Origin of the sequence: Pseudarthrobacter sp. L19, from assembly GCF_050859435.1 — a bacterium.
Taxonomy (GTDB): Bacteria; Actinomycetota; Actinomycetes; order Actinomycetales; family Micrococcaceae; genus Arthrobacter.
Genome location: NZ_CP193935.1, coordinates 803049 through 1711079, shown reverse-complemented (window position 1 = coordinate 1711079; position 908031 = coordinate 803049). Strand labels below are relative to the sequence as shown.

Annotated in this window: 795 protein-coding genes, 10 tRNA genes, 6 rRNA genes, 1 other RNA gene, 81 pseudogenes and 3 riboswitches (2 of these 896 running past the window's edge); of the genes and pseudogenes, 439 read left to right on the top strand and 454 right to left on the bottom strand. The window is 69.0% G+C overall.

The genetic code is table 11. The features are described from left to right. Positions 1–1739: the 5' portion of an ATP-binding protein gene (locus tag ACRQ5B_RS08070; protein WP_432398623.1), read on the bottom strand. Its footprint begins 250 nt before the window's first position; 1739 of the gene's 1989 nt are visible here — the first part of the coding sequence; its start codon is at positions 1737–1739; its stop codon lies off the left edge, out of view. A 116-nt stretch (positions 1740–1855) separates the two neighbouring features. Further along, positions 1856–2302, bottom strand: a complete 447-nt coding sequence (locus ACRQ5B_RS08065; protein WP_432398621.1) for an STAS/SEC14 domain-containing protein — start codon at positions 2300–2302, stop codon at positions 1856–1858. Between the two features lie 118 nt (positions 2303–2420). On the opposite strand from ACRQ5B_RS08065, the gene ACRQ5B_RS08060 reads away from it, so the two are divergent. Further along, positions 2421–2627: a DUF2945 domain-containing protein gene (locus ACRQ5B_RS08060; RefSeq protein ID WP_290256242.1), complete on the top strand. Its 207-nt coding sequence runs from the start codon at positions 2421–2423 to the stop codon at positions 2625–2627. 315 nt (positions 2628–2942) lie between these two features. Further along, a complete protein-coding gene (locus tag ACRQ5B_RS08055) occupies positions 2943–3146 on the top strand; it encodes a hypothetical protein (RefSeq protein WP_290256243.1) in 204 nt (67 codons plus the stop codon). Positions 3147–3153: 7 nt separating this feature from the next. Here ACRQ5B_RS08055 and ACRQ5B_RS08050 read toward each other — a convergent pair whose 3' ends face one another. Together ACRQ5B_RS08050 and ACRQ5B_RS08045 are read right to left on the bottom strand one after the other, a co-directional pair. Beyond that, positions 3154–4125, bottom strand: a complete 972-nt coding sequence (locus ACRQ5B_RS08050; RefSeq protein WP_432398618.1) for a diguanylate cyclase domain-containing protein — start codon at positions 4123–4125, stop codon at positions 3154–3156. After that, positions 4122–4937: an alpha/beta fold hydrolase gene (locus ACRQ5B_RS08045; protein WP_432398616.1), complete on the bottom strand. Its 816-nt coding sequence runs from the start codon at positions 4935–4937 to the stop codon at positions 4122–4124. The genes ACRQ5B_RS08050 and ACRQ5B_RS08045 overlap by 4 nt, the downstream gene beginning before the upstream one ends. Positions 4938–5125: 188 nt before the next feature. On the opposite strand from ACRQ5B_RS08045, the gene ACRQ5B_RS08040 reads away from it, so the two are divergent. The 3 genes from ACRQ5B_RS08040 to ACRQ5B_RS08030 are packed head-to-tail and all read left to right on the top strand — an operon-like array spanning position 5126 to position 6539. Further along, positions 5126–5506: a hypothetical protein gene (locus tag ACRQ5B_RS08040; protein WP_432398614.1), complete on the top strand. Its 381-nt coding sequence runs from the start codon at positions 5126–5128 to the stop codon at positions 5504–5506. Continuing rightward, a complete protein-coding gene (locus ACRQ5B_RS08035) occupies positions 5503–6198 on the top strand; it encodes a protein kinase domain-containing protein (RefSeq protein WP_432398613.1) in 696 nt (231 codons plus the stop codon). The genes ACRQ5B_RS08040 and ACRQ5B_RS08035 overlap by 4 nt, the downstream gene beginning before the upstream one ends. Next, positions 6195–6539 carry a protein kinase domain-containing protein gene (locus ACRQ5B_RS08030; protein WP_432398721.1) on the top strand — a complete coding sequence of 115 codons (345 nt, stop codon included), beginning with the start codon at positions 6195–6197 and terminating at the stop codon, positions 6537–6539. Before ACRQ5B_RS08035 ends, ACRQ5B_RS08030 begins: the two co-directional genes overlap by 4 nt. 14 nt (positions 6540–6553) lie before the next feature. On the opposite strand, the gene ACRQ5B_RS08025 is transcribed toward ACRQ5B_RS08030, so the two are convergent. From ACRQ5B_RS08025 to ACRQ5B_RS07985, 9 genes are all read right to left on the bottom strand, one after another. Next, positions 6554–6943, bottom strand: a complete 390-nt coding sequence (locus ACRQ5B_RS08025; protein ID WP_412884057.1) for a hypothetical protein — start codon at positions 6941–6943, stop codon at positions 6554–6556. Beyond that, a complete protein-coding gene (locus ACRQ5B_RS08020; RefSeq protein ID WP_432398611.1) occupies positions 6940–7551 on the bottom strand; it encodes an Asp23/Gls24 family envelope stress response protein in 612 nt (203 codons plus the stop codon). The genes ACRQ5B_RS08025 and ACRQ5B_RS08020 overlap by 4 nt, the downstream gene beginning before the upstream one ends. Beyond that, positions 7548–8138, bottom strand: coding sequence for an RNA polymerase sigma factor (locus ACRQ5B_RS08015; RefSeq protein WP_412884059.1), 591 nt, complete (start codon positions 8136–8138; stop codon positions 7548–7550). The genes ACRQ5B_RS08020 and ACRQ5B_RS08015 overlap by 4 nt, the downstream gene beginning before the upstream one ends. Before the next feature lie 108 nt (positions 8139–8246). Further along, a complete protein-coding gene (locus ACRQ5B_RS08010; RefSeq protein ID WP_290256251.1) occupies positions 8247–8477 on the bottom strand; it encodes a CsbD family protein in 231 nt (76 codons plus the stop codon). 61 nt (positions 8478–8538) lie between these two features. Continuing rightward, a complete protein-coding gene (locus tag ACRQ5B_RS08005) occupies positions 8539–9144 on the bottom strand; it encodes a hypothetical protein (RefSeq protein ID WP_432398608.1) in 606 nt (201 codons plus the stop codon). Beyond that, the gene (locus ACRQ5B_RS08000) at positions 9141–9722 is read right to left on the bottom strand and encodes a hypothetical protein (protein WP_412884061.1); all 582 of its coding nucleotides are present in this window, start codon (positions 9720–9722) and stop codon (positions 9141–9143) included. The genes ACRQ5B_RS08005 and ACRQ5B_RS08000 overlap by 4 nt, the downstream gene beginning before the upstream one ends. Beyond that, entirely contained in the window at positions 9719–10060 is a 342-nt protein-coding gene (locus ACRQ5B_RS07995) for a hypothetical protein (protein ID WP_412884062.1), read from the bottom strand. The genes ACRQ5B_RS08000 and ACRQ5B_RS07995 overlap by 4 nt, the downstream gene beginning before the upstream one ends. Further along, positions 10057–10248 carry a DUF2273 domain-containing protein gene (locus ACRQ5B_RS07990; protein WP_400158352.1) on the bottom strand — a complete coding sequence of 64 codons (192 nt, stop codon included), beginning with the start codon at positions 10246–10248 and terminating at the stop codon, positions 10057–10059. The genes ACRQ5B_RS07995 and ACRQ5B_RS07990 overlap by 4 nt, the downstream gene beginning before the upstream one ends. Beyond that, positions 10245–10718, bottom strand: a complete 474-nt coding sequence (locus ACRQ5B_RS07985) for an Asp23/Gls24 family envelope stress response protein (RefSeq protein ID WP_400158351.1) — start codon at positions 10716–10718, stop codon at positions 10245–10247. The genes ACRQ5B_RS07990 and ACRQ5B_RS07985 overlap by 4 nt, the downstream gene beginning before the upstream one ends. Positions 10719–10939: 221 nt before the next feature. On the opposite strand from ACRQ5B_RS07985, the gene ACRQ5B_RS07980 reads away from it, so the two are divergent. The 3 genes from ACRQ5B_RS07980 (at position 10940) to ACRQ5B_RS07970 (ending at position 14589) form a co-directional block, all read left to right on the top strand. Further along, positions 10940–11965: a DUF6454 family protein gene (locus ACRQ5B_RS07980; RefSeq protein WP_432398605.1), complete on the top strand. Its 1026-nt coding sequence runs from the start codon at positions 10940–10942 to the stop codon at positions 11963–11965. 30 nt (positions 11966–11995) lie between these two features. Beyond that, positions 11996–13744 carry a phospholipase C gene (locus ACRQ5B_RS07975; RefSeq protein WP_432398603.1) on the top strand — a complete coding sequence of 583 codons (1749 nt, stop codon included), beginning with the start codon at positions 11996–11998 and terminating at the stop codon, positions 13742–13744. A 95-nt stretch (positions 13745–13839) separates the two neighbouring features. Continuing rightward, entirely contained in the window at positions 13840–14589 is a 750-nt protein-coding gene (locus tag ACRQ5B_RS07970; RefSeq protein WP_412884065.1) for an ABC transporter permease, read from the top strand. Positions 14590–14593: 4 nt separating this feature from the next. Here ACRQ5B_RS07970 and ACRQ5B_RS07965 read toward each other — a convergent pair whose 3' ends face one another. From ACRQ5B_RS07965 to ACRQ5B_RS07950, 4 genes are all read right to left on the bottom strand, one after another. Next, positions 14594–15637: an LLM class flavin-dependent oxidoreductase gene (locus ACRQ5B_RS07965; protein ID WP_432398600.1), complete on the bottom strand. Its 1044-nt coding sequence runs from the start codon at positions 15635–15637 to the stop codon at positions 14594–14596. A gap of 89 nt (positions 15638–15726) precedes the next feature. Next, on the bottom strand, positions 15727–17061 hold the full coding sequence (locus tag ACRQ5B_RS07960) for an MFS transporter (protein WP_432398598.1): 1335 nt from the start codon (positions 17059–17061) through the stop codon (positions 15727–15729). Further along, the gene (argE, locus tag ACRQ5B_RS07955) at positions 17058–18308 is read right to left on the bottom strand and encodes an acetylornithine deacetylase (protein ID WP_432398596.1); all 1251 of its coding nucleotides are present in this window, start codon (positions 18306–18308) and stop codon (positions 17058–17060) included. The genes ACRQ5B_RS07960 and argE overlap by 4 nt, the downstream gene beginning before the upstream one ends. A 185-nt stretch (positions 18309–18493) precedes the next feature. Next, entirely contained in the window at positions 18494–19108 is a 615-nt protein-coding gene (locus tag ACRQ5B_RS07950) for a helix-turn-helix domain-containing protein (RefSeq protein WP_432398594.1), read from the bottom strand. 83 nt (positions 19109–19191) lie between these two features. Between ACRQ5B_RS07950 and ACRQ5B_RS07945 the strand changes: the two are divergent. The 8 genes and pseudogenes from ACRQ5B_RS07945 (at position 19192) to ACRQ5B_RS07910 (ending at position 27192) form a co-directional block, all read left to right on the top strand. Further along, positions 19192–19763: pseudogene (locus tag ACRQ5B_RS07945) on the top strand (MOSC domain-containing protein). A gap of 34 nt (positions 19764–19797) precedes the next feature. After that, positions 19798–20484 carry a GntR family transcriptional regulator gene (locus ACRQ5B_RS07940; RefSeq protein WP_432398592.1) on the top strand — a complete coding sequence of 229 codons (687 nt, stop codon included), beginning with the start codon at positions 19798–19800 and terminating at the stop codon, positions 20482–20484. Positions 20485–20687: 203 nt separating this feature from the next. Next, the gene (locus ACRQ5B_RS07935) at positions 20688–21404 is read left to right on the top strand and encodes a DUF969 domain-containing protein (RefSeq protein ID WP_432398590.1); all 717 of its coding nucleotides are present in this window, start codon (positions 20688–20690) and stop codon (positions 21402–21404) included. Next, positions 21401–22372, top strand: a complete 972-nt coding sequence (locus ACRQ5B_RS07930; protein WP_432398588.1) for a DUF979 domain-containing protein — start codon at positions 21401–21403, stop codon at positions 22370–22372. Before ACRQ5B_RS07935 ends, ACRQ5B_RS07930 begins: the two co-directional genes overlap by 4 nt. 30 nt (positions 22373–22402) lie before the next feature. Next, entirely contained in the window at positions 22403–23407 is a 1005-nt protein-coding gene (locus ACRQ5B_RS07925) for a DUF2891 family protein (protein ID WP_432398587.1), read from the top strand. A gap of 153 nt (positions 23408–23560) precedes the next feature. Next, a complete protein-coding gene (locus ACRQ5B_RS07920) occupies positions 23561–24337 on the top strand; it encodes an electron transfer flavoprotein subunit beta/FixA family protein (protein ID WP_432398585.1) in 777 nt (258 codons plus the stop codon). Between the two features lie 11 nt (positions 24338–24348). Further along, positions 24349–25359 (top strand): electron transfer flavoprotein subunit alpha/FixB family protein, encoded by a 1011-nt coding sequence (locus ACRQ5B_RS07915; protein ID WP_432398583.1) that lies wholly within the window; start codon positions 24349–24351, stop codon positions 25357–25359. Between the two features lie 708 nt (positions 25360–26067). Next, positions 26068–27192, top strand: coding sequence for a cytochrome b/b6 domain-containing protein (locus ACRQ5B_RS07910; RefSeq protein WP_432398581.1), 1125 nt, complete (start codon positions 26068–26070; stop codon positions 27190–27192). On the opposite strand, the gene ACRQ5B_RS07905 is transcribed toward ACRQ5B_RS07910, so the two are convergent. The 13 genes and pseudogenes from ACRQ5B_RS07905 to ACRQ5B_RS07845 all read right to left on the bottom strand — a co-directional run bounded on the left by ACRQ5B_RS07905 (position 27189) and on the right by ACRQ5B_RS07845 (position 39145). Then, on the bottom strand, positions 27189–27524 hold the full coding sequence (locus tag ACRQ5B_RS07905) for a hypothetical protein (protein ID WP_432398579.1): 336 nt from the start codon (positions 27522–27524) through the stop codon (positions 27189–27191). The genes ACRQ5B_RS07910 and ACRQ5B_RS07905 overlap by 4 nt on opposite strands. Before the next feature lie 9 nt (positions 27525–27533). Continuing rightward, complete coding sequence (locus ACRQ5B_RS07900) at positions 27534–27875, bottom strand: YciI family protein (protein ID WP_432398577.1); 342 nt, start codon at positions 27873–27875, stop codon at positions 27534–27536. 83 nt (positions 27876–27958) lie between these two features. Next, positions 27959–28825, bottom strand: coding sequence for an SDR family oxidoreductase (locus ACRQ5B_RS07895; protein ID WP_432398575.1), 867 nt, complete (start codon positions 28823–28825; stop codon positions 27959–27961). 160 nt (positions 28826–28985) lie between these two features. Further along, complete coding sequence (locus ACRQ5B_RS07890; protein ID WP_432398573.1) at positions 28986–29786, bottom strand: MerR family transcriptional regulator; 801 nt, start codon at positions 29784–29786, stop codon at positions 28986–28988. A 301-nt stretch (positions 29787–30087) separates the two neighbouring features. Beyond that, complete coding sequence (locus tag ACRQ5B_RS07885) at positions 30088–31569, bottom strand: FGGY-family carbohydrate kinase (protein WP_432398571.1); 1482 nt, start codon at positions 31567–31569, stop codon at positions 30088–30090. Between the two features lie 127 nt (positions 31570–31696). Next, positions 31697–32176, bottom strand: a complete 480-nt coding sequence (locus ACRQ5B_RS07880; protein ID WP_432398720.1) for an NAD-dependent epimerase/dehydratase family protein — start codon at positions 32174–32176, stop codon at positions 31697–31699. Positions 32177–32295: 119 nt separating this feature from the next. After that, positions 32296–32589 (bottom strand): annotated as a pseudogene (locus tag ACRQ5B_RS07875) (NAD-dependent epimerase/dehydratase family protein); the annotation flags it as partial. Positions 32590–32718: 129 nt separating this feature from the next. Further along, on the bottom strand, positions 32719–33345 hold the full coding sequence (locus ACRQ5B_RS07870; protein ID WP_432398569.1) for a DAK2 domain-containing protein: 627 nt from the start codon (positions 33343–33345) through the stop codon (positions 32719–32721). Between the two features lie 3 nt (positions 33346–33348). Continuing rightward, on the bottom strand, positions 33349–34350 hold the full coding sequence (locus ACRQ5B_RS07865; protein ID WP_432398567.1) for a dihydroxyacetone kinase subunit DhaK: 1002 nt from the start codon (positions 34348–34350) through the stop codon (positions 33349–33351). Positions 34351–34402: 52 nt separating this feature from the next. After that, complete coding sequence (locus ACRQ5B_RS07860) at positions 34403–35476, bottom strand: ABC transporter permease (protein WP_432398565.1); 1074 nt, start codon at positions 35474–35476, stop codon at positions 34403–34405. Beyond that, entirely contained in the window at positions 35421–36527 is a 1107-nt protein-coding gene (locus ACRQ5B_RS07855; protein WP_432398563.1) for an ABC transporter permease, read from the bottom strand. The genes ACRQ5B_RS07860 and ACRQ5B_RS07855 overlap by 56 nt, the downstream gene beginning before the upstream one ends. After that, positions 36524–38038 carry a sugar ABC transporter ATP-binding protein gene (locus ACRQ5B_RS07850; protein ID WP_432398561.1) on the bottom strand — a complete coding sequence of 505 codons (1515 nt, stop codon included), beginning with the start codon at positions 38036–38038 and terminating at the stop codon, positions 36524–36526. The genes ACRQ5B_RS07855 and ACRQ5B_RS07850 overlap by 4 nt, the downstream gene beginning before the upstream one ends. Before the next feature lie 60 nt (positions 38039–38098). Further along, positions 38099–39145 (bottom strand): substrate-binding domain-containing protein, encoded by a 1047-nt coding sequence (locus ACRQ5B_RS07845; RefSeq protein ID WP_432398559.1) that lies wholly within the window; start codon positions 39143–39145, stop codon positions 38099–38101. 190 nt (positions 39146–39335) lie between these two features. On the opposite strand from ACRQ5B_RS07845, the gene ACRQ5B_RS07840 reads away from it, so the two are divergent. Beyond that, positions 39336–40091 (top strand): DeoR/GlpR family DNA-binding transcription regulator, encoded by a 756-nt coding sequence (locus ACRQ5B_RS07840; protein ID WP_432398557.1) that lies wholly within the window; start codon positions 39336–39338, stop codon positions 40089–40091. A 21-nt stretch (positions 40092–40112) separates the two neighbouring features. On the opposite strand, the pseudogene ACRQ5B_RS07835 reads toward ACRQ5B_RS07840, so the two are convergent. Together ACRQ5B_RS07835 and ACRQ5B_RS07830 are read right to left on the bottom strand one after the other, a co-directional pair. Beyond that, positions 40113–42115: pseudogene (locus ACRQ5B_RS07835) on the bottom strand (vWA domain-containing protein). 24 nt (positions 42116–42139) lie between these two features. Then, a complete protein-coding gene (locus ACRQ5B_RS07830; RefSeq protein WP_432398555.1) occupies positions 42140–43528 on the bottom strand; it encodes a sigma 54-interacting transcriptional regulator in 1389 nt (462 codons plus the stop codon). 164 nt (positions 43529–43692) lie between these two features. Here ACRQ5B_RS07830 and ACRQ5B_RS07825 point away from each other — a divergent pair, with 164 nt between their 5' ends. The 4 genes and pseudogenes from ACRQ5B_RS07825 to ACRQ5B_RS07810 all read left to right on the top strand — a co-directional run bounded on the left by ACRQ5B_RS07825 (position 43693) and on the right by ACRQ5B_RS07810 (position 46901). Further along, entirely contained in the window at positions 43693–44295 is a 603-nt protein-coding gene (locus tag ACRQ5B_RS07825; RefSeq protein WP_432398553.1) for an MSMEG_4193 family putative phosphomutase, read from the top strand. Positions 44296–44320: 25 nt separating this feature from the next. Next, entirely contained in the window at positions 44321–45022 is a 702-nt protein-coding gene (locus tag ACRQ5B_RS07820) for an SCO1664 family protein (protein ID WP_432398552.1), read from the top strand. Positions 45023–45195: 173 nt separating this feature from the next. Further along, on the top strand, positions 45196–46401 hold the full coding sequence (gene ftsW / locus ACRQ5B_RS07815) for a putative lipid II flippase FtsW (RefSeq protein WP_432398550.1): 1206 nt from the start codon (positions 45196–45198) through the stop codon (positions 46399–46401). 34 nt (positions 46402–46435) lie between these two features. Further along, positions 46436–46901, top strand: a pseudogene (locus ACRQ5B_RS07810) (phage tail protein). 50 nt (positions 46902–46951) lie between these two features. On the opposite strand, the gene ACRQ5B_RS07805 reads toward ACRQ5B_RS07810, so the two are convergent. Continuing rightward, positions 46952–47101, bottom strand: coding sequence for a hypothetical protein (locus ACRQ5B_RS07805; protein WP_432398549.1), 150 nt, complete (start codon positions 47099–47101; stop codon positions 46952–46954). 22 nt (positions 47102–47123) lie between these two features. Between ACRQ5B_RS07805 and ACRQ5B_RS07800 the strand changes: the two genes are divergently transcribed. Beyond that, positions 47124–47498: a hypothetical protein gene (locus ACRQ5B_RS07800; protein WP_432398547.1), complete on the top strand. Its 375-nt coding sequence runs from the start codon at positions 47124–47126 to the stop codon at positions 47496–47498. Between the two features lie 108 nt (positions 47499–47606). Here the strand turns inward: ACRQ5B_RS07800 and ACRQ5B_RS07795 are convergent, their stop codons facing one another. From ACRQ5B_RS07795 to ACRQ5B_RS07775, 5 genes are all read right to left on the bottom strand, one after another. Continuing rightward, positions 47607–48353, bottom strand: coding sequence for a haloacid dehalogenase type II (locus ACRQ5B_RS07795; RefSeq protein ID WP_432398545.1), 747 nt, complete (start codon positions 48351–48353; stop codon positions 47607–47609). A gap of 192 nt (positions 48354–48545) precedes the next feature. Then, positions 48546–49661, bottom strand: a complete 1116-nt coding sequence (locus tag ACRQ5B_RS07790) for an ABC transporter substrate-binding protein (protein WP_432398543.1) — start codon at positions 49659–49661, stop codon at positions 48546–48548. Positions 49662–49698: 37 nt separating this feature from the next. Further along, positions 49699–51474 carry an ABC transporter permease gene (locus ACRQ5B_RS07785; protein WP_432398541.1) on the bottom strand — a complete coding sequence of 592 codons (1776 nt, stop codon included), beginning with the start codon at positions 51472–51474 and terminating at the stop codon, positions 49699–49701. After that, on the bottom strand, positions 51471–52568 hold the full coding sequence (locus ACRQ5B_RS07780) for an ABC transporter ATP-binding protein (RefSeq protein WP_432398539.1): 1098 nt from the start codon (positions 52566–52568) through the stop codon (positions 51471–51473). Before ACRQ5B_RS07780 ends, ACRQ5B_RS07785 begins: the two co-directional genes overlap by 4 nt. Before the next feature lie 38 nt (positions 52569–52606). Next, positions 52607–53752, bottom strand: a complete 1146-nt coding sequence (locus ACRQ5B_RS07775) for a PrpF domain-containing protein (protein WP_432398537.1) — start codon at positions 53750–53752, stop codon at positions 52607–52609. 312 nt (positions 53753–54064) lie between these two features. On the opposite strand from ACRQ5B_RS07775, the gene ACRQ5B_RS07770 reads away from it, so the two are divergent. From ACRQ5B_RS07770 to tcuA, 3 genes are all read left to right on the top strand, one after another. After that, positions 54065–54724, top strand: a complete 660-nt coding sequence (locus ACRQ5B_RS07770) for a GntR family transcriptional regulator (RefSeq protein WP_400160181.1) — start codon at positions 54065–54067, stop codon at positions 54722–54724. A gap of 76 nt (positions 54725–54800) precedes the next feature. Further along, a complete protein-coding gene (locus tag ACRQ5B_RS07765) occupies positions 54801–55223 on the top strand; it encodes a universal stress protein (RefSeq protein WP_290256301.1) in 423 nt (140 codons plus the stop codon). A 207-nt stretch (positions 55224–55430) separates the two neighbouring features. After that, positions 55431–56900, top strand: a complete 1470-nt coding sequence (tcuA, locus tag ACRQ5B_RS07760; protein ID WP_432398534.1) for an FAD-dependent tricarballylate dehydrogenase TcuA — start codon at positions 55431–55433, stop codon at positions 56898–56900. A gap of 32 nt (positions 56901–56932) precedes the next feature. On the opposite strand, the gene ACRQ5B_RS07755 is transcribed toward tcuA, so the two are convergent. Then, positions 56933–57664, bottom strand: a complete 732-nt coding sequence (locus ACRQ5B_RS07755) for an alpha/beta fold hydrolase (RefSeq protein WP_432398532.1) — start codon at positions 57662–57664, stop codon at positions 56933–56935. Between the two features lie 140 nt (positions 57665–57804). On the opposite strand from ACRQ5B_RS07755, the gene ACRQ5B_RS07750 reads away from it, so the two are divergent. The 5 genes from ACRQ5B_RS07750 (at position 57805) to ACRQ5B_RS07730 (ending at position 62642) form a co-directional block, all read left to right on the top strand. After that, positions 57805–58446 carry a GntR family transcriptional regulator gene (locus ACRQ5B_RS07750; RefSeq protein ID WP_432398530.1) on the top strand — a complete coding sequence of 214 codons (642 nt, stop codon included), beginning with the start codon at positions 57805–57807 and terminating at the stop codon, positions 58444–58446. 180 nt (positions 58447–58626) lie between these two features. Next, complete coding sequence (locus tag ACRQ5B_RS07745) at positions 58627–59469, top strand: SIR2 family protein (RefSeq protein ID WP_432398528.1); 843 nt, start codon at positions 58627–58629, stop codon at positions 59467–59469. Between the two features lie 65 nt (positions 59470–59534). After that, on the top strand, positions 59535–60206 hold the full coding sequence (locus ACRQ5B_RS07740) for a hypothetical protein (protein ID WP_432398526.1): 672 nt from the start codon (positions 59535–59537) through the stop codon (positions 60204–60206). Between the two features lie 541 nt (positions 60207–60747). Continuing rightward, complete coding sequence (locus ACRQ5B_RS07735; protein WP_432398524.1) at positions 60748–62031, top strand: hypothetical protein; 1284 nt, start codon at positions 60748–60750, stop codon at positions 62029–62031. Between the two features lie 26 nt (positions 62032–62057). Next, positions 62058–62642 carry a hypothetical protein gene (locus tag ACRQ5B_RS07730; RefSeq protein ID WP_432398522.1) on the top strand — a complete coding sequence of 195 codons (585 nt, stop codon included), beginning with the start codon at positions 62058–62060 and terminating at the stop codon, positions 62640–62642. Positions 62643–62670: 28 nt separating this feature from the next. Here ACRQ5B_RS07730 and ACRQ5B_RS07725 read toward each other — a convergent pair. Together ACRQ5B_RS07725 and ACRQ5B_RS07720 are read right to left on the bottom strand one after the other, a co-directional pair. After that, positions 62671–64610 (bottom strand): annotated as a pseudogene (locus tag ACRQ5B_RS07725) (ABC transporter ATP-binding protein). Positions 64611–64765: 155 nt separating this feature from the next. Beyond that, positions 64766–66502 (bottom strand): ABC transporter ATP-binding protein, encoded by a 1737-nt coding sequence (locus ACRQ5B_RS07720; RefSeq protein ID WP_432398520.1) that lies wholly within the window; start codon positions 66500–66502, stop codon positions 64766–64768. Between the two features lie 245 nt (positions 66503–66747). Here ACRQ5B_RS07720 and ACRQ5B_RS07715 point away from each other — a divergent pair, with 245 nt between their 5' ends. Then, positions 66748–67569: an MBL fold metallo-hydrolase gene (locus ACRQ5B_RS07715; RefSeq protein ID WP_432398518.1), complete on the top strand. Its 822-nt coding sequence runs from the start codon at positions 66748–66750 to the stop codon at positions 67567–67569. A 32-nt stretch (positions 67570–67601) separates the two neighbouring features. On the opposite strand, the gene ACRQ5B_RS07710 is transcribed toward ACRQ5B_RS07715, so the two are convergent. Both ACRQ5B_RS07710 and ACRQ5B_RS07705 read right to left on the bottom strand, forming a co-directional pair. Next, positions 67602–68639, bottom strand: a complete 1038-nt coding sequence (locus tag ACRQ5B_RS07710) for a DUF808 domain-containing protein (protein WP_432398516.1) — start codon at positions 68637–68639, stop codon at positions 67602–67604. Between the two features lie 155 nt (positions 68640–68794). Next, positions 68795–70714, bottom strand: coding sequence for an alpha-amylase family glycosyl hydrolase (locus tag ACRQ5B_RS07705; RefSeq protein WP_432398514.1), 1920 nt, complete (start codon positions 70712–70714; stop codon positions 68795–68797). Positions 70715–70924: 210 nt separating this feature from the next. Between ACRQ5B_RS07705 and ACRQ5B_RS07700 the strand changes: the two genes are divergently transcribed. Next, the gene (locus tag ACRQ5B_RS07700; protein WP_290256312.1) at positions 70925–71077 is read left to right on the top strand and encodes a hypothetical protein; all 153 of its coding nucleotides are present in this window, start codon (positions 70925–70927) and stop codon (positions 71075–71077) included. A 19-nt stretch (positions 71078–71096) separates the two neighbouring features. Here the strand turns inward: ACRQ5B_RS07700 and ACRQ5B_RS07695 are convergent, their stop codons facing one another. Further along, a complete protein-coding gene (locus ACRQ5B_RS07695; RefSeq protein ID WP_432398512.1) occupies positions 71097–71975 on the bottom strand; it encodes an aldo/keto reductase in 879 nt (292 codons plus the stop codon). Positions 71976–72121: 146 nt separating this feature from the next. After that, positions 72122–73123 (bottom strand): alcohol dehydrogenase, encoded by a 1002-nt coding sequence (locus tag ACRQ5B_RS07690; protein WP_432398510.1) that lies wholly within the window; start codon positions 73121–73123, stop codon positions 72122–72124. Positions 73124–73665: 542 nt separating this feature from the next. On the opposite strand from ACRQ5B_RS07690, the gene ACRQ5B_RS07685 reads away from it, so the two are divergent. Continuing rightward, a complete protein-coding gene (locus ACRQ5B_RS07685) occupies positions 73666–74271 on the top strand; it encodes a hypothetical protein (RefSeq protein ID WP_432398508.1) in 606 nt (201 codons plus the stop codon). Between the two features lie 95 nt (positions 74272–74366). Here ACRQ5B_RS07685 and dctA read toward each other — a convergent pair whose 3' ends face one another. After that, positions 74367–75794 carry a C4-dicarboxylate transporter DctA gene (dctA, locus tag ACRQ5B_RS07680; RefSeq protein ID WP_432398506.1) on the bottom strand — a complete coding sequence of 476 codons (1428 nt, stop codon included), beginning with the start codon at positions 75792–75794 and terminating at the stop codon, positions 74367–74369. A gap of 59 nt (positions 75795–75853) precedes the next feature. Next, positions 75854–77011, bottom strand: coding sequence for a PrpF domain-containing protein (locus ACRQ5B_RS07675; protein WP_432398504.1), 1158 nt, complete (start codon positions 77009–77011; stop codon positions 75854–75856). A gap of 115 nt (positions 77012–77126) precedes the next feature. Between ACRQ5B_RS07675 and ACRQ5B_RS07670 the strand changes: the two genes are divergently transcribed. The 3 genes from ACRQ5B_RS07670 to ACRQ5B_RS07660 are packed head-to-tail and all read left to right on the top strand — an operon-like array spanning position 77127 to position 79203. After that, a complete protein-coding gene (locus ACRQ5B_RS07670) occupies positions 77127–78071 on the top strand; it encodes a LysR family transcriptional regulator (protein WP_412884128.1) in 945 nt (314 codons plus the stop codon). Continuing rightward, positions 78068–78757 carry a haloacid dehalogenase type II gene (locus ACRQ5B_RS07665; protein ID WP_432398502.1) on the top strand — a complete coding sequence of 230 codons (690 nt, stop codon included), beginning with the start codon at positions 78068–78070 and terminating at the stop codon, positions 78755–78757. The genes ACRQ5B_RS07670 and ACRQ5B_RS07665 overlap by 4 nt, the downstream gene beginning before the upstream one ends. 2 nt (positions 78758–78759) lie before the next feature. Further along, positions 78760–79203 (top strand): YdeI/OmpD-associated family protein, encoded by a 444-nt coding sequence (locus tag ACRQ5B_RS07660; RefSeq protein ID WP_432398500.1) that lies wholly within the window; start codon positions 78760–78762, stop codon positions 79201–79203. 8 nt (positions 79204–79211) lie between these two features. On the opposite strand, the gene ACRQ5B_RS07655 is transcribed toward ACRQ5B_RS07660, so the two are convergent. Continuing rightward, entirely contained in the window at positions 79212–79403 is a 192-nt protein-coding gene (locus ACRQ5B_RS07655) for a hypothetical protein (RefSeq protein WP_432398498.1), read from the bottom strand. Between the two features lie 83 nt (positions 79404–79486). Continuing rightward, complete coding sequence (locus ACRQ5B_RS07650; RefSeq protein WP_432398496.1) at positions 79487–80407, bottom strand: 2-hydroxyacid dehydrogenase; 921 nt, start codon at positions 80405–80407, stop codon at positions 79487–79489. Positions 80408–80719: 312 nt separating this feature from the next. Between ACRQ5B_RS07650 and ACRQ5B_RS07645 the strand changes: the two genes are divergently transcribed. Next, complete coding sequence (locus ACRQ5B_RS07645; RefSeq protein ID WP_432398494.1) at positions 80720–81565, top strand: serine hydrolase; 846 nt, start codon at positions 80720–80722, stop codon at positions 81563–81565. Positions 81566–81691: 126 nt separating this feature from the next. Here the strand turns inward: ACRQ5B_RS07645 and ACRQ5B_RS07640 are convergent, their stop codons facing one another. Continuing rightward, a complete protein-coding gene (locus tag ACRQ5B_RS07640) occupies positions 81692–81841 on the bottom strand; it encodes a hypothetical protein (protein ID WP_432398808.1) in 150 nt (49 codons plus the stop codon). A gap of 204 nt (positions 81842–82045) precedes the next feature. Between ACRQ5B_RS07640 and ACRQ5B_RS07635 the strand changes: the two genes are divergently transcribed. Beyond that, complete coding sequence (locus ACRQ5B_RS07635; RefSeq protein ID WP_432398492.1) at positions 82046–82882, top strand: alpha/beta fold hydrolase; 837 nt, start codon at positions 82046–82048, stop codon at positions 82880–82882. A gap of 30 nt (positions 82883–82912) precedes the next feature. Here ACRQ5B_RS07635 and ACRQ5B_RS07630 read toward each other — a convergent pair whose 3' ends face one another. The 3 genes from ACRQ5B_RS07630 to ACRQ5B_RS07620 all read right to left on the bottom strand — a co-directional run bounded on the left by ACRQ5B_RS07630 (position 82913) and on the right by ACRQ5B_RS07620 (position 85005). After that, entirely contained in the window at positions 82913–83917 is a 1005-nt protein-coding gene (locus ACRQ5B_RS07630) for a serine hydrolase (protein ID WP_432398490.1), read from the bottom strand. Positions 83918–84048: 131 nt separating this feature from the next. After that, on the bottom strand, positions 84049–84288 hold the full coding sequence (locus ACRQ5B_RS07625; protein ID WP_432398488.1) for a hypothetical protein: 240 nt from the start codon (positions 84286–84288) through the stop codon (positions 84049–84051). Between the two features lie 66 nt (positions 84289–84354). Next, positions 84355–85005, bottom strand: coding sequence for a uracil-DNA glycosylase (locus tag ACRQ5B_RS07620; RefSeq protein ID WP_432398486.1), 651 nt, complete (start codon positions 85003–85005; stop codon positions 84355–84357). A gap of 47 nt (positions 85006–85052) precedes the next feature. Between ACRQ5B_RS07620 and ACRQ5B_RS07615 the strand changes: the two genes are divergently transcribed. After that, positions 85053–85577 carry a DUF488 domain-containing protein gene (locus ACRQ5B_RS07615; RefSeq protein WP_432398484.1) on the top strand — a complete coding sequence of 175 codons (525 nt, stop codon included), beginning with the start codon at positions 85053–85055 and terminating at the stop codon, positions 85575–85577. Between the two features lie 3 nt (positions 85578–85580). Here ACRQ5B_RS07615 and ACRQ5B_RS07610 read toward each other — a convergent pair whose 3' ends face one another. Beyond that, positions 85581–86564 (bottom strand): aldo/keto reductase, encoded by a 984-nt coding sequence (locus tag ACRQ5B_RS07610; RefSeq protein WP_432398482.1) that lies wholly within the window; start codon positions 86562–86564, stop codon positions 85581–85583. 73 nt (positions 86565–86637) lie between these two features. Here ACRQ5B_RS07610 and ACRQ5B_RS07605 point away from each other — a divergent pair, with 73 nt between their 5' ends. The 3 genes from ACRQ5B_RS07605 to bcp all read left to right on the top strand — a co-directional run bounded on the left by ACRQ5B_RS07605 (position 86638) and on the right by bcp (position 88178). Next, a complete protein-coding gene (locus ACRQ5B_RS07605) occupies positions 86638–86802 on the top strand; it encodes a glycine zipper domain-containing protein (protein ID WP_290256328.1) in 165 nt (54 codons plus the stop codon). Between the two features lie 10 nt (positions 86803–86812). Next, entirely contained in the window at positions 86813–87619 is an 807-nt protein-coding gene (locus ACRQ5B_RS07600) for a hydroxypyruvate isomerase family protein (RefSeq protein WP_432398479.1), read from the top strand. Positions 87620–87701: 82 nt separating this feature from the next. Continuing rightward, positions 87702–88178 (top strand): thioredoxin-dependent thiol peroxidase, encoded by a 477-nt coding sequence (bcp, locus tag ACRQ5B_RS07595; RefSeq protein WP_290256330.1) that lies wholly within the window; start codon positions 87702–87704, stop codon positions 88176–88178. 39 nt (positions 88179–88217) lie between these two features. Here the strand turns inward: bcp and ACRQ5B_RS07590 are convergent, their stop codons facing one another. Then, positions 88218–88535 (bottom strand): hypothetical protein, encoded by a 318-nt coding sequence (locus ACRQ5B_RS07590; RefSeq protein WP_432398477.1) that lies wholly within the window; start codon positions 88533–88535, stop codon positions 88218–88220. Continuing rightward, positions 88535–89065 (bottom strand): class I SAM-dependent methyltransferase, encoded by a 531-nt coding sequence (locus ACRQ5B_RS07585; RefSeq protein WP_432398475.1) that lies wholly within the window; start codon positions 89063–89065, stop codon positions 88535–88537. Before ACRQ5B_RS07585 ends, ACRQ5B_RS07590 begins: the two co-directional genes overlap by 1 nt. A gap of 181 nt (positions 89066–89246) precedes the next feature. Here ACRQ5B_RS07585 and ACRQ5B_RS07580 point away from each other — a divergent pair, with 181 nt between their 5' ends. The 3 genes from ACRQ5B_RS07580 to purM all read left to right on the top strand — a co-directional run bounded on the left by ACRQ5B_RS07580 (position 89247) and on the right by purM (position 92523). Continuing rightward, entirely contained in the window at positions 89247–89576 is a 330-nt protein-coding gene (locus tag ACRQ5B_RS07580) for a hypothetical protein (RefSeq protein WP_432398473.1), read from the top strand. Positions 89577–89665: 89 nt separating this feature from the next. Then, complete coding sequence (gene purF / locus ACRQ5B_RS07575; RefSeq protein WP_432398471.1) at positions 89666–91354, top strand: amidophosphoribosyltransferase; 1689 nt, start codon at positions 89666–89668, stop codon at positions 91352–91354. Then, positions 91351–92523: a phosphoribosylformylglycinamidine cyclo-ligase gene (gene purM, locus ACRQ5B_RS07570; RefSeq protein WP_432398470.1), complete on the top strand. Its 1173-nt coding sequence runs from the start codon at positions 91351–91353 to the stop codon at positions 92521–92523. Before purF ends, purM begins: the two co-directional genes overlap by 4 nt. A gap of 91 nt (positions 92524–92614) precedes the next feature. On the opposite strand, the gene ACRQ5B_RS07565 is transcribed toward purM, so the two are convergent. After that, the gene (locus tag ACRQ5B_RS07565) at positions 92615–93394 is read right to left on the bottom strand and encodes a VOC family protein (protein WP_432398468.1); all 780 of its coding nucleotides are present in this window, start codon (positions 93392–93394) and stop codon (positions 92615–92617) included. A 137-nt stretch (positions 93395–93531) separates the two neighbouring features. Next, complete coding sequence (locus tag ACRQ5B_RS07560; RefSeq protein WP_290256489.1) at positions 93532–93765, bottom strand: DUF3073 domain-containing protein; 234 nt, start codon at positions 93763–93765, stop codon at positions 93532–93534. A gap of 287 nt (positions 93766–94052) precedes the next feature. Here ACRQ5B_RS07560 and ACRQ5B_RS07555 point away from each other — a divergent pair, with 287 nt between their 5' ends. After that, positions 94053–94538: a hypothetical protein gene (locus ACRQ5B_RS07555; RefSeq protein WP_432398466.1), complete on the top strand. Its 486-nt coding sequence runs from the start codon at positions 94053–94055 to the stop codon at positions 94536–94538. A 148-nt stretch (positions 94539–94686) separates the two neighbouring features. Further along, the gene (locus ACRQ5B_RS07550) at positions 94687–95025 is read left to right on the top strand and encodes a septum formation family protein (protein ID WP_432398464.1); all 339 of its coding nucleotides are present in this window, start codon (positions 94687–94689) and stop codon (positions 95023–95025) included. Between the two features lie 13 nt (positions 95026–95038). On the opposite strand, the gene clpB is transcribed toward ACRQ5B_RS07550, so the two are convergent. Beyond that, entirely contained in the window at positions 95039–97723 is a 2685-nt protein-coding gene (gene clpB / locus ACRQ5B_RS07545; RefSeq protein ID WP_432398462.1) for an ATP-dependent chaperone ClpB, read from the bottom strand. 279 nt (positions 97724–98002) lie between these two features. Between clpB and ACRQ5B_RS07540 the strand changes: the two genes are divergently transcribed. Next, positions 98003–98500 (top strand): carboxymuconolactone decarboxylase family protein, encoded by a 498-nt coding sequence (locus ACRQ5B_RS07540; RefSeq protein WP_432398460.1) that lies wholly within the window; start codon positions 98003–98005, stop codon positions 98498–98500. On the opposite strand, the gene ACRQ5B_RS07535 is transcribed toward ACRQ5B_RS07540, so the two are convergent. From ACRQ5B_RS07535 to ACRQ5B_RS07515, 5 genes and pseudogenes are all read right to left on the bottom strand, one after another. Further along, positions 98497–99576, bottom strand: coding sequence for an SDR family oxidoreductase (locus ACRQ5B_RS07535; RefSeq protein WP_432398458.1), 1080 nt, complete (start codon positions 99574–99576; stop codon positions 98497–98499). The two genes, ACRQ5B_RS07540 and ACRQ5B_RS07535, sit on opposite strands and share 4 nt — an antisense overlap. A 38-nt stretch (positions 99577–99614) precedes the next feature. Next, on the bottom strand, positions 99615–100706 hold the full coding sequence (locus tag ACRQ5B_RS07530; protein ID WP_432398456.1) for a sulfate/molybdate ABC transporter ATP-binding protein: 1092 nt from the start codon (positions 100704–100706) through the stop codon (positions 99615–99617). Beyond that, positions 100703–101569 carry an ABC transporter permease gene (locus ACRQ5B_RS07525; protein WP_432398454.1) on the bottom strand — a complete coding sequence of 289 codons (867 nt, stop codon included), beginning with the start codon at positions 101567–101569 and terminating at the stop codon, positions 100703–100705. Before ACRQ5B_RS07525 ends, ACRQ5B_RS07530 begins: the two co-directional genes overlap by 4 nt. After that, positions 101566–102325: pseudogene (gene modA, locus ACRQ5B_RS07520) on the bottom strand (molybdate ABC transporter substrate-binding protein). The gene ACRQ5B_RS07525 and the pseudogene modA overlap by 4 nt, the downstream one beginning before the upstream one ends. After that, the gene (locus tag ACRQ5B_RS07515) at positions 102322–102747 is read right to left on the bottom strand and encodes a TOBE domain-containing protein (protein ID WP_432398452.1); all 426 of its coding nucleotides are present in this window, start codon (positions 102745–102747) and stop codon (positions 102322–102324) included. Before ACRQ5B_RS07515 ends, modA begins: the two are co-directional and overlap by 4 nt. Before the next feature lie 104 nt (positions 102748–102851). On the opposite strand from ACRQ5B_RS07515, the gene ACRQ5B_RS07510 reads away from it, so the two are divergent. Beyond that, positions 102852–103721, top strand: coding sequence for a DUF4031 domain-containing protein (locus ACRQ5B_RS07510; RefSeq protein ID WP_432398450.1), 870 nt, complete (start codon positions 102852–102854; stop codon positions 103719–103721). A 13-nt stretch (positions 103722–103734) separates the two neighbouring features. Here ACRQ5B_RS07510 and ACRQ5B_RS07505 read toward each other — a convergent pair whose 3' ends face one another. Together ACRQ5B_RS07505 and ACRQ5B_RS07500 are read right to left on the bottom strand one after the other, a co-directional pair. Beyond that, on the bottom strand, positions 103735–104250 hold the full coding sequence (locus ACRQ5B_RS07505) for an SRPBCC family protein (protein WP_432398448.1): 516 nt from the start codon (positions 104248–104250) through the stop codon (positions 103735–103737). A gap of 42 nt (positions 104251–104292) precedes the next feature. Continuing rightward, positions 104293–104694 carry a YccF domain-containing protein gene (locus tag ACRQ5B_RS07500; RefSeq protein ID WP_412884159.1) on the bottom strand — a complete coding sequence of 134 codons (402 nt, stop codon included), beginning with the start codon at positions 104692–104694 and terminating at the stop codon, positions 104293–104295. 181 nt (positions 104695–104875) lie between these two features. Between ACRQ5B_RS07500 and ACRQ5B_RS07495 the strand changes: the two genes are divergently transcribed. Further along, positions 104876–105976: a metallophosphoesterase gene (locus ACRQ5B_RS07495; RefSeq protein ID WP_432398445.1), complete on the top strand. Its 1101-nt coding sequence runs from the start codon at positions 104876–104878 to the stop codon at positions 105974–105976. Between the two features lie 45 nt (positions 105977–106021). Here the strand turns inward: ACRQ5B_RS07495 and ACRQ5B_RS07490 are convergent, their stop codons facing one another. Then, positions 106022–106621: a phosphoribosylanthranilate isomerase gene (locus ACRQ5B_RS07490; RefSeq protein ID WP_432398443.1), complete on the bottom strand. Its 600-nt coding sequence runs from the start codon at positions 106619–106621 to the stop codon at positions 106022–106024. 127 nt (positions 106622–106748) lie between these two features. Here ACRQ5B_RS07490 and ACRQ5B_RS07485 point away from each other — a divergent pair, with 127 nt between their 5' ends. The 5 genes and pseudogenes from ACRQ5B_RS07485 to ACRQ5B_RS07465 all read left to right on the top strand — a co-directional run bounded on the left by ACRQ5B_RS07485 (position 106749) and on the right by ACRQ5B_RS07465 (position 110032). After that, positions 106749–107327, top strand: coding sequence for a HutD/Ves family protein (locus tag ACRQ5B_RS07485; RefSeq protein WP_432398441.1), 579 nt, complete (start codon positions 106749–106751; stop codon positions 107325–107327). Positions 107328–107351: 24 nt separating this feature from the next. Beyond that, positions 107352–107415, top strand: a riboswitch (guanidine-III (ykkC-III) riboswitch). Positions 107416–107426: 11 nt separating this feature from the next. After that, positions 107427–107750 carry a DMT family transporter gene (locus tag ACRQ5B_RS07480; protein WP_432398439.1) on the top strand — a complete coding sequence of 108 codons (324 nt, stop codon included), beginning with the start codon at positions 107427–107429 and terminating at the stop codon, positions 107748–107750. Further along, entirely contained in the window at positions 107750–108154 is a 405-nt protein-coding gene (locus ACRQ5B_RS07475) for a DMT family transporter (protein ID WP_432398719.1), read from the top strand. Before ACRQ5B_RS07480 ends, ACRQ5B_RS07475 begins: the two co-directional genes overlap by 1 nt. A gap of 200 nt (positions 108155–108354) precedes the next feature. Next, positions 108355–109361: pseudogene (locus ACRQ5B_RS07470) on the top strand (aldo/keto reductase). 20 nt (positions 109362–109381) lie between these two features. Continuing rightward, positions 109382–110032, top strand: a complete 651-nt coding sequence (locus ACRQ5B_RS07465; RefSeq protein ID WP_400160238.1) for an MBL fold metallo-hydrolase — start codon at positions 109382–109384, stop codon at positions 110030–110032. A gap of 140 nt (positions 110033–110172) precedes the next feature. Here ACRQ5B_RS07465 and ACRQ5B_RS07460 read toward each other — a convergent pair whose 3' ends face one another. From ACRQ5B_RS07460 to ACRQ5B_RS07450, 3 genes and pseudogenes are all read right to left on the bottom strand, one after another. Then, positions 110173–112071, bottom strand: coding sequence for a DEAD/DEAH box helicase (locus ACRQ5B_RS07460; RefSeq protein WP_432398437.1), 1899 nt, complete (start codon positions 112069–112071; stop codon positions 110173–110175). Between the two features lie 404 nt (positions 112072–112475). Continuing rightward, positions 112476–113955 (bottom strand): annotated as a pseudogene (locus ACRQ5B_RS07455) (MFS transporter). Positions 113956–113964: 9 nt separating this feature from the next. Then, complete coding sequence (locus ACRQ5B_RS07450; RefSeq protein ID WP_432398435.1) at positions 113965–114996, bottom strand: Lrp/AsnC family transcriptional regulator; 1032 nt, start codon at positions 114994–114996, stop codon at positions 113965–113967. Positions 114997–115132: 136 nt separating this feature from the next. Here ACRQ5B_RS07450 and ACRQ5B_RS07445 point away from each other — a divergent pair, with 136 nt between their 5' ends. The 5 genes and pseudogenes from ACRQ5B_RS07445 (at position 115133) to ACRQ5B_RS07425 (ending at position 123304) form a co-directional block, all read left to right on the top strand. Beyond that, positions 115133–116398: a M20 metallopeptidase family protein gene (locus ACRQ5B_RS07445; protein ID WP_432398433.1), complete on the top strand. Its 1266-nt coding sequence runs from the start codon at positions 115133–115135 to the stop codon at positions 116396–116398. 51 nt (positions 116399–116449) lie between these two features. Beyond that, positions 116450–117739 carry an MFS transporter gene (locus tag ACRQ5B_RS07440; protein ID WP_432398431.1) on the top strand — a complete coding sequence of 430 codons (1290 nt, stop codon included), beginning with the start codon at positions 116450–116452 and terminating at the stop codon, positions 117737–117739. A gap of 127 nt (positions 117740–117866) precedes the next feature. Next, positions 117867–118790 carry a tRNA (guanosine(46)-N7)-methyltransferase TrmB gene (gene trmB / locus ACRQ5B_RS07435; RefSeq protein WP_432398429.1) on the top strand — a complete coding sequence of 308 codons (924 nt, stop codon included), beginning with the start codon at positions 117867–117869 and terminating at the stop codon, positions 118788–118790. A gap of 85 nt (positions 118791–118875) precedes the next feature. After that, on the top strand, positions 118876–119688 hold the full coding sequence (locus ACRQ5B_RS07430; RefSeq protein ID WP_432398427.1) for a DUF1206 domain-containing protein: 813 nt from the start codon (positions 118876–118878) through the stop codon (positions 119686–119688). A 107-nt stretch (positions 119689–119795) separates the two neighbouring features. After that, positions 119796–123304 (top strand): annotated as a pseudogene (locus ACRQ5B_RS07425) (SNF2-related protein). Between the two features lie 12 nt (positions 123305–123316). Here the strand turns inward: ACRQ5B_RS07425 and ACRQ5B_RS07420 are convergent. From ACRQ5B_RS07420 to ACRQ5B_RS07390, 7 genes are all read right to left on the bottom strand, one after another. Beyond that, entirely contained in the window at positions 123317–123715 is a 399-nt protein-coding gene (locus ACRQ5B_RS07420) for a hypothetical protein (RefSeq protein ID WP_364134392.1), read from the bottom strand. Between the two features lie 286 nt (positions 123716–124001). Then, complete coding sequence (locus ACRQ5B_RS07415; RefSeq protein WP_432398425.1) at positions 124002–124424, bottom strand: heat shock protein transcriptional repressor HspR; 423 nt, start codon at positions 124422–124424, stop codon at positions 124002–124004. A gap of 10 nt (positions 124425–124434) precedes the next feature. Further along, a complete protein-coding gene (locus ACRQ5B_RS07410) occupies positions 124435–125403 on the bottom strand; it encodes a DnaJ C-terminal domain-containing protein (RefSeq protein ID WP_432398423.1) in 969 nt (322 codons plus the stop codon). Between the two features lie 246 nt (positions 125404–125649). Further along, the gene (locus tag ACRQ5B_RS07405) at positions 125650–126297 is read right to left on the bottom strand and encodes a nucleotide exchange factor GrpE (RefSeq protein ID WP_432398421.1); all 648 of its coding nucleotides are present in this window, start codon (positions 126295–126297) and stop codon (positions 125650–125652) included. 2 nt (positions 126298–126299) lie between these two features. Next, positions 126300–128156, bottom strand: a complete 1857-nt coding sequence (gene dnaK / locus ACRQ5B_RS07400) for a molecular chaperone DnaK (protein ID WP_432398419.1) — start codon at positions 128154–128156, stop codon at positions 126300–126302. Positions 128157–128532: 376 nt separating this feature from the next. Further along, positions 128533–128964 (bottom strand): hypothetical protein, encoded by a 432-nt coding sequence (locus ACRQ5B_RS07395; RefSeq protein WP_432398417.1) that lies wholly within the window; start codon positions 128962–128964, stop codon positions 128533–128535. A 181-nt stretch (positions 128965–129145) separates the two neighbouring features. Next, positions 129146–131353 carry an MMPL family transporter gene (locus ACRQ5B_RS07390; protein ID WP_432398415.1) on the bottom strand — a complete coding sequence of 736 codons (2208 nt, stop codon included), beginning with the start codon at positions 131351–131353 and terminating at the stop codon, positions 129146–129148. Positions 131354–131544: 191 nt separating this feature from the next. Between ACRQ5B_RS07390 and ACRQ5B_RS07385 the strand changes: the two genes are divergently transcribed. From ACRQ5B_RS07385 to ACRQ5B_RS07365, 5 genes are all read left to right on the top strand, one after another. Beyond that, positions 131545–132036 carry a MarR family winged helix-turn-helix transcriptional regulator gene (locus ACRQ5B_RS07385; RefSeq protein ID WP_432398413.1) on the top strand — a complete coding sequence of 164 codons (492 nt, stop codon included), beginning with the start codon at positions 131545–131547 and terminating at the stop codon, positions 132034–132036. 9 nt (positions 132037–132045) lie between these two features. Next, positions 132046–132861 (top strand): methyltransferase domain-containing protein, encoded by an 816-nt coding sequence (locus ACRQ5B_RS07380; protein WP_432398411.1) that lies wholly within the window; start codon positions 132046–132048, stop codon positions 132859–132861. 1147 nt (positions 132862–134008) lie between these two features. After that, the gene (locus ACRQ5B_RS07375; protein WP_432398409.1) at positions 134009–134695 is read left to right on the top strand and encodes an ABC transporter ATP-binding protein; all 687 of its coding nucleotides are present in this window, start codon (positions 134009–134011) and stop codon (positions 134693–134695) included. Continuing rightward, a complete protein-coding gene (locus tag ACRQ5B_RS07370; RefSeq protein ID WP_432398407.1) occupies positions 134682–136229 on the top strand; it encodes a DUF6297 family protein in 1548 nt (515 codons plus the stop codon). Before ACRQ5B_RS07375 ends, ACRQ5B_RS07370 begins: the two co-directional genes overlap by 14 nt. A 439-nt stretch (positions 136230–136668) precedes the next feature. Next, positions 136669–137061, top strand: coding sequence for a hypothetical protein (locus ACRQ5B_RS07365; RefSeq protein WP_432398405.1), 393 nt, complete (start codon positions 136669–136671; stop codon positions 137059–137061). A 354-nt stretch (positions 137062–137415) separates the two neighbouring features. Here ACRQ5B_RS07365 and ACRQ5B_RS07360 read toward each other — a convergent pair whose 3' ends face one another. Then, on the bottom strand, positions 137416–138279 hold the full coding sequence (locus ACRQ5B_RS07360; protein ID WP_432398403.1) for a TIGR02391 family protein: 864 nt from the start codon (positions 138277–138279) through the stop codon (positions 137416–137418). Positions 138280–139034: 755 nt separating this feature from the next. Here ACRQ5B_RS07360 and ACRQ5B_RS07355 point away from each other — a divergent pair. The 3 genes from ACRQ5B_RS07355 (at position 139035) to ACRQ5B_RS07345 (ending at position 140902) form a co-directional block, all read left to right on the top strand. Then, on the top strand, positions 139035–139541 hold the full coding sequence (locus ACRQ5B_RS07355) for a hypothetical protein (protein ID WP_432398401.1): 507 nt from the start codon (positions 139035–139037) through the stop codon (positions 139539–139541). A 138-nt stretch (positions 139542–139679) separates the two neighbouring features. After that, positions 139680–140228, top strand: a complete 549-nt coding sequence (locus ACRQ5B_RS07350; protein WP_432398399.1) for a dihydrofolate reductase family protein — start codon at positions 139680–139682, stop codon at positions 140226–140228. Between the two features lie 50 nt (positions 140229–140278). Next, positions 140279–140902 (top strand): LysE family transporter, encoded by a 624-nt coding sequence (locus ACRQ5B_RS07345; protein ID WP_432398397.1) that lies wholly within the window; start codon positions 140279–140281, stop codon positions 140900–140902. 12 nt (positions 140903–140914) lie between these two features. On the opposite strand, the gene ACRQ5B_RS07340 is transcribed toward ACRQ5B_RS07345, so the two are convergent. Continuing rightward, on the bottom strand, positions 140915–141835 hold the full coding sequence (locus ACRQ5B_RS07340) for a PaaX family transcriptional regulator (protein ID WP_432398395.1): 921 nt from the start codon (positions 141833–141835) through the stop codon (positions 140915–140917). A 506-nt stretch (positions 141836–142341) separates the two neighbouring features. Here ACRQ5B_RS07340 and ACRQ5B_RS07335 point away from each other — a divergent pair. The 4 genes and pseudogenes from ACRQ5B_RS07335 (at position 142342) to ACRQ5B_RS07320 (ending at position 145713) form a co-directional block, all read left to right on the top strand. Beyond that, entirely contained in the window at positions 142342–143400 is a 1059-nt protein-coding gene (locus ACRQ5B_RS07335) for an MFS transporter (RefSeq protein WP_432398394.1), read from the top strand. A 142-nt stretch (positions 143401–143542) separates the two neighbouring features. Further along, positions 143543–144459: pseudogene (locus ACRQ5B_RS07330) on the top strand (CocE/NonD family hydrolase). Beyond that, positions 144416–145243, top strand: coding sequence for a CocE/NonD family hydrolase (locus ACRQ5B_RS07325; protein WP_432398392.1), 828 nt, complete (start codon positions 144416–144418; stop codon positions 145241–145243). The pseudogene ACRQ5B_RS07330 and the gene ACRQ5B_RS07325 overlap by 44 nt, the downstream one beginning before the upstream one ends. Continuing rightward, the gene (locus ACRQ5B_RS07320) at positions 145243–145713 is read left to right on the top strand and encodes a DUF3237 domain-containing protein (RefSeq protein WP_432398390.1); all 471 of its coding nucleotides are present in this window, start codon (positions 145243–145245) and stop codon (positions 145711–145713) included. Before ACRQ5B_RS07325 ends, ACRQ5B_RS07320 begins: the two co-directional genes overlap by 1 nt. A 52-nt stretch (positions 145714–145765) precedes the next feature. On the opposite strand, the gene ACRQ5B_RS07315 is transcribed toward ACRQ5B_RS07320, so the two are convergent. The 5 genes and pseudogenes from ACRQ5B_RS07315 to ACRQ5B_RS07295 form a co-directional block, all read right to left on the bottom strand. Beyond that, positions 145766–147376: an acyl-CoA synthetase gene (locus ACRQ5B_RS07315; protein WP_432398388.1), complete on the bottom strand. Its 1611-nt coding sequence runs from the start codon at positions 147374–147376 to the stop codon at positions 145766–145768. A gap of 34 nt (positions 147377–147410) precedes the next feature. Then, positions 147411–147866, bottom strand: a complete 456-nt coding sequence (locus tag ACRQ5B_RS07310; RefSeq protein WP_412884222.1) for a MaoC family dehydratase — start codon at positions 147864–147866, stop codon at positions 147411–147413. A gap of 28 nt (positions 147867–147894) precedes the next feature. Next, positions 147895–149103, bottom strand: a complete 1209-nt coding sequence (locus tag ACRQ5B_RS07305; RefSeq protein WP_432398386.1) for an acyl-CoA dehydrogenase family protein — start codon at positions 149101–149103, stop codon at positions 147895–147897. 1 nt (position 149104) lies between these two features. Next, positions 149105–149997: pseudogene (locus tag ACRQ5B_RS07300) on the bottom strand (amidohydrolase family protein). 1 nt (position 149998) lies between these two features. Beyond that, the gene (locus tag ACRQ5B_RS07295) at positions 149999–150934 is read right to left on the bottom strand and encodes an SDR family NAD(P)-dependent oxidoreductase (RefSeq protein WP_432398384.1); all 936 of its coding nucleotides are present in this window, start codon (positions 150932–150934) and stop codon (positions 149999–150001) included. Positions 150935–151055: 121 nt separating this feature from the next. On the opposite strand from ACRQ5B_RS07295, the gene ACRQ5B_RS07290 reads away from it, so the two are divergent. From ACRQ5B_RS07290 to ACRQ5B_RS07280, 3 genes are all read left to right on the top strand, one after another. Continuing rightward, the gene (locus tag ACRQ5B_RS07290; protein ID WP_432398382.1) at positions 151056–151526 is read left to right on the top strand and encodes a MarR family winged helix-turn-helix transcriptional regulator; all 471 of its coding nucleotides are present in this window, start codon (positions 151056–151058) and stop codon (positions 151524–151526) included. A gap of 214 nt (positions 151527–151740) precedes the next feature. Continuing rightward, complete coding sequence (locus ACRQ5B_RS07285) at positions 151741–152298, top strand: M23 family metallopeptidase (protein ID WP_432398380.1); 558 nt, start codon at positions 151741–151743, stop codon at positions 152296–152298. Continuing rightward, complete coding sequence (locus ACRQ5B_RS07280) at positions 152295–152954, top strand: Type 1 glutamine amidotransferase-like domain-containing protein (protein WP_432398378.1); 660 nt, start codon at positions 152295–152297, stop codon at positions 152952–152954. The genes ACRQ5B_RS07285 and ACRQ5B_RS07280 overlap by 4 nt, the downstream gene beginning before the upstream one ends. Positions 152955–153867: 913 nt before the next feature. Here ACRQ5B_RS07280 and sigK read toward each other — a convergent pair. Next, positions 153868–154452, bottom strand: coding sequence for an ECF RNA polymerase sigma factor SigK (sigK, locus tag ACRQ5B_RS07275; protein WP_432398376.1), 585 nt, complete (start codon positions 154450–154452; stop codon positions 153868–153870). 208 nt (positions 154453–154660) lie between these two features. Here sigK and ACRQ5B_RS07270 point away from each other — a divergent pair, with 208 nt between their 5' ends. The 4 genes and pseudogenes from ACRQ5B_RS07270 to pabB all read left to right on the top strand — a co-directional run bounded on the left by ACRQ5B_RS07270 (position 154661) and on the right by pabB (position 158709). Further along, positions 154661–155335, top strand: coding sequence for a TetR/AcrR family transcriptional regulator (locus ACRQ5B_RS07270; RefSeq protein WP_432398375.1), 675 nt, complete (start codon positions 154661–154663; stop codon positions 155333–155335). A gap of 96 nt (positions 155336–155431) precedes the next feature. Next, entirely contained in the window at positions 155432–155962 is a 531-nt protein-coding gene (locus ACRQ5B_RS07265; protein ID WP_432398373.1) for a GNAT family N-acetyltransferase, read from the top strand. Between the two features lie 104 nt (positions 155963–156066). Continuing rightward, positions 156067–156649 (top strand): annotated as a pseudogene (locus ACRQ5B_RS07260) (low molecular weight protein-tyrosine-phosphatase). Then, complete coding sequence (gene pabB / locus ACRQ5B_RS07255) at positions 156646–158709, top strand: aminodeoxychorismate synthase component I (protein ID WP_432398371.1); 2064 nt, start codon at positions 156646–156648, stop codon at positions 158707–158709. Before ACRQ5B_RS07260 ends, pabB begins: the two are co-directional and overlap by 4 nt. A gap of 33 nt (positions 158710–158742) precedes the next feature. Here pabB and cls read toward each other — a convergent pair whose 3' ends face one another. Further along, positions 158743–160218, bottom strand: a complete 1476-nt coding sequence (gene cls / locus ACRQ5B_RS07250; protein WP_432398369.1) for a cardiolipin synthase — start codon at positions 160216–160218, stop codon at positions 158743–158745. Between the two features lie 91 nt (positions 160219–160309). On the opposite strand from cls, the gene ACRQ5B_RS07245 reads away from it, so the two are divergent. From ACRQ5B_RS07245 to ACRQ5B_RS07230, 4 genes and pseudogenes are all read left to right on the top strand, one after another. After that, positions 160310–161260: an aminodeoxychorismate lyase gene (locus ACRQ5B_RS07245; RefSeq protein ID WP_432398367.1), complete on the top strand. Its 951-nt coding sequence runs from the start codon at positions 160310–160312 to the stop codon at positions 161258–161260. 125 nt (positions 161261–161385) lie between these two features. Then, positions 161386–161498, top strand: a riboswitch (SAM riboswitch). A 103-nt stretch (positions 161499–161601) separates the two neighbouring features. Next, a pseudogene (locus ACRQ5B_RS07240) lies at positions 161602–161760 on the top strand (DUF1737 domain-containing protein); the annotation flags it as partial. A gap of 17 nt (positions 161761–161777) precedes the next feature. Further along, positions 161778–162185 carry a rhodanese-like domain-containing protein gene (locus ACRQ5B_RS07235; RefSeq protein WP_432398366.1) on the top strand — a complete coding sequence of 136 codons (408 nt, stop codon included), beginning with the start codon at positions 161778–161780 and terminating at the stop codon, positions 162183–162185. After that, entirely contained in the window at positions 162182–163393 is a 1212-nt protein-coding gene (locus ACRQ5B_RS07230; RefSeq protein WP_432398364.1) for an O-succinylhomoserine sulfhydrylase, read from the top strand. The genes ACRQ5B_RS07235 and ACRQ5B_RS07230 overlap by 4 nt, the downstream gene beginning before the upstream one ends. Before the next feature lie 28 nt (positions 163394–163421). Here the strand turns inward: ACRQ5B_RS07230 and ACRQ5B_RS07225 are convergent, their stop codons facing one another. From ACRQ5B_RS07225 to ACRQ5B_RS07200, 6 genes and pseudogenes are all read right to left on the bottom strand, one after another. After that, entirely contained in the window at positions 163422–164570 is a 1149-nt protein-coding gene (locus ACRQ5B_RS07225; protein ID WP_432398361.1) for a glutamate--cysteine ligase 2, read from the bottom strand. A 22-nt stretch (positions 164571–164592) separates the two neighbouring features. Then, a pseudogene (locus ACRQ5B_RS07220) lies at positions 164593–166115 on the bottom strand (UDP-N-acetylglucosamine 1-carboxyvinyltransferase). A gap of 99 nt (positions 166116–166214) precedes the next feature. Next, positions 166215–167018, bottom strand: a complete 804-nt coding sequence (locus ACRQ5B_RS07215; protein ID WP_432398358.1) for an energy-coupling factor transporter transmembrane component T family protein — start codon at positions 167016–167018, stop codon at positions 166215–166217. Further along, positions 167015–168574 (bottom strand): ABC transporter ATP-binding protein, encoded by a 1560-nt coding sequence (locus ACRQ5B_RS07210; RefSeq protein ID WP_432398355.1) that lies wholly within the window; start codon positions 168572–168574, stop codon positions 167015–167017. Before ACRQ5B_RS07210 ends, ACRQ5B_RS07215 begins: the two co-directional genes overlap by 4 nt. Positions 168575–168584: 10 nt before the next feature. Continuing rightward, a complete protein-coding gene (locus tag ACRQ5B_RS07205; RefSeq protein ID WP_432398352.1) occupies positions 168585–169163 on the bottom strand; it encodes an ECF transporter S component in 579 nt (192 codons plus the stop codon). A 120-nt stretch (positions 169164–169283) separates the two neighbouring features. Then, positions 169284–169425: riboswitch (TPP riboswitch) on the bottom strand. A gap of 26 nt (positions 169426–169451) precedes the next feature. After that, complete coding sequence (locus ACRQ5B_RS07200) at positions 169452–170174, bottom strand: hypothetical protein (protein ID WP_432398349.1); 723 nt, start codon at positions 170172–170174, stop codon at positions 169452–169454. A gap of 105 nt (positions 170175–170279) precedes the next feature. On the opposite strand from ACRQ5B_RS07200, the gene ACRQ5B_RS07195 reads away from it, so the two are divergent. After that, complete coding sequence (locus tag ACRQ5B_RS07195; RefSeq protein WP_432398346.1) at positions 170280–170543, top strand: DUF4235 domain-containing protein; 264 nt, start codon at positions 170280–170282, stop codon at positions 170541–170543. Positions 170544–170585: 42 nt separating this feature from the next. On the opposite strand, the gene mnhG is transcribed toward ACRQ5B_RS07195, so the two are convergent. From mnhG to ACRQ5B_RS07165, 6 genes and pseudogenes are all read right to left on the bottom strand, one after another. Continuing rightward, positions 170586–170993, bottom strand: a complete 408-nt coding sequence (gene mnhG, locus ACRQ5B_RS07190) for a monovalent cation/H(+) antiporter subunit G (protein ID WP_432398343.1) — start codon at positions 170991–170993, stop codon at positions 170586–170588. Continuing rightward, positions 170983–171261 (bottom strand): monovalent cation/H+ antiporter complex subunit F, encoded by a 279-nt coding sequence (locus ACRQ5B_RS07185; protein ID WP_412884251.1) that lies wholly within the window; start codon positions 171259–171261, stop codon positions 170983–170985. Before ACRQ5B_RS07185 ends, mnhG begins: the two co-directional genes overlap by 11 nt. After that, positions 171258–171803, bottom strand: a complete 546-nt coding sequence (locus tag ACRQ5B_RS07180) for a Na+/H+ antiporter subunit E (RefSeq protein WP_432398340.1) — start codon at positions 171801–171803, stop codon at positions 171258–171260. Before ACRQ5B_RS07180 ends, ACRQ5B_RS07185 begins: the two co-directional genes overlap by 4 nt. Next, a complete protein-coding gene (locus tag ACRQ5B_RS07175) occupies positions 171800–173428 on the bottom strand; it encodes a Na+/H+ antiporter subunit D (RefSeq protein WP_432398718.1) in 1629 nt (542 codons plus the stop codon). Before ACRQ5B_RS07175 ends, ACRQ5B_RS07180 begins: the two co-directional genes overlap by 4 nt. After that, the gene (locus tag ACRQ5B_RS07170) at positions 173425–173970 is read right to left on the bottom strand and encodes a Na(+)/H(+) antiporter subunit C (RefSeq protein ID WP_432398717.1); all 546 of its coding nucleotides are present in this window, start codon (positions 173968–173970) and stop codon (positions 173425–173427) included. The genes ACRQ5B_RS07175 and ACRQ5B_RS07170 overlap by 4 nt, the downstream gene beginning before the upstream one ends. 34 nt (positions 173971–174004) lie before the next feature. Then, positions 174005–176919: pseudogene (locus tag ACRQ5B_RS07165) on the bottom strand (Na+/H+ antiporter subunit A); the annotation flags it as partial. Positions 176920–177075: 156 nt separating this feature from the next. On the opposite strand from ACRQ5B_RS07165, the pseudogene ACRQ5B_RS07160 reads away from it, so the two are divergent. The 3 genes and pseudogenes from ACRQ5B_RS07160 (at position 177076) to ACRQ5B_RS07150 (ending at position 180221) form a co-directional block, all read left to right on the top strand. After that, a pseudogene (locus ACRQ5B_RS07160) lies at positions 177076–178475 on the top strand (MFS transporter). A 64-nt stretch (positions 178476–178539) separates the two neighbouring features. Beyond that, a pseudogene (locus ACRQ5B_RS07155) lies at positions 178540–179021 on the top strand (cation:proton antiporter regulatory subunit). Positions 179022–179024: 3 nt separating this feature from the next. Continuing rightward, positions 179025–180221, top strand: a complete 1197-nt coding sequence (locus ACRQ5B_RS07150) for a cation:proton antiporter (RefSeq protein WP_432398337.1) — start codon at positions 179025–179027, stop codon at positions 180219–180221. 41 nt (positions 180222–180262) lie between these two features. Here the strand turns inward: ACRQ5B_RS07150 and dcd are convergent, their stop codons facing one another. Then, positions 180263–180844 (bottom strand): dCTP deaminase, encoded by a 582-nt coding sequence (gene dcd, locus ACRQ5B_RS07145; protein WP_432398334.1) that lies wholly within the window; start codon positions 180842–180844, stop codon positions 180263–180265. A 79-nt stretch (positions 180845–180923) separates the two neighbouring features. Continuing rightward, positions 180924–181370 carry an SRPBCC family protein gene (locus ACRQ5B_RS07140; RefSeq protein ID WP_432398331.1) on the bottom strand — a complete coding sequence of 149 codons (447 nt, stop codon included), beginning with the start codon at positions 181368–181370 and terminating at the stop codon, positions 180924–180926. Between the two features lie 595 nt (positions 181371–181965). Here ACRQ5B_RS07140 and ACRQ5B_RS07135 point away from each other — a divergent pair. Further along, positions 181966–183411, top strand: a complete 1446-nt coding sequence (locus ACRQ5B_RS07135) for a CAP domain-containing protein (RefSeq protein WP_432398328.1) — start codon at positions 181966–181968, stop codon at positions 183409–183411. Positions 183412–183522: 111 nt separating this feature from the next. Further along, positions 183523–183596 (top strand) — tRNA-Gly (locus ACRQ5B_RS07130). 101 nt (positions 183597–183697) lie between these two features. Here the strand turns inward: ACRQ5B_RS07130 and ACRQ5B_RS07125 are convergent. Next, positions 183698–185044, bottom strand: coding sequence for an MFS transporter (locus ACRQ5B_RS07125; protein ID WP_432398716.1), 1347 nt, complete (start codon positions 185042–185044; stop codon positions 183698–183700). Between the two features lie 216 nt (positions 185045–185260). On the opposite strand from ACRQ5B_RS07125, the gene ACRQ5B_RS07120 reads away from it, so the two are divergent. Next, the gene (locus tag ACRQ5B_RS07120) at positions 185261–186115 is read left to right on the top strand and encodes a LysR substrate-binding domain-containing protein (protein ID WP_432398325.1); all 855 of its coding nucleotides are present in this window, start codon (positions 185261–185263) and stop codon (positions 186113–186115) included. A 252-nt stretch (positions 186116–186367) separates the two neighbouring features. Further along, the gene (locus tag ACRQ5B_RS07115) at positions 186368–186727 is read left to right on the top strand and encodes a hypothetical protein (RefSeq protein WP_377971381.1); all 360 of its coding nucleotides are present in this window, start codon (positions 186368–186370) and stop codon (positions 186725–186727) included. 128 nt (positions 186728–186855) lie between these two features. Here ACRQ5B_RS07115 and ACRQ5B_RS07110 read toward each other — a convergent pair whose 3' ends face one another. The 3 genes from ACRQ5B_RS07110 to ACRQ5B_RS07100 all read right to left on the bottom strand — a co-directional run bounded on the left by ACRQ5B_RS07110 (position 186856) and on the right by ACRQ5B_RS07100 (position 193197). Beyond that, positions 186856–187848: an IS481 family transposase gene (locus ACRQ5B_RS07110; protein WP_432398321.1), complete on the bottom strand. Its 993-nt coding sequence runs from the start codon at positions 187846–187848 to the stop codon at positions 186856–186858. A 127-nt stretch (positions 187849–187975) separates the two neighbouring features. After that, positions 187976–191482 (bottom strand): proline dehydrogenase family protein, encoded by a 3507-nt coding sequence (locus ACRQ5B_RS07105; protein ID WP_432398318.1) that lies wholly within the window; start codon positions 191480–191482, stop codon positions 187976–187978. Positions 191483–191733: 251 nt separating this feature from the next. After that, complete coding sequence (locus ACRQ5B_RS07100) at positions 191734–193197, bottom strand: amino acid permease (protein WP_432398316.1); 1464 nt, start codon at positions 193195–193197, stop codon at positions 191734–191736. Positions 193198–193347: 150 nt separating this feature from the next. On the opposite strand from ACRQ5B_RS07100, the gene ACRQ5B_RS07095 reads away from it, so the two are divergent. The 9 genes from ACRQ5B_RS07095 to ACRQ5B_RS07055 all read left to right on the top strand — a co-directional run bounded on the left by ACRQ5B_RS07095 (position 193348) and on the right by ACRQ5B_RS07055 (position 201590). Beyond that, complete coding sequence (locus ACRQ5B_RS07095) at positions 193348–194256, top strand: LysR family transcriptional regulator (RefSeq protein ID WP_432398313.1); 909 nt, start codon at positions 193348–193350, stop codon at positions 194254–194256. 68 nt (positions 194257–194324) lie between these two features. Next, positions 194325–194753 carry an aspartate 1-decarboxylase gene (panD, locus tag ACRQ5B_RS07090; protein ID WP_364134559.1) on the top strand — a complete coding sequence of 143 codons (429 nt, stop codon included), beginning with the start codon at positions 194325–194327 and terminating at the stop codon, positions 194751–194753. Positions 194754–194787: 34 nt separating this feature from the next. Further along, positions 194788–195714 (top strand): AEC family transporter, encoded by a 927-nt coding sequence (locus ACRQ5B_RS07085; protein ID WP_432398309.1) that lies wholly within the window; start codon positions 194788–194790, stop codon positions 195712–195714. A gap of 96 nt (positions 195715–195810) precedes the next feature. Beyond that, positions 195811–196941, top strand: coding sequence for a GmrSD restriction endonuclease domain-containing protein (locus ACRQ5B_RS07080; protein ID WP_432398306.1), 1131 nt, complete (start codon positions 195811–195813; stop codon positions 196939–196941). 73 nt (positions 196942–197014) lie between these two features. After that, positions 197015–198229: an NAD(P)/FAD-dependent oxidoreductase gene (locus tag ACRQ5B_RS07075; RefSeq protein WP_432398303.1), complete on the top strand. Its 1215-nt coding sequence runs from the start codon at positions 197015–197017 to the stop codon at positions 198227–198229. Positions 198230–198233: 4 nt separating this feature from the next. Next, positions 198234–198797, top strand: a complete 564-nt coding sequence (locus tag ACRQ5B_RS07070) for a sigma-70 family RNA polymerase sigma factor (protein WP_432398300.1) — start codon at positions 198234–198236, stop codon at positions 198795–198797. Further along, positions 198785–199108 (top strand): hypothetical protein, encoded by a 324-nt coding sequence (locus ACRQ5B_RS07065; protein WP_432398297.1) that lies wholly within the window; start codon positions 198785–198787, stop codon positions 199106–199108. The genes ACRQ5B_RS07070 and ACRQ5B_RS07065 overlap by 13 nt, the downstream gene beginning before the upstream one ends. 170 nt (positions 199109–199278) lie before the next feature. After that, complete coding sequence (locus ACRQ5B_RS07060) at positions 199279–200595, top strand: ABC transporter substrate-binding protein (protein ID WP_290256443.1); 1317 nt, start codon at positions 199279–199281, stop codon at positions 200593–200595. Between the two features lie 41 nt (positions 200596–200636). Then, positions 200637–201590 (top strand): carbohydrate ABC transporter permease, encoded by a 954-nt coding sequence (locus ACRQ5B_RS07055; protein ID WP_432398294.1) that lies wholly within the window; start codon positions 200637–200639, stop codon positions 201588–201590. A gap of 214 nt (positions 201591–201804) precedes the next feature. Here ACRQ5B_RS07055 and ACRQ5B_RS07050 read toward each other — a convergent pair whose 3' ends face one another. Then, a complete protein-coding gene (locus ACRQ5B_RS07050) occupies positions 201805–202005 on the bottom strand; it encodes a hypothetical protein (RefSeq protein WP_432398291.1) in 201 nt (66 codons plus the stop codon). A 125-nt stretch (positions 202006–202130) separates the two neighbouring features. On the opposite strand from ACRQ5B_RS07050, the gene ACRQ5B_RS07045 reads away from it, so the two are divergent. The 6 genes from ACRQ5B_RS07045 (at position 202131) to galK (ending at position 210223) form a co-directional block, all read left to right on the top strand. Continuing rightward, entirely contained in the window at positions 202131–202532 is a 402-nt protein-coding gene (locus ACRQ5B_RS07045) for a carbohydrate ABC transporter permease (protein WP_432398288.1), read from the top strand. Between the two features lie 2 nt (positions 202533–202534). Further along, a complete protein-coding gene (locus tag ACRQ5B_RS07040; protein WP_432398285.1) occupies positions 202535–204607 on the top strand; it encodes a beta-galactosidase in 2073 nt (690 codons plus the stop codon). Positions 204608–204654: 47 nt separating this feature from the next. Continuing rightward, a complete protein-coding gene (locus tag ACRQ5B_RS07035; RefSeq protein WP_412884273.1) occupies positions 204655–205449 on the top strand; it encodes a DeoR/GlpR family DNA-binding transcription regulator in 795 nt (264 codons plus the stop codon). 69 nt (positions 205450–205518) lie between these two features. Beyond that, a complete protein-coding gene (locus tag ACRQ5B_RS07030) occupies positions 205519–207768 on the top strand; it encodes an alpha-galactosidase (protein WP_432398281.1) in 2250 nt (749 codons plus the stop codon). Position 207769: 1 nt separating this feature from the next. Next, a complete protein-coding gene (gene galT / locus ACRQ5B_RS07025; protein ID WP_432398278.1) occupies positions 207770–208900 on the top strand; it encodes a galactose-1-phosphate uridylyltransferase in 1131 nt (376 codons plus the stop codon). Between the two features lie 18 nt (positions 208901–208918). Then, a complete protein-coding gene (gene galK, locus ACRQ5B_RS07020; RefSeq protein WP_432398275.1) occupies positions 208919–210223 on the top strand; it encodes a galactokinase in 1305 nt (434 codons plus the stop codon). Here the strand turns inward: galK and ACRQ5B_RS07015 are convergent. Further along, positions 210108–211097 (bottom strand): LLM class flavin-dependent oxidoreductase, encoded by a 990-nt coding sequence (locus ACRQ5B_RS07015; RefSeq protein WP_432398272.1) that lies wholly within the window; start codon positions 211095–211097, stop codon positions 210108–210110. The two genes, galK and ACRQ5B_RS07015, sit on opposite strands and share 116 nt — an antisense overlap. 180 nt (positions 211098–211277) lie before the next feature. On the opposite strand from ACRQ5B_RS07015, the gene ACRQ5B_RS07010 reads away from it, so the two are divergent. The 4 genes from ACRQ5B_RS07010 to ACRQ5B_RS06995 all read left to right on the top strand — a co-directional run bounded on the left by ACRQ5B_RS07010 (position 211278) and on the right by ACRQ5B_RS06995 (position 215809). Then, positions 211278–212147 (top strand): aldo/keto reductase, encoded by an 870-nt coding sequence (locus ACRQ5B_RS07010; RefSeq protein WP_432398269.1) that lies wholly within the window; start codon positions 211278–211280, stop codon positions 212145–212147. Between the two features lie 61 nt (positions 212148–212208). Further along, entirely contained in the window at positions 212209–212916 is a 708-nt protein-coding gene (locus ACRQ5B_RS07005; RefSeq protein ID WP_432398266.1) for a type 1 glutamine amidotransferase domain-containing protein, read from the top strand. 49 nt (positions 212917–212965) lie between these two features. Continuing rightward, positions 212966–214660 (top strand): helicase HerA-like domain-containing protein, encoded by a 1695-nt coding sequence (locus ACRQ5B_RS07000; protein WP_412884280.1) that lies wholly within the window; start codon positions 212966–212968, stop codon positions 214658–214660. A 156-nt stretch (positions 214661–214816) separates the two neighbouring features. Then, positions 214817–215809, top strand: coding sequence for a hypothetical protein (locus tag ACRQ5B_RS06995; protein WP_432398262.1), 993 nt, complete (start codon positions 214817–214819; stop codon positions 215807–215809). A 78-nt stretch (positions 215810–215887) separates the two neighbouring features. Here ACRQ5B_RS06995 and ACRQ5B_RS06990 read toward each other — a convergent pair whose 3' ends face one another. From ACRQ5B_RS06990 to ACRQ5B_RS06965, 6 genes are all read right to left on the bottom strand, one after another. Then, positions 215888–217849, bottom strand: a complete 1962-nt coding sequence (locus ACRQ5B_RS06990; RefSeq protein ID WP_432398259.1) for an NHL domain-containing thioredoxin family protein — start codon at positions 217847–217849, stop codon at positions 215888–215890. Continuing rightward, complete coding sequence (locus ACRQ5B_RS06985) at positions 217849–219987, bottom strand: cytochrome c oxidase assembly protein (protein ID WP_432398256.1); 2139 nt, start codon at positions 219985–219987, stop codon at positions 217849–217851. Before ACRQ5B_RS06985 ends, ACRQ5B_RS06990 begins: the two co-directional genes overlap by 1 nt. 131 nt (positions 219988–220118) lie before the next feature. Continuing rightward, positions 220119–220406, bottom strand: a complete 288-nt coding sequence (locus ACRQ5B_RS06980; protein ID WP_056341443.1) for an HU family DNA-binding protein — start codon at positions 220404–220406, stop codon at positions 220119–220121. A gap of 678 nt (positions 220407–221084) precedes the next feature. Beyond that, positions 221085–221201 (bottom strand): 5S ribosomal RNA (rrf, locus tag ACRQ5B_RS06975). A gap of 225 nt (positions 221202–221426) precedes the next feature. Then, positions 221427–224552: ribosomal RNA gene (locus tag ACRQ5B_RS06970) — 23S ribosomal RNA — on the bottom strand. A 575-nt stretch (positions 224553–225127) separates the two neighbouring features. Next, positions 225128–226651 (bottom strand): 16S ribosomal RNA (locus ACRQ5B_RS06965). The 16S, 23S and 5S rRNA genes sit together here, the layout of an rRNA operon. A 658-nt stretch (positions 226652–227309) precedes the next feature. Here ACRQ5B_RS06965 and ACRQ5B_RS06960 point away from each other — a divergent pair. Both ACRQ5B_RS06960 and ACRQ5B_RS06955 read left to right on the top strand, forming a co-directional pair. Then, positions 227310–229790, top strand: a complete 2481-nt coding sequence (locus ACRQ5B_RS06960; protein ID WP_432398251.1) for an HAD-IC family P-type ATPase — start codon at positions 227310–227312, stop codon at positions 229788–229790. Between the two features lie 113 nt (positions 229791–229903). Then, a complete protein-coding gene (locus tag ACRQ5B_RS06955) occupies positions 229904–231196 on the top strand; it encodes an ISL3 family transposase (protein WP_432398248.1) in 1293 nt (430 codons plus the stop codon). A 112-nt stretch (positions 231197–231308) separates the two neighbouring features. Here the strand turns inward: ACRQ5B_RS06955 and rrf (ACRQ5B_RS06950) are convergent. The 6 genes from rrf (ACRQ5B_RS06950) to rpmB form a co-directional block, all read right to left on the bottom strand. Further along, positions 231309–231425, bottom strand: a 5S ribosomal RNA gene (gene rrf, locus ACRQ5B_RS06950). A 226-nt stretch (positions 231426–231651) separates the two neighbouring features. Beyond that, positions 231652–234776, bottom strand: a 23S ribosomal RNA gene (locus tag ACRQ5B_RS06945). A gap of 572 nt (positions 234777–235348) precedes the next feature. Next, positions 235349–236873: ribosomal RNA gene (locus ACRQ5B_RS06940) — 16S ribosomal RNA — on the bottom strand. Between the two features lie 659 nt (positions 236874–237532). Next, the gene (gene rpsN / locus ACRQ5B_RS06935; RefSeq protein ID WP_043485315.1) at positions 237533–237838 is read right to left on the bottom strand and encodes a 30S ribosomal protein S14; all 306 of its coding nucleotides are present in this window, start codon (positions 237836–237838) and stop codon (positions 237533–237535) included. A gap of 4 nt (positions 237839–237842) precedes the next feature. Next, positions 237843–238010 carry a 50S ribosomal protein L33 gene (gene rpmG / locus ACRQ5B_RS06930; protein WP_290257284.1) on the bottom strand — a complete coding sequence of 56 codons (168 nt, stop codon included), beginning with the start codon at positions 238008–238010 and terminating at the stop codon, positions 237843–237845. Continuing rightward, positions 238010–238246, bottom strand: coding sequence for a 50S ribosomal protein L28 (gene rpmB, locus ACRQ5B_RS06925; RefSeq protein WP_056737118.1), 237 nt, complete (start codon positions 238244–238246; stop codon positions 238010–238012). The genes rpmG and rpmB overlap by 1 nt, the downstream gene beginning before the upstream one ends. A 462-nt stretch (positions 238247–238708) precedes the next feature. Here rpmB and ACRQ5B_RS06920 point away from each other — a divergent pair, with 462 nt between their 5' ends. From ACRQ5B_RS06920 to ACRQ5B_RS06905, 4 genes are read left to right on the top strand one after another with little or no spacing between them, the layout of a single operon-like run. Next, entirely contained in the window at positions 238709–240151 is a 1443-nt protein-coding gene (locus ACRQ5B_RS06920; RefSeq protein ID WP_432398243.1) for a ferredoxin reductase family protein, read from the top strand. Continuing rightward, positions 240148–240711, top strand: a complete 564-nt coding sequence (locus ACRQ5B_RS06915; protein ID WP_432398240.1) for an FMN-binding protein — start codon at positions 240148–240150, stop codon at positions 240709–240711. Before ACRQ5B_RS06920 ends, ACRQ5B_RS06915 begins: the two co-directional genes overlap by 4 nt. Next, positions 240695–241114 (top strand): hypothetical protein, encoded by a 420-nt coding sequence (locus tag ACRQ5B_RS06910; RefSeq protein WP_432398807.1) that lies wholly within the window; start codon positions 240695–240697, stop codon positions 241112–241114. Before ACRQ5B_RS06915 ends, ACRQ5B_RS06910 begins: the two co-directional genes overlap by 17 nt. After that, entirely contained in the window at positions 240997–241509 is a 513-nt protein-coding gene (locus tag ACRQ5B_RS06905; RefSeq protein ID WP_432398715.1) for an FAD:protein FMN transferase, read from the top strand. Before ACRQ5B_RS06910 ends, ACRQ5B_RS06905 begins: the two co-directional genes overlap by 118 nt. 28 nt (positions 241510–241537) lie before the next feature. Here the strand turns inward: ACRQ5B_RS06905 and ACRQ5B_RS06900 are convergent, their stop codons facing one another. The 3 genes and pseudogenes from ACRQ5B_RS06900 to ACRQ5B_RS06890 all read right to left on the bottom strand — a co-directional run bounded on the left by ACRQ5B_RS06900 (position 241538) and on the right by ACRQ5B_RS06890 (position 244297). Next, positions 241538–242926 (bottom strand): GH1 family beta-glucosidase, encoded by a 1389-nt coding sequence (locus tag ACRQ5B_RS06900; protein ID WP_432398237.1) that lies wholly within the window; start codon positions 242924–242926, stop codon positions 241538–241540. A gap of 61 nt (positions 242927–242987) precedes the next feature. Then, entirely contained in the window at positions 242988–243749 is a 762-nt protein-coding gene (locus ACRQ5B_RS06895) for an SGNH/GDSL hydrolase family protein (RefSeq protein WP_412884288.1), read from the bottom strand. A 51-nt stretch (positions 243750–243800) separates the two neighbouring features. After that, positions 243801–244297 (bottom strand): annotated as a pseudogene (locus tag ACRQ5B_RS06890) (MarR family winged helix-turn-helix transcriptional regulator). Between the two features lie 105 nt (positions 244298–244402). Between ACRQ5B_RS06890 and ACRQ5B_RS06885 the strand changes: the two are divergent. Then, entirely contained in the window at positions 244403–244690 is a 288-nt protein-coding gene (locus tag ACRQ5B_RS06885) for a YciI family protein (protein WP_432398233.1), read from the top strand. An 8-nt stretch (positions 244691–244698) separates the two neighbouring features. On the opposite strand, the gene ACRQ5B_RS06880 is transcribed toward ACRQ5B_RS06885, so the two are convergent. The 6 genes and pseudogenes from ACRQ5B_RS06880 to ACRQ5B_RS06855 all read right to left on the bottom strand — a co-directional run bounded on the left by ACRQ5B_RS06880 (position 244699) and on the right by ACRQ5B_RS06855 (position 250693). After that, positions 244699–245520 (bottom strand): SGNH/GDSL hydrolase family protein, encoded by an 822-nt coding sequence (locus ACRQ5B_RS06880; protein WP_432398230.1) that lies wholly within the window; start codon positions 245518–245520, stop codon positions 244699–244701. A gap of 115 nt (positions 245521–245635) precedes the next feature. After that, positions 245636–246616 (bottom strand): siderophore-interacting protein, encoded by a 981-nt coding sequence (locus ACRQ5B_RS06875; RefSeq protein WP_432398714.1) that lies wholly within the window; start codon positions 246614–246616, stop codon positions 245636–245638. A 53-nt stretch (positions 246617–246669) separates the two neighbouring features. Continuing rightward, a complete protein-coding gene (locus tag ACRQ5B_RS06870; protein ID WP_412884292.1) occupies positions 246670–247536 on the bottom strand; it encodes an ABC transporter ATP-binding protein in 867 nt (288 codons plus the stop codon). A gap of 1 nt (position 247537) precedes the next feature. Continuing rightward, positions 247538–248551 carry a FecCD family ABC transporter permease gene (locus ACRQ5B_RS06865; RefSeq protein ID WP_432398713.1) on the bottom strand — a complete coding sequence of 338 codons (1014 nt, stop codon included), beginning with the start codon at positions 248549–248551 and terminating at the stop codon, positions 247538–247540. 17 nt (positions 248552–248568) lie between these two features. Further along, a pseudogene (locus ACRQ5B_RS06860) lies at positions 248569–249578 on the bottom strand (FecCD family ABC transporter permease). Between the two features lie 8 nt (positions 249579–249586). Next, positions 249587–250693, bottom strand: a complete 1107-nt coding sequence (locus ACRQ5B_RS06855) for an iron-siderophore ABC transporter substrate-binding protein (protein ID WP_432398227.1) — start codon at positions 250691–250693, stop codon at positions 249587–249589. A 436-nt stretch (positions 250694–251129) separates the two neighbouring features. Between ACRQ5B_RS06855 and ACRQ5B_RS06850 the strand changes: the two genes are divergently transcribed. Continuing rightward, positions 251130–251624, top strand: a complete 495-nt coding sequence (locus ACRQ5B_RS06850) for an FBP domain-containing protein (RefSeq protein WP_432398224.1) — start codon at positions 251130–251132, stop codon at positions 251622–251624. Positions 251625–251685: 61 nt separating this feature from the next. Here ACRQ5B_RS06850 and ACRQ5B_RS06845 read toward each other — a convergent pair whose 3' ends face one another. Genes ACRQ5B_RS06845 through ACRQ5B_RS06835 form a run of 3 tightly spaced genes read right to left on the bottom strand, consistent with a single transcriptional unit; the run spans position 251686 to position 257473 of the window. Next, positions 251686–255189 (bottom strand): ATP-binding protein, encoded by a 3504-nt coding sequence (locus ACRQ5B_RS06845; protein ID WP_432398221.1) that lies wholly within the window; start codon positions 255187–255189, stop codon positions 251686–251688. Further along, the gene (locus ACRQ5B_RS06840) at positions 255186–256022 is read right to left on the bottom strand and encodes a DUF4194 domain-containing protein (protein WP_432398218.1); all 837 of its coding nucleotides are present in this window, start codon (positions 256020–256022) and stop codon (positions 255186–255188) included. The genes ACRQ5B_RS06845 and ACRQ5B_RS06840 overlap by 4 nt, the downstream gene beginning before the upstream one ends. A 2-nt stretch (positions 256023–256024) precedes the next feature. Then, positions 256025–257473, bottom strand: a complete 1449-nt coding sequence (locus ACRQ5B_RS06835) for a DUF3375 family protein (RefSeq protein ID WP_432398215.1) — start codon at positions 257471–257473, stop codon at positions 256025–256027. 286 nt (positions 257474–257759) lie between these two features. Here ACRQ5B_RS06835 and ACRQ5B_RS06830 point away from each other — a divergent pair, with 286 nt between their 5' ends. The 3 genes from ACRQ5B_RS06830 to ACRQ5B_RS06820 all read left to right on the top strand — a co-directional run bounded on the left by ACRQ5B_RS06830 (position 257760) and on the right by ACRQ5B_RS06820 (position 261334). Then, positions 257760–258089 (top strand): hypothetical protein, encoded by a 330-nt coding sequence (locus ACRQ5B_RS06830; RefSeq protein ID WP_432398212.1) that lies wholly within the window; start codon positions 257760–257762, stop codon positions 258087–258089. Positions 258090–258153: 64 nt separating this feature from the next. Then, positions 258154–260172: an acyl-CoA dehydrogenase family protein gene (locus ACRQ5B_RS06825; RefSeq protein WP_432398209.1), complete on the top strand. Its 2019-nt coding sequence runs from the start codon at positions 258154–258156 to the stop codon at positions 260170–260172. 154 nt (positions 260173–260326) lie between these two features. Beyond that, on the top strand, positions 260327–261334 hold the full coding sequence (locus ACRQ5B_RS06820; RefSeq protein WP_432398206.1) for a TIGR04086 family membrane protein: 1008 nt from the start codon (positions 260327–260329) through the stop codon (positions 261332–261334). A 22-nt stretch (positions 261335–261356) separates the two neighbouring features. Here ACRQ5B_RS06820 and ACRQ5B_RS06815 read toward each other — a convergent pair whose 3' ends face one another. Continuing rightward, positions 261357–261755, bottom strand: a complete 399-nt coding sequence (locus ACRQ5B_RS06815) for a YchJ family protein (RefSeq protein WP_432398203.1) — start codon at positions 261753–261755, stop codon at positions 261357–261359. 203 nt (positions 261756–261958) lie between these two features. Between ACRQ5B_RS06815 and ACRQ5B_RS06810 the strand changes: the two genes are divergently transcribed. The 3 genes from ACRQ5B_RS06810 (at position 261959) to ACRQ5B_RS06800 (ending at position 263997) form a co-directional block, all read left to right on the top strand. After that, positions 261959–262327 (top strand): hypothetical protein, encoded by a 369-nt coding sequence (locus tag ACRQ5B_RS06810; RefSeq protein ID WP_432398200.1) that lies wholly within the window; start codon positions 261959–261961, stop codon positions 262325–262327. Between the two features lie 40 nt (positions 262328–262367). Beyond that, positions 262368–263372, top strand: a complete 1005-nt coding sequence (locus tag ACRQ5B_RS06805) for an aldo/keto reductase family protein (RefSeq protein ID WP_290257267.1) — start codon at positions 262368–262370, stop codon at positions 263370–263372. A gap of 184 nt (positions 263373–263556) precedes the next feature. Then, positions 263557–263997, top strand: coding sequence for a DUF4282 domain-containing protein (locus ACRQ5B_RS06800; protein WP_432398197.1), 441 nt, complete (start codon positions 263557–263559; stop codon positions 263995–263997). A 44-nt stretch (positions 263998–264041) separates the two neighbouring features. On the opposite strand, the gene ACRQ5B_RS06795 is transcribed toward ACRQ5B_RS06800, so the two are convergent. The 7 genes from ACRQ5B_RS06795 to ACRQ5B_RS06765 form a co-directional block, all read right to left on the bottom strand. Continuing rightward, complete coding sequence (locus tag ACRQ5B_RS06795; RefSeq protein WP_432398195.1) at positions 264042–264923, bottom strand: cytochrome c oxidase assembly protein; 882 nt, start codon at positions 264921–264923, stop codon at positions 264042–264044. A gap of 48 nt (positions 264924–264971) precedes the next feature. Continuing rightward, complete coding sequence (locus ACRQ5B_RS06790; protein ID WP_432398192.1) at positions 264972–265691, bottom strand: SGNH/GDSL hydrolase family protein; 720 nt, start codon at positions 265689–265691, stop codon at positions 264972–264974. 123 nt (positions 265692–265814) lie between these two features. After that, complete coding sequence (locus ACRQ5B_RS06785; RefSeq protein ID WP_432398189.1) at positions 265815–266633, bottom strand: DUF4389 domain-containing protein; 819 nt, start codon at positions 266631–266633, stop codon at positions 265815–265817. Continuing rightward, a complete protein-coding gene (locus tag ACRQ5B_RS06780; RefSeq protein WP_432398187.1) occupies positions 266531–267343 on the bottom strand; it encodes a hypothetical protein in 813 nt (270 codons plus the stop codon). Before ACRQ5B_RS06780 ends, ACRQ5B_RS06785 begins: the two co-directional genes overlap by 103 nt. After that, complete coding sequence (locus tag ACRQ5B_RS06775) at positions 267340–267780, bottom strand: flavodoxin family protein (RefSeq protein WP_432398184.1); 441 nt, start codon at positions 267778–267780, stop codon at positions 267340–267342. Before ACRQ5B_RS06775 ends, ACRQ5B_RS06780 begins: the two co-directional genes overlap by 4 nt. Then, on the bottom strand, positions 267777–268832 hold the full coding sequence (locus ACRQ5B_RS06770) for a zinc-dependent alcohol dehydrogenase family protein (protein WP_432398182.1): 1056 nt from the start codon (positions 268830–268832) through the stop codon (positions 267777–267779). The genes ACRQ5B_RS06775 and ACRQ5B_RS06770 overlap by 4 nt, the downstream gene beginning before the upstream one ends. After that, positions 268829–269161, bottom strand: coding sequence for a hypothetical protein (locus ACRQ5B_RS06765; RefSeq protein ID WP_412884310.1), 333 nt, complete (start codon positions 269159–269161; stop codon positions 268829–268831). The genes ACRQ5B_RS06770 and ACRQ5B_RS06765 overlap by 4 nt, the downstream gene beginning before the upstream one ends. Before the next feature lie 408 nt (positions 269162–269569). On the opposite strand from ACRQ5B_RS06765, the gene ACRQ5B_RS06760 reads away from it, so the two are divergent. After that, a complete protein-coding gene (locus ACRQ5B_RS06760) occupies positions 269570–271093 on the top strand; it encodes an amidohydrolase (protein ID WP_432398179.1) in 1524 nt (507 codons plus the stop codon). On the opposite strand, the pseudogene ACRQ5B_RS06755 reads toward ACRQ5B_RS06760, so the two are convergent. Then, positions 271077–271597, bottom strand: a pseudogene (locus tag ACRQ5B_RS06755) (hypothetical protein). The gene ACRQ5B_RS06760 and the pseudogene ACRQ5B_RS06755 overlap by 17 nt on opposite strands. Before the next feature lie 179 nt (positions 271598–271776). On the opposite strand from ACRQ5B_RS06755, the gene ACRQ5B_RS06750 reads away from it, so the two are divergent. The 9 genes and pseudogenes from ACRQ5B_RS06750 (at position 271777) to ACRQ5B_RS06710 (ending at position 282332) form a co-directional block, all read left to right on the top strand. Continuing rightward, entirely contained in the window at positions 271777–273291 is a 1515-nt protein-coding gene (locus ACRQ5B_RS06750; protein WP_432398176.1) for an HNH endonuclease, read from the top strand. Between the two features lie 320 nt (positions 273292–273611). Beyond that, positions 273612–274229: a uracil-DNA glycosylase gene (locus ACRQ5B_RS06745; RefSeq protein WP_432398173.1), complete on the top strand. Its 618-nt coding sequence runs from the start codon at positions 273612–273614 to the stop codon at positions 274227–274229. 112 nt (positions 274230–274341) lie between these two features. Then, positions 274342–275085 carry an SDR family oxidoreductase gene (locus tag ACRQ5B_RS06740; protein WP_432398170.1) on the top strand — a complete coding sequence of 248 codons (744 nt, stop codon included), beginning with the start codon at positions 274342–274344 and terminating at the stop codon, positions 275083–275085. 6 nt (positions 275086–275091) lie between these two features. Then, positions 275092–276069 carry an L-lactate dehydrogenase gene (locus ACRQ5B_RS06735; protein WP_432398167.1) on the top strand — a complete coding sequence of 326 codons (978 nt, stop codon included), beginning with the start codon at positions 275092–275094 and terminating at the stop codon, positions 276067–276069. A gap of 75 nt (positions 276070–276144) precedes the next feature. Then, entirely contained in the window at positions 276145–276852 is a 708-nt protein-coding gene (locus ACRQ5B_RS06730; protein WP_432398164.1) for a FadR/GntR family transcriptional regulator, read from the top strand. An 83-nt stretch (positions 276853–276935) separates the two neighbouring features. Continuing rightward, entirely contained in the window at positions 276936–277943 is a 1008-nt protein-coding gene (locus ACRQ5B_RS06725; RefSeq protein WP_432398712.1) for an asparaginase, read from the top strand. An 8-nt stretch (positions 277944–277951) separates the two neighbouring features. Further along, complete coding sequence (locus ACRQ5B_RS06720) at positions 277952–279364, top strand: aspartate ammonia-lyase (RefSeq protein ID WP_432398162.1); 1413 nt, start codon at positions 277952–277954, stop codon at positions 279362–279364. A gap of 170 nt (positions 279365–279534) precedes the next feature. Then, a complete protein-coding gene (locus ACRQ5B_RS06715; protein WP_432398160.1) occupies positions 279535–280947 on the top strand; it encodes an amino acid permease in 1413 nt (470 codons plus the stop codon). Between the two features lie 66 nt (positions 280948–281013). Beyond that, a pseudogene (locus ACRQ5B_RS06710) lies at positions 281014–282332 on the top strand (ATP-binding protein). Here ACRQ5B_RS06710 and ACRQ5B_RS06705 read toward each other — a convergent pair. After that, on the bottom strand, positions 282329–282874 hold the full coding sequence (locus ACRQ5B_RS06705; RefSeq protein ID WP_432398157.1) for an HD domain-containing protein: 546 nt from the start codon (positions 282872–282874) through the stop codon (positions 282329–282331). The pseudogene ACRQ5B_RS06710 and the gene ACRQ5B_RS06705 sit on opposite strands and share 4 nt — an antisense overlap. 9 nt (positions 282875–282883) lie before the next feature. After that, positions 282884–283774: a tRNA glutamyl-Q(34) synthetase GluQRS gene (gene gluQRS, locus ACRQ5B_RS06700; RefSeq protein WP_432398154.1), complete on the bottom strand. Its 891-nt coding sequence runs from the start codon at positions 283772–283774 to the stop codon at positions 282884–282886. 327 nt (positions 283775–284101) lie between these two features. On the opposite strand from gluQRS, the gene ACRQ5B_RS06695 reads away from it, so the two are divergent. Then, positions 284102–284560: an Lrp/AsnC family transcriptional regulator gene (locus tag ACRQ5B_RS06695; RefSeq protein ID WP_400159627.1), complete on the top strand. Its 459-nt coding sequence runs from the start codon at positions 284102–284104 to the stop codon at positions 284558–284560. 36 nt (positions 284561–284596) lie between these two features. Here the strand turns inward: ACRQ5B_RS06695 and ACRQ5B_RS06690 are convergent, their stop codons facing one another. From ACRQ5B_RS06690 to ACRQ5B_RS06675, 4 genes and pseudogenes are all read right to left on the bottom strand, one after another. Continuing rightward, positions 284597–285097, bottom strand: a complete 501-nt coding sequence (locus tag ACRQ5B_RS06690; protein WP_432398151.1) for a DUF456 domain-containing protein — start codon at positions 285095–285097, stop codon at positions 284597–284599. Positions 285098–285121: 24 nt separating this feature from the next. Further along, positions 285122–286336, bottom strand: a complete 1215-nt coding sequence (locus ACRQ5B_RS06685; protein WP_432398146.1) for an NAD(P)-dependent malic enzyme — start codon at positions 286334–286336, stop codon at positions 285122–285124. 218 nt (positions 286337–286554) lie between these two features. Further along, entirely contained in the window at positions 286555–287151 is a 597-nt protein-coding gene (locus ACRQ5B_RS06680; RefSeq protein ID WP_432398143.1) for a helix-turn-helix domain-containing protein, read from the bottom strand. Positions 287152–287275: 124 nt separating this feature from the next. Beyond that, positions 287276–288555: pseudogene (locus ACRQ5B_RS06675) on the bottom strand (MFS transporter). 96 nt (positions 288556–288651) lie between these two features. On the opposite strand from ACRQ5B_RS06675, the gene rraA reads away from it, so the two are divergent. The 3 genes and pseudogenes from rraA to ACRQ5B_RS06660 all read left to right on the top strand — a co-directional run bounded on the left by rraA (position 288652) and on the right by ACRQ5B_RS06660 (position 292520). Beyond that, on the top strand, positions 288652–289128 hold the full coding sequence (gene rraA / locus ACRQ5B_RS06670; RefSeq protein WP_432398140.1) for a ribonuclease E activity regulator RraA: 477 nt from the start codon (positions 288652–288654) through the stop codon (positions 289126–289128). Positions 289129–289235: 107 nt separating this feature from the next. Continuing rightward, positions 289236–290893, top strand: a pseudogene (locus ACRQ5B_RS06665) (MDR family MFS transporter). A 187-nt stretch (positions 290894–291080) separates the two neighbouring features. Next, positions 291081–292520 (top strand): sugar porter family MFS transporter, encoded by a 1440-nt coding sequence (locus ACRQ5B_RS06660; protein ID WP_432398137.1) that lies wholly within the window; start codon positions 291081–291083, stop codon positions 292518–292520. A 104-nt stretch (positions 292521–292624) separates the two neighbouring features. On the opposite strand, the gene ACRQ5B_RS06655 is transcribed toward ACRQ5B_RS06660, so the two are convergent. Together ACRQ5B_RS06655 and ACRQ5B_RS06650 are read right to left on the bottom strand one after the other, a co-directional pair. Then, a complete protein-coding gene (locus tag ACRQ5B_RS06655; RefSeq protein WP_412884330.1) occupies positions 292625–293851 on the bottom strand; it encodes an MFS transporter in 1227 nt (408 codons plus the stop codon). 76 nt (positions 293852–293927) lie between these two features. Then, complete coding sequence (locus ACRQ5B_RS06650) at positions 293928–294386, bottom strand: MarR family winged helix-turn-helix transcriptional regulator (protein ID WP_432398134.1); 459 nt, start codon at positions 294384–294386, stop codon at positions 293928–293930. A gap of 150 nt (positions 294387–294536) precedes the next feature. On the opposite strand from ACRQ5B_RS06650, the gene cycA reads away from it, so the two are divergent. Beyond that, positions 294537–296000, top strand: a complete 1464-nt coding sequence (cycA, locus tag ACRQ5B_RS06645) for a D-serine/D-alanine/glycine transporter (RefSeq protein ID WP_432398131.1) — start codon at positions 294537–294539, stop codon at positions 295998–296000. Between the two features lie 102 nt (positions 296001–296102). Here the strand turns inward: cycA and ACRQ5B_RS06640 are convergent, their stop codons facing one another. From ACRQ5B_RS06640 to ACRQ5B_RS06630, 3 genes are read right to left on the bottom strand one after another with little or no spacing between them, the layout of a single operon-like run. Further along, positions 296103–297251, bottom strand: a complete 1149-nt coding sequence (locus ACRQ5B_RS06640; RefSeq protein ID WP_432398128.1) for a mannitol-1-phosphate 5-dehydrogenase — start codon at positions 297249–297251, stop codon at positions 296103–296105. Then, positions 297251–299221 carry a PTS mannitol transporter subunit IICBA gene (locus ACRQ5B_RS06635; protein ID WP_432398125.1) on the bottom strand — a complete coding sequence of 657 codons (1971 nt, stop codon included), beginning with the start codon at positions 299219–299221 and terminating at the stop codon, positions 297251–297253. Before ACRQ5B_RS06635 ends, ACRQ5B_RS06640 begins: the two co-directional genes overlap by 1 nt. Before the next feature lie 58 nt (positions 299222–299279). Then, positions 299280–300008 (bottom strand): TetR/AcrR family transcriptional regulator, encoded by a 729-nt coding sequence (locus ACRQ5B_RS06630; RefSeq protein ID WP_290257232.1) that lies wholly within the window; start codon positions 300006–300008, stop codon positions 299280–299282. Between the two features lie 188 nt (positions 300009–300196). Here ACRQ5B_RS06630 and ptsP point away from each other — a divergent pair, with 188 nt between their 5' ends. The 3 genes from ptsP (at position 300197) to ACRQ5B_RS06615 (ending at position 302688) form a co-directional block, all read left to right on the top strand. Beyond that, complete coding sequence (ptsP, locus tag ACRQ5B_RS06625; RefSeq protein WP_432398122.1) at positions 300197–301882, top strand: phosphoenolpyruvate--protein phosphotransferase; 1686 nt, start codon at positions 300197–300199, stop codon at positions 301880–301882. 78 nt (positions 301883–301960) lie between these two features. Continuing rightward, a complete protein-coding gene (locus ACRQ5B_RS06620; protein ID WP_432398119.1) occupies positions 301961–302380 on the top strand; it encodes a helix-turn-helix domain-containing protein in 420 nt (139 codons plus the stop codon). 74 nt (positions 302381–302454) lie between these two features. Then, positions 302455–302688 (top strand): hypothetical protein, encoded by a 234-nt coding sequence (locus ACRQ5B_RS06615; RefSeq protein ID WP_412884336.1) that lies wholly within the window; start codon positions 302455–302457, stop codon positions 302686–302688. 22 nt (positions 302689–302710) lie between these two features. On the opposite strand, the gene ACRQ5B_RS06610 is transcribed toward ACRQ5B_RS06615, so the two are convergent. After that, positions 302711–303931, bottom strand: coding sequence for a PucR family transcriptional regulator (locus ACRQ5B_RS06610; RefSeq protein ID WP_432398117.1), 1221 nt, complete (start codon positions 303929–303931; stop codon positions 302711–302713). 244 nt (positions 303932–304175) lie between these two features. Here ACRQ5B_RS06610 and ald point away from each other — a divergent pair, with 244 nt between their 5' ends. After that, on the top strand, positions 304176–305294 hold the full coding sequence (gene ald, locus ACRQ5B_RS06605; protein WP_377970883.1) for an alanine dehydrogenase: 1119 nt from the start codon (positions 304176–304178) through the stop codon (positions 305292–305294). A 59-nt stretch (positions 305295–305353) separates the two neighbouring features. Here the strand turns inward: ald and ACRQ5B_RS06600 are convergent, their stop codons facing one another. The 6 genes and pseudogenes from ACRQ5B_RS06600 to ACRQ5B_RS06575 all read right to left on the bottom strand — a co-directional run bounded on the left by ACRQ5B_RS06600 (position 305354) and on the right by ACRQ5B_RS06575 (position 313540). Further along, positions 305354–306418, bottom strand: a complete 1065-nt coding sequence (locus ACRQ5B_RS06600) for a Gfo/Idh/MocA family protein (protein WP_432398114.1) — start codon at positions 306416–306418, stop codon at positions 305354–305356. Between the two features lie 134 nt (positions 306419–306552). Then, positions 306553–308265, bottom strand: a complete 1713-nt coding sequence (locus tag ACRQ5B_RS06595; protein ID WP_432398111.1) for an ABC transporter family substrate-binding protein — start codon at positions 308263–308265, stop codon at positions 306553–306555. 47 nt (positions 308266–308312) lie between these two features. Further along, a complete protein-coding gene (locus ACRQ5B_RS06590; protein WP_432398108.1) occupies positions 308313–310580 on the bottom strand; it encodes a dipeptide ABC transporter ATP-binding protein in 2268 nt (755 codons plus the stop codon). Continuing rightward, entirely contained in the window at positions 310577–311545 is a 969-nt protein-coding gene (locus tag ACRQ5B_RS06585; RefSeq protein ID WP_377970888.1) for an ABC transporter permease, read from the bottom strand. The genes ACRQ5B_RS06590 and ACRQ5B_RS06585 overlap by 4 nt, the downstream gene beginning before the upstream one ends. A 2-nt stretch (positions 311546–311547) precedes the next feature. Further along, a pseudogene (locus tag ACRQ5B_RS06580) lies at positions 311548–312533 on the bottom strand (ABC transporter permease). A gap of 365 nt (positions 312534–312898) precedes the next feature. Beyond that, positions 312899–313540 carry a TetR/AcrR family transcriptional regulator gene (locus tag ACRQ5B_RS06575; RefSeq protein ID WP_432398105.1) on the bottom strand — a complete coding sequence of 214 codons (642 nt, stop codon included), beginning with the start codon at positions 313538–313540 and terminating at the stop codon, positions 312899–312901. Between the two features lie 118 nt (positions 313541–313658). Between ACRQ5B_RS06575 and ACRQ5B_RS06570 the strand changes: the two genes are divergently transcribed. The 3 genes from ACRQ5B_RS06570 to ACRQ5B_RS06560 all read left to right on the top strand — a co-directional run bounded on the left by ACRQ5B_RS06570 (position 313659) and on the right by ACRQ5B_RS06560 (position 316102). Next, the gene (locus ACRQ5B_RS06570) at positions 313659–314222 is read left to right on the top strand and encodes an NAD(P)H-dependent oxidoreductase (RefSeq protein WP_290257221.1); all 564 of its coding nucleotides are present in this window, start codon (positions 313659–313661) and stop codon (positions 314220–314222) included. Between the two features lie 113 nt (positions 314223–314335). After that, positions 314336–315628, top strand: a complete 1293-nt coding sequence (locus ACRQ5B_RS06565; protein ID WP_432398102.1) for a PLP-dependent aminotransferase family protein — start codon at positions 314336–314338, stop codon at positions 315626–315628. Positions 315629–315670: 42 nt separating this feature from the next. Beyond that, positions 315671–316102 (top strand): universal stress protein, encoded by a 432-nt coding sequence (locus ACRQ5B_RS06560; RefSeq protein ID WP_412884345.1) that lies wholly within the window; start codon positions 315671–315673, stop codon positions 316100–316102. Between the two features lie 39 nt (positions 316103–316141). Here the strand turns inward: ACRQ5B_RS06560 and ACRQ5B_RS06555 are convergent, their stop codons facing one another. Beyond that, positions 316142–317743 (bottom strand): AMP-binding protein, encoded by a 1602-nt coding sequence (locus tag ACRQ5B_RS06555; protein ID WP_432398100.1) that lies wholly within the window; start codon positions 317741–317743, stop codon positions 316142–316144. 233 nt (positions 317744–317976) lie between these two features. Between ACRQ5B_RS06555 and ACRQ5B_RS06550 the strand changes: the two genes are divergently transcribed. Further along, positions 317977–318315 carry a hypothetical protein gene (locus tag ACRQ5B_RS06550; RefSeq protein WP_400159663.1) on the top strand — a complete coding sequence of 113 codons (339 nt, stop codon included), beginning with the start codon at positions 317977–317979 and terminating at the stop codon, positions 318313–318315. Positions 318316–318419: 104 nt separating this feature from the next. Here the strand turns inward: ACRQ5B_RS06550 and ACRQ5B_RS06545 are convergent, their stop codons facing one another. The 4 genes and pseudogenes from ACRQ5B_RS06545 to ACRQ5B_RS06530 form a co-directional block, all read right to left on the bottom strand. After that, positions 318420–319961 (bottom strand): dihydrolipoamide acetyltransferase family protein, encoded by a 1542-nt coding sequence (locus ACRQ5B_RS06545; protein ID WP_432398097.1) that lies wholly within the window; start codon positions 319959–319961, stop codon positions 318420–318422. 11 nt (positions 319962–319972) lie between these two features. Continuing rightward, positions 319973–320953, bottom strand: a complete 981-nt coding sequence (locus ACRQ5B_RS06540) for an alpha-ketoacid dehydrogenase subunit beta (RefSeq protein ID WP_432398094.1) — start codon at positions 320951–320953, stop codon at positions 319973–319975. Then, positions 320950–322188, bottom strand: coding sequence for a pyruvate dehydrogenase (acetyl-transferring) E1 component subunit alpha (pdhA, locus tag ACRQ5B_RS06535; RefSeq protein ID WP_432398091.1), 1239 nt, complete (start codon positions 322186–322188; stop codon positions 320950–320952). The genes ACRQ5B_RS06540 and pdhA (ACRQ5B_RS06535) overlap by 4 nt, the downstream gene beginning before the upstream one ends. 146 nt (positions 322189–322334) lie before the next feature. Further along, positions 322335–323452 (bottom strand): annotated as a pseudogene (locus tag ACRQ5B_RS06530) (histidinol-phosphate transaminase). 59 nt (positions 323453–323511) lie between these two features. Between ACRQ5B_RS06530 and ACRQ5B_RS06525 the strand changes: the two are divergent. Beyond that, the gene (locus tag ACRQ5B_RS06525; protein WP_290257213.1) at positions 323512–323937 is read left to right on the top strand and encodes a phage holin family protein; all 426 of its coding nucleotides are present in this window, start codon (positions 323512–323514) and stop codon (positions 323935–323937) included. Here ACRQ5B_RS06525 and ACRQ5B_RS06520 read toward each other — a convergent pair. Together ACRQ5B_RS06520 and ACRQ5B_RS06515 are read right to left on the bottom strand one after the other, a co-directional pair. Then, positions 323882–325330, bottom strand: a complete 1449-nt coding sequence (locus ACRQ5B_RS06520) for a hypothetical protein (RefSeq protein WP_432398087.1) — start codon at positions 325328–325330, stop codon at positions 323882–323884. The two genes, ACRQ5B_RS06525 and ACRQ5B_RS06520, sit on opposite strands and share 56 nt — an antisense overlap. Continuing rightward, complete coding sequence (locus ACRQ5B_RS06515) at positions 325330–325629, bottom strand: hypothetical protein (RefSeq protein ID WP_432398085.1); 300 nt, start codon at positions 325627–325629, stop codon at positions 325330–325332. The genes ACRQ5B_RS06520 and ACRQ5B_RS06515 overlap by 1 nt, the downstream gene beginning before the upstream one ends. A gap of 244 nt (positions 325630–325873) precedes the next feature. On the opposite strand from ACRQ5B_RS06515, the gene purB reads away from it, so the two are divergent. The 7 genes from purB to ACRQ5B_RS06480 all read left to right on the top strand — a co-directional run bounded on the left by purB (position 325874) and on the right by ACRQ5B_RS06480 (position 333961). Further along, positions 325874–327325, top strand: coding sequence for an adenylosuccinate lyase (gene purB / locus ACRQ5B_RS06510; RefSeq protein ID WP_432398082.1), 1452 nt, complete (start codon positions 325874–325876; stop codon positions 327323–327325). 109 nt (positions 327326–327434) lie between these two features. Beyond that, a complete protein-coding gene (locus ACRQ5B_RS06505) occupies positions 327435–328322 on the top strand; it encodes an endonuclease/exonuclease/phosphatase family protein (protein ID WP_432398080.1) in 888 nt (295 codons plus the stop codon). Positions 328323–328363: 41 nt separating this feature from the next. After that, complete coding sequence (locus ACRQ5B_RS06500) at positions 328364–329032, top strand: histidine phosphatase family protein (RefSeq protein ID WP_432398077.1); 669 nt, start codon at positions 328364–328366, stop codon at positions 329030–329032. Between the two features lie 118 nt (positions 329033–329150). Further along, complete coding sequence (locus ACRQ5B_RS06495) at positions 329151–329654, top strand: GNAT family N-acetyltransferase (protein ID WP_432398075.1); 504 nt, start codon at positions 329151–329153, stop codon at positions 329652–329654. Positions 329655–329841: 187 nt separating this feature from the next. After that, a complete protein-coding gene (locus tag ACRQ5B_RS06490; RefSeq protein ID WP_432398711.1) occupies positions 329842–330936 on the top strand; it encodes an extracellular solute-binding protein in 1095 nt (364 codons plus the stop codon). Between the two features lie 86 nt (positions 330937–331022). Continuing rightward, on the top strand, positions 331023–332090 hold the full coding sequence (locus ACRQ5B_RS06485; protein WP_432398073.1) for an ABC transporter ATP-binding protein: 1068 nt from the start codon (positions 331023–331025) through the stop codon (positions 332088–332090). Continuing rightward, complete coding sequence (locus ACRQ5B_RS06480) at positions 332087–333961, top strand: ABC transporter permease (RefSeq protein ID WP_432398070.1); 1875 nt, start codon at positions 332087–332089, stop codon at positions 333959–333961. The genes ACRQ5B_RS06485 and ACRQ5B_RS06480 overlap by 4 nt, the downstream gene beginning before the upstream one ends. A gap of 17 nt (positions 333962–333978) precedes the next feature. Here the strand turns inward: ACRQ5B_RS06480 and ACRQ5B_RS06475 are convergent. The 3 genes and pseudogenes from ACRQ5B_RS06475 to ACRQ5B_RS06465 all read right to left on the bottom strand — a co-directional run bounded on the left by ACRQ5B_RS06475 (position 333979) and on the right by ACRQ5B_RS06465 (position 337113). Next, positions 333979–335164 (bottom strand): annotated as a pseudogene (locus tag ACRQ5B_RS06475) (4-hydroxybenzoate 3-monooxygenase). 143 nt (positions 335165–335307) lie between these two features. Then, positions 335308–336042 (bottom strand): annotated as a pseudogene (locus ACRQ5B_RS06470) (IclR family transcriptional regulator); the annotation flags it as partial. A 30-nt stretch (positions 336043–336072) separates the two neighbouring features. Continuing rightward, positions 336073–337113, bottom strand: coding sequence for an FUSC family protein (locus ACRQ5B_RS06465; RefSeq protein ID WP_432398710.1), 1041 nt, complete (start codon positions 337111–337113; stop codon positions 336073–336075). A 240-nt stretch (positions 337114–337353) separates the two neighbouring features. On the opposite strand from ACRQ5B_RS06465, the gene mscL reads away from it, so the two are divergent. Further along, complete coding sequence (mscL, locus tag ACRQ5B_RS06460) at positions 337354–337800, top strand: large conductance mechanosensitive channel protein MscL (protein WP_432398067.1); 447 nt, start codon at positions 337354–337356, stop codon at positions 337798–337800. Between the two features lie 17 nt (positions 337801–337817). On the opposite strand, the gene ACRQ5B_RS06455 is transcribed toward mscL, so the two are convergent. Continuing rightward, on the bottom strand, positions 337818–338813 hold the full coding sequence (locus tag ACRQ5B_RS06455; RefSeq protein ID WP_432398065.1) for a diacylglycerol/lipid kinase family protein: 996 nt from the start codon (positions 338811–338813) through the stop codon (positions 337818–337820). Between the two features lie 214 nt (positions 338814–339027). On the opposite strand from ACRQ5B_RS06455, the gene ACRQ5B_RS06450 reads away from it, so the two are divergent. Both ACRQ5B_RS06450 and ACRQ5B_RS06445 read left to right on the top strand, forming a co-directional pair. Further along, complete coding sequence (locus ACRQ5B_RS06450) at positions 339028–339246, top strand: hypothetical protein (protein WP_432398062.1); 219 nt, start codon at positions 339028–339030, stop codon at positions 339244–339246. Between the two features lie 126 nt (positions 339247–339372). After that, positions 339373–339996, top strand: coding sequence for a hypothetical protein (locus ACRQ5B_RS06445; protein ID WP_432398059.1), 624 nt, complete (start codon positions 339373–339375; stop codon positions 339994–339996). An 11-nt stretch (positions 339997–340007) separates the two neighbouring features. On the opposite strand, the gene ACRQ5B_RS06440 is transcribed toward ACRQ5B_RS06445, so the two are convergent. The 12 genes from ACRQ5B_RS06440 to ACRQ5B_RS06385 all read right to left on the bottom strand — a co-directional run bounded on the left by ACRQ5B_RS06440 (position 340008) and on the right by ACRQ5B_RS06385 (position 351494). Beyond that, on the bottom strand, positions 340008–340829 hold the full coding sequence (locus ACRQ5B_RS06440; RefSeq protein ID WP_432398056.1) for an IclR family transcriptional regulator domain-containing protein: 822 nt from the start codon (positions 340827–340829) through the stop codon (positions 340008–340010). Between the two features lie 25 nt (positions 340830–340854). Then, a complete protein-coding gene (locus tag ACRQ5B_RS06435; protein WP_432398054.1) occupies positions 340855–341541 on the bottom strand; it encodes a 3-oxoacid CoA-transferase subunit B in 687 nt (228 codons plus the stop codon). Between the two features lies 1 nt (position 341542). Further along, the gene (locus ACRQ5B_RS06430) at positions 341543–342202 is read right to left on the bottom strand and encodes a 3-oxoacid CoA-transferase subunit A (RefSeq protein WP_432398051.1); all 660 of its coding nucleotides are present in this window, start codon (positions 342200–342202) and stop codon (positions 341543–341545) included. Between the two features lie 3 nt (positions 342203–342205). Then, positions 342206–343429, bottom strand: a complete 1224-nt coding sequence (locus ACRQ5B_RS06425) for a thiolase family protein (protein ID WP_432398048.1) — start codon at positions 343427–343429, stop codon at positions 342206–342208. Continuing rightward, positions 343422–343880: a 4-carboxymuconolactone decarboxylase gene (gene pcaC, locus ACRQ5B_RS06420; RefSeq protein ID WP_432398045.1), complete on the bottom strand. Its 459-nt coding sequence runs from the start codon at positions 343878–343880 to the stop codon at positions 343422–343424. The genes ACRQ5B_RS06425 and pcaC overlap by 8 nt, the downstream gene beginning before the upstream one ends. An 11-nt stretch (positions 343881–343891) precedes the next feature. Next, the gene (locus ACRQ5B_RS06415; protein WP_432398043.1) at positions 343892–344710 is read right to left on the bottom strand and encodes an alpha/beta fold hydrolase; all 819 of its coding nucleotides are present in this window, start codon (positions 344708–344710) and stop codon (positions 343892–343894) included. Then, complete coding sequence (locus ACRQ5B_RS06410) at positions 344703–346175, bottom strand: lyase family protein (protein ID WP_432398041.1); 1473 nt, start codon at positions 346173–346175, stop codon at positions 344703–344705. The genes ACRQ5B_RS06415 and ACRQ5B_RS06410 overlap by 8 nt, the downstream gene beginning before the upstream one ends. After that, on the bottom strand, positions 346172–346756 hold the full coding sequence (pcaG, locus tag ACRQ5B_RS06405) for a protocatechuate 3,4-dioxygenase subunit alpha (RefSeq protein WP_432398039.1): 585 nt from the start codon (positions 346754–346756) through the stop codon (positions 346172–346174). Before pcaG ends, ACRQ5B_RS06410 begins: the two co-directional genes overlap by 4 nt. After that, the gene (gene pcaH / locus ACRQ5B_RS06400; protein WP_412884371.1) at positions 346749–347648 is read right to left on the bottom strand and encodes a protocatechuate 3,4-dioxygenase subunit beta; all 900 of its coding nucleotides are present in this window, start codon (positions 347646–347648) and stop codon (positions 346749–346751) included. The genes pcaG and pcaH overlap by 8 nt, the downstream gene beginning before the upstream one ends. Before the next feature lie 69 nt (positions 347649–347717). After that, positions 347718–349640 carry a bifunctional sugar phosphate isomerase/epimerase/4-hydroxyphenylpyruvate dioxygenase family protein gene (locus tag ACRQ5B_RS06395; protein WP_432398036.1) on the bottom strand — a complete coding sequence of 641 codons (1923 nt, stop codon included), beginning with the start codon at positions 349638–349640 and terminating at the stop codon, positions 347718–347720. Next, positions 349640–350521 (bottom strand): shikimate dehydrogenase, encoded by an 882-nt coding sequence (locus ACRQ5B_RS06390; protein ID WP_432398034.1) that lies wholly within the window; start codon positions 350519–350521, stop codon positions 349640–349642. Before ACRQ5B_RS06390 ends, ACRQ5B_RS06395 begins: the two co-directional genes overlap by 1 nt. A 124-nt stretch (positions 350522–350645) precedes the next feature. Continuing rightward, the gene (locus ACRQ5B_RS06385; protein ID WP_432398032.1) at positions 350646–351494 is read right to left on the bottom strand and encodes an IclR family transcriptional regulator; all 849 of its coding nucleotides are present in this window, start codon (positions 351492–351494) and stop codon (positions 350646–350648) included. 226 nt (positions 351495–351720) lie between these two features. Between ACRQ5B_RS06385 and ACRQ5B_RS06380 the strand changes: the two genes are divergently transcribed. Continuing rightward, the gene (locus ACRQ5B_RS06380; protein WP_432398031.1) at positions 351721–353040 is read left to right on the top strand and encodes an MFS transporter; all 1320 of its coding nucleotides are present in this window, start codon (positions 351721–351723) and stop codon (positions 353038–353040) included. Positions 353041–353177: 137 nt separating this feature from the next. On the opposite strand, the gene ACRQ5B_RS06375 is transcribed toward ACRQ5B_RS06380, so the two are convergent. After that, positions 353178–354245, bottom strand: a complete 1068-nt coding sequence (locus ACRQ5B_RS06375) for an ATP-dependent DNA ligase (protein WP_432398029.1) — start codon at positions 354243–354245, stop codon at positions 353178–353180. A 226-nt stretch (positions 354246–354471) separates the two neighbouring features. On the opposite strand from ACRQ5B_RS06375, the gene ACRQ5B_RS06370 reads away from it, so the two are divergent. Continuing rightward, positions 354472–354621 carry a hypothetical protein gene (locus ACRQ5B_RS06370; protein WP_432398027.1) on the top strand — a complete coding sequence of 50 codons (150 nt, stop codon included), beginning with the start codon at positions 354472–354474 and terminating at the stop codon, positions 354619–354621. A gap of 56 nt (positions 354622–354677) precedes the next feature. Here the strand turns inward: ACRQ5B_RS06370 and ACRQ5B_RS06365 are convergent, their stop codons facing one another. Further along, positions 354678–355451 carry a DUF1932 domain-containing protein gene (locus ACRQ5B_RS06365; RefSeq protein ID WP_432398025.1) on the bottom strand — a complete coding sequence of 258 codons (774 nt, stop codon included), beginning with the start codon at positions 355449–355451 and terminating at the stop codon, positions 354678–354680. A gap of 92 nt (positions 355452–355543) precedes the next feature. Between ACRQ5B_RS06365 and ACRQ5B_RS06360 the strand changes: the two genes are divergently transcribed. Further along, positions 355544–356230: a GntR family transcriptional regulator gene (locus ACRQ5B_RS06360; protein ID WP_432398023.1), complete on the top strand. Its 687-nt coding sequence runs from the start codon at positions 355544–355546 to the stop codon at positions 356228–356230. A gap of 3 nt (positions 356231–356233) precedes the next feature. On the opposite strand, the gene ligM (ACRQ5B_RS06355) is transcribed toward ACRQ5B_RS06360, so the two are convergent. Further along, the gene (gene ligM, locus ACRQ5B_RS06355; RefSeq protein ID WP_432398021.1) at positions 356234–357643 is read right to left on the bottom strand and encodes a vanillate/3-O-methylgallate O-demethylase; all 1410 of its coding nucleotides are present in this window, start codon (positions 357641–357643) and stop codon (positions 356234–356236) included. Positions 357644–357758: 115 nt separating this feature from the next. Here ligM (ACRQ5B_RS06355) and ACRQ5B_RS06350 point away from each other — a divergent pair, with 115 nt between their 5' ends. The 10 genes and pseudogenes from ACRQ5B_RS06350 (at position 357759) to ACRQ5B_RS06305 (ending at position 366946) form a co-directional block, all read left to right on the top strand. Further along, positions 357759–358532, top strand: a complete 774-nt coding sequence (locus ACRQ5B_RS06350; protein ID WP_432398019.1) for a PIG-L deacetylase family protein — start codon at positions 357759–357761, stop codon at positions 358530–358532. A gap of 29 nt (positions 358533–358561) precedes the next feature. Then, positions 358562–359265: pseudogene (locus ACRQ5B_RS06345) on the top strand (4-carboxy-4-hydroxy-2-oxoadipate aldolase/oxaloacetate decarboxylase). Next, entirely contained in the window at positions 359258–360337 is a 1080-nt protein-coding gene (locus ACRQ5B_RS06340; protein ID WP_432398018.1) for a 4-oxalomesaconate tautomerase, read from the top strand. Before ACRQ5B_RS06345 ends, ACRQ5B_RS06340 begins: the two are co-directional and overlap by 8 nt. A 28-nt stretch (positions 360338–360365) precedes the next feature. Beyond that, entirely contained in the window at positions 360366–361343 is a 978-nt protein-coding gene (locus tag ACRQ5B_RS06335) for a VOC family protein (protein ID WP_432398017.1), read from the top strand. A gap of 95 nt (positions 361344–361438) precedes the next feature. Continuing rightward, on the top strand, positions 361439–362932 hold the full coding sequence (locus tag ACRQ5B_RS06330) for an aldehyde dehydrogenase family protein (RefSeq protein ID WP_432398015.1): 1494 nt from the start codon (positions 361439–361441) through the stop codon (positions 362930–362932). 78 nt (positions 362933–363010) lie between these two features. Then, the gene (locus ACRQ5B_RS06325; protein WP_412884386.1) at positions 363011–363907 is read left to right on the top strand and encodes a methylenetetrahydrofolate reductase; all 897 of its coding nucleotides are present in this window, start codon (positions 363011–363013) and stop codon (positions 363905–363907) included. After that, on the top strand, positions 363907–364779 hold the full coding sequence (gene purU / locus ACRQ5B_RS06320) for a formyltetrahydrofolate deformylase (RefSeq protein ID WP_412884387.1): 873 nt from the start codon (positions 363907–363909) through the stop codon (positions 364777–364779). Before ACRQ5B_RS06325 ends, purU begins: the two co-directional genes overlap by 1 nt. Positions 364780–364841: 62 nt before the next feature. Next, positions 364842–366254, top strand: a complete 1413-nt coding sequence (gene ligM / locus ACRQ5B_RS06315; RefSeq protein ID WP_432398013.1) for a vanillate/3-O-methylgallate O-demethylase — start codon at positions 364842–364844, stop codon at positions 366252–366254. 72 nt (positions 366255–366326) lie between these two features. After that, positions 366327–366503 (top strand): annotated as a pseudogene (locus tag ACRQ5B_RS06310) (PadR family transcriptional regulator); the annotation flags it as partial. 236 nt (positions 366504–366739) lie between these two features. Further along, positions 366740–366946, top strand: coding sequence for a hypothetical protein (locus ACRQ5B_RS06305; RefSeq protein WP_432398010.1), 207 nt, complete (start codon positions 366740–366742; stop codon positions 366944–366946). A gap of 13 nt (positions 366947–366959) precedes the next feature. Here ACRQ5B_RS06305 and ACRQ5B_RS06300 read toward each other — a convergent pair whose 3' ends face one another. From ACRQ5B_RS06300 to ACRQ5B_RS06275, 6 genes and pseudogenes are all read right to left on the bottom strand, one after another. Then, complete coding sequence (locus ACRQ5B_RS06300; RefSeq protein ID WP_377970958.1) at positions 366960–368219, bottom strand: ABC transporter substrate-binding protein; 1260 nt, start codon at positions 368217–368219, stop codon at positions 366960–366962. Beyond that, a complete protein-coding gene (locus ACRQ5B_RS06295; RefSeq protein ID WP_432398006.1) occupies positions 368216–369364 on the bottom strand; it encodes a branched-chain amino acid ABC transporter permease in 1149 nt (382 codons plus the stop codon). The genes ACRQ5B_RS06300 and ACRQ5B_RS06295 overlap by 4 nt, the downstream gene beginning before the upstream one ends. Further along, positions 369364–370959 carry an ABC transporter permease subunit gene (locus ACRQ5B_RS06290; RefSeq protein WP_432398003.1) on the bottom strand — a complete coding sequence of 532 codons (1596 nt, stop codon included), beginning with the start codon at positions 370957–370959 and terminating at the stop codon, positions 369364–369366. The genes ACRQ5B_RS06295 and ACRQ5B_RS06290 overlap by 1 nt, the downstream gene beginning before the upstream one ends. Continuing rightward, the gene (locus ACRQ5B_RS06285) at positions 370946–371701 is read right to left on the bottom strand and encodes an ABC transporter ATP-binding protein (protein ID WP_432398000.1); all 756 of its coding nucleotides are present in this window, start codon (positions 371699–371701) and stop codon (positions 370946–370948) included. The genes ACRQ5B_RS06290 and ACRQ5B_RS06285 overlap by 14 nt, the downstream gene beginning before the upstream one ends. Positions 371702–371849: 148 nt before the next feature. Beyond that, complete coding sequence (locus ACRQ5B_RS06280) at positions 371850–372137, bottom strand: MoaD/ThiS family protein (protein ID WP_432397997.1); 288 nt, start codon at positions 372135–372137, stop codon at positions 371850–371852. A gap of 9 nt (positions 372138–372146) precedes the next feature. Then, a pseudogene (locus tag ACRQ5B_RS06275) lies at positions 372147–373263 on the bottom strand (WD40/YVTN/BNR-like repeat-containing protein). Between the two features lie 323 nt (positions 373264–373586). Here ACRQ5B_RS06275 and ACRQ5B_RS06270 point away from each other — a divergent pair. From ACRQ5B_RS06270 to ACRQ5B_RS06255, 4 genes are all read left to right on the top strand, one after another. Then, a complete protein-coding gene (locus tag ACRQ5B_RS06270; RefSeq protein WP_432397994.1) occupies positions 373587–373982 on the top strand; it encodes a metal-sensitive transcriptional regulator in 396 nt (131 codons plus the stop codon). A gap of 94 nt (positions 373983–374076) precedes the next feature. Next, entirely contained in the window at positions 374077–374307 is a 231-nt protein-coding gene (locus ACRQ5B_RS06265) for a heavy-metal-associated domain-containing protein (RefSeq protein ID WP_290257162.1), read from the top strand. Positions 374308–374443: 136 nt separating this feature from the next. Next, positions 374444–376702, top strand: a complete 2259-nt coding sequence (locus tag ACRQ5B_RS06260) for a heavy metal translocating P-type ATPase (protein ID WP_432398709.1) — start codon at positions 374444–374446, stop codon at positions 376700–376702. A gap of 159 nt (positions 376703–376861) precedes the next feature. After that, positions 376862–377128, top strand: coding sequence for a hypothetical protein (locus ACRQ5B_RS06255; protein ID WP_290257160.1), 267 nt, complete (start codon positions 376862–376864; stop codon positions 377126–377128). A 102-nt stretch (positions 377129–377230) separates the two neighbouring features. Here the strand turns inward: ACRQ5B_RS06255 and ACRQ5B_RS06250 are convergent, their stop codons facing one another. Continuing rightward, complete coding sequence (locus ACRQ5B_RS06250; RefSeq protein WP_432398708.1) at positions 377231–378211, bottom strand: EamA family transporter; 981 nt, start codon at positions 378209–378211, stop codon at positions 377231–377233. A gap of 193 nt (positions 378212–378404) precedes the next feature. Here ACRQ5B_RS06250 and ACRQ5B_RS06245 point away from each other — a divergent pair, with 193 nt between their 5' ends. Beyond that, the gene (locus ACRQ5B_RS06245) at positions 378405–378947 is read left to right on the top strand and encodes a CGNR zinc finger domain-containing protein (protein WP_432397990.1); all 543 of its coding nucleotides are present in this window, start codon (positions 378405–378407) and stop codon (positions 378945–378947) included. Between the two features lie 72 nt (positions 378948–379019). Here ACRQ5B_RS06245 and ACRQ5B_RS06240 read toward each other — a convergent pair. The 3 genes and pseudogenes from ACRQ5B_RS06240 to ACRQ5B_RS06230 form a co-directional block, all read right to left on the bottom strand. Then, positions 379020–379330 (bottom strand): annotated as a pseudogene (locus ACRQ5B_RS06240) (hypothetical protein). Between the two features lie 117 nt (positions 379331–379447). Next, entirely contained in the window at positions 379448–380041 is a 594-nt protein-coding gene (locus ACRQ5B_RS06235) for a hypothetical protein (RefSeq protein WP_432397987.1), read from the bottom strand. Between the two features lie 26 nt (positions 380042–380067). Beyond that, entirely contained in the window at positions 380068–381411 is a 1344-nt protein-coding gene (locus ACRQ5B_RS06230) for an MATE family efflux transporter (protein WP_432397984.1), read from the bottom strand. A gap of 93 nt (positions 381412–381504) precedes the next feature. On the opposite strand from ACRQ5B_RS06230, the gene ACRQ5B_RS06225 reads away from it, so the two are divergent. Then, positions 381505–382482, top strand: a complete 978-nt coding sequence (locus ACRQ5B_RS06225) for an acyl-CoA thioesterase (protein WP_432397981.1) — start codon at positions 381505–381507, stop codon at positions 382480–382482. On the opposite strand, the gene dnaB is transcribed toward ACRQ5B_RS06225, so the two are convergent. Then, positions 382479–383864 carry a replicative DNA helicase gene (dnaB, locus tag ACRQ5B_RS06220; protein ID WP_290257154.1) on the bottom strand — a complete coding sequence of 462 codons (1386 nt, stop codon included), beginning with the start codon at positions 383862–383864 and terminating at the stop codon, positions 382479–382481. The genes ACRQ5B_RS06225 and dnaB overlap by 4 nt on opposite strands. A gap of 602 nt (positions 383865–384466) precedes the next feature. Here dnaB and ACRQ5B_RS06215 point away from each other — a divergent pair. Then, positions 384467–385033, top strand: a complete 567-nt coding sequence (locus tag ACRQ5B_RS06215; protein ID WP_432397978.1) for a hypothetical protein — start codon at positions 384467–384469, stop codon at positions 385031–385033. Between the two features lie 28 nt (positions 385034–385061). Here the strand turns inward: ACRQ5B_RS06215 and ACRQ5B_RS06210 are convergent, their stop codons facing one another. The 6 genes from ACRQ5B_RS06210 to rpsF all read right to left on the bottom strand — a co-directional run bounded on the left by ACRQ5B_RS06210 (position 385062) and on the right by rpsF (position 388572). Then, complete coding sequence (locus ACRQ5B_RS06210) at positions 385062–385688, bottom strand: FMN reductase (protein ID WP_432397976.1); 627 nt, start codon at positions 385686–385688, stop codon at positions 385062–385064. Between the two features lie 111 nt (positions 385689–385799). Then, a complete protein-coding gene (locus ACRQ5B_RS06205) occupies positions 385800–386654 on the bottom strand; it encodes a PhzF family phenazine biosynthesis protein (RefSeq protein WP_432397973.1) in 855 nt (284 codons plus the stop codon). Positions 386655–386797: 143 nt separating this feature from the next. Next, a complete protein-coding gene (gene rplI, locus ACRQ5B_RS06200) occupies positions 386798–387250 on the bottom strand; it encodes a 50S ribosomal protein L9 (protein ID WP_432397970.1) in 453 nt (150 codons plus the stop codon). Positions 387251–387267: 17 nt separating this feature from the next. Continuing rightward, positions 387268–387507, bottom strand: coding sequence for a 30S ribosomal protein S18 (gene rpsR, locus ACRQ5B_RS06195; RefSeq protein ID WP_003800144.1), 240 nt, complete (start codon positions 387505–387507; stop codon positions 387268–387270). Positions 387508–387630: 123 nt separating this feature from the next. Further along, positions 387631–388212 (bottom strand): single-stranded DNA-binding protein, encoded by a 582-nt coding sequence (locus ACRQ5B_RS06190; protein WP_290257144.1) that lies wholly within the window; start codon positions 388210–388212, stop codon positions 387631–387633. A 54-nt stretch (positions 388213–388266) separates the two neighbouring features. Continuing rightward, on the bottom strand, positions 388267–388572 hold the full coding sequence (rpsF, locus tag ACRQ5B_RS06185) for a 30S ribosomal protein S6 (protein ID WP_290257143.1): 306 nt from the start codon (positions 388570–388572) through the stop codon (positions 388267–388269). A gap of 246 nt (positions 388573–388818) precedes the next feature. Here rpsF and ACRQ5B_RS06180 point away from each other — a divergent pair, with 246 nt between their 5' ends. Next, a complete protein-coding gene (locus ACRQ5B_RS06180; protein ID WP_432397961.1) occupies positions 388819–389505 on the top strand; it encodes a DUF1345 domain-containing protein in 687 nt (228 codons plus the stop codon). On the opposite strand, the gene ACRQ5B_RS06175 is transcribed toward ACRQ5B_RS06180, so the two are convergent. From ACRQ5B_RS06175 to ACRQ5B_RS06125, 11 genes are all read right to left on the bottom strand, one after another. Beyond that, complete coding sequence (locus tag ACRQ5B_RS06175; protein ID WP_432397958.1) at positions 389502–390830, bottom strand: M18 family aminopeptidase; 1329 nt, start codon at positions 390828–390830, stop codon at positions 389502–389504. The two genes, ACRQ5B_RS06180 and ACRQ5B_RS06175, sit on opposite strands and share 4 nt — an antisense overlap. Before the next feature lie 77 nt (positions 390831–390907). Then, entirely contained in the window at positions 390908–392338 is a 1431-nt protein-coding gene (locus ACRQ5B_RS06170) for an amino acid permease (RefSeq protein ID WP_432397955.1), read from the bottom strand. A gap of 310 nt (positions 392339–392648) precedes the next feature. Continuing rightward, positions 392649–393551 (bottom strand): ABC transporter permease subunit, encoded by a 903-nt coding sequence (locus tag ACRQ5B_RS06165; RefSeq protein WP_412884407.1) that lies wholly within the window; start codon positions 393549–393551, stop codon positions 392649–392651. Positions 393552–393554: 3 nt separating this feature from the next. After that, positions 393555–394499 carry an ABC transporter ATP-binding protein gene (locus tag ACRQ5B_RS06160; RefSeq protein ID WP_400159576.1) on the bottom strand — a complete coding sequence of 315 codons (945 nt, stop codon included), beginning with the start codon at positions 394497–394499 and terminating at the stop codon, positions 393555–393557. A 163-nt stretch (positions 394500–394662) separates the two neighbouring features. Then, a complete protein-coding gene (locus ACRQ5B_RS06155; protein WP_432397950.1) occupies positions 394663–396165 on the bottom strand; it encodes a bifunctional phosphatase PAP2/diacylglycerol kinase family protein in 1503 nt (500 codons plus the stop codon). 36 nt (positions 396166–396201) lie between these two features. Then, positions 396202–397392, bottom strand: a complete 1191-nt coding sequence (locus tag ACRQ5B_RS06150) for an MFS transporter (protein WP_432397947.1) — start codon at positions 397390–397392, stop codon at positions 396202–396204. After that, entirely contained in the window at positions 397389–398159 is a 771-nt protein-coding gene (locus tag ACRQ5B_RS06145; protein ID WP_432397945.1) for a DeoR/GlpR family DNA-binding transcription regulator, read from the bottom strand. Before ACRQ5B_RS06145 ends, ACRQ5B_RS06150 begins: the two co-directional genes overlap by 4 nt. Positions 398160–398215: 56 nt before the next feature. Next, positions 398216–399955, bottom strand: a complete 1740-nt coding sequence (locus tag ACRQ5B_RS06140) for an ABC-F family ATP-binding cassette domain-containing protein (RefSeq protein WP_432397942.1) — start codon at positions 399953–399955, stop codon at positions 398216–398218. A 57-nt stretch (positions 399956–400012) separates the two neighbouring features. Beyond that, complete coding sequence (locus ACRQ5B_RS06135; RefSeq protein ID WP_432397939.1) at positions 400013–402058, bottom strand: penicillin-binding transpeptidase domain-containing protein; 2046 nt, start codon at positions 402056–402058, stop codon at positions 400013–400015. A gap of 92 nt (positions 402059–402150) precedes the next feature. Beyond that, the gene (locus ACRQ5B_RS06130; protein ID WP_412884414.1) at positions 402151–402813 is read right to left on the bottom strand and encodes a response regulator; all 663 of its coding nucleotides are present in this window, start codon (positions 402811–402813) and stop codon (positions 402151–402153) included. Further along, on the bottom strand, positions 402810–404084 hold the full coding sequence (locus ACRQ5B_RS06125; RefSeq protein WP_432397935.1) for a sensor histidine kinase: 1275 nt from the start codon (positions 404082–404084) through the stop codon (positions 402810–402812). Before ACRQ5B_RS06125 ends, ACRQ5B_RS06130 begins: the two co-directional genes overlap by 4 nt. A gap of 186 nt (positions 404085–404270) precedes the next feature. Here ACRQ5B_RS06125 and ACRQ5B_RS06120 point away from each other — a divergent pair, with 186 nt between their 5' ends. Further along, on the top strand, positions 404271–405362 hold the full coding sequence (locus tag ACRQ5B_RS06120; RefSeq protein ID WP_432397932.1) for an ABC transporter permease: 1092 nt from the start codon (positions 404271–404273) through the stop codon (positions 405360–405362). Between the two features lie 49 nt (positions 405363–405411). Beyond that, positions 405412–406107, top strand: a complete 696-nt coding sequence (locus ACRQ5B_RS06115; RefSeq protein WP_432397929.1) for an ABC transporter ATP-binding protein — start codon at positions 405412–405414, stop codon at positions 406105–406107. A gap of 15 nt (positions 406108–406122) precedes the next feature. Here ACRQ5B_RS06115 and ACRQ5B_RS06110 read toward each other — a convergent pair. From ACRQ5B_RS06110 to ACRQ5B_RS06090, 5 genes and pseudogenes are all read right to left on the bottom strand, one after another. Then, a pseudogene (locus ACRQ5B_RS06110) lies at positions 406123–407582 on the bottom strand (phytoene desaturase family protein). Next, positions 407575–409050: a glycosyltransferase family 87 protein gene (locus ACRQ5B_RS06105; protein ID WP_432397926.1), complete on the bottom strand. Its 1476-nt coding sequence runs from the start codon at positions 409048–409050 to the stop codon at positions 407575–407577. The pseudogene ACRQ5B_RS06110 and the gene ACRQ5B_RS06105 overlap by 8 nt, the downstream one beginning before the upstream one ends. A gap of 188 nt (positions 409051–409238) precedes the next feature. Further along, positions 409239–409379, bottom strand: coding sequence for a hypothetical protein (locus ACRQ5B_RS06100; protein ID WP_290257125.1), 141 nt, complete (start codon positions 409377–409379; stop codon positions 409239–409241). Positions 409380–410107: 728 nt separating this feature from the next. Next, on the bottom strand, positions 410108–410692 hold the full coding sequence (locus ACRQ5B_RS06095) for a histidine phosphatase family protein (RefSeq protein WP_412884420.1): 585 nt from the start codon (positions 410690–410692) through the stop codon (positions 410108–410110). Next, positions 410692–412158 (bottom strand): CCA tRNA nucleotidyltransferase, encoded by a 1467-nt coding sequence (locus ACRQ5B_RS06090; RefSeq protein WP_432397922.1) that lies wholly within the window; start codon positions 412156–412158, stop codon positions 410692–410694. Before ACRQ5B_RS06090 ends, ACRQ5B_RS06095 begins: the two co-directional genes overlap by 1 nt. Before the next feature lie 171 nt (positions 412159–412329). Here ACRQ5B_RS06090 and ACRQ5B_RS06085 point away from each other — a divergent pair, with 171 nt between their 5' ends. The 5 genes and pseudogenes from ACRQ5B_RS06085 to trxA (ACRQ5B_RS06065) all read left to right on the top strand — a co-directional run bounded on the left by ACRQ5B_RS06085 (position 412330) and on the right by trxA (ACRQ5B_RS06065) (position 418279). Continuing rightward, positions 412330–412881 (top strand): NUDIX hydrolase, encoded by a 552-nt coding sequence (locus ACRQ5B_RS06085; protein ID WP_290257121.1) that lies wholly within the window; start codon positions 412330–412332, stop codon positions 412879–412881. Between the two features lie 53 nt (positions 412882–412934). After that, positions 412935–415066, top strand: a pseudogene (gene murJ, locus ACRQ5B_RS06080) (murein biosynthesis integral membrane protein MurJ). Between the two features lie 168 nt (positions 415067–415234). Further along, positions 415235–416794 (top strand): ABC transporter substrate-binding protein, encoded by a 1560-nt coding sequence (locus ACRQ5B_RS06075; RefSeq protein ID WP_432397919.1) that lies wholly within the window; start codon positions 415235–415237, stop codon positions 416792–416794. Positions 416795–416956: 162 nt separating this feature from the next. Further along, the gene (gene trxB / locus ACRQ5B_RS06070) at positions 416957–417916 is read left to right on the top strand and encodes a thioredoxin-disulfide reductase (protein WP_412884424.1); all 960 of its coding nucleotides are present in this window, start codon (positions 416957–416959) and stop codon (positions 417914–417916) included. Between the two features lie 36 nt (positions 417917–417952). Further along, positions 417953–418279 carry a thioredoxin gene (trxA, locus tag ACRQ5B_RS06065; RefSeq protein ID WP_290257117.1) on the top strand — a complete coding sequence of 109 codons (327 nt, stop codon included), beginning with the start codon at positions 417953–417955 and terminating at the stop codon, positions 418277–418279. Between the two features lie 5525 nt (positions 418280–423804). On the opposite strand, the gene ACRQ5B_RS06060 is transcribed toward trxA (ACRQ5B_RS06065), so the two are convergent. From ACRQ5B_RS06060 to rpmH, 8 genes and pseudogenes are all read right to left on the bottom strand, one after another. Then, the gene (locus ACRQ5B_RS06060; RefSeq protein WP_432397914.1) at positions 423805–425088 is read right to left on the bottom strand and encodes a ParB/RepB/Spo0J family partition protein; all 1284 of its coding nucleotides are present in this window, start codon (positions 425086–425088) and stop codon (positions 423805–423807) included. A gap of 68 nt (positions 425089–425156) precedes the next feature. Then, the gene (locus tag ACRQ5B_RS06055) at positions 425157–426224 is read right to left on the bottom strand and encodes a ParA family protein (RefSeq protein WP_412884426.1); all 1068 of its coding nucleotides are present in this window, start codon (positions 426222–426224) and stop codon (positions 425157–425159) included. A gap of 85 nt (positions 426225–426309) precedes the next feature. Continuing rightward, on the bottom strand, positions 426310–426960 hold the full coding sequence (gene rsmG / locus ACRQ5B_RS06050) for a 16S rRNA (guanine(527)-N(7))-methyltransferase RsmG (RefSeq protein WP_432398707.1): 651 nt from the start codon (positions 426958–426960) through the stop codon (positions 426310–426312). Positions 426961–426977: 17 nt separating this feature from the next. Beyond that, positions 426978–427592 (bottom strand): protein jag, encoded by a 615-nt coding sequence (locus ACRQ5B_RS06045; protein WP_412884427.1) that lies wholly within the window; start codon positions 427590–427592, stop codon positions 426978–426980. Then, on the bottom strand, positions 427592–428566 hold the full coding sequence (gene yidC, locus ACRQ5B_RS06040) for a membrane protein insertase YidC (RefSeq protein WP_412884428.1): 975 nt from the start codon (positions 428564–428566) through the stop codon (positions 427592–427594). The genes ACRQ5B_RS06045 and yidC overlap by 1 nt, the downstream gene beginning before the upstream one ends. Positions 428567–428582: 16 nt before the next feature. Then, positions 428583–428944: pseudogene (gene yidD, locus ACRQ5B_RS06035) on the bottom strand (membrane protein insertion efficiency factor YidD). 37 nt (positions 428945–428981) lie between these two features. Then, positions 428982–429392 (bottom strand): ribonuclease P protein component, encoded by a 411-nt coding sequence (gene rnpA / locus ACRQ5B_RS06030; RefSeq protein WP_432397909.1) that lies wholly within the window; start codon positions 429390–429392, stop codon positions 428982–428984. 40 nt (positions 429393–429432) lie between these two features. After that, the gene (gene rpmH / locus ACRQ5B_RS06025; protein ID WP_003800212.1) at positions 429433–429570 is read right to left on the bottom strand and encodes a 50S ribosomal protein L34; all 138 of its coding nucleotides are present in this window, start codon (positions 429568–429570) and stop codon (positions 429433–429435) included. A 464-nt stretch (positions 429571–430034) separates the two neighbouring features. On the opposite strand from rpmH, the gene dnaA reads away from it, so the two are divergent. The 12 genes and pseudogenes from dnaA to ACRQ5B_RS05965 all read left to right on the top strand — a co-directional run bounded on the left by dnaA (position 430035) and on the right by ACRQ5B_RS05965 (position 443274). Further along, on the top strand, positions 430035–431456 hold the full coding sequence (gene dnaA, locus ACRQ5B_RS06020; RefSeq protein ID WP_290257109.1) for a chromosomal replication initiator protein DnaA: 1422 nt from the start codon (positions 430035–430037) through the stop codon (positions 431454–431456). A gap of 570 nt (positions 431457–432026) precedes the next feature. Beyond that, positions 432027–433151: a DNA polymerase III subunit beta gene (dnaN, locus tag ACRQ5B_RS06015; protein WP_432397904.1), complete on the top strand. Its 1125-nt coding sequence runs from the start codon at positions 432027–432029 to the stop codon at positions 433149–433151. A gap of 44 nt (positions 433152–433195) precedes the next feature. Then, a complete protein-coding gene (gnd, locus tag ACRQ5B_RS06010) occupies positions 433196–434080 on the top strand; it encodes a phosphogluconate dehydrogenase (NAD(+)-dependent, decarboxylating) (protein WP_412884431.1) in 885 nt (294 codons plus the stop codon). A gap of 21 nt (positions 434081–434101) precedes the next feature. Next, positions 434102–435322, top strand: a complete 1221-nt coding sequence (recF, locus tag ACRQ5B_RS06005; protein WP_412884432.1) for a DNA replication/repair protein RecF — start codon at positions 434102–434104, stop codon at positions 435320–435322. Beyond that, positions 435315–435872, top strand: coding sequence for a DUF721 domain-containing protein (locus ACRQ5B_RS06000; protein ID WP_412884433.1), 558 nt, complete (start codon positions 435315–435317; stop codon positions 435870–435872). Before recF ends, ACRQ5B_RS06000 begins: the two co-directional genes overlap by 8 nt. 436 nt (positions 435873–436308) lie before the next feature. Beyond that, a complete protein-coding gene (gene gyrB / locus ACRQ5B_RS05995) occupies positions 436309–438396 on the top strand; it encodes a DNA topoisomerase (ATP-hydrolyzing) subunit B (protein ID WP_432397899.1) in 2088 nt (695 codons plus the stop codon). A 58-nt stretch (positions 438397–438454) separates the two neighbouring features. Then, positions 438455–441145: pseudogene (gene gyrA, locus ACRQ5B_RS05990) on the top strand (DNA gyrase subunit A); the annotation flags it as partial. 15 nt (positions 441146–441160) lie between these two features. Further along, positions 441161–441802 carry a DUF3566 domain-containing protein gene (locus ACRQ5B_RS05985; protein WP_432398706.1) on the top strand — a complete coding sequence of 214 codons (642 nt, stop codon included), beginning with the start codon at positions 441161–441163 and terminating at the stop codon, positions 441800–441802. 98 nt (positions 441803–441900) lie between these two features. Then, positions 441901–441974 (top strand) — tRNA-Ile (locus tag ACRQ5B_RS05980). 51 nt (positions 441975–442025) lie between these two features. Then, complete coding sequence (locus ACRQ5B_RS05975) at positions 442026–442148, top strand: DLW-39 family protein (protein WP_412893221.1); 123 nt, start codon at positions 442026–442028, stop codon at positions 442146–442148. A gap of 23 nt (positions 442149–442171) precedes the next feature. After that, positions 442172–442247: transfer RNA gene (locus tag ACRQ5B_RS05970), tRNA-Ala, on the top strand. A gap of 112 nt (positions 442248–442359) precedes the next feature. Beyond that, positions 442360–443274, top strand: coding sequence for a DMT family transporter (locus ACRQ5B_RS05965; protein ID WP_432397896.1), 915 nt, complete (start codon positions 442360–442362; stop codon positions 443272–443274). A 21-nt stretch (positions 443275–443295) separates the two neighbouring features. On the opposite strand, the gene ACRQ5B_RS05960 is transcribed toward ACRQ5B_RS05965, so the two are convergent. Continuing rightward, the gene (locus ACRQ5B_RS05960) at positions 443296–444171 is read right to left on the bottom strand and encodes a glycosyltransferase (protein ID WP_412884439.1); all 876 of its coding nucleotides are present in this window, start codon (positions 444169–444171) and stop codon (positions 443296–443298) included. 127 nt (positions 444172–444298) lie between these two features. Continuing rightward, positions 444299–445295, bottom strand: a pseudogene (locus ACRQ5B_RS05955) (hypothetical protein). 154 nt (positions 445296–445449) lie between these two features. Between ACRQ5B_RS05955 and ACRQ5B_RS05950 the strand changes: the two are divergent. Both ACRQ5B_RS05950 and ACRQ5B_RS05945 read left to right on the top strand, forming a co-directional pair. Continuing rightward, entirely contained in the window at positions 445450–445995 is a 546-nt protein-coding gene (locus tag ACRQ5B_RS05950) for a peptidylprolyl isomerase (protein WP_432397893.1), read from the top strand. Positions 445996–446003: 8 nt separating this feature from the next. Beyond that, positions 446004–446900, top strand: a complete 897-nt coding sequence (locus tag ACRQ5B_RS05945; protein WP_432397890.1) for a rhomboid family intramembrane serine protease — start codon at positions 446004–446006, stop codon at positions 446898–446900. A gap of 1327 nt (positions 446901–448227) precedes the next feature. On the opposite strand, the gene ACRQ5B_RS05940 is transcribed toward ACRQ5B_RS05945, so the two are convergent. Both ACRQ5B_RS05940 and ACRQ5B_RS05935 read right to left on the bottom strand, forming a co-directional pair. Further along, positions 448228–448860, bottom strand: coding sequence for a DNA-3-methyladenine glycosylase I (locus tag ACRQ5B_RS05940; protein ID WP_432397887.1), 633 nt, complete (start codon positions 448858–448860; stop codon positions 448228–448230). Between the two features lie 140 nt (positions 448861–449000). Next, positions 449001–449252, bottom strand: coding sequence for a cell division protein CrgA (locus ACRQ5B_RS05935; protein ID WP_412884443.1), 252 nt, complete (start codon positions 449250–449252; stop codon positions 449001–449003). Between the two features lie 168 nt (positions 449253–449420). Between ACRQ5B_RS05935 and ACRQ5B_RS05930 the strand changes: the two genes are divergently transcribed. Beyond that, a complete protein-coding gene (locus tag ACRQ5B_RS05930) occupies positions 449421–450233 on the top strand; it encodes a class E sortase (protein ID WP_432397884.1) in 813 nt (270 codons plus the stop codon). A 170-nt stretch (positions 450234–450403) separates the two neighbouring features. Continuing rightward, complete coding sequence (locus tag ACRQ5B_RS05925; protein ID WP_432397882.1) at positions 450404–451045, top strand: aminodeoxychorismate/anthranilate synthase component II; 642 nt, start codon at positions 450404–450406, stop codon at positions 451043–451045. A gap of 71 nt (positions 451046–451116) precedes the next feature. Here ACRQ5B_RS05925 and pknB read toward each other — a convergent pair whose 3' ends face one another. From pknB to ACRQ5B_RS05890, 7 genes and pseudogenes are all read right to left on the bottom strand, one after another. Continuing rightward, a complete protein-coding gene (pknB, locus tag ACRQ5B_RS05920) occupies positions 451117–453084 on the bottom strand; it encodes a Stk1 family PASTA domain-containing Ser/Thr kinase (protein WP_432397880.1) in 1968 nt (655 codons plus the stop codon). Positions 453085–453090: 6 nt separating this feature from the next. Beyond that, positions 453091–454896 (bottom strand): protein kinase domain-containing protein, encoded by a 1806-nt coding sequence (locus ACRQ5B_RS05915; protein WP_432397877.1) that lies wholly within the window; start codon positions 454894–454896, stop codon positions 453091–453093. Beyond that, positions 454893–456349: pseudogene (locus ACRQ5B_RS05910) on the bottom strand (peptidoglycan D,D-transpeptidase FtsI family protein). The gene ACRQ5B_RS05915 and the pseudogene ACRQ5B_RS05910 overlap by 4 nt, the downstream one beginning before the upstream one ends. Next, positions 456346–457808, bottom strand: a pseudogene (locus ACRQ5B_RS05905) (FtsW/RodA/SpoVE family cell cycle protein). The pseudogenes ACRQ5B_RS05910 and ACRQ5B_RS05905 overlap by 4 nt, the downstream one beginning before the upstream one ends. Before the next feature lie 7 nt (positions 457809–457815). Further along, positions 457816–459497, bottom strand: a pseudogene (locus tag ACRQ5B_RS05900) (protein phosphatase 2C domain-containing protein); the annotation flags it as partial. Between the two features lie 59 nt (positions 459498–459556). Beyond that, positions 459557–460039 (bottom strand): FHA domain-containing protein FhaB/FipA, encoded by a 483-nt coding sequence (locus ACRQ5B_RS05895; protein WP_290257087.1) that lies wholly within the window; start codon positions 460037–460039, stop codon positions 459557–459559. Next, a complete protein-coding gene (locus ACRQ5B_RS05890) occupies positions 460036–460776 on the bottom strand; it encodes an FhaA domain-containing protein (RefSeq protein WP_412884451.1) in 741 nt (246 codons plus the stop codon). Before ACRQ5B_RS05890 ends, ACRQ5B_RS05895 begins: the two co-directional genes overlap by 4 nt. A 420-nt stretch (positions 460777–461196) precedes the next feature. On the opposite strand from ACRQ5B_RS05890, the gene ACRQ5B_RS05885 reads away from it, so the two are divergent. Together ACRQ5B_RS05885 and ACRQ5B_RS05880 are read left to right on the top strand one after the other, a co-directional pair. Then, positions 461197–461278: transfer RNA gene (locus tag ACRQ5B_RS05885), tRNA-Leu, on the top strand. Positions 461279–461465: 187 nt separating this feature from the next. Then, positions 461466–463028 (top strand): CehA/McbA family metallohydrolase, encoded by a 1563-nt coding sequence (locus ACRQ5B_RS05880; protein ID WP_432397873.1) that lies wholly within the window; start codon positions 461466–461468, stop codon positions 463026–463028. Between the two features lie 19 nt (positions 463029–463047). Here ACRQ5B_RS05880 and ACRQ5B_RS05875 read toward each other — a convergent pair whose 3' ends face one another. Then, entirely contained in the window at positions 463048–463734 is a 687-nt protein-coding gene (locus ACRQ5B_RS05875; protein ID WP_432397870.1) for a TetR/AcrR family transcriptional regulator, read from the bottom strand. Between the two features lie 181 nt (positions 463735–463915). Here ACRQ5B_RS05875 and ACRQ5B_RS05870 point away from each other — a divergent pair, with 181 nt between their 5' ends. The 4 genes from ACRQ5B_RS05870 to ACRQ5B_RS05855 all read left to right on the top strand — a co-directional run bounded on the left by ACRQ5B_RS05870 (position 463916) and on the right by ACRQ5B_RS05855 (position 468391). Further along, entirely contained in the window at positions 463916–465289 is a 1374-nt protein-coding gene (locus ACRQ5B_RS05870; protein WP_432397867.1) for a flavin monoamine oxidase family protein, read from the top strand. Between the two features lie 67 nt (positions 465290–465356). Continuing rightward, positions 465357–466307: a universal stress protein gene (locus ACRQ5B_RS05865; RefSeq protein WP_432397864.1), complete on the top strand. Its 951-nt coding sequence runs from the start codon at positions 465357–465359 to the stop codon at positions 466305–466307. Continuing rightward, complete coding sequence (locus ACRQ5B_RS05860; protein WP_432397861.1) at positions 466304–467842, top strand: APC family permease; 1539 nt, start codon at positions 466304–466306, stop codon at positions 467840–467842. The genes ACRQ5B_RS05865 and ACRQ5B_RS05860 overlap by 4 nt, the downstream gene beginning before the upstream one ends. Positions 467843–467908: 66 nt before the next feature. Further along, on the top strand, positions 467909–468391 hold the full coding sequence (locus ACRQ5B_RS05855) for a pyridoxamine 5'-phosphate oxidase family protein (protein ID WP_432397858.1): 483 nt from the start codon (positions 467909–467911) through the stop codon (positions 468389–468391). 80 nt (positions 468392–468471) lie between these two features. Here the strand turns inward: ACRQ5B_RS05855 and ACRQ5B_RS05850 are convergent, their stop codons facing one another. Further along, positions 468472–469110, bottom strand: coding sequence for an NADPH-dependent F420 reductase (locus tag ACRQ5B_RS05850; protein ID WP_432397855.1), 639 nt, complete (start codon positions 469108–469110; stop codon positions 468472–468474). After that, positions 469107–469778 carry a hypothetical protein gene (locus ACRQ5B_RS05845; RefSeq protein WP_432397853.1) on the bottom strand — a complete coding sequence of 224 codons (672 nt, stop codon included), beginning with the start codon at positions 469776–469778 and terminating at the stop codon, positions 469107–469109. The genes ACRQ5B_RS05850 and ACRQ5B_RS05845 overlap by 4 nt, the downstream gene beginning before the upstream one ends. 215 nt (positions 469779–469993) lie before the next feature. On the opposite strand from ACRQ5B_RS05845, the gene ACRQ5B_RS05840 reads away from it, so the two are divergent. Continuing rightward, positions 469994–470371 (top strand): VOC family protein, encoded by a 378-nt coding sequence (locus tag ACRQ5B_RS05840; RefSeq protein WP_432397850.1) that lies wholly within the window; start codon positions 469994–469996, stop codon positions 470369–470371. Between the two features lie 47 nt (positions 470372–470418). Here the strand turns inward: ACRQ5B_RS05840 and ACRQ5B_RS05835 are convergent, their stop codons facing one another. After that, on the bottom strand, positions 470419–470817 hold the full coding sequence (locus tag ACRQ5B_RS05835; protein ID WP_432397847.1) for a DUF5997 family protein: 399 nt from the start codon (positions 470815–470817) through the stop codon (positions 470419–470421). Between the two features lie 110 nt (positions 470818–470927). Between ACRQ5B_RS05835 and ACRQ5B_RS05830 the strand changes: the two genes are divergently transcribed. From ACRQ5B_RS05830 to ACRQ5B_RS05810, 5 genes are all read left to right on the top strand, one after another. Beyond that, positions 470928–471728 (top strand): LysR family transcriptional regulator substrate-binding protein, encoded by an 801-nt coding sequence (locus tag ACRQ5B_RS05830; RefSeq protein WP_432397844.1) that lies wholly within the window; start codon positions 470928–470930, stop codon positions 471726–471728. Between the two features lie 29 nt (positions 471729–471757). Further along, complete coding sequence (locus tag ACRQ5B_RS05825) at positions 471758–472516, top strand: LamB/YcsF family protein (RefSeq protein ID WP_432398705.1); 759 nt, start codon at positions 471758–471760, stop codon at positions 472514–472516. A 7-nt stretch (positions 472517–472523) separates the two neighbouring features. Continuing rightward, on the top strand, positions 472524–474203 hold the full coding sequence (locus ACRQ5B_RS05820) for a 5-oxoprolinase/urea amidolyase family protein (RefSeq protein WP_432397842.1): 1680 nt from the start codon (positions 472524–472526) through the stop codon (positions 474201–474203). Next, positions 474203–475987, top strand: coding sequence for an acetyl/propionyl/methylcrotonyl-CoA carboxylase subunit alpha (locus ACRQ5B_RS05815; protein WP_432397839.1), 1785 nt, complete (start codon positions 474203–474205; stop codon positions 475985–475987). The genes ACRQ5B_RS05820 and ACRQ5B_RS05815 overlap by 1 nt, the downstream gene beginning before the upstream one ends. 88 nt (positions 475988–476075) lie before the next feature. Beyond that, on the top strand, positions 476076–476372 hold the full coding sequence (locus tag ACRQ5B_RS05810) for an antibiotic biosynthesis monooxygenase family protein (RefSeq protein WP_412884464.1): 297 nt from the start codon (positions 476076–476078) through the stop codon (positions 476370–476372). 27 nt (positions 476373–476399) lie between these two features. Here ACRQ5B_RS05810 and ACRQ5B_RS05805 read toward each other — a convergent pair whose 3' ends face one another. Then, a complete protein-coding gene (locus tag ACRQ5B_RS05805) occupies positions 476400–477398 on the bottom strand; it encodes a bile acid:sodium symporter family protein (protein ID WP_412884465.1) in 999 nt (332 codons plus the stop codon). A 75-nt stretch (positions 477399–477473) separates the two neighbouring features. Next, positions 477474–477875 carry a MerR family transcriptional regulator gene (locus ACRQ5B_RS05800; protein ID WP_432397836.1) on the bottom strand — a complete coding sequence of 134 codons (402 nt, stop codon included), beginning with the start codon at positions 477873–477875 and terminating at the stop codon, positions 477474–477476. Between the two features lie 166 nt (positions 477876–478041). Here ACRQ5B_RS05800 and ACRQ5B_RS05795 point away from each other — a divergent pair, with 166 nt between their 5' ends. Further along, positions 478042–479565, top strand: a complete 1524-nt coding sequence (locus tag ACRQ5B_RS05795) for a SulP family inorganic anion transporter (protein ID WP_412884467.1) — start codon at positions 478042–478044, stop codon at positions 479563–479565. A gap of 22 nt (positions 479566–479587) precedes the next feature. Here ACRQ5B_RS05795 and ACRQ5B_RS05790 read toward each other — a convergent pair whose 3' ends face one another. Then, a complete protein-coding gene (locus tag ACRQ5B_RS05790) occupies positions 479588–479881 on the bottom strand; it encodes a DUF4287 domain-containing protein (RefSeq protein ID WP_412884468.1) in 294 nt (97 codons plus the stop codon). A 218-nt stretch (positions 479882–480099) separates the two neighbouring features. Here ACRQ5B_RS05790 and ACRQ5B_RS05785 point away from each other — a divergent pair, with 218 nt between their 5' ends. Continuing rightward, entirely contained in the window at positions 480100–480819 is a 720-nt protein-coding gene (locus ACRQ5B_RS05785) for a VIT1/CCC1 transporter family protein (RefSeq protein WP_432397832.1), read from the top strand. Between the two features lie 62 nt (positions 480820–480881). Here the strand turns inward: ACRQ5B_RS05785 and ACRQ5B_RS05780 are convergent, their stop codons facing one another. The 4 genes from ACRQ5B_RS05780 to ACRQ5B_RS05765 form a co-directional block, all read right to left on the bottom strand. Further along, the gene (locus tag ACRQ5B_RS05780) at positions 480882–481271 is read right to left on the bottom strand and encodes a DUF202 domain-containing protein (RefSeq protein ID WP_432397829.1); all 390 of its coding nucleotides are present in this window, start codon (positions 481269–481271) and stop codon (positions 480882–480884) included. Beyond that, entirely contained in the window at positions 481268–481639 is a 372-nt protein-coding gene (locus tag ACRQ5B_RS05775) for a YidH family protein (RefSeq protein WP_377971079.1), read from the bottom strand. Before ACRQ5B_RS05775 ends, ACRQ5B_RS05780 begins: the two co-directional genes overlap by 4 nt. A 130-nt stretch (positions 481640–481769) precedes the next feature. Next, entirely contained in the window at positions 481770–481919 is a 150-nt protein-coding gene (locus ACRQ5B_RS05770) for a lmo0937 family membrane protein (RefSeq protein ID WP_290257060.1), read from the bottom strand. A 195-nt stretch (positions 481920–482114) separates the two neighbouring features. Continuing rightward, on the bottom strand, positions 482115–483674 hold the full coding sequence (locus ACRQ5B_RS05765; protein WP_432397826.1) for a phospholipase D-like domain-containing protein: 1560 nt from the start codon (positions 483672–483674) through the stop codon (positions 482115–482117). Positions 483675–483834: 160 nt separating this feature from the next. Between ACRQ5B_RS05765 and ACRQ5B_RS05760 the strand changes: the two genes are divergently transcribed. Both ACRQ5B_RS05760 and ACRQ5B_RS05755 read left to right on the top strand, forming a co-directional pair. Continuing rightward, positions 483835–484347, top strand: a complete 513-nt coding sequence (locus tag ACRQ5B_RS05760) for a GNAT family N-acetyltransferase (protein WP_432397823.1) — start codon at positions 483835–483837, stop codon at positions 484345–484347. A 22-nt stretch (positions 484348–484369) separates the two neighbouring features. Next, positions 484370–485110 carry a Type 1 glutamine amidotransferase-like domain-containing protein gene (locus tag ACRQ5B_RS05755; protein ID WP_432397821.1) on the top strand — a complete coding sequence of 247 codons (741 nt, stop codon included), beginning with the start codon at positions 484370–484372 and terminating at the stop codon, positions 485108–485110. 15 nt (positions 485111–485125) lie between these two features. On the opposite strand, the gene ACRQ5B_RS05750 is transcribed toward ACRQ5B_RS05755, so the two are convergent. After that, on the bottom strand, positions 485126–486232 hold the full coding sequence (locus ACRQ5B_RS05750; protein ID WP_432397818.1) for a GTP pyrophosphokinase: 1107 nt from the start codon (positions 486230–486232) through the stop codon (positions 485126–485128). 219 nt (positions 486233–486451) lie between these two features. Here ACRQ5B_RS05750 and ACRQ5B_RS05745 point away from each other — a divergent pair, with 219 nt between their 5' ends. Next, on the top strand, positions 486452–487246 hold the full coding sequence (locus ACRQ5B_RS05745) for an alpha/beta hydrolase (RefSeq protein WP_432398704.1): 795 nt from the start codon (positions 486452–486454) through the stop codon (positions 487244–487246). A gap of 114 nt (positions 487247–487360) precedes the next feature. Continuing rightward, complete coding sequence (gene nhaA / locus ACRQ5B_RS05740; RefSeq protein ID WP_412884474.1) at positions 487361–488740, top strand: Na+/H+ antiporter NhaA; 1380 nt, start codon at positions 487361–487363, stop codon at positions 488738–488740. 69 nt (positions 488741–488809) lie between these two features. Here nhaA and ACRQ5B_RS05735 read toward each other — a convergent pair whose 3' ends face one another. Continuing rightward, complete coding sequence (locus ACRQ5B_RS05735) at positions 488810–490120, bottom strand: MFS transporter (protein WP_432397815.1); 1311 nt, start codon at positions 490118–490120, stop codon at positions 488810–488812. A gap of 83 nt (positions 490121–490203) precedes the next feature. Here ACRQ5B_RS05735 and ACRQ5B_RS05730 point away from each other — a divergent pair, with 83 nt between their 5' ends. The 7 genes and pseudogenes from ACRQ5B_RS05730 (at position 490204) to ACRQ5B_RS05700 (ending at position 496786) form a co-directional block, all read left to right on the top strand. Beyond that, positions 490204–491166: a carbohydrate kinase family protein gene (locus ACRQ5B_RS05730; protein ID WP_432397812.1), complete on the top strand. Its 963-nt coding sequence runs from the start codon at positions 490204–490206 to the stop codon at positions 491164–491166. A 35-nt stretch (positions 491167–491201) separates the two neighbouring features. Then, the gene (locus ACRQ5B_RS05725) at positions 491202–491735 is read left to right on the top strand and encodes a YbhB/YbcL family Raf kinase inhibitor-like protein (protein ID WP_364137991.1); all 534 of its coding nucleotides are present in this window, start codon (positions 491202–491204) and stop codon (positions 491733–491735) included. Positions 491736–491804: 69 nt separating this feature from the next. Further along, positions 491805–492621, top strand: a pseudogene (locus ACRQ5B_RS05720) (HAD family hydrolase). Positions 492622–492804: 183 nt separating this feature from the next. Next, a complete protein-coding gene (locus ACRQ5B_RS05715; RefSeq protein WP_432397809.1) occupies positions 492805–493047 on the top strand; it encodes a hypothetical protein in 243 nt (80 codons plus the stop codon). A 26-nt stretch (positions 493048–493073) separates the two neighbouring features. Further along, positions 493074–493874 carry a glycerophosphodiester phosphodiesterase gene (locus ACRQ5B_RS05710; RefSeq protein ID WP_412884480.1) on the top strand — a complete coding sequence of 267 codons (801 nt, stop codon included), beginning with the start codon at positions 493074–493076 and terminating at the stop codon, positions 493872–493874. Positions 493875–493980: 106 nt separating this feature from the next. Further along, complete coding sequence (locus ACRQ5B_RS05705; protein WP_412884481.1) at positions 493981–495105, top strand: glycerate kinase; 1125 nt, start codon at positions 493981–493983, stop codon at positions 495103–495105. Positions 495106–495220: 115 nt separating this feature from the next. After that, on the top strand, positions 495221–496786 hold the full coding sequence (locus tag ACRQ5B_RS05700; protein ID WP_412884482.1) for an MFS transporter: 1566 nt from the start codon (positions 495221–495223) through the stop codon (positions 496784–496786). Positions 496787–496793: 7 nt separating this feature from the next. On the opposite strand, the gene ACRQ5B_RS05695 is transcribed toward ACRQ5B_RS05700, so the two are convergent. Continuing rightward, positions 496794–497456 (bottom strand): DUF6766 family protein, encoded by a 663-nt coding sequence (locus ACRQ5B_RS05695; protein WP_432397805.1) that lies wholly within the window; start codon positions 497454–497456, stop codon positions 496794–496796. Further along, entirely contained in the window at positions 497449–497991 is a 543-nt protein-coding gene (locus ACRQ5B_RS05690) for a DUF6328 family protein (RefSeq protein ID WP_412884484.1), read from the bottom strand. The genes ACRQ5B_RS05695 and ACRQ5B_RS05690 overlap by 8 nt, the downstream gene beginning before the upstream one ends. A gap of 122 nt (positions 497992–498113) precedes the next feature. Here ACRQ5B_RS05690 and ACRQ5B_RS05685 point away from each other — a divergent pair, with 122 nt between their 5' ends. Further along, the gene (locus ACRQ5B_RS05685) at positions 498114–498641 is read left to right on the top strand and encodes a hypothetical protein (protein ID WP_364137981.1); all 528 of its coding nucleotides are present in this window, start codon (positions 498114–498116) and stop codon (positions 498639–498641) included. A 95-nt stretch (positions 498642–498736) separates the two neighbouring features. On the opposite strand, the gene ACRQ5B_RS05680 is transcribed toward ACRQ5B_RS05685, so the two are convergent. Together ACRQ5B_RS05680 and ACRQ5B_RS05675 are read right to left on the bottom strand one after the other, a co-directional pair. Continuing rightward, a complete protein-coding gene (locus ACRQ5B_RS05680; protein ID WP_432397801.1) occupies positions 498737–500092 on the bottom strand; it encodes a uracil-xanthine permease family protein in 1356 nt (451 codons plus the stop codon). 59 nt (positions 500093–500151) lie between these two features. Beyond that, a complete protein-coding gene (locus ACRQ5B_RS05675; RefSeq protein WP_432397798.1) occupies positions 500152–500841 on the bottom strand; it encodes a class I SAM-dependent DNA methyltransferase in 690 nt (229 codons plus the stop codon). A gap of 60 nt (positions 500842–500901) precedes the next feature. Between ACRQ5B_RS05675 and ACRQ5B_RS05670 the strand changes: the two genes are divergently transcribed. Both ACRQ5B_RS05670 and ACRQ5B_RS05665 read left to right on the top strand, forming a co-directional pair. Continuing rightward, positions 500902–501708 (top strand): GNAT family N-acetyltransferase, encoded by an 807-nt coding sequence (locus tag ACRQ5B_RS05670; RefSeq protein WP_432397795.1) that lies wholly within the window; start codon positions 500902–500904, stop codon positions 501706–501708. Beyond that, complete coding sequence (locus tag ACRQ5B_RS05665; protein WP_432397792.1) at positions 501708–502379, top strand: class I SAM-dependent methyltransferase; 672 nt, start codon at positions 501708–501710, stop codon at positions 502377–502379. Before ACRQ5B_RS05670 ends, ACRQ5B_RS05665 begins: the two co-directional genes overlap by 1 nt. 156 nt (positions 502380–502535) lie before the next feature. Here the strand turns inward: ACRQ5B_RS05665 and ACRQ5B_RS05660 are convergent, their stop codons facing one another. Next, positions 502536–504098, bottom strand: coding sequence for a DUF222 domain-containing protein (locus ACRQ5B_RS05660; RefSeq protein WP_432397789.1), 1563 nt, complete (start codon positions 504096–504098; stop codon positions 502536–502538). A gap of 243 nt (positions 504099–504341) precedes the next feature. On the opposite strand from ACRQ5B_RS05660, the gene ACRQ5B_RS05655 reads away from it, so the two are divergent. From ACRQ5B_RS05655 to ACRQ5B_RS05640, 4 genes are all read left to right on the top strand, one after another. Beyond that, complete coding sequence (locus ACRQ5B_RS05655) at positions 504342–505103, top strand: phosphotransferase (RefSeq protein ID WP_432397786.1); 762 nt, start codon at positions 504342–504344, stop codon at positions 505101–505103. Between the two features lie 130 nt (positions 505104–505233). Continuing rightward, on the top strand, positions 505234–505839 hold the full coding sequence (locus ACRQ5B_RS05650; RefSeq protein ID WP_290257041.1) for a malonic semialdehyde reductase: 606 nt from the start codon (positions 505234–505236) through the stop codon (positions 505837–505839). A 20-nt stretch (positions 505840–505859) separates the two neighbouring features. Continuing rightward, a complete protein-coding gene (locus tag ACRQ5B_RS05645) occupies positions 505860–506444 on the top strand; it encodes a hypothetical protein (protein ID WP_432397783.1) in 585 nt (194 codons plus the stop codon). Between the two features lie 102 nt (positions 506445–506546). Further along, on the top strand, positions 506547–507722 hold the full coding sequence (locus ACRQ5B_RS05640) for a diguanylate cyclase (RefSeq protein ID WP_432397782.1): 1176 nt from the start codon (positions 506547–506549) through the stop codon (positions 507720–507722). A gap of 96 nt (positions 507723–507818) precedes the next feature. Here the strand turns inward: ACRQ5B_RS05640 and pgm are convergent. Beyond that, positions 507819–509490 (bottom strand): annotated as a pseudogene (gene pgm / locus ACRQ5B_RS05635) (phosphoglucomutase (alpha-D-glucose-1,6-bisphosphate-dependent)). A 380-nt stretch (positions 509491–509870) separates the two neighbouring features. Between pgm and ACRQ5B_RS05630 the strand changes: the two are divergent. Continuing rightward, a complete protein-coding gene (locus ACRQ5B_RS05630; RefSeq protein ID WP_432397779.1) occupies positions 509871–510125 on the top strand; it encodes a DUF4190 domain-containing protein in 255 nt (84 codons plus the stop codon). Here the strand turns inward: ACRQ5B_RS05630 and ACRQ5B_RS05625 are convergent. The 4 genes and pseudogenes from ACRQ5B_RS05625 to ACRQ5B_RS05610 all read right to left on the bottom strand — a co-directional run bounded on the left by ACRQ5B_RS05625 (position 510115) and on the right by ACRQ5B_RS05610 (position 515202). After that, positions 510115–510879: a phosphotransferase gene (locus tag ACRQ5B_RS05625; protein ID WP_432397776.1), complete on the bottom strand. Its 765-nt coding sequence runs from the start codon at positions 510877–510879 to the stop codon at positions 510115–510117. The genes ACRQ5B_RS05630 and ACRQ5B_RS05625 overlap by 11 nt on opposite strands. Positions 510880–510991: 112 nt before the next feature. Beyond that, positions 510992–512461 carry a peptide MFS transporter gene (locus tag ACRQ5B_RS05620; protein WP_432397773.1) on the bottom strand — a complete coding sequence of 490 codons (1470 nt, stop codon included), beginning with the start codon at positions 512459–512461 and terminating at the stop codon, positions 510992–510994. A 101-nt stretch (positions 512462–512562) separates the two neighbouring features. Beyond that, positions 512563–513675: an alcohol dehydrogenase catalytic domain-containing protein gene (locus tag ACRQ5B_RS05615; RefSeq protein WP_432397770.1), complete on the bottom strand. Its 1113-nt coding sequence runs from the start codon at positions 513673–513675 to the stop codon at positions 512563–512565. A 97-nt stretch (positions 513676–513772) separates the two neighbouring features. Further along, a pseudogene (locus tag ACRQ5B_RS05610) lies at positions 513773–515202 on the bottom strand (amidase). A gap of 120 nt (positions 515203–515322) precedes the next feature. On the opposite strand from ACRQ5B_RS05610, the gene ACRQ5B_RS05605 reads away from it, so the two are divergent. From ACRQ5B_RS05605 to ACRQ5B_RS05595, 3 genes are all read left to right on the top strand, one after another. Continuing rightward, positions 515323–515649 carry a rhodanese-like domain-containing protein gene (locus tag ACRQ5B_RS05605; protein WP_412884499.1) on the top strand — a complete coding sequence of 109 codons (327 nt, stop codon included), beginning with the start codon at positions 515323–515325 and terminating at the stop codon, positions 515647–515649. A 14-nt stretch (positions 515650–515663) separates the two neighbouring features. Continuing rightward, the gene (gene pheA, locus ACRQ5B_RS05600; protein WP_432397767.1) at positions 515664–516635 is read left to right on the top strand and encodes a prephenate dehydratase; all 972 of its coding nucleotides are present in this window, start codon (positions 515664–515666) and stop codon (positions 516633–516635) included. A gap of 121 nt (positions 516636–516756) precedes the next feature. Continuing rightward, positions 516757–516975 (top strand): hypothetical protein, encoded by a 219-nt coding sequence (locus ACRQ5B_RS05595; RefSeq protein ID WP_290257029.1) that lies wholly within the window; start codon positions 516757–516759, stop codon positions 516973–516975. Position 516976: 1 nt separating this feature from the next. Here ACRQ5B_RS05595 and ACRQ5B_RS05590 read toward each other — a convergent pair. Next, positions 516977–518037: pseudogene (locus ACRQ5B_RS05590) on the bottom strand (diacylglycerol/lipid kinase family protein). A 78-nt stretch (positions 518038–518115) separates the two neighbouring features. On the opposite strand from ACRQ5B_RS05590, the gene serS reads away from it, so the two are divergent. Further along, complete coding sequence (gene serS / locus ACRQ5B_RS05585) at positions 518116–519396, top strand: serine--tRNA ligase (protein ID WP_432397763.1); 1281 nt, start codon at positions 518116–518118, stop codon at positions 519394–519396. A gap of 137 nt (positions 519397–519533) precedes the next feature. Continuing rightward, positions 519534–520379, top strand: a complete 846-nt coding sequence (locus ACRQ5B_RS05580) for an HAD family hydrolase (RefSeq protein ID WP_290257026.1) — start codon at positions 519534–519536, stop codon at positions 520377–520379. Here the strand turns inward: ACRQ5B_RS05580 and ACRQ5B_RS05575 are convergent. Beyond that, on the bottom strand, positions 520376–520975 hold the full coding sequence (locus tag ACRQ5B_RS05575) for a hypothetical protein (protein ID WP_290257025.1): 600 nt from the start codon (positions 520973–520975) through the stop codon (positions 520376–520378). The genes ACRQ5B_RS05580 and ACRQ5B_RS05575 overlap by 4 nt on opposite strands. A gap of 131 nt (positions 520976–521106) precedes the next feature. Between ACRQ5B_RS05575 and ACRQ5B_RS05570 the strand changes: the two genes are divergently transcribed. Then, on the top strand, positions 521107–523584 hold the full coding sequence (locus ACRQ5B_RS05570; protein ID WP_432397759.1) for a phosphoketolase family protein: 2478 nt from the start codon (positions 521107–521109) through the stop codon (positions 523582–523584). Positions 523585–523597: 13 nt separating this feature from the next. On the opposite strand, the gene ACRQ5B_RS05565 is transcribed toward ACRQ5B_RS05570, so the two are convergent. From ACRQ5B_RS05565 to ACRQ5B_RS05555, 3 genes and pseudogenes are all read right to left on the bottom strand, one after another. Next, positions 523598–524356, bottom strand: coding sequence for a DUF429 domain-containing protein (locus tag ACRQ5B_RS05565; RefSeq protein ID WP_432397756.1), 759 nt, complete (start codon positions 524354–524356; stop codon positions 523598–523600). 3 nt (positions 524357–524359) lie between these two features. Beyond that, positions 524360–525672 (bottom strand): annotated as a pseudogene (locus ACRQ5B_RS05560) (carboxylesterase family protein). Between the two features lie 206 nt (positions 525673–525878). Next, positions 525879–526367, bottom strand: a complete 489-nt coding sequence (locus ACRQ5B_RS05555) for an inorganic diphosphatase (RefSeq protein ID WP_290257022.1) — start codon at positions 526365–526367, stop codon at positions 525879–525881. A gap of 151 nt (positions 526368–526518) precedes the next feature. On the opposite strand from ACRQ5B_RS05555, the gene dacB reads away from it, so the two are divergent. The 15 genes from dacB (at position 526519) to ACRQ5B_RS05480 (ending at position 541993) form a co-directional block, all read left to right on the top strand. After that, positions 526519–528090: a D-alanyl-D-alanine carboxypeptidase/D-alanyl-D-alanine endopeptidase gene (gene dacB / locus ACRQ5B_RS05550; RefSeq protein ID WP_432397753.1), complete on the top strand. Its 1572-nt coding sequence runs from the start codon at positions 526519–526521 to the stop codon at positions 528088–528090. 62 nt (positions 528091–528152) lie between these two features. After that, positions 528153–529292, top strand: a complete 1140-nt coding sequence (locus ACRQ5B_RS05545) for a zinc-dependent metalloprotease (RefSeq protein ID WP_432397750.1) — start codon at positions 528153–528155, stop codon at positions 529290–529292. A gap of 128 nt (positions 529293–529420) precedes the next feature. Continuing rightward, positions 529421–530509, top strand: a complete 1089-nt coding sequence (gene tilS / locus ACRQ5B_RS05540) for a tRNA lysidine(34) synthetase TilS (RefSeq protein ID WP_432398703.1) — start codon at positions 529421–529423, stop codon at positions 530507–530509. Between the two features lie 29 nt (positions 530510–530538). Then, positions 530539–531090, top strand: coding sequence for a hypoxanthine phosphoribosyltransferase (gene hpt / locus ACRQ5B_RS05535; RefSeq protein WP_290257019.1), 552 nt, complete (start codon positions 530539–530541; stop codon positions 531088–531090). Between the two features lie 201 nt (positions 531091–531291). After that, positions 531292–533358 (top strand): ATP-dependent zinc metalloprotease FtsH, encoded by a 2067-nt coding sequence (gene ftsH / locus ACRQ5B_RS05530; RefSeq protein ID WP_412884510.1) that lies wholly within the window; start codon positions 531292–531294, stop codon positions 533356–533358. A 9-nt stretch (positions 533359–533367) separates the two neighbouring features. Further along, positions 533368–534030 carry a GTP cyclohydrolase I FolE gene (gene folE, locus ACRQ5B_RS05525; RefSeq protein WP_412884511.1) on the top strand — a complete coding sequence of 221 codons (663 nt, stop codon included), beginning with the start codon at positions 533368–533370 and terminating at the stop codon, positions 534028–534030. A 12-nt stretch (positions 534031–534042) separates the two neighbouring features. Continuing rightward, positions 534043–534960 carry a dihydropteroate synthase gene (gene folP, locus ACRQ5B_RS05520; RefSeq protein ID WP_432397745.1) on the top strand — a complete coding sequence of 306 codons (918 nt, stop codon included), beginning with the start codon at positions 534043–534045 and terminating at the stop codon, positions 534958–534960. 12 nt (positions 534961–534972) lie between these two features. Then, positions 534973–535332, top strand: coding sequence for a dihydroneopterin aldolase (folB, locus tag ACRQ5B_RS05515; protein ID WP_432397744.1), 360 nt, complete (start codon positions 534973–534975; stop codon positions 535330–535332). Next, on the top strand, positions 535329–535901 hold the full coding sequence (gene folK, locus ACRQ5B_RS05510; RefSeq protein ID WP_432397741.1) for a 2-amino-4-hydroxy-6-hydroxymethyldihydropteridine diphosphokinase: 573 nt from the start codon (positions 535329–535331) through the stop codon (positions 535899–535901). Before folB ends, folK begins: the two co-directional genes overlap by 4 nt. Next, entirely contained in the window at positions 535898–536422 is a 525-nt protein-coding gene (locus ACRQ5B_RS05505; protein WP_432397738.1) for a DUF3180 domain-containing protein, read from the top strand. The genes folK and ACRQ5B_RS05505 overlap by 4 nt, the downstream gene beginning before the upstream one ends. Next, positions 536403–536915, top strand: coding sequence for a PH domain-containing protein (locus ACRQ5B_RS05500; protein WP_432397735.1), 513 nt, complete (start codon positions 536403–536405; stop codon positions 536913–536915). The genes ACRQ5B_RS05505 and ACRQ5B_RS05500 overlap by 20 nt, the downstream gene beginning before the upstream one ends. After that, the gene (locus ACRQ5B_RS05495) at positions 536912–538528 is read left to right on the top strand and encodes a PH domain-containing protein (RefSeq protein WP_432397733.1); all 1617 of its coding nucleotides are present in this window, start codon (positions 536912–536914) and stop codon (positions 538526–538528) included. The genes ACRQ5B_RS05500 and ACRQ5B_RS05495 overlap by 4 nt, the downstream gene beginning before the upstream one ends. Continuing rightward, a complete protein-coding gene (locus tag ACRQ5B_RS05490) occupies positions 538521–539414 on the top strand; it encodes a Rossmann-like and DUF2520 domain-containing protein (protein ID WP_412884518.1) in 894 nt (297 codons plus the stop codon). The genes ACRQ5B_RS05495 and ACRQ5B_RS05490 overlap by 8 nt, the downstream gene beginning before the upstream one ends. Before the next feature lie 25 nt (positions 539415–539439). After that, entirely contained in the window at positions 539440–540324 is an 885-nt protein-coding gene (gene panC / locus ACRQ5B_RS05485) for a pantoate--beta-alanine ligase (RefSeq protein WP_432397730.1), read from the top strand. A gap of 106 nt (positions 540325–540430) precedes the next feature. After that, the gene (locus ACRQ5B_RS05480; RefSeq protein WP_432397727.1) at positions 540431–541993 is read left to right on the top strand and encodes an MDR family MFS transporter; all 1563 of its coding nucleotides are present in this window, start codon (positions 540431–540433) and stop codon (positions 541991–541993) included. A gap of 107 nt (positions 541994–542100) precedes the next feature. Here ACRQ5B_RS05480 and ACRQ5B_RS05475 read toward each other — a convergent pair whose 3' ends face one another. After that, positions 542101–542934, bottom strand: a complete 834-nt coding sequence (locus tag ACRQ5B_RS05475; protein WP_377971159.1) for an alpha/beta fold hydrolase — start codon at positions 542932–542934, stop codon at positions 542101–542103. 9 nt (positions 542935–542943) lie between these two features. Then, positions 542944–543567 carry a thymidine kinase gene (locus tag ACRQ5B_RS05470; protein ID WP_290257006.1) on the bottom strand — a complete coding sequence of 208 codons (624 nt, stop codon included), beginning with the start codon at positions 543565–543567 and terminating at the stop codon, positions 542944–542946. Between the two features lie 89 nt (positions 543568–543656). Here ACRQ5B_RS05470 and lysS point away from each other — a divergent pair, with 89 nt between their 5' ends. From lysS to ACRQ5B_RS05450, 4 genes are all read left to right on the top strand, one after another. Further along, entirely contained in the window at positions 543657–545186 is a 1530-nt protein-coding gene (lysS, locus tag ACRQ5B_RS05465; RefSeq protein WP_412884521.1) for a lysine--tRNA ligase, read from the top strand. 2 nt (positions 545187–545188) lie between these two features. Beyond that, entirely contained in the window at positions 545189–545383 is a 195-nt protein-coding gene (locus ACRQ5B_RS05460) for a hypothetical protein (RefSeq protein WP_364135927.1), read from the top strand. Between the two features lie 130 nt (positions 545384–545513). Further along, positions 545514–545840 carry a histone-like nucleoid-structuring protein Lsr2 gene (locus ACRQ5B_RS05455; protein WP_290257003.1) on the top strand — a complete coding sequence of 109 codons (327 nt, stop codon included), beginning with the start codon at positions 545514–545516 and terminating at the stop codon, positions 545838–545840. A 347-nt stretch (positions 545841–546187) separates the two neighbouring features. Further along, the gene (locus tag ACRQ5B_RS05450; RefSeq protein ID WP_412884523.1) at positions 546188–548680 is read left to right on the top strand and encodes an ATP-dependent Clp protease ATP-binding subunit; all 2493 of its coding nucleotides are present in this window, start codon (positions 546188–546190) and stop codon (positions 548678–548680) included. 133 nt (positions 548681–548813) lie between these two features. Here the strand turns inward: ACRQ5B_RS05450 and ACRQ5B_RS05445 are convergent, their stop codons facing one another. After that, on the bottom strand, positions 548814–549260 hold the full coding sequence (locus ACRQ5B_RS05445; RefSeq protein ID WP_432397720.1) for a Rieske (2Fe-2S) protein: 447 nt from the start codon (positions 549258–549260) through the stop codon (positions 548814–548816). Positions 549261–549384: 124 nt separating this feature from the next. On the opposite strand from ACRQ5B_RS05445, the gene ACRQ5B_RS05440 reads away from it, so the two are divergent. The 5 genes from ACRQ5B_RS05440 to dhaM all read left to right on the top strand — a co-directional run bounded on the left by ACRQ5B_RS05440 (position 549385) and on the right by dhaM (position 554792). Beyond that, the gene (locus ACRQ5B_RS05440) at positions 549385–551505 is read left to right on the top strand and encodes an alpha/beta fold hydrolase (protein WP_432397717.1); all 2121 of its coding nucleotides are present in this window, start codon (positions 549385–549387) and stop codon (positions 551503–551505) included. 58 nt (positions 551506–551563) lie between these two features. Further along, entirely contained in the window at positions 551564–552073 is a 510-nt protein-coding gene (locus ACRQ5B_RS05435; protein WP_432397714.1) for an amino-acid N-acetyltransferase, read from the top strand. 405 nt (positions 552074–552478) lie between these two features. Then, positions 552479–553480, top strand: coding sequence for a dihydroxyacetone kinase subunit DhaK (gene dhaK / locus ACRQ5B_RS05430; protein WP_412884527.1), 1002 nt, complete (start codon positions 552479–552481; stop codon positions 553478–553480). 2 nt (positions 553481–553482) lie between these two features. Beyond that, positions 553483–554124 (top strand): dihydroxyacetone kinase subunit DhaL, encoded by a 642-nt coding sequence (gene dhaL, locus ACRQ5B_RS05425; protein ID WP_290256997.1) that lies wholly within the window; start codon positions 553483–553485, stop codon positions 554122–554124. Beyond that, entirely contained in the window at positions 554121–554792 is a 672-nt protein-coding gene (gene dhaM, locus ACRQ5B_RS05420; protein ID WP_432397709.1) for a dihydroxyacetone kinase phosphoryl donor subunit DhaM, read from the top strand. Before dhaL ends, dhaM begins: the two co-directional genes overlap by 4 nt. A 23-nt stretch (positions 554793–554815) precedes the next feature. Here the strand turns inward: dhaM and ACRQ5B_RS05415 are convergent, their stop codons facing one another. Next, positions 554816–555634 (bottom strand): A/G-specific adenine glycosylase, encoded by an 819-nt coding sequence (locus ACRQ5B_RS05415; RefSeq protein ID WP_432398702.1) that lies wholly within the window; start codon positions 555632–555634, stop codon positions 554816–554818. Positions 555635–555934: 300 nt separating this feature from the next. On the opposite strand from ACRQ5B_RS05415, the gene ACRQ5B_RS05410 reads away from it, so the two are divergent. Further along, positions 555935–556615, top strand: coding sequence for a hypothetical protein (locus ACRQ5B_RS05410; RefSeq protein ID WP_432397706.1), 681 nt, complete (start codon positions 555935–555937; stop codon positions 556613–556615). A gap of 67 nt (positions 556616–556682) precedes the next feature. Here ACRQ5B_RS05410 and disA read toward each other — a convergent pair. Further along, a pseudogene (disA, locus tag ACRQ5B_RS05405) lies at positions 556683–557758 on the bottom strand (DNA integrity scanning diadenylate cyclase DisA). A gap of 328 nt (positions 557759–558086) precedes the next feature. Here disA and ACRQ5B_RS05400 point away from each other — a divergent pair. Both ACRQ5B_RS05400 and ACRQ5B_RS05395 read left to right on the top strand, forming a co-directional pair. Beyond that, positions 558087–559700, top strand: coding sequence for a peptide chain release factor 3 (locus tag ACRQ5B_RS05400; RefSeq protein WP_412884531.1), 1614 nt, complete (start codon positions 558087–558089; stop codon positions 559698–559700). 186 nt (positions 559701–559886) lie between these two features. Continuing rightward, a complete protein-coding gene (locus ACRQ5B_RS05395) occupies positions 559887–561254 on the top strand; it encodes a GAF domain-containing serine/threonine-protein kinase (RefSeq protein ID WP_432397703.1) in 1368 nt (455 codons plus the stop codon). Positions 561255–561344: 90 nt separating this feature from the next. Here ACRQ5B_RS05395 and ACRQ5B_RS05390 read toward each other — a convergent pair whose 3' ends face one another. After that, on the bottom strand, positions 561345–562547 hold the full coding sequence (locus ACRQ5B_RS05390) for a PucR family transcriptional regulator (RefSeq protein WP_432397700.1): 1203 nt from the start codon (positions 562545–562547) through the stop codon (positions 561345–561347). 97 nt (positions 562548–562644) lie between these two features. Between ACRQ5B_RS05390 and ACRQ5B_RS05385 the strand changes: the two are divergent. Both ACRQ5B_RS05385 and ACRQ5B_RS05380 read left to right on the top strand, forming a co-directional pair. Further along, a pseudogene (locus ACRQ5B_RS05385) lies at positions 562645–563711 on the top strand (ferredoxin reductase). Between the two features lie 13 nt (positions 563712–563724). Then, entirely contained in the window at positions 563725–564909 is a 1185-nt protein-coding gene (locus ACRQ5B_RS05380) for a fatty acid desaturase family protein (RefSeq protein WP_412884535.1), read from the top strand. A gap of 226 nt (positions 564910–565135) precedes the next feature. On the opposite strand, the gene ACRQ5B_RS05375 is transcribed toward ACRQ5B_RS05380, so the two are convergent. From ACRQ5B_RS05375 to ACRQ5B_RS05365, 3 genes are all read right to left on the bottom strand, one after another. Further along, positions 565136–567223, bottom strand: coding sequence for a heavy metal translocating P-type ATPase (locus ACRQ5B_RS05375; protein ID WP_432397696.1), 2088 nt, complete (start codon positions 567221–567223; stop codon positions 565136–565138). A gap of 133 nt (positions 567224–567356) precedes the next feature. Next, positions 567357–568730, bottom strand: coding sequence for a DNA repair protein RadA (gene radA / locus ACRQ5B_RS05370; protein WP_290256987.1), 1374 nt, complete (start codon positions 568728–568730; stop codon positions 567357–567359). Between the two features lie 151 nt (positions 568731–568881). Continuing rightward, complete coding sequence (locus tag ACRQ5B_RS05365) at positions 568882–570009, bottom strand: FUSC family protein (RefSeq protein ID WP_377971181.1); 1128 nt, start codon at positions 570007–570009, stop codon at positions 568882–568884. Positions 570010–570279: 270 nt separating this feature from the next. Here ACRQ5B_RS05365 and pstS point away from each other — a divergent pair, with 270 nt between their 5' ends. The 4 genes from pstS to pstB all read left to right on the top strand — a co-directional run bounded on the left by pstS (position 570280) and on the right by pstB (position 574463). Beyond that, complete coding sequence (gene pstS / locus ACRQ5B_RS05360; protein WP_364135961.1) at positions 570280–571398, top strand: phosphate ABC transporter substrate-binding protein PstS; 1119 nt, start codon at positions 570280–570282, stop codon at positions 571396–571398. Between the two features lie 194 nt (positions 571399–571592). Then, positions 571593–572525 (top strand): phosphate ABC transporter permease subunit PstC, encoded by a 933-nt coding sequence (gene pstC, locus ACRQ5B_RS05355; RefSeq protein ID WP_290256984.1) that lies wholly within the window; start codon positions 571593–571595, stop codon positions 572523–572525. Continuing rightward, positions 572526–573635, top strand: a complete 1110-nt coding sequence (gene pstA, locus ACRQ5B_RS05350; protein ID WP_432397691.1) for a phosphate ABC transporter permease PstA — start codon at positions 572526–572528, stop codon at positions 573633–573635. A gap of 48 nt (positions 573636–573683) precedes the next feature. Beyond that, positions 573684–574463, top strand: coding sequence for a phosphate ABC transporter ATP-binding protein PstB (pstB, locus tag ACRQ5B_RS05345; protein WP_290256982.1), 780 nt, complete (start codon positions 573684–573686; stop codon positions 574461–574463). Positions 574464–574489: 26 nt separating this feature from the next. Here the strand turns inward: pstB and ACRQ5B_RS05340 are convergent. The 3 genes and pseudogenes from ACRQ5B_RS05340 to ACRQ5B_RS05330 form a co-directional block, all read right to left on the bottom strand. Then, positions 574490–575505: pseudogene (locus ACRQ5B_RS05340) on the bottom strand (inorganic phosphate transporter). Between the two features lies 1 nt (position 575506). Then, positions 575507–576124 (bottom strand): DUF47 domain-containing protein, encoded by a 618-nt coding sequence (locus tag ACRQ5B_RS05335; RefSeq protein ID WP_364135971.1) that lies wholly within the window; start codon positions 576122–576124, stop codon positions 575507–575509. A gap of 321 nt (positions 576125–576445) precedes the next feature. Further along, positions 576446–577102, bottom strand: coding sequence for a hypothetical protein (locus ACRQ5B_RS05330; RefSeq protein WP_290256979.1), 657 nt, complete (start codon positions 577100–577102; stop codon positions 576446–576448). A 247-nt stretch (positions 577103–577349) separates the two neighbouring features. Here ACRQ5B_RS05330 and ACRQ5B_RS05325 point away from each other — a divergent pair. From ACRQ5B_RS05325 to ACRQ5B_RS05305, 5 genes are all read left to right on the top strand, one after another. Further along, positions 577350–577422: transfer RNA gene (locus tag ACRQ5B_RS05325), tRNA-Lys, on the top strand. A 127-nt stretch (positions 577423–577549) separates the two neighbouring features. Beyond that, the gene (locus tag ACRQ5B_RS05320) at positions 577550–578053 is read left to right on the top strand and encodes a MarR family winged helix-turn-helix transcriptional regulator (RefSeq protein WP_432397686.1); all 504 of its coding nucleotides are present in this window, start codon (positions 577550–577552) and stop codon (positions 578051–578053) included. A gap of 63 nt (positions 578054–578116) precedes the next feature. Beyond that, positions 578117–578443: a hypothetical protein gene (locus ACRQ5B_RS05315; RefSeq protein ID WP_432397683.1), complete on the top strand. Its 327-nt coding sequence runs from the start codon at positions 578117–578119 to the stop codon at positions 578441–578443. Then, on the top strand, positions 578440–579306 hold the full coding sequence (locus ACRQ5B_RS05310; protein ID WP_432397681.1) for a serine/threonine-protein kinase: 867 nt from the start codon (positions 578440–578442) through the stop codon (positions 579304–579306). Before ACRQ5B_RS05315 ends, ACRQ5B_RS05310 begins: the two co-directional genes overlap by 4 nt. Positions 579307–579401: 95 nt before the next feature. Next, positions 579402–580214: a putative protein N(5)-glutamine methyltransferase gene (locus ACRQ5B_RS05305; protein ID WP_432397678.1), complete on the top strand. Its 813-nt coding sequence runs from the start codon at positions 579402–579404 to the stop codon at positions 580212–580214. 56 nt (positions 580215–580270) lie between these two features. Here the strand turns inward: ACRQ5B_RS05305 and ACRQ5B_RS05300 are convergent, their stop codons facing one another. The 4 genes from ACRQ5B_RS05300 to ACRQ5B_RS05285 all read right to left on the bottom strand — a co-directional run bounded on the left by ACRQ5B_RS05300 (position 580271) and on the right by ACRQ5B_RS05285 (position 582396). Then, the gene (locus ACRQ5B_RS05300) at positions 580271–580672 is read right to left on the bottom strand and encodes a YtxH domain-containing protein (RefSeq protein ID WP_432397675.1); all 402 of its coding nucleotides are present in this window, start codon (positions 580670–580672) and stop codon (positions 580271–580273) included. A gap of 122 nt (positions 580673–580794) precedes the next feature. Beyond that, entirely contained in the window at positions 580795–581058 is a 264-nt protein-coding gene (locus ACRQ5B_RS05295; RefSeq protein ID WP_412884548.1) for a GlsB/YeaQ/YmgE family stress response membrane protein, read from the bottom strand. A 186-nt stretch (positions 581059–581244) separates the two neighbouring features. Continuing rightward, entirely contained in the window at positions 581245–581454 is a 210-nt protein-coding gene (locus ACRQ5B_RS05290; protein WP_290256972.1) for a dodecin, read from the bottom strand. A 90-nt stretch (positions 581455–581544) separates the two neighbouring features. Continuing rightward, the gene (locus tag ACRQ5B_RS05285; protein ID WP_432397670.1) at positions 581545–582396 is read right to left on the bottom strand and encodes an SGNH/GDSL hydrolase family protein; all 852 of its coding nucleotides are present in this window, start codon (positions 582394–582396) and stop codon (positions 581545–581547) included. A gap of 143 nt (positions 582397–582539) precedes the next feature. Between ACRQ5B_RS05285 and ACRQ5B_RS05280 the strand changes: the two genes are divergently transcribed. Continuing rightward, positions 582540–582797: a metal-sensitive transcriptional regulator gene (locus ACRQ5B_RS05280; RefSeq protein WP_290256971.1), complete on the top strand. Its 258-nt coding sequence runs from the start codon at positions 582540–582542 to the stop codon at positions 582795–582797. Between the two features lie 16 nt (positions 582798–582813). On the opposite strand, the gene ACRQ5B_RS05275 is transcribed toward ACRQ5B_RS05280, so the two are convergent. Next, complete coding sequence (locus ACRQ5B_RS05275) at positions 582814–583524, bottom strand: FadR/GntR family transcriptional regulator (protein ID WP_432397666.1); 711 nt, start codon at positions 583522–583524, stop codon at positions 582814–582816. 169 nt (positions 583525–583693) lie between these two features. Between ACRQ5B_RS05275 and ACRQ5B_RS05270 the strand changes: the two genes are divergently transcribed. The 9 genes and pseudogenes from ACRQ5B_RS05270 (at position 583694) to ACRQ5B_RS05230 (ending at position 592555) form a co-directional block, all read left to right on the top strand. Then, a complete protein-coding gene (locus ACRQ5B_RS05270) occupies positions 583694–585181 on the top strand; it encodes a four-carbon acid sugar kinase family protein (RefSeq protein ID WP_432397665.1) in 1488 nt (495 codons plus the stop codon). Between the two features lie 29 nt (positions 585182–585210). Further along, complete coding sequence (locus ACRQ5B_RS05265) at positions 585211–586104, top strand: NAD(P)-dependent oxidoreductase (RefSeq protein WP_432397662.1); 894 nt, start codon at positions 585211–585213, stop codon at positions 586102–586104. An 86-nt stretch (positions 586105–586190) separates the two neighbouring features. Then, on the top strand, positions 586191–587657 hold the full coding sequence (locus tag ACRQ5B_RS05260) for a GntP family transporter (RefSeq protein ID WP_432397660.1): 1467 nt from the start codon (positions 586191–586193) through the stop codon (positions 587655–587657). Then, a pseudogene (locus tag ACRQ5B_RS05255) lies at positions 587657–588528 on the top strand (class II fructose-bisphosphate aldolase). The gene ACRQ5B_RS05260 and the pseudogene ACRQ5B_RS05255 overlap by 1 nt, the downstream one beginning before the upstream one ends. A gap of 57 nt (positions 588529–588585) precedes the next feature. After that, complete coding sequence (locus ACRQ5B_RS05250; RefSeq protein WP_432397657.1) at positions 588586–588990, top strand: DUF1304 domain-containing protein; 405 nt, start codon at positions 588586–588588, stop codon at positions 588988–588990. 197 nt (positions 588991–589187) lie between these two features. Beyond that, positions 589188–590426 carry an acyltransferase family protein gene (locus ACRQ5B_RS05245; RefSeq protein WP_432397654.1) on the top strand — a complete coding sequence of 413 codons (1239 nt, stop codon included), beginning with the start codon at positions 589188–589190 and terminating at the stop codon, positions 590424–590426. After that, positions 590423–590767, top strand: coding sequence for a GNAT family N-acetyltransferase (locus ACRQ5B_RS05240; protein ID WP_412884557.1), 345 nt, complete (start codon positions 590423–590425; stop codon positions 590765–590767). Before ACRQ5B_RS05245 ends, ACRQ5B_RS05240 begins: the two co-directional genes overlap by 4 nt. 83 nt (positions 590768–590850) lie before the next feature. Next, positions 590851–591738 (top strand): hypothetical protein, encoded by an 888-nt coding sequence (locus tag ACRQ5B_RS05235; RefSeq protein WP_432397650.1) that lies wholly within the window; start codon positions 590851–590853, stop codon positions 591736–591738. A 31-nt stretch (positions 591739–591769) separates the two neighbouring features. Continuing rightward, positions 591770–592555 carry an SDR family NAD(P)-dependent oxidoreductase gene (locus tag ACRQ5B_RS05230; protein ID WP_432397648.1) on the top strand — a complete coding sequence of 262 codons (786 nt, stop codon included), beginning with the start codon at positions 591770–591772 and terminating at the stop codon, positions 592553–592555. A 7-nt stretch (positions 592556–592562) separates the two neighbouring features. Here the strand turns inward: ACRQ5B_RS05230 and ACRQ5B_RS05225 are convergent, their stop codons facing one another. From ACRQ5B_RS05225 to ACRQ5B_RS05215, 3 genes are all read right to left on the bottom strand, one after another. Then, entirely contained in the window at positions 592563–593696 is a 1134-nt protein-coding gene (locus tag ACRQ5B_RS05225; protein ID WP_432397645.1) for an FUSC family protein, read from the bottom strand. Between the two features lie 165 nt (positions 593697–593861). Beyond that, positions 593862–595445 (bottom strand): MFS transporter, encoded by a 1584-nt coding sequence (locus tag ACRQ5B_RS05220; protein ID WP_432397642.1) that lies wholly within the window; start codon positions 595443–595445, stop codon positions 593862–593864. Between the two features lie 256 nt (positions 595446–595701). Further along, positions 595702–596193, bottom strand: coding sequence for a GNAT family N-acetyltransferase (locus ACRQ5B_RS05215; RefSeq protein WP_432397639.1), 492 nt, complete (start codon positions 596191–596193; stop codon positions 595702–595704). Positions 596194–596272: 79 nt separating this feature from the next. Here ACRQ5B_RS05215 and ACRQ5B_RS05210 point away from each other — a divergent pair, with 79 nt between their 5' ends. Further along, entirely contained in the window at positions 596273–596530 is a 258-nt protein-coding gene (locus tag ACRQ5B_RS05210; protein ID WP_412884563.1) for a hypothetical protein, read from the top strand. A 36-nt stretch (positions 596531–596566) separates the two neighbouring features. Here ACRQ5B_RS05210 and ACRQ5B_RS05205 read toward each other — a convergent pair whose 3' ends face one another. The 3 genes from ACRQ5B_RS05205 to ligD (ACRQ5B_RS05195) form a co-directional block, all read right to left on the bottom strand. Further along, entirely contained in the window at positions 596567–597868 is a 1302-nt protein-coding gene (locus ACRQ5B_RS05205) for an amidohydrolase (protein WP_432397636.1), read from the bottom strand. A 72-nt stretch (positions 597869–597940) separates the two neighbouring features. Further along, the gene (gene ligD / locus ACRQ5B_RS05200; RefSeq protein WP_432398701.1) at positions 597941–599608 is read right to left on the bottom strand and encodes a non-homologous end-joining DNA ligase; all 1668 of its coding nucleotides are present in this window, start codon (positions 599606–599608) and stop codon (positions 597941–597943) included. Beyond that, positions 599608–600444, bottom strand: a complete 837-nt coding sequence (gene ligD, locus ACRQ5B_RS05195; RefSeq protein ID WP_432397633.1) for a non-homologous end-joining DNA ligase — start codon at positions 600442–600444, stop codon at positions 599608–599610. The genes ligD (ACRQ5B_RS05200) and ligD (ACRQ5B_RS05195) overlap by 1 nt, the downstream gene beginning before the upstream one ends. A gap of 40 nt (positions 600445–600484) precedes the next feature. On the opposite strand from ligD (ACRQ5B_RS05195), the gene ACRQ5B_RS05190 reads away from it, so the two are divergent. Next, entirely contained in the window at positions 600485–601636 is a 1152-nt protein-coding gene (locus tag ACRQ5B_RS05190) for a Ku protein (protein ID WP_432397631.1), read from the top strand. Here the strand turns inward: ACRQ5B_RS05190 and ACRQ5B_RS05185 are convergent. The 6 genes from ACRQ5B_RS05185 to ACRQ5B_RS05160 form a co-directional block, all read right to left on the bottom strand. After that, complete coding sequence (locus tag ACRQ5B_RS05185) at positions 601633–601920, bottom strand: DUF7218 family protein (protein ID WP_290256953.1); 288 nt, start codon at positions 601918–601920, stop codon at positions 601633–601635. The genes ACRQ5B_RS05190 and ACRQ5B_RS05185 overlap by 4 nt on opposite strands. Before the next feature lie 258 nt (positions 601921–602178). Further along, positions 602179–602457: an HPr family phosphocarrier protein gene (locus tag ACRQ5B_RS05180; RefSeq protein ID WP_364136038.1), complete on the bottom strand. Its 279-nt coding sequence runs from the start codon at positions 602455–602457 to the stop codon at positions 602179–602181. Between the two features lie 60 nt (positions 602458–602517). Then, entirely contained in the window at positions 602518–604566 is a 2049-nt protein-coding gene (locus ACRQ5B_RS05175) for a PTS fructose transporter subunit IIABC (protein ID WP_432397628.1), read from the bottom strand. Positions 604567–604568: 2 nt separating this feature from the next. Continuing rightward, entirely contained in the window at positions 604569–605555 is a 987-nt protein-coding gene (locus ACRQ5B_RS05170) for a 1-phosphofructokinase family hexose kinase (protein WP_412884568.1), read from the bottom strand. Next, positions 605552–606364 (bottom strand): DeoR/GlpR family DNA-binding transcription regulator, encoded by an 813-nt coding sequence (locus ACRQ5B_RS05165; protein ID WP_432397624.1) that lies wholly within the window; start codon positions 606362–606364, stop codon positions 605552–605554. Before ACRQ5B_RS05165 ends, ACRQ5B_RS05170 begins: the two co-directional genes overlap by 4 nt. A 291-nt stretch (positions 606365–606655) precedes the next feature. Further along, entirely contained in the window at positions 606656–606919 is a 264-nt protein-coding gene (locus ACRQ5B_RS05160; protein WP_412884570.1) for a DUF6458 family protein, read from the bottom strand. A 373-nt stretch (positions 606920–607292) separates the two neighbouring features. Between ACRQ5B_RS05160 and ACRQ5B_RS05155 the strand changes: the two genes are divergently transcribed. The 5 genes and pseudogenes from ACRQ5B_RS05155 (at position 607293) to ACRQ5B_RS05135 (ending at position 613267) form a co-directional block, all read left to right on the top strand. After that, a complete protein-coding gene (locus tag ACRQ5B_RS05155; RefSeq protein ID WP_432397621.1) occupies positions 607293–607910 on the top strand; it encodes an alpha/beta hydrolase in 618 nt (205 codons plus the stop codon). A gap of 160 nt (positions 607911–608070) precedes the next feature. Then, positions 608071–609078, top strand: a complete 1008-nt coding sequence (locus ACRQ5B_RS05150) for a LacI family DNA-binding transcriptional regulator (protein ID WP_432397618.1) — start codon at positions 608071–608073, stop codon at positions 609076–609078. 86 nt (positions 609079–609164) lie between these two features. Next, positions 609165–609908, top strand: a complete 744-nt coding sequence (locus ACRQ5B_RS05145) for an HAD family hydrolase (RefSeq protein ID WP_432397615.1) — start codon at positions 609165–609167, stop codon at positions 609906–609908. 60 nt (positions 609909–609968) lie between these two features. Continuing rightward, a pseudogene (locus tag ACRQ5B_RS05140) lies at positions 609969–612298 on the top strand (glycoside hydrolase family 65 protein). A 213-nt stretch (positions 612299–612511) separates the two neighbouring features. Then, positions 612512–613267 carry a class I SAM-dependent DNA methyltransferase gene (locus ACRQ5B_RS05135; protein WP_432397612.1) on the top strand — a complete coding sequence of 252 codons (756 nt, stop codon included), beginning with the start codon at positions 612512–612514 and terminating at the stop codon, positions 613265–613267. Positions 613268–613471: 204 nt separating this feature from the next. On the opposite strand, the gene ACRQ5B_RS05130 is transcribed toward ACRQ5B_RS05135, so the two are convergent. Continuing rightward, the gene (locus ACRQ5B_RS05130) at positions 613472–614482 is read right to left on the bottom strand and encodes an isopenicillin N synthase family dioxygenase (RefSeq protein WP_412884575.1); all 1011 of its coding nucleotides are present in this window, start codon (positions 614480–614482) and stop codon (positions 613472–613474) included. Positions 614483–614857: 375 nt separating this feature from the next. Here ACRQ5B_RS05130 and ACRQ5B_RS05125 point away from each other — a divergent pair, with 375 nt between their 5' ends. From ACRQ5B_RS05125 to ACRQ5B_RS05110, 4 genes and pseudogenes are all read left to right on the top strand, one after another. After that, entirely contained in the window at positions 614858–616231 is a 1374-nt protein-coding gene (locus ACRQ5B_RS05125) for an NAD-dependent succinate-semialdehyde dehydrogenase (RefSeq protein ID WP_432397609.1), read from the top strand. Between the two features lie 174 nt (positions 616232–616405). Further along, positions 616406–617238, top strand: a pseudogene (locus ACRQ5B_RS05120) (hypothetical protein). Further along, positions 617222–617970, top strand: a pseudogene (locus tag ACRQ5B_RS05115) (LamB/YcsF family protein). The pseudogenes ACRQ5B_RS05120 and ACRQ5B_RS05115 overlap by 17 nt, the downstream one beginning before the upstream one ends. A gap of 85 nt (positions 617971–618055) precedes the next feature. Next, entirely contained in the window at positions 618056–618514 is a 459-nt protein-coding gene (locus ACRQ5B_RS05110) for a GNAT family N-acetyltransferase (protein WP_432398700.1), read from the top strand. 322 nt (positions 618515–618836) lie between these two features. Here the strand turns inward: ACRQ5B_RS05110 and ACRQ5B_RS05105 are convergent, their stop codons facing one another. Next, complete coding sequence (locus tag ACRQ5B_RS05105) at positions 618837–619025, bottom strand: hypothetical protein (protein ID WP_432397607.1); 189 nt, start codon at positions 619023–619025, stop codon at positions 618837–618839. A 763-nt stretch (positions 619026–619788) separates the two neighbouring features. On the opposite strand from ACRQ5B_RS05105, the gene ACRQ5B_RS05100 reads away from it, so the two are divergent. Further along, complete coding sequence (locus ACRQ5B_RS05100; RefSeq protein ID WP_432397605.1) at positions 619789–620268, top strand: AAA family ATPase; 480 nt, start codon at positions 619789–619791, stop codon at positions 620266–620268. Between the two features lie 213 nt (positions 620269–620481). Then, complete coding sequence (locus ACRQ5B_RS05095) at positions 620482–620742, top strand: DUF2750 domain-containing protein (protein ID WP_432397602.1); 261 nt, start codon at positions 620482–620484, stop codon at positions 620740–620742. 140 nt (positions 620743–620882) lie between these two features. Here the strand turns inward: ACRQ5B_RS05095 and ACRQ5B_RS05090 are convergent, their stop codons facing one another. Then, a complete protein-coding gene (locus tag ACRQ5B_RS05090) occupies positions 620883–621503 on the bottom strand; it encodes a hypothetical protein (protein ID WP_432397600.1) in 621 nt (206 codons plus the stop codon). Positions 621504–621703: 200 nt separating this feature from the next. On the opposite strand from ACRQ5B_RS05090, the gene ACRQ5B_RS05085 reads away from it, so the two are divergent. The 3 genes from ACRQ5B_RS05085 to ACRQ5B_RS05075 all read left to right on the top strand — a co-directional run bounded on the left by ACRQ5B_RS05085 (position 621704) and on the right by ACRQ5B_RS05075 (position 623499). After that, positions 621704–622453, top strand: coding sequence for a phosphotransferase (locus ACRQ5B_RS05085; protein WP_432397597.1), 750 nt, complete (start codon positions 621704–621706; stop codon positions 622451–622453). Positions 622454–622570: 117 nt separating this feature from the next. Further along, entirely contained in the window at positions 622571–622771 is a 201-nt protein-coding gene (locus ACRQ5B_RS05080) for a hypothetical protein (RefSeq protein ID WP_432397594.1), read from the top strand. 128 nt (positions 622772–622899) lie between these two features. Beyond that, positions 622900–623499: an NUDIX hydrolase gene (locus ACRQ5B_RS05075; RefSeq protein WP_432397592.1), complete on the top strand. Its 600-nt coding sequence runs from the start codon at positions 622900–622902 to the stop codon at positions 623497–623499. Positions 623500–623590: 91 nt separating this feature from the next. Here ACRQ5B_RS05075 and ACRQ5B_RS05070 read toward each other — a convergent pair whose 3' ends face one another. The 4 genes from ACRQ5B_RS05070 to ACRQ5B_RS05055 all read right to left on the bottom strand — a co-directional run bounded on the left by ACRQ5B_RS05070 (position 623591) and on the right by ACRQ5B_RS05055 (position 626924). Further along, the gene (locus ACRQ5B_RS05070; protein ID WP_432397589.1) at positions 623591–623869 is read right to left on the bottom strand and encodes a hypothetical protein; all 279 of its coding nucleotides are present in this window, start codon (positions 623867–623869) and stop codon (positions 623591–623593) included. Positions 623870–625434: 1565 nt separating this feature from the next. Further along, on the bottom strand, positions 625435–625683 hold the full coding sequence (locus ACRQ5B_RS05065; RefSeq protein WP_432397587.1) for a PLD nuclease N-terminal domain-containing protein: 249 nt from the start codon (positions 625681–625683) through the stop codon (positions 625435–625437). A 196-nt stretch (positions 625684–625879) separates the two neighbouring features. Continuing rightward, complete coding sequence (locus tag ACRQ5B_RS05060; RefSeq protein WP_432397584.1) at positions 625880–626326, bottom strand: NUDIX domain-containing protein; 447 nt, start codon at positions 626324–626326, stop codon at positions 625880–625882. Between the two features lie 244 nt (positions 626327–626570). Next, on the bottom strand, positions 626571–626924 hold the full coding sequence (locus ACRQ5B_RS05055) for an immunity protein Imm33 domain-containing protein (protein ID WP_432397581.1): 354 nt from the start codon (positions 626922–626924) through the stop codon (positions 626571–626573). Between the two features lie 454 nt (positions 626925–627378). On the opposite strand from ACRQ5B_RS05055, the gene ACRQ5B_RS05050 reads away from it, so the two are divergent. Beyond that, on the top strand, positions 627379–628062 hold the full coding sequence (locus tag ACRQ5B_RS05050; RefSeq protein ID WP_432397578.1) for a DUF695 domain-containing protein: 684 nt from the start codon (positions 627379–627381) through the stop codon (positions 628060–628062). A gap of 606 nt (positions 628063–628668) precedes the next feature. On the opposite strand, the gene ACRQ5B_RS05045 is transcribed toward ACRQ5B_RS05050, so the two are convergent. Both ACRQ5B_RS05045 and ACRQ5B_RS05040 read right to left on the bottom strand, forming a co-directional pair. After that, entirely contained in the window at positions 628669–629028 is a 360-nt protein-coding gene (locus ACRQ5B_RS05045; RefSeq protein ID WP_432398699.1) for an RES family NAD+ phosphorylase, read from the bottom strand. Positions 629029–629210: 182 nt separating this feature from the next. Further along, positions 629211–629558 carry a hypothetical protein gene (locus tag ACRQ5B_RS05040; protein ID WP_432397575.1) on the bottom strand — a complete coding sequence of 116 codons (348 nt, stop codon included), beginning with the start codon at positions 629556–629558 and terminating at the stop codon, positions 629211–629213. Between the two features lie 219 nt (positions 629559–629777). Between ACRQ5B_RS05040 and ACRQ5B_RS05035 the strand changes: the two genes are divergently transcribed. Then, the gene (locus ACRQ5B_RS05035; protein ID WP_432397572.1) at positions 629778–630254 is read left to right on the top strand and encodes a GNAT family N-acetyltransferase; all 477 of its coding nucleotides are present in this window, start codon (positions 629778–629780) and stop codon (positions 630252–630254) included. Between the two features lie 251 nt (positions 630255–630505). Here ACRQ5B_RS05035 and ACRQ5B_RS05030 read toward each other — a convergent pair whose 3' ends face one another. Next, positions 630506–631816, bottom strand: a complete 1311-nt coding sequence (locus ACRQ5B_RS05030; RefSeq protein WP_432397570.1) for a DUF445 domain-containing protein — start codon at positions 631814–631816, stop codon at positions 630506–630508. Between the two features lie 50 nt (positions 631817–631866). Here ACRQ5B_RS05030 and ACRQ5B_RS05025 point away from each other — a divergent pair, with 50 nt between their 5' ends. After that, a complete protein-coding gene (locus ACRQ5B_RS05025; protein ID WP_432397567.1) occupies positions 631867–632754 on the top strand; it encodes a glycerophosphodiester phosphodiesterase in 888 nt (295 codons plus the stop codon). Between the two features lie 24 nt (positions 632755–632778). Here ACRQ5B_RS05025 and ACRQ5B_RS05020 read toward each other — a convergent pair whose 3' ends face one another. Then, positions 632779–632925, bottom strand: coding sequence for a hypothetical protein (locus ACRQ5B_RS05020; protein ID WP_432397564.1), 147 nt, complete (start codon positions 632923–632925; stop codon positions 632779–632781). Between the two features lie 93 nt (positions 632926–633018). Between ACRQ5B_RS05020 and soxR the strand changes: the two genes are divergently transcribed. Continuing rightward, positions 633019–633549 carry a redox-sensitive transcriptional activator SoxR gene (soxR, locus tag ACRQ5B_RS05015; RefSeq protein WP_432397562.1) on the top strand — a complete coding sequence of 177 codons (531 nt, stop codon included), beginning with the start codon at positions 633019–633021 and terminating at the stop codon, positions 633547–633549. 1659 nt (positions 633550–635208) lie between these two features. Here soxR and ACRQ5B_RS05010 read toward each other — a convergent pair. After that, positions 635209–636083: pseudogene (locus ACRQ5B_RS05010) on the bottom strand (ATP-binding cassette domain-containing protein); the annotation flags it as partial. A 147-nt stretch (positions 636084–636230) separates the two neighbouring features. Between ACRQ5B_RS05010 and ACRQ5B_RS05005 the strand changes: the two are divergent. From ACRQ5B_RS05005 to ACRQ5B_RS04990, 4 genes are all read left to right on the top strand, one after another. Further along, positions 636231–636683: a DoxX family protein gene (locus tag ACRQ5B_RS05005; protein WP_432397560.1), complete on the top strand. Its 453-nt coding sequence runs from the start codon at positions 636231–636233 to the stop codon at positions 636681–636683. Then, positions 636680–637438, top strand: a complete 759-nt coding sequence (locus ACRQ5B_RS05000; RefSeq protein WP_432397557.1) for an AzlC family ABC transporter permease — start codon at positions 636680–636682, stop codon at positions 637436–637438. The genes ACRQ5B_RS05005 and ACRQ5B_RS05000 overlap by 4 nt, the downstream gene beginning before the upstream one ends. Further along, positions 637435–637746, top strand: coding sequence for an AzlD domain-containing protein (locus tag ACRQ5B_RS04995; RefSeq protein WP_432397554.1), 312 nt, complete (start codon positions 637435–637437; stop codon positions 637744–637746). The genes ACRQ5B_RS05000 and ACRQ5B_RS04995 overlap by 4 nt, the downstream gene beginning before the upstream one ends. An 81-nt stretch (positions 637747–637827) precedes the next feature. Further along, positions 637828–638208, top strand: a complete 381-nt coding sequence (locus tag ACRQ5B_RS04990; RefSeq protein WP_432397552.1) for a hypothetical protein — start codon at positions 637828–637830, stop codon at positions 638206–638208. Positions 638209–638271: 63 nt separating this feature from the next. Here the strand turns inward: ACRQ5B_RS04990 and ACRQ5B_RS04985 are convergent, their stop codons facing one another. Beyond that, on the bottom strand, positions 638272–639198 hold the full coding sequence (locus ACRQ5B_RS04985) for an NADP-dependent oxidoreductase (protein WP_432397549.1): 927 nt from the start codon (positions 639196–639198) through the stop codon (positions 638272–638274). 174 nt (positions 639199–639372) lie between these two features. Continuing rightward, a pseudogene (locus tag ACRQ5B_RS04980) lies at positions 639373–639454 on the bottom strand (YkvA family protein); the annotation flags it as partial. Between the two features lie 377 nt (positions 639455–639831). Here ACRQ5B_RS04980 and ACRQ5B_RS04975 point away from each other — a divergent pair. Continuing rightward, positions 639832–640158, top strand: coding sequence for an ArsR/SmtB family transcription factor (locus ACRQ5B_RS04975; protein WP_432397546.1), 327 nt, complete (start codon positions 639832–639834; stop codon positions 640156–640158). Then, complete coding sequence (locus ACRQ5B_RS04970) at positions 640155–640883, top strand: cation transporter (protein ID WP_432397543.1); 729 nt, start codon at positions 640155–640157, stop codon at positions 640881–640883. The genes ACRQ5B_RS04975 and ACRQ5B_RS04970 overlap by 4 nt, the downstream gene beginning before the upstream one ends. A 48-nt stretch (positions 640884–640931) precedes the next feature. Here ACRQ5B_RS04970 and ACRQ5B_RS04965 read toward each other — a convergent pair whose 3' ends face one another. Then, positions 640932–641600: a TetR/AcrR family transcriptional regulator gene (locus ACRQ5B_RS04965; protein WP_432397540.1), complete on the bottom strand. Its 669-nt coding sequence runs from the start codon at positions 641598–641600 to the stop codon at positions 640932–640934. A gap of 83 nt (positions 641601–641683) precedes the next feature. On the opposite strand from ACRQ5B_RS04965, the gene ACRQ5B_RS04960 reads away from it, so the two are divergent. The 6 genes and pseudogenes from ACRQ5B_RS04960 (at position 641684) to ppsA (ending at position 650732) form a co-directional block, all read left to right on the top strand. Continuing rightward, positions 641684–642037, top strand: coding sequence for a thiamine-binding protein (locus ACRQ5B_RS04960; protein ID WP_432397537.1), 354 nt, complete (start codon positions 641684–641686; stop codon positions 642035–642037). A gap of 178 nt (positions 642038–642215) precedes the next feature. Continuing rightward, positions 642216–643277: a hypothetical protein gene (locus ACRQ5B_RS04955; RefSeq protein WP_432397534.1), complete on the top strand. Its 1062-nt coding sequence runs from the start codon at positions 642216–642218 to the stop codon at positions 643275–643277. After that, a complete protein-coding gene (locus ACRQ5B_RS04950) occupies positions 643271–644716 on the top strand; it encodes a PIG-L family deacetylase (protein ID WP_432397532.1) in 1446 nt (481 codons plus the stop codon). Before ACRQ5B_RS04955 ends, ACRQ5B_RS04950 begins: the two co-directional genes overlap by 7 nt. Further along, positions 644713–645507 carry a glycosyltransferase gene (locus ACRQ5B_RS04945; protein WP_432397529.1) on the top strand — a complete coding sequence of 265 codons (795 nt, stop codon included), beginning with the start codon at positions 644713–644715 and terminating at the stop codon, positions 645505–645507. Before ACRQ5B_RS04950 ends, ACRQ5B_RS04945 begins: the two co-directional genes overlap by 4 nt. A 122-nt stretch (positions 645508–645629) precedes the next feature. After that, a pseudogene (locus ACRQ5B_RS04940) lies at positions 645630–648272 on the top strand (cation-translocating P-type ATPase). A 61-nt stretch (positions 648273–648333) separates the two neighbouring features. Next, positions 648334–650732: pseudogene (gene ppsA / locus ACRQ5B_RS04935) on the top strand (phosphoenolpyruvate synthase). A 22-nt stretch (positions 650733–650754) separates the two neighbouring features. Here ppsA and ACRQ5B_RS04930 read toward each other — a convergent pair. Genes ACRQ5B_RS04930 through ACRQ5B_RS04915 form a run of 4 tightly spaced genes read right to left on the bottom strand, consistent with a single transcriptional unit; the run spans position 650755 to position 653668 of the window. Next, positions 650755–651090: a carboxymuconolactone decarboxylase family protein gene (locus tag ACRQ5B_RS04930; protein WP_432397526.1), complete on the bottom strand. Its 336-nt coding sequence runs from the start codon at positions 651088–651090 to the stop codon at positions 650755–650757. Between the two features lie 12 nt (positions 651091–651102). Continuing rightward, on the bottom strand, positions 651103–651960 hold the full coding sequence (locus ACRQ5B_RS04925) for an aldo/keto reductase (protein ID WP_432397523.1): 858 nt from the start codon (positions 651958–651960) through the stop codon (positions 651103–651105). Next, positions 651957–652391 carry a cupin domain-containing protein gene (locus ACRQ5B_RS04920; protein ID WP_432397521.1) on the bottom strand — a complete coding sequence of 145 codons (435 nt, stop codon included), beginning with the start codon at positions 652389–652391 and terminating at the stop codon, positions 651957–651959. The genes ACRQ5B_RS04925 and ACRQ5B_RS04920 overlap by 4 nt, the downstream gene beginning before the upstream one ends. An 11-nt stretch (positions 652392–652402) precedes the next feature. Beyond that, a complete protein-coding gene (locus tag ACRQ5B_RS04915) occupies positions 652403–653668 on the bottom strand; it encodes a multidrug effflux MFS transporter (RefSeq protein ID WP_432397518.1) in 1266 nt (421 codons plus the stop codon). A gap of 101 nt (positions 653669–653769) precedes the next feature. Here ACRQ5B_RS04915 and ACRQ5B_RS04910 point away from each other — a divergent pair, with 101 nt between their 5' ends. Beyond that, complete coding sequence (locus ACRQ5B_RS04910) at positions 653770–654639, top strand: helix-turn-helix domain-containing protein (RefSeq protein WP_432397515.1); 870 nt, start codon at positions 653770–653772, stop codon at positions 654637–654639. 16 nt (positions 654640–654655) lie between these two features. Here the strand turns inward: ACRQ5B_RS04910 and ACRQ5B_RS04905 are convergent, their stop codons facing one another. Beyond that, positions 654656–656548 (bottom strand): heavy metal translocating P-type ATPase, encoded by a 1893-nt coding sequence (locus tag ACRQ5B_RS04905; RefSeq protein WP_432397512.1) that lies wholly within the window; start codon positions 656546–656548, stop codon positions 654656–654658. Positions 656549–656687: 139 nt separating this feature from the next. Between ACRQ5B_RS04905 and ACRQ5B_RS04900 the strand changes: the two genes are divergently transcribed. Genes ACRQ5B_RS04900 through ACRQ5B_RS04890 form a run of 3 tightly spaced genes read left to right on the top strand, consistent with a single transcriptional unit; the run spans position 656688 to position 660915 of the window. Continuing rightward, positions 656688–657689 (top strand): polysaccharide deacetylase family protein, encoded by a 1002-nt coding sequence (locus ACRQ5B_RS04900; RefSeq protein WP_432397509.1) that lies wholly within the window; start codon positions 656688–656690, stop codon positions 657687–657689. Between the two features lie 60 nt (positions 657690–657749). After that, the gene (locus tag ACRQ5B_RS04895; RefSeq protein WP_432397506.1) at positions 657750–659003 is read left to right on the top strand and encodes an HAD family hydrolase; all 1254 of its coding nucleotides are present in this window, start codon (positions 657750–657752) and stop codon (positions 659001–659003) included. Then, on the top strand, positions 658894–660915 hold the full coding sequence (locus ACRQ5B_RS04890; protein WP_432397503.1) for a glycoside hydrolase family 65 protein: 2022 nt from the start codon (positions 658894–658896) through the stop codon (positions 660913–660915). Before ACRQ5B_RS04895 ends, ACRQ5B_RS04890 begins: the two co-directional genes overlap by 110 nt. Before the next feature lie 44 nt (positions 660916–660959). On the opposite strand, the gene ACRQ5B_RS04885 is transcribed toward ACRQ5B_RS04890, so the two are convergent. From ACRQ5B_RS04885 to ACRQ5B_RS04855, 7 genes and pseudogenes are all read right to left on the bottom strand, one after another. After that, a complete protein-coding gene (locus ACRQ5B_RS04885; protein ID WP_432397500.1) occupies positions 660960–661466 on the bottom strand; it encodes a zinc-binding dehydrogenase in 507 nt (168 codons plus the stop codon). A 142-nt stretch (positions 661467–661608) separates the two neighbouring features. Continuing rightward, a pseudogene (locus tag ACRQ5B_RS04880) lies at positions 661609–661965 on the bottom strand (alcohol dehydrogenase catalytic domain-containing protein); the annotation flags it as partial. Then, positions 661947–662798 carry a universal stress protein gene (locus ACRQ5B_RS04875; protein ID WP_432397497.1) on the bottom strand — a complete coding sequence of 284 codons (852 nt, stop codon included), beginning with the start codon at positions 662796–662798 and terminating at the stop codon, positions 661947–661949. The gene ACRQ5B_RS04875 and the pseudogene ACRQ5B_RS04880, both read right to left, overlap by 19 nt. 76 nt (positions 662799–662874) lie before the next feature. Beyond that, complete coding sequence (locus tag ACRQ5B_RS04870; protein WP_432397494.1) at positions 662875–664047, bottom strand: YihY/virulence factor BrkB family protein; 1173 nt, start codon at positions 664045–664047, stop codon at positions 662875–662877. 80 nt (positions 664048–664127) lie between these two features. Then, entirely contained in the window at positions 664128–664703 is a 576-nt protein-coding gene (locus ACRQ5B_RS04865; RefSeq protein ID WP_432397491.1) for a DUF3618 domain-containing protein, read from the bottom strand. Between the two features lie 14 nt (positions 664704–664717). After that, positions 664718–665149 (bottom strand): phage holin family protein, encoded by a 432-nt coding sequence (locus tag ACRQ5B_RS04860; RefSeq protein WP_432397488.1) that lies wholly within the window; start codon positions 665147–665149, stop codon positions 664718–664720. Beyond that, positions 665146–666147 carry a hypothetical protein gene (locus ACRQ5B_RS04855; RefSeq protein WP_432397485.1) on the bottom strand — a complete coding sequence of 334 codons (1002 nt, stop codon included), beginning with the start codon at positions 666145–666147 and terminating at the stop codon, positions 665146–665148. The genes ACRQ5B_RS04860 and ACRQ5B_RS04855 overlap by 4 nt, the downstream gene beginning before the upstream one ends. Positions 666148–666342: 195 nt before the next feature. Here ACRQ5B_RS04855 and ACRQ5B_RS04850 point away from each other — a divergent pair, with 195 nt between their 5' ends. Further along, the gene (locus ACRQ5B_RS04850) at positions 666343–667269 is read left to right on the top strand and encodes a spermidine synthase (RefSeq protein ID WP_432397482.1); all 927 of its coding nucleotides are present in this window, start codon (positions 666343–666345) and stop codon (positions 667267–667269) included. Here the strand turns inward: ACRQ5B_RS04850 and ACRQ5B_RS04845 are convergent. After that, a complete protein-coding gene (locus ACRQ5B_RS04845) occupies positions 667266–668174 on the bottom strand; it encodes a LysR family transcriptional regulator (RefSeq protein WP_432397481.1) in 909 nt (302 codons plus the stop codon). The genes ACRQ5B_RS04850 and ACRQ5B_RS04845 overlap by 4 nt on opposite strands. 163 nt (positions 668175–668337) lie before the next feature. On the opposite strand from ACRQ5B_RS04845, the gene ACRQ5B_RS04840 reads away from it, so the two are divergent. The 3 genes from ACRQ5B_RS04840 (at position 668338) to ACRQ5B_RS04830 (ending at position 671320) form a co-directional block, all read left to right on the top strand. After that, on the top strand, positions 668338–669714 hold the full coding sequence (locus tag ACRQ5B_RS04840) for an MFS transporter (protein ID WP_432397478.1): 1377 nt from the start codon (positions 668338–668340) through the stop codon (positions 669712–669714). A 55-nt stretch (positions 669715–669769) separates the two neighbouring features. Then, a complete protein-coding gene (locus ACRQ5B_RS04835; protein ID WP_412884621.1) occupies positions 669770–670519 on the top strand; it encodes a 3-hydroxybutyrate dehydrogenase in 750 nt (249 codons plus the stop codon). Positions 670520–670687: 168 nt separating this feature from the next. After that, positions 670688–671320, top strand: coding sequence for a flavin reductase family protein (locus ACRQ5B_RS04830; protein ID WP_432397475.1), 633 nt, complete (start codon positions 670688–670690; stop codon positions 671318–671320). Between the two features lie 31 nt (positions 671321–671351). Here ACRQ5B_RS04830 and ACRQ5B_RS04825 read toward each other — a convergent pair whose 3' ends face one another. Next, positions 671352–671654, bottom strand: coding sequence for a DUF4193 domain-containing protein (locus ACRQ5B_RS04825; protein WP_412884623.1), 303 nt, complete (start codon positions 671652–671654; stop codon positions 671352–671354). A gap of 242 nt (positions 671655–671896) precedes the next feature. On the opposite strand from ACRQ5B_RS04825, the gene ACRQ5B_RS04820 reads away from it, so the two are divergent. Then, positions 671897–673303 (top strand): MBL fold metallo-hydrolase, encoded by a 1407-nt coding sequence (locus ACRQ5B_RS04820; protein WP_432397471.1) that lies wholly within the window; start codon positions 671897–671899, stop codon positions 673301–673303. Positions 673304–673524: 221 nt separating this feature from the next. On the opposite strand, the gene ACRQ5B_RS04815 is transcribed toward ACRQ5B_RS04820, so the two are convergent. The 6 genes from ACRQ5B_RS04815 to ACRQ5B_RS04790 all read right to left on the bottom strand — a co-directional run bounded on the left by ACRQ5B_RS04815 (position 673525) and on the right by ACRQ5B_RS04790 (position 676636). Next, positions 673525–673908 carry an STAS/SEC14 domain-containing protein gene (locus ACRQ5B_RS04815; RefSeq protein ID WP_432397468.1) on the bottom strand — a complete coding sequence of 128 codons (384 nt, stop codon included), beginning with the start codon at positions 673906–673908 and terminating at the stop codon, positions 673525–673527. A gap of 147 nt (positions 673909–674055) precedes the next feature. Then, the gene (locus ACRQ5B_RS04810; RefSeq protein WP_412884626.1) at positions 674056–674817 is read right to left on the bottom strand and encodes a sulfite exporter TauE/SafE family protein; all 762 of its coding nucleotides are present in this window, start codon (positions 674815–674817) and stop codon (positions 674056–674058) included. Continuing rightward, entirely contained in the window at positions 674814–675422 is a 609-nt protein-coding gene (locus ACRQ5B_RS04805; protein WP_432397465.1) for a rhodanese-like domain-containing protein, read from the bottom strand. The genes ACRQ5B_RS04810 and ACRQ5B_RS04805 overlap by 4 nt, the downstream gene beginning before the upstream one ends. A gap of 181 nt (positions 675423–675603) precedes the next feature. Next, the gene (locus ACRQ5B_RS04800) at positions 675604–675906 is read right to left on the bottom strand and encodes a rhodanese-like domain-containing protein (RefSeq protein WP_432397462.1); all 303 of its coding nucleotides are present in this window, start codon (positions 675904–675906) and stop codon (positions 675604–675606) included. 77 nt (positions 675907–675983) lie between these two features. Then, the gene (locus ACRQ5B_RS04795; RefSeq protein ID WP_432397459.1) at positions 675984–676322 is read right to left on the bottom strand and encodes a metal-sensitive transcriptional regulator; all 339 of its coding nucleotides are present in this window, start codon (positions 676320–676322) and stop codon (positions 675984–675986) included. Between the two features lie 2 nt (positions 676323–676324). Then, positions 676325–676636 carry a rhodanese-like domain-containing protein gene (locus ACRQ5B_RS04790; RefSeq protein ID WP_412884630.1) on the bottom strand — a complete coding sequence of 104 codons (312 nt, stop codon included), beginning with the start codon at positions 676634–676636 and terminating at the stop codon, positions 676325–676327. A 132-nt stretch (positions 676637–676768) separates the two neighbouring features. On the opposite strand from ACRQ5B_RS04790, the gene trxA (ACRQ5B_RS04785) reads away from it, so the two are divergent. Beyond that, positions 676769–677134 (top strand): thioredoxin, encoded by a 366-nt coding sequence (trxA, locus tag ACRQ5B_RS04785; RefSeq protein WP_432397457.1) that lies wholly within the window; start codon positions 676769–676771, stop codon positions 677132–677134. 58 nt (positions 677135–677192) lie between these two features. On the opposite strand, the gene ACRQ5B_RS04780 is transcribed toward trxA (ACRQ5B_RS04785), so the two are convergent. The 3 genes from ACRQ5B_RS04780 to ACRQ5B_RS04770 form a co-directional block, all read right to left on the bottom strand. After that, positions 677193–677843, bottom strand: coding sequence for an SDR family oxidoreductase (locus tag ACRQ5B_RS04780; RefSeq protein ID WP_432397455.1), 651 nt, complete (start codon positions 677841–677843; stop codon positions 677193–677195). A gap of 121 nt (positions 677844–677964) precedes the next feature. After that, positions 677965–678102, bottom strand: coding sequence for a hypothetical protein (locus ACRQ5B_RS04775; protein ID WP_432397452.1), 138 nt, complete (start codon positions 678100–678102; stop codon positions 677965–677967). Beyond that, a complete protein-coding gene (locus ACRQ5B_RS04770) occupies positions 678099–678734 on the bottom strand; it encodes a hypothetical protein (protein WP_432397449.1) in 636 nt (211 codons plus the stop codon). Before ACRQ5B_RS04770 ends, ACRQ5B_RS04775 begins: the two co-directional genes overlap by 4 nt. 165 nt (positions 678735–678899) lie before the next feature. Here ACRQ5B_RS04770 and ACRQ5B_RS04765 point away from each other — a divergent pair, with 165 nt between their 5' ends. Then, entirely contained in the window at positions 678900–679352 is a 453-nt protein-coding gene (locus ACRQ5B_RS04765; RefSeq protein WP_432397447.1) for a hypothetical protein, read from the top strand. On the opposite strand, the gene ACRQ5B_RS04760 is transcribed toward ACRQ5B_RS04765, so the two are convergent. The 3 genes from ACRQ5B_RS04760 to ACRQ5B_RS04750 form a co-directional block, all read right to left on the bottom strand. Next, on the bottom strand, positions 679349–679939 hold the full coding sequence (locus tag ACRQ5B_RS04760; RefSeq protein WP_432397445.1) for a DinB family protein: 591 nt from the start codon (positions 679937–679939) through the stop codon (positions 679349–679351). The genes ACRQ5B_RS04765 and ACRQ5B_RS04760 overlap by 4 nt on opposite strands. 130 nt (positions 679940–680069) lie before the next feature. Further along, complete coding sequence (locus tag ACRQ5B_RS04755) at positions 680070–680261, bottom strand: helix-turn-helix domain-containing protein (RefSeq protein ID WP_290256872.1); 192 nt, start codon at positions 680259–680261, stop codon at positions 680070–680072. A 43-nt stretch (positions 680262–680304) separates the two neighbouring features. After that, entirely contained in the window at positions 680305–680598 is a 294-nt protein-coding gene (locus ACRQ5B_RS04750; protein WP_432397442.1) for a hypothetical protein, read from the bottom strand. A 268-nt stretch (positions 680599–680866) separates the two neighbouring features. Between ACRQ5B_RS04750 and ACRQ5B_RS04745 the strand changes: the two are divergent. The 4 genes and pseudogenes from ACRQ5B_RS04745 (at position 680867) to ACRQ5B_RS04730 (ending at position 685612) form a co-directional block, all read left to right on the top strand. Then, a pseudogene (locus ACRQ5B_RS04745) lies at positions 680867–681689 on the top strand (IclR family transcriptional regulator). Between the two features lie 166 nt (positions 681690–681855). Further along, positions 681856–683584: pseudogene (locus tag ACRQ5B_RS04740) on the top strand (urocanate hydratase). A gap of 9 nt (positions 683585–683593) precedes the next feature. Continuing rightward, on the top strand, positions 683594–685186 hold the full coding sequence (hutH, locus tag ACRQ5B_RS04735) for a histidine ammonia-lyase (protein WP_432397439.1): 1593 nt from the start codon (positions 683594–683596) through the stop codon (positions 685184–685186). A 189-nt stretch (positions 685187–685375) separates the two neighbouring features. After that, positions 685376–685612: a hypothetical protein gene (locus ACRQ5B_RS04730; RefSeq protein WP_432397437.1), complete on the top strand. Its 237-nt coding sequence runs from the start codon at positions 685376–685378 to the stop codon at positions 685610–685612. An 87-nt stretch (positions 685613–685699) separates the two neighbouring features. Here the strand turns inward: ACRQ5B_RS04730 and ACRQ5B_RS04725 are convergent, their stop codons facing one another. Next, on the bottom strand, positions 685700–685945 hold the full coding sequence (locus ACRQ5B_RS04725; protein WP_432397434.1) for a hypothetical protein: 246 nt from the start codon (positions 685943–685945) through the stop codon (positions 685700–685702). 191 nt (positions 685946–686136) lie between these two features. On the opposite strand from ACRQ5B_RS04725, the gene ACRQ5B_RS04720 reads away from it, so the two are divergent. Continuing rightward, positions 686137–687441 (top strand): cation:proton antiporter, encoded by a 1305-nt coding sequence (locus ACRQ5B_RS04720; protein ID WP_377972562.1) that lies wholly within the window; start codon positions 686137–686139, stop codon positions 687439–687441. 62 nt (positions 687442–687503) lie between these two features. Here the strand turns inward: ACRQ5B_RS04720 and hutG are convergent, their stop codons facing one another. Continuing rightward, positions 687504–688496 (bottom strand): formimidoylglutamase, encoded by a 993-nt coding sequence (gene hutG, locus ACRQ5B_RS04715; RefSeq protein ID WP_432397430.1) that lies wholly within the window; start codon positions 688494–688496, stop codon positions 687504–687506. Between the two features lie 170 nt (positions 688497–688666). Next, positions 688667–690109: an NCS2 family permease gene (locus ACRQ5B_RS04710; protein WP_290256863.1), complete on the bottom strand. Its 1443-nt coding sequence runs from the start codon at positions 690107–690109 to the stop codon at positions 688667–688669. A gap of 111 nt (positions 690110–690220) precedes the next feature. Here ACRQ5B_RS04710 and ACRQ5B_RS04705 point away from each other — a divergent pair, with 111 nt between their 5' ends. Beyond that, positions 690221–690856, top strand: coding sequence for a copper resistance CopC family protein (locus ACRQ5B_RS04705; protein ID WP_432397427.1), 636 nt, complete (start codon positions 690221–690223; stop codon positions 690854–690856). A 25-nt stretch (positions 690857–690881) separates the two neighbouring features. On the opposite strand, the gene ACRQ5B_RS04700 is transcribed toward ACRQ5B_RS04705, so the two are convergent. Beyond that, positions 690882–691565, bottom strand: coding sequence for an FAD-binding protein (locus ACRQ5B_RS04700; protein WP_432397424.1), 684 nt, complete (start codon positions 691563–691565; stop codon positions 690882–690884). A gap of 307 nt (positions 691566–691872) precedes the next feature. Between ACRQ5B_RS04700 and ACRQ5B_RS04695 the strand changes: the two genes are divergently transcribed. From ACRQ5B_RS04695 to ACRQ5B_RS04680, 4 genes are all read left to right on the top strand, one after another. After that, entirely contained in the window at positions 691873–692910 is a 1038-nt protein-coding gene (locus ACRQ5B_RS04695; RefSeq protein ID WP_432397421.1) for a universal stress protein, read from the top strand. Between the two features lie 66 nt (positions 692911–692976). After that, the gene (locus ACRQ5B_RS04690) at positions 692977–694098 is read left to right on the top strand and encodes a LolA family protein (RefSeq protein WP_432397418.1); all 1122 of its coding nucleotides are present in this window, start codon (positions 692977–692979) and stop codon (positions 694096–694098) included. An 83-nt stretch (positions 694099–694181) separates the two neighbouring features. Beyond that, positions 694182–695153, top strand: a complete 972-nt coding sequence (locus ACRQ5B_RS04685) for an ATP-binding cassette domain-containing protein (protein ID WP_432397415.1) — start codon at positions 694182–694184, stop codon at positions 695151–695153. A 112-nt stretch (positions 695154–695265) separates the two neighbouring features. Beyond that, positions 695266–696075: an ABC transporter permease gene (locus tag ACRQ5B_RS04680; RefSeq protein ID WP_432397412.1), complete on the top strand. Its 810-nt coding sequence runs from the start codon at positions 695266–695268 to the stop codon at positions 696073–696075. A gap of 13 nt (positions 696076–696088) precedes the next feature. Here the strand turns inward: ACRQ5B_RS04680 and ACRQ5B_RS04675 are convergent, their stop codons facing one another. From ACRQ5B_RS04675 to ACRQ5B_RS04660, 4 genes are all read right to left on the bottom strand, one after another. After that, complete coding sequence (locus ACRQ5B_RS04675; RefSeq protein ID WP_432397409.1) at positions 696089–697552, bottom strand: C40 family peptidase; 1464 nt, start codon at positions 697550–697552, stop codon at positions 696089–696091. Positions 697553–697747: 195 nt separating this feature from the next. After that, positions 697748–698182: a metallopeptidase family protein gene (locus ACRQ5B_RS04670; RefSeq protein WP_412884649.1), complete on the bottom strand. Its 435-nt coding sequence runs from the start codon at positions 698180–698182 to the stop codon at positions 697748–697750. 9 nt (positions 698183–698191) lie between these two features. After that, positions 698192–699184, bottom strand: a complete 993-nt coding sequence (locus ACRQ5B_RS04665; RefSeq protein ID WP_432397406.1) for a DMT family transporter — start codon at positions 699182–699184, stop codon at positions 698192–698194. An 89-nt stretch (positions 699185–699273) separates the two neighbouring features. Next, positions 699274–700155, bottom strand: a complete 882-nt coding sequence (locus ACRQ5B_RS04660) for a LysR family transcriptional regulator ArgP (protein WP_432397403.1) — start codon at positions 700153–700155, stop codon at positions 699274–699276. Positions 700156–700223: 68 nt separating this feature from the next. On the opposite strand from ACRQ5B_RS04660, the gene ACRQ5B_RS04655 reads away from it, so the two are divergent. Beyond that, positions 700224–700826 carry a LysE/ArgO family amino acid transporter gene (locus ACRQ5B_RS04655; protein WP_412884652.1) on the top strand — a complete coding sequence of 201 codons (603 nt, stop codon included), beginning with the start codon at positions 700224–700226 and terminating at the stop codon, positions 700824–700826. A gap of 19 nt (positions 700827–700845) precedes the next feature. Here the strand turns inward: ACRQ5B_RS04655 and ACRQ5B_RS04650 are convergent, their stop codons facing one another. Continuing rightward, a complete protein-coding gene (locus tag ACRQ5B_RS04650) occupies positions 700846–701880 on the bottom strand; it encodes a PHP domain-containing protein (RefSeq protein ID WP_432397400.1) in 1035 nt (344 codons plus the stop codon). A gap of 194 nt (positions 701881–702074) precedes the next feature. Here ACRQ5B_RS04650 and ACRQ5B_RS04645 point away from each other — a divergent pair. The 4 genes from ACRQ5B_RS04645 (at position 702075) to ACRQ5B_RS04630 (ending at position 703279) form a co-directional block, all read left to right on the top strand. After that, positions 702075–702147 (top strand) — tRNA-Glu (locus ACRQ5B_RS04645). Between the two features lie 112 nt (positions 702148–702259). Then, a tRNA-Asp gene (locus ACRQ5B_RS04640) sits at positions 702260–702333 on the top strand. A 48-nt stretch (positions 702334–702381) separates the two neighbouring features. After that, a tRNA-Phe gene (locus ACRQ5B_RS04635) sits at positions 702382–702457 on the top strand. A gap of 189 nt (positions 702458–702646) precedes the next feature. Then, positions 702647–703279 (top strand): PAS and ANTAR domain-containing protein, encoded by a 633-nt coding sequence (locus ACRQ5B_RS04630; protein ID WP_432397397.1) that lies wholly within the window; start codon positions 702647–702649, stop codon positions 703277–703279. Between the two features lie 32 nt (positions 703280–703311). Here the strand turns inward: ACRQ5B_RS04630 and ACRQ5B_RS04625 are convergent, their stop codons facing one another. Then, entirely contained in the window at positions 703312–703563 is a 252-nt protein-coding gene (locus tag ACRQ5B_RS04625; RefSeq protein WP_412884655.1) for a hypothetical protein, read from the bottom strand. Between the two features lie 279 nt (positions 703564–703842). On the opposite strand from ACRQ5B_RS04625, the gene ACRQ5B_RS04620 reads away from it, so the two are divergent. The 11 genes and pseudogenes from ACRQ5B_RS04620 to ACRQ5B_RS04570 all read left to right on the top strand — a co-directional run bounded on the left by ACRQ5B_RS04620 (position 703843) and on the right by ACRQ5B_RS04570 (position 711504). After that, positions 703843–704307: a hypothetical protein gene (locus tag ACRQ5B_RS04620; protein WP_432397394.1), complete on the top strand. Its 465-nt coding sequence runs from the start codon at positions 703843–703845 to the stop codon at positions 704305–704307. Positions 704308–704387: 80 nt separating this feature from the next. Beyond that, positions 704388–704846 (top strand): Asp23/Gls24 family envelope stress response protein, encoded by a 459-nt coding sequence (locus tag ACRQ5B_RS04615; protein WP_290256849.1) that lies wholly within the window; start codon positions 704388–704390, stop codon positions 704844–704846. Further along, on the top strand, positions 704843–705034 hold the full coding sequence (locus tag ACRQ5B_RS04610) for a hypothetical protein (protein ID WP_290256848.1): 192 nt from the start codon (positions 704843–704845) through the stop codon (positions 705032–705034). Before ACRQ5B_RS04615 ends, ACRQ5B_RS04610 begins: the two co-directional genes overlap by 4 nt. After that, positions 705031–705399 (top strand): hypothetical protein, encoded by a 369-nt coding sequence (locus ACRQ5B_RS04605; protein WP_377972588.1) that lies wholly within the window; start codon positions 705031–705033, stop codon positions 705397–705399. The genes ACRQ5B_RS04610 and ACRQ5B_RS04605 overlap by 4 nt, the downstream gene beginning before the upstream one ends. 47 nt (positions 705400–705446) lie before the next feature. Further along, the gene (locus ACRQ5B_RS04600) at positions 705447–706064 is read left to right on the top strand and encodes a hypothetical protein (RefSeq protein WP_432398698.1); all 618 of its coding nucleotides are present in this window, start codon (positions 705447–705449) and stop codon (positions 706062–706064) included. Continuing rightward, positions 706061–706672, top strand: coding sequence for a hypothetical protein (locus tag ACRQ5B_RS04595; RefSeq protein WP_432397390.1), 612 nt, complete (start codon positions 706061–706063; stop codon positions 706670–706672). Before ACRQ5B_RS04600 ends, ACRQ5B_RS04595 begins: the two co-directional genes overlap by 4 nt. Positions 706673–706814: 142 nt before the next feature. Continuing rightward, positions 706815–708107 (top strand): ABC transporter substrate-binding protein, encoded by a 1293-nt coding sequence (locus ACRQ5B_RS04590; protein ID WP_412884659.1) that lies wholly within the window; start codon positions 706815–706817, stop codon positions 708105–708107. Between the two features lie 7 nt (positions 708108–708114). Next, positions 708115–709149: pseudogene (locus ACRQ5B_RS04585) on the top strand (carbohydrate ABC transporter permease); the annotation flags it as partial. 1 nt (position 709150) lies between these two features. Further along, a complete protein-coding gene (locus ACRQ5B_RS04580) occupies positions 709151–710029 on the top strand; it encodes a carbohydrate ABC transporter permease (protein WP_432397387.1) in 879 nt (292 codons plus the stop codon). A 19-nt stretch (positions 710030–710048) separates the two neighbouring features. Further along, complete coding sequence (locus tag ACRQ5B_RS04575; protein ID WP_432397384.1) at positions 710049–710303, top strand: hypothetical protein; 255 nt, start codon at positions 710049–710051, stop codon at positions 710301–710303. A 142-nt stretch (positions 710304–710445) separates the two neighbouring features. Beyond that, entirely contained in the window at positions 710446–711504 is a 1059-nt protein-coding gene (locus ACRQ5B_RS04570; RefSeq protein WP_412884663.1) for a LacI family DNA-binding transcriptional regulator, read from the top strand. Between the two features lie 33 nt (positions 711505–711537). Here ACRQ5B_RS04570 and ACRQ5B_RS04565 read toward each other — a convergent pair whose 3' ends face one another. Continuing rightward, positions 711538–712473 carry a hypothetical protein gene (locus tag ACRQ5B_RS04565; RefSeq protein WP_412884664.1) on the bottom strand — a complete coding sequence of 312 codons (936 nt, stop codon included), beginning with the start codon at positions 712471–712473 and terminating at the stop codon, positions 711538–711540. A gap of 31 nt (positions 712474–712504) precedes the next feature. After that, positions 712505–713311 (bottom strand): exodeoxyribonuclease III, encoded by an 807-nt coding sequence (locus ACRQ5B_RS04560; protein WP_412884665.1) that lies wholly within the window; start codon positions 713309–713311, stop codon positions 712505–712507. 155 nt (positions 713312–713466) lie between these two features. On the opposite strand from ACRQ5B_RS04560, the gene ACRQ5B_RS04555 reads away from it, so the two are divergent. From ACRQ5B_RS04555 to ACRQ5B_RS04525, 7 genes are all read left to right on the top strand, one after another. After that, on the top strand, positions 713467–714966 hold the full coding sequence (locus ACRQ5B_RS04555; RefSeq protein ID WP_290256837.1) for a CoA-acylating methylmalonate-semialdehyde dehydrogenase: 1500 nt from the start codon (positions 713467–713469) through the stop codon (positions 714964–714966). Beyond that, entirely contained in the window at positions 714966–716048 is a 1083-nt protein-coding gene (locus ACRQ5B_RS04550) for an enoyl-CoA hydratase/isomerase family protein (RefSeq protein WP_432397380.1), read from the top strand. Before ACRQ5B_RS04555 ends, ACRQ5B_RS04550 begins: the two co-directional genes overlap by 1 nt. Continuing rightward, positions 716041–717030, top strand: coding sequence for a 3-hydroxyisobutyrate dehydrogenase (gene mmsB, locus ACRQ5B_RS04545; RefSeq protein ID WP_432397377.1), 990 nt, complete (start codon positions 716041–716043; stop codon positions 717028–717030). The genes ACRQ5B_RS04550 and mmsB overlap by 8 nt, the downstream gene beginning before the upstream one ends. 2 nt (positions 717031–717032) lie before the next feature. Next, positions 717033–717809 (top strand): enoyl-CoA hydratase, encoded by a 777-nt coding sequence (locus ACRQ5B_RS04540; RefSeq protein ID WP_412884668.1) that lies wholly within the window; start codon positions 717033–717035, stop codon positions 717807–717809. Between the two features lie 153 nt (positions 717810–717962). Next, positions 717963–718493: a MarR family winged helix-turn-helix transcriptional regulator gene (locus ACRQ5B_RS04535; RefSeq protein WP_432397373.1), complete on the top strand. Its 531-nt coding sequence runs from the start codon at positions 717963–717965 to the stop codon at positions 718491–718493. A 55-nt stretch (positions 718494–718548) separates the two neighbouring features. Beyond that, positions 718549–719052, top strand: coding sequence for a hypothetical protein (locus ACRQ5B_RS04530; protein WP_412884670.1), 504 nt, complete (start codon positions 718549–718551; stop codon positions 719050–719052). A 216-nt stretch (positions 719053–719268) separates the two neighbouring features. Then, on the top strand, positions 719269–720675 hold the full coding sequence (locus tag ACRQ5B_RS04525; protein ID WP_412884671.1) for a sensor domain-containing phosphodiesterase: 1407 nt from the start codon (positions 719269–719271) through the stop codon (positions 720673–720675). A 38-nt stretch (positions 720676–720713) separates the two neighbouring features. Here the strand turns inward: ACRQ5B_RS04525 and ACRQ5B_RS04520 are convergent, their stop codons facing one another. The 4 genes and pseudogenes from ACRQ5B_RS04520 to ACRQ5B_RS04505 form a co-directional block, all read right to left on the bottom strand. After that, on the bottom strand, positions 720714–721160 hold the full coding sequence (locus ACRQ5B_RS04520) for a class I SAM-dependent methyltransferase (protein ID WP_432397368.1): 447 nt from the start codon (positions 721158–721160) through the stop codon (positions 720714–720716). Next, the gene (locus tag ACRQ5B_RS04515) at positions 721157–721393 is read right to left on the bottom strand and encodes a hypothetical protein (RefSeq protein ID WP_432397366.1); all 237 of its coding nucleotides are present in this window, start codon (positions 721391–721393) and stop codon (positions 721157–721159) included. Before ACRQ5B_RS04515 ends, ACRQ5B_RS04520 begins: the two co-directional genes overlap by 4 nt. Before the next feature lie 49 nt (positions 721394–721442). Beyond that, positions 721443–721952, bottom strand: coding sequence for a MarR family winged helix-turn-helix transcriptional regulator (locus ACRQ5B_RS04510; RefSeq protein ID WP_412884978.1), 510 nt, complete (start codon positions 721950–721952; stop codon positions 721443–721445). 5 nt (positions 721953–721957) lie between these two features. Continuing rightward, positions 721958–723711, bottom strand: a pseudogene (locus tag ACRQ5B_RS04505) (AMP-binding protein). 265 nt (positions 723712–723976) lie between these two features. On the opposite strand from ACRQ5B_RS04505, the gene ACRQ5B_RS04500 reads away from it, so the two are divergent. Further along, positions 723977–725110, top strand: a complete 1134-nt coding sequence (locus ACRQ5B_RS04500; RefSeq protein WP_412884979.1) for an acyl-CoA dehydrogenase family protein — start codon at positions 723977–723979, stop codon at positions 725108–725110. Between the two features lie 43 nt (positions 725111–725153). Here ACRQ5B_RS04500 and ACRQ5B_RS04495 read toward each other — a convergent pair whose 3' ends face one another. Continuing rightward, entirely contained in the window at positions 725154–726914 is a 1761-nt protein-coding gene (locus tag ACRQ5B_RS04495) for a sensor domain-containing diguanylate cyclase (RefSeq protein WP_432397363.1), read from the bottom strand. A gap of 54 nt (positions 726915–726968) precedes the next feature. On the opposite strand from ACRQ5B_RS04495, the pseudogene ACRQ5B_RS04490 reads away from it, so the two are divergent. The 4 genes and pseudogenes from ACRQ5B_RS04490 to tatA all read left to right on the top strand — a co-directional run. After that, positions 726969–727148 (top strand): annotated as a pseudogene (locus tag ACRQ5B_RS04490) (ATP/GTP-binding protein); the annotation flags it as partial. Continuing rightward, a pseudogene (locus ACRQ5B_RS04485) lies at positions 727145–728913 on the top strand (type IV secretory system conjugative DNA transfer family protein). The pseudogenes ACRQ5B_RS04490 and ACRQ5B_RS04485, both read left to right, overlap by 4 nt. Before the next feature lie 11 nt (positions 728914–728924). Continuing rightward, entirely contained in the window at positions 728925–729356 is a 432-nt protein-coding gene (locus ACRQ5B_RS04480) for a DUF4913 domain-containing protein (RefSeq protein WP_432397360.1), read from the top strand. Positions 729357–729535: 179 nt separating this feature from the next. Further along, positions 729536–729806: pseudogene (gene tatA, locus ACRQ5B_RS04475) on the top strand (Sec-independent protein translocase subunit TatA). A gap of 394 nt (positions 729807–730200) precedes the next feature. Here the strand turns inward: tatA and ACRQ5B_RS04470 are convergent. Further along, positions 730201–731223, bottom strand: a complete 1023-nt coding sequence (locus tag ACRQ5B_RS04470; RefSeq protein ID WP_432397357.1) for an acetylxylan esterase — start codon at positions 731221–731223, stop codon at positions 730201–730203. A gap of 182 nt (positions 731224–731405) precedes the next feature. On the opposite strand from ACRQ5B_RS04470, the gene ACRQ5B_RS04465 reads away from it, so the two are divergent. Together ACRQ5B_RS04465 and ACRQ5B_RS04460 are read left to right on the top strand one after the other, a co-directional pair. Beyond that, positions 731406–732137, top strand: a complete 732-nt coding sequence (locus tag ACRQ5B_RS04465; protein WP_432397355.1) for a FadR/GntR family transcriptional regulator — start codon at positions 731406–731408, stop codon at positions 732135–732137. Positions 732138–732245: 108 nt separating this feature from the next. Beyond that, positions 732246–733001, top strand: a complete 756-nt coding sequence (locus ACRQ5B_RS04460; RefSeq protein WP_432397352.1) for a glucosamine-6-phosphate deaminase — start codon at positions 732246–732248, stop codon at positions 732999–733001. Between the two features lie 53 nt (positions 733002–733054). On the opposite strand, the gene ACRQ5B_RS04455 is transcribed toward ACRQ5B_RS04460, so the two are convergent. From ACRQ5B_RS04455 to ACRQ5B_RS04420, 8 genes are read right to left on the bottom strand one after another with little or no spacing between them, the layout of a single operon-like run. Next, complete coding sequence (locus ACRQ5B_RS04455; RefSeq protein WP_412884682.1) at positions 733055–734287, bottom strand: N-acetylglucosamine-6-phosphate deacetylase; 1233 nt, start codon at positions 734285–734287, stop codon at positions 733055–733057. Continuing rightward, on the bottom strand, positions 734284–734967 hold the full coding sequence (locus ACRQ5B_RS04450) for an N-acetylmannosamine-6-phosphate 2-epimerase (RefSeq protein WP_412884683.1): 684 nt from the start codon (positions 734965–734967) through the stop codon (positions 734284–734286). Before ACRQ5B_RS04450 ends, ACRQ5B_RS04455 begins: the two co-directional genes overlap by 4 nt. Then, the gene (locus ACRQ5B_RS04445; RefSeq protein WP_432397348.1) at positions 734964–735929 is read right to left on the bottom strand and encodes an ROK family protein; all 966 of its coding nucleotides are present in this window, start codon (positions 735927–735929) and stop codon (positions 734964–734966) included. The genes ACRQ5B_RS04450 and ACRQ5B_RS04445 overlap by 4 nt, the downstream gene beginning before the upstream one ends. Before the next feature lie 16 nt (positions 735930–735945). Beyond that, the gene (locus tag ACRQ5B_RS04440) at positions 735946–736863 is read right to left on the bottom strand and encodes a dihydrodipicolinate synthase family protein (RefSeq protein WP_412884685.1); all 918 of its coding nucleotides are present in this window, start codon (positions 736861–736863) and stop codon (positions 735946–735948) included. 38 nt (positions 736864–736901) lie between these two features. Continuing rightward, complete coding sequence (locus ACRQ5B_RS04435) at positions 736902–737708, bottom strand: ATP-binding cassette domain-containing protein (protein WP_412884686.1); 807 nt, start codon at positions 737706–737708, stop codon at positions 736902–736904. Then, positions 737705–739819, bottom strand: a complete 2115-nt coding sequence (locus ACRQ5B_RS04430) for a dipeptide/oligopeptide/nickel ABC transporter permease/ATP-binding protein (protein WP_432397343.1) — start codon at positions 739817–739819, stop codon at positions 737705–737707. Before ACRQ5B_RS04430 ends, ACRQ5B_RS04435 begins: the two co-directional genes overlap by 4 nt. A gap of 2 nt (positions 739820–739821) precedes the next feature. Beyond that, the gene (locus ACRQ5B_RS04425) at positions 739822–740778 is read right to left on the bottom strand and encodes an ABC transporter permease (RefSeq protein WP_432397340.1); all 957 of its coding nucleotides are present in this window, start codon (positions 740776–740778) and stop codon (positions 739822–739824) included. 21 nt (positions 740779–740799) lie between these two features. Next, complete coding sequence (locus ACRQ5B_RS04420) at positions 740800–742443, bottom strand: ABC transporter substrate-binding protein (protein ID WP_412884689.1); 1644 nt, start codon at positions 742441–742443, stop codon at positions 740800–740802. A gap of 191 nt (positions 742444–742634) precedes the next feature. Between ACRQ5B_RS04420 and ACRQ5B_RS04415 the strand changes: the two genes are divergently transcribed. Further along, the gene (locus ACRQ5B_RS04415; RefSeq protein ID WP_432397336.1) at positions 742635–743567 is read left to right on the top strand and encodes a DUF4862 family protein; all 933 of its coding nucleotides are present in this window, start codon (positions 742635–742637) and stop codon (positions 743565–743567) included. Between the two features lie 34 nt (positions 743568–743601). Here the strand turns inward: ACRQ5B_RS04415 and ACRQ5B_RS04410 are convergent, their stop codons facing one another. Next, entirely contained in the window at positions 743602–745308 is a 1707-nt protein-coding gene (locus ACRQ5B_RS04410) for a sialidase family protein (RefSeq protein ID WP_432397334.1), read from the bottom strand. A 342-nt stretch (positions 745309–745650) separates the two neighbouring features. Here ACRQ5B_RS04410 and ACRQ5B_RS04405 point away from each other — a divergent pair, with 342 nt between their 5' ends. Then, positions 745651–747465: a sialidase family protein gene (locus ACRQ5B_RS04405; RefSeq protein ID WP_432397331.1), complete on the top strand. Its 1815-nt coding sequence runs from the start codon at positions 745651–745653 to the stop codon at positions 747463–747465. Positions 747466–747610: 145 nt separating this feature from the next. On the opposite strand, the gene ACRQ5B_RS04400 is transcribed toward ACRQ5B_RS04405, so the two are convergent. The 7 genes from ACRQ5B_RS04400 to ACRQ5B_RS04370 all read right to left on the bottom strand — a co-directional run bounded on the left by ACRQ5B_RS04400 (position 747611) and on the right by ACRQ5B_RS04370 (position 755481). Further along, positions 747611–748285 carry a response regulator gene (locus ACRQ5B_RS04400; protein WP_432397328.1) on the bottom strand — a complete coding sequence of 225 codons (675 nt, stop codon included), beginning with the start codon at positions 748283–748285 and terminating at the stop codon, positions 747611–747613. Then, entirely contained in the window at positions 748282–748827 is a 546-nt protein-coding gene (locus tag ACRQ5B_RS04395; RefSeq protein ID WP_432397325.1) for a sensor histidine kinase, read from the bottom strand. Before ACRQ5B_RS04395 ends, ACRQ5B_RS04400 begins: the two co-directional genes overlap by 4 nt. Next, positions 748824–750935: a DUF4118 domain-containing protein gene (locus ACRQ5B_RS04390; protein ID WP_432397322.1), complete on the bottom strand. Its 2112-nt coding sequence runs from the start codon at positions 750933–750935 to the stop codon at positions 748824–748826. Before ACRQ5B_RS04390 ends, ACRQ5B_RS04395 begins: the two co-directional genes overlap by 4 nt. Before the next feature lie 12 nt (positions 750936–750947). Further along, positions 750948–751577 carry a potassium-transporting ATPase subunit C gene (locus tag ACRQ5B_RS04385; RefSeq protein ID WP_432397319.1) on the bottom strand — a complete coding sequence of 210 codons (630 nt, stop codon included), beginning with the start codon at positions 751575–751577 and terminating at the stop codon, positions 750948–750950. Positions 751578–751585: 8 nt separating this feature from the next. Next, entirely contained in the window at positions 751586–753547 is a 1962-nt protein-coding gene (gene kdpB, locus ACRQ5B_RS04380; protein ID WP_432398697.1) for a potassium-transporting ATPase subunit KdpB, read from the bottom strand. 160 nt (positions 753548–753707) lie between these two features. Further along, the gene (gene kdpA / locus ACRQ5B_RS04375; protein ID WP_432397316.1) at positions 753708–755375 is read right to left on the bottom strand and encodes a potassium-transporting ATPase subunit KdpA; all 1668 of its coding nucleotides are present in this window, start codon (positions 755373–755375) and stop codon (positions 753708–753710) included. Between the two features lie 7 nt (positions 755376–755382). Then, positions 755383–755481 carry a potassium-transporting ATPase subunit F gene (locus tag ACRQ5B_RS04370; RefSeq protein WP_432397313.1) on the bottom strand — a complete coding sequence of 33 codons (99 nt, stop codon included), beginning with the start codon at positions 755479–755481 and terminating at the stop codon, positions 755383–755385. Positions 755482–755867: 386 nt separating this feature from the next. Here ACRQ5B_RS04370 and ACRQ5B_RS04365 point away from each other — a divergent pair. Next, a pseudogene (locus tag ACRQ5B_RS04365) lies at positions 755868–757843 on the top strand (amino acid transporter). Here ACRQ5B_RS04365 and ACRQ5B_RS04360 read toward each other — a convergent pair. Both ACRQ5B_RS04360 and ACRQ5B_RS04355 read right to left on the bottom strand, forming a co-directional pair. Next, positions 757844–758458, bottom strand: coding sequence for a PAS and ANTAR domain-containing protein (locus ACRQ5B_RS04360; protein WP_432397311.1), 615 nt, complete (start codon positions 758456–758458; stop codon positions 757844–757846). 386 nt (positions 758459–758844) lie between these two features. Next, entirely contained in the window at positions 758845–759048 is a 204-nt protein-coding gene (locus tag ACRQ5B_RS04355; RefSeq protein WP_013599688.1) for a cold-shock protein, read from the bottom strand. 155 nt (positions 759049–759203) lie between these two features. On the opposite strand from ACRQ5B_RS04355, the gene ACRQ5B_RS04350 reads away from it, so the two are divergent. Next, positions 759204–759953, top strand: coding sequence for a glycosyltransferase family 2 protein (locus tag ACRQ5B_RS04350; RefSeq protein WP_432397305.1), 750 nt, complete (start codon positions 759204–759206; stop codon positions 759951–759953). Here ACRQ5B_RS04350 and ACRQ5B_RS04345 read toward each other — a convergent pair. From ACRQ5B_RS04345 to ACRQ5B_RS04320, 6 genes are all read right to left on the bottom strand, one after another. Then, positions 759937–760884, bottom strand: coding sequence for an alpha/beta fold hydrolase (locus tag ACRQ5B_RS04345; RefSeq protein ID WP_432397302.1), 948 nt, complete (start codon positions 760882–760884; stop codon positions 759937–759939). The two genes, ACRQ5B_RS04350 and ACRQ5B_RS04345, sit on opposite strands and share 17 nt — an antisense overlap. 45 nt (positions 760885–760929) lie before the next feature. Beyond that, positions 760930–761082: a hypothetical protein gene (locus ACRQ5B_RS04340; RefSeq protein ID WP_432397300.1), complete on the bottom strand. Its 153-nt coding sequence runs from the start codon at positions 761080–761082 to the stop codon at positions 760930–760932. 53 nt (positions 761083–761135) lie between these two features. Further along, the gene (locus ACRQ5B_RS04335; RefSeq protein WP_432397297.1) at positions 761136–761948 is read right to left on the bottom strand and encodes an alpha/beta hydrolase; all 813 of its coding nucleotides are present in this window, start codon (positions 761946–761948) and stop codon (positions 761136–761138) included. Positions 761949–762037: 89 nt separating this feature from the next. Then, positions 762038–764854, bottom strand: a complete 2817-nt coding sequence (locus ACRQ5B_RS04330) for a PEP/pyruvate-binding domain-containing protein (protein ID WP_432397294.1) — start codon at positions 764852–764854, stop codon at positions 762038–762040. Between the two features lie 110 nt (positions 764855–764964). Continuing rightward, positions 764965–766020, bottom strand: a complete 1056-nt coding sequence (locus ACRQ5B_RS04325; RefSeq protein ID WP_432397291.1) for a zinc-dependent alcohol dehydrogenase family protein — start codon at positions 766018–766020, stop codon at positions 764965–764967. A gap of 39 nt (positions 766021–766059) precedes the next feature. Then, the gene (locus tag ACRQ5B_RS04320) at positions 766060–766632 is read right to left on the bottom strand and encodes a TetR-like C-terminal domain-containing protein (protein ID WP_432397288.1); all 573 of its coding nucleotides are present in this window, start codon (positions 766630–766632) and stop codon (positions 766060–766062) included. A 94-nt stretch (positions 766633–766726) separates the two neighbouring features. On the opposite strand from ACRQ5B_RS04320, the gene ACRQ5B_RS04315 reads away from it, so the two are divergent. From ACRQ5B_RS04315 to ACRQ5B_RS04305, 3 genes are all read left to right on the top strand, one after another. Then, on the top strand, positions 766727–767938 hold the full coding sequence (locus ACRQ5B_RS04315; protein WP_432397286.1) for an MFS transporter: 1212 nt from the start codon (positions 766727–766729) through the stop codon (positions 767936–767938). 11 nt (positions 767939–767949) lie between these two features. After that, on the top strand, positions 767950–768810 hold the full coding sequence (locus ACRQ5B_RS04310; protein WP_432397283.1) for a 3-hydroxyacyl-CoA dehydrogenase family protein: 861 nt from the start codon (positions 767950–767952) through the stop codon (positions 768808–768810). 184 nt (positions 768811–768994) lie between these two features. Then, positions 768995–769540 carry an NAD(P)H-dependent oxidoreductase gene (locus ACRQ5B_RS04305; RefSeq protein ID WP_432397280.1) on the top strand — a complete coding sequence of 182 codons (546 nt, stop codon included), beginning with the start codon at positions 768995–768997 and terminating at the stop codon, positions 769538–769540. A gap of 148 nt (positions 769541–769688) precedes the next feature. On the opposite strand, the gene ACRQ5B_RS04300 is transcribed toward ACRQ5B_RS04305, so the two are convergent. The 4 genes and pseudogenes from ACRQ5B_RS04300 to ACRQ5B_RS04285 form a co-directional block, all read right to left on the bottom strand. Continuing rightward, entirely contained in the window at positions 769689–769937 is a 249-nt protein-coding gene (locus ACRQ5B_RS04300; protein ID WP_412884711.1) for a hypothetical protein, read from the bottom strand. Further along, positions 769924–771107, bottom strand: a pseudogene (locus ACRQ5B_RS04295) (acetyl-CoA acetyltransferase). The gene ACRQ5B_RS04300 and the pseudogene ACRQ5B_RS04295 overlap by 14 nt, the downstream one beginning before the upstream one ends. Next, a complete protein-coding gene (locus tag ACRQ5B_RS04290) occupies positions 771104–771802 on the bottom strand; it encodes a CoA transferase subunit B (protein ID WP_432397277.1) in 699 nt (232 codons plus the stop codon). Before ACRQ5B_RS04290 ends, ACRQ5B_RS04295 begins: the two are co-directional and overlap by 4 nt. 34 nt (positions 771803–771836) lie before the next feature. Continuing rightward, positions 771837–772559, bottom strand: a complete 723-nt coding sequence (locus ACRQ5B_RS04285) for a CoA transferase subunit A (RefSeq protein ID WP_432397274.1) — start codon at positions 772557–772559, stop codon at positions 771837–771839. A gap of 225 nt (positions 772560–772784) precedes the next feature. On the opposite strand from ACRQ5B_RS04285, the gene ACRQ5B_RS04280 reads away from it, so the two are divergent. Beyond that, entirely contained in the window at positions 772785–773558 is a 774-nt protein-coding gene (locus ACRQ5B_RS04280) for an IclR family transcriptional regulator (RefSeq protein ID WP_432397271.1), read from the top strand. Positions 773559–773730: 172 nt separating this feature from the next. Here ACRQ5B_RS04280 and nadE read toward each other — a convergent pair. Next, positions 773731–774578: pseudogene (nadE, locus tag ACRQ5B_RS04275) on the bottom strand (ammonia-dependent NAD(+) synthetase). Positions 774579–774760: 182 nt separating this feature from the next. Between nadE and ACRQ5B_RS04270 the strand changes: the two are divergent. Next, the gene (locus tag ACRQ5B_RS04270) at positions 774761–776014 is read left to right on the top strand and encodes an FAD-dependent oxidoreductase (protein ID WP_432397268.1); all 1254 of its coding nucleotides are present in this window, start codon (positions 774761–774763) and stop codon (positions 776012–776014) included. A gap of 3 nt (positions 776015–776017) precedes the next feature. Here ACRQ5B_RS04270 and ACRQ5B_RS04265 read toward each other — a convergent pair whose 3' ends face one another. The 10 genes from ACRQ5B_RS04265 to acsA all read right to left on the bottom strand — a co-directional run bounded on the left by ACRQ5B_RS04265 (position 776018) and on the right by acsA (position 783711). Continuing rightward, positions 776018–776653 (bottom strand): DUF305 domain-containing protein, encoded by a 636-nt coding sequence (locus ACRQ5B_RS04265; protein WP_432397265.1) that lies wholly within the window; start codon positions 776651–776653, stop codon positions 776018–776020. 129 nt (positions 776654–776782) lie between these two features. Beyond that, positions 776783–777223, bottom strand: a complete 441-nt coding sequence (locus tag ACRQ5B_RS04260; protein WP_432398696.1) for a DUF6153 family protein — start codon at positions 777221–777223, stop codon at positions 776783–776785. Between the two features lie 67 nt (positions 777224–777290). Beyond that, positions 777291–777407: a sulfocyanin-like copper-binding protein gene (locus tag ACRQ5B_RS04255; RefSeq protein ID WP_432398695.1), complete on the bottom strand. Its 117-nt coding sequence runs from the start codon at positions 777405–777407 to the stop codon at positions 777291–777293. After that, the gene (locus ACRQ5B_RS04250) at positions 777383–777853 is read right to left on the bottom strand and encodes a sulfocyanin-like copper-binding protein (protein ID WP_432397263.1); all 471 of its coding nucleotides are present in this window, start codon (positions 777851–777853) and stop codon (positions 777383–777385) included. The genes ACRQ5B_RS04255 and ACRQ5B_RS04250 overlap by 25 nt, the downstream gene beginning before the upstream one ends. Further along, positions 777850–778107, bottom strand: a complete 258-nt coding sequence (locus ACRQ5B_RS04245; protein ID WP_432397260.1) for an SHOCT domain-containing protein — start codon at positions 778105–778107, stop codon at positions 777850–777852. Before ACRQ5B_RS04245 ends, ACRQ5B_RS04250 begins: the two co-directional genes overlap by 4 nt. Before the next feature lie 24 nt (positions 778108–778131). Next, on the bottom strand, positions 778132–778374 hold the full coding sequence (locus tag ACRQ5B_RS04240) for an acyl carrier protein (RefSeq protein ID WP_432397257.1): 243 nt from the start codon (positions 778372–778374) through the stop codon (positions 778132–778134). 23 nt (positions 778375–778397) lie between these two features. After that, positions 778398–779873, bottom strand: coding sequence for a dihydrolipoamide acetyltransferase family protein (locus ACRQ5B_RS04235; protein ID WP_432397254.1), 1476 nt, complete (start codon positions 779871–779873; stop codon positions 778398–778400). Further along, a complete protein-coding gene (locus ACRQ5B_RS04230; RefSeq protein WP_432397251.1) occupies positions 779866–780846 on the bottom strand; it encodes an alpha-ketoacid dehydrogenase subunit beta in 981 nt (326 codons plus the stop codon). The genes ACRQ5B_RS04235 and ACRQ5B_RS04230 overlap by 8 nt, the downstream gene beginning before the upstream one ends. Continuing rightward, positions 780785–781858, bottom strand: coding sequence for a pyruvate dehydrogenase (acetyl-transferring) E1 component subunit alpha (gene pdhA / locus ACRQ5B_RS04225; RefSeq protein WP_432397249.1), 1074 nt, complete (start codon positions 781856–781858; stop codon positions 780785–780787). Before pdhA (ACRQ5B_RS04225) ends, ACRQ5B_RS04230 begins: the two co-directional genes overlap by 62 nt. After that, complete coding sequence (gene acsA / locus ACRQ5B_RS04220) at positions 781855–783711, bottom strand: acetate--CoA ligase (RefSeq protein WP_432397247.1); 1857 nt, start codon at positions 783709–783711, stop codon at positions 781855–781857. The genes pdhA (ACRQ5B_RS04225) and acsA overlap by 4 nt, the downstream gene beginning before the upstream one ends. 154 nt (positions 783712–783865) lie before the next feature. Between acsA and pyrE the strand changes: the two genes are divergently transcribed. The 4 genes from pyrE (at position 783866) to ACRQ5B_RS04200 (ending at position 787086) form a co-directional block, all read left to right on the top strand. Then, positions 783866–784450, top strand: coding sequence for an orotate phosphoribosyltransferase (gene pyrE, locus ACRQ5B_RS04215; protein WP_364136340.1), 585 nt, complete (start codon positions 783866–783868; stop codon positions 784448–784450). A 107-nt stretch (positions 784451–784557) separates the two neighbouring features. Then, positions 784558–785331, top strand: coding sequence for a GAF and ANTAR domain-containing protein (locus tag ACRQ5B_RS04210; RefSeq protein ID WP_432397244.1), 774 nt, complete (start codon positions 784558–784560; stop codon positions 785329–785331). An 84-nt stretch (positions 785332–785415) separates the two neighbouring features. Further along, positions 785416–785961 carry a hypothetical protein gene (locus tag ACRQ5B_RS04205; RefSeq protein ID WP_432397242.1) on the top strand — a complete coding sequence of 182 codons (546 nt, stop codon included), beginning with the start codon at positions 785416–785418 and terminating at the stop codon, positions 785959–785961. Between the two features lie 87 nt (positions 785962–786048). Continuing rightward, complete coding sequence (locus ACRQ5B_RS04200) at positions 786049–787086, top strand: thioesterase domain-containing protein (RefSeq protein ID WP_432397240.1); 1038 nt, start codon at positions 786049–786051, stop codon at positions 787084–787086. Positions 787087–787090: 4 nt separating this feature from the next. Here ACRQ5B_RS04200 and ACRQ5B_RS04195 read toward each other — a convergent pair whose 3' ends face one another. Further along, positions 787091–787903, bottom strand: coding sequence for an HAD-IIA family hydrolase (locus ACRQ5B_RS04195; protein WP_432398694.1), 813 nt, complete (start codon positions 787901–787903; stop codon positions 787091–787093). A gap of 103 nt (positions 787904–788006) precedes the next feature. Here ACRQ5B_RS04195 and ACRQ5B_RS04190 point away from each other — a divergent pair, with 103 nt between their 5' ends. Further along, entirely contained in the window at positions 788007–788669 is a 663-nt protein-coding gene (locus tag ACRQ5B_RS04190; protein WP_432397237.1) for a TrmH family RNA methyltransferase, read from the top strand. Between the two features lie 21 nt (positions 788670–788690). On the opposite strand, the gene ACRQ5B_RS04185 is transcribed toward ACRQ5B_RS04190, so the two are convergent. Then, positions 788691–789860, bottom strand: coding sequence for an N-acetylglucosamine-6-phosphate deacetylase (locus tag ACRQ5B_RS04185; protein WP_432397235.1), 1170 nt, complete (start codon positions 789858–789860; stop codon positions 788691–788693). Positions 789861–790021: 161 nt separating this feature from the next. Between ACRQ5B_RS04185 and fbaA the strand changes: the two genes are divergently transcribed. Then, positions 790022–791041 (top strand): class II fructose-bisphosphate aldolase, encoded by a 1020-nt coding sequence (gene fbaA / locus ACRQ5B_RS04180; RefSeq protein ID WP_432397232.1) that lies wholly within the window; start codon positions 790022–790024, stop codon positions 791039–791041. A 2-nt stretch (positions 791042–791043) separates the two neighbouring features. Next, positions 791044–791469 carry a DUF3151 domain-containing protein gene (locus ACRQ5B_RS04175; protein ID WP_432397229.1) on the top strand — a complete coding sequence of 142 codons (426 nt, stop codon included), beginning with the start codon at positions 791044–791046 and terminating at the stop codon, positions 791467–791469. Between the two features lie 92 nt (positions 791470–791561). Here ACRQ5B_RS04175 and ACRQ5B_RS04170 read toward each other — a convergent pair whose 3' ends face one another. Further along, a complete protein-coding gene (locus ACRQ5B_RS04170; RefSeq protein ID WP_432397226.1) occupies positions 791562–792191 on the bottom strand; it encodes a uracil-DNA glycosylase in 630 nt (209 codons plus the stop codon). Between the two features lie 159 nt (positions 792192–792350). Continuing rightward, a complete protein-coding gene (locus ACRQ5B_RS04165; RefSeq protein ID WP_432397223.1) occupies positions 792351–793571 on the bottom strand; it encodes a cobalamin-independent methionine synthase II family protein in 1221 nt (406 codons plus the stop codon). Positions 793572–793992: 421 nt separating this feature from the next. Here ACRQ5B_RS04165 and ACRQ5B_RS04160 point away from each other — a divergent pair, with 421 nt between their 5' ends. The 4 genes from ACRQ5B_RS04160 (at position 793993) to ACRQ5B_RS04145 (ending at position 797568) form a co-directional block, all read left to right on the top strand. Continuing rightward, positions 793993–795282, top strand: coding sequence for an adenylosuccinate synthase (locus ACRQ5B_RS04160; protein WP_432397220.1), 1290 nt, complete (start codon positions 793993–793995; stop codon positions 795280–795282). A gap of 430 nt (positions 795283–795712) precedes the next feature. Then, positions 795713–796189 (top strand): hypothetical protein, encoded by a 477-nt coding sequence (locus ACRQ5B_RS04155; protein WP_432397217.1) that lies wholly within the window; start codon positions 795713–795715, stop codon positions 796187–796189. Positions 796190–796279: 90 nt separating this feature from the next. Continuing rightward, a complete protein-coding gene (locus ACRQ5B_RS04150; RefSeq protein ID WP_432397215.1) occupies positions 796280–796828 on the top strand; it encodes an RNA polymerase sigma factor in 549 nt (182 codons plus the stop codon). Next, positions 796825–797568, top strand: a complete 744-nt coding sequence (locus ACRQ5B_RS04145) for a hypothetical protein (RefSeq protein WP_432397212.1) — start codon at positions 796825–796827, stop codon at positions 797566–797568. Before ACRQ5B_RS04150 ends, ACRQ5B_RS04145 begins: the two co-directional genes overlap by 4 nt. A 7-nt stretch (positions 797569–797575) precedes the next feature. Here ACRQ5B_RS04145 and ACRQ5B_RS04140 read toward each other — a convergent pair whose 3' ends face one another. From ACRQ5B_RS04140 to ACRQ5B_RS04110, 7 genes and pseudogenes are all read right to left on the bottom strand, one after another. After that, positions 797576–798070: a CoA-binding protein gene (locus ACRQ5B_RS04140; RefSeq protein ID WP_432397209.1), complete on the bottom strand. Its 495-nt coding sequence runs from the start codon at positions 798068–798070 to the stop codon at positions 797576–797578. Continuing rightward, positions 798070–799425: an O-acetylhomoserine aminocarboxypropyltransferase/cysteine synthase family protein gene (locus ACRQ5B_RS04135; protein WP_432397206.1), complete on the bottom strand. Its 1356-nt coding sequence runs from the start codon at positions 799423–799425 to the stop codon at positions 798070–798072. The genes ACRQ5B_RS04140 and ACRQ5B_RS04135 overlap by 1 nt, the downstream gene beginning before the upstream one ends. Further along, on the bottom strand, positions 799425–800618 hold the full coding sequence (gene sfnG, locus ACRQ5B_RS04130; protein WP_432397203.1) for a dimethylsulfone monooxygenase SfnG: 1194 nt from the start codon (positions 800616–800618) through the stop codon (positions 799425–799427). The genes ACRQ5B_RS04135 and sfnG overlap by 1 nt, the downstream gene beginning before the upstream one ends. A gap of 8 nt (positions 800619–800626) precedes the next feature. Further along, positions 800627–802700, bottom strand: a pseudogene (locus ACRQ5B_RS04125) (acetate--CoA ligase). Positions 802701–802756: 56 nt separating this feature from the next. Beyond that, a complete protein-coding gene (locus ACRQ5B_RS04120) occupies positions 802757–803512 on the bottom strand; it encodes an ABC transporter permease (RefSeq protein WP_432398693.1) in 756 nt (251 codons plus the stop codon). Between the two features lie 154 nt (positions 803513–803666). Then, the gene (locus ACRQ5B_RS04115; protein WP_432397200.1) at positions 803667–804719 is read right to left on the bottom strand and encodes an aliphatic sulfonate ABC transporter substrate-binding protein; all 1053 of its coding nucleotides are present in this window, start codon (positions 804717–804719) and stop codon (positions 803667–803669) included. A gap of 175 nt (positions 804720–804894) precedes the next feature. Then, positions 804895–805728 (bottom strand): ABC transporter ATP-binding protein, encoded by an 834-nt coding sequence (locus tag ACRQ5B_RS04110; protein ID WP_432397197.1) that lies wholly within the window; start codon positions 805726–805728, stop codon positions 804895–804897. Between the two features lie 339 nt (positions 805729–806067). Between ACRQ5B_RS04110 and ACRQ5B_RS04105 the strand changes: the two genes are divergently transcribed. The 6 genes from ACRQ5B_RS04105 to ACRQ5B_RS04080 all read left to right on the top strand — a co-directional run bounded on the left by ACRQ5B_RS04105 (position 806068) and on the right by ACRQ5B_RS04080 (position 808837). Continuing rightward, positions 806068–806493, top strand: coding sequence for a CoA-binding protein (locus ACRQ5B_RS04105; protein WP_432397194.1), 426 nt, complete (start codon positions 806068–806070; stop codon positions 806491–806493). Between the two features lie 49 nt (positions 806494–806542). Beyond that, complete coding sequence (locus ACRQ5B_RS04100) at positions 806543–806968, top strand: MmcQ/YjbR family DNA-binding protein (RefSeq protein ID WP_432397192.1); 426 nt, start codon at positions 806543–806545, stop codon at positions 806966–806968. Further along, positions 806965–807534, top strand: a complete 570-nt coding sequence (locus tag ACRQ5B_RS04095) for a DUF1990 family protein (protein ID WP_432397189.1) — start codon at positions 806965–806967, stop codon at positions 807532–807534. Before ACRQ5B_RS04100 ends, ACRQ5B_RS04095 begins: the two co-directional genes overlap by 4 nt. After that, entirely contained in the window at positions 807528–808130 is a 603-nt protein-coding gene (locus tag ACRQ5B_RS04090; RefSeq protein WP_432397186.1) for a hypothetical protein, read from the top strand. Before ACRQ5B_RS04095 ends, ACRQ5B_RS04090 begins: the two co-directional genes overlap by 7 nt. A gap of 74 nt (positions 808131–808204) precedes the next feature. Next, positions 808205–808522 (top strand): putative quinol monooxygenase, encoded by a 318-nt coding sequence (locus ACRQ5B_RS04085; RefSeq protein WP_377972684.1) that lies wholly within the window; start codon positions 808205–808207, stop codon positions 808520–808522. A gap of 21 nt (positions 808523–808543) precedes the next feature. After that, positions 808544–808837 (top strand): DUF503 domain-containing protein, encoded by a 294-nt coding sequence (locus ACRQ5B_RS04080; RefSeq protein WP_290256752.1) that lies wholly within the window; start codon positions 808544–808546, stop codon positions 808835–808837. A gap of 35 nt (positions 808838–808872) precedes the next feature. On the opposite strand, the gene ACRQ5B_RS04075 is transcribed toward ACRQ5B_RS04080, so the two are convergent. Then, entirely contained in the window at positions 808873–809388 is a 516-nt protein-coding gene (locus tag ACRQ5B_RS04075; protein ID WP_432397183.1) for a MarR family winged helix-turn-helix transcriptional regulator, read from the bottom strand. A gap of 101 nt (positions 809389–809489) precedes the next feature. Between ACRQ5B_RS04075 and lgt the strand changes: the two genes are divergently transcribed. Genes lgt through ACRQ5B_RS04060 form a run of 3 tightly spaced genes read left to right on the top strand, consistent with a single transcriptional unit; the run spans position 809490 to position 812549 of the window. Further along, complete coding sequence (gene lgt, locus ACRQ5B_RS04070) at positions 809490–810452, top strand: prolipoprotein diacylglyceryl transferase (RefSeq protein WP_432397180.1); 963 nt, start codon at positions 809490–809492, stop codon at positions 810450–810452. Beyond that, entirely contained in the window at positions 810442–810867 is a 426-nt protein-coding gene (locus ACRQ5B_RS04065; RefSeq protein ID WP_432398806.1) for a hypothetical protein, read from the top strand. The genes lgt and ACRQ5B_RS04065 overlap by 11 nt, the downstream gene beginning before the upstream one ends. Continuing rightward, positions 810771–812549 carry a transglycosylase domain-containing protein gene (locus tag ACRQ5B_RS04060; RefSeq protein ID WP_432398692.1) on the top strand — a complete coding sequence of 593 codons (1779 nt, stop codon included), beginning with the start codon at positions 810771–810773 and terminating at the stop codon, positions 812547–812549. The genes ACRQ5B_RS04065 and ACRQ5B_RS04060 overlap by 97 nt, the downstream gene beginning before the upstream one ends. 93 nt (positions 812550–812642) lie before the next feature. On the opposite strand, the pseudogene purL reads toward ACRQ5B_RS04060, so the two are convergent. The 5 genes and pseudogenes from purL to ACRQ5B_RS04035 form a co-directional block, all read right to left on the bottom strand. Beyond that, a pseudogene (gene purL / locus ACRQ5B_RS04055) lies at positions 812643–814975 on the bottom strand (phosphoribosylformylglycinamidine synthase subunit PurL). Beyond that, positions 814972–815730 carry a phosphoribosylformylglycinamidine synthase subunit PurQ gene (gene purQ / locus ACRQ5B_RS04050; RefSeq protein ID WP_412884757.1) on the bottom strand — a complete coding sequence of 253 codons (759 nt, stop codon included), beginning with the start codon at positions 815728–815730 and terminating at the stop codon, positions 814972–814974. Before purQ ends, purL begins: the two are co-directional and overlap by 4 nt. A gap of 1 nt (position 815731) precedes the next feature. Next, positions 815732–815983: a phosphoribosylformylglycinamidine synthase subunit PurS gene (gene purS, locus ACRQ5B_RS04045; RefSeq protein ID WP_290256746.1), complete on the bottom strand. Its 252-nt coding sequence runs from the start codon at positions 815981–815983 to the stop codon at positions 815732–815734. A gap of 269 nt (positions 815984–816252) precedes the next feature. Then, a complete protein-coding gene (locus ACRQ5B_RS04040; RefSeq protein ID WP_432397176.1) occupies positions 816253–817518 on the bottom strand; it encodes a chaplin family protein in 1266 nt (421 codons plus the stop codon). Between the two features lie 78 nt (positions 817519–817596). Then, the gene (locus ACRQ5B_RS04035) at positions 817597–818586 is read right to left on the bottom strand and encodes a hypothetical protein (protein WP_432397173.1); all 990 of its coding nucleotides are present in this window, start codon (positions 818584–818586) and stop codon (positions 817597–817599) included. A 282-nt stretch (positions 818587–818868) separates the two neighbouring features. Between ACRQ5B_RS04035 and ACRQ5B_RS04030 the strand changes: the two are divergent. From ACRQ5B_RS04030 to ACRQ5B_RS04020, 3 genes and pseudogenes are all read left to right on the top strand, one after another. Continuing rightward, positions 818869–819237 (top strand): annotated as a pseudogene (locus tag ACRQ5B_RS04030) (PAS domain S-box protein); the annotation flags it as partial. Between the two features lie 426 nt (positions 819238–819663). Beyond that, a pseudogene (locus ACRQ5B_RS04025) lies at positions 819664–822019 on the top strand (response regulator); the annotation flags it as partial. Then, positions 822016–822954 carry a GGDEF domain-containing response regulator gene (locus ACRQ5B_RS04020; RefSeq protein WP_432397170.1) on the top strand — a complete coding sequence of 313 codons (939 nt, stop codon included), beginning with the start codon at positions 822016–822018 and terminating at the stop codon, positions 822952–822954. The pseudogene ACRQ5B_RS04025 and the gene ACRQ5B_RS04020, both read left to right, overlap by 4 nt. 57 nt (positions 822955–823011) lie before the next feature. On the opposite strand, the gene ACRQ5B_RS04015 is transcribed toward ACRQ5B_RS04020, so the two are convergent. Next, complete coding sequence (locus ACRQ5B_RS04015) at positions 823012–823185, bottom strand: CsbD family protein (protein ID WP_290256743.1); 174 nt, start codon at positions 823183–823185, stop codon at positions 823012–823014. A 344-nt stretch (positions 823186–823529) separates the two neighbouring features. Between ACRQ5B_RS04015 and ACRQ5B_RS04010 the strand changes: the two genes are divergently transcribed. Both ACRQ5B_RS04010 and ACRQ5B_RS04005 read left to right on the top strand, forming a co-directional pair. Beyond that, a complete protein-coding gene (locus tag ACRQ5B_RS04010) occupies positions 823530–823715 on the top strand; it encodes a hypothetical protein (RefSeq protein ID WP_412884762.1) in 186 nt (61 codons plus the stop codon). Between the two features lie 302 nt (positions 823716–824017). Then, the gene (locus ACRQ5B_RS04005) at positions 824018–827245 is read left to right on the top strand and encodes a S8 family serine peptidase (RefSeq protein WP_432397165.1); all 3228 of its coding nucleotides are present in this window, start codon (positions 824018–824020) and stop codon (positions 827243–827245) included. A 145-nt stretch (positions 827246–827390) separates the two neighbouring features. Here the strand turns inward: ACRQ5B_RS04005 and ACRQ5B_RS04000 are convergent, their stop codons facing one another. The 4 genes from ACRQ5B_RS04000 to ACRQ5B_RS03985 all read right to left on the bottom strand — a co-directional run bounded on the left by ACRQ5B_RS04000 (position 827391) and on the right by ACRQ5B_RS03985 (position 829823). Beyond that, the gene (locus ACRQ5B_RS04000; protein ID WP_432397162.1) at positions 827391–827801 is read right to left on the bottom strand and encodes a serine protease inhibitor; all 411 of its coding nucleotides are present in this window, start codon (positions 827799–827801) and stop codon (positions 827391–827393) included. Next, a complete protein-coding gene (locus tag ACRQ5B_RS03995; RefSeq protein ID WP_432398691.1) occupies positions 827798–828757 on the bottom strand; it encodes a 3-methyladenine DNA glycosylase in 960 nt (319 codons plus the stop codon). Before ACRQ5B_RS03995 ends, ACRQ5B_RS04000 begins: the two co-directional genes overlap by 4 nt. Then, positions 828750–829070 carry an SSI family serine proteinase inhibitor gene (locus tag ACRQ5B_RS03990; protein ID WP_432397159.1) on the bottom strand — a complete coding sequence of 107 codons (321 nt, stop codon included), beginning with the start codon at positions 829068–829070 and terminating at the stop codon, positions 828750–828752. The genes ACRQ5B_RS03995 and ACRQ5B_RS03990 overlap by 8 nt, the downstream gene beginning before the upstream one ends. Positions 829071–829361: 291 nt before the next feature. Then, positions 829362–829823: a MarR family winged helix-turn-helix transcriptional regulator gene (locus ACRQ5B_RS03985; protein WP_412884766.1), complete on the bottom strand. Its 462-nt coding sequence runs from the start codon at positions 829821–829823 to the stop codon at positions 829362–829364. Positions 829824–829903: 80 nt separating this feature from the next. Between ACRQ5B_RS03985 and ACRQ5B_RS03980 the strand changes: the two genes are divergently transcribed. Both ACRQ5B_RS03980 and ACRQ5B_RS03975 read left to right on the top strand, forming a co-directional pair. Next, positions 829904–830128, top strand: coding sequence for a hypothetical protein (locus ACRQ5B_RS03980; protein WP_412884767.1), 225 nt, complete (start codon positions 829904–829906; stop codon positions 830126–830128). A gap of 139 nt (positions 830129–830267) precedes the next feature. Continuing rightward, positions 830268–830501 carry a hypothetical protein gene (locus tag ACRQ5B_RS03975; protein ID WP_412884768.1) on the top strand — a complete coding sequence of 78 codons (234 nt, stop codon included), beginning with the start codon at positions 830268–830270 and terminating at the stop codon, positions 830499–830501. A gap of 68 nt (positions 830502–830569) precedes the next feature. Here ACRQ5B_RS03975 and ACRQ5B_RS03970 read toward each other — a convergent pair whose 3' ends face one another. Together ACRQ5B_RS03970 and ACRQ5B_RS03965 are read right to left on the bottom strand one after the other, a co-directional pair. Continuing rightward, positions 830570–831928: an aspartate kinase gene (locus ACRQ5B_RS03970; protein ID WP_290256736.1), complete on the bottom strand. Its 1359-nt coding sequence runs from the start codon at positions 831926–831928 to the stop codon at positions 830570–830572. Between the two features lie 111 nt (positions 831929–832039). Next, complete coding sequence (locus tag ACRQ5B_RS03965; RefSeq protein WP_432397153.1) at positions 832040–832624, bottom strand: GNAT family N-acetyltransferase; 585 nt, start codon at positions 832622–832624, stop codon at positions 832040–832042. Positions 832625–832723: 99 nt separating this feature from the next. On the opposite strand from ACRQ5B_RS03965, the gene ACRQ5B_RS03960 reads away from it, so the two are divergent. Together ACRQ5B_RS03960 and ACRQ5B_RS03955 are read left to right on the top strand one after the other, a co-directional pair. Beyond that, positions 832724–833104 carry a VOC family protein gene (locus tag ACRQ5B_RS03960; RefSeq protein ID WP_432397150.1) on the top strand — a complete coding sequence of 127 codons (381 nt, stop codon included), beginning with the start codon at positions 832724–832726 and terminating at the stop codon, positions 833102–833104. A gap of 106 nt (positions 833105–833210) precedes the next feature. Beyond that, on the top strand, positions 833211–833714 hold the full coding sequence (locus tag ACRQ5B_RS03955; protein ID WP_432397147.1) for a hypothetical protein: 504 nt from the start codon (positions 833211–833213) through the stop codon (positions 833712–833714). A gap of 33 nt (positions 833715–833747) precedes the next feature. On the opposite strand, the gene recR is transcribed toward ACRQ5B_RS03955, so the two are convergent. The 3 genes from recR to ffs form a co-directional block, all read right to left on the bottom strand. Then, positions 833748–834347 (bottom strand): recombination mediator RecR, encoded by a 600-nt coding sequence (gene recR / locus ACRQ5B_RS03950; protein ID WP_290256732.1) that lies wholly within the window; start codon positions 834345–834347, stop codon positions 833748–833750. Positions 834348–834394: 47 nt separating this feature from the next. Next, positions 834395–837559, bottom strand: a complete 3165-nt coding sequence (locus tag ACRQ5B_RS03945) for a DNA polymerase III subunit gamma and tau (RefSeq protein WP_432397144.1) — start codon at positions 837557–837559, stop codon at positions 834395–834397. A gap of 27 nt (positions 837560–837586) precedes the next feature. Continuing rightward, positions 837587–837683, bottom strand: an RNA gene (gene ffs, locus ACRQ5B_RS03940) — signal recognition particle sRNA small type. 135 nt (positions 837684–837818) lie between these two features. On the opposite strand from ffs, the gene ACRQ5B_RS03935 reads away from it, so the two are divergent. Beyond that, positions 837819–837903 (top strand) — tRNA-Ser (locus ACRQ5B_RS03935). 55 nt (positions 837904–837958) lie between these two features. On the opposite strand, the gene ACRQ5B_RS03930 is transcribed toward ACRQ5B_RS03935, so the two are convergent. Beyond that, positions 837959–838870 carry an oxygenase MpaB family protein gene (locus ACRQ5B_RS03930; RefSeq protein WP_432397141.1) on the bottom strand — a complete coding sequence of 304 codons (912 nt, stop codon included), beginning with the start codon at positions 838868–838870 and terminating at the stop codon, positions 837959–837961. 175 nt (positions 838871–839045) lie between these two features. Between ACRQ5B_RS03930 and ACRQ5B_RS03925 the strand changes: the two genes are divergently transcribed. From ACRQ5B_RS03925 to ACRQ5B_RS03910, 4 genes are all read left to right on the top strand, one after another. Beyond that, a complete protein-coding gene (locus ACRQ5B_RS03925) occupies positions 839046–840605 on the top strand; it encodes a M23 family metallopeptidase (RefSeq protein WP_432397139.1) in 1560 nt (519 codons plus the stop codon). Between the two features lie 133 nt (positions 840606–840738). Further along, positions 840739–841224: a glutathione peroxidase gene (locus ACRQ5B_RS03920; protein ID WP_432397136.1), complete on the top strand. Its 486-nt coding sequence runs from the start codon at positions 840739–840741 to the stop codon at positions 841222–841224. Between the two features lie 222 nt (positions 841225–841446). Continuing rightward, complete coding sequence (fdhA, locus tag ACRQ5B_RS03915; RefSeq protein ID WP_412884776.1) at positions 841447–842658, top strand: formaldehyde dehydrogenase, glutathione-independent; 1212 nt, start codon at positions 841447–841449, stop codon at positions 842656–842658. 218 nt (positions 842659–842876) lie between these two features. Then, on the top strand, positions 842877–843818 hold the full coding sequence (locus ACRQ5B_RS03910; protein ID WP_432397133.1) for a phosphodiesterase: 942 nt from the start codon (positions 842877–842879) through the stop codon (positions 843816–843818). Positions 843819–843858: 40 nt separating this feature from the next. Here ACRQ5B_RS03910 and ACRQ5B_RS03905 read toward each other — a convergent pair. Together ACRQ5B_RS03905 and ACRQ5B_RS03900 are read right to left on the bottom strand one after the other, a co-directional pair. Continuing rightward, positions 843859–845333, bottom strand: a pseudogene (locus ACRQ5B_RS03905) (stealth family protein). Between the two features lie 218 nt (positions 845334–845551). Continuing rightward, the gene (locus ACRQ5B_RS03900; protein ID WP_432397130.1) at positions 845552–846448 is read right to left on the bottom strand and encodes a hypothetical protein; all 897 of its coding nucleotides are present in this window, start codon (positions 846446–846448) and stop codon (positions 845552–845554) included. A gap of 115 nt (positions 846449–846563) precedes the next feature. On the opposite strand from ACRQ5B_RS03900, the gene ACRQ5B_RS03895 reads away from it, so the two are divergent. Together ACRQ5B_RS03895 and ACRQ5B_RS03890 are read left to right on the top strand one after the other, a co-directional pair. Further along, positions 846564–846863: a type II toxin-antitoxin system VapB family antitoxin gene (locus ACRQ5B_RS03895; RefSeq protein ID WP_290257291.1), complete on the top strand. Its 300-nt coding sequence runs from the start codon at positions 846564–846566 to the stop codon at positions 846861–846863. Further along, the gene (locus tag ACRQ5B_RS03890; RefSeq protein ID WP_412884779.1) at positions 846856–847536 is read left to right on the top strand and encodes a LytR C-terminal domain-containing protein; all 681 of its coding nucleotides are present in this window, start codon (positions 846856–846858) and stop codon (positions 847534–847536) included. Before ACRQ5B_RS03895 ends, ACRQ5B_RS03890 begins: the two co-directional genes overlap by 8 nt. Before the next feature lie 24 nt (positions 847537–847560). On the opposite strand, the gene ACRQ5B_RS03885 is transcribed toward ACRQ5B_RS03890, so the two are convergent. Continuing rightward, positions 847561–848199: a TetR/AcrR family transcriptional regulator gene (locus tag ACRQ5B_RS03885; RefSeq protein ID WP_412884780.1), complete on the bottom strand. Its 639-nt coding sequence runs from the start codon at positions 848197–848199 to the stop codon at positions 847561–847563. Between the two features lie 189 nt (positions 848200–848388). On the opposite strand from ACRQ5B_RS03885, the gene ACRQ5B_RS03880 reads away from it, so the two are divergent. Continuing rightward, positions 848389–848637, top strand: coding sequence for a hypothetical protein (locus tag ACRQ5B_RS03880; RefSeq protein ID WP_412884781.1), 249 nt, complete (start codon positions 848389–848391; stop codon positions 848635–848637). Positions 848638–848646: 9 nt separating this feature from the next. On the opposite strand, the gene ACRQ5B_RS03875 is transcribed toward ACRQ5B_RS03880, so the two are convergent. Beyond that, a complete protein-coding gene (locus ACRQ5B_RS03875; protein WP_412884782.1) occupies positions 848647–849351 on the bottom strand; it encodes a DsbA family oxidoreductase in 705 nt (234 codons plus the stop codon). Positions 849352–849408: 57 nt separating this feature from the next. After that, positions 849409–849945: a GNAT family N-acetyltransferase gene (locus ACRQ5B_RS03870; RefSeq protein ID WP_432397125.1), complete on the bottom strand. Its 537-nt coding sequence runs from the start codon at positions 849943–849945 to the stop codon at positions 849409–849411. 192 nt (positions 849946–850137) lie between these two features. Between ACRQ5B_RS03870 and ACRQ5B_RS03865 the strand changes: the two genes are divergently transcribed. Then, positions 850138–851325: an MFS transporter gene (locus tag ACRQ5B_RS03865; protein ID WP_432397123.1), complete on the top strand. Its 1188-nt coding sequence runs from the start codon at positions 850138–850140 to the stop codon at positions 851323–851325. Between the two features lie 174 nt (positions 851326–851499). On the opposite strand, the pseudogene aceB reads toward ACRQ5B_RS03865, so the two are convergent. Beyond that, positions 851500–853163, bottom strand: a pseudogene (gene aceB, locus ACRQ5B_RS03860) (malate synthase A). A gap of 92 nt (positions 853164–853255) precedes the next feature. Next, entirely contained in the window at positions 853256–854602 is a 1347-nt protein-coding gene (gene aceA, locus ACRQ5B_RS03855) for an isocitrate lyase (RefSeq protein WP_432397120.1), read from the bottom strand. A 142-nt stretch (positions 854603–854744) separates the two neighbouring features. Between aceA and ACRQ5B_RS03850 the strand changes: the two genes are divergently transcribed. Then, positions 854745–856256 (top strand): helix-turn-helix domain-containing protein, encoded by a 1512-nt coding sequence (locus ACRQ5B_RS03850; protein ID WP_432397117.1) that lies wholly within the window; start codon positions 854745–854747, stop codon positions 856254–856256. 135 nt (positions 856257–856391) lie between these two features. Beyond that, the gene (locus ACRQ5B_RS03845; RefSeq protein WP_432397115.1) at positions 856392–858140 is read left to right on the top strand and encodes a pyruvate dehydrogenase; all 1749 of its coding nucleotides are present in this window, start codon (positions 856392–856394) and stop codon (positions 858138–858140) included. 12 nt (positions 858141–858152) lie between these two features. Here the strand turns inward: ACRQ5B_RS03845 and ACRQ5B_RS03840 are convergent, their stop codons facing one another. Next, positions 858153–859001, bottom strand: coding sequence for a hydroxymethylpyrimidine/phosphomethylpyrimidine kinase (locus tag ACRQ5B_RS03840; protein ID WP_432397113.1), 849 nt, complete (start codon positions 858999–859001; stop codon positions 858153–858155). 142 nt (positions 859002–859143) lie between these two features. Between ACRQ5B_RS03840 and ACRQ5B_RS03835 the strand changes: the two genes are divergently transcribed. Next, complete coding sequence (locus ACRQ5B_RS03835) at positions 859144–860559, top strand: MFS transporter (RefSeq protein WP_432397112.1); 1416 nt, start codon at positions 859144–859146, stop codon at positions 860557–860559. Between the two features lie 87 nt (positions 860560–860646). On the opposite strand, the gene ACRQ5B_RS03830 is transcribed toward ACRQ5B_RS03835, so the two are convergent. The 10 genes and pseudogenes from ACRQ5B_RS03830 to ACRQ5B_RS03785 all read right to left on the bottom strand — a co-directional run bounded on the left by ACRQ5B_RS03830 (position 860647) and on the right by ACRQ5B_RS03785 (position 869396). Beyond that, a complete protein-coding gene (locus ACRQ5B_RS03830; protein WP_432397110.1) occupies positions 860647–861072 on the bottom strand; it encodes a hypothetical protein in 426 nt (141 codons plus the stop codon). Continuing rightward, positions 861069–861970: pseudogene (locus ACRQ5B_RS03825) on the bottom strand (TIGR01777 family oxidoreductase). Before ACRQ5B_RS03825 ends, ACRQ5B_RS03830 begins: the two are co-directional and overlap by 4 nt. A 26-nt stretch (positions 861971–861996) precedes the next feature. Further along, positions 861997–862656, bottom strand: a complete 660-nt coding sequence (locus tag ACRQ5B_RS03820; protein WP_432397107.1) for a TetR family transcriptional regulator — start codon at positions 862654–862656, stop codon at positions 861997–861999. Between the two features lie 114 nt (positions 862657–862770). Continuing rightward, on the bottom strand, positions 862771–863733 hold the full coding sequence (locus tag ACRQ5B_RS03815; protein ID WP_432397106.1) for a type IV toxin-antitoxin system AbiEi family antitoxin domain-containing protein: 963 nt from the start codon (positions 863731–863733) through the stop codon (positions 862771–862773). 180 nt (positions 863734–863913) lie between these two features. After that, positions 863914–864663, bottom strand: coding sequence for a dienelactone hydrolase family protein (locus tag ACRQ5B_RS03810; protein ID WP_432397105.1), 750 nt, complete (start codon positions 864661–864663; stop codon positions 863914–863916). Positions 864664–864685: 22 nt separating this feature from the next. Beyond that, a complete protein-coding gene (gene tgt / locus ACRQ5B_RS03805) occupies positions 864686–865984 on the bottom strand; it encodes a tRNA guanosine(34) transglycosylase Tgt (protein ID WP_432397102.1) in 1299 nt (432 codons plus the stop codon). A 91-nt stretch (positions 865985–866075) separates the two neighbouring features. Then, positions 866076–866801: an SRPBCC domain-containing protein gene (locus ACRQ5B_RS03800; RefSeq protein ID WP_432397101.1), complete on the bottom strand. Its 726-nt coding sequence runs from the start codon at positions 866799–866801 to the stop codon at positions 866076–866078. A 63-nt stretch (positions 866802–866864) separates the two neighbouring features. Next, positions 866865–867914, bottom strand: a complete 1050-nt coding sequence (locus ACRQ5B_RS03795) for a DUF6707 family protein (RefSeq protein ID WP_432397098.1) — start codon at positions 867912–867914, stop codon at positions 866865–866867. A gap of 98 nt (positions 867915–868012) precedes the next feature. After that, positions 868013–868552 carry an NUDIX hydrolase family protein gene (locus ACRQ5B_RS03790; protein ID WP_290256702.1) on the bottom strand — a complete coding sequence of 180 codons (540 nt, stop codon included), beginning with the start codon at positions 868550–868552 and terminating at the stop codon, positions 868013–868015. 46 nt (positions 868553–868598) lie between these two features. Further along, positions 868599–869396, bottom strand: a complete 798-nt coding sequence (locus ACRQ5B_RS03785; RefSeq protein ID WP_432397095.1) for a VOC family protein — start codon at positions 869394–869396, stop codon at positions 868599–868601. A gap of 42 nt (positions 869397–869438) precedes the next feature. Between ACRQ5B_RS03785 and ACRQ5B_RS03780 the strand changes: the two are divergent. Next, positions 869439–870094: pseudogene (locus ACRQ5B_RS03780) on the top strand (YdeI/OmpD-associated family protein). A gap of 41 nt (positions 870095–870135) precedes the next feature. After that, positions 870136–870855: a phosphatase PAP2 family protein gene (locus ACRQ5B_RS03775; RefSeq protein ID WP_432397092.1), complete on the top strand. Its 720-nt coding sequence runs from the start codon at positions 870136–870138 to the stop codon at positions 870853–870855. Here ACRQ5B_RS03775 and ACRQ5B_RS03770 read toward each other — a convergent pair. The 5 genes and pseudogenes from ACRQ5B_RS03770 to ACRQ5B_RS03750 form a co-directional block, all read right to left on the bottom strand. Next, on the bottom strand, positions 870852–872726 hold the full coding sequence (locus tag ACRQ5B_RS03770) for a glycogen debranching N-terminal domain-containing protein (RefSeq protein ID WP_432397089.1): 1875 nt from the start codon (positions 872724–872726) through the stop codon (positions 870852–870854). The two genes, ACRQ5B_RS03775 and ACRQ5B_RS03770, sit on opposite strands and share 4 nt — an antisense overlap. Before the next feature lie 36 nt (positions 872727–872762). Further along, a complete protein-coding gene (locus tag ACRQ5B_RS03765; protein ID WP_432397087.1) occupies positions 872763–873938 on the bottom strand; it encodes an ABC transporter ATP-binding protein in 1176 nt (391 codons plus the stop codon). Next, a pseudogene (locus ACRQ5B_RS03760) lies at positions 873935–875526 on the bottom strand (ABC transporter permease). Before ACRQ5B_RS03760 ends, ACRQ5B_RS03765 begins: the two are co-directional and overlap by 4 nt. A gap of 4 nt (positions 875527–875530) precedes the next feature. Beyond that, positions 875531–876580 carry an iron ABC transporter substrate-binding protein gene (locus tag ACRQ5B_RS03755; protein ID WP_432397084.1) on the bottom strand — a complete coding sequence of 350 codons (1050 nt, stop codon included), beginning with the start codon at positions 876578–876580 and terminating at the stop codon, positions 875531–875533. A gap of 358 nt (positions 876581–876938) precedes the next feature. Next, positions 876939–878113 (bottom strand): annotated as a pseudogene (locus tag ACRQ5B_RS03750) (glycoside hydrolase family 76 protein); the annotation flags it as partial. 160 nt (positions 878114–878273) lie between these two features. On the opposite strand from ACRQ5B_RS03750, the pseudogene ACRQ5B_RS03745 reads away from it, so the two are divergent. Beyond that, positions 878274–879070 (top strand): annotated as a pseudogene (locus ACRQ5B_RS03745) (SDR family NAD(P)-dependent oxidoreductase). Further along, positions 879067–880344, top strand: coding sequence for an acyl-CoA dehydrogenase family protein (locus ACRQ5B_RS03740; protein ID WP_432397081.1), 1278 nt, complete (start codon positions 879067–879069; stop codon positions 880342–880344). The pseudogene ACRQ5B_RS03745 and the gene ACRQ5B_RS03740 overlap by 4 nt, the downstream one beginning before the upstream one ends. Here ACRQ5B_RS03740 and ACRQ5B_RS03735 read toward each other — a convergent pair. Continuing rightward, positions 880319–881263 (bottom strand): DUF1684 domain-containing protein, encoded by a 945-nt coding sequence (locus tag ACRQ5B_RS03735; protein WP_432397078.1) that lies wholly within the window; start codon positions 881261–881263, stop codon positions 880319–880321. The two genes, ACRQ5B_RS03740 and ACRQ5B_RS03735, sit on opposite strands and share 26 nt — an antisense overlap. Before the next feature lie 97 nt (positions 881264–881360). Next, complete coding sequence (locus tag ACRQ5B_RS03730) at positions 881361–881978, bottom strand: TetR/AcrR family transcriptional regulator (protein WP_432397076.1); 618 nt, start codon at positions 881976–881978, stop codon at positions 881361–881363. 123 nt (positions 881979–882101) lie between these two features. Between ACRQ5B_RS03730 and ACRQ5B_RS03725 the strand changes: the two genes are divergently transcribed. From ACRQ5B_RS03725 to ACRQ5B_RS03710, 4 genes and pseudogenes are all read left to right on the top strand, one after another. After that, positions 882102–882782 (top strand): NADPH-dependent F420 reductase, encoded by a 681-nt coding sequence (locus ACRQ5B_RS03725; RefSeq protein ID WP_432397074.1) that lies wholly within the window; start codon positions 882102–882104, stop codon positions 882780–882782. Between the two features lie 179 nt (positions 882783–882961). Further along, positions 882962–883816 carry a Rieske 2Fe-2S domain-containing protein gene (locus ACRQ5B_RS03720; protein ID WP_432397071.1) on the top strand — a complete coding sequence of 285 codons (855 nt, stop codon included), beginning with the start codon at positions 882962–882964 and terminating at the stop codon, positions 883814–883816. A gap of 199 nt (positions 883817–884015) precedes the next feature. Beyond that, positions 884016–886854: pseudogene (gene ppc, locus ACRQ5B_RS03715) on the top strand (phosphoenolpyruvate carboxylase). 67 nt (positions 886855–886921) lie between these two features. Then, positions 886922–887227, top strand: a complete 306-nt coding sequence (locus ACRQ5B_RS03710) for a hypothetical protein (protein ID WP_432397069.1) — start codon at positions 886922–886924, stop codon at positions 887225–887227. A gap of 3 nt (positions 887228–887230) precedes the next feature. On the opposite strand, the gene ACRQ5B_RS03705 is transcribed toward ACRQ5B_RS03710, so the two are convergent. The 3 genes and pseudogenes from ACRQ5B_RS03705 to ACRQ5B_RS03695 form a co-directional block, all read right to left on the bottom strand. Continuing rightward, positions 887231–887896, bottom strand: coding sequence for a DedA family protein (locus tag ACRQ5B_RS03705; RefSeq protein WP_432397066.1), 666 nt, complete (start codon positions 887894–887896; stop codon positions 887231–887233). Positions 887897–887923: 27 nt separating this feature from the next. Next, a complete protein-coding gene (locus ACRQ5B_RS03700; RefSeq protein WP_432397063.1) occupies positions 887924–888919 on the bottom strand; it encodes a pseudouridine synthase in 996 nt (331 codons plus the stop codon). 72 nt (positions 888920–888991) lie between these two features. Continuing rightward, positions 888992–890556: pseudogene (locus ACRQ5B_RS03695) on the bottom strand (PLP-dependent aminotransferase family protein). 60 nt (positions 890557–890616) lie between these two features. On the opposite strand from ACRQ5B_RS03695, the pseudogene ACRQ5B_RS03690 reads away from it, so the two are divergent. Further along, positions 890617–891216 (top strand): annotated as a pseudogene (locus tag ACRQ5B_RS03690) (YczE/YyaS/YitT family protein); the annotation flags it as partial. A 192-nt stretch (positions 891217–891408) separates the two neighbouring features. Here the strand turns inward: ACRQ5B_RS03690 and ACRQ5B_RS03685 are convergent. The 6 genes from ACRQ5B_RS03685 to ACRQ5B_RS03660 form a co-directional block, all read right to left on the bottom strand. Next, positions 891409–892248, bottom strand: a complete 840-nt coding sequence (locus tag ACRQ5B_RS03685; protein ID WP_432397060.1) for a DNA-formamidopyrimidine glycosylase family protein — start codon at positions 892246–892248, stop codon at positions 891409–891411. Then, the gene (locus ACRQ5B_RS03680; RefSeq protein WP_432397057.1) at positions 892241–897361 is read right to left on the bottom strand and encodes an Lhr family ATP-dependent helicase; all 5121 of its coding nucleotides are present in this window, start codon (positions 897359–897361) and stop codon (positions 892241–892243) included. Before ACRQ5B_RS03680 ends, ACRQ5B_RS03685 begins: the two co-directional genes overlap by 8 nt. A gap of 55 nt (positions 897362–897416) precedes the next feature. After that, complete coding sequence (locus ACRQ5B_RS03675; protein ID WP_432397054.1) at positions 897417–898055, bottom strand: DUF4232 domain-containing protein; 639 nt, start codon at positions 898053–898055, stop codon at positions 897417–897419. Positions 898056–898188: 133 nt separating this feature from the next. Then, a complete protein-coding gene (locus ACRQ5B_RS03670; RefSeq protein ID WP_432398690.1) occupies positions 898189–898926 on the bottom strand; it encodes a YcnI family copper-binding membrane protein in 738 nt (245 codons plus the stop codon). A 164-nt stretch (positions 898927–899090) separates the two neighbouring features. Then, positions 899091–899711 carry a hypothetical protein gene (locus ACRQ5B_RS03665; RefSeq protein WP_432397053.1) on the bottom strand — a complete coding sequence of 207 codons (621 nt, stop codon included), beginning with the start codon at positions 899709–899711 and terminating at the stop codon, positions 899091–899093. Positions 899712–899801: 90 nt separating this feature from the next. Next, positions 899802–900122 carry a DUF1905 domain-containing protein gene (locus ACRQ5B_RS03660; RefSeq protein WP_432398689.1) on the bottom strand — a complete coding sequence of 107 codons (321 nt, stop codon included), beginning with the start codon at positions 900120–900122 and terminating at the stop codon, positions 899802–899804. Positions 900123–900507: 385 nt separating this feature from the next. Here ACRQ5B_RS03660 and ACRQ5B_RS03655 point away from each other — a divergent pair, with 385 nt between their 5' ends. Together ACRQ5B_RS03655 and ACRQ5B_RS03650 are read left to right on the top strand one after the other, a co-directional pair. After that, the gene (locus tag ACRQ5B_RS03655) at positions 900508–900738 is read left to right on the top strand and encodes a hypothetical protein (RefSeq protein ID WP_432397050.1); all 231 of its coding nucleotides are present in this window, start codon (positions 900508–900510) and stop codon (positions 900736–900738) included. Between the two features lie 723 nt (positions 900739–901461). After that, positions 901462–902327, top strand: a pseudogene (locus tag ACRQ5B_RS03650) (AraC family transcriptional regulator). 411 nt (positions 902328–902738) lie between these two features. Here the strand turns inward: ACRQ5B_RS03650 and ACRQ5B_RS03645 are convergent. Then, positions 902739–903302: a TetR/AcrR family transcriptional regulator gene (locus ACRQ5B_RS03645; RefSeq protein WP_432397048.1), complete on the bottom strand. Its 564-nt coding sequence runs from the start codon at positions 903300–903302 to the stop codon at positions 902739–902741. Between the two features lie 85 nt (positions 903303–903387). Here ACRQ5B_RS03645 and ACRQ5B_RS03640 point away from each other — a divergent pair, with 85 nt between their 5' ends. After that, positions 903388–903954 carry a dihydrofolate reductase family protein gene (locus ACRQ5B_RS03640; RefSeq protein WP_432397045.1) on the top strand — a complete coding sequence of 189 codons (567 nt, stop codon included), beginning with the start codon at positions 903388–903390 and terminating at the stop codon, positions 903952–903954. A 493-nt stretch (positions 903955–904447) separates the two neighbouring features. On the opposite strand, the gene ACRQ5B_RS03635 is transcribed toward ACRQ5B_RS03640, so the two are convergent. Further along, positions 904448–904537 (bottom strand) — tRNA-Ser (locus tag ACRQ5B_RS03635). A 127-nt stretch (positions 904538–904664) separates the two neighbouring features. Between ACRQ5B_RS03635 and ACRQ5B_RS03630 the strand changes: the two genes are divergently transcribed. The 5 genes from ACRQ5B_RS03630 to ACRQ5B_RS03610 form a co-directional block, all read left to right on the top strand. Beyond that, complete coding sequence (locus ACRQ5B_RS03630) at positions 904665–905690, top strand: dehydrogenase (RefSeq protein WP_432397042.1); 1026 nt, start codon at positions 904665–904667, stop codon at positions 905688–905690. Between the two features lie 3 nt (positions 905691–905693). Continuing rightward, positions 905694–906092: a 6-pyruvoyl trahydropterin synthase family protein gene (locus tag ACRQ5B_RS03625; protein ID WP_432397039.1), complete on the top strand. Its 399-nt coding sequence runs from the start codon at positions 905694–905696 to the stop codon at positions 906090–906092. A 6-nt stretch (positions 906093–906098) separates the two neighbouring features. Then, on the top strand, positions 906099–907085 hold the full coding sequence (locus ACRQ5B_RS03620; protein ID WP_432397036.1) for a glycosyltransferase: 987 nt from the start codon (positions 906099–906101) through the stop codon (positions 907083–907085). Positions 907086–907090: 5 nt separating this feature from the next. Continuing rightward, positions 907091–907216, top strand: a complete 126-nt coding sequence (locus ACRQ5B_RS03615) for a hypothetical protein (protein WP_432397034.1) — start codon at positions 907091–907093, stop codon at positions 907214–907216. Positions 907217–907300: 84 nt separating this feature from the next. Beyond that, positions 907301–908031 carry the 5' portion of a DNA glycosylase AlkZ-like family protein gene (locus ACRQ5B_RS03610; protein WP_432397031.1) on the top strand. 520 nt of this gene lie beyond the right edge of the window, so the window shows 731 of its 1251 coding nt (coding positions 1–731); the start codon lies at positions 907301–907303; its stop codon lies beyond the right edge, outside the window.

Genomic DNA, 908031 nt, shown 5'->3' with positions numbered 1-908031 from the left:
GCGCTGTACACCGCCCGGTCCGCACCGTCGGGGAGGCTGCGGAACTCGTAGCCGGTGAAAAGGTCCATGCCGTGGTCCCGGTTGGGCCGCGGCCTGGCCCGGGAGGCGCCCGGCGTAGACGCGGCCCCGGCATGCGCCGGCTGGTCACCGGCGTGCCGGGACGCCTGCTCGGCGATGACAATCTCGCAGGTAGCCCAGTGGTCTCCGGCCCTCACGGTAAGCGTGCCCCGCTCCCCCGCGCGGTCCCCGGTGACCGTCCAGACCAGCCGTCCAGGATCATCGGTCCCCAGGGTGTCCTGGGCCGGGGCGTGCGGCCCCTCGAGATGGATGGACGGTGGCAGCTCGGGTTCGACGGAAAGACCCGTGGCGGAGAAGTCCGTACCCGGCGGCAGCAGGGCGGGGTCGGGCAGCAGCGCCACGTGGAACGCATGCCCCGGCGGGCGGTAGTAAAACGGCGTGGTGAACCGCAGCGCCGGGGCCGCGCCGGATGCGTCGGCGTCCCGGGAGGCGCCGGCGTCGGCCTGTCCGGGCCCGGCCGTTAGGGACACGGCGTCCGGCTCCGTCTGCAGGCCGAGGTCGACGACGGCGGCGCGGTTCATGTGCCGCAGCAGCTCCTCGATCATCTCCGCGGTCCGGCCCGAGGTGGTGGCCCGCTCCAGGTGCGAGAGTTTCTCCCGCTCGGCCAGTACGGCGGGGGCCAACGCCGCGCTGACAGCCCGCGAGAAGGCCTCCACGAAGGGATCGCGGGCGTTGAGGCCTTCCCTTTCGTCGCTGATGACCGCACGGCCGTGGCCCAGCATGTCGGTCAGGGCATCGCAGCGGACCTCCCCGAAGAGGTACTCCGTGCCCATTTGGTTCTCGAACTCGAACAGCTGGCAGTCCAGGACGGCCTGGCCGGAGAGCACCACCAGCCCGTTGGTCCGTTCGTCGCCGCGGCTGATGAGCTCGGTCCCGGAGGCCCGCTTCACGGTCAGGGTGAAGGGGTAGTCCCGGCCCTCGAAGGGCACCGTCCCGGCCTGCCCTGGCCCGATGAGGACCTCGGCCGCGGGCTCGGTGAACAGGACCGGCTCGGGGCTGTCCGCGCCGGAGCCGGGGTGGCCCGCGGACAGCTCGACGGTGCGCCGGCCCAGCACCTCCCGCAGGTAGAAGTTGTTGGCCAGGGACTGACGCAGGGTGTGGTGCTGGCTGATCACCACGCGGGGGTTCTCGACGACGATCGTCACCCGGGTGCCGTGCCCCGCCGTCGGCCCTTCCGTCAGCCCCAGCCGCGCATAGTCCGCGGGGAGGGCCGGGCGGCTGCCGCCGCCGTCGTCGTACAGGTATCCGCCGTTGCCGCCGCGGAAGATGTCGATCCGGGTGAAGCGGCCCTCCCGGACGGTCTCCAGCCAGCCGTGGCCCAACCCGAAGACGGCCTGTTTCAGGCCCCGGCCGAAGTAGCCGCGGCCGTTGCCCTCGCCGCGGGCCAGCGGGCTGTGTGCGCCGCCGTAACTGAGGATGCTGCGGGCCTGCCCGAAGCTCATGCCCTCCGCCTGGTCGGCGACCGTGAGCACGGCGCCGGTGAGGTGCCGTTCGTAGCCGACCAGGATCCGGCCCGTATCCGCGGCGCCGGCACGCTCCATCCGGGCGTAGCTTTCGTCGCTGTTGGTGATCAGTTCCACCAGCGCCTTCTCCACCGAGGCGAAGCGCCGCGAATCGATCCCGATCACGCGCTGGTCAACCTGTATTTCGGCGACGCCCATGGCACTCCCTCGCTTGACTCCCCGCCGCAGGCCACGGATCACAGCGCGGCGGGTCATGGCCGGGCGGGCCCCCGGTCCAGGGGCGGGGCTGCGGCCGTTACGGGGAGGCTACCAGTTCAGCGGTTCGTGGCGTCAGAGTATCCCGGTGCCGGGTTTCCGGCGGCCAGGCCGCCCGTTTCTGGGCCTGCGGAGTCCTCGAGGAACCCGCGCAGCCAGGCCAGCGCCTCCGCCCGGGAGGTGAAGAACTCGTGCGGGTAGTCGGTGTCGCGGCTGGTGGCCGCGGCGATCACCCGGTCCACGGCGCTGGAGCCCAGCACCGCGATAGCCAGGACGTCTGAGGACTTGGCAAACTCGTACCGGGCGGCGGCGCTGATTTCGACGTCGGTCATCACCGAGAGCATCGGCATGCGGCTGCTCCCGGTGATCGCGGCGGTCGCCTTGAGGGCGTCCCGCGCGTCGGCGATGTCCACGAACGAGCCCGGCGCCCAGGAGGACTCGATGATGCCGTCGTTGACGGTCAGAGTGTTCTTCCCGTTCGCAGCAAGGATCGTTTCCGGTAACATCAGGCCCAGTCTAAGCACCCCGGACCAAGGCCAGCGAGCAACACGGCGACGGCGGTGGGCGAATTTTGCTCTCCGCCCGGCCTCCGTCCGCCCGATCCGTCCAACCGAAGGAGCACCCGTGTCACTGCGCAAAGGAATGTCCGTGGAGTGGAACTCGCCGCAGGGAAAGACCCACGGCAAGATCGTGGAAAAGAAAACCAGCGACTTCGAGCTGGACGGCAACACCCACCGGGCCAGCGAGGACGAGCCGCAGTACGTGGTGGAGTCGGCCAAGACCGGTGCCCGCGCGGCACATAAGGCCTCGGCCCTGACCGAAAAGAAGTAGCCGCCGGGCCGTCCCGCCCGGGCATGTGACCATTCTCACCTGCAATATTCGGCTTCTGGCTTGAGGGCCATCCCGGCCGCTGTGCATCATGGAACAGCCGGCCGGGACCCTCAAACTTCCGCCGGCGCAGCCCCGGATCCGCCCCGATGCCCCGCGCGTCGGACGCTGGCCGGGGATCCATACTGGTGGACGCAACGAGGCCAAACCGGTGGGCTTTCCAGCCGCCATGGTCCCGGGTGTTTCCGGTGTGGACTGACGGCGGCTCCGCATCGGTGCGGCAGCCGGAGATCCGGATCAAGAATGGAAGCCTGAACAATGACGTTTGAAACTGCCACCACCGTGACCCACAAATTCTGGGACCGTGCCACGATGCACCACGAGCTGGATGCCCTGGTCCACGAGCACTCGGTCCGGCACAACACCGCCAAGTCCAACGTCGCCGTCCACGCCAGCGGCCCCAACACCTTCACCCTCAGCGTGCAGCACGGCGCGGGCAACCTTGAGGCGGCGTCCGCCTAGGACGCGGCTAACCGGCTGACCGCATGGCCGTCTTGGCCCGGTACATATCCTGGTCAGCGCCGGCAAGCAACGACGCGGCAAGATCGTGGACCCGGTCCGCTCCGGCGGCCGGGTCCACTGCCGTTTCCGCCTGGCCCACCGCGATCGACAACGGCAGCGTTGCGCCTTCGACCGCCAACGGGGCCGCCAGGCAGCCCCTGACCCGTGCCGCCACAGCGTCCAGCTCGGCCGCCGTCACCAGGTCCGGAACCAGGATGACGAACTCGTCCCCGCTGTACCGGGTCACCATGTCGGAACCGCGGGCCGCACCGGAAAGCATCCGGGCCACGTGCTCCAGCACCCGGTCCCCCGCGGCGTGGCCCAGGGAGTCGTTGACAAGCTTGAAGTCGTTGACGTCGCAAAACAACAGCCCCACGCGCCCGCCGTCGTCCCCGGCCCTCGCCAGGGCCGCAATCAGGCTCTCCTGCAGGTGCCGGCGGTTCGGCAGCCCCGTGAGCGGGTCGTGGAGCGCCCGGTGGTGCGCCTCCCGCAGCAGGGCAGCCCGCTCCGCGGCGGCGTCCTCCAGCTGCCGGTGGGCGGCGGCCAGCTCGTATTCGTAGCGCCGGCGCTCCGGTGCGGCGTAGAAGATCGCCAGGTCCCGCGTCGCGCCCCCGATCTGGGTCCGCGTTACCGTGAGCAGGACCGGCCGCCGCTCCCCGTCCGGCGCCAGCAGGGACACCGCCAGCTCGGACAGCTGACCTTCCCGGTCCAGGACAGGCACGGCGTGGGTCCGGAACATCAGCCGGTCCCCGGCGGGGAAGAGGTCCAAGAGCCGTTTCCCCTCCAGCTCGCCCGGCAACGCCCCGGCCCAGCGGGTGAGGGTGGCGTTCGCGGCCTCGATCACGCCGTCGATCCCGGCGACGGCGTATCCGGCCGGCACGGCGTGGAAGAGTTCGCCATAGTCCAGCGGCGCAGGCTCCAGCGGCGCGGGCCCGGTCACGAGGCCGCCAGGAAGTCGAGCATGGCGGCCGCGGTTTCCTCCGGCGCGCTGGACTGCGGGAAGTGTCCCGTGGCGGAAAGGCGGACCAGCGTCCCCTGGGCCAGGTGCTCTTGAAGGTAGGCGCCCACCGAGTCGGGGGTGACGACGTCGTCCGTCGCCTGCAGCACCAGCGTCGGAACCAGCACCCCGGGGAGCAGGTGGCGGGTGTCGGAGAGGAAGGCCACCCGGGCGAAGTCCCGGGCCACGCGCGGCCCGATGCGGCCGAAGCTGCCCTGGACCTCCCGGTCCAGCTCGGGAGCATCGGGGACGTTCATATAGACCGGCGCCATGGACTCGGCCCACACCAGATAGTTCGAATCCAGGGACCGGAAAAGATCGTCAAGGTCGCCGCGGCTGAAACCGCCCTCGTAGCCCTGGTCCGGGTGGTCCAGGTAGCAGGGCGAGGCGGTCAACAGGATCAGGCGTCCGAAGCGGTCCGCGGTGTCCCGTGCTGCGGCGCTGACCGCCATCATGGACCCCACGCTGTGTCCCACCAGCGTCGCGTCCCGCAGCTCCAGCCGGGCACAGACCTCCAGCAGGTCGTCAACGTAGGCCTCCAGCGAGGCGTAGCGGCCGGAATCGTAGGCCGCTTTGTCCGAGCCGCCCGAGCCGACGTGGTCCATCAGCACCACGCGGTACCGGTCCGTGAAGGCGGGCAGGATCCGGCGCCAGATGGATTGATCCGTTCCGAAGCCGTGCGCGAAGACCAGGGCCGGGCCGTCCTCCGGGCCCAGGGTCCGGACGTTGTTGCGGACCAGCACATCGGTTACCACGTGATCATCCCGCCTTCTCCCCGACCCTCGTCGGCCTCGTTGTTGCTCTTGCCGGCCGGCCTGGAACGGCGGATGAGTCGTACCATCCTAGCTCCGGCCAGCCCCCTGGCCATGGAGCCGGGCTGGACAAGATAACAATACTAGTTAGACTAGCTATATTGCTTTCTAGCTAAAAGATTGGTGACACCATGACGGCGGTACTCGAACCCAGGCAGGCGGCCCCCGCTGCCGCTTCAGTGCACGTCGACGCCGCCCCGCGGCACTGCGGTGGGGCCATGGTGAAACAGAAGGCCTCGCTGGATTCCCTGCTCTGGGGCTTCCAGCTGCCGGGCTCCGCGGAGTGGGTCTGCCCCTGCGGCTTCCGGCAGGACGCGGCCGCCGCAGGAGAGCCGCTGCACGCGGTCAGCACCGCCGCGGCCCGGGTCGAGAGCCTGCAATGGGAGCTGGACGCCGCAAAGGACGAACTGCTGTCCGCCCTGCGGGCTGCGGCCGCTAACGGTTCGACCAGCACCGAGCTGGTCGAGGCTGCCGGACTGCCCGACGACGAGTTCGCCCGGCTCCTGCTGTGACCTTCGCCCAAGTTCTCGACGACCAACACCGTGCGGCCCGCCGCCTGCACCGTCGGACGCCCGTGCAGGCCCCGGCCGGGCATGCACAGCGCACAGCCAGGCCCGGCACCTGCCCTGGGGAGGCTTCCGCCACCTTCTCTCTTTCTCCCGCCGCCACGGGCACTCCCGCCGCGGGCGGGCACCCCGCCGCGACGGGCACCGCCGCAGTCGAGCGCCTTCTGGACGGACGCTACCTCCTCGGCGAACTGCTGGGCCGCGGCTCCGAGGCGGACGTCTACCGGGCCACCGACCTGGCGGCACGAAGCTCCGCCCCGGAGCTGGCGGTCAAGATCTTCCGCGCCGGGACCGCGGATGCCGCCTCGCCGTTCATCCGTGAGCGGGACCTCCACGGCCCGCTGCGGCAGCGCGCGATCGTGCGGGTGCTGGGCCATGGCCGGGCGGCCGACGACGACGCCACGGCGGCAGGCCGCGGCTATGTCGTCACCGAGCTGATTGACGGCCCCGACCTGCGGTCCCATCTGCACGGGAACACCCTCAGTGCCGGGCAGGTGACCGTATGGTCGGCCGACATTGCCGGTGCACTGGCCCACCTTCACCGCCGCGGCATCGTGCACAACGACGTGAAACCGGCCAACATCATCCTGGCCGGCCTCACGCCCGGGCACGCCGGCGCAGGGGCCGGGCCACGCTGACCGACTTCGGCATCGCCACGAGCGCCCGGCACCGGGCCAACAGCGCCACGTCCGGCACGCCCCACTACCTCAGTCCCGAGGCGGTGCATGGCACCGGGACCAGCAGCGCCAGCGACATCTATGCCCTGGGCCTGGTGATCTTCGAGTGCCTGACCGGCATCAAGGCCTTCCCCGGGCCGGCGCTGGAGTCGATGGTGGCCCGCACGCTGCGGCTGCCGAGGCTCCCGTCGACGGTGGGGCGACGCTGGTCCGTGCTGCTGCATGCGATGACCGATCCGGAACCCGCCCGCCGGCCCACCGCCGCCGCCGTCGGCCGCGCCCTGAAGCGCATCGCCCGGTGACCCGGGCCCGGCGCTCATCCGGCGATGTGGACGACGGCAACTTCCACCGCACAGCGGCGCGGTTCCAGGTGCGCGCGGACCGCGGCTGCCGCGGCGCGTGCGACGTCGGGGGCGCGGTGTCCGGTGGCTACACCGATGCGGGCCTTGACCGTGACGACGTCGCCGGAGGCGTCCACTGCCACCGGGTTGGGCGTCTCGCCGGTGACGGCGGCGTGGGCGGCGCCGGCAATGTTCTGCCACACCGGGTGGGCCGGGTACAGCGTCTGGACGCCGTCGACCTGTTCGAGGACCCGGTGCAGTTCGCGTGCCACGGCACTGTCCGATCCGCCGCTGACAGCAGTGTCCGGTGCGACGGCCGGGGCGTGGTCCGAAGCGCTGGCGCTCGGGCGCAGGGGCTCGGTCATGGCTTCTCCTCCGGTGTGGTCTGGGTCCGGTCCGCAGGTGGGGGCGGGGCCAGGATGTCGGTAATGGTGACGTCGATCGACGTGATGTTCAATTCGGTTTGCTGTGACAGCGTGTCCGCCAGCTGGCTGCGGAGCTCGGCCGCCCGTTGTTCCAACGGGTGGCCGTACACCACGGCCAGGTCCACGGAGACGGTCACCGGGGCCCCGGGGGTTCCTACGTCCCCGTGCAGCCGGCATTTTCCCGCCGCGGTCCCGGGCAACGCATCCGCCACGGAACGGATCACCGCTGAAATGGCGCCCTCCGTCTCGGACAGGATGTCGTCTGCATGGCCGCCGCGGACGGGGATGCTCCGTCCGGGCCTGAGTTCCAGCCGCAGGTTGTCCAGGATGGACTGCATCCAGTCGTCGGTGCCCGATCCCGCCGCCGCGATGTCGGCGTCGCGCAGGTCGGTTCCGAGCGCCGAGATGCTGTCCAGCGCCGCCAGTCCTGCCTGGCATTCCGGGCACTGATTGAGGTGTCCGGGGTCGGCGAATTCGCCGGTGTCCAGATACGTGCTGAGTTCGGCCAGGGTATGTCCGCAGTCGAGGGTGTCGTTGGGTGTACTCATCGCCATTCCTCCATTTCGCGCGCCAGGGTGACCCGCGCCCGTGCCAGCCTGCCGCGGACGCTCGCGGTGCTGATGTTCAGGGTCTGCGCGATGTCCTCGTAGCTTTGGTCGTTGAATTCCTTGAGCACCCAGCAGCGGCGTTGTTCCTCCGGCAGTGCTGCCAGCGCCCGCTTGAGTGCTTCGATCCGCGAGCCGCTGACTGCCGAAGATTCCGGGTCCGGGCTGGCGGGCCGGCCGGCCATGCCCGCGTCCAGCGTCTCCTCGACCGAGTCGACGTCGGTGTGGAAGCGGCGGCGACGCAGGTGGTCGATGCTGCGGCTGCCGGTGATGCGGAGCAGCCAGCCCCTGACCGCCGCGGGTTCCCGCAGGGTGTCGATCTGGCGCCAGGCCTGCATCAGCGCTTCCTGCACGACGTCGTCGGCGTCGGCAAGGGAGCCGGTCAGGCGGCGTGCGGCGGCCCGCATCACGGGCCCGTGACGCCGGGCGAGGGTTTCGAAGGCCGCGGTGTCGCCGTCGGCAGCGCGGCCGGCAAGCAGCGCATCCGGGACGGCGTCCAGGTGGTGCGGCGCCGGGGGTGAACCAGTCACGTGTCTATCGCTTTCATCGCGGGCCGTAAAGAGCGGGCCATAAAAGTGAGCCGGGCACCGGCCCGGGCTCCCTCAGGGGGCGGCCCGGGCCGGGTGCGGCCGGTGGAACTAGTTCTTGCTGAAGCCTTCTTTGATCTTGCGCGCGGCTTCCCGGAGGTTGCCGCCGACGTCGGCCGCGGCGTCCTTGATCTTCTCGCCGGCGTCCTGCAGCTGGGCCTTGGCCTGGTCCTGCTGGCCCTCGCGTTCCAGCTGTTCGTTGCCGGTCAACTTGCCGGCACCCTCCTTGGCGGCGCCGAGGTGGTTGGTCACGGCGTTGTTGGCCTTGTCATCGATCCCCATGATCGTGTTCCTTTCCTGTCGGTCGTGCTCGTGTAAGGGTGGTGCTCTGCTGCGGTGCCGGTCAGCGGGCGCGGTCTGCGCCGGCCACCCGGGACCGTACTCCGGTGGTGATTCGTACCAGGACCGGTACCGGATGCCCGATCAGCGCATCGATGCCGCGCACCAGCTCCTCGGCGGTGTCCGCGAGCTCCCGTGGTGAGGCGCCCTTCCGGGCCTCCAGCCGGAGCCGCAGCCCGGTGCCGCGCCGGTTTTCCCAGGCGGAGACGTTGCTGCCGACCACCAGGCGGTTGCCGTCCAGCGCCTCGCTGACGGCGGTGCCAATGAGTCCTGCGTCGATGGTGGTGGCACCCCGGTCGCCGTCGTCGTCCCGGGCCAGCCGGGGAGTCCGGCCGCCACCCTGGGAGGCGAGCCATGCCACGGAGAGCGCGGCGGCGACGAGGAAGACGGCCACTGCGGCCACCGACCACCAGCTCCCGGGCCGTCCCGGCAGGGGCGCCGAGGCCAGTGCGGCCCGGGCCTGGTCCATCAGGAAGGTGCCGGTGGCGGTCCAGCTGGCGGCGATGTCCGGTACCAGCCCGGCCGCGGCCGTGACGGCGCCGGCGGCCAGCAGGACCAGCCCGGCCAGCGCCAGCAGGATGCGGTTCAGTGCCCTGTTTGTGTTGCTCACTGTCCCAGCACTCCTTCCTTGAGGATCCGGACCGAGGGCGCGAGCCGGCGGTCCAGGCGGTAGGCGGCGAGTTCGCCGTCCACCGCCGCATGGATGGCATCCCGGTCCGCGGGCACTCCGGAGGTGGGGCGGACCTGGACCGCGACCGACCGGGAGGAAACCGTGGAGGTCACCTGGCCCGGGGTGAGCCCGGCGGCCAGCCGTGCCCGCCGGGAGACGGCGGCGGCGATGACCTCGTCGTCCACCACGACGGCGGTGCGGTCGCTTTCGAGGGCCCGCCGGGAGCGGCGGCCGCCCGCAATCGCGGTGAGGAGCAGGGCCAGGCCCAGCAGCGCCACGCCCGCCCCGGCCGCGGCCAGCCCGGCCGGGATGGTGGCCTGGGGCAGTCCGGTCAGCCAGCGCCACAGCTGTCCGGGAGCGGCCAGCAGGGCGGGTTCGCCGAGCAGTGCCAGCACCGTCTCCAGCGCCAGCCAGAGGAAGAGGACGGTCAGCAGGATCGCGGTCACGGCCGACACTGTTGCCCGGGAGGAGTGGGTTTCCCGCCGAAGAATCCGCCGGGTTGCCTGGTTCTGGTTCACGCCACTCTCCTTTCCTGGTGCTCGCGTGGGGTCTTGGCGCCGCTGAGCCTGATGTCCACCCGGCCCAGCTGCATCCCGGTCAGCTGCGGGGCACGGTCGAGGATGGCCTGCCGCGCGGCACGGGACTTCTCGAAGAGGCTGACCGGCTGGTCCGGCCGCGGGCCGAGCAGCGGCGGCACGGCCAGCTGCACGGTCACCGCGGCGGCCAGCTGGCCGGCGTCGTCGTCCAGCTGGGCGGAGACGTTGCCCCGGGGAACCCCGAAGGCTTCCGCGGTGACCGCTTCGACGGTGTGCCGCAGGGCCGTCCCCGTGATCCGGGTGTGGCCGGTGCGGGTCATGACGATGAGCGCTTGCCGCGCAGGGCGTCCAGCACTCCGGCCAGATCCAGCCGGCCCTCGGCGCTGCGGCCCAGGATGGCACCGATGCCCATGAACAGGGCGGTCAGGACCAGTCCCCAGAAGCCGAACGCCAGGGCGACGACCGCCAGGACGGCGCCGGCGGCGACGCCGGCGACCGTCGGGCTCATGCGACCCTCGGCTCGTTGGTGTCGTCGTCATCCTGGTCGTCCGAGGGGACGTGGATGTCGGTGATGGTGATGTTGACCTCGGTGACCTCCATGCCGACCAGGTCCTCGACGGCGTTGTACACGGCGTCGCGGGCGTTATCGGCCACCTGCTGGAGCGGGTAGGGGTACTCGACGACGAGGGTGACGTCGACGGCAACCTGGGTCTGGCCGACCTCGACGCTCACACCCTGGGTGAGGTCCTTCTGGCCAACCTTTTCGCGCAGGGTGCCAAGGGCCCGGGCTGCGCCGCCGCCGAGGGCGTGGACGCCCTCGATCTCCTGGATGGCGATGCCGGCGATCTTGGCGACGACGCCGTCGGCCACCGTGGTGTTGCCGCGGCCGTCGTTCTTGGTGTGCTGGTTGGTGGTGGCGACCGCGGTGGACGTGGTCTTGGCCGGAACGTCTGCGGGGGTGTGCGTCTGGTTGGTCATTGCTATCACTCCTGTTCGTTGAGGGAGGCGCACTGATGCGCCGTCACTAGGAAGACGGGGCGGGCACGGGAAACCTCACGGTCGACTTTGCGTGAGCTGCATCACAGTGAGGAGCGGATGCGGAACCGGCCCCCGGGCGTTCACCTTGGCTCCACACCCGGTTCATTACCGGCGGGTAGCTTGGCCGGGTCAGCCGGAGATCCAACCCTGAGAGGCTCACCATGAGCGCGACTCGCACCCGAGGCATCCTTACCGCCGCCGCAGCCATCGTCCTGGCCGCATCCGCGATCGGCGGCACCGCCGTCGCCCAGGCCGCGGACAACGACCACCGCGGTGGAGCGGACCCCGGCTCGCACGCCCAGGACGGCCCCGGCACGGCCCTGGCGGACGCGTTCAGCCGCGTGGACCGCGGAACGGCCTGGCGGCAGACCGGCAAGCTGAAACTGGATTTCCCGACCTACCACACGGAGGGAATTGCCTTCAGCGAGGACCACATCTTCCTGTCGGCCGTCCAGATCACCGAGCCCACCACCAAGTTCGCCACCCCGCAGAACGGCTTCGACCGGACCCCGGGCAAGGGCATCGGCCACCTGTTCGTCATGGACAAGGCCGGGAAACTGCAAAAGGACATCACCCTGGGCGAGGGCGACATGTACCACCCCGGCGGCATCGACTTCGACGGCACCAATGTCTGGGTGCCGGTGGCGCAGTACCGCCCGGACAGCAGCGCGATCATCTACAAGGTGGATGCCAAAACCCTGGACGTGCACAAGCAGTTCGAGGTCAAGGACCACTTCGGCGGCATCGTCATGGACAAGCAGACCGGCCACCTTGTGGGAAACACCTGGGGATCGCGGCGCTTCGCCGAATGGGACCTGCAGGGTAAGCAGCTCGCCACCTGGGAGAACCCGAACTACTTCATCGACTATCAGGACTGCCAGTACGTCCCCGCCTCCAAGATGCTCTGCGGCGGCATCACCAACCTCCCGCAGACCCCCGCCGCCGGCGGGACCGCCGGAACCTACGAGCTCGGCGGGATGGCGATGATCGACCTGAAGTCCCACGCAGTGACCCGCGATGTGCCGTTCCAGCAGTGGTCCACCGCCGGCCACGTGGCCACCCGCAACCCGTTCAAAATGACCGCCGACGGCGACCACTTGACCATGAAGGTGGCCCCGGACAACGGCGACGAAGGCAACGGCACCGAAATCCTCACCTACGAAGCAACCGTCAAAGCCGCCAACTAGCGGCACCCGGCCCGAACCGATCGGAAAATCATGATTCCCCCAGCCCACCGCTCCACCCGACGGCGCATCGCCGCCGCCACCGGTGCCACCGCCCTGGCCGCCACGGCCCTCACCGCAGGCCTGGTCGGCGTCGGCGCCGGCCCCGCCTCCGCCGGCGGCGATGACCACCGCGGCACCGCGACGCCGATCCAGCACGTCGTCGTGATCTTCCAGGAGAACGTCTCCTTCGACCACTACTTCGCCACCTACCCGAAGGCCGCGAACATCCCCGGCGAGACCCAGCAGGGTTCGGGCGCTGCGGCAGCCACCTTCACGGCCGCGAAGAACACGCCCAAGAAGATCGACACCCTGGCCTCTGCCGGGCTCCTGGCGCCGAACAACCCCAACGCCAAGCAGCCCGAGCGGCTCACCCCGCAGCAGGCCGTCACCTGCGACCAGGACCACAACTACGGTGCCGAGCAGAAGGCCTACAACGGCGGACTGATGGACAAGTTCGTCGAATACACCAGCCGGGACGCGTGCGGTCCCAACCAGTACGGCCGCAACGGGCTGACCATGGACTACTACGACGGCAACACCGTCACCGGCATCTGGAACTACGCCCAGAACTACGCCATGAGCGACAACCACTTCAGCACCGTCTTCGGCCCCTCCACCCCGGGCGCGCTGAACCTGGTCTCCGGCCAGACCCACGGCGCCACCGAATTCACCGCGGACGGCAAGCCCGTGGCCACCCCCGCCGCCGGCAGCTACACCGTCCGCCAGCCCGACGCCAACGGCGTGGGCACGGTCATCAACGACCCGGACCCGGTCTACGACGACTGCTCCAACAGCAGCCATGCCAAGACCAACAACCTGGCGGGCATGACCGGCAAGAACATCGGTGACCTGCTCAGCGCCAAGGGAACCTCCTGGGGCTGGTTCCAGGGCGGCTTCACCCCCAGCACCCCCGCGACGGCCACCGCCCCGGCGTCGTGCCTGACCAGCCACACCAACGCCGCCGGCGCCTCCGTGGTGGACTACTCCCCGCACCACCAGCCGTTCCAGTACTACAAGTCCACGGCCAACCCGCACCACCTGGCCCCGGCCTCGGACGCGGAGATCGGCCACGACGGCCAGGCCAACCACCAGTACGACCTGACCGACTTCGGCAAGGTGGTCAACACGGACAACATGCCGGCCGTTTCCTTCCTGAAGGCGGGCATGTTCCAGGACGGGCACGCCGCCTACTCCGACCCGATCGATGAGCAGAAGTTCATCACCGCCACGGTCAACCAGATCCAGAAGTCCAAGAACTGGGAAAACACCGCCGTGGTCCTGGCCTACGACGATTCGGACGGCTGGTACGACCACGCCGCCGCGAAGGTGAAAAACTCCTCCAACACCGCCGACGACGCCGCGTGGTGCCAGAACGCCGCTGCCGCCGGTGTCCCGATGGCCGGCGGCTACGCCGACCGCTGCGGACCCGGCCCGCGCCAGCCGCTGGTGGTCATCTCCCCGTACGCGAAGAAGAACTTCGTGGACCACACCCAGACGGACCAGGCCTCGATCCTGCGCTTCATCGAGGACAACTGGCACACCGGCCAGGTCGGCGACGCCTCCGCGGACGCCGGGGCGGGTTCCTTGAAGGCGATGTTCAACTTCGACCACAAGCGTCCTGGCACGGTGCTGCTGGATGAGCAGACGGGGGCCGTGGCCTCTGTCACCGGCCCGAAGGATGACGGTCAGGACGGGGACTCGAAGGGAGAGACCTCCAAGGGAGAGAACTCAGGCAAGTAGCCCCTCCGGTGCAGGCCGCCGCCTGCCCCGCTCCTGTTGGAAGCGCCGCCCGGCTGATGCCGGGCGGCGCTCTTGCCTCCGGATAGGCTGGCCGCATGACCCCTCCCGCAGATCTGCTGCCGGCGCTGGCCGGTGTCGCCGTGTTGGTGGCGGTGACCCTCGCGGTGCTCACGGCCTACCGCGTCCCCGCCCGGTTTGCGCCGGCCTGGGCGATCCTGCGCGGCGCCCTGCAGCTGGCGGCGATCAGCCTGGTCCTCAGCGGCGTCATCACCAACGGCTACCTGGTGGCCCTGGCGCTGCTGGTGATGTTCACGGTGGCCGCGTGGACGGCCACCCGCCGGCTGGGCCGGGACCGGCGGATGTTCGGCCGGGTCGGCGCCGCGATGGGTGCCGGGGTGGCCGTCACCCTCGCCGTCGTCTTCGCCACCGGCGCCATCGAGTTCTCGCCGCGCTACGCGCTGGCGATCGGCGGCATCGTCATCGGCAACGCCATGTCCATCACCACCCTGGCCGGCCGGCACTTCCAACAGACTGCCGCGGCCCGGTGGGAGGAGGTGGAAGGGTGGCTGGCCCTGGGCGCCCGGCCGCGCCAGGCCACCACCGAGCTGGCCCGGGAGGCGGTGCACGCGGGTCTGGTCCCCACCACCGACCAAAGCAAGACCACCGGCCTCGTCACCCTGCCCGGCGCCTTCGTGGGCGCCATCTTCGGCGGCATCTCCCCGCTGTCCGCGGGAGTGTTCCAGGTGGTGGTGCTGGCCTCGATCATGGCCGCGGGAGCCATCACGGCCGTGGTGATCGTGCTGTTCCTGGCTCCGCTGCGGGTCAAACCGGTCCCGGCGGCCTGAGGCCCTAGGCCCCCGCCGTCATAGCTCTGAGTTCCCGGTTCACGGCCGGCATGATCTCCGTGGCGAGCAGTTCGATGGAGCGCGCGGTCTGGGCGAAGGGCACGCCGCCGACGCCGATCTGGGCCATGTACCGGCTGTTGCCCAGCGCCTCGTGGATGGTGAGAAGCTTCTCGATGATCTGCTGCGGGCTTCCCACCAACAGGCCGCCGCCGGGTTCGGTCCACTCGTCGAAGGTGGACCGCGGGAAATGGTCCACCGGGCGGGGCATGTTCTGTTCGAAATAGCCGCGGTAGTGAGGGTAGAACTCGTCGCGCGCCCGCTGGGAGGTGGCCGCCGCGTAGAAGTGGCCGCCGACGCCGATGGGGAGGGAAGCGGCGTCGTGTCCGGCGTCCGCGGCGGACTGCCGGTACAGGCCCGCCAGCCGACGAAAGCGCTCGGGGCCGGAGAGCAGGGCGATGAACAGCGGCAGGCCGAGCCGTCCGGCGCGGGCGAAGCTGGCGGGCGTACCCCCGACGCCCACCCAGACGGGGAGTTTGTCCTGCAGCGGGCGCGGGGCAATGTCCATGCCGGGGATGGACTGGGTCAGCGTGCCCGTCCACTCCAGCGTGGCGTTGTCCCGAAGGGCCAACAGCATCTGCAGCTTCTCCTCGAACAGCGCGTCGTAGTCGGCGGTGTCGTGGCCGAAGAGCGGGTAGGACTCGATGAAGGCGCCCCGGCCTGCGATGATTTCGGCCCTGCCGCCGGAGAGCAGGTCCAGGGTGGCAAACTGCTCGAAGAGCCGGACCGGGTCGTGCGTGGACAGCACCGTGACGGCGGTGCTGAGCCGGAGGTTGGTGGTCTCGCGGGCGATGGCGGCGAGCACCATCTCCGGGGCCGAGAGCGCGAAGTCGTGGCGGTGGTGCTCACCCAGGCCTAGGAACCCCAGCCCTGCCTGGTCCGCCAGCTTGGCCAGCTCGATGAGTTCCTTGAGCCGCTGGTGCGGGGACAGCGCCGCCCCCGTGTCGACGTTGCGGGTCAGTTCGCCAAAGGTAAAGATGCCAAAGTCCATATTTGGTTGAACATTCAACTTATGGAATTCATTCCGCATTAAACGGACAGCCGCCCCCGGTCCTGGGACCGGGGGCGGCTGCGGGTGTCCTATGCCTGCCGGTAGACCTTGCGGGCGACGGTCAGGCTGGCCGCGGCGATGATGGCGATGGCCACCAGGTAGTAGCCGGGCACCAGCAGGGACCCGGTGCTGCCGATCAGCGCGGTGAGGATGAACGGGGCGAACCCGCCGAAGACCGTGACGCCGATGTTGTAGCCCAGCGAGAGGCCGGTGGAGCGGATCCGGGCCGGGAACATCGAGGACATGATTGCCGGGAGCGGGGCGAAGTAGGCGGTGGCCAGGACGGAGAGCACCAGTTCCACCACGATCATGGTGGGCAGCTCCGGGGCGGCGATGAGAGCCAGGAACGCCGGGATGCCGACGACGATCGTGCCGCCGGCGGCCCAGGTCATCACCCGGGCCGGGCCCACCTTGTCCGAGAGCATGCCGATGAACGGGGAGCCCACGCTCATCACGATGCCGAAGATCAGGGTGGAGAGGAACGCGACCGCCTTGGGCATGTTCAGGTTCACGATCGCGTAGGTGGGCATGAAGAGGGCGATGTACACGCCCACGGAGCCCAGGGAGACGACGCCGACGATCGCCCAGAGCCGCCCGCCGTTGCCGACGAAGGTTTCCCGCAGCGGCGCCGTCGAGGTTTCCGTGGCGAGGAACTCCGGGGTCTCCTCCATCTTGGAGCGGATGTACCAGCCCACGGGGCCGATCGCGAGGGCGAAGATGAACGGCAGCCGCCAGCCCCAGGACTCCAGCGACTGGGTGCTGAGGTAGCTGTTGAGGACGAACCCGAAGATGCCGGCCAGCAGGATGCCGCCGCCCTGGGTGGCCACCTGCCAGCTTCCGTAGAACGCCTTCCGGGTGGGGGCGTACTCGATCAGGTAGGCCGTGGCGGTGCCGAATTCGCCGCCGGTGGCGAAGCCCTGCAGCAGCCGGGCGACGAGGACGATGATGCTGGCCGTCACGCCGATCATGGCCGCCGTCGGCGCGACGACGATCAGCAGGGTTCCCACGAACATCACCAGGATGGAGACCAGCATGCCGGCCTTCCTGCCGGCCTTGTCCGCGTAGCGTCCGATCAGGATCCCGCCGAGGGGCCGCATGATGAAGGAGACACCGAACGAGGCGAAGGTCAGCAGCAGGGAGGCGGCATCGCTGGTGGTGGGGAAGAAGAGTTTGGAGATGGTGACGGCGAAGGTGCCGTAGACGATCAGGTCGAACCATTCGAGGCCGTTGCCGATCGAGGCGGCGACGACGGCCTTGCGGGCGTTGCTGCGTTCGACGGCGTTGAGGGTGCGCGGGGCGGTTTGGCGGTCCGCGCTGGCGGCGCCTCCCGTTGCGGCCACGTCGGTGGTGGTGGGTTGGCTCATGGCTGCGGGGTCCCTTCGGTGGGCTCGGTGGAGGTCAGGTGATCGGCCAGCGCGCGGAGGAAGTCCTCGCAGGCGGCGATCTGGCTCAGCTCGACGTATTCGTTGGCGGTGTGGCCCTGGTCCATGGACCCCGGCCCGCAGACGACAGTGTCGATGCCGGCCCGCTGGAACAGGCCCGCCTCGGTGGCGTAGACGACCGTCTCCTCGACGGCGTTGCCGGTCAGCCGCTGGGCGAGGTCCAGGGCAGCGCGTGGACCCTCGGGGCTGAGGCCCGGGACGGCGCCCAGCTGTTCCATGACGATGTCCGTGCCGGGTTTCTCGGCCTGGATCTCGGTCCGTAGCCCATCGAGGGCCTCCCGGATCCGGGCGATGATGCCTTCCGGATCGACGCCGGGGATGGTCCGGAATTCGAATTCGAAAGCGCAGTGCTCCGCCACGGTGTTGACGGCCGCGCCGCCGCTGACGACGCCGACATTGGCGGTGGTGTAGGGCACCACGAAGGTCGGGTCGAAGGGGCCGGACAGCCGGTGCTCGTCGGCGAGGGACCGGATGGCGGCGATCGCGCGTGCGGCGTATTCGATCGCATTGACGCCGGTGGAGGTCATCGAGGAGTGCGCGGCGATGCCGGAGACGGTCACGCGGAAGAGCTGGCTGCTCTTGTGCGCGGAGACCGGCCGCATGCTGGTGGGCTCGCCCACGAAGCCAAGGCGGGGCCGGATGCCGCGGGCTTCCAGTTCGGCGAGCAGCACGACGGCGCCGTGGCAGCCGACCTCCTCGTCGTAGGTCCAGGCGAAGTGCAGCGGCTCGGCGAGGGGCCGGGACAGGAACTCGGGCAGGAAGCCCAGGATGGCGCCGCTGAAGGCCTTCATGTCGGTGGCGCCGCGGCCGTAGAGCCGGCCGTCGCGGATCTCGGCGGTGAAGGGGTCGCTGTGCCAGTCCTGGCCGTCGACAGGGACGACGTCGGTGTGCCCGGCGAGCATGATGCCCCCGGTGACGGTGCCGTCGGCGGCCGGGATGGTGCCGAAGAGGTTGGCCTTGCGGCCGTCGGGGCTGGGGACCACCAGCGGGGTGATGCCCCGGGCGGAGAGTTCGTCGGCCAAGAAACGGATGAGTTCGAGGTTGGAGTTGCGGCTGGTGGTGTCGAAGCCGATCAGCGTGGCGGACCAGTCAACGGCGGCGGCGCTGGGCGCAACGGCCGCGGAGGTGGCAGGCAGAGACGTGGCAGCCGGAGAGGTGGCAGGCGTCATGGGTGGTTTCCCCCGGAACGGTGTTGGAGTGCTGCGCCATGGGGGTCCGGTTGCGGTCTCCGGACCGGCGCGGCGGCGGCCAAACGGCCCCGCAGTCCCCAGTATTTGGCCCTTGGACGACACCTGTCAACACTTTGAGCCGCATTTATTCATTTTATTGAACACTCAGCCGCGGGAATCGCTGCTCAGAATGACGGCGGCGTCATCGCCCCGATCAGCACCGCATCCTTGTCGGTGGGATTGCGGTACCAGTGCGGCAGGGAGGAGTCGTAGGTCAGCGAATCACCTTCCTCCAGCTCGTAGCCCACGCCGTTGACGCAGACGTAGAGCCGCCCTTGCACCACGGTCACGCACTCTTCGCCGGCGTGCTTGAACGGGGCGTCCTTGTTGTCCCAGCCGGCGGCGATCTGGGCGCGCAGCATGCCCAGCTGGCCGTTCATGTGCGGTGTCAGCAGCTCGTAGATCAGGTTGTCCTCGGCCACTTCCAGCCGGCGGCGTTCGTCACGGCGGACCAGCGCCCCGCCCTGGTCACTGGTGTCGAAGAAGCGCCCCACCGGCACCTTGAGCGCCTGGGAGAGCTTGATCAGGGTGGTCAGCGAGGGGTTGCCCTGGCCGCGCTCGATCTGGCTCAGCAGGCCCGGGCTTAACCCGGCCGCGGCCGCGAGCCCGCCGATGCTGAAGCCGGCCTCGCGGCGCAGGTGCAGCACCAGGGCGCCGACGGCGGTCATCGCCCGCTCGGCCTGGTCTTCGACCCCGGGGGACTCCAGCGTCAGGCCGGGGTGGCCGCCAAGATTGTCCATGCCACGATGCTCCGCCATAGTGAAGTTATCGTCAAGATAATGAAGCCTGCCCGGGCCCGCCGCGCCGGCGGTAGCGTGGAGGCATGAGCGAGGCTTACCGCTACGACGTCGAGATCCTGCACCTGCTGGTCTCCCCGCTCACGCCTACTTCGGCCGGGCCAGGGAGGGCGCGGCCGACGTCCCGACGCACGACGCGGCGGAGGCGCAGTTCGTCGCCGGCAAGGGGATTGCCGGGGACCGGTTCTTCGGCAAGGCCGCGCACATGGACGCCGCCGCGACCCTGTTCGCCGTCGAGGGCCTGGAGGCGATCGCCGCGGAGCTTGGCACGCCGCCCCTGGACCCGTTGCTGACCCGGCGCAACGTGATCATCCGCGGCGCCGAGCTGGCACCGCTGCTGGGCCACGAGTTCGTCCTGGAGTCCGGCGGGGACGCGGTCCGGCTCAAGGCCGGGCGCCCAGCCCACCCCTGCGCCTGGATGGATTCGATGCTGGCCCCCGGCGCGCACAAGGCGATGCGCGGGCGTGGCGGCGTGCGCTGCCGCGTGGTGTCCGACGGCGTGGTGCACCGCGGCCCCGCGGTCCTGGTCAGCCCCGTGCCGCTGGACCCGGCGCGGGCCGGTGAGGCGTCGGTCCTGCGCCCGTCCCGCCTGCCGTAAGGGGCAGCGCGGCCGCTCCACTAGGCTTGGCGCCATGACATTTGAAGCGGTCCTGGAGTCCCTTCGCGGCGTGGCGAAGGGGTCCACCCACTCGCACACCGGCCTGTGGGTCTCGGACCAGCTGCGCCAGCGGATTGCCGCCGGCGACCTCACCCCGGGCACCAAGCTCTCCGAGGAGGCCCTGGGCGACGCGCTGGGCGTCAGCCGCAATACCCTCCGCGAGGCCTTCACCGCCCTGCATGCCGAGCACATCGTGACCCGGATCCCCAACCGCGGTGTGTTCGTGGCCCGGCCCGCCGCCGAGGACATCCGCGAAATCTACCGGGTCCGCCGCTTCGTCGAACCCGCCGCCGTTCTCTGGCACGAGGCCGCCCCGGTGGACGAGCTGCGCGCCGTCGTCGCCGATGCCCAGGACGCCCGCGCCCGCGGCGACATCGCCGGGATGGCCGGCGCCAACCAGGAGTTCCACCGCGCCCTGGTGGCCCGCGCCGGCAGCGAGCGCCTGGACTCGCTGATGAAGCAGGTGCTGGCCGAGATGCGCCTGGTGTTCCACTCGATGGGATCGGACCCCGCCTTCCACGAGCCCTACGTCGCGGACAATGCCCGGGTGCTGGAGCTGATCGCCGCCGGCCGCAACGCCGAGGCGGCGGAGCTGATGCGGGACTACCTCAACCGGGCCGAGGCGCAGCTGCTGGCCGCGATGGCGCAGGAGCAGCACTAAGCCGGCATCCCGCGGGAAACGGGCGGCCACCTGGCGGGTGCCCGCCACTCCTCTTGCGCATTGTTCAACAAAACCATAAGCTGTGGATCACAGTGATGGGCATCACTTTGCGGAAGTCACCCCTTTCAGCTCGGCCGGGCCGGCCATGCCCCTAACTACTCTCGTCCGCGGAACACTGCTGCGTCCTGCGGGGATGGATGGATATGCTCGTACTCATCGGGGTCTTGCTGGTCATCGTCGGCTTCGCCGTCCGCCTCAACCCACTCATTGTTGTCACCGTTTCCGGCATCGTCACGGCGTTGCTGGGCGGCCTGTCCCCGCTTGAGATCCTCAACGCGTTCGGCTCCGGCTTCGCCAGCAGCCGGTCCGTGACGATCTTCGTAGTGGTCCTGCCGGTCATCGGCATCATCGAACGTTTCGGGCTGCAGGAGCAGGCCAAGACGCTGATCGCGAAGCTGGCCAGACTGACCGCCGGCCGCGTGCTGCTGGGCTACCTGTTGGTCCGCCAGGCCACCGCCGCCGTCGGCCTCACCGGCATCGGCGGCCACGCCCAGACCGTGCGGCCGCTGGTGTTCCCCATGGCCGAGGGCGCCGCGCTGCGCCGCTACGGCCACGTCCCCGAAAAGGTCCGGGAAAAGATCAAGGGCCACTCCGCCGCGGCGGACAACGTGGGCGTCTTCTTCGGTGAGGACATCTTCGTGGCGGTCGGCTCCATCCTGCTGATCACCTCGTTCGTGGACACCACCTACAAGCTGCACCTCGAACCCCTGGAACTGGCCGTCTGGGCCATCCCCACCGCCATCATCGCCTTCCTCATCCACGGCTTCCGGCTGCTGCGGCTGGACCGCCAGCTGGACAAGGACGTCCGCGCCGCCGTCGAGGAAGAGAAGTCCGCCGTCACCGTAGGAGACAACGCATGATCAAGGTTGAAGCCGTCTTCTGGCTGATTGGCATTCTGTTCATCGCCTGGGCGTTCCTGATTTCCCGGGACACCAGCCACCCCAAGCGCTGGGGCAGCTCGGCCTTCTGGGGCCTGCTGGGTCTCTGCTTCTTCTACGGCTCCTGGGTGCAGGCGAACACCGCCCCGGCCTGGGTCCTGGGCGTCGCCGTCCTGGTCCTGGTGGTCCTGGCCAGCACCGGTCCCCTCGGTGACGGCAAGTCCCGCACCACCAGCGAGGCCGAGCGCACCGCGTCCGCGGCCCGCTTCGGCAATAAGCTCTTCATCCCGGCGCTGACCCTGCCGGTGGTCACCGTGATCATCGTCCTGCTCGCCCCGGTCCTGAAGGTCGGCGGCCAGCCGCTCCTCGACCCGGCCAACACCACCCTCCTGGCCCTAGCCATCGGCGCCATCGCGGCCGCCGTCGTCGCCGTCGTCCTGCTCAAGCCCAAGAACAAGCTGACCCCCATCTTCGAGGGCCGCCGGATCCTCGAATCCATTGGCTGGGCCGCGCTGCTGCCGCAGATGCTCTCCACCCTGGGCATCCTGTTCACCAAGGCCGGCGTGGGCAAGGCCGTGGGCACCCTGGCCACCGGCGTCCTGCCGGAGGGTTCGCTGATCGCCGCCGTGATCGTCTACTCCGTGGGCATGTTCCTCTTCACCGTGCTGATGGGCAACGCGTTCGCCGCGTTCCCGATCATGACAGCGGCCATCGGCTGGCCGGTGCTGGTCCAGGGCTTCCACGGCACCCCGGCGATCATCTTCGCGATCGGCATGCTGGCCGGCTTCTGCGGCACGCTCTGCACCCCCATGGCGGCCAACTTCAACCTGGTGCCCTCGGCGCTGCTGGAGATGAAGAACAAGTACGGCGTCATCAAGGCGCAGGTGGCCACCGCCGTGCCGCTGCTGGCCGCCAACATCGGCCTGATGTACTTCCTGGCCTTCAACTGATCCCGTCCGCAACCACCCGTTAGGGGCACCATGAGCCACTCCGCCGCACCGTCCGCCGTCACCGCCGTCACCGCCGGAGCCGAAGAGATGGACCGGCTGGCCGACATCTACGCGGACATCGTGCTGGAGAACCTGGGCCGGCCGTACCCGTATGCCTCGCACCACGTGGAGACGTCGCTCGAGGGCCGGCCGAGCCCGCGGGAGCTCCACCCGGCGTTCCACACCTCGTTCGACTGGCACTCCTGCGTACACATGACCTGGCTGGGCGTGACCCTGCTGGGGCATGGCGTCAGCCCGGACCGGGACGCGGCGCTGCGCCGGGTGCTGGCGGAGAATCTCACCCCGGACAACCTCGCCGCGGAGGGCGCCTATCTGCTGGCCAACCCCAGCTGGGAACGTCCCTACGGCTGGGCCTGGCTGGTGCGGCTCGCCGCCACCGCCATCACGGCGGAGGACGCACAGGTGCGGGAATGGGGTGCGGCGCTGGAACCGCTGGTGGACATCGTGGCGTCGCTGGTGGCGGACTGGACGGCCAAGGCCGAGTTCCCGGTCCGGCACGGGCTGCACACCAACGCCGCCTTCGGCCTGGGGCTGCTGCTGGACGCCTTCCGTGTGCTGGGCCGGGACCGGGCCGCCGCCGTATGCGAAGAGGCGGCGCTGCGGTGGTTCAAGGACGACGCCGGCTGGCCCGGCGAGTGGGAGCTCAGCGGCCAGGACTTCCTCTCCGCCGGGCTGAGCGAGGCGGACCTGATGGCGCGCGTGCTCGACAGCGGTGACTTCGCCGCCTGGTTCACCCGCTTCCTGCCGGACCTGGCGCCCGGGTCCCGGATCCTGGCGCCGTTCACCGTCACCGACGAAACCGACGGCTACCTGGCGCACCTGAACGGCCTGAACCTCAGCCGGGCCGGTCAGCTGATCCGGATCAGCGCCGCGCTCTCCGCCTCCGGGTCCCCTTCCGGGTCCTCGACGGGGAGCTCTGCGGCGTGCTCGACGGCGCCGCGGGGCCGCTGCTGGAGGCCGGTCTGGCCGCGGTGAGCACTGACGAATTCATGTCCAGCCACTGGCTGGCCAGCTTTGCCTGGGACGCGCTGGCCTCGGCGCGCTGAGGAGCGCGGCACGTTTCGTAGACTCTAGGGAGATTCGGCGTGCCGCCTCCCGGCGGTGTGCCCGCCACAGGAAGAGCCATCAATGAAGATTGTCGTCCTAGTCAAGGAAGTCCCGGACACCTACGGGGACCGGAAACTGAGCCTCGAGACCGGCCTCGCGGACCGCGGGGCCAACGAGGCGGTGATCGACGAAATCGGCGAGCGCGCCCTGGAACTGGCGCTGAGCTACGCCGACGCGCACGAGGGAACCGACGTCATCGTCCTCTCCCTCGCCCCCGAATCCGCCACCGCCACCCTGCGCAAGGGACTGGCGATGGGGGCCGGCAGCGCCGTGCACGTCTGCGACGAGGGCCTCCGCGGCGCGGACCTGGGCCTCACCGCCGAGACCCTGGCCGCTGCTATCCGCCGCACAGGGTTCGACCTGGTGGTCACCGGCAACCTCTCCACCGATGGCACCGGCGGCATGATCCCCGCGATGCTCGCCGAACTCCTCGACGTCCCGCACGCCACAGGCCTGGCCTCCGTCTCGATCGGGGATGGCAGCGTTTCGGGCACCCGCCCGGTGGACGACGGCGTGCAGCAGGTCTCCGCGCAGCTGCCGGCGGTCATCTCCATCACCGAGGCGCTGCCCGGGCCGCGGTTCCCCAACTTCAAGGGCATCATGGCGGCCAAGAAGAAGCCGCTGGAGGTCATCGGCCTCGCCCACCTGGGCGTCGCGGCCGACGATCCGGAGGCGGCGCGGTCCATCATGCTCTCCGTCGCGGAACGGCCGCCGCGCGCGGCCGGCGTCAAGATCGTCGACGACGGCGACGCGGGCGAGAAGATCGCCGCATTCCTGATCGAAAACCGCCTGGCGTAGGGAGCACCGACATGACTGATTTTCCCACTGACGCCATCCTGGTGGCGCTCGAAACCACCGCCGCCGGGGACCTGGAGAAGGCCGCCGCCGGGCTGCTCGGCGCGGCTGCCACCGTGGGCACCCCCGTGGCGCTGGTGCTGCCCGCCGCGCAGGCCGGGAGTAACTCCGGCGATAGTTCTCCGTCCGGTGACCCCGCCGCGGACGCAGCGGCCCTCGGCGCCGCCCATGTGCTGGTCGCGGAGACTCCGGACCGGGAGGCCCTCGGCGTCCCGGCCGTGGACGCCCTGTCCGCCGCCGTGGAGCTGGTCCGGCCGGACGCCGTGCTGATATCGCATTCCCTCAACGGCCGCGACCTGGCCGGCCGCTTCGCAGCCCGGACCCGCTCCGCCGTCTGCGTCGACGCCGTGGGAGTCTCCCGCGACGAGGAGGGCCTCGTGGCGCACCACTCGGTCTACGGCGGCGCCTACAACGTCACTGCCACGGCCACCTTCGGGCCGCCCGTCATCACCATCCGGCAGGGCTCCATCGAGGCCCGCGCCGCGGCCCGGACCGCGGCCCCGGAGACCCTCACCGTGACCGCCTCCGGGAAGCCCGCGGCAAGGATCGAGTCCTTCGAGGGCGCCGCGGCAGCCTCAACCCGCCCCGAACTCCGCGGCGCCGCCAAGGTGGTGGCCGGCGGCCGAGGCCTCGCTTCCAAGGAACAGTTCGCCCTGGTGGAGGAGCTCGCCGACACCCTGGGCGCCGCCGTCGGAGCTTCCCGGGCCGCGGTGGACGCCGGCTATGTCGCGCAGTCGCAGCAGGTAGGCCAGACCGGGGTGTCCGTGTCCGCGCAGCTGTACGTGGCGCTCGGCATCTCCGGGGCCATCCAGCACCGGGCGGGCATGCAGACCGCGAAAACGATCGTGGCCGTGAACAAGGACGCCGACGCGCCGATCTTCGAGATCGCCGACTACGGCGTGGTGGGCGACGTCTTCACGGTGGTCCCCCAACTGATCAGCGCCCTCGAAGCGCGGAAGAAGTAACGGTGGCGGCCCCCTCACGACCGCTCCGCCGGGGACTCCCCGGGTTCCGGGCGGCGAGCCCTGGCCTCCCGCGGGCGAGGCTCCGGAGCGCTCCGCTTCGGTGGCTGTCTCGGCGCCCGCGGCTGTTCCTGCTCCCGCGCCGGAAGTTGCGGCACCCACGGGGGAGACGACGGTACCCGCCGCGACCGCTCCGGCGGCCGCGACGGTTCCGGCGGCCGCGCCCGCCGCCGCCGTTCAAGCGCCGATGCCCGCTCCCGTGGCCGAACCCGTTCCCGCACCGGCGGCTGCCCCGTGTCCGACGGCGGCGGGCGGCGGCTCCGGCGAGGCCTCCCCCGCGTCCCCGGTGGGGAGCCCTGGCCGCCCGCGGGAATGGCGCCGCTGTCCGCGGCCCCCGCGGCGGCGCCCGCTTCGGAGTCCGTCTCGGAAGCTGCCTCGGCGTCTCCAGCAGCGGCTGCCGCCCTGCCGGCCGAGGCGCCGGTCCCCGCAGCGGTCTCCCCGACGACGGCCGCATCCAACTCATCTCTGGCTCCCGCGGCAACTGCACCTGCTGCCTCCCCCGCTCCGGCTGGTGCCACTCCCCTGCGCCGCGGCCTTCCCCGGGTTCCCGGCGGCGAGCCGTGGCCCCCGGCGGGCACCGCCCCGGCCCGTTCGGTTGCTTTGCCGGCACCGGTCCCCGCTCCCGCTATCGCCACCGAACCGGCGGTCCCCATGGCCCCGGAACCCGCCCTCGACGAGTCTCCGGCAGCACCGTCCGCCGCCGCTCCGCCGGCACCTGCCCCGAGCAAGCCCACGGCCGAACCCGCTGCCCCGGTACCCACAACGGTCGCCGCCAACGCCGCACCGGTACCGCCTGCCAAGGAATCCGCCTCCGCCAAGGCCCAGCCGGCCCCTACCGCCAAGGAGAAGCCCGCCGCACCGAAGCCCGAACCCCGCCGTTACGGGTCGCGGACCCTGGCCGGCTGGATCCGCCGGGTCGCGCTCATCGCCGTGGGCGCCGTCGTCGCCGCCGGAATCCTGATCCTCGCGGCCCGCGGCGTCACCACGCTGCCGGGCGTCCCGGAGTTCCTCCGCCGCTACCCAGGCGCCTACGAGCTGCCGGACTCCGCGCAGGCCGGTTTCCCGTGGTGGGCTCAGTGGCAGCACTTCCTGAACTTCTTCCTGATGGTGCTGATCATCCGCTCCGGCTACCAGGTGCGGACCCAGCAGAAGCCGACCGCTTACTGGACGCCGGCGCGGGGCGGGAAAAAGATCAGCATCACGCTTTGGCTGCACCAGTCGCTGGACATCCTGTGGCTGGCGAACGGGCTGATCTTCGCGGTGCTGTTGTTCGCCTCCGGGCACTGGCTGCGGATCGTGCCCACCAGCTGGGAGGTGTTCCCCAACGCGGCGTCGGCCCTGCTGCAGTACCTGACCCTCGACTGGCCGGTGGAGGACGGCTGGGTGAACTACAACAGCCTCCAGCAGCTGATGTACTTCGTGGTGGTGTTCATTGCGGCGCCGCTTGCCGTGGTTACCGGTGTGCGGATGAGCGAACTCTGGCCAAAGAACGCCACCACCCTGAACCGGGTCTATCCCGTGGAGGTGGCCCGGGCGCTGCACTTCCCCACTATGCTGTTCTTCGTGCTGTTCATCCTGGTTCACGTGTTCCTGGTGTTCGCCACCGGGGCGCTGCGGAACTTGAATCACATGTTCGCCGGTTCGGACGAGGTGAACTGGGTGGGCTTCTGGCTCTTCGCGGCGGGCCTGGCCGTCACGGCGGGCGCCTGGTTCGCAGCGCGGCCGCTGGTGCTGGCGCCGTTGGCCCGGCTGTCCGGAAAGGTCAGCAGCCGCTAACGATCCCCGGGCCGGTTGATGTCCACCGGGAAGGTCATGAAGGCGGGAGTCTCGTACGGGTGCACGGCCAGCGCGGCTGCGACGACGGCGTCTCGCCGGTCCCGCGGGTAGATGGCCTCGATCCTGACCTCGGCGACTTCCTCCGGCGTGCCCACGGCGCCGACGGCGGGCGCGGCGCCGGGCAACGGAGTGAACCGGCCCGTCCCGGCGACGCTGAACGAGCAGTGCGAATAGTTGCCCAGCCGTCCCGCGCCGGCGTCGCCGATCGCCCGGCGCACTGCATCGGCGTCGGCCGCGGGCACGTAGATCACCAGGCAGTCCATCGCCGCCATGGCCGGCGGTCAGACGTTGGGGTCGTTGGCGAAGGCGCGGATTTCCTGCGGGCAGCGGCACGCCGTGGCGAATTTGGCGCCCCATTCCACGGCCGCTTCGTGGGAGGGCAGGTCCAGGATCGAGTAGCCGCCCTCCAGGTGTGTGGTCTGCGGGTAGGTGCCCGCCCGGGCTTCGCCGCCGCCGTCGACCACCACCGGCGGGACGCTTTCGTCGATGCCGCCGCCGAACACCCACACCCCGGCGGCCTGGGCCTCGCGGACGACGGCGTGCGCGGCGTCGGCGACGGCGGGAAGTTCCTCAAGCGGGACGTCCATAGCGGCGCTCGGAAACGAGATCAGGTACTTGGTCATGGCGCTGACTCCTTTGTCACGGCGGGGAGGGCTTTATCCTCGTGGATGCCCCGGCAGTGCGCAAGGAGCAGGCGCCCCTGTTTTCAGGCGGTCACCCACCCTGCGGTCATCCCCGTGACCAGGCTCCCGTCGAGGTCCTTGAGTTTGGTGCCCACGAAGCCCCGGGCCCAGTCCGAGGTCTGCACCCGGAACGGCGTCCCCTCGTCGCCGAGGCTGGAGAGAATCACCTGGGCCACCTCGTCGGGGGTCTGAGCGTTGGAACTGCCGAACTGCTGGGTGGTCCGGTTCAGGTAAGCGGTCAGGGCCGGCGCGTAGGGTCCCGCGTCGGCGAGCATGGTCTTCGGGTCGATGCCGGCGTTAGCGACAAACTCGCTGGAGACCGGCCCGGGTTCGATCACATGCACGCCCACCCCCACCGATGTCGCCAGCGGCTGGAGGCTCTCCAGGAAGCCCTCGACGGCGAACTTGGCCGCGCAGTAGGCCTCGTTGAAGGGCTGGCCCACCACGCCGCCTACGGAACTGATGGTGATGAGCCGGCCGCCGCTGGCCCGGAGCAGGGGCATCGCGGCCCGGGTCAGTGCGACGACGCCGAAGAAGTTGACCTCCATGGCGGCGCGGATGTCCTCGACGGTGAGGGTTTCCACGGTCCCGAGGGTGGCGCTTCCGGCGTTGTTCACCACCGCGTCGAGCCGGCCGTAGCGCTCCGAGCAGTAGGCGATCTCGCGGGCGATGGCGGCCTGGTCGGTGACGTCCAACTCACGGATGTCCAGCTCGGCCCCCGCCTCCGCGGCGGCCGAGCGCAGGGCGTCCGCCTTCGTCAGGTTGCGCATCGTGGCGACGACGGTCCAGCCGGCCTGCGCGGCGGCGACGGCGGTGGCCAGTCCGATGCCGGAGGAGGTTCCGGTGATCAGGACGGTTTGTGCTGTGGATTCAGGCTGCTGACTGCTCATGGAGATTTCCTGTCGCTTGGAAACGGCGCCTGCGGTCGGGCGCCCCGCACCGATCATGCCTCCCGCGGTACCCGGAAGCCAACAACCCACGTCGGCGGCCCGCACCCCACCTGGGAGGCGGGCCGCCGTCGTCGTTCCCTGCCGCGCCGGGGCACCGGACCTAGCGCGTGACCGGCTGCTGCAGTTCCGTCACCCAGTCCGCCTGATCCTCCGACTCGGCCCGCAGGTAGACCTCGCGGCACGGTCCGGACGGGGTGTAGCCGCGGGCGATGATTTCAGCGTGGACGGCCTGCCAGCTCTCCCCGATGCGGTCCATCGGGCCCAGGTGGACGCCGCAGATCGCGGCAGGGACGCGCGGAAGCTCCACCGCCTCGACGCCGTCGGGGATGTTTCCCGTGGCGGCGTAGCCGGCGGTGATGCGCATGCCGTCCTCACCCGCCTCGTACTGGGCGATGGGCGTCTCGAGGGACCCGCCGGCGGCGCTGACCACCGCGGCCACACCGTCGAACAACGGCCCGACGACGCCTGCCACCTCCGGTTGTTCGGCGACGGCGGCGGTGCGGGCCGCGAGGCGGACGGCGGGAAGGGACTTCTCGATGATTTCGATCTGGGTCATGTGCTTTTCCTTCTCAATCAGGTGGAGCCTCCGCTCAACGTCGATGAGCCGTGCCGCGGCCAGCCGCTGTTCCTCCGCCACCTCGGCGCGCCGGATCTGCAGCAGCCCGGCCATCCGCTCCGCATCAACCCCGGCGTCGAGCATGGCGGCAACGTCCGCCAGGCCGAACCCGAGCTGGCGAAGGGCGACGATCCGGTGCAACCGTTCCAGCTGGGCGGGGTCATAGGAGCGGTAACCGCTGAACTCATCCACGTGCGCGGGAACGAGCAGCCCGGAGGTGTCCCAGTGCCGCAACATGCGGTGGGTGACCTGGCCGATCTGCGCGAACGCTCCAATGGATAACATGACTCAGTTCTCCTGCCTTCCACAGTGTCAGAGTCAAGTATCGCGCCGGGCGCCGCTAGGTTGACCGCCGTTGTGGCTGCTCCGGAAGATCCTCAAGTTGCATTCATAGTTCGGGGCAGGGAGCACTCCGGCGAATTAGCTGGCGAAGTGGACTAGCCACGAGGTCTTCAAACCCGCGATGGTGCTTCGCGGCCTAGGACACGCACTGCCCCGAAGCAACCCAGCGACTTCACCGCAACGCATCTCTCCAAACAGTCCTCTACCGCCCGAAACATGGTCGTTCGAACAGCGCAGCGTCACCTCACCCAAGGAGCCTGGACATACCGACTAGCCGATGTGTGAGGGAACATGTTGATTCATAGAGTTCTCGATACAGCGTATATAAGGAGCTGTAAGGGCCGAATAGATCTGGGTTGGGCTGCACAACCGAGACAATCGGGTTCCATTCACTTATATCAAGAGGCTGGAGGGCGCTGGCCGCCAGGAATGCACTTCCAAAGCTTGCCCCCACGGTTACCGCAGGAATCCGTTGCTCCAGTCCCGTCACGTCCGAAATGATCTGGGTCCAAAGATCTCCTTGGGTCCCACCGCCGACGGCCGTCACCCTATTCACTACTGCCCCGTGGGCTTTCAAGGCCTCCAAATTATGGCGGACTCCAAAGGCCGTCGCCTCAAGAGTTGCCCTATAAATGTCACCCCTGCCATGGTCGAGCGACAAACCTAAGATGAGTCCGCGGGCATCTGGGTCTGAGATAGGAGTACGTTCGCCTGCAAAGTAGGGGAGCATCAGGAGGCCCTTGGCTCCCGGACCGGAAGACTCCGCTTCTTCCAGTAGCGCCGAAAAATCCGGCGAACCCGACAACTGCCGAACCCAGGAGGTAATTGCCCCTGAGGTCGCCATTCCCCCGGCCAGACTGTACGTGCCGGGTGCCGCTCCCACCGTTCCCCATAGGATCGACGACGTGGCCCGTTCGCGAAGGGTATTAATGAGAAACATCGTAGTTCCGTACATCAACATGAGGTCGCCCGGCGCGTGAGCCCCAACGCTGACGGCCTCGGCCCAGGCGTCGATTGTTCCACCCGTGACCGGGACGCCGCGCGGAATGCCCGTTCGAGTAGCCGCTGCTGCGCCGACGTGGCCGACGACTTCACCCGGCCACACTAGACGGGGCAGCTCGATGGACTGCATCAGTGGTTCTGCATAAGGCCGATGCCATTGATGTGCAAGGGTGTCATACATCGGTGTGCATTGGCTCGCAGAATGATGGTCGAGCACATAATCCCCCGTGAGCTTGTAAACCAACCACGAGCTGGGCATAAACAGCATGCGGGCCTTCGAGAAAGCCTCCGATTCATGATCCGCGAGCCACGCAAGTTTGGGCCCGATCGCCTGCGACGACAAGGACGATCCGCAGCGCTCCACAATTGATTGCGGCCCAAACTTGTCATTAATCTGAGCAATTTGTTCGCCTGCGCGGGTGTCAATGCCGTAGAGGATAGCCGGGCGCAGGACAGCACCCGCTTCGTCCGTAATAGCTGCGCACGGCCCCATTCCGCTCACGCCGACCCCGACTATCCGAATGCTGCGGTTGGCCGACAGCTCGCGGGCAATGCTCTCGAATTCTTCCCACCACAGGTCGGGATCCATCTCAACATGCCCCGGCAGCGGTCGGTCGACCTCGTGGTGCCGAGTGGCCAACCCTTCGATCCTGCCATCGAACCCGACGAGCACCCCTTTGCTGCTCGATGTCCCGATGTCAACGCCCAAGACAACTTCGCGCATATCTTCCACTTTGTTTGGGGCCCGCCCCGCAGGGGCGGGCCGTCGGTCAATGGCTAGCGGCGTTCGCCTCGCCCCGCACTCCGCCGGCCGGCGCCTAGAGACCTCGACCCGCGAATCAGCTTGGGAGTCAGCCCGTCGGGGCCTCAAGAGCGCGGCCGTCCGAATCGAGGTGATCCCGCCACGACCGCTTGGCTGTCCATCCGAGCATCCGCTCTGCCTTCGCGCAGGAGATCCCCGAAGCGTCAGGGCGGCTCAGCTCCCGTAGTTGAATCTTGTCGCCGTAGTACTCCTTGAGCACCGCCGCAAAGTCGCGGCCGCCTACGTTGTCGGGATTTGCGATGTAAAAGACTTCGTGCCCCGGAATATCGGATTCGACTGCCAAAACGATGGCATCGGCGAGGTCTTCCGAATCCACATAGCTCCAAAGATTGGGGCTCAAATTTCCGGCGTCGCGCACCTGGGCACCGAGGTTGCGCTCATAGTTTCCGGCGTGCTGGACGTGGCTGGGCCGAATCGAGATACAGCGCATATCGCTTCTCCGAACAGCCGCGTCACAGAGCTCTTCACCAAAGAGCTTCGAAAGCGCATACGGATCCTGCGGCTCGATCGGGTGGCCTTCGTCGACCGGTGCGTACTCCGGAAGTACAGGGCGCTCGGGAAAAAGAACCCGGGAACCGTCTCGCTTGAGATGTTGACGAACACCTTCACCCCGGCGCGGATGGAGGCCTCAATCATGTTGAAGGTTCCCATGATGTTGTTTTGGAACACCACGTGGGGAGGGTTGTGGGTGGGTTCGGGGATCGCCCCGGCGTGAACCACCGCATCGAAGTCGCGAACCATCCCATAGACCTGGCCGGCGTCAGTCAGGTCAGCTTGCTGGTAGTCGGGTTCACCGGGAAGAATCCGGTCAAAAGGGTGACGGCCGAGGTCTGACCCTGTCACTTGGTGTCCGGCAGCGATGAGGGCGCGGACAACAGCAGTGCCCACTTTCCCCCGGGAGCCAGTTACGAGAACTTTCATGTTGGTTGCTCCTTCAGATTGCGTAAGTTGTGCTCCGCGCTGGCGGCTGAACCAGCCGCCAGCGCGTCCGTCATACGACGCGGGTTTCTAATCCTCCGGCTAACCCGGAATGAGTAGGTACTTCCCTCCCTAGGAGCGCGCGAGTGCCCCGGCGGCCCGCCAAGACTCAAGGAAACGCCACATCGCCGTCGCTCCTGGATCCTGCAGCCCTATGCTGCGCTCTTGGAGCCAGGCGGCACGGCCGCGCCGTGAACGCAGGGACCGCGTTTCGACGACTGCCTTTTCCGCCGCCGCTATGGCAGCGTCCAGGCCGTCCGATCCACTCTGACTGGCCTCGAGCGCGTCAGCGGCAGGCATGATCGCATCGACAATTGTCTTGTCGCCCAGCTGAGTCTTGCCGCGCTGGGCAATGTTGTCTCCGGCCGCACGGACGAACCGGGCCGCCTCCGCGACGTCGACGTCGGCGACATCTTTCCAGACTTTCGATCCCGCGAGCAGTCCTCCTGCGACCAGGGCCGCCATCGTGGACGGGTTGGCATTGGCGAAGGCCTTGGCGCAGGCCCGGGCGATCTCCGAGGGGCTAGCCGTTGCGGGGAGTTCCGCAAGGGCGTCGATAACCGCACCGGCACCGAGGCTGATCGTAATGCCCAGGTCGCCGTCTCCGAGCGCCTGGTCCAAGTCACGGAGTTCATCGGCGTATTTGACGACTTCTTTCAGGCTTCCCTGAATCTGTGCGACGAGTTCTGTCGAGTGCATGGTTCATACCTCCAGGAAGAATGGCGATGCGGCCGGCGCCTTCAGCAGGGCCAGACGTTCGTCGTTGAGCTTCAGCAGCGAGATGGAGGCACCTGCCATTTCCAGGCTCGTCGCGTACTCGCCTACATAGTTCTTGCTGACCGTGACGCCGCGTTCAGAGAGAATCTGGTGGGCGCGCCGGTACATGACGTACAACTCCTCAAGTGGCGTGGAGCCCATCCCATTGACAAGAATTGCTACTCGGTCACCCTCGGTCAGCTCAAGATCGTCTATCAGGGCGCCCACGAGGCGTTCGGTGATAGCGTCGGCGGGTTCCAGGACACCGCGGTGAATGCCCGGTTCTCCGTGGATTCCGATGCCGATTTCCATTTCGCCGTCGGGCAGGTCGAAACTCAGTGAGCCCGTCGTCGGGAGGATGGTGGGGGAAAGCCCGATTCCCATTGTTGCCGTGTTGTCAACAATATCCTCGGCGACCGCGGCGACCTCATCGAGGCTGTCCCCGCGCTCTGCCGCGGCGCCCGCCGCCTTGTAGGCGAAGATCAGCCCGGCGACCCCTCGCCGTTCCAAGCGATTGTCCTTCGGCTGGCTGGCCACGTCGTCCCGGCCCACCACAGTGCGGGTCTCAATATCTTCAAGTTCGGCCAGATCGGCAGCCAGATCGAAGTTGAAGACATCGCCGCCGTAGTTGCCGTACAGATACAGGACGCCGGCCCCTCCGTCGACTGCTTTGGTCGCCTCGAAGCACTGCTGGGAACTGGGCGAGCTGAACACGTTTCCGATGGCCACCCCGGAGCAAAGTCCCTGGCCTACGTAGCCTTTGAAGAGCGGCAGGTGGCCGGATCCACCGCCGGTCACAATGCCGACTTTGCCGGCAACAGGCGCGTCCGCTCGGACAAGGATGCGCAGGTCATCTCCGGGAGTCTTCAGCTTCTCCGGGTGTGCCAGGAGGATCCCCTCGATCATCTCGTCGACGAAGTCCTCGGGCTTGTTAATAATTTTCTTCACGGGTTTCTTTCTGTTTGCGAGTCACGGGTTGGGTTGCCTGGTGGCGGCCGGACTAAGCGGGCTGGGCTGTCGGCTGCGGCCGTCGACGGCGCCGACGCCAGCGGACCTGGTCGATTGCCATGACCGCCACTAGGATCACGCCTTGGGCGATGGCGTACTGGTACGAAGAGAGCCGCAGGGCGGTGAAACCGCTTGAGACGATTTGGAGGGTCAGGGTCGCCAGCACGACGCCGAAGACCGTCGCGAATCCACCGTTCGGGTTAGTGCCTCCCAAAACGGCAATCACGATGACCAGCAGAACGTACGAAGCCCCATAGTCAGCGGAAGCAGTGGGGTTGCGGGCAATGAAGAAAACCCCGGCAATGCCACTGAGCAGACCGGTCAGTACGTAGGTGCTCATGAGCGTCTTCCGCCGGCCGATCCCTGAGTACCGCGCCGCCGTCGGGTTCGCGCCCTGAAGCTGGATCCGCAACCCCAGCGGGGTGCGGTTGACGATGACGCCGACTGCCACTGCCAGGAGGATAAAGACGAAGAAGAGCGTCGGTATCCCGCCCAGCGTCGACGCGCCTACAGCTGTCAGCGCAGCAGGCGTACCGTCCAGTGTTTTGCCTCCCGTCCACGCAACGGCGATCCCGTTGAAGATTTGGAGGGTGCCAAGCGTGGCCAGAATCGGGGTGATTCCCACGACTGATATCAAGAGGCCATTGATGCAGCCGCCGAGGACCCCGACGGCTATGCCCGCAAGGACTATCAGCACGAATCCTTGCTCAGCCAGCGCGGGGTTGGAGGCGGAGATGGCCGTGTACAGGGTCGACATGGTGATGGCCGCCATGTTCGCTATCGCCACCAGGGACAGGTCAATTCCCCCTGTCAGCATCGCCAGCATCATGGCGATGGCAATCACGCCGATCTCCGGTGAGTTGAGGGCAATATTGCGCAGGTTCGTTCCGTTAAGAAAAACGGAAGGCTTCAAGACCGCGAAGATGGCAAAGGCGAGGACCAGAAGAACCAGCATCCGACTGACACCGCCGTGCGGGCTGAGCCGCTCCAGCATACGGGTCCATGCAGAGTCAATGGAATCGTTTACGCGACCCAGGTTTTTCACGTCCGAGTTCTCCATTTTCATGCCGCAACTTCCTGTTTTTGGGGGCTTCATCGAGGATCCTCGCCCGGCTGGGTCGCCGCGAGGCCAGCGCCTGTACACCAACGCCGACCAACAGAAGGACGCCCACCGCAGTCCGCTGCCATGCGCTGGGAACGCCGGCGAGGATGAGGCTGTTGTAAATGACCTGTACCAGCAGGACGCCAAGAGTAGTTCCGAGCACGGAGCCTCGCCCACCGAAAATTGAGGCACCGCCGAGGACTACGGCGGCAATAATGTCCAGCTCACTGCCAACGAGAATCTGGGGGCTGGCGCTGCGTCCCATAATCACGTAGATCAGTCCGCCCATCGCCGCCATGGTCCCCGCCACGATGTAAACGATCATCTGGGTCCGGACCACACGAATGCCAGCCCGACGTGCTGCCTCCACATCTCCGCCGATTGCGAAGATACTCCGGCCAAACATCGTATTCTTCAAGACCCAAGCGAGCCCCAGCGCTAGCAGCACTGCCGGGATCACCAAGACGTGGAGGTACGCGCTTCCACTGTCAGTGGACACCTCAACAAGGTTCGAGGTGGAAATCTGGGCCATGGAACCCGGCAAGTCGGCGATATAGCGGGAGCCAACGTAGGTGAGCAACGCGCCCTTGAAGATGCCCTGGGTACCGAGCGTGACTATCAGTGTCGGCAGCCGGAACTTAGCGATCAAAAAGCCATTGATGGCACCAAGCGAGGCACCGATCAGCAGAGCGAGGACAAAAACGCCCACTAGCCCAAAGTCAGGCATACCCGCCTCGAGTGCTCGGACGGTGGTGTATGCGGCGAATACGGCAATCGCAGCAAAGGAAACGTCGATACCGCCAGAAATGATAACCATCAGCACGCCGAGGGCGAAGATCAAGGGAACGATTGAACTGCGGAGGATGCTGAAAGCCGTCGGAAGTGTGAAGAACACCGGGTTGGCAACGGACATGACCACAACCAGGGCCAGAAGGACGACGGCGAGGACGCCTTCGTTGTTGGCACCCCGAAGTCGCCCCAGGCGGTCCAAGAGCCCCATCTTGCTGCGCGTCATGCAGCCACCTTCTCTCGTATGGTGTCGACCGCGACGTCGTCGCCCTCGAGCGTTTCGACTATCCTGCCGTGCCTGACCACAAGCACGCGATGGCTACACGCCACAAGTTCGGGCGCATCGTCCGAAATCACGATGATGCCCATGCCGTCTGCGGCTTCAGCACGGAGGATGTTGAGAATCTCTGCCTTGGAGCCAATGTCAACCCCGACGGTCGGCCCATTCAGCATCAGAATCCGCGGCTTCCGGGCTAGCCATTTTGCGAGCACGACACGTTGTGCGTTTCCTCCAGAGAGGCTGCGGACGGGTGCTTGGACATTTGGAGCTTTTACCCGCAACCGTTCGAAGAGGCGCTGAATAGTCTGATTTACAGCCCTGAGATCCAGAGTTCCGAGTCGGGTCTTATGCTCCGCCGGGGAGCCGGCAATGATGTTGTCGGCAATGGATTTGTCCATGAACAGGCCTTGGGTCAGGCGGTCTTCAGGGACATAGCCGATGCCTGCATCGATGGCATCCTGGATTGAACGAATGCTCACTCTGTTGCCGTCAACTTTGACGCTTCCCGAATCGTGGATCAGCGCCCCGAACAGGGACTCGGCGATTTCGGTGCGACCGGACCCCAGTAGACCGGTCACGCCCAAGATCTCTCCGCGCCTCAAACTGAACGAAACGTCTTCGTAGGCACCTTGGAGACCCAACCCGCTCACTTCCAGGACAATATCCGCGGAGGGGTCCAGCTGACTTACGTGTCGAGTCTCATCGAGTTCCCGCCCGGTCATATGCAGAGCGATGGCCCCGGGGTCCAGGCTTGAGGCCGGACTGGTGATCACGTTTCTGCCAGAGCGCAGGATTGCGACGCGCTGGGAGATCTTGAGCACTTCGTCCAACTTATGTGAAACGAAGATCAGCCCAACACCTTTCGCTCTTAGCCGTTCTACGATCTCGAAGAGTCGGTCGACTTCAGTATGTGTGAGCGCAGTTGTGGGCTCATCCATGATGAGTACCCGCGCATCACTGACCAGAGCGCGGCAGATCGCGGTCAGTTGCTTATCGGCCACGGACAGCTTATCTACGTCAGAGTCCAGGTCGAGGCTCAACCCGAGATCATCGACTATTGACCTGGCCTTGAGGCGGGCGTGCTGAGAATTATGCAGCCGCTGACGGCTCGCTACTGCCGATGTCAGGACGATATTTTCGGCCACGGTCAGGTTGGGAAACAGTGAAAAGTCCTGGTAGATGACCTGGATGCCGCTTTTGATCGCCGTCGTGGGGTCCATCGACGGGTAGGCCTGGCCGTCCACGATGATGTCTCCGGAGTCCGGCCGCTCGGCCCCTGAGATGATTTTAATGAGCGTCGACTTTCCGCAACCGTTCTCGCCAGCGAGGCAGAGCACTTCACCAGGGAGAAGATCCAGCGACACATCGCTTAGCGCTGCGACGCCGCCGAACGTCTTGACAATGTTCCGCACCTCGAGGATCGGAGGAGGCGGCCCATGGAGGGCAGTACTTGTCATATTGCTAACCCTTTCGATAGGGCGTGGGGCACCACGTTGTCAGCCCCACGCCCCGAAATATCAGAAGTTGTACTGCTTAGCCGTCTCGGCATCAGCCTCGATCGATGCATCGCCCAGGAATACGTTGTCGTACCCGTCCAGCTTCTTCAGGCTGTTGTAGCCCTTGATGCCGAGATCCGTTCCGGCTTCAATTTTTCCGCCGGTGGCCAGGATCCGGGCAATCTCAAGCTGCGCCTCGCCAGCGAGGGCGGGATCCCAGAAGAAGATCTTGTCGATTCCGCCAGTAGCGAGGTACTTGCTCGCCGCGGAGGGGATGGACGTTCCCATGACGCAGGTGTCCTTCGCCTTTCCCGCCTCTTCGACTGCACGAGCAATGCCCGGAACGTCGTTGCCGGCAGATCCCTCAAAGCCCTTGATGTTGGGGTGCTTGGCGAGAACTTCCTTGGCCTTTTGGTAGGCTGCAGCCTCGTTATCCGTGCTTTCGATCGGATCTTCGACTCGTTTCATGTCCGGGAAATTCGCCTTTTGGTAATCAGAGGCCGCACCCACCCACTCCATGTGGGTCTTGGCCGTCAGGCCGCCCACGAACTGGACGTATTCGCCCTTGCCACCCATACAGGCACCAAGACTCTTCATAATCTTTTCTCCGTAGACCTTGTTGTCGAAAGCTTCGATGTCGACGTCTACGTTCTTGATGCCGGTCGCCTCGTGTGCGACGGTGATGATGCCCTTGGCCTTGGCCTGTGCCAGGACGTTGGCTACCGCTTCGGGGGAGTTGGGTACGACGGTAATAGCCGTCGGCTTTTGAGCCACCAGATCCTGAATGATCTTGATTTGCTTCTCTGGGCTGACATCGTCACCGCCCTCCGTGCGGGTATCGATTCCGGTGCGCTTGCCATAGTTCTTCACGCCTTCGTCCATGCGGTCAAACCAAGCGATGCCCTTGAGCTTCACCACCGTAACCATGGTCATGTCCGAGGCCTTAGTGTCGCCCTTCGACCCGGGAGCAGCGCTAGAGGCAGCGCTATCGTTCACGGAGCCGCATCCCGTCAAGAGGATGGCCGAGAGGCCGGCTGCAAAAAACGCTGATGTGCGCAAAAGCTTCATCAATTCACTCCTTTGTGATCACGCATTACGGATGCCTGAATCCGTGCATCGGTTTCTCCGATCTGTGCATACGCTAAGTCATATACGCGCAACTGTCGAGAGATTTGCACAATTTTGAGACTCAATGTGCAGATATTGCGCGTATTCGTGCGTCGGTCTACCCTTAGCTCAGACTTAAGAAAGGGGCCCGATGTCGCGCCGCCAGGAGATCGTCGAGCTCATAGAGGAACAGGGCTTCCAAAGCGTCACCACGCTCGCCCAGATATACGGAGTGGACGGGTCCACCATTCGGCGCGACTTGGAGCGTCTCGCCGATGAGAAGAAGATCAGGCGTACGCACGGCGGGGCCGCACCCGTTGAGGCGCCCTCCCCCGCGAGGGTGTCGCCACTTGAATCAAAGGAAAAGGAAGCGATCGGAGCTGCCACTGCCGACCGCATTCTTGAAAATCAGACCGTTCTTCTCGACAGCGGAACCACCTGCTTGGAAGTCGCCCGGCACCTCAACCATTCCCGCCTGACCGTAGTTACCCACGACCTGTTGGTCGGGATCGAGATTTCGCGTAAACCCCGGATCAACTTGGTGTTTATTGGCGGAGAACTACTTCCTGGCAGCACATCGATGTGGGGTCCTGCCTCCCTTCAGCAACTTGAAAACATGAGGGTGAATGTTGCTGTCTTCGGGGCGGGGGCCGTGATGGACGACGGGATATACGCGAGCTCCAGCTACTCCATCGAGCTAAAACGCAAGATGCGCTCCGTGGCGGGCGAGGCCTTCTTCGTGGCTGACAGCTCAAAGTTCGGGCGGGAAGCGCTCTTCAAGGTCTTCGGATTCGAAGACTTCACGGCCGGAATAACAGATGAGGGCATCGACCCGATCAGGGCGGCCCATTGGCCAATACCCCTAATCAGGGCACCAAAACTGTCCAGCTCACGGAAACACCCCTAGCCCGCCGCCGCCCGACTCCCCCTACGTCGCCCAGTCCTCCTCGTTGAAAGGCCGGCCGCGGAAGTGTGCGCGGAGGTATTCGCCGACGACGGCGACGCCCAGGTCCCCGGTGTCCGGGGCCACCACGCGGCCATCCACCCGGCGGGCCATCCGGGCGACAAACCGTTCCAGGCCCGGGTCGTCGCCCAGCCGGAAGAACGTCGCCTGGACCCCGCCGCGGCCCAGCCGGTCCAGCTCTGCCACGGTCAGCCGAATGGTCTCGGCGTCTGGCGGCCAGTTGAACCAGGACTCGCCGTCGGCCTCCAGGTGGGCGGTGGGTTCGCCGTCGGTGACCACCAGCAGCACCGGCTGCATGGAGGAGTGCTTGCGGAAGAACCGGCCGGCCAGCAGCAGCCCGTGGTGCAGGTTGGTGCCCTGTTCGCGCACCGCCGGCAGGGCGGTGAGCTCGCCGATGTCCATGGTTTGGGCGTACCGGCCGAAGCTGATCAGCTGCAGCCGGTCGCCGCGGAACCGGGTGGAAACCAAGTGGTGCAGGGCAAGGGCGGTGCGCTTCATCGGCACCCAGCGGCCCTCAGCGGCCATCGAGAAGGAGACATCCACCAGCAGGGCGACGGCGGCCTGGGTGCGGGCCTCGGTCTCCGTGATCTCGATGTCGTCAACGGCCAGGCGCAGCCCGTGGCGCGGGTCCCCGCCGTCGCCGATCGTGCGGCGGATGGCGTTGGTGATGGTCCGGGTGACGTCCCACGGCTCGGCGTCGCCGAACTGCCAGGGACGGCTGGACCCGGTCTGCTCCCCGCCGCACCGGCCGCCCGGGTCTCCCGCCGGCCCTGCCGGCCGGAGAGTTGCTTCGCGGTGTCCCGCAGCAGGGAGCGGCCCAGCCGGCGCATCGCCTGCGGGGACAGGCTGAGGTCGCCGTCGGCACCGCGGCGCAGGAACCCGCCGTCGTGCATGGCCTTTTCGATCTCCGCCAGCGTCCGGGCGGACACCGCCGCGTCCTGCCCCAGTTGCCGGGCCAGCGCGTCCAGGTCCACGTCGTCCAGGCTGGACCCGTTGTAGGACTGGGACAGCTGGTCGGCCAGTTCGTCCAGCTCGGCGAGGTCCTGGAGCACCCCGGTCCCGTCGCCCAGCCCCAGCCCTTCCTCGCCCTCGAAGCTCTCGGACCCGGACCAGTCCTCGCCGGGGCGCAGCGCCTGCAGGTTGGCGTCGAGTTGGCCCAGCTGTGCCATTAACTCCGGGGAACCGAACGCCTGGGCGGAGAGCTGCATCAGTTCCGCGCGCTGCTCGGCGGTCATGGAGCGCATCATCCGCTGCCCTGCGGCGGCGCGCTGGGCGAGGGCGTCGATCAGTTCCTCGACGGACTGCGGGTTCTCCGGGAAGAAATCGCCGTGCCTGGCCATGAAGTCCTGGAAGTCCTGGTCCGTGTCCTCGCCGCGGCGGTGCTTGTCCAGGAGTTCGTTGAGGTCCCCGAGCATGGCGGCGACGGCGGCGCGGTCCTCGTCGGTGGCGCCCTCGAGCGCCTGCTTCATCCCGGCGAAGCGCTGTTCCAGGGCTTCCCGGCCCAGCAGGTCCTTGATCTGCTCGTAGGCCTCCCGCGCGGTGCTGGACTGCCAGTCGTAGGAGGAGAGCTCGTTGACGGCGGCGGCTGTGGAGGCGGGCAGGTTTTGCATCTGCATGTCCCGGAAGGCCCGGTCCGTGTCCTCCATCCGGACGTCGCGGGCCAGCTGTTTGCGTTCCTCCAGCACCGCGGTGTCCAGCAGTTTCCGGACCTCCTCAAGCGTCCCGTCCAGCTTGTGCCGGCCCAGCAGGTCCTTGCGCCGCTGCTGGATGCGGCCGGCGAGTTCGTCCAGGCCGTCCCGGTTCCTGCCGCCGCGGCGCAGGTACTCCTGCAGGGCACGCCGGGGCGAATACCCGGCCATGACGTCCTCGGCCACGGCGTCCAGGGCCTCGGTCAGGTCCACCGGGGGCGCAAGCGGGTCCGGCCCGCCGGCGTAGCGGCCGTACCGCGAGCGGTTGTGAGCGCTCATCGCGCCTCCCCTGTCAGGACGGAATTACCCGTAGATGGTGGCTTCGTCGTCGGAGTCCTTGGATATCCGGCGGGCGAGGTAGAGACCTTCGAGGGCCAGTTCGACGGCGGCGGCGCGCTGGCCGTCGTTGTCGGCGCCCAGCCGCTCCCCCACCTCGTCGTAGAGGCTTGAGCCGTTGAGTGAGGGCAGGCCGTCCAGGAACTCCTTGGCGGTGACCAGCTGGCCGGTGGTCACGGTCGAGGAGCCGTCGAGAGCGGACACCAGCGGGCCGAGGTCGATGCCGTGCAGGTGCGCCCGGACTGTCTCGGCGGTGGCCATCCGCAGCAGGTGGTCCAGGATGTCCTGTTCCCGGCCCTCCTCGCCGGATTCAAACTCGATCTTGCCGGCCAGGACGTCCACGGCCGCCTCAAGGTCGATGATCCGGGCGACGGCGTTGTCCTCCCCGCGGACGCTGGCGCGGCGCAGGGCGGCGGCGGCCACCGTTTCGGCACCGGCGATCGCGAACCGGGCGGACACACCGGAGGTCTGGTTGACCGCCGGCGACTGCCTCAGCGCGCGGGTGTAGCGGGCCAGGATCTCCAGGATGACCGGCGGGACGGCCGCCACCAAGTGGCCCTCCTGTTCAATGACGGCCACCTCGTCCTCGAGTTCGATCGGGTAGTGGGTGCGGATTTCGGCGCCGAAGCGGTCCCGCAGCGGGGTGATGATGCGGCCGCGGTTCGTGTAGTCCTCCGGGTTGGCGGAGGCCACCACCAACACGTCCAGCGGCAGCCGGAGCACGTAGCCGCGGATCTGGATGTCCCGTTCCTCCATGACGTTGAGCATGGACACCTGGATCCGTTCGGCCAGGTCGGGGAGCTCGTTGATGGCGATGATGCCGCGGTTCGAGCGCGGGATCAGGCCGTAGTGGATAGTTTCCGGGTCGCCCAGGCGGCGGCCCTCGGCCACCCGCATCGGGTCGACGTCGCCGATCAGGTCCGCCACGGAGGTGTCCGGCGTCGCGAGCTTCTCCACGTAGCGCTCCGAGCGGTGCCGCCACGCCACCCGCAGCCGGTCCCCCTCGGTGAGCGCCAGGGCGCGGGAGTGCTCGGTGATGGGTTCGTAGGGGTGTTCGTTCACCTCGGAGTCCTCGATCACCGGCGACCACTCGTCCAGCAGCCCGGCGAGGGTGCGCAGCAGGCGCGTCTTGCCCTGGCCGCGTTCGCCGAGGAGGACGACGTCGTGCCCGGCCAGCAGGGCGCGTTCGAGCTGCGGCAGGACCGTGCGGCTGAACCCGAACATGCCGGGCCAGGGGTCCCGGCCGGCGGCGAGCGCTGCCAGCAGGTTGTCTCGGATCTCGCGGCGCAGGTCCTTCTGGACGTGGCCGGAGGCGCGCAGTTCACCAACGGTGTAGATCTCGGGGCGTTCACTCACTCCTCCACCGTAGACCTGCACCCCGGGCGTAATCGAGGGATTTCCTGAGAAACCTCGGCGCTTCCCCCGGCCGGGAAGTTAGGGTTGGTAACGATGGCTACCGCAACCGCAGACAACGCCCCCACTCCCCGGCCCCGGCGCGTCCGGCGACGCTCCTGCTGCTGGTGCGGCACGGGCAGACGCCCACCACCGGCAGCGTCCTTCCCGGCCGGGCGCCGGGGCTGCACCTCTCGGACCGCGGCCGGGAACAGGCCGAACGCGTCGCGGACCGGCTCGCCGGGTTGCGGGTGGACGCCCTCTACTCCTCGCCGATGGAGCGCGCACGGGAAACGGCGGAGCCGACGGCGGCGCGCAGCGGACTGGCCGTCACCGCCGAGGAGGGGCTGCTGGAGTGCGACTTCGGCGGCTGGACCGGCGCGGCGATCTCGGACTTGGCTGCCCTGCCGGAGTGGCAGACAGTGCAGCACAGCCCATCCCAGTTCCGCTTTCCGGACGGCGAGAGCTTCCCGGAGATGCAGGCCCGGATCGTCGGGGCCATGGAGCGGGCACGGGATGCCCATGCCGGCGGCGTGGTGGTCTGCTTCTCGCACGCGGACCCCATCAAGGCCGCCGTCGCCCATGCCCTGGGCACCCCGCTGGACCTGTTCCAGCGCATCTACATCAGCCCGGGGTCCGTGTCCGCGATCTCCTACACGGACGGGCAGGACCCGGCGGTGCTGATGGTGAACTCGACGGCGGAGCCGCTGAGCGGGCTGAGGCCGGAATGACCGCAACTCCCGGGCGGGTGGAACCGTGGCCGGCCGCGAACTGACCCTGCTGACCGAGGGCAGCATCGAACTGGTGGGGGTAATCCCGCGCAGCAGCAACCAGACGTTCCTGGTGCAGGTGTCCCTCGGCGAGGAGGTGGACTTCGCCGTGTACAAGCCGGAGTCAGGCGAACGGCCGCTCTCCGACTTCGACCCCGGGCTCTACAAGCGCGAGCGTGCCGCCTATCTGCTGAGCGAGTGGCTGGGCTGGAGCTTCATCCCGCACACGGTGATCCGGGAGGACGCTCCCCTGGGTGTCGGCTCGCTGCAGTGGTTCATCGAGTGCGACTTCCAGCACCATTACTTCACCCTGTTCGAGGATGAGCCGGAGACGCATCCCGCACTGGCCCGGATGGCCCTGTTCGACTTCGTCGCCAACAACACGGACCGCAAGAGCGGCCACGTGCTCCGCGGCGACGATGGCCGGATCTGGGGCATCGACCATGGGCTCTGCTTCTCGGCCGTGTTCAAGCTCCGCACGGTGATCTGGGACTTCGCCGGCGAACCCATCCCGGAGGAGTTGCTGGCGAATATCGCCCCGCTGGCCGAGGCTGTCCCGGCCGAGCTGGCGGAGCTGCTCGACGACGACGAGGTCACCGCTCTGCAGCGCCGCGTCCAGCGGATGATGCTCGCCGGGTCCCTCCCGGTGGACCGCACCGGCATGCGGTACCCCTGGCCGCTGGTCTAGGCTGCGTCGCTGTGCCCGGCAGTGAATTGCCCGGGAGTTAGCCGTTTCACGGCGTGTACGCCATCGCCGACGGCGGCCGCCGGATAGTCTGCCGTTCCTGCCCGCTACCGTGAGTTCACGAACTGGAAGCCGGGGACACCCCGCTTGGCAGGCATGAATCAAGGAGAACAGCGATGGGCACCCTCATCAGGACACCCCACCCGCGTCCGGTCCGCGCGCGGCGGGAACCCGGCCGGATCCGCACCTGGATCGGGGACGACCCCGCGGACCGGCAGCGGCCCATCATCCTGGCCGTGGTGCTGACGCTCGCCGCCATCGGGCTGGTGGAGGTGGCCTCCGCCTCCTCAGTGGAATCCGTCGCAGCCGGCGCCAACCCCTACGATCTTCCGCTGAAACAGGGCATGTGGACCGTAGCCGGGATCGTGCTCATGCTGTTCCTGGCCGGGCTGCGGGAGCACCACATCCGGAAGCTTGCCTGGCCCATGCTGATCACCGCCGTCCTCTCCCTCGTTCTGGTGTTCACCCCACTGGGCATGACGGTCAACGGCAACCGCAACTGGCTCAGCGTGGGCGGGTTCACCGCGCAGCCGTCCGAGTTCGCCAAGCTCGCCCTGATCGTCTGGGCCGCCGACATCCTGACCCGCAAGCAAAAGCTCCTCGGCCAGTGGAAACACGCCGTCGTCCCCCTGCTGCCCGTGGGAGGCATCATCATGGGACTCGTCGCCCTGGGCCATGACCTCGGCACCACCATGGTCGTCATGCTCATCCTCGCCGCCACCCTGTACTACGGGGCCGTCCCGATGAAGGTCATCTGGGTGGCGGGGTCTGTTTCGGCCTTCGCTGCGCTGATCCTCGCCGCCACCAGCGGCAACCGCATGGGCCGAATCTCGTCCTGGCTCGGGGGCGGCTCCGCCGATGACTCCCAGGGGCTCGGGTATCAGGCGCTGAACGGCCAGTACGCGCTGGCCTCCGGTGGCTGGTTCGGCACCGGGCTGGGCCAGAGCCGGCAGAAGTGGAACTGGATCCCGGAGGCGCACAACGACTTCATCTTCACCATCTTGGGTGAGGAACTCGGGTTCGCCGGCACCCTGCTGGTGCTGGCACTCTTCGCCGTCCTCGCCGTCGCGATCTTCAAGACCATCGCCCGGACCGAGGGAACCTTCGCCCGGGCGCTCTCCTGCAGCGTCGTCACCTGGATCATCGGACAGGCCGTCATCAACATCGCCATGGTCAGCGGGCTACTCCCGGTGATCGGCGTGCCCCTGCCGTTCATCTCCTACGGCGGCTCCGCGATGGTGTCCTCCCTCGCCGGTATCGGCATGATCCTCGCCGTCACCAGGTCTCCCCAGAAGGGCCGGGAGCCGTCCGCGCTACCCTAGTCCCACCACACAGGATTAACCGAGGAGGAAACCCATGCCGTACGTCGTCGACTTCAAGGACGTGTCCACCGTCGGGCTCGAATCCTCCCCCGTGGCGGAGGCGCTGGCCGGGCTGCGCGCCAACGAGGCCCGCTACTACCACACCAAGTACAGCCACGCCTTCACGGTCAGCCCCGCCGCGGAGGCCCAGGACACCGTGGACCGGGTGGCCCGGATCCTCAAGGAGGAGCGGGACCTGGTGATCGGGTCCCGGCCGCTGGAGGCCACCAGCTTCGAGGTGGACGGGCTGCGCATGGACTACGTCTTCTACGAATCGGGCCTGTCCATCAACGTCATGTACAGCATCGAGGAGGGCGGCAAGCGGGCCGTCGGGTTTTAAGCTCTCGGACGGCATGGAGGTCCCGGAGGAACTAGCGGACAAGTTCAAGTTCGCCCGGCAGAAGTCCAAGCTGGCCGGCACCATCCGCGGCTCGTACTTCGTCATCAAGGGCGAGTACTAGAGGGGGCGCTGGCGACGCCGCGGGGTTCAGTCCCCGAGCTTCCCGGCGAGTTACTCGACCGAATCCACGACGACGTCGTAGTCGCCGTCGGACGCCTGGTCCGCGCGCCCGCCTGGCCCGTATTCATCGGGCCGGGAGACGAAGGCCGTCCCCAGGCCCAACGCCGCGGCGGCATCCAGGTCATACCGGTGCGAGGCCACCGCGGTTGTTAGGATCGAATCAATGAACCAAAAAAATCCAAATGGTCCAGCAAGAGACTCTTACTGGGTTCTTCTCAGCATTTTTTTCGCAGCCGGAGTCGCTATCATCGGCCTTGCTGAGGGGTTCATTCTCCTCGGGGCGTCACTGGCGCTCCTGACGGCCATTGTCATCTTGACGTCCGTGCACGGACAGTTCAGGAAAGATGTCGTAGGCAGCCTTTCGACTGCGTCACCGGGCGTGGGCATCGGGGCGGCTACCGTCGTTGCCTGTGCCGTCCTGCTGCGTGGTTCGGCTTCCGCGCTGTGGGCTGTTCCCTTGCTGTCCGTTGGCGCCTCGATCGTGCTTTATTTTTGGCTGCGCCGCAATGGCCGGTACAACAAATCCGCCGCAGCATAGCTGACTGCCAGTTCATGGGAGGCATCTGACCGTTGACCGGGCGGCCGCCAGCCGCTCGGTCAATGATCAGACCGCCGCGGAGCACCATCCGCGGCTCGTACTTCGTCATCAAGGGCGAGTGCTAGGAGGGCTAGCTACGGCTCCGGCGTTGAGCGCCTCGGCGAGCTCCTCGATCGATTCCACGACGACGTCGTAGTCGCCGGCCGATGCCTGGTCCGGGTTGCCGCCCGGCCCGTATTCATCGGGCCGGTAGACGAACGCTGTCCCCAGACCCAATTCCGCGGCGGCATCCAGGTCATACCGGTGCGAAGCCACCATGAGGATCCCTGCCGGGTCCACTCCCAACAGGGCCGCCGCGCCCAGATAGGTCGACTCATGAGGCTTGAACGCGCGGAACTGCTGCGCGGAAAAGACCGCATCCCAGACGAAGCCGCACGTTCGTGAGGTCGAGATGACGGCGGAGAGGTCGGCGTTGGACAGGGCCGCCACGAGGTGCGACTGCCGTAGCTTCCGCAGTCCCGCGGCCGCGTCCGGCCAGGGCCGCAACTGCTCCCACCCGGCCGTGAGGAGAGCGATGTCGTTGGCCGTCACCACATGCTCCAGCCCGCGCCGTCGAACGATGTCCGCCAGCCCGTCGGTGTAGATGGAACGGACCGATCGCCACTGCCGCGCCCCGGACAACTCCGCCACCGCGGTCCGGTAGGCCGTCCGCCACTCATCCACCATCGACGGCCACTCCAGCGCCGCGGCCCTGTCGCCCAGGACGGTCCGGCCGTGGTCCAGCAGGGTGGTCCGAAAATCGGTGAGGGTGCCCTGGACATCAAACAGGAGCGCTTTGTAGGGCTCGCGGGGCATCATTGCTCCTTCGCAGACGGGACGGCGTTCGCCGGGGCTCGGATGTGCCGAGCCTAGCGGATTGCAAAAGGGCATAAAGAAGCCGCAGCGGGGCGGCGCACGTTGCGAATAGGCGATGGTCCCGGTGACCATCATTCGCCGCCCCACTGCGGTTCGTTGCCCGGGCCGGTAAAGGCCCGGGCAGCTTGCGGGTTACTTGCTGTAGCCGAAGACCTTGTTCCACTTGGCCAGGTCGTCCTTGCCGAAGCTGATCGCGTCGGTGTTGGCCATGCGGTAGACCTTGCCGGAGTCGGCGGCCGGCAGCTTGATGCCCATGATGGTGGGCGGCTCAACGTCGGTGCGGGCCGGGTATTCGCCCAGCTGTGCGAAAACCTTCTGGCCCTGCTTGGACAGGTTGTAGTTCATGAACACCTTGGCCGCCTCAACGTTCGTGGCGGACCCGGCCATGCCCAGGTAGTAGTCGTACGCCACCAGGCCCTCGTCCGGGACGATGAACTTCACGGGAGCCTTGTCCTGCACGGCGGAGATATTGGTACCGCTGATGGTCACGGTTCCCACCGCCACCTCGCCGCGGGCCAGCGCGGTGGCCTCGGCGCCCAGGGAGTCGTAGATGGTGGGCTTCTGCGCGGCGTACTTGGCGAAGTAGTCGCCGCCCAGCTTCGATTCCATGAAGCGGTTCAGGGAGGCGGTACTGCCGCCGGAGCCGCCCTGGACGATCCCCAGCTTGCCCTGCCACTTGCCGCTGACGGCGTCGTTCCAGGACTTCGGGGCGTCCGCATCCTTGACCAGCTGGGTGTTGTAGCCCAGCGTGTAGACGGAGTTGAACATGCGGGTGAACTGCCCGCCGTCGACCGAGACGTCCTTGAACTGCGAGGCGCCCGGCACGTCGTAGGCCTTCCAGACCTTGGCGTCCTCCAGGGTCTTGGCGATCCGGTAGTCGGAGGTGCGGATGACGTCGGCGCCCAGCTTGCCGGCACCCTGTTCGGACTGGACGCGCTCGGCCAGCTTGTTCGGGGTCAGGCGGACCACGTTGACCTTAATACCGGTGTCCTTGGTGAAGGCGGCCACCAGGGCGCTCTCGGAGGATTCGGTGTAGCCGGAGTACAGGCTCAGGGTCTGGGTCTTGGCCTTGTCATAGGTGGCCTTGTCCGCGATGTTCTCGCCGTTGATCACCAGCCCGTCGTCGGTCTTGACCTCTGCCGTGGCGGTGACCACGCTGTTGCTCGCGGCGGCGCCGCCGCAGGCAGCCATGCTCAGGGAGAGGACGACGCCGAGGCCGAGCAGGGGGATTTTGGACGCTAACTTCATTGTTTAGACCCTTTCAAATGGTGTGGTGTGGGAAGCGTTACTTGGTCTCGAGCTTGCGGTCGGCGCCCACCTTCTGGGCGATCACCGCCAGCACCGCGATCACGACGATGTACAGGACGCTGACGGCCGCGGCCGACTGGCTCTGGCCGTTGTCGAAGTTGTCGAAGACCAGGATCGAGAGGATCCGGGTGTTCGAGGTGAAGAGGAAAATCGAGGCGCTCAGTTCACGCATCGAGAGCATCAGGAACAGCAGGAAGGAGGACGTGATGCCCACCCGCATCAGCGGCAGGGTCACGTTCACGATTGCCTTGGAGCGGCGGGCGCCGAGCATGACGGCGCTGTCCTCCAGGTCCTGGTCCATCTGCAGCATCGACGCCGAGATGCCCCGGTAGCCCTGCGGCAGGAACACGGCCACGCAGGCGATCGCCAGGATCAGCAGGGTGCCGTAGACCGGGACCGGCAGCAGCAGCCAGGTCCAGAGCAGGCCGATGCCCATGACGATCGCGGGGACCGCCAGCGGCGTCATGGCGATCAGTTCGATCAGCTGGCCGCCGCGGGTCTTGGTCCGGTAGCGGACATAGGAGGCGATGAAGCTCAGCGTGGTGCCGGCGATCGCGGCCAGCAGCGCCACCATCACGCTGTTGCGCAGCGCCAGCTGGAAGTCGTGCGAGGCCAGCACGTCGGCCAGCTTGGCGAAGCTCATGGCCCCGGTCTCGAAGAGCTGGGCGATGGAGGCGACGAACGGGGTGGCCTGCATGGAGGCGGCCAGCAGCGCGAGCATCGGCAGGACGACGGCGACGGCGAAGTACGCCAGGGCCAGGATGGTGAACGGCCAGCGCAGCTTCCGCAGCGGCACCTGGCGGGGACGGTTGCCCTTGCCGGTGACGGTGGTGAACTTGCGCTTGTTGATGATGCGCTGCTGGATCACGGTGATGACCAGCAGGGCCGCGGTGAGGACGATCGCGATGCTGGCGGCCTGGTTGCTCTTGGCCGGCGTCGCGCTCATCAGCCGGTAGATGTAGGTGGGAAGCGTGTCGATGCCGGCGGGGTTGCCGATCACCTGCGCCACCGGGAAGTTCTCCATGGTCAGGGCGAAGACCAGGATGGCCGAACCCAGCACGGCCGGCAGGGCCAGCGGCAGGGTGACGGTGCGGAGCATGGTCTTGAGGGTGGCGCCGTGGACGGTGGCGGCCTCCTCAAGGTCGGCGTTCATCATCGACAGCGAGCTGTGCATCAGCAGGAACGCGTACGGGGCGTAGAAGATGCCGAGGACGAAGATCAGGCCGGGCAGGCTGTAGATGTTGATGACGAAGTCGATGCCGAGGTCGCGGAGCAGGATGTTCAGGTAGCCGGCGCTCGGGGACGACAGCAGGGACCAGGCCAGCGCACCCACCAGGGCGGGGATGAACATGGGGGCCATGCCGATGAAGAAGATAAACTTGCGCATCGGCGCGTCGGTGCGGGCGCAGACGAAGGCCAGGAACGCACCGATCACCAGGGCGACGACGGCGGATCCGGCACCCACCATGAGCGAGTTGCCCAGCGCGCCGAGGGCCTCCGGGCTGGCCAGGAGCATCAGGTTGTCCAGGGTGAGGCCGCCCAGGGAGATGTTGCCGGGCCGGGGCACGGCGTCGGAGAACGCGGCGAGCAGCACCAGAGCCAGCGGCAGGAGCACCAGCACGGCCAGGATCGCGATGATGATCATGGCGGGGGTGCTCTTGCGCAGGTTCCCGAGGGCCTTAGTGCCGCGGGAGGACGCGGGAACGGGGGAAGCCGCGACGGCGGGATCCGCCAGCGGGGTCTTGAGGCTCATACCAGCACCTCCGCCGGGAGGATCTGGACCTGGGCGGGATCGATGCTGACCCAGACGGAGTCGCCCACCTCGTGCTGTTCGCCGCGCTTGATGGTGCCGAGCGCGTCCAGTTCCAGGCCGCCGTCGAGCTCCACGGCGTAGCGGACGTCGTTGCCCTGGAAGCCGGCGACGCGGACCTTGCCTTTCCAGGCGTTGGCGGCCGCGGTGGGCTGGGCGGAGAGCTGCAGGTCCTCGGCGCGCATGCAGACCTTCATCTGCTGCGGGGCCGTGGCGGCGCGCTGCGCGGAGTGGATGGTGAGTCCGTGGTCGGTCACCTTGGCGGTGGCCGAGCCGTCCGGGGCGGCCACCGACTCGCAGTCCATGACGTTGGAGACGCCGAGGAAGTGCGCGATCGAGGCGCTGGCGGGGGTCTCGTACATCTCGCGGGGACCGCCGATCTGGACGATCTTGCCGCCCTGCAGCAGGGCGATCCGGTCCGCCAGGGCGAAGGCCTCGTGCTGGTCGTGGGTGACGTAGACGCAGGTCAGGCCCAGGCGGAGCTGGATTTCGCGGAGTTCCACGCGGAGCCGGTCACGGAGCCGGGCGTCCAGGTTGGAGAGCGGCTCGTCGAGCATCAGGACGCTGGGGCGCATCACCAGGCTGCGGGCCAGGGCCACGCGCTGCATCTGCCCGCCGCTGAGGAGGCTGGCGCCGCGGTCGGCGAACTTTTCCAGGCCCACCAGGGTCAGGACCTCCATGACCCGGTCCCGGGTTTCGGACTTGGAGAGCTTCTGCAGCTTCAGGGAGTACGCCACGTTCTGGAAGACGGTCATGTGCGGCCAGACGGCGTAGGACTGGAAGACCATGCCCACGTTGCGCTTGTTCGGCGGCAGGTTGATGCCCTTTTCGGAGTCGAACACCACGACGTCGTCGATGATGATCCGGCCGGAGCTGGGTTCCTCCAGCCCGGCGAGGCAGCGCATGGTGCTGGTCTTGCCGCAGCCGGACTGGCCCAGCAGGACCAGGGCCTCGCCGTCGCCGATCTCGAGGTTGAGGTTTTCGATGGCGACGAAGTCACCGTATTTGAGCTGCAGATTCTGGATGCTGATTTTCATGACACGTCCTTGTGAATGGTGGTTTGCCTGCCGCCCGGTCAGTCGCCGGGGACGAGCACGGTTCCTTCGCTGATGACCCGGGCCGACCGCTGGAAGGCGACCTTGCTGGGAACCGGCGCGTCCAGGGCGGTCCTGGTGGCGCCGTTGAGGAGGTGGATCGCCAGGGTGTCCCCTCCGTCGTTGTCTGTGTTGTCGGCTTCGCCCGAGTTGCCGGAGGTGCCGACGGCGGCGTTGGCGACGATCGAGCCGGCGCGGCCGGAGGCTGCGGCGATGGCGACGGCGCTGGTGAGTCCGATCGCCGGGTGCAGGGCGCCCATCGAGATCATCCGCGCAGAGACGCCCGTCTCCCCCACCGGCGGCGGGCCCACGATGCCCACCTTCGGGATGGACGTCAGGTGGCTGGGGATGCCCATGACCTTGGCGGCGGCGGCCCGCAGCTCCGGCGCCAGGGCCACCAGTTCCTCCAGCTCCTCCGCGTCCTCCCGTCCGGTGAAGCCGAAGTCCCGCGGATCGAAGATCGCCGCCGGGGCGCCGGCATCGATCAGCGTGGCGTGGAAGGTTCGGCCCTGGACGGTGACCTCGTCGACGGCGTGGCCGGTGGGCATTTCCGTCTCGAAGCTGGTCCAGCTGCTGCTCTCGAAGATGATGTCAACGGGGACGCCCGGGTAGTACTGGCCCGGGATCTGCCGCGAGCCGTAGGTGGGGACCTCGCCGCCGGGGGTGGGGACCTCGCAGACCAGGCTCAGCCCGGTGACCGTGTTGACGATCGTGACCCGGGAGACGCCGTCGGCCGGGGGAACGAGCCGGGCGTGCAGCGCGTACAGGCCAAGGCCGGTGGCGCAGTTGCCGCAGTTGCTGTCCCACTCCACGGAGGGCTTGTCGATGGCCACCTGCGCGAAGCGGTAGTTCACCACGCCGTCTGCCGAGCCGAGGTCGTCCACGATGATCGCCTTGCTGGTGGTGGAGGACGCGCCGCCGACGCCGTCGATCTGGCGGAGGTCCGGGGAGCCGAAGGTGCGGATCAGCAGGCGTTCGATGTCCGCGGTGTCCGCTGGCAGGTCGCTCTGGCGGAAGATCCAGCACTTGCTGGTCCCGCCGCGAACCAGGGCGGCCGGGACCTGAATGACTGACGTTCGTGGGGAGTCCGATTCCCCCAGTTGGACCGTGCCGGTGGGGCTGGTCATGGTGTCTCCTCAATGGTGCCTGCGTACCGTCGTTGGTACCGGTCGATCTTTGAAGCACTTTCGGTACAGTTTTAAGAAACTGTCCTCGCTTTTGGTCGAATGTATACCGTTTGCAAGAAGCGAGCAACAAAAATGTGTGTTGGCACACACCCGTTACCGAAATGTGACGGGCGTCTCCCTCCCGGCACAGACCGGTGTTCACGAAAAACACCATCTGTATACCGTGTGTTAAAATGGCCTTCGACTGTATGGTGAGTTGCATCAGGCCCGCCTGATGTTCACACCGTTGCTGCCACGAGGAAGAGACCAGCGATGAGCAATCCGGCCCTGATGAGCCCGTACCTGATGATCCGCAACGCGATCATTGCCCAGGAGCTCCCGCCCAAGGCCCAGCTGGTGGAGACCGCCCTGGCCAAGAAGTACAACGTCTCCCGCACCCCGATCCGCGAGGCCCTGCGCCGGCTGGAAACCGAGGGCCTGGTGGAGCGGATCGGCTCGCGCATGCAGGTCCGGGAGTACCGGCCCGAGGAGATGCTGGACCTGTACGAGGTGCGCTCCTTCCTGGAGGAGGCCGCGGCGAAGACGGCCGCCCTGCGCCATACGGACATGGACCTCATGCTGATCGAGCGCGCCCACCAGAGCATGGTGGACCTGAAGTTCGAGGAGGCCACCGCGGCGCAGTTGGCCGCCGTGAACCGCACTTTCCACGAGCGCATCTGGGCTGCGAGCCACAGTGCGGCATTGCTGGATTTGCTGGACCGCATCCTTGTCCACTTCATCCGCTACCCCGGCACCACGCTGTCCACGCCGGCCCGCTGGAGCCAGGTGCTGAAGGAACACGAGGAACTCGTCGCCGCCATCCGGGACCGGGACGCGGAACGCGCCGGCAAGATCGCCAGCGCGCACCTGGAAGTGGCCAAGAACATCCGCATCGAGATGTACATCGACGCCCAGGAGATCCCTGCGCCGTAAGACCCCCGCACGTCACCCGGTGCCCGACGGGCATCCGGGAGCACAGCCATGAGGAACTAACGAAGGAGATCGACCAGTGTCAGGCATCGTCATCGTCGGCGTCGACGGATCAGAAACAGCCATGAAGGCAGCTCGCACCGCCGCGGACCTGGCCCAGGCCATGGGCGCCACCCTCAACGTGGTCACAGCGTACGCCAGCGACAAGACCGAAGTGGTGGAGATCGCGGGCGAGGACTGGACAGTCTCCGACTCGGAGCAGGCCCACAAGGTGGCCCAGCGCGTGGCCGCCCTGCTCGGCGCCTCCGGCGTCAGCACCACCTACACCGCAGCCCGCGGCAAGCCGCACGAGGTGCTCATCAGCGAGGCCGAGCGCCTCGAGGCGAAGGTGATCGTGGTGGGCAACCGGCGCATGCAGGGCCTGGGCCGCGTCCTGGGCAGCGTGGCGAACACGGTGGCGCACAACGCCCCGTGCGACGTCTACATCGCGAAGACCAACTAGAGCCAAACCAAGCAGCCCCGCGCACCTCGCGGGCGCGGCGCATCACGCAGGGAGCCCGGCCGGGCTGGATTTTTGCAGACCATGGCCGGGCTCCCTGCTGCGTTCCGGCCTCCTACGCCCCTCCCCCGCAACAGTTCGCATCGCCTCTTGTCGGATTGCATCCTATTGTATACATTCGTATTCAAACAACAAGTTGGGAGCCTGACAATGGTGGAGAACGTGGACGTTCTGGTGGTGGGCGGCGGCAACGCCGGGTTCACGGCGGCACTGGCCGCGGCGGAAAACGGCCGCTCCGTGCTGTTGCTGGAGAAGTCGGAGAAGGACCGCGCCGGCGGCAACAGCTACTACACGGCCGGCGCCACCCGCATTCCGCACGGCGGGCTGGAAGACCTGGCCGACGTCGTCGAACCCGACGACCGGCATGCCGTCACCGAGGTGCCGCCGTACACGCAGGAGGATTACCTCGCGGATCTGGCGAAGGTCTCCGGCGGCCGGAATGATCCGGAGCTGTCCCGGGTGCTGGTGGAGGAGAGCCACGGGACGCTGCGCTGGCTGCAGCGGCAGGGGCTGAAGTACCGGCTGATGTACGAGCGCCAGGCGTACAGCCGGCCGGACGGGTCGTTTCTGTTCTGGGGTGGCCTGCACATCGGCAACGTGGGCGGCGGCAAGGGCCTGATGGAGGACCACGCGGCGGCGGCCGGACGTGTCGGCGTCGACGTCCGCTACGGCCACGCCGTCACCGAACTGATTGTCGAGGACGGTCGCGTGGCCGGGGTCCGGTTCCGCGACGACGCCAGCGGCACCGCCGGCGAGGTGCGGGCGGAGTCCGTGATCCTGGCCTCCGGCGGCTTCGAGGCGAATCCGGAGATGCGGCAGCGCTACCTGGGCGAGGGCTGGCAGAACGCGAAGGTCCGCGGCACCCCGGGGAACACCGGCGAGATGATCCGCGCCGCCCTTGACGCGGGCGCGGCGCAGGGCGGGGACTGGTCCACCTGCCACAGCGTCGCCTGGGATGCCGGGTTCGCGGAGAACGAGAGCAACTACCAACTGACCAACCAGCTCACCCGCGGCGGCTACCCGCTGGGGATCGTGGTGAACCGGGACGGCGCGCGGTTCGTGGACGAGGGCGCGGACTTCCGCAACTACACCTACGCCCGCTACGGCCGGGACATCCTGCAGCAGCCCGGCGCGGTGGCGTACCAGCTCTTCGACGCCACCACCCGACCCATGCTTCGCGCCGAGGAGTACGAGATGCCCGGCGTCTCGGTGATCGAGGCCGATGACCTGGCTTCCCTGGCCGAGCGTGCGGGCATTGACCCGGCGGGACTGGAACGCACCGTGGCAGAATTCAACGCCGGCATCGACACCGGCAAGGCATTCGACCCGAACGTCAAGGACGGCCGCGCGGCCGCCGTAGTGCCGCCCAAGAGCAACTGGGCGCTGGCGCTGGAGACGGCCCCCTTCTACGCCTTCCCCGTCACCTGCGGCGTGACGTTCACGTTCGGCGGCCTGAAGACGGACACCTACGGCCGGGTGCTGGATAACGACGGCGAACCCATCCCGGGCCTGCTGGCCTGCGGTGAGGCACTCGGCGGGCTCTTCAGCGGCAACTACCCGGGCGGCAGCGGGCTCGCGGCCGGGGCCGTGTTCGGCCGGCGGGCCGGGTCCGTCGCCTAAGTCCTTTCCTGGGGTGCTGTCCTCGCTCTCCGCTACCCGTTGACGACGGCGTGGAGTGCGGCCGCGGTGCCTGCAGGGTCGGTGAGCATGGCGCAGTGGTCCCCGTTCATGGTGACCAGCCGGGTGGCGGCCGGCAGGTTGGAGAGGGACATCCGCATCCGCCGCTCGGTGTTCTGCCGGTCGTCTTCGGGCCAGATGTAGGTCACGGGGACGCCGTCCAGGGCCCCGGCGGGCACGGTCCACGGTTCGAAGAGCGGCCCGGCGGGCTGCGGGGTGAGGCGGGACCGGATGGCCTCGACAGCGGGGTTCTCCGGCTCCAGCGAGGAAAGCCAGCGGGAGGCCACCACCTCCGCAGGGACCATGTAGCTGCCGTCCCCGCGCTCCGCGGCTTCCCGCTCGTAGGTCTCGCGGATGCCGGGATCCAGGGTGTCCGCCCAGGACTGCCCGGGTTTGCGGGCCTGGGCGCTGAAGTAGACCAGATGCCGGACCTTGTCTGGGCGCTGCAGGGCCGGGGCAGCGATGGGGTACCCGGCCATGCTGTGCCCGGTGAGGACCACCGGTTCCGGGGCATCGTCCAGGTGGTCGACGACGGCGGCCACGTAATCTGCCACCGTCACGGAGCCGCGCGGGGTGGCGTCGTTTCCGTGGCCGGGGAGGTCGAACGCGGCGGCTTCCGTGCCGAGGGCCGCGAGTTCGGCGATGGTGTCTTCCCAGCACCAGGCGCCGAGCATGCTCCCGTGGACCAGCAGGATATCGGCGGGCATGGGTGCTCCTTCAGTGGGGCTGGGAGCGGCCGCCGGGCTTCGGCGCCGCAATTGAATGCAAATGTATACTGCAGGCTGGGTGATGGGAACCCGGAAGGTAGCCCGTGGACGCCAGGTGCGGGCCCCGGTGAGGAGCATGCGTGGTGTTGGAGAAGTCGGTTTACAGCCGCCTGCGGGAGGACATCCTGAGCTCGGCGATCACGCCGGACGAGACCCTCACCGAGGTCAAGCTGACGGAGCGCTACGGCGCCTCCCGCACTCCGGTCCGCGAGGCACTGCAGCGGCTGGAGCAGGACGGACTCCTGGAGCGCCGCGGCAAGATCCTGGCCGTCCGGACCCACACGGCCGAAGAAATCGTGGACATCTACGAGTCACGGATCGTGCTTGAGGAGGCAGCGGCGGCCAAGGCGGCGCGCAAGCGGACGGACCTGGATGTCCGTTTGCTGCGGGCCAAGTATCAGAGCATGCGCGCTCTGGATCCGTCCGACGGGCCGGCGCTGGCCGAGGCAAACCGGGAGTTCCATGGCCTGATCTGGACCGCGGCCCACAGCCCGTCGCTGATGCGGCTGCTCACCGGCCTGGACCAGCAGGTCCGCCGCTACACGCTGACCACCCTCACCCACCAGGGCCGCTGGGACGCGGTGCTGGCCGACTATGAAGCCCTGGTCGCCGCAATCGAGGCCGGCGACGCCACTGTGGCGGGGGACATTGCCGCCCGCCACATGACGGAAGCGCTTGAGATCCGCCTGCAGATGTACGCCGAAGACCCGCAGCGGCTTTAGGGATTCCCGTTGCAGGGTGTTAGAGCGCAGCCCCCTTTGCCACTTACTCCCGCGCCACCGCCATCTACCAGCAAGGACCGCAATGTTGACACGGCAGCACTTTCTTCGCTTACTGTCATAGTTTTCAACTACAAGTCGAGCCTTTCGGCCATAACCCAATATGTCTGGCACGATCTTGACATGCCGCTAGATGACGAACTTCATGCACACCTCTCCCGCTTTGACACGGCTCCCTTTCTCTTCGTCGGCAGTGGTATGTCCAGACGCTACTTGGGCACGGAGGACTGGGAAGCGCTTCTCCGTCACTTTGCGGCATACACCGGTAAGCCATACGAACGGTATCGGGCTGACTCCGCGGGCGATCTGCCTCATGTCGCCTCAGCGATCGCCGAAAGCTTCCGAGAACAGTGGTGGGAGGCTAAAGAATTTGCCGCTAGCAGGGAACTCTTCCCCGAACCTCTCGACAGGTACTCACCTCTGAAAATCGAAGTAGCCCGCAGAATGCAGGCGGCGATGAAAAGAGTCCCAAAGGAGGGTGCTCTCTTCGAGGAGATGCAGCTTATGAAAGCCGCCGTCGTAGAGGGAGTCATAACCACGAACTACGACCCCTTGCTGGATGAAATATTTGATGATTTTGCCGTCTATGCCGGGCAGGATGAGCTTCTATTTAGCCACCCTCAGGGCGTCGGCGAGATATATATGATCCATGGGAGCGCCTCGAAGCCCGAGACCCTTGTCCTCACCCACGAAGACTACAGACACTTCAAGGAACGCAACGAATACCTTGCCGCAAAACTCCTGACAATATTCGTAGAACACCCAGTGATATTCCTGGGGTATTCCCTCTCCGACAAGAACATCCAAGAAATAATACAAAATATTGCCAAGATACTGTCGACTGAAAATCTCCACAAACTCCAAGATCGACTCATTTTCGTTCAGTGGAAATCCGATGCTGTCTCCCATCCCTCAGCCGAACTCTCCTCGCCTTCGAAGGTCTTCAGATCCCGATTATTTCTATAGAGGTAGCTGATTTCACGGGCATCTTCACGGCGCTTGGTCGACTCAAGCGGCGGTTGCCGCCGAAGGTGCTTCGGCAGGTCAAAGAACAGGTTTACGACCTGGTTTCCACTAGCAAGTCCAAGGGTTCGTTGCTTGTTCGCGATATTGCAGAAGATGTTGATCCGTCAACGATTGAAATAGTTATCGGGGTTGGTATTAGGCAGAAATTGGCCCTAAATGGTCTTGTGGGATGGAGTAGAATGCACCTGCTCAACGAGGTGCTGAACCGAGACCTTCTGGGGAATGCGGAGGCTATGGAGACAGTCTCCACCCAAGTGCTTCAGAACCACCTCATGGGTGGAACTAATGCTCCGATCTACTACTACCTTGAGAATGCCGGACGGTTGGACGCCCATGGCAACCTGCACAATGAGGATAGTTTGCATGAGCGAGTAAAGCAGAGGGCCAAAACCAGTTATGAAGCCTTGACGTCAGTTGACCTCATCTCCAAGAAGAATAGATTGCTGGCCGAGGGCTGTGATTCGTTCAGTGTTCTCGCCCTAGTCGAAGATCCACATCTCACACTGTCGATCCTGCCCGCCATTTCTCCTCAAAAAATCGATCTCGAAGAGTTGCGCCAGTTCCTGCTTGATCATGTCGAAACTGATGCCCAGGGCAAACCCACTACTGTTTGGGCGAAAGCGGTTTGTTTATATGATGTTCTCCGGCACGGCCCGGGCCGACTCGACAAAGCGTGACCCGCCGGCAGAAGATTCGGTCGAGGTCCGCCGGCCGGCAGGCCTACTTCGGCTAAAGGCTTCCTCAGGAATCTGTGATCCGCGCTGTAAGGCCGCGGGACATGGTCGGCATGATTTGCCGGTCAGGACGCCCGGCATGCAAGCCCACCCTTGTCCTTGAGAATCGTGGAGACCGGAAATTGTTCCATGAGATCAGACAGACGGGAGGAGCCATCGTTGAAGATCCGCGAAGGACTGAGTCTGGGCTTCCCTAAGGTCAGGACCGCCGAACTATGCCGCGGCCGCGGCTGGCCTGACCTGCTGGAAGAGGTCCTGGCCGCCTTGAAGAGTCCGTTGACCTAGGAGGGTCCTGCCTTACTTAGCACATAGGCCTGCCGACTGTGACTCATGAGGTCTTCTAGTGTGACCATCGCTTTCTATCGGCGAGATCCTTGGTCGCCATGTGCAGCCACAACTGTTCGATGATTGGGCAGGAAGGCTTCGCAATGCTCATTGTCACCAATTTGCTAAAACTTCATTTAGCTATCCGATGGGGACGATTATGAACGAGAATCTTATCCAGACGGCACAGGAGTGCTGGGGCCAGCTCACCCGGGACGGCAGGCTCAGGCCTAAGGACTATGACGCCGACCTCGTAGACGAGCTCCGAGGGCGCCTAGGTCTTACCGATACAAAAGACTTTCATTCCGAGCTCAGAGATATCTCAGCCCAGGATCTAGTGGAGGGTCTATTGACCGCACTCAAACCTCTGGCAGTGATGATGACCGACCTCTTGAGCCTGTACGAGGCAATCGGGGCCACGCGGGCTTCGGAGCCAAACCTGCGAGTTGAATTCAACTTTGACTCGGATGACAGACCCTTCGAATTTGACGTTCAAGCTTTCCGCGATTGGGAATCAATTTGTCGCCGCGTCCTCAGCAAGCGCAGCGTCCGACGTTGGGAACAAGGTCCAGCATGGAAACTGGCCAAAGTAATCCGGGAGGGAACCGCGTTGCTGGCCCCGATTCATGTGGAGACCCCACCGAGATTGGGCCCTAAAATGGAGTGGCCGCCATACGGGCAGGAAGCACCTAGGAGCGGCTTAGAATACCTCGACTCGGGTATTGCTCGAGCGTGGCGGGTAAGGGAAGAATTCCTCACTGATGCAGTGTCACGTTGGCCTAACCGCGAAGACTACGGAACTGCGTCCCGCGATCCAGGCGTAATAGACGAGGCTCATATCATGGTCAGCGATTATTGGGACCACTCCATCGGCGAAGAACTACGTGAGCTCGCTATTCGCGCTTCAGCTGCGCCCACGCTAGGCGTTTCCCGACGACGCGTAACCGGATTAATCAGGACTCTGATTGGTGCACTGGACGATGCGATTAGGGAACTGCCGACTTCCGAGCGCTACGTCCAAGAGGAAATCAAAGATCTCATTGAAGTATTTTCTCTGCTTATGTGGGGTAAACGCCATGAGCTGTACTCCGCGTGGGTTTTTACCCGCATTGTAGACGCAATCGGTATCCAGCGTCTTTCGTTTGTCGTGAAAGCTGGCAGGTTCTCATTTGACTTCAAAGGCGCCGAGTTAGCAACTTTCGAGTCCGCAGAGGGCCCCTTCTCTGTGTGGACCGAAATGCGCACCAAGTACCACAGCCCAGTGGGGCACGGTCGTACTAACAGCATCCAGCCCGACTTCCGTATCGTACGATCGCCAATCGACGATCCCGACTCTTCGATTCTCGCAGTCGAGGTGAAGCAGTACCTTCGGTCAGCACTCCGTAACCCTGCCGACGCGCTTGCAGACTACACCGGGGGCTCCCCCAAGCTGACGTTGTCCTAGCCGCCTACGGGCCTGTCAGCCTCCGGGTGCTGGACAATCTCAAAGCGGATGCTCATGATCGCGCGCACGTCGTCCGCTACATGCGCCCTGGGGAGGACGACTCACTCAACGCCTTCCGAGCCTTGATCGCCGCTCGTATCCCCTCAGAATCCGTTTCCAACTCGGCCGATCAGTCGACCAACCTCGGACAGGTTTTTGCACGAGAATTGGGCAGCGACGTGCGTGTGGAACTGACCTGGGAACGGAAGGGCGTAGACCTTGATCTCCATGCCGAACTTCCTAACAACCGAACGGTTGACTTTCGAAATGCGCAGGCGAATACGGAGACAGGGGCCATCAGGCTCGAGGAAGATATCCGCGATGCCCCCGGGCCCGAGATTTTGCACATATCAGGTGAAGAAACTGTCGCAGTGTATGTTCACGCTTATTCCGCCGACGGAATCGGTACCGTGGGGGCCAAGCTGAGAGTCGTTTGTGGCCATCTTGACTCCACGATGGCAATCCCCTTCTTGTCGGTTAATACAGACTCTCGCTGGTGTCTTGTCCTGATCGTGGACTCCATTAAGATTCAGGTCATCGACGAGAACTGTCCCCCTCGTCCGGTCTCATAGCCTAGCTTGGTTAGTTAATGGCGCACCGCTAAACCTCCGCCACAGGCGCCGCGAACTGGGCCTCGTACAGCCGCGCGTAGGCCCCGCCGGCCTCCAGCAGTGAGGCATGCGTTCCCTGCTCCACGATCTGACCTGCCTCCATCACCAGGATGAGGTCGGCATCGCGGATGGTGGAGAGCCGGTGGGCGATGACGAACGAGGTCCGGTCGGACCGCAGCGCGCTCATGGCCTTCTGCACCAGTACCTCGGTGCGGGTGTCCACGGAGGAGGTTGCCTCGTCCAGGATCAGCACCGAGGGCCGGGCCAGGAACGCCCGGGCGATGGTCAGCAGCTGCTTCTCCCCCGCCGAGACGTTGGCGCCCTCGTCGTCGAGCACCGTGTCGTAGCCCTGCGGCAGAGAACGGACGAACCGGTCCACGTACGTCGCCTTCGCCGCCTCCAGGATCTCCGATTCGGTCGCCGAGGGCCGGCCGTAGGCGATGTTGTCCCGGATGGTCCCGCCGAACAGCCACGTGTCCTGCAGCACCATGCCCATCCGCGAGCGCAGCTCGTGCCGGGACATCAGCGCCACGTCCACCCCGTCCAGGGTGATCCGGCCGGCGTCGAGCTCATAGAAGCGCATCATCAGGTTCACCAGCGTGGTCTTACCCGCCCCGGTGGGCCCCACAATCGCCACAGTCTGCCCCGGTTCGGCGACCAACGAAAGCGAAGAGATCAGCGGCTTGTCCGGCGAGTACGCGAAGGACACGTCCTCGAACACCAGCCGCCCGCGCGTCGACTCCGGGGTGACCGGCACGTCCGGGTCGGTCAGTTGCTCCTCGGTGTCCAGCAGCTCGAACACCCGCTCTGCAGACGCAACCCCGGACTGCAGCAGATTCGCCATCGAGCCCAGCTGGGCCAGCGGCTGGGTGAACTGCCGCGAGTACTGAATGAACGCCTGCACGTCGCCCAGCTGCATCGCCCCGGACGCCACCTGCAGGCCGCCCACCACGGCGATCCCCACATAGACCAGGTTCCCGATGAATGTCATGGCCGGCATGATCAGCCCGGAAATGAACTGGGCGCCGAAGCTCGCCTGGTATAGCTCCGCGTTCTTCTGCCGAAACGTCTCCTCCACCTCGCGCTGCCGGCCGAACACCTTCACCAGCGCGTGCCCGGTGTACGTCTCCTCGATCTGGCCGTTCAGCTCGCCGGTGTTCTTCCATTGCGCCACGAACAGCTTCTGCGAGCGCTTGGCGATCACCGCCGTCGTGACCAGGGTCAGCGGAATGGTCACCAGCGCGATGATCGCCAGCGTGGGCGAAAGGATCACCATCATCACCAGCACCCCGGCTACGGTCAGCAGCGAGGTGACGGCCTGGCTGATGGACTGCTGCAGGCTCTGGGAGATGTTGTCCACGTCGTTGGTGACGCGGCTGAGCAGCTCGCCGCGCTGCACGGTGTCGAAGTAGCGCAGCGGCAGCCGGTTGATCTTCGCCTCGATCCGTTCGCGCAGCCGGTACACGGTCCGCTGCACCACGCCGTTGAGGATATATGCCTGCATCCACATGAACGCAGACGCCAGCACGTACAGCGCCAGCGCCCACAGCAGTACCGAGGACAGGGCGGTGAAGTCGATCCCGGTGCCCGGCGTCAGGTTCATGGCGCCGAGCATGTCCGCCTTCTGGTTCTCCCCGCGGCGCGCAGCTGGGTGATCAGCTGGTCCTTGGTCACCCCGGCGGGCAGCTGCTTGGAGACGACGCCTGCGAAGATCAGGTTGGTGCCCTCGCCCAGGAGGCGCGGGCCGATCACGGAGAACGTCACGCTGACGACGGCGAGGAGCAGCACCAGCGTCAGCCAGAGCCGCTCGGGGCGGAGTTCGCCCAGCAGCCTTTTCGCGGACGGGCCGAAGTTCATCGCCTTCTCGGCGGGGACGTTCATCCCGGCGAACGGGCCGCCGCGGCCCGGTCCGCCGGCGGGGCGGGGAATGCGGAGCGGGGCTTCCTTGCCGGCGCCGGGCGCGCCGGAACCGCCCGGAGAAGGTGCGCCGCCGGGGCGCGGGCCGCCCGCGCCGTAGCCGGCCGCGTTGCCGCCGGGCCCGCCGGGTCCGCCGCCCGCCGTCGGCGTCTGGGATTCGACCTTGCTCATACCGCCTCCTCCGCCGCGAGCTGGGAGTTCACAATCTCGTTGTACGTCTCCGAGGACTCCAGCAACTCCTCGTGCGTGCCCTGGGCGACGATCCTGCCGTCGTCGAGCACCAGGATCTGGTCCGCGTCCGCGATGCTGGAGACCCGCTGGGCGATGATCACCAGGGTGGCGCCGGCGGTGTGCTGCTTGAGCGCCTGCCGCAGCCGCGCGTCCGTGGCGGTGTCCAGCGAGGAGAACGAGTCGTCAAAGATGTACAGCTCCGGCCGTTTCACCAGCGCCCGGGCGATCGCGATCCGCTGCCGCTGCCCGCCGGAGACGTTCGTGCCGCCCTGCGAGATCGGCGCGTCCAGGCCGCCCTCCATCGCCCGGACGAAGTCCTCGGCCTGGGCGATGGCCAGCGCCTGCCAGAGTTCGTCCTCGGTGGCGTCGGGTTTGCCGTAGAGCAGGTTGCTGCGGACCGTGCCGGAGAACAGGTACGGCTTCTGCGGGACCAGTCCGATGTGCCCCCAGAGCTGGTCCGGGTGCAGTTCGCGGACGTCCACGCCGTCGATCCGGACCGAGCCGGAGGTGGCGTCGAAGAGCCGCGGCATTAGGTTCACCAGGGTGGTCTTGCCCGAGCCGGTGGAGCCGATGATCGCCGTCGTCTGCCCGGCGCGGGCGGTGAAGCTGACATCGGAGAGGACCGGCGCCTCGGCCCCCGGGTAGGCGAAACCGACGTCGCGCATCTGAAGTTCGCCGCGGGCGGCGCCGGCGAGGCTGACCGGCTGCGCGGGCGGGCGGACGCTGGATTCTGTACCGAGCACCTGCCCGATCCGGTCCGCGGAGACGGCGGCGCGCGGGATCATGATCGCCATGAAGGTGGCCATCATGACGGACATCAGGATCTGCATCAGGTAGCTCAGGAACGCGATCATTGTGCCCACCTGCATGGACCCGTCCTCGATCCGGTACGCGCCGAACCAGATCACGGCCACGGAGGAGACGTTGAGGACCAGCATCACGGTGGGGAACGCGAGCGCCATCAGCCGGCCGGCCCGCAGCGCGGTTTCGGTGACGTCCGCGTTGGCGCGGCCGAAGCGCTCGGTCTCGATGTCCTCGCGGACAAAGGCGCGGACCACGCGGATGCCGGTGAGCTGTTCGCGGAGCACCCGGTTCACGGTGTCGATCCGGGTCTGCATCAGCCGGAACAGCGGCACCATCCGGGTCACGATCAGGCCCACCGCCAGCAGCAGCACCGGGACACTGACCGCGATCAGCCAGGAGAGCTGCACGTCCTGCCGGATGGCCATGATGACGCCGCCGATGCTGAGCATGGGGGCGGTGACCATCAGCGTGGCGGACATCAGTACGAGTTGCTGGACCTGCTGGACGTCGTTGGTGGAGCGGGTGATCAGGCTGGGCGCGCCGAAACGGGTGACTTCCTGTTCGGAGAATTCGGCCACCCGGGTGAAGATCGCCCCGCGCACGTCCCGGCCCAGCGCCATCGCGGCCTTCGCGCCGAAGTAGACGGCGGCGATGGTGCACGCGATCTGCAGCAGCGTGATCAACAGCATCCAGCCGCCGGTGCGCATGATGTAGTCCGTGTCCCCGCGAGCCACGCCCTGGTCGATGATGTCCGCGTTCAAGGTGGGCAGGTACAGCGACGCGATGGAGGCGGCCAGCTGGAAGACGACGACGGCAAGCAGCAGCGCTCGCTGCGGCCGCAGGTATTGGACGAGCAGTTTCCAGAGCATCCGGTCTCCACTTCTGAAAGTGCCACTCGCAGCGTCCCCACGTGCTGCTGGTTCGAACGCCAGTTTACGTCCGGATGCTGGGCGTGAACCGGGTTCCTCTCAGGGCGGACGTACGGCGGGATCTGCCCGGATCCGTGAGCCGCCGTCGCCCCCGTGGAATGCGCCGGGCATCCGAGTGCTTGTGCTCCACGCGGGCCAGGAATAGCCTCCCAACCAGCGGTTGGAAACCAAGCGAGAGGCAGTCCATGCTGAGGCAGGTCGCGGAGGGCGTTCTGGTGCACGGGAGCGACTTCCTTCAGAGCAACTGCGTGATCGTGCAGGGCCACGACGGGGTTCTGCTGATCGACCCCGGCATCACGCGTACCGAGTTGGCCGGCCTCGCGCACGACGTTCGCGAACTGGGCCAGCCCGTCGTGGCGGGCTTCGCCACGCATCCGCATTGGGACCACGTGCTCTGGCATGAAGCCTTCGGCGACGTGCCCCGCTACGGGACCGCACGCTGCGCGGCGTCGATGCGGGACCTGCTGTCCACACCGGACTGGCAGGACCGTGTGGCCGGCGTCCTGCCGCCCGAGTTCGCCGACCAGATTCCGATGGAGATGCTCGGGCTCATCACCGGGCTGCCCGCCGACGCATCGCACCTTCCCTGGGACGGCCCCTCCATCCGCGTCATTGAGCATCGGGCCCACACCCAAGGCCATGCGGCGCTGCTCATCGAGGAGCGCCGCATCCTGGTGGCAGGCGACATGCTCTCCGACATCCTGATGCCATTCCTCGACCTCAACGCCGACGATCCGCTCGCCGACTACCTCGCAGCGCTGCAGCTGTTCGACGGCGTGGCTGACCGCGTCGACGCCGTCATCCCCGGCCACGGCTCCGTCGGCGGGGCGGACCAGCTGCAGGCCCGGATCGACCAGGACCTCGCCTACGTGGAAACTCTGCGCGACGGCGGCACGCCCGATGATCCGCGGGTCGGCCCCTCGGCTCCCCTGCCGTGGCTGCGGGACGTGCACAGCTTCCAGCTCCAGCGGCTCGCGCAGAAAGCCCAGGACGCTGCGTCCGAGTAGCGGCGCGACAGGTTCGGCCGGAAGGACGCGGGCTAGGAGGCGGGGTCGGTCTCGTGCTGCGCGGGCTGACGGTCGCCGGCCGCCGTACTGGGATTGTGGTTTTCGCGGCCGCCGTGGCCGCCGTCGTTCTTCTTCCCGAAGGGCACCACCTTCAGCAGCGGCGTCACGACGGCCATGACCACCAGGCCCCAGGCGAGTCCCAGGACGGCCGAGCACAGGGTGTTCACCAGCCAGGCGAGGAACCCGCCCACCACCGCGACCCCGGCGACGGGGTGCTCGAGGGCGTGGACCAGGTCGTAGGGGCCGTGCCAGCCGAGGTCGTGGGCGCCCTGCAGCATGATGTGCCCGCCCACCCAGAGCATGGCGCCGGTCCCGATCACGGTGATGGTGGTCAGCACCTTCGGCATGCCCCGGACCAGGAGCTCGCCGAAGCGCTTGGTGCCGGCGGCCTTCTTGGTGGTCAGGTGCAGGCCGATGTCGTCCATCTTGACGATGAGCCCGACGGCGCCGTACACGGCCGCGGTGATTGCGATGGCCACTGCGACCAGGATGACGGCGCGGACCCAGAGCGATTCCGCCGCCACCTCGTTCATGGCGATGACCATGATCTCGCAGGAAAGGATGAAGTCGGTGGTGATGGCGCCCTTGACGACCTTGGCCTCGGCTTCCGGACCCCGGTCCACCGCCGGGGTGTCCTCGTCCGCCTCGTGCTGGCCGCGGAGCTTGTGCCAGATCTTCTCGGCGCCCTCGTAGCAGAGGTAGGTGCCGCCGGCCATGAGGATGAACGGGATGATCCACGGGATGAAGGCGCTGATGAGCAGCAGCGCCGGCAGGATGATCAGGAGCTTGTTCCGCACCGACCCCCAGAAGATCTTCCGGATCATCGGCAGTTCGCGGGACGGGTCCGCGCCGGACACGTACTGCGGGGTGACGGCGGCGTCGTCAATCACGACGCCGGCAGCCTTGGCACCCGCCTTGGCCGCACCGGCCGCGACGTCGTCCACCGAGGCGGCGGCGATCCTGGCCAGGGCGGCGATGTCGTCCAGCAGGGCGACCAGTCCGCCGCTCATCGGGCGATGTCAGGCTGTTGAGCGGCGGATGGAAGGTCGCGGGAGCCTCTGCCCAGGCACGTAGTCAACATCTCCGAATTATATGCGGGCGCACGGCCGGTGGGCCGCCGGGGCGGCGGTAGGACGGCGCTTCAGAAGATGCCCCGAGCACTTCCTTAGACGCGGAGCCAGCGGAAGCCGTGCGGCTCCAGGGTCAGGCCGTCCCGGAGCGGGACCCGGCCGCCGTTGATGAGGTCCTCGGCGGTGTCCGGCATCCCGCCGAGCGTCGCGGCGTCGAGGTGCTGGGCGGTCTCGCCGAAGTTGGCGAGCACCAGGATGGTGGACTCTCCCCCGTGGGAAGTTCCCGGGCGCTGGTAGCCCAGCACGTGCGGGTTGTGGGTGTGGAACGGGACCAGCCGGCCACCCGCGAACTCGGGGGTCCGCCGTCGCACGTCGATCAGGTGGGTCAGCCCGGCGAAGATCTTCCCGGCGTCCGTCGCCGGGTCCGTCCGTTCCGCGTAACGGTCTCCCGGGTACTCCGGCCGTCCCACCCAGCGGCTGTCCTCGGCCTTGGCCGGGTCCTGGCGGTAGGCGTAGTCGTTCAGTTGCCCCACCTCGTCGCCCAGGTACAGCAGCGGGATGCCACCGGTGCTGAGGACGATCGAGTGGGCCAGCAGGATCCGTGCGACGGCGGACGGGTCGTCCGCCTCAAGCCCGGCGAGGGACGCCGTCGTGCCCGAGACGCGGCAGTCCCCGGTGCGCGGGTTGTCCTGGAACGGCACGCCCCGGGCGAAGCTGTCCGGGAACCGGTTGACGAAGAAGGCGTTGAGGAAGCTGCGGTGATCGTGGCCGTTGATGCCGAATTCGGCCGCATCCTCGTCGGAGAAGGTCCAGCCGATGTCGTCATGGCTGCGGACGTAGTTCACCCAGGCAGTGCCGGCCGGAATGTGGTGGCGGCGTTCCAGGGCCTGGGCCAGCAGGTTCACCTCGCGGGTGGCCAGTGTGTTCCAGATCAGGGCCATCTGCAGCGGGTTGTAGCTGAGCTGGCACTCCCCCGGGCTGATGTACTGCACCACCTCGTCCGGGTGCACGATCGCCTCGGACTTGAACAGCAGCGACGGCGCCGCGAGCCGGCAGACGGCATTGAACGCCTGCAGCAGCAGGTGCGCCTCCGGCAGGCTCTCGCAGGGGGTGCCCAACTGCTTCCAGATGAACGCGACCGCATCCATCCGCACAATATCCACGCCCTGGTTGGCCAGGTACAGCATCTCCCCGGCCATGGCGCGGAACACCCGCGGGTTGCGGTAGTTCAGGTCCCACTGGAAGGAATGGAAGGTGGCCCAGATCCAGCGCCCGTCCTCCAGCTGGATGAACGAGCCGGGGTGGTCGTCCGGGAAGATCTCCCGGACGGTCTCCTCGTACGCGTCCGGCATGGTCCGGTCCGGGAAGATCAGGTAGAAGTCCTCGAAGCCGAGCTCCCCCGCCACGGCCTTGCGCGCCCACTCATGTTCGTTGGAGGTGTGGTTGAAGATGAAATCCACCACCAGGGCGATGCCGTTTTCCCGGAGTTCGCGGGCGACGGCGGCGAGTTCGGCCATGGTGCCAAGGGCCGGGTTCACGTCGCGGTAGCTGGAGACGGCATAGCCGCCGTCGGAGTTCTCCTCCGGGGCACGGAACAGCGGCATCAGGTGCAGGTACGTCAGGCCCAGCTCCCGGAAGTACGGGATGCGGGCGCGCAGCCCGGAGAGGTCGCCGGCGTAGAGGTCCACGTAGCAGACGCCGCCCAGCATCCCGTTCGATTGGAACCAGTCCGGGTCGGCCGCACGGTCCGCGTCCAGCGCCTTCAGGTCAGCCGGCCGGTCCTGCCAGGACGCCGCGGCGTCGAGGACCAGCTGCCGCAGTTCGGTGTCGCCCTCCGGGCCGTAGATCCGCCGGAACAGGGACTCCAGCCGCGGGAACTCGGCGTCGAACCGCTCCCGGAAGCCGTTCCAGTCCTGGTCCGTGGTGACGGGCCGGCGGGCGGACGCCAGGGCGGAGGCGACGTCGGCGCGGGTGCTGTCCCCAGGCACGGTTCCGGGGGAGGTGGTGGGCGGCACGGTGCTCCTTCGCTGCGGTGGCGGCCGACGGCGTGTGCGGCCCTGGAGATAAGGCTGTGGCCTGGGCGCGATGTTGTCCATCCCGGACCGCGGTCCGGGCGTCAGGATCTGTGTCGACCGTCACGGTGGCCGGGAGATCGTCAGCCTGATTACTACCTCCACCGCGCGCCGGTTCGACCCAGCCTCTCCGATGGCGTAGACATGAGGACCATGACCTCTACCCAGACACCGTCTCCGCTGGAAACCCCGGCCGCGGCTTCCGCCCACGCAGCGCTCTTTTCCGAACCCGAGGTCGTCACCGCCGTCGTCGTTCCCGGCCTGGATCCGTCCAAGGTCGCCGCGCAGTTCTCCGACCCGCTGTAGCCTGCGCCTGGCGGGCTTCCTAGGTTGAAGCCGGCCAGTCCGACCCCACGGCGAACCAGGCACGGTCGATTGCCGCCAGGGCGTCAGCGTCCAGGGGTCCGCCGGCCGCCGCCGCGATGTTGTGGCGGAGGTGCTCCAGCTTGGCCGTACCCGCAATGGCGGTGTGCACGCCGGGCGCGTAGACCGTAAACCGCAGGGCGAATTCGGCCCAGTCCAAGGCCCCGGGGTCCAGCTCGAGGGCCCGGAGCCGTTCCCAGTAGAGCTCGGCATAGTTTCCCACCGGCCGCTCGGGGAACCGCCAGGGCGCGTTCGCGATCGGACGCTTGGCGATGACCCCCAGTTCGGGCCGCTTGCCCACCACGTTGCGCAAATTCCACTGATCGGCGATGTTGACGCTGGTCTCGATGGCGCCGAAGCGGCCCGACTCTGCCGCGAAGGCGAGGGCCTCGTTGTCCCCGCTGTAGCCGGCGACGCCGATTTTGCCGTCGGCGACGGCCTTATCCAGCGTGTCCTGCAGGTCACCGCGCCGCAGGATGTCGAGCGGGCAGGAGTGCAGGTAGAAGATGTCCAGGCGTTCGGACTGGGTCAGGCGCAGGGACCGTTCGATGCTCTCCAGCACGCTGCCCGGCGACCAGTCACGTTGGCCGTTGATCTTCGGACCGCCCTTGGTGGAGAGCACGAATTCGTCCCGCCGGTGGCCAAGGTGCCGGCCAATGCGCTCCTCGCTCAGCCCGTAGCTGGCCGCCGTGTCGATCAGCGTGACACCGAGATCCAGTGCCCCGTTGAGCACGTCGGCGGCGTCGCGCTCGGTGACGTCGGATTCACCGATCTGGCCGGCTCCGAGCCCCACGATGGAAACGTTCAATCCGGTTTCGCCGAACGGCCTTGTCTCCAGCATTGTCGCTCCCTTGTCTCGAGCCACGCCCACCCTCGCGGGGTGGGCCTGTCATCAATTCCTAGGGGAAGCGTTGACGCTCCCCGCCCTCAGGCTATCCGCCGTGCGCCGCAGGCCGGGCACGGCGGACAGCCTGTGGGACGCCCGTCCTAGGTGGTGGTGAGGACCACGCGGAAGCGGGCCTTGCCGGACATCATGTGGTCGAAGCCTTCGGCCGCCTTGTCCAGCGGGTAGGTCTCGATCATCGGGCGGACGCCGGTGAGGGCAGAGAAGCGGAGGGTGTCCTCGGAGTCCTTCGCGGTGCCGGAAGCGTGGCCGTTGACGGAGCTGCTGCCCATCACCAGGCTGGCCGCGCTGACCTCGAGGGATTCGTGCGGGACACCCAGGACCACCAAGCGGCCGCGGGGCGCCAGGCCGCCCACGGTGCCGGACATCGCCGCGGCGTCCGTGACGGTGGCGAGGACCACCTTGGCGCCGCCGAGCTTCTTCAGTTCCTCGGCGACGTCGGACGTGGTGCTGTCGATGTAGTGGTGCGCGCCCAGGTCCTTGGCGAACGATTCCTTCTCCGAACCGCGGGCAATCGCGACGACCTCGAAGCCCATCTTGGCGGCGAACTGCACACCCAGGTGGCCCAGACCGCCCAAGCCGAGGACGGCGACGACGTCGCCCGCGCGGGCTCCGCTGTGCCGCAAGCCGTTGAAGGTGGTGACGCCGGCGCACATCAGCGGCGCGGCCTCCTCGAAGCTCAGCCCCTCGGGGATGGCGGCGAGGGCGTCGGCCGGCGCCACGAGGTATTCGGCGTAGCCGCCGTCGGCGCTCAGGCCGGTGGTCTTGCCGACGGAGCAGGTGATGAAGTCGCCCCGGCGGCAGGAGTCGCACTCGAAGCAGGCGCCGCCAAACCAGCCGACGCCCACCCGCTGGCCTGCCTCCCAACGGGTGACGCCGTCGCCCACGGACTCGACCGTGCCGGCGACCTCGTGGCCGGGGATGCGGGGGTAGGAGGAGGCGAAACCGGCCGCGGCCATGGCGTCGGAGTGGCAGATGCCGCTGGCGTGGACCTTGACCAGGACGTGGCCCCGGGGAACCTCAGGAATGTCACGGTCGACGGTTTCGAAGGAGGAGCCGGGGGCTGCAAACTGGATGGCTTTCATGGGGGTGCCTTTCCATAGCTTTCGGTGGCGGCCCGGGTGGGGAGAGCCGGGCCGTTCAGTCATGCGGGGGCACACGGGAGCGGTGCCGGCCGGCCGTCATGGCCAACCGGCACCGCGGAGTCCGCGCGCCCGTCCGTCAGTTTACGACCGGAGGCTGGGCGTGGGCAGAGTGGAATTTGAGTGCCAATTCGTTATCACTTCCTCTGTGTCGGGAAACGTTAGATGTCATACCCCTCTGAAATATTTGAGCTATGACAAATTCAGAGCTCTCTGGGGTGGGCTCACAGCAGACCGCGCCCCACGAACCGCAGCAGCCGTCCACCGCACAAGCCGGACACGGGGCGCCGCCCGCAGCACCTGTACAGCAGCCTTCAAAGGCTAAGAAACCGAGGAATGTCGTCGGACTGATTGCCCTTATCGCGGCGATCGTCGGATTTATTTTTGCTTGCATTCCCGGCGCATTGATCATCGGCTGGATTCTCCTCCCGATTGCCTTCATCCTTTCCATCGTTTCCTTGTTCTTCAAAGACAAGGCCAAGGGAATGGGTATCGCCGCCCTCATCATCTCCGTAGTGGGCACGATCGTTGGCGTCGTGGTCTTCACCTCTGTCGTCGCCACCTCGATCAGCAACGCCGTCGGCGGCGGCGAGACGAAGGTCGTCCAGCCCTCCGGCGCCGCTTCCGCCAATGCCGCTCCGGCGGCCAACGGAGGAGCCAAGGCGGGGACCCGCGAGAACCCGAACCCGATCGGCTCCGTTCTTGAATCGAAGGATTGGCGGATTGTCGTCAACTCCGTGAAGCTCGGTGCCACCGACGCCGTCCTGGCCGCCGACACCTACAACAAGCCGCCGGCCGCTGGCTCCGAGTACATCCTCGTGAACTACTCGGCCACCTACCTCGGCAGCGACGCCAACGGCCAGATGCCCGCGTTCATCTCTGTTGAATACGTAACGCCGGACGGCAAGACCATCAACGGTCTCGACAAGCTGGTCATGGCGCCCGAGCCGATCGACACGACGAGCACCCTCTACAAGGGCGCCACCGCTACCGGCAACAAGGCCATCGAGGTTCCCTCCGCCACCGCGGCGCAGGGTGTCCTCGCGATCCGGCCGGGCTTCGCCGACAAGGTCTTCGTCGCCGTCAAGTAAGTCCACGAACAAACTACAAAGGGCGGGTCCTCCGGTGAAAACCGGAGGACCCGCCCTTATTGTCTTTAAGCCTTCGTGCTTGTGTGCCGGGAGGCCTAGTGCACGAGTGCCGGCTGCGGCGCCTTGACCGGCTCCGCCGGGTGCCCAGCGACGGTGCCCGCCGGGGCGTCGGTGGCATGCCCGGCGTCGGCCGTCACGCTGCCGCCCGCCGGAGCGTCGGTGCCGTGCCCGGCGTGGGCCGCAACGGCGTCGGGCTCGGTGGGAACGAACCCGGCCTTGAGCTCGCGGTGCAGGGTCACGGTGTCCAGCGACTTCTGCCACTTGGCGACGGCGATGCAGGAAACGATGTTGCAGACCGTGCTGGTCAGGGCGCGGGCCTCGCTCATGAATCGGTCGATGCCGACGATCAGGGCCACGCCGGCCACCGGGAGGGTGGGCATGACGGTCAGCGTCGCCACCAGGGCCACGAAGCCGCTGCCGGTCACGCCGGCCGCGCCCTTGGAGGTCAGGAGCATCATGCCGAGCATCACCAGAATCTGGCCCCAGCTGAGGTGGATGTCGCACGCCTGGGCTATGAACATGGAGGCGAGGGTCAGGTAGATGGCCGTGCCGGAGAGGTTGAAGCTGTAGCCGGTGGGGACCACCAGGCCCACGACGCTGCGGTCGCAGCCGATTCGTTCCAGCTTCGAGAGCAGCCGCGGCAGCACCGGTTCGGAGGAGGAGGTGGCCAGCACGATGAAGAACTCGTCCTTGAAGTAGCGCAGGGTCTGCCAGAGGCTGAAACCGGTGATCCGGGCGAGGAGGCCCAGACCGACGACGACGAAGACGATGCAGGCGGCGTAGAAGGCCACGATCAGCATGCCCAGGTTGCCGATGGAGTGCGCGCCGTACTTGCCGACGGTGAAGGCCATGGCGCCGAAGGCACCCAGCGGGGCGACCTTCATGATGTAGCCGAAGACCACGAAGAGCATCTTGTTGAAGCTGTTCACCACGTTCAGGGCCACCTGACCGGGGGCGCCGAGCCGGCTGAAGGCGAAGCCGCAGAGCATCGCGATGACCAGGACGGGCAGCACCTCACCGTCGGCGAAGGCGCCCACGAAGGTGGTGGGAATGATGTTCAGGAAGAAGTCCACGGGGCTGCTGCTGGGCAGCTGGCTGGTGTACTTCGCCGCCACCGAGGAGTCCAGGTGCGCCGGGTCGATGTGCATGCCGGTGCCGGGCTGGATGATCATCACCGCGGCCAGGCCCAGGGCCAGCGCCACAGCGGTCAGCGCGTAGAACAGGCCGAGGGAGCGGAGCAGGGTGGGCCGGACCTTCTTGGTGTCCGTCAGGGAGGTGATGCCGCCGACGATCGTGCAGAAGACGATCGGGGCGATCATGAACTTCACCAGCTTGACGAAGCCGTCGCCGATCGGTTTCAGCCCGGCGCCGAGGTCCGGCCAGAGGGAGCCCACCAGGACGCCGAGGGCGACGCCGATGAGGACCTGGACGTAGAGATGCCCGAGGATGGATTTGATCTTCATTGAACAACTTCCTTGCTGAATGCGGCCCTCTCATGATGACAGGGCAACAGGTACGGGTGCTAGGCGGAGATGCCAGATGACCTGGCGACGTCAATATCGGCCGTAGCGAGGTGCCGGGCCGCGCGGTGCAGCGCGACGTCGGTGATGGAGCCGTCGTCCCCGGCGACGACTTCCGTGGTGACCACGCCGGCGGGGGTGCCGATTCGCAGCAGGCGGGAGGTGCCCGGGGCGAGCTCCGGGGTGTGGCGGAGGAGCCCGGCCGGAACGGATCCGGGCAGGGCGGCGGCCAGGGAGACGGCCACCGCGGAGGTGAGGCCGATGGCCGGGTGCGGGGCGAGCATGGAGAGCATGCGGACCCGCAGGTCGTGGGAGTCCGCGGGGACCAGGGTCCCGTCCGCGGCGGTGTAGTCGCCGGGTCCGGCGACGACGCCGACCTTGGGGACCGCGTTCTGCGGCGGGTCCTCGGGCTTCCGGAGGCCCATCATCAGGCCTGCCGCGGCCCGGGCGGCCACCAGGGTGCCGAGCTGCCCGGCGAGGTTGCCGGTCATGTCGGAGAGGTCAACGTCGGTCTGGTCCGCCGGGATCAGGACGGCGGGGGCGCCGGCGTCCACCAGCGTTGCGGCCACGGACCGGGGGCCGAGGTCGATGCTGTCCGCCGGGGCGTCCGTGGGCAGGACGGCGCCGGTGCTGCGGCCCCAGGGCCCGTGGAAGGAGAGGCTGACGGGGACGCCGACGGCGGAGCTGCCGGGAACGCGGGCCAGTCCTGACTTCGGGACGGTACCGCCCGGGGTGGGGACGGTGCCGCTGAGCACGGCGCCGGTGTTGAGGTTGCGCATCCGGACCCTGGTGAGTCCGTCCGCGGCGGGGACGATGCCCGTCTGCACGGCGAACAGGGCAATCGCGGTGGCGCAGTTGCCGCAGTTGGAGCCGAGCTCCACGGTGCGGTCTCCGATCCCCACCTGGGCGAACAGGTAGTCCAGGTCCGCGTCCTCCCCCGGGGTGGCCCAGATGACGGCCGCCTTGGAGGTGGTGGAGGTTCCGCCGCCGACGCCGTCGAGCTGCCGGGCGTCCGCCGCGCCGAACGCGTCGGCGAGCAGTCCGCGGATTTCATCCCGGTTGGTTGCGAACGGGGCGACGTCTTCCGCGTCAAACAACCAGCATTTGCTGGTCCCGCCCCGATACCAGTGGCCTCGCAGTCCCACGGTGTTCTCCTTCATGTGTGCAGATGGTTCATCGCGCATCCCTGCGCTTCCCCATCTACGATCCGGCAGTCGAGACTTCAGCACAATCACGATAAATTCCACACCTGTTCACTTTTGCTAAAGTCAGGGGATGGCAAAGCTTGATCTTCACCGGCTCCACCTGCTTCGCGAGGTGCACCGTTCCGGGTCCCTGACCTCCGCGGCGGCGGCCCTGTCCTTCACCACCTCGGCGGTGTCCCAGCAGATCGCGAAGCTCGAACACGAGGTGGGAGTATCCCTGGTGGACCGGCAACCGCGAGGCGTGGTTTTGACCGAGGCCGGGCTGGCGCTGGTGGGCTACGCGGACGACATCGACCGGACCATTGAGGCGGCCCGGGCGGAGATGGACGAGTTCGCCGGACTCCGCCGGGGACAGCTGCGGATGGGCACCTTCCCCACGGTGGGTGCCTCGCTGATGCCGGATGTGGTGCTGGCGTTCCGGGCGCGGCATCCGGATGTGGCGGTGACGGTGATCAGCGCCCGGCGCGAGGGGCTGCTGGAGTCGCTGCGCCGGCGCGACGTCGAACTGACACTGCTCTGGGACTATCCCTGGCAGGAGATCGCGGACGAGGACCTCTCCCTGGTCCGACTGATGAACGACCCCACCATGCTGCTGGTGCAGCGCGACCACCCGCTGGCCGGGAAGAAGTCCGTGCGGATCGAGACGCTGCGGGACCAGGAGTGGATTGTCCGGGACGAGCACCCCGTGGCGGACGTGCTCCGCCGGGTCTGCCGCGAGGCGGGGTTCGAGCCGCGGATCGCCTTCGACGCCAACGACTACCAGGAAACCCAGGGCATGGTGGCCGCCGGGATCGGGATCGCCCTGGCACCCCAGCTCGCGCTCAGCGCGCTGCGGCCCGACGTCGTCGCCGTCCCCCTCGCCGGCGCCCCGAAACGCCGGATCCTCCTGGCCCAGCTGGCCAACCGGAGGCTGAGCCCGGCGGCGCAGCAGGCCGCCGCGGTCTTCCGGTCGACGGCGAAGCGCCGGGCCGCGGGGCGTATAACGGAGACACCGGCAACCGAGGAGCAGCAATGACCGCACCGCTTTCCGTCATCGTCTTTGACGTCAACGAGACCCTGTCCGACATGTCGCCGATGGGCGGCCGCTTCGCCGCGGTGGGAGCGCCGCCGGAGCTGTCCCCGGTCTGGTTCGCATCCCTGCTGCGCGACGGCTTCGCGCTGGCCGCGGCCGGCGATAACCAGGGCTTCGCCGGGATCGGCGCGGCCGTCCTGCGGGAGGTGTTCGCCGGGGTGGAACTGAACCGTCCGCTCGAGGACGCGGTGCAGCACGTGATGGACGGCTTCGGCAGCCTGGGTGTCCACCCGGATGTCCCGGGCGGGATCCGGTCCCTGGCCGACGCCGGATTCCGGCTGGTCACGCTGAGCAACGGTTCGGCGCAGATCGCCGGGAAATTGTTGGACTACGCCGGGATCCGGGAGGCGTTTGAGGCGCTGCTCTCAGTGGAGGACGCGCCCGCCTGGAAGCCCGCCCGCTCCTCCTACGAGTACGCGGCGGCGGCAACCGGGGCGGCGCCGGGCGCGATGATGCTGGTGGCCGTGCACCCCTGGGACATTCACGGCGCGGCCCGGGCCGGACTCCGCACGGCCTGGCTGAACCGGTCCGGCCATGGGTACCCCGCCCATTTCGAGGCGCCGGACGTCACCGTCGCGGCGTTGACGGAGCTTCCGGGGGTTCTGGCCTCATCCGGGGGCATACTGTGAGGATGAAATTCTCCACCACCATCCAGGGCAGCGCCACCAAGACCGGCATCGTCGTGCCGCAGGAGGTGGTCGATGCCTTGGGCGCCGGCCGGAAACCGCCCGTGGTGGTGACCATCAACGGCGCCAGCTACCGCAGCAGCATCGCCGTGATGGGCGGGCAGAACATGATCGGCGTCAGTGCCGCCAACCGGGCCCTGACCGGGGTGTCCGGCGGCGACACTGTGGAGGTCGACGTCGAGGTGGACACCCAGCCGCGCGTCGTCGAGGTCCCGGAGGACCTGGCCGCCGCCCTGGATGCGGACCCGGAAGCGAAGGCGTTCTACGCGACGCTGAACTACAGCAGCCAGCGCCGGTACGTGGAGCCGCTGGCGGACGCGAAGACCGCGGAGACCCGGGCCCGCCGCGTGGCCAAGGTGGTGGCCGACCTCCGGGCCGGGAAGAAGTAGCTTCCCCGTCAGTAGCGGTTTCCGGCGTCGTTCCCGGCTCCTCCCCGGACCTCCAGTCCGTAGCGCCGCTGCCCCAGCACGGCCTTGAAGACCGCATCCTCCGAGGCGGCGGAGAAGGGGCCGAAGCGCCTTTTGCCAGCGCCGACGGCCGGCCGGTGGAGTTGATCAGCCTGTTCGGCCAGCAGGGCGAGCGGATGCACGTCCGCGCCCGGCCGAAGTCCGCATCACCCGGGCTCGGGCGGGACTAGCCCGGTAGCGGGTTCCTGACGGTTTCCGGAGCGGCCTAGCTGTTCAGCACCACGTTGACGGGCGGTTCGCCGGCCAGCATCAGGTCGATCTGGCGCTGCAGCAGCTTGCCCATCCGGGGGCGCATCGCGGCGGAGGCGCCGCCCACATGCGGGGTGATGATGACACCGGGGATTTCCCAGAGAGGGTGGTCGGCGGGTAGGGGCTCAGGGTCGGTGACGTCGACGGCGGCGCGTATCCGGCCGGCGGAGGTGTGCTTGACCAGCGCGTCGGTGTCAGCCACCGGGCCGCGGGCGATGTTGACCAGCAGGGCGCCGTCGGGCATGGCGGAGAGGAACGCGTCGTCGATCAGGTGCCGGGTTGAGTCGCTGAGCGGGACGCCGACAATGACGATGTCGTGCTTCGGCAGCAGGTCGTGGAGTTCGTCGATGCCGTGGACATGCCCGCGGCCATCGGTCCGGGCGCGGCTGGCCACCCGGGTCACCGTGGTCTCGAACGGCAGGAGCCGGTCCTCGATGGCCTTGCCCACGCCGCCGTAGCCGACGATCAGCACGCGCTGGTCCGCCAGGCTGGCCGTGGGCCGGCCCTCCCAGCGGCGTTCCCGCTGGTTCTGCAGGAGGCGGGGGAACTCGCGCTGGCTGGCCAGGATCAGTGCCAGGGTCAGCTCCGCAGTGGAGGTCTCGTGCACGCTGGCGGCGTTGGCGAAGACGTGGCCGTTCGGCAGGAACTCCGCCACGCCGTCGTACCCGATCGACTGGCTCTGCACCAGCCCCGTCTCGACGCCCTCCAGGCCGCGCAGCACGGCCGGGCCGCCCATGTACGGCGGCACCACGATGTCGAGCCGCGGCATGGGCGGTTCGCCGGAGAGGTCCCACTCCAGGACCGTGACGTCCGGGTCAGGGGTGAGGTAGTCGCGCAGGGTGGCATCCGGCAGGGAGACAGTGATTTTCCTAGGCATGGCAGCCAGCCTAACCGTACGGTCCGACCACGGCGCGCAGCGTCCGCCAGGCGGGAAGCTGGGAGTTGGCCCACACCCACTGGGCCGCGCCGCGTGGGGCGTGGACTTCACCGCAGCCCGGGCCTAGATTCGAGGCATCCCCCCGGCCTGCCGCCCAGGCCAGCACGTGAAAGGCCCCGCACCATGAACTCCCCCACACCCGGCAAGCCCGCACCGGAAAGCTCACGGGTGGGTAGCGGGGGTCCTGAGAGCAACGGCCGGGTCAGCCCGGGGGTCAGCCCGCGCGTCCGGGCGCGGCGCCGGATTTTAGCGGTGTGGTCCACCACGGCCCTGGTCGTGGCCGGGGCCATCACCGTGGGAACGGTGCGCACCGGACCGGAGCCTAAGACCGACTTCTGGGCCACACTGAAGAGCCAGCTGCAACCCCTGCCCGCCCGGGACGTCAAGGTGAATACGCCGCCGCCCGCCGCCGTCGACCTCTCCAGCGAGATCAAGCGGATCCTGGCCGAGAATCCCGACTACCGGATCGGCGTCGTCGTGCAGGACACCCGGGGCGGCGAGCCGCAGCGCTTCGGCGACACGGCCGATTACACCGCCGCCAGCACCGCCAAAATCCTGACGGCGGTGGCGTATTACGCCCTGGTGGAGCGGGGTGAACGCTCGCTGGACACCCTGCTGGGCAGCTACGACGCCGGTTTCCAGATCCAGGCGATGGTCAACACCAGCAGCGACGACTCCTGGTTGCTGCTGATGAAAGACATCGGCTACCCGGAGCTGATCAAATACGCGGCGTCGATCGGCATCAGCTACGACCCGGAAAAGAACCTGCTGACCCCCGTCGAGATGGCGTCACTGCTCAAGCAGCTCTACGCCGGGCAGTTGCTCAGCCCCGAGCACACCGAGGAACTGCTGGGCTTCATGCAGCACACCAACGACGAGGAACTCATCCCCGCCGCGGTCCCGGAGGGCGTGACGGTGAGCCACAAGTACGGTCTGCTCGAGGGGTTCGTGCACGACGCCGCCGTGCTCAGCTCCGGGAGCGCCGCCTACGCCGTGGCGATCTACACCTGGGGCGGATCCGACGCCGACAGCCCGGAGCGGATCGAGGTCTTCCACGAGCTGACGACGGCGGTCACCGGGGCGCTGTTCCGGCGGTAGGGGCGGGTGCGGCGTGGCCGGAGCGGGCGTGCCGGCACGGCGTCGCCGGCTAAGGGGCTTGCACCGTAGCTGGCCCGGCGTCGCTACGCTGCGGGCGCCCGGTTCAGGGGCGCCCGCACCCAGGGATCAGCGGCCGAAGAGCTTGGCGAAGAAGCCGGTCTTGGGCTCGTTCTCGTGGCCCTTGCAGCGGTCCGCGGCCTTGACGCCGCGCATCACCTGGTCAACGTGCTGGCCACAGCCAGCCCAGGTGGACTTTCCGCATTTCTTGCAGGTCACTGCACGGCACATTCGCTACTCCCTTGTTGTAGGTCTTCGTAACTTCAGTATACCCCCAGGGGTATTTTCCGCAAGACACAGGAACAGCCGGCCGCCACCGGTCGTTGATCCCCTTCAGCGGGCGCTTCCCTTCAGCGGCGCAGCTGCCCGCAAAGACGTCAGACCGTACAGATCAGAGCACGACAGTACCGAGAGGACCGCTCCATGGCTTACATCAAGGTTGGCACCGAGAACACCACCGACGTCGAGCTTTACTACGAGGATCACGGCAGCGGCCAGCCCGTAGTCCTGATCCACGGTCACCCGTTGGACGGCTCATCCTGGGAGAAGCAGACCACTGTGCTGCTCTCCGCAGGCTACCGTGTGATCACCTACGACCGCCGCGGCTTCGGCAAGTCCAGCAAGCCCACCGACGGCTATGACTACGACACGTTCGCCGCCGACCTGGACACCCTGATGAACGGGCTGGTCGTGAACGACGCCGTCCTGGTCGGCTTCTCGATGGGCACCGGCGAGGTTGGCCGGTACCTGGGCCGGTACGGCTCGTCCCGGGTGGCGAAGGCCGTTTTCCTCGGCTCGCTGGAGCCCTACCTGCTCCGGGCGGACGACAACCCCGACGGCGTGCCGCAGTCCGTGTTCGACGGCCTGCTTGAGGCGGTCACCGCGGACCGGTACGCGTTCTTCACCGACTTCTTCAAGAATTTCTACAACAGCGACTCCTTCCTGGGCACCCCGCGGCTCAGCGAGGAGGTCATGCGCGCCGGGTGGAACCTGGCCAGCACGGCCGGCCCCACCGCGTCGGTCGCCGCCCAGCCCACCTGGCTGACCGACTTCCGCGCCGACGTCGCCAAAATCGATGTCCCTTCCCTGATTGTGCACGGCACCGCCGACAACATTCTGCCGATCGATGCCACCGGGCGGCGCTTCGCCAAGGCCCTGCCGAGCGCGGAGTACATCGAGATCGAGGGCGCGCCGCACGGCATGCTCTGGACCCACGCCGCCGAGGTCAATGAGGCACTGCTGGGCTTCCTGGCGAAGTAGCCTCCGGCTCTCCGCGCCGATTCCCGCGGGTCAGAACAGGGCGCCGGTCACCGCGCCGGTGATCTGGTGGATGATGTCTGTCCGTTCGGGGACGCTGTCCAGGTCATCGCCCTTGGTGTAGACCACCAGGGCGTAGGCGCGGCCGTCCTTGGCGAGGATACCGGCGTCGTGCAGTTCGCCGCCGAGCAGGCCGTACTTGTGGAACACCGTGATGCCGGCGGGGACGGCGGCCGGAATGAGGGTCTCGTCGTTGGTGTCCTGCATGGTGGACAGCAGCTGGGAGGTGTCCGCGGGGTCAAGCAGCTTGCCGGAGTAAAGGTCGGTCAGGATGCGGGCCGTGTCCGCCGGCGCCAGGGTGTTGCTCTCCGGGGTGTACTGGATGCCCAGCGCGGACGCGTAGTCGGAGAGGTTGCTGTGGCCGATTGCGTCCATGATCAGGGACCAAGAGTCGTTGTCGCTCTGCTGGATCATGGCCTGGAGTTGGAAGCCGGCCGAGTAGGCGCCGAGTGTCCCGGTCAGGGTCGCCTCGCCGGTTTCCACCAGGTGGTAGTAGGCGGCCGCGGCCAGGACCTTCGCGGTGCTGGCGGCTTCGAACTGCTCTTCCACGCCGTATTGGTGCACCGCATCGCCGGCCGTGATGTCCTGCAGCGCGACGCCGATCTGGTACTCCGGATTGGCGTCAATGATGGCGTTGATCTTCGCGTCGAGGCCGGCGTCGATCGTGCCCGCAGGGTTGGCAGTGGAAGCAGCAGCAGGGGCGGCTGCCGGGGCGGCGACGTTGGAGGCGGGCGCCGGAGTTGCCGGGGAAGCGGGGGCCGGGGCGTTCACGGTGGGAGCGGCCGCAGCCACGGGCGACGACGGCGCCACGCGGGAGTTCGCGAGGGCATGGATACCGGTGGTCAGCAGCGCGCCCAGCAGAAGAGTCGAGCCCGCCAGGACGACAGCCCGTCGGCGCCGGAAAATCCGGGAGGGCGTCGGCCCGGGTCTGCGGGCCGATGGGGTGGTGCGGCCCTGCCGGGACGTGCTGTCTTCCATGGGGACAAGCTAGCCCTCGAAGCTATGCCGGAGCTATGAAACAGCTGGGGTATGGCTGCCCTATGCAGCCGGGTGGTGCCCCCGATCAGCCTGCAGAAGGCTGGCGTCCCCGACCCACATGCAGCCTGGGGCTAGATCTCGTCGTCCCAGGTGCCCTCGGCCGCGGCGTCCTCGGGCTTGTCTCCCCGGGCTGGCTCTCCGGGGCCGACGTAGGCTGCCGGGACGGTGCCCGCGGCCTGGGTCATCTGCTCCTCGCGGATGTTTCCCGCGGCTTCCGCTTCCGGCTGCGGCTGTTCGTTCGGGGCGGCGTCCGGGTCGCCGGGGCCGCGCAGGCCGGCGGGCTCGGTTCCGGGCTGGTTCGGGTCGCTCATTGGTGTGCCTTTCGTCCGCGGCTGGCGTTTACCCCACCCTAGCCCCGTCGTCCCCGGGGCGGGCGGCTACCGGGGCATCCCGGCGTCGAACAGTTCCTCCAGCCCGCGCTTGAATTCCGCCCGGCCGCCGTGGGCCGGGTGACGGATTTTCGGGGCGTGGACGCCGCTGCGGAGCAGGCTCCGGTGGGAGATGTTGCCGACTGCCACCACGGTGCTGATGCCAAAGAGCGCCATCAGTTCATCCCGGAAAGGGATGCCCGCCGCCGCCTCGGCCGCCGACGGGGTGCGGTTGGACTGCGGTTGGTCCGGCCGGTGGGTATGCCAGGGGCAGGCGCTCCAGAGCAGGGGCAGGAAGTCGAGTTCGGCCAGGACCTCCCACATCACGGTGGCGGTCGGCTCGGCGGCAACCCCCGCAGCCTCCGGCGGGAGTTCGTAGCCTTGGTCCTTGCCGAACAGGCCGAAGTGGTTGGGCGCTCCGGTGAACATGCCCCGGTTGGTGAACGGCACGCCGGTGAGCCGCATGCCGCGGAAACCCGGCGCTTCACCCAGCAGCAACACCGGTGGCCGCCGGTCCAACAACGCCTGCAGGTACAACTCCAGGTTCCGACGCCGGACGGCGTTCGCGGGAACGGTGTCGGCGAAGAAGTTGTTGCAGGCAGGGCTTGTTTCCGCGGCGGCCAGCCGCCCCACGAACCGGCTGATTGCCCCCGTCGTCACGGGCACCCGCCCAAAGCTTGCGCGGGAGCTGGGCCTAGCATGGGGTCATGACGGACACGACCATCTTCACGGTGGGCCACTCCACTCATCCCATCGACGACTTCATCGACATCCTCAAAGCCCACGGCATCAAGAAACTCATCGACGTCCGGACTGTCCCGAAGTCGCGGCACAATCCCCAGTTCAACGCGGACGATCTCGCTGCCAGTGTCCGAGCCCGCGGAATCACGTACCGGCGGATGTCGTCGCTCGGCGGCCTCCGGCACACCACCAAGGACAGCCCCAACGGAGCCTGGCGCAACGCCTCGTTCCGGGGCTACGCGGATTACATGCAGACGCCGGAGTTCGCCGCCGCCATAGACGAACTCCTCGAACGGGGACGGCACAGCGACGCGGCGATCATGTGCGCCGAGGCGGTCCCGTGGCGGTGCCACCGCTCCCTGATCGGCGACGCGCTCCTGGTCCGCGGCGCATCGGTTCAGGACATCATGTCCGCAACGTCCGCCAAGGCCCATTCGCTTACCTCCTTCGCCCGGGTCGAGGGCCGCCGGCTCTGGTATCCGCCCGAGTAGCCGCTACCAGCGCGGGTGGATCGCCGCCCGGAAGTAGCGGTCGTAGATTTCGTGGACGCCGACGTCGAACGTGGCGTCAACGCCGCGGACAGACGCCGCTTCGGCGTTGGCCCGGGCTTGTTCGACGCTGCGGGCGCCCGGGATCACCGTGCTGACGCCGTCCTGCGCCGCGACCCAGGCGAGTGCCGCCTGGGCGGTGGTGACGCCGTCGGGCACCAACTGCTCGAACTCCGCCACCGCCTTCAGCCCCTCCGCGAAATCCACGCCGGAGAACGTCTCCCCGACGTCGAACGCGGAGCCGGTCCGGTTGTAATTGCGGTGATCATCCGCGGCGAAGGTGGTCTCCGGCGTGTACTTGCCCGAGAGCAGCCCGGACGCGAGCGGCACGCGGGTGATGACGCCGACGCCGGCCGCCTGGGCAGCCGGGAGCAACTCATCCAGCGGCTTGAGCCGGAACGCGTTCAGGATGATCTGCACCGTGGCCGTGCCCTCATGCCGGAGCGCCTCCATGGCCTCGTCCACCCGCTCCACGCTGACGCCGTAGTGACCGATGGCGCCCTCCGCCACGAGCGTGTCCAGCGCATCGTAAACCTCGGCGTTGCTGTAGACGGCCGTGGGCGGGCAGTGCAGCTGGACCAGATCCAGGTGGTCAACGCCGAGGTTGCGGCGGGAACGGTCCGTCCACGCGCGGAAGTTCTCCAGGGTGTAATTTTCCGGCCGCTGCTCCACCCGTCGGCCCATCTTGGTGGCCACGGTGACGTCCAAGTCCGGATTCGCCGCGAGGAAGGCGCCGATGGCCTGCTCGCTCCGGCCGTCCCCGTAGACGTCCGCGGTGTCGAAGAACGTCACGCCGGCCTCCGCCGAGGCGCCGAGGATTGCCTGCGCTTCCGCCGTGTCAACGGTGCCCCAGTCCGCACCAAGCTGCCAGGTCCCCAGCCCGATCACCGAGACATTCCTACCGGTCTTGCCTAAGAGTCGCTGTTCCATGGTCCGACTATAGGCCCGGCCACCGACAGTGGAACACGTCTGGCACCGGCCGCGGGCTTGCTAGCCTGAGCCTGTGAAATACGAGTCGCTGTGGATCGGGATGCTCATCGGTGCGGCCATCGGCTATGCGGTCGGGGTGGCCACCGCGGACAAGCCCTTCACCGGGCTGCTCATCGGCGTCGCCGTCGGGGCCCTGGTGGGCCTGGCCGCGCGCCGCGACCCGCGCAAGCGCCGCTAGGAGCACCGCCATGACGTTCACCGTGAACTGCTCGATCCTTCTCACCGAGCTGCCGCTGCTGGAACGCCCGGCCGCGGCGCGGGCCGCCGGCTTCGACGCTGTCGAATTCTGGTGGCCGTTCGTCTCGTCCGTGCCCGGCGACGCCGAAGTGACCCGGTTTGAGCGCGCCATCACCGACGCCGGCGTGCAACTGACCGGTCTGAACTTCAACGCCGGGGACATGCCCGGCGGGGACCGGGGCCTGGTGTCGTGGCCGGGCCGAGAGGCGGAATTCCGGGACAACGCCGACGTCGTCGCGGGCATCGGGGGACGGCTCGGCTGCACGCTCTTCAACGCCCTGTACGGCAACCGGCAGGACGGGCACACCCCCGAATTCCAGGACAACCTGGCCGTGGAAAACCTCGCCGCGGCGGCCGCGGCCGTGGGCCGGATCGGCGGGACCGTGCTGCTCGAACCGGTCAGCAACGCCCCGTACTACCCGCTGCGCCGCGCGGCGGACGCGCTGGACGTGATCGGCCGGGTGCAGCGGGAAACCGGCGCCGGAAACGTCCGGCTGCTGGCCGATTTCTACCACCTCGCCGTCAACGGCGACGACGTCGACGCCGTCATCGAGGCGCACGCGGCGGACTTCGGCCACATCCAGATCGCCGATGCTCCGGGCCGCGGCGCGCCGGGGACCGGCAACCTGCCGCTCGAACGGTGGATTGGCCGCAGCCGCGAACTCGGTTACGCCGGCCGGGTGGGACTGGAGTACACCGCAGCCGGTGAGTCCGCCTTCGACTGGGCGCGACGGCAACCGGACTGGCACGTTCGCTAAGGCTGTTGGGCGCGGCGGAATAGGGTCCCGGCGGCCGGTGTTGTGAACCACAGATCAGGCCCAACCGACCAAAGGAGCTCCCATGAGCCAGGCCCCCGTCAAGCTTCAGCCAGGAACCCCGGCCCCCGAATTCACGCTGCCCGACGCCGAGGGAAAGCCCGTCTCGCTGGCCGATTACCGCGGCAAGAACGTCATTGTGTACTTCTACCCGCAGGCGGCGACCCCCGGCTGCACCACCGAGGCCTGCGACTTCCGCGACAACCTCGCCTCGCTGCAGGGCTCCGGGTACGAGGTCCTGGGCATCTCCCCCGACGCCCCGGACGCCCTGGCCCACTTCACCGGCGACTTCGCACTGACCTTCCCGCTGCTCTCCGACGAGAACCACGCGGTGGCGCTGGCCTACGGTGCCTGGGGCGAGAAGCTGGTCCGCGGCGAGATCACCGAGGGAATCGTCCGCTCCACCGTGGTTCTGGACCCGGAGGGCAAGGTCACGCTGGCGCAGTATCAGGTCAAGGCCGACGGCCACGTCGCCGCGCTGAAGGCGGAGCTGGGGGTTTAGCGGGGTTCGCGGGGTCAGGTGCGGCCCGGCACCCACCCGCTAGGGCCGGGTGCCGGAGACGATGGTCGCGGTGGAGCGCAGCCGGATGGCGCCCTCGTGTTCGTAGCGGCCCAGCATCTGGAAGACGTCGGAGCGGATCAGGGACTGCGCTTCCGGGTCGGCCTGGGCGAGACCGAGGCACACCGTGGTGGCGATGTCCGTCATGAACTGCCAATAGCTCTCCGGCGACTCGTGGATCAGATCGGCGCTGATGGACCGCTCTCCGATATCCGCCAGCCCCGCTTCGCGGAACAGGGCCGGCAGGAATCCCGGTGCGGAGCAACGAAACACTCCGGGCATCCAGACCGGCGGCGGCATCAGGCCAGCATGCTGGGCGAGGGACCCCAGGACCAGGGTTGCCCAAGGGTTTTGCGCCGCCCGGCCCCACACCGCCGCGCTGATGCGGGCACCGGGCCGGGCCGTCCGCACCATCCGGGCCAGCGCCCCCGCAGGTCCGGGAAGTATAGGAACCCGAAGCGGCAGAGGACGGCGTCGAACGAGGCATCCGGAAAAGGGAGGTCCACGGCGGCGCAGGCAGTGAAAGTTACATTTTCCAAGCGGGCAGCCGCGGCTTTCTCCTCCGCCACGTGCAGCATCCCCGCGGAGATATCCGTCAGTGCCACGGTGCCCCGCGGAACCAGGGACGCGGCGGTCAGGCCGGGTCCACCCGTGCCGGCGGCTACATCCAGCACGGCAAAGTCCTGGCCCAGACGGGCGTCCTCGAGGACGGCGTCGCCGAACGGACCCTGCCAGCCGAGCACCTCCGCGTCCCACTTCTTCCACCCGGCGGCGAAGGAGTCCCAGATGACCCGCTGCTGATCCCGGAGACTCTCCGCGGAGACTGACATGGTGCTTCCCTCACAGTCCGGACCGCACCCTCCCCGCAGACCAGTCTGCTCCCCGGGACCGTCGCCCGCTAGGGTCCCTTTTCCCGCTGCGGCAACGGACGGGCGCACCCCGGGTCCGGGCCGCGCAGGTCCGGTATCGGCGCGGAATCCGCACCGGCCGGAGGACAGTAGGCTTAAAGGCATGGCTCCCGAAGACACCCCCGTAGCGCCCGAACGTCGATCCGTCACCGTCCGGCGCGCTCCGAAGTACGTCCCGTTCCTGATCGCGGGCGGCCTGCTGGGCATCGTCGTGGCAGCGATGATCGCCTACGGGATCCCCACCAGCGACCAGAGCTATGACGCCAACGCCGTCTTCGGGTTCTTCCTGACCTTCTGCATCGCCGGCGGAGCGATTGTCGGCGCCATCGTCGCGCTGATCCTGGACCGGGTCAGCGTGCGGCGGTCCGAGCGCGCCGTCGTCGAATCCGTCCCCGATTCGGTGCCGGACACCGAGGACGAAGACCGCGCCTAGGCAGGCACCGAAAGGGCCCCGCAACCCCCGAAGGGTCACATTCGGGCCCCTCGGAGCGGCCCCGGCGCGCAACGTGAGATAATCGACCAGTGGCACGCGGCGACGGAAAACTTTCTCATGACCTTCTCTCTGGCGAAAAAGGCCCGCAGGACGCATGTGGCGTCTTCGGCGTCTGGGCTCCCGGGGAGGAGGTAGCAAAACTCACCTATTACGGGCTGTACGCACTGCAGCACCGCGGCCAGGAGTCCGCTGGCATTGCGACCAGCGACGGCAAGCGGATCAACGTCTACAAGGACATGGGCCTCGTGTCCCAGGTCTTCGACGAGACCACGCTGAACACCCTGACCGGACACCTCGCCGTCGGCCACTGCCGGTACTCCACCACCGGCGCGAGCCACTGGGCCAACGCCCAGCCCACCCTGGGTGCGACGGCCACCGGCACGGTGGCTCTGGCCCACAACGGCAACCTCACCAACACGGCCGAGCTCAAGGCCATGATCATGGACCGCAACGGCGGCCAGCTGACCGGTGAGATGAAGCAGGGCAACACCTCGGACACCGCCCTGGTCACCGCCCTGCTGGAGGGCGAGGAGGGCAAGTCCCTCGAACAGACCGCCCTGGAACTGCTGCCCAAGATCAAGGGCGGCTTCTGCTTCATCTTCATGGACGAAGGGACCCTCTACGCTGCCCGCGACACCTACGGCATCCGCCCGCTGGTCCTCGGCCGGCTGGAGCGTGGCTGGGTGGTCGCCTCCGAGCAGTCCGCCCTCGCCACGGTGGGCGCGAGCTTCATCCGCGAGATCGAGCCGGGCGAATTCATCGCCATTGACGAACAGGGCGTCCGCTCCCAGCGCTTCGCGGAGGCGACGCCGGCCGGCTGCGTCTTCGAATACGTCTACCTGGCCCGGCCCGACGCCGCGATCGCCGGGCGCTCGGTCTACGAATCCCGCGTGGAGATGGGCCGCCAGCTGGCCCGCGAGAACACCCAGGAAGCGGACATCGTCATCCCGGTCCCGGAATCCGGCACCCCCGCCGCCGTCGGCTACGCCGAGGAATCCGGCATCCCCTTTGCCCACGGCTTCGTCAAGAACGCCTACGTGGGCCGCACCTTCATCCAGCCGTCGCAGACCCTGCGCCAGCTCGGCATCCGGCTCAAGCTCAACGCCCTCGAGTCGGTCATCCGCGGCAAGCGCGTCGTGGTGGTCGACGACTCGATCGTCCGCGGCAACACCCAGCGCGCCATCGTGCGGATGCTCCGCGAGGCCGGCGCCGCCGCCGTGCACGTGAAGATCTCCTCCCCGCCGGTCAAGTGGCCCTGCTTCTACGGCATCGACTTCGCCTCCCGCGCAGAGCTGATCGCCAACGGCGCCACCATCGAGGAGATCTCCCAGGCCATCGGCGCCGACTCGCTCGCCTACATTTCCGAGGACGGCATGATCGGCGCCACCCGGCAGCCGCGCGAACGCCTGTGCACCGCCTGCTTCACCGGCCAGTACCCGATCGAACTCCCCGGCGCGGACAAGCTCGGCAAGAACCTGCTGGAACGCACCGACCTGGGCGGGCTGCCCGCCATGGCCGCCACCCCCGGGACCCCGGGCGCCACCTCCGGAGCCACGGCCGACGCCGACGCCGCCATCCCGGCCGACGAGGACCCTGCCGAGAAGGCCGGCGCCACCGGCTGCGATCCGGGCCCGGACGCCGAATTCGAAGGACTGCTCACCGACGCCGACCGCGTCCCCGCCGACCAGCTTGATGCCGACAAGAAAGAGCCAGTATGACTTCCGCCTACCCGGCCGCTGACACCAACGACGCCGGAACCCCCGGCATCACCTACGCCTCCGCCGGCGTCGACGTCGAAGCGGGCGACCGCGCCGTCGAACTCATGAAGGACGCCGTCAAGGCCACGCACAACTCCTCCGTGATCGGCGGCGTGGGCGGCTTCGCCGGCCTGTTCGACGTCTCCCGGCTGCTCACCTACCAGCGGCCCCTACTGGCCACCTCCACCGACGGCGTCGGCACCAAGGTCGCCATCGCGCAGGCCATGGACATCCACGACACCATCGGCTTCGACCTGGTGGGCATGGTGGTGGACGACATCGTCGTCGTGGGCGCCGAACCGCTCTACATGACCGACTACATCGCCTGCGGCAAGGTGGTCCCCGAGCGCATCGCGGACATTGTCCGCGGCATCGCCGCCGCCTGCTCGGTGGCCGGCACCGCTCTGGTGGGCGGCGAAACGGCCGAGCACCCGGGCCTCCTGGGCGAGCACGAGTACGACGTCGCCGGTGCAGCCACCGGCGTGGTCGAAGCCGATTCCCTGCTGGGCCCGGACCGCGTCCGCTCCGGCGACGTGGTGATCGGCATGGCCTCCTCCGGCCTGCACTCGAACGGCTACTCCCTGGTCCGCCGCGTCATCAACCACGCCGGCTGGGCCCTGGACCGCGAGGTCTCCGAGTTCGAACGCACCCTGGGCGAGGAACTGCTGGAGCCCACCCGCGTCTACGCCGCGGACTGCCTGGACCTGGCCCGCACCTTCCCGGTTGATGGCTCCGCCAGCGGCCGCGCCGTCCACGGCTTCAGCCACGTCACCGGCGGCGGCCTGGCCGCCAACCTGGCCCGCGTCCTCCCGCAGGGCCTGCTGGCCACCGTGGACCGCGCCACCTGGCAGCTTCCCGCCATCTTCAAGCTGGTCTCCGAGCTGGGCAACGTCCCGCTGGCCGACCTCGAGCGGACCCTCAACGTGGGCGTCGGCATGGTCGCGATCGTCTCCCCCGAGGCCGCCGACGCCGCCGTGGCCCATCTGAACGCCCGCGGCCTGCCGTCCTGGGTCATGGGCACCGTCGGGGAAAACTCCGACTCCATCGACAAGTCCGGCCCGGATTACGTCCAGGGCGCCAAGGGCGTCGACGGCGGCGCCGTGCGGATGGTCAACGCATACGCCGGCTAGCTTCAGAACCACCGTCCGGGCGCTTCCCACCAACGTGGGGAGCGCCCGCGGCGTTCAAAGCCGCCCTGTATGAGTGGCGGCCCGAAGACGCCTAGACCTCGAGCAAACTGATCACGCCGCCCTGCGGGTCCCGGATGGTCGCGATGGTGCCGGCTTCCTCGACGTCCTCCGGTTCGACCAGGACGGTGGCGCCGGCGGCGCGGGCGGCTTCCACGCCCGCGGGGACGCTGTCGACGCCGAAGTAGACCTGCCAGCCCGGGTCCAGGTGCTTCTCGGCGGCCGGGACGGTGGCGATCCCGGCCACCTCGACGCCGCCGACCATCAGGGTGGTGTAGGTGCCGCCGTCGTCCTGCGGGTATTCGGTGACCTCGTGGCCGAAGAGCGTCTGGAAGCACCCGACGGCGCGCTGCGGTTCGGGCGTGAGGAGCTCCACCCAGGACAACGCCCCCGCCTCACCGGCGCGCGCGGCCCCGATGTGCGTGCCGGGCTGCCAGGCTCCGGTGGTGCCGCCGCCGGGAGGGGTGAAGAAGACCATGGTGCCGGTGTCGCCGACCGCTTCCGGGCCGAAGTCCACCGCACCTCCGGTGTGCGGCACGTCCGTGGCGAGCCCGGCGGCGTCGTCCACGGCGAAGTACACGTTCCACTGCGCGGACGTGCCGGGCTGGCCCTGTGCCGGGTTCTGCGGGGCAATCACGGAGACCAGGTCCCCGCCCAGGAAGGCCTTGGCATAGCTGCGGCCGTCGGGGGTGGGCAGGTCCTCGAAGCGCCAGCCGAACAGCGCGCCGTAGAACTCCTTTGCCGCCGCGACGTCAGGGGTCTGGAGATCCGCCCAGCACACCTCGCCCGGGGCGTAGGCCTTATGAAACGCCATGCTGGCTCCTTTCAAACGGTCCCGGCAGCGGGAATCGGTGAGGGCATGCGAAAGCCCGCCGGGCACACCCAGTAAGGGTGCGCCCGGCGGGCTGAAATCACGTCCGGCGCTCAAGGACCGCGCCGGAAAGGGAACGACTAGCCGATGCGACGGGTGTCAACCTCGTCGTCGTCTTCTTCCACATCGTCCGCGTACTTATCCACGTAAGCCGAATAATCCGGTTCAACCGGTTCATCCGCGAAGTGGCTCGAGGGACGACTTCCCGGGCCCGTCAGCTCGCGCTGCAGGGCGGAATAGTCAGTGTTCGGGGAGTAGTACTTGATGTCCCGAGCCTGCTTGGTAGCTTTTGCCTTTTGACGGCCGCGCCCCATGGCGTGACCCCCTTTTGTACTTGGACCGGAGGTGGTCACCTTGGCGATCGGTGAGGCCCCGGAATGATTGGTCAATTTGTCGTACACCTAGATTACATGCTTTCGGCAGGTACCGCTTGCCGGCGGAGGCTAAAGGCACTTACCCCGCCCTTTCCGCCGCGCACGCGCGAGGTTACCGGAACGTAACCTTCGTGGCATATTCGATAGAGTCTCCTGATGGGCCTCCCACCAGCGGGGCCCAGCCGGACCGTCAGGCTGGCCAGATGCACTGAAAAGGTGGGTTCCGAGTGAGCGAAAAGCCGGACAGCGACGCTACGGCCGGGGACGGCAAGACCCGTAACCATGCGGTTCCGCCGGTGAACGCCGACGGCGGCCGGGCACCCCAGGCGCCCCGCGCCCCTTTCGGCACCGTCATTCCGCCGCGGCCCGCCGCCCCGCCGACGTCCTCCTTCGCCAGGGTCCCTCCCGCGGCTTCCCCCACCGATGAACCCGCTGCTTCCCCGGCCGGCGAACCCACTGACCAGCCCGCCGCCGGCGATACCCGCGCGCAGACTCCCAGCGCCGACGCCGCCCCGCTGGACCCGGGGCCCGGGAGCCCCGCGGACCAGGGCCCCGCAACGAGCCGCCCGCGCCGCACGTCCCCCACGGGTCAGATGGGCCAGTTGCTCTCCGACCGGATGGGCAAACTCCGCGCCTCGGACGCCGGCGCCAAGGCCCGCGGTCTCGCGGCCCGGGCCACGACGGCGGTGCGCCGCTCCGGCCGGGGAAGCTGATCGCCGGGGTCGCCGCCGTCGTCGTCCTCGCCCTGCTTATCTGGTGGATCGCCGCGCTGGCGGGCGGCTCCCGGGACGCAGGCGCGCCCGCGCCCGCCGGGAGCTCCTCCTCCCCCACCGCCGAGCGGGAGCGCTGCCGCTGGAGAATGTGAGCCCGCTGGACTACCGGCTGGGCGACTGCTTCAAGGACTTCGACGCCAACGCCGCCAAATCGACCGTGGTCGCGTGCGACACCGCGCATTCGGCGCAGCTGATCCAGATCGAGTCCTACGCCGCCTCGGACGCCTACCCGGGCCGGGATGCGCTGAAGCAGAAGGCGCTGGACGCCTGCAAGGCCGCGCAGCTGACCGACAAGTCGGGCAACTACGCCCTGAGCTACAAACTCGCGTACCCCAGCTCATCGAGCTGGGGTACGGGAGATCGGCGGGTGGATTGCTACGTCGCCTCGGATGCCGGCAACGTCATCATGGAGTCGCTGCTGCCGTAGCAGGCCTGCTCGTTTAGCGCTGCTCGTTTAGCGCGTCGCGCTTAGTCCTTGCGGCGGACCGAGAGGCCGCTGCCGCGGAGGCGCCGCCGTCGGGCCGGGCGGAGACGTCCGGGCCGCCCATGGTGAGCTCCATCAGGTCCGGCGCGGTATCCACCAGCACGGTGTCGCCGTCGGCGATCTCCCCGGCGAGGATGGCCTTGGCCAGCCGGTCGCCGATCTCGCGCTGGACCAGCCTGCGCAGCGGGCGGGCGCCGTAGGCCGGGTCGTAGCCGGTGACGGCCAGCCAAGCGCGGGCACCCTCGGAGACCTCCAGGGTCAGGCGCCGGCCCTTGAGCCGTTCGCCCAGCTCCTTGACCTGCAGCTCCACGATGTGGGCCAGCTCCTCCACCGTCAGCGGGTCGAACAGGACCACCTCGTCGAGCCGGTTAAGGAACTCCGGCTTGAAGGAGGCGTGCACGGTGGCCATCACGGCGTCCCGCTTGGCGGCGGCGTCCAGGGTCGGGTCCACCAGGAACTGGCTGCCCAGGTTGGAGGTCAGCACCAGGATCACGTTGCGGAAGTCCACGGTGCGGCCCTGGCCGTCCGTGAGGCGGCCGTCGTCGAGCACCTGCAGGAGGATGTCGAAGACCTCCGGGTGCGCCTTCTCCACCTCATCGAGGAGGAGCACGGAGTACGGACGGCGGCGGACGGCCTCGGTCAGCTGGCCGCCCTCCTCGTAGCCGACGTAGCCCGGAGGGGCACCCACCAGCCGGGCCACGGAGTGTTTCTCCGAGTACTCGGACATGTCGATCCGCACCATGGCGCGCTCGTCGTCGAAGAGGAAGTCGGCCAGGGATTTGGCCAGTTCGGTCTTGCCGACGCCGGTGGGGCCGAGGAAGAGGAATGAGCCGGTGGGCCGGTTGGGGTCGCTGATGCCGGCGCGGGCGCGGCGGACGGCGTCGGACACGGCGGTGACGGCCTTGGACTGGCCGATCAGCCGCTCGCCCAGGACATGTTCCATCTCCAGCAGCTTCTGACTCTCGCCCTGCAGCATGCGGCCGGCGGGGATTCCGGTCCAGGCGGAGATGACCTCCGCGATGTCATCGGCGGTGACCTCGTCGGCCACCATCTGCCCGGACTTGTCCGGCACGGCCGCCTCGGCCTCGGCGGCGGCGGTCAGCTCCCGCTCCAGCGCCGGGATCTCGCCGTAAAGGATGCGGGAGGCGGCCTCCAGGTCGCCCTCGCGCTGGGCCTTGTCCGCCGCGGACCGCAGCTCATCGAGCCGGGCACGCAGGTCACCCACCCGGTTCAGGCCGGCCTTCTCCGCCTCCCACCGGGCGTTGAGGCCGGCGAGCTCTTCCTTCTTGTCCGCCATGTCGGCGCGGAGAGCCTCGAGCCGTTCCACCGACGCAGGGTCGGTCTCGCCGGTCAGGGCGAGTTCCTCCATGGTCAGCCGGTCCACCTGGCGCTGCAGCTGGTCGATCTCCTCCGGCGCGGAATCGATCTCCATCCGGAGCCGGGAGGCGGCCTCGTCGACCAGGTCGATGGCCTTGTCCGGCAGCTGGCGGCCGGAGATGTAGCGGTTGGAGAGCGTCGCGGCTGCCACCAGGGCGGAGTCGGCGATGGAGACCTTGTGGTGGGCCTCGTAGCGTTCCTTCAGGCCGCGGAGGATGCCGATGGTGTCCTCGACGCTCGGTTCGCCGACGAAGACCTGCTGGAAGCGGCGTTCCAGGGCCGGGTCCTTCTCGATGTTCTCGCGGTATTCGTCCAGCGTGGTGGCGCCGATCAGGCGCAGTTCGCCGCGGGCCAGCATGGGCTTGAGCATGTTGCCGGCGTCCATCGAGCTGTCACCGGAGGCGCCGGCACCCACCACGGTGTGCAGTTCGTCGATGAAGGTGACGATCTGGCCCTCGGAGTTCTTGATCTCCTCCAGGACCGCCTTCAGCCGCTCCTCGAATTCACCGCGGTACTTGGCCCCGGCCACCATGGAGGCGAGGTCCAGGGCGATCAGGGTCTTGCCGCGCAGGCTTTCGGGCACGTCGCCGGCGACGATGCGCTGGGCGAGGCCCTCGACGACGGCGGTCTTGCCGACGCCGGGCTCGCCGATGATGACGGGGTTGTTCTTGGTGCGGCGGCTGAGGACCTGGATGATGCGGCGGATCTCGGCGTCGCGGCCGATCACCGGGTCCAGCTTGCCGGAGCGGGCGACGGCGGTGAGGTCCGTGCCGAACTTCTCCAGCGCCTGGAAGGTGTTCTCGGGGTCGGCGTTGTCCACCTTGCGGTCGCCACGGACACCGGGCAGGGCGGCGAGCAGCGCCTCGTGCGAGGCGCCTGCGTCGCGCAGCAGCCGTCCGACGTCGTCGCTGCCGGCCGCGAGGCCCAGCAGCAGGTGCTCGGTGGAGACGAAGGTGTCACCGAGGCGCTCGGCCTCGTTCTGGGCGTTTTTGATCGCCTGCATGGCCGTGCGGGACAGCTGGGCCTGCTGCACCGAGCTGCCGGAGGTGGACGGGAGGGCCTTGATGGCGGAGCTCGCCTGGACGCTGACGGCATCCGGATCGGTGCCGGTGGCTCGCAGCAGGGCGACGGCGACGCCCTCGCGGTGGTCCATGAGCGCCTTGAGCAGATGCGCCGGCTCCAGCTGCGGGTTGCCGGCCGTCGAGGCGTTCATGGCTGCGGCCGAAAGAGCCTCCTGGCTCTTGGTGGTGAATTTGGCGTCCAAAGAGAGCTCCTTCCGGGTGGGACTGATCGCTAAGTTGAGTGTACCCCGCTCAACTTTATCCAGACCCTCTTTGGCTCCATGTTTGCCCACGGCGAAACTGGTGTCTAGGGGCGGCATCCCCGCACCCTGGCCCCACAAAACAAACGATCCGGCTGTCGGTTCCCCCAAGGAACCGACGACCGGATCGGATAAGTGCTACAGACAGAGTGTGTCACAGATATGACAAAGTTGTCACATGCGGCTCCGCGCGGTTGTCCGGCGTGTCGGTACGCTGGGGTCATGGATGAGACCCCCGCCGCAGAGCACGGCGTTCGCAGCAGTTCCTCCGGCCGCCTGTTCCTGGACAAGGAGCACCCCGCCGCTTGGCGTGCGCTCAACGGGCTGGGCCTGAAAGCCAAGGAGGCCGCCGCCGAGGCCGGCCTGGACCAGACGCTGATCGAGCTGTTGAACGTGCGGATCTCGCAGATCAACGGCTGTGCGTTCTGCCTGGACCTGCACGTCCACGACGCCGTCAAGAACGGTGAAACGGCGCAGCGCCTGGCGGTCCTGCCAGCCTGGCGGGACACGGACCTGTTCAGCGCCAAGGAGCGGGCCGCCCTGACCCTCGCCGAGGCGATCACCGACATTTCGGACCAGGCGGCCCGGGAACAAGAGGGCCGGGCGGCCCGGCAGCACTTGAGCGAGGCGGAGTTCTCCGCGATCAGCTGGCTGGCGATCGCCATGAACGCCTTCAACCGGGTCTCGATCGTCAGCCAGCACCCGGTCCGCGCCCGCTAGGGAATCAGCCGGTCCGCCCGGAACCTGTCGAACAGGTCCGTGAACGAATCAAGGGTGCGGCGGAACCCGGTGAATCCGGCCACCCGGCTCTTACTCATGTCCGCCAGCACCTCGATATTGCGGCCGAGGTCGCCGTCGGTGTGCCACCAGGACGAGACCCGGCCCAGGTCCGGCTCCGCAAGGCCGTTCCGGGCCGCGAGGTCCGCCCAGGCCTGCTCCATGCCCTGCATCTGGACCTCCAGCGGCCGGGGTGCGCCCTCGAAGCCGACGGGTTCGACCCCGAAGTAGGCGGCCAGGCGCGGCCACATCCAACGCCAGCGGAAGACGTCGCCGTTGACCACGTTGAACGCCTGGTTCGCCGCGCCGTCGTCGGTCGCTGCCCAGACCATGTGCTCGGCCAGCAGGCCGCTGTCCGTCATGTCCGTCAGGCTGTTCCACTGCGTTTCGGAGCCCGGGAAGATGAACGGCCGGCCGAGTTCCCTGCAGAGCGAGGCCTGCACGGCGAGGGTGAGGCCCATGTTCATCGCGTTGCCCACGGCGTGGCCGATCACGGTGTGGGCGCGGTGGACGGACCAGGTGAAGCCCTGCCGCTCCACCGCCGCCCAGAGCTCGTCCTCCTGGTTGTAGTAAAAGTTGGCGACCGGCAGCCGGGGCTCCTCCTCGTGGAACGGCGTGTCCGGCATGTCTCCCTCGCCGTAGGCCTCGAACGGGCCGAGGTAGTGCTTCAGGCCGGTCATCAGCGCGATGTGGCGGACGGGGCTGTGCGAGACGGCGCCCAGCAGGTTCCTCAGCAGCGCGGCGTTGACCCGGATGTTGTCCTGTTCCGTGTCCTGCCGAGACCAGGCGGTGAAGAACACGTGGGTGGGCCGCTCGCCGGCCAGGGCCGCGGCGAGGCTTTCCGGGGAGCCGAGGTCCGCCGCGATGGAGCGGGCGCCGCGGAGGACGGCGCCGCTGCGGGTCAGGGCGAGGACGTCCCAGCCGGTCTCGGCGAGGAGGCTGACCAGGGCCGATCCGGCGATCCCGCTGGCGCCGACCACCAGCGCGGTCTGTCCTTGGCCTGTTTCAGAGTGCTGCACGGTATTCCTCCTGTTTGCGGGTGGGGGCTCCCTCCACCCTAGGCCGGATAGATCGAGACCGCCGCCGCCTTGACCACGAAGTAGGCCCGCACCCCCGGGGCCAGGGACAGGTCCGCGGACGCAGCGGGTGTGATGTCCGCGGCGAGGTCGCCCGCCCTTACCCTGATCTGATCACCGTGCGGCTCCAGGTCCGTGACGGTGACGGCGAAGGCGTTGCGCGGGCTGCCGTGCGGCAGGTCGGGGAAGACGGAGACGGCCGACGGCGGGAAGGCCGCCACGCCTGCCTGGCCCGGGACCGGGGTGTCCTCGTGCCGGCCCGCGAGCTCTGTCCCCGGGGCACCCTGGCCACCCGGGGCGCCCGGGCCCCCGCCGGCCGGGTCCGGCAGCAGCCCGCCCGCCGTCACGGTGCCGGGGACCAGATTGAGCCCGGCAAGTCCGGCGGCGAACTTGCTCCGTGGGCGTGTGAGCACCTCGCGGGTGGGTCCCTGCTCCACGATCCGGCCTGCCTCGAGCACCACCACCGTGTCCGCGAGCATGTAGGCATCCAGGACGTCGTGGGTGACGATGATGGCGCGGCGGCCGGCCAGGACCCGTTTCAGCAGGCGACGCAGCAGGGGCGCGGCGTGGACGTCCAGGGCGGCCATCGGCTCGTCCAGCAGCAGCAGGCCCGGGTCGGCCGCGAGCGCGCGGGCCACGGCCACCCGTTGGGCCTGGCCTCCGGAGAGTTCGCCGGGCCGGCGGCCGGCCAGGTCCGTGGCCTCGACCTCGGCCAGCCAGCGGGCGGCCGCCTCCCGGGCCGCGGCGCGTCCGGCGCCGGCGCTGCGCGGACCGAAGGCCACGTTGTCCAGGGCGGTCAGGTGCGGGAAGAGCAGTGCCTCCTGAGCCAGCAGCGCGGTTCCGCGGCGGTGCGGCTGGGTCCACACCGTGCGGCCGCCGCCGAGGTGGAACAGCGCCCGGCCGTCGAGCGCGGCCGTGCCCGAGTCCGGGCGGATCAGGCCGGCGATAACGGAGAGCAGGGTGGATTTTCCGGCGCCGTTGGGGCCCAGGATGGCGACGGTTTCCGCAGCTCCCAGGTTCAGCGAGACGTCCAGGCCCCGGTCCGCGACCACGGCGTCAAGGGTGAACGTCATCGCCCCGCCTCCGCCGGATCGGCGTCCGGGATGCGGGACGAGGTGCGGGATGGCGAGGCAGCCGGTGTCCCGGGGCCGCGGTAGCTGACGCCCACGACGATGACCGCCACGGCCACCAGCAGCAGCGACAGGGCGACGGCGGCGTCGGCGTCGGTCTCCCGCTGCAGGTAGATCTCCAGCGGCAGGGTCCGGGTGATGCCCTGCAGGCTGCCGGCAAAGGTGAGGGTGGCGCCGAACTCACCCAGGCTGCGGGCAAAGGAGAGGACCGCCCCGGAGGCCAGGCCGGGCAGCACCAGCGGCAACGTGACCCGCCGAAGCACGGTGCCGGGCGGGGCGCCGAGCGTCGCTGCCACCGCCTCGTACCGCTGGCCGCCGGCCCGCAGCGCCCCCTCCAGGCTGACCACCAGGAACGGCAGGGCGACGAACGTCTGCGCCAGGACCACCGCCGTCGTCGAGAAGGCAATCTGGATTCCCGCCACCTCCAGGCTGTGGCCCAGCAGCCCCTGCCGGCCGAAGGTGTAGAGCAGGGCGATGCCGCCCACCACCGGGGGCAGCACCAGCGGCAGCAGCACGAAGGACCGGAGCAGCCGCTGGCCGCGGAAGTCACCGCGGGCCAGCACCAGCGCCAGCGGCACCCCCAGCAGGATGCAGAGCGCGGTGCTCGCGGCTGCCGTCCGCAGGCTCAGGGCCAGCGCCGTCAGGGAGGCGTCCGAGGTCACCAGCGGCAGGAAATTGGGCCAGTCGACGCGGGCCACCACAGCTGCCAGGGGCAACAGGATGAACGCGGCGGCGACGACGGCGAGCGCCGCCACCCAGCGGGGTATGCCGCTGTAGCCGTGGCGTTTCGTCCCGGGGCGCCTCACGGACGCCCGAACCCGGCGGCGGCCATTACCTTCTGGCCCTCGGCGCCGGTGACCTCGTCGAGGAAGGCGCCCGCGAGGTCCTTGTCGCGGCTGCCGCGCAGCGCGGTGATCGGGTAGGTGTTGACGGCGGCCGCGGACTCCGGGAAGGGCACTCCTTTGACCTTGCCCGCCGCGCCCTGAACGTCAGTGACGTAGACCAGTCCGGCGTCGGCCTCCCCCGATGCCACCTTGCCGAGGACGTCGGTGACCGAGGATTCCTCGCTGACCGGTGCCAGGCGCACCACGGTCTTCCCCTCGACGGCCACTGCGGCCGCGCCGCACGGACCTGCGGTGCACAGACCACCACGCGGGTGCCCGGCTTGGCCAGGTCCGCGAAGGACGTGATCCCGGCAGGATTGGCTGGCGGCACCGCGATGGTGAGGGTGTTGCTGGCGAAGTTCCGCGGGCTGCCCTCGGCGAGCCCGGCGCCGGCCACCTTGGCCATGTTCGCGGGGTCGGCGGAGGCGAAGACATCCGCCGGGGCGCCCTGGCCCAGCTGGGTGGCGAGGTCGGAGGAACCGGCGAAGCTCAGCGTGACCTTGGTGCCGGGGTGGCTGGCCTCGAAGCTGCGGGCGAGCACCGTGAAGGGGGCCTTGAGGGAGGCCGCGGCGAAGACCGTGAGGGTCCTCCCCTCCCCGCGCTGCTTCCGCTGCCGCAGCCGGCGGTCCCGGCGGCCAGGACTGCGGCGGCGAGGAGCGCCGCGGCGCGGCGGATCATGACAGGGCCTTCCCGTGCGGGCCGCTGCCGTGCGGGCTCTCGATGATCACCGTGGTGGCTTTGACGACGGCCGTGGCGACGGAGCCGAGCTCCAGCCCCAGGTCCCGGACGGCCTCGCTGCTCATCAGCGACACCACCCGGAACGGTCCGCACTGCAGCTCCACCTGCGCCATGACCGTGTCAGCGGTGATGCCCGTGACCAGGCCTACGAACCGGTTGCGGGCGGAACTGCCTCCGCGGGACGGGTCGTCGGGGAGCCTGGCCTGGTCCCGGGCCACGCCGGCGAGCTCCAGCCCGTCCACCACCAGCCGGCCGGAGTCGTCCCGGTGTGGGGTCAGGGTTCCGCTCTCGGTCCAGCGGCGGACGGTATCGTCGCTGACACCCAGGAACCGGGCCGCTTCGGAGACGCGAAAAGTAGGCATAGCGCCACTATAGTCCGCAGATGCGGATGTTTATCGCAATAACTGACGCAATTCCGGGCCGCACACAAACGGTTCCCCCGCCGGCCGCCTCGTAAACTGCCGGAATGGCCATCTACATCGATCCCCCGCTCTGGCCCGCCCACGGCACCGTCTTTTCACACTTGGTGTCCGACAGCTCCCTCGAGGAGCTGCATGCGTTCGCGAGGGCGGCGGGGATCCCGGAGCGGGCGTTCGACGGCGACCACTACGACGTCGCCGAGGCCCGCTTCGACGCGCTGGTAGCCGCCGGCGCCATCCCTGTGGAGGGCCGGGTCCTGGTGCGCAAGCTGATCGCCAGCGGGCTCCGGATTCCCGCCCGGCGGCGCAACGGCTCACTGAAGCTGCCGCTCCTGACGCGCTGGAACGAGACGCTGCCCGGCCACGACGCGCTCTTCCTGGACCTCCTGGACCGGTGGGGCGAGGAGCACCGGAACTACCACGGCCGCACCCACCTGCTCGCGGTGCTGGAGGCGCTGGACCTGCTGGCCGAACCCGGCCTGCCGTCCCGGACGGTGCGCCTGGCGGCCTGGTTCCATGACGCGGTCTACCACGGCATCGCGGGCGAGGACGAGGAGGAATCCGCGCGCCTGGCCGAGGAACGGCTGGGCCGGGCCGGCCTGCCCGACGGCGAGGCGGAGGAGGTGGCGCGGCTGGTGCGGATGACGGCGGACCACCGGCCCGAGCCGGGCGACGACGCCGCGGCCCTCCTCAGCGACGCCGACCTCTCCATCCTCGGGGGCGACCCGACAGAGTACGCCCGCTACCTCGCGGCCGTGCGGAAGGACTTCGCGCACATCGGCGACGCCGATTTCGCCGCCGGCCGCGCCGCCGTCGTCCGCCAACTGCTGGCACAGGAGCCGCTCTTCCACACCGGGCGCGGGCGTTCCCTCTGGGAGGACGCGGCGCGGCGGAACCTCGCGGGGGAACTAACCTAGCCGCCCGGCGGCCCTACACGTCCCCGGCGCTCCCGGCCGTGCGGCGGAGGTGTTCGGCGAGCCGGTCGAAGGATTCGCGCCAGCCGGAGCCGTGGGTGTCCCGGTGCTCAGCGGTGTCGAAGGGGCCCTGGGTGAAGACCAGCCGGGTGCCGCCGTCGATCTCCTCGAGCCGGAAGACGCCCTCCGTCTCGGTGCCGCGGGTGCCGTCGGCCTTCTCCCGGGCGTGGGTGAAGACGAACAGTGCGGGCGGCTCGAGATCGGTTATTACGCCGCTGAACCAGTGTTCCTGGCCGGTGGCGTCCTCGAGGAGGCAGGCCCGGTACGGGGTACCGATTTCCAGGTCCGCGTCGATGGCCTCGCGCAGTGCCCGGAAGCCGCGCGGCCCCCACCAGGCGGCCGCCTGGTCCGGATCGACCAGGGCTGCCCAGACCGTCCTGGCGGGCACTTGAAACTCGCGGGTGATCACGAGCGTGAGCTCGTCCTGTTCCGGCATGGCTTCCGCGCCGGTGGATTCTGCGTTTTCCAGCATTGCCCTCTCCCTCCGCGTTGCGGCGACGGTTGAGCCTGTTTCCTAGCGGTAGACGCCGGCGAACGGCCGGTCCGTCGTGATGATCTGCTTACCCAGCGGCATCAGGGACACCGGGATCAGCTTGAGGTTGGCGATGGCCAGCGGGATCCCGATGATGGTCACGGCCATGGCGAACGCGGTCACCACGTGGCCCACGGCGATCCAGATGCCGGCCACCAGCAGCCAGATGACGTTGCCCAGCAGGGACAAGGCACCGCCGCCGCCGGGCCGGTCCACCACGGCGCGGCCGAAGGGCCACAGGGCGTAGGACGCGATCCGGAAGGAGGCCAGGCCCCAGGGGATGGTAACGATCAGCAGGCAGCAGACGACGCCGGCCACGAAGTAGCCCAGCGCGAGCCACAGTCCCCCGAACAGCAGCCAGATGATGTTGAGCAGTGTCTTCATGGCACCATTCTCCCCGCCGGCGGCGGATCTGTCCTCGGGGATGGCCCTGAACCGCCCCTGAATCCGTGACCCTCGTGCGTGGACCGCCGGCACCGGGCTCTGTCCGGGGATGCGTGCCCCGGTTTACCCTAGGCGTAGGCCGGGCCGTTGCCCGGAAACAGCCTGCGGAAGGGCGGAACGCATGGGTTCGTGGCTGGCGCGGAGCCGCCGGAGTTCGCCCGTGGCCGCCCTCTCCGCCCTGCTGGTACTCGCGTTGCTCACCGGATGCACCGGCGGGAGCCCGCAACCGCCGTCGTCCGGGGCCGCGTCGGGGGCGCCGTCCTCCGGGACTTCGCCAGGGACCAAGGCGCCCCGCTCCACCCAGGCGCAAGCGCCCGTCGTGTTCACCGCGCAGGGGGACATCGGCGTCGGCTCCAACGCCCGCAAAGTGCTCGGCGCGGTCGCGAAGATCAAACCGGCACTGAACCTGGCGCTGGGCGACTTCAGCTACCAGGCCGGAATCGAACAGCAGTTCTGCGACATGGTCACCGGCGTACTCGGCCCCGGTTTCCCCTACGCGCTGGTCACCGGCAACCACGAGAGCGACGGGCACGACGGCGACATCGCCACCTTCGCCCAGTGCCTGCCGAACCGGCTGCCCGGCCTGGTGGGCGACTACGGCACGCAGTGGTACGTCGACGTGCCCGAAAAGAACCCCCTGGTCCGCATCGTCATGGTCTCACCCGGGATCAAGTTCAAGGACGGAAAAACCCTGGACTACGGCCGGGGCAGCGAACGCTGGACGTGGACCGCTGACGCGCTGGACGGGGCGAAGGAACGGAACATCCCCTGGACGGTGGTGGGCATGCACACCCCGTGCTTCAACCTGGGCGCCTACTCCTGCCAGCCCGGCGCGGACTTCACCAACCTGCTGATCGAGAAGAAGGTGGACCTGGTCCTCACCGGCCATCAGCACCTGTACCAGCGCACGCACCAGCTGGGCCACAGTCCGGACTGCCCCGCCCTGGTCCCGGATGAGTTCTCGAAACAGTGCCTGGGCGGCACCGGTGGCTCACTGACCCAGGGGCGCGGGACGGTGTTCGCCGGGGTCGGAATCGGCGGGGTGGGGCTGCACGACGTCCGCGAGGACGACCCGGAGGCAGGCTACTTCGCGGAATGGTCCGGCAAGAACGTCAAGCCCACCTACGGCACGCTCAAGGTGTCCGTGGGCGAGGACGCGCTGGCCGCCGCGCTGGTCCCGGCCGAGGGCAGCTTCACGGATACCTTCACCATCACGCGGTGACCACGCCCCGGGTGGACGCCGGTGGCTGGCCCTTGGGGCCGCCGGTCAGTGCCCCTTGGCGGCGGTGACGAAGGCCGTGACCCGGACCGGGTCCTTGACCCCGCGGGAAACCTCGACGCCGGAGGAAACGTCCACGCCCCACGCACCGGCGGCCGATGCGGCGTCTGCCACGTTCGCCGGGTCCAGTCCGCCGGCCAGCAGCCAGTGCCGGTCCCCCAGCCCCCGGGCGCGGACCGAGGCGTAGTCCCAGGCTTCGCCGGAGCCGGGCACGGCGGCGTCGACCAACAGCAGGTCCTCGCCCCAGTCGGCGAAGGCTTCCGGTGCCGCGGACATCGTGATCGCCCGGATCAGCTGCATCCCGGCGTCGTGGACGGCCCCGACATCCTCCCGGGTCCGGTCGCCGTGCAACTGGACCCAGACCAGCCCGGCATCCCGGGCCGCGGCGACGGCGTCGGCCACCGATTCGTGCCGGAAGACGCCCACCGCGGGGACCCCGGACGGCACGCCGGGCAGCAGTTCGCGGACCCGTTCCGGCGCCACCTCCCGGGGGCTGGCGGTCAGGACAAAGCCCACCGCATCCGCCCCGGCGTCGACGGCGGCCCGAACGGCCTCGCTGGTGCTAAGACCGCATACCTTGACGAACATTCCGGCTCCCTCCCGCTGCGCTGTGTGGCTTTCACTGCTGTGTCGCTTTGACTGCTGTGCTGCTGTTGTTGCTTCGACGTTAGCAAGTCCCGCGCCCGGCCACCGGCGCCGCGGCTAGGCTGATCCCATGGACATCATCCGTTACGCCGACCTCAAGCCCGCCCCCTGGCGCAACGGCGGCGGCACCACCCGAGAACTGGCCCGCTTCCCGCTCGACGCGGTCGACGGCGGCTGGGACTGGCGGGTGAGCATCGCGGAGGTCGGCAAGGCCGGCGACTTCTCCGCGTTTCCCGGGATGGAGCGGGTCCTCACCGTGGTGGACGGCGACCTGCTGTTCCTCACGGTCGACGGCGGCGAGCACCCGCTGGAAAAGTACCGCCCGTTCCGATTCTCCGGCGACGCCGACGCGGCCGGAGCCCTGCCCACCGGCGACATCCGGGACCTGAACGTCATCTGCCGGCGGGGCGCCTTCAAGGGCTTCACCTCCATCATCGAACTGTCCAAGAAGCGCGCACACCCCGTCTTCGAGGGGCAGCTCGGCATCCTGCTGCAGGGCCAGGCGACGGTCGACGGCGAGGCGATGGGCCGGTACGACGCCGTCGTCGGCTCTGACACGGCGACGCCCGAGATCCTGGGCCGCGGCTTCCTGGCCGTCGTCTCGATCGACCCGGTCGACTCATCGAATCCGGTCCGGCCGGAGGGCTAGCCCCCGGCTTTTGCTAGGCTGAAAGCAAGGCCGGATCCCGGCCTCCGGACGACGGTTCAGTACCCGGCACGCGACAAGACTGGCCAAAGGATTCTTGTCATGTCGTGGATCATCCTCATTGCCGCCGGATCGCTCGAAGCCGTGTGGGCCGCCGCGTTGCACCGCACGTCGCAGACCACCGGCCGCCGCCGCCTCCTGCCGGGCGCCGTTTTCCTGGTCTCCGTCCTCGCCAGCACCGGCGGACTCGCGATCGCCATGCAGACCATCCCCACCGGGACCGCCTACGCCGTCTGGGTGGGGGTCGGCGTCGTCCTCACCTCCGCCTACGCCATGGCCACCCGGGTTGAACCCGCCAGCGCCGCCCGGATCCTGCTGCTCGGCGGGATCGTGGCGTGCGTGGCCGGCCTGAAGCTGGTGGCGTGATGCGCGCCGGCACCCGCGGAACGGGTGTTTCCTGGCTGATCCTGCTCGGCTCGGCCGTCCTCGAAGCGGTGTGGGCCACGGCCCTGGGCCTTTCCGACGGGTTCAGCCGGCCCGTCCCCACCCTGGTCTTCGCCGTGGCCGCGGCGTTGAGCATGGCCGGGCTGGGCGTCGCCGTGCGGCGCATCCCGCTGGGCACCGCGTACGCCGTGTGGGTGGGAATCGGTGCGGCCCTGACCGTCGGCTGGGCGATGGCCAGCGGCGTCGAACCCGCTAACCCGCTTAAGCTGCTGTTCATCGCGGGCATCGTGGGCTGCGCGGCCGGCCTGAAACTGCTGCCGGCCGGTTCCGAGGATTCCGCTCCTCCCGCTCCCGAGCCGGTGTCCCGTACGCTCCCGCCCGCTTAGTCCCGCCGGCAACGCCCGATCCGGCCGGACACGCCGTGTCGCAGGCCCGGGTCCGGCAGGTAACAGGGGAGGAACGCACGCACGCCTGACGCCGGGCCCCGATGAAACCCGGCAAACCTCGGAAACCCGCCCGGAATACCGGGACCGGGCAGGAGGTTCTTGGCTGGGACAGCGGTTCCGGCAATGACAGGAGACTCCAGATGACAGCCACAGTTCAGCTCGGCGACGGCCTCAGCGTCAGCCCCTTGGGGTTCGGCGGCATGGCCCTGACCCCGGTCTACGGAGAGGTTGACCCGGCCGAGGCGCTGGCCACCCTGCACCACGCCGTCGACGCCGGGGTGACCTTCCTGGACACCGCGGACATCTACGGCAGCGGGAGCAATGAGGAGCTCATCGCCGCCCTGCTCAAGGACCGGCGCTCCGAGGTGAAGTTGGCCACGAAGTTCGGTCTGGTGGGGAACCCGGCGGAGGGCTACACGGACATCCGGGGGGACGCCGCCTACGTCCGCGAGGCCGTGGACCGCAGCCTGTCCCGCCTGGGTACCGACAGTATCGACCTGTATTACATGCACCGCCGTGACCTCCGCGTTCCGATTGTGGAAACCGTGGAGGCCATGGCGGAGCTGGTCAAGGCCGGAAAGGTCAAGCACTTGGGCCTGTCCGAGGTGACGGCGGCGGAGCTCCGGGAGGCCCACGCCGTGCACCCGATTGCCGCCGTCCAGAGCGAATGGTCCATCTGGAGCCGGGACGTGGAGCGCAACGTGGTGCCCGCGGCCGCCGAACTGGGTGTCGGCTTCGTGCCCTATTCGCCGCTGGGCCGGGGGTTCCTGACCGGCACCGTGGATGCTTCGAAGCTGGGCAGCAACGACTTCCGCCGCAACATCCCCGCTTCGCCGCGGGAGCTGCGGACGCCAACCAGGCCGTGGTGGCCACGGTTCGCGAGGTCGCCGCCGAGCTGCAGACCGCCAGCGGTCCCGCCACGCCGGCGCAGGTTGCCTTGGCCTGGCTGCTGGCCCGGGGCGAGGCGCTGGGCCTGCCCGTCGTCCCGATCCCCGGCACCCGCAAGGCCGCCCGGATCGATGAGAACCTCGGTGCCCTGTCCCTGAAGCTGAGCCCGGCGCAACTCGACCGGCTCAACGCCGCGGCGGACGCCGTCGTCGGCTCCCGCGCAGCGAACCCGGGCTGGGTCTCCGAGGGCCGGGAATAGGCGGTCCTAGACTGATGCCCATGGACTCACTCATTCATTCGCTCCGCGACGTCACCATCCGCAGGATTTCGGTCAGCGAGATGGACAACAACGTGTACCTGCTCACCGCGAAGGCTTCCGGCGCGCAGCTCCTGATCGATGCGGCCGATGATGCGGCCGCCATCGAGGCGCTGCTGGCCGACGCCGCCGCGGACACCGAGGCGACACCGAAGCTGGCGCTGATCGCCACCACGCACCAGCACTGGGACCACGTCCGTGCGCTGCCCGAGGTGGTCAAGGCGACCGGCGCGAAGACCGCCGCCGGAACCGACGATGCCCCCGCGCTGCCGGTGCCGGTGGATGTGCTGCTGGATCACGGCGACGTCGGCAACTTCGACGGGTTCGACGTGACGGCGGTGCACCTGCGCGGCCACACTCCGGGTTCGGTGGCGCTGGTCTACCAGGACCCGGCAGGGCCCGCGCACATCTTCTCCGGCGACTCGCTGTTTCCGGGCGGGGTGGGCAACACGGACAAGGATCCGGAGCGGTTCACCCAGCTCCTGGACGATGTGTCCGCGCGGCTGTTCGATGTCTACCCGGACGACACGGTTGTGCACCCGGGCCACGGCAAGCCGACCACCCTGGGCGCTGAACGCCCGCACCTTGAGGAGTGGCGCGCCCGCGGCTGGTAGATTCTGCCGGCTCGGCAGGAGCCGGAATCCGCGCCGGTTCCGGACCGGCGCTACGGATTCGGACGGCCGTACCGGGGACCCCCGGTGCGGCCGTCCGTTTCCGTAGCGCGGACGGTTAATCCGCCCCGAAAGGCGTGGGACTAGCGGCTGCGGCGGTCGTTCGACGCCGGGGCCGACGCGCGGCGGGGACCGCCGCTGCGGGCCGGACGGCCCTCGCCGGAGCGGCCGTTGCCGCCGCCCGCGTAGGAACCGCCGGAGGTGCCGCCGGTGTTGGAGGACCAGACCGGAGCCGAACCGCCGCCGGAGCGACCGCCCGACTTGGCGCCTGCAGCGGCACGCTGGCCGGTGGCCGGACGTCCGCTGCGCTGGCCGCCGGTGGAACCGCCGGTACGCGGGGCGCCGCCCCGGCCCGCGGCCGATCCGCCACGGGGTGCCCCGCCGCGGGAGTCATTCCGGCCCTCGGCTGCACGGCCGTCGGAACCGCGACCGGCGGCCGGACGGCCGCCGGCGGACGGAACATCGTTGTGGTGCGCGTAGGCGGTGGCGCGGCCACGGCCCCGGGCGTTGCGGCGCTCGGAACGCTCGGCGTCGGACCGGTCCTGGTTCTGCTCGGCGATGCGCTCGGCGGCGCTGCGGGCAGCGGCCTGGCCCTCGTAGGCAACGGCGCGGCGCTCGGCACGCGGGAGGTCGGTGCGCGGAGCCTCGGCGGACACCTTGCCGCGTCCACCGCGGCCGCCGCGGCCACCCGCGGTGGGAGCTGCCTGGCGGCGGGCCCGCTTGCGCTCGGCGTTGGCACCGGTGGAGCTGCCACCGCCCTGCTGCGGAGCCCTGGCGGCCAGCAGCGCGGCGCGGGTGCGGGGATCGACCTTCTCAGCAATGTCGCCGACGAGCCCGGCCACGATCGGCGAGCTGGCGGTGACGCGCTCGAAGCTGACGTCCACGCCGGCGGCCTTCATAAGCTTCTTCACGTCGGACTGCTGCTCCGGCAGGGTCAGGGTGACCACGGTGCCGTCGGAACCGGCGCGGGCGGTACGGCCCGAACGGTGCAGGTAGGCCTTGTGCTCGGTGGGCGGGTCCACGTGGATGACGAGTTCGACGTCGTCTACGTGCACGCCGCGGGCGGCGACGTCGGTGGCGACCAGGACGCGGACGTCACCGGAGGAGAACTCGGCGAGGTTGCGGTCACGGGCATTCTGCGACAGGTTGCCATGCAGGTCGACGGCGGGGATGCCGGCGTCGGTCAGGGTCTTGGCCAGCTTGCGGGCGTGGTGCTTGGTGCGCATGAACAGCACGCGGCGGCCGGCGCCGGAGGCGAGCTCCACGATCAGCTGCTTCTTCACGGTCTGGTCGTTGACCACCAGGACGTGGTGCTCCATGGTGGTGACCGCGGCCTGCGGGTCGTCCACGGAGTGAGTCAGAGGGTTGGAGAGGTAGCGCTGGACGATCTTGTCCACGCCGTTGTCCAGGGTGGCGGAGAAGAGCAGGCGCTGGCCCTGGGTGGGGGTCATGTCCATGAGCTTCTTGACCACGGGGAGGAAGCCGAGGTCGGCCATGTGGTCGGCCTCGTCCAGGACGGTGATCTCGACCGACTCGAGGGTCAGGATGCGCTGGCGGATCAGGTCCTCCAGGCGGCCGGGGCAGGCGATGACGATGTCGACGCCGGCGCGGAGGGCCTTTTCCTGGCGGGCCTGGGAGATGCCGCCGTAGATCACGGTGGTGTTCAGGCCGACGGCCTTGGCCAGCGGCTCAACCGTGGCGTTGATCTGGGTTGCCAGCTCGCGGGTGGGGGCAAGGACCAGGGCCATCGGGCGGCCGGGCTTGCGGAAGTGCGCGGCCTCGCGCTCGGCGAGACGGGCCACCAGCGGGATGGCGAAGGCGATGGTCTTGCCGGAGCCGGTGCGGCCGCGGCCCAGGACGTCGCGTCCGGCCAGGGTGTCCGGGAGGGTCTTGACCTGGATGGGGAACGGCTCGGTGATTCCCTGGGCGGTCAGGGTGTCGGCAAGGGCCTTGGGCGTGCCGAGGGCAGCAAAAGTAGTCATAAGTGTCAAAGGTCTTTCAGGCGGTATCCGTGCGGATATCGGCCCCCGGCGCCGGTTGGACCAGGGGTTCGCCGAAGAAAAGTCAGGTGATCGACCGGGCGGTCTGCGGGTAGCCGCTTATTGCCGGGACCAAATGGAACGCGTTCATCGACGCAGGATGTGCCTCTCACATGAAAAAGTCCCACTCCCGCGAGGAGATTCCGAGGAATCCGCGGGCGATCCGGCGGTCTGCCGAGGCTTTCCAGCCGTATCAGGAGTGGGCATCACTGCACATCAAGTTCCCCCAGTCTATCATCCGGGACCCTCCTCCCGTTTCCAGCCCGTCCCGACCGGCCGGCAGGTCCCGTCCCAACTGGCTCGCAGTTGTTGTCGTTTTGGGGTCCCATAACGGCAACAACTGCCAGTCAGTTGGGCGCGCTGCGGCGGGCGACGCGCGGCGCCACCAGGACGCCGGCGACGCCGATCGCGGCGGTGAGCGCGAAGACGCCGGCGAACGGTGCGGCGGCGCCGGCAGGCCCGGCTCCCGCCGTCGTGAACGCCGCGAAGATGATGCCCGTGGTGGCAAGCGAGAGCGCGCCGCCGAGGGAGTCCGAGATGGACATCGCGGAGCTGTTGAAGCCCTCGTTGTCGCGGGTGGAGAGGGCCAGAGTCATGACACTGAGCCGCGCGTACATCAGGCCCATGCCCGCGCCGGCGAACACCCAGCCGGCGATCGCGACGGCGGCGGGCCAGCCGAGGACGGTGGTGACCAGGGCCAGCACGACGGCGACGAGCACCATCGCCGCCCCGATCCGGATGGCGCGCCGGTGTTCCAGCCGCGGACCCAGCCGGCCCTGCACGGCGGACGCGGAGGCCCACGCCACGGCGCCGGCGGTGAGGGTCAGCCCGGCAAAGGTGGGCGCGAAGGCGTACCGCTCCACCAGCAGGTACGGCAGGTACACCTCGGCGCCGAAGAACGCCGCGGAGGCCAGCCCGCGGGTGAGGATGACGCTGGGGAGTCCGCGCCGGGCGGTCAGCGTGCCGCGCGGCATCAGCGGGCGGACGGCCAGCAGCGCGACGGCGACGGCGGCCCCGGCCAGCAGGCCACCGATCCCCGGGAGGGTCGAGGAGAGGTTCAGCCCCAGGACCGCGGCGGCGGCGAGCGCGGCCAGGCCCAGTTTGGCCAGCGCCCCGGGGACGCGGGAGGGCCGGGGGTCCGCCTGGTCCGCCGTGCCGGTTTCCGCCGGCGTGGCCGGTGCAGCCGCTTCATCCAGGGCGGGCTCGTTTTTCGGCAGCCCGCGCAGCGCCGGCGCGGTCAGCAGCAGCGCCGGAACCACCAGGCCCACCACACCCAGGAACACCCACGGCCAGCCCGCCACCTCTGCCACCAGCCCGGCGGTGAACGGGCCCACCAGCGAGGGGGACCACCCACGCGGCGGAGAACGCGGCGAAGATCTTCGGGTGCAGCGGCGGCGGGTAGACCCGGGCCACCACCACGTACAGCGCCACGGTCAGGCCGCCGCCACCGAGACCCTGCACCAGCCGCCCGGCGACCAGGACCGGCATGGAGGCGGCGGTCCCGGCAATCAGCAGCCCCACGACGAACATGCCGACGGCGGAGAGCAGCGGCGCCACCGGCCCCCTCCGGTCGGCCCAGCTGCCGGAGGCCACCATGCCGATCACGCCGGTGGCCAGCGGCCCGGCGAAGGCCAGGGCGTAGAGCCCGGCGCCGTCGAGTTCGCGGCTGACCAGCGGCATGATCGTGGTCACCGCCAGCGATTCGAAGGCCGCCAGGAACACCAGCGCGCAGGCGCCGAGGGTCACCAAAACGTACCGGCGCTGGAAGATGCCGCCGGTCTCCGGCCCTCGGTCCGGGCGGGTTCGCGGGCTGGCGGGGTTCGACATACCTGAAGCCTACGGCGCGAGCCCCTGGGCGGGGACGACGACGGCGCCGCTGGCCCGGGAGTCGGCGTCGAGCATCCACCCCACCCTCTTGACGGTCCGCAGCATCACCACGCTCTCCACGAGCTCGATCCCCGGCACCTTCTGCTGCAGCGCGAGTTCGACCGTCATCACGTCGGCCAGGGACTGCAGCCACATGATGATCACAAAGTTGGTGGGCCCGGTGGTGGAGGCGCTCAGCCGGACGTTGCGCATGGTCTTCAGCTCAGCCGCCGCGGCCTCGTGCTGGCCGGCGGGGACGTTGACGAACCACTGGCACGTGACCGGGAAGGACGAATAGCGCTGGGCCACCTCACAGCGGAAGGACAGCATGCCGCTGGCCAGCACCCGGTTCAGCTGCCGCTGGACCGTGGCCGGGTGACGGCCCAGGCTCCGGGCGATCTCCGCGGCCGTGGCCCGCCCGTCCCGGGCCAGGAACGGCAGCAGCGCCAGGTGGCTCTCCGGCAGTTCGCGCGCGGCGGCCGCGGCCGCTGACGTCGCGGTTCCGGCGTCGGCGCCGGCCAGGGCCCGCACGGCCGCCTGCTGCGCCCGGTCCAGCACGTTGAGCCGCCAGGCGCCGCCGCTGGAATGCAGCCGGGTGCACAGTGCGGTCTCGTACTTGGTCAGGCCCTCGATCTCCTTCAGCCGGGACATCACCTGGTCGCTGAGGTCGTCCAGGGACCGGGTGATGACGGTGAGCATCAGGTTGCGCTTGCTGGCAGCCTCCTCCACGGTCACCACCTCAGGCATCAGGGCCAGTTGCGCGGTGACTTCATCGCGGCGGTGCATCTCGCAGTCGACGGCGATGAAGGCCAGGCACATCTGGTGCGGGTCGCCGATCAGGTGCGCGGTGATCCACGAAACCCCGGATGCCCGCAGCCGGTCCCATCTGGCTGCCAGCGTGGTGGCGTGGACGCCCAGGACCTCCGCGGCGTCGCCCCAGCCCAGCCGCGGCGCCATCTGCAGCACGTTGATCAGCGCCAGGTCATCTTCACTCAGCTCCACGTCCCGCTGCCTCTCCTGCACGAATCCTGTGTTCCACGGCAAAGGATGCATATTTCCTGCCCTTCAGTCCCGTGTGGCGCAGGTCACTCCAGAATAGACCCGAACGCACCACCCCCATCAACCGCCAGGAGAGTTTGTGACCATCACCGACGACGCCCGGGAACTCCAGCCGGAGCTGGCCCGCTTCCGCCACGCCCTGCACCGCGAACCGGAAATCGGCCTGGACCTGCCCCGCACCCAGGAAAAGGTACTGCAGGAACTCGACGGGCTGGGCTATGAGATCACCCTCGGCACGGACACCACCTCCGTCACCGCGGTGCTCCGCGGCCAGGGGAACGACGGCGCTGGAGCCGATGACAGGAGCCGGCCCGCCGTGCTCCTGCGCGCCGACATGGACGGCCTCCCGGTCCAGGAGAAGACCGGCATCGACTACTCCTCCACTGTGGACGGCGCCATGCACGCCTGCGGCCACGACCTGCACACCTCTATGCTGGCCGGCGCCGCCACCCTGCTGGCCGAGCAGCGGCACCGGCTGGCCGGCGACGTCGTCCTGATGTTCCAGCCCGGCGAGGAAGGCTTCGACGGTGCCAGCTACATGATCCGCGAGGGCGTCCTGGACGCCCCGGGCCGGCGCGTGGATGCCGCCTACGGCATGCACGTGTTCTCCGCACTGGAACCGCACGGCACCTTCTGCACCAAGCCCGGCGTGATGCTTAGCTCCTCCGACGGGCTCACCGTCACCGTGCTGGGCGCCGGCGGCCACGGCTCGGCCCCGCACGCGGCCAAGGACCCGGTGACGGTGGCCGCGGAGATGGTCACGGCCCTGCAAGTCATGGTCACCCGCCAGTTCAACATGTTCGACCCGGTGGTCCTCTCCGTGGGCGTGCTCCAGGCCGGCACCAAGCGGAACATCATCCCCGAATCCGCCCGGATCGAGGCGACCGTGCGGACCTTCTCGGAGGAGTCCCGGCAGAAGATGATGGACGCCGTCCCCCGCCTCCTGCGCGGCATCGCGGCGGCCCACGGGCTCGACGTCGACGTCGACTACCAGCAGGAATATCCACTCACCATCACCGACGAGGACGAGACCCGCACTGCGGAAAACGTCATCGGGGACCTCTTCGGCGACGGCCGGCTGGCCCGCTGGGCCACACCGCTGAGCGGCTCCGAGGATTTCTCCCGCGTCCTGGCCGAGGTCCCCGGCACCTTCATCGGCCTCTCCGCCGTCCCGCACGGCGGAGACCACACGACGTCGGCGTTCAACCACTCCCCGTACGCCACGTTCGACGACGCCGTCCTGGCCGACGGCGCCGCGCTCTACGCCGAACTCGCCCTGTCCCGGCTCGCCACCCTCGCGGCCGCCACAGCCACCGCGGCCGCCGTACCCGCCGGCCGCCCCTAACCGGCACCCCCGTCCAGCACCACTCCCACCCAGAACCACCCGGAGATTCCCATGACAGCAACCGTGTCCCAGCCGACGGCTCCCCGGACATCCACCCGCAAGACCCTGATCGGCACCGGCATCGGCAACGCCGTCGAATGGTACGACTGGGCGATCTACGCCACGTTCACCCCGTTCATCGCCAGCCAGCTCTTCAGCAAATCTGACCCCGCCTCGGCGGTGCTCTCCACCCTGGCGATCTTCGCCGTCGGCTTCGTCGCCCGGCCCTTCGGCGGCTTCCTCTTCGGCTGGATCGGCGACCGGATCGGCCGCAAGGCATCCATGACCCTGGCCGTGGGCCTGGCCTCGGTGGGCAGCCTGATGATCGGCATCGCCCCGACCTTCGCCGCGGTGGGCGCCTTCGCGTCCCTGATGCTGCTGGTGGCCCGGCTGGTCCAGGGTCTGGCGCACGGCGGCGAGCTGCCCTCCTCCCAGACCTACCTCTCGGAGATGGCGCCAAAGGAACACCGCGGCTTCTGGGCCACCCTGATCTACACCTCCGGCACGGTCGGCATCCTCTTCGGCACCCTGCTGGGCGCGGTCCTGAACATGGCCCTCTCCACCGAGGCGATGAACGCCTGGGGCTGGCGGGTGCCGTTCCTGATCGGCGCCGCGATGGGCCTCTACGCCCTGATCATGCGGTCCCGGCTGCACGAGACCGACGTCTTCGCCGGTGAGGCGCTGGCCGAGAAGAAGGCCGCGATCTGGCCGCAGATCGTCCGCCACCGGAAGCAGGCCCTGCAGGTGATCGGCCTGACCGTGGGCCTGACGGTCATCTACTACATCTGGGGCGTCGTCGCCCCCAGCTACGCCACCACCGCCCTGAAGATCGACCGCGGCGAGGCGCTCTGGGCCGGCGTCGTGGGCAACATCGTCTTCATCGCCGCGCTGCCGTTCTGGGGCAAGCTCGCGGACCGGATCGGCCGCAAGAAGGTGCTCTGGGCAGGCGCGATCGGCTCGGGCCTGCTGCACTTCCCGATGACCGCCCTGCTGAAGGATTCGGCCTGGCAGCTGGCCGTCAGCATGTCCGTGATGCTGATCTTCATCGCCGCGAGCGCCGCAATCGTCCCGGCCGTGTACGCCGAACTGTTCCCCACCAGCATCCGCACTGTCGGCGTCGGCGTGCCCTACTCGATCTGCGTTGCACTCTTCGGCGGCACCGCCCCGTACCTGCAGCAGTGGCTGGGCACCAGCCTGCAGTCCCCGCAGCTGTTCAACGTCTACGCCGTGGCGCTGCTGGCCGTCTCCGCCCTGTTCGTCTTCACCATCCCGGAGACCAAGGGCAAGGACCTCACCGTCTGACCGGGACCCGGCGCCGCCGGAAACCCCCGGTATCTCCCAACTGACTCGCAGCTGAGGCCGTTATGAGCGCTCATAACGGCCTCAGCTGCGAGTCAGTTGGGTGCGGGGCTCCACTATTCTGGAGGGGATGAGTGAAACCCCAGAATCCCCGCAGCCGGCGCCTTCCCCGCGCCCGGTAACCCCCGGCAGCCAGGCCTCCTTCGGCACCTACGGCGGCCGCCCGGTGAGCTTCGTGCGCCGCGGCACCCGGCTGCAGGGCCGCCGCCAGGCCGCCTGGGACGAGCATTCTGACCGCTGGGCCGTGGACGTGCCCCGGCACATCGCCAACACCTCCGTCCACCCGGAATACGTCTTCGACGCCGAGGCCGAGTTCGGCCGCCAGGCCCCGCTGATCGTGGAGATCGGCTCCGGCCTGGGCGACGCGGTCTGCCACGCGGCCGAACAGAACCCGGACACCGACTTCCTGGCCGTGGAGGTCTACACCCCCGGCCTGGCCAACACCCTGATCAAGATCAACAGCCGCGGCCTGACCAACGTCCGTGTAGTGGAGGCCAACGCCCCCGAGGTCCTGGCCAGCATGCTCCCCGCCGGCTCCGTCACCGAACTCTGGGTCTTCTTCCCGGACCCATGGCACAAGTCCCGGCACCACAAGCGCCGCCTGATCCAGCCGGCGTTCGCGGAACTCGCCGCCCGGGCCCTCAAGCCCGGCGGCATCTTCCGGATCGCCACCGACTGGTCCAACTACGCCGTCCACGTCCGGGAGGTCATGGCCGGCGCTGACGACTTCGAAAACCTGCACGAGGGCGAACGCAGCGGCCCGGACAGCCCGCTGACCCAGGTCTGGGAATCCGGCGTGGAGTCCGTGGTGGGCGGTGCCCCGGTCAAGGAAGGCCGCGCCCCGGTCAGCACCGAGCACACCGGCCCCAACGAGGGCGTCGACGACGTCGGCGGCTGGGCGCCGCGGTTCGACGGCCGGATCCTGACCAGCTTCGAGAACAAGGCCCACGAGGCCGGCCGGCTGATCTTCGACCTCAGCTACCGGCGCCGCTGATCCGGGCCCATCGCCTGCGGCGGCGGGGGCCGTCCGCGTGGCAGGATTACGGCAAAGCTCAACAGTGCAAGGACGGACCAGCAGCATGGAATTGAAAGACGCGGCAGAAGTTGCGGAGGATGTCACCAACTCCCGGCCGCTCGAAATCGCGGCCCGGGCGGGGTTCGCCGTCTCCGGGCTGCTGCACTTCCTGATCGGCCTGGTCGCGATCCGGCTCGCGATGGGCGGCCAGGGCCAAGCGGACGTCAGCGGCGCGGTGGCCGAGATGGCCCAGCAGCCCGTCGGACCGTACCTGCTCTGGAGCGCGTTCGCCGCGTGCGTGGCCCTGGCCATCTGGCAGACCAGCGACGCGGTGTTCGACTTCGAGCACCTCGAGACGAAGAAGAAGGTCGCCAAGAAGCTCAAGGCCGCCCTGCAGGCCGTCGTCTACACCGGCTTCGCGCTGACCCTCGCGTCGGTGGCCATGGGCGCGCACGCCGACCACCGCCAGTCCACCAGCGACCTGACCCTGCACCTGATGGCCACCCCCGGCGGGACCCTGCTGCTGATCCTGATCGGCGTCGCCGTCGCCGTCACCGGCGTCGTCTACGCCATCCGCGGCTTCCGAAAATCCTTTGTGAAGTACCTGCGCATGCCCGCCAACGAGCACGCCAGCCTGGCCGTGAAGGTCACCGGGATCATCGGCTACGCGGCCAAGGGCGTGGCCCTGCTGCTGACCGGGATGCTGATCGTGATTGCCACCATCAAGGCGGACCCGGACGAATCGACCGGGCTCGACGGCGGCCTCAAAGCCCTGCGTGACCAACCGATGGGCATGTACATGCTCGCCGCCGTCGGCGCCGGACTGATCTGCTACGGCATCTTCATGGCCGTCCGCTCCCGCCTGACGCGGATGTAGCCGGTCCCCGCCCCGGCCCGATGCCCGGGCGGCAGCAGTCGCGGTCCGGGGTCACCGCCGGCTGGCTAAGATGGATCAGATGACCAACTGCCGAAAGTAGTGCCTCCATGCCCTCGAATCCGGATGAGAATGCGGCACTGGCGATCCAGACCCCCGCAATCAACGACCGCTCCCTCGCGGCCGGGCTCGCCTACGCCATGGGGAGCCGCGTCTCCGGGATTTCCTTCGACGCCGCCACCGGGCTGATGCTGGGCAAGGTACGCGGCGGGTCCGACGTGCCGTATTCGACGACGGCGAAGCTGGTGCGGAAGGGCGGCGGCTGGAGCTGCACCGTGGGAGTCTGCAGCTGCCCGGTCCGCAAGGACTGCAAGCACGTCGCGGCCCTGCTCTTCGCCGCGGAGGACAACCCTGCCACCCGCGTGCAGCTGCTGGCCCCGGCCGAGACGTCCCGGCTCTCCCGGCAGCCGGCCCCCGTGGACCTGCCCGACTGGGAGCAGGCGCTCAGCCCGCTGCTCTCCCGGCAGGCGTCCACGCAGCCCTCCGCCGGCGTACCTCTGGCGCTGCAGTTCGAGATCGAGGAACCGGCGCCGCACTTCTCCTACACCGGCCGCCGGGATCCGCTGCGCAGCGTCCGCCAGCTCAAGGCCCGGCCCGTCATCATGGGCGCGAAGGGCAAGTGGATCCGCGGCGACGTCTCGTGGAGCACCCTGAGCTACCTGAACTACCGCCGGGAGTCCAACGAGGCCCACGTGGAGTGGATGCTGGAGTTCCTGGCCTCGCACACCTCCGTGGCGAACCGCCAGCACGCCGGGACCGGGCTCTGGCTGGGCCTGAACACCTACGCCGGCCGGAACCTGTGGAGCCTGCTGGAGGAGTCCCGCAAGATCGGCCTGGCCCTGGTCCACGGCAAGGCGGACGACCCCGTGCACCTGGCGGCCAGCCCCGCCGCCGTCGGCCTCAACCTCACCCGCTTCGGCACCCCCGCCGCCGCCGGCGGTGATGACCGCGCTGACAGCGCCGCCGGAACCGGCGCCGACGACGGCGGCGGCAACAGCGGACTCGCCCTCGCGCCCACCATCACCGTCGAGGGCACCGAGATGGACCCGGCGGCGGTGGGCACCATCGGCCGCCCCGCGCACGGCATCTTCGTCACCGGGGACGCGGGAACCCTCCCGGGCCTGGCACCCGAGGGCGCCACGATCACGCTCGCCCCGCTCGAGGCCGGGCTGAGCGAGGAACTGCTGGCGTTCGTCACCGCCGGCACCACGCTGCACATCCCGTCCCGGGACGAGACCCGCTTCCTCACCGGCTTCTACCCGAAGCTGAAGCAGACCGCCCGGGTCACCGCCTCGGACGAGTCGGTGGAGCTGCCGACGCTGGCCGTCCCCACGCTGTCGCTGCTGGCAAACTACGGCGCGGACCACCGGGTCCGGCTGCACTGGGAGTGGCACTACACCTCCGGCACCCTGGTCACCGCGCAGCCGCTCTGGCGCCACCCCGGCGACCACGGCTACCGGGACGACACCGCCGAGGCGCGCATCCTCGAAACCGTGGGCCAGCCCTGGGAGGTGGTGCCCAAGCTCGGCGAATCGGCCACCGGCGGCTGGGGCACGCCCCGGCTCGCGGATTCCGCCGAGCTCAGCGGCCTGGACACCCTGGCGTTCACCGAGGAGGTCCTCCCCGGCTGCGCCAGCTGGCCGAGGTCACCGTGGACACCGCCGGCGAGATCGCCGACTACCGCGAGGCGGAGGAGGCCCCGGTGGTCTCCATCTCCACCAAGGCCACCGAGCAGCGGGACTGGTTCGACCTGGGCATCCAGATCTCGCTGGAGGGCCAGCCGGTATCCTTCGCCGCCGTCTTCTCCGCCCTCGCCGCCGGCCAGACGAAGATGCTGCTGCCCAGCGGCGCCTACTTCTCTCTGGACCTGCCCGAGCTGCACCAGCTGCGCGCCCTGATCGAGGAGGCCAGGGAGCTGCAGGACAACAAGGACGCCCCGCTCCAGATCAGCCGCTTCCAGGCCGGGCTCTGGGACGAGCTGGCGCAGCTGGGGATCGTGGACGAACAGGCCTCCGCCTGGCGGGACGCCGTCGGCGGCCTGCTGGAGGGCGGCGTGAAGGGCCTGCCGTTGCCGGACACCCTGGACGCGGAGCTGCGGCCCTACCAGCTGGAGGGCTTCAACTGGCTGAGCTTCCTCTACCGCCACGGCCTGGGCGGGGTGCTGGCCGACGACATGGGCCTGGGCAAGACCGTGCAGACGCTCGCGCTGATCTGCGCGGCGAAGATCGCGGCGGCGGAGGTGGCTTCTGCTGCGGCGGCGGCTTCTGTTCCGGCTGACGGCGGCGACGACGCCGGGGCGCCGGGTGCGGCGGCGGGCGGCGCCCCGTTCCTGGTGGTGGCACCCACGTCCGTGGTGGGCAACTGGCTGGCCGAGACCGCCCGGTTTGCACCCGGGCTGACCGTGCGGGCCATCGGCGAGACCTTCGCCAAGAGCGGCTCCGACCCTGCCGACGCCCTGGCCGGCGCCGACGTCGTCATCACCTCCTACGCGCTCTTCCGCATCGACTACGACGCGTACGCGTCCCGCCGCTGGGCCGGCCTGGTGCTGGACGAGGCGCAGTTCGTGAAGAACCACCAGTCCAAGGCCTACCAGTGCGCCCGGAAGCTGCCCGCGGACTTCAAGCTGGCGGTGACCGGCACGCCGCTGGAGAACAACCTGATGGAGTTCTGGGCGCTGACCTCGATCGTGGCGCCCGGGCTGTTCGCCAGTCCCAAGCGCTTCGCGGAGAACTACCAGCGGCCGGTGGAGAAGAACGGGGACCGGGCACGGCTGGACAAGCTGCGCCGCCGGGTCCGTCCGCTGATGCTGCGCCGCACCAAGGAACAGGTGATCCGGGACCTGCCGCCCAAGCAGGAACAGATCCTGGAGGTGGTGCTGAATCCGCGGCACCAGAAGGTCTACCAGACCCACCTGCAGCGCGAACGGCAGAAGATCCTGGGCCTGATCGAGGACGTGAACAAGAACCGTTTCACGATCTTCCAGTCGCTGACCCTGCTCCGGCAGCTCAGCCTGGACCCGTCCCTGATCGACCCGTCCCTTTCCGGAATCCGCGCCAGCAAGCTGGACGTGCTCTTCGAACAGCTTCAGGATCTCGTGGCGGAGGGCCACAGGGCGCTGATCTTCAGCCAGTTCACCGGTTTCCTCGGCAAGGTTCGGGAGCGGCTGATCGAGGAGAACATCGAGTTCTGCTACCTCGACGGCAGCACCCGCAACCGCGCGGACGTGGTCAGCGAGTTCAAGAACGGCGCCGCCCCGGTGTTCCTGATCAGCCTCAAGGCCGGCGGCTTCGGCCTGAACCTGACCGAGGCGGACTACGTATTCCTGCTGGACCCGTGGTGGAACCCGGCGTCCGAGGCGCAGGCCGTGGACAGGACACACCGGATCGGCCAGGCCCGGAACGTGATGGTCTACCGGCTGGTGGCCAAGGACACGATCGAGGAAAAGGTCATGGCCTTGAAGGCGAAGAAGTCCCAGCTGTTCGCCGACGTGGTGGAGGGCGACGCGCTGGCCGGCGGTGCGCTGACGGCGGAGGACCTGGCCGGGCTCTTCGACGACTAGCCGGAGCGGGCCTCAGGCGGCGGCCGGGGCGGTGACCCGCCCGGTGGCCAGCCGCCGCTGGAACCAGCGGCGGAGCTGTTTGCCCTTGCCCTTCCACCAGCTGTCCTCGTCCGGGTCCGTGTGCCAGCGGAAGATCACCGTCACGAGGACGAAGACGCCGCCGGCGGTCTGCGCCCACGCCCCGGATGCCGCGTAGACCAGCACCGCCAGGCTCAGCGCCAGGATCGACGGCGGGACGAGGGTCAGGAAGACGGTGTTGGCCAGGTAGCGGCGTTGAGAGCGCGGTACCGAGACGGCCCGGACCATGTCGGTGCAGACGCACACGACGACGATCGTCTGGCCGAAGGTGAGCAGCAGCAGGCCGGGCAGGGAGTTGCCGAAGAGGGCCAGGGCGTTCAGTCCGGAGTTCATGGCCGGCCCGCGCTTAGTGCGGACGCCGGCGCCGTCAAAGGCGTGCGTCGGGAAGTGGTGGAATCCCCTAAACCACGGGTGAGTTCATTCATCGGTGCTGCCCCCCGGCTTGTGCACGTGACCGGCCCGCCCGAGGGCGTCGACCGGTGGCGGCAGTGCGCCGCCGAGACCATCTAACCGGGAGGTAAAGCGGCCCGTCAGGGGGTCGCGGTACTCGACTTTGCGGTTTCACCACCCGTCTTTGCGGGCGGCTACTCAGTCCCGCCGGGTGGACTACTTAGGCGGGTCAGGAGTTGTCGCGGGGACGCCAGACGACGAGGGCCTGGGAGCGGGGGCGCGGCCGCTGGCCGCGGGCGAGGGTGACAACCTCGCCCGCAGCACCGGCGGCGAAAATCCTGGAATCCAGCGGCTGCCGGCGGCGGCTGAGCTCCTCGGTAAGTTCGGAGACCCGGTGCTGCAGGGCCGCGACCTGGTTCTCCAGCTGCAGGATCCGCTTGATGCCTTCGAGCGAGACGCCCTCCTGGGAGAGCCGCTGTACCTCGCGGAGCATGTTCACGTCCCGCTGCGAGTACCGGCGGGACTTCCCGGGGGCGCGGCTGGGCGAGACGATGCCAAGCCGGTCATACTGGCGCAGCGTCTGCGGGTGCATGTCCGCCAGTTCAGCGGCGACCGAGATGACGAAGATCGGCTGGTCGAACTCGATGTCCATGGCTGGACTCCTACAGCCGGGCCTTGGCTGCCAGGCCTGCCCGGACGTCCTCGCCGGCGGTGGCCGCGGCGAACGCCTTAACGGCGTCCTCGGCTTCCTTGGTCAGCTTCTTGGGAACGGCGACGTCGATGGTGACGAGCAGGTCGCCGGTGGCCTTGCTGTGTTTGACGCCGCGGCCCTTGACCCGGAGCGTCCGGCCGGTGGGGGTGCCCGCGGGAACCCGGACCCGGACCTTGTCGCCATCGAGCGTCGGAACCTCGATGTCCGCGCCCAGGGCAGCTTCGGGGAAGGTGACGGGGACGTGGATGCGCAGGTTGTCGCCGTCGCGGGTGTAGAAATCGTGCGGCTTGACCGAGACGGTAACCATCAGGTCGCCGTTGCCGGCGGGGCTGTACTGGCCCTTGCCGCGGACCCGGACCTTCTGGCCATCCTTGATGCCGGCGGGGATCCGCACGTCGATGACCTCGCCGTCGGGTTCGCGCAGGCCGATGGTGGTGCCGCGGATGGAACCGGCGAAGGAGATGCTGGTCGACGCGGTGCGGTCGGCGCCCTTCTGCGGGCCGCGCTGGAAGGACTGGCCGCCGCCGCCGAACAGGTCGGCGAATTCGGGCGGGATACCGCCTGCGGTGCTGTAGCCGCCGGAGTGGCGGCCGCCGCCGCCGGTGAACAGGCCGCCGAAGAGGTCCTCGAAGCCCGCCCCGCCGCCGGGCTGGCCCGCGCCGCCGGGGGCAAACCGGGCGCCGCCGCCCATCGCACGGATGGCGTCGTACTGCTGGCGCTCGTCGGCGTCGGAGAGCACGGAGTAGGCCTCGGAGATGTCCTTGAACTTCTTCTCCGAAGCGGTATCCCCGGCGTTGGTATCCGGGTGGTGCTGCCGGGCGAGCTTCCGGTAGGCCTTCTTAATGTCGGCGTCGGAAGCGTCCTTGGCGACACCAAGGATCTTGTAAAAGTCCTTGTCGACCCAGTCCTGGCTGGCCACTGGCGTTTCCTTTCAAAAGTCGTGCAGAGTGCGCTTCGCAGACGATGGGCCCCCGCCCCTTCGCCGGGTGGCTGGGGATCTGCGATCCCCAGCCACCCGGCTTCGACAGGCCCGATGCCACTCCCGGGGCCCATCGTCTGCTGCGCGCAGTATGTCCACTCACCTTAGGCGAGAAGACCGCGGGCGCGGAGGGCGGAGCGGATGAGAGGGCGGGGCCCCCTCATCCGCGAAGGCGCGGTGGTGACGCTACGCCGGGACGGACACGATCACCTGGGCGGCGCGCAGGACCCGGTCGCCGGACTTGTAGCCCGAGCGAAGGACCTGGCTGACCGTGTCGGTTTCGACGTCGGCACCGGGCTGCTGGATGAGGGCCTCGTGGATCGTGGGGTCGAACTCCACACCGGTCTCATCGATGCGCACCAGACCGTAGGTCTTGAGCGCGTTCTCCAGCTTCGCGGCGATCGCGGCGAACGGGCCGTCGGCCAGGTCGCCGTGCTGCCGGGCGGCGTCGACGTCGTCCAGCACCGGGAGCAGGGAGTTCAGGACGCCGATGACGGCCATCTCCCCTGCCACGGCGCGGTCGCGTTCGACGCGCTTGCGGTAGTTGACGTACTCGGCCTGCAGGCGGCGGAGGTCGTTCTTCAGTTCCTCCGCTTCCCCTGCGTTGACGCCCTGCGCCACGGAGTCCGCGGCCGGGACGTCCACGCTGTTGAGGATGTCCTCGGCCTGGGACAGGGCGTCCCCGGATCCGGACTCCGCCGCAGCCTGTTCCTGGTCAGGGTGCCGGGCCTGGCCGGTCTTCGGATCAACCTTGCGGTTGTCGTGGACCACCGGCTTCTGGCTCTCGTCCGGGCCCTCGCCGGCGTGCTCTGCTTCGTTACCGTGGTGCGGCATGATTACTTCTTCTCGTCTTCGTCAACGATCTCGGCGTCGACGATGTCCTCGTCGGACGCCTTCTCGCCGGCCGGGGCACCTTCGGCACCGGCGGCACCCTCAGCGGCACCAGCCTGGGCGTAGATGGCCTCGCCGAGCTTGGTCTGGGAAGCCTGCAGCTTCTCAAACGCGGTCTTGACGGCGGCGTCGTCCGTGCCCTCAAGCGCCTTCTTCAGCTCGTCGACGTCGGCCTGGACCTCGGTCTTGACCTCTTCGGGCAGCTTGTCCGCGTTGTCGGCGATCAGCTTGTCCACGGAGTAGGCGAGCTGCTCGGCGGTGTTGCGGGTGTCGGTCGCCTCGCGGCGGGCCTTGTCCTCGGCTGCGTGCTCCTCGGCGTCACGGACCATGCGGTCGATGTCTTCCTTGGAGAGGCTGGAACCGCCGGTGATGGTCATCGACTGTTCCTTGCCGGTGCCCTTGTCCTTGGCGGAGACGTGGACGATGCCGTTGGCGTCGATGTCGAAGGTGACCTCAACCTGCGGCACACCGCGCGGGGCCGGGGCGATGCCGGTCAGTTCGAACGTGCCCAGCGGCTTGTTGTCGCGGGTGAATTCACGCTCGCCCTGGAAGACCTGGATGGCCACGGACGGCTGGTTGTCATCCGCGGTGGTGAAGGTCTCGGACCGCTTGGTGGGGATGGCGGTGTTGCGCTCGATCAGGTGCGTCATGACGCCGCCCTTGGTTTCGATACCGAGGGAGAGCGGGGTGACGTCGATCAGCAGCACGTCCTTGCGTTCGCCCTTGAGGACGCCGGCCTGCAGGGCGGCGCCGACGGCGACGACCTCGTCCGGGTTGACGCCCTTGTTGGGCTCCTTGCCGCCGGCCAGTTCCTTGACCAGCTCGGAGACGGCGGGCATACGGGTGGAGCCGCCGACGAGCACGATGTGGTCGATGTCGGAGAGCTTGATGCCGGCTTCCTTGATGACGTCCTGGAACGGCTTCTTGGTGCGCTCCAGCAGGTCCTTGGTCAGGTCCTGGAACTTGGCGCGGGTCAGCTGCTCGTCCAGGTGGACCGGACCGTCGGGGGTGACGGAGAGGTACTGGAGGGAGACGTTGGTGCTGGAGGAGGAAGAGAGTTCCTTCTTGGCCTGCTCGGCAGCCTCGCGGAGACGCTGCAGGGCAATCTTGTCCTTGGAGAGGTCGATGCCCTTGACCTTGAGCTGGTTCAGCAGGTAGTCAACGACGCGCTGGTCCCAGTCGTCGCCGCCCAGGCGGTTGTCACCGGCGGTGGCGCGGACCTGGATGGTGGAGAAGTCGTCCTCGTCCTTGCCCACTTCGAGCAGGGAGACGTCGAAGGTGCCGCCGCCGAGGTCGAAGACGAGGATGAGTTCGTCTTCCTTGCCCTTGTCCAGGCCGTAGGCCAGGGCGGCCGCGGTGGGCTCGTTGACGATGCGCAGGACCTTCAGGCCGGCGATCTCGCCGGCTTCCTTGGTGGCCTGGCGCTCGGCGTCGTTGAAGTAGGCCGGGACGGTGATGACCGCGTCGGTGACCTTTTCGCCCAGGTAGGACTCGGCGTCGTTCTTGAGCTTCATGAGGATACGGGCGGAGATTTCCTGCGCCGTGTACTTCTTGTCATCGATGCCCATGGTCCAGTCGGTGCCCATGTGGCGCTTGACCGAGGAGATGGTGCGGTCGATGTTGTTGACGGCCTGGCGCTTGGCGATTTCGCCGACCAGGACCTCGCCGGACTTGGAGAACGCAACGACCGACGGCGTGGTGCGGCCACCCTCGGCGTTGGCAATGACGGTGGGCTCGCCACCTTCGAGAACGGAAACAACGGAGTTGGTGGTTCCGAGGTCAATACCTACTGCTCGTGACATGTGTGGCTTCCTTCTTCCTTGGAAACGTGCTGCCCCCGGCCATCGGGCGGAGGCCCGGCGACCGGGAGTAAACCCGGGATCGAGCCCGTCGATTGTCGAGGCGCGCCCACTTGTTGAGCGCTCTGCACTCAAGTCTACGCAGGCTCATTCCGATGTCAATCCAAAGTTGAGCCTCATCCGCTCAACTTTGGCTGGCGGTACCGTTTTCGAGCACGACGGCGGCGCTGATGTCGGCGGTTTTGCTCCGCCCAACCCCGGGATTCCGCGGATTTCGGCGCCGCTGCGATTTCCGCTGTGCGCAGGGCGAGTGCCCCGGCGGCCGTTTCGCTCTGCGAGAACGGCCCCGCCGGGCCCGCATAAAAGTCCTTCTGCGCGCTTAGCGCCCGGTTCCGTCGTCGCGACGTTCGCTGCCGCGGTGTTCGTTGAGGCGGGGCGCCTCGCCGGCCGCGAGGTGGCCGGTGGCGCCCGCGGCGCCGTAGTCGCCCTCCTCGTATTCGCCCTCGTCGCCGGCGACGGCGTCCGGGCCCGTGGCGCCGGCCTTGCCGTAGTCGCCCTCCGGGTAGTCGCCTTCCTCGGCGCCGACCGCGGAGCCGGTGGCGACGCCGGCCTTGCCGTAGTCACCCTCGGCGTATTCGCCCTCCGGGGCGCCGGCCGGGTTCTCCCCGGTCACGCCGGCGTTGCCGTAGTCGCCCTCGACGTACTGGCCGGCGTCGGCCTCGAGGCCCGCCTCCTCGCCGGTCGGGGCGGCTGCATCATGCCGCGCTTCTTCTGCTGCCGTTCGATCAAACTCACCGTGATTGTCAGACATGGATGGATCCCTCCTGCAGGCGTGCGCGCCCGCTCGGGCGCAGGGGCAGTCTATCGAGGGACCCCGGGCGGCGACAGGGCCGTTTCCCTGCGCTTGGACGCCCCTTAACGAGGCAGCCGCCGCCACGGTTGCCTGGTGGGGGAACCAGGTCCGGTGACGGCGGCTGCGGCCGGGGAAGGTCTTAGCGGACTCCCGCCTCCGCGGCTTCCGGCTCGGGCTGTGAAACCTGGGCCCGTGCCGCACGGTCGGTTTCTGCCCGGCCCAGCTTGCTGGGCCACCAGATCCGGTGGCCCAGGTCGTAGGCCAGGGCCGGGACCAGCAGGGACCGGACCAGGACCGTGTCCAGCAGCACGCCGAACGCCACGATGAAGGCCAGCTGCACCAGGAACATGATGGGGATGACGCCCAGGGCGGCGAAGGTGGCGGCCAGGACCACGCCGGCGGAGGTGATCACGCCGCCGGTGACGCCCAGACCGCGCAGGATGCCCGGCCGGGTCCCGTGCTTGATGGATTCCTCGCGGACCCGGCTCATCAGGAAGATGTTGTAGTCCACGCCCAGGGCCACGAGGAACACGAAGCCGAACAGCGGGACGGTGGCGTCCGCCCCCGGGAAGCCGAAGACGTGGTTGAACACGACTGCGGAGACACCCATCGCGGCACCGTAGGAGAGGACCACCGAGGCCACCAGCAGCACCGGCGCCAGGACGGAGCGGAGCAGCAGCATCAGAATGACCAGGATGACACCCAGGACCACCGGGATGATGGTGACGAGGTCGCGCTGGGCCGTGGTGTTGGTATCCAGCGCCGTGGCCGTCACCCCGCCGACGAGCGCGCCGCTGTCGATGGTCTTGAGCTCCTTGCGGAGTTCGACGACGACGTTCTCGGCCTCGTTGGAGTCGGCGGCGTCGTTCAGGGTGGCGTTGATCAGGACCCGGCCGTCGCGGACCGCGGGTTCGGTGGCGGCACCGGGGGCGCCGGGGATGACGGGGGCGCCGCCGTCGGCCACCAGGTACGCATCACCCACGCCGTCCGTGGCCTTGGTCTTGGCCAGCACGTCCTGGGCCTTGGCCTGGTCGGTGACGATCACGGCGGGGCTGCCGCTGCCGGCGTCGAAGTGGCGCGCCAGAGCCTTCTGGCCGTCCACCGCATTCGAGGCGGAGAGGATGACGGCGGTCTGCGGGACGCCGTTGGCCTTGAGCTGGAGCACACCCGCGGCGGCGACCACCAGCAGCAGGACCGAGGCCACCCAGACGATGCGCGGCCGGCGGGAAACCAGCGAGCCGGTGGCCCGCCACAGGCCCTTCTGGCCCTCGAGTCCGGTGACGAATTCCGGCTCGCGCTCCTCCTCGGGGAGCACCTTGGGCCGGAACGGCCAGAATGCGGCGCGGCCCAGCAGCGCCATCATGGCCGGCAGCAGGGTGAGCGCGGCGAAGAGCGAGCAGAGGATGCCGGCGGCCGCCACCGGGCCCAGCGCCTTGTTCGAGTTCAGGTCGGAGAAGAGCAGGCAGAGCAGAGCGATGATCACAGTGGCGCCGGAGGCCAGGATCGGCTCCCACGCGGCCTTCCACGCGGTGAGCGCGGCGGCGGTGCGGTTGGTGGTGTGCGTCAGGGCCTCGCGGAACCGTGCCACGTAGAGCAGGGCGTAGTCGGTGGCGGCGCCGATCACCAGGATGGACAGGATGCCCTGGCTCTGGCCGTTGAGCTGGATCCAGCCCAGCTTGGCCATGCCGAAGACCAGCAGGATGGCGGCGCAGAGGGCGAACACGGACGTGAACAGCACCGCGATGGGCAGCAACAGGGACCGGTAGACCACCAGGAGGATCACGAACACGGCCCCTAGCGCCACGAGCAGGAGGATGCCGTCGATGCCGGCGAATGCGCCGACCAGGTCAGCCGTGAGGCCCGCCGGGCCGGTGACGAAGGTCTGCATGCCCTCAGGAGCGGAGGCCTTGACCTCGTCGCGGACCTCCTTGATGACGTTCTTGACCTCGTCGGAGGAGGCGATGGGGACCACGAACTGCACGGCCTTCGCATCCTTGGAGGGGATCGGCCCGATCACGCTGCTGCCGGCCTTGAGCTCCTCGAGTTTGCCCTTGAGTGCGGCGGCCTGGCCCAGCTGGGCGGGGGTGAACGCGGCGTCGCTTTCGATCACGACGACGGCGGGGATCTCCTTGGAGTCGCGGAACTTGGCCTGCCAGTCCTGCGCTTCCGTGGCCTCGGCGCCGGCCGGGAGGAAGGAGGCCTGGTCGTTGGAGGAGACTTCGCTCAGCCGGCCGAAGGTGGGGCCGCCGATGCCGGCGATGGCCAGCCACGTGACCACCAGCAGGACGGGCACCAGCCAGCGGAGCCAGAACGGTACACGGGTCGAGTTTTGCCGCTTGGTTTTCATGGCGTCCTTCTCTGGGGGCGGTACGGAGTAGACTTCAGTAAATCATAGATTATCTCCATGATGGATATAAGTGTCTGGCTAGATAAATCGGGATGGTTTTCCTGCCAGGGATCCGCCCAGTCCCCTGGAGTAAACTCCGTGGGGCGCCAGGTGCGCCGGGGGGACGAATCGTACGAGGAGGTGAGCGGACAGTGTCAGCAGATGTTCCACCGCAGGGCGGCCCCGGGGAGCCGTCGCCGCTGGTCCGGCTGCTCCAGGAGTTCAGCCTCGAGGCCAACCGCTACGTCGACGCCGCCGGCGCCCGGAACGACATGCACCGGACGGACCTCAACGCCCTGTCCGTGATCATGGAGCACACCGCCAAGAACCAGGTGGTCACGCCCGGGGTGCTGCGCCGGGAACTGCATCTCAGCTCCCCCGCCACCACAGCGCTCATCGACCGGCTGGACCGCTCCGGCCACGTGGTGCGGGAACGCGAGGGCACGGACCGCCGGCAGGTCCAGTTGAGGATGACGGCCAAGGCCTTCGACGACGGCGGCGCCATGTTCCTGCCGCTGGCCCGCCACATGGGGGCCGCAATGGAACGCTTCACCCCGGAGGAACTGGAGGTGGCCACCCGGTTCCTGACCGCGATGATCTCCGCCACGGTCCGGGCAGGCGAGGAAGCGGCCGGAAGCGCGTAGCCTGTGGCCATGAGCGCCGAACAGCCCGAGGATGTCTACACACACGGCCACCACGAATCCGTGGTCCGCGCCCACGCGTCGCGCACGGCGGAGAACTCCGCGGCATTCGTACTCCCGCACCTGACCCCGGGCGTTTCTGTGCTCGACGTCGGCTGCGGCCCGGGCAGCATCACGTGCGACTTCGCCGCCCTGGTGGCTCCCGGGGAGGTGACCGGGCTGGACCGCTCGGCCGAGGTGATCGCCCACGCCTCCGCGCTGGCCGCCGAACGCGGCACCGCCAACGCCCGGTTCGTGGCCGGCAACCTCTACGACCTGGACTTCGAGGACGAAAGCTTCGACGTCGTCCACGCCCACCAGGTCCTGCAGCACCTCACCGACCCGGTGGCCGCGCTGCGGGAAATGCGGAGGGTGGCCAAGGCAGGGGGCATCGTCGCCGCCCGCGACGCCGATTTCCACGGCATGAGCTGGTACCCGGCCGTCCCGGAACTCGACGAATGGATGGAGCTGTACCAGCGGATCGCCCGCAAGAACGGCGCGGAACCGGACGCGGGGCGGCGGCTGGTGTCCTGGGCGCAGTCCGCGGGCTTCACCGACGTCGCGCCCTCCAGCAGCAACTGGCTCTACGCCACCGGCCAGACCCGGCGCTGGCAGGCCCGGGTCTGGGGCGAACGGGTGCTGCATTCCTCCTTCGCGGAGCAGGCCGTCGAGTACGGCTTCGCCACTCCGGCGGATCTGGCCCGGATCTCCGCGGGCTGGCACCGCTGGGGATCCACCGACGACGGCTGGTTCCTGATCCCCAACGGCGAGATCATCGCCCGCGCCTGAGGTCGCGCCCACTCCAGACGGGGTCCGCGCCAACAACCGAGTTCGTGGCCGCCGACCGCTAACGAACGATCGGCAAAGTTCTCGTCGTATTAAGACCTGTAGCCCTCAATGCCAGTCACCCGTCTCATTACCCTAGGGTTTTGAGACAACGAGGTTATGAGACTTTGGCGGGTTCACTGACCTATGGACTGATGCCGTGCCGAACCGCGCGCCCGCCAGCGTCGCTGACGGCCAATTCGGGGCATTTCCGCCGTGTCCCCAGTAGGCTCGGGGCGTGTCACTACTCGGGGGAAGAATGACGTAGTCACGTTCGGCTACGCTGCTGCTGGTTTGGGCTTGCATTCTTCCGGGCCTGTCAGGTTGTGAATATGCCGATGATGGCCCAAGTCCGGCCGCAACGCCTTCGAGGACAACCCGGCCAGCCTCATCGCGGCTGCCTTCTGCCCCTGACCTTGGAAACGTCGAGAACCGGAACTTCACCGCCCTTGGCGCCTTGCTCGGCGACCGTCCGGAAAATGCCTCTTTGGAAGGCATCGGCCGCCTAAGTGGAGACGGATTCCGCAAATCAGTGAGCGTCCTCGCTGAGGGAACGTATTCAGTGACGGCGGCCTGCGCGGGTATGCCGAGGGCACATCTTTCAATCTCCCAGGCCGGCATTCTGGACGGCCACGAATTTGAGCTGTCTCTCGACTGCGGAAAGGCCACCCGCGCAGAGATCGATTTTTCAAGGGGACCGGTTCAGGTCCATGCGTTCTATCCGACTACCGGTCCCGCCAGCGGGGCGGTCGCCGGGTTCTGGATAGTACCCGCTCCCCCAGCTCCCTAAGAACGACTAAATTTCACGGCGACATCACCGTTCTAAAACCGGGCTACAGCGGCGCCAGAGACAACGCATCGGATGGGGACCCGTTAGGACACCCAACTTTCCCACTGAAGGACTGCAACATGATCATGGACCTGATTTTCGCTTCGATCGAAGTAATGCTCGAGACCGTCGACGCCCTATTCCATCGTCGAAGGCGACGGACCGGTAGCCCAAGGAGGATACGGCGTCGTTTCCGTGCCGAATGACGCGGCGGGGGACCGTGGGCTCCCGTATCAAGCCATGACGCGACGTGGCCACCGCCGTCGCCGGTAGGCTGGCTGGATGGCTGATCTGGGGGCAGTTCTTAAGGTTGAGCGGTTGTTGGCGGGCTACGCGGATTCCCCGGTATGCGGTGAGGTCACGGTGGATCTGCGTCCCGGGGAGGTCCTCGGCGTGGTCGGCCTCAATGGGGCAGGGAAGTCCACGGTCGCCCGGACCATCGCTGGACGACAGCTCCCCTTATCCGGCACAGTCACTATCCAGAGCGTCCCGGTGAGCCCTGATGCCGTGCGGTTTCGACGCAGTGTTGCCGCGGTGTTTGATGATGACCTGTTCTTTCCCTCCCTGACGGTCCGTGAGCACCTGCTCCTGGTGGCCCGCGGACATTCAATGGAAAACCCGGACCGGACTGTGAACGCGGAGCTTGAGTTCTTTGGGTTGGAGGGCCGGGCCGACGTCGTGCCGGATGCTCTTTCGTCCGGACAGCGGCGACGCCTGCTCTTGGCAGCCGGGCTGATGCGTCCCTCGACTTTGATGATTCTTGATGAGCCCGAGCAGCGGCTGGACCCACTGATGCGCGACGCCCTGGCCCATAGGATTGCCGGGCACGCGCAGGACGGCGGAGCGGTCCTGCTGGTGACTCACGATCCAGCTCTCCTTGTTTCTGTGGCCTCACGCTGCCTGGTGATCGACGACGTCGTCAACGAAGTCAAGCCCGAGCAGGGAGCTTCGACCATTGCCCGGAGTTGAAGCCCAGACCCTGGCGGAGGGGGCCGCTGCCGGATCTACCCGGGACCTGTCGGCAGACATCGTGTCCTTTACCCGGCATTCATCCCGCAGGTACAACCGGTCCCGAACATCCTTCAAGGACCTGTTCACGGATCTTTACAGCTATGGCCTTGCCTTGGGCTGCGCCGGCGCTCTGGCCGTCTCAGTGGTGATCAGCGTGAAGGATGCGATCACCAGCCGCGGGGCGGTCGGGAGCGTTCACATCAGCGCCCACTGGCCGTCGATTCCCGCTCCGGCGCTGTGGACACTCATCGTTTACGCCGCACTCAGCGCCGTCATGGTGCTCGCCCGGAGGATGGGTCCCATCATGGTCTCCGGCCCCGAAGGGCAGTGGTGGTTACCATTGCCGGTGGACAGGCGGCCGATGGTGCTGCCTCCTTTCCTTCGCCGCAGCATCCTCAGCGGATTTGGGGCCGCGGCCGCGTTCCTGCCCTTCAGCGTCCTGACCTCCGGGCACCGCACTTTCCCGCAGCACCTGCTGGGATCATCGACCTTCGGGGCAGTCACCGTCGTGGCCGTCGCATTAGCCGGACTGATGCAGCTCGGGGTCGTCTCCCCGAGGCTCCGCCGCCTTGCCGCGGCCGTAGCGCTCATACCCTGCGCAGTTCTACCCTCCCTGACTGGCTCGCTCTGGGCATTGACGCTGGCAACCCTGTCCGCGGCCCTCCTCCTCGGCGTGGTGGCCTCCAGGGCGGGTCAGGTCCGCGGGGCTGATCTCATTCGCGGTGGTGCGGTGGCCGGCCATGCACAGTCCTCACTGTTCTTCATGGACACCAACGAACTGCTGCGCGCATTCCAGGGGGTGCGACGGATCGGGTCCGCTCGGCGGGCCGCCCGTTTCTACAGCCGCCCCGCCCGGGGCCCAGTCAGCGCCCTGGTCCGTGCTGACACCGCGGCCTTCCTCCGCCTTCAACCGTCCCTTGCCCTGCCGTTGTCATGGCTGGGGGTCGTCATCGTAACGCTGCTCGTCGACCACGGATTGCCGGCACTCGCTCAAATCGGAGTCATCGCTATCGCCTGCTGCGCCGTCAGCTCGGGCGCCGGCACGGTGGCCCGCCAAGCAGCACTCGTCCCCGGGCTGGACTCATTGCTGCCGATCTCCCCGCCATGGGGCCGCGCCAGTCGGGCATTCATGCCTGCTCTGGCCATAAGTGCCTGGATGACGTGCCTGGCCGGAATCCTGGTGCTGCTGGGCGTAGCAGGACCTGCCCTGATTCTTCTCGGGGCCCTGTCAGGGATCGGGATGGGTGCAGGGGCAGTGCGATGCGCGACGCGCCCCGTATCTGATTGGTCCGTACCTCCGGTTGAAACCCCGTTCGGACCAATCCCCCAGGCACAGATCGGATCCCTCCTGCGCGGACTCGACTTCACCGTCCTCGCCCTGGCACCCGCACTGGCCTCCATCTACACCGGCGACGTCCGCCCGGCCGCGCTCATCATCCAAGGTCTCATCAGCGCCGGCACCTTCGGCGCGGTCGTGCTCAGATCGCCTTGATCACGACAGGCGCCCGGCCCGTGGGATCTGTGCGACCCGGTCGTATACTCGCCGCATGGGGACCAAGAGCAGGACCACTACACTGTCCATTCTCGCGGGGCTATCAGTAGCAGCATTCTCGCTGTTCTCTTGCCTCTGGGTGAACGGAAATATGCCGTTCACCATTGCGGTCGCGATTTCTCTGGTTCTGGGTGTGGCGACCTCTCTGGCAATGACTAAAAGCACCGCGGGAGACCGCCGATAGCTCACGCCCGTCTGCCGCACGCAGGCATCTCGAAGCCCTTGGGTTTTGAGGCACTGAGGTTATGAGACACCTCGAGTCCGACTTGGAGGTCGGTTCAGGTGTTCGTAAGGGGATCCCTAAACGGGACAGCTTCGGGGTTTTCACCGAATCCGAGTTGCTATGGCCAGTCGTGGCTGCTCCAATTAGGGTCGTTTCATGGTCACGTCCCTTATCGAACGCCCGGCCCTCTTAGTGTCGGAGCTGGGGCTTCTGCTTCTTGGAGTCGTCCTGGGGCTAGTTGGCTTCGTAAATTTTGTTGCTGCGTTTACGGCCGACCGTCTTGCGTTCGTCGGTGCGTTTATATTCTTAATAGCCGGCGTCTGGTGCCTCTTGGTGAGCCTTATTGCGGCGCTTGGTCGCCCCCGTTCAACTGTCGGAAGGGCTACGTTGGTGGCGGTCGGGTGGCTTGGTGCGACCTACCCTCTAGGTGGGGTCCTTACAAATCTGGGCAGCGGTGCGTTCATAATGGCTCTGCCGATCGCAGGGGGAGCAGTTGCCCTAGCTCTGGTCTCAATCAGGAAGAAGGGCGCTGCAAACCCGTCCGTTTGAGGATCCCTTACCAAACGCCGTGGAGGTCGGTCGGGCAACTCTCTAGCTACGGCTAGGCTTTTCGGAGGCTAGTACTTGGGGGAAGCGTGAAAGTTTGGCATCTGGCAGTCGTTTCTTGGATCGTAACTGTACTCATCGGCGTCTTCGGAATGAACGCGTGGTACACGATCTGGTACTACCAAGAGCCCGTCATTGACTCTGTCGCCGAACCTGATGCCTTCGGGATAGCCGTTGCTTGCGGCCTTGGCGTACTTGCTCTCAGCGTTCTGCTTAGCGGCGCGCTGAGCATCGTAGCCGCCCGAGTCGATACGCCTAGGAATCTGGCCTAGGGCTAGTAGCGCCGTAACCGATCGCCTACCGGGCGGCATCACTCTCGAAACGCTCAATCTGGCACTGATCGAGCAGTTGGGCAAGAAAGCTGTAGGCGGCAAGGCGCTCCATCGCCTGCTGCTCGGTGAGCTCGTCTCTAGTGTGGGTGGTGACGTTCCGGACAGTCAGATTCAGCCCGGTAGCCAGAGCGTTCAAAGCTTTGGCAAGTGGTTCAAGGCCACCACGCATACTCCTGGCCGTCTTGTCCTCGGCGGGGCCGGGCCACACGAGTTTGGGTTTGCCATCAACCGCGTCCCCTGCTGACAAGGTCTGTTGCCAGAACACGGTGTCGTCTACATCGTTGCGTCTAAGCTTCTGTTTCCAGTGAACTGTAAGCCCTTCGGCAGCTTCACGGACGGCGACTCTGTACTGGTGAGTTGTCCAGTGCGCAGCTGCACCCGCCCAGATGACGGGGTGAAGCTGGGCGGGAGAAAAGCTTGGCAAACTCGAGTCCGAAGTGGCTTGGGCGTCGATGAGCATTGCTTCTAGCCGGCCTTTGACGTTGGCCGTCGTCATTCGAATATCACGGGGTGCAAGCGGTGCCTTAGGTGATGACATGAATGACCAGTTGGAAATCGGGTCGATAACACCAATCCCTGCGACAGAGATGTATGCCCCGGTGACGGCGACCGCGCGTGCGGCCAGCCCTGCGGCCTCTGCGACATCGAGTTCGAGGCGGCGTACGAGAGCAAGGTCTTGTCCGTCTTTTGCCCAAACGGTCGGAAGGAGGCCTCGAGAAGAAAGATGATCCGATTCCTGCTGCGTTTCCATCCAGGCGTTAAACGCGGCCTCGAAGCGGCCAACAGCGTCGAGTAGGCGCCGCAGATAGTCCTCACCGTAATCGCTCAAGTCAATCCCCCATATTCTGAGCTTGTCTCAAATGTCTCGGGCTTCAGCTTATGCCGGGCCCCAGGCTGCTCTGTCCCGTTAGACGGTCCCCTACTGCGACAGCCCGCCTTTGACCTGCTGCGATACAGTAGAGCAGTTTGAGGTGTCCCGTATACCCCGCTCGCAAAATTGCCTGGTGACGGTTCCCTGAACGCTACACGGCAGGTTGCCTCAAAACCCTTGGGATACAAGACGTCTCATTGCACCTGGCCGCGGGCGCGATGACGGCGCCCGGATTCCGCCGTTTCTCGAGGCTCTTCGTAGCGCCTTCGATTCTCATAACTACGTCTCGAAACCATGCGGGCAAATAGGGGTATTCGTTGTTAGTTATGAGACACCCTGACAGCGGGCACGGCCAACTGAACGGCAAGGCCCGCGCTCCGACACGGTAGCCGCCCACCCATCGACAGCAGGCACACTTCTGGCCGCGGGCGTTCGACGGGATGACCTCTAAATCGACCACGGAGCAGCCGGTGCCAGGTCCATGCGTCCTCAGTTCGACCAGGTTCTTGATGCGCTCGTTGGGAGTGACACCCTTGTCATCACGGCCGCCCACACGGCTTACGCCCGTTGCCGGAGCATCAGAAACCCGCAGCCGCACCTGCACAGGAATGCCACAGTGCTGCCAAAGTCCTGCCCTATCTGCGCGGGCGACGCTGGATTCAGCCGCAAAGACCGGCTGGCCCGGATTCCGGGCTCCAGGAAAGGAGCAACACATGGCAAAAATCAACAGGACCACGGCGGCCATCATGCTGGCGGCGGTGATCGGCGGCGGCGCTGTCGGTGCGGCCGTCCCGGCGATGGCGGCAGACAACACCGGATCGACGTCGTCCAGCGCCACAAGCGGCACCGCGGCGGGCGGATACGGGGCGGCAGGGTCCGACGGCGGCCAGCGCGGACCGCACCAGGCCAACGGCAAGACCGAGGAAGTACTCACCGGCGACACCGCAACCAAGGTCGAAGCCGCCGTCACGGCAGCCCAGCCCGGAGCGACGATCGACCGAATGGAAACCGATGCCGACGGCGCCACCTACGAGGCCCACATCACGAAGGCCGACGGCACCCGGGCCACCGTCCTGCTGGACGGCAACTTCACCGTGACCGGCACCGACGACATGGGGCAGGGTGGACCGGGTGGCCACGGCGGCCCCGGTGACGGTGACGGCGACGGCGACGGCGGCACGGGTCAGAACGACGCCGGCGCTCCCGCCACCAACGGCTGATGCCGCGGGGTACCGGGGCCGTCGGCCCGGGTACCCCGACCGTCCGGCCGCCGGAGGCAACCCGGCCGTCCGGAACCCATTCCCTCCGCGTGGATCTGCCGCTAGGGTGCAGGCATTGACCCGATGTGAGGAGAGCGGATGCGCAAGGTAACGGCCGGATTGTTCAGCTCGGTGGACGGCGTGGTGGAGGACCCGTTCCTCTGGCAGTTCGACAGCTTCGACGCGGAACTGGGGGCCGGCATGGGCGAGATGATGGGCCGAATCGACGCCGGGCTGCTGGGCCGGGTCGGCTACCAGCAGTGGTCGGAGTACTGGCCTAACGCACAGGCCGATGACGACTTCGGCGCCTTCATCAACCCGCTGCCGAAGTACGTGGCCTCCCGGACCCTCAGCGGGGACCTCGCCTGGCAGAACTCGCAGCTGATCCAGGGCCCGCTGGAGGACTTCGTAAAGGAGCTCAAGCAGGGCGACGGCGGCGACATCGGCGTCTTCAGCAGCATCTCCCTGGTCCGCCAATTGTTCTTCGCCGGCCTGCTGGACAGCCTCATGCTGATCGTCCACCCGGTGGTGGCCGGCAGCGGCCGGAAGCTCTTCAACGACGGCGACCCGCTCAGCCGGCTGGAATTGCAGTCCTCCGAGCAGACCAGCAAGGGCAATATGATCCTCAGTTACGGCCGCCGGGACTGATCAGTGGCCCGGATGCGGGCGCCGGCAGCGGCGAACCGTAAGCTTGGCGGGTGCAATTTTCCCTCTGGCTGGCCCTCGTCGGCGCCGGCGTCCTGATCAGCTTCACGCCCGGCGCGGGCGCCATCAACACCATGAGCAACTCGCTCAACTCCGGCTTCCGGCGCGCCATCTGGGGGATCCTGGGCCAGCAGGCGGCCCTGGTTTTGCACATCCTGATCGTGGCCCTCGGCGTCGGCGTCCTGGTGGCCAGCTCGCCGCTGGCGTTCAACATCATCCGCTACGCCGGCGCCGCGTACCTGGTGTACCTGGGCATCCAGCAGTTCCGCCACAAGCCTGACCTGGACCAGGAGAAAGCCGCGGCCCTGCGGAACGAGCCGGCGCTGTCCATGTTCCGCCGCGGCCTCTGGGTGAACCTGCTGAACCCGAAGGCGATCATCTTCTTCCTGGCGTTCATGCCGCAGTTCATCCGCCCGGACCAGCCGCTGCTGCCGCAGTACCTGGTGCTGTCCCTGACCGTGATCGTGATCGACATCCTGGTCATGTGGTTCTTCTTCGCCGCGGCCGCCAAGTCCTTCCAGCGATTCACGCACGACGCGCGCGGCCAGCGCATCCTCAACCGCGTCTTCGGCGTGCTGTTCATGGCCGTCGGCGTGCTCCTGGCCCTCATCCACTAAGGCAGGGGCCGGCTACGCCCCCATGGACAGCGTCCGGGCCGTTCCCGACAGCTCTGGAGCCTCCCGCCCCACGACATCCTCGACGTGCCGGAGCGCGTGAACGGCGAGGCCGTCGTAGAGGCGCACCAGCAGATCCCTGGCCTCGGCCCGGGGCCACGCCTCCGGCAGCAGTTCCGCCGGTAAGTCCGGGTCACTCCACGGGTAGGCCCGCCAGGCGTCCATGAGTTCCGTCCGGACCACGAAGCCCTCCTCGGGGGTGACGGACCCCTCCGCCAGCCGGCCCAGCCACGGCGTGAACTTTTCCGTGAAGGGCCGGTACTGGGCTCCGACTTCCTGCGGCGACCAGGCGGCCGCGAGCCGTTTGCCCCGGAGGCTGGACTCGGCCGTGCGGAAAATGACGAAGTCCTCGACCCCGTAGCCGCGGCAGACGGCCTCCAGCTCCTCCGCGTGGTCCCGCGGGGAGACCCAGAGCGCATCGAAGACCGGGGCGAACCCGCGCCAGCGAAGCCGGGAGCGCAGCAGTTCGCGCACGTCGCGGGAGGACTCCGGGACGGAGAAGGCGATGACAGTCCACTGCCCGTCCCAGCCCCGGGACTGCTCGCCGAAGTCGGCCACCTGCTGCAGACCGTGGCGCAGGCGGTTGCGTGCGCCCTGCGTCAGCCGGTACCGGGAGGTGCGCCCGGCGCTCGACTGTTCGACGACGCCGCGCGAGGCCAAACGGCTCAGCGCACTCGCCGTCGCCGAGGGCGTGATTCCGAGTCCGGCGGCGAGCGCCGCGATCAGGCGCGAGGGCAGCCAGTCGCCGCCGTCGAACCAGAAATCCACCAAGAGCGTGACCAGCTGATGCTGGGTGGAGGGCGCCTTAGAGGGGCGGGGAAAGTCAATGGCCAAGTCAGGGTCCATTCCGGCCGCCGGGGCCGGGCGCTCGCTCATCACGCCTCCATCATGCCAGCCGTTCACTCTGCATATTTTTATTGTGCAGATTCATTGACGCTCGGTGATAGAACTGCATACTATTGGCGCAAGGTGACGAAGGCCACAGCCTCCACCGCACCCAACCTCAGCTTGCGAGCCCCGCTTCTTTATCCCCGGCATCCGCCACCCGCTTCCAAGGAGATCCGCAATGACCGCTGGTCCCGCCGTTCCATCGACGCCGTTGTCGCCGTCGTTGGCCCAGGCCCACCCCGATTCCCGTGAGGGAACCCGCAATGCACGCCGCGCCGCCACCGCCAGCTTCATTGGCAGCACGCTGGAGTACTACGACTTTTTCATCTACGGGTCAGCCTCGGCGCTGATCTTCAACAAGATCTTCTTCCCCGGAATTGATCCGGCCCTGGGCACCCTCCTGTCCATGGCGACCATCGGCATCGGCTACGTGGTTCGGCCCCTGGCGGCGAGGCGTCATCGGCCACTTCGGCGACCGGATCGGCCGGCGCCAGATGCTGGTCCTGACCCTGGTCCTGATGGGCGTGGCCACCTTCCTCATCGGCTGCCTGCCGCCCGCTGCGGCCATCGGTGCAGCCGCCCCGGTGCTACTGGTCCTGCTGCGCGCCCTGCAGGGCGCCTCGGCGGCCGGCGAATCGGTGGGCGCCGTGACCATGACCCTTGAACACGCCCCCAGCAACAAGCGCGCCTTCTACAGCAGCTGGGTCAACACCGGCGCCGTCGCCGGCATCATGCTCGCCTCGCTGGCCTTCCTGGCCGTCTCGCTCCTACCACAGGATGACCTGCTGAGCTGGGGCTGGCGCCTGCCCTTCCTGGCTAGCGTCCTGGTGGTGGCCGTCGGCCTGTACATCCGCCTGCGCCTGCCCGAGTCGGAGGTTTTCGAGGCAGCCAAGGAGGACGACGGCGGCGAACTGCCGCTCAAGGCGGTCCTGCGCGACCACTGGCGCACCATCATCAAGGTCATCTTCTTCGGCCTGTGGAGCGTCGTTTCCTCGGTCTTCGCGGCCTTTGGGCTGGCGTACGCCACCGGGAAGTTCGGCGTCCCGTCCGCGGCCATGCTGGCGGTCACCATCGTCACGGCGGCCCTTGGCATCATCGCCCAACCTTACGCCGGCGTCCTCGCGGACCGGATCGGCCGCAAACCGGTGTTCATCGCCGGCAACCTCATCTGCGCGGTGGCAGCCTTCGCCTACTTCTGGGCCATCAGCGTCGCGTCCGTCCCGCTGATCTTCGCCACCGGCATCCTCTTCATGACGGTCGGCTACGGCATGGTCAACCCGCTCGGGCCGGCCATGACGGCGGAGATGTTCCCGACCAGGATCCGCTACTCGGGGGCCGCGACCGCCTCCCAGCTCGGCCTGATCGTCACCGGCTTCGCCCCCGCCATCGCCGCAGCCATCGTCCGGCCCGGCCCGGACGGCTGGGTCCCCGTGGCCGCCTTCACCGCCGCCTGCTGCCTCGCCTCCGCGGTGGTGACCGCCATCTGGGTCAAGGAAACCTACAAGGTGCCCACCGAGGAACTGGGGACGGCCGCCGCGCTGCGCACCCGCTGATCCGCCCACCGGCGCCCCAAGGGGCCGGGACGCCCCGGCGTTCCGGCCCCTTGGGCTTTCGTCTTCCACCGAACGCTTCCAGCCAAAGGACCCGACTGTGACCCCCCGCCCCGTTCTGATCGAAACCGACGTCGAAACACCCATGCCGGACGGTGTGGTGCTGCGCTCCACCGTGTACCGGCCGGCGGACGGCGAACCCAGCCCCGTGCTGCTGACCCGCACCCCGTACGGCCGGGACCTCGCCGTGAATTCCGCCTACCTGAACCCCGCCACGGTGGCCGCCGCCGGTTATGTGGTCATCCTGCAGGACTGCCGCGGCCGCTTCGGCTCCGAGGGGACTTCGTTCCCTCCGAGCACGAGGCCGACGACGGCGCCCACACCGTGGAGTGGGCCGCGCGGCTGCCCTACGCGGATGGACGCGTCGGCATGTGGGGCCGGTCCTACTTCGCCGAGACGCAGTGGCGGGCCGCCTCCCGATCCCCGGCGGCGCTGGGCGCCCTGGCACTGGGGGTCTCCGCCGGCGCCGACGCGAACGACGGCGCGCTGTACCGCGGCGGCGCCTTCGAGCTGGGCAGCCGGCTCTCCTGGGGGCACGCCTCGATCGCCGCCAACGAGGTGGCACGCGAGTTCGCCGATGACCCGGAACGGCAGGGCAAGGAGCTGCAGTCCTGGCTGGACCTGGACCGGCTGTTTGCCGACGGCACCGCCTTCGGCGTCCTCCCGGTCCGCGACCTCCGGCCGGCGCTGGGCACCTTCATGCGTCAGCACGTCCTGCCCTCGGCGGCCGAACCGCCCGGAAGCCCCGCGACCCGGCGCTGGGACGCCGCGTCCGCGGAGGCGGTGGACCTGCCTACCCTGCACATTGGCGGCTGGTTCGACATCTTCGCCCCGGGCACGCTCACGCAATACCAACGCCAGGTGGAACGCAGCCGGACCGGGAACGGCGCCGCGCCCCGGCTGATCATGGGCCCGTGGACCCACACCAACTTCTCGGGCACCTACCTGGACGTCAGCTTTGGCACCGCGGCCGCCGCAGGCGTCGCTGAACGGCCTGGGTGACCTCTCGGCTCTCCAGACCGCCTGGTTCGACGCCGTCCTCAAGGACGATTCCGCGGGCCTCCGCGCCGTGCCGCCGGTGTTGCTGTACTTCATGGGCGAGAACCGGTGGCGGGGCTTCGACGAACTCCCCACGCCGGTACGCACCCGTTCCTGGTTCCTGGGCGCAGGCGGCGCACTGGCGGACGGTCCGGGCGAGACCGGGTCGCGAAGCTACGACTATGATCCCTTGGACCCGGTCCCCACCGCCGGCGGTGCCACGATGATCCACGGGGCCTTCCCCGCGGGCCCCGCGGACCAGGCGGCAGTGGAGGCTCGGGCGGACGTCCTGACCTTCACCACGGCCCCGTTCGCCGAGGCCACCACCCTCTTCGGCGAGGTCACGGCGACGTTCTTCGCCGCGTCAACGGCGGTGGACACCGATTTCGTGGTCCGGCTTTGCCGGGTGGACGGGGACGGCACGTCGCTGGGCATCGCCGACGGCATTGTTCGGGCCTCCTGGCGGGACAGCTATGCCGGGACCGGCCGCTGGCAGCCAAGACACGAACCCTCCGTCCTGGAACCGGGCCGGACCTACGAGTACACCGTGAGCCTGTGGCATACGGCGTTCACAGTGGCACCCGGGGAACGGCTGCGGGTCCAGATCACCTCCAGCTGCCACCCGCGCTGGGACCGCAACCCCAACACCGGGGCCATTGCCTACGACGCAACCGAGACCGTGGTGGCCCGTCAGACGGTCCTCTTCGGCGGCGGCCACCCCAGCCGCCTGACGGCGGGGATCCTGTGATGGCCGCGCATGGCGGGGCCCCTGAGCTCGAGTTCCTCATGGAGGTGGCGGTCCAGGTCGGCCAGCCGGTGGACATCGGCCCGACCCCGGAGGGGCACTGCAGGATGGTCCCCATTATTGGCGGGACATTCCGCGGTCCGGGCCTGAGCGGGAACGTCCTGCCCGGCGGCGCTGACTACCAGATCCTCCGCAGCCCGGTCCTGACGGAGCTGGACGCCCGCTACGTCCTGGAAAGCGACGGCGGGGAGCGGATCTTCGTCCACAACACCGCGCTGCGCCACGGCTCCCCCGCGGTCATCGAGCAGCTGAACGCCGGCGCCGTCGTTGACCCGACCCTGGTGTACTTCCGCTGCTGGCCGCGGCTGACCACCGCCGCCCCGGCCCTGGACGGGCTCAACACCCGCCTCACGGTCGGAACCGGGATTCGGGAACCGGGTCAGGTACTCCTTCGGATCTTCACCATCGCCTAAGCCAGAGGCCCGCCCGGTTCGGGCGGACCTCTGGCTTCGGCGGAAGCGGCCGCTACACCGCGCCCTGGGTCAGCTTCCGAAGCTCTGCCTTGCGGATCTTGCCGCTGGCAGTCCTGGGCATCTGGTCCACGAACACCACGGACTTCGGGATCTTGTACCGGGCCAGCTTCCCGTCCAGGTGCGCGCGCAGCTCCTCCTCGGTCAGCCGCGCCCCGTCCCGCAGCGACACCACGGCCCGCGGGACCTCGCCCCACTTCTCGTCGGCCACGCCGATCACCGCCACACTGCCGACGGCGTCGAGCTCGGCGATCACCTGCTCCACCTCGGCCGGGTAGATGTTCTCCCCGCCGGAGATGATCATGTCCTTGAGCCGGTCGGAGATGAAGACGAAGCCGTCGTCGTCCGTGTACCCCATGTCGCCCGACTTGAACCAGCCGTCCGGGGTGTACGACTCGGCGGTGGCTTCGGGCCGGTTCCAGTATTCACGGATGACGTTGGGGCCTTTGATCTGGATCTCCCCCACCGTTCCCGGCGCGGCCGGGCCGGGAACGGGCTCCAGCGGGTCCGCCACCCGGACGTCGGTGAAGAAGTGCGGCAGACCGGAGGAACCGGCCTTCTCCCGGGACCGTGCCGCCGGCAGCGTGGTGGCGCCCGGGGCGGTCTCGGTCATGCCGTAACCGTTGGAGAAGTGCAGCCCGCGCCGTTCGTAGGCGTCCAGCACCCGCAGAGGAACGGCCGAGCCGCCGCAGGTGAGCTTGTTCAGCGAGCCCAGCTCCGTGCTGTCCCAGTCCGGGTGTTCGCAGAGCATCTGGAACGTGGTGGGCACCCCGCTGAGGGTGGTGGCCCGGTGGCGCTGGATCAGTTCCAGGGTCCGGCGCGGGTCGAAGCGGGCCTCCAGGACCACGGTGCCGCCCTTAAGCAGCGTAGGCAGCACGCCCATGTCCAGCGAGGCCACGTGGAACATCGGCGAGATCATGAGCGCCACGTCGGCCGAGGAAAAGTCGAAGTCCACCAGCACGTTGATGCAGTTCCAGGTGATGTTGCCGTGCGTGAGCAGCGCCCCCTTGGGGCTGCCGGTGGTGCCGGAGGTGTAGAGGATCATGGCCCCGTCGTCCAGGGTCACGGACACGTCCGGAGCGTCGGGAGACCCCGCGGCGAGCGCCTGCTCGTAGTCCTCGACGGCGGCGCCCGCGCCCTCTTCGACGCCCACGTCCTTTTCGGCGCCGGGCACCGCTTCGGAGCCGGACCCCGCGCCGGCCGTGCCGCCGTCGTCGACCACCAGGCGGGTCCGGACGCCGGTGCCGGCGGCGCCGTGCGCGGCGAGCCCGGCCAGGCTGGCCGCGTGGACCAGGACGGCGGCGCCGCAGTCCTGAAGCTGGAACTGGATCTCCGGTGGCGCCAGGCGCGTGTTCAGCGGGACGAACACGGCGCCCAGCAGGCCGGCGGCGAAGAGCGTCTCCAGGAACGCAGGATCGTTCTCACCCAGGTAGGCCAGGCGGTGGCCCTTCGCGACGCCGCGTCGGCCCAGGGCGTCGGCCAGCCGCGCGGCCCGCTCGGCCAGCTGCGCGTACGTCACGGCCCGCTCGCCGGCGATCACGGCGGTTTTGGTGCCCGACTTGGGGCTGCGCCGTTGCAGCCATGAGCCAATGCCGAAATTCTCCACGGCAGGTCCTTTCGAGAGGCGGAGCCGGGGCGGCTTACTTGTAGAAGCGGGCGAGGAACTCGGCGACGACGGCGGGCCGTTCCTGGCCCTCGATCTCAATGGTGTTGGAGACCTTGATCTGGGCGCCGCCCTTGACCTCGGTGACTTCGGCGATGGTGGCCTGCATCCGGATCCGGGAGCCCACCTTCACCGGGGAGGTGAACCGGACCTTGTCCAGGCCGTAGTTGACCTTGGTGGTGACGCCCTCGACGTCGAACAGCTCGCCCCAGAACGGGATGATCAGGGACAGGGTCAGGAAACCGTGCGCGATCGGGGCGCCGAACGGGCCTTCCTTGGCGCGTTCGACGTCGACGTGGATCCACTGGTCGTCCCCGGTGGCCTCGGCGAACTTGTTGATCTGTTCCTGCGTGATCTCGCGGTAATCGGTGACGCCGAGGTCGGTCCCGGCGAGGGTGAGCAGCTTGTCGAAGTCGACGACGAGGTTGGGCATGGCGGGCTCCTGGGGTTGGTGGGGGTGGTTAGTGGGTGAAGGCGCTGTGGCCGGTGAGGGCGCGGCCGATAATGAGGGCGTTGATGTCGTGCGTGCCCTCGTAGGAATAGATCGCCTCGGCGTCGGCGTGGAAGCGGGCGACGTCGGCCGCCAGGGTGATGCCGTTGCCGCCGACCACCTCCCGGGCCAGCGCCACGGTCTGGCGCATTAGCAAGGAGGTCTGCATCTTGGCCAGCGCCGAGTCCTGGTCCCGGTAGACGCCGCGGTCCTGCTGTTCGGTCAGCCGGACCACCAGCGAGAGCGCGGAGGTGACGTTGCCGAGCATCCGGGCGAGCTTCTCCTGGACCAGCTGGAACGAACCCAGCGGCCGGCCGAACTGCTGCCGCTCGGTGACGTAGCGGAGGGCCGCCTCGAACGCGCCGGCGGCGGTGCCGGTGGCAATCCAGGCGACGTCGGAGCGCATCATCCGCAGCATCGAGGCAACATCGCGGAACGAGTTGACGTTGTGCAGCCGCATCGACTCGGGGACGCGGACATCCGCCAACGCGATGTGGGCGTTCTGCATCATCCGGAGCGAGGCCTTGCCGTGGATTTTCTCCAGGGTCACGCCCTCGGCCTGCCGGTCCACCAGGAAGCCCTTGACCTGCCCGTCGGCTTCGTCGCGGGCGAAGACGGCCAGCACGTCGGCGGTCAGGGCTCCCCCGATCCAGCGCTTGGCCCCGTTGAGAATCCAGCTCCCGCCGTCGCGCCTGGCGCTGGTGGCCAGGCCGCCGGCGATGTCCGAGCCGTGCTCGGGTTCGGTCAGGGAGAAGACGCCCTTGAGCGAGAAGTCCAGCACCCTGGGGAGCCATTCGGCCCGCTGCTCCGGGGAGGCGCCCACCGTGATGGCGGTCCGGAAGAGACCGGCCTGGGCGGTGTAGAAGGTGGCCAGGGACGCGTCCGTGCGCGCCAGCTCGAAGATCCGGAAGCCGTGGTAGATCCCGCGGGCCGGGGTGTGGCCGGGTCCGGGCGGACCGGTCACTTCGGCCGGTTCCATCAGGTCGAGGTCGATCAGCGGGCCGGTCAGCTGGTCCGGGAAGTCGCCTCGTTCCCAGTAATCGGCCAGCAGGGGCCTGGCCTGCTCGTCGAGGAAGGTCCGCAGCCGGCCCAGCACCCGCCGCTCCGCATCGGTGAGCAGCGCCTCGGCGTCGTAGTAGTCGCAGACGCCGTATAGGCGTTCCGTGGTTTCCGCGCCCATCTCAACCACCGAGCCCGAGCAGGCGGACGGCGTTGGCCTTGAGGATCTTTGGCCGGACCTCGTCCTTGAGCGGCAGGTCGGCGAAGGCGCCGAGCCATTTCTGCGGGGTGATCAGCGGGAAATCGGTGCCGAAGAGGACCTTGTCCTGCAGCACCGAGTTCGACATCCGCACCAGCGACTCCGGGAAGTACTTAGGGGACCAGCCGGAGAGGTCGATGAACACGTTGGCCTTGTGCGTGGCGATCGAGTTCGCCTCGTCCTGCCAGGGCACGGAAGGGTGGGCCATGATGATCTGCAGTTCCGGGAAGTCAGCGGCCACGGCGTCGAGCAGCAGCGGGTTGGAGTAGGCCAGCTTGATGCCGTAGCCGCCTGGCAGCCCCGCGCCCATGCCGTTCTGGCCGGTGTGGAAAACCGCCGGCAGGCCCAGCTCCTGCAGCGTCTCCCAGAGCGGGTAGAACTGCTCGTCGGAGGGGTCGAAGCCCTGCAGGCTCGGGTGGAACTTGAAGCCGCGGGCGCCGAGCTCCCCGCCTGGTGGCGGGCGCCGGTGATGGCATCCGGGCCGGTGCGCGGGTCGACGCTGCCGAACGGAATCAGCACATCATTGTTGCGGGCGGCACCGGCGATCAGCTCGGGAATGCTGTTGGGTTCGTGCTTGAGCTGGGTGCGGGCGTCCACGGTGAAGACGACGGCGGCCATGTTCAGTTCGCGGTAGATCTCGGCGATCCGGTCCAGCGACGGCGTCCTGTCCTCGGCCTTGAAGTACTTGGCGGAGGCCTCGGTAAGGGTTTCGGGCAGGGAGTTGTGGCCGCAGCTGTCCACCTCAAGGTGGACGTGCATGTCGATCGCGTCGAGCGCGGCCGCGTTGATGCCGGATTCGTAACGGGTCGAGGCCATCTCAGCGGGCCTGGGCCGGTTCGGGCTGCAGCTCCTCCGGCAGCGGCAGGAACTCCTCGCCCACGCTCTGCAGCTTGTCGCCGAAGAGTGAGTCGAAGTTCTCCACGAGATCCTGGTAGCCCCAGCCGCCCTCGCGGTATTCGGTGGCGGCGGCCTCAGGGTGGGTCCAGAGCTGGAGCCGGTCGCCGCCGGCGCCGATGGCCTGGCCGGTGACCCCGGCGGCGGCGTCGGAAGCCAGGAACGCGACCAGCCCGGCGACGTCCTCGGCGGTGCCGAAGCCCAGCTCGTGGCGGAAGAAGGGCGGCATGGCCTCGCCGCGCTCGTCCGCTTCGACGGCCTTCTGGAAGTACGGGACGGTCTTGGTCATGGCGGTGGCGGCCACGGGGATGACGGCGTTGGCGGTGACGCCTGCCTTCTTCATCTCCAGTGCCCAGGTGCGGACCATGCCCACGATCCCGGCTTTGGCGGCCGCGTAGTTGGTCTGGCCGAAGTTGCCGCGCTGGCCGGTGGGCGAACCGATGGTGATGATGCGGCCGGGAACCTGGTTTTCCTTGAAGTAACCGAAGGCCTCCCGGGCGCAGGTGAAGGTGCCCCTGAGGTGGACGTTGATGACGGCGTCGAAGTCCTCGTCCGTCATCTTCAGCAGGCTCTTGTCCCGGAGGATGCCGGCGTTGGTGACCAGGATGTCCAGCCGGCCGAACGTGTCGACCGCCGCCTGGACCAGCTGCCTGGCCACCTCGGAGCTGCCCACGGGGGCGACGACGGCGGTGGCGCGGCCGCCGTCGGCCTCTATGGCGCGGACGGCATCGGCTGCAACCGCCTCATCGACGTCGTTGACGACGACGGCGGCGCCCTGCCGTGCCAGTTCCCGGGCGTAGGCCAGGCCCAGCCCCCGACCGCTGCCGGTGACGATCGCTACTTTTCCTGCGAGGCTCATTGCCGCTCCTTTGCTAGCTGCCGCGCGTCCTGCACGGCGGCGTGGGACGTTGTTCTGGATCCATGAAAGTATGGATAATTGAGAAAGTCAATGATTTATTTTGTCGACCATTGGAGCCGGAATGACGATCGAAGCCGCGGACGCACCGGGCACGGACCGGGCGGAGAAGCTCACGGCCGCGCCCATGGCCGGCGACGCCGGATTCCTGCTGGCGAAGCTCCATGCCGCCGGCTCCGTCCTGAACAACCGGGCACTGGCCGGGTTCGGGTTGAAGGAGCGCTCCTTCTCCGTGCTGGCCCTTGCCGCCTGCGGGCTGGAGCCGACCCAGCGCGAGATGGCGGAGTTCCTCAGCCTGGATCCCAGCCAGATCGTGGCGTTGATCGATGAGCTGGAGGGCCGGGGGCTGGTGATGCGTGCCCCGGGAAAGCAGGACCGGCGCGCCAAGACGGTCACCACCACCGAAGCGGGCGACGCCGTGTTCCGGCAGGCGACCTCCGCGGCCCGGGAGGCCGAGGCCGCCGCCCTGGCCCGGCTCAGCGTCGAGGAGGCCGGACAGTTGAAGACCCTGCTCCGGAAGGCGCTGTGGGGTTAGCGAACCGGGCTAATCAATGAGCATGCCGCCGGCAAGATGCCGGTTGCGCGTCTCGTGTGGACTCTGGTTTTCGTTCCTCGCAGACACCAGAATGAACCGCATGACCCTGGCTGCGAACTACGGTCCTCCCGTCATGCTGGGGTACCCCTTGGCCGGGAGCTTTCGGGCACGGAACAGCCCCGCGCGGCGGGTGCCGAGCCACGGAACGGACTTGATGGGGACGACCTTCGCCATCGATTTCATCCCCGTGGATGAGGACGGGCGGTCCGCGCCGTGGACCTGGCGGGCTGTGGCCGCGACGGAGCGGCCCGAAACCTTCGTGGGATTTGGGACCGATGTCATGGCGCCAGCCGCCGGACGCATCGTGGTGACCCACGACGGCGAGGACGATCACGCGGCGCGCCGGTCGCAACTAACGCTGCCTGCCTACATGGCGGGGCAGCCCCGGCGCATCCGGGGCGGGGCGGGCGCCATCGCGGGGAACCACGTCGTCGTCGCGATCGGCGGCAACGGGCCGTACGTTTTGGTTGCCCACCTGCGGCAGGGATCGGTCAGCGTGGCCGTGGGCGACGTCGTCGAGCGGGGCCAGGTGATCGGACACTGTGGAAACTCAGGAAACAGCACCCAGCCGCATGTCCATGTGCAGGTGACGGACAGCATCGACTGGCCCCGGGCGCACGGACTTCCCCTCGCGTTCCAGACTGCCGCCGGCATCGAACTGCCCGGAGAGACCCAGATCATCCGATCCGCAACCACCGGAGGTAGTCCTTGAAGCTCCTGCTGACATCAGGCGGCGTTACGAATCCGAGCATCCGCTCGGCGCTGCTTGACCTGCTGGGCAAGCCCGTTGAGCAGTGCCATGCGCTGGCCATCCCCACGGCACAGTGGGGGCACCCCGCGTGCGGTCCGGAATCGGCGCAGCGGTTCGTGGCCGCAGGGACGGGCTCACCGCACCTGTCCGGCCTGGGCTGGGCGTCCGTCGGCGTCCTGGAACTCACCGCCCTGCCGAGCATCGGGCAGGAACGCTGGATCCCGTGGGTCCGGCAGGCCGACGTGCTCCTGGTCGACGGCGGTGACGCGAGCTACCTGGCCCACTGGGTCCGCGAGTCCGGACTCGAAGGACTCCTGCCATCGCTCACCGAAACGGTCTGGGTCGGGGTAAGCGCCGGGAGCATGGTCATGGCTCCGCGAATCGGGAAGGACTTCGTCCATTGGCCGTCGGCGCCGGACGATCGCACCCTTGGAGTGGTGGACTTTGCGATCTTCCCGCACCTGTTCGCCTTCCCGACCAACACCATGACCGACGCCGAACGGTGGGCGGAGGAGCTGGGCAGCCCGGCCTACGCCATCGACGAGCAGACTGCCATCTCAGTGGTCGACGGCTCCGTCGACGTGATCTCCGAGGGAACCTGGAGGAGGTTCGGCTAACGCCCCCCTTTGCTGAACCTTGATCCGTTGTCCGGTTGTCCGGCCGGTGTTAGCGTGGGGGCGATTGGGGGGAGGTGCCGTGACGGGTTTGGATTTGCTGGAACGTTTTGTCCAGCTGGATGTCGCGGTCCGCGCAACCTTCGGTTCCGGGCTGCCTCCTATCGCGGCCGTAGCGCTGTTGGCGCTGGTCCTTGCCACGGCCATCGTCATGGCCCACACCTTCCAGGCACTTCGCAACCGTCTCGTTGTCTTCATTGGCGGCGCCGTCGTCGGTGTTACCGACGAGCCGCTCAGGCGGTTACCCCTCATCCGCGTGGCCGCCACCTGCCGGCGGTACGGGCCCCCGCGCTCCTGGCGGTCACGGAAACCGCCCCTGAGCCATCAACAGCCGAAGTCCACGGCCTGACCCCTCGCGGCCATAGCCAATCCGACCGGCTGCTCCTCACCGGCTCACCGGGCGACCTCGTCACCGAGTCATTCGCCACCGCCACCAGGAGTTTATTGCCGTGTCCCCACACATCCCCGCACGCACAGTGCCTTCGTTTCACCGCCCGCTCAGTTCCCGGCCCATCCGGCGCCTTGCCTTGCTAACCCGTCTGGGCCGTCGGCTTTACCGCCGCGTGGCACTGCGGGCCCTCTCGTTCGGAGGCTGGGTCTGGCTCGCGGCCGGCTCCGCCATCGGATTCGAAGCCTTCGACATTCTCTTTGGAGCCTTCGCAATCGCCCCGGAATTGCTCCCGTTCGCCATCCTCGGGATCGCACTGGTTTGGTATTTCCGGGAGCGGTTGAGGCGGCTCACCGCACGTGCGCGCGCATACCGACGGCTCAGGAGGCTCGGCGGCGGCCGGAGGCGCCAACCAAACCACGGCTGCGGGGACCGGCCCGTCTAGCCGGCCGCCGCAAGCCGGCTTGCTTAGGCAACATCGAGTTGGGCCCGCAGCCTGATCAAGCCGTCGCGGATCCGTGACTTGATTGTGGGCAGAGGCACAGACAGCTTTTCTGCCACCTCCCGGTAAGTGAGGCTGCCGAAGTAGGCCAAGAGGATGGACTCGCGTTGCAGGGGCGAAAGGACTGTGAGGGCTTCGGAAACTTGACGGACTTCCATTCTGTTCGTGACGGCCTCGCCCACTTCGTCAAAAGGATGTTCCCATTCGGCCGTGGCCCAACGCGCGTCGCGGTCGGCGCTGCTCTGCCACGAACGGACCTTATCTACCGCCTTGCGGTGCGCCATGGTCATAAGCCATGCATATGGGCTGCCAAGTGCAGGGTTGTACCTGTCCGCGGTCTGCCAGACCAGGAGGAACACCTCCTGCATGACTTCCTCACTGAGTTCAGGATCCCGGACAACACGCCGCACCACACTGAACACCCGCGGGGAAGTGAGGCGGTAAAACTCGGAAAAAGCCTCATGGTTACCCTCGGCGGCTTCAACCAGCAAGCCGGCCAGGAAGGTTCTGGCTTCATCCTGCCCCGACGGCGGGCGGTCCAATGTCTCCATAGTGTCTTTTCGGTCAGTCCGCGTCAGCCCCCAGCGGGCCAGCGATGAAGCAATTGAGGAGCGTATGGTGAAACCAAGAGGGTGGTGTCTGCTCGGTAAAACCAGAGCCCTACCAGCCGTGTGAAGAAAAAGCGGAGAACGCCCGTTCTCCGCTGTCGCTTACATTAGAGAACGATCGTTTTCCACGCAAGCCGAAAGGGACCAAGGCATGTCCGTGCCAGAAGCTGCCGCAGGGCCGACGTCTTCCGTCGACGCCGCAACGGCGGCAGAGGATGCCGTCCGGGCAGGCATCGTGACCGCCGTCGGGCCCTTGTTTTACGCGCGCGGATTCACCACGGTGGGCATGGATGAGGTCAGGGCAGCCGCCGGCGTCTCGCTTAAGCGCCTCTACCGGCTCTTTCCCTCGAAGGAAGACCTCATTGAACAGGTCCTGCTTGGCTGGCGGGAGGACTGGGAGACAAACATCGTCGCGCAGGTGGAATCCGCGCAGGCACCCCGTGATCGCCTGCTGGCCGTGTTCGATTTCCTGGCCGCCTGGTTCACCTCGGAGGGGTTCCGGGGATGCGCCTTCATCAATTCATTTGGCGAGTTGAGCGGGACGTCGGGACGAATCGGCGCCATTGTCCGGGCGCAGAAAGCGGAGTTCCAGGACTACCTGGCCCGGGTCGCAGCCGGGACCGGCGCACCCGCCTCACTTGCACCGCAGTTGGCCATCCTGGCGGAGGGTGCGGTGACGACGGCAGCCATTTCCGCCAGTCCGGAGCCGGCCCGCCAAGCCCGGGCCGCCGCGGAGATACTTATCGACGTCGCGCTTGGTACGCGCCCCAATCCCCGCCAAGGCTCCGACAGCCAGGAGGACACCCCCGGGCCGGATCTGCCGTAAGCACCGTGCCAACGGGCTAGCACCGGCTGCCCCGACCCCCAGCGTCGGCCCGAGGCAATCCGACGCTGCGCGGCGGCGACGTGGCAGACTGCCAGAGTGATCGCGTCCCTCACCCTGCCCGAGACCCTCCGCAGCTCCGCCCGTGAGCTGACCCTGCGCAGGGCCACCGAGAATGACCTCACCGCCCTGATGCGGCTCCTCGCCGACGACCCGATCAGTGCGGCCAGGGGCGACCAGGCCGACGCTTCGGATACCGAGGCCTACCGCTCCGCACTGCTGGAGATCACCGCCGACCCCGCCAACGAGCTGCTCGTCGTGACGAACGACGGCGGTGAGCTGATGGGCACGATGCAGCTCACCAGGATCCCCGGCATGGCCCGGCGAGGCTCCACCCGGCTTCTTGTGGAAGCCGTCCGCGTCCGGAGCGATACCCGTTCGGGAGGCATCGGAACCGCCATGATGCGCTGGGTCACCGACACCGCTGCCCCGGCACTCGGCGCGTCCCTGGTGCAGCTCACCTCGGATGAGGCCCGCAAGGATGCCCACCGGTTCTACGAGCGTCTGGGCTTTGTGGGATCCCACCGTGGTTTCAAATACCCGATCTCCTCTTCGGCCGGCAGCAAATGACTAGCACCTGCACGGCCGGCGGGCCGGCGTCACTTCTGTCTGCGTGACCGGTCACACAGCGTCCTTTGCTGGTCAACGGGCCCGCGCATCCCTCATGCTTAGTCATGACCTCAACGCGGAGCCAGTACCGGATTATCACGGTGTGCACCGGCAACATTTGCCGGTCGCCCATGGCCGAGCTGATGCTGGCCGAGGCTCTGGCCGCGGCGCAGCTGACCGGCGTCGACGTCGACTCCGCCGGCATCACCGCCTACGAGGTGGGACGGCCCATCGATCCGCGGGCAGCCCGTAAGCTCGCCGCCCACCAGATTCCCTCGGCGGCCCACATCGCGCGCGAATGGCACAACGACTGGTTCCAGTCCCGGGATCTCATCCTTGCCATGGACGTGGACCACTACGGCTGGCTGCGGCAGGCGGCCCCCGACGCCGCGTCCCTGGCGAAAATCCGCATGCTCCGCAGCTTCGATCCCGCTGTCGCCGGCAGGGGATCCCCTGGACCAGGGCATCGAGGACCCCTGGTACGGCGGCCACACCGATTTTGACATCACCTGGGACCTGATCCAGGCCTCCCTGCCCGGCCTCCTGGACCACGTCCGGGCCGAGCTGGACCGCTCCGCCGCCGGCCTCCGGTCCCTCCCGGCGCCGGACGAAGCCGACACGGAGCAGCGGGTACGCTCTATTTCATGAGCCCCGCACCCGTCATCATCGCCATCGACGGACGCTCCGGGGCAGGCAAAACCACCCTCGCCATTGAACTCGCGGCCCGACTGCGGGAGCACCGCACGGTGTCGCTCTTCCACCTCGAGGACATCTATCCCGGCTGGAACGGCCTGGCCGCCGGGATCGACCGCTACGCCGCCACCGTCCTGGCACCGCTCCGGCGCGGCGCCACCGCGCACTGGACCAGCTGGGACTGGGAGCGGCACTACGACGGCGAGGTACGCACCACCCGCCCGGCCGACGTCGTCCTGGTCGAGGGTGTCGGTGCGGCAGCCGCTGAGGCCGCGCCATACCTCGACGCCGTGATCTGGGCCGACGCCCCCGACGGCGCCCGCAAGGACCGCGCCCTGGAGCGCGACGGCGACACCTACGCCCCCTACTGGGAGCAGTGGGCAGAGCAGGAAGAGGCCTGGCTGGCCGGAGACGATGTCCGCGCCCGGGCCGACGTTAGGGTCCTCAACCACGCCGACGGCGCCGCCCCCGGCCAGGTGTTGCAGGCGCTGCTGCACCTTCCCGCCCTGGCCACGCTGCTGCACCCGGAACGGCAGGCCCGCCACTCGCTGCCCCTCCATGCCGAGCGGATCGACGCCGCCCCCGACCCCGCACTCCTCTTCGATGCTCTCTACGGCGGCTCGGAGCGGGCCGTCTGGCTCGATTCCTCCCTCACCAGCGACCCGGCGGGCCGGGGCCGCTTCAGCATCCTGGCCGACGACGGCGGCAGCCACGGCCAATCGGCCCTGCACCGCTCCGGCCGCACCGTGATCCGCACTGGCGGCGCGGCTGCCACCATCGAGGGCGGCTTCTTCCGGTGGCTCGACGCAGAGTGGGACAGCAGACCGCTCCGCTCCCCCGACGACTACGGGTGCGGCTTCGCCCTGGGCTGGCTGGGCTACCTCGGCTACGAACTCAAACGGGAAACCGGCGGCAGCGACGTGGCCGCCGTCACCCCGGACGCCGCGCTGATTTTCGCCGGCCGGGCCGTGGTCCTCGATCACGCGGAGAGTGCCGTCTGGCTGCTGGCTCTGGAGGACCCCGACGCCGCCGGGTGGCTGGCCACGGCCAGCGACGCGATAAGCACTGCGGCAAGCGTGGTGGTGAGCACGGCATCAACCGGTGACAGCACGCCCGTGCTAGAAAGCGCGGACTGCGGGGGTGACGCCGCAGCGCCGGTGTTCACCGCCCGGGATACCGCGGACGGCTACCAGGCCAAGATCGCCGAGGCGGGGCACCAGATCGCCGAGGGCAACAGCTACGAGGTCTGCCTCACCACCGCCCTCACCGCCAAGGTTCCGGCCGGCGGCGTCGACCCTTGGGAGACCTACCTGGCGCTGCGGCGCCGGAATCCCGCGCCGTTCGCCAGCTTCCTGCGCCTGGACACCGTCACGGTCGCCAGCACCTCCCCGGAGAGATTCCTGCGGATTACCGCCGACGGTGCCATGCGGGCAGAACCGATCAAGGGCACCCGACGCCGGTCTGCGGACCCGGAGGCGGACCGCGGGCTGCGGGATGAGCTGGCGACCGCGCCCAAGGACCGGGCCGAGAACATCATGATCGTGGACCTGCTGCGCAACGACCTCAGCCACTTCGCCGACCCCGGCTCCGTCTCTGTCAGCCGGCTCTGCGCAGTGGAAAGCTATGCCACCGTGCACCAGATGGTGAGCACCATCGATGCCCGGCTCCGGCCCGGCGCATCCCGGGCCGAGGCGGTGGCGGCGTGCTTCCCGGCAGGCTCCATGACCGGCGCCCCGAAGGTCAGCACCATGGCCATCCTGGACCACCTTGAGGCGGCCCCGCGCGGCGTCTACTCCGGCGCCGTCGGCTATTTCTCGCTCGACGGCGGCACTGACCTCGCCGTCGCCATCCGCACCCTGGTGATGCACGACGGCGGCGCGGCGGGCACCATCCTGAGCCTCGGCGTCGGCGGTGCCATCACCGCCGACTCGGACCCCGCCGAGGAATACGAGGAGATCCGCACCAAGGCCTTCGGCGTGCTCTCGGCCCTGGGCTCAGTCTTCCCGCCCGACTGAAAGCCCCACCTGATCTCCCGCTGAAAGCCCCGGCTACTGCAGGGTTGCGGTGAGGCGGGCGACGTTGTCGATGTACTTGATCCGCTTGGGCCGCTGCATCCATTCCTCGAGCTTCAGCTCGCGGGAGATGCCCCGGTAGGTCTCCTCCACCTCGCGGATCCGGCTGACGATGTCCTCGCCGAGCATCATCACGGAGACCTCGAGGTTCAGCGAGAAGGACCGCATGTCCATGTTGCTCGAGCCCAGCACGGCCACCTCGTTGTCCACGGTGAAGTGCTTGGCGTGCAGCACGAACGGGGCCTTGTAGAGGTAGATCCGCACGCCCGCCTCGAGCAGTGCCTGGTAATAGGACTGCTGGGCGTGGTGGACCAGGAACTGGTCGCCCTTTTCGGAGACGAAGAGTTCGACGTCGACGCCGCGTTGGGCCGCCGTCGTCACGGCGTACAGCAGTGAATCGTCCGGGACGAAGTAGGGGCTGCAGATGGAGAGCTTGTGCTGCGCGGAGTAGATCAGGGTGTTGAAGAGGCGGAGGTTGTTCTCCGTGATGAACCCGGGGCCGCTGGGAACCACCTGCGCGGTGATGTGGCCGGGCACCGACTCGGGCCGGTGGCCGAGTTGGTGCTCGAGCGACTCGTCGGTCTCGCTGAGCCAGTCGGTGGCGAAGATGACGTTCAGGGTGGTGACGATCTGGCCGCGCATGCAGGCCATCAGCTCCACCCACTCGCGGCCCACCTTGCGGTGCCGCGGGTTGTTGTAGGAGGGCTCAATCAGGTTCTGCGAGCCGGTGAAGGCCACCTCGCCGTCGATCACCATGATCTTGCGGTGGTTGCGCAGGTCCGGGCGGCGCCACTGGCCGTGGACGGGCCGCAGCGGAAGCATCGGCCGCCAGCGGATCTTGCTGGCCTTGAGCCGTGCGATCAGCTTGCTGTAGCCCTGGATCCGGAGGGTGCCCAAGTGGTCGAACAGCAGCCGGACCTCGACGCCGCGTTCGGCGGCCTCCTCCAGCGCCGTCAGCAGCTCATCGGTGACATGGTCGGAGCTGAGGATGTAGAACTCGGCGTTGATGAAGCTCTTGGCTTCGCGGGCCGCGGCGGCCATGGCCGCGATCGAATCGGGGTAGCCGGGCAGCAGTTCGACGCTGTTGTTGTCCACCATGGGCAGCGATCCCAGGGTCTTGTTCAGCTCCGCGGCGGAGGCCACCCATTCGGGGCCGTCGTAGCGGCTTTCGACGGCGGCCAGTTCGGAGGTGCCGGCGCGGATCCGGGTGTTGACGGCCTCCTGCTGGGCACGGCGGCGGCGGGAGAGCCGGAAGTTGCCGAACAGCAGGAAGAGCACCAGGCCTACCGAGGGGATGACGAAGATGCCCAGGAGCCACGCCATGGCGGTTGTGGGGCGGCGGTTGCCGGGGATGATACCCAGCGCCAGCACGCGGATGGCGAGGTCGATCAGCGTGAGGATCAGGATCGCCCAGGACGGGAGAGACCCCACGAACGGTAAAGGCCAGAGCACAGGCGAACCCCTCAAGTTCCAGACCCGCGGAACAGTTCCGGAACGGGCAATTTGCAAATCTTATCCCGGCGCGCCGCACTAAGCTGAAGCCATGACTACGTCCGCCTCCGCTCCCGCCAACGCCACGGTGCTGGTCTTCCTCAATCCCGCGTTCGAGGACGGCCGAGTCGCCGACTCCTCCAAGCCGCAGCTGATGGCCACGGACCAGGGTGCCACCCGCGGCGACGGCATCTTCGAATCCCTCCTGGCCGTGGGCGGCCAGCCGCGCAAACTGCCGCGGCACCTGGCCCGGCTGGCCGGTTCGGCGCGGACGCTGGAGCTGGATATTCCGGCGGAGGACGCCTGGCGGAAGGCCATCGCGACGGCGCTCCGGGAGTTCCGTGCGGGCGCCCCCGAGGACGGCGACGACGAGGTGGTGGTGAAGCTGATCGCCACCCGCGGTGTCGAGGGCTCCGCCGTCCCGACCTGCTGGGTGCAGGCCTCCACCCCGCCCGCGGCCGGCCGCGCGCAGCGCGAGAGCGGCATCGACGTGATCCTGCTGGACCGCGGCTATGACAGCGAGGTGGGCGAGCGCGCGCCGTGGCTGCTGCTCGGCGCGAAGACCCTCTCCTACGCGGTCAACATGGCCGCGCTGCGCTACGCCCACCACCAGGGCGCCGACGACGTCATCTTCACGTCCTCGGACGGCCGGGTGCTGGAGGGCCCGACGTCGACCGTGCTGCTGGCGCATCTGGAGACGGCCGACGACGGCGAGGGCGGGACCCGAACGGTGCGCCGCCTGATCACCCCGCAGCTGGACAGCGGCATCCTCCCCGGCACCTCGCAGGGCGCCCTGTTCGCCGCCGCGAAGGCCGCCGGCTGGGAGCTGGGCTACGGCCCGCTGGTGCCGGAGGACCTCTACGACGCCGACGCCGTGTGGCTGATCTCCAGCATCCGGCTGCTGGCGCCGGTCAACCACATCGACGGCAAGGAAATCGGCACCGCCGACGTCCGCCGCCAGCTGACCGCCGAACTGAACGAACTGTTCGCCACGGTCCAGTAGCGCTGTTGAGTAGGTCGACTCGGTCGGCCGACGGGATCCGACAGCTGCGGACGGCGGCCTCCCGTGACCGAACATGACGGGGCCGCCGCGCGGGCGCGGGCCCAAGGGTGCTAGGTTTTTTGCAGAGTAATGAGAACCGGCGCCAAGCCCTGACTGGCCGGTCGGCAACCCTCCTTTTGCGGCGGGGTGCCTCAGGTGACTACTCGGCAATCGACCATTCGAGCTGCAAGCGTGAACGTAAGGAGTTTGTCGTGTCCGACGCGACCCCGCCCCCAGTCCCCACCCCCGGAACCGGCGCCCCGGCCACCCCTCCCGCGCAGGCGGCCGCCCCCGCGGAGCGGCTGGCCTACCGGCTGTTGACCGGCCCCGACGACCGCAGCTTCTGCGAGCGGATCTCGGCGGCCCTTGCCGACGGGTACGTGCTGCACGGCAGCCCGGCCGCAACCTTCAATGGCACCTCGGTGATCGTGGCGCAGGCCCTGGTGCTGCCGGCCGCCGTCGACGGACGGGCAGGAGCATGAGCTACGCCGGGGACCTGACCCCGCAAGAGGCCTGGGAACGGGTGCAGTCCGGCGCGGTGCTGGTGGACGTCCGCACCCGGGCCGAGTGGGCGCAGATCGGCGTCCCGGTGACCGGCGGCGCGGCCGCGGAGCCGGTGTTCATCGAGTGGACCCGGGCCGGCGGCGTGCCGAACGAGGACTTCCTGGACGAGCTCCGGCAGCACGTCCCGGCCGACGCCGAGCTGCTCTTCCTCTGCCGGTCCGGGGCCCGCTCCGTCGCGGCGGCAGGGGCTGCGACGGCGGCGGGATTCACCGTCTACAACGTGCTGGACGGGTTCGAGGGCCAGCCGGATAGGTCCGGCGTCCGCCGCGTCAACGGCTGGAAGAACGTGGGCCTGCCGACCGACGGGACCCGCACGGCATGAGTTTCAATCCCGAGGCCGCGGGCTGGAGCCCGGACACCCAGGCCGTCCGTGGCGGCCTGGACCGGACCGGCTTCCAGGAAACCACCGAGCCGATCTTCCTCAACTCCGGCTTCGTCTACGAATCCGCCGCCGCCGCGGAGCGGGCCTTCACCGGCGAGGACGAGCGGTTCGTTTACTCCCGCTACGGCAACCCCTCGGTGGCCACCTTCCAGGAGCGGCTCCGCCTGCTCGAGGGCACCGAGGCGTGTTTCGCGACGGCGTCGGGCATGTCCGCGGTATTCACCGCCCTCGGCGCGCTGCTCGGGGCCGGGGACAGGGTGGTCGCCGCCCGTTCCCTGTTCGGCTCCTGCTTCGTGATCCTCAACGAGATCCTGCCGCGCTGGGGCGTGGAGACCGTCTTCGTCGACGGCCCGGACCTGGAGCAGTGGCGTGAAGCGCTCTCGACGCCGACCACCGCCGTGTTCTTCGAGTCGCCGTCGAACCCGATGCAGGAGATCGTGGACATCGCCGCCGTGAGCGGGCTGGCGCACGCCGCCGGCGCCACCGTGGTGGTCGACAATGTCTTCGCCACCCCGCTGCTGCAGCGCTGCACGGACTTCGGCGCGGACGTGGTGGTCTACTCCGGCACGAAGCACATCGACGGCCAGGGCCGGGTGCTGGGCGGCGCGATCCTGGGCAGCAAGGAGTTCATCGAGGGCCCGGTCCGGCAGCTGATGCGCCACACCGGACCGGCGCTGTCCGCCTTCAACGCCTGGGTGCTGACCAAGGGCCTGGAAACCATGTCGCTGCGGGTCAACCACGCCTCCGCCTCGGCGCTGCGGCTGGCAGAGTGGCTCGAGGAGCAGCAGGCCGTGACCTGGGTGAAGTACCCGCTCCTGGCCTCCCACCCGCAGCACGAGCTGGCCGCCAAACAGATGAAGTCCGGCGGGACGGTGCTGACCTTCGAACTGGCTCCCCCGGCCGGCCGGTCCGCCAAGGATGCTGCCTTCGAGCTGCTGGACGGGCTGCGGATCATCGACATCTCCAACAACCTGGGCGACTCGAAATCGCTGATCACGCACCCGGCCACCACCACACACCGGGCCATGGGCCCGGAGGGTCGGGCAGCTATCGGGTTGAGCGACGGCGTGGTGCGGCTCTCCGTGGGACTGGAGGACCCGGAGGACCTGATCCGGGACCTGGGCCAGGCCCTGGCGCGGGTCCGGTAATCCGCAGTAGCGGCGTGGAACGTGCGGCCTAGAACCGGCGGACGGGTGCCAGCGCGGGCAGCGGCCCGGTTGCGGTGCCGGCCTCGGGCACCTCCCCGCCGACCGTGGTCCGCACGGCCTCGCCGACGACGGCGCCGAGACCGGCGCGGCGCTGCAGCTCCGCCCCGGTGCCCTCCGCCAGGATCCGCTCCACCCCGGCGCGCGCCAGGCCCAGCTCGCCCTGGTCCGCCAGAACCGGGGCGAGGTAGTCCACCAGGGCGTTCACCACGTCGGCCGCTGGGCGGGGCCGGAAGGTCCCGAAGTCCAGCAGCTCGGAGGACAGCCCGCAGTTGCTCGCCTGCCAGGCCGCCATCCGCAAGAGCACCGTCGGCACCGGCGCCGGGTCCACGCCGTCGTACCACTCGCGCGAGGCGGTCTCTACCAGCGCCCGCACCAGCACCGCCAGCAGCGCCGCGTCCTCCGCGCGCAGGCACACGTCCGCCACCCGGATCTCCACGGTGGGATGGTTCCGGGCAAGCCGCGCGTCGAAGTAGACCATCCCCTCGTCGAAAAGCACGCCGCTTTCCAGCAGCCGCGACACCACCCTGCGGTAGGCCGCGTGGCTGCCGAAGACCATCGCCGGACCGGCAGCGGGCCAGCGATTCCAGGCCTGGGTGCGGTAGCTCTCGAACCCGGTTTCCGTCCCGTTCCAGTACGGCGAGTTGGCGCTCAGGGCGATCAGCACCGCCAGCTTGTCCCGGATCCGGTCCAGCACCGCCACCCCCTCCTCGGGCGAGTCGATGGCGGCGTGGACGTGCAGCCCGCAGGTGAGCTGTTCCTGAACGGTGAGGCCGAACCGCCGCTGCATCGTGGCGTAGCGCAGTTTGGGGGTGGTGTGGGTGGGGGCGGCCAGCGGCGAGGTGGCCAGCGCCGCGACCCTGGCGTCGTGGACCCGGGCCGCGTCGTCGGCAGTCCGGCGGGCCCGGCGAATCTGCCGCAGCAGGGCGTCATGCTCCCGGCAGGGCAGCGTCTGGGTCTCTATCTGTTCGAGCTTGAGCTCAAAACTGAAGCCGGAATGGCCGTCACCCGTGTCCGGGTCCCGGATGAGCCCGCGCAACATAGCGTCCGCGAGAGCCAGCGGAACCCCGGTGACGGGGTCCACGATCAGCAGTTCCTCTTCGACACCGAAGGTGCGCATAACCCATTGTGCGCCGGGGCGGTTAGTCCTGGAAGTACTCGATCTTCGCGCCGATGGTGTTCAGCCGCTCGGCCAGATCCTCGTACCCGCGCTCGATCACGTAGATGTTGCGCAGCTCGGACACGCCCCGGGCGGCCAGCATGGCCAGCAGCAGGCAGGCGGCCGGGCGGAGGGCCGGCGGGCAGCCTACCTCGGCGGCGCGCCATTTGGTGGGGCCGTTGACGTAGATCCGGTGCGGGTCCAGCAACTGCACCTGTGCGCCGAGCCGGTTCAGCTCGGTGAGGTAGATGGCGCGGTTCTCGTAGACCCAGTCGTGGATCATGGTCTGGCCCTGCGCGTTGGCGGCGATCACGGCGAAGAACGGCAGGTTGTCGATGTTCAGGCCCGGGAACGGCATGGGGTGGATCTTGTCCTCCGGTGCCTTCAGCTCGGAAGGCCGGGTGGTGACATCCACCAGCCGGGTCCGGCCGTTGCGCGCCACGTATTCTGCGGAGACCTCCAGCCGCTGGCCCATCTGCTCCAGCGTGGCCAGCTCGATCTCCATGAACTCGATCGGCACGCGGCGGATGGTGACCTCGGAGTTGGTCACGATGCCGGCCGTGATCAGGCTCATCGCCTCGATCGGGTCCTCGGAGGGAAGTATTCGATCTCCATGTCCACCGCGGGCCGGCCGACGATCTTCAACGTGGTGGTCCCGACGCCGTCGATCTCCACACCCAGGCGCTGCAGGTAGAAGCAGAGGTCCTGGACCATGTAGTTGGGGCTGGCGTTGCGGATGACCGTGGTGCCGCGGCGGTGGGCGGCGGCCATGATGGCGTTCTCGGTGACCGTGTCACCCCGTTCACTGAGCACGAAGGAGCGGTTCTCGCCGTCGGCGGGCGGCGCCTGGACGGTGTAGAAGCCGGAGGTGGCCTCCACGCTGAGGCCGAACTGGCGGAGCGCCTGCATGTGCGGTTCCACGGTCCGGGTGCCAAGGTCGCAGCCGCCCGCATAGGGGAGCCGGTACTCGGCGGACTCGTCCAGCAGCGGGCCCAGCAGCATGATGACGCTGCGGGTGCGGCGGGCGGCGTCGACGTCCATGCCGTCAAGGTCCAGGACGGCGGGGCGGCGGATCTGCAGGTCGGTGGCGTTCAGCCAGGTGCATTCGACGCCGATGCTGGTGAGCACCTCGACGATCCGGTTGACCTCCTCGATCCGGGCCAGCCGGCGCGGCACCGTGGTGCCGCGGTTGATCAGGCTGGCGCAGAGCAGGGCGACGCCGGCGTTCTTGCTGCTGTTGACGTCCACGGCGCCGGAGAGGGTGTGGCCGCCCTCCACGCGCAGGTGGGTCATCTGGGGCCGGCCCACCTTGACGATGGCGCGGCCGAAGATGGACTCCAGGCGCTGGATCATCTTCAGGCTCAGATTCTGCTTGCCCTGCTCCATCCGGGCGACGGCGCTCTGGCTGGTGCCGAGCTCGGCAGCAAGCTTGCCCTGGGTCCAGCCCTTTTCGCCGCGTGCGTCCTTGAGGACCGTGCCGAGGTGTTCTGCAGTGGGAAGCGTCATACCCAAGAAATATCACAGATGAGCTACCACCCGCCTCCGGATGGGCTTCAAAGCGCGAAATGTCACACCCCTAGTCGGATGGTGCGATACCCGCGGGCGTCACTGCTGGCCGAGGAACACCATGTTCCAGGTCCCGGCGGCGACGGCGGCGGCTACCGCTGACCCCGCGATCACCATTCCGCCCAGGACTACCCACACGTCCAGCCCGGTGAAGCGCGCCTGCCGGGCCCAGGTCCGCCGGGCCCCGCCGAAGCCGCGCGCCTCCATGGTTACCGCCAGCCGCGAGGCCCGCCGGACGGCCTGGACCAGCAGCCCGAAGCTCTGCCCCAGCATGGCCCGGGCCCGCTGCGCCGGGCTGCCGTGCGAGCCCACGCCGCGGGCCCGCCGGGCCATCCCGATGGTCTGCCATTCATCCGCCATGAGTCCCACCAGCCGCATCGCGGCAAGGGTGCCCAGCACAAACCGGTGCGGCAGCCGGGCCTGCTGCGCGAGGGCGTCGGCCAGGTCCGTGGGGTCGGTGCAGCTCATCAGCAAGACGGCCGGCAGCGCGATCGCCAGGCCCCGTAGCAGGAAGCCCAGGCCCAGCTGCAGCGAGCCCTCGCTGATGGACCAGAGCCCCACGTCGAGCAGGATCCGGCCCCGGTCCGGGGCGAGGATGGCGGTGCTCCAGCCACCGAGGGCGGCGGCCAGGATCAGCGGCCAGCCGCGGCGCCAGAGCAGGGCGGGGGTGAGCCCGGCCAGCGGGAAGAGCAGCAGCTCAAAAACCAGGGCCACGGACGCGGAGACCCAGTCGATGGACAGGGCCAGCGCCACGGTGATCAGCACGACGCCGGAGAACTTGGCCAGCGGGTTGGCGCGGGCCAGCAGGGCGCGGTTTCCCTCCAGGGTCAGGGCTTCCCTCATGCCGCCGCCCCCTGCAGCTTGAGTTCGTCGCCGCCGAGGACGTCACTGAATTCGGCGTCGTGGGTGACGGAGACGACGGCGGTGCCGGCGTCCAGGAGTTCGGAGAGGAAGGAGGCCAGCTCGGCCCAGGTGTTGGCGTCCTGGCCGAAGGTGGGTTCGTCCAAGACCAGGACCTGGGGGTGGGCGGCCAGCACGGTGGCCACGGACAGGCGCCGTTTCTCGCCGCCGGAGAGGGTGTACGGGTTGGCGTCCACCAGGTCCCGCAGCCGCAGCCGCTCCAGCAGTTCGTCCACCCGGTCCGCGCCGCGGCCCAGCTGCCGCGGCCCGAAGGTCAGTTCGTCCAGCACCCGGCCGGTCACGAACTGGTGTTCGGGTTCCTGGAAGACCGTGCCGATCCGCGGGATCAGCTGCTGTGCCTTCCAGGCGTAGGGGTCGATGCCCGCGCCGGCGCTGAGGTCGGTGGTGGCGGACACGGTCCCGGCCACCGGGGCCAGCAGCCCGGCGAGAGTCAGGGCGAAGGTCGATTTCCCGGCGCCGTTGGGCCCGGTGATGGTGAGCGCGCGTCCGGCGCGGACCTGCGCGGCGATGCCCTCCTGCACCGGCACGGGCGGCACGGCCCGGAAGCGGGTCCGCAGGCCGCCCCGGCGGGGACGCTCGCGGGACACGGCCAGGGACTCCGCGGCCAGCAGCAGGCGGCCCGCCTCAAAGCCGGTCTCCGGACCCTTTCCGGTGCTGCCGGCGCTCCGGGCGCGGGTGGCCGGCACGTGGCCCGGGACCCAGACCCCGGCGGCGATCAACATCTCCCGCGCCTCGGCCAGCACCCGGTCCGGCGGCCCGTCCAGCAGCACGGCGGCGTCACCCGCGCTGCCGGGCTGCAGCACCACGATCCGGTCCACCAGGTCCTTCCACACGGAAACCCGGTGTTCCACCACCACCAGGGTGGCGCCGGTCCGGTCCAGGCAGCGGCCCACGGCGTCGCGGACCTCCAGCACGCCGGCGGGGTCAAGGTTGGCGGTGGGTTCGTCCAGCAGCAGCAGCCCGGGCCGCATCGCGAGGATGCCGGCCAGGGCCAGCCGCTGCTTCTGCCCGCCGGAGAGGGCCGAGGTCGGGTGCCCCAGGGGCAGGGAACCGAGCCCGACGTCGTCGAGCGCCTCGCCCACCCTCGCCCAGATCTCCGCGGGCGGGACGGCAAGGTTCTCCGCCCCGAACGCGACGTCGTCGCCGACGCGGGAGAGCACCACCTGGGTCTCCGGGTCCTGCTGCACCAGCCCGGCGCGTCCCCGCCGCTCCCGGGGCGGGGCCCCGTCGATCAGCAGGCTGCCGGTCTCGTCGGCGTCGTCGGCCTCCGCGTCCGCGCCGCCGCCCTCGCCGAGCACCCCGGCGAGGGCGTGCAACAGTGTGGATTTACCGGCGCCGGAGGGCCCCAGCAGCAGGACGCGTTCGCCCGGGCTGATGTCCAGGTCCAGTCCGCTGATGGCGGGGCGTGACCGTCCGGCGTGCCGCCAGCCCCAACCGCGGGCGGTGACCGCGGCGGGGCGGACGTCGTCGGCGTTCATGCGCGGGGTGTCAGGAGAAGACGGGTTCGGTGGCCGCCTTGCGGGAGGCGAAGGAGGCCAGCACCCCGGTCCCGGCCAGGCCGCGGGTGGCGATCCAGGCCAGGCCGCCGGCGATCACGGCACCGGAGATGGCGCAGAAGACGATGTAGGCGGCCTTGTCCCCGGCCTCGAAGGCGATGTTCCAGCCCCAGGGCAGGAAGCAGTCGTTCAGGCCGCAGAAGAGGCCCGCACCGGCGCCGGCGAGCAGGGAGACCGGGAGGTTGAACTTGGTGTAGCGGAAGGCGGCGAAGACCAGCTCCGCGCCGAGGCCCTGCAGGATGCCGGAGATCAGCACGGTGGTGCCGTACTGGGAGCCCATGATCAGCTCACCGGTGGCGGCAACGGCCTCGCAGAACAGCGCGGCGCCGGGCTTGCGGACCACCAGCATGCCCAGGACCGCGGGGATCATCCAGCCGCCGGCGTAGAGGCCGGTCAGGGGCGGGTAGACGGCGGTGAGCGGGATTGAGACCACGTTGGCTCCCTGGTCCCAGGCCCAGAAGATGACGCCGCCGGCGATCGCGATCAGCGCCGCCAGGACAATGTCGGCCACGCGCCAGCTCTTCTTGCCGGCCGCTGTGGTGCGGGGGTGGAAATATCGGTCATGTCGTCCTCCTGAGGTACAGGAGGGGAGGGTGTTCCGGCCACGGCGGCCGCTGCCGCGTGTTCCGGACACCCTGAGAACTCGACTCCCTTGCGCCGGTACTAACCGGATCAGGTTCGAGGGTCTGCGGCTGTCCGCACTCTCAGCGCCCACCTACGGTTTCCGGATTCCTCCGGAAGGGTCCGACGGCGGCGCTCCCCTGTCGTTGTGAATGTCGCCCGTGTGGGCTGGGCCAGTTTACACCCGCGCCGCCGGGGCCCGCCTCCGCTTCCGGCCGAGCCGGATCAGCACGATGCCGACCGCCACGAACCACGCCCACATGAGGAGGCCGTAGCCGCCGTAGAGCGCCGGGACGAGGTACCGCAGCGCCTCCGCGAGCAGCCCCAGGGCACCGGCGGCGATGCCCAGCCAGCCCACAGCCCTGGAGAGCCCTCCCCGCACCATGGCCACGGACATCAGGAGGATGCCCGCCGCGGAAAGCACACCGGCGACGGCGGGTGTGTTGTTCTCGGCGATCAGCGCCTCAGCGGCGGCACTGATCCGCTGCCGCGCGGCGTCGTCGGCCGCCCCGGCGTACCGGTCGCTGAGATAGACCAGCACCAGGGAACCGCGGCTGGTGACCGGGATGGCAAGGATCAGCGCCCAGGACAGCCCGCCCACCAGGGCGCCACCCAGCGCCAGACCCCGCGCCACGCCCTGTGCCGCCGGAGCGCACGCCAGGAATAGCGCGGCGAACACGGGCACCGCCAGGATGTTGGGGACCGTCCAGAGCAGCTGCTCGGCGACGTAGACGGGCTTGTTGCGGGCGATGAACTCCAGCGTCGGCACGGCCCCGTCGACCGGCGGCGGCGCGATGAAGTCCAACACGAGGGCCAGCACCAGCAGCACGACAAAGGCGATCGCGCAGCAGCCGGCCGCCAGCTGGAACGGCGCCCAGGGTGCTCTCGGGTCTCTGTCCATGCCCGACGGTAGGCCGGGCGGCGCGCGGCGGACAGGGGCGTCCGCCCCGGACCGGTGTGCCAGTAGGCTAGGGACAGCCCTGTTTCCACCCGCAAGGAGCACGAAATGAACATTGTCATCAAACTGCTCGGCACCGGCATCAGCCTGGTCGCCGGTCTCGTCGGCACCAAGCTCGTGGACACCGTCTGGGAGAAGTCCACCGGCAACAAGCCGCCGAAGGGCCACGACGACGACGTCCCCACCACCCTGCGCCAGGCCCTGACCTTCGCGCTGATCTCGGCCTCGGTGAGCGCCGTCATCCAGGTCCTCGCCAACCGCGGCACGCAGCGGGCCATCAGCCGCTTCGCCAAGACTCAGGACATCGTCTAGGCACACCGCACCACCGGACTCCGACGGGGAGTCCCCCGGGCATCAGTCCCGGCGGGGCTCCCCGTCGTCGTTCAAGCCGCGTTCCCCGGCGGCCTGCTGCACCACCGCTTCGAGCTCGTCCGCGCTCAGCAGCTCCGGGTGGAGGTGCTTGGTGCGGTAGCCGGCGCGGCCCACCATGTGCGCGGAGACCGGGACCGTCAGCAGCTGGAAGATCCACGCGACCACCAGCACCGGCCACACCCACCAGGTGCGCATCTGCAGGCCCACGGCGCACAGCAGCAAAAACAGACCGAGGACCTGCGGCTTGGTGGCTGCGTGCATCCGGCTCATCAGGTCCGGGAAGCGGAGCAGGCCGATCGCCGCGCCAAGGGACATCAGCGCGCCTACCACCATGAACACGGCGGACACGGCGTCGATCACCGGGTCTGCGGAAAAGGTCTCAGGATTCATGGGGGTGCCTCCTCCGGTCGGCCACGAAGCGGGCCACCGTCACCGAGCCGACGAAGCCGATGATCGAGATCGCCACCAGCAGCATCAGGTTGTTCAGGTGCCGGTTGACGGCCATGTCGATGCACAGCGCCGCGCCCAGGATGGCCAGCAGCACGTCGGCGGCGAGGACCCGGTCCAGCAGGGACGGCCCGCGGGCGATCCGGATGATGGCGCCGCCGGCTGCGAGGGACAGGATCACGGCGGTGACGGCCAGGACGATCGGCATCATGCGGCTGCCTCCTGCTTGAGGGCGGAAACTTCCTCCGGGGTGCCCATGATCCGGATCAGGCCGGCCTCGGTATCCCGGACGTCCTTGCGGAGCTTGGCGGCGTCGTCGGCGTCGCGGACGTTGATGCCGTGGATGTAGAGCGTGGACGTGGTCCGGTCCACCTCCACCACCAGGGATCCCGGGATCAACGAAATCACGTGGCCGGTGGCGGTGACCAGGAGGTCCGAATGGCTGCGGAGCGGGACGGCGACGACGGCGCTGATCACCCGGGGCCCGCGCACCACGGCGAGGTAGAGGACCTGGAAACTCGCCGCGACCACCTTGGCCAGGAACACCACGCCGAAGGGGATGGCGCGCAGCACGTTGAACCGGCCGCCCAGTTCCACCGGCGGCAGGTAGAAGAGCCGGGCCACGAGCACAGCGATCAGCGCACCGAAGAGCAGATTGCCGGCGCTGAAGTTCTGCCAGAGGGCGCCCCAGACAATCACCAGCCAGACCAGCAGCGGCAGTTCCTGGCGCAGGGAGATCCGTTTGCGGGTCATTTGCCGCCTCCCTGCGCCACCGGCTGCGGCGGGGCCGGGACCGTGACCTCGTCACCGAGCACCGCGTGGATGTAGGAGGACCGGTCCAGCATCTCGGCCGCGGACTGGCCGGAGAGGCGGAACAACGGCCCGGCGAACACGGTCAGGGCCACGCCCAGGATGACCAGCGCCAGCGTGGAACCAACCATGGTGCGCGGCAGCAGGCTCACCGCGCGTCGTGCTGAGGATGCCCCGGCACCGCCGGTTCCGTGGGAGTCCCCGCCCGGGGCGGCGAGCAGCACCGGGTCCGGGTGCTCGGCGTCCTCGGGCTTGCGCCAGAAGGCACGGTTCCAGACGCGGGCGATGGCCAGCAGGGTCAGGAGGCTGGTCAGGACGCCGCCGGCCACCAGCGCGTACGCCAGCGGGGTGCCGAGCGTGACGCCGGCCTGCAGCAGGCCCAGCTTGCCCAGGAAGCCGGAGAGCGGCGGGATCCCGGCGAGGTTCATGGCCGGGACGAAGAACAGCACGGCCAGCAGCGGGGAGAGCTTGGCCAGGCCCGCCACCCGGTCCACGGAGGAGCTGCCGGCCCGGCGTTCAATCAGCCCGGTGACCAGGAAGAGGCTGGTCTGGATGGTGATGTGGTGCGCCACGTAAAACACCGCGGCGCCCAGACCGGCCACGGAGGACATTGCCAGCCCGAAGACCATGTAGCCGATGTGACTGACCAGGGTGAAGGAGAGCAGACGTTTGATGTCGCTTTGCGCGAGCGCGCCCAGGATCCCCACCACCATGGTCAGCAGCGCCACGACCATCAACGGTTGGTTGAAAGTGTCGCCGGGGAAGAGCAGCGTCTCGGTGCGGACGATCGCGTAGACGCCCACCTTGGTGAGGAGGCCGGCGAACACCGCGGTGACCGGTGCGGGGGCGGTCGGGTAGGAGTCGGGCAACCAGAAGGAGAGCGGGAAGACGGCGGCCTTGATCCCGAACGCCACGAGCAGCAGCACGTGCAGCAGGTTCCGGGTGCCCTGGTCCAGGTCTCCCAGCTTCATGGCCAGGTCCGCCATGTTGATGGTGCCGGTGGCGCCGTAGATCATCGCGATGGCGATCAGGAACAGCACCGAGGAGACCACGGAGACCACCACGTAGGTCACGCCGGCGCGGATCCGGGGGCCGGTGCCGCCGAGGGTCATCAGCACGTAGCTTGCCGTGAGTAGGATCTCGAAGCCCACGTAGAGGTTGAACAGGTCGCCGGAGAGGAAGGCGTTGGACACCCCGGCCACCAGGATCAGGTAGGTGGGGTGGAAGATCGAGACCGGGGCGTCGCTGTCGCCGTCGGCCATGCCCTGCCCGGTTGCGTAGACCAGCACGGCCAGGCTGATGGCAGAGGAGACCACCAGCATCAGCGAGGAGAACTGGTCCACCACCAGCACGATCCCCCACGGCGGCAGCCAGCCGCCGATGCTCACCGCCGCCGTGCCGCCCTCCCAGACGGAGGCCAGCAGCCAGCACTCGAGCAGCAGGGTCAGGGAGAGCAGCGCGATGCTGACGGTCCGCTGCGCCCGGGAGTGCCGGATGAGCAGGAAGGTCAGGGCGGCGCCCAGGATGGGGAGGACGACGGCGAGCGGGGCAAAGCTGGCGATGTTCACTCGGACCCTCCTTCCTGGTTCGTTGCAATGGTTCGGGAGCCGGGTTGTTCCTCGGCGGCGGCTTCGCTGGCCGGCATCTGCCGGGCGCCGGCGAGGATCGTCCCGCCGGCGTCCTGCTCGACGGCGGGCAGCGGAAATTCTGAGGTTTCTTCGGGGATGACGGCGTCGTCCTCGGCGTCGAAGCTGGGGGTCTCGGCGACGCGGAGGTCCTCGGCGTCGTCCTGGATCTCGTCCTGCCGGGCCAGCACCCAGGTGCGGTAGATGATGCCGAGCATGAATGCGGTGACGGCGAAGGAGATCACGATCGAGGTGAGGATCAGCGCCTGCGGCAGCGGGTCGCTGTAGGCGCCGGGATCCGTGTCCTTGGCGAACAGCGGGGCCAGGCCGGCGTAACCGCCGGTGGTGAGGATGAGCAGGTTGGTGGCGTTCGCCAGCAGCATCAGGCCCAGCAGCACCCGGGTGAGGCTGCGTTCCAGGAGCAGGTAGATGCCACAGGCGTACAGCACCCCCATCACGGTCAGCAGGGTCAGGTTGACGCTCATGCATTCCCCCGGGGGTGGTTCCGGCGGCCGCGTCCGACTGCTCTTCGAAGTGTTCGTCGATTTCGGCGCCGAGGCTGCGGAGCACGTCCAGGGCCAGGCCGACGACGACGATGTAGACGCCGATGTCGAAGATGGTGGAGGTGACGAACTTGATGTCACCGAAGACCGGCAGCCAGAGCTGGACGATGGCGCTCTGGAAGACCTCGCCGCCCAGGAGCAGCGGCGCCACCCCGGACACGGCCGCCGTTGCCAGGCCGATGCCCAGCAGTGCGCCGGCGCTCAGCGGCGCCGCCTCGCGCAGCTCGAACCGGCCGCCGGCGAGGTAGCGGATGGTCAGCGCCAGGCCGGCCATCAGGCCGCCGGCGAAGCCGCCGCCGGGCAGGTTGTGCCCGGCCAGCAGCAGGTAGATGGAGAAGACGATCATCGAGTGGAACACCAGGCGGGTCACCACCTCGAAGATGATGGAACGCCGCTCGGGCGCCAGGGTCCGGCCGGCCACCAGCCAGGCGTCCTTGGTGGACGCCGCGAACCGGCGGCTCAGGGCCAGCGCAGCACCGTCGCGGCTGTGCGCGGGGGCGGCCAGACGGCCCACCGTGCCCTCGTCGGCCGACCCGGAGGACCGGATCCGGTCGCCGCGGCCGCGGACGAAGATGAGGCTGGCGACGCCGGTGGCGGCGAGGGCCAGAACGGAGATCTCGCCGAAAGTGTCCCAGGCCCGGATGTCCACCAGGGTGACGTTGACGACGTTGAGCCCGCCGCCGCCGTCGTACGCCAGCCGCGGGAAGTCCAGCGAGACCGGCGTCGCGACCCGGGCGCCGAGGGCGTAGATCGCCACGAAGATCATCGTCAGGCCGAAGCCGGCGCCGATGATGATCCGGACCACGCGGTACCGGCCGCCGGTGCGGTCCCGGAGTTCGGCCGGGAGGCTGCGCATGGCCAGCACGAACGCCACCAGAATGATGGTCTCCACCAGCATCTGGGTCAGCGCGAGGTCCGGGGCGCCCTGCAGTGCGAACATCAGGGCGATGCCGTAGCCGGTGACGGAGACCATCAGGACGGCCAGGAACCGCTTGTTGGCGCGGACCGCGGCGAGGGCGCCGACCACGATGCCGGCTCCGGCGACCAGCTGCAGCGGGGACCCCGGGTCGATGACGTAGAGGTCCGCCGGGAGCGGCTTGTTCGCGAGCAGGATGGCGGTCAGCGGCAGCAGGAAGGCCACGCTGAGGATGACGGCCAGATAGAAGTAGAGCGAACCGCGCTGGGTGCGGCCGGTGACCCACACGGCGGCGTCGTCAAGCGCGCCGATGGTCTGCTGGTAGGCGCGGTCGCCGTTGATCCAGCCCGGGACCAGCTCCTGGGCCCGGGCGACGGCGCCGCGTCCGTAGTACATCGCCAGTCCGAGGGCGAAGGTCACGGCCGTCAGGCCCAGGGCGGGCGTGATGCCGTGCCAGAGTGCGAGGTGCCCGGCGTCGTGGGCGTCCTCGCCGGCGAACAGCGCGGCGTAGGGCTGGATCCAGCCGTCCACCGGCGCGGGCCACAGCCCGTACGCGACGGTGAGGACGGCCAGCACTGCGGGCGCGGCCAGGAAAGCGGGTTTGATGGCCTTGAACCGGGTCACCGGGACACCGTCCTTGACCGCGAATGCGCCCCAGAGGAAGCGCGCGCTGTAGGCGAAGGTCAGGATGGACCCGACGACGACGCCGGCCAGGACCACCACGCCCCAGGGCCCGGTCCCGGCGTGGTGCACGAAGGCTTCGAAGACGGACTCCTTGGCCACAAACCCGGCCAGCGGCGGCACCCCGGCCATCGAGGCGGCGCCGATCACGGCCACGACGCCGAGCGCCCGGGAGGAGCGGAACACCCCGAGAGCTTGCGGATGTCGCGGGTGCCGGCCTGGTGGTCGATGATGCCGACCACGAGGAACAGGGTGGCCTTGAAGAGCCCGTGCGCCAGCAGCAGCGCGATCCCGGCCAAGGCGGCGTCGGGCTGGCCGAGGCCCACCACCATGCTCAGGAAGCCGAGCTGGCTGACGGTGCCGTAGGCGAGGATGAGTTTGATGTCCGTCTGGCGCAGCGCCCGGTAGCCGCCCACCAGCATGGTAGCCAGGCCCAGGCCCAGCACCACCGGCAGCCAGGTCTCCGTCCCGGCGAACCCGGGCGCCAGCCGCGCCACGAGGTAGATGCCGGCCTTCACCATCGCCGCGGCGTGCAGGTACGCGCTGACCGGGGTTGGGGCCGCCATGGCGCCCGGCAGCCAGAAGTGGAAGGGCACCAGCGCCGACTTGGTGATGGCCCCCACCAGCACCAGCACGACGGCGGTGGCCACCGCGGGCGCGGCGGGGCCCGCCACCAGGTCCGGCGCCTTCTGCAGAAGGGCCGAAATCCGGTACGTGCCGGCGAAGGAACCGAGCATGATCAGGCCCACCAGCATGGCCAGGCCGCCGGCGGTGGTGACGATCAGGGCCTGCAACGCGGAGCGGCGGGCCGCCAGGCGGGTCCGGGCGTAGCCGATCAGGAGGTAGGACAGGACGGTGGTGAGCTCCCAGAAGATGAACATCAGGAGCAGGTCGTCCGCGGTGACCAGCCCGAACATCGCGCCGGCGAAGGCCAGCAGCTGCGCCCCGAAGCCGCCCAGGTTGCTGTCCTTGTTCTTGAAGTATCGGGCGCAATAAACCAGCACCAGCGTGCCGACGCCCAGGATCAGCAGGGACATCACCCAGGCCAGGGCATCCATCCGGAAGGCCAGCTCCAAGCCGAGGTCGGGAATCCAGGGGACCAGCAGGGCGGGGGCGTCCTGGGCCGCATACACGGCGTCGTGCTGCAGGATCAGCCAGAGGAACGAACCCGCGGGGACGGCCGCCAGAGCGTAGAACGCATTCCTGCCCACCCGGCGGAAGAGAAACGGCGCCACAAGAGCCACAGCGAAGTGCACGGCTAGGACTGTGATCACTGGTATCTCCGCAACGTCAGGAATTCGGTTATCAAAAAGTTGGAGCAGGCGGCGCATATGGTTAGGTTCAGTCCGAACAGTTTACCAAGCGTGTACAAATTCTTTTCTGCCCGTTTCATCCCGATCCGGGCCGCGGGGACGGCTAACATCAGGGCTATGAATTCCGCCACCGCTCCCGAGGCCGCACCGGCGTCCGAACTTGGTTCCGGACGCCAGCCCGCCGGGAGGGGACGCATCCTGGCCTGGGCCGCCTGGGACTGGGGCTCTGCCGCATTCAACGCCGTCATGACGACGTTCGTCTTCACCGTGTACCTGACCTCCAAGGCCTTCGGCGGCGAGGACGAGGCCTCTGCGGTGCTCGGCACCGCCCTGGCCATCGCCGGCGCCGCCATCGCGGTGCTCGCACCGGTGACCGGGCAGCGGTCCGACGCCGGCGGCCGCCGGAAGCTCTGGCTGGGGGTGAACACCGCCGCGGTCGCACTGCTCACCGGGCTCTGCTTCTTCGTCTTCCCCCGGCCGGAATTCCTGCTGCTGGGGGTCACCCTGATCGCCCTCGGCAACATCTTCTTCGAGTTCGCCGGCGTCAATTACAACGCCATGCTCGCCCAGATTTCGACGCCGGCCAATATCGGCAAAATCAGTGGCTTCGGCTGGGCCTCGGGCTACCTCGGCGGCATCGTGGCGCTGCTGATCGTCCTGCAGCTGTTCGTCCAGCCGAGCATCGAGTGGTTCGGCGCCTCCACCGAGGACAGCCTGAACATCCGGCTGGTCGCCGTCTTCTCGGCGCTCTGGCTGCTGGTCTTCGCCATCCCGGTCATGGTCGCCGTGCCCGAGGTGCCCACGGCCCGGCAGGACAAACTGGGGTTCTTCGCCTCCTATGGGCTGCTGGCGCGCCGGATCAAGGCCATCTACCGGACCAGCCCGCACACCATCTACTTCCTGCTGGCCAGCGCCATCTTCCGCGACGGCCTCGCCGCCGTGTTCACCTTCGGCGGGGTGATCGCCGCCGGCACCTTCGGCTTCGACCTCAAACAGGTCATCTTCTTCGCCATCTTCGGCAACGTCGTCGCCGCCGTCGGCGCGCTCGTGGGCGGACTGCTCGACGACCGGGCCGGCCCCAAGGCGGTCATCATCGCCTCTCTGGCGGGCCTGCTCCTGGCCGGCACCGCTCTGCTGATCCTGGGCAACGGGACATATTCCTTCTTCGGCATATCCTGGTCCGGGAGCATGACCTTCTGGGTCTTCGGCCTGTTCCTCTGCCTGTTCGTCGGCCCCGCCCAGTCCTCCTCCCGTGCCTACCTGGCCAGGCTGGCCCCCACCGGAGAAACCGGCGAGCTGTTCGGGCTCTACGCCACCACCGGCCGCGCCGTGAGCTTCCTCGCCCCGGCCCTGTTCACCCTCTGCATCACCATCGCCACGCCCCTGGTGGCCCCCGGCCAGGCGCAGCGCTGCAGGGCATCGTCGGGATCATGGTGGTGCTGCTGGCCGGCCTGCTGGTGCTGCTGCCGGTCAAGGCCCCGGGCAAGACGGACATCGCCGTCGTTCCCTCCCGCTAGGCGGCCGCCCGGCTGCGGCCTTGAACCCGGCCCCAAAACCGGGCGCGGCCACTAGGCTGGTGGCATGAACGTGGATGAGACCGAACTTCCCGGACTGGGCCGGCGCAAGGATTTCATGACCGCCTCGGGGCGCCGGATCGGCGTCGTCGAATACCGCGAGGGGCAGACCGAGCTCATCGTCTCCACATGGGACGATCCGGACACCTGCCAGGCCTCGATTCCCCTCACCGCCGATGAGGCCGCCGCCCTGGGCAACCTGCTCGGCGGCCAGCGGCTGGCCATGCAACTCTCCGAGGCCCACCGCGAGGTTCCCGGGATCGTCACCCGGCAGTTCTCCATCGCGGCCGACTCGCCATTCCAGAACCAGCCGATGGGCAAGGCCTGCATCCGGACCCGCAGCGGCGCCTCGATCGTGGCGATCATGCGCGAGGGCGAGGTGCTCCCCTCCCCGGCCCCGACGTCGTGCTCCACCCCGGTGACCTGCTGGTGGCCGTCGGCACCCAGGAGGGCCTGGACACCGCGGCCTCCATCCTGCGCAACGGATAAGCCGTGGATGCCCTCGCCGTGACCCTGATCGAACTGGGGGCCGTCGTGTTCTGCCTCGGCCTGCTGGCGAGGCTGGCCGGGCGGATCGGCATGTCCCCCATCCCGCTGTACCTGGTCGGCGGGCTGTTCTTCGGTGCGGGCGGGCTGGTCAAGCTCGAAGGCATGCACGAGTTCGCGCACCTCTCCAGCGAGATCGGCGTCATCCTCCTCCTGCTCATGCTCGGCCTGGAATATACGGCGGCCGAGCTCGTCACCGGGCTGCGCCGCTCCTGGCAGGCCGGCGTGCTGGACCTGGTCCTGAACTTCGTCCCCGGCGCGGGCCTGGCGCTGCTCCTGGGCTGGGGCGTGGTGGGGGCCATGGTGATGGGCGGCGTCACCTACATTTCCTCCTCCGGCATCGCCGCAAAGGTGATCACGGACCTGGGTCGAATCGGCAACCGCGAGACGCCGGTAATCCTGTCCATCCTGGTCTTCGAGGACCTGGCCATGGCCGTGTACCTGCCCGTCCTGACGGCCACCCTGGCCGGTGTGAGCCTCCTGGTGGGGCTGCAGACCGTGGGCATCTCACTCGCCGTCGTCACCCTGGTCCTGGTGGTGGCGCTGCGGCACGGGCACCATGTCTCCCGGGCCGTCCACAGCGAGAACTCGGAGGTCTTCCTCCTGAACCTCCTGGGCGCGGCGCTGCTGGTGGCGGGCCTGGCCGCGGCCATGCAGGTCTCCGCGGCGGTGGGCGCGTTCATGCTGGGCATCGCAATTTCGGGCGCCACGGCCCACAGCGCCACCCGCATCCTGGAGCCGCTACGGGACCTCTTCGCCGCGATCTTCTTCGTGGTCTTCGGCCTGAACACGGACCCCACGTCGATCCCGCCGGTGCTGGGCTGGGCGCTGATCCTCGCGGTCCTCACCGCGGCCACCAAGATGCTGACTGGAATCTGGGCGGCGAAGCGGGCCGGCATAGCGATCCCGGGCCGGTTCCGGGCCGGGGCGGCCCTGATCGCCCGCGGCGAATTCTCCATCGTGATCGCCGGACTGGCGGTGGCCTCCGGGGTGGTGCCCCGGGAGCTCGCGGCGCTGGCCACCGCCTATGTGCTGATCATGGCCGTCACGGGTCCGCTCGCGGCCAAGTTCATCGAGCCCGCGGTCCGGGCGGTCCGGCGGCCGGCGCGGCGCGCGGTGCAGCGGACACGGCCGGTTAACTGACCGCCCGCGCTCAGCGCACTAGCTGAACGCCCGCCCTCCGGCTATGACGAGATCTCGGTGCGGTGGAAGTTCAGGTGGCTGCGGCTGGCGGTGGGGCCGCGCTGGCCCTGGTACCGGTTGCCGTACTCGCCGGAGCCGTAGGGGTGCTCGGCGGCGGAGCTGAGCCGGAAGAAGCACAGCTGGCCGATCTTCATGCCGGGCCAGAGCTTGATCGGCAGGGTCGCCATGTTGGACAGTTCCAGCGTGACGTGGCCGGAGAAGCCGGGATCGATGAAGCCCGCCGTCGAGTGCGTTAGCAGCCCCAGCCGGCCGAGGGAGGACTTGCCCTCCAGCCGGGCGGCGATGTCGTCGGGGAGGGTGACGGTCTCATAGGTGGAGCCCAGGACGAACTCGCCGGGGTGCAGGATGAACGGTTCGTCCGCGTCGACCTCCACCAGGCGGGTCAGCTCCGGCTGGTCCACGGCGGGGTCGATGTGCGCGTACTTGTGGTTGTCGAAGAGGCGGAAGAAGCGGTCGATCCGCACGTCCACCGATGAGGGCTGGATCATGGCGGGGTCGAACGGTTCCAGCACAATCCGCTGGGAGTCGATTTCGGTACGAATGTCGCGGTCAGAGATCAGCACAGGATCAAAAGTACCGCAGGTTCCCCGCACCCCCGCGTCCGTGCCGGCGGCTCCGTCACAGAGGGTCCGGCGTCGGCGCTCAGGCCGCGGCCTGCTCCGCTTCCAGCAGCATCTTCAGCTGCTCGAGCTGCACCACCTGGGCCTGCATGGCGCGGCGCATCCCGGCCGAGAGCAGGAATGAGGCAACGCCGGGCCGGTAGCGCAGGGCGAAGCGGACGTGGGTGCTGCCGCCGTGGGTGCTCAGGTAGTACCCACAGTGCACCCGGGCCCGCCCGGAAATGACCTGGAACTGGATCTCCGCTCCGGGGCGGGCGGCCGTCAGTTCGAAGTCCCCGGCCGCCGGGGGAAAACTGCCGGCGGTCAGCGCCGGCCGGTACACGGAGCCGGGGGCACCCACCGCGCCGGAGACCAGTGCGACGCTCTCGATCCCCTCGCGCCAGTACGGCAGGTTCCGGGGGTCCAGGAGGAAGGCGTAGATGCCCATGGCGTCGTACTGAATGACGACGTCGTGCTCTGCATACGCCACGGAAGTTCCCCTAGGTCGGACTAATGGTGCTCGTAGCCCGCTTCCCCCTCAGACCGCAGCTAACCCCACCACGGTATCCAGCGGCCGGGGCTGCCGCACCGTCACCGGACCGTCTTTACCGAAGAGTTATGCAGCCGGTACCGGGGCCTTTGGACATCGCTGCGCAGAAACTGCGACGACCTTCCGGGAAGGAAGCTTGAAGGGCGTTATGCGTGGGTCTACTGTTACTCGTGTTGCTGCAGAGATCTCATGAGGGGATCACTGAACGGAGCTGGGGTTCGTTGTGAAGATGTTTGTGGTGGCCGCTGCCTGCGCACTGGCCCTACTCCTGCCCGCAGCGTCAGGCCCTCCGACGGCCTCCACGACCTCGGCTGTGGACCCGCCCGCCGTTTCGGCTGGAGGTTCCGATCCCGCCGAGTCGGGTCCCGCTCCCGCCCCGTCCACGACGGTTCCGGTGACTGCCCCACGCCCGACGCAGACCAGCCCCGTGGCCGCATCGCCGGCCCAGCCATCCCAAAGCCTGGATGCTGCCCCGCCGGAGCCCAGCCGCACAGAGCAGGCCACCACTGTTCCGACCTCTGCCCCGACGCCGACAGTGACCGGAACCGCGGCACCCGAAGTCCCCCCTGAGCCACGGTCGATCCCCCCGCTGTACGTTCCGCCCACGGAGCTCACTCCCAGCACCCAGCCTTCGGACCCGACCGCCAAACTGCCCGATGTCTCTGCCCAAGCCCTGGTTCCGAACGACAACTCGGCGCAAATACTGGCGGTCTTTACCGCGATCAACAACTATCGGCAGTCCCTCGGCATCCCGCCGGTCAAGTACAACGCCACGGTTTCCGGGCTCTCCCAGGAGTGGGCCAACAGCATCGCCACCAGGGAAGTGGTCGAGCATCGGCCGAATTTCTGGACCGATGCCAGGGCCTTGAATCCCGACAACGGTGCCGGCGAGGTGATTGCCGTTCGCTGGGACAGGGATGCTGCCCAGCTCGTCGAATGGTGGAAAGGATCCCCGGCCCACGACGCTCTCCTCCGTGACCCTCGCTTCAATGTCATTGGAGTAGGCATTGCCTTCACCGACGGTGACTGGCGCACCACACCGAACCGCTACACCATGTGGGGCGTCGTGAATCTCTTTGGATACAAAACCCTTCCGGCAGGCACCACCACCGCTCCGGGCGGAGGGTCTGCCCCGGGCGGCGGATCGGCCCCAGGCGGCGGGTCGGCCCCGGTCTTCACAGTGCCCGCCAAGACGGTGTGCGACCCTGCCGTCCGCTACATGCCGCCTACGCAGGACCTGAGGTCGGCCGAGATCACGAGTTCCAGCGATTTGCTGTCGGTGGATTCCGCGGGACGGCTGATCAACAGGCCCTTCCTCGGCGGCCAGAATTACGGACCGCCCAAGGTCATCGGGGGCGGCTTCTCAACCGCAATCCAAATTTTCCTGACCGACTGGGACAGAGATGGTGCCTACGACGTGCTGGCCCAGTGGGCCGACGGACGCGTCACTCTGCATGCCGGCGTTGCCGGTGGCGGATTCCGCGCTGCGGTGACGCTAGGCCAATCGGGATGGGCCGGTATGACAATTGCCCTGGGCCAGTGGTGTGGCAATAACCGCCTGCCGCAGATACTGGCAAAGGATGCCTCCGGAAATCTCTGGCTCTACCAGAACACCGGCCTCGGCGATCTCGCGCAACGCAGCATGGTGGCCAGCGGAATATCTGCCGTCAGGCTCGCGATGGTCGACTTCGACGGCGACGGGTACCAGGACCTTCTGGCACTCAACGCCAGCGGTGATGTCCTGCTCTACCGCGGGGCCGGTGTTCCTTCGCCACGCGCTGAAGCCCGGAAAGTGGTGGCTACCGGATGGTCCGACGTGACGGCTATCCGCGCTCTCCGCGATGTCACGGGGCGCAACTCGACCGGTCTCGCCGTAGTGCGGGGCAACGGCACGCTGCAGTACTGGGATCTCGGCAGGGGGACGCTCTCCGCACCTTCAGCCCTTCCCGGCTTCTGGACTGGCATGTGGCTGGCCCAGTAGCAATAAGTACAGCCGGTACCGGGCGTTGATGTTCGGGGAACTCCCGTGCCTGGGGTAAGGTGAATCTCGTTGTTCCGCAGGACACTGCCGAGGGTTTTGGCCGGTCCCTGCGCGGCTGTAGCTCAATGGTAGAGCGCTAGCTTCCCAAGCTTGATACGCGGGTTCGATTCCCGTCAGCCGCTCCACTTCCCCCATTTCGCCACGGCTTCGGACCGCGGCACCCCGGACCCGCGGTGCGCCCGTCCGGAGGCGCGGCACCGGTCTGGAACCGCCGCGAAAACCCCGCCTAGGCCCGGACAATCCGCAGCAGCCGACGCCGGCTCCGCAGGTCCACCCGGAGCATCAGCTGCCCCCGCCGGGCCAGCAGCACCGCCACCGATGCCGCCGCCAGCGCCGGGACCCCGCCGGAGATGAGGATCGCGGTGTGCGGGTCCACGTGCTCGGCCAGCCACCCCATCAGCGGCCCGCCGATCGCCTGCCCGCCGATCAGCACCATGATGTACAGGCTCATCACCCGTCCGCGGATCCCCATGTTCGCGCTGACCTGCACCAGCTGGTTGGCGGCGGTGAGGAACATCAGGCACCAGAACCCGGCCAGCACCATCGCCGCGCCGAACCAGACCATCGAGGGTACGGCCGCGCCGAGGCAGAGCATCAACCCGTACATCCCGGCCCCCAGCATGACCGAGCGCAGCCGCAGCTCGCGCCGCCGGGCCGAGGTGATGGCCCCGGCCAGCGCGCCGAGGGCCACCAGGGCGTTGAGCAGACCGTACCCGCCAGCGCCGACGTCGTATACATGGTCCGCGAAGGCGGCCAGCAGCACCGGCAGGCTCATGGCGAAAACGGACACGAACCCGGCCATCAGCCAGGGCCAGTAGATCGTGGGCTTGGCGAGGGCGTAGCGGAGGCCCTCCCTGAGCATGCCCTTGCGCTTGGCGGCGGGCGGCGTGGTGTGAAGTTCGTCCTTGCGCAGCACCAGCAGCATGGTCACGGTGGAGCAGCACGCGACGGCGTTGCCCGCGAAGGCCCAGCCGGCTCCCACGGCGCCGAGCAGGATCCCGGCGACGGCGGGCCCGATCAGGCCGCCGAGCTGAAAGATGGTGGAGTTCAGACTGATGGCGTTCCGCAGGTACACCGGCCCCACCAGTTCGTTGACGAACACCTGGCGCGCTGGCTGGTCTAGCACGGTGACCAGGCCCAGTGCCAGGGCAATCGCGTAGACATGCCAGACCTCGATCCGGCCCGTGAGCGCCAGGACTGCGAGCGCCGCGGCGAGGACTGCCGCCACCGACTGGCAGAGCATCAGGATCCGGCGTTTGGCGAAGCGGTCGGCCATCATGCCGGCCCACGGCCCGAGGAAGAGCGAGGGCAGGAACTGCAGGGCCACGGTCACCCCCACGGCCGTGACCGAGCCCGAGAGCTGCAGCACCAGCCAGTCCTGGGCGATCCGCTGCATCCACAGGGCGATCACCGCGATGAAATGCCCGGCCGCGAAGATGCGGTAGTTCCGGACGGTGAGCGAGACGAAGGTGTGTCGCCAGGGCAGCCGTTCGCTCACGACGGCCAGCGGCTCGGTCACGGGCGACGACGCCGGCAGGGCCGGCGCGCCGGCGGCGGGCGGCGACGCCGGCAGGGCCGGCGCGGGCCGGCGGGTAGGGGTCTGGTCTGGGTCGGCGGCCTGGAACGGCGGTGGGGGTGCCACGGAAAAGTCCTCGTGAGAGTGGGCCTGCGGGAGTCGGTTTAACGCTAGGCTGGCCGCAATCGATTATGGAAGGTTATTGGATGCATAACTCCCATCACGAAATGCAATGCACCACCGTGGCCGCCGGCGGGTCGGCGACGCGCGCCCGTGTTTGAGCCTGCCCAGTTACGGTCCTTCCTGGCCGTCGCCGAGACGCTGAGCTTCACCCGTGCGGCCGAGCGGCTGGGACTCGCCCAGCCCACCATCAGCCAGCATGTCCGGAAGCTGGAGGCCGCCGCCGGGCGGACCCTGATCGCCCGGGACACCCGGGACGTGCGCCTGACGGACAATGGCGACGCCATGGCCGGGTTCGCCCGCAGCATCCTCTCCGCCCACGACTCGGCCGCCCGCTACTTCTCCGGCTCAGCGATGCGCGGCCGGCTGCGGTTCGGTACCGCCGACGACCTGGCCATCACGGGACTGCCCCGGATCCTCCGGGAGTTCCGGCAGGTCTACCCTCAGATCAACCTGGAGCTGACCGTCGGCCAGAGCGACCAGCTGTACAAACGGCTCAACGCCGGGCAGCTGGACCTGGTCTTCGTGAAGTGGGTGGCCGGGGCCAAGGACGGCACGGTGGTGCAGCAGGATTCTTTCGCGTGGGTGGGCCTGGAGCAGACGGCCCTGGCGCCCGGGCATCCCGTGCCGCTGATCGCCTACCCCGCCCCCAGCCTCAGCCGGAAGCTGGCGATCGACGCCCTGGAGGCCTCCGGCCGCACCTGGCGGATCACCTGCACCACGCGGCAGATCAGCGGGGTGCTGGCGGCGGTGCGGGCGGGTATCGGCGTCGCCGTGATGCCGTCGTCGCTGGTTCCGGACGACCTGAAAATCATCACCAGACGCTTCGACCTGCCGCCGGTGGGCGACGTCGACTTCACGTTGATCCGGAATCCGCTGTCCAACACGGAGGTCATCGAGGCTCTGACCCAGACCATCACGGGCCGAGCGCTGCACAGACCGGCGTAGGAATACCCGGCCTTACCTGCCCCTCCGGGGCGCACTACCTGCCCGGCGCGGGGGATGCCCGGGCGGCGATACGCAACCATTGAACCCGCCGGATACTTGCCCTATCCTGACACTACTTGCAGGTCAAGCAGAGGCCAGCCACCCCGCTCAGTCAAGAGAGCACAGACTACGGACGCTTCCTGCCGTCGCTGCCGGTATTCCCGGCCCTCCGTGGCACCCAGCGTTCGGGATAGGCCAGCAATGACGCCAGCCATGAATACTCCCCACGCCTCGATGCGGCCGGCCCCGCGCCGGCTCGGCCCCCGCACCCCGGCCCGCCCGGCCGCCGCGGCGGCGGCACGGCTGGAGGGAATCACCCACCCCGCCCTCGGGCGGCTCGATCCGCATCCTGCACCGGCACGCGCCGACGGCGACTACGTGGGCATTCCGTTTTGCGAACGCTGCGGCACCGACGAGTTCGTCTACCTGGAGTCGTTCGTTCCGCCCCGGCACCACCGCGACGGCTCCGTCAGCCAGCTCGGCGAGGTGACCTACTTCTGCTCCGGCTGCGAGGACTTCTCCGCGCATGCCGTTCCCGCGTCCTGGGCACCGCCCGGCTGGTACCTCGGCTGAGGACACCAACACAAAGGGGCGGCGCGGGAACCGAAAGGTCCCCGCGCCGCCCCTTTGTTGGTGTCCCCGGACGGGCCGTCCGGCCCGCCCGGGAAGGCCCGGGAAGGCCCGGGAAGGCCCGGATCGTCCTAGATGTACTGCCCGGGCAGGTTGGTTAGGCGGCTGATGGGCGGGTGGCCTCCGATTGCGGTGTGGGGTCTGTGGTGATTGTAGTGGTGCAGCCATGCCGGGAGGGCGTTTCTTCGGGCTGATTCGGTGGCGTAGAAGCGTTTGAATGCCCATCCGTCGGCGAGGGTGCGGTGGAAGCGTTCGATCTTGCCGTTGGTCTGCGGCCGGTAGGGGCGGGTTTTCTTCGCCTTGATGTTCAGCTCGCGGCAGGTGTCGCGCCAGAGGTGGGATTTGTAGGCCGATCCGTTGTCGGAGAGGACCCGCTCGACGGTGACGCCGCGTGCGGCGAACCATGACACGGCCCGCTTGAGCACGCCGACGGCGGTGGCCGCGGTTTCGTCGCCGTGGATTTCGGCGTAGGCGACCCGGGAATGGTCATCGATAACGGTGTGAACATAGGCGGTACCGATCAGCGGATTGCGGTGCCTGTTCCGGGTTCCTGACGGGGTCGCGGAGCGGTTCTGTTTTCCCTGTTGCCGGCCGACGTAGCGCCACCCGCCGCCGTCGGGGATGTTGCCGAGTTTCTTCACGTCGACGTGGATCATCGCCCCGGGGCGCTCGTGTTCGTAGCGGCGGATCACTTCGCCGGTGCGTTTGTCCACGTGGTGCAGGCGGTTCAGCCGGCACCGGACCAGGACCGCGTGCACGGTTGAGGCCGGCATGCCCAGCTTCGCGCCGATCGCGACCGGTCCCAACCGTTGCTTCCAACGCAGATGCACGACCTTGCGCACCAGCTGCTGCGGTGTCCGGTTCGCCACCCGGTGCGGGCGTGAGGACCTGTCGCCCATGCCGGCCTCACCCATCGCGGCGTAGCGGGCCGCCCACCGTTTAGCAGTAGGCCAGGAGCAGTTGAACTGCTCGGCGGCCCGGGATACCGGCCACCCATGGTCGATGACCAGACGCGCGACGCGTAAACGTTGGCGCGGAGTCAAAGCGGCATTAGCGTGGGACACGAGGACCTCCTGGTCGCTACAGCGTTTGTCTAAGCAACTCCACTGTGCAACCGGAGGTCCTCGCCTCTAGGTCAACGACTCCAGCGAGTCATCACATTCACCAAACCAACGTCCCTGGGCAGTACACCTAGATCAGCCCGTCGGAGAGGTGGTTCGCGGTGCCGAAGCGGTGCGCGGTGATGCTGACCGCCTGCTCGTGCAGGAACGGCAGCAGTTCCACGCGGCCGGCCTCGGTCACGGGGTGGGTGTAGACGGCCAGGTCCGGACGTCCGCCGGTGGCCTCGGCGAGAGCGACGGGGTCGCCGCCGATCAGGCGGATCCGCGGCACGGTGAGCTTCGGCGCGGCGGCGAGGCGCCCCGCCGAGGCCAGCCACGCGGCGTCGTCCTCCACCGTCGCCGTGATTCCCAGCCCGGTGAGCACGGCCTGCAGCTGGGCGGGCAGCTCCGTGGCGCTGGACACCGTGAGGGTGGACCCGGCGCGGACGCCGGCGGCCAGGACGCGGACCAGCTCAGCGAGCGGGCTTCCGGCGGAGAGCCGGATCAGGACCGGCAGGGGCCGGTAGCGAAAGACGTTGCGCTCCGCGCTCAGCCCGGAGACGTCCTTGGCGGTGCCGAACTCGTCGGCCCAGGCCTGCGCGTCGGAGGCGAGGGCGCGCTGCAGCGGGGCGACGTCGGCGGCGGCGAGGAAGCCCTTGGCGGCGTCCTCGATCCGCGCCACCTCGGGGCTCAGCGGGCCCGGGGCGGCGGTGGCTTCCGTGCTGGTCCAGTCGCCCAGCCCGGCGAGGTAGTTGGGGCCGCCGGCCTTGGTACCTGCACCGACGGCCGACTTCTTCCAGCCGCCGAAGGGCTGGCGCTGCACGATCGCGCCGGTGATGCCGCGGTTGACGTAAAGGTTGCCCGCCTCGACGGTGTCCAGCCACAGGGCCAGTTCGTCCGAGTTGAGCGAGTGCAGCCCGGCGGTCAGGCCGTACTCGATCTGGTTCTGGATGGCGATGGCCTCCTCCAGGGTGGCGGCGGTCATCACGCCCAGCACCGGCCCGAAGAACTCGGTGAGGTGGAAGTAGGAACCGCGCCGCACGCCGGAGCGGACGCCGGGGCTCCAGAGCTTCCCTGAGTCGTCGAGCTGCCGCGGTTCCACGGCCCAGGTCTCACCCTCGCCGAGCGTGGTCAGGGCGTTCAGGAGCTTGCCGCCGGCGGGTTCGATGATCGGGCCCATCTGGCTGGCGGGGTCCTCCGGGTAGCCGACCTTGAGGGAGGTGACGGCGTCGATCAGCTGGTTGTGGAAGCGCTTGGAAGTCGCGACGGAGCCCACCAGGATCACCAGGGACGCAGCCGAGCACTTCTGGCCGGCGTGGCCGAACGCGGAGTAGGCAACGTCCTTGGCGGCCAGGTCCAGGTCGGCGCTGGGGGTGACGATGATGGCGTTCTTGCCGCTGGTTTCGGCCAGCAGCGGCAGGTCCTTGCGGAACGAGCGGAAGAGTTCGGCCGTCTCGTAGCCGCCGGTGAGGATCACGCGGTCCACGGCCGGGTGGGAGATCAGCTGCGTTCCGAGTTCCCGTTCGCCCAGCTGCACCATGGTCAGCACGTCGCGGGGTACGCCGGCCTCCCAGAGTGCCTCGACCATGACGGCGCCGCTACGGGCGGCCTGCTTGGCGGGCTTGATCACGACGGCGGAGCCGGCGGCGAGGGCGGCGAGCGTGGAGCCGGCGGGGATCGCGACCGGGAAGTTCCACGGCGGCGTCACGACGGTGAGCTTCGCGGGGACGAACGTGGCGCCGTCGACGTCGTCGAGCTTGCGCGCCGATTCGGCGTAGTAGTGGGCGAAGTCGACGGCCTCGCTGACCTCGGGGTCGCCCTGGTCGATGGTCTTGCCGGTCTCGCTGGCCATGACCTCGAGCAGTTCGGCCCGGCGGGCTTCCAGCGCGTCGCCGGCGCGGTGCAGGATCTCGGCGCGCTCCGCCCCGGAGAGCGCGCCCCAGGCGCTGCCCTTGGCGACCGCCGTGTCGATGACAGCGTTGAGGGTGGCCTCGTCGGTGATGGTGGCGGCCTCGACGGCGGCGTTGCCCAGCGTGGAGCCCGGCACGCGGCCCAGGATGGCGCGGCCCCAGTCGCGGTTGGCGGGCAGCGACGGGTCCGTGTCGGGGGTGTTCCGGAAGCCCTCGCGCGGCATCGGTTCGGCCGGCAGGGCACGGTTCTGGCGGCGGTTCGGCGCCGGGACCTCCTCGTCGAGGGCGGCGAGGGAGGCCAGGAAGCGCTGCTTCTCCCGTTCGAAGAGCTGCTCGTTCTCGGAGAGTTCGAACACGGCGGACATGAAGTTGTCCTGGCTGGCGCCCTCCTCGAGCCGGCGGATCAGGTAGGCGATCGCAACGTCGAACTCTGCCGGGTGGACCACCGGGGTGTAGAGCAGGAGCGAGCCGACGTCCTTCTTGACGGCTTCGGCCTGGCCCTGTGCCATGCCGAGCAGCATTTCGAATTCGATGCCCTGGTGCCCGGCGTCCGCGAGGCCGCGCTTCTTGGCCAGCAGCCACGCGAAGGCGATGTCGAAAAGGTTGTGTCCTGCGACGCCGATCCGGACGTTGCGGATCCGGTCCGGGTGCAGGGAATAGTTGATGACGCGCTTGTAGTTGGTGTCCGAGTCCTGCTTGGTGTTCCAGGTAGCCAGCGGCCAGTCGTGCAGGGAGGCCTCGACCTGTTCCATCGGAAGGTTGGCGCCCTTGACCACCCGGACCTTGATCGGGGCGCCGCCGGTGGCGCGGCGCCCCGCGGCCCAGTCCTGGAGGCGGATCATGGCGGAGAGGGCGTCGGGCAGGTAGGCCTGGAGCACGATGCCGGCTTCGAGGTTCCTGAACTCGGGCTTGTCCAGGATCCGGGTGAAGACCGCGATGGTCATGTCCAGGTCCTTGTACTCCTCCATGTCCAGGTTGATGAACTTGGCCTTGCCGCCGTTGGCCGCGAAGGACGCGGCGCGGATGAAGAGCGGGGTGAGCTTCTCGACGACGTGCTCGACGGCCTCGTCGAAGGCCCAGGCGGAGTGCGGGGCGACCGTGGAGGAGACCTTGATCGAGACGTAGTCGACGTCGGGGCGGGCCAGCAGCGCGTGCGTGCCCTTGAGCCGGCGCGAGGCCTCGTGCTCGCCGAGGACGGCCTCGCCGAGGAGGTTGACGTTGAGCTTGATGCCGTCCTTGCGGATCTTGGCGATGGCGGGGCCCAGCTTGGCGTCGGTGGCGTCCACGATCAGGTGGCCGACCATCTCGCGGAGCACGCGGCGGGCCACCGGGATGACCACCCGCGGCAGGGCGGGGGCCATGGTGCCGCCGAGGCGGACGGCGGCGCGCATGTACCAGGGCAGGAAGGCGGGGACCTTGGGGGCCAGGGCGGCGAGGTTGCGGGCGGCGACGTGGAGGTCCTCGGGGCGGACGACGCCGTCGACGAACCCGACCGTGAAACCGAGGCCGTTCGGGTCCTTCAGCACGCCGGCGAGCTGCTGGGCGGACGCGTCGACGGGAACCTCGGAGGCGGCGGTGAGCCAGCGGCGCACCAGTGCGATGCAGTCATCTGCCAGGGCCGCCGCTTCGGCGACTGTTGTGGCCGCGGCGGCGGTGACGGCGCCGGTTTCCGTAGAGGTGTGGGTCATGGTGGCACTCGGACTTTCTCAAGATGTGGACGTTTCTTCCCATCAGTATGCGATCCGTATCACGTAAGATAAAGCGACGTTTTCTGAGCATTACTGGTTAGAAAAACCACATCTTTCAAAGGCCCTCCCTCACCTCCGGCGCTCCCCCTCCGACGACCTCTCACGTGCGGCCGAGCATGACGAAACCCTCCCGCAGAAGCTGCGGGAGGGTTCGCGAAATGTGCGGGAGCCTACGGGGTGCGCGCCGGGGGTCAGCCGACGTGCCGGTGCTGTTCCACTGCTTCCTGGTGCCGCGGGCTTGCCGGGTTCATCAGCGAGTGCTTCCGGCCGTAGCCGAAGTAGATGCACAGGCCCACCACCAGCCAGACGCCGAAGCGGAGCCAGGTCTCCCAGTGCAGCTGGGCCATCAGGAAGGCCGAGGCCAGCATGCCGAAGAGCGGCACCACGGGCATGAACGGCAGGCGGAAGGTGCGCGGGGCGTCCGGGCGCTTGTAGCGGAAGATGATCACCGAGAGGCAGACGACGACGAACGCGGCCAGGATGCCGATGTTGGTCAGGTCCGCCACGGCCTTGATCGGGAACACCCCGGCCAGCAGGGCGGAGGCGACGCCGGCGATCCACGTGACCCGCTGCGGGGTGCCGTGCCGGTCCGTCTTGGCGAACCAGCCCGGGAGCAGGCCGTCGCGGCTCATGGAGAACCACACGCGGGTGACGCCGAGGAGGAACGTGAGCATCACGGTCAGGATCGAGAGCACGGCGAAAACGGAGATGATGGTGGCGATCACCGGCAGGCCCACACCGTTGAAGGCGGAGGCGAAGCCGGCCTTCGGATCGATGTCCTTGTAGTTCTGCATGCCGGTAAGGACCAGGGTGGCGGCGACGTAGAGCAGCATGGCGACGATCAGGGACAGCACGATCGCCTTGGGCATGTGCTTCTTACCGTCGGTGGCTTCCTCCGCCGCGGTACTCATTGCGTCGTAGCCGAACACCGCGAAGAACACGGTGGCGGACCCGGCCAGCACGGGACCGAAGCCGCTGGGCATGAACGGGTTGTAGTTATTGGTGTTGATATAGAAGATGCCCAATCCGATGATGAACAGGATCAGGACCACCTTGATGGCGACGGCGATCAGCTCGAACCGTCCGAAGGCGCGGGTGCCGCGGGACAGGATCCAGGTCACCAGTAGGCAGACCAGGATGGCGGGGATGTTCACCACGCCGCCCTTGCCCTCGTCCACGGTGGAGGTCATCCAGACCGGCATGTGGATCCCGATGCCGGAGAGGAAGGCGTCGAAGTAGCCGGAGATGCCGATCGCCACCACGGCCACGATCGCGATGTATTCCAGCAGGAGGTCCCAGCCGATGAACCAGCCGATCACCTCGCCGAGCGCCACGTACCCGTAGGTGTAGGCGGACCCAGCGCGCGGGATCATGCCGGCGAACTCGGCGTAGGACAGGGCGGCCGCGGCGGAGGCCAGGCCCGCGATCAGGAAGGAGAACAGCACCGCCGGCCCCACCCCGGGCTCGCTCTCGCTGCCGTGCGCCACGAGGCCGGCCAGGGAGAAGATGCCGACGCCGATGATGCCGCCGACGCCGATGGCCGTCAGTTGCCAGAGGCCCAGGCTCTTGAACAGGCCGCTGTGCTTGCTTTCTTCCTCGATGTCGTCGATCGGCTTGCGCCGCATGATCGATCTGGTCAGGTCGCTGGTGCTCATTCCGGTCTCCTGCGTCGGGTGGACCCCGCCCCAGCCGGCGGCGGGCGCCCGTGGTGGGGGTCACATGATTGATTCAGTATGCAAGCCCGATTCCATTAGATAAAGTGACTTCTCCTAACCGATAAACATTAGAATTCACAAGGAATTGTCATGCTCGATGTCCGGCGGCTGCGGCTGCTGCGCGAACTCCAGATCCGCGGCACCCTGGCCGAGGTGGCCGAAGCGCTCCAGTACAGCCCGTCGTCGGTCTCCCAGCAACTGGCCCAGCTGGAGAAGGAAGCCGGCGTCGAACTGCTCCGCAAGACCGGCCGCCGGGTCCAGCTGACGCCGCAGGCGGAGGTCCTCGTGGCCCATACGGCCCAGCTGCTCGAGACGCTGGAACAGGCCGAGGCGGACCTTGCCGCCTCGCTGACCACCGTGACCGGCACCGTGCGGATCGCCGTTTTCCAGTCCGCCGCCCTGGCGCTGATGCCGGACGCCCTGACCCGGATGACCGAAAGCTATCCCGAGGTGCGGATCGAGATGACCCAGCGGGAACCGGAGACGGCGCTGCACGAGACCTGGGCGCGGGACTTTGACCTGGTCATCGCCGAGCAGTACCCCGGCCACGCCGCGCCCCACTACGCCGAGCTGGACCGGGTCAGCCTCACCCGGGACGCCATCCGGCTGGCCGTTCCGCCGGCCGCGCCCGGGCGCCCCACGGCGGACTCACTCGCGGACACCGCCGGCATGCCCTGGGTGATGGAGCCGCGCGGTGCGGCGTCCCGGCACTGGGCGGAGCAGGCCTGCCGCAGCGCCGGCTTCGAACCCGACGTCCGCTTCGAGACCGCGGACCTTCAGGCACAGATCCGGCTGATCGAGTCGGGCAACGCGGTGGCGCTGATGCCGGACCTGGTCTGGACCGGGCGCGGCACTACGGCCCGGCTGATCGAACTGCCGGGCCGGCCCTACCGGACGGTTTTCACCTCGGTCCGGCGCTCCAGCGCGAAGCGGCCGGCGATCCTGGCCGCCCGTGAGGTGCTGGCGCAGACCGCGGCCTCGATCTCACCGGCGGAGTGAGCGGCGGACGCGGGGGTGTTCCCTGGCTCACAGCGGGTCAAGCGCCCCGGCGCTAGACTGAAGCTGTTATGAATCGCACAATGTTCAAGTCCAAAATCCACCGCGCCACGGTCACCCACGCGGACCTTCACTATGTCGGCTCGGTCACCGTGGACCTGGACCTGCTGGAAGCGGCGGACATCCTCCCGGGCGAGCTGGTGTCCATCGTCGACGTCACCAATGGTGCGCGCCTGGAGACCTATACCATCGCCGGCGAGCGCGGTTCGGGCGTCATCGGCATCAACGGGGCCGCCGCGCACCTGATGCACGAGAACGACATCGTCATCCTCATCACCTACGCCCAGATGACCACCGAGGAGGCCAAGGCCTTCACGCCCACCGTGGTCCATGTGGACCGGGACAACCGTGTGGTGCAGATCGGCAACGACCCCGCAGAAGGCCACACCGCCGGAATCCTCCGGCCGCCGCATGCGCTGAACAACGCCGCCCTGAGCTGAAGCCGCTCCGCCCCCTGACCCCGGAACCGGCCGGATGCTAGGCGTCCTGGCCGGCTTCTTCGTCGTCTGGTCGATCATCCTGGTCGGTATGGTCGTCGGCCGCCGCGGCATCCTCGGCGAGAACGCCCGCTCCGTCCTGAGCGCCCTGACCTTCTTTGTCGCCAGCCCCGCCCTGCTGTTCGAGACCCTCAGCAAGGCCAGGCTCAACGAGGTCTTTGCCGCCCCGCTGCTGGTCACCGCCGTCGGGGCCGTCGCCACCGCGGCGTTGTATTTTGGGCTGGTCCGTTTTGTGCTCAAGCGGCCGCTGCCGGAGGCCCTGGTCTCCTCGATGAGCGCTTCCCTGGCCAACTCGGCCAACCTCGGCATCCCGATCGCCGTCTTCGTCCTCGGCAACGCCGGCTACGTCGCGCCGCTGCTGATCTTCCAGCTCGCGTTCTTCACGCCGCTGTTCCTGATCCTGCTGGACGCCAACACCAGCGGCCACAGGACCACCCCGCTGAGCTTCCTGCTGATGATCCTACGCAACCCGATGATCGTCGGGTCCGCGCTCGGGCTGGTGGTGGCAGGCACCGGAGTGCAGATCCCGGAGCTGGTGCTGCAGCCAATCCATCTGATTGGCGGTGCCGCGATCCCCGCCATGCTGTTGGCCTTCGGCATGAGCCTGAACGGCTCGCGGCCCCTGCACGCCGCCGCGGGCCGCCAAGTGGACACGGTGCTGGCCAGCTGCTTCAAGCTCGTGGTGCACCCCGCGCTGGCGTTCCTGTTCGCCCGCTTCGCCCTCGGGCTGGACGGCCAGGCCCTGTTCGCCGTCGTCGTCACCTCCGCGCTGCCCACCGCTCAGAACGTCTTCGTCGTCGCCACCCGGTACCGGACCGGCCTCACCGTGGCCAAGGACACCGTGCTGATCACCACGGTGGTGGCCGTCCCCGCCATGATCGGGGTGGCCCTGCTGTTGGCCTGAGCGGCGTGGCATCGCGGGCGCCGGACCCGCCGCCACTAGGCTGGGGACGGCCTTTCGCGGCCACGCATCAGGCAGCACACCGGGGGAAGCAGGATCATGGGCAGGAACGACGACGGCGCACGCGCCGCAGCCAAGGGACGCCGCGGCGTCATCGACTGGATCGCGTGCGGTATCGCGGGCCTGGTGCTGGTCTCCACCACCGCGTGCGGCGGGCCCGCCCCGGCGGCCGCCGACGCCGTCCCGGCAGCGGTCCACACCACCGCAGCTACCAGCGCTGCCCCCTCCCCGACTGCCACGCCGTCGCCGTCCGCGGACCCGGAAAACCCGCTGGACCCGGACACCATACCGGCCGTCGGCGCCTCAGGGGCCACGGCACCGCACGGACAGCCCGCCTTCGCCAGCAAGGCCCTGGACGTCCTCGCCACCCTGCCCATCAAGGGCCGCGCACCCAAGACAGGGTACTCCCGCGACCAGTTTGGCCAGGCCTGGGCCGACGTTGACCGCAACGGCTGCGACACCCGCAACGACATCCTCCGTCGCGACCTGACCGGAACCGCCCTCAAGCCGGGCACCCACGACTGCGTGGTCCTCTCCGGCACCCTGAACGACCCCTACACCGCGGCGGCGATCGCCTTCGTGCGCGGCAGCAGCACCAGCTCGGCGGTGCAGATCGACCACGTCGTGGCGCTCAGCGACGCCTGGCAGAAGGGCGCCCAGCAGCTCAGCGCCGCCCAGCGCCTCGCCCTCGGGAACGACCCGCTGAACCTCCTCGCCGTCGACGGCCCCACCAACACGAAGAAGAGCGACGGCGACGCCGCCACCTGGCTGCCGCCGAACAAGGCCTACCGCTGCGAGTACGTCGCCCGGCAGATTTCGGTCAAGGCCACCTACTCACTCTGGGTCACCCAGGCCGAGCACGACGCCATGGCCCGGGTGCTGGGCGACTGCCCCGGCGCCCTGGCCCCGACGAACGAACAGGCGCCCGCCCAGGCCGCGGCACCGCCCGCCCAGGCAGCAGCTCCGGCACAGCCCGCCCCGGTCCAGGCGGCCCCCGTCCAGCCCGCCCCCGCACCGGCTCCCGCCGCCGTCGTCCCCGCGGCCCCCGCCACTGCGTACTACGCCAACTGCGCGGCCGTGCGGGCCGCCGGCGCCGCTCCCCTCCACCGCGGCCAGCCCGGCTACAGCAGCAAGCTGGACCGCGACGGCGACGGCATCGCCTGCGAATAACCGCCCGGCTGTCACACCCGGGGCGCCGGCGGTGTCTGGTGTTTAACAACGGCTCTTCGGACAGGAGTTAGACATGGCAGCACAGCGCGTTCTCATCCTCGGGGCCGGCTACGCCGGCGTCGTGGCCGCCAACCGGCTCGCCGGCCGCTCCCCGGCGTTCCGGGTCACCGTGGTCAACCCGGCGGCGGACTTCATCGAGCGGATCCGGCTCCACCAGGTGGCCGCCGGGACCAGGGCCTCGGCCGCCGTTCCGCTCGGGTCCCTCCTGAACCCGGCGGTGGACCTGGTCCGGGACAGCGCCGTGCGGATCGATCCGGCCCTGCGGCTGGTGCACCTCGCAGGCAGCCCGGCTCCCCTGGCCTACGACGCGCTGCTGTACGCCGTCGGTAGCGGCCACGCCCCGGCCGCCCCCGGCACCGGGGACGACGCCGGCACCGGGGACGGCGCCGGCCACTGCTTCGGCGTCCAGGACGCCCCTTCGGCCGCCCGGCTCCGGTCCCGGCTGCGCAGCCTGGCCCCCGGCAGCACCGTCAGCGTGGTGGGTGCCGGGCTGACGGGGCTCGAGCTCGTGACCGAAATCGCCGAAAGCCACCGGCACCGGCACCTGCGCCTGCGCCTGGTGACCCGCGGGGTGGTGGGCGGGGACCTGACGCCCTCCGGCGCGCGTGCGGTCCGGGCCCGGCTGGCCCGGTTCGGCGTCGAGGTGGTGGAGAATACCGACGTGCGGTCCTGCGACGAGTCCACCCTCACCACCTCCGGCGGCGCGGTCCTGCCCTCGGCCTGCACCGTCCGGGCGGCCGGCTTCTCGGTGCCGCCCCTGGCGAGGGACAGCGGCCTGCCCACCGATGCGCACGGCCGGCTCCTGGTTGATTCCTCCCTCTCCTGCCCGGACCACCCGGGCATCTTCGGCGCCGGGGACGCCGTCAAGGTCGCCGGTCCGGAGGGCCTGCACCTGCGGATGAGCTGCGCCTCGGCCCTGCCGCTGGGCGCCCAGGCCGCCGACGGCATCGCCGCCCACCTCGACGGCGGTGGGCCCTCGCCGGTGTCCGCCGGCTACGTGCTCCGCTGCGTCAGCCTGGGCCGGGGCGCCGGCCTCATCCAGCCCGTCACCGCCGGAGACCACCCCCGCGGTCCGGTGCTCCGCGGTCCACTGGCCGCCCTGGCCAAGGAACAGGTGTGCCGGATGACGGTGTCCTGGCTCCGGACCGAGTCCCGGCGGCCCGGCTCCTTCACTTGGCCCCGCGGGCCGAAGACGGCGCTGCCCGAACCCGCCGCCGGGGTGCGGTAACGCCATGGACGGCCACCGGCCCTTCGCCGAACACCGCCCGCTGCTGTTCACCATCGCCTACGAGATCACCGGGACGGCCGCGGATGCCGAGGATGTGCTCCAGGAAAGCTACCTGAGGTGGTCCGCCGCGGACCCGGACAGCATCGACAACCCCCGGGCGTACCTGGCCACCATCGTCACCCGCCAGGCGCTGAACGCGCTCCGGAGTGCGCGGCGGCGGCGCGAGGACTACGTCGGCCCCTGGCTGCCGGAGCCGGTGGCCACCCTCCCGGATGTCGCGGACGACGCCGTGCTCGCCGATTCGCTCTCCTTCGCCATGCTCGTGGTGCTCGAAAGCCTCTCCCCGGACCAGCGGGCCGCCTTCATCCTCCGGGAGGTCTTCGACTTCCCCTACGAGGAGATCGCCGGGGCGACGGGCAAGACGCCGGCAGCGGTCCGCCAACTGGTCCACCGCGCCAAGGAGCACGTGGCCCGGCGCACCCCCGCTTCGACGTCGATGCCCGGGACCGGAAAGACGTCACGGACCGCTTCACCGCCGCCGCGATGGGCGGCGACATGCAGGCCCTGATGGATGTCCTGGCCCCCGGCGCCGTCCTGCTCTCCGACGGCGGGGGCAAAGTCTCGGCCGCCCGCCGCCCGGTGGTGGGCGCGGAGAACATTGCCCGCTTCCTGCTCGGCCTCGCCGGCAAGCCGCTCCCGGACATGCGGGTGGAACCCGCCTTCCTGAACGCGATGCCCGCGATCGTCATCTCCAGCGGCGGCCGGGCGGACCTCGCCGTCGTGATCGAGGCTGACGGCGGGCACGTCACCGGGCTGTACCTGGTGCGAAACCCGGACAAACTCGGCGCCGTTGCGTCGGTCCGGCACCTCGGCCGCTGACCGGCTGGACAGCCCCCGCCGCCCCCTGCGTCCCCCGGGCGGACCTTCAGCATGTTCCCAGCGCGTAACAAAATGTGCTTTTTTGCCTGTTGACGTTCCTTATTGTGCGATTATGATGAATAATCATGTGAGCTGCTTCACACCACCCGCACTGTTTCAAAGGAGAAATCATGACCATGCACGAAGACGCTCTGCGCCGGGCCTCCAGCCAGGGCGGGTGGGACCGCCGGACGCTGCTGAAGACGTTCGGTGCCGGCGCCGTCGCCTTCGCCGGGGCGCCCCTGCTCAGCGCCTGCACCGGCGGCAGCGGACCCGCCGCCAGCGGCAACAAGACGGTCACCTTCGGTTCCGGTTCGTCCGACGAGGTGCCCAAGGCCGCGTACAAGGCCGTCACCGACGCGTTCACCAAGAAGTCCGGCATCGCCGTCACCACCAACACGGTTCCGCACAACGACTTCCAGAACAAGATCAACACCTACCTGCAGGGCAGCCCCGACGACACCTTCACCTGGTTCGCCGGCTACCGCATGCAGTACTACGCCGGCAAGGGCCTGCTCGCCCCGATCGACGACGTCTGGGAGAAGATCGGCGGCAACTACTCGGACGCCATGAAGAAGGCCTCCACCGGCGCCGACGGCAAGATGTACTTCGTCCCGAACTACAACTACCCGTGGGGCTTCTTCTACCGGAAGAGCCTCTGGGCCGAGAAAGGCTACGAGGTCCCCACCACGTACGACGCCCTCCTGGCCCTCTGCAAGAAGATGCAGGCCGACGGGCTCATCCCGATCGAATTCGCCGACAAGGACGGCTGGCCGGCCATGGGCACCTTCGACTACCTGAACATGCGCCTGAACGGCTACCAGTTCCACATGGACCTGACCGCACACAAGGAATCCTGGGACCAGAAAAAGGTCAGCGACGTCTTCGACACCTGGAAGGCCATGCTGCCCTTCCAGAACCCGAACGCCCTCGGCATGACCTGGCAGGACTCCGCCAAGAACCTTGGCGACAAGAAGTCCGGCATGTACCTGCTCGGCTCCTTCCTCACCCAGCAGTACACGGACAAGACCGTGGCCGCGGACATCGACTTCTTCCCCTTCCCGGAGCTGGCGATGGAAGGCCGCGACGCCGTCGAAGCCCCCATCGACGGTCTCCTGCTCTCCAAGAAGGGCGGCCAGAACCAGTCGGCCAAGGACTTCCTCGCCTACCTCGGCACCCCCGAAGGCCAGGACGTCTACGCCTCCGTGGACAGCTCCAACATCGCCACGGCCAAGGGCTCCGACACCTCGAAGTTCACGCCGCTGACCAAGAAGATGGCGGACGTGATCACCAACGCCAAGAGCATCAGCCAGTTCTTCGACCGTGACGCGCTCCCGGCCATGGCGAACAACGTCATGATCCCCGCGCTGCAGTCCTTCATCAAGGACGGCAACGTGGACGTCAAGAACCTGGAAGCCCAGGCCAAGTCCCTCTACGCCGCGCAGTAGCGCTGCCAGGGCCCTTTCATCGGCACTAAGGAAATGTTCTTGTGAGTACACCATCCAAAACGAGCCCCGCCGGGGCACGGCGTCCAGCCGCTGCCCGGGCGGGGCGGATCCGTCGCCTTTCCGGCCGCGACAAGTGGGTCCTGGCCTTCATGGTGGGACTGCCCACCCTGATCCAGCTGGTTCTGGTCTGGATCCCCACGCTGCTTTCGGCGGCCCTGTCCTTCACCCGGTGGAACGGCCTGAGCCTGGACGACATCAAGCCGGCGGGCGTCAGTAACTATGACTTCATCGCCCAGAACTACCCGCCGTTCTGGCCGGCCGTGCAGCACAACGTGCTGTGGCTGGTGTTCCTGGCCGTCATCGCCACCCCGCTGGGGCTGCTCCTGGCCATCCTGCTGGACCAGAACATCCGCGGCACCCGGATCTACCAGAGCATCTTCTTTACCCCGGTGATGCTCTCCCTGGCCCTGATCGGCGTCATCTGGCAGCTGTTCTACAACCGGGACAACGGTCTGTTGAACTTCCTGCTCGGCACCGCCGGCACGCCCCAGGCCGTCGACTGGTTCGGTGACTCCGGCGTGAACATCTGGGCCGCGCTGATCGCCGCGACCTGGCGCCACGCCGGCTACGTCATGATCCTCTACCTGGCCGGCCTCAAGGGCGTGGACCCCACGCTCCGCGAGGCGGCCCAGATCGACGGCGCCAACGCCGTGCAGACCTTCTTCCGGGTGATCTTCCCAGCGATGCGTCCGGTCAACGTCATCATCATCGTCATCACGGTGATCGAATCCCTCCGGGCCTTCGACATCGTGTACGTCATCAACCGCGGTACCAACGGCCTGGAACTGATCAGCGCCCTGGTGATCCAGAACCTCGTCGGCGAGGGCCAGGTGATCGGCGTCGGCTCGGCCCTGGCCGTCATCCTGCTGGTCATCTCGCTGGTACCCATCACGTTCTACCTGTCCCGGGCCTTTGGAAAGGACAAAGAGGCATGAGCATCGCACAGCCTACGGACGCACGCCCGGCGGGCCGGGCACCGTCACGGCGCGGCGCCGCCGCGGGAGCCGGGAGCCAGAGCGCCGGCAAGCGGAACAAGCCCCGCTTCGGCCTCCACATCTTCCTGAGCGTGCTCGCGGTGATGTGGCTGATCCCCTTGGCCTGGACCGTCTTCACCGCACTCCGGCCCAAGGCGGACACGGACAAGTACGGCTACTTCAGCTTCGGCGGGTCCTTCAACTTCGACAACTTCGTCCAGGCCTGGACCCAGGGCGGCTTCGCCCAGTACGCCTGGAACTCGGCCCTGATCACCATCCCCTCCGTCATCCTGGTGCTCTTCTTCGCCTCCATGATGGCGTTCGCGGTCAGCCGGGTCAGCTGGAAGTTCAACGTGACCCTGCTGATCATGTTCACAGCCGGCAACCTGCTCCCCCGCAGGTCCTCGCCGCCCCGTTGTTCGAGATGTTCAAGCTCCTCCCCTGCCGTACAGCGTCAGCGACTCCGGCAGCCTGCTCAACACCTACATCAGCGTGATCGCCGTGGACACCGCATTCCAGATCGGCTTCGTGACCTTCGTGCTCTCGAACTACATGAAGGCCCTCTCCCCGGAACTGACCGAGGCCGCCCTGGTGGACGGCGCCGGCATCTGGCGCCAGTACTGGGAGATCATCCTCCCGCTGTGCCGGCCGGCGCTGGCCGCCATGGGCACCCTGGAAGTCATCTTCATCTACAACGACTTCTTCTGGCCGCTGCTGTTCCTGCAGAGCGGTGACCGGCTGCCCCTGACCACCGCCGTGAACAACCTTCAGGGCCAGTTCCTCTCCAACTACAACCTCATCGCCGCCGGCGCCATGATCACCGCCATCCCCGCCTTGGTGATCTACCTGCTGCTCCAGCGGCACTTCGTGGCCGGCCTGACCCTCGGCTCCAGCAAAGGATAATTGTGGACAACAGCACCAAGCCCCCCAGGGCCTCGATGGACTACATCACCGCCCGCCTCGGCTCCGAGGGCGCCCCGCAGCTGGCCTTCGGCGGCGACTACAACCCGGAGCAGTGGCCGGAGGAGACCTGGGCCGAGGACGTCGCCCTGATGCGCGAGGCCGGCGTGAACCTGGTCAGCGTCGGCATCTTCAGCTGGTCCCTGCTGGAGCCGTCCGAGGGCGAGTACGAGTTCGGCTGGCTGGACCGGGTCCTGGACCTGCTGCACGAGAACGGCATCCGGGTGGACCTGGCCAACGCCACGGCCTCCCCGCCGCCGTGGTTCAGCCACAAGTACCCGGAGTCCCTCCCGGTCACGGCCGACGGCGTGCGGCACAGCTACGGCTCCCGGCAGGCGTTCGCCGCCTCCAGCCCGGACTACCGCCGGGCCGCCGCCGCCCTGACCGAGCAGATCGCCACCCGCTACAAGGACCACCCCGCCGTCGTCATGTGGCACGTGCACAACGAGTACGGCTGCCACAACCAGCCCGACTACTCCGACGGCGCCGCCGCTGGCTTCAGGGTCTGGCTGAAGAACCGCTACGGCACCCTGGACGGGCTCAACGCCGCCTGGGGCACCGCATTCTGGTCCCAGCGGTACTACGACTGGGAGGAGATCCTGCCGCCGCGCACCTCCGGCACCTGGGTCAACCCCACCCAGCAGCTGGACTTCGCCCGCTACTCCTCCGACGAACTGCTCGAGTGCTACAAGGCCGAGGCGGAGATCATCCGCTCCCACTCGGAGCACCCGGTCACCACCAACTTCATGGGCTTCAACATGGGCCTGCACCAGCCGGTGGACTACTGGCGCTGGTCCGAGCAGATGGACGTGGTCTCCAACGACCACTACCTGATCGCCGAGGACCTGCGGAACTACCAGGAACTCGCGGCGACGGCGGACCTCACCCGCGGCTGGTCACAGGGCAAGCCGTGGCTGCTGATGGAACACTCGACGTCGGCGGTCAACTGGCAGCCGCGCAACATCGCCAAGGCGCCCGGGGAAATGCTGCGCAACTCGATGCAGCACGTGGCCCGCGGCTCCGACGGCGCCCTGTTCTTCCAGTGGCGCGCCTCCCGCGCCGGGGCCGAAAAGTTCCACTCCGGCCTGCTGCCGCACGCCGGGACGGAGACCAAGGTCTGGCGCGAGGTGGTCCGGCTCGGCCAGGCCCTGCGCAGCCTCGCCGAGATCGCCGGCTCCACCGTCACCGGCGCCTCCGGCCGGGTGGACGTCGCGATCGTCCACGACACCGACGCCCGCTGGGCCTCGGAACTCGACTCGCACCCCAGCGTGGACGCCTCCAACATCGCCGAAACCCGCCGCTGGCACGACGCCTTCTACCGGGCCGGTATCCCCACCGACTTCGTCCGCAGCACCGACGACCTCTCCGGCTACCGGCTGGTCATCGCTCCGATGCAGTACCTGATCACCGACGAGGGCGCCGCCAACCTGGACGGCTTCGTCCGCGCCGGCGGCCACCTGGTGGTGTCCTACTTCTCCGGTATCGTGGACGAAAATGACCACATCAGGCTTGGCGGCTACCCCGGCGCGTTCCGCGAACTGCTCGGCGTGCAAATGGAGGAGTTCTTCCCGCTCCGCGCCGGCGAGAGCGTCCCGCTCAGCCGCTTCGGCGCCGGCACGTACTGGAACGAACTGGGACACGCCACCACCGCCGACGTGCTCTCCGCCGTCACCCACGGCCCGGCGGCCGGATCCCCCGCGGTGACCCGCAACGTCGCCGGCAAGGGACGAGCCTACTACGCCGCCACCACCCTCTCCCCCGAGGGGTTGCGGGAACTGCTCGCCGTGGTCTGCCCCGACGCCGGCGTCGCGCCCCTGGTCCCGGACCTCCCGGCCGACGTCGAGGTGGTCCGCCGGGCCAAGGACGGCACGCACTGGACGTTCTGCATCAACCACTCGGACCGGGACGTGCACCTGCCGCTGGAAGGCTACGACGTCCTGGCCGACGCCGGGCTCGACGGCGGCCTGGGGCTCCCGGCCGGGGGCGTCGCCGTCGTCCGTTCCACCTCCCCGCAGTAGCCGCACCCGCCGGCCACCTCACCCGCCAACGCTTAGAAGGACTCCCGATGCTCGCCGCAGCCCGTCACTCAGCCATCCTCGCCGAGGTCCAGCGCGAGCGGATCGTCCGCGTCGCGGACCTCGCCAAGATGCTGGGCGTCTCGCTGATGACGGTGCGGCGGGACATCGAGGCCCTCGACGCGGCCGGCGCGGTGGAGAAGATCCACGGCGGAGCGAAGCTGCCCGGCGGGGCCAGCACCCACGAGCCGGGCTTTGAGCTGAAGATGACCCAGCTCAAGGACGAGAAGATGGCCATTGCCCAGGAGGCGGCGGCCCAGGTCCGGGAGGGCATGGCGGTGGGCCTCAGCGCCGGCACCACCACCTGGGCACTGGCGCAGCTGCTCACGGCCGGGCCGCAGATCACCCTGGTGACCAATTCGGTGCGGATCGCGGACACGTTCCACCAGAGTTCCTCCCCGTCCACCGTGATCCTCACCGGCGGCCAGCGGACCCCCTCGGACGCGCTGGTGGGGCCCCTGGCCACGTCCTCGCTCCGGCAGCTGCACCTGGACGTGCTCTTCCTGGGCGTGCACGGGGTGGATCCGGATGCCGGGTTCACCACCCCGAACGTGCTGGAGGCCGAAACGGACCGGGCCTTCGTGGCCGCGGCCCGGCGCGTGGTGGTCCTGGCCGACCACACCAAGTGGGGCACCCTGGGCATCAGCACCATCGCCGCCCTCGAGGACGCCGACGAGCTGATCAGCGACGACCTCCTGGGCACCGAGGCCCGGCGCGTCCTCGGCGAGCGCGTGGGCCGGTTGCGGCTGGCCCCCACGCACACCGCCGGAGCGGCCACCGGCTGAGCCGCTTCAACCCCCTATTCCCCCTACCTCCCTCTGAATCCCCGAAACCTGACGACGCCTGGAGCTGCAGTGAATAACCCGGACCTGAACCTTGCCCCGGAGAGCCGGACCCCGGCCACTCCGGCGGCGCCCGCGCCGCTGTACCTGCGCCGCTCCGGCACCGCCCTGCTGCTGGACTTCCGCACCGGCGAGCCCGCCCTGCTGCACTTCGGCGCGGACCTCGGCCCTGAGCTGCCGGACCTGTCGCTCCTGACGGACCCGGTGCCGCACTCGGCCCTGGACGTGCCGGTGACCCTGGGCCTGGTCCCGCAGGCCTCCTCCGGCTGGCGCGGACGGCCCGGCCTGCGCGGCCACCGCGGCGGCACGGCGTTCTCGCCCCGGCTGCGGCTGGTCTCCGTGGACGCGGATCCCGGCGACGGCGCCTCCGCGGTCCTCACCCAGACCGACCCGGACGTCGGGATCACCGTGCGCACCGAGCTCCGGCTCAACGACGGCGGGCTGCTGCAGCTACGCCACACCCTGGTCAATGACGGCGGCTCCCCCTACACCGTGGAGGAACTCGCCGCGGTGCTGCCCGTGGGCCGTGCGGCCGCCGAGGTCCTGGACCTCACCGGCCGCTGGTGCCGGGAATCCCACCCGCAGCGGCTCCCCCTGCAGCAGGGCACCTGGGTCCGGTCCGGCCGGCACGGCCGCACCGGCCACGACGCCTCACTGCTCCTGGCCGCCGGCACCCCCGGCTTCGGCTACCGGCACGGGCAGGTCTGGGCCGTGCACCTGGGCTGGAGCGGCAACCACGAGAGCTTCGTGGACACCACCGGCGACGGCCGCACCGTGATCGGCGCCTCCGAACTCCTCGGATCCGCCGAGGTCACCCTCGCCCCGGGCGAAAGCTACGAGACCCCGTGGCTGTTCGCCGCCTACTCGGACGAAGGCCTGGACGGCATCACCGCGGCGTTCTACGCCTGGTTTCGCGCCCGCCCGCACCACCCCACCGCCGGGAAGCCCCGGCCCGTGGTGCTCAACGTCTGGGAGGCCGTCTACTTCGACCACCGGCTGCCGGCCCTGCTCGACCTCGCCGCCACCGCCGCCGCCCTCGGCGTGGAACGCTACGTCCTCGACGACGGCTGGTTCCGCGGCCGCCGGAACGACACCGCGGGCCTCGGCGACTGGTACGTGGACGAGGACCTCTGGCCGGACGGGCTGACCCCGCTGATCGACGCCGTCACAGGCCACGGGATGGAATTCGGCCTCTGGGTGGAACCGGAAATGGTCAACGAGGACTCGGACCTGGCCCGCGCGCACCCCGACTGGATCGCCGGACCCGCGACCGGCGCCGCCGGTGGGCCCGCTTCGGCCGGCCGGCTGCCCGAGCGCTGGCGGCACCAGCAGGTCCTCGACCTGGTCAACCCCGACGCCTGGCAGTACATCTACGACCGGCTCGACGCCCTGCTGAGCGAGAACCGGATCAGCTACCTCAAGTGGGACCAGAACCGGGACCTGACCGAGATGGGGCACGACGGCCGGCCCTCCGTCCACGCCCAGACCCGCGCGGTCTACCGGCTGCTGGACGCCCTCCGCGAGGCCCACCCGGACGTCGAAATCGAAAGCTGCTCCTCCGGCGGCGCCCGCGTGGACCTGGGCATCCTGGAACGCACGGACCGCGTCTGGGGATCGGACTGCAACGACGCCCTGGAGCGCCAGACCATCCAGCGCTGGACCGGGATGGTGGTCCCGCCCGAGCTGGTGGGCTCCCACATCGGCCCCACCCGCAGCCACACCACGGCCCGCACCCACGATCTGTCCTTCCGTGCCGTCACCGCCATGTTCGGCCACTTCGGCCTGGAATGGGACATCCGCCACCTCGAACCCGCCGAGCGGAACGAACTGGCCGGGGCGATCGCCCTGTTCAAGGAGTACCGGGGGCTGCTGCACAGCGGCCGGATGGTCCGGGCGGACGAACCGGACCCGGCGCTGCGGCTGCACGGGGTGGTGGCGCACGACGGCGGGGAGGCCCTGTTCGCCCTGGTGTCCGTGGCCACCTCGTTCGCCGAAATCCCCGGCCGGGTCTGCCTGCCGGGCCTGGACCCGGACACCCGGTACCGGGTCGAGGCGGTCTACCCCGCCGCCACGGACCGCGGCGCCTACCTCCAGACGGCACCGCCGGGCTGGCTGGCCGGCGGCGTGGAAGCCACCGGTCGTTTCCTGGCCGGCTCGGGCCTGCCGATGCCGGTCCTGAACCCGGAGCACGGCGTGCTCCTGTCCGTCCGCCGGGCCGGCGGCGGCGCACCCCACAGCGGCACCCCGGTAAGGAACTCCTAGCATGGAACAGATCACCAAACGCGCCTACAAGCTCTCCGACGGGCGGGACCTGATCTACTTCGACGACGCGGACACCACGCTGCCGCCGGACCGCGGCCCGGACCTGCGCGAACCCATGGACCGGCCGGAAACCGCCACCATGCGCCAGGACGTGCTGACCGGCGAGTGGATCTCCATCGCGGCGGCCCGGCAGAACCGCGTGGTCCTGCCGCCTACCCACCGGGACCCGCTGGCCCCGGCGTCGCGTGACAACCCCTCCGAAATCCCCAGCCGCTACGACGTCGCCGTCTTCGAGAACAAGTCCCCCTCTTTCGGCCCGGACCTCACCGGCCCGGACGCCCCCGAAGGGTTGGAGGACTTGGCCCGGATCGGCCTGGGCCGCAGCCGACAGGCGGTGGGCCGCTGCGAGGTGGTCTGCTTCTCCCCCGAACACACCGGATCCCTCGCCGGCCTGTCCCGGTCCCGGATGCGGACCGTGGTGGAGGCCTGGGCGGACCGCACCGCCGCGCTCTCCGCGCTGCCCGGCGTCGAACAGGTCTTCCCGTTCGAGAACCGCGGCGAGGCGATCGGCGTGACCCTGCACCACCCGCACGGCCAGATCTACGCCTACCCGTACATCACCCCCCGTACCTCCCAGTTGATCCGCACCCTGGCGGACTACGAAGGGTCCCTCTTCGAGGACATCCTCGCCTTCGAACGGAACTCCGAGCGGGTGCTGCTGCAGGGTGAGCACTGGACGGCGTTCGTGCCGTTCGCGGCGCGCTGGCCCCTGGAGGTCCACATGCTCCCGCACCGGCACGTCCCGGACCTCGCCGGAACCACCGACGCCGAACGGGACGAATTCGCCGACCTCTACGGGCGGCTGCTGCGCGGCGTCGACGCCCTGTACGACACCCCCACCCCGTACATTTCGGCGTGGCACCAGGCCCCGGTCAACGCCCACCGGGACGACATCCGGCTCATGCTGCAGCTGACCTCGCCCCGGCGGGAGAAGAACAAGCTGAAGTATCTGGCCGGGTCCGAGGCCGCCATGGGCGCGTTCATCGCCGACATCCCGCCGGAAACCGCCGCGGCACGGCTCCGCGAGGCCATCGCCACCGCCGACGCCGCCACCGGCATCCCCACCACGTAGCAGGAAGAACCACCCGCCATGACTGAACTCTCCCAACAGGGACGCGACTACTTCGCCGGCCAGTTCGGCCACCAGCCCGAGGGGGTCTGGTCCGCCCCGGGCCGCGTGAACCTCATCGGCGAGCACACCGACTACAACGACGGCTTCGCCTTCCCCATCGCGATCGAAAAGCGCGCCGCCGTCGCCGCGTCCCGCCGGGAGGACCGGCGGCTGCGGGTGGCCAGCGATTCCTTCCCCGGCGTCGTCGACGTCGGACTCGACGGCCTGGACCCCGACGCCCTGCAGGGCTGGTCCGGCTACCCCCTCGGGGTTGCCTGGGCCATGGCGGAGGCGCTGCGGAGCGCCGGCCGCGACGTCGCGCAGCTGCCCGGCGTGGACCTGGCGCTCACCTCGGACGTCCCCGCCGGCGCCGGCCTCTCCTCCTCCGCCGCGGTCGAATGTTCCGTGGCGCTGGCCCTGAACGAGCTCTGGGACGCGGGCCTGGACCGGCAGGAGCTCGCCCGGATCGGCCAGCTCGCGGAGAACCGCGTGGTCGGCGCACCCACCGGCATCATGGACCAGTCCGCCTCGCTGCTGGGGGAACCGGACCACGGGATCCTGCTGGACTGCCAGAGCCTGGTCACCGAGATCGTCCCGCTCGGGTTCGAGGCCGCCGGCGTGGGCCTGCTGGTCATCGACACCCGCACCAGCCACTCGCACTCCGACGGCGGGTACGCCAGCCGCCGCCGCTCCTGCGAGGAGGGCGCGGAGGCGATGGGCGTGGGCAGCCTGCGCGGCCTGGGTCCGGAGGACCTGCCCCGTGCCGAGGCCACCCTGGAGCCGGTGACGTTCCGCCGGGTCCGGCACATCATCACCGAGAACCAGCGGGTCCTGGACACGGTGGCCACCCTGCGCAGCCACGGCGCGGCCGCGATCGGGCCGTTCCTGAACGCCTCGCATGTCTCCATGCGGGACGACTTCGAGATCTCCACCCCGGAACTGGACCTGGCGGTGGCCACTGCCCAGTCCCTCGGGGCGATCGGGGCGCGGATGACCGGCGGCGGGTTCGGTGGGGCGGCCATCGCCCTGGTCCGGGACGCCGACGCCGAAACCGTCGCCCGCGGCGTGCTCGAAGCCTTCGACAAGGCGGGCTTCACCGCGCCGCACATCTTCCCGGTCACCGCGGCCGAGGGCGCCCGGCGCGAGCCGGCGTTCGAGGGGCCTAGGGCTAGACCCGGGCCAGCCCGGCGACCTCGGCGAGCAGTTCCACGGACCGGAGCCGGTCCTCGACCCGGGGGCTCTGGTGCGCCACGATCAGCTCGTCGGCGTCGGCGTGCTTCGTGAAGCCGTCCAGGTACTCCATGACGGCGTCGGGGGTGCCGACCGCGGAGTACTTCATCATCTGCGCCATGTGCTGGCCCTGCGGGGAGTCCAGGATCATGTCCGCCTCGTCGTCGCTGAAGACCCGGCCGTTGCCGAAGAACAGGGACACCCGGGCCCGCTTGGTGGCCTGGAACATCTCCTGCGCGTCGGAGGCGGAGTCCGCGGCGATCACGTTCACGGCGGCGATCACGTGCGGGGCGTCCAGCTGCTCGGAGGGCCGGAACTCGCGGCGGTAGATCGCGACGGCGTCCTTCAGCGCGTTCGGCGCGAAGTGCGAGGCGAACGCGTACGGCAGGCCCAGCTGCGCGGCCAGGCGGGCGCCGAAGAGGGACGAACCCAGGATGTACAGCGGCACGTTGGTGCCCTTGCCCGGGATGGCCTCCACGCCCTGGATCCGGCTGTTGCCGGTGAGGTAGCCCTGCAGCTCCAGCACGTCCTGCGGGAAGCTGTCGGCGCTCATCGGGTCGCGGCGCAGCGCCCGCATGGTGTTCTGGTCGCTGCCGGGGGCACGCCCCAGGCCCAGGTCGATCCGGCCCGGGTGCAGCGTCTCCAGGGTGCCGAACTGCTCGGCGATGGTCAGCGGAGAGTGGTTGGGCAGCATGACGCCACCGGCGCCGAGCCGGATGCTCTTGGTCTGCGACGCGACGTGGGCGATCAGGACGCTGGTCGCGGAGGAGGCGATTGTGGACATGTTGTGGTGCTCGGCGTACCAGATGCGGCGGTAGCCCAGCTCCTCGGCCCGCTGCGCCATGGCAACGCTGCCGGCGAAGCTCTCTGCCGCCGTCTGGCCCTTGCCGATGATTGCGAGGTCAAGGATGGAAAGCGGAACAGTCACGGAAAAGCCGGCCTTTCGTAGCGGAAAGTGTGGGAAGTGCGGTGTGAGGAATGCCGGGCCGTCCTGCGGCCGGGCGCCTACAGGTGGCAACGACGGCGGTGCCCGTCTTATTTCTGCCAATCTCCGTTGCGGCCGCCACACCGGCGGAATACTCAGCACCCTTACTGTGTTGGCCTTGCCATGAGCCACGAGACATCAGAGCACCAGGAAGTATCCGCCACGATCGACCTGCCGGGCGTCGGAACCGTCCACCGGCTCGGCTTCGGTGCCATGCGCATCGTCGGCGACGGCGTGTGGGGCGAGCCGGCTGACCGTGCCGCCGCCGTCGCCGTCGTCCGCCGCGCCGTCGAACTCGGCGTCGACTTCATCGACACCGCCGACTCCTACGGCCCCAACATCAGCGAGGAAATCCTGGCCGAGGCGCTGCACCCGTACCCGGCGGGCCTGAAGATCGCCACGAAGGTGGGCTTCACGCGCACCGGGCCGGATCAGTGGATCCCCGTCGGCCGTCCGGAGTACCTGCGCCAGCAGACCGAACTGAGCCTGCGCAAGCTTAAGGTCGACGCCCTGGACCTGCTGCAGCTGCACCGGATCGACCCCAAGGTCGATGCCGAGGAGCAGTTCGGCGTGCTCCGCGAGCTGCTGGACGAGGGCAAGGTGAAGGCTCTGGGCCTGTCCCAGGTAAGCGTCGCCGAGCTGGAACAGGCAGGCAAGCACTTCACCGTCTCCACCGTGCAGAACCGCTACAACCTGACCGACCGCAGCTCCGAGGACGTCCTGGACTACGCCGAGGAGAAGGGCATCGGCTTCATCCCCTGGGCCCCCATCTCCGCTGGCGAACTCGCCCGGCCGGGCGGACCGCTGGACGAGGCCGCCAAGCGCCTCGGCGCCACCACCTCGCAGGTGGCCCTGGCCTGGCTGCTCCGCCGCTCCCCCGTCATGATGCCCATCCCCGGCACCGGTTCCATCAAGCACCTCGAGGAAAACCTCGCGGCCGCCGGCGTCGTCCTCGATGACGCCACCTTCGCCGAGCTCAACGACGCCCGCTAGACCCTCTTCCACCCCACATAACCCCACCGCCGGGTCCGCCCGGCAGAACAGGAAGCACACCATGGCCAACATCCTGATGGTCGTATCCGCCGCCGATTCCCTCACCATGCGTGACGGCAGCCAGCACCCCACCGGTTTCTGGGCCGAGGAGCTCGTCGTCTCCCACCAGGAGCTGATCAAGGCCGGCCACACCGTCCACATCGCCACCCCCGGCGGCACCAAGCCCACCGTGGACCAGGTCAGCCTGCAGGCGGACCAGGCCGGCGGCCAGGAGCGTGCGAACGGCTTCCGCTCCTACCTGGACCAGATCGACGGCGAACTCTCCTCCCCGCTGGTGCTCGCCGACGTCGACCTCTCCGGCTACGACGCCGTTGTCATGCCCGGCGGACACGGCCCGATGGCCGACCTCTACCAGGACGCCTCCCTCGGCAAGCTCCTGACCCAGGCCAACAACGACGGCAAGATCATCGCCCCGTTCTGCCACGGCCCCGCCGGCCTGCTCAGCGCGGTCGACGGCGACGGCACCTTCGCCTTCGCCGGCCGCCGCGTCACCGTCTTCACCAACGAGGAGGAACTCGGCGGCGGCACCGGCGAGAACACCCCGTGGTTCGTCGAGGACGAGCTCAAGAACAAGGGCGCCGTCGTGGACAACGGCGGAGCCTGGACCTCCCACGTGATCCGGGACGGCAACCTGATCAGCGGCCAGAACCCGCAGTCCAGCGCGGACGTGGCCCAGGAAGTCATCAAGGCCCTCACCGCCGCAAAGTAATTCCGGCCGACGCCGGGTCCGGGCAACCGGACCCGGCTAAGCTAGCCGCATGGCGATCAAATCCACCGCAGATAAAGTAGCCACACTCCAAAAGGGATACACCCTGGAGGGTCCCACGATTGAGCTGGGAGCAGCGATCGTCGACGGCGAGCTGCACAAGGAAGCACCGGTCCGCCTGCCGCTGGCCATGATGAACCGGCACGGCCTGGTGGCCGGCGCCACCGGCACGGGCAAGACCGTGACGCTGCACATGATGGCCGAACAGCTCTCCACCGCTGGGGTCCCGGTGTTCCTCGCGGACATCAAGGGCGACCTCTCCGGCCTCGCCACCGCGGCCGCCGGCTCCGAGAAACTCAAGGCCCGCACCGACAGCATCGGCCAGCCGTGGTCCGGCAAGACCTTCCCGGTGGAATTCCTCGCCCTCGGCGGCGACGGCGCCGGCGTCCCGGTCCGCGCCACGGTCACCTCCTTCGGCCCGATCCTGCTCTCCCGGATCATGGACCTGAACGAGACCCAAGAATCCAGCCTGCAACTGGTCTTTCACTTCGCGGACAAGAACAACCTCGAACTGATCGACCTCAAGGACCTCCGCGCGGTCATCCAGTTCCTCACCTCCGATGAGGGCAAGGAAGCCCTCCAGGACCTCGGCGGGCTCTCCAAGGCCACCGCCGGCGTCATCCTCCGCGAACTGATCACCCTCGAGGCCCAGGGCATGGAGAAGTTCTTCGGCGAGCCCGAGTTCAACACCGCCGAGCTGCTCCGCACCGCCCCCGACGGCCGCGGCGTGGTCTCCTGCCTGGAACTGCCCACCCTGCAGACCAAGCCGATGCTGTTCTCCACCTTCCTGATGTGGCTGCTGGCGGACCTGTTCGAGGACCTGCCCGAGGCCGGGGACCTGGACAAGCCGAAGCTGGTCTTCTTCCTCGACGAGGCGCACCTGCTCTTCAACGGCGCCTCCAAGGCCTTCCTCGATGCCATCACCACCACCGTGCGGCTGATCCGCTCCAAGGGCGTCGGCATCTTCTTCGTGACCCAGACCCCGAAGGATGTCCCCGCCGACGTCCTGGGCCAGCTGGCCAACCGGGTCCAGCACGCCCTGCGGGCCTTCACCCCGGAGGATGCCAAGGCCCTCAAGGCCACCGTCTCGACCTTCCCGGTCAGCGACTACGACCTTGAGGAAACCCTGACCACGGCGGGCATCGGCGAGGCCGTCATCACCGTCATGAACGAGAAGGGTGCACCCACCCCGGTGGCGCTGACCCGGCTGCGCGCGCCGGAATCCGTGATGGGTCCCAGCGAGGCCGCCCTGGTGGCCAGCACCGTGGCGGCCTCGTCGCTGCTGGCCGCGTACGGCACCGCCGTCGACAACGTCTCGGCCTACGAGAAGCTCTCCGGCAAGGCCGCCGCACCCACGGGTCCGGCCGCCGGCCCGGCCTCGGCGCCGGAGACCGGGGCTACCCCGGCCGGCACGCCCACCGACGTCGACGCCGACGCGCGGCGGATCGAGGAGGAGATCCTTGGCCGCCCGAGCAGCCGCCCGGCCCCCGCTCCCGAACCCCGCCGTGCCCCGCAGGCCCCGCCCGCCCCGCAGCAGGGCGGCGGCATGGCCGGTGACCTGGCCGGCGCCCTGGGCGGTGCGCTCGGCGGCGGGCTGAAGAGCATGGCCCGGTCCTTGGGCACCCAGCTGGGCCGCGAACTGCTGCGCGGCGTCTTCGGCACGTCTTCCCGGAGCCGTCGCCGCTGACGCCTGTGGGGTGCAGGCTGGGAGCGCCCGGCTGTTGGCCTGACTCCGGCCTCTCTGGGGTCTGGCTGGGGCTTCTCTGGGCGCGTCCGGCCGTCATGCACGGACGTCGTGACACCGGGATTTGGCGGGGCGGCAGGTAACGTAAGAGTCGTGCAGATGAGTCAGGCCGTCGTCAAAACCGCAGCCCTGTGGCTGCTGGGCCTGATGCTGGCAGTGGCCGGCGCCGTCGTCGCCATCAACGTCGTGAACAATTCCCTGGCCAGCCCGCAACAGCCGGTGCGCGAATATCTGGACGCGCTCCGCCAAGGTGAGGGCGCCAAAGCCCTCGGCCTGCTGCACGCCTCCGTCCCCAAGAGCAACGCCGCCATGCTGGATGGCGCCGGCCTGAAGGCGGCCGCGGCGCGCCTCTCCGACGTCTCGGTGGGCCGCGCGGAGGACCGGGGCGGCAACCGGGTGATGGTGCCGATCGACTACAGCATCGACGGCAGCCGCCAGCGCACGGAGTTCCTGCTCCAGGGCTCGGACCCGCAATGGCTGTTCTTCCGGGACTGGGCCTTCGTACCCACCACGCTGCCCGTCCTGGACGTCACCGTGGTCAACTCCAACCACGCCGCCCTCAACGGGGTTCCGGTCAACATGCCCAACGGCCGCAACAGCTTTGCCGTGTTTTACCCCGGCCAGTACGAGGCGTCCCTGAACAGCCAGTACTTCGCGGCGCCCCCTTCCCGGACCACGCTGACCGGCAAGGACGCCCCGGCCGCGCCGCTGAACCTGCTGACCCGCGCCACCGACGGGCTCAAGAGCGCCGTCTCGGCCAAGGTCAAGGAATTCCTGGATACGTGCGCGGACCAGGCGGACAAGAAGCAGCAGCTCCAGCCGGACTGCCCGTTCTACCACGCCACCAACAACCGGGTGGTGGACGGCACCATCGACTGGAGCATCACCGACTACCCGGTGGTCAGCATCGAACCCTTCGGCGGCCGCTGGGTGGTGGCGCCGCTGGACGGCAAGGCCCGGATCAAGGCCCGTCAGGTGGACCTCTTCACCGGCGCCGTCACCGAACTGAACGCCGTGCACGACTTCAGCTTCACCGCCCGCCTGGACGTCGACGGGGACTCGGTGAAGCTGACCCCGCAGCTGACCGGCTAGGTCCCTGTAGCGCCGGCCAGCGGCGCACCGGGGCATAAAAGGGCCGGTCCGGGTCAGACCCGGACCGGCCCAGTCGCCTTAGTCCATTCCGCGCAGATCCAGCAACAGCTCGGAGTCGCCGTCGGGCTGCAGGGTCACCGGGATGCCCCAGTCCTGCTGGTACAGGTGGCACGCCGCGTGGTCCGGGATCTCGCCGTCGGCGTCCTCGGGCCCGTCACAGGCGGCCGCCCGGGCCGTGATGTGCAGGACGCCCTCGGGGACATCGGAGGCCAGCTCCAGGGTGCGGAGCAGTCCCACGGACGTCCCTCCGCCGGCCACCAGCAGCTCCGGCGGGGTGGAGGAGATTTTCAGCTGCGTCGGGTCGCCCCAGCGGTCGTCCAGCTTCTGCCCTGTCGGGGCGGTGAAGCGGACCGTCAGGGACAGCAGCCCGGGCGCCACCGGGCTCTTGGGCCGCTGCGTCTGGGCTGCGCCCTCATCGACCTGCTGGGCTTCCTTGGGAATCGGCACGTACACCAGCTGGTGCTTGTTGGCCTCGACCACCACCAGCAGCGGCTCCTCGCCGGCCACGTGGGTGTGGTCCACGATCACGTCGGAGGGCTCGGACAGGCCGCGAGCCAGGGTGGACACGGTTCCGGTGGCCGGGTCGTAGCGGCGGACCGCGCCATTGTAGGTGTCGGCGATGGCGACGGAGCCATCGGGCAGCACGGTGACGCCCAGCGGGTGCTGGAGCCGCGCCTTGGCGGCCGGGCCGTCGCGGAAACCGAAGTCGAACAGACCCTTGCCCACGGCGGACTCGACGGTGACGCTGCGGTCCTCGCCGATCACAAGCTTCCGGAGCGCGGAGGTCTCGGAGTCGGCAACCCAGATGTTGCCGTCGGCGTCCTCGGCGAGGCCGGAGGACTGGGCGAACCAGGCCTCGGCCGCCGGGCCGTCCAGGAGCCCCTCGAGGCCGTTGCCGGCGACGATGGTAACGGCTCCGGTCACAGGGTCGAAGCCGAAGATCTGGTGCACGCCCGCCATGGCCACGACCACGGCGTCGAGCTTCGCGGACCAGACGACGTCCCACGGCGAGCTGAGCGCCACCTTCAGCGGGTCTGCTTCCAGCGGGGCACCGTAGGCGGCACCCTCCTCGTCCACGCGGGCCGGCCCGGTCTCGAGCAGCCGCTGGATGCCGTTGCCGGCCAGAGTGGTGGCCTCACCGGTGCGGAGCGATAGCCCGCGGAGCCGGTGGTTCACCGAGTCGGCAATCACGACGTCGTAGCCGGCCTCGTCGGCCACGTCCTGGGGCAGCAGCACCAGGCCCTGGGGTTCGTTGAAGCGGGCGTCGGCGGCGCCGCCGTCGGCGTACCCCTTCTCGCCCGAGCCGTAGGTGCCCAGCACCGTCTCAAAGTCGGTGGAGAGTTCCACCAGGCGGTGATGGCCGGTGTCGGTGACCAGCCAGGACCCGGCGTCGCCCGCGGCATCGGAGCCGCGGCCGGCGGGCAGGTAGAGGGCCTTGCCGGGGAACCGGAGGGTGCCCGACGTCGGTTCCGGCGCCACGTAGGGGCCGTCGCCGCGGTGCAGGGTGCCCTTGGCCTCGTGTTCGGCGATGAGTTCGGGGATCAGCACGGCCAGGCCGTCGGCGTGACCCTCACCGGAGAGGTGCGCCACGATGTAGCCCTCGGGGTCGACGACCACCAGGGTGGGCCAGGCGCGGGCGGTGTACGCCTTCCAGGTCTCCAGCTCCGGGTCGTCCAGGACCGGATGGCGGATCTCGTAGCGTTCGACGGCGGCGGCGAGGGCCACCGGGTCCGCCTCGTGCTCGAACTTGGGCGAGTGCACGCCCACGGTCACCAGGACGTCCGAGTACTCCTGCTCGAGGGGGCGCAGCTCGTCCAGGACGTGCAGGCAGTTGATGCAGCAGAAGGTCCAGAAATCCAGGAGCACGATCTTGCCGCGCAGGGATTCGAGGTCCAGGGACTTGCCGCCGGTGTTCAACCAGCCGCGTCCCACGAGTTCGGAGGCCCGGACCCGGTGGTGGGTGCGTACTGTTTCGCTCATCAGCGTCCTTCCAGCTTGGAGTTTCGGTCGGCCAGCTTCGCGTCGCGTTCGGCGAGCTTGGCAAACATATCGTTGTAAGCGGTGAGATCGGCGTCGTTATTCCTGTCCGCCGCGCGGTCGGTGCGCTTCGATTCGCGCGCGTCGGAGCGGGACCACTGGACGGCGACGCCGATCGCCACCAGCAGGGTGGGTACCTCGCCGATGCCCCAGGCCACGGCACCGCCGGTCTGCTGGTCCAGCAGGGCCGACTGTCCCCAGGCCCGGCCGAGGTTGCCGAAGTAGTCCGCGGCCAGTAACCCGGTGCCACCCATGATGGAGACGCCGAAGAAGGCGTGGAAGCCCATGGTGGCCAGCAGCAGCAACAGGCGCATCGGGTACGCGGCGCGGCGCGGCAGCGGATCGATGCCAATCATGGTGAGCACGAAGATGTAGCCGGTCAGGAGGAAGTGCAGGTTCATCAGCTCGTGGCCCACGTGGTCGCGCATGGCGTAGCCGAAGGCGTCCGAGAAGTAGAACAGGATGATGGACCCGGCGAAGTTCGCGGCGGCGAAGAGCGGGTGCGTGACCAGCTGGGAGAACTTCGAGTGCACGAAGATCAGCAGCCATTCCCGCGGGCCGCGTGAGCTGTCACGGCGCGCGGTGAGGGCGCGCAGCGCGAGGGTCACCGGGGCGCCGAGGACCAGGAAGATGGGCGCCACCATGGTCAGGGCCATGTGGTCCACCATGTGCGCGGAGAACAGCACCCGGCCGTAGACCGACGGCGGCCCGGAGGTGATGTAGGTCAGGACGATCAGGCCGATGATCCAGTTCGCCGTCCGGAACCAAGACCAGGAATCGCCCCGCTTGGTGACCTTCCGGACGCCCAGCAGGTAGGAGACCAGGCCGGCGGCGGCCACGGCCACCCAGAGCCAGTCGAAGCGCCATTCGGTGAGCCATCGCTCCGGGGTCAGCTCGGGCGGCAGTTCGTAGCCGGAGAGGATGAACGCCGGGGAGGCGTCGGGGGCGAAGGTGGTGGGCTGCGGCGGGGCCGAGCGGCCGAGGGCCACCGCCAGGCCGGAGGTGGCGCCCATGATCAGCAGTTCGACGGCGATCAGCTGCCAGAGCACCCGGCGGGCCGTCTTTCCGTGGCCCGTGGCGCCCAGCTGCGGGATGACCCACTGCCGGTGCATGAAGCCCACGCCGCCGAGGACCAGGGTGGCAGCGGCCTTGGCCATGATCAGCTGCCCGTAGGGGGAGCCGAAGAGGTCGGCCCAGCTGGAGACCCGGATGCTGGCGTTGATGATGCCCGAGCCGAAGACCAGGGCGAAGGCGAATCCGGCCAAGGCGGAGAAACGCCGCAGGGTGGGTTCGGTGATGTCGGCCTTGCCGCCGGAGCTGGTGAGAATTTGGGAGAGGAGGGCGAGCACGATGATGCCGCCCACCCAGGCGGACACACCGGCCAGATGCAGGGCCAGGGAGTTGATCGCGCCCTCGTGGTCGTTCGAGCTGGCGGAGTGGCCGATCAGCGCCTGCGGGATCAGGCCGCCCGCGGCGATGACCAGCGTGATGGCCAGCGCGCCACGGGAGCGGATGCCGAAGAGTGCGGTGGTCACGACGGCGGCGATGATGACGACGGCGAGCCAGGCCCTGCCGGTGTCGATGTCCGTCATGTAGTAGACCAGCGACTTTGTGAACTGCGGGTCGCCCGCGAGCGTCTGGCCGGCGATGTCGGCGTAGCTGAGCACCAGGACGGCGACGGCGGACAGCGTCCAGACGACGCCGGCGATCGCCGTGACGGCCAGCGCCCGGGTGAAGGCGGGGTGTTCGGGGGCGTTCTTGTCGCGGGAGGCCTTGCGGGTCGAGTTCCGCGGCAGGATGCCGACGGCGAAGAGGAGGCCGCCGATCACGGTCGCGATCGAGATGTTGTGCAGCGCCTTGGTGACCGGCAGGCCCCAGCGGACAAGGGCGCCGGGGTCGGAGACCGCGCGGGCGCCCGCCGCGCCGGAGAACAGCAGTCCGGCGATCAGGGCGGCGAAGAGTGCCGCCAGCCCGGCCCACAGCCACGGTTGCGTGATGCCAGGGGTGCCGGCGCCGGAGCCAGCCGGTCCGCCCGGCCGGGAGGACGCTGCCGGACTCTGGGTTCTCGTAGCAAAAGGCACAGTTCCATTGTCCGCTACTGCCGCCGCCGGGCCGAATCCGGGGTCACGGCGGGCCGGCCGCTGGCGGGTTGGTTAGACGCAAGGAGCGGCAACCCGCGAGGGGTTGCCGCTCCTTCAAGCGTGGAAGAAGACTACTTCTTCTTGGCGACGGCGGCCTTCAGCTTGGAGCCTGCGGTCAGCTTGACGCTGTGGCCGGCGGCGATCTGAATGGTCTCGCCGGTCTGCGGGTTGCGGCCGGTGCGGGCAGCGCGGTCGGTGCGCTCAACGGCGAGCCAGCCCGGGATGGTGATCTTTTCGCCCGCGGCGACAGAGGTCTCGAAAACCTCGAACAGTGCATCGAGCACGGAGTTGACGGCTGCCTGGCTGGTGCCGGCCTTGCCAGCTACCTCTGAAACAAGTTCACTACGGTTCTTAGCCATGTATGTCCTCCTGGACTGATCTAATTTCTGAAGCCTGCCCGCAGTGCGCGAGCAAGCCACTCTTCGAAAACTTACCAGCTAGGCGCCCGCGAGGAGACAAAATTCCGCGTGTTTTCGCGCTTTTTTGGCCAAAATCACGACTTCGCGGGGGTTTGGACGGCCCATTTCAGCCCTCAGCGGACGCATCAGTATCATCACCCCCAGCCGGCGCACCACCGGCCGGGCGCCGGGCAAGCGGGGAATCGTCGGGACAGAGGCCGGGAATCGCTCCGCGGCGCCCCTGATCAAGGGGCTGTGGCCGGGCCGTTGCCATGCTGCAGGCGTGGGCGCCGGGCTGCTGGCCTGGATTCTGGGGACCGGGCGCTGGCTCCGGGGCACTGGGCGGCGGGGTACCGACCCCAGGTCCAACCCTGGGCCCAGGGCCTGCGCAAGCCTCCCCAGTCGCCTGCTGAGCTCGGATCCAGTAGCGCGCTGGGGGCCGGTGCCATCCTCCCCTGAAGCCCGCCGATCCCAGGTCGAGCAGCGAGCTAGGAGCCGGCAGTGCGCCTCCCCTGAAGCCTGCCGAATACCAGGCTTCCCCAGCTTACGGTCGGCCCGCCACAACGGTCCTGTCGTTTATGGGTGGTTAAAGTGGGAGAGCCTCCAACCGTGTGGTTGGAGGCTCTCGACCTAATGGTTGTCCGGCGGTGACCTACTCTCCCACACCCTCCCGGGTGCAGTACCATCGGCGCTGTGGGTCTTAGCTTCCGGGTTCGGAATGGGACCGGGCGTTTCCCCCACGCTATGACCGCCGTAACCCTGTTACCCGGACCGAACCCCTGCGGGGTTGGCGGGAAATCTATTGTGGTTACAACTCTGCTTTTAGGGCAGTGTGGTGTTGTATTCAATTATGGTTTGGTTCCGTGCAACGCAACGTACCCGTGGTGGGTTTGTTGGTTGGGAACCACATAGTGGACGCAAGCAGTCTTGTTCTTCATACCCACCCCGCGGTGTTCCAGTCGATGCTGGCGGGGGTGGTGTGTGGTGTAAGTTATCGGCCTATTAGTACCGGTCAGCTTCACGAGTCTTTAGTCCTCGCTTCCACATCCGGCCTATCAACCCAGTGGTCTGGCTGGGGGCCTCTCACACACAAGGTGTATGGAAATCTCATCTTGAAGCGAGCTTCCCGCTTAGATGCTTTCAGCGGTTATCCCATCCGAACGTAGCTAATCAGCGGTGCACTTGGCAGTACAACTGACACACCAGAGGTTCGTCCGTCCCGGTCCTCTCGTACTAAGGACAGCCCTTCTCAAATTTCCTGCGCGCGCAGCGGATAGGGACCGAACTGTCTCACGACGTTCTAAACCCAGCTCGCGTACCGCTTTAATGGGCGAACAGCCCAACCCTTGGGACCTACTCCAGCCCCAGGATGCGACGAGCCGACATCGAGGTGCCAAACCATGCCGTCGATATGGACTCTTGGGCAAGATCAGCCTGTTATCCCCGAGGTACCTTTTATCCGTTGAGCGACGGCCATTCCACAATGTACCGCCGGATCACTAGTCCCGACTTTCGTCCCTGCTCGAGATGTCTCTCTCACAGTCAAGCTCCCTTGTGCACTTACACTCGACACCTGATTGCCAACCAGGCTGAGGGAACCTTTGGGCGCCTCCGTTACTTTTTAGGAGGCAACCGCCCCAGTTAAACTACCCATCAGGCACTGTCCCTGACCCGGATTACGGGCCGAAGTTAGATGTCCAAAGTGACCAGAGTGGTATTTCAACGATGACTCCACCCGAACTGGCGTCCGGGCTTCAACGTCTCCCACCTATCCTACACAAGCCACTCCGAACACCAATACCAAACTATAGTAAAGGTCTCGGGGTCTTTCCGTCCTGCTGCGCGTAACGAGCATCTTTACTCGTACTGCAATTTCGCCGAGTTTATGGTTGAGACAGCGGGGAAGTCGTTACTCCATTCGTGCAGGTCGGAACTTACCCGACAAGGAATTTCGCTACCTTAGGATGGTTATAGTTACCACCGCCGTTTACTGGGGCTTAAATTCTCAGCTTCGCCTTGCGGCTAACCGGTCCTCTTAACCTTCCAGCACCGGGCAGGAGTCAGTCCGTATACATCGTCTTGCGACTTCGCACGGACCTGTGTTTTTAGTAAACAGTCGCTTCCCCCTGGTCTCTGCGGCCCCGCCACGCTCCGGACAGCAAGTGTCCATCACGATAGGGGCCCCCCTTCTCCCGAAGTTACGGGGGCATTTTGCCGAGTTCCTTAACCATAATTCTCTCGATCGCCTTAGTATTCTCTACCTGATCACCTGTGTCGGTTTGGGGTACGGGCGGCTAAAACCTCGCGTCGATGCTTTTCTCGGCAGCATAGGATCACCGGATCCCCCCATACGGGGGTCCCATCGGGTCTCAGGCATCATGAACAGCGGATTTGCCTACCGTTCGCCCTACATCCTTAGACCGGGGCAACCATCGCCCGGCCCGGCTACCTTCCTGCGTCACACCTGTTAATACGCTTGCCTCCCAGGATCAGGTCCCGCGCTCCACCAAAACCCTCACACCACAAGGGTGATCGGGCAGGTCTCGGGCGGTTAGTATCCCCTGTTCAACATGGGCGGTTTTTCGCCGGTACGGGAATATCAACCCGTTGTCCATCGACTACGCCTGTCGGCCTCGCCTTAGGTCCCGACTTACCCAGGGCAGATTAGCTTGACCCTGGAACCCTTGATCATTCGGCGGACGGGTTTCTCACCCGTCTTTCGCTACTCATGCCTGCATTCTCACTCGTGTAGGCTCCACCGCTGGTTTACACCGCGACTTCACTGCCCACACGACGCTCCCCTACCCATCCAGACGCCTGAACCACAAGGGCTTAGCAAAAATCTGAATGCCACAACTTCGGCGGTGTACTTGAGCCCCGCTACATTGTCGGCGCGGAATCACTTGACCAGTGAGCTATTACGCACTCTTTTAAAGGATGGCTGCTTCTAAGCCAACCTCCTGGTTGTCTTCGCAACTCCACATCCTTTCCCACTTAGCACACGCTTAGGGGCCTTAGTTGGTGGTCTGGGCTGTTTCCCTCTCGACTATGAAGCTTATCCCCCACAGTCTCACTGCTGCGCTCTCACTTACCGGCATTCGGAGTTTGGCTGACGTCAGTAACCTTGTAGGGCCCATTAGCCATCCAGTAGCTCTACCTCCGATAAGAAACACGCAACGCTGCACCTAAATGCATTTCGGGGAGAACCAGCTATCACGAAGTTTGATTGGCCTTTCACCCCTACCCACAGCTCATCCCCTCCATTTTCAACTGAAGTGGGTTCGGTCCTCCACGACGTCTTACCGTCGCTTCAACCTGGCCATGGGTAGATCACTTCGCTTCGGGTCTAGATCACGCCACTGCAACGCCCTATTCAGACTCGCTTTCGCTACGGCTTCCCCACACGGGTTAACCTCGCGACGTAACACTAACTCGCAGGCTCATTCTTCAAAAGGCACGCCGTCACAACTACAAGGCTGCTCCGACGGATTGTAAGCACACGGTTTCAGGTACTGTTTCACTCCCCTCCCGGGGTACTTTTCACCTTTCCCTCACGGTACTGGTCCGCTATCGGTCATTAGGGAGTATTTAGGCTTATCAGGTGGTCCTGACAGATTCGCACGGGATTTCTCGGGCCCCGTGCTACTTGGGATACTCTCCAGGCGGCGTAAAAACATTTCGGTTACGGGGCTCACACCCTCTCTGGCCGGCCTTTCAAGACCGTTCACCTATGCCCACGCTCTCACCCCACTGTCCCGGCAGAGACAGAACGGAAAGTCCCACAACCCCGACCATGCAACGCCCGCCGGCTATCACACATGGAACGGTTTAGCCTGATCCGCGTTCGCTCGCCACTACTAACGGAATCACTATTGTTTTCTCTTCCTGCGGGTACTGAGATGTTTCACTTCCCCGCGTTCCCTCCACGCACCCTATGTGTTCAGATGCGGGTCACCAGGCAACTCGCGCCCCTGGCGGGGTTTCCCCATTCGGACACCCTGGGATCACAGTCCGGTTATCGACTCCCCCAGGCTTATCGCAGATTCCTACGTCCTTCTTCGGCTCCTAATGCCAAGGCATCCACCGTGTGCTCTTAAAAACTTGACCACAAAAGATCAAGGAGTAATTTCGAGAGAACCACAGAAACCAACCACACCACAACAACACCACCCCAAAGGGCGACACCATCGAGCGCAGCCAGATCCAGGTTCATATTCTTGGAAATTGCTTCTTATAAAAGATGCTCGCGTCCACTATGTAGTTCTCAAACAACAACCCCGTACCACACACCCCACACACCAACCCCCTCACCCGAAAGCAAGGAAGGTCGACAGCGCGCAGGGCGTCGCAGCCAGGAAACCAGAAACACACAAAACCCACACCCCGCACCCAACCCCCAAAAGAGGCGGACACAGGCCATGGTCCTGTTGTCTCAGGACCCAACAGTGTGCCAAACACTACCCACCAGGAACCCCACCGAAGCGTTCCAGGAACACCCACCCCCAAGAGAGGAGTGCGTCTTCCGTACTAACCACCGGCAAAAACCCGACAGGCACCTATTCGTTGATATTCCACCCATGAGCACCCGCCGCAGAACAAACGTCTGCGCAACGGGCGTGACTCCTGACAACACCACCACACAAACCATGCGGCCTGGCGGGGTTGTTGTAGGCGCTCCTTAGAAAGGAGGTGATCCAGCCGCACCTTCCGGTACGGCTACCTTGTTACGACTTAGTCCCAATCGCCAGTCCCACCTTCGACAGCTCCCTCCCACAAGGGGTTAGGCCACCGGCTTCGGGTGTTACCAACTTTCGTGACTTGACGGGCGGTGTGTACAAGGCCCGGGAACGTATTCACCGCAGCGTTGCTGATCTGCGATTACTAGCGACTCCGACTTCATGGGGTCGAGTTGCAGACCCCAATCCGAACTGAGACCGGCTTTTTGGGATTAGCTCCACCTCACAGTATCGCAACCCTTTGTACCGGCCATTGTAGCATGCGTGAAGCCCAAGACATAAGGGGCATGATGATTTGACGTCGTCCCCACCTTCCTCCGAGTTGACCCCGGCAGTCTCCCATGAGTCCCCGCCATAACGCGCTGGCAACATGGAACGAGGGTTGCGCTCGTTGCGGGACTTAACCCAACATCTCACGACACGAGCTGACGACAACCATGCACCACCTGTAAACCGACCACAAGTGGGGGACCTGTTTCCAGGTCTTACCGGTTCATGTCAAGCCTTGGTAAGGTTCTTCGCGTTGCATCGAATTAATCCGCATGCTCCGCCGCTTGTGCGGGCCCCCGTCAATTCCTTTGAGTTTTAGCCTTGCGGCCGTACTCCCCAGGCGGGGCACTTAATGCGTTAGCTACGGCGCGGAAAACGTGGAATGTCCCCCACACCTAGTGCCCAACGTTTACGGCATGGACTACCAGGGTATCTAATCCTGTTCGCTCCCCATGCTTTCGCTCCTCAGCGTCAGTTAATGCCCAGAGACCTGCCTTCGCCATCGGTGTTCCTCCTGATATCTGCGCATTTCACCGCTACACCAGGAATTCCAGTCTCCCCTACATCACTCTAGTCTGCCCGTACCCACCGCAGATCCGGAGTTGAGCCCCGGACTTTCACGGCAGACGCGACAAACCGCCTACGAGCTCTTTACGCCCAATAATTCCGGATAACGCTTGCGCCCTACGTATTACCGCGGCTGCTGGCACGTAGTTAGCCGGCGCTTCTTCTGCAGGTACCGTCACTTTCGCTTCTTCCCTACTGAAAGAGGTTTACAACCCGAAGGCCGTCATCCCTCACGCGGCGTCGCTGCATCAGGCTTCCGCCCATTGTGCAATATTCCCCACTGCTGCCTCCCGTAGGAGTCTGGGCCGTGTCTCAGTCCCAGTGTGGCCGGTCACCCTCTCAGGCCGGCTACCCGTCGTCGCCTTGGTGAGCCATTACCTCACCAACAAGCTGATAGGCCGCGAGTCCATCCAAAACCACAAAAGCTTTCCACCCCCACCATGCGATGAGGAGTCATATCCGGTATTAGACCCAGTTTCCCAGGCTTATCCCAGAGTTAAAGGGCAGGTTACTCACGTGTTACTCACCCGTTCGCCACTAATCCCCCCAGCAAGCTGGGGATCATCGTTCGACTTGCATGTGTTAAGCACGCCGCCAGCGTTCATCCTGAGCCAGGATCAAACTCTCCGTTGAAAACAAACAGACACAACACGCACCACCGGGAAAACGACGGATAACATGCTGCACAAAATTTGAAACCAGCTGAAAACCATGCCATCCACGGGGTGGACAACACAGCATAATCAACCAATCAATAAAACAATCGGTATCAACAAACTTGGCACACTATTGAGTTCTCAAACAACAGACACACCCGGCACCACCACAACCCCATTCAGGGCCGCGACTCGCTCCGGAGCAACTTTTCAAACTTACCCGATGTCTTTCTCCGAAGCAAATTCGATTTTCTCGAACCAGATTCAGGAGATGCATCAGCCCCGGCCAGAAATAGTGGTCATTAGAATGTCCAAGATTTTGGTCTTGTAGTTTTTGGGGGTTTGGCCGCCTTCAGTTCCCGGCCTCTCGGCTGGTCTCCCTCGCGGCGACTTAGAAAACAATACACCCCGATGGACGCGTCTGCAAACCCGGGCCGAAGAACCCTCCCTGGCCGGAGCAAACCCCGGAAACCCGCGGACTTTCGGCCCTTGCAGCGCCGCAGAGGGGCCGCCGAGGGCCCGGTCGTCATGAAAGAGCTTTCTGTATGCTGCGTCACTCCTCGGCCCGCTGCGTCTACCATCGGGGTGTGAGGGCAGAACGCCGGCGCCAAGAGACGGGGACGCTGGATGGGCGTGTGCCCGATCCTCCCGGACCCGGCCTGAATCGCCACGAGGTGGCGGACCGCGTGGAGCGCGGTCTGGACAACAAAGTGCAGGACCGGTCCAGCCGCAGTCTCTGGGAGATCTTCAAGGCCAACGTCCTCACGCTCTTCAATGCCATCGTCGGGGGAAGCTTCCTGATCCTGTTGCTGCTGGGCCGGTGGCAGGACGCGCTGTTCGGTCTCGCGGCCGCCGGCAACGCGGTGATCGGCGTCGTGCAGGAATTCCGAGCCAAGCGCTCCCTGGACCGGCTGGCGATCCTCGATGCTCCGCGGGCGCGGGTCCTCCGTGATGGGCTGCCGGTCGAGATTCCCACCGCGGAGGTGGTGCGGGATGATGTCCTGATCCTCCGGGCAGGCGACCAGGTGACCGCCGATGCGGAGGTCATTGAGTCGTCCGGGCTCGAGGCGGATGAATCCCTGCTGACGGGTGAGTCCGACCCCGTGGACAAGGCAACCGGGTCTGAGGTGTTGTCCGGATCGCTGGTGGTTGCCGGCCGGGGCCATGCCCGGGTGGTGCGGGTAGGGGCGGAATCGTTCTGCAGCCGGATAACCGCCGATGCGCGGCGCTTCTCCCTGGTGCAGTCCGAGATCCGCAACAGCCTGAACCGTGTCCTCCGCTGGATCGCCTGGGCCATCCTGCCTGTGGCCGTACTGGTGGCTGCCGGGGAGATGCAGGCCAGGGGCGGCTGGCAGTCTGTGACCGTCGACGGTGCATGGGTGCCCGCCGTCGTCGGCGTGATCGCCAGCGTCATCGCCATGGTCCCCCTGGGCCTCGTCCTGCTGACCAGCGTGGCCTTCGCCGTCGGCGGTCTCCGCCTGGCCGCGCACAAGGTCCTGATCCAGGAGCTCGCCGCCGTCGAGGGATTGGCGAGGGTGGATGTCCTCTGCCTGGACAAGACCGGCACCCTCACCGAAGGCGGCCTCAGGTTCGACGCCGTGCACCAGCTGCTGCCGGACCCGCCGCCGGGGTGGGAGCACGCGCTGGGCTGGTTCGCCTCCGAACCGGAGGCGAATGCGACCGCGCGCAGCATGGAGCTCGCCTTCGAGGACGACGGCGGCTTCCGCTCCGTGTCTTACGTCCCGTTCTCCTCCGCCCGCAAGTGGAGCGGCGCCACGTTCGACGCCGGCACCGGCACCACCTCGACGTGGGTCCTTGGCGCCCCCGACATCCTCCTTGCCCCGGGTACCGCAGCAACGGAGCAACCAGTCGGGGAGTCTGCGTTGGCGGGGGACGCCCCAGACGCCGCGGCCGCCGCTCTTCACCAGGCCGGGGACCTCGCCGCCGGCGGTCTCCGCACCCTCCTCCTCGCCCAGGCATACGGCCTGCCGCGGCACGGAACGGACGACGGCGCGCTGCCCGCAGCCGTGCGCCCCGTGGCCCTGCTGACCTTTCGCGAGCAGCCCCGGCCGGAGGCCGCAACCACGTTGGAGTACTTCCGGGCGGAGGGCGTGACGGTGAAGATCATCTCCGGCGATGAGCCCGGAACGGTTGCCGCCATCGCCCGCCGGGTGGGGCTGACGGTTCCCCACGGCGTGGACGCCCGGACCCTGCCGGAGGATCCGGAACAGCTCGCGGAGGTAATGGAGGCAAACACGGTCTTCGGACGGGTCAGCCCCCACCAGAAGCGCGACATGGTGGCCGCCCTGCAGCGGCGCGGGCACACGGTCGCCATGACCGGGGACGGAGTCAACGACGCCCTTGCCCTGAAGACCGCGGACCTGGGCATTGCCGTGAACTCGGCGGCGCCGGCCACCAAAGCCGTCGCCCGCCTGGTCCTCCTGGACGGCCGCTTCGACCGGTTGCCGGAAGTGGTAGCGGAGGGCCGGCGCGTCATCGCCAACATCGAGCGGGTCTCAAGCCTGTTTCTCAGCAAGACGGCCTACGCGGTGGCCATCTCCGCAAGCTTCGCGCTGCTGCAGTGGCCCTTCCCGTTCCTCCCCCGCCAGCTGTCCTTTACCGACGGCCTGACCATCGGGATCCCGGCTTTCTTCCTGGCCTTGATGCCCAACGCCCGCCGTTACCGTGCCGGCTTCCTCCGGCGTTCGCTGTGGTTCTCCGTGCCGGCCGGGCTGATCGTCACGGCCTCATTAATTGCGGTCACGGCGGCGTCGACGGCGGCGGGTCCGGCGCCGCGCGCGGAGGACCTTCGCTCGGCGGCGGTCATCACCCTGTCCATCGTCGGGCTGTGGATCCTGAGTGCCGTGGCACGGCCGCTGAACGCCGGCCGGCTGGGTGTGCTGGCGGCGATGGCCGCCGCCCTGATTGTCCTGCTGGGCGTGCCGCTGGCCCAGGACTTCTTCATCCTCGGCTGGCCGCCGCAGCCGTTGCTGCTGGCCGCGTTGGGGTCGGGTCTGGGTGGCGGGGTGTTGGTCGAGGCCCTGGCGTGGCTGCACCGGCGCCGGTTCAACGGCCGGCGCGAGGCAGAGGCCAGGGCGGAACCCGCGAAGCAGTAACGGGGCTCTTCGCGGTTCGTGGGGAACTGATTTCGTGTCGTAGCTAAAAAGGGGCCCGTGGCCCTGCTGGGATGAGTGTGTCTAGCATTCAACCAGGAACAGGACCACGAGCCTTGACTGAGCCTACCTTCGTGGCGTTCGACGCTGCCACCAGCATCTTCAACCTGCCCGACTACCGCGTCCTCTCCGTCACCGTGCTGGAAGGCGGGCGCCGCCAGATCATCGTCGAAACAGACCAGCCACCAGGCTGCCCGAGCTGCGGTGTTGTCGCGACGCGGCGGAAGGAACGGCGCCTCCAACGGATCCGGGATATCCCTGTCGCCGGCGCCGTGGAGGTGCTCTGGTCCAAGTACCGCTGGCATTGCGAGGAACCGGCCTGCCCGCGGCTTTCCTTCTTTGAATCCACCGCCCAGGTCCCGCGCCGCGCCCGTTCCACGGGCCGGCTCCGGGACCACGTCGTTGATGCGGTCATCAATTCCGGCAGGGCCGTGTCCGAGACGGCCGCTGCGTTCGCGGTGTCCTGGTGGATGGTCCGTGCCGCGCTGAACGAAGCCTGCCTTCTGACGCTGCCGGACGTGGATGAGCTCAGCCCCCGCATGCTGGGCATCGACGAACACCGGTTCCGATCCGTGCGGTATTTCCGTGACCCGGACTCCAGCTCGTGGATCCGGCACGAGCCGTGGATGACCACCATCGTGGATCTGGACACCGGGCAGGTCTTGGGTGTGGTCGATGGCCGGGACCACAAGGGCGTTGGCGACTGGCTCTTCGCCCGCCCGCTTCAGTGGCGGCTGGGCGTGCAGGTCGTTGCGATCGACCCCTCGGCCGCATTCCGGAAAGCGTTGAGGATGTGGCTTCCCCGCACCGCTGTCGCGGTCGATCACTTCCACCTGGTGTCCCTGGCCAACCAGGCGGTGACAGAGGCCCGGCAGAACCTCTCCCAGCAGGTCAAGGGCCGCCGCGGCCGCGGCATCGACAAGGCCTGGGCCCACCGGATGCTGCTCCTGCGCGCCGGCGACAAGCTCTCTGACCCCGCGGCCCACCGCCTGGCTGAGGTCTTCACCGCCGATGACGCCACCGGCAAGCTCGAGGCAGTCTGGAAGGTCAAGGAAAAGCTGCGGGCGCTGCTGCGCACCAACTCGCTGGCTGACGCCGCCGCGGCGAAAGAGGAACTCATGACCCTCGTTGAAGCCGCCGGAAGGCCGGAGACGAACAAGCTCTACCGCACTGTCTGCCGGTGGTGGAACGAGATCGAAGTCCTCATCGTCACCGGCGCCACAACCGGCAAGGTCGAAGCCAACAACACCGGAATCAAACACATCAAACGCACCGCCCGCGGCTACCGCAACGCAGGGAACTACAAATCGATTATCCTCATGACCAGTGCCGTCCGGACGGCGGCATGACACTCATCCGCGGAATCAATTTCCCCATAAACCTTGAAGAGCCAGTAACGGAGCGGTGGTTAAAGTGGGAGAGCCTCCAACCGTGTGGTTGGAGGCTCTCGACCTAATGGTTGTCCGGCGGTGACCTACTCTCCCACACCCTCCCGGGTGCAGTACCATCGGCGCTGTGGGTCTTAGCTTCCGGGTTCGGAATGGGACCGGGCGTTTCCCCCACGCTATGACCGCCGTAACCCTGTTACCCGGACCGAACCCCTGCGGGGTTGGCGGGAAATCTATTGTGGTTACAACTCTGCTTTTTAGGGCAGTGTGGTGTTGTATTCAATTATGGTTTGGTTCCGTGCAACGCAACGTACCCGTGGTGGGTTTGTTGGTTGGGAACCACATAGTGGACGCAAGCAGTCTTGTTCTTCATACCCACCCCGCGGTGTTCCAGTCGATGCTGGCGGGGGTGGTGTGTGGTGTAAGTTATCGGCCTATTAGTACCGGTCAGCTTCACGAGTCTTTAGTCCTCGCTTCCACATCCGGCCTATCAACCCAGTGGTCTGGCTGGGGGCCTCTCACACACAAGGTGTATGGAAATCTCATCTTGAAGCGAGCTTCCCGCTTAGATGCTTTCAGCGGTTATCCCATCCGAACGTAGCTAATCAGCGGTGCACTTGGCAGTACAACTGACACACCAGAGGTTCGTCCGTCCCGGTCCTCTCGTACTAAGGACAGCCCTTCTCAAATTTCCTGCGCGCGCAGCGGATAGGGACCGAACTGTCTCACGACGTTCTAAACCCAGCTCGCGTACCGCTTTAATGGGCGAACAGCCCAACCCTTGGGACCTACTCCAGCCCCAGGATGCGACGAGCCGACATCGAGGTGCCAAACCATGCCGTCGATATGGACTCTTGGGCAAGATCAGCCTGTTATCCCCGAGGTACCTTTTATCCGTTGAGCGACGGCCATTCCACAATGTACCGCCGGATCACTAGTCCCGACTTTCGTCCCTGCTCGAGATGTCTCTCTCACAGTCAAGCTCCCTTGTGCACTTACACTCGACACCTGATTGCCAACCAGGCTGAGGGAACCTTTGGGCGCCTCCGTTACTTTTTAGGAGGCAACCGCCCCAGTTAAACTACCCATCAGGCACTGTCCCTGACCCGGATTACGGGCCGAAGTTAGATGTCCAAAGTGACCAGAGTGGTATTTCAACGATGACTCCACCCGAACTGGCGTCCGGGCTTCAACGTCTCCCACCTATCCTACACAAGCCACTCCGAACACCAATACCAAACTATAGTAAAGGTCTCGGGGTCTTTCCGTCCTGCTGCGCGTAACGAGCATCTTTACTCGTACTGCAATTTCGCCGAGTTTATGGTTGAGACAGCGGGGAAGTCGTTACTCCATTCGTGCAGGTCGGAACTTACCCGACAAGGAATTTCGCTACCTTAGGATGGTTATAGTTACCACCGCCGTTTACTGGGGCTTAAATTCTCAGCTTCGCCTTGCGGCTAACCGGTCCTCTTAACCTTCCAGCACCGGGCAGGAGTCAGTCCGTATACATCGTCTTGCGACTTCGCACGGACCTGTGTTTTTAGTAAACAGTCGCTTCCCCCTGGTCTCTGCGGCCCCGCCACGCTCCGGACAGCAAGTGTCCATCACGATAGGGGCCCCCCTTCTCCCGAAGTTACGGGGGCATTTTGCCGAGTTCCTTAACCATAATTCTCTCGATCGCCTTAGTATTCTCTACCTGATCACCTGTGTCGGTTTGGGGTACGGGCGGCTAAAACCTCGCGTCGATGCTTTTCTCGGCAGCATAGGATCACCGGATCCCCCCATACGGGGGTCCCATCGGGTCTCAGGCATCATGAACAGCGGATTTGCCTACCGTTCGCCCTACATCCTTAGACCGGGGCAACCATCGCCCGGCCCGGCTACCTTCCTGCGTCACACCTGTTAATACGCTTGCCTCCCAGGATCAGGTCCCGCGCTCCACCAAAACCCTCACACCACAAGGGTGATCGGGCAGGTCTCGGGCGGTTAGTATCCCCTGTTCAACATGGGCGGTTTTTCGCCGGTACGGGAATATCAACCCGTTGTCCATCGACTACGCCTGTCGGCCTCGCCTTAGGTCCCGACTTACCCAGGGCAGATTAGCTTGACCCTGGAACCCTTGATCATTCGGCGGACGGGTTTCTCACCCGTCTTTCGCTACTCATGCCTGCATTCTCACTCGTGTAGGCTCCACCGCTGGTTTACACCGCGACTTCACTGCCCACACGACGCTCCCCTACCCATCCAGACGCCTGAACCACAAGGGCTTAGCAAAAATCTGAATGCCACAACTTCGGCGGTGTACTTGAGCCCCGCTACATTGTCGGCGCGGAATCACTTGACCAGTGAGCTATTACGCACTCTTTTAAGGATGGCTGCTTCTAAGCCAACCTCCTGGTTGTCTTCGCAACTCCACATCCTTTCCCACTTAGCACACGCTTAGGGGCCTTAGTTGGTGGTCTGGGCTGTTTCCCTCTCGACTATGAAGCTTATCCCCCACAGTCTCACTGCTGCGCTCTCACTTACCGGCATTCGGAGTTTGGCTGACGTCAGTAACCTTGTAGGGCCCATTAGCCATCCAGTAGCTCTACCTCCGATAAGAAACACGCAACGCTGCACCTAAATGCATTTCGGGGAGAACCAGCTATCACGAAGTTTGATTGGCCTTTCACCCCTACCCACAGCTCATCCCCTCCATTTTCAACTGAAGTGGGTTCGGTCCTCCACGACGTCTTACCGTCGCTTCAACCTGGCCATGGGTAGATCACTTCGCTTCGGGTCTAGATCACGCCACTGCAACGCCCTATTCAGACTCGCTTTCGCTACGGCTTCCCCACACGGGTTAACCTCGCGACGTAACACTAACTCGCAGGCTCATTCTTCAAAAGGCACGCCGTCACAACTACAAGGCTGCTCCGACGGATTGTAAGCACACGGTTTCAGGTACTGTTTCACTCCCCTCCCGGGGTACTTTTCACCTTTCCCTCACGGTACTGGTCCGCTATCGGTCATTAGGGAGTATTTAGGCTTATCAGGTGGTCCTGACAGATTCGCACGGGATTTCTCGGGCCCCGTGCTACTTGGGATACTCTCCAGGCGGCGTAAAAACATTTCGGTTACGGGGCTCACACCCTCTCTGGCCGGCCTTTCAAGACCGTTCACCTATGCCCACGCTCTCACCCCACTGTCCCGGCAGAGACAGAACGGAAAGTCCCACAACCCCGACCATGCAACGCCCGCCGGCTATCACACATGGAACGGTTTAGCCTGATCCGCGTTCGCTCGCCACTACTAACGGAATCACTATTGTTTTCTCTTCCTGCGGGTACTGAGATGTTTCACTTCCCCGCGTTCCCTCCACGCACCCTATGTGTTCAGATGCGGGTCACCAGGCAACTCGCGCCCCTGGCGGGGTTTCCCCATTCGGACACCCTGGGATCACAGTCCGGTTATCGACTCCCCCAGGCTTATCGCAGATTCCTACGTCCTTCTTCGGCTCCTAATGCCAAGGCATCCACCGTGTGCTCTTAAAAACTTGACCACAAAAGATCAAGGAGTAATTTCGAGAGAACCACAGAAACCAACCACACCACAACAACACCACCCCAAAGGGCGACACCATCGAGCGCAGCCAGATCCAGGTTCATATTCTTGGAAATTGCTTCTTATAAAAGATGCTCGCGTCCACTATGTAGTTCTCAAACAACAACCCCGTACCACACACCCCACACACCAACCCCCTCACCCGAAAGCAAGGAAGGTCGACAGCGCGCAGGGCGTCGCAGCCAGGAAACCAGAAACACACAAAACCCACACCCCGCACCCACCCCCAAAAGAGGCGGACACAGGCCATGGTCCTGTTGTCTCAGGACCCAACAGTGTGCCAAACACTACCCACCAGAACCCCACCGAAGCGTTCCAGGAACACCCACCCCCAAAGAGGAGTGCGTCTTCCGTACTAACCACCGGCAAAAACCCGACAGGCACCTATTCGTTGATATTCCACCCATGAGCACCCGCCGCAGAACAAACGTCTGCGCAACGGGCGTGACTCCTGACAACACCACCACACAAACCATGCGGCCTGGCGGGGTTGTTGTAGGCGCTCCTTAGAAAGGAGGTGATCCAGCCGCACCTTCCGGTACGGCTACCTTGTTACGACTTAGTCCCAATCGCCAGTCCCACCTTCGACAGCTCCCTCCCACAAGGGGTTAGGCCACCGGCTTCGGGTGTTACCAACTTTCGTGACTTGACGGGCGGTGTGTACAAGGCCCGGGAACGTATTCACCGCAGCGTTGCTGATCTGCGATTACTAGCGACTCCGACTTCATGGGGTCGAGTTGCAGACCCCAATCCGAACTGAGACCGGCTTTTTGGGATTAGCTCCACCTCACAGTATCGCAACCCTTTGTACCGGCCATTGTAGCATGCGTGAAGCCCAAGACATAAGGGGCATGATGATTTGACGTCGTCCCCACCTTCCTCCGAGTTGACCCCGGCAGTCTCCCATGAGTCCCCGCCATAACGCGCTGGCAACATGGAACGAGGGTTGCGCTCGTTGCGGGACTTAACCCAACATCTCACGACACGAGCTGACGACAACCATGCACCACCTGTAAACCGACCACAAGTGGGGGACCTGTTTCCAGGTCTTACCGGTTCATGTCAAGCCTTGGTAAGGTTCTTCGCGTTGCATCGAATTAATCCGCATGCTCCGCCGCTTGTGCGGGCCCCCGTCAATTCCTTTGAGTTTTAGCCTTGCGGCCGTACTCCCCAGGCGGGGCACTTAATGCGTTAGCTACGGCGCGGAAAACGTGGAATGTCCCCCACACCTAGTGCCCAACGTTTACGGCATGGACTACCAGGGTATCTAATCCTGTTCGCTCCCCATGCTTTCGCTCCTCAGCGTCAGTTAATGCCCAGAGACCTGCCTTCGCCATCGGTGTTCCTCCTGATATCTGCGCATTTCACCGCTACACCAGGAATTCCAGTCTCCCCTACATCACTCTAGTCTGCCCGTACCCACCGCAGATCCGGAGTTGAGCCCCGGACTTTCACGGCAGACGCGACAAACCGCCTACGAGCTCTTTACGCCCAATAATTCCGGATAACGCTTGCGCCCTACGTATTACCGCGGCTGCTGGCACGTAGTTAGCCGGCGCTTCTTCTGCAGGTACCGTCACTTTCGCTTCTTCCCTACTGAAAGAGGTTTACAACCCGAAGGCCGTCATCCCTCACGCGGCGTCGCTGCATCAGGCTTCCGCCCATTGTGCAATATTCCCCACTGCTGCCTCCCGTAGGAGTCTGGGCCGTGTCTCAGTCCCAGTGTGGCCGGTCACCCTCTCAGGCCGGCTACCCGTCGTCGCCTTGGTGAGCCATTACCTCACCAACAAGCTGATAGGCCGCGAGTCCATCCAAAACCACAAAAGCTTTCCACCCCCCACCATGCGATGAGGAGTCATATCCGGTATTAGACCCAGTTTCCCAGGCTTATCCCAGAGTTAAAGGGCAGGTTACTCACGTGTTACTCACCCGTTCGCCACTAATCCCCCCAGCAAGCTGGGGATCATCGTTCGACTTGCATGTGTTAAGCACGCCGCCAGCGTTCATCCTGAGCCAGGATCAAACTCTCCGTTGAAAACAAACAGACACAACACGCACCACCGGGAAAACGACGGATAACATGCTGCACAAAATTTGAAACCAGCTGAAAACCATGCCATCCACGGGGTGGACAACACAGCATAATCAACCAATCAATAAAACAATCGGTATCAACAAACTTGGCACACTATTGAGTTCTCAAACAACAGACACACCCGGCACCACCACAACCCCATTCAGGGCCGCGACTCGCTCCGGAGCAACTTTTCAAACTTACCCGATCACCAACCGCAATGCAAACCGGCGTACTCGCCGAATCCCACGCAATGGAAGGGTCCCCACCCGAAAAACCGGCGCAAAATTCCGCACCATTTTTCAGGCTGTTCATCAGGGGGTCGGTCGCTATCTTTCCGCTTCAGCGGCGGCGACTCGAATAACTTTACACACGAACACCGGACCACACAAATCGCACCCGAAGACCCACCCCCGCCCCAAAAACCCCGGAAACCCGGGACCCAGCGCCCCTCCGCGGCCGAAACAACCGCCGTCGTGCGCAAAACCGGTCCGTGTGCCCTCGGTCACCACTCCGTGGACACGGAACCTGCAGCCAGCTGCGGCGGCTTAACGCACAAGGGGCCGGCAACCATGACGGTTGCCGGCCCCTCTCAAGCCACTGGCTTCAGGAGTGCTGAATTACCAGGAAGACTTCGTGATGCCCGGGAGCTCACCGCGGTGAGCCATGTCGCGGAAGCGAACACGGGAGATGCCGAACTTCTGGAAGGTGCCACGCGGGCGGCCATCGATGATGTCGCGGTTGCGCAGGCGGACCGGGGAAGCGTTGCGCGGCAGCTTCTGCAGGCCGAGGCGTGCAGCTTCGCGGGCTTCGTCGGTCGAGTTGGGGTCGACCAGGGCCTTCTTCAGTTCGAGGCGCTTTGCAGCATAGCGCTCGACGATGACTTTACGCTGTTCGTTCTTAGCGATCATTGACTTCTTAGCCATGTGCTTAGCGCTCCTCTCGGAATTCGACGTGCTTGCGGATCTTGGGATCGTACTTCCGCAGGACCATGCGGTCCGGGTCGTTACGACGGTTCTTGCGCGTCACGTAGGTGTAACCCGTGCCCGCGGTCGACTTGAGCTTGATGATCGGACGTACGTCCTTGTCCTTTGCCACTAGAGCTTCACTCCTCGTGCCAGGATGTCGGCGACGACAACGTCGATGCCGCGTACGTCGATGGTCTTGATGCCACGTGCAGAGACCTGCAGGGTGACATTACGGCGCAGGGACGGAACCCAGTAGCGCTTCTTCTGGATGTTCGGGTCGAACCGGCGCTTGTTGCGGCGGTGCGAGTGCGAAATGCTGTGTCCAAAGCCCGGCTCGGCTCCGGTCACCTGGCAGTGTGCTGCCATGACGACTCTCCTCATGAAAATAAATGAAACGGCAGGCGGAGTTCCGCGTTACCGTGCGATAGGCAGCGTCCGCCGCCAGCTCCCCTCGAACGGGCCCCTCACGACGACGGCCGGAACCATGCTGCGAGGGAACTAATGAAGGAGTCCGGGGTAACCGTCAGGAAGAACTCGTGAGCCTTCACTGCGGTACCGGGATGCCGGGCGAATACAGGAACGCGCGCAACTTGAGCCCCTAACTACCGGCCTTCGGGGCTGTCTGCACTGCAGACTTTCCCGTCAACCGGAGCAATTGCCCACGCTCCGCGCCACCTAGCGCCTACCAAGTCTACGATCTCGCGGAATTAAAGACCAATCCGGGGGTCCGAGGGTGTATAAGGCGGTCCCGCCGGCCTGCAGCGAAGACTTAAGCGGGGCGCAGTTCTTTCACAGCAAAACGAAAGGGAACGGGCAGATTCTGGATTCATGAACACATCGACCCAGACTGCTCAGCAGCCCCTCGCCCGGCGGGCCGGGGCCGGCGGCAACCCGTTCGCGGCGCAGCACCGCCGGCGGATGTTCAGGGGCGACCTGCTCACGGTCATCGCCTGGTCCTCCGTCGCAGCCGCTATTGCCCTTTGGCTCGCCGACGGCGGCGCGTCCGGCTTCTCCACTCCCGGCGGCGCCTTCACGGCCCTGGGCATCGTGGCCGGCCTCGCCGGCATGGACCTGGTGCTGCTGATGCTGCTGCTCGCGGCACGGCTGCCCATCATCGACGGGGCGGTCGGCCACGACCGGGCCCTGGAATTCCACCGGGAGCTGGGCAAACCCGCCCTCTACCTGCTCCTGGCCCACGGCGTCCTGCTTGCGATCGGCTACGGGATGGCAGACGGCCTGGACCCCGTCAGCGAGGCGGTGTCCCTCTGGGTCCAGGTGCCGGACATGTGGCTGGCGTACATCTCCATCCTGCTGTTTATCGCCGTCGTCGTGACCTCCCTGGTGGCCGTGCGCCGCCGCTTCCCCTACGAGTTCTGGTACGCGGTGCACCTGCTGACCTACGCCGCGGTCCTGACCTCCATCCCGCACCAGTTCAGCGTCGGTGGCCTGTTCGCCGAGGGGACCTGGCAGCGCTGGTACTGGCTTGCCGTCTGCATCGGGACCGGCGCCGCGTTGGCGCACTACCGGGTCCTTGAGCCGATCGTTGCCACCGTCCGGCACCAGCTGAGGGTCAGCCGCGTGGTCTCCGCCGGCCACGGCGTCGTCAGCATCGAAATGACCGGCCGGCACCTCGACGAGCTGGCCGGCAGCGGCGGCCGCTTCTTCATCTGGCGGTTCCTGGCCCCCGGCCAGTGGTGGCACCCGCACCCCTTCAGCCTCTCCGCCGAGCCCGTGATGTTCGGGGCCGACGGCGCTGGCCGGCTCCGGATCACTGTCCGGAACCTGGGCCGCGGCTCCGCCGCCCTGGCCCGGCTGCGGCCGGGCACCCGGGTCGCGGTGGAGGGCCCGTACGGGCTGTTCAGCTCGGCCTCCCGCAGCCGCCGGAAGGTGGTCCTCATCGGCGCCGGAATCGGCATCACCCCCATCCGGGCGCTGCTCGAGAACACGCCCTTCGCGCCGGGGGAAGCCACGGTGATCCTCCGCGGCCACAACCAGTCCGGCCTGTACCTGGGCGACGAGATCCTGGACCTCTGCCAGCGGCGCGGGGCCACCCTGTTCCACCTGACCGGCCGGCGGCCGCGGGGCGTGAGCACCTGGCTGCCCGAGAGCGAGTCCCGCGCCGGCTACCGGTTGGCCAGCTACGCTCCCGACCTTGCCGGTTCCGACATCTACGTCTGCGGCCCGGATGCCTGGGCCCGGAACGTCCTCGACGACGCACGCCAGGCCGGCGTGCGGGAAGAGCAACTCCACTACGAAAGGTTTGACTGGTGAGAATACGCGCAGTAGTTTCAGCGACCCTGGCTTCCGCCGGGATCCTTTTGGCCGGCTGGCAGTCCGGCGCCCACGTGGCCGAATCGGCCAGCGCCGTCGGCACGACGGCGGGAACCGCCGGGACCGGGGCCACCGGCACCGGGTCCGCCAAGTCCGGGCTGGGCAGCTCCACCGGCGGCTCGTCCTCCGGGTCCGCAGCCTCCGGGGACACGTCATCCGGCACTGGCACCACCGGCAGCGGCTCGTCGGGATCATCCGGCAGCTCCTCCGGTTCCTCCAGCGCCGGCGGCACCTTCACCGGGGACTCGGTGCAGACCCGCTTCGGCTCGGTCCAGGTGCAGATCAGCGTCAGCGGCGGCAAGATCACGGACGTCAAGGCGCTGCAGCTCACGGACGAGGACCGCCGCTCGGTCCAGATCAGCAACCGCGCCGCTCCCCTGCTGCGCTCCGAGGTCCTCCAGGCCCAGTCCGCCAACGTCCAGACCATCAGCGGGGCCACCGTCACCAGCTCCGCGTACCTGACCTCGCTGCAGGCGGCCCTCGATGCAGCCCACCTCTAAGCCGGAAAGCCCGGCACTGAAGGCCCGGACGTTCCAGTGCATGGGCACCGTCATCGGCCTCACCGTCCCGATGGCAGCGAACGACGACGGCGGCTCCCGGGCCGCGGCGGAGGAGGCCCTCGGCACGGCCGCGGACGCCGTCGAACGCATCTTCCGCGAGCTCGACGGCCAGTTCAGCCTCTACCGGCCGGATTCGGAGGCCAGCCGGGTGGCCCGCCGGGAGGTGACCCCGGGGAAACCTCGGCCGGCTTCCGGGACCGCTACGCCGAGGCCGCGGACTGGCGGCTGCTCACCGAGGGCGCCTTCACCCCGGAACGTCCCGACGGAGCCCCGGACCTGTCCGGGCTGGTCAAGGGCTACGCGGTCCAGGAGGCCGGGGCCGCCCTGGCATCGCTGGGACTGACGGACTGGTGCCTCAACGCCGGCGGCGACGTGCTGGTCTCCGGCTCGCCGATTGTCGGGACCGCGGCCACCTGGCAGGCCGGCATCGTCGACCCGCAGGACCGCGGCACCCTGCTGGCCGCCTACCCGCTGGGCGGCGGCACCACGGCGCGGGCGCTGGCCACCTCGGGCTCGGCCGAACGCGGCGACCACATCTGGACGCGGGCCACCGGGCCGAGCGAATTCCTGCAGGTTTCTGTCGCGGCGGCGGACATCGTGACCGCCGACGTGCTGGCCACCGCGATCGTGGCGGGAGGGCTCCCGATGCTGAACCGCGCCACCGACGGCTGGAACGTCCAGGTCCTCGCGGTCAGGCGCGACGGCGGCCTGCTCGCCACACCCGGTTTCCGCGCCTAGCGTTCCGAGCCGTCAGCGTTCCCGGCCGTCAGCCCGGCAGGGCATTCGACGCCGCGACCCGGGCGTACCAAAGCCCGCTGGCCTTGGGGATCCGGCGCTGCGTGTCGTACTCCACCCGGACCAGGCCAAAGCGCTGGTGGTAGCCGAAGGCCCACTCGAAGTTATCCAGCAGGGACCAGGCGAAGTAGCCGCGCACGTCCACGCCCTCGGCAATCGCCGCGTGCAGCGCGCGGAGGTGCTGCTCGAAGAAGCTCCGCCGGTCCTCGTCGTTGACGAAGCCCGCCGCGTCCGGCTCGTCGTCGTACGCGGCGCCGTTCTCCGTGATGTAAATCGGGATCCCTGCCGGTCCCGTGTATTCGCGTTGCAGCCGCACCAGCAGCCGGCGCAGCCCGTCGGGCTGGACTTCCCAGCCCATGCCGGTGACGGGGAGCCCGCGGGGCACGGTGTGCACGCCGTCGGCGGCCACCATCGGTGAGGACGGGTCGGGTTCCCGGCCGGGCTCCGCCGTGAAGGCGCCCCCGTGGTAGTAATTGACGCCCAGGACGTCCAGCGGGGCGCTGATCAGCTCGAGGTCTCCGGGACGGACGACGTCGGCCATGCCCAGGTGCGCGACGTCGGCCAGGACGTCCGCAGGGTATTCGCCCCGGAAGAGCGGATCCAGGAACAGCCGGTTGGATTGGCCGTCCGCGCGCCGGGCGGCGTCGCGGTCCAGTTCACAGTCCGGGTCCGCCGGGTCCGCGACGGTCAGGTTCAGGGTGATGCCCACGGTGGCGGCGGAGTCCCGGCTCCGGATCTCCCGCACCGCCAAACCGTGGCCCAGCAGCAGGTGGTGGACGGCGGCGAGGGCGGCCGACGGGTCCTTGCGGCCGGGGGCGTGCAGGCCGGCGGCGTAGCCCAGGAAGGCCGAAACCCAGGGTTCGTTCAGGGTGGTCCAGAACCGGACCCGGTCCCCCAGCGCCCCGTGCATCACGGCCGCGAACTCCGCGAACCGTTCGGCGGTCTCCCGGGCAGCCCAGCCGCCCTTGTCCTCCAGCGCCTGGGGCAGGTCCCAGTGGTAGAGGGTGATCCAGGGCGTGATCCCGGCCGCCAGCAGCCGGTCGACCAGGTCCGAGTAGAAGGCGATTCCCTCCGGGTTGGGGGTGACGCCGTCGGGCATGCAGCGGGCCCAGGAGACCGAGAACCGGTAGGCGGCCAGGTTCAGGTCCTGCATCAGCGCGATGTCCTGCGCCGTGCGGTGGTAGTGATCGCAGGCGACGTCGCCGTTGTGCCCGTCCGCCACGGCGCCGGGCACCCGGCTGAAGACGTCCCAGATCGATTCGCCGCGCCCGCCTTCCCGGGCCGCGCCCTCGATCTGGTAAGCGGCGGTGGCGGCGCCCCAAAGGAATCCGGGCGGGAAGGTCACTGGGGTGCTGTTCATCCGGTGCTGCTCCTTTGCACGGTGCCAATCCTTCTATCGGGGCAGCGGGCGCTGCCCCGCCTTAGAGGTGGGTCAGCTGAGGATACCGCGGCGCGAGGCCGTCGCCGGAGGACTTCCCGGTGACCCGCCGCATCACCCAGGGGCCGGCGAATTCGCGGACCCAGCGGGCGTTGGCGGCGAGCGCTTCGGAGCGGCTGAGTTCCGGGACCGGGGTCATGGGCGGCACGTCGATGGAATGCTCGTGGGCCAGGACGTCGAGGACCCGCCGGGCCATGGTGGCGTGGCCGGCCGGGGACATATGCATCCGGTCCGTGGCCCACATGCCCCAGTCGTAGTATTCGCTGAACCGCCAGTAGTCCACCAGGAGTGCCCCGTGGTCCCCCGCGATGCCGCGGACCAGTTCGTTGTAGATGGCGGTGCGGCCGCGCATCGTGCTGAACACTTTGGACCCGCGGGCGTCGAAGCCGGTGAACATCACCACGGTGGCGCCGGTTGCCGTGAGGGTGCGGATGGCGGCGTCGTAGTCGGCCAGCAGGCCGTCAATGTCGATGCTGGGCCGGAGGATGTCGTTGGCTCCGGCGTAGATGGTCACCAGCGTGGGGTTGAGCGCGACGGCGGCATCCACCTGTTCGGCCAGGATCTGCCGCAATTTCCGGCCACGGATAGCGAGGTTGGCGTAGCCGAAGCCGGGGTCCGCGGCGCCGAGCTGCTCGGCGACCCGGTCGGCCCAGCCGCGCACCCCGTTGGGGCGGGCCGGATCGTCGTCACCGACGCCTTCGGTAAAGGAGTCTCCGAGGGCCACGTACCGGGTGCTGAAATCCATGCAGACAGTCTGTCACCCGTTGCCGGAAGCAACCAAGGAGGCCCGGGCGGACTACCCGGCCTCGGCGGGTCCGTTCTCGCGCAGGATCCAGTGGCAGGGGTCCAGCCGGGCCACCACCTTCTCGCCGATCCGGGCGAGGGCGGCGACGTCGTCGGGGTCCAGGGCGTCGAGGAAGAGCTCGCGCACCGCCTCCACGTGGGTGGGGGCGAGCCCGATGAGGGTTTCCAGGCCGGCTTCCGTCAGGTGCGCGGTGGTGACGCGGGCGTCCCCGGGGTGCGGCTGGCGTTCCAGCCACCCCGGTTCTGCAGTTTGGTGACCACGTGGGAAAGCCGGGACAGCGAGGCGCTTGTACGGGCGGCGAGTTCGCTCATCGGCAGGTAGCGGCCCTCCGCCTCGGAGAGCATCGCCAGGACGTTGTAGTCGAAAAGGGAGAGCTTCCCGGCGGAGTGCAGCTGGGTGTCCAGCGCGGCCGGCAGCAGGGTGTTGATGCTCAGCTGTGCCAGCCAGGCACGGCGTTCCTCGGCGTTGAGCCAGCGCGGATCGGTCATGGCTCTATTCTAGGAGCCGCGAAGCTTGACGGTTCAACCCTCCACGGTTTCTGTCCCTGCCGGGGCGCCGTTTCGGGGCTTCGCACCAGGCGGTACGCTGACGCTATGTACGTCGTATCGCTCACCTACAAGGTGCCCGAAGAGATCGTCGATTTCCATCTGCCCGCGCACGTCCAGTGGCTGCAGGACGCCTTCGACCGGGGCGTCTTCATGGTGGCGGGGCGGAAGATTCCCCGGACCGGCGGGCTGCTGCTCTCCAATGCCGACCGCGCGGACCTGGACGCGGCGCTGCTCGCGGATCCGTTCTACGTCAACGGCGTGGCGGACTTCGACGTCGAGGAGTTCCACGCCAGCCGGGTGGCCCCCGGCTTCGAAAACCTGCTGGACGCCTAGGCCGGGCCTCAGGCCAGCAGCTTCTTCAGGCCGCCCTTCTCGGGCACCCGCACCGGCTGCGGCCAGCGCGGCGTGAGCTGGTCCCCCAGGGTGACGCCGCGGAGTTTCCGGCCGAACAGCGGCAGCACCCAGTCGTGCACCCAGCGCCGCTGCCGCCGTTCCCAGTCGCGGAACCCCAGCGGGGCCGGCGGTTCCCATTCCTTGGGGCTGATGCTGTGCGGGACCCCCAGGTGATCCAGGACCTGCGCGGCGAGGTACTTGTGGCCGGCCTTGGACATGTGGAGCCGGTCGCTGCCCCACATCCTGGGGTCCTGGAACGCCTCGAAGGCCCAGTAGTCCACCAGCACGGCCCCGTACCAGTCCGCCAGTTCCCGGACCCGGCGGTTGTAGAGGGTGTTGCGGCGCTTGAAGGGTTCGAGCAGGACGGAGACCTTGACGTCGAAGCCGGTGAAGAGCACCACGGTGGCCCCCGAGGCGGTAAGCCGCTGGACCAGGACCTCGTAGTCGTCCATCAGGTCCTCGATGTCGGTGCCGAGGTCCAGCAGGTCGTTGCCGCCGGCGTACAGGGTCACCAGGGTAGGCTTCATCGCCAGCGCCGGTTCCAGCTGCTCGGCGATGATCTGCCGGAGGCGCTTGCTGCGGATGGCGAGGTTGGCGTACTCCCAGCCCGGGTCCGCTTTCGCCAGCCTCTCGGCCACCCGGTCCGCCCAGCCCCGGACGCCGTTGGGCAGGTGCTTGCTGCGGTCCCCCACGCCCTCGGTGAAGGAATCGCCAAGGGCGACGTAGACGCGCCGCCCGTCCGGGCCCAGATGCAAGAGGTTCGCGGCCATGCCGCCACGGTAGCGCCGCCGGCCAACCAGCCGGTGCCGGGAGGGTGAACTGCGGGCGGCGGCTTGGCACCGGGATGGTGCCGGCCTGATTCCAGACCGCCGCCCGCGCCTTTGCCTAGAGCTCGGCCCGGCCCTGCCGCCAGTAGCCCATGAAGGCCAGCTGCGCCCGGTCGATGCCCGCCTCGCGGACCAGGTAACGCCGCAACTCACGGACGGTGGCCGCCTCGCCGGCGATCCAGGCGTAGAACGGGCTCGCGGAGGCGCCGTCGGGGGTCTCCCACAGCAACCCGGGGTCGGCGTCCGGCGTGACCGCTTCCGCGTCGGGGGCTTGGGACCTCGTCCGCGGCTCCGTGCCGTCCAGGCGGGAGACTATGTCCCGCACTGCGTCCCGGAGCAACTCTCCGTGCGGGCGGCCCCGATACGCACCGTGCCCGGCGCCGGAGCCGCGCGCGAGCCAGGTGACCGCGACGTCGGCCTCCGTACGGATGTCCCGGACATCGGCGGCGTTTGGGACCTCCAGGACGGCGTCGCCGCTGAGGTGCGGCGGGAGACTCTCGAGGATCGCGCAGATCGCCGGGACCGCCGTCTCGTCCCCGGCCAGCAGGATCCGACCGGCGGCGCCGGGCCGCCACTCGATGCCGGCGTAGGTCTCCTCCAGTACGCAGTGCGCGGCGCGGCTGTTCGGGCCGATCAGGGTGACGCGGTCCCCGGGCCTTGCCTGCCGGGCCCACGTGGCACCCGGCCCCTCGCTGGCGGTTCCGGCGCCCTCTCCGTGCAGCACGATGTCGACGTCGATCTCGGGGTAGACGGCGTCCAGCCGGGCCCGCCGGACGGTGTAGGTGCGCATGGACCCCCGGACGTCCGGGTCCATGGCCAGCCACTGGCGGTACCAGCCGGGTTCCTCCACGCGGAAAACGGGAAGGGGCAGCACGGTTCCGTCCGCCGCCCGCGACGGGAGCACCAGCTTCACCCGGAGGTCCAGGGTGGGGCCGTGGACGCCGAAGTCGCGCAGCGCGTAGCCGCCGAGGGTGATCCGCCGGAAGCTGGGGCTGAGGTCCCGCACGGCGGAGACGGTGACGTCGAAGGCGCGGGACATCGGCTGCTCGGCGAGCGCTTCGGGGACCGGGTGCCGCGCCGTACGCTGGGCGGTCACGGGATCGCCACCATCACGTCGCCGCCGGCCGGGGCAGCCGCCGGGGCGCCCGTGGGAGCACCCTCCGGGGCGGATGCGGTGTGGTGGCGCCCGAGCGGCAGCACCAGCGGTGTGCCGGACACCGGGTCCGGCATCACCCGGCACTCCAGGCCGAACACCTCCCGGATCAGCTTCTCCGTGACCACCGCCGCGGAGGCGCCCTGAGCCACGATCCGACCGGCCTTGAGGGCGATCAGGTGGTCCGCGTAGCGTGCGGCCAGGTTCAGGTCGTGGAGCACGATCACCACCGTGGTGCCGCGGCGCCGGTTGAGGTCCGTCAGCAGGTCCAGCACCTCCACCTGGTGGGCCAGGTCCAGGTACGTGGTGGGTTCGTCGAGCAGCAGCAGTTCGGTCTCCTGCGCCAGCGCCATCGCGATCCAGACCCGTTGGCGCTGGCCGCCGGAGAGCTCGTCGACGTCGCGTCCGGCCAGGTGGGCGGTGTCCGTGGCCGCCAGTGCCCGCTCGACGGCGTCCTCGTCGGCCCGGCTCCAGCCGCCGAAGGCGCCGCGGTGCGGGTAACGGCCCCGGCCGACGAGGTCACGGACGGAGAGGCCGGCCGGGGCGGAGGGGTGCTGCGGGAGCAGTCCCATCTGCCGGGCGAGGTCCCGGGCCGGGCGGGACCGGATGTCCTGGCCGTCGAGGGTGACGGCGCCGCCCGCGGGCTTGAGCAGCCGGGACAGGCCGCGGAGCAGGGTGGACTTGCCGCAGGCGTTGGCGCCCACGATCATGGTCACCTTCCCGGGCGGAATCGTGCAGCTGAGGCCGGCCACCACCGGTGTGGCCCCGTACTCGAGGGTGAGATCCTGTGCGGCGAGTTCTGCCATCTCAGGTGTCCTTTCGGTTGGCGGTGGCCAGCAGCCACAGCAGGAAGGGCGCGCCCAGCGCACCGGTCACGACCCCCACGGGGAGGACGGTCCCGGCCAGGAGCAGCGGGGCAAGGTTCGCGGCGAGGAAGTCCGCGGAGAGGACAATCAGCATCCCGGTCAGGGCCGCAGCCGGCAGGCTGGTCCGGCGGGTCAGGCAGCGGGAAATCGGGCCGGCGAGGAAAGCGACGAAGGCCACCGGGCCGACCGCCGCCGTCGCGCAGGCAGCGAGGGCGACGCCGACCACCACGACGCCCAGCCGGGTGGCGCCGACCCGCACGCCGAGCCCCGCGGCGGCGTCGTCGCCGAGCTCGACCATCCGCAGGGGCCGCGCCAGGGCGGCGGCCGCCGGGACCAGCGCCAGCAGGGCCGCGGCCAGAACGCCCGCCCGCTCCCAGCCGGCGGAATTCAGCGAACCGTTGAGCCACACCAGGGCGTCCGCGGCGGTCCGGATGTCCGAGCGGGTCATGAGGAAACTGACCACCGCCTGCAGGGCCGCGGCGATTCCGACGCCGGCCAGGATTAGCCGGCCGCCGGCCGCCCCGCTCCCGCCGGTACCGCGGCGGGAGATCGCATAAATCAGGAGGGCGACGGCGAGGGCGCCCGCGAGCGCGGCCCCGGACACGGCGGCGCCGGAGGCCCCGAAGACGATGATGGCCGTGACCGCCGCGGCGCTCGCCCCGTAGCTGATGCCGATGACGTCCGGGCTGGCCAGCGGATTCCGCAGCAGCGTCTGGAACAGCGCCCCCGAGAGGCCGAAGGCGGCGCCGACCATGGCGCCTGTGACCGCCCGCGGCAACTTCAGCTCCATCACCATGAAACTCACCGTCGGGATCCTGGGGGCACCGCTGAGGTGCGCGGCGAGGACCCTCCACAGGTCGGGAACGGTGACGGTGTAGCTGCCCAACAGGACCGCCGCCGAGAACACCCCGCCGGCGGCGAGGGCCAGCAGGACCGCCGGGCGGGACGGCCGCAGGGACGGCAGCCGGGCGCTCACAGCGCGGCCCCCTTGCTCCGGCGGACCAGCCAGACGAAGGCGGGGGCTCCCACCAGGGCGGTCATGATCCCCGCAGGCACCTCGCCCGGGAGCAGGACCACCCGCCCGGCCACGTCAGCGAGGAGCAGCAGGCACGGCCCCAACACCAGGGACAGCGGCAGGATCCACCGGTAATCCGGGCCGGAAAGGAGCCGGACCGCGTGCGGCACCACCAGGCCCACGAAGCCGATCGGCCCGGCCAGCGCCGTGGCCGCCCCGCAGAGCAGCACCACTCCCAGCGCGGTGACCCCGCGGGTGAGGCCGACGCGTTGGCCGAGTCCGCGGGCGACATCGTCTCCCAGCGCCAGGCCGTTCAGGGCACGCCCGGCAACCACGACAAGCACGGCGCCCGCGACCAGGAACGGCAGCCCGGCCAGCACCACGGACCAGTCCCGTCCGGCGAGGCCCCCACCTGCCAGAACCGGAACCGGTCCAGGGTGTCCTGGCTGGAGATCAGGATCACGTTCATCAGCGAGAACAAAGCCGCGCTCAGGGCGGCACCGGCGAGGGCGAGTTTCACCGGGGTGGCGCCGCCCCGGCCCGCCGCGGCGATCAGGTAGACCACGACGGCGGCCGCCGAGGCCCCGGCGAACGCGAGCCACAGGTACCCGGTCAGCGAGGTCACCCCGGCGAGGTGGATACCGGCGACCACGGCCAGCGCCGCCCCGGCGTTGACGCCCAGGATGCCCGGGTCCGCCAGGGGGTTGCGGGCCACGCCCTGCATGGCGGCCCCGGCCAGGCCCAGCGCGCCGCCCGCCAGGAGCCCCAGCACAGTGCGCGGCACCCGGGCCTGCACCACGGCGTGATCCCCGTTGCCCGGATCGAACCCGGTCAAGGCCGCGACGACGGTGCCGAGGCTGAGCTGCCGGGCGCCCACCGCCAGCGAGGCCGCGGACACCAGGACCAGCGCGGCAACGGCGGCGAGCAGCCAGCCGGCGCGGACGCTCCGCCCCCGGGCTGAGCGCATGGGGCGCCCTACTTTGCCGCGGCGGCGGTGTCCGCCGCGGCCGCGAGCTGGGGAAGGAAGCGGTCCAGCGCCCACGGCAGGCTCAGCGGGGAGGCCGCGGAGATCGAGAGCGTCAGCGTGTTGTCCGGGTCCGCAACCAGGGCGCCCTTCTTAATCGCGGGGATCTGGCCGAGCAGGGGGTGCTGCTTGATCGAGTCGGCGGTCTTGGCGTCTGGGATCCAGGTGACGAAGAGGTCCGAGTCGAGCTCGTTGGCCTTCTCGGCGGACCACGGGATGAAGAACTCCTTGGAATCCTTGGTGTTCGAGGCCACCACGGGGGCCAGGGTCATTCCCAGGCTGGAGAGGAACCGGGGACGGTTGTCATTGGCGGTGTAGATGTTCACGCCGTCGCTCTTGGCCGGCTCCAGGTTGCCGTAGATGAAGGTCTTGCCGGCCAGCTGGGGGTAGGCGGCGGCCTTGTCCCTGACCGTGGCCTCGGTCTTCGCGACCAGGTCGGCGGCCTCGGCCTCCTTGCCCAGCGCCTTGCCGATCATGGCGGTGGAGTCCTGCCAGGCGGTGCCGTAGGCGACGCCGGGCTGCGCCACCACGGGGGCGATGTCGCTGAGCTTGCGGTAGTCCTCCTCGCTGAGGCCGGAGTAGGCGCCGAGGATCACATCCGGGTTGAGCTTGGCGATTTCGGCGAAGTTGATCCCGTCAGCCTCCGAGTACTGCGTGGGCGCGGTGGCGGAGCCGGCTCCGGCGCCCAGCCGGTCCAGCGCGGCATCCTTCCACGGCGTGGACGCCCGGCTGTTACCGCCCCAGTCATTCTTCGGCAGGCCCACCGGCACGACGCCCAGGGCGAGCGCGACGTCGTCGTTGACCCAGGACACGGTGACCACGCGCCGCGGCTGGTGCTCCAGCGTCGTCTCACCAAAGGCGTGCTTGATGGTCACGGGGTAGCCGGCGGTGGCGGCCCCCGCGTCCTGCGCGCCGACGGGGCCGGTGGAGCAGCCGGCAAGGCCAAGGCCGGCGGCGACGGCGAGGGCAGCGGCACCGAGTGCGCGCCGGGAGAGGGTGCGCGGGCTCAGGAGAGTTCGGGCGAAGCGGGAGGGAGGCGTAGCAAGCGGGGACGTCACGAGAATCCTTAGGTAGGTGATGCAAACCTAAGTAAGGCTAACCTATCTTTAGGATAATTACGCAAGCTTTGAGTGACGTAATTGCTTCGGATGCTTCGGTGGCCCGCGAAGGACGGACTGGACACTTGGTTCCGCGTTTGCGAGGATGGCGGAGCCGGGCATCGGGAACCGGCACCGGACGGGCAGAGATCACCTCCGGATGCGACGAGGGAAAGTGGGCGGACATCATGACGATGACTCCAGCCGCAGTCAGCGGGGTGGCCGTTGCGGCCTGCATCGCGCCCGCGCCGTCGCCGGCCCCCTCCACCATGTACGGACCCGCCGCGGCCTAACGCCGCCGCGCCCCCTACCGGAATCGCAGGCCGGCAGCAGCCTGCCCCTCTCCCCGCGCGTCCAACGCGCCGGCCGGAGCTCTCCGATCCCGAAAGACCTTCCCATGGACGAAATCACCGCTGCCCGCATCCGCTCCTCCTTCATCAACGCCAGCCGCTCCGAAGCCGCCAAGCTGAACCTGCCCAGGAACTTCGACAGCCTGGACTGGGACAGCCTCGACTTCCTCGGCTGGCGCGACGGCAAGATGCCGCTGCGCGGCTACCTGGTGCTCCCCGGCGCCACCGGGCCCGTCGGCATCATGCTCCGCGCCCCCGAAGGCGGTGCCAAGAAAAACCGCGCGGTCCTCTGCGAACTGTGCCGCGACATCCACTCCAAGGACGATGTGCTCCTCTGGGTAGCCAAACGGGCCGGCCAGTCGGGCCGCAACGGCAACACCGTGGGCACCTTGATCTGTGCGGACTTCGGTTGCTGCCGCAACGTGCGCGTGGCGCCGCCGGTCAACGACATCAACCCGGACCCGGAGGCGGCCGTCGCCCGCCAGGTCGAAGGCCTGATAGCCCGGACCGCGCAGTTCATGGACCGCGTCCGCGGAGCTTGACGGCACGGCCCCGTCTCACCCTGTGCGCCCGGGCTGCTTAGGCTGCCCGGGCGCGCCGGCGTCAGCGCAGGATGATGTCCACCGGGTTCGCCTCGGACCGCCACGCCCCGCCGTCGGCGGCATTGGGGGCGATCACCGGGGCCGTCAACACGCCGGAACGGTTGGTGCGCTTGTCCCGGAGGATCTCGGTCACCGAACCGAGGTGCCGGGACAGGTCGATCACGTTCTCCGGGGCGGCGAGCAGCAGCTGGAAACCGAATTCGTGTAGCGCCTTGATGCCGGCGCCGGCGAATTCCTCGGAGGCCAGGACGAACGCCTCGTCCATCATGACCGTGCCGTAGGTGGTGAAGCCCTGCTCGGCGATGCCCAGCTGGTAGCTCAGTGCGGCCGCCATGATGAAGGCGGTGAAGCGCTGCCGCTCGCCGCCGGACATGGAGCCGGTGTCCGCGTGCATGAACACCTCGGTCTTCTTCGCACCCTTCGCCGAGCCGGACTTCGCCGCGCCGGACTTGCCGGTGCGGGCGGCCACCTCGCGGTGTTCCTTGCACTGGATAAACAGGTGCCCGCGGACGTCCAGCACCTCGGCGCGCCAGCGGCGGTCCTCCGGGCTCTGCGAACCCAGCCGCTTCACGAGGGTTTCCAGCGACTTGTACCGGGTGGTGAGTTCGACGTCGTCGTCCGCGGGCGTCGACGCACCGGCGGCGACAGTCTTCCCGGGCCTGGCGTGCCGGACCTTGAGGGCGTTCTGGATGGCGTCCTTGAACTGCTTGGCCGTGGCCGGAAGGGTCTGCTTAATGTCCAGCTCCAGGTAACTGCCCTCGTGGAAGTTCACCTGGGACAGGATGCCGTTCAGCGGCAGGATCCGGCTGGTGATGGAGCGCCGCTCCTCGTCCAGCAGGTGCAGCAGCGTGGAGAACGATTCGTGCGTGCGCTGGTTGAAGAACTGCCGGAACTCGGCCTCCTGGGCGGGCAGGCCGTCGCTGACGATCGCGTGGTAACGGGCCTCGAACTCGCCGGCGGCGCCGATGGAGGTGCCGTGGTCGGCGGAGATGGCCGTGCCCCACTCACGGACGAAGCCCTCGAAGATGCGGGTAAGCCGCTCAGCGGTGGCCTGGCCGCGGGACTCAGCGGCGTGCAGTTCGGCCAGCAGCCGGGTCCGCACCTGGTTGGCCAGCAGGTCCAGTTCGTGCATTTCCAGCACATCGCCAAAGCCGCTGAAGTACTCCGCCAGGGCCGCGGCAGCCTCCGGGGAGGGCGGCTGCTCGGCGAGCCGGCGCCGGGCCGCGTCCAGCAGTGAGTCGGCGGTGGTCAGCTGCGCGTCCAGGGCCTTGTATTCGCTCTGCAGCACGGCGGCGGATTCGGTGCTGGATTGGTGCCGCTGGCGGGCCGTCTCCACCGTGGCCCGCAGCGGTTCCAGGTCCGCCTGGGCGGCGAGGGCGTCCTTGAGCCGCTGTTCGATCCGGGCCAGCTCCTCGGCGGCGACCGCCGCGGACACCTGCTCCCAGGGCCGGTGGTCCTCGGCGACGCGCCGCAGCGCCTCAAGCTGCCGGGTCATGCCCTGGTGCGATTCCTCGCGGTCCTGGGCAAGCTCCGCGGCCCGCGCCAGTTCCCGTTCCAGCTCCTCCACCTGGGCCGCCACCAGGTCCAGCTTGGCGGCGTTGTCGAAGCCCAGGACGTAATCCTGCCGCCCGGTGAAACGGTCATCCTTTTCCACGGTGTGGCGGTTGCGCTTGACCACGCCGCCCAGGCTGAGGCCCTTGTCCAGGCCGGCAAGCTCGTCCGGGTTCTCCACGCACGGGTAGGCGAAGTCCAGGGCGATCCGCTCCCGGATCCACTGCCCGGCCTCCGCAATCGCGCTGCCCTCGGGCCCGGCGGTGAGGATGTCCAGCTTGCCCAGCAGGTCGCCGTCGGACGCCTCCGCCACGGCCAGCGCCCCGCCTGCGAGCGGCTTGGAGATGTCCACGGCGCGGAGGGCACCGCGGACCGTGTGGTCGTTGAGGTAGCGGGTGACGGCGGCGAAGTGCTCGCCCGGCACCAGCAGCGTGGTGGCGAGGCTCCGCAGCGCACGTTCGGCGGCCGGGCGCCAGCGTTCCTGGCCCTCCGCGAGGTCGATCAGCTCGCCACCGAACGGCATCTGCTCCTCCGGGACCCCGGTGGCGGCGGCGATGGCGGTGCGGTTCTCGATGCTCGACGGCGGCAAGAGGGACTTGCGGGTCTTGAGTGAGACGAGTTCCTGCTGGGCCGCGGCGAGTTCACGCTTGCGCGCGGCGTGGCTGTCGAACGCCTCGAAGCGCAGTTCCTTCAGCGCCTCGGAGTCGTCCTTGAGTTCGGCCGACCGCGCGGCGGCGTGCTCGTGGGCCTGCTCCCAGCCCGCGGCGGTCCAGTCGAGCTCCAGGCCGGCGTCGGTGAGGGCCTTCCGGGCGGAGGCCTCCACTTCCTCGCGGAGCTTCAGGCCCACCCGGGCGTTTTCCAGCGACTGTTCGATCGCGGAGATCGCGTTGCCGCCCTGGTTGTTGTACTCGGCCTCGAGCTGGCGCAGTTCTTTGGCCAGCCCGTCCCGGACGGCCCGCTCGGCGGCCAGGTCCTTGGCCTTCGCCTGCGCCAGGTCCTTGAACCGGGCCAGGGTCTTCTCGTGCACGGCGACGGCGAGCTGCTGCCGGTAGGCCTCAAATTCCTCGCCGGCAAGTTCCCGCAGCCGGTTCGCGTCCAGCAGGGACTGGGCGTACTCCTTGTTCAGGCCGGGGACCGGGGCCAGCTGGTCGCGCTGCTGGCGGACGTCCTCGAGCCGCTGCCGGATGGACATGAGGTTGCTGAATTCCTCGACGACGTCGTCCGCGGCGGCCAGGGTGGCCGGGGCGTCCAGGACCTGGTCGCGGAAGAACGTGTTCACGCTGCCGCCGAGGCCCTTGCCGGCCTGGATGACGCGCAGCAGTGGCAGCGCTTGGTCCGAGTTGATTCCCAGCAGCCGGCGGAACCGCTCGGCGAAGGCCTTGTGCACGTCGAAGATCTGGGCCTCCGGGAAGATGGCGTCCAGCGTGGACTTGGTGAACCGCTTCTCCGCGATCCCCTCCACCTTGGCCAGGTCCAGCGGCTTGTTGTCGATCAGGTAGAACCGGCCGACGCTGGATTCTGTGCCGTTCTTGGGCAGGTCGAAGAGGGCCGAGATGGTGACCCGGGTGCCGGCGGCGTTGTCGAACGTCAGTGCGACGGCGGACCAGGTGGCGCCGGGGCGCTGGTAGGCGCTGGCCGAGCCCTCGCCGACGGCCTTGTCTCCCACCTTGCCGCGCATATACGTGAACGTGGTCCGCTTGTCCTCGACGGCCCCGCCGGCCCGCTGCGCCGCCGCCTCATTGGACCGCGGCCGGGCATCGAAGACGCGCAGCATCGCGTCAAACAGCGTGGACTTGCCGACGCCGGAGTTGCCCGTCAGCAGGGTGCCGTTGCGGTCCACGTGCATCGTATGCGCGCCGTGGAATGTACCCCAGTTGACCACCTGCACCAGGGCCAGGCGCATCTGTCCCGGGTTCGTCAGCTCGCCCATCGGCAGCATGGTTGCGATGCTCATTCGGCTGCCTCGGTTTCGTTGGCGGGGCTGGGTGACGAGTCGTCCTCACCGTCCGAGTCCTCGGTGGCGTCGTCACCGTCCGGAACAGCGTCCCCGTCGAGTTCGAGGAGGGGTTCGGTGCCGGTGGTGTCTGTACCGGCGGCGATCAGGGCGTCGATGTGGGCGGGGATGTCGCCGATATTTTCGAAGGGCAGGGCCAACGGGAGGGCGTTGGAGATGGTGTACACGTCGTCGAGGCCGGTGCCCAGCAGCAGCTGGCGGGCCAGGAGCTTGGTGATGGCGCGGTTGACGACGTCGGCGTCGCGCAGGGCGTCCTGCTGGCCGGCGGGCTGGTAGTGGGCCACAAGGTCGGCGATTTCCTCCCGCGTGATGGTCGGGTCGGTCTGGGCCGTGACGTGCCGGTCCAGCAACAGCCGCAGCCGGAGCAGGACGATCGTCTCTACCCGGCTGAGCGCGCGCTGCTGGCGCAGGATGCTGGAGCGGGTGCTGCCGCCGATGGCCTCCGGGTCCACCGGGCGCAGGACGGCGACCTTCCGCTCATGGTCCAGCTGCAGGGTCAGGAACAGCTCGGAGAGCCGGCTGCGCAGGATCAGCTGGTTGTCCAGCAGCGTGGTCCAGAGCTTCTCGTCCCGGCCGCCGTCGATGTAGGGGCCCTTGAGCAGCTTCACCAGCGCCTGCCGCACCTTCATCGGCAGCACCCCGGTGTCACCGGGGAAGAGGGCCGCGCCGTCGACGAAGGTGTCGCGGGGAGTCACTGTGAACGGGTCCGCCTGCGCCCGGGTTGCGGCCGTTTCGGCCCCGGCGTCGGGCATGTCCTGCGGCGATTCGGTCATCTTCAGTCCTCTTTAAGCGTGACGACGGGGAGGTAGGCGGTGCGGGTGGACCCGTCGATTTGTTCGAAGTCCAGCTGCTGCCAACCGCCGCGGTCGAACCCGGCGCCCTGGTGCAGCGCGTGGGAGAGCAGCGCCCGGATGGAGTTGATGTGGCGTTCGTCCGCGGGCAGCTGCTCCCAGGCCTCGGCGAGGGTGGCCGCGCCGGCGACGGCGCCGCGGATGGCGGCCGGGTTGGCCTTGCCGGTCCGCGGCGAGCGCGCCCGGTCCGAGTCGCTGAACGCGATCGGGTCCGCCAGCTTGGGCGGGGCCGCGAACTCGTCCGGGTCGAAGAGCTTGATCATGGCCAGCGACTCGAAGCCCGCGTTGTAGAGCACGGGCCCGCGGACCAGGCCGGGCCGCTCGCGCTCGTACGGCAGCGAGCGGATCGCCTGCTCGGCCTCCCGCAGCACCTTCCGCAGCCGCACCGACTGACGGTAGTCGTCGCTCTGCACGTAGGTGTTCAGGCTCTCGCTGAGCTTGCCGTAGATCCGCTGGATCTGGCTGTGCTGGCTGCGGAGCTCGGCGACGAGGTTCTTCAGCGTCTCCCGTTCCTCCTGGCTGAGGTCGTCGGCGAACTGGCGGCTGAGCACCTCGCCGATCGCGGAACGGAACCGCAGCTGCTGCTGGGGGTCCTCCAGGAAGGCGGTAAAGGACCGGAACGTCCTGCCCTCGGGGCTCTGCCGGAGCCGCTTGTCCGCCTCCAGGACCTGGGCCATTGTGGCGCCCTTGCTGAGCGACTCCTCGATGATCTGGTTGCGGAGTTCGCCCACCAGTTCCTCGATCCGGTCACGCATCTTCTTGTAGTCGGCGGGCAGGCTCGCGGCGAGGTCCAGGATGTTGCCCGCGGCCTCGACGGCTTCCTCGTCGTCGAGCAGGCCGTCGAATTCCCCGGAGCTGATGTCCTCGATCAGCTGGTGCCGTTCGCCGATCTCTTCCTGGAGCGCCTCCAGCCGGGCGCTCTGGTCCGGGTTGGTTTCGTTGGCCAGCTTCTCGACGTCGCCCAGCAGCGTTCCCAGGCGGGAGCCGTTGAGGGTGGAGCGTTCGCTGGAGAGGCTGTCCAGGAACGCCAGCACGCGGGCCGCCGGTTCGGTGACCTCGTAGACGATCTGGCCCGACTGGTTGCGGCGGGTGAGGAAGTTTTTCCGGGTCCATTCGTCGCCGAAAGCCTTGCCGTTCGCCGACCCGCCAAGGCCCGGCTCCTGGCGGCGGAGCTGTTCGAGGAAGGAGTCGACGTCGGCGTGGAACTGTTCCAGCGGCAGTTGCGGCCGGGTGCGGGTGAAGGAGGCCTGCAGGACCGCGATCACCCAGGGGGCGGAGCGGGTCAGCGCCCACGCGGGTCCCTTGGTCAGCAGTTCCAGTTCGCGCAGCCGGGCACTGATGGCGTCCGCGGAGGACAGGGCGGATCCAGGCACGCAACTCTCCTCTCGCTGCCGGGGGACGGCAGCGACGCAAAACTGCCAGCTACAAGGTTAACGCAGGCACCGCCGACGCCGGGCTCGCCGCCTCTCGCCTCCACGCCGGAGCATGGGGCGCATGTTTCTGGTGGGGCTCCTGCGATCTGTTCGTGACCTACCACCGGGTAGCGTCTCGATCCCGTATCAAGAGGGTCCGACGCGCCCCGGGACTCTGGAACGGGCCCCCTCGTCCGCCCTACGCTCGGGCTACTGATTCAGCCGAAGCGCCGTTGCAGGAGGAAGAATGCAGTTCGATGCGAGCCTGTTTGATCTGACCACGGTGGAAACCGGGACCCTGGTGTTCGGCGGGACACTGCTCTTTGCCGCCCTCCTGGCCCTGTTCATCATGACGGCGGCGACGGTGGCCCTGGCGCTGCTGGGCGTGGGCAAGCTGGCCTGGTTCCTCGTCGTCCGGACCCTGGTGGGCGTGGTCTCCGGGATCAACACGGCGTGGGAGCACCTGGTCCACCACGCGGGCCAGGTGGAACTGCCCGGCGACTTCCCGGGCGAACTGATCGGGCACTCGTCCCCTAGCACCGGCACCTACCCGCGGGTAGTCTTGCGGGACAGCTGAAGGGTCCTCCACCCGCGGCGGATCCAGGGCTTGAGCCGGCCAGTCCGGTGAGGGGAGATGCCCAGTGAGCTCCGCCGTCGACAACCCAGCCGCTCCCGATCCGGGGCCGGAAACCGGACATCCCGCCGTCGAAGCCCCGCCGGCCGGCGAACTGGGGGCCGGCGCCACCGCGGACACCGCCCGCGCCGTCGCCGAGGCCGCCCGGGACACCAGCTGGGACCGGCCCAGCTTCGCGAAGGGCCTGTACCTGGGCAGCTTCGACCCAGGCCTGATCCATCCCTGGCCGCAGGCCCCGGCCGACGACGTCGAACGCGGCGAGGCGTTCATGGAGCGGCTCACGGTCTACTGCCGCACCATGTCCGGCCGGGTGATCGAGCGGGAGGCGAAAATCCCGGACGAATACATCAAGGGCCTGGCGGATCTGGGCGCGTTCGGCATGAAGATTCCCGGTGAGTACGGCGGACTGGGCCTCACGCTGGTCTACTACGGCCGAGCCCTGGCCCTGCTGGGGTCGGTGCATCCCAGCCTGGGCGCGCTGCTCTCCGCCCACCAGTCGATCGGCGTACCCGAACCGGTCAAGGTGTTCGGCACAGCGGAGCAGAAACGCGAGTACCTCCCCCGGTGCGCGGCCGGTGCCATCACCGCGTTCCTGCTCACCGAGCCCGACGTCGGCAGCGACCCCGCCCGCATGGGCAGCACGGCCGTGCCCTCCGACGACGGCTCCTCCTACCTCCTCGACGGCGTGAAGCTGTGGACCACCAATGGCGTAATCGCCGAGCTGGTGGTGGTCATGGCCGTGGTGCCGCCGCACACGGACCCGGACGGCACGGCGCACCGGGGCGGGATCAGCGCGTTCGTGGTGGAGATGGACTCGCCCGGTATCACGGTGGAGAACCGCAACGCGTTCATGGGCCTGCGGGGCATCGAGAACGGCGTCACCCGCTTCCACCAGGTCCGGGTGTCCGCCGCGAACCGGCTGGGACGGGAGGGACAGGGCCTGAAAATCGCGCTGACCACGCTGAACACCGGCCGCTTGAGCATCCCGGCCCTCTGCGTGGCGTCCGGCCGCTGGAGCCTCAAGATCGCACGGGAATGGTCCAACGCCCGTACCCAGTGGGGCCGCCCGGTGGGCCGGCACGAAGCGGTGGGAAAGAAGATCGCCTTCATCGCGGCGAGCGCCTTCGCCCTGGACGCGGTCTTCGAACTGTGCGCCGAGCTGGCCGACGCCGGGCAGAAGGACGTCCGGATCGAGGCGGCGCTGGCCAAGCTCTGGTCCACGGAGATCAGCTGCCGGATCGCGGACGAGCTGGTGCAGATCCGCGGCGGCCGTGGCTTCGAAACCGCCGATTCGCTGCAGGCCCGGGGCGAGCGGGCAGTGCAGGCCGAGCAGCAGTTGCGGGACCTGCGGATCAACCGGATCTTCGAGGGGTCCTCGGAGATCATGCGGCTGCTGATCGCGCGGGAGGCCGTGGACGCGCACCTGGCCGCCGCGGGCGCGCTGGCCACCGCGGACGCCAGCCTGCCGGACAAGGCCCGGGCCGCCGTCGGCGCCTCCGGCTTCTACGCCCGCTGGCTGCCGAAGCTGCTCGCCGGCAACGGCATGGACCCGCGGTCCTACGGTGACTTCGGCCGGCTGGCCCGGCACCTGCGGTACGTCGAGCGCGCCTCGCGGAAGCTGGCGCGCCAGACCTTCTACGGGATGGGCCGCTGGCAGGCGGGGCTGGAGCACAAACAGGCGTTCCTGGGCCGGATCGTGGACATCGGCGCCGAGCTGTTCGCCATCTCCGCCTGCTGCTCCCGGGCCGAGATGCTGCTGCGCACCGCGCCGGAGCGCGGGGCGTCCGCCTACGAACTGGCCGATGCCTACTGCGCGCAGGCCCGGGTGCGGGTCGAGGAATACTTCGACCAGCTCTGGCGGAACACCGACGACGGCGACCGAGGCCTGACGGCGAGGGTGCTGGCCGGCGACTACGAGTGGCTGGAGGCCGGGGTGCTGGACCAGTCGGAGGGCACCGGGCCGTGGATCGCCGACGCCTCCCCGCGCGAGTCGAAGGCGGAAAACCTGCACCGGAGCTACCGCTGACCTGCGGCAACACCCGCGATCCCTAATAATAAGCAACCTTGCTAATTGGGTTGCCGGCGTGGTTAGGTATGGCAAGACCTGATGACGGTCGAAGCATTGCCGTGCCCGGCCGGATCAGCCGGCACGGGTCTCCCAATGAAAGCGAGCAGCCATCATGAGCAGCACAGCAGGCCCCGAAGACCGCAGCCCCCGCCGCGAGAGCACGGCGGACCTCGAACCGGGCCGCGACGCCCGGATCCACGACGCCCGGCAGGACACCGCCGAGCCCGTCCGCCCTGCCGGGACCGAAACTGTCCGGCCCGCCGAAGAGCACGCCGGCCACCACGCCGAGCACCGGGCGGAGACTCCCGCCGCGGCCGCCGCCGAAGAACGCGAACTCCGCGCCGAGGACCGGGCAGACCACTCCACCGAGACCCGCGCCATGCCCGCCGCCGCCGGCGCCGCAACGGGTGCCGCCGCCGCAACGGCCGCCCGGGACCACCACGACAACCGGCCCATCCATGGCTCGCGCGACCCCCGCCAGGACGGACTGGACCGCCACGACCGGCTGGACCGGGAGACCGTCGTCGAGGAGGTCCCCACCCGCGAAACGGTCGTTGCCCGCGAGAAGGAACAGTTCGGCGGCATCAAGGTCGGCTCGGCCTTCTTCGGCTGGCTCGCCGCCACCGGCATGGCCGTGATCCTGACCGCGCTTGTCGCCGCCGCCGGTACCGCCGTCGGCCTCGCCACCAACACCACGGTGAACGATGCCGTGAACCAGGCCTCCGGCAACCAGACCGTCGGCCTCGCCGGCATCATCACCCTCCTGGTGATCCTGTTCCTCTCCTACTACTGCGGCGGCTACGTGGCCGGCCGGATGGCGCGCTTCAACGGCGCGCGGCAGGGCCTCATGGTGTGGATCTGGGCGCTGATCGCCGCCGTCGTCGTCGCCATCCTGGCCATGACCGCCGGCCAGAAGTTCGACGTCCTCGCCAACCTGAACAGCTTCCCGCGCATCCCGGTCAACGAGGGCGACCTCACCACCACCAGCGTGATCGCCGCCGTCGTGGTGGCCGTCGTGGCCCTGATCGGCGCCATGCTGGGCGGCCTCGCGGGCATGCGCTTCCACCGCAAGGTGGACCGCGCCGGCTTCACCCCGGTGGAAACGGTCGAGGAGCGCTAATCCCCTCCGGGAAACGGCACCCCTAGCGGCCCTCGACGCCGTCGAGGTAGTACCAGCGGCGGTCCAGCCGGCGGAACCGGCTGGTCTCGCGCTGGACGCCGCGCTCCCCGGCCACCCGGTAGTGCGCCGCGAACTCGACCGTTCCCTCGCTGTCCAGGGGGCCGCCGCGGTGGGTCGCGAGGATGTCCAGCCGCCGCCACTGGATCGCCGGATCCAGGTCCAGCTCCGCCGGCCGGGTCTCCGGATGCCAGGTGCGGAGCAGGTACTCCGGATCCAGGACCACGAACGCGCTGTACCGTGACCGCATCAGCTGCTCGGCGGTCGGTGCTTCCGCTTCCCCGCGGTGGTACCGGCCGCAGCACTGCCCGTACTGCTCACCGGAGAGGCACGGGCACCGGCCCTCGAACCCTGACTGCTGCACGCGTTTCCCTTCCCTCGCCCGGTCCCCGACGGCCCGAAGCTGACACCGACTATATGCCTGTGGCGGGCCGCCGCGGGCCCGAAGGTATCGGCTTGGACACATCCTGGCTCCGCCAACGTTTCCCGGCGCGTCGGCGGCCGATTCTCCGTAAGGTTAACGGTGGCCGGGAACGGCCCGCAGCAGGCTTGGAAGGGAGAGGCGACGTGGAAGACCCGACGACCACCGCCATGAATCTGACCTACGCCGGCACCCTCGTGATCGGCGTCGTCATGTTCGTCGGCGTCGCGGCGGCCTTCGTCATCACCCTCCTGCTCGCCGGCCTCGGCAGGCTCATAGCCACGCTGGGCATGGCACTCTTCGGTCGCCGCGCCGGCGCACCCGTTGCGACGAAACGCAGGCCGAAACTGAAGCCGGCCCGCAAGGAACCGCAGATCTCCCCGGAATGGGCGGCCGCCGTCGAACGCGCCGATGCCCGGGCCTGCGCACGGGCCGAGGCGGCCGCGGCACCCGAAGTCACCGTCTCCGTCCGCGAGCTCCCCGCCGCCGGCCGTCCGGAGCGCAAGGCCAGCTGAGCCCTTACCGCGCCCGGGTATCTGGGCTACGTTGGGACCCATGGAATTCAGATACCTCGGCCATAGCGGCTTCAAGATCTCGGAAATCACCTTCGGCAACTGGCTCACCCACGGCTCACAGGTGGAGAACGACGTCGCCACCCAGTGCGTGCGGGCGGCGCTCGACGCCGGGATCAGCACCTTCGACACGGCCGACGTCTACGCCAACACGGCCGCCGAGACCGTCCTCGGCGAGGCCCTCAAGGGCGAGCGGCGTGAATCCCTGGAAATCTTCACCAAGGTCTTCGGCCCCACCGGCCCCAAGGGCCACAACGACCTGGGGCTTTCCCGCAAGCACATCATGGAGTCCATCAACGGCTCCCTGTCCCGGCTGCAGACCGACTACGTCGACCTCTACCAGGCCCACCGGTACGACTTCGAAACCCCGCTGGAAGAAACCATGCAGGCCTTCGCCGACATCGTCCGGCAGGGCAAGGCGCTATACATCGGCGTCAGCGAATGGACCGCGCAGCAGATCCGCGACGGCCACGCCCTCGCCAAGGAACTGGGCTTCCAGCTGATCTCCAACCAGCCGCAGTACTCCATGCTGTGGCGGGTCATCGAGGCCGAAGTGGTCCCCACATCCGAGGAGCTGGGCCTGTCCCAGATCGTCTGGTCCCCCATGGCCCAGGGTGTCCTCAGCGGCAAGTACCACCCGGGCAAGCCCGCGCCGGAGGGCAGCCGCGCCACCGATTCCAAGGGCGGCGCGCGGATGATCGAGCGCTGGATGTCCGACGAGGTCCTCACCGGCGTGCAGCAACTCAAGCCCATCGCCGACGAGGCCGGCCTGACTATGGCGCAGCTGAGCATCGCCTGGGTGCTGCAGAACAAGAACGTCGCCTCCGCCATCATGGGTGCCTCACGGCCCGAACAGATCGAGAAGAACGTCGCTGCGGCCGGCGTGAAGCTCGATCAGGGCATCATGGACAAGATCGATGCGGCCATCGGTTCGCTGGCCGAGCGCGATCCGGCGCAGACCAAGTCCCCGGCGTCGCGCGAGGCCTGACGCGGGACTGTCTGCCCCACTCCGGGTCTGCCCGACCCCGTTCGGGGGCTGGCGCAACGGGACTGAGGCGGCCTTGGGTTGGCGCGCCGTGCCGCCTTGCGTTGGCGGGACCGTGTTTCGGTTAGGCTCTGCACAACCGACACGATCCCGCCCGCAGGTGGCGGGCCACTCCTTGGGGGAGCCAATGAAAAACCTCTTCGATTTTTCCTTCACCCGGTTCGTCGCGCCGTCGATCGCCAGGATCGTCTACATCCTGATCATGATCGCCCTCGGCGTGATGTACCTCTTCTTCGTCATCTCGGCCTTCGCCAGCCGGAACCCGTTCCTCGGGGTGCTGGTGCTGCTGGTGATCGGCCCGCTGATCGTGATCATCTACCTGGCCCTGGCGCGGATCGGCCTCGAGTCCCTGGTGGCCGGCATCCGGACCGCGGAGAACACCGCGGAACTGATCCGGATGCAGGGCGGCACCCCTCCGGGCGCCCACCTGGGCCCGCAGCAGCACGGCCCGGTGGGTCCGCAGTCCTGGGACACGCACGGCGGCCAGTACCCGGCACCGCAGCAGCCCCAGCAGTACCCGGGCGGCTACCCGGGCTCCGGCCAGCCTCCAGTCCCGCCGGCACAGTAACCAGGCGCGCCGGCCCGGCGCGGCAGCCGCCCGGCAGTATGGGGCTAGCGGCCCCGGCGCAGGTGTTCGGCGTTGAGCGCTTCCAGTTCGCTGTCCGTCAGGTCGTCGAAGCTCCGCGCCTCCCGCTTATCCGTGCGGGAGAACCGCATAAACATAAGGATGATCAGCGGCAGGTCCACGGCCTCGCAGATGAACCAGAGCGCGTCCCCGGCCAGTTGCTGGTCCCGGAGCGCGTCGGGGAACCAGCTAGGCCCGGCCTGCCGCGCCGTCATCAGGTCCAGGACCTGACCGTTCAGCCGAAGCAGGATGCCGGGGACGGCGTCCACCAGCAACTCGATGAAGACGAAGACGAACTCCAGCGTGATGAAGGCGCTGGAGCGGTGGAAGTCGGCTTCCTCGATGATGGGCAACGCCATCAGTAGGCCCAGCACTGGGATGACCACAGTCAGCAGGGCCTCCGCCAGCGGGTTGGCCCGCAGCACATAGAACGCCGGGGTCAGGAACGTCGAGAAGAGCGCCAGGCCCAGCAGCGGTGCCACCAGGGAATTGCTGACGAAGCGGACCAGGCGGTGGCCCAGCACGGAGTCCAGGCGTCCGGCGCCGCGCTCCGACAAGGCGGCGCGGGCCAGGCCGATGGGTTTTCCGATGCCGATCAGGAGCGGGACGACGAAGAGCAGCAGCGTGATCTTGACCGTGAACGCCCACCGCAGCCCGGCGCTGTAGACGCCGGTGAACCCGCAGGTCAGCACCAGGAATGAGCCGAGGCCCAGGAGGTAGAAGGCGAGCGTGCGCCAGAGCGGCCAGCGCCCGCCCTTTGCCGCCGCGGCCCGCAGTCCCAGGCCGTAGAGGGTGCCGGCGATCAGCGCGAGGACCAGCGCGGTCCAGTCGACCTGCCAGGCGGATATAACGACGTCGAGAGGTGGCACGCGCCCACCTTACGGGCGTTTCCTAGGAATTCCCCGGGATCGTCGGCGTTATTCGGCCGGCCGGCCCGGCTGCGGGTTCTGTTCCGGAGCGGCGTGCTCGATCACGGCGGCGATGTGCTGGAGCAGGTATTCCTGTCCGGCAACGGTGGGGTGGTCGCCGTCGGGCCCGATCAGGTCCTCGACGTCGTCGCTGATCCAGCCCTCGGCGATGGGGTCCACGAATTCGGCGCCCGCACTCTGGGCGGCGCTCCTGAGTTGGGAGCGGATATCCAGCAGGCCGGGGTCGGGGTCCGTAGTGTACGACGGCGGGCCCACCACGATCAGCTTGGCCGAAGGGGCCGCGACCTCCGCGTGGGCCAGCGCCGTCGAGGCCGCCTCGCCGACGTCGGCGGGGGCGTAGCCAAGATCGTTCTCCGAACCGAAGAACACCACGACGCCGGTGTCCGGGGTGACGAATTGGTCCACCTGGCTGCCGAAGGTGCCGTCGGCATCACCCGGGCGGACGTAGCCGCTGCCGTTTTCCGCGGCGTTGATCACCTGGAACCCGGACAGGGCGGGATCCGTCCGGATCAGGGCCGGCCAGGCGTGGTCGGGAGACGTTCCGTGGCCGGTGCTGAGTGAATCGCCGACCACCACCACGCGCACCGCGGGTGCCGCCGTGACAGCCGGCTGGGAGGAGCTGGCGAGGGCCGCCGCTACCAGGCAGGCCGCAAGACCGACGGCGACGTGCCGTCCGTGACCGTCGCGCGATAAGAAGGTGACTGCCATGATCGCCTCCTGCCTGGAACCTGCCGTGTCCGCCCCCGCAGGGACGCTGGATACAGCAACGTTGCCGACTGTTGCCAGTGTAACCGCGCCCGGTGTGGACGCTACCCCCTTGGGCCAACAGGTTCAGGAAGCCGGCGGCGGGACCGGACCGGGCGACGGCGGGGCCGGGGCGGGTGGGACTGGTCCGGGCGGGACCGGCGCCGGCCAGGTCGAGCCGGGCGCCGGCGCCGGCTGCGCGTCGCCGGGATCGGCGGGGCCGAGGTCCAGGTGGAACGGCGGATACTCGTCTCGGAGGAGTGCCACGTAGGCGATGACCCGATAGACCCACCGGTTGAGCCCCATCAGCAGGTCGAAGAGACCTGTCCAGTATCGGCCGGTGAACAGGAGCAACACCCCCGCGATGAGCACCAGCAGCCCGATTAGGGAGATGCCCGCGTTTTCCTGCACCCATTGCGTGCCGTCCCAGTAGCGCTCCCGGCCGCCCCAGCCGCGCACGGTGCCGGTCAGGATCCCCACGATCAGCAGATGGGGAATGGCCAGCAGCCAGGACTTCACCAGCACCAGGCCGCGGGAGAGCCGGTCCGGGTAGTCGACGTCGAAGTCGGCGGGATAGTCGGTCCGGGCCAGGGTGAAGGGCGGGTACCGGTCCGTGCCCAGCGCCGAGTAGGAATAGAACGCCACTCGCCAACTCCAGCGGATCACGCCCACGTTGAAGACAAACAGCGAGCGCGGATACCGGCCGGTGAACAGGATGGCGAACCCCGCCACGATCGTGGTGACCACCAGCGCGAACCAGAGGAAGAACAGCACGATGTAGTGCGGGATGGCCAGGAACCACTTCACCAGCCACAGCCACCGGGACAGCTGCGGGTCCAGGTGGCCGCTGAGCCGGGCAGGATAGATGCGCGACGGCGGCGGGTAACCGTAGGGTGGCGGCAGCACGGGATAGCCGGGGCCCCCGGCCCTGCAGCCCCCAGCCCCGCCGCGCCCAAAACGATCAGCAGCACCCCGACGCCCAGCAGCACCACTCCGGCGATCAGCAGGCCGATAAAGATCGGCAGCAGGAGCTCCGAACGGACCCCGCCGCTCAGGTCCACGGCCACCGGGCTCGCCGCGTCGGCGTTCATGATGACGACGGCCCAATTCCCCGGCCGGATGTCCCAGCGCAGGTCCTGGCTGCCCGTCCCGGAGACGGAGGCGGCCCAGAAGGTCTGCTCCGCCGGCCGCCCGGGCGCCTTCGTCCCGGGGACGGTGCGGTAGTCGGCCTGGAAGGGCGAGAACCGGACGTCGGCGAGCTCGGAGTGCGGGACGCCGGCGAGGTAGCCCGCGACGTCGGCCTGGCGGGCGATTCCGATGAACACCGGCCGGGACGGGTCTGCGGCGGAACCGCGTAACAAGATGCTGCCCGGCATCGCGTCCGTCCCGGGAAGTGTGCCGTTGGGGCGCATGCCGCCGTCGTCGAGGATGTTGATCCGGGGAAGTGTCAGCGCGTAGCCGTCCGCCGTGAAGCGTTCCGTCGGGGTGGTGAAATAGCCGCCGTCGCGCTGCTGGTAGTTGGCCCAGCCGGTGGCGGCGGCCCCGGCGAGCAGGCCCAAGCCCAGCAGCGCGGCGAGCGAGCCGAGGACCAGCAGGACTACCCGCCCGGGCTTCATAGCCTTTCCGCCGCCTCCAGTAGCGACTGACCCCAACGGGTCGCCTTTTCGATCTCTCCGGGCCGCAGCGGGCCCTCGCTGCCGCGGACGTAGAACGGCATGGGCTCGGAGATGATGTCCGCGCCGTGGTCCTTCAGTGACTGGGCCATCTTCTTGGCCGCGTCGCCGTGGATGAACATCCGCACCCGGGTGTCGAAGGCGGCGGCCTTCACGCCGGCCAGGTCGCCGTCGCCCAGCCCGGAGAGCAGTTCCGTGACCTTGGGCGTGGGACGCCAGCCGTTAATCGGGCTGCCCAGGACCAGCAGGTCCCCCGCCAGCAGGTCCGAGGGCCGGAAGTCGGTGACCGGGATGGGATCCGAGTGGAAGACCTCCGCGACGGCCTCGGCCACCGACTTGGTGTTGCCGTAGGCGGAGTCGTAGACGACATGGGCCCTCATCCGCTGATCACCACCTTCAGCGCCTTGGTTTCTGCCGCCCGGGCGAAGGTGTCATAGGCGTCCAGGAACTGCTCGAAGCGGAACCGGTGGGTGGCGAACTTGGCCGCCGGGATCTTCTTCCGGGCCACGAGCTTCAGCAGCATCGGCGTCGTATTGGCGTTGACCAGGCCCATGCTGATGGTGATGTTCTGGATCCAGAGGTCCTCGACGTGCAGTTCCACGGGTTTGCCGTGCACGCCCACGTTGGCCACCGTGCCGCCGGGACGAACGATGTCCGTGCACATGCCAAAGGTCGCCGGGACACCCACCGCCTCGATCGCCACGTCCACGCCCAGCCCGTCGGTGCGGGCCAGGACCTGGTCCTTCCAGTCGGCGTCGCTGGAGAGGACGGCGTCGGTGGCCCCGAATTCCCGGGCCTTCTCCAGCCGGTTCGCGTCCAGGTCGACGGCGATGATGGTGGCCGCGCCATAAAGCCCGGCCGTAGCGATTGCGGCGAGGCCCACCGGCCCGGCCCCGATCACCGCAACGGTGTCCCCCGGCTTGACCCGGCCGTACTGCACGCCGATCTCGAAGCCCGTGGGGAGGATGTCGGAGAGCATCACGGCTTCCTCGTCGCTGACGCCCTCCGGCAGCAGGTGCAGCGAGTTCTCCGCGTACGGAACCCGGACGAACTCGGCCTGCGTGCCGTCGATCAGGTGCCCGAACACCCAGCCAATCCCGGACTTCCCCTCCTCCCCTAAGCAGTGCGAGTACAGGCCGGTCTTGCAGTTGGCGCAATGCCCGCAGGACTTGATGCAGGAGATGATCACCCGGTCCCCCACCTTGAGGCTCGTCACGGAGGACCCCACCTCGGTGATGGTGCCGACGCCCTCGTGGCCCAGGATCCGTCCCTCGGTCACGGCGGGCACGTCGCCCTTGAGGATGTGCAAGTCCGTGCCGCAGATGGTGGTGGTGTCCACCCGGACGATCGCGTCGCTCGGGTTGGTGATCACCGGGTCCGGAACGTCGGTCCAGGATTTCTTGCCGGGGCCGCCATAGACGAGGGCTTTCATGCAGACTCCTTGACTCGAAGGACCACCGGCGGATCAACGATCCGCAGGCGGCAGGGCGTAACGGAGGCATCGATCCCCGAGGAGACGATCGACTGGCGGGCGTGCTCGCGGAGTTCGTCGAAGGCGGCCGCGGTAACCCGGGCATGGCCGAGGTCCACGACGATTTCGAAGCCCACGAACTTGGCGACCACCCGCCGGCAGACGACATACAGCGCGCGGATGTTCGTCGTCGTCACGACGCCCCGCACGTCCACCCGAACGGTTTCGGACGCCGGGTCGGTGTGCAGCACCACCTTGATGCGCGGGTCGCCGTGGGACGGATGCGCCAAAAAGGATCTCGCGCGACTGCTGTGATGGGCGTGTCCCAAGGGGCTCATGGCGCCTCAGCGCTCCCCGCGACGCCGGGCGTTGCCGGTCCCCGCTGCCGTGCCTCTTGCTGCCGGTCATTCACCATGGCGGATCTCCTGCCTTTCCTGCCCAAGCTGGAAAGTGCAACTGCCATTTCCTCACCCCAGGGTCATAGCGAGACCGAAATTTCCTCGCAGGCGCTTCCCCAATTCCCCAAAATTGCCGTGCTGGATTCGCCCAATACCCAGAGTGACGGGGCCGCTCTGCCCGGGCAAGGGGACAAAGGTCCCTTGGACTGCCGCCTCAGGCGGGGGCTGATACGGGTGTGCGTTGTGTGGCTGCTGCTACGTGGATTGCTGCGCTCCGGGGACCCCTTTAGCCTTGCTGCTATGCCTAAAACAGCCCCCGACGCCGGTGCGCCGGACCTTCTTCTCACCGGCGTCCACCAGCCGGACGATATGACGCCGTGTGACATCCTCCTGAGTGGTGGGCGGGTCGCGGCTATCGCGCCGGCGGGGTCCCACGCATCGGTTCCGGCGGGGACACGGCGGGTGGACTTCGACGGCCGGTTCGTGATTCCCGGGCTGTGGGACGAGCACGTGCACATGAACCAGTGGGCGCTGACCTTGGGCCGGGTGGATCTCTCCGGTGCCGCGTCGGCGCGGGAGGCCGCCGCCGTCGTCGGGGCTCACGTTGGCGGCGTGCGCGACGGCGCCGTGCGCGACGGCGGCCCGGTCTCCGGCGGCCGGACGCTGGTCGGCGTCGGCTTTCGCGACGCCGTATGGGCCGACGCCCCCAGCCTGGAGCTGCTCGACGGGGCGACAGGCGGTATTCCGGTGGCGCTGATCAGCCACGACCTGCACTGCGTCTGGCTCAATTCGGCCGCCGCCGCGCGCTACGGGGTAACCCCGGGCCCGGACGGGCTACTCCGCGAGGAGCCGGCGTTCGCGCTGACCCGCGAGCTGGGCCGCCTGCCCGATGCCGATGTCGACGCCTTGGTCCGCTCCGCGGGTGCGGCGGCCGCCGCTCGGGGCATCGTGGGGGTCGTGGACCTTGAGATGGTGTGGAACCGGGACCCCTGGCTGCGCCGGATCGCCGACGGGTTCAACTCATTCCGGGTGGAGGCGGGGGTGTACCCGCAGGACCTTGACCGGGCTGTGGCGGAGGGGTTGCGCACCGGCCAGCAGGTTCCAGGCGGCGCCGGCCTGCTCAGCGTTGGGCCGCTAAAGGTACTGATCGACGGGTCGCTGAACACCCGCACTGCGTACTGCGTGGACCCCTATCCGCACGGCGGCCGTGGGCTGCTGACGGTGAGCGAGTACGAGCTCCTGGAGTTGCTGGTGCGGGCCCGCGACACCGGGTTTGTGCCCGCGGTGCACGCGATCGGCGACGGCGCCAACGAGGTCGCGCTGAACGCCTTCGCCGCCGCGGGCGTGAAGGGACGCATCGAACACGCCCAGTTCGTCCGGCGGCAGGACTTTGCGCGCTTCGGCGAGCAGGGGCTGACCGCCAGTGTCCAGCCGGCCCACGCGCTGGATGACCGCGACGCCGCCGACGCCAATTGGGAGGGGCGCACAGACCGGGCCTTCCCACTGCGGTCCCTGCTCGACGCCGGGGCCACGCTGGCGCTCGGGTCGGACGCGCCGGTGGCCCCGCTGGAGCCGTGGACGGCTATGTCCGCCGCGACTACCCGGGCGCGCGGCGACGGGCGGGAGCCGTGGCATCCGGAGCAGGCGCTGACGCGGCGGGAGGCACTGGCGGCCTCCGCCCGCGGGCGTTCCCGCATCCGCGTCGGCGACCCGGCCGACGTCGTCGTCGTGGAGGGGGATCCGCTCACCGTGGACGACGCCGCATTCGCCGCGATGCCGGTGGCCGCGACGCTGGTGGCGGGCCGGTTCAGCTTCGGGGGCTAGGTACCTGGACCAGGTTCGCGAAGGGCAGCCGGCCAAAGTCCTCGACGAAGGCCGCGTGGTAGGACGCCAGGGCCGGGGCCAACTCGTCGACCGGGAGTTCGCGCCAGGCGATGATGAGCCGGTCCGCGGCGGCCAACTGCCAGATGAGCCGGCCGTCCCAGTGACCGGGCGGCCTGCCCCGACCGAAGTCGACGAATTCCTGGATCTGCCGTCGGAGCCCGCGGTTGCCCTTGCTGCCGGGGCCCGCCTTGCCCAGGTAGAGGATGTCGGCGCCTTCGACCCACTCGGCCTTCAGTGTTTCCTGGGGCAGGCCGGGGTTCTTTTCTTGAAGACTCCTGCGGTGCTCTTGGCGAGGAACTCCGGCTCGGCCGGCTCCTGGCCGCCCGCGGGCAGCAGAACGGCGAAGATGCCGGGCTTCTGCGGGATGCGGTTGATCTCAAGCTCGCCCAGGGGCCGAAATCCGGTGAAGCCGTCACGCTTCAGTGACGCTCTGTTCAGGGGCATGGATTCCTCGGGGATTGCTTGGATACGGCAAGTTCCAGTATGGACGGTGGGGGTGATTGGTGCCGTGGGGGCCGCTGACGGCCGCTCCTCCGGAAGGCATTTGCGGCGTTCCTCAAGCCGCCAGGGAGGTCTCCGCGTTCGATCCTTGAAATGTCAGACCCTCCCGGTTGAATTGATTTATGGAAGGCATTCGGAAGCTTTTCGAAGACTCAGTCGCTGCAGCGGCCCCCACAGTGGGAAACGCAGCGGCGATCATCGATGAGCTCCGCGCCCTCGAGGACAGGAAATCCGCGATCTCAGCCCGCCAGGCCAGGTTGGCGGTGGCTTTGGATCTGGTCCGGCGTCGGGAACAAGCTGCTCTGGGCTTGCCCGCTGACCAGCTCGGTGCCGGGGTCGGGGCGGAGGTCGCGTTGGCGCGGCGTGAATCCCCGGCTAAAGGCTCCCGCCTCCTGGGGCTGGCCCGAGCGCTGGTTACCGAAATGCCGCACACGCTCGCCGCTCTCGACACCGGGCGGCTGAATGAATGGCGGGCCACGCTCCTGGTCCGTGAGACTGCCTGCCTGGACGCCTCCGATAGGGCCGCGGTGGACGAGGAACTCGCCGCCGACACCGGCACCTTCGACGGCGCCGGAGACCGCGCCATCATCTCCGCAGCCAAAGCCGCCGCCTATCGGCACGACCCACGCTCCGTCACCCAACGCGCGGCACACGCCGAAACCGAACGGAGTGTCAGTCTCCGCCCGGCACCGGACACCATGTGCTACCTCACCGCCCTGCTTCCCGTCGCCGCAGGAGTGGCCGCCTACGCGGCGTTGACCCGGCACGCCGACACCGCCCGCGCCACCGGAGACACCAGACCCCGCGGCCAACTGATGGCCGATGCGTTGGTGGAACGGGTCACGGGGATACCTGGCGGGATCACCGGTATCGAGGTCCAACTTGTCATGACCGACCGGACCCTCCTCGCCGGAGATACTGAACCCGCTAGGCTCGCCGGCTACGGTGTCGTCCCGGCCGGGTGGGCAAGGAAACTCGTGGCTGCCAAGGGCGACATCCCAGAGCTCACAACGTGGGTGCGGCGGCTTTACACCGCTCCCGGCACAGGCGAACTCATCGGCATGGATTCCCGGGCCCGGTTCTTCCCCGCAGGTCTGCGCCGGTTCATCGAGGCCCGCGACACCACCTGCCGGACCCCGTACTGCGACGCACCCATCCGGCACCTGGACCACATCGTTCCCTGGCACAGCGGCGGAGCAACCACAGCAGCCAACGGCGCAGGACTCTGCGAAGCCTGCAACCACACCAAAGAAACCCCCGGCTGGACCGCCCGACCGGTCGATAGGACAGAATCGGTCATCCGTGCTGGACCAAGAATCCGGGCCGCGACATTAACCAGAGCCCAGCCGGCCGACGGACCCGGGGCGAACCAGGGAGGCAAGCCCGGCGACAAGTTCCAAGTTGGCCTCCACACCCTCGAACTCACCACCCCCACCGGTCACACCTACACCTCAACAGCGCCACCTCTTCCCGGCAACTCAACGGGAAGTGGAGCGTGTTTCAGATCAGCACAGGGAGGGGAGCCAGCGACGGATCATGCCCATGGTTCCCTGCCTCTGGGAGGGCCGGAGCTGAGGGCGGAGCGTCATCGAATGAGGGCACGGCGGCTCGGGCGGAAGAAAAAGGTCGCGGCTTGAGCTGCAACGAGCCGTCCGACGCCCAGCTTGCTGGCTCGGGCAAAGTCGGACACCGCTGCGCGGGGAATGCCCCGACTTAAACACAGAACCTGCAGGTACCTTCGCGATCTCGCTATGAGCTGGCCCGGGAATCGAAACACCCTGAACGGCCCGTGAAAATCAGATGGTTACCTGCAGGCACTCAAAGCGTACGCCGCCGTCGAGCCCGGGGCCAAGGGGTCCGTGGACTCTTGCCCGGCCCCGGGAAATGGCTCCCAGCCTAGCGGCGTAGAGTGGACAGAGACGCCTGATTCTGGACGCCAAGTGCTGAGGGAGAAATCGTGACGATTGACTGGGACGAGAAGAAGACCCTGCTGCAGGAACCGAACATCGCCGCCGTCACCCAACTCTGTGATGAGCTCAGGGAGAAGAAGCCGGGCTCGGTGGTCCCCTACATCGACCCCGTCCATGACGAGGACGAATGCCGGATCGTCAGCCTCCATATCTCGCCCGGCAAGGGCTGCGAATCGGGTTTCCTCTCCCACCTCAACGACGACGAAGCCGCCCAGCGCGCCACGTCCATCTACGAGGCCGTGGATCTCGACCCCCGTTACGTAATGCCCTGGAACGCCTACCCCTGGGTCCGGGACCCCGGCCTTCCCACGGCGCTGAACGTCCAGGAAAAGACCGACGGCCTCCGCCCGTTCCGCCAGTTCATGAAGATCAACAAGCGCGCCTCCGCCGTGATCGCCCACGGCGCCGACGCCCACTCCTTCCTCACCCTCTTCGAGAAGACGTACCACTCCTCGCTGAAGAACCGCGGCATCAAGATCTACAAGGCCACCGCCCTCGGCGGCCGCGCCTTCGCCGTCTCAGCGGCCAAGCAGGAGGAACTGCTCGCCAAGAACGTCGCCGTCTACAAGGACGCCATGCAGCGGGCGGGCATCCAGCACCTCTGACCCCCGGGCACAACGGCCCTCCCCGCCCCGCCCTCGGCGGGCATGCTGGGAGGGCCGGCCGCGCGGCCGGTCCACAGTGGCGCCCGGACGGCGCCGGAAGGGCGGGTGCGCGATGGGACGGTTGGACGGCAAGGTGGCCCTGATCAGCGGCGGCGCCCGCGGCATCGGCGCGGCCATGGCCCGGCGCTTCCTCGAGGAGGGCGCCAGCGCCGTCGTCGGGGATGTCCTTGACGACGACGGCGCCGCGCTGGCTGCCGACCTCGGCGACCGGCTCCGCTACGTCCACCTCGACGTGACCCGGCCCGGGGACTGGGACGCCGCCGTTGACCAGGCCGTCACGGCCTTCGGCGGCCTCAGCATCCTGGTCAACAACGCCGGGATCGTGACCTTCGGCCGCATCGACGAGTACCCGCACGAGCAGTGGGACCGCATCATCGAGGTCAACCTCACCGGCGTCTTCAACGGCATCAAGGCAGCGGCCCCTGCCCTCGCCCGGGCGGGCAGCTCCTCCATCATCAACGTCTCCTCGATCGCCGGGATCCGCGGCTACGAGAACCTCCCCGGTTACACCGCAGCTAAGTTCGGCATCCGCGGCCTGACCAAGGCCGCCGCCCTGGACCTCGGCCGCGACGGCACCCGGGTCAACTCGATCCACCCCGGTGTCATCCGCACCCCGATGACCGACGGCATGACCTTCGATACCGGGCACGTCGCCCTCCACCGCATCGGTGAACCCGTGGATGTGGCGGACCTGGCCGTCTACCTGGCCGGCGACGAGTCCTCCTTCGTCACCGGCGCCGAGTTCGTCATCGACGGCGGAGAGACCGCCGGCACCGTCGTCACCCCGGCCGGCTGACCGCCCATGGCAACGGCAGCAACGCCTGAAGCAACACGCTCCGGCACCAAACTCGCCGTCGTCGGCGCCGGCAGCGTCGGCACCTCGCTGGCTTATGCCGCCCTGATCCGGGGATCCGCCGGCCACGTCGCGCTCTACGACGTCAACGCCGCGAAGGCCGAGGCGGAGGTCCTGGACCTGGCCCACGGCACCCAGTTCTCCGCCGCAGCCGTGACGGTCGACGGCGGCGGGGACATCGCCGCGGTGGCCAGCGCGGACGTCGTGGTCATCACCGCCGGGGCGAAGCAGTCGCCCGGCCAGACCCGGCTGGACCTCGCCGGAACCAACGTCCGGATCCTCGAACAGCTCATGCCCCGCCTCATCGATCATGCCCCGGACGCCGTCTACGTCCTGGTCACCAACCCCTGCGACGTGCTCACGGTCGCCGCGCAGAAAATCACCGGCCTGCCGCCGTCGCGCATTTTCTCCTCCGGGACCGTGCTGGATACCTCCCGGCTGCGGTGGCTGCTGGCGCACCGGGCGGGCGTCTCCGTGAGCAGCGTCCACGCCAACATGGTGGGCGAACACGGGGACACCGAGTTCCCGGTCTGGTCCGGCGCCACGATCGGGCCGGTCCCCATCCGGGAGTGGACGGTCGACGGCAGCCGCATCTTCACCGACGCCTCCCTCGCCGAGACCGCCCGGGAAGTCACGCAGGCGGCTTACAAGGTGATCGCCGGGAAGGGCGCCACGAACTACGCCATCGGGCTCTCCGGCGCCCGGATCGTCGAGGCCCTGCTCCGCTCTGAAAACGCCGTCCTGCCCGTCTCCACGGTCCTGAACGGCCAGCACGGGATCACCGGCGTCGCCCTGTCCCTGCCCAGCGTCGTGGGCCGCGGCGGCGTGCGGACGGTGCTGGAAACGACCATGGACGACGGCGAGATCGCCTCGCTGCACCACAGCGCCGAGACGCTGCGGCAGAGCCTGGCTTCCCTGGGGATCTAGGAGATCCCGCCGCAGATCCCCGTCATCCGGCCCCGCGTGTTGACAGCCCGATGTGACCCCTGCCATATTTGAAACGTGAACCTGTCAGACAGCCGGACAGCTGGACAGCCTCTCGCCCGCCTCAGCGCCGCCGAAGCCGTCTTCAACGTCCTCCGCTCGGATATCGAATCCGGGAAACTCCCCGTTGGCGCGAAACTCAGCTCCGAGGCCACCCTCGCCCAGCAGTACGGCGTCAGCCGTTCCGTGGTCCGGGAGGCCCTGCGCTCCTGCACCGCGCTGGGCCTGACCGTGACCCGCACCGGGCGCGGCACCTTCGTGGTCGCGGACCGCGTCGCCACTGACCTGGTCCTCGGCCAGTATTCGGCCCTGGACCTGACCGAGGCGCGGCCCCACATCGAGGTCCCCGCCGCCGGCCTGGCCGCGGAACGGCGCTCCGCCGAGGAGCTGGAAACCATGCGGGACATCGTCGCCGAGATGGCCGGCGAGGACGATCCCGAGGTGTGGGTGGGCCTGGACTCGAACTTCCACGCCCTGATCGCCAAGGCCAGCCGGAACAAGGTCTTCGAAAACGTCGTCGCGGAGATCCGCGAGGCGCTGGCCTCCCAGTCGGAGACCCTGAACATGGTGGCCGACCGCCAGCACGCCTCTAACGACGAGCACCGGAAGATCCTCGCCGCCATCGAGGCCGGCGACGCCGCGACTGCACGGGTGGCCATGAGCCAGCACCTGCACGCCGTCGGCGAGGCCCTCGCCTCCATCCTGCACCCCGACAGCGCCGCCTAAGCGGCCACCACCGGGCACCACCCACGCCCACCCGATCCAAAGGACACCATGACTTTGCCTTCCCCGCCCTCGCCCCGGACCGCCTGGACCCGGCCGGCCTGCCGCAGCACGCCGCCCTGGCGGCCCAGACCCGCGATGGGCTGGTGGAAAGCATCCACTACGGCTCGGCGGCGGCCACCGCCGCCGACGGTTCCCTGCTGCTCTCCGCCGGCGACCCGCAAGCCCCGTTCTACCCCCGCTCGGCCCTGAAGCCGCTGCAGGCGGTAGCCATGGTCCGAGCCGGCCTCGAACTCCCGACCGACCTCCTGGCCCTCGCCGCGGCCAGCCACTCCGGCGGCCCCGAGCACCGCGACGGTGCCCTGCGCATCCTGGAACTGCACGGCCTCGGCCCGGACGCGCTGGAAAACAGCACCGACCTGCCCTACGGCGTCCGCGAGCGCGAGGAATGGCTCCGCGCCGGGGGCACCGCCACCCAGCTGGCCCAGAACTGCTCCGGCAAGCACGCCGCGATGGCCGCCACCTGCATCATCAACGGCTGGCCCGTGGCCGGGTATCTCGACCCCGGCCACCCGCTGCAGCAGCACGTGGCCCGGACGGTCGAGGAACTGACCGGCCAGGAACCGGAACGGACGTCCACGGATGGCTGCGGGACCCCGCTGTTTGCCCTGACCCTCGGCGGCATGGCCCGCGCCTTCGGCCGGATCGCCGCCGGGAACGGCACCGCTGGAATCGACACAGCGGAAGCCGCCGTGGCCGACGCGATGCGCCGCCACCCGGAGATGGTGGCCGGACGGGACCGGGACGTCACCGCCCTGATGCGCCTTGTCCCCGGCCTGGTCGCCAAGGACGGCTTCGAGGGCGTCCAGCTCGTCGGCCTGCCGGACGGCCGCGGCGTTGCCGTGAAGATCTCCGACGGCGGCGACCGCGCCCGGATGCCCGTCACCGTCCGGATCCTGACGGCCTTTGGCATCGACGCGGAGGCCCTGTCCGGCCTCGCGACGGCGCCCGTCCTGGGCGGCGGCCACCCCGTGGGGCTGCTCCAGGCCACCGACTTCCTCCCCTCCATCACCCCCAGCACCGACGCACGCTAAGGAACGCCATGACCACCCCCGCCACCGCAGACTTCCGCTCGGAACACGACCTCCTGGGCGACCGGGACGTCCCCGCCGACGCCTACTGGGGCGTCCACACCCTCCGCGCCGTCGAGAACTTCCCCATCACCGGCCAGCCGCTGTCCTCCAACATGTACCTGGTCCGCGGACTCGCCGCCGTGAAGCTGGCCGCTGCCCGCGCCAACCACGAGCTGGGCCTGCTGGACGCCCGCCGTGCGGAGGCCATCGAGGAAGCCTGCACCGACGTCATGGGCGGCAAGCTCAGCGAGCAGTTCGTCGTCGACGTCATCCAGGGCGGCGCCGGAACGTCGTCGAACATGAACGCCAACGAGGTGATCGCTAACCGGGCGCTCGAAATCCTGGGCTACCCCAAGGGCGACTACGCGCAGCTGCACCCCAACGACCACGTCAACCTCAGCCAGTCCACCAACGACGTGTACCCCACCGCGGTGAAGCTCGGCACCATCTTCGCCGCCCGGGAATTGCTCGAGGCCCTCACCGAACTCGAGGACGCGTTCGCAGCGAAGGCCATGGAGTTCCGCACTGTCGTCAAGATGGGCCGCACCCAGCTCCAGGACGCCGTCCCGATGACCCTCGGCCAGGAGTTCGGCACCTACGCCGTCACCATCGGCGAGGACCGGCTCCGGCTGGCCGAGGCGGACCTGCTGATCCACGAGATCAACCTCGGCGCCACCGCGATCGGCACCGGGCTGAACGCCCCGGCCGGCTACGCCGAGGCCGCCTGCCGGCACCTCGCCCAGATCACCGGCCTGCCGCTGGTCACCGCCGTCGACCTGATCGAGGCCACCCAGGATGTGGGCGCGTTCGTGCACCTCTCCGGCGTGCTGAAGCGGGTGGCCGTGAAGCTGTCCAAGATCTGCAACGACCTCCGCCTGCTCTCCTCCGGACCCCGCGCCGGCCTGGGCGAGATCAACCTGCCCGCCGTGCAGTCCGGCTCCTCGATCATGCCCGGCAAGATCAACCCGGTCATCCCCGAGGTGGTCAGCCAGGTCGCCTACGAGGTGATCGGCAATGACGTCACCATCACCATGGCCGCCGAGGCGGGCCAGCTGCAGCTGAACGCCTTCGAACCGATCATCGTCCACAGCCTCCACAAGAGCATCTCCCACCTGGAAGCCGCCTGCCGCACCCTCACGGCACGCTGCGTCCGGGGCATCACCGCCAACACCGAACGGCTCCGCCTCACCGTGGAGCAGTCAATCGGCCTGGTCACCGCGCTGAACCCGCACCTGGGTTACGCGACCGCCACGGCCATCGCCCAGGAAGCCCTCGCCACCGGCAAGGGAGTCGCGGAACTGGTCCTCGAACACGGGCTGCTCACCGCCGAGCAGCTCGCCGACCTCCTCAGCCCGCAGCGCCTGGCCAACCTGAGCAAGTAGCGTCCCCCGAATCCCCAAAAGGACCCCCCCATGTCATCTCCCGGAACAGCACGCTCCCCCGGCCCACGGTCACTGACCACACCATCCCGCTGCACGCCCACGCCACCGAGGCGGCCCTGCACGCCGAGGACCAGGGCTACCACAAGAGCCTCAAACCCCGTCAGGTCCAGATGATCGCGATCGGCGGCGCGATCGGCACCGGCCTGTTCATGGGCGCCGGCGGGCGGCTCGCCGCGGCCGGTCCCGCCCTGATCATCAGCTACGCCCTCTGCGGCTTCTTCGCCTTCATGATCCTCCGCGCCCTGGGCGAACTGGTCATGCACCGGCCCTCTTCGGGATCGTTCGTCTCCTACGCCCGCGAATTCTTCGGCGAGAAGGCCGCCTTCGTCACCGGCTGGCTGTACTGGCTGAACTGGGCGATGACCGCGATCGTGGACATCACCGCCGTCGCGCTCTACATGAACTTCTTCAAGAAGTACTGGGCGCCGATCGCGGACGTGCCGCAGTGGACCTGGGCCCTGGCGGCCCTGATCCTGGTCCTGGGCCTGAACCTGATCAGCGTCAAGGTCTTCGGTGAGATGGAGTTCTGGTTCGCGCTGATCAAGGTGGTGGCCCTGGTCTCCTTCCTGCTGGTCGGCATCTACTTCGTCATCTTCGGCACCCCGGTCCCCGGCCACGAGGTGGGCTTCACCCTGATCGCGGACAACGGCGGCTTCTTCCCGAACGGCCTGCTGCCCGCCGTCGTCGTGATGCAGGGCGTCGTGTTCGCCTACGCCTCCATCGAGCTGATCGGTACCGCCGCCGGCGAGACCGAAAACCCGGAGAAGATCATGCCCAGGGCCATCAACACGGTGATCGTGCGGATCGCGGTGTTCTACGTCGGCTCGCTGATCCTGCTCTCCCTGCTGCTGCCCTTCAACGCCTACAAGGCCGGCGAGAGCCCCTTCGTGACCTTTTTCGGCTCCATCGGCGTCGACGGCGTGGACGCCATCATGAACCTGGTGGTCCTCACCGCCGCGCTGTCCTCCCTGAACGCTGGCCTCTACTCCACCGGCCGGATCATGCGCTCCATGTCCGTCTCCGGCTCCGCCCCGAAGTTCGCCGCCCGGATGAACAAGGCCGGAGTGCCGTACGGCGGCATCGCCCTGACCGCCGGCGTGGCCGTCCTCGGCGTCATCCTCAACGCCGTGGTCCCGGCCGAGGCCTTCGAAATCGTCCTGAACGTCGCGTCGCTGGGCATCATCAGCACCTGGGGCATGATCGTGCTCTGCCAGATGCAGCTGGCGAAACTCGCGGCTCGCGGCGAACTCCTCCGGCCCTCCTTCCGGATGCCCGGCGCGCCCGTGACCGGCTGGATCACCCTGGCGTTCCTGCTGGCCGTCCTGGTCCTGATGGCCTTCGACTCGCCCGTGGGCACCTGGACCATCGCCTCCCTGGTGGTCATCATCCCGCTGCTGATGCTCGGCTGGCGGCTCTGCAAGCACCGCATCCTGGAGATCGCCGCGGTGCGAGACGGCTTCACCGGCCCCGCCCCGCTGGTAGCTAACCGGCCGGGTCCGGGAGCCGGCGGCGGGACCGTCTAGGCCGGATCGCCTAAGCTCGGACCAGGCATTCCTTCGGGCTCAACGACGATCCACCGGGAGAAACACATGACCAGCTGGCGCATCCGGGACTTCCACTCCGCGGACCTGGACGGGATCCTGCACCTCTGGGAGACCCTGAAGGCCTCGAACGTCGAGCCGGTCTACGCCCTCTCCGAGGTCCTCGCCTCCTGCGAAAAGGACCACGCCGTGGTGGCGGTGCAGGGCGAGCAGGTGGTGGGCGCCGCGGTCGGCCGCGCCGCCCACGACCAGGGCTGGATCGTCTTCCTGGCCACCCTGCCCGAGTACCGCGGCCGCGGCATCGGCACCTCGCTGTTGGCCGCGGTGGAAAACCGGATGGCCCCCCACGGGCTGAACAAGCTCTCCGCGCTGATGCCCGAATCCGAGACCCGGGTGGAGGCGTTCCTGGGCCGCGGGTTCGTGCTGAAGAAGAACCTCCGCTACTTCGAGCGCCGGATCCCGGTCCAGCGCCAGGAACTGGAGCCGCTGAGCCAGCTGGGCGGCCGGATCCTGGCGCGGGACCTCTGGGAGAACGTCGCCGGGATGCGGAACGAGAAGGAACTCCTGGAGCGGCGGCTGGTGCTGCCGCTGGCGGAGGCCGAGCTGGCCGACGAGTTCGGGGTGGTCCCGCCGCGGGCCGTCGTCCTCTTCGGCCCGCCCGGCACCGGGAAGACCACCTTCGCCAAGGCGATCGCGTCCCGGCTGGAGTGGCCCTTCGTGGAGGTCTTCCCGTCCCGGCTGGCCGCGGACCCGCTGGGCCTGGCCGGCGCGCTGCGGGAGACGTTCCTGGAGATCGCGGAGCTGGAACACGCCGTCGTCTTCATCGACGAGGTGGAGGAAATCGCCTCGCAGCGCGCCGGGGATCCGCCCTCGCCGCTGCAGGGCGTGACCAACGAACTGCTGAAGATCATCCCGGCCTTCCGGGAGCAGCCGGGCCGCCTGCTGGTCTGCGCCACCAACTTCATCCGCGCCCTGGATTCCGCCTTCCTGCGCCATGGCCGGTTCGACTACGTCATCCCCATCGGCCTCCCGGACCGGCAGGCCCGCGAGGCGATGTGGCAGCGCTTCATTCCCGCCGCGGTGGTGGACGGCGTCGACATCGAGCTGCTGGTGGAACGCACGGAGGGCTTCTCCCCGCGGACATCGAATACGCCGCCCGCAGCGCCTCGCAGCGCGCCCTGGAGAACGCGGTGTACGGGGAGGGCGACGGCGGAGCGCCCGGTTCCGGCGCCCCGGCGGGAAGCGCCGTGCGGCGGGGCCCCGCGACCCAGGACTACCTCGACGCGATCGCGGATACCCGCACCACCGTCAGTGTCGAGGTGCAGCAGGAGTTCCTCGAGGACATCGACCTGCTGGGCCGGGTCTAGGCGTCCCCTTCGAGTTCCTCCAGCAACCAGGGGTTGATCCGGGCCAGGATCTTGCGGGTTTCCTCGACCGGGACGGCCGCGTAGAGGACGGGACGTGCGTCCGCGTACCGGGTCACCGGCGGCTTGTCCGGCCATTTCTCGGCCAGGGCCTGCACCCGCTCGGGGAGCGAGTTGTGGGCGTTGTCCGCGATCTTGACCAGCGTGGCGTCGTGGTGCTCCGCGATCGCGCGGATTCCTGACTGGTAGTCGTCCGGGTTGTCCTGCAGCCGCTTGGTGACCCGCTCGATGATGTCCACGGCCCGCTCGGGGACTCCCATCTCCAGCAGCGCCTGCCGGGTGATCGGGGTGTCCTCAGCGATGTCGTGCAGGTAGCCGGCGATCTGGATGTCCTCGTCAAAGTCGGCCAGCGCGTCGCCGACGGCCAGCACGTGCTCGCGGTAGGGCCGTTTCAGCTTGTCCTTTTGCCGGTTGTGGGCCACCTCGGCGAGGACCCTGGCCGTCTCGACGGTGAAGCGCGGTGCGGAAGGCTCTGTTTCGGGCATGGGTTCAGCCTACGCGTCCGTCATCCCCGGCCACACCCAGGGCTCCCGCGGCAGCGCGGCCGGGTCGAAGGCTTCCAGAGCATTCTGTAGGGAGCCAGGAGGCAGCCCGAGCGAGGCCAGGAGCAGGTCCCGGACCCGGTCCGCGGTCACGCCGGCGGCGGCGAGGTCCGCCAGGGTGACGGCGCCGTCCCGCTTGGCCAGCCGGGCACCGTCGGCGTTGAGCACCAGCGGCACGTGCGCATATTCCGGCACGGGAATATTCAGCAGCCCGGCGAGATAGGCCTGGCGCGGGGTGGAGGGCAGCAGGTCATCTCCCCGGACCACCTGGTCGATGCCCTGTTCGCCGTCGTCGACCACGACGGCGAGGTTGTAGGCGGTGACCCCGTCGGCGCGGCGAAGCACGAAGTCGTCCACGACCCCGGTGAAACTCCCCAGGAGCCGGTCCCGGACGGTGCCCTCGGTGACCGCGGCCCTCAGCCGGATGGCGGCGGGCCTGAGGGCGCGCCTGGCCTCGCGTTCGGCGTCGTCCAGGTTCCGGCAGGTCCCCGGGTAGGCGCCCTGCGGCGCGTGCGGGGCCGACGGTGCCTCCTGAATCTCGCGCCGGGTGCAGAAACATTCGTAGGTCAGGCCAGCCGCGGCCAGCCGGTCAATCGCGGCGGCATAGAGCGGCTCCCGGTCGGTCTGGCGGACGACTGGGCCGTCCCAGGTGAGGCCGATCGCGGCCAGGTCGCGCAGCTGCGCCTCCTCGGCGCCGGAGCGGGCCCGGTCCAGGTCCTCCACGCGCAGCAGGAACCGGCGGCGGGAGGAGCGGGCGAAGAGCCACGCCAGGAGGGCCGTGCGGAGGTTGCCGGCGTGCAGCTCTCCCGAGGGGCTGGGGGCGAAACGGCCGGCGGCATCCATGGGTCAAGCCTATGCCGGACGGCACAAGAGCCCCTCAGCCACCGATGACTTCGGGAAACCGACGTCGGGGGCTCAGGGGCTCTTGCCAGGGTGTGCGGAATGACCAGGGTGTGAACAAGAGTCAATCAGCGGCGGGCCCCTTGCGGGAGCCGGGTCCAGAATCCGGGAGGTGTGCCGGGAGATCTTTAGCCATTGGGTGCCGGCGGTGGCCGGAATTCCCTTGTTGCCACCATTTGAGCAGAAGCCCTACAGTTGATGCAACGGACGCCGGTGGCATTGATCAGACTGACCAAGGCGGACCCAAACATCTAGCAGGGAGTGGTCAGATTGCAGCAGCTCGACGGAACGGACCGGCGGATCCTCCTGGCCCTCGACGAGGAACCCCGGATGCCGATCATGTTGCTGGCGCAGAAACTGGGCCTGGCCCGCGGGACCGTGCAGTCGCGGCTGGAGCGGATGACCGCCTCGGGTGCCCTGCGGGCCAACAGCAGCCGGGTCCTCCCCGCCGCCCTGGGCCGCGGCGTCGCGGCGGCGGTGAGCGCCGAACTGGACCAGAGCCACCTGAACGAGGCCATTGCCGCGCTCCGGAACATCCCCGAGGTCCTCGAATGCCACGCCCCAGCCGGGGACACCGACCTGCTGATCCGGGTGGTCGCCACCAGCCCGGACGACCTCTACCGGGTCTCCGAGGAGATCCGGCTCTGCCCAGGCATCGTCCGGACCTCCACCAGCATGTTCCTGCGCGAGGTCATCCCCTACCGGACCACCGGCCTGCTCGCCGACTAGGCCCCCCGACGGAACCCCGGACCTACCGCTAAGCCGCTAGGCGACGGCGGCGGTCCAGACCCCGATCACCCAGGTGCCGGCGGCCAGGCAGGCCAGGCCGAACTCGGCCAGCATGCCCAGGCCCGTGGCCTTCAGGGCCGCCCAGCTGGACGCCGCGGCGGTGCGCCAGGCGCGGGTGCGGTGCAGCTCGCTCAGCAGCAGGCCCGCGGCGAACCCGACGAAGAGTCCCACCACGGGAATCAGGAACATGCCGACGACGCCGAACACCAGCCCGGTGACCACCGAGCGGCCGGGGATGCTGTGCTCCTTGAGTTTCCGGCCCGTGAGCACCGCGCCGGCGGTCATGCCGGCCAGCACGAACACCCCGCCCACGGCCAGGACCACCCAGCCGGTGGTGCCCGCCCCGCCCCAGAGGGCCCAGGCGAGCAGGCTGAGGGCAATCAGGATGCTGCCCGGCAGGACCGGGATGACGATGCCCGCCACCCCGGTCAGGATGGCCAGGCCGCACAGGACGGTGACGAGCGTTTCGGCGAACACCTGCCCAGTCTAGGCCCGGCCTTCCTACCCCTCGGCGACCGCGGCGGCGACGGCGGCGGCCACCGCCGGGGCGACGCGCGGGTCCAGCGGGCTGGGCACGATGTAGTCGGCGGAGAGGTCCTCCTCGGCGAGCGCGGCGATGGCCCGCGCGGCGGCCAGCTTCATGGCCGGAGTGATCCGGCGCGCACCGGCGTCGAGCGCGCCGCGGAAGATGCCGGGGAAGGCCAGGACGTTGTTGATCTGGTTCGGGAAGTCGCTGCGGCCGGTGGCGACGACGGCCGCGTACTTCGTGGCGACCTCGGGCAGCACCTCCGGGTCCGGGTTGGAGAGGGCGAAGACGATCGCGCCGTCGGTCATCCGTGCCAGGTGCGCCTCGTCCAGCCGGGACGAGGAGACGCCGATGAAGACGTCGGCCGCCTCCAGCGCCTCGCCCGGGCCGCCGCTGACGCCGCGGGGGTTGCTGCGGGCCGCGAGCCGGGCCTTCTTGCTGGCGGGGTCCGCGGCGATGTCTGCCCGCTCCCGGTTGATCACGCCGCGGGAGTCCAGCAGGACGACGTCGTCGATCCCGGCGGTCAGCAGGATTTCGGCGACGGCGATGCCGGCGGCGCCGGCGCCGGAGACCACCACGCGCAGGCCCTCCAGGTCGCGGCCGGCGACCTTCGCGGCACCGGTGAGGGCGGCGAGGACCACGACGGCGGTGCCGTGCTGGTCATCGTGCATGACGGGGCAGTCGAGGGCCTCGATCAGCTTGTCCTCGAGCTCGAAGCAGCGCGGGGCCGAGACGTCCTCAAGGTTGACGGCACCGAAGCTGGGTCGCAGGCGGACCAGGGTCTCCACGATCTCGTCGACGTCGGTGGTGTTGAGTACCAGCGGGATGGAGTCGAGGTCACCGAAGGCCTTGAAGAGGGCGGACTTGCCCTCCATTACCGGGAGGGAGGCGCTGGGGCCGATGTTGCCGAGGCCGAGGACGGCGGTGCCGTCGCTGACTACCACCACGAGGCGTTCGGCCCAGGTGAGGGTCTTGGCGAGTTCCGGTTCCGCGGCGATCGCCCGGCTGACCTGGGCGACGCCCGGGGTGTAGGCGATGGAGAGGTCGCGCTTGCTCTCCAGCGGGACGGTGCTGGCAATGGAGAGTTTGCCGCCCTGGTGGGAGGCGAAGATTTCCTGGTCGTCGATCGGGGCGGTTGCGGCCCCGGCTGCGTCGTCGGCGGAAGTGGGCAGGATGGTTTCAATGGACACGTCGTTGTCTCCTGGGGCTGACCGTGGGCATACGGCACTTGGCTGCCTGGGCGCGGACGCGCCCAGGGTGGTCGTGGGGAACTCCGGCGGCGGCCCCAGGGTGGCGGGCCTGCAGTGGAGATTCCGGAAAGTGCTGGCATGGCGCCGCTCCGGTGTTGCCATGGTAGCCAGATTCGGGGGCCGGGCCGGAGTCTGCCGGACACAAAGGAGTAACCGGTCTAGACCGGCTTGGCCGCCTGGGATCCTCGCTCGAAGAGGGAGCAGGCCCGCTTCAGGTCCTCCTCGGCCTCGAAGAGCGAGAGCCGGCGGCACCGCACGGACTGCACCAGCCCGGTCACGGTCAGCAGCAGGACCCGGGACACCACGGGGTCGCCGCTGACGGCGGTGACGGCCTTCTCCGCCGTCGCGTCAATGTCGCGCAACAGGCGGGTGGTGTCCGTGTCCTTGGCGTACACCACCCGGTTCAGGCACTGTTCCACGGCCGGCTGCATCAGGCGCATGTGGAAGATCTCCATCACGACGCCTACCAGGACGTGTACCGGGGCGCGGGTTCCGGCGGGCCGTTCCCCCACGTGCAGCTCGCCCAGCTGCTTGCGGTAGAGGGCCAGCATCAGCTGGGTGGAGGAGGGGAAGTACCGGTAGAGGGTGCCCAGCGGCACGTCGGCCTTCGCGGCCACTTCGGAGAGCACGACGGCGTCGAGGCCGGTGCGGGCGAAGCCGGCGGCGACGTCGAGGATGCGGGCGTAGCGCTGCCGCTGCCGGGGCAGCGTGGGCGGCGGGGCCATCGGGGGAAGATCGGAAAGAGACTCAGGCATCGGCAAGGTTCCGGGGTCGTTTTCTCGGCACTGCGGAGGCGTGCTCCGCCGGGGTGCCGCGGGAATCCCGTCCACTATACGGCACCGGGCTGGGCGCCCGGCCAGTCACACGGGAGCCCGCGGCTCAGTCCACGCCCTTGATTTTCACGACGAACACCGCACCCAGCAGCCCGATCACGGCGGCCGCGATGTAGAGCGAGACGTACCCGCCCCAGAGGGCGACAAACGGGTAGGCGATAAGCGGCGCGAGCACCTGCGGGAGCGAGTTGGCGATGTTGATGACGCCCAGATCCTTGCCGCGGCTCAGCGCCGTCGGCAGCACCTGGGTGATCAGCGCGAAGTCGACGGCGAGGTAGGCGCCGAAGCCGATGCCGAGCACCGACGCGCCCACGAGCGCCCCGGGCCAGGTGGGGTCGAAGGCCAGGACCAGCGCGGCCGCGGCGATCACGGCGGAGGAGACGATGACCAAGGGTTTGCGCCGCCCCATACGGTCGCTGAGCCGGCCGCCGATCACGCTGGTGATGATCACCATCACCGCGTACAGGCCGGTCAGGATCAGCACGCCGAATTCGGCCTCGATGCCCTGGGTTTCGCGGAGCCGGACCGCGTCCGTGAGGAAGAACAGGAGGTAGAGGGTGATCATGTGGTTGCCGATGTTCACCAGCAGCCGGGTCAGCCAGGCCCAGGCGAAGTCCGGGTAACGGGCCGGGGAAACCCAGAAGCTGCGGAGGAACGCGGCCAGCGCGAACGGCGGCCGCTCCCCGGCGGGAGGGCGACGTCGTCGTTGCGCCGGTAATACAGCACGACGCCGGCGAGCAGGACGGCGGCGCAGAGCACATAGCCCAGGCCAAAGTGCCCGGCGACGACGGCGGCGATCACGGCGCCCAGCAGGATGCCGACGGTCTGGCCCATCGCGGCGAGGCCGCCCACGGTGCCGCGCTGGGCGACGGGGACCCGGTCCGGGATCGCCGCGGTGATGGCGGCGTAGGCGGCGTTGCAGCCGGCCTGGACCAGGCACCACAGCAGCGCCATGACGGCCACGTTCGGCGCCCCGGCGAGCGCCACCAGGGCGGCGGCGCCCAGCACCGCTCCGGAGACCACCCACGGGACCCGCCGGCCCCGCCGTGCCGCGGTGCGGTCGCTCAGCGCGCCGCTCAGCGGATTCGCCACCACGGACACGGCCGCGCCCGCCCCGGTGACCAAAGCCAGGATGGCCTCCTTCTGCCCCTCGTCGAACACCGCGGCCTGCTGGCCGAGGAGGACCTGGAGCGGGCCGAAGAAGGCGGCGTTGATGCCCACGTTGACCAGGACGACGCCGGCGGTCCACACCGGCCGGACGGGCCGGACCGGTTCGGCGGTGGCGGGTGAGGCGCTCCCGGCGGCCGGCAGATCGGACAGGCTCATGTGGTTCCCCCGGAACAAATGTCTGGCGCGGTGGACCAGGCTGGGGCCAGACTATCGTGGGCTGCAAGACCTACGACCGCCGCCAGAGGAGACGCCATGACCCGGACGCCCGTCAACACCGCCGACCTGTACGACGAGCGCGGGGAGGAGCTGGACTCCCTGGCCCTGCAGTTCCAGTCCCTGGGCGGGCGGAGCCACTTCGCCGGCCCGGTCCGGACCATCCGCTGCCTCGAAGACAACGGCCTGGTCAAGAGCGTGCTGGCGACCCCGGGCAACGGGGCGGTCCTGGTGGTCGACGGCGGGGGCTCGCTGCGCACCGCCCTGATGGGGGACATGATCGCCGCGAGCGCCGTGGAGAACGGCTGGGCCGGCGTCGTCATCAACGGCGCAATCCGGGACCGCGTAGCCATCGCCGGGCTCCCGCTGGGCGTCAAGGCCCTGGGCAGCAACCCGCGCAAGAGCGCCAAAAACGGCGCCGGCGAACAGGACGTGGAGCTGGTAATCGACGGCGTCAACATCCGCCCCGGCCAGCGCATCTGGTGCGACCCGGACGGCATCCTGCTGGAGCGCTGAGGGGGCCTGAAAAATCGGCCGGAAAATCAGGAACAAAGCTGGCACTAAGATAGTTACTGAAAGCAACCTTTGTGCTTAAATCCTGAATCTTTCCCCTTGGAGCAGTTATGTCCACCACCACCTCCGCCCGCCTGCCCGGCGAGGTCCTGACGCACCGTCAGACCATCACCGTCATGGTGGGCCTCATGCTCGGCATGTTCCTCTCGTCGCTGGACCAGACGATCGTCTCGACGTCCATCTACACGATCGCCAACGACCTCGACGGCCTCTCGCTGCAGGCCTGGGCGACGACGGCCTACCTGATCACCTCCACGGTGAGCACCCCCTCTACGGCAAGCTCAGCGACATCTTCGGCCGCCGGCCCCTGTACCTCGCGGCCATCCTCATCTTCCTGGCCGGGTCCCTCTACGCCGGGTCGGTCCACTCCATGACCGAACTGGCGATCGCCCGCGGCATCCAGGGCATGGGCGCCGGCGGCCTGCTGGCCCTGGCGCTGACCATCATCGGCGACATCGTCGCCCTCAAGGACCGCGCCAAGTTCCAGGGCTACTTCATGTCCGTCTTCGGCGTCTCCTCCGTGCTGGGCCCCGTGATCGGCGGCGCGTTCGCCGGTTCCGCGAACATCCTCGGCTTCGACGGCTGGCGCTGGGTCTTCTTCATCAACATCCCGATCGGCCTGGCCGCCCTCGCCGTCGTGTTCCTCTACCTGCGCCTGCCCGCCAAGCACCTCAAGCAGAAGATCGACTACTGGGGCGCCGCCGCCATCACCCTGGCGATCGTGCCGCTGCTGCTGGTCGCCGAACAGGGCCGCACGTGGGGCTGGGCCTCCACCGAGGCCTTCGTCTGCTACGGGCTGGGCGTCGTAGGCATCGCCGCGTTCCTGCTGGCCGAAAAGCGCGCCGGCGACTACGCCCTGATCCCGCTGCGGCTCTTCCGCAACACCACCTTCGGGCTGTCCTCGCTGCTGAACTTCATCATCGGCATCGGCATGTTCGGCGCCATCGCGATGCTGCCCATGTACCTCCAGCTGGTCAAGGGCCTCACCCCCACCGAGGCCGGCCTGATGATGATCACCTTCACGGTGGGCATCCTGACCGGTTCCATCACCGCGGGCCGGACCATCTCCGCCTCGGGCACCTACCGGATCTTCCCGATCCTGGGCACCGCCGTCCTGACCGGCGCCGCCGTCGTCATGGGACTGTCCCTGGGCGTGGACACCCCGCTCTGGGTCCCCGGCGCGATCGCCGTGTTCTTCGGCCTGGGCCTGGGCTTCTGCATGCAGCCGCTGACGCTGGCCATGCAGGTCTCCGTCCCGCCCAAGGACATGGGCGTGGGCACGTCCTCGGCCGCGTTCTTCCGCTCCATGGGAGGCGCCGTCGGCACGGCCGTGTTCATCTCCATGCTCTTCAGCCTCGCTGCGGACAAGGTGGGCAACGGCATGAAGGCCGCCGTCCAGAACGCCGACTACCTGAAGGTCCTGAAGAACCCGGCGGTGGCGGCGGATCCGGCGAACGCCAAGCTGTACGCCTTCTTCAAGGACGGCGCCAGCAACGATTCGCTGAACGACACGAGCTGGCTGCATACCGCCAACCCCGAGCTGACCCGCCCGATCACCGAGGGCTTCGCCCAGTCGATCGACGCCGTGATGCTCACCGCGGCCATCCTTACCGGCATCGCGTTCCTGATCACCTTCGCACTGCCGAACAAGAAGCTCACGGACCCGAAGGCCGCCGCCCGGGAAGGCGCCGCGGCCGCGGCGCACTGACCTAAGCGCAGGGTGACAACCTCCGGCGGGGGCGGCTTCGGCTGCCCCCGCCGGAGCGTTTAACCGCCCGGTTCCGCTATGTTTCGGCTCACTTTCACGGTCCCCGTGATGTGCACCATGCGGGGACCGGTGTAAAACTGGATAGTTGCGGCGCAAGCCGCTGACCACGATTTGCCGAGGGAGCCATATGACCACCACCCAGGACCAGACCGCCGCGAAGATCCCGAAGCGGGTCATCTGGCTAGCCGTGGCGGGCGCCGTCGGCGGCTTCCTCTTCGGCTTCGACTCCTCCGTCGTCAACGGCGCCGTCGATGCCATCAAGGAACAGTTCGCCCTCAGCGAGGCCGTGACCGGCTTCGCCGTCGCCGTCGCCCTGCTGGGCTGTGCGGCCGGTGCCTACCTCGCCGGGAAGATCGCGGACCGCTACGGCCGCATCCCGGCCATGAAACTGGGCGCCCTGCTGTTCCTGGTCAGCGCGTTCGGCACCGGTTTTGCCTTCGGCGTCTGGGACCTGATCTTCTGGCGCCTGATCGGCGGCCTGGGCATCGGCCTCGCCTCGGTGATCGCCCCCGCCTACATCTCCGAGATCTCCCCGCGGCACGTCCGCGGCCGGCTCGCCTCGCTGCAGCAGCTCGCCATCACCACCGGTATCTTCGCGGCACTGCTCTCCGACGCCCTGTTCGCCAACACCGCCGGCGGCGCCGACCAGAACCTCTGGTTCGGCATCGAGGCCTGGCGCTGGATGTTCATCGCCGGCGCCGTCCCCGCCGTCATCTACGGCTGGATCGCGTTCACCCTGCCGGAATCCCCGCGGTTCCTGGTGGTCCAGGGCAAGGACGAGGAGGCCCTGAAGGTCTTCAAGTCGATCGCCCCGAACGAGGACACGGACCGGCACCTGCGCGACATCAAGAACGCCATCGAAGAGGACAAGCTCGCCGGCCAGAAGGGCTCGCTGCGCGGCAAGGCCCTGGGCCTCCAGCCGGTCGTCTGGATCGGCATCATCCTCTCCGTACTGCAGCAGTTCGTCGGCATCAACGTGATCTTCTACTACTCCACCACCCTGTGGAAGGCCGTCGGGTTCCAGGAAAAGGACTCCCTGACCATCTCCGTGGCCACCGCCATCACCAACATCCTGGTCACCCTCGTGGCCATCGCCCTGGTGGACCGGGTGGGCCGCCGCCCCATCATGCTGGCCGGCTCGATCGGCATGGCCGCCTCGCTGGCCACCATGGCCCTGGCCTTCGGCTCCGCGACCGGCTCGGGTGAGAACATCACCCTCCCCGGCGGCTGGGGCCCGGCGGCGCTCGTGGCCGCCAACGTCTTCGTCATCAGCTTCGGCGCCTCCTGGGGCCCGCTGGTGTGGGTGCTGCTGGGCGAGATCTTCCCGTCCCGCATCCGCGCCCGCGCGCTCGGCCTGGCCGCGGCCGCCCAGTGGATCGCGAACTTCGCCATCACGCTGAGCTTCCCCGTCATGGCCGCCGCGTCGCTGCCGCTGACCTACGCCATGTACGCCCTGTTCGCGGCGGCGTCGTTCTTCTTCGTGATGTTCAAGGTCCCGGAGACCAACGGCATGGCCCTGGAGCACGCCGAGACGCTGTTCGTCCCGAAGGGTTCCGCCAAGAAGTAAGCCGCCCAGCGGGCAGCCCAGTAGGCAGCCCAGCCAGTAGAAGCACAAGGTCGGGCCCATGTTTCCGCGGAAACATGGGCCCGACCTTGTTGACTACCAGGCGGTTAGACCAGGTGCGGTTCGTGCGTGCTGAGGAACCGGCGTCCGCCGAGGACCACCGCGATGGCCACGGCCATGGCGACGGCGGCCGCGAAGAACGGCACCTGCGGGCCGAAGTTCTCGCCCAGCTGGGCGGCGGCGAACGGCGCGAGCGCGCCGCCCATCCAGCGTACGAAGTTGTAGCCGGCGGAGGCCACCGGACGCGGGGAGTCGGAGACGCCCATGGCCAGTTCGGTGTAGATCGTGTTGTTCACGCCCAGCAGGGCGCCGGAGACCACCACGAGGGCGACGACGGCGGGCACCGAGTGGCCCGCGGACAGGCCCAGGCCCACCAGGTCCAGCAGCAGCAGGGCCAGCGTGCCGGAGAGGACCCGGACGGCGCCGAAGCGGCGCTGCAGGGCGGGGGCCACGAAGACGGAGAACACGGCGACGGCGACGCCCCAGCCGAAGAAGACCGCGCCGATGCCGTAGGCGTCCATCCCGAGGATGAACGGGGTGAAGGCCAGGATGGTGAAGAAGCCGTAGTTGTAGAACAGGCCGCTGGCTGCGGTGGTGCGCAGGCCCTTGTGGCCCAGGGCCAGCAGCGGGTCGCGGAGCCGGACCTTACGTTCGGGCAGCGGCGTCTTGGGCAGCAGGGCAATCAGGGCGATGAAGGCGGCGGCCATCAGCACGGCGGTGCCGAAGAACGGGGCGCGCCACTGCCAGCCGCCCAGCAGGGCGCCGAGCAGCGGACCGAGCGAGATGCCCAGGCCGAGGGCGGCCTCGTAGAGGATGATCGCAATTCCGGCGCCGCCGCTGGCGACGCCGACGATCACGGCGAGGGCGGTGGCCACGAAGAGGGCGTTGCCCAGGCCCCAGCCGGCGCGGAAGCCCACGAGCTCACCGACGGATCCGGAGAAACCGGAGAGGGAGGCGAAGACCACGATGATCGCCAGGCCGGTCAGCAGCGTGCGCTTGCCGCCGATCCGGGAGGAGACGAAGCCCGTGATGAGCATGGCGATGGCCGTGACCAGGAAGTAGCTGGTGAACAGCAGCGAGACCTGGCTGGGGGTGGCCTCCAGGTTCTTGGCGATGGCCGGGAGGATGGGATCCACCAGGCCGATGCCCATGAAGGCGAAGACGGCCGCGAGGGCGGTGGCCCACACCGCCTTCGGCTGCTTGAGGAACGAGGCCTTTTCGGCTTCGAGGGTTGATGATGCTTCCGGCGCTGGGGCCGTGAGCTGGCCGTCCATGGAGGGCGCTCCTAGGGTCGTGGGTGTACGGGGTGGTCTGTGTGGCGCCGGGCGGCGCCGGCGCGGTGGCCGCGGGTCAGGTCTGGACGGATTCGTTGATCCGGCCAATCACCGGCATGGCGGCGGCCAGGGCCCGCCGGTCCTCCTCCGGGAGGCCGCCGAGGATCTGCGCCATGACGGCGTTGCGGCGGGCGTTCGCGGACTCGACGGCGGTGTGCCCCGCGGCGGTGAGGCGGACGCGGACGGCCCGGGAATCGGCGGGGTCCGCCTCCCGATGGACCAGGCCCGCGCGTTCGAGCTTGATGATCTGCTCCGTGGCGCTGGGGACCTTGACGCCCTGGTTCCGGGCGATCTCGCCCACCCGGACGCCGCCGTCGGAGTCCGCCTCCAGCAGCATCTTGAGGGTGCTGATCTGGGCGGCGCTGAGCTCGCCGTCGGCGTCGAGGCGGCGCACCAGGTAGATGCTGTGCCGCAGCGCCTCGCGGAAGTCCTGGGCCAGGGCGAGCAGGTCCTCGCCGGGGGTCTCATCGTTCATACTTAGGAAGCCTAACAGTTAGGGTGCCTAAGAGTCAAGGATGGCCGCGGGACGACCCATAACGCACCCCGCGGGCTAAACCTGTACTTTAGGAGGGCTGATTTGTAACCGCCGTCACCCCTTCGGCGGACCATTCGAAGGATCGTTGATATGCCCGAACAGACCACCGCGGGGCAAAGAACTGCCTCCAGCCGGGACACCGAGCCCCACCTCGCCCGCTCGCTGAGCAACCGCCACATCCAGCTGCTCGCCATCGGCGGCGCCATCGGCACCGGACTCTTCATGGGCTCCGGCAAGACCATCTCGGTGGCCGGCCCGTCCGTGATCTTTGTGTACATGATCATCGGCTTCATGCTCTTCTTCGTGATGCGCGCCATGGGCCAGCTGCTGCTCTCCAACCTGAACTACAAGTCCTTCAGCGACTTCGCGGGCGACCTGCTGGGACCGTGGGCCGGCTTCTTCACCGGCTGGACCTACTGGTTCTGCTGGGTGGTCACCGGCGTCGCCGACGTGATCGCGATCGCCGGCTACGCCGAGGAGCTTTGGCCCGGCATCCAACTCTGGGTCCCCGGCATCGCCACGATCGTCATCCTGCTGCTGCTGAACCTGCCGACGGTCAAGGCCTTCGGCGAGACGGAGTTTTGGTTCGCGCTGATCAAGATCGTGGCGATCGTCGCGCTGATCGTGGTGGGCCTGGTTATGATCTTCACCGGCTTCCAGTCCAACGCCGGCACCGCCTCCTTCAGCAACCTGTGGAGCCACGGCGGCTTCTTCCCCAAGGAGTTCATGGGCTTCGTGGCGGGCTTCCAGATCGCCGTGTTCGCCTTCGTCGGCATCGAACTGGTGGGCACCGCGGCGGCGGAGACCAAGAACCCGGAGCACAACCTGCCCCGGGCCATCAACGCCATCCCGCTGCGTGTCATGCTGTTCTACGTCGGCGCCCTGATCATCCTGATGTCCGTCACCCCGTGGACCGGCTTCAAGGCCGGGCAGAGCCCCTTCATCGCGATGTTCTCCCTGGCCGGCCTCGGCATGGCGGCCACGGTGGTGAACCTGGTGGTGCTGACCTCCGCGATGTCCTCGGCCAACTCCGGCATCTACTCCACGTCCCGGATGGTCTACGGCCTGGCGAACGACGGCGACGCCCCCAAGGTCTTTGGCCGGCTCTCCAGCCGCAAGGTCCCGCAGAACGCCCTGTTCCTCTCCTGCGTGCTGCTGCTCGCCGGCGTCGTGCTGCTCTACGCGGGCAAGGACGTGGGCACCGCGTTCGACATGGTCACCACCGTCTCCGCTGTCTGCTTCATGTTCGTCTGGAGCATCATCCTGGCCAGCTACCTGGTCTTCCGGAAGCGCCGGCCGAAGCTGCACGACGCCTCCACCTTCAAGATGCCCGGCGGCATCCCGATGGTGTGGGTGGTGTTCGCGTTCTTCGCGTTCCTGGTCTGGGCGCTGACCACCCAGCCGGACACCCTGGTGGCGCTGCTGGTCACCCCGCTGTGGTTCGCCATCCTGGGCGTCGCGTTCGCCGTCGTCCGGCGGTCCCCGCTGCACCAGGCCCGGGTGGCCGAGTGGAAGTCCATGGCCGACGCCGAAACGGCCGCCGCCCGCCCCTGACGCTCGCTCAGGTCCCGCACCAAAACAACGGGCCCTCCCTCACATGTGAGGGAGGGCCCGTTGTTGTTGGTGCAGCGTTGTTATTGGTGCAGCAGGACGCCGTCAGAGCGCGGCCTTGGCCTCCGTGACCAGGGCGCAGACGGCCGGGAACAACGGATGGGTCGGCTCCAGGCCGGTGATCCGGGCGGTGGCGTCCTCCGGGCTGGAGGACGCCAGGATCTGGCCCAGCTCCACGGCCTCGGCATCGGCCGGGTCGTTGAACCGCAGCGCGGCGGCCATCGCCCCGAGCAGCGCCTCCGGGACGATGCCCCGCTCGGCCAGCTCGGCGGCCGGTCCGATGAAGCGCTCGTGCCGGCTGAGCTTGCGCAGCGGTGCCCGGCCCACCCGGTTCACGGTGTCCGGCAGGTACGGGTTGGTGAAGCGGCCCAGGATCTTCTGCACGTAGGCTTCCTGCTCGTCACGGTTGAAGCCGTGCTTGGCCACCAGCAGTTCCTTGGTCTCGTCCAAGACGGCCCGCACGTCCGCGGCCACGTCCTGGTCCGCCATGGCGTCCGAGATCTTCTCCAGCCCGGCGTCGAAACCGAAGTACGCCGCGGAGGCGTGCCCGGTGTTGACGGTGAACAGCTTCCGCTCGATGTAGGGGCCCAGGTCGTCCACGAACGTGGCGCCCGGGATGACCGGCTGGCGGTCCCCGAACGGCGTCCGGTCGATGACCCACTCGTAGAAGGTCTCGACGGTGACGTCCAGGCCCTGGCCGGCTTCCTGGTTGGGCACGATCCGGTCCACGGCGGTGTTGGCGAACACCGCGGCGGCCGCCAGGTCGCCGGCGGCCGGATCCCACTGGGCGGTGATTTCGGATTTCAGGATGTCCGTCGCATTGATGGCGTTCTCGCACGCCATCACCTGCAGCGGAGCCAGCCCCGCCGCACGGGCCGCGATCCCCTTGGCGATCACGGGCGCCACGAACTTGAGGATGTGCGGCCCGACGGCGGTGGTGACGACGTCCGCCGTCGCGATCTCAGCGACGACTGCGTCCTCCTGGCTGCCGGAGTTCAGCGCGCGGAAGTTGTCCACCGTGCGCACGGCCGGGGTCTCCCCCACCTCGTGCACCCGGTAGCTGTCCGCCGCGGCGAGCTGGGAGATCAGCGCGTCCGCGACGTCCGCGAACACCACCTCATAGCCCGCCTCGTGCAGCAGCAGCCCGACAAACCCTCGGCCGATGTTCCCGGCTCCGAAATGAACAGCCTTCACTAGTCATTGACCTTTCCCAGCAGGTCCAGCACTTCGTCGACGGTGGTGGCCGCCTCCAGCTGTGCGACCTGCGCCTTGTTGGTGAACACCTTCGCGATCGAGGAGAGGATCTGCAGGTGCTCGTTGTTCACGCCGGCGACGCCGACGACGAACTTGACCTCTTTACCGTTCCAGTCGATGCCCTCCGGGTACCGGACCACGGACACCGCGGACTTCATGATGTGGTCCTTGGCGGCGTTGGTGCCGTGCGGGATGGCGAGGAAGCTGCCCATGTAGGTGGAGACGGACTCCTCGCGTTCGTGCATGGCGTCCAGGTAGCCGGAGTCGACGGCGCCGCGGTTCAGCAGGAGCCGGCCGGCCTCGTCGATTGCACCGTCACGGGTGGTGGCGGAGCCTTGCAGGACCACGCTGTCGGCCACCAGGATGTCCGACGGCGCTGCCGAACCGGTTTCCGCGGTGGCGGTTCCGGCGGCGGGGGCCGCAGCAGCAGCGGCGCCCGAGGCGTCCGCCGGGGCGTTGCTGCTGCGGACCAGTTCCACGATCTCGTCATAGCGCGGCGAGTTCATGAAGTTGTCTACGGAGACGTGCACAGCGCTGGAGGTAGCAGGACGGGCCCGTTCGGTCAGGTCCTGGTGGGTGATGACGACGTCGTAGCTGTCCGAGAGGTTCGCGATGGCGGAGTTGGTGACCTTGACGTCCGGGTAGCCAGCGGCCTTGATCTTGTTCCGCAGCACCGAGGCGCCCATCGCGGAGGAGCCCATGCCGGCGTCGCAGGCGAAGACGATGTTCTTCACCGGTCCGGCCAGTACGGCCACGCCGCCGGCACCGGCGCCCGCGGCGCCACCGGTCAGGGCGGAGGAGACGGAGCTCTTCTTGCCCTTCATGGTTTCCATCCGGGTGGTCGCGGCGCCGAGCTCATCGCCCTCGACGTCCTTGCTGGCCTTGAGGATGACGGAGGCGATCACGAAGGACACCGCGGCGGCCAGCAGCACGGACAGGGCGACGCCCACCAGGCTGTCCGCCGGGGTGGCAGCGAAAACGGCGATGATGCTGCCCGGAGCGGCCGGCGAGCGCAGGCCGGCGCCGGTGAGAACCAGGGTGAAGATGCCGGTCATGCCGCCGCCGATCGCGGCGAGGATGATGATCGGCTTCATCAGCACGTACGGGAAGTAGATCTCGTGGATGCCGCCGACGAACTGGATCAGCGCGGCACCGGGGGCCGAGGCCTTCGCCATGCCCTTGCCGAACAGCATGTAGGCGAGCAGGATGCCGACGCCGGGGCCGGGGTTGGCCTCGAGCAGGAACAGGATGGACTTGCCCTGGGCGAGGGCCTGTTCGGTGCCCAGCGGGGTGAGGATGCCGTGGTTGACGGCGTTGTTCAGGAACAGCACCTTGGCGGGTTCGATGAAGATGCTGGTGAAAGGCAGCAGGCCGTTGTTGACCAGGAATTCGACGACGGCGCTGGCGCCGTTGCTGAAGGCCTTGACCACAGGGCCGATGACCAGCATGCCGAAGATGGCCATGATGGCGGCGACGATGCCGGCGGTGAAGTTGTCGATCAGCATCTCGAAGCCGGGCTTGACCTTGTTCTCCCAGAGGCTTTCGAGCTTCTTCATGATCCAGGCTGTGAGCGGGCCCATGATCATGGCGCCGATGAACATCGGGATGTCGGTACCGACGATCACGCCCATGGTGGCCGCCGCGCCGACGACGCCGCCGCGGACGCCGTAGACCATCCGGCCGCCGGTGTAGCCGATCAGCAGCGGCAGCAGGTAGGTGATCATGGGGCCGACCAGCTTGGCCAGTTCGGTGTTGGGGGTGAAGCCCGCCGGGATGAAGAAGGCGGTGATGATGCCCCAGGCGATGAAGGCGCCGATGTTCGGCATGATCATGCCCGAGAGGAAGGTGCCAAATTTCTGGACGCCGACCCGCACGCTGCTACGGGGTTTCGCAACTGTCTCTGTTGCCATGTGATTTCCTAACCGTGTTTTCCTGCTGCACCGCAGGAGTGTCCGATATTTCGACGAGCTAGCTGGTGGAACTGATGGAGATCCGGTGGAGCCATTCGAGGAAGAGCTTGAGTTCAGAGCTGGAGAGCTGGTCCGAGTGCGAGGACTGCAGGGCCGCGTTCAGGGCGATCGCGGCCACCACCACCGGCGACTTGCCGGGGTCTTCCGGGTCGGCCTCGCGGGCCAGGTCGGTGGAGACGGCGAAGATCATGGCGTCCCGGGTCATGGCCGAGAGCTCCAGGTTCCGTTCCGGGGCCTTCTCCGTGATGAGCATCAGGGTCACGCCCACATTCGCGGCCAGGATGCTGCGCGCCGCTTCCTTGGGCGGGACGGCCAGATGGCCGGCCACGGCGGCCTTGTTCAGCATGCCCTCGAGCAGCGCCTCGGCGTCGGCGACGACGGCGGGGCGGCTTTCGGGGCGGATGTTACCGAACATGACCAGGTACAGCTCGGGCTGCTTCAGGCCGAACTGGACGTGCTTGTCCCACATCCGCCGGATGTTCTCCAACGGACGGCCGGACGGTTCGAAGTCCCGCTCCCCCGCCACGTACTCCTCGAAGCCGGCCGCTACGACGGCATCGAACAGGCCTTCCTTGTCCCCGAAGTGGTGGTAGAGCGTGGGTGCCGTGACTCCGGCCAGCTGCGTGATCTGGCGGGTGGAGACGGCGGCGCCTCCGGATTTGGCCAGCAGTCCGGCGGCTGCGCGGAGCAGCCGGATTTTGGGCGGTAGCTGGCCATCGATACTCATAGCCGCTACCCTAGCACCTATAGCAACGCTATATGAAGTGCATCACAACACTTTTTTCCATCGACTTTTTCAGGTGCTTCGGGTTCCGGGTTGACGTAGTGGACGGCCGCGGGAAATCTAGGGTCTAGCGGCTCAGCAGCGGCATCTGGACCGTCTTACTGGCTCACGGCAGAGAATGAGGACTTTCAGTGCAGAACTTCCAAGGTGTAGGCGTCAGCCCCGGCCGGATCATCGGCACCATCCGTCAGATGCCCAAACCGGTCAGCGAGCCGCCCGCCGGCGAGCAGCTGCCCGCCGGCGTCTCCGCCGAGGATGCGACGGCCGCGCTGAAGGCCGCCGCGAGGGCCGTGCACGACCAGCTCAAGAACCGCGCCCAGACCGTCAGCGGTGACGGGAAGGCCGTGCTGGAGGCCACCGCCCTGATGGCCACGGACACCATGCTGCTGAAGACCGCCGGGAAGCTGATCGCCCGCGGCACCTCCAACCAGCGGGCCATCTGGGAGGCCGGCGCCTCCGTCTCGGAGATGCTGCACAACCTCGGCGGCTACATGGCCGAACGCGCCACCGACGTCCTGGACGTCCGCGCCCGGATCGTCGCCGAACTGCGCGGCGTGCCCGCCCCCGGCATCCCCAGCGCCGAGACACCCTTCATCCTCATCGCCGAGGACCTCGCCCCGGCCGACACCGCCACCCTGGACCCCGAGAAGGTCCTTGCCCTGCTCACGGCCGGCGGCGGCCCGCAGTCCCACACCGCGATCATCGCCCGCTCGCTCGGCCTGCCCGCCGTCGTGGCGGCCGCCGGGGTTGACGCCCTGGCCGACGGCACCGAGGTCTACGTCGACGGCGCCGCCGGCACCATCACCGCCGAACCCGGCGAGGAGCAGCGCCACGCGGCCGAGCAGTGGGCAGCGACGGCGTCGTTGCTGGCCGACTTCGACGGCACCGGAACGACGGCGGACGGGCACCAGGTGCCGCTGCTGGCCAACGTCGGCGGCGGCAAGGACGCCGCGGCCGCGGCACGGCTCAACGCCCAGGGCGTGGGACTGTTCCGCACCGAGTTCTGCTTCCTCGAGCGCGACAACGAACCGAGCGTGGACGAGCAGGCGGCCGCCTACAAGGAGGTCTTCGACGCCTTCCCCGGCAAGAAGGTGGTGCTGCGCACCCTGGACGCCGGCGCTGACAAGCCGCTGCCGTTCCTCACCGACGCCACCGAGCCCAACCCTGCGCTCGGCGTCCGCGGCTACCGCACCGACCTGACCACCCCCGGGGTGCTGGAGCGCCAGCTGCAGGCGATCGCCCGCGCCGCGGCCGAATCCGAGGCCGACGTCTGGGTGATGGCCCCGATGATCTCCACCGCCGAGGAAGCGGCCCGCTTCGCTACTATGTGCGCGGAGGCCGGCCTCAAGACCCCCGGCGTCATGGTGGAGGTCCCGTCCGCCGCCCTGACCGCCGAAGCGATCCTGCGCGAGGTCTCCTTCGCCAGCCTGGGCACCAACGACCTGACCCAGTACGCCATGGCCGCGGACCGGCAGCTCGGCCCGCTGGCAGGCCTGAACACCCCGTGGCAGCCCGCCGTGCTCCGCCTGGTGGGGCTGACCGTGGAGGGTTCCGTGGCCGAGGGACACAGCAAGTCCGTAGGTGTCTGCGGCGAGGCCGCGGCGGACCCGGCCCTGGCCGTGGTCCTCACCGGCCTGGGCGTGACCACCCTGTCCATGACCGCCCGTTCCATCGCCGCCGTGGCCGCGGTCCTGAAGACCGTGTCCCTGGCCGAGGCGCAGGAACTGGCGAAGCTGGCCCTGTCCGCCCCGAGCGCCACGGACGCGCGCGCCTGGGTCCGGGCCAAGCTTCCGGTCCTGGAGGAACTGGGCCTCTGACCGGGTCTCTCAGCTGGCCTCTCACCTGGGCCTCTCAAGCAGCCGACGCGACGGGCCCGGGACGCTAGGATGCAGTCCATGACACTCATCGCGCCCCGGGTCACCGCCGCGCTCCCCGCCGAGGACGCCCAGGCCCTCCGCTACGCCCTCGACGGCAGCACTGACGTCACCGTCTTCGTCGACGGGACGGTCCACCGGCTGCCCTCCTCCGCCCGGGACGCCGTCGTGGATCTGCTGCAGCGCTTCAGCCGCGGCGAATCCGTCACGGTCAGCAGCGTCGAGGAGATGTTGACCACCTCCCGGGCGGCCGAGCTGGCGGGCATCTCGCACACCTACCTGCGCAACATGACGGACCGCGGCGAGATCCCGGTCCAGTACCGCGGGACGCACCGGCGGATCCGGCTGGCGGACATCATGGCCTGGCTGGAGACGCAGAAGAAGAGCGGAGCCGCGGCCGGGGAGCCTGCCGAGTCCGCCGATTCCGTCGAAGAATCCTGACGGCGTGATAAGGATCAAGCAACAATCCGGCCCCGGGGCGAAAGTGCGGCGGAGCCCGGGGTTACGCTGGAATTGTGGGTAAGTTCAGAGGGTGGCACATCCTGGCCGGCATCGCCGCCATGGTGATCACCGGCATCCTCGGAAACCTGATGGGGCTGAACAACACCGCCTCCTTCATGGCCAGCTGCGTGGTCTTCGTCGCCGTCGCCCTCTGGACCGAAAGCCGGCTCACGCGCCGGCGGCGGGAAACGGCCCGGCAGGCCCCGCGCGACTCCGTGCACGAGGGCCCGGAGCCGGACGAGCGGTAGATTCCCGCTAGATCTGTTCCCGCTAAATCCTCGGCCGTTCTGCCCAGCGCCGCGCCTTGAGCGCCGCGTGCAGTTCCAGCCGGACCAGGCCCTTGAGCGGGTCGACGCCCAGCAGCTGCCGGACCCGTCCCAGCCGGTTGTAGATGCTGCTGCGGTGCAGGTGCAGCTTCGCCGCGACATCCTGGACCGAGCCGTCGTTGTCGTAGAACAGCTCCAGCACCGGCAAGAGCTCCCCGTTCCGGTCGTGGTCGGCCAGGGTGCGGAAGTGCACCGACCCCGCATCGGCCCAGGCCCCGGCGCCGCCGCCCGCGGAGGCCAGCAACTGGTAGATCCCGGTGGCCCGGCAGTCCACCAGCTCCCCCAGTTGCGGATCGACGGCGGCCGCCTGCGCCGCCTGTCGCGACTGCTGGTAGGCCTCCACGAGACCCCGGGGCCGGGAGAATCCCTCCGAGGTGCCCAGGATGATCCGCCGGACGGGCCGGCCGGAGCGCTTGGCCAGCTCCAGCTGATAGTGGACCAGCACCTGGGCGTGGTCCGCCCGGCCGGTGGACTCCTTGAACAGGATCACCGCGTGGGTCTCCGTCCCGGCGCTGAAGAGGGCCGCGTCCACGCCGATGGTGGCCTGCAGTGCGGCGGAGCGGTGAACCAGCATGGCGTCCGCGGGGTCCGATCCCTCGGCCCAGCCGTCGGCGTCGAGCACGGTGACCAGCTGCCAGGGCCCGCGGCCCTGGACTTCCTTCCAGCCCGCGACGGCGGCGACGGCGTTCGCCTCCCCGCGGCAGGCGGCCAGGAACTCCCGTTCCCGGCGGCGGCGGAACTCGGATTCGGCGGTGTTGGAGTCCAGGAGCAGTGCCGAGAGCTGCTCCAGGTCGCGGGCCACGTCCGGCAGCTGGGCCAGGACGGAGGCGGCGGTGGGCTCTCCGGCGTCGAGCTGGACCCAGAGGTAGCCCACCCGGAAGCCGCGGACCAGCAGGGGAACGCAGACCCGGCCCAGCATGCCCAGCTCCTCGTTCGCCGGGACCACCACCGGCCGGACCGCGGTGGCGATGCCGTGCGAGAGCTGCCAGGCGCTGACGTCCACCGGGACGCGCTTGCTGAGCAGGAAGTTCACCCGGACCCGGTCCGCGGCGGACTGGTTGGAGGAGTAGGCGAGCAGGACACCGTCGAGGTCCTCCAGGGACAGCCCGCGCCCCAGCCGCATGGCCACGCGCTCCACGAGCTGCTCGACGTCCTGCTGCTGCATGCTGCCACAGTACTGCCCCGCCCGGGCCGCGGCGAAGCCGGACCGCTCCGGACAGCAGGCGACACCTGCCGCCCGCACCCTCGACATCTGTCGAACCGCGCCGGATAACATCCCCGGAATGGCGGGGTTTTGGCGTCGGGCGGGCAGGACGTCCCTGTCGCCTGCCTCACAGCCGGTCCTATTCTGGAATCACGACTTCCCCCGTACACCCGGCCGGCCAGGCCGCCACTTTGGAGCTTCACACATGATCATCGGTGTCCCCAAAGAGATCAAGAACAACGAATTCCGCGTCGCCATCACGGCGGCCGGCGTGCACGAATTCCGCCACCACGGCCACACCGTCCTGGTGGAGCGCGGCGCGGGCCTGGGCTCGGGCATCACGGACGAGGAATACGCCATCGCCGGCGCCGAGATCGTCGCCGAGGCCGACGACGTCTGGGCCCGCGCCGACATGGTGATGAAGGTCAAGGAGCCGGTCAAGGCCGAGTACCACCGCTTCCGCAAGGGCCTGATCCTCTTCACCTACCTGCACCTGGCCGCCGAGCCGGAACTGACCCAGGAACTGATCAACTCCGGCGTCACCGCGATCGCCTACGAGACCGTGCAGGAGGGCCGCGCGCTGCCGCTGCTGGCCCCCATGTCCGAGGTCGCCGGCCGCCTGTCCGTCCAGGTGGGCGCCACCTCGCTGATGGCCCCGGCCGGCGGCAAGGGCGTGCTGCTCGGCGGCGTCCCGGGCGTCCGTCCGGCCAAGGTCGTTGTCCTGGGGGCCGGCGTGGCCGGCACCAACGCCGCCGCCATGGCCCTGGGCCTCGGCGCCGACGTCACCATCCTGGACATCAACATCAACCGCCTGCGCGAACTGGACGCCCAGTACCAGGGCCGCCTGAAGACCGTCGCGTCCAACGCCTACGAGATCGAAAAGTCCGTGGTCGACGCCGACCTGGTCATCGGTTCGGTGCTGATCCCGGGCGCCAAGGCCCCCAAGCTGGTCACCAACGAGCTGGTCTCCCGGATGAAGCCGGGCTCGGTCCTGGTGGACATCGCCGTGGACCAGGGCGGCTGCTTCGAGGACACCCACCCCACCACGCACCAGGAACCCACGTACAAGGTCCACAACACGATCTTCTACTGCGTGGCCAACATGCCCGGTGCCGTACCGAACACCTCCACCTACGCGCTGACCAACGTCACCCTGCGCTACGGCGTGGCGCTGGCCAACCTGGGCGTCAAGGCCGCGTTCGATCGGGACGCCGCCCTGGCCGCCGGCCTGAACATCGCCGCCGGCAAGGTCGCGCACCGCTCCGTCTCCGAGGCGCACAACCTGCCCCTGGTCTCCGACTGGCACGAGCTCGTCTCTGCGTAACTCACACCGGTCAGCCGTTTGAACGGCAGTCATCCGTACGGATGGCTGCCGTTCGGGCGTTAAGGCCTCTCCCCCGCGATTTCTCTTGCCTGCTCGATGATCTCCAGGCCTTCGACGGCGTCGGCGGGGTCCACCGGGAGGGGCAGGGGCGAGTTCGCGCCGCCGTCGGCGATTTTCTCCGCGAGCAGACGGTAGAACTCCGGGTAGGCGCCGCGTTCGGTGGGCAGCCGGTCCAGGTGGCCGTCACGGCCCAGCAGGCCGGCCCACTCCGTGTCCTCGACCCCGTACGCCGCGTCCAGCGGGCTGCCGCCGGCAGCCAGGTAGGGTTCCTGCGGGTCAACGCCGTGTTTGGTGAACCCGCCGCCGCTGCCGAGGATCCGGAACCGCGGCCCCTGCTGGGCGCAGAGCAGGTTCATCCAGAGGTGGCTCGTCACCCCGGAGTCGTGCCGCAGCGCCACGAAGGCGTCGTCGTCGGAGGCCCCGCCGGGCCGGCGCACGGCCAGCTCGGCATGGGTGAGCGTGGCGGGCCCGAAGAGCCGCAACGCCTGGTCCACCAGGTGGGTGCCCAGGTCGTAGAGCACCCCGCCGCCCTCGGCCGCCGTCGCCGTCGCCTTCCACGGCTTGCTGACCGCCGGGGACCAGCGCTCGAACCGGGACTCGAAGCGCGCCACCTGGCCCAGGCTGCCGGCCGCCAGCAGACCGCTGACGGTCAGGAAATCGCCGTCCCAGCGGCGGTTCTGGAATACGGTGAGCACCCGGCCCAGCCGCCCGGCCAGGCCGGTCAGCTCCCGGCCCTCGGCGCTGGTCACGGTGAACGGCTTGTCCACCACGACGTCGAGCCCGGCCTCCAGCGCGGCGCGGGCGAGAGGGTAGTGCGTGGCCGGCGGAGTGCCGAGCACCAGCAGGTCCAGGCCGTCCGCGGCTTCCACGATGGCCTCCGGGGTGTCCACGAGCCGGGCGCCCGGGTAGCGGTCGGCGGCCGCGGCGCGCCGGCCCGGGTCCGCGGTGGCGATGACCTCCAGCGAATAGGCGGGGTCCGCGGCGATCAGGGGCGCGTGGAAGACGCTGCCGGAGAGGCCGAAGCCGGCGACGGCGGTGCGGAGGGGATGCGAGGGGGCTGCCATGGGTCCACGGTACCGGCCCCTTGCACACGCAGGGCGCTCCCTCGGTTTCGGCTACAAAAAGGCGACGCTCCCCCACAGTGTGAGGGAGCGCCGCCCGATGGTCCGCTACCGCGGAGAAAGTGTCGGTGGGGAGGTTACTTCTTTTCCCAGCCGATGGTGGTCCAGTCCGGAACTTGGGACAGGCTCTTGAACAGGGAGGGACCGTAGTTCGCCAGGCCCGTGCGGGCGAAGGAGATCTGCGGGCCGTTCATCACGACGCCCATGGAGAAGTACTTCGCCATGTGCTCCTTCTCGACCTCCATGGCCGCCTTGTTGCGCTCGGCATTGTCGGCGATGGTAGAGAGCTTCTTGATCTTCGCGTCCAGGTCGGCGTCGCCGAGCTCATTCTCGTTGGTCTTGGAGTCGTAGAACTGCTTGACCGCGTCGGTCGCGTCGGCGCCGACGGTGTAACCGGAGACGCTCAGGTAGAAGTCGCGGCTGCCCAGGACCTTGCCGAAGTCGGCGGAGGCGCGCTGGTCGATGCCGACATCCATGCCGCCGGCCTGGAGCTGCTTCTGCAGGGTCTGGGCGAAGGCGAGCGTGGTGGGGTCGTCACCGAAGTTGCTGATCTTGAAGGCGGCGGGAACGCCGTCCTTTTCCATGATGCCCGCGGCGTTGGCCTTGTAGCCGGCGTCGGTCAGGACCTTCTTGGCGGCGTCGGGGCCGGTCTCGGTGACGGGGTAGTTGTCCTGGTAGTACTTCGAGAACGGCAGCAGCATCATCGAGCCGGAGCTTTCCTCTTCCCAGTTCAGCCCGTTGAAGCGGACCTTGCGGAGGGCCTCGCGGTCAACTGCGGTGAAGATCGCCTTGCGGATGGCGACGTCGGTCATCGGAGCCTTCTGGGCGTTGATGTTCAGGCCGCCGGCGAACAGGCGCTGGCCGCGCCGGATCTCGGAGTTCTTGGTGCCGTCGAGCTGCTTATACGGCGTGATGGTGTTTGCGGACACACCATCGATCTCACCGTTCTTGAACGCAGCGATCGCTGCGCTGGACTCGAGCTGGCGGAAGACGACGCTTTCCAGCACCGGCTTGGTGCCCCACCACTTGTCGTTCGGGACCATGGTGACGGTCTTCGCGGCGGTGTCGTACTTGTCGACCTTGAACGGGCCGGCCATCCACTCGGGGTGCATGTCTCCGGTGAAGCCGGTGTTGAAGATCTCCGGGGTGTTGACCGCAGGGTGGACGAAGCCGGTGAACAGGGCGTCCAGCGGGTACACCGGCTGGGTGGTGGTGACAACGACTTCCTTGTCGTTGGCGCCGGCCTTGACCGAGTCGACGAATTCGTAGGCGCCGGACGAGACGATGTCGATGTCCTTGTTCTGCCCGTTGAGCATCTTCCAGGTGTTCTCGAAGGTCTTCACGTCGATCGGGGTGCCGTCGTTGAACGTGGCCTTCGGGTTCACCTTGATGGTGATGGTCTGCTTGCCGTCCTTGACATCGCTCTTGACGTCCTCGCAGAAGTTCTTGTTCGGCGTGGCGGTGCCGTCGAAGTCGAAGTTCCAGCAGCCCCAGGTGCCGGCCTCATCGATCGGGCGGTGCAGGGCGGTGTTGTCCGCACTGTTGCCGGTGTTGGAGAAGCCGTTGAAGTCCGGGCCGATGTTGCCCAGCGGCAGGGTGAGCTTGCCGCCCTGCTGCAGGTCCTTCGGGTCCTTGGCGTTGATGCTGATGAGCTTGGACAGGTCGCTGCCCGAGTCCTGGCCCTTGGCAGCTTCCGGGCCCTTCGACCCGCCCCCGCCACCGCCGCAGGCGGTCAGCGCGAGAGCTGCCACGACGGCGGTGACGCCGCCGATCTTGGTGAGATTCTTCATTTTTCCCCTCATTTTTATCTGTTGCACTGCTGCGCCTGACGGGTAGGTCAGGTGGTTTCGTGGACTACGAGCATGTCCGCGTCCAGGTCGCCGTCCGGGTAGAAGCAGGCGAATTGCTGGTCTGTGGGGGCCGACGGCGGACCGCCGGCCGGGCGGCCCGGGGCCGCCTCGGGCTGTGCCGCGTTTTCGAGCACGGGTTCGATGGTCAGGCACTTCTCCTGCTTGGCGGGAGGAAGCGCGGCGAAGACCGGGCAGCGGGTCGCGAAGTTGCAGCCCTGCGGCGCATCCAGCGGCGAGGGCAGGTCACCCTGCAGGATGATCCGTTCCCGGGTGCGTTCCAGCCGCGGGTCGGGCACCGGGATCGCGGAGAGCAGCGCCCGGGTGTAGGGGTGGCGGGGGCGGTCGAAGACCTCGTCGACGTCGCCGATTTCCACGATCTTGCCCAGGTACATGACGGCCACCCGGTTGGAGATGTGCCGCACCACGGACAGGTCGTGGGCCACCATCAGGTAGCTCAGGCCCAGTTCGGCGCGGAGCTGGTCCAGCAGGTTGATGACGCCGGCCTGGACCGAGACGTCCAGCGCGGAGACCGGCTCGTCGAGGACCACCAGTTTGGGATTGACCGCCAGTGCCCGGGCGATGCCGATGCGCTGCCGCTGGCCGCCGGAGAACTGGTTGGGGAAGCGGTTGACGTGGTCAGGCTGCAGGCCCACCAGCTCCATCAGCTCCATGATCCGTTTCCGGATCGCGGGCTTGGCCATGCCGGAGTTCTCCAGCGGTTCGGCCAGCACCTCGAAGACGGTGAAGCGCGGGTCCAGGGCGCCGGTGGGGTCCTGGAAGACCATCTGCAGTTCCCGGCGCATGGCGGCCTTGGTCTTCGCGTCCGAGGCGGCCTTGTTGCTCAGGCCGCCGATGGTGACCTCGCCGTCCTGGTCCCGGTGGAACTCCATGATTTCCAGCAGCGTGGTGGTCTTGCCGCAGCCGGATTCGCCCACGATCGAGAAGCACTCGCCCTCGCGGATGTCGAAGCTGAGCCCGTCCACGGCCTTGACCGTGCCGATCTTGCGCTTGATCAGGGAGCCCTTGAGCAGCGGGAAGTGCTTGCGCACGTCGTTGAGTTCCAGCACGGCCTTGCGGTCGGCGCGCGGGACGGCGTCGAAGCGGGAGACCGGTACCTCGGGGGCGGAGAAGATCCGGTGCACGTCCACCCCGGCACCCAGTTCTTCGCTCTTGATGCAGGCGGCGCGGTGCTCGAGCGTGCCGTCCCCGGCGCCGCCGACGGCCAGCAGCGCGGGTTCGCCGTCGAGGCATTCCTCCGTGGCCAGCGGGCAGCGGGGCGCGAAGGAGCAGCCGGTGGGGGCGTTGATCAGGTTCGGCGGGATGCCCTCGATCGGCACCAGGGAGCTCTTCTCGGCGGTGTCCACGCGGGGCACGGCGCCGAGCAGGCCCATGGTGTAGGGCATCCGAGGGTTGTAGTAGATGTCGTCGACGCTGCCGGTTTCCACCGGCCGGCCCGCGTACATCACCATGATGTCGTCCGCCATGCCGGCCACGACGCCGAGGTCGTGGGTGATCATGACGACGGCTGCGCCGGTCTCCTCCTGCGCGGTGTGCAGCACCTCCAGCACCTGCGCCTGGATGGTGACGTCCAGCGCCGTCGTCGGCTCGTCCGCGATCAGCACCCGGGGGTTGTTGGCGATCGCGATGGCGATCATCACCCGCTGCCGCATGCCGCCGGAGAACTCGTGCGGGAAGGCCTTGAGCCGGTCCTTCGGGCTGGGGATGCCCACCATGGCGAGGAGTTCGACGGCGCGCGCCTCCTTGGCCTGCTTGCTCATCCCGAGGTTGTGCACGGTGAGCGCCTCGATGATCTGGGCGCCCACGGTGTAGACCGGGGTCAGCGAGGACAGCGGGTCCTGAAATACCATCGCCATCTCGTTGCCGCGGTGGCGGCACATGGCCTTGTCGCTCAGGCCCAGCAGCTCGGTGCCGTGCAGCCGGACCGAGCCTGTGATGTCGGCGGTTTCCGGCAGCAGGCCCATGATGGCCATAGAGGTCACGGACTTGCCGGAGCCGGATTCGCCCACGATGCCGAGGGTCTTGCCGGGCATCAGGTCGAAGTCGACGCCGCGGACGGCGTGGACCACGCCGTTCTCGGTGTTGAACCGGACGTTCAGGTCCCGGACGGAGAGGACGGCGCCCGCGGGCGCGCTGTCTGTGTTGTGCCTGTCGGCGCTGTGTAGCCCGGCGGCGCGCAGGCGTTCGGCGGTATCGAGGCGTTCGGCGGTGCCGAGGCCGGTGGAGTCGCTGCTCATGCGGTGGCCTTCTTCCTTTTCTTGGCGCTGCCAATCGAGCTGGAGCTGGGGTCGAACGCGTCCCGGAGGCCGTCGTTCATCATTGCCAGGGACCCGGTGAGCAGGAACATGACGGTCAGCGGCACCCAGAACATCCACGGGAAGGTGGAGACCTGGGAGGTGGCCTGGCCGATCAGCACGCCCAGGCTCACGTCCGGGACCTTGATGCCGATGCCGATGAAGGAGAAGGCGACCTCGGAGAGGATGGCGCCGGTGACGCCGCGGGTGATGTCGAGCACCAGCAGCGAGCCGATGTTCGGGACCAGGTGACGCCAGACGATGCGCCGGGCGGGAACGCCCATGTACTGGGCGGCCTTGACGAAGTCGCGCTGCATCAGGGACATCGAGAGGGACCGGATGAGGCGGGCGGTGCCCATCCAGCTGAAGACCAGCAGCACGATGATCAGCAGCAGCCAGCTGGGCAGGCTCTTCTTGAGCCCGTCCCCGCCTCCGCTGGTGGCCACGGCCACCACCAGCAGCGCCGGCATCATGATCAGCGCTTCGAGGATGAAGAGCATGACCTTGTCGACCTTGCCGCCGAAGTAGGCCATGGTGCAGCCGTACACGGCGGCGATCAGGACCGAGACCAGGCCCACCACCAGGCCGATGAGGATGGAGACCCGGGTCCCCTCGACGGTGAGCGCATAGAGGTCGATGCCGGCCTGCGAGGTGCCCAGCAGGTGCTCGGCGGAGGGCTCGGTGCCGATGTTGAACGGGTCGATGGTCTCCTTGTCCCAGCTGGAGAGCGCCCCGCCGAAGAAGGAGAGCAGAGTCAGGAGGATGAAGATGACGAGGCCGGCGACGGCGGTCTTGTTGCGCAGGAAGCGGCGGAGGATGATCCGCGACTTGGCGATGACGACGTCGCCGTCCTCGATCTTTGCTTCCTCGGCGACCGCGGCCGGGTCGATGGCGTTGAGGTTGGTCATGGCTACTGCACCCGCACTCTCGGGTCGACAAGGGTGGTGGCGAAGTCGGCGAGGATCGCGCCGATCGCGAAGATCACGGAACCGTACGCCAGGGTGGCCGTCGCTGCGTTCACGTCCTGGAGGGCGATCGCGTCGATGCTCCACGAGCCCACGCCGTGCCAGGCGAAGATCTTCTCCGCGAAGAAGCCGCCGGCGAAGATCGCCGGGATGGTGAAGGCGATGCTCTGGGCCACCGGGATGAAGGAGACGCGCAGGGCGTGCCGCGTGATGGCCTGGTTGCGGGTCAGGCCCTTGGCGCGGGCGGTGCGGACGAAGTCGGCGTTGACGTTGTCCAGCAGGTACTGCCGCTGCGCGATCTGGTAGGCGCCCCAGCCCACGATCGTGATGGCGAAGGTGGGCACGGCGTAGTGGGCGAGCATGTCCAGGAACTGCACCCAGCCGTCACCCTCCAGGCCGGGGTGGAGATTCCGGTGACGAACAGGATCCGGTCACCCACGGTCTCGTTGATGTTGATGGCCCACAGCTGCACCAGGAAGTAGGCGATCGGTGCGGGCACGATGTACACCAGGTAGCTGTAGGAGGTGATGGCGCGGTCGGAGAACTTGTACTGCCGGGCCGCGGTGTAGACACCGAGGGCGACGCCAATGATCAGGGTCAGGATGATCGAGGCGAGGAAGAGCCGCGTGGAGATCCAGACCCGGTCGCCGAACTCTGCGTTGATGTAGGCGCCGTTGGGGCTGCGGCCCCAGTCCCAGCGGGTGACGATGCCGGTGAGCCAGTCCACGTAGCGTTCCCAGGGGCTCAGCGCGGGGTCCAGGCCCTTGAGCCGGAACGAGTTGGCGACCTGCTCGGGGGTGGGGCGCGGGATGCGTTCCTGTTCCAGCAGCGCCGGCTGCAGGCTGGTGACCGCCAGGAAGTATCCGGCACTGGTGGTCAGGAAGATCATGACGACATAGGTGACGGCCCGTTTGGCCAGGTAGCGGAGCATGCGGCTACGTCAGGCTGGCCGTCGACTGTGCTGCGGAAAAGGGCGCCGCCGGGCGGGGCAGGCGCGCCCGTCCTGGTGCCGGGTTAATGAGTTCGTTCACAGCGCGAATCCTTCCGTAGTCCCCGCGTGACGGGGGTCTCCGCCGTCGGTCCGGGATCAAGGCCAGCAGGTGCGTGGCCACCCGCAGGCCCTTCGGCCAGCCTCGTAAGGCAGTATGTTGCGGGTCACATTCCAGAGGAAACTACCACATAGAAATCGCGAGGCCGGGCGGGAAATGCGCCAATCCGGGACCGTCACTACCAGATCGTTATGAATAATTCCCTTGAATTGATTTGACTTGGCTGACGGCCGGAACAGGGCGTACCCTACGCGGCGCCGACCACCCGGACGGCCAGCTCACGCCAGGACTCCGCCAGCCGTTCCGGGGACACCTGGTGCACCCGGACGGCGTAGAGGATGCGCTCCGGCTCGAGGGTCACGCTGAGCGATCCGGCCATCAGCCAGGGGTCCGCCGTGAAGCCCGCCTCACGGAGCAGCATCTCCAGGTGGCGCTGCCAGAGGACGGCGGCCGGGACGTCGAACCGGTTGTAGGGGGATTCATCCGCGGCCCGGGCCAGGTCGCCGAATTCCAGCACCCAGCGGATCCGGGCGGCACCCACGGCCACCAGCCGGTCCAGGGGCGGGGCGCCGGGACCCAGGGGCGGCGGACCGAACATGAACAGGCCCTGGAACTCCGCCTCCGCGTCGCTGAGCAGGCTCACCATCAGCCCGGCCCGGCTGCCGAAGCGGCGGAACACCGTGCCCTTGCCCACGCCGGCCCGTGCGGCGAGGGAATCCATGGTGAGGGCCTCCGCGCCGCCCGCGGCGATCAATTCCCGGGCGGCGGCCAGCAGGAGCTCGCGGTTGCGCGCGGCATCCCGGCGCTCGGACGGCTTTCCGGCCGCAGCGGGCAGGGCGGCGCCGGGCGCGGACCCCGGCATGCCGGGGCGGAGGGGGATGTGGCTCACGCTCCACATCCTAGCCGCCGGGAATAATAAACGGACCACAGTCCGTTTACCTTCGTGAAGGCCTCCGGGCCGGTTCCATCAGCCACGCGCCGCCCACGGCGCACACGAAGGAGACTCCATGTCCAGCACCACCGTCCTCACCCTCGTCGGCAGCCTCCGCGCCGGCTCCACCAACGCCCAGCTCGCCGAGGCGATCCAGCTCAACGCGCCGGAGCAGGTGGAGGTCGTGATCCACGACAGCCTGGGTGACATCCCGTTCTACAACGAGGACATCGACGTCGAGGGCCAGGTTCCCGCCGCCGCGGCCGCCCTGCGTGCCGCCGCCAGTGAGGCCGACACGCTGCTCCTGGTCACCCCCGAGTACAACGGCACCGTTCCCGCCCCGCTGAAGAACGCCATCGACTGGCTGTCCCGCCCCTTCGGCGCCGGCGCCCTCAACGGCAAGCCCACCGCCGTCGTCGGCACCGCCTTCGGCCAGTACGGCGGCGTCTGGGCCCAGGACGAGGCGCGCAAGGCCGCCGGGATCGCCGGCGCCCGCGTCCTCGAGGACGTCAAGCTCGCCGTCCCGGGCTCCATGGTCCGCTTCGCCGAGGTCCACCCGAAGGACGACGCCGAGGTCGTGGAGCAGATCAAGGGTGTCTTCCAGGCCATCGAAGAGGCCCGCACCGCCGACGCGGCCTAGTCTCCCCGCACCGGAAGCCCCCGGCCGGCCCCTGGCCGCCGGGGGCTTTCGTCTGCGAGTTTTCTTGTGAACAAAAGTTTTCCCCACGACAACAAGCGCTGTATCCTGAGAGTGTGACCCACGAAACACTTGATGCCGCCGGCGCTGTCCTGCCGGCCGAGGCCATTGACGCAATCGAACGCGCGGCTACGTCCGCCCACCGCCACGAGGAACTCTTCTCGGAGCGCGCAGCAAACATCAAGCAATCGGCGGTGCGGGACGTCTTCGACATCTCCCTGCGGCCCGGGCTCGTCTCCCTCGCCGGGGGCAGCCCGTACCTCCAGTCCCTCCCGCTGGACCGGCTCGCGGAATCGGCGGCCCGGATCATCGCCGAGGAGGGCCTGACCGCCCTCCAGTACGGCGGCGGCCAGGGCACCGAGGAACTCCGCCGCCAGATCTGCGAGGTGATGGCCGCCGAGGGAATCGTCGACGCCGCCCCGGAGAACATCGTCATTACGGCGGGCTCCCAGTCCGCCCAGGACGTGGCCACCAAGGTCTTCTGCAACCCCGGCGACGTGGTCCTGGTGGAGGACCCCACCTACGTCGGCGCGCTGAACACCTTCGAGGCCTACCAGGTGCAGGTTGCCACCATTCCGATGGACGGCGACGGCATCGTCCCGGAGCAACTGGAGGCGCGGATCGCCGCCCTGCAGGCCGAGGGCAAGAACATCAAGTTCCTCTACACCATCCCCAGCTTCAACAACCCCTCCGGCATCACCCTGGCCGCCGAGCGCCGGCAGCAGGTCGTTGATATATGCCGTAACGCGAATATCATCATCCTGGAGGACAACCCCTACGGGCTGCTGCGCTTCGACGGCCACCCGCTGACGCCGCTGCGCGCCGCGAACCCGGACGACGTCATCTACATGGGATCCTTCTCCAAGATCTTCGCCCCCGGCCTGCGGATCGGCTGGGCGCTGGTCCCCGCCCACCTGCAGCGCCGCTACTACCTCGCCTCCGAGGCGGTCACCCTGTGCCCGCCGACGCTGAACCAGATGCTGGTCTCGGCCTACCTCCGCGACTACGACTGGCAGGGCCAGATCGCCACCTACCGCGGCCTCTACCGGGAGCGGTGCGAGGCGATGCTGGCGGCCCTGGAGGAGTACATGCCGGAGGGGCTCAGCTGGACCCGGCCCGAGGGCGGCTTCTTCGTCTGGGTCACCCTGCCGGAGGGCATCGACACGTACCCGCTGCTGCAGAAGGCGATCGACGCCGGGGTGGTCTTCATTCCGGGCGCCGCATTCAGCCCCTCCGACGAACCCTCGAACAAGCTGCGGCTCGCGTTCAGCGCCGTCCCGGCCCAGGCGATCGAGGAAGGCGTGCGCAGACTGGCGCCGGTCCTGCGGGAAGCCGTCGGGGCGTTATAGCCTGAACTGATTGTCTGGCCCGCCTGAATTAGAGGAGACCTCATGTCCGGAATCATCGTCGTCGGCGTCGACGGCAGCGAAACTGCCCTGCGCGCCGCGCACACCGCGCGCGACCTGGCCGCTTCCCTCGGTGCCACCCTCCACGTCGTCAGCGCCTTCGACAGCGACCGGACGCAGGTGTTCGGCAGCGGCAGCGACCAGTGGATCGTCTCCGACGCCGGCGACGCCGAGACGGTCGCCAAGGGCGTGGCCGAGAAATTGCAGTCCGAAGGCACGGCCGTGACCTACTCCGCGGCGCGCGGCAAGCCTGCCGAGGCCCTGATCCAGGAGGCCGAGCGCACCGGCGCCCGGATGATCGTGGTGGGCAACCGGCGGATGCGCGGCCTGGGCCGCGTACTGGGGAGCGTTGCGAACAGCGTGGCCCACAACGCCCCCTGCGACGTCTACATCGCCAAGACCGACTCACCGGAATAGCGGCCCCGGCCGCCTCCGGCGGCTCATGGGCTCAGGGGCTCAGGCCTGCTGCGCCGGGTGCGGGTTCTTCAGCACCCGGCGCAGGATCTTGCCCGAAGCCGATTTCGGCACGGCGTCGATGAACTGCACCCGGCGGATTTTCTTGAACGGGGCAACCTTCGCGGCCACGAAGTCCTCGACGGCAACCTCGTCCAGCGCGTCGCCGTCGGGCCCGGGCTGGCGCACCACGAAGGCCATGGGCACCTCCTGGCCGTCCTCGTCCACGCTGCCGATCACGGCGGCGTCCGCGATGCCCGGGTGGGTCAGCAGCAGCGCCTCAAGCTCGGCCGGGGCGATCTGGTAGCCCTTGTACTTGATCAGTTCCTTGAGCCGGTCAACGATCGTGACCACCCCGTCGGCGCGGACCGTCGCGATGTCCCCGGTGTGCAGGAACCCGTCCGCGTCCATCGTGTCCGCGGTCTCCTCGGGCCGGTTCAGGTACCCGAGCATCACGTTCGGGCCGCGGCACAGCAGATGTCCGGGTGCACTGGTGCCCTCGGCGGGAATCTCGATCTCGTCCCCGGTGGCGGGGTCCATCAGGCGGCACTCCATGTTGGGGACCGTGAAGCCCACCGAACTGACCGGGACGTCGTCGGCGTCGACCGGGATCAGGTGCGAGACCGGGCTCATCTCGGTCATGCCATAGCCCTGGAGCACCCGGCAGCCCAGCCGTTCGCCGAGCCGCGTGCCGAGCTCGCCGTCCAGCGGCGCCGCGCCGGACATGGTGGTGCGCACCGACCCGAGGTCATACTCGGCCACCATGGGGTGCTTGGCCAGGGCCACGGCCACGGGCGGGGCGATGAAGAGGAAGCTGCAGCGCTGCTCCTGGATCAGCCGGAGGAACTCGGCGAGGTCGAACCTGGGCATGGTGACCAGCCGGGCGCCTTCGCGCAGGGCCAGGTTCAGCAGCACCGTCAGGCCGTAAATGTGGAAGAAGGGCAGGACCGCCAGGACCCGGTCCTCGGCGGTGACCTTGAGCAGGTTCCGGGACTGTTCGACGTTGGCCACCAGGTTGCGGTGGCTGAGCATTACGCCCTTGGGCCGGCCGGTGGTGCCGGAGGAATAGGGCAGCACGGCGATGTGGGTTGCCGGGTCGAGGCTGACCTCGGGGGCGGGCTCCCCGGCTGTCAGCAGGTCCCGCAGCGAGGGGTGCCCCTCGGCGCCGTCGAGCACCACCAGCCGGTCGGCGGGAATGCCCGTCTCCTGCGCCGCGGCGCGTGCCGCCGGCAGCAGCGCCGAAACGGTGAAGAGCCAGTCCGCGCCGGCGTCGTCGAGCTGCTTTGCGGTTTCCTCGGCCGTGTACAGGGAGTTGACGGTGGTGACGGTGGCGCCGGCCCGCAGCAGGCCGTGGAAGACGACGGCGAAGGCGGGGGTGTTCGGGCAGAGGATCGCCGCGACGCCCCCGACGCCGAGGCCCCGGGCCGCGACGGCTCCGGCGACGGCGTTGACCCCATCGCGCAGTTCCCGGTAGCTGGTCTCCGCGCCGCTGCTGCCGTCCACCAGCGCCACCCGGTCCAAGGCGGCGTCGTCGAGGCCGGCAAAAAGGTAGTCGTAGAGGCTGACGTCGGGAATGTCTACGGCGGGGAACGGACTCCGGAACACCACTATCTCCTTTGATCGGTGAGGACCGCACCGCGGCGGCTGGTGCCACTCTAATGCCGCGGGGCGCCGGCGGACAGGAGGGCGGCACTTTGACCGCCGTCACGGTGGCCCGTGGGCAGTCTCACCCGGATCCGGGCCGGGGCGGCGGTGGGCGCGGCGGTAAAATGGGAGGTGCCCCCGACGGTGCGGACAGTCCTATCCGCCCACGTTTCCGGGAGAATCCCTTGCCTACTCTGCCTACTCTGCAACGCCGCCAGCTGGTCGGGCACGATATCCTCCTGGCCCGCCACGGCAACCACATCAGCGCCATGCGGGTGGACCGCGCCGCCGGGCGCGTGGTGGCCTACCTCGACGACGGCAGCGTGGACTCGGCGCCGAACCTGATTTCCCCGTCGCTGCAGATGCCGGCGACGGTGCGCAGCGTGCTGCGGGAGGACTGGAAGTTCCTCTCCATCGTTACCGGCGCGAGCTTCGGCGTGGCCGGCACCATGTTTGCCGCGGCCATCGCCGTCGCGAACTGGGGCGGCAGCCGGGTCATCGGCCAGCTCCTCTCGGGTTACTCCGGAGCGTAGGGCCTCCCGAAGGTTCTCACTCAACGGGAAGGGGCGGGCGCCCAGGCGCCCGCCCTTTCCCGTTGGTCAGACCCGGTTAGTCGCGTCTGATGGGTCGAGCACGGTTAGTCGAGCAGCAGCGCCGGTTCCTCGAGGATTGAGGCGACGTCAGCCATGAACCGCGCCGAGAGGTCCCCGTCCACCACACGGTGGTCGAAGGAGCCGCCGAGCGTGGTGATCCAGCGCGGGATGACTTCCCCGTCCAGTACCCACGGCTTCTGCTTGATGGTTCCGAAGGCCACGATCGCCACCTCGCCCGGGTTGATGATCGGGGTGCCGGTGTCGATGCCGAGGGCGCCGATGTTGGTGATGGTCAGGCTGCCGCCCTGCATCTGGGCCGGCTGGGTCTTCCCGGCGCGGGCCGTGGTGGCCAGCTCGTTCAGCGCCAGCGCCAGTTCCTTCAGCGAGAGGTCCTGGGCGTTCTTGATGTTCGGCACCATGAGCCCGCGCGGCGTGGCCGCGGCGATGCCCAGGTTCATGAAGTGCTTGACGTGAATCTCCGCAGAGTCGCTGCCGTCCTTCGCGTCCACCCAGCTGGCGTTCACGCTGGGGTTACGCGCCGCAGCCCAGATGACGGCCTTGGCCAGGATCAGCAGGGGCGAGACCTTGATGCCCTCGAAGTCGCGTGAGGCCTTCAGCCGCTTGACGAACTCCATGGTGCGGCTGGCGTCCACGTCGACGAAGATGCTCACGTGCGGAGCGGCGAAGGCCGACTCGACCATGGCCCGAGCGGTGGCCTTGCGGACGCCCTTGACCGGGATCTTCTCGATCCGCTGTTCCTGCGGCCGCCCGGTCTTGCCCCAGAAGGTGTCCGCCTTGTCCACCTCGGCGTCGCGCTGGGCCTGGTAGCTGACCAGGTCCTCGCGGGTCACCTCGCCGCGGGCGCCGGTGGGGACCACGTCGGCCAGGTCGATGCCGAGGTCCCGGGCGATCTTCCGGACCGGCGGCTTGGCCAGGACCTTGGAGACGAGCCCGGTGATGGCTCCGCCGAGGGTGGGGCGAGGGTCGGCCCCGGCAACGGGCGCCTGGGGTCCGCGTCCGGCCTGGGCGACGGAGGCCGGGTCGATCCAGATGTCGTGCGACTCGACCGGCTCGGCGGGAGCGGCTGCCGCGGGGGCTGCGGCCGGGCTGGGCGCGGCGGGGGCTGCGGGCACTGCCGGTGCGGAGGTCCGGCGGCGGCGCTTCACGGCGTCGGCCTTGGGGCCGGAGCCAACCAGCGGGCCGCCGGCGGGGCGGCCGTCGGGTTCGGCATCGGCGCTCGGGGTGAGCGTGCCGTACATCAGGGCCGGTTCCGGCGCCTCCGGCGCCTGTGGCCGGGCTGCGGCGGGCGCGGCGGAAGCCGTCGGGGCAGGTGCCGCGGGGGCCCCGGCGTCGGACACGCTGATGATGGGGGTGCCGACGTCGACCGTCACGCCCTCGGCGACCAGCAATTCCGCCACCGTCCCGGCGTAGGGCGAGGGGAGTTCGACGATCGACTTGGCGGTCTCGATCTCGCAGAGGATGTCGTTGACGGCCACGGTGTCGCCCGCCTTGACCTTCCAGGAGACGATTTCGGCCTCGGTCAGGCCCTCGCCGACGTCCGGGAGGTTGAACTTGTTTACGGTCATGGTGCTCCCCGTCAGTAGGCGAGGGCGCGTTCGAGCGCCTCAAGAATGCGGTCGATGTCCGGCAGGTAATCTTCCTCGACCTTGGCCACCGGGTAGGGCATGTGGAAGCCGCCGACGCGCAGCACCGGGGCCTCCAGGGAGTGGAAGGCACGCTCGCTGACGCGCGCCGCGATTTCGCCGCCGATGCCGCCGAAGGTGGGGGCCTCGTGCGTGACGATCAGCCGGCCGGTCTTCTTCACGGACGCGGTGACGGTGTCGAAGTCGATCGGTGAGATGGAGCGCAGGTCGATCACCTCGACGCTGTGTCCGTCCTCGGCCGCGGCATTGGCGGCCGCGAGGGCCACGGGCACCAGCGGGCCGTAGGCAACCACCGTGGCGTCGGTGCCCTCGCGCAGCACGTGGGCGGCGAAGGGGTCGGCGGAGCGGCCCGGAGCTTCGGTGTCGACGTCGCCCTTGAGCCAGTAGCGGCGCTTCGGCTCGAAGACGATCACCGGGTCCTGGCAGTCGACGGCCTGCTGGATCATCCAGTAGGCGTCGTGCGGGTTGGACGGGGTGATGATCCGGATCCCGGCGGTGTGCGCAAACAGTGCCTCGGGCGACTCGGAGTGGTGCTCGATGGAACCGATGCCGCCGCCGTAGGGGATGCGGATGACCACGGGGACCGTGAGGTTGCCGTTGCTGCGCGAGTGCATCTTGGCCAGCTGGGTGGTGATCTGGTTGAAGCCCGGGAAGACGAAGCCGTCGAACTGGATCTCGCAGACGGGCCGGAAGCCGCTGAGGGCCAGGCCGATCGCGGTGCCGATGATGCCGGATTCGGCCAGCGGGGTGTCGACGACGCGGTCGGCCCCGAACTCGCCGATCAGCCCGTCGGTGACGCGGTAGACGCCGCCGAGGGGTCCGATGTCCTCGCCCATCAGCAGGGTCCGGGGGTTGCCGGCCAGGGTGGCGCGCAGGCCCTCGTTGATGGCCTTGGCAATGGTCATGGTGGTCATCGGCTGGCTGCCCCGTCTGTCGCTGTGCCCTGTGTTCCGGAGTCCTCGGCATCGGCCGCCTCATCGGCGAAGCCGGTGCTGTATTCCTCGAACCAGGCCAGTTCCTCGGCCACCAGCGGGTGGGCCTCGGCGTAGGTGTTCGCGAAGGCTTGCCGGATGTCCGGGGTCTCCAGGTCGTGGGTGGTCTTGCGGACGTAGGCGGCGAGCTCGTCGCCGTCGGCCTTGACCTGCTCGAAGAAGGCGTCGTCCGCGAGACCCTCGGCCCGCAGGTACTTCTCGAGCCGCTCCAGCGGATCCTTGGCCCGCCACTGCGCCTCCTCCTCGGAGCCGCGGTATTTGGTGGGGTCATCGGCCGTGGTGTGGGCGCCCACCCGGTAGGTGAAAGCCTCGATCAGGACCGGGCTCTCGCCGCGCCGGGCCCGGTCCAGGGCCCACTCGGTCACAGCGTGCACCGCGATGACATCGTTGCCGTCCACCCGGATACCCGGGAAGCCGTAACCCTTGGCGCGGTTGGAGAGCGGAATGCGCGTCTGCACCGCGGTGGGGACCGAGATGGCCCAGTGGTTGTTCTGGCAGAAGAAGACCACAGGGGCGTTGAAGGATGACGCGAAGACCATCGACTCGTGAACGTCGCCCTCGGAGCTGGCGCCGTCGCCGAAGTAGACCATGACGGCGGCCTTCTCCCCGGTGGGGGCCAGCTTCTGCTCGCGCTGGATGCCCATGGCGTAGCCGACGGCGTGCGGCGTCTGGGCGGCCAGGACCAGCGTGTAGAGGTGGAAGTTGGTGTCCTTCGGGTTCCAGCCGCCGTTGGACACCCCGCGGAACTGCCGCAGCAGCTCGGCGAGGTCCACGTTCCGTGTGAGGGCGACGCCGTGTTCCCGGTAGGTGGGGAAGATGTAGTCCTGCGGCTGGCTGGCCCGGCCCGAGCCGATCTGCGCGGCTTCCTGTCCGGTCAGCGGCACCCAGAGGGCCAGCTGGCCCTGGCGCTGCAGCGCGGTGGCCTCGACGTCGAACCGGCGGATCTTGGCCATGTCCGCGTAGAAGCCCTTCAGCTTCCCGGCATCCAAGCGGGCGGCGTACTCGGAGAAAACCGGGTCCGTCCCCAGCGTCCCGTCCGGGCGCAGGAGCTGGACCATGGGGACGTCGGGGTCACCCAGGACAGCCTCGGCCTGCGCCTCGCGGCGGTCATCCGTGTCGGTTCCGTCGAACTCGGTGGAGGGCAGTTGTGTACCCATACCGTCTCCTTGCCTGCCGCATCCGGGGCGCTGCACTCGGTGGTAAATATGCCGATCCGGGAATACATCCCGGTTGTGGCATACATGATGGCTTACTCGTCCCCACAGTACCCTCCGCGGGTGGCCGTCGGGGGTGATGCTTACCGCTAGGAACCCTGCGGGGGTTTTGTATAGTTCGCACACAGTTCGAGGAAGCGGGTGTTGGCTTCCGTTTCGCCGATGCTGACCCGCACCCCCTCGTCGCCGAAGGCCCGGACGGAGAGCGCCTGCTCCCCGCCAGTGCGGCGAATTCGCCACTGTTGGCCCCGAGGTTCAGCCAGACGAAGTTGCCTTGGGCCTCCGGAACGAACCAGCCGAGGTCCCGCAGGCCCGCGGTAACCCGGTCCCGTTCGTCGACCAGGCTTTGTACCCTTTCTACAACCTGGTCGTAGTGCTGGAGGGAGGCGACCGCGGCGTCCTCGCCCAGCTGGGAGACGGCGAACGGGGTGGCGGTGACGCGGAGGTGCTGGGTCAGCTCGGGCTGGGAGACGCTGTAGCCCACCCGGAGGCCGGCCAGGCCGTGGGCTTTGGAGAAGGTCCGGAGCACCACCACATTGGGGTATTTGCGGTACATCTCGATGCCGTCCACGGCGTTCTCGGCCCGGACGAACTCCTGGTAGGCCTCGTCGATCACGACGACGACGTCCGCGGGCACGGCGCTGAGGAACCGTTCCGTCTCTTCGGTGGTGAGGATGGGCCCGGTGGGGTTGTTCGGGGTGCAGAGCAGGATCATCTTCGTCCGGACCGTGACGGCGGCGGCCATGGCGTCCAGGTCGTGGCGCCCGTCCGCGGTGAGCGGGATGCGGACGCTCTCGGCACCGGCGAGGCCGACGCTGATGGGGTAGGCCTCGAAGGAGCGCCAGGCGTAGATGACCTCGTCGGCCTTGCCGTCGTCGTTCTGGCCGGCGAAGGTGGCCAGCAGCTGGTTCAGGGCGCCGAGGCTGCCGGCGCCGGTGACGATGTCCTCGGCCGGGACGTCGAGGAAATCGGCGAGCGCGCCGCGGAGCTTACTGCTGAGCGGGTCCGGGTAACGGTTGAAGTCGGTCCGCGCCGCGATGGCCTGCTGCACTGCAGGGATCGGCGGGAGCGGGTTTTCGTTGGAGGAAAGCTTGTAGCTGACCAGCCCCTCGACGGGAGCCGGCGGCTTGCCGGCTGCGTATCGGGGAAGCAGGTCCACCACCGGCCGCGGGCGGATTCCGCCGGCCAGGCTGTCAGAAGAAGTCATGCCCCCTAGCCTACGACGCCACCCTGCCCGTGCGTCCGGTGATGTGACAGCATGGGGCCATGCGCTCTCTCTTTGTGCGGGTCATCGTCAATGCCCTGGCCCTCTGGGTGGCCAGCTGGATCCTGCCGGGACTGAATATCTCCACCACGGCCACCACCGGCGCCGTCGCGGACCAGGGGGTCACGCAGGGCACGGAGACCATCGGCATCATCCTGGCCTACCTGTTCATCGGCCTGATCTTCGGCCTGGTCAACGCCTTCGTCAAGCCGCTGGTCAGCCTGCTGTCATTGCCGATCACCATCCTCACCCTGGGACTGTTCACCGTCGTGATCAACGCGGCGATGCTGTATCTGACGGCCTGGCTGAGTTCCTACACGCCGGTGCACTTCACCATCGACTCCTTCTTCTGGACCGCCGTCCTGGCGGCCATCATCGTGACCCTGGTGTCGTTGGTGGCCGGGCGGCTTCCCGGCGGCCGCCGCTGACCGTACCGCCGGCGTGGGCCCCGACGCTCCCTCCTCCCGCGGGTACGTGACGCGCCTCGCGGCGGAGCGCGAACCGGGTGACGGCCGCTGTTCCGCCCGTACCCACCACGGCGGCGAGCGCGGCGGTGGATGCCTGCAGCGAGGGATCCCGGGAGACTTCGACGGCGGCGGCGCCGGCCTCGTAGTTCTCCAACCGGTGTCCCGGCCCCAGGCCGAAGTCCTTTGGCGCCGGGACGCTCAGGCTGTTGGTCAGGGTGGCCGTGACCCGGTCGCGGGTGTCCGCGTTCGGGGCGCCGTCCGCGCCGGGCACCCAATCGTCCCGGTGTTCCAAGTGCAAGCTGCTGATCCCCGGGGCGGGGCTGATTCCGCCGACCGGCGACCCGGCCGTCAGCACGTACTTGAGGTCGAATTCGGCGAGGAATGCCTTGTCCCGGCTGAGGTTCATGGCGTGAATGCCGCCCTGGCTGTAGCCGACGGCCACCAGCTGATCCCCCGCCTCCGCGCCGGCCTCGCGCAGCGCCGACCTGATGGCGGCTGTTGTTTCGACGGAGTCATAGCCCAGCGCCTCCGCGATGCCGGCCGTGTCGAAGGGATTGGTTCCGGCGGGAAGGCCGCCCAGCTGCGTCCCCGGGACCAGCACCACCCAGGCCGGCCCGCCGGCGGCATCGACCCTGATGACCTCGATCTCACCCGGCGTCCTGTCCACGTCCTCGGTACGGCGCAGCAGTCCGGCCGGCGTCAGGTCCACAGTTTCGGTGCTGGTCGCCCCGGCGGTGGCCGAGACCGGACGGGGCTTGAGGAAGCCGAGCCCGGGCTCGTCCGTCAGCGCCCTGACCAGGCCACCGATCGAGGCCGAGCCGGGGACCCCGGCGAGCGCTCCGGCCAGCGGGAGCGGCAGGCCCAGCAGCAGCGCCAGGCTTCCCGGTGAGGCCAGCCCGGTTTCGAACCGGTCGCGCACCCCGGGGAGGCCCAGGACCCCGCCGGTGGATCCATACTCGGGTCCGGTAAGGCCCACCCTCAGCAGCAAGGCGTTACGCGCCTCGGTGAACTCGTAATCCCGGTGGCTGGCCCTGACCTGGGAAGCGATGTGTTCCAGCTCGGCCCGGACCCTGCCGATCCCCCGGCCCGCCTCCCCCACCGCGGTGATGGCTTCACTGCCGCTGCGATAGGCATCCTGCTGATAGGGAAACAGGGACCGGCGGATCCCATCCGCCTCCGCTTCCACCGCGTAGAGGTCCCGCACCGAGGCGTCCAGGGCTGCCGCGCCGGCCAGCAATTCCTCGAACTGGAAGGCCACGCCACCCACCCCGCCGCGGATGCGGAGCATGCCGTCCGGGGGCGGGGCCACCGGACGGGGCACCTCGCCGGAACCGGCCGGACTGAGTTCGGTCATCAGTACCCCGTCCGGCCCGGGGCGAGGGCCACCAACCGGGCGTGGGCCAGCACCGCAGACGAGGCCTCGAGCAGGCCGTCCCGGGCCCGTCGGAGCGAGGCCGCCTGCAGCGAGAGCGTCACCCGGTAGGCCCGCCCGGCCGGCGACTGCCAGGTCTGCAGCTCCAACCGGGCCAGCGCCGCCAGGACGGCGTCCGCTTGCCCGGCGCACCCGGCCACCCGGGCCGCGAGCCGCTGCACCTCGGCGCTGCGGGAGGCACAGGCCGCCGCGTCTCCGGCCAGCACGGTTGTGGACGTCATCGCACTTCCTCCCTTCCCCGGCGTCCGCCGGCCTTCCTGCGTGTTCTCTGCCGCGTGTTCTCTGCTGTGTTCTCTTCCGGGGGTTGACCCCGCATCCCGGCCACACAACGACGCTAGGGCCAAGGCACCGGGGGCGGACACGGCACGATGCGGCTATGTGGACAACCGGCTGCGCCCCGCCCGGGCGGCTGTCATACCACCGCCCGGCTTCGGCCCCGGCGGCACTTCGTGAAAGAATCGGACCATGCCTGAAACTGCTGCCACAGCTGAGACCCGCACGCCGTCCGGACGCCTGGCCCTGGCCGCCTCCGGCACCCCCATCGCTCTGGGACCGCTGGACGGCCGCTACCAGTCCGCCGTCGCGCCTTTGGTGGACTACCTCTCTGAAGCGGCGCTCAACCGCGACCGCGTCGCCGTCGAGGTCGAATGGCTGATCCACCTGACCGGCAACAACGTCCTGCCCGGCGCCGGCCCGCTGTCCGCGGAGCAGCAGCAGCAGCTGCGCGACATCGTCACCGAGTTCGACGCCGCCTCGGTGGCCGAACTCGCCGAGATCGAGGCCGTCACCGTCCACGACGTGAAGGCCGTCGAGTACTACATCGGCCGCCGCCTGCCCGGCATCGGGATCGAGCACCTGACCGCGATGGTCCACTTCGGCTGCACCTCGGAGGACATCAACAACCTCTCCTACGCGCTCGGCATCAAGGGCGCCGTCGAGGACGTCTGGCTGCCGGCCGCCCGCACGCTCGTGGCCCAGATCAGCGCCATGGCCGAGGCCAACCGCGCCGTCCCGATGCTCTCCCGCACCCACGGCCAGCCCGCCACCCCCACCACCCTGGGCAAGGAACTGGCCGTCATCGCGCACCGCCTGACCCGCCAGCTGGACCGGATCGCGCGCACCGAATACCTGGGCAAGATCAACGGCGCCACCGGCACCTACGCCGCGCACGTCGCATCCGTCCCGGGAGCCGACTGGGAAGCCGTCGCGAAGCGCTTCGTCGAGGGCCTCGGACTTACCTGGAACCCGCTGACCACCCAGATCGAAAGCCACGACTGGCAGGCCGAGCTGTACGCCGACGTCGCCCGCTTCAACCGGATCCTGCACAACGTCTGCACCGACATCTGGAGCTACATATCGATCGGCTACTTCGCCCAGGTCCCCGTGGCCGGCGCGACCGGTTCCTCGACCATGCCGCACAAGGTCAACCCGATCCGCTTCGAGAACGCCGAGGCGAACCTGGAGATCTCCTCCGGTCTGCTGGACGTGCTCGGTTCCACCCTGGTGACCTCCCGCTGGCAGCGTGACCTCACCGACTCGTCGTCGCAGCGGAACATCGGCGTCGCCTTCGGCCACTCGCTGCTGGCGATCTCCAACGTCGCCAAGGGCCTGGACCGCCTGGACGTGGCCGAGAACGTGCTGGCCGCGGACCTGGACACCAACTGGGAGGTCCTCGGCGAGGCCATCCAGATGGTCATGCGCGCCGAGGCAATCGCCGGGGTGCCGGGCATGGAGAACCCCTACGAGCGGCTCAAGGACCTGACCCGCGGTCAGCGGGTGGACGCCGCCCGGATGCAGGAGTTCGTCCAGGGCCTGGGCCTCTCCGCCGAGGCGGAATCACGCCTGCTGGCGCTCACGCCGGGCCGCTACACCGGCATCGCGGACAAGCTGGTGGATCACCTGGTTGACGGCCGCTAGGTCATTCACGTCGAATTAACCTTCCGGCACATCCGCGTTTACGCCGCCGTCGAGGACCGGCCAGTCGTATCGTGGAGTCTGGGACTGTAACCGACACGAGGAGACTCCCTTGCCGAGCGACATAGCGTCGACCGCACGGACCGTTCTGACCGACCCGGCCCCTCTGGCGCCGGACGCCCCCGAATCTCCAGGGGCGGACGACGCGGCGTTGAGCCTGATGAGCTTCAACATCCGCTGCGACACCAACCACACCCTCCCCGGCCAGGCCGACTACTGGCCGGAGCGGGCGCCGGCCCTGCAGGCCGTGCTCGCCGAGGAGCTCCCGGACGTCCTGGGCATCCAGGAGGGTCTCGGGCACCAGCTGGCGGTGATCGAAGAGGCGCTCCCGGACCACTACCGGATGATCGGACAGGGCCGCGACGGCGGCAGCCGCGGTGAGTACTCCTGTATCTTCTACAACTCACGGCGCCTGCTGCTGCAGGCCTGGGACCAGTTCTGGCTGTCGGACACCCCGGACGTTGCGGGATCCGCTACCTGGGGCAACGACACCACCCGGATCGCCACCTGGGGCCGGTTCGAGGACAGCAGCACCGGCCGGGAGCTGATGGTTCTCAACACGCACTTCGACCACGAGTCGGAGAACGCCCAGCTGCGTAGCGCCGAGGCCATCATCGACCACACGGCCCGCTTCGAACCCGGGCTGCCCACCGTGGTGATGGGCGACTTCAATGCCCGGGCCGGCGCGTCCGGGGCGTACTCCACCCTGGTGGACAGCGGCCCGTTCCGGGACTCCTGGCTGATCGCCAAGCGGCACCTCACCCCGGCCTACGGGACCTTCCCGAACTACAAGGACCCGGTGGTGGGCGAGAGCCGGATCGACTGGATCGCCGTCACCCCCGGCATCCAGGTGGCCGACGCGGCGGTCAACACCTTCCGCCTCGACGACCGCTACCCCAGCGACCACGCCCCGATCCAGGCCACCGTCCTCATCCCCTGACGCCCCGCTCCCTCGCAGGGTGCGGCGGTAAAATTCGAGCTATGAGGCTCCTCCTGATCAGGCACGGCCAGACGCCGGGCAACGTGCTCGGCCAGCTCGACACGGCGCATCCCGGCCCCGGCCTGACCGAGCTGGGCGAACGGCAGGCGGAGGCCCTGGCCCGGTCGCTGGCACGGCTGGAGATCAGCCGCCTCTACGCCTCCACGCTGATCCGGACCCAGCTGACCGCCGCCCCGCTGGCCGGCCGCCGCGGACTGGACGTCACGGTCCTGGACGGGCTGCACGAGATCGAGGCGGGCGCGCTGGAGAAGCTCACCGACCGGGAGTCCCACCTGCGCTACCTCGGTACGGTGTTCGGGTGGGCCGCGGGCGAGCTGGACCGGCGGATGCCGACGGGTCCCAGCGGCCACGACTTCCTCGCCCGGTTCGACGACGCCGTGGCCCGGATCGCGGCGGCAGCTGCCACGCCCGACGGCGGCACGGTCGCCGTCGTCAGCCACGGGGCGGCGATCCGGGTCTGGACCGCCCTGCGCGCGGAGAACGTCGACGCAGATTTCGCGGCCCGGCACGTCCTGGCCAACACCGGCATCGTGGCCCTGGAGGGCGGCCCCGCGGACGGCTGGCGGATGGTGCACTGGGACGGCAGCCCCGTAGGGGGCCTGGCCCTGGCCGACCCGACGGCGGAGGACCCCGCCGGCGGCCCTGTCTGAGGTCCGTTCGAAAACGGCGCCGCCCCAAGTTCTCCCATCCCTTACCTGCGGGAAACACCGTGGAAACCACCGCTTCCTAGCCTTGGACTGCATAACCTTTCGGTGAAACGAGGCAACGATGCAGACCAACCCGCGGCTTCACATCCGGCAGGTGCCCTGGGCGAACCCCGTGGGCGCAGACCTCCGGGCCGCCCAGCAGGCCGAACTGGATGCCCGCTTCGGCCGCCCGGACCACGAGCCCGGCCCCGTGCCCTCCGAATCGGACTCGGCGGTCTTCCTCGTCGCCTATGACAAGGGCTCGGGCCAGCCGGTGGGCTGCGGCGGGCTGCGCCTCCTGGACTCCCGGACCGCCGAGATCAAGCGCCTCTACGTCCTGCCCTACACCCGCGGTTCGGGGGTGGCGAGCTCCATCCTGGCGGCGCTGGAGGGCCACGCCCACGCACTGGGCATCACCCGGCTGACGGCGGAGGCGGGCTCAGTTCAGACCGACGGCCGGCAGTTCTACGCCACCTCCGGGTTCGCCCCGGTGCCGAATTTTGGGCCGTACATCGGTGTGGAGCACTCCTTCTGCTACGAGAAGACCATCGATTCCCATAGCGCGGCGCACACTGCGATGGCCTGATCCTGCTGTTCACGGGGGATTCATCCCCCAGGCCCTAAGCGTTCCGTTCCGCCGGCAAGACTCGACACCCATGGCCGTCGGATTTATCGATTCGTTAGGCATAAGCGCCCATTTCCGCCGTCGGCGGCTATAGGCTGGCCCGACCATGCCCTAACGTCGATACGAAACGAGTCCGCCCGTGCGCCAGATGAAAACCATGCTCGCCGCCGCCGTCGCCGTCAGCCTCCTCGCGGGGTGTGGCTCAGGGGCCGCGGCCCCCGGGAATTCATCGGCAGCTCCCTCCGGACCGCCGGCTACCGCACCCTCCGGGCCGCCGTCGGGTGAAACGCTCGTCGTCTATACGAACTCCAACGGCGAGGGGCGCGGCGACTGGCTGACCCAGAAAGCCGCCGAGGCCGGTTTCAAGATCCAGATCGTCGGGGCCGGCGGCGCCGACGCCACCAACAAGCTCATCGCCGAGAAGAACAACCCGGTGGCCGACGTCGCCTTCGGGCTGAACAACATGTACTTCGAGCAGGTCAAGGCTGCCGGATCGATCGAGCCGTTTACGCCCTCCTGGTCCGGTGAGGTTGACCCCGCCAAGGGCGACAAGTCGGACTCCAAGGCGTACTGGCCGCTGGTCCAGCAGGCCATCCTGCTCGGCTACAACTCGGACAAGTACAGCAAGGACCAGGCCCCCAAGGACTGGACCGACCTGTGGACCCAGGACAAGTTCAAGTCCCGCTATGAACGCGTGACCGGGCTGGGAACCGCCACCGCGCAGCTGGTGTTCGCCGGCATCCTGAACCGCTACAAGGACGACGGCGGCGACCTGGGCGTCTCGGACGAGGGCTGGAAGCAGATCGAAGGCTACTTCAAGAACGGCACCCCGGCCGTCGCCAAGACGGATCTCTTCGCGCGGATCGCCTCCGGTGACACGGACATGGGCCAGATGCCCTCCTCGATCATCCCCGACCGGGAGAAGTCCTTCAACGTCAAGGTCGACACCGTGATGCCGTCCGTCGGCGTGCCGCTCGCGATCGAACAGGTCGCGCTCGTGAAGGGGTCGAAGAAGAAGGACGAGGCGCTGAAGTTCATCAACTGGTTCGGCAGCGCCGAGACCCAGGGCCAGTTCGCGCAGAAGTTCAACGCCATGCCGGTCAACACGAAGGCGGCGGCGCAGGCAAACCCCGAGGTGGTCGACTTCTTCAAGAACCTCAAGCAGCAGGACATCGACTGGGGATTCGTTCAGGCGAACATGGGCAAGTGGGTCGAGAAAATCGAACTCGAATACATGAGCTGATCCCCGGGGCCGGCCCGGCAGCTCCGCCGGGCCGGCCCACCCGCTTTAACCCCAGGTTTTCCGATCCCGCAGGAAAGACAGATGCCATGATCCGCTTTGAAAACATCGAGGTAACTTTTGGCGGCTTCACCGCCATCCCAGGGCTGAACCTGGACGTGAAGCAGGGCGAGTTCTTTACACTCCTGGGACCCTCCGGCTGCGGGAAGACGACGGCGCTGCGCACCCTCGCCGGGTTCATCGACCCCACCGCGGGCGACGTCTACGTGGACGGCAAGGCGGTGACCCGGCTTCCCAGCGACAAGCGCCAGGTCGGGATGGTCTTCCAGAACTACGCGCTGTTCCCGAGCATGAGCGTCTGGGAAAACATCGCCTTCGGCCTGCGGGTCAGGAAAGAAAAGGGGGCGGAAAGCGACCGGCTGGTCCGCGACATCGCCCGGCGCGTGGACCTTTCCGAAGAACAGCTCGGCAAGAACGTCGCAGAGCTCTCCGGCGGCCAGCAGCAGCGCGTCGCCGTCGCCCGGGCGTTGGTCCTCCAGCCCAAGATCCTGCTGCTGGACGAACCCCTCTCCAACCTGGACGCCAAGCTGCGGCATCAGCTCCGCCAGCAGCTCAAGGACCTGCAGAGCGAATTCGGCATCACCACCGTCTACGTCACGCACGACCAGGATGAGGCCTTGGCCATGAGCGACCGCGTCGCCGTTTTCAACAAGGGCGTCGTGGAGCAGGTGGGAACGCCGCAGAGCATCTACGACCAGTCGGCGACCGAGTTCGTCTGCAACTTCATCGGCGACAGCTCTCGGCTCAGTCCCGCCTTCGTGGCCGAACTGAACCGGCAGTCCCCGTCCGCGGCCCTCGACCCGGCCGCGAATTCGTATCTCCGGGTGGAGAAGGCCTCCCTGGAACGGCCCGCGGACGGCGAGGCGGCCGCCGTCGAGGGCACCGTCGTTTCCCGGACCTACCATGGCCTGCACAGCCGCTACGTGGTCGACTGCCTCGGTTCGGAGATCCGTCTCCTGGTCCGGGAAGACGGCGGCGCGCACCCCGCCACCGGCGGACGCGCCACCGTGTACGTCCAGCCCGCCCACGTGCTTCAGTACGATCCCGGGACCGGCGCGTCCCTGGACGCACCCCAGCGGGAAGCCGTCCGGCCATGACCCGGTCCAGTACCGCCGGCAGCCCCCGAAGCATGCTGCGGTCTCCGGCGGTCCTGATTGCCGGCATCATCCTGACCTGGTTCATCGCGGCGTTCCTCGTCTGGCCCAACGCCAATGTCCTGGTGCAGACGTTCTTCCCCGACGGGAAATTCTCCGGCCGCGCAGCAGAGAAACTGTTCTCCTCGCCGCGGGCCATGAAATCCCTCGGCAACAGCTTCCTCCTGGCGGTCGCGCTCTCCATCACCGTCAACGCGGTGGGCATCTTCATCGTCCTCGTTACCCAGTACTTCAAGATCCGCGGTTCCCGGATCCTGTTCCTTGGCTACGCCACCACGTTCATCTACGGCGGCATCGTGCTCGCCGCCGGCTACAAATTCATCTATGGCGACAAGGGCATCGTCACCGGTTTCCTGGCCTCCGTGATTCCGGACCTGGACCGGGGCTGGTTCTCGGGTTTCTTCGCCGTGCTGGCCGTGATGACGTTCGCGACCACCACCAACCACATGCTTTTCGTGGCCAACGCCCTGAAGGGGGTGGATTACCAGACCATCGAGGCCGCCAAAAACATGGGCGCCTCCACGTGGACCATCCTGCGGCGGATCGTCCTGCCGATGCTCAAGCCGACCCTTTTCGCGGTGACGGTGCTGTCCTTCCTGACCGGGCTCGGGGCCCTCTCCGCGCCGCAGGTCCTGGGCGGACGCGACTTCCAGACCATCACCCCCATGATCCTGACCTTCACCAACAGCCCCACCTCCCGGGACCTCGCGGCCCTGCTGGCCCTCATCCTGGGTGTGGCCACCATGGTGATGCTGGCGATCATGACCCGGTTGGAGAAGGGCGGCACCTACTTCTCGGTCTCCAAGGTCTCCGCGGGCCTGCAGAAGCAGCAGATCACCAACCGCGCGGCGAACGCCGTCGTCCACGTGATCGCCTACCTGCTGTTCGCCGTGTACGTCCTGCCCGTGGTCCTGATCGTGCTGTACTCCTTCGCCGACGGCGCCGCCATCCAGACCGGGCGCCTGGACCCCGGCAGCCTGACCCTGGAGAACTACGCCAGGGTGCTGACCCAGCCCGCGGGGTTGCGGCCGTTCCTGATCAGCATCACGTACAGCGCCCTCGCCGCGGTCATTGCCGTGGGCGGGCTGCTGTTCGTGGCCAGGACCCTGCAGAAGTACCGCAACTGGGTCAGCACCGCGTTTGAGTACCTCCTGCACATCCCCTGGATCCTGCCTGCCGCGCTGCTGGCGCTGGGCCTGATCCTCAGCTACGACCATCCCAACCCGCTGGTGGGCGGCGCCGTGCTGACCGGAACCACGGTGATCCTGCTGATCGCCTTCGTGACGGTGAAGATCCCCTTCACGCTGCGGATGCTCAAGGCGTCCTTCGCGGCGGTCAATACCTCCCTGGAGGAGGCGGCGGGTCTCATGGGTGCCCGGACCCTCTACATTTTCCGCCGGATCCTGCTGCCCATCGTGCTCCCCGCCGCCGCTGCCGTGACCGCGCTGAACTTCAACAGTATGCTCGATGACTACGACACGGCCATCTTCCTGGCCCACCCGCTGTACCAGCCCCTGGGCCTCATCATCAAGGCCAACACCGACGGCGCCGAGGGGGTCGAGGGGGTCGCCAACACCTTCGTTTATACGGTCCTGCTGATGGTGATCACGGGCCTGACGATGTATCTGGTCTACGGCCGTGCCGGCCGGAAACCGGGGCAAAGGAGCAGGCGGGCGGGGCGGGCTCCGGCCGCGGCGGTGCCCGCGTCGGGGCAACCGGGCCCGGCCGCCGGGCCGGTGGAACCGGGCGGAACACCGGCGGGGGCTCCGGCGGTGCTGGCGGAGGAACCGGAGGAGCCGGCCCGGCTGCCTTGAGCCGAGCCGACGCCGTCCTACCGCGCCGACGGCCAACCGGTGTAGGCCTCCGCGAGGTAGGCGCGGCCGTGCCGGGAGGACACCACGGAGTTCAGCTCCCCAGCTGACGGGCGCGGGCGAAGTCGTCCGCGCCCTCGGGGGTGTGCAGCATGGAGGTCATCCAGTAGGAGAAGTGCTGGGCCTTCCACACCCGGTCCAGGGCGCGGCTGCTGAAGCGGTCCAGGAGCGCCTCCGACCCGGTCTTGTAGTAGCTGTCCAGCCCCTCGAACAGCACCCGGACGTCCGCGATGGCGAGGTTGAGGCCCTTCGCCCCCGTGGGGGCACCGTGTGGGCGGCATCCCCGGCCAGGAAGAGCCTGCCGTGGCGCATCGGGGCGTGCACGAAGCTGCGGAACTTCAGCACCGTCTTATCCAGCACCGGACCTTCCTTGAGCTCAAAGCCGTTGCCGTTCACCCGGCTGCGGAACGTCTCCCAGATCCGCTCGTCGCTCCAGTTGGTGACGTCCTCGCCCGGGTCGCACTGGAAGTACATCCGCTGCACCGTCTCGGTGCGCTGGCTGATCAGCGCGAAACCGTTCTCCGAGTTGGCGTAGATCAGCTCCTCCGAGCTGCGCGGCGCCTCGGCCAGGATGCCGAACCAGGCGAACGGGTACTCGTGGAAGTACCACTTCCGGTGCGCCTCCGGGATCTGCCCGCGGCAGTGGCTGCGTGAACCGTCGGCGCCGACGATGAACTCCGCCCGCAGCTCCACCTCGGTGCCGTCGGCGTCGGTGAACCAGACCCGGGGGTCGCCGTCGACGTCGTGGATGGCCGTGTCCGTGACGCCGTAGCGCACGTCCCCGCCGTCGGCCTCCCGGCGGGCGGCGAGGTCCTTGAAGACATCGGTCTGGGGGTAGAGCCACACCGATTCGCCCACCAGGCCCTGGAAGTCGATGCGGTGGCTCTCGCCGTTGAAGCGCAGCTCGATCCCGTCGTGCCGGTCCCCGTCGGCGAGCACCCGGTCCGAGACGCCGCTGTCCACCAGCAGGTTCACGGTGCCGTGCTCCAGGATCCCGGCGCGGACGGTTTCGGCGATCTCCTGCCTGCTGCGCAGCTCCACCACGGTGGACTCGATCCCCTCCCTCGCCAGAAGGTGGGAGAGCATCAGGCCGGCGGGGCCGCCGCCGACAATGGCCACCTGTGTGCGGACGACGTGCCGTGCCATGGGTTCCTCGCTTCGTTGCGGGGTCCGGGCGGCCCGGGGCGGGCGCGGCGCACGGACCGGATCATCACTGTTTCCCAGTCTGCCGCACGGGCGTGACCGGCGTTACACGTGTTCCGTTGAATGGATCGAGGATGCGCGGGTCTCCCCAGCCGCCGGCCGATGCCCCGCGCGGCGGTCTGCAGCGCGGGCACCAGCGCCTGGAGCCGAACCTCGCGCACGGGAACCACGACGCCGAGCGCGGCCACCGCCCGCTTGCGGGCGTCCCGGACCGGAACCGCGATGCCCCACGTGTCCGGGTCCACCACGCCGGAGAGTTCGGCGTAACCCTGGGCGGCGGCCTGGGCCAGAAGCGCGCGGAGCTCGGCCACGCCCACCTTCCCGGCGGGATCGGCGAAGTCGCGCAGGTACGCCGCCTGGCGGGCGGGTGGCTGGTGGGCCATCAGCACCAGCCCGGCCGAGGAGAGGTGCACGGGCATCCGGCCGGCCACCTTGGCCCGGTTCGCCACCGAGCCGCGCCGGGAGAGGCGTTCGACGAAGAGGGCCTCTGCCCCGTCCAGCACTGCCAGGTTCACGTTCTGGTTGAGCACCTGCTGGATGTCCTCCATGAACGGCATCGCCGCCTGCCGCAGGGCCAGGGTGGGCGAGTTCCGGTTCACGAGTTCCCAGAGCCGCAGCCCCAGCCGGACGGACCCGCCGGCACCGAGTTCCAGCAGCCCGTGGCCGGCCAGCTGCCGGACCAGGCGGTGCGCGGTGCTCAGCGGCAGCCCGGCGCGGGCGGCGAGCTCGGAGAGCTGCAGCGCATCCGAACCCTCCGGGATGGCCTCCAGCAGGCGCACCACGCGGTCCACCACCGAATCACCCGATTCGGAATTGGCCATGCCCCACGCTCCCGCCGTCGACGTTTCCTGCTAGCGACCAGTCTTCCACTGCCGCCACAGGGCGGGCGCCAGCACGACGGCGACGCCCACCACGGCGCCGATTACGGTCTCGAAGAGCCGGTCCCGGAGCAGCACGCCGGCCGGGACGGGTGCCACCAGGAGGGTGGAGATCAGGGCCAGCGGGGTGACGAAGAGCTGGGCCACCAGGTACTGGCGGGCGATGAACATCTCCGCGCCGAACTGGCAGGCGGCGATCACCAGCACCGTCAGCCAGGGTTCGGGCTGTAGCAGCAGGATCGCCGCGAGCAGCGCCAGGCCCAGGGCGGTGCCGAGGATGCGCTGCAGGCCGCGGCTGATCCGGTGCCGGGTGGTGTGGCCCACCAGGGGCACGACCGCGGCCACCATGGCCCAGTAGTTGTGGCCGATGCCGAGGCGCTGGCCGATCACGGTGGCCAGGATCCCGGCCACGCCCGCCGCCACGAGATAGCCGACAGCCTCCAGCCAGGCCGCGCGCCGCTCCGGCCCGGTCAGGCGGACGGGGGCGGACCAGCTCCACGGCCGCCGCCGGCCGGGGACCACCCGGGAGGACATGCCTACCAGAAGCGAGAACGCTACCGTCAGCACCGCCACCAGCATTCCCTGCCAGAGCGGCGGCTGGTGCGGGACGGAGGCGATCGCCGCGAAGGCGAAGATGTGGAACAGGGATCCCGCCGGGCGGAGCCGCCACAGGGAGACGATGAGCGAGCAGGCGCCGGCCACCAGGGTGGTCGCCGCGACCTGCAGCCAAATCCGCCCGGCCGGCGTGAACGCGGGCAATGCGCCGGCGTGCGCGGTCAGGACGGCCAGCAGGATCACGGCGAGCATCAGGGTTCCGGCGCGCAACTGCAGCACCAGCCGCCGGCCGTGCGGCTCGTTGCGGCCGTAGATCCCGGCGAAGGCACCGAAGGAGGCGAAGATGGCAAGGTCCAGCCGCTGCATCAGCACCAAGGTGATCAGCGGGACGAAGACGCCGACGGCGCAGCGGAGCGCGGGGTGGTGGTCCTTGTTGGCCGGGCCCATGGTGAAGAACATGGTGAAGAAGTCGGCGAACGGTGCGCGGCGGTCCGCGGCGGATGAGGGATGCACGGGGTGTGAGGGGCCTTCCTTTGCCATTCGGTGAAACGACGGCGGCACTGGCATCCCTGACGAGCTTACGCCCGGAAGGTCCCCGCCGCCGCCTTAACTTCCGATCAACGGAAGGCCCGGAGGGGGCTTGCGGTGGTAGCGTCGAGCGGTTGAAACACCCGTACGGCAGCATTCCCGGAGGACCCCATGCTCAAAGGATTCAAGGACTTCATCCTGCGCGGCAACGTGATCGAACTGTCGATCGCCGTCGTCGTCGGTACCGCGTTCACCGCCCTGGTGACCGCCTTCACCACCAACATCATCAACCCGATCATCGCGGCCGCCGGCGGCGTGGAGGCGCAGGGCCTGGGCTTCCACATCTGGCCGGGCAACGAGAAGACGTTCGTCAATGTGGGCGCCGTGCTGACCGCCTTCGTCACGTTCCTGATCACCGCGGCGGTGGTGTACTTCATCTTCGTGGCGCCGATGAACCGGATCAACAGGATGGTCAAGAACCGGCTCGCGACGGCGGAGCCGGAGGAGAAGCCGCTCCCGGCGGACACGGCACTGCTGGCCGAAATCCGGGACCTGCTGACGGTAGTGGCCGGGACGTCCCGGGAAGAGTCACGGGACGTCCCGGCCGAGCACCGCTAGCGGTCAGGCGCCAATCGCTAGGCCTGCGCGGCCTTCGTCATCCGGAGGGTCAACGCCTCGTGCTCGACAGCCACGCTCAGGTGCTTGGCCTTGCCGATGTGGTCGCCGTCGAGCTGGAATTCCTGCTCGTGGTCGAGGCTGATCTCCGCCGTGCGGCCGGCGAAGTACTCAACGGACTTGTTGTTCTTGTTCTTGCGGCCGAACATGCCGGCCAGCACGCTGAACCAGCCGAGCCGGCCCTGCGGGGCGAGCAGCAGCACGTCCAGGATGCCGTCGTCGATCTTGGCGTCCGGGAACACCTCGATGCCGCCGGTGATCTTGCCGCAGTTGCCCACCATGACGCTGCGGATGCGGCGGCGGACCGGCTGCTGGCCGTCGACGCTGATCCGGGCGCGCACCGGCTTGCCGGGCAGGTGCCGGATGCCGGCCTCCACGTAGGCCAGCCAGCCCACCCGGTCCTTGAGCTCGTCGACGGTGTTGGCCATGATGGCCGCGTCGTATCCCAGGCCGGCCATGACGAGGAACAGCTGCTCGTCCTCGCCGTGGTCCAGCCGGGCCTTGACGACGTCGACCTTGATGTCGGAGCCGGCCAGGACGTCGTGGCTGGCGGCGACCGGGTCGGTGATGTCGACGCCGACGTTGCGAGCCAGCAGGTTGCCCGTGCCCATGGGTACCAGGCCCATCGGGGTGCCGGTGCCGGCGAGGACCTCCGCGACGCACCGGACGGTGCCGTCTCCGCCCGCGGCGATGACGACGTCGACGCCGGCCTCCAGGGCCTCCCGCGCCTGGCCCAGGCCGGTATCCTCGGCGGTGGTCTCGAGCCACAGCGGCTCGGCCCAGCCCTGCGTCTCACAGAGGTGGTAGAAGGAGGCCTTGAAGTCCTCACCGGAGGACTTCATTGGGTTGATGACGACGGCGGCGCGGCGGGCCGCCGAGGCGTCCCCTGCCGTACTGGTCTGTGCGGAACGCTCCGGGGCCGGGGTGGCCTGGGTTGCGGCATTGTTCTGTGGCATGTCGTCCTTCGGGCAGCGTGGCGGGATGGCTCCCGCAGTGAAATCTTATCCGCGGCGGCGCGCTATCCCGCGCAGCGGGGACGCCGGGATCGTGGACGCACCGCTCGGATGGTCAGTACACTGACCGTGTTCAAGGACTGAAGCGTGCCGGCCTGGCCGGATGCCGCCCCGGAACCGCCGGGGCGTGTGCGCTTCGGACGCGGAAGGCGGCCACATGACCGAACACCAGGACCATCACGCGGCGGAAGCCGAAGCCTCCAGCAGGGATCCCCACGACTGGGGCCGGGCCATGGCGCTGGCACTGACCCGGCTGGCCGAACAACTCGATCCCGAGGGCGGCGAGGATATGCACACCACCCTGGTGAACCGGCCGCTGCAACTGCAGATCCGTGACGACGACGAGGGCGTCACCATCACCGTCTCCACCGCGTAACCGGGTCCCGGCGCGACGGCGGGAAACAATCGGCCGGGAATCCGTATTTTGTCCAAAGAATGTGCCAGACTGGGCGGGATTTGGCGGCCCGATGTGGCCGGAAGACTCATCTCATTTGGGGGAATGATGAACGAGCGCGCGGATTCCGACGCACACGAACACTCACTGACGAACCTCGGGGCGGAGCCCCGCTACGGCCAGCGATGGCCCGACGGCGCGCCGTGGCCGGATTCGGCGGACCGCCGGCACACGCTGCTGCCGGCCCTGCCGCTGCCCCGCCCGCGGACCGAGACGCTGGAGCACGCCGTGCGCGGCACCGTCTTCGCCCTGGCGGTGGTCCCGGCCGGCGTCGTGCTGTGGCTGGCGCTCTGGAAGCTCGGCTGGATGGCCTCGCTGGTGTCCTTCGTGACCGCCGCCGGAGCGGCACGGCTGTACCTGGCCGGCAGCACCGGGGGCCGGGGCGGCGCCATGACCCGGCGCGGGGCGTGGGTGGTGCTGGGCGTGACCGCGCTGACCATGCTGCTGGCGTTCTTCGGCAGCATCTGGCTGGACGTGGCCGAATACATCGGCGACCAGCCCTTCGGACTGCTCTTCGAACCGGGAGCCTGGGACCTGCTGGGCTACAACCTCACGAGCAATGCGCCACTGGTGCAGGACCTCAAGAGCGAATTCCTGATGATGCTGCTCTTCAGCGCGCTGGGCTCGTTCTTCACGCTGCGGCAGCTCTTCGCCCGGTCCCGCCGGGTCTAGGCCCCGGCTGCTCAGCTCTTCGCGGAGAGGTCCGCCGAGATGAGTCCTGCGGTGGCGACGGCGGCCTCGCGGACCGAGTCGAGGTACGCTTCGGGGTCCGGGCGGGCCGCGACGGCCTGGGCCTGCAGGGAGACGTTGATCGCCGCCACCACCTTCGGCCCGTCGTGGATCGGGGCGGCCACGGACATCAGGCCAAGTTCCAGCTCCTGGTCCAGCAGGCACCAGCCCTGGGCGCGGACGGTGGCCAGTTCGGCCTCGAGGCCGGCGCGGTCGGCGATGGTCCGCGGCGTCAGCGGCCGCAGTTCCGCGGCGTCCAGATAGCGTGCCAGCTCCTCCGGCGGGAGGGCTGCCAGCAGCACCCGACCCATCGAGGTGGCGTAGGCGGGAAAGCGGGTACCCACGGTGATGCCGACGGTCATGATCCGGCGGGTCGCCACCCGGGCAACATAACTGATGTCCTGGCCCTCCAGCACCGCGGCGGAGGTTGATTCGCCGAGCGCCAGGGAGAGCTCCTCCAGGTGCGGCTGGGCGATCTGCGGCAGCGACAGGCCGGAGAGATACGCGTAGCCGAGCTGCAGCACCTTGGCCGTGAGCGCGAAGTCCTTGCCATCGGTGCGGACGTAGCCCAGCTCCACCAGGGTGTGCAGGAAGCGCCGGGCCGTGGCGCGGGTCAGGTCCGTCCGCGCGGCCACCTCGCTGAGCGTCATCTGCGGGTGCTCGGCGTCGAAGGAGCGGATGACGGCCAGGCCGCGGGCCAGCGACTGGACGTACTGGTCGCTCGCGGCGGGCGCCTCCGTGGCGCCGGCCGGGGACGGGTTCGGCTTTTGAGTCACCGCCCTACCCTATCTGCGCGGCCCGTCATTCCGGTCCGGCCGCGGTCAGCGGCACGGGGACCACGGCCTGCAGGTCCGCCAGGGTGCAGCCGAACGTCTCCCGCACCGTGACGCCGTCGGGCCCGATGAGGAAGACGGCCTTGTCCGTGTAGACGCGGGTGACGCAGCCGATCCCGGTGAGCGGGTAGGTGCAGGTTTCCACCAGCTTGGACACGCCGTCGCGGGTCAGCAGGGTCATCATCACGAAGACGTCCTTGGCGCCGGTGGCCAGGTCCATGGCCCCGCCGACGGCCGGGATGGCGTCCGGGGCGCCGGTGTGCCAGTTCGCCAGGTCCCCGGTCCCGGAGACCTGGAAGGCGCCGAGGACGCAGATGTCCAGGTGGCCGCCGCGCATGATCGCGAAGGAGTCCGCGTGGTGGAAGTAGGAGGCGCCGGGCAGCTCGGTGACGGGGATCTTGCCGGCGTTGATCAGGTCGCCGTCGATCTGGTCCCCGGTGGCCTCGGGACCCATGCCCAGCATGCCGTTCTCCGTGTGGAGGGTGACATTCTGCTCCGGCTCCAGGTAGTTGGAGACCAGGGTGGGCTGGCCGATGCCGAGGTTGACGAAGGAGCCGGGGGCGATGTCCCGGGCCACCAGGCGGGCCAGCTCGTCCCGGCCCAGGGGCTGTTCGGAGCGCCGGAGGCTCTCCTGCCGCTCGGACTGCGTGCTCATCTCAGGCCACCTTCACAATGCTGTTGACGTAGATTCCGGGCGTGACGACGTTTTCCGGGTCGAGGCTGCCGGTGGGGACGACGTCGGAGACCTGGACGATGGTGTGCTTCGCCGCCGCGGCCATGATGGGGCCGAAGTTCCGGGCGGTCTTGCGGTAAACCAGGTTGCCCTTGCCGTCGGCGGTGAGGGCCTTGATCAGGGCGACGTCGGCGTGGATAGGCGTCTCGAAGACCTGCCATTTGCCGTCCAGGAACCGGGTTTCCTTGCCCTCGGCGAGCATGGTGCCGTAGCCGGTGGGGGTGAAGAAGCCGCCGATCCCGGCCCCGGCGGCCCGGATCCTTTCGGCCAGGTTGCCCTGCGGGACCAGCTCCAGTTCGATTTCCCCGGCCCGGTACTTTTCGTCGAAGTGCCAGGAGTCGGACTGGCGGGGGAAGGAGCAGATCATCTTCCGCACCCGGCCCTCCTTGATCAGCAGCGCCAGGCCCTGGTCCGCCTGGCCGGCGTTGTTGTTCACCACCGTGAGGCCGGTGGCGCCGCCGTCGAGCAGGGCGTCGATGAGTTCGAAAGGCTGGCCTGCGTTGCCGAAGCCGCCGATCATCACCGTGGACCCGTCCCGGATACCGGCAACGGCCTCGGCCACCGTGTCTACGAAGTTCAGCATGGCTCAGGCCTTTCCGTTGCTGGTGCCGGCGGTGACGTTTTCGAGGACGACGGCGAGGCCCTGCCCGACGCCGATGCAGATCGCGGCGACGCCCCAGCGTTCGCCGGACGCCTGCAGGGAGCGGGCCAGGGTGCCCAGCAGCCGGCCGCCTGAGGCGCCCAGCGGGTGGCCCATGGCGATCGCCCCGCCGTGGCGGTTCACGATCGCGGGATCGATGCCCCAGCCGTTGATGCAGGCCAGGGACTGCGCGGCGAAGGCCTCGTTGAGCTCGACGGCGCCCACCTGGTCCCAGCCGATCCCGGCCTTCGCGAGGGCTTTGTTGGCCGCCTCGACGGGGGCGTAGCCGAAGTACTGCGGGTCGTTGGCGTGGGCGCCGCGGCCGGCGATCCGGGCCAGCGGATCGAGGCCCAGCAGCCCGGCGGCGGCCTCGCTGCCCAGCCACGCCGCGGAAGCCCCGTCGGAGAGCGGGGAGGCGTTCCCGGCGGTGATGGTGCCGCCGTCGGGCCAGTCCGCCTCGGCGCGGAACACCGTCTTCAATCCCGCGAGCTTTTCCGCGCTGGACCCGGGGCGGATGCCCTCGTCCCGCGTCAGGTCGGTGCCCGGCACGGCGGTGACGAGGGAATCGTAGAAGCCCTCGTCCCAGGCGGCGGCGGCCAGGTTGTGCGAGGCGGCCGAGAACTCATCCTGGGCTTCCCGGGTGACGCCGTACTTCTCGCGGAGCCGCTCGGTGGCTTCGCCGAGGGAGATGGACCAGTCCGGGTGCATCCGCTTGTTCACCAGGCGCCAGCCCAGGGTGGTGGACACCAGGGTCATGTCCCCGGCCGGGTAGGGCTTCTCGGTCTTGGGCAGCACCCACGGCGCCCGGGACATCGACTCGACGCCGCCGGTGAGCACCAGGTCCGCGTCGCCGGTGGCGATCTGCCGGGAGGCGATGATCGCCGCGTCCAGCGAGGACCCGCAGAGCCGGTTGACCGTGGTCCCCGGGACGCCGACGGGAAGCCCGGCCAGCAGGGTGCCCATCCGGGCGACGTTGCGGTTTTCCTCGCCGGCGCCGTTGGCGTTGCCGAAGACCACCTCGTCGATCCGCTCCGGGTCCAGGCCGGGGGCCCGGCGGACGGCCTCGCCGATCACGTGCGCGGCCAGGTCATCCGGGCGCACTCCGGCCAGGCCGCCGCCGAATTTGCCGAACGGGGTCCGTACGGCGTCGTACAGAAAAGCCTCAGTCATGGTTCTTGTCCACTTCGGTCTCGTCGATGGTGCGGAACACCTGCTGGGCGGTCTTGAAGGCGGTGTTGGCCGACGGGACCCCGCAGTAGATGGCCGTCTGCAGCAGGATTTCCTTGATCTCGTCCCGGGTCAGGCCGTTCGTCAGGGCCGCCCGGATGTGCATGGCGAGCTCTTCCCAATGCCCGTGCGCCACCATCGCGGTGATGGTCACGGCGGAGCGCATCGGCCGGCTGAGTCCGGGCCGGGTCCAGATGCCGCCCCAGGCGATCCGGGTGATCATGTCCTGGAAGTCTTCGGTGAAGTCGTCCTTGGCGGCGTTGGCCCGGTCCACATGGGCGTCGCCGAGCACCTCGCGCCGGACCTTCATGCCGCCGTCGTAGATCTCGCGGCTGGTGGCCTCCGGCCGGACGACTCCGTACCGCTCCGGGCCGCTACGTTCTTTGTCGTTCACTGTCCGGTCGTTCATTGTCCGGTCCCGTTCGACTCGGCCCAGGTGATGAGGGTGCGCAGCAGTTCGGCGACGTGGCCGGGGGCCTCGAAGGGTGCCAGGTGCGCCACGCCGGCCAGGGTGGCGGCATTCGCGGTGCCGCCCCCGGCGGTGATCCCGGCGACGATCTCCTGCGCGAGCGACGGCGGCGCCACCGCATCCAACTCCCCGGCGAGGGCCTGGGTGGGCACGCTGATTTGGCCGAGCTCACCGCGGACGTCGTACCCGGCCAGGGCCTCGCAGCAGTACGCGTAGCTGAACCGGTCCGCGTCGCGGAGGGTGTGCAGCAGGCGGCTGCTGCGCTCGGGTTCGTGCTCCATGAAGCCCGGGGCGAACCAGCGCTGGGCGGACCCCTCTATCATCACCGGGGTGCCCTGGTTCCGGACGGTCTCCGCGCGCTCCAGCCAGCCCTCGGGGGTGCCGATCTTGGCGCCGCTGCACTGCACGGAGAGGCTCTTGAGCCGGGCTCCGTGCGTGATGGCCAGCTGCAGCCCGGTGGCCCCGCCGAGGGAGACGCCGGCGTAGTGGAAGCGGGTGCCGGGGGCGATCGAGTCCACCAGGTCGACGACGGCGTCGGCCAGGTCTGCCACCGTGAACGGTTCCGTGGCGGCCGGGGAGACTCCGTGGCCGGGGAGGTCCCAGGCGACGACGTCGAACGCGTCGCCGAGGAGGCCGCCGGCCTGGCTCCAGAGCAGGGTGGAGGTCCCCAGCGAGGGCCCCACCACCAGCAGGGGCCGGTCGCCGAGCTCGCGCTGCGGGGACAGCAGGACGGCCTTGAGGCTGGGTCTAGTCATCGGAAACACCTTTCTGGGGAGCCGGGTCCGTGAAACCGGGACGGGCGTCGAGCAGCCGGCGGATGATTTCGCCGGACTGGCCGAGGTAGTTTGCGGGGTCGAGCACTTCCGCGAACCGTTCGTCGGTGAGGGCGTCGGCGGGGACTGCCTCCCGCAGCAACGAGCGGTAGGTGGCACCCCGCTCGGCGGCGGGCGCCTCCAGGGTGCGGTCCACCACCTCCTGCAACCGGGCACGCCCGCCATCCCCCAGCAGGGGTGCGACGGCGGCGCCGACGGCTTCGGAGAGCAGCAGCGGCCCGAAGAGGTCCAGGTTGCGGCGCATGGCGTCCGGGTGGGCCTGCAGTCCGGCGGTGAGCTCGCGCAGCTGGCCGGCGGCGCCGAGGGCGAGCCGGAGCAGGGAGCGCAGCGCGGGCCATTCGGCGTGCCAGGCGCCGTCGGCCCGTTCGTCGTTAAAGCTGGCCGCGGCCAGGTGCAGCTGGGCGGCCAGCGCGGGCGCCTGCAGCGCGGCGCTGCGGACCAGGACCGAGAAGACGGGGTTCTGCTTGTGCGGCATCGCCGAGGAGCCACCGCGTCCGGGAGCCACGGGTTCGGACAGCTCGGCTACCTCCGGACGGCTGAGGAACAGCACGTCCCCGGCGATCTTGCCCGCGGCGTCCGTGACCGCGGTGAGGGCGTCGCCCAGCGCCGTGACCGCGAGCCGGTTGGTGTGCCAGGGGGCCGCTACCGGGGCCAGGCCGAGGCTGGCGGCCAGCCGGTCGGAGAGCTCGAACGGGGTGACGGCGGGGGCGGCGTCGGTGCCGGCGGAGCCGGAGGCGTCTGCAGAACCGGCCAGCGCGGTGCCGGCCGCCAGGGTGCCGGCGGCGCCCCCGGTCTGCACCGGAAACGTGAGGGCCTCAAGGCGCGAGGCGGCGTCGGCGAGGCCGGCGAACCACTGCGCGGCCCGGAGACCGAAGCTGTACGGCAGGGAATGCTGGGTCAGGCTGCGGCCCACGCAGACGGTGTCCCGGTGGCGTTCGGCGAGCCCGGCCAGCGCCGCCGTCGATTCCCGCACCTCCGCCAGGAGTTCGGCGACGGCGTCGGAGGCCAGCAGCATCAGGGCCGAGTCCAGCACGTCCTGGCTGGTCAGGGACGCGTGCACCGCGGCGGACGCCCCGAGGCCCTCCGTGTCCAGGTTCTTGACCTGGGCCCGGAGGTCGGCCAGCAGCGGGATGACCGGGTTCGCCCCGCCCTGGGCGCGGACCGCGATCCCGGCGAGGTCGTAGCGGTCCACGTCCGCGGCCGCCGCAACGACCGCGGCGGACCCGGCGGGCGCCAGGGAAGCCTCCTCGAGGACCCCGGCCCAGGCGGCCTCGACCCGCAGGATGGCGGCAAGGACGGCGCGGTCGCCGGTCAGCGCCGTCACCCGAGGGGCGGCCGAGACCGGGCTGAGCAGGCCGAAGTCGCCGTCGGGAAGGGCGGCCGTCACGGTGCGGTGCCCTCACCCTCGGAGCCGGCCTCGAAGTCGAGGAACACCGTCTCGTCGCCGCCCTGCAGCCGGATGTCCCAGCGCAGGCCGCCGTCGGCCTCGCGCCGGGCGATCAGGGTGCGGCGGCGCTCCGGGTCCAGGGCGGACAGCAGCGGGTCGTTGGCCAGGGCATCCTCGTTCTCCGGCAGGTACACGCGGGTGAAGAGCCGGTTCATCAGGCCGCGGGCGAAGACCACCACGGAGATGAACGGCGCCGCGCCCGGGGCGGTGGGGCCGGGGTTGACGGTGGTGAACGTGAAGACGCCCGTGTTGCCGACGGCGCAGCGGCCGAAGCCGGTGAAGGTGTATCCGTCGCGGACCAATGAGCCGGGGTGCTGCGGGACCTTGCCCTCGGCGTCGGCCTGCCAGATCTCCAGGATGGCGTCCGGAACCGTGTGACCGGCGCCGTCGTACACCGTGCCCTGCAGCCGGATGCTGCCGGGGGTGGCGGGCGGCAGGAGTTCGCGGTCCTTGGCGTAGGGCAGCGCGTAGCCGTAGAACGGGCCGACCGTCTGGCCGGGCGTGGGGGTCAACTTACTCATGCTGGTCGCCTTCCGCGCCGAGGGCCTCGTTTTCGGTCCAGGTCCGCTTGGACCCGGTCAGGACGATGTCCCAGTTGTAGGCCAGCGCCCACTCGGGCTTGGTCTGGTCGTGGTTGTAGGTGGCCACCAGGCGGTCCCGGGCGTCCTGGTCCACGATCGACTGGTAGATCGGGTCCAGGGCGAAGAGCGGGTCGCCGGGGAAGTACATCTGCGTGACGATGCGCTGGGTGAACTCGTGGCCGAAGAGCGAGAAGTGGATGTGCGCGGGGCGCCAGGCGTTCAGGTGGTTCTTCCACGGGTAAGCGCCGGGCTTGATGGTGGTGAAGCTGTAGGAGCCGTCCGCGCCGGTGATGCAGCGGCCGACGCCGGTGAAGTTCGGGTCCAGCGGGGCGGGGTGCTGGTCCCGCTTATGGATGTAGCGGCCGGAGGAGTTCGCCTGCCAGATCTCCACCAGCTGGCCGGCCACCGGGCGGCCGTCGCCGTCGAGGACCCGGCCGGAGACGATGATCCGTTCGCCCAGGGGCTCGCCGTTGTGCTGGATGGTCAGGTCCGACTCCAGCGCGTGCACGTCCATGTGCCCGAACGCCGGTGAGTACAGCTCGATGGTCTCCGGGTCCGCGTGGTGCAGGCTCTTCGTCGGGTGCCGGAGGATGCTGCTGCGGTACGGCGGGTAGTCCAGCCGCGGCTGGATTTCCGCGGCGGCGCCGTTCGCACGGGCCTGGGCATACGCGGCGCCGAGGGCCTGCATCTCGTCGCTGAGGATCTGCTGGGATTCGGCGGCGGTGTCCAGGGCGGGTACGGCCGGCTGGGCCGGGGTCTGGGGCGCTGCGTCGGACACGTCTTCGGTGAGCGGGTCCGCGTTGAACGTCTCGCGGTTGATCTCTTCAGGCACTGCAGCCTCCTTTCGTGGTGCTGGATCGGTGGTGCTCGGATGATGGTCGGGTCAGGCTGTCTGTTGCGGTCAGGAAGTGCGGGTCAGCTGGTGCCGGTGGTCGTACTGGACGGCGTGGCGGACCGGCGCGTTGGGGGCACCATACCCGTCGTAGCGGCCGCGGCGTTCGACCATTTCAAAGAACACGCTGCCCACGGTGGCGGTGTAGAAGTGCAGAAACTCGCCGTCGCCGTCGCGGTCGTAGAGCAGGTTCAGCTCGCGCAGGGTGGCGAGGAACTCCGGGTTCAGGTCGAAGCGGGCGTCCAGGTCCTCGTAGTAGTTGGCCGGGATGCGCAGGAAGTCCAGGCCCCGGTCCCGGGCGGCGCGGGCGGTGGCCACCAGGTCATCGACGGCCACCGCGATGTGCTCCTGGTAGGTCCGGCGCGGCGTGTAGGCCCCGCCGGCCGGCTCCGTGGAACCCTCCTGCTGGTGCAGCGGGGCGAGGTTGAGCACCAGCCGGACGCCCCGGTCGCCCGTGGCCATGACCTGCGAGCGGACCAGCCCGGTGGGGCTGGCCACCTCGGCATAGGGCTGGGGCTGGAGCGCCAGCGCGCTGGTGTAGAAGAGGACGGCCTCGTCGAAGTGCTGCCAGGGCTGGGCCAGGTTGACGTGGTCAATCACGGCCCTCGCGCCGTCGGCCTCCCCGCCCGTGGCGGGCCCCGCGTGGCCGGGGCCGAACTCGTCCACCCACGCGGCCGTGCCGTCCGGGCTGCCCTGGCAGAGGAAGATCTCGGTGGAGTCCGGCGCGGCGAAGCCCTGGAAAACCTCCTCGTCCGCGCGGCTGGTGCGCGGCACGGCGGGGGCCTTCAACTGCCGGGCGCGGGCCGCGGCAAGCACGGGCGAGTCGACGTCGAAGCCAACGGCGGCGATGGCAGTTTCCGCCGGGGCCGGGGCGTCCTCGTTGATGATGATCCGGGCCTGGCCGAGGGTCCAGAGCTGGACATTCTTGCTGCGGTGCCGGCCGTTGAAGCCGAAGCCGAGCTGGCCCAGCAGGCTCTCCAGCGCGGCGGTGTCCGTGGCGCGGACCTCGGCGAAGTTGAACCCGGCGGGTTCGGCCACCCGCGGCAGCGTGGCCAGCTCCATCGGGTGCCGGCGCGGGGCGGGCCGGCCGGCGGCGGCGCCGGGCGCGTTCCCGGTGAGCCACTTGGCGCTCTGTTCCTCGAGCCAGATCAGGGAGCGCATCGCGTCCACGGCGGTGCGTTCGACGTCGGACTGGCGGAAGACGTCGTTGAAGACCTCGAGCGAGACCGGTCCCGCGTACCCGGCGCGGACCACGTGGCCCATGAACTTGGCCAGCTCGAACTGCCCCTCGCCCGGAAAGACGCGGTGGTGCCGGCTCCAGGACAGCACGTCCATGGACAGCTTGGGGGCGTCAGCAACCTGGACGAAGAAGATCTTCTCCGGGTCGAACGCCTCGATCGGTGCGGTGTCCCAGTCGCGGGAGAGGATGTGGAAGGAATCCAGGCAGGTGCCCAGGTTCGGGTGGTCCACGCGGGCCACCAGGCGGTGGGCGTGCTCGTAGTCGTTGACGTAGCGGCCCCAGGCGAGGGCCTCGTACGCCACCCGCACCCCATGCTCCCCGGCCAGCTCCGCGAGCCGGGCCAGCTGTTCGGCGCGGAGATCGTCGTCGTCGATCGAGGCGGTGGCCACGTTGGAGCAGACCAGCATGGTGTCCATGCCCAGGCGGGACATCAGCCGGAACTTGGCCTCGGCGCGGCGGAGGTTGCCGGCCAGCAGCTCCTCGGGAACGCTGTCGAAGTCGCGGAACGGCTGATACAGGTCCAGAGTCAATCCCAGGTCCGCGGCCATGGCGCGGATGTCCTCCGGGCTCAGCGGCGAGGTCACCAGGTCCTGTTCGAAGATCTCGATCCCGTCGAAGCCGGCGATAGCGCAGGCCTGCATCTTCTCCCGCAGGGTGCCGGAGAGGCAGACGGTGGCGATTCCGGTGCGCATCAGGCGGCCACCTCCTCGGCGGCGACGAGTTCCAGGAAGTGGCCGCGCATCCGGGCCGCGTCAGGTTCCCGGCCGGTGAAGATGCGGAACGCGTCGGCGGCCTGGCCCACGGCCATCCGGCCGCCGTCGAGGACCTCGCAGCCGCGTTCCCGCGCCACCCGGACCAGCTCGGTCTCGATTGGCCGGTAGACGATGTCCGCCACCCAGTGCCGGGATTCCAGCAGCGCGGCGTCCAGCGGCAGTCCCGGGTGGGCGGCCATGCCCACCGGGGTGCAGTGGACCAGCCCGTCGGCGCGGGGCATCAGGGCCGGCAGCTCCGCCGTCGTCCGTGCCGTGACCGTGGCGCCGGGGAAGAGGACGGCCAGCTCGGCGGCGCGGGCCGCGCACCGGGCGGGGTCGGTGTCCACCAGGTCCAGTTCACGGACGCCGGCGGTGAGCAGGGCGTAGGCGACGGCGGAGCCGGCGCCGCCGGCGCCGAGCTGGACCACGCGGTCCAGGGTGGCGTCGGGGAGCCCGTCGGCCAGGGCCGCGGCAAAGCCGGAGCAGTCGGTGTTGTGGCCGGTCAGCCGGCCGTCCCGGATGGTGACGGTGTTGACCGCGCCGAGCCGGCGGGCGTCCGGGGTGAGGTCGTCGAGGTGCTCGATGACCAGCTGCTTGCAGGGGTGGGTGATGTTCAGGCCGTTGAAACCGAGCCGCGCGGCGCCGGTGAGGAGATCACCGACGGCGGTGCCGGGCAGGCCGAGTTCGATCAGGTCGATGGGCCGGTACAGGTAGCGCAGGCCCTGCTCATCGCCCTCCCGTTCGTGCATGGGCGGCGTGAGCGAGGGCGTCACGCCATCACCCACGAGGCCTATGAGGAAGGACTCCGCTCGGTTGCTCATCCGTGTAGCTCCTTTGACAACGGCACCCTCTCCGCCGCACCGCTCGGGGCGGCGGGGAAAGTGATAGGGGTAACAGTACTGCAAGTGTTCACATAATGCACTTGTGTTCTTATAGCGAACTTATTTATTGCTGCGGCAGCCTGGCGGAGAGTTCCGCGGCCGCCGCCTGCAGCAGGGGCACCAACGCCACGAGGGCCTCCATGCTCATCCGGAAGACGGGCACGGCGGTGGCCAGGGAGGCGAAGGCGTGGCCCTGGGAGTTGAAGACGGGGACGGCGACGGCGCGCATGCCCAGCTCGTTCTCCTCGTCCATGGTGGCGTAGCCGCGGGCCCGGACCTGCTCGATCTCGGCGCGGAAATCCCCGCGGTCCGTGATGGAGCGCTCCGTCAGGGGATCGAGCGGGAGTTCCTCCAGCAGCCGGCTCCGGGTGGCGTCATCGGCGAAGGCTACCAGCGCCTTCCCCACGGAGGTGGTGTGCAGCGCTCCCAGATGGCCGGGGTCCGAGGTGACGCGGAAGGTCTGCGGGCCGTCCACCTTGTTCACCGTGAGGTGGTGATTGCCGTCCCGCACGGAGAGGATGGTGGCCTCCCCGGTCTCCTCGGTCACCCGGCGCAGGATGGGCAGCGAGGTACCGGCGAAGCCGTGGTGGTTCGAGACCCGCTGGCCCAGCTGGAACACCCGCAGGCCCAGGTGGTAGCGGCGGCCGTCCGGCTCGTAATCGACGAAACCGTCCCGGGTCAGCGAGCCCAGCAGCCGGTAGGTGGTGCTGAACGGCAGCTCCGCGCGGCGGGAGAGCTCGGCGGCACTGGCGCCGCGGGGTTCATCACCGAGCAGGACCAGCAGCCCGAGGGCCTTACCGACCATGTCGGTGCGGGAGCCGGAGCCGGATTCGGCGGCCTCCGGGGCGGATCCATCCTTGGGTCCGGCTCCGGACTGATCGGCGGCCGGCATTGTGTCCTGGTTCACACTCATGGCTCGATGTTCTCACATTGTGAGAGCTATTGCTAGATGGTGAATATTTTCCTTGACAAGTGATCTGCCCCACAGCCATGCTTGCTACATCACGCAAGTAGCTCCCACCATGCGGCTACTTCACAGGGTCCACTCCAGGTCAATCGGCTGCCGCATCCGGGAAGCCAGCGGCCGGCACGGCCCCCGAGATCCATCCCCGACAATGCCGTCACCCCGAAGGAACACCATGAGCCAGACTCTCCCGACTACGACGCCGGGCACCGCCGCTCCGGCGGGCACGCCGAAGAAGGCGGCCCTCGCCAGCTTCCTCGGCAGCGCCGTCGAGTACTACGACTTCTTCATCTTCGGTTCCGCCGCCGCCCTGATCTTCCCGAAGGTCTTCTTCCCGGACGCGGACACCAACGCCGCCATCATGTCCTTCGCGACCTTCGGCTTCGCGTACATCGCCCGCCCGGTGGGCGCCATCATCCTGGGCCACTTCGGCGACCGGGTGGGCCGCCGCAAGGTCCTCATGTTCACGCTGGTGCTGATGGGCGCCTCCACCTTCGTCATCGGCTGCCTGCCGGACTTCAAGACGGTCGGCTGGTGGGCACCGGTGCTGCTGGTGATCGCCCGGCTCTGCCAGGGCCTCTCCGCCGCCGGCGAGCAGGCCGGCGCCTCCTCCATGACGCTCGAGCACGCCCCGGACAACCGCCGCTCCTTCTTCACCTCCTGGACCCTCACCGGCACCCAGGGCGGCCAGATCCTCGCGGCCCTCGTCTTCATCCCCGTCCTCGCCCTGCCGGACGAGGTCAAGTACGGCATCGGCTGGCGCATCCCGTTCTGGCTCAGCGCCGTCGTCGTCGTGGTCGCGTTCTTCATCCGCCGCACCCTGCACGAGCCGCCCGCCTTCGAGGAAGCCCAGAAGAGCGCCCAGATTTCCAAGATCCCGGTGGCCGACCTGCTCAAGCACCACTGGCGTGACGTGCTGCGCGTCGTGGCCTGCGCCTTCATCGCCGCCGTCTCCACCGTCTTCGGCACCCTGGCCATCAGCTACGCCAAGACCGTCGCCAACGTGGACGGCACCGTGACCCTCTGGCTGGTGGTCGGCGCGAACCTGGTGGCCCTGGGCACCCAGCCGCTGTTCGGCAAGCTCGCTGACCGGATCGGCCGGAAGCCCGTCTTCATCTACGGCGCGCTCTCCAGCGCAGTGCTGACCCCGGTGTTCCTGCTCAGCCTCGAATCCGGCTCCATCCCGCTGATGTTCCTGGCCGCGATCGGCTTCTTCTCCTTCGGCTACGCCGCCTCGAACGCCGTCTGGCCCTCCTTCTACGCCGAGATGTTCAGCACCAAGGTCCGTTTCTCCGGCCTGGCGATCGGCACCCAGCTGGGCTTCCTGATGGCCGGCTTCGCCCCGGCGATCGTGGCCGCGATGGGCGGCATCAAGGCCGGCGGCTGGGTCCAGATCACCATCTTCACCGCCATCATCTGCGTCATCGCCGCGGCCTCCGCGCTGACCGCCAAGGAGACCTTCAAGGTCCCCACCAAGGAGCTCGGCCTCCGCTGAGCCCCCTCTGTTTGAAAGGCCAGGGCGGACGTTCCCGCCCGGTTACAACCCGAAAGGCCCGGTGTGTTCACGGAACACGCCGGGCCTTCCGGCGTGCCGGGACCTGAAGGCGGCAGTAACCGGGAAGGAGCGTACGCCTAGCGGCCGGCGCCCAGCACGTCGGCCAGGTCGTAGCTGACCGGCTCCTCCAGCTGGGCGTAGGTGCAGGACCGGGGGTCCCGGTCCGGCCGCCACCGCACGAACTGGGTGGTGTGCCGGAACCTGGGCCCTTCCATGTGGTCGTATTTGACCTCCAGCACCCGCTCCGGCCGCAGCGGCACGAAGCTGAGGTCCTTGCTGCCGCTCCACCGGCTGCCCTCGGCGTTGCGCGGGGTGCGGGTGCCATCCTCCTGCCGGTCCCAGGCCCAGGGGTGGTCGGCGAAGTCCGTGACCAGGGGCTGGAGTTCCTCGAAGAGTTCCTTCCGGCGCTGCATCGGGAAGGCACCCACCACGCCGACACTGGCCAGCACGCCGTCGCCGTCGTAGAGGCCCAACAGCAGCGAGCCCACCCGGTCCGGCCCCGAGGTGTGCACCCGGTAGCCGGCCAGGACGCAGTCCGCGGTGCGCTGGTGCTTGACCTTGAACATGGTCCGCTTGTCCGGCTGGTAGACCGAGTCCAGGGCCTTGGCCACGATCCCGTCCAGGCCGGCGCCCTCGAACTGGTTGAACCAGCGCTCCGCGGTGTCCCGGTCCCGGGTCGCGGCCGTGACGTGCACCGGCGCGCTGCTGGCGGCCAGCGCGCGTTCCAGTGCCTCGCGGCGTTCCGCGAACGGCCGGCCGGTGAAGTCCTCGCCGTCCAGGGCCAGCAGGTCGAAGGCGACGAAGCTGGCGGGTGTCTGCCCGGCCAGCAGCGTGACGCGGCTGGCCGCGGGGTGGATCCGTTGCTGCAGCGCGTCGAAGTCCAGCCGGTCCCCCGCCACCAGGACCACCTCCCCGTCCAGCACGCAGCGCGGCGGCAGGTTCCGCTTCAGGGCCTCGACCAGCTCCGGGAAGTACCGGGTCAACGGTTTGCCGTTGCGGCTGCCGATCTCCACCTCGTCCCCGTCGCGGAAAATGATGGAGCGGAAACCGTCCCACTTGGGTTCGAAGCTCAGCTCCCCCTCGGGGAGGGCGGGGACGGCCTTGGCCAGCATCGGCGCGACCGGAGGCATCAGGGGCAGGTCCATGCGCCCATTCTTGCCTGCACCCGGCCCGGCGTCGAGAACTAACCCGTTCCTTACCGCACCGAAACGCGGCGGCAACAATGGCCGCCCACACTGGAAGTGCCCGCAGGTCCAGGCATCAGCTCCAGTCCGGGAGGCCCGCCATGTTGAAGGAAGCCGCAGCGCACGTTGTCCGTATCCGCAGCCTCGAGCAGGTGCGGAGGGGGACGAGATCGAGGCCCGCCTGCGGGTGGGACCGAACTACGACGACGTCGTCATCCGCCGCGGGTGCGTGCAGGAGACGGCCCCGGGAATCGGCGTCGTCTGGATCCTGGACCGGCAGAGCGGCATGCGCAAGGCCGTCAACGCCGACGAATGCACCCTGTGGCGCGTCGCCTGAGCCTGATACTCAACCGTCGCCTCAGCAGGAGATCCGCCCCCGGCCGGCGGGCGTAGTCAGTCAGGACTGTCCCCGGCCAGCAGGTGCAGCCATTCGATGGTGCCGTCGGTGACCGGGTGCGGCACGCCGAGGCTGTCGAGGAAGGCCCGCGCCTCGCGCATCTCAGCCTCGCGCCGCACCGCGTGGACCGGCGTCCCCGCCAGCAGCCGCGACACCAGCGCAGGGCCGGCGGGGCCCAGCTCCGCGGCGATCTGGCCGGTCAACCACTCCTCGGCACCCACGGCCCGGGCCGCCGTCACCGCCTCGATCAGTCCGGCCGCGAGGCCCTTCATGAACACGCTGCGCAACAGCTTCAATCCGGCGGCCACCCCCGCCTCGCCGCCCGCGCCGGCCGCCGGGATGCCCCAGCCCGCCAGTACCGGCAGCAGCGCCTCCGTGCCGGTGCCGCTCAGCATCAGCGGTGTGGCCAGCCGCGCGCGGGCCACGGGGGCCAGGACGGCGACGTCGACGAAGGCGGCCCGGCCGTCCCGGGCCGCCAGGGCCTGCCGCCGCTTGGCCTCCGGGCCTGCGGTGTTCAGGTCCGCGTAGAGGGCATCCGGGCCCAGGGCCGGCAACGCCTGGCCCAGAACCTCCGCCGCGGCGGCCCCGCCCACCAGGCTGAGGACCACGGACGCGCCGCGCACCGCCTCCGCCACGGACGCGGCCCGGAGCACCCCCGGCGGGGTCGCGGCCACCCGGGGGTCGACGCCGGTGACGGCCACGCCCAGCCCGGCGAGGTCCCCGGCATAGATACTTCCGGCTTCCCCCAGGCCGAGTACTGCGACGCGCATGCGGACCCACCCCTTCGATGCTTCTAAGATTGTAGACAATATGGTCCCGGATCCGGGGTCTGCCGCAGTCCGATTCCGGGGGTTGAGTTCATATGGCACCAGCAGCTGAGAGTCCCGCCCTGGCAGGCCGGACCGCCGAGGCCGTGACGGCCGCGGACACCCGGGTGACGGACCTGATCCGCGGCGCGATCATCCGCGGCGAGTACGCCCCCAACCAGCGGCTGATCGAGGCCGACCTGAGCGGGGCCTTCGCCGCCAGCCGGGCCACGGTCCGGACCGCGCTGCTGGAGCTGGCCGGCGAAGGACTGGTGGAACGGCTGCCCAACCGCGGCTCCCGGGTGCGTGCCATCTCGGTGGAGGAGGCGATCGAGATCCTGGAGGTGCGGATCGGCGTCGAGGGCCTGTGCGCCGCGAAGACCGCCGCCGCGCTCAGCGACCGGGACGCCGCCGAACTGCTGGACCTCCGGGCCAGGATGATCGAGTCCGTCGCCGAGGGTGACCTGGTGGAGTACTCCCGGCTGAACCTCTCGCTGGACAACCGGATCCGGGAACTGAGCCACCACACGATCGCCGCTGAGGTCCTGGCCCGGCTGCACGCCCAGAGCGTCCGGCACCAGTTCAAGCTCTCCTCCCGGCCGCAGCGGGCCAAGGTCTCCGTGCTGGAGCACGCCGCGATCATCGACGCCGTCGTCGCCCGGGATCCGGACGCCGCCGAGCAGGCGGTGCGCAGCCACCTGCTCAGCGTCATCGCGGCCCTCCGCGAGCTCCCGGTGGCCTGACCCCTATCGGGCGGCGCCGGCGGTGCGCCAGCCGCCGTGGTACTCGGTCCGGGCCGTCACGGCGTAGGGCACCGGGCTGACGACGGCGCGCACGCTGAGCTGCTCGTGCGGTTCCACGGTGGTCTTGCGGGAGCCACCGCCGGGTTCACCCCAGATCACCCTGACCTCCGTGCCGGCCTCGACGTTGGCATCCACGGTGGCCAGGGACAGTCCCCGGCGTTCGTTGGCCGAGACGCCGGTGAAGAGCGAGAGCCCCACCGGGGTGCCGTCCGCGTCCACCACGGAGTCGTAGTTGGAGGAGCCGTAGTTGGCGTTGGGGAGGTCGAAGAACTGGTAGCCGGGGGTGTCCCGGTCCAGGAACGAGGCCCAGATCTTCGCCAGGTCCTCGTCGTTCCAGGCCAGGGTGACCTTGCGCCGCTGGGACGCCGGGTCGATCCGTTCCAGGGCATCGCGGCCGATGAAGTCGTGGTCGAACTTCACGAAGGAGCCGTAGCCGAGTTCCCAGGGGGTCAGGTAGTAGTCCTCGATGCTGTCCGAGACGAACGATCCGGCCAGGGCGTTGGTGGCCTCGTAACTGGCGGCCGGCAGCCACTGCCGGTAGGCGCGTTCGGCGTCGCTGCTGTAGATCGCCGGCAGCGGCGACGGGATCCAGCCGGACTCCAGGGTGTTGGAGGAGTAGGCCCGGGATCCGCAGGGTTCGATGCCGAACTCCGCGCCGGCTTCCAGCACCGCGTCGCGGATCCTGCCGTGCTGGGCGTAGGGTCCCCAGATTTCCAGGCCCGGGGCGCCGGCCATGCCGTGGCGCAGGGTGCGGACGTGCTGCCCGGCGATCTCCAGCTGCCCCATGTGGAAGAACCTGACCTGTTCCAGCGTGCCGCCGTTGAGCTTTTCGATGATCTGCCAGGCGTTCGGGCCCTGGATCTGGAACCGGTAGTACTCGCGCTGGACGGCCTGGCCGTAGGGCCGGGACGGGGACCGGTCGTCGTAGCGGCATTCGACGTCGTAGCCGCCGGTCTCGGCGTGGAACTGCAGCCAGTTCGCCGCGGGCGCCCGGCCGACGTAGACGAATTCGTTCTCCGCCTGGTGGAAGAGGATGCCGTCGCCGATCACTCCGCCGTTGGAGGCGGTGGGGACGAACTGTTTGGCGGTGTTGACCGGGAAGTTGGCGAAGCTGTTGATGCCGGTGTCCGAGAGGAGCCTCAGCGCGTCCGGGCCGGTGATGAAGAAGTTCACCATGTGGTGGGACTGGTCGTAGAGGACGGCGGTCTCCCGCCAGGCCCGCTGCTCGCGCCGCCAGTTGGTGAACTCCGCCGGCACCACCGGGTAGATGTAGGTGCCGAGCTGGGAGTTGCGGAGGTGCTCCACGGTGTTGCCGGCCGCGTCGAGGACATCCTGCAGGGACTTCTGGGCCATCGGTTATCTCCTTTGATAGCGGGCCGCAACCGTGGCCGCGATCGCCGTACGGATCTGGAATCAGGATTGCTAACAAAATTGTATGGGATGTATTGACCGGTCTGCCAGAGCGTGGTTGTCTGGCACTGTCCGCGGAGCGAACCGGAGAGGACCGAGACATGGGCATGCCAGGAACGGTGCTGGTGGTCAGCGCGCACGCCGGGGATTTCGTCTGGCGGGCCGGGGGCGCGATCGCCGCCGCCACCGCCCGGGGGACCGCGCCGTCGTCGTCTGCCTCTCCTACGGTGAACGCGGCGAGTCCGCCAGCCAGTGGCTCGCCGGCAAGTCGCTCGAGGAGATCAAGGAGTTGCGCCGGTCCGAGGCGGAGGCCGCGGCGGCCGCACTCGGCGCCGAGATCGAGTTCCTGGACGCCGGCGACTACCCGCTGCAGCCCAGCCGCGAACTGCTGGACACTCTGGTGCGGATTTACCGCCGGATCCAGCCCACCGTGGTGCTGACCCACCCTCTGCTGGACCCCTACAACGGGGACCATCCGGCGGCGGCCCGGCTGGCGATCGAGGCCCGGATCCTGGCCCAGGCGATCGGCTACGACGCCCCCGGCGAGGTGCTCGGGGCACCTCCGGTGTTCTTCTTCGAGCCGCACCAGCCGGAGCAGTGCGACTTCAAGCCCGACGTCCTGCTGGACATCACCGCGGCGTTTCCGGCCAAGGAACGCGCCATGAAATGCCTTCCGGCCCAGCAGCACATGTGGGAGTACTACAGCTCGCTGGCCGTCCGCCGCGGCGTCCAGGTCAAGCGCAACGCCGGGCCGAACCTCGGGCTGCCGGTGGACACCCGCGGCGAGGCCTACATGCGCTACTACCCCCAGGTCACCGATGTCCTGGCCTGAAGCACCGCGGGAATGAGAGGGGTGGCGGCATGAGGACCGTCGTGGTCACCGGGATCGAACGGGCCGACGCCGGCGTGGCGGACCGGCTCGGGGCGCACGGGGTCGCCACCGTGCACGAGGCCATGGGCCGCACGGGGCTCCTCGGCCCGGGCCTTCGCCCCATCCAGGACGGCGAACGGATCGCGGGCACGGCCGTGACCGTGCTCTGCTGGCCCGGCGACAACCTGATGATCCACGCCGCCGTCGAACAGTGCCGCGAGGGCGACATCCTGGTGGTGACCACCACCTCCCCTCCCTCGACGGGTCCTTCGGCGAACTCTTCGCCACGGCGCTGCGGCACCGCGGGGTCCGCGGGCTGGTAACCACCGGCGGGGTCAGGGACGTGGCCGAGCTGCGGGCCCTGGGCTTCCCGGCCTGGGCCGCGGCCGTCAACGCCCAGGGCACGGTGAAGGCCACGGCCGGTTCGGTGAACGTCCCGGTCGCCATCGGCGGCACCGTGGTGCGCCCGGGTGACGTGATCATCGCCGACGACGACGGCGTGCTGTGCGTTCCGCGGGCGGAGGCTGCGGAGGCGCTGCGGGCCGCCGACGCACGGGCGGCCAAGGAGGCCGACTCACGCGCCGACTACTCCACCGGCGGGCTGAGCCTGGACCGCAATAAGCTGCGCGGCCTCCTCGACGGGCTCGGCGTCCGGTATATAACCGCTGCGGAATATGAGTCCGGGGATGGCTGAGACCGAGGGCATTCCGTGCCTGCTGATGCGCGGCGGCACCTCGAAGGGCGCCTACTTCCTGGCCTCCGACCTGCCCGCCGGCCCGAAGGAGCGGGACGCCCTGCTGCTGCGGATCATGGGCAGTCCCGACCCCCGGCAGATTGACGGCCTCGGCGGGGCGCACCCGCTGACCAGCAAGGTGGCCGTGGTGTCCCCCTCCCCGGACGGGGACGCGGACGTGGATTACCTGTTTCTGCAGGTCGGCTTGGACGAGGCGGTGGTCAGCAGCCGGCAGAACTGCGGCAACCTGCTGGCGGGCGTGGGCCCCTTCGCCGTGGAACGCGGCCTGGTGCGCGCCGGCGAAGGGAATACCGAGGTCCGGATCCGGATGCTCAACACCGGCAGCTTCGCCACCGCCGCCTTCCCCACCCCGGGCGGGCGGCCGGAGTACGACGGCGGCCTGGCGATCGACGGCGTCCCCGGCACCGCGGCGCCGGTCCGGCTGAACTTCGAGGGCACCGCCGGCTCCTCCACCGGGGCGCTGTTCCCCACCGGGCGGGTGCTGGACACCGTGGACGGCATGGCGGTGACCTGCGTGGACAACGGGATGCCGAGCGTGCTGCTGCGCGCCGCGGACCTGGGCCTGGCCGGCGACGAATCCCCGGCGGAGCTCGAGGCGGACACCGCGCTGGCGGACCGGCTGGCCGGACTGCGAAAGAACGCCGCCGCGCTGATGGGAATGGGTGATGTCAGTACGGCGACGGTGCCAAAAATGGTGCTGCTCTCCCCGGCCCGGAACGGCGGCGCAGTCACCACCCGCAGTTTCCTGCCGGTGCGGGTGCACACCTCCATCGGGGTGCTCGGCGCGCTGACCGTGGCGGCCGGGATCCTGGCGGACGGGTCCGTGGGCCACGGCCTGGCCGCCCTGCCCGGTCCCGGCGAGCCATGCCGGATCGAGCACCCGACCGGGCATTTCGACGTCGAGGTGGGCCTGGCCGAGGGCCTGGACGGGGTCACCGTGACCCGCTCGGCTGCGCTGCGCACCGCCCGCAAGATCTTCGACGGGCGCGTCTTCCCGCGCCCCCGGCCCTGACCACCACCGCTACGAGAGGACTGCCCCCGTGACCGAGTACACCTCGTTCGACGTCGCCCACCTGGGGAATGTGGAGCTGCTGACCCCCACCTTCGAGAAGAGCCTGTGGTTCTTCCGCGACCTGCTGGCCATGCGCGTCGTCGCCGAGGCTTCAGGGGACGCCGGCGGCGGCCGGTCCGTGTACCTGCGCACCTGGGACGAATACCAGCTCTACACAATCAAGCTCACCGAATCCGCCGACGCGGGCGTGGGCCGCACCTCCTTCCGGGCCAGCAGCCAGGCCGCGCTGGAACGCCGGGTCGCCGCGATCGAGGCCATGGGCCTGGGGACCGGCTGGGTGGACGGGGAGGTGGGGACGGGACCGACCTACATGTTCCGGGACCCCGACGGGCACAGCATGGCCCTCTACTACGAGACCGAGCGCTACGTCGCCACCGACGACAGGCCGGCCCTGAAGAACCAGGCCTCGGCCTTCCCCGGCCGCGGCGTCAACGCGCGGCGGCTGGACCACATCAACTACCTGGCCAAGGACGTGGTGGCCAACGGCGAGTTCGTGGCGCACGCCCTCTGCGGCCGGGAAAGCGAGCGGATCAAGCTCGACGACGGCGGCTACGCGGCCTGGTGGTTCCACTTCAACAACAAGTCCTACGACGTGGTCTACTCCGACGACTGGCTGAAGCACGGCAACCGGCTGCACCACGTCGCGTTCGCCCCGGACACCCGCGAGGACATCCTCAAGGCCGCGGACATCTTCCTGGAGAACGGCATCCACATCGAGTCCGGCCCGCACAAGCACGCCATCAACCAGACCTTCTTCCTCTACGTCTGGGAGCCCGGCGGAAACCGGATCGAATTCGCGAATGCCGGCGCCCGGCTCCTGTTGGATCCCGACTCCCCGGTGGTGGAATGGACCCAGGAGGAGCGCAAGAAGGGCCAGGCCTGGGGCATGAAGACCATCGAAACCTTCCACACCCACGGCACCCCGAACGTGTCCGCCGACGCCTGACCCACACCCGGAACCCACGCAATCCAGACCAACACCCCCTAACAACAGCCCCCAGCAAGACAGCACAGCAAGACAGCACAGAGAGGTGCGCCGCCATGACCAGTACCACCGACACCGCCGCCCCGGTCACCACCGGCCTCTACATCGGGGGCCGGGAACGCCAGGCCGGGCAGACCCTGGAGATCGCCGACCCCGGCAGGCCGGGCGCCGTTGTCGGGCACGCCGCCGCGGCCTCCGCCGCCGACGTCGACGACGCCGTGGCCGCCGCGAAGGCCGCCTTCCCGGCCTGGGCGGCACTGACCGCGGAGCAGCGCGCCGACGCGATGCGCGCCGCACTCGAGGGGATCGCCGAACACCGCGACGAGGACGCCGCCGTGCTCTCCCGGGAGAACGGCAAGATCCGGATGGAGGCCTGGGTGGACTCGCTGGTCTTCGAGATCCGCTGGAACCTGGCCCTGGCCCTCGCGGCGGAGGTGAACGCCACCAAGGTCCTGCCGCCGGCGCCGGGCATCCCCGTCTCCACCACCGTCGCCTACCAGCCGCTCGGCGTGGTGACCGTGATCGTGCCGTTCAACTGGCCCATCGCCATCCTCGCGGCCTCGCTCCCGCACGCGCTGCTGGCCGGGAACACCGCCATCGTGAAGCCGCCGCCCACGGCGCCGCTGGCCACCACCCGGGTGGTGCAGCGGATCGCGGAGAAGCTGCCACCGGGCGTACTCAACGTCGTCACCGGCAAGGACGCGGAGATGTCCGCCCTGATCAGCAGCCCGGACGTCGCCAAGGTCTGCTTCACCGGCAGCGTCGGCGGCGGCAAGCGGATCATGGAGATGGCCTCCAAGGCGCTGACCCGGGTGACGCTGGAACTGGGCGGCAACGACGCCGCCGTCATCCTCGCCGACGCCGTCCTGGACGACACCCACCTGGACCGGCTGTACGCCGCCATCTTCGACACCACCGGCCAGATCTGCATGAACGCCAAGCGCATCTACGTCCACCGCTCACGGCTGGACGAGGTGGTCGACGGGCTCGCCGCCCGGCTGGAGCGGGCCGTGATCGGCTACGGCCTGGACGAGGGCACCACCATGGGGCCGCTGCACTCCCCCGCGCAGAAGGAGTTCGTGGCCGGGCTGATCGAGGAGGCCAGGGCCGCCGGGGCGGAGGTCCGCGAATACGGCACCCTGCCGGAGGGCCCGGAGCTGCGCGGCGGGAACTTCCTCCGCCCGGCGCTGGTGATCGACCCGGATCCGTCCCTGCGGGTGGTGACCGAGGAGCAGTTCGGCCCGGTCATCCCGATACTGCCCTTCGACACCGAAGACGAGGCGGTGGAAGCCGCCAACGCCACCTGGGCCGGCCTCTGCGGCTCCGTCTGGACCGCCGACACCGCAACCGCCAACCGGGTGGGTGCCCGGCTGGTCTGCGGCTACGTCTGGGTCAACGACCACGGCGCCACCCGGCTGGACCTGCGCGCCCCGTTCGGCGGCATGAAACAGTCCGGGATGGGCCGCGAGCAGGGCATCGAGGGAGTCCGGGCATTCCAGGACACCCGGTCCATCGCACACCTGCAGCCGGAGGACGCTGCCGGGAGTTAATTACCTATAGACAGTCCCTATGCACATAGGTAAAGTCGGCCGTGGGTGCACCGTCGCACCCACGGAAAGGACTTCCTGATGGCGAATCGAATCACGCCCGTGGTCAACCGGGCGGCTTCCCTGGAACTGATCCGCGATTTCTCGCTTGAGATGACCGGCAAGGACGTGCCGGCCCTGCACGAGGCGAAGGACCACATCCCGCCGGGCACCCGCATCAACGTCACCTTCCTCGGCAACGAGGACCTGGAGATGCGGGTGGCCGCGGCGAAGGCCGTCCGGGAGCTCGGCTTCGTTCCCGTCCCGCACATCTCCGCCCGCCGGCTCCGCTCCCTGGAACAGCTTGAGGAATTCCTGGCCCGGCTCCAGGACGTCGGCGCCAGCGAGCACATCTTCGCCGTCGGCGGCGACCCGGCCACCCCCGAGGGGCCCTTCGAGGACTCCCTCGCCGTGATCCGGAGCGGCGTGCTGCAGCAGTACGGGGTGCGCCAGGTGGGGATCGGCGGCTACCCCGAGGGCCACCCGGACATCGCCAAGGACGTGCTCGCCCGGGCGCTGGCGGACAAGACCGCCGCCCTCGCGGAGCAGGAGCTCGACGCCGTCATCCTCACCCAGTTCGCCTTCGACACCGACCCGGTCGCCGACTGGATCACCGCCCTGCGCGCCGGCGGCGTCAACGCCGAGATCCGGGTGGGAACCCCCGGACCGGCCGGCATCAAGCGGCTCCTCGGCTTCGCCCGCCGGTTCGGCGTCGGCGCGAACGCCATGATCGTCAAGAAGTACGGCTTCTCCCTGACCAACCTGATGGGCGACGCGGGGCCGGACCGGTTCGTCAACGACCTGGCCGCCGAACTCGCCGAGCGCACCTCGGGGCCGCAGGATCCCGCCGTCGGCCGCGTGGGCCTGCACTTCTACACGTTCGGCGGACTGCTGGCCACGGCCGACTGGGTCCGGCAGTTCACCGCCGGGCGCCCCTGATGGCGCCCCACACGGAGTCGCTCCGGGACCAGGCCTGCCTGATTGTCCACGGCCCCGACCAGCCCGGCATCGTCGCCGCGGTGGCGGCCCTGGTGACCCGCAGCCGGGGAAACATCGTCTCCCTGGACCAATACTCTTCCGATCCCAGCTCCGGCGACTTCTTCCAGCGGGTGGTGTTCAACCGCCCCGACCTGGCCGCCGCCCTGCCGGAGATCGAGGCGGACCTGGCGAAAACCCTGGGTCCGCTCGGCCTGCAGTGGACCCTGACGGACCGGTCCGTGCCCAAGCGGATGGCCATCCTGGTCTCCACTTCGGACCACTGCCTGCTGGAGCTGCTCTGGCGGCACCGCCGCGGCGAGCTGCCCGTCTCCATCCCGATGGTGATCTCCAACCACACCAACACCGCCGAGGATGTCCGCTCCTTCGGGGTGCCGTTCTTCCACGTGCCCTCCGCCGGGCCGGACAAGTCCGCCGCCGAAGACGAGATCCTGAAGCTGCTGGCCGGCAACGTCGACTTCGTGGTGCTGGCCCGCTACATGCAGATCCTCTCCCCGGAGTTCCTGGACCGGGCGGGCGTCCCGCTGATCAACATCCACCATTCCTTCCTGCCCGCTTTCGTCGGCGCCGCGCCGTACCGCAAGGCCAAGGAACGCGGCGTGAAGCTGATCGGCGCGACCTCGCATTACGTCACCAAGGACCTGGACGAGGGCCCGATCATCGAGCAGGACGTCGCCCGCGTGACGCACGCCCACTCCGCGGCGGACCTGCAGGCCCGCGGCGCCTACGTCGAACGGGCCGTGCTCTCCCGCGCGGTGCAGTGGCACGCCGAGGACCGGATCATCCGGCACGGCAACCAGACCATCGTGTTCTGACGCCCTCCGGCTTCCGAAACACCCCTAGACCCCCGAAATCCCGACAGAAAAAGAGGTTCATTGTGGCACCGAAGAATCTGCAGGAAGTCCTCGACGCGTCCCGCGGCGCCGTCGACCTGCTCCGCAACTCGCAGATCGGCTCCTACATCTATCCGGTGGTCCCCGCAGACTTCCAGAACTGGATCAAGGAACAGACCGCCTGGCGCCAGACGGCCGTGCTGTACGACCAGTCCCACCACATGGACAACCTGTTCATGTCCGGCTCGGACGCGATCAAGCTGATCTCCGCCACCGCCATCAACTCCACCGCCGTCTTCCCGGTCAACAAGGCCAAGCAGTACGTCCCGACGACTGAATCCGGCCACGTCATCGGCGACGGCATCCTGTTCCGCGAGGGCGAGGACGAATACGTCTACGTGGGCCGTGCCCCGGCCGCGAACTGGCTGCTCTACCACGGTGAAACAGGCGGCTACGGCAACCTGGACATCCGGGTGGACCGCCGGTCGCCGTCGCGGCCCTACGGCCACGGGGTGTCCCGACAGTACTACCGCTTCCAGATCCAGGGCCCGAACGCCTGGCAGGTGATCGAGAAGCTCAACGGCGGCCCGCTGGAGCAGCTGAAGTTCTTCAACATGTCCACCATGACGATCGACGGCACCACCGTCCGGACCCTCCGCCACGGCATGGCCGGCGCCCCGGGCCTGGAGGTGTGGGGCCCGTACGAGGACCACGACCGGATCCGCGACGCGATCGTGGCCGCCGGCGCCGAGTTCGGGCTGGTCCCGGTGGGCTCCCGTGCCTACCCCTCCAACACGCTCGAATCCGGCTGGATCCCCTCCCCGCTGCCGGCCATCTACACCGGCGAGGCCGAGCGCGGCTACCGCGAGTGGCTCCCCGCGGACGGCTACGAGGCCACCGGCACCCTGGCCGGATCCTTCGTCTCAGACCGGATCGAGGACTACTACCTGACCCCCTGGGAGCTGGGCTACGGCTCCTTCGTGAAGTTCGACCACGACTTCATCGGCCGCGACGCCCTGGAGAAGATGGACCCCGCCGCGCAGCGCCGCAAGGTGACGCTGGCCTGGGACGCGGAGGACATCACGAAGATCTATGCCTCGCTCTTCAACGTGGAGGGCCCCAGCTACAAGTTCTTCGACCTGCCGCTGGCGAACTACGGTTCGGCCAACTACGACTCCGTGGTCGACGCCGACGGCACCGTGGTGGGCTACTCGATGTTCACCGGGTACAGCGCGAACGAGCGCCGGGCACTGTCCCTGGCCACGATCGACCCGAACGTCCCGGAGGGCACCGAACTGAAGGTGGTCTGGGGCGAGCCGAACGGCGGCACCGCGAAGGCCGCAGTCGAGCCGCACGAGCAGACCGAGGTCCGCGCCGTCGTCAGCCCGGTCCCCTACTCCACCGTGGCGCGCGCAACGTACCAGGGCGGTTGGCGCACCAACTACCAGCCCGCCTAGGCTGGGAGCCTCGGGTCGAGGGGGCGGCACACCCGCCCCCTCGACCCCCGCCACGCCCGGAAGGAGCACCGTATGAGCCTGCGCTATGCGCTGCTCGCGCTGCTGCGCGTCGGCCCGCTCTCCGGGTACGAACTGCAGAAGCAGTTTTCCGCGTCCGTGGGCCACGTCTGGCACGCGCCGGACTCACAGATCTACCCCGAGCTGCGCAAGATGGAGGCCGAGGGCCTGATCGAGGGTGAGGAACAGCCCCGCGGCCAGCGCGCCACCCGGCGGCTCTACCACGTGACCGCCGCCGGCGAGGCGGCGTTCCTGGCCTGGATGCAGACCCCGCTGGAGTACGCCCGGGTCCGCGACCCCGCCCACCTGCGCGCGGCCTACCTCGAGGCCGCCTCCCCGGCGACGCCCGCGCCTTCTTCCGCCGGCACGAGGCCCAGTGGGAGGCCGAACTCGCCCAATGGGAGGGTGAGCTGCAGCGGATCGCCGAGGTGGCCAACCCGATGCTGGTCCGCCGCCTCGCCGTCACCGACCCCGGCGACCGGGAACGCACCGTGGCCTTCAAGCGCTTCACCTACGAGGGCCTGGTGGACCGGGCCCGCACCGAGATCGAGTGGGCCCGGCGCGGGCTCCGGCTGGTCGACGAGCTGGAAGCCGCCGGCGGCGCCTGGCCCGGGCCGGGAATCCCGGCCCGGTAGGCACCGCCCGCGCCTAGCCGAAGTTCTGCACCGTCGCGTAGCCCTTGCCGTCATACTTCTGCACCAGGACCGAGGACACCGCGGGCTGGCCGTCCGTGGTCGTGTCCACCGAGGTGCCGGAGAGCATCAGCGGCGCCTGCAGGCCCTTGACGTTGCGCAGCGCGGTCATGAAGCTGTCCCGCGTGGGCTCGGTCATGGTCTTGAACGCCTGCTCCAGTGTCGCACCCACCATGTAGCTCCACATGCAGTGCGGGAAGGCCGGCATGTCCGGGTACTTCGCGTACTGCTTGAGGTCGGCGAGGAACTTCACGACGTCGGGATCCTTGGCGAACGCCGGGCTCTGCGGGGCCTTGGCGAAGGACACCGAGTAGATGCCCGGGTACGCCGCGGCACCGCCCGGGCCCAGGATCGCGGCCGGGCTGGAGGTGTTCGAGGGCAGGAACCAGCTGGGCTTCCAGCCGAGCTGCTGGGCCTTCTGCAGCGAGGCGATGGCCAGCGGGGTGATGGACATGGCGTCGAAGAACACGTCCGCGCCGGAGGAAGCCAGCTGGGTCAGCTGCGCGTCCACGGAGGTGTCCGTGGCCTCGTAGGTCTGCTCGCCCACCACCGAGATGTTCGAGGCGCCCTTGATGGCGTCCTTGAACCCCTGGACGTAGCCCTTGCCGTAGTCGTCGTTCTGGGACAGGATCGCCACCTTGTGCGGCTGGCCGGAACCGGCGATCAGCTTGCCGAACGCGGCGCCCTCGTTCTGGTAGATCGGGACGAACCCGAGCTGCCAGGGGCTCTGCTTCCGGTCGCTGAACAGCGGGTCGCCGGTCATCACCAGCACCTGCGGGACCTTCTGGCTGATCGCCGCCTCCCGGAATGCCCGGTTGGTGGGGGTGCCGAGGCCAGCGGTGGCGGCGAAGACATTGTCCGAGACCATCTGCTGGAAGTTCGCCAGCGACTTCTGCGGGTCGTAGCCGTCGTCGTAGGACTTGATGTTGACCGTTCGGGTCTTGCCGTCGCCGAACTTCACGCCGCCGGCGGCGTTGAGCGCACCGAAGTAGGCGGTGACGCCGGCCACCGTGCAGGTGCCCTGGCCGGCGATCGCGCCGCTGAGCGGGGTGGTGATGCCGAGGGTAATGGAGGAGTCGGTGATGCCGGGCGAGGCGGCGTTGCTTCCGCCGCCCTGGTTGGTACCGCCGCGGGTGCAGCCCGAGGCGGAGAGCGCAATGACCGCCGCCACCGCCACGATGCCGAGGACCCCGCGAGGCCGGGTGTTCTTTCTCATGCTTGGTCTTGCCTCCCTGTCTGGTGCTGGATTGTCTGCTGCTGGTCTGTCTGGTGCTGGATTGTCTGGTGCTGGTCTGCCTGGTTTTCCGGCACGGCCCCCGGGGCCGGGGCGGGAACGGTGCGCTGCTGGTCACCGGTCCCGGGCCGGTCCCGGTTCCGGCCGGTGATCCGGCGGAGCACCCGGGGCAGGCTGACCAGCCCCTCGGGCAGCAGGAACAGGACGATCAGTAGGATGGCGCCCTGGCTGACGGTGGTGAGGCCGGGGTCCACGGCGTTGGTCAGCAGCGGGACCAGGACGTAGTACGCCCCACCGATGAGGGACCCGGCGATGCTCCCGGCGCCGCCGATCACCATGGCGGCCAGCAGGCTGATCGAATGCCCGAAGCTCAGGGTCTCCGGGGAGGTGTACTGCACGGCGGCGAGGTAGAGGAACCCGCTGGCGCCGCCAAAGATGGAGGCCACGGTGAAGGCCAGGACCTTGGTCCGGTACGGGGAGACGCCCATCGACGCGGCGACGGCCTCGTTTTCCTTGACGACGCCGAACGCCCGCCCATACTTGCCGCGGACCAGGTTGCGGGCCAGCAGGAACCCGGCGGCCGTTACCAGCAGGATGATGTAGTACTGCCACTGGTCGTTGTAGAGCCCGGACCAGTCCGGGGCGTCGGTGAACCGGGCCGAGATGCCCTGCGAGCCGCCGGTGAATCCCTCCAGGCGCTTGGCCAGCGGCACCCCCACGATCGGCAGGGCGATGGTCACCATGGCGATCGCGAGGCCGCCCAGCCGCGCCGCGGCCAGCGCCACCAGCAGCCCCACGAGGCCTGCGATCAGGCAGGCCAGGACGAACACCAGCAGGATGTTCCAGCCCTGCTTGACCCCGTAGGCGGTGACGTAGGCGCCGAGGCCCACGAAGAAGATCTGGCCGAGGTTGACCTGGCCGGTGTAGCCCATGACGATGTTCAGTCCCAGCACGGCCACGGCGTAGACGCCGATCCGCACCAGGGTCTGGTTGGCGAAGGGCGGCAGGTTCAGCGGCGCGAGAAGCAGCACCACGGCCACCAGGACGAGCACGACGATCCGGACGGTGCGGTTTCCGGTGGACAGGGGTTTCACGGACAGGGGTTGTACGTTCAGGCGGTTGCGCATCAGACTCTCACCACGACCTTCCGGCCAAAGAGGCCCTGCGGCCGCAGGATCAGGATGACGAAGATCAGCGCGAACGGGACCGCGATCTTCAGGTCGTGGCCGATGAACGGCACGTACACCGCCACGAGGTTTTCCAGCACGCCGATCGCCCAGGCGGCCACCACACAGCCGATCGGACTGCTCAGCCCGCCCAGGATCACGGCGGCGAGGGCGTAGACCAGGGCGGTGTCCAGCATGCCGGGGGTCAGGGTCAGCTGCGGGGCCACCAGGACGCCGGCGACGGCGCCGAGCGCTGCGGCCAGTCCCCAGCCGACCATCAGCAGCCGGCCCACCGGCAGCCCGGAGAGGGCGGCCGACGCCGGGCTGTCCGCCACCGCGCGGAGGGCCAGGCCCAGCTTGGTGCGCAGGAAGAGCAGTTGCAGGACCACCATGATGACCACGATCGTCACCGTGGTGGCGAGCGACCGGACGCTGACCACCGCGCCCAGGATGTCGACGCTGGTGAGCGGGAACAGCGAGGGGAAGCCGAGGTTGTTGTAGCTCCAGATCACGGCGACGATGCCGGTGATCAGGGTCAGCAGGCCGATGGTGACGACGACGGCGGTGTCCGGGTCGCCGCGCTCGAACCGGCGGACCAGGAAGCGTTCGGCCAGGGCCCCGAGGACGAAGGACAGCGCCACGGCCAGGATGATGGCCACCACCAGCGGCAGCCCGGCCTGCACGAAGGCGTAGGCGACGTAGCCGGAGAGGACCGCCAGGCCGCCCTGGGCAAAGTTGATCAGCCCGGTGGCCTGGTTGACCAGCACGATCGCCAGGGCCAGCGCGGCGTAGATGGACCCGGTCGACAGCCCGTCGACCACCAGCTGGATGAAGGTGCCCACCGGTTCAGCCCCCAGGTACGCTCGTCGGATCTCGTCCATCCCCTTAAGCTCGGCGGTGGTGCCGGTCAGGGCGGTGCGGCCCGTTTCCAGCACGGTTGCCGTGTCCACCAGGGAGAAGGCGAGGTTGGCGTTTTGTTCCACCACCACCATGGCGATCCCGGACTCCAGCCGGAGCCTGCGGATCGCCTCGTAGACGGTCTTGGCGGTGCCGGGTGCGAGTCCCAGTGACGCCTCATCCAGCAGCAGCAGCCGGGGCCGGGCCATGAACGCCCGGCCCACGGCGAGCATCTGCTGTTCACCGCCGGAGAGGGCGGCCGCCCGGGAGCCGATCCGGTCGCGCAGTTGCGGGAACAGGTCCAGGCAGTAGTCGACGTCGGCGGCGATAGCCTGCCGTCCCTTCCGCAGGTAGGCGCCCACCATCAGGTTTTCCCGCACGCTCAGCTGCCCCAGCGTCCCCCGGCCCTCCGGCACGTGCGCGACGCCCAGCGCCGCGACCTGGTCCGGCCGCAGCCCGCGGATGTCACGGCCCGCGAACCGGATGGTCCCTCCGGCCCGGACGGTGCCGCTGATGGCCCGCAGGGTGGTGGTCTTGCCCGCGCCGTTGGCGCCGAGGATTCCGACGGCGCCGCCCTCGGGCACGCTGAGCGAGACGCCGTCGATCACCTGGACCGGCCCGTAGGAGGCGGTCACGTCCACCAGCTCAAGCAGCGTCATCCGCGGCGTCCTTCCCCAGATAGGCCTCGATCACCCGCGGATCAGCTTGCGCCTCCGCCGCGGTTCCGGCCATGAGCTTCCGGCCGTGGTCCAGCACCACCACCTGGTCCGTGAGGGCCGAGATGAGGCCCATGTGGTGCTCGACGACGATGATCGTGATGTCCCGCTCGGCCCGGATCCGCCGGACTGTGGCGATCAGCTCCTCCACCTCGGCGTGCGACAGGCCGGCGGCGGGTTCGTCCAGCAGCAGCAGCGAGGGTCCGGAGAGCAGCGCCCGCCAGAGCTCGATCCCCTTGTGCAGGCCGTGGGAGAGTTCGTTGGCCGGGACGTCGGCCGCCCAGCCGAGTCCGGCGCGCTCGAGCAGGCTGCGGGCCTCGGCGCGGATGGAGCGTTCGGCCCGGGCGGTGCGCGGTAGCCGGAGCGCCCAGGAGGCGGGGCCGCCGGGGAGGCGGAGGTGTCCGCCGAGGAGGACGTTCTCCAGGACGGTGGCGTTCAGCAGCAGGGCCGGGTGTTGGAAGGTCCGGGCGAGGCCGAGTCCGGCGAGCCGGGACGGGGCCGAGCCCTGGACCTCGGTGCCGTCGATGGTGATGGTCCCCGCGCTGGGTTTGTAGTGTCCGCTGATGCAGTTGAAGAGGGACGTCTTGCCGGCGCCGTTGGGGCCGACCAGTCCGAGGATGACCCCGGGTTCAACGTCGAAGCTGACGTCCTGCAGCACCTTGACGCCGCCGAAGTGGAGGCTCACGTCCGTCAGGCTCAAGGTTGCGGCCACCGGCGTCCCTTCCTGTCGCACCATTGCGGGGTGGGGCGCGACCGGCAGGGACGGCCCGGAACCGACGGTACGGATCGCTGACGAAATTGTCAACGATTTTGAGGTCAGAATGCCGCGGGGCTCAGCCGCCGGCGACGGACTGGATGATGAGCACCTCCTGGCCCGGCGAGACCTCGGTCCCAAGGCCCTGCAGACGGCGGATTTCGACGCCGGAAACGTACACGTTCACGAAGCGGCGGACGCTGCCGGTCTCGTCCCGGAGGCGCCGGCCGAGCGCCGGGTAGTCGCCGGCCAGCTCGTCCAGCAGCCGGCCCACCGGGAGCGGGCCGTCGGCGGCCACCTCGAGGCCGGAACGGCCGCCGGCCAGGGGTGCCAGGACGCTCGGCAGCAGCACGCTGATCTCAGCCACGGTGACCCGTCATGCCGGGACCGGGGCGCCGACCACCTGCGCCGCACGCACGCACAGCACGTCGGGCAGGTGCGAGGCGACCTCGTTGAAGTGCTCACCCTCGTCGGCACTGGCGTAGACGCTGCCGCCGCGGGTGCCGAAATACACCCCGGCCGGCTCGGCGGTGTCCACGCAGGCGGCATCGCGGAGCACCACGTTGAATTCGGAGCCGGGCAGGCCCTCGTCCAGACGCTTCCAGGTGGCCCCGGCGTCGTCCGTGCGGTGCACCGCCAGCTTCCCCTCCGGGGGATCCGCTCGCCGTCGGCCTTCAGCGGGATCACCCAGGCCGTACCGGCGCGGTGCGGGTGCGTGAGCATCACGAAGCCGAAGTCCGCGGGCAGCCCCTCCGCGATGGATTCCCAGGTCTCGGCATCGTCGTCCGTGCGGTAGACGCCGTGGTGGTTCTGCGCGTAGAGCCGGCCGTCGACGGCGGAATCGGCGGCGATTTTGTGCACGCACTGGCCGAACTCGGGGTAGGGATCGGGGTTGAAGTAGGCGGAGATGCCCTTGTTCCGGGCGTCCCAGGACTGGCCGCCGTCCTTGGAGCGGTAGACGCCGCCGGTGCTCATGGCCACGTGCACCCGCTCCCCGTCCGGGTGGACGACGATCGAGTGGGCCGCCGCGCCGCCGTAGCCGGATCCCCACTCGCTACGGTGCGGGTGGTCCCAGAGTCCGCGGTTGAGTTCGAAGTGTTCCCCGCCGTCGGTGGATTTCCACACCGAGATCGGCTCGCAGCCGGCCCAGACGACGCCGGGCCGGGACTCGGCGTCGGGGTAGATCTGCCAGACCCGCTCCAGGGCGGCGCCGGTGTCCTCAGGGAAGCGGATGGCGCCCTGCTCGGGCTCGGTCCAGCTCGCCCCCAGGTCGTCGGAGTGGAAGACGGTGGGTCCCCAGTGCTCGGAGCGGACGCCGACCAGGATCCGGGTCTTGCCGTCCCGGGTGTCGATGCCGATGCTGGGGATCTCACTCATCAGGAAATGCGGTCCGGATAGGGACCAGGAACGGCGGTCGGGGCTGGTGGCCAGCCACAGCCCTTTTTCGTGCCGATTGCCAGGACAAAGTTTTCCTCGGATGCCATGGCCCCCATCGAACCACCACGAGGGGAGGCCCGCAATGGTCTTTTCACCTTCGCTTGGAGAAATTCCCCGGGGCACCGGCAGCGGTCCGGCCGGCCGGGGCGCGGGAAACTAAAGTGAAAGTAGTTATCCGAGATGCTGGCGAAGCCGCCCCGCGCCCCGTAGAGTCGTGGTTGTAGGCGGAAGAACTCCTACCCCAATGACTGCTCCGGAGTGCGTATCCCCCAATAACGCACTCCGGAGCTTTTTAACGCTCATTCTCCGGCGGCGCGGGCCAAAAGATACCCCCTGGGGGTACTTGCATCATACCCACCAGGGGTATATCTTGGTGGCCATGAGCGCATCCGATTCTTCAGTGGCCGCCGCCGGGGACCTGATTCCCGCAGACGCCGGCGCAGAGACCGCCCAGCACGAGGGCTCCCACGCCGGGTCCGGCCAGCACGGGTATTCCGCCAACAAGGACGCCTACCTCAAGCGGCTCAAGCGCATCGAGGGCCAGGTCCGCGGCATTGCCCGGATGGTCGATGAGGACAAGTACTGCATCGACATCCTCACCCAGGTCGCCGCCGTCACCAAGGCCCTGCACGCCGTCAGCCTGGGGCTGGTCGAGGAGCACATCGGCCACTGCGTCGTGGGGGCGGCCGCCGAACCGGATCCGGAGCTGCGGTCGGAGGCCATCGACGCCAAGGTCAAAGAAGCAACCGACGCCATCGGCCGGCTCCTGCGCTGACGCCGCGCGACGCGGCCCACCGGTAACCCCCGCACCCAGCTACCCAGTCAGCCAGCCACCAACCGGGCCCTCCCGGCCCACGAAGGAGAGCACCATGAGCACCGTTTCCACCACCATTGAAGTTTCCGGCATGACCTGCGGCCACTGCGTCTCCTCCGTCACGGAGGAACTCGAGGCCCTGGACGGCGTGGAGAACGTCGACGTCGACCTCAACGCCGGCGGGATCTCCACCGTGACCATCGGCTCCGCCCGCGAGCTCTCCCCCGCCGAGATCGGCGAGGCCGTCGCCGAGGCCGGCTACCTGGTGGTCGCCAACGAAGCCTGACCGGGCGGCAACCAGCCCTGAGCGCCGGAGAGGGCGCCCGCAGCACGAAGGAGTAAGGAAAGAGGCACGTACCGTGGAAAACGCCAAGCTGCTGGACCAGTCCGGGACGCGGGTGGTGGAACTCGATATCGAGGGCATGACCTGTGCGTCCTGCGTGGGCCGGGTGGAGCGCAAACTCGGCAAGCTGGAGGGCGTGGAGGCGGTGGTGAACCTGCCGCTGGAATCGGCCCGCGTGACCGTTCCGGCCGGCATCAGCGACGACCAGCTCACCGCCACCGTGAGCGCCGCGGGCTACAAGGCCACCGTGCGGACGCCCCCTGCCGCCCGCCCCGCCGTGGACGATGCGGCCGCCGGGGATGAAGCGTCCGACGGCGGCGCAACTGCCGGCGCAACCCGCTCCGCGGCGTCGGCCCTGAAGCCCCGGCTGATCACTGCCGCCGTCTTCACCGTGCCCGTCTTCGTGCTCTCCATGGTGCCGGCCGCGCAGTTCCCGAACTGGGGCTGGGTGGCCGGGCTGCTGGCGCTGCCGGTGGTCACGTGGGCGGCCTGGCCCTTCCACCGGGCCGCGGCGGTGAACGCCCGGCACCTGTCCTCCACCATGGACACCCTGGTCTCGATCGGCGTCACCGCGGCCTACGTCTTCTCCGCCTGGCAGCTGCTGGCAAATCCGCGGCTCACCGAGCACCCGGGCATGGCCGGCATGGGACCGGAGGGCCTGTATTTCGAGGTGGCCTCCGTGGTGACCACCTTCCTGCTGCTGGGCCGCTTCCTTGAGGCCAACGCCAAGCAGAAGGCCGGGGATGCGCTGAAAACCCTGCTGGACCTGGGAGCCAAGGACGCCACCGTGCTCCGCGACGGCCTCGAGGTCACCGTCCCGGCGGACCGGCTCGCGGTCGGCGACGTGATCGTGGTCCGCCCCGGCGGGAAGATCCCGGCCGACGGCGTGGTGGTCGAGGGCAGCTCCGCCGTCGACGCTTCCCTGGTCACCGGCGAATCCGTGCCGGTGGAAGTCGGCCCGGACAGCCCCGTCACCGGCGCCACCATCAACACCTCCGGCCGGATCCTGGTCCGGGCCACCCGCGTGGGCTCGGAGACCACCCTGGCCCAGATGGGACGGCTGGTCTCGCAGGCGCAGTCAGGCAAGGCGCCCATCGCCCGGCTGGCCGACCGCATCAGCGGCGTGTTCGTCCCGGTGGTGCTGGGGATCGCCGTCGTGACCTTTGCCGCCTGGCTGCTGGCGGCCGGACCGGACATCACCGACGCCGGCCTCCGCTCGGCCTTCACGGCGGCGGTGGCGGTGCTGGTCATCGCCTGCCCCTGTGCGCTGGGCCTCGCCACCCCGGTGGGCCTGCTCACCGGCACCGGCCGCGGCGCCCAGCTGGGCATCCTGATCCGCGGCCCGCAGGTCCTCGAGGACACCCGGACGGTGGACACCATCCTGCTGGACAAGACCGGGACCGTGACCACCGGGCACCTGGCCGTCGAGGGCACCACCGCCTTCCCCGGTTTCGAGGCCGACGCCGTGCTGCGCCTCGCCGGCGCCGCCGAGGCCGCCTCAGAGCACCCCATCGCCCGGGCCATCGCGGCCGCCGCCCTGGCCGACGGGTCCGCGGACCGGCTGCCCGCCGTCGCGGACTTCCACTCCGCCCCCGGCGGCGGCGTCCGCGGCACGGTCGACGGGCACACGGTCACGGTGGGCCGCTCCGGCTGGCTGGAGGAGAACAGCGTCGCGCTCACCGGCGGCCAGCGTGAGACCCTCGCGACGGAGGAAGCCGCCGGGGCGAGCGCCATCTGGGTGGCGGTCGACGGCGCACCGGCGGGGCTCATCAGCCTGCGCGACACCCTGAAGCCCGGATCCGCGGCAGCCATCGCCCGGCTCCGCGGGCTGGGACTGCGCCCCATCCTGCTGACCGGCGACAACGCCGCGGTCGCGGCCCAGGTGGCTGCCGCCGTCGGGATCGCCCCGGAGGACGTCTACGCCGGGGTCACCCCGGAGGGCAAGGTGGACGCCGTCCGCGCCCTTCAGGACGACGGTGCCACCGTGGCCATGGCCGGCGACGGCGTCAACGATGCCGCGGCGCTGGCGCAGGCGGACCTCGGCATCGCCATGGGCTCGGGGACGGACGTGGCGATCGAGGCCGCGGACCTGACCGTCATGGGCAACGACCTGGCCCAGGTGGCGCAGGCGATCGAGCTGTCCCGCCGCACCCTGGGCACCATCAAGACGAACCTCTTCTGGGCCTTCTTCTACAACGCCGTCGGCATCCCGGTGGCGGCCCTGGGCCTGCTCAACCCGATGATCGCCGGCGCAGCGATGGCCGCCAGCTCCGTGTTGGTGGTGGCCAACTCGCTCCGCCTCCGCAGCTTCGGGAAGCAAGGGCCGGCCGCGGCCTGAACGGTGCCAACCGTATGGGCAGGGCTCCATGGGCAGGGGTCCCCATCGACGCTCGCGGAGGCGGCAGGGTAGGTTCATGGCATAGGAACTTCCGGATCAGCCGGGGGCCGCTGGGGACGCCGAGAGGTTCGGGTCCGACGATCTAAGGAGATTTTTCGCATGGCTATTTGGGGTGCAGATGTTGATCAGCTGAAGGCGCTGGGGTCCAAGCTGCAGGCCGGGTCGCAGGAAATCGATAACCAGAAGTCGATGCTGACCAAGGTCCTGGCTGGCACGCAGTGGATGGGTCCGGACGCGGAGAAGTTCCGCAGCGAGTGGAACGGCGAGCACGTCGCGGCCCTGACCCGGGTGTCCCAGGCGCTGCAGCAGGCCGGTCAGCAGGCGGTCCGCAACGCCACCGAGCAGCAGAGCGCCTCCGCCCGCTAAACGCGGCCGCGGAAACAACCCGCACACTACGCAGCAGGTCCGGACGCGCCGCGTCCGGACCTGCTGCCGTTAATTCGGTTCTTATGATCCCGCCCGGCCCGCCTAGGGGACGGGTTCGACGTCGTTCGCGTGGTCCAGCGGCGCCGGAACCGCGGCGGCGGTCCGCAGCTCGTCGAGGCGCACCAGCAGCACCCCGCCCACGATCAGGACGCCGCCCAGCAGCTGCACCGGACCGGGAAGTTCGCCCAGCAGCAGCCACGCCCAGAGCACGGCGAACAGCACCTCGGTCAGCGAGATGAAGGATGCCACCTTGGATCCCAGAGCCCGGGCGGCCACGATGCCGGAGACGTAGGCCAGGACGGTGGCCAGGAGGACCAGGCCACCGAGGGACACCCACCACGGCGTCACCCAGGGACCCAGCCGGGTGTCCGCCGTGGAGGCGGCCATGGGCAACAGCCCGGTCGCGGCGGCCAGCCACATCACGGCCGCACCGGCCAGCAGACCGCCCGAGGCCAGGACGATCGGCGGCAGGGTGTCGTTTTCCTTGGCCGTGATGAAGAAGTAGATGGCCAGGCAGACGGCCGCCGCCACGCCCCAGAGCACGCCGACCAGGTCGATCCGCACCGCCCCCGTGAGGTCCAGGACCAGCACCAGGCCCGCCAGCGAGAGCAGCGTCCCGCCGATGGTCAGCGGCCGGGGCCGGCGCCGGCTGGCCAACCAGAGCCAGAGCACGATCATCACCGGGGCAAGGTATTCGAGCAAGAGGGCGACGCCAACCGAGAGCCGGGCGACGGCATTGAAGTAGAGGAGCTGGCAGGCGGCCACGCCGATCACGCCGAACAGCACCACGGTGAGCCAGTTGTCCCGGAGCTGGTGCCAGCGGCCGCGCAGCGCGAGAGCCGCAGGGACGGCGAGGACCAGGGCGGCGCCGGTCAGGCGCGCGGTGACCGCGGCGCCGGGGCTCCAGCCGGTCTCCAGCAGGGACTTGGCGAAGGATCCGGACAGGCCGAAGACCGCCGAGGAGAACAGGGCCACGCCCAGGCCGGAGGCGAGGAACGAGGAGACCCCGGTCCGCGCCGGAATGCCGGCGGCGGTTCCGGCGGACGTGGTCTCGGCTGGGCTGCCGGTGCCCGGGCTGCCGGGAATGGCCCCGTCGTGCGGGGTGCTGGTGGGAGGGCCGGCGGGGCGGCGAGCGGCAGGCAAGGGTCTGCCTCCTGTCAGGAGTAAAGTCGGGTTATGGTCATGACAGTACGTGCGCCGAACGTAAGGAGTCAAGATGATTTTTGCCCCTGACACGGAGATTGCGCTCCGGTCCGTCGTCAACCTGATCAATACCGCGGCGAACGGGGAGGAACACCTCCCGGATCCGGCCGCCCTGGACCGCTTCCTCAGCGCCGAGGGTTTCAGCGGGGCCCGGAGCCGTGACGTGGCCGAACTGGAGAGCGTCCTGCGGCTGCGGGCCGAACTCACCGCACTGTGGCGGGCCGGGGAGTCCGAGGCGGTGGACACCGTGAACCGGCTGCTGCGCGAGGCGCGGGCACTGCCGCAGTTGAGCAAGCATGACGGTTGGGACTGGCACCTGCACGCCACCGCGCCGGAGGCGCCCCTGGCGGACCGGATGAGCACGGAGGCGGCGATGGCGCTGGTGGACGTGATCCGCAGCAAGGAAATGGACCGGATGCTGGTCTGCGCCGCGGACGACTGTGACGCCGTCGTGCTGGACCTGAGCCGGAACCGCTCCAAGCGGTACTGCGACACCGGCAACTGCGCCAACCGGGCGCACGTGGCGGCATACCGGGCGCGGAAGGCCGCCTCCTAGCGGGCGGCGAAGTACGGCCTGCGCCGCTGAGGTGGGGCCGGACTTAGTGGGGCCGGGCTAGTGGGGCCGGGCCTAGTGGGCGGGGGTGCCGCCGTCGGACTCTTCCTGCTGCTGCGGGGCCTGCTGGGGGGAGGACGCCGGGCGGCGGGAGCTGAGGTTGACGCCGGAGCCCTTGCCGAGGTGCTCGGCGTTCTCCTTGTAGCTCATGGAGAGCATCGCGGCGATCACCAGGGTGACGATGAAGGCGATGCCGGCGCCGGTGAAGGCCAGGTCAAAGCGGGGGCCTTGGCGCTGCCGCCGGAGGCGAAGATGAGGACGGCGAAGAAGGCCAGCACCGCGAAGAAGGCGGAGAACATCAGCGGTCCCTTGACCGAAGTCCGCATCGTGCGGCGTTCTCCTGGGTTCTGCTGTGCCAAGGTGCTTTCCTCCTGCCGCCAGCGCCGTCGGGCGTGGCAGTCGCGATCGCGCAAATGTTCTACGCCGGGTAGAACCTGTCCTGTCTAGTTTACGGCCTCGGCGGAAACGCCCCGCGCATCGTGCCGCAGGGTCAGCCCGGCCAGCGTCCACAGCACGCCGCCGATAATGGCGCCACCGCCGGCCACGCCGAGGAGGGCGTGCGGACCCAGGTCGATGAAGAACGGCAGCCCGGCGGCCGTGCCCAGGCCGATGATGCCAGAGGTGATCCAGTCCCGCGCCAGCACCGAACGGCCGCGGGTGGCGATCCCCAGGATCAGCTCGGCCGCGCCTGCCAGCGCCAGCCCCAGGGCACCGACGACGCCGAAGACCAGGTTGGAGGGCAGCAGCGCCACGGCTGCACCGGTGCCGGCCAGAATGGCGCCGGCTGCGGCCAGGAGGCGCGCGTGCGGACCGCCGGCGGCCAGGCCGGTCCTGCGGGCGCCCCAGAGCAGCACCACGCCGGTGGCCAGCAGGTAAAGTCCCGCGGTCCAGCCCATCGCCGGGACCGGCGGCGCCGCCCAGAAGACGGTGACCGCGCCGAAGACCAGGGCGACGGCGGCGCGCAGCAGGACCGGCTTCCAGAGGTCCGGGGCGGTGGTTGGGGCGGTCGAGGGGCTCGGGGTGGCGGGGAGAGTCACCCGTCCAGTTTAGGCGCTGGCGGGCCTCAGGCGTCGCCCAGCCGCATCCAGCGGTCCGTGCGGGCCCGCAGCCCCAGGGTCACGGCCCGTGCGCCGAGGTAGCCGAAGGAGAACGCGGCCCAGAGCCAGAGCAGCCCCGCTCCCCCGGCGGCCCCGGAAAGCCGGACCGCCAGCAGCAGCGGCAGGTACACCAGCAGGTTGATGACGCCGGCCACCGCCAGGTACTTGGCGTCCCCGGCACCGATCAGCACGCCGTCCAGGACGAACACGTAGCCGGCCAGCGGCTGGCCCGCGGCGAGGACCCACAGCGCCAGCGCCAGGGTGGAGCGCACGCCGTCGTCGGCGGTGAACAGCAGGCCGGCCCACGGTGCGGCCACCGCCAGCAGCGCCCCCGTGAGCACGCCGAAGCCCAGGCCCCAGCGGACCATGGTGCGGGTCAGCTCCCGGGCCGCCGCCGGGTGGGAGGCGCCCAATTCCTTCCCGATCAGGGCCTGCGCGGCAATCGCCAGGGCGTCGAGGGCGAAGGCGAGGAAGGTGAAGACGGTCATCGCGAGCTGGTGGGCGGCCAGGTTCACGGCGCCCTGGGCGGTGGCCACGAGCACGGTGGCGAGGATCGCGACGCGCAGGCTGACGGTGCGCAGCATCAGCCAGGACCCCACCTGCGTCAGGGCGCGGATGCCGCGCCAGTCCGGCCGCAGCGGGACCCCGTGCCGGCGGGCGGTGCGCTGCACCATCACCACGTAGACCAGCGCCATGGCCCACTGGGCGATGCTGGTGCCGAGTGCCGACCCGGTGACGGACAGCCCCAGCCCGTAGACCAGGAACGCGTTGAGGCCGATGTTGACGGCGAACCCGGCGGTGGCCACCACGAGCGGCGTCCGGGTGTCCTGCAGGCCCCGGAGCACCCCGGTCCCGGCGAAGATCAGCAGCATGGCAACCAGCCCGGGCATGGACCAGCGGAGGTAGTCAACGGCGAAGGTGCGCACCTCGCCCCGGGCCCCCATCAAGTCCAGCAGCGGCCCGGCGGCGAGGGCGCCGGCGGCAGCAAGGGCTGCGCCGAGGAGCAGCGCCAGCCAGAGGCCGTCGCGGCCGGACGCCAGGGCACGGGCCAGGTCACCGCGGCCCACGGCGCGCGCGACGGCGGGGGTGGTGGAGTAGGCCAGGAAGACCATGAGCCCGACGGCGGTGTGCAGCACGGCGGAGGCGAGGCCCACGCCGGCCAGTTCCGCGACGCCGAGGTGGCCCACGATCGCGGAGTCGGCGAGCAGGAACAGCGGCTCGGCGATCAGCGCCCCGAAGGCCGGGACGGCCAGGCGGAGGATCTCCCGGCGCTGGTCGGGCCGGGCGGAGGTGGTGGGTTGCGCGGGCACGGCTCCACCCTAGCCGCCCCGTGTGGCGCGGGTGCGCGCGAATGTGTCATGGTGCCTGTGTCCGCCCGTGGCCGCGTCAGTACACTCGCAGGCATGGATGAGTCCCCCGACAATGCCGTCACCCTCCGCTTCCTGGCCGCGCCCACCGACGTCGGCCACAGCGGCTCCGTGGACGCCGGGACGGTCCTCGAATGGGTGGACAAGGCCGCCTACGCCGCGGCGGTCGGCTGGGCGAAGTCCTATTGCGTGACCGCCTATGTGGGCAACATCCACTTCGCGGACCCGGTCAACAGCGGGGACATGGTGGAGGTGGAGGCCACGATCGTTTACACCGGCCGGTCTTCCATGCACATCCGGACCGTGGTGTCCTCGGGCGATCCGAAGGGCGGCCCCGCCACCATGCGCAGCCAGTGCCTGGTGATCTTCGTGGCCGTGGGCGCGGACGGCAAGCCCATCCCGGTGCCGCAGTTCAAGCCCGCCACCCCGGCGGAAATCGAGGAGCGGGACCACGCGCTGGCGCGGATCAAGGTCCGCGAGGAGATCGTCGAGGCCATGAACCGGCAGGAATACACCGACGCCGGCACGGCCGAGCGCGTCACGCTTCGCTTCATGGCCGCGCCCACGGACGTGAACTGGGGTGGCAAGGTGCACGGCGGCATCGTGATGAAGTGGATCGACGAGGCGGCCTACGTCTGCGCCTCCAGATACTGCGGGATGGACACGGTGGCCGTGTTCTCCGGCGGGGTGCGGTTCTACCGGCCGCTGCTGATCGGGCACCTGGTGGAGGTCGAGGCGCGGCTGGTGTACACCGGCACCAAGGGCATGCACATCGCGGTTCACGTGCGCTCCGGGGATCCCAGGGGCCATGAACTGAGCCTGACCACCTACTGCCTGACCGTCATGGTGGCCCGGGACGCGACGGGCACCTCGGTCCCGGTACGGCAGTGGGTGCCGGTCTCGGACGAGGACCGGCGGCTGCACGCCCACGCCCGGGAGCTGTTGGAGATCCGCGGCCGGGCCCCCGGGAACCGGCTGCCCAACCACCTGCTCGCCGGACAGCCTCCGGCCTAGAAGCCCCCGCCGCCGCCGGCGTCGCCGGCCATGTTGGCGAACCGGGAGTAGTGGCCCTGGAAGGCGACCACGATGTCCTTGGTGGGGCCGTTACGGTGCTTGGCGATCAGGATGTCCGCCTCGCCGGCACGGGGGGACTCCTTGTCGTAGACGTCTTCGCGGTGCAGCAGGATGACCATGTCGGCGTCCTGCTCGATGGAGCCGGATTCACGCAGGTCGGAGACCATCGGCCGCTTGTCCTGGCGCTGCTCCGAGCCACGGTTCAGCTGCGAGAGGGCGATCACCGGTACCTGGAGTTCCTTGGCCAGCAGCTTCAGGGCACGGGAGAACTCGGAGACTTCCTGCTGGCGGGATTCGACCTTCTTGCCCGAGCTCATCAGCTGCAAGTAGTCGAGGATGACCAGCTTGAGGTCGTGCTGCTGCTTCAGGCGGCGGCACTTGGCGCGGATTTCCATCAGGGACATGTTGGGGCTGTCGTCGATGAACAGCGGGGCGTCGTTCATCCGGCCCATGGTGGTGGCGATCTTGGACCACTGTTCGTCCTTGATGGTGCCCTTGCGCAGGTCCTGCAGGCCGATGGTGGCTTCCGCGGACAGCAGGCGCATGGCGATCTCGTTCCGGCCCATTTCCAAGGAGAACATGACGGTGGCGAGGTTGTTCTTGATCGCGGCCGAGCGGGCGAAGTCCAGCGCGAACGTGGACTTACCGACGGCGGGGCGCGCGGCGATGACGATCATCTGGCCCGGGTGCAGGCCGTGCGTGAGCTCGTCGAGCTCGTAGAAGCCGGTGGGGACGCCCACCATGCCCTCGCCGCGGTGGCCTGAGGCCTCGATCTCGTCCACCGTGGATTCCATGACGTCCTTGAGGACCACGTAGTCCTCGGCGGTGCGGCGCTCGGCCACGGCGTAGACCTCGGCCTGGGCCTGGTTGACCAGGTCCTCCACCTCGCCGTCCTGGCCGTAACCGAGCTGAACGATCTTGGTCCCGGCGTTCACCAGGCGGCGGAGCACGGCACGTTCGGCCACGATCTCCGCGTAGTACCCGGCGTTCGCGGCCGTGGGGACGGTCTGGATCAGCTCGTGCAGGTAGGCGGGCCCGCCGATGCGGTTGATTTCGCCGCGCTTGGTCAGTTCATCGGAGACGGTGACGGCGTCGGCGGGCTCGCCCCGGCCGTAGAGGTCGATGATGGCCTCGTAGATGGTCTCGTGGGCGGGGCGGTAGAAGTCCTGGCCGCGCAGGATTTCGACGACGTCGGCGATGGCATCCTTGGAGAGCATCATGCCGCCCAACACGGACTGCTCGGCCGGAATGTCCTGCGGCGGCTTGCGGCTGCCCTCTGCTCCCCGGGTTCCCTCGATCGAGTCCAGATGCGTAACTGACAAAACTGCCGTCCTTCGTTGTGTGCCGTTGGGCGCCGCCGCCGGCGGCTTCCGTCCCATGCGTCAGGTGTATCAGCGGGCACTGACAGGATGGCGGTGTGGGGCCCGGCTGCCGCTGGTCTCCCGCCACGGTATCCCCCGGCGGCCCGGCTCCAACCCGGTTGTCCACCGGGGGTGTGGATAAGGTGTGGACCACCGCCCCCTGCTTGTGCACAGCCTGTGGGAAGTTCTGTGGAAAAGAATATTGTTTCGCTCATACATCGGCTCTGACCTGCGAAAACACTGCGTTCAGGCTGTGGACGCAAAAGAATTTCGGAAAACTTTCATCCACAGCCGCGGCGGCCGGGCTGGGGAAAGCGCACCACATTCCGGCCGGAAAACTCCGCACATATGCCTATTCTGTGATGCATATCACCGATTCCGCGCCGCTCCGCCCCCGATCCCCGGGTTCCGCCATACGGCGGGCGGAATATGCTGTGGATAACGATGGGCGGCAGTGCACGGCCCTCCGGGCCATCCGGGCCCGACCGGCCTTTGGCCCGCACCCGCTCCCGAACTCGCATCAAAACCCGCACCCGCACCCCACAAGGATTGGTCCAGAACGTATGGAAGCCCTGCTCATCCCCCTTGCCATCCTGGTGCTGGCCGCCGTCGTCGTGGTCCTCGTGGCGCGGGCGCTGGGCCGGCGGCGGAACCCCGGGGCGGAGTCAGGCCCCGCCGGCGCCCCGTCCTCCCAGGAAGCCGCCCGCGCCGCCGCGCAGGTCCTGGACCAGGACCAGCACCGCCGGGTCTATGCCTTCATTGCCCGCGGGCAGGCCGTGGCCGCCATCCAGGCCTACCGGGAGGCCACCGGGACGGGCCTGCGCGCCGCCCGGGACGCCGTCGCGGCGTTGGCGGCCCATCCCCAGCAGTTCCGGGAGGCCGCCCCCGTGGACGCTCCGGCTGAAGACGCCGGAGTCCCGCAGCACTTCCCCTACCGCTACCGGGCCATCGCCAGCAGGGGCGAGGTCACCCGGGAAGTCAGCAGCACCATGCTCAACGACGAAATTTACGGCCGGATCCGCCGGCAGGCCGCCGACGGCGACGTCGAGGGCGCCGCGGCGGCGCTCTGCCGCCACTCCGACATCTCCCTCGACGAGGCCCGGGAGTTCATCGCCCTCCTGGAGGACTGATGCGCCCGGGCGTGGGCGCCACTGCGCCCTAGTGTCCGCCCGAGATGCCGGCCAGCAGCTGCTCGAAGGGCAACGACGCTGCGGGTTCCTGCCGGCGGCCCGGCTGCGGGCCCTGGAGCAGGGCTGCCAACTCCCCCGCGGCCCGTTCGATCCGTGACGAGAGGGGCGAGCCGCCGTCGCCCGCGGTCCCCCAGTCCTGGGGGCCGGCGAAGACGCCCGTGGCCGCCGTGCGCGTCCGCAGGTAGCTGAAGAGCGGCCGCATGGCGTAGTCCAGGACCATCTGGTGCCGGTCCGTGCCGCCTGTGGCGCCCAGGAGCACCGCCTTGCCCTCGAGCGACTTAGGGTCCAGCACGTCGATGAAGGACTTGAACAGACCGCTGTAGGAGGCGCTGAAGACCGGCGTGACGGCAATCAGGCCCTCCGAGGCCTCGACGCCGGCGATCACGTCCGCCAGCCGCGGGCCGGCGTACCCGGTGACGAAATTGTTGGCGATGTCCACGGCCAGGTCGCGCAGTTCCACCACGTCGACAGTGACGGCGTAGCCCTCGCGCTCCAGCCGGCCCTTGGCGGCGGCCGCCAGCTGGTCGGCCAGCAGGCGGCTGGAGGAAGGGACGCCGAGTCCGGCGGAGAGGACGGTAATGCGGCGGGTTTCCACGGTGCGCTCCTAAAATCGAGGTACATGCATTTGCATCTACCTGTAGAAGACGACGCCACGGCGCTTTATTCCCCTCCGCTGCCCACACCTCCAGTCGTTCAGAGGAGTGGATCAGAGGAGGACGAATCCCTCGATGCAACTCACGGAGCTCCCGCCAACCCAGACATCGTCGCCGGCAGCCTCGATGTGGACGCGCCCGGCTCGGCCCAGCGCCGTCCCCTGCGCCGCCAGGTAAGAGCTGGGCGCCCGGCCGGTTCCGATCAGCCACTGGGCCGCACCGGCGTTGAAGCTTCCGGTGACCGGGTCTTCAGCGGCCGCGTCTCCGGGGATAAAGGTGCGGACCTCGAAGCCCGGGCCGGATCCGTCCGGGTGGGGGCCGATCACACCGACCTTGAGCCCGGCCATCGCAGCGTAGTCGGGCCTGATGGCGAGCACCTGCTCTGCGGATCCCAGCAGGACGCCGATCCATTCCGGTCCGTTGACCAGCCAGGACGCGTCCAGGAGTTCGTGCCGGGGCAACCCCAACCCGGCCGCGATGCGGGCCAGGTCCGCCTCGGCCACCGGCCCCGAGCGGGTCAACGGTGGTGCCGCGAAGGCCAGGCGGCCGCCGTCGCGCCTCACGCGCACCAGACCGGCGGCGCATTCCTGCACCAGCTCCCCGTCCCGCCGGGGGATGCCGCCCGCCCCGAGCCAGGCATGGGCAGAACCGAGCGTCGGGTGGCCGGCGAAGGGAAACTCCTCGCTGCCGGTGAAGATCCTGACCCGGTAGTCGGCACGGGGATCTGTGGGCGGGAGCAGGAAAGTGGTCTCCGAGAGATTCGTCCAGTTGGCGAATCTCTGCATGGCATGGGCGTCGAGGCCGTCACCGTCGAGCACGACTGCCAGCGGATTTCCGCGGTACGGTTCAGCGGAGAAGACGTCGACCTGGGCGAAGGGGCGGAGACGGGGTGCAGGATTATCGGTCACGTGCCGCAGGCTATCACCGCCGCCGGCCACGAGAGTGCGGCCCGGTCCTCAGCGGGGTTAAACGCAGAAGGCCCCCGCTCCCGGTTCCCTGGGGGATCCGGAGGCGGGGGCCTCCCCGTCGTGCAGTCAGTCAGTCGTAAAGACTACTTCCCCGCGACGACGTCGAGTTCGATCACAGCGGACACGTCGTCGTGCAGACGGACGTTGGCCTGGTAGGAACCGGTCGACTTGATGTGAGTCGGCAGTTCAACCTTGCGCTTGTCGATGCGGCCGAGGCCAGCGGCCTCAACGGCGTCGGCGACGTCGCCCTGCTTGACGGTGCCGAACAGGCGTCCGGTCTCGCCGGCCTTGACGACGAGCTTGACCGGCTTGGCCTGCAGTGCAGCGGCCTGCTTCTGAGCATCTTCCAGGGAAGCGTGCTCGCGGGCGGCGCGGGCGGCCTTGATGGACTCAACCTGCTTCTCGCCACCCTTGGACCAGGTCAGGGCGAAGTTGCGGGGCAGCAGGTAGTTACGGGCGTAACCGTCCTTGACCTCGACAACGTCGCCAGCAGCACCGAGACCGGTGACTTCGTGGGTCAGAATGAGCTTTGCCATGTTAGTTAATCCCTTCCTTAGCCGCGGCCAGCGCCGGAGTAAGGCAGCAGAGCAACTTCGCGGGCGTTCTTGATTGCCTGTGCGATCTTGCGCTGTTCCTGGACCGTGACGCCGGTGACGCGACGGGCGCGGATCTTTCCGCGGTCGGAGATGAACTTGCGCAGCAATGCTACGTCCTTGTAGTCGATGACAGTGATGTCAGCGGCCTTCAAGGGGTTGGACTTTGGTTTGGGCTTACGGAGTTCAGCCTTAGCCATCGTGGAGCTCCTATTCGATGGAGCCCGTGGATATTGATCCACGGGATGGTGGTGATCCGCCGCCGTTCTCTCGCGGCCGCCTTAGCGGCCGTGCGGGTCCGGCGTCGGACCTTTATATGGTGTTTAGAAGGGAGGTTCGGAATCCGGGCCGTTGCCCCAGCCGCCGGCATTGCTGACCCCGGGCGTAGCCCACGGATCATCCTGCGCAGCCTGCTGGCCGCCGCCCCAGTTTCCACCCGAGTTGCCGCCCTGGTTTCCACCAGAGTTGCCACCGAAACCGCCGCTGTTGCCGCCGCCGAAGCCACCCTGGCCGCCGTTTCCGGCGCCACCCCCGCCGGAGCGCTGGGTGCGGTTGACCTTGGCGTTGGCGTAGCGCAGGCTGGGGCCGATCTCGTCGACTTCCAGCTCGATAACGGTGCGCTTCTCGCCTTCCTTGGTTTCGTAGGAACGGCTCTTCAAGCGGCCGGAAACGATCACGCGCATGCCCTTGGTCAGGGACTCGGCGACGTTTTCAGCTGCTTCACGCCAGACCGAAGCGCGGAGGAACAGGGTTTCCCCGTCCTTCCACTCGTTGGACTGGCGGTCGAACGTGCGGGGCGTAGAAGCGATGGTGAAGTTCGCTACTGCCGAACCTGACGGGGTGAACCTCAGTTCGGGGTCATTGGTGAGATTACCGATGACCGTAATAGTGGTCTCGCCTGCCATCTACTGCCTCCTTGTTCGTTCCTACGGGGTTAAAGATTGAGGGGTGGAGCTGAATTACTCAGCAACAACCTTCTGCTCTTCGGGGCGGATGATCTTGGTGCGCATGATGGTCTCGTTGAGACTCAGCTGGCGGTCAAGTTCCTTGGCGGTAGCCGGCTCAGCGGTGAAGTTCACCACGGCGTAGATACCTTCGGACTTCTTCTGGATTTCGTAAGCCAGTCGACGACGGCCCCAGATGTCAACCTTTTCGATGGTTCCACCATCGTTGGTGATGACGTTCAGGAACTTCTGAAGCGACGGCTCAACGGTACGCTCTTCGACCTCGGGGTCGATGATTACCATCAATTCGTAAGGACGCATATGTGAACCCACCTCCTTTGGGCTAAGCGGTTACGGCCTTTCCGTAACAGGAGGTTCATTTGCGGTGACTGCACGGCCGCGCACCCGGAACGGGGACGTGACGCAGCACAGACTTCAATAGCTTAGTGCATCCGGGGTGTTTTCGGCGACTCTGGACCCACCGTAATCCCGCACGGGGCGGCGGGGAAGCGGGCCCGCGGCGGTGTGGATAACTTCCGGCCAAGGTCCCTGTGCCATGATCTGCTCATGACCCCGGCCACCGCCCCGCAGTCCACCGGCTTCCCCGTCCGCCGTAGCCGGCTCCGTTTCATCGTCATGCTCGCCGCCGGGCTGGTGTCCGGCGTCGCCTCCGGCCTCGGCGGCCGGTGGGTGGAGGCCCCGGCGGTGGGATGGAGCGTCGCGGCCTTCATCTACGTCGCCTGGGTGTGGATCGTGATCGGCCGGCTCGACGCGGCGGGGACCCGGGCGCACGCCACCTCGGAGGACCCCTCGCACCGGGTGACGGATCTGATGATCCTCGCCGCCAACCTGGCGAGCCTCGCGGCCGTTGCCGCCGTCGTCATCGATTCGCATAGCGGCAGCGGCGGGTTCCGGCTGGCCGGCGGGCTGCTGGCCCTGGCCTCCACGGCGCTGTCCTGGATGCTGGTGCAGACGCTCTTCACCCTGCGCTATGCCGCCCTGTACTTCAGCACCTCGGCCAGGGCGGGGGCCGCGGTGGGCGGCATCGACTTCAACCAGCCGGAGCCGCCGCAGTACACGGACTTCGCCTACCTCGCCACCAGCCTGGGCATGACCTACCAGGTCTCGGACACCGCCTTGAAGAACCACGCCATCCGGGCCGAGGCCCTCAAGCACAGCCTGCTCTCCTACCTTTTCGGCACTGTGATCCTCGCCGCCACCATTAACGTGGTGATCGGCCTCGCCAGCTCCTAGCCGGCCTGACCGGCGGCGGTGCGGAAGAAGGCGCCCGTGACCGTGGCCAGGCGGTGCGGGTCCTGCACGCCGCAGAGTTCCCGTGCGGAGTGCATCGAGAGCAGCGGGACGCCGACGTCGACCGTGCGGATGCCCAGGCGGGTGGCGGTCAGCGGGCCGATCGTGGAGCCGCACGGCATCACGTTGTTGGAGACGAATTCCTGGTACGGGACGCCGGATTCGGCGCAGAGCCGCGCCCAGAGGGCCGCTCCGGTGGCGTCGGTGGCGTAGCGCTGGTTGGCGTTGATCTTCAGCAGCGGGCCACCGTTGAGGACCGGGCGGTTGGCGGGATCGTGCCGTTCGGGGTAGTTCGGGTGCACAGCGTGGCCGGCGTCGGCGGAGACGCAGAAGGATGCGGCGAAGGCCTGCCGTCGCTGGCTGGCGGTGGCGCCGAGGCCGTCGGAGATGCGGACCAGGACATCCTCGAGGACCGGGCCGCAGGCGCCGGAGCGGGAGGCGGAGCCGATCTCCTCGTGGTCGAAGGCGGCGAGGACGGCGATCGGTCCGTCCGCCGGGACGGCCCCCGCGGCGTGCGCGATCAGGGCAGTGAGGCCGGCGTGCGTGGCGGAGAGGTTGTCGAGGCGGCCGGAGGCGAAGAACTCGCCGCGGGCGCCGAAGACGGCCGGGGGCTGGGTGTCGGCGATGACGACGTCGTAGCCGCCGATCTGCGCGGGGTCCACCGTGGCGCCGTCGACCCGGTCCGCGAGCAGGGCCAGGAGGTCGGAGTCCGCCGGGTCACCGAGGCCGTAGACCGGGTTCATGTGCTGCTGCTTGTCCAGGGCGAGGCCGTCGTTGACGGCGCGGTCCAGGTGGATGGCCAGCTGGGGGAAGCGCAGCAGCGGGCCGGTGGCGGTGAGGTGTTCGGTGCCGTCGAGCATCACCAGGCGGCCGGCGAGCTGCAGTTCCCGGTCCAGCCAGGAGTTCAGCAGCGGCCCGCCGTAGACCTCCACGCCGGCCTGGAGCCAGCCGAACTTGCCGGTGCTGGGCTTGGGCTTGAGCTTGAAGGACGGCGAGTCGGTGTGGGCGCCGAGGATGTTGAAGCCGGTGACGGGTCCCGCCCCTTCCGGGACCACCCAGGCGATCAGGGCGCCGTCGCGCAGCATGTAGAACCGGCCGGTGCCGGCGCCGGATTCCGCGGCGGCGGGCCAGGGCTGCAGCTCGTCGAGGGCGGTGAACCCGGCCTCGTCCAGGCGGCGGGCGGCCTCGTGGACGGCGTGGAAGCTCGACGGGGAGGCGCTGACGTACGCGCCAAGGTCCTGGATGTGCTCTGCTGCGGTGGAAGACATGGCTCCGAGTCTAACCGGAGCCCGTTCCTCCCCCGCCGGCCCGCTGAGACGCGGCGGCGGGGGAGGAACGGCGGGATTTACTTGGCCGGGCCGGTGACGGCGGGCGCGCCGTCGGTGACCTCGGCGGAGTTCCGGACGGTGGCATCATCCGCGGCGACGTGACCCCGGCCGCGGTAGCGGAAGAGTCCGATGCCGACCACGACGGCGGCGAGGGCCAGCGAGAGCAGCAGCGACTCGCGGGTGCTGTCCAGGATCACCATGCCGATCAGCAGCGCCACGATGCTGATGATCGCGGCCCAGGTCAGGTAGGGGAAGAGCCACATCTTCAGCTGCAGTTCGCTGGCGGCAGCGCCCATCCGTCGGCGGAGGATCAGCTGCGAGACGGCGATGACGAGCCAGACGAACAGGGCGATCGCGCCGGAGGTGTTGACCAGGAAGAGGAACACGGTGTCCGGGGCGATGTAGTTCAGGCCCACGGTGATGAAGCCGACCACGGTGGAGGCCAGCACGGCGCCGGCCGGGACGCCGCGCTTGGAGATCCGCATCCAGGACTTGGGGGCGTCACCGCGGCGGGAGAGGGAGAAGAGCATGCGGCTGGCGGTGTAGAGGCCGGAGTTCAGGCAGGACAGGACCGAGGTGAGCACCACGATGTCCATGATGGTTCCGGCGCCGGGGATGCCGAAGAGTTCGATCACGGCGACGTAGGGGCTCTTTGCCACGGAGGCGCTGTTCCAGGGCAGGAGGGTCACGACGATGGCGATGGAGCCGATGTAGAAGACCAGGATGCGCCACACCGTGGACTTCACGGCCTTCTTGACGGCGTCGACCGGGTTCTCGGATTCGCCGGCGGCGATCGTAGCGATTTCGGCGCCGAAGAAGGAGAAGACAACCACCAGGATGCCGGCCAGGACGGCGCCCGGTCCGTTGGGCATGAAGCCGCCCTTGTTGACCAGGTTGTCCAGGCCCGGGGCGGGGACGCCGGGGATCAGGCCGAGGATGGCGGCGACGCCGAAGAGCAGGAAGAGGACGATCGCGGCGACCTTGATGGAGGCGAACCAGAATTCGAACTCACCGTAGGACTTCACCGAGCCGAGGTTGGTCAGCGTCAGCAGGATCATCAGGGCCAGGGCCCAGACCCACTGGTCGATGCCGGGCACCCAGCGGTGCATGATCGCGGCGCCGGCCGTGGCCTCGATGCCGAGGACGATGATCCAGAACCAGGCGTAGAGCCAGCCGATGCTGAACCCGGCCCAGCGGCCCAGGGCCTTGTCAGCGTAGGTGGAGAAGGAACCGGTTTCCGGGTTTGCCGCGGCCATTTCGCCGAGCATCCGCATGACGAGGATGACGACGAGGCCGGCGGCCAGGTAGGCGACCAGGATGCCCGGGCCGGCCTGCTGGATGGCGGCGCCGGAGCCGACGAAGAGCCCGGCGCCGATGACGCCGGCGATGGCGATCATCGAGAGGTGCCGGGGTTTGAGGGACTTGGAGAGTTGCTGGTCAGCCTGCATGAAGCGCCGTCCTTTGTGGGTGGTCTAGGTCCGGGCCGCACGCCGGGCTCAGGGGCCGGGGGGCGTGTGCTGCGGACCACAAGGTCGTTTCACAGTAGACCGGCGGCGGAAGGCGGTGTCCTGTGCAATCCCACAGATTACGGTGCGTGATTTCGGGCGCGGTTCCAGCCCGGGGGCCCGGCGGTCAAAGCCTGTTGCCTCTCAGGCAATTTTGAAATGTGCCTGAAACCACTGCTTCAGGCTCTGCCGGGCCCCGCGTCGGAGCTACCCGCGGGTACCCCCGGTGGGGGCACCCACGGGTAACTCCTGTTTAGACGTCGCGCTTCTTCAGCAGGAAGCCTGCCAGGACCAGCGGGATGACCACCCAGGCGCCGAGCACCAGCGCGGCCTGCCACGCCTCGAGGGTGTCAGGGATGTGCTGGGACGCGGTCATGGGGGTCAGTGTGCTGTCCGGGGTGTACTTGCGCAGTTCCTTGACCACATCGCCCTGGATGATCTGCAGGGCGATCGGCAGCACGAAGAACAGTCCCACCAGGGCCATGATGCCGCCGGCCGAGTTGCGCAGCAGGGCCCCGAGGGCCAGGCCGATGGCGGCGACGGCTGCCACGTAGGCGCTGTTGATCAGCAGGGTGCGCCAGTAGTGGTCGCTGGAGACATCCAGGGTGTGGCCGTACTGCTCGAAGATCGGCACCGCCACGAGGCCGGAGATGTAGAGCGACACCGCGGTGACAACAAACGCGGCGACGGCCACGACGAGCAGCTTGGCCACGAACGCCGGGATGCGGCGCGGCACGGCCGTGAACGTGGAGCGCGCCATGCCGGTGGTGAACTCCGAGCTGATGATCAGGACCGCCAGGGAACCGAGGATCAACTGGGCAAACGAGATTCCGGCACCCGGGGCCGACGCGGCGATGTCACCCTGGGCGGCCAGCGCGGCGGAGCGCTGGGGATCGGCGCCGGAGGACTGGAGGGCCTGGCCGATGCCCCAGGACGCGAGGGCGCCGATGCCCACGATGACCGCGGCGGTGGCGACCAGCAGGATCACGGTCGAGAGCAGGGAGCGGAACTTGATGAATTCGGCGTTGAGGACCCGCGGGAAGCTGGGGCCGGGCCCGGTGCTAAGGCCGGCGGGGCGTCCGCTGCCGCCGGCGGCATGAGCCGGGCCGCCGGGTCCGCGGCGGGAGGGCGTGGGGTCGATGGTGGTGGAGCTCATGGTTCAGTTGCCTCCGGCCTGGGCGGGGGCGGTGTCGCCCGTGGTGATCAGCGAGTGGTATTCGACCTCGTCCTTGGTCAACTCCATGTAGGCCTCCTCGAGGCTGGCGCGGAGCGGGGTGAGTTCGTAGATCATGACGCCGTGCTCCAGCGCGGTCCGGGCGATCCGGCGCGGTTCCAGGCCCGTGACCTCGAGCAGTTCGTTCTCCTGGCCGTCCACGGTGGCGCCGTCGGCGGTGAGCAGGCGCGTCAGTTCGGCGGCCTGGTCGGTGCGGACCCGCACCCTGCCGCGGTCCTTGCCCGTGATGATGTCCTGAATCGGCGCGTCGGCGATGATCCGGCCGCGGCCGATCACGATCAGGTGGTCAGCGGTGACGGCCATTTCACTCATCAGGTGGCTGGAAAGGAACACGGTGCGCCCCTCGGAGGCCAGGTACTTGACCAGGTTGCGGACCCAGACCACACCCTCCGGGTCCAGGCCGTTGACCGGCTCGTCCAGGATGACGGTGCGCGGGTCGCCCAGCAGGGCCGCGGCGATGCCGAGCCGCTGGCCCATGCCGAGGGAGAAGCCGCCCACCTTCTTGCGCGCCACCTCGCCGAGGCCGGTCATCTCGATGACTTCCCGTACCCGTTGCTTCGGGATGCCGTGGGTGGCGGCCATGGCGAGCAGGTGGTTGTAGGCGGACCGGCTGGTGTGGACGGCCTTGGCATCGAGCAGGGCGCCGACGTCGCGCAGCGGCGCGGCGTGCCGGGCGTACGGGACGCCGTCGACGGTCACGGTGCCCGACGTCGGTCGGTCCAGTCCCATGATCATCCTCATGGTGGTCGACTTCCCGGCCCCGTTGGGTCCCAGGAAGCCGGTGACCCGTCCCGGCTGGACGGTGAAATCAACTCCGGCGACGGCGGTTTTGTCGCCGTAGACCTTCGTCAGGCCTCTGGCCTCGATCATGGAAGCGGTCCTTTGCGTAGCGGTGGCTGTATGGTCCCCACGCTACCCATGCCTTCCGCCAACCGGACCGGTTTGGCAACGGTTTAAGGGATGTTTCAGGGTCGACTCAGGGTCCCGGCACCGGGGCCATCGGCCCTTGTTCCACCGCGGCCGGGACTCCCCGTCAGTCCTGGTCCCGCGGCGTGTAGTAGACCAGGCCGCCGGGCTGGACCGAGAACTCCACGGCCCGGACCCCGGGCATGACCTCCCCGTCGACGGCCAGGACCATCGTGGGATCGGCGGGTTCCACCCGGATCCGGCTGGCCTCGCGCAGGTGCGTGATGCCCGAGGTCGCCACCGTCCCGGTCAGCACCGCCCAGAGCAGGCGGAGCCGGGCAAAGGACTCGTCCGCGGTGATCATCCGGAGGTCCAGGACGCCGTCGTCGAGCACCGGACGGACCAGCGGTGCGTGGTCACGCGGGTAGTAGCGGCCGCGGCCCACGTAGAGGATCCAGAGTTTGTGCCGCACCCCGTCCACCACCAGGGTGCTGGGTGTTCCGGCGGCGAAGGTCCGGAACATGGCCACGACGCCGGCCAGCGGCTTGCCGAGGGCGGGCTGGAGCTGTTCGCGGCGCCGGACCAGGTTGGGGTAAAGCCCGATGCTGGCGGTGTTGAGCATGGTCAGGTGCTGCCGGACCGGATCGTCCGGGAGGCCGCGTTCCACCGCGACGTGGCCGATGTCGGCGCGGGCGGCCTCGCCCCGGGTCGCGGCGTCGACGGCGGCCTGGAGGGTGGGGGTGCCGGCGTCGCGGGCGAAGTGGTTCAGGGTGCCGCCGGGCAGGACAAGCAGCGGGAGGGAGTGTTCGACGGCGGCGGCCGCGGCGGTGCCGACCGTGCCGTCCCCGCCCCAGACGCCGAGGGCCTTGATCCCCTCCCGCCGGGCCACCGCCTGGATTTCGGCGTCGACGTCCTCGCCGGCCTGGATTTCCTTTATATACGCCTTGGGGAATACTTCCTGGAGGGCAGCGGCGGTCTGGTCCGCGTAGGAGCCGCCGAGGGTGTTCACGGCGATGCCGAGCCCCTCGCCGTCGGGCAGCCGGTTGGCCTCCACGGGGGTGCGGCGGACGGCGGGAAACGGCGGCCGGACCGGCCACCAGCGCCGGGTCATGAGGGCCGCCCCGGCACCGATCGCGGAGCCGAAGAAGACGTCCGAGGGCCAGTGCGCCCCGGTGTGCACCCGCGAATAGGCCACTCCCGCGGCGACCGGGGCCAGGGCGGCGCCCAGGGCCGGCCGGACCAGGCCCACCCCGACGGCGAAGGCCACAGCGGAGGCCGAATGCCCCGACGGCATGGAGGAGCTGGTGGGCTGCGGGTTCACGAAACGGAAGGTCGGCAGGTGTTCGGGCAGGGGCCGTTGGCGGGGCAGCAGCGACTTGAAGACCACGTTCGTCACGGCGGACGCCACGCCCTGGGCCAGCAGTCCGTGCAGGGCGGCCCTGCGGGTCTTGCCGGGGACCAGGGCCAGGCCGGCGGCGATCCCGATCCAGAGCTTGCCGTGGTTGGCGGCGGCGGAGAGGTTCCGGAAGAAATCGTCGTGGCTGCCGTGGGGGAGCCGCGAGACCTTCCGCACCAGCCGCCGGTCCAGCTTCTCAAAGTGGCGCGGGGTTTTGGCCAGCATGCTTCGCATCTGCCCACCTTACTGCCGGGCCGGCGGCGGCGTGCCCTACCCGGCGCGGAGCGGCTTCGCGGCGCCCGCCAGCAGCAGTGCCAGCAGGATGGGCGCCCCGATGGCCAGCAGGGCCAGCCTGATGCCGGTCAGGTCGCCCAGGTAGCCGAGCAGCGGAGGCCCGGCAAGGAAGGCGACGTACCCCAGCGTGGACACCACGGAGACCCGGGCGGCGGCGCGGCGCGGATCGTCCGCCGCGGCGGACATCCCCATCGGGAAGGCCAGGGCGGCCCCCACGCCCCAGAGTGCCGCGCCCCCGGCCGCCACCCAGAGGTTGCCGGCGAAGACGAAGAGGGCAAGGCCCGCGGCCGCGGCGCCCATGCTGGCCCGCAGCACCGGCACCCGGCCGTAGCCGTCGATCAGCCGGCCGCCGAACAGGCGCATGGCGGTCATGGCGAGCACGAAGACGGCGAACAGCAGCGCCCCGGTCGATTGCGGGGCACCCAGGCCGTCGACGGCCGCCTTGGCGATCCAGTCGTTGCCGGCGCCCTCGGTCAGGGTGGCGCCGAGGACGACGACGCCGATCAGCACCGTGCGGCCCTCCCGCCAGGCCGAGCCGGCGCGCGGCGCCCCGGCGCCGGCGTCGTGCGATCCGTCCGCTCCCGCCGCATGCGGGAGGAAGTAGCGGGGCGCCGTCAGCGCCGCGACGACCACGACGGCGGCGATGACCAGCAGGTGGATGGGCAGGCCGATGCCCAGCTGGGAGAGCCCGGCGCCGATCAGGGCGCCCACGAAGGCCCCGCCGCTGAACGCGGCGTGGAACTGCGGCATGATGGTGCGGCCCAGCTGGTGTTCGACGTCGGCGCCCTCAATGTTCTGCGAGACGTCCCAGAGCCCGATCCCGATCCCAAAGAAGAACAGCGAGACGGCGGTCCCGGGGATCGACACGGCGTTCAGGGAGATGGCGATGCCGGCGCCGGCGGCGGCCGCGAGCAGCCCGGCGGCCCGGATGGTGTTGGCCGTGCCCAGCCGGTTGACCACCCAGCCGGCGGTCGGCAGGGCGATCAGCGACCCCACGGCCACGCAGAGCAGCAGCGTCCCCATCTGGCCCGAGGTGATGCCCAGGATGTCGGTGACCGCGGGGATCCGGGCGGCCCAGCTGGCGAAGACCAGCCCGTTGATGCCGAAGACCAGGAAGGTGGCCGCGGCCGCCGCCCTGAGGGGTTGGCGGGTCTGAAGCTTGCTCATACGGTTACCACTTCCACACAGTGACGGGCGAGTTCGGCGCGGTCCGCCGGGGTCAGGGCTTTGTCGGTTACCAGGACGTCCACGGCGTCCAGGGCGGCCACCAGTGCGACGGCGCCGGCGTCCCATTTGGCCGCCGAGCAGGCGGCGATCACCCGGCCGGCCGACTCGAGGCCGGCGCGTTTGACCGCGGCGTCCTCCAGGTCGTGGGCCAGCAGCCCGTCGCGCAGGCTCACCGCGCAGGGAGTGACGACGGCGGTGTCGAACCGGAGGGCCCGGACGGTGGACTCGGTCAGCGGGCCGCGGAAGGAGAGCTCTCCGGGGCTCAGGCTGCCGCCGGGAAGCAGCAGCGCCGCCCGCCGGCCCGCCGTGGCGCCGCCGGCGAGGGCGTTGACGGCGGGCAGGGACATGGGCATGACGGTCAGTTCACGGTGTTGCAGCTGCCGGGCCACCTCGGTGGCTGTGGTGCCGCTGTCCAGCCAGACGTGGGTCCGGTCCCGGAGGAGTCCGGCCACGCCGGCGGCGATCCGCGCCTTGGCCTCCTGGTCCTCGAGTTCACGCTGGCCGTACTCGGGGTGCTCGCCGCCCGCGACGAGGCTCTGCGCACCGCCGTGGACCCGGCGGAGGACGCCGTTGAGGGCCAGGACATCCAGGTCGCGCCGGATGGTGGCGCCGGAGGCGCCGCACTCGGCGACCAGTTCCTCCACGCTCACGTGGTCGCGGCGGCGCAGCAGCTCGCCGATGCGGCGGTGCCGCTGCTCAGTGTTCATGAGCAAACAGTACCGTTAAATGATCAAATGATCACACATTCCGCTCATGTGAGCATTCAGCGGACCCGGTCCACGCGCTTTTCGTCCCAGACCGGCTCCGCGGATTCGTAGACCCTGCCGTCGGAGCCGAAGACCAGGAAGCGGTCGAAGGTCCGCGCGAACCAGCGGTCGTGGGTGACGGCCAGGACGGTGCCTTCGAAGTGGCCGATCGCCCGTTCCAGTGCCTCGGCCGAGTGCAGGTCAAGGTTGTCTGTGGGCTCATCGAGCAGCAACAGGGTGGCGCCGGAGAGCTGCAGCAGCAGGATCTGGAACCGGGCCTGCTGGCCGCCGGAGAGGGACTCGTACTTCTGCTCAGACTGGCCCGCCAGCCCGTAGCCGTCCAGCGCGCCGGCGGCGGCCTCGCGGGCCAGGCCGGAGCGGTGCTCGTCGCCGCGGTGAAGGATCTCCAGCAGGGTCTTGCCCAGGAGGTCCGGGCGGACGTGGGTCTGGGCGAAGAAGCCGGGCCGGATCCGGGCGCCGAGCTTTACCGTGCCCTCGTGCGGGACCTCGGCGATCTCGACAAGCGGCTGCGGCGAGGGCCCCTCCCCGAGCTTGCGAGGGGTGGGAGCCGCAGGCAGCGCGGAGACGGGCAGGTGTTCGCGTTCCGGGTCGGTGCCGCCGGTGGCCAGCAGACGCAGGAAGTGGCTCTTGCCGGAGCCGTTGGAGCCGAGCACGCCCACCCGGTCACCGAACCAGATCTCGGTGGAGAACGGCTTCATCAGCCCGGTGAGCTCCAGCTTTTCGGCCACGACGGCGCGCTTGGCGGTCCGCCCGCCCTTGAGCCGCATCTGCACGTTCTGCTCGATCGGCAGGGCCTCGGGCGGGCCGGCCTCGAGGAACTTCGCCAGCCGGGTCTGCGCGGCGTGGTACCGGTTGGCCATGTCGGAGCGGAACGCGGCCTTGTTCTTGTACATGTTGACGAGTTCCTTGAGCTTCACGTGCTCCTCGTCCCAGCGCTTGCGGAGCTCCTCGAAGCGGGCGTTGCGGTCCGCGCGGGCCTCGACGTAGGAGCCGAAGCCGCCGCCGTGGACCCAGGCGCCGGAGCCGTTGATGCCCGGTTCCAGGGTGACGATGCGGCCGGCGGCGTTGTTCAGCAGCTCGCGATCGTGGCTGATGAAGAACACGGTCTTCTTCGACTCGTTGAGCTTCGCCTCGAGCCAGCGCTTGCCGGGGACGTCGAGGTAGTTGTCCGGTTCGTCCAGCAGCAGCAGTTCGTCCGGACCGGCGAAGAGGGCCTCGAGGACCAGCCGCTTCTGTTCGCCGCCGGACAGGCTTGAGGCGGGCCGGTGCTGGGCGCGGTCGAAGGGGAGGCCCAGCGCGGCCATGCAGACCTCGTCCCAGACCGTTTCGACGTCGTAGCCGCCGGCGTCGCCCCAGTCGACGATCGCCTGGGCGTACTTCATCTGGGTCGGCTCGTCGTCGTGTTCCATCATGGCCAGTTCGGCCTCGTCGACGGCGCGCGCGGCCGCGGCCAGCGCGGGCGGCGCGGCGGAGACCAGCAGGTCCCGCACGGTGGAGTCGTCGCGGACCTGGCCGACAAACTGCCGCATGATGCCCATGTTGCCGGAGCGGCCGATCACGCCCTCGTCCGGGGTGAGGTCACCGGCGATGATGCGGAAGAGCGTGGTCTTGCCGGTTCCGTTGGGTCCGATCAGCGCCGTCTTGGTGCCGTCGGGGACCTTGAAGGTCACGCCGTTGAGCAGCTGGGTGCCGTCGGAGAGGAAGTAGTCGATGCCGGAAACGTCAATATGGGCCACGCTTCCATCCTCCCATGGAGCCCCGCGGTCACGGCCGCGGGGCTCCATGGTGCTGGGCTAGCCGGCGCCGGTCAGGAACTCCTTGAGCAGCGGCCCGGAGGTGGTGGCGCCCAGCCCGCCGTCCTCCACGAAGACGGCGACGGCGAGGTCGCCGTGCGTGGCCACGATCCAAGCGTGGGTCTTCGGCGGGTTGTCGGAGCCGAACTCGGCCGTGCCCGTCTTGGCCCCCACCGGGGCTCCGGGGACGGAGGCGAGGAAGCCCGCGTGCCCGGAGGTGATGACGGCGCGCATCATGTCGGCCAGGGACGCCGCCTCGGCCGGGGTCAGCGGGGTGCCGGAGGCCGTCGGCGCGGCCGTGGAGGTCGCCGTCGACGACGCACCGGAAGAGGCACTCGGCGACCCGCCGGACGACGCCGTCGCGGCGGGAGACGCGGAGCCGGTGGCGGTCGACGTCGTGCCAGACGGCGTTCCCGGCGTGCCGGCGGGCGCATCAGGGTTGGTGACCAGGACCGGCGACACCGGGGCGCCCTTGGCGACAGAACCGGCCATCACCGCTGCCACGAGCGGGGACAGCAGGACCTTGCCCTGGCCGATCATCGAGGCGGCGTGCTCGGTGCCGCCGGCCTGGCCGGGAACGGAGCCCAGGAACGCGGCCGCGCCGAGCTTCGGGGCGTCAACGCCCACACCCAGGGACGCCGCGGTGCTTTCCAGCTGGGCCTGGCTGACCTTGTCGCGGGCGTTGATGAACGCGGTGTTGCAGGAGTGCGCGAAGGCGTCCCGCAGGGCTACCGAGCCCAGCGAGGAAGCAGGGTAGCCCTCCGCGTTCTTGAAGGTCCGGCCGTCCACCTCCAGGGTGGCGGGGCAGTCGACCTTGCTGTCCGGGGTCATGCCGCCGCGGATCAGCGCCAGGGAGTCGACGATCTTGAAGATGGAGCCGGGTGCGTACTGTCCCAGCATGGCGGTGTCGTAACCGTTGCTGCCGGGGCCGGACGCGGCAGACAGCACGGCGCCGCTGGAAGGTCGGAGCGCCACGATCGCGGACGCCGGTCCCACCTTGGCCAGGGTGTCCTCGGCCAGCTGCTGCAGCTTCGGATCAAGCGTGGTCTTCAGCGGGGCACCCGGCTTCATGGCGACCTGGAAGAGCATCCGGCGGCCGGCGTTGGGCTGGGCCTGGCGTTGTTCCGGGGTGAGGCCGGGGACCTGGGCGAAGACCTGGACGCCGTCGGTGCCGCGCAGCCGGGCGTCGTACTGCTGCTGCAGGCCGCCGGTGCCGGTACTGTCCCCGTTCTTGAGCGCCCCGCCGGACTTCTCGATCTGTTCGGCGCTGGCCTCGGCCACGGAGCCGAGGACGGCCCGGGCAAAGGTCCGCGTGGGTGCGAGCGGGAGCGCATCGGCGATGGCCCGGGCACCGGGGATCGCGGCAATCTGCTCGTCCGTGACGGTCCGGCCGTCCTGCCGCAGCGTGATGGCGGCGACGAAGGCTTGCGGGCCGGCGGCCTGCACCTGCTGGGTGTACCCGGCCGGGTCCACGCCCACCAGGGCCGCGAGCTTCGCGGCGGATGCCGCCGGGTCGGCCCCACCGAGGGTGGTCTTGTCGATGCCGACGTTGACCACCGGGCGGGAGGTCACCAGCGGCACGTCCCCGGCGCCGAGGATATCGGCCCGCTGCGGCGCCTGCGTGGAGGTGGCCAGCACCTCGGTGTCGGTCAGGCCGGGCGCCAGCAGGTCCGGCTTCCAGACGGTCTGCCAGGTGTCTCCGGCCTTCTTCAGCTGGGCGGAGACGGAGTATTTCCATTCGGATCCGCCGATGGTCCAGCTGATGTCCAGCGGGAGGGTGGCGGTGTCCTTGTCCACGGTGAGGTCGCCGCCGTGGACCGTGGGCTTGGCCGGTTCGAGGGCCTTGAAGGCCTCGTGCAGCCGGTCATTGGCGGCGGAGGACTCCTTGCCCTGGAACGGGACCGCGCCGACGTCGAGCGCGGAGAGGCCGGAGGCGAGCTTGTTGGCGGCGTCCTGGGCCCCCGAGCGGCCGTCGTCGCAGGCCACCAGCGAGGCGGCGAGCACCAGTCCGGTCAGGCCAAAGGTCAGTATGTGTTTTTTCCCCATTCGCGCCATTATGCCCTGAGCCCCGGACATCGCCGTGTCACGCGGCGTCCTGGGGTCCGGAAGTCACCCGAGAGGCGGTGACAGGGGCAGTCTCACCCGCCGGCCGGGCGGATGATGCGGCGTTGCGTCGCCGCGGCGATGGCCGCCGTCCGGTTGTCGACGCCGAGTTTGGCGTAGATGTGCGCCAGATGGGTCTTCACGGTGGCCTCGGAGATGAACAGTTCCTTGGCGATGGCGCGGTTGGCCAGGCCGGTGGCCAGCAGTTCCAGCAGTTCCAGCTCCCGGGCGGAGAGGACCGGTTCCGGGTTCCGGATCCGGCCGAGCAGCCGCGCCGCGACCTCGGGGGCCAGGGCCGTGCGGCCGGCGGCGGCGGCCAGGACGGCGTCGCGGAGCTGCTCGGGCGGGGCGTCCTTGAGCATGTAGCCGCTGGCGCCGGCCTCCACCGCGGCCAGGATGTCGGCGTCGGAGTCGAAGGTGGTGAGGATCAGGACCGGGGGCGGGGGCGTCCCGGCCGCGCCGGCCCGGATCCGGCCGGTCGCGGTGACCCCGTCCATGCCGGCGCCCATCTGCAGATCCATGAGGACGACGTCGGCCGGTTCGCCGAGGGTGTGGAGCCGGGACAGTTCGGCGATCGCGGCGGCGCCGTCGGCGGCCTCCGCGGCGACGGTGATGCCCTCGCAGCCGGCCAGCATGGCCCGCAGACCGGCCCGGACCACGGGATGGTCATCGACCAGCAGAACGCGGATGTCGTTCACGCGGCTGCACCGCCCAGCGGCAGGCGGAGCGCCACCACGGTGCCTTCCCCGGGCGCGGACTCGATGGCGAAGGTGCCGCCGAGCGCCGCCAGCCGCTCCTGCAGGGAGCGCAGGCCGAAGCCGGAGCCATCCGGGCGCCCCGCGATGGCCTGCGGGTCGAAACCCTGGCCGTCGTCGAAGATATCCATGGTGACCTCCGTGTCCAGGAATCCGAGCGTGACCACGGCCGTGCCGGCGGCGGCGTGGCGGCGGACGTTGGCCAGGCTGGCCTGGGCGGCCCGCAGCAGGGTGGCCTGGTAGGGCCGGGGCAGCTCCACGGGCGTTCCGGTGAGCTCGAGCCGGCAGGCCAGGGGCGTTCCCTGCGCAGCGGCCTCGGCCTCCGTGGTCTCGCACAGCCGGCGCAGGCTGGTCGGCAGCGATTCGCGTTCCAAGGCGGGCGGCTGCAGCCCGCGGACGAAGTTGCGGGCCTCGGCCAGGTTTCCGGCGGCGGTGGCCTGGACGGTGTGCAGCCGGGCGGCGGCGAGGTCTGTATCGCCCGCGGCCAGCGCCTGCTCCGCGGAGCGTCCCATCAGCACGATGCTGGAGAAGCCCTGGGCCAGGGTGTCGTGGATTTCGCGGGCCAGCCGGGCGCGTTCGGCGAGGATGCCGGCGTTGTGTTCGCTGCGGGCCAGCTCTGCGCGGGTGCGCCGGAGTTCCTCCGCCACGCGGCGCTGTTCCTCGGCCTCGGTGTAGAGCGCCCGGTAGGCGAGGCCGGTGACGACGGCGAACGCGGCGCCGAAGCTGGGTCCCAGCACCATCGGCAGCTGCAGCGGCGTCCCGGCGGGCCCGCCGCCGTGGACCCAGAGCGCGGCGATCACCAGGGCGGTGCTGGCGGCGATCGCGGCGAGGGCACCCGCCCGGGGGAGCACCTGCAGCTGGAGGAAGAACAACGGGAAGGCTAGCCACACGAAGTCGGCGCTGCCGGCGATCAGCGCCAGCCAGAGCAGGCACACCAGGGCGAGCCACCAGCGGGCGTGCGGACGCGGGTCAAAGCGCCCGGGCAGCGCCGCGTGCCGCTTCTCCAGGGCAGTTCCGGCCAGGTAGACCCCGGCGAGGGCGACGGCCAGGACCAGCTGCAGCCAGGCCGCGCCGCTGCCCAGGCCGCCGGCCAGCAGCCGCGCAACCGCAACCAGCAGGAGCACCGCGAAGCCGACGTGCAGGCTGACGCGCAGCACGCGGAGGATCACCGCCGTACCCGCCGCCCGCCGGGTGTCCCCCGCCTCGCTTTCCATGTCCTCAGCCTAGCTTTGGCACCCTGCCCGGGAGCCCGCCCCGGGCCCTCGGGACACCGTAATCATCCTTTTGGATGACCCGGCGCCCCTCCGATCGTCCCGCCGGGATCATCCGGGCCCCCGATGGAATGGCCGCCGGCCCGGGCCAGAGTGGAAGAAAGGCTTTTCAACCCGCAAAGGACACCCATGTTTCTCGCTCTCCGCGACATCCGCTTCGCCAAGGGCCGCTTCGCCCTGATGGGCGGCGTCGTCGCCCTGATCACCCTGCTGCTGGTGATGCTCTCCGGCCTCACCGCCGGCCTCGGCAACCAGTCCACCTCCGCCATCGCCGCCCTCCCGGCGGACCACATCGTCTTCGGTGCCCCCGCCGGGACCACACCCACCGCCTCCTACACGGAGTCCTCCGTCACCGCGGCCCAGCTGGCCCGCTGGAAGAACCACGACGGCGTCACCTCCGCGGAGCCGCTGGGCATCAGCCAGACCCGGCTGCAGGCCGTCGCCCCGGGCGGGGATCCCGCCGGGTCGGCGAATGTCGCCGTCTTCGGCGTGACCGGGGACGGCACGCTCGCCCCCGCCCCCGTGGCCGAGGGCACCGCAGTGATCGGGGCCGGCCTGGCCAAGGACCTGGACCTCGCGCCGGGACGCCGGATCAGCGTGGGCGGCAGCTCCCTGGCCGTCGCCGCCGTGGTCCCGGACCAGTGGTACTCGCACACCGCCGTGGTCTGGACCTCCCTGGCGGACTGGCGCACCCTCTCGCACCTGACGGACCCGGCCGCCGTGGCCACGGTCCTGGCCGTGAGCACCTCGACCGGGACGGACCTCGGTACCGCCGACGCCGCCGCGGGAACCGTCAGCACCACCCGCGACGGCTCCTTCCAGGCCCTCGGCTCCTACCGCAGCGAAAACGGTTCCCTGCTGCTGATGCAGTCGTTCCTCTACGGGATCAGCGCCCTTGTGGTGGCCGCCTTCCTGACCGTGTGGACCGTGCAGCGGACCCGTGACATCGCCGTCCTCAAGGCCCTCGGCGGATCCACCCGGTACATCCTCCGGGACGCCATGGTCCAGGCCGCAGCGGTGCTGGCCGCGGGGGCCCTGGCCGGCGGCGCCGCGGGCGTGCTCGGCGGACTGCTCGCCGGGAAGGCCGCGCCGTTCCTCACCGGCCCGGCCACCACGCTGCTGCCCGTCGCCGGCGTCGTGGTCCTGGGACTCGCCGCTTCAGTCCTCGCGGTCCGCGGCGTCACCCGGGTGGACCCGCTGCTGGCCCTCGGCGGCAACTGACTTCTCCCACCGGCACCAAACCCCTAAACATTCCTCGAAAGGCATATTCATGAAGTCCGTCCTCAGCCTCCGCGACGTCACCCTGGACTACCCCGACGGCGGCACCACGCTGCGCGCCCTGGACCGGGTCAGCCTGGACCTGGCCGCGGGCACGTTCCTGGCGCTTCTGGGTCCCTCCGGATCCGGGAAGTCTTCGCTGCTGGCGGTGGCCGCCACCCTGATCCGCCCAAGCTCCGGCACAGTCCTGGTGGCCGGCCAGGACGCGGGGTCACTGACCGACGCGGGTCGTTCCGCGCTGCGCCGGGACCGGATCGGGATCATCTTCCAGCAGCCCAACCTGCTGCCCTCCCTGACCGCCGTGGAACAACTGCTCCTGGCCGCGCACCTGCGCGGAGAACAGCCGCGGCAGGCCCGGGAGCGTGCGGGGACGCTGCTGGACCGCGTGGGCCTGGCAGCCGCCGGGGACCGCCGGCCGCACCAGCTTTCCGGCGGTCAGCGGCAGCGCGTCAACATCGCCCGGGCCCTGATGGCCGATCCCGCCCTGCTGCTGGTGGACGAGCCGACGGCGGCGCTGGACCAGCAGCGCAGCGGGGACATCGTCCGGTTGCTGCGGGAGGTCACCGATGAGTTCGGCGTCGCGACGCTGATGGTCACGCACGACGCGGACCTGGTGCCGCACACGGACGCCGTCGCCTCGATGGCAGACGGTCGGCTCTCACTCGGCGCCCTGCAGAGCGCGCAGTAGCCGGCAGGGCGCGCACTAGCCGGCGGCCGCGTCCCCCACCGGGCCAAGCCCGGGAACCGGGAGACCGAAGACGTCCCGGAGCGCGTGCCGGGCGGCGTGGAAGCCCGGCATGCCGGTCACGCCGGGCCCGGGCGGGGTGGCCGAGGAGCAGAGATAGAGCCCGCGGACGGGGTCCGCCACGGGACGGGCCGGAAGACCGGACGGGCCAGCAGACCGCGCAGGTCCATGGCCCCGGCGCTGAAGTCCCCGCCGACATAGTTTTCGTTGTAGGCGCCAAGGTCCGTCGCCGTGGTCACCCGCTGGTCCACGATCAGGTCCCTGAAACCGGGGGCGAAACGCTCCAGCTGGGCCGTGACCGCGGCACCCATGTCCACGGTGGAACCGGCCGGGACGTGGCAGTAGGTCCAGAGGATGTGCCGGCCTGCGGGGGCGCGGCCGGCATCAAAGGTGGAGGGCTGGGAAACCAGGACGTAGGGCCGCTCCGGGTGCTGCCCGGCGGCCACCAGGTGCTCGGCCTCGGCGGTTTCGGCCCGGGTTCCGCCGACGTGGACCGTGCCGGCCCCGGCGAGCTCGGAGGCGGCCCAGGGGACCGGGCCGGACAGGATGTAGTCCACCTTGCAGGCGCCGTTGCCGAACCGGTAGTCCTCCAGCGCGCGGCGGTAACGGGCCGGGAGCCGGTTGCCGGCGATCCGCAGCAGCCCGGGCGGGGCCACGTCGAAGAGGGTGGCCCGGACCGGCGGCAGATCCGTCAGGGCATCGATCCGGTTGCCGGTGTGGATCCGGCCGCCGTGCGCTTCTATGTCGGCGATCATCGCCTGCGCGATGGACGCTGAACCGCCCACCGGAATGGGCCAGCCCGCGGCGTGTCCCAGGGCACCGAGGACCAAGCCGGCGCCAGCGGCCGGGAGAGTGGGCAGCGGGGCGACGGCGTGGGCGGCCACCCCGGTCAGGAGCGCGGGGGCGAGATCCTCACGGAACCGGACGTCCCACAGCCGGGTGCCCTGTTCGAAGGTGCGCAGGCCGAAGAAGGCCGCGGCGACGGGGTCCCGGGGGATCCGCAGCAGCTGGTTGAGGGCAACATCCATGACTCCCTCGAGGCGTTGCAGCAGCGGGGTCATCAGCCGCCGGTACGCAGCGCCGTCGCGGCCCAGGGCGGCTGCCGTGCGCTCCAGGGAGCGGTATCCCAGCGCGGCCCTGCCGCCGTCGAGGGGTGCGCCGTGGGAGAGCCCGGGGGTCACGACGTCGATCCGTCGGGAGAGCCCGAACCCGCGGAAGAACGGCGAGGCCAGCGCCATGGGGTGAACGGCCGAGCACACGTCGTGCAGGTGGCCCGGTTCCATCAGTTCCATGGTCCGGAGGCCGCCGCCGGGGGTTGGAGCGGCCTCGTAGACGTCGACGGCGAGGCCCGCGCGGGCCATGGTCACGGCCGCGGCGAGGCCGTTGGGGCCCGCTCCGACCACCGCGACGTCAGACATCGGTGCTCACCTTCGCCGTCCGCCACGGCAGGACCGAGTTCGCCGGGTGCCGCAGGTCGATCCGCAGCCGGTCCGCGGCGCGGTCGAAGGGACCTCCGTGGGGATCGTCCATGCGCTGCCGGCGGATGATGTCCCGGTCCGGCTCGACGATGTCCCAGGCCACCCGCGCCATCAGGTATGCCGTGGCCAGCATGTGTGCGACGACGGCCAGGACGTAGTAGGGCATGTCGATGTTGTGCTGGGAGGGGCCGCCGCTGGTGACCTGTCCCAGGAACATCCACACGGCCGCCCAGTGCAGTCCCTCGATGGCCTGCCAGATGAGGAAGTCGCGCCACCGCGGCCGGGCCAGGGCAAGCAGCGGGATGAGCCAGATGACGAACTGGGGCGAATAGACCTTGTTGGTCAGGATGAAGGCAGCCACGATCAGGAAGACCAGCTGCGCCAGGCGGGGACGGCGCGGGGCGGCCAGGGCCAGCAGTGCGATCAGCACGCAGGCGGCCAGGAACAGGTCCATGGCCAGGGAATTTATGACGGCCGCCTCCAGCGGCTTCCAACCGAGCCGGCCGGCCACCAGGTTGTACGCGAACCAGGGTGAGCTGTAGCCGGCAGGCCGGGACTCGGTGAACTGGTAGAAGTACTTCCATCCCGCTGGGTCTGCCAGCAGGGCGGGAAGGTTCACGGCAAGCCACGCCGCCGCGGCAGCCCCGGCGGTGGTGAGGAACGCCCGGATCCGTCCGGTACGCAGCGCGAGCACCAGGATGGCGCCCAGGATCAGCAGCGGGTAGAGCTTGGTAGCGGTGCCCAGCCCGATGCAGATGCCGGCCAGGACCAGGTGGTTTCGGGAGAAGAAGTACATGGCCAGGGCCAGGAACCCCACGGCCCACATGTCCCAGTTGATGAATCCGGCCAGGATAATGCCGGGGGCGAGCGCCACCATGGCGGCGTCCCAGGGCCGCCGGCCGGCCGTACGGGCGGTGACGAGCACGACGACGATCCAGACGGCCACCACCAGGGTGGCATTGACGTCGAAGTAAGCGAGGACCCGGCCGGCGCCGGTTCCCGAGCCGGGTACCAGCAGGGCGGTGGCCCCGGCGATGAAGCCCATCAGGACCGGGTATTCGAAGTAGCTGCCGGCGGTGACGAACGGGAAGGCGCCGTTGCCCAGTCCGCGGTTCCGGAAGAGTTCGGGGAAGTCGGAGTAGCAGGTGGCGTAGAACTGGCCGGGGGATTCCCAGCCGTTGCTCCGGCAGTAGCCCTTGACCAGGAGTGCCAGCAACGCAGCCAGGACTGTCAGGATTCCGAGGACCCGCGGGACGGTGAAGAAGCCGGGTGAGACGACGCCGGGCGCGGCGCGGTGCCCCATGGGGCCGCCGATCAGTTCGGTGAAATTCCGTAGCAGCCGGTCACTGCGGCTGGGAACCACCAGTCGGCTCCTCCGGTGCTGGTCCGGCGGCATTGTCTCCTGCATGCCATGAGCTTACCGGGGGTTCGCGGCAGCCGGACGTGGCCGTGGGGGCGAGGGCCGGCCGGTTAGACGGGGAGCCCACGCGTTGCCGCGTGGGCTCCTGGCGGGTAGCTCGGAATGGTCGATCTCATGGGTCCTCCTCTGATGGCTGCTGCGGCGTGCGTGACCTGGGCGGTCGGGGCAGCAGCGAATCAGCGGATCAGGCCCATCTGGTGCAGCGTCAGGTAGACGTCTTCACGCCGCTGTTCCAGCAGCTGGGCGTTGAACTGCGTCCGTTCCTTGCGGCCGGGCCGCGGACGGAAGACCGGCACGCGGGGGAGCTGTCGTTTCATGGGTTTCACCTCCCTCCGGAGGGTCGGGGTGGAAGTCTGGGCGGGATTCGGCCGGAGCGGCAACGCTCCGGGGTGCGGTGTGGGGCGGGTCAGGGACGGAACGGCAGACACGTGTACTCCTGGTATGAAGAGGGAAGGAATTTCCGGGATATTTGGGCACGACAAATAGACCCCGGATGAATTGCAGATAATTTCACTAAAAGGGACAGCAAAAGTAGAGCCGTTTTAGTGCGTGAATTCGCCAAGCAAAGAATGCCGGCACTGAGCGTGAAAGATGCACCGCCGGGAAGCAGAGTTCCGAATTGTGGTGCCGCGCGTTGTGATGGCCTGGCAGGGCGAGGGTGATGAAGAAGGAGGCTTCACCGGCAACTGTCCCGCCGAAGCCCGCGCCGTCCCTGATGCGGGAGGAGTCGGGCTAGCGGCGGTTCTGCGATCCCGGCGCGTGGCCGGCGATCAGCGGAATCAGCAGGTGTGCATTCCAAAATTCGGGCGCCAGGCAACAACGGAGGCCGGGTTGGCGGTGAGGGTGAACATCCATCCGCGAGTCAAAGTAATCATTTTCCCAACCTCCTTTTCCGTTGTGCCATCGCTCCGGCTGACAGGCCGGGCGGTGAGCGCCGATACCCCGGCGGGACGCCTCTGGGGTTGGAAATAAAACTACATGATGAATGCAGTGCTTGACTACTAAATCCATAAAGTTTTATGGAAAAACTTTTAGGGGACCGGGTTTAGAGGCCCCAGCGCACCACGGCGGGGGTCTTTTTATCCCAGCCGAGGGTGCAGACCTTGGCGGTACCCAGGACGAAATGCCGTCCCTCGTGGGCGTCCAGTCCCAGCCACCGGGCGGTGAGGATGCGGGAGAAATGCCCGTGCGCCACGACCAGGACGTTGTCGAGGCCGGACTCCAGCACCCGGGCCACGATCTTGTCCGCCCGGGCCGCGACGTCGTCGAGCGATTCACCGTTCGGCACGCCGTGGGTCCAGATCAGGTAGTCGGGGTTGTCCTTGCGGATCAGGTCCGAGCTGATGCCCTCGTAGTCGCCGTAGTCCCACTCCACCGCCAGCGGTTCCAGCCGGGCGTCGGGGAAGCCGGCCAGTTCGGCCGTGCGGCGGGCGCGGCGCAGCGGCGAGGTGAGCACCAGGTCGAAGTCGACCCCGTCCAGGACCTTGCGGGCCTCGACGGCCTGCTGCTCGCCCTCCACCGTGAGGGGTAGGTCCGTCAGGCCGGTGTACTGGCCGCTCTTGGACCATTCGGTCTCGCCGTGGCGGAGGATCCAGAGCTGGGGGCGGGGACCGTTGGCGGGTGCGGGCATTAGGACTCCTCAGAGGGTGCGACGGCGGCGGATTCCGGCTGCGCCGCCCACCATTCCAGCAGTTTGGCTTCGGCGGCGGCGGGCTCGAGCGGCCCGTTCTCCATCCGTTCTTCCAGCAGGTACTTGTAGGCGCGGCCGACGACGGGTCCCGGCTTGAGGCCCAGCAGGGCCATGATGGCGCCGCCGTCGAGGTCCGGGCGGACCGCCTCCAGCGATTCCCGCTCGCGCAGCTCGGCGATCCGCGCCTCGAGGTCGTCGTAGGCGAACGCGAGGCGCTCGGCCTTGCGCTGGTTGCGGGTGGTCACGTCGGACCGGGTCAGCCGGTGCAGCCGCTCCAGGAGGGGGCCGGCGTCGGTGACGTAGCGGCGGACGGCGGAGTCGCTCCAGCCGGCGTCGCCGTACCCGTAGAAGCGCATGTGCAGTTCCACCAGGCGCGCCACGGCCTTGATGGTGTCGTTGTCGAAGCGAAGCGTCTTCATCCGCTTTGCGGTCAGCTTCGACCCCACCATGTCGTGGTGCCGGAAGCTCACTGCCCCACCCGCCTCGAAGCGCCGCGTGGCCGGCTTGCCGACGTCGTGCATCAGGGCCGCGAACCGCAGGACGAAGTCGGGGCCCGGGACGGGGCCGTCGGCGCCGGTCTCCAGGCCCGCGGCCTGCTCCAGGACCTGCAGCGAGTGCTGGTAGACGTCCTTGTGGCGGTGGTGTTCGTCCGATTCGAGCCGGAGCGCGGACACCTCGGGCAGCACGTATTCGGCCAGGCCGGTGTCCACCAGGAGGTCGACGCCGGTCCTCGGCTGGGCGGCGCAGATGAGCTTGACCAGCTCGTCGCGGACCCGCTCGTTGGAAATGATCTTGATCCGCTCCGCCATGGCGGTCATGGCGCGGCGGACGTCGGGGTGGACGGTCACGCCCAGCTGCGCGGCGAAGCGGGCGGCCCGCATCATCCGCAGCGGGTCGTCCGAGAAGGAGTCCTCGGGCGAGCCTGGCGTGGACAGCGTGGAGGCGTGCAGGTCCCGGACCCCGCCGAACGGGTCCACCAGTTCCATCGAGGGCAGCCGCAGGGCCATGGCGTTGATGGTGAAGTCGCGGCGCAGCAGATCATCGGTCAGGGACGATCCGAACGCCACCACGGGCTTCCGCGACTCTGGGTCGTAGGCCTCGGCCCGGTAGGTGGTGATCTCGATCTGGAACCCGGCCTTGCGCATCCCGATGGTGCCGAAGGCGCGCCCGATCTCCCAGAAGTTGTCGGCCCATTTCTTGATCAGGGCGACGGTCTGGTCCGGGGTGGCGTCGGTGGTGAAGTCCAGGTCCGGCGATTCGCGGCCCAGGAAGAGGTCCCGCACCGGGCCGCCGACCAGGGAGAGTTCGTGGCCGGCATCGGCGAAACGCCGCCCCAGCTCAAGGACCACCGGGTCAACCTGGAAATCGACGGGGTGGGACTCGGTCTGGTGATGTGGGTGCGACATAGTCTCTTAAGCTTGTCAGAAATCCCCGCCAGCACCACACCGGGACGGACCGGGGACACCGGCCCGGCCGCGGCGGCCCGCGGGGGCGGCCCGAATCCGATTTTCCCGCCGTCCACTTTCCCGTCACGTTTAGGTCATCAAGTCCGGGCAAGAGTAGTTAGAGTGGACTTTATGGCCCACCCCGTACCGAGCGCTCCCGGCAGGAGGACGAACGCACCGTTGCCCTCGGCAATCGGTGGCAACGTCGCGCCGGCGCAGCAGCACGCGGGCCAGGCCTCCCTGCCTACCGTGGAGGAAGTTTCCGCGGGCGGCGTCGTGGTGGACACGTCCGACGCCGAACTGCGCGTGGCGATCATCGCCCGGCTCAACCGCGGCGGCCGCCTCGAGTGGTGCCTGCCGAAGGGCCACCCGGAGGGCAAGGAAAGCAACGAGGAAGCCGCCGTCCGCGAGATCGCCGAGGAGACCGGCATCGAGGGCAAGATCCTCGCCCCGCTGGGCAGCATCGACTACTGGTTCACCGTCAGCGGGCACCGGGTGCACAAGACGGTCCACCACTATCTGTTGCAGGCCACCGGCGGCGAACTGACCATTGAGAACGATCCCGACCAGGAAGCCGTGGACGTGGCCTGGGTGCCGCTGACGGAACTGGCCCGGAAATTGTCCTTTCCCAATGAGCGGCGCATCGCCGACCTCGCCCGCGAAGTCCTTCCCGACCACCGCTAGGACCACGTCCGTACAGGCCGCGGTTGCGCCTATTCGGCCGCCCGGGTGAGACGATGAGAAGGATGTCTGCCGCCCAGCCCCAGCCCGAGAAGTCCGCACCCTCCGAAGCCGCCGCCCCCCAGGCCGCCCGCGCAGGAGAAGCCCGGTCCAGCGCCATCATGGCCGCCGGGACCCTGGTCTCGCGGTTCCTCGGTTTCGCCAAGACCTGGATGCTGGCGCTGGCCCTGGGCCTCGGCTCGACGGTCACCGACACGTTCATCAATGCCAACAACCTTCCCAACCTGATCTTCCTGCTGGTTGCCGGTGGCGTCTTCAACGCTGTCCTGGTCCCGCAGATCATCAAGGCCAGCAAGGGACCGGACCGGGGCGCCGACTACATCAGCCGCCTGCTCACCCTTGCCGTCGTCGTGCTGTTGTCCCTGACGCTGCTGGTGACGCTGCTGGCGCCCACGGTGATCGACCTGACCACCCAGGGGTATTCGCCGCAGCAGAAGTCCCTGGCCGTGGCGTTCGCGTTCTGGTGCCTGCCGCAGATCTTCTTCTACGGCCTCTATGCCCTGCTGACCCAGGTCCTAAACGCCAACGGCGCGTTCGGGCCTGCCATGTGGGCACCGATCCTGAACAACGTCGTCGCCATCGCCGGCCTCGGCATGTTCATCTGGATCCTCGGCACCAACGAGGCCAACCCGCACACGCTGGACAACTGGGGATCCTTCCAGACGTTGCTGGTGGCCGGGTTCTCCACCATTGGCGTCGTGGCGCAGACGGCCATCCTGATGATTCCCGTGCTCCGGCTCCGGTTGGGGCTGCGTCCCCGTTTCGGCTGGCGCGGGGTGGGGTTGGGCCAAGCCGCCAAGCTCAGTGTGTGGACGCTGGCGACGGCGGCCGTGGGGCAGTTGGCCTTCCTCTACATCATGCGCATCGCGACCATCCCCGGCGCGGAACGCCTCCGCCTCCAGGCCGAAGGACAGACCGAGGCAGCCGCCACGCTTCCCGGCAACGCCGTGCTGGAGGTAGCCAGCCAGCTGTACCTGCTCCCGCACTCGATCATCGCCCTTTCGCTCGCCACGGTGCTCTTCAACCGGATGACCCGCGCCTCGCAGGAGGGGACCGGGCCGGGCTCCGCCGCGCCCTCAGCCACGGCCTGCGCACCATGGCCGTGGCCACGGTCTTCGGTGCGCTGGCCCTCTTCGCGCTGGCCGGCCCGCTGGGCATGTTCTTCTCCGGCGGCGACCGGCAGGACGGGGTCATGCTGGCCCAGACCCTGACCATCCTGGCCCTGAGCACGCCGTTCATGAGCGCCAACTTCATGATGTCCCGGGTGTTCTACGCCAACGAGGACGCCCGCACCCCGTTCTTCATCCAGCTGGTCTTGGCCCTGGTCAACGTGGTGGCGGCCTTCTTCATCCAGTTCCTGCCTTACGACCGGATCATCTTCGCCATCGCGGTCCTTTACACCGGCGGCAACATCCTCTCCGTCATTGTCAGCGCCGGCTTCCTGCGGCGGCTCCTGGGCCACCTTGACGGCCCGCGCGTCGCCAGTTCCTACATCAAGATGGGCTACGCGGCCCTCGGTTCGGCCATCGCGGGGACCGGCGCCCTCTGGCTGCTGGGCAGCTACAACCCGGACGGCTTCGCCTGGAGCGGCCGGATCGCCGCCCTGGTGACCGTCGCCGTCGTCGGCCCCATCATGCTGGCCGTCTACTTAGTGCTGCTGCGGGTGCTGCGGGTGAGCGAGCTCCAGGACCTGCTGCAGCCGCTGCTGGGCCGGCTGCGCCGCCGCCCGGCCGTTGCGGGTGCGGCAGGCGCCGCGGGGACCGGGGCGGATGTCACGGGCGAGGCTGCAGCCGGGTCGGGCGAGGAAGTGGCCGGGGAGGTTCCGGCGGCGCGGACCGCACCGGTCCGGACGGTTCCCCAGCGGGCCACCACCTCACTGGACACCGGCCTCATCCCGCGGATCTCGGGAGAGTTCGATTCAGCGTCCTTCCGGGTGGGTCCCGACGTCCGCGAGGAGGACACCACCAGGTGGGGCCCCGACGGCGGATACCTGCCCGAGGAGGAACGGCCCGCCACATCGCGGGGCGGGGCGGGCCGGACGGAGATTCCGCTGCCGGGCCGCCGCACCTACCAGGGCGACCCCGGACGGAACCCGTACTTCCCGGACGGGCAGGGCAACAAAAAGTAAGCCGCACCCCGAACGGAGGCCGGGGTCACCGGGCGCAACACCAGCATCAGTTAGGATCGAAGACTAACAAGGGGAGTTGCAGACCTGGGGTCCACCGGCTTTACCGGGGGCCGTCGTTGACCGTTGACGTCACCGGGCCGGCAGTTCCGGACAGCCTAGGAGGAACACGTGTCCCACCCGATCGATGTCGGATCAGTACTCGGCGGCCGCTACAAGGTGACCGCCACGGTTCTGACCTCGCATGACGAGGATCTGGTGCTGGACGGCGTGGACCAGGTGCTGAACCGGCCCGTGAGCATCCTCGTTGCCGGCCCGGGAAACGCCGATCAGGTGGCCCAGAGCGCCCGCGAGGTGGCCACCGGCGAACGCCCCGGACAGGTGCAGATCCTGGACCTCGGGGTCAGTGATGACGCCACCTACCTGATCACCAACCACACGTCCGCCGCGGACCTGCTGGACCTCGTGGTCAGCTCCAACCCGCCCTACGTGGAACCGTTCTTCACCGACACGCTGGGCAGTGAAATCTTCGGCCAGGCCCGGTCTAACGAGCCCGAAACCTACGACGGCCTCTACGACGACGAGGAAGTCGACGCCGGCTACATCAACTACGGCGACCAGCAGCAGCGGCCCGCCACCCAGCCGGTTGTTCCGCCGCGGCAGGCCCCCGCCCCGCCGGCAGCAGCGCCGAAGGCGGAGCACCGGGGAGCTGGAGCAGCCGCCGCCGCGGGTGTGGCCGGTGCAGCCGCCGGCGCGGCCGCCGCGAAGGCAGCGAAGCCGTCCAAGGCACCGAAGACCGCCCCGCAGGAGGCCGCACCGCAGCCGACCGTGGCCAACCCGGTTCAGCCGGCACAGTCCGCGAAGGCCGGTCCGACGTCGTCGAACCCCAAGGTTTCGCTGTGGCAGGACGACGATTACGACGACGCCGTCCCGGACCAGCGCACGATGGCACGGGAGAAGTCCGCCGGCCCGGCAACCGGCCGCGCCGCCGCGACCCTGCCCGCCTTTGCCCGTAAACCCGACGCGGACGGCCCGGGGCACTACGACGACGATGATGACGACGACGCGCCCCGCCGCGAACCCCGCTCCATGCGGTGGCTGGTCGGCGCGCTGCTGGCCGCCGTCCTGGTGATCGGCCTGATCTTTGCGGTCACCAACCTGGGCGGCCTGTTCAAGGGCGGCACACCGCAGGCAGCAAAGACTACCTCCACCTCCTCGGGCACGGGCACGCCCGAGCAGTCCGGCACGCCGTCTCCGAGCCAGAGTGCCCCGCCGGCCGCGGTCCCTCCGGCCATCGATTCCGTGTCCCGCCAGGGCAACTTCGACTTCGCGGCCACCTACGACGGGGACCTGGTCAAGACCTACGACGGCAACGCCGCCAGCTACTGGTCGGACATGGAATTTGCCACCGACGCCTGGGGCGGCTTCGCTCCCGACGGCGTCCCGCTGGTGGTCAAGCTCAAGGGCCCGGCCAAGATCTCCTCCGTCACGCTTAGCCAACTCGGTGCCTCCGGCGGCAACATCAGCGTCTATACCGCCGACCAGCCCTCGCTCGACGGAGCCAAGCTGGTGGGCAGCAACAGCTTCACCTCGCCCGAGTTGACGCTGCCGTTGCAGGAACCGGTGACCGCCCAGTACGTCATCATCCAGATCAAGAGCCTGCCGAAGCTGGCCGCCCCGAAGACCCGCTACGGCTTCGGTCTGCGGCTCGCGGAGATCAAGGTCCAATAGCCGTTCCGGGCCGTCCCGGCGGCCCCACACCGGTACCCTAGAAGGACGGGGCTTAGGCCCCGTCCAAAGGCGTACGCGGAATATTCACCCGGTGCGCTTAGTTGTGCCATGTGGCCGGCCAACCTGGCGGGTGCATCGACAAAGGAAGAGGTTCACCGTTCAGTGAGCAACGCAGAAAACACCGCGTCCGAAGTACGTGATGTCATCATCGTCGGCTCGGGGCCGGCCGGTTACACCGCAGCGGTGTACACGGCACGCGCCAACCTGAAGCCGCTGCTCCTGGCGGGCTCCGTCACCGCCGGTGGCGAGCTGATGAACACCACCGACGTCGAGAACTACCCCGGGTTCCCCGAGGGCATCATGGGTCCCGACTTGATGGAGAACTTCGAGAAGCAGGCCGCCCGGTTCGGCACGGAGATCCAGTTCGAGGACGTCACCGAGCTGGACCTCGACGGCGATATCAAGACCGTCACTATTGCCACGGGGGAGACCTTCCGCGCCCGGGCCATCATCCTATCCACCGGTTCCGCCTACCGCGAGCTGGGCCTGGCCAACGAGAAGCGTCTTTCCGGCCACGGCGTGAGCTGGTGTGCAACCTGTGACGGTTTCTTCTTCAAGGACCAGGACATCGCCGTGATCGGTGGCGGCGACTCCGCCATGGAAGAAGCACTCTTCCTCACCAAGTTTGCCCGCTCCGTCACCGTGGTTCACCGCCGCGACACGCTGCGTGCCTCCAAGATCATGGCCGACCGCGCCCTGGCCCACGAAAAGATCAACTTCGTCTGGAACACCGGCGTAGAGGATGTCCTCGGCGGCGACAAGGTCACCGGACTTCGGGTGAAGAACTTGCTGGACGGCACCGAATCCGAACTGGCCGTGACCGGCGTTTTCGTCGCGATCGGCAACGATCCCCGCACGGACCTGGTCAAGGGCAAGCTGGACCTGACCCCGGAGGGCACCATCGCCGTCGAGGGCCGGTCCTCGAAGACCAGCATCAAGGGTGTCTTCGCCGCCGGCGACGTCATCGACCCAACGTACCGCCAGGCCATCACCGCCTCCGGTTCTGGCTGTGTGGCGGCCGTCGACGTCGAGCACTACCTCGCAGACCTCCCGGTCGCCTAGACCAGCACGCTACCCCTCCACGAAAAGGACAAGGTTATGAGCAACGCAAAAGACGTAACAGACGCAAGCTTCAGCACCGACGTGCTCGCTTCCGACAAGCCGGTCATCGTCGACTTCTGGGCCGAATGGTGCGGTCCGTGCCGCAAGCTGGGCCCTATCCTGGACGAGATCTCGGTCGAGTACAGCGAGAAGGTCGACGTGGTCAAGGTCAACGTCGATGACAACCCGGCCATCGCGGCCGAGTACGGCATCACCTCGATTCCGGCCGTCTACCTCTTCCAAGGTGGCGAAGTGAAGGGCAGCGTCATCGGCGCCCGCCCGAAGCAGTACTTCGAGAAGGAATTCGCGGACGTCCTGTCCTAGTTCCTCCTGACCGGCACTGGCCGGTGTAAGCACGACGACGGCGGCTCTCCCCACTAGGGGAGGGCCGCCGTTCTTGTTTCTGTTCAGATTCAGCAGACTTCGTGCTCGCAGACGGTTCTTTTCGGTTGACCCCAGGTCAACCGAAGTCCTTCGAGACTTGGCAATAGCTAGTAATCAACCGAATATGTTGCGCTAATTCGTAGATATTCCGCTGGAGGCCCTGGAGATTGATCTCACGGAGAATCCCACCCCAGATACGCAGCAGGAATACGCGGACGGAAATATAAGTACTGCCGGTGCGCGCGGAAACCGGCGAACTTAGTTGCAAAGATTTTGACACCATCGCCCCACCAATGGTGTGCCGCCTTCGTAGCGTTTCACGTGAAACATTCACTACTAGCTCGGGAGTCCGTCGGTCAAAGTCACGACTCATTAGGACTGATCTCGCTATTCACGCCGCTTCTGCGCACATCGCTTGTCCAATACCGACGCTGCCGTCCCTGTTTCACGTGAAACATGACCAAGGAACGTCCGAAATTTCCGACGCACATCGAAACGGTAGCAGGGACTGTGGGTGGCATTGATCGGGTTTGATCGGGTCTCTCATCTTGGGAGGGCCCCACCGCAGAAGGAGCACCACTACGAAGAGTCGGTTGAGACGGCGCTTGATGGAAACGATTTGGTCTGAGCGATAGCATCCGGAGCCCTCTCGAGATCTGACAGAAGGATGATGTGACTCCAGCTCCTCGGACCCTCTAGAAAGACTAACGTCCCCCACGAACTAGTCTAGGGAAACAACGAAGGTTCCACGACCGAAGAGCACCCCACATCTGCGACCTCATTCCTTCAAAAGGAATCTCAAATGGCTTCCTTGACGGATTCACGAGCGCGCTTCTGTTCGTCTCAACCAGTTTAGTTTTCCAGCAAAACACATCGTTCGTTCGGTCAAGCGCGACTCTGGTGCACGTCGCTGCGCACAGTATGGCCGAACAAGTAAATCCGCCGTAGGACCCTGTTTCACGTGAAACGTCCAACGTCACAGGTGGTGAGCCCGCGGAGGCTGCTCCTTGGATGGCGGTGCATCAAAGCACCAGCGCCGCGGTGACAGGCTTGGTGGCGGACGTGTTGCGTGTTCACCCTTGGGAAGCCCTGTTTCACGTGAAACCCTCCTGATACACCCCATCTCTATCTCCGGAGGGGGATGGGTGGCTAGAACGGCCAGACGAGCCCCCTGAAGGCACTCAGAGGGCTAAGAAGGCAGGGCTCCCGGTTGGCGAATCCATCAGCCAAGCTCGAAACCGCACTGTCAGGACGGTCCATGGAAGAGGCCGAGGACGTTTCCCAGGCTGAAGCGCCCATACTCGAACTTGCTACGGCTGATGCACCTATCGGCACCGAGAATGCCAGGGGACCGTTAGAAGCGCGAACTGTGGGCCGCCTCGACCTACGAAGCTCTATCGCATGACACCCAGCAGTCAGCTGGAAAGATTGGGCCTTCAAACGGACAGAGCTAATCGTCGAAGACGGGAGGCTCAGGTAAAGTTGCGGAGCGCCGGCTGGACTGGGTAAAAGCAACGCGTGTTACCACGCACCTACGGAAAGGCGCCCCGGACGGGGAATTGGGAACCATGAACATCCATGACCGTCATACACTGTCCCCGCTACGCTGCGTTGTAAGTGTGATCGATGAAGACCTGAACATTTTCGTATCGACACCCGGGCTACAGAAACTTGAGTCGATAACGCCCATAAGGCCCTTGGGTATCGGGCTCCCGTCATAGTCCACCAGGGCATCGGTACCAACACCAACACTTCTGAGGTGCGCTCGATTCAGGGAATGCACGGAACTACATTGGGCCCGGGCGAGGACTGCAGGATCGGCCCACTCACGCCGAGCTTAAAGTGATCGCTTGCTTGCCATCCCACCTGGGGTGAACACCGCAACCAAGGCTCAGCTGAGCCAAACGGGCGTTAGGAGCTGCTTCAACCGGCATTAGTATGGGGCTTGTGCCTGTGCGCGACACTCATCCGTAGGCAAGGTCCGCCGGGGACAGCAGAGACGAGCTCATAGGAACGACGGACTGCCATGCCAGGGAGCCTGTCCCGGACAAGGGTGAAGCCGTAGCGACATGAACTTCAGCAGAATCGGGGCACCCAACGACAGTTGCCTGAGCCCCCGACGATCGGACTGAGGACGCCGTCCAATTGTCAGGAAAGGCCACAACCAGCTGCTGCTGATCTTTCGGTTGCAGCGGAACCACGTCCAGTCATTGAACTCAGGCACCATCGACATTGCCGGTACCCACTAACCTGCCGTCCCTCAGTTGACGTCAATGAAGAACCGCTCCATCGACAGAGGAGGAGTGCCAGAGCAGTTACACCGGCATCCGTGGCCACGAATCCCTCAGCCCCGAGATCCGAAATCCTACGGCGCAGCTCTGCACTCGCCAGACTGCTGCCGGGGAGGCGACGACGTAGTAGATCACAGCCAAGAGGGGGCGGCGTTCGATCACGATGTCCGCCGCAGGGCCTCCCTTGAGCGTGGATGTCCACCTCGAGTATCCACAGCGATATCCACAGGCCGCCGAGAGTTTGCACACAGTCTTATCCACAGCTACACGGCGCTTCGTCACCACTTCCAAATATCGGCAGGCCTACCCGACCCAGCCTCTCACCTGAGCAGAGAGCCACCTCGCCGAGAAGCAACGGTGTTTGTCACACTAGCTGGCAGGGGCGCCAACAGAAAGTTAACCCATTTGTGGGGAGATTTCGGACCAAGTAGGAGATATTTGACGGCACTCCGACTTGCCGCAATGTTTCACGTGAAACGAACGCCGGCGGTAATGCTCGCGTCTCTCATCGCACCTCACGAACTATTCTCGGGTGGGCACAAACGAGACCGGCCAGCCCACGAAGACCGTCAAACTTTCCACAAAGTTATCCACAGCGATATCCACGGGAAGTTTGGCTCACGGAACCGCCGGAGATGCCTGCGCTGTGCGCACTCGGCCGGTACCGCTTCAACTGTCTCAGGCCAGCGCCAAGCCGTCGCGAACAAGCTAGGGAAGCCATCGGGGAAGCACCGATCACACGCGTCGTGCGAAGAGATGCTGTCAGTCTTCGTAAGCAGCACTCGAACCTCGAGCGTTCCGGCAATTGCAGATGACGTAACAAGACTGACCAGCGACTACCGTCCACGTCTCATCGACCCCTGGTCATGGCTCCAGCCGCCTCGGGCAGGGGAGCCAGCTCCCTGCGGCTGGAGCCCTTCGTATGCCTCAAGGGTCCAGGTGCTTGGGTCGGAGGTCGGCGTGCCGGTCTCCGCGGGCTGGGGTCCGAGGTCCGGCTCCCGGGTTCGGGCTTCTAGGGTTCGGGCTTCTAGGGTTCGGGCTTCTAGGGTTCGGGCTTCTAGGGTTCTAGGGCTCGGGGTTCTAGGGTCTGTGGCTCGGAATCCCAATTTCGGAGTGCCGGGGGAGACGCTCCTCCGCACGGCCGAGTAGAGACCTTCCTTATTGCGCAGTGACCGACATCCGGTCATTTAGCCCTAAGACCCCTGCCGGCATCTTCCCCTTGGCTGCCTGCTCTATGCGGGCCCTTCACACATCACCAGACGCGGACTCGGCAGCTGACCCGTATGCCTTGCTCATGACGGAGATCAGCGAAGCACATGGAAGCGGAGCGCGAGGCTGTCTCCAAGGGGAACCGGCACAGACCACTAAGCCACCCGGCGGGCCGGATGATCCCATCGTGTGCTCTTCGGTGAGAACGAACAAGGGGAGTGCAGCATGGACGAGGGCCGACTGGGTGAGAGATGCCTCCGGGATCCGATCGCATTCGCTGGCGCCCTTCAGTAACCGGAACCCTCCTGAAGCCGCCGTAGGGAAGTCAGATTCGTGGTGGCACCACTAAGTTCAGGAGCGCACCGCCTCACGATCGCCCGTCAAAGCGTGGGCGATCCCAGGTGCACGCACACGTCCCAGAGCGTCCTGCAAACCTCGGCCGGAACGCTGGTCGCGCCAGTTCAACCTGCAGGGCCGCGGATATCTTGGCAGGCCGTCACTGGACGATTCCTACTCCGCGCCGGGCTGCTCCTATGCTTACAAGCCCTCGTCCAGACTCATGACCAGGGACTTAGCTAGGAGGACGACAACGCCGGCGCGTCTGCACCGTTTCACGTGAAACATGTCCAGTTCGATCATGGCCTTCGCGAAGACCGGCACATCATGTCAGGCGTCTGCGTCTGGCGCCGATCAGTTGCCTAAAGCAGTACTCCGACCATATCCGCGGAACGCAGACATGTGGGTCGATCTGCCCAACGATGCAATAGTCGGCGACGCCGGCAGATCTTTCTGTATGCGGAGGGAAAACTTACGTCGCCATACCGCCGCCGATGTCATACAACGCCCCGGGGGCTTCAGAAATCGATCGTCGTCCGAGGTTCGCGTGCGGGGGATTGGTTTCACGTGAAACAGCATTGGAAACAGGCCACGCATCAAGTTGGCTGGGGGAGTGGCATACCGGTCGCCTCAGCCGCTCCTGCTCCCGGTGCTGCCATCCAGATGGACCAACAGAATGGCGCCCCCACCGGGGGTAAGTACCGAGCCGCAGCTTAGCAACCCATGGTCCACAACCCGAGAGGAGTCATGGCGGCCCCCGACAATCCGTAATGAGCTGAGGAGGCAAAGGGCGGACCAGGAAAGTAGAGTGCTTCCCAATGAGCGCATCGAAGCCTACCGAGCATGAATTGCGACTGTTCACCAATAACTGCGCCTCAAACGACTCAAACGCACCCCTCACTTCTCAACATATTCAAACCCGCACGGCACGAGATGACGACTGCCCAGACCTCCCGACGGACTATCAGGCTGACCGACCCGTCCATAAGGGATGCCACAAGGAGCCGAAAGCGACTGTAGTCGCCTCGGATGCGCACGGAGAACCACAGTGGGCCCGAGCCATCATTGCACCCCAAGAAGGCCCCTGAGACCATCTACAGCGCCTCAAAGCCTGTAGGATGCCGGACCCACCATCCGCGTCCGGTTCGAAAGCAGAGGCGTAGGCGGACTATCGGGGGTTCTAAGCAGCCCGGATTACGCTCGTGATCATCGGCCAGCCTCTATATCTAACCTGATATCGAGACTTTCCGCGGGTCCAGCCCACGACCCAAGCGTCGCAACCCATGGAGCACGGCCCACGGCCCACAAAGGGGCCCTGTTTGGGCGGTCTCATCCAACCAATTCAGCAACAAAACCAGGGTCCTTCAACCTACTGCTTGCGCGCCGGCGGGGACGCTCAACCATTCGAGCTCGCTATTCCCTCGCCGTGGCAACAGATATGCCGCTGCTGCCACCCGGCTGACACCCTTCACGGTCGGAGACACAGGAGGGTAAGAATGAAGAATTCGCACCCAGCATGGACGTCATGCCCCCAACGGCCATCAAAAGACAGACCAACCAACCGGCGGTGGAAACGCAAAAAGAGGGCCCGTTTCACATAAAACGGACCCTCTCTGGATGAATGAAACTCTAGGTCGGATTCCCCGGCGTCAGCACATCCATGATGCGGTTCAGGTCTTCCACGCTGGCGAACTCAATGCTGACGCGTCCCTTGCGCGCACCGAGGGAGATCTTCACGTTGGTGTCCAGACGATCCGAGAGCGACGAGGCCAGGTAGTCCAGCCGTTCATGCCGCGCCCCGGGGCGGGGGATATTGTTCTTCGCCGGGGCAGCGGGGCTCTGGTAGAGAGTCACAGCCTCTTCGGTCGCCCGAACGGACATGCCCTCGGCAACAATCTTCTGAGCCAGCCGCTCCATCGCCGCGGCGTCCGGAAGTGCCAACAGGGCGCGGGCGTGTCCGGCCGAGAGTACACCGGCTCCGACGCGGCGCTGCACCAACGGCGGAAGCTTCAGCAGACGCAGGGTGTTGGACACCTGCGGACGGGACCGGCCAATGCGGTCCGCCAACTGCTCGTGAGTGGTACCGAAGTCTTCAAGCAGCTGCTGGTACGCCGCGGCCTCTTCCAGCGGGTTGAGTTGGCTGCGGTGAAGGTTTTCAAGCAGAGCATCCCGGAGGAGGTCGTCATCGGTGGTGTCACGGACGATTGCGGGGATGGTTTCGAGGCCGGCGGCCTGGACTGCCCTCCACCGGCGTTCACCCATGACCAGCTCGTACGGTTCTCCACCTTCTTCGGTTGAAGTCCGGACCACAATTGGCTGGAGGACTCCGATTTCGCGAACGGAGTGCACGAGCTCCGCCATGTCGTCCTCATCGAAGACCGAGCGGGGCTGTTTGCGGTTGGGGTGGATGTCGCCGACCGGGATTTCGGCGAAGCGGACGCCAGGGACCGCGACCAGGTCCACGCCGTTGTCGACGGCCTGCGTCTCGGGCTCAGCCTCTTCAAGGACAGGAGCCTCAGCCGCCGCCTTCGAGGCCGCCGCACGATTCCGTTCGGATGTGTCCGGACCAGCCTGGGCGGCAGACTTACCCTTAGCCGCGGCAGCGGACTTCCGGGCGGGCGCCTTCGTGGTTGTGTCAGACACAGCCGGGCGGGATGTCGTCGTGTCCTCCGGCGCAGCAGATGTGGGCGCAGCAGACTCGGGGACAGCAGACTCGGGGACAGCAGCGTCGGGGGCTGCCTCTACCGGGGTTTCTTCGACAGCCGGTGCATCGCCGGCGCGCTTGCTGGCCGGCGGGAAGAACAGATCCACGGGCCGGGACGGGGCAGCACCGTTTCCGGAGGCGTTAGCCGAGGCGGAACTTGGAATCAATGCGCCAAGTCCACGGCCCAGGCCGCGTCGCTTATCGCTCATGGATAAATCCCTCCATTGGAAGAGCGCGGCATGCTCCGGCTCTGGCTAGTGCAATTGTTGAGAAGATTCTAACGTTCGGCGATTTCAGCGGCGGCTTCCAAGTAGGACAGCGCGCCGCTGGACGACGGGTCATAGGTCATGACCGTCTGCTGGTAACTGGGTGCCTCGGAAATGCGCACGGAGCGGGGAACCACGGCGCTCAGGACCTGCTCGGGGAAGTGCTCGCGAACCTCTGCGGCCACTTGGGCGGCGAGGTTGGTACGGCCGTCGTACATGGTCAGCAGAATGGTCGAGACCACCAGGTCAGCATTGAGGTGCTTCTGGATCATCTCGATGTTCTTCAGCAGCTGGCTCAGCCCTTCCAGTGCGTAGTACTCGCACTGGATGGGAATGAGGACCTCACTGGCAGCGCAGAAAGCATTGACCGTCAGGAGACCAAGGCTCGGCGGGCAGTCAATGAAGATGTAGTCCAGCCGCTCCTCGCCGTTCTTGGCGCGTTCCTTGGCATAGACGTCAATCGCCCGGCGGAGCCGCTGCTCGCGCGCCACGAGGCTGACGAGCTCGATTTCGGCTCCGGCCAGGTGGATGGTGGCCGGTGCACAGATGAGCTTGGCGATGTCCGGGCACGGCGCTACGACATCCTGCAACGGAACATCGTTGATAAGCACATCGTAGATGCTGTCCACGTCGGCATGGTGTTCGATGCCCAAGGCGGTGGAGGCGTTGCCCTGCGGGTCGATGTCGATGACCAGCACGTTGAGTCCTGCAGCAGCCAGTGCGGCGGCGATGTTCACCGTCGTGGTGGTCTTCCCGACGCCGCCCTTCTGGTTGGACACGGTGAAGATGCGGGTCTTCTCCGGCTTGGGCAGTTGCCGGCCCAGGAGGCGCTCCCGGCGCTTGTTTTCGTGGGCGAGCTCCCGGGCAATCGGGCTGGAGTCATCAATCGAATCCAGTACATTCCCGGTAGACGTCGTCGACGTTTCACGTGAAACAGACGAAGCCGATGAGCTGCTTGAAACCAAAGAAGGTTTGCTAACGGCAGAAGAATGAGAGGCAGTCGGCGCCATGAATGACCGTGCAGACCCCAGGGACACGAACGGTGGAATCCGTTGTGCGGAGGCTTCGCTACTGCTCACTTGACACTCTCACTCTCGCTCGGCGTTGACTGCCGGTAACTAGCCTAACCTCTTACCCCTGAACACCGCGGGCGCCGGGCGGGCGCTACGCCTTCTTTAGGGGCTTATTCACTACGATGCGGACCACGGTGGTGGGCTCCTCGAGGAGATCCTCCCCGACAACCACGACGGACGTGTCCACGCCGCCCAGTTTGCGGATGGTCTTGGCGGCCTTTTCGATCTCTTCACCGGCGCTGCGGCCCTTGATGGCCACGACTTCACCCTTGCCCTGGAGCAGCGGGATAGTAAGCCCCGCAAGGTTGGTCAGGGCGGATACCGCGCGCGCGGTAACCACGTCGGCGTCGACCTGTCCCACGGCCAGTTCGGCGCGGGTACGCATCACCGTGACGTTGTCCAGACCGAGGTCATCGACCACTTCCTGCAACCAGATCACGCGCCGCTCCAGCGGCTCGATGAGGGTCAGTTCGAGGTCCGGACGGGCGATGGCCAGGCACAGCCCCGGGAGACCGGCGCCGCTTCCGACGTCGGCCACGTGCTTGCCGAGCGCAATCTCACGTTCGATCACGGCGCAGTTCAGCACGTGCCGGCTCCACAGGCGCGGCACCTCGCGCGGGCCGATCAGGCCGCGTTCGGTACCGGAAGTGGCGAGGTGCTCCACATAGCGACGGGCCAGGTCCAGCCGGTCACCAAAAATCGCTTCGGCGGCCTTGAGCTCGGCCGCGGTAATCTCCACCATCATGCTGCTCTGGGGAGTCACTCTGCGGAGACAACGATGTGCCGCTGGGCACCCTCGCCCTCGGACTCGCTGACGAATCCCAGGTCCGCGACGGCGTCATGCACGATCTTGCGCTCGTAGGCGCTCATCGGCTTCAGCGCCACCGGGCCGCCGCTCTCCTTGACGGAGGCGATGGCGTCCTCGGCAATCTGCTGCAGGTCGCCGGCACGGTCCGTGCGGTACCCGTTGATGTCCAGGACCAGCCGGGAGCGGTTCTCCGTGGCGGCGAGGACGGCCAAGCGGGTCAATTCCTGCAGGGCTTCCAGGACCTCACCGTCGCGGCCCACGAGGTTCTCCAGGCCGGAGTTGTCCTCTTCGGCCACGATCGAGATGTAGGTACGGCCGTTGCGCACCTCGATGTCGATGTCACCGTCGATGTCCGCGATGTCCAGGAGTTCCTCGAGGTAGTCGGCGGCGACGTCGCCCTCCTCCTCCAGGCGGCTGGCGGTGTTGCTCTTGCCCGCGGACTGGCCTGCGTCGGTATCCGTGGCGGCCGGGGTTTCAGCGTCGTTGCTGGTCTCGGCCTCGTCGCGGACGTCTTCCTGGGACAGCGGCTCGGCGGTAATAGCGTGGTCGGTGCTCTCGGCAGGCATTACTTCCTCTTCCTGTTCTTGCGCTGGGGCTGGACGCGCTGGCTCTTGGCAACGGCGGCGCTGGCAGCGGCTTCCGCCTCTGCCTCGGCGTCGGCCTTCTTGGCACCCATCAGGGGCAGGTTCGGCAGGCCCTTGGCGGCACGACGCTCGGCCAGGGCCTTGGCGGCGGGGGAACCGGGGGTGGGCATGCGGCGGATCACGAAGAACTGCTGGCCCATGGTCCACAGGTTGGTGGTGGTCCAGTAGATGAGGACACCGATGGGGAAGTTGATGCCACCGACACCGAAGACCAGCGGCAGGATGTAGAGCATCATCTTCTGCTGGCGCATGAAGGGGCTGGCCATGGCGTCTTCCGACATGTTCTTGGCCATGATCTGCTTCTGCGTGATGAACTGCGAGGCGGTCATCGCCAGGATCATGACAATCGAGAGGATCCACACCGCGGTCTGGTCTCCGCCGCCGCCGTGCAGCAGGGAGGCAGACAGCGGAGCGCCGAAGATGCTGGATTCATCGAACTGCCGGACCTGATCGATGTTCATCGCACCGATACCGGTGCCGCCGGCCTTGGCGGAGCTAATGCCGGAGAGCACCTGGAAGAGGGCGAAGAAGAACGGCATCTGGATCAGCATGGGGAGGCAGGCGGAGAACGGATTGGTCCCGTGCTTCTTGTACATCGCCATCTGTTCCTGCGCCATGGCCTGGCGGGAAAGCTGGTCGGTCTTGCCCTTGTACTTTTCCTGGAGCTTCTTCAGGTCCGGCTGCAGCAGCTGCATGCCGCGCTGGGCCTTGATCTGCTTGACGAAGACGGGGATCAGCGCGGCGCGAATGACCAGCACCAGGCCGATGATGGACAAGGTCCAGGTCCAGCCGTTGGCTGCAGGCAGGCCAATGAAGCTCAGTCCGTCGTGGAAGCCGATCATGATGGCCGACACCAGCCACTTGAACGGGGCCAGAATTGCTCCAAAGATGTCCATAGGTTATTCCTCTTCGTCAGGCCGCAGGGCGGCCTTCTCCATCAGACTGTGCCGCCAGGTACTTGTCCGGGTTGTTCAGCACGACAATTCGGGGGTGTGACCGGCGGGCCACTCCCTGTGACCGGCGGGGACATGGTCCACACCGCCGGAATTCCATGGGTGGCAACGCAGCAGCCGGCGGACCGCCAGCCAGGTGCCCTTGACCGCCCCATGCACCGTCACCGCTTCCAGCGCATAGGCGGAGCAGCTCGGGAAGAATCGGCAGACCTGGCCGTAGAGCGGAGACACAACCTTGCGGTAGGCCATCAACAGCAAAATGATCAGGTTGCGGGGCAGGTTCCACAGCGCGCGGCCCAACCAGGCGGCCGCCGCGGACACACGCGGTACAGGACCGGGGACGACGGCGGCATCTCGGTTACGCACGCGGTGTCCCTTCCTGTGGTGTCTCACTCGAAACCTTGGCAACGGCCTGCTGCGCACGGCCAGCCAGCCGCTTAAGGGTTGCTTCCAAGGCGGCGTCGTAGTCATTGCGCAGGGTCTCCCAGCCGGCGGACGCCGACGCGGGCAGGGCCCGGACGACGACCGCAAATCCGACGGGATAAGTGCGCAGCGACAACGCACCGGCTTCTCTCAGTCTCCTCTTAACGAGGTTCCTGACAACAGCGTTCCCGACACTCTTGGAAACGATGAAGCCGATGCGGCTAGGCTCGCCGGCAGGTAAAGCTGCCGTATATAACACTAAGTTCCGGCGTCCATTGCGGACGCCGGAACGTACAGTTGTTGAAAAATCGGTAGAGGTCCTCAGACGGTTCCGGGTGGCTAGCACCGCTCAACTCGCAAAAGGGTGATGACCGATAAGTCAGTATTTACGCCGACAGTTCGGTGCGGCCCTTGCCACGACGGGCTGCCAGGATGGCGCGGCCGGCACGGGTACGCATACGAAGGCGGAAGCCGTGCTTCTTGGCTCGACGGCGGTTATTCGGCTGAAAAGTCCGCTTGCTCACGTTAGTTACTCCAGTGGATCAAAGGTGCGCCCACCCGATCAAAAAAGGGGAAGAACTGGCCGACGCTAAGTTTTGTATGTGCCGCTACCCCGCTCCCGTGACGCAGGCGTCTGGGAGAGCTTCAATGAAGCGAAAAGCGGACACAAAGGACTTCACAACGTTAGGGGAAAAACGGCTGCAGAGTCAAACCGGAGCGGTCGCCGGCGATCATCCCCAGCTGTGGCTAACCTGCCCCCGGGCCTGTGGATGAAGCACATCACAAGCCCCCGGAGAGAACCACAACGGTGTAATTATCCACAGGTCAGTTCCCAGCTATCTTCTAGGCTTTTCATCCCCTAGAGTGTCCCAGTAGCCCATTATCCACTGTCTGTGTACAACCCTGTGGATTACGCCGGGACCACACATCGAGTCCCGGGCGGTGCGGCTGCGGTAACGCCAGCAAGCAAGGTTTGAGGAATTCATTGATGACGGTAGACGAAGCCGACCACGCCAACACCGTCGGGAGCTCCTGGCGCCGGGTGGTCAGCCTCCTGGAAAACGACCACCGGGTTACTCCCAGGCAGCGCGGTTTTGTCATCCTCGCCCAGGCGCAGGGCCTCATCGGGTCCACCCTGCTGGTGGCCGTTCCCAATGAACTCACCCGCGAGGTCCTCCAGACCCAGGTCAAGGAAGCCCTCGACGACGCCCTCCGGGATGTCTTCTCCGACGAGATCCGCTGCGCGATCGACGTCGACACCGAACTGGTGCCCCTCCACGTCGAACCCGAGGCGGCACCGGAGCTGACCCGCACGGCCGATCCCGCCGTCGAACTCAAGCCGCAGCCCATGCTGCCGAGCACCTCGCACGAATTCGGCCGGCTGAACCCGAAGTACGTCTTCGACACCTTCGTGATCGGTTCCTCCAACCGCTTCGCGCACGCGGCCGCCGTCGCCGTCGCCGAAGCCCCGGCCAAGGCCTACAACCCGCTGTTCATCTACGGTGACTCGGGCCTGGGCAAGACCCACCTGCTGCACGCGATCGGCCACTACGCCCGCCGCCTCTACAGCGGGATCCGCGTCCGCTACGTCAACTCCGAAGAGTTCACCAACGACTTCATCAACTCGATCCGCGACGACGAGGGCACCAGCTTCAAGACCACCTACCGGAACGTCGACGTCCTGCTGATCGACGACATCCAATTCCTGGCCGGCAAGGACCGCACGCTCGAAGAGTTCTTCCACACCTTCAACGCCCTGCACAACAACAACAAGCAGGTGGTCATCACCTCGGACCAGCCGCCGAAACTGCTGGCCGGCTTCGAAGACCGGATGAAGTCCCGCTTCGAGTGGGGCCTGCTGACCGACATCCAGCCGCCCGAACTGGAAACCCGCATCGCGATCCTCCGCAAGAAGGCGCTCAGCGAAGGCCTCTCCGCGCCGGACGATGCCCTCGAGTACATCGCCTCCAAGATCTCCAGCAACATCCGCGAACTCGAAGGCGCCCTGATCCGGGTGACCGCCTTCGCCAGCCTGAACCGCCAGCCGGTGGACGTGGCCCTCGCGGAGATGGTGCTCAAGGACCTGATCACCGACGACGGCGCCCAGGAGATCACCTCGGCGCAGATCCTGACCCAGACCGCGGACTACTTCAAGCTCACCATGGAGGAGCTCTGCAGCAAGTCCCGGACCCGGACCCTGGTCACCGCGCGCCAGATCGCCATGTACCTCTGCCGGGAGCTGACCGACATGTCGCTGCCCAAGATCGGCCAGGAACTCGGCGGCCGGGACCACACAACGGTGATCCACGCCGACCGCAAGATCCGGGAACTGATGGCCGAACGCCGTGTGATCTACAACCAGGTCACCGAACTGACCAACCGGATCAAGCAGCAGCAGCGAAATTCCTAGCTCCGCATCCGCGCACTCATACCTTATTAACAAGGGGCTGTGGACAAGCCTGTGGATAGTTAAGGGGACAACGGCGGTTAATGGGCTTAAAACCCTTAAGCCGCCTGTGGATCGACGAAACGGCCGAAAATCTTGTCCCCATCCACACCCTGTTTAAAACCGGCCGGACCCACAGCTCATGAACAGGGCTTAACCGCGGATCGGCGGGCCGGGACCGGGTTATCCACAGTTTCCACAGCAGTTATTAACACTACTAATCCCAAGAAAATGAAATTCCCTCAAACAACAATCTCCCTCCACCCCACCGCGGTCCGGCCCAGGCCGAACTGAGAGCCCGGCCAAAACCACAGCGATGTAAGCCGGGGATGGGAGAACCCGGATCTTGGGGCTAAGCTGTCTGCTGTGCGTCCGTCCCCGGTCCCACCGTGTCCCCGCGCCGTGCCGGCGCATCCCGGACACGTCGTCCGGGGAACCGCATGACCACCACAGACCAGCCACGGCGGCGCCTTCGGCACCCGCCGGCCGGTCCGTTCCAGCGATGTCAGCAGCAATGAAAGGCGGCACCCTTCCGTGAAGTTCAGAGTCGAGCGGGATGTCCTGGCCGAGGCAGTGACCTGGACCGCCCGGTCCTTGTCTCCGCGGCCGCCTGTTCCGGTACTGTCCGGCCTGCTGCTCAAGGCCGAGGCGGGTACCGTGAGTCTCTCGAGCTTCGATTACGAAACCTCCGCCCGGCTGGAAATCCCCGCCGACATCAGCACCGAGGGCACCATCCTGGTTTCCGGCCGCCTGCTCGCAGACATCTGCCGCAGCCTGCCGTCCGCACCGGTTGACATCGAAACCGATGGCAACAAGGTGACCCTCTCCTGCCGCCGAAGCAGCTTCCACCTGGCCACCATGCCGGAAACCGAATACCCGCCACTGCCGGCACTGCCGCCGATCAGCGGCACCGTCCCCGGCGACGCGTTCGCCCAGGCCGTGTCGCAGGTCATCATCGCGGCCAGCAAGGACGACACCCTGCCGATCCTGACCGGTGTCCGGATGGAGATCGAGGATGACCTGATCACCCTCCTGGCCACTGACCGTTACCGCCTCGCCATGCGCGAGGTTCCGTGGAAGCCCGCCACCCCGGGCATCTCCACCAGCGCGCTCGTCAAGGCCAAGACCCTTAACGAGGTGGCCAAGACCCTCGGTGGCAGCGGCGACATCCACCTGGCCCTGGCCGACGACGACAGCCGGCTGATTGGCTTCGAAAGCGGCGGCCGCACCACCACCTCGCTGCTGGTGGACGGCGACTACCCGAAGATCCGTTCGCTGTTCCCGGACTCCACCCCCATCCACGCCACCGTCCAGACGCAGGAACTGGTCGAAGCCGTGCGGCGTGTGTCCCTCGTGGCCGAACGCAACACCCCGGTCCGCCTCGCGTTCACCCAGGGCCAGCTGCACCTCGATGCCGGTACCGGCGAGGACGCCCAGGCTTCCGAGGAGCTCGAGTCCCAGCTCACCGGTGAGGACATCACCGTGGCCTTCAACCCGCACTACCTGATCGAAGGCCTCAGCGTCATCGAGACGAAATTCGTGCGTTTCTCCTTCACCACGGCACCGAAGCCGGCGATGATCACGGCCCAGAAAAACGCCGACGGCGAGGACCAGGACGACTACCGCTACCTGGTCATGCCCGTCCGCCTGCCGAACTAGGCCCCACCGCTTTACCCGTACCACCGCGCAGAAAAGAGTTCCCCGTGCACATTGGATTGATCGGCCTTGGAAAAATGGGCTTCAACATGCGCGAAAGGCTTCGGAAGGGCGGCGTTGAAGTCACCGGTTTCGACCGCAACCCCGAGGTCACCGACGCAGCCACCATCGACGAACTGATCGCCGCGCTTCCGGCTCCCCGGCTGATCTGGGTCATGGTCCCCGCCGGAGACATCACCGACGCCGTCATCACCGAACTCGGCGACAAGCTCGAGGCCGGTGACCTGGTCATCGACGGTGGCAACTCCCGCTTTACCGAAGACCAGAAGCACGCCGCCGCGCTGGCCGCCAAGGGTGTCCACTTCGCCGACTGCGGCGTCTCCGGCGGTGTCTGGGGCCTGCAGAACGGCTACGGCCTGATGGCCGGCGGCGACGCCGCCGACATCGAGCGCGCCCTGCCGGTCTTCGATGCGCTCCGTCCGGAAGGTGACCGGGCGGACAGCTTCGTCCACGTCGGCGGCGTCGGCGCCGGCCACTACGCAAAGATGGTCCACAACGGCATCGAGTACGGCCTGATGCAGGCCTACGCCGAGGGCTACGAACTCCTGGCCGCCAAGGACATCGTCACCGATCTCCCCGGCACTTTCCGCGCCTGGCAGAAGGGCACCGTGGTGCGCTCCTGGCTGCTTGACCTCATGGTCAAGGCCCTCGATGAGGACCCGGGACTGGAGTCGATTTCCGATTACGTCGAGGATTCCGGTGAGGGCCGGTGGACCGTCGAAGAGGCCATCGCCAACGCCGTTCCCGCCCCCGCCATCACGGCCGCGCTGTTCGCCCGGTTCTCCTCCCGCGAGGACAGCTCGCCGGCAATGAAGATGGTCTCCGCGCTGCGGCACCAGTTCGGCGGACACGCCACCCGGCCCGCCAAGTAATTTCAGGACCCTGACCCCGGCGTGTACCTAGAGAAGCTTTCGCTGACGGATTTCCGCAGCTACGCCCAGGTTGACCTGAGCCTCGAGCCCGGGGTCACGGTCCTTGTTGGGTCCAACGGCATCGGCAAGACCAACCTGATGGAAGCCATCGGGTACCTCGCCACGTTGAGCTCGCACCGGGTCAGTTCGGACGGTCCGTTGCTGCGCTTCGGCGCGGAACGGGCCATGATCCGGGCCCGCCTGGTCCGCGGCGAACAGTCCACGGTGCTGGAGCTGGAGCTCAACGCCGGGCGGGCCAACCGCGCCCGGATCAATCGCAGCAACCCGGTCCGGGCCCGTGACATCCTGGGGATCTGCCAGACGGTGCTGTTCGCGCCCGAGGACCTGGCCCTGGTGAAGGGCGACCCGTCCAACCGGCGCCGCTTCCTCGACGAACTGCTGGTCAGCCTCATGCCGCGGCATGCCGCCACCCGCAGCGACTACGACCGGGTCCTGAAACAGCGCAACGCGCTGCTCAAGTCCGGCCGGGCGGGCAAGTTCACCGCCGGGCACGAGGCGACCCTGGATGTCTGGGACCAGCACATGGCCCGGGCCGGCGCCGAGCTGCTGCATGCGCGCCTGGAACTCGTGGAACTGCTGCTGCCGCACCTGAAAAGTGCCTACGCCCAGCTCACGGACGGGTCCAAGGAAGCCGGTGCGGTGTACCGCTCCACGCTGGACGGAATCGTCGACGACGACGGCGACGGCTACGGTGCCGCGGCCGCCGCCCCGGCGGAACAGGTCGAGGACCTGCGCCGGTTGAGCGTGGAGGAGCTCACCGAACGGTACATTCGTGCCTTCGCGGCGTCCCGCCGTCGTGAGCTCGAACGGGGCATCTCCCTGGTGGGCCCGCACCGCGACGACCTGGACCTGACCCTGGGCCGGGCCCCCGCCAAGGGCTACGCCTCCCACGGCGAAACCTGGTCCATGTGCCTTTCGCTGAGGCTGGCCTCCTACTACGTCATGCTCGACGACGCCCGCACCGGCGGATCGGCCCCGATCCTGATCCTCGACGACGTGTTTGCCGAACTCGACGTGCAGCGCCGGCGTAAACTGGCCGCTATAGTCTCCGGCGCGGAGCAGGTCCTGGTGACCGCCGCCGTCGAGGGCGATATCCCGGCGGAACTGGCCGGCCGGCGGGTGAAGGTCATTCCGGGAGGCATCGATGAGCCGGACAAGCCACAAGTGACAGGCGATGAATAAGGACACCGACGGCGGGCTGCAGCCCGGCCGCGACCCCGACGACATTGACGCCGCCCAGGCGGCCCTCAATCGCATGCGTGACGCCGCGGCCGCGCGGGGCGAGATCCGGCGCAAGGCGCCGCCGAAACCCGGAAGCACCCAGAAACCCGCCCGCGGCGCCGGGACCCGGGGCTTCAGCCAGTTCCATGGCAACGGCCGGGACCCCCTGGGCCTGGGCAAGGTGGTGGGCCGGCTGGTCGCCGAACGCGGCTGGACCTCCCCGGTGGCCGTGGGCTCGGTGATGGCACAGTGGCCGGCGCTGGTCGGACCGGAAATCTCGGCGCACTGCACCCCCGAAAGCTTCACCGACACCACCCTTCACGTCCGCTGCGACTCCACCGCCTGGGCCACCCAGCTCCGCCTGCTCAGCCTGAGCCTGCTGGAGAAATTCCGTGTGGAACTCGGCGACGGCGTCGTCACCAGCATCCAGGTCCTGGGCCCGGCCGCACCCAGCTGGCGGAAGGGTGCCCGCACCGTCAACGGCCGCGGCCCCCGCGACACCTACGGCTAGGCCGCCCGCCGCGCGATATCCCTACGCGTTTCCCCGGCACCGCCGCCCGAGGGTATGAAGCAGTTGTTCCAAAACCATTGAAAAATCCACAAACGGCGTGTAGGGCGCTCAGACGCCCCGGTTCGGTATAGGAACCCATCCGGAACACCCCGGGAGCATTCCAGGCGGGGCCAGTGGCCTCTCAACGGCAATTACACCCGCGTTTACCCCGCCAGAATGCGGGGTTCGGCCCTATAACACGGTAGAATCAAGGAAGATAACTGGGCGCCGATGCAACGTCGACTGAGTCCGTTTCCGACGCGGTGTCTTCTGCGTGGAACCGGTCCCGGCCAGCCATGCCGCCGGCGCCGTCAGTGACGTGCCCGTTGGCAGTGGCTGTTTCCTTGGAGACGGCCGCGGCCGGCCTTCAACGAACATAGAGGAGTCGAAAGCGCCTGTGGCTAACGACAATGCAGAAATCCCGGCAGCGGACACCGCGGACGGAACCGGCCAGGCGGCCGCGGCCGCCGAAACGGTCACTCCCCGCGAATACGGGGCCAGCGACATCACCGTTCTTGAGGGCCTGGAGGCAGTCCGGAAACGTCCGGGCATGTACATCGGCTCCACCGGACCCCGTGGCCTGCACCACCTGGTGTACGAAGTGGTGGACAACTCGGTCGATGAGGCGCTGGCCGGGTACTGCACCCACATCGAGATCGGGCTTCAGGCCGACGGCGGTGTCAAGGTGGTCGACAACGGCCGCGGCATCCCCGTGGACATGCACCCCACCGAACACAAGCCCACGGTGGAGGTCGTCATGACCATCCTGCACGCCGGCGGCAAGTTCGGCGGCGGCGGGTACGCGGTCTCGGGTGGCCTGCACGGCGTCGGCATCTCCGTGGTCAACGCGCTCTCCCGCCGCGTCGACACCGAGGTCCGCCGGCAGGGCCACGTCTGGCGGATGTCCTTCGCCGACGGCGGCAAGCCCCAGGGCGAGCTGATCAAGGGCGAAGAGACCTCCGAGACCGGCACCACGCAGACGTTCTACCCGGACGGCAGCATCTTCGAGACCACGGAATTCGACTTCGAAACCCTCCGGGCCCGGTTCCAGCAGATGGCGTTCCTGAACAAGGGCCTGCGCATCACGCTGACCGACGAGCGCCGCACCGCATCGGAGACCTCCGGCGATGAGGACCTGAACCTCGACGCCGTCGAGACCGAGGGCGAGGTTCCGGCAGAATTCCACACCGTGGTCTACCAGTACGACGACGGCCTGCTGGACTACGTCAAGCACCTCAACTCCGGCAAGAAGGTCGACGTCGTCCACGAGGACGTCATCGCCTTCGAAACCGAGGACACCGAGCGGCACATCGCCCTGGAAATGGCAATGCAGTGGACCAACGCCTACTCCGAAAGCGTCCACACCTACGCCAACACCATCAACACCCACGAGGGCGGCACCCACGAAGAGGGTTTCCGCGCCGCGATGACCTCCCTGATCAACCGCTACGCGCGCGAAAAGGGCATCATCAAGGAAAAGGACGACAACCTCACCGGCGACGACATCCGGGAGGGCCTGACCGCCGTCATCTCGGTCAAGCTGTCCGAGCCGCAGTTCGAAGGCCAGACCAAGACCAAACTGGGCAACTCCGAGGTCAAGGGCTTCGTCCAGCGAGTCGTCACCGACGGACTGGGCGACTGGCTGGAGCGCAACCCCGGGCCGGCCCGCGACGTCATCCGCAAGGCCATCTCCGCGGCCCAGGCCCGCATGGCCGCCCGCAAGGCCCGCGACAACGCCCGCCGCAAGAGCCCGCTGGAATCCTTCGGCATGCCCGGCAAGCTCTCCGACTGCTCCTCCAAGGATCCGCAGAAGTGCGAGGTCTACATCGTGGAGGGTGACTCGGCAGGCGGCTCCGCCAAGCGCGGCCGCAACCCCGAGACGCAGGCCATCCTGCCGCTGCGCGGCAAGATCCTGAACGTGGAGCGGGCCCGCCTGGACAAGGCCCTCGGCAACGCCGAAGTCCAGTCCATGATCACCGCCTTCGGCACCGGCATCGGCGAGGACTTCGACCTGGCCAAGCTGCGGTACCACAAGATCGTGCTGATGGCCGATGCCGACGTCGACGGCCAACACATCACCACGCTGCTGATGACCCTGCTCTTCCGCTACATGCGCCCGCTGATCGAAAACGGCTACGTCTACCTCGCCCAGCCGCCGCTGTACCGGATCAAGTGGTCCAACGCCCCGCACGACTACGTCTACAGCGACCGGGAACGCGACGCCAAGCTGGTGTCCGGCCAGGCCGCCGGCCGCCGCATCCCCAAGGACAACGGCATCCAGCGCTACAAGGGCCTCGGCGAGATGGACTACACCGAACTCTGGGACACCACCATGGACCCCGAGCACCGGACACTGCTGCAGGTCACCATGGACGATGCCCTCGCGGCCGACCAGATCTTCTCGGTGCTCATGGGCGAGGACGTGGAATCCCGCCGAAACTTCATCCAGCAGAACGCCAAGGACGTTCGGTTCCTCGATATCTAACGGCATCGCCACTTCATATCCCGGAACCGATATATACCTGAAACGGAAAATATAGACTATGAGTGACGAAACACCGGAAGTCCCCGCCGAATCCGGCGCGGAGCCCGTGCTCGAAGGCAACGTCCTTGATACCGATGTGCTCACCGATCGCGTGGAGCAGGTGGACCTGCAGACCGAAATGCAGCGCTCCTACCTCGACTACGCCATGGCCGTCATCGTCGGCCGCGCGCTGCCGGATGTCCGCGACGGCCTGAAGCCGGTCCACCGGCGCGTGCTCTACGCGATGTTCGACGGCGGCTACCGCCCGGACCGCTCCTTCAACAAATGCGCCCGCGTGGTCGGCGAGGTCATGGGCCAGTACCACCCGCACGGTGACACCGCGATCTATGACGCCCTGGTCCGCCTGATCCAGGACTGGACCATGCGCTACCCGCTGGCGCTGGGACAGGGCAACTTCGGCTCTCCCGGCAACGACGGCGCCGCCGCCCCGCGGTACACCGAAACCAAGATGGCCCCGCTCGCCATGGAAATGGTCCGGGACATTGACGAGGAAACCGTCGACTTCCAGGACAACTACGACGGCAAGAACCAGGAACCCACCATCCTGCCGGCCCGCTTCCCGAACCTTCTGGTCAACGGGTCCTCGGGCATCGCCGTCGGCATGGCCACCAACATCCCACCGCACAACCTCCGCGAGGTCGCCGACGGCGTGCAGTGGTACCTGGCTAACCCGACCGCCAGCCGCGAGGAGCTGCTCGAGGAACTGATCCAGCGGATCAAGGGCCCGGACTTCCCGACCGGCGCCACCATCCTGGGCCACAAGGGCATAGAGGACGCCTACCGGACCGGCCGCGGCTCCATCACCATGCGCGCCGTCGTCAACGTCGAGGAACTGCAGGGCCGCACCTGCCTGGTGGTCACCGAGCTGCCGTACCAGGCCAACCCGGACAACCTGGCGATCAAGATCGCCGAGCTGGTCAAGGACGGCAAGATCTCCGGCATCGCCGACCTCCGCGACGAGACCTCGGGCCGCACCGGACAGCGCCTCGTGATCGTTCTCAAGCGCGACGCCGTCGCCAAGGTGGTGCTGAACAACCTCTACAAGCACACCCAGCTGCAGGACAACTTCGCGGCGAACATGCTGGCAATCGTCGACGGCGTGCCCCGCACGCTCAGCCTCGACGCCTTCATCCGCCACTGGGTCACGCACCAGATGGACGTCATCGCCCGGCGCACCCGGTACCGCCTGCGCAAGGCGGAGGAGGAAGCGCACATCCTGCGCGCCCTGCTCAAGGCCCTGGATGCCCTGGACGAGGTCATCGCCCTGATCCGCGCCTCCACCACCACCGAGGCCGCACGCGACGGCCTGATGGAATTGCTGGAGATCGATGAACTGCAGGCCCGGGCCATCCTGGACATGCAGCTGCGCCGGCTCGCAGCCCTGGAACGCCAGAAGATCCAGGACCGGCACGCCGAACTCGAGGCCCTGATCTCCGAATACAACAAGATCCTTGCCTCAGAGGCCCGCCAGCGCGAAATCATCAGCACCGAACTGGCCGAAATCGTGGCCAAGCACGGCGACGACCGCAAGACCAAGGTCCTGATGGGCTTCGACGGCGACATGTCGATCGAGGACCTCATTCCCGAAGAGGAAATGGTCGTCACCATCACCCGCGGCGGCTACGTCAAGCGCACCCGCAGCGACAACTACCGCTCCCAGCAGCGCGGCGGCAAGGGCATCAAGGGCGCCCAGCTGCGCGGCGACGACGTCGTCGAGCACTTCTTCGTCACCACCACCCACCACTGGCTGCTGTTCTTCACCAACCTGGGCCGCGTGTACCGGGCCAAGGCGTACGAACTGGTGGAGGCCGCCCGCGACGCCAAGGGCCAGCACGTGGCCAACCTGCTGGCGTTCCAGCCGGACGAGCACATCGCCCAGGTCCTGGACCTGCGCGACTACCAGCACGCCCCGTACCTGGTGCTCGCCACCAAGCGCGGCCTGGTGAAGAAGACCCGGCTCGAGGACTACGACACGAACCGGTCCGCCGGCGTCATCGCCATCAACCTGCGGGACGGCGACGAGCTCGTCTCGGCCCAGCTGGTCTCCGAAACCGATGACCTGATGCTGGTTTCCCGCAAGGGCCAGTCCATCCGGTTCACCGCCACCGACGAGGCGCTGCGCCCGATGGGCCGGGCAACCTCCGGCGTGACGGGCATGAAGTTCCGGGAGGACGATGAGCTGCTCGCGGCCGACGTCGTCCAGGACGGCTCCTTCGTCTTCATCGTCACCGAGGGCGGCTTCGCCAAGCGCACGGCTGTGGAGGAATACCGCCTCCAGGGCCGCGGCGGCCTCGGCATCAAGGTGGGCAAGTACCAGGAGGAGCGCGGACACCTGGTCGGCGCCCTGATCGTCCAGGAAGAGGATGAGGTCCTGGTGGTGATGGAAGGCGGCAAGGTGGTCCGCTCGTCCGTGGCCGGCGTGCCTGCCAAGGGCCGCGACACCATGGGCGTCATCTTCGCCAAGCCGGACAAGAACGACCGCATCATCGCCGTTGCCCGCAACAGCGAACGCGGCCTCGACTCCGAGGAAACAGCAGCCGATGGCGACGCCGGAGATGAGGCTACGCTGCCGGATGACGTAACGTTGGCTGGAGAAAACGGAGTCCGCGAGGGGTCCGGAGATACAACATCAGCACCGGCCCCGGAGTCAGATGAGTCATCAGGGGATGCCGAGCTGGACGAAGACAACCCCGGAGGTAACTCCGTGAGCAATTCCGACTCCTATCCCAAGTCGAGCAGTGGCCCCGGCAACGCACGGCAGCCGTCGGCGGCTCCCCGGGTGAACGCGCCGTCGCGTCCGCAGCAGCGCCCCGGCGTCGCGGGCTCCGGCCAGCGTCCCGCGGCCCCCGGCCAGCGGCCTTCCGTCCCGGGGCAGCGCCCCTCGGTACCCGGCCAGCGTCCGGCCGGCCAGGCCAGCCGCCCGGAATCGGCCGGTGCGCGTCCCGGACAGCCCGGACTGGTCAAGCCGGCCCCCAAGGCCAAGGTGCGCCGCGCCCGCCTGCTGGTGAGCAAGGTTGACCCGTGGTCCGTGCTGAAGATGTCCTTCCTGCTCTCGGTGGCCCTCGGCATCGTTACGGTGGTCGCCGCGATCGTGCTGTGGACCGTCCTGGACCTCACCGGCATCTTCGACCAGGTCGACGGCCTCCTCGGCACCCTCGCAGGGTCCGAGAGCGGCGGCTTCGAACTGAAGAAGGTGGCCTCGCTGGGCCAGGTGGCCTCCTTCGCGGTCATCATCGCCGTGATCAACGTGGTCCTGCTGACCGCCCTGTCGATGCTCTCCGCGGTGCTGTACAACATCGCTGCCACCCTGGTGGGCGGCATCGGTGTGACCCTCACGGACGACTAGAAATACCCGTTTTGCCCGTGATTTAGCGGGTAAATGCCTCGATTTGAGATCGGGCCGGGATGTGCTGTAAAGTCATATCTCGGCCCGATGAGGCATCGGGGCGTATAGCTCAGGCGGTTAGAGCGCTTCGCTGATAACGAAGAGGTCCCAGGTTCAAGTCCTGGTACGCCCACGGAACCTGTACTGGTTCTTGTAAAGGAACGCGAAAGCGGACCGGAACGGGGTGCATGTGAAGAAGTTGCTGGTATTGGCAGCTACGCTCGCAGGCGTCCTGGTCTACAGGAAAGTGCAGGAAGCCGAAGCCCGGAAAGCAATCTGGAGCGAATCGACCGACACGGTCGACTAGCCGGATTGGTGGGTTGCTCCGATGGGGGCATGGCGCAATTGGTAGCGCACCTGCTTTGCAAGCAGGGGGTTCGGGGTTCGAGTCCCCGTGCCTCCACCATCGAGAAGTCCCGGTCAGCGGAAACGCTGGCCGGGACTTTTGCTTTAAGCTTCATCTTCCCCGCATACCGCCAAGGCACGGGCCACCGCTGTACGCCCATTAGGGTTGAGGCGTGACCTTCTTCCTCGCCGCCCTGGGCGTCCTTGGTGTGGCCTCCTCCGGCCCCTTGATTGCCGCGACGCTGGGCGCCACCACCGTCAGCGCCCTTGCCGTCGCGTTCTGGCGGAACGCCATCGGCGCCGTAGTCATGGCCGGGCCCGTCCTGGTCCGTCAGCCACGGCAGTTTGGCCGCGTCACCGCCGCCGAGTTCCGCTGGTCCCTGGCGGCCGCCGTCGCCCTCGCCCTGCACTTCGCCTGCTTCATCACCTCCCTGCAGCTGACGTCCGTGGCCGCCGCCACCGCGCTGGTCTGCCTGCAGTCAGGCTGGATCGCCGTCTTCCAGATGTTCCGCGGCGTCCGGCACGGCTGGCAGGTCCTGGCCGGGCTGGGGCTGGCATTCGCGGGCGTGGTGGCCATTACCGGCTTCGACATGGGGACCTCCCCGCACGCGCTCACCGGGGACCTCCTGGCCGTCGCCGGCGGGATGCTGGCCGGCGTCTACACCCTCGCCGGCGGCAAGGCGCGGCAGACCATGAGCACCGGCGTCTACACCAGCCTCTGCTACGGAATGTGCGCCGCCGTCGTCGCCGTCCTGGCGCTGACCAGCGGACAGCCCCTGGGCGGCTTCGAGGCCGCTGGCTGGCTGGGAATCCTCGCCATTACCGTCTGCGCGCAACTCGTGGGCCACACGGCCTTCAACCACCTGCTGGCCACCATGAGCCCCCTGCTGGTGTCCATGATCATCCTGCTTGAGATCCCGGGAGCCGCCCTGCTGGCCGCCGCGTTCCTGGGTGAGAAGCTGCCCGCCGGCACGTACGTGGGGCTGGCCATGATCCTGGTGGGACTCGCCGTCGTGGTCCTCGGCCAGCGCCGTTCACGCGCTGTGCGGCGGAGTGCGGCCAGACTGGCGGAGCTGGGTACGGACTAACCCGTACGGAATTAACTGCGGCTACTGGCCGCCGCGGCGCACGGGCTGGGCCGTGTTCACTGTGTGCAGGGCGCGCAGCAGCTTGGCCGGGAAGTACACCGAGAAGAAGACCACCATGGGGGCCTTGAGGGCCATCTTCTTGACGTTGTGGGCCTTGTAGGTCCGGTCGAAGCGGGTGACGTAGTAGCGGTAGTCGCGGGGCGAGTCTTCGAGCCGCCGGGCGGACATCCCGGAGATCATCTGCGGCCAGTACTGGATCCGGAGCTCGTGGTCGGCAAGGTGCAGGGACAGGTCGATGTCCTCGTGCATCTCGTCCCGCTCATCCCGGCAGGTCTCGCCCTTGATGGTCTCCCAGGCCGAGCGGCGCAGGGCCATGTTGGAGCCGAACAGGAAGTGGTACTGGTGCTTGGCGAGCTTGAGCATCAGCTGCCGCATTTTGTCGTCGGCCTTGAGCCCGAAGCGGCGCATCGGCATGTCGTAGTACACCACCGGACCGGTGGCGGCGGCGACTGAGGGATCGGCGAAGGCCTTCTGCACCTGTTCCACCCAGTCCGGTTCCAGGACCGAATCGGCGTCGATCCGTCCGAGCACGTCGCCCGTGGCGTGGTTCAGACCGAAGTTCCGCGTGGGAATCAGGCCCTGATCACTGTCCTGGCTCATCAGCAGGATCCGGCTCTCCGGGTATTCCAGCTGCATCTGCCGGACGATGTCGGCGGTCCGGTCCTTGGACATGTTGTCCACCACGATGATCTCGTGCGCCGGAACGGACTGGTAGACGGCAGCGATGAGGCACTGCCGGATCACGCTTTCCTCGTTGTACGCCGGGATGACGATGGAGACGGCAGGCGGCAGCGCTGCATCGTCGGGGGAACCCAGCTGGGACTCTTCGCGTGACATCCCCCCAAATTTAGCATCCGGGCGGGTTGGGACCCCGGCGGATCGGCATAACAAAGGGAGGGCCCCGCCCGCGGCGGTGACCCTCCCTGTGTGGCTGCAGCCGCCCAATGGATGGCAACAGCGGTGCTTACTTGGTTTTGCCCTCGTCGTTCAGGCTGGCCGCAATGTTGTTCATCGCGGTCTTGGCGTCCTTGGCGACCTTCTTGTCGGCATCGGACTTCTCGGGCTCCTTAGCCGCCTCGTCAGCCTTGCTGGCGACGGCGTCGGTGGCTTCCTTGGCGGCGTCGCCGACCTTGGACGATGCGTCACCAAGCTTGTCGGCGGCGGCGGAGGTGGCGGAACCGACGGCGTCGGCGGCCTTGGAGGCAGCGTGCTTCGCCTCTTCCTTGACCTCGGTGACCGTGGTGGCCGGAACCGGTGCCGGGGTGGCGGGCTTCACCGGGCTCGGGGTCTTCCACGGGTCTTCGACCGGCTTGGACGCCTTCCAGGCGGCGACGCCAGCTGCTACGGCGGCGGTGATGATGCCGAAGATCAGGAAACCGCGGTGCTTGGGCTTCTGCTGCTTGGCGACCTCGCCGGTCACGGCGCGGGTGGCGTCGGAGGCGGCAGCCTTGATCTGCTTGCCGGCAGCCTGTGCCTGTTCCTGCACGTTCTGTACGACGCCGGAGTCGGCGAGGCGCTGGGCGACGGCGTCGACGTGGGCCGGGGCGCCTTCAAGGGTGCGGTGAACGGCGTCGGATGCGGCACCGATCTGGTCCGAGAGCTTCGGCAGGTACTCAACGACGACGCGGTCACGCGCGTTGGCGATCACCGGGGTGGCCTTGTCCAGCGCGTCGTGCAGCCGCGGGGTGGCGGCGTCGACGGCGTCGTGGATCTTCGGCGCAAGCTGGGCCAGACCGTCCTGGATGCGGGGGTGACGGTGGCGACGCCGTCGGCCAGGTTGTGGGCCGCGGACTTCAGGCCCTCCTGGATCTTCGGGGAAGCGGTATCCAGGCCCTGCTGCAAGCGCGGAACGGCCCAGTCAACGGCTGCCTCCACCCGGGGGTGGCCCAATCCTTGGCGTTTTCCACGGCGCTGGACACCGAGTGCTCCAGCTCACGGGCAATACGGTCCGTTTTCTTCACAACTACCTCCCGATTAATGTGACGGTTCTGCAGTTAGCCTACGTGGCCGGAACTCCACCGGCTATTCTCAGCCCTTATTTCGCGGCGATTTCACCCAGCGCGGAACTCAGCCCGCGCCCCTGTACGCCGGACAGCGCCGTGGAAGAATAGGCCCATGACTGCCATCGCAACTGCAAAAGCAACCATTCACACCAGCATGGGCGACATTGTCGTCAACCTCTTCGGCAACCACGCGCCGAAGACCGTGGACAACTTCGTCGGCCTCGCCACCGGTGAGAAGGCCTGGACCCACCCGGAAACGGGCGAGGACAAGACCGGCACGCCGCTGTACAACGGCACGATCTTCCACCGCATCATCAAGGACTTCATGATCCAGGCCGGCGACCCGCTGGGCCGCGGCATCGGCGGACCGGGCTACAAGTTCGACGACGAGATCCACCCGGAACTGAACTTCAACAAGCCCTACAAGCTCGCCATGGCCAACGCCGGCATCCAGATGGGCCGCGGCACCAACGGCTCCCAGTTCTTCATCACCACCATCCCCACCGGCTGGCTGCAGGGCAAGCACAGCATCTTCGGTGAGGTGGCCGACGAGGAGTCGAAGAAGGTCGTTGACGCCATCGAGGGTGTCCGCACCGGCATGGGCGACCGTCCGGTTGAAGACGTCGTCATCAACAGCATCGACGTCGAAAAGCTCTAACTTCCGCCATGAGCTACGGAATCCCGTCGGCCGAGCCGTCCGCAGACGTCCCGGTATGCCCCCGCCACCCCGACCGGCCCGCCTATGTGCGGTGCCAGCGGTGCGGGCGTCCGGCATGCCCCGATTGCCAGCGGGCGGCCGCCGTCGGATTCCAATGCGTTGACTGTGTCAACGAAGCCCAGCGCTCCGCGCCGCAGGTCCGCTCCGCCTTTGGCGGGGTTGCCGCGGCCGGCCGGCCGGTGGCCACCTTGGGCATCATCGCCGCCTGCGCCATCCTCTATGTCCTGCAGTGGATCGTGCCGAACGACTGGGTCTATCAGAACCTGGCTTTCGCCACCGTCTACGCCACCCCCGAATTCGGGGCGTTCGAACCCTGGCGGATGCTGACCTCCGCGTTCCTACACTCCCAGGGCTTCATCCTCCACATCCTGCTGAACATGTACATGTTGTGGATCTTTGGCCAGGCGCTGGAGCCCCTGCTGGGGCGGATCCGCTTCCTGGCCCTCTACCTGATCTCCGCCGTCGGCGGTTCGGTCGGTTACTACCTCCTCACCCCGGCGTACGTTCCCGGCCAGCAACTGGCCGGCGTGGTCGGCGCATCCGGGGCCATCTTCGGCCTCTTCGGCGCCATGCTGGTGGTGCAGCGCCGCCGCGGCGGTGACACCCGGCAACTCTGGGTCCTGATCGCGATCAACGCCGTCATCGGTTTCGTAGTGCCGCAAATTGCCTGGCAGGCCCATCTCGGCGGCCTGGTCACCGGTGCCCTCTGCGCGGCCGCCATTGCCTATGTGCCCCGCGGCCGGCGCCAGGGCGTACTCCAGTTCCTGGGCCTCCTGGTGGTGGTGGGGCTCCTGGTCGCCGCCACCGCCGTTCGCGCCGCCACGACTGCAGCCCTGCCGGTGTAGCTGAGGGCGGGCTGCGGGTTCTTCTCCAGTTGCGGCGCCAACTCCAGCCAGACTCGCGCCCCTCTTTTCGCGCCAGTTTCGGGCCGGCGCACCGCATCCTCTTTCTTGCGCCGATTTCGGACCGGTGCACCCCGGACCCGGCATGCGCTGGTCCGAAATCGTAGCGGTCTCCGCGATACCTCTCTGCTGACGACGGGTTCGACAGCCTTTATTGCCAGAGTTTGGCCTGTGCGGCCGCACGCTCCCGGTCTCGGACTCCGCTGCTGATTCCGGCGCTGTGGATCAATTTCTGCCTCTCCACTCTCTCGGTGCTGTCTCTGAGCCTAGGGAACCCTCCCCTTTCCGCGGCGGATCCGGATGGGGGCGCCATGGATCCGGGTGCGGTGGTCCGGAAGCGTAGCGGATCCGCCGTCCGTTACTCCTGGCCAACAGGAGGGATGGGCTCTTCAGTAGCCGGGCGACCGCTTTTCCACAGGGCTTATCCACATTGTTGGTAACTTACAGGCGTGTAGTTCAGGTGCGGTGTTGCCCTTGAGCCGCTCATGCTGGCGGATTTAAGCCGCTTGGTAACAGTTACACACCGGCTCCTCCACAGCTGTGGATAACTTTTGGGGAATCCTGTGTGGGTAAGTGGACAACTCGTGGGCGTTGAGGGCCGATCCAAGCCGAAATCCACCGAATGCACCCTGACTTGGGGTTATAGATCAGATTTATGGCGTTTATGCACAGCCTTTTTCACAGTGTTAATAACTCGACAGCCTAGTTACTCTCTGGTCGGCCCCGCCTCTCCGGCCCTGTTGACGCCGGAAAAGAGGGCAGTGCACCCGTTATCCCCAGTTGTGGATAACTTGTGGGTACTCGGAGTGGATAAACTGCACGCGGCTGTGGGGCCTGGCTGATTGGAGGCTATCGAGGCCAGCTAGGCGGGTCCTAGGAGAAGCTTTGGGGTTCAAGCGGACGTCCGAATCCGAACTCCTTCGACACATGCACGGCCGTCCCGTCCCGCTGACAAACCTCGCGCCTTATCCACAGCCGTTTCCACAGTGTTAATAACTCACAGTCCTGTAAGTCTGCCGACGTAATTCACAATCGGATCCCCACAAGCCCGCGAGTCGGCCCGAATCTGTGCGACGACCACGGTTATCCACGCATTGGATCCACAGCCTGTGGATAACTTTGTGCCTCTTGTGCACAGCTGGGGATGAAGATTCGGAGTGATTTATGTGCTGCGCGGCTGCCTGTCCGGACGGGCGAAGCGTTTGGAGGAGCGGTGTTGGAGCGGCGCAGACCCCATGGAAGTTTGGGGCCCAGTGGACCCAGAGACCCTCTACCGGGGCCACACTCCGGAACTGCCCCGGCGGTGGCTGTCCATGAGGTGGGTATCGACCATGCCGATCGCCTCCATCAGCGCGAACATCGTCGTCGGGCCCACAAAGGCGAAGCCGCGCTTGCGGAGGGCCTTCGAGAGGGCCACAGACTCGGGTGAGGTGGTGGGGATGTGGTGCAGCGCCGTCGGTTCAGGCGTCGACTCCGGTTGGAAGCCCCACACGAAGTTCACCAGTCCGCCGTCGTTCCGCAGTTCCACGGTGGCGCGGGCATTGGTAATCGCGGCTTGGATCTTGAGCCGGTTGCGGACGATCCCGGCATCCTGCATCAGGCGTTCGACGTCGCTGTCCGTGAACTCCGCAACGGTGTCCGGGTGGAAGTCGGCAAAGGCGGCCCGGAAGGCCGGGCGCTTGCGCAGGATGGTTGCCCAGGACAGGCCGGCCTGGAACGCTTCGAGGCTTATCCTCTCGTAGAGGCCCTGTTCATCGCGGACCGGGAGACCCCACTCGGTGTCGTAATAGTCCCGGAGCATGGGATCGGAGGAGGCCCACACGGGACGGGCCAGGCCGTCGTCGCCGATGACTGTTCCGCCGCTTGCGGAGGCGCCGGTGCTGGCGAGGGGTTCGGTACTCATGGGATTCTCCTGTCCGGGATGACTCCGAGCCTAGCGGGCGCCGCCGACGTTATAACCGGGGACGGACGGCGCGGGAGGACGCCGAGCCTTAAACCAACAGACCGGCACACAAGGTGCCGGTCCGGAAGGTCGAAATGAGGCTAGGAGCGCCAGCGGGTGGTCATCAGGAACCCGACGATGGCGATGCCGAAGCCGGCGATGATGTTGCCTGCGCCCCAGTCCTTGACCGGCAGGGTGCCTTCGCTGATGTAAAACGTGATGATCCACAGCAGGCCGATGATCATCAGGCCGAACATCACCGGCTTGAACCACACCGGGTTCGGTTTGTAGGCCTCCGCGGCGGGAGTCTGCTCGGGTGCGGCAGACCTCTTTCGGGGCTTCGACTCGGGCACGGGTCCTCCTTGGCGGGCGGCTGACGATGAGCGAACGGCGGCTTGATATCCTGCAAAAAAGAAAAGCCGGCGGACTGCACAATCGTGGACGGGTTTAAATCCCCACAATTCTAGCTGTTATTCAGGACACAACCGCGCAGACGCCGCGGATGCCTAGGGAGGAATCAGGTGCTGCTGCAGAAAGCGGTGTCCGGACACCCTTCAGACGTGCCGGGCGCGTCGGCAAAGCCCGGGACACTACGTGACTCAGGCAGCCGCTCCCCGGGACGGTGGGCGCTGCTGATCGGCGGAGAGCTGCTGGTCACCGCCGGCGTGGTGCTTCTGCTGTTTGTCGCGTGGGAGCTCTGGTGGACCAACGTCGACGCCGATTCCCGCCAGCAGGCCGCCGTCACCGAGTTCGCCCGGTCCCTCGACGGGCCCGCCGCCCCACCCGCCTCCGCTGCCCCGCCAGCCCCGGGCCCGCCGCTGGTCGCCGACGAACCGGCGCCCGGTAGCACGATCGGCGTCGTCTATATCCCGCGTTTCGGCGGCACGTACACCCGGCCCCTGGTGCAGGGAACGACGACGGCGGTGCTGGATTCCCTGGGCCTCGGCCACTACGAGGGGACGGCGATGCCCGGCGGCGTGGGCAACGTCGCCCTCGCCGGCCACCGGCAGACCCACGGTGCCGTGCTGGACGCCATTGACAGCCTGGTCCCCGGCGACCGGATCTACATCCAAACCCGCGACGGCTACTACACCTACGTGTTCCGCAACAGCCAGATCGTCCTGCCCACGGCCGTGGACGTGCTGCTTCCGGTGCCAACCCGGCCCGGAGTGGCACCGCAGAACCGCTACCTCACCCTCACCAGCTGCAACCCCCGGTTCGGCTCGCAGGAGCGCTTCGTCGCCTATTCGACCATGGAGGGCTGGCAGCCGGCCTCCGCCGGACCACCCGCGGAGATCGCCGCCCAGGTGGGCCGGACCAGAGAGGGCGGCTGAGACATGTACGCCTGGATTTTCCGCCACCTCCCCGGCCCCCTCTGGCTGCGCATTGTCACGGCGTTGGTGCTGCTGGCCGGGGTACTGGTATTGATGGTTCAGTTCCTTTTCCCGTGGATGGCGCAATTCGGCCCGTTCACAGATTCAACGATTGGCACGGCACGGCACCCATGAGCGCAACCAAGATCCTGGTCGTGGATAACTACGACAGCTTCGTCTACACCCTGGTGGGCTACCTCCAGGAGCTCGGCGCGGAAACCACAGTGGTCCGCAACGACGACGTCACGCTCGCCGAGGCCATTGAGATGGCCGAAGCGCGCGACGGCGTGCTCATTTCCCCAGGTCCCGGCGCCCCCGCGGAAGCCGGCGTCTGCATCGACCTGATCAAGTGGTGCGGGGAGCACAGCAAGCCTATGCTCGGCGTCTGCCTGGGGCACCAGGCCCTGGCCGAGGCCTACGGCGGGACCGTCACCCACGCCCCCGAGCTGATGCACGGCAAGACCTCACTGGTGGAACACCACGGCGGCAGCGTCTTCGCCGGGCTCCCCTCTCCGTTTACCGCCACCCGCTATCACTCCCTGGCCGCAGTCCGCGAGAGCATCCCGGCCGAGCTGGAGATCACCGCGGAAACCGGCACCGGCGTCGTCATGGGCCTGCAGCACCGCTCCGCGCCGCTCTGCGGTGTCCAGTTCCACCCCGAATCGGTGCTGACCGAAGGCGGCTACCTGATGCTGGGTAACTGGCTGGAGTCCCTCGGCATGGCCGGCGCCGCCCAGCGCGCCGCTGTGCTGAGCCCGCTGATCAAGCACTGACCCGATCCGGCGCCACACCTGCCAAGGACCACCCCGGACACGGACTAGCCCGATCCGGTACTAACCGACGGTCAGAGGCCGCCGAGGAGCCCGCCGGAACTGTTGTTGCCGGAGTCCTTGCCCGTCTTGGTGGGAGTCGGGGTGGGCGTGGGCGTGGGCGTCGGTGCAGGCGCGGGTGCCTTCGCCACGGTCACCGTGATGGTCTTGCCCTGCTCCACGGTGGAGTCCGCGGCGTCGCTCTGGCCCGTGACCTTGCCCGGGTCGACCTGGGAGTTCTCCACCTCGGTGACATTGGCGTTCAGACCTGCGTTTTTGAGTGCGGCCTCCGCCTCGGCCCGCGGCAGGCCGACGAGCTGGGGTACCGCCACCTTGCCGGTGGAGACGATGATCTCGACCGTGCTTCCCACCGCCACGCTCTGGCCGGGCGCGGGGTTGGTGGTGATGACGATCCCGGCAGGAACGGTGGCGCTGTTATTCAGCGTGGTCTTCGGCGCGCCTGTCAGTCCGGTCCGCCGCAGCACGTCGCGGGCGTCCGCCTCGGTCCGGCCGGGCAGATCCGCGGGAATCTTGATGACGCTGGGCCCCTCGGAGATATTCAGCGTGATGTCCGAGTTCCGCTCCAGGCTGCTGCCCGCCGACGGCACGGTTCCCACCGCGGTGCCCTTGGGAATGGTCTCGTGCTGGACGCGGCTGATCTGCGGCTTGAAGCCAACGTTGTAGAGCTTCTGCAGCGCCTCGGATTCGCTGAGGGACGCCACGGATGGCACATCGACCTTCGCCACCGGCGCCGGCTGCTGGTTGACCATGTTGTACAGCCACAGTCCGCCGCCGGCCAGGACCAGCAGGGTGAAGATGATCAGCGTCGCGATCCACATGCGCCGCCTGGACTTCTGCTGGCTGCTGGGCTCGCGTTCGGCCGGCAGGTCCAACGGCAGGCCGCCGCTGTCCGGAACTTCGAGGGCGCCGACCGCGGCCCCGCCGTCGTCGTGCCCGTCCAGGGACAGCCGCCCGGTGGGGGCATCGTCAAGGAACTTCGCGCCCGTCAGGGCGAACGCCGCCGTGGGCACGTCGGCCGGCGACTCGACGGTGTTCGTCGGGTCGGTGGGTGCCTCGCTGCTGGGCAGGGCCGCGACGCCGACGCCGTTGCGCGCCGCGCGCAGCGCCTGACGGAACGCGGACGCGTCCTGGAAGCGGTCCGCCCGGTTCTTCTGCAGCGCCTTCGCCAGCACGCTGTCCAGTGCCGGCGAGACCTCAGGGTTGAGGCTGCTGGCCGGCTCCGCGATCTCCCGGACGTGCTGGTACGCCACGGACACCGGGCTGTCGCCGACGAACGGCGGCCGCCCGGTCAGCATCTCGTACAGCAGGCAGCCCGCCGAATACAGGTCGCTCCGGGCGTCCACCGTCTCGCCGCGGGCCTGCTCGGGCGACAGGTACTGGGCCGTCCCCACCACGGCCTGCGTCTGGGTCATGGTGGCCGAGGAATCCGCCATGGCCCGGGCGATGCCGAAGTCCATCACCTTGACGCTGTTGGTGTCCGGGCAGTACATGACGTTGGCCGGTTTGATGTCACGATGCACGATGCCGGCCTGGTGGCTGTACTCCAGCGCGGCCAGCACGCCGAGGGCGAAGTCGACGGCCTGGTCGATGGTGACGTCCTTGGCCCGGATCAGGTCACGGATGGTCCTGCCGTCCACGTACTCCATCACGATGTACGGGACCCTGACCTGATCGTCGTGGCCGCCGGGGACGGGATGGTCCCCGGTGTCGAACACGGCCACAATCGAGGGATGGTTCAGGGCCGCGACGGCCTGCGCCTCGCGTTTGAACCGGGCCTGGAACTGCGGATCGCGGGCCAGGTCCGGCCGCAGCAGCTTGATTGCGACGGTCCGGCCCAGCCGGGTGTCGAGTCCGCGGTACACGTCCGCCATGCCGCCGCGGCCGATCAGCTCACCCAGCTCATAGCGCCCGCTGAGGACGCGCCGGGTGTTCGCCGTGCCGCTGTCCTCCCGGTGCGAAGGAGTTCGGGGTGAGGTAGTCACAACGGCCTACTTGGTGGGGGTGGGGCTCGGGGACGGGGTCGGCGCGGCCGGTGCGGCGGCAAGGTGGTAGGTCACGACCGATCCGGCCTGGACCTGGGTTCCGGACGCCGGCTCGGAGCTGACGAAAGTGCCCTCCTGCTGGTTCTTGGTACCCGGCAGCGGGTCGCCCTTCTGCCAGCGCAGACCGGCGGCCTCGATGGCCTGCTGCACCGAGGTTTCGCTGGCGCCCTGCTTGAACTGGGGCACCGCGACCATCTGGGGACCGGATGAGTACGTCACCGTGATCACGTCACCGCGCTGCACCGGCCCGGAAGGGTTGATGTCCGTGACCGTCCCGGGGGTGGACGGGTCCGCCACCTGGTTGCCCTTGACCTGCAGCCCCATCCCGATCAACTGGGAGCGGACATCGTTGTACTGCCGACCCAAATATGACTCCGGAACCAGGTTGATCGCCGGCGGCGTGGACACGGTCGGCGTCGCCGAGCTGACGGTCGGCGTCGGCGTCGGCGTGGGAGTCGAGGACGTCGGGGCCGCCGTCGTCGACGCCGGCTTCGACGTCGTGGCGGTCGAGGACGGGAACAGGCTGCCGGCCTGCGACACCACGATGCCGACCAGGGCGAAGAGCACCAGCAGGATCAGGGCGATCAGCGGCCAGGTCCACGGGCTGCGGCCGCGGCGCTTGGGTTCTTCCTCCGGCTCGTAGCCGTCGTAGTCCTCCTCGTCCTCCTCCGGCAGCCAGTTGCGTTCGGCGGCCAGGGCGTCGGCCCGGTTCAGGGCATTGCGCGCTCCGTAGCCGCTGGCGGCCGCGGCACCCGCGGCCAGCCCCGCGGCGGCACCGGCACCGGCGGCCCCGACGACGGGAAGGGCCGAGGTGCGGTTGTCCCCACCGATCACGCCGGTGGCGGCGGTCTGGACGCTCGTGGGAGCGGTGACGGGACCGTTGGTGTCCTCGAAGAGCAGCATGCCGGGTACCGCTGCATGCGCGGCGGCGATGTCACCGTTGCGGATCGCGTCCGCGGCTTCGGCCAGCTTGATGGCGTCGGCCGGGCGGTTCTTCGGATCCTTGGCCAGCATGGACATCAGCAGCGCCCGGACGGGGCGCGGCAGGGTGTCCGGCAGCGGCGGCGGGGCGTCGTTGACCTGGGCGAGGGCGATGGCGATCTGCGATTCGCCCGAGAACGGCCGGTGGCCGGTCAGGCACTCGTAGCCGATGACGCCGAGGGAGTAGATGTCCGAGGCGCCGGTGGCCGTCTGCCCGGTGGCCTGCTCCGGGGCGAGGTACTGGGCGGTGCCCATCACCTGGCCCGTCTGGGTCAGGGGAACCTGGTCCGCCAGGCGGGCGATGCCGAAGTCCGTGACCTTGACCCTGCCGTCCGGGGTGATCAGCAGGTTTCCGGGCTTGATGTCGCGGTGCACCAGGCCCTGGGCGTGGGCCACCGACAGGGCCCGGGCGGTCTGCGAAATCATCGACAGCGTCCGCTCCGGGGAGAGCACCTGCTCGTGTTCGATGATGCTGCTCAGCGGCTGGCCCGGCACCAGTTCCATCACCAGGTAGGCCGAGCCCTCCTCCTCGCCGTAGTCGAAGACGTTGGCGATGCCGACGTGGTTGAGCAGGGCGGTGTGCCGTGCCTCGGCGCGGAAGCGCTGCAGGAAGCCGGGGTCGCCGGTGTATTCCTCCTTGAGGACCTTGATCGCGACGATCCGGCCCAGGATCAGGTCCTTGGCCTTCCAGACCTCGCCCATACCGCCGATCGCAATCCGGGTGGTCAGCTGGAATCTGCCGCCGAGGGTGATACCCGATGAAGGCCTCACTTGTTCAACACCGCCTCAAAAATCTTCTTCGCATTAGGACTGGTTAGCTGTGCTCCGGTGGTGATGTCCACGCCTTGCATGACGATGGTGACAGCCACTTGCGGGTCATTGGCCGGGGCGAACCCGGTAAACCACGAGTTGTTCTTGCCGTCGCCGAGTTCCGCGGTGCCGGTCTTGCCGGCCACCTGGACGCCCGGAACGGCCGCGCCCTTGGCGATGCCGTCGCTGACCACGCTGGCCATCCACTCGGTGATCTGCCGGGAGATCTCCGGCGTCGTGGAGGTCCGCAGGGACTCCGGCTTCGGCTCGTTGATGATCCGAAGATCGGGGGCCCGCAGGGTCTTGATCAGGTTTGGTTTCATTTCGACGCCGCCGTTGGCGATCGCCGAGGTCATCAGGTTGATCTGCAGCGGGGTGGCCCGCACGTCGCGCTGGCCGATCGCGGACTGGGCCAGACCGGCGTCGTCCAGCGGTTCGGTCGGGAAGAAGCTCTTGGCCGAGTCCAGCTTCAGCTGGTCGCCGAAGTCCTGGCCGAAGCCGAACTTGGCCGCCTGGTCCGCGATGGCCTTCTGACCCAGGTCGAGTGCGATCTTGGCGAAGGGGTGTTGCACGACTGCTGCAGGGCGAACGCGAAGGACGCCGTGTCCCGGGTGTAGCAGTTGCCGCCGGCGTAGTTCGGCAGCTTGTACTGGATGCCGGGGAACGGCAACTCCGCCGGGTTGGGCAGCTCGCTGTCCTTGTTGTACTTCCCGGAGCCCAGGGCGGCGGCGGTGTCGATGATTTTGAACACCGAACCCGGTGCCAGCAGCGCGCCGGTGGGGCCGCTGACCGACTGGTTCAGGTTGATGCCCGGTACCTTGTTCAGCGCGGTGATGTTCGCGGCCTCGGCGTCGCTGTCCTGCGTGGCCACGAGGTTTGGGTCGTAGGACGGCTTGGACACCATCGCCAGGATGGCACCGGTCTTCGGATTGGTCACCACGATCGAGCCGCGCTGGCCGTCAGGGATCAGGTCGTAGGCGAGCTTCTGGATCTTCGGATCCAGGGTCAGCTCCACCGAGGCGCCCTTGGGCTGGTTGCCCAGGAAGAGCTGGCCGACGCGGTCCAGGAACAGCTGGTCCGAGCTTCCGGCGAGCTGCTCGTTCATGGCCAGTTCCATGCCGGTCAGGCCATAGTTCCGGGAGAAGTAGCCGGTGACGCCGGCGTAGAGCTCGGGCTGCGTGTAGGTGCGCTGGAACTGGCAGCTTTCACTGCCCGGCACGGACTGGGCGATCGGGGTGCCGCCGACGATGATGGCGCCCCGGTCGTTGCAGTAGTTCTGGATCAGGGTGCGGGTGTTCCAGGCGTTGGCCTTCAGTTCGTCGGCGCCAACCACCTGCACGTAGCTCAGGGCCCCGAAGATCAGCGCGAACATGGCGATCGCGGCGATCCAGGAGTTTCGGATGGCCTGGTTCACAGGGAGGTCACCGCCTCGGTCGGAGCGTCTGGACTGGAAGGTTTGCCGGGCCGGGCCGCGGGGGCGGCCGCGGGCTTCGGCGGAACGGCCGGGGCGTCGGCGTGGGTCTCGGGAGCCTGGCCCGGCGGCAGCGGCGTGGTGTCGACCGGGCCACGGGCGGTGTGCGAGATCATCAGCAGCAGCCCCACGATGATCCAGTTCGCCAGCAGCGACGAACCGCCGGCGGCCAGGAACGGCGTGGTGAGGCCCGTGAGCGGGATCAACCGGGTGACGCCGCCGATGACGACGAAGCACTGGAGCGCGACGGCGAAGGACAGGCCCGTGGCCAGCAGCTTCCCGAACGCGTCCCGGGTGCCCAGGGCGGCGCGGAAGCCGCGGGTGAAGAGCAGCAGGTACATCAGCACGATGGCGAACAGCCCGATGAGGCCCAGTTCCTCCCCGAAGGAGGCGACGATCATGTCGCTGTTGGCGAAGGGGACCAGGTTGGGCCGGCCCTGGCCCAGTCCGGTGCCGACGAGGCCGCCGTTGGCCATGCCGAAGAGGCCCTCGACGATCTGGCGGCTGCCGCCGAACTCGCGGCCGTAGACCTCGTCCGTGAAGGCGTTCCACCAGCCGTCGATCCGGAGCGCCACGTGGGAGAAGACCTTGGCGGCGGCGAATCCACCGGCCACCATCAGGACAACGCCGATGATGACCCAGCTGATCCGGCTGGTGGCGACGTAGATCATCACGAGGAACAGTCCGAAGAACAGGATGGAAGTGCCGAGGTCGCGCTGGAAGATCAGCACGCCGATGCTGACCAGCCAGGCCGTGATCATCGGGCCCATGTCCTTGATCCGGGGAACTGCACGGGGCCGACCTTGCGGCCGGCGAGCAGGATGAGGTCCCGGTTCGAGGAAAGATACCCGGCGAAGAATATGGCGAGGGTGATCTTGGCGACTTCGCCCGGCTGGAAGGTCATCGAGCCCAGCTTGATCCAGACACTGGCGCCGAGCACCTCACCGGCGGAGATGCCGGGGACCAGCGGCAGGACCAGCAGCACCGCACTCGCTGCGAGCGAGATGTAGGTGAACCGGCGCAGCAGGCGGTGGTCCTTGAGGAAGAACACGACGGCGATGGCGACGGCCATGGCCACCAGCGTCCACCGGAGCTGGTTGTTGCCGGTGTCCTCGCCCACGCGGTCGAGGCGGTGGATCATGGCCAGGCCGAGGCCGTTCAGGGCGATGACCAGCGGAAGTATTACCGGATCGGCATACTTGGCGCGGAACCTCAACACCATGTGGAAAGCCAGCGCGGCAGCGGTCAGCAGCCCGGACTGGAACCAGAAGTCGGTGTCGAAGGCCTTCTGCCGGTCCACGCCCACGAGGGCGTTGGCGCCGATGCCGACCAAGAGCGCCAGGATCAGCAGGACCAGTTCGACGTTGCGGCGGGGCCTGGGAGTGGGATCGATGGGGGTCATTTTGATCCCTCGCAGCTCGGTGTGGGAGTGGGCCGGGGGAGCCGGACGGCGCCGGGGCGGCCGCGGAGCCGGACGGCGAAGCGGTCGCCTGGCCGCTGGGGCTGGCCGTCCCGGACGGGGTGGCCGTGCCGGAAGGGCTGGGGCCGGGGGAGGGCGTCAGGCACTCATCGGCGGGGGAGGTCAGGCCGGTGCGTTCCAGGTTCTTGACGATCCGCTGAGCGTCGTACAGGTCCCGTGCCGGGACGGTCTGGCGGACGCGCTGCTGGGAGAACTCGGGCAGGTCGGACATCTTGATGTCGGTGACCGTCTCCAGGGTGGACAGCGGAATCGGTCCCAGTTGCTGGGAGACGCCGTTGAAGATCGCCACGTGCTGGTCGTGTTCGCCGATGTAGTACCGGGTCTGGGTCCAGGCGTAGCCCAGCCACAGGCCAAGCCCCAGCACGATGGCGATGGCGGCGGCGATCGAGATGGTCAGCCAGCGGCGGCGCTTGACCGGCGGCTTGATCTCGTCGGCTTCCTCGCGGGCCGGATCGGCCTTGTGGGTGAGGACCGTCGCGGCGCGGCGGGCCACGGTGCGGCCGGCGATCGACGGAATGGATCCGCTCTCGGCGGCGGAAGCGGCGGCGCCGACGAGTTCGTGCGGGCGGCTGGACAGTTCCTCGCGCAGCACCTCGGCGGAGAGATGCTCGCCGAGGTTGGGATCGGTGGCCGGGGACGGCTCGTCCGCGGACTTTCCGGCGTCGCCGTCCTTGGTCCCGTCGCCGGTGGTGTCCTTGGAGCCGGGCATGCTTGCCGCGTAGGTGCTGCCGGCCGCATCGGCTTCCGCGGCGGCGGCCGCACCGGCGGCTGCGCCGGCAGCAGTCTTACCGGAGGGCTTGCCAGCGTCGGTCGTCTCGGCGGGGGCTGAACGGTGGCGGACACGGCGCGGGGCAGCACCACCTCAACGGCGGCGGTGTTGACGTCGTCGCCGGTCTGCTCGGCGATGTCGAGCACCACCACGGTCACGTTGTCCGGGGAACCCGCCTCAAGGGTGAGGTCCACCAGCGTTTCGGCGCATTCGCGCAGGCTCTTCGTCTCGCGGATGGTCCGCTCCACGACGTGGCCGGCCACGTAGTTCAGGCCGTCCGAGCAGAGCAGCCAGCGCTCCCCGGGCTGGACGTCCAGGATGTCCAGGTCGAGTTCGGGGCTGGCGTCCACGTCGCCCAGGACGCGCATCAGGACGTTCTTGTGCGGGTGCGTTTCGGCTTCCTCGGGGCGGAGGCGGCCCTCGTCGATGAGCCGCTGCACGAAGGTGTGGTCCACGCTGACCTGCTTGAACACCCCGTTCCGCAGCCGGTAGGCGCGGGAGTCGCCGATGTGGGCGAAGTGCAGCTTGCCGCCGGCCAGCAGGAGGGCGGTCACGGTGGTGCCCATGCCTGCAAGCTTCGGGTTCATGTGGACCAGCTCGGAGAGCAGGGAGTTCGCCGTCTGGATCTCGTCGGCCAGGACGGTGTCCGCCTCGCCGGCCGCGGTGTCGTAGTCGTCGCGGTCCAGGTGGATCATGTCCAGCACGGTCGCCGCGGAGGCAACGTCGCCGCCGGCGTGGCCGCCCATGCCGTCCGCGACGACGGCGAGGTGCCGGCCGACGTAGGCGGAGTCGTCGTTCTTGGAGCGGACGCGGCCGACGTCGGAGCGCGCGGCATAGCGCATGATGAGCGGCCGCTCCTGGGCAGATGCCTGGTTCGCGGGGGTTTGGGTAGCAGCCACGGCTACGGCCTCAATTCAATGACCGTCTTGCCGATTCGCACGGGGACACCCAGCTCCACCGGGAGGGCCCGGGTCAGCTGCTGCTCTGCGAGATAAGTGCCGTTGGTGGAACCGAGGTCCTCGATGAACCAGCGGCTGCCCTGCGGGAACAGGCGGGCGTGCCGGCCGGAGGCATAGTCGTCCTCGAGGACCAGGGTGGCTTCCTGTGCGCGGCCCAGCAGGATGGGGCTGGCCGCCAGCGGCAGGGTGGTGCCCTTGAGGGGACCTTCCGTCACCACGAGCTGACGGGCCTGCTGCTTCACGGGCGCCGGTGCGGGTTCGGCCAGGGACGGGTTGCGGCGCACCTGCCGGGCCGTGGGGGCACCGGCGGCGGCCTTCCGGCCGATCATCAGGTCGCGGCGCATGGCCGAGACAATGCTGAAGATGAGGACCCAGAGCAGGATGAGGAAGCCAAACCGCAGGGCCGTGATGGTCAGTTCGCTCACGGGCGGCCGCCCTGGCTGGGGGGCAGAAGGCGGAAGATGATCTTGGTCCGTCCCATGGTGATGGTGGCGCCGTCGGAGAGTTCCGCGGAGCCGACTACTTTGTGTCCGTCGACGTAGCTGCCGTTGGTGGAACCCAGGTCGATGGCCTGGGCCGTACCGTGGCCGGACCGGATTTCCAGGTGCCGGCGCGAGACGCCCGTGTCATCGATCAGGATGTCCGCCTCGGAGGAGCGGCCCAGGACGACCGAGGGCGCATTCAGCGAGTACCGCTGGCCGTTGATGTCGAGCACCGGCTGAAGGTTCGCCGCGGGCTGCCGTGGCGGCGTGACCGGCATCGGTGCGGGCGCGGCGGCCGGGGACCCACCGGACTTCTCGGTCCGGGAGGTGATGTCGAAGTCGCCGGCCTTGCGGTCGCCGTCGTGGCGGAAGCTGATCCGCACGGGACCCTGCAGGGTGTAGCCCTGGCTGCGGACGTGGTTGATGACGACGTCGCACAGCTCTTCGGCCAGCGGGGTTCCCCATTCCTGGGCCCGTTCGAAATCGTCGCCGCTGAGCAGCACATCGAAGACGTTGGGGGCCAGGGTGCGGCCGGCGGCGATGGTGATGGCCTTATCGTCCACCTCGCGGCGGAGGTGGCTGGCGATCTCGACCGGCTCTACCCGCGCCCGGGAACCGGTGGAGAAGACGCCGCGGACGGCCTTTTCAATGCCGCGCTCGACCTTGTCCAGCAAGCCCATGGTCCTTCTCCTTTCCTGACGGCTGCGGGGCAGCGTTTTGTTCCGGAACTCGGTTTCCAACTAACGCGGGAGTCCGCCGGGATCGGGCACTCCTACACCAGATACTACTGTCCATGGCTGGGAATGGCCTTAACGCGGCCCGTCGTCGGGGCTGTTATTGCTTGGGTCCCCACCGGCGCTGACGTGGGCGGATGCCCGGGAGGCTGGCGGCGTGGCGGCGGCCGGACGGGACAGACAGCCGCCCGGCGGCGGGCCAGGAAAGCGGCTGCCCGGCGGCCGAATGTGGCCCCGATGAACGCCTCCAGGAGGGGCTCAAAGGGCCGATTAGTGTTTTCCCGCAGGTGTCCGTTATGCTTGATCTCGCTGCTTTCACGAGGCGGAGGTTCCGGAAACGGATCACTGTCGAGCGGAAGAAGTTGCGCGCGAGTGGCGGAACGGCAGACGCGCTGGCTTCAGGTGCCAGTGTCCGAAAGGGCGTGGGGGTTCAAATCCCCCTCGCGCACGCATTCAAAGAACCCCGGTCTTCGGACCGGGGTTCCTTTGTTTTTCCGGCGCAGTCCACTCGGGCGGGCCGAGCCCGCGGTGGGACCTCCCCAGAGACGCATGACGACGGTATTCCCAGCGGACGTTCACACTCCGGCCAACCCGTGCCCCCCGGGAGTTCAGCTGCCGCCGTGAGCATGGTCCGCGTGACTTCACCCTGTAAGGCCCACGAGGCCATCACCCCCGCTCTTTCTCCCAGCCGCCGAGGCTTCCTCGCCGCCGCCATGACCGGTGCGGCCCTGACTCTGGCACCCATGAACTTCGCGGCCGCCGCCGACGGCAGCGCCACCACCAAGACCCTCACCGGCCACCTCGATCCCGGTGCCGCCGACTTCGTCTACCTGCCGGTCGAGGTCCCCGCCGGTGTCAACAAGATCAGCGTCAGCTACAGCTACAGCAAGCCCTCCGTCGCCGCCGGCCTGCTGAACAACGCCTGCGACATCGGCGTCTTCGACGAGAAGGGCACCGCGCTCTCCGGCAAGGGATTCCGTGGCTGGTCCGGCGGATTCCGGACCGAATTCTTCATTAGCGCCGCCGAGGCTACCCCCGGCTACCTCCCCGGCCCCGTGGGCAGGGGCACTTGGAACATCGCCCTCGGCCCCTACCAGGTGGCCGAACAGGGCATGGACTACACCGTCACCGTCACCCTGGACTTCGGCCCGGACGCCGCACCCGACCGCCCGCAGTATCCGCCGCAGCAGGTGGCCGGCAAGGGTCCGGGCTGGTACCGCGGCGACGCGCACCTCCACACCGTCTACTCCGACGGCAAGCGCACCCCCGAGGAAGTGGCCGCGGGTGCCCGTGCCGGCCGGCTGGACTTCATGATCAGCACCGATCACAACACCCCGGCCTCGCACGGCGTCTGGGGCCCGCTGGCGGGTAACGACCTGCTCATCCTCACCGGTGAGGAGGTCACCACCCGCAACGGCCACTACCTGGCGCTGGGGCTGGAACCGGGCGACTGGATCGACTGGCGCTACCGCGCCCGGGACAAGGGCTTCGAGCAGGAGGCGCAGCACATCCACGCCTCCGGCGGCCTGGTGGTCCCCGCCCACCCCTACTGCCCCTACGTGGCCTGCCGCTGGAAGTTCGGCTACGACGACGCCGACGCCGTCGAAGTATGGACCGGCCCGTGGACCGCCGATGACGAGTACGCCATCAACACCTGGGACTCGATGCTGGCCCAGTCGGCCCGTACCGGCGGCCGCTGGCTGCCTGCCATGGGCAACAGTGACGCCCACAGCGCACCGCAGGTCATCGGCTTCCCGCACAACGTGGTCTACGCGAAGGCGCTCTCCCGGGACGGCGTGCTGGAAGGCATCCGCAACGGTCGCAGCTGGATCGCCGAGTCCGCGGACATCACCGTCGACTTCAGCGTCGCCGTCGGCGGCCGCACCGCCGGCGTGGGCGAGCGGCTCACGGCGGCCCCGGACGCGCGGGTCACCGTCACGGCCAAGGTCTCCGGCGTCGCCAACGGCGTGGTCCGGTTCATCACCGACGAGGGCCAGACCCAGCAGTTCACCCTCCCCGCCTCCGGGACGGGCACCTGCACCTGGCTGACGACGCCGCAGCTCGCGGCCTACATCCGGGTGGAGGTCCGGCACCCGCTGCCCGACGGCACGGCCAGCAACGGAACGGCCATGGGGACCACGCTCCAGCTCGGCCCCATGGCGGCGCTGACCAACCCGGTGTTCCTCGACGCCAAGTAGCCCGCCCGGAAGGCTGCGCCTAGGACCTCAGGGCGCCGAAGCCCGCGATCAGGGCTTCCAGGCCGAGGCTGAAGGCGGTGTCCGCCTGGTTGGCATAGCCTTCCGTGCCCAGGCTGGCGACGGCGGCGGTGAAGTTCGGCGTCGACGCGGCCAGACTGCCGGCGTCGAAAATATCCGCCGGCGCCGTGACGTCGTAGGCCGAGCCGAAGATAAAGGACTCCAGCGCCACGATGGCCGCGACGATCCGGTCCTGCGGGAAGCCCGCGCGGCGGAAACCGGCGCTGACCGCCTCGTACATGGCCAGGGTCTTCGGCGCGTCCGCCACCGGCAGGACGGCAATAACTGGAATCAGCGGGGTGTGGCGGGAGAACACGTCCCGGTAGCTCCAGGCCCACTCCCGCACTGCCTGCTCCCACGGCAGGGTCTCGAACGCCGAGACGTCCACGAACGAGGTCAGGTGGTCCTGCACCAACACCAGAACCTCGCGCTTGGAAGCGACGTGGTTATACAGGGCCGACGGCGCCACGTTCAGCGTCTTCGCGAGGGCGGCCATGGTGAACGCGTCGTAGCCGCTCTTGCGCACCAGTTGCAGGGCCGCGGCGGTGATGCCGTCCTGGTCCAGGACCGCGGCGGCGGGGCGGCCGACGCGGCGGCGCGAGACCGCCGGGCGGTGCGGTTCCGTGGTGGCGTTGCTGGCTGCCGGCATGCCCTGCCCCTCTCTTCCTGCGGATCCGGGAGGCTCCCGGCGGGTGTCCTCTGGATTATTCCACCGACGGCAACCTTGCGCCGGGGTCTTCCCTCCGCGCCCCTCCGGCGTTATAGTCGTCACTAAATGAATGGCATTCATTTAGTGGTCCGCATCACTGAGCGGACCCGGAGAGGACATCATGCTGGAATTTGACCGCGACGTCGCCATCGTCGGAGCCGGCCCCGCGGGCCTGACCGCGGCCCGTGAACTGCGGAAGGCCGGGCTGAGCGTGGCCGTGCTGGAGGCCCGCGACCGCGTGGGCGGCCGGACCTGGACCAACACCATCGACGGCGCCATGCTGGAAATCGGCGGCCAGTGGGTCTCCCCGGACCAGACCGCCCTCCTGGAACTGCTGGACGAACTCGGACTCGAAACCTACGACCGCTACCGCGACGGCCAGGCCGTCTACCTCGGCGCGGACGGCAAGCGCACCCTCTACACCGGGGACACCTTCCCGGTCAGCGAGACGACGGCGGCCGAGATGGCCAAGCTGACCGATCTGCTGGACTCCCTCGCCGCGGAGATCGGGCCCACCGAGCCGTGGGCCCACCCCAAGGCCCGTGAGCTGGACACCATCTCCTTCCACCACTGGCTTCGCCAGAACTCCACCGACGAGGAAGCCTGCAACAACATTGGCCTCTTCATCGCCGGCGGCATGCTCACCAAGCCGGCGCACGCGTTCTCGGCGCTGCAGGCCGTGCTGATGGCGGCGTCGGCTGGTTCCTTCACCCACCTCACCGACGAGGACTTCATCCTGGACAAGCGCGTGGTGGGCGGCATGCAGCAGGTCTCCGTGCTTCAGGCCGCGGAACTGGGCGACGACGTCGTCCTCTCCAGCCCCGTGCGCAGTATCACCTGGGCGGAGGATACTGCCACCGTGGTCTCCGACCGTGCCACCGTCACCGCTCGCTACGTCATCATGGCCGTGCCGCCGAACCTGTACTCCCGCGTCTCCTACAACCCGCCGCTGCCGCGCCGCCAGCACCAGATGCACCAGCACCAGTCCCTGGGCCTGGTCATCAAGGTCCACGCCGTCTACAGCTCGCCGTTCTGGCGCGAGGAGGGCCTCTCCGGCACCTGCTTCGGCGCCGACGCCCTGGTCCAGGAGGTTTACGACAACACCAACCATGAGGACCCGCGCGGGACCCTTGTGGGCTTCGTCTCGGACGAAAAGGCGGACGCCATGTTCGAACTCAGCGCCGAGGACCGCCGCCGCGCCATCCTCGAATCGATCGCCGGATTCCTGGGCCCGAAGGCGCTGGAACCGGAGGTCTACTACGAATCCGACTGGGGCTCGGAGGAGTGGACCCGCGGAGCCTACGCCGCCAGCTACGACCTGGGCGGCCTGCACCGCTACGGCAAGGACCAGCACGCCCCCGTCGGCCCCATCTACTGGGCCTCCTCCGACCTCGCGGCCGAGGGATACCAGCACGTCGACGGCGCCATCCGGATGGGCCGCCAGGTGGCCGCCCGCATCGTCGCCGCCGCCGACCGGCTCCCGGCCGGCCGCTGACCCGGCGCGCCACCCCGTGACCCAGCTTGTGACCCAGTCCAGCATCCAACCAGAGAGGTCGGTCAGTATGCGATACGTAGTGGGATATTCCGCCAACGCCAGAGGCCGCGACGCCGTCAACCTGGCCGTCTCCCTGGCCCGCGGCCGCGGGGCCGCCCTGGACCTCGTCGTCGCCATCCCGGAGGCCGCGCCGTTCAACGCCGCGCACGCCCCCGCCGCCGGCTACGACAACTACCTGCACCAGCAGGCGCAGGAGTGGCTCGACGAGGGGCTGCGGCTAATCCCCGCGGACGTGCCCGCCTCGGCGCACATCCGCAGCGGCGAATCCGACGCCCAGACCCTGATCGATGCCTGCGACGAGTTCGGCGCCGACATGCTGGTCATCGGTGCCACCAGCAACGGGCTGTTCAAGCGGTTCACCGTGGGTTCCGTGGCCGGCGCCCTGCTGCACGCCGCCACCGTGCCGGTGGCCCTCGCGCCGCACGGTTACCACCGGCGCGAGGCGCTGACCCGGGTCAGTTGCGGGCTGGGCGACCGGCCCGGCGCCGAGGAACTGCTCGACTATGCGGTGTCGATGGCCACCAACCGGCACGTCCCGCTGCGCGTCGTCTCGCTGCTCACCCTGGACGAAGGCGACTCGGCAGAGGCGGCGGAAACCGCCCGCGCCTACGCCGCCCGCCACCTCGCCGCCGCCCTCCCGGCCGCCGGCACCCCGGGCTCGCCGGATGGCCCCGGTGCCGACGGCGGGCCCGCGGCGGCCGCCCACCCCTCCGACGTCGTCGTGGCGCAGGGCCGCAGCGTCGAGGAAGCCGTGGACCGGCTCGACTGGGAGGACGGCGAAATCCTGCTGATCGGCTCCAGCCGGCTGGCCCGGCACCGCTCCATCTTCCTGGGCAGCACCGCCAACCGGATCCTGCGCGCCCTGCCGGTTCCCATGATCGTGGTCCCCAGCGACTACGAGCTCAAGAGCCCGTCCCATTCAACGTCGAATGACCCATCCCGAGAGGCACAAGCATGAGCATCAAACACGCGACGTCCGGCACCGCCGGCACCGTGCAGCAGCACGGTCTGAGCGAGAAGGGATTGAAGGCCGGCTCGGTGGGCCTGATCGGGGCAGTGGTCATCGGCGTTTCCTGCATCGCTCCGGCCTACACCCTCACCGCCGCGCTCGGCCCCACCGTCTCCGAGGTGGGCGTCCACCTGCCGGCGATCTTCCTGGTCGGCTTCATCCCCATGCTGCTGGTGGCCCTGGGCTACCGCGAACTGAACAACGCCATGCCCGACGCCGGCACCTCGTTCACCTGGGCCTCCCGGGCGTTCGGACCGTGGATCGGCTGGATGGGCGGCTGGGGCCTGATCGCGGCCACCATCATCGTGCTCTCCAACCTGGCCGCCGTCGCCGTCGACTTCTTCTATCTGATGCTCGCCCAGATCTTCAACAACCCCGAGCTGGGCGACCTGACCAAGGTGCTGCCGCTGAACATCGCCACCACCCTGGTCTTCATTGCCCTGGCCTGCTGGATCTCTTACCGCGGCATGGAAACCACCAAGACCGTGCAGTACGTCCTGGTCGGCTTCCAGCTGCTGGTCCTGGGCTGGTTCGCCATCGCGGCCTTCAGCCACGTGGCCAACGGCACTGCTTTCGACGCCACCGCGATCTCCCCGGACTGGTTCAACCCCTTCGCCGTCGAATCCTTCTCCGCCTTCGCCGCCGGCGTCTCACTCTCGATCTTCATCTACTGGGGCTGGGACGTCACCCTGACCATGAACGAGGAAACCCGCAACCCGGAGAAAACCCCGGGCCGGGCCGCCACCGTCACCGTCCTGGTGATTGTGATCATCTACATGACGGTCGCGCTGGCCACCTTGGCGTTCGCCGGCGTCGGCGAGGAAGGCCTGGGCGCCGGCAACCCGGAGAACCAGGGCAGCATCTTCGCGGTCCTCGCCGGGCCGGTCATGGGGCCCTTCGCGATCCTGATGTCGCTGGCCATCCTGAGCAGCTCCGCGGCCTCGCTGCAGTCCACCTTCGTCTCGCCGGCCCGCACGCTGCTCTCGATGGGCCACTACCGGGCGCTGCCGGCCAAGTTCGGCACCATCAGCCCCAGCTACAAGTCCCCGAGCTTCGCCACGATTGCCTCCGCCGCCGCGGCCGCCGGGTTCTACGTCATCACCCGCACCCTGTCCGAGAACGCCCTCTGGGACACCATCACCGCGCTGGGCATGATGATCTGCTTCTACTACGGCATCACCGCCCTGGCCTGCGTCTGGTTCTTCCGCGCCCAGGCTTTCCGGGGAGCGCACTCGTTCTTCTTCAAGTTCCTGGCACCCTTGCTGGGCGGCGTGATCCTGCTGGTCATGTTCGTCAAGACCGCCTACGACTCGATGGACCCGGAATACGGCTCCGGCTCCTCGATCGGCGGCCTGGGGCTGGTGTTCATTCTCGGAATGGGTGTGATCCTGCTGGGCGTGGTCCTGATGCTGGTGATGGCCAAGCTGCGGCCGGAGTTCTTCCGCGGCCAGGTGCTCTCCCGCGGACGGCAGCTTGAAAACTAAGCACCCTTATCAATAGGCTGGCGGCAGGAGGACATCCCTCCGGATTTCTCAAGACGAGGTGAGCACATGTCGGACGCGCAGGACATCAGCAAGGTGACGGACATAATCAACGATTCCCGGATCGGAATGTTCACCACCATCAACGAAAAGAACGCCCTGGTCAGCCGTCCGCTGGCGGTCCAGGACGTGGAAAACGACGGCGACATGTGGTTCTTCACATCGCAGGACACCTCCCAGGTGGCCCACGTCAAGGCCAACCCCGCCGTGAACGTCTCCTTCGGCAAGGGCACCGAGTGGGTTTCCGTGGCCGGGACCGCGGAGATCGTCACCGACCGTCAGGCGATCCGTGACCGCTGGAACCAGGCCGTCGAGGCCTGGTTCCCGGACGGCCCGGAAACCCCCGGCGTGGTCCTGCTCCGGGTCGACTCGGACTCCGCCGAGTACTGGACCAGCCCGGGCGGCACCGCGGCCACCGTGCTGCAGTGGGTCAAGTCCAAGGTCACCAACAGCCGGATGAGCGTGGGCGAGAGCGGCACCGTCGAGCTATAGCTCTTACGGCCCTGAACCACGACGGCGGGCGGTCCGGTCTGATGACCGGGCCGCCCGCCGTCGTTTGCGTCTTTTGCCTCTTAGTCGAAGACGTTCAGCGCAGTCTGCCAGTTGAAGGATTCGTAGGCCGGATTCATCTGCAACCCGATCATCAGCAGCTGGATCCCCTCCAGCTCGCGGGCATGCCGGAGCGCGCCGACCTGCAGCGGCCGGAGACCTGCCTTGGCGGCAAAGGATGCCACCTCGTTGCGGGCCTGCTCCGAGTCGGAGGCGATGAACACGTCCAGCTGCCGGCCGCCCACTGACCCCTCCGCCAGCGGCCCGGCGAAGGTTGTGTTGAAGGCCTTCACGACCCGGGCGCCGGGCAGCAGCCGGGACACCTCCTCCGCGGCCGAGGTGCCGGGCTCCACCAGCAGCGAGTCCCCGGTCTCCATATTCACCGGATTGCTGATCTCCACCACGGTCTTGCCGCTGAGGGTGTCCCCGTAGTGCGCCGCCACCTCCTTGGCCGGCTCAAAGTACAGCGCCAGGACCACGATGTCGCCCTCCGGGACGTCGCCCAGGCTGCCGGACGTGGTGCCCCCGCCGAGTTCCGCCGCCAGCCGGGCCGCGTTGTCCGGGCTGCGGTCCAGGATCTGGATGGATTCCCCGGCGGCGGCCGCCCTCAGCCCGATGGCCCGGGCCATATTGCCGCTGCCGATGATGGTGATGTCTGTCATTGCACACTCCCTGGTGAAAGTCGTGGCTGGCCGAGTGCACCGGCGGAACGCTCGGCCTCGGCCAGGGCGGTTTCCAGCCGCGCCACGGCATCGCTGTAACTGGGTCCGTCCGCCCGGCCGGGCCCGCCGAGACCCGCCGTACCGCCGAGACCTCCGCTCCCGCCACGACCTGCAACGGGTCTCAGCAGTTCCGCCCGCCGCATGGCCTTGAACAGGGCCGAGGTCTCGGGGTGCCGGGCGTCGCTGAGCTGCGGGTAGTCAATGCAGAGGGCCGGATCCAGCTCGTAACGCTGCCAGCGGGCCAGCACCTCTCCGTGCCGGGCCGCGGCCGCCGCGTCGTCCGCCGTCGCCCGCCTGCTGTCCCGCCTCATCCGCTGCCGGCGCAGGAACGCCGGGGTCCAGCGCAGGCTGGCCACCGCCGAGGCCACGGCGACGGTGGCAAGCATCAGACCCGCTGCGGGGGAGGCGAGGGCGCCCAATAGGACCGCCGGAGCCACCACAGCCACACCCGCGAAGACGTCCCAGAAGACGGCGTCGGGGAGGGTCCCGGGGTCGGCGTGGTGCTTGCGGGCCAGAGAGGCGGACCCGGCGGCGCCCACGGCCACCACCAGTGTCAGGGCCAGCAACTGCCACAGCCCCGCCACGGCAAACATTGCAGGAAACGGCATCGCGCACCTCCCGCGGAACCCCGGGCGGGTGCGTTCCGCTCCTTCCATTGCAGGTCATCCGGGCCGGGCCGTCAATGGCGCAAAGTCCCGGGCGGGGATTGAGGGAGGATTCCGGGGCGCGTTAAGGGGTCTGTTGCGCCGGCCGGGTGCGCCGGGCTGTTGCTGGCTGCCCGTGCCCGTTCCCAGGGCGGCGGCCGCCGCGTAGCCTAGGGCCCATGCGACTGAAAATGTGCAGTATCCATGTCAAGGACCCGGCGGCGGCCCACGAGTTCTATACCGGCATCCTCGGCTTCGAAACCTTGATGGCCATGCCGGAGCACAACCTCTTCATCATCAAGGACCCGGAGGGTGCGGCCACGGTGGGGCTGCTGCTGGAACCCAGCGACAACCCGATTGGTGCGTCCTACATGAACGCTGTGCACGACGCGGGGTTGCCCGCGATTGTCTTCGGGGTGCCGGACGTGCGGGCCGAGTACGAGCGGCTCACGGCCAAGGGCGTCATGTTCCTGACCGAGCCCTCCGACGGTCCCGGCGGCACCACAGCCATCCTCGACGACGGCTGCGGCAACTACATTCAGCTGCACCAGGACTAGGTCCGGCGGCCTGCCGGGCGCGGCCAGCTCATGGCCACGCGCGGTTCCTACTCGGTGCGGGCCTTCTTGGCGGCCTTCTTCGCCGCTTCTTCCTTGACCCGCTGCGCCTCGGCACGGACCGCGGCGTGGGTGGCGCGTTCGGCCACCAGCCAGGCCGGGGGAGCCTGCAGCAGCGCGGTGATCTCCGCCGTCGTCAGCGCCTCCTCGACGCCGCCGCGGGCAAGGCCGCTGATTGAGACGTTGAGCTTCTGCGCGACCACGGGGCGCGGGTGCGGGCCGTTGCGGCGCAGTTCGGCCAGCCACTCCGGCGGGTTGGCCTGGAGCTCGGCGAATTCCTCGCGGGTAACGACCGAATCCTGGAACTCCTGGGGCGTGGCGGGCAGGTAGAGGCCAAGTTTCTTGGCAACGGTGGCCGGCTTCATGGACTGGGAGTCTGCAGAGGTCATGGTTAAAGGGTATCGGTCGGCGCGCCCGCGGGGCACCACTGCACTCCACTCCCGGGACCGTCCCCGCTGCCACCCCCGCGCGCCGGAGGCCCGGGCGGTACTGTGAAGCTGTGCCCGCAGCAGAAGAAACGCCCCAGCCCCACGACGAGTCCGCGCCCCAGCCCCGGGAGCTGCGCTTCGCCTACGTGGCCGGGGTGACCCCCGGCAAGTGGATCCGCCGCTGGGAGGAACGGATGCCGGAAGTGCCGCTGGGCTCCTTCATGACCGACGACGCCGGCCAGCTCGCCGTCCTGCGCGACGGATCCGCGGACCTGAGCTTCGTGCGCCTGCCGGTGGACCGCGAGGGCCTCAGTGTCATCCCGCTCTACGAGGAACAGCCGGTGGTGGTGGCGCCCAAGGGCCACGAAATCTCCCTCTTCGAGGAGGTGGCACTGGAGGACCTGTCCGCCGAGACGTTCCTGGACGTGGCTGAGCTCGGCGGCGCCGAAGCCGCGCTGCAGGTGGTGGCCTCCGGCGCCGGACTGGTGATCCTGCCGATGTCCGTTGCGCGGCACTTCAACGTCAAGGACACCGTCGCCCGCCGTCTCATCGGAGCCCCCGTCACGCAGATCGCCCTGGCGTGGCCCAGCGAGACCACGGACGAGGTGATCGAGGAGTTCATCGGGATTGTCCGCGGACGCACCGCCGCCAGCTCCCGCCAGCCCTCCGCCCAGCAGGAGAAGCCCAAGCGGGCACCCAAGCCGGACCGCCGCGGACCGGCCGTCAAGCAGCCCAAGGTCGCCCAGCGCTATGCCCCGAACCCGGACAAGGGCCGCGGCAAGGGCTCCCGCAAAAGGGAAAGCGCTGACCCGCACAGAAAATTGTTGAACAATCCTCGTTCATGGTGCATCCTAGGTAGGAAGCAACCTTGAGACGAGGATCACACATGGCCACCATCGGGCTGAACACCATTGACTTGAACAGCGACGTCGGCGAATCCTACGGGCGCTGGAGCCTCGGCGACGACGCCGCCATGTTCCGCTCCGTCTCCAGCGCCAACGTCGCCTGCGGATTCCACGCCGGCGACCCCAGCGTCATCCGCCAGACCTGCCGGGACGCCGTCGCCGCCGGGGTCACCATCGGCGCGCACGTCGGCTACCGCGACCTGGCCGGCTTCGGCCGCCGCTTCGTGGACATCGACCCGGGCGAACTCGCGGACGACGTCGTCTACCAGATCGGCGCGCTGCAGGCCCTCGCCGCCACGGAAGGCGGCAAGGTCACCTACGTCAAGCCCCACGGCGGCCTCTACAACGCGATCGTCTCGCACACCGCCCAGGCGAAGGCCGTCGTCGACGCCGTGAAGTCGGTGGACCCGGGCCTGCCGATCCTGGGACTGCCCGGCTCCGAGGTCCTGCGCCTGGCCGAGGCCGCCGGTCTCCGTGCCGTCACCGAGGCCTTCGCCGACCGCGCCTACAACCCCGACGGAACCCTGGTCTCCCGCACCCGCCGGGACGCCGTCCTGCACGACCCCGCCGAGGTCACCGAACACGTCCTCCGGATGGCCACGGACTCCGCCGTCCGCGCGATCGACGGCTCCATCCTGAAGATCCGCGCCGAAAGCATCTGCGTCCACGGCGATTCACCCGGCGCCGTGGCCATGTCGGCTGCGGTCCGCGCCGCCCTCAACGACGCCGGCATCGGCACCGCCCCGTTTGTCTAGGCCCGTGATGACCCAGACAACGGGGGAGGCACTGCAGGCGGGGACGGGCAGGGTGGTTGGCGTCCGCCCGGCCGGGACCCGCGCGGTCCTGGCCGAACTCGCCGGCACCGGAGACGTCCTGGCCCTGCAGGCCCTGCTCCAGGAACACCCGCTGCCCGGCCAGGTGGACGTGCTGGCCGCCGCCCGGACCGTCCTGGTCACCGCCGACTCCCCGGCCTCCGCCCGCCGCATCGCCGCCACCCTCCCGGAACTCGACCTCACCACCCCGGTCCAGCGCGACGGTGGCCTGGTGGTCATCGACACCGTGTACGACGGCGAGGACCTCGCCGAGGTGGCCCGGCTGACCGGGCTGGGCCCCGACGGCGTCGTCGCCGCCCACACAGGCCAGCTCTGGACCGTGGCCTTCGCCGGATTCGCCCCCGGCTTCGGCTACCTGCTGGGCGAAGACAGCGCCCTGGAGGTGCCGCGCCGCAGCTCGCCCCGCACCGCCGTCCCCGCCGGGGCCGTCGCCCTGGCCGGCACCTATTCAGCCGTCTACCCGCGCCGTTCACCCGGCGGCTGGCAGCTGATCGGACACACCACCGCCCGGATGTGGGACCTGAGCCGGGACCAGCCCGCCCTCGCCGCCCCCGGCCAGCGGATCCAGTTCCGCGCGGTCCGGGAGAGCCTGAACATCGCCCCCGAATCCGCGCCGGCCACAGACGCGCCGGCGCAGGAAGCCTCCTCCGGGCTTCGCATCATGTCGCCCGGACTGCAGAGCCTGATCCAGGACCTTGGCCGCACCGGCCACGCCGGCCTGGGCGTATCCGCGGCCGGGGCCCTGGACCGGGCCTCGCTCCGGCGGGCCAACCGCCTGGTGGGGAACGCGGCGTCCGCCGCCGTGATCGAGACGGTGGCCGGGGGATTGCAGGTCCGCGCCGTGGGCGACCAGGTCCTCGCCGTCACCGGTGCTCCCGGCGAGCTGACCATCACGGCCAGTGACGACGGCGCGGCCCTCGACCGCACCGTGCCAATGGCCACCCCGTTCGCGCTGCTCGACGGCGAGACCCTGACCCTCGGTGCCCCCGCCAGCGGGTTCCGCAGCTACCTGGCCCTGCGGGGCGGCGTCGATGTCCCGCCGGTACTGGGCAGCCGGTCCACCGACACGCTCGCCGGCCTCGGCCCGGCCCCTCTGGCAGCCGGGCAGACGCTGGCCGCCGGCGGCAGCACCGAGTCCGGCGTGGTGGGCCACCCCGAGGTCCAGCCCGACTTCCCCGACGACGGCGTGACCGTGCTCGACGTCATCCCCGGGCCCCGCGCGGACTGGTTCGACCGGGCCGCCCTGGACTCCCTTACGGCCCAGGAGTGGACCGTGAAGCCGCAGTCCAACCGCGTGGGTATGCGGCTGGACGGCACACCGCTGCGCCGCACCCGGGACGGTGAACTGGCCAGCGAGGGGACCGTCTCCGGTGCGCTCCAGGTCCCGCCCGAGGGCCTGCCCGTGCTCTTCCTGGCCGACCACCCCGTCACCGGCGGGTACCCGGTGATCGCCGTAGTCGTCGACGCGCACCTGGACCGGGCGGGGCAGGTCCCCATCGGCGGAACCATCCGCTTCCGCTGGGCCGACAGCGACAGCGACAACCACACCGACGCCCCCGCGGCAACGCCCGCCGCCCCCACAGTCTCCGACACAGAAGTGAGTTCCTGATGCGCAAGGTCCTGATCGCCAACCGAGGAGAGATTGCCGTCCGGATAGCCCGGGCCTGCGACGACGCGGGGCTCGCCTCCGTGGCCGTGTACGCCGACGTCGACGCCGATGCCCTCCACGTCTCCGCCGCCGACGAGGCCTACGCGCTCGGCGGCAACTCGCCGGCCGAGACTTACCTGAGCATCCCCAAGCTGCTCGCCGCGGCCGCCGCGTCCGGCGCCGACGCCGTGCACCCCGGCTACGGCTTCCTCTCCGAGAACGCAGACTTCGCCCGGGCCGTCCTGGACGCCGGGCTGACCTGGATCGGGCCGTCCCCGGAGGCGATTCTGCTGTTGGGCAACAAGATCACCGCCCGCGAGACGGCGGTCCGCGCCGGAGCCCCGCTGGTGGCCGGCAGCGACGGACCGGTGGGCTCCGCGGCCGAGGCCCGCGCCTTCGCCGAGGAGAACGGCCTGCCCATGGCCATCAAGGCGGCCTTTGGCGGCGGCGGCCGCGGCCTGAAGGTGGTCCGCTCCCTCGACGAGGTCGAGGAGGCCTTCGACTCCGCCGTCCGCGAGGCCGTCGCCGCGTTCGGCCGCGGGGAGTGCTTCGTTGAGCGGTGCCTGGACCGGCCCCGCCACGTCGAGGCCCAGATCCTCGCCGACACGCATGGAAACGTGGCCGTCGTCGGCACCCGCGACTGCTCACTCCAGCGCCGCCACCAGAAGCTGGTCGAGGAGGCCCCGGCACCGTTCCTGACCGACGAGCAGACCCGGCAGATCTACGACGCCGCGAAGGCCGTCTGCCGGGAGGCCGGCTACACCGGCGCGGGCACCGTGGAATTCCTCGTTGCGGCCGACGGGACCGTGGCCTTCCTCGAGGTCAACACCCGCCTGCAGGTGGAGCACCCGGTCACCGAGGAAACCACCGGCGTGGACCTGGTGCAGGAGCAGTTCCGGATCGCCGCGGGGGAGCCGCTGGGCCTCGACGGGGACCCGGCACCCCGCGGCCACGCCTTCGAATTCCGGCTCAACGCCGAGGACGTGGGCCGCGGCTTCCTGCCCTCGCCCGGCACCGTCACCGGCTTCAGCGGCCCCACCGGCCCGGGCATCCGGCTCGACTCCGGCGTGCGCGCCGGCTCGATCGTGGCGCCGCAGTTCGACTCGCTGCTGGCCAAGCTGATCGTCACCGGCGCGGACCGGCAGCAGGCCATCCGCCGCGCCCGCCGTGCCCTCGCCGAACTGGAGATCACCGGCGTCGCCACCGTGTTGCCGTTCCACCGCGCCGTCCTCGACGCCGCCGACTTCACCGCCCCCGACGCCCTGAACGTCCATACCCGTTGGATCGAGACGGACTTCGCGGACCGGATCCCGGCCGACCCCCGCTACAGCCCGGCCGCACCCGAGGGCGCCCGCCGCACCATCACCGTGGATGTCGACGGAAAACGCCTCGCCGTCGGGCTCCCCGCGGAGCTGCTGGACGGCTGGATGCGCGGCGGGAACGGTGCGGCAGTGGGTGGGAGCGGGTACGACGCCGAAACCGGCGGTCGCGCAGACGCCGGCCGGGCGGACACCCGCCCCGCGGAGGCCGACCCAGCCGAACTCCGCGCCGACATGGCCGGCACCGTGGTGAAGTGGCTGGTGGAGCCCGGGACCGAGGTCGCCGCGGGCGACGCCGTCGTGGTCCTCGAGGCGATGAAGATGGAAACCCAGGTTTCCGCCCACCGGGACGGCACCCTCACCGACGTCCGGGCGGACGCCGGCGGCTCCGTCAGCGCCGGCGCGGTTCTGGCCCTGATCGGCTAGCGGCCGGCGGGCAGTCCGGCCCTACCGGCGCCCGCGGGCCAGTCCGATGCTGGGGGAATCAGCCCCACATCGAGAACGGAGGCGGGCCATGTCTGTCTACAGCCTGGGGATCTGGCTGGTGCATCCCGGCCGCGAGAATGACTTTGTCCAGGCCTGGCGGGACCTGGCCAGGAAGACCGAGGAGGACTACCCGGGCGCCCAAGCCGTGCTGATGCACGACGCGGACGTCCGCCAGCGCTTCATCAGTACCGGCGCCTGGGAGTCGCTGGAGCAAATTGAGCAGTGGCGCGGCTCCCCGACGTTCGCCCAAGGGCTCGCCGCGATCCGCCCCATGCTGGAGCACTTCGAGGCCCGCACACTGGACGAGGCGGCACGGATCGGCTGAGGCCCAGCCGGTGAAACGAAAAGCGGCTTAGGCGTCGCGCAGCGGACGGCGGGCCAGCCAAGCGGCCACAATGGCGCCCGAGACGTTGTGCCAGAGCGAGAACACGGCCGAGGGCAGGGCGGCCAGGGCGCTGAAGTGCGCGGTGGCCAGCGTCGCGGCCAGGCCGGAGTTCTGCATGCCCACCTCGAACGCCAGGGCGCGGCGGGCCTTGTCGTCCAGGCGGCCCAGCTTGCCGGCGAGGTAGCCGAGGCCCAGGCCGAAGCCGTTGTGCAGCACCACGGCGAGGAAGACGATGCCGCCGGCGGCGACGATCTTGCTAGCGCTGCCGGCGACCACGATCGCCACGATCAGGGAGATCACCACGGCCGAGGCCCACGGCAGGGCCGGGAGGACCTTCGCCACCACGCGCTTGAGGAACAGGCGCGCCAGGAGGCCGGCGACGACGGGCAGCAGCACGGTCTTGACGATGTCCAGCACCATTCCGGCGGCGTCGATCTGCAGGTAGGAACCGGCCAGGAACAGCACCAGCAGGGGAGTGACCACCGGGGCGATCAGCGTCGAGACGGAGGCGACGGCGACGGAAAGGGCGACGTCGCCCTTGGCCAGGAAAGCCATCACATTCGAGGCTGTGCCCGACGGCGCGCAGCCCACCAGGATGACGCCGACGGCGAGTTCGGGCTCGAGGTGCAGCGCCTGGGCAATCAGCCAGCCGGCGCCCGGCATGATGACGTAGTGCGCCACGATGCCCAGCACCACGGCCCACGGCCGCTTCGCCACGGAGGCGAAATCCGGCGGCGTGAGGGTCAGTCCCATGCAGAACATGATGATGCCGAGCAGATACGGGACGCTCGGTGCGAGCGGCTTGAAGGCGCCCGGTGCCAGGAAGCCGGCGACGCCGGCCACCACCACCAGGAGCGGGAAGACCGTGACGGCGATGCGGGCGATCCGGGCCTCGGCGGCGAGGGCGGGATTGGCCGGGGTGTCCGCGTCGGTGCGGGACTCTGAAGATTTAGTTGCCTCAAGCATCCAAGAATGGTGCCACTCGGCGCGTCCGCGCGGCCACTTTGTGACCGGGGGCGCGGGGAGTGTGTCAGGCGGAGTCTAGGCGGTCCGGCGGCTCAGCATGGTGATGAACTCGTCGGCCTGGGCGAGGTTGCGGGCCATCTTGGCGCGCTGGATTTCGGCGCGTTCCAGGAATTCGGCAAGTGCGGTGGTGGCCGTAGGGGCCTCCGTGCCGAGCAGGGCCAGGATTTCGGCCATTTCCTCCAGGGAAAATCCGAGCGGTTTCATCTGCTTGATCACCATCAGGCGATCGGCATCGGTCTCCGAATAGACGCGGAAGCCGCCCTCGGTGCGGGCGGACGCGGGCAGCAGGCCGACGTCGTCGTAGTGCCGGATGGTGCGCAGGGACAGGCCCGTGCGTTCCGCCAGTTCGCCGATGTGCATGGTGGTGGTTTTGGCCGTCATGAAGGTCTCCGTCCGCTCGACGTTCAACTCTACCATCACGTTAGGGTAGAGTTGATGAAGACGCGGTGTGATGGCCAAGCCGTCCCGCTCTTCTTCGGCGCAGTGTGGCGCCCGCAATCGACGCATCACAGAATTCGCCAGACCCGGGCCGGTCCCGGGATCCGTGGCGCCCCGGCGCCCCCAATCAGAAACGGAGCCAGCAGTGGCCGTGACAACCGCCGTGCCCGCACCCGCCCCAACCCCCGAAGAACGTCAGTCCGTCAGGGCCACCCTCGCCTCCCCGCGGCGGCTGAAGACCGAGGTCCTCGGCGGCCTCGTCGTCGCCCTCGCGCTGATTCCCGAGGCCATCGCGTTCTCAATCATCGTCGGCGTCGATCCGCGGATCGGCCTCTTCGCCTCCTTCACCATGGCCGTCACGATTTCGATCGTGGGCGGTCGTCCCGCCATGATCTCCGCCGCCACGGGGGCCGTGGCCCTGGTGATGGCGCCGCTGGTCGCCTCACATGGCGTGGACTACCTCATCGCGGCGGTCATCCTCGCCGGCATATTCCAGATCATCCTGGGGCTGTCCGGCGTGGCGAAGCTAATGCGGTTCATCCCGCGCTCGGTCATGGTGGGCTTCGTCAACGCCCTGGCCATCCTGATCTTCATGTCCCAGGTCCCCGAACTCCTCGGCGTCCCCTGGCTGGTCTACCCGCTGGCGGCCCTCGGCCTCGTGATCGTGTTCGGCCTGCCGAAACTGACCACCGCCGTCCCCGCCCCGCTGGTGGCGATCGTCGTGCTGACGCTCATCACCGTGCTGGCCGCCGTCGCCGTCCCGACCGTGGGGGACAAGGGCGCCCTGCCGGATTCGCTGCCGTCCCTGCTGATCCCGTCCGTCCCGTTCACCCTCGAGACGCTGCAGATCATCTTCCCGTTCTCGCTGGCCATGGCCTTCGTGGGTCTGCTGGAGTCCCTGATGACGGCCAAGCTGGTCGACGACATCACCGATACCCGCTCGCCCAAGTCCCGTGAGGCCTGGGGCCAGGGCGTGGCCAACATCGTGACCGGCTTCTTCGGCGGCATGGGTGGCTGCGCGATGATCGGCCAGACCATGATCAACGTCAAGGCCTCCGGCGCCCGCACCCGGATCTCCACCTTCCTGGCCGGCGTCTTCCTGCTGATCCTGGTGGTGGTGCTGGGCGGCATCGTGTCCCTGATTCCGATGGCGGCGCTGGTGGCAGTGATGATCTTCGTATCGGTAGCCACCTTCGACTGGCACAGCATCCGGCCCCGCACCCTGAAGATGATGCCCAAGAGCGAGACGGCGGTCATGGTGGCCACGGTCATCGGCACCGTCGCCACCCACAACCTGGCCGTCGGCGTCGGCGTCGGGGTGCTCGTGGCCATGGTGCTGTTCGCCCGCCGCGTGGCGCACTTCGTGACCGTGGACCGCACGGTGACCACCGCCGGCGGCCATGACACCGCCACCTACACGGTGACCGGCGAGCTGTTCTTCGCCTCCTCGAACGAGCTCTATACGCAGTTTGACTATGCGCTGGACCCGGAGTTTGTGGTGATCGACCTGCACGCGTCCCACCTCTGGGATGCCTCCACCGTGGCGGCGCTGGACGCGATCACGGAGAAGTACCGCCACCATGGCAAGGACGTGAAGATCGTGGGTCTCAACGACGCCAGCGTCCGGATGCAGGAACGGCTCGGCGGAAAGCTCGGCGCCGGGCACTGACCCTCGACGGCGTGCCCCGGGACTAAGTTCTGGGCTTCGAGTCCTTGCCGTCGAGCCAGAGCGTGTCGGTGGCGTCGCTGTGCGCGCCGGTGGTTCCGACGTGCTTGGCGCTGATGCCCGGGCCGTGTTTGAACACGTGCACCAGGGCCATCCCGTGGCCGCGGCCCAGCCCGTAGTCGGCCTTGAGCCAGTCGAGGATCTCCCCGGCCTTCACGGAACTGCCCGTCATGCCCTTGTCGCGGGCGGCATCGAGGAACTCCCTGGGGGTGAGTCCGGTTTTCGCCTCGATGGAGTCAAGGTAGGCCTGAAATGACATCGAAGTCCCTTCGTTGGACCGTCTTTTGAGCGTTTGGGGGCCACTCTAGGCACGGGTCCGTGGCTGCGCCAGAGCCGGAAGGGCCCCTCTGTGTGGCCTTCCGAAGGGTCTCAAGCGGGTCTCGGCGGGTCCGACGGCGGGTCCGACGGCGTGCGTCCCTCCCCGCCCGCCGGCGGCCCACCGTGGCGCGGCCCGCCGCCGGGTGTTTTACTAAGGCCATGACTGACGCCGCGCTGCACGCCAATGAACCGCACGACGAGAGCATTGCCGCGAGGCTGAACTGGCTGCGGGCCGGCGTCCTCGGCGCGAATGACGGCATCGTTTCCGTCGCCGCGACCGTGGTGGGCGTGGCCGGTGTGACGAACGATGTCACCCCCATCCTCGTGGCCGGCGCGGCCGCCGTCGTCGGTGGCGCCGTATCTATGGCTCTTGGGGAATATGTCTCCGTCAGCAGCCAGAGCGACAGCCAGCGTGCCCTGATTGAGAAGGAACGCCGCGAATTGGCGGAGGATCCCGAGGGCGAACTGGCGGAGCTCGCCGCGATCTACCAGGCCAAGGGACTCTCGGAGGCCACGGCCCAGACGGTGGCCCGGGAATTGACCGACCACGACGTGCTGGGTGCGCACCTCGAGGCTGAGTTGAAGATCGACGAGCACGAAGTGGTCAGCGCCTGGCACGCCGCCATGGCCTCGGCCATCGCCTTCACCGTTGGCGCGATCCTTCCGTTCCTGACCATCATCCTGACTCCCGCGGAGGTGCGCATTCCGCTGACCTTCGTCGCCGTCGTCATCGCCCTGGCCATCACGGGCACGATCAGCGCCAGGATCGGCGGCAGCTCCAAGCGGAAGGCCACCCTGCGCCTGGTGATCGGCGGTGCGCTGGCCATGGCGTTCACCTACGCCGTCGGCCTGCTGCTCGGCACCACCGGCATCGCGTAAGGCTCCTGCCGGCGGTCAATGACAGCGGGCGCCGTCGTCGTGAACCGATCCCTTGCGTGGGGTCAGCGGGAAAGGACGAGGCTGGCGGCCACCGCCGCGGCGAGCAGGAGGACCGCACCGGCGGCCGTCCGAAGCAACGCGGCGGAGGGGGCGTCGGTGTCGCGCCGCAGGACCCGGGCCCGGACAATCACGCAGCCCGCGATCAGCACCGTTGCCGCCGCGGCAGCCGCGGCGGCGATTCCGAGGCCCAGCGCGTAGCCGCCGGGTCCGCCCTGTTCGGGGGAGTGTTCCTGGCTGTGTTCCAACCCAAGGTGCGTGAGCCAGGAGCGCCAGATGAAGAAGTCCGCCACCAGGAGCGCCAGTAAGGTCCGCCGCCATGCCAGCGAGGTCCGCTCCGGTTGAAGGCCGGGATCCCGGCCCTGGACCGCTCCGCCGTCGGCCGCGGCGCTCATCGGCCCAGCAGTATCAGGACGGCGAAGACGACGGCGGCCGCGGCGATGACTCCGGTCATCGCCACCAGCAGCCAGGCGTGCGGGAGTTCGCGGTTGTTCCGCATGGCCTGTTCCTGGAGGGCCCAGCGGCGGTAGGCCTCGACGGCCAGCAGGGCGCCGATGACCGAGAGGACCAGGCACAGCACTACCCGCACCGGCTGGGGCGCGATCTGCGGCGTGAGCTGGTCGATGGCGATAGCCCCCGCGAGGATGGCCATCGCGGTGCGGATCCAGGCCAGGAAGGTTCGTTCGTTGGCCAGGGAGAAGCGGTAGTCGGGCATCTGCCCCTCCCGACGCCAGCCGGGTTCGCGGGACAGGATCTTCTTCACGGGACTCCCTTCCCCGGCCCGAGGGCCGGCGGCAGCCCGGGTGGCCACCGGATCTAGGCTAGCCCGGACATGGCAATGGCGGGGGAGCCGACCAGGTCAGCACCCCCGCCATTGCCGGGTTCCGCGGTACTTAGACGCGCGAGGATCGACCACGGACGAAGTGGAAGATCAGGACGATGACGGCGACGACGAGCAGCAGGTGGATGAACCCGCCGCCGATGCTGCCGAGCAGGCCGAGCAGCCAGAGAACGGCCAGGATAATCGCGATCCAAAGCAACATGATGACTCCTTGATGACTCTTTGGGTGAAGATATGGATGGTTCTTGGTGAGTCCCGGCCCGAGGGCCGCTTCAGGGGAAATAGTAAGGGTGCTTGCGATCTTTTGCCAAGCGGCGCGCCGAAAACGCTTCCAGCAAAGACCAGCAGGTCAGGGTCGGTTCAGTCCGTGCAGCCGTTGACAGGCCGGAGCCTGTCCCTAGAACTGAGTGGTTCCCCGCAGCCGTCGGGGCCGGCCATCCGGGTCGACGATGAGCCGGTAGAGGGGCTCCGCCCAGAGCCGCTGCAGCCGGGTCACGGTCTCGACGGTGTGGCGGCGTACCTGGCCCGCGGGTCGGGGCCCCGTGCGGCCGCCGTCGTGCCAGTGCTGCAGGGCGGCGGCCGTCCCTTTCCAGAGGTCTCCCCAGGAATCGGCGTCGTCCATCCGGGGGTCGGCCGGGTCCAGGCCCAGGTGCTCGGCCCAGAGTTCGCGCCGGAGCTGCCGGGCCAAAGCCGGGGCCACGACGGCGCAGGTCAATTCGCTGTCCGTGGTCCAGGACCGGAGGTTGAAGTTGTCCGAGCCGCACGTGAACCAGGTGTCGTCGATGATGCAGACCTTGGCGTGGACGTACACCGGGGTTCCGGCGGCGTTTTCCAGGTCGAACACGGACACCCGGTCCGGGGCGGCCCGGTGCAGCCGGTGCAGGGCCTGGAGCTGGCCCAGCCGTCGCGGCGGACCGCCGAGGCGGCCGTCCGAGTCCGGGTAGCGCGGCACGACGGCGATCACCCGAAGGTCGGGATTGTGTTCCAGGGCGTCGGCGATCCCGTCCGCCACCTCGAGGGACCACAGATACTGGTCCTCGATGTAGATCAGCGACCTCGCGCGGCCGAACGCCTTGGCGTAGGCACGGGCGATGCTGCGTTCGCCGTCGGGCGCAAACGGGAAGGGCGGCCGCTTCACCCCGTAGGTGCGCAGCACCTGGACCGCGTGGCTGCCCGCCGGCGGGGGCGGCGGGGCGGTCTCCGGCAGCGGTTCCGGATGCCGCGGCATCCGGGCCAGGCGCTGCAGCAGCATCCGGTAGGGGGTCTTGCGGTCCAGGGGGTGGGGATCGTTCCAGCGTTCGGCGAAGACGGCCAGCACGTCCGCCACGATGGGCCCGCGCAGTTCCAGGGCGGCGTCATGCCACGGCGGGCGCTCACCGTAGCGCGGGTCCATCTCCACGGCCTGCGGATCCCCGGCGTGGTTTGCGTCGTCCCTGCGGCTGTGCGACAGGTCCAGGCCGCCGACGAACGCCACGTCCCGGGCAGGATCGTCCCGGCGCCGGATCACCACCAGTTTCTGGTGGTGGGAGCCAAACATCCGCACCCGCTGGTCGAGCAGGACTTCGCCGCCGGTGTCGTTGATCTCGCGGCCCAGCAGCTCGTTGGAGCGGCCGCTGATCGGTGCGGAAATGCGCTCACCGTGGGAACGCCACACCAGGCCGCGGACCTCGACGCCGGAGCGCGCCAGGGAAGCCAGCAGGTCGCCGATGGTGGGGCCGTCGGGCACCAGGCGCTCGTCGGCGTCGCCGCGCCAGTCCGTGAACCAGACGCGGTCGCCGGCGGTCAGCGAGGACAGTTCCTCGTGCAGGCGGGCGAAGTAGGTGACCCCGTGGACCAGGGGCCGGACCAGGTTCCCCTCAGACCAGGCGGGACCTCCGTTCCGGCCGTCCTGCACCTCGCTGGCGGGATTACCCCGCTCCGGGCCGCTGAGGAACCATGCACCGGCGTCGCTGTCCATCCAGACCTTCTTTCGGCTGTGGGGGCGGCCGGGACGCTGCCGCCTGCCTCCAAAGGTAGCCGCTGGCCCGCCCGGCCGGCTTCGAGCGGGCGCGTCCGGGCGGCGTGGTTCCGTGCCTCAGGTCCGGCAAGGTTTCGGGGCCAGGTCATAGGATGTGGCCGTGAAGCCGCTGATCCGACCCGCCATGGAGGCCGATTTCGAGGCCCTCGAGCGGATCGAGAACGCCGCTGACCGCCTCCTGACCGACTGGTTGAACGCAGAGCCCTGGGATCCGGCACCGACGGGCGCGGAGCGGGCGGCGGAGCCGGGATTCCTCCTCGTTTCGGAATCCCCGGAGGGCGGCGCCGCCGGATTCGTCCATGTCATCGAACGGGACGGTGCTGCGCACCTTGAGCAGGTGTCCGTCCTTCCGGAGTATGGCCGTCGGGGTATGGGAACGGCCCTGGTGCTGGCCGCGAAAGACGCGGCGGCCAGGGGCTATCCCGAGCTGACGCTGCGGACCTTCGTCGACGTGCCGTGGAATGCACCGTTCTACGCCCGGCTCGGGTTTGTCCCCACGGTGCCCACGACGTCGTTCCAGCGCCTGCTCCTGGAAACGGAAGGGCGCCTGGGCCTGGACGGCTACGGGGCCCGGCAGCAGATGACGGCTAGTCTCGAAGCACACCGCCCCTGACCCCGCCGGAGGAACCCGCACCATGACCGCCGACAGTCCCACCATCCTCGCAACCTCCGGCGGCCTGCGCCCCGGCACCCGGACCCGCCTCGAGTTCAACAAACTGGTGCATCACGCCGTCGACCTGTCCGGTGTCTCCGGGCGCGCGCCGCGCATCAGCCATGTCGGCACGGCCAGCGGCGACCAGCGCTGGTTCAACCACGAACTCAGCGAGGCCGGCAGGGTGGCCGGGTTCGGCCTCAGCCACCTGAACCTCTTCACCATGCCGAACGTCGGGAACATCGAGGAATACCTGCTGGGCCAGGACGTCGTCTGGGTCAACGGCGGCTCCGTGGTCAACCTCCTGGCGGTCTGGCGCGCCCACGGCCTGGACGAAATCTTCCGCCGCGTCTGGGAGGCCGGCGTGGTCCTCGCCGGAGTCTCCGCCGGGTCCATCTGCTGGTTCAAGGGCGGCACCACCGACTCGTTCGGCCCCGAACTCCGGGCCGTGGGCAACGGGCTGGCGCTGCTGCCCTACGACAACGGCGTCCATTACGATTCCGAGGCCGCGCGCCGTCCCACGGTGCACCGGCTGGTGGCCGACGGCACGTTGGGGGAGACGCACTGCACCGACGACGGCGTGGGCCTGGTCTACCGCGGTACCGACCTCGCCAACGTGGTCACCGAAGCCCCCGGCAAGGCGGCCTACCGGGTGCGGCTCCAGCGGCCCGGAACATCAGAGGCAGCCGTCGTCGAGGAACGGCTGGAACCCACGGCGCTCTAAACCGGGTCCCGGAACCTACCCCTTGGTGAGCCGGTAGCGTTCGATCTGCTTCAGGCGGCGCAGCAGGCTGTCGCGGCGGGGGTGCGGCACGGCGTCGGCGGGCTCGGCCGTGAGGTCGATGTGCGCGTGCCCGTACTCCCAGAGCAGCAGGTCATCGAGCAGCCGGTCCGGCCCGGGCGAGTAGCGGTGGTCCAGGGCCTTGCGGACCTCGGTGATGCGGGAAGCGCTCAGCAGCCCCGCGAGCTCCACGGTCTGGTTCAGCCCGTGGGCCGCCATCAGCTCCGCGGCCCAGCCCCAGTCGTCGTCGACCTTCCGGTCAACGTGCGGCAGCAGGGTCCGCCAGACGTCGCGGATCCGGTTCGGCGTCAGCTGCGCGGCGCCCTCGCCCTCCATGTCCCAGTAGCTGCGGACCTCTTCGTAGCGTTCGTGCAGGTCCGCGAAGGCGCTTTCCACCGTCTCGAGCATCGCGGCGGTGGCGGTGAACTGCCGGTCGAACTGCGGGGTCCAGGCGCGCGGGTCCTCGGCCTTGAAGCGGATGTCATGCTCGATCTCGCTCCAGGCGTGGGCGAAGACCGTCCGGATCTGGCATTCGAAGAAGTAGCTGCCGTTGGGCTGGGCTTCCGGGTTGAAGACCTGCTGATACTCCTTGACCGCCTCATTCTGGATGCTGCGCAGGATCAGGTGCCGGCTGGAGTACCCGTAGGTCCCGGACTCGATCGAGCCGATGTCCTTTTCCCGGTCACCGCGGCAGTCGAAGAGTTGCCGCTGCCGCTTGATCAGGTTGGCCACGACGGCGTTTTCCGCCGGAAGCTTGGTGATCACCCGGATTCCCACCATGTCATTGAGCGTCCGGAACGGGTCCGGGAACTTCAGCACCGGCGGCGCCCCGGGTTCCACCGGTTCCTCCACCCGGGAGATCTTCTCGCGGAAGGATTCCACCGTCTTGGTCCGTCCGGTGACGAACAGCGGGGTCACCTCGGTGCCCTTCAGCATGGTGCGCAGCGTCAGCAGCACGTCCCGGGTCACGAGTTTCAGGGCAGGGCGGACCCGCTCGTAGAGCTCCACGTTTTCCTGCACCGATTCGCGCAGTGCAGGGTCCAGACGGTCCCAGTTGCTTGCCATGCGCCCCAGCATACGGTGCGGCACCGACAGTGTGCCCGGGCCCCGCCGCCGTCCGGTTCCCCCGCGGACGTCCGCCCGGGCCTCCGCCGTACGGCCTCAGGCCCACGGTAGGCTCTGGGCATGGCTGATCTGCGGCGTCGGGTGTTGCTCGGTGCTGCGGCTACGGCGGCTCTGGGGGCCGCCGCCGTGGCATGCTCACCCGGCCCCCCGGAGGACACCGTGAAGCGGCAGAAGTATCACTACGGGGACGACCCCAGCCAGTGGGCCGAGTTGTTCCTGCCCGGCGGCACCGAAACCAGGGGCGTGGCGGTGGTCATTCACGGCGGCTACTGGCGTTCCCAGTACGGGGCCGAACTGGGCGAGCCGCTGGCCAAGGACCTCGCGAGCCACGGAATGGCTGCCTGGAACCTCGAGTACCGCCGGGCCGGCAACGGCGGCGGCTGGCCGCAGACCTTCGCGGACGTCCTGAACGGCATCGACAAGCTCCGGGATGCCGCCGGCGAGCACGGCCTTGGCCTGGACCGCGTGGTGGCGCTGGGCCACTCAGCGGGCGGCCACCTGGCGGTCTGGGCCGCGGGGCGGAGCCGGCTGGGCGCGCTGGGACTTCCTGACGCGGACCGGCAACTGCAACGCAACGACGACGGCGCGGCGGTGCACCTGACGGGCGTGGTGAGCCAGTCCGGGCTGCTGAACCTGGCCGAGGCGGAGCGGCTGGACCTCAGCAACGGGGCCGTCAGCAACTTCCTGGGCGGCTCCTCGGAAAGATACCCCAAACGGCATAAGTATGCGGACCCCATGACCGCGGTGCCCCTCAACGTGCCCGTCGTCGCGCTCCACACCACGGAGGATGACACCGTGCCGATCAGCCAGTCCGAGACCTATGCCTCCGCCGCCCGCGCCGCCGGAGCCGCGGTGCAGCTGGTCAAGGTCCCCGGCGACCACTTCGCCCTCATCGACACAAAGGCGCCGGCCTACCGGAAGTCGCGGGAGATGGTCCAGCAACTGCTCGCCTGACCCGGCGGCCGGACCGGCCCACGTGCAGCCGGGCCTATCGCCTAGACTGGAGTCAGGTGCGCCGGGAAGTCTGGTCGGCATAATTTCGTCGACCCCACCGTGAGGACTTCCCAGATGAGCCAGACACCCACGACCCCTTCCCCGCAGCCGCCGGGCCAGAAGACGGCTTCGACCCGTCCCGCCCTGTTCAGCCGCGGCAGCTACGCCGAATCACTGCGCATCGGCGAGATCCTCCGCAAGGAAACCGTTGGTGGCGCGCTGCTGGTGGCCGCCGCCGTCGTCGCCCTGATCTGGGCAAACTCCCCGGCCTCGGGGAGCTACTTTGCGCTTCGCGACCTGACCATCGGCTACGAACCCTGGCATCTGAACCTCAGCCTCGGCGCCTGGGCCGCGGACGGCCTGCTGGCGATCTTCTTCTTCCTGGTGGGCCTCGAACTCAAGCGCGAATTCATCGCCGGCGACCTCCGGCAACTGAGCAAATCGATCGTCCCCGTGGCTGCCGCGGCCGGCGGTGTCCTGGTGCCGGCGGTGCTGTACGTGCTGGTGAACCTGGGCAACGCCGAAACGCTCCGCGGCTGGGCCATTCCCACCGCCACGGACATCGCGTTCGCCGTCGCCGTCCTGGCCATCATCGGCTCGCACCTGCCCAGTGCCCTGCGGATCTTCCTGCTCACCCTCGCGGTGGTGGACGACCTGATCGCCATCACCATCATCGCGGTGTTCTATTCCGGGGAGCTGCACGTGCTGCCCCTGCTGCTGGCTCTCGTACCGCTGGGGCTCTACACGTTCCTGGCCCACCGGTACCGGCGGTTCTTCGGCCTCAAGGCTCCCGCCGCCTGGCTGATCCTGCTGCCTCTGGGCGTCATCACCTGGGCCCTGGTTCACGCCTCCGGAATCCATGCCACGGTGGCCGGCGTGCTCTTGGGCTTTGCCATCCCGGTGATCCGTTCGCAGGCCAGCGGCGGCCCCGAGGCCGGGCCCGGACTCTCGGAGATCTTCGAGCACCGCTTCCGGCCCATCTCGGCCGGCGTGGCCGTACCGGTCTTCGCGTTCTTCTCCGCGGGGGTGGCGGTCGGCGGCTGGGAGGGCCTGGGCTCGGCGCTTTCCGATCCGGTGGCTCTGGGCATCATCGTGGCGCTGGTCCTCGGAAAGCCGATCGGCATCCTGGCGACCACGTGGCTGCTGACCAAACTGACCCGCGCCCGGCTGGACGGCTCGCTGCGCTGGATCGATATCACCGGGGTGTCCATCCTCGCCGGCATCGGCTTCACCGTCTCGCTGCTGGTGGCAGAGCTGAGCTTCGGCCAGGGCAGCCCCCACGACGACCACGCGAAGGTCGGCATCCTGGCGGCGTCCTTCATCGCGGCCCTGCTCGCCAGCGCGGTGCTCACCACCCGGAACCGGCAGTACCGGATCGCGGAGGAAGAGGAGCGCCGGGATTCGGACCAGGACGGCATCCCGGACGTCTACCAGCAGGACGCTGCAGGTTCCTGACGACGGCGGGTTCCTAACGACTTCGGCCGCTGCGATGGTCCGCCGACGGCGGTGCCCCCTTGTGGGCGTTTAGCGCCGGTGGTCCGTCCCCCGCATCCGCAGGGCCACCACCACGCCGGACGCCGCGGTGAGGGCGGCCACCACCATGATCGCCGGCGGAATCCCGTAGGCGTCCGCAAGGACGCCGGACAGCAGCGCACCTACGGCGAAGCCGCCGTCGCGCCAGAGCCGGTAGACGCCCACGGACCGTGCCCGCCAGCCCGGATGGGCGACGTCGCCGATCGCTGCCAGCAGCGTGGGGTAGACCATGGCCGTCCCGATGCCCATCAGCACGGCGGCGCCCAACCAGGGGCCGAACCCGTGCCCCGCCGCGACCATCACCAGTCCCGCCGCCTGCACGCCCATCCCGCCGGCGATCAGCCATTTCCGGCCGAGGCGGTCGGACGCCGCCCCGGTGACCAGCTGCACCGCGCCCCAGACTGCCGGGTACACGGCGGCCAGGATTCCCACCTGCTCCAGCGGCAGGCCGGCGCTGGTGAACAGCACCGGAAACAGTCCCCAGGCGAGGCCGTCGTTGAGGTTGTTCACCATGCCGGCCTGGCTCACGGCGGAGAGGGAGCGGTCCCGGAAACTGGTGAGCGTGAAGACCTCGCGGCTGCTGAGTCCGCCTGAAACAGCGCCCGCAGCCGGACCCGCCGCCGCACCTGCCACGGATCCGGCGCGGGAGGCCGCCTCGGCCTTGGCGTGGTGGTGGGTCTCGCGGACGGTGAGCACGGACAGGCCCAGCCCCACGGCGATGAACGCGGCGCCCAGCAGGAACGGTGCCGGCCGCAGGCCGTAGGTGGCCGCGAGATAGCCGGTGAAGAGCGCGGTGCCGGCCACGCCCAGGTAGCCTGCCGCCTCGTTGAAGCCCATGGCCAGGCCCCGGCGGTGCGGCCCCACCAGGTCCATCTTCATCACCACGGTGGTGGACCAGGTCAGCCCCTGGCTCACGCCCAGCACCACGTTGGCGGCGACGATCCATGCCCAGCTGGACCCGAAGATCAGCAGCAGCGGCACCGGGAGAGCGATCAGCCAGCCGGTCACCAGTACCGGCTTGCGGCCGAACCGGTCCGAGAGTGTTCCGGCGGCGTAGTTCGTGGCCGCCTTGGCCAGCCCGAAGGCCAGGATGTACGTCAGGGCGGCGCTGTAGGAGTCCAGGTGGAACACCTCGCCGGCCAGCAGCGGCAGCACGGTGCGTTCCTGGCCCAGGGTTCCACCCACCAGCGCGTTGACCGCCACCAGCAGCAGGAACTGCGGGAGGTTGCTGCGCAGGCCAAGGACGACGGCGGAACCGATGGCATCGCGGCGTGTGGCATGGCTGGGGGCGGGAGTCGACATGCCTCAATGATATACCCCTGGGGGTATTTCTAGAAAGTGGCCCGGGAGCGGCGCCATACCGGATTCTCTGGCAGAGTATGACCATGCTCACAGTCATTGGCGAGGCCTTGGTAGATGTCGTCCAGCGGTCCTCCGGCACCCAGGCCCACGTCGGCGGCAGCCCCCTGAACGTCGCCATCGGTTTGGCCCGGCTGGACCACCCGGTCCAGTTCATCGGCCGCTACGGCCGGGACGAATACGGCGAAGCGGTGGCAGCGCACCTCAGATCCGGGTCCGTGCTGCTGCCCCTCGGCCCCGATGACCTGCCCACCTCCGTGGCGACGGCGCTGATCGACGACGCCGGGGCGGCCAGCTACACCTTCGACCTCGCCTGGCAGCTGCCCGACCTGACCGAGCGGCTGCCGCTTATGCTGCAGGCCACCACCCTGCTGCACACCGGCTCCATCGCCACCATGCTGGCGCCCGGCGCCGCCGCCGTGTTCGCCGCCGTCGAGCGCGCCCACCCCTCCGCCACGATCGGCTTCGATCCCAACTGCCGCCCGAGCATCATCACCGACGCCGACTACGCCCGGCACCAGGCCGAAAAGTTCGTCGCCCTCGCCGACGTCGTCAAGGCCTCGGACGAGGACCTCGAATGGCTCTACCCCGGCGTGGATCCGCTGGATTCGGCCCGGCGCTGGCTCTCGCTGGGCGGCTCCGAAGGCCCCGCGCTGGTGGTGGTCACCCGCGGCGCGGACGGCCCCTGGGGCGTCAACGCCGACGGCGAAGCGCAGGCGCCGGCGCCCCGGGTCAAGGTGGCGGACACCGTGGGCGCGGGGGATTCCTTCATGGCGGCGCTGCTGTCCGGCATCGTGGACCGCGGCCTGGACGGCGCGCAGAACCGCGGCGAGCTGCGCTCCCTCTCCGCCGGCAGCCTGCGCGAGCTCCTGGTGCACGCCGCGGCGGCCGCCGCCGTCACCGTCTCCCGGGCCGGCGCCAACCCGCCCGGCCGCGCGGAACTCTCCGCCATGGAACTTGGTAGCGTGAACACCAGCACGGCCCCGTAAGCTCCCGACCTCCGCGTTAGACCTGAAAGGCAGCCATGACCTCCCACGACCCCTATGCCCCGCTCCCGGACGTTCCCGCCTTCGACCTCCGCAGTGAATCCTTCGCCGACGGGGAAACCCTCCCGCCGCCGCAGCGCAGCGGGCTCATGGGCGCCGGCGGCGAGGACGAATCCCCGCAGTTGAGCTGGAGCGGCGCCCCGGAAGGCACCAAGAGCTACGCCGTCACCGTTTACGACCCGGACGCGCCGACGGCCAGCGGCTTCTGGCACTGGGCCGTCCTGAACATCCCCGCGGACGTCACCTCGCTGCCGGCCGGCGCAGGCTCCAAGGACGGCGCCCACCTGCCCGAGGGTGCCCTGCAGCTGAAGAACGACGCCGGATTCGCCGGCTTCGTGGGAGCGGCGCCGCCCAAGGGCCACGGCCCCCACCGCTACCTCGTGGTGGTGCACGCCGTCGACGTCGAACACCTCGACGTCGACGCGGATGGCAGCCCCGCGTTCCTCGGCTTCAACCTTTTCAGCCACAGCATCGGGCGGGCCCGGCTGACCGGCATCTACGAACAGCACTGAGAAGTTTCTAACAGCACTGACCGTCGGCGTCCCGGGCCACCGCCCGGGACGCCGACGTAGACTGGCAGCATGCGGCTGGTAGCGAGCGATATCGACGGAACGATCCTGGGACATGACGGCAGGATCAGCGAACGGACCGTCCGCGCCTTCCACGCCTGCCGCGACGCCGGCGTGGAGCTGGTGTTCGTCACCGGCCGGCCGCCGCGCTGGCTGCACCCCTCCGGGACCAGCTGGGCCACACCGGAACCGTGATCTGCTCCAACGGGGCCGTGGTCTGGGACCTGGAATCCGACCGGGTGGTGTCCTCCCGCGCCCTGGCCCTCGAATCGGTCTTCGAAGCCCGGCGGATCATCCAGGGCATTCGGCCGGACGCGCTGTTCGCCGCCGAAACCCTCGACGGCTTCCACCTGGAACCGCACTTCCTGGGCGGCAACTCGGCAGGCCTGCTCGACGAGGTCACCCCGCCCCGCTGCACGAGACGCTCCGTCCCGGCGATTCCGTCGTGAAGCTGATGGCGATCATCCGGGAAGGCACCGCGGACGAGTTCCTCGCGGATGTCTCGCCCGCCGTCGCCCACCTGGCCGCCGCCACCCACTCCGCCCCCAACATGGCCCTCCTGGAGCTCTCCCTCCCGGGCGTGAACAAGGCCGTGACCCTCGCCGAGTATGCCCGCGCCCTGGGCCTCGGCGCCGAGGACGTGGTGGCGTTCGGCGACATGCCCAACGACATCGAGATGCTGCGCTGGGCCGGCCACGGCTACGCCCTGGCCAGCGGCCACCCGGACGCCATCCGCGCCGCCGCGCACACGGCCCCGCACTTCGACGACGACGGCGTGGCCCAGATCCTGGAGGCACGGCTCGCCGACCTCGGCGTCCGCCAGCCCTGACCCTCACCCCGCGGCCCTGACCCGCCGTCATTCCGTCGCGCGGCGCTGACCCGCCGCGCCGCCCGTACGGCAGTCCCGCCCGCGCCGCGGACATGTGATTCCCAGCTTGCGGCCAACTGCCGTTCACCTTGGCCTCTTACGCTCGAGTCACGGAACGGATCGGATGACTGAGGGCGGGCAATCATGGCCAGGAACGTGAAGCGACATATTGACGACCAGCCGCTGCGGCGGGTCACTCCGGACGCCCACTGGCAGAGCCTGCGCCAGGGTGACCGGGTCCGGGTGCGGATGTCCCCGGGCTACGAGGCGGCCGGATTCGTGGACGCGCTCACCGTGGACCACACCACCGTCTGGGTGGACCTCGACGGCGGCGGACGCACCCTGCTGCACTGCAGCGACGGCGTCGAAATCCTGCCCCACGGCTAGGACCGCGGCTCCGGTACGCTGACCGGATGAGCGCAGAGCACCCCTTCCTCGCCCGCGACGGCGGCCCAGCCACTCCCGTGGCCATCGCCCACCGCGGGTTCTCGCCGGAAGGTGCGGAAAACTCGATGGCCGCGTTCCGCGCCGCCGTCGGCCTGGGCTACCGGTACCTGGAAACCGACGTGCACACCACCGCCGACGGCGTGCTGCTGCTCTTCCATGACGAGACCCTGGACCGGGTCACCGACGGGGCCGGGCGCGTTTCCGAACTCTCCGCCGAGACGGTGGCCCGGGCGCGCATCGCCGGTACCGAGCCCATCCCGCAGCTCGCCGAACTCGTCGCTGAATTCCCCGACGCCAGGCTGAACCTGGACGTCAAGGACTGGAACTCGGTGGAAACCCTCGCCGCGGCGATCGAACGGCACGGGCTGCACGACCGGGTGCTGGTGGCCAGTTTCTCCGACCGCCGCCGCCGCGCGGTGCTGCGCCGCCTGAGCCGGCCGGCCGCCAGCTCCGCCGGCATGGCCTCCAACGCGCTCTTCGTGCTGCTGGGTCCGCTGCTCCCGACGCCGGTGATGCGGCGCGTGACGGCGCGGGCGCTGCGTGGGGTCGACGCCCTGCAGGTCCCGGTCCGGTTCGGCGCGGTTCCCGTGGTGACGGCGGGCTTCGTGCGGCGCGCCCACCGGCATGGCCTGCACGTCCACGTCTGGACCATCAATGAGGAGGCGGAGATGCACCGGCTCCTCGACCTCGGCGTCGACGGCATCGTCACGGACCGGGCGGACCTGCTCAAGGCCGTGCTCCAAGACCGCGGCCAATGGCGGGACTGAGGGGGCGCCGCAGACCAGCGCTGACCTGACCCCCGCGACGCCGATGCACCGGCTCGCCGCTCCGGCCCTGCCCGTGGCTGTCTGCCCCGGCTGGCAGGATGGAGCCATGCGCATCCTGATTGCTCCGGACAAGTTCAAAGGCAGCCTCACCGCGGCCGAAGCCGCCGCCGCCATGGCCGAGGGGGCCCTCCGCGTCTATCCCGAGGCCTCCGTGCTGCAGCTGCCCGTCGCCGACGGCGGCGAGGGGACACTGGAGGCCGCGGTCAGCGCCGGCTACGAGGAGCGGCTGAACGCCGTCGTCGGGCCTATCCTGGCGCCGATCGGCGCGGCCTGGGCGCTCCGGAAGGATGCCTTCGGCGGGGCTACCGCCGTCATCGAGACGGCCCAAGCCTCCGGGCTCGCCCACATGGAACCGACGCCGGAGAATGCCCTGCGGGCGCACAGCTACGGTTCCGGGCAGCTGATCGCCGCCGCCCTCGACGCCGGCGCCACGGAGATCATCCTGGGCGTGGGCGGATCCGCCATGAGCGACGCGGGCAGCGGCGCCCTGCGCGCCCTGGGCCTCAAGCCGCTGGATGCCAACGGCAACGTCGTGCCCCTCGGCGGCGGCTCGCTTGCGGACGTTGTGGCCGTCGACGTCAGCGGACTGGACCCCCGGCTGTCGGCCGTGACGCTGCGCATCGCCGTCGACGTGCAAAACCCGCTCTTCGGCTCGGACGGTGCCGCGCACGTCTTCGGCCCGCAGAAGGGCGCCGACGAGGACGCCGTCGAACGGCTCGACGCGGGCCTGCGGAACTGGGCCTCGGTGCTTCGGCAGGCCACCGGCCGGGACGTGAACGTCCCCGGCGCTGGCGCGGCCGGCGGCTTCCCGGCGTCGTTCCTGGCCTTCAGTAACGCAGCGCTGGAAAGCGGTTTCCAGCTCGTGGCGGGCCTCACCGGCCTTGCCGACAAACTGCGCGGAGCGGACCTGGTGATCACGGGGGAGGGGTCCCTCGATGAGCAGTCGCTGACCGGCAAGGCCCCGGTGGCGCTGGCCGACGCCGCGCACGCGCTTGGCATCCCGGTGATCATGGTCGCCGGCCGGATTCTGGTCAGTCCGGAGGACCTGGAACGGCGCGGTGTGGTTGCCGCGGCGCAGCTCGTGGACTCGGCCCCGAGCCCCGAGGAGGCGCAGGCGAAGGCGGCCAAGTACCTCGCCTGGACCACCAGCCAGGTGCTCGAGGGTGCCTAAGCTGCGGGTGGGGACTCTGGTTTAGCGGCTCCCCGCTGAATAAGATTGCTGCATTGGGGGCCGTGACCCCCTGCCAGGGCCACGCGCAGACCGGTGGCCGTGACAGGAGATCCGCATGTCCATGAAGCGCAGCACCGCCCGCCGCCCCAAGCTCAGGGAACGGCGGCTCGAGGTCGAACACATCAATGTCGTGGACCGGCGTGTAATGCGCAAGGCCCTCGGCGGGACCATCGTCGGCAACACCATGGAATGGTACGACGTCGGCGTGTTCGGCTACCTGATCACCACCATGGGCCCGGTCTTCCTGCCTGAGGCGGACAAGACCGTCCAGAACCTGTTCCTGCTGGGAACCTTCGGCGCCACCTTTGTGGCCCGGCCCCTCGGCGGGGTGTTCTTCGGCTGGCTCGGTGACAAGATCGGCCGACAGCGGGTTCTCGCCATGACACTGATCATCATGGCCGCGTCCACCTTTGTGGTGGGCCTGCTGCCCGGATACGCCACTCTCGGAATCTGGGCGGCCGTGCTGCTGGTCGCCACCAAGCTGATCCAGGGCTTCTCCACCGGCGGCGAATACGCCGGCGCCACCACGTTCGTCAGCGAGCACGCCCCGGACGCCCGGCGCGGCTTCTTCGCCAGCTTCCTGGACCTCGGCAGCTACATGGGCTTCGCCATCGGCGCCGCCCTGGTCACGCTGTTGCAGGTCACCCTCGGCCAGGACACCATGCAGGCCTGGGGCTGGCGGCTGCCGTTCCTGATCGCCGGTCCGCTCGGCCTGATTGCCATCTACTTCCGGATGAAGATCGAGGAATCCCCGGCATTCCAGGCCAGCCTGGACGCCCAGGCCGGCGGCGAATCCGGTGAGTCCGCGGACGCGAAGGGCCCGGTGGCCATCTTCGCCTCGCACTGGCGCGGAATCCTGCTGGCGATGATCCTGGTGGCCGCCGCCAACACGGTGGGTTACGCGCTGACCTCTTACATGCCCACGTACCTGACCTCGAACAAGGGCTACGACGAACTCCACGGCACCCTGCTCACCATCCCCATCCTGGTCCTGATGTCCGCCGCGATCCCGCTGACGGGCAAGCTCTCGGACCGGATCGGCCGCCGTCCGGTGCTCTGGATCGGATCGCTGGGCACCGTGGTCCTGGCTCTCCCGGCGTTCCTGCTTATCGGCGTCGGAGCCATCTGGTCCACGCTGCTGGGGCTGGCGCTGATCGCCTTCCCGCTGACGTTCTACGTGGCCAACCTCGCCTCCACACTCCCGGCGCTGTTCCCGACGGAAAGCCGCTACGGCGCCATGGGCATCGCCTACAACTTCGCCGTCGCCATCTTCGGCGGCACCGCCCCGTTCATCATCGCGTCCCTCATCGCCGGGACGAACAACGAAATGATGCCGGCCTACTACCTTATGGCCACGTCCGCGATTGGCGCGATCGCCGTCTACTTCATCAAAGAAACCGCCGGCCGGCCGCTGATGGGCTCGATGCCGAGCGTCGACACGGTCGAGGAGGCCCACGAGCTTGTGGCGGGACAGGAGGAAAACGAACTGCTGGACCTCAACGAGATGCCATTCGACGAGACCTACCACCCGGCTGAGGGGGACCGGCCGGCGTCGGAGCAGAGCGCATCAGACCGGGAGGGCGACGCCGGGCGTGACAGCGTGTCGGAACGCAGGGACTAACGCGGGCTCAGGCGCCGGTTTCGTAGTGGGGCTCGGCGACAGGCTTCGACTCCGGTGAACCCTTCTCGCGGAGGTAGACCGATGCTCCCACCAGGACGGCGACCGCGAGGAACTCACTCTGCCAGTTCTGGAAGGATTCGAACCAGAAGCGGCTGGTCGCAAGGTAACCGAGCACGCTTACGGTCGGCTGGCCATGATCCATCTGCTCCTGGTTGTATTCGGCGCTGCCCCCGACGGCATGCAGCGCCACGGAGCCGAGAAACAGCACCAGGAACATGATCGAGAGCGAGTGTTCGTAGATCTTCAGGATCCAGCCCCCGTGCCGCACGGGCCACGGCGAGGATGACGTTACCCGCGCGGCACCCGGACCGTCGTCCTGCGGTGACTTCCTGCCCAACGGCTTCGATTCCGAGGACCCCCGCTGGAAGAGGAATACCGTCAGGAGGACGTACATCCCCATCTGCAGGAACTCGGATTCCCAGTTCTCGAACGTCGCCTCGAGGAAGGCCCCGGTGCCGAGATAGGCGCCGATACTTACGGCAGGGTGCCCGTGGGCAAGTTGGTCGTCGCTGTAGTCGGCGGCTCCGCTGATCACCATTCCCCCGAAAAACACAATGAACAGGCCAGCATTGGCCAACAGGAGTCCATGCTCCCGCATCCACTTAGTCATCGTTGCCTCCTCCGTTGCCTGAAGACGTGCTGGTATGCGAAGCGCGTTGCCCTTTGGCCCTCCGCCGTAGCCGGTCCGGCACCAGGACCAGGAGCACCAGCAGGACCGCCAGGAGCACCGCACCGGCCACAATCCCGGCGGTCCGGCCGATCGTGACATCGAAAACAAGGGCCGACGTCCCGACGCTGAGAAGGGCAACGGCGGCCAGGGCGGTCTTCGCGATCCGGTCCGCGCTGGAGACCAGAACCTCCTTCAGGCCCTGCCGGAACAGCCGGCGGTGAGCGCTGACCGGCAAGAGAATCAGGGCCGTGGTGAGCGCCGCGAGGACCACGTTGCAGAGATAAAGCCCGATTTCGAAGCTGTCCAGCTTCTCGAAGCGGCTCTGGAACGGCAGCGTCAGCAGGAAACCGGCAAGGATCTGCACGCCCGTCTGCAGCACCCGGAGTTCCTGCAGCAGTTCGCCCCAGTTGCGGTCCATCTTCTCGTCAAAGGTCTCACTCCGCCCGGCTTCCCGGGACTCATCGGTGCGCGCCATCGCTGCTCCTCTATTGAGATTTCACTCTAGTACTAAGCTTACTGACGAATTTCGGGTACGGTGGAAGAGCAGGGAAATTCTGCCAGGCTAACCGCCGGCCGCCGCTAACCAGGAGGAAGCATATGTCTGAAGACCAGCACCGCGTCGTCGAGGAAGAAGCAGGCGGCTACGGTACCCCCACCGCCGAGCAGGAGATGCCCGGCGGCGACACAAAGAGCTTCGCCCAGCCGCGCGACGAAGAAGCGTTCGACGCCGCAGGCCTCAACCAGGACAGCCCGGACGGTGAGACCTTCCCGGCCGGCGCCCCGGACCTGAGCCAGTTCGGCGCGGAAGACCAGGACAGTGCAGGAGAACCCGGAGCGGGACGCTTCGGAGGAACGGAGGAGCAGATGAACGCGGAAAACGAGAGCACCGAGCAGGGCTTCGAGTCCGGCGACGAGACCGCAGCCGAGAACGGCGGCGCCGTGCCGTCGTCGGAAGCTGACATGGACTCGGCCAACACCGAGGAAGCCGAACCGGGCCGCCCGTTCTCCTCGGAGTCCGGGCAGGACGCCGCCGGCATTCCCGACGGCTCCGGCACGGACCTGCCGGAGGAGCACTCACCGAAGGATCGCGACGACGAGGACAAAGAGTCCTTCAACGCCGGCTAACCACCGGCCTCGTCAGCAGTAAACAGCAAGGGCGGCGCCCCTCCTTTCCAGGAGAGGCGCCGCCCTTTGCCGTGTTCCCGGCCGCGGATCCGCGCTTAGCGGCGCTTTTTGGGGGTGCGCTTGGCTGCTGCGTTCACGGCGCCCCGGGCTGCGGCGGCGACGGCGCCGTCCTCGGTTTCGGGCTCGGCGACGGTTCCGCGGGCCGTCGCGATGGCCTTCATGCCGTGGTAGATCACCAGCGCGGCGGCCGAGCCGAGGGCGATGCCGGTGAACTTCAGGTCGCCGATGGTCCAGGTGTAGTCCGCGATGCCCACAATCAGGGCGACGGCGGCCGTGGTGAGGTTGACCGGGTTGGAGAAGTTGACCTTGTTCTGCACCCAGATCTTCACGCCGAGGACGCCGATCATGCCGTACAGCATGGTGGCGGCGCCGCCCAGGACACCCGCCGGGACGGTGGCGATCAGTTCGCCGAACTTCGGCGAGAAGCTGAGGATCATGGCGAAGAGGCCGGCAACCCAGTAGGCCGCCGTCGAATACACCTTGGTGGCGGCCATGACGCCAATGTTTTCAGCGTAGGTGGTGGTGCCGGAGCCGCCGCCGAGGCCGGCGAGGACCGTCGCGGCGCCGTCGGCCATCAGCGCGCGTCCGGAGACGCCGTCGAGGTTCTGCCCGGTCATGGCGGAGACGGACTTCACGTGGCCGATGTTCTCGGCCACCAGCACCAGGACCACCGGCACGAAGAGGCCGACGACGCCGAGGTGGAACTCGGGGGTCTGGAAGTGCGGCAGGCCGATCCAGGCGGCGGCATCGACCTTGGCGAAGTTGACCTCGCCGCGGATGATCGCGACGAGGTAGCCGACGACGACGCCCACCAGGATGCTCAGCCGGCCGAGGATGCCGCGGAAGAAGACGCTGACCACGATGATGACGGCGAGCGTGATCAGGGCGGTGATCGGGGCGGCGTCGAAGTTGTTCTTGGCCGCGGGGGCGAGGTTCAGGCCGATCAGGCCGACGATCGCACCGGTGACGATCGGGGGCATGAGGCGGTTGATCCAGCCCGCCCCGAACTTCTGCACGATCGCGCCGATGATGGCGAGGCCGATGCCGGCCATCACCACGCCGCCGAGCGCACCGGGGATGCCGAACTGCTGCTGCGAGGCCATGATCGGGGCGATGAAGGCGAAGGAGGATCCGAGGTAGCTGGGGATCCGGCCCTTGGTGATGACCAGGAACAGCAGGGTGCCGATGCCGGAGAAGAACAGGGTGGTGGCCGGGGGCATGCCGGTGATGATCGGAACCAGGAAGGTGGCGCCGAACATGGCCACGACGTGCTGCATGCCGACGCCGATGGTGAGCGGCCATGCCAGGCGCTCGTCGGGCCGGACGACCTCGCCGGGGCGGATGGACTTGCCGTTTCCGTGGATCTTCCAGTTGGTTCCGAGCATGCTCATGGCAGTGAGCCTTTCAAAAGGGTGTCGCGGGGCTGGGAAGGAATCTTCCGGGTGACACTTTACCGCGACGGCGTCAGCGGCCGTCGGCCGGCGGGTGCGGCCCCGGCACCCCTGCGGAACAGGAGCACGGCCTGGGGCTGCTTCTCCGTCTCCCTCGGCGGGCGGACCATTTGCTTCACCTGCTCGAAGCCGTGCGCGGCGAAGCTGCGCGCGACGTCGCCGGGGTTGTGCAGTTCGGCGCGGAGCACGACGTCGTGCCCGTACGCGCGCGTCAGGGTGCGGGAGCCGCTTCCGGCCTGGAAGGCAACCAGTGCGGCGCCGGCCGGCCGGAGGACCCGGGCGAACTCCCGGGCGACGGCGTCGATCGCTTCCGGATCGAGGTGGATGATCGAGTACCAGGCCACGACCCCGTCCGCGGAACCAACGTCGGCGGGCAGGGCGGTGAGCTCGCCGGCCGTGAACTCGATCTCCGGGTGCAGGCGCCCGGCCACCCGGACCATGGTCGGTGAGAGGTCGACACCGTTCACGTTCAGCCCGGCGGTCCGGAGGTGGGCGGCGAGCCGGCCGGTGCCGCAGCCGGCGTCGATCACTTTTCTGTCCGGCGAGGCGCCGACATGCTTTACGAAACGCTGGATCATGGCCCGGTCCTCGGCGGATTCGAAGCCGAGGTCCGGCAGGACCCGGGCATAGGTTTCGGCCACCGTGTCGTACGCGGACCGGACGGCGGCATGATCGACGGGCTCCGGCATGGCCCGAGCCTACCGCGGCATGACAGTGCCGCCCGGCCGCGCCGCTGTATGGTGGGCCCGATGACGACGACTGAGCTCCTCGCGGCCTATGATCAGCAGCTTCGCACCGACGCGGAAACTCCCAGTGCGGTGGCCGTCGAACGGTTGGGTCCGCTGCGTCTCGTCACGTTTCCCGGCGGCAGAGGGTTCGTCACCTATCAGGATCTGGGCGGGGCAGACGCGCCGACGATCGCCGGGTGGGTGGCGGAGACCGTCGAGTATTACCGCGCCCAACCCGGCATTGACCGCTTCGAGTGGAAGAGCCGCGGCCACGACCACGCCCCCTGCCTGCACGACGCCCTTTTGGAGAACGGTCTGGAGGCCGACGAGACCGAGTCGATCATGATCGGCGCGGCCAGCGGCTTGGCGGCCGACCTCGACCTCCCGCCGGGCGTTACCGTCCGGCAGGTGTCCGACGAGACTGGCATCCGGGCGATGTGCGCCATGCAGGACGAGGTCTTCGGCAGCCCCGCCTCGGACGGCAACGCCGAGGCGGTGTTGCGCCGCGCGGCCCGCGACGACGGAATGCAGCTGTGGGTGGCCGAACACGACGGTGTGATCATCAGCGCCGGGCGCCTGGAACCCGTCCCCGGAACCGATTTCGCTGGCATCTGGGGTGGCGTTACCCGGTCGGAATGGCGCGGGAGGGGCATCTACCGCTCGGTCACGGCGGCCCGGGCGCGTGCAGCGTTGGATCTGGGTAAGACGTTCATCCACAGCGATTCGACCGAGTTTTCGCGTCCAATCCTGGAACGCTCCGGACTGGTCCGGGTGTCGACCACGACGCCGTATCTTTGGCGGCGTCCGTCCGGAGTCGACGGGCGCTGATGACCGACGCGGGGGACGGAGTGAACAGCGGTCGCACGCGGCGAGCCGCCACCGACTACGACGCGTATGCCGCCAAGATGCGAAGGCTGGTGGAATCCGGGCGGGACATGGAGGCCGACGCTCGATTCGTCGACACGTTGGTTCCGCGAGGGGCGGTCATCCTCGACGTGGGCTGCGGGATCGGCTCCGCCGTGGCCGCACTGCGGGAACGAGGCCATGAAGCGTTCGGTATCGACGCGACGCCTGCCGTGCTCGAGGTGGCAACCGAATGTCATGACCCTGCCTGGTTTCGGAAAGCTGCGGCCGCCGATCTGTCCATACGGAAGCTCGGCTTGGTGGACTTACCCACGAGGTACGACGCAATCGTGGTGTCCGGGAACGTGCCGGCGTTTCTTACCGACGCGGAACTGGGGGGCGTCTTTGACCTAGCTGCCGAGATCCTTGTTCCAGCCGGACAGTTGGTCATTGGCACGACCACCCAGGCTCGCGGCGGCCCGGCAACCCAGGATGAACTCGCCGTCGGTGCCGGCCTTGGCCTCAGTCACCGCTTCTCTGACTGGCATTTGGGAGCATTCTGCGACTCCTCACCATGGTCCGTCAGCGTCTTCACAAACCCCGGCGCCCGGAGGGCGACGTCTGGCCCGGACGGCATGTTCATTCTGAATTCTTAGGTTTCAAACGCAGGGAGAGAGTGTCACAGCCGAGCGGCGCCTTTGTCCTCGCGATCTCCTTGTCTCGGCGCCTTCTCGTTCCCCGCCCTCGTTCGTAGTGGTAGTTCCGCGCTCAGCACTGCTGGATCGGCCGCGGTTCTCCTCTGCCTCAGCGCGTCACCGTGTGAAGTAGTGGTTTTGTCGGGGTTTTTGGTGGGGGTCGAGGTGGGGTGGCGGGATATACCAGGGAGTCCCGTTGCGGGACTGGATGGTCCATTGTTCTTTGTGGATCAGGTGATGGTGGTGTGAGCAGAGCAGGACACCGTTGTCGGTGCTGGTTGGGCCGCCGCGGGACCAGTAGTCGATGTGGTGGGCTTCGCACCACGGGGCGGGGATGGTGCAGCCGGGGAAGGTGCAGCCCTTGTCGCGGGCGGTGATGGCTTTGCGGATGTGGGGCGGGAAGATTCTGCTGGTCCGGCCGATGTCCAGGACCCGGCCCTCGGTGCCGAGGAGGACGGGAATGATGTCCGCGTCGCACGCGATCTTGCGGATGGTGGCGGCGGTGACGGGTCCGGTGAAGGCCAGCGACCCGGTCCCGGCCAGCCCGAGTGGCCTGGAAGGTGTCATGTCTTGTGAGGTTGGTGCGTTACCTGTGGTGAGGCGGGTGAGGAGGTCGCGGTAGTCGATGGTGACCATGACCTGCGGGCGGAGGCCGCCCGTGGCGGGGAGACCGCCGGTGGCGAGGGCGGCCTTGCAGGCGCCGACGAGGCCGTCGAGCAGGCGCTGGGGCCGGGTCCGGAGATCGAGCCGTTCCTCGGAGACTCCGGGTTCGGTGGCGAAGGCCTCCTCCGCAGAAACTGTGCAGCCTTCGGCAGCGTCTTTGTCGGCAGCGGCCGAGGTGGTCCCGCTGGCATCCACTGGGCTGGAACCGGTCGCGGCTGTGCGGGGGTTGGTGGCGGTGTTCATGACGGTGAGGAGGTGTTCGAACTGATCGGCGGTGGCGAAGATTTCCAGGTGCTGGAGACCGTGCCGGGGCCGGCGGATGAATGCGCCCTGTAACTGGCGGAGGAGTTCTTCGGTGGGTTCGGCACCGTCCTGATCGAGACCGTCGACCCAGCGCCGGGCGACCCGGGTGAGAAAGTCCGGGTCGTGAACCGCAGCGACAGTGGTCAGGGCTTCTTCCATCCGGGTCACGGTGGCGGGGTCGGCGAGAACTCGTACCCGGTCCAGGGCCTGGGTGATGATGGTCGCGGACCGGGACGGGACCTCCCCTTCCGCGAACGCCGCGGCGAGTTCCTCATGAACGGCCGGGATCGGCTGGCCGGTCAGCCCGACCCGGGGCAGCAGGTCTCCTGCCAGGCATAGACGCCGGTGGGCTTCGGCGGTGCTGATCCGTAAGCGGTCCCGCAGGAAGTCCGTGGTCCGCCGGTAACCGTCACCCTCCGGCCCGGGCCTTGAGCGATCAGAAGCATCGGCTGAGTCTGCTGCCGCGGCTTGAGTGCGCGTTCGGTCTACCGCGCCCGCCGCAACAACCTGCAGGAACTCCACGGCTCGGGCCATTTCCTCCACGTGACCGGCGAAAGCCGCCGCCTCAGCGAAACCCAGCACCCCGGCGTCGTCGACCGCCGAAGCGCAGACCTCGCGCAGCGCGGCGGCGATATCCCCCAATGCAATACCGCCGCGCCCGCCAGTTACCGGTCCGGGGACCGGAAGAAACGAAACCGCAGCCGTTGCGTTCATGGGTTAATCCTGTCCCCGACCACTGACAATTAAGCTCGCACCGGTGAACCGAACACGCCCGTCACAGACCAGCCGGGGAGCCGGTAGAGAAGAAACCGCAGCCAGTGCGTCCATGACCTGATACTCCCGCCGACCTCTGACAATTAAGGCCGCCCGCCAGCCGCGGCAGCCATGCCCGCCCGCCAACCCCGCCCAACAACCCGAAACCAGCACCAAAGCCACGGAACCGCATAGATTGGTCCGGTGGAGAACGAAGAGGTCCTGGACGGCGGCAATTCGAGCGTAGTGGTGCGCGTGGGGGACACCGTCCGCCGCAACACAGGTCCGTGGACCCCCGCCGTGCACGAGTTCCTCAACGCCCTCCACGCCGGTGGCGTCACCAACGTCCCGGAGGCGCTCGGGCTCGACGAGCAGGGCCGCGAGATCCTCACGTTCGTGCCGGGCGACATCGTCCGCTACCCACTGCCCGCCTGGATCTGGCACCCGGATATCCTCCGCGACGCAGCCACCATGTTGCGGAAGATCCACGACGCCGGAGCCCACCTCGCCGACACAAGAAGGCCCTGGCTGCTGGCCAGTCACGAACCGGCCGAGGTGGTCTGCGCCAACGATTTCGCCCCGTACAACATGGTGTTCCGGGACCGAAAACTTATCGGGGCCTTCGACTTCGACGCCGCGTCGCCCGGTCCCCGCATCTGGGACGTCGGCTACCTGGCCTACCAGCTGGTGCCCCTGATCGAGGGGACCGGCCCCGGGGAGCCCGGCGAGGACGAAAAGCGCGGCCGGCTGGACGCGCTCATCGAGGCCTACGGCCAGCCCTTCGCCCACGCCGACATCTTTGAGACCCTCGGCCGGCGGCTGCTGGAACTCGCGGACTACTCGGACCGGCGCGCCGTCGAGAGTGGATGCACGGAACTGCACGAGCACGCCGCCGGCTACCGCCGGGACAGCGCCCGGATGTTCGCCCGCGCCCAGGCGCCGGATGTGGCTGATCTCACGCCCTGAGGCGGGAAGCGGCCGGTGAAGGTGCCGGTTAATCCCTAAGACAGCAGCGCTCCCAATCCACGGACAACGCACGGACAACGCACGGACCGGGCCGGGAAGCAGCAACGCAGACCAGGGAAAAGAGACGCACATGACCATCGCCCACGAAGAAGCAGTAATCGACGCCGAGGCAGTAGACGCCATCTTCGCCCAGGCACGCACCGCGAACGCCTTCACCGGCGAGGTCACCGACGAGCAGGCCCGCGCCATCTACGAACTGACCAAGTTCGGCCCCACCGCCTTCAACTCCCAGCCGCTGCGCATCACCTACGTCCGCTCGGACGAGGCCCGCGCCACCCTGGTGGACGCCCTGTCCGCCGGTAACCGCGCCAAGACCGCTTCCGCCCCGCTGGTCGCCATCCTCAGCACCGACACCGCCTGGCACGAACAGTGGGACGCCTTCCTCCCCGGCTACAACGCCCCGAAGGCCATGTACGACGCCTCCCCGGACCTCGCCGCCGCCACGGGCAACAACAACGCCCACCTGCAGGCCGGCTACTTCATCCTCGCCGTCCGCTCCCTCGGCTTCTCCGCCGGCCCGATGACCGGCGCCGACTTCGCTGCGATTGACGCCTCGTTCTTCCCTGACGGCAGCCAGAAGAGCTTCATGGTGGTCAACATCGGCCGCCCCGCCGAAAACGCCTGGGGCGCCCCGAAGCCGAAGTTCGCCTACGAGGACGTCGTCCGCACCGTCTAGGTCGGTGGCAGACTGGGCCCATGCGGAATCTGGTCGGTGTCGCCTTCGTAGAGCCCGTCAGCGCGGGGCAGGTCTTTGCCCGCGACGCGTGGCCCCTGCACATCACGTTGGTGCGCTTCGACGTCGCGGAGCCGCCTGCGGAGGCTAACGACGACGGCGGCCCCGGCGCCCCGGCGTCGGGCGCAGCGCCCTCGCCTTCGGGCGGGACTCCGGAAGCCGGCCCGCCTGCGTCGGACCCTCTGGAAACCGAGGTCGCCCGGCGCATGGACCCGGTGGTGCGCGCCGCCCTCGGCGAGGTCCTTACCGCGGGGGAACCGGCCAACTTCGGCCGGAACGGCTCGATCCCGGTTACCCTGATCGCACCCAACGAGCGCCTCCAGCAACTGCACGAAGGACTGCTGGACGTCGTCGAATCGCTGCACGGGCGGGTCGCCACCGGTGCCTACACCCGGTCAGGCTACCGCCCCCACGTCTCCCATCAGGGCGCCAAGATGCTGAAGACCGGCGACAGGCTGGTCCTCGACCGGGTCGCGCTGGTGGACATGGCACCGGGCGGAACCCACAGTTCCCGCAAGGTCCTGACGCTGTGGGATGCCACATTGTGAATGAAGCTCTTCATTTTTATCCCGGGGTGCCATACTGGGGGCACATGGGGAGTCTGACACCGCTGAAATGGGGTCACCGGGTGCTGGCGGGAGAAAAAGCGGATGGTGCTTGATACGTCGACCCTGCGCGTTTCCCTGGCCGTCGTCACGCTGACACTGTTGTTCCTCTTCTTCTTCATCACGTACCGCAAAACCCGCTCGGCCTACAGTGCCTGGTGGTGTTCCGCTCTGCTCTTGTTCCTCACCGGCTCTGCCTCCTATCTGCTGGACGGAACCGTGCATCAGGAGTGGGCGAACCCGCTCGGGAACACCCTCCTGGTCGGCGGCGCGGGGGCCATGTGGGCCGGGGCCCGCTCGCTCCGCCGCACCAGTCCCAAGATCTGGTACCTGCTCGCGGGCCCCGTTGTCACCGGTATCGTCTCAATCTTCGACAACCCGGCCACGAACAACTGGTCCGGCGGCCCGGTTCTCCTGGGGCTGATGGGCCTCATGCTGGGGCTGTCCTCGCGGGAGCTCTTCCTCCTTGAGGTCGACTACTCCCGCGTCCACCGGCCGCTCGCCTACGGCTCCGCCCTGCTGACCATCTTCTACGTCGGCCGTCTGGTGGTGTTTCTGCTGCAGGGGCCGAACGGCCCGGTGTTCGTCACGTATTTCGGCTCGGTAGTGACCACCGTGCTGACCACGATGGTCCTGGTGGTGGCGTCCTTCACCATGGTGGAGCTGAGCAACGAACAGCTGACCCGTGACCTGCGCGCGCGGGCGACGATGGACGGTCTGACAGGGCTGCTGAACCGGACCGCGTTCATGGACCTCGCAGCCGATGAGCTGCGCAGGCTTAGTAACGCCCGGACGCCGGCCGCCCTGGTGTTGGCCGACCTGGACCACTTCAAGACCGTCAACGACCGGTACGGCCATGCCGCCGGCGACGTGGCGCTGCAGGCCTTCGCCCAAGCGTGCATCGAATCGGTCCGCTCGACCGACCTGGTGGGCCGCTACGGCGGCGAGGAATTCATCCTTCTCCTGCCCGGTGTGAGCCCCGAGCGTGCCGGCGACATGACGGCCAACATCAGCCGGCGGCTGCAGGAAAAGCAACCGCAGGTGGAGGCCAAACTTCCGACCGTCAGTTACGGCATCACCGCCACCCGGCCCGGGCGCGCGGACCTGAAGGCGTTGGTGGAGTGCGCCGACGCCGCCCTCTACCGGGCCAAGACCCAGGGCCGCGACCAGTCGGTGCTGGCGGCCACCCTCCGCGAGGAAGAGACCGCGGGCACCGTCTGAGCCGGACAGCCAGCGCGCGGGGCGCCCGCCGAAGCAGGCGCCGCGAGCGAACCAGCCGGACAGGACCCCGGGGCGCCGCAGCGCCCCGGGAACGGGTCAGGAGATGACCGAGTCCACCAGCGCCTTCGCCTCGGCCTGGACCTGCTTGAGGTGCTCCTCGCCCTTGAAGGACTCGGCGTAGATCTTGTAGACGTCTTCGGTACCCGAGGGGCGTGCGGCGAACCAGGCGTTCTCCGTGACCACCTTGAGGCCGCCGATGGCCGCGCCGTTGCCGGGCGCCTCGGTCAGCTTGGCGGTGATCGTCTCGCCGGCCAGTTCCGTCGCGCTGACGTCCGAGGAGGAGAGCTTGCCCAGAGCGGCCTTCTGCTCGCGGGTCGCGGCCGCGTCGATCCTGGCGTAGACGGGGTCGCCGAACTGGTCGGTCAGGCCCTTGTAGAGCTCCGACGGCGAGCTGCCCGTGACGGCGGTGATCTCGGAGGCCAGCAGGGCCAGCAGGATGCCGTCCTTGTCGGTGGTCCAGACGCTGCCGTCCATCTTGTTGAAGGAGGCACCGGCGGATTCCTCGCCGCCGAAGGCACCCTCGCCGGAGAGCAGTCCGGGAACGAACCACTTGAAGCCCACGGGTACTTCCACGAGCTTCCGGCCCAGGTTTTCGGCGACCCGGTCGATGATCGAAGAGGACACCAGGGTCTTGCCGATCACGGACTGCGGGTTCCAGCCGGTGCGGTGCCGGTACAGGTAGTCGATGGCGACGGCGAGGTAGTGGTTGGGGTTCATCAGGCCGCCCCGGCCGTTGACGACGGGCGTCACGATGCCGTGCCGGTCGGCGTCGGCGTCGTTGCCCGTGGCGATGTCGAAGGGGCGGCGCCGTCCGCGCCCGCACCCATCCGCTGGATCAGGGAGGCCATGGCGGCGGGGGAGGAGCAATCCATCCGAATCTTCTCGTCCCAGTCCAGGGTCATGAAGGCCCACTGCGGGTCCACGGTGGGGTTTACCACGGTGAGGTTCAGGTGGTGGCGTTCGCCGATTTCGCCCCAGTAGTCCACGGACGCGCCGCCCATCGGGTCCGCGCCGATCCGGACGCCGGCGTCGCGGATGGCGTTAAGGTCCAGGACGGAGGGCAGGTCGTCGACGTAGCTGGAGAGGAAATCGAACTTGCCGGTGGTGCCGGCGGCCATCGCCTCGGCGATCGGAACCCGCTTGACGCCGCGGAGGCCGTTCTCGAGCAGCTCGTTGGCGCGGTTGGCGATCCAGCCGGTCGCGTCGGTGTCTGCCGGGCCTCCGTGCGGGGGTTGTACTTGAAGCCGCCGTCGCCGGGCGGGTTGTGGCTGGGGGTCACCACGATGCCGTCGGCCTGCGGGGCGCCGGCCGCGGCCTTGTTGTTGTGCGTAAGGATCGCGTGGCTGAGCGCCGGCGTGGGCGTATAGCCGTGGCGGGCGTCGATCAGCACGTGCACGCCGTTGGCGGCGAGGACTTCCAGTGCGGAGTTCTGCGCCGGCTCGCTCAGGGCGTGCGTGTCCTTCGCCAGGTACAGCGGGCCTGTGATGCCCTGCCCGGCACGGTATTCCACGATCGCCTGCGTGATGGCGAGGATGTGCGGCTCGTTGAACGAGGCCTTGAGGCTGGAGCCTCGGTGTCCGGAGGTGCCGAAGACCACCCGCTGGCCGGGGTCTTCGAGGTTCGGCGCGACGTCGTAGTACGCGTCGAGGAGCGCTGTGAGGTCAACAAGGTCCTGGGGTTGGGCAACTGTGCCCGCGCGGCTAGCCATGGCTCCAGCATGCCAGAACCGCGGGCCCGGTGGCACGGTTTGGTCGCAATGCGGCCGCGGGTGACGGCGGAACGACGGCGGAAACGATGCCGGGAACCGCTGCCGCGCCCGCCGGCTCCGCGGCGGTACGCTGGACGAACACACGTCAACGAGGGGAGTGCGATGACCGAGCAGACCGGGCCCGGGTACGACGGCGGCTACCGCGGTCAGGTGCCGCCGATGCCGCCGTCCGCGCCCCACCAGGGGAGCCCCGCCGGCGGTTACGGTCCGGAAGGATCGGCGACTGGCGGCCCCGGCGCCTACGGCCCCCGGACTACCGGGGAGGCGCACGTCGGCAGCCTGCCGCGGTCGACGCCTACGGCCAGCCGCTCTACTACCCGGTGGTTGCCGCCCCGAAGGGCCTCAGCATCGCCAGCCTGTGCTGCGGCATCGCGGCCTTTCTGGGACTGGGCTTCTTCCTGCTCCCGCAGCTCGCCGCCGTCTTGCTCGGTCACCTTGCGCTGCTCCGCGAACCCGGCGGCCGCGGCCTGGCCATTGCCGGCCTGGTCCTGGGCTACATCGCGATCGCCATCACGCTGCTGGTGGTCATCGTCCTGGGCGTCGCCTTCTCTAACGCGGACTTCGTCACCCGCTAAGGGCCTCCAGCAGCCGCACGGCGTTGGCCTCCAGCCAGTCGCGGCGGCGCTGGATCAGTCCGCCCACGCCCTCGTCCCACATCCGGGCCCAGCCGCCGCCGAGCGTCCGGGCCCGCTCCTGCATCCGGCCGTAGCTCAGCTCCGCCGCCTCGACGCCCAGGGCGGGCACCCGGCGTCGTTCCTCCGGGGTCCAGCCGTAAGCGTCCGCAAAAATCCGCAGCCTGCGGAAGGGGTCCGTGCCGGCCCAGCCGGGCCACGTGTCCTCGGGGGCGCGCAGCGGAACCCAATGCATCGCCGCGTTGTAGGAATCGCGCAGCGCGGTGGCGGGCCCGGCGAGGTCGAAGTCCACCAGCCCCGCGGCCACGCCGTTCCGGACCACCACGTTCTGCGGCGTCACGTCCAGGTGGCACACGAGAACCGGGCCGTCGGCAGTCGCGGCAGAATCAGAATCAGGAACAGGGAACGGCCGGTCCGGGAACGGGTGGGCGTCCGAGGCGTACCCGGCGGAGGCCGTGTGCAGCCTGCGGACCAAGCGGCCCACCGAAGCCAGCAGCTCCTCGGACTGCACCCAGGACTCCGGCTCGGCCCCGGCACACGCGCCCGGCAGGTAGGTCAGCACGTCCCGGCCCTGGCCGTCGCGGCCCAGGAACCGGGGCGACCCGTCGAACCCGGCGTCCTCGAGCCAGTCCAGGTACGCCGCGACGGCGAGGCTCTGGGGCTGGTGCGGCCGGCGGATGGTCCCGCCGACCCGCACCACCCCTCAGTAACATCGCCCGCCGGCATGAGTTCGGCGTCGGACGCCTCGCCGGGGGCGGGGACGTAGACGCGCGCCTCAACCGGCGGGCGATGCGGGGTGCTCATTCGGCCTAGCGTACGCCGCCCATGAGCTTCTTGATGGCCGGCGACGCGGCCGCGAGGCCGACCGCCAGGATCATCGCGGTGCCGCCGACGCCGATGAAGTACGGCAGCTCATCGTCCGGGTTGTAGAGGCCCGAGAGGATGCCGGCCAGCGTTGTTCCGAGGGACACCGAGAGGAAGAACAGCGCCACCATCTGGGTGTGGAACGCCTGCGGGGCCAGCTTGGTGGTCACGGACAGGCCGATCGGGGAGAGGAACAGTTCAGCGAGGGTGAACAGGAACAGGATCCCGATCAGCGCCAGCAGCGGGGTCTTTCCGCCGCCGGCCAGCGGGATGAACGCCAGGAACGCCAGTCCCATCACGAACAGGCCGATGGAGAACTTCAGTGCCGAACCGGGCTGCTTGCGGCCCAGCCGGGTCCACAGCGCGGCCATCACGCCGGCGAAGATGATGATGAACACCGGGTTGATCGACTGGACCCAGGCGGCCGGCATTTCCCAGCCGAAGAGGTTCCGGTCCAGCTTCTCCTCCGAGTACACGGCGATAAAGGTGAACTGCTGCTGGAACAGGGCCCAGAACGCGGCGGAGGCGATGTACAGCGGGATGAACGCGGTCACGCGGCCGCGCTCCAGCGTGGTGACCTTCTTGCTGCTGTAGATCAGCACGAAATACAGCACCGAAGCGCCGATCGCGGCGTAGGCCATGGACATGGCCAGGTTCTTGGCATTGACCGCGCCGGTGCCCAGCAGCAGGGCGATGACGACCACGATCGCCGCGAAGATCAGGCCGTAGCGGGTGCGCTGGTTGGCCGGCAGCGGGTTGGGGACGCGGTGCGCCTCGGCGGGGAGTTTGCCGCGGCCCATGGCGTAGATGCCCAGGCCGATGGCCATGCCGATGGCGGCGGCGCCGAAGCCCCAGTGGAAGCCCTGGCTTTCCTGCAGCCAGCCGGTCACCAGCGGGCCGATCAGGCCGCCGGTGTTGATACCCATGTAGAAGATCGAGAAGCCGGCGTCGCGGCGTTCGTCCTTTTCCCGGTACAGGCTTCCCACCAGCGCGGTGGCGTTGGCCTTCAGCCCGCCGGAGCCGATGCCCACGAGCACCAGGCCGGTGATGAGGCCGGGGATGCCCGGGATCAGCGCCAGGCCGATGTGGCCGGCCATGATCATGATCGCGGAACCGAAGAGGACCCGCTCGGATCCGAACAGCCGGTCAGCGAGCCAGGCGCCGAGGATCGTGGAGAGGTAGACGCCGCCGCCGTACGCGCCAACCAGGCTGGCGGCGAGGGCCTTGTCGATCTCCAGGCCGCCCTGGGTGGCCGAGAAGTACATGTAGTACAGGAGGATGCCCTGCATTCCGTAGAAGGAGAAACGCTCCCACATTTCTACGGAGAAGAGGCTGGCCAGCATTTTCGGGTGGCCAAAGAAGGAGGTGTCGCCCGGCGTGGTCGCGGGGGGATCAGCTAAATGAGTTGTGCTCATTTACTTAATGCTGACACCGGAGCCCGGGATTGTCACATTCGGAAACACCCCGGCGCAAGTCAATACCGGGGTGTTTCGCGATGTTTCCGCACGTGGATCCGCTAGTCGGCGTTGAACAGGATGACCTGCCGCACGGCCTTCCCGTCGGCCAGCTGATCCATGGCCTCGTTGATCCCGGACAGGCTGATCCGCGAGGTGATGAGCTCCTCGACCGGCAGCTTGCCCTCCCGCCAGAGCCGGGCATAGGTGGGGATGTCGCGGGCCGGAACCGCGGAGCCGAGGTAGCTGCCCACGATGGTGCGGGCCTCGGCGGTGATGGTCAGCGGGGAGAGGTGCGCGAGGGCATCCGGCGCGGGCAGGCCGGCGGTGACGGTGGTGCCGCCGACTGCGGTGGCGGCGAACGCGGTCTCGAAGGCGCGGGCGCTGCCGGCGCACTCGATGACGTAGCGCGCCTTCACACCCAGCTCGGGCAGTTCCTGCGGGGTGTAGGCCTCGTGGGCGCCGAGGCGCCGGGCGTGTTCCAGCTTCTCCGGGAGGGTGTCGACGGCGATGATGCGGGAGATCCCCTGGGACACGGCGGTGATCAGCGCGGCCATGCCGACGCCGCCCAGGCCCACGATCATCACGCTGTCCTCGGGGCGCGGCTTGGCGGCGTTCAGGACGGCCCCGCCGCCGGTGAGGACGGCGCAGCCGAGCACGGCGGCGATGTCGGCGGGAATGTCGTCGTCCACCGGCACGGCGGAGGCGCGGTCGACGACGGCGTGGCTGGCGAAGCCGGAGACGCCGAGGTGGTGGTGGACCGGTTCGCCGTCCCGGCTCAGGTGCCGGCTGCCGTGCAGCAGGGTGCCTTCGTTGTTGCTCTTGGACCCGGCGGTGCAGGGGAGCCGGCCGTCCGCGGCGCAGTTTTCACACTGTTCGCAGCGCGGCAAAAAGGACATCACCACACGTTGGCCGGGCGCCAGGTCCGTGACCTCGGCACCGACCTCGACCACCCGGCCGGCCGCCTCGTGGCCGAGCAGCATCGGCACGGGCCGGACCCGGTTCCCGTCCACAACGCTGAGGTCCGAGTGGCAGATGCCCGCGGCCTCGAGCTTGACCAGGATTTCGGTGGGGCCGGGGCCGGTGAGTTCCAGGTCCGCGATGCTGATGGGTTTGGACTCCGCGAACGGCCGGGACCGGCCGATCTCCTCAAGCACTGCTCCGGTGATCTTCATCGATCCCTCTTCCGTCGTCGGGGCCGCCAGTGGCCGTGTCCGCTCCAGTAAACCGCAGCCGGGGGCGGCCGGGAAATCCGCCGCTCCGGCCCGCGGGTCAGTGGCCCAGTTGCGCCGCGACCTGCAGGAGCAGGGCCTCCGAGCCCATCGGCCCCACCAGCTGGATGCCCATGGGCAGCCCTTCGCCCGGCTGCCCGCCGGTCCAGTACACGGGGATGCTGATGGCCGGGAGCCCGCAGACGTTGATCATCGAGGACCAGGGCGCGAACTGGCACTGTCGGCGGTAGTCCTCGTCGGCGTCGCCGGCCCACTCCGCGGCGGGCCAGTACCCGTCGCCGTGCACGGCCCCGGTGAACCAGCCCAGCGGGCGCGGGGTCTGCGCCAGCGCGGGCATCAGCATCAGGTCCCACGCCGCGTACTGGGCCAGGGTGTCCCGCTGGAAGGTCCGCAGGAAGGACAGGGCCTCCTCCAGCTTGGCCGCGCTCCGCTGCTGCGCCCGGCGCCGGAACGTCCGGGTCAGCGGGGTCAGCAGCGGCTCGCGTTGCGGCGGGATCCGCGCGCTGCCGACGCCGGCCGTCCAGGCGGTGGTGAACGCCGCGGGGTACCGGTTGTCGTACCGGATGGACGCCTCGCCTGTCCGGTGCCCGGCCCGCTCCAGCAGGTCAATCCCGGCGGCCAGCGCGGCCAGGGCCTCGGGCTCGGGGGTGATCGGGTAGGCGGCCTGCCACGGGCTGTCCAGGCTGACGCCGATCCGGAGCGGGGAGGCGCCTGTCCGGCGCGCTCCAAATACCCGGGCCGGCCCGGCTCCGGCGGTGCCAGGGCGTCCAGCAGCAGCGCGGCGTCCGCGGCCGAGCGCGCCAGCGGCCCGGCCACCACCAGCCCGGCCCGGTCGCCGGGGCTCTCCCCGGCGGGCACCAGCCCGCGGCCGGGCTTGAGCCCCACCAGGCCGCAGGCCGCCGCCGGGATGCGGATGGACCCGCCGCCGTCGGAGCCCGGCGCAAACGGCAGCAGCCCCGCCGCCACGGCCGCCGCGCTGCCCCCGGAGGAACCGCCGGAGCTGCGGCTGGGGGAATACGGATTGCGCGAGGGCGGGGCGATCCGGTTCTCGCTGTACGCGGTCAGCCCGAACTCAGGAACCTGGGTCTTGCCGAGGGAAACGACGCCGGCGCCCTTCAGCGCGGCGGCCAGGGCGCCGTCCTCCGCCGCCGGCCGGGCTTCCAGCGCCGCGCTGCCGTGGCTGGTGGGAACCCCGGCGACGTCGGTCAGGTCCTTGAACGCGACCGGCATGCCGTGCAGCGGCGGGAGCGTGTCCACGGTGCCGGCCTTGGAGGCCCGCTGGAGCGCCGCGTCGGCGCCGTCGGCATCCCTGGTGGCCTGCTCCGCGGTGACGGTGATGAAGGCGCCCAGCCGGGGATTCTGCTCCCCGATCCGGGCGAGGAAATGCGCCGTTGCCTCGCGGGCTGACAGACCGCCGGCGCGGAGGGCGTCCCGCAGCGCCAGGGCGGACAGTTCGTGGATCTCAGCCAAGGTTCGCTGCCATCGATCTCCCTACGTCGTCCCAGAAGCGTAACCTGACGCGCCGGACGCGGGAGGGCGCGGGGCTGGCGATACGCTGGAGGCACACCTGGTACTGCGGAGAGGACTGCCATGAGTGACATCGATACCGTGACCGTTTCCGACATCCCCGAGTCGGCGAAGATTCTGGACGTCCGCGAAGACTACGAATGGGCTGCCGGCCACGCCGAGCGCGCGCTCCACATCCCGCTCGACCAGCTGCCCGGCCGCATCGACGAGCTGGACCCGGACGAGGACCTCTACGTCATCTGCCGCACCGGCGGCCGCTCCTTCCGCGCCGCCCAGTGGCTGGTGGGCCACGGCTACTCGGCCCTGAACGTCGCCGGCGGCATGGACCAGTGGCTGGAAACCGGCCTGCCGCTGGTGTCCGACAACGGCCTCAAGCCCGTCATCCTCTAACCCCAAGGGACCCCATGCCTGCCGCACCGCTCACGTACACGTTCCTGGGACCGGAGGGAACCTTCACCGAGGCGGCCCTGCTGCAGGTTCCCGGCGCCGCGGAGGCCATCCGCATCCCGGCGTCGAACGTCAACACCGCCCTGGACAAGGTCCGCGCCGGGGAAGCGGACGCGGCCATGGTGCCGATCGAGAACTCGGTGGAAGGAGGCGTGACCGCCACCCTGGACGCCATCGCCACCGGCCCCGAGCTGCGGATCCTCCGCGAGGCGCTGGTGCCGATCACCTTCGTGCTGGTGGCCCGGCCCGGGGTGCGGCTCGAAGACGTCCGCCGGGTCTCCACCCACGGCCACGCCTGGGCGCAGTGCCGGCTCTGGGTGGACGCTCATATTCCCCATGCGGAATATATCCCGGGGTCCTCGACGGCGGCCGCGGCCATGGGACTGCTCGACGGCGCCCCCTACGACGCCGCGATCTGCGCACCAATCGTCGCCGCGGAACAGCCCGGCCTGCAGGTCCTGGCGGAGAACATCGGCGACAACCCCGGCGCCGTCACCCGCTTCGTGCTGGTGGGACGTCCCGGTGAGCTGCCGGCGGCCACCGGTTCGGACAAGACCACCGTGGTGGTGCCGCTGCCGGAGGACCGGCCCGGTGCGCTGATGGAGATCCTGGACCAGTTCGCCACCCGCGGCGTCAACCTGAGCCGGATCGAGTCCCGCCCCACCGGGCAGTACCTGGGCCACTACTTCTTCAGCATTGACGCCGACGGCCACGTGCTCGACGCCAGGGTGGCCGACGCCCTCGCCGGACTGCACCGCATCAGCCCGGCCACCCGGTTCCTCGGCTCCTACGGCCGCGCGGACGGTCAGCGCACCGAGGTCCAGCCGCACACCTCGGACCAGGCGTTCCACGCCGCGCACGCCTGGGTGCAAGGCCTTCGCTCCGGCACCGCACCGGATTCCAGCGGGGAAACCCTGCCCGCCGGATAGCACTCCCCGGCATTCGCCCAAAGCGTAGACAAATGCCCCATCCTGCACTTTCGCCCCTCGTAAACGGGCGTATGCTGGCGGGAACCAAACCGGGATAGACCTCGACTGGAGGGAGCAGGGCATGTCAACGACGAGCAATGACAACGATGGCCAGGGGATGATCGTCAACCCCAAGCCGACGGCGGAGAACCAGGACTGGGACGGCGACGACGCAGACCGCGCGGACCGCCTGCGCTTCGAAGAGGAGCAGGCCATGATCCGCGAACAGAGCGAGGCGCGCGCCGCCAAGGCCGCCGAGGACGCGAAGAAGGCCGAAGAGGCCGGCAAGGAAGCCAGCTAGGCTAGACGGCTTCGTCTTCCCGGACCCGCACCAGCAGGGACCGGGGGGCGATTTGGACGGTGACCTTCGTGGCCTCGCCCGAGGGTCACCGTCCACCTGCGTCGGCATCGGCTCGGCGCAGGTGATGACCACCTTGCCCGAGCGGTAGTAGGTCATCACGGGCAGGTTCCGCTTGTGCTTGAGCACGATCTTCCAATACATCGCCAGCCAGCCGATCGCGCTGCGCGGGCTCATCACCACCACGTCCAGCATCCCGTCGTCGATCATCGCCTGCGGAATGAAGTCGATGCCGCCGGGAATCAGTCCGCAGTTGGCGAACAGGACGCTGCGGATTTTGCGTGACTGCTCCGGTTCGTCGTCCAGGGAAATGGACACCCGCTTGCGCCGGCCCGGCAGGTGCCGCACCCCGGCCTCGGTGTAGGCCAGCCAGCCCACCGCCTTCTTCAAGCCGTCGCTGGTGTCACTGACCACCTCTGCGTCCAGCCCGATCCCGGCGATCACCAGGAAGGCGTGCTCCGACGACTGACCGGTGATGCCGTTGGCCACCGTCATCCGGGCGGTGTCGATGAAGCGCTGGTGCCCGAACAGGGCGGTTTCCACGCAGGAATGCAGGTTCCCGATGTCCAGGTGGATGTTGCGCGCCAGCAGGTTCCCGGTACCCAGCGGCAGCAGCCCCATGGCGATGTCCGAGTGGGCCAGGACGTCGGCGACCACCCGCACGGTGCCGTCCCCGCCGCCCACCAGGACGACGTCGGCGCCGGACGCGACGGCGGCACGCGCCTGCGAGAAACCGGGATCCTCCGCCGTGGTCTCGTAGAAGAGCGGGGCCTCCCAGCCGGCCGCCAGGCACGCACCTTCCACCAGGGCACGGGCCTCGGACGCGCGGGCCTTGATGGGGTTCAGCACCACCGCGACCTTCTGCCGCTCCAGGCCCGGATGGTGGGTGTCCTCCCAGACGGCGCTGCGCGTGTGCTTGGCCTTGAGCCGGCGCACGCCCCACCAGCTGGAGACGGCAAAGGCCAGGGCTCCAGCGATGACGAGGTAGAGCAGCCAGTCGCGCATGGTGCTCCAACACTAACCCGGGCCCGCCCCGCGGCCGGACTGCCCGGCGTCACCGTGCGGATTCGATACTCTTGTCTGGTGATCGACGTAAAAGACCTCAGCGAAAATCCGGACAAGTTCCGCGCCAGCCAGCGCGCCCGCGGCGCCGACGAATCCGTGGTGGACGCGATCATCGCCGCGGACGCTTCCCGGCGGGCGGCCCTGATCCGCTACGAGAACCTCCGCGCCGAGCAGAACGCCTTCGGCAAGAAGGTGGCGCAGGCCAAGGGCGAGGAGAAGCAGGCCCTGCTGGCCGAGGTCAAGGTCCTTGCCGCGTCGGTCAAGGAAGCGTCCGCCGAGGCCGACGCAGCCCAGACCGCCCAGGAGGAGCTGCTACGCGGCATCCCCAACCTCGTCGAGGACGGCGTCCCCGAGGGCGGTGAGGACGACTACGTTGTGGTCAAGACCGTCGGCACCCCGCGCGAATTCCCCGATTTCGAGCCAAAGGACCACCTGGAAATCGGTGAGCTGATCGGCGCGATCGACATGGAGCGCGGCGCCAAGGTCTCCGGCTCCCGCTTCTACTTCCTCCGCGGCGTAGGCGCCCGGCTGGAGATGGCCCTGCTGCAGATGGCCATGGAACAGGCCATCGACGCCGGCTTCGTCCCGATGATCACCCCCACGCTGGTCCGTCCCGAGACCATGCAGGGCACCGGTTTCGACGTCAAGCACGACGCCGAGATCTACCGCCTCGCCGAGGACGACCTTTACCTGGTGGGCACCTCCGAGGTGGCCCTCGCCGGCTACCACGCGGACGAGATCCTGGACCTCTCCGCGGGCCCCATCCGCTACGCCGGCCAGAGCTCCTGCTACCGCCGCGAGGCCGGCTCGCACGGCAAGGACACCCGCGGGATCATCCGCGTGCACCAGTTCAACAAGGTGGAGATGTTCATCTACACCACGGTCGAGGACGCCGCCGCCGAGCACGCCCGGCTGCTGGCCTGGGAAGAAGAAATGCTGGCCAAGTGCGAGCTTCCCTACCGCGTGATCGACACCGCCGCGGGCGACCTGGGCACCTCAGCGGCGCGGAAGTTCGACTGCGAGGCGTGGGTCCCCACCCAGGGCGCCTACCGCGAGCTGACCTCCACCTCCAACTGCACCACCTTCCAGGCGCGCCGGCTGAACATCCGCGAACGCGTGATCACCGAGGACGGCACCCCCAAGGGCACCCGCGCGGTTGCCACGCTCAACGGCACCCTCGCCACCACCCGGTGGATCGTGGCCATCCTGGAACACCACCAGAACCCGGACGGCTCGGTCAACGTGCCGGCCGCGCTGCAGAAGTACCTGGGCGGGATGACCGTCCTGCCCGTCCTCTGACCATCCGCTCCAGCCGCCTCCGCCAGCATCCCGCCGTCGGCCCCGCTACTCAGTCACCCAAGTGTTCACGGGCGCTTCATTTCGTGCTGTGGCGCGCGTCCTAGCTGGCTGTCGGGGGTGTCTGCTCTACTTGTTAGATGACTACATTGACTGAAACCTCAGTCGCTGGCAACGACGACCAGCGCAATGCCAACGACAAGATGATGATCGCCCTCGACGTCGACGGAACCCTCGTCGACCACGACGGCCACATGTCCGTTCCCGTCCGGGAAGCCGCGCAGGCCGTGGTGGCCGCGGGCCACGAGGTCATGATCGCCACCGGCCGCTCCCTCGGCGCCACGCTGCCCATCATCGAGCACATCGGCATCGAGACCGGCTACGCCGTCTGCTCCAACGGCGGCGTCACCCTCCGCGTCGATTCCGGCCTGGCCGACGGCTACGAGGTGCTGCACAGGGCCACCTTCGATCCCGGACCCGCGCTGCGGGCGCTCCGGAAGCGGCTGCCCTCCGCCAAGTACGCCCTCGAGGACGCCGACGGCAACTTCCTCTCCACCGAACGCTTCCAGGACGCCAGCTTCGGCGTCGAGGCGATCGGCGTGGACTTCCAGACCATGCTGGAGGCCACCGCCGTGCGCGTCGTGGTGTTCAGCTCGGAGAACACCCCCGAAGAGTTCAACGCCGCGATCCGCCACGTCGGGCTCGCCGGCGTCACCTACTCCGTGGGCTGGACCGCCTGGCTGGACATCGCCGCGGCCGGCGTCACCAAGGCCAGCGCGCTCGAGCAGCTCCGCGGCCGGCTGAGCATCGGGGCGCACCGCACCGTGGCGGTCGGCGACGGACGGAACGACATCGAGATGCTGACGTGGGCCCGGCGCGGGGTGGCCATGGGCCAGGCTCCCGCCGAAGTCATTGCCGCCGCGGACGAGGTCACCCACTCGGTGTTCGAGGACGGCGCGGCCCACGTGCTGCGCAGCCTGCTCTAGCGCACCTCGAGGATCAGGGACAGCAGCCGGGCGGCCGCGGGCCGTGCGGCGTGCTCCTCGTTCCACTGGGCGCGGGCCACGGCCTTGCTCACCGCCTGCGTGGTGATGCCGAGCTCCTCCGCCACTGCCTTCTGCTGGCCCCGGACGCCGGGCGTCAGCAGGTCCAGGACCCGCCATTCCGCCGCGCTGCGGTCGTGCACGATCTGGCCCAGCAGGCGCAGCACCGCCTCCGCTTCCGCGGCCAGCTCGGCCAGCGGGCCCTCGACGGCCACGGGGATGCGCTCCTTGCCGTTGCGCAGCCGGTCCACGGCCCGCCTGGCGTAGACCAGCCCGTGGCCGGAGGCGTCCTTGATCTGGTTGGGCAGCGGTTCGTTCACGGGCCCGACGCCGATCCCGACGTACCAGGCGCCGGTGCGCAGGGCGATAAGCGCCGCGTCCACGGCCTGCCGCGGGCAGTCCACGATGCCCTGGACCTCATCCTCGACGGACCGGTCGAAATCGAGGCGCGCCGGAATGTGCCGCAGGTCCTTGAGGAGCTGCGGCACGCGGTCGCCGTCGTGACGGCTGTCAGTCTGGTTGATGGTCAGGGTGAACATTCTGGGTGCCACACTACCGCGTGGCTGTTTCGCCGCAAACGGGCGACGTCGGCCGTCACAGTGTCGCCGCGGAGGTCCCGGACCAGCGTCCGGACCGCTGAGGCTTGTCAGCGCCTGCGGGAGATGTTGCGATGGACGCACACGCTGCCGACGGCGGCACGAACGGGGTGGAGTGCACTGTGGCGAATGTGGTGGGGCGGGAAACCGGGCGGCGGGACGCGCCAGCGGGGAGCACAGACGAACTGGACCTCGTCGACCGGTGGTGGCGCGCAGCCAACTATCTCTCGGTCGGGCAGATCTATCTGCGGTCCAATCCGTTGCTGAGGGAACCGCTGAGCGCCGGGGACACCAAGTCCCGTCTGCTCGGACACTGGGGCACCACGCCGGGCCTGAACTTCATCTATTCACACCTCAACCGCGTCATCCGCCGCGACGCCCAGGAGATGGTGTTCGTTGCCGGGCCCGGACATGGCGGACCGGCCGTGGTGGCGAACGCCTGGCTGGAGGGGACGTATTCCGAGATCTACAGCAACGTCGGCCCCGACGAGGTGGGCCTGGCCGAGCTGTTCCGGCAATTTTCCTACCCCGGCGGCATACCCAGCCACGCCGCCCCGGAAACCCCGGGATCCATCAACGAGGGCGGTGAGCTCGGGTACTCGTTGGCGCACGCCTACGGCACCGTCTTCGACAACCCGGAGTTGATCACCGCCGTCGTGATTGGCGACGGCGAGGCCGAAACCGGGCCGCTGGCGGCCAGCTGGCACTCCCACAACTTCCTGGATCCGGCGCACGACGGTGCCGTGCTGCCGATCCTGCATTTGAATGGCTACAAGATCGCCAATCCCACGATTCTCGCCCGGATGCCGGAGTCCCAGCTGGAGCAACTGCTGCGCGGCTACGGGCACACCCCGCACTTCGTGACCGTCGCAGACCCGGAGGACACGGCCGCGGCACACCGGGACTTCGCTGCGGTCCTGGACCGCTGCCTTGCCGAGATCCGCGCGATCCAGGCGGACCACAGGGAGACTGCGGCCCCCGGGCGTGGCGCCCGGAACGATGCGCCCGCTGCCGCGTGGCCGATGATCGTTTTTCGTTCGCCGAAGGGCTGGACCGGACCGAAAACCGTCGACGGACTGCAGGTTGAGGGAACCTGGCGCAGCCACCAGGTGCCCCTCGCGGAGGTGCGGACCAACGCCGAGCACCTGGCGCAGCTGGGCCGCTGGCTTGAGTCCTACCGCCCGGCGGAGCTCTTCGACGACGGCGGCCGACTCCGGTCCGACGTGGCCGCCAACGCCCCCGACGGGGACCTGCGCATGAGCGCCACCCCGCACGCCAACGGTGGCGTCCTGCTGCGCGACCTGCGTCTCCCGCGCTACTCCGACCACGTGGTGGACGTCGAGGAGCCCGGCCGGGAACGGATCAGCGCCATGATGACCCTCGGGTCCTGGCTGAGGGACGTGATAGCCCTGAACCCGGAGACGTTCCGGCTTTTCGGCCCGGACGAGACGGCGTCGAACCGGTTGCAGGACGTCTACAAGGTCACCGACAAGGTCTGGCAGTACCGGATCGAGGAGGTCGACGAGCATCTCGCCCGGGCCGGGCGCGTGATGGAGGTCCTCAGCGAACATTTGTGCCAGGGCTGGCTTGAGGGCTACCTGCTGACCGGCCGGCACGGCGTGTTCAGCTGCTACGAGGCATTCATCCACATCGTCGACTCCATGTTCAACCAGCACGCCAAGTGGCTCAAGGTCCACAGGCAGCTCCCCTGGCGCCGGCCCGTGGCATCGCTGAACTACGTGCTCTCCTCCCATGTCTGGCAACAGGACCACAACGGGTTCTCGCACCAGGACCCCGGCTTCATCGACCACGCGGTCAACAAGAAATCCGAAGTCATCCGCGTCTACCTGCCGCCGGACGCCAACACCCTGCTCTCGGTCATGGAGCACTGTCTCGGTTCCCGGGATTACGTCAACATCGTGGTCAGCGGTAAGCAGCCCTCGCCAACCTGGCTGGGGCCGGCCGAGGCCTCCCACCACTGCCAGCGCGGCCTGGGGATCTGGGAATTCGCCGGCTCGGAGGTCCCCGGCGAGGAACCCGACGTCGTGCTGGCCTGCGCGGGCGATGTGCCCACCGTGGAGACCGTGGCCGCGGCCGAGCTGCTCAAGGCCGGTGCGCCGGGGTTGAAGATCAGGGTGGTGAACGTTGTGGACCTGATGCGGCTCCAGGACGCCGCCGAACACCCGCACGGGCTCTCGTCCCGCGACTTTGACGGCATCTTCACGGCCGACAAGCCGATCATCTTCGCTTACCACGGCTACCCCTCGCTGATCCACCGGCTCTCGTACCGGCGGACCAACCAAGAAGGCCTGCACGTGCGCGGCTATAAGGAGGAGGGGACCACGACGACGCCCTTCGACATGGCCATGCTGAACGGGATCGACCGGTTCCAACTGGCCATCGACGCAATCGACCGGGTGCCGGGGTTGGCCGAGCGGCATTCACTGCTGCGACAGTCGCTGCAGGATCAGCGCATCCGGGCTCACAATCACACCCGGGAGTTCGGCGAGGATGCCACGGAGATCAGCGGTTGGACCCTGGGCGGCCGGTAGTCGCGGCCGCCCCCTAGCCGGCCGCTACCAATGCGTCCAGGCCGCCCGTTGGCACGTGGATCCAGCCCTCGCTCCGGGCCGCCGCGGCGTGCGCTTCATCCGGCCCGACGGTTGCCCCGACCGCCACGGCCCGGGCCGTGAGGGCGGCGATCACGGCGTCGAACAGGTCGTCGGATCCGGCCAGGCGCTCGCCGTGGCCTGCGAGGTCCAGCCACGGCGCGGCGTCGCGCAGCGCGGCCAGCAACCCGCCCAGCCGCTCCGCCTCGGGCCCGCCCCGGCCCTTGTACCCCCGGGCCAGGAGGCCCCAGGTCTTCAGCGACCCCGCCGGGTACACCTCGGCCAGCCGTCCGCTGCCATCCCGGGGCTGCAGCCCGTGTTCCCGGGCGATCTTGGCCTGGATCACCGCGCATCGCATCGCCGGGTGCGCCAGCCGGTCCGCGGAGACACTTAGCGGGATCAGGCCTGTCAGCCCGGTGGTGAACCGGTCCGTCTCCCGGTAGGCGAGCAGCCGGCGGCCCTCGATGCCGTCATAGTCCAGCACGGGGTACGGCTCGCCGGCCAGGTGCGCGGCGATGAAGGGCAGGAACGCGTCCGGCCAGCCCACCGGGCAGTCGATGCCCGTCATGGCAGAGCTGCCGAAGAGCCGGACGATCTCTGCGTCGTCGACGTCGAGCGCCAGGTGTACCAGCGTTGCGGTCCCGCCCTCCCACTCGAGGACGGCGGCCGCGGTCTTCTTCGTCGCCGCGGCCAGGTCCACCCCGAGGGTCCGCACTGCTTAGACCGCCCGGTAGCGGAGCGCGCCGGGGATCCCGCCGTCGTCGTCGAGCCCCTCACCGGAGGCAAAGCGGGCCCAGAGCGCCCGCATCGCCTTGCCCGGGACGTTGACATCCTCCCAGCTGGCGCCCGCGAGCAGGGCTACCCCGGCCCAGGTCGGCTCGTCGCCGAAGAGCAACGGCAAGTCCACGGTGTGGGCGGCGCCGTAGATGTTCCCCGGGGCGTGCCAGGAGAGCAGGTAGCGGTGCGCGCGGCCCCCGCGCGGACGTGGCGGCGGGCGAACTTCCGCGTCGCCCGGCCGTAGACCGCCTCCGTGACGGCCCAGTTGACGGCGTTCCCCAGCACCGGGACCCGGCCGACCCGGCCCACGATGCGGTTGCGCGGCAGGAACATCCGCGCCTCCTCCGTGGTGTGCCCGATCAGGACCTCGATCCCGGGGGCTGCGGCGTCCCAGGCCTCTTCGATGGTGGCCTCGGGCGGCAGCGGGTCGTGGCCGTACTGGGTGCCGAACGGCATGGCGGAGGCGAGCCCGAACTTCCGGGCCGTGCGCGCCACACCGGCCTCGGCGGCGACGACATCCAGTGCCGGGGTGTCTTCCGTGATGTGTTGGGCCGCGGCACCCATGGCGGCGCTCATCTTGTGGCGTCCGCGGGTGATGCCCAGCGGGGCGCTCTGGATGATGGCGCGGCGGAACAGCGACGGCGCCTCCGGCACGGCCATCAGGTGGGCGACGGCGTCCCCGCCCGCGGACTGGCCGAAGGCGGTCACGTTCTCCGGGTCGCCGCCGAACGCGGCGATGTTGCGTCGCACCCAGCGGAAGGCCTCCAACTGGTCCAGCAGCCCCAGGTTCGCCGGGCGGCCGTCGCCGGCGGCGAGGTAGCCGAAGAGGCCCAGCCGGTAGGTGACCGAGACGACAATCACCCGGTTCTCCGCCACCATGGCCTTGGGGTCGAAGATCGCCAGGTCGCCCGAGCCTGAGGTGTAGGAGCCGCCGTGCAGCCACACCATCACCGGGACCCGCTCGTCCGGCCCCAGACCCGCCGGCATGGTGATGGAGAGCCGCTGACAGTCTTCGCTGCCGGGCAGTTCGCCGTACCTGGTGCCCAGGATGTCGTCGAGGAACGGCACCGGCGCCTGCGGGCGAGGCGGGGGAGGGGTCGTCGCGGCGAAGGGCGCGGTCCATCCCGGGGCCGGGGCCGGCGGCTGGAACCGGGCGGCCGAGGCATAGGGGATGCCGGTGGCGCGCAGCACCTCGCCGTCGTGCCAGCCGGTCACGGGGCCGCAGGGCGGGTTAAACGCAGGCTCGGTGGTCATGAACCAACGATTTCACATCTTCCTGATTCACGGCTGGCAGTGTCCGCCGTCCACCCGGTGTCCGCTGCTCAATAGGGGTCCGCCGTTCAACCCATCCCGCCCGTTAAACGCCGGAGGCCACCCGGCGCCGCCGCCCCTGATGGGCAGTCGGCGCGGGGTGGCCCCGGCAGATGACGCTTAATGCTTTGTCGGTTACCGACGCGGCCTTAGTGAGCGTGCGGAACGAAGCGCTTGATCGAGGCTTCCAGCTCGGCTTCGGCGGCGGCGCGGTCGCCCCAGCCCTCGGCCTTGACCCACTTGCCCGGCTCCAGGTCCTTGTAACGGGTGAAGAAGTGCTCGATTTCCTTGATCAGGAACTCGCTGACGTCGCTGATCTCGTTGATGTGGTCGAAGCGGGCGTCGGCCGGCACGCAGAGGACCTTGGCGTCCCCGCCGCCGTCGTCGGTCATGTTGAAGACGCCGATCGGGCGCGCCTCGACGATCACGCCGGGGTGCAGGTCGAAGTCCTGCAGAAGGACCAGGGCGTCCAACGGGTCGCCGTCCTCGCCCAGGGTGTTCTCGAAGAAACCGTAGTGCGTGGGGTACTGCATGGAGGTGAACAGGACGCGGTCCAGGCGGACGCGGCCGGTCTCGTGGTCGACTTCGTACTTGACGCGCGATCCCTTGGGGATCTCGATGGTCACGTCATGCTTCATGGAATGCTCCTCGACGGATTCAGGGGGTGCGCGGCACGGGCTGGCGCCCCAAAAGGCCACCCGGTACCGCCGACTATTATTGAGGATATAGCGACAGGCCCTGGTTTCAGGAACTAGTGGGGACATTTCGGAACTAAGGACCATCAGCACCATGACACGCACAACCAGCCCGCGCGGGCAGGATTCCCGGGCCGCCGGGTGGCGCCGGAGCGTTCCGGCCGTGCTGCTGGGGCTGCTGGTCATCGCGCTCGTGATCCCCGCCGGCTTCGCCCTCGGCCCCGGATTCGCCGGCCCGTCCCGTCCCCCGGCAGTGCCCGCGGCGGGCCCGTGGCAACTCCCGCCGTCGGCCCTCAGCGCCGTCCCCGGCGCGGTTAAACCGCTCGACGACGCCGCCCCCGTCCCCAACGCGGCCACCCTCGCGGACCGGCTCAACGCCACCCTGAAGACCGACGGCGGCGGCACCTTTACCGGTATGGTGCAGGACGCCGTCACCGGCGAGGTCCTCTTCGACCGGGCGGGCGACGAGGGCCGCGCGCCGGCGTCGAACATCAAACTGCTCACCGCGGCCGCGGCCTTCCGCACCCTCGGCCCGGACCGCCGCTTCACCACCCGGGTGATTGCCGGCGCCACCCCCGGCACGGTGGTCCTCACCGGCGGCGGGGACGTGCTGCTGGGCGCCGGCGATTCCGCCCCGGACGCGGTGCTGGGCCACGCCGGCCTGGCGACCCTGGCCAAGTCCACCATCACGGCCCTCCGGCAGGCAGGTGTGACCGGTGCGGTCACCGTGCAGCTGGACGATTCACTCTTCACCGGCCCGTCGCTCAGCCCCGCCTGGAGCCCGGAGGACGTGGCCGCCGGCGAGGTGGCGCCGCTGTTCCCGCTGGCGCTGAACGGGGCCAGGTTCGCGCCCGGCAGTACCGCCGGCGCCCGGCCGCAGGACGCGGCGATGACCGCGGCTGAGGCCTTCGCCGCCCGGCTGGGGGAGGCCGGCGGGTCTGCGGGCATCACGGTGGCGCCCGGCGTCGTGCGCGCCAAGGCGCCCATGCAGGAAGCGGGCGGCAAGGGCCAAGGAAGCAAGGATCAGACAGACAAGGGCGACGGCGGCGCGTCCGGCGGTTCGTCCGAGGCGGCGGACGCCGGTCCCCGTGCCGGGACTGTTCTGGCCGAGGCCGAATCCGCGACCGTCAGCGAACAGGTGGACCTGCTGCTGCGCACCTCGGACAACTACCTCGCCGAGGTTATGGGGCGCATGGTGGCCCTGGCCAGCGGACAGCCGGGCAGCGGCGAGGGTGCTATCGCCGCCGTCCTGAAGCAGCTGCAGGAACTCAAGATCCCCACCGACACCCTGCACGCCGCGGACCTGGCCGGGCTGACCCTGGACAACCGGGTCACCGCCCGGCAGCTGACGGCACTGGTCCGGGCCATGACCAACGGTCCCGACACCCGGCTCCGCTCCGCGCTGGCCGGCTTCCCGGTGGCCGGGCTTACCGGCACGCTCGGCAGCCGGTACACGGATGCCACCACTGCCGCCGGTGCGGGCCTGGTCCGCGCCAAGACCGGAACGCTGAACTCCGTGATCGCCCTCAGCGGCTACGTGGTGGACGCCGACGGCCGGCTCCTGGTCTTCTCATTCATCGGCAACGGCCTGACCCCCGGGGCGGCCGGGAACAAGGAAGCCCTGGACCGGACCGCCTCCACCCTCGCGGCCTGCGGCTGCCGCTGAGGGAATTGCCCGCACCGTCGAAACGGGCCAGTCCTGTGCGGCGGCCCGGGCCCTGTGATCTGATGGGGACTATGGAGACCCCCTCGCGCGCCGGATCAGCAGAGACGTCAGCCCAGGCCCAGGCCCTGGTGAATTGGGAGCTCGCGGCGTCCACTGCCGCGCGGCTCACCCCGGCCGGACCCACGCTGGGGGCCAAGGAAATCGGAGCCGCGGTGGAGAACCTCCGCCTGATGGCCGACCTCTCCGTCCCGCACGTCCACGACATCACCGGCCTCGAGGCCGCCCGGGACCTGCGCGACTCCTCCGTCCTGGTGGTGGACCGCGCCTCGTGGGCCAAGGCCAACACCCAGAGCTTCGCCGTCATGCTGCAGCCCGCCATCGAGAAGATGCTGGAGGGCCGCCGCGGCAGCATCAGCCCCGGCAGCGCGAGCGTCGGCGGCGCCATCACCGGCAGCCAGCTCGGCGCCATCCTGGCCTTCCTCTCCAGCAAGGTCCTCGGCCAGTACGACCCGTTCTCCGCCCTGGCCCCCGGCTCCACCGCCCCGGCCGCCGGCCGCCTGCTGCTGGTGGCGCCGAACATCATCTCGGTGGAACGGGAACTGAACGTCGCCCCCGAGGACTTCCGGCTCTGGGTCTGCCTGCACGAGCAGACCCACCGGGTCCAGTTCGCCGCCGCACCCTGGCTGCGGCACCACATGCTGGACCAGATCGAGGGCCTCAGCGGGCACCTGCTGGGCAACGTCGACTCGATCATGGAACGCGCCGCCGCGGCGGCCAGGTCGCTCAAGGATCGGTCCGCTCCCGGGGCCGCCCCCGGCCGCGGCGCCATCCTGGACCTGCTGCAGGACCCCGAGGAGAAGGCAGCGATCTCGCACTTGACCGCCGTGATGAGCCTGCTCGAGGGGCACGCCAACGTGGTCATGGATGCGGTGGACGCCAGCATCGTGCCGTCGGTGAAGACCATCAGGCAGCGGTTCAACGCCCGCGGCAAGGACCGCGGCGCGGTGGAGAAGTTCATCCGCAGCCTGCTCGGCCTGGACGCCAAGATGCGGCAGTACAGCGATGGCTCCAAGTTCGTCCGCGAGGTGGTGGACGCCGTCGGCATGGCCGGGTTCAACCGGGTCTGGGAATCCGCGGACCACCTGCCCACCGAACCCGAAATCCACGACTCCAAGCTCTGGGTCGAACGGATGGGCCTCTAAGCGGTATGCCCCCCACGAACGAACCCGCCACTGCGGACGCCCAGGACAACGCCAGCGGACACACCGCCCGTCCCGACGGCCGGCGCCGGCCAGGCCGCCTCTCGCCCGTTCTCGGCAAGGCGCGGAAGCTGCTCGAGATGGCCCTCGCCGACGCCGGATACCCCGAACGCGTGCTCGTCGCCTGCAGCGGAGGCCCGGACTCCCTGGCGCTCGCCGCCGCCGCGGCGTACTTCGCCCGCCGCGGCCACGTGGACGGCCACCCGATCAGCGTCGGCGCCGTCGTCGTCGACCACCAGCTGCAGCCCGGCTCCGCGGACGTCGCCCGGACCGCCGCCGCGGCGCTGCGGGAGCTGGGACTGGCTCCCGTGGAGATCCGGACCGTCGCCGTCGCCGCCACCGGCATGGGGCCCGAGGCCGCCGCCCGGGAGGCCCGGCACGCCGCCCTGGACGCGGCCGCTGACGAAGCCGACGCGCAGGCCATCCTGCTCGGCCACACCCTGGACGACCAGGCCGAGCAGGTTCTGCTGGGCCTGGCGCGCGGCTCCGGCACCCGTTCCCTGGCCGGCATGCGGCCGGCCCGCGGGCGGCTGCTCCGGCCGTTCCTGGGCCTGCGGCGGGCTGAGACGCTGGAAATCTGTGTCGCCGAAGACCTGGACCCCTGGCATGATCCGAGCAACGCCGACCCCGCCTTCGCCCGCTCCCGCACCCGCGTGGAGGTCCTGCCGATGCTGGAGGAGAAACTCGGCCCCGGCGTCGCCGAATCCCTCGCCCGCACCGCCGCCATCCTGCAGGCCGACGCCGACTACCTCGACGCCGTGGCGAACGACACGTACCTCACGCTGAAAACCTACGACGGCGAAGACCTGGGTCTGCCCGAGGACGAACTCCGCGCCCTGCCGGCCGCAATCAGGTTCCGGGTGATCGCAAAGGCCGCGGCCGAGGTCGGCGGCCAGCAGCCCAGCCACCAGCGCCTGCTCGCCGCCGAGGATCTGCTGCGGCGCCGGGGATCGGCCGGACCCGTGCAGCTGCCCGGCGCCGTCAGCGTCTACCGGCTCTCGCTCGCCCAGCTCCAGGCGGCCGGGGAAGTGGCCACCCAGCCGTCCGGCCAGGCGCCCGGTCGGCCCGCGGAGGCCGGCCAAGCCGCCGCCGGCGTTCCCCGCGAGGCGGCCCGCTGTGGGAAGCTAGTATTCCGGCCTCACAAACGGCCCCAAGATTAGTCGCACCCGCATCTACACAGGAGCCATTGGTGGATTCAAACGACGTCCAGGCGGACCTTAAGCACGTTCTCTACTCCAAGGAACAGATCCAGTCCCGCATCACCGAACTCGCCGCCGAGATCGACCGGGACTACGAGGGCCGCGAGCTGCTGATCGTCGGCGTACTCAAGGGCGCCGTGATGGTCATGGCCGACCTCGCCCGCGCGCTGCACAGCCACGTCTCCATGGACTGGATGGCTGTTTCCTCCTACGGCTCCGGCACCCAGTCCTCCGGCGTCGTCCGGATCCTCAAGGACCTGGACACGGACCTGATGGGCAAGGATGTCCTGATCGTCGAGGACATCATCGACTCCGGCCTGACCCTGTCCTGGCTGAAGACCAACCTGGAATCCCGCGGCACCGCGTCGGTGGAAATCTGCACCGCCTTCCGCAAGCCCACCGCGGCCAAGGTCCAGATCGACGTCAAGTACGTCGGCTACGACATCCCGAACGAATTCGTGGTCGGCTACGGCCTGGACTACGCCGAGAAGTACCGCAACCTGGACTTCGTGGGCACCCTCGCCCCGCACGTCTACGAGTAAGTCCGCCGCGCCGCCGCCGGCGCCCGCGGGACCGGCGGCCGGGGCCGCAACCCGCCCTCCGCTACGCCCATAGGGAACTTTTGATCCCGACCGTGCGTGAGGTACAGCGACGGTGTATAGCTAGACTGACGCAGCACCACACGCGCGCCCATGGGACGCCGTGCAGCACTACCAGGAGGGACGGGGCCAGCCCCCGATCAGATGAAAGCTAAGAGTTTCTTCAAGGGCCCCGGCATCTGGATTGTCGTCGTTATCGGCATGCTCCTGCTGGCCTTTGCCACCCTCGCCCCGGGCGGGTCGAGCCGCATCGACACGGACAAGGGCCTGGCGCTCCTGACCGACGGCGGCAAGGTTGAACAGGCCAAGATTTTCGACGCCGAGAACCGCGTGGACCTGGTCCTGAAGGACAACCTGCAGATCGACGGCCAGGACAAGGGCAAGAACGTCCAGTTCTACTTCGTCAACGCCCGCGCGGCCGACGTCGTCAAGGCCGTCACGGACTCCAAGCCGCCGAGCGGCTTCACCGACCAGCCGGTCGAGAGCAACTGGTTCTCCGGCCTGTTCTCCCTCCTGGTGCCGGTCCTGCTGCTGGGTGTGCTCTTCTGGTTCCTGCTCTCCCGGATGCAGGGCGGCGGCTCCAAGGTCATGCAGTTCGGCAAGTCCAAGGCCAAGATGGTCAACAAGGACATGCCGCAGGTGACCTTCAGCGATGTCGCCGGTGCGGACGAGGCCGTCGAGGAACTCCAGGAAATCAAGGAATTCCTCCAGGAACCGGCCAAGTTCCAGGCCGTCGGCGCCAAGATCCCCAAGGGCGTGCTGCTCTACGGCCCTCCCGGCACCGGTAAGACGCTGCTGGCCCGCGCCGTCGCCGGGGAGGCCGGCGTCCCCTTCTTCTCCATCTCCGGCTCGGACTTCGTTGAAATGTTCGTCGGTGTCGGCGCCTCCCGCGTCCGTGACCTCTTCGAACAGGCCAAGGCCAACTCCCCGGCGATCATCTTCGTTGACGAGATCGACGCCGTCGGCCGTCACCGCGGCGCCGGCATCGGTGGCGGCAACGACGAACGCGAGCAGACCCTCAACCAACTCCTGGTGGAGATGGACGGCTTCGACGTCAAGACCAACGTCATCCTGATCGCCGCCACCAACCGGCCGGACGTGCTGGACCCGGCGCTGCTGCGGCCCGGCCGTTTCGACCGTCAGATCTCCGTCGAGGCCCCGGACCTGATCGGCCGCGACCAGATCCTCAAGGTCCACGCCAAGGGCAAGCCGATGGCTCCCGGCGTCGACCTCAAGGCCGTGGCCAAGAAGACCCCCGGCTACACGGGTGCCGACCTGGCCAACGTGCTCAACGAGGCCGCGCTGCTCACCGCGCGCTCCAACGCAAACCTGATCGATGACCGAGCGCTGGACGAGGCGATCGACCGTGTCATGGCCGGCCCGCAGAAGCGCAGCCGCGTCATGAAGGAACACGAGCGCAAGGTCACCGCCTATCACGAAGGCGGCCACGCCCTCGTTGCCGCGGCCCTGCGGAACTCCGCCCCGGTCACCAAGATCACCATCCTGCCCCGCGGGCGGGCGCTCGGCTACACCATGGTGGTTCCGGAGAACGACAAGTACTCCGTGACCCGCAACGAGCTCCTGGACCAGATGGCGTACGCCATGGGCGGACGCGTCGCCGAGGAACTGGTCTTCCACGACCCCTCCACCGGCGCCTCGAACGACATCGAGAAGGCCACCGGCATCGCCCGGAAGATGGTCACCGAGTACGGCATGAGTGAGCGCGTCGGGGCGGTCCGCCTCGGCCAGGGCGGCGGCGAGCCGTTCCTGGGTCGCGACGCCGGGCACGAGCGCAACTACTCGGACCAGATCGCCTACGTCGTGGATGAGGAAGTCCGACGCCTGATCGAGAACGCCCACGACGAGGCGTACGAGATCCTCACCGCCAACCGCGACGTCCTGGACCAGCTGGCCCTCGAACTGCTCGAGCGCGAGACCCTGAACCAGAACGAGATCGCCCAGGTCTTCGCGGACATCCGCAAGCGCGACTTCCGCGAGATCTGGCTCTCCAAGGAGACCCGGCCCATCCACGACGTCGGCCCGGTGGAGTCCCGCCAGGAGAAGGCCGAACGGGAGGCGCAGGAGGAAGCCACCCGGGCCCGCCTGGAGGAGCCGCTGGACACCCGGCCGCCGCACGCCCAGGGCGTTCCCGGCCAGGAGCCCTTCCAGGGCGGGACCACGGATCTGGGGCCTGACGGCCACCCCGGCTAGGCTTTTACTGTGACTTCCTACTTCGACGACGACGACGTTTCGGCCGCCGCCGCTCCCTTCCGCCCGGAAAATTCGGCGGCGGCAGGGGCCGACGGCGGCGCCGCCACGCTGGTGGACCAGCCCCGGATCGAGGCGGCGGTGCGCGAAATCCTGCTCGCCATCGGCGAAGACCCGGACCGCGGCGGCCTGCTGGACACCCCGAAAAGGGTGGCCAAGGCCTACGCGGAGATGTTCGCCGGCCTGCACCACGACCCGGCCGAAATCCTCGCCACCACCTTCGACCTGGACCACGAGGAACTGGTCCTGGTCAAGGACATCCCGTTCTACTCCACCTGCGAACACCACCTGGTGCCGTTCCACGGCGTCGCGCACGTCGGGTACATTCCCTCGCACGACGGCAAGGTCACGGGCCTGAGCAAGCTGGCCCGGCTGGTGGACCTCTTCGCCCGCCGCCCGCAGGTGCAGGAACGGCTCACCACCCAGATCGTCGAGGCGCTCACCACCCACCTCAAGCCCCGCGGCGCGATCGTCGTCGTCGAATGCGAGCACCTGTGCATGTCAATGCGCGGCATCCGCAAACCCGGCGCGAAGACCGTCACCAGCGCGGTCCGTGGGCAACTGCATGACCCGGCCACCCGCGCCGAAGCCATGAGCCTCATCCTCGGAAGGTAGAAAAGACACACTATGGACTCCCTCGCCGCAGCCCCCGGAACCGGGCCTGCCACCTCGCCGCTGCCCGTGCTGCGAAAGCCGAGGCCGGCAGCAGCCTTCAAGGACCTGCCCACGAACCGCACCCTGGTCATGGGAATCCTCAACGTCACCCCGGACTCGTTCAGTGACGGCGGCCGGCATGCCACGCCGGAACAGGCCATCTCCGCCGGGCTGCGGATGTACTACGCCGGCGCGGACATCATCGACGTCGGGGGCGAATCCACCCGCCCCGGCGCCGCCGAGGTCACCCCGGAAGAGGAACAGCGCCGCGTGCTGCCCGTGATCGAGGCGCTGGTCAAGGCCGGCGCCCTCGTCAGCATCGACACCACCCACGCCGCCACGGCGGAGGCAGCCCTGGCCGCCGGCGCGGCCATCATCAACGACGTCTCCGGCCTGACCATCGAACCGGAAATGGTGGAACTCGTGGCCCGCAGCAAGGTGCCCTACGTTCTCACCCACCGCCGCGGGGACGCCCGCACCATGGACTCCCTGACCGACTACCAGGACGTTGCCGCCGACGTGGCGGCCGAGCTGGCCGGGGTCCGGGACAAGCTGGTCGCCGCAGGCGCGGCGCCGGAGCAGATCATCGTGGACCCGGGACTGGGCTTCGCCAAGAACGAGGCGCAGAACTGGGAGCTGCTGCAGCACCTGGACGTGCTGCAGGCCATGGGCCACAAGGTGCTGGTGGCAGCGTCCCGGAAACGCTTCCTGGGCAGCCTCCTCACAGTCGCCGGCAAGGCCGCCGCCCCCGAGGACCGCGACGCTGCCACCGCCGCCATTACCGCCATCAGCGCCTTCTGCGGCGCCTGGGCCGTTCGGGTCCACGACGTCGCGGCTAACCTCGACGCGGTCAAGGCCGCCGCCCGGATGACCCCGGCCGGCGACAGCTAGGCAGGCGGCACCATGGACCGGATCGCGCTCAGCGGCGTCACAGCCGTCGGGCACCACGGCGTGTTCGACTTCGAACGGCGGGAGGGCCAGCCCTTCGTCGTCGACGCCGTACTGCACCTGGACTTCACCGCGGCCGCCGCGAGCGACGACGTGCTGGACACGGCGCATTACGGTGAGGTCGCCGAATGCATCCGCGGCTGGATCACCGGTGCCCCGGTGAACCTGATCGAGGCCCTCGCCGTCCGGATCGCCGAAGACCTGCTGGAACGCTTCCCGGTCACCGCCGTGGACATCACCGTGCACAAGCCCAAGGCCCCGATCCAGGTCCAGTTCGGCGACGTCGCCGTCAGCGTGCACCGGGAACGCCCATGAGCTCCGCCCCGCAGGCCCAGGCCTCGCCGGAACCCGCCCCGTACACCCGCGCCGTTCTCGCCCTCGGCAGCAACCTCGGCGCCCGGAACGACACCCTCTCCGCCGCCGTCGCCGACCTCGTCGACCCGCCGGAGGTGCGCCTGCTGGCGATCTCGCCGATCGTGCAGACGAAGGCCGTGGGCGGGCCGCCCAACCAGCCGGACTTCCTGAACATGGTGATCGCCGTCGAGACCTCCCTGTCTCCGCGCCAGCTCCTGGACCACTGTCACGCCGTGGAACAGAAGCATCACCGGGTCCGGGAGGTCCACTGGGGCCCGCGGACCCTGGACGTGGACATCGTCACTTACGGCGAGCTGGTCAGCGACGATCCGGTCCTGACGCTGCCGCATCCGCGCGCGGCCGAGCGGGCGTTCGTGCTGTATCCGTGGTCCCTGATCGACCCCGCGGCAGAACTGGGCGGCGAACGCGTGGCCGACCTCGCAGTCCGGGCCGCCGACTTCCGGGACCTTGCCCCCTTCGACGGGTTCGAGGAACTCAACGGCGCCTCCGGCTCGGCGGTATCGCCATGAAGCTGACCAACCCCTTAGTGCTGCTGGTGATCGGCGTCGGCCTGGCCGCCGCCGGCTGGGCCGCTGCCCTGCTGGCGGCCCGCTACAGCCTGGCCACCCCGGTGCTGCCGCTGACCGGCCTGATCACCATGGGAGTGATTGTGGTCCTGACCTTGGTGCTTGGGCTCCGGGTGCTGCGCTGGCGCAACGGCAAGAAGAAGCAGCTGCTGAACCCCATCCTGGCTGCGTGGACCCTGGTCCTCGCCCAGGCCTGCGCCTACACCGGGGCCATGCTGCTGGGCTGGCACGCCGGGATCTTCATGGACCAGCTCCGGCTCTGGAACGTCCGCAGCGGCCAAGCCATCACCTGGCAGATCGCGGCCATGGCCGGTGGCGGCCTGGTGATGATCGTGGTAGGCCTGATGGTGGAGCGGTTCTGCCGCATCCCGCCGGAGGACGGCGACGCCGGCAAGCCCCCGGGGGTGGCCGGGAAGCGCGGCAAACCCGAAGCCGAAGGCGAATATGCCTACCGAGGCGATTGACCCGCCGGGCATCTCCTGGCTGCGGGTCTCGCCGCGCTACCTGACGGCCCGCCTGCTGGGCTGGGGTGCCGAAGCCGTGCTGGTCACCGCCGCCCTGGCCACGCCGCTGGCGCTGGTGCTCGCGGGAACGTGGCGGTGGCCCCCGCTGTGGTTCGCCGTCGCGCTACCGTCCGCGTACCTGCTGCTGGCCCTCTGGCGGCTGGTGCTGATCCCGCGCCAGGTCCGTGCCGTCGGCTACGCCGAACGCCTCGATGACCTGCTGATCCGCCGCGGCATCCTCTTCCAGCGCACCCTGGTGGTGCCCTACGGCCGGATGCAGTACGTGGACATCGCCGCCGGACCGCTGGAACGCGCGCTGGGGCTCTGCACACTGAAACTCCACACCGCTTCCGCCGGGACCAGTGCCGTGATCCCGGGCCTGCCCGCCTCGGAGGGCGCCCGGCTCAGGGAGCAGCTGACCGCCCGCGGCGAGGCGCGGCTGGCCGGACTGTGAACGGCGAGACCGGCAACTGGCAGCGGGTGCACCCCGCCTCGCCGTTTGTCCGCGGCTGGCTGGCACTCGCGGCGTTGTTCTTCTTCTTCGGCCGCGACGCCGCCGAACGGCTGCTGCGCGGCGGCCCGGTCTTCGACGAGCGCTTCGCGGGCCGTGCGCCCTGGCTGCTGCTGGGCGGCGGCACCATGCTGCTGCTGGTGGTAGCCGGCTTCGTCCTGAGCTGGTACTTCACCCGCTACCAGGTGGCGGGTGGCTTCGTCCGGGTCACCACCGGCGTACTGGTCAAGCAGCACCGGCAGGCCCGCCTGGACCGGGTCCAGGCGATCGACGTCGTCCAGCCGCTGCTGGCCCGTATCTTCGGCCTCGCCGAGCTGCGCTTCGAGGTGGCCGACGCCGAGTCGGCGGTTCACCTGGCCTACCTGCGCGTCGCGGAGGCCCGCCGGCTGCGCGCCGAGATCCTCGACGCCGCCGTCCGGGACGCCGCAGCGCACGCCGCTGCGGGGCCTTCTGCCCCTGGACCTGACGCGCAGCGACCTGGTGCCCAGCTCGGTGCACAGGCCGCCGCGGGACCTGCGGGACTTGGGGCGCCGCCCGGGCCGGCCGCGCCTGTAGACCCGACCGAGCGGCCGGTCCTGGCCGTGCCGCCCCGACGCTTGGCCGGGTCGCTGCTCCTCAGTGAGCAGGCCGTGGTCCTGCTGCTGGGTGCCGCGGCGTCCGTGCTGCTCTCGGCCCTGACGGAGAACCGGAGTTTCTCCTTCTACCTGGTTCCGGCCGGGCTTGGCATCCTGGCCGGCTTCTGGGCCTCCTTCAGCAAGGGCTTCAACTTCACCGCGGCTGCCTCCCCGGCCGGGATCCGGCTGCAGTACGGGCTGCTGGACACCCTGGCCCAGACGCTCCCGCCGGGCAGGATCCAGGCCCTCCGGATCAGCCAGCCGCCGCTCTGGCGGTCGCTGGGCTGGTACCGCATCCAAGTCAACGTCGCCGGCTACGGGACGCCCGGCCAGGACGGCGAACGATCCGCCCGGACCACCCTGCTGCCGGTCGGCACCCTGCAGGACGTGACCGCCCTGCTGGACCTGGTGCTGCCGGAAGCAGCGGCTGCGCAGCCACGCGCAACTCAGCCCGAAGCCACGAATACCGGACGCCCTGACGCCCACGCAGTCCTCATCGCCGGGCTGAGCGGGCTTGCGCCCGCAGCCCGCGTCCAAGCCCAGCGGAACCCGGCGGACACCACCGGCGACACCGACGGCGGCTTCACCACCACCCCGCGCCGCGCCCGGCTGCTCGCCCCGCTGGGGTGGCGGCGGAACGGCTTCGCCGAGACCGGCAGCGCGCTGCTGATCCGCACCGGCCGCTGGTGGCGTCACCTGACCGTCGTGCCGCACGGACGCACCCAGTCCATCGCCCTGCACCAGGGCCCCGTGGCGCGGCGCTTCGGCGTCGTGGACCTGGCCCTGCACACCACCTCCGGACCGGTGGCCCCCAGGGTCATCCAGGCGGGCCTGGCCGAGGGCCGTGCCTTGCTCCTCGCCCAGGCTGCCCGCCTGAGCCCCAAATCCCAGCCGGCGGGAAACCCCGCCGGAGATCCACAGGAAGGCCCACAGCATGGCTAAGCCAGGACGCCTCGGCGTCGGAATCATCGGCGCAGGAAAGGTCGGTGCGGTGCTCGGCGCCGCCCTGCGCGCCGCCGAACACGCCGTCGTCGGCGTCTCCGCCGTCTCCGAGGCCAGCCGCGAACGGGCGGACACGCTCCTGCCGGGCGTTCCCATCCTGGAGATCCAGGACATCGTCGAACGCGCCGAACTGGTGCTGCTGGCGGTCCCGGACGACGCCCTCGGCCCGCTGGTGGACGGACTCGCGAAACTCGGCGCCTGGCAGCCGGGGCAGTTGGTGGCCCACACCTCCGGGCGCTTCGGCGTCGGCATCCTGCATCCGGTCCGCGCCGCCGGCGCCGTGCCGCTGGCCCTGCACCCGGCCATGACCTTCACCGGCATGAGCCTGGACCTGACCCGGCTGCTCGACTGCACCTTCGGCGTGACCGCGGACCCGGCCATGCTCCCGATCGCCCAGGCCCTGGTGGTGGAGATGGGGGCCGAACCCGTCGCCATCGCCGAGGGGGACCGGCCGCTGTACCACGCCGCCCTGGCCCACGGCTCGAACCACCTGGTCACCCTGGTGGCGCAGGCCGCGGAAATGCTGCGCGAGGTGGGCGTCGAGGAACCCGGCCGCATGCTGGGCCCGCTGCTGCGCGCCAGCCTGGAGAACGCCCTCGCCTCCGGCGAATCGGCGCTGACCGGACCGGTGGCCCGCGGGGACGCGGGCACCGTCGCCGCGCACGCGGAGGCGCTGCGCGACCTCGACGGCGGCTCCGGCGGGGATATTCTGGAGGCCTACCTGGCCATGGCGCGGGCGACGGCCCGCCGCGCGGGCAGCCGTGGGCTGCTCCGGCCGGACCAAGTCGACGGCATCCGCCAGGCGCTCGACGGCGCACCGGACTGATTGTTTCCTGAGGAAGGACCCCGATATGCCCATCCAGCTGGTGACCACCGCCGCTCAGCTGCGTGCCGAGAGTGCCCGCCTGCTCACCGAAAAGGGCGGCAGCTCGCAGGGCATCGTCCCCACCATGGGCGCCCTGCACGAGGGCCACGCCGCATTGGCGCGCACCGCCGTCGCGCAGAACGACGTGGTGGTGGCCACCATCTTCGTCAACCCGCTGCAGTTCGGCGAGGCCGTGGACCTGGAACGCTACCCGCGCACGCTCGAGGCGGACCTGGCGCTCCTGGAGGCGGAGGGCGTGGACCTTGTCTTCGCGCCGTCCGTCGAAGAGGTCTACCCCGGCGGGGAGCCGATGGTCAGGATCACCTCGGGCGCGCTGGCCGAGAAGTGGGAGGGCGCGTCCCGTCCCGGGCACTTCGACGGCGCGCTGACCGTGGTGGCGAAGCTGCTGCACTACGGGCTGCCGGGCGCCCAGGCCGACTACCGGGCGTACTTCGGCCAGAAGGACGCCCAGCAGCTGACCCTGGTACGCCGGATGGTGGCCGACCTGAACTTCCCGGTAGAGATCGTGGCCGTCCCGATCGTGCGGTCAGCGGACGGGCTGGCGCTCTCCAGCCGGAACCGCTTCCTTTCCGACGCCGAACGCGAGGCCGCGCTGGTCCTCTCGCGGGCGCTGCGCCTGGTCGAGGACCGGGCCAACGCGCACGAACCCCTAGACCTGGACTCCGCCCGGGAGCTGGTGGAGTCCCAGCCGCTCGTGGAACTGAACTACTTCGACGTCGTCGATCCGCGCACCCTCGAACCGCTCGCGGAAAACTGCCGCGAAACGCCGTTCCGGGGCGAGGCCCTGGTGCTCATCGCGGCCAAGGTGGGCCCGGTGCGGCTGATCGACAACGTACCGCTGGACTCCTAGGGAACAAATAGTCCGCCGGGAGGGAATGACCTTTCCGGCCTGAGGGTTGAAAATCGTAGTGGCGGCCGTGTCCGCCAATCCGCCATCACATCCCCGAGGGAACCCCATGCCTGAAGAAGCCCGTTCCACCGTCCAGGAGGGCCTGGCCCCGCCCCGGACCGACGCCGAAAGCGCCGACGTCGGAAGCGCCGACGCCCAAAGTACCGGAACCGGAAACCGCGCGGAAACCCCCGCCGGCTCCCCGGCAGCGAACGCCGGCGCGGCCAAACCCGCGCCGGAGAAGCTGTCCCGCGAATCCGTGACGGTCATCGCCACCCTGCTGGTGGCCACGTTCGTGGTGATCCTGAACGAGACCATCATGAACGTCGCGCTGCAGCGGCTCATGGTGGACCTGCGCGTGGACGCCCCCACGGTCCAGTGGCTGGCCACCGGCTTCATGCTGACCATGGCCGTGGTAATCCCCACCACCGGGTTCATCCTGCAGCGGCTGACCACCCGGGCCGTCTTCATGCTGGCCATGGGACTGTTCTCCGGCGGCACCCTGCTGGCCGCCCTCGCCCCGGGCTTCACGGTGCTGCTGCTGGCCCGGATCGTCCAGGCCGCCGGCACCGCCATCATGCTGCCGCTGCTGATGACCACCATCCTGACCCTGGTGCCGATCTCCCGCCGCGGCGCGGTCATGGGCAACGTCAGCATCGCGATCTCGGTGGCCCCCGCCATGGGTCCCACCGTCTCCGGCCTGATCCTGCAGAACTTCTCCTGGCGCTTCATGTTCGTCTTCGTGCTGCCGATTGCACTGCTGGCCTTCGCGATCGGGGCCAAGTTCCTGCGCAACATCGGCGAGAACGAGAAGACCCGCCTGGATGCGGTCTCCGTGGTCCTCACCATCCCGGCCTTCGGCGGCGTGGTCTACGGGCTGAGCCAGATCGGCGGCGGCACCTCCGGGCCGCCCGCCCCCGCCGTCGCCGCGCTCGCCGTCGGCGTCGTGGCCCTGACCGCCTTCGTGTTCCGGCAGCTGCGGCTGCAGAAGCGGGACGAGCCGCTGCTGGACCTGCGGGCCTTCAACTTCCGGATGTTCACCGTCTCCGTGCTGCTGCTGGTGGTCGCGATGGTCGCGCTGTTCGGCGCCGTCATTCTGCTGCCGCTCTACCTGCAGGAAATCCGCGGCCTGAAGTCGCTGGAAACCGGCCTGGTGCTGCTCCCGGGCGGCCTCGCGATGGGGCTGCTGGGCCCGGTGATCGGCCGGCTGTTCGACAAAGTTGGCCCGCTGCCGCTGACCGTGACCGGTTCCGTGCTGATGGTCCTCTCGCTCTGGCAGCTGGCCGGACTGGACGCTCAGTCGCCGGTGGGCTGGATCATCGGCCTGCACGTGACCCTCAGCTTCGGCCTGGCGCTGCTGTTCACCCCCGCCTTCACCACCGGACTGAACCCGCTACCGCCGCACCTGTACTCCCACGGTTCGGCCATCCTGAGCACCCTGCAGCAGGTAGCCGGTGCGGCCGGCACCGCGCTGCTGGTCTCGATCTTCGCGGTGGTCTCCGTTGCGTCCGGTCCGGCAGCGGGCATGCACGCGGCGTTTTTGACCGCCGCCGCGATCGCCGTCGCCGCGCTCGTGCTCTCGCTGCTGATGCGCAAGACCGAAGGGGCTGCCGGGCCCGCGGGCCACTGAGAAACCCGGCCCACTGAGAACCGGGCCTCTGAGAGGGGGAGCGGGCAAGTCCCGCTCCCCGCGCCCGGGTCAACAGACGCGGTTGGTGCCGCCGCGGGGGACTTGCGTCAGCCGGCGAAGAAGGCGCTCAGCTCCGAGATGAGCTTCTCCGGTGCCTTGTTCACGCCGTCGTGGCCCATGCCCGGCAGGATCGTGTAGCTCGAACCGGAGAGCACGTCGTGGATCTGGGCGCAGGCCACGCCGAAGTACGCCGGGCTCTTCTCGCCCACCACGATCAGGGTCTCCAGCGGCAGGGCCAGGAACGGTTCGGCCGGCATGTCGGCGGCGATAATCGCCTTGATCTCGCGGACGCCGGTCTTCATCAGCTCCCGCAGCTGCTTGCCCACCGGGGTCCCGGCGGTCAGCTTGTTGGCCAGGGTCAGCATGGACAGCGGCATCCGGGAAACGGCGCTTCCGGTCTCCAGCCCGCGCACCAGCACGGCCAGGGCCCGGTCGTCGTCGCCGGCGGCGGTGAGGCGTTCGTACTCGGGAATCCAGTCAGCGGTGACGCTGTGGTTGACCGAGACGGCCGGGTCGTAGACCGCCAGCCGCTCCACCGGCAGGGTGCGGGCTGCGTGCAGGGCGACGGCGCCGCCGAAGCTGTGTCCGAACACGTCCGTGCTGTTGGTGTGCTTCATCACGGCGTCGAGGTCGTGGATGTCCACGTCCAGCGTGTAGTCCTCCGGCTGCGGCGAGGAGCCACCGCGGCCGCGGCGGTTAAAGGTGTGGACCGGCCGGCCGAGGGAGGCGCTGAGCTTCTGCGCAAACTTGGTGTAGTCGGCGGCGGTCACCATCGAGGCGGACACGACGACGACGCCGGAGCCGGCCGCGGACAGTTCCGCCCCCGTGCTGAACAACTCGAGGGTTCCGCCGTCGGGGGTGTGGATGTTCTCGCGGGTCATGGCTTGAGCCTAGCCCAGCCGGCCGCCGGATACCTCGAGATAGCAGGAGCCGCAGAGGGATTCGTACCAGGCGTCCTGGCCGTCGATGGCGACCTGTTCGCCGTCGAACACCACCCTGTCGCCGATCCGGCGGGTGTTGAAGATCGCCTTGCGCCCGCAGCGGCAGATCGTCTTCAGCTCCTCCAGGGTGTGGGCGATCTCCAGCAGCCGCAGCGATCCCGGGAAAGCGCGCGTCCGGAAGTCCGTGCGGATGCCGTAGGCCAGCACCGGCACGTTGTCCAGGACGGCGATCCGGAACAGGTCATCCACCTGCTCCGGCGTCAGGAACTGCGCCTCGTCCACCAGCAGGCAGGCCACCGGGGGTGTGTCCACGTGCTGCAGGAGCGCGTCCGGGTCATCCCCGTGCGCCAGGGCGGAGAACAGCTCCCGCGCGGACGCACCCGCTGGGATCAGGAAATCGACGTCGCGGGTCATGCCCAGGCGGGAGACGACGGCGGTGTCGCCCTTGGTGTCGATGTCCGGCTTGGCCAGCAGCACCCGCTGGCCGCGTTCCTCGTAGTTGAAGGCCGCCTGGAGCAGGCCCGTGGACTTGCCGGAGTTCATCGCGCCGTAGCGGAAGTAGAGCTTGGCCAAGGGGGTCCTTTCAGGAGCGGTCGCCCCCGATTCTAGTGCCACCGCCCCCGATCCCGGGCGCTCAGGAATCCCCGGTAAACTTAGGGATTGTGACTTCCCAAAACACCCCTGCCCCGAACACGCCCGAGCACTCCGACGCCAGCGAACAGACCCTGGTCCGGATGGAAAAGCGCGCGAAGCTGATCGAGCGCGGGATCGAGGCCTACCCGGTGGGCGTCGAGCGGACCCACTCGCTGACGGATATCCGGGAGAAGTACGCCCACCTCGTCGCCGACGAGACAACCGGCGACGTCGTCGGCGTCACCGGCCGCATCGTCTTCATCCGCAACACCGGCAAGCTTTGCTTCGCCACCCTGCAGGAGGGCGGCCTCGACGGCAAGGCGGTCCGCCTCCAGGTCATGCTCAGCCTGGCCAACGTGGGCGAGGAGGCGCTCGCCGACTGGAAGTCCCTCGTGGACCTCGGCGACCACGTCTTCATCAAGGGTGAGGTCATCTCCTCCCGCCGCGGCGAGCTCTCCGTCATGGCCGAGTCCTGGTCCATGGCGTCCAAGGCCCTGCGCCCGCTGCCCGTGCTGCACGCGGAACTGAACGAGGAAACCCGCGTCCGCCAGCGCTACGTGGACCTGATCGTCCGCGACGAGGCCCGCGAGATGGTTTACACCCGCGCCGCGATCACCCGCTCCATCCGCGAGACCCTGCACCGCCAGGGCTACGTGGAGGTGGAGACCCCCATGCTGCAGCTGGTCCACGGCGGCGCCACCGCCCGCCCGTTCGAGACGCACATGAACGCGTTCGACCAGAAGATGACCCTGCGCATCGCCACCGAGCTGTATCTCAAGCGCACCGTCGTCGGCGGCATCGACCGGGTCTACGACATGGGCCGCGTCTTCCGCAACGAGGGCGTCGACTCCACCCACAGCCCCGAATTCACCACCCTGGAGAGCTACGAGGCCTGGGCCGACCAGTTCGTCATGGCGGACCGGATCAAGGAGATCATCCTCGACGCCGCGGACGCCGCCGGCGTGGGCCGGGTGCTGCAGACCGAGGCCGGCGAGATCAACCTCGACGGCGACTGGGCCTGGATGGCCGTCTACCCGGGCCTCTCCGACTTCGTCGGCCAGGAGATCACCCCGGACACCCCGGCCGCCGAGCTGCTGGCTCTCGCGGAAAAGCACGAGGTCAAGGTCGACGCCGCCTGGGACGCGGAGAAGCTCGTCGTCGAACTCTTCGGCGAACTGGTCGAACCCACCCTGCTGAACCCGACCTTCGTCTATGACTACCCGCCGTCCGCGCAGCCGCTGGCCCGCCAGCACCGTGAGGACGGCCGCCTGATCGAGGCCTGGGACCTGATCATCGGCGGCATGGAGCGCGGCACCGCGTTCTCCGAGCTGATCGACCCCGTCATCCAGCGCGAACGCCTCACCGAACAGTCGCTGCGCTCCGCCGCCGGCGACGTCGAGGCCATGCAGCTGGACGAGGACTTCCTCCGGGCCCTCGAATACGGCGCCCCGCCGATGGGTGGCATTGGCCTCGGCATCGACCGGCTGGTGATGCTGTTCACCGGTGCGGGCATCCGCGAGACCATCCTGTTCCCGCTGCTCAAGCCCGAAGGCAACTGATCATGGATTACATTGCCGTGCTGCTTCCCTCCGTGGTGGTGGGCCTCATTTTCTGGTTCGTGATGAAGGCAATATTCAACGCCGATAAATCCGAACGCCAGGCCGAGGCCCGCGCCCAGGCGGAGGCCGACGCAGCAGTAAACGCCCCGGCCGCGAATTCCGCGCCGGATCAGGGCCATTCCCCGGAACAGTCCTAGAAAGTCATTAGCCGGCGCTGTTTTCCCACAGCGTAGTTTTCCGCTTTGACTCGGCGCCATAAAGAGATGGATACTTTTTACAGTTACATCCTGCTTTTCTAAATGCTCCTCCTTCGAAAAGAGAGTCTTTATGGCACAGAAAGTTGAAATCATCCTCGTGGATGATCTGGATGGGGGATCCGCGGACGAAACTGTCCGGTTTGGGCTGGACGGCGTCAGTTACGAAATTGACCTGTCGGCCAACAATGCTTCAGAACTGCGCTCGTCGCTCGAACGTTATGTGGGCCAGGCCCGCAAAACGTCCGCCGGCCGGCCCACCCGCACCAAGGCCGCCAGCGGCCGAAATCAGGATTCGGCCCAGATTCGCCAGTGGGCCCGTGACAATGGCTACGCGGTCAACAGCCGCGGCCGAATCCAGGCCGAAATTCAGGAAGCCTACCAAAAGGCCAATTCCTAGGATTGGCGCCGGTTCCGGCCCCTAAGGCTGGAACGAATTGCCCGAAGCGAATCCCCCGCCATCCGGTGGGGGCTTCGCTGCGTCCGGGGTCCGTACGCTCCTCCCCGGTTACCGGCCGGCTGCGGCTTGCCGGGCCGACGCCGGGGCCCGGCTGGGCCGGAATATGGCCGTATCCGGGGATGGTCCGGCCTGATGCGGCGGAGGTAACCGGGGAGGAACGCACGCACGGGCCGTGCACGCCGCCCGGGTCCCCGCAACCGCCCCGGTTTCCCCTGTGGCGAACAAGCCACAAATTACGAAGACCGCCACGTAGCATCAAAGTACGTCGTAGCTAGGAGTGTGGCGAAATGTTTGAGCGATTTACGGACCGTGCCCGTCGCGTAGTTGTGCTTGCCCAAGAAGAGGCACGCATGCTGAACCACAATTACATCGGTACCGAACACATCCTCTTGGGTCTGATCCATGAGGGTGAAGGTGTTGCCGCCAAAGCCCTCGAGTCCTTGAGCATTTCGCTCGACGGCGTCCGCGAACAGGTGCAGGAGATCATCGGGCAGGGCCAGCAGGCACCGTCCGGTCACATCCCCTTCACGCCGCGGGCCAAGAAGGTGCTGGAACTCTCCCTGCGCGAGGCCCTGCAGCTCGGCCACAACTACATCGGCACCGAGCACATCCTGCTCGGCCTCATCCGCGAGGGTGAAGGCGTTGCCGCACAGGTGCTGGTCAAGCTCGGCGCAGACCTGAACCGGGTCCGCCAGCAGGTCATCCAGCTGCTCTCCGGCTACCAGGGCAAGGAATCCGCCGGAGCCGGTGTCGGCGCGGGCCAGGCCGAGGGTACCCCCGCCGGCTCGGTCGTCCTCGACCAGTTCGGCCGGAACCTGACCCAGGCCGCCCGGGAAAACAAGCTCGATCCCGTGATCGGCCGCGAGCAGGAAATGGAACGCGTCATGCAGGTCCTTTCCCGCCGCACCAAGAACAACCCCGTCCTGATCGGTGAACCCGGTGTCGGTAAGACCGCCGTCGTCGAGGGCCTGGCCCAGGCGATCGTCCGCGGCGACGTCCCGGAGACCATCAAGGACAAGCAGCTCTACACCCTGGACCTCGGTTCCCTGGTGGCCGGATCCCGCTACCGCGGTGACTTCGAAGAGCGCCTGAAGAAGGTCCTCAAGGAGATCCGCACCCGCGGCGACATCATCCTGTTCATCGACGAGATCCACACCCTGGTGGGTGCGGGCGCGGCCGAGGGTGCCATCGACGCGGCCTCGATCCTGAAGCCCATGCTGGCCCGCGGCGAGCTGCAGACCATCGGCGCCACCACGCTGGATGAGTACCGCAAGCACATCGAGAAGGACGCCGCCCTGGAGCGCCGCTTCCAGCCGATCCAGGTCAAGGAGCCCTCCGTCGCGGACGCGATCGAGATCCTCAAGGGCCTGCGTGACCGCTACGAGGCGCACCATCGCGTGACCATCACCGACGGCGCCCTCGCCTCGGCTGCGAGCCTCTCCGAGCGCTACATCTCGGACCGCTTCCTGCCGGACAAGGCCATCGACCTGATCGATGAGGCCGGCGCCCGGCTGCGCATCCGCCGGATGACCGCTCCGCCGGAGCTGAAGCTGATGGACGAGAAGATCGCGGCCATGAAGCTGGAGAAGGAATCGGCGATCGACGCCCAGGACTTCGAAGGTGCCGCCTCGCTGCGCGACAAGGAGCAGAAGCTCATTGCCGAGCGTGCCGAGAAGGAACGCCAGTGGAAGACCGGCGGCATGGACGACATCTCCGAGGTGGATGAGGACATCATCGCCGAGGTGCTCGCGAACTCCACCGGCATCCCGGTCTTCAAGCTGACCGAGGAAGAATCCTCGCGCCTGCTGAAGATGGAAGAGGAACTGCACAAGCGCGTCGTCGGCCAGGACGAGGCCATCAAGGCCCTGTCCCAGGCGATCCGCCGCACCCGTGCCGGCCTCAAGGACCCGAAGCGTCCCGGCGGCTCGTTCATCTTCGCCGGCCCCACCGGCGTCGGCAAGACCGAGCTGGCCAAGGCCCTCGCGGAGTTCCTGTTCGGCGAGGAAGACGCACTGATCACCCTGGACATGTCCGAGTACTCCGAGAAGCACACGGTCTCGCGGCTCTTCGGTGCCCCTCCGGGCTACGTGGGCTACGAAGAGGGCGGCCAGCTGACCGAAAAGGTCCGGCGTCGTCCGTTCTCCGTGGTGCTCTTCGACGAGGTGGAAAAGGCCCACGCGGACCTCTTCAACTCGCTGCTGCAGATCCTGGAAGACGGCCGCCTGACCGACTCCCAGGGCCGCGTGGTGGACTTCAAGAACACCGTGATCATCATGACCACCAACCTCGGTACCCGGGACATCTCCAAGAGCGTCGCCACCGGCTTCCAGTCCGGCACGGACACGCAGACCGGCTACAACCGGATGCGCGCCCGGGTCACGGAGGAGCTCAAGCAGCACTTCCGCCCCGAGTTCCTGAACCGTGTTGACGACGTCGTGGTCTTCCCGCAGCTGACCCAGGACGAGATCATCGAGATCGTCGACCTGTTCGTCACCCGCCTGGAGCGCCGCCTGAAGGACAAGGACATGGGCATCGAGCTCACGCCCGCGGCCAAGGTGCTCCTGGCTACCCGCGGTTACGACCCCGCGATGGGTGCCCGGCCGCTGCGCCGCACCATCCAGCGCGAGATCGAGGACCAGCTCTCCGAGAAGATCCTCTTCGGCGAGCTGCACTCCGGTGACATCGTGGTGGTCGACGTCGAGGGTGAGGGCGACGAGGCGAAGTTCACCTTCGCCGGCAACGCCAAGCCGAGCATCCCGGAGATCGCGCCGACCCACTAGGGCAGGTTCGCTGCTCCGCAGCACCACACGCAACGGCCCCGGCCGCTTCCCTTACGGGAGCGGCCGGGGCCGTCGTCGTTAAGCCGTTGAGCGCTGGAGCGCCGGGGCTCGCGCCCAGGTTCGCGACGGGTCATCAGGCGGTAACGGTGATCCATTCGCCGTCGATCGCGGCCTTCAGCTTGGCCAGCGGCGCGCGGGCCGGACCCTGGATGACGCTGCCGTCGCTGCCCTTGAAGGAGGAGCCGTGGCAGGGGCATTCGAAGTCGCCGCCGGCCGGGGCCACCGGGCAGCCGGCGTGGGTGCAGGCGGCGTCGTAGGCCAGGACGGTCTTCTCGTCCGGGCGGAAGATCACCACGGCCTTGCCGTTGACCTTGCCGGTGGCGGTCCCGCCCACCTTGACCTCGCTGACCTTCCCGACCTGCACCGGGGTGCCGGCCGGGACAGAAAACGCCGCGGCGTCGCTGGTGGCGGCCGCGTCGGAGTCCGGCCCGGAGCAGGCGGAGAGCGTCAGGGCGGTGCCGCCGGCCGCTCCGGCGCCAAGCAACAGGGAACGTCGGGGGAGCATCTGTTCAGGATTCATGGGCCCATTCTGCCAAGCGGCGCTGGGAATTGGCTGCGGACGGGCACCCCGGAATCTTGAAAGCATTGTTTCACTCTTAGTGAACCCGGTGTGAGCGGGAGCACATCGGGTGTTGAATCGGACCATGCCTTCAACCGAAACGCCTGCGACCGGCGGGCTTCCCCAGACACCCTTCCACGACCTGGACCACTACCTGGCCATCCCACGCATCAGCGGCCTCGCCATGAGCCCGGACGGCCGGCGACTGGTCGTCTCCGTCGCCACCCTGAACGACAAGGGCACCGACTACCGCACCGCGCTCTGGGAGATCGACCCGGCCGGGACGCGCCCGGCCCGCCGGCTGACCCGCAGCGCCAAGGGCGAGGCCGGGGCCGCGTTCGCGGCCGACGGCACCCTCTACTTCACCTCCGAGCGCCCCGACCCGGAGAACCCGGACGCCGACGCGGTCAAGGCCCTCTGGGCGCTGCCGGCCGACGGCGGAGAGGCACGCCTGGCTCTCTCCCGCGCCGGTGGGGTCAGCGGCGTGCTGGCCGCCCGGGACGCCGACGCCGTGTTCGTCACCGCCCCGGTCCTGGCCGGCTCCACGGAGGAGGCCGACGACGAGGACCGCCGGAAGGCCCGCAAGGACAAGAAGGTCGCGGCCATCCTGCACACCGGCTACCCGGTGCGGTACTGGGACGCCGACCTCGGCCCCGGCCAGCCCCGGATCTTCGCGGTCGAACCCGGTGCGGAACCGGAGAACGGCACCCCTGGAACGGTCGACGCCGCCACCCCCGCCACCCTGCGGAACCTCACCCCGGAGGCGGGCAGCGGGCTCCGCGAGGCCGAGATGTCGGTCAGCCCGGACGGGAAGACCGTCTACAGCAGCTTTACCCGGCCGCTGGCCAACGCCGACTCCCGGATCGTCCTGGTGGCCGTGGACGTCGCCACCGGCACCACGCGCGTCCTGCTGGATGAGCCGGGAATGAGCTACTTCCCCGGGCCGGTCAGCCCGGACGGCCGCACCCTGGCCGTGGTCAGCGAAACCGACACCACCCCGGAGCAGGCGCCGCAGGTCCGGCTGCACCTGCTGGACCTCACAGGCCCGGACGGGAAGCTCAGTCCGCGGGCGGAAGGCTGGGACCGCTGGCCGCGCCCGGCCGCCTGGCTGCCGGACGGATCGGCCCTGCTGGTCACCGCGGACGAGGACGGGGCCACCCCGGTGTTCCGGGTGGACGTGGCGGGCTCCGGCACCGGCAGCGCGGCCGCTTCACCGCGCCGGCTGACCGGCGATGCCGCGGCCTACACCGACGTCGTCGTCTCCCCGGACGGGCGCCACGCCTATGCGCTCCGCAGCTCCTACGAATTCCCCGCCGAGGCGGTCCGGATAGACCTCGCCTCCGGCGACGTCACCCGGCTGCATGCTCCCGCCGGGCGGCCGGCGCACCCGGGCCGGCTGGAACGGGTGGAAACCACCGCCGCGGACGGCCGGCGGGTCCCCGCCTACCTGGCCCTGCCCGACGACGCCTCGGCGGAGAACCCGGCCCCGCTGCTGCTCTGGATCCACGGCGGCCCGCTGGGCTCCTGGAACGCCTGGACCTGGCGCTGGAACCCCTGGCTGCTGGTGGCCCGGGGCTACGCCGTCCTGCTCCCGGACCCGGCCCTGTCCACCGGCTACGGCCAGGACCACATCCAGAGCGGCTGGGGTGAGTGGGGCAAGGCCCCCTTCACGGACCTGATGGCGATCACCGACGCCGTCGTGGACCGGCCGGACATCGACCAGACCCGCACCGCGGCGATGGGCGGCTCCTTCGGCGGCTACATGGCCAACTGGGTGGCCGGCCAGACGGACCGGTTCAAGGCGATCGTCACCCACGCCAGCCTCTGGGCGCTGGACCAGTTCGGCCCCACCACCGACGCGGCCCAGTACTGGCTGAAGGAAATGACCGAGGAGATGGCCGCGGCCAACTCCCCGCACCTGTTCGTGGAGAACATCCGCACCCCCATGCTGGTGATCCACGGCGACAAGGACTACCGGGTCCCGATCGGCGAGGGCCTGCGGCTCTGGTACGAGCTGCTCGCCAAGTCCCAGCTCGCCGCGGACGGGGACGGCCGCACCGACCACCGCTTCCTCTACTTCCCGGACGAAAACCACTGGATCCTGCAGCCGCAGCACGCCAAGGTCTGGTACGGCGTCGTCGAGCACTTCCTCGCCCGGCACCTGCTGGAGGAGGACATCCCGGTGCCCGCGGAGCTGGGCGTCTAGCCCGCCGGGGAGGCGGGAGGCGCGCGGGGGCGGCGGGGCGGAGCCGTAGGATGGGGCTGTGACTGAGCCCATCCGGATCCGCCCTGCCCGCACCCACGACGTCGCCACGATCAAGACCCTCGTAGCGCCCCTGGCGGACCAGCGGATCCTGATGGCGAAGGAGACGGTCGCCTACTACGAGAGCCTGCAGGAGTTCCGGATCGCCGAATCGGCCGACGGCGAGATCATCGGCTGCGGTGCGCTGCACGTGATGTGGGAGGACCTCGCGGAGGTGCGCACCCTGGCCACCTCCGAGGCCTGGCGCGGCAAGGGCGTCGGGCACATGCTGGTGGAGCACCTCCTCGAGGATGCCCGGGCCCTGGGTGTCTCCCGGGTCTTCTGCCTCACCTTCGAGGTGGACTTCTTCAAGCGGCACGGCTTCGTCGTGATGGCGGACCAGACGGCGGTGGACCCGGTGGTCTACTCCGAGCTGCTGCGCTCCCACGACGAGGGCGTCGCCGAGTTCCTGGACCTGGCCCGGGTCAAGCCCAACACCCTGGGCAACACCCGCATGATCCGCGCCCTGTAGCAACCGCTTTTTGCCTCTTCCGCTAAATCTACTTGGTGGATAAACTGATGCCGGCCCAATGGGGAGGGCCGCCGTCGTCCGGAGGCAGACTGTGCAGCACCGCGTGATCTTTCCTGACTTTTCCGCGTTCCAGATGTCCGTGGACGCCCCTCCGCTGCCGCCGTGCGACGCTCCCGGCTACGGAGGCGGAACGGGAGGCGGCGCCGGAGCGGACGGCGAACCCGGCGGCGCCCCGGACGCAGGCGTGGGCCCCGGCCGGCGGATGCCCCCGCAGGAGGGACTGGGCCCGGACGCGTGGCCGGAGTTCCCCGCCAAAGTCCAGCCCGGCCCCGGAGCCTACCGCGCGCCGGATGCCGGTAGTAGGGTTCAACCAAAGCAGCCAGGACACCATCCAGGAGCGCAGCCATGAAGAAACTCATCAACGATCCCAAGGCCGTGGTCGACGAATCAGTGGAGGGCTTCGGACTCGCCCACGCGGACCTCGTCACCGTCCACCCCGACCCGAAATACATCGTCCGCAAGGATGCCCCGGTGGCCGGAAAGGTAGGCCTCGTCTCCGGCGGCGGCAGCGGCCACGAACCCCTGCACGGCGGCTACGTGGGGAAGGGCATGCTGGACGCCGCGGTCCCCGGCGCCGTCTTCACCTCGCCCACGCCGGACCAGATCCTGCCGGCCACGCTCGCGTCCAACTCCGGCGCCGGCGTCGTCCACATCGTCAAGAACTACACCGGCGACGTGCTGAACTTCGAGACCGCCGCCGAGCTCGCCCAGGCCGAGGGGGTGGAGGTCCGCACCGTGCTGGTCAACGACGACGTCGCCGTGCAGGACTCGCTCTACACCGCCGGGCGCCGCGGCGTGGGCGGAACCGTCCTGGTCGAGAAGATCGCCGGTGCCGCGGCCGAGCGCGGCGATGACCTGGATGCCGTCGCCGCGATGGGGGACCGGGTCAACCAGAACGTGCGCAGCATGGGCGTGGCGCTGACCGCCTGCACGGTCCCGCACGCGGGCGTCCCCAGCTTCGAGCTGGAGGACAACGAGATCGAGATCGGCATCGGCATCCACGGCGAACCCGGCCGGCACAAGATCCCCATGGAGCCCGCGGACGGCATCACCGACCGTCTCCTGGATCCCGTGGTCAGCGACCTGGGCCTGGCGTCCGGGGACAAGGTCCTTCTGTTCGTCAACGGCATGGGCGGCACTCCGCAAAGCGAGCTCTACATCGTTTACCGCCGCGCGGTGCACCGGCTCGAGGAGCAGGGCGTGAGCGTGGAGCGCTCGCTGGTGGGCAACTACATCACCTCCCTCGAGATGCAGGGCTGCTCCATCACCGTCCTGAAGCTCGACGACGAGATGACAGCCCTCTGGGACGCACCCGTGCACACCGCCGCCCTGCGCTGGGGCGCCTGACCGTGGGGCTGGACGTCGGCTGGGCCGTGCGCTGGCTGACCTTGTCGGCGGAGGCCATGGCCGAGCACCGGGTGGAACTGATCGAACTGGATCGGCCCATCGGGGACTCGGACCACGGCGAGAACATGGACCGCGGCTTCAAGGCCGTGATGGACAAGCTCGCCGAGGCGCCCCCGGAAACCGCCGGAGCCGCGTTGAAGCTGACCGCCATGACGCTGATGTCCAAGGTGGGCGGAGCCGCGGGACCGCTGTACGGCACCGCCTTCCTGCGGGCAGCCACCGCCCTCGGCGACGCCGCGGACATCGACGCCGGCACGCTGGCCACGGCACTGACGGCCGCCCGGGACGGGATCGTGGCCCGCGGCAAGGCCGAATCGGGGGACAAGACGATGGTGGATGCCTGGACCCCTGCCGTTGACGCGGGTTCGGCCGCTGCCGGGGCCGACGGCGGCAGCCCGGGCCGGGTGCTGGCCGCGGCGGCTGATGCCGCGGAAGCGGGGGCCGTCTCCACCGACCCGATGCAGGCGCGCAAGGGCCGCGCGAGCTACCTGGGGGAGCGAAGCATCGGCCACCGCGACCCGGGCGCCGTCTCCACCGCCCTGATCCTGCGCGCCGCCGCCGAGGCCGCGGAGGGCGCCGCATGACGGTGCGGCTGGTGGTGGTCTCACACAGCGCGAAAATCGCCGAGGGCGCCGTCGAACTCGCCGCCCAGATGGCGCCGGACGTGCCCATCATCGCCGCGGGCGGCACCGACGACGGGCGAATCGGAACCAGCCTGGAGAAGGTCATGGCCGCGCTGGAACAGGCCGACGGCGGCGAGGGCGTTGTGGTCCTCACGGACCTGGGCTCCGCCGTGATGACGGCGGAATCCGCCGTGGAGTTCGCCGCGGACCCCGGTTCCATCCACCTGGCCGACGCCCCGCTGATCGAGGGCCTGGTGGCGGCCGCTGTGTCCGCGCAGACCGGGGCCGACGCGGAGACCGTGAAGGAGGCCGCCGAGGCCGTCTACCGGCCGCCGGAGCACCATCACGCCCATGCGGAGAGGACCGCGGCGCCGGAAGCGCAGGGGGACTTCGAACTGGTCAACAAGGCCGGCATGCACGCCCGGCCGGCCGCCAAAATCGCCGGGAGCCTCGCCGGCATGGACGCAACGGTCACCGTCAACGGCGTCGACGGGGAGTCCATGACCGAGCTGATGATGCTGGGCGCCGGACAGGGCACCGTGCTGCACATCGAAGCCAGCGGTCCGGACGCGGTCAAGGCCGTGGAATACCTGGGCGGACTCATCACCGACGGGTTCGGCGAGCCCTAAGCCCCACCTGGTTCCTCGGGCGCTCAGGCCGGCAGCTGAAGTCCGGCCGGATGCTGTTGTGCCAAGCCGTCGGCCAGCAGCCCGGCCACGGCCCGCTCCAGCTGTTCCGGCGGGGCATTCAGCCGGTGCAGGGCGGCCAGCGGCATACCGATCCCAGCAGGAGTGAACCCCAGGTCGGCGGGCGCGCGGTCCAGCAACTCCCGGGGCACCGGCGCCTCGGCAAGACGCAGCACCGCGACAACGGCCCCGCGGACCTGGCGGTCCGTGCCGTGCCAGGCCTGGCCCTTGGGCGTGTAGGTGGGCGCGGGTTCCCCGGCGGCCAGCCACGCGCACGCGTCCCGGACCGGGCACTGCCCGCACTTGGGTGAGCGGGCGGTGCAGACCAGGGCGCCGAGTTCCATCACGGCGGCGTTCCAGCGCACCGATTCCGGGCCGCCGGCGGGCAGCAGCTCCGCGGCCAGGCGCATCTCCGCGGCGGTGAGCGCCGGGGCGGGCAGCGCGGCGCCACCGATCAGCCGGGCGTGCACCCGGCGGATGTTGGTGTCCACCACCGTTTCCCGCCGACCGAAGGCGAAGGCGGCGACGGCGGCCGCGGTGTAGGTTCCGACGCCGGGCAGCGCCAAGAGCTCCTGGTAGGTGCCGGGCACCTGCCCGTCGTGGTCCTTGACGATCGCCGCCGCGGCAGCGTGCAGCCGCAGGGCGCGCCGCGGATAGCCCAGCCGGCCCCACGAGCGGACGGCCTCCCCGGGGGCTTCCCGGGCCAGGTCGGCCGGTTCGGGCCAGCGCCGAAGCCACTCCTCCCACACCGGCAGCACCCGCACCACGGGGGTCTGCTGCAGCATGATCTCGCTGACCAGGACGCCCCAGGGGGTTCGGCCCGCCTCGCGCCACGGCAGGTCCCGGGCCGTGTCCGCGAACCAGGAGTCCAGGGCGGCATGGAGCTCCGCCAGCCGTCCGGCGGGCGGCGCGGCGGGGGCGGTAACTGCCTGCGCGGCGGGTGAGCCGGGCGCGGCGGGGGCGGCCACTGTTTCGGGGGAGGAGGTCATGGTTTTGATCGAACCAGCTTAATAGAGACGCGCACCATAGCCGGACCAGCGGCGTGGTGGTGTGTGATCGGGGGCGTGGTTCTCTAGCCTAGAAGAATGGTCAGGCAAGGCAACGCTCGCGGTACGGCCCGGAAACCGGGTAAGGCCGTCTACCGCCGTCGCCGCCTCCTTGCCGGCGCCGTCCTGCTCCTGGTCCTGGCGCTCGCGGTGGCCGGTGTCGTGGCCGTCTCCAACGCCGTTTCCGGTGGCTCTTCCGATGGCCCCGGGCAGGCAGGCAGCGCCGACGGAAATGGCGCCACCGCGTCTGCCGCCGCGTCCGGGACGGCCTCCGCCGTCGCCTCCGCCTCCGCGAGCCCTTCCGCCTCCGCGACGCCCAGCCCGACGTCGGCCTGCGACGACAAGCTGATCACGGTCACCGCCGCCACGGACAAGGCCGTCTACGGTCCGGGCGAGAACCCGCTGCTGACCCTGAAGGTCACCAACGGCAACCAGGTCCCCTGTGAGGTCAACATCGGCACCTCACAGATGGAGTACGTCGTCACCAGCGGCGCGGACCGGATCTTCTCCTCGGCAGACTGCCAGGCCGAGAGCAGCGATTTGGTGAAGTCGATCGGACCCGGCCAGAGCGAGACGGCCAACTTCCCGTGGGCCCGGAACCGGTCCGTCGACGGCTGCAAGGCCGTCACGGCGCAGCCCGGCGGCGGCGGGGCGTACTACGTCTTCACGGCGCGGCTGGGGAACAAGACCAGCCCCAAGGCCGTCTTCCAGCTCGGCTGAGCCGGCCGGTCCGCAAGGAGAAAACCCGGCGGAGCCGGTCTATTGGAGCCGGTTCAGGGCAGCCGGTCTAGAGGAACCGGTCCAGCAGGCTGGCCTCCGCCATCCGGCTCAGGCCCTCGCGGACGGTCCTGGCGCGCTGATCGCCGATTCCGTCCACGGTCATCAGGTCATCGATGGTGGCCGCCATCAGGAACTGCAGGCCGCCGAAGTGGTCCACCAGCCGGTCTGCCACGGCCTTCGGGACCGCCTTGAGACCGGACAGCAGCCGGTAGCCGCGCGGCTGGACGACGGCGTCGAGGTTGGCCTCCCCGCCGGCGAACCCGACGATCCCGGCGATCTTGCCCAGGTCGATCAGCTCCGTCGAATCCAGGCTGACGAGCGCCTTCACGGCCTTGTCGATATCCTCGACGGAGGCGTGCGGGCCCGAGTAGTCCCGGATGATCACGTCGCTGCCGGGGCCGCGGCCCACGGTGAGCTCGTCCAGCTGCAGGGACAGCAGGCGGCCGTCCTCGCCGAGTTCCAGCACGTACTGGGAAATTTCTTCGGAGATCCGGCGCACCATCTCCTGGCGCTGCAGGGTGACGGCGACGTCGCGCACAGTCACCATCGCCTCGATTTCGAGGGCGGACAGCGAGCTGGTGACCTGGTCCAGCCGGGACCGGTACCGCTCGAGGGTGGCGAGTGCCTGGTTGGCGCGGGCCAGGACCTTCTCGGAGCCCTCCAGCACGTGCCGCAGGCCGTTGACGTAGAGGGCGATGATCTGCATCGACTGGCTCACGGAGATGACCGGCACACCGGTCTGGATGGCGACGCGCTCGGCGGTCCGGTGCCGGGTGCCGGTCTCCTGGGTCTCGATGCTGGAATCGGGTACCAGCTGGACGCCGGCGCGCAGGATGTTGCTGGCGTCCCTGTCACAGACGATCGCGCCGTCCATTTTCGCGAGTTCCCGCAACCGGGTGGGGAGAAGTCGATGCCGATCTCGAACCCGCCGGAGCAGAGGGATTCGATGGTCCGGTCCATGCCCAGCACGATCAGCGCGCCGGTGCGGCCGCGCAGAATCCGTTCAAGCCCGTCCCGGAGGGCGGTGCCGGGGGCCACCCTGGCCAGCGTCGCCTTGAGTGCGTCTTCGGGGCTCCGAGCCATGGGTGTTTCCCTTCAAAGGTGCAGGCCGCTGCCTGCTGTGCGCCGGATCCGCGGATTTCACACGGTGGCCGGTCAGAACAAAAATGCCCGGTCTCCCGGTAGCACCATCATAGGGGTACGGCCGGACGTTTTCCGCACGGACAAGCCCCAAAGTGGTCCATGGGAGCGTTATGGAAGAGCCCCGAAAGTGCTCTCCCCGGGCACTCCGGCGGACCGCATTTTTTGCCCCGCCGGGGCTGTCCCGCCGCCTGCGATAAACTGGAGTCCTGGGTGTATCGCGGGCTCTCCGCGCAGTGAACCCGCCCCAAGCCGCAGCGAAAGTAGCACCGTGTCCCAAGATGTCCACAGCCCCGCCCGAGTCCAGGAGATTCACAAGCAGGCGGGCCGGCGCCGGACCTTCGCAGTCATTTCCCACCCCGACGCCGGTAAGTCCACGCTGACCGAGGCGCTGGCGTTGCACGCGAAGGTGATCGGCACCGCCGGCGCGTCCAGCGGCAAGGCCAACCGCAAGGAAACGGTCTCCGACTGGATGCAGATGGAAAAGGACCGCGGCATCTCCATCAGCTCCGCGGCGCTCCAGTTCGCCTACCGGGACACCGTCATCAACCTGCTGGACACCCCCGGCCACGCCGACTTCTCCGAGGACACCTACCGCGTGCTCGCTGCCGTTGACTGCGCCGTCATGCTGGTGGACGCGGCCAAGGGCCTGGAAACCCAGACTATGAAACTGTTCGAGGTCTGCAAGCAGCGGAACCTGCCCATCATCACCGTGATCAACAAGTGGGACCGCCCCGGCCTGGACGCGCTGGCCCTGATGGACGAGATCACCGAACGCACCGGCCTGCAGCCCATGCCGCTGACTTGGGCCGTGGGCATCTCCGGTGACTTCCGCGGCGTCTGGGACCTGCGCAACGACCGTTTCGCCCGGTTCCAGCGCAACAACGCCGGCGCCAACATCGCCCTGACCGACTACTTCACCCCGGAACAGGCCGCCGAGAGCCAGGGCGATGACTGGTCCAACGCGGTGGACGAGGCCGGGCTGGTTATCGAGTCCAACCTCGCGTTCGACGTCGAGGCCTTCCACGCCGGCAAGGCCACCCCCATCCTCTTCAGCTCCGCGGCGCTCAACTTCGGCGTCAAGGAGATCCTGGATGCGCTGGTGGACTTCGCTCCGCCCGCCGCGCCGCGCCCCGACGTCGACGGCGACCCGCGCCCGGTGGACGCCCCGTTCGCCGGCTTCGTCTTCAAGGTCCAGGCCGGCATGAACAAGGCCCACCGCGACCACGTCGCCTTCATCCGGGTCTGCTCCGGCGTCTTCGAACGCGGCATGGTCGTGACCCAGGGCCGAACCGGGAAGTCCTTCGCCACCAAGTACGCCCAGCAGGTCTTCGGCCGCGAACGCGAGGTGATCGACGAGGCCTTCCCCGGCGACGTCGTCGGCCTGGTCAACGCCTCCGCGCTGCGGGTGGGTGACAGCCTGTTCCTGGACCAGCCGGTGGAATTCCCCGCGATCCCGCTGTTCGCGCCCGAACACTTCCAGGTGGCCCGCTCCAAGGACCCCAGCCGCTTCAAGCAGTTCCGCCGCGGCATCGAACAGCTCGAGCACGAGGGCGTCATCCAGGTGCTCCGCTCGGACATCCGCGGCGACCAGGCGCCCGTGCTCGCCGCCGTCGGCCCCATGCAGTTCGAGGTGGTCGAGGACCGGATGGCCCACGACTTCAGCGCCCCGATGCGGCTGGAGCGGCTGCCCTACTCGCTGGCCCGGATCACGACGGCGGACGCCATGCCCGCGCTGGCCAACGTCACCGGCGCGGAGGTGCTGCTGCGCTCCGACGGCGAGTACCTGGCCCTCTTCAACGACGTGTGGGCGCTGCGGCGGATCGAGAAGAACCTGCCGGACCTGACGCTGATCCCGATCGGCACCCACAACCCCGCAAAGTAGCCACCGCAATCACCGACCCGGACTCCCGGGGGCTGCGGCGAAATAAACGCCCGGACCCCTACCGTTCCGGCGATTCCGCGTTATCATAAGTAACCTTGCTAATTTGCGGGCGCCGGCCCCAGGCCTGCTCACAGCACCGATCCGCCGAGGTTCAGCGGACCCCGAACGAGGGAACACCTACACGCGTTGACCATCACCATCGAATCCGGAGCCCTGTTTGGCGGGCGCTACCGGATTGAGTCCCTGATCGGCCGGGGAAGCCAGTCCACCGTTTACCGGTGCTACGACCAGCAGCTGCACCGCGAGGTTGCCGTGAAGCTTTTCCGCGCCGACCCGGAGGGCCCCGGCGCCGTCCGGCTGCAGCGGCAGGAAGCCCGCATCCTCGCCGGGATGAGCCACCACGCCCTGGTGATGCTGCTGGACGCCGGATCCGACCACGACGACGACGGCCAGGAGCTTAGTTACCTGGTGATGGAGTACGTCCCCGGCCAGGACCTGCGGCACCGCACTGTCCGCGGCCCGCTCTCCGCCGCGCATATGGCACACATCGGCTACGACCTCGCCGAGGGCCTGTCCTACATCCACCACCACGGCGTGGTGCACCGGGACGTCAAGCCCGGAAACGTCCTGCTGGTGGACTACAGCAACGAGGACCGCAGGCCCCGGGCCAAGCTCACCGACTTCGGCGTCGCCTGCTTCGCGGACGCCCCGGATGACGACCAGGAGGACGGCGGCACCTCCGGAACGCCCGCCTACCTCAGCCCCGAGCAGGCTGCCGGCGGCCCGGCCGGTCCCGCCAGCGACGTCTATTCCCTGGGGCTGGTGCTGCTGGAGGGCCTCACCGGGAACATGGCCTACCCCGGCGCGCCGATCCAGTCCGCCGTCGCGCGGCTCCTCCATGACCCGAAAATCCCCGACGAGCTGGCGCCCAAGTGGGCGGAACTGCTCACCTCCATGCTCTCCCGCGACCCGGCCGACCGGCCGCCCGCCAGGGAGGTGGCCCTGGCCCTCCGGCAGGAGATCATCAGCTCGTCCGGACGTCGACGCCGGCACGCCACGGCGCCCGACGAGGCCGGACGGATGCGGGCCGTGGAACGCTACGGCATCCTGGATACGCCCGCGGACGGCTCCTTCGACCGGATCGCGGCGCTGGCGGCGCGGATGTTCTCCGTGCCGGTGGCGATCATCAGCATCGTCGACCACGACCGGATCTGGTTCAAGACACACCACGGCACCGACGTGACGGAGATCGGCCGCGACCCCGGGCTTTGCGCCTCGGCCATCCTCCAGGACGGTCCCTGGATCGTGAACGACGCCACCCGCGACGCGCGGACCCTCACGAACCCCTTGGTGGCCGGGGACTTCGGGCTCCAGTTCTACGCCGGCATTCCGCTGCGGACCCCGGACGGCTACAACCTGGGCACCTTTTGCATCCTGGACCGGGAACCCCGCGAGTTCAGCGAGGAGGACACCCGCTCCCTCGAGGATTTGGCCGCCCTGGTGATGAACGACCTCGAGCTGAGGCTGCGCGGCAGGGAACTGGCCGCGGGCTGAGCCGCCCGGGCTAGGGGAGGCGGCGTCGCTCTGGCGCCCGCTGAGCTGGCGCCCGCTGAGCTGGCGCCCGCTGAGCTGGCGCCCGCTGAGCTAGCGCCTGCCGGCGTTCAGGGCCAGCTCCAGCTCGAAGCGCGCCACAGGGTCCTCCAGCGCGTCGCCGAACAGCTCCCGCAGCTGCACCGCCCGGTACCCCACGGTCTGCGGGTGGATCCCGAGCTCCGCGGCCACCGGGCCCCGCTGGCCCCAATGCCGCAGCCAGGACAGCAGCGTCTCGGCCAGCCGTTCGCGCTGCGCGGGACGGAGTCCCTCCAACGGGGCCAGCCGACGGCTGGCCAGCTCGGCGATGGCCGACGGTTCGGCGCCCAGCACCACGGCGGCCAGGTGCTCGTCCGCCCAGATCGGTGGATCCTCCGGGGCGTCGCGGTGCGGCAGGACCGACGCCGCCAGCACGGCCAGGCGCAGTGAGTCGGGCACCTTTTCCCAGCCACCGGCCGGCCCCACGGCGGCCCCGCGGCCCCGCAGTGCGTTGTCGACGTCCCGCCGTGCGGCCGCCGAACGGGGTGCGGGGACAAGCACGACGGCGTCGGTCTCCCGTTCAATCACCAGGGTCCCGGGGCCCAGCCGCAGGCGCAGCCCCGCCGCCCGGTCCAGCGGCAGCGTCACCACGCACATCCGCCGCGGCAGCGCCCAGTCGGCCATCGCCGCGGTCTGGCGGAGGGCCGCCTCGTCCGCCTGGCCGAGCAGCAGCAGGTCCAGCAGCTCCGTCCGGCGGCGGTCCACCGCGCCTGCCCGCTCCGACTGTTCGAAGGCGTAGGCCTCGGCGCTGACGGCGGACAGCTCGTCGATGTAGGCCAGGATCGACTCGCCCAGGTCCACCACCACGTTTTGGCCCAGGTGCTGGTCCATCGAGACCTTGGACATCTCCCGGAATGTCACCCGCGCGCCCATCCGGTAGGCGCTCAGCAGCGCGTCCATGCTCCTGCCCTGGCGGAATTCGCCGCTGCCAAGCCCTGCCACCAGTTCCCGGCTTTCCTCCGAGAGGGCCGGCAGTGCCGTGCCGGGCAGCTGCAGGAAACGGTCGAGGGCCGCCGCCACCCCGCGCCTCAGCCCCCGGCCGAAGCGGCCCTCGATGGGGCGGGCGTAGGCCGGCACCAATTGCGGCACCGCGTCGATGATGGCCTCCACGATGCCCGGCATCCGGGGCCGGAGCACGTCGCTGACCTCCTTGGGCAGGGCCAGCCAGGGCGGGTCGTAGGCGGGGTGACCGGTGCCGGAGGTGGGTGCCGCATCCATGGTGGACTCCAAAAACTGTTGTTTAGCGATAGTTTCTATGTCCCGATCGTATGCCCGGGGTGAAGAATTATGACTCATCCCGACATACACTTGATGAATGATCCGGCTCCGTAAGCTGGCGCGCGCCGCATCTCTGCTGACCACCCCGCTAGCCCCAGAAGACATTCTGTCGCTATTCAACCCCGTGTTTTCCTCCCGCCAATTGCGCGGCGTGGTCACCAGGGTGGTCCCGGAAACGGCCGACTCCGCCACCATCTTTTTCCATCCCGGCCGCGGCTGGCAGGCGCACCGCGCCGGCCAGTGGGCCCGCATCGGCGTCGAACTCAACGGCGTCCGCCATTGGCGCTCCTACTCGCTCAGCGCACCCGCCGGCGAGGATCCCGCCATCACCGTCACGGACATGGGCGCCGTCTCCGGCGCGCTGGTCCGCAACACCAAGCCCGGCGACGTGCTGTTCCTGGCCCCGCCGCAGGGACACTTCGTCCTGCCCGAGCACCCGCGGCCCCTGCTGATGCTTACCGCCGGCAGCGGCATCACCCCGGTGATGTCCATGATCCGCACGCTGGTCCCGCACCGGCCGGATGCCGACGTCGTCCTCATCCACACCGCCCGGACCCGGGAGGACTCGATCTTCCTGGAGGAGCTCGCCGAACTCGCCGACCAGTTCCCCAACTTCACGGTGACCCAGTGGTTCACCGGCGAACGCGGCCGGGCCGACTTCAGCTCCGGCGCCGAACTGGACCGTCTGTGCCCGGACTGGCGGGACCGCGCCGCCTACGCCTGCGGGCCGGAGGGATTCCTGGACGACGCCGAATCGCTCTGGGCAATCGAATCCGGCACCAACGAGCCCGGAACCGACCTCACGATTGAACGCTTCAGCACCAACCTGGGCGGCGGCGAGGGGCACGACGGCGGCCTGGTCACCTTCGAGGCCTCCGACCGCGAGGTCGAAGCCGACGGCGCCACGCCGCTGCTCGACGTCGGCGAGGACGCCGGCGTGCTGATGCCCAGCGGCTGCCGCATGGGCATCTGCCACAGCTGCCTGACCCCCTCCGGGCCGGCCAGGTCCGTGACCTTCGCAGCGGCGAGGTGCACGGCGAGCCCGGCCAACTTATCCAGACGTGTGTCTCGGCAGCCGCCGGGCCCGTGAACCTCGACCTCTGAGGAGAGCCACCCTATGACCACGCTTGCAGAAAACCCCACCGTCGACGGCGAAGCCGCCGCTCCGGCGTCAGCCGTCGCCAAGCCCCGCAAGGGCGCCCTGGCCGAAACCGGCAGCCCGCTGGTCCGCCCGCCGGCCGCCGCGCACCTCTCCGATGAGCAGGTCGCGGAGCTCGGCCGCGAGCTGGACGCCATCCGGGACGCGGTGCTGGCCAAGCGCGGCGCTGAGGACGCGGCGTACATCCGCCGAATGATCAAGATCCAGCGCGGGCTCGAGATCTCCGGCCGCGCGGCCCTCCTGGTGAGCAAGAACAAGGCGGCGTGGGCCACCGGCACCACCCTGCTGAGCCTCGCCAAGATCCTCGAGAACATGGAACTGGGCCACAACATCCTGCACGGCCAGTGGGACTGGATGCGGGATCCGGACATCCACTCCACCACCTGGGAATGGGACTTCGTCACCCCGTCCCGGTCCTGGCAGCACACCCACAACGACCTCCACCACCGCTGGACCAACGTGGTCGGCAAGGACAACGACATCGGATACAACCTGCTCCGGATGGATCCGCAGCAGGAATGGAAGCCCTTCAACCTGGGCAACCCGGTCTACAACGCCCTGCTGGCCCCGGTCTTCGAATGGGGAATCGCCGTCTACGACCTGGAACTCGTGGAATACCGCGAGGGAAAGAAGAGCAAGGAGGCCCTGCTCAAGGACCTCAAAGCCCTCGGCATCAAGGCGGTCAAGCAGTTCACCAAAGACTATGCCGCCACCCCCGCCGTCGCCATGCTCAGCGGCTCCGGCAAGCAGGCCCTCTACGGCACCCTGGCCGCCAACGCCATCCGCAACGTCTGGGCCCACGCGGTCATCTTCTGCGGGCACTTCCCGGACGGTACGGACACCTTCACGGAGGAAATGGTCGACGGCGAGACCCGCGGTGACTGGTACGTGCGCCAGATGATCGGCTCGGCCAACATCTCCGGTTCACCGTTCATGCACCTGATGACCGGCAACCTCTCGCACCAGATCGAGCACCACCTCTTCCCGGACCTGCCCTCCAACCGGTACGCCGAGGTTGCGCCCAAGGTCCGGGACATTTGCCGCCGCTACAACCTGCCGTACAACACCGGCCCCATGTGGAAGCAGGTCGGCTCCACCTGGGCCAAGATCTTCAAGCTCGCGCTTCCGCCGAAGAAGGCCTAGCAGCTTCGTAGTTCCTGCTTGACCCGAAAGGGGCGTCCGCCATTCCGGCGGACGCCCCTTTTCGTGCTCCTTTTCTCGTGCCCCAGTCTCGTCCGGTTCCGTGCGCTCCCGCCCGGTTACCCGCCGGACCAGCGCTTGCCGCGGCCGCGGGTCCCGCGGAAATCCCGGGCTCCCTGGCGCTGGCGTCGAATTGGGAGCGGAGTAACCGGGGAGGAGCGTACGCCGCCTAGCGGACCTGGGCCGGGTTGAGGGTCAGCCGCCGCAGCCACTGAGCGTTCAGGGCCACCACCACCGTCGACGCGGACATCAGGATGGCGCCGGCGGCAGGGGAGAGAACGAACCCGGCGAAGGCCAGGACACCCGCGGCGAGCGGCACGGCGAGCACGTTGTAGCCGGTGGCCCAGATGAGGTTCTGCCACATCTTCCGGTAGCTCGCCCGGGACAGGTCCACCATGGACAGCACCGCCCTGGGATCGTTGCCGGCCAGCACCACCCCGGCGGACTCCACCGCCACGTCGGTGCCGCCGCCGATCGCGATGCCCACCTCGGCCCGGGCCAGGGCGGGGGAGTCGTTCACGCCGTCGCCCACCATGGCCACCTTGAGGCCCCGGGCCTGTAGCTCGGCAACCTTCTTGTCCTTGTCCGCCGGCAGGACCTCGGCGAAGACCTCATCGATGCCGAGTTCTTCCGCGACGGCATCCGCCACCTGCCGGGCGTCGCCGGTGATCATGGCCACCCGGATGCCGCGGCGTTGCAGGGCCTCGACCGCCTGCCGGGATTCCTCCCGCACGGCGTCCTCGAGGCCGACGGCGCCCAGTACCCGGCCGCCCTCCACCAGGTGCAGGACGGCAGCGCCGCGCTGGACCCACCCGGAGGTCGCGGCCGCCAGGTCGGCGGGCTCCTCCAGGCCCAGCTCCTTCAGCAGCGCCGGCCCGCCGACGTGGAGCCGGCGGCCGCCGACGTCGGCCCGGACGCCGCGGCCGGTCAGGGAGGTGAAGTCCCTGGCCGCCGGAACGTCGAGCCCGCGCCCGAGGGCGGCGGCGACGATTGCGCGGGCCACCGGGTGCTCGCTGTCGGCCTCCACTGCGGCCGCCAGCGCCAGGACCTCGTCCTGGTCCGAGCCTTCCGCCGCGGCAACGTCCCGGACTTCGGGAGCGCCCTTGGTGAGCGTTCCGGTCTTGTCGAAGAGGACCACGTCGACGGTGCGCATCCGCTCCAGCGCCATTCGGTTCTTGATCAGGACGCCGGCGCGTGCGGCCCGCTCGGTGGAGATGGCGATCACCAGCGGGATAGCCAGGCCCAGGGCGTGCGGGCAGGCGATGACCAGGACGGTGACGGTGCGTTCGACGGCGTCGGCCAGGCTTCCCAGCAGTGTCCAGACGATGAAGGTCACGACGCCGGCGCCCGCGGCGAAGTAGAACAGGAATGCCGCCGCCCGGTCCGCGAGGGCCTGGGCCTTGGAGGAGGAGGACTGCGCCTCGGCCACCAGGCGCTGGATCCCGGCAAGGGCGGTGTCCTCGCCGGTGGCGGAGACGCGCACCCGGACGCTGTTGTCTGTCGCGATGGTGCCGGCCACGACGGCGTCGCCGGGGGAGCGGAGGACGGTGCGGGACTCGCCGGTGATCATCGATTCGTCGAATTCTGCCTGGCCCTCGGTCACCTCGCCGTCGGCGGGCATCCGGCCGCCGGGGCGGACCAGGATCGTGTCCCCTTCGGCCAGGTCGGAGACCGTAACCGTCTCGGTGCCGCCGTCCGTGACCCGTTCCGCCTCGTCGGGCAGCAGCGCGGCCAGGGCATCGAGGGCGCCCTGCGCAGAGCCCAGGGCGCGCATTTCGATCCAGTGGCCCAACAGCATGATGACCACCAGGAGGGCCAGCTCCCACCAGAAATCGAGGTCGAAGCCGCCCAGGCCCAGGCTGGTGGCCCACGACGCGGCGAATGCCACCGTGATGGCCATCGCGATCAGGAGCATCATGCCGGGCTTACGGGACTTCAGCTCGCTGACGCCACCCTTGAGGAACGGCTGGCCGCCGTAGAGGAAGACCACCGTGCCCAGGACGGGTGGAATCCAGGCGGAGCCGGGAAACTGCGGGGGTTCGTAGCCCAGCAGGTGGCCGAAAATCGGGCTGAACAGGACCACGGGGACGGACAGGACCAGAGTCAGCCAGAACTTGTTCCGGAACATCGCCACGCTGTGCCCGGCGTGCTGGCCGTGCTGGTGGACGGCATGGTCGTCGTCCTGGGGCGGGTGCTGATCCGGGTCGTGGTGCTGGCCCCGGAGCTGGTCCGTGTGCCCGCCGTGCTGGTGTTCCATGGTGCTGCCTCCTGAAAACTCATCGGCATCGTGCACCATTCAACATACCCCTAGGGGGTATGCATGGCAAGGGCCCCACGGCCGGGCACCCGTCGTCCGGCTGCTGCCGGGGACGGTGCACGGCCGGAGGCGCCTAAGCGATCAGCAGGCTCAGCGCCTCCGTCAGGTGGCCCACCTCGCGGACCGAGAAACCCTCCGGGACCGGACCGTGCCCTGCCGGGCTCGCGGGAACCACGGCGTGGGTGAACCCCAACCGGTGCGCCTCCTGAATCCGTTGGTTGATCCCGGGGACGGGCCGGACCTCGCCGGCCAGGCCCACCTCGCCGAAGGCGATCAGCCGTTGCGGCAGCGGCTTCCTGGCCTTGGCGCTCGCCACCGCGAGGGCGACGGCGAGGTCGGTGGCGGGCTCGCTGAGCTTCACCCCGCCCACCGTCGCCACGTAGGAGTCGTCCTTGTGCAGCTGGCAGCCGGCGCGTTGCTGCAGCACCGCCAGCAACATCGCGACCCGTGAGCTGTCCAGGCCACTGGTGGCGCGGCGGGGCTGGGCGTTGGCGCTCTCGGCCAGCAGCGACTGCACCTCGGCCAGCAGCGGCCGGCGGCCCTCAAGGGTGACCGTGATGCAAGTGCCGGAGACCGGATCCTTGGTGCGGGAGACGAACAGCCCGCTCGGATCGGCGAGGCCGGTAATGCCGTCCTCGTTCAGGTCGAAGCACCCGACGTCGTCCGTGGGCCCGTAGCGGTTCTTGACCGCCCGCAGCAGCCGGAGCCGGGAGTGCCGCTCACCCTCGAACTGGCAGACCACGTCCACCAGGTGCTCCAGCAGCCGGGGCCCGGCGATGGAGCCGTCCTTCGTCACGTGGCCCACCAGCAGGGTTGTCATGTTGCGCCGCTTCGCCGCCGCGATCAGGGAGGCGGCCACCTCGCGGACTTGGGAGACGCCGCCGGCGCTGCCGTCGACGTCGGCGCTGCTGAGTGTCTGCACCGAGTCCACCACCAGCAGCCTCGGCTCGAGCTTCTCCACCTGGCCCAGCGCCTGCCCCAGGTCCGTCTCCGCGGAAAGATACAGCGACTCGGCGACGGCGTCGATCCGGTCCGCGCGCAGCTTCACCTGGGCGGCGGACTCCTCGCCGGTGACGTAGAGGACGTCCTGGGCGGTCCGGGCGAACTTGGCCGCGACGTCCAGCAGCAGGGTGGACTTGCCGACGCCGGGTTCGCCGGCGAGCAGGATCACGGCGCCGGGAACCAGGCCGCCGCCGAGCACCCGGTCCAGTTCGTCCACGCCGGTGGGCAGGAAGGCGGCGGTGGTGGCGTCGACGTCGGCGATCCGGCGGGCCGGCTCCAGCACGGTGGTGGCGGCGGTGGTCCGGGCCACCGCGGCGCCGGTTTCCTCCACGGTGCCCCATGCCTGGCACTCGCCGCAGCGGCCCACCCACTTGGCCGTGGTCCAGCCGCATTCCGCGCATTTATAGCCCGGCGCCTTGGCGGCCCGGGAAGTCTTTGTAGCCATTGCTCCACCCTAACCTCGGGCACCGACAGCGGACGGCGGGCGGGAGGCGGGTCCCGCCGGCGGGCTGGAGACGGGTCACGACGACGGCGGGCGCAGGGCAGCGGACGGCGGCGATAGGCAGCGCGCGAACGCCGGTCCCGGCGATGGGCGGCTAGAGCGCCGGCAGGATGTCCCGGGCCTCGTCCGAGTTCACGCCGGAGGCCTCCAGCAGGTCCACCATCAGCGGACGGAAGAGCATCACTACGGTCTCGCCCTCCAGCCGCTGCACGTCCAGCAGGCGCGGGTGCAGGCGGCCGGCGATCTCGCTGAGCTCCACCCGGGCGGTGCGCAGGTGGGCGCGGCGGACGCCGTCGTGCACCTCCGCCAGGCCCAGCCCCAGCTCGTCGATCGCCGCCGCCGTTTCCATCAGCACCTCGGCGATGTTCTCGGTGGCGTCGTCGGAGAGGGCGGCGTGGTTGATGGCGCTGGTCAGGCGGCGGGCGAAGACGCGGCTGTTGCGCAGGGCAAGGTCGATGTAGTCCAGCGACTGGGACAGCTGGTCCAGTTCATCTCGGTAGCGCCGGTAGGCCGGCGCCAGGGCGGCCACCTCGCCGGAGGAGCGCAGGCTCTGCCGCATCGCGTCCACCAGCGGCTGGCAGTTCCGGCCGCGGATCAGCGCGTGCCAGGCCTGGGTGGCGTCGCTGCGGGTCAGCGCCTCCGAACATTCCCGGAGCACCTCGGCGAGTTCGTGCAGCAGCTTCTTGACGTCGTTGCGCGGTTCGCGGCGCGGATCCCGCGGGATCAGGAACGTCACCAGCAGGGCGCAGACTCCACCCACGACGGCGTCGATGCTGCGGGTGAACGGCCCGCCGGCCGGGGCCGGCAGCAGCACCACCAGCAGCGACTGCAGGCCCAGCTGGGTGGTGAAAATCGTTCCGCTGTCCAGGAACCGCGCCAGTAGAATCGAGAAGAGAAGCACGACGGCGGCCTGCCAGATTCCCGCGCCCAGCCAGTGCAGCAGCAGGTCACCCACCACAATGCCGATGGTGCAGCCCAGGCCCACCTCCACGACGCGGCGCAGCCGCGGATCACGGGAGAAACCCAGGGCGATCAGGGAGGAGGTGGCGGCAAACAGCGGCCCCGTGTGGCCCAGGACGTACTCGGCGAAGGCGTAGGCGCCGACGGCGCACGCCGTCATCTGGACCGCCGGCAGCAACGAGTTCCGGCTCCGGACGAAGCCGGTACGAATCCGGCCACGCAGGAACCGTGCGCTTGCGGAAATCCCTGTAGCGGCGGCCATGGGGTCCAGTCTATTTGCTGGCCCCGGTGCCCGCTCCGCGCGGCGCGGCTCTTACGACCGGTCCGCCCGCAACGCAACCATCAACGGTCGAAATCGGTGCAGATGTCAGCCGATGGCCGGGATTCGTTAACCCGCCGTTCACTTTGGACCCCAATTCTCTTCACTTGGGGCACTTAGCGTCGGTAAAGGTACAAAACGTACCCACCGTCTTTCTGTACGGACGTCTCCGGTCCGGCACGCATCTGAATATCCCTGGAAGGGGTACATCTAGTGAAGGCATCACGCTTCGGCCGCAACGCGGCCATCGCTGTTATCGCAGCCGGCGCCCTGGCGCTCACCGCTTGCGGCTCCGACAACGCGACCAACTCCACCGCGGGCACCCCGGCCGCCTCCGGCCCCAAGGTCACCGGCACGCTGACCGGCATCGGTTCTTCCGCGCAGGGTGCGGCCATGGACGTGTGGAAGACCAACTTCGCCTCCGCCAACCAGGGCGCCCAGGTGCAGTACTCCCCGGACGGCTCCGGCGCCGGCCGCAAGGCCATCCTCGACGGCTCGGCCCAGTTCGCCGGCTCCGACGCGTACCTCAAGGACGACGAGTACGCCTCCTCCAAGGCCAAGTGCGGCCCCGATGGCGCCCTGAATATCCCGGTCTACATCTCCCCGATCGCCGTGGCCTTCAACCTGCCCGACGTCAAGGACCTGAAGCTGGACGCCGCCACGGTCGCCAAGATCTTCCGCGGCCAGATCGCCAAGTGGAACGACCCGGCCATCGCCGCCCTGAACCCGGACGCCAAGCTCCCGGACCTCAAGGTCACCCCGGTCAACCGCTCCGATGACTCCGGCACCACGCAGAACTTCACGGACTACCTGTCCGCCGCCGCGTCCGACGTCTGGACCGACAAGTCCTCCGGCGTCTGGCCCGCATCGCTCAAGGGCGAAAACGCCAAGGGCACCTCCGGAGTCGTCAAGACCGTCACCGACACCCCCGGTGCCGTGACCTACGCCGACGACTCCGCCGTCAGCGGCAAGCTGGGCGTTGCCCAGATCAAGGTGGGCAACGGCTTCACCACGATCTCCGCCGACGCCGCCGCCAAGGCCGTCGACGCCGGCAAGCCGGTCGAGGGCCGCGCCGCCAACGACCTCTCCATCAAGCTGGACCGCAAGACCACCATCGACGGCGCCTACCCGATCGTCCTGGTCTCCTTCCACGTCGTCTGCAGCACCTACGACAGCAAGGAAACCGCGGACCTGGTCAAGGCATTCGAGAACTACGTCGTCTCCGACGCCGGCCAGAAGGCCGCCGCCGAGTCCGCGAAGTCCGCGCCGCTGTCCAAGGCACTGCAGGACAAGGCCGCGAAGTCGATCGAATCGATCAAGGCAAAGTCCTAGGGAATCCGTTTCCCCGCAAGGCATAGTGGAAACACCAGCCTGAGCCAGGTTCCCTGTCCCGGCCGGGCGGTCATTGACCGCCTGACCGGGGCAGGGAACCTAGCCGTTTGTCCGCCGTACCCCAGATTGACCGCCGCGCAGCGGGCGTGACCCGTCCGCCGCGCCGGCGCAGATCGAAGCTGAAGGATCGTGAAGTGACCACCACCTCCCTGACCACGTCCCGGGGCGCAGGCCGCGCCGGTGACAAAGTCTTCTCCGCAGCCACCCTGGCCGCCGGGTGCCTGATCCTTGCCGTCCTCTTCGGCGTGGCGCTCTTCCTGGTGATCCAGGCCGTCCCGGCGCTCGTCGCCCCGCCGGACAAGATCCAGGGCGGAGCGGGCTTCTTCGCCTACATCTGGCCGATCGTGATCGGCACCCTGATCGCCGCGGTGATCGCCCTCGTCATCGCCACCCCCGTGGCGATCGGCGTCGCGCTCTTCATCTCGCACTTCGCCCCCCGGCGGCTCGCCTCCGGCCTGGGCTACGTGATCGACCTGCTCGCCGCCATCCCCTCGGTGGTCTACGGCGCCTGGGGCGCGGCCTTCCTGGCCCGCGAAATCTCCCCGGCCTACGGTTGGCTCGCATCCAACCTCGGCTGGCTGCCGATCTTCCAGGGCCCGGCGTCGGCCACCGGCAAGACCATCCTCACCGCCGGAATCGTCCTGGCCGTCATGGTGCTGCCCATCATCACCTCGCTCTCGCGCGAAATCTTCCTGCAGACCCCCAAGCTGCACGAGGAAGCCGCACTGGCACTGGGCGCCACCCGCTGGGAAATGATCCGGATGGCCGTGCTGCCCTTCGGCCGGCCCGGCATCATCAGCGCCATCATGCTGGGTCTGGGCCGCGCCCTCGGCGAGACCATGGCCGTGGCCCTGGTGCTCTCCTCCGGCGCCCTGACCGCCAGCCTGATCCAGTCCGGCAACCAGACCATCGCCGCCGAGATCGCCCTGAACTTCCCGGAGGCCAGCGGCCTGAAGGTCAGCACCCTGATCGCGGCCGGCCTGGTCCTGTTCATCATCACCCTCGGCGTGAACATGCTCGCCCGGTGGATCATCACCCGGCACAAAGAATTCTCGGGAGCCAACTAAATGACCGCCACCCTGACCCCCGTCAAGAAGCGCTCGGCCCTCACCAAGGGCCAGCTGCCCAAGGCCGCGCCGTACATCGTCCTGGCCCTCGCCCTGATCCTCGGTGCCGCCATCCTGGCCCTGATCGGATTTAACGCCTTCGGCTGGGGCATCGTCTCGGCCATTCTCTTCACCGTGGGCCTGTTCGGCTGGAGCGCCGCCGTCGAAGGCTCCCGCCGGGCCAAGGACAAGCTCGCCACCTGCCTGGTGGTGGGCGCGTTCCTGATCTCCCTGCTGCCCCTGGTCTCCGTGATCTGGACCGTTCTGGTCAAGGGCCTCCCCGGCCTGCTGGATCCCGGTTTCCTCGGCACCTCCATGAACGGGGTGACCGGCGCGTTCGACAACAAGAGCGTCGAGAACGGCGCCCCCGTGGTCGGCGGTATCTACCACGCCCTCATCGGCACCGTGCAGATCACCCTGCTGGCCACGGTCATCTCCGTCCCGGTGGGCCTGCTGACCTCGATCTACCTGGTCGAGTACGGCGACGACCGCCCGCTGGCCCGCGCCATCACCTTCTTCGTCGACGTGATGACCGGCATCCCCTCCATCGTGGCCGGCCTCTTCGCCGCGGCGTTCTTCTTCGCCGTCTCCGGCCCGGGCACCAAGACCGGTGCCGTCGCCGCCGTCGCCCTCTCCGTGCTGATGATCCCGGTGGTGGTCCGCTCCAGCGAGGAAATGCTGAAGATCGTCCCGAACGAACTGCGCGAGGCGGCCTACGCCCTGGGCGTGCGGAAGTGGCGCACTATCCTCAAGGTGGTCATCCCGACGGCGATCTCCGGCATCGCCTCCGGCGTCACCCTCGCGATCGCCCGCGTGATCGGCGAGACCGCCCCCATCCTGGTCACCGCCGGCTTCGCCACCTCGATCAACAACAACGTCTTCGGCGGCTGGATGGCCTCGCTGCCGACGTTCATCTATACGCAGATCCTGAACCCGACCTCGCCGTCGAACCCGGGACCGTCGGACCAGCGCGCCTGGGGCGCGGCCCTGGTCCTGATCATCCTGGTGATGCTGCTCAACCTCGCCGCCCGCCTGGTGGCCCGCATCTTCGCCCCGAAAGCCGGCCGCTAGGCCTGCGCCGGCTCCCGGACCCTCAATCTCTCCCAGTGAAGGAACAGCATGTCTAAGCGCATCGACGTCAAAGACCTCAACGTCTACTACAGCAAATTCCTGGCCGTCGAGGACGTCAACATCAACATCGACGCCAAGTCCGTCACGGCGTTCATCGGCCCGTCCGGCTGCGGCAAGTCCACCTTCCTGCGCACCCTGAACCGGATGCACGAGGTGATCCCGGGCGCCCGCGTGGAGGGCGAGGTGCTGCTCGACGGCGACAACCTCTACGGCCCCGGCGTGGACCCGGTGACGGTCCGCTCGCAGATCGGCATGGTCTTCCAACGGCCCAACCCGTTCCCCACCATGTCCATCCGAGACAACGTGCTGGCCGGCGTGAAGCTGAACAACAAGAAAATTTCCAAGGGCGACGCCGACGCGCTGGTGGAGCGCTCGCTGCGCGGCGCGAACCTCTGGAACGAGGTCAAGGACCGCCTGGCCAAGCCCGGCTCCGGCCTCTCCGGCGGCCAGCAGCAGCGCCTCTGCATCGCCCGCGCGATCGCCGTGGAGCCGCAGGTCATCCTGATGGACGAGCCCTGCTCCGCGCTGGACCCGATCTCCACCCTCGCCATCGAGGACCTCATCAACGAGCTCAAGGATGAGTACACCGTGGTGATCGTGACCCACAACATGCAGCAGGCGGCCCGCGTCTCGGACAAGACGGCCTTCTTCAACATCGCCGGCACCGGCAAGCCGGGCAAGCTGATCGAGTACGGGGACACCCACACCATCTTCAGCAACCCCACCGTGAAGGCCACCGAGGACTACGTCTCCGGCCGCTTCGGATAAAGCCGGGGGCTGACTTTGGCCGGACGCTACAGGTTGGAGAGCGGCGAGAGCGCCAGCTCCAGCACGAACGCCACGGCGGCGGTCACCAGCGGCGTGAGCGTCCAGAACGCCAGGATCCGCAGCACCAGCCGCCGGTTGGTGGCCGCGTAGCCCTGGTTCGCCCCGGCGCCGAGCACCGCCGCGGTGACCGTGTGCGTGGTGGACACCGGCCAGTGCAGCCCGATCGCGCCTACCAGGAGGATCAGGCTGCTGTAGAGCTGGGCCACGGACCCGCGCAGCGGATCGATCCGGACCAGCCGGTGGCCCAGGGTGTAGGAAATCCGCCACCCGCCCGCCAGCGTGCCGGCGGTCAGCATGGCGGCGGTCAGCAGGGCTACCCACACCGGCATGGCGCCGCCGTCGGCCAGGCCCGCGGCGATCATCGCCAGGATCAGCACGGCGCTGGTGCGCTGGCCGTCCTGCAGCCCGTGGCCGAACGCGACGGCACCCGCGGCCACGGCCTGGGCGCGCCGGGCGCGGCTGTTGACGACGCCGGGCGGGGTGTAGCGCGCGGCCCACGTAGCCGGCCAGACCAGCAGGTAGGACCCGGCGAAGGCGATCGCGGGGAGATCAGCAGCGGCAGCACCACCTGCACCATCAGCGACTGGTCCACGCCCAGCACCGAATTGCCGCCCACCGCCACGCTGGCGAGGCCGGCGCCGGCCAGGCCGCCCACCAGGGCATGCGTGGACGACGACGGGATGCCCCGCCACCAGTTGTAGATGCCCCACAGCACGGCGCTGAGCAGCCCGGCCATCAGGATGGTCAGACCGTTGCCGCCGGCGGGCAACACCACCCAGGTGCGGCTGACCTCCAGGGCTATGGCCGCGCTAAGCGCCGCCCCGACGAAGTTGAACAGCCCCGCGAGCAGGACGGCGACGGTGGGGGTGAGCGCCCGGGTGCGGACGGCCAGGGCCACCGAGGAGGAGGCGTCCCGGAAACCGTTCAGGAAGGCGAAGGCCGCGGCGAACAGCACCACCGCGGCGAAGAAGACCAGGGACACGTCAGGATTCCTTGACGATGATGCTGCCTACCTGGGTGGCGATCCGTCGCATGTCCTTGGTGACATCCACCAGCTGGTCGGCGATGTCCCGGTTGCGGGCGTACTGGGCGGACTTCATGTCCTTGAGCATGTCCGCCACCCAGACCCGGTGCGTGCGTTCGGCCCGCTTGGTCAGGCGCAGCACCTCGATCCAGTAGTCCTCCAGCTCGTCAAGGTTGTTCAGCTGGCGCATCGCCTCGACGGTCAGTTCCGCCTGCCGGCTGATGATTTCCAGCTGGTCCGCGGCGCGGCGGGGCAGCCGGTCCAGCTTGTAGAGGAAGACCAGGTCCGCGGCGGCGTCGAGCTTCTCCATCGCCTCGTTCAGGTAGCGGGAGAGGGCGTACATGTCGTCGCGGGGGACCGGGTTGAGGAAGCTGCTGCGCATGTGGGTCAGCAGCGCGAAGTGCAGCTCGGCCGCCTTCGCCTCGTGGTTGTGCATGTCCTCGACAAGGCGTGAGTGTTCGGCCGCGGGCGCACCGAGGATCTCCGAGAGCGTGCCGGTGGCCAGCAGGATCTGCCGGGCCATCTGGGACAGGAGGTTCAGTCCCGCAGGTTCCTGGGGAAAAAGTCGCAGCTTCACGTGGGATTACCGGTCTCCGAATGCGTACACAGGCGTGGTCCGCCGGCCTTGATTCGAATTGATCGGCCCGCGCATGAAGATCACTTTACCGTCCGGTGGACGGCGGCCCTGCGGGGGCGGAACAGAGGGGGAAAAGTAGATGGTGCCGAGCCGGATACGCCTCTCGGCGGTAGGCCGCTCTAGGCGGCTAATTGTTGAAGCCCGGGGGTTTCGCAGCTCGGCACCGGTTTTAGTTTTCTACGCCCGGCGGACCAAGTCAAGATTGACAGCGGGCCCCCGGCGGGCGTATCCGGACCCCTCCACGGCCGTCCGGTGGCGGTCCTAATCGAGCTCGCCGAGGCGCCATGCGTTGGCCGCGTGCTCCAGGTCCTCCGCGGTCTTGACCAGCAAATGCGAGTTCCGGGTGAGCTTGGTGGCGTGCCCGGCGTTGCTGTGCTCGGCGCCGTCAGCGAGGGTGGCCTGCCCCAGGGCAACCACCCGGCAGAACGCCGCGGACCGTTCCAACGCGACGTCGAACTCGCCGTCGAACGCCCCGGAGAGGATGGCATCCGCCATGGTGCGCATTTCCTCGGCGCCCGGCGGCTCGGCGGCACCGGCGACGGCGTGTGACACCTGGGCGGTGTCCTTGCCGGCCCGGAAGTAGACCGATATCCGTTCCGGATCCTGCACCGTCGCGGCGCGCAGGGCATACAGGCGCCACAGGGCGCCGGGCAGGGACCGGGCCGGGCTCTCGGCCCACATCTCGGCGATCGCCTCGAGGCCCTGTTCGTCGGCGAGCTTCACCAGGCGTTTGGTGACCTTGGGGTCGTCACTGTCGCGGCCGCGGCGGACCAGCGCTTGGGCGGCCAGGTGGGCCGCCTCGGACACGCGGGCCGGGTCGGCGCCGCCTGCGAACGGCTCGAAGTCGATCGGCGCGAAGGGCTTCGGCTTGTGGTGACGGACGGGGCCGGGATTGCCGGTACCTGCTTGCTCGCTCATGCCACCACGCTACTCCTGTGCAATCGGGGAATCGAGCGTCCGGCGGGGCCCGGCGGCCCGCACGGGGAAGGTGCCGGGAACCGGTCCGTGGCGCCCTCGCCGCCGCGGAATCGGCCCGTTGCGGCGCGTCGGCGGTGAAAAGCGCGACGTGGTCTGCGGTACAGTGTTAACGTCCAGAAATGGATGGCGCTGCCACTGCGCCCGGAGCCGGTTTCTGCCGCGTTTTCCGTGCAGCGGCGGCTTGAGGGGGCCTTTAGCTCAGTTGGTAGAGCATCGGACTTTTAATCCGTGGGTCGTGGGTTCGATCCCCACAGGGCCCACTCTTTTAGCGAAGAGTGGAAATTCCCCCGGCATCCTGGCGACAGGAAGCCGGGGGTTTTTGCGTCCCGCACCCGGCAGGCCACGTTAGGAAGCCTGTCTAGTTATCAGCTCGGCTAGGATTGATCTATGGACTCCCATGTAACGGCAGACTCAGGCTACTGGTACGGCTTGGAGGGGCAGGTTGACGCCCCCACCGCCGTGCTGCAGGCTCTCCGCGGCTACCGCTCTGCCGAGGTTGCCACCCGGCGTTCCACCAGGGACTCCATGGGCATGGGCGAGACCGACCTGCTGGCGCTGCGCTACCTGCTCCGCGCCCAGTCCTCCGGCGAACGGGTGGGGCCCAAGGATCTCAGTCGCATGCTGGGAATCACGACGGCGTCCACCACCTCCCTGATCGACCGGCTGGTGCTCAGCGGGCATGTCCGCCGCGAGCCGCACCCCACGGACCGGCGCTCCCTGGTGATCGTCCCGACGACTGAGACCGATACGGAGGTCCGGGAAACGCTGGGACGGATGCACCGCAGGATGCTTGAGGTGGCCGAGGGCCTCACGCCCGACGAGAGCCGCGTGATCGTGTCCTTCCTGCGCAAAATGACCGAGGCCCTGGACGAGCACACCGCAGGCCACTGACCGGAGCAAAGTTCCGCTCCCCAAAACTAGCTAGTTCAGCTAGCGATATGTATGCTTACCAATGTGTTGGATAACCTATCGCGCAAAAATGATGAGTCGCGGCTGCTGACCATCGACCACGGCTTCGGGCCCGAAGCGGGATCCCTGGATGTGGACCTGGAAAACCAGGCCCAGCCCGCGGACCGGACCTCCGCCGCCATCCGCGCCCTGGCCCCCAGCCACTGCGGCGCCCCGATGCAGTGGGAGGCCCCGGCGCTGGCCACCATGGCCGACTACTCCTTCGAGCCCGACGGCGGTCCGGCCTCGCTGCCGCCGGTGTGGCGCTGCGCCTGCGGCTTCCAGGTCGACGGCATCCTCCACCCCTCCAACGCACTGGCCTCCCTTTCGTGAGCGCCGTTCCGGTCACCGAGACCCTCCTGCCGGCAGCCGATCTGCCCGGCCTCGACGCCAGCCTGCTGGCACTCCCCAACGAACCGCAGGGCCGCTTCCTGGTCCACGAGCGGCTGGGCCGCGGCGCAACGGCCACGGTCTACCGCGGCAGCGACCTCTCCACCGGCAGGCCGGTCGCCATCAAGGTCGCCGAGGGGCCGGCCGAAAAGGACGCCTCCCGGATCCTCGACGAGGCACGGGTCCTCGCCTCCCTGAACCACCCCGCGGTCGTCCGCTTCGTTGCGGCCGGCACCGTGCCCGAGGGCGACCGGTGGGCCGGCCGCCCTTACCTGGTGGAGGAGTACGCCAGCGGTGGAAGCCTGAGCGATCGCATCCACGAGGGCATCACCGAGCCCGCCTCCGTCGCGTCGTGGGCCGGCGACGCCCTCGCCGGCCTCGACCACGTCCACGGCAAGGGATTAGTCCACCGGGACATCAAGCCCGCGAACATCCTTGTCAGCCAGCTGCGGCGCAGCTCGGTGCGGCTGGCCGACTTCGGCATCGCCGTAACCGCCGGCACCACTCCCGAGGCCGGCATGTCCTCCGGGACGGTGCACTACATGAGCCCGGAGCAGGCCAAGGAACAGCCCCTCCACCCCGCCACCGACATCTACGCCCTCGGTCTGGTGCTCCTTGAGTGCCTCACGGGGGAGAAGGCCTACCCCGGAACCCCCGTGGAGTCGCTCGTGGCGCGCACCCTGCGCAGCCCGGCGATCCCCACCGGCCTGGGCAACGGCTGGACCAGCCTGCTGAAGTCGATGACGGCCATGAATCCCGCGGACCGGCCCACCGCCGCTGCCGCCCGCAAAAAGTCCTCCGTCTGATGCCGACCCGCCCGCAGACGCCCCTCCAGGTGGTGGGCTGACCCGGACCACGCCGCTAGCATGAAGGTCCCTACCCGCGGCGGACGGAACGGCCCATGCAGCACACCGGTACCCGGCGGCAGGACATCATCCGGCGTCTCCGGAACGCCGGCTGTGTCTTCGCCGAAGAAGAAGCTGACCTGCTGCTGGGCGCTGCCGCGGACACGGATCAGCTCGAAAGCCTCGTGCACCGCCGCGTCTCCGGTCTCCCGCTGGAACACCTTCTGGGCTGGGCGGATTTCTGCGGGCTGAGAATCGCCGTGGATCCCGGGGTCTTCGTCCCCCGCCGCCGCACGGCATACCTCGTCCGGCGCGGCGCGGCGCTTCTGCGGGAGCTCGACGCCGGTCCCGGAAGCCGGCCGCCCGTGGTGGTGGATCTATGCTGTGGCTCCGGAGCGGTGGGAGCGGCGCTGCTCGCCGCCGGCCCGCTGGAGCTGCACGCCGCGGACCTTGACCCGGCCGCCGTCGCCTGTGCGCGGCGGAACCTCAGTGCACCGGGCGCCGTCGTCCACACCGGCGACCTGTTCGCGGCCCTGCCGGAGGAGCTTCGGGGCCGCGTGGACCTGCTGGCGGTGAATGCGCCGTACGTGCCCACCGATGCCATTGCCGCCATGCCCCCGGAGGCCAGGCTCCACGAACCCCGGATCTCGCTCGACGGGGGAGCGGACGGCCTCTCGCTGCACCGGCGCATTGCCGCCGGCGCCGCGGACTGGCTCGTCCCGGGCGGCCGGCTCCTGATCGAAACCAGCCGGAGCCAGGCCCGCGCCACCCGCGCCATCCTCACGGACAACGGCTTCGCCGCCCGGATCCGCACCTCTGCGGCGCTGGATGCCACGGTGGTGGAAAGCCGACTGCCGCCCGGAGCGTAACTCCAGGCGGCAGTCGAGGCCTGTCCGAAACCGCAGCGAAAACCGCGGAACGCGGACTAGTTCGGCGTGACGTGCCTCGGGGCCTCGTCGGTGCCGAGGTTCGGGGTGCCCACGTGGGTGCTGTGGGCCGGGACGGCGCCTGTCGGCTCGGCCGTGGCGGTGTCCTCACGGGTTGCGGCGTTATCGGTCTTCGTGGCGTCGGCTGCGTCGCCGTCGTGGTGGACCTTGGAAGTGATGACCGTTCCGGCGCGGCGGGCCGCCTCGGCCAGCTGGCCCGAAACTTCCGGGGCCTTGTCCTTGACCGCCTCGGTGGCCGCGGTGACCCCGTCCTGCACCGGCTTGCTCTGCCACAGCTCCGACGCGCGGGTCTTCAGCTTCTCGTACGCGGCGCGGCCCGAGCGGGACCCCAGGATGTAGCCGGCGGCAAGGCCCGTACCGAAAACAAGCTTGTTCTTCATACTGCGCTCCTAATCCGTGCTTATTGGTGAAAATTCGCGGTGGTTCGATGACCCCCGCGGATATCCGGGAACAAAAACCGGCCCCGGGAGCAAGTCCCGGAGCCGGTTCTTAGTGCTCCGACTTAGCGGTGCGAACGGCGGGTAATCATGCCGTAGATGAGCAGAACGATGATCGAACCGACGATCGCCAGCAGCCAGGTGGTCAGCGAGAAGAACTCCTGCAGACCGGTGCCGAAGAGTGCGCTGCCGATGAAGCCGCCCAGGAGGGCGCCAACAACGCCGAGGACCATCGTGATGACCCAGCCGCCGCCCTGACGGCCCGGCAGGATGGCCTTGGCGATTGCGCCGGCGATAAGACCCAGAATCAAGAATCCGAGAATACCCATTTGCTGTCCTTCGCTTTCTGTTGAGGAGACACCCGGGTTGCCGGGTGCGCTTCATCCTTCTGGGTAAATACTAATCATGCTTACTATCAAATAGCCACCCGGGCACCGCGAAATACCCTGACGGCTTAAGTAATCAGACGATATGCATGCCCTCGACTCCGGGTAGAAAGCGCTCCGGACGGCGGGTCAGCGCTCCAGCCGGAAGCCGAGTTTGATGGTGACCTGCCAGTCGGCCACCTCGTTGTTTTCCAGGTGTCCCCGGATCTCCTTGACCTCGAACCAGTCCAGGTTCCGCAGGGTCTTGGCGGCCTCGGCGATGCCGTTGCGGACGGCCGCGTCGACGCCCTCCGTCGAGGTGCCGACTATTTCGGAAATGCTGTAGGTGTGGTTGGACATCTTCGCTCCTCGGGATCGTCGTCGGTCCGTTGACCCGGTCTCGGCGGCCGGGGGCCGTTCCTGCAGGCTAGCGGACCGGACCTCCCCGGACTAGGGGCTGCCGGCGGGGGAAGCGTTGACCCGCAGCACCGGGCCGGGGTCCGGGCGCTTCGGCGCGGCCGGGCTCTCGGGCGCGTGCGGCCGGAGCCTCTGGGCCATCCACGGAAACAGGTAGTGCGTCGCCCAGGACAGGTCCTCGGTGCGGGTCTGGCGCCAACCCGGTGCGGGCAGAGGCTTGGGCCGCAGCGGCACCAGGGTGTGCGGTACCTGCAGGGTGTCCAGCACCATGCCCGCAATGGTGTGGTGGCCCAGCGGCGAGAAGTGCAGCCGGTCCGGGTCCCACATCCGCGGATCACTGAGTTCCCGCATGGTCCACAGGTCCGCGATCACGCCATAGTGGCGTGCAGCGATAGTCCGTATGTTCTCGTTGAACACCGCCACCTTCCCGCGGATGCGGCCAAAGACGGGCGTGTGGCCCCAGTCCGGGCCAGTGAAGATCACCACGGTCGCCCCCGTGGCGGACAGGGCGGCGACGGCGGCATCCAGGTCGTCGGCGAGGCGGTCCGGGTCGCGGCGGTGGAAGACCAGGTCGTTGCCGCCCGCGGAGAGCGTCACCAGGTCCGGTCGCAGCGCGATGGCCCGCTCCAGCTGCAGGTCGACGATCTCCTGCAGCACCAGGCCGCTGACGGCCAGGTTGGCGTAGGAAAAGTCGGGACGGAGGGCCGCGAGCTCCTCGGCAGTCCGGTCTGCCCAGCCGCGGATACCGCCCGGACTGCCCGGTTCCGGGTCGCCCAGGCCGGCGGTGAACGAGTCGCCCAGGGATACCAGCCGCCTCCAGTGGCCGCCGCCCGGCGCGGCGTTGCCGAAGGGGAGTGCCGGATCAAGGAATGCTGCCGAGTTCACAAGCTCAGAAATACGCCGAGGCCGACGCTGGTGCAAGGTACTTTCGGCCCCCGCAAGCGGATTGCGATACCTGCCCGGGGTATGCATGATACGGCAGGGGGTATATGATAGAGGGTAATCCACCACTTTTCCGGGAGGCTCCCATGGAACTCGATCCCACGGACATGAAGTCCGTCATTAACCGGCTTCGCCGCGCCCAGGGCCAGCTTGCCGCCGTTACCCGCATGCTCGAGGAGGGCCGCGACTGCAAGAGCGTCGTGACCCAGCTCGCGGCGGTCTCCAGCGCCCTCGACAAGGCGGGCTTCTCCATCATCGCCACCGGCCTGCAGCAGTGCATGCAGCAGGAGGACCCCAGCCTGGACCGCGCCGAGCTGGAGAAGCTCTTCCTCTCCCTGGCCTAAACAGGCTAGGACCGCGTCAGCCCGCCGGGGCCGCCAGGACGTAGGTCCGCAGGTCATCCAGCGTCTGCTGCATGTGGGCGTCCATGGCGTCGCGTGCCAGCCGCGGGTCGCGGGTGGCCAGCGCCGCGGCAATTTTTCCGTGCTGCTCGATCGCGTGGGCCTGGATCTCCCGCACCTCGGAGGTCTGGGTCCGGCGCCGCTCAAGGACCCGGTGCAGCGGCGCGAACAGCACCGCCGCGAAAACATTCTCCGAGGCGCGCAGGATCAGGTCGTGGAATGCGAGGTCCGCGGCGACGAAGGCCGCGACGTCGTGGTGTTCGTGGGCGGCGCGCATTGACTCCACCTGGCCGCGGAGGGTTTCCAGGTCGGCGTCGCTGATCCGCGAAGCCGCCAGTTCGCAGGCCCCCGATTCCAGCATCCGCCGCAGCTCGATCAGCTGGACCGCCGTGGCGGCGTCGTTGGTGCCCTCGGAGGCCGCCCGCAGCACGGCCTCCAGCGATGCCCAGCGGCTCAGCGGGTTGACGAACGTGCCGCGCCCGCGCTCGACGCTCAGGATGTGCTGGGCCTCCAGGGTCTTGATCGCCTCCCGGACGGTCATCCGGCTCACGTCGTGCCGGGCGCTCAGCTCGAGCTCGCCCGGGACCGGGGAGCCGGGCGGGAACTCTCCGGCGATGATGCGGTCCAGCAGCTCGTCGGCCACGACGCCTACCAGCGATTTCCTAGCCACATCTCCCCGTCCAACGTCATCCACTCGCGTGCCCGACAAGTCTACTTGCGCGTCTCTGTGCCTTATGCCACACTAACACTCACTTGTTAGATGTCAGACATCTTACAAATGCGGTTGGAAGCCAGCCGCGCAGATTCCACCGCAACAGAGTTTTCACAATGGAGTGCACGTGCCCTTAGCAGCAGAGCCCTTAGAGGCAGATGTCCTGGCCGCCTTCCCGGCGGAGGTCCCGGTACCGGCAGCCCTGGTGGCCGACGGCGTGGCCGCAGCCGCCGCGGCGGGCCCCCGCACCCTCGTGGTGCTGGATGATGACCCCACCGGCACCCAGTCCGTCGCCGACCTCCCCGTCCTGACCCGGTGGGAGGTGGAAGACTTCGCCTGGGCCTTCTCGCACCGCATCAACGGCCGCCCCGCGGACGCCGTCTATGTCCTGACCAACACCCGCAGCCTGGACCCGGCCGAGGCCGCCGCCCGCAACGAGGAAATCGTCCGCAACGCGCTCGCCGCCGCGCAGGCCGAGTCGCTGAGCGTGGGCTTCGTCAGCCGCAGCGATTCCACCCTCCGCGGCCACTACCCGCTGGAGCCGGACGTCATCGCCGCCACCGTCAGCGCCGTCGACGGCGGGACCACGGACGGCGTCGTGATCGTCCCGGCCTTCCCGGACGCCGGCCGCGTCACGATCGGCGGGGTGCACTACATGCGCGCCGGCGGCACCGGTCGCCTCACCCCGGTGGCCGACACCGAGTTCGCCCGCGACGCCAGCTTCGGCTTCGCCAACTCCGAGCTCGCCCGCTACGTCGAGGAAAAGTCCGGCGGCCGCTTCAGCGCCGGCTCCGTGATCGTCCTGGACCTGGACACCATCCGGGCCGGGGACCCGCAGGCATCGGCCCGCGCCATCGCGGACGCCATCGACGCCGCCACCGACTCCACCCCGATCGTGGCCGACATCGTCTCCGAGAACGACCTCCGGCTCCTTTCCCTGGGCCTGCAGGAGGCCGAACGCCGCGGCAAGAAACTGCTCTACCGCGTCGGTCCGCCGTTTGTCCGCGCCCGGATCGGGCAGGAAATCCGCTCCGAACTCACCGGCGCCGAGGCCTACGCCGGCAACCAGCCCTCGGAGGCCGGCGGCCTGATCGTGGTCGGCTCGCACGTGGGCGTCACCACCCGCCAGCTCAATGCCCTGACCGCCCAGCACGGGTCGGCCCGGATCGTGGAGATCGACGTCGAACAGCTCCTGGACGACCGCGCCGCGGAGCACCTGGACGCCACGGTCGCACTCGTCGTCGACGCGCTGCACGGCGCGGACGTCATCCTGCACACCAGCCGCCTCCTGATCAAGGCCGACGACGCCGCGGAGAGCCTGCGGATCGCCCGCACCGTCTCGGCCGCCGTCGTCGCGGTCGTCAACCGGACGCTGAAGACCTTCCCGCCCCGCTTCGTGATCGCCAAGGGCGGGATCACCTCCTCGGACGTCGCCGCCCACGGCCTCGAAATCCGCCGCGCGATCGTCCGCGGCCCGATGCTCCCGGGCATCGTCTCCCTCTGGGAGCCGGTCGACGGACCCGCCAAGGGCATCCCGTACGTCGTCTTCGCCGGGAACGTCGGCGACGACGAATCCCTCGCACAGGTCACGCGCAAACTCAGCGCCACCTTCTAACCAGCCGCACCCTTTCAACGGAGAAAACCATGAACTACCAAGTCACCGTCCTCGGCCTCGGCGCCATGGGCCTGCCGATGGCAGTCCGGCTGGCCACGGAACTGACCGTCCACGGCTTCGACATCGCCGAGCCCCGCCTGCGGCTCGCCGAAGAGGCCGGCGTCCGCACCTTCGGCTCCGCGCGTGAGGCCGCCGAGGGCGCCGACGCGCTGCTGCTGGCCGTGCGCAACGGCGAACAGCTGGACGAGGTCCTCTTCGGCGCCACCGGCGTCGCCGGGGTCCTCAAGCCCGGCGCCGTCGTCATCCTCGGCAGCACCGTGGGCACCGACGCCGTTCCCGCCACCGTCGCCCGGCTGGCCGAGTACGGCGTCAGCCTGGTGGACGCACCGCTCTCCGGCGGCCCGAAGCGCGCCGGCGAGGGCGACCTGCTGATCGTCGTCGGCGCCGAACCGGCCGCCCTGGAAGCCGCCCGCCCGGTGCTGGAACTGCTCGCCTCCACCCTGACCGTGGTGGGCGACAAGCCCGGCGACGGCCAGGCGCTCAAGACCGTGAACCAGCTGCTGTGCGGCGTGCACATCGCCGCCGCTGCCGAGGCGATGGCCCTGGCCGACGCCCTGGGACTGGACCAGGCGAAGACCCTCGCCGCGCTCGAGGCCGGCGCTGCCGGGTCCTTCATGCTCTCCAACCGCGGCCCCCGCATCCTCGAGGCCTACACCGAAGACGGCGCGGAGGTGCTCAGCCGGCTGGACATCTTCGTCAAGGACATGGGCATCGTCGGCAAGGCCACCCGCGCCGCCGGGCTCGCCGCACCGGTCGCCGCCGCCGCCGAACAGCTCTACCTCCTCGGCCAGGCCCAGGGCCTCGCCGCCGCGGACGACTCGGCCGTCATCAAGGTCGTCGCCCCCGCAAAGCGCACCGCCTAAGCCTTCAGCACCCCGACTCCGGCCGCGGCGGCCCCCAACGCCGCGACCGGACCCCTCCCTCCCGCCTGTCAAAGGAGACACCCCCAATGAACCCTCTGCTCAATTCCCTGATGGTGGGCGCGGCCGACGCGCCCGTCATCAAACCGGCCGTGGAGCTGGGCACTCCGCTGCTGCTGACCATCGCCGCCGCCGGTGTCGCCCTGCTGCTGGTGCTGATCATCCGCTTCAAGATCCAGGCCTTCGTGGCCCTCCTGACGGTCAGCATCCTGGTGGCTGTCGCCGCCCAGATCCCGCTCAAGGACGTCTTCACGGTCGTCTCCAACGGCGTCGGCAGCACCATGGGCAAGGTCGCGCTGCTGATCGCCCTCGGCGCCATCCTCGGCCGCATGATCGAGGTCTCCGGCGGCGTGCAGTCCCTCGCGGACCACTTCACCGCGAAACTCGGTGCCAAGCGTGTGGCGGTGGCCCTCACCGCCGTCGGCTTCCTCGTCGCCATCCCCGTGTTCTTCGAGGTCGGCATCATCGTCCTCGTGCCGATCGTCTACGCCTTCGCCAAGATCGCCAAGGTCCACCCGGTGAAGTTCGGCCTGCCGATGGCCGGCATCATGCTGGCCATCCACGTCGCCGTCCCGCCGCACCCGGGCATCGTGGCCGGCGCGGGCGTCTTCGGCGCCGACATCGGCCTGATCGCCCTGATCTCCCTGGTCATCTGCGTCCCGCTGGGTTTCCTGTCCTACTGGGTGGCCTCGATCATGAACCGCAAGGACTACGAACTGCTGCCCGCGGTCAAGACCCAGGTGGACGAGTTCGGTACCAAGTCCCTGGTGAAGGTGGGCCATGACGGTCCCGGCGCCGCCGCCGTCGCACCGCCGCGGCCGGGCCTGATCATCTTCCTGATCGCCACCCCCATCGTCCTGATCCTGCTCGGCACGGTCGGCACCCTCACCATCGCCAAGAGCAGCGCCTGGTACGGCGTCGCCTCCTTCGTCGGCAACCCGTTCTTCGCCCTGCTGGTGGCCGTGGCCCTCTGCTTCTTCCTGCTCGCCGTCCGCCGCCGCTGGTCGCTGACCGAGACCGGTGAAATCTTCGAGGGCGCGCTGCCCCCGATCGCCTCGATCCTCATGGTGGTGGCCGCCGGCGGTGTGTTCGGCAGCGTCCTGCAGGTCTCCGGCATCGGCCAGGCCCTCTCCCAGACCCTCGACACACACGGCGTGCCGCTGCTGCTGCTGGGCTTCATCATCTCCCTGGCCCTCCGCGCCGCGCAGGGCTCGGCCACCGTGGCGATCGTGACCACCTCGGGCCTGCTGTCCTCCGCGGTCGCCTCCGGCGGCTACACCCCGGCACAGATCGCCGTGCTGGTCATCGCGATCGGCTTCGGTTCGCTCGGCCTGTCCCACGTCACCGACGCCGGCTTCTGGGTGGTGGTCCGCTACTACGGCCTCACCGTCGCTGACGGCCTGCGCACCTGGACAGTCCTGACCACCGTGCTGGGCGTGGCCGGCTTCGCGCTGACCTTCGTGGCCTGGCTCCTGGTCTCGGGCCTCACCGCCTGATGCGTACCCGTCTGGACACCCTGGTCGCCGGGGCCCTGCAGCAGGGCTCGGCCGTCCCGGCCTTTACCTGCTACGACTTCACGACGGCGTTGGCCGTGGTGGGCGCGGCAGAGGAGGCCGGGCGGGGCATCATCCTGCTGGTGGCACCGAAGACCGCGGGCACCCCGACGGCCTGCGGCTGATCACGGCGCTCCGCGGCCTGGCCGACGACGCCGGCGTCCCCGTCGCGGTCCAGCTGGACCACGCCGCGGACCCGCAGCTGATCCTGGATTCCGTCGACGCCGGGGCCGATTCGGTGCTCGTGGACGGCTCCGCGCTGCCCTACGAGGAGAACATCGCCTTGGTCCGGGACGTCCGGGCCCGGCTCGAAGCGCAGGGCCGGGACGACGTCGTGATCGAGGCCGAACTTGGCGGCCTCGCCGGCGACGAGGACCGTGCCTTCGGCCCCGACGCCGGCGGGAACGCCGCCGGTGACGAGGCGGGCCTGACCGACCCGGGCCAGGTGGAGGACTTCGTGGCCCGCACCGGCGCCCGGCTGCTGGCCGTGGCCGTGGGCAACGTCCACGGCAAGTACCGCGGCGAACCCCGGCTGCGCTGGGACGTCCTCCAGGAAGTGGCCGTTCGCGTCCGGGTGCCGCTGGTGCTCCACGGCGCGTCCGGAATCCCTGCCTCCGAGCTGGCCAAGGCCGCGGCGATGAACGTGGGCAAGGTGAACTTCAATACCGAGCTGCGCACCGGCGTGCTGCAGGCCCTCACCGAGCAGCTGCCCGCGCACCGGGCCGACGGCGAGAACCTGCAGGGCCTGTTGGGGCACTGGACCGGCTCCGCGCGGAGTTTCGCGGCAGCGTCCCTGGCGGCCCTGGCCCGGTAACACGGGTACCCGGCCACGCAGGAAGTTTGCAAAGCGGCGGGAGGCTAGGATCAACCCATGATCCTGGCCTCCCTCGTCTTTGCCCTGCTGGCAGCCCTGCTCCACGTCTACATCTTCATCCTGGAGTCCTTCCAGTGGACCCGGCCCGCGACGTGGCAGCGGTTCGGCCTGGCCTCGCAGGCGGACGCGGAAACCACCCGGCCGATGGCCTACAACCAGGGCTTCTACAACCTGTTCCTGGCCATCGGCGCATTCGTGGGCGCGGGCTGCGTGGCCTTCGGCGGGGCCGGAACGTCCGCCGCCGTGGTCGGCTGGACCCTGATCCTCAGCTGCTGCGGCTCGATGCTGCTCGCGGCCCTGGTGCTGGCCCTCAGCGGCGGGAAGTACCTCCGCGCCGCCGCCACCCAGGGCACCCTGCCGCTGCTCGCCGCCGTGCTGGGCCTCGCCGCCATCCTCGCCTAGCCGCGCCTGGCCGCGCTCGCCGGTCCTTCCCGCCCTTACCCCGGCCCGCGGCGCTGGGCCACAATGGTGCTGTGGACAGCGTGAGGGCGGTGTAGCCCCGCCATGACCGGGGGCTCCGGGCAGCGGGGACCGGATCCCGGAGCACGGACGGCCGTGATCCGGCGATCGACCTCGCCCGGCTGTTCTGCCTGGCCCTGGTGGTGGTCGGCCACACGCTGATGGTCAGCCCGGTGCTGCACCCGGACGGCACGGTCACCTCGGAGAACACCCTCGGCAACGAACACTGGTTCGAACCCGTGGTGTGGGTGCTGCAGGTGATGCCGCTGTTCTTCGTCGCCGGGGGAGTGACCGGGCTCTACTCGTGGCGGCGGCTGCGCTCCCTCGGCGGAACGGCCTCCGAATTCATCCAGTCCCGGCTGCTGCGGCTGATCCGCCCGGCCGCGGTGCTCCTGGCGATGATGTTCACCGGGTTGCGGGCTGCCCGGCTGGCGGGGGTGGACCCGCAGGTGGTCCAGCTGCTGGCAAGCGGAGCGGGGATGCCCCTGTGGTTCCTGGCCGCGTACCTCGCCGCGCAGCTGAACCTTCCGTGGTTGGCCGCCCTGCACGCGAGGGCCCCGTGGCTGACGCTGGCCGCGCTGGTGGCCTTGGTGGTGGCCGTGGACTGCCTCCGCGGCGCGGCGCCCGGCCTGGCGTACGCCAACATGGTGTTCCTCTGGTGCGCCGTGCAGCAGCTCGGGTTCCTCCTGGCCGACGGGACGCTGCGGCTGGGCCCGGCAGCCCTGCTGGGCCTGGTGGCCGGCAGCAACGCCCTCCTCGGCGCGGTGGTTGTGCTGCGCCTCTACTCGGGCAACATGCTGGTGAACCTCAACCCGCCCAACCTCACCCTCTTCCTGCTGGCCGTCTCACAGGCCGGGGCCCTCAAGCTGCTGCATCCCTGGCTGGTCCGGCTGGCGGGCCTCCGGCCGGTCCGTGCACTCCTCGCCGGCGTCGGCCGCCGGTCCATGACCATCTACCTCTGGCATCTGCCGTTGATCGCGGCCCTCTCCGGGGTGCTCCTGCTGACCCGCCTGGCCCTGCCCGCCGGCGGCAGCGCGGTCTGGTGGTGGACCCGGCCGCTGCTGCTTCTCGCCGTCGTCGTCCTGCTGCTGCCCGTCCTGGCTCTCTTCGGAAGGCTGGAGGAGCGGCCGACGGCGCCCGGGCCGCCCCGTTCCAGGCCCGCCACCGCCGTGGCCACCGCCGCCGTGGTGGTCTTCCTCCCGGTGGTCCAGGCCGCCGTCGACGGGCTGACCGTGGGGCTGCTGGGCGGCGGAGCAGCCTGCTTCGCGCTCGCTGTGCTGCTGCTGGGCCGCGTTCCGGTGCGCACCCCGGCGCCGGGTCCGCGCGGGGCCGGGGACCCATTGCCACCCCCGGAGATACATGCCAAGGTCGAACCATGACCGAGAGCGCGGCAAGAACCGAAGACACCTTTGGCCCGGACGTCACCACCACCCGCAACGACGCGCTGCACCGGTACGAGCTGCACGTCGGCGGCGAGCTCGCCGTGCAGGCCCGGTATATCGACCGCCCGGGTCACGTGGACTTTACCCACACGGAAACCGAGGAACGGTTCGCCGGCCGGGGACTGGCCAAGGTGCTGGCGCACTTCGCCCTGGACGACGTTGTCGCGTCCGGCAAACGGATCATTCCGCATTGCCCGTTCATCTACCGCTACCTGCGCAAGCACGAGGCCTACAATCAGTGCGTCGACTGGCCGGAGCAACCACCCACCGGTGCCTGACAGCTTGTGAGCCCGGCAACAAGCTCGTATGGTTAGCGTTGGGTTATGCAGTTGGCTCATGGACGTGTCTTTTGGAGTATCCCATGAACCACAAACTGCGAGTGCTTGTCCGCGTTGATGCCGATACCGGCCACGTGACCCTGGAGGCCTCGGGTTGCCTCACCCAGGACAGCTACCCCGCACTGCTGCACATCATGCGGCGTTCCAGCCGCCTTGCCGCCGGCGCGGACGTGACCCTTGACCTGTACAGCGCCTCCCACCTCGATCCGGAAATCCTGCTGTCCCTGCGGGAATCCTCGTCTTCCCTGGCGGAGGGTTTTGCGCTGGAACTGCTGGAGCCGGCGGACCTGCCGGTCTGCCTGGCCCACGTGGGACCGGCCGCCGGGGAGCTTGCCGACGACGCCGAGGTCTACGCCTCGATCGATGAACAGCTGGGCGATCCTTACACCACCGCCGATGCGGACGAGGACCCGGTGGACACCGGGGAGCGCATCCAGGGCCTGGAGCTGGCCCAGTACTTCGAGGGGACCCTGGACCCGGCGGTGACCGTGCGGGCGCTCTCCGACGACGCCCTTGGCCAGCTGGCCGATGCCCTGTACCGACACCTCGACACCGCACACCCCTACTTCGGCGCGCTCACCTGGTACGACCTGGCCGCCGAAGAGCTGCAGCACCGGTACCGCCGCGAGGACGGGCTTGCCGGGGCCGGCGCCGCGGAGCTGACCTCCGGTCTGGCCACCAATGTCGCCGCCGGGCTGACCCCCGAGGACATCTCCGCCATGGATCTGGCCGCCGAGGTGCTCGCCGGGGAAGACCTCGACGAGGCCGGCCCCGAGGTCACCGAACGCGCCGCGGCCGAACTGGTCGTCCGAGCCCCGGACCCCTCCCCGCTCCGCTCGGCCGCCGCCGTCGAAGGGGACAACGCCGACGCCTCCGACGGCGAACGCACCGCGGGCCCGTTTTCTGCCTGAGTTCAGGCGGGGCCGGGACTAGGCTTCAGCTATGACAGCAGAGACCCCCGGAGTCACGCCCGCATCCACCGCCCTGGTCACCGGCGCCACCGCCGGGCTCGGGGCCGAGTTCGCCCGCCAGCTGGCCGGGCAGGGCCACCGGCTGGTCCTCGTGGCCCGCGACGCCGGGCGGCTGCACGCCGTGGCCGAGGAGCTGGAGAACAGCTTCGGCGTGAAGGCGGAGGTGCTGCCGGCCGACCTGACTGACGACGCCGGGGTGGCCGCCGTCGTCGCGCGCCTCGCCGATCCCGCCCGGCCGGTGGAGATCCTGGTCAACAACGCCGGCATGGGCCTGCTGCGCTCGTTCGCCGAGAACCCGATCGAGGACGAGAAACGCCACCTCAAGCTCCACGTCGAGACGGCGATGGAACTCTCGCACGCCGCCCTGCAGGGAATGCTTCAGCGGGGCTCCGGCCGGATCATCAACGTGGCCTCCGTCGCCGCGTTCCTGCCGCGGGAGACCTACTCCCCCGCCAAGGCCTGGCTGCTGAGCTTCAGCCGCTGGGCCAACATCGCATATGCCTCGCGAGGCATACAAGTAACCGCCGTCTGCCCCGGCTTCACCCACACCGAATTCCACGACCGGATGGGTATGGACAAGTCCGTGGCCCCGTCCTGGATGTGGCTGAGCGCCGAGCAGGTGGTCCGCGAGGGTCTGGCGGACAACGCCCGAGGCCGCGGGGTGTCCATCCCCAGCCGGCGCTACAAGGCGCTGATCGCGGCGGCGCGGCTGCTGCCAACGAAGCTCGTGGCCGGTCCGCCGCGGCGGGCGAAGTAGCCGGCGGCTAGGCTTCCGGCGGGCCGAGCGGTGGGCTGAGAGGCGCTGGCGGAGGAATCCGTGGCGGCGTCCGTTGCCCCGGGGCCCGGCGGCGGCGGATTAGCAGCACGACGGCGATCCCCACGCAGGCGCCGAGCAGCGTCTCCACCGCCCGTTCGGCCACCAGCAGGTGCGGATCGGCCGGCGAGGAGAGCTGGGTCATCAGCAGGATCACCGGGGTGAAGAACACCATGGCCAGCCCGTAGTGCCGGGCCATGAACAGCTCCGTGCCGAACTGCAGCACGATCACCAGCACCGCGACGGCGGCGGTCTCGCTGCCGGGGAACAACCGCAGCGGGGAGCCCGCCCACGGGAAGAGCACGGCTGCCACCACCAGCAGGCCCAGCAGCGTTCCCACGATCCGGTGCAGGCCTCGGTAGACGCTGCTCGGCAGGTCGGCGCCCGCCAGAGGCACCGCCGCCGCGGCCATCGCCCAGTGCGGGTGGCCGCTGCCGCTGAACACCCCGATGCTGCCAGCCGCCCCGACCGCGGCCAGGTAGCGGGCGGCGTGGATCCAGGCCGCCCGGCGGCGGGCACCGCGCAGCGGCGGCACGGTCCGTCCCGCGCCGCGCACCCAGGTCCGGGTGCGGAGCCAGCCGGCGAAGCCGACCAGGATGGAGAACGCCGCGGACCCGGCGCCGATCAGGATCGCAACCGGTCCCGGAACCGGGGTGGGAATGGACGCGCACGCGCCGAGGGCCAGGAGCCCAAAGAAGGGCCCGTTCGGTTTCAGGTTCACCCGGTCCGCGAAGAGTGAGCCGAGGGCGGCGAGGCCGGACTCCACGGCCACGAGCGCCCAGGAGTGCAGGTGGTTGACCGAGAGCAGCACGCCGACGGCCAGGCCGCCCACCAGGACCAGCGCCGCCTGCAGCTGGTGCCGGAGCCTGAGCTGGTGCGGTTCGGAGCGGCCGTACATGCCGGTCAGGGCGCCAAAGACGGCGTAGACGATCAGGTCCGGCCACCCGGCGGCCAGCAGCGCCAGCGAGGGAACGGCGACGCTGAGCGCCACGCGCACCGCCGAGGCGTGGTCCCGGTTGGCCGGTCCGAGCGAGTGGAGACCCTTGGCATGGCGGAGCAGGGAGGACCGCGGCGTGGACGGCATACGGACCTCCTGGGGTGTTTTGAGGTGGGGAGAGCGGATGGGGGCCGAGGCCGGGGACGGCATCGAAGCGGGCCGGGAGCCGCCAAAGGCCCGCCGTGGCCGCCGCCCCAATGGGGACGGACGGGCCGCGACGGGCCTCGGAGGGCGGGGCGCTGGGCGGGGTGCCTAGGCCGGTGCGCCGACCTTGCCGCCGTCGGAGTCGCCCGCGGCAACCAGGGGCATATCCATGTGCTCCAGGTTGATCAGCGGGTTGTCATCCTGGGTGGCGACCAGTTCCCGAGCCTCGTCCGGGGTGTCCACGCTCGGCATGGAACCGGGCAGCGGCATCTGGGCGGATTCCTTGAGGAAGTAGATGGCGACGGCGCCGATCGCCGAGGTGACCATCAGGTAGTACGCGGGCATCATGTCGTTGCCGGTGGCCGAGATCAGGGCCGCGACGATGAACGGGGTGGTGCCGCCGAAGATCGCCACCGAGAAGTTGTACGCGATGCCCATGGCGCCGTAGCGGCTGGCGGTCGGGAACTGGGCGGGCAGGGCGGAGGCGAGGTTGGCAACGTAGAACGTCACCGGGAACGCTATCAGCGCCAAGCCCGCCAGGGTGGACCAGATCGCGCCGATGCCGATCAGCAGGAATGCCGGGGTGGCCAGGACCACGGTGCTGATGGCGCCGATCCAGAGCACAGGCCGGCGGCCGATCCGGTCGGAGAGCTTGCCGGTCAGCGGGATGCAGAGGCTCATGACCACCAGGACGGGGATCGTCAGCAGGGTGCCGTGCAGCTCGTCGTAACCCTTGGACTCGGTGAGGTAGGTCGGCATGTAAGAGGTAAGGGCGTACCCGGCAGTGTTTGCCGCTGCCACCAGGATCATGGCGGTGATGATCGATCGCCAGTAGGCCTTCACGATGCCCACCGGCCCCTTGGAGGCGGCGTCGTCGGCGGCGGAAGCGTTCTTGGCGAGGTTCTCCTGGGCGTCGAGCGTGGCCTGGAACTGCGGGGACTCCTCGATCTTGCTCCGGAAGTACACGGCAACGGCGCCGAGCGGGCCGGCCACGAGGAACGGGATGCGCCAGCCCCACTGCTCCATGGTGTCCTGGCCGAGGGTCAGCTGCAGGACGGATACCAGCGCGGCACCGAGCGCGAAGCCCAGGTAGCTGCCCATATCCAGGAAGCTGGCGAAGAAGCCGCGGCGCTTGTCCGGGGCGTATTCGCTGACGAAGGTGGTGGCACCGGCGTATTCGCCGCCGGTGGAGAAGCCTTGGATGAGTTTGAGGACCACCAGCAGGACGGCGGCCCAGATGCCGATCTGTGCGTACCCCGGCAGGAGACCGACGGCGAAGGTGCTTGCAGCCATGATCAGCAGGGTGGTGGCCAGGACCTTCTGGCGGCCCACTTTGTCGCCCAGCCAACCGAACACGACGCCGCCCAAGGGGCGGGCGATGAATGTGGCGGCGAAGGTGCCGAGTAGGAACAGGGTCTGGACGGTCTTGTCCGCCTCGGGCAGGAAGACCGGGCCCATGGTGGTGATCAGGTAGCCGAACACGCCGACGTCGTACCATTCCATGGTGTTGCCGACGATGGTTCCGCCGAGGGCCTTCTTCAGCATCGGCTGGTCAACGACGTTGACGTCGGACTCGCGGAGCCGGCGGCGGCGGAGGCGTGGCTTCTTGGCGGCGACGGATGCGCCGAGGTTGGTTCCGGCGGCGTTGGCCACGCCTGCGGAAGAGTCGGTCATGCTTCGGTCTTTGGGCATTTGGGAAGCTCCTGTGGAGGTCATTTGCTTGCGACTTCTAGCTGCCCCGCTCTGGGCAGGCTCTCAATTTTACGGGATTTCCGTAGTGATTCCGATTTTTGTGCCGTAGGATGCCCCTTTTCGGCGGCCGGATGCCCGGCGTGGGCGCGAGGCAGTGATCGCATATTCCGCGTCATCACTGGGAAGTGGGCAGTGAGCTTATTAGTTTGGTAACAATTGGGCCGCGACCGCCCCGAAGTCCCGGATTCCGGGCGTTTTACCGCCGTTCCAGCCTGATTTCGGGGAGCTCGAACCAGTCCTTCGGGAGCAGTTTCCGGGTGCCGTCGGGGATGAAGCCGTGCCGGGCGTAGAAGGCCCGCGCCCGGGGGTTCTCTTCGAGGACCCACAGGTAGGCCGGGCCGGGGCCGACGGCGGCGTGCAGCAGTGCCGCGCCGAGCCCGGAACCGTAGGCGGTCCGCAGCGTGTAGATCGCGTACAGCTCCCGTTGGTCCGGCCGGTCCTCGTCCCGTCCGGGGCCGCCGTGGGCGAACCCGACGATCCGGCCGTCGTCGTCGAGGGCGATCACCGGCGCGGACGGGCCCGCCAGGGAGGGCCGCCGGCTTTCCGTCCGCTCCGGCAAGGAGGCGCGGCGGGCGGCGAAGAACTCCGCCGGGAGGACGTGGGAGTAGCACTCCTCGTGGGCCAGCGTGTGCATCTCGACCAGGGCTTCGGCGTCAGCGGGCGTTGCCTGCCGCAGGTGGTATTCCATGCCCCCAGCCTAGAGACATGGCGACGGCGGCAGTCCTACCATGGTGGGACGCTTCATTTCATCGCGGAAAGGAAGAGTCATGGCGGATCATCACTCGAAAGAGCAGCTTGAGCCGGAGGTCGCCCAACACCTCACCGAGTCCATGGACAAGGTCCCCGGCCCGGAGATCAAGCGGCCCGCCCCGCCGTCGCCGGCGGACGGCCACCCGTGGCCGGACGGCAGCGGCAAGCACCACCACCCCAGGGACCGCGACGCCGTCCACGCACAGCAGGGCCAGCAGGTTGCCGACGCCGCAATGCACCGCCAAAGCCGGCCGCAAATTCCGCACCACGACTAGGCCGGGTTTTCGTTTGCGGCCGCCGCAGGGCCGTCCCTAATCCCTGGCGAGCCAGGCCATGGCTGCGACGACGGCCGCCGTTGTTCCCGTGCGCAGGGTGGGGTCAATGACGGGGGCAAAGTGCGGGGAGTGGTTGGCCGGGATGTCCTGCGTGACAGTCCCGGCAGACTCTGCCGCCGCGTAGGCTTCCGGATCGCTGCCGCCCAGGCCCCAGTAGGTGTAGGGCGTTCCCAGGGCGTCGGGAATCTCGCTGAAGTCCTCGCTGGCCGATTGCCGGTCCAGGCCTGCCGCCTGCGCGCCGAAGTGCCGGCGGAAGGCGGCGCTGACCCTCGCAGTGGCCCCGGCGTCGTTGTCGGTGAGTGGGTAGTGGTCGTAGAACTCGAACTCCGGCTCCTTCGGGCACCCGGCGGCCAGGCACTCGCCGGTCACGATCCGCCGGACCGCGGCGGTGATCTGCTCCCGGGTGGCCGGGTTGAAGGTGCGGATGTTCAGTTCCAGCTCCGCCCGGTCGGAGATGATGTTGCTCTTGGCTCCCGCGCTGAGGCGGCCGATGGTCAGGACGGCGAACTCTCCGGGTGCAACCTCGCGGGAGACGACCGTCTGCAGCCGCAGGGCAATCGAGGCCGCGAGAACCACCGGGTCCACGGCGAGCTGGGGCATGGAACCGTGGCTGCCCCGCCCGTGGAGGGTGATTTTGACGCTGTCCGCGCTGGAGAGAACCGCGCCCGGTCGGGTTCGCACCTGGCCGGCGGGGAACGCCAGGACATGCTGGGCCAGGGCCACGTCCGGCCGTGGAATCAGGTCCGCCAGGCCGGCATCGACCATCCGCCGCGCCCCGTCCGCCACCTCCTCCGCGGGCTGGAACAGGGCGATGTAGGTGCCGGCCCAGGAGGCTTTGCCTTCCGCCATCAGGCGGGCGGCGCCGAGCAGGCAGGCGACGTGCACGTCGTGGCCGCAGGCGTGGGCCACCGGTACGGTGCCGCCGTGGCCGTCCGCGGCGGTGTCGGTGCTGGCATAGGGCAGCCCGGTGTCCTCGGCAATGGGGAGGGCGTCCATGTCGGCGCGCATCAGCACGGTGGGCCCCTCGCCGTTCCTCAGGATGCCGACGACCCCGGTGGTGCCGATGTTCTCGTGCACCTCGTAGCCGAAGTCCCGCAGCAGGCCGGCCGCCAGGGATGCCGTCCGGGTCTCCTGATGGCCCAGTTCGGGGTGCCGGTGCAGGTCTTTGTACAGTTCCCCCTGCCATGCCGCGATTCCCGCAGCGCCGGCGCGGCTTCCGGCTCCGGGGGCCGCGGCCTCCGGGGCTTCCTGATGGTCGTCGCGCCTGGTCTCGCTCATGGTCCGGTCCCTTCTTCGCTGGAATGGCTCATCGCTGGAAAAGCTCAGGTTTGGAATGCTGCGGGCCCGCCGTCAGACGGATTCGACGACGACGTCGGCTGGGTTTTTGTCCAGCCGCCAGCCGCGCCAGACGGGGTGGCGGAGCTTTCCGGTGCCCGTCCACTCGCCGAACGTCACCTCGCCCACGAGCTTGGCCGAGACCCAGTGCGCGTCGGCGGCGTCCGCGGCGGGCACCTCGTCGAAGGGTGGCGTCTTGCGCGGGATCGCGTCAAGGGTCCGGCGCATCTCGGCGAGCTCGCGGGTGCTGAAGCCGCTTCCCACGCGGCCGACGTAGCGGAGCCCCGAACCGTCGGGGATGCCCACCAGGAGGGAGCCGACGGTGTCGCTCCGGCCGCCGTTGCCCGGCCGCCAGCCGCCCACCACCACCTCCTGGGTCCGCTCAAATTTCAGCTTCAGCCAGGACCGGCTGCGCTGGCCCACGTAGCGGCCGCCCGTGCGCTTGGCCATGATGCCCTCGAGGCCCAGTTCCTGCGCGCTCTCGAGCAGATGGCCGACGTCGGCGTCGATCACCTCGGAGAGCTGCACCGGGCAGTCGCCCCGGGGCGCGGCCGCGAAGAAGGCATCCAGTCGTTTCCGCCGGGATGTCAGCGGGCGGCGGCGCAGGTCCTCTCCGCCGTCGGTGAGCAGGTCGAACAGCATCAGCCGCACCGGGGTTGCGGCCCGCGCCTTGGCCACGTCGCCGGCCTTGGTCAGCTTCATCCGGCCCTGCAGCAGCCCGAAGTCGGGTCGCCCGGACGGGCCGACGGCGATGATCTCGCCGTCGGCGGCGAAGTCCTGCGGCGGCCAGCAGGACCGGTCCGTCAGCTCCGGGTAGCTGGCGGACATGTCGATCCCGTTGCGGCTGATCAAACGGATCCGCTGCGCATCCCCGAGCACCAGGGCCCGGATGCCGTCCCATTTGAGCTCGAACTGCCAGTCATTGTCGGTCAGGTCCGCTCGCGTTCCCGGGCTGGCCAGCATGGGGGAGAGCTGCGCCGGGTCCGGGGCGGCGGCGGCCTCCGCCGTGCCGCCGTCGTTTTCGTCGTCTTCGCCCGGCCCGCCGCCGTCCGACCCGGTGCCGTCGTCGTCATTCGGATCCTCGGGGGATTCCTTCGCCTCGTCCATCAGGTGGATCAGCCACTGGTCCTTGGCCTGGCCGGTGTGGATGAGGGCGAAGCGCCGGGGACTCCCCAGCCCGCCGCCGTCCTGTCCGGTGAGCGTGGCGATGACCTCCTTGCCGGCGATCCACTTCTCGCACTCATAGGTGCCGCGGTCCCAGATGCTGACGGTTCCGGCTCCGTACTGGCCCTTGGGGATGGTCCCCTCGAAGTCCGCGTAATCCATCGGGTGGTCCTCTGTCTGCACCGCCAGGTGGTTCTTGGCCTTGGACACGGGCACCCCCTTGGGCAGCGCCCAGGAGACCAGCACGCCGTCGCGCTCCAGCCGGAAGTCGTAGTGCAGCCGGCTGGCGTGGTGTTCCTGGATGACGAAGCTCTCGCGGCGGGTTTCTTCCGCGGCACGGGTGCGGTGCCGCTCGGCGGTGAACGGTTCCGGGGTGGCGGAGGCGTCGCGCTTGGTCCGGTACTTCTCCAGGCGCGGGTCGGTATCCCCGCCGTCGCCCGGGGCAGCGGCACCGGCGCCGCCGTCGTGCCTTCCGGAAATCACGGCGAACGGGTCCTTGCCGGCGGCCACCCGCTTCATCACCTCGCGGTAGTCCAGCTGGTGCAGGGTCGGGGCCGCGAGCTCCCGCCAGGTGCGGGGGCGGCGACGGTGGGCCGGAGCCGGCCGCGCAGCGAGTACGGGACGATCGTGGTCTTGGCCGCGTTGTTCTGGCTCCAGTCGACCAGGACCTTGCCGGTGCGGAGGGTCTTCTTCATGTCGCTCACGGCCAGGTCAGGGTGGTCCGCCTCGAGGGCCCGGGCCAGTTCGTGGGCGAAATCGGCGATCTGGTCCGAGCTCTGCGTGCCGTCGAGGGCGGCGTAGAGGTGGATGCCCTTGCTGCCGCTGGTCACGGGAACGGGGTCCAGGCCCACGTCCCGGAGGATGGCCCGGGCCAGGGTGGCCACTTCCACGCATTCGGCCAGGCCCGCGCCCTCGCCCGGGTCCAGGTCGAGGACCAGGCGGTCCGGGGGCAGCGGATCGCCGCCGGAATCCACCCGCCATTGCGGCACGTGGATCTCGAGGGCGGCGATCTGGGCCAGCCAGGTGAGGGTGGCCGGATCGTTGACCAGGGGGTACTGGACGGTGCGGTCCTTGTGGGTAATGGACGCCCGCGGCACCCAGCCGGGGGTGGAATGGTCCAGGTTCTTCTGGAAGAACATCTCCCCGGGCGCTTCCGCGGTGCCCACGCCGTGCACCCAGCGTTTGCGGGTGGCCGGGCGGTCCGCGGCGGCCGGTATCAGGACGGGTGCGACGGCGGCGTAGTACGCCAGCACGTCGGCCTTGGTGGTGCCGGTCTCCGGGTACATCACCTTGTCCAGATTGGTCAGCACCAGCTCCCGGCCGTCCACCCGGACCCGTTCCTTGCCCTCAGCCACGGGGCTTCACCTCCGCGGCGGTCTGGTGTTCACTTGAGCCATGAGAGCCATCTGGAAAGGCGCGATAGCGTTCGGCCTGGTCAACGTCCCCGTCAAGGTCTACAGCGCCACCGAGGATCACGACATCAGCCTGCACCAGGTGCACAACGCCGACGGCGGGAGGATCCGCTACCAGCGCCGCTGCGAGGTGTGCAGCAAGGTCATCGACTATGAGGACATCGACAAAGCCTACGAGGATGACGGCCGGACGGTGATCCTCAGCCGCGAGGAGCTGAAGTCCATTCCGGCGGAGAACAGCCACGAGATCGAGGTGGTGCAGTTCGTCCCCGCTGACCAGCTCGACCCGATGATGTTCGAGAAGAGCTACTACCTGGAGCCGGACGCCAAGTCGCCGAAAGCGTACATGCTGCTGCGCCGGGCGCTCGAGGACACGGACCGGGTGGCGGTGGTCCAGTTCGCGCTCCGGGAGAAGACCCGTCTGGGCGCCCTGCGGATCCGCGGCGACGTGCTGGTGCTGCAGGGCCTGCTCTGGGCCGACGAGGTACGCGAGGCCAATTTCCCGGCCTTGGAAACCAAAGTCCGGATCTCCGCCCAGGAGCGGGAGATGTCCGCTGCCCTGGTCGATTCGATGGCGGCCGACTTCGATCCGGCGCAGTTCACCGACGACTACCAGCTCCAGCTGCGGCAGCTGATCGACGCCAAGATCGAGCAGGGCGACTCGCTGGACACGGAGGAGACCTTCGGCGCTCCCGCGGCGGAGGCGGGCACCGGCGAGGTGATCGACCTGATGGACGCCCTGAAGCGGAGCATCGAACGCAAGCGCGGCGGCGGGTCCGACGGCGGAGCCTCCGAGGGCTCGTCCGGCGGATCCGCAAGGGTGCCGCCACGTCGGGCACGACGAAGACTGCTGCCGTCAAGACGGGCACCGCAAAGACCGGCACTGCCAAAGCCAGCGCCGCCAAGACCGGCACCGCCAAGCCCGCGGCCGCGAAGACAGGCACCGCGAAGTCGGCCGCCGGCACGTCCGCCGGAACCAAATCTGCCGGGACCAGAACTGCCAGTACCAAGACTGCCGCCACGAAGACTTCCGCCGCTAAGACCAGCGCCGCCAAGTCCGGGACAGCGAAGACGGCGGCGCGGAAGGGCGCCTGAGCCGGGGGAGGCCGCCCGGGGCAGCGCCGACACCGCCTAGGAGTTCCGCAGAGCGGAGATGAGCTCGCTCTTTTTCTTGGCCGAATACCCGGTGAGGCCGATTTCCTTGGCGCGCTTCTTCAGTTCCGGGACCGTCCAGTCCTCATAGTCGCCGGAATGGCCGCCCTTGCTGCCGACGCTGGAGCGCCCGCGCTTGGCCGCGGCGTTGGAGATCCGGGCCGCCTTCTGCTTGGAGGCACCGTCCTCGAGAAGCGCCTCATACATCTCGGGATCCTTAATGCTGGGGCTCTCGGAGCCCTGCGGTGCGCCCTTCTTGGTCGGCATGCCCACCCCTCCTGATCGGTCCTAACCGTTGTGAATTCTCGGCGCCGGAGCCGGCCGGCCTCCTGCGCCCTTTCTGCCCACGCTAACCACGGGCGGAAGCGAACACAAGCATTTCGTCAGCATGCTGACGAACCGGGTCAAAAGCCCCGCGGGCGTCGCCAGGCGCCCCATGGCCCCTGGCGAGCAGGCCGCCTTAAAGCGGAAGGCCGCCGACCCGTCCCGCGAGGGGAGGGGGCGGCGGCCTTCCGGCGTCGGTGACTACTCGGCGTCGTGGTCGGTTTCGAGGATCTGGACCAGGCGGTCGAGGGCGGCGTCGGCGCCGTCGCCCTCGGCACGCAACACCACAACCTCGCCGTGCGAGGCGCCCAGGCTCATCAGCGAGAGGATGCTGGCGGCATCCATGGCCTCGTCCGCGGGTTCGCCGAGCCGGGCGATGGTGATCTCCAGATCGAACTCGCCTGCTGCCTCGGCAAAGATGGCGGCCGGGCGGGCGTGCAGGCCAACGCGGCTGGCGATGGTGGCGTTACGTTCGGTCATTGTTGCTCCTAGAATTTCAGCTTCGGATGATCAGCGATGAAGGGTCTGTGGTGGACCGGCTCAGACGGTGACGGGGACCGGTTCCACCGTATCAACGGTCTTCTTGACTGCCCAGCGCTTGAGGGCGATCACCGACAGGGCGGTGATCACGGTGCCGACGGCGATCGAGACGACAAACATCAGGAAGTTGTCGATGGCGAAGAAGACGAACAGTCCGCCGTGCGGGGCCTTGGATCCGACGCCGGCCGCCATCGAGATGGCACCGGTGACCGCGCCGCCGAGCATGCTGGCGGGGATGACGCGCAGCGGGTCGGCAGCGGCGAACGGGATAGCGCCTTCAGAGATGAACGAGGCACCCAGCAGCCAGGCGGCCTTGCCGTTTTCCTGCTCGGCCAGGCTGAAGAGCTTCTTGTTCAGGACGGTCGAGGCCAGGGCCATGGCCAGCGGCGGAACCATGCCGGAGGCCATCACGGCAGCCATGATCTGCCACGGTGCCTGGTTGTCGATCGAGGCGGCGCCGAGGCCGGCGACGGCGAAGGAGTAGGCAACCTTGTTGACCGGGCCACCGAGGTCGAAGCACATCATCAGGCCGAGGATCACGCCGAGGGCGATCGCGCCGGCACCGGTCAGGCCGGAGAGCCAGGAGTTCAGGCCGTTGGTGATGGCCACGATCGGGCCGCCGAGGATGACGAACATCAGGCCGGACGCCACCAGCGAGGCCAGCAGCGGGATGATAACCACGGGCATCAGGCCGCGCAGCCAGCGGGCCACCTGCAGGCGGCCGATCACGAGGGCGATGTAGCCGGCCAGCAGGCCGCCGACGATGCCGCCCAGGAAGCCGGCACCCATGAAGCCTGCGACGGCACCGGCGACGAAGCCGGGGGCGATGCCCGGACGGTCGGCGATCGCGTAGGCGATGTAACCGGCCAGCGCCGGGACCAGGAAGCCCAGCGAGAGGGCGCCGATCTTGAACAGCACGGCGCCGAGGTAGGCGCCCAGCGGGCCCCAGGCGTTGTCCGGGTACTGGGTGGGCAGGTTGAAGAGGGAGTTCTGCAGGACGATGTTGTCCGCGAACTTGGTGATCAGGTAGCCGCCCATGAGGAAGCCGAGGGCGATCAGCAGGCCGCCGCCGGCGACGAACGGAATCATGTAGCTGACGCCGGTGAGCAGGGCCTTCTTCAGCTTCTGCCCGACGTGCTCGCCGCGCTCCTCCGCCTCGTGTTCGGCCTGTTCCTCCGCGCCGAAGTGCGGGACGCGGCGGGCGTGCGGGTTGTCAGCGGCCGCGAGGGCCTCCTGGACCATCTTCTCCGGCTCGTCGATGCCGCGCTTGACCGGGGCGTTGATGACGGGCTTGCCGGCGAAGCGCTCCTTGCCGCGGACGTCGACGTCGACCGCGAAGATCACGGCGTCGGCGGCGGCGATCACGGCCGGGTCCAGGGCCTTGGCGCCCGAGGAACCCTGCGTCTCGACCTGCAGGTCGACGCCGACCTCCTTGGCCGCGGCCACGAGGGAGTCGGCGGCCATGTAGGTGTGGGCGATGCCGGTGGGGCAGGCGGTGACGGCGACGAGGCGCTTGGTCCGCGGAGCACCGGCGGCACCGGCCGCAGCGGCGCCGGTGGCTGCGGGTACGGCTGGCGTTGCGGCGTGGGCGGCCGGCTTGTCGGCCAGGGCACCCTCGACCAGTTCCACGACCTCGGCTTGGCTGGACGCGGCGCGGAGGGCGGCGGTGAAGTCCTTTTTGATCAGGGACCGGGCGAGCTTGGAGAGCAGCTTCAGGTGTTCCTGGTCAGCGCCTTCCGGGGCGGCGATGAAGAAGATCAGGTCCGCGGGGCCGTCCTTGGCGCCGAAGTCGACCGGGTTGGAGAGGCGGGCCATGGCCAGCGTGGCCTCCGTGACCGCCGTCGAGCGGCAGTGCGGGATGGCGATGCCGCCGGGCACGCCGGTGGCGGTCTTGGACTCGCGGGCGAAGGCGTCGGCGAAGAGGCCCTCGACCTCGGTGGCGCGTCCGTTGGCCGCAACCTTGCCTGCCAGGTGCCGGATCACGTCCTCGGGTGAAGTGCCGAGATTCTGGTCGAGCTCGACCAGTTCGGGAGTGATGAGCTGGGTCACTGTCAATCCTTTGTCAGGGCCGTGATGGTTACGGCATCGGGGGTGGTTTCGTGCACTGCCGGGACTCGGGAGCCGGGCAGGGAGGCGGCGGCGGCACCATGGGCCACCGCCTGACGAAGGCAATCAGCCGGGGCGGCGCCCTGGCTTGCGGCGAGCAGGTAGCCGGCCAGCGAGGAATCGCCGGCGCCCACCGTGCTGACCGCGGTGACCGGCGGGTGCGTGGCGAGCCACGCGCCGTCGGCCGTCACAAGGACCGCACCCTTGGAACCGAGGGTGGCGAGGACGGCGCCCACTCCGGAGCGGACGACGGCGGCGGCTGCCGTAGCGGCTGCCTCCGGATCGGCCTCGAGCTCCTCGGCGGACTTGTCCGTGGCGAAGCCGGCTGCGGCAGCCAGTTCCGCCAGTTCCTCGGCGTTGGGCTTGAGCAGGTCCGGCATGCCGAGGGGGTCGCCGGAGACCGCTGCGGCGAGGGGTTCGCCGGAGGAGTCGACGGCGATGAGGGGTGCCTCGGAGCCGTCGTGGGTGGAGCGCAGCCGCCGGGTGACGGTGGCGTAGAAATCGGCCGGGACTCCGGGCGGGAGCGAGCCGGCCAGGACCACCCAGCTGGCGCCGCGGGCGGAGTCCAGCAGCAGCCCGATCAGGGCCTCCTGCTGTTCGGCGCTCAGGACCGGGCCGGGTTCGTTGATCTTGGTGGTGACGCCGCCGGGTTCGGTGAGGGCCACGTTGCTGCGCAGCGGCTCCCCGATCGGCAGGGCGGCGAAAGGTACCTCGGTGTCCCGGAGCCCGGCCAGGACCGGGTCGGCCTCCGCGCCCGGGAGCACGGCGAGGGTCTTCAACCCGGAGGCCACGAGGGCCCGGGAGACGTTGACGCCCTTGCCGCCGGATTCCTGCCGTACGGAGAGGGCGCGCTGGACTTCGCCGCGCTGCAGGGGACCCGGGAGGGCGACGGTACGGTCCAGGCTGGGGTTGGCGGTGAGGGTGACGATCATGCGACCACCACCTCCACTCCGGCGTCCGAGAGTGCGGCCGCGAGGGCCGGACTGGGGTTCGAGTTGGTGATCACGGTGTCCAGATCTTTCAGGGAGGCGAACTGGACCAGCGTTTCCGCGTCCAGCTTGGAGGAGTCGGCCAGCACCACGATGCGGCGTGCCGAGCGGACGAAGGCGGCCTTGACGGCTGCTTCTTCAGGATCGGGAGTGCTCAGCCCGAAGGCCGCGGAGATGCCATTGGTGCCGATGAAGGCGATGTCCGGGCGGATCCGGCCGGCGGCCTCCACGGTGGACTGGCCGACGGCGGCCTGGGTCAGGCCGCGGACCTTGCCGCCGAGCAGGTGGAGGGCGATGCCGGTCTCGCCGGAGAGCCTGGCCGCGATGGGCAGGGCGTGGGTGATGACGACGAGTTCGGCGTCGGTCCCCGCCGTGCCGGTTCCGGTGGTGCCTGCCGCCGAGCGGGCGGCCAGCATGCCGGCCAGGGCCTCGGTGGTGGATCCGGCGTCGATCAGGATGCTGCCGGAACGGTCCTCGGGGATCAGGGCCAGGGCCGCCGCGGCGATCCGGGTCTTCTCCGAGGGGCGCTGGACCGTGCGTTCGAGGATGCTCTCTTCGGTGGTGCTGATCCGTTCGGGGGAGACGGCGCCGCCGTGGACCCGGCGGACGCTGCCGGCGGCCTCGAGGGCGGCCAGGTCGCGGCGCACGGTTTCGGTGGTGATGCTGAAACGCTCGGCGAGGTCCGTCACGCTGGCCCGGCCGCTGGCGGCCACGAGCTCAACGATCAGTTGCTGGCGTTCCTCGGCGAACACTTGCCCTCCATTGCGGCGTTGACGTGGCTGCGGTTTCTGCTGGTCCCGACTTCGGTGACCGCTGTCACATCGAAGTGGAATTGATTGACTTTATCTTTGATCATGTGGCTTTGTCAACGAAAAACCACACGAACAAAGAATGGGTGTTTTTGGGGGCCGCTGGTGGGCCACCGGGCGGGGTGGGCAGGGCGCTGCTTAAACGCGGGATGCCGGGCCGGACCTGTGCGGTCCGGCCCGGCATCCGGGCGGTGTCATGCGGTTCCTGCGCCCGCCGGAATGGCGGGATTCGGGCTAGATTCCGGCGTCGCGGCTCTCGTTGCGGGTGATGGTCTCGCCGGTGTTGGGGTCAACCACCGAGCGGGTCTCGCTGACGCGGCGGGTGCGGCTGCGGCCGGGGGAGGCCAGGATCAGCGAGGCGATCAGTCCGATCACGCCGACGACCATCAGGATGTACCCGATCATGGTCTGGTCGACGTTGGGGATCAGTCCGGGGGTGATGGCCCAGGCCAGGATGGCACCGAGGGCGATCAGGAAGATGGAGGATCCGATTCTCATTACTTGCTCCTTAGGGGTCCGGATGGACGGTGTCACTGGCTGAGTCTGGTGAAGTCCTGTGGTGCAGTCGGTATCGAAGAGTCCGGGTCGCGACCAGGGCTGCCGCCTGGAGGGGCTGCGGCCAACGCTAAGCATGCTGTCCATTGTCACGCTTCAGCCCGGCACCCCCGGATACAACGATTTGGGCCCCGGTTTGACGGGAAAACCGCAGGTGAGGGCCGTTTTTCGCTCTATTTCCGGGTTTCTGCGCCCCTTCCGGACCGGCGCGGCCCGGACCCGGGGTGCGCCGGTCCGGAAGCGCAGCGGATTTCCGGAATCGGCGCGGCAGGCCCGGCTCGACGGCGGCGGCCCCGGTTCTCGCTAGGCTGGCCGGATGGAGACGGTTGCCTGGTCCAGGCCGGAGGCGGAGCGGGAGGGCACCCCGCTGCTGGTGATGCTGCACGGCTACGGCACGGACGAAACCCGGATGTCCCGGCTGTTCGGCAGCCTGCCGCCTGATTTCACCTGCGCCGCGCTGCGGGGCCCGAAGGTGATCGGCGACGACTACGGCTGGTTCCTGCTGGACTACTTCCTGACCCACGACTTCGCGGACGTGATTTCCGCCGCCAACCGTGTCTTCGCCTGGATCGACTCGGTCAAGGACCGGCACAGCAGCGTCACCCTCCTCGGTTACTCCCAGGGCATGGCGATGGCCAGCACCCTGCTGCGCCTCCGCCCCGAAGGCTTCCGCGCCGCCGTCGGACTTTCCGGGTTCGTGCTGGAGAACGAACTGCTGGCCATGAGTGAATCGTTCGACGCCCGCCCACCGTTCTTCTGGGGCCGGGACAAGGAGGATGTCGTGATCAACGACGCCGCCACCGAACACACGGCGGAGTGGCTGGAAGAGCACACGCAGCTCACGGCCCGCAGCTACCCCGGGATGGGGCATTCGATCTCGGCAGCCGAGCTGGTGGACGTGGGGGCGTTCCTGAGGCACTACGTCCTGCAATGACGGAGGCCGGCCCCGGCGGATAATCCATTCGATGGCCCGAATCCGGGTACTTGCGCCCTGTTTTTATAAGCGTTTACACTCTAATTTGGCCAATTTGATCGGCCCACTACTTGCTGGGGAGAAAGGTCTAGGCCCGTGTCGCATGGCTAAGGCACCGCGCGTGACCATCCAGGACGTGGCAGCCCTCTCCGGGCTCTCGATCTGCACCGTCTCCCGTGCACTCCGCAACCTCCCCAATGTGTCCGAGAAGGCGCAGGCCAAGGTCGCGGACGCGGCAGGCAAGCTGGGCTACCGCGCATCCAGCGCAGCCTCCCGCCTGGCCGGAGGCTCCACCGGCGCCGTCGCCATCATCGTCCCCACCGCCACCGCGTGGTTCTTCGCACAGGCCGTCGAGGCCGCGGAAGAGGTCTTCGCCGACAGCGGCTACGACACGGTGCTGATCAGCCTCCGGAACCGCCCCAGCGTGCAGCGCAAGCTGTTCGGTGACCTGGCCGGACTGGCCCAGCGCGTGGACGGGGTGCTGCTGCTGAACGTGGCCTTGGACGCCGCCGAGGTCGCGGCCCTGGAGGACTCCGGCCTCGCCGTCGCCAGCGTCGGCATGCAGTCCGTGCCCTGGGACAACGTCGGGATCGACGACGAGGAAGCGGCGCGGAAGGCCACCGGCCACCTCCTGGACCTGGGCCACTGGGACCTGGCAATGCTGGCCGGCACGGAGCCGCCGTCGAGCACCGTGGTCACCGCGGACGCCCGGCGCCGCGGCTTCGAACGGGCGCTCGCGGAGCACGACCTGACGCTGGACCCGGACCTGGTCCTGGATGCCGGCTCCAGCATCGAGGGCGGCCGCCGGGCCATGACCGAACTGGTCGAGAACCGCAGGCTCCCCTCGGCGGTCTTCGCCGGCTGTGACGAAACGGCCTTCGGGGCACTGATGGCCCTGCGCGACCTGGGCATGTCGGCACCGAAAAACGTCTCGATCATCGGGATCGACGACCATCAGATGAGCTGGTTCCTGGGCCTGACCACCGTGGCCCAGCCGGTCGCGGACCAAGGCGCCTTCGCCGCGAACCTGCTGGTGGAACGCCTGCTCCGGCCGGAGCCGCCGGCCCGCACCGCACACCTGCTCGAGACCAAGCTGGTGGAGCGGCGCAGCACCCGCCGACGACGCTGACCACACCCCGGCCGCGGCCGGGCAGCAGACCACCGGCTCCACCCACCCCTGTATCTCCACATCCGTCTGGAAGGACACCCGAACCCATGACTGCCACTTCCCCCGAGGCCCTGCCGGCCGACGCCTTCGCCGGCGCCTCCGCCGTCCTTTTCGACCTCGACGGCGTGCTGACACCCACCGCGGTAGTCCACGAGCGCGCCTGGCAGGAACTCTTCGACGGGTACCTCAAGGACGTCCCCGGGGCGCAGGCCTACCGGGAGAGCGACTACTTCGACCACATCGACGGCAAGCCCCGCTTCGACGGCGTCCGCGACTTCCTGGCCTCCCGGGACATCGTGCTGCCCGAGGGCCCGGCCGACGACGACCCGGCCCACGACACCGTGCACGGCCTGGGCAACCGCAAGAACAAGGTGTTCAACGACATCGTCGCCGCTGGCGGAGTGCAGCCCTACGAGGGCTCGGTGCGCTTCATTGAGGCCGCGCTCCAGCGCGGACTCAAGCTTGCCGTCGTCTCCTCCTCCCGCAACGCGGTCCCGGTGCTGAAGGCCGCGGGACTCTCGGACTACTTCCCGGTGGTGCTCGACGGCGTCGTCGCCCTCTCCGAAGGCCTGCCCGGCAAGCCCAGCCCAGCCACGTACCAGTACGCGGCCCGGCTCCTGGAGCTGCCGAGAGAGGAATGCATTGTCGTCGAAGATGCCGTCTCCGGTGTCCAGGCTGGAAGCGCGGGGAGCTTCCACTCGGTCATCGGCGTGGACCGGGGAGCGGGCCGCCAGACCCTGCTCGACGCCGGTGCCACCCTCGTGGTCAGCGACCTCGCCGAGCTGCTTTAGCCCGGCCCGCCTCCGCCACCCCACCCGCACCAGACCCTCCGCCCCAGAAGGACCCCCACCATGGCTCTCATCACCTCGGACCGCGCCAGGTTCCCCAACGACCCCTGGCAACTCGTGGAGACCGCCCACGTCCCCGGCAACGCCGGCACCCTGGAGACCCTGTTCAGCCTCGGCAACGGCCACCTCGGCATCCGCGGCGCGCACTGGGCCGCCGCCGACGCCGAACTGCCCGGCAGCTTCATCAACGGCTTCCACGAAATCTGGGATATCAAGCACGCGGAGAACGCCTACGGTTTCGCCCGCACCGGCCAGCGGATACTCTACATCCCGGACGCCAACAACTTCGCGGTGGTGATCGACGGCGAGATGCTCAGCCTGGAGGAGTCCACCGTCCTGGACTACCGGCGCAGCGTGGACTTCGCCACTGGCATCTACGAGTGCCGGATCGTCTGGCAGTGCCGGTCCGGGTCCACGGTGACCACCACCGAGCGCCGCGCCGTGGGCTACCAGGCCCGCGGCACCCTCGGCATCTCCCTGGAGGTTTCCGCCGACCGCGAGATTTCCGCGGACGTAACCTCCGCCGTCGTCAACCGCCAGGACCAGCCGGTGGAGGACCACTCCTCGCACGACCCGCGCCGCGCCGGCCGGCACGCCGGGCGCGTGCTGCTGCCGCTGCGGCTCGACGGCGGCGACGGCTCGCTGCGCCTGTCCTGGGAGGCCGCGGAGTCCCGGCAGCGACTGGGCATGGCCGTGGACCACTGGACCTCCGCCAACGTCCAGCCCTTCGACACCCAGGTGGACCAGGACGACAGCAGCGTCCGTTACGTCCTGGCCGTCAACCCTGATGAGCCGTTCCGGCTGGAGAAGAGCGTCAGCTACGCCGTGGCGCGCAGCGTGGACGAGGATCCGGCGGAAACCGCCGAGCGCGAGCTGTTGCCGGTGGAGGACATCTTCGCCCAGAGCGAGGCCCACTACAGCGACTACTGGACCACCAGCGACATCGTGGTGGGTGGCCGGTCCGAGCTGCAGCAGGCCATCCGCTGGAACCTCTTCCAGCTGGCCCAGGCCACGGCCTGCGCGGACGTCGCCGGCATCCCGGCCAAGGGCGTCTCCGGCTCCGGCTACGACGGGCACTACTTCTGGGACCAGGAGGTCTACCTCCTGCCCTACCTGACCTACACGAACCCGCACAACGCCCGGCAGGTCCTGGAATTCCGGCACGAACTGCTGCCCGAGGCCCGGGTCCGGGCCAAGGAACTCAGCGTGGACGGCGCGCTCTTCCCCTGGCGCACCATCAACGGCCTGGAGGCCAGCGCCTACTACGCCGCCGGCACCGCCCAGTTCCACATCGCCGCCGCGATCGCCTTCGCCACCAACCGCTACATCTGGGCCAGCGGGGACGCGGCCTTCCGCGAAACCCAAGGCTCCGAGCTGCTGATCGAGACCGCCCGCATGTGGGCCTCGCTGGGCTTCTTCGGCAAGGACGGACTGTTCCACATCCACGGCGTTACCGGCCCGGACGAGTACACCGCCGTCGTCAACGACAACCTCTACACCAACGTCATGGCGCGCTTTAACCTGCGCGCCGCCGCGGCGCTGGACCACCCGGGAATCGACGACGCCGAACGTGAGGTCTGGGAGCAGGCCGCCAACCGGATGCACCTGCCCTACGACGGCGACCTCCAGGTCTTCTCGCAGGACAACGACTTCATGAGCCTGGAGCCGTGGGACTGGAACACCCCCGCTCGAAGTACCCGCTGCTGTTGAACTTCCACCCGCTGGTGATTTACCGGCACCAGGTGCTCAAGCAGGCGGATACGGTGCTGGCGATGTTCCTGCAGTGGCAGGACTTCAGCGCCGAGGAGAAGCGCAGGGCGTTCGACTTCTACGACCCGATCACCACCGGTGACTCCACCCTGTCCGCCTGCGTGCAGGGAATCATGGCGGCCGAGGTGGGCTACGGCAAGGCCGCGCTGGACCACTTCCTGCACGCGGTTTACATCGACCTGGACGACACCCACGGCAACACGATCGACGGCGTCCACATCGCCTCGACCGGCGGCGTGTGGAGCTCGCTGGTCAGCGGGTTCGCCGGCCTCCGGGACCAGGGTCAGGTGCCGTACTTCGATCCGCGGCTGCCCGCCGAATGGGATTCGCTGGACTTCCACCTGAAGCTCCGCGGCGGACTGCTGCACGTGCAGCTGGACCACCGGGAGCTGCGGCTGGCCATGGTCGAGGGCGGCCCGCTGGAGGTCGACGTCCGCGGTGAACGCCGCACCGTCGGGACCGACGCCGTGTCCTTCGTCGTGCAGCCGGTGGAGAGCCCCGAGCCGACGGTCTTCCCCGGCCCGGCGACGGCGTCCATTCCGGTAATCCACGCGGCGGGGTAGGGGAGCGGAGGGCTGGCTCCTCCACGCGTACCCTTCGCGCCCGCCTCCTCGTGCCGCTCCACGCGCCCTCGCGCCCGTTTCGACGGTTCCCCGCGGATTCGACGCTTCTGAGCGTCTATCCGGCAGGGCACCGTCGAAACGGCGGGGCTGAAGCGCGTTCCCGGATCAGCCGGCTTCCTTCCGGACCGGGGTTCCGGGTGCAATAGTGGCGGGATGATCAACCAGCAGCAACTCTGGGACACCGAAGCCGCCTCCCGCTATGACACGCCCGGCGAGGGGATGTTCGCCCCGGAGGTGCTCGAACCGACCGTCGCGGTCCTTGCGGAACTTGCCGCCGGGGGACGCGCCGTCGAGTTCGCCATCGGAACCGGCAGGGTGGCCCTTCCCCTTGCCGCGGCCGGCGTCCCGGTGACCGGCATCGAGCTCTCCGACGCCATGATCGCCAGGCTCCGGGAGAAGGCCGGCCCGGAGGAGATTCCCGTGGTGCGGGGTGACATGGCGGAGGCCTCGGCGGGGCAGGGGTTCGCCCTGGCCTTCCTGGTGTTCAACACCATCTCCAACCTCCTGACGCAGGAGGAGCAGGTCCGGTGCTTCCGGAATGCCGCCCGGCATCTGGCCCCCGGCGGATGCTTCGTCGTCGAACTCTGGGTGCCGCAGCTGCGCTCGCTGCCGCCCGGCCGCGGGGGAACCGTGGAGGTGAGCGAGCCCGGTTACCTGCTGGTGGACACCTATGACGTGCTCCAGCAGCTGGTGGTCTCCCACCATGTGCGGTTCGATCCGGACGTCTCCGGCGGCCGCGAGGCACGGATGGGCCGCACCCCGCACCGGTACATCTGGCCGGCCGAGCTGGACCTGATGGCGCGGCTGGCCGGCTTCGAATCGGAATCCCGTTGGGCGGACTGGGACCGGAGCGAGTTCACGGCGGACTCCCGGAGCCACGTCTCGGTCTACCGCCTGCCCGAGCGCTGAGGCCTGCCCGCTACGTCTCGAGTTGGGCCCGGCGTCGTCGAACTAGCCGCACCTCCGCCCGCTTCGACGGTTCCCCGCGGATTCGACGCTTCTAAGCGTCTACCTGGCAGGGAACCGTCGAAACGGCGGGAGCGAGCGGGGTCGACGACGGCGGGAGCGTGCGCCCCGAGTGTTCGGCAGGGGACGGAAGCGGACCCGCGGAACCTACCCCTGCAGGTCGGCGTGGTGGATGGCGGCGACGTTCGGGTGCGCCCGCAGCCGGTAGCGCAGCGCGTTATCGCCGTACGTCTCCAGGATAGGGCTGTCGGTCGGGTCCACGGACAGGCCGCGGGCCTTGGCCTGATACTCCGGGTTCATGGCAAGCTGCGGCATGGCGGCGTCCAGCGCGGGGTTGTAGAAGAAGGGCAGCGAGATCCGGTCCGTGCCCTTCGCCGGGGAGATGACCCGGTGCAGCGTGGCCTTGAGGTAGCCGTTGGTGGCCAGCTCCAGCATCTCGCCGATGTTCACCACGAACGTCCCGGGCACCTGCGGCGCGTCTATCCACCGACCCTGGTATTCCACCTGCAGGCCGCCCTTGTCCGGTTCCACCAGCAGGAGGGTGAGGACGCCGCCGTCGCGGTGCGAGCCCACGCCCTGCTTGGGTTCGTCGCCGGATTCGCCCGGGTAGCGGACGATCTTCAGCATTGGGAACGCGCGGTCACCGAAGGCGTCGTCGAAGCTGTCCTCGGGGGCGCCCAGGGACACCGCCAGTGTGCGGAGCAGGTTCAGCGAGATGGTGCTCAGCCGGTCCGTCCAGGCCGCCACGACGTCGCGCATCCCGGGTAGCTCTGCCGGCCACAGGTTCGGGCCCTCCAGCCGCCAATAGTCGGCGACGCCGTCGCCCGGCTCCACCGCGGCCCGCTCGACGCCGATGTCGATCTGCTCGCGCCAGTCGACGGCCCGGTCCGTGAGCTCGGCGCCCATCCGGGTGTAGCCGCGGAACTGCGGACTGTGGATGTTCTCCACGGCGAGCTTCTGCTCCTCCGGCAGGTCAAAGAACCGGCGGGACGTCACGAGCATGGCGTCCACCAGATCCTGCGGGATGCCGTGGCCGGAAAGGTAGAGGAACCCGACGTTGTGCATGGCGTCGCGGAGTTCGTCCCGGAACCGGGAGGCTTCCTCCGGCCCGGCGTTCAGCCGGGAGTAGTCCAGAACGGGGAGTGATTCGAGTGACACGGTCCTATAGCCCTTCGTGGCGCGATGTGGAAATCGAAGTCCTTAATTTCTTCAACGTTACGACCGGATGCCCCCGGCGGCAGCACTGCATTTCGAAATGCGTCACCGCCTTGTGCGGGCCCGAGCGATGCGGTATTTCCGACGACGACGGCGCGTCCCGCGGCGCGTCCCGCGGCGGACCCGCCGCCGGCGTGCAGGAGATCACGGTTGGAATACAGCCGGGGACCGCGCGGTTGCCGCCTAAAGGATGGGCCGCGCACCTGCTGCGGCCAGTCTTCACCCGGGGCGGGGACCGCCGCGCGGCGCCGCATCGGCGTCGTTCGCGGCCCGCGCCCACACCGGCTCAACCCAGCCAGAAACGGAGATGGTGGACCAATGACTGCCTACAAGACAGTGAACCCCGCGACCGGAGAGACGGAAAAGGAATTTCCGCTCGCAACCAAGCAAGAGGTCGAGACGGCGCTCGCCGCCGCGCAGCAGGCGTTCCTCGAGTGGCGCAAGGCGCCCGTGGAAGAGCGCACCAAAGTCATCGCCCGGGTCGCCGAGCTGTACCGGGAACGCCAGGACGAACTGGCGCGCCTGATCGCCAAGGAAATGGGCAAGCCCGTGGTCGAAGCCCGCGGCGAGGTCAAGCTGGTCGCCTCGATTTACGACTACTACGCCTCCGAGGGCCCCGAATTCCTCAAGGACGAACCGCTGGAGGTCAAGGGCGGCGGCGACGCACTCGTGCGCTCCACCCCGATCGGCCCGTTGCTGGGCATCATGCCGTGGAACTACCCCTACTACCAGGTGGCCCGCTTCGCCGCGCCCAACCTGGTCCTGGGCAACACCATCCTGCTCAAGCACGCCGGCAGCTGCCCGCAGTCGGCGCTCGCGATCGAAAAGATCTTCCATGACGCCGGGCTGCCGAAGGGCGCCTACACCAACCTCTTCCTGGACAACGACCAGGTGGCGGAGATCATCGCGGACTCCCGCGTCCAGGGCGTGTCCCTGACCGGCAGCGAGCGGGCCGGTGCGGCCGTGGCCGAGGTCGCCGGACGCAACCTCAAGAAGTACGTCCTCGAACTGGGCGGCAGCGACCCGTTCATCGTGCTCGACTCCGATGACCTGGACGCCACCGTCAAGGCCGCCGTCGGGGGCCGCATGGGCAACGCCGGCCAGGCCTGCACCGCCTCCAAGCGGTTCATCGTCCTCGAAGACCTCTACGAGCCCTTCGTGGAGAAGTTCACCGAGCGGATGGCCCGGATCAAGCCCGGCGATCCCCAGCAGGAGGACACCCGGTTCGGTCCGCTGTCCTCCCAGAGCGCCGCGGACGGCCTGGTCGAGCAGATCCAGGACGCCGTGGACAAGGGTGCCACCCTGCGCACCGGCGGCCACAAGGTGGACGGCCCCGGCGCCTACGTGGAGCCCACCGTCCTGACCGACGTTACCCCGGAGATGCGCGCGTTCTCCGAGGAGCTGTTCGGCCCCGCCGCTGTCATCTACAAGGTTGCCAGCGTCGAGGAAGCGATCGACCTGGCCAACGGCTCGCCCTACGGCCTGGGCGGATCGGTGTTCAGCGCCGACCCCGCGAAGGCCCAGGACGTCGCCGACCAGCTGGACACCGGCATGGTGTTCATCAACTCGGTGGCCCAGACCCAGGCGGACATGCCCTTCGGCGGCGTGAAGCGCTCCGGCGTTGGCCGCGAACTGGGCCGCTTTGGCATGGACGAGTTCGTCAACAAGAAGCTCATCCGCACCCCGCGCTAAACGCCGACGGCGCGACCGGCCGCCGTGCGAAAAGCTTCGGCGCTACCGGCTCTTCACGGCCGCGGACGGGGGCAACTGCCTCCGTCCGCGGCCGTCGCCGTGCCCGGTTCGGGCGTGGCCTGGTCTTTAACCCTGGACAACGTTCAGCACCCTTATGGTTTATGAGAGGCGATGATGGCCAAGCGCAGCAACCCGGCGATGAAGATTGCCCAGCAAGCCGCCCACAGCGCGATGTTCGACGCCGAGGGCAAGCCCAAGCCCGGCGTGCACAACGTGCTCCTGCGGGCCGTGGAGATCCAGCGGCCGCTGGTCCTGGCGAACCTGCGGCGGCTGCAGAAGAAGCACCCGCACGCCAGCGCCGCGCAGCTCGCAGCGATCCTGGAACGCAACTACCTCATGGCCGTCACCGGGGGAGGTGCCCTGGTGGGCGGCTCCGCCGTCGTCCCCGGCGTCGGAACCGTGGCCGCGCTGGGGCTCTCCGCCGCCGCGACCGCCGGCTTCCTGGAAGCCACCGCCCTGTTCGCCACGTCCCTGGCCGAGCTGCACGGCGTGCGGCTGGAGGACCCGGAGCGCGCCAGCACCCTGGTCATGGCGATCATGCTCGGCGAGGAAGGCACCACGCTGCTCAGCTCCCTCAGCGGCCAGGCCGCGGGCCAGGGCAAGGGCCCCACCCAGGCCTGGGGTTCCCTGTTCGCCCGGCGTGCCCCCTGGCCGGCTTCGGCTCGGTCCGCGAGCAGATCCAGCGGGCCTTCCTGCGCAACCTGCTCAAGCGGCAGGGCACCGCATTCCTCGGCCGCGCGCTGCCGTTCGGCGTCGGCGCCGTGGTGGGCGGTGTCGGCAACCGCATGATGGGCCGCGCCGTGATCGAGAACGCCAAGGAGGCCTTCGGCCCCATGCCCATCACCATTCCCGGCGACCTGCACTCCGCTGACCTGAACACGGCGGACATGAACACGGACGACGCCGGAACCGGCCTGAAAGGGGCGCGCGGTGGATCTGAACGCTGACCTCGGGGAGTCGTTCGGCTCCTGGACCATGGGCGACGACGCCGCAATGTTCCCGCTGGTCACCAGCGCCAGCGTCGCCTGCGGGCAGCACGCCGGCGACCCGGTGACCATGCTGGACACCTGCCGCGCGGCCTACGAACTCGACGTCCGCGTCGGCGCCCACCTGGGCTACCCGGACCTGGGGGCTTCGGCCTGCGCGCCATGGACATCAGCTTCGATGACTTGTTCGGCTCGGTGCTGTACCAGCTCGGGGCGCTCGACGGCGTCGCGCACGCCGTGGGTGCCTCCGTGGACTACGTCAAGGTCCACGGCGCGCTGTACGACCGCACGGTCCACGACGAGGAGCAGGCCTCCGCCGTCGTCGCCGCCGTCCAGGCCTACGATCCGGGCCTGCCGGTCCTGGGGCTGGAGGGGTCCGCCCTGCTGCGACTCGCCGCCGATGCCGGCAGCCCGGTCTTCCACGAGGCCTTCGCAGACCGCGCCTACCGTCCGGACGGCACGTTGGTGCCGCATCTAGAGAACGACGCCTTCATCGAGGACCCGGACGAGATCGTGCGGCGGGCGGTGCGGCTGGCGCTCAAGGGCGAGGTCGAAGCGATCGACGGGACCGTAGTGAAACGCACCCCGCACTCACTCTGCCTGCACGGCGACACCCCCGGCTCGGTGGCCGTGGCCGCCGCCGTCCGCTCCGCGCTGGAGCAGGCCGGCGTCGAGCTCGAGTCCTTCGCATAGGAACCGTTTGGACGCCGTCCCGCGCACGACCCCGGTCCGGACCGCGGACCTTAACGGTCCGGATGCTGCTGCGGCCGGCCGACTTGTGGCTGCCTACCTGGTGGAAACCGAGCGGGAAAAGACCGCCCGCCTGTGCGGACCAGCTTTTCCCGGGGTACTTCCGGAGCGGTATCGGCGTGAGGTTGAGAACCCTGCGCGGGCCTACTCCGGCGCGGCCGTCCTCGTGGCGGACTCGGGTTATGGTCCGGCCGGTGTGATCAGCGTGCACCGCGCGTGCGCGGCCTGGGAGATCAAACGGGTCTGGGTTGATCCAGCATCCCGTGGCCAGCGGGTCGGCGCCGCCCTGCTGGACGCCGCCCTAGAGTTTGTCGCCGCGAACGGGCACGATCCCGTACGGCTCACGGTCTGGGACTGGCGGGAAGACGCTATCCGGCTCTACCGCCGGGGCGGATTCGTCCCCGTTTCGTCCTGGGAGGACAGACCCCGGCTGCTCTGCATGGAGCGGCCTGCGGTAGGGCTGGGTTGGCCGGACACGCTGAGGTAGCTTTCAACCGGACTTATGATCGGGCCGACAACGCCGGAGTGCATGCCCCTCGCCGCCACCTTCTGCGATCGTTTGTTAGCCTTCGGGAAGTTTCCGACGCAGGCTGCCCTTGCCTCGGAACGCGACATTCAATCAGAAAGCCTTGAATCAGAAACGCCCCGGTGTTGGCCCCGTTCCTTGAGCCCGGCCCGCACTGTCGAGAAGATCCCGATGCCCATGGCTATGGCGGTAAACCAAAGGCCCTGCGATCCCTGCAGGGCAAGAGTGACTGAGACGATCAGGAGCAGACCGGCAAGCGATAGGAATGCCCATCGTCCCGCGGTCACCGTTGCCCCCGTTCGGTAGATGGACGGGCGGTGAAGTACCGAAGGATCAGCGTCAGGCCTATCGGTACGGAGATGATGCCGCTGACAAGGCGGACACTTTCCACCGGCGTCCATGTCAGGAAAATTGCCGCCCAGAGCAGGAAGAAAACTCCTGCAATGAGCCTCAGCGGCGAGGATTTTCTCATTGCATACTCCTTTCGCACGGAATCTGGTCGGGACTTCCGGAGCCAGCACGCGTTTCTGACATCTCGCGAGCCTATCTACGGCAACCGAGGACGCAAGTCACAGCTAAGACTCCACGGCCCACGGCAAGTACCGGCCGTCTGGACCGTTGGATTTATGCGCAACCGTCATAGGCGACAGCATTCGCGGGCTTGTCTGAACTGCCGCGCACACTGGCGTCCGCAACTCAATCCCAAGGCATTGGAGTGCGGGACGCGCATCCGGGTTGTCCCTTTCCTGGCCAGTCGCGGCCGAAAGAGCGGTTGCAAGGACACCGTTTAGGGGTGTTCGGATTCTTCAGCACCCGAAAGCGGGCGGGTTTTATCGTGGGGCTGTAATCGAGAGTTGCCCCGGCCAGCACGGCGAGTGCAGCTTCGCTGACGAATAGCTCCGCCCCGGGGCACCCGTATCTAGCGTCGGAGTCAGTGCCCCGGGCCCTAGTGAAGACATATGTGTTTCCACAACAGCCGCCGTCCTGGATGTCTACTCGTGCTTGACCTCCCATGAGTTCCAACTGGCGAATGGCCGCGGCTGTAACAGTAAATGGTGGGAACACGGTCTCTGCCATGCCGGTCACTCTAATCCATGCGGAATTGCTGCGCGGCCAAGTTCAAGTGGCGGTATTTTTTACGGCGGTGTTTATCGGCCAACCTCGGCCGGGCGGCGAGGCTCAGCCCCGTACTCTGACCACCCGCCTGCGTAAAGTCGGCCCCGGCCGAGTCCTGCGTGCTCGAGGGCGAGCAGGTTGTGGCAGGCAGTGACGCCAGAGCCGCAGTAGGAGATGACGGTGGCCCGTCTTCGATCCAGGCCGCATGGGATAAGGGCCCGCGTACTATGCCCCTGGACGCGGAGACTCAGCGCGCGATCGAGGCAGCACTTCAGGACCGCTTAGTCGCAGCAGTCAAGGCTGGCGCAGATATCGTCCTCGACTTTTCTTTTTGGTCCCGAAGGATGCGCGAGGATTATCGCAACCTGCTAAGGCCGCTTGGTGTTGAGCCGGAAACCATATATTTGGCAACACCAAGAGCTGTCGCCCTCGCACGCATTCGCGCCCGTAGGGCAGAACATGCAGATGACTTCTATCTGAGCGAAGAAATGGCCGCGCAGTACTTTGATCAGTTCGAGGTCCCAACAGAGGATGAAGGACCACTGACGGTCGTAGCCGAACCTCAGGCGGACTCACAGGGCACCACACGAGCCCTTTAAACTTGCGACCGTTAGCCGATCCCTCAATGGGACGTGTGTTCTGGAAGTCTCTTTCAGAGCCAATTGAGGGTAGTCACTTAAGCTGTGCGTGTGAGTATCAGCGCAGCCCAGGCGATCCATTTCTACCAAGAGGTCATCCTGCATCAGCAAGTCTGGGGAATTCGTGATTCCGGCGGCTTCCCTGCACCCCGCAATGGAGATGGCTAACGCAGCATGCCGTTCTGGTCGCTCCGAAGCAGAGCCGAGAAAGTGATCAGTAGCATTCCGGCGTATAGCGCGTTCGAAGTAGCGGAAATCCCTCTTGCTGTGTGGCGCACACGGTGGATTGACGGACTCGACCGAGATGGCATTCTCGTGGGTCTAAACTGGTCGGGCGATCGCGCAACGGGGTACGACATTCCGCCGCTTGAAGTCCGCGCCCGGCTCGAGGCCAGTGAACGGACCCCAACAGAAACAATAAGATCGGTCCGCTAAAGGATCCCCGAACGGACGTGAGATCGTCCGATAATCCATCGGCTCACGGGAGCCGGTGTAGCTGCGGATCGCTCCGATACCTGCCCGTGTGTGGGGTCCTCAGCGGGTTGGAGCTTAGGATCTGGGGACCAAGAAATTGATCACTCAGGAGCGACGCTGATATGTGAAGCATCTAGCTGGGCGTTGATGTTGACGGAGTCTTCGCCGCACGTGAGCCGGAGGCTGCCGTCCATGAAGACAAGGTGGCAGTCCCGGTCCTTGACTCGCGGGAAACCAGCCAGCTCGTCGGCGCTACGGTGCATGACGTAGTGAAACTCGTCGTACCTGGTGTAGATCCTTACGACCTCGCCGTCGAACCCATCCTGGGTCAGGAGTACGGACTGGCCAGTAGGAGCCTTCAGCTCGACATCGTCGCCGATGCCGGCAGCGCCGAGATAGGCGACAAGAACGACTACTGCCAGATAGGGCGCCGCCAGGATGGAGGCGGCACAGGCTGACCACCCCAGGCTTCGCCGTAGCCACCGCTGGCGGATGCGGCCTATCAGCGAGGAGGCAAGCAGAAACGAGCCCACACCGCCTCCAAGCAGACTTACCAGCTGAATCCATCCAGTAATCTCGGAGCCGGAAACACCTCGGTAAAAGAAGACGATTTGCCGGCCAGCGGCGTCCGAGGCGGGCGCGGCCCAAATTACCGTTGCCCACCAGAAGGCGAAAACGGCCGCAACAACAAGCGCCGCGCCCCAGCCTTCACGCCGCGTCATTCATTGTCCGCCGGGGACGGAATCCGCCTAAAAATCAGTTTCATATCTCCCCCAAGACCGCAGTTTCTTTTATGCCGATCTTAGACAACCGGACGCTCTGCTGTTCATGTGTCCCGTTGAGGGATCCTCAGCGGGAATCATGTTGGTCCGGCCCGGGCTTTGGCTTGGCCAGCCCGTTGGCACGCAGTAGCCTTCTTCGGGTGAACGAAGAAGCTGAAAAACTTTCCGGGGGCAACGCCTCCGAAAGTGTTGTTCGTATCGGCAATACGGTCCGCAAACCGTGGCTGGAAAACTCTGCCACTGTCCAGGAGTATCTGAAAGCTCTACATATGGCTGGCGTTGACGTTCCCAAACCCCTGGGCAAGGACCACGCTGGGCGGCATGTCACCGAGTTCGTCGAGGGTGTCTCTGCGATGGATCAGTTGCCCCTGGGGCAGGGTGACCTCGTGCGTCTCGGACGTTTGATTCGCCGGATTCACGATGCCAGCGAAGGCTTTAGCGTCCCGGATACGACCGGATGGAACGTCTTGCTTCCCGCCGAGAATCCCAACCTGATGTGCCATAACGACTTGGCCCCCTGGAACCTCATTATGGGTGAACGATGGGTGTTCATCGATTGGGACGCGGCGGGCCCGAGCACGCGTCTCTGGGACCTCGCATATGCAGCGCAGTCCTTTGGAATGCTCTTTGAAGGCCAACCGGTTCCAGCTGCAGCCGCCAGGCTCCGCGCTGTTGTCGACGGTTATGGGGCTGACGAGCTCCTACGGAAAGCGTTGCCCGAGACCCTGGGAAAGAGGACGGCGGCCATGCACGAGTTGCTGAAGTCCTCCCATGAAACCGAATTCCAGCCTTGGGCCGACATGTACGTCAACGGACACGGTGCGCACTGGGGTACTGCGGCTGACTATGTCGTACGCAATCAGGACGCTTGGAGACAGGCCCTGACCTAGATTGCGGCTGGCCTGCAGGGCCCGATAAACGATCCCCTTCCGCGCGGAACGATGCGACAAACAGCGCCGTAAGAACACCGCCATTTATCGATCTGGCCTTTGGCCTAGGCTTGGCTCATGAATAACTCCAAGAGAGCTACGCTCATTTGGTCGCTGGGGGCAGTTATTTTTTCTCTCCTAGGCGTCTATACCGCGATGGCTTCCGCCGGCACCTGGTATCTCGTGCTTTCGGCCGTCATTCTTCTTCTGGCAGGCGTTGTCTTTGCTTCAAAAGCAATCCTGACCATTCGCGCGGCTGAAAAGCCCAGCCGTTCATAGTCAGGTATGCCTTCACGGTCACTGCCGATCGTTGCCGTCATCCTCTCCTTCGCTGCCTTGGGCGCATCAGCTTCGCTTGTCGTCGCGGCACGCATTGAGACTGTTTAACCACTCTGAGAAGGAGAACTGTGCTTGCCAGCGACACCTGGAAGAAGATCCGAACGACGACCGCCTACAAAGGCTTTGTGACGATCAACCGTCAAACCTATGAAGAACCAAGTGGAGCCGTGACCGACTGGGACGTCATTGCCGGCCGTGACTCTGCAGCGACACTTGCATTCACACCCGCAGCAAGCCACGTCGTCCTTTTCGAACAGTTCCGCGTTGGACCCGAGAAGTCACTCCTCGAACTCCCCGGGGGATACCTCAACAGCGACGAGCAACCCATGGATGCAGCGCTTCGAGAGCTAAGAGAAGAAACCGGCTACCACCCAGAATCAGCCTTCTACGCTGGTTCAGAATGGTTTGCTGCAAACTCGTCACGACGTAAGCATCTTGTAATCGCGGCTAACGCATCCGAAGAATTTGCAACGACCTGGGATGAGTCTGAATCCGGCCACGTGCACCTTCTTCCTATCTCGGAACTCATGGATTTTCTTGTCAGCGGAGAACTCACCGACGCTGGTCTTGCTTGCCGCGGCCTTGCAGCTCTCGCACGCAGCAATCCCGAAACGGAAGTTCTTGCAGATCTACGTGATTGCATCCGCCAACTTCTAGTGGCCCCTTAGTAGCTGCGGCGCATCAGTCCTATGTGCTCCGGCCCCAAAGGGGAAGCGTCCCTCGACCATTCACTGAAGGATCCTTTACCGAACACTGCGGTCACCCGGCGCCATGGCTACAGGAGTCAACGACACCGCGGGCGGTCCCCCTCAGTTCATTCGCCGTTGGCGGTTGCCTCGATCCAATCGACTGCTTCGTCGGAGAGGTAAATTCCCTCGGGTCCCCGTCCGCGATCCACCAGGCGTCCGATGTCACAGTGCCGCCGGCGGCCGCCGCGATCTTGTTCTCCACATCTGCGGCGATAACCTCACCGTTGTGTTCGATTAACCACGCTCGTGCCTCGGCGTCTAATTTTGGCCACCACTCGATGGTCTTCATCCTGCAATTCTCAACCTTGGTGCAGCGGATGGAAAGTCGCCAACTGTCCAAGGACCCCTGTCCGCAACCGTCAAAAACAACGGGTCAGTACACTACCGATCATCGCCGGTCTGGTTTCTTCTACGGGTCTTGGTCCGGGCGGCATTCCGTGATCCCTTTCGAGTCCCACACGCTGTGCCCGTAAGCCCATCCTTCGCCGGACACGCCAGCGCTAGTTGAAGCGTCCGGTACCCGTCCCCATGGGGGGATCGATGATTGCCCCTTCGCCCGCCGCATAGATTTTCAGACGTCCAGGTCCACCACTGCTAGCGTTTGCCGCGTGGATAGATCTACATGGCATTCACCCGCTCCAGCCCGAGGCGACAAGACTTGGACTCGCCTTGCCGAACTCGTCGCAACTAATGACTTCCTGCTGCACGGTTCGCAGACATCAGGCTTGTCCATGCTCACCCCAAGAGCGCCTCTCGATCTCAGCCTAGACGAATTCTCGAAAACGATGGCCATATATGCGACCGAAGACCCCACCTGGGCTATTGCGTACGCCATCCGATCATCCTCATGCCGCCGATTTTTGAACGCCTGCTTCTATCCCGGAGCAGCCGCCGGGCACTGGGCTGAACGGCGCATCTTTCTCTCATTCGCTTCAACTGAGGACGGCCAAGCGCCTACGAGGGCAGGGGTGGTGTACGTACTTCCGAGCAAGAGTTTCACAAGGATGCCCAGCTACACCGACCCTGTTCTCGGGCCCATCACTGAGTGCCAGTTCATCAGCACCGAGCCCGTTCCTGTCCTGGCCGAAATATCGGTGGAGCCCCAAAACTTGCCCCTCACGCCGGCGCTCCATGACTTCGAAGCCGTATCGCATCGCGCGTCTGCCAACCCGCTGGGATTTCCATGGCACGACTGAGCATGGAACGCTTTCTGTCTTCAACACGTCCGTAAGCCGATCCCTGAACCGACGCTTCACCGCCGGGCAGCGTGATAAAAATTCTGCCCAAGCTCCTAATCGTGTTGATCGAAACCGTCCAGTCGCAGCCTGATTCTCGCTGAACTAGGTTCGACGATGAACCCCAGGCGGCCGAGGGCGGCCCGCTACCAGCCACGCCAGCGCGCCCACCACACTTCCAAAGACGAGGAGCACCAGCCAGATATCCCTGCTGAAGGTTCGCATCTCTCTTTCGTCCGTTTGGATGAAGTTGACCAGGCTGTAGCCCCATATCGCCACGCACGGGATGAGGACCAACCAAGGCAGCCATGAGGCGGCACCTGCCATGTTCATAGGATCAGTATGCGTCATTACTTGTTGGCCAGCAGCCGGCCATTCGGACCAAAATTGGGCAGGCAGGGAACGTGAGCGTAAGCGCTCAGTCACCAGAAGCAGAGGGCGGCCCACTGTCCGTAAGCCGGTGGTTCAGCGGGCACCAAGGTGCCCGTATGAGGATCCTCCAGCGGACGGCTCAGTGTCGCGGTGGACCACCGGTATGGGGGCTCGGTTGAGGTCGGAGAGAATCCAGCCCTCCTTCAACGGTGCCCCACGCCGGGGTGCAGAGGGCCAATGTGCACGCTTAGGAACTGGTTTTTGACGTGTCGGACGCGCTGCGTCCGGCAATGAACCAAAGGAGAGGGCCTAGTGCAGGGACGGCAAATACGATCAGGATCCACAGCACGGTGCCGGCTGGAGTCAGTTTCCTGCTCCGCACGATGCTCACCAACGCAGTGACGAATAGCCCGACGAGAACGAGGCCGGCTAAGAGGACGGATGTCTCACCAGTCGTCGGAATGATCGGATTGGTATTTTCGAGTCCGGCTTGCATCCAGAACACATGTCCCCCAACATTTCGTTATTGCAGTGTTTATGCACTCGGGCCTGAACCTGACACGCTACCTCTGACCCGCTCACGAACAACAGTCAGCCGTCTGCGCCGAGTCCTTTGCACGAAGGACTCGCACATGCTCAAAATTGTGCCCGAATTTCCAGCGGTTGATGACTTGATGCCCGGTAAGGATCCTCTACCGAACAGGAATTTGCGCAACCATGGAGCCGAGAAGGCCCCCGAATCCTGCCGCCAGAACGTGGGCATCTGTCAGCGGGATCCACCAGCAGGTCCAGACAGCCTCCGACCTGCCGTGTGAAGGATCGGGTTCTCCCGCTACCCATCTCTCTGCAATGTCAGCGTCGGTCAGTCTCATCTCAAAGTAGTGCCGCACGGCTATCTCGTCGCGTCCTGGACGTAAGTCGTATTCCTGCACCCCGATGTGGCGAATCACTTGTCCCTGACGGCCGGTCTCTTCGAAAAGTTCTCTGACAGCGGCTACCTCCGGCGACTCACCGGCATTGATTGAGCCTGCTGGCACTTGGACGCCAGTCAGAGCCATGGGTTGATGGTCGTGGGTGAAGACTAAGAGGTGATTGTCGTGTACGACATAGCAGACGACTTTTGCGACTTCACGGGGCATCGTTGCAGTCTACGGAACTCACCGTTGTACGCCGTTAGGAGCGCCCAACTTCATTTCCGCACTGAGCCGTTTTCGCGGCAGCGGAGTCGATTAGTCGACTTAGTGTGCATCGTCTGTCCACGGTTCCAACCTTGCCAAGCGTCCCATAGTCAGTTGCATCACCGTACGCTCCGGCGTCCGTTTAGGGATGCTCAACCGGGCGGTGAACGCGGGTGAAGCCTGAGCCCGCGTCATCGCCCTTTGATCAGACGTCCAGCAATGAATCGTCATACCAGACGTCTTCGTAGCCAGGTGCCAAGAGGAAGCGCCACCCCGGCGGCAAAGCGAGATAGGGAATGACTTCCGGGCACAAGCTATCCAGATGCTCGATGTGCAACGGGACAAAGAAGTCGTGCACGGTTCCTATCTCTTCGCCCCGCCAGATGAACCAGCCGCTGGTCCCTGTAGCGGCGGGATGCCTCAGGCCATTGAGTGGGAGAACATCACGTAATCGCACGTTTTCGGCGACTCCTAGCTTCACTCCGTACGAGGGCGGTGCTGGCACAGCCCCGAACCTGGCGGTTAGCTGGATCTGGGCAGAAAGGATCAAATCATGCACATCAAGAATCTTCGCCTATAAAAGCAGGAATACCTGCCAGTTATTCGCTCCACCCCACCGCAAACCCATGAAGCTACAAAACCGCAGGTTGTAAGGGATAAGCCTTCGTGCAATTCTTTACGCCATGCGCCTTTTCCGTAGGAAAGAACCGTCAGCTCCCCTGCACCCTATCTCTGCCTTCTGGGAGTGGTGGGTAAGGGAGGGCCACGTGCTCGATCCCCGGAACCAATCGCCTGCTATTGAACAGCTGAGTCAGGGGGTTGCAGCGATCCATCCGGACCTGACATGGCACTTCGGCGCCGGAAGCGAGTCCGAACACCGGCTCACTGTGTCGGCTAACGGAACAGCGGAGGTGCGGCCCTCGGCCCAGCGATGGCTCCGTGCTGCCCCGCCTGCAGATCCGACTTGGGAGTTCCGTTCGAGCCAAGAAGCAGACCCGAACGCTCTAGGCACCGTGTTGGAGATCGCAGGCAGTAAGCTCGATCTGTCGAAAACCGGGTTCCGCGTCGAAACCGCCGAGGAGGAGTTCAGGGTCCATATCGGGGTGTACCACCCGGTGTTTCGGGACCTTCCGGAGTCCACAAGACTGCAAGTGTCATTCCTCGTTCTTGACTGGCTTCTCGGCGAGGATGACGTCGAGCGGTGGCTGGGCCAGATTGAGGCACTTACAGTGCCTTCGGCGGACTCCACCAACGGCGACGGCGTCCTCCGCGCCGTCGAGTCGATCGCCGAACGCCACGACCCTGATAAGTGGACACTATCCGGATGGGAAGACGCCAATGGCACTCCCGCGTTCGCGAGCTTTAGAAGATCTCTGCGCTGGATCGACCACCCGACTCTTGACGTTCACCACGGTGTCCATGCTTCGTTTGCATCCCAAGACAATGGACTTCCAGCCGACGGGGCCGCGCTCGACTCACTCCGAAGCCTCGAGGATGAGCTGGAATCGCTGCTTGGTCCTCGTGGTCTGGTCATTGGCCACGAGACCGCCTCCGGACGTCGCACCTTCCACGTCTACACCGACGGCGAGGACCAAAACGTAGCAGCCGGGCTGTCCGATTGGGTTCGAGCTCGACATCTTTCCATCGAGTCTGCCCCTGACCCGGCTTGGCGCCGCGTACGCCAGTTCACAGGCTGAGATCCGCAACGGGCCTGCCGGCGAACCTCGGGGTGGCAGCCCGAGCGCGCCCGCAGAAGGATCCCGCAACGGGCGGCTATCGCACTGCACCCCAGAAAGCCCGAAAGTCGTCACCTACTCCGTATTCTGGTGCGCGTTTCATCTGAAGAGCGTTGTCCGGTCGGCGCTCCGGGAACGTCGGCGTCGCATCTGCGGTTCGTTTGCGCCGAGAACGAGCCAATTCCCTCGGTGCGCCTTCCCTTACATAAACTGCAGCGATGGCGCACGCTTTCGCAATCATCATGCTTCCTCCTGATGGCCGGCTCGGGCCGAAGTAGAGAAGCCACTCCGCTACAGAACAAACCTTTGCAAGTTCGTCGTCGGAACACGATAGGACCCAGTTGGCAGTTTCGTCTTCACCGTATTCGTGCAGATCTCGGGCCATGTAAGAAGTTGGTGCATTCAACATATGGAGACGGTACCTCAGGCGCCCTTTCGGGGATCCGCTACCGGGCGGGTTTTGCTCGAACAGCGGGCGCTCCGTCGGAATTCCACGTGAAGAGTGTGAGGTGCCATAGGTGCGGTTGCTTTCGTGATGGGTCTATTAGCCCGTTGGCCCCTAAGCGCTCAAGGGTTTCGCGGACTTTCCACGAAGGAGGGGTTCCGCCGCCGGCAAGTTCGTTCTGCCAGTCTGCCGCTGCGTCGGCAGGATCGATCCCGATCGATCCCGATTGATTTCAAGGCGTTGTGATCCCGAAGGTCGATGATTCGACGTGCTTCCACATCGAACTGCAGGACGTCGAGTTCTGGGGTGCGCTCGTTGGAATGAGCGATCATTGCGGCTGCGCCGCCATCCCGCGATGAGCTGAGGTAAAGCGTTGGCACGTCCGGTGGTGAATAGCGGCCGGCCGACCGGGGCCCGGCTAGTGCAGCATCCTGGTAGGCAGGATCAACTGCACGAAAGAACGTTCCGGTCACTGTTCGCATCACTGCATCGTCCGCGGTGACGATTGGCTCGGCGTGTTGCGTATCCATTGATTCCTTTCCCCCGAAGTTCCACTAGTAGGCCGAGCCTCTCATGGTCCGCGATGAATCGCCTTAACGGCGCCCGGTAAAGGATCCTTTACCGGGCGCCCCGCGGCTATGGACCGCCCAATGCGAAGAGGTGTTTAGCGAGGAAACCTGATAATCCAGTTGATCAGCAATGCAGCCACAACAACGATCGGAAGCAACGCCGGCAACAGCCGCTCGCGTCGAGCAAGCGCAACAAGCCCAAACCCAGCACCCACCAAGACGGTTGCTCCCGAGAGTAAAACCAGCAGCCCAAAGAACAGTGAGGTAGTTTCAACTTCCCGGCATGAAGCAACCCCTGCCGGATAGCCATACTCCGGCGGGCACTGAAGCCAGAAGGCTTGCGCGCAGTATGCGGGAAGTCCGATACCCAGAGCAATCACCCCAAGCAGCAGCGCTGTCGTGCCGAATGTTCTACGTTCACCGCGATGTCTCCAATCCCCCATCCCGAGAACCCTACGGCAATGAAGCTTCCTGCCCGTAGGACAGTCCTCACCCGCCCGCCGGCGCTTGGGCGTCCTTCATTGTGAGGCTGATCGAACACAGCTGTTGAGGAAGGCGCCGACGGAGCGGGCGTCCGCTGGTGGATCCTCTTTCGGACGGGCTCAGTCCTCATTTTGTCTGCCGAGTCGGTACGCTCGACAAAACGTACAGTGGGGGACTGAATGAGGACTGATCCAGAAGTTCGAAGGTGCACTGACCGGGACTTGGTTGCGTTAGAAGCCGGCGAACCGCCAAGTTCGGGTATCGCACGCCACTTTCTCAGTGAGCAGGCCGCCGGAAACATTGTCTTCGCAGCTGCGTGGCGGGATCAACAGTTGCTTGGCACCGTCGTCTTGGATTTCCACTCCGAGGACGCCCCGGAACTTAAGCACCTCTACGTACACGAAGGCTTTCGGGGCGCCGGGGCAGGTACAGCCATGTGCCGGTGGATTGAAGCGCAAGCGGTGCGGAGTGGCTTCGGCAAGCTCTATCTTGGTGTCGGTGTCGATAACCCTGGAGCCCGTCGACTCTATCAGCGCTTGGGATTCACATTCGCTGGGCGGACGACCACGGCAACGTACCAATACGTCGACCACAACGGGCGAAAGCAGTGGGCAACGGAAACGGACGACATACTCGAAAAAACCCTATCCGGCTGAGAATATCCGGTTCGTCGTCAGCCGTCCGGTGGAGGATCCCCTTCCGGACTGAACCATGCGCCAAAGAGCGCCGTGAAAAAGCCGCCATTTATCGCCGAAAGTCACACACCAAGACACCGCCGCAAATCCGGCTTTTTGCCATTGGATCGTCGGGTCAGAACTCGACTACGAAATCTACGGGCGCGTTGGACGTCAAAAGTCCGCAAACAATGGGTTCTGATGCACTGGAAAGGCTGAGGGAACCCGGACGTCTACCCAAACACCAAACTCGCCACCGTAAAGATCGCCAGGCCGGCCAGGGCGCCCACCACGGTGCCGTTGATGCGGATGAACTGCAGGTCCTTGCCGACCTGGAGCTCGATCTTCTCCGAGGTTTCCTCCGCGTCCCAGCGCGCCACGGTATCTGTGATGACGCCGGCAATGTCGGAGCGGTAGTTGTTCACCAAGTACCCCGCGGCGTCGCCCACCCAGGCATTGACCTTCCCGGCGAGTTCGGGGTCCACCGTGAGGCGGGTGCCGAAGTCGTGGACGGCGGCCTTGAACCGGATGGTCAGCTCGCTGTGCGGATCGTCGACGGCGGTCAGCAGCGCCGCCTTGACGGTGCCCCAGGTGCGAGAGGCGAGCTCACGGACCTCCGGGTCGCCCAGCACCTGGGCCTTGACGCCCTCGGCCCGGGCAATCATCACCGGGTCGTGCTGCAGGTCCTGCGCCAGCGACTTCAAGTAGGTGTCGATGGAGCGCCGGACCTGGTGCTGCGGGTCGGCCTGCACCGCGCGGGTGAACTTCAGGATCTCCACATACACCTTGTCGCCCACCAGCCCGTCCACGAAGCTGGGCACCCAGGTGGGGGAGCGGTCCGTGACCACCCGGTTGACGGTCTCGTGGTTGTCCCGGACCCAGTCCACCGTGCGGTCCACCAGCAGGTCCACCAGCGCGTGGTGGTGCCCGTCCTCGAAGATCCGCTCCGCCAGCCGTCCCACCGGCGGCCCCCACGGCGGGGTGAGCAGATGCCGGCGCACCATGCCCTCGATGACGGCCTGGACGTCGTCGTCGTTCAGCACCGTGAACGCGCCCCGGATCACCGCGGCGCCCTCCTTCGCCACCCGCTCGGCGCCGCCCGGGCCGGAGAGCCAGCCGCCGACCTTGCGGGCGACATCGACGCTGGCCAGCTTCTCCTTGACCACCTGCTCGGAGAGGAAGTTGGTCTCCACGAACTCGCCCAGCGACGCCCCGATCTGGTCCTTGCGCCGGGGAATGATGGCGGTGTGCGGGATTTTCAGGCCCAGCGGGTACTTGAACAGGGCGGTCACGGCGAACCAGTCCGCCAGTGCACCCACCATGCCGCCTTCGGCCGCGGCCCGGACGTACTCCAGCGCCGGGTACTGCTTCTGCAGGGCGAAGGCGACGACGAACACCACCGCCATCCCGATCAGGAGCGATCCCGCCAGCATTTTCATCTTCCGCAGCGCGGCTGCCTTCGCGGCATCGGCAGGGGAGAGCCGGTGGTCTGCGGCCGCCGTTATGGCGCCGGCACGGGATGGTCGCTCAGAGTTCACCTGCATGTGCCCAGCCTAGCCGGGCCCCCGGACCCTGGGTCCGCTAACGTGTTCGCATGACCATTGAGGAGTCCGCTGCCGCCCGCCCGCTCGTCTACGCCCACCGGGGAGCCAGCGGGGCCTTCGCGGAGCACACCCGCGCCGCCTACCTGCAGGCGATCGCCGACGGCGCCGACGGCGTCGAGTGCGATATCCACCTGACCCGCGACCAGCACGCCGTGCTGCTGCACGACGCCACCCTGGACCGCACCTCCAACGGCACGGGCCCGGTGGCAGAACGCACCCTGGCCGAACTCCGGGACCTCGACTTCAGCTCTTGGAAGGGCGCCCGCATCCCCGAGGCCTACGGGGCGAAGTCCGAGCAGCTCCTGACCCTGCCTGAACTGCTCGACATCCTCCGCACTGCCGGCCGCGAGATCGGGCTGGCCATCGAGTTCAAGCACCCCAGCCCCTACCAGCTCAAGCTCGAGGACCGGGTGCTGGAAGTCCTCGCCGCCGAGGGCTGGGACCCGGCCACCGGCATGCTGGAGAACATCCGGGTTTCCTTCATGAGCTTCAACCCGGATTCCGTCCGGCACCTGCTGCAGACCGTCCCCGCCGAGGCCATCTGCCAGCTGGTGGACGACGTCGACGTCGACGAAGTGCGGGAGAGGTTCAGCGTCGGCTCCATCACCGGCAACGCGATGGCCAATGTCATGAAGGCCGCCCAGCTCGAGGGCGAGGAACTGCTGGACCAGGGTGCGGTGGGCCTGGCCGGGCCCGGCATCGACTACGTCCGCGAATTCCCGGACACGGTCCGCCGCTGGCTCGAGTCCGGCCGCCGGTTCCGGGTCTGGACCGTCGACGCCCCCGAGGATGTGGACCTCTGCCGGGAGGTTGGCATCCAGGAGATCACCACCAACCGTCCGGCCGAGGTCCTGGAACGGATCTCCGTCAGCCTGTAGTGGGCGATCTCCGTTCCACCTCCCCTAGCGGAACTGGGACAGGGAGGACAGGGCGGCGTCCACCGAGCGGTTTTCCCACGGCCGGCGCTGGCGCAGGGTCTTTCCGGGGAGGGCCTGGGCCCCCTCTGGAGTGGCGGTGGCCTGGCGTGCCGTCTTGCGGGAGGTCCTCATGGTGCTGCTTTCGTTCGTAGCGGTTCTGTCAGGCTCCAGTGAACAACCTCAAGTGAACTTGAGGTCAAGCCGGACGCGTGCCAGACTGCACTGGTGCCGTCCGCCCCTGATTCCCTGCTCTCCGTCGGTGAGGTCGCGTCCCGCGCCGGGATCACGGTGCCGGCCCTGCGCTACTACGAAGACCGCGGCCTGGTGCAGTCCCAACGCACCAGCGGCAACCAGCGCCGCTATAAGCGGACCACCCTGCGCCGCCTGGCCGTGGTGGCGGCCGGCCAGCGGGTGGGACTGAGCCTTGAGCAGATCAAGGCCGCCCTCGACGGCCTGCCCGCGGACCGGGCCCCGAACCAGGCGGACTGGACCGCCATCAGCCGGGACTGGGCGGGGCTGGTGGCCGAGCGGATCCGCGAACTGGAGGTGCTGGGCGAGTCCCTGGACAGCTGCATCGGCTGCGGCTGCCTGTCGCTGGGCCGCTGCTCACTGGTCAACCCGGGCGACGAGGCCGCCGCCGAGGGGGCCGGTTCCCGCTGGGCCCGGCGCGCTCGTCCGGCTGCCGGGGCCGACCCGGGCGCAGGCGTCAACGAAAACGAAGGCCTCGCCGCCGAACGGAATGCGCGGCGCGACTAAGACTGAACCTGCAGTCCCCGCAAATCCTGGCCCGCGTGCTTACGCCGCCAGGTCGCGCCGCCGCCAGCCCGCATAGCCCAGCACCGCCAAAACCAGCGCGACGCCGGTCAGCCAGGCCAGGGCGGGCACGGCGTCGGCGTTCACCGGCAGCAGCGGCGAATGCCGGAACGGCGACAGGTCCATCAGCCATTCCGGGGCGTTCCAGAGCACGCCGAACTCGCCCAGCGCCACGAACGCCAGCAGCAGCACCCACACCCCGGCGGTCAACCGCGGCAGCCAGCCGAACACCGCCAGCGCCAGCCCGGCCAGCACCCAGGCAGCCGGGATCTGGGCCAGGGCGGCCACCGTGGACCGGCCCACCAGCCCGGGATCCTGCACCGTCAGCGCCGCCCCGATGCCGATCGAGACCCCGGCCAGCCCCATCAGCACGGCGGAACCGGCCAGAGCGAAGCCGAAGTGGCTGCCGGCCCAGCGGGCCCGCGTCGCCGTCGTCGCCAGCAGCGCCTCCGCATGGCCCGCTGCCTCCTCGGCCCGCAAATGGTTCGCCGCGGAAACCGCGTACGCCGCCGCCAGCAGGCCCATGATGCTGATCTCCGCGGCCAGGAACGCGTCCCGCACCGCCGGGGCCCCGCCGAGGAGCTTGATCAGGTCCTGGGCGTTGGCCGAACTCAGCAGCTCCGCGACGTTCCCGATCAGCGATCCGACCACCACCCCGAACACCACAAACGCGATCGCCCACGCCAGCCAGACCTTGTACTGCAGCCGCACGGCCAGGGCCCGCACCCCGGACAGGGACCCCACGGCCGGGCCGGGGCGTTCGGCCCGTAACCCGGCGCCCAGGTCCCGCCGGGACCGCAGCGCGAACGCTGCCGGGATCAGGACGGCGCTGAGCAGGGCGGGCAGCGCCAGCACCCACCAGTGGTCCCCGGCGAAGGCGCGGATCTGCTGGTTCCAGCCGATGGGGGAGAGCCAGGACAGGAACGAGGGTCCCGGCTCGGACAGGTCGCCCACCGCACGCAGCCCGTAGGTCACCGCGATCACGCCCACGCTGAGGCCGTTTGCGGCCCGGGCGCCGGCGGTCAGCTGGGCGGCGACGCCGGCCACGGCGCTGAATGCCATCCCGGTGGCGGCCCAGCCCAGCCCGAATGCCAGCGACCCTTCCGCCGGCAGGCCGCCGGCGGCCAGTCCGGCGGCGGAGAGCAGGCCCACGCCCAGGCTGCCCGCGAGGGCAATGATGAGCGCCGCGGCCAGCGGGGCGTCACGGCCCAGCCGCCCGCCGCCGAGCAATTCCAGCCGTCCGCTCTCCTCGTCTGCCCGGGTATGGCGGATCACCAGCATGGCCATCAGGACCGCCAGGATGGCGGTCATGAACGCCGTGTACTTGATCAGGGAGAGCGCGCCGAGGGACGCTGGGTCGTAGATCCGGCCGAACATCGCCACCATCGAGGCCGTGGCGTTGAGCGCGTCCGCCGCCTCGACCCGGCTGCGCACGTCCGGGTAGAGCTCGGCGCCGGCCCGGGCCGTGGAATAGGCGACGACAGCGAAGCCCAGTACCCAGCCGGGCAGCAGCCAGCGGTCCCGCCGCAACCCCAGCCGCAGCAGCGTCCCGGTCCCCGCCAGGGTCTCAGGCATCGCCGGACCCCGGCCGAAGGTCCCCGCCCCGTAATGGCGCAGGAACAGGTCCTCCAGCGTCGGCGGCTGGCTGGTCAGCGACTTCAGGCCCGCGGCGGTCAGCGCCTGAAGGAACGGGGCGAGCCCTGCCGGATCCACCTGTGCGCTGACCCGGTGGTTGACCACGGTGACGTCGTGGACGCCGGGCAGCCGGTCCAGCCCCGGCGGGACGGCCGCGACGTCGGCGGTGACGGCGGTCCGGGTGAGGTGCCGGAGCTTCTCCAGCGGACCGGTCTCCACCACCCGGCCGGCGCGGATGATGCTGACCCGGTCCGAGAGCGCCTCCGCCTCGCTCAGGATGTGGCTGCTCAACAGCACGGTCCGGCCCTGGTCCCGGAGCGCACGGACGCAACCGCGGAAGGCCTCCTCCATCAGCGGATCCAGGCCGCTGGTGGGCTCGTCCAGCAGGAACAGCTCGGCGTCCGTGGCCAGGGCCGCCACCAGCGCCACCTTCTGCCGGTTGCCCTTGGAGTAGGCGCGGGTCTTTTGGTGGGGTCCAGCTCGAACAATTGCAGCAGCCGGTCCCGTTCCGCCCGGTCCTGGCCGCCCTGCAGACGGCCCAGCAGTTCGATCACCTGGCCTCCGGTGAGGTTCGGCCAGAGTGAGACGTCGCCGGGGACGTAGGCCAGCCGGCGGTGCAGGGCGGCTACGTCCTTCCACGGATCCAGACCCAGCACCCGCGCCGTCCCGGAGTCGGACCGCAGCAGCCCCAGCAGCAGCCGCAGCGTGGTCGACTTGCCCGAGCCGTTCGGCCCCAGAAAGCCGTGCACCTCCCCGGCGGCTACGGTGAAGTCCAGACGGTCCAGCGCCGTCACGGTCCCGAACCGCTTGACCACACCCGCCATCTCCACGACGTTGCCCATAGCCACCACGGTACTCCGGGAGCAAGCTCCCGGATCCCCTGCGGAAGGTCCCGTTTCGCGTCTCCGTCTCCCGTGCCGTGGCGCGGCCGCGACGCAGTCGGCGGGACCCGTTCGTTGGCGCCGCCGCGGTTGTGGTTGCATGGATGCATGCCTTTTCGCTGGTCCCCCGGGGCAACCCGAACCCTGTCCGCCACCGCCCTGAGCGGGCTGTTGCTGGCCAGCGCCGCAAAGCACTTCCGGGACCCCGGCTTTTTCGCCCCGCTGGTCCCGTCCTACCTCTGCCGGGACGACTCCGGCGAGCAGCGCAACGGCCCCCTGGCGGTCCTCTCCCGGGACGAATGGGTCGCCGCCACGGGACTGCTCGAGGGCGCCGCAGCCGCGGGGCTCCTGCTGCCCCGGACCCGCCGGGTCAGCGCCGGCTGCGTCACCGCCCTCTTCACCGTGTTCCTTACTGCCCACGTTGACGCGCTCCGAACGGCCTTTGGGCCGGAGGGGTCCCCGCGGGCCCGCACAATCCACGGCATCCGGCTACCACTGCAGGCACCGCTCATCGCCTGGTCCTGGAGCCTGGCGAGAGCACCCCGGCAGACACGCAGGTGAGGATCGCCCTCACTCCGGCGGTCCGGATCGGGCTGTCCATCAGCGTCGCCACCGGGCTCTACGGCGTCTCCTTCGGCGCCCTCTCCGTCGCCTCCGGGCTGGACTTCTGGCAGACCATGGCGCTGAGCCTGTTGCTGTTCAGCGGCGGCTCGCAGTTCGCCTTCATCGGCGTGGTGGCCGGCGGCGGCTCGGGACTGGCCGCCATGGGCGCGGCCACCCTGCTGGGCATGCGCAACGGGATCTACGGCATGCAGTTGAACGCGCTGCTGCAGCCCAGGGGCTGGCGGCGCTTCGCCGCGGCGCAGGTCACCATCGACGAATCCACGGCCACCAGCACCGGCCAGACGGACCCGGCCGAGCAGCGCCGGGGGTTCTGGACCGCAGGCGTGGGGGTGTTCGTGCTGTGGAACATCTTCACCGCGGTGGGTGCGCTCGCCGGCAGCGCCCTGGGGGACCCCAAGCAGTGGGGGCTCGACGGCGCCGCGGTGGCCGCCTTCCTGGGCCTCCTCTGGCCGCGGCTGAAGGGCCGCGAACCCGTGGCGATCGCCGTCGTCTGCGCGCTCGCCACCGTGCTGGCCGTCCCGCTGGTTCCCGCCGGGGTGCCCATCCTGGTGGCCGCGCTGGTGGCCGCCGTGTTCGGCTGGTTCAGTTCCGGCCCGCGTGACGAGGGCCTGGAGCCCGACGTCGACCCCTACCCCGGGCGTGAACACGGGCGCGGGCACGGCGCAGGGGCGGCCACGGGGGAGGGCGCATGACGCTTTGGGTATGGCTGCTGCTCTCCTGCGTGCTGGCCTATGCGTGGAAACTGCTGGGCTACCTGGTGCCCGCCGCGTGGCTGAAAAACCCCCGGATCTCCCGCGTGGCCGGGGTGATGACCATCGGTCTGCTCGCCTCCCTGACGGTGGTCAACGCGGTGGCCTCCGGGCAGTCGCTGGCCCTCGACGCGAGGGTTGGTGCGCTGGCTGCAGCCGCGCTCGCCCTGCTGCTCCGGGCGCCGTTCCTGGTGGTGGTGCTGGCCGGCGCCGGTGCTGCGGCCGGTCTGCGCCTGCTCGGTTGGGGGTAGCCGTTACTGCCGGCGGGCGCTCGCGGGTGCCCGGTCTTTAGTCCCTAGCCGGTGCGCGGCGGCCGGTGACAGCATCCAGTGATGACCACCAACCAGCCCGACAATGCCGCTGCCCGCGACCCGGAGGGTGCCGATCCGGAGCATCCGGCCCCGGAAGGGGCGCAACAGGGACAGTCGCCACCGGAACCGGCACAACCCGCGAAGGGCCCCGACCGAGCGGCCGCGTCCCGCGCCGCCGGCGGCATCCCCACCGGGGCCGTGTCCACCCGCGACCTGCAGGAACTGGCGCGGCGCCGGCGCGAGGCCGAGGAGAAGCTGCAGCAGCACCTCGAGGAAGCCAAGCACAAGCCCGCCCACCACCACGACGCGGAGCACCACGACGGCGGAAGCCACTCCGCTGAGCACCACGACGGCGGCCACCACGAACCCGGTGGGCCGGGCGGGGAACCCGGACACGGCTGAGGGCAGGCGCCGGAAGCCCGGCACCTGCCCTCAGATCACCCGCCCGTCGGGGCGGAAACGCTGCTACTCGCCGTCGACCGTGACGACGATCTTGCCGCGGGTGTGGCCTTCCATGTTGTCCCGGAAGGCGTCCGCGGTGCGCTCCAGCGGGTAGGTCTTGGCGACCTCCACGCGCAGGCCGCGGCTGTCCACCAGGTCCGCGAGTTCCTGGAGCTGGGTGCCCACCGGGTTGACCCACATCCAGGTCCCGCCGTGCTGTTCGACCTCGGCGTCCGCGATCGAGGCGTGCTTGCCGCCCTCGGCCAGGACTGCCAGGGTGGCGTCGAGGGCACCGCCGACGAAGTCGGCCACGATGTCGACGCCCTCGGGGCGGAGTGCGCGTACGCGGTCGGCCAGGCCCTCACCGTAGGTGACGGGTTCCGCGCCGAGGGCGCGGATGAAGTTGTGGTTCTTCTCAGAGGCGGTGGCGATCACCGAGGCGCCCAGGGCCTTGGCGATCTGGATGCCCAGCGAGCCGACGCCGCCGGCTCCGCCGTGGATCAGCACGGTCTTGCCTTCGCCCGTGCCGAGCCGGGTCAGGACCTGGTAGGCGGTCAGGCCGGCGAGCGGGAGGCCGGCGGACTCGTTCCAGTCCAGGGTGGCCGGCTTGCGGGCGAGGACCCGCTCCGGGAGCGCGATGTACTCGGCGAAGCTGCCGCCGTGGACGTAGTCCTTGCGGCCGTAGGCGATGACCTCGTCACCGGGCTGGTACTGCGGGGCGTCAATGCCCACAGCTTCCACCACGCCGGCGACGTCCCAGCCGGGGATCGCGGGGAACTGCAGGTCCATCATGCCGTCGAGTCCGCCGGAGACGATCTTCCAGTCAACCGGGTTCACGGAAGCGGCCTTGACCTTGACCAGGACCATGCCGGGGCCAACCTTGGGCATGGGCTGGTCGGTCAGTTCGAGGACGTCGGGGGTGCCGTATTCGCTGTACGTGATTGCTTTCATGCTGGCGTCAACGGACGCGTCCGGGCCGCTATTCCGCGCCTCCGGGGTGAGAGCGGTCTCAGTGCGCGGTGCCCAGCCCGGCGAGTTTCAGGATGAGTTCCAGGCCTTCGGGCGTGCCGGGCCAGTGCCGGCGCACCGCGTCGGTGCCCGCCCGCTTGACCACGGAGCGCAGCGCCAGGGCGACGATCACGACGTCGTCCGCATAGCCGATTACGGGCAGGAAGTCCGGCACCAGGTCGATCGGGGAGAGCAGGTACAGCAGCAACAGGACCAGCCGGGCCCGTACCCCCACGGCGACGGTGCCGTCCGCGATCAGCCGTTTCACCAGCCGGAGCAGGTCTGGCAGCAGCCGAAGCGCGTCCCTCATGGTCACGGTTTCGGGGTGCCGGCGCGCGTAATTCCACAGCAGGACCAGCAGTGCGGCGTAGACCAGCATCAGTCCGCCGATAACGCCGGCGAGGGTTTCCCAGCTCATGTTCTCAACCATTTCTCGCAAGCATCGCAAATAGCCCGATCCGAACTTATCAGGAGCCGCGGGAGCCTCCAGCCAGGACATCGACGGCGCGTAGGTGAGGGGCCGACCCGCGAGAATACAGGATTGAATGAATACATCGTTCGTTGTACTTTAACGTCATGGATACGCTCACGCAGGCACCCGTGCTCGCCAGATTTGGCCATGCGGTGTCGGACCCAACCCGCGCCCGCATCCTCCTAGCGCTTTCAGAGGCGTCGTCATACCCCTCGGATTTGGCGGTGTCGCTGGGTGTTTCACGGCAGAGCATGTCAAACCACCTGACCTGCCTTCGGGGCTGTGGGCTGGTGGTGGCTGTTCCCGACGGGCGGCGGACCCGGTATGAGTTGGCTGACGCCCGGTTGGGCCATGCGATCAAGGATCTGTTGGGTGTCGTTCTCGCCGTTGATCCGTCGTGTTGCGCCCCGGACGGGAAGTGCCTGGTATGAGGGCGCCGTTGCAGGCGCTAACCCCGGAACGCCGGGGTTTGCTGAGCCGCCGCATCCGCCTGTTCGCGGCCGCGACGATCACGTACAACGTCATTGAGGCCGTGGTGGCGCTCTGGGCCGGCAACGTTGCCGACTCCGCTGCCCTGATCGGTTTCGGGCTCGATTCGGTCATCGAGGTGACATCGGCCGTGGCGCTCTCGTGGCAGTTCGCGTCGAAGGATCCGGAGCGGCGAGAGCAGCTGACCCTGCGGATCATTGCCGTCTCGTTCTTCGCTCTCGCCGCCTTCGTGGCCGCGGACTCCATCCGGGCCCTGACCGGCGGCGGTGAAGCGCAGCATTCGTTGCCGGGCATCGTAGTGGCCGCGTTGAGCCTGGCAATCATGCCCGTGTTGTCCTGGGCGCAACGGCGGGCCGGGCGTGAACTCGGGTCAAGGACGGCCGTCGCGGATTCCAAACAGACCCTGCTGTGCAGCTACCTTTCCGCCGTGCTGCTCGTTGGACTGGTCCTGAACAGCATCATGGGCTGGTGGTGGGCCGATGCTGGCGCGGCTCTGATCATTGCCGGCATCGCGGTCCGTGAGGGCATCAACGCCTGGCGCGGAGACGCCTGCTGCGCAACAGCGGGACCCGCGGAGCAGGACGCGGCCTGCTGCGCAGGGTGCCAGGCCGAGTCGGAGCCGGCGGCCGTGCCCGTGGCTCTCGGGACGAAACCGGCTGGCCGGTGAGCGCCATTTCGCCAGCGCAGAACGTGCGGATGGCCAGCTAGGCCATTCTCAGCGGTACGTGGCCCCGGAGGGCGAACCGAACCCCACGCCGAACGCGGTGCCGTACGTGGTGCCGGGTACCAGGGTCTGGGGCGGCAGGGGGCGGTCCGGCCGTTCGGCGCGGATGGCGTCTTCCAGCAGGGCCACCGGCCGGCGCCAGGCGTCGGACCCGGCTTCCATGGTGTCTACCACGCCGATCAGCATGGCCAGCAGCCGGATCATGTCCGCCATGGAGATGTCGCTGCGCAGCGTGCCCTGGCCCTGCCCGCGTCCCAGCAGGATCGCGACCGACTCGATCAGGTCCCCGGTGATCCCGGTCAACACTCCGCGGCGCCCCGCCACGGCGCCCAGGAGGTTGGCCTCGTCGCTGGCCACCCCCATCAGCGCCTCGACAATGCGGAACAGGCCCTCGGCGGCGTCGGTCCCGGCCAACGCCTCATCGATGACCGGGTTCACGCGCAGCTTCAACTGCTGGTGCAGCGCGGCGAGGACCAGTTCCTCCTTGTCCGCAAAGTTCCGGAACAAGGTGGCGGGGCCCACGCCGGCGGTCACGGCGATGGTCTGCAGCGGCACCTCCGGCCCGTGCTCACGGAAGCACTGGCGGGCCGCGGCAATGATCTTATTGACGTTGCGTGCAGCGTCCGCGCGGAGCGGCCTGCGGTCTACTGCCCGGTTCATTTGCTCAGGGTAGCAACGCCGGGGCGGCAGGAACCGGTTACCGGCGGGTTCACTTTTTGTGACGCGGAGGGCACACTGGAGCCATGCTGCTTGCCTTTTCTGTTGCCCCGTCCGGCCGTCCGCCCGTCGACCCCGTTTCCGGGTCCGCCGCCGCCCGGGAGGCGGGTTCCGGCGTCGACGACGCGTCGGTGCACGACGCCGTCGCCGCCGCGGTGCGGATTGTCCGCGAGTCCGGCCTCCCGAACCACACCGACGCCATGTTCACCACCATCGAGGGTGAATGGGACGAGGTGTTCGACGTCGTCAAGCGCGCCACCGAGGCGGTGGGCCGCTATGGCAGCCGGGTGTCGCTGGTGATCAAGGCGGACATCCGGCCCGGCTATACCGGCGAACTGACCGGCAAGCTGGACCGGCTGGAGCACGCGCTGGGCGAGTAGCGCACCGACGCGCGCGGGCCTGGCTCGCTGCTGGCGGCCGTCTTAGTAAGTATGCTGAGATTCCCGGTTGCGGCGCAGCGTCATGCCGCAACCGGTGGACCGAGAACACCAGGCGAAGCCCGCAAAAGGACACGAACCAGCAAATGAACGCGACGCAGGACCCCGCCCGCCCAAGGCCGTGCGGATCAGCTCCGGACCGGATGCGCTCGCCGGGCTGGACCCGTTCCTGGCCGCCGTCGCCGGCGCCGTCGGGGACGTTCCCGCGCTGCTGTCCCTCGCCGCCGACGCCGGCTCGTGGGCACCGGCGCCCGGCACCGGCCGTACCGCCTTCCTCTGGGAACTGCTCGCCTCCGTCACCGCCGTCGACGTCGCCGCCGGCCGCATCCTGGAACCGCACCTGGATGCCGCCGCGATCCTGCAGCAGGCCAGGGACGCGGGAGTCGGCGGTGAAGCCCCGGACGCCGAGGGGACATGGGGCGTCTTCGCCGCGGAAGCACCCGGACTCAGCCTCACCGCCACCGAAGAGGGCGGCCGGACCCTGTTGACCGGCGCCAAACCCTGGTGCTCGCTGGCCGGGCAGCTGGACCGGGCCGTGCTGACCGCGCACCTGACCGGCGGCGGCCGTGCCGCGTTCGCCGTCGACCTGCACGCCGACGGCGTGCGGGTGGCGGATCCCGGCTGGACCAGCCTGGGGCTGCGGGAGGTCCCCAGCGGCACCGTGCACTTCGACGCCGTCCCCGCCACCCCGCTCGGCGGCGAGGGCTGGTACTACCGCCGCCCCGGCTTCGCCTGGGGTGGCATGGGCGTTGCGGCCTGCTGGCTGGGCGGCGCCGTGGCCGTGGCCCGCAGCTACCGTGACGCCCTGAAGGCCGCCGAGGACCGCGGCCGGGCCCCCGACCAGGTGGCCCTCGCGCACCTGGGCGAGATCGACCGCACCCTCGCCGGGCTCACCGCCTACCTGGCCCGCACGGCGGACCGGATCGACGACGGTGGCCTCTCCGGCACCGGCGCCTGGCCCGAGGCGCTGCGCGTCCGCGGGGCCGTCGCCACCGCCGTCGAACGCATCCAGGCGCTGGTCAGCCAGAACCTTGGCCCGGGGCCGCTGGTCTTCGACGCCGCCTACGGCAAGCGCATGGCCGACCTCGCGCTGTACATCCGCCAGCACCACGCCGTGCGTGACGACGCGCAGCTGGGCTCGTTGGTGTTCAAGGGCGGCTTCGAGGGCGACGAGCCATGGTGAGCTTCACCCACCAGGACGCCGGCACCCCGGAAAGCGCCTGGGCCCGCTCCGGCGCCGCGGCCCTGCCCGAGCTCCCGCTGAACGACGGTGAACTCGCCGCCACCGCGTTCCTGGTGCTGGCCGCCCACCCCGACGACGAAACCCTCGGCGCCGGCGGCCTCATGGCCCGGCTGCATGCCCTGGGCGCGGACGTGCGGGTGCTGCTCTGCACCGCGGGCGAGGCCTCCCACCCGGATTCGCCCACGGTGACGCCCGAACGGCTGGCCGAGGTACGGCTCCGCGAATTCGACGGCGCCCTGGGACACCTGCTGGGCGGACCCCGACGCCGCTACCTGGGACTTCCCGATGGCCGGCTCGCGGAGCACCGGGCCGCGATTGCGGCGGCCATTCGGGAGGCGGCCGCGGACACCGGAAAGCCTGCAGAGCGGATAGTTCTCGTGGCGCCCTACCGGCACGACGGCCACACCGACCATGACACCCTGGGCCGGGCCGCCGCGGAATCCGCCGCCGCGAACGGCTACGGCCTGCTGGAATTTCCCATCTGGTACTGGCTCTGGGCCACCCCGGAAGACGCGGCCTGGCAGGACTGGCAACGGTTCCTGCTGCGGCCCGAGGACCAGCAGGCCAAGGCCCGGGCGATGGCCGCCCACACCTCCCAGGTTGCTCCGCTCTCGGACCTGCCCGGGGACGAGGTGCTGCTGCCGCCGGGCTTCCTGGCCCACTTCGAGCGGCACTGGGAAACCTTTTCCTGGCACCAGCCCCAGCCACCCGCCGCCGTCGGCGACACCGCCGGGGCCACAGCCGAAGGCACGGTTGCCGCCCGCGATGCCGGCTCCCACAGTGCGCCCGCCGGCTACGCCGCCGTCGACGCCGAACGGCTCTTCGACGCGATCCACGGCCGCGACGAAGACCCCTGGGGCTACGCAGGCACCTGGTACGAACAGCGGAAACGGGCCCTGACCCTGGCCGCGCTGCCGGAGCAGAGCTACGAGGCCGGGCTGGAGATCGGCTGCTCGATCGGGACGCTGAGCGCCGAACTGGCCGAACGCTGCGGAACCTTCCTGGCCGTCGACGCCAGCAGCACCGCCCTGGCCCGCGCCGCCGAACGGCTGGAGCACCTGCCGGCCGCGCAGACCCGGCACCTCACCGTCCCGCACGGCTGGCCGGACGGCGGGTTCGACCTGATCGTCGTCTCCGAGGTGGGGTACTACCTCTCGCCGGAGGAGCTGGACGAACTGTTCCGGCGGGTCGAAACCTCGCTGCTGCCCGGCGGCACCCTGGTCCTCTGCCACTGGCGGCACCCGCTGGACGGCTGGGTCCTGGACGGGGACACGGTCCACGCCACGGCCCGCGACCGGCTCCGCTGGGCCGGAGCCGGGCTCTACCGGGAACGGGACTTCGTGCTGGAAATCCTTCGGGCGCCCGAGCGGCAGCCATGACCGTCGCCATGACCGCCCGGCGGCGCCCCGCGATCGACACGGTCGCCGTCGTCGTTCCCGTCCACAACGAGGACCAGCACCTGGACCGCGCGCTGTCCGCCGTGCAGGCCGCCGCGGATCAACTGGCCCGCACCCGCCCGGAGGTGACGGTCCAGGTGATGGTGGTGCTGGACTCCTGCACGGACGGGTCCGCGGAGATCGCCGGGCGCTACGTCGAGGCCGACCCCCGTTTCCAGATCCTCACCGTCGGGCTGCGCAGCGCCGGGGCCAGCCGGGCGGCCGGCATCCGCACCGCCGTCCTGGGCCGCCCCCGCCGGCATCCCGGCCAGCGCTCCACCCCGGTGCCTTGGCGCGGCAAGACCTGGCTGGCCAACACCGACGCCGACTCCCGGGTCCCGCCGCACTGGCTGGTCCGGCAACTGGAATTCGCCGATGCCGGGGCGGACGCCGTCCTGGGGTCGGTGGAACCGGACCCGGTGGGCATGGACCCGGACCTGCTGCGCCGCTGGCTGGAGCGGCACCCGTTCGAGGAGAACCACCCGCACATCTACGGGGCCAACTTCGGTGTCCGGGCCTCCGCCTACCTCGCCGCCGGCGGATTCCCGAAGCAGCAATCGCATGAGGACCGCACCCTGGTCCAGGGCCTGCGCAGCCTGGCGTTCACCGTCCTGGCCACCGACAGCGTCCGGGTGGTCACCTCCGGGCGGACGCAGGCGCGGGCACCGCAGGGGTTCGCGGCGTACCTGCGCTCCCTGGGCCGGCAGGCCCCGCCGGCGGCCACCGGCAGCTAGGCAGGTCCGTCCGCCGGCGCCGGTGACCTTTGGCCCTAACCCGGGGACCCCGGGCGGTGGATCCTCGGGACCATGAGAACCGGGGCGGCGCCGGGGCTTCCCTTCGGACTGCGGGGCGTACGGTGACATCCGCGGGCGCGGGGCTGGCTTCCGGAAGTGCCGGCCTCACCTCCGAGGAGGCGGCCCGCCGGCTGGAACAGGACGGTCCAAACCAGTTGCCACAGGCGCGGCCTGTCCCCGGCTGGCGGCGGTTGGCTGCGGAGCTGACCCACTTCTTCGCCCTCATGCTGTGGGTGGCCGCGGCGCTGGCTTTTGTCGCCGGTATGCCTCAACTCGGCATCGCGATCGTCGTCGTTATCGTGGTGAACGGTGTCTTCGCCTTCATTCAGCAGGCACGGGCCCAGCACGCGGCCGCCAAACTGCGGGAACTCCTACCGGCCATGGTCTCGGTGCGGCGCGACGGCCGGGTGGTCAAGGTCCACACCACCGAACTGGTGCCCGGAGACGCCGTCGTCCTGGTGGCCGGAGACCGGGTGCCCGCGGACCTGCGGCTGGAACTCGCGGCCGGTTGCGCCGTGGACGAGTCGATGCTCACTGGGGAGAGCGAGCCCACCGCCAAGACCGCAGGGGACAGCATCTACGGCGGCACGTTCCTGGTCATCGGTACGGCCGAGGGCACCGTCACCAGTACCGGCGGCCACACCCGGCTCGCCGAGATCGCGACCCTGACCGGGAACGTCGAGGCGCCCCCGAGCCCGCTGGCACTGGAACTACAGCGCATTGTCCGCATTGTGGCCGGGGTGGCGCTGGGCATCGGCATCCTGTTCTTCGTCCTCTCCCTGCTCGTCGGCATTTCCTGGCGGGATGCGTTCCTCTTCGCGATCGGCGTGGCGGTGGCGCTGGTCCCTGAGGGCCTGCTGCCCACGGTCACCCTCTCCCTCGCGATCGGGGCGCAGCGCATGGCCGGGCGGAATGCCCTGGTGCGCAACCTGCAGGCCGTCGAGACGCTGGGCTCCACCACCTTCATCTGCACCGACAAGACCGGCACCCTCACCCAGAACCGGATGAACGCCGTCGAGGTCTGGACACCCTCCGGGCTGCTCGAGATCGCCGGCCAGGGCTATGCCCCGGAGGCCGAGATCAGGGACGGGGACGGGGCTGATGCCGGAGCCGAGGCCGTCCACGCGGCCCGGCAGCTCGGTACGGCGGCCCGGGCGGCCTCGGTTGGCCGCACGGTTCAGCACGAGGGGCAGTGGATCCCTGAGGGCGACCCGATGGAGGCCGCCATCGATGCACTGGCCCACCGGCTCGCGGAACCGGGCAGCGGCCCCGAGGAGCTGAAACCCTCACACCGTTTCGCCTTCGACCCGCGCCGGCTCCGGGAGTCCGCGATCGTCGGAACCACCCTCTTCGTCAAAGGTGCCCCGGAATCCGTCATTCCGCTCTGTGAGGCCAACGGCGGCGAGGACGGCGCGGCACACGCGCTCCGGATGGTGGACCAGATGGCCTCACACGGACTCAGGGTGCTGGCCGTCGCGCAGCGCAGCCTCCCGGGACTCCCCGGCGCCCGGTTTTCCCTCGACGACGTCGAAACCGGGCTGACGCTGCTGGGCCTGATCGGCCTGCACGACCCGCCCCGCGCCGAGGTCCGGGTCTCCCTGCAAGCCGCCCGGGAGGCTGGCATCAAGGTAGCCATGGTCACCGGCGACCATGCCTTCACCGCCGCGGCCATCGCCCGGGAAACCGGCCTGATCGGCTCGCCCGAACTGGTGCTGGAAGGCCACTCCCTGCCCGAGGACGACGAGGTGCTGGCCGCGCTGCTGGACCGTGACGGCGTGGTGGTCAGCCGCGTCACGCCCGAACAGAAACTCCGGGTGGCCAGGCTCCTCCAGCACCGCGGCCACGTGCTGGCGATGACCGGCGACGGCGTCAACGACGGACCCGCCCTGCAGCAGGCGGACATCGGCGTCGCCATGGGACTCAGCGGTACCGACGTCGCCCGCGAGGCTGCAGACCTGGTGCTCCTCGACGACGACTTCGCCACCATCATCGCCGCCGTCGAACAGGGCCGCGCCACCTACGCCAACATCCGCCGGTTCCTCACCTACCACCTGACGGACAACGTCGCCGAGCTGACGCCGTTCGTCTTCTGGGCGCTGTCCGGCGGCCGGTTCCCCTTGGCGCTGAGTGTCCTGCAGATCCTGGCCCTCGACATCGGCACCGACCTGCTGCCGGCACTGGCCCTCGGATCGGAGGCTCCCAGCAAGGGCGCGCTGAAACGGCCGCCGGAGCGACGCCATTTGATGGACCGGGCCCTGATGGTCCGGGTCTTCGCCCTACTGGGTCCGGTGGAGGCGCTTATGGAGATGACCGCCTAGACCGCTGTGCTGTTCGGCGCCGGCTGGAGTCCCGGGGCGCCGCTCCCGCCAGCGGACGTGCTGATGGCGGGATCGGGTGCGGCGTTCACCACCGTCGTCCTGGCCCAGCTCGCCAACGCCTTCGCCTGCCGCAGCGCCACGGCGCCCCCGTGGCGTCTGGGCTGGTTCACCAACCGCCTGCTGCTCTGGGCCGTGCTGGCGGAACTGGGCCTGCTGGTGGTGTTCCTGTTCCTCGGGCCGGTGGCGGCGCTGCTGGGCCACGCGCCGCCGACGCCCGGCGGGCTGGCCGTGGCGCTCGCGGCCGTTCCCGCTGTCCTCGTGGCGGACTGGGCGTACAAGTCCTTCCGGCATCGCCAAGCCGGCGCCCCCAAGGTCCAAAGACTCTGACCGGACCCCGCGCCGGGCAGCAGGATCGGAGCATTGGCGGACCGACCCGAGGAGTACTCGCATGCCCGAGCACGTGAAGTGGTTTGAGGAGATCGGCATGGCCGATGTGCCCCAGGTCGGGGGCAAGAACGCTTCCCTGGGCGAACTCATCCAGACCCTGAAGTCCCGGGGAGTGCAGGTTCCGGACGGTTTCGCTACCACGGCCGCTGCTTTCCGGTTGTTCGTTGCGGCGAATGCGATTGAGCCGGACCTGCGTGACCGGCTGGCCGCTTTCCGCGCCGGGACGGCCACGCTGCGCGAGACCGGCGAGGCCATCCGCGAACTCTTCCTCGGCGGGGAATTCCCGCCGGATGTGGCGGACGCGGTCCGCCAGCACTACCGGGACCTGAGCCGGCGGGCCGGGATGGACCGTTTGTCTGTGGCGGTGCGCAGCAGCGCCACAGCCGAGGACTTGCCGGACGCCAGCTTCGCTGGCCAGCAGGAGACCTTCCTGAACGTCGCCGGGGAGCCGGAATTGTTGGACGCCTGCCGGCGCTGCTATGCCTCGTTGTTCACGGACCGGGCCATCAGCTACCGGGAGGTCAAGGGCTTCGATCACCTCGACGTCGCCCTCTCGATCGGTGTCCAGCGGATGGTCCGCTCGGACATCGGCGCCTCCGGGGTGATGTTCTCGATTGACACGGACTCCGGTTTTCCCCGCGCGGCCGTGATCAGCGCCGCCTGGGGGCTGGGCGAAACCGTGGTCCAGGGGACCATCAACCCTGACAAGTACCTGGTCTTCAAACCCCTCCTCACTGAGGCGTCCGCGGCGGCCGGCATCAGCCCGATCATCGAGAAGACCCTGGGCTCCAAGGCCCGGAAAATGGTCTACAGCCGGGGCGGCCACGCCCGCACCCGCACCGTGGATACCTCCGAGGCGGAACGCCGCGCCTATGTCCTGACGGATGAGGAGATCCTCACGCTGGGACGCTGGGCCGTGACCGTGGAGGAGCACTACGGCCGGCCGATGGACATGGAATGGGCTCGTGACGGGGAGACCGGCGAGCTCTTCATGGTCCAGGCCCGGCCGGAAACCGTCCAGTCGCAGAAGACGGGACCCCGTTTCACCCTGCACCACCTGCTGGAAACCGGACCGGTCCTGGCCGCGGGTGCCGCGATCGGCGACTCAATCGCGCAGGGCACCGCCTGCGTGATCCGCAGCGCCGCGGACATCGAGGGGTTCCGCGACGGCGCCATCCTGGTCACCGAGATGACGGACCCGGACTGGGTGCCGATCATGAAGCGCGCCGCCGGGATCGTCACCGACCACGGCGGACCCACCAGCCACGCCGCCATCGTGAGCCGGGAACTGGGCGTGCCCGCCGTCGTCGGTACCGGGAACGCGACGGCGGTGCTCACGGAGGGTCTGGCCGTCACGCTGTCCTGCGCCGAGGGCGACCAAGGGCGTGTCTACGCCGGCAGCCTGGCGTTTGAGACCGAGGAGGTGGACCTTGGCGAGCTGCCGGTGACCCGCACCCGGATCATGGTCAACATCGCCAGCCCGGCCGCCGCGTTCCAATGGTGGCGGCTGCCCGCCGACGGCGTGGGGCTGGCCCGGATGGAGTTCATCATCAGCTCCCTGATCCGGGTCCACCCGATGGCGCTGGTCCACCCGGAGCGGGTCACGGACCCCGGCGAGGCGGCGCAGATCCGGGAGCTCACGCGCGGGTATGCGGACCCCCGGGACTACTTCGTGGACGCCCTGGCCCTGGGGATCGCCAAGATCGCCGCGCCGTACCATCCCCGGCCGGTGATCGTCCGGCTGAGCGACTTCAAGACCAACGAATACGCGCACCTCGTGGGCGGGGCGGCCTTCGAGGAGGCCGAGGAGAACCCGATGCTGGGCTTCCGCGGCGCCTCACGCTACTACGACGAGCGCTACCGCGAGGGGTTCGCCCTCGAATGCCGGGCGCTGAAACGGGTCCGGGAGCGGCTGGGCTTCGGCAACGTGATCGTCATGGTGCCGTTCTGCCGGACCCCGCAGGAGGCGGACAAGGTGCTGGCGGTGATGACGGAGAATGGCCTGGTCCGGGGGAGAACGGCCTGCAGGTCTACATGATGTGCGAGATCCCGGCCAACGTGGTGCTCGCCGGGAAGTTCGCCGCCCGTTTCGACGGGTTCTCCATCGGCTCGAACGACCTGACCCAGCTGATCCTCGGCGTGGACCGGGACTCGGCGCGGCTGGCGGCGCTCTTTGACGAGCGGGACGAGGCGGTGATGGCGATGATCAGTGAGGCGATCCATCAGGCGCACATGGCCGGGATCAAAATCGGCATCTGCGGCCAGGGCCCCAGCAACCACCCGGAGTTCGCGCAGTTCCTGGTGGGAGAGGGCATCGACTCGATCTCGCTGAACCCGGACAGCTACCTCAGGACCGTCCCGCTGATCGCGGAGGCGGAGCGGCGGCCCACGGGAGGGTAGGGAGCGTTAGGCCCGGACAGGCCTACCGCGGGAGATCGACACCATAGGTCTCCGTCGCGATACGGAACGCTGCCCAGGCCTTGGGCCACCCGGCGTAGAACGCCGCGTGGGTCAGCACCTCTGCCATTTCTTCGGCCGTGACCCCGTTGGCCTTGGCGAGGCCGATGTGATGGCGGAGCGAGCTGTCCAGCACTCCGCTGGCCATCAGGGCCGTCACGGTGACGATGCTGCGGATCCGCGGGGAGAGTTGTTCTTCGCGGGCCCAGACCTGACCGAAGAGGACGTCGTCGTTGAGCCCGGCGAACGTCGGGGCGAAATCACCGAGCGCGTCCCGGCCGGCTGTCACTTTTTCGGGCATTGTCGATTTCTTCTACTTTCCGGAATAGACGGGGAATGCGGCGTGCTCGCCGTAGTTCTTCTCATCGAGAGTGCGAAGCGTTTCCATGTCCTCGTCCGAGATTGTGAAGCTGAGTTCGGCGTTTGACCGCATGTGGGCCGGGTTAGCGGTCTTGGGCAGCGACACGGCGCCCAGCTGCAGCGTGTAGCGGATGCACAGCTGTGGCACGCTCGCCCCGTATTTCTCGGCGATCGCCGCGATCTCCCGGTTCTTCAGGACCTGGCCGTGGGCGATCGGGGAGTAGGCCTCCACCGCGATGCCCCGCGACTGGCAGTAGTCGATCAGATCGGTGGGGGTGTTGCCCGCGTGGACGAGGATCTGGTTGACGTGCGGAGCGACGGTTCCGTGGTCGAGGATGTTCTCCAGGTCGGCTTGGAGAAAGTTGGAGACGCCGATCGCACGGAGCTTCCCGGCCCGGTGTGCCTCTTCCAATGCCCTCCACGCGGCAAGGTTGCCCTCGGCGTAGTCACCTCCGCGGAAGTCATCCCAAGGCTGCGGGGCATGGATCAGCATCAGGTCGACATAGTCGAGGCCCAGCTTCTCAAGCGACCCCTCGATCGCGGCGAGGGACCCGGCGTAGTCCTTGATCTCGGCGGCGAGCTTGGTCGAAACGAAGAGTTCCTCGCGGGCCACCCCTGAGGTGCGGATGCCTTCACCGACGCCGCGCTCGTTTCCATAGGCCTGGGCGGTGTCAATATTTCGGTATCCGATTGCGATGGCCTGGCGCACCGCTTCGGCAGCCTTGTCATCGTCGATGAACCACGTGCCCAGCCCCAGCGTGGGCACGTCGACGCCGTTCGACAGGGTGAGCGTTTCATTCAAACTGGTCATTCTTCTGCTCCATTCTTGGGTAGCTCGCCGTACACCTCGTCGGTGACCGGCTCGAGCCATTCGTTGCGGAGGTTGTTGCCCGGGGTGATAAACGCGAGATGGGAGAACCACGAGTCTGCCTTCGCTCCGTGCCAGTGTTTGGCTCCGGCCGGTACCTGGATCACCGTTCCCGGTTCGAGGCTGACGGGGACCTCACCGTCGGCCTGGTACCAGCCACTGCCCGCGGTGCAGAGCAGGATCTGGTCGCCTCCACCGTCTGTGCCGTGGTGGATGTGCCAGTTGTTGCGGCATCCCGGCTCGAAGGAGACGTTGCTGACGGGGACTGTGCCCGAGGCGAGGGGCGCCAGGTAACTCTGGCCGGTGAAGTACTGCGCATACGCGTCGTTCTTCTGGCCTAGCGGGAAGATCTGGCTAAATTCGGTGCCGTGCATGGTGTTTCCTTTCAGTGATGGGAATGCTCTGGAACGGGTGTTTCAGAGGACGGTCTTTCCGGGGCTGCCGGACGCGACGCCCGGGGCAGCAGGACCAGGGCGGTCGCAGCTGCCAGGATGATCGCGGCGGCGGTCACCAGGCCCAGCGGGAGGATGCTGAGAGCTCCGGCGAGTCCGACCAGCGGGGCGGCGACTCCACCGAGAGCGAAGCGGGCGGCACCGAGGAAGGAGGAAGCGGCGCCGGCGATGGTCGGATAGCCGGCCAGTGCGATGGTGGTCGAGGGCGGGCTGGTGACCGCGGTCCCGCTCACCAGGAGAAGCAGGGAAACTATCACCGCGGGCAAGGGAAGGTGGGTGATACCGGCGGTCAGAATTCCCCCGGCTCCGGCCGCGCACATGGCCAGGCCGATCATGAGGGTCCCGGTGATGCTCCACCTTTCGCTGGACCGGCCGGCGAGGTAGCCGAAAACCATGAACCCTGCAGAATTGAGGCCGAAGGCCATGGCGTACTGCTGTGGGGAAAGGCCGTAGACACCCTGCAGGACGTAGGTTGCGCCGCTGAGATAGGCAAACAGGGCCGCGTAGACAAACCCTTGAACCACAACAGCGCCGACGAACCCGCGGTCCCGGAACAGAACCCGCATATCGCGGCCCACCTGGCCGAACCCGCCCGGGGTGCGCGACCCCGCGGGCAGCGTCTCGCCAAACCCGACGACGACCCAGGCCAGAATCGCCGCACCAATGACCGCAAGGACCTGGAACAGGCCCCGCCAGTCCATCACCGCGGAGAGCGCACCGCCCACCAAGGGGCCCACGATGGCCGCAAAGCCGCCGATAACGGTCAGTCGGCCGTAAAAGCGGATCAGTCGGCCGCCGTCGTACACATCTCGGCCGGCGGCCTGGGCGATCACGATCCCGACGCCGCCGGCCACGCCCTGGACCAGCCGGGCGAGCACCAGCACCTCAACGGTGGGGCTCATCGCACACAGCGTCGACACGACGACGTACGCGGCCACCCCGATCAGGAGCGGCTTTCGCCTGCCAAAACGGTCAGAGAGCGGGCCTGCGACCAGCTGCCCCGCCGCCAGCCCCAACAGGCACGCGGTGACCGTCAGCTGTGCCGTGGACGTCTTCGCGCCAAGCTCGGCGGTCAGGGCAGGGAGAGCCGGAAGGTAAAGGTCCATGGAAATGGGTCCAAAGACCGTCAGCACCAGCAACAGCGCCGCCAACCACCGGCCATGTCGGCCCGTCTGATTGAGGGTGGAGGAATCAGTCATGTATCCAGCAAAACCCTTATCGGCAGACCGAAGAAGTCCCTGTCAAGAGGTGTACTGGCAGGGCATCCCTCCACCGCGAGGATCGTCGTATGGTCATAGGCATGGACAATCGAGCCGAGGTGCGCGAGTACCTCATGTCACGTCGGGCCAAACTCACCCCCGAGCTCGCCGGGATACCCTCCGGCCCCAACCGACGGGTCAAGGGACTGCGCCGCTCCGAGGTGGCCATGCTCGCCGGTGTCAGCGTCGAGTACTACTCAAAACTCGAACGCGGAGCCATCGCCGGGGCCTCGGCCTCTGTGCTCGACGCCATCTCCGAGGCCCTGCAGCTGAACGACACGGAGAGGGCGCATCTTCTTGACCTGGCCCGGGCGGCCGACGGAATTCCCAGCTCGGGCCGTGCGCGGCGGCGCAGCGCCATCCGCAACCCCGCCCTGCGCCCGAGCCTTCAATGGGCGCTGAGTTCCATTACTGACGGCCCCGCCTTCGTCCGCAACGCGCACCAGGACATGGTGGCCACCAACGAACTCGGCCGCGCCTTCTACTCACCGGTGATTGGCGACGGCGGCCGGACACCGAATCTGGCCCGCTTCCAGTTCCTGGACCCAGCCTCGCGGGAGTTTTATCCGGACTGGGATCTCTTCGCCGATATGTGCGTAGCGATCATGCGGGCGGAAGCCGGCCGGGACCCGCACAACAAGCATCTCCAGGACCTGGTGGGCGAGCTGTCGACCCGTAGTGACGTCTTCCGCCGGCTGTGGGGAGCCCATGATGTCCGCACCCACGGGTCGGGGACCAAGCGCTTTTTTCATCCGGTCGTCGGTGAGCTCACCCTCGCCTATGAGGAGCTCGCCATCACGGCGGATCCGGGCCATGTCCTCCTGGTCTACTCGGCCGAACCCGGATCCCCCTCGGCTGAGAGGCTGCGCCTCCTCGCCTCCTGGGGTGTGCCGCAATCGGCTGCCCGGTGAGGCATACCCTCTACGATCACTTCACCCCAGGCGCCGGCGTCCGGGTTCCCTTCCGCCCCGCACTCAGCGCCCGCAGCGCGTTCAGGATGGTGGCCAGGTCCACCACCTCCTGGGACAGGGCGCCCGCGATCGCCGGAACGTAGCCGGCGGCCGCGGCCACCATCAGGGCCACGCTCATCGCGATGCCGATCCAGATGCTCTGCAGCGCCACCTTCACCGTGCGCTGGCCGATCCGCACCGCGGAGGCCACCTTGGACAGGTCGTCCAGGATGATCACGACGTCGGCGGACTCGCCGGCCGCCGTCGAGCCCCGCGCACCCATGGCGATCCCGACGTCGGCGACGGCGAGGACCGGGGCGTCGTTGACGCCGTCGCCCACCATCATCACCGGCCGTAGCGGCAGCGACCGCACCGCCTCGACCTTGTCCGGCGGCAGGCACTCGGCCCGGACGTCCGTCAGGCCCGCCGCGGCCGCAATGTGCTCGGCCGTGGCCAGGGCATCGCCGGTGAGCATCACGGTCCGGGACACGCCCAGGCGCTGCAGTTCGCCCAGGGTCCGGCGCGCCTCGTCCCGGAGCGGATCGCTCATCACCAGGCAGCCTACGAATTTGCCGTCCACCCCCACGTAGATGCCCAGCTGCCCGGACACCAGCTCCGTCTCCACCACCCCTTTGGCGGATTCGGCCACGAAATTCGGTTTCCCCACCACCACGTCCCGACCGTCCAGCCGGGCCCGGACCCCGTGCGTGGCGTATTCGGTGGCCTCGGAGGCGCTGTGGAAGCCCAGCACCTGGGCTCTGGCCGCGTCCATCACCGACGCGGCCAACACGTGGGAGGAATACTGCTCGGCGGACGCGGCCAGGCGCAGCACCTCGTCCTCGTCCAGGGCGCCCGTGGTGCGGATTTCCACCAGCGCCGGCCGGCCGTAGGTGAGGGTGCCGGTCTTGTCGAACGCCGCGGTGCGGATCCGGCCCAGCAGTTCCAGCACCCCGGCGTACTTGACGATGATCCCGCCGCGGGCGGCGCGGCTCATCCCGCCCAGGAACGCTACCGGGGCCGCGATCAGCAACGGGCAGGGCGTGGCCACCACCAGCACCTCGGCGAAGCGGGCCGGGCTGCCGCTGATGATCCAGCCGACGGCGCCGAGCACGTACGCCAGCGCCGTGAACGGGACGGCATAGCGGTCGGCCAGGCGGACCATCGGGGCCTTGCTTTCCGCGGCTTCCCGCACCAGGGCCACGATCCGGCTGTACTGGGAGTCCTCCATCCGGGCCGTGACCCGCATCCGGACGGCCGCCTCGCCGTTCAGTGACCCGCTCATCAGGTTCTCCCCGGCCGCCCGTTCAACGGGCAGGCTCTCGCCGGTGAGGGAGGATTCGTCGAAGGTGCCGGACTCGGAGAGCAGGACCCCGTCCAGGGGAACCACCTCGCCGGGCCGGACCAGCAGGATGTCGCCGATCCGGACGTCCGTGGCCGCCACGTCCTCGTGCTGGCCGTCGGCCAGGCTGCCGTCCCCGTGGGTGCCGTCCGCCGCCACCCCGGCGCGCTCGCGGTGCGCCGTCTGCGGGACGCGTTCGAGCAGGGCGGTCAATTCCGCCTTGGCCCGGCCGGCCGCGAAGTCCTCCAGGGCGGTGCCGCCGGCCATCATCAGCACGATGATCATGGAGGCGACGAACTCGCCCACCAGCACGGTGCTGACGATCGCGGTGACCGCCAGGATGTCGATGCCCCAGGTGCCGCCCATCAGCCGGCGGACCATGCCCACCGCCAGGTACGCGGCGACGGCCAGAGCGTAGAGGCTGGCGGTCCACCGGGCGATGCCCTCCTGGCCGGACACCAGCAGCAGGATCACGGCCAGCAGGACGGCCAGGGTGCCTGCCACCAGCGGGTACCGGAGGAGAGTTTTCACGGGGTCCCTGCCTTGCTTCAGCGCCGATTCCGGGATATGCCTCTCCCTGCATCCTACTGCCCCGAAGCCGCGGGTTCGGGGCCGGTGGAGGGGTCCTTCAGCCCTATCCCGACCCGTGGATCCGGCGTCACGGTGGGGCATGTGGTCGATCCCCGCCGGCGGCCAGCGCCGGCTCCTGGCGGCGGTTCTCGCCGTCCTGCTCGTGGCGGCCGCGGTGGCCGGGGCGGTGCTGCTGGCCTCGGGGCCGCGGGGTTCCGGTCCGCAGGGCGGGTCCCCGGCCACGGTGTCACTGTCGCCGTCGTCCCCGTCCGGAGCCACGACGACGGCGTCCCCGTCGCCGGCTACCTCGTCGTCCGCGCCTGAGTCATCAGCCCCTGAATCATCCACCCCGGAGCCTTCCACCGCTGAGCCGGGCGCCCCGGCACCGCCCGCACCCAAGCCACCGGCACCGGAACCTCCCGCCCCGCCCGCCCCGGAACCCCCGGTTCCGCCTGCCGCCCCGTTTCCGGGCGCGCTCCGGGGCGCCGACGTCGAGGTCATCCCGGGCGCCGGGCCGGTGGTCGCGCTGACCTTCGACGCCGGGGCCAACTCCGCCGGGCTGCCCAGCATCCTGCAGACCCTCTCCGCGACGGGCGTTCGCGGGACGTTCTTCCTCACCGGCGCGTGGGCGTCCGGCAACCCGGCGGGCGTGGCCGCGATCGTGGCCGGCGGTCACCGGATCGGCAACCACTCGATGACCCACCCCGGATTCACCGGCCTGACCGACGCCCAGATCACCCAGCAGCTCGCCGGCGCGGAGGCCGCCATCAACGCCGGCGGCGGGACCGCCCGGCCGCTGTTCCGGTTCCCGTTCGGCGAGCGGGACGCGCGCACCATCGCCACCGTCAACGCCCAGGGCTACGTGACGGTCCGCTGGACGGTGGACACGCTCGGCTGGAAGGGAACCAGCGGCGGCATCAACGTCCAGACCGTGCTCGACCGGACCCTCGCCGGGCTGCGCCCCGGCGAAATCGTCCTGATGCACATCGGCTCCAACCCCGACGACGGCAGCACCCTCGACGCGGACGCCCTGCCGCAACTGATCTCCCGGCTCCGGGCCGCCGGCTACGGCTTCACCACCCTCGATGCCCTCCTCCGCTGAGCCGCCCCCGGCCGTGGTGCAGGCCTGTCGCGCGCCCGGGAAGGCTGGTACGAATAACGCATGACGGTCTCGCCCACAGTCGCCGCCGCACTGGCGCCGGTGGATGCCGTCGTCTTCGAACTCGACGGCGTGCTGCTGGACACCGCCGAACAACGCGCCGCGGCCTGGCGGATCCTGCTGGACGAGGTCCTGCGTGACCCCCGGCTGCCGGCCACCGCCCGGCGCGGCCCGCCCACCGCCGCCGACTTCACCGCCTACCTGGACGGCCGAACCCCCGCCGAGGGGGTGGCGGGCTTCCTGGCCTCCCGTGGCGCGGCGGTCCCGGCCGGAAACCCCGCCGACCAGCCGGGGGAGTGGACGGCGGCAGGCCTGGGCGCCAGGCAGGACCAGCTCTTCACGGCGGCCCTGGCGGCGGACCCGCCCCGGGCCTACCCCGGCTCGGTGGCGCTGCTGGAAAGGCTCCGGGCCGGCCGCGTCCCGGTGCTGCTGGCCACCTCCGCCCCGCACGCGGCACCGCTGCTCGCCGCCGTCGGACTCGATGGCGCCTTCGACCAGATCGCCGACGGGCAGACGGCGGCGCACCGGGGCCTGCCCGGGAAACCCGCCCCCGCCCTCCCGCTGGAGGCGGTCCGGAAGCTGGACATCCCGCCCCGCCGGGCCATGGTGATCGAGGCCTCGGTGGCCGGGGTCCGGGCGGGACGCCGCGGCGGCTTCGGCCTGGTGGTCGGCATCGACCGGGACGGGCACCGCGCGGACCTGGAGGCCGCCGGCGCGGACATCGTGGTGGAGGACGTCAGCGAATTGGACATCGGCCTGGTCATCACCCACCCCTGGCTGCTGGTCTACGAGGGCTTCGACCCGGCGCACGAGGGGCACCGGGAGGCGCTGACCACCCTGGGCAACGGCTACCTGGCCACCCGCGGGACGGCTCCGGAACAGCGCGCCGGCCCCATCCACTACCCCGGGAGCTACTTGGCCGGGGTGTACAACCGGCTCACCAGCACCGTGGAGGGCCAGCGGACCACGGACGAGCACATGGTGAACATGCCGGACTGGCTGCACCTGGACCTGCGGATCGAGGACGGGCCCTGGTGGTCGGAGGGCGGGCTGCGGCTGCGCCGGGAACGGCGCACCCTGGACCTGGAAACGCGCGCTGCTGACCCGGGAGGCGGAGCTGGAGGACGACGCCGGGCGGCGGCTGCGGGTGGTGCAGCGGCGGCTGGTGTCGATGGCCGAACCGCACCTGGCGGCACTGGAGACGGTCATCACCGCCGATGGCTGGAGCGGCAGGATCAGCGTCAGCAGCGGCTGTGACACCGCGGTGCGCAACGCCAACGTGCCCGAGGACGGCGGCCTCGCCCAGCGCCACCTGACCGGGGTACAGGTGGCGGAGAACCGGGCGAACGCCCCCGGGCCCGGCGCCGTCGGCCTCGACGTGCAGGTCCGCACCAGCCGCAGCCGGATCGGGATTGCGCTGGCCCTGCGCACCGAGGCGTCCGGCCCGGCGAACACCGCATACCACCAGTCCGCCGGGCTCTACGCCCACCACCTGGAGGTTGCCGTGGGGGAGGGGGCGCCGGTGACCGTGACCAAGACGGTGGCGGTGGCCACCTCCCGGGACCACGCCGTCTCCTCGCCGCTGGCGGGCGCCCAGGCCGTCCTGGCCCGCGCCGGCACCTTCGAGCAGCTGGTGGCCGACCACGAGCGCGCGTGGTCCCTGCTGCTGGCCCCGTTCATCATCGACTCCGATGCCCCCTCCCAGGCCCAGCTGATCCTGAATCTGCACGTCTTCCACGTGCTGCAGACCCTCACCTTGCACACCGCGGAGCTGGACGCCGGCGTCCCGGCCCGCGGCCTGCACGGGGAGGGCTACCGGGGGCACGTCTTCTGGGACGAGCTCTTCGTCCTGCCGGTACTGAACTCGCGGCTGCCGTCCCTGGCCCGCGAGCTGCTGGACTACCGGTGGCGGCGGCTGGGGACGGCGCGGGACGCGGCCCGGGCGGCGGGCCTCTCCGGCGCCCTGTTCCCCTGGCAGAGCGGCAGCGACGGCACCGAACAGACCCCCAGCCTTCTCTACAACAGGCTTTCCGGGCATTGGCTGCCGGACTACTCCCACCGGCAGCGGCACGTGGGCCTGGCCGTGGCCTACAACGCCTGGCAGTACTTCGAAGCCACCCAGGACCGAGGCTGGCTGACCCAGCACGGCGCCGAACTGATCGTGGAGGTGGCCCGGCTGTTCGCGTCCATGGCCGAGCACGATCCCGCGGATGACCGGTTCCACCTGCGTGGCGTCATGGGCCCGGACGAGTATCACACCGGACCACCGGAGCACCCGGATGCGGGCCTGGCGGACAACGCCTACACCAACGTCATGGCCGCGTGGGTTTTCGATCAGGCCGAGTGGATCATGCGCTCGGTCCGGGGCTTCGACATGGAGGACCTCAAGGGCCGGCTGGGGATCACGACGGCGGAGATCACCCGGTGGGCCCGGCTGAGCCGGCGGATGTTCGTGCCCTTCCACGGCGAGGGCATCATCAGCCAGTTTGCCGGCTATGGCGAGCTCCGGGAGCTGGACTGGGCCGGGTATCGCCGCCGCTACCGGAACATCGAACGCCTGGACCTGATCCTCGAGGCGGAGGGGGACAGCCCGAACCGGTACCGGTTGGCCAAGCAGGCGGACGTGCTGATGCTCTTCTACGTCCTGGGCGAGGACCAGCTCACCGGGTTCCTGGCCCGGCTGGGCTATCCGGTCACCCCGGAGCAGCTGGCCGCCACCGTGGACTACTACCTGGCCCGCACCGCGCACGGTTCCACCCTCAGCCGGGTGGCGCACGCCTCGGTCCTGGCCCAGCGGGACCCGGAACAGGCCTGGGCCACCTTCCGTGAGGCGCTCGACGCCGATCTCGACGATACGCAGGGCGGCACCACCAGCTCGGGCATCCACCTGGGCGCGATGGCGGGGACCATCGACGTCGTCCAGCGCAGCTTCGCGGGCCTGCGGATCACCCGGGACGCGCTGACCTTTACGCCCCGTCTCCCGGCCGAGCTGCGCCGGGTCGGGTTCCAGGTCCGGTACCGGGACCAGTTGCTGGCGGTGCACCTGGAACCGGGCCGGCTGGCCGTCACCGCAGCCCCGGGCGACGCCGCGCCGGTGCTGGTCCGGGTGGGGCAGCAGGAGGTGTTCCTGCAGGCCGGGCAACGGCACGAGTTCCGGGCCGTGCCCTGAGACGGCGCACTGAGAGCGGGCACCCGGTGCGCCACGTATGAAGCTCAGTCCCTCACCCGGATGACGGCGGCGCCGGTCACCCGGTCGGCGGCCAGGTCCTGCAGCGCCCGGCCGGTCTCCTCGAACGGGTAGGCGGTGGTGCTGGGCCGGAGCGGGATCTCCGCGGCGATCCGAAGGAACTCCTCGCCGTCGGCGCGGGTGTTGGCGGTGACGCTGCGCAGCTGCCGTTCCTGGAAGAGGTCGGTGGCGTAGTCCAGGGCCGGGATGTCGCTGAGGTGGATGCCGGCGACGGCGAGCGTTCCGCCGCGGTCCAGCGCCCGCAACGCCGGGGGCACCAGGGTGCCCACCGGGGCGAACAGGATGGCCGAATCCAGCGGGTCCGGCGGGTCCTCGTCCGCGTCACCGGCGAACACGGCGCCCAGCTCCAGCGCCAGGGCCCGGGCCGCGGGGGAGCGGGTCATCACGTAGACGCTGGCGCCCCGGTACAGGGCCACCTGCGCGGCGAGGTGGGCGGAGGCGCCGAAGCCGTAGATCCCCAGCCGGCCGCCCACGGGAAGGTCCGCGCGCAGCAGGGCGCGGTAACTCGATGATCCCGGCGCACAGCAGCGGCGCGGCCTCCTCGTCCCGGAACGACTCCGGGAGCCGGTAGGCGAAGTCCTGGGCCACGGTCACCAGGTCCGCGTAGCCGCCGTCGCGGTCCCACCCCGTAAAGGTGGGCGCCAGGCAGAGGTTCTCCTGCCCGCGGACGCAGAACCGGCACACCCGGCAGGTGCCCCCGAGCCAGGCGACCCCCACGCGCTCGCCGGCCTGGAACCGGTCGGCCCCGGGCCCGGATGCGACGACGTCGCCCACCACCTCGTGCCCGGGCACCACGCCGGGCCGCTTCGGCGGCAGGTCCCCTTCGGCCAGGTGCAGGTCGGTCCGGCACACCCCGCAGACACGCACCCGCACCAGAACCTCGCCCCGGCCGGGCACGGGATCGGGCCGCTCGCCGGCCACCAGTGGGCGGGTGTCCGCGGGTCCGGGCCGGCCTACCCACCAGGCCCGCATGGGACCTCCCGGGCGATGAGGACGTTGCAGGGTGCCTGCTGCAGAACCCCGGAGACGGTGTTGCCCGGGCCGGTGCCGCGGTGGTGGGACCCCAGGACCAGGACATCGGCCCCGGCCGCTGCGGCCGAGAGCTCCCGTGCCACGTGCCGCCCGGTGATCAGGGTTCCGGTGACGGCCAGTGCGGGGGCCAAGCGACGGGCCTCGGCCACGGCGTCCGCAAGGAACGCGGCCCCGTCCCCGGCCCGGCCGGCGCCCCGCCCGGGGGCGACGTGGAGGATTTCGAGGCCGGTGCCCGTGGCCGTGGCGAGGGCAGCGGCCTGGGCCACGACGGCGGCCCGTACCGCATCGGCGTCGACGGCGGCGGCCACCGGTTGGCCCGGCAGGGTGAGCCGCCGGACCACCATCAGCGGGCAGGGCGCGGAGCCAGCGAGGTCCGCGCAGACGGAGCCGGCGAGCCGGCCGAGCACGCCGCCGAGTCCCCGGCTGCCCACCGCCAGCAGGGCCGCGCCGCCGGCGGCGTCGAGCAGCACCGGGGCCGGGAGCCCCGGCAGCATCCGGGCGGTGACCGTCAGGCCGGGGGCGGCGGCCCGGGCCAGCGCCGCCCCGGCGTCGCGGATGGTCTCGGCGGCCTGGCGCAGCCCGCTGCCGGCGACGCCGCTGACCGGGCCCAGGTTGGAGGTGAAAACCGGCCAGACCCAGGCGTGCACCACCTCGAGGGGGCGCTTGACGGCGGCGGCATGCCGTGCCGCCCAGCGGACGGCCAGACGGGCGGAATCCGAATCGTCGTACCCGGCCACGACGGCGGCGCGCTGACCTGCTGCGGCTGCCGGCATGGATCCTCCCGGGTAGGCGGACGGCACCCCAGCAGTGCGGCTTCACCTCAGTACAGGCCGCCCGGCCGAGCGGAGGCTAGGGGCTTTGGTCCCCGCGGCGCGTGTCGGACCCGTTGCCGGCGTCGTGGCCCGCGCCGCGCTCTCCGGAGGCCTGCCGGGCGTGCTCCTCGCGCAGCTCCCGGCCCCGTCGGATGTCCTCTTCCTCCTGGGCCTGCAGCTTGTCGCTCTTCTTGGTGTCCCGCGGCGGCAGCTGGATGGTTTCCTCGGCCTCGATCCCGGCCTGGAGTTCGCGGCCGCGCTCGGTCTCGGCGTCGAACTCGGCGCCGAACAGCAGGGACATGTTCAGGATCCAGAGCCACAGCAGCGCCACGATGACGCCACCGATCGCGCCGTAGGTCTTGTTGTAGCTGTTGGAGTACGCGACATAGAAGCCGAAGGCCACCGAGGCCAGCAGGAAGACCACCAGGGCAATGGCAGATCCCATGCTCAACCAGCGGAACTTGGGCTGCTTCACGTTGGGGGTGGCGTAGTAGAGGATGGCGATCGCGACGATCAGCAGGATCAGCATGACCGGCCACTTGGCGATGTTCCACACCATCAGGAACGCGCCGCCCAGGCCGATCAGGTTACCCACGGATTCGGCCACCGGGCCGCTGAGGACCAGCATCGCGGCGATGACCACCACCAGCAGGAGGTTGACCACGGTGACGCCCAGCATGGTGCCGCGCAGCTTCAGGAAGGGCCGGCCCTCATCCGTCTCGTAGACCCGGTTCATGGCGCGGCCAAAGGCGCCCACGTAGCCGGACGCGGACCAGATGGCCGTCAGGAGGCCGAGGATGAACGTCAGGCCCGCGGCGGAGGAGCTGGTCAGGTCCTGGATCAGCGGGCGGATGGTGTCCACGGTCTGCCCGGGCGCAAAGCCCTGGACGATGTCCAGCAGCGCGCCGGTGGTCTTCTGCGCGTCGCCGAAGAGCCCCAGCAGGGACACCAGCGCCAGCAGGGCCGGGAAGATGGAGAGCACCGAGTAGTAGGTCAGCGAGGCCGCAAGGTCCGGGCACTGGTCCTTGGTGAACTCGCGCAGGGTCTTGCGGGCGATGTACTTCCAGGAGGGTTTGCTGACCTCGGTGGGCCGGTCCGGCTTGCGGGCGTCCTCAGCGGAGGGGGACGTGCGGGCCTTGGCGGTGCTGCTGGTGGCGGTCTCGGCGTCGTCCATGGAGCCAGTCTGCGCCTGGGTGAGGTTCTTGGCCATCGGAATCTTCTTTCGTGGTTAAGCGCAGCGGCCGGCTGCCTCCGCATCAGCGGGGGCAGCCGGCCGCCATCCGGGTCAGGCTAGGCCTGCTGGACATTGTCCTTGGCGTCAGCGGCGCGGTCCTTGACGTCGGCGACGGCCGTCTGGCCCTCGCCCTTGACGTTCTGGGCTGCGTCGGTGGCCGTGGCCTTGACGTTTTCCATGGCTGCCTGGGCGGGTTCCTTGAGTCCCTCGGCCACGTGCTGGGCCGCCTGGCCCAGTTCCGTGGTGAGCGGCTCTGCTGCCGACTTCAGCGCATCGGCGGCCTCCCGTTCCTTCTGGCTGGCCGGGATCAGGGCGGAGACCAGGAGGCCCGCGCCGAAGGCGATGAGGCCTGCGGCGAGAGGGCTGCCCTGGGTCTTTGCCTTCACCTGGTGCGGTGCATCGGAGACGGCGGAGCCGGCGTCGCTGAAGTGCGCTCCGGTGCTGCTGCCGGCGTGGTCGGCTGCTCCCATGAATTTCTCCTTCGCTCCGAAGACTGCGTCTTTGACCTTGTCGGTCTGGCGCTGGACGATATTCGACGGGGTGACCTTGTCCGCTACGGCGTCGACGTTGGTTCCGAGCCGTGCGCGGGTTGCTTCAATGTCGGCACGGATGGCATCCGGGTTCTGACTCATTGTCTTTCCTCGCTTTAGTGGCTGGGCTTGAGAGTGGGGGGAATTTCCTGGATGGTCTCGGCGGTCTGGGGCAGGCCCTTGATCGCCTTGAGCTCCTTGCGGCCCATGGAGGCCATGATGGCGCCGATGATGCCCCAGATAACGGCGACAATGACCCCGGCCCATCCGAGTCCCATCAGGGTTCCGAGGCCCCACCAGAGGGCCAGGGACAGGAACAGCAGGACGAAGTGTCCCGCCACTCCGGCGCCGGCCAGCAGGCCGCTGCCCTTCCCGGCCCGGCTGGTGGTTTGCTTCAGTTCCGCCTTCGCGAGCTCCAGTTCCTGACGCATCAGGGTGGACATGTCGCGGGTGACGTCCCCGAGCAGGTCACCCAGGGAAGTGGTTTCCGCTTTCACGTGGGCATCCGTGGCCTGGGCGTGGGCGCCCAGCGGCATCTCGGTGCTCATCGGCGTCCGCCGTCGAACGGGTCCTTACGGTCCGGGTCGACGCCGGGATCGACGCGGTACGGATCCGCCTCCAACGGGTCCTCGGCCCAGCTGCCGGCGTGGGCGCCTGAGCCCTCTCCCTCCAGCGGGTTGGGCGGGTAGGTGTCCGCGTGGGCGGCCGTGGTGGCTTCCGGGTACTGCACCGGCGGCGGGGGCACCGCGACGCCGGCATCGGGCACCCGCGTGACGGGCTGCGGTGCGCGGGAAGCAGTGCCGGTGGAGCCGTTGGCGGACTGCTCCGGAGCGCCGGCGCTGAGGCTGCGGCTCAGGCGCCCGGCGAGGATGCCGGCGCCCGCGGCTGCCAGCAGGAAGGCGCCGGGCCGCTGGCGTGCAAAGGACTTGACCTCGGTCAGGAGCGAGCCCGGATCCCGGTTCTCCAGCCAGGTGGCGACGGAGGCGGAGCGCTCGGCGGCCTGGCGGACCAGGTCGGTGGCGACGCCGGGCTGGTCCGAGGCGCGGGCCATGGTGTGCAGTTCGCTGGAGATCGAGTGCAGCCCCTGGGCCGCCTTCTGCTGCTGGTTGCCGGCCTGCTCGGTCAGGTCCGTACGGGCCTGGTCCAGCAGGTCCCGGGCGTTGCTCTTGACCTCGGTGGCGACGTTGGCTGCTTCGGTCTTGGCGGTCTCGGCGACGTTCTGGGCCGAGTCAACGGCCTGGTCCTTGACATCGGCGGCCTCATCCTTTGCGGCGTCCTTCTTGGACGACGTGCCGGTTCCGCCGGTGCTGTAAGAGCCGGTGCTGTACGAGTCAGCCTCATAGGAACCGGCGCCGGAGGGCGTCTGCCCACCGACGTAACCGCCGGTGGTGCCGGCAGCCGGGTACTCCGTTGCGGGGTATCCCGTGCCTGCATGCTCCGTGCCGGAATTTGCCGCCGACGGGAACGTGGTGCGGGGGCGCAGTTCGTCCTGTGCTTCACCGGGCGTTCCGAAGGTGTCGTCCTGGGGCCATTGGTTCTCTGTCATCGTCGCTCTCTTTCCTTGAAGATCCAGTCTTAGATCTGAGGCCCGGCCCGCCGTGACGCAGCACCGGAACCCGAATAGTAAGCATGATTACTAACAAATAGTAAGCAAACTTTGCTTCCAATCACAAGGGCCGCCCGGGACGTGGTCCGGAACGGGCGGATAGGGTTGGTGCATGGGTGAGGGGGCTGACAGCTGATGGCGAAGAAGGGCAGGGCCGCCCGGCGCGGAGCCGCCGCGGCCGAGGAAACGCGGGGGCTGCAGGCCGGTCCGGGCGCGGCCGACGCGCCCCGGGGGACGGGTAAATCCGGGCCAGTGGCGGGGGTCTACGCCATCGATACCGGCGACTGTGAACTCGTCCCGGACCAGGACAACTCCACCGGCTGGCTGCTGCGCATCAACGGCGTGATGAGCTCCCATATCGACCTGGCGGACCCGTTGTTCCTGGACTTCGAATACATGCGCTGGATCGCCGCCCTGGTCGAGTCCCGCTGGCCGACGGCGGCCTCGCCCCGGCTGCGCGCCCTGCACCTGGGCGGCGGGGCGTGCTCTTTGGCCCGCTACGTCCATGCCGCCTACCCGGAGGCCCGGCAGGTGGTGGTGGAGCTGGACGGCAAGCTGGCCGAGTACGTCCGCGGCTGGTTCGACCTGCCCAAGGCCCCGTTGCTGCGGCTACGGGTGGGGGAGGCCCGCGAGGTCACCGAATCGCTGACCCCCGAAACCCGGGACCTGATCATCCGGGACGTTTTTGCCGGCTCACAGACCCCGCGGCCACTGACCACCGCCGAGTACGTTGGCCACGCCAAGCGCCTCCTGGGCCCCGGCGGCGTCTACGTCGTCAACTCCGGGGACGCCCCGGCGCTGACCAACGCCCGCGAGGACGCGGCAGCCATCGCCGCGGCCTTCCGGCACACCGTCATCATCGCCGACCCCGCCATGCTCAAGGGCCGGCGCTACGGAAACATGATCATCGCCGGCAGCGACGAGCCGCTCGGCGAGGATCCGGGCCTGGCCCGGCGGCTGCTGGGCGGCGGCGTCCCGGCGCATCTCTGGGACGACGCCCGGGTCCGCTCCTTTGCCGCCGGCGCTGCCGTCCGGCACGATCCGGCGCCCGCGGAGCCCTAGGTCCGGGACGTGCCGCGGCCCATCAGTGCGTCGTGGTTGGCGTCCGTCCCCTCGCGCAGGGCCTGGACGACGGCGGCCACCGCGGGCCGGCGGAGCGAATCGGGCCGCAGCACCATCCAGTAGGGCAGCATCTCGGCGACCTGGTCCGGCACCAGCCGCACCAGGTCCGGGTGCAGGTCCGCGGCGAAGCAGGGCAGGAACCCCACCCCGGCACCGGCCCGCGTGGCCTCGATGTGCACGAAGACGTTGGTGGAGCTGAGCCCGTCACGCATGGTCGGCACCAGCCTGCGCGGGGCATCGAGGTCATCCACCTGCAGCATCGAGTCGACAAAGTAGACCAGCGGGTGGCTCTCCAGTTCGGCGAGGGAGGCGGGCGTCCCGTGCTCGGCCACGTAATCGCGGGAGGCGTACATCCCCAGCATGTACTCGCCCAGCCGCGAGGCCTCTGCGCGGTGTACCTGCGGCTCGCCCACCACCACCTCGATGTCCAGGCCGGAACGCTGCTGCAGTGCCCGCCGGGTCACGGTGATGATCTCCACGCTCAGCCCGGGGTGCCGGCGGCGCAGCTTCGCCACCGCCGGGGCGGCGATGTAGGCGCTGAAGGCGTCGGTTGCGGTCATCCGGACGACGCCGGTCACCGGGTCCGGGGTCTTCCCCGGTTCCTCGAGGGAGCGCACGGCGCCCTCCACCTCTTCGGCGACGGCGACGGCGGCGGCGCCCAGGTCCGTCAGCTCCCAGCCGCCCGCGGCGCGGGAGAGGACCCGCCCGCCAAGCGCCTTCTCCAGCGCCGCGATCCGGCGCGAGACCGTGGTGTGGTTCAGACCCAGGGACTGCGCCGCCGTCGTGAATTTCGCCGAGCGGGAGACGGCCAGCAGCACCAGGAGGTCGTCCGGATTGAGATTCATATCTGCAATTCTGCACACATATCGTGCCGGTTTGGCCATTGAGCGGCGGCGAATCTGCGGCGATACTCGATGAAGCCCATTTTCAGTGCCGTGCATCACAGCTGATTGCACCGCGACGGTAAGCACCACACACTGTGTCGCCGTGGACACCTAGGAGTTATTTATGAGCGTAGAACAGCGCTCCGCAACACCGCCTGCCGCCCGCAAGGGCGAGGGCCTCAAGAAAATCGTCGCCGCCTCCATGGTGGGAACAGTCGTCGAGTGGTACGAATTCTTCCTCTACGCCACCGCAGCCACCCTGGTCTTCGGCAAGTACTTCTTCCCGTCCACGGGCAACGACCTTGACGGCATCATCCAGGCCTTCCTGACCTACGCCGTCGGCTTCATCGCCCGGCCGCTGGGCGGCATCGTCTTCGGCCAGATCGGCGACAAGCTGGGCCGCAAGCCCACCCTGCAGCTGACCATCGTCATCATCGGCGTGTCCACCTTCCTGATGGGCTGCCTCCCGGGCTTCGTCGACATCGGGTACCTCGCCCCGGCCCTGCTGGTCATCCTCCGCTTCATCCAGGGCTTCGCCCTGGGCGGTGAGTGGGGCGGCGCAGTCCTCCTGGTCGCCGAGCACAGCCCGGACAAGGGCCGCGGATTCTGGGCCAGCTGGCCGCAGGCCGCCGTTCCGGTGGGCAACCTGCTGGCCACCCTGGTGCTGTTCATCATGTCCAACACCCTGAGCGCCGCGGACTTCCTCGGCTGGGGCTGGCGCGTGGCGTTCTGGCTCTCCGCCGTGATCGTCTTCGTCGGCTACTACATCCGCACCAACGTCTCCGAGGCGCCGATCTTCCTCGAGGCCAAGGCCCAGCTGGAAGCCGAGCAGGCCGCCAGCTACGGCGTCCGCGAAGTCATCCGCAAGTACCCGAAGGGCATTCTGCAGTCCATGGGTCTGCGCTTCGCCGAGAACATCATGTACTACCTGGTGGTCAGCTTCTCGATCGTCTACCTGAAGACCGTGGACAAGTACGACACCTCGTCCCTGCTGCTGGCCCTGCTCATCGCGCACCTGGTGCACTTCCTGATCATCCCTCAGATCGGCCGCCTGGTGGACAGCTGGGGCCGCAAGCCGGTGTACCTCATCGGTGCCATCTCCGGCGCCACCTGGCCGTTCTTCGCCTTCCCGATGTTCGACACCAAGAACGCCGTCGTCATCGTCCTGGCCGTGACCATCGGCCTCTGCCTGCACGGCTTCATGTACGCGGGCCAGCCGGCCCTGATGGCCGAACTGTTTCCAACCCGGATGCGGTACGCAGGCGTCTCCCTCGGCTCCCAGGTCACCTCGATCTTCGCCGGTTCGCTGGCCCCGCTGCTGGCCACCGCCTGGCTCAAGGACACCAACTCCTGGCTGCCCACCGCCATCTACCTCGTGGTGGCATGTGTCATCACCGCGGCCACCGTGCTGACCCTGAAGGAAACCAAGGGCATCGCACTGGAGGATGTGGACCGGGCCGACGCCGAGCGCGAAGGCCTGGCCGTAGCCTCCGTCCGCTGACCCGGACAGCAGCACCTGCAGCACTCGTCAATTTCTGAACTGGAAGGCTGGGTACATGGAAAACTCACTCAACGGCCGCAAGGCCCTGGTCACCGGCGGAGCGAGCGGCATCGGCGCGGCAACGGTCCGCGCCCTGGCCGCCCGCGGCGCGAAGGTGGTGGTGGCCGACGTCAATGAGGCCGCCGCGACCGCCCTCGCGGACGAGGTGGGCGGCTCTGCGTGGGCCGTCGACCTGTTCGACACCGACGCCCTGCAGTCGCTCAGCCTGGACTGCGACATTCTGGTCAACAACGCCGGAATCCAGCGGATCAGCCCCATCGAGGACTTTGATCCGGCCGATTTCCGCCGGATCCTGACCCTGATGCTGGAGGCTCCGTTCCTGCTGATCCGCGCCGCCCTGCCGCACATGTATGCGAACAACTTCGGCCGGATCATCAACCTCTCCTCGGTCCACGGGCTGCGGGCCTCGCCGTTCAAGAGCGCCTACGTCTCGGCCAAGCACGGCCTGGAGGGCCTGAGCAAGGTCACTGCGCTGGAGGGCGGCGCGCACGGCGTCACCTCCAACTGCGTCAACCCGGGCTACGTCCGGACCCCGCTGGTGGAGTCCCAGGTGGCGGACCAGGCCAAGGTCCACGGCATCCCCGAGTCCGAGGTGCTGGCCAAGATCATGCTGACCGAGGCCGCCGTGAAGCGGCTCGTGGAGCCGGAGGAGGTCGCCTCGCTGGTGGCCTGGCTGGCCTCCGACGACGCCGGCATGGTCACCGGCGCGAGCTACACCATGGACGGCGGCTGGTCCGCCCGCTAGGGGCGGCCGGCTGACGGCCCCGGGGGAACATAACAGCAGGAATCCGTCCGGGCGCGATGCCCGGGCGGATTCCTGCCGTTAAGTCGGGAATGGGGGTGCGGGCAGTCGGCGGACGGGCGCCCCGCCCCGCGTCCCGGGTCACGGCGCGGGCCTCGCTAGGCTGGGCCCATGCGCAAGGATTTCAGCCCCTCGGACCTGTCCTCCGCCGAGTTCTACCGGCTGCTCACGGCCCTGGTGGTACCGCGGCCCATCGCGTGGGTGTCCAGCACGTCCGCCGAGGGCGTGGACAACCTCGCGCCGCATTCGTTCTATACGGTGGCCTCGGTGACGCCGCCCATCCTCCAGTTCACCTCGGTGGGCCGGAAGGATACCTTGCGGAACATCACGGAGCGCGGGGAGTTCGTGGTGAACTTCGCGCCCGCCTCGCTCATGGCCGAGGTCAATGCCACCGGCACCAATTTTCCGGCCGACGTGAGCGAGTTCGACGCCGCCGGCCTCACCCGGGAGCCGGGCAGGACGGTCTCGGTACCGCGGGTGGCCGAGTCGCCCGCGGCCTTCGAGTGCCGGCTGCACGCGACGCAGCCGATGGGGGATTGTGTACTGATTTTCGGTGAGGTCACCCATGCCGTGGTGGCCGGGGATGTCCTGGCCGGTGACCATCCACTGATCGACCGGCTGGGCCCCCTGTCCCGGCTGGGCCGGGACGAATGGGGCCTGCCGGGACCTGTTGAGGAACTCAAGCGGATCCGCCGGTCCGAGTGGCCGGGCTCCTTCCGCCGTCGCGACGACCGCGGCGCCTAGCCGGTTTTCCCGTGGGGCCGGTGGGCCGCCGTCAGCCTTCGCAGTCGGTGCAGTAGGCGTGACCGTCCTTTTCGCGGGCGATCTGGGACCGGTGCCGGACCAGGAAGCAGGAGTAGCAGGTGAATTCGTCGGAGGCCTGCGGGATGACCTGGACGACGAGTTCCTCGTTGGAGAGGTCCGCGCCGGGGAGTTCGACGCCGTCGACCGTGTCGGCCTCGTCGAGTTCCAGCACGACGCTGCGGGCGTCCGGGGAGTTGGCGGACTTCAGGGCTTCAAGGGAAGCATTGCGGGATTCGGCGACGTCGGGGCGTACTTCGTCGTAGTCGGTTGCCACGTGGGGTGTGCTCTTTTCTTTGCTGTCTGGTTGCTGGTTCAGGTACAACGCGCCCGACCCCCATTTTGTGCCCGCACGCCGAAATCTCTTTTCCTGCCACCTCCCGGAGGCCGTCCGGGCTCATGATCCCGGAGCGTCCCCGGCCCGGATTGGCGAGGCTTGCAACATACCCCCGGGGGTATTATCGTTGTGTGTAGACCAACGGAGGATCCTCCTCCTGGACGCCAACGAAAGAGAGTCCCATGCTTATCGAGCGCATCTATGACGAAGACCTCGCCCAGGCCAGCTACTTCATTGGCTGCCAGGCCAAGGGTGAGGCCCTGGTGGTCGACCCCCGCCGTGACAATGCCGTCTATCTGGACCTTGCTGCCGCGAACGGGATGAAGATCGTCGCGGTGACCGAGACCCACATCCACGCGGACTTCCTCTCCGGCACCCGCGAGCTGGCGGCCGCTACCGGCGCCACCGCGTACGTCTCCGGCGAGGGCGGGGCTGACTGGCAGTACGGCTTCGAGGCCGAGCGCCTGAACGATAACGACACGATCACCCTGGGCAACATCACCGTCAAGGCCCTCCATACCCCGGGCCACACCCCGGAGCACCTCTCCTTCCTCATCACCGACGGCGCGTTCGCGGACCAGCCCGGCTACCTGCTCTCCGGTGACTTCGTGTTCTCCGGCGACCTGGGCCGCCCGGACCTGCTCGACGAAGCCGCCGGCGGCGTCGACACCCGCTTCGAAGGTGCCAAGCAGCTCTTCGCCAGCCTGCGGGACAAGTTCCTGACCCTGCCGGACCACGTCCAGGTCCACCCGGGCCACGGCGCCGGCAGCGCCTGCGGCAAGGCCCTCGGCGCCATCCCGTCCTCCACTGTCGGCTACGAACGCCTCTACGCCTGGTGGGGCCCGTACCTCGCGGCCAACGACGAGCAGGGCTTCATCAACGAACTCCTCGACGGCCAGCCCGACGCGCACGCCTACTTCGCCCGCATGAAGCGCGAAAACCGTGAAGGCCCCGCCGTCATGGGCGAGCGTGCACCCCTGGCCGAGCTGGACACGGCCGACGTCGCCAAGGATCTCGCCGCGGACAAGGTCATCTTCGTTGACACCCGCGCCAACGCCCAGGTCCACGAGGGCACCGTCACCGGCTCGGTCAACGTCCCGGCCTGCAAGTCCACCGCCAGCTTCGGCGCCTGGGTAGTCGACCCCGAAAAGGACAAGGCCCCGCTGGTCCTGCTCGCCCCGGACCAGGCCGCCGCGATGGAGATGTGGGACCACCTGGTCCGCGTCGGCATCGACAAGGTCGCCGGCTACGTCACCGGCCTCGAAGGCCTGCCGATCTCCGTCCCGAAGCTGATCCAGCCGGAGGAACTCGATGGCTTCGAGGCCGCCATGGTGCTGGACGTCCGCAACAAGACCGAGCACGCCGCCGGCCACATCCCCGGCTCCTACCAGCTCAGCGGCGGCCGCGTCATGTGGCACCTGGACGAACTCCCCGCCGAGGGCACCATCGTCTCCTACTGCCAGAGCGGGGTCCGTAACTCCGTAGCGGCCAGCGCCCTGCGCCGCGCCGGCTACGACGTCGTCGAACTCGACGGCAGCTACGCCGCCTGGGCGGCACAACAGCAGAAGTCCGCCGTCAACGCCGGCTAATCACTGCACCACAAGGGCGGCGGCCCGGGGAAACCCGGGCCGCCGCCCCTTTGCGTCCCCGGAAACAACCCGCCCGTGGTCTTCCCGGGAGCCGCCGTGCCGGGCTTGTAGTTCGTGGCACTAAGGGACTCGCCGGCGGGGACCGGATTCAGGCGACCCTGGTGTTCGAGAGCCTGGGATAGCTTTCGGGGGGCCGGCTGAGGGCCGGTAGAGGGGCCGGCTCAGTGGGCGTTGCCGGCCGGCTGGGCGGCGAGGCTGTCCAGCCAGGCCAGGGCCTCCGGCTCGGAGGTGAAGTAGGCGTGCGGGCAGTGGTCGTGGCGGCTGAGGGCTGCCCCCATGATGGTGTCCACCACGCTGGAGCCGATCATCGCCACAGCGGAGGCGGGCTGGGCGTGGGCGAAGGCTGCCCGGGCCGGGTTGCTCAGGGTCACCCCGGCGATCTCCAGCAGCAGCGGTCGCGGGGTCGCGCTCAGGCTGCGCATCGCCTCGATGGAGGCGCGGGCGTCGTCGGCGTCCACCTCGGACTCCGGGGCCCAGACCAGGTGGAAGTACTGCCCGCGAAGGCCCAGTCGGCCCTTCCCGTCCGCGATCAGAATCTCGTTCATTTACGCCTCCTGCGCCCAACTTACCCCGGGCGGGTCACGATCAGTGCCGGGGGCACGAAAAAGCGCCGGAAGACGGTGTGTCTTCCGGCGCTTTCGCGGTGCGCTGTGCCGGTGATGTCGATGATGCCGCGGGCGTCGGCGATGCCGCTAGGCGAGCAGGGCCTGGGCGGTGACGTAGGCGGCGACGGCCAGGACCAGGATCCCGAAGCTGCGCTTGAGGACCCGGTCCGGGATGTTCGTGCCGAGCCTGCCTGCGATCAGGGACGCGGCCATGGCGGCCACGGCGAAGGCGGCGGTGACGGCCCAGTCGATGTGCAGGTCGCCCAGGTGGGCGGCGAAGCCGGCGATGGAGTTGATCACGATGATCACCAGTGAGGTGCCCACGGTGGCCGCCATCGGCAGGCCAAGGACCAGGGTCAGGGCCGGGACGATCAGGAAGCCGCCGCCCACGCCCAGCAGGCCGGTCAGGAAGCCCACGACGGCGCCAGTGGCGATCGCCTTCGGCAGGCAGCTGCGCCAGTGCACGCCGCCGCCGGGAAGGGCGCAGGACCCGCCGGCGGTCTTGGTCGGCATCATCATGCGGATGCCTGCGATCACCATAATCGCGGCGAACGCCAGGAGCAGGACTTTCTGGTCCAAAAGCCGGTTGACGTAGGCGCCGAGGTAGGCGGTGGCAGTGCCGGCGGCGCCGATGATCACGGCCAGGCGCCAGTTCACGTTGCGGAGCCGTGGCACCACCGCGACGGCCGAGGAGGCGCCGACGACGACCAGCGAGGTCGGGATCGCCGCGGAGAGCGGGAGCCCGACGCCGTAGACCAGGGCGGGAACGGCGAGGATGGAGCCTCCGCCGCCGACCAGGCCGAGGAGGCCGCCGACGATCAGGCCGAACGCCGCCGCGGTGATGATCATGCCTTGGCGCCCAGGTTCTGCAGCGCCTGGTGGGCGGTGGGCTCGTTCGCGGAACGGTTCCACGGCATCTTGGAGAGCATCTGTCCCATGGCGCAGCTGTTGGTCGCAGCGGAGAAGGTCAGGCCCGCGCCGATCCCGCCGGCCAGCAGGCCGAGCTTGGGGGAGAGGAGCTTGCTGCCGACGACGCCGGCGAGTACCAGGGAGCCTGCGGTCATCCGGACCTGGCGTTCCAGGGCCCAGGTGTTCTTACCCTTGACGACGTTGCCGCCGGCGGCGGCGTAGGCGGGGACGCCGCCGGTCAGGACGCTGGCACTGCCGAGGCCGACGGCGTCGAGGTGCTTGCGGGCCTGTTCGGCGCGGTTGCCGGACTGGCAGACCAGCACCACGCGGGTGCCCATCTTGGCGGCGAATTCCTCGGCATGCTCACTCAGCAGCGGCAGCGGCACGTGGTACGAGCCCTTGATGTGCATCGAGTCGAATTCGGCGCCGCCGCGGACGTCGATCACCATCAGGTCATCGTGGTTGTCTTCCCAGGCCTTCAGCGTTGCCGCGTCGATGGACTTGGGAGCCGTGGCGGCGGGGGTGGGGACGTTCGTGGAAGTCATAATCTCTTTCGGTCTAGCAAAGGATGGAGCGGGGTGGTGCCGACGGCGCACCCGCGGAGGCGGGGACGACGTCGTCCGCCTGCCGGCTCCTGTGCCCGGCATGCCGGGTACAGGTGGCGTGGCAGGTGGAAGCCCGGACGGCGCAGTTGGGGGTCGGCGCCGCCCGGGCGGTCTTTGGGGATTACGCGGCCGGCAGGCCGTTGGCGGACCAGTCGAGCATGCCGCCGGTCATCGTGTAGGCGGTGAAGCCGGCGGCGGCGAGCTGGTCGGCGGCGGCGGCGCTGCGGCGGCCGCTGCGGCAGACGGCCACCACAGGGCGGGACTTGTCCAGCTCGGCAAGCCGGGACCGCAGCTCGCCAAGGGGGATGTGCCGGGCGCCGACGATCATGCCCGCGGCGACCTCGTCGGCCTCGCGGACGTCTACGATCTGGGCGTCGGTGCCGTTGTTGATCTGGGCATTCAGTTCGTTAGGGGTGATGTTCATGGTCTGGCCTTTCGGGGGTGCCTGGGGATTCGGGGTCAGGGGAAAACACGTGGGGCGGAATGGGACCGTGATACGGCTCAGGTCAGGCGAAGGAAGAGCGCCTGGAGTTCCTCGAGCGTCGGCGGCGCCGCGGCCGCGGGGCCGGTGGCGCCGACGTTGGCGGCCGGGGCGGCTGGCGTCGGGCCGGTGTAGGCGGCTGGGGCGAGGCAGTCGCGCATGGCGCTGGAGATGAGTTCGAAGCCGGCCTTGTCCAGGGCCCCGCGGACGGCCGCCAGTTGCGTGACGGCGGCCCGGCAGTCCGTGCCGGACTCGATCGCGTCGATCAGTGCGGTCAGCTGCCCGCGCGCCCGCTTGAGCCGGTTGACGGTCCGGTGCTGGGATGCTCCGGGCGACGGCGCGGCCACGGTGGCGGACATGCCTAGCGTCCGGCCTGGTAGGTCACGGGGTGGCCGTTGCGGTACCACTCGGTGATGCCGCCCATGACGTTGACAGCGTCATACCCAGCCTCGGTGAGCGCCGCCGTCGCCCGCGAGCTACGGCCACCGGAAGCGCACATGATGTACACGGTCCGGCCGGCGGGGATATCGCCCATGGACTGCTGGAAGCGGGAGAGCGGGACGTTCCTGGTCCCGGGCACGGAGGCCTCGGCGTACTCCTCTTCCTCGCGGACATCGATGATCGGGACCCCGGAGCCCAAGGCAGCGAGGTCGTCCACGGAAATGCTCTTCATGTCCACAGTCCTTTCATGGGGGCCGAAGGCCGCGGTGGCCTTCATCTCCTTCCATGATGATACCCCCGGGGGTATTTAGCAAGTCGCGGCCGACTCTTGCTTAAATACCCCCGGGGGTATTATTTTTATTGCATGGCAACCATTGACATCACCGAACAGACCTTTGAATCCACCATCTCCGGCAGCGACATCGTGCTGGTCGACTTCTGGGCGGCCTGGTGCGGCCCGTGCCGCATGTTCGCCCCGACGTTCGGCAAGGCCTCCGAAGCCCATCCCGACGTCGTTTTCGCCAAAGTGGACACCGAGGCCGAGCCCTCCCTCTCCGCGGCGGCCCGGATCACCTCCATCCCCACCCTGATGGCGTTCCGCGAGGGCATCCTTGTCTTCTCCCAGCCCGGCGCGATGAACGCGAGTGGGCTCGAGCAGCTCATCACCGCCATCAAGGGGCTGGACATGGACGACGTCCGCGCCAAGGTGGCCGAGGCCCAAATCTCCTAGTGACCGGCGCCCGTGATCTCCGGGTAAAGCATCTCCACGGGCGAGCTCAGCGCGGCCTTCACGCCCGCGGTGGTGGCGTCGGCGATGACCTCATAGGCGCCGGCCTCGACCCCTCGAGGACGGCCTGGACAAGGTCGGCCGGGGTCATTTTGGGGCCATCGGCGTGGGCGGCCATCGCGGTGTCGACATAGCCCATGTGGACGCCGACCACGTGGACGCCCCGGGGAGCCAGTTCCAACCGGAGGGAATTCGTGGCGGACCACAGTGCGGCCTTCGAGGCGCTGTAGATCCCGCCGAACGCGTACCAGCTGGCCACGGAGTGAACGTCAATCAGGACAGAATCCGGCGCCGCAGCGAGTGTGGGGGCGAACGCCCGGGCCAGCAGGACGGGCCCGTAGAAGTTGGTCTCCATGTTTTGCCGGAGGTCCGCTTCGGTGATCTCCAGCAGGCTCGCCGTGGGCGGGTTAGCCCCGGCGTTATTGATCAGGACAGTCGCGTCAGAGGCCGCCTCGACGGCGGACTGGATGGACGCGGGATCCGTGACGTCCAGGGTCAGCGGTACGATCCGGCTGTCGTCCCAGGTCCGGGGAGTGCGGGCGGTGGCGTAGACCTTGGCCGCTCCCCGGGCGAGGGCCTGGTGCACGAACTGCGTGCCGATGCCGCCGTTCGCACCGGTGACGAGGACGACGGCGTTGTTGAGTGAGGGCATGGGGATTTCGCTTTCTCGAGGGTTCCGACGCCCGCCGGGGCGCCGCATGTCTGACTCTGTTCATAACTGAGTGCAGTCATAATTTATTTCCGCGAGAGCTGCTTCGTTTTTCGGCGGCCCCTCAGTTCCGCGCGTCGGCCGCTTCGCGCCTCCGTTCCTCGGCCTGCAGGATGCCGTCGCGCACGGCCGCCCGGACCACCCCGTGGAGGATGTAGAAGAAGATTGCCGCGAAGGTGACGGTCAGGACGAGGCCGTTCACGCGGGCGTCCCGCCGGGCCAGTAGGCCTGGGCGTCAGCGGCCGCGTCGCGCAGGGCCGCACCGTCCAGGGTGATCGAACTTTCCTCGATGCCCATGGAAGTCCACTGTGTCACTAGGCGCAGGTCGCCCGCCGGCGGCAAGGGCCAGAGCCACAGCGTGCCGGCGGAGGAGAAGTCGTGGTCGCCGCCGTGGCCGCCCCCGGACCTGAACGTGAAGACGGCGCCGTTCGGTTCCTGGCCCATCGGTGGCCCTGCGTACTGGTCAACAGTCGAAATGCTGGCCCTGGTCCCGTCCGGGAGCTCGATGCCAAAGAGGAAGATGTCCTTGCCCGAGACGGACGGACCCGGCGGTCCGAACCGGTTGAAGAAGCCGGCGTTCATAACGGCCCATTCCTGGTCATCTTCCTTCGTCCGGCGGATCGTCCAGGTCAGGTTGATCGTGCACCCGGTGGAATAGGCGCTGACCGACTCGACGGCGACGACGCGGCCCGTAGACCGGTGAAGGAAGCGGCTGACCGGGACGATGGCGGGCAGCTCGTAGCGCGGCGGCCCTGACCAGGGCGGCGGCACGAACTCGGGCATCCGGGGCCGCGGGGGCAGCGCCGGAATCGGGTAGTCCTGGAAGAAGGTCACGGGTGGTCCTTTGCGTTCGCGGTCTGCGGCCGGTCGAGGAACGCCCGGCGTGGTGCGCCCCGGATCCCCCAATCCGTCCTAGGCCGCCCAGTCTAGCCGTGGCGGTCCTTGGCGCGGCGGAGTAACGGAGTTGCCGCATCCGAACCGACCCGGAAGACTGCCGGGATGGGGCGGGACGAAAAGAGCGGCGACGAACTGCGCACCGGCATGCCGGCCCGGTACAGGGCTGTGCTGGCCGTGATCGGGCTCCTGGCCACCGCCGTCGTGACCCTGTCCACCGGCCAGGCCTGGGCTGGCGTGGCGATGCTGCTCGTCTTCGTCTCCGCGGGGCGGCTGACCGCCCGCATCCGCTGCGACGGAACCGGAGTTCACGTCAGGGTTGCCGGAATCTTCTCCACCACGGTTGCCTACGCGGACCTTGTTGAGGTCGCACCCGGGCCGGAGACCGGCCTGCTCGAAGGAATGGGCCTGAGGATTCTCCGTGGCGGCGGCACCGGCTACCTGGTGGGCGGCCCGACGCTGAGAATCCGGTCCAAGGGTGCCTGGTTCCTGGTCTCCTGCGCGGATCCGGAGGCCGGCGTGGAACTGATCCGCGCGCGGAGCGGACTGACGTTTTAGCCCTGGGTGCCCTCGCCGCGCGCCACCGCTTCGAGGCGGTTGTAATAGTTGCCCCACCAGGCCTGGTCCTCTGCGGGCAGGTTGCTGTAACCGTCCCGGTGCCCGGCGCTGCCGTCGGCTAACTCCCGCACGATATCGGCGTGCCCGGCGTGCCGGTGCGTCTCCGCCGTCACGTGCACCAGGATGCGGGCCAGGGTTACCGGGTTGCTGTCGTCACGCCACCACGGCACGACCCCGGCGGCCGTGAGGGGAAGCCGGGAGATGGTCTCGTCGGCATGGGCCCAGACGCGCCGATACAGGCCGATGATGTCCTCGCGGGTCTCCCCGGGAGTCGCCCACATGTCAGCGTTCGGCTCGGCATCGGGCGCGAGCCAGCTCAGGGTCTCCCGGAACGGCCGGTCGAACACCGAACCAAAGTACTCGGCCTCAACGCCCGCCAAATGCTTGATCAGCCCCAGCAGATTCGTGCCCGTAGGCGTGAGGGGCCGGCGGACGTCGTAGTCGGCAAGCCCGTCAAGCTTCCAGACCAGGGCATCACGGCCCTCCTGCAGATAGCGGCACAGGTCCGCTTTCGCTCCATCGCTCATGACCGCGATCCTGTCCGCGATGCGGGGCGATTGCAAGTCAACGTGGGGCTTCAGTGCGGTGGGGACCTTCAGCCGAAGCGAGCCTCATTCGGCGCATTGCCGCTAAGAATGCGGAACGCGGCGGCTCGGCTCACACCGCGCCGGTGGCGGACTGACGGATGTATCCCTCCACCGCCGCCTGGGAGATGCGGTAGGAGCGGCCGAACCGGACGGCGGCCAGGGCGTGCGACTTGACCAGGCGGTACACGGTCATCCGGGACACGCGCATGATGTCGGCGACCTCGGCGATGGTCAGGTAGGCGGGGCGGTCGGCTGGAAGCATGGAACAGACTCCTTCTGGGACGCGGGAACGGAATGAGCGGTACTCAGTCGGGCAGGCGGACGGTGCGGTGGTCGAAGAACACGAGGGTTCCTGCCGGCGTGCCGGGGACCCTGACCCCCACATACGGTGGCCGGACGACCGTCACCCGTCCCTCACGGCGGCCGTTGAAGGGGTCATCCCCGACCACCACCTGGCCCACGCGGAAGCGGACCCGGGACGCGCCGAGGCGGCTGATCACGGCACGGAGACGGCGGTGTCCCCGGGCTGCGGCCGGAGGCGCCGCGGCGCGCGGTTCATGGGGAGCGGACTGGAGGTGGCTGGCGGCGTGAACGCCCATCGGAGTGCTCCTTCCGGCGGATCGAAACGTCTCCCCACGGTAGGCACCCGCACCCACCGTTCACACGAGTAACAGGTACCCCATCTTTCTCACGGACTACTTGCTTGCCGCCGGCGGCGGAGCGTTCGCCGGGGACTGCTACGGCCGTGGTCCGGTGGAGGTTTTATCTGGGATTACAGACATCAGTGAACCGCTGGGGCCTCCGCCGGGCCCCTGCGGAGGCATTCTTAAGTATGGGATACCGGACATCCCCTGCCGAAGGACGGACATGACAACTGCACCGCACGCCCCCGCCACCCCCGCTGCCAGGGCCGCCTCCAAGGTTCCCGCCGCCGAAAACACCCTGCGGATCCTCAAACTGCTGGCCTCCAAGCGCGGGCCGATGGCGGCGTCGAACATCGCCACGGCACTCGACCTGCCGCGCTCCAGCGTGTACCACCTCCTGGGGGTGATGGAGGCCAATGGCTTCGTGCTGCACCTGCATGAGGAACGCCGTTACGGACTGGGCATCAGCGCCTTCGAGCTCAGCTCTGCCTACTCCCGGCAGGAGCCGCTGTCCCGGCTGGGCCACCCCATGCTTGCCGCCCTGGTGGACAAGATCGGGGAAAGCGCCCACCTGGCCGTCCTGCACGGCCGCGACGTCCTCTACATCGTGGAGGAACGCGCCAAAAACCGCCCCTCCCTGGTGACCGACGTCGGCGTCCGGCTTCCCAGCCACCTCACCGCCAGCGGCCGCGCCATCCTGGCCGCCCTGCCGAAGTCCCAGGTCCGGGCCCTCTACCCGAATGCCGCCGCGTTCAGCGTCCGGCACGAGAGCGAAACCGCCATCACCAAATACTCGGTCCTCTCCTCGCACCTGGATCAGGTCCGGCAGCGCGGCTACGCCACCGAACACGGCGAGGTCACCCCGGCTTCGGCTCGATCGCCGCTGCCGTCACGGACCACGCAGGCTGGCCGACAGCCGCCGTCGCCGTGACCTTCCTCGAGGACAAGCTGCCGCCGGAGCAGTGGCCGGCCCTGGCCGCGCGGGTCAAAAAGCCGCCGACGATCTCTCGGTCCGGATCTACGGACGCCCCAGCCCAACTAACTAGCAGCTGGGGCCGTTTTGGGCCCGGAAAACGGCTTCTGCTGCGAGTCAGTTGGGTCTGGGATTCCGGACAGCACCCCCGCCAAAGCCCTGTGACCGGCGCCACCGGCAGGCTTTAGTAGATACAGAACCTCTCCCCGGAACCACCCCACCCCACGAAGGAGCCCCTCATGGCACCCGCCGATTTCACCACCGGTGCCCGCCCGGTCAAGGCAGCCCGCGGCACCGAGCTCACCGCCAAAAGCTGGCAGACCGAGGCCCCGCTGCGCATGCTGATGAACAACCTGGACCCCGAGGTGGCCGAACGCCCGGACGACCTTGTGGTCTACGGCGGCACCGGCCGGGCCGTCCGGTCCTGGGCCGCCTTCGACGCCATCACCCGCACCCTGGAAACCCTCGAAAAGGACGAGACCCTGCTGGTCCAGTCCGGCAAACCGGTGGGCGTCTTCCGCACCAACGAATGGGCCCCGCGCGTACTGCTGGCCAACTCCAACCTCGTCGGGGACTGGGCCACATGGCCGGAATTCCGCCGGCTCGAGGCCGAGGGCCTGACGATGTACGGCCAGATGACCGCCGGGTCCTGGATCTACATCGGCACCCAGGGCATCCTGCAGGGCACCTTTGAAACCTTCGCCGCGATCGGCCGCAAGCTCACCGGCGACGAGAACGGCACCCTCGCCGGCACCCTGACCCTCACCGGCGGCTGCGGCGGCATGGGCGGCGCGCAGCCGCTCGCCGTCACCCTCAACGACGGCGCCTGCCTGATCGTCGACGTCGACGAATCCCGGCTCCGCCGCCGTGCCGGCAAGCGCTACCTCGACGAGGTCGAAACCGACCTCGACGCCGCGATCGCCAAGGTCCTGAAGGCCAAGGAGGAGCGACGCGGCTGGTCCGTGGGCTACGTCGGCAACGCCGCCGAGGTCTTCCCCGAGATCCTCCGCCGCCACAACGCCGGCGAACTCACCGTGGACATCGTCACGGACCAGACCTCCGCGCACGACCCCCTGAGCTACCTGCCCGAGGGCATCACGGTCGAGGAATGGCACCGCGAGTCTGCGGCCGACCCGGAGGGCTTCACCAAGAAGGCCCAGGCCTCCATGGCCCGCCACGTCCAGGCCATGGTCGAATTCCAGGACGCCGGCGCCGAGGTCTTCGACTACGGCAACTCCATCCGCGACGAGGCGCGCAAGGGCGGCTACACCCGGGCCTTCGAGTTCCCCGGCTTCGTCCCGGCCTACATCCGGCCGCTGTTCTGCGAGGGCCTGGGCCCGTTCCGCTGGGTTGCCCTCTCCGGCGACCCCGAGGACATCCGCGTCACGGACGAGGCCATCAAGGAACTCTTCCCCGAGAACAAGCACCTGCACCGCTGGATCGACGCCGCGCAGGAACGCGTGGAATTCGAGGGCCTGCCCGCCCGTATCTGCTGGCTCGGCTACGGCGAGACGCGCCAAGGCCGGCCTGCTGTTCAACCGGTTGGTCAAGGAGGGCAAGGTCAAGGCCCCCATCGTGATCGGCCGCGACCACCTCGACTCCGGCTCCGTCGCCTCCCCGTACCGCGAAACCGAGGCCATGGCCGACGGCTCGGACGCGATCGCCGACTGGCCGCTGCTGAACGCCCTGCTCAACACCGCCTCCGGCGCCACCTGGGTCTCCCTGCACCACGGCGGCGGCGTCGGCATCGGCCGCTCCATCCACGCCGGCCAGGTCTCGGTCGCGGACGGCACGGACCTCGCGGCGCAGAAGCTCGAACGCCTGCTCACCAACGACCCCGGCATGGGCGTCATCCGCCACGCCGACGCCGGCTACGAACGCGCCGTCGAGGTCGCCAAGGAACGCGGCGTCCGCATCCCCATGACGGAGTCCGCCGACTCCGCCGACTCCGCAGAAGCAACGAAGTAGGAACCTCCGATGACCATTACCACCCATGAACCGCTCACCGTCACCCTCGGCGCCAGCGGCGTCACGCCCGAGGACGTCGTCGCCGTCGCACGCCACGACGCCCGGGTCACCGTCGCCCAGGACGCCCTCGACGCCGTCGCAAAAGTCCGCGCCCACATCGACGGGCTCGCCAACAGCGAGGTCCCGGCCTACGGCATCTCCACCGGATTCGGCGCTCTGGCCAACCGGCACATCCCCGCCGAACTGCGCACCCAGCTCCAGAAATCGCTGATCCGCAGCCACGCCGCCGGCATGGGCCCGGCCGTGGAACGCGAGGTGGTCCGCGGCATCATGTTCCTGCGCGCCAAGACCCTCGCTTCCGGCCGCACCGGGGTCCGGCCCGTGGTGCTGCAGACCATGGTGGACGTCCTGAACGCCGGCATCACGCCGGTGGTCCGCGAGTTCGGCTCGCTCGGCTGTTCCGGTGACCTCGCGCCGCTGTCCCACGTGGCCCTGGTGCTGATGGGCGAGGGCGAGGCCACCGGTCCCGACGGCACCCGCTTCGGCGGACGCGGCGAGGCTCCGGTCGCGGAGCTGCTGGCCGCGCACGGCATCGAACCCGTCACGCTGGCCGAGAAGGAAGGCCTGGCCCTGGTCAACGGCACCGAGGGCATGCTGGGCATGCTCCTGATGGCCATCGCGGACCTGCGGCTGCTGCTGACGACGGCGGACATCACCGCCGCGCTCAGCGTCGAGGCGCTGCTCGGCACGGACCAGGTGTTCCTGCCCGAGCTTCACGCCGCACTCCGGCCGCACCCCGGCCAGGCCGCCTCCGCGGACAACATGCTGCGGGTCCTCTCGAACTCCCCGATCGTGGCCTCGCACCGGGTCAACGACACCAAGGTCCAGGACGCCTACTCGCTGCGCTGCGCACCCCAGGTGGCCGGCGCCGTCCGGGACACCGTGGACCATGCCGCCCTGGTGGCCTCGCGGGAGCTCGCCGCCGCGATCGACAACCCCGTGGTGCTCCCGGACGGCCGGGTCAGCTCCAACGGCAACTTCCACGGCGCCCCGGTGGCCTACGTCCTGGACTACCTGGCGATCGCGGTCGCGGACCTGAGCTCCATCGCCGAACGCCGCACGGACCGGATGCTGGACCCGGCCCGCTCGCACGGGCTGCCCGCGTTCCTGGCCTCCGATCCCGGCGTGGATTCGGGCCTGATGATCGCCCAGTACACCCAGGCCGGGCTGGTCTCGGACAACAAGCGGCTGGCCGTCCCGGCGTCGGTGGACTCGATTCCGAGCTCGGCCATGCAGGAGGACCACGTGTCCATGGGCTGGCACGCCGCGCGGAAGCTGCGCCGCGCGGTGGAGAACCTTCGCCGGGTGCTCGCGATCGAGCTGGTCACCTCCGCGCGGGCCCTGGACATCCGCACCCAGCTCTCCGACGGCACCCTCGAACCCGGCCCGGCAGGCTCAGCCGTCATCGCCGCCCTCCGCGGCGTGGTGGAGGGCCCGGGAACGGACCGGTTCCTCTCCCCGGAACTGGAGGCCGCGGACCGGCTGGTGGGCTCCGGCGCCGTCCGTGACGCCGCCGAATCCGCCGTCGGAAATCTGGCCTGACGACGCAGAAAATGCGGGGACGCCGGGCGTTTTAGGGAACCTCCGAAATGTTCGGCGCCCGCCCGCCGCGGCGGGGCGGAATGTAGTAAAACTATGACCGGCGCCACAATGGTGCGCGCCGCGGATTCAGAGCACGGATCCACACCACAGATTCACACAGCGACAAGATCTACAAAGGGGTAGACGTTCATGAAAGCACGCGGGACGGTCCTGTCCAGGCGCACGGCATTCGCGGCCACGGTCTCGGACTGGCGGAGCCTCACCGCGGGGGACCGGGTGGAGATCCTCAAGCACGCCCAGCTGATCGCGGCCGGGTCCGTGGAAGAAGTCTCGGACAGCGGCAACGTCCTCTGGCTGGTGCCGGCGGCACCGGGCGAGGCGCAGTTGTTCCTGAAGTCCGACGGCGTCCAGATCCGGCGCAGCTAGCGCAGCACGCGCAGACTGCCGGGACCCGGACATGCGAAAGGCCGGTGAGGAGGTTCCTCACCGGCCTTCCGCATGTCCAGGAGTCCGCTACGCGGCGATGGCCTCGCGGCTCTCGTGGGTCTCGCCGAAGGGCACGGTGTCATCGAGGGACACGGTGTAGGCGCCCGGCTGGTGCCGGGTGACCCGGATGCCGCAGCGCCGTTCGACGGCCGCCAAGGCGATCAGGGTGTTGACGGCGTTTTCGAGGCCGCTGTGGACTTCGCGCGCACTGTCAAACGAGAGGCTGATGGACGTGGCATCGGGGCCGACGGCCCGCATGGTGTGTGTGTTCATTACTGGTCTTTCGTTGAATCAGGCCGTTTGGCCGCCCTCTATTCTAGTCTGCGGGGCACGATGGGCCTGTCCGGAGCCGGTAGGGTGCAAGAAGCGGTAAACGATTGAGGCAACGGCACGCTCCCCGCGGGGACGGCGCCCGGACCCCCGGCCCGGGCCCGCAATCCGGTTTCCACAGGAGGGCATGCGCCATGTTTGAAGCTCCCAGCATCGTTTTTACCGCGGCCGGGATCGCCGTCTTCGTCGCCGCCATCCTGCCGAAGCTCCTGCGCAACGCGCCCCTGTCCATGCCGATGGTCTTCCTTGGCGGCGGCATGCTGGCCTTCACCCTCATCCCGTCGCTGCCGGACCCTGACCCGCTGCAGCACGGGGACTTTGTCGCCCACCTCACCGAGGTCTGCGTCATCATCTCGCTCATGGGTGCGGGCCTGGCACTGGACCGTCCCGTGGGCCGGAAGGCCTGGTCCACCACCTGGCGGATGCTGGGCCTGGCCATGCCGCTGTGCATCGTGGGCCTGACCCTGCTGGGGCTGTGGTTCCTAGGCCTGGGACTGGGTGCAGCGCTCCTGGTGGCCGCTGCGCTGGCCCCCACGGACCCCGTGTTGGCGTCCGAGGTGCAGGTGGGGGAGCCGGCGGACGAGGACGAGGAGACCGAACGCGAGGACGAGATCCGCTTCGGGCTGACCTCCGAAGCGGGACTCAACGACGGTCTGGCCTTCCCGTTCGTGTACCTGGCCATCGCCATAAGCTTCGTCGGCGCCGCACCCTCGGCCTGGCTGGGCCACTTCCTGGCCGTGGACTTGCTGTGGCGGATCGTGATCGGGGTCCTGCTCGGCTTCGGCACCGGCAAGCTGCTGGGCCGGCTCTTCTTCACCGCCCGGCACGAGACCATCCGGCTCTCCAACCACTCGGAGGGCTTCGTGGCCCTCGCGGCCACCTTCCTGGCCTACGGTGTCACCCAGTTGCTGGACGGCTACGGCTTCGTGGCGGTCTTCGTCTGCGCCCTCACCATCCGCGCGGCGGAGCGCACCCACGGCTTCCACCGGGTCATGCACTCCTACGTCGAACAGCTCGAGCGGCTGCTGACAGTGGTGATCCTGGTCCTCCTGGGCGGCGCGATCGCCCGCGGACTGCTGGCCGGAATCGGCTGGACCGAGGTGCTGGTGGCGCTGGCGTTCCTGTTGATCGTGCGGCCGCTGGCCGGGTGGCTCGGGCTGGCTCGGGGCAAGACCGGCCCGCGGGAACGGATCGCCATCTCCTTCTTCGGCATTCGCGGCATCGGCTCGCTCTACTACCTGGCATTCGCCGTGGCGCACGGTAACTTCGCCGCCCAGGCGCAGCAGCTCTGGGCCTTCGTCGGCCTGGTGGTGGCCATGTCGATCGTGCTGCACGGGGCCACCACGGCCCCGGTGATGAACCGGCTGGACCGGCTGCGCGAGCGCCGCGCGATCGAGGTCCACGGCGACGAGGACCGCGCGCCGCACACCCCCATCTAGGTAATTCCGGGGACCTCTGGCATTGGCAGAAGTACCGGGCAGGGCGCCCGGGACCCCCGGCGTCAGCGGAGCAGCGTGTCGATCAGCCGCGCCGCGACCTTGGCGGTGCGAGCATCGACGTCGTACTCCGGGTTCAGCTCCGCGACGTCCACGTGCAACAGTTTTCCGCTCGCCGCCACCTGCCGGCAGACGGCCGCGATCACCGGCAGCGGCACCCCGTAGGCGGCCGGGGCGCTGACGCCCGGGGCCACCGACGCGGGCAGGACGTCCAGGTCGATCGTCAGGTAGAGCGCGTCCACGCGGTCCAGGAAGCGGGCGACGAACTCCGCCGCGGCGTCCGCGGTGCAGTCCTCGTCCAGCAGGTATTCCACGCCCAGGCGTTCGGCGGTGCGGAACAGGGCGGCGGTGTTGTTGGGTTCGGAGATGCCGACGACGGCGTACTCCAGCGCGCGCCCCGCGGCGGCTTCCGCGCGGGCCATCTGCAGGAACGGGGTGCCGGAGCTGGGAACCGGTTCGTCCCGCAGGTCGAGGTGGGCATCCAGGTTCAGCACCCCCACGCGCAGCCCGTCCCGGACCGCGGCGCTCCCGGCCACGCCCAGGTAGCTGGCGAAGGCGGTCTCGTGGCCGCCGCCCAGCACCACCGGCAGCGCACCGGCGTCGAGCAGGCCGCTGACGATCCGGCCGGCCCGGACCTGGCCGGCCTCCAGTTCGTCCCCCTCGACGGTGATGTCCCCGGCGTCGTGGACGGTCCGGCCGGAGTGGAAGGCCAAGGGGCCGAGGGCGGCGCGGAGGGCGGCCGGGGCCGCGGCCGCGCCGGGGCGGCCCTTGTTCCGCCGGACGCCGGCGTCGCTGGCGAAGCCGAGCAGGACCGCGGCGCGGGAATCCCCGGACGTGGGTGTGGGGGTGCCGCCTGCCCGGTCCGGGGAGGCCGCCGGGGAGGCCGCCGGGTACGGCGTGACCGCCTGCCACCAGCGGCGGTGCTCGGCGCCGTCGCCGTCGAACCTTCCGGACCAGGGCTGGGGCGCAACGTCGGGGGCGGGGGAGAGGGGAGGCATGCTCCTAGCTCACCGCAGCGGCCGGCGGAAAACCAGCGCGCCCGCCGTCGTCCTGTCCGGAATCCCGGAAACGTCCCGGCGCCGGGGACAACCCGGGCCTTAAACGCCGGAGGGCACCCCGCCGCGGTGAAACACTGCGGCGGGGTGCCCTCCGGAAGAGTGCGCGACTCCTAGTGGATGCCCAGGGCGGCCTCGATCGGGCCAATGCCGAAGAACAGCAGGAACGCGGCGGCCACGGCCCACATCAGCGGGTGGATCTCGCGGGCCCGGCCCTGGAAGAGGCGGATCAGCACGAAGGAGATGAAGCCGGCGCCCAGGCCGTTGGCGATCGAGTAGGTGAACGGCATCAGGGTGAAGGTCAGGAAGGCCGGGATCGCGATGCCCCAGTCCTGCCAGTCGATCTTGCCCACCTGGGAAACCATCATGAAGCCCACCACCACCAGGGCGGGGGCCACGGCCTCGAACGGAACCAGGTTGATCAGCGGGGTGAAGAACATGGCCACGAGGAACAGCAGGCCGGTGACCACGGAGGCCAGGCCGGTGCGTGCGCCCTCGCCGATACCTGCGCCGGACTCGACGTAGATCTGGTTGGAGGAGACAGACGCGCCGCCGCCCACGATCGCGCCCAGGGCGTCAATCTGCAGGACGCGGTCGACGTTGGGGATGTTGCCGTCCTTGTCGATGGTGCCGGCCTCTGTGGCCAGGCCCACCATGGTGCCCATGGCGTCAAAGAAGATGCTGAGCAGGATCACGAAGGCCAGCAGGGTGGCCGCGACGACGCCGAGGTGCTCGAAAGCGCCGAACGGGTTGGCCTTGCCGATCAGGGACAGGTCCGGGGCGGCCCACTCGGAGAACTTCGGCGCCACCAGGGACCAGCCCTGCGGGTTGTAGTTCTTGCCGTCGAAGCTGGGTCCGATGTGCAGCGTGAATTCCAGGATCACGGAGAGGATCGTGGAGGTGATGATGCCGATCAGGATGGCGCCCTTGACCTTGCGGACCACCAGCGCGATGGTCAGGATCAGGCCGACGACGAAGACGAAGGTGGGCCAGCCGAGCAGCTTGCCGTCGAAGCCCAGGCCCACGGGGACGGTGGTGCCGGCGACGTCGGGGATGCGGCGGACGAACCCGGCATTGACCAGGCCGATCAGGGCGATGAACAGGCCGATGCCCACCACGATCGCGGTCTTGAGGCCCTCCGGGACGGCCTTGAACACGGCGGTCCGGAAACCGGTGAGGACCAGGATCAGCATGGTGACGCCGGAGAGGACCACCAGGCCCATCATGTCCGGCCAGGTCAGGCCCGGGTTGGTGGCGACCGTGACGGCCACGAAGGCGTTGACGCCGAGGCCCGTGGCCAGGGCGAACGGGTGCTTGGCCCAGGCGCCCATCAGGATGGTCAGGATGCCGGCCACGAAAGCCGTGACGGCGGCGACGGCGGGGAAGCCGAGGGTGCCGCCGGATGAGTCCGCGCCCGAGAGGATCAGCGGGTTGAGAACCACGATGTAGCTCATGGCGAAGAACGTGGCGAACCCGCCGCGGATTTCACGGGAGAAGTTCGACCCCCGCTCGGAAATCTTGAAATACCGGTCGAGTGCAGAGCCCTGCTTAAGCATTGGTCCTCCGGGAGGGAAAAGGGTGTTAGCTAAATCCTATTAGGAGTGACGGCGCCCACCTGCCAGATTCGCCTAGTCTGTAAGGAAGCCAACACAAGGAGTTGCTCCGTCATGCCTTCCTACCGATCCACTCCCGCGTCCGTTCTGGCCCGTTACCTGACCGCGGCGCTGCTGTTCGCCGCCGCGGCGCTGGGGCTGACCGTCCTGGGGGCCGCGCCCGCGTCCGCCCACGACTCGGTGGAATCCACCAGCCCGGCGGCCGACGCCAGCCTGCCGGCCCCACCGGAGAAGGTCTCGATCACCCTGAGCAACCACCCCCTGGCGATCGGCTCGCAGATCAAGGTCAACGACGCCGCCGGCACCAACTGGGCGGACGGCGACGTGCAGATCGTGGACAACGTCGCGTCCCAGCCGCTGAAGCCCGGCGCCCCCGCCGGCCGGTTCACGGTGCAGTGGCGCGTTGCCAGCTCCGACGGACACCCGATCGAGGGCACCTTCGGCTTCACCGCGGCGGCCGCGGCTCCGGGGGCGGGTGCGACGTCGGGCACGTCTACGGGCGCCAACACCGTCCCGACCATGGGCACCGCCGAGCCGGGCACGACGATCGCCCCGACGCCGGTGAAGGACGCGTCCGAGCCGTTTCCGTGGAGCATCGTGATCTTCGTGGCCGTTGCCATCGGCATCCTGGTGGCACTGGGCCTGATGGCGAAGCGCCGGCTGCAGGCCGGCGACGACGACCGGCCCTAACCCGCCTGCTATGTCGCGTGGCGGTTCAGGCGGGCAGCGCCAGTTGCCCGCCGAGCAGGGACGGCAGGCCTTCCGGGTGCACCTTGGCGGAGATAGCCTGGCCGACGACCTTGGCCTGCCGCAGCACTTCCTTCGGCGTCGGGGTGATCAGCTCGCCCACGCCCACGAGGTACATGCCGAGGGCGTGCATGGCGGCCATCAGGTTCTGGCCGACGGCGACGCCGAGCTCCACCAGCATGCGCCGCAGTTGGCTGTGCGCGCAGCGGGTGAGCACCAGGTGGTCTGCGTAGAGGATGCCGCCCGGGGTCCGGACCGCCCAGCCCTGGGACGGTGCCACGGCGGAGTCTGAGCCGGACGTTCCTGCCAGGCAAGCGAGGCCGGCGGCGGTTCCCGCCCCGGTGCCATCAGCCATCAGCCGGTCCAGCTGCAGGGCGCGGACCGAGCCGCGGACGTCAAGGTTGTGGCTGGCGGCGTAGTTGCGGAGGTGGCGGAGGATTTCGTTGCGTTCCCGCAGCGTGGCCGCGTCGGCCGCGTCGCAGCGCTGGAGGGACGAGGTGTTGGCCGGGTGGCCGGCCCCGAGGAGGTCCAGGCCGTCCACCACAATGGCGTCCACGCCGCGGCGCTGCAGCTCGCTGGCCACCGCCAAACCGGACAGACCCGTACCGATGACCACAGTGCTGGTCCGTTCGATTCCGCCGTTCACAGGCATGCTCGACACTGCAGGGTCCCTCCTCGAATAATGCCGGATCCGGGCCCGTGCCCGGACAGCTTTCCGGACCCGCCACAAGGCATCCCAAAGGGATGATCAGATCTGAAAGACGAGTCTCGGTTCAGCAATGCCTCAGAGGATACCCAACAATTCTGACCGTGAACAGACCCGCGTTAAAGACTTTGACGCAATGTCCGCGAGCGGGCCTGCGGGTGGGCTGACGGTGGTCCGCGGAGGTGCGCGCCGCCGCCCCTGCGATCTGGCAGAATAGCCGCAACACAGCCACATTCGCGAGGAGGCGGACCCCATGGCCGAGGAACAGACGCACCCATACCGCGACGGCGATTCCGGCGGGGAACGCCCCGCCGTGCGCGGCATCGTCGTCGGCGTCGACGGCTCCGAGCACAGCCACTGTGCCCTCGTCTGGGCGGCCAGGGAAGCCGAACGACGGCAGGAACCGCTGCACATCGTCACCGCCTACTCGGTGCCCGTCTTCGCCGCCTCCGGACTGGACGGCGGCTACGCCACCGTGGACGACTCCGTCATCCGCGAGGGTGCCGAGGCCATCCTCAAGCAGGCCATGGACAAGGTGGCCGGGTACTCAATCGACGTCGACGCATCGGTGGAGAACGGCGACGCCTCCGGGGTGCTGCTGGAGATGACCGAGACCGCGGACCTGCTGGTCTTCGGCACCCGCGGCCGGGGCGGATTCGTCGGCCGGCTGCTCGGTTCGGTCAGTAGCGCCCTGCCCGCCCACGCCAAGTGCCCCACCATGACCGTCCCGCTGGTCTGCGGCGACCGGCTGGGCGAGACCACCGAGGACCGGCACGTCCGGGCGGAGCGCGAGAAGTCGGGCCACCAGCCGGTGGAGAACGTCGTGGTGGTGGGCGTCGACGGTTCCGACCAAGCCCGGGTGGCCGTCCTTGAGGCCGCCGCCGAGGCGGAGCGGCTCGCCGCGAAGCTGCGTATTGTCTGCGCCGTGCCGCAGTACAGCGGCTCGCTCGCCTGGGTCCCCGCCCCGATGGACCGGGAGGCGCTGTTCGCCGACATCCGGGTCCAGCTCGACGCCGGCGTCGCCTGGTTGAAGAGCCACTTCCCCAACCTGGAGGTGGAGACCAGCCTGGTGGACGGCTCGCCGGTGGACGTCCTGGTCGAAGCCAGCCGCCACGTGGAACTGGTGGTGGTGGGCACCCGCGGCCGCGGCGGCTTCGCCGGAATGCTCCTGGGCTCCACCTCGGACGGCATCCTGCACCACACCAAGGGCCCGGTCCTGGTGGTCCCGGACCGGGAGGATCCGCGGCTGGCGGACCGGGCCAACTTCGGGCCGGTGCTCGGCCGCTCCTGAGCGTGATGCCCGTCACCGGCGGGCGTAGAGTTAATACATGAACTGCCATGCAGGAGCGCGGTCGTCATGACCCGCACGTGGCTGCGCTGGATGCCAGCCGCCGTCGTCCCCGCCGTGATCGCCGCCGGAGTCCTGGCGGGGTCGGTCCCGGCCAGCGCCAAGGATCCGCTGCCTTCGAAGACCCCGGCCGAGGTGATCGCACTCATGGCCGGGCAACACCAGACCGCATTCTCCGGCACGCTGGACCAGGCCTCCAGCCTGGGCCTGCCACAGCTGCCCACCACCGGGCCGGGAAGCTCCCCGGAGACCGCTTGGCTCGAGCTGCTGACCGGACCGCACACGGCGCGCGTCTACCGCGACGGACCCGGCAACCTCCGCGTGCAGGTGCTGGACCGGCTCGCCGAACGCGACGTTATCCGCCGCGGCAACGACCTCTGGCTCTACTCCTCCAAGGACAACTCCGCCGCCCACGCTGTCATCCCCGCCGACGCCGGACACCACGGCATGGGTAAGGGCGCCAGTTCCGGGGCCGACTCCGGGACGGTCCCCACGCCGGATGCTCTGGCCGCGAAGCTGCTGGCCGCGCTCGAACCCACCAGCGATGTGGCCGTCGCGCCGGAAGTCAGCGTCGCCGGCCGCTCCGCCTACCAGCTGGTCCTCACCCCGAAGAGCTCGGACACACTGATGGCCTCGGCGGCGATCATGGTGGACGGCCAGACGGGACTGCCGCTGGGCGTGGAACTCAAGGCCCGCGGCCAGGCGGACCCGGCCTTCCGGGTGACGTTCGGCGCCATATCGCTGACCGCCCCGGACTCCGGGATCTTCCAGTTCACCCCGCCGGCCGGCGCCAGCATCAAGGAACTTCCCGTTCAGGATCACTCCGGCCAGGCCGCCCACAAGCCGTCCGGAACCGGCAAGGACCCGCAGGCCGGGAAGCGCAAGGTCAGCGGCGGCGGCTGGGACTCCGTACTGGAACTGCCCGCCGGTACGCTGACGCCACCGGCGGCAGGCACCGCGGGCGCCACGGCCGGCAACGCGGCGGCCCTGCTCCAGCAGGCCGCGGTCCCCGTGGCGGGTGGCCGCCTATTGTCCACGGCACTGCTGAACGTCCTGATTCTCGACGACGGACGGGTGTTCCTGGGGTCCGTGCCGCTGGCGCGGCTGCAGGCCGCGGCCGGCGGCCAGTGACCGACCGCCCCGGGGACGCCGGGAACCCCGCGTCCCCGGTGCGGGAGACGCCCTCGGAGCGTTTGGCGGCTCCGGGACGTGCAGTGTCTCCGGGTGCCGGGCCGTCCGGCCTCAGCATCGAGACCCGCGGCCTGAGTAAACGGTTCGGCCGCCAGCTGGCGGTCGACGGCGTCGACCTGTCCGTCCCGACGGGCTCCGTCTTCGGGTTCCTCGGCCCCAACGGCTCGGGGAAGACCACCACCATCCGGATCCTGCTGGGCCTGGCCGCGGCCTCCACCGGAACCGTCCACGTCCTGGGCGAGGAGATGCCGCGGCAGCTGCGGTCCGTGCTCCCACGAGTCGGCGCCCTGGTGGAAGGCCCCGCCTTCTACCCCTTCCTCTCGGGCACGGCGAACCTGCTGCGGTTCGACGCCGCGGACCCCGAAGCCCCGGCCCGGACCCGGCACGCCCGGGTCCACCGGGCACTGGAACGGGTGGGACTGACCCACGCCGCGGGCAAGCCGGTCAAGGCCTACTCCCTGGGCATGAAGCAGCGGCTCGGCATCGCCAACGCGCTGCTGGCCCCGCGCGAGCTGCTGGTCCTGGACGAGCCCACCAACGGCCTGGACCCGCAGGGCACCCGCGAGGTGCGGAACCTCGTGCGGTCCCTCGCCGCGGACGGCACCACCGTCTTCGTCTCCAGTCACCTGCTGGCCGAGGTGGAACAAATCTGCACGCACGCCGCGATCATGAGCGCCGGACGCGTGGTGGCCCAGGGGACGCTGGCGCAGCTCCGGCAGGGCGGCCACGCCCGGGTGCGGCTGCTAACCCCCGACCCCGACGACGCCGTCCGGGTCCTCCGCGGCCTGGGACTCCCCGCCGCGGCCGGACACGACGGGGAAGTCACCGCGCCGCTGCCGGAAGGCCCGGGCGCGGCGCCGCAGCCCCAGCCGGAAGATCTGGTCTCCGCCCTGGTGGCCGCGGGCGTCAGGGTGCGGGGCTTCGCGGTGGAGCAGGGCAGCCTGGAGGACCGCTTCGTGGAACTGACCGGGGAGGGCTTCGATGTCGCCCGCTGAACCGTCACCCCGTGAGAATCCTGCGTCCGAATCGGGGCCGGAGCGCCAGCCCGGGCCCGGGGGTCAGCCCGCGACAGCGCCCCGGCCGTCCACCTCGCCCAGTCCCGCGCCGGTGCTCCGGCTGCTCGGCTCGGAACTGGCCGTGCTCTTCCGCCGCCGACGCACCTGGGCCATGCTGCTGGCGCTCGCCGCGATCCCGATCCTGATCGCCGTCGCCGTCAGGCTCTCCTCCGCCGTGCCGCCGGGCCGCGGCCCCGCCTTCCTCGACCGGATCAGCCAGAACGGACTCTTCGTCGGGATCACTGCCATGGTGGTGGCGGTCCCGTTGTTCCTGCCGCTGACGGTGGGGGTGGTGGCCGGGGACACCCTCGCCGGCGAGGCCGGCCAGGGCACCCTGCGGTACCTGCTGGCGGCCCCGGCCGGACGCGGCCGCCTGGTGCTGGTGAAGTACCTCGCCGCGGCGGCGTTCGCCGTCGCGGCCCCGGCCGCCGTCGCCCTGGCCGGCGCGGGCATCGGCGCCTTGCTCTTCCCGGTGGGGCCGGTGACGCTGCTCTCCGGGGACACCATCGGCGTCGCTGAGGCGGTGGGCCGGCTGCTCCTGATCGCCGCCTACCTGGCGGTGTCCCTGCTGGGTCTCTCCGCCGTCGGGCTGTTCGTCTCGGCCCTCACCGACGTGCCGGTCGGGGCGATGGCTGCCACGGTGGTCCTTGCCGTCGTCTCCCAGGTCGCGGATGCGTTGCCGCAGCTGGACTGGCTTCACCCGTGGCTGCTCAGCCACCGCTGGCTGGACTTCGCCGATCTGCTCCGGCAGCCGATCGGCTGGGACTCGTTCGGCGCCAACGCGCTGCTCCAGGCCGGGTATGTGGCGGTGTTCGGAGCCCTGGCCTACGCCCGGTTCGCCACCAAGGACGTCCTGTCCTGACGCCCGGACCGTCTCAGTAGCGGGCGGCGTAGGGGTAGAGCTGCATGCCGGACATCGCGGCGATGTCCGTGACGGTGATGCCGGCGTCCGGGTTCAGCGCCTGGACCACGCGGCCGCCGCCCAGGTAAATGGCCACGTGGTAGAAGCCGGGAGCGGAACCCCAAACCAACAGGTCGCCCGGCTGCGCGGCGGAGAGCGGAACCTTCACCGGCGCCTGGGCGAACTGGTCCGCCGCCGTGCGCGGGAGGCGCTTGCCGGCTGCGGCGAAGGCGTTCTGGACCAGTCCGGAGCAGTCGAAGCCGTAGGCTCCCGTGCCGCCGTACTGGTAGAAGTAGGGCGCGCCCACCTTGGCCAGGGCCGAGGAGATCGCCACCTGGTTGGAGCCTCCGGTGGACGGCGGCAGGACAGGTGCGGGTGCGGGGGTCGGTTGTACCGGGGCGGGCTGGACGGGAGCGGGCTGGACCGGTGCTGGCGCGGCGGCCGGGGGTGCCGGCTGGGCGGGCGCGGGCTGGGCCGGTGCGGGCTGTTGGGCCGCGGGGGAGTTCACCGGTGAGTTTCCCTGAGGGGTTCCGGTGGTGCCGGCTGGCTGGTTCCCCGACTGTGAAGCCGATGCCTGGGGCGCGGACGGGGCGGTGCCCGCCTGTCCCGGCTGCGGGGCCCTGGCGGCGGCTGCCGTCACCGCGGCCAGCTGCGCCTCCTGGCGCTGGCGTTCCAGCCCGTCCACCCGCTCGGTCTCAAGGGCAACGGTGGTGTTGCGGAGGGTGGCGAGCTGGCCCACCAGCACAGTCTTCTGCGCCGCGGCCTCGGTTACAGCCCGCTGCCGCTCGGTGTTGGCCCGCTCGGCGTCGGACTTGCGGGATTCCGCGGTGGCCGCGGCGTCGTCGGCCGCGCGGCGGGCCTCGGCGGCGGCGTCCTTGGTGGAGGCAGCTGCCGCGGCGGCGGTTTCCGCAGCCTGGAACGCCCGGGTGCGGCTGGCCGCGACGGATTCCAGCGTGGCGGCCTGCTGCAGGGTCTCGCCGTCGCCGCCCACCAGGCTGCCCAGGCCCGGGGTCATGCCGCCGTTGCGGTACAGGTCACCGGCGAGCTGCCCGATGACCTTGCGGGCCTTGGCCTGCTCGGTCTCCGCCGCGGCGGCCTTCGCGTCCGCCAGTGCGGCGGCATCCTTGCGGATCTGCAGCTGCACCAGCGCGTCCGTGTAGGCGTTGTTCGCGGCCAGGGACGCGGCCATGCCGGTGTCGCGGGCCACGGAGGCGTCGGCAAGGAGGCCGTCGATCCGGTCCACCTCGGCGGCGGCAGCTGCGGCGTCGGACTTCGCGGCGGCGATCTCCTCCGGGGACGGCAGTTCGGGCGAGGCGGGGATCCGCTGGACCGTGGCCGGGGCTGCGGTGGCCGCGTGCGTCGGGAGTGCCGTGGCACCCAGGAGGACGACGGCGGTACACAGGGCCGCGGCCCTGCCGCCGGTTCCGGACCAGATCATGGGAAAACCTCGCTGCAGTCAGGCTGGCGCGAGCGAGGGAAGGAGTGATGGCAACGAAAAAAGGCCCTCTGCGGATCGCCCAGCAGGCTCGAGGCTACGTGCCAAAAACCACTTTGGCAACAGAGGTCACATGAATAACATAAACAACACGAGTGTCATTCGGAAGGCATTGCTCCGGCGTGTCGCGTCGTCGGCTCAGCCCCAGCCGAGCTCATGCAGCCGCCCGTCGTCGATGCCGAAGTGGTGGGCAATCTCGTGCACCACCGTGACCGTGACCTCGTGCACCACCTCCTCACGGGAGGCGCAGAGATCCAGGATGGGGCCGCGGTAGATGGTGATCCGGTCCGGCAGTGACCCCGCGTCCCACCACGAGTCCCGCTCGGTCAGGGGAACGCCCTCGTAGAGGCCCAACAGGACCGTCTCCGGGTCCTCGCCGGGCTGCGGGACGTAGTCGTCCTCGATGAAGACGGCCACATTGTTCATCGTCGCGGCCAGCTTCGGCGGGATACGGTCCAGGGCGTCGGCGACAGCCGCCTCGAAATCGTCCGCCGACATCGCGAACCCGGTGCCGCCGTCGTCGTCGTTTCCGGCGGGCACGATCGGCAGTCCGGGCGGCAGGGAAGCGGTCATGGGAAAACCCTACGCCGGGCGCGGGCGCGACCGGCGGCGGGTGAGCGCGACGCCGGCCAGGCAGATCACGCCGCCCACCAGGCCCCACACGGTGGGGATCTCGCCCAGCAGCAGCCAGGAGATCAGGATGGTGGTGCCCGGCACCAGATAGGTGGTGGCGGCCAGGCGGCCGGCGTCGATCAGGGACAGCGCATAGGCCCAGGTGGTGAACGCGATGGCGGTGGGGAACACGCCGAGATAGACCAGGCCCAGGGTGGCCGGCAGCGGGGCGGCCTGGACCTCCGTGACGAGCTGGCCGGCGAAGGGCAGGCAGCACAGGGCACCCACGAGGATGCCGAACCAGGTGGCCTGGGCGGCGGGGACCTTGCGCAGCACGGGCTTCTGGATGATGACGCTGACGGCGGCGAGGGCGGCGGCCAGCAGGCAGAGCAGTACCCCGGCCACGTCCCCCTTCGACTGCTGCCCGGAACCGAGTGCGATGACCGCGACGCCGCCGAAAGCCACCAGGCTGCCGATGATCAGCCAGCGCGGGAAGCCTTCCTTGAGGATGATCCCCGCCATCACCGCCACCAGGATGGGGTTGACGTTGATCAGCAGCGCGGCCGTCCCGGCATCCAACAGGTGCTCGGCGGCGTTGAGGGCCACGTTGTAGCCGCCGAACCACATCACCCCGTAGGCCAGGATGGGCCACCACTCACGGCCCCGAGGGATGATGCCGGTCCGGCGCAGTTGCGGCACCACCACCACGCCCAGCGCGACGACGGCCACGGCCAGCCGGCCCAGGGTGAGGCTGCCGGGGGAGAAGCTGGGGCCGACGGCGCGGATTCCCACGAAGGCCGACGCCCACAGCAGCACGGTGACGACGACAGCGGCGATGCCGCGGCCGCTGACGGCGGGCGGTACGCCCTGCGTGCGCGGGGGCTCGGGGAGGGCGGGACCCGCGGGTGCCGTCAGGTTGCTGTGCTGGGGGAGTCCAGTGCCGTTGCCGGCCGTTGTTGCCATAGTGCCAATCTAGCTCCCGCCGGAGCGGCCCGGCTGGCGGAAATCGGCCACGTCTCGTCGAGTTCCTGCCAGGCCCGGGTGGGAGCCGCTCAGTGCAGCACGCGGGCGGCGGCCCGGATGGCGTCGGCGACCCCGGTCAGGGCGGTGGAACCCTGCCGCCACTGCTGCCAGTAAAGGGTCACGTCCACCGGGGTCCCGGGGGAGAGTTGGGCGAGCCGGCCGGACCGGAGGTCCCCGTCCAGCTCCAAGTCCGGCATGAGGCCCCAGCCCAGGCCCTGCCGGATGGCGTCGGCGAACTCCTGCGCGGCGGGGATGTAATGCCTCGGCGGCCGGGAACCGGCGGACTGCATCGAGGCCAGCCACCGGTCCTGGAGGTCGTCCTTGCGGTCGAAGGCCAACATCGGTGCCTGGCCCAGGGCATCCGCGGAGACTCCGTGCGGGAACCATCGGCGGGAAAAGTCCGGGGTGCAGACTGCCAGGTACCGCATGGTCCCGAGCCGCCGGGAGGTGCAGCCGGGCACCGGTTCAACTGTGGCGGTCACGGCCGCGGCGGCCGCCCCGGACCGGAGCAGGTCCAGTGAATGCTCCTGGTCCTCGCGCAGGATCTCCAGCCGGGCCGCGGTGCCGGCCGCCGCCACGCCGGGCATCGCCCAGGTGTGCAGGGAATCGCTGTTGATCACCAGCGTCAGCCGCGGGGCGGTATGGGGGCCTGCCGGCTGGAGTTCCTCGGCCAGGTCGGCGGTGAGCAGTTCCAGCCGCCGGGCGTAGCGCACCACCACGTGGCCGGCGTCGGTCAGCGCCGGCGGCCGCGCCCGGGTCAGCACGGGACGTCCGACGGCGGTCTCCAGCGCGCGGATCCGCTGGCTCACGGCGGAGGCCGTGACGGAGAGCTCGTCCGCGGCCGCCTCGAAACTCCCCTCGGCCGCGATGGCCGCCAGCGTGCGGGCCTGCTCCGGCGTGATGTCGATCATTAGCCCAGCTTATGTTGCCGCAGAATCATTAACTGGTTTCAGGGTTCCGCGGCGCCTACGGTGGCAGGGTGATCCTCCCGCTGCTCACCGGCCTGTCCGCCGGGCTCTCCCTCATTGTCGCCATCGGCGCGCAGAACGTCTTCGTCCTCCGCCAGGGCATCCAGCGCTCGCATGTGGGCCTGGTGGTGGCTGTGTGCGCCGCCTCGGACCTGGTGCTCATCCTGGCCGGCGTCGCCGGGATCGGGGTCCTGCTGGACCGGGCACCCGCCGCCATCACCGTGATCCGGTGGGCCGGGGCCGCGTTCCTCCTGGCCTACGGGGCGATGGCGGCGCGGCGGGCGTTCCGTGGCGAGCGGATGGAGATTTCCGACGGCGCCCAGCCCCGGCGGCGGGTGGCGATTCTGGGCGCCTGCCTGGCCTTCACCTGGCTCAACCCGCACGTCTACCTGGACACCGTGCTGTTGCTCGGCTCGCTCGCCGCGGCCCAGGGCGACCCCGGCCGGTGGTGGTTCGGTGCCGGCGCCGGCCTGGGCAGCATCCTCTGGTTCACCGCACTGGGCGTCGGCGCCCGGTACCTCGCGCCGCTCTTCCGGCGCCGCGGGGCCTGGCGGGTGCTGGACGCGGGTGTCGCCGTCGTCATGGTGGCCCTGGCTGTGGCCCTCCTGGCCTGAGGTGCCGAACGGCGATGCGCTACCGGCCCCGCCCGGCCCACTCCAGCAACCGCTCCACCGGCCAGGTGGTGATGATCCGGTCCGCGGGGACCCCGTTGCGCTCCGCCCGTTCCGCCCCGTACTGCAGGAAGTCCAGCTGGCCCGGGGCGTGCGCGTCGCTGTCGATGCTGAACAGGCAGCCGGCCTCGAGGGCCAGCTGGACCAGCTCATCCGGCGGGTCCTGGCGTTCGGGGCGGGAGTTGATCTCCACGGCCACGTCGTGCTCGGCGCAGGCGGCGAAGACCGCCTTCGCATCGAAGTCCGACGGCGGCCGCGTCCCCCGGGATCCGGAGAGCAGCCGGCCCGTGCAGTGGCCCAGGATCCGGGTGTGCGGGTCCCGGATGCCGCCGAGCATGCGGGCGGTCATGGTCCGGGTGTCCGCGCGGAGTTTCGAGTGGACGCTGGCCACCACCATGTCCAGCCGGCCCAGCAGCTCCGGGCTCTGGTCCAGGGTCCCGTCCTCCAGGATGTCCACCTCGATGCCGGCCAGCAGGCGGGTCCGCACCCGGCCGTCGTCGTCCTGGTCCGCCTCGATCCCGGGCAACAGGTCCAGCTGCTCGCCCAGCCGCTCCGGGCTCAGGCCGTTGGCCACCTTGAGGTTCGGCGAATGGTCCGTGAGCCCGAGGTACTCCCGGCCCAGGGTGCGGGCTGCGTCCAGCATGGCCTCGATCGGGGATCCGCCGTCGGACCAGTTGCTGTGGCTGTGCAGGTCACCGCGTAGCCGGGCCGCCAACTCCTGGCCGCCCTCGGCCAGCGGAGCCGCGCCGCGTTCCCGCAAGTCCGTGAGGTAGTCGGGCACCCGGCCGTCCACCGTCTGGGCGATCACCTCGAACGTCCGGTCGCCGATGCCCTTCATCCGTTTCAGCCGCCCGTCCGCGCGCCGGGCCGCCAGCTCCTCAGGGGAGAGGCCGGCGACGGCGGCCGCCGCCTTCCGGAAGGCCTGCACCTTGTATGTCCCGGCGAGCTCGCGCTCCAGCCAGAAAGCGATCTCGTTGAGGGCTGCGACGGCGTCCATCCGACCATCATCCACACACCCCGGCGGGCCCTGTCCAGAGCTTATTCCCTGATCGGGCAACCGATTTTGGAGTTTCCGGAACTTGGCCCTATAGTTTTAGAGGTCCAGTTCGGAGGAACCCGGCGGGCGCAGGAATCACGGCTTCGGCGTGTGGCTTTTGTCCCGGCATTAATGGTTTGCCGGACGGCGTCTTGGCCCCCATCGTCTAGCGGCCTAGGACACCGCCCTTTCACGGCGGCGGCACGGGTTCGAATCCCGTTGGGGGTACGCAGGGAGCTGGTCAAACCGGGTGAAAAAGTCTGGTAAGCTAGAGTCCTTGAAAAAGTGCGGTAGCGATACGGCACGAGCAACAAAAAGCAGTAATTAGCAGTACACGCAAGGCCCTGTAGCGCAGTTGGTTAGCGCGCCGCCCTGTCACGGCGGAGGTCGCGGGTTCAAGTCCCGTCAGGGTCGCTTTGGTTGCCAGAAGAAATTCCGGCGGTCATGGTGACATGTCACCTAGGCTCTGTAGCTCAGTTGGTAGAGCGTTCGACTGAAAATCGAAAGGTCACCGGATCGACGCCGGTCGGAGCCACCAGCTAAAACCCCCAGGCAACGCCTGGGGGTTTTTCTTTTACCCTCAGGCGCGGGATACCGGTAATGAGGCGCACAATGAGGCAATATCCGGACCCTTCGGTACTCTGTGGGATTGCGAATAGTAGGCGGGCGTCACCCTCGGGACGCCAGCCCTTGCCCCGGAAGGGCCGCTTTGATCAGGAGGCCTCTGATGTGGTCAAAACTTGAGACGTATTTGTTCCCTTTGCCACCGGGAACTTCTTGTCCCTCGGGAACCTTTGAATATGAGCTTTCGTCGGGCACGATGCAGTGGTCCGACGGGTTGTTCGGGATTCATGGGCTGCACCCCGGTGATGTTGTTCCCACCTTGGAACTGTTCATGGCCCACAAGCACCCCTCCGACCGTGACCACATCCTAGGTATTTGGGCAGACCTGGTGCGCGACGGCGGCCAGGCGGCCTTGATGCACAGAATCAGGGACATCCGGGGCCGTGAGCGACGGGTTTTCTCAGCGGTTCAGGCCGTGGCCGACGCGACGGGGAAGGTGGACTCTGTCCGCGGATTCATGGTGGACGTGACGCAGAGTCTCCGGATCGAGTCGAAGGAAGCCGCGGAGAAAGCCATCGTCGGAAGCCATGCGCACCGGGAGCTCATCGAGCAAGCGAAGGGGATCGTCATGGCCCTAAGAGGTGGAGACGGCCCGGCGGCCTTCGGGACACTCTCCGCGGCGAGCCAAGACTCCAACCAAAAACTCCATGCTGTGGCGGAGGGACTCGTCCGCGCGGCTGCAGAGGGCCGGGCGGCGGCCCACTTGGCATCACTGCAAATCTTCAAGGCTCCTTAGCGGGCCGCAACTCGCAATAGCGGCGGTCACTCCTACGTGACGGGGTAGCTGGAGAGGATGTAGTCGGCGGCAGCCGGACCGGTGATGCGTCGGCGAAGGTTGAGGGGGTCTATGCCCTGGTGCTGAAGTACATCGCGGAGTTGGAGTTCCTCCAGCGGGGTGATGCCGTGGAGTAAGCACCAGCTGGTGTAGAGCCCGTAGAGGCAGTCGGGGCCAAGCGGCGGTTCGGTGTTGTCGGGGACAGTTGCTTCCAGGAGGAACGCTGTGACGTGAGACGTGGGCATGGTTGGGCCGTTCTCTTCGGTCATTCATCCCACCGGCCTGCTTCAGTGGATCTCCCGTGGGGTCAGGGGCCACCACGACAGTTCTGCTCCCAAGGTACTGGGAGGTCCTGTTCCCGTCCACCCCGGGCAACAAGGCAGCCGCCGGGGCCGGGCGGTCGCCCTCCGACCGTTTTGGGGACACGCCGGGACCCCGGGCTAGACTCGCACGCTGGGGAAGAACGCCAAGGCCACGGCCGGTCCCGCGGACCCCGTGGCGCAATCTCGACCAGAAGAGTAACTGTGAAGAACATCCTGCCCGCCGTTGCGCGCCCGCTGACCCTCGCCGCCGCCGTCTCTGCCGTGGCGTTGGCTGGCTGCACGGCCCCCGAAGCGGCCGCACCGGCGTCGTCCGCTCCCGCGCCGGCCACGGCTTCTGCCACCGCAACGCCCAGCGCCACCGCCTCCTCCGGCCCGTGGGGCGACTTCCCGTCGGCCGCCGAGGCCTGCAAGACCATCTCCGAGCAGGCCGCCGGTGCCTCGCTGCTGCCGATGTCCGCGGCGCAGGGCAAGACCGCCGAGCTGGAGCAGTACAAGGCGGAGTTGAGCCGGACCGCGGAGCGTGTGCCGGACAGCCTCAAGGCCGCCTTCAGCAAGCTTAACCAGGTGGCCGTGGCCGGCCTGAGTGACCAGACGGTGTACAGCAGCGGCAAGTTCCAGGCCGCCATGGCCCCGGTCACCGGCTGGATCGCCGCCAACTGCAAGTAGCCCGGCGGCCGGTTCCTCCCGCCTCATCCCCATCGTCGGCCCCACGGGCTAGGGTGGTGGAAAAGAGAAGGGAGTGCCCCATGGACTACCAGGATTCCCACCCGGCCGCTGCCGACGGCGCGCTGGTTCCGGCCGCGGCGTCCGCTGCCTCCGGCCGCACCGTTATTTCCGAGACCGCCGTCGCCAAGGTTGCCGGGATCGCCGCCCGCTCCGTGCCCGGCGTCTACTCGCTGGGCAGCGGCCCGTCCCGTGCCCTCGGTGCCATCCGCGACGCGGTCGGCAGTGTGGACCACGCCGCGGGCGTCCGCGCCGAGGTGGGCGAGACCCAGGTGGCTGTGGACATCGACCTGGTGGCCCTCTACGGCACGCCCCTGCACCCGCTGGCAGACCAGATCCGCGCCGCGGTGTACGCGGCCGTGGAAGAGCTCGTCGGCCTGCAGGTCATCGAGGTCAATGTCGAAATCCACGACGTGTTCGTCCCCGGCCCGCCCAAGCCCGCGGCCGCAGACGCCCGTCCCACCCGGGAGGTCCTGCAATGAGCCCCACCATCGCCGGCATTGCGGCCGGAGCGTTCCTGGCCTTCATGTCCTTTGCGTTCGGCGCGTGGGGCTTCCTCGGCTCCCTGCTCTTCATGGCCATCGGCGGGCTGCTGGGCCGCGCGGCGGAAGGGAAACTGGACCTGCGCGGCGTCCTCGACGCCATCACCGGCCGGCGCTCCTCCTCATGAGCGTGGCCACCGGGCGGCAGCTGGCCGGACACAACCGGATCAACACCCAGGCGCTGACGTCGGTGGCGCGCGCCGCGGCCGCCGAGGCGCTGGGCGTCCCGGCGCAGGACGTGCGCGCGGACTGGACCGACGACGACGGCCTGCTGGCCCTCTCGCTCGTCACCCCCATCGCCATCCCGTCGCTGACGTCCGTGCTGCGGGACCCGTCCCGGGTGGCGTCCTTCGGCGGACCCATCCAGGACCGTGCCGTAGCGGCCAAGGCGCAGATCCTGCGCCGCGTCACGGAACTCAGCGGCGCGCAGCTCAGCCGCGTCGACATCCGCATCAGCGGCGCCACCATCACCGACGGAGGGCGGGTCCGGTGACACACACAGCGCAGCCGAACGAGGTCCCGTCCGGTCCAGGGCCCAACCTGCCCGGGAACCCCGGAGCCTATGCCGACCCCGAAACCTCCGGCGAGCCCTGCAGGCAGCGGATCCTGGCCCGCGAGACCACCTCGTCCCGCGCCGGTGCCGCCGTGGTGGCGGCCATCCTGGTGATCGCCGTCTGCGGCTACGCGCTGCTGGAAACGGCGGTGCGCGCCGTCGGCCAGCCGCCCTGGCTGATCGACCCGCAGACTGCGGCGGACCAGGTCACCGCCCTGCCGGCCGGGGTCCCGCCGGTTCTGCTGGGCACCGTGGGGGCCATCCTGCTGGCCGCGGGAGTGGGCTTCGTCCTGGCCGCCGTCCTGCCGGGCCGCCGTGCCCGGCACGTCCTCGCTGACCCGCGCGCCGCCGTCGTCGTGGACGACGAGGTGATCGCCTCGGCCCTGGCCCGACGCGCCCGGCTGGCTGCCAATGTGACCCAGGAACAGGTCATGGTGGTGGTCTCCCGCCGCGAGGTCCAGGTCAATGTCCGGCCTACCTCCGGCGTCCCGCTGAGTACCGGTGACCTGCAGGCCGCGGTCGAGGCCGAACTGCGCGACATGGCGCCCGAACCGATGCCCGCCGTCCGGGTCAACGTGGCCTCCTCGGGGGTGATCGGCGCATGAACGGCACCCCGCGCGTCCTGAACCGGATCCTGGTCGGCATCTTCGGCCTTCTGTTGCTGGCCGTGGGGCTGCTGCTGGTCCTGCTGGCAGCCGTTCCCGCCGTCGCGGCCTGGTGGCAGGGCTGGTCGTCCGAGGCCTGGGACCGCATCCGGACGCTGTCCGAAAGCACCCGGATCCCCGGCCAGTCCGAGAGTTGGCTCTGGATCGTGATGGTCCTCCTGCTCATCGCCGTCATCGTGGCGATGGTGGCCTGGCTGGCGCAGCAGGGCAAGGGCCGCTCCAACATCCTCGTGGCCGAGGACGACGCCGGCGAGGTCCCCGGCTACGTCAGGATCGGCGGCGGCGTCGCCGAGCAGGCGCTCCGTGCCGCCCTTGCCGGCCGCCCGGACCTGGCCGGAGCCACGGTGGCGACCTACGACTTCCGGGGCCGGCCCGGTCTCCGGATCCGGGTCCAGCCCCGCCAGGGGGTCGCCCCGCACCTGCTCGCTGCAGAGGTTTCGGCGCTGGTGGAGGCGTTGGACGCGGTCATCGGACGGCGGACTCCGGTGCTCATCCACATCGGCTCCGGCGCCCGCTCCAGGTTCGGGCGCGCCGAACGGGTGCGCTGACGCCGGCTTCATGTCGCGTTTGTGAAACTCTTCCGCAACCCGCGATGTAAACGCTTGCATTTTGTTGGTAAGCCTGATTACTGTGATCGGTACCACATGAATGCATCACCGGTTCCGCCGGTACTCAGCGAGGAGCACCTGTATGAAAACCCGTAAGTATCTACTTCCCGTGGCCGCGGCCGGTGTGCTGGCCCTCTCCCTGTCCGCCTGCGGTGGCGGCGGCAGCTCCAGCGGTGGCGGAGGCGGCAACTCGGGCGGCGGTGACGCGGCAGCCAACATGGACGGCCGAGGTCCCATCACGTACGTCCAGGGCAAGGACAACAGCAACGTCGTCCGGCCGCTGATCGAGAAGTGGAACGCGGCGCACCCGAACGAGAAGGTCACGTTCAAGGAGCAGACCGACCAGGCCGACCAGCAGCACGATGACCTGGTCCAGAACTTCCAGGCCAAGAACGCCAACTACGACGTGGTCAGCGTCGACGTCGTCTGGACCGCGGAATTCGCCGCCAAGGGCTGGCTGCAACCGCTCAAGGACAAGATGGCGCTGGACACCTCCGGCATGCTGAAGCCGACCCTCGACGCCGCTTCCTACAAGGGCACCCTCTACGCGGCCCCCGAATCCTCCGACGGCGGCATCCTGTACTACCGCAAGGACCTGGTCCCCACCCCGCCGAAGACCTGGGACGAGATGATGAGCATGTGCTCGATCGCCAAGTCCAACAACATGGGCTGCTACGCCGGCCAGTTCTCCAAGTACGAGGGCCTGACGGTGAACGCCTCCGAGGCGATCAACTCCGCCGGCGGCTCCGTCCTGGACAAGGACGGCAAGCCCAGCCTGAACACGGATGAGGCCAAGGCCGGCCTCGGCAACCTCGCCAAGGCCTACGCCGACGGCAACATCCCGAAGGAAGCCATCACCTACAAGGAAGAGGAATCCCGCCAGGCGTTCCAGGACGGCAAGCTTCTCTTCCTGCGCAACTGGCCCTACGTCTACAACCTGGCCGTGACCGAAGGTTCCTCCAAGGTCAAGGACGTCCTGGGCATGACCGCCCTTCCGGGCAAGTCCGGCCCCGGCGCCTCCTCCCTCGGCGGCCACAGCGCCGGCATGAGCGTCTACTCCAAGAACAAGGCCACCGCGCTGGACTTCATGAAGTTCCTCACCACCGAAGAGACCCAGAAGTTCTTCGCCACCCAGGGTTCGCTGGCCCCGGTCCTGACCAAGCTCTACGACGACAAGGACCTGGTCGCCAAGCTGCCGTACCTGCCGGTGCTGAAGACCTCCATCGAGAACGCCGTCCCGCGCCCCGTGACCCCGTTCTACCCGGCCGTCAGCAAGGCCATCCAGGACAACGCATACTCGGCCATCAAGGGCGAGAAGGCTGTTGACGCAGCACTGTCCGACATGCAGAAGTCCATCGAAACCCAGACTAAGTAGTCACACCATGGCAACCGAACTAGGCCCGACGCCGGTTAAGAAACCGGCGTCGGGCGGGGCCGCCCCGCAGCGGGCCCCGAAGAAGGGCGTGGGGGAGGACAACGTCATCGCGAGCCAGGGCAAGTGGGCTTCGTGGCTGCTCGCCCCCACCATCCTGGCGCTTTCCGTGGTGATCGTTTACCCGATCATCAGCGCCATTGTGATGTCGTTCCAGGCCGACGCCGGCCTGGACCCGGCCACCGGCCTCTTCACCGAGGGCGGGCCGGCCGGTTTCAGCAACTACGTCAACTGGATCGCGCAGCAGTGCTCCTCGCCCAACGGCGGAACCGTGGCCTGCCCGCCCGGCACCCTGGGCTCGCAGTTCTGGTCCGCGACCGCCACCACCTTCTTCTTCACGGTGGTGACGGTGGCCCTGGAGACCGTGCTCGGTTTCTGGATGGCCATGATTATGGCCCGCACCTTCAAGGGCCGCAGCCTGGTCCGCGCCGCCGTCCTGGTCCCGTGGGCCATCCCGACGGCCGTGACCGCCAAGCTCTGGCTGTTCATCTTCGCGTTTGAGGGCATTGCCAACAAGCTGTTCAACACCACCATCCTCTGGACCGGCAGCGAGTGGCCGGCCAAGTGGGCGGTCATCATCGCCGACGTCTGGAAGACGACGCCGTTCATGGCCCTGCTGATCCTGGCAGGCCTGCAGATGATCCCGGCCGAGGTGTACGAGGCGGCAAAGGTGGACGGTGCCACGGCGTGGCAGCGGTTCCGGATGATTACCCTCCCGCTGGTCCGTCCGGCACTGATGGTGGCAATCCTGTTCCGTACCCTCGACGCGCTGCGCATGTTCGACCTGCCGTACATCCTCACCGGCGGCGCGAACAACACCACCACGCTGTCCATCCTGGTGATCAACCAGATCAGGCAGGGCTTCAACGTGGCGGCAGCGCTGTCAACGATCACGTTCATCATCATTTTCCTGGTCGCGTTCATCTTCGTCCGGTTCCTCGGAGCCAACGTGGTTGAGCAGCAGACCGGCGCCACGAGGGGAAGAAATGACCGCCGCCGCGACCGAGCTGCGCGCGCAGCAGGACCGTGGGCGGCAGGCCGCCCAGAACCGGGAGAAGTGGGCGCAGGGCCGGACGTACATCAGCGCCCTGGTGATCCTCATCTGGTGCCTGGCTCCGGCCTACTGGATGGTGGTGACGGCCTTCCGCGAGGTCGGCTTCACCTATGACACCTCGATCCTGCCCTCGCACGTGACGCTGGATAACTTCAACACCGCGTTCGACACCTCGTTCGGCAACCACTTCGGCCAGGCGCTGCTGAACAGTGTGTTCATCGGCGTCGATGCGCTGCTGATCGGCGTGTTCGCGGCCTACGCCCTGGCCCGGCTGAACTTCCGGTTCAAGTTCCTGGTCCTGGGCTTCATCCTGGGAGCCTCGATGTTCCCGGGCGTGGCCCTCATTACCCCGCTGTTCCAGCTCTTCACCAATATCGGCTGGATGGGTACCTACCAGGCGCTGATCATCCCGAACATCTCGTTCGTGCTGCCGCTGACCGTTTACACCATGACTTCGTTCTTCCGCGAAATGCCGTGGGAGCTCGAGGAATCGGCCCGGGTGGACGGCTGTACGCAGGGACAGGCGTTCCGGAAAGTGATCATGCCGCTCGCGGCGCCGGCCATCTTCACCACGGCCATCCTGGCGTTCATCTCCTCCTGGAATGAATTCCTGATCGCCAGCCAGCTCTCGTCCGACGCGACCCAGCCGGTCACCGTCGCGATCGCGAGCTTCGCCGGGGCCCAGCCGAACCAGATCCCGTACACGGCCATCATGGCCGCCGGCACCATCGTCACGATTCCGCTCGTGATCCTGGTGCTGGTGTTCCAGCGCAAGATCGTCGCCGGCCTCACCGCCGGCGCGGTCAAGTGACCCCGGGGACGGGGTCCTGATGGCAGCGCCCGTAAACCAGGGTCAGGTGCGCGGCGCCAACCGCCGCGTCCGCTCCGGCGAGGATTTCGACATCATCATCGGGTTCCTTGGTTTCTGGGCCGTGGTCCTGCTGGCGGTCACCGTCTGGATGGAGGTGACCGCCCAGCCGGCCCTCGGCTGGGCACTGGGTCTGCTGGTGACGCTGCTGGCGCTCTACGGAATGATCCGGCTGCGCCGGCGGCTTCCGGAGCGCACCGGCTCCCGCCGCCGCTGACCCGCCCTTGGCCTGCCCGACACCGGACACGTCCGGGGTCCGGGCCAGGAGCCTGCCCGGCAACGCGCCGGGTCAAGAATTGAACGGGCAGCCATGGGGGCTGCCCCGCCGGCCGCCCACGCGGCCGGCCGAAGGGGAAATGGTGGGACGGACAACAGACAGGGCGCAGCGCGGCGGCCATACCGGCGTCAGCATTGAGGACGTCGCGGCCGCGGCCGGCGTCTCCACCGCCACCGTCTCCCGCGCCGTCCGCGGCCTGCCCCGCGTCTCGCCCGCCACCCGGGAGAAGATCCTGGATATCGCCGAGTCCCTCGGCTACGTGGCGTCCTCCTCGGCGTCGGGCCTGGCCACCGGCCGCACCCGCACCATCGGCGTCCTCGCCCCCTTCGTCAGCCGCTGGTTCTTCTCCAAGGCCATCGAGGGCGCGGACCGTGAACTGCACGGCCGGCAATACAACCTCTCGCTGTTCAATCTCGGCGGGCACGGCAGCCGGCGCGAGCGGCTCTTCAGCAAGACCATGGTCTACAAGCAGATCGACGCGCTGCTGGTCCTTTGCATGGCGCTCAGCGAGGACGAACTGGACCACTTGCAGAAGATCGATATCCCGCTGGTGGTGGTGGGCGGCCACGTGGAGGGCTGCCCCTACATCGGGATCGACGACTACGCCGCAGCCTCCACTGCGGTGCGGCACCTGATCGACATCGGTCACCGCGACATCGCGCTGCTGCACGGCGACGACGAGACCGACCTCAACTTCGATGTGCCCCGGGTCCGCATCCGGGCCTTCCACGACGTCATGGCCGGGGCCGGCCTGCCGGTCCGGCCGGAATGGGACGAGTGGGGTGACTTCACCGTCCACAGCGGCCAGGAAGCCTTCCAGCGGCTGTGGAACCGGCCCGGCACCAAGCCCACCGCCGTCTTCTGCGCCAGCGACGAGATGGCCATGGGCCTGATCTTCGCCGCGAACCAGGCCGGCGTGCGGATCCCCGAGGACCTGTCCGTGGTGGGCATTGACGACCACGAATTCTCCGCCAGCGTTGGCCTCACCACCGTCGCGCAGCACCCGGACGACCAGGCCGAGCTCGCCACCCGGATGCTGCTGGACGAGCTCGACGGCGTCGCCGGCGCGGTGCGCTCCACCGTGGCGCCGCACACGCTGATCGTCCGGAGTTCGACGGCGCCGCCGCGCGCCCAGGAATAGGGCGCCGGCGCAGCCAAGCCCGACCCGCCGCCGTTAGGAGGCGCGGGCCAGCTGCCGGATCGGGATCCAGCGGGAGGCCAGCCGCCGGTAGGCCGCGGCGGCGCCGGTCATGTCCCCCTCGGCCAGGCACTCGATGCCCAGCCGCACATCCAGCGGCGATTCGTCGGGGTAGACCTTGTCCGCCACGGCGCCGTAATCCAGCTCCACCACCGAGTCCGGGTGGAACAGCTCCAGCCATTCGGTCAGCTGGGTCAGGTCTTCGAGCAAGTCCAGTTCAGGGGCGGCCAGCGCCAGGTGCGCGACGGCGGTCCGGGCCCGGTCCGTGGCCGCGGCCAGGGACGCCCTGATGCGCACGGTGACGATCCGCCCGTCGACTTCGACCACGTCGGTGGGATCGGACTCCTGGAACAGGCAGAACCAGCTGAACGGGATACCCCAGGTGGAGGCCCGGGTGTGCACGCGCACCGAGCCCTCGCGGGCCTTGACCTGGTCGATCCGTTCCTGGTGCCGGTCGCGGACGTCCTCCGGGATCAGCAGCTGGGCCAGCGGGCCGTGGATGCCCTCCATCAGGGCATTCGCGGCGAGACCGGCCCGCAGCACCAGCTGGCTGGGGCAGTACAGCAAACGTGCCGGCGCCGTTGCGGAGTGCGGAGCCGAGGCGGCGGAGGCTGCCGCGGAACCGCCGTCGAGGCTCCCCGCCCCGCGGGGCGCGGCACCGGAGACGGTGACCGCCAGCACCCGCACCAGGTCCGTCTGCCCGGTGGGGAAGGGATCCCCGTCGGCCCGGGTGATCCGGCCCAGGGAAGCCTGCAGTTCGGCGTTTTCCACCGCCGCGCGGGTCTCGCCCCGCCCGCCGGCCGCCTGCAGGGCCTCGCGCTGCGCGGCGGGGAAGGCCTCCAGAGGCTCATAGACGCGCAGCGCCGAGGAGAAAGGCAACCCGGCTTGGCCGCGGTAGAGGTTGCCCGTCATCGCTGTCCCGCGGTTCCCCGGCGCCCGGTCATCAGTCGGCCAGGTCCACGAGCACGGGCGCATGGTCCGAGGCGCCCTTGCCCTTGCGTTCCTCGCGGTCGATCGCCGCGCCGGTGACGCGGGCGGCCAGCGCGGGAGAGGCCAGGACGAAGTCGATCCGCATGCCTTCCTTCTTCGGGAACCGCAGCTGGGTGTAGTCCCAGTAGGTGTAGACGCCCGGGCCCGGGGTGTGCGGGCGGACGACGTCGGTGTACCCGGCGTCCTCGAAGGCGCGGAACGCGGCGCGCTCGGGCTCGCTGACGTGCGTGAGGCCGGCGGAGCGGAAGTAGTCGATGTCCCAGACGTCCTCGTCGCGCGGGGCGATGTTCCAGTCACCCATCAGGGCGATCTGCGCGGCCGGGTCGGCCTGGACCCAGCCCTCGGCGTGGGACCGGAGCGTGTCCAGCCAGCTGAGCTTGTAGGGCATGTGTTCATCGTCGAGGGCGCGGCCGTTGGGAACGTAGAGGCTCCAGACCCGCACGCCACCGCAGGTGGCGCCGATCGCGCGGGCCTCCTGGGTCTCGTCCTTGCCGCCCTTGCCGAAGGCGGGCTGGTCCATGAAGGTGCGTTCGACGTCGTCCAGGCCCACGCGGGATGCGATGGCCACGCCGTTCCACTGGCTGAGGCCGAAGTGGGCCACCTCGTAGCCCATCCGTTCGAACAGCTCCCAGGGGAAATTCTCGTCCTTGCACTTGGTTTCCTGGATGGCCAGCACGTCGCAGTCGCTGCGCTGCAGCCAGGCCTCCACACGGTCGGCGCGGGCACGGAGGGAGTTCACATTCCAGGTAGCAATCTTCACAGACCCTAACTTACCCAATGCGGCCGACGGCGGGGGCGGCGCGGGGCCCTGGGCGACGCCGCAGCGCGGCCCGCGGAGGCTCTGGAGATTACTAGGAAGTCCGAGTATATTCGGGTTCGAGATGATCTAGGTCACATGCAAAGGAGCATTCCCTCATGGTTCGTGAGCTTTCCCATTACGTCGGCGGCCAGCACGTCGACGGCACGTCCGGTCGTTTCAGCGACGTTTACGATCCCTGCACCGGCGAGGTGCAGGCCCGGCTGCCGCTGGCCAGCGCGGAGGAGGTCCGCAACGTCGTGGCCAACGCCGAGAAGGGCCAGCTCGAGTGGGCGGCCATGAACCCCCAGCGCCGGGCCCGGATCCTGCTCAAGTTCGTGGACCTGGTCAACGAGAACATGGACGAACTCGCCACCCTGCTCTCCTCCGAACACGGCAAGACCTTCCTGGACGCCAAGGGCGACATCCAGCGCGGCATCGAGGTGGTGGAGTTCTCCGCCGGTGCCCCGCACCTGCTCAAGGGCGAGTTCTCCGACAGTGCCGGCACCGGCATCGACGTCCACTCGCTCCGCCAGCCGCTCGGCGTCGTCGCCGGAATCACCCCGTTCAACTTCCCTGCCATGATCCCGCTCTGGAAGTCCGGCCCCGCCCTGGCCGCCGGCAACTCCTTCGTCCTCAAGCCCTCCGAGCGGGACCCCTCCGTGCCGCTGCGGCTGGCCGAGCTCTTCACCGAGGCCGGGCTGCCGGACGGCGTGTTCAACGTCGTCAACGGCGACAAGGAAGCGGTGGACGCGCTGCTCGAGGACCCGCGCGTGCAGGCAATCGGCTTCGTCGGCTCCACCCCGATCGCGCAGTACATCTACGCCACCGCCGCCGCGCATGGCAAGCGCGCCCAGTGCTTCGGCGGCGCGAAGAACCACATGGTGATCATGCCGGACGCGGACCTGGACATGGCCGCGGACGCGCTGATCGGCGCCGGCTTCGGTTCCGCCGGTGAGCGCTGCATGGCCATCTCCGTCGCCGTGCCCGTCGGCAAGGAAACCGGGGATGCGCTGGTGGCCAAGCTGCAGGAGCGGATCGCCGACCTGAAGGTCGGCCACAGCCTGGCCAAGGACTCCGACTTCGGACCCGTCGTTGCCGCCTCCGCCAAGGAACGGATCGAGGGCTACATCGCCGCCGGCGTCGAATCCGGCGCCACCCTGCTGGCGGACGGCCGCGGCCTCGCGGTGGAGGGCTACGAGGGCGGCTTCTGGGTGGGCCCCACCCTGTTCGACAACGTCACCAAGGACATGTCGATCTACAAGGAAGAGATTTTCGGCCCGGTCCTCAGCGTGCTCCGCGCCGAGAGCTACGACGAGGCGCTCCGCCTGTGCAGCGAGCACGAGTTCGGCAACGGCGTGGCCATCTTCACCCGCGACGGCGACGCCGCCCGCGACTTCGCCAGCCGCGTCCAGGTGGGCATGGTGGGCATCAACGTCCCCATCCCGGTCCCGATCGCCTACTACACCTTCGGCGGCTGGAAGGCCTCCGGTTTCGGTGACCTCAACCAGCACGGTGCCGACGCGTTCCGCTTCTACACCAAGACCAAGACCGTCACCACGCGCTGGCCCTCCGGCATCCGCCAAGGCGCCAGCTTCGTGATGCCGGAAGGCAGCTGATGGCGGAGCAGGCGGCCGCCGGGGCAACCAAGGAACCGGCCGCAGAGGTCCTGTTCGAGCGCCGCGGCCGGCTTGGCGTCGTCACCCTGAACCGGCCCAAGGCCGTCAACGCACTCACCGCCGGGATGGCCGCGGCCATGCTGGAGACGCTCACCGACTGGGCGACGGACGACGACGTCGCCGCCGTCCTGGTGCGGGGCGCCGGTGACCGCGGGCTCTGCGCCGGCGGCGACATCGTGGCCATCTACCGGGACATGGCCGACGCCGGCCGCGCCACGGCGGAATTCTGGGCGGTCGAGTACCGGCTGAACCTCCTGATCTCCGAGTACCCCAAGCCCTACATCGCCTTCATGGACGGGCTGGTTCTGGGCGGCGGCGTCGGTATCTCCGCCCACGGCTCGGTCCGGATCGTCACCGAACGGACCCGCACCGGCATGCCGGAGACCACCATCGGGTTCGTGCCCGATGTGGGCGGGACCTTCCTGCTCTCCCGCTCACCGGGGGAGACCGGGACGCACGCGGCCCTGACCGGGGCGCACCTGAGCGGTGCGGACGCGATCTTCCTGGGCCTCGCGGACACGTTCGTGCCGTCGGACCGGCTGGACGACCTGGCCGCCGCGCTGGAGACCGAGCCCGTGGAGGACGCCGTCGCCCACGTCGCCGAACCCGCGCCGTCCTCGGTGCTGGCCGCGCAGCAGGAATGGATCGATGCCTGCTACGCCGGGGGCGACGCCAGCGAGATCGTGCGCCGGCTGCGCACCGTCGGCGGGGAGGCGGCGGACGTCGCCGGCACCATCGAGGCCAAGTCACCGACCGCGGTCAAGGTGGCCCTCGCGTCACTGCGCCGCGCCGGCGGCCTGGACCTGGCCGGGGCGCTGGAACAGGAATACCGGGTGGGCCTGCGCTTCCTGGACGGCCCGGACTTCCGCGAGGGCATCCGCGCGCAGGTCATCGACAAGGACCGGACCCCGCACTGGCAGCCGGCCAGCCTGGACGAGGTGCGCGACGCCGACGTCGAGGCCTACTTCGCCCCGCTGGGCGACCGCGAACTGCAACTGACGAAGGAGCGCGACAATGTCTGAAACACCGACCGCCGAGGTCCCGCCGACAGCAGCACAGCCCGGGCCGCAGATGGGCCCGATCGCTTTCCTGGGCCTCGGGCACATGGGCGGCCCCATGGCGGTGAACCTGGTCAAGGCCGGGTACACGGTGACCGGGTACGACGTCGTCCCGGCCGCCCTCGAAGCGGCGCGGGCGCACGGCATCGCCACGGCGGACACCGCGGCGGAAGCCGTCGCCGGGGCCGCCGTTGTGCTGACCATGCTGCCCAGCGGCAAGCACCTGCTGGACGCCTACCGCGGAACCCCCGGCGGCCCGGGACAGCAGAGCCAGGAGGGCCTGCTGGCCGGCGCAGCGCCGGGAACCATGTTCCTGGACTGCTCCACCATCAACGTGGACGAGGCACGCGAGGCCTCCGCCCTGGCGGTCGAAGCCGGGCACCGGGCCGTCGACGCGCCCGTCTCCGGCGGCGTCGTGGGCGCCGAAGCCGGGACGCTGACCTTCATGGTCGGCGCCGAGGCGGAGGACTTCGAGGCCGTGCGGCCGATGCTCGAGGTGATGGGCAAGCGGGTGGTTCACTGCGGCGCGCACGGCGCCGGCCAGGCCACCAAGATCTGCAACAACATGATCCTGGGCATCTCCATGATCGCCGTCAGCGAGGCCTTCGTCCTCGGCGAGAAGCTCGGGCTGACCCACCAGGCCCTGTTTGACGTGGCCTCCGCGGCCTCCGGACAGTGCTGGGCGCTCACCACTAACTGCCCGGTGCCCGGCCCGGTGCCCACCAGCCCCGCCAACCGGGACTACCAGCCTGGATTCGCCGGCGCGCTGATGGCCAAGGATCTGAAGCTGGCCCTGAACGCCCTCGAGAGCACCGGCGTGGCCGCGCGGCTGGGTCCGATGGCCTCCGAAATCTACGATACTTTTGCCGCGGAGGGCGGTGCCGGGCGGGACTTCTCCGGCATCATCACCGACATCCGGGACAAATCAGACCAGCCGAGGGGATAGGCATGACCGACTACGCAAACATTCTGGTGGAGCGCCGCGGCCGCGTGGGCCTCGTGACGCTCAACCGGCCGCAGGCGCTCAACGCCCTGAACAAGGCCACCCTGGACGAAGTGGTCTCGGCCGTCACGGCCATGGATACCGACCCGGAGGTGGGCGCCGTCGTGCTCACCGGCTCCGCCAAGGCCTTCGCCGCCGGCGCGGACATCAAGGAGATGCAGTCCAAGGGCTACATGGAGATGTACGCCTCGGACTGGTTCCGCGGCTGGGAGGACATGACCCGGCTGCGGATCCCGCTGATCGCCGCCGTCTCCGGCTTCGCGCTCGGCGGCGGCTGCGAGCTGGCCATGATGTGCGACTTCATCATCGCCGGGGACAATGCCAAGTTCGGCCAGCCCGAAATCAACCTGGGCGTGATCCCGGGCATGGGCGGTTCGCAGCGGCTCACCCGTGCCGTGGGCAAGGCCAAGGCGATGGACATGGTCCTCACCGGCCGCATGATGGACGCCGCCGAGGCCGAGCGCTCCGGGCTGGTCTCCAGGGTGGTCCCGGCCGACGACGTCGTGGCGGAGGCCCTGAAGGCCGCCGAGGTCATCGCGTCGAAGTCCAAGCCGGTGGCCATGGTGGCCAAGGAGGCGGTTAACGCGGCCTTCGAGACCGGCCTGGCCCAGGGTGTCCTGTTCGAACGCCGCATCTTCCACTCCCTGTTCGCCACGGCGGACCAGAAAGAGGGCATGGCGGCCTTCAGCGAGAAGCGGCAGCCGGACTTCACCCACCGCTGACGCTCCGCGTAACGCCCGAAGCCGCCCCGCTGTCACAGCGGGGCGGCTTTGCCGTTTCCGGGCGGCCGGGGCGGCGGTCTGGAACGGGCGGCAGATCTCGGCTAGTCTGTATTCTTTAGACAGTCTTACAACTAGGCGATCGAAGGAATTCCGATGAAACGTCTTGGTGCCGGAGATGGTTACTGGTACCCGACCAGCGAAAGCCGACGCGCCACCGCCGTGCGTGTCCTGAATGCCCTCAGGGAATACCGGGCCTCGGAGACGGCCATGCGCCGCCGGACCCGCTCCTCCATGGCGATGGGGGAGACGGACCTGTTGGCCCTGCGGTACCTGCTCGACGCCGAGAAGGCCGGGCATGGCACCCGCCCCAAGGAGCTCGCCGCACGCCTGGGCATGACATCGGCGTCCATGACGGCACTGGTGGACCGTATGGTCAGCGGCGGGTACGTCACCCGCGAACCGCATCCTGTTGACCGCCGCGCCATTATCCTCCGGCCCACTCCCGGAGCCGACGAAGAGGTGCGGCATACGCTCAGTCAGATGCATCAGCGCATGATCGAGGTGGCCGAGTCGCTCACGCCCCAACAGGCTGATGCCGTCACTGTCTTCCTGCAGCGGATGCGCGACGCAGTTGATACGGTGGATGCCGAACATCCCGATCTCGTCTCTGCTGGACAAAGCTAGAAAACTAGATAGTCTAGCTAGGTAATTAGCTAGCTATCTAGAGGCGATGGATCGAATGACTGCTGTAATCGAACGCAAGACCTCCGAAGAACCGGACTCCGGCCGCGGCGCAGCGGCAAGCGGAACGGCAGTGGCCCCGAAGGCCGCCCAGGCTCCGGTGGCTGACTTTACTGTGAACGTGGACGAGGCTTTCGCCGGTCACGACACCCCGAAGGCCAAGGAGCGGACCGCCGCCTCCGCGGCGCCGTCGCACTGCGGCGCCGAGATGATCATGTCTCCGGGACCCGACGCCTCGCTGCCGTGGGCGCAGTTCCACACCGGCCTGGGTGAATGGGTCTGCCCCTGTGGCTTCCGCCAGGACGTCGCCCCCGTCGTCGACCCGCTGGCCGCCGTCCGCGCCGCCTCCGGCCGGCTGGAGAGCCTGCAGTGGGAGATGGACGCCGCTCAGGCGGCCCTCGCCACCGCCGTCCGCGCCGCCGACCAGGCCGGCGCCGACCGGTCCGGTCTCGGCCTCGCCGCCGGTATCAGCGCCGCCGAACTTGAGGACATCCTGGCCTAAGCGCCCGCACCGCCCTCTATCCGGCCTGACGGCCCGTCGCAATCGACGGGGTCAGGCCGGACCGCGTTGGTGAACGTTTTCCAAACCGGGCCGCGCCGTTCCGGCAATCTTGCCTACATATGACAAGATTGCCGCACCTTTGGGTTGGAGGGGGACGACATAGCTAAGGTCAGGCAGCCGGATCAGGCACGCCACCGATCACGGCCGCAGACCCGGATGGGGCTGCCGCCCGGTGCGTGGCTGGGCCTCATCGTGGCCACCGACCTGGTCCTCGCCCTGGTGGTCCGCATCCCCTCCCTGCTGGGCATCGAGCCGCCGGGGGACACGGAGCGCTGGCAGTGGGTGCTCGACGCGGTGATGCTCTCCTTCGTCCCGATCGTGGTCTACTCGGCCCTGCGCATCACCCGCGACCGCCGCGTCGAGCGGCTCCAGGCCACCCGCTCCTCCCGCCAGGTCCGCACCATGCTCCGGGTCAGCCGGGAGTGGCTCTGGGCCGTGGACAGCGCCGGCTCCATCACCTTCTCCAGCCCCATGTGCGAACAGCTCACCGGCTACGCCCCGGAGGAGCTCGTGGGCAGCCCCATTGGGCTGGTCCTGGACCCCTCCGAACTTGCGACGGCGCTGCGGACCCAGCCGGCCGTCGGTGACGACCGGACCTTCACCGGGCTGGTGCTGGTCTGCCGGCACCGCAACGGCACCGGCGTCCTGATGGAGGTGACGGGGGAGGCCGTCCTCGACGACGCGGGGAACCTCGCCGGCTTTGAGGGTATGGCGCGCGCCGTCGAGGACCTTCCGTCTACCGCCTACGAGACGGAACAAGTGCGCCGCCGGGTCTCCGAGCAGCTCGCCGCAGACCGGCTCGTCACCGCCTTCCAGCCCATCCGCTGCCTCGCCTCAGGCCGGGTGATCGGCGTCGAGGCGCTCAGCCGTTTCCCCGCCTCCGAGGGCACCTCGCCCGAGGCGTGGTTCGTCCAGGCGTCCTCCGTGGGGCTCGGGGTGCAACTCGAGCTGCTGGCACTGCGTACGGCGTTGCGGGCTGCCCGGCGCCTCCCGGCGGAGCTGTACGTGGCGGTCAACCTCTCCCCGGAGGCCTGCCTCGATCCCGCCGTGCACGAGCTTCTGTGGCAGACGCCGATCGCACCCGCCCGGGTGGTGATCGAGGTTACCGAGCGCCAGGAGGTCAACGACTACGCCGCCCTCTCCAATGCGCTGGCCCCGCTGCGGGCGGCGGGCCTGCGGGTGGCGATCGACGACGCCGGCTCGGGCTTCGCCTCGATGCGGCACATCATCAAGCTCACGCCGGACCTGATCAAGCTGGACCGAGCCATCGTCCGGGACATCGACTCCGAGACCGCCCACCGCGCCCTGGGCGCCGCCATGGTGGGATTCGCGGCCGAGATCGGCGCCTCCTTGCTGGCCGAAGGGGTGGAGACGGATGCCGAACTGAGGGCAGTCACCGCGCTGGGGATGGCCGCGGCGCAGGGCTACCACCTGGGCAGGCCGTCCGTGAATCCGGCGGACTGGGAACAATGGAGCGGCTCCTTTGGGCGCGGCTCCGGGGACCTTGGCTCCGGTGACTCAGGCTCCGGTGACCTCGGGCCGGGTGGCGCACTCTCCCGCTGACGCCGCGCGGATGGACGAAGCGGCGGGCCGGGCTTGCCTCAGGGCCTCCGGCGGGCGCGCAGCACCGCATCGTGCACCGTCACCGGCGTGCCCTCGGCGTCGGACGCCGCCCGGGCCCGTGCCGCGCAGGTGACGACTTCCCAGTCCTCCCCGTCCAGTTCCGCGGCGATCTGCTCGGCGGTGAACAGCAGCCCCGGCAGGGAGGGCCGGCGCACGGTGGTCTCCAGATCCGAGGGGTGGTGGCCGACGATCAGCAGGGTCCCCCGGGGAGCCACCGAGGCGGCGAGGCGCTGGTACACGTCCGGGCGCTGCTCCGGCGGCAGGTGCAGGTACTGGGCGGTGACCAGATCGAACGTCCCGGCCGGCGGCGGGGCCACCGTCAGGTCCGCGTGCTGCCAGGTGATGCGGGAGGCCGTGGCCGGATCGTCCCGGACGGCGTCGGCGGCGCGGGAAAGCGCCACGGAAGAAATATCGACGGCGGTCACCCGCCAGCCGTGCCGGGCCAGCCAGGCGGCGTCGGCCCCCTCCCCGCGCCGACGTCGAGCGCGGAGCCCGGTTCCAGCTCCGCCACCTCGGCCACGAGCTGGGGATTGGGCTGGCCGCTCCAGACCGAACCGTGGAGGCCGTGCTGCCGGTACCGTTCGTCCCAGAACGATTCGTCGTAGTCCATGCGGCTCTCCTTGGGCAGCTCGTCGCGGGGGCGGAATCCGGTCGTCAATCCAGTCTAGGGGTCCGCGGTGCTGCCGCCCCTCCCCGTCCACCGCTCCCTAGGAGGCCGTGAAGTCTCCGGCGCCGCGGCGGAAGTCGCCGAGGATCCGGATCAGCTCGTCCACGTCCTCGGGGCCGAAGCCGGACTGCGCGAACACCTCCGCGTTCAGCGCCGCCGTCGCCCGCTTCGCCAGCGTCCGCCCGCCCGAGGTGAGCTCGATCAGGGTGGTGCGCCCGTCGGTGGGGTGCGGCGAGCGGAGCACCAGGCCGGCGTCCTGCAGCCGGTCCACGGCGTTGGTCACCGAGGTGGGGTGGACCTGCAGCAGGGCGCTGGCTTTGTTCATGGGCAGGGCCCCGCTGCGGGCGAAGCTGAGCAGGGCCAGCAGCTCGTACCGGGCAAATGTCAGCCCGAACGGCTTGAGCACCGCCTCGATCCGGGCCAGCAGGATCTGCTGGGTGCGCATGATCGCGGTGATCGCCGCCATGGGGGCGGCGACGTCGGACCAGCCGTGCCGTTCCCAGTTCCGCCGGGCATCGGCAATCGGATCGCGCGGCAGCGGGGCGCCCACCACGGCTAGCCCTTCAGCCCAGGGAAGTCCGCCTCGGTGTACTCCGTGCCCAGTCCCTCCGGCGGAGTGCCGTTGCCGTGCCGGAGTTCTTCGCTGTGCCGCAGCTCCACCCGGCGGATCTTGCCGGAGATGGTCTTGGGCAGCTCGGCGAACTCCAGCCGGCGGATCCGCTTGAACGGGGCAAGGTGGTCACGGCAGTAGCGCAGGATGTCCTCGGCCAGTTCCGGGCCCGGCTCGTGGCCGGCGGCCAGCACCACGAAGGCCTTGGGGACGGAGAGCTTGAGGGCGTCGGGGGAGGGGACAACGGCGGCCTCGGCCACCGCGGGGTGTTCGATCAGGACACTCTCGAGTTCAAACGGGGAGAGCCGGTAGTCCGAGGACTTGAACACGTCATCGCCGCGGCCCACATAGGTGATGATGCCGCGCTCGTCCCGGCTGGCCATGTCGCCGGTGTGGTAGTACCCGTCGCGGAAGGCCTCGGCGGTCTTCTCCGGGTCGCCGTAGTAAGCCTTCATCAGGCCCACCGGCCGGGGATCCAGGCGCAGGCACAGCTCGCCGTCGTCGCCCTCCTCTCCGGTGGCCGGGTCGACCAGGACCACGTCGTAGCCCGGCAGCGGCTTGCCCATGGCGCCGATCTTGATCGGCTGGCCCGGGGTGTTCGCGATCTGCACGGTGGTCTCGGTCTGGCCGAAGCCGTCCCGGATGGTCTGGCCCCAGGCCCGGTTGACCTGGTCGATGACCTCGGCGTTGAGCGGTTCGCCGGCGGAGACCACCTTGGTGGGTGGGTTCTTCAACAGGGTGAGGTCGGCCTGGATCAGCATCCGCCAGACCGTGGGCGGGGCGCAGAAGCTGGTGACCTTTTCGCGGTCCATCTGCTCCATCATGGCCTTAGCGTCGAAGCGGTCGTAGTTGTAGATGAAGACGCAGGCCTCGGCGATCCAGGGCGTGAAGACGTTGGACCAGGCGTGCTTGGCCCAGCCGGGGAGGCGACGTTCAGGTGCACGTCGCCCGGTTCCATGCCGATCCAGAACATGGTGGACAGGTGGCCCACCGGGTAGGAGGTGTGGGTGTGCTCCACCAGCTTGGCCTTGGAGGTGGTGCCGGAGGTGAAGTAGAGCAGCAGCGTCTCGTCGGCCTTGGTGGGCGCGTCCGGGGCGAACTCCAGCGGGGCGTCGTCGGCGTCGGCGTACTGCAGCGCGTCTCTGTTCACATCGTCGGAAGTCCCGCCCTCCGTGCCTGCATCTCCGGTGTCCGTGCCGATCTCGATCAGTCGGTAGTCCCCGGGGACGCCGTCGAACTTGCCGATGTTGGCACTGCCGACGGCAGCCCAGCCGGCCCCGCCGCGCTCCACGCGGTCGCGCAGGTCCGCCGGGCCCATCAGCGTGGTTGTGGGGATCATGACAATCCCCAGCTTGATCCCGGCGAGCATGAGTTCCCAGAGCTCCACCTGGTTGCCCAGCATGATGATCATCCGGTCCCCGCGGCGGATGCCCTGCGCCCGGAGCCAGTTGGCCACCTGGGCGGAGCGGGCCGAGAGGTCCGCGAAGCTGCGGCGGGTGGCGGAGCCGTCCTGTTCCACAATCACCAGTGCCGGCCTCGCGCCGCGCTCCGGGTCCGCGGCGATCCGGTCGAACCAGTCCAGGGCAAAGTTGAATTCCTCGAACCGCGGCCATTCGAACTCCTCCCGGGCGGCCTCATAGTCCCCGCGCAGGGCCAGCAGCCTGTCCCTCGCGGCCCGGAATTCGTCAGTCACGGTCATGGGTGCACCTTTCGCAGCCGGTTGCGGCCCGGCGGTCCAGTGGCGGCCGCCGTTGGCCGGGCAATCCACCGCCACCGGGAGGGCCGCGATTCCCGGCGCCCCCTAGTGACGAATATCACTGTGCAATATACTAGGACATCCAAGGGTTTGGAAGAGCCTGCGCCGCCGCCGGCGGCACCCGACGAAGGGATACGTGCCCGTGCAGCCACAACGAAGTGTCGACGGATCAGCCACCGGAACGCCGCCGTTTCCGGACGCGGACCTCATGTACATCGTGGATCTCCTGCCCCCGGAGGAACGGGCCCGCTACGAGGAAATCCGGGAGTTCCTGCAGAGCCGGATCCGCGCCGCGTCGATCGACTACTGGAACCGGGAGGAGTTCCCCTTCGGCCTGCTCTCCGAACTGGGCAAGCACGGCCTTGGCGGGATCCAGACGGACGGGACCTCGAAGCTGTTCAAGGGCCTGATGTACGTGGAAGTGGCCCGGGCCGACGTCTCGCTCTCGGCGCTGGTGGGCATCCACAACGAACTGATCGTGGGGATGATCGACGAGCTCGGGTCCGAGGAACAGAAGGCCCGCTGGCTGCCCGGGCTGACCGCCTTCACCCAGCTGGGCGCGTTCGCCCTGACCGAGCCGGACCACGGCTCGGACATCGCCGGCGGGCTGGCGACGACGGCGCGGCGGGACGGCTCGGAGTGGGTGATCAGCGGCGCCAAGCGCTGGATCGGCGCCGGCACGATCGCGGACTTCGCGCTGGTCTGGGCCAGGGACGAGGCGGACCAGCAGATCAAGGGCTTCATCGTCGAGACGGACCGGCCCGGCTACACCGCCACCAAGATTTCCAACAAGATCGGCCTGCGGATCATGCAGAACGCGGACATCGTCCTCGACGAGGTGCGCATCCCGGCCGAAAACCTCCTGCCGGGGGCCACCAGCTTCTCCCGCGCCAACGACCTGCTGCGCGACTCCCGGGCCTGGGTGGGCTGGCAGGGCGCCGGCATCCAGCTTGCGGCGTTCGACATTGCCCGGGCCTACGCGCTGGAGCGGTTCCAGTTCGGCCGGGAACTGGCCCGGTTTCAGCTGGTCCAGCAGCAGCTGGCCGAGATCCTGGGCAACGCCAGTGTCTCCCTGGCCCTGATGGCGCAGCTGGCGCGGATCCAGCAGGACGGCAAACTGGAGATGGTGCAGGCCGCCATGGCCAAGTCCACCACCACCCGGCTGGCCCGTTCCTCCGTGGCGATGGGGCGCTCACTGCTGGGCGGCAACGGCATCACCACCGACTTCGAAATGGCCAAGCTCTTCGGCGACGCCGAGATCCTCTACACCTACGAGGGCAGCTACGAGATCAACTCGATGATCGTGGCCCGTGCCGTGACCGGGAAGTCCGCATTCGTCTAACGTGTACTGCCGACGGCGGGCCGTCGGTCAGGCGCCCCGGCGGTCAGCCGGCCGCGCCGTAGCGCTCGCTGCGGTCGCGGCCGGCGTGCTTGGCCGCGTACAGCGCCCGGTCCGCGCAGGCCAAAAGGCCCCGGCTGCCGGCGTCGGACAGCTCGCAGACACCCGCGGAGACGGTGATGTGCCCGAGGTCGCCGAACGGCTCGGAGCCGATCGCCACCCGGGCCCGTTCCGCCGCCAGCAGCGCCTCCGCCCCGTCCGTCTCCGGCAGCAGCCAGACGAATTCCTCGCCGCCGAATCGGGCTACGATCTCGTCCTTGCGCGCCACCGCCCGCAGCCGGGCCGCGACGTCGGCCAGCACCACGTCGCCCATCAGGTGCCCGAAGGTGTCGTTGACCTTCTTGAAGTGGTCGATGTCCAGCACGACGGCGCTGAGCCGGGTGCCGCGGGCGGCCGCCCGCTCGATCTCGCGGGCCAGGTGCTGCTCCAGGGAGCGGCGGTTTGGCAGGCCACTGAGTTCGTCTGTGGTGGCCTGGCGTTCAAGCTGGACCCGGGCCTCGGTGTTGCCGATGGCGATTTCCACCAGTTCCGCGAACTGCGCCAGCCGCTCCAGCATGGCCGCGGTGACGCCGGCACTGGTCTTGGAGGTCAGGCTCACCACGCCCCAGAGGCTGCCGTGCACCCGGATCGGGGCGGCCGCGGCGGAGCGGAATCCACCGGCGAGCATCTGCTCCTCCGCGACCCCGCCGCTCTCGGTACCGTAGGTGACGAGGGCCGGCTTGCCGGTGACCGCCACCCGCACTGTAGCGGAGTTGTCCGTCAGTGCGAAGTTGTGTTCCCTGCTGAGCGTCGGCGGCAGGGCGGGCGCCATGGCCACGATCTCGGCGGACAGGGGCCCGGTGAACCGGACGACGGCGGCCGAGTCGACGGCGAAGAGGTCTCGAAGGATGAAGGCCAGCTGCACCGAGATGTCCTCGGGGGCGGCGTTGCGGGCCACGGCGGTGGCGATCTCGTGCAGCGCGGCCCAGGTCTGTTCCTGCTGCAGCCGCTCGGTGATGTCCACGGCCACCACCATGCCGGCGGTGGCGCCGTCGGAGGTGACCGGGCCGGCCTTGAGCCGGTAGGTGCGGGCGCCGATCCGTCGGGTCCAGGCAACCTCCTCGCCGGCAAGTGCGGCCCGGTAGCGCGGTTCCAGCTCCTCGGCCAGCCAGCCCTCCAGCACATCATGGATGCGGTGGCCCTCCAGCTCCTCCGAGCGGTATCCGAAAGCGTGCAGCTCCTGGCCCTCCGCGATCAGGTAGCGCAGATCCGCGTCGAAGAGCAGGACGAAGACGCCCGGGATGCTGCCGGCCAGGGCGCGGTAGCGGTCCGTGTCGCGGCGCTGCCGGTGCTCCGCGAGGACCCGCTCGGTGACGTCGGTGACCATGACGAAAAAGCCCTGGATGCCGCCGTCGCGCTCGTCCGGCATGTAGGAGACCTCGGTGTGGCGGGTGCCGCCGGCGGAATCGGTGAGCGTGCGCTTGAACAGCTGGGCCTCGCCGTCGAGGACCTTTGCGATGTAACTGCGGTTCGCCTCATAGACGTCCTTGTGCAGCAGCTCCTGGATGTGCATCCCATAGAGCTGCTCGGCGTCGACGCCGAACCAGGACAGGTAGGCGTCGTTGGCCAGCCGGTTCCGCAGCTCCGCGTCCCAGTAGGCCACCATCGCCGGAATGCCGTTGAGCACCGCGCGCATCTGGGCAGGAATCTCCGGCATCGCCGGCGGGTGGTTCGCGTTCTCACGGTCGAGAGCGCTGTGAGTATTCATTGCCCAAGTATCTATTGCGGTGCGGTCCCGCGAAAAACCGGCACAACGAAAACGGGTGAAGGAAAGTTCCTCATCAAGGTCGGCGGCCGTCCGGGAATCCCCGTCCAGATCGGCTTGACCTCCATCGAGCGGGCCGAGGGCTTGAACGACACAAACACCCGCTGGCACGAACCCGCGTTCCCCCTAATGGACGCGGCAGCCCCGGAGCGGCCCGCGACAGGAGGAGCCCTGTGAGCGCACCGAACCTTAAGGGCATGGGCTTTGGAGACGCCGTCCTGGTCTGGCTTGCCATCGGCTTCATCGTCGTCTTCGGCGGCGGCGCGTACGCCGCCGTGCACATCGGGTCGTGGATGGCCGGCCTGCCGACCCCGCTAGGACACCCGATTGACCTGATCGCCGGCCTAGTGAAGGGCAAAGTCATCTTGCCGGCCCAGGCGACCGTCGTCGTGGCCGTCATGGCCGGCCTGGTCCTCGCCCTGGCGATCCTCGTGTTCTGGGCTTGGCGGAAGGGCGCTTCCAAGCGTGCCCGGGTCGACAAAGCTGCCCGGTACCTCGGCCGCGGTAAGAACCTCACCGCGTTCTCCGAAAAGGGCGCCCGAGCCACCGCCAACCGGCTGGGCGTCGCAGGCAAGCCGGGCATCGTCGTGGGCAAGGTCGTCTCCACCGGACAAACCTTCATCCAGTCTTGGGAAGACCTCAGCCTCGATATCTGGGGACCCCGAACCGGTAAGTCCACCTCCCGGGTAATGCCGGCGATCCTGGAAGCACCTGGCGCGGTCGTCTCGACCTCGAACAAGCGCGACGTCGTCGACGGCACCCGCGGCGTCCGCGGAGCCACCGCCCCGTGTGGGTCTTTGACCCGCAGAAGATCGCCCAGGAAGAACTGGACTGGTGGTGGAACCCGCTCTCTTACGTCACCGACGAAGAGAAGGCCTACAAGCTCACTCAGCACTTCTCCGTCGGCTCCCGCGTCCCGGGGTGCAAGCCGGACGCTTACTTCGACCCCAAAGCCGAAGACATCCTCTCTTCTTACTTCCTCGCCGCCGCCCTCGGAGGCCTGCCAATCACGCAGGTCTATTTCTGGGTCACCGAGCAGGTTAGCCAGGAACCAATCGAAATCCTGAAAAAGCACGACTACGAACTGCAGTACCGAGGCCTGGAATCCACGCTCAAGCTCGCGGACAAGCAGCGCGACGGCATATTCTGCACCGCCGAGAAGATGATCCAGTGCCTCAAGAGCCGCAACACCCTCCGCTGGGTAGCCCCCACCGGAGGCGCCACAGTAGCCATGGACGCACGCCGGCAGTTCAACCCTCACGCCTTCGCCGCGTCCCAGGAAACGATCTACATCCTCTCCAAGGAAGGGGCAGGCTCTGCAGCCCCGCTCACCACGGCCCTGACCGTGGCCATCGCGGAAGCCATGGAAGAACGGGCAGAACGCAGCGGCGGACGCCTCCCCAAGCCGGCGCTCTTCGCCCTGGACGAGCTGGCCAACGTCGTCCGCTGGGCCGGCCTGCCGGACCAGTTCAGCCACTACGGCTCCAAAGGCCTGATCGTCATAGGCATCCTGCAGTCCTGGTCCCAAGGCGTCGAACTCTGGGGAGAGGCGAACATGCGCAAAATCTGGTCCGCCGCCAACGTCAAGGTCTACGGCGGCGGCGTCGCCGAAGAAGGATTCCTCCGCGCCCTCTCAGACCTCATCGGGGACAACAGCTACACCGACGTCTCCATCAGCTCCGGCAAAACCGGGTCCAGCCGCTCCCGCCAGGAAAGCAAGGAACGGATCTTCGACGTCTCCAACCTCACCGAGCTGGACCGCGGCCGCGCCGTCGTCCTCGCCTCCGGCGCACCCGCCACACTGGTCCGCACCATGCCCTGGTACACGGGAGCACACAAGCAGGCCGTCGAAGCATCCATCAAGCAGTACAGCCCGCGCCCCGAAGAGGAAGCTGTGCCGGCCGCTGCCGCTACGGGCTCCAACCCTTGGGTCACTGGCTAGGAGAACCTGAAATGACTACCGAAATCGGACGCTTCGGCTCCCTCGACCCTGAAACGCAGGGAGATGCTCCTTCGGAGGACCAAAAGGCACCGGAACTGGTCTACGGCTCGGCCGAAGAGTTTCTCCACGAGCAACTGCTGCCAACGTACGTCCGCGACGTCGACGGCCGCGCAGCTAAATGGTGTATCGAGTGGTACTTCCACCCGGAAGCCGTCAGCCGGATAGAAGCCCTGTGGCGCGCCTGGGAACACCTCCGGCTCGACGGAGCGACGGGCATCAGTGTCTGGTTCAGAGACCATGCCGACCACCACATGAGCGTACTCCTGGATCCCCGCGGTCCTTTCTACAAGTGCGACATGCAAAAACACCGGGACCCGGAACACCTCGAACCCAAAAGGGCCCCTGAAGGCTGGTTCCCAAATGTTCGGCTGACGCCCGCGTAGGGGCAGCCAACTAGAGCTACATCAAGGGGATCACGAGGAAATCCATCGTCCGCCTGCGAACGGACTGCAGCCCTTAGACGGCGCCGCCGTCAACAGTTCCCTCGTCGAAAGTGCGCGGGGCGGAGGGCTAGTCGTCTTTCGATATAGGACGTAGGATGACTATTGGAAAGGAGTCCGATATGCGACTCGAAGGCTGGCATCTCATCATCATTATCGTCCTGGCTATGGTGCTTTTCGCGGCGCCAAAGCTGCCGGGCATGGCCCGCAGCCTAGGCCAGTCAATGCGCATTCTTTAAATCGGAGGTCCGCCAGATGAAAGGTGAGGACGAGCCCAATGCCGGGCCTGGCCGCTCCGCCATCGGGGGAAACGCCGTTGATGGCAACCTCGCTGGCGGAATCCATGACCACCCCGGCACCAGCACGGGTGTACCGCCCTGGACTCGGGCGTAGCTCGTCCGGCAGGCATAGCCAACCCGGATAGGAGTCCCGTACGCGTCGTGGCAGCCGACTTCAGGAGCGCCGCGCTCGGGACCTTCCGGCCCCAGCAACAACAGTCGCTTTGGGGGGCGCCGCTTTTTCCCGAGCGGCCCGAAAGACGGGCATGATGCAGGGCCGGGCTTGTGGGCTTGCCGTTAAAAGTCCCGGCGCAACTCGGGTATTCGAGGCCCCGGAAGGACACAAGTACCTCGCCGCCCCTTAGCTCCGGCCGGGGGCGCTCCTCGTAGAGCGTCAAAGCAAGTGCAGGCTGCCCCGGCGACGCTTGAGTCGCGCTTCCCGGCCAATGGCGGCGAAAGAGATTTGTTCGGGAAAGTTGCTGCGCCCATAACTCAACACGGCCTCGGCCCTACCCCCGAAGCAGCGCAGCCAAGTAGGTCAGCTGTCGAACCCAATGGTGTTCCTGACCCCCTTCGTGGCCATTGAAAGGGTAGACCTCAATAGATTTTGTGGTCGCTGCCCCGCCGCTCGGTACGTGTGATGTCCCGTAGGCGTTGTACGAAGCGAAAACTGTTGAAGGCAGGCAGACGTCGTCGCGCAGGGCTACCGAGTAAAGCGCTGGAGCTGTCGCCCGCCGGCTGAAGTGGACGCCGTCGAAGTAGTCCAGCACTTCATAAGCCTGGGCTTGTCGGTCACGGTGCCGTGAGAGAAATCTGCTGATTTCAGGGTAGGGGCCATTTTGGGCCAGGTCGATGTTTCTGGGAAGGTCCTGCATGAATGGCACATCCGTCAGGACGGCCCGGATTCCCCTTAGTCGGGTGGCCGCGAGTCCAGCGGTGGCGATGGCCAAGGCTCCTCCCTGGCTGATTCCTGCCAAAACGATTGCTTCTTCGTCGATCGGCGCAAGGCTCTGGACAGCCTCGACTGCCCGGAATGCGTCCGTGTAGAGCCTGCGGTAGTAGTAATCCTCCCGCGAGGACAGCCCACGCGTCATAACCCCCGGATACCCAACTTCTCCGGCGGAGGGGTGGGGGTCCGGAGTGGCTCCGGAAATCCCTCCGTAGCCTTGCCCCCGGGTGTCCATGATGAACTGCGCATATCCTGCCTGCGCCCAGGTCGTATCTTGTTGAACCAGGCCGCGGCCGCCCGAGTAACCGATGTACTGCACGATTGCCGGGAGCGTTTCACCGGGGCGGCGCGATGCGGGCAGGTGAAGCCAGGCCCGGATGCGGTCGCCGCCGTACCCGGCAAAGGACACATCGAAGCTGTCGATCAACGGCAGCATGTTTTCTACCGGCAGGCACGTGACGTCCAGAGCGTGTGAGCGCGCTTCCGCGAGCGTTTTCTCCCAAAAGTCGTCGAAGTCGGCAGGTTCCTGCGTCGATGAGGTGTAGTTTTGCAGCTGGTCCAGGGGAAGGTCTACAAGGGGCATCTAAACTCCGGAAGACGGTGGGTGCCCGAAGGCCTGGTCGGGGGTGTCCTGCGTAGTGGGGGTTGGATAAGGGTGCCTGGAGTAAATTCAGACGAAATCCACTTTCCACTAGGACAAAGGACGTCCCATCTCTGTATAGTAGGGGATGTGACCGTCATCAAAGTGCGGTCGAAGGAGATGACGTGACCCCGGCACCCACTACGGTTTCCCCGGCAAGATTCAGTGCACAGATCCGTTCGCAGGCCTTGCAGACGCGCATTATGGAGCTGATCCTGGAACGCGGTCTGGATGTGGGTGATGCCCTGCCCACCGAGAGCGAGCTGTCGGCTGAGCTCGGGGTCGGACGGAACACCATTCGTGAGTCGCTCAAAGTCTTGCAGGCCCTTGGAGTCATCGAAATCCGTCATGGGTTTGGAATGTTCGTCGCTCCGAACAATTTCAGTGCGCTCGTGTCGGGCCTGACGTTCCGCGGCCGGCTTTCATTGGGGCACCGCGGTGAAGAGGCCATGGAGTTGATCGATGTCCGGCAGGCGCTGGAGTCGGGGTTGATCGGCTCCGCGATCGATCTTCTGACCGATGAGCATTTGGCGGCTTTGCGCGAGACCATGGAGGCGATGCAGAAGGCGGCGGCCGAGGGTGGGCTGCTGGTCGAGCAGGACGCCGAATTCCACCGCCGCCTGTACGCGCCGCTCAACAACGATCTTCTGATCAATCTTATGGACGTGTTCTGGCAGGTGTACCGGCAGATCCACGAGGCGTTGGGTACCGGGCCGGTGAATCTCGACGAGCAGGTCAAAATTCACTGGGATATTTACGATGCGGTCGCCCGGAAAGATAAGGCTTTGGCATCCGAGCGGCTGCAGCGGCACTTCGACGGAATCCGCCGCAAACTCAAAGACGTCGCCTCCGCATAGGACCCCGCTCTCCCTCACTCTATTCCCACAGGCTCGCGCCCGTCGGGGATGTTTGCTGTGCCATCCGTTTAACCAATCGCTGTCGTTAAAAACAGGAAGCTCTCAGTCATGGAAATCTTCGTCGTACCAGCACCGACCGATACGGGTGCCGTGGCTGCCGGCATTGTCGCTGCGGTAAGTCGCAGTAAGCCGACTGCGGTCCTGGGGGTTGCCACGGGAGGGTCCCCGATCCCGGTTTATGAAGCGCTGGGCCGCCATCACCTGGATCTGTCGGGCGTGCGTGCGTTTGCACTGGATGAGTATGTGGGTTTGCCTGTAGGCCATCCGCAAAGCTATGCCGCAGTCATCCACCGTGAGGTCACTCAACGTTTGGGCCTCCATCCGGAGAATGTTTTTGTGCCTGACGGCTCCGCGCCGGACCCGCATCTGGCCGCCGAACAGTTCGATGCCGCCATTGGACGTGCCGGGGGCGTCGACCTGCAGATTCTTGGGATCGGGCATAACGGCCACATCGCCTTCAATGAACCGGGATCTGCGCTCGACTCGCGCACCCGCGTAGAAGAACTTACCGAACGTACCCGTCAAGCCAACGCCCGCTACTTCGCCTCTGCGGAGGAAGTCCCGGAACGGTGCATCACGCAGGGGCTTGGCACAATTATGGAGGCCCGGCACCTTCTGATGGTGGTTTCCGGAGACGACAAAGCCGAGATTCTGGAGCGGGCGTTGCAGGGCCCGGTGACCCCCGACTGCCCCGCCTCGATCATGCAGCGGCACCCCCACGTCACGGTCGTTGCCGACGAAGCCGCAGCCAAATACTTGTCGACCGGCCCCGTAGCGGTGCGGGTCGCGGCGCCTTCCGCCTGAATACCGGCGGTGACGCCCGCGGCCCCGGAATCCGCTCAGCTCGTTCTGACCGCTCAGCGTGTTGGCGGAGTGAGAACTTTGCCCGCGCGCATGACCATGACCGGGCTCAACTGCCCGTCTGTGACCAGGACGTCAGCCTTCATCCCCGCCCTCAGGCTGCCAACGCTGGTCCCCAGCCCAAGGACACCTGCCGGGACGGCAGTGGCCGATAACACGGCAGCGGCAGGGGATACACCTGCCGCGACCGTGCGGCGGACAACATCAAGCAGGGTGGCAGTTCCGCCGGCCAGAGAGTTATCAGACTTCAGGCGTGCCTCTCCGGCGGATACGCGGACCGCAGCGGGCCCCAACTCGTAGTCCCCGTCCGGGAGCCCGGTCGCGGACATTGAGTCCGTCACCAACAGAATGTTGGCGGCTCCTGCCGTGGAAAAAACCATGCGGACCGTTTCCGGGTCCAGGTGGACGCCGTCGGCGATCAGCTCGACGGCGATGACGCCCTCTGCGGCGAGGCGCAGGCACGCTGATACCGGGCCCGGAGTGCGGTGGTGAAGCGGGGGCATGCCATTGAAGAGGTGGGTCACTGTCGGGCGCCTGGCGGAGCCGGGAAAGACAGTTGCCAGATCACTAGCGGCCGCCGTGAGGGATGCCGCTGCGGTGGCCGCGTCGGCGTCTGTGTGGCCCAGAGACGGGGTTACTCCCAGGCGGGTCAGAGCCTTCACTAGGTGGGCCGCGTCCGGAAGTTCCGGCGCATAGGTCATGGTGCGCAGGTGGCCGCCGGAGCGGCGGACCAGCTCCTCTGCCAGTCCTATGTCGGGATCGAGCAGGAAACGGGGATCCTGCGCGCCGCACCGTGCGGATGCGAGGAATGGTCCTTCCGCGTGAATGCCCGCGATGAGTCCCTCTTCGGCCAGCGGGCGAAGGGTTTCTGCTGCCCGGAGAAGGTCAGGTCTGTCAGCGGTGACCAGGCTCGCGAGGAGGGTGGTGGTGCCGCTGCGGTGCAGGAATTCCACGGCTGCCTGGACGGAGCCCGTGTCGCCGCCGGGAAAGTCACCCCCGACGGCCCCGTGGCAGTGGAGGTCGATGAGTCCGGGAAGAATGATTGCGTCCGCCGGCAACGGCAGTGTCGTATATCTGGACCTCAGGCTTGGGCTTAGCCCTTCGCTGGGTCCGGCGTATTCGATGTGTCCATCAGCGACCGCAACGGTGGCCTCAGCCAGTTCTGCCCCGTCTGTGAGGAGGACACCATCCACTAAATACGCGTCGGTCACTGTGGGTGGTGATTTCACGAGAGGGCGTCCACAAACCAGCCCGTAATCGTTGCCGGGTGCGTGATGGCCGTCCCGACGACGACGGCGAAGGCGCCGGCTTCCCGTGCCTGACGGGCCTGGGCCGGTGTATGGATCCGGCCTTCCGCGATCAGCGGCACGCCGAGGTCGGCCCGGGCGATGTCGTCGAGCAGTTGCAGGTCCGGTCCCGATGTTTTGGGCCGTTCACCGGTGTAACCGGCCAGGGTCGTTCCGATGAGGTCCGCACCGGACCCGGCGGCGTGGACAGCGTCTTCGAGCGAGCCGCAGTCTGCCATCACCAACGCGTGGGAGTTGTGATGAATTTCTGCAATGGTGTCGGTCAGGCTGAGGTGGTCCGGCCGTTGACGGCGGGTACCGTCAACGGCTACGACGTGGGCGCCGGCGTTCGCCACGGCCAGGGCGTGGCGCAGCGTCGGGGTGATGAAGACTCCGTCGTGACCGTCTTTCCATAGGCCTATGACGGGCGCTTCGACCGCAGTGCGGGTGAATTGAATGTCCGCAAGGCCTTGGACCCGCACCGCGGCGGCGCCCCCGAGGACGGCTGAGGCCGCGACTTGGGCGGTTGTCCCGGGGTCGCGCATCGGTTCCCCCGGGTAGGCCTGGCAGGAGACGATGAGGCGGCCTTCGAGGGCAGCCAGGCCGGCGGGAGTCAAAATCATTTCTGCATCATTCCGCTTCGTGGGTTGTCTTTGAGTATCAGGCTGGCCGCCCCGATGACAGCGGCTGCGTTTCCCAACTCCGCGCGCTGCACCGGGAGGGCTGTCAGAACAGGGAGTAGTTCCGCTCTAAGCGCGGTTTCCATGGGTTCCCACCACATTGGACCGGCCGATGCGAGCCCACCAGAGATCACTACTTTTTCCGGGTCCAGGATGTTGGAGAGCCCACCCACGGCCTGGCCGGCCGCGGATGCCCCGGCCCTCACCGCGACTGCTGCTGCTTCGTTCCCCGCCGACGCCAAGGCGAACACGGCCCGGGCATCAGCCGCCGGTTCGCCGCTGAGTCTTCTGAAGTGATCAAGGATGGCGGGCCCTGATGCGATGGCCTCGACGTGCCCATGCCCTCCACAGACGCAGGGGAGCGGTTCTCCGGCATAGACGGCGAAGGGGGAGGCGAAGTGTCCGACGTGTCCGCCGACGAAGCGGTGTCCGGGCACCGGCGCCCCGTTGAGGACAAAGCTGCCGCCGACGCCGGTGCCGAAGGCCACGAGCAGGGAACTTGTTGTCCCTGCTGCGGCTCCGGTCCATGCCTCGCCGAGCGCGTGTGCGTGCACATCATTGGTCGCCCGCACGGCCGGTGCGGGCAACCCCAGCCGGGCCGCCAGTTCTTCCGTCAACCGGGTTCCGGTCCACCCGCGGATAGCATCGGTTGCCGACGTCACTGAACCCTGGACAGGGTCAATGACGCCGGCCGAACCGATGCCGACACCGTCAATCGTCAGGCCCAGATTGGCCGCGTAGCGGGATATTTCCACAACCGCCGCGGCGGTCGCATCGAGGATGGCAGCTGCGCCGTCACGGTTCCGGGTCGGGATTTCCTCGGAGAAAAGGACCCGGCCGGCGGCCGAGACGATACCAACCGCTGTTTTCGTGCCTCCCAGGTCAATCCCGATGGCGTGCAGCACAATCAGCCCTCCTTGTTTAGACCAGGCCGTTGCGTTCGAGGATTACCTTGATCGCCAGGGTCTCTTCCTCGTTCAGGGACAGCATGGGTGCGCTCATGGTGTTGGACTCGATGACGCCCATGACCTGCAGTGCGGTCTTGAAGGCTCCCAGCCCGGCCGCCCCTCCGGAAACGCGTCCATTGGGGGTGTAGACGATCTCGAAGAGGTCGGCCAGGCGGTCCTGCTCGGCGGCGGCTTTTGCCCAGTCTCCGGCGGCGGCTGCGTCCACGAGGGTGCGGTAGCCGCGTGGGTCTACGTTTCCGAGGCCGGGTACGACGCCCTGCGCCCCTCCCAGGAGGGCGCCGTCAACGACGACTTCGTGGCCGGTGAAGATGTCGAAGTTCTCGATGTCCTTGGCGGCCAGCAACAGCTGACGGAACCCGACGTCGTCGCCGGAGGAGTCTTTGACGCCGGCGATGACGCCGTCGCGGCCGAGCCGGACGAGCAGGTCTGTGGGGAGTTTGAAGTGCGTGCGGACCGGAACGTCGTAGGCGAAGATCGGCTTGTCGATGGCGGCGTGGACGCTGCGGAAGTGGGTTTCGGTTTCTTCGACATTGCCGATGGCGTAGTACATCGAGGTCACCACGATGGCGTCGGCGCCGAGGTCGATGACCTTTTTGGCTTCCTCGATGACACGGTGGGTGGTTTGTTCGTTGGCGCCGACGATCAGGGGTACCGCTCCGGCGTTGGCGTCAGCGATGGTCGTGACGACCAGTTCCCGTTCGGCGTTGGTCAGGTAGGGCACTTCGCCGGAGGATCCGAGAACGAACAGCCCGGAGACGCCGCCGTCCAGAAGGTGTCTGGTGACGTTTTGGAGTGACGCGGTGTCGATGCTGCCGTCGGCGTGGCGGGGAGTGACGACGGGCGGTATGACGCCGTGGAAGTGGGAGGGCACGGAAATCTCCAATGACTTGTTGAGAGGTGGGATGAAATTTAGGTGTGGAGGAGGCTGGGGGCGGCGCCCAGAAGCTTGCGGGTGTAGTCGTTGCGGGGGTTGCCGAAGACTTCTTCGGCCGATCCTTCTTCGACGATTTCCCCGAAGTACATGACGCAGATGCGATCGGAGACGTAGCGGACGGTTTGGATGTCGTGGGAGATGAACACCATGCCGAGGTTGAGCTGGGTCTTCAGGTCCGAGAGCAGGTTGAGCACCTGGGCCCGGACGGAAACGTCCAGAGCCGAAGTAGGCTCATCGGCAACAATGATGTCCGGGTCAAGGGCCAGGGCCCTTGCGATAGCAACACGCTGACGCTGCCCTCCGGAGACCTGCGAGGGCGTCACTTCCGCCGCGGACCCGGGCAGGCCGACGAGGGAGAGGAGCTCTTTGACCTTGGCGCGCCGGGTGGTTGCGTCGCCGATGCCGTGGACCTGGAGGGGATCGGTGAGGATGTCCTCGATCGTCATCCGGGGGTTCAGCGCCGTGGCCGGGTCCTGGAAGACGACGGAAACGGCCCGGCCGAACTCCTTGCGCATGGCAGCGTTGCGTTTGATGGCGGGCTTGCCGTGGAAGAGCACCTGGCCGGAGGTCGGTGTCTGGAGGCCGACGAGCACCGAGGCCAGCGTGGATTTACCGCATCCGGACTCTCCGACGATGCCGACCGTTTCTCCGCGGCTGATGCTGAAATTGACGCCGTTGACGGCTTTGACGATATTCGGTCGGAACAGTCCGCCGGTTCGGGCGCGGTGATGGACTTTGACGTCTTTGAGTTCGATGACGGGTTTTCCGGTGGAGACGCTCACTTGGCTTCCTCCTTCAGGTGGCTTGCCCAGTAGTGGTCTGAATCTCCAGTGACCGCGGTGAGGACGAGTCGCTGGTTCGGGTCGGCGTCGGGCCGCCGGGAACGTGGTGCGAATCGGTCTCCGGTCGCAAAGCTCTGCGGGGAGGGGACGGTGCCGGGGATCTGGTGGAGCCGTTCGGCGTCTGCCTCGATGGAGAGCACAGCACCGAGCAGGCCCCGGGTGTATTCGTGCTGCGGGTTTTGCAGCAGTTCGGTCGCCTGGGCGGATTCGACGACCTGGCCGGCGTACATGACGGTGATCCGGTGGGCCAGTGAGGCCACCAGGGCGAGGTCGTGGCTGACGAAGACCATCGCGAAGCCGAGTTGTTCGCGAAGTTCGTTCAGTAGGTCAACGACCTGTTTTTGCACGGTGACATCGAGTGCTGTGGTGGGTTCGTCGGCCACGACGATCTTCGGGGAGCGGGACAGGGCCATAGCGATCAGGACGCGCTGGCGTTGGCCGCCGGAGAGCTCGTGCGGGTAGCTCGCCAATGTGCGGACGGGGTCGAGTTTGACCATTTCGAGCAGTTCGGCGGGTGTTTTGCGGCCGCCGCGGCGGGTCAGCTGGGTCATCTGGTCTTTGATTTTCATCGAGGGATTCAGTGAGCTGAGCGCGTCCTGGTAGACCATGGCAATTTGTTCGCCCCGGAGTCCCTTATATGCTGCGGGGTTGCTGTGCCCGGTCCGGGGGTCAAGGAGTTCTTTGCCCTCGAAAGTGATGGATCCGCTGATCCGGGCTGCAGGTGGGAGGAGCCCCATGACCGCCAGGGAGGTGATGGACTTGCCGCAGCCGGATTCTCCGACCAGGCCCATGGTTTCGCCTTCGCGGACGGTGAAGGAGACGTTGTCGACAATTGCGGTGTCGCCGAATCGCCCCGGGAAGCGGATGGACAGGTTCTTGACCTCAAGAACGGTGCGGGCAGTGTCCGGGACCTGGGGGAGCCGGTCCGTGCGCCCGGCTTCAACGGAGGCAAGGAGGGCTAATTCCTTCTCGAGCAGCAGCCCCAGGTCGGCGGGCTTGGCGACAACCCGCCGGGCCTCTGCCGCGCCGGCCACATCCACTTCGCTGAGGGCGACGGGGTTGATGCGGACGCCGTCGAGTTCATGCTGTTCGACGACTGAGGGTTGCGCCACCGAGGTGGCCACTTCCGCGTCCACCGCGACAGCGTTCCCGGAGGCGGTGGCCGCGGTCCCGTCATCGTCTTTCACGACCGGCGCGCGGCGCAGGCGGGGATTGACCATGGCGTCGGTGAGGCCTTCGGCGAGGATGTTCAGCGCGAGGACCGTCAGGAGGATAGTCAGGCCCGCGAATGTCGTGGCCCACCAGCCGCCCGAAAGGACCAGGTTGCGTCCGTAGGAAATGACGTTGCCCCATGAGGGGGCGGGGTCCTGGACGCCGGCGCCAAGGAAGGAAAGGGAGGCCTCGAGGATGATCGCGTCTGCGACCATGACCGTGGCGAAAACCAGCACCGGGGCGGCGGTATTGCGCACGATGTGGCGGCTGAGGATGTGGAAGCGGCCGGCACCGATGACGCGTTCGGCGCGGACGTAATCCTCCCCATACTGGGCAAGGACGTTAGCACGCACCACCCGGGCCAGTTGGGGGGTGTAGATGATGGCGATCGCGACGATGATGGTCGGGACAGAGTTTCCAAAAGCTGCCAGCAACACGGCGGCCAAGGCGATGCCGGGGAACGCCATCAGGATGTCCATGATGCGCATGGTCAGCTCGTTGACGGCTTTGCTGGAGGTTGCAGCCACGGAGCCGAGGACGGCGCCGGCCAGGACCGCCAGCCCGACAGCGCCAAGGCCGATCATGAGCGATGATTGGGACCCGTAGAGCAGGCGGGAGAAAATGTCCCTGCCGAGGCGGTCGGTGCCGAAGAAGTGCTCGGCCCCGGGCGCAGTCGCGGGGATGAAGGTCTCCAGCGGGTCGTGCGGTGCCAGGACCGGTGCCAGCACGGAGGCCAGGGCGATCAGCACGAGGAAGGTCAGGGCGAGGCGGGAGCTCCAGGGAAGCGCTTTGAAGCGCAGGCCCGGGGCACTGAGGCGTTCAGCGAGTTTGCTTCGCATGGTCACACGGTCCTGATTCGGGGGTTGATGAGGAGGTACAGCAGATCCACGGCGATGTTCAGGAGAACAAAGGTCACAGAGATGGTGAGCACGACGCCTTGGACCAGATTGATGTCCAGGTTGGTGATTCCGTTGAGGATGAGCTGGCCCATGCCCGGCAGGGCAAAGATCATCTCGATGACTACGGCACCGCCCAGCAGGTAGCCGATCCGGAGGCCCAGAACGGTCACGGGGGTGACAAGGGCGTTGCGGAGGACGTTTTTGGAAACGACTTCCCGGTAGGGGACACCGTTGCCGATGGCGGTCCGCACGTAGTCACGGTCGAGTTCTTCGACCATGGACGTGCGGACCACCCGGATCAACGATGCCGACACCGGAATTCCCAGCGCCAGTGCCGGCAGGGCCATGGAGTTGATCCACCCTCCGAATCCCGATTCCGGGGTGGCGATTCCGCCTGAGGGGAATATCGGCGCCGGACCCAGCGCAAACCACTGGATCAGCAGGATACCGAGCCAGAACGAGGGGGTTGCGACAGCGGCGATGGAGAACACCCGCACTACCTGGTCCTGCCATTTGTCCCGGTAGAGAGCGCCGATGATCCCGAAGACCAAGGAGAGGACCACGGCAATGATCACTCCAAGGAAGGTCAGTTGCAGGGTGAGCGGAAAAGCGGACCCGATCATGCTGGCCACTGATTTCGCCGGGGGAGTGGTAACGCCGAGGTCTAACTGAACGAGCCGGCCGAGGAAGTGCACGTATTGCAGTGGCAGGGGATCGTTCAGACCGTTGGCCTGGCGGTACTGTTCTTTGGCTTCTTCACTGGCCCCTTCGCCCAGGGCGCTGCTTGCCTGATCGCCCGGGGCGGCCTGAAGGACGAGGAACACCAGCAAGGTGATGCCCAGAATCATCAGGGGCAGGGCCGCTAGTCGGCGGCCCAGCAGGCGCAATATCGTGGTCAATGTATTCTCCGGTCGGGGTGCTTAAGAGGTGCGGCCGACACCGATGAAGGAAACGCCGGTCGTGGGCAGCGGCTTGAAGCCGCTGAGCTTTTTGGCATTCCAGGCGCTGGGGAGCTGGCGGTGGAACATCGGGTAGAGCGGAACCTCTTCGGAGACGAGGTCAACGATGTCGCCCGTGAGCTTCTTCGCCTCACTCTTGGAAGCTTTTCCTGCTTTGGCCATGAGGTCCACGAGCTGGGCGCGTTCGGCGGTGGCGCCCCAGAAGGCGCGGTTTTTCATCCAGGTGTCCCCGGCGTAGAACCAGCTCAGCAGAAGGTCGGCGTCGTTACCGAAGACCGAGGGGTCCCCGGGAGCTGCGACGACTTTGTAGTCGCCCTTGGCCACCCGGTCCGTATACAGGGCACCGGACTGCAGGTTCTTCAGGCTCACCTTGACGCCGGGGATCTTGTTCCAGGACTCGAGCATCAGGGGGGCTACGTCCTTGACCCAGGCTGTGTCGGTGGTGAGCAGCTCGAACTCGAGGCTGGAAACGCCGGCCTGCTTGAGGAGGTCCTCGGCCTTTTTGGGGTCGTAGTTGTATACGTTCTTGGCTTTGACGTAGTCCGGGTGGCCCTCCTGGAAGTAGGAGCTCGCCGGCTTTGCGTTGCCGAAGAGCGCCTTCTTGATGATGGAGTCCTTATCCAGGCCGTAGTGCAGTGCCTGACGGACCAGCTTGTTATCAAAGGGCGCGGCGGAGCAGTTGAACATCAGGAACATCAGACCGAAGGACTGAACGGATTCGACGGTGGCCGCCGATTTCAGGCCGTCCATGTCGAGGTAGGGGACGTCCTCGATGGCCTGGACGCGGCCGGACTGCATGGCGGTCACGCGCGCGGCTGCGTCCGAGAGCAGCAGCCAGGTCATGCCCTTGGCCAGAGCCGGCATGGAGCCGGTGTAGGCCGGGTTGGCTTCGAAGACGATCTTGTCGTCCTTGACGGCGGAGACCAGCTTGTAAGGGCCTGTGCCGACGGGCTTGGCGTCGAAGGACTTCAGCTGGTCCGAACCCACCGGGAAGTTCGTCAGCGCCTTCGGCACGACCTTGACGACGGAGATTCGCGGGCCGAAGCCGGGGAACGGGTACTTCAGGATGAATTCCACAGTCTTTGCGTCGACTGCCTTGACGTCCTGGATGAAGGGGATGAACTGGGAGAAGAGCGACTTGTTGGCCGGGTCCATGACACGGGTGAAGGAGAAGACGACGTCATCGGTGGTGACCGGAGCGCCGTTGTGGAACACGGCGCCGTCACGGAGAGTCACCTGGTAGGTGGTGTCATTGACCATTTTCGGGTCAGCTGCCGCCAGCGCGTTGTAGGGCTCGCGAGTTGCCGGGTGCAGCTCCACCAGGCCTTCGAAGACGTGGAGGTTGGCGGCCATGGGCGTGGCGCCGGAAGAGGAGATGGGGTCGAAGCCGGTGGACAGAGCATAGGAGATCCCGGCCTCGATGGTGAGGTCCTTGTTGATCGGGGACGTGTTTTCCGTCGCTCCGGTGCTCGTGGCGGCCGGGCCGCCGCAGGCGGCGATGGAGGACGCAAAGGCTGCAGCGAGGCCCATGGCGCCGCCGAGCTTGAGGAAGTTCCGGCGGCTGGCATCGTTGACCAGGGGCAGGTTCTTGGAAGACAGGTTCATGAAGGCCTCACCATTCAGATGATTTATGGGACGTAGGATGTCCGAGCTTGTGAAAAAACTGTAAGGGCCATCACAGGGAAGCGTCAAGTGGCCCGGTCTTCGCATGGTCGATGACGCCTTATCTGCTTGCTAAGGTGGGCCGCACCCCTCGGAGTCCGGCTGCGGCGCTGACCGCGGGGATGTATCTCCGAATGATCCCGGCCGCGGCTCGAAAAAGTGTGGAGTTTCCAAAAATGTCCTTGATCCTTGGCGCCTACGCCGCCCAGCCCGCCGTCGAAACGGCCTCGTTCTATGCCGGCCTGGGGGCTATCGACTCCATTCGCGGACTGGAACTGCCCTTCGGCCCCCTAGGCGGTGGCCCCTGGCCGGAAGGCGCCCCGGGGGGCTTTTCCGCGGTTGTAACCGCAATTCCCGGGACGATGCAGCGGCTTCAGTGCTCGCCTTCTTTTGGGCTCGCCTCCGCCGACGCGGAGGGGCGCAACGAGGCCCTCGCGTACGTTTCGGAGCTGCGCTCCTACGTGTCCCGGTTGGAGGGGGAGGGCCACAGTGTGGAAGCCGTGGAACTGCATTCCGCGCCCGCCTACAGCTCCTCGGCCTCCGCTTTCGAGCGCTCTCTGCGCGAGATCCTGGAGTGGGACTGGGGCTCGACGCAGGTCTGCATTGAGCACTGCGATGCGCCCCGCGCCGGCCATGCCTCTGAGAAGGGGTTTCTGCCCTTAGAGGAGGAGATGGAAGTCCTCAGCACCCTCGGCGCGTCCGGTGCCCGGGTCGGGTTGGTCATCAACTGGGGCCGCTCGGTGATCGAGAGCGGTGACCCCGGTTCTGTGGTGGCGCAACTGGCCGAGGCCCGGGAGGCCGGGGTCCTCTACGGAGTGATGTTTTCTGGCTGCTCGCCGGTGGAAACGGAGTTTGGTTACCCCTGGATCGATGCCCACCTTCCCGCGGTAGAGGTCACCGGAGCCCCGCTGAGCTCCCTGCTGAACCGCCACGAGATTCAGAAGTGCTTGACCGCCGCCGGCCCGGTTCCCCTGGTCGGTTTCAAAATCGGCCTTGGGGATCCCGGGCTGGGCGTTCCGGAGAGGCTCCAGCGTCTCGCGCAGATGAGCGCCTTGACCGCGGGGTAAGCCCTCGGTCGGGAGGCCCCCATCGACCGGAGAACTACCCTGGGCCAGGGGAGGGCGCGACCCGGACTTGGCCGGTGTCGCGTGTGAAGGTGAACAGCCGTGAGGTCTGGATGGTTTCGCCATCCAGAGCTGCCGTCACTCCAAAGCGCAGTTCAAAGGACTCTCCGTTGAGGTCAGCCTCGGTCACCGTGTACACGAGGTCCCTGTAGAGCTTCTCCTGGCCCGGCATCAGGTCAGCAGGCGTCATCGGGGGACCTGTAGGCGCCTGTAGGCGGACGTCGGTCAGGGGTCCGGGTCCGTCATTTCTTGCACGCCCCGTGAATGCGAGGATGTCCCCGGCCTTGTATGCGGGCGTCACCGGGCCATAGTTAATGTCCTGGGCCTCACGTGTCCCCAACACTTGGCCTTGTCCGGGAGCGTATCCCTGCCCTATCTCTTTCCAGGCGGACGGGTCCCACCGGCCCGGCTCCGTCGCCACGACGTGGGACTCGCCGGCATCCTTCCACTCTGCGGGAAGGCCCGGGGTGATGGAGCGGAGCTCGAGATCGAAGTGAAGTCCGCAGCCCTCGCTGCTCTGCCCGCCATCGTTGCTCCTGGTTCCAAGAGCGGTAGCGGGGAGCTGCCGTTCAAGGTGACTGGTATCGACGGACGTAAAGACTATCTCCCTGTAGCCCTGGCGCTCGTAGAGGACTCCAATGTTCCCATCAGGCAGCCGGGCAGCCGTTGAGTACCCTGAACTGCCGGGGCAAATAACTACCCGCGCCGGCCAGGTCTTCCCATCATCCGGGGAGAGGCTGAGTGCGGTATTCCGGCGGATGCCGGTGTCGAGGTTATTGGTGGCGATCAGCCATCGGCCGGTTCTCTCCTCGGTCAGGTGGGACACCCCCGGGGACCCGTCAAAGCGCGCCAGTGATCCGTTGTCGCCAGGGTCGGGAAGTTCTTCTATGGAGGTCAGCGGGCTCCATGTCTCGCCGCCGTCCTCGGAAAGGGACGCCAGGCGTCGCGGTGTTGCCCGGCTGTGCAGGAGCAGACGCCCATCGTCGAGCGCCGCCACCTTATTTTCGTTCGCCGCCGCCCCATGAGTCCTTGCGGAGATGAGTTGACCAAGGCGCCAGCTCATTCCGTGGTCATCGCTAAAGGCTGATGCGGCCATGATCTCGCCGGAGCAGAGGAGGACGTACTGCTGGACCAGGCGCCCTCTGAAAGGGCCTGCATGAATTTGGATGCCTTGGCCGGCGGACGCAAAGATGCCGCTAACTCCATGCTCGTTTCCAACTGACCTCTTTAGTTCGGACGTGATGCGCCTGTGCTCCCACGTGAGACCGTCATCGTCGGAAATACTCAGGTCGCAGTGCTGAACATCGTGGTCGTCGTGCCCCGTACCTGTTGTGGCTTCAAAGAAACCGGCGCGGGTCCCGGCGGCGTGAAATAGGAGGATCCGCCCGGTTTCCACATCCACAAGAAGGCTAGGGTCACCGAACCCTTCCAAACCGGCCCCAGTTCGCACAGCCGTTTGCGCCTCCCACGTACGACCATTGTCGACGCTTCTGCGCAGCAGCAGGTCTATCGGGCTGGGCAGATCATCCAGGTTGGGGCGCCCATCATAGGCAGCCAGAACGGTTCCTTTAGCGCTGACAGCCAGAGCCGGAATCCGGTACTGGCGATAGCCGGCATAGCCCCTGGTGGCAAGGACAGCCTCATGATGGTCAGTTGCCTGGAATGAGCATAGGTGGGATGTCATACCTTATTCTGGGCCCGAGCGGGTGGCCATCAAAAATGCAGGCGCTGGGCCCATCCTTGACCCACGTGATCTACATCACTAGGTTAAAGGATGTCCCACATCCAATGTTGGTTTTACTGACAGGAACTCTTAATGCCCAAGAGCCCACCCCGTTCGCGGCCTCTCAGCCGTCTGGCCCTCGCCGCATCGGCGGCAGTAGTCGTCTTAGCCACAGCCGTCGTTCCCGCGGCAGCTGCTCCGGCAGATCCGCCGGGAGCCTTCTCCGAGCAAAATCTCGCCGCCACACTCGTCAGCCCCTTCGCCGCCTACCGGATACCGGCTCTCGCCTATCTAGGTAACGGAGTGGTGATTTCGGCCTGGGATGGTCGCCCGACCAGCGCCGCAGACGCCCCGAACCCCAACTCGATTGTTTTGCGCCGCAGTACTGATGGTGGCGTTACCTGGGACGCTCAGCGAACCGTGCTCGCCGGCTTCGCAGATTCCGCGAACAACGGTGCAAATAAGTTCGGTTACAGCGACCCCAGCCTGGTCTGGGATGCCAGCGCGGGGAAATTGTTCCTTTTCTCGGTCTACTCAAAAGATGCCGGATTCTCCGCCAGCAATTTCGGTAACGACGATGCGGATCGCAGCATCATCAGTGCCCAGGTCAGCGAATCGACCGATCTCGGGATCACTTGGGGTGCACCGCGCCTCATTACGAGCGTCGTGAAACCAGGAGCCACCCCCTCCAACCCGCAACCCGGGGACGTCAAAGGAATGTTTGCTGCGTCCGGCGAGGGAATCCAGCTCAAGTATGGTTCCCGAGCAGGGCGGCTGGTTCAGCAATTTACGGGCACCGTGCGCCAGGCGAACGGTTCGGACGCCATCCAGGCTTACTCGGTGTACTCGGACGACCATGGCGCCACGTGGCAGCGGGGCGCTTTCGTCGGCACAGCCATGGACGAGAATAAGACAGTCGAGCTTTCCGACGGCCGCCTCATGCTCAACTCCCGCTCCAACAATGCTGCCGATAACGCCCGAAAAGTCGCCACCTCGTCCGACGGCGGGACCACGTACGGCCCCGTCACTATCGACACGAGCCTGAGCGATCCAGCCAACAACGCATCCATCTTCCGGCTGTTTCCGGACGCCGCGGCAGGGACCTCCGATGCAAAAATGTTGGTTTTCACTAATGCCAACGACCCCGACACCCGCCAAAACGTATCAGCTCGTGTCTCATGCGATGACGGAATCTCTTGGGGTGTGCCCCGCACGATCCGCGCCGGATTCTCCGCCTACTCCACCGGTACCCGACTCGGCACTGGACAGATCGGCGTCCTGTACGAGGCCAGCTACAGCAGCGATCTAGAGTTCGCCCGCTTCAGTGACGACTGGCTCAACTCCTGCACACCCGCTGCCACCGCTAGCCCGACCACCGTCGCCGGCGTCTCCATTGCCGGCTCCCGAGCTGATGCCAGCCGAGACCTCACCACACGCCCCTACACTGCAGGCGAAACCATCGCCTACCAATTCACGGTCAAAAACACCAACACCGGGGCCGTGACGGTGGCCCCGACATCCGGAAATTTCGCTCCCCTGGTCCCACCAGGTAGCGGCAATTGCCGCTACTCAAACTTGGCGCCCGGCGCCGCCTACTCCTGCACAACGCCGCTGCACACAGTAACCCAGGCAGAGGTCGACCAGGGCTTCTTTGTCCCAGATACCCAATGGAGCATCAGCGGGAACGCAACCGGAACAGGTCGCGTACTCGGCCTGCCCGTGAACCTAAGCAGCGCTGCTCAGGCCGGAACAGCAACCATTGCAGGCGTTACCGTAAACGGATCAGCCACGAACACCACCCGAAACGTTGGTACCACTCCCTACACAGTCGGTGAGCAGGTGTCGTATCAATTCACTGTCAAAAACAACGCAGGCACAGCTGTCGACGTCATACCGACGGCTGGAAATTTCGCACCATTCGTCCCACCAGGAACAGGGAACTGCCGGTATACAGGCCTCGCCGCAAGCGCATCCTACCTTTGCAGCACACCCAAACACACAGTTACCTCAGCCGACCTGAGCCTTGGCTATTTCGTTCCCGACACTTCGTGGAACGTCGTAACCGCTGGCAATACATCCGCAGGAAGACTACTCGGACAGCCAGTACGTCTGAAATAGCAGACTCCATCGAAATGTGAGGGGCCGGCTCCATCGTTGGGGCCGGCCTCCCAGCATTGCCGCTGCGGGCACGGTGCAGAGAGCCTCTCAAGCGCCGATAATGAAGATTATGTCAGGTCGCTTATGCTTCCTGATGGTCCCGCACCTACGGCACGAACCGGTAGCCGATCCCCGCCTCCGTGAGCAGGTGCCTGGGGGCGGCGGGGTCCGCCTCGAGCTTGCGGCGCAGCTGCGCCATGTAGACCCGCAGGTAGTTGGTTTCCTTGGCGTACGCCGGGCCCCAGACCTCGGAGAGCAGTTGCTGCTGCGGGATCAGCTTCTCCGGGTTCCGGACCAGCACCTCCAGCATTTTCCACTCGGTGGGGGTCAGGCGGATGTCCTCCCCGCCGCGGGTGACCCGGTGCTTGCCGAGGTCCACGGTGAACGCCTCGGTGGCGACGACCGGCTGGACATCGACGTCGGCGGTGCGGCGCAGCAGGGCGCGCAGCCGGGCCAGCAGCTCGTCCAGTCCGAACGGCTTGGTGATGTAGTCGTCCGCGCCGGCGTCGAGCGCCGCCACCTTGTCCTCGGAGCCGTGCCGGGCCGAGAGCACCAGCACCGGCGCCTGGCTCCAGGTGCGGAGCTCGCGGAGCACCTCGGTGCCGTCCAGGTCCGGCAGGCCCAGGTCCAGGATCACCAGCGCCAGCGGGTGCTGGGTGGCGGCCAGCAGGGCGGACTGACCGTCCGCGGCCGTGGTGACCTCGTAGCCGTGCGCCTGCAGCGTGATGCGCAGGGCCCGAAGCAGGTGCGGGTCGTCGTCGACGACGAGGACGGCGGTCATCCGGCCTCCGTCCGGTTCGCGGCGGCGGGCAGGCGGTGTGCCCGGTGGTCCAGGGTGGACTGCGGTTCCAGCGGGGCCTGCCGGTGGCCGGGCTCGAAGGGTGCGCCGGTGGAGAGCGGCAGCCGGATCACCATGGTCAGGCCGCCGCCGGGGGTCGGTTCGGCGGTGAGGCTGCCGCCCATCGCGTCGGTGAAGCCCTTTGCCACGGCCAGGCCCAGGCCGATCCCGGTGGCCTGCGGGGCGTCGTCGAGCCGTTGAAAGGGCCGGAACATCTCCAGTACGCGTTCGGCCGGGATGCCGTGGCCGTGGTCGATGATCCGCAGCTCCCCGGCGGGCCGGCCGCCCAGGGCCACCGGGCTCAGGCCGCCGCCGGCGCCGACCAGGACAATGTCCGCCTCGGGCGCGTATTTCACGGCGTTCTCGACGACGTTGGCCACCACGCGCTCCAGCATGCCGGGGTCGGCGTCGACCTCGGGCATGTTCGGCGGCAGCTCCACCCGGACCCGGCCGGCCGGCACTGCGCGCAGCGCCCCGGGGATCACATCGAACCAGCGGACCGGCCGGAGCAGGGGTGGGCGGCGTCGGCGCTGATCCGGGACATGTCCAGCAGGTTCCCCACCAGGGCGTCCAGGCGGTCCGAGCATTCCTCGATGGTGGCCAGCAGTTCTTCCCTTTCCTCGGGGCTGTAGCGGTCCGCGTCGTGCCGGAGGCCGCCGACGGCCAGCTTGATGCCGGCCAGGGGCGTGCGCAGGTCGTGCGAGACGGCGCGCAGGATGGAGGTGCGGATGGTGTTGCTCTCGGCCAGGCGGAGCATCTGCCGCCGGCTGGCCACGAGCTGCTGGCGTTCCAGCTGCGCCTCGAGGTGGACGCCGAATGCGGCCAGCAGCCTCCGGTCGCTCGCCGGGAGGACCCGGCCGTAGAGCACCAGGCGGGCGCCGGAGCCCACCTCCTCGACGTTGTCCCCGGCCGCGCCGCCGTCGGCGGTTTCGGCGCTGCCCGGCGACCCGGCCGTGGCGATCAGCTCCCACTCCCCGGAGTTGCCGCCGCCCTCCGCGGGCCGGACGTAGAGCGCCGCGGCGCGGACCTGGAAGACGCTGAGCGCCTGCTCCAGCAGCGCGGCGAGCGTGTCCTCCGAACCGGCGGCGTTGCGGGCCAGGTCGCCCAGGGTGGTGGCTTCGGCGCGGGCCCGGGCGGCCTCCTTGGAGCGGCGGGCGGAGACGTCGACGACGACGGCGACGGCGGCGGAGACCCCGACGAACACCAGCAGCGCAAGCAGGTTCTGGGAGTCACTGATGGTCAGGGTGCCCACCGGCGGGGTGGAGAAGTAGTTAACGAGCAGGCTGCTGAGCACGGCGGCGAGGATGGCCGGCCACAGGCCGCCCACCAGGGCGACCGCCACGGAGCCGCTGAGCTGGACCAGCATGACGGTGGCGACGTTCCGCTCCGGATCGAGCACCAGCAGCGCCTGGACCGCCGGCGGCAGCAGCAGCGCCAGGGCGAAGCCCACCAGCACCCGGATCCGGCCCAGGTCCCGGGGCCGGACCGGGCGGGCGCCGCGGCCCACCAGCGGGTGGGAGACCATGTGCACGTCGATGTCACCGGAGTCGCGGACCACCCGGGTGCCCACGCCGCCGCCCAGCAGCCAGCCGGCCAGGGAATCGATCTTCCGGCGGCGGGAGATCCCGACCACGATCTGGGTGGCGTTGACGCTGCGGGCGAAATCCAGCAGCGCCGCGGCCGGGTCCTCCCCGGCGACCGTGTGGTAGCTGCCGCCGAGGTCCTGGATCAGGTGCCGCTGCGCCTCGAGGGCCTGCGGGGATTCGCTGGCGACGCCGTCGGCCACCCGGACGTGCACGGCCAGCAGGTCCCCGCCGTTGACCCGGTTGAGGATGCGGGCGCCGCGGCGGATCAGCACCTCGCCCTCGGGGCCGCCGGTCAGTCCCACCACGATCCGTTCCCGGGCCGGCCAGCTCTCCTCGATGCCCTGTTCGGCCCGGTATTTGGCCAGGCCCTCGTCCACCCGGTCCGCGAGCCAGAGCAGCGCCAGTTCCCGCAGCGCGGTCAGGTTGCCCACCCGGAAGTAGTTCGAGAGGGCAGCGTCGATCTTCTCCGGGGCGTAGATCTTGCCGTCACCCAGCCGCTGCCGCAGTAGCTCCGGGGAGATGTCCACCAGGTGGATCTGGTCCGCGCGGCGGACGACGTCGTCGGGCACCGTCTCGGCCTGGCGCACGTCGGTGATGGCGCTGACGACGTCCCCGAGCGAGGCCAGGTGCTGGATGTTGACGGTGGAGAGGACGTCGATGCCGGCCTCCAGCAGCGCATCGACGTCCTGCCAGCGCTTCGGGTTGCGGCTGCCGGGGATGTTGGAGTGGGCATACTCGTCCACGATCGCGGTTTCCGGGGCACGCGCCAGGACGGCGTCCAGGTCCATTTCCTCGAACTCGGTGCCCCGGTAGGGCAGGCGGCGCGGCGGCACGATCTCCAGGCCGTCCAGCAGGGCGCGGGTCTCGCTGCGGCCGTGGTCCATGGCGAAGGCTACGACGACGTCGGTGCCGCGCTGCGCCAGCCGGTGGGCCTCTTCGAGCATCTCGTAGGTTTTCCCGACGCCGGGCGCCGCCCCCAGGAAAATCCGCAGCGTTCCTCGTGCCATGCCGTCATTCTCTCACTTGGTCCGGCCCGGCTGCGCCGCCGCGGCGGCGTCCGCGACGGCCAGGTTCAGGGCGGTGACATTGACCGAGAGCTGGCCGAGGAACGCCGTGACGCCGCCGCGGGTGGCACCGCGGACCAGGTCCTCGACGGCGGCCGGGTCCAGCCCCTGCGCGGCGGCCACCCGGGCCACCTGGAGCGCCGCGTAGGCCGGGGAGATGTCCGGGTCCAGGCCCGAGGCCGAGGCGGTGACGGCGTCGGCCGGGACCTGGTCCACGGAGACGTGCTCTTCCGCGGCCACCGCGGCGCGGGCCTTTTGCACGGAGTCCAGCAATTTCGGGTCGTTCAGGCCGAGGTTGCTGGCCGAGGAGGACGCCGGGTCCCACGCCACCGCCGAGGGCCGGATGTGGAACCAGCGCGGGTCCTGGGCCCCGCCGTCGCCGGCGGAGGCCTGCGCGATCAGGGCCGACGCCGCCGGGCGCCCGGCGCTGTCCCGGAGGATGGAGCCGTTCGCCTGGGCGGGAGCAATCAGCTGCCCGGCGCCGAACACGGCCAGGGGGTAGGCGACGCCGAGCAGCAGGGTGGCGGCGAGGAGGAAGCGCAGCGCGGTGCCGGCTTGCCGGAGGTATCCGAAGATGGTGGTCATGGGTGTTCCTAGCCGATTCCGGGGATGAGGGAGATCACGAGGTCGATGATCTTGATGCCGATGAAGGGTGCCACCAGGCCGCCGAGGCCGTAGATCAGCAGATTCCGGGACAGCGCCCGGTTGGCGGTGACGGCGCGGTACTTCACGCCGCGCAGCGCCAGCGGGACCAGTGCGATGATGATCAGGGCGTTGAAGATCACCGCCGAGAGGATCGCGGACGCCGGCGTCGCCAGGCCCATGATGTTCAGCAGGCCCAGGCCCGGGAACGTGGCCGCGAACAGCGCCGGGACAATCGCGAAGTACTTGGCGACGTCGTTGGCCACCGAGAAGGTGGTCAGCGCGCCCCGAGTGATCAGCAGCTGCTTGCCGATGCCCACGATGTTGATCAGCTTGGTGGGGTCCGAGTCCAGGTCCACCATGTTGGCGGCGTCCTTGGCTGCCGGGGTCCCTGAGTTCATCGCGACGCCGACGTCGGCGGCGGCCAGCGCGGGGGCGTCGTTGGTGCCGTCCCCGGTCATGGCCACGAGCCGGCCGGCGGACTGTTCCTTGCGGATGACGGCAAGCTTGTCCTCCGGGGTGGCCTCGGCCAGGAAGTCGTCCACTCCGGCCTCGGCGGCGATCGCCTTGGCCGTGATGGGGTTGTCGCCGGTAATCATGACCGTGCGGATGCCCATCTGGCGCAGCTCGGCGAACCGGGCGTGCATGCCGGGCTTCACGACGTCGGCCAGGTGGACGCAGCCGAGCACCTCGGGGCGTCCGTCGGCGGCCACCTCGGCCACCAGCAGCGGGGTGCCGCCCTGCGCGGCAATCTCCCGCACCCGGGCGTCCACCTCCGCGCCGGTGCGGCCGCCGTGTTCCTCGACGAAGGCGCCTACGGTGGAGGCTGCGCCCTTGCGGATCATCCGCCCGTCCAGATCCAGCCCGGACATCCGGGTCGCGGCGCTGAAGGGGACGACGGCGACGTCCCGGCTGCCGGTTTCCAGCGCGGCCAGGTCCGCCCCGGCGACGCCGCGTTCGGCGGCCAGGTCCACGACGGACCGGCCCTCCGGGGTCTCGTCGGCCAGGCTGCAGAGCCGGGCGGCCTCAATCAGCCGGTCCACGCCGATCCCGTCCGCGGGGTGGAATTCCACTGCGCGGCGGTTGCCATAGGTGATGGTGCCGGTTTTATCCAGCAGCAGGGTGGTGATGTCCCCGGCAGTTTCCACGGCCCGGCCGGAGGTGGCCAGGACGTTGTGCTGGACCAGCCGGTCCATGCCGGCGATGCCGATGGCCGGGACCAGCGCCCCGATGGTGGTGGGGATCAGGCAGACCAGCAGGGCCACGAGGACGATCGGGGACGGGGTGGCACCGGCGAGGGCGGCGAACGGGGCCAGCGCCATGGTGACGATCAGGAAGACGATGGTCAGGGAGACCAGGAGCACGTGCAGGGCAATCTCATTCGGGGTCTTCTGCCGGACGGCGCCCTCCACCAGCTTGATCATCCGGTCCACGAAGGTCTCGCCGGCCTCGGCGGTGATCCGGATGACGATCCGGTCCGAGAGCACCCGGGTGCCGCCGGTCACCGAGGACCGGTCGCCGCCGGATTCGCGGATGACGGGGGCAGATTCGCCGGTGATGGTCGATTCGTCGACGCTGGCGACGCCCTCGATGATCTCGCCGTCGGAAGCGATCACGTCCCCGGCCTCGCAGATGATCACGTCGTTGAGCTTCAGCTCGGTGCCCGGGACGCGGCGGGTGCCGCCGTCGGGCAGCCGCAGCGTGGCCTCCACGCCCTGCCGGCTGGCGCGCAGGCTGTCCGCCTGGGCCTTGCCGCGGCCCTCGGCGATCGACTCGGACAGTGTGCCGAAGAGGACGGTCAGCCACAGCCACGCCGTGACCGCAATGCCGAAGACGGAGGGTTTCAGCACGCAGATCACGGTGCACAGCGCGGCGCCGACCAGCACGGTGAACATCACCGGGGAGTGGACCATCTGGCGGGGCGCGAGCTTGCGCACCGCGAGCGGCAGGGCGGCGGCCACGGTAGCCAGGGTCAGCCTGGCCGGGGCCTTGGTGTGGTGCTTGTGTTCGCCGGGGGTGCCGAGGGGTTGCCGTCGGCGTAGGTCCGGCTGGAGGTGTCCGCGGGGGACGGGGTCATCGGATCAATCCTTCTGCGAGGGGGCCTAGGGCGAGGGCGGGGAAGTAGCTGAGGGCGGTGAGGATGACCGTCACGCCCAGCAGCAGCACCGCGAACAGGGGGCCGTGGGTGGGGAGGGTGCCGGCGGAGACCGGGATCTTGCCCTGCCGCGCCAGGGAACCGGCGAGGGCCAGGACCAGGACGATCGGCAGGAACCGGCCCAGGAGCATGGCCAGGCCCAGGAGGGTGGAGAGCAGCGGCCCGGAGCTGGTGATGCCGCCGAAGGCGGAGCCGTTGTTGTTCGCCCCGGAGGTGAAGGCGTACAGCACCTCGCTGAACTGGTGCGGTCCGGTGGCCGGGGCGTTGGCGACGGCGTCGGGCAGCAGCACGGTCACCCCGGCCAGGGCCAGCACCAGGGTGGGGGTGACCAGGATGTACAGGGCGGCGAGCTTCATCTCGGTGGGCCCGATCTTCTTGCCCAGGTATTCGGGGGTGCGGCCCACCATCAGGCCGGCGATGAAGACGGCGATGATCGAGAGGATCAGCAGCCCGTACAGCCCCGAACCGGTGCCGCCGGGGGCCACCTCGCCCAGCATCATGTTGATCATCGTCATCCCGCCGGCCAGGGGCGGCAGCGAGTCGTGGGCGGCGTTGACCGCGCCGGTGGAGGTCAGGGTGGTGGAGGCGGCGTAGAGGGCGGACGGCGCCGGGCCGAAGCGCTGTTCGAAGCCCTCGCCGAGCCCGCCGGCCGCCGCCGTCGCCGTGCCCTGCGCGGAGGACACCGCCCAGCCGGTCAGCAGGGTGGAGGCCAGCCAGAGCGTGCCCATCACGGCCGCCACGGTGAAGCCCTGCCGCCGGTCTCCCACCAGCCGGCCGAAGGTGTACGGCAGCGCGGAGGGGATGAGCAGCAGCAGGAAGACCTGGAACAGGCTGACCGCGGCGTTGGGGTTCTCGAACGGGTGGGCGGAGTTGGCGTTGAAGTAGCCGCCGCCGTTGGTGCCGAGGACCTTGATGGCCTCCTGCGAGGCGACCGGGCCGCCGGGGATCGTCTGGTTTACGCCCATGGCCTGGTTAGCGACGTCGGTGGACCAGAAGTTCTGCACCACCCCGCCCAGCACCAGGAGGACGGCGGAAACGAACGCCAGGGGCAGCAGCACCCGGTAGGTCACGCGGGTCAGGTCCACCCAGAAGTTGCCCAGCCGGTCGGTGCGGACGCGCACCAGGCCGCGGATGAGGGCGACGGCGACGACGATGCCGACGGCGGCGGAGAGGAAGTTCTGCACCGCCAGGAGGCCCATCTGCACGAAGATGCCCACCGTGGCTTCCGGGGCGTAGGTCTGCCAGTTGGTGTTGGTCACGAAGGAGATGGCCGTGTTCATTGCCACCCACGGGTCCACGCCGGTCAGGGGGCCGGTGCCCGGGATGACGCCCTGGAGCCGTTGCAGCGCGAAGACCAGCAGGATCGAGACGGCGGAGAAGGCCAGCACGCCGCGCAGGTACACCGGCCAGGTCTGTTCCGTGCCGGCGTCGACGCCGGTCAGCCGGTAGAGGAGGCGTTCGGCGCGGGAGCTGCGGGTGCCTTCGACCACCCGGGCCAGGTAGAGCCCCAGCGGTTTGTGCACCGCGGCCAAGGCCACCAGCAGGGCGCCGGCCTGGAGCAGGAAGGAGAGAGTGGTGAAGGTCATCGGGCGGTCACCACTTCTCGGGGTTGATCAGGACGGCCAGGAGGTAGCCCGTCAGGCCCACCCCGGCCAGGAACAGGACCGCCCACATCAGGACCTCGGCGTTCACCGTCCACCCTCCGTCCGCCCGGCGTCGTCGCCAAGCATCCGGGCCAGGCGTTGCCCGACCCACATCACGAATCCCATGGAGACCACGAGGATTCCGATCACAGCCGCGTCGGCCATTACAGGTTCCTTTCATCTGCGCCCCGTCTGCGGGGCCTGAGACCAGTGAAGACCTTCGCCGGGGCTCCGCGGCAGGTGCTAACGGTTCCTTGACGGGGGCGGCCCGGATCTTGACGGATCCTTGACGCGGGGCCGTTCGGCCGGCCGGGAGGGGGCGTCAAGGATTCGTCAAGATTCGCGGATGTGGCCGGTTCCGGGCCCGGCCCGGTGCTACGTTTGCGGGTGATCGCAATGCGGTGCGCCGCGGCGTGCCGCGAGGAAAGGCTCTTCATGACCACCCTGAGCAGGCCCCCGGCCGACCCCTCGGCACCCCGGCCGGCCCGCAGCACAGCACTCCGGAAGTGGCTCCTGGTGGGGCTGCAGGACAGCAAGGGCGCCCACCAGGGTCCGCACGGCGTGCGGGCCGCGGAGGAGAAGAAGCACACCTGGTGGCAGGTGATGTGCCTGACCGGCGTCGACTACTTCTCCACCCTGGGCTACCAGCCGGCCATCGCGGCGCTCGCCGCCGGCGTTATTTCGCCGCTGGCCACCCTGGTCCTGGTGGCCATCACCCTATTCGGCGCGCTCCCGGTCTACCGCCGGGTGGCCGGTGAGAGCCACCGCGGTGAGGGCTCGATCGCCATGCTGGAGCGGCTGATGCCGCGCTGGGGCGGCAAGCTCTTCGTGCTGGTGCTGCTCGGCTTCGCCGCGACGGACTTCATGATCACCATGACCCTCTCCGCCGCGGACGCCACCGCCCACCTGGTCGAGAACCCGATCAGCCCGGGCTGGATGCAGGGCCAGAACGTCGCCATCACCCTGTTCCTGCTCGCGTTGCTGGCCGCCGTCTTCCTCCGCGGCTTCAAGGAGGCGATCGGGGTCGCCGTCGCGATCGTCGGCGTCTACCTGGCCCTGAACGTCGTCGTGGTCGGCGTCTCGCTCTGGGAGGTGCTGACCCACCCGCTGGCCGTCGGCAACTGGTGGGCGGCGATCGCCACCTCGCACGGGAACCCGCTGCTTGCCGTGGGTTTCGCGCTGCTGGTCTTCCCAAAGTTGGCCCTCGGCCTCTCCGGCTTCGAGACCGGCGTCGCCGTGATGCCGCAGATCCAGGGCCACCCGGACGACACCGAGGAGAACCCGGCCGGCCGGATCCAGGGCGCCCGGAAGCTTCTGACCACCGCGGCCCTGATCATGAGCACGTTCCTGATCATCAGCAGCTTCACCACCGTGGTGCTGATCCCGGAAAACGAGTTCCAGCCCGGCGGCCAGGCCAACGGCCGCGCCCTGGCGTTCCTCGCCCACGAGCAGCTCGGCATCGGCTTCGGCACCGTCTACGACATCTCCACCATCGCCATCCTCTGGTTCGCCGGGGCGTCCGCGATGGCCGGGCTGCTGAACCTGGTGCCCCGCTACCTGCCCCGCTATGGCATGGCCCCCGGCTGGGCCCGCGCGGTGCGTCCGCTGGTGCTCGTTTTCACCCTGGTGGGCTTCCTGATCACCTGGATTTTCGACGCCGACGTCGACGCGCAGGGCGGCGCGTACGCCACCGGCGTGCTGGTGCTGATGACCTCGGCGGCGATCGCCGTGACCCTGTCCGCCCGCCGGAAACGGCAGCGCAAGCGCACCGTGGGCTTCGGCGTGATCGCCGTGGTCTTCGTGTACACCACGGTGGCGAACGTCGTCGAACGCCCCGAGGGCATCCGGATCGCGTCGATCTTCATCCTCGGGATCATCGTCATCTCGCTGCTGTCCCGCGCCCGGCGGTCCTTTGAACTGCACGCCACCCACGTCCATCTGGACCGACAGGCGCTGGAGTTCCTGTCCGCCGAACTGGACGGCCCGCTGAGCATCGTGGCGCACGAACCGCTGCGTCTGAGCCCCGAGGCGTACCGGGAGAAGCTGGAATCCGCGATCCAGGTCAGCCACCTGCCGCTGGACTACCAGGCCGTGTTCCTCGAGGTGGTGGTGGACGACTCTTCGGACTTCGAAACCGAACTCGAAGTCAAGGGCATCACCCGGCACGGGTACCGGATCCTGGAGGTGCACGGGCCGGTGGTGCCGAACACGATCGCCTCCGTGCTGCTGCACATCCGCGACGTGACCGGACTGATGCCGCACATCTACTTCCGCTGGACCGAGGGCAACCCGGTGACCAACCTGCTGCGCTTCCTGGCGTTCGGCGAGGGGAGATCGCCCCGGTGACCCGCGAGGTGCTGCGCGAGGCCGAGCCGGATGTGACCCGCCGGCCCTGGGTGCACGTTGGCTGACTAGGCCTGGCGGCTCGCGGCCGTGGTGGCGCCCTCGACGATTTCGCGGGCGATCACCGCGACCTTCCGGTTGGTCTCCGAGCTCAGCTTGCTCATCAGCTCGAACGCCTCATCGGCGCTGACGCCGGTGCGGCCCATCAGGATTCCTTTGGCCTGTTCGATCACGGCCCGGGTCTTGGAGGCCGCGGCGACGGATTCGTTGGCGAGCTGGTGCCGGTCCGTGTGGATCGACTGCGTCAGGTCCACCACCACGCCCCAGACGCCGATGGGGGTGTCCCCGTCCATAATGTAGTCCGCGGAGTAGAGCAGCTTGTGCTGCCGGTTCTTCCGGTCCCGGATCGAGAGGTAGAGGGAGGACGGGCCGCCCTGGGACGCCACCCGTTCCCAGTACGCGGTGACCCGCGGCCGGTCCTCGGGCTCGATGTGGGGCATGACCATCTCCATCGAGGGGACCACCTCGCCCCGCTCGTAGCCGTAGATGCGGTAGAGGCCGTCCGACCAGCGGAAGATCCCGTCGGCGAAGTAGTGTTCCACCAGTCCGGTGGGGCAGTCCAGGAAGCCCTCGTGGGGACCCCCACGGGGAAGGGACCCGCGATGGTTATGGTTCACAGACATGGGCGGGGCCGTTCGACGTGGTGCGCCCGGCGTCACCGCGCCAAGCCTGAAAATACAAGGATATCCCGGGGCCCCCGTCCGCGGATGTGGCGGCTGATCCGTTACGCGGTGGTTGAGTTCCGGGGGAGTTCCAGCAGGAGGGTGTCCGAGCCGCCGTTGCGGCCCACCGTGCGGAACCCCAGCCGCTCGTAGAGTGCACGGGCACGGTTGCCGTCCTCCACGCTGAGGCTGATGGCGGGGATGGACCGGGCCGCTACTTCCGCAGGCGGCGTCGTCGTCGTCCGACCTGGAGGGCCGGATGGGCAAAACAAAGCCCCTCCGGGGGTACCGAAGGGGCTTGTGTTTTCTAGGAGAAGCAGTCCGGCTGGCCGGGCTTTCCCGAAAGCTTAGAGCGGGCGAATGTTCTCGGCCTGCGGGCCCTTGGGGCCCTGGGTGACGTCGAACTCGACCTTCTGGTTCTCGTCCAGCGAGCGGTAGCCGCTGGAGGCGATTGCCGAGTAGTGGGCGAAAACGTCGGCGGATCCGTCATCCGGGGCAATGAAGCCAAAACCCTTTTCGGCGTTGAACCATTTAACTGTGCCAGTAGCCATGCTTTATCCTTCTGAAATGCTGATCTCCGGCGGCCACACAAGGCCAACGGCTGCGGAGACATTCGTCCGCTGTCCCCAACGTACGGGGCGCGGGGCCAGGGTGCAAGAGCCACGCGGGGCAGTTCTGCCCGGCCGGAGGCTATAGTCTGCCCACCATGGCAACCATTTCGGTAGTGATCCCCACCCGCAATGACGCCGGGCCGCTGGCCGTGTGCCTCGCCGCCCTCGCCCGCCAGAGCCGCCGTCCGGACGGGGTGATCGTGGTGGATAACGGCAGCACGGACGGGACCGACGCCGTCTGCGCCGCCGCCGGGGTGCGCCGGATCCCCGCCGACGTCGCGGGCATCGCGGCCGCCACGGCCCTCGGTTTCGACGCGGCGGACACGGACATTATCGCCCGCCTGGACACCGACTCGATCCCGCCGGCTGACTGGCTGGAGCGGGTCGAAACCCTCCTCGCCGGGGCCTCCCCGCCCGCCGCCGTCAGCGGCCCGGGCGACTTCTATGGCGGCACGGCGCTGGCCCGATGGGCGGGCCGGAGCATCTGGATCGCCGGGTACCACCGCGTGGTGGGGCTGCTGCTGGGACACCCGCCACTCTTCGGCTCCAACTTCGCCATGCACGCGGAGGCGTGGGCGCTGATCCGGGACGCGGTGCACCGCGGGCGGCCAGCCGTGCACGACGACCTCGACATCTCCTACCAGCTCCCGCCCCAGGTGGCCGTGATCTGGGAGCCGACCCTGCGGGTGGGGGTTTCCGCCCGGCCGTTCGAGAGCGCCCGGGCGGTGGGGCGGCGTCTGGCGATGGCGTGGACGACGTTCGCCGTCGACTTCGCGGCGGATCCGCCGCTGGCCCGACGACGGCGGCGGCGCGGCTACCGGCGCGGGCTCACCCGGCCGAACTGAAAAGGGCGAGCAGGTCCCGGCTCATCTGGTGCGGGGAGGTCTCGCTGGGGCTGTGGCCGCCGCGGTAGACGGCGATCTTCGCGCCGATCGCCTGGGCGAACCGGCGGTGCTGGGCCAGCGGCCAGAGATCGTGCTCTCCTACGGCCACCAGTTTGGGCAGCGTGGCGGCGGCCAGAACCGGCCGGAGGTCCGGGGCGTGCTGCATCAGGCCGAAGATGTCCCGGACCGACTGCCGCCGGGTGAGCCGGAACCGGGAGCGGACGAACCGGAGCCGGTTTGGAGCCACCCAAACAACGTTGCTGCGGATGCCCCAGATCATCAGTGCGGCGCCCACCCGGGGGCTGGCCAGACCACTGAACCGGCCGATCCGCTGCACCCCGCGGAAACTGTTCCCCGGTTCCGGCGGGCAGCTGAGGAGCGTCAGCGTGCGGAACAGCTCGGGCCGCCGCTCGAAGGCCAGCTGCGCGACGATCGCGGCAAAGGAATACCCGACCACGTGGGCCGGCCCCTCGCCGGATTCCAAAAGGGCGATGAAGTCATTGGTGAACAACTCGTAGTCGTAGTGTTTCCGTGGCGGCACGAGGTGCTCCGGCCCGGCCCCGGCGGACTCATACTGGCCGGCGATGTCACAACTGAGCGCGTAGTAGCCGGCGTCGGCGAGTTGCGGAAGCATCAGGGCGAAGTCTTCCTTGGATCCGGTGGCGCCCGGGAGCAGCAGCACCCGCGGACCGCCCGGTACGCCCATGGCCAGGGTGGCAAGGCTCCCACTCGGCGCCTCGAAGACCCCACGGACGGCACCGGGCGGGGGCGCCGACCAGTCGACGTCGGGCAGCGCGGCATCCAGGCGGGCGGACTCATCGATCAGCCCGGAGCCAAAGACGCCGGGGTCCGGTTCGGGAACGCCGGTGATCCGGCGGCCGGTTCTCGCCATGGGTCAACGATAGCCCCGAGTCCGGCCGCTCCGGCTGAACCGCGGCTAGGTTCCGGCCACCCGGGCCACGAAGGCGTGCAGCCGGCGATAGACCTCCTGGGACTCGGGGAAGCGGGCGTCCTGCTGCCAGGTATGCTCGGCGTTGGCGGACTCCCAGCCGTAGACCAGCGCATCCGCCGGGACCCGGTGCTGCCGCAACCGATCGAGGAAGTTCAGGTTGGCGGTGTAGAAAAAGTCCCGCTCCGAGGTGGTCAGGAAAACGGGCGGATGCCGCGAATCCAGCCATTCGATGGGGGACAGGTGACGGGCAGCCCGCCGCAGCGACTCTCCGCCCGGGCCGGCGCAGCGGGGAGCAGCATCCGCACGAACGCAAGGCTCAGGACGAAGCCGCGCTCGAAGAAGACGGAGAAGTCCACCACGCTGCAGTGCTGCACCAGCCCCCGCAGGCTCGTTGCGGGCGCCGCGGGTTGCAGGCCGTAGTGCTCCGCCAGGTAGGTGTGGAGCGTCGATGCCGTCAGCAGCGCGGCAATCTGGCCGCCGGCGGAGTCGCCGCCCAGCACAATCCGGTCCGGGTCCCCGCCGTATCCGGAAATGGTGGCCCGCACCCAGCCCAGGGCGGCGTTGGCGTCCTGCAGGACGTGGCCCATGTGGAAGCGCGGGGCGTGGCGGTAGTTCACGTTGACCACCACCATGCCGGCGGCGGCCTGGCTGGCGCAGTATTTCGTCAGCGCCGCCTTGTCCCCGGAGGTCCAGCCGCCGCCGTGGAAGTAGACGTAGACGGGGAGACCGGTGTCTGTGGATCCGGTGGTACCGGCCGTCCCGGCGGGGGCGATCACGTCCAGCCGGTGCGCGCGGATTCCGTCGCCGACGAAGTCGATGTCGTGGAAGTAGTCGACGCCGGTCACCGGGTCAGCGTTGAACCGGGCCCTCTCGCCGGGGCCGACAATGCCCATCAGGGCCCGCCAGGTCCAGACCGGGACGCGGCGCAGGACACGCCGCGCGCGCCGGGCGAGGCCGAACGCTCCGTGGCCCGACCTGGGCCGGGAGGCAGCCGCCGAAGTCATGCCTCCATTCTACTGGCACGCCCGTGCTAGAACCGCCGGTCGCCCGGCCCGTCTTCCCGAAGCCGCACCGCCGACTGCGGCCCGGGTCCTCAGTCGGGCACAACCCGGACGGTGCCCGCGGCGCCGTCGACCGTCACCAGCTGCCCGGTCCGCAGCCGGGTGGTGGCGTCCGGGACGCCCACCACCGCGGGAATGCCGTATTCGCGGGCCACCACAGCCCCGTGGGAGATCACTCCGCCCATCTCCATCACCAGCGCTCCGGCGGTAAGGAACAGCGGCGTCCAGCCCGGATCCGTCGATGGCGCCACCAGGATTTCCCCGGGTTCCAGCCGCGCGCCCACCGGGTCCAGGATTACCCGGACCGTGCCCGTGGCGGAGCCGGCGGACGCGGGGGTGCCGGCCAGCGCGCCCGACGGCGGCGCCGCGGCCAGGGCGGCCGCCTCCACGTCCGTGCCGTCGGAGAGCAGGAGGCGGGGGATGTGGCGGCGCCGGACTTCGACGTCGTACAGGCGGCGGCGGGCGGCCACTGTCTCCTGCAGCCGGGCCCCGCGCAGGCCCGTCCGCAGCTCGCCGAAGTCCAGGAAGAACACGTCTCCGGCGGCGGCCACCGCGCCGCGGCGTACCAGGACCCCGCCCACCAGCAGCAGCTGGCGGTGCACCTCGGCCAGGATCCGGACGATGTGGAACTTGGGCAGTTCGCGCAGGCCGGCAAGTTCCCGGACCTCCCGCAGGGCCAGCTCCAGCAGCCGGGCCCGCCAGCGCCCGTGGGCGGCGGCGCGGTCCACCAGGCTCCGGATCCGTTCCTCCGCGTGCGCGGCGGCCAGGCCGAACTGCCGGTCCGGCGCCTGGTCCGGATCGTCCAGGCGCAGGTAGTTCGAGATCACGCCGAGGATATGGTCGGGCTCCTCGGCCCAGCGCGGCATGCCGAGGTCGATTTCGGCCACGGCGCGGTGGCCATACCTGCCCAGGAACTCCCGGACGGCGGACTGGGCCGTGTCCGGGAGCATGCCGGCGCGGTAGCGGGCGGCGAGGGCGGCCGGCCCGGTGGCCAGGAAGGCGTCCCGGGCCTCGGGATCGTCCCGGAGCGTGACGGCCAGCCGCCAGAGTTCCAGGTCCATCTCGGTGGTCACGTTGTGCGGCAGCCCGCGGAGCACCGCCTCGAGCTCCCGCGGCGGGGCGATGCCGCGCAGCAGCCGTCGGGCCACGGCCAGCATCAGGTAGCCGGCGGAGAACCCGGGGAGGGTGGCCTTGAGCAGCCCCTCAATGGTGCGCAGTCCCAGGTTTTCCGCGAAGTGCAGGCGCTCCTCGGCCGTGGCCGGCCCGGGCAGCTGCAGCACGGCGTCGAGCCGGCGGGCGTAGGCGTAGGTGCGGCGCAGCTCGCCCCGGGGATCCAAGACGGCGCGGACCAGCCGGGGGATTTGGTCCGCCAGCATGCCCAGGCTGGTGCCGACCCGGGCGGGGCGTTCTGTAGGAGTTGGTACCTCTCCCGGGGAGGCGCCCGTGGCCCGGGTGGGCAGGTCCGCACGGGGACGGTCGGCGCGGCCGCGTCCGCGCAGGAGGCGCCGGGCAACGCGGGCCAGGTCAGTGCCCGGGAACTGCCCCTCCCCGGCGAACCGCGGGTCCGCGAGCAGGCCGGGGACGAGCGCCGCGGACCGGCTGTCGGCCAGCGGCAGCACCCGGGTCAGGTACCGCCGGCCCCACCGGCTGCGGGTCAGGGGCGTCAGGTCCACGAACATCCGCAGGCCGGGATTCACGTAGCGCCAGAGGCCCTGCTGGTTCCGAAGCAGTTCCAGCACGGTCAGGCCCATCGGGGTGATGGGCCGGGTGAGGCCCTGGAGCAGCGTCCCGCAGAGGTAGACCCGGGTCTGTCCCTCCGGCGGAACCGGCAGCGGCTCGCCGGTCATCGGGTCCTCCAGCGGGTACAGCGTGGTGATCGGCCGGGATTGCGTCAGCCAGGTCCTGCCGGCGGCGTCGATCACCCATTCCACGTCCTGGGGCGAACCGAAGAGCCGCTGGACGGACGTGCCCAGCCGGGTCAGTTCGGCGAGCCCGGCATCGTCCAGGCTCCAGCCCCGCTCCGGGTCGTCGTCGCCCGCCACCCGGTGCAGCACCTCCGCCGTCGCCGTCCGCACGGTGAACTGGTCCGGGTTCACGGCGCCGGAAACCACTGCCTGCCCGGCGCCGGGGCTGGCGTTGACCAGCATTTCGGTGCGGGTCCCGGTGACCGGGTTCGCTGTGAAGAGGACGCCCGCCGTGGCCGCCTCCACCATGGCCTGGACGACGACGGCGAGCCCCACCCCGGCGTGGCTGATGCCGTTCGCGGTGCGGTAGGCGACGGCGCGGTCGGTCCAGAGCGAGGCCCAGCAGCGGCGGACCGCGGCCAGCACCGCGTCCGCGCCGGCGACTCCGGTGAAGGAGTCCTGCTGGCCGGCGAAACTGGCGAAGGGCAGGTCCTCGGCGGTGGCGGAGGAGCGCACCGCCACGGCCGTGTCCGGCCCGAGGTCCAGGTAGGCGGCGCGGACCGCGGACTCGACGGCGGGCGGGATCGGGGCGGCGCCGACGAGGTCCCGCGCCCGTGCCGCCTGCGCCGCCGCATCCAACCGGGCCCCGGCCCGGGATTCAGGCCCGGTTTCAGGCGCAGCCTGGGCGAGCCCGGCCCGCGGGATTGCGGCGTCGAGCGCGGCCCCCAGTGCGACGAGCTCCGGGGGGACGGCCAGCCGGTAGGCGTCCGTGGTCAGGCAGAAACCGCGGGGCACCGGCAGGCCCGCGGCCACCATCCGCCCCAGGTTCAGGGCCTTGCCGCCCACCAGTGACAGCGGCGCGGTGGCCGCCTCCGCCAGGTCCAGGGCGTACCCCTCGGGTGCGTGCGGCTCCGGGGCAGGTCCGGGCGCGGACGGTGAGGCCATGACGGCTCCTCGATGCGGCGGGGGTACGGGCGGGCTGCCCGTGGGCACACGCTAGTCCCGGCCGTTCCGGTGCGGCAAGGGCCGGTCGGCCCCCGCCGCGGACCGGGATGTTACGGGGTGAGGAGCACCTTGATGGCGCGGCGTTCGTCCATGGCCCGGTAGGCCTCCGGCGCCTCCTCCAGCGGCATGACGGCGTCGAACACCCGGCCCGGATTGATGCTGCCGTTGAGCACGTCCTCCAGCAGTTCCGGGATGTAGGTGCGTGCGGGGGCCATGCCGCCGCCGATGGTGATGTTGGTGTCGAACAGGTAGCGGACCGGGATTTCGGCGCCGCCGGTGGGAACGCCGACGAAGCCCATGGCGCCGCCGGGCCGGACGCTGCGCAGCGCCTGGTCCATCGATTCCTTGGTGCCGACGCATTCGAGCACGGAGTCCGCCAGGACGCCGCCGAGAAGCTCGCGCACCTTGGCGATGCCCTCGTCCCCGCGCTCGGCCACGATGTCCGTTGCACCGAATTCGCGGGCAATCGCCTGCCGGTCCGCGTGCCGTGACATCGCGATGATGCGCTCGGCGCCCAGCCGCTTGGCGGCCAGCACGCCGCAGAGGCCGACGGCGCCGTCGCCCACCACCACGACGGTCCGGCCGGGGCCGGCCTGCGCCGCGAGGGCGGCGTGATGGCCGGTGGCCATGACGTCGGAGAGGGTGAGCAGGCTGGCGCGCAGGGCGTCGTCAGGCTCGGTGATGCCGGGGACCTTGACCAGCGTGGAGGAGGCCAGCGGCACGCGGACGGCCTGGCCCTGGCCGCCGTCCACCGGGTGCCCGGCGTCGTCGGTGCCGCCCCAGCCGGCCAGCCGGTCGCAGGCGACCGTGACGCCGTTGCGGCACTGCGGGCACTCGCCGCAGCTGATCACGAACGGTGCGATGACCAGGTCGCCCACGGCGAGGCCGGTGACGTCCTCGCCCAGGCTCTCGATGATGCCAATGAACTCGTGGCCGATCGCGGAGGGCTTGTGGGTGGGCTTCACGCCGCGGTAGGGCCAGAGGTCGGAGCCGCAGACGCAGGCTGCCGTGACCTTGACGACGGCGTCGGTGGGTTGCTGGACGGTGGGGTAGTCGCGGTCTTCGACCCGGATATCGCCCGGACCGTGGATGATGGTGGCGCGCATGGGATTCCTTGCTCTGGGTGTGATGGGGATGGACCGATTTTAGTCCCGGCCGGCGGTCCGTGGCCCGTCGAGCAGCCGCCCGATCCGGGTCCGGACGTCCAGCTCGGCGGCGGATTCGTGGTTGAACAGGATCCGGTAGATCACCGGGGCGACGACGGCGTCGACGATCTCGCGGGCGTCGGGCGCCGTCTCCCCGCGCGCCGCGGCCAGCCGGCGCAGCTCCTCGACGTGGCCCTGCATTAGGGCGAAGTAGTCCCGGGTCACGGCCCCGTCGGCCAGCATGTCCAACAGCACCTGCCGGCCCAATTCGGAGGAGAACTCCTCCACGTACGGGATGAACCAGGCCTCCATGTCGCCGCGGAGCGAACCCGTGTCCTCCACCTGCTCGGGGAGCATCTGGTTGGAGGCGACGGCGGCGAGCAGCCGGGGCAGGTCGCCCCAGCGGCGGTAGATCGTGGAGGAGTTCACGCCGGCCCGGTCCGCCACCAGCGGGACCGACAAGGCGGTCCGGTCGCCGTCGTTCTCCGCCAGCAGGGAGCGCACGGCCTGGTGCACGGCCTGCTGGACGCGGGCGCTCCGGCCGCCGGGGCGCGGGGTCGCTGTCGTCATCATCACACCAGCCTAAGGCAAATTATCCGCTTTAGCGGGTATAGCCTCTTAATGCACAGATTGTGCGTTTGGTTGTTTCGAGTAGGCAGGATCAGTTGTGAAGAACACCGGTACCGCGTTCTGGCTTCACGCGGCGCTCTTGACGGTTTTCATTGGCGCCTCGTCGGCGCCGTCGCCGTTGTACGAGTTCTACGCCCGCGAGTGGGGACTCGGCTCCGCGGCGGTGACGGTGATCTTCGCTGTCTACGCCGTGGCCGTGCTGCTGACGCTGCTGGTGGTCGGTTCACTGGCCAACCACCTCGGCACCCGGCCGGTGCTCCTGGGCGCGGTGGCGCTGCAGATCGGCGCGATGATGACCTTCGCCTTCGCTCCGGGCCCGGAAGTGCTGCTGGCCGCCCGGGCCCTCCAGGGCGTGGCGACCGGCGCCGCGATGGGTGCCGCGGGCGCCGCACTGCTGGCGTTTGAAGGCCCGAAGCGCCGCGGCCGCGGATCCCTGGTCAACAGTGCCGCCTCGCCGATCGGCCTCTCCGTCGGCGCACTCGGATCCGCCTCCGTGGTCCGGTTCCTGCCGGAGCCGACCAAAACCGTCTACTTCTTCCTCGCCGCGCTACTGCTGGTCCTCGGCCTGGCGCTGCTCCGGCTGCCGAGCGCCGGAGAGGTGGCGCCGGGCTGGCTGCGGTCCCTGATGCCCGAGGCCCGGATCCCCGGCTCCGCCCGGAAAACCATGGCCGCCACCATGCCGGTGGCCGCCGCCACCTGGGCCCTGGCCGGGTTCTACCTCTCGCTGGGGCCGGCCTTGGCGCACGCCATCACCCGGGACAACTCGGTGCTGGTGGGCGGCCTGGCGCTCTTTGCCCTCTTCGTGCCCGGCGCCTTGGCCATCCTGGTGGTCCGCCGCCGCTCGGACCGGACCACGCTGCTGACCGGCGTCGTCTCCCTGATTACAGGCATCTCGCTGACCGTGCTGGCCGTCCAGCTCGGATCCGCGCCGCTGTACTTCGCGGGCACCGTGGTGGCCGGCGTCGGCTTCGGCAGCGGGTACTTCGGCGCGATGCGTATGACCCTCCCGCTCTGCGGTCCGCACGAGCGCGTGGGCATGCTCTCCAGCATCTACCTGATCTGCTACCTCGGCTTCAGCGTCCCCGCCGTGGCCGCCGGGCTGCTGGTGGCCGTGGCCGGCATGAAGGGGACCACGCTGATCTACGGCGCCGCCCTGGTGCTGGCCGCCATTCCGGCCCTGCTCCGCACCATCCGGAAAAACCCCGCCCACCGTCCCACCCTGGCTGCCGGTTCCCCGGCAGCGTCCTGAAAGGAAACGCCATGACCTTTTCCCTCCCAGCCGACACTGCAGTCCGGCCCATCACCGTCATTGGCGGCGGCACCCTGGGCCGCCGCGTGGCCCTGATGCTGTCGCTGCGCGGCGCCGACGTGCGCATCTTCGACCTCAATCCGGCCGTCGGCCAGGCCGCCGTCGACTTCATCGAGGCCGAGCGGCCCGCCGTCGCGGCCGACCACGGCGGCGCGCCGGCCGGCCGGATCACCGCCGGCGACGACCTCGCTGCCGCCCTGGACAACGCCTGGCTGGTGGTCGAGGCGGTGCCCGAAAAGCTCGAGCTCAAGCGCGGGATCTTCGCCGACCTGGACCGGCTGGCCCCGGCGGACGCCCTGCTGGCCAGCAACTCGTCGTCGTTCGCGTCCTCGGAGTTCATCGGCGGCGTGACCACCCCGGAGCGGGTCCTGAACATGCACTTCTACATGCCGCCGGCCGTGCGCTCGGTGGAACTGATGTCCTGCGGCCGGACTGACCCGGCCGTCCTGGACCTGCTGATGGCCGAACTGCCCGGCTACGCGCTGGCGCCGCACCTGGTCCGGAAGGAAAGCACCGGCTTTATCTTCAACCGGGTCTGGGCTGCGATCAAGCGCGAGGCGCTGCTGGTGGTGGCTGAGGGTGTGGCCGAGCCGGAGGACGTGGACGCCCTGTTCGTGGACGTCTTCAAGGCGGACACGGCACCGTTCCGCTTCATGGACCAGGTGGGCCTGGACGTGGTGCTCGACATCGAGAACCACTACTGCGAGCTGGCCGGCATGGAGAACAAGTCCGCCCCGCTGCTGCAGGATTACATCGGCAAGGGCTGGCTGGGAATCAAGTCCGGCCGCGGCTTCTACAACGACTACGCCTAAGGTGACTTGCCGGGGCGGCCGAGGGTTGTCCCGATTGTGAACGAACAGGTCTGTCTGGTACTTTCGAGGGCGTATCAGACAGATCTGTCTACCTGACTCCGAAGCTATTCCGGCCCCGCCACCGACGGCGTGCTTCGGGGTGGTCCGGGGTCGGTTCCATTCCCGAAAGAAGCACACGCCCTTCATGAGTACGCACCGCACCCTCGTCGTCGTCGCCCACCCCGACCTGGCCACGTCCGGAATCAACGCGCAGCTGGCCGCCGCGATCAGGGACCTCGACGGCGTGACCGTTCGGGAGATCGCCTCCATCTATCCGGACCGGCGCGTCGACGCGGCCGTGGAGCAGGAACTCCTGCGCGAGCACGACACCATCGTCCTGCAGTTCCCCTGGCACTGGTACTCCGTGCCCGGCGTCCTGAAGGAGTGGATGGACCAGGTCCTCACGTACGGCTTTGCCTACGGCGCCGGCGGGGACGCCCTGCACGGCAAGCGCCTGCAGCTGGTCATCTCCACGGGCGGTCCCGAGTCCGCGTATACGCCGACGGGGCACAACCGCTTCACCATGGCTGAGCTGCTTCGCCCGCTGGAGGCCACCGCACACCTGTGCGGGCTGGACCTGGCCGAACCGCTGGTCCTGCACGGGGCGCCGCGCGCGACCCCCGAGGACGTGGCGGCCCACGCCGCCCGCTACCGGGAGATCCTCGCCGCCGTCCCCGCCGCCGCCAACTGACCTGTTGGCCGGCCGTGGGATTGCGAGGGGCCAGCGGGCCCGGCTCCGGCCGGAAAGTAGAAATGGGGTGGGGCACCGCAACGTTGCGATAGGTTGACGATCCGGGTGATCGTCCGGTGCCCCACCACCAGCCTGTAGGGTCCCCGCGTCAATGGTTGGCGGGGACATCGGGGTTCGCGCACCAGATCTGGGTTCCGTCGGACTTGAAGAGCATGGTGCGCTCGCCCGTGGACCGGTAGCGGACCCAGAGGATCTTTCCGTCCGGGGTGGCGAGCTCCACGGTCGCGGGGACCGGCACGCCGCCGGGCCGGAGCACCATCACGGGTGCCCCGGCCGGCAGGCCCAGCCAATTGGTGGCCCAGACCAGTTCGGCGGGCGCCGGCTTAGACGGCTTCAAGCACGCTGACATAGTTCGCAATGCCGACGCCGCCCATGTTCTGTACCGCGGCCCGGCGCGGCGCCGCCAGCTGCATGTCCCCGGCCGTGCCGGTGAGCTGCATCGCGGCGATGACGTGCTGGGAGACCCCGGTGGCGCCGACCGGGTGGCCCTTGGCCTTGAGCCCGCCGGAGACGTTGACCGGGAGCTTTCCGTCCTTGAAGACCCAGCCTTCCTCGATCGCCCGGGAGCCCTGGCCGGGCTCGGTCAGGCCCATCACCTCGTACATCAGCAGCTCGGCGATGGTGAAGCAGTCGTGCACCTCGGCGAAGTCCAGGTCCTCCAGCCCGACGCCGGCCATGCCGAGGGCCCGCTGCCAGGAGGCGCGGGTCGCGGCGAACGCCGTCGGGTCCCGGCGCTCGGCGGGGAAGAAATCGTTCGCCTGCCCGAAGCCGGCCAGCCGGACCGGGGCGGTGGCCCCGCCGGTGGGGGCGACGGAGAGCACGACGGCGGCGGCGCCGTCGGAGACGGGGAGCAGTCCGTGCGGCGCAGCGGGTCGGCGACCATCGGGTTCTTATCCGACACGGTCCGGCAGAACTCCTCGCCGAGGTCCTTGCGGAGCTGGGCGTAGGGGTTGTCGACGCCGTTCCGGTGGTTCTTCGCCGCGATCGAGCCGAGGACATCCGAGACGGAGCCATAGCGCTTCTCGTAGTGCTTGGCGACCTCGGCGAAGAGGCCGGTGAAGCCGGTGGTGGAGGGCTTGCCCGCCATGTCATAGTCGGCGCCCAGCAGGGCGGCCCCCACGACGTCGGCCCCGGCCTGGGTCATCTTCTCCGCGCCGATCACCAGGACGGTCTTGGCGGTCCCGGCCAGCAGGGACTTGGTGCCCTGCTGAAAGGCGGCGGAGCCGGAGGCGCAGGCGTTCTCAACCCGGGTGGAGGGCACGTTGGCGAGCTGCTCGGACACCTGCAGCGCCAGCGAGGACGGGAACGCCAGCGGCATCATGCCGGAGTTGAACTGGCCCAGGTAGACCTCGTCGATCTGGCCCGGCTCGATCCCGGCGTTGGCGATCGCCTCGGTGGCGACCTGCACGATCAGGGACTCGAGGGTCTCCTCGGTGAGCTTGCCGAACCTGCTGTGGCCCCATCCGGTGAGCAGGACATCCTTGCCGAACTGGTCCTTCAGGCTCATGCCCGGGCCTCCTCAAGCGCGTCAGTGGTCTCTTCCAGGGCGGGATCGACGTCGAACTCCGCCTCGGTCTTCTCGCGGATCTCCTCGACCGTGACGCCGGGGGCGAGGCGCGTCAGCACGAGCCGGCGGCTGCCGGTGCCGTCCTCGGGCTTGACGAGGTCGAAGACGGCCAGGTCGCTGATGATGCGGTCCACGCAGCTCAGGCCGGTCAGCGGCAGGGTGCATTCCTTGACGATCTTGGCGGTGCCGTCCTTGGCGTTGTGCTCCGTGAGGACCACGACGCGCGGGGTGCCGGCCACCAGGTCCATGGCGCCGCCCATGCCCTTGACCATCTTGCCGGGGATGGTCCAGTTGGCCAGGTCGCCGGCGCCGGAGACCTGCATGGCGCCGAGTATGGCGACCTTGACGTGGCCGCCTCGGATCATGCCGAAGGAGGTGGCGGAGTCGAAGATGCTGCCGCCGGGCAGGACCGTCACGGTCTGCTTACCGGCGTTGATCAGGTCCGCGTCCTCTTCGCCCTCATAGGGGAACGGGCCCATTCCGAGCAGGCCGTTTTCGCTCTGCAGCACCACCCGCACGCCTTCGCGCAGATTGTTGGCCACGAGGGTGGGGATGCCGATGCCGAGGTTGACGTAGTCGCCGTCGTTGAGTTCTTCGGCCGCGATGGCGGCCATGTCATTGCGGGTCCAAGCCATGGTGAGTCTCCTGGGAAAGTGTCGGTGGGGCGGATCAGACTGCGGCGGGGGCGGCTTCGGCGCGGGGCCGGACGGTGCGCTGTTCGATGTCCTTGACCCGGTCCGTGGCCTGGACCAGGCGCTGCACGAAGACGCCCGGGGTGACGATGTGGTTCGGGTCCAGCTGGCCGGGTTCGACGATCACCTCGGCCTCGGCGATGGTCACGACGCCGGCGGTGGCGACGACGGGGTTGAAGTTCTGCGCTGTGTAGCGGTAGATCAGGTTGCCGTCGGTGTCCGCGGTGTGCGCGTGGACCAGGGCGACGTCGGCCTTGATGGCGCGCTCCTGGACGTACGTTTCGCCGTCGAACTCCGCGAGCGGCTTGCCTTCGGCGACCAGGGTGCCGACGCCGGTCTTGGTGAAGAAGGCGGGGATGCCGGCGCCGCCGGCGCGCATCCGCTCCGCGAGCGTGCCCTGCGGGGTGAATTCGACCTCCAGCTTGCCGGCCAGGTACTGCTCGGCAAAGAGCTTGTTCTCGCCCACGTAGGAGGCGATGACCTTGCGGACCTGGCCGGCCTCGATCAACAGGCCCAGGCCCTTGCCGTCCACGCCCATGTTGTTCGAGACAACCGTGAGGTCCTTGACGCCGGAGTCCCGCACGGCCTCGATCAGGTCCGCGGGGATGCCGCTGAGGCCGAAGCCGCCGACGGCGAGCGTCATGCCGTCCCGCAGGACATCCTGCAGGGCGGCGGCTGCGCTGTTTCTGAGCTTGGACATGGCATCTCCTCGTTGAGCGTTTCGAACTGTTGGCGGGCGGCGGGGCCGGAGCCGCCATCCACTTTGTGGACTGGTGACCTGATGAAGGAGCTTAGAGTGTGGCGTGGAACACTGTCAACGCGGGAAATTCCCGGGATTCCGTGGATTTCTACAGTGTGGACGGTAGGCTGTGAGCTGTCCATATTGTGGATGATTAGGATGCTTTTGAGCGGTTGGAGGGTTCGGATGAGTGCTGTTCCGGTGCAGGGCGCGCAGGTGGTCAGCCGTGTGGCGGCGCTGCTGCGGATCGTCGGGCGGAAGCCGGAGGGGTCCGGGCTGGCCGAGCTGGTCCGCGAATCCGGGCTGACCCGGCCCACCGTGCACCGGCTGCTGAGCTCGCTCGCCGCGGAGGGGCTGCTGGACCAGGACCCGGTCACCGGGCAGTGGGTGCTGGGTCCGGAGATCCTGCTGCTTGGGTCGGTGGCCTCGGCTCGCTTCCCGCTGGAGGACATCGCCCGGCCCAGCCTGCGCCGGCTGGCCGAGGAGACGGGGGAGAGCGCCTTCTTCTCCATCCGCCGCGGCGCCGAGACCGTCTGCCTGCTCCGGGAGGAGGGCAGCTTCCCGGTGCGGTCCTTCGTCCTGCACGAGGGGGTCCGCTTCCCCCTGGGGGTGGCCTCCGCCGGGACGGCCATCATGGCGTTCCTGCCGCCAGAGGAGCAGGAGGAGATCCTGTCGGATTGGGAGGCCCACGCGGGAAGTTTCGCCGCCGGGCACACGGAGGAGCGGGTCCGGGCCAACCTGGAGCTGACCCGGTCCACGGGCTACTCGGTCAATCCCGGGCTGGTCCTGGAGGGCAGCTGGGGCATGGGCGCGGCCGTGTTCGACCGGCGGGGTCGCCCGGCCTGGGCGCTGTCCCTGACCGGCATCGAGCCCCGGTTCCGCGGCGACCGGGGCGAACAGCTGGGCCGCCTGCTGCTGGACGAAGCGCACCGGATCTCACTGCAGCTGCAGGGAGCCTAGGGGGTTCTTGGCGCTCATTCGGGGCGAGGTTCGGCACGGGTGGTGCCGGCGGGCGGGGGTGGCTGACCGTCCGGGGGCACATTGCCACGGACACGCCGACGACGACGGCGGGAACCGGCGTCGTCGGGCTCCGAAGTGCCCCCGGACGGAGCCCAAGCAGGCCGCTAGGAGGCTACTGCTTCCACCAGGTGTCGAAGAGGGACACCGGCACGGTCCGCTTGTGCCGGGTCTGCAGATACCGCTTCTCGATCATCTCGGCCGCCGCCTCGGGGACATCCCGGCCCTCAAGGTAGTCGTCGATCGTGTCGTAGCTTAGGCCCAGTTCGTCCTCGTCGGTCCGGCCGGGGTGTTGTCGAGCAGGTCTGCCGTCGGCACCTTTTCCCAGATCCGCGCCGGGGCGCCGAGTTCGGCCAGCAGGGCCCGGTTCTGGCGCTTGTTCAGGCCGAACAGCGGGAGGATGTCCGCGCCGCCGTCGCCGAACTTGGTGAAGAAGCCGGTGACGGATTCGGCGCCGTGGTCCGTGCCGATCACCAGGTAGTTGCGCTCGCCGGCCAGGGCGTACTGGGCGGTCATGCGGGTGCGGGCCTTGGTGTTGCCCTTGTGGAAGTCGGAGATGCCGTCGCCGGTGGTCTTCTCGAACTCGTCCTCGAACCCGTCGACGGCGGCCGAGATGTTGAAGGTCCACTCGGTCTTGGCCTTGATGAAGTCGAGTGCGGCCTGGGCGTCTTCCTCGTCGTGCTGGATCCCGTAGGGGAGCCGGACAGCGACGAAGTCGGCCTCCGTGCCCTCGGCTTCAAGCTCCTCGACCGCCAGTTGCGCCAGCCGGCCGGCCAGCGAGGAGTCGAGTCCGCCGGAGATGCCCAGGACGAAGCCCTTGGTGTGGCTGGCCTTGAGGTATTCCTTCAGGAACGTGACGCGTTTGCGCACCTCCCCGGCCGGATCGATCCGGGGCTGCACGCCCATTTCCTCGATGATCTTCGCCTGGAGTTCACGCATGTCCCTCAGCCTAGTCAGCGGCATCCCCCGGGCTCAACTGTTGACGGCCTCCCGGCCTCCGGTGCGGAATCCGCGGCGCTTTCGGACCGGGGCGCCGCGGACCCGGGGTGCGCCAGTCCGTTTCCGCCGCGGCGGTCCGGAACCCGCGCGGAAATGCGCCCTCCCCGGCCCTGCCGCCCGGGTCCGGACCGGCGTAGCGTATGTCCATGGAGTCCACGGGATGTGTGGTGGCGGGCGGCGGTCCGGCCGGCCTGATGCTGGGCCTGTTGCTGGCGCGGGCCGGCGTGCGCGTGACGGTAGTGGAAAAACACGCTGACTTCCTCCGCGACTTCCGCGGCGACACCGTCCACCCATCCACGGTCCGGCTGATCGACGAGCTGGGACTCGGTGAGGAGTTCCGCCGGCTGCCACAGAGCAAGTTGCGGAGCGTGGTCCTGCCGGTGCCGGGCGGTCCGCCGGTGACCCTGGGCGACTTCGCGCTGCTGAAGCCCCCGTACGACTACATCGCCATGATGCCGCAGTGGGATTTCCTGAACTTCCTGGCGGCCGCCGCGGCCGAGGAGCCCGGCTTCACCCTGCTGATGAGCCACTCCGCCACCGGCCTGATCCGCGACGGCGGCAGGGTCCGCGGCATCCGCCTGCGCCGCCCGGACGGCAGTGAGGAAGACCTGCGGGCGGACCTGGTGGTGGCGACCGACGGCAGGCATTCCGCGCTCCGGGCCGCGGCCGGCCTGGCCCCGAGGGAGTTCCCCGTCCCCTTCGACACCTGGTGGTTCAGGCTCCCGCGGCATGCCGAAGAAGCCGGCGAGGTGGCCGGCCTGATCCCGGCACTCGGCCCGGGCGAGGCGCTGATCGCCCTCAACCGCACCGATTACTACCAGATCGCGTACTTGGCGCCCAAGGGAGCGGACGCGCGGATCCGGGCCGAGGGGGTGGAGGGCTTTCGACGGCGGATCGCGGCGCTGCGGCCCGACCTCGCCGACCGGGTGGATGCCATCGGGTCCCTCGATGACCTGCACTGGCTGGACGTCCGGCTGGACCGGCTGCGGTCCTGGCACCTGAACGGGCTGCTCTGCATCGGCGATGCGGCCCACGCTATGTCCCCGGCGGGCGGCGTCGGCATCAACCTCGCCATCCAGGATGCCGTCGCCGCCGCGAAGCTGCTGGCCCCGGCCCTGCTGCGGGGCACCGTCGGTGCCGGGGACCTGGAGAAGGTGGAACGACGGCGTCGCCCGCCCACCGTGATCGTGCAGACCGCGCAGCGCCTGATGCACCGGGCGATTTTTGGTCCGGTGATGGCCGGGAAGCGGACCAGGGTGCCGGGCCTCGTGATCCTGCTGGCCCGCCGGCTCCCGGCCATCCGCGGCCTGATGCCACGGCTGATTGGCTTCGGGCCGTTGCCCGAGCATGCCCCGGCGTTTGCGCGCCGCGCCGGGACAAGCCCGCAGGCCCGGACCTAGCGCCTAGAGGGTCGGCAGCAGCCCCTGCATCTCCTTGATCTCGGCCTCCTGGGCTGTGACGATGCTCTTCGCCAGCGCCACGGCCTCGGCGTTCTTCCCCTGGGTGATCTCGGTCTTGGCCATCGTGACGGCGCCCTGGTGGTGGGCAATCATCTGGGTCAGGAACAGTTTCGCCGCCTCGGTCCCCTGGGCGGCCTTCAGGCCGTTCAGGTCGTCGTCGCCCATCATTCCCTCCATGGTGTGGCCGGGGGGCATGGTGGCGGACTCGTTCCAGGCCTTGAGCCAGCCGGTCATGGTGGCGATCTCCGGGCCCTGAGCGGCCTTGATCCTGTTGGCAAGGTCCTTGACCGGCGCGGGGATGCCGCTCTTGCCCAGCATCAGGTCGCTCATCTCCACTGCCTGCTGGTGGTGGGGGATCATGCCCTGGGTAAACATCGTGTCCGCGGCGTTGTGGTCCGCTGCCGCGGGAGGGGTGCTGTTGGCGGATGCGCTGCCGGACATGCTCCCGTGGTCCATGCCGTTCATGGAATTCATCGGGGCAGAAGTTCCGCTCGAGCCGGAAGCGCAACCGGCGAGGGCAATGGCGGCGGCGACGGCGGCGGCGGCGGCGGACAGGGCAAGGTACTTCTGGGTTTTCATCGGGGTCCTTCGGATCGTTTCGGGCGCTCAGGCGCCCGCGGAAGAGGTATGCGTCATTGACGCGCCGGCCAGGCCCTTCGGGTAGTCGGCGGTGCGTGCTCCGGGAACTTCACGGCGCGCTCTCTTCTTTTACGTCCGGCTGATGCAGAGGTCGCCGGGGGATGGGCTCCCGGGACGATAGGACCAGCGCGGGGCCGCCACGGAGACGCCGGAGGGCGGGGTGGCGACGGCGACACCGGTGCCCGGCGGCGGGGCCGCGAAAGACGCCGACGCCGCGGCAGGAGTGCAGGAGGGATCCATGGTGTGCATTCCGGTGCCGCCATGCGGGCCGGTGCAATGGTCGTCGACCGCCGTCCCCGGCTGCTGCCGGCCAGCGTGGTTGTGGCCAGGCATTGCGGCGCTGTGGACGGCGGCAGAGGCCTCCGCCGGGGTGTTGTGCCCGTCCATTGGCGTGAGCGCCATGACGTGCATTCCGAGGATGCCGGCCATCAGGGCCAGGGACAGCAGGACCATCCGGGCACGGTGCAGGACGGCCATCATGCTGGCGGCCCGTCCGGTCACGGCGATCATCCCTCCTGGTGGAAGCAGCTGATCCAAGGCTACCTTTTCACCTTTGGGAGTCCCGCCGGGGCGGGGCTCAGGTGACGGTGATCTGGGTGTACATGCCGGCCTCGTAGTGGCCGGGGAGGTTGCAGGCCAGCTCGTACCGGCCCGGCGGCAGCGTGAGGGTCACCCAGCCCGAGGTGCCGGGCAGGAGTCCCTCGCCGGAGCCTTCGCTGCAGCTGGCGGAGACCTCCCCGAGGCTGCCGCCTTCGTCGATGGTGCCGTCCGGCCCGACCGGACGGGTGCCGGGGACCTGGTTGTCGGGCAGGGGAGGATCACCATCTCGTGGCTGATGTTCCCGGCGTTAGTCACCAGGAAGGAGACCGTGCCGTGGGGGACGGCGCCGCGGTCGGCCCGCAGGCGCATCGCCCCGCCCATCATGCCGTTCCGCGGTCGCATGACCGGTCCGCCCATGTTGGTCAGCGTGACGTTGACCTGGGTTCCGGTCAGGGCCGGGACGGTACAGCCGCCCGCCGGCCGCCCGCCGGGGCCGGCCGGGTTGCCCAGGAGCGCGACGGCCAGGAGGCTCAGCACGGTCAGGAGGACGACGGCGGCGGCCGCCGCGAGGTTCTGGCCCCGCGGAGACAGTCCGCTCATTCCCGCCGCCTCAGGGCCGCCCGCCGCGCGGTGAGTTCCTGCTCGTCGATTTCCCCGCGGGCGAAGCGCTCGTTGAGGATCCGCTCGGCCCCGTCGTGGGCGGGGCGCTCGGGGAAGCCGTGGCCGGGGTGGTGGGGCCTGCGCAGCAGGAGCACCACCACCGTGACCACGCCGCCCCAGAAGACCAGCATCAGCAGGGCCATGACGATCCAGCCGCCGGTGCCCCACCCGTGTCCATACCAGCCGTTCATCATGGCCGTTCCCTTTCCGTCCGGTCCCTATCCGTGGCTGCCGAGGTAGCCGACCAGTCCGTCCACCGTGGCGACGGCCGGGTAGTCGCGCTCGGGGATGTCGACCCCGGTGTCCGTGTCGATCACTTCCACCAGCCGGAGGAAGTCCAGCGAGTCCAGCTCCAGGTCCTGGCGCAGCCGGGCGCCGCCGTCGACGTCGTCCAGATCGACGTCGGGCGCCACCTTCCGCAGCGCCGCGCGGACCGCCTCCCGGGCGTCCTGTTCGTTCATAGCCTCTCCGTTCCCGCTCGTGGTCAAAGCTCTTCGGGTGCTTGCAGCAGTTCCCCGATCCGGGCCAGGTAGCGGCCGCCGCGGAGGCCGTCGCTGACCCGGTGGTCGGCCGAGAGGGTGGCGGTCACCGCATGCCGCACGCCCAGCATCCCGTTCTCCGCCCACGGCTGTTCCTGCACCCGGCCCAGGCCCAGCAGAGCCACCTGCGGCGGGTAGATCACGCCGAAGACGCTGTCGACGCCGAGGTCGCCCAGGTTGGTCACGGTGAGCGTGGGATCCGCCATTTCTGCCCGTTGCAGCCGTCCGGCCCGCGCGCGGCCCACCAGGTCGCGGAGTTGGGCCATCAGTTCGTCCACGGTGAGGGTGTCCGCGTCATGCAGGGCCGGCGCCACCAGGCCGCCGTGCCGCAGGGCCACGGCCACACCCAGGTGCACCGACGGGCTGGGCCGGAATTCGTCGTCGACATAGAAACCGTTGACCTCCGGGACGTCCCGGGCGGCGAGCGCGGCGGCCTTGAGCAGCAACGCGGACGCGACCAGCCGGGCGGCCACGGGCCGCTGCGCGTTGACGTGCTGCATCCAGTCCATGGCCGCGCGCAGGTCCAGCGTGGCACTGAGGTAGTAGTGCGGGATGGTCTGCTTGGAGCGGGACATCAGCGAACCGATCGCCCGCCGGAGCGCCGCGGTCCGGTCCGTTGCCGGGGTTTCGGGGGCGGCCGGTTGTGCGGGGGCGGGTGGCTCCGGCGTGGTCTGTTCCGGCCAGCTCTGTTTCTGTTCGGTCAGTTCCGGAGCAACGGGGACTGTCCGCGTTTCGGCTGCTCCTTGCACGTCCGGCACCGTCACGGCGCCGTCCGGGCCGGTCCCGGCGAGCGCGGAGAGGTCGACGCCGAGCTCCGCGGCCAGGCGGCGCGCACGCGGGGCCGCACGCACCCGGCCAGGCTCCATCGCGCCCGGTTCGGACTGGCCCTGCTCCGGCTGGCCGGCGGCAGCTCGGGCGGGGCCCGGTCGTGCCGCCGCGGCGTGTTCGACATCGGCGCGGGTGATGGCGCCGTCCCGGCCGGTGCCATGGATCCGGTCCGTGTCCACGCCGAGCCGGTGGGCCAGGTGCCGGACCGGCGGCGCGACAGGTGGCGGGCCCGGCGGCTGCGGCGGAGAGGACGGCCCCGAAGACTCAGGAGCAGGAGAGGCAACGGGCGGGACCACGGCGCCAGGCCCGGCCGCGGACGCTGGGGGAGCCGCCGGCGTCGGTCCGGGGACCTCGGCGGGGGTCTGCGTGATCCGGGCCACCGGTGTTCCCACCGGCACGGTCTGGTTCAGCCCCACCAGCAGCTCCGCCACGACTCCCTCCTGGAAGGACTCGATGTCCATGACGGTCTTGTCCGTGTCCACCACGGCCACCAGGTCTCCGCGGCGGACGTAGTCGCCGGGCTTGACCAGCCATTCGACGATCTTTCCGTGGTCCATGTCCGCCCCCAGGGACGGCATCAGGATGTCACCCACGCGCCCCCACCGCCCCGCGCGCGGCCGCGACCACCCGCTCGGCTGAGGGCAGCGCCGCAAGTTCCAGGTGCTTGGAGTACGGGATGGGCACCTCGGCGCTGCACACCCGGGCCACGGGGGCGTCGAGTTCGTAGAACAGCTGTTCGCCGAGCCGGGCGCAGATCTCGGCGGAGATGCTGCCGCTGCGCCAGCCCTCATCGACGACGACGGCGCGGCGGGTCCGGCGCACTGCCGCGAGGATGGTGGCCTCGTCCAGCGGGCGGAGGGTACGCAGGTCCAGAACCTCGGCGTCGATCCCGTCCCCGGCGAGCAGGTCCGCGGCCTCCAAGGTCAGCGGCAGCGTCCCGCCGTAGGTGATGAGGGTGATGTCGGTGCCGGGCCGGCGGACGGCGGCGGTGGTGATATCGACGGCGCCGGCATCGTCGGCGAGCTCGCCCTGGACGTTGTAGAGCGAGCCGTGTTCGAAGATCAGCACAGGGTCGGGGTCATCCAGCGCGGTCCAGAGCATGCCGCGGGCGTCCTCCAGGGTGGCGGGGGCGAGGATCCGCAGCCCCGGGATGTGCGCGTACCAGCCCTCGAGGCTGTGGGAGTGCTGGGCGCCGAGCTGCCGGCCCGCCCCGGTGGTCATCCGGACCACCAGTGGGACGTGGAACTGCCCGCCGGACATATGGAGCAGCGAGGCGGCGTTGTTCATCAGCTGGTCCAGGGCCAGCAGGCTGAAGTTGACCGTCATGATCTCGACGATCGGACGCATCCCGCCCAGCGCCGCCCCGATCCCGGCTCCGACGAAGCCGGACTCGGAGAGCGGCGTGTCCCGGATGCGCTCCGGCCCGAACTCCTCCAGCAGGCCCAGGCTGACGGCGAACGAACCGCCGTACGCGCCCACATCCTCGCCCATCAGGAACACCCGGTCATCGCGCTGCAGCGCCTCCCGGATCCCCGCGCGGAGGGCCTCCCGGTAGCTGGACTTCATGGCCGGCTCCCGGAACCGTCGGAACCCCGGCGGCGCCGGAACCCCGGGAGGCGCCGGCCTCGCTGTAGACGAAGCGCTCCAGGTCCGTGACCGGCTCGGGCGTCCCGGCCTCCGCGAACGCGACGCCGGCGGCGATTTCGGCGTCGGCGTCGGCCTGGAGCTGTTCCCAGTCCGCGTCGGAAAGGCTGCCGGAACCCGCCAGCGAGGTGCGCAGCAGCGTGATCGGGTCCCGCTCCTGCCAGCGCGCCACCTCGGCCTTGTCCCGGTAGCGTTCCGGGTCGAACATCGAGTGGGCCCGGAACCGGTAGGTGCGCAGCTCCAGGAAGTGCGGCCCGCCGCCGGCCCGGACCGCGTCCACCGCGCGGCGCGCGGTGTCCTCCACCGCCAGCACGTCCATCCCGTCCACCGCCCAGGCGGCCATCTCGTAGCCTGCGGCCTTGAGGGCGATGTCCGTCTGCGACTCGGACCGGCCCAGCGCGGTGCCCATCGCATAGAGGTTGTTCTCGCAGCAGAACAGCACCGGAAGCTGCCAGAGCGCGGCGAGGTTCATGCTTTCGTGGAATTCGCCCTCCGCGACGGCGCCCTCGCCGAAGAAGCAGGCGGTGACGCGTGGCCGGCGCGCCAGCTTGTCCGCGAGCGCCAGGCCCACCGCCAGCGGCAGCCCGCCGGCCACGATCGCGTTGCCGCCGTAGAAGCGGGTGGCCGCGTCGAACAGGTGCATGGACCCGCCCCGGCCCCGGCAGCAGCCCTCGACGTTGCCGTACATCTCGGCCAGGATGGCGCCGGCGGAGACCCCGCGCAGGAGGGCGTGGCCGTGCTCGCGGTAGGTGGCGACGACGGCGTCCTCCGGGCCCAGCGCGGACAGCACCCCGGCGGCCACCGCCTCCTCGCCGATATAGACGTGCAGGAACCCGCGGATCTTGGCGGCACTGTAGAGCTCGACGCATTTTTCCTCGAGCCGCCGCACCCGGAGCATCTGCCGCAGCAGGTCCACGGCGTCAGGGCCGCTCACGCCGGGTCCCCGGACGAGCCCGGGAGAGCGGGCTGCGTTGCGTCGGACGCCGGGCCGGCCTCGATGGTGGAGGTGTCGCCCTCCGGCAGGCCCAGCTCGCGGGCCTTCAGCAGCCGGCGGAGGATCTTGCCGCTGCGGGTCTTCGGCAGCGCCGCGGTGAAGTCCAGCAGCCGCGGTGCCACGGCCGGGCCCAGCCGCTTACGGGCGAACGCGATGATGTCCAGCCGCAGCCCTTCGGACGGCTCGACGCCGGGGCGGAGTTCCACGAACGCCTTCACCACCTCCCCGGCCACCGGGTCCGGGACGCCGATCACTCCCGCCTCGGCCACGGCGTCGTGCTCCATCAGCGAACTCTCCACCTCGAAGGGGCCTATCAGGTGCCCGGAGGACTTGATCACGTCGTCCCCGCGGCCCACGAACCAGTAGTAGCCGTCGGCGTCGCGCCGGGCGAGGTCACCGGTGAGGTACCAGCCGCCGGCGAAGCACTTCCGGTACCGCTCCTCCTCGTTCAGGTAGCCGCGGAACATTGAGGGCCAGCCCGGCCGCAGCGCAAGTTCGCCCATGGTGTCCGGGTCAGTGACCAGCACCGCCGCCCCGTCCCGGACCACCGCCTTGTCCGCCTCGTCCCGGACCACCAGGGCCGCCTCGATGCCCGGCAGCGGCCGCCCCATCGACCCGGGCCGGATCTCCGTCGCGGCGAAGTTGGCGATCATGATCCCGCCGGTCTCGGTCTGCCACCAGTTGTCGTGCACGGGCTGGCCGAAGGCTTCCCGGCCCCAGAGGACCACCTCCGGGTTCAGCGGCTCGCCCACGCTGGCGACGAACCGCAGCGCGGACAGGTCATGGCCGGCGGCGCGCTCCGCTCCGGCCTTCATCAGCATCCGCAGGGCCGTGGGCGCCGTGTACCAGACCGAGACGCGCTCGCCGGCGAGGATCCGGTACCAGCGGTCCGCGTCCATTTCCTCCTCGTCCACAATGCTGGTCACGCCGTGGCTGAGCGGGGCCAGGACGCCGTAGGAGGTGCCGGTGACCCAGCCCGGGTCCGCGGTGCACCAGTAGATGTCCTCCGGGTGCAGGTCCAGGGCGAAGGTACCGGTGGCGTGGTGGGCGGTGACGGCGTCGTGGACGTGGATGGCGCCCTTGGGCGTCCCGGTGGTTCCCGAGGTGAAGTGCAGCAGCGCCATATCCTCCGGCTGCGTCGCGGCGATCTCCTCGTCCGCGGGCGCCTCCGCCAGCAGCGCGGCCAGGTCCAGCGTGCCCGGCTCCGGGTGGCCGTCGGTGTCGGCGAGCAGGACGTGCCGCAGCTCGGGCAGGGCGTCCCGCTGCGGTGCGATCTTCCGCCGGTACAGCGCCCGGGTGGTGACCAGGGCGCGGGCGCCGCCCAGCTGCAGGCGCTGCCGCACCGGTTCGGGGCCGAACGCGGAGAACAGGGGACAGAAGACGCTGGCGTTCTTGAACGTGCCCAGCATGGCGGTATAGAGGGCGGGGCTGCGGCCCAGGAGCGAGAAGACGCGCTCGCCGCGGCCGACGCCGAGTCCCCGCAGCGCCGCGGCGAAACGGTTGCTCCGCTCGGCAAGGTCCGCGTAGGTCAGGGCGTGGGCGCCGCCGTCGGCCCGGATGAACCGCAGCGCCTCGCGGCCGCCGAGGCCGGCCGCCACGTGCCGGTCCGCCGCCTCGTAGGCGATGTTCAGGCCCCGGCCGCCCGGAAGGCCCGAGAGTTGCCGCCGGGCCTCGTCCCAGCTGAACGCGGCGCGGGCGGCGACGTAATCGGTCAGATGGGGCCGGACCCGGAAGCTGCCGGGGTCCTTCCCGATGGCCGGCCAGCAGAGCGAATGCGCGGTTCCTGCCGTCATGGTTACATCGGACGCCCCCGCCCCGCCGGTGCCAAGAGCCCTTAGTCCCGGCGCCAGAGCGGGGGAGGCGGGCGCCAGAGCGGGTCCGGGCGGCGCCGTGAGGGGCAGCCGTGCCGGGCACGTCCGCCCCGGCACTGCCACTAAACTGGGTGCCATGACAGCCTCCACTGACACCGCGGCCGACGCCGCCGCCGCCCGCGCCCGCCTCCTGGAACTGATCAAGGAACTCGCCGTCGTCCGCGGCAAGGTCATCCTCTCCAGCGGCGCCGAGGCCGACTACTACATCGACCTGCGCCGCATCACCCTGCACCACGAGGCCTCCCGCCTGGTGGGCCAGGTCATGCTGTCCCTGCTCGACGACGCCGGCATCGACTTCGAGTGCGCCGGCGGCCTGACCATGGGCGCCGACCCCGTGGGCACTGCCGTGATGCACGCCGCCGTCGACGCCGGCCGCCCCGTGGACGCCTTCGTGGTCCGCAAGGCGCAGAAGTCCTATGGCATGGGCCGCCAGGTGGAAGGCCCCTCCGTGGAGGGCCGCAACGTCCTGGTCCTGGAGGACACCTCCACCACCGGCGGCTCCGCGCTGACCGCGGTCGAGGGCGTGCGGAAGGCCGGCGGCAACGTGGTGGCCGTCGCCGTGATCGTGGACCGGGCCACCGGTGCCAAGGAAAAGATCGAAGCCGAAGCCGGCGTGCCCTACCTGTTCGCTTTCGGCAAGGACGAACTGGGCCTCGACTAGGAGTTTCCCCCGCAGCGGAATCCACTGGACCGGGTTTGGGGCCCGACTTATCATTTCCTCAACACCCGCGCCGGCATGCCGGCGCCTGCAGCCGGAGAACACTGCCCATGCTCCCTTCCCATGACCACACCGAGACCGACCTTGGAACGCTGGTGGACCAGGTCCAGAACCTCATCCTCGACAGCGGCGACTTCGAGGAGTTCCTGAACGACCTGGCGCGGTTTTCCGCGCACCAGGTGGCCGGCGACGGCGAGGACGCACTTTGCGGGATCACCCTGTTGCGGGACCGGAAGGCCGCGACGATCGGCTGGAGCAGCGACGACGCGCGGGCGATCGACGAGATCCAGTACCGGCTGGCGCAGGGTCCCTGCCTGACGGCGGCGCAGGAAGAACGCGAGGTCTACGTCCCCGACCTGCTGGACGAGGAGCGCTGGGGTCCTGAGTACGCGGCGGCGGTGGCCTCGTACGGCCTGCGCTCGGTGCTCTCCGTCCCGTTCCACCTGCAGGGCGAGGCGCAGGCGGCGCTGAACCTGTACTCCGACGTACCGCACAAGTTCGACGGCGAAGCCGCGGACAAGGCGCGTCACTACACCCGGCAGATCAGCCAGGCGCTGCGCATGGCAGTGCGCAGTTCGCTGCACGCGGACAGCGCCAGCAACCTGCGAGCCACCCTGGAGTCCCGCACGGTGATCGACATGGCCATCGGCATCGTCATGGCCCAGAACCGCTGCGACCAGGAAACCGCGGTGCGGATCCTGACCGACGCCTCCAACCACGGGAACATCAAACTCCGCGACGTCGCGACTTCCCTGGTGAAGTCCGTCGGTGGTTCCGGCACCCGGACCCACTACCAGGAGCCGGGTCGGCAAGCCGCGGGCTGATCCGGCAACTTGTGCAGGTAGTATTCGGCCGATAGTCTGAGCGAGGTTGAGCCGTCGGCCAAAGATACCTTCTTTGGAGTACCTATGGACCATTCCCTGAACGTTCAGGTTAAGCTCGACGTCGGACTCGACATCGTCCGGATCGATGTGGCGGGCGCCCTGACCCGCGAAACCCGTCCGGCCCTGCTGCAGCTGATCCAGCGCATCCGCCGCTCCGGTTTCACTTGGCACATCCGCGTGGACCTCTCCCGCTCGCCGTTCGTCGAATCCGCCGCCCTCGCCGGCCTCCGCCACGATCTCAACGCCATCGACTGCCAGAGCCGCCATCTCGACCTGGCCGGCGCCCCGTCGCTCGGCGCGGGCGTCTCGCTGGAACTGCAGTGCTCCGGGACCGCGACCGGCAGCGTCTTTGAGGACCTGGACTTCGCCGCCGGCGCCCCATGCCATGCCGCCAAAATCCGCCCGCTGGGCCGGTACTCCGACGCCGAACTGCTGGCGGCCTCGGACAGCGCCTTCAGCAAACTCGACGATCCCGCCCGCGGCGCAGCCTCCGAGCTGCTGGCCCACTACGAGGACATCCGGTTCGAGATGTCCCGGCGCGAATTCGACCGCGAAACCGAAACCCTCTGACCTGCCCGGGCGCCTCCTGCCCGGCGCCGCCGCACCTCCTGAATCGGCGCATTTTCCCGTGGCCGCCGCAGTGGTTACGGTTGTAGTGTGCCGCGTGAGACCGAAGTGACGGAGGGCGGAACCGCCGAGGCGGATGCCCGGCTCCTCCGGCACGCCGCCGAACTGAAACGGTTCTCCCGGCGAAACTTCCTGATCGGCGCAGGCACCGCGGGACTCCTGGCCGGGGACATGCTCTTCACCCGCCGCGTCCAGGCCGAGCGCCGGGTGAACAAGATCCTTACCGTGCCCGACGACGTCGCCGAACGCTACTACCCGCGCGCCAGCTGGATCCTCTTCCCGGGCTTCAAGACCAGCTGGGAGGAGGCCCAGTGGATCCTGAACTCCCTGCGCGGCGCCATGAACAAGCGCGGCCAGCTGGCCGCCGTCGGCTACTCCAACCTGGGCCTCGAGATCGACAAGATCGTGATCGCCGTGATCGAACACGTGCGCGCCCACAAGCTCGAAACGCTCTACTTCTACGGCCACAGCTTCGGCGGGATGGTCGCCGTGCAGGTGGCGGCCCGCCTGCTGGAACTGCACGGCGTCAAGGTGGCCCTCATCCTTTTGGACTCCAGCCCCGCCACCAGCAGCGACGTGCTGGACCAGAGCTGGTTCGAGGGGGTGGTGTTCCTCTACGAGAGCGGCGTCCGGTTCCCCACGGTGCTGCGCGGCGGCTACGAGCTGGGCGAACGGGTGCTCAACAAGCACGAGCGCACCTGGGGCCAGATCCTGGACCAGACCCTCGAGCAGCTCTCCCCGATCGCGCCCTCCAGCGTCCTGATCCAGAGCGAGTCCGCCTACATCTACCACTTCGACCCGGGCCGGTTCGTGGGCAAGCTTGGCGACGCCAAGATGGCGTTCATCGGCAACCCGGCGGACCAGACCGTCAGCTACGAGACGGCCCGGGACTCCTGGATGCTGCGGTTCGCGGGCAACATGGTCTCCGACTCGCTGCAGACCGACGGCGCCCGGCCGGCCCACGCCAGCCCCCAGTGGAACCCGGGCATCTACAAGCAACTGGTCGAGCAACTGCAGGACCAGATCCTGCCCCTCCCGGCCGGCGGCGGCCGGAAGGTGGCGTTCTAGCGGCCTAGATCTGGTTCTTGAGGTCCGCCACCGAGTTCAGGATCTGGTTGGGCCGGAACGGGTAGGCCGCGATGTCGTCCTTGTGGGTGATGCCGCTGAGCACCAGCACCGTGTGCAGGCCCGCCTCCATGCCGGCGATGATGTCCGTGTCCATCCGGTCCCCGATCATGGCCGTGGTCTCAGAGTGCGCGTCGATCTGGTTCATCGCGGACCGGAACATCATGGGGTTCGGCTTGCCCACAATGTAGGGTTCCCGGCCGGTGGCCTTGGTGATCAGGGCGGCGATCGCCCCGGTGGCCGGCATGGGGCCGTCCTTGGAGGGGCCGGTGGCGTCCGGGTTGGTGGCGATGAACCGGGCGCCGCCCAGGATCAGCCGGATGGCCATGGTGATGGCCTCGAAAGAGTAGGTGCGGGTCTCGCCGAGCACCACGAAGTCCGGGTCCTGGTCGGTGAGGATGAAGCCCGCCTCGTGCAGCGCCGTCGTCAGGCCCGCCTCGCCGATCGTGTAGGCGCGGTTACCGGAGTCGGAGCCGCGGACCTGGTCCTTGAGGAACTGCGCCGTGGCCAGCGCCGAGGTCCAGATGTTCTCCTCGGGGATCTCCAGACCGGAGCTGCGCAGCCGGGCGGCGAGGTCCCGCGGGGTAAAGATGGAATTGTTGGTCAGCACTAGGAAGCGCCGGGACGTGTCCACCCAGCGCTGGATCAGTTCGGCCGCGCCGGGGATGGGCTGGTTTTCGTGCACCAGCACGCCGTCCATGTCCGTCAGCCAGCACTCAATGTCCTGGCCGCTGCGGTACACCGACGCGGTGGAACGCATCTCGTCCGCGTCCTGCCGCTGCTCTGAGTGGTGCTCTGACTGCTCCGCCATGGTGCCCTCCGCCGATAGTGTTCCGCTACTGCTCCCAGTCTAATGTTGAGGAGTGACCCAGCCAGAAGTACCGCCAGCAGCAGAACCTGAACCCGGGCAGGAACCGGAGATCGGCGTCGGGCCCTGGACCGGCCCGCTGCCCGAGGGGGACCACTGGGACCCGGACCTGCTGGCCGACGGGGACCGGCGCAACGTCCTGGACAAGTACCGGTACTGGAAGCACGAGGCGATCGTCGCCGAGCTGGACTCTCGCCGCCACAACTTCCACATCGCCATCGAAAACTGGCAGCACGACATGAACATCGGCACCGTGGTCCGGACGGCGAACGCCTTCCTGGCCAAGGAGGTGCACATCATCGGGCGACGGCGGTGGAACCGTCGCGGTGCCATGGTCACCGACCGCTACCAGCACGTCCGCCACCACCCCACGGTGGAGGACTTCGTGGGCTGGGCGCAGGGGGAGAACCTCGCGATTATCGGGATCGACATCTTCCCGGACTCGGTGCCGCTGGAGACCTACGAACTCCCGCGCGACTGCGTGCTGGTGTTCGGCCAGGAGGGCCCCGGCCTGACCCCCGAGGTGCACGCCGCGGCGGTGGACACTCTCTCCATCGAGCAGTTCGGCTCCACCCGGTCCATCAACGCCGCCTCGGCCGCCGCGATCGCGATGCACGCCTGGATCCGCCGGCACGTCTTCAACCAGCTCCCCGGCTAGGCCGGCGGCCAGGCCAGTTTTTTAGACGGGCAGGCCCGCGGCGAACACCGCCGTGACGGCCAGGTCCTCATCCAGCAGCACCGCGTCCGCCTGGTACCCCGGCGCCAGCAGGCCCAGGTCCGCGCCCCGGCCGATTGCCCGCGCCGGCGTCCCCGTCAGCGCCGTCACCGCGTCCGCCAGCGGGATGCCCGCGTCCCGCACCGCCCGGCGCAGGGCCGCGTCGAGCGTCAGGGTGGACCCGGCGATCGGACCCTCCGCGTCCCCGGTCCCGGCCAGGCGGGCCACCCCGCCGCGCACCGTCACGGGCAGCGTGCCCAGCCGGTAGTCTCCGTCCGCGGCGCCGGCCGCGGCCATCGCGTCGCTGACCAGCGCCACCCGGCCCGGGGCCCCGGTGAAGGCCAGCCGCACCATTTCCGGGTGCACGTGGACGCCATCGTTGATCAGCTCAAGGGTCACGCCGAGGGAACGGAACGCCGCGGCAACGGGCCCGGGCTCCCGGTGGTGCAGCCCCGGCATCGCGTTGAAGGCGTGCGTGAGGATGGAGGCGCCGGCGTCGAACGCGGCCACGGCGGCGTCGTACCCGGCGGCGGTGTGACCGACGGCGACCGCGACGCCGGCATCCACCAGGGTGCGGAGGGCCGCCATCGCGCCGGGCAGTTCCGGGGCGAGGGTCCACTGCCGGAGCGTGCCGCGTCCCGCCGCCAGCAACGCCGCGACGTCATCCGGGTCCGGGGCGCGGAGCAGGGCCGGGTCGTGGGCGCCGCGGAAGGTAGCGGCGAGGAAGGGGCCCTCCAGGTGCGCGCCCAGGACCAGCGGGTCCGCCTCGGCCGCATCAGCGACGGCGGCGAGCCGGGCCTCCAGGTCCGGCCGGGCCGCGGTGACGAGGGAGAGCACCAGCCGGGTGGTGCCGTGCCGGTGGTGGGTGGCCAGGGCCCGGCCGATCGCGTCAGGTCCGTCGTCGAACGCGGCGCCGCCCCCGCCGTGGCAGTGCAGGTCGATGAAGCCCGGCACCAGCCAGCGCCCGGCCGCATCCGTGATGGCGCACCCGGGCTGCGCCAGCGCCCGCCAGCCGTCTCCGGACCCGATGGCCGCGACGATGCTACCGGCGAACGCCACCCAGGCGTCGGCGGTGATGGACCCACCGGAGACGAGGCGGGCGGAGTGGATGATGCGGGTGGGCTGGCCGGGCATGATGCTGCCACCCTATCCGCTCCGCTCCGGGGGCAGTGTTACAGCCGGGAGTGAGCGGAACCACTGCCCTCCGGCGGGAATGGCTAGGATGGTGCGTAGCCGACGAGGTTCACCCCAGGGGTCAGCCCAGCCCGCAGACGAAATTCACTTAAGGAGTCAGCATGCCCATTGCAACCCCAGAGATTTACTCCGAGATGATCGACCGCGCGAAGACGGGCGGTTTCGCTTTTCCCGCCGTCAACGTGACCTCCTCCCAGACCCTGAACGCCGCCCTCCGCGGCTTCGCCGAGGCCGAGTCCGACGGCATCGTCCAGGTCTCCACCGGCGGAGCCGCTTACTGGTCCGGCGCCTCCACCAAGGACATGGTGGCCGGCTCCCTGGGCTTCGCCGCGTTCGCCCGCGAGGTCGCCAAGAACTACGGCGTCAACATCGCCCTGCACACGGACCACTGCCCCAAGGACAAGCTGGACGGGTTCGTCCTGCCGCTGCTGGCCGCCTCCGAGGCCGAGGTCAAGGCCGGCCGCAACCCGCTCTTCAACTCCCACATGTGGGACGGCTCCGCCGAGACCCTGCAGGAGAACCTGCGGATCGCCCGTGATCTGCTGGCCCGCACCGCGGCCGCCAAGATGATCCTTGAGGTCGAGATCGGCACGGTCGGCGGCGAGGAAGACGGCGTCGAGAACGCCATCAACGACAAGCTGTACACCACGGTCGAGGACGCCCTCGCCACCATCGACGCCCTCGGCGCCGGCGAGAACGGCCGCTACATCACTGCCCTGACCTTCGGCAACGTGCACGGCGTGTACAAGCCCGGCGGCGTGAAGCTGCGCCCGGAGATCCTCAAGGACATCCAGGAGCAGGTGGGCGCCAAGATCGGCAAGGCCAACCCGTTCGACCTGGTCTTCCACGGCGGCTCCGGCTCCTCCGAGAAGGAAATCGCCGACGCGGTCTCCTACGGCGTGATCAAGATGAACATCGACACCGACACCCAGTACGCCTACACCCGCCCGGTGGTGGACCACATGTTCCGCAACTACGACGGCGTCCTGAAGATCGACGGCGAGGTCGGCAACAAGAAGATGTACGACCCGCGCGTCTGGGGTGCCTCCGCCGAGGCCGGCCTGGCCGCCCGCGTGGTCGAAGCCGCCCAGCAGCTCGGCTCCACCGGCAAGACGTTCTAACCGTGTCGGACGAATTCCGGAAGAACCTGCTGGGCCCCGAACCCACCCTCCTGCCCGCGGAGACCGAGGTCACCGCTGGCCTGGAGGCCGGTCACGAGGCCCTGGACCTGGTGGAGAAGCACCCGACGTCCTCGCTGCTCTGGGCCGTACTGGCCGAGGAAGCGTGGAAAGAGGGCCGGACCATCGATTCCTACGCCTACTCCCGCGTCGGCTACCACCGCGGCCTGGACTCCCTCCGGCGCAACGGCTGGCGCGGCGCCGGACCGATCCCCTGGGAGCACGAGCCGAACCAGGGCTTCCTGCGGGCCCTCTACTCGCTCGGCCGGGCCTCCGCCGCGATCGGTGAGGCCGAGGAGCCGGAGCGGATCGAGAAGTTCCTGCAGGAGTCCGATCCCACGGCCAAGGCCGCCATCGAGGCGCGCGGCTGACCCTGCGCCGCCCCGGATGACCCGGGACCCAACGGCGACGGCGGGTGCCCACCGAAAGGTGGACACCCGCCGTCGCGGTTTAGTTGTGGTGGTCAGGCCTTCGCCAGGCCGGTGCGGGCCATCGCGTCCGCGTAGGCCACGCGCATGTCCTCGAGGTACTGCTCCTGCCGCGCCGGGGTGCCGGCGAAGGCTCGGCCGCTGAGCGACCGGACCTTGTAGGTCTTCAGGCCGCGGCGCCAGATCATCGGCACCTCGGTCTTCAGCAGCAGGTTGGCCAGCCGGTTGGCCTCGGTGCCGTGGGCGACGATCACGGAGGCGCGTGGGACCAGGGCCAAGAACTTCAGCAGCGGCTTGAGTCCGGCGGAGATCTGGTCCGGGGTGAACTTGCCGTTGGGCTCCCCCTTGACGTGCCACGGGTGGACGTTCCACGGCATCACGAACTCGGGACGCAGGCCCAGCTTCCACTGGATGCCCAGCAGCCGGGTGGCGGCGTCGGAATCGCCGGCGGTGATGAACCCGGACGGGTCCGCCGTGCCGATGTTGGAGAACAGGCTCACGATGCGGCATTCCTCCACGTCGTGGGCGGGATCGACGTAGGGGACGGTGGTGCCGGCCTTGGCGGTCTGGAGGGTGTCGCACAGCTCGTTGACCGGAGCGACATTGGCCTCGTAGCGGCGGTCAAAAAGCTGTTCGCGGAAATTTTCAGTGGCCAGGGCTGTCATATGGTGCTGGGTCTCCTGCGGGATTGGTAACGCCGCCAGACCGGCCGCAGGCGCGCCAAAGTAAGGCACGCCGCAGCCGGTGTGGTGTGAAAATGTGGTGTGGGCCGGAACCTGTCCGGCCTTTACCAGTCTACCAAGATCCCGCCGGCCGGCCGCCGGTCACCAAAGTCGCTTGGTGGCCCGCCGTGCTCCCTCGCCCAGCGCCTCCAGCTTGGCGAAGGCAATCTGCGGGTGGACCCGGCCACCAAGGCCGCAGTCCGTGGAGGCGATGACGTTCTCGCGGCCCACCAGTTCGGCGAAACGCACGATCCGGTCCGCCACCAGGTCCGGGTGCTCTACGACGTTGGTGGCGTGCGAGACGACGCCGGGGATGATCGACTTGCCCTCGGGAAGCTTGGTATCCTCCCAGACCCGCCACTCGTGCTCGTGCCGGACGTTGGCCGCCTCGAAGGAGTAGGCGCCGGCGTTGACCTGCAGCACCGAGCCGATGATGTCCTGGAACGGGATGTCCGTGGTGTGCGGGCCGTGCCAGGAACCCCAGCAGACGTGCAACCGGATCTGCTCCTGCGGCAGGTCCCGGAGCGCCCAGTTGGTGGCCTCCACCCGGAGCTGGATGAACTTCCGGTAGTCCTCCAGGCTGGGCTCGGGGTTGATCTGGTCCCAGCTCTCGGCCAGCGACGGGTCGTCCAGCTGGACTGTCAGGTCGGCGTCGATGATGGCCTTGTACTCCTCGCGCATGGCATCCGCGCAGGCGTAGAGCAGTTCCTCGTCGCTCTGGTAGTACTCGTTGGCCACCCGGGCGCAGGACCCGGGGGAGAGGGAGGCGACGAAGCCCTCCGTCAGGCCCGCCGCGGCGAGCCCGGTCCTGAGGTTGGCGACGTCGGAGGCCACCAGTTCCTGGCCCGTGTAGGTCAGCGGCCCGGCGATCTTGGGCTGGGTGACCGACTTGCGGTGCGAGAGGATGCCCGAGGACGGATCGTTGTAGGCGTCGTTGAATTTCTGCCGGTCCCGGCGGTCCGGGAAGGACGTCAGGACGATGTGGCCCGGCGAGGAGCGGTGTACCTGGGCATCGGCCCAGCGGTCCACGTTGGTCGGTTCCAGGCCGCCGAGGCGGGAGAAGGAGTAGTTCCACCAGGCGCCGTAGTCCACGGAACTGGACATGGTGTGGCCGTATTCGCCGTCGTTGGCAATGTCGATGCCCAGGTCGCTCTGGCGCTGCACCACGTCCTTGACCGAGGTTTCCAGCAGGTCCAGGAATTCGGGGGTGAGCCCGTCCTTTTCCTTGGCCTCGTTCGCGGCGATCAGCTCCGGGGTGCGGGGCAGAGACCCGGCGTGGGTGACGCGGATGTGGTCGGTGTTCTGGGACGAGGGGGAGGTCATGGCTCGGTTTCCTTTCCATCGGTCCTGGCGGTAGCACCGTGGCCGGCCGCGGCAGCCGCCTTGAGGGGCGGTCCGGGTCCGGCGGGGTTGCTGCGGCGTCAACGGTCCAGGTCCCTCGGCCGCTCGGGATGGTCACTCCCACTACATTCCACCCGGGGGCCGCCCGCAAGTTACGCCCACAATGTGTCGCGGGCCCGTGGTGGCGGCCAAAAACGCGCCGCCGGCGCCGTCGTCGGCTAAACTTGGGTGGTAAGAGCCCCTGACTCCGGCGTTGACGGCACAGTCCACAGCAGTACGTAGTAGGACGAAACGTAGTGGTACTGCCCGCAGCGGTAGAGTCGGGGCATTCTCATGAACGGTGCCGGACTGCGGAATCACCTGGTGGACCGCTGCACGGCCCGAACGAATGGGGGAGGATCCCATGCCAGCAATCGTGATCGTCGGAGCCCAGTGGGGCGACGAGGGCAAAGGTAAAGCCACCGACCTGCTCGGCGGCCGCGTCGACTACGTCGTCAAGCCCAACGGCGGCAACAACGCCGGCCATACCGTCGTCGTAGGCGGTGAGAAGTACGAGCTGAAGCTCCTTCCTGCCGGCATCCTCAGCCCCAACGCCATCCCGGTGATCGGCAACGGCTGCGTGGTGAACCTCGAGGCCCTGTTCCAGGAGATCGAGGGGCTCGAGGCCCGCGGCGCGGACACCTCCAGGCTGCGCGTCTCCGCCAACGCCCACCTCGTTGCGCCCTACCACCAGGTGCTGGACAAGGTCACCGAGCGGTTCCTCGGCAGCCGCGCCATCGGCACCACCGGCCGCGGGATCGGCCCGGCCTACATGGACAAGGTGGCCCGCCTCGGCATCCGCGTTCAGGACGTCTTCGACGAGTCCATCCTGCGCCAGAAGGTCGAGGGCTCGCTGCGGCAGAAGAACGAACTGCTGGTCAAGGTCTACAACCGCCGCGACATCGAGGTGGACGAGATCGTGGACTACTTCCTCTCCTTCGCCGAGCGTCTCCGCCCCCTGGTGGTCGACAGCACCTTCCTGCTGAACACGGCGCTGGACGAGGGCAAGGTGGTCCTCATGGAGGGCGGCCAGGCCACGTTCCTCGACGTCGACCACGGCACCTACCCGTTCGTGACCTCATCGAACCCGACCGCCGGCGGCGCGTCCGTGGGCTCGGGCATCGGCCCCACCCGGATCTCCCGCTCGATCGGCATCATCAAGGCGTACACCACGCGCGTCGGCGCCGGACCGTTCCCCACCGAACTGTTCGACGAGATGGGCGTCTACCTGCAGAAGACCGGCGGTGAGTTCGGCGTCAACACCGGCCGCCCGCGCCGCTGCGGCTGGTACGACGCCGTGCTGGCCCGGCACGCCTCCCGCGTCAACGGCTTCACCGACTACTTCGTCACCAAGCTGGACGTGCTCACCGGCATCGAGCAGATCCCGGTCTGCGTGGCCTACGACGTCGACGGCGTCCGGCACGATGAGATGCCGATGACCCAGACCGAGTTCCACCACGCGAAGCCCATCTTCGAGTACTTCGACGGCTGGACCGAGGACATCACCGGCGCCCGCACCCTGGACGACCTGCCGGAGAACGCCCGCAACTACGTGCTGGCGCTCGAGAAGCTCTCCGGCACCCGGTTCTCCGCGATCGGCGTCGGCCCGGACCGCGACCAGACGATCGTGGTCAACGACCTCATCAACGACTGACCTGATCTAGGGCTAAGGCCCTTACAGCGCCCGACGGCGGCGTCCCACCCGGAACGGTGGGGCGCCGCCGTCGCCGTCTAACCCCGGACAACCCCCGACAACCCCGGAAAAAAACGCAAGAATCCGCGGCGGAACGGTCCTCAGAAAAAGAAATAAAAGAATATTCCGGATCCGCGTAACCTTTCCGGCCCTTCCGGCGATTACCCCTATGTAAGCGCCGCACGGGACCTGGACCCCAACCACGTTCCGCGGCGCGGCCGCGAAGCTACCGCACGGCACCCGCCCCCATCGGGCGCCGCGGGCTTCGCCGGACGGATCCGACCGGCACCTGCCCCCATCAGGTGCCGACGGGATCCCCACTGTAAGAGCCGGCGGGCGCCCGCCCCCATCGGGCGCCGCCGGCCCTCCACAACCAAAGGATGTAATTTTCATGAAGAGTGTTAGCAAGACCACCAAGATTGCTGTCGGCGCCGCCATTCTCGCGGTCGGAGGCTTCTCCGGAATCGGCCTGGCCAACGCGGCCCAGGTCTCGAACACCCAGCAGGCTGAAGTGAGCAACGCTACGCCCGCCACCCCGGCCGTTCCCGCGGTTCCGGCGACCCCGTCGCTGCCCGCCGTTCCGGCTACCCCGGCCGTTCCGGCTGTGCCGTCCGCTCCCGCCGTTGACGGTGCCGCCAAGGGCGACGCCTCCGTCAAGGGTGCCGACGAGTCCGCCGAGGGCTCCGTCTCCGCCGACAAGACCGGAGTGACCGTCGACGGCGCCGCCAACGCCAAGGGTGCCGCTGAGGCCCAGGCTCACGCCGGCGTCACCGTCGCCACCCCGGCTGTCCCGGGTGCCAAGGACCTCCCCGCTACTCCGGCCGTCCCGGCCGTCCCGTCGGTGGATGTCCCGCAGGTGAAGAAGTAAGCACTGCCCATCTCCTTTCGGAGGTGACGGGGTGCGGCCGCTAAGATCTTGGGGGCCGCACCCCACAGCAGTAAACGGAAGGAAAGCCTCTTGGCAGACCAGCTGAGCGATGACGAATTGTCAGCCGCCCTGGCTGGCGACCCGTCAGGATTCAGCGCCGTCTACACCGTGATGTCCCCGGCGGTGCTCGGCTATTTCCGGGCCAAGGGCGTCGACGACGCCGAGGCTCTCACCCAGGATGTGTTCGTGGACGTCCTGCCCCGGCTCGGCGGCGTCACCGGCGGCCACAAGGGACTGCGGACATTCATTTTCTCCGTGGCCCACGCCCGGCTGGTGGACCACTACCGCCGCTCGGAACGGGCCCCGCACCACACCCCTTACGACCCCCTGACGGATGACCGGCTCACGGTCTCCGCGGAGGACGAGGCACTCGGATCCCTCGGGGGCCTGACCCACACACTCTCCCTGCTCAACGAGGAGCAACGGGAAGTCCTGGTCCTGCGGATCGTCGCGGACCTCGCCATCGACGAGGTGGCCAGCATCATGGGCAAGAGCCCGGGTGCCATCAAACAGCTTCAGCGGCGCGGGCTCAGTGCCCTGCGCGAACTGGTAACAGAAAAGGACCACGCAGCATCATGACCGGCACCCGCAAACCCCAGCAGGATGGCAGCATCCAGGCGGTGCTCCGTGATGCCGGCCTTGAATCTGCCGCCGAACTCCGCGGGGCCCTGGAAAACCTTCAGGCCCTGATCCCGGAGCAGGCCCCCGCCCCCCGGGCCGACCTCGCGGCCCTGCTCGCCGCCGGCGCCCCCGCAGCAGCAACCTCCGATGAAGCCGTCGACTCCGTCGCGGAGCCCCCGCTCCCCGAGGGCGTCGCCAGCCTGGCCGCGCACCGCCGCAGCCGCGGAAACCGGCGCCGGATGGCCTTGGTGGGCGGCGCCGTCGTCGGCGCCATGACCCTCGGCGCGGGTGCCGTGGCTGCCGCCAGCCAGGACTTCCGCGACAGCGTCGGCCACACCGTGGGCAGCATCTTCCAGCCCGCCGGCAACGCCCCGGCCCCCGCTCCGTCCACGGTCCGCCCGTCGCCGTCGGACCTGCCGGCCGCCCCGGCACCGGTCCCCGCGCCGGCCGGCACCGTCACGGCACCGACCCTTCAGGCGACGGCTCCGGGCGCGGTCCCCGAACCGGTCCGGCCCAGCACCTCGGCCACGCAGCCGGGCCTCGGCCGCGACGTCGGCCGGACCGGCGTGCTGCCGACCCCTTCGCAGCGGCCGGTCACCCCGGTGATCCCCGGCGCCGACGGCCGGGGCATCCCGGTCAGCCCGCTGCCCACCGTCCCGGCCATCCCCGAGGTTCCGGACGGGACGGGGCAGCGCTGATCCCGGCTCAGGCCAGGACCTGCCGTTTCGAGGAGATGACTCCGGTGTCGAAGCCGGCCAGGTGCAGGCCGCCGTGGAAGCGGGCGTGCTCGATCTTCACGCACCGGTCCATCACCACATTCAGCCCGGCCGCCTCGGCCTCCTTGGCCACGTCCTCGTGCCAGGACCCCAGCTGCAGCCAGAGCGTCTTGGCGCCGGCGGCGATCGCCTCGTCCAGCACGCCCGGCAGGTCATCGTGCTTGCGGAACACATCGACAATGTCCGGGCTCTCCGGCAGGTCCGCCAGCGACGCGTAGCTTGGCTGGCCCAGGATCTCTTTCACCACCGGGTTCACGAAGTAAACCTTGTACCGGGTGGAGGACTGCAGGTATGTCGCCACGAAGTAGCTGGCCCGGGACGGCTTGTCCGAGGCGCCGACAATCGCGATGGACTTCGCCTGGCGGAGCAGGTTCAGCCGCTCCGGCGCGGACGGTCCGGTCCAGGTGCGGGTTGCGTCGGTCATCAGTTCGCTCCAATCGTGCAGGCTTCGGCGGACAGTTTTTCCGGTTCCGCGGATACGCCGTCGGCCGAAATATCAGACGCTGCGGCCAGGGCCTGGTCCAGGTCCCAGAGGATGTCCTCGATGTCTTCCAGACCCACCGAGATGCGGACCAGGTCCTCGGGCACGCCTGCGGATTCGAGCTGCTCCGGGCTGAGCTGCTGGTGGGTGGTGGAGCCCGGGTGGATCACCAGGGTCCGGGAGTCGCCCACGTTGGCCAAATGCGAGGCCAGCTGCAGGGCCTCGATGAACTTCTGCCCCGCGGCGCGGCCGCCCTTGACGCCGAAGGAGAACACGGACCCCGGGCCCAGCGGCAGGTAGGTGCGGGCACGGTCGAAGTGCGGGTGCGAGGGCAGTCCGGAGTAGTTCACGTACGCCACCCGCTCGTCGGCTTCGAGCCATTCGGCCACGGCCTGGGCGTTTTTCAGGTGCTCGTCCAGCCGCTGCGGGAGCGTCTCGATGCCCTGAAGCAGCTGGAACGCGGACTGCGGGGAGAGCGCGGGCCCGATGTCGCGCAGCTGCTCGCAGCGGAGCTTGGTGAGGAACCCGTATTCGCCGAAGTTCCCCCACCAGGAGACGTTGCCGTAGGAGGCCACCGGCTCGGTCATGGTGGGGAACTTGCCGTTGCCCCAGTTGAAGCGGCCGCTTTCGACGACGACGCCGCCCAGGGTGGTGCCGTGTCCGCCGAGGAACTTGGTGGCGGAGTGAATCACGATATCCGCGCCGTGCTCGATCGGCCGCACCAGGTACGGGGTGCTCAGGGTGGCGTCGACGACCAGCGGGATGCCGGCGTCGTGCGCCACCTTCGCCAGCCCGGCGAGGTCCTGGACCTCGGAGGAGGGGTTGGCAACGACCTCGACGAAGATCGCCTTGGTGTTCTCCCGGATGGCCGCGGCGTAGTCCGCCGGGTCCGTGCCGGGCACGAAGGTGGTGTCCACGCCGAAGCGGCGGAGCGTGACGTCCAGCTGCGTCACGGTGCCGCCGTAGAGCTGCGAGGAGGCCACCAGGTGGTCCCCGGCCTGGGTGAGCGCGGCGAAGGTGACGAACTCCGCGGCCATTCCGGAGGAGGTAGCGACGGCGCCGATGCCCCCTTCCAGGGACGCCACCCGCTCCTCGAACGCGGCCACCGTGGGGTTGCCGATCCGGGAGTAGATGTTGCCGTACTTCTGCAGGGCGAAGAGGTTGGCCGCGTCCTGGGTGTCCTTGAAGACAAAGGACGTGGTCTGGTAGATCGGCACGGCCCGGGCGCCGTGTTCGGCGTCGGGGGTGCCGCCGGCGTGCAGGGCGCGGGTGCGGAACCCGAAGGTACGGTCGGCCATTACGCGTTCACCTCAATCTTGGTTGCCGGGATGGCGGACAGGTTTAGTTCGGTGCCGTGCTTGCGGGCCAGGTCGGCCTCGAGTTCGCGCACGATCGGCAGGATGTCCTTGCCGAAGGCGGCCACCTCCTCCTGGAAGTGCAGGTAGCAGGTCAGGAGCAGGTTCACGCCGATCTTCTTGTATTCGACGATCCGTTCCGCGATCTGTTCTGGCGTGCCGATCAGCTGGCTCTTGAAGCCGTCGTTGTACTGGATCAGGTCCTCGAAGCTGGAGTCGGCCCACATGCCCTTGCCGTCCTTGGTGGACGCCCCGGCCTCCTGAACGGCGTCGCGGAAGCCCTCGACGGCGGGTTTGTGCGCCTTGGCGACAATCTCGCGGAGGGTCTCGCGGGCCTCCTTCTCGGAGTCCCGGGCGATCACGAAGCCGTTCAGGCCAAACTTCGGGAAGTCGAGGGCGCCCTCGGTACCGCGCCGGGCGTCGCCGGCCGCCGCAACGACGCCGGCGATGTTCTCCTTGAAGCCTTCCAGGTCCTTGCCGTTGGAGAAGTACCAGTCCGCCACGCGGCCGGCCGTGGCCTGTGCCGCGGTGGAGTTGCCGCCGAAAAAGATCTCCGGGTGCGCGCGGCCCGGGACGTCCACCGGGGCCGGCTGCAGGGTGAAGTCGGTGATGTTGTAGTACTTGCCCGCCTGGCTGAAGTTCTTCTCGGTCAGCAGGCCGCGGAGCACCCGGATGAACTCCTCGGTGCGCACGTAGCGCTCGTCGTGCTCCAGCCACTCGAGGCCGAAGTTCTCGAACTCCGCCTTGAGCCAGCCGGAGACGATGTTCACGGCGGCGCGGCCGTTCGAGATGTGGTCCGCGGTGATCAGGTACTTCGCGAGCACGCCAGGGTGCCACATGCCGGGGTGGACGGCGGCGATCACCTTCAGCCGCTCGGTGGCGGCCAGCAGGCCCAGGCTGAACGAGGTGGCCTCGTGCTGCTTGTCCGCGCCGTAGGAGGCTGCGTAGCGGGTCTGGGTCAGGGCGTACTCAAAACCGGAATCCTCGGCGATGCGGGCCAGCTTCTTGTTGTAGTCGAAGTCCCAGCCGGTGCGCTGTTCGATGGTGGAGACCACCAGGCCACCGGAGACGTTGGGGACCCAGTAGGCGAACTTGAGCGGTTCGGAGAGGCGGGCAACGGTGCTGTTCTCAGTCATGGTGTTCCTTACTTCCGGTTTGTTTCTGTGCTGCGTTCGCGGAGGGCCTGCTGGATGCCGGCGATCGAGGGTTCGTTCTGCAGCGACGTGGTGTCGCCGAGTTCGGTGCCCTCGAACAGCTGGGTCAGCAGCCGCCGCATGATCTTGCCGCTGCGGGTCTTCGGCACGTCCGGGACCACGACGACGTCGCGCGGCTTCGCGATCGGCCCGATCTTCGCCCCAACCCACGCCTTCAAATCGGCTGTGACTCCCTCCGTAGCCGCGCATCGCGCGAGCGAGGAACGAGCGAGTGAAGTGACCGGATCGGGGTCCCCGGGCGAGCTTGCGAGCTCGGGGAGTCCGCGAACGCTAAGCGGCGGGAGGGGTCACCGCCGATTCGCGGAGGACCACGAATGCGACGATGGCGTGCCCGGTTTTGGCGTCGGGGACCGGGCAGACGCCGGCCTCCACCACGTCCGGGTGCGAAACCAGTGCCGATTCGATCTCGATGGTTGAGAGCAGGTGTCCGGAGACGTTGAGGGTGTCGTCCACCCGGCCCAGGATCCAGATATCGCCGTCGTCGTCGTATTTGGCCCCATCGCCGGCGAGGAACCAGCCCTGCTCCGCGTACTGGCGCCAGTACGAGTCGTAGTAGCGCCGCGGGTTGCCCCACACGGTACGGGCGATCGCCGGGCCGGGGGCGTCCACCACGATGAAGCCCTGCACACCGGGCGGGACCGTGGCGCCGGTCTCGTCCACGATCCGGGCGCCGACGCCGGGCAGCGGCCGGGCGGCGCAGCCGGGCTTGAACGCGGTGTCGGTCGGGGCGGGGGAGAGGATGGTGGCGCCGGTCTCGGACTGCCACCAGGTGTCCACGACCGGCGCTGTCCCTGCGCCCACGTTCTCCCGGAACCAGCGCCAGGCTTCCGGATTCACGGCCTCGCCCACGGTACCGAGCAGCCGGATGGAGGACAGGTCGTAGTCGGCGGGCACGCCGTCCGGGAACCAGCCCATCAGCGAGCGCACCAGGGTGGGGGCGGTGTAGTACTGCGTGACGCCGTAGCGTTCGATGATCTCGAAGTGCCGGCCCGGGTGCGGAGTGTTCGGCGTGCCTTCGAAGATCACCTGGGTGGCGCCGTTGGAGAGCGGGCCGTACAGCTCGTAGGTGTGCGCGGTGACCCAGGCCAGGTCCGCGGTGCACCAGTGGATGTCCTTGCCGCGCTCCGCCGGGTCCGGGTTGCTGAAGAGGTGCTCGAAGCTCCAGGACGCCTGGGTCAGGTAGCCGCCGGAGGTGTGGACCAGGCCCTTGGGCTTCCCGGTGGTGCCGGAGGTGTACATGATGAACAGCGGCGTCTCGGCGTCGAACGCCTCGGCGACGTGGACGTCGGAGGCGCGCCCGACGGCGTCGTGCCACCACACGTCCCGGCCCGGGACCATCGGGACGGTGCCCAGGTCCTCCGGCGCGGTGGTCCGGTTGACCACCAGGACGTGTTCGACGGCGTTGTCCCCGGCGACGGCGGCGTCCGCATTGGCCTTCACCGGCACCGCGGTGCCGCGGCGGAACTGCCCGTCCGTGGTGACCAGCAGCTTCGCGCCGGTGTCCTCCACCCGGAACATCAGCGCGTCGGCGGAGAACCCGCCGAACACCAGGGAGTGGATGGCGCCGATGCGGGCAACAGCCAGGGTGATGATGACCGTTTCGGGGATCACCGGGAGGTAGATGACCACCCGGTCGCCCTTGGTGATACCGAGGTCCAGCAGGGCGTTCGCGGCCCGGGAGACCTCGCGCTGCAGGTCCGCGTAGGTGAAGGTGCGCCGGTCGCCCGGTTCGCCCTCGAAGTACAGCGCCACCGTGTCACCGCGTCCCGCCGCTACATGGCGGTCGACGCAGTTGTAGGCGACGTTGAGCTTTCCGCCCTCGAACCAGCTGATCTGCGGGCCGGTTCCGGCCGCCGGGTCCGCGGGGAGGCGGCGGTGCGTGGTGTGCCAGGGCAGCCCCGCACCGGAGGATCCGTCGGGTTCCCAGTCCAGGCGCAGCGCGGCCTGTTCCCAAAACGCGATGCGTTCGGCCTCGGTCGACGGAGCCTCTGTCAGTGGTGCCACGGTGCCGTGGCCTAGGCTCTGGGGGCCCGGAATCTGTGCCGTGGTCTCTGTTGCCGTTACGCCCACCGGTTCACCGCCCACTTCTCCGCCAAGCCCAGCAGGGCGTCGGTGATCTTGCCGATCACGGCCAGCAGCACGATGGCCAGCAGCAGCCGGTCCGTGCGGCCGTTGTTCTGCGAGTCGGTCAGCAGGAAGCCCAGGCCCATCGAGGAGGCGATGAGCTCGGCGGCCACGAGGAACAGCCACGCCTGGGCCAGGGCCAGCCGCAGCCCGGAGAACACGGCGGGTACGACGGCGGGCAGCTGCACCGTGGTCAGCAGCTTCACGCCCTTGAGCCCGAAGGCTCGGGCGGCCTCCACCAGGTTCCGGTCCACGTGGCGCAGGGCCAGCGAAACGGTGGTGAAGACGGGGAAGAATGCGCCGATCATGATCAGGGTGACCTTGGAGTCCTCGCCGATCTTCATCCAGAGGATCAGCAGCGGCACCCAGGCCAGGGACGGGACGGCCCGCAGCGCGCCGATGGTGGGGCCCAGCAGGGCGTCCGCCACGCGGGAGAGGCCCACCAGAGAACCGAGCACCAGGCCCAGGGCGGCGCCGGCGGCGAAGCCGATCAGCACCCGCTGGGTGGAGATGGCCACGTGCAGGCCCAGCTGCCCGCGGCGGAGCAGGTCGAGGCCGGCGTCGAGCACCAAGGCCGGCGGCGGGAGCTGGACCACGCTGAAGAGCCCCGCGGCGGTGGACAGCTGCCAGGCCGCCAGCACCGCCGCGGGGACCAGCAGTCCAAGGAGCAGACGCGCCCAGCCGTGGGCCAGGAACCCGGCGGGGGACCATCCGTTCGCCGGGGTGCCGTGTCCTCCCGTGACGGGGGAGGCCGGCCGGGCGGCGTCTGCCGGAGCTGCGGGGGCGGCTACAGCGCGCCCGTCCGCAACGGTGGTGCCGGTGAAGGGGAGTCTCCGAGGCTGGTCATCAGGAGTCCTTGATGGCGGAGGCGTCCGCCTTCTTCACCAGCGAGTCATCGAGAAGCGAGCCGACGGCGTCGTCGATCTGCTTCTGGCTCGCCACGTCCCCGGTCTCCACGAAGGTGGGGCCGATCTTCGCGAGGACCTTGCGCTGGGCTTCGCCCGGCGCGGGATTGACGTTGAGGTTGCTGCGCTGCAGGACCACGGTCTTGGCCACGGCCAGGTCCAGGCTGGCCGCCTCGGCCAGGATCTGCGCGGTTTCGTCCGGGTTCGCGGCCGCCCAGGCGCGGGCCTTCTCGTAGGCGTTCACCACGGTCTGCGCCTGCTGCGGCCGGTCCTTGAGGAAGGACTCGGTGGCGTTGAGGAAGCCGTAGGTGTTGAACGAGAGGTTCCGGTAGAAGAGCTTGGCGCCCTTCTGCTCGGCGCCGGCCATGATCGGATCCAGCCCGGACCAGGCGTCCACGGAGCCGTTCTCCAGGGCGGTGCGGCCGTCCGCGTGCTGCAGGTTTTGCACAATGACGTCCTTGGCTGAGAGCCCGGCCTCGGAAAGGGCCTGCAGCAGGAAGAAGTACGGGTCCGTGCCCTTCGTGGCCGCGACCGACTTACCCTTCAGGTCCGCCACGGTGCTGATGCCGGAACCGGGCTTCGTGACCAGGGCGGCCCATTCGGGCTGGGAGAAGATGTCGATGGTCCTGATCGGGGAGCCGTTGGCCTTGGCCAGGAGCGCGGCCGACCCGGCGGTGGAGCCGACGTCCACCGCGCCGGAGCGCAGCGCCTCGTTGGCCTTGTTGGACCCGGCCGACTGGACCCACTTGACGGTGACGCCCTGGTCCTTGAGGGCGGCCTCCAGCCAGCCCTTCTTCTTGATCACCAGGCTCAGCGGGTTGTAGGTGGCGAAGTCGATGGTCAGCGTGCCGCCGCCGTTGCCGCCGGCCGCCGCGGCGGCTGCGGGCTGGCTGCCGGAGCCTTCCCCGGCGACGCACCCGGTAAGGGCCAGGGCCGCGGAGGCGGCGACGGCGGTGAGGACGAAACGGCGGGACGTGGTGCGGGTGGGAGCCATGGAAGTTCCTTTACGAGCGGTGCGAGCGATGCGGAGAGACAGGAGAACGGTGCGTGTGGCCGTCGGCCCGGAGAGCGGGCGGCTCGGCCGGTCAGGGTGCCGGCGTACCCCCTGGGCTGCCCGCGGGAGCGCGCCAGCCGTCCAGGCCGTGACCGGCGCGGCGGGGCCGGTGTCGTTAGTGGCCGTCGACGCCGAGGCTGGCCAGGAGCGAGGTACGCATTCGGGCGAGTTCGGCCGAGGCGCGGTCCCGGGGCCGGCCGCCGGGGACGGTGAGGGTGCGCACGATCGTGGCGCCGGCCGGGGACGATTCGGTGTCCTCCCGGTCGAGCACGATGATGCGGTCCGCCAGCTGCAGGGCCTCGTCGACGTCGTGCGTCACCAGCAGCACCGTGGTGGGTTCGGCGCGGTGGACCTCCAGGAGCAGGTCCTGCATCTTGATCCGGGTCAGTGCGTCGAGGGCGCCGAAGGGCTCGTCGAGGAGCAGCACGCCGGGGTTCCGGGCCAGGGCCCGGGCCAGCGACGCGCGCTGGGCCATGCCGCCGGAGACCTCCCGGGGGCGGTGCTTGGCGAAGTCCTGCAGGCCTACGAGTTCCAGCAGGCGGGCCACTTTGGCCTTGCCTTCGCGGGCGCTGACGCCGGCGGGCAGGCCGATGGCGATGTTCGCCTGGAGCGTGTGCCAGGGCAGCAGCCGCGGCTCCTGGAACGCGAAAGCGCAGCGATCGTCGACGCCGCGCACCGGCGCGCCGTCGATGGCGACGCTGCCGGAAGTGGCGGCGTCGAGCCCGGCGGCGGCCCGGAGCAGGGTGGATTTGCCGCAGCCGGAGGCGCCGAGAATGGCCAGCACCTCGCCGGGGACGACGTCGAAGCTGACGTCCCGGAGGACGGTGTGCGCGGCGGGCCCGGTCCCGAAGGCGCGGCCCAGGCGGCGGAAGGACACCGGGAGGGCGGGGGTGCCGGAGCCAGGCCGGGCGTCGGACCGGGGCTGGGGTGGGTGCAGGACAGCAGTCATAGGGTTACTCCATCGGTCCTGGCAGTAGCACCCTACGGAAGCAGCCTTTGGCCCGGGTAGTCAGTCCGGACCTTTCCCTCGGCGTGCGTCCTCGTTATCGGCGGGCTCCGGGGTGGAGGTCCGTCGACCAGGGTTGCTGCGGCGTCATCGATCCAGGTCTCTCGGCCGCTCGGGATGGTCACTGTCTACTAAAACCGAACGGCCGATTTTTCCCAAATGGGCGCGTAATATTCGGACACCTGCGGGCTTCGGGTGCCTGGTCCGGTCAGAAATTCGGCACAGTGCCCGGGGCGGGTTTCCCTACTGCGGGGGCGCTGCCGGCGGACGTAGGCTGGCGGCATGAGCCACGTGAACGATCCCGCCGTTGTCGAACGCCTCCTGCGCACCAAGGGGCGGTGGGCCATCGTGGGCCTGAGCACCAACCAATGGCGCGCGGCCTACGACACCTCGCTGTTCATCCGCGACCGCCTGGGCATGGGCATCATCCCGGTCAACCTGCCCGGCGACGACGTCCACGGGGAGGCCGGCTACCGCTCGCTGGCGGAAATCCCGGCGGAGAAGCGGCCCATCGACGTCGTGGATTGCTTCGTGAACTCCGGACGCGTCGGCGACGTGGTGGACCAGGCGATTGCCGCCGGCGCCGGCGCCGTCTGGCTGCAGCTGGGCGTCATCGACGAGGCCGCGGCCGAACGGGCCAAGGCCGCCGGACTGGACGTCGTCATGAACGCCTGCCCGTCCCGGGAAGCGCCGCTCCTGGGCCTCTGAGCCCGGGTCCGGCCTGCCCGATGTCCGTGCCCGGACGTAAGCTCGGAGCATGGATGAGGCCGCACTGCGAGAGATCTGCCTGGGCTTCCCCGGCGCCTTTGAGGACTACCCGTTCGGGCCCGAGACGGCCGTGTTCAAGGTCCGCGCCGCCATTGCCGGCGGGGCCCGGCACCAGGCGAAGGTCTTCGCCCTGTCCGCCATGGACGCTGAGGACTTCAGCGTGAGTCTTAAATGCGAACCGGCGCTCGCGGAACAGCTCCGGCAGGCGCACCCGGAGATCACCGGCGCCTGGCACCTGAACAAGCGGCACTGGAACGGCGTCCGGCTGGACGGGGCGTTGCCGGACGACATGATCCGGGACATGGTGGAGGATTCCTACGACCTGGTGGTGGCCACCCTGAGCCGGGTGCAGCAGTCGCAACTGGGCTGGTCCCGGCTGGCACGCGGCGACGGCCGGAACTGGGACCAGCCGTGAGGGGCGGGAATCGGATCGCCGCGGGCGAGCTAACCTATTCCGGCGTCGGTGCCACCGAGAGCGGCCGGCTTCCCGCGGACGGCAACGGCATCGTCACCCGGGCCTACATCGGCGACGGCGAGGCGGCCTACCGCCGGGCGGTGCACGGCCTGATGACCTGGCAGCTGCACCGCGGTGCAGGGCTGCGGGTCCGGGCCGAATCCGACGTCGCCCCCGGCGTCCGCGTGGTCAGCGGCTTCGGCGTCGGCCCGTTCCGCATCGACGCCCCCTGCGAGGTGGTCTGGGTGCACCCGGCCCGCCCCGGGGGCGGCCCGCAGTCGGCCGGCTTCGGCTACGGCACCCTGCCCGGGCACCCCGTCCGGGGCGAGGAGTCCTTTGAGGTTGCGCTGGATGAGGCCGGCCGGGTGCTGATCACCATCACGGCCTTCGGTGTCCCGTCCACCTGGTTCTACGCTGCCGGCCGTCCCGTCACGGACCGGGCGCGCCGGCTGGTCACTTCCCGGTACGTTAGGAGTGCACAGGAACTGGCCGCCGGCGTGAACCGAGCAGGAGTGAGTGGATGCTGAACCAACAGAACCTGGACCTGATCTGGAATTTCGATAACCCCGGGCTCTCCGAAGCCCGCTTCCGGGAGGCGCTGGAGGACCCGGCGTTCGACGCCGATGAACGCGCCGAACTTGCCACCCAGCTGGGACGGGCGATCGGGCTGCAGGGCCGCTACGAGGAGGCCGACGCGCTGCTGGACGAGGTCGACGCCGACGAACCCACCGTGGCCGTCCGGGTCCTACTCGAGCGCGGACGGGTGCTCAACTCCGGCGGCCACCCCGAGATGGCCGTTCCCCTTTTTGAGCAGGCAGCGGAACTCGCGGACCACCTCGGCGAGGACTTCCTGGCCGTGGACGCGCTGCACATGCTGGCCATCGCGGACACCGCCCACGCCGAAGCCTGGACCCGCAGCGCCCTCGAGTACGCCTCCACCGCCGGCGACGAACGCACCCGGCGGTGGCTGGTGGCGCTGCACAACAACCTGGGCTGGTCGCTGCACGAAGCGGGCCGCTGCACCGAGGCCATGGTCGAATTCCAGCTGGCGGAGCAGTGGGCCGAACGCGTGGGCACGCCCCGGCAGCAGGAGATCGCCCGGGCCGCCATCGGCGCCTGCTGACCGGCTGACCGGCAGCGGGCAGACCGGCCTGCTGAAATACTGAAAGACCGTATCCGTACCGAAAGGGACCGTCCATGATCTTCATCGTCGTCAAATTCAAGGTCAAGCCCGACTGGTCCGAGCGCTGGCTCGGCCTCGTGGAGGACTTCACCACGTCCACCCGCAAGGAAGCCGGGAACCTCTGGTTCGAGTGGTCACGCAGCGTCGAGGACCCGAACGAGTTCGTCCTCGTCGAGGCCTTCAAGGACGACGCCGCCGGAGACCACGTCAACAGCGCCCACTTCAAGAAGGCCATGGAGGACATGCCCCAGGCCCTGGTGGAGACGCCCCGGATCATCAGCCGCCAGATCGACGGCGACGGCTGGGACCGGATGGGCGAGCTCACCATCTAGCCCGGACGCTACGCTGGGGCCATGTGGATCGGCTGGATTGAGTTCGACCTTCTGCTGGGCGACGTTCACAGCCTGAAGGAAAAGCGCTCCGTGGTCCGGCCGCTGCTGGCGGAGCTGAAGCGGCGCTTCGACATCTCCGTCACGGAGGCCGGCTACCAGGACCAGTACCGCAGGGCCCTGGTGGGCGCCGGACTGGTCGCCGCGGACCGCGCGCACCTCATCGAAGTGCTGGCCGCCGTCGAACGCTTCGTAGCGGCCCGGCCGGAGGTCGAACTCCTCAGCGCCCGCCAGCGCGAACTCCGCAGCGACGACTAGGCCCGGCGCCCGGCTCCGGCCTCCGGCGCCCGGCCTCAGGACGCGGGGTCCCGGGAAGTCGGGCCGCCGCCGTCGGGATCCTGGTCGTCCGCCTCCAGCAGGGCGGCCAGGGCGGCCAGCGCCGGGAGGGCGTCCTCGATGGCCTGCTGCGAGGAACCGGGCAGCCGCCGGAGGGCCTCGCCCAGGCGGCGGTCATTGGCGTCCTGCCAGGCGGCCAGCACCGCGGCGCCCCGCTCGGTCAGGGTCAGCGTCACCGAACGCCGGTCACCGGGCCGGGTCAGCCGCTCCACCAATCCCGACACCACCATCTGCTGGACCAGGTTGCTCACCGTGTTGACGGCCAGCCGCTGCCGCGACGCCAGCCCGCTTACGCCGATTCCCGGCTCCTCGGCCAGCCGCTGCATCATCTCCACCTGGGCCATCGGCAGCGCCTCCCAGGGAAATTCCTGTCGCACGCTGGAGCGCAGCACCCTGCGCAGGCGGGTGATCACGCCGGTCAGGGACCATGCGTCGGAGTCCCGGCGGGCCGCTGCCTCCGGTGCGGATTCCACGGCCCTCATCATCCGCCCAGTTTAGCCGGATACAGTCGGACCTAGAATAGTTCTGTGGCAGAACCAATTACCGTGCCGCGCACTTCTTAGACAGGACCGCCATGACCGCCGGAGATTCGTTTTTCCCGTCCCCGACCGTCAGCGCCTTCCACGTGGGACCGCTGACCATCCACTTCTATGCCCTCTGCATCCTGGCCGGCATCGCGGTGGCCATCTGGCTGGGGTCCCGCCGCTGGATCGCCCGCGGCGGCCTGCCCGGCCAGGTCCTGGACATCTGCGTCTGGGCGGTCCCGGCCGGGATCATCGGCGGCCGGATCTACCACGTCATCACGGACCCTGAGCTGTACTTCCTGCCCGGCCGGAACCCCTGGAATGCGTTCGCCATCTGGGACGGCGGCCTGGGCATCTGGGGCGCGATCGCGCTCGGCTGCGTGGGTGCGTGGATCGGCTGCCGCCGGGCCGGGGTGTCCTTCGTGGCCTTCCTCGATTCCGTGGCGCCCGGCGTCCTCTTCGCCCAGGCCCTCGGCCGCTGGGGCAACTGGTTCAACAACGAGCTCTACGGCGACCCCACCGCCCTGCCGTGGAAGCTGCAGATCCACCAGATGGACGGCGCAGGAAACGCGGTCACCGATCCCTCCGGCGCCGCCGTGGTGCTCGGCTACTTCCAGCCGACCTTCCTGTACGAATCGCTCTGGTGCGTCGTCGTGGCCCTGCTCATCCTCTTCCTGGACCGCCGCTTCAAGCTCGGTGCCGGCAGCGTGTTCGCCCTCTATGTCGCCGGATACACGGCGGGCCGCTTCGCGTTCGAACTGATGCGTTCGGACTACGCCAACCTGATCCTGGGGCTCCGGGTCAACACCTGGGTGGCCGCGCTGATCTTCCTGGGCGGTGTTGCGGGCTTCCTGCTGACCTTCCGCCGCAAGCGTTCGGTGGCGACCCCGGGCGCCGCGCCCGACGGCGGCGACGCGCCGCCCGCCGTGGAGGCGCCGTCCGCTGGCGATGCCCCCTCCGCCGTCGACGCCGGGACCGCCCCCGCGACCCGGGAGCATCCCGATGCCCGCTAGGCGATCCCTCTGGCGTGCGGTCCTGGCCTTCATCGCGGCCGGGACCGTGTGCGGCGTGCTGGTGGCCGGCCTCTTTATCCCCGCAACCGCCATGGCGGGCGCGGTGGTCAGCGACTCGATCGGCATGTTCGACAAGCTCCCCGACGACCTGAACCTCAACGCCCCGCCTGCCACCTCCACCGTCCTGGCCAACGACGGTTCCGTCATCGCGTCCTTCTACGCGGAGAACCGCGCCCCGGTCAGCCTGGACAAGATGTCCCCTTCATCAAGGACGGCATCGTCGCCATCGAGGACGCCCGTTTCTACCAGCACGGCGGCATCGACACCACCGGCATCCTGCGTGCCCTCGTCGCCACCGCGCAGGGCGGCCGCCAGGGCGCGTCCACCCTCACCCAGCAGTACGTCAACAACATGATCATCGAGTCCCTCGTGGCGCAGGGAAAGAGTGAGGACGTCAAGCTCGGCTACGCCAAGACCGTGGGGGACAAGCTGCGGGAGATGAAGCTCGCGATTGCCCTGGAAAAGAGCTACTCCAAGGACCAGATCCTGCAGGGCTACCTCAACGTGGTCTATTTCGGCAACGGCGCGTACGGGATCGACGCCGCCGCCCACGAATACTTCAACGTCAGCGCCGCGCAACTGACCCTGCCGCAGGCGGCGGCGCTGGCCGGCGTCGTCAACAGCCCGGTCTACTACGACCCGCTCACTCAACCGGACCACGTGGTGGCCCGGCGCAACGAGGTCCTGGACAAGATGCTCCAGCAGGGCAAGATCAGCCAGGCCGACCACGACGCAGCGGTCAAGGCCCCGATCGGCCTCAACGTCCACCCCGCCAGCCAGGGCTGTGCCGGTGCCGTCTCCGCACCCTACTTCTGCGACTACGTCCAGAGGCTGATCCTCAACGACCCGGCCTTCGGGCCTGACGAGGACGCCCGCAAGAAGCTGCTCTACCTGGGCGGTCTGACTATCCGCACCACCCTGGACCCGGCGCTGCAAAAGGTGGCCCAGGACCAGGTCAACGCCTCCATGTCAGCCACCGACCCGCTGCAGCGCGGGGCGTCCCTGGTCAGCGTCCAGCCCGGCACCGGCAAGGTTCTGACCATGGCGCAAAACACCAACTACAACCCCACGGCGGGTCCGGGCAACTACACCGGCAACTTCGCGCTGCCCGAACGAGACGCCAACGGCCAGCCCCTCGACGGCGCCGGCGGTTTCCAGATCGGCTCCACCATGAAGCCGTTCGTCTTCGCCGAGCGGCTCCGCGCCGGCAAGTCCATGGGCACCGTCCTGGACGGTGCGGTGCGCCTTTACCGGCCCGGCTACCCCTGGCAGAACTCCTGCGGCCGCACCACCGGTTCCTATGACCCGGCGGCCGGGACCCAGCTCCTGCCCAACGACGACGCGAACCACTACGTCAGGATGAGCGTCCTGCAGGGCCTCTACCAGTCGATCAACACCATCACCTTCCAGTCCGCGGCGCAGCTGGACTTCTGCAACATCCAGAAGATGGCGACGGCGGCCGGTGTCGCGGACGGACACACCAACAAGCCCTACGACGTTTCCAGCATCGCCAGCCTGATCGGCACCCAGGACGTCGCCCCGCTGACCATGGCCGACGCGTACGCCACCTTCGCCGCCGGCGGCAAGCACTGCGACCCGATCGCCCTCGAATCGGTGACCGGCCCGCACGGCAAGGCGTACCCGGTCCCGGACGCGCACTGCCAGCAGGCCATCGATCCGGACGTCGCGGCCGGGGTGACCTTTGCGCTGAAGAACGTGCTGACCCGGGGCTCGGGCTACAACATCCCGGTGTCCAAGGCCACGGACATCTTCGCCAAGACCGGCACCACCGACGGCAACACCATGACCTGGACCGTGGGCGGCACCTCCGGGATCGCCACGGCATCCTGGTTCGGCAGCTACCAGGGCATCGGGCCGCGCTGGGTGAACCAGGACATCACCATCAACGGCCGCTACTACGTGGGCGTGGACGGCGCGGACATCGCCGGCGGGCAGTGGGGCCGGCTGATGGACGCCGCCGCCCAGCGCTATCCGGGCGCGCCGTTCGCGACGCCGCCGGCGTCGATGACCCGCTGACGCCGTACACCGCCTGACCAGAGGCGGCGCTTAACCCGAACGGCCGCCCCTCCTGAGGAGGGGCGGCCGTTCTGTTCACGCGGCGGTGGGGACTTAGCCGAAGTACTTCGGCAGGGTCCCCTCGTGAGCCTCGCGGAGCGCGTCCAGGCTCAGGGTGTCCACGCCGTTGATCTCCAGCGTGCCGCCCTCGGCGTCGACGACGCCGATCCGGACGTGCGCGAAGCCGCGGGCGGTGCACATGTCCTTGAAGCGGATCTCCTCCGAGCGGGGCACGGCCACGACGGCGCGCGCCTGCGACTCGGAGAACAGCGCGGTGAAGAGGTCCACGCCGTCGCGATCCATGACGTCCTGCAGCGAGATCCGGGCGCCGACGCCGTAGCGCAGCGAGGATTCCACCAGGGCGGCGGCGATCCCGCCCTCGGACACGTCGTGGGCGGAGTCCACCATGCCGTCGCGGGAGGCGTTGATCAGGATCTGGCCCAGCTCGCGTTCGGCGGAGAGGTCTACCTTCGGCGGCCGGCCGCCCAGGTGGCCGCGCATGTTGGCCCATTCGGACCCGTCCAGTTCGGTGCCGGTGGTGCCGAGGAGGTAGATCGCCTGGCCGTCTTCACGCCAGCCCGACGGCGTGCGGCGGGCGACGTCGTCGAGCTTGCCCAGCACCGCCACCACGGGGAGGGGTGGATGGGGGTGGTGCCGGTCTGGTTGTAGAGCGAGACGTTGCCGCCGGTGACCGGGATGCCGAGTTCCATGCAGGCGTCGGAGAGGCCGCGGATGGCTTCGGCGAGCTGCCACATGACGTCCGGGTCCTCGGGGGAACCGAAGTTCAGGCAGTCGCTGACGGCCATCGGGATGGCGCCGGAGGTGGCCACGTTGCGGTACGCCTCGGCCAGGGCCAGCTGCGCGCCCTGGTACGGGTCCAGGTAGGTGTAGCGGCCGTTGGCGTCGGTGGCCAGGGCCACGCCCAGGCCGGTCTCCTCGTCCACCCGGACCACGCCGGCGTCGTCCGGGAACGCCATGGCGGTGTTGCCGCCCACGTACCGGTCGTACTGGTTGGTGATCCAGGCCTTGCTGCACATGTTCGGTGAGGCCACCAGCTCGGTGACGGCTGACGCGAGCTCGGACGGGGCTGCCGGGCGGCCGGCGTCCTGCACGGAGCCGGTGAAGGCATCCGCCTGCACGGAGTCCTGCCACTCGGGGCGGGCGTAGGGGCGGTCGTAGACCGGGCCGTCGTGGGCGACGGTGCGCGGGTCGACGTCGACGATCACTTCGCCGTCCCAGGTGATGATCAGGCGGCCGGTGTCGGTCACCTCGCCCAGCCAGGAGTACTCCACGGCCCACTTGTCCATCACGGCCTCGAACGCCTCGACGTTCTCGGGGGTGACCACGGCCATCATGCGTTCCTGCGACTCGGACATCAGGATTTCGCCCGGGGTCAGGGTGGGGTCGCGCAGCAGCACGGAGGTCAGCTCAACCTGCATGCCGCCGTCGCCGTTGGAGGCCAGTTCGGAGGTGGCGCAGGAGATGCCGGCCGCGCCGAGGTCCTGAATGCCCTCCACCAGGGAGCCCTTGAAGAGCTCCAGGCAGCACTCGATCAGTACCTTCTCCGCGAACGGGTCGCCCACCTGGACGGCCGGGCGCTTGGAGGGCTTGGTGTCGTCGAAGGACTCGGACGCCAGCACGGATGCGCCGCCGATTCCGTCGCCGCCGGTGCGGGCACCGAACAGCACCACCTTGTTGCCCTTGCCGGAAGCGTTGGCGAGGCGGATGTCCTCGTGCCGCATGACGCCGACGGCGAGGGCGTTCACCAGCGGGTTGCCCTGGTAGACGGAGTCGAAGACCATCTCGCCGCCGATGTTCGGCAGGCCCAGGGAGTTGCCGTAGCCGCCGATGCCGGCCACGGCGCCGTGCATGACGCGGGCGGTGTCCGGGTGGTCGATCGCGCCGAAGCGCAGCGGATCCATCACGGCCACGGGGCGGGCGCCCATCGAGATGATGTCGCGGACGATCCCGCCGATGCCGGTCGCGGCACCCTGGTACGGCTCCACGAAGGAGGGCGAGTTGTGCGACTCGATCTTGAAGGTCACGGCCCAGCCGTCGCCGAGGTTGGTGACGCCGGCGTTCTCGCCGATGCCCACCAGCATGTCCTTCTTCATCTCCTCGGTGACCTTCTCGCCGAACTGGCGCAGGTGGTTCTTGGAGGACTTGTAGGAGCAGTGCTCGCTCCACATGACGGAGTACATGGCCAGCTCGGCGCCGGTGGGGCGGCGGCCCAGGACCTTGACGACCTCGTCGAACTCGTTCTGCTTCAGGCCCAGCTCGGCCCAGGGCAGCTCGGTGTCCGGGGTCCTGGCCGCGTTCTCCACCGTGTCGATGTTGAACTTCTTGCCGGACTCCGCGGGCTTGGCCACGGCGGGGGTCTCGGTCATTTGTTGTCTCCCACGATCTTGTTCAGGACTGAGGTGAAGAAGCCCAGGCCCTCGGTGCCGGAGCCGTTCTCCGGACCGAAGCCCGCTTCGATGGCGTGCTCGGGGTGCGGCATGAGGCCCACCACGTTGCCCGCCTCGTTGGTGATGCCGGCGATGTCGCGGCGGGAGCCGTTGGGGTTCCAGCCGACGTAGCGGAACACCACGCGGTTCTCGGCTTCCAGCGCGTCGAGGGTCTTCTCGTCCGCGATGTACTGGCCGTCCTGGTTCTTCAGCGGAACGGTGATTTCCTGGCCGGCGCTGTAGTCGCCGGTCCACGCCGTGGCGGTGTTCTCCACGCGGAGGACCTGGTCGCGGCAGAGGAACTTCAGGTGGTCGTTCTTGATCATGGAGCCGGGCAATAGGTGCGACTCCGTGAGGATCTGAAAGCCATTGCAGATGCCCAGGACCGGCAGGCGGGCCTCGGAATTGGCGGCGTCGATGATCTTCGACATGAGCGGGGCGAACCGGGCGATCGCGCCGGCGCGCAGGTAGTCGCCGTAGGAGAAGCCGCCGGGGATCACGACGGCGTCGACGTCGGCCAGCGTGGTGTCCGCGTGCCAGAGGGCCACCGGGGTGGCGCCGGCCAGCCGGACGGCGCGGGCGGCGTCGCGGTCATCGAGGGTGCCGGGGAAGGTGACGACGCCGATCTTTGCGCCAGCGAGCCGGGGCTCGGCAGCGATCGCGACGGCTTCGCCGATCAGGGGTTGTTCAGTCATTTCAGGCCTCGACGACCTCGACGTTGACGACATCCTCGATCACCGGGTTGGAGAGCAGGGTCTCCGCGGCGTTCCGGGCCTGGGCCAGGATTTCCTCGGTCACCTCGCCGTCGACGGTGAGTTCGAAACGCTTGCCCTGGCGGACGCCGCTGAAGGCGGTGAATCCGAGGCGGGGCAGCGCTCCGACGATCGCCTTCCCCTGCGGGTCCAGAATCTCGGGCTTGGGCATGACGTCGACAACGATCCGGGGCATCCGGCAACTCCTGTGCGTGAGCGTTGGGTAAGGGCGCAGCGGAGTGGTGCCGTCTCACGCCGGTCCCGCTGTGATGAAACAGGAATGTTCCAGGACGGCGTGGTTCGGGCGCTCCGCGAGCTTGCACGCTTATTCTACCGGGCCCGCTCCGCCGGGCGTATTCGTGACCGATGGAGCCTGGTTGGCCCCGTGCGCGCGGATGTCCGGGGACGCCGTGGGGCGTCCCCGGACAGCTCACGGGACGGTTAGTCCTTTACGAGCGACCTTGCTTAGGCGGACCGCTTGAGCCGCACTCCGAACAACATCAGCAGTCCTGCCCCGAGGAACAGGCCCGCGAGCCATAGGGCGTTGGCGTTGGCCCCCGTGTAGGCGAGCGTCGAGGCCCCGGCGGGGATGCCTGACGGCGCCGAAGCGGCGGACACGGTTCCCTGCGAGGTGCCGGTGGCGCCCTGGTTTCCGGGCTGGACGGCGGCGGGCGTCTCCGCCGCCGGGAGGTTTACCACTGGCGCGGTCACGACCGGCGGGGTAACCACCGGGGGAGTCACGACCGGCGGGGTAACCACCGGGGGAGTCACGACCGGCGGGGTGGCGGTGGGCGGGTTGCCCGTCGTGGCCGCAGAGCCGCCACCCACGCCCACCGAGGTGGCGCCGAGCGAGATCGGTGCGCTGATGGGCGCGGTGATCTGGGTTCCGGAGAGAATGCCGCCGGCGCCCGTCGTGGCAGGACCCGATGAGGGGCCCGCTGCCGCCTGACCCGAACCGTCGGAGCCGCTGGTGGTGGCGGTGGAGTCGCCCAGTGCGCCGACGGAGGTGGCGCCGACGGTGATCGGTGCGCTGATGGGCGCGGTGACCTGGGTGCCGGAGAGGATTCCGTCCGCCCCGGTGGTTGTCGGGCCCGCAGCCGAGGGAGCCTGGGGCGAGGCCGGTGCGGTACCGGTGGTGGTCCCGCCGCCGGTGGTGGCGGTGGAGTCGCCCAGCGCTCCGACGGAGGTGGCGCCGAGCGCGATCGGGACCGTCACTGGTGCGGTGATCTGGGTGCCGGAGAGGATCCCGTCCGCCCCGGTGGTGGACATGGATCCGGCCTGCGCCGCAGGTGCGGTCCCGGTGGGCCCGCCGGTGGTAGCGGTGGATCCGGTGGGTGCGGCCGGTGCGGTACCGGTGGTGGTCCCTCCGGAGGTGGCGGTGGAGTCACCCGGCGCGCCGACGGAGGTGGCGCCGAGGTTGATCGGTGCCGTGACCGGCGCGGTGACCTGGGTGCCGGAGAGGATTCCGTCCGCGCCCGTGGTGGAGGTGGATCCGGTAGGTGCCGTCCCGGTGGGCCCGCCGGTTGTGGCGGTGGAGTCGCCCAGCAGCCCCAGGGACGTCGCCCCGAGGTTGACCGGAATCGAGATCGGCGCGGTGACCTGGGTACCGGAAAGGAGCCCGTCCGAGCCGGTGGTGGTCGTGTCGGCCGCTGAGGCCGCCGTGCTTCCGAGGGCCAGCAGGCCGCCGGCGAAGAGGGTGCCGAGCAGGCCTCGGCGAAGGTTTTGATGCATGACAAAGTCTCCTGGAAAGAGTGGTTGAGCGGCCGCTGGGGCCGTGGACGCCGTGGCCGCGCCTGGGCGCGGCAGGGCTCAACTAGTCAGGAGACGAACCCGGGTCAAAGGACACCGGGGAGGGCGGCGCGAGCAGGTCTCCCCGCGCCGGAATGTTGAGGGTGCCCGCAAGGTGCAGGCGGAAGCTGGAGAGCCAGGCAGGGTTGGCGTTGCCGCCGGAGGGTGCCCCGATCCCGAGCCGCTGCCGGGAACGCCCGGTGCGGGGTCCGGGACGGCCGGCGCCCGCTCATCGGCCGGATCATCGGCGAGGGTCATCATCGGGGTTTCAGCGGGGTTCAGCGCTGCTGTCTGCCCGCAGGGTACCGAGGAGGCCGCCGCCGTGACGGCGCCTCGGGCTGCGGCCGCCGCAGCAGGGGCAGGCTCGATGCCCGCAGAGGGGGCCCGGGTGCTGCCCGTAACGGCTGCGGCCGGAGGGGCGAGGGGTGCCGCCGCTGCCGCCCCGCCGGGCAGCTCCGATGGGACTTCCGGCAGTTCCGACGGGACGGCGGGCAGCGCTGGAGGCGTGACGACGGCGGCAACCGGCCCGGTCAGGGCGCCGAGGACCGGACCCACGCCGTCGACGACGGAAGCGACGGCAGAGTCGGCGGAGACCGCGACGGCGGACACGGCGTCGTCCGCGAGGCCCAGGACGGGGTCTGTGACCGGGGTCAGCGGTGGGAGCGTCAGGGCCGAACCGACCACCGGAACGTCGGCCACCGGGACCGCTGCCACCAGGGCATCAGCCCGGGACGTCACCGCTCCGGCCAACGGCTGCAGCTTCGGCACCACGGAGAGGAGCCCCGGTGCGGGAGCATCACCGTCGGGGCGGGAAGCCAGCGGGAGGTCGACGGCTGCATCGGGAGCGGCGATCGCCGTCACGGTGGACAGGACCTGCCCGGCGAGCGGCCCGCGGTCGGTGGGGGAGTCGGCAGAGGCTGCCGTGGCCGAGATGGCAAGCCACGAGGTCGCGGCGGCGGCCGCGAGAAGCACAGGCCGGACCACGCGCCACAAGGGCCGTGAACTTTCCATCTCAAACACCTCCCCCACGGAGTAGCGATATGCAAGTGAACCCAGCATACGGATGGTGAAGAAGTAATTTCCAGAGATTCCTGTAAAAAATCCTTCGATTGGATGAATTACGGCAGCGGGCCGGGCCGTCACCGGGCCGAGCGTCGGCGGCGGAGTGGGGTAGCCCGCGGGAACCGCGCCCGCGCGCCGAACGAGATACTGCGGGTGCGGTACGCGGGGCGGGATATCTTTGGCTGATGCGGCTATGGGGCCGGTGGGACTGAAGCGATTGATGGGACGGGAATGGCCGAAGTGGAAGGCGCCGGAGACGCCTACCGCGCCTTGGTGGAGGGCTCGCCGGAAGCCGTCCTGAGGATCGACGGCGCGGGAGTCCTCGGCTTCATGAACGCCGAAGCGGAACGGCTCTTCGGCTACCCGCGGGAGGAACTGCTGGGCTCACATTTCGGCGTGCTGCTGCCCAAGCGCTTCCGGGATGAGCTGGCGGGCGCCATCGCCGGGCTGTCCGGCGCCGGCGACATCTGCCGCCTGGGTCCCGGGCAGGCCGTTTCCGGTCTTCACCGGGGCGGCACCGAGTTCCCGATCGAGGTCAGCGCGGCCCATCTGGGAAGCGGCCCGGCCCCCGACGTGATCGTCAACGTCCGCGATGTCAGCGAGCGGCGCCAGACCGAAAACCAGCTCCGCGATACCCTCTCGCTGCTGGCCGCGACCCTGGAGTCGACGGCGGACGGGGTCCTGGTGGTCACCTCGGACGGGACCATCGCGGGGCTGAACGAACAGTTCGGAAAACTCTGGGGCATCCCGCCGGAGCTGCTGAACTCCCACGACGACGGCCAGGTCATGGCATTCGTCCTGAACCAGCTCTCGGACCCCGGCAGCTTCCTGGACAAGGTGCAGGAGCTCTATTCCGATCCCGGCGCCGAGAGCCTCGACATCCTGGACTTCAAGGACGGGCGGACCTTCGAACGCTACTCCCGTCCCCAGCGGGTGGGGTCCGAGATTGTCGGGCGTGTCTGGAGCTTCCGGGACGTCACGGCCCGGCGCCGGGCCGAGGATCAGGCCCGGGCGGCGATCACCCAGCTCAAGGGACTGGGCGCGATCGTGAACTCCTCGGCGGACGCCATCGTGGGCATGACCCCCGACGGCGTCATCACCAGCTGGAACGCGGGCGCCGAAAAGCTTTATGGCTACACCGCCGAGGAAGCATCCGGCCGCAACGCGCGGTTCCTGATCCCGGAGCCGTTGCGCGCGGAGGAGGAGGAAATGCTGGCCGGGGTCCGCCGGTTCGGCACCCCGAAGAGCTTCGAGGCCGAGCGGGTGCGCAAGGACGGCAGCATCGTCCCGGTATCGGTGACCATCTCGCCGATCCGCACCGAGGGCGGCGCCGTCACCGGCGTGGCCAAGATCGTCCGCGACATCACCAGCCAGCGGCATGCCGCCGCGGAACTCCTGGCCGCCCGGGAGGCGGCCCTGGAATCGAGCCGGCTGAAATCGGAATTCCTCGCCACCATGAGCCATGAAATCCGCACGCCCATGAACGGGGTGATCGGACTGACCGCCCTCCTGCTGGACACGCCGCTGGATGAGACCCAGCGGCGCTACGCCGAGGGGTCCGCGGCGCCGGCGAGTCCCTCCTGGCCCTCATCAACGACATCCTGGATTTCTCCAAGCTGGAGGCCGGGAAGGTCGAACTCGACGTCGGCTCCTTCGACCCGCGGGGCCTGGTCGAGGAGGTCGCCGGGCTGCTCAGCGAGGCCGCCCGCGGCAAGGGCCTGGAACTCATCGCCTACTGCCAGCCGGAACTGCCCGCCCGCCTCTCCGGCGATCGGGGCCGGATCCGGCAGATCCTGCTGAACCTCGCCTCAAACGCCGTGAAATTCACTTCCGCCGGCGAGGTGTCCATCCACGCGGAAACCACCGGGAAATGCGACGGCGGCCGGTGCCCGGTCAGGTTCGAGGTCCGCGACACGGGGATCGGGGTCACGCCGGAGGACCATGACCGGCTCTTCGAATCGTTTTCCCAGGCGGACTCCTCCACCACCCGCCGGTACGGCGGGACGGGCCTGGGCCTGGCGATCTCCCGCCGCCTCACCGAGGCCATGGAGGGAGAGATCGGGCTGGACAGTGTCCCGGGGGAGGGCAGCACGTTCTGGTTTGAGATCCCCTTGGAACAGGCGGACGACGACGGCGGCGACGGTCTGTCCGCGGGTGCCACACTCGCGGGGCTGCGGGTGCTGGTCATCGACGACAACGCCACCAACAGGCTGGTGCTGGAGTCCCAGCTCCGGTCCTGGAAGATGGCGCCGGACTCCGTCGGCGGCGCCCGCGACGCCCTTGACAGGTGCGCAGAGGCCCGCAGCGCCGGGACGCCCTTCGACGTCGTCGTCCTCGACCTGTGCATGCCGGAGGTCAGCGGGCTCGACCTGGCCCGGATGATCACCGCCGATCCCGTCCTCTCCGGCACGTCCATGATCATGCTCTCCTCCGACCCCCAGGTGGACCCGGCCGACCTCGCCGCGGCAGGCGTCGGCGAGTGGCTGACCAAACCGGTGCGGAGCTCGGAGTTTTACAACCGGCTGGTCCGGCTGCGCGCCGGAAGCGGACCCCGGGTGCCCGAACGGCCCTCCCCGGTGCCGGAGCCGGCAGGCAAGGCCGCCCGCGGCCGGGTGCTGGTGGTCGAGGACAACACCGTCAACCAGCTCGTGGCCCGGGAAATGGTGGGCAAGCTCGGCTATGACGTGGAGGTGGTCTCCGACGGCAGGGAAGCGGTGGCTGCCGTGGCGGCCGGCTCCTACGCGGCGGTGCTCATGGACTGCCACATGCCGGTGATGGACGGCTACGCGGCGACCCGGACCATCCGGGGCGCCGGGGAGGCTGCCGGCCCGCCGATCATCGCGATGACGGCGGGTGCCATGGACGAGGACCGCGAACGCTGCCTCGCCGCCGGGATGGACGATTTCCTCACGAAACCCGTGGACCTGGCCGCCCTGGAGGCGGCACTGGAGCGCTGGGTGGCGCCGCCGCCGTCGGACGCCGAACCGCCCGGTCCGGCGATGCCGGAACCGGCAGCGCCGGACCCTGCAGCATCGCCCGCCCTGGACGAGGCCCGGTTGACCGTGCTTCGCCAGCTGGGGCCCCAGGACGGCCTCGGGCTCCTCCCGGCCGCCGCCGAAGCCTTCCTTCACGACGTCCCCCAACCCTGAAGGAACTCCGCCACGCCATGACCACCGCCCCCGACCGCACTGCCGTCCGGAAGGCGGCCCACAAGCTGCGGGGCTCCGCCGGAAACATCGGCGCCGCCGCTGCAGCGTCGCTGTGTGCGGAACTCGAGGCCACCGGAGGCGGCGCGGCGGGGCTGGAGCTCCTGGACCGCCTCGGTGCCGAACTCGACCGGGTGGACGCCGCCCTCCGGCGTGCCCTGGCAGGTGAAGCGTGAAGGTCCTGGTGGTCGACGACGACAGGGGCTCCCTGATGGTGGCCGCCGCGGCCGTCGAGCAGGCCGGGCACGAATGCATCACCGCCCCCGACGGCGACGCCGCCTGGGCGCTCTACCAGAAGCACCGTCCGCACGTGGTGGTCACGGACCGGAACATGCCCGGGCTCGACGGGCTCAGCCTGTGCCGGGCCATCCGTGACTCGGAACGCGACTCCTACACCTACGTGGTGCTGCTGACGTCCCGCGGGGACAGCGACGATGTGCTGGCCGGGATGGCGGCCGGCGCGGACGACTACGTCACCAAGCCGCTGGACCCGTTCACCCTGCACACGCGGCTGCTCGCCGCGGACCGGGTCACCTCACTGCACGCAGAACTCGCCGGGTATCGCAACGCCCTCGCTGCCCAGGCGCGGACCGACCCGCTGACCGGGCTGCACAACAGGCTCAAGCTCACCGAGGACCTGGAGCGGCTGGAGAGTCGGGCCGAACGGTACGGCGAGGAGTACTGCCTGGCCCTCTGCGACGTCGACAATTTCAAGAGTTACAACGACCTGTACGGACACCCGGCGGGCGACGCCGCGCTCGCCGCCGTCGGTGCGGCGCTGGCCGGGCATGCGCGGCAGAGCGACGGCGCGTACCGGTACGGCGGTGAGGAATTCGTGGTCCTGCTGCCCTACCAGTCGCCCGCCGCGGCGGCCGTGGTGATGGAACGGGTCCGGCGGGCAGTCCAGGAGCTGGGGATCGTCCACGCGGGCGACCCGTCCGGCGGACTGACCATCAGCATCGGCATCGCCGGCAGCGGACATACAAACAACGACGGCGGTGCCCGGATCCTTGCGGATGCGGACGCCGCCCTCTACGCGGCGAAGGCCAAGGGCCGGAACACCGTCGCGCTGGCCGGGGCGCCGCGGGAAGCCGTCACGGACCAGGCATAACAAAAACCGGGAGGCGTCCCCCAAGGACGCCTCCCGGTTTTTGCAGTGGTGCGCTGATTAGCCTTTGAACGCGTCCTTGACGTTTTCGCCGGCCTTCTTCACCGAGGCCTTGGCCTGGTCAGCCTGGCCCTCGGCCTCGAGCTCTTCGTTGTGGGTGGCCTTGCCAACTGTTTCCTTCAGCTTTCCGCCTGCGGATTCAGCGGCGTTCTGGATCTTGTCTCCGATACCCATGATGTACACCTTCCTTGTTCGTTGCTGCGGTTACGTACTTCTGTGCATTCACCCCGGGCGGGGGAATTCTGGGTGCAGAACTCTTCGGCGGCCTGTGCTGCCCTGATCAGCGGCCTAGCGGCGCGCAGGGGCTGTGTGCCCCCGCGGCGGCCCAGCCGTCCCCTGAGCCAGCCGGCCAGCGCCGTGACAACTGCTGCAATGATCTTGTTGCGCATGGTTCTCTCTTCCGTGGTCGGGAGAGCGCCGGAGTGAATCGCTCTACATAGATAAAGACGCACGCCGTTCGGAATCGTCACGGCCCTGAGGGGATTTTTTTGTGCGGACCGGATCAGTAGGATGAACGCATGGCTCAGAAACCCAGGTCCGTGGTCCTTCCCGTGGTCGCCGCCGCCGTCTTTGCAGGCCTCGGCCGGATGGTCCTGCAGAAGGTCCTGGCCGACCGGGCCGCCCGCGAGACGAATGTTGCCGGGCCGCTGGATGAGAAAACCAGGGCCTGGATCAGCGAGGTTGTGCGGACTCCCCGCCAGTAGCGGATCGGACCACCCCCAAGACCCTCCGCGGAGGGCAAAAGACACTGCGAATACCGGAAGCCGGACGGTCACAGACCGCCCGGCTTCCGTGCGCCCCGACCGCGACAAGAATTGTCGAATCGTTTGACCAAAGTTAATTCGTTACCTGTGGTCTATGTCATATGCGGCTCTCAGTCTGTACTGTGTGAAACGGCTGGTATCCGCCGGGCCGCATGAGACCAGAGTTGCTCCAGCGCCCGTTCCAGACCACAGTCCCCGGCCACCGCGCCGGGACCGTTCCTTCTGAAAGGTTCAAAACACTCGTGAAATCACCAGGAAAGAGCTTCCTTCGAAGCGGGGGACTCCGGAGGGCCGCGGCACTGACCCTGGGCTTGCCGGTTCTCCTCTCAACTGTTGCCATCGCGCCCGCTACCGCGGCACCGGCACAAGGCGCCACCGTCGCCGGCGTCGCCCAGAAGAATCTGGACCCGGCGAACTACCCGGACGGCCGCTACATCGTCATGCTGGCCGAGCAGCCGGCGGCCAGCTACGAGGGTTCCACCCCCGGCCTGCCGGCCACCAAACCCGCACCGGGCAAGAAGCTTGACCCCAGCAAGGGCGAGGTCAAGAACTACCGCGCGCACCTCGAGCAGAAGCAGGCCGAGGTCGCAGGCAAGCAGAACGTCAAGATGGGCCGCCAGTTCTCGGCGGCGGTCAACGGCTTCAGCGCCAAGCTGACCACGGACCAGGCGATCAAGCTCGCCAAGGACCCCAGCGTCCTGGCGGTGGCTCCGGACACGGAGAACGCCCCGGACTACTCCACCACCGACTTCCTCAAGCTCAGTGGCCCCAACGGCACCTGGAACACCACCTTCGGTGGCCAGGACGGCGCCGGCAAGGGCGTCGTCGTCGGCGTCATCGACACCGGCTACACCCCGGACAGTGCCTTCTTTGCCGGCGACCCGGTCAAGCCGCTCTCCGGCGCCCCCGTGGTCGGCGTCCCGTACCGCGCGGCGGATGGCAAGATTGCCATGCTCAAGGCCGACGGCGAGACGTTCACCAGCGACTGCCAGAAGGGTGTTGACTCCGGTGCGTCCTTCGATGGCACCGCCTGCAACTCCAAGGTCCTCGGCGCGCACTACTTCGCCGACGACTTCCTTAACTACGTGGCCCCGGGTGACCGCTCGCCGCTGGAGCAGCTCTCCCCGGTGGACGTGGCCAGCCACGGCACCCACACCGCCAGCACCGCGGCCGGCAACGCCAACGTCGAATCCTTCGTGGACGGCCGCAGCTTCGGCCTGACCAGCGGCATCGCCCCGGCTGCCAAGCTCTCCATCTACAAGGTCTGCTGGGAAGACACCGATCCCAACACCGGCGGCTGCTACAGTTCCTCATCCGTCGCCGCCGTCGAGCAGGCCATCGAGGACGGCGTCGACGTCCTGAACTACTCCATCTCCGGTTCCGCGACGTCCGTCATCGACCCGGTCTCCATCGCGTTCCTGAACGCGTCGGCCAGCGGCATCTTCGTCGCCGCCTCCGCCGGCAACTCCGGCCCCACCGCCAGTACCGTCAACCACGGCGCCCCCTGGGTGACCACCGTGGCGGCCAGCAGCTTCTCGCAGGAACTGCAGGGCACCATTGAGTTCGCCGACGGCAGCAAGTTCCGTGGCGCCAGCATCATGAACGGCGAGGTCAAGGACGCCGGTGTCGTGCTGGCAGCAACCGCGGCCGCCAAAGCCGGTGACGCAAACGCGGCGCTGTGCGGCCCGGACACCCTAGACCCGGCCAAGGTTGCCGGGAAGGTTGTCGTGTGTGACCGCGGCGTCTTCGACCGCGTCGCCAAGAGTGCCGAGGTTAAGCGCGGCGGCGGAGTCGGCATGATCCTCGTCAACCTCACCAACTCCTCCCTGGACGCGGACCAGCACGCGGTGCCCACCGTGCACGTGAACCCGCCGGCCACCCAGACCATCAAGGACAAGGTCGCGGCCAACCCGGGTATCAAGGTCTCCCTGGTCAACAAGGACACCACCGGCCTGCCCCTGGAGGCCCAGCCGCAGATCGCCGGATTCTCCTCCCGCGGACCGCTGCTGGCCACCGATTCGGACCTGCTGAAGCCGGACGTCACCGCTCCCGGCGTTGCAGTTCTGGCCGGTGTCTCGCCGATCGGTGAAAACGGTGCCAAGTTCGGCTTCATGTCCGGTACCTCGATGGCTTCCCCGCACGTGGCCGGCTTCGGCGCGCTGCTGCTGGGCAAGAACCCCACCTGGTCCCCGGCCGCTGTGAAGTCCGCCATGATGACCACCACCTCCGACGTCAAGCTTGCGGACGGCACCAAGAACACCGACGTCTTCGCCACCGGCGCGGGCGAGGTGGACCCGGCCCGCATGGTCGACCCGGGCCTGGTGTACGACGCGAACACCCAGGACTACCTGAAGTTCATCCAGGGCACCGGCGTGGACCTGGGCCTGAAGTCCAGCACCAAGGCGCGTGACATGAACGTCCCGTCCTTCGCCCTGGGCAACCTCACCGGGAAGATCGAGGTCACCCGCACGGTGACCGCCCTGACTCCGGGTGTCTACAAGGCCAGCGTCAACGTCCCCGGCATCAAGGTCAGCGTGGCTCCGGCGGCGCTGAACTTCAAGGCCGCCGGCGAACAGCGCACCTTCAAGGTCACCTTCGAGAACCAGGGTGCCCCGCTGGGCCAGTTCGCCATGGGTTCGCTGTCCTGGCAGGGTGCCGGCAAGACCGTCACCTCACCGATCTCGGTCCGCCCCCAGTCTGTGGTGGCCCCGAAGGACGTCACCCTGACCACCACCAAGGGCACCGGCTCCGGTGACATCAAGGTGGTCTCCGGCACGAACAACCCCACCAACATGACGCTGGACGGCCTCTCCAAGGCCGACGCCACCGCCGTCGAACTGGTCCCGGGTCCGTTCACCGCCACGGCCGATGCCTCGACGTACATCAAAACCGTCCAGGTCCCTGCCGGCGTGCCGCTGGCGAAGTTCTCCGTGATCTCCTCCGATCCCGGCGCCGACTTCGACATGTACGTGGTCACCCCGCGCGGCGTGGAGCAGGTTGCCACCTCGTCCTCGAGCGAGACCCTGTCTATCCCCAACCCCGCCGCCGGAACGTACACGATCTACGCGAACCTGTACGCCAGCCCGGGCGGCAAGGCCACCAAGGCCTCGGTTGAGGCGGCCGTACTCGGCGCGAACGTGGGCAACGCCTCGGTCTCGCCGAACCCGCTGAAGCTGACCAACGGCAAGGCCGGCAAGGTCACGCTGAACTGGAAGGGCCTCGCGGCCGGTTCGTACATCGGCCGGATCACCTTCGAAGGTGCCAGCGACCCGACCTTCGTTACCGTCATCGTGAGCCCGGACGGAACTACCGCCGTGGCCCCCACCGCCGAGGACCAGGCCAGCAACACCGGCCCGGGCGACGAGGCGGGCACCGGCAACGCGACCCAGCTGGAGAAGGGCGCCCAGGTCAAGAAGGAACAGGCCAAGGTGGTCCCGCAGGATCCGGACAGCCCGAACAACGCTATCTAGCGCTAGCGCGTAACACCTGAACAACAGCGGTGGCCGGCGGTCTTACCGCCGGCCACTGCTGTTGTTCTTCGTTCTGTATGCCCTGGCGCGTGGGTCCCAGGGCCGCGGGCCGGGCGCTAGGCGCCGTGGGCCGCCGCTGCGGCGCCTAGACCGCGCCGGTGGAACCGGCCGTCCCGCCCAGGAGCGGGGCCATGGACTTCCACCGGGAGATCTCGCAGCCGTCGGTCCGGCTGAAGCGGGCCTCGACGCCGCGGCCCCGGTACGTGCCGGTGACCACCGCGACCTGCGGGCCGCCGTACTGCTGGGTGCAGAGCTTCGGCGGCCCGGGCACGGGGAAGAAGATAGCCTCACCGTGCTGCCGGACGGCCGCCAGCGCGGCGGCGGCGTCGGGGAGGGTGGATTCAGGGCCGGGCTCCTGGCCGTCCGCGACCAGCCGGAACACGTACTCCGGGCCGCCCGGCGCCTCGGTCAGCGTGATGGAGAGGTCCACCTCGGGATTCGTGGTCTGGTCCTGGGGTGAAGCTGCCGGCTCGCCGGCGCCATCGGTGTCGGTCATGGCGTTCCTTCCTGGGTTACGGTGCGGTGCTGCTGGCGGGCGGCCGCCGTGAGCAGCGGGTCGAGTTCCTGCAGCAGACGGCCCCGCAACTCCTGGGCGGCGTCCGCGAAGCCGCGCTGCCGGTCCACATAGTCGGCCTTGCCGCCGGCGGTTTCGATCCTGATGGGCGGGTAGCCCCACTCGCGGAGGTCGTAGGGGGAGGCTTGCATGTCCATGGCCCGGATCTGCCAGGAGAGTTCGAAGCAGTCCATTACCAGTTCGCTCGGCAGCACGGGCGCCAGCTTGTAGGCCCACTTGTAGAGGTCCATGTTGGCGTGCAGGCAGCCGGGCTGTTCGAGGTCCCGCTGGTTTTCCCGGCTCGGGGCGAGGCTGTTCAGCGGCACGGCGTCCGGGGTGTAGAACCGGAAGGCGTCAAAGTGCGAGCAGCGGATGCGGTTTTCCTCCACCACCTGGTCCGTGCCCGCGGAGCCCAGCCGCAGGGTGAGGTATTCGTGGCGGAGCGCAAACTTGTCCTGCCGGTAGACCATGGCCCACTCGTGCAGGCCGAAGCAGCCGAACTGTGCGGGCCGGGCCGCTGTGCCGGCCAGGATGATCCCGGCGAACTGCACCGCCTCGCGCCGTTCGGCCAGGAAGCGCTCGGCGTCGACGGTCAATGCCGGGACGCCGTCGGGCACGCCCGCGGTGCCGCGTTCGGCGTCGTCGGCCTCGCGGTAGTACTTCCAGTCAGCGCGCGCGGTGGCGGCCGGGCCTGAGAGTACGACGCCGGCGCCCGGGTGCCAGCGCAACAGCTGCCCGGGTTTCTGGGTGTAGTAGGTGAAGAGGAAGTCCTCCACCGGGTGCTTGCGGCCGGCCGACCGCCGTGCCAGGTAGGGGTCGGCGTAGGTCCGGACGCGTTCCTGGTGGGCGGCCTCCCGCCGGGTCCACTGGTCTTCTGTCAGGTGCTGCAGTTTAGCCAGCCCCGCCGCTCGAGCCCAGGACGTCTTTGGCGGCGTTCCACTGGGCGATTTCGCAGCCGTCGCGCAGGCTGAACGTGGCTTCGACCGGCCGGTCGTCCACCGAGCCCGTGACCGTGGCCTCCTGCGGGCCGCCGTACTGCTGGGTGCAGGCCTTGTCCGTGGGCCGGGGTGCCGGGCTGAGCAGGGCGGCGTTGGCCTTCAGGGCGGCGCAGGCGGCAGCGGCGGAGGGGTGCTGGCTTTCCGCCGCGGGGACGCCGTCGCGGCAGACCAGGGTGTAGTTGGCCGGCTGGCCGCTGCCGCCGGGCTTGACCATGATGGAGAGCTCGGCGTTGCCGGCGCCCGGCCCGGCCGTGGGTGCCGCGGCCGAGGGGACGGTGCCGCCGCGGTGGTCTCGGCGTCCGCGGACGGGGTGCCGCTGGAGCTGCCTGTCGGGGTGCCCGCGGAAGTGCCGGTGGAGCTGGAGCCGGTGGGGGACGAGACAGTCGGGCCGGGGCCGCCGGAGCCGCCCGGCGAACAGGCGGCCAGGGCGGTGGCCGTGGCCGCGATCAGCAGCACGTGCATCAGGGGTTTGCGCATGGCGGACCTCCTCGGGTTGGTGTCCAGTCTATCGCCGGGTGGCCGCGATCAGCCGGGTCATGGCGGCATGGAGTTCGGCCACCTGGTCCCGGCTCAGTCCCAGCCGGGCCATCATGGTGCCGGGAATCGCCGTCGCGTCCCGGCGGAGCGCCGCGCCGGCCGGGGTGAGGCCTACGGCAAGGCTGCGTTCGTTGCCTTCGGCACGTTCCCGGGTCACGTAGCCCACGGCCTCGAGCCGGCGCAGCAACGGGGACACCGTGGCCGGGTCCAGGTCCAGGGCGTCGCTGATCTCGCGAACGGTGCGCGGGCTGGATTCCCAGAGGGTCAACATCACCAGGTATTGCGGGTGGGTGAGGTGCAGTTTGTCCAGGACGGGTTTGTAGGCGGCCACCACATTGCGCGAGGCGACCGTGAGGGCGAAGCAGAGCTGGTGTTCCAACAGCAGGTCCTCGTCGATGAAGTCGGGGGTGGCGGTGGCGCTGTCGGTCATGGAACTCCTCGGGGCGCGGGATAATTAGTGCACTAATCATTAGCGTACACTGGTGGCATGTCCGTTGCGAAGGAGTGGTGATGGCGAAGGAATCCGCCGCCGAGCGTTTCATGCGGGCGACCGGGAAGTTGCGGGCCGTGTTCGGTCCCGCCAGCCGCGGCTCGCTGGGCCACGACATGACCGAGCAGAACCGCCGGCTGTTGGCCCAGCGGGAGGCAGAGACCCGGCAGTGGGAGACCATCCGCCGCCCGGACGGCAGCACCTACGTGGTGCCGCGGGACCCCGGGGACAAGTCGCTCCGCTAGGCGGGTAGCTCGGGCTCATTTGCCGCCGTCGGGCGTAAAATTGAGGCACCGGCGGCCCCGGCCCGCTCGCTGAAAACGACGTCCAGGCCGACGCGCCGTCCTTCCGCTCATCCTGTCAGCAGGGGAGGAGGTGGAAACCATGGCACATGCACTGCGCAGGGCCGCCCACGGCAGCCGGCTGCACCCGTCCACCTGGGTGCGGTTCGTCTTCGGCCCGGCCTCACGCGGAGATTACGCCGCCCCGGTGGTGCACCGGCACGACGACTTCGAACTCGCCTCCGAGCAGGAGCTCGCCGGCTTCGAGATCGAAACGGATGCGGCGGGGCATCACTACGCCGTCCGCCGCGAAGACCTTCCCAAGGAACAGGTCTGACTTGCTGTTTTAACGCGAAAGGGAGCGGCAGGCTGCCGCTCCCTTTCGGATGTCTCGCGTGACGTGCCTTAGCGGCCGGTGCCGCCGTAGACCGTCGCCTCGTCCTCGCTGTCGAGGTCGAAGGCCTTGTGGATGGCCCGCACGGCGTCATCGAGCAGGTCCGCGTGGGTGACCACGGAGATGCGGATCTCGGAGGTCGAGATCATGTTGATGTTGATCCCGGCCTCGGACAGGGCGGCGAAGAACCGTGCCGAGACGCCCGGGTGGGAGCGCATGCCCGCACCGATCAGCGAGAGCTTGCCGATCTTCTCGTTGTATTCGATGTTCTCGAAGCCGATCTCGGCCTGGGCAGCGCGCAAGGCGGCCAGGGCGTCGGCGCCCTCGACGATCGGCAGGGTGAAGGAGATGTCCGTCCGGCCGGTCCCGTGGGTGGAGACGTTCTGGACAATCATGTCGATGTTCGAGTGCGCATCCGCGATGACCTGGAAGATCGCCGCCGCCTTGCCGGGGATGTCCGGGACGCCGACGACGGTGACCTTGGCCTCGGAACGGTCGTGTGCAACGCCGGAGATGATTGGCTGCTCCAAGGCAACTCCCTCTTGAATCGTGATCTTGTCGTCGGCGCTGGGCAGCACCCAGGTGCCTTCGTGCTGGCTGAATGAGGAGCGGACGTGCAGTGGAACGCCGAAACGGCGGGCGTACTCCACGCACCGCAGGTGCAGGATCTTGGCCCCGGAAGCGGCGAGTTCCAGCATTTCCTCGCTGGAGATGCTGTCGATCTTCCGGGCGGACGGGACCACGCGCGGGTCGGCGGTGTAGATGCCGTCAACATCGGTGAAGATCTCGCAGACGTCGGCGTCGAGGGCGGCCGCCAGGGCCACCGCCGTCGTGTCCGAGCCTCCACGCCCCAGGGTGGTGATCTCGTTCGTGGTGCGGCTCATGCCCTGGAAGCCGGCGACGATCGCGATGTGGCCCTTGTCCAGCGCGGTGCGGATCCGGTGCGGGTCCACGTCGATGATCCGGGCCTTGCCGTGGATGCCGTCGGTGATCATGCCCGCCTGCGAGCCGGTGAAGGACTGGGCGGAGGCGCCGTACTTGTTGATCGCCATGGCCAGCAGCGCCATCGAGATGCGTTCGCCTGCCGAGAGCAGCATGTCCATCTCGCGGGCCGGGGCGGAATCGGTCACCTGGGCGGCCAGGTCGAGGAGTTCGTCCGTGGTGTCACCCATGGCGGAGACGACGACGACGACCTCGTCGCCGGCGTTGTGCGCGTCCACGACGCGGCGGGCGACCCGCTTGATGCCCTCGGCATCGGCCACCGAGGAGCCGCCGAACTTCTTCACGACGAGGTGTTTGGTGGCACCCGGGATCACCGGCAGCCCCTGCGGCTGCGGTCCGGGGTGGACTTCGGTAGTGGGCAGACTCATGCGCGCACCCTCACTGGATCATCGGGGTTCTGGGTGAAGCAGCCAAACGGCGCGACCGAGTGGTGCGACGGCGGCTTCAGCCCAAGTTTATCGCCGCGGCCGGTCCGGCGTTCAATTGTGACCGGCGGGCGGACCCGCCGCCGGTGGCCGGTCCAGCCGGTAGCGCCAGGAGGGGAGGCCCTTCCCGGCGCGGTCCTGGGCCGCCGTGAAGTAGTGGTCCGGGACGAATCCCAGCGTCTCCAGCAGCCTGCGGGAGGGCAGGTTGGGTTCGTAGACGCCGGCGAGGACCGTGCCGACGCCCCGGTCTTCGAACAGCCAGCGCACCAGGGCACCCGCCGCCTCCCGCCCGTAGCCGCGGCCGTGGTGGTCAGTGTGGACCAGGTAGCCGAGGGCGGCGGCCGGGATGGGTCCGGGGGCGGACGGCGCGTCGGCGGTCCAGGTCCGCGCATCGCCGATCACCTCGCCGGTGCCGCGCAGGACCACAGCCCAGCAGAGGTCGAACTGTTCCGGGGTGGAGGCCTCGGCCCGGGACAGCATGGTGCGCAACCGCGTGGAGTTCTCCGCGGCACCCAGCGGGGCGTGCGAGAGATACCGGGTCACTTCCGGGTTGCCGCGGAACCGCAGCAGGGCAGCCTCGTCCGCGGCCGTCACGGGCCGGAGAGTCAGCCGTTCGGTGGGGATGGGGTCCGGGATCATTGTCCGTGACTCTACCGCCCGGCCTGTTCCGGTCTGTTCCGGCCGGCGGCCCGGATGCAATACTGGCCCGAAAGCCGGAACCGCACTGTGGGGGTTGCTATGAGCCAGAGGCCAGCATTGAGACTGTCCGGCATCGTCCTTGACGCCCCCGATGCCCACGGTTTGGCGGACTTCTACCGCCGCCTCCTGGGCTGGGAGATAGGGCAGGACGAGCCCGCATGGGTCACGCTGGTCTCCCCGAACGGCGGCGCCGGGCTCTCATTCCAGAGCGACGCCGAATACGTGCCGCCGGTCTGGCCCGCCGGGCGTGGGGCGCAACAGATGATGATGCATCTGGACATCGCCGTCACGGATCTGGCCGAGGCGTCCGCCCACGCCCAACAGGCTGGCGCGACGCTGGCCGACTTCCAGCCGCAGGACGACGTGCGGGTGCATCTTGACCCGGCCGGACACCCGTTCTGCCTGTTCCTCGACGCCTGAGCCGCGGCGGACACCGACGGTGCGGCTCTCACGGAAGGCGCTGAGGACGTGGGGTCGGAAACACCCGTACCTCGGTGCGTTTACCGGCCTGGTGGTGATAGCCGCCGTGAGCATCGCCGCCTGGCTGGCACTTTCCGGGCGAGAGCCCGGAGCCGTCATCTTGAGCGGCCTTTCAAATGTCGTCGTGTACTGGCTGATCACCGTGGTCTATCTGCGCGCGACGCGGAAGGAGCGAAAGGAACTCGCCGGGAAGGGACAGCTGCGGGCTTTCATTCGCTACCCGGATTCACTACCGGGGTCCCTGAGCGGGATCTGGAATCCCGGCGTCGTCACCCCCACGGAGGGCACTCTCCGGTTCCAACCCGCCGTCTACGAGAGCCTTGAATCCGTTGGCCGCGCCACGAACTTCACCGTCGCGGACGTGTCAGAGCGCTGGACAATCACCGGTAAAGACCGGAAGTACCTGCCGGCGTCGGCCGGCTACGAAGCGGTCACCCTGGCCACCGATAAGGGGAGGGTGGAGCTCGCGGCGAGTCCGGAGTCGCTGGACCTGTTGGCGGTGATCCGGCCGCCCATCGGACAGGACGATCCCGGGCCGCGCGGTCACTGACCCGGGTGAATCCCTCGCCAGGCCTGCCGCGGGCTAGCTGAGGGCGTTGCGGCGGCCCTCGAAGGCGCGGCCCAGGGTGACCTCGTCGGCGTATTCGAGGTCGCCGCCCACGGGCAGGCCGGAGGCCAGACGGGTGACGGCGATGCCGATGGATTTCAGCATCCGCGCCAGATAGGTGGCCGTCGCCTCGCCCTCCAGGTTGGGGTCCGTGGCGATGATGATCTCCTGGATCGCTCCGTCGTTCAGCCGCGTCAGCAACTCCCGGATCCGCAACTGTTCCGGGCCTACCCCGGCGATCGGATTGATGGCGCCGCCCAGCACGTGGTACCGGCCGCGGAAGGACCGGGTGCGTTCGACGGCCAGGACGTCCTTGGACTCTTCCACGACGCAGATGACGGACGGATCACGCCTCGGGTCACGGCAGATGTTGCACATCTCCTGTTCGGTGACGTTGCCGCAGACCGTGCAGAACTTCACGCGTTCCTTCACCGTGGTGATCGCCTCGACCAGCCGTTTCATGTCCTGCGGATCGGCCTCGAGGATGTGGAAGGCCAGGCGCTGGGCGGATTTCGGCCCGACGCCGGGTAGCCTGCCGAGCTCATCGATCAGCTCCTGGACTGCACCTTCGTACACAATTTCCTCGTTCGTTGGGGTGGCGCCCGCTCAGGGCGCCGGGAGGGTTAGAAGCGCGGGGCCAGTGGGCTGCCGTCGAGGGAGCGCTCCTCGAGCAGCTTGCCGCCCAGGATGCGTTCGACGGCGGCGCGGCCGAACACTCCCGATTCCTCGATGGTTTCATCGTCGGCGCTGGGGATGTCCTGCTCATAGGTGGTGGCGGCCGCGACGGCCCGGGCGGGCGCCTTGGCGCGTCCGGCCTCCGCCTCCGGGCTGTTCGACAGGCGCTGGTAGAGGCTCTGCCGTCCGCCGGCCGGGGCCCCGACGGGCGCGGGGGCCGTAACCGGCGGTGCCGCCGTGAGGACGGCCGAGCCGCCGCTTGCCGCGGTTTCCTGCGGTGCGGCGTGCGGGAGGTTCCCGGTGGCTGGGGCCGCCGGCGCAGAGCTGCTCTGCCGCGCAGGGGGCTGTGCCGTCGCGGGTTCGTAGCGGCGCGGTTCGGGTTCGGTGACGTGGGGCTCGGGTTCCGTGGCCTTTGCGGTCCCGGCGTCGGTCGCGTTGCGCCGTCCCACGTTCAGCTCGGTGCCGACGGTCCAGACGCCCGGGGACTGTTCGACAGCGCGGGCCCAAGGATCCTGGGCGGGATTGGGCTTGGCCGTTCCGGCACCTGCACCCTCGTCCGCAGTGGGAGCGGGGGCGGCAGCGGGGGTGCGCTCCGCGGCCGGCGCCCGGCCGGGCGCCGGGTTGTCGGCGCGCGCGGGCGTCGGGGTGGCCTGGACAGACCTGGACGGCGACGGAGTCCAGTCCATCGGCGGCTCTTCATCCAGCGGGGGAGCGTCCTCGTCGCGGGGCGGTCCCCAGTCGTCATCCGGATCGGCATACGATCCGCTCCAGCCCTGGTCCGCGGGTGCCGCGGAAGCGGACGGCGGCACGGGGGCGGCGGGTGCCGCGGGGGTCGATGTGGCTGAAGGTGCCGCGGCGGATGTCTCCCGAGAAACGGTTCCGCGGTTCGCCGCGGGTGCCGCCGGAGCAGGCTGAGCGGGAGCGGACTGGATCGGAGCAGGCTGGGCGTGCGCAGACTGCGCCGGAGCGGAATGAGCCGACGCAGCAACGGAGGTTTCTGCCGCGGCAGGCGTTGCGGCGGCTGCCGGGGCAGCATCGCGTGGGGCGCCCGAGGCCGGCCTGGGCGCGGCGGCCGGGGCGGTTGCAGGCGCGAGGCCCCACGCTACGTCGGCCGAGCTGGGGGCAGCAGCCTCGGGCTCAGTAGGCGCTTTTGGGTTTGGCTCAGAGCTCGCTGGGCTCTTGGACCCGCCGGCGACGGCGGTGATCTGGCAGTCGATGCCGATCGTCTTGTGGATCGCCTGCCGGAGGTTCTCGGCGTGGTCACCTCGGCCGAAGGCCCCGGCCAGCCCGGCGGTGCTGAAGAGCAGCGTCAGGACGTGGCCCTCCACATGACCCACCTGGGCGTTCGGCTCCACCAGGGCCCAGGTGCTGCGCTTGATCCTGGTCAGGGTCTGCAGGACTTCCGGCCAGGCGCGGCGCAGCACCTCCACATCGGGTCCCGAGCCGGAGCCCGGGGCGGCGGCCGCTGGAGCGGCAACCGGGGCAGCCTCGGCGGGCTGGGAGGCCCGCGGCGCGGGCGTCCCAGCAGGAGCGGGAGCGGGGGTGCCTGCGGGTGCCGGCGTGGGCGCTGCTGTCGACGTTGGTGCCGGTGCCTGAGTCTGGTCTGGACGCGCGGCGTTGCTGGCGCCGTTGTGGGCGGCGGCCGGAGCGGCTGCCCGGCTCGGAGCAGGGGACTGGTGTGGCGGCTCGGCCGATACTGCGGGCGCAGGCATGGGAGCGGACGGCTGGGCCGCGGCGGGAGGTGCGGCCGGTGTCCGCTCCGGGGCGGGGGCGGCCGGTTCCGGTGCCCGAACCGCGGGTGCCTGAGTCGCGGCGGGTGCCTGACTCTCAGCAGGTGCCCGGCTCTCAGCAGGTGCCTGGGCCGTGGGCGCAACAGCGGGAGCGGCAGCAGCCGCGGGTGCCGCAGCAGCGGGCATGGCTGCCGGGACGCCGCCGTCGGATCCGGCGTAGTTGAGGCGCCGCTCCACGCGGTCGATCCGGGCGGCGATGCCACGCTCGGTCTGCTCCGCGCTGGGCAGCAGGATTCGGGCGCACAGCAGTTCAAGGTGCAGCCGCGGGGAGGTGGCGCCCGTCATCTCGGTGAGCGCCGTGTTGGTCACGTCCGCCGCCCGGGAGAGCTCGGCCGCGCCAAGGTTGTGCGCCTGGCTCTGCATCCGGGCGATCTGGTCCGCCGGCATGCCCCGAAGAATGGACTGGGCGCTCTCCGGCATCGCCTGGACGATGATGAGGTCGCGGAAGCGCTCCAGCAGGTCCTCTACGAAACGGCGCGGGTCGTGACCGGTCTGGATCACGCGGTCCACGGCGCGGAACACCGTGGCCGCGTCGGCGGCGGCCACGGCCTCGACGACGTCGTCCAGCAGCGAGGCGTGCGTGTAGCCCAGCAGGGCCACGGCCAGCTCGTAGTCCAGGCCGTTGGGGCCGGCGCCGGCCATCAGCTGGTCCAGGACCGAGAGCGAGTCGCGCACCGAGCCGCCGCCGGCGCGGATCACAAGCGAGAGGACGCCCGGCGCCACCGGGACGTTCTCCTGCTGGCAGAGCTGCTCGAGGTAGGCCATCAGGGGCTCCGGCGGAACCAAGCGGAACGGGTAGTGGTGCGTGCGGGACCGGATGGTGCCGATCACCTTGTCCGGCTCGGTGGTGGCGAAGATGAACTTGATGTGTTCCGGCGGCTCCTCGACGATCTTCAGCAGCGCGTTGAACCCTGCCGAGGTGACCATGTGGGCCTCGTCGATGATGAAGATTTTGTAGCGGTCCCGGACCGGGGCGTAGGTGGCCCGTTCACGCAGATCGCGGGCGTCGTCCACGCCGCCGTGGCTTGCCGCGTCGATCTCGATGACGTCCAGGGAACCCGCGCCGCCGCGGGCCAGCTCCACGCAGCTGGGGCACACGCCGCAGGGGGTGTCGGTGGGGCCCTCGGCGCAGTTCAGGCAGCGGGCCAGGATGCGGGCGGAGGTGGTTTTGCCGCAGCCGCGCGGGCCCGAGAAGAGGTAGGCGTGGTTGACGCGGTTCTTGCGCAACGCCGTCATCAGGGGGTCGGTGACGTGCTCCTGCCCGATGACATCCGCGAACGAATCAGGCCGGTAGCGGCGGTACAGGGCGGTAGTTACGGTCACGCTTAAACCCTACCAATCGGCACAGACATAAAAGACCCCTCATGCACCCGCCAGAGCCCGTTTACCCTTGCTACCTTCCGGTCCTGGGGGAGTTCAACAGGATGACGCCACATGAGGGGCCGTCGACTACTTTACCCGAGATCCCGGCCTGCCCCGAATCCGCTCCCGGGCAGGGGCCATTCAGGCCCGTCGGCACCCCGATTGGTCGACAGGCGGAAGTTCGGGTAGTCTAGTATCTGCTTTTGATTCAGAAGCAACTGGAGAATTCGCCTAGCGGCCTATGGCGCACGCCTGGAACGCGTGTTGGGTTAACGCCCTCGGGGGTTCAAATCCCCCATTCTCCGCGGTTGGCCCCGGTCCCTTGGACCGGGGCCTTTTGCGTCCTGGCTCCGGACACCGTCAGGCCTGGAATCCGAGGCGGCGGAGCCGTGAGCGGGCGGCCAGTTCGCTCGGACCCGTCCGGCCGAGGGCCAGATGGACGACGCCGAGGGTGGCCCGGGTGATCAGCTTCACCGGCAGGGGAAAGGGCCCCAGCCGGGCGGTCCGAAGCCCGAGCAGCTCGCGGTACTCCGGTTCCAGGCTTGCCACCGCGGCGGCGAACAGCACCCGGTAGCCCGGCCTGAGCATCGGGTGCAGGGGAGGATGCCGGATGAAGTGCACGGTTTCGGCAACCATCTGCCCGGTGGTGAGCGTCCCGCCGTCGTACCAGTCGCGGAGCTCGCGGCGCATCTGCCCGGCACTGACCGGAGGCGACTCCACACCCATCATTTCCCCGGCCTGCGCCCATTCGCGGACGTAGGCGTCCGGCCCGCCCGGAATCGCCGACCCGAACATGGTGTGGGCCGTCAGGAAGGCATCGGTGAAGGCGATGTGGATCCAGCGCAGCAACTCCGGGTCGCTCGCCGCGTAGGGCCTGACGTCCCCCGCGGCGTCCCGGTAGTCGCCGCGGACCGGTTCGTGCAGGCGCTGGACCCACGCCGTGGCCTCCCTCGCCGCCGTCGTGGACCCGTAGGTGACGGTGAAGATCCAGCGGATGGTGCGGGCCAGGCGGCCCAACGGGTCCTCGCGGAAGTGTGAATGCTCGTGCACGCCGGTCAGGGCGCCGGGGTGAAGCGACTGCATCAGCAGCGCCCGGATGCCGGCCACGATCGCGGGCATGCCCCCGTGCACCGTCCAGACGGCCGAGCCCGGCAGGTGGTAGCCGGCGTCGTCGCCCTCCTTGAGACGGGCCACCCAGGGCGGCGCCGTGTCCCGTGACCCGGTGAAGGTATGCCGGAGTTCGGCCTGGAAATTCTGCAGCATAGTGCGCATGGTCCATTCTGCCCCGGATCCCGCCCTGCGGTACTTGGTGTCCGGCCCGCGACTACTGAGGTGCTACCCGAGTTTCAAGAAGGGTAGTTCGGACGGTTCACACCCCATGCCGATTGTGGTCCCATGAAAAAGGTCAGCCCGCGTTGCCGGCGGCTGAGGATGTGGGGTTTACATCGTGGGAAAGCACTGGGGAAACACGACCAGCGAACCAAAAACAAGAAAACGGATCGTGGCGGTGCGCTGCCTCTCGGGAGGGTTTTGCCTCTCGCTGGCCGTGCTGACGTTCGGGGTCCAGGGAGTCACCGGCGCGGGAACGGCCGTGGTCTCGGTCGGCGTGCCGGACCGGGACGTGGCGGTCAGCCCCACGTTGCGGCCCGGGGCGGCGCCCACCGCCGCCGGGGGAACGACGGCGGCCGCGACGGGCGCAGCGCAGGCCGCGGCCGCCGGTGCGGTCACGGCCGCGGGCGACCCGGGCGCGGGCTTCACGACGGATCCGCAGGCGCTGGTGGCGTACTCGCGCTCGGCCGTACTCACGGGCACCAAGGACGGCCCCGCGGGGGAGCTCAACGTCGCCTCCTCCGGGTTGAAGCGGCCCGCGGAGGGCTTCCTCATGGCACCCCTGGAGGTCCTGAACCCCTCGTCGCCCTTCGGTCTGCGGACCAGCCCGCTCTCCGGGGTGGCCGGGGAGTTCCACTGGGGCCAGGATTTCGCGGCAGCCTGCGGGACGCGCGTCTACGCCGCCGACGCCGGGGTGGTGCGCGCCGTGGGCTGGCACCCCTGGGGCGGCGGGAACCGCGTAGAGATCGACCACGGCAACGGCCTGATCACCACCTACAACCACCTGGAGGGGATCGCCGTGAAGAAGGGCGACTCGGTCCGGGTGGGCGAGGTGATCGCCAAGGTGGGTACCACGGGGTCCTCGACCGGCTGCCACCTGCATTTCGAGACCATCCTCAACGGGGTGCACAAGGACCCGCTGGACTGGACGTTCCTGCCCATTACGCAGACCGATCCGTTGGGCCCCCTGGAGATGACCAGCTACGCGCCCGACGCCGGGGTGCCCTCCAACGCCTCGCTGGGCTGGGCCATCCCGGTCTCCGACGATGGCCGGCACGAGGTGGCCAACGGTGCCCAGGAGATCCCTGCCGCCCTGCTCCCGCAGCTGCCCGGCTACACCGCTTCCTACTCACCTTCGCCCTCACCGACGGCGGACGCCCTCTCACCCACCCGGCCGCCGTCGTCCACCACCGGGCAGGCGCCCGGCACCTCGGCGCCGGTGACCTCCGAACCGGTCACTGCGGCTCCGCCGGCGACCGGCACCACGACGGGGTCCCCGACTACGAGTACGCCGACCACCAGCACGCCGCCCGCGACAACGCCCCCGGCCACCACCCCGCCGGTCGGCTCGGAGCCGCCGTCCACGCCTCCGCCGGTGACCACGCCGCCAGCGCCCCCGGTGACCACCCCGGCCCCGCCGCCGGTGACGGAGGCGCCGCCGCCCGTGGTGACCCCTCCGCCGGTCGTGGAGGTTCCTCCGCCACCACCGCCCGTCGTCGAGGTGCCTCCGCCACCACCGCCCGTCGTCGAGGTGCCCCCGCCGGCCCCGGCGCCGCCGCCCGTCGTCGAGGTGCCCCCGCCGGTGACCTCGCCGGCCCCGGAACTGACCGCCCCGCCCGTCACTGCGGCTCCCGCGCCGAGCGGCACTCCGGCCCCCACCGGCACGGTCGCACCCTGACCGCCTGACTCCTGGCCCCCGGCCCTCCGGCCGCCGGCCACCCATACCGCCGCCCGTCGGCGTCGAATTACGGTTGTGACCACGCCGGGCTATGCTTCCGGCACGCCGACTCGACGCCCGGGAGGACCCCGCCATGACCGACCTTTACTCCGTTCCGCTCACCCTCAACGACGGCACCGAAACAGACTTCGGCCGCTACCGTGGGCAGGTGGTGCTGGTGGTGAACGTTGCCTCGCAGTGCGGCTTCACGCCCCAGTACGCCGGCCTCCAGGCCCTGCACAACAAGTTCGAGGACGAGGGCTTCACCGTGCTGGGCGTGCCCTGCAACCAGTTCGCCGGCCAGGAACCGGGCAGCGACGCGGACATCGCCGAGTTCTGCGACCGGAACTTCGGCGTCACCTTCCCGCTGACCGCCAAGGCCGACGTGCGCGGCAAGAACCAGCACCCGCTCTACGCCCGCCTCACCAAGTTCAAGAAGGGCCTGTTGCCGGGCCTGGTGAAGTGGAACTTCGAGAAATTCCTGATCAACCGCGACGGCGAGATCGTCGCCCGGTTCGCCCCGACCGTTGAACCCGACGCCCCCGAGGTGATCGAGGCGGTGCAGGCCGCGCTCGCCTAAGCACCGGCTGGGACCCTCGGCCCACAAGGGCCCGAGGGGTCTATCCCTCCGCGTCATCCCGTCCTAGACTGGCCGGACCCTCCGACGTTCGGGCCGGTTCGCGGCTTTCTTGCGGCGCCCGCCGGCAGCGTGATCGACGCTGGCCAGGAGGGTGCATCAGAACGCTTCGTGAATCACAACTGGGCACTCAACATTGGGGTCCGTGAAACCAGGAGGAAAGTGATGACAGGAAACAAAGCCGTTGCCTACAAGGGGCCAGGGAAAGTCGAACTCATCGACATTGACTACCCCACTTTCGAACTCAAAGACGGACCAGGCGTTAACCCGGCCAACGTCGGCCGGCAGGTGCGCCACGGCGTCATCCTCAAGACCGTCGCGACGAACATCTGCGGATCGGACCAGCACATGGTCCGCGGCCGCACCACTGCCCCCGCCGACCTGGTGCTGGGCCACGAGATCACGGGCGAGGTCGTCGAGGTCGGTCCCGATGTCGAGTTCATCAAGGTTGGCGACATCTGTTCGGTGCCGTTCAACATCGCCTGCGGACGCTGCCGCAACTGTAAGGAACGTAAGACCGGCATCTGCCTGAACGTCAATCCCGACCGGCCCGGAAGCGCCTACGGCTACGTGGACATGGGCGGCTGGGTGGGCGGCCAGGCCAACTACGTACTGGTGCCGTACGCGGACTGGAACCTGCTGAAGTTCCCGGACCGGGACCAGGCCCTCGAGAAGATCATGGACCTGACCATGCTTTCGGACATCTTCCCCACCGGCTTCCACGGCGCCGTGACCGCGGGCGTCGGCGTCGGATCCACCGTGTACGTCGCGGGCGCCGGCCCGGTGGGCCTCGCGGCCGCGACCAGTGCGCAGCTGCTCGGCGCCGCCGTCGTCATCGTCGGCGACATGAACGAGGACCGGCTCAAGCAGGCCCGAAGCTTCGGCTGCGAGACGATCGACCTGTCCAAGGGCGGACCGGCCGAGCAGATCGAGCAGATCCTGGGCGTTCCCGAGGTTGACTGCGGCGTTGACGCGGTCGGCTTCGAGGCCAAGGGCCACGGACATGACGCCAAGGAGGCACCGGCCACGGTGCTGAACTCCCTGATGGAGCTCACTGCGGCCGGTGGGGCGCTGGGCATTCCCGGGCTCTACGTCACCGGCGACCCAGGCGGCGTCGACGAGGCGGCCAAGAAGGGCGCGCTCAGCCTGAGCCTGGGCACCGGCTGGGCCAAGTCGCTGAGCTTCACCACCGGCCAGTGCCCGGTGATGAAGTACAACCGCGGCCTGATGATGGCGATCCTGCACGACAAGGTCCACATCGCCAAGAACGTCAACGCCAAGGCGATCGCTCTGGAGGACGCACCGAAGGGCTACGCCGAGTTCGACGCCGGCGCCGCCACCAAGTACGTGCTGAACCCGAACGGCTACCTCAGCTAGGGCCCGCCCCACCGGGTGACCTACGGTCCGGCGGCAGCCTTCCTGCACCAGGGTGCGCAGGTAGGGTGCCGCCGGATTACTAATCCGCACGCGTAGCCGTGCCCGTTTTTAAAGCTGCCTACCTGAGTTTGCCCACGTCCGGCCGGAAATCTGGTTGGATAGAAGGTACTGAGAGGGATCGCTGGGGGGACCGCCTCCACCCAACCAGGAAGGTTGCAATGGAGCTCATCGAGGCCGAGCACCCACGGCCACGCCATTTCCTACTCCACGTCAGTGACGCGCACCTGCTGGGCGGTTCCGATCCGCTGCACGGCGTCGTCGACGCCGAGGCCCACCTGCGCCAGCTTTTCGAGCAAGTCCAGGCTTCCGGCGCGCGCCCCGAGGCGGTGATTTTTACCGGCGACCTGGCCGACCGCGGGGAGGCCGACGCCTACGCCAAGCTGCGCCGGATCGTCGAACCCGCCTGCGAGGCCATGGGCGCGAAGATCATCTGGGCCATGGGCAACCACGACAACCGGGCCAACTTCCGTACCGGCCTGCTCGACGAACCCGCCCACGATGGCCCCGTGGACCGCAGCTACTTCCTGGACGGGTTGCGGATCATCACCCTGGACACCTCGGTGCCCGGCTTCCATCACGGCGAACTCAGCCCCGAACAGCTCGACTGGCTCGCGGCGGAGCTGGCCACACCGGCTCCGGACGGCACTATCCTGGCGTTGCACCACCCGCCCGTGCCGTCCGTCCTGGACCTGGCGGTGCTGGTGGAATTGCGGGGCCAGGCGGCCCTCGCAGCGGTGCTCCGGGGCACGGACGTCCGCACCATCCTGGCCGGGCACCTGCACTATTCCACGTCCGCCACGTTCGCCGGGATCCCCGTCTCGGTGGCCTCCGCAACCTGTTACACCCAGGACCTGAACGTCCCGGTGGGCGGCAGCAGGGGCCGGGACAGCGGCCAGGCGTTCAACCTGGTCCACGTCTACGAGCACACCATCGTGCACTCGGTGGTCCTGCTGGGCGAGGTGCTGCCGCCGGTGGGCGAGTTCGTCACAGCGGAGGAAGCCACCCGGCGGATCGCCGCGGCCGGCATCCGCATCCCGGACCAGGGCCGGCCGGAGAACCCGTCGGCCTCCGGCGACCGGAGCATGACGTTCCTCAACTAGGCCCGCGTCCCCGCGGCCTGCCGGTCCGGGAATGTCCCGCCTACTTCTCCCAGGGCGCCTTGATCGGGAAGTACTTCTCCAGGAAGTCCGTCACGATCTCGGCGCGTTCCTCGGCGGGGACCTCCGGGAAGCTGCCGTCGTTGAGGCAGAAGAAGTCCATGTTCCGCTTGGAGAGCAGCTTGGGCAGGTAGTTCAGGCCCGCCCGGGCGGTGGTGTCCACGTAACGCACCTTGGCCGCCGTCTGGGTCACTGCCCGGCCGGTCAGCAGTGCGTAGTAGTGGTAGAACGAGTTCGTCACCGAGATGTTGTCCGCGGCGCGGAACCGGCTGGCCGCCGTGCGGGCGAACTCCTCCGGGAACTCCTGCTCCATCTTGGCGGTGACGCTGCGGCGCAGCGGCGCCGCCGTGTGCTCCAGATGGCGCGTGGTGATCCGACCGAAGCGGTTCCACAGCAGCTTCCGGTTCACCCGGGCCGCGTTCTCGAACCCGCTCCGCTCGGCGTCGTTGTCGCCCAGGCCGATCCGGGTCTCCGCCTCGATGAACTTGGTGATGCCGCCCGGGGTGAAGAACATGTCCGGGCCCACGGTGCGGCCGAAGAACATGTCGTCATTGGAATACAGGTAGTGCTCGGAGAGGCCCTCGATGTGGTGGAGCTGGCTCTCGACCGCCTGCGAGTTGTGCGTGGGAAGCACGGACGTGTCGGCGAAGAACTCCTCGCTGCGCACGATCGTCACCGCGGGGTGGTCGGCCAGCCATTCGGGGGCGGGGGAGTCCGTGGCGATGAAGATCCGCCGGATCCACGGGGCGAACATGTACACGGAGCGCAGCGCGTACTTCAGCTCGTTGATCTGCCGGAAGCGGGCCTCGTGGTCATCGCCCTCACCGACGACGACGCCGGCCATCCGGGCCTTGCGCGCGGCTATGTACTCGGGGAGGAGCCGTCAACCCAGGAGAAGACGATGTCGATGTCGAAGTTGATGTCGCTGGCGTGGTCGGCGAACATGTTCTCAATCGTGGGCCAGGTGTGGCCGTAGCGTTCGACCGTGCCGCGCACCGCGTCCTGGGCCAGCAGGGTCCGGCGGGTCAGGGAGTTCTCGATAGGCAGGATCAGCTGGTCGCCCTCGAAGCTCCAGAGTTCCAGCTGCACGCCGGCGGAGGCACCGAATTCGAGGCCGCCGTTGGGCTCCACGCAGGGCCGGTAGAGCCGGAAGATCCTGGCCTGGCGGTTGGGCGAGAGCTCGCCGTCGGCCACCAGGACCGAGGACTTCTTCTTGGCGTCCACGGTCATGGAGTAGAACGGCTCGTCCCGGCAGGCCTCCACCAGTGCGGCGCGCAGTTCCCGGCGGTTCTTCCAGTCCACGGCGATCACCGGCCGGTGGTTGTTGCCCCGGACCAGCAGGTAATCGATATCGGCACGGACCAGCACCTCACGGACGAACAACAGATCCTCGACCATCGACTGGTACGGGGTGCGGTTTTCATTGATCAGCGCGTAGCGGCCGTGCCTGCGGACAATGTCGCTGCGCGTTCGGAACCTGGCGACGGCTGCCGCTGACGTGACCTCTGCGTGGGCGTGGTCGTCCTCGGTGGCCTGGCTGCCGTAGTAAATCTCGTCCTGGATCAATGCGTCGGTGATGTCGATTCTCCGTTTTCCTGACTGGCTTTCGTGCTAGCCGCGTTGTTACTGGCATGATATCGCGGGCCGCCAAAACGGTCCGTCACAGCGGCCGCGGCTCAGCCGGCCAGGGCGGCCCGCCAGTGGCGCAGGAAGGCCGCGCCGGCGTCGTCGTGGATGACGTCCGCGCCCAGCCCCAGGTCCGCCGCGGTCAGCACCTCATAGGGTTTGACCGGGATGCCGTCCGCCGGCCGGACATCCACATGCTTGACCGGGTGGTCGTTGTGGAAGAGCCAGTCCGCCATGGCGTAGTCGGTGCGGGAATCGCCCACCGTCCGCCACGCCTGCGGGGTGATGCCCTGGGCGGCCAGCAGTTCGACGGCGCGGCTGGCGCCGAGGTCCTTGCCGAGCCGGACGGACTCGATGTCGGTGGAGATGATTGTGGGGTCAACGCGGTAGTCGATCGCGTCGTCGCTGTCCGGGACGTGGCGATCCAGCCGGACGACGCCGAGGCCGTGCCGCTGCATCAGGTCCATGGCGTCGGCGTCGAACAGGGCCTGTTCGGCGCGGTAGTCGGCGTTGGCGACGTCGACGTGCTGCTCCACCGAGACCATGGCGCGCTTGGTTTCATCGAAGAACATGTGCGCCGCGTAATCCTCGGCCACCAGCCGCCGGACGTCGTCGCCGAACGCGGCCGGGACGGCGAGGGCGTCATCGACGTGGACGGTGCCGGGGCCCGCCGCCGTGTAGCTGAACCAGACGGCGCCCTTCTCGCAGATCGCGTGGACGGTCAGGCCGGCGGGCATCCCGGCGGCGATCATCGGGTCCATGACCTGCTCGCGGATGAAGGCGTCCGAGCGGCCGGTGTTGAAGATGACGGGGATGCCGGCGGCGGTGAGGGTCAGCAGGTCGGCGATGATGCCGGGGGTGACGGTTCGGGTGACGGGGCTTGCGATGGGGCCGTCGACGTCGAGCAGTAGGGCCAGCGGCGGGGTGGAAGCCTCGGAATCTCTCATGCCTCCATTCTCTCAGCCGGTGCAGGGGGCCGCGGATGGTTACTGTTTGGCCACAACCTCCGGCGCCGGGGCTCCGTGGATTCCCCTGACCCGGGTTGTTCCATAGGCTTGCATGGTGATCTTCAAAGCTGTGGGCGAGGGACGCCCTTACCCCGACCATGGTTTCCATACGCCCAAGGACTGGGCGGCACTGCCGCCGCGCCCGGTCCGGCTGGATGAACTCGTGACCACCAAGCGCACCCTGGACCTCGAGGCCCTGCTGGCCGAGGATTCCACCTTCTTTGGCGACCTGTTTCCGCACGTCGTGGAGTTCCGCGGGGTGCTGTACCTCGAAGACGGGCTGCACCGGGCCGTCCGCACCGCGCTGCACCAGCGCACCGCCATCCACGCCCGTGTCCTGGTGGTCAATGGCTAGGAAGCCGCAGGACCCGACGGTTCTGCATGGGCATCATGTGGTGACGGGCTCGGATCTGCGGGCCACGTTTGTCGAAGAGGACGAGCTCGAGAATCCGGACCGGATGCGGCGCCGGATCCTCCACGGGGTGGTCCTGGTGCTGCTGGTGGGGCTGCTGGTTGCCGCCGTGGTGGTGGCGATGGCCATCCAGAACGGCCAGATCAAGATTCCGACGGCGGAGCGGAGCCCCGCCGCGGTCTCGGCCTGCCCGGAGGCCACCTACGACTACGTTCCGCACGAGAAGATCCGGCTCAACGTCTATAACTCCACCAACCGGCCGGGGCTGGCGAAGACCGTGGCGGACGAGCTGGTGGCCAGGAAGTTCGCCGTCGGCACCGTGGGCAACACCGAGTCCGGCTTCCACGGGGTGGCGCTGGTGGTCTCAGGCGCGGCAGGGCAGTCCTCGGCCTTCAGCGTCCAGCGGAACCTGCCGGGGTCCGACTACGTCCAGGACGGCCGCACCGACGCGACCGTGGACGTGATCCTGACCGGTGACTTCAAGGACCTGGCCAAGCCGGAACTGGTCGACCAGACCCCCGGCAAGCTCAGCTGCCCGCGGGAGACCCGCCGCGAGGCGGACGCCCCGGCGACGCCGGTGGTGCCGTCCGTCGTGCCGGCCAGCCCCAACCCCTAGCGAAACCTTTGACCCTCTAAACCGTCAGGCCGTGAGGCGCAGGGGACGGCCGGCGTCGTCGAACCGTGCGCCCGCACCGAGCTGGACGAACCGCACCGTCCGAGCGATCCGCGCCTCCGCCTCGGGATCCGCCCCGGCCCCGTCGCCGCGGGCGGCGCTGGAGGAGAGTGTGCCGTGGATGAGCTGGGCGAGCTGCCCGATGTCCGCGTCCGGGAGGTAGTGCTGGGCGACGCCGTCGCGGAGGATGTCCTGCAGCAGGACGCTGAGTTCGCCCACGTGGTCCGCCAGCTTCGCGAAGGACGCGGGGGAGAGGACGGCGGCCATGGCCGGGCCCGGCGGCAGGTGCCTGCGGCTGAGGTCCGCCACCTGAGCGCGGACGTACAGCGCCAGGCGGTCCACAGGGTTGTCAAGGCCGGCCAGCGCCTCGCGGAGTTCCACCAGGAAGCGTTCGGTCTCGTCCAGGGCGTACGCGATGAGGAGCTCTTCGATGTCCGCGTAGTAGTTGTAGACGGCGGTGCGGCCGATCTGGGCGTGCCGGGCGACGTCGGTCATGGTCAGCCCGGGAAGCCCGTGCGTGAACAGCAGTTCACCGAAGGCGGTGAGAATCCGCCGCTGGGTCTCGGCGCGTTGGGCGGAGTTGCTCGCGGCCGTAATCCTGGGCATACGGACACTTTAGCGCGATCTGTCAGTAAAGTTCCGGCGGGCGGCCAGCTAGCCCATAACCCCGCCGTCGGCTCTTTGCCTGTGACGCGGAAATATCACCTGCCGGAAACGCCGCCGAAACGTGGGCGGGGCAAGCTGGGGATCATGGGAGCCCCGACGACGGGGCGGACGCTGGGGAGGAGCAATTTCATGGAGGACAACGGGACGGCCGTGACGACGTGCGCGGAGCTGTCGGTTGGGGACGACATCGAGGCCTGGCACAACGGCAGGCTCTTCCACCGCGGGCGGGTGACCCAGACGGTGCCCCTGATGGAGCTGTTCTGGATCCTCGATTCCCGGACCGGGGCGCGGAAGCTGCTGGACGTCGAGGCGCTGGAGATCATCCGTTGCGTACCGGACGAGGCGGGCCGCACCGTGGATCTGGCACAGCCCGCCTGAGGGTATCGCCTAGATCGCGCAGCCGTCCGGGCCGCAGGCAGCGCCGTCGGCGCCTGAGGCATCAACCATCACCAGCGGCTGGCTCTCCTGCCAGGCCTGGTCCAGGGCCGCGCTGAACGTCTCGGCCGGCTGGGCGCCTGAAATCCCGTACTTCCGGTCGATCACGAAGAACGGCACGCCGCTCACGCCAAGGGCGCGGCCCTCGGCAATGTCGTTGCGGACGGCGTCGGAGTACTTATCGGTGGTGAAGAGCTCGTCGACCTCGGCGGCGTCGATCCCGAGCTCGAGGCCCAGCGAGGTGAGATAGGACCGGTTCCCGATGTCCTGGCCGTGCTCGAAGTGGTCGCTGAGCAGCCGTTCCTTGGCGACATCCTGCTTGCCGTGGGCCGCCGCGAGGTGGATCAGGCGGTGCGCCGCGAAGCTGTTCGCCACCACCACGTCGCCAAACTTGTAGTTCAGGCCTTCCCCGGCGGCCTGCGCGGCCACGTGGTCGAACATGCCGGCGACCTGCTGCGGGTCCAGGCCCTTGCGGGTGCTCAGGTAGTCCAGTTCGGTGCCGTCATAGTGCTCCGGCAGGTTCGGGTCCAGCTGGAAGCTGCGCCACTGGACCTCCACGGAATCGCGGTGGGGGAAGGCGGCCAGGGCGGTTTCAAAACGGCGCTTGCCGATGTAGCACCAGGGGCAGGCGACGTCGGACCAAATCTCAATCTTCATGCTTTCCACAACCGAGATGCCCCCGGGGCATTCCCGGACAACGACGGCGGAGCCGGGTCAGTCGGCGAGCGGACGTTCCAGCACGAAATCGTGTTCCACTGTGTCGCCCAGCCGGAAGGACTTGGTGCCCACCTGCCGGAAACCGGACTTTTCGTAGAAACGGATGGCCCGGGCGTTCTGGCTGTTGACCCCCAGCCAGAGCCCGCGGGCGCCGGTGGCGGCCGCGGCGGCGACGCTGGCCCGCATCAGCTCGGCGGCCGCGCCGACGCCGTGGTGGTCCGGGTGCACGTAGCACTTGCTGAGTTCGGCGGCCGGGGTGAGGCCCAGGGCGGAAGCCACGTCGGGATCCTGCGTCGGCCGGTCCACCAGCAGGCTGTAGCCGCGCAGGGCGCCGTCGACGTCGAGGACAAGCACCGTCACGTCCGGGTCGGCGAGGTAGTCCCGGAAATTCCGCTCGCTCAGGGTGTTGGCGATGTGCGCCGCAATGTCCTCCGGCCGCGACTCGGGCGGGCAGGCGAGAGGGAAAGTGACGGCGGCCAGTTCGGCCAGGGCGCCGGCATCTGCGGGGGTGGCTTTCCGGATCAGGTGGGTCATAGCAAAACCCTAGTCCCGGTGCCGGGCGAGGAGTCAGTCGGGCGGTCACGGCCGGTGCCGGGGCCGTCATCTGGCCGCGGCGGAAGCCCGGCCCCGGACCGCCGTGATAGCAATGGGATTGATGAAAACATATTTCAGCCGGTCCGTCACGGCCCAGACCGAAGGTGCCCGGCCCGGGCCGGTGCTGCCGTGATGGCTGCCACCAAACAGCCCAAGGCCTGGCTGATCATGCTGGCGATCGGCCTGATCGCCCTGAACATGCGCGGCCCGTTCGTCGCAGTCGCGCCCGTGGTGCAGAACATGCGCACCGACCTGGGCTTCTCGCCGGTCGAAATCGGCTTCCTGACCGGCATCCCCGTGCTGTGCTTCGCCCTCGCGGCCCCGCTGGCGTCGCTGACCGGGCGGAAGCTGGGTCCCGAGTTCGCCGTGACCCTGACCCTGCTGGGCGTGCTGCTCGGCGTCATCGTCCGCTCCGCCGGCGGTGGCGCTCTGGTGATGCTTGGCACCGTGATCCTGGGCATCGCCATCACGATCGGCAACATCGTGGTGCCGCTGATTATCCGCCGCGACTTCAGTCCCGCCCGGCAGGGTGCGGCCATGGGCACCTACACAGCGGCCCTGAACATCGGCTCCTTTGTCACCTCCATGGTGACCGCCCCGCTGGCCGAGTGGCTCGGCTGGCGCCCGGCGATCGCGGCCTGCGCCCTGTTCGCCGTCGCCGCCGGCGCGGTCTGGGCGCTCGCCGTCGGGCGCCGCTCGATCCGCCCTGAGGCGATTCCCGGCTCGGACCCCGCCAAGGCAACCGGCGCGCCCGCTTCACCGTGGATCACCGTGGCCCTGACGGCGGGCTTCGCCGGCCAGGCCTTCTCCTACTACGGGGTCACCGCCTGGCTGCCCAGCCTGCTGGCCGACGAGATCGGCCTGGCCCCGTCCGCGGCCGGCGCCGGGTCCTCGCTGTTCCAGATCCTGGCGATCGCCGGAGGCCTCGGCGTTCCGCTGGCGGCGCGATTCGCGTCGACGACGACGGTGGGGCTCACCCTGGGAGCCCTCTGGCTGACCGTTCCCGTGGGTCTGCTGCTGGCGCCGCAACTGTGGTGGCTGTGGTCCGCCCTTGGCGGCGTGGCCCAGGGCGGCGGCATCACCCTGATCTTCATCGCCATCATCCAGCTCGCGCGCGACCAGGCCTCCGCGGGCCGGCTCTCCGCCATCGTCCAGGGCGCAGGCTACTCCTTCGGCGCCGTGGCCCCCACCCTGATGGGCTTCGTCCACGGGGTCTCGGACTCGTGGACCGGGCCGCTGCTGATGATTCTCGGCTCGGTGGCCATGTTCAACATCGGCTGCGCTCTTTCCCTGCGGCACATCCCGAAGGCCGCACACTAGGAACCAACACGTCAGGCCCATGACCCGGGATCGGGTCATGGGCCTGACGTATCCGTTCGACGCCGTTGTCGGGCGGGAAAGGGGTTCCGTTGCCGGGCCGCCGCCCCGGATTTCGGGGGCCTGTTGCGAAGGGCGTGGCGGTCCGGCGGACGGAATTCTTTGCGGGACCGCCGGTTATGCGGCCACCAGGTCCGCTGCCTTGATGGCCGAGTCGGCGCCGTCGCGGGCCTCGTGCAGGTACCGGTCGTAGGCGGGAAGGGTCAGGAAGGCAGGGAACTCGTTGCTGAGGGTGACCTCCTCGAAGATGTCACGGGCGTCGGCGAACCGGTCCCCTTCGAAGCGCTCCAGCTTGGCGAATTCCTCGTCCAGCATGTCCTCAATCCAGTCGCGGGTGATGACGTCGCCTTGGTCCGTGATGGCCCGGGAGAAGATCCACTGCCACAGCTGCGAGCGGGAGATCTCCGCGGTGGCGGCGTCCTCCATCAGGTTGTGGATGGTCACGGCACCGTTGCCGCGGAGCCAGGATTCGATGTAACGGATGCCCACCTCGATGTTGATCCGCACGCCGCGTTCGGTGATGGTGCCGGTGGTGGAGGCGATGTCGATCAGGGCGCGGTCATCGGGGGTGACGTCTTCGCGGAGGCGGTCCAGCTGGTGCGGGCGTTCGCCGAGGACGCCGTCGAACACCTCGCGGCACACCGGCACCAGGTCCGGGTGCGCCACCCAGGAGCCGTCGAAGCCGTCGGCGGCGTCGCGGGTCTTGTCGGCACGGACCTTGTCCAGGGCGATGGCGTTGGCCGCCTCGTCCTTGCGGTTGGGGACGGCCGCGGCCATCCCGCCGATCGCCATGGCGCCGCGCTTGTGGCAGGCGCGCACCAGCTGTTCGGTGTAGGCCCGCATGAATGGCTGGGTCATGGTGACCTGGTCACGGTCCGGCAGGACGAAGCGGGGGCCGCGGGTCCGGAAGTTCTTGATCAGCGAGAAGATGTAATCCCAGCGGCCGGCGTTCAGCCCGGCGGCGTGCTCGCGCAGTTCGTAGAGGATCTCCTCCATCTCGAACGCGGCGGTGATGGTCTCGATCAGCACGGTGGCGCGGATGGTGCCCTGCGGGATGCCCAGCAGGTCCTGGGCCAGGATGAAGATGTCGTTCCAGAGCCGCGCCTCGAGGTGGTTCTCGATCTTCGGCAGGTAGAAGTAGGGGCCCTTGCCCTGGGCCATCAGCCGCCGGGCGTTGTGGTAGAAATGCAGGCCGAAGTCGACGATTCCGCCGGCCACCGGCACGCCGTCGATCAGCATGTGCTTCTCCGGCAGGTGCCAGCCGCGGGGCGGACCACGATGGTGGGCAGATCCTCGGTGGGGCGCAGCTTGTACTCCTTGCCCTCGGGTGAGGTGAAGTCGATCCGGCGCTCCAGGACGTCGGTGAGGTTCAGTTGGCCCTGGATGACGTTGCGCCACGACGGCGTGGAGGCGTCCTCCATGTCCGCGAGCCAGACCTTCGCGCCGGAGTTCAGCGCGTTGATGGCCATCTTCTTGTCCACCGGGCCGGTGATTTCGACGCGGCGGTCCTCCAGGCCGGGTGCCGGGGGAGCGACCTGCCACTCGGGGTCGTTGCGGATGGCGGCGGTCTCCGGGAGGAACCGGGGATCCTGGCCGCGGGTGATCTGCTGGCGCCGGTCGCGCCGGGCCTGCAACAGCTCCTGCCGCCGCCCCGCCGTCGCCCGGTGCAGCTTGGTGATGAAGGCCAGCGCGTCCGGCGTCAGGACCTCGCTCTGCCGGCAAATCGGCTGGGCGGTCAACGTGATGCCGTTGATGGTGAAGTTGTCAGTGAAGCTGTTCATTTCAAATCTCTCCCTGCAAGGCCCAACTGAGTCGCAGTAGTTGTCGTTTTGACTCTCCAAAACGACAACTACTGCTATCTAGTTGGGGAAAATTAGTGGAACTGGCCTTCTTCGGTGGATCCCACCAAGGCCAGGGTGGATGCGTTCGGGTTGAGCGCGGTGGCGATGTCGTCGAAGTAGCCGGTGCCGACTTCGCGCTGGTGCTTGGTGGCGGTGTAGCCGCGTGCTTCGGAGGCGAATTCCTTCTCCTGCAGCTCGACGTAGGCGCTCATGCCTTCCCGGGCGTAGCCGTGGGCGAGGTCGAACATCGAGTAGTTCAGGGCGTGGAAGCCGGCCAGGGTGATGAATTGGAAGGTGAAGCCCATGGCGCCGAGTTCGCGCTGGAACTTGGCGATGGTGTCGTCGTCGAGGTGCTTGCGCCAGTTGAACGACGGCGAGCAGTTGTAGGAGAGCATCTGGTCCGGGAACTCGGCCTTGACGGCCTCGGCGAACTTACGGGCCAGGGCGAGGTCCGGGGTGCCGGTCTCCATCCAGATCAGGTCGGAGTACGGGGCGTAGGCCTTGGCGCGGGCGATGCAGGGTTCGATGCCGTTGCGGACCTTGTAGAAGCCCTCCGCGGTGCGAACGGGCTGTCCACCTTCGCGGAGGATGAATTCCTGGTCCCGCTCGTCGACGTCGGAGGTGATCAGGGTGGCTGCCTCGGCGTCGGTGCGGGCGATGACGACGGTGGGGGTGCCGGCGACGTCGGCGGCCAGGCGGGCGGCGTTCAGCGTCCGGACGTGCTGCTGGGTGGGGATGAGGACCTTGCCGCCGAGGTGGCCGCACTTCTTCTCCGAGGCGAGCTGGTCTTCCCAGTGCACGCCCGAGGCGCCGGCCTGGATCATGGACTTCATCAGCTCGTAGGCGTTCAGCGGGCCGCCGAATCCGGCCTCGGCGTCGGCGACGATCGGGACCATCCAGTCCTCGACCGTCTGGATGCCCTCGGAGAACTCGATCTGGTCGGCGCGGAGCAGGGCGTTGTTGATGCGGCGGACCACGGTGGGAACCGAGTTGGCCGGGTACAGCGACTGGTCCGGGTAGGTGTGGCCGGAGTTATTGGCGTCGGCGGCGACCTGCCAGCCGGAAAGGTAGATGGCGCGGAGGCCGGCCTTGACCTGCTGCACGGCCTGGTTGCCGGTCAGGGCGCCGAGGGCGTTGGTGTACTTGCCCTCCTTGTGCTCCTCGGTGAGCTGCTTCCACAGCTTCTCCGAGCCGCGGCGGGCCAGGGTGTGTTCTTCGGAGACCCGGCCGCGGAGGCGGACGACGTCGGCGGCCGAGTAGTCCCGAGTGACACCTTCCCAGCGCGGGTTGGCTGACCACTCGAGCTCCAGGGCGGCAGCCTGCTCGGTGGCGGAGTCCTGGGCGGACGGCTGCTGGTTGGGCTCAAATGCTGCGGTCATTACTGATCTCCTTTGATGGCCCGGGCCGGCGGGGCCGCCTCTTCGCGGGAACCCGCCGGATAATCCGGAGCGGTGAAACTTTCTGTGGGATCTACTTTTCTGCAGTTCCAAGAGGGTTTCTAGAAGAAACCTCTGGAAAGAAATGCAGTTCTTCCCGTATTCTCAAAAAATGCATCCGAGCAGCTGGAACCGGCAGACCGCAGCCCCCGCCCTCCCCGCCGAACCCGAGGTGGACGTGATCAGCATGGGCCGCCGGGTCCGGCACCTGCGCAAGGCGGCGGGTCTGACCCTGGACGACCTGAGCGCCGCCGTCGGCACCGCCCCCAGCCAGCTGAGCCTGATCGAAAACGGCAAGCGCGAACCCAAGCTGGGGCTGCTCCAACACCTGGCCTCGGCGCTGGGCGTCAGCATCGACGAACTGCTCGGCGCGGAGCCGCCCAACCGGCGTGCGGCCCTCGAAATCGAGCTGGAACGCTACCAGCGCAGCCCGCTCTACGAATCCCTGAACCTGCCCAAAATCCGCATCAGCTCGCGGCTGCCGATGGATGTGCTGGAGTCCATGGTGGGCCTGCAGCACGAGCTGGAGCGGCGGCTCAACGAGCAGGTGGCCACCCCCGAGGAAGCCCGTCGGGCCAACGGTGGACTGCGGGCCATGATGCGGGAGCGGAACAACTACTTCCCCGAGTACGAGGCGGAGGCGCAGAAGGTCCTCGCGGCGGTGGGCCACACCTCCGGTCCGCTGTCCCACCACGTCATCGCGGACATCGCCGCGCACCTTGGGTTCAGCCTCCACCACGTGGGCGACCTGCCGCATTCCACCCGGTCCGTGACGGACCTGAAGAACCGCAGAATTTACCTCACGCAGAACGCCCGCAGCGATCACGACCCCCGGTCGGTGCTGCTGCAGGCCCTGGGCCACTACGTCCTGGGCCACCAGACACCCACCAATTACGGGGACTTCCTGATGCAGCGGGTGGCCACGAACTACTTCGCCGCGGCGCTGCTGCTGCCGGAGAAAGCCACGGTGGAGTTCCTGCAGCGGGCCAAGCAGGCCAAGGAAATCGCCGTCGAGGACATCCGGGACGCCTTCGCCGTGTCCTATGAGACGGCCGCGCACCGCTTCACCAACCTCGCCACCGAGCACCTGGACCTGCGCACCCACTTCCAGAAGACCCACAAGAGCGGCATCATCTACAAGGCGTACGAGAACGACGGCGTGACGTTCCCGCAGGACCACACCGGCGCCATCGAGGGCCAGCCGTCCTGCCGGAACTGGACCTCGCGCGTGGTGTTCGACGTCCCGGACAAGTTCAGCGCCTACAACCAGTACACGGACACCCCTGCCGGGACGTACTGGTGCACGGCCCGGACCGAGCGCTCCGCGAACGGTGAGTTCTCGCTCTCCGTGGGGGTGCCGTACGCACAGGTGAAGTGGTTCCGCGGCCGGGACACCACCGAGCGGTCCAAGTCCACCTGCCCGGACGAGAGCTGCTGCAAGCGCCCGCCCGCCGCCCTGGCCTCGGAATGGGCCGGCAACGCCTGGCCCTCGGCCCGGGCCCACTCGCACCTGCTCGCCGCCATGCCGCCCGGAGCCTTCCCTGGCGTGGACGAAACCGAGGTCTACTCCTTCCTGCAGGCCCACTCCGGTTCCTGACCCCTTCTACCGACGCTCCCTCAGGTCTCGTGCGCTATCGCGGGGCGCTCCCTCACATTCGGGGAAGGTTTGTCGGAGGGGGCGACTATTGTGGCCAGTGTCAGCTCATCGACTTACACCCCGGGAGCGTGCACTATGGCCAAGGAACTTGCCACCCAGCTTGTCGAACAACTCCAGGCTGCCGGCGTGCAGCGGATTTACGGGATCGTGGGCGACAGCCTGAACCCGATCGTGGACGCCGTGCGGAAGACCGGTGGCGCCGCGAAGGGCGGCATCGACTGGATCCACGTCCGGCACGAAGAGGCCGCCGCGTTCGCCGCCGCGGCCGAGGCCCAGCTGACCGGCAGGCTCGCCGTCTGCGCAGGCTCCTGCGGACCGGGCAACCTGCACCTGATCAACGGCCTGTACGACGCCAACCGCTCTGGCGCTCCCGTGCTTGCCATCGCCTCGCACATCCCGAGCAAGCAGATCGGCAGCAGCTTCTTCCAGGAGACCCACCCGGACCGGCTCTTCAACGAATGCTCGGTCTACTCCGAACTCATCAGCACCGCCGAACAGGCGCCGCGGGTGATGCACAGCGCCATCCAGCACGCCACGGCCCTCCGCGGCGTCGCCGTCGTGACCCTGCCCGGTGACATCGCCGGGCTGGAGGTCGCCGCCGAGACCCCGGCTCCTGCGGCGTTCCGGCCGGCGGTCATGGTCCCGGACCCCGCCAGCGTCCGGGAGCTCGCGGACGCCATCAACGACGCCGGGAAGGTCGCCATCTTCGCAGGGGCCGGCGTCGAGGGCGCGCACGACGAGGTGATCGCCCTCGCGGAACTGGTGAGGGCCCCGATCGGCCACTCGCTGCGCGGCAAGGATTTCATGCAGTACGACAATCCCTACGACATCGGCATGACCGGGCTGCTGGGCTACGGGGCGGCCGCGGAGGGGATCGAGGACGCGGACCTGCTGATCCTGCTGGGCACTGACTTCCCGTACGACCAGTTCCTGCCCGGGACCAGGACGGCGCAGGTGGACCGGGCCGCCGAAAACCTGGGCCGGCGCACCGACATCGACGTCGCGGTGCACGGCGACGTGCTGCCCACCCTTGCCGCGCTGATGCCCTTGGTCACGCCGAAGAAGAGCCGCCGCTTTCTGGACGCGATGCTGAAGAAGCACGACCGGCTGATGAACAAGGCCGTCGGCGCCTATACGCGCAAGGTCGAGAAAACCCAGCCCATCCACCCCGAATACGCGGCGTCACTGCTGGACCAGATCGCGGCCGAGGACGCCGTCTTCACCGCCGACACCGGCATGTGCAACGTCTGGACCGCCCGCTACATCAACCCGTTGGGCACCCGGCGGCTGATCGGCTCCTACCTGCACGGCTCCATGGCCAACGCGCTGCCGCACGCCATCGGAGCGCAGCTGGCCTATCCCGGCCGCCAGGTGGTCTCGGTCTCCGGCGACGGCGGCCTGTCCATGCTGCTGGGTGAGCTGATCACGGTGGCCGCGCACCGGCTGCCGGTCAACGTGGTGGTGTTCAACAACTCAACCCTGGGCATGGTGAAGCTGGAGATGCTGGTGGACGGCCTGCCCGACTTCGGCGTGGACGTCCCGGACGCGAACTACGCGCAGGTGGCCCGGGCGCTGGGCTTCCACGCGGTCAGGGTCACCGATCCGGCGAAGATTGCCGAGGCCTACCGGGAAGCGTTCGCGCACCCCGGACCGTCGCTGGTGGAGCTGATCACGGACCCGAAGGCACTCTCCATCCCGCCGAAGATCAAGGGTGCGCAGGTGCTGGGTTTCGCCACGGCCATGTCCAAGGTGGTGCTCAACCGCGGCGCGGGCGAGGCCGTGAGCATGGCCCGCAGCAACCTGCGGAACATTCCGCGGCGGTAAGGCGGTGGCGGCTTAGCGCGGGCCGCCCTGCCAGAGGGCGTCGAACGGGGCGCCGGAGGCTACCCGGTTGCGGATGCCGGCGGTGACGAAGTCCTTCGCGGTGCGGGCGGCTTCCAGCGGTGCGGCGCCCTTGGCCAGTTCGGCGGTGACCGCGGCGGCCAGGGAGCAACCGGCACCGGACACGGCGACGTCGCCGACCTTCGGGGCGGAGAGCACCTCGAGGGTCTCGCCGTCGTAGAAGACGTCGACGGCGTCGGGTCCGGCCAGGCGTACGCCACCCTTGGCCAGCACGGCGGCGCCGCTGAGTTCGTGGATGCGCACGGCCGCGGCCTTCAGGGATTCGACGTCGGTGATCTCCAGCCCGGAGAGCGACTCGGCCTCGAAGTGGTTCGGCGTGACGAAGGTGGCCAGCGGCAGGATCTGCGCCTTGAGCGCCTGGTCGGTGTCCAGGGCGTGGCCCGGCTCCTGGCCCTTGCAGATGAGGACGGGGTCCAGCACCACGTTGCGGAAGGCGCCCTCGGACAGGGCGGTGGCCACGGTGGAGATGGTGTCGGGGCTGCCCAGCATGCCGATCTTGACGGTGTCCAGCAGCGACGGCGCGCCGGACCCGGCGCCGTAGGCCGCCGTCGTCGCCTCCAGCTGGTCGGCGATGACCTGCTGGTCCACCGGTACGAAGCGGTGGTTCCAGTTGTCCTTCGGGTCGAAGGAGACGATGCAGGTGAGGTTCACGATCCCGAAGACACCGAGTTCCTGGAAGGTCTTCAGGTCCGCCTGCGCGCCGGCGCCGCCGGTGGCCTCGGAACCGGCGATGGTCAGGGCGACGGCGGGGGTGGTCTGGGTGTCCACGGCGTTGGAAGTCATGGCTCCATCCTGCCACTGCCGAAAAGTGCTCCGCATTGTGCGCATGACCAATATGAACTAAACGGGAGTGTTCTGGATCACGGGACGTAAGGTGGCGGGCGGCGTTGCTCGCTGGCGGCGCCGAATCCAGGAAGGTTCATCGATGAGCACCCAACCGACCGAAGCGGCCCAGACCCGGAAGGCCGTCGGCAACATCCTCAAAGGCTCCGCGGGCAACCTCGTGGAATGGTATGACGTCTACGTCTACACGGCCTTCGCGGCCTATTTCCAGTCCCACTTCTTCAACTCCAAGGACGACCTGCAGGCCGGGCTCGAGGCCATGGCGGTCTTCTCGACGTCGTTCCTGATGCGCCCCATCGGCGCATGGTTCTTCGGCCGCTACGCCGACCGAAAGGGCCGTAAGGCGGCGCTGACCCTGAGCGTGACGATGATGTCCGCCGGGTCCTTCGCCATCGCGGTCCTGCCCACCCAGCAGGTGATCGGGCTGTGGGCCATGATTCTGCTGGTCCTGATCCGCGTCCTCCAGGGCTTCTCCGTGGGCGGCGAGTATGGCACCAGCGCCACCTACATGTCCGAGGCCGCCACCACCAAGCGCCGCGGCTTCTTCTCCAGCTTCCAGTACGTCACGCTGATCGGCGGCCAGATGCTGGCCCTGCTGGTCCTCGTCATCCTGCAGAATGTGATGCCCAAGGCCGATCTCGGCGAGTGGGGCTGGCGGATCCCGTTCGCGATCGGCGGCGTCGCCGCCCTGGTGGTGCTGTGGCTGCGCCGTTCCATGGAGGAAACCGTCTCCGAGGAGCAGATCAAGGCCGCCAAGATCCCCGCCGTTCCGGGCCAGGCCCAGCCGGGCACCATGAAGCTGCTGTTCACCAGCTACTGGAAGCCGCTGCTGGTCTGCATCGGCATCACCCTCGGCGGCACGGTGGCGTTCTACACCTACACAAACTTCATCCTGAAGTTCATGAACGACACCTCCGGCATCGCCAAGACCAACACCTCGGTGATCAACTTCTGGGCACTCTTCATCTTCATGCTGCTCCAGCCGGTCTACGGCATCATCTCGGACAAGGTGGGCCGCAAGCCGCTCCTGCTCTGGTTCGGCATCACCGGCGTGCTCTTCACCTGGCCGCTGCTCTCCACCCTCGCGGGCACCAAGAACCCGTTCACGGCCTTCCTGCTGATGATGGGCGGCCTGCTGATCGTCGGCGGCTACACCTCGATCAACGCCCTGGTGAAGGCCGAGCTGTTCCCGGCCTCCATCCGCGCCCTCGGCGTCGGCCTGGGCTACGCGATCGCCAACTCGCTCTTCGGCGGCACCGTCCCGCTGATCGGCGCGGCGCTGCAGAAGGAAGGCCGGGAAGACCTGTTCTTCACCTACGTCACGGTGGCCATCGCGATCTCGCTGCTGGTCTACATCTTCGCGCTGAAGAACAAGAAGTCCACGCACCTGGACCACGAACAGGGCCACGCCTGGGACCAGCCGGCGGCCGTGGGCGCGGGCGTTGCCGCCTCTCCGGAGCGGGACGACGACGGCGTGCTGGACACTCCGCGGCGGTAGTCCGCCGAAGCGGGCGGGGTGCGGATGACGGTCCACCCCGGCTGAGAGTTGGGTAAGTACGACGACGGCGCGGAGCCGGCTACGGGATCAGACCCCAGGAGCCGGCGCCGCGCCGTCGTCGTTCCTGATGCGGACCAGGCGCCAAACGCTGAACCGGCCCTGAGCCGCGGCGGGGATCATCGCGATCGTGGCCAGAGGCATGGGCGGGTCTTCGAAGACGCCGAACGGCATTGTCATGATTCCGCCGAGCAAGGCGAAGGCGCCCACATGCCACCACTGGTTCCGCACCGGCCGGAGCGCGGCGGCCAAGGGCAGGCCGAGCGCCCACCCGATGACGGCGGCTGGAATAGCCCCAAACATAAGTGCCGCGAGGAAGAGGGACCCGGCGCCGAGTGCTGACGGCGGCAGGAACAGGGTTTCCAGGCTGAGGAGCAGGCAAAAGCTGACGTGAGTGACCAGGATCCCGGTCCAGATAGCTCCCGGGCCCAGTTCCACATGGACGGGCCGGCTCATCCCTGACGTCCGCGGCCGGCGTTCAGCGCCGTGTCGAGCGTGGGGTAGCGGTAGGTGAACCCCGCGTCGAGGAGTTTGCCGGGCTTGACCCACCGGCTTTTCAGGACCAGCTCGGTTTCGGTGCGGATGATGATTGCGCCAATCTTCAGCAACCAGGCAGGGGTGGGCAGCCCCACGGGCACCCTGTAGACGCTGCGCACAGACCGCATCAGCTCCCGGTTGCTGACCGCTTCGGGGGTGGCGACATTGACCGGGCCGTCCAGCTCCGTTCGGCTGTGGAGAAAGCGGATGGTCCGGTACAGGTCTTCGACGTGGATCCAGCTGAACTTCTGCGTGCCGGGGCCCATACGGCCGCCGAGACTCAGCCGGGCCAGGGTGGCGAGGGGCCGCATCACGCCGCCGCCGGGGCCAAGGACGATCGCGATCCGCAGCGCCACCTTCCTGGTCGCCGGCGTAGAGGCTTCCGCCAGGGCCTCTTCCCAGGCGCGGGCCACGTTGACGGAGAATCCCTCGCCGAGGTCGCCGTCGTCTTCGGTTTGTGGCCGGTCCCGGGCATCGCGGTAGATGGTGCCGGTGCTGGCGTTGAGCCAGGTCGGCGGGGAGCGGAACACCGGGAAAGTGCTGTTCCCAAAACACTCGTCGTGGAGACCCGGGACTCAAGGATCTCGGCCCGGTTGCGCCGGTTGTAGCGGCAGTTCACCGTGCGGCCGGCGAGGTTGACCAGCAGGTCCGCCCCCTCAAGCGCCGCCTTGATTGCGGCCTCATCGCTCCACGTCGCCGACGCGAGCGGGGACCGCCCTATGGTCCTGACGTTCCACCCGTCTTCTGCGAAGCGGCGGGAGAGGTGCTTCCCAATAAAGCCGGATGCCCCGGCGATGACTACTGTCGTGTTCTCCATGAATCCCCCAATTCGATGATGGTGCGTCAGTCGGTGCGGAGCGTGCGGGCCAGGCCGGTCGCATCGTCCAGGATTTTTCCCACTCCGGGGATTCGGGCCAGGGACACCCCGCGGGCTACCAGCGGGGCGATGCCGTCCACCAGAATCCGGGTCCGGCGTTGGTCCTCCGAGGTGTCGTAGACCCAGAACAGGGTGACTCCCATGTATGCCATCCAGAGCAGGCCGGGCAGTTCAGAGCGAAGGCGCCGCGGTGGTGCAGGTGCGGCTCCCTCGACGACGTTCACGAAGATCTGTTGCGCGGCCTTTCGAGCGTCGGAAGAGGCCGGGTTGAACGGGTTGGTCGGGGACGTGGGGCGGAGTGCGGTGGCGATGAATTCGGCGCCGAAGCGATGATAGGGCGCCATGGTGTCGATCCCGGCCCGCATTGTCGCCTTGAGCCGGCCGCTGAGGTCGTGGATACCTTCGAGGGCTTCCGCTGCACGGGAGGCGTGGTCGGACTGGATCTGTTGGTAGAGCTCCTGGACGAGCTCATCCTTTGAGGCGAAGTAGTAGTACGCGTTTCCGACCGAGACCCCGGCTTCGGCGGCGATTGCCCGCATGGTGGTTTGCTCGAAACCGATGTCGCGGAACATTCGCAGCGCGGTTTCGGCCACCCGCTGCCGGGTCTGTTCGCTCTTCGCCGCCATGCTTCCCCGTTTCTGAACGTGTTCAAAAAGTATTGCATGGAATTTGAACGTGTTCAATACGTGGGGCCTTTCGTCATTTCGACGGTCAGATGCCCGAGGGATGTGCGTAAGCGTCTATCCGGCACGGAACCGTCGAAGCGGGGTCGCGTCATCGTCCCCGGCCTTGCCGAGAGCGCGCAGGACCCGGTATTTGAATTCCACCTCGTTGAAAAGGTCCTTCCACTCGATCCTCAGGAAGGTCCAGCCCTGATCCATCAGTGCCTTCTCGCGCCGCCGCTCGGCAAAGACGGCATCCGCCACCGGACCGTAATCGAAGTACTTGGCCCGGCCGTCGAACTCCAGAGCCACCCGGAGCTCCGGCCAGGCAAAGTCCATCCGGTGTTCGCCCAGCGGAGTGCGGACTACATATTGCAGCTTGGGCGCATCGATCCCCAACCGGTCCAGCAACTCTCGGGTAAGGCTTTCGCCAGCTGACTCGGCCCTCGGGTCAGCCAATTCCAGGGCGCGGCGCAGGGCCAGCACGCCGTTTCGCCCGGCGAGCCCTGCACACATGGCCTGCAGCAGGTCCATGTCGGCGCCAAGCCGTGCGGCGTGGTCGACCAGGATGACGGACTGCTGCACGGAGAACATCCGGCAACAGTCCACCACCGTGCGTTCCAGCGACGTACAGGGCAATCCCGCCACGAAACACAGATCACCGCTCGACAGGGCGCCGGTATGGGCGGCGACATCGCGCCCATGGGAGACCGGGGACGGTGTGCCCGCCTGGGTGAGATGGACCCGCTGCTCGGCATTCCACAGGTTCAGGCCGTGGAGGGCGGCAGCGGACAGGTGACTGTAGGCGAAGCCGCCCGCCGAGGTCGTCAGTGTCCCCAACGCGTGGGCGAAGACCAGTTGACGACGCCGGGCGGTGACGTCGAGGCCCCGCCACCACTCGCCACGGGCATAGCAGCCGCGGCGTGCCCGGACGAGACCGCCATCCTGCACCAGCCGGGCGATGCTGCGGGACGTGAATCCGGCGGCAAGGAGCTGGTCCGTGCGCCACAGGTCCGGTGTTGGCGGAAGTGCTGGGAGCATGCCCCCAGCTTCGGGGTGGCATCCGGGGTTAGCCAAGAGCAACACAGAGCTATGTGGATACCCGCCGCTTCGACGGTTCCCTGCCGGGTAGACGTTCAGGAGCGTCTACGTGGCAGGGAACCGTCGAAAGGGGCGGCAGGGGAGGCCGGGGAAGAGCGGGGGACGAAGCCCGGAACCGCCCTAGCCCTTGAGGGTCGAGTCCAGCAGCTCCCGGAGTTCGCGGAAGTGCCGCTCGGTGGCCTCCGGGTGGAAGGCCGAGGTGTCCGCCATCGAGTAGCCATGCGGTGCGCCGTCATAGACCTTGTTGCTGGCGGTCAGGCCGGCGGCGTTCAGCGCCTCACCCAGCCGGGCAACGGCGTCGGCGTCCATGCTCCGGTCCTTATCCGCGTGGCCGAAGACGAAGGTGGCCCGCGCGTGCTCCAGCCCCAGATGGGGGCTGTCCGGCTCGTCTGTGGCGAGGCCGCCGCCGTGGAAACCGCCGCAGGCCGCGACCTGGTCCGGGTGTGCGTTGGCCGTGCGGACCGCGAGGCGGGCACCCATGCAGTAGCCGGTGACGCCGATCGGTCCCTCGGCTACGCCGTCGAGCTCGCGAAGATCGCGGACCCAGGCATCGATGTCCGGGACGGCCTTGTCGCTGGTGAGGCGGCCGACGCGCGGGAACGCGGCGGCGCCGGCGGCCTCGCGGCCCTCAGCGGTACTCATGTCGCCGGCCGGTGCCAGCTCCGTGGCCGTGCCCTCGCGGTAGAAGACGTTCGGGGCCAGGACCACGTAGCCCCAGTCGGCGATCCGCTGCGCCATCTCCTGGATGCGCGGGCGGAGGCCGAAGGCGTCCATGTAGAAGATGACGCCCGGGAACGGGCCCTCACCGGTGGTGGGGCGGGCGACGATGGCCTCTGCTGTGCCGTCTGCGGCAGGAATCTCGATGAACATCGGGTCAGCCTACCCGACGGGCCTAGGAGTAATACCGGCGCAGGGTCTCCGCCTTGAACTCGAAGAAGCTGCCGTCCTCGATGGCGAGCCGGGCGTCGTCGACCATCTTCACCACGAAGCGCTCGTTATGGATCGAGATCAGCGTGGCGGAGAGCATCTCCTTGGACTTGAACAGGTGGTGGATGTAAGCCCGGGAGTAGTTCTGGCAGGCGTAGCAGTCGCAGCCCTCCTGGAGCGGCCCGAAGTCGCGCTTGTACTTGGCGCCGGAGAGGTTGAACCGACCGTCCGGGTGGTAGAACGCGGAATTGCGGGCCACCCGGGTGGGGGAGACGCAGTCGAAGGTGTCCGCGCCGTTCTCGATCGCCGTGAAGATGTCGTCCGGCTCGGAGATGCCCAGCAGGTGCCTGGGCTTGTCTTCGGGCAGTTCCTCGTTGCACCAGCGCACGATCGTGCCCAGGTTCTCCTTCTCCAGCGCCCCGCCGATGCCGAAGCCGTCGAAGTTCATCGCGCCGAGGTCCCGGCAGGCCTTGCGGCGCAGGTCCTCGTACTGGGCGCCCTGGATGACGCCGAACAGGGCCTGGTAGGGCTTGCCGGTGCGTTCATCTGTGAGCCGGAAGTGCTCGGTGATGCAGCGTTGGGCCCAGCGGCGGGTGCGTTCCAGGGATTCCTCCTGGTAGCCGCGGGAGTTCTGCAGGGTGGTCAGCTCATCGAAGGCGAACATGATGTCCGCGCCGATCTGGTGCTGGACGTTCATCGAGATCTCGGGGCTGAACCGGTGCTTGTCGCCGTTGAGGTGGCTCTTGAACCACACGCCCTCCTCGTCCACGTGGGCCAGGCGTTCCTTGCCGGGGGCGACGGCGTCGTCCGGACCGGACGAATCGACTGATTTCATGTCGATGACCTTCTTGAAGCCGGACCCCAGGCTCATCACCTGGAACCCGCCGGAGTCGGTGAACGTGGGCCCCTGCCAGTTCATGAAGGCACCCAGCCCGCCGGCCTCGTCGAGGATGTCCGCGCCGGGCTGCAGGTAGAGGTGGTAGGCGTTGGCGAGGACGGCCTGCGCGCCGAGGTCCGCGACGGCTTCGGGCAGCACGGCCTTGACCGTGGCCTTGGTGCCCACGGCGATGAACGCGGGCGTCTGGATCTCGCCGTGCGGGGTGCCGATGGTGCCGGTGCGGCCCAGGAACTCCCCGCCGTTCGCCGCCACCTGCTCCGGTGACGGCGAGCAGGTCTCGCTCAGGCGCTTGCCCACCCGGAAGGAGAAGTCGGATTGCTTGGCGGGCAGGGCGGAGGAGGGGGTGGTTTCAGGATTCGCATGCACCGTTCAAGTGTGCCAGTTGCCGCGCCGAAGCCCCACCTCAGGGAGGGTGGCCCAAGGTGCGCCGCCTCAGGCAACGCCCGGCTGCGCCGCCTCAGGCGACGGGGTCGGTGGAGGGGTAGTTCGCCGCGCGCCAGGAATCCCAGGCGACGCGGATCTGCTCGAGCCGGTGCGCGCCGAGCCCGTAGGTGGACACGATCACCAGGGACCCGCCGTCGGGCCGGAGCTCGGGGATGGCGGGCTGGTCGGCGATGATCACCAGGCCCTCGCCGTGCTCGGCGTAGCCCTGGACCGTCAGGCCCACCTGGTGGTTGCTGCGGAACCAGACCTTGCCGGAAACCGCCTCCCCGGTGGCCAGGGTCAGGGAGTAGGGCTCGCCGGCGGCCGGGACAGCGCCCGCGCCGAGCTTGTCGATGCCTGAGCCCGCGGTGCCCGGGACGGCGAAGAACAGCGTCTTCCGGTGGCCGCTGGGGTGGCGTTCCAGGGCGAAACGGAGCTGGTGCAGGAACGTCAGCCAGCCTTGGGTGATGTCCTCGTCCCAGGCCGCCCACTCGGAGTTGTGGTCCACGGCGGCGCGGGTGATGCTGACCTCGGTGCCGCCGGGGACGGGTTTGAGGGTGAAGGTGTCACCGCCGTCGACCACCAGGGAGGTGTGGTCCGCGCTTTCGATGACCTTGGGGCCGAAGTAGATCGCGTTGACCTCCGCCGCCTGGTCCTCGGCCTCCCAGCCGTGCCACTGGGCCACCTTCGCGGGTTCCCGCAGCATGGTCCAGACCTGCTGCGCGTCGGCGTTGATCACCACGGACAGATTGTTCGTCATGGGCCCGAATGTACTCCGACCCCCTGCCCGCGGGTAGGGCCGGGCCGGACGGAGTGCCGGTGATCAGCCGCGGACGAAATCCAGTTCATTGGTGATCCGGCGTTCCAGTTCGGCGCCGCCGATGGTCTGCGATCCGCCGTGGGCGCGCAGGAACAGCAGGGCCTCAAGCCGCAGCAGCCGCCATTCCCGCTCGGCGTCCCGGTTGGAGTTATCGATGGCGCGGAAGATTTCCTTGTCGTACAGATTCGGCTCGTTCAGCGACCGCTGCCGGACCTTGGCATTGATCCGGGCCTTGAACGGGTCCGTTTCCATGGCGTCAGGGGCGCGGAGGAACTTCTCGTAGACGGCGGCGCGTTCGTCATCGCCGCGCTGCCGGCAGATGTAGCTGGCCAGCGCCAGGGCGGCCTCCACGGAGGCCCAGCGGCCCGGGTTGCCGTCGAACGGCAGCACGGTGAGCAGGTCGGCGACGGCCAGGGCGTGCTCGGCGTCGCCGAGGACCACGAAGAGTTCGTGGGCCAGGTCGCTGAGGTCCTCGAGGCAGCTGCCGGACTTGGGGTTGATGCCCTTGGCCAGCCGGTCGCTGAGCAGCAGCACCCCGGCATCCTTGGGGTGCGCCTCGGCGGCGGCCTCCACGACGGACTCGGGCGTGCCCTCGGCGGTCGGGATGAGGGCCAGGTCCGCTTCGCTGGGGCCGACGACGGCGGGCGGCGAGGCGGGCGGCGGGGGCACGACGACGACGGCGGACAGGGACTCGCCGCCGTCGGCCGGCGCAGGGGCACCGGCGTCGTCGTTCGTAGCGCCGGACTCCTCCGCAGCGGGCGCTGAAGGAACGTCGGCGGGGGACTCACCGGCCGAGGCCGTGGACACTCCCGCGGATTCCGGCGCGGACGCCGGTACCTGGATCAGCACCGTGGACCCGGCCGCGATGCGGAGTACGCCGCCGCCGGTCAGGGTGGCCCGCACCAGGGCGGGGGTGCCGAAGTCGTCATTATCGACGGCGACGCTGGCGATTTCGGCGGTGCGCGTCGCGTCGGGCAGGAGCAGCAGATCCCCGGTCCGCAGAGATCCCGCCTGCCGTTCTCCATAGTTCACGGAAGCTGTGGGGTGGGTCATCTGGAGTCCTCAAATTCTTTTCGGTCCGCCCACCAGTCTACAAAGACCGGCGCGCCGGATCGGGGACGCGGGACGGCTGGGCCCCGGCGCCGCGGAAGCTAGTGGCCGACGCCGGCGAACGCGAGGGCCTGCCGGATCAGGGCGCCGCGGCCGCCGCTGAACTCGAGCTGGACGTCCGAGCGGAGCACCTCATCCGGGGTCATCCAGGTCAGTTCGAGCGCGTCCTGGCGCGGGGAACACTCGCCGGTGACCGGGATGACGTAGGCCAGGGCGACGGCGTGCTGCCGGTCGTCCGTGTAGCCGGTGTGCGAGGGGGAGGGAAAGTATTCGGCCACGGTGAACGGCACGGGGCTGACCGGCAGCTGCGGGAACGCCAGCGGGCCGAGGTCTTTTTCCATGTGCCGCAGCAGCGCGGCGCGGATGGTTTCGCGGTACAGCACCCGGCCGGAGACCAGGGAGCGGACCATGGTGCCGTCCTCGTCGGCCTGCAGCAGCGTGCCCACCTCGTTCACGAACCCGAGCGGGTCCAGCCGGACCGGCACGGCCTCGACGTAGACCATCGGCAACCGGCCCCTGGCCTCGAAGAGGTCGTCGTCGGAGAGCCAGCCGGGATTCGGGTCGGGGGTGCGCACGTTCATGCTTAAGTTCTACCCCATCCGGGCTGGACGGACGTGGTGGACGGGGTCAGTCCGCCGCCGGGGCCCGGGAGATCCAGAGCGGGTGGGCGTGCGCGGCGCCGGCCTCCGCGTCCGGGTTGGCCAGGTGCAGCAGCGGTACCGGGGACTCCTCCACCAGGGCCGCATCCTCCCCGGCGTCCTCGAGCCGGCGGCGCAGTTCCCCGAGGTCGCCGGCGTACTCGAACGCGAGCCCCGCCGCAGCCTGTTCCGAACCCGGTGCACCCGTCCCGATCATCAGGATCCCGCCGTTCTTGGCGGTGAAGGACTCCGCTTCCTCCGCGCTGCCGGTGCCGGGCCCGGCGCCGGGGATGGGGCGCGGGCGGGCGCCGATGTCCCGCAGCGTGCGGGCGGCGGTGGAGGGATCCGCGGCAAACCAGAGGCCGACGACGGCGAGGTCCGGATCCGCGTCCGGCGCGCCGCCCCAGCCGCCGTCGGCCGCGCGGACCGCGGGGTCGGCCAGGAAGCTGAACCCGTCGGCGGAAGTGACCTTGCAGGTGGAGCCGTGCTCGGCGTCGAGGACCTCCGCCCGGGTGCCCTGCCCGGAACCGTCGGGAGCCCCGGCAGTGCCGGCGGACTCCGCCGTGCGGCGGGCAAACTCGGCCAGGTCTCCGACCTCGACGCCGAAGTCTGTGCTGCCGTCCTCCGCGGAGCCGGCCTCGGCGAAGTGCAGCGCCAGGCGGCCGGGCCCGGCGTCGAACTCGCGCCAGGTGGCGTCGTCCACCGTCTTGACCAGGCCCAGCGCGGTCAGCAGCCGCTCCCACTCGTCCATGCGGGAGGTGTAGTGGATGGGACGGACGCGCAGCATGGGGTCTCCCTCGTGGGTGTGGGCCGGGAGCACAATAGTGCCATGGCTGTTGAGCTGATGGAACTGCTGGTGAAGGACGCCGCCGCGTGGCGGGCATGGCTGCAGGACAACCACGGGACCAGCCCCGGCGTGTGGCTGGTGCTGCACAAAAAGGGCGGCTCGGTCACCGAACTGGACTACGAAGCCGCGCTGCAGGAGGCCCTCTGCTTCGGCTGGATCGACGGCCAGGGCCGGCGCCGGGACGAGGAGAGCTCGTTCCAGCGGATGACCCGCCGGGGTCCGAAGAGCGTGTGGTCGGCCCGGAACGTGGACCGGATCGCCCGGCTCGAGGCGGAGGGGCGGATGGCGCCCGCGGGACGCGCCGCCGTCGAGAGCGCCAAGGCGGACGGCCGCTGGGAGGCCGCGTACGAGGGCAAGCGACCGCCGAGATGCCGGCGGACCTTGCCGCGGCGATCGCGGCAGACCCGCGGGCGCAGGCCATGTTCGAGGTCCTCACCTCCGTCAACCGGTACGCGCTGATCTACCGGACCAACGCCGTGAAGCAGGCCGCCACCCGGGAGCGGAAGATCGCCGGGTTCGTCGAGATGCTGGCCCGGTACGAGACCCCGCACCCGCAGGCGCGCAAGCCGGCCCGCCCGGAGAATCAGCGCCCTGCGAACCAAGACCCAAAGAGTTCGGGCCCGGGGATTTCCCGGTAACCGCACGGAGGGCGGACAGCCGGATGTGGCAAGGTGGACCAGTGCCTATCACCGAACGCCAGCAGCAGCGCGGAGCCCGCCGGACCCCGCCCTCGCAGCGGACGGTGTTCTTCTCCGCCGCGGCCCTGCTGGTGGCCGGGGAGGCCGTCTTCTGGCTGATGGTGGCCAGCATCCAGACCAACTCCGGGCTGGCCGTGTTCGACGGCGGGATCCACGACGCCCTGGTGGACCACCGGTCCCCGCTGGCCACCGCCGTCCTCACGGCCGTCAGTACCGTCACCGCGCCCGCCGTGCTCACAGTGATCGGCGGCGTCTTGGCCCTGGGATGGGCGCTGCTCCGGCGCGAACTCTGGCGCCCCGGGCTGTTCCTGGCGGCGGTGCTGGCCGCGGCCGCCGCCACCACCCTGGTCAAGCAGATGGTCTCCCGCGCCCGGCCGTCCGCCTCCGACTTCCTGATGGGCCCGGACGATGCGCTGTCCTTCCCGTCCGGCCACACCCTCGGCGCCGGGGTGTTCCTGCTGGTCCTCGGATACCTGCTGCTCGGCAGCGCGGCCGCCCGCCCGGCGCGGCGTTCGACGGCGGCCCTGGCCCTGGCCGGCGCCGTGCTGGCAACGCTGGTAGTCGGCTTCAGCCGGCTCTACCTGGGCTACCACTGGCTGACCGACGTGGTGGCCTCGCTGGGCCTGGCGGTGGCGCTCGCCGGCGTCGCCGTCCTGGTGGACGGGCTCCGCAGCGCCCGGCGCACGTCGCCGGACGCCTAGAAGGCCACCCCGAGGGCCTGCGCCAGCACCACGGCCGAGGCCGAGGACCACGCCTGCGGGTGGCACGAGGCCGGGTACGGCACCGCCGTGCCGGACTCCGCCGCGGTCACCCCGGCGAAGAGCTCCGGGAGGCGGTGGCCGAAGGCCGCGGACGCCGCCAGCAGCCCCTCGGCCAGCACCCGTGCCTCGTCGGTGAACCCCTCGGCCAGGAGTCCGCGCACCGCGATGGCCGTGTCGTGGCTCCAGACCGATCCGCAGTGGTAGCTGAACGGCCAGAACCCGGTGGCCCGGCGGGACAGGGTGTGCAGGCCGTAGCCGGAGAACAGCTCCGGGCTCAGCAGCCGATCCGCCACCAGTCGCGACTCGGCGGAGTCGAGGATCCCGGTGCCGAGCAGGTGGCCCATGTTCGAGCCGGGAACATCCAGCGGGGTGCCGTGGCCGTCCAGGGCCATGGCAGGGAACCGGCCGCCGTCATCCTCCACCCAGAAACGGTCGCGGAAGGCGTCCCTGAGGCCCGCGGCGAAGTCCCGCAGCTCCGCGGCGCCCGGTTCGCCGTAGGCGTCGAAGAGGTCCGCGGCCTCCAGGGCAGCCTGGTAGGCGTAGCCCTGCACCTCGGCGAGGGCGATCGGCCCGTCCGCCTGCCGCCCGTCGCGGAACTGCATGGCGTCACGTGAGTCCTTCCAGCCCTGGTTGCTCAGTCCGTGGCCGGAGGTGTCCTGGTAGCTGAGGAACCCGCCGTTACCGGCATCCCGTCCCGCCGCGCCGGCCGCCAGCAGCCAGTCCGCGGCGCGCGCGGCGTTGGGCAGCAGGGAGCGGACCGCGGCGTCGTCCGTGCCGGCCCGGCCCAGCTCGCCGAACAGGCACAACCACAGCGGCGTGGAATCCACGGCACCGAAGTACACCGGCGGCAGCCGCAGCGCCTGGCTCTCGAGAATCAGTTCCTTGGCCCGCAACTCGTGCAGGATCTTGCCCGGCTCCTCCGCCGCGGCGGGATCCGTCTTCGTGCCCTGGTGCGCGGCGAGGGCCCGCAGGGTGCCCGCAGCGAGGGCCGCGTCGAAGGGCAACAGCAGCCGCGCGGCCCAGAGCGAGTCCCGGCCAAACAGGGTGAAGTACCAGGGGGCGCCGGCGGCGAGGAACGGGGCGTCCGGGGCCGCGCGGGTGGCCAGCCGCAGCCCGTCCAGCTCGTCCAGGGAATTATCCAGCAGGGCACCCAGCGGCCCGGCCGGACGGTCGCGGACGGAGCGGGCCGCCGGGACGTGCGCGGGGACGACGGCGTCGCCGGTGTCGGTCAGGGTGGCCTGCCACTCGGCCTCCATCGGGCGCCCGGCGGACGCGGTGCCGCGCCAGACGAGGCAGCCGTCCTCCACCCGGCCGGGGGCGGCAACGGTCAGTGTCTTCCCCTCCTCGGCCCACCTCAGCGAGGAGCCGTCCGCGGACACGGGCTCCAGCGGCTCCCGGAAGCGGCCCAGCCGGATGGCGGCCATGTCCGTGAAGTCGGCGGCCAGCCGGACCCGGAGTTCGGCGTCCAGCTGCGGCAGCGAGGTGGCCAGCCGGAGCGAGACGCGGACGGCGCCGGGGGTCACTGTCCAGGCCTGGACGAGTTCGACGGCAGGATCCTCGGTAGGTCCCTCGATGCCGCGGACCAGGCCGCGCACGGTGAGGACGCCGCCGGGCGCCGGCTCCACGGTGGCCGGCTCCGGGGCGAAGCCGTTGACGGTGGTCTCGGCCCGGCTCAGCATCCGGGTGTCGCCGTGGAGCAGGCCGGTGAACCAGCCGCCGCCGTCGGCCAGCCGGCCCTCGGCGTCCAGCCAGAGCTGGGTGGGGGCGGCCACGGAACAGTGCTGGCGGTGCAGGGCTGGTTGTACGCTCATCCGACCAGCCTAGGACTCCGCCGCCCCGGGAGGGCCCTAGTCCTGCGGGGTGTCCTCGACCGGGAAGGCCACGGCCTCGCCCACCACGCGCAGGCACAACTCGGTACCGGGCCGCGCGATCGAGGCGTTCCAGTGCCGGATGGTGATGATCTCGCCGCCGCCGGGGTAGCGGTGGTCCGCGACGTCGCCCTCGGCCAGCTTCGGCGGGACCGGGAGCTGGAGCCGGACCGTGGTTTCGGGGCCGAAATAGTCGGTGTCCACGACGGTGCCGCGGATGGGGCCGTCCTCGGCGATCCGGATCTGTTCGGGCCGCAGCATCAGCTGGACCCGGCCCTGCGCCGGCGGCCGGCGGACCGGGATGCCGCCGAGGGAGCAGGTGGCCAGGGACCCCTCCATCCAGGCGTCCAGGATCACGGCGTCGCCCAGGAACTCCGCCGTCGCCCGGTCCGCGGGGCGGGTGTAAACCACGAACGGGTTGCCGATCTGGGCGAGCTTGCCGCCGCGCATCACGGCCACCTGGTCCGCGAAGGAGAGCGCCTCGGCCTGGTCGTGGGTGACCAGGATGGTGGTGACACCGGCGTCCTGGAGGACCTTGCCCACGGTGCGGCGGGTGGCCACGCGGAGGCCGGCGTCGAGCGCGGAGAACGGCTCATCCAGGAGCATCAGCTCCGGTTCGCGGGCCAGGGCGCGGGCCAGCGCCACGCGCTGCTGCTGGCCGCCGGAGAGCTGGTGCGGCCGGCGCTTGGCCATCGCCGGGTCCAGCGCCACCATCTCCAGCAGCTCGGCCACCCGGGCCTTGACGCCGCGATGCCCGCCCGGGAGCTTGCCGGCGTCGAGCCCGAACGCGACGTTCTGGCCCACGGTCAGGTGCGGGAAGAGCGCGCCGTCCTGCGCCACGTAGCCCACCTGCCGCTTGTGCGCCGGAACCCAGACGCCGTCGCCGGCCACCTTCTGCCCGCCCAGGGAGATGCTGCCGGTATCCGGGTGCTCGAACCCGGCGATCAGCCGCAGGAGGGTGGTCTTGCCCGACCCCGACGGGCCCACGATCGCCGTCGTGCCGCCGCGGGCGACCGAGAGGTTAACGCCCTTGAGCACGGCCTGGGAACCGAAGTTCTTGGTCACGGCCGCGACCTCGAGGTGGCTGTTGGTGCTGGGCGCCACGGAGGCGGCGATCCGGGGCTCCGGGAGCCGGGAGGGCTGTTGTTCGGTCACTGTCCCGCTGCTTTCTTGGACTGCTGGAAGAGGAGGTAGGTCATCGGGGCGGAGAGCAGGATCATCAGCAGCGCGTACGGTGCGGCGCCGGCGTAGTCGATCTCGCTGCTCTTGCTCCAGAATTCGGTGGCCAGGGTGCGCGTGCCGTTCGGGGAGAGCAGCAGCGTGGCCGTCAGCTCGTTCACGATCGCCAGGAACACCAGCGCCGCGCCGCCGGCCGCCGCCGGGGCGGTCAGCCGCAGGGTGACGCGCAGGAACGCCAGCAGCGGCGGCTTGCCGAGGGCCTGCGCGGCCTCGTCGAGTTCCTTCGGCGCCTGGGCCAGCCCGGAGCGCAGGTTCACCAGCGCCCGCGGCAGGAACAGGAGCACGTAGGCGGCGATCAGCAGCGTGGTGGTCTGGTACAGGTCGGGCGCCACCCGGATGCTGACGGTAACGAAGGCCAGGCCGACGACGATCCCGGGCATCGAGCTGGTGACGTAGTTCGAGAGCTCCAGGGCCTTGCTGAACCAGTTGGGCCGGCGCACCGCGAGGTAGGCCATCGGGAACGCGACGACGGTGGTGGCGGCGGCCCCGGCCAGCCCGTAGCCCAGGGTCTGCAGCAGGGCCGGCAGGAACTCTTCGGCGGACCAGATGTCCGCGCCGCCGGCCACGATCCAGCGCACCACGAAGGTTAGAGGCAGACCGAACGCCAGCGCGGTGACGGCCAGCAGGAACAGCTGGGCCGGTGCCTGGTAGAAGCGAAGCGGCAGCCGCAGGGCCCTCGCCTGGGCTCCGGAGCCCACCCGGGCGTAGCGGGCGGTGCCGCGGCCGCGGACCTCCACCAGCAGGAGGATCAGGCAGAAGAACACCAGCACGCTGGCCAGCATGTTGCCGGCGGCCCCGTTGAACGTGGACTGGTACTGGACCATGATCGCGGTGGTGAAGGTGTCAAAGCGGATCATCGCGAACGCGCCGTATTCGGCCAGCAGGTGCAGCGCCACCAGCAGCGCCCCGCCGGTCATCGCGATCCGCAACTGCGGCAGCACCACCCGGAAGAACGCCCGCCACGCGCCCAGCCCCAGGGACGCCGCGGACTGTTCGATCGCCGGGTCCAGCCGGCTGAGGGTGGCCGCGGCCGGAATGTAAACCAGCGGGAAGTAGGACAGCGTGGCGATCAGGACCCCGGACCACAGGCCGCCCAGCGACGGGACGGCGGAGACCCAGGCGTAGCTGTTGACGAACGCCGGGATGGCCAGGGGAGCGGCCAGCAGCACGGCCCACCCCCGGCGGCCCTTGAGTGTGGTCCGTTCCACCAGCCACGCCCCGCCGACGCCGATCACCAGGCAGAGCGGCACGGTGAAGACCATCAGCAGCACGGTGTTCAGCAGCAACTCACCCACCCGCGCCCGGAAGATCAGGCTGACTGCGGTGTCCCAGCCGGTGGCGACAGTCATCACCGCCACGTAGCCCAGGGGAGAAGGGAGAACAGAGCGATCAGGACCGCCAGGATGGCCACCACAGACACGCCGAAAGGCGGGCGGGGGCGCTTGCCCCGGCCCGCCGTCGTCGTGCTTCCGGTGGTCCCGGGAGCCGCCAGCGTCTTGGTCACTGGTTTAGAGCAGTCCTGCCTTGGTCATCAGATCGGTGACCTTGGCGGAGTTGAGCTTGGCCGGATCGACCTTGGGTGCCTGCAGGTCCTTGATCGGGACCAGCTTGTCGTTCGACGGCACATCGGAGGCGATCGCGTATTCGAAGGAGGTGCCCTTCTGCAGGATCTCCTGGCCCTTCTTCCCGGTGATGAACTTCAGGAAGGCCTGCGCAGCGCCGGCGTTCTTCGAGGACTTCAGCACGCCGCCGCCGGAGACGGAGAGGAACGCGCCCGGGTCCTGGTTCTTGAAGAAGTACGGCGTGACCTTATTCGAGTTCTCGCCGGTCTTCGCCTGGTCGCCGTAGTAGTAGTAGTGGTAGATCAGGGCGGCGTCCACCTCGCCGGCGTTGACGGCCTTCATGGCGGTGCTGTTGCCCTTGTAGGACTTGTAGTTGTCCTTCATGCCCTTGAGCCAGGCCTCCGTGGCGGCCTCACCCTTGAGTTCGAGCAGCGCGGAGACGATCGCCTGGAAGTCGGCGCCCGACGGCGACGCGGCCCACTTGCCCTTCCACTCCGGGTTGGCCAGGTCCAGCATGGACTTGGGCAGCTTGTCCTCGCTGATCTTGGTCTTGTCGTAGACCAGCACGGTGGAGCGGGCGGCGATGCCGGTCCACTTGTTGGTGGACGGGCGGAACTCGGCGGGGACCTGGCCGACGGTGGCCGGGTCCACGTCGGCGAAGAGGCCGGCGTTCTCCACCTGGGCCATGGCCGGGGAGTTCTCGGTCAGGAAGACGTCGGCGCGGGTGGCCGGGCCCTCCTGGATGATCTGGTTGGACATCTCGGTGTCCGAACCCTGGCGGACGGTCACCTTCACGCCGGTCTCGGCGGTGAATTCGTCCACCCACTCCTTGGTGAGGGATTCGTGCTGGGCGTTGTAGACCGTGATCTCACCGGAGGGCTTGCCGTCGGCGCCGGCGCTGCTGCCGGAGGACGAACCGGAGCCACAGGCTGCGAGGCCGAGCGCGGCGGTGGCGGCGAGGGCGACGCCTGCCAGCGCGTTCTTGCGGATCTTCATGGGGCTGCTTTCTGCAAGGAAAAGGTCGTAGGAACCCGCCTCCGTGAGCGGGAGGTTAGGGCATGCTCACTACAAAAAACTGTAGGTTAGCCAAACCTAAGCAACCAAGCCGAGAGCGCCTTAAGTGAGGGAGATCACACGAATTACGAAACTATTGCGTGACCTAATTGGTTTCGTGTGCCTGCCGGGCCGTGGCGTCGACGACGGCGGCAGCGGGCTCGGCGGGCGTTGCCTCGTGCGCCGCTTCCCCCGGCTGCACCTCGCCCGCCTGTTCTTCGCCCGCTTGTCCCTCGCCGGGCTGTCCGTCCGCCGGCTGCCCGGCGTCGGCGTCGTCGACGATCGTGGGCAGGCGGGGCGCGATCGAGGCCGCGGCTTCGAGCACCATCCAGGCCTGCAGCTGGGTGGAGAGTTCGACGTCGGCGCCGGCCGGGTAGGTGCGGCGCGCGGGCAGCTCGGGCCGGGCGGAAAAGACCAGCCGGGCACCGTTGCGGGCCAGCGGCTCGTTGGCGCCGACCACGCGCCGGCCCTCCCAGAAGGCCTCCGCCGAGTCCGTGACCAGCCGCGCCGCCGTCGCCCGGATCTCCTCCGAAAGGCGCTCGTCCACCGCGGCGAGTGCCAGGTAGCGCACCAGGATCCCGCTGAAGAGGCCGCCGTCGCCCGTTCCCTCGCCGCGGACCACCTCGCCGCGGCGGCCCAGCAGCGGCGCGTCCACGGTCAGGTGCTCTCGGACCGCGGTGATCAGTTCCTGCGCCCGCGCCAGGTTCGCCTCGCCGCCAAGCTCCAGCAGGGCGCCCAGCACCGGCCCCTGGTTGTAGGTGTAGACGGCCTCCTCGAGCCGGGGTTCCCCTCCGGCACGATCCGCAGGCCGTCCCGGTAGAGGCCCTGCTCCGGATCCAGCAGCTTGGCGTCCAACCAGTCCAGCAGCGACTGCGCGCGCGCCGCCTGCCCGGTCCGGGCGTAGTGCAGCGCCACCGGCCCGGTCGCCGGGGTGTTCTTGAAGTCCCGCTTCTTGCTCCAGAAGGTGCCGCCGCCCAAATCGTCGGTGGAGGCGGCGTCGAACTGCGCCCCCAGCCGGGTGAGCACGCGGGCATTGCGGCGGCGGCCCGCGCTCTTCCGGCCGTCCTCGGCCAGGAGCTCCAGCCGCCGGGTGGCCAGGGCCAGCCAAGCCATATCGTCGTAGTAGCTGTTGACCACGGTGAAGAGGTTCCGCACCCGGATGCCGTTGAGCAGGCGCGAGGCCAGCTTGCCGGCGCTGGGCAGGTTCTTGCCGTCGAAGTGCGCCGGGGTGTGGCCCGCGACGCCGAGTTCCCGCCGCCCGGCGTCCACCAGGCAGTCCACGTAATGCGCCTGCCACCAGTAGTGCCAGGGCCGGGAGAGGTTCTTCATCCGGCCGGAGGGACGGACGATGGCGCCGATGTGGGTGCCGGGGAGGAAGAAGAGGCGCTGGCCGAACAGCCGGGTCACCGAACGTGCGGCTTCATCGGCGCGGAAGGACCAGTTCGGGGCAGGGGAATGGGCGGCGGCTGCGGTCATGGTCCCAGAGTAGTGGCGGGGGCGCCCGCGGCGCGGAATCTCCACGAATGGGTGCGCTCTGTGTCAATTCCAGTTAACGTGTACTAACTAACGTTTCCGGACGCCGCGGCCCGGCCGGCCTTGTGCGGCCGGGCAGGGGTTTCCACATCAAGGAGGATGTATGGACGTCTTGGGTACCGTCGCACTGATCACGGGCGGCGCGTCCGGGCTGGGCGCCGCCACCGCACGCAGGCTCTACGACGCCGGGGCCTCGGTGGTCCTGGTGGACCTGCCCGGCGCCGCGGGGAGAGCCTCGCCGCCGAACTGAACGGGATGGAAGGCGCCGCCGGGAACCGGGCCGTGTTCGTGCCCGCGGACGTCACCAACGAGGAGCAGGTGCAGGCCGCCGTCGACGCCGCCGCGGAGCTGGGCCCGCTGCGGATCGTGGTGAACTGCGCCGGGATCGGCACCCCGGGCAAGGTCCTGGGCCGCGACGGCGTCCTGCCGCTGGAGGCCTTCAACCGCGTCATCCAGGTCAACCTGGTGGGCACCTTCAATGTCATCCGGCTCGCCGCCGCCGCGATGGCCACCACCGAGCCGGTGGCCACGGAGCTCGGCGGCCCCGAACGCGGCGTCATCATCAACACCGCCTCCGTCGCGGCCTTCGACGGCCAGATCGGCCAGCCCGCCTACGCGGCCTCCAAGGGCGCCGTCGCCGCCATGACGCTGCCGATCGCCCGCGAACTGGCGCGCTCGCTGATCCGCGTGGTGACCATCGCGCCGGGCATTTTCGAAACCCCCATGATGGCAGGGCTGCCGCAGGAGGCGCAGGACTCCCTGGGCCACCAGGTGCCGCACCCGTCCCGGCTGGGCCGGCCCGCGGAATACGCCAACCTCGCCGCGCACATCGTGGACAACGCCATGCTCAACGGCGAGACCATCCGGCTGGATGGCGCCATCCGGATGGGCCCAAAGTGACGCTCGCTATGGACCGGGTGCAGGGAGAACAGGCGCAGGGGGACCGGGCGCGTGGGGATCGGGCGCGTGACGCGGCCGTTTCCGAGGCCCCCGACGGTCCTCCGGAGCTGCCCGGAGCGGACTTCTTCGGCTACGAGGCGTTGCTGAGCGACGTCGAACGCGCCAAGCTGGCCGAACTGCGCGGCTTCCTGGCCCGCGAGGTGGCGCCCTACGCGGAGGATTGGTGGAACCGCGCCGAATTCCCCGCGCACATCCTGCCCAAACTGGCCGCCCTGGAGCTGAGCACGCCGGTCCAGCGCGGCTACAGCAACCTCTTCGCCGGGATCGTGATCGCCGAGATCACCCGGGTGGACACATCGCTGGCCACCTTCTTCCTGGTCCACCACGACCTGTTCGTCGAGTCGCTCTACGAATTCGGCTCCGAGGACCAGCGGGCGCGGCTGCTGGCGGACGCGGCGAGCCTACGCACCACCGGCGCCTTCGCCCTGACCGAACCGGACCACGGCTCCGACGTCGCCGGCGGCATGGAAACCAGGGCCCGGCGCGTCTCCGGCGGGGATGAGGGCGACTACTGGGTGCTCAACGGAGCCAAGCGCTGGATCGGCAACGGGACCTTCTGTGACTACATGCTGGTCTGGGCCCGCGACGAGGCCGACGGCGCCATCCGCGGCTTCATCGTCGATGCCACCCTTCCCGGGGTGAGACGCAGCCGGATCGAGAACAAGATTGCGCTGCGGACCGTGCAGAACGCGGACATCGTCTTCCACGACGTGCGGGTGGCCGAGGCAGACCGCTTCGCCGGCATCAGCAGCTTCGAGGACACCAACGAGCTGCTGCGCGGCTCCCGGATCATGGTGGCCTGGCAGGCGGTGGGCCAGCAGCTGGCCGCGTTCGACGTCGCCCGGCAGTACGCCGTCGAACGCCGCCAGTTCGGCCGGCCGCTGGCGAAATTCCAGCTGGTCCAGCAGCAGCTGGTGACCATGCTGGGCAATGCGGTGGCGAGCACCGGGATGATGGTGCGGGTCGCCCAGCTGGAGGACGCCGGCGCCGCGGACATGCCGCAGGTGGCCCTCGCGAAGTCCTACGCCAGCGCCCGGATGCGGGAGACCGTGGCGATGGGGCGGTCGCTGTTGGGCGGCAACGGAATCGTCACCGACTACCGGATGGCCAAAATCTTCGCCGACGCCGAGGCGATCTACACCTACGAGGGCTCCTTCGAGATCAACAGCCTGATCGCGGGCCGGGCCGTCACCGGGGTCTCGGCGATCGTCTAGGCACTCGACCTTGGCAGGGCCGCAGCGCGCTACGGCGGTCAGTTTCCGGCGGCGTCCTCCGGGGCGCCGTCGGGCACTTTTCCCCGGCCTCAATCCGGTAGTCCAGGCTGTTGTTCTTCACCGGCATGGGGCAGGTGCCGTACGGGGTGAAGGCGCTGGGGTAGTTGATGGCCCGGTTGAAGTCCAGGACCACGGTTCTGTTTCCCAGCGAATCAACGCGGGGTCGGGCGGTGGAGACCTTGCGCCACTCATCGGTCGTATCGCCGTTGGTTTCGTCGTGGAACGTCACCGTTAATGCCCCGAGCTTCTCCTCTTCGGCCTGCAGCCGGTACTCGTGGTTGCTGCCGGGGAGCCGGAACGCCAGTTCGCCGACGCTGCGGTGCACCCCGTCCACCAGCGGGTTGGCGGTGCCGATCGGGACGTCCACGGGCTCCGGATACGGCTCGAAGCGCGCCTCCACCGCCAGGTCCGGCCGGTAGCCGAAGGTGGGGACGCCGCTGAAGCCGGTGAATACCGGGGACCGGGAGTCCCGGGTCCGGATGGCGTACTTTCCGCCGCGCATGGCCAGTTCCACCCGCGCCCGGGTCCCGTCCGGGCCGCCGAACTGCACCCAGATCAGGGATTCCTCGTCGGCCAGGACCGCGCTGATGGTCCCGTCCACCGGCTCCCCGGTCTCCACCAGGGTCAGGCCGTCCGTCGCCGCCGCGGTGAGGAACGCCGTCGTGCCGTCCGTCCACCAGAGGCCCGGCACCAGCTCAAGGGCGGACGCCTCATGCGCTAGCCACTGGAACGACGTCAGGGTCAGCCAGCCGTATTCGGTGGCCAGGGCGGCGTCGCGGTTGGTGCGGAACCGCCGCCAACGGGCCAGCTGCGGGTCGGCGTCCTGGGATCCGGTGTCCTGTGCGTCTGCGGGGGTCATGGTCATCTCCGGGGTTCGGCCCAGCTGACTGGCAGTAGATGTCGTTTTGAGGGCCCAAAACGGCATCTACTGCGAGCTAGTTGGGTGGGCGGGTGATTTAGGGGACGGCGACGGCGGCGGCCACCAGCTGCTCCGCGGTGGACTTGGCGGCGGCCGCGGCGGCGGGGTCGCCGTCGAGCACCCCGCTGGCCAGGCCGCCGTCGAGGATCAGGGTGAGGCTGCGGGCGAGCGCCTCCGGATTGCGGGCGCCGGCCTCTTCGGCGAGCTCCGTGATCCAGGCCAGGATGGACTGCTTGTGCACGACGGTCTGCTCGTGCACGCGGGTGCCGGAGGGGGACTCGGCGGCGGCGTTGATGAAGGCGCAACCGCGGTACCCGTCGCGGCGGCAGGCCGTGGTGAGGGCGTCGAACAGCCCCACCAGCTGGCGGGCCGGGTCCGGGCCGGCGGCCTCGGCGGCCGCGTGCAACTGCCCGGACCAGACGCCGTCCACGTGCTCCAGGTAGGCCAGGATCAGGTCGTCCTTGGCCGGGAAGTACTTGTAGAACGTGGCCTTGGCAACGCCGGATTCCGCGATGATCGTGTCGATCCCTGCGGCCCGCAGGCCATGGGCGTAGAACAACCGGAAGGCCGTGGCCAGGATCCTCTCCCGCGCCTGGCCGGCGGGCGTGCGGGCCGCCTGCGGTGTGGCCGGGGCGGGTGCTGCTGCTGGACTCATACCTCCATGCTACAGACCGGTCTGTCTGTGCACCCTTGTGCATAGACAGATCTGTCTGGTAGCGTCCCGGCTAGAGGTAGACAAACTTGTCTGCAAACAATCCCCGTCCCCAGTGAGGTCACCATGAACATCGCAGTCTTCGGCACCGGAACCGTCGGCCCCGCCGTCGCCGCCGCCCTCGTCGCGCTCGGCCACGACGTCGTCATCGGCACCCGTGACCCGGAAGCCACCCTGGCCCGCACCGAGGCCGGCCCCATGGGCGGCGTCCCCTTCGCCCAGTGGCACGCCGAGCACCCCGGCATCCGGCTGACCACCTTCGCCGACGCCGCCGCCGGGGCTGACCTGATCGTCAACGCCACCAACGGCTCCGGCTCCCTCCCCGCCCTCACCGCGGCCGGCGAGGAGAACCTGGCCGGCAAGGTCATCATGGACATCGCCAACCCGCTGGACTTCTCCCAGGGCTTCCCGCCCTCGCTGAACCCGGTCAATACGGACAGCCTCGGCGAGCAGCTGCAGCGCGCCTTCCCGGCGGCCCGGGTGGTCAAGACGCTGAATACCATGAACGCCTCCGTCATGGTGGACCCCGGCAGCGTGGCAGGCGGCGACCACTCCGTGTTCGTTTCCGGCAACGACGTCGACGCGAAGGCCCGGGTCTCCGGCCTGCTCGCAGACCTGGGTCACCGCGACATCATCGACCTCGGCGACATCACCACCGCCCGCGGCACCGAGATGCTGCTCCCGGTCTGGCTGCGCCTCTGGGGCGCGCTGGGCAACGCGGACTTCAACTTCAAGATCGCGCGCTAGGGCGGCTCGCGGGGGAGGCGGGGTCTCCGGAGCGGGGTCCGGGGCCAAAGGTCCCGGGCTTTGAAGCTGCCCGGGTGGAACACTGGGTCCATCTGGCGGCCCGGCAGTGCCGGGCCGCCCCAGGCGACCGCAGTCTCCCGTGCTGTGCGGTCGTTCCGCCCGCCACCGGAGGAGCCGTTATGAACCCGATGGATTCCGTCGTCGCCGCCATCGAACGCCTCGACGGGCTGGACGGTCCGGCGTCGGCCCTGGCCGGGCTGGTCGGCAAGGCGGTGCAGCCCCGCGCCGTCCGCAACCTGCTCAGTGGCACCGTCCTGGGCCACCCGCTGCACCCCCTGCTCACGGATATCCCGATCGGCGCGTGGACCATGGCGTCCCTCCTGGACACCGTGGGCGGCAGGGAGATGGAACCGGCCGCGGACCTGCTGGTGACCGTGGGGATCGCCGCGGCCGTCCCGACGGCGGCGGCCGGCCTCAACGACTGGTCGGACACGGCCGGAAAACCGCGCCGGGTGGGGCTGGTCCACGCCGCGGCGAACACGGTGGCCCTGGGTCTTTACGCCTGCTCCAGCGCCGCCCGCTTCCGGGGCAACCGGGGCGCGGGGACGGCCCTGGGCCTGGCGGGGCTGGGCGTCCTGACCTTCGGCGGGTTCCTCGGCGGCCACCTGAGCTTCGCCAATGCGGTCAACGTCAACAGGGCCGCGGACCGGAACGGGCCGTCGAAATGGACTCCGGTGCTCGACGACGCCGAACTCCCCGAGGGCGGTTCGCGCAAGGTCGAGGCCGGCAAGGTCACCGTCCTCCTGTACCGGACCGGCGCGGCGATCCTGGCCATCGACAGCGTCTGCAGCCACGCGGGCGGCCCGCTGGAGAAGGGGACGATCGACGACGGGTGCGTGGTCTGCCCCTGGCATGGGAGCACGTTCCGGCTGGCGGACGGCGACGTGGTCCGCGGGCCGGCAACCCGGCCGCAGCCGGCCTATGACACCAGGGTCAACGAGGGGCGGATCGAAGTCCGGCGCCGGGCGGCCTGACCGGCGTCGTACCCGGAACCGGTGCGCACGGCGCCCCGCCGTCGTGCGCGGAGCCTGCCCCCGCCGTCGTGCCCGTCCGGCCCACCCAACGGGATGGATTCCCCGCTCGGCGCGTGAGGCGGGTAACATCCCAGAGGTAACCCGGCTCACAGTATCCAGCGCAGTGTACGAGCCACCTCGAACCTCGAAAGATGCTTCCATGGCTGACACTGCACTGACCTCCGGACTCGAGCTGGCCGACGACCTCGCCGCCGAATTGCGCGCCGACGTCCGCCGGGTGTCCACGCTCCTGGGCGAATCCCTGGTCCGCCAGCACGGCCCCGAGCTCCTCGATCTCGTGGAGCATGGTGCGGCTGCTGACCAAGGAATCGAAGGAAGCCGCCCGGGGCGGCGCGGACGCCACCGGGCCCTGGAGCTCGTACGACGTCGTCGCCCAGGTCCGCGAACTCCTCGGCTCCCTGCCGCTGGACCAGGCCACCGACCTGGTGCGCGCTTTCGCCTTCTACTTCCACCTGGTCAACGCCGCCGAGCAGGTCCACCGCGTCCGCGGGCTGCGGAACCGCCAGGAAAAGGACGGCTGGCTGGCCAAGACCATCGCCGAGATCGCCGAGAAGGCCGGCGCCGGCGTGCTGCAGGACGTGGTCAACGCCCTGGACCTCCGGCCGATCTTCACCGCCCACCCCACCGAGGCCTCCCGCCGTTCGGTGCTGGACAAGGTCAGGCGGCTCTCGGACATCCTGGCTGAACCCACCGCCGAGGGCACCGCCGCCCGCCGCCGGCAGGACCGGCAGCTGGCCGAGGTGATCGACCAGATGTGGCAGACCGACGAGCTCCGCCAGGTCCGGCCCACCCCCGTGGACGAGGCGCGGAACGCGATCTACTACCTGACCGGCATCCTGACCGATGCGATGCCGGAAATGATGTCAGACTTCGCCGACCTGCTGGCCGAGCACGGCGTGACCCTGCCGGTGGGCACGGCGCCGGTCCGCTTCGGCTCCTGGATCGGCGGCGACCGCGACGGCAACCCCAACGTCACCGCCGCCGTCACCCGCGAGATCCTGCAGATCCAGAACCAGCACGCCGTCCGGATCTGCATCGAACTGATCGACGGGCTGATCTCGATGCTCTCGAACTCCACCGCCCTGGCCGGCGCCGACCAGGCGCTGCTTGACTCGATCGACGTCGACCTCAAGAACCTGCCCGGCCTGGACCGCCGCGTCCTGGAGCTGAACGCCCAGGAGCCCTACCGGCTCAAGCTCACCTGCATCAAGGCCAAGCTGCTGAACACCCGCCGCCGCGTTGCCGCCGGCTCCACGCACGAACCCGGCCGCGACTACGCCGCCACCGCGGAACTGCTGGCCGAGCTGGAGCTGCTGGACACCTCCCTGCGGAACCATCAGGGCGCGCTGGCGGCCGACGGCGCCCTGGCCCGCGTCCGCCGCGCCGCGGCCTCCTTCGGCCTGCACCTGGCCACCCTCGACATTCGCGAACACGCCGACCACCACCACGACGCCGTCGGCCAGCTAATGGACCGGCTGGGCGGACCGGGCGTTCGCTACGCCGAGCTGAGCCGGGCCCAGCGGCTCGAGGTACTCGGCGCCGAGCTGGCCTCCCGCCGGCCGCTCTCCGGCCACCCGATCAAGCTCGACGGCGCCGCGGACGGCACCTACGACGTCTTCCGCGAAATCCGGCGCGGGCTGCGCACCTTCGGCCCCGACGTCGTCGAAACCTACATCATCTCCATGACCCGCGGCGCCGACGACGTCCTCGCCGCGGCCGTCCTGGCCCGCGAGGCCGGCCTGGTGAGCCTCTTCGGCGAGGCTCCGTACGCCAAGCTGGGCTTCGCGCCGCTGCTGGAAACCGTCGAGGAGCTCCGCGCCTCCGCCGAGATCGTGGACGCGCTGCTTTCCAACTCCTCCTACCGCGAGCTGGTCCGGCTCCGCGGCGACGTACAGGAAATCATGCTCGGCTACTCGGACTCCAACAAGGAATCCGGCGTCATCACCAGCCAGTGGGAAATCCACAAGACCCAGAGCAAACTGCGCGACGTTGCCGCCAAACACGGCGTCCGGGTGCGGCTCTTCCACGGCCGCGGCGGGTCCGTGGGGCGCGGCGGCGGGCCCACCTACGACGCGATCCTGGCGCAGCCGAACGGCGTGCTCGACGGCGAGATCAAGTTCACCGAGCAGGGCGAGGTCATTGCGGACAAGTACTCGCTGCCCGAACTGGCCCGGGAGAACCTCGAACTGTCCCTGGCCGCCGTGCTGCAGGGGTCAGCGCTGCACCGGGCGCCGCGCACCACCAAGGATCAGCGCGATCGCTACGGCCACGTCATGGACACCGTCTCCGACGCCGCGTTCGCCCGCTACCGAAGCCTGATCGACGACCCGGACCTGCCGGCCTACTTCGTGGCCTCCACCCCGGTGGAGCAGCTCGGTTCGCTGAACATCGGCTCGCGGCCGTCCAAGCGCCCCGATTCCGGCGCCGGGCTGGAGGGGCTGCGGGCCATCCCGTGGGTCTTCGGCTGGACCCAGTCCCGGCAGATCGTGCCCGGCTGGTTCGGCGTCGGCTCCGGGCTGAAGGCCGCCCGCGAGGCCGGCCACACCGAGCAGTTGGCCGTGATGATGGAACACTGGCACTTCTTCCGCTCCGTGCTCTCCAACGTGGAAATGACGCTGGCCAAGACGGACATGGACATCGCCGGCTACTACGTCTCCACCCTGGTCCCGGAGAAACTGCACCGGATCTTCCACGCCATCCGCGCCGAGTTCGACCTCACCGTGGCCGAGGTCCGGGCCCTCACCGGGGAGAACCTGCTGCTGGACGCCCAGCCCGGGCTCAAGCGCTCCTTGGAAATCCGGGACCAGTACCTGGACCCGATCAGCTATCTGCAGGTGGAGCTGCTGCGCCGCATCCGGGCGGCGGGCACGGGGTCCTCCGACGCCGAGATGTCCGGCGGGGAGATCGACGAGCGGCTGCAGCGGGCCATGCTGATTACCGTCAACGGCGTCGCCGCGGGCCTGCGCAACACCGGGTAAGTGGGCGCTGAGGGCCTGGGCGCTACCGGATCTGAGGGAGCGTCAGGGCGGCCGATAGGCTGGGAGTATGCCCTCCTTCCAGACCAGACTGAAGATCACCGGGCTCCGGCAGGGGAACCCGCCCGAAGCCGTGATGGACGCGGCGGTGGAAGCCCTGGGCACACGCCACCACGTGGAGGCCCACCAGCTGGAGCTGGCCGGTGGTGTCCCGCAGCTGAACCTGCGGTTCCAGGTGGAGGCCACCGCCTACGCGGCGGAGAGCAGCCAGGCGCTGGAGGCGGCCGCCATGATGCGCGACGCCGTCGAACGCGTGGCGCTCACCGGGAACCTCACGGTGCTGCGGCGCAACCGCGGCCGCTGGGCGCCGGTGTAGGCCCTAGAAGTCCAGCTCGACGTCGGGGTCCGTCTCCGCGTCCCCATTGTTGCCCGAGCCGGCGCCGCGTTCCACCACGGGGGAGCGGCTGCCGCGGCGGCGCGTCACCACCAGCCCGACGACGGCGCCGATCACCAGTCCCAGTGCCACCCCGATCAGCGAGCTAGCCCAGAACGGCAGCTTGGTGGCCGAACCGGTGGCGTAGCCGAGGCCTACCGACCAGACCGCCCACAGCGTCCCGCCCAGGGCCGCGCAGAAGCTGAACCCGCGGGTGGAGACGTTCGCGATCCCGGCCGCGGCCGTCGTCGCAAGCCGGCCGCCGGGGATGAAGCGGATGCCGATGATGCCGCCGTAGGTGGACGAGCGGCCCGCCTTGGCGATCGCCTGGTGGATGCCGCTGTGGAACTTCCGGCCCCAGCTCCAGCGGTCCAGGACGTGGCTGAGCCGGCGTTTGAAGAGCTGGAAGACCAGCAGGTCGCCCAGCCAGGAGGCGACGGCGGCCAGCAGGATGATCAGGAAGACGTTGGCGCGGCCGTCGGCGCAGAGGGCGCCCCCGGTGATGATCAGCATCTCGGACGGGACCGGCGGGAAGATGGCGTCGCCGATTACCACGGGGACGATCCAGAAGTAGATCGCCGAACCCCAGGTATCAGCATTGGCCAGGTCCATGGCCACAAGTTACCGCATCCGTGGCGGTTAGTCGGCGCGGGCCTCGGAGAGAGTCAGCCGGCTGCGGTATTCGACGGGCTTTCCGGAGACCGGGTCCACGAAGCGGATGCCGCGGGCCAGCAGCTGCAGCGGCTTGGAGTAGTCGTCCGGGGCCTTGTCCAGCAGGTCCGGGTAGAACGCGTCGTTGACAATCCCGAGTCCGAGGGACGCCATGTGCACGCGCAGCTGGTGGGTCTTGCCCGAGTGCGGCTCCAGGCGGTACAGGGCGCGGCGGGGGCTTGCGTCCCGGCGTGCGCCGCCGTCGTCGGTGCCGTTGTTGTGGTCGGCGTCGTCGTTGTGTTCGGGGCCGTCCTTGTGGGCGCCGTCGTCGTGCTCCGCCGCGAAGGTGCGGAGCCGCTCGATCCGGGTCTCCGTGTTCGGCTCACCCTCGATCACCTCGGCCAGGAGGTAGCTGCGCGACTTGGTCATCCGGTTGCGCACCACCACGGGGAAGTCGACGGCGGGGTGGCCGGGTGCGGGCTCCGCGGCGGAGACGCACTCGTATTCCTTCTGGACCTGGCGCTTCTCGAACAGGACCTGGTACTTCCCGCGGGTCTCCGGGTTGGTCGAGAGCAGCAGGATTCCGGCGGTCATCCGGTCCAGCCGGTGCATCGGGATCAGGTCCGGCAGCTGCAGTTGGTTCCGCAGCCGGACCAGGGCTGACTCCTGGATGTAGGTCCCGCCGGGGGTGGTGGGCAGGAAGTGCGGCTTGTCGACCACCAGCAGGTGCTCGTCCTGGTGCAGGATGTTCAGCTCCACCGGCATCCGGGTTTCCGGTGGCAGGGTGCGGTAGTACCAAATGAACGTGTGGTGCCGCAGCGGGGTTGTGCGGTCCAGCGGGATCCCGCCCTCGCCGACGATCTCGCCGGCGTCGAACCGGTCCGCGATGCCTTGCGGGTCGATGTGGCCCCAACGGTGCATCATGTAGTCCATCGCGGTCTCCCACGGACCCTCCTCCGGCAGCCGCAGGCGGGTCGCATTCACGCCGTCGCGCACGGGGAGGGGGATTGCATCACCGGTCCATTCTACGCGGCGGGGTTCCAGTGACGTTGTGCGTCAGGCGATGGCGGCGGAGGGCCCGGGCGCGACTGGCCGGCGCAGTTGCGGGGACCGGTCCAGCCGGTCCTGGGCTTCGAGTAGGGAGAGGACCGCGGTCTCCAGCTGCTCCGGCGGCAGGGTAAAGGGCAGGCGGAGGAACTGGTCGAAGGCCCCGCCGACGCCGAAGCGCGGCCCGGCGGCCAGGCGGAGGCCGACGTCGGGCGCCACGACGGCGAGGCCGGTGCTGACCGGGGCCGGCAGCCGGCACCAGACGGACAGTCCGCCGACCGGCCGCTCCGCCCGCCAATCGGGGAGGTGCCGGGCGATCAGGTCCAGCAAGACGTCCCGGTTGGTGCGCAGCGACTCTAAGCGTGCCGGGAGCGGCTCGTTCAGGTCGCGGACCAGGTGCGCGGCGGCCAGTTGCTCCACTACAGGGCCACCCAGGTCCAGGACGGTCCGGGCCGCGGCGAACCGCTGGATCAACGGCTCGGCCGCACGGATCCAGCCCACCCGGAGACCCGCCCAGTGCGACTTGCTGAGCGATCCGATGGTCACCACAGAGGGGCTGAACGCCGCCATGGGCGTGGAGGGCACGCCGTCGAGGTTCAGTTCCCGGAGCGTCTCGTCCGCCACCAGCACCGTCCCCGATGCTGCGGCGGCCGCGGCAAGCCGGCGCCGCTGCGCATCCGGCATCAGACGGCCGGTCGGGTTGTGGAAGTCCGGGACCACATAGGCCATCGCCGGCCGTTGCTGGCGCAGCGCCGCCTCCATCGCCTCGAGATCCCAGCCCGGGTTACTGGCAGAGTCAATGACGGGCCTGGCATCCTGCCCGTTGGCACCGCCGGATCTCCCCTGGCCGCCCAATTCTCCCGACCCGGCAGCGTCTCCGGCCGCGACGGGCATCGCCACCGGAACCGCCCGGCACCCGGCAGCACGGATGGCGTCGAGGGCATTCGGGTAGCTGGGGTGCTCCACCAGCACCTTCCCGGACCGGCCCGCGAGGGTGCGCAGCACAATGGTCAGCGCGTGCTGCGCGCCGGACGTGACCAGCACCTGGTCCGCCGTCGTCGGCACCCCGGCGGCGGTGTAGCGGTCCGCGATTGCCTCGCGCAGCGGCGCCACGCCGAGCGCGTCGTAGCCAAACCCCGGCAGCAGGGCCGGCAGCTCGGTGAGCGCGGCGGCGAAGGCGCGGTGCACTACCTCGCCGCTGGCCGGAAGCGAGGCGTAGGCCAGGTCCAGGACCCCCTCCGGCGCGGCGAGCCCGGGCGCGCCGCTCAGCCGGCGGCCGGTCTCCAGCGGGTGCGCGCCCCGGGCGGGAATCCGGCTCCGGCTGCGGCTGCCCTGGCTCCCGCTCAGGTAGCCCTGCTCGCGGAGCAGCGAATACGCGGCGGTCACGGTGGTCCGGCTGATGCCCAGGGTCCCGGCCAGAGACCTCTCGCTGGGCAGTGCGACGTCCAGCCCAATCCGCCCGTCGAGGATGAGCAGGCGGACGACGTCGGCCAGCTCGCGGTAGGCGGGGAGGCCCCAGCGTTCCAGCTTCCGAGAAACCGGCCGAGGGATGCGGGGGTCAGCGATCCAGTCATAGGGCCAGTATTTCAAACTGGATATGGAATTCAAGGCCAGTTCTGCGACAGGATGGGTCCATGATGACGCGCAGACTTACCCAGCTCCTGATTGGCCTCGTTCTCTATGGCATCTCCCTCGCCATGGTGATCCGCGCCAGCCTGGGCACCGCGCCGTGGGATGTGCTCCACCAGGGCCTGGCCGGGAAGACCGGGCTCAGCCTGGGCACCGTAGTCGTCATCGTCAGTTTCGTAGTGCTGCTGCTCTGGATCCCCCTGAAGCAGTGGCCCGGGATCGGCACCCTGGGCAACGCCGTGCTGGTGGGTGTCTTCGCCGACATCGGTCTGGCCGTCATCCCGAAGTTCTCGCACCTGGGCGGCCAGGCCGCGCTCCTTGTCGCCGCCGTCCTGCTGAACGGGCTGGCCTCGGCCCTCTACATCGGGGCCGGACTGGGCCCCGGCGCGCGCGACGGCCTGATGACCGGACTCGCACGGCGCACCGGCTGGCCCGTGCGGGGAGCCCGCACCGGCATCGAGGTGGTGGTCCTCGGCGGTGGCTGGCTGCTGGGCGGCTCGGTGGGGCTCGGGACGGTGCTTTACGCACTGGCCATCGGACCCCTGGTGCAGCTGATGCTGCCCCGGTTCACCATCGCCGACCCTACGAAGGGCACGGCGGAGGCACGTGGCACCGCGGCAGAGCCGACGGCTGACGAATCATCGACGAAAGCGGCAGCAGCGCCGCACGACGCCGGTCACGCCGTCGCGGTCGAAGGCACCGCCGAGGGCGCAGCGGACCTCGCCCGGACCGACCCGGAGGAAGCCGTAGCCGGCACCACCGCGCCGGCGTCCTAAGTCGGCGGTAAGCCGTCCGGCTCAGGTCCCCTCGGGTGGTGGCTGGCAGGTCGGGCAGAAGTAGATGTCCCGCTCCTCGGTTCCGGTGGCCTTGGCCAGCACGCCCCTGCGGATCGGGGTCCGGCACTTCAGGCACGGCTGCCGTTCCCGGCCGTAAACCCAGTACGGTGGCCGACCTTCGCTGCGGCCCACCGGCATTCCGTGGGCGTTCAGGATGGTGACTCGGCGGCCGGGACCGAGGTTCGCGCCAAGCATGACCTTCGCGTCCATGATCATGGCCGCCAGGTCCGGGACGGCAGAGACGGGCGCGGCGGGGTGCACCTTGGACAGGAAGCACGCCTCGCACCGATAGATGTTGCCGATCCCGGCCAGGTTGCGCTGGTCCAGGAGGGCGACGCCGATCGGCACGTCGGGGGCCGCGAGCATCCGCTTCTCGGCCTCCGCCAGGTCCCAGTCGGGGCCAAGCAGGTCCGGGCCGAGGTGCCCGACGACGCTGTCTTCCTCGGCGGTGGGCACCACCTCCAGGACGCCGAGGGAGAATCCGACGGCGTCCGCCGTGGCGGTGCGAAGCACGCACCGGGCCGTGAAGCCGGGTTTCCGCCAGCGTCCGCCGGGCGGGTACACCTGCCAGGTGCCCTCCATCTTCAGATGCGAATGGATGGTCAGCCGGTCCTGTGGGCGCGGCCCGGCCACCCGCATCAACAGGTGCTTGCCGCGCGGGACCACCTCTTCCACGGTCCAGCCGCCGAGCTTGAGGGTGGCGAAGCGGGGCACCCGGAAATCGGTGGCCAGCAGTTCCTTGCCGGCCAGGGCGGCGTGCAGTTGCGCGGCGGCACGGAAAACGGAGTCTCCCTCAGGCACGGATTCTCAGTCCCTTCGGGGTGGAGTAGGCGCCGGCCTGCGCCAGGGCGGCCGCCACCGGGGTATCCAGGATGCCGTGGCCGTTCACCTTTTCCATGATCAGTTTGTCGACGGCGCCGCGCTTCACCACGCCCACCAGGGCAGCGCCGGAGGCGGCAAGCACCGCGGGATCGGCGCTGAAGGCCAGCAGTGTCTTCCCGCCGCGTTCGACGTAGAGCACCAGGGCGCCGTCGACCAGGACCACCAGGGCGCCGGCCTTCCGCCCGGGCCGGTGCCCGGTCCCGGCCTCGAGGTCCTGGGCCGGCCAGGCCAGGGCGGCGCCGTAGGGGTTGGCCGGGTCCGTCGCCGCCAGGGCCAGTGCCACCGGTTCGGACTTGTGCACCTCGGCGTCCTCGACATAGGAACGCAGCCGGTCCACCGTGGCCGGGACCGCGAACTGCGCGGCGCCAAGCTGTTCGATGAAGTAGCCGCGGCGGCAGCGGCCCGCCTCCTCCAGCCGGGCCAGCACCTTGTACATCAGGCCGAAGCCGCCCAGGATGTTCTCGGCCATGACCGAGCCGCGCGTGACGACGCCGTAGCGGTCCAGCAGGAGCTCGGCGGTGGCGCGGGCGTGGATCGTGGCGTCCAGCTCGGGTTCCGGCAGCGCCGACCAGCGGCCAGCGGCCAGCGGCGGCGTCGGGGTGGCCGCCGAGGCCGACCCGTACCTGCCGCCCGGCAGGCCCGGGGAGCCGAGCAGACCGGAGCCGTGCGAGCGGCCCAGCCGGTTGAGCCGCGGGGCGCGGGCCCGGGGCGCCCGGCTGACCTGCCGATGCGCGGTATGGCCGCCTGCGATCAGGGCGCGGACCGGGGCGAAGGTGTCGCCTGTGATCCGGCCGGCCCAGGCCAGATCCCAGAGGGCGGAGACCACGTCCTTGTCGCTGAGGACGCTGTCCATCCCGCCGGCGATCTCGGTCAGCTGCCGGAAGAAGTAGCCGCCGCCGTTGGTCCGCAGGTGGTCCAGCAACCGCTGCTGGGCGTCCCCTGGTTCGAAGTCGGGTGCCGGGTTGAGGGTGAGCTCGGCTGAGTCGGCCAGGTGCAGGCTGACCCAGCCGTCGTTGCCGGGTAGCGAGCCTGCGCCGGACCAGAGCACCTCGCCGGCGGCCATGAGCTCGTCCAGCATGGCGGGCTGGTAGTTCGAGACCCGGCTGGCCAGGACCAGGGGCTCCCAGGCGGAGGCCGGAATCGGCACGCCGGAAAGCTGGTCGATGGCCGTGATGATGCCGTCCAGGCCGCGCAGGGCCGACTGGCCGCGGCTGCCGGGGACGCGGACGTTCTGCCACGCTGGGAGGAACCGGCCGTAGGCGGACGGGTCCACGGGTTCCACCTCGGCGCGCAGCGCGGCGAGCGACCGACGGCGCAGTTTCCGCAGCACCTCGGCGTCGCACCATTCACTGGTTCCCGCCAAGGACACCGTCTCCGCCTTCTGGCCGGCGTCGTCGGCCCCGTCGGAGGGGTCGACCGGCGGGGCGTCGGGTGCGGTGACGTGCGGACGGAACTCGCCCTCGACCACACGGCCGTCGGCTCCCAGCCGCTTCAGCGCGGTGCCGACGACGGCGACGCCGAGCCCCAGCCGGGCGGCGGCCTCCGCTGCGGTGAAGGGTCCGTGGGTGCGGGCGTACCGGGAGACCAGGTCGCCGAGCGGGTCCGCTACGGGTTCGATGAAGGCCAGCGGCACGCCCATGGGCAGCGGCACCCCGAGGGCATCGCGGAGCCGGGCGGAGTCCTCGACCGCGGCGAACTTTTCCGTCCCGCCGATGTTGACCTTGATGGCGCGGTTGGACCGCTGCAGCGCGGCCAGGTGCGTCGCCGCCTCGGCGGGCGTCGCGCTGGCGGATACCGCGGTCGCCGGGGCCCCACCGGCCGCAGTACCGCCGTCGTCCCCGGCCCCGCCGTCGACGTACCCGGCCCCGCCGTCGCCGGACGCCGCCCCGTCGCCCGCGGCAGGAGCAGGCGCCGCGGAAACCCCGGCGGGTGCCTCGCCCGCCTCCGCGGTCTCCAGCCGGGCGGCCACCTCCTCAGGCGTGAGGGGACCGAGCAGCCGGAGCAGGTCGGCCACGCCCTCCACGCCGCGCATCCGACGTCCGGGCGCCAAGCGCTGCAGTTCGCGTTCGGTTTCGTCGACGACCTTCGCGTCGAGGAGTTCGCGCAGCTCCACCCGGCCCAGCAGCTCGTTGAGCAGGGTCGAATCGAGGGCCAGGGCGGCGGCGCGGCGCTCGGCCAGCGGCGAATCGCCCTCGTAGAGGAACTGGGCGACGTAGCCGAACAGCAGGGACTTGGCGAAGGGCGAGGGCTGCTGGGTGGTGGTCTGCAGGATCCGGAGCTCACGCCGCTCGATCGCGGTGGAGATGTCCTTGAGCGCGGGCAGGTCGTAGACGTCCTGCAGGCACTCGCGGACCGTTTCCAGCACGATCGGGAAGGTCGCGTATTTGCGGGCCACGTCCAGGAGCTGGGCCGAACGCTGCCGCTGCTGCCAGAGCGGCTGCCGTTTCCCGGGCGTCTGCCGCGGCAGCAGCAGGGCACGGGCCGCGCACTCGCGGAACCGGGAGGCGAACAGGGCGCTGCCGCCCACCTCCGCCGTGACGATCTGTTCCAGTTCCTCGGGGTCGAAGAGGAACAGGTCCGCGCCGGGCGGCTCATCGTCCATCATCGGCACTCGCAGCACGATGCCGTCGTCGGCGGCCATCGCGGAGCCGTCCATGCCGTAGCGCTGATGCAGCCGCTGCCCGACGGCCAGAGCCCACGGCGCGTGCACGGGCATGCCGAACGGGCTGTGCAGCACCACCCGCCAGTCGCCGAGTTCGTCGTGGAACCGCTCCACCACCAAGGTGGTGTCGCTGGGGACCACCTCGGTGGCGGCCTTCTGCTCGGCCAGGTACTGGATCAGGTTGTTCGCGGCGAAGTCGTCCAGGCCGCTGGCCTTGCAGCGTTCGGTGGCGGGCCCGACGTCGGACGCGGAAAGTTCGCGGATGAACGCGCCCAGGGCGCGGCCCAGGTCCACGGGCCGGCCGAGGGAGTCGCCGCGCCAGAACGGCAGTTTGCCGGGCTGGCCGAACGCGGGGGAGACCAGGACCCTGTCGTGGGTGATGTCCTCGATTTTCCAGCTGGTGGCGCCGAGGGCGAAGACGTCGCCCACGCGAGATTCGTAGACCATCTCCTCGTCCAGTTCACCCACCCGGCGTCCGCCCTTGGCGGTGGACTTGGCACCGGAGCCGCCCTCGCCGGAGCCGCCGGAGGATCCGGTGCCCTCCACCTCGGTGCCGATGATGTAGACGCCGAACATGCCGCGGTCCGGGATGGTGCCGCCGGAGGTGACGGCCAGCCGCTGCGCCCCGGGACGGCCCTCGATGGTGCCGTTGTTGCGGTCCCAGACGATCCGGGGCCGCAGTTCGGCGAACTCGTCCGAGGGGTAGCGCCCGGCCAGTAGGTCCAGGGTCGCCTCGTACGCCGAGCGGGGGAGGGACGCGAACGGTGCGGACCGGCGCACCGTGGCGAACCACTCCTCCACGTCGATCGCGCCCAGGGCAGTGGCCGCGACGGTCTGCTGGGCGAGGATGTCCAGCGGGTTGGCCGGCACGTAGAGCCGTTCGATCTTGCCGTCCAGCATGCGTTCGACGGTGATGGCGGTGTGCACCAGGTCCGCGCGGTGCTTAGGGAAGAGGACGCCCTGGGAGATCTCGCCCACCTGGTGTCCGGCGCGGCCTACGCGCTGCAGGCCGCTGGCCACTGACGGCGGGGATTCCACCTGGACCACAAGGTCCACGGCGCCCATGTCGATGCCCAGTTCCAGCGAGGAGGTGGCCACCACGCAGCGCAGCCGGCCGGATTTCAGGTCGTCCTCGATCATGGCCCGCTGGTCCTTGGACACGGAGCCGTGGTGCGCGCGGGCCAGCACCGGATCCGCCCCGGCCGTGCTGCCGGCCTGGGCCATCATCTGCGCGGGAGTGTTGCCGGGGCCGGACGACGCCGGGGTGCCCCGGCCGCCGCCCGCAGCGGCGCCGGGGGACTCAGTGCCAGCTCTGCCGTCGTCCCAGCCGCCGCCCTCGGCCATCAGCTGCCGTTCGACGTAGATCTCATTCAGCCGGGCCGTGAGGCGTTCGGCGAGCCGGCGGGAGTTGGCGAAGACGATGGTGGACTGGTTGGCCAGCACCAGGTCCACGATCTTTTCCTCCACATGGGGCCAGATCGAGGCGTGCGGCTGCAGCCCGGACGCCGGACCGGAGTCGAACGCCCCGGCCGCGCCCTGCAGGTCCGACATGTCCTCCACCGGGACGGAAACGGTCAGGTTCCAGGTCTTCTTCGACGGCGGCGCCACGATCTCCACCGGCGCGGACCCGGCGAGGAACTGGGCCACCAACTCCTTCGGCTCCACGGTGGCGGAGAGGCCGATCCGCTGCGCCGGCTTGGACAGCAGGGCATCCAGCCGCTCCAGCGATACGGCCAGGTGCGCGCCGCGCTTGGTCCCGGCGACGGCGTGCACCTCGTCGACGATGATGGTGTCCACCTCGTCCAGGGTCTCGCGCGCCTTGGACGTCAGCATCAGGAAGAGTGATTCCGGCGTGGTGATCAGGATGTCCGGAGGGCTGCTGAGCAGCGCCCGCCTGTCCGCGGCGGGGGTGTCGCCGGAGCGGACGCCCACGGTGGTCAGCGGCGCGGGCAGGCCGAGCCGCTTGGCCGTCTGGGTGATGCCGATCAGCGGTGCGCGGAGGTTCCGTTCGACGTCGACGCCCAGTGCCTTGAGAGGGGAGATGTAGAGGACACGGGTCTTGCGTTTGGGGGTCTTGCGGCGGCCCTTCTTGGCAGGCTCCGCCGCGGCAGCGGCCTCGGCACCCGGGTCAGCGCCGGCCGGAGCGGAGACCAGCAGCCGGTCCAGCGCCCAGAGGAAGGCGGCCAGGGTCTTGCCCGAGCCGGTGGGGGCCACCACCAGTGCGTGCGAGCCGGAGGAAATGGCATTCCAGGCGCCGTTCTGAGCCGGGGTGGGCGCGGAAAAGGCCCCCAGGAACCACTCCCGGGTCGGCCGGCTGAACCGGTCCATCGCGTCGGCCGCGAGCGTGGTCGCGAGCTCCTGCCCCTTCATTCCTCCATCATGCCTTACGGCACCGACAGTCTTTCGCGGGGGCCGGACCGCCCGGTTACATGGCGGTGAAGGCGCCGATGGTCAGCAGGTTGATGCCGGCGTTGCTGCAGGCGTCCTTGGGTGCGGCGAGGAACAGGGAGGCCGTGTCCTCGGGCGGGTACACGCGGAAACCGGCGGCCGGGGTTCGGGTGCAGTCGGGGTAGTTGCCGGCCTGGGTGTAGCGGAGGGTGGCGCTGCCGGCCTGACCCGGGGCGAGGAGCACGTCCGTGGCCGGGGTGGAATCGTCGCGGGTGGCTGCGGCGCCGATCGGGTCGCCGTCGGCACCGGCGGTGAGGGAGACACCGGCGAAGCCCTTGAGGACGCACGGTTCGGCGCCGGTGTTGGTGAGGATGAGCTTGCTGTAGACGCTGCCGGCGGCCCCGCCGCCGGTGGAGTCCAGGGCGCCCTTGAGGTTCGCGGCCTTGCAGAGGGCGGGGCCCGCCGCGGCGCCGGAGGCTGCCGGGGACGAGGATGCGGGCGCGGACGACGCCGAAGCGCTGGGCGCCGCCGAGGAGGTTGCCGGTGCCGCCGTCGTGGACTGAGCGGACGACGGCGATGCGCTGGCGCTCTGGGTCTGGGCCTGGCCGCACCCGCTCAGCAGCAGGACCGCCGCAGCGGCTGCCGTTACTGAAGTGATTGCTGCTTTGCGATTCATCTGCTGAGGCCTCATGGGACCACTGTTATGCGCCGTGGTTCCCCTCGTCAACGGTGCCACGACGCGGAAACCCGATTGATGCCCGGATTGTGATTTCCGGGCATCAACCGGGGGTCAGGTCACGGGACGGGTGCTACTTAGTGGCGGGACGCCGGCCGCGCAGCAGCGCCACCCCGCCCAGCACCAGGCCGCCGATCCCGGCGGCGAGGCCGGCCCAGCTTCGGGCCTCCGCTCCGCCGTCGTCGTTGCCGTGGTTGTCCGCCGGCGTGGTCTCCGCCGTCTGTGCCATGCCGTCCCCGGAGGCGGCTGCGCCATGACCGCCGTGCCCGTCGTCTGCCTTCGCCGGGGTGATGGTCACGGACGGAGCGGGGGTCTTCAGGGACTCCTCGTCCTGGCCGGCCTGCGGGATCTGAGACCAGTCGGTCTGGCCCGTCTCGCAGCTCTGCAGGGTGGGGAAGTACAGGGTCTTCCCGGCCATGTCCGGCAGTTTCACGGACAGCACCAGGGTGTCGCGGAGCTCGTGGCTCAACGGCGCCTTGGCCGTGTAGACGATCTGGCTGGTCCGCTTGGTGATGGAGGACCCGTCCGCCAGCTTTTTGGGTTGGGGGAGTTCCTCGGTGACCTTGGACGCGGTCCAGTTGGGGTTGACCGTGGGCTGCGCGTCGTTGAGTTCCTGGGGCAGCGTGATGGTCATCTTGGTGGTGCCGGCCTGATCGCAGCCGTGCGGAATGGCGAACGTCAGCAGCGAGTAGGAGTTGGCGGCGGTGTTGTCCGGGGTGGCCTCGACGTGGGCGGAGGCGGCGCTCACCCCGGTCAGCAGCAGCGCGGCGGTGCCGCCGGCCACGGCGGTGGCGGTGAAGGTGCGGCGCAGGGCGGAGGGGTGGAACTGGTGCGGGTCATCATCGTTGTGGTGCCTTTCGGGCGTGCGCGCATGAGGGCGCGCGGAAGCGGGGTGGCGCGGCGCGGGCACGGCGCAGGGGCCCGGGGTAATCCGGGGCGGGCCGGTAGATTCGGCCGCGGCCGAAGAATGGTGGGTTAGACGACGACGGCGCGCGGCGGCCCGCGCCGGCAGTCCCGCCGGAGGTTGCGCCAGGGCAGCGGCAGTGCGGGCTCGTCCCGGAACGGCAGGACGGGGACCGCGGCGCGGGGCGCGGGAAGGGCTTCGGGCAGCCGGATCAGCGGACGCAGCCAGGCGGCCAGCGACCAGAGGGCGTCCTCGCCGCGGGCCAGCAGCAGCGCGCAGACGAGGGTGGCCAGGGCGTGGCCGGCGATCATCCACAGCGCCAGGCCGGAGTCCAGGTCGTGGTGTTCGAGCGTGCCCGCGGGGTGCGGGAGCAGCGTCGGGACCTGGTGGTGCGACCGGACGGGAGCGCCGCCGTCGGCCGCTGCGGCGGGGCTGCTGAGGGCGGAAAACGCCTCGTGCAGCACCACCTGACCGGTTCCCAGCAGCCCGGTCATGGCGGCGGCGTTCAGCTTGAGCCGGGTGGCGGCGGTGGCCGCAAGGCCGGTCAGGGCCAGGACGGCGCCGAAGATCCCCGGGATGGGCAGGTCTCCGCCGGCGATCACGTGCGCCGCGGCGGCCAGTCCCACCATGGTGGTGGCCACCAGGGCCGCGCGGAGCGCGTGGAAGGGCGCCGGGGCACGGGTGTGGCGCACGGTGACCTCCCTTGCGGCATCTGGCGGGCTGCGGACGGGCCAATTCTACCGTTTGTCGAACTGGCTGCGGTGCCGCGACGGGGAGGCCCGTCACATAGTGGGACCGGTGCCGTTCGCCGCCCGGCCGTTGCGCGGCGCCACGGACAGCGACACCTCGACGTCGTCGCCTACTTCGAGCCGTTCGCCGAGCCGGACGTGCTTGCGCACGGGCAGCACGTAGCCGCCGTCGCGTGGCAGGAGCGAGGTCTCCCACTCCGTGCCGCCGATGCTGACGGCCACGGGGATGGCACCCCAGCCGTAGCTTGCCTCGGCGGCCTCGGCATGGATCTCGTCGGATGCGTCCAGCGGGAGGGCCAGCCAATAGAAGGGCGCCGGCCCGCGCCACTCGAAAAGCTCCGCCCGAAAGGTCATGTCCACGGCTCAGCACCGTAGTGCCCGGGGCTGCTGTTAGCAATGGTTCCCCGCGGGCTCTCCGCGTCTCCCGAGCCGCCGGATCCGCGCTGGACAATCCAATAAAGCTAGATAGACTAGTGAAAATTGCAAGCAAGCTTACTAAAGGGGTGATTCGAATGACGGCAGTAGCCAACCGGAGAATGGCGGGACCCGCGGCCGGAGCGCACGCGGAGTCGCTGCGGAGGTTCCACGAGCCGGCGCGCCCGTCCGCCCCCTCGAGTCAGCCCGCGGTGGCTCCCTTCGATGCGGACGGGACGCCCATGCACTGCGGCGCGAAGATGACGTCCACGCCCAGCCCGACGACGTTGCTCCCCTGGGCACAGTTCCACACCGGCGAGGGCGAGTGGGTTTGCACCTGCGGGTTCCGCCGGCCGGCAGATTCCTCATCCGACCCTTTGGCCGCGGTTCGCGCAGCGGGGCCCGGCTGGAGAGCCTGCAGTGGGAAATCGACGCTGCGGAGGCCTCCCTGGCCGCCGCCGTTCGAAGCGCCACAGAGGCCGGCGTCGAGGCGAAGGCGCTGATGCTGGAGACGGGTCTTACGTCGATCGAGCTGCTGGAGCTGCAGCTGCGCTGAGGCTTTCGGTCTTCGGGGGACGTTTGCGCCGGCTGTCCGCGGGTTGCATGACTTTGGGCTATCGGGCGGAAGGTCAACTTTAAGTGTGATTTCTAAGTAGTGGCGCCCTCGGGCTGAGGCGCATTCCACGCGTTCCATTGCTGGCGAGACTGCTCAGCTGTCTGCATGGCAGACGTGTTCACCTCTGTTAGTTCGCCCCGCTAAGCGTTAGTTGGGGCGCTGTGATTTTGCTGCGAAACTCCCGAACCTGGTATTCGGTTTAGTTGCCAGAAGATGGGCGTGCTGCCGGTCGGTAAAAGTGTTAGTAGGTTGAGGTGCGCGCATAGCCGCTGACGCTCGCTATGCCTGCGCACGGGGTGTCTCATAACCATTCGTGGGTACATCGATGCACCCCGATGGTTTCGAGACGTTGTTATGAGAATCGCTGATATCCCAAATTTCCCCGAAAATCCGCGAAATCGGAGTCAGCGCTGTCGCGGCCTGGAGGGCTCCTGCGAGACGTCTTGTATGCCAAGGGATTCGAGACGGTCTGGAGCGTTGCAGTTAGGGGACCTTCGCCGTGCATTTCATCGTGCAACGGCCCAGGCGTGTGGGTCCATGCTTGGCCGGTCGATCGACGACCGGCTTACGGGCGGTCTATAAGGTGCGCGGCGATCGAATCGGACCGAAATAGTAGGGTGCGAGGTGAACCAGTCGGGCAGGCTTGTAGTCGAAGGGGGAACCGTGATCGCAGCGCTCAATCAACTCGTTGATTTCATCGACGGTCACCTCACTGAGGAGATCTACATTGGTGACTTGGCGGTCGGTCTCGGCACAACGGAGTACCACCTCCGCCGCATGTTTTCGTCGCTCGCCGGTATGCCGCTCTCCGAATACGTTCGCAGGCGCCGCATGACGGTGGCTGCAACGGACGTTCTTGAAAAGGGCGAGCTGCTGGCAATCGCGGTGCGGTATGGCTACGGCTCGACCGAGGCTTTCAGTCGGGCGTTCCGATCAGTGCATGGCGTCGGTCCCGGCGACGTGCGCCGGGACGGAGGCCCCTTCGCACGCAACCGCAGCTCAGGTTCCGCCTGACCGTAGAAGGGAACACCACGATGGACACTCGCATCGCAGATCGGCCGGCATTCCGACTCGTCGGCCATTCGGCCCGCGTGCCGCTTATCCACCACGGCCCAAACCCGCACATCCAGGCGCACATCGCCTCACTGCCAGCAGCAGAGCACGCCCGGCTCAAGGAATTGGGCGACACAGACCCCGCTGGCCTGCTCCAGGTGAGCGCCGACGTCGACCCGGACTACACGGAGGGCAGCGAGCTGACCTACCTCCACGGCGTCGCCGTCACCGAAACTACCACGGTGCCCGAGGAGCTCGACGCGATCGAGGTCCCCGCGGGCATCTGGGCCGTGTTCCACGCCGAAGGGGCGTACCCGGCGGTCCTGCAGTCCGTCTGGGCCTCCACTGCCACCGATTGGTTCCCGTCCAACCCGTGGCGACTGCGCCCCGGCCCCTCGATCGTGGCAGTCCTTGATCGCGCCGCCGACTTCAGCACAGCGACCTGCGAACTATGGCTCCCCGTAGAACGCGCCTGACGGACCAGCCCGCCCGCTGGACAATGATCATGCCGGCGGGCGCACGGCCTACTTTCCTACGGGGTTCGAGTGCCCGGTGCAGGATCCTCTTATGGTGGCCCACGCAAGGAGCAATGCCTTGAAAGGTTCTATTACGGGAGTTTCTCAGGACAAAAAGGTGGAGTAAGCCCGTCAGAGTTCTGTTCTGGCCTCTATTCTTGCCTTTTTGGTGATGAGGCTTCTTCTACCTGCTGACATACCCTGGTTCTTTGCAGCCATTCCCGGATATCTGTTCCTCGGTTACGTTGTAAACCTCGGTGTTCAGCAGGTCCGGAACCCGCCTTCGCATGATCACAAGAAGTAGGTACGGGCAACCACGTTCGGTCTAAGTTGCCGCAACGTCATTGGATAGTCTCTCTGCCACCGGGTAGCTCAGCTCGTCAGTTTGTGGGCCGCGCGGGCAACGCTCTCCCCAGTATCTGATCCTGGATGCATGGGGATGGTGATGGCATCGAGTACGGCGCCGTTGACCAGGTGGTGCAGCCATAGGACCTCTTCTCGCCCACCTGGGAGGCCGCGGTCGAGGTGGAAGGTCACGTCTGCTTCGAAGCCGTGATGCAGGACTGGCGCCAGTACCTCTCGAATCTCTTCTGATCGGGCAGCCTCCAAGCGCAGTTCAATGAGGGCCGCTGCCACGTAGTGGCGCTGCAGGAGTCGGTCGGTAACGTATTTGGCATAAGCGGCTGTCGCGTCTTTGGCAGGAAGGAGTGCGAGCTGCTCAAGCCGTTCTGGTTCCGGGGCAAGCAGGTGAAAGATTTGCTGCGCCATTGCCAACAGCAACCCTGCTCTCGTGGGGAAGTAGTTGGCACAGGTCCCTAAAGGTAGCGCGGCTTTCCTGTCAACTGCGCGGTGAGTCATTGCCCGGGGACCTTCGGTTCCCAGGATCTTCAGTGCCGCGTGGGCAAGGGTCGAGCGACGCGCAGGATTGGCAACCATGGGACAAATCTATGGCAACTACTACGTATGTTGTGATTAGGTAACTACAACATATGTTGTGATTGGAGTTCGTATGAGGAAGCTCGTGTACTACGTTGCCGCCAGCATTGACGGCTACATTGCCGATCTGGAAGGAAGTACGTCGGCCTTTCCGGTCAACAAAACAACCTTGGATGAACTGTTTGGCCTATATCCCGAGACGTGTCCGCATCACCTTCGCGAACCGCTGGGCGTGGCCGGTCCCTCTCGTCGCTTTGACACCGTAATCCTGGGTCGCGCCAGCCACGAGCCTGCCCTGCAGGCCGGCCTCACGAGCGCCTACCCACACTTGCGCCAGCTGGTGGTGACGAGCCGCGACCTTCCCAAGGACCCCAGCGTCGAGGTCTTGTCCGGAGACCTCCTCGCCAGGGTTTCCCTGCTCAAGAGGGAGGACGGGCTCGATATCTGGCTCTGCGGAGGCGGTGACGTTGCGGACCAACTCCTGCCAGAGATCGACGAGATCCAGATCAAGGTCAACCCAGTCGTGCTGGGCGATGGAATTCCTATCTTCCGTTCCACGAGGCGTTGTGCCTGGAATTTGGAAAGCGCCAAACCTATAGACGGCGGCGTCGTTCTTATGACCTATACAGCGCCGAACCCTTTCCGCACGTAGAGCCAATCACGGGTAGGGGTCTGCCAAAGGACCGGTGTTTTAGCCTGCGCCGAACGCACGATCAGTGCCCTCGCGCATGTTTGTCCTCTGGCCATCTTCGTAGTCCGTCTCGATGTCTCCCTGAGCCACTGCCCTCTCCTTCTGCCATTTGGACCTGCTACCTGATTTTGCATACAGAAAAGCCCCGCGGCACTGGGGGGTCGCGGGGCATTTTCAAGCTTCTCCGCCTGATGGGGGACAGGCGGAGAAACTTGTACTAACTTAATGGCAAGTATGCTTACTTTTCAAGCACCATGCGCCGGCCCGGCTCGCCGGAGTCCTGGAGGTCCAGACTGTCCATGGGCACTGGCCCCACTCGTCTGGCGGCTTGGAGAGAGGCTGTTGGGTGATTACCGTCGTCGCGGACCTAGGATGCATGGATGAAAACCTGCCCCGGGCAAAGCAAAAGCCCCTGCTTCCCTTGTAAGCAAAGGGAAGCAGGGGCTTCGCTACATGGCGGTGACGGTGGGATTTGAACCCACGTTGGCTTTTACACCAAACAACATTTCGAGTGTTGCACCTTCGGCCGCTCGGACACGTCACCAACCTGACTAGGCTACCGGAGCGCGGGGCCGAACCCCAAAACGAGCCCCGCGCACCAAGGCCGCCGCGCCCGGACCGCCCCGGGAAGCTTCCGGCGACGCCCGCGCGGCACTAGATTCGACAGCACAATGACTATTTCGAACACGCTCTCCGCCCGGACCGCCGGCACCGCCACCGCCTACTGGACCGTCGGCCCGGAACAGGGCGAGCTCCGCACCGAGGACCTGCCCGCGCCCGGCCCCGGCGAGGCGCTGGTCCGCTCCCTCTACTCCGGCATCAGCAAGGGCACCGAGATGGTGGTGCACAACGCCCGGGTCCCCGACTGCGTCGCCGACGCCATGGCCGCCCCGCACCAGGAGGGCAGCTTCCCGGGCCCGGTGAAGTTCGGCTACCTCTCGGTCGGCGTCGTGGAAGCCGGCCCGGAGGAGTGGCAGGGCAAAACCGTCTTCTGCCTGCACCCGCACCAGGACCGCTACATCGTGCCCGTCACCTCCCTCACCGAGGTCCCCGACGGCGTCCCCGCCCGCCGCGCCGTGCTCACCGGCACCGTGGAAACCGCCGTCAACGCCCTCTGGGAAGCCGGCCCGCGGCTGGGCGACCGGGTGGCCGTGATCGGTGCCGGACTGGTCGGCGGCATGGTGGCCAAGCTCCTCGCCGGCTTCCCGCTGGGGCGGTTGCAGCTGATCGACATCGACCCGGCCAAGCGCGCCTTCGCGGAAACCCTCGGCGTCGAGTTCAGCCACCCTGACGAAGCCGCCGGCGACTGCGACATCGTCATCCACTGCTCCGCCTCGCAGGCCGGGCTGGAACGCGCCCTGCAGCTGGTCGGCGACGAGGGCGAGATCATCGAAATGTCCTGGTACGCGGACCGCAGCATCAGCCTGCCCCTCGGCGAGGACTTCCACGCCCGGCGCCTCTCCATCCGCGCCAGCCAGGTGGGCGTCGTCGCGCGCGCCCGCCGTCACCGCCGCACCACCGCCGACCGGCTGACCCTGGCCGTGTCCCTGCTCCGCGACCCCGTCTTCGAGGCCTTCCTCACCGGAACCTCCCGCTTCGATCAGCTGCCCGGCGTCGTCCAACGGCTCTCCGACGGCACCCTCGACGCCCTCTGCCACGTCATCGAATACCCGCACACCACAGAAACCACGAGGTAATCCGTGTTCAGCCTGACCGTCCGAAGCAACTTCATGATCGCCCACAGCCTGCCCCGCCCGGCGTTCGGCCCCGCTCAGGGCATGCACGGCGCCACGTTCGTCACCGAGGTGACCTTCCGACGCCGGAGCCTGAACCAGGACGCGATCGTCCTGGACATCGGGGAGGCGGGCGAGGTGCTGGGCGCCGTCCTGTCCGGCCTGAACTACAAGAACCTGGACGAGCACCCCGACTTCGCGGGCAAGCTGAGCACCACCGAGGCGCTGGCGCAGTACATCGCCGATGCCGTGGCCGCACAGATCCGTGAGGGCGATGACGGGCGCGAGCTCGCGGGCATCGACGTCACCCTGCGCGAGACCCCGGACGCCTGGGCCAGCTACTCGCTTGAGTTCGACGCCGGCTAGCCTCCCGTGCAGCCCTCCGCCGTCCGCCTGATCCTGCCCGGCAACGTCCGCCACAACTCCGGCGGCAACGCCTACAACGCCGCCCTGGTCCGTGCTCTCGGCGCGCTCGGGGTGCCCGTCTCGACAAGGACGGCCGACGGCGGCTGGCCCGTGGGCAGCCCGGCAGACCGGGAATCGCTGGGAAACCTCCTCGCGGAACCGGCCGGTCCCGGGACGGGCACCCTGATCGACGGCTTGCTGGCCTGCGGCGCCCCGGAGGAGCTGGAGGCCGCCGCCGACGCGGGAAACCCTGTGTGGATCCTGCTGCACATGCCCTTGGACGGGTTCCCGGAGCTGGAACGCCGCGCTATGGCGGCCGCGGCCGGGGTGATCTGCAGCAGCAGTTCGGCCGCGGCGGACCTTCGCACCCGGCACGGCCTCGACGTCAACGCCACCGCCAGCACGCCCGGCACCGCCAGCACGATCGTCGCCGTCGCGCTGCCCGGGACCGACCCCGCGCACCCGGCGGCCGGGTCCACCCCGCCGCACCTGGCCATGGTGGCCGCGCTGCTGCCGAACAAGAGCCAGCTGTTGTTCCTCCAGGCGCTCGCCGGCCTGACCGAGCTGGACTGGACCGCCGCCCTGGTAGGGGCGGACACTGCGGACCCCGAGTACGCCGCCCAGCTCCGCGCCGAAACGGAACGGCTGGGCCTCGGCGGCCGGGTCCGGATCCCCGGGGAGCTCCGCGGGGCCGCCCTGGAAACCGAATGGGCGCAGACCGACCTCACCCTGCTGATCTCTCGCGCGGAAACGTACGGCATGGCCATTACCGAATCCCTCGCTCGCGGCATCCCCGCCATCATCCGACGGGGGACCGGGGCGTTGGAGGCGCTCACGGCCGGTACGCCGCAGGCAGGACTACAGGCAGGAGAACAGGCGGCGGCGGACGACGTGGACGACCGCGGGCTGCCGGGCGCCGCCGTCGCGCTCGCCGAGGACCCCGCCCCCTGGTAGACCTGTTGAGCCGCTGGCTCACCGAACTGGAGCTCCGGGCGCGGTGGCGCACCAACGCGCTTGACGCCCGGCAACACCTGCCCGGCTGGGACGCGACAGCCCGTACCGTGCTGGAGATCCTGGGCCGCTAACGCGCCGCACGGATCACCCCGCCTTAGCCATCGGGAAAGAGCCGCCCGGTACCGCCGCCCGCGGCATGGATGGACAATGGGCGCATGAGCACCCAGCCAGCCACGGTCAGCCTTCCGCCCGAGAGCTTCACCGCCGCGAACCTCCGCGCCTGGTCCTGGCACCGGCAGGGCCTGGACGGGTCGCTGGCCGGCTTAACCGCCGGGCAAGTCCTCGCACAGGCGGGCTGGGCACGCTCCGTCGGCGGCGCCAACCCCTACCTTTCCCTGTTCGCCCGCGCCGGCCTCCGCCGCGGCGAGGTGGACGCCGACGTCGAGGCCCAGCGGATCCTGGAACTGCCGACGGCGCGCGGCTGCACCTACGTCCTGGGCATGGACGACTTTGCCTGGGCGTTGCGCCTGGGCCGCCCCGCCGCGGAGACCGCCGTCGCGGTGCTCACCCGGCTGGGCGTGGACCGCGGCGAGATCACCCTGCTCGAGGGGCAGGTCCGGCACGTCCTCGTCGAGGCCGGCACCGCGCTGGACCCGCGGCAGCTCAAGGAGGAACTCGGCGATGCGGTCCAGAGCCTGGGGGAGGACGGGAAGAAGAAGGGCGCCGCCACCACGCTCCCCGCGGCGCTGGGAATCCTGCAGGCGGAGGGCCGGATCCGGCGCGTTCCCGCGGACGGGCGCCTGGACCGGCAGCGGTACGCCTACGAAGCCTGGGACCTGCCCGCCTCCGACCTCACCGACGAGGAGGTCCGTGCCCTGCTGATGCGCCGCTATCTCGGCTGGACCGGCGGCGCCACCGCCAAGCAGTCCCAGTGGTTCACGGGCTT

Coding starts and splice junctions, on each gene's coding strand:
- ACRQ5B_RS08065 (WP_432398621.1), bottom strand. CDS start 2,302: ATGTTACCGGAAACGATCCTTGCTGCGAACGGGAAGAACACTCTGACC.
- ACRQ5B_RS08055 (WP_290256243.1), top strand. CDS start 2,943: ATGACGTTTGAAACTGCCACCACCGTGACCCACAAATTCTGGGACCGT.
- ACRQ5B_RS08040 (WP_432398614.1), top strand. CDS start 5,126: ATGACGGCGGTACTCGAACCCAGGCAGGCGGCCCCCGCTGCCGCTTCA.
- ACRQ5B_RS08025 (WP_412884057.1), bottom strand. CDS start 6,943: ATGACCGAGCCCCTGCGCCCGAGCGCCAGCGCTTCGGACCACGCCCCG.
- ACRQ5B_RS08020 (WP_432398611.1), bottom strand. CDS start 7,551: ATGAGTACACCCAACGACACCCTCGACTGCGGACATACCCTGGCCGAA.
- ACRQ5B_RS08010 (WP_290256251.1), bottom strand. CDS start 8,477: ATGGGGATCGATGACAAGGCCAACAACGCCGTGACCAACCACCTCGGC.
- ACRQ5B_RS07995 (WP_412884062.1), bottom strand. CDS start 10,060: ATGACCCGCACCGGCCACACCCGGATCACGGGGACGGCCCTGCGGCAC.
- ACRQ5B_RS07990 (WP_400158352.1), bottom strand. CDS start 10,248: ATGAGCCCGACGGTCGCCGGCGTCGCCGCCGGCGCCGTCCTGGCGGTC.
- ACRQ5B_RS07985 (WP_400158351.1), bottom strand. CDS start 10,718: ATGACCAACCAGACGCACACCCCCGCAGACGTTCCGGCCAAGACCACG.
- ACRQ5B_RS07980 (WP_432398605.1), top strand. CDS start 10,940: ATGAGCGCGACTCGCACCCGAGGCATCCTTACCGCCGCCGCAGCCATC.
- ACRQ5B_RS07975 (WP_432398603.1), top strand. CDS start 11,996: ATGATTCCCCCAGCCCACCGCTCCACCCGACGGCGCATCGCCGCCGCC.
- ACRQ5B_RS07970 (WP_412884065.1), top strand. CDS start 13,840: ATGACCCCTCCCGCAGATCTGCTGCCGGCGCTGGCCGGTGTCGCCGTG.
- ACRQ5B_RS07965 (WP_432398600.1), bottom strand. CDS start 15,637: ATGGACTTTGGCATCTTTACCTTTGGCGAACTGACCCGCAACGTCGAC.
- ACRQ5B_RS07960 (WP_432398598.1), bottom strand. CDS start 17,061: ATGAGCCAACCCACCACCACCGACGTGGCCGCAACGGGAGGCGCCGCC.
- argE (WP_432398596.1), bottom strand. CDS start 18,308: ATGACGCCTGCCACCTCTCCGGCTGCCACGTCTCTGCCTGCCACCTCC.
- ACRQ5B_RS07950 (WP_432398594.1), bottom strand. CDS start 19,108: ATGGACAATCTTGGCGGCCACCCCGGCCTGACGCTGGAGTCCCCCGGG.
- ACRQ5B_RS07940 (WP_432398592.1), top strand. CDS start 19,798: ATGACATTTGAAGCGGTCCTGGAGTCCCTTCGCGGCGTGGCGAAGGGG.
- ACRQ5B_RS07935 (WP_432398590.1), top strand. CDS start 20,688: ATGCTCGTACTCATCGGGGTCTTGCTGGTCATCGTCGGCTTCGCCGTC.
- ACRQ5B_RS07930 (WP_432398588.1), top strand. CDS start 21,401: ATGATCAAGGTTGAAGCCGTCTTCTGGCTGATTGGCATTCTGTTCATC.
- ACRQ5B_RS07925 (WP_432398587.1), top strand. CDS start 22,403: ATGAGCCACTCCGCCGCACCGTCCGCCGTCACCGCCGTCACCGCCGGA.
- ACRQ5B_RS07920 (WP_432398585.1), top strand. CDS start 23,561: ATGAAGATTGTCGTCCTAGTCAAGGAAGTCCCGGACACCTACGGGGAC.
- ACRQ5B_RS07915 (WP_432398583.1), top strand. CDS start 24,349: ATGACTGATTTTCCCACTGACGCCATCCTGGTGGCGCTCGAAACCACC.
- ACRQ5B_RS07910 (WP_432398581.1), top strand. CDS start 26,068: ATGGCCCCGGAACCCGCCCTCGACGAGTCTCCGGCAGCACCGTCCGCC.
- ACRQ5B_RS07905 (WP_432398579.1), bottom strand. CDS start 27,524: ATGGCGGCGATGGACTGCCTGGTGATCTACGTGCCCGCGGCCGACGCC.
- ACRQ5B_RS07900 (WP_432398577.1), bottom strand. CDS start 27,875: ATGACCAAGTACCTGATCTCGTTTCCGAGCGCCGCTATGGACGTCCCG.
- ACRQ5B_RS07895 (WP_432398575.1), bottom strand. CDS start 28,825: ATGAGCAGTCAGCAGCCTGAATCCACAGCACAAACCGTCCTGATCACC.
- ACRQ5B_RS07890 (WP_432398573.1), bottom strand. CDS start 29,786: ATGTTATCCATTGGAGCGTTCGCGCAGATCGGCCAGGTCACCCACCGC.
- ACRQ5B_RS07885 (WP_432398571.1), bottom strand. CDS start 31,569: ATGCGCGAAGTTGTCTTGGGCGTTGACATCGGGACATCGAGCAGCAAA.
- ACRQ5B_RS07870 (WP_432398569.1), bottom strand. CDS start 33,345: ATGCACTCGACAGAACTCGTCGCACAGATTCAGGGAAGCCTGAAAGAA.
- ACRQ5B_RS07860 (WP_432398565.1), bottom strand. CDS start 35,476: ATGAAAATGGAGAACTCGGACGTGAAAAACCTGGGTCGCGTAAACGAT.
- ACRQ5B_RS07855 (WP_432398563.1), bottom strand. CDS start 36,527: ATGACGCGCAGCAAGATGGGGCTCTTGGACCGCCTGGGGCGACTTCGG.
- ACRQ5B_RS07850 (WP_432398561.1), bottom strand. CDS start 38,038: ATGACAAGTACTGCCCTCCATGGGCCGCCTCCTCCGATCCTCGAGGTG.
- ACRQ5B_RS07845 (WP_432398559.1), bottom strand. CDS start 39,145: ATGAAGCTTTTGCGCACATCAGCGTTTTTTGCAGCCGGCCTCTCGGCC.
- ACRQ5B_RS07840 (WP_432398557.1), top strand. CDS start 39,336: ATGTCGCGCCGCCAGGAGATCGTCGAGCTCATAGAGGAACAGGGCTTC.
- ftsW (WP_432398550.1), top strand. CDS start 45,196: ATGGGCACCCTCATCAGGACACCCCACCCGCGTCCGGTCCGCGCGCGG.
- ACRQ5B_RS07800 (WP_432398547.1), top strand. CDS start 47,124: ATGAACCAAAAAAATCCAAATGGTCCAGCAAGAGACTCTTACTGGGTT.
- ACRQ5B_RS07795 (WP_432398545.1), bottom strand. CDS start 48,353: ATGCCCCGCGAGCCCTACAAAGCGCTCCTGTTTGATGTCCAGGGCACC.
- ACRQ5B_RS07790 (WP_432398543.1), bottom strand. CDS start 49,661: ATGAAGTTAGCGTCCAAAATCCCCCTGCTCGGCCTCGGCGTCGTCCTC.
- ACRQ5B_RS07785 (WP_432398541.1), bottom strand. CDS start 51,474: ATGAGCCTCAAGACCCCGCTGGCGGATCCCGCCGTCGCGGCTTCCCCC.
- ACRQ5B_RS07780 (WP_432398539.1), bottom strand. CDS start 52,568: ATGAAAATCAGCATCCAGAATCTGCAGCTCAAATACGGTGACTTCGTC.
- ACRQ5B_RS07775 (WP_432398537.1), bottom strand. CDS start 53,752: ATGACCAGCCCCACCGGCACGGTCCAACTGGGGGAATCGGACTCCCCA.
- ACRQ5B_RS07770 (WP_400160181.1), top strand. CDS start 54,065: ATGAGCAATCCGGCCCTGATGAGCCCGTACCTGATGATCCGCAACGCG.
- tcuA (WP_432398534.1), top strand. CDS start 55,431: ATGGTGGAGAACGTGGACGTTCTGGTGGTGGGCGGCGGCAACGCCGGG.
- ACRQ5B_RS07755 (WP_432398532.1), bottom strand. CDS start 57,664: ATGCCCGCCGATATCCTGCTGGTCCACGGGAGCATGCTCGGCGCCTGG.
- ACRQ5B_RS07745 (WP_432398528.1), top strand. CDS start 58,627: ATGCCGCTAGATGACGAACTTCATGCACACCTCTCCCGCTTTGACACG.
- ACRQ5B_RS07735 (WP_432398524.1), top strand. CDS start 60,748: ATGAACGAGAATCTTATCCAGACGGCACAGGAGTGCTGGGGCCAGCTC.
- ACRQ5B_RS07720 (WP_432398520.1), bottom strand. CDS start 66,502: ATGCTCTGGAAACTGCTCGTCCAATACCTGCGGCCGCAGCGAGCGCTG.
- ACRQ5B_RS07715 (WP_432398518.1), top strand. CDS start 66,748: ATGCTGAGGCAGGTCGCGGAGGGCGTTCTGGTGCACGGGAGCGACTTC.
- ACRQ5B_RS07710 (WP_432398516.1), bottom strand. CDS start 68,639: ATGAGCGGCGGACTGGTCGCCCTGCTGGACGACATCGCCGCCCTGGCC.
- ACRQ5B_RS07700 (WP_290256312.1), top strand. CDS start 70,925: ATGACCTCTACCCAGACACCGTCTCCGCTGGAAACCCCGGCCGCGGCT.
- ACRQ5B_RS07695 (WP_432398512.1), bottom strand. CDS start 71,975: ATGCTGGAGACAAGGCCGTTCGGCGAAACCGGATTGAACGTTTCCATC.
- ACRQ5B_RS07690 (WP_432398510.1), bottom strand. CDS start 73,123: ATGAAAGCCATCCAGTTTGCAGCCCCCGGCTCCTCCTTCGAAACCGTC.
- ACRQ5B_RS07685 (WP_432398508.1), top strand. CDS start 73,666: ATGGGTATCGCCGCCCTCATCATCTCCGTAGTGGGCACGATCGTTGGC.
- dctA (WP_432398506.1), bottom strand. CDS start 75,794: ATGAAGATCAAATCCATCCTCGGGCATCTCTACGTCCAGGTCCTCATC.
- ACRQ5B_RS07675 (WP_432398504.1), bottom strand. CDS start 77,011: ATGAAGGAGAACACCGTGGGACTGCGAGGCCACTGGTATCGGGGCGGG.
- ACRQ5B_RS07670 (WP_412884128.1), top strand. CDS start 77,127: ATGGCAAAGCTTGATCTTCACCGGCTCCACCTGCTTCGCGAGGTGCAC.
- ACRQ5B_RS07665 (WP_432398502.1), top strand. CDS start 78,068: ATGACCGCACCGCTTTCCGTCATCGTCTTTGACGTCAACGAGACCCTG.
- ACRQ5B_RS07660 (WP_432398500.1), top strand. CDS start 78,760: ATGAAATTCTCCACCACCATCCAGGGCAGCGCCACCAAGACCGGCATC.
- ACRQ5B_RS07650 (WP_432398496.1), bottom strand. CDS start 80,407: ATGCCTAGGAAAATCACTGTCTCCCTGCCGGATGCCACCCTGCGCGAC.
- ACRQ5B_RS07635 (WP_432398492.1), top strand. CDS start 82,046: ATGGCTTACATCAAGGTTGGCACCGAGAACACCACCGACGTCGAGCTT.
- ACRQ5B_RS07630 (WP_432398490.1), bottom strand. CDS start 83,917: ATGGAAGACAGCACGTCCCGGCAGGGCCGCACCACCCCATCGGCCCGC.
- ACRQ5B_RS07625 (WP_432398488.1), bottom strand. CDS start 84,288: ATGAGCGACCCGAACCAGCCCGGAACCGAGCCCGCCGGCCTGCGCGGC.
- ACRQ5B_RS07615 (WP_432398484.1), top strand. CDS start 85,053: ATGACGGACACGACCATCTTCACGGTGGGCCACTCCACTCATCCCATC.
- ACRQ5B_RS07610 (WP_432398482.1), bottom strand. CDS start 86,564: ATGGAACAGCGACTCTTAGGCAAGACCGGTAGGAATGTCTCGGTGATC.
- ACRQ5B_RS07600 (WP_432398479.1), top strand. CDS start 86,813: ATGACGTTCACCGTGAACTGCTCGATCCTTCTCACCGAGCTGCCGCTG.
- bcp (WP_290256330.1), top strand. CDS start 87,702: ATGAGCCAGGCCCCCGTCAAGCTTCAGCCAGGAACCCCGGCCCCCGAA.
- ACRQ5B_RS07590 (WP_432398477.1), bottom strand. CDS start 88,535: ATGCCGCCGCCGGTCTGGATGCCCGGAGTGTTTCGTTGCTCCGCACCG.
- ACRQ5B_RS07585 (WP_432398475.1), bottom strand. CDS start 89,065: ATGTCAGTCTCCGCGGAGAGTCTCCGGGATCAGCAGCGGGTCATCTGG.
- ACRQ5B_RS07580 (WP_432398473.1), top strand. CDS start 89,247: ATGGCTCCCGAAGACACCCCCGTAGCGCCCGAACGTCGATCCGTCACC.
- purM (WP_432398470.1), top strand. CDS start 91,351: ATGACTTCCGCCTACCCGGCCGCTGACACCAACGACGCCGGAACCCCC.
- ACRQ5B_RS07565 (WP_432398468.1), bottom strand. CDS start 93,394: ATGGCGTTTCATAAGGCCTACGCCCCGGGCGAGGTGTGCTGGGCGGAT.
- ACRQ5B_RS07560 (WP_290256489.1), bottom strand. CDS start 93,765: ATGGGGCGCGGCCGTCAAAAGGCAAAAGCTACCAAGCAGGCTCGGGAC.
- ACRQ5B_RS07540 (WP_432398460.1), top strand. CDS start 98,003: ATGGATGAGACCCCCGCCGCAGAGCACGGCGTTCGCAGCAGTTCCTCC.
- ACRQ5B_RS07530 (WP_432398456.1), bottom strand. CDS start 100,706: ATGACGTTCACCCTTGACGCCGTGGTCGCGGACCGGGGCCTGGACGTC.
- ACRQ5B_RS07515 (WP_432398452.1), bottom strand. CDS start 102,747: ATGCCTACTTTTCGCGTCTCCGAAGCGGCCCGGTTCCTGGGTGTCAGC.
- ACRQ5B_RS07510 (WP_432398450.1), top strand. CDS start 102,852: ATGGCCATCTACATCGATCCCCCGCTCTGGCCCGCCCACGGCACCGTC.
- ACRQ5B_RS07505 (WP_432398448.1), bottom strand. CDS start 104,250: ATGCTGGAAAACGCAGAATCCACCGGCGCGGAAGCCATGCCGGAACAG.
- ACRQ5B_RS07500 (WP_412884159.1), bottom strand. CDS start 104,694: ATGAAGACACTGCTCAACATCATCTGGCTGCTGTTCGGGGGACTGTGG.
- ACRQ5B_RS07495 (WP_432398445.1), top strand. CDS start 104,876: ATGGGTTCGTGGCTGGCGCGGAGCCGCCGGAGTTCGCCCGTGGCCGCC.
- ACRQ5B_RS07490 (WP_432398443.1), bottom strand. CDS start 106,621: ATGTTCGTCAAGGTATGCGGTCTTAGCACCAGCGAGGCCGTTCGGGCC.
- ACRQ5B_RS07485 (WP_432398441.1), top strand. CDS start 106,749: ATGGACATCATCCGTTACGCCGACCTCAAGCCCGCCCCCTGGCGCAAC.
- ACRQ5B_RS07480 (WP_432398439.1), top strand. CDS start 107,427: ATGTCGTGGATCATCCTCATTGCCGCCGGATCGCTCGAAGCCGTGTGG.
- ACRQ5B_RS07475 (WP_432398719.1), top strand. CDS start 107,750: ATGCGCGCCGGCACCCGCGGAACGGGTGTTTCCTGGCTGATCCTGCTC.
- ACRQ5B_RS07465 (WP_400160238.1), top strand. CDS start 109,382: ATGGACTCACTCATTCATTCGCTCCGCGACGTCACCATCCGCAGGATT.
- ACRQ5B_RS07460 (WP_432398437.1), bottom strand. CDS start 112,071: ATGACTACTTTTGCTGCCCTCGGCACGCCCAAGGCCCTTGCCGACACC.
- ACRQ5B_RS07440 (WP_432398431.1), top strand. CDS start 116,450: ATGACAGCAACCGTGTCCCAGCCGACGGCTCCCCGGACATCCACCCGC.
- trmB (WP_432398429.1), top strand. CDS start 117,867: ATGAGTGAAACCCCAGAATCCCCGCAGCCGGCGCCTTCCCCGCGCCCG.
- ACRQ5B_RS07430 (WP_432398427.1), top strand. CDS start 118,876: ATGGAATTGAAAGACGCGGCAGAAGTTGCGGAGGATGTCACCAACTCC.
- ACRQ5B_RS07420 (WP_364134392.1), bottom strand. CDS start 123,715: ATGAACTCCGGACTGAACGCCCTGGCCCTCTTCGGCAACTCCCTGCCC.
- ACRQ5B_RS07415 (WP_432398425.1), bottom strand. CDS start 124,424: ATGGACATCGAGTTCGACCAGCCGATCTTCGTCATCTCGGTCGCCGCT.
- ACRQ5B_RS07405 (WP_432398421.1), bottom strand. CDS start 126,297: ATGCCGCACCACGGTAACGAAGCAGAGCACGCCGGCGAGGGCCCGGAC.
- dnaK (WP_432398419.1), bottom strand. CDS start 128,156: ATGTCACGAGCAGTAGGTATTGACCTCGGAACCACCAACTCCGTTGTT.
- ACRQ5B_RS07395 (WP_432398417.1), bottom strand. CDS start 128,964: ATGTCTGACAATCACGGTGAGTTTGATCGAACGGCAGCAGAAGAAGCG.
- ACRQ5B_RS07390 (WP_432398415.1), bottom strand. CDS start 131,353: ATGAAAACCAAGCGGCAAAACTCGACCCGTGTACCGTTCTGGCTCCGC.
- ACRQ5B_RS07380 (WP_432398411.1), top strand. CDS start 132,046: ATGAGCGCCGAACAGCCCGAGGATGTCTACACACACGGCCACCACGAA.
- ACRQ5B_RS07375 (WP_432398409.1), top strand. CDS start 134,009: ATGGCTGATCTGGGGGCAGTTCTTAAGGTTGAGCGGTTGTTGGCGGGC.
- ACRQ5B_RS07365 (WP_432398405.1), top strand. CDS start 136,669: ATGGTCACGTCCCTTATCGAACGCCCGGCCCTCTTAGTGTCGGAGCTG.
- ACRQ5B_RS07355 (WP_432398401.1), top strand. CDS start 139,035: ATGGCAAAAATCAACAGGACCACGGCGGCCATCATGCTGGCGGCGGTG.
- ACRQ5B_RS07350 (WP_432398399.1), top strand. CDS start 139,680: ATGCGCAAGGTAACGGCCGGATTGTTCAGCTCGGTGGACGGCGTGGTG.
- ACRQ5B_RS07340 (WP_432398395.1), bottom strand. CDS start 141,835: ATGAGCGAGCGCCCGGCCCCGGCGGCCGGAATGGACCCTGACTTGGCC.
- ACRQ5B_RS07335 (WP_432398394.1), top strand. CDS start 142,342: ATGCTGGTCCTGACCCTGGTCCTGATGGGCGTGGCCACCTTCCTCATC.
- ACRQ5B_RS07320 (WP_432398390.1), top strand. CDS start 145,243: ATGGCCGCGCATGGCGGGGCCCCTGAGCTCGAGTTCCTCATGGAGGTG.
- ACRQ5B_RS07310 (WP_412884222.1), bottom strand. CDS start 147,866: ATGCCCAACCTCGTCGTCGACTTCGACAAGCTGCTCACCCTCGCCGGG.
- ACRQ5B_RS07305 (WP_432398386.1), bottom strand. CDS start 149,103: ATGGGCGCGGAAACCACGGAACGCCTATACGGCGTCTGCGACTACTAC.
- ACRQ5B_RS07295 (WP_432398384.1), bottom strand. CDS start 150,934: ATGAGCCTCGCAGGAAAAGTAGCGATCGTCACCGGCAGCGGTCGGGGG.
- ACRQ5B_RS07290 (WP_432398382.1), top strand. CDS start 151,056: ATGACGATCGAAGCCGCGGACGCACCGGGCACGGACCGGGCGGAGAAG.
- ACRQ5B_RS07285 (WP_432398380.1), top strand. CDS start 151,741: ATGGGGACGACCTTCGCCATCGATTTCATCCCCGTGGATGAGGACGGG.
- sigK (WP_432398376.1), bottom strand. CDS start 154,452: ATGGAGACATTGGACCGCCCGCCGTCGGGGCAGGATGAAGCCAGAACC.
- ACRQ5B_RS07270 (WP_432398375.1), top strand. CDS start 154,661: ATGTCCGTGCCAGAAGCTGCCGCAGGGCCGACGTCTTCCGTCGACGCC.
- pabB (WP_432398371.1), top strand. CDS start 156,646: ATGAGCCCCGCACCCGTCATCATCGCCATCGACGGACGCTCCGGGGCA.
- ACRQ5B_RS07245 (WP_432398367.1), top strand. CDS start 160,310: ATGACTACGTCCGCCTCCGCTCCCGCCAACGCCACGGTGCTGGTCTTC.
- ACRQ5B_RS07235 (WP_432398366.1), top strand. CDS start 161,778: ATGAGCTACGCCGGGGACCTGACCCCGCAAGAGGCCTGGGAACGGGTG.
- ACRQ5B_RS07230 (WP_432398364.1), top strand. CDS start 162,182: ATGAGTTTCAATCCCGAGGCCGCGGGCTGGAGCCCGGACACCCAGGCC.
- ACRQ5B_RS07225 (WP_432398361.1), bottom strand. CDS start 164,570: ATGCGCACCTTCGGTGTCGAAGAGGAACTGCTGATCGTGGACCCCGTC.
- ACRQ5B_RS07215 (WP_432398358.1), bottom strand. CDS start 167,018: ATGAGGGAAGCCCTGACCCTGGAGGGAAACCGCGCCCTGCTGGCCCGC.
- ACRQ5B_RS07210 (WP_432398355.1), bottom strand. CDS start 168,574: ATGAACGCCGACGACGTCCGCCCCGCCGCGGTCACCGCCCGCGGTTGG.
- ACRQ5B_RS07200 (WP_432398349.1), bottom strand. CDS start 170,174: ATGGACAGAGACCCGAGAGCACCCTGGGCGCCGTTCCAGCTGGCGGCC.
- ACRQ5B_RS07195 (WP_432398346.1), top strand. CDS start 170,280: ATGAACATTGTCATCAAACTGCTCGGCACCGGCATCAGCCTGGTCGCC.
- mnhG (WP_432398343.1), bottom strand. CDS start 170,993: ATGAATCCTGAGACCTTTTCCGCAGACCCGGTGATCGACGCCGTGTCC.
- ACRQ5B_RS07185 (WP_412884251.1), bottom strand. CDS start 171,261: ATGATGCCGATCGTCCTGGCCGTCACCGCCGTGATCCTGTCCCTCGCA.
- ACRQ5B_RS07180 (WP_432398340.1), bottom strand. CDS start 171,803: ATGACCCGCAAACGGATCTCCCTGCGCCAGGAACTGCCGCTGCTGGTC.
- ACRQ5B_RS07170 (WP_432398717.1), bottom strand. CDS start 173,970: ATGAGCGTCAACCTGACCCTGCTGACCGTGATGGGGGTGCTGTACGCC.
- ACRQ5B_RS07115 (WP_377971381.1), top strand. CDS start 186,368: ATGAATACTCCCCACGCCTCGATGCGGCCGGCCCCGCGCCGGCTCGGC.
- ACRQ5B_RS07105 (WP_432398318.1), bottom strand. CDS start 191,482: ATGACCCACACCTCTACGGAAACCGGCGCCGTCACCGCCGCCGCGGCC.
- ACRQ5B_RS07100 (WP_432398316.1), bottom strand. CDS start 193,197: ATGAGCACCAGCGACCTGACCAGATCGATCATGCGGCGCAAGCCGATC.
- ACRQ5B_RS07095 (WP_432398313.1), top strand. CDS start 193,348: ATGCTCGATGTCCGGCGGCTGCGGCTGCTGCGCGAACTCCAGATCCGC.
- panD (WP_364134559.1), top strand. CDS start 194,325: ATGAATCGCACAATGTTCAAGTCCAAAATCCACCGCGCCACGGTCACC.
- ACRQ5B_RS07085 (WP_432398309.1), top strand. CDS start 194,788: ATGCTAGGCGTCCTGGCCGGCTTCTTCGTCGTCTGGTCGATCATCCTG.
- ACRQ5B_RS07080 (WP_432398306.1), top strand. CDS start 195,811: ATGGGCAGGAACGACGACGGCGCACGCGCCGCAGCCAAGGGACGCCGC.
- ACRQ5B_RS07075 (WP_432398303.1), top strand. CDS start 197,015: ATGGCAGCACAGCGCGTTCTCATCCTCGGGGCCGGCTACGCCGGCGTC.
- ACRQ5B_RS07070 (WP_432398300.1), top strand. CDS start 198,234: ATGGACGGCCACCGGCCCTTCGCCGAACACCGCCCGCTGCTGTTCACC.
- ACRQ5B_RS07065 (WP_432398297.1), top strand. CDS start 198,785: ATGCAGGCCCTGATGGATGTCCTGGCCCCCGGCGCCGTCCTGCTCTCC.
- ACRQ5B_RS07060 (WP_290256443.1), top strand. CDS start 199,279: ATGACCATGCACGAAGACGCTCTGCGCCGGGCCTCCAGCCAGGGCGGG.
- ACRQ5B_RS07035 (WP_412884273.1), top strand. CDS start 204,655: ATGCTCGCCGCAGCCCGTCACTCAGCCATCCTCGCCGAGGTCCAGCGC.
- galT (WP_432398278.1), top strand. CDS start 207,770: ATGGAACAGATCACCAAACGCGCCTACAAGCTCTCCGACGGGCGGGAC.
- galK (WP_432398275.1), top strand. CDS start 208,919: ATGACTGAACTCTCCCAACAGGGACGCGACTACTTCGCCGGCCAGTTC.
- ACRQ5B_RS07010 (WP_432398269.1), top strand. CDS start 211,278: ATGAGCCACGAGACATCAGAGCACCAGGAAGTATCCGCCACGATCGAC.
- ACRQ5B_RS07005 (WP_432398266.1), top strand. CDS start 212,209: ATGGCCAACATCCTGATGGTCGTATCCGCCGCCGATTCCCTCACCATG.
- ACRQ5B_RS07000 (WP_412884280.1), top strand. CDS start 212,966: ATGGCGATCAAATCCACCGCAGATAAAGTAGCCACACTCCAAAAGGGA.
- ACRQ5B_RS06995 (WP_432398262.1), top strand. CDS start 214,817: ATGAGTCAGGCCGTCGTCAAAACCGCAGCCCTGTGGCTGCTGGGCCTG.
- ACRQ5B_RS06990 (WP_432398259.1), bottom strand. CDS start 217,849: ATGAGCGAAACAGTACGCACCCACCACCGGGTCCGGGCCTCCGAACTC.
- ACRQ5B_RS06980 (WP_056341443.1), bottom strand. CDS start 220,406: ATGGCTAAGAACCGTAGTGAACTTGTTTCAGAGGTAGCTGGCAAGGCC.
- rpsN (WP_043485315.1), bottom strand. CDS start 237,838: ATGGCTAAGAAGTCAATGATCGCTAAGAACGAACAGCGTAAAGTCATC.
- rpmB (WP_056737118.1), bottom strand. CDS start 238,246: ATGGCAGCACACTGCCAGGTGACCGGAGCCGAGCCGGGCTTTGGACAC.
- ACRQ5B_RS06920 (WP_432398243.1), top strand. CDS start 238,709: ATGAACACATCGACCCAGACTGCTCAGCAGCCCCTCGCCCGGCGGGCC.
- ACRQ5B_RS06910 (WP_432398807.1), top strand. CDS start 240,695: ATGCAGCCCACCTCTAAGCCGGAAAGCCCGGCACTGAAGGCCCGGACG.
- ACRQ5B_RS06900 (WP_432398237.1), bottom strand. CDS start 242,926: ATGAACAGCACCCCAGTGACCTTCCCGCCCGGATTCCTTTGGGGCGCC.
- ACRQ5B_RS06895 (WP_412884288.1), bottom strand. CDS start 243,749: ATGGATTTCAGCACCCGGTACGTGGCCCTCGGAGACTCCTTTACCGAA.
- ACRQ5B_RS06885 (WP_432398233.1), top strand. CDS start 244,403: ATGTACGTCGTATCGCTCACCTACAAGGTGCCCGAAGAGATCGTCGAT.
- ACRQ5B_RS06880 (WP_432398230.1), bottom strand. CDS start 245,520: ATGGCCGCGAACCTCTTGCATCTGGGCCCGGACGGGCGGCGCGTCTAC.
- ACRQ5B_RS06875 (WP_432398714.1), bottom strand. CDS start 246,616: ATGTCCCGCGCCTTCGACGTCACCGTCTCCGCCGTGCGGGACCTCAGC.
- ACRQ5B_RS06870 (WP_412884292.1), bottom strand. CDS start 247,536: ATGGCAGAACTCGCCGCACAGGATCTCACCCTCGAGTACGGGGCCACA.
- ACRQ5B_RS06850 (WP_432398224.1), top strand. CDS start 251,130: ATGGACGAAATCACCGCTGCCCGCATCCGCTCCTCCTTCATCAACGCC.
- ACRQ5B_RS06845 (WP_432398221.1), bottom strand. CDS start 255,189: ATGAGCATCGCAACCATGCTGCCGATGGGCGAGCTGACGAACCCGGGA.
- ACRQ5B_RS06840 (WP_432398218.1), bottom strand. CDS start 256,022: ATGACCGAATCGCCGCAGGACATGCCCGACGCCGGGGCCGAAACGGCC.
- ACRQ5B_RS06830 (WP_432398212.1), top strand. CDS start 257,760: ATGCAGTTCGATGCGAGCCTGTTTGATCTGACCACGGTGGAAACCGGG.
- ACRQ5B_RS06820 (WP_432398206.1), top strand. CDS start 260,327: ATGAGCAGCACAGCAGGCCCCGAAGACCGCAGCCCCCGCCGCGAGAGC.
- ACRQ5B_RS06805 (WP_290257267.1), top strand. CDS start 262,368: ATGGAATTCAGATACCTCGGCCATAGCGGCTTCAAGATCTCGGAAATC.
- ACRQ5B_RS06800 (WP_432398197.1), top strand. CDS start 263,557: ATGAAAAACCTCTTCGATTTTTCCTTCACCCGGTTCGTCGCGCCGTCG.
- ACRQ5B_RS06790 (WP_432398192.1), bottom strand. CDS start 265,691: ATGGCAGTCACCTTCTTATCGCGCGACGGTCACGGACGGCACGTCGCC.
- ACRQ5B_RS06780 (WP_432398187.1), bottom strand. CDS start 267,343: ATGAAGCCCGGGCGGGTAGTCCTGCTGGTCCTCGGCTCGCTCGCCGCG.
- ACRQ5B_RS06775 (WP_432398184.1), bottom strand. CDS start 267,780: ATGAGGGCCCATGTCGTCTACGACTCCGCCTACGGCAACACCAAGTCG.
- ACRQ5B_RS06770 (WP_432398182.1), bottom strand. CDS start 268,832: ATGAAAGCCCTCGTCTATGGCGGCCCCGGCAAGAAATCCTGGACCGAC.
- ACRQ5B_RS06760 (WP_432398179.1), top strand. CDS start 269,570: ATGCCTAAAACAGCCCCCGACGCCGGTGCGCCGGACCTTCTTCTCACC.
- ACRQ5B_RS06750 (WP_432398176.1), top strand. CDS start 271,777: ATGGAAGGCATTCGGAAGCTTTTCGAAGACTCAGTCGCTGCAGCGGCC.
- ACRQ5B_RS06740 (WP_432398170.1), top strand. CDS start 274,342: ATGGGACGGTTGGACGGCAAGGTGGCCCTGATCAGCGGCGGCGCCCGC.
- ACRQ5B_RS06735 (WP_432398167.1), top strand. CDS start 275,092: ATGGCAACGGCAGCAACGCCTGAAGCAACACGCTCCGGCACCAAACTC.
- ACRQ5B_RS06720 (WP_432398162.1), top strand. CDS start 277,952: ATGACCACCCCCGCCACCGCAGACTTCCGCTCGGAACACGACCTCCTG.
- ACRQ5B_RS06715 (WP_432398160.1), top strand. CDS start 279,535: ATGATCGCGATCGGCGGCGCGATCGGCACCGGCCTGTTCATGGGCGCC.
- ACRQ5B_RS06705 (WP_432398157.1), bottom strand. CDS start 282,874: ATGCCCGAAACAGAGCCTTCCGCACCGCGCTTCACCGTCGAGACGGCC.
- gluQRS (WP_432398154.1), bottom strand. CDS start 283,774: ATGGATGCCGCCGGCCGTTTCGCCCCCAGCCCCTCGGGAGAGCTGCAC.
- ACRQ5B_RS06680 (WP_432398143.1), bottom strand. CDS start 287,151: ATGCCTGAGTCTCTTTCCGATCTTCCCCCGATGGCCCCGCCGCCCACG.
- rraA (WP_432398140.1), top strand. CDS start 288,652: ATGACCCGGACGCCCGTCAACACCGCCGACCTGTACGACGAGCGCGGG.
- ACRQ5B_RS06660 (WP_432398137.1), top strand. CDS start 291,081: ATGACCACCACCCAGGACCAGACCGCCGCGAAGATCCCGAAGCGGGTC.
- ACRQ5B_RS06655 (WP_412884330.1), bottom strand. CDS start 293,851: ATGGACGGCCAGCTCACGGCCCCAGCGCCGGAAGCATCATCAACCCTC.
- ACRQ5B_RS06650 (WP_432398134.1), bottom strand. CDS start 294,386: ATGAACGATGAGACCCCCGGCGAGGACCTGCTCGCCCTGGCCCAGGAC.
- cycA (WP_432398131.1), top strand. CDS start 294,537: ATGCCCGAACAGACCACCGCGGGGCAAAGAACTGCCTCCAGCCGGGAC.
- ACRQ5B_RS06635 (WP_432398125.1), bottom strand. CDS start 299,221: ATGGCAACAGAGACAGTTGCGAAACCCCGTAGCAGCGTGCGGGTCGGC.
- ACRQ5B_RS06630 (WP_290257232.1), bottom strand. CDS start 300,008: ATGAGTATCGATGGCCAGCTACCGCCCAAAATCCGGCTGCTCCGCGCA.
- ACRQ5B_RS06620 (WP_432398119.1), top strand. CDS start 301,961: ATGACACTCATCGCGCCCCGGGTCACCGCCGCGCTCCCCGCCGAGGAC.
- ACRQ5B_RS06610 (WP_432398117.1), bottom strand. CDS start 303,931: ATGCAGCAGCAGGACGTCGAGCAGCTCGTGGAGCGCGTGGCCATGCGG.
- ald (WP_377970883.1), top strand. CDS start 304,176: ATGATCATCGGTGTCCCCAAAGAGATCAAGAACAACGAATTCCGCGTC.
- ACRQ5B_RS06600 (WP_432398114.1), bottom strand. CDS start 306,418: ATGGCAGCCCCCTCGCATCCCCTCCGCACCGCCGTCGCCGGCTTCGGC.
- ACRQ5B_RS06595 (WP_432398111.1), bottom strand. CDS start 308,265: ATGAAGAATCTCACCAAGATCGGCGGCGTCACCGCCGTCGTGGCAGCT.
- ACRQ5B_RS06590 (WP_432398108.1), bottom strand. CDS start 310,580: ATGAGCAGCGACTCCACCGGCCTCGGCACCGCCGAACGCCTCGATACC.
- ACRQ5B_RS06585 (WP_377970888.1), bottom strand. CDS start 311,545: ATGACCAACCTCAACGCCATCGACCCGGCCGCGGTCGCCGAGGAAGCA.
- ACRQ5B_RS06570 (WP_290257221.1), top strand. CDS start 313,659: ATGTCCAGCACCACCGTCCTCACCCTCGTCGGCAGCCTCCGCGCCGGC.
- ACRQ5B_RS06560 (WP_412884345.1), top strand. CDS start 315,671: ATGTCCGGAATCATCGTCGTCGGCGTCGACGGCAGCGAAACTGCCCTG.
- ACRQ5B_RS06545 (WP_432398097.1), bottom strand. CDS start 319,961: ATGACCGTAAACAAGTTCAACCTCCCGGACGTCGGCGAGGGCCTGACC.
- ACRQ5B_RS06540 (WP_432398094.1), bottom strand. CDS start 320,953: ATGACCACCATGACCATTGCCAAGGCCATCAACGAGGGCCTGCGCGCC.
- pdhA (WP_432398091.1), bottom strand. CDS start 322,188: ATGGGTACACAACTGCCCTCCACCGAGTTCGACGGAACCGACACGGAT.
- ACRQ5B_RS06525 (WP_290257213.1), top strand. CDS start 323,512: ATGCGCTCTCTCTTTGTGCGGGTCATCGTCAATGCCCTGGCCCTCTGG.
- ACRQ5B_RS06520 (WP_432398087.1), bottom strand. CDS start 325,330: ATGACCGAACTCAGTCCGGCCGGTTCCGGCGAGGTGCCCCGTCCGGTG.
- ACRQ5B_RS06515 (WP_432398085.1), bottom strand. CDS start 325,629: ATGACGTCCACAACCGTGCTGGCCGGAGACGCGGCGGCCTGTGCCTCC.
- purB (WP_432398082.1), top strand. CDS start 325,874: ATGCCTGAAACTGCTGCCACAGCTGAGACCCGCACGCCGTCCGGACGC.
- ACRQ5B_RS06500 (WP_432398077.1), top strand. CDS start 328,364: ATGAGGCTCCTCCTGATCAGGCACGGCCAGACGCCGGGCAACGTGCTC.
- ACRQ5B_RS06495 (WP_432398075.1), top strand. CDS start 329,151: ATGCAGACCAACCCGCGGCTTCACATCCGGCAGGTGCCCTGGGCGAAC.
- ACRQ5B_RS06490 (WP_432398711.1), top strand. CDS start 329,842: ATGAAAACCATGCTCGCCGCCGCCGTCGCCGTCAGCCTCCTCGCGGGG.
- ACRQ5B_RS06485 (WP_432398073.1), top strand. CDS start 331,023: ATGATCCGCTTTGAAAACATCGAGGTAACTTTTGGCGGCTTCACCGCC.
- ACRQ5B_RS06480 (WP_432398070.1), top strand. CDS start 332,087: ATGACCCGGTCCAGTACCGCCGGCAGCCCCCGAAGCATGCTGCGGTCT.
- ACRQ5B_RS06465 (WP_432398710.1), bottom strand. CDS start 337,113: ATGTTCTTCACCATGGGCCCGGCCAACAAGGACCACCACCCCGCGCTC.
- mscL (WP_432398067.1), top strand. CDS start 337,354: ATGCTCAAAGGATTCAAGGACTTCATCCTGCGCGGCAACGTGATCGAA.
- ACRQ5B_RS06455 (WP_432398065.1), bottom strand. CDS start 338,813: ATGCCACAGAACAATGCCGCAACCCAGGCCACCCCGGCCCCGGAGCGT.
- ACRQ5B_RS06450 (WP_432398062.1), top strand. CDS start 339,028: ATGACCGAACACCAGGACCATCACGCGGCGGAAGCCGAAGCCTCCAGC.
- ACRQ5B_RS06445 (WP_432398059.1), top strand. CDS start 339,373: ATGAACGAGCGCGCGGATTCCGACGCACACGAACACTCACTGACGAAC.
- ACRQ5B_RS06435 (WP_432398054.1), bottom strand. CDS start 341,541: ATGAGCACGCAGTCCGAGCGGCAGGAGAGCCTCCGGCGCTCCGAACAG.
- ACRQ5B_RS06430 (WP_432398051.1), bottom strand. CDS start 342,202: ATGCTGAACTTCGTAGACACGGTGGCCGAGGCCGTTGCCGGTATCCGG.
- ACRQ5B_RS06425 (WP_432398048.1), bottom strand. CDS start 343,429: ATGACTGAGGCTTTTCTGTACGACGCCGTACGGACCCCGTTCGGCAAA.
- ACRQ5B_RS06415 (WP_432398043.1), bottom strand. CDS start 344,710: ATGACTAGACCCAGCCTCAAGGCCGTCCTGCTGTCCCCGCAGCGCGAG.
- pcaG (WP_432398039.1), bottom strand. CDS start 346,756: ATGAGTAAGTTGACCCCCACGCCCGGCCAGACGGTCGGCCCGTTCTAC.
- ACRQ5B_RS06395 (WP_432398036.1), bottom strand. CDS start 349,640: ATGCGCACCGGAATCGCCACCGTCTGCCTCTCCGGCACCCTGCGGGAG.
- ACRQ5B_RS06390 (WP_432398034.1), bottom strand. CDS start 350,521: ATGAGCAACCGAGCGGAGTCCTTCCTCATAGGCCTCGTGGGTGATGGC.
- ACRQ5B_RS06385 (WP_432398032.1), bottom strand. CDS start 351,494: ATGAGTGTGAACCAGGACACAATGCCGGCCGCCGATCAGTCCGGAGCC.
- ACRQ5B_RS06380 (WP_432398031.1), top strand. CDS start 351,721: ATGAGCCAGACTCTCCCGACTACGACGCCGGGCACCGCCGCTCCGGCG.
- ACRQ5B_RS06375 (WP_432398029.1), bottom strand. CDS start 354,245: ATGGACCTGCCCCTGATGCCTCCGGTCGCGCCGATGCTGGCCAAGGCC.
- ACRQ5B_RS06365 (WP_432398025.1), bottom strand. CDS start 355,451: ATGCGCGTCGCAGTACTCGGCCTGGGGGAAGCCGGAAGTATCTATGCC.
- ACRQ5B_RS06360 (WP_432398023.1), top strand. CDS start 355,544: ATGGCACCAGCAGCTGAGAGTCCCGCCCTGGCAGGCCGGACCGCCGAG.
- ligM (WP_432398021.1), bottom strand. CDS start 357,643: ATGGCCCAGAAGTCCCTGCAGGATGTCCTCGACGCGGCCGGCAACACC.
- ACRQ5B_RS06340 (WP_432398018.1), top strand. CDS start 359,258: ATGGCTGAGACCGAGGGCATTCCGTGCCTGCTGATGCGCGGCGGCACC.
- ACRQ5B_RS06330 (WP_432398015.1), top strand. CDS start 361,439: ATGACCAGTACCACCGACACCGCCGCCCCGGTCACCACCGGCCTCTAC.
- ACRQ5B_RS06325 (WP_412884386.1), top strand. CDS start 363,011: ATGGCGAATCGAATCACGCCCGTGGTCAACCGGGCGGCTTCCCTGGAA.
- purU (WP_412884387.1), top strand. CDS start 363,907: ATGGCGCCCCACACGGAGTCGCTCCGGGACCAGGCCTGCCTGATTGTC.
- ACRQ5B_RS06300 (WP_377970958.1), bottom strand. CDS start 368,219: ATGAGAAAGAACACCCGGCCTCGCGGGGTCCTCGGCATCGTGGCGGTG.
- ACRQ5B_RS06295 (WP_432398006.1), bottom strand. CDS start 369,364: ATGCGCAACCGCCTGAACGTACAACCCCTGTCCGTGAAACCCCTGTCC.
- ACRQ5B_RS06290 (WP_432398003.1), bottom strand. CDS start 370,959: ATGACGCTGCTTGAGCTGGTGGACGTGACCGCCTCCTACGGGCCGGTC.
- ACRQ5B_RS06270 (WP_432397994.1), top strand. CDS start 373,587: ATGAGCGCATCCGATTCTTCAGTGGCCGCCGCCGGGGACCTGATTCCC.
- ACRQ5B_RS06265 (WP_290257162.1), top strand. CDS start 374,077: ATGAGCACCGTTTCCACCACCATTGAAGTTTCCGGCATGACCTGCGGC.
- ACRQ5B_RS06260 (WP_432398709.1), top strand. CDS start 374,444: ATGACCTGTGCGTCCTGCGTGGGCCGGGTGGAGCGCAAACTCGGCAAG.
- ACRQ5B_RS06255 (WP_290257160.1), top strand. CDS start 376,862: ATGGCTATTTGGGGTGCAGATGTTGATCAGCTGAAGGCGCTGGGGTCC.
- ACRQ5B_RS06245 (WP_432397990.1), top strand. CDS start 378,405: ATGATTTTTGCCCCTGACACGGAGATTGCGCTCCGGTCCGTCGTCAAC.
- ACRQ5B_RS06225 (WP_432397981.1), top strand. CDS start 381,505: ATGGATGAGTCCCCCGACAATGCCGTCACCCTCCGCTTCCTGGCCGCG.
- ACRQ5B_RS06215 (WP_432397978.1), top strand. CDS start 384,467: ATGGAAGCCCTGCTCATCCCCCTTGCCATCCTGGTGCTGGCCGCCGTC.
- rplI (WP_432397970.1), bottom strand. CDS start 387,250: ATGGCAAAGCTCATTCTGACCCACGAAGTCACCGGTCTCGGTGCTGCT.
- rpsR (WP_003800144.1), bottom strand. CDS start 387,507: ATGGCTAAGGCTGAACTCCGTAAGCCCAAACCAAAGTCCAACCCCTTG.
- ACRQ5B_RS06190 (WP_290257144.1), bottom strand. CDS start 388,212: ATGGCAGGCGAGACCACTATTACGGTCATCGGTAATCTCACCAATGAC.
- rpsF (WP_290257143.1), bottom strand. CDS start 388,572: ATGCGTCCTTACGAATTGATGGTAATCATCGACCCCGAGGTCGAAGAG.
- ACRQ5B_RS06180 (WP_432397961.1), top strand. CDS start 388,819: ATGACCCCGGCCACCGCCCCGCAGTCCACCGGCTTCCCCGTCCGCCGT.
- ACRQ5B_RS06175 (WP_432397958.1), bottom strand. CDS start 390,830: ATGTCTTCCACCGCAGCAGAGCACATCCAGGACCTTGGCGCGTACGTC.
- ACRQ5B_RS06170 (WP_432397955.1), bottom strand. CDS start 392,338: ATGCAGGCTGACCAGCAACTCTCCAAGTCCCTCAAACCCCGGCACCTC.
- ACRQ5B_RS06165 (WP_412884407.1), bottom strand. CDS start 393,551: ATGAGCTCCACCACCATCGACCCCACGCCCTCCCGCCGCGGACCCGGC.
- ACRQ5B_RS06160 (WP_400159576.1), bottom strand. CDS start 394,499: ATGATCGAGGCCAGAGGCCTGACGAAGGTCTACGGCGACAAAACCGCC.
- ACRQ5B_RS06155 (WP_432397950.1), bottom strand. CDS start 396,165: ATGCGAAGCATGCTGGCCAAAACCCCGCGCCACTTTGAGAAGCTGGAC.
- ACRQ5B_RS06150 (WP_432397947.1), bottom strand. CDS start 397,392: ATGAGCAAGCTTCAGACCCGCCAACCCCTCAGGGCGGCGGCCGCGGCC.
- ACRQ5B_RS06145 (WP_432397945.1), bottom strand. CDS start 398,159: ATGAACACTGAGCAGCGGCACCGCCGCATCGGCGAGCTGCTGCGCCGC.
- ACRQ5B_RS06135 (WP_432397939.1), bottom strand. CDS start 402,058: ATGGGGAAAAAACACATACTGACCTTTGGCCTGACCGGACTGGTGCTC.
- ACRQ5B_RS06125 (WP_432397935.1), bottom strand. CDS start 404,084: ATGGAAAGCGAGGCGGGGGACACCCGGCGGGCGGCGGGTACGGCGGTG.
- ACRQ5B_RS06120 (WP_432397932.1), top strand. CDS start 404,271: ATGTTTCTCGCTCTCCGCGACATCCGCTTCGCCAAGGGCCGCTTCGCC.
- ACRQ5B_RS06115 (WP_432397929.1), top strand. CDS start 405,412: ATGAAGTCCGTCCTCAGCCTCCGCGACGTCACCCTGGACTACCCCGAC.
- ACRQ5B_RS06105 (WP_432397926.1), bottom strand. CDS start 409,050: ATGCAGGAGACAATGCCGCCGGACCAGCACCGGAGGAGCCGACTGGTG.
- ACRQ5B_RS06100 (WP_290257125.1), bottom strand. CDS start 409,379: ATGAAACGACAGCTCCCCCGCGTGCCGGTCTTCCGTCCGCGGCCCGGC.
- ACRQ5B_RS06095 (WP_412884420.1), bottom strand. CDS start 410,692: ATGCCCGCACCCGCCAACGGTCCCCGCCCCCAGCTCTGGATCCTCCGC.
- ACRQ5B_RS06090 (WP_432397922.1), bottom strand. CDS start 412,158: ATGTCGCACCCACATCACCAGACCGAGTCCCACCCCGTCGATTTCCAG.
- ACRQ5B_RS06085 (WP_290257121.1), top strand. CDS start 412,330: ATGGCCCACCCCGTACCGAGCGCTCCCGGCAGGAGGACGAACGCACCG.
- trxA (WP_290257117.1), top strand. CDS start 417,953: ATGAGCAACGCAAAAGACGTAACAGACGCAAGCTTCAGCACCGACGTG.
- ACRQ5B_RS06060 (WP_432397914.1), bottom strand. CDS start 425,088: ATGAGCGATAAGCGACGCGGCCTGGGCCGTGGACTTGGCGCATTGATT.
- rsmG (WP_432398707.1), bottom strand. CDS start 426,960: ATGGTGGAGATTACCGCGGCCGAGCTCAAGGCCGCCGAAGCGATTTTT.
- ACRQ5B_RS06045 (WP_412884427.1), bottom strand. CDS start 427,592: ATGCCTGCCGAGAGCACCGACCACGCTATTACCGCCGAGCCGCTGTCC.
- yidC (WP_412884428.1), bottom strand. CDS start 428,566: ATGGACATCTTTGGAGCAATTCTGGCCCCGTTCAAGTGGCTGGTGTCG.
- dnaA (WP_290257109.1), top strand. CDS start 430,035: ATGACGGTAGACGAAGCCGACCACGCCAACACCGTCGGGAGCTCCTGG.
- ACRQ5B_RS06000 (WP_412884433.1), top strand. CDS start 435,315: ATGAATAAGGACACCGACGGCGGGCTGCAGCCCGGCCGCGACCCCGAC.
- ACRQ5B_RS05960 (WP_412884439.1), bottom strand. CDS start 444,171: ATGTCACGCGAAGAGTCCCAGCTGGGTTCCCCCGACGATGCAGCGCTG.
- ACRQ5B_RS05950 (WP_432397893.1), top strand. CDS start 445,450: ATGACTGCCATCGCAACTGCAAAAGCAACCATTCACACCAGCATGGGC.
- ACRQ5B_RS05945 (WP_432397890.1), top strand. CDS start 446,004: ATGAGCTACGGAATCCCGTCGGCCGAGCCGTCCGCAGACGTCCCGGTA.
- ACRQ5B_RS05940 (WP_432397887.1), bottom strand. CDS start 448,860: ATGAGTACCGAACCCCTCGCCAGCACCGGCGCCTCCGCAAGCGGCGGA.
- ACRQ5B_RS05925 (WP_432397882.1), top strand. CDS start 450,404: ATGAGCGCAACCAAGATCCTGGTCGTGGATAACTACGACAGCTTCGTC.
- ACRQ5B_RS05890 (WP_412884451.1), bottom strand. CDS start 460,776: ATGGGCTTGCTGGACAAGGTCGAGCGCGGCATTGAAAAGGCCGTCCGC.
- ACRQ5B_RS05875 (WP_432397870.1), bottom strand. CDS start 463,734: ATGCCGGCAGCCAGCAACGCCACCACGGAACCGCACCGCCCGGCGGTC.
- ACRQ5B_RS05870 (WP_432397867.1), top strand. CDS start 463,916: ATGCTGGAATTTGACCGCGACGTCGCCATCGTCGGAGCCGGCCCCGCG.
- ACRQ5B_RS05865 (WP_432397864.1), top strand. CDS start 465,357: ATGCGATACGTAGTGGGATATTCCGCCAACGCCAGAGGCCGCGACGCC.
- ACRQ5B_RS05860 (WP_432397861.1), top strand. CDS start 466,304: ATGAGCATCAAACACGCGACGTCCGGCACCGCCGGCACCGTGCAGCAG.
- ACRQ5B_RS05855 (WP_432397858.1), top strand. CDS start 467,909: ATGTCGGACGCGCAGGACATCAGCAAGGTGACGGACATAATCAACGAT.
- ACRQ5B_RS05850 (WP_432397855.1), bottom strand. CDS start 469,110: ATGACAGACATCACCATCATCGGCAGCGGCAATATGGCCCGGGCCATC.
- ACRQ5B_RS05845 (WP_432397853.1), bottom strand. CDS start 469,778: ATGCCGTTTCCTGCAATGTTTGCCGTGGCGGGGCTGTGGCAGTTGCTG.
- ACRQ5B_RS05840 (WP_432397850.1), top strand. CDS start 469,994: ATGCGACTGAAAATGTGCAGTATCCATGTCAAGGACCCGGCGGCGGCC.
- ACRQ5B_RS05835 (WP_432397847.1), bottom strand. CDS start 470,817: ATGACCTCTGCAGACTCCCAGTCCATGAAGCCGGCCACCGTTGCCAAG.
- ACRQ5B_RS05820 (WP_432397842.1), top strand. CDS start 472,524: ATGACCCAGACAACGGGGGAGGCACTGCAGGCGGGGACGGGCAGGGTG.
- ACRQ5B_RS05815 (WP_432397839.1), top strand. CDS start 474,203: ATGCGCAAGGTCCTGATCGCCAACCGAGGAGAGATTGCCGTCCGGATA.
- ACRQ5B_RS05810 (WP_412884464.1), top strand. CDS start 476,076: ATGTCTGTCTACAGCCTGGGGATCTGGCTGGTGCATCCCGGCCGCGAG.
- ACRQ5B_RS05805 (WP_412884465.1), bottom strand. CDS start 477,398: ATGCTTGAGGCAACTAAATCTTCAGAGTCCCGCACCGACGCGGACACC.
- ACRQ5B_RS05800 (WP_432397836.1), bottom strand. CDS start 477,875: ATGGTAGAGTTGAACGTCGAGCGGACGGAGACCTTCATGACGGCCAAA.
- ACRQ5B_RS05790 (WP_412884468.1), bottom strand. CDS start 479,881: ATGTCATTTCAGGCCTACCTTGACTCCATCGAGGCGAAAACCGGACTC.
- ACRQ5B_RS05785 (WP_432397832.1), top strand. CDS start 480,100: ATGACTGACGCCGCGCTGCACGCCAATGAACCGCACGACGAGAGCATT.
- ACRQ5B_RS05780 (WP_432397829.1), bottom strand. CDS start 481,271: ATGAGCGCCGCGGCCGACGGCGGAGCGGTCCAGGGCCGGGATCCCGGC.
- ACRQ5B_RS05770 (WP_290257060.1), bottom strand. CDS start 481,919: ATGTTGCTTTGGATCGCGATTATCCTGGCCGTTCTCTGGCTGCTCGGC.
- ACRQ5B_RS05765 (WP_432397826.1), bottom strand. CDS start 483,674: ATGGACAGCGACGCCGGTGCATGGTTCCTCAGCGGCCCGGAGCGGGGT.
- ACRQ5B_RS05755 (WP_432397821.1), top strand. CDS start 484,370: ATGACCGCCGACAGTCCCACCATCCTCGCAACCTCCGGCGGCCTGCGC.
- ACRQ5B_RS05750 (WP_432397818.1), bottom strand. CDS start 486,232: ATGGCAAGCAACTGGGACCGTCTGGACCCTGCACTGCGCGAATCGGTG.
- nhaA (WP_412884474.1), top strand. CDS start 487,361: ATGAGCCAGACACCCACGACCCCTTCCCCGCAGCCGCCGGGCCAGAAG.
- ACRQ5B_RS05735 (WP_432397815.1), bottom strand. CDS start 490,120: ATGTCGACTCCCGCCCCCAGCCATGCCACACGCCGCGATGCCATCGGT.
- ACRQ5B_RS05730 (WP_432397812.1), top strand. CDS start 490,204: ATGCTCACAGTCATTGGCGAGGCCTTGGTAGATGTCGTCCAGCGGTCC.
- ACRQ5B_RS05725 (WP_364137991.1), top strand. CDS start 491,202: ATGACCTCCCACGACCCCTATGCCCCGCTCCCGGACGTTCCCGCCTTC.
- ACRQ5B_RS05715 (WP_432397809.1), top strand. CDS start 492,805: ATGGCCAGGAACGTGAAGCGACATATTGACGACCAGCCGCTGCGGCGG.
- ACRQ5B_RS05710 (WP_412884480.1), top strand. CDS start 493,074: ATGAGCGCAGAGCACCCCTTCCTCGCCCGCGACGGCGGCCCAGCCACT.
- ACRQ5B_RS05705 (WP_412884481.1), top strand. CDS start 493,981: ATGCGCATCCTGATTGCTCCGGACAAGTTCAAAGGCAGCCTCACCGCG.
- ACRQ5B_RS05700 (WP_412884482.1), top strand. CDS start 495,221: ATGTCCATGAAGCGCAGCACCGCCCGCCGCCCCAAGCTCAGGGAACGG.
- ACRQ5B_RS05695 (WP_432397805.1), bottom strand. CDS start 497,456: ATGACTAAGTGGATGCGGGAGCATGGACTCCTGTTGGCCAATGCTGGC.
- ACRQ5B_RS05690 (WP_412884484.1), bottom strand. CDS start 497,991: ATGGCGCGCACCGATGAGTCCCGGGAAGCCGGGCGGAGTGAGACCTTT.
- ACRQ5B_RS05685 (WP_364137981.1), top strand. CDS start 498,114: ATGTCTGAAGACCAGCACCGCGTCGTCGAGGAAGAAGCAGGCGGCTAC.
- ACRQ5B_RS05680 (WP_432397801.1), bottom strand. CDS start 500,092: ATGAGCATGCTCGGAACCAACTGGAAGATCCACGGAAACGGCAAGTCC.
- ACRQ5B_RS05675 (WP_432397798.1), bottom strand. CDS start 500,841: ATGCCGGAGCCCGTCGATCATGCCGCCGTCCGGTCCGCGTACGACACG.
- ACRQ5B_RS05670 (WP_432397795.1), top strand. CDS start 500,902: ATGACGACGACTGAGCTCCTCGCGGCCTATGATCAGCAGCTTCGCACC.
- ACRQ5B_RS05665 (WP_432397792.1), top strand. CDS start 501,708: ATGACCGACGCGGGGGACGGAGTGAACAGCGGTCGCACGCGGCGAGCC.
- ACRQ5B_RS05660 (WP_432397789.1), bottom strand. CDS start 504,098: ATGAACGCAACGGCTGCGGTTTCGTTTCTTCCGGTCCCCGGACCGGTA.
- ACRQ5B_RS05650 (WP_290257041.1), top strand. CDS start 505,234: ATGACCATCGCCCACGAAGAAGCAGTAATCGACGCCGAGGCAGTAGAC.
- ACRQ5B_RS05645 (WP_432397783.1), top strand. CDS start 505,860: ATGCGGAATCTGGTCGGTGTCGCCTTCGTAGAGCCCGTCAGCGCGGGG.
- ACRQ5B_RS05640 (WP_432397782.1), top strand. CDS start 506,547: ATGGTGCTTGATACGTCGACCCTGCGCGTTTCCCTGGCCGTCGTCACG.
- ACRQ5B_RS05620 (WP_432397773.1), bottom strand. CDS start 512,461: ATGAGCACAACTCATTTAGCTGATCCCCCCGCGACCACGCCGGGCGAC.
- ACRQ5B_RS05615 (WP_432397770.1), bottom strand. CDS start 513,675: ATGAAGATCACCGGAGCAGTGCTTGAGGAGATCGGCCGGTCCCGGCCG.
- ACRQ5B_RS05605 (WP_412884499.1), top strand. CDS start 515,323: ATGAGTGACATCGATACCGTGACCGTTTCCGACATCCCCGAGTCGGCG.
- pheA (WP_432397767.1), top strand. CDS start 515,664: ATGCCTGCCGCACCGCTCACGTACACGTTCCTGGGACCGGAGGGAACC.
- ACRQ5B_RS05595 (WP_290257029.1), top strand. CDS start 516,757: ATGTCAACGACGAGCAATGACAACGATGGCCAGGGGATGATCGTCAAC.
- ACRQ5B_RS05580 (WP_290257026.1), top strand. CDS start 519,534: ATGACTACATTGACTGAAACCTCAGTCGCTGGCAACGACGACCAGCGC.
- ACRQ5B_RS05575 (WP_290257025.1), bottom strand. CDS start 520,975: ATGTTCACCCTGACCATCAACCAGACTGACAGCCGTCACGACGGCGAC.
- ACRQ5B_RS05570 (WP_432397759.1), top strand. CDS start 521,107: ATGGACGCACACGCTGCCGACGGCGGCACGAACGGGGTGGAGTGCACT.
- ACRQ5B_RS05555 (WP_290257022.1), bottom strand. CDS start 526,367: ATGAAGCATGACGTGACCATCGAGATCCCCAAGGGATCGCGCGTCAAG.
- dacB (WP_432397753.1), top strand. CDS start 526,519: ATGACACGCACAACCAGCCCGCGCGGGCAGGATTCCCGGGCCGCCGGG.
- ACRQ5B_RS05545 (WP_432397750.1), top strand. CDS start 528,153: ATGGGGACTATGGAGACCCCCTCGCGCGCCGGATCAGCAGAGACGTCA.
- ftsH (WP_412884510.1), top strand. CDS start 531,292: ATGAAAGCTAAGAGTTTCTTCAAGGGCCCCGGCATCTGGATTGTCGTC.
- folP (WP_432397745.1), top strand. CDS start 534,043: ATGGACTCCCTCGCCGCAGCCCCCGGAACCGGGCCTGCCACCTCGCCG.
- folB (WP_432397744.1), top strand. CDS start 534,973: ATGGACCGGATCGCGCTCAGCGGCGTCACAGCCGTCGGGCACCACGGC.
- folK (WP_432397741.1), top strand. CDS start 535,329: ATGAGCTCCGCCCCGCAGGCCCAGGCCTCGCCGGAACCCGCCCCGTAC.
- ACRQ5B_RS05505 (WP_432397738.1), top strand. CDS start 535,898: ATGAAGCTGACCAACCCCTTAGTGCTGCTGGTGATCGGCGTCGGCCTG.
- ACRQ5B_RS05500 (WP_432397735.1), top strand. CDS start 536,403: ATGCCTACCGAGGCGATTGACCCGCCGGGCATCTCCTGGCTGCGGGTC.
- ACRQ5B_RS05490 (WP_412884518.1), top strand. CDS start 538,521: ATGGCTAAGCCAGGACGCCTCGGCGTCGGAATCATCGGCGCAGGAAAG.
- panC (WP_432397730.1), top strand. CDS start 539,440: ATGCCCATCCAGCTGGTGACCACCGCCGCTCAGCTGCGTGCCGAGAGT.
- ACRQ5B_RS05480 (WP_432397727.1), top strand. CDS start 540,431: ATGCCTGAAGAAGCCCGTTCCACCGTCCAGGAGGGCCTGGCCCCGCCC.
- ACRQ5B_RS05475 (WP_377971159.1), bottom strand. CDS start 542,934: ATGACCCGCGAGAACATCCACACCCCCGACGGCGGAACCCTCGAGTTG.
- ACRQ5B_RS05460 (WP_364135927.1), top strand. CDS start 545,189: ATGGATTACATTGCCGTGCTGCTTCCCTCCGTGGTGGTGGGCCTCATT.
- ACRQ5B_RS05455 (WP_290257003.1), top strand. CDS start 545,514: ATGGCACAGAAAGTTGAAATCATCCTCGTGGATGATCTGGATGGGGGA.
- ACRQ5B_RS05450 (WP_412884523.1), top strand. CDS start 546,188: ATGTTTGAGCGATTTACGGACCGTGCCCGTCGCGTAGTTGTGCTTGCC.
- ACRQ5B_RS05445 (WP_432397720.1), bottom strand. CDS start 549,260: ATGAATCCTGAACAGATGCTCCCCCGACGTTCCCTGTTGCTTGGCGCC.
- ACRQ5B_RS05440 (WP_432397717.1), top strand. CDS start 549,385: ATGCCTTCAACCGAAACGCCTGCGACCGGCGGGCTTCCCCAGACACCC.
- dhaK (WP_412884527.1), top strand. CDS start 552,479: ATGAAGAAACTCATCAACGATCCCAAGGCCGTGGTCGACGAATCAGTG.
- dhaM (WP_432397709.1), top strand. CDS start 554,121: ATGACGGTGCGGCTGGTGGTGGTCTCACACAGCGCGAAAATCGCCGAG.
- ACRQ5B_RS05415 (WP_432398702.1), bottom strand. CDS start 555,634: ATGCTGCAGCAGACCCCCGTGGTGCGGGTGCTGCCGGTGTGGGAGGAG.
- ACRQ5B_RS05410 (WP_432397706.1), top strand. CDS start 555,935: ATGGTCAGGCAAGGCAACGCTCGCGGTACGGCCCGGAAACCGGGTAAG.
- ACRQ5B_RS05390 (WP_432397700.1), bottom strand. CDS start 562,547: ATGGATGCGGCACCCACCTCCGGCACCGGTCACCCCGCCTACGACCCG.
- ACRQ5B_RS05380 (WP_412884535.1), top strand. CDS start 563,725: ATGACCACGCTTGCAGAAAACCCCACCGTCGACGGCGAAGCCGCCGCT.
- ACRQ5B_RS05375 (WP_432397696.1), bottom strand. CDS start 567,223: ATGGAACACCAGCACGGCGGGCACACGGACCAGCTCCGGGGCCAGCAC.
- radA (WP_290256987.1), bottom strand. CDS start 568,730: ATGGCTACAAAGACTTCCCGGGCCGCCAAGGCGCCGGGCTATAAATGC.
- ACRQ5B_RS05365 (WP_377971181.1), bottom strand. CDS start 570,009: ATGGCCGCCGCTACAGGGATTTCCGCAAGCGCACGGTTCCTGCGTGGC.
- pstA (WP_432397691.1), top strand. CDS start 572,526: ATGACCGCCACCCTGACCCCCGTCAAGAAGCGCTCGGCCCTCACCAAG.
- pstB (WP_290256982.1), top strand. CDS start 573,684: ATGTCTAAGCGCATCGACGTCAAAGACCTCAACGTCTACTACAGCAAA.
- ACRQ5B_RS05330 (WP_290256979.1), bottom strand. CDS start 577,102: ATGAGCGAGCAAGCAGGTACCGGCAATCCCGGCCCCGTCCGTCACCAC.
- ACRQ5B_RS05320 (WP_432397686.1), top strand. CDS start 577,550: ATGGACTCCCATGTAACGGCAGACTCAGGCTACTGGTACGGCTTGGAG.
- ACRQ5B_RS05305 (WP_432397678.1), top strand. CDS start 579,402: ATGCAGCACACCGGTACCCGGCGGCAGGACATCATCCGGCGTCTCCGG.
- ACRQ5B_RS05300 (WP_432397675.1), bottom strand. CDS start 580,672: ATGAAGAACAAGCTTGTTTTCGGTACGGGCCTTGCCGCCGGCTACATC.
- ACRQ5B_RS05295 (WP_412884548.1), bottom strand. CDS start 581,058: ATGGGTATTCTCGGATTCTTGATTCTGGGTCTTATCGCCGGCGCAATC.
- ACRQ5B_RS05290 (WP_290256972.1), bottom strand. CDS start 581,454: ATGTCCAACCACACCTACAGCATTTCCGAAATAGTCGGCACCTCGACG.
- ACRQ5B_RS05280 (WP_290256971.1), top strand. CDS start 582,540: ATGGAACTCGATCCCACGGACATGAAGTCCGTCATTAACCGGCTTCGC.
- ACRQ5B_RS05265 (WP_432397662.1), top strand. CDS start 585,211: ATGAACTACCAAGTCACCGTCCTCGGCCTCGGCGCCATGGGCCTGCCG.
- ACRQ5B_RS05260 (WP_432397660.1), top strand. CDS start 586,191: ATGAACCCTCTGCTCAATTCCCTGATGGTGGGCGCGGCCGACGCGCCC.
- ACRQ5B_RS05250 (WP_432397657.1), top strand. CDS start 588,586: ATGATCCTGGCCTCCCTCGTCTTTGCCCTGCTGGCAGCCCTGCTCCAC.
- ACRQ5B_RS05240 (WP_412884557.1), top strand. CDS start 590,423: ATGACCGAGAGCGCGGCAAGAACCGAAGACACCTTTGGCCCGGACGTC.
- ACRQ5B_RS05235 (WP_432397650.1), top strand. CDS start 590,851: ATGAACCACAAACTGCGAGTGCTTGTCCGCGTTGATGCCGATACCGGC.
- ACRQ5B_RS05230 (WP_432397648.1), top strand. CDS start 591,770: ATGACAGCAGAGACCCCCGGAGTCACGCCCGCATCCACCGCCCTGGTC.
- ACRQ5B_RS05225 (WP_432397645.1), bottom strand. CDS start 593,696: ATGCCGTCCACGCCGCGGTCCTCCCTGCTCCGCCATGCCAAGGGTCTC.
- ACRQ5B_RS05220 (WP_432397642.1), bottom strand. CDS start 595,445: ATGCCCAAAGACCGAAGCATGACCGACTCTTCCGCAGGCGTGGCCAAC.
- ACRQ5B_RS05215 (WP_432397639.1), bottom strand. CDS start 596,193: ATGGAATACCACCTGCGGCAGGCAACGCCCGCTGACGCCGAAGCCCTG.
- ACRQ5B_RS05210 (WP_412884563.1), top strand. CDS start 596,273: ATGGCGGATCATCACTCGAAAGAGCAGCTTGAGCCGGAGGTCGCCCAA.
- ACRQ5B_RS05205 (WP_432397636.1), bottom strand. CDS start 597,868: ATGAGCGAGACCAGGCGCGACGACCATCAGGAAGCCCCGGAGGCCGCG.
- ligD (WP_432398701.1), bottom strand. CDS start 599,608: ATGAAGCGGGTGGCCGCCGGCAAGGACCCGTTCGCCGTGATTTCCGGA.
- ACRQ5B_RS05190 (WP_432397631.1), top strand. CDS start 600,485: ATGAGAGCCATCTGGAAAGGCGCGATAGCGTTCGGCCTGGTCAACGTC.
- ACRQ5B_RS05185 (WP_290256953.1), bottom strand. CDS start 601,920: ATGCCGACCAAGAAGGGCGCACCGCAGGGCTCCGAGAGCCCCAGCATT.
- ACRQ5B_RS05180 (WP_364136038.1), bottom strand. CDS start 602,457: ATGACCGAACGTAACGCCACCATCGCCAGCCGCGTTGGCCTGCACGCC.
- ACRQ5B_RS05170 (WP_412884568.1), bottom strand. CDS start 605,555: ATGATCGTCACCCTCACCGCCAACCCCAGCCTGGACCGTACCGTCGCC.
- ACRQ5B_RS05160 (WP_412884570.1), bottom strand. CDS start 606,919: ATGAGAATCGGATCCTCCATCTTCCTGATCGCCCTCGGTGCCATCCTG.
- ACRQ5B_RS05155 (WP_432397621.1), top strand. CDS start 607,293: ATGGAGACGGTTGCCTGGTCCAGGCCGGAGGCGGAGCGGGAGGGCACC.
- ACRQ5B_RS05145 (WP_432397615.1), top strand. CDS start 609,165: ATGACTGCCACTTCCCCCGAGGCCCTGCCGGCCGACGCCTTCGCCGGC.
- ACRQ5B_RS05135 (WP_432397612.1), top strand. CDS start 612,512: ATGATCAACCAGCAGCAACTCTGGGACACCGAAGCCGCCTCCCGCTAT.
- ACRQ5B_RS05125 (WP_432397609.1), top strand. CDS start 614,858: ATGACTGCCTACAAGACAGTGAACCCCGCGACCGGAGAGACGGAAAAG.
- ACRQ5B_RS05105 (WP_432397607.1), bottom strand. CDS start 619,025: ATGAGAAAATCCTCGCCGCTGAGGCTCATTGCAGGAGTTTTCTTCCTG.
- ACRQ5B_RS05095 (WP_432397602.1), top strand. CDS start 620,482: ATGCCGTTCTGGTCGCTCCGAAGCAGAGCCGAGAAAGTGATCAGTAGC.
- ACRQ5B_RS05090 (WP_432397600.1), bottom strand. CDS start 621,503: ATGACGCGGCGTGAAGGCTGGGGCGCGGCGCTTGTTGTTGCGGCCGTT.
- ACRQ5B_RS05080 (WP_432397594.1), top strand. CDS start 622,571: ATGAATAACTCCAAGAGAGCTACGCTCATTTGGTCGCTGGGGGCAGTT.
- ACRQ5B_RS05070 (WP_432397589.1), bottom strand. CDS start 623,869: ATGAAGACCATCGAGTGGTGGCCAAAATTAGACGCCGAGGCACGAGCG.
- ACRQ5B_RS05065 (WP_432397587.1), bottom strand. CDS start 625,683: ATGCAAGCCGGACTCGAAAATACCAATCCGATCATTCCGACGACTGGT.
- ACRQ5B_RS05060 (WP_432397584.1), bottom strand. CDS start 626,326: ATGCCCCGTGAAGTCGCAAAAGTCGTCTGCTATGTCGTACACGACAAT.
- ACRQ5B_RS05045 (WP_432398699.1), bottom strand. CDS start 629,028: ATGCGAACAGTGACCGGAACGTTCTTTCGTGCAGTTGATCCTGCCTAC.
- ACRQ5B_RS05040 (WP_432397575.1), bottom strand. CDS start 629,558: ATGGGGGATTGGAGACATCGCGGTGAACGTAGAACATTCGGCACGACA.
- ACRQ5B_RS05035 (WP_432397572.1), top strand. CDS start 629,778: ATGAGGACTGATCCAGAAGTTCGAAGGTGCACTGACCGGGACTTGGTT.
- ACRQ5B_RS05030 (WP_432397570.1), bottom strand. CDS start 631,816: ATGCAGGTGAACTCTGAGCGACCATCCCGTGCCGGCGCCATAACGGCG.
- ACRQ5B_RS05025 (WP_432397567.1), top strand. CDS start 631,867: ATGACCATTGAGGAGTCCGCTGCCGCCCGCCCGCTCGTCTACGCCCAC.
- ACRQ5B_RS05020 (WP_432397564.1), bottom strand. CDS start 632,925: ATGAGGACCTCCCGCAAGACGGCACGCCAGGCCACCGCCACTCCAGAG.
- ACRQ5B_RS05005 (WP_432397560.1), top strand. CDS start 636,231: ATGCCTTTTCGCTGGTCCCCCGGGGCAACCCGAACCCTGTCCGCCACC.
- ACRQ5B_RS04995 (WP_432397554.1), top strand. CDS start 637,435: ATGACGCTTTGGGTATGGCTGCTGCTCTCCTGCGTGCTGGCCTATGCG.
- ACRQ5B_RS04990 (WP_432397552.1), top strand. CDS start 637,828: ATGACCACCAACCAGCCCGACAATGCCGCTGCCCGCGACCCGGAGGGT.
- ACRQ5B_RS04985 (WP_432397549.1), bottom strand. CDS start 639,198: ATGAAAGCAATCACGTACAGCGAATACGGCACCCCCGACGTCCTCGAA.
- ACRQ5B_RS04975 (WP_432397546.1), top strand. CDS start 639,832: ATGGATACGCTCACGCAGGCACCCGTGCTCGCCAGATTTGGCCATGCG.
- ACRQ5B_RS04970 (WP_432397543.1), top strand. CDS start 640,155: ATGAGGGCGCCGTTGCAGGCGCTAACCCCGGAACGCCGGGGTTTGCTG.
- ACRQ5B_RS04965 (WP_432397540.1), bottom strand. CDS start 641,600: ATGAACCGGGCAGTAGACCGCAGGCCGCTCCGCGCGGACGCTGCACGC.
- ACRQ5B_RS04960 (WP_432397537.1), top strand. CDS start 641,684: ATGCTGCTTGCCTTTTCTGTTGCCCCGTCCGGCCGTCCGCCCGTCGAC.
- ACRQ5B_RS04950 (WP_432397532.1), top strand. CDS start 643,271: ATGGTGAGCTTCACCCACCAGGACGCCGGCACCCCGGAAAGCGCCTGG.
- ACRQ5B_RS04945 (WP_432397529.1), top strand. CDS start 644,713: ATGACCGTCGCCATGACCGCCCGGCGGCGCCCCGCGATCGACACGGTC.
- ACRQ5B_RS04930 (WP_432397526.1), bottom strand. CDS start 651,090: ATGCCCGAAAAAGTGACAGCCGGCCGGGACGCGCTCGGTGATTTCGCC.
- ACRQ5B_RS04925 (WP_432397523.1), bottom strand. CDS start 651,960: ATGACCAGTTTGAATGAAACGCTCACCCTGTCGAACGGCGTCGACGTG.
- ACRQ5B_RS04920 (WP_432397521.1), bottom strand. CDS start 652,391: ATGCACGGCACCGAATTTAGCCAGATCTTCCCGCTAGGCCAGAAGAAC.
- ACRQ5B_RS04915 (WP_432397518.1), bottom strand. CDS start 653,668: ATGACTGATTCCTCCACCCTCAATCAGACGGGCCGACATGGCCGGTGG.
- ACRQ5B_RS04910 (WP_432397515.1), top strand. CDS start 653,770: ATGGACAATCGAGCCGAGGTGCGCGAGTACCTCATGTCACGTCGGGCC.
- ACRQ5B_RS04900 (WP_432397509.1), top strand. CDS start 656,688: ATGTGGTCGATCCCCGCCGGCGGCCAGCGCCGGCTCCTGGCGGCGGTT.
- ACRQ5B_RS04895 (WP_432397506.1), top strand. CDS start 657,750: ATGACGGTCTCGCCCACAGTCGCCGCCGCACTGGCGCCGGTGGATGCC.
- ACRQ5B_RS04875 (WP_432397497.1), bottom strand. CDS start 662,798: ATGCCGGCAGCCGCAGCAGGTCAGCGCGCCGCCGTCGTGGCCGGGTAC.
- ACRQ5B_RS04870 (WP_432397494.1), bottom strand. CDS start 664,047: ATGGCCAAGAACCTCACCCAGGCGCAGACTGGCTCCATGGACGACGCC.
- ACRQ5B_RS04865 (WP_432397491.1), bottom strand. CDS start 664,703: ATGAGTCAGAACCCGGATGCCATCCGTGCCGACATTGAAGCAACCCGC.
- ACRQ5B_RS04860 (WP_432397488.1), bottom strand. CDS start 665,149: ATGAGCACCGAGATGCCGCTGGGCGCCCACGCCCAGGCCACGGATGCC.
- ACRQ5B_RS04855 (WP_432397485.1), bottom strand. CDS start 666,147: ATGACAGAGAACCAATGGCCCCAGGACGACACCTTCGGAACGCCCGGT.
- ACRQ5B_RS04850 (WP_432397482.1), top strand. CDS start 666,343: ATGGCGAAGAAGGGCAGGGCCGCCCGGCGCGGAGCCGCCGCGGCCGAG.
- ACRQ5B_RS04845 (WP_432397481.1), bottom strand. CDS start 668,174: ATGAATCTCAATCCGGACGACCTCCTGGTGCTGCTGGCCGTCTCCCGC.
- ACRQ5B_RS04840 (WP_432397478.1), top strand. CDS start 668,338: ATGAGCGTAGAACAGCGCTCCGCAACACCGCCTGCCGCCCGCAAGGGC.
- ACRQ5B_RS04835 (WP_412884621.1), top strand. CDS start 669,770: ATGGAAAACTCACTCAACGGCCGCAAGGCCCTGGTCACCGGCGGAGCG.
- ACRQ5B_RS04830 (WP_432397475.1), top strand. CDS start 670,688: ATGCGCAAGGATTTCAGCCCCTCGGACCTGTCCTCCGCCGAGTTCTAC.
- ACRQ5B_RS04820 (WP_432397471.1), top strand. CDS start 671,897: ATGCTTATCGAGCGCATCTATGACGAAGACCTCGCCCAGGCCAGCTAC.
- ACRQ5B_RS04815 (WP_432397468.1), bottom strand. CDS start 673,908: ATGAACGAGATTCTGATCGCGGACGGGAAGGGCCGACTGGGCCTTCGC.
- ACRQ5B_RS04810 (WP_412884626.1), bottom strand. CDS start 674,817: ATGATCATCACCGCGGCGGCGTTCGGCCTGATCGTCGGCGGCCTCCTC.
- ACRQ5B_RS04805 (WP_432397465.1), bottom strand. CDS start 675,422: ATGACTTCCACGAACGTCCCCACCCCCGCCGCCACGGCTCCCAAGTCC.
- ACRQ5B_RS04800 (WP_432397462.1), bottom strand. CDS start 675,906: ATGAACATCACCCCTAACGAACTGAATGCCCAGATCAACAACGGCACC.
- ACRQ5B_RS04795 (WP_432397459.1), bottom strand. CDS start 676,322: ATGTCCGCCACCGTGGCCGCGCCGTCGCCCGGAGCATCCCAGCACCGG.
- ACRQ5B_RS04790 (WP_412884630.1), bottom strand. CDS start 676,636: ATGAAGAGCATTTCCGTGGACGACCTCGCTGCCTTGGGCTCCGGGGTC.
- trxA (WP_432397457.1), top strand. CDS start 676,769: ATGGCAACCATTGACATCACCGAACAGACCTTTGAATCCACCATCTCC.
- ACRQ5B_RS04780 (WP_432397455.1), bottom strand. CDS start 677,843: ATGCCCTCACTCAACAACGCCGTCGTCCTCGTCACCGGTGCGAACGGC.
- ACRQ5B_RS04765 (WP_432397447.1), top strand. CDS start 678,900: ATGGGGCGGGACGAAAAGAGCGGCGACGAACTGCGCACCGGCATGCCG.
- ACRQ5B_RS04760 (WP_432397445.1), bottom strand. CDS start 679,939: ATGAGCGATGGAGCGAAAGCGGACCTGTGCCGCTATCTGCAGGAGGGC.
- ACRQ5B_RS04755 (WP_290256872.1), bottom strand. CDS start 680,261: ATGCTTCCAGCCGACCGCCCCGCCTACCTGACCATCGCCGAGGTCGCC.
- ACRQ5B_RS04750 (WP_432397442.1), bottom strand. CDS start 680,598: ATGGGCGTTCACGCCGCCAGCCACCTCCAGTCCGCTCCCCATGAACCG.
- hutH (WP_432397439.1), top strand. CDS start 683,594: ATGACCATTACCACCCATGAACCGCTCACCGTCACCCTCGGCGCCAGC.
- ACRQ5B_RS04730 (WP_432397437.1), top strand. CDS start 685,376: ATGAAAGCACGCGGGACGGTCCTGTCCAGGCGCACGGCATTCGCGGCC.
- ACRQ5B_RS04725 (WP_432397434.1), bottom strand. CDS start 685,945: ATGAACACACACACCATGCGGGCCGTCGGCCCCGATGCCACGTCCATC.
- ACRQ5B_RS04720 (WP_377972562.1), top strand. CDS start 686,137: ATGTTTGAAGCTCCCAGCATCGTTTTTACCGCGGCCGGGATCGCCGTC.
- hutG (WP_432397430.1), bottom strand. CDS start 688,496: ATGCCTCCCCTCTCCCCCGCCCCCGACGTTGCGCCCCAGCCCTGGTCC.
- ACRQ5B_RS04710 (WP_290256863.1), bottom strand. CDS start 690,109: ATGCTTAAGCAGGGCTCTGCACTCGACCGGTATTTCAAGATTTCCGAG.
- ACRQ5B_RS04705 (WP_432397427.1), top strand. CDS start 690,221: ATGCCTTCCTACCGATCCACTCCCGCGTCCGTTCTGGCCCGTTACCTG.
- ACRQ5B_RS04700 (WP_432397424.1), bottom strand. CDS start 691,565: ATGCCTGTGAACGGCGGAATCGAACGGACCAGCACTGTGGTCATCGGT.
- ACRQ5B_RS04695 (WP_432397421.1), top strand. CDS start 691,873: ATGGCCGAGGAACAGACGCACCCATACCGCGACGGCGATTCCGGCGGG.
- ACRQ5B_RS04690 (WP_432397418.1), top strand. CDS start 692,977: ATGACCCGCACGTGGCTGCGCTGGATGCCAGCCGCCGTCGTCCCCGCC.
- ACRQ5B_RS04675 (WP_432397409.1), bottom strand. CDS start 697,552: ATGATCTGGTCCGGAACCGGCGGCAGGGCCGCGGCCCTGTGTACCGCC.
- ACRQ5B_RS04670 (WP_412884649.1), bottom strand. CDS start 698,182: ATGACCGCTTCCCTGCCGCCCGGACTGCCGATCGTGCCCGCCGGAAAC.
- ACRQ5B_RS04665 (WP_432397406.1), bottom strand. CDS start 699,184: ATGGCAACAACGGCCGGCAACGGCACTGGACTCCCCCAGCACAGCAAC.
- ACRQ5B_RS04660 (WP_432397403.1), bottom strand. CDS start 700,155: ATGATCGACATCACGCCGGAGCAGGCCCGCACGCTGGCGGCCATCGCG.
- ACRQ5B_RS04650 (WP_432397400.1), bottom strand. CDS start 701,880: ATGGACGCCGTCGCAGCCCTCAACGAGATCGCTTTCTGGCTGGAGCGC.
- ACRQ5B_RS04630 (WP_432397397.1), top strand. CDS start 702,647: ATGTGGTCAAAACTTGAGACGTATTTGTTCCCTTTGCCACCGGGAACT.
- ACRQ5B_RS04625 (WP_412884655.1), bottom strand. CDS start 703,563: ATGCCCACGTCTCACGTCACAGCGTTCCTCCTGGAAGCAACTGTCCCC.
- ACRQ5B_RS04615 (WP_290256849.1), top strand. CDS start 704,388: ATGGACTACCAGGATTCCCACCCGGCCGCTGCCGACGGCGCGCTGGTT.
- ACRQ5B_RS04610 (WP_290256848.1), top strand. CDS start 704,843: ATGAGCCCCACCATCGCCGGCATTGCGGCCGGAGCGTTCCTGGCCTTC.
- ACRQ5B_RS04605 (WP_377972588.1), top strand. CDS start 705,031: ATGAGCGTGGCCACCGGGCGGCAGCTGGCCGGACACAACCGGATCAAC.
- ACRQ5B_RS04595 (WP_432397390.1), top strand. CDS start 706,061: ATGAACGGCACCCCGCGCGTCCTGAACCGGATCCTGGTCGGCATCTTC.
- ACRQ5B_RS04590 (WP_412884659.1), top strand. CDS start 706,815: ATGAAAACCCGTAAGTATCTACTTCCCGTGGCCGCGGCCGGTGTGCTG.
- ACRQ5B_RS04580 (WP_432397387.1), top strand. CDS start 709,151: ATGACCGCCGCCGCGACCGAGCTGCGCGCGCAGCAGGACCGTGGGCGG.
- ACRQ5B_RS04575 (WP_432397384.1), top strand. CDS start 710,049: ATGGCAGCGCCCGTAAACCAGGGTCAGGTGCGCGGCGCCAACCGCCGC.
- ACRQ5B_RS04565 (WP_412884664.1), bottom strand. CDS start 712,473: ATGACGGGCAACCTCTACCGCGGCCAAGCCGGGTTGCCTTTCTCCTCG.
- ACRQ5B_RS04555 (WP_290256837.1), top strand. CDS start 713,467: ATGGTTCGTGAGCTTTCCCATTACGTCGGCGGCCAGCACGTCGACGGC.
- ACRQ5B_RS04550 (WP_432397380.1), top strand. CDS start 714,966: ATGGCGGAGCAGGCGGCCGCCGGGGCAACCAAGGAACCGGCCGCAGAG.
- mmsB (WP_432397377.1), top strand. CDS start 716,041: ATGTCTGAAACACCGACCGCCGAGGTCCCGCCGACAGCAGCACAGCCC.
- ACRQ5B_RS04540 (WP_412884668.1), top strand. CDS start 717,033: ATGACCGACTACGCAAACATTCTGGTGGAGCGCCGCGGCCGCGTGGGC.
- ACRQ5B_RS04535 (WP_432397373.1), top strand. CDS start 717,963: ATGAAACGTCTTGGTGCCGGAGATGGTTACTGGTACCCGACCAGCGAA.
- ACRQ5B_RS04530 (WP_412884670.1), top strand. CDS start 718,549: ATGACTGCTGTAATCGAACGCAAGACCTCCGAAGAACCGGACTCCGGC.
- ACRQ5B_RS04525 (WP_412884671.1), top strand. CDS start 719,269: ATGGGGCTGCCGCCCGGTGCGTGGCTGGGCCTCATCGTGGCCACCGAC.
- ACRQ5B_RS04500 (WP_412884979.1), top strand. CDS start 723,977: ATGTACATCGTGGATCTCCTGCCCCCGGAGGAACGGGCCCGCTACGAG.
- ACRQ5B_RS04495 (WP_432397363.1), bottom strand. CDS start 726,914: ATGAATACTCACAGCGCTCTCGACCGTGAGAACGCGAACCACCCGCCG.
- ACRQ5B_RS04480 (WP_432397360.1), top strand. CDS start 728,925: ATGACTACCGAAATCGGACGCTTCGGCTCCCTCGACCCTGAAACGCAG.
- ACRQ5B_RS04470 (WP_432397357.1), bottom strand. CDS start 731,223: ATGCCCCTTGTAGACCTTCCCCTGGACCAGCTGCAAAACTACACCTCA.
- ACRQ5B_RS04460 (WP_432397352.1), top strand. CDS start 732,246: ATGGAAATCTTCGTCGTACCAGCACCGACCGATACGGGTGCCGTGGCT.
- ACRQ5B_RS04450 (WP_412884683.1), bottom strand. CDS start 734,967: ATGATTTTGACTCCCGCCGGCCTGGCTGCCCTCGAAGGCCGCCTCATC.
- ACRQ5B_RS04430 (WP_432397343.1), bottom strand. CDS start 739,819: ATGCGAAGCAAACTCGCTGAACGCCTCAGTGCCCCGGGCCTGCGCTTC.
- ACRQ5B_RS04420 (WP_412884689.1), bottom strand. CDS start 742,443: ATGAACCTGTCTTCCAAGAACCTGCCCCTGGTCAACGATGCCAGCCGC.
- ACRQ5B_RS04415 (WP_432397336.1), top strand. CDS start 742,635: ATGATCCCGGCCGCGGCTCGAAAAAGTGTGGAGTTTCCAAAAATGTCC.
- ACRQ5B_RS04410 (WP_432397334.1), bottom strand. CDS start 745,308: ATGACATCCCACCTATGCTCATTCCAGGCAACTGACCATCATGAGGCT.
- ACRQ5B_RS04400 (WP_432397328.1), bottom strand. CDS start 748,285: ATGACCGCCGTCCTCGTCGTCGACGACGACCCGCACCTGCTTCGGGCC.
- ACRQ5B_RS04390 (WP_432397322.1), bottom strand. CDS start 750,935: ATGGCACGAGGAACGCTGCGGATTTTCCTGGGGGCGGCGCCCGGCGTC.
- ACRQ5B_RS04385 (WP_432397319.1), bottom strand. CDS start 751,577: ATGACCACCATCTTCGGATACCTCCGGCAAGCCGGCACCGCGCTGCGC.
- kdpB (WP_432398697.1), bottom strand. CDS start 753,547: ATGGTCCACTCCCCGGTGATGTTCACCGTGCTGGTCGGCGCCGCGCTG.
- kdpA (WP_432397316.1), bottom strand. CDS start 755,375: ATGACCTTCACCACTCTCTCCTTCCTGCTCCAGGCCGGCGCCCTGCTG.
- ACRQ5B_RS04360 (WP_432397311.1), bottom strand. CDS start 758,458: ATGTCTGTGAACCATAACCATCGCGGGTCCCTTCCCCGTGGGGGTCCC.
- ACRQ5B_RS04355 (WP_013599688.1), bottom strand. CDS start 759,048: ATGGCTACTGGCACAGTTAAATGGTTCAACGCCGAAAAGGGTTTTGGC.
- ACRQ5B_RS04350 (WP_432397305.1), top strand. CDS start 759,204: ATGGCAACCATTTCGGTAGTGATCCCCACCCGCAATGACGCCGGGCCG.
- ACRQ5B_RS04345 (WP_432397302.1), bottom strand. CDS start 760,884: ATGGCGAGAACCGGCCGCCGGATCACCGGCGTTCCCGAACCGGACCCC.
- ACRQ5B_RS04335 (WP_432397297.1), bottom strand. CDS start 761,948: ATGACTTCGGCGGCTGCCTCCCGGCCCAGGTCGGGCCACGGAGCGTTC.
- ACRQ5B_RS04330 (WP_432397294.1), bottom strand. CDS start 764,854: ATGGCCTCACCGTCCGCGCCCGGACCTGCCCCGGAGCCGCACGCACCC.
- ACRQ5B_RS04325 (WP_432397291.1), bottom strand. CDS start 766,020: ATGCGCGCCACCATCATCCACGGTCCGGGCGATATCCGGGTCGAAGAC.
- ACRQ5B_RS04320 (WP_432397288.1), bottom strand. CDS start 766,632: ATGATGACGACAGCGACCCCGCGCCCCGGCGGCCGGAGCGCCCGCGTC.
- ACRQ5B_RS04310 (WP_432397283.1), top strand. CDS start 767,950: ATGACCTTTTCCCTCCCAGCCGACACTGCAGTCCGGCCCATCACCGTC.
- ACRQ5B_RS04305 (WP_432397280.1), top strand. CDS start 768,995: ATGAGTACGCACCGCACCCTCGTCGTCGTCGCCCACCCCGACCTGGCC.
- ACRQ5B_RS04290 (WP_432397277.1), bottom strand. CDS start 771,802: ATGGCTTGGACCCGCAATGACATGGCCGCCATCGCGGCCGAAGAACTC.
- ACRQ5B_RS04285 (WP_432397274.1), bottom strand. CDS start 772,559: ATGTCCAAGCTCAGAAACAGCGCAGCCGCCGCCCTGCAGGATGTCCTG.
- ACRQ5B_RS04280 (WP_432397271.1), top strand. CDS start 772,785: ATGAGTGCTGTTCCGGTGCAGGGCGCGCAGGTGGTCAGCCGTGTGGCG.
- ACRQ5B_RS04270 (WP_432397268.1), top strand. CDS start 774,761: ATGGAGTCCACGGGATGTGTGGTGGCGGGCGGCGGTCCGGCCGGCCTG.
- ACRQ5B_RS04265 (WP_432397265.1), bottom strand. CDS start 776,653: ATGAAAACCCAGAAGTACCTTGCCCTGTCCGCCGCCGCCGCCGCCGTC.
- ACRQ5B_RS04260 (WP_432398696.1), bottom strand. CDS start 777,223: ATGATCGCCGTGACCGGACGGGCCGCCAGCATGATGGCCGTCCTGCAC.
- ACRQ5B_RS04250 (WP_432397263.1), bottom strand. CDS start 777,853: ATGAGCGGACTGTCTCCGCGGGGCCAGAACCTCGCGGCGGCCGCCGCC.
- ACRQ5B_RS04245 (WP_432397260.1), bottom strand. CDS start 778,107: ATGATGAACGGCTGGTATGGACACGGGTGGGGCACCGGCGGCTGGATC.
- ACRQ5B_RS04240 (WP_432397257.1), bottom strand. CDS start 778,374: ATGAACGAACAGGACGCCCGGGAGGCGGTCCGCGCGGCGCTGCGGAAG.
- ACRQ5B_RS04230 (WP_432397251.1), bottom strand. CDS start 780,846: ATGAAGTCCAGCTACCGGGAGGCCCTCCGCGCGGGGATCCGGGAGGCG.
- acsA (WP_432397247.1), bottom strand. CDS start 783,711: ATGACGGCAGGAACCGCGCATTCGCTCTGCTGGCCGGCCATCGGGAAG.
- pyrE (WP_364136340.1), top strand. CDS start 783,866: ATGACAGCCTCCACTGACACCGCGGCCGACGCCGCCGCCGCCCGCGCC.
- ACRQ5B_RS04210 (WP_432397244.1), top strand. CDS start 784,558: ATGCTCCCTTCCCATGACCACACCGAGACCGACCTTGGAACGCTGGTG.
- ACRQ5B_RS04205 (WP_432397242.1), top strand. CDS start 785,416: ATGGACCATTCCCTGAACGTTCAGGTTAAGCTCGACGTCGGACTCGAC.
- ACRQ5B_RS04195 (WP_432398694.1), bottom strand. CDS start 787,903: ATGCGTTCCACCGCGTCGGTGTACCGCAGCGGCCAGGACATTGAGTGC.
- ACRQ5B_RS04185 (WP_432397235.1), bottom strand. CDS start 789,860: ATGCCCGGCCAGCCCACCCGCATCATCCACTCCGCCCGCCTCGTCTCC.
- fbaA (WP_432397232.1), top strand. CDS start 790,022: ATGCCCATTGCAACCCCAGAGATTTACTCCGAGATGATCGACCGCGCG.
- ACRQ5B_RS04170 (WP_432397226.1), bottom strand. CDS start 792,191: ATGACAGCCCTGGCCACTGAAAATTTCCGCGAACAGCTTTTTGACCGC.
- ACRQ5B_RS04165 (WP_432397223.1), bottom strand. CDS start 793,571: ATGACCTCCCCCTCGTCCCAGAACACCGACCACATCCGCGTCACCCAC.
- ACRQ5B_RS04160 (WP_432397220.1), top strand. CDS start 793,993: ATGCCAGCAATCGTGATCGTCGGAGCCCAGTGGGGCGACGAGGGCAAA.
- ACRQ5B_RS04155 (WP_432397217.1), top strand. CDS start 795,713: ATGAAGAGTGTTAGCAAGACCACCAAGATTGCTGTCGGCGCCGCCATT.
- ACRQ5B_RS04145 (WP_432397212.1), top strand. CDS start 796,825: ATGACCGGCACCCGCAAACCCCAGCAGGATGGCAGCATCCAGGCGGTG.
- ACRQ5B_RS04140 (WP_432397209.1), bottom strand. CDS start 798,070: ATGACCGACGCAACCCGCACCTGGACCGGACCGTCCGCGCCGGAGCGG.
- ACRQ5B_RS04135 (WP_432397206.1), bottom strand. CDS start 799,425: ATGGCCGACCGTACCTTCGGGTTCCGCACCCGCGCCCTGCACGCCGGC.
- sfnG (WP_432397203.1), bottom strand. CDS start 800,618: ATGACTGAGAACAGCACCGTTGCCCGCCTCTCCGAACCGCTCAAGTTC.
- ACRQ5B_RS04115 (WP_432397200.1), bottom strand. CDS start 804,719: ATGGCTCCCACCCGCACCACGTCCCGCCGTTTCGTCCTCACCGCCGTC.
- ACRQ5B_RS04110 (WP_432397197.1), bottom strand. CDS start 805,728: ATGACTGCTGTCCTGCACCCACCCCAGCCCCGGTCCGACGCCCGGCCT.
- ACRQ5B_RS04105 (WP_432397194.1), top strand. CDS start 806,068: ATGAGCCACGTGAACGATCCCGCCGTTGTCGAACGCCTCCTGCGCACC.
- ACRQ5B_RS04100 (WP_432397192.1), top strand. CDS start 806,543: ATGGATGAGGCCGCACTGCGAGAGATCTGCCTGGGCTTCCCCGGCGCC.
- ACRQ5B_RS04090 (WP_432397186.1), top strand. CDS start 807,528: ATGCTGAACCAACAGAACCTGGACCTGATCTGGAATTTCGATAACCCC.
- ACRQ5B_RS04085 (WP_377972684.1), top strand. CDS start 808,205: ATGATCTTCATCGTCGTCAAATTCAAGGTCAAGCCCGACTGGTCCGAG.
- ACRQ5B_RS04080 (WP_290256752.1), top strand. CDS start 808,544: ATGTGGATCGGCTGGATTGAGTTCGACCTTCTGCTGGGCGACGTTCAC.
- lgt (WP_432397180.1), top strand. CDS start 809,490: ATGACCGCCGGAGATTCGTTTTTCCCGTCCCCGACCGTCAGCGCCTTC.
- ACRQ5B_RS04065 (WP_432398806.1), top strand. CDS start 810,442: ATGCCCGCTAGGCGATCCCTCTGGCGTGCGGTCCTGGCCTTCATCGCG.
- purQ (WP_412884757.1), bottom strand. CDS start 815,730: ATGACTGAACAACCCCTGATCGGCGAAGCCGTCGCGATCGCTGCCGAG.
- purS (WP_290256746.1), bottom strand. CDS start 815,983: ATGCCCCGGATCGTTGTCGACGTCATGCCCAAGCCCGAGATTCTGGAC.
- ACRQ5B_RS04040 (WP_432397176.1), bottom strand. CDS start 817,518: ATGCATCAAAACCTTCGCCGAGGCCTGCTCGGCACCCTCTTCGCCGGC.
- ACRQ5B_RS04035 (WP_432397173.1), bottom strand. CDS start 818,586: ATGGAAAGTTCACGGCCCTTGTGGCGCGTGGTCCGGCCTGTGCTTCTC.
- ACRQ5B_RS04015 (WP_290256743.1), bottom strand. CDS start 823,185: ATGGGTATCGGAGACAAGATCCAGAACGCCGCTGAATCCGCAGGCGGA.
- ACRQ5B_RS04010 (WP_412884762.1), top strand. CDS start 823,530: ATGGCTCAGAAACCCAGGTCCGTGGTCCTTCCCGTGGTCGCCGCCGCC.
- ACRQ5B_RS04000 (WP_432397162.1), bottom strand. CDS start 827,801: ATGACCGACACCGATGGCGCCGGCGAGCCGGCAGCTTCACCCCAGGAC.
- ACRQ5B_RS03990 (WP_432397159.1), bottom strand. CDS start 829,070: ATGGTCAAGCCCGGCGGCAGCGGCCAGCCGGCCAACTACACCCTGGTC.
- ACRQ5B_RS03985 (WP_412884766.1), bottom strand. CDS start 829,823: ATGACCGACAGCGCCACCGCCACCCCCGACTTCATCGACGAGGACCTG.
- ACRQ5B_RS03980 (WP_412884767.1), top strand. CDS start 829,904: ATGGCGAAGGAATCCGCCGCCGAGCGTTTCATGCGGGCGACCGGGAAG.
- ACRQ5B_RS03975 (WP_412884768.1), top strand. CDS start 830,268: ATGGCACATGCACTGCGCAGGGCCGCCCACGGCAGCCGGCTGCACCCG.
- ACRQ5B_RS03970 (WP_290256736.1), bottom strand. CDS start 831,928: ATGAGTCTGCCCACTACCGAAGTCCACCCCGGACCGCAGCCGCAGGGG.
- ACRQ5B_RS03965 (WP_432397153.1), bottom strand. CDS start 832,624: ATGATCCCGGACCCCATCCCCACCGAACGGCTGACTCTCCGGCCCGTG.
- ACRQ5B_RS03960 (WP_432397150.1), top strand. CDS start 832,724: ATGAGCCAGAGGCCAGCATTGAGACTGTCCGGCATCGTCCTTGACGCC.
- ACRQ5B_RS03930 (WP_432397141.1), bottom strand. CDS start 838,870: ATGCGCACTATGCTGCAGAATTTCCAGGCCGAACTCCGGCATACCTTC.
- ACRQ5B_RS03920 (WP_432397136.1), top strand. CDS start 840,739: ATGACCGACCTTTACTCCGTTCCGCTCACCCTCAACGACGGCACCGAA.
- fdhA (WP_412884776.1), top strand. CDS start 841,447: ATGACAGGAAACAAAGCCGTTGCCTACAAGGGGCCAGGGAAAGTCGAA.
- ACRQ5B_RS03910 (WP_432397133.1), top strand. CDS start 842,877: ATGGAGCTCATCGAGGCCGAGCACCCACGGCCACGCCATTTCCTACTC.
- ACRQ5B_RS03900 (WP_432397130.1), bottom strand. CDS start 846,448: ATGAGAGATTCCGAGGCTTCCACCCCGCCGCTGGCCCTACTGCTCGAC.
- ACRQ5B_RS03890 (WP_412884779.1), top strand. CDS start 846,856: ATGGCTAGGAAGCCGCAGGACCCGACGGTTCTGCATGGGCATCATGTG.
- ACRQ5B_RS03885 (WP_412884780.1), bottom strand. CDS start 848,199: ATGCCCAGGATTACGGCCGCGAGCAACTCCGCCCAACGCGCCGAGACC.
- ACRQ5B_RS03880 (WP_412884781.1), top strand. CDS start 848,389: ATGGAGGACAACGGGACGGCCGTGACGACGTGCGCGGAGCTGTCGGTT.
- ACRQ5B_RS03875 (WP_412884782.1), bottom strand. CDS start 849,351: ATGAAGATTGAGATTTGGTCCGACGTCGCCTGCCCCTGGTGCTACATC.
- ACRQ5B_RS03870 (WP_432397125.1), bottom strand. CDS start 849,945: ATGACCCACCTGATCCGGAAAGCCACCCCCGCAGATGCCGGCGCCCTG.
- ACRQ5B_RS03865 (WP_432397123.1), top strand. CDS start 850,138: ATGGCTGCCACCAAACAGCCCAAGGCCTGGCTGATCATGCTGGCGATC.
- aceA (WP_432397120.1), bottom strand. CDS start 854,602: ATGACCGCAGCATTTGAGCCCAACCAGCAGCCGTCCGCCCAGGACTCC.
- ACRQ5B_RS03850 (WP_432397117.1), top strand. CDS start 854,745: ATGCAGTTCTTCCCGTATTCTCAAAAAATGCATCCGAGCAGCTGGAAC.
- ACRQ5B_RS03845 (WP_432397115.1), top strand. CDS start 856,392: ATGGCCAAGGAACTTGCCACCCAGCTTGTCGAACAACTCCAGGCTGCC.
- ACRQ5B_RS03840 (WP_432397113.1), bottom strand. CDS start 859,001: ATGACTTCCAACGCCGTGGACACCCAGACCACCCCCGCCGTCGCCCTG.
- ACRQ5B_RS03835 (WP_432397112.1), top strand. CDS start 859,144: ATGAGCACCCAACCGACCGAAGCGGCCCAGACCCGGAAGGCCGTCGGC.
- ACRQ5B_RS03830 (WP_432397110.1), bottom strand. CDS start 861,072: ATGAGCCGGCCCGTCCATGTGGAACTGGGCCCGGGAGCTATCTGGACC.
- ACRQ5B_RS03820 (WP_432397107.1), bottom strand. CDS start 862,656: ATGGCGGCGAAGAGCGAACAGACCCGGCAGCGGGTGGCCGAAACCGCG.
- ACRQ5B_RS03815 (WP_432397106.1), bottom strand. CDS start 863,733: ATGCTCCCAGCACTTCCGCCAACACCGGACCTGTGGCGCACGGACCAG.
- ACRQ5B_RS03810 (WP_432397105.1), bottom strand. CDS start 864,663: ATGTTCATCGAGATTCCTGCCGCAGACGGCACAGCAGAGGCCATCGTC.
- ACRQ5B_RS03800 (WP_432397101.1), bottom strand. CDS start 866,801: ATGACGAACAATCTGTCCGTGGTGATCAACGCCGACGCGCAGCAGGTC.
- ACRQ5B_RS03795 (WP_432397098.1), bottom strand. CDS start 867,914: ATGACCCACCCCACAGCTTCCGTGAACTATGGAGAACGGCAGGCGGGA.
- ACRQ5B_RS03790 (WP_290256702.1), bottom strand. CDS start 868,552: ATGAACGTGCGCACCCCCGACCCGAATCCCGGCTGGCTCTCCGACGAC.
- ACRQ5B_RS03785 (WP_432397095.1), bottom strand. CDS start 869,396: ATGCTGCGCGTCCGTCCCATCCACTACACCTCCCGCATGGACGAGTGG.
- ACRQ5B_RS03770 (WP_432397089.1), bottom strand. CDS start 872,726: ATGAGCGTACAACCAGCCCTGCACCGCCAGCACTGTTCCGTGGCCGCC.
- ACRQ5B_RS03755 (WP_432397084.1), bottom strand. CDS start 876,580: ATGAAGATCCGCAAGAACGCGCTGGCAGGCGTCGCCCTCGCCGCCACC.
- ACRQ5B_RS03735 (WP_432397078.1), bottom strand. CDS start 881,263: ATGACCCCCGCAGACGCACAGGACACCGGATCCCAGGACGCCGACCCG.
- ACRQ5B_RS03730 (WP_432397076.1), bottom strand. CDS start 881,978: ATGAGTCCAGCAGCAGCACCCGCCCCGGCCACACCGCAGGCGGCCCGC.
- ACRQ5B_RS03725 (WP_432397074.1), top strand. CDS start 882,102: ATGAACATCGCAGTCTTCGGCACCGGAACCGTCGGCCCCGCCGTCGCC.
- ACRQ5B_RS03720 (WP_432397071.1), top strand. CDS start 882,962: ATGAACCCGATGGATTCCGTCGTCGCCGCCATCGAACGCCTCGACGGG.
- ACRQ5B_RS03710 (WP_432397069.1), top strand. CDS start 886,922: ATGCCCTCCTTCCAGACCAGACTGAAGATCACCGGGCTCCGGCAGGGG.
- ACRQ5B_RS03705 (WP_432397066.1), bottom strand. CDS start 887,896: ATGGACCTGGCCAATGCTGATACCTGGGGTTCGGCGATCTACTTCTGG.
- ACRQ5B_RS03680 (WP_432397057.1), bottom strand. CDS start 897,361: ATGAAGGGGCAGGAGCTCGCGACCACGCTCGCGGCCGACGCGATGGAC.
- ACRQ5B_RS03675 (WP_432397054.1), bottom strand. CDS start 898,055: ATGAATCGCAAAGCAGCAATCACTTCAGTAACGGCAGCCGCTGCGGCG.
- ACRQ5B_RS03660 (WP_432398689.1), bottom strand. CDS start 900,122: ATGACCTTTCGGGCGGAGCTTTTCGAGTGGCGCGGGCCGGCGCCCTTC.
- ACRQ5B_RS03645 (WP_432397048.1), bottom strand. CDS start 903,302: ATGGTTGCCAATCCTGCGCGTCGCTCGACCCTTGCCCACGCGGCACTG.
- ACRQ5B_RS03630 (WP_432397042.1), top strand. CDS start 904,665: ATGACTATTTCGAACACGCTCTCCGCCCGGACCGCCGGCACCGCCACC.